At 39.7% G+C, this 922,746-nt stretch carries 887 protein-coding genes, 10 tRNA genes, 11 pseudogenes, 1 CRISPR repeat array and 3 riboswitches (2 of these 912 running past the window's edge); of the genes and pseudogenes, 466 read left to right on the plus strand and 442 right to left on the minus strand.

The annotated features are described in order from the left end of the window. Positions 1–128, minus strand: the 5' end (the start) of a protein-coding gene (locus tag NMG88_RS08985; protein ID WP_254035343.1) for a hypothetical protein. The gene continues 565 nt to the left of window position 1, outside the view; 128 of the gene's 693 nt are visible here — the first part of the coding sequence; its start codon is at positions 126–128; the stop codon falls past the left edge of the window. Positions 129–339: 211 nt separating this feature from the next. Between NMG88_RS08985 and NMG88_RS08990 the strand changes: the two genes are divergently transcribed. From NMG88_RS08990 to NMG88_RS09005, 4 genes are all read left to right on the plus strand, one after another. Then, positions 340–849: a cysteine dioxygenase gene (locus tag NMG88_RS08990; RefSeq protein ID WP_254035344.1), complete on the plus strand. Its 510-nt coding sequence runs from the start codon at positions 340–342 to the stop codon at positions 847–849. Between the two features lie 79 nt (positions 850–928). Continuing rightward, complete coding sequence (locus tag NMG88_RS08995) at positions 929–1,687, plus strand: hypothetical protein (protein ID WP_254035345.1); 759 nt, start codon at positions 929–931, stop codon at positions 1,685–1,687. A gap of 4 nt (positions 1,688–1,691) precedes the next feature. Next, positions 1,692–1,865, plus strand: coding sequence for a hypothetical protein (locus NMG88_RS09000; RefSeq protein WP_158442074.1), 174 nt, complete (start codon positions 1,692–1,694; stop codon positions 1,863–1,865). 173 nt (positions 1,866–2,038) lie between these two features. Next, positions 2,039–2,971, plus strand: a complete 933-nt coding sequence (locus tag NMG88_RS09005) for a hypothetical protein (RefSeq protein ID WP_254035346.1) — start codon at positions 2,039–2,041, stop codon at positions 2,969–2,971. A 54-nt stretch (positions 2,972–3,025) separates the two neighbouring features. Here NMG88_RS09005 and NMG88_RS09010 read toward each other — a convergent pair whose 3' ends face one another. After that, a complete protein-coding gene (locus NMG88_RS09010; protein WP_254035347.1) occupies positions 3,026–3,856 on the minus strand; it encodes a Ycf66 family protein in 831 nt (276 codons plus the stop codon). Between the two features lie 201 nt (positions 3,857–4,057). After that, positions 4,058–4,177, minus strand: a complete 120-nt coding sequence (gene psbX / locus NMG88_RS09015; protein ID WP_071782561.1) for a photosystem II reaction center X protein — start codon at positions 4,175–4,177, stop codon at positions 4,058–4,060. A gap of 161 nt (positions 4,178–4,338) precedes the next feature. On the opposite strand from psbX, the gene NMG88_RS09020 reads away from it, so the two are divergent. The 3 genes from NMG88_RS09020 (at position 4,339) to NMG88_RS09030 (ending at position 6,997) form a co-directional block, all read left to right on the plus strand. Next, positions 4,339–4,620 (plus strand): YggT family protein, encoded by a 282-nt coding sequence (locus NMG88_RS09020; RefSeq protein ID WP_235757693.1) that lies wholly within the window; start codon positions 4,339–4,341, stop codon positions 4,618–4,620. Positions 4,621–4,732: 112 nt separating this feature from the next. After that, positions 4,733–6,454 carry a tetratricopeptide repeat protein gene (locus tag NMG88_RS09025; protein ID WP_254035348.1) on the plus strand — a complete coding sequence of 574 codons (1,722 nt, stop codon included), beginning with the start codon at positions 4,733–4,735 and terminating at the stop codon, positions 6,452–6,454. Between the two features lie 66 nt (positions 6,455–6,520). Next, entirely contained in the window at positions 6,521–6,997 is a 477-nt protein-coding gene (locus tag NMG88_RS09030) for a hypothetical protein (RefSeq protein WP_254032391.1), read from the plus strand. Here the strand turns inward: NMG88_RS09030 and NMG88_RS09035 are convergent. Continuing rightward, the gene (locus NMG88_RS09035; RefSeq protein WP_042155788.1) at positions 6,994–7,479 is read right to left on the minus strand and encodes a hypothetical protein; all 486 of its coding nucleotides are present in this window, start codon (positions 7,477–7,479) and stop codon (positions 6,994–6,996) included. The two genes, NMG88_RS09030 and NMG88_RS09035, sit on opposite strands and share 4 nt — an antisense overlap. Positions 7,480–7,586: 107 nt before the next feature. Between NMG88_RS09035 and aroA the strand changes: the two genes are divergently transcribed. Next, positions 7,587–8,936: a 3-phosphoshikimate 1-carboxyvinyltransferase gene (gene aroA / locus NMG88_RS09040; RefSeq protein ID WP_254035349.1), complete on the plus strand. Its 1,350-nt coding sequence runs from the start codon at positions 7,587–7,589 to the stop codon at positions 8,934–8,936. 111 nt (positions 8,937–9,047) lie between these two features. Here the strand turns inward: aroA and NMG88_RS09045 are convergent, their stop codons facing one another. After that, positions 9,048–9,452: a type II toxin-antitoxin system VapC family toxin gene (locus NMG88_RS09045; protein WP_042155783.1), complete on the minus strand. Its 405-nt coding sequence runs from the start codon at positions 9,450–9,452 to the stop codon at positions 9,048–9,050. Beyond that, entirely contained in the window at positions 9,449–9,784 is a 336-nt protein-coding gene (locus NMG88_RS09050; RefSeq protein ID WP_235766029.1) for a hypothetical protein, read from the minus strand. Before NMG88_RS09050 ends, NMG88_RS09045 begins: the two co-directional genes overlap by 4 nt. Before the next feature lie 315 nt (positions 9,785–10,099). Between NMG88_RS09050 and NMG88_RS09055 the strand changes: the two genes are divergently transcribed. Both NMG88_RS09055 and NMG88_RS09060 read left to right on the plus strand, forming a co-directional pair. Further along, complete coding sequence (locus tag NMG88_RS09055; RefSeq protein ID WP_026786155.1) at positions 10,100–10,702, plus strand: hypothetical protein; 603 nt, start codon at positions 10,100–10,102, stop codon at positions 10,700–10,702. A gap of 258 nt (positions 10,703–10,960) precedes the next feature. Continuing rightward, on the plus strand, positions 10,961–11,185 hold the full coding sequence (locus tag NMG88_RS09060) for a DUF4327 family protein (protein WP_026786154.1): 225 nt from the start codon (positions 10,961–10,963) through the stop codon (positions 11,183–11,185). A gap of 160 nt (positions 11,186–11,345) precedes the next feature. Here NMG88_RS09060 and NMG88_RS09065 read toward each other — a convergent pair whose 3' ends face one another. The 8 genes from NMG88_RS09065 to NMG88_RS09100 all read right to left on the minus strand — a co-directional run bounded on the left by NMG88_RS09065 (position 11,346) and on the right by NMG88_RS09100 (position 21,106). Continuing rightward, positions 11,346–12,554 carry a protein kinase domain-containing protein gene (locus tag NMG88_RS09065; RefSeq protein ID WP_042155779.1) on the minus strand — a complete coding sequence of 403 codons (1,209 nt, stop codon included), beginning with the start codon at positions 12,552–12,554 and terminating at the stop codon, positions 11,346–11,348. A 297-nt stretch (positions 12,555–12,851) separates the two neighbouring features. After that, positions 12,852–14,879, minus strand: coding sequence for a serine/threonine phosphatase (locus NMG88_RS09070; RefSeq protein ID WP_235751874.1), 2,028 nt, complete (start codon positions 14,877–14,879; stop codon positions 12,852–12,854). 136 nt (positions 14,880–15,015) lie between these two features. After that, positions 15,016–17,388 (minus strand): single-stranded-DNA-specific exonuclease RecJ, encoded by a 2,373-nt coding sequence (gene recJ / locus NMG88_RS09075; protein ID WP_227364993.1) that lies wholly within the window; start codon positions 17,386–17,388, stop codon positions 15,016–15,018. 16 nt (positions 17,389–17,404) lie between these two features. Continuing rightward, a complete protein-coding gene (locus tag NMG88_RS09080; RefSeq protein ID WP_026798034.1) occupies positions 17,405–18,214 on the minus strand; it encodes a PD-(D/E)XK nuclease family protein in 810 nt (269 codons plus the stop codon). Between the two features lie 101 nt (positions 18,215–18,315). Continuing rightward, entirely contained in the window at positions 18,316–18,738 is a 423-nt protein-coding gene (locus NMG88_RS09085) for a thiol-disulfide oxidoreductase DCC family protein (RefSeq protein ID WP_081692328.1), read from the minus strand. Positions 18,739–18,743: 5 nt separating this feature from the next. Then, positions 18,744–19,670: a glycosyltransferase family 2 protein gene (locus NMG88_RS09090; RefSeq protein ID WP_042155774.1), complete on the minus strand. Its 927-nt coding sequence runs from the start codon at positions 19,668–19,670 to the stop codon at positions 18,744–18,746. A 15-nt stretch (positions 19,671–19,685) separates the two neighbouring features. Further along, positions 19,686–20,792, minus strand: a complete 1,107-nt coding sequence (mraY, locus tag NMG88_RS09095; protein ID WP_227364995.1) for a phospho-N-acetylmuramoyl-pentapeptide-transferase — start codon at positions 20,790–20,792, stop codon at positions 19,686–19,688. A gap of 68 nt (positions 20,793–20,860) precedes the next feature. After that, positions 20,861–21,106: a DUF3134 domain-containing protein gene (locus NMG88_RS09100; RefSeq protein ID WP_254035350.1), complete on the minus strand. Its 246-nt coding sequence runs from the start codon at positions 21,104–21,106 to the stop codon at positions 20,861–20,863. A gap of 152 nt (positions 21,107–21,258) precedes the next feature. Between NMG88_RS09100 and NMG88_RS09105 the strand changes: the two genes are divergently transcribed. Next, entirely contained in the window at positions 21,259–21,852 is a 594-nt protein-coding gene (locus NMG88_RS09105) for a PAP/fibrillin family protein (RefSeq protein ID WP_235751872.1), read from the plus strand. Positions 21,853–21,973: 121 nt separating this feature from the next. Here the strand turns inward: NMG88_RS09105 and NMG88_RS09110 are convergent, their stop codons facing one another. From NMG88_RS09110 to NMG88_RS22480, 3 genes and pseudogenes are all read right to left on the minus strand, one after another. After that, a complete protein-coding gene (locus NMG88_RS09110) occupies positions 21,974–22,351 on the minus strand; it encodes an AvaI/BsoBI family type II restriction endonuclease (protein ID WP_042155765.1) in 378 nt (125 codons plus the stop codon). After that, positions 22,348–23,145 (minus strand): hypothetical protein, encoded by a 798-nt coding sequence (locus NMG88_RS09115; protein ID WP_254035351.1) that lies wholly within the window; start codon positions 23,143–23,145, stop codon positions 22,348–22,350. The genes NMG88_RS09110 and NMG88_RS09115 overlap by 4 nt, the downstream gene beginning before the upstream one ends. Before the next feature lie 312 nt (positions 23,146–23,457). Next, positions 23,458–23,571: pseudogene (locus NMG88_RS22480) on the minus strand (DNA methyltransferase); the annotation flags it as partial. 181 nt (positions 23,572–23,752) lie between these two features. Here NMG88_RS22480 and NMG88_RS09120 point away from each other — a divergent pair. The 4 genes from NMG88_RS09120 to NMG88_RS09135 all read left to right on the plus strand — a co-directional run bounded on the left by NMG88_RS09120 (position 23,753) and on the right by NMG88_RS09135 (position 29,062). Then, positions 23,753–24,433 carry a Uma2 family endonuclease gene (locus tag NMG88_RS09120; RefSeq protein ID WP_042155763.1) on the plus strand — a complete coding sequence of 227 codons (681 nt, stop codon included), beginning with the start codon at positions 23,753–23,755 and terminating at the stop codon, positions 24,431–24,433. 270 nt (positions 24,434–24,703) lie between these two features. After that, on the plus strand, positions 24,704–25,999 hold the full coding sequence (purB, locus tag NMG88_RS09125; protein ID WP_042155761.1) for an adenylosuccinate lyase: 1,296 nt from the start codon (positions 24,704–24,706) through the stop codon (positions 25,997–25,999). A 100-nt stretch (positions 26,000–26,099) separates the two neighbouring features. After that, complete coding sequence (locus NMG88_RS09130; RefSeq protein ID WP_254035352.1) at positions 26,100–26,810, plus strand: M15 family metallopeptidase; 711 nt, start codon at positions 26,100–26,102, stop codon at positions 26,808–26,810. 155 nt (positions 26,811–26,965) lie between these two features. Then, complete coding sequence (locus NMG88_RS09135; RefSeq protein WP_227398000.1) at positions 26,966–29,062, plus strand: M3 family metallopeptidase; 2,097 nt, start codon at positions 26,966–26,968, stop codon at positions 29,060–29,062. A gap of 96 nt (positions 29,063–29,158) precedes the next feature. On the opposite strand, the gene NMG88_RS09140 is transcribed toward NMG88_RS09135, so the two are convergent. Continuing rightward, positions 29,159–31,288, minus strand: a complete 2,130-nt coding sequence (locus NMG88_RS09140; protein ID WP_254035353.1) for a hypothetical protein — start codon at positions 31,286–31,288, stop codon at positions 29,159–29,161. A 417-nt stretch (positions 31,289–31,705) separates the two neighbouring features. On the opposite strand from NMG88_RS09140, the gene NMG88_RS09145 reads away from it, so the two are divergent. From NMG88_RS09145 to NMG88_RS09165, 5 genes are all read left to right on the plus strand, one after another. Further along, positions 31,706–31,990: a DUF7734 family protein gene (locus tag NMG88_RS09145; RefSeq protein WP_042155755.1), complete on the plus strand. Its 285-nt coding sequence runs from the start codon at positions 31,706–31,708 to the stop codon at positions 31,988–31,990. Positions 31,991–32,127: 137 nt separating this feature from the next. Next, the gene (locus NMG88_RS09150) at positions 32,128–33,951 is read left to right on the plus strand and encodes a serine/threonine-protein kinase (RefSeq protein WP_254035354.1); all 1,824 of its coding nucleotides are present in this window, start codon (positions 32,128–32,130) and stop codon (positions 33,949–33,951) included. Between the two features lie 432 nt (positions 33,952–34,383). Further along, positions 34,384–34,701, plus strand: coding sequence for a hypothetical protein (locus tag NMG88_RS09155; RefSeq protein WP_235751868.1), 318 nt, complete (start codon positions 34,384–34,386; stop codon positions 34,699–34,701). Further along, positions 34,691–35,053 carry a papain fold toxin domain-containing protein gene (locus NMG88_RS09160; protein WP_026786136.1) on the plus strand — a complete coding sequence of 121 codons (363 nt, stop codon included), beginning with the start codon at positions 34,691–34,693 and terminating at the stop codon, positions 35,051–35,053. The genes NMG88_RS09155 and NMG88_RS09160 overlap by 11 nt, the downstream gene beginning before the upstream one ends. 25 nt (positions 35,054–35,078) lie before the next feature. Then, positions 35,079–35,423: a hypothetical protein gene (locus tag NMG88_RS09165; protein WP_235751866.1), complete on the plus strand. Its 345-nt coding sequence runs from the start codon at positions 35,079–35,081 to the stop codon at positions 35,421–35,423. 153 nt (positions 35,424–35,576) lie between these two features. Here NMG88_RS09165 and atpC read toward each other — a convergent pair whose 3' ends face one another. The 3 genes from atpC to NMG88_RS09180 form a co-directional block, all read right to left on the minus strand. Further along, positions 35,577–35,990, minus strand: a complete 414-nt coding sequence (atpC, locus tag NMG88_RS09170; RefSeq protein ID WP_026798043.1) for an ATP synthase F1 subunit epsilon — start codon at positions 35,988–35,990, stop codon at positions 35,577–35,579. Between the two features lie 89 nt (positions 35,991–36,079). Beyond that, on the minus strand, positions 36,080–37,528 hold the full coding sequence (gene atpD, locus NMG88_RS09175; RefSeq protein ID WP_042155746.1) for a F0F1 ATP synthase subunit beta: 1,449 nt from the start codon (positions 37,526–37,528) through the stop codon (positions 36,080–36,082). Positions 37,529–37,649: 121 nt separating this feature from the next. Continuing rightward, complete coding sequence (locus tag NMG88_RS09180; RefSeq protein ID WP_254033740.1) at positions 37,650–39,032, minus strand: UDP-N-acetylmuramoyl-tripeptide--D-alanyl-D-alanine ligase; 1,383 nt, start codon at positions 39,030–39,032, stop codon at positions 37,650–37,652. 201 nt (positions 39,033–39,233) lie between these two features. On the opposite strand from NMG88_RS09180, the gene NMG88_RS09185 reads away from it, so the two are divergent. Both NMG88_RS09185 and NMG88_RS09190 read left to right on the plus strand, forming a co-directional pair. After that, complete coding sequence (locus NMG88_RS09185) at positions 39,234–39,695, plus strand: hypothetical protein (protein WP_227381298.1); 462 nt, start codon at positions 39,234–39,236, stop codon at positions 39,693–39,695. 29 nt (positions 39,696–39,724) lie between these two features. Further along, the gene (locus NMG88_RS09190; protein WP_227351072.1) at positions 39,725–40,036 is read left to right on the plus strand and encodes a PIN domain-containing protein; all 312 of its coding nucleotides are present in this window, start codon (positions 39,725–39,727) and stop codon (positions 40,034–40,036) included. Between the two features lie 233 nt (positions 40,037–40,269). Here NMG88_RS09190 and NMG88_RS09195 read toward each other — a convergent pair whose 3' ends face one another. Continuing rightward, positions 40,270–41,751: a M16 family metallopeptidase gene (locus NMG88_RS09195; protein WP_227397996.1), complete on the minus strand. Its 1,482-nt coding sequence runs from the start codon at positions 41,749–41,751 to the stop codon at positions 40,270–40,272. Positions 41,752–41,812: 61 nt separating this feature from the next. After that, a complete protein-coding gene (locus NMG88_RS09200; RefSeq protein WP_227382266.1) occupies positions 41,813–43,288 on the minus strand; it encodes a M16 family metallopeptidase in 1,476 nt (491 codons plus the stop codon). Positions 43,289–43,577: 289 nt separating this feature from the next. Here NMG88_RS09200 and NMG88_RS09205 point away from each other — a divergent pair, with 289 nt between their 5' ends. Next, positions 43,578–44,186: a TetR/AcrR family transcriptional regulator gene (locus tag NMG88_RS09205; RefSeq protein ID WP_042155733.1), complete on the plus strand. Its 609-nt coding sequence runs from the start codon at positions 43,578–43,580 to the stop codon at positions 44,184–44,186. Positions 44,187–44,193: 7 nt separating this feature from the next. Here the strand turns inward: NMG88_RS09205 and NMG88_RS09210 are convergent, their stop codons facing one another. Beyond that, on the minus strand, positions 44,194–44,628 hold the full coding sequence (locus NMG88_RS09210; protein WP_026786127.1) for a DUF4332 domain-containing protein: 435 nt from the start codon (positions 44,626–44,628) through the stop codon (positions 44,194–44,196). 183 nt (positions 44,629–44,811) lie between these two features. Between NMG88_RS09210 and NMG88_RS09215 the strand changes: the two genes are divergently transcribed. Further along, on the plus strand, positions 44,812–46,194 hold the full coding sequence (locus NMG88_RS09215) for an aminopeptidase P N-terminal domain-containing protein (RefSeq protein ID WP_375295654.1): 1,383 nt from the start codon (positions 44,812–44,814) through the stop codon (positions 46,192–46,194). A gap of 205 nt (positions 46,195–46,399) precedes the next feature. Continuing rightward, complete coding sequence (locus tag NMG88_RS09220) at positions 46,400–46,786, plus strand: right-handed parallel beta-helix repeat-containing protein (protein ID WP_042155729.1); 387 nt, start codon at positions 46,400–46,402, stop codon at positions 46,784–46,786. Between the two features lie 19 nt (positions 46,787–46,805). Here the strand turns inward: NMG88_RS09220 and NMG88_RS09225 are convergent, their stop codons facing one another. The 4 genes from NMG88_RS09225 to NMG88_RS09240 all read right to left on the minus strand — a co-directional run bounded on the left by NMG88_RS09225 (position 46,806) and on the right by NMG88_RS09240 (position 49,550). Then, positions 46,806–48,041 (minus strand): ABC transporter substrate-binding protein, encoded by a 1,236-nt coding sequence (locus tag NMG88_RS09225; protein WP_254035355.1) that lies wholly within the window; start codon positions 48,039–48,041, stop codon positions 46,806–46,808. Between the two features lie 138 nt (positions 48,042–48,179). Further along, positions 48,180–48,629, minus strand: coding sequence for a DUF29 domain-containing protein (locus NMG88_RS09230; protein WP_254035356.1), 450 nt, complete (start codon positions 48,627–48,629; stop codon positions 48,180–48,182). Positions 48,630–48,643: 14 nt separating this feature from the next. Beyond that, entirely contained in the window at positions 48,644–49,090 is a 447-nt protein-coding gene (locus NMG88_RS09235) for a DUF29 domain-containing protein (protein ID WP_026786123.1), read from the minus strand. A 13-nt stretch (positions 49,091–49,103) separates the two neighbouring features. Then, the gene (locus NMG88_RS09240; RefSeq protein ID WP_254035357.1) at positions 49,104–49,550 is read right to left on the minus strand and encodes a DUF29 domain-containing protein; all 447 of its coding nucleotides are present in this window, start codon (positions 49,548–49,550) and stop codon (positions 49,104–49,106) included. A 274-nt stretch (positions 49,551–49,824) separates the two neighbouring features. On the opposite strand from NMG88_RS09240, the gene bchB reads away from it, so the two are divergent. The 7 genes from bchB to ureC all read left to right on the plus strand — a co-directional run bounded on the left by bchB (position 49,825) and on the right by ureC (position 55,559). After that, the gene (bchB, locus tag NMG88_RS09245) at positions 49,825–51,351 is read left to right on the plus strand and encodes a ferredoxin:protochlorophyllide reductase (ATP-dependent) subunit B (protein ID WP_254035358.1); all 1,527 of its coding nucleotides are present in this window, start codon (positions 49,825–49,827) and stop codon (positions 51,349–51,351) included. 122 nt (positions 51,352–51,473) lie between these two features. Continuing rightward, positions 51,474–51,713, plus strand: a complete 240-nt coding sequence (locus tag NMG88_RS09250; protein WP_027249668.1) for a hypothetical protein — start codon at positions 51,474–51,476, stop codon at positions 51,711–51,713. Positions 51,714–51,908: 195 nt separating this feature from the next. Then, a complete protein-coding gene (locus NMG88_RS09255) occupies positions 51,909–52,307 on the plus strand; it encodes a hypothetical protein (RefSeq protein WP_254035359.1) in 399 nt (132 codons plus the stop codon). Positions 52,308–52,328: 21 nt separating this feature from the next. Beyond that, positions 52,329–52,748, plus strand: a complete 420-nt coding sequence (locus tag NMG88_RS09260) for a hypothetical protein (RefSeq protein ID WP_071782915.1) — start codon at positions 52,329–52,331, stop codon at positions 52,746–52,748. 232 nt (positions 52,749–52,980) lie between these two features. Further along, on the plus strand, positions 52,981–53,187 hold the full coding sequence (locus NMG88_RS09265; protein WP_042155713.1) for a superinfection immunity protein: 207 nt from the start codon (positions 52,981–52,983) through the stop codon (positions 53,185–53,187). Between the two features lie 187 nt (positions 53,188–53,374). Continuing rightward, positions 53,375–53,764, plus strand: a complete 390-nt coding sequence (locus NMG88_RS09270; RefSeq protein ID WP_026786117.1) for an urease subunit beta — start codon at positions 53,375–53,377, stop codon at positions 53,762–53,764. Positions 53,765–53,840: 76 nt separating this feature from the next. Beyond that, entirely contained in the window at positions 53,841–55,559 is a 1,719-nt protein-coding gene (gene ureC, locus NMG88_RS09275) for an urease subunit alpha (RefSeq protein ID WP_254035360.1), read from the plus strand. A gap of 157 nt (positions 55,560–55,716) precedes the next feature. Here the strand turns inward: ureC and NMG88_RS09280 are convergent, their stop codons facing one another. From NMG88_RS09280 to urtA, 7 genes are all read right to left on the minus strand, one after another. Then, positions 55,717–56,514: an ABC transporter permease gene (locus NMG88_RS09280; protein WP_227351064.1), complete on the minus strand. Its 798-nt coding sequence runs from the start codon at positions 56,512–56,514 to the stop codon at positions 55,717–55,719. A 21-nt stretch (positions 56,515–56,535) separates the two neighbouring features. Next, entirely contained in the window at positions 56,536–57,183 is a 648-nt protein-coding gene (locus tag NMG88_RS09285) for an ABC transporter ATP-binding protein (RefSeq protein ID WP_042155702.1), read from the minus strand. Between the two features lie 131 nt (positions 57,184–57,314). After that, on the minus strand, positions 57,315–58,016 hold the full coding sequence (gene urtE / locus NMG88_RS09290) for an urea ABC transporter ATP-binding subunit UrtE (RefSeq protein ID WP_214559302.1): 702 nt from the start codon (positions 58,014–58,016) through the stop codon (positions 57,315–57,317). Positions 58,017–58,160: 144 nt separating this feature from the next. After that, positions 58,161–58,910: an urea ABC transporter ATP-binding protein UrtD gene (urtD, locus tag NMG88_RS09295; protein WP_026798060.1), complete on the minus strand. Its 750-nt coding sequence runs from the start codon at positions 58,908–58,910 to the stop codon at positions 58,161–58,163. 4 nt (positions 58,911–58,914) lie between these two features. Then, positions 58,915–60,093 (minus strand): urea ABC transporter permease subunit UrtC, encoded by a 1,179-nt coding sequence (gene urtC, locus NMG88_RS09300; RefSeq protein WP_235751860.1) that lies wholly within the window; start codon positions 60,091–60,093, stop codon positions 58,915–58,917. Next, on the minus strand, positions 60,090–61,253 hold the full coding sequence (locus tag NMG88_RS09305; protein ID WP_027249663.1) for an ABC transporter permease: 1,164 nt from the start codon (positions 61,251–61,253) through the stop codon (positions 60,090–60,092). The genes urtC and NMG88_RS09305 overlap by 4 nt, the downstream gene beginning before the upstream one ends. A gap of 189 nt (positions 61,254–61,442) precedes the next feature. Beyond that, positions 61,443–62,771 carry an urea ABC transporter substrate-binding protein gene (gene urtA / locus NMG88_RS09310; RefSeq protein WP_071782862.1) on the minus strand — a complete coding sequence of 443 codons (1,329 nt, stop codon included), beginning with the start codon at positions 62,769–62,771 and terminating at the stop codon, positions 61,443–61,445. 408 nt (positions 62,772–63,179) lie between these two features. Here urtA and NMG88_RS09315 point away from each other — a divergent pair, with 408 nt between their 5' ends. From NMG88_RS09315 to NMG88_RS09330, 4 genes are all read left to right on the plus strand, one after another. Next, positions 63,180–65,093 carry a S9 family peptidase gene (locus tag NMG88_RS09315; protein WP_042155696.1) on the plus strand — a complete coding sequence of 638 codons (1,914 nt, stop codon included), beginning with the start codon at positions 63,180–63,182 and terminating at the stop codon, positions 65,091–65,093. A 112-nt stretch (positions 65,094–65,205) separates the two neighbouring features. Further along, the gene (locus NMG88_RS09320; RefSeq protein ID WP_042155694.1) at positions 65,206–65,949 is read left to right on the plus strand and encodes a Uma2 family endonuclease; all 744 of its coding nucleotides are present in this window, start codon (positions 65,206–65,208) and stop codon (positions 65,947–65,949) included. A 48-nt stretch (positions 65,950–65,997) separates the two neighbouring features. Beyond that, positions 65,998–67,119 carry an AAA family ATPase gene (locus NMG88_RS09325; protein ID WP_235751857.1) on the plus strand — a complete coding sequence of 374 codons (1,122 nt, stop codon included), beginning with the start codon at positions 65,998–66,000 and terminating at the stop codon, positions 67,117–67,119. Next, a complete protein-coding gene (locus tag NMG88_RS09330; protein ID WP_235751856.1) occupies positions 67,110–67,739 on the plus strand; it encodes a hypothetical protein in 630 nt (209 codons plus the stop codon). Before NMG88_RS09325 ends, NMG88_RS09330 begins: the two co-directional genes overlap by 10 nt. 23 nt (positions 67,740–67,762) lie before the next feature. Here NMG88_RS09330 and NMG88_RS09335 read toward each other — a convergent pair whose 3' ends face one another. Further along, on the minus strand, positions 67,763–67,930 hold the full coding sequence (locus tag NMG88_RS09335) for a hypothetical protein (RefSeq protein WP_227381307.1): 168 nt from the start codon (positions 67,928–67,930) through the stop codon (positions 67,763–67,765). A gap of 106 nt (positions 67,931–68,036) precedes the next feature. Here NMG88_RS09335 and miaB point away from each other — a divergent pair, with 106 nt between their 5' ends. Further along, entirely contained in the window at positions 68,037–69,395 is a 1,359-nt protein-coding gene (miaB, locus tag NMG88_RS09340; RefSeq protein WP_042155692.1) for a tRNA (N6-isopentenyl adenosine(37)-C2)-methylthiotransferase MiaB, read from the plus strand. Beyond that, a complete protein-coding gene (locus NMG88_RS09345; RefSeq protein WP_227351060.1) occupies positions 69,392–70,000 on the plus strand; it encodes a hypothetical protein in 609 nt (202 codons plus the stop codon). Before miaB ends, NMG88_RS09345 begins: the two co-directional genes overlap by 4 nt. Before the next feature lie 132 nt (positions 70,001–70,132). Here NMG88_RS09345 and NMG88_RS09350 read toward each other — a convergent pair whose 3' ends face one another. From NMG88_RS09350 to NMG88_RS09380, 7 genes are all read right to left on the minus strand, one after another. Continuing rightward, positions 70,133–71,818, minus strand: coding sequence for a serine/threonine-protein kinase (locus NMG88_RS09350; protein ID WP_227365032.1), 1,686 nt, complete (start codon positions 71,816–71,818; stop codon positions 70,133–70,135). A gap of 66 nt (positions 71,819–71,884) precedes the next feature. After that, the gene (locus NMG88_RS09355; protein ID WP_042155690.1) at positions 71,885–72,655 is read right to left on the minus strand and encodes an HAD family hydrolase; all 771 of its coding nucleotides are present in this window, start codon (positions 72,653–72,655) and stop codon (positions 71,885–71,887) included. 56 nt (positions 72,656–72,711) lie between these two features. Continuing rightward, positions 72,712–72,801: transfer RNA gene (locus NMG88_RS09360), tRNA-Ser, on the minus strand. 48 nt (positions 72,802–72,849) lie between these two features. After that, entirely contained in the window at positions 72,850–75,300 is a 2,451-nt protein-coding gene (locus NMG88_RS09365) for a ComEC/Rec2 family competence protein (RefSeq protein WP_254035361.1), read from the minus strand. A 220-nt stretch (positions 75,301–75,520) separates the two neighbouring features. Beyond that, positions 75,521–75,997, minus strand: coding sequence for a DUF4079 domain-containing protein (locus NMG88_RS09370; RefSeq protein WP_026798068.1), 477 nt, complete (start codon positions 75,995–75,997; stop codon positions 75,521–75,523). Positions 75,998–76,066: 69 nt separating this feature from the next. Then, positions 76,067–77,920, minus strand: coding sequence for an ArnT family glycosyltransferase (locus NMG88_RS09375; protein ID WP_227365035.1), 1,854 nt, complete (start codon positions 77,918–77,920; stop codon positions 76,067–76,069). A gap of 310 nt (positions 77,921–78,230) precedes the next feature. After that, entirely contained in the window at positions 78,231–78,797 is a 567-nt protein-coding gene (locus NMG88_RS09380) for a hypothetical protein (protein WP_042155687.1), read from the minus strand. Positions 78,798–78,851: 54 nt separating this feature from the next. On the opposite strand from NMG88_RS09380, the gene NMG88_RS09385 reads away from it, so the two are divergent. The 3 genes from NMG88_RS09385 to NMG88_RS09395 all read left to right on the plus strand — a co-directional run bounded on the left by NMG88_RS09385 (position 78,852) and on the right by NMG88_RS09395 (position 80,960). Then, positions 78,852–79,184: a DUF565 domain-containing protein gene (locus NMG88_RS09385; RefSeq protein ID WP_042155685.1), complete on the plus strand. Its 333-nt coding sequence runs from the start codon at positions 78,852–78,854 to the stop codon at positions 79,182–79,184. Positions 79,185–79,216: 32 nt separating this feature from the next. Beyond that, positions 79,217–80,251: a glycerate kinase gene (locus NMG88_RS09390; RefSeq protein WP_042155683.1), complete on the plus strand. Its 1,035-nt coding sequence runs from the start codon at positions 79,217–79,219 to the stop codon at positions 80,249–80,251. Between the two features lie 199 nt (positions 80,252–80,450). Continuing rightward, on the plus strand, positions 80,451–80,960 hold the full coding sequence (locus NMG88_RS09395) for a DUF29 family protein (RefSeq protein WP_026786094.1): 510 nt from the start codon (positions 80,451–80,453) through the stop codon (positions 80,958–80,960). A gap of 112 nt (positions 80,961–81,072) precedes the next feature. Here NMG88_RS09395 and pdhA read toward each other — a convergent pair whose 3' ends face one another. The 7 genes from pdhA to NMG88_RS09430 form a co-directional block, all read right to left on the minus strand. After that, the gene (gene pdhA / locus NMG88_RS09400; protein ID WP_042155681.1) at positions 81,073–82,104 is read right to left on the minus strand and encodes a pyruvate dehydrogenase (acetyl-transferring) E1 component subunit alpha; all 1,032 of its coding nucleotides are present in this window, start codon (positions 82,102–82,104) and stop codon (positions 81,073–81,075) included. Positions 82,105–82,247: 143 nt separating this feature from the next. After that, entirely contained in the window at positions 82,248–83,432 is a 1,185-nt protein-coding gene (locus NMG88_RS09405; protein WP_254035362.1) for a GNAT family N-acetyltransferase, read from the minus strand. 79 nt (positions 83,433–83,511) lie between these two features. Next, a complete protein-coding gene (locus NMG88_RS09410; RefSeq protein WP_042155679.1) occupies positions 83,512–84,213 on the minus strand; it encodes a RibD family protein in 702 nt (233 codons plus the stop codon). Between the two features lie 136 nt (positions 84,214–84,349). Next, positions 84,350–86,314 carry a tetratricopeptide repeat protein gene (locus NMG88_RS09415; protein ID WP_254035363.1) on the minus strand — a complete coding sequence of 655 codons (1,965 nt, stop codon included), beginning with the start codon at positions 86,312–86,314 and terminating at the stop codon, positions 84,350–84,352. A gap of 92 nt (positions 86,315–86,406) precedes the next feature. Continuing rightward, the gene (locus NMG88_RS09420) at positions 86,407–87,279 is read right to left on the minus strand and encodes a 6-carboxytetrahydropterin synthase (RefSeq protein ID WP_227365037.1); all 873 of its coding nucleotides are present in this window, start codon (positions 87,277–87,279) and stop codon (positions 86,407–86,409) included. 283 nt (positions 87,280–87,562) lie between these two features. Then, positions 87,563–88,156 (minus strand): Uma2 family endonuclease, encoded by a 594-nt coding sequence (locus NMG88_RS09425; protein ID WP_042157754.1) that lies wholly within the window; start codon positions 88,154–88,156, stop codon positions 87,563–87,565. Between the two features lie 53 nt (positions 88,157–88,209). Then, entirely contained in the window at positions 88,210–88,890 is a 681-nt protein-coding gene (locus NMG88_RS09430; RefSeq protein WP_042155672.1) for a J domain-containing protein, read from the minus strand. Between the two features lie 148 nt (positions 88,891–89,038). Between NMG88_RS09430 and NMG88_RS09435 the strand changes: the two genes are divergently transcribed. The 7 genes from NMG88_RS09435 to NMG88_RS09465 all read left to right on the plus strand — a co-directional run bounded on the left by NMG88_RS09435 (position 89,039) and on the right by NMG88_RS09465 (position 95,487). Continuing rightward, on the plus strand, positions 89,039–89,869 hold the full coding sequence (locus NMG88_RS09435) for a DNA/RNA non-specific endonuclease (RefSeq protein ID WP_227358105.1): 831 nt from the start codon (positions 89,039–89,041) through the stop codon (positions 89,867–89,869). A gap of 287 nt (positions 89,870–90,156) precedes the next feature. Further along, complete coding sequence (locus NMG88_RS09440) at positions 90,157–90,888, plus strand: SIMPL domain-containing protein (protein ID WP_026786083.1); 732 nt, start codon at positions 90,157–90,159, stop codon at positions 90,886–90,888. Between the two features lie 166 nt (positions 90,889–91,054). Then, positions 91,055–92,206, plus strand: a complete 1,152-nt coding sequence (gene carA, locus NMG88_RS09445) for a glutamine-hydrolyzing carbamoyl-phosphate synthase small subunit (protein WP_026786082.1) — start codon at positions 91,055–91,057, stop codon at positions 92,204–92,206. Positions 92,207–92,371: 165 nt separating this feature from the next. Further along, complete coding sequence (locus NMG88_RS09450; protein ID WP_071783092.1) at positions 92,372–92,728, plus strand: STAS domain-containing protein; 357 nt, start codon at positions 92,372–92,374, stop codon at positions 92,726–92,728. 139 nt (positions 92,729–92,867) lie between these two features. After that, positions 92,868–93,263 (plus strand): Mini-ribonuclease 3, encoded by a 396-nt coding sequence (locus NMG88_RS09455; protein ID WP_042155670.1) that lies wholly within the window; start codon positions 92,868–92,870, stop codon positions 93,261–93,263. Between the two features lie 292 nt (positions 93,264–93,555). Continuing rightward, a complete protein-coding gene (gene rlmB / locus NMG88_RS22675) occupies positions 93,556–95,001 on the plus strand; it encodes a 23S rRNA (guanosine(2251)-2'-O)-methyltransferase RlmB (protein ID WP_430203042.1) in 1,446 nt (481 codons plus the stop codon). 261 nt (positions 95,002–95,262) lie between these two features. After that, positions 95,263–95,487, plus strand: coding sequence for a DUF1816 domain-containing protein (locus NMG88_RS09465; RefSeq protein WP_042155668.1), 225 nt, complete (start codon positions 95,263–95,265; stop codon positions 95,485–95,487). Positions 95,488–95,547: 60 nt separating this feature from the next. Here NMG88_RS09465 and NMG88_RS09470 read toward each other — a convergent pair whose 3' ends face one another. Beyond that, on the minus strand, positions 95,548–96,378 hold the full coding sequence (locus NMG88_RS09470) for an alpha/beta fold hydrolase (protein WP_254035364.1): 831 nt from the start codon (positions 96,376–96,378) through the stop codon (positions 95,548–95,550). Positions 96,379–96,493: 115 nt separating this feature from the next. Between NMG88_RS09470 and NMG88_RS09475 the strand changes: the two genes are divergently transcribed. Together NMG88_RS09475 and NMG88_RS09480 are read left to right on the plus strand one after the other, a co-directional pair. Continuing rightward, a complete protein-coding gene (locus NMG88_RS09475) occupies positions 96,494–96,724 on the plus strand; it encodes a hypothetical protein (RefSeq protein ID WP_026786078.1) in 231 nt (76 codons plus the stop codon). Continuing rightward, complete coding sequence (locus tag NMG88_RS09480; RefSeq protein WP_026786077.1) at positions 96,718–97,077, plus strand: type II toxin-antitoxin system PemK/MazF family toxin; 360 nt, start codon at positions 96,718–96,720, stop codon at positions 97,075–97,077. Before NMG88_RS09475 ends, NMG88_RS09480 begins: the two co-directional genes overlap by 7 nt. Positions 97,078–97,221: 144 nt before the next feature. On the opposite strand, the gene NMG88_RS09485 is transcribed toward NMG88_RS09480, so the two are convergent. From NMG88_RS09485 to NMG88_RS09500, 4 genes are all read right to left on the minus strand, one after another. Next, positions 97,222–98,532, minus strand: coding sequence for a serine hydrolase (locus NMG88_RS09485; protein ID WP_042155661.1), 1,311 nt, complete (start codon positions 98,530–98,532; stop codon positions 97,222–97,224). A 292-nt stretch (positions 98,533–98,824) separates the two neighbouring features. Continuing rightward, positions 98,825–99,727: a succinate--CoA ligase subunit alpha gene (locus NMG88_RS09490; protein WP_042155658.1), complete on the minus strand. Its 903-nt coding sequence runs from the start codon at positions 99,725–99,727 to the stop codon at positions 98,825–98,827. A gap of 35 nt (positions 99,728–99,762) precedes the next feature. Then, entirely contained in the window at positions 99,763–100,917 is a 1,155-nt protein-coding gene (locus NMG88_RS09495) for an ATP-grasp domain-containing protein (RefSeq protein WP_227351052.1), read from the minus strand. A 50-nt stretch (positions 100,918–100,967) separates the two neighbouring features. Continuing rightward, complete coding sequence (locus NMG88_RS09500; protein ID WP_042155654.1) at positions 100,968–102,545, minus strand: glycosyltransferase family 2 protein; 1,578 nt, start codon at positions 102,543–102,545, stop codon at positions 100,968–100,970. A gap of 341 nt (positions 102,546–102,886) precedes the next feature. Here NMG88_RS09500 and ebsA point away from each other — a divergent pair, with 341 nt between their 5' ends. Next, a complete protein-coding gene (ebsA, locus tag NMG88_RS09505) occupies positions 102,887–103,276 on the plus strand; it encodes a type IV pilus biogenesis protein EbsA (RefSeq protein WP_173401007.1) in 390 nt (129 codons plus the stop codon). 155 nt (positions 103,277–103,431) lie between these two features. Continuing rightward, positions 103,432–104,526 carry a phosphotransacetylase family protein gene (locus tag NMG88_RS09510; protein WP_026786069.1) on the plus strand — a complete coding sequence of 365 codons (1,095 nt, stop codon included), beginning with the start codon at positions 103,432–103,434 and terminating at the stop codon, positions 104,524–104,526. A gap of 47 nt (positions 104,527–104,573) precedes the next feature. On the opposite strand, the gene NMG88_RS09515 is transcribed toward NMG88_RS09510, so the two are convergent. After that, positions 104,574–106,316: an SdrD B-like domain-containing protein gene (locus NMG88_RS09515; RefSeq protein ID WP_235751848.1), complete on the minus strand. Its 1,743-nt coding sequence runs from the start codon at positions 106,314–106,316 to the stop codon at positions 104,574–104,576. A 361-nt stretch (positions 106,317–106,677) separates the two neighbouring features. Here NMG88_RS09515 and malQ point away from each other — a divergent pair, with 361 nt between their 5' ends. After that, positions 106,678–108,186, plus strand: coding sequence for a 4-alpha-glucanotransferase (gene malQ, locus NMG88_RS09520; RefSeq protein WP_227366458.1), 1,509 nt, complete (start codon positions 106,678–106,680; stop codon positions 108,184–108,186). A gap of 214 nt (positions 108,187–108,400) precedes the next feature. Here the strand turns inward: malQ and NMG88_RS09525 are convergent, their stop codons facing one another. The 7 genes from NMG88_RS09525 to NMG88_RS09555 all read right to left on the minus strand — a co-directional run bounded on the left by NMG88_RS09525 (position 108,401) and on the right by NMG88_RS09555 (position 116,503). Continuing rightward, a complete protein-coding gene (locus tag NMG88_RS09525) occupies positions 108,401–109,036 on the minus strand; it encodes a Uma2 family endonuclease (RefSeq protein ID WP_227358102.1) in 636 nt (211 codons plus the stop codon). A gap of 61 nt (positions 109,037–109,097) precedes the next feature. Then, positions 109,098–109,733, minus strand: coding sequence for a Uma2 family endonuclease (locus NMG88_RS09530; protein WP_042155649.1), 636 nt, complete (start codon positions 109,731–109,733; stop codon positions 109,098–109,100). 92 nt (positions 109,734–109,825) lie between these two features. After that, on the minus strand, positions 109,826–110,767 hold the full coding sequence (locus NMG88_RS09535; protein ID WP_026786065.1) for an NAD-dependent epimerase/dehydratase family protein: 942 nt from the start codon (positions 110,765–110,767) through the stop codon (positions 109,826–109,828). 238 nt (positions 110,768–111,005) lie between these two features. After that, positions 111,006–112,064 (minus strand): uroporphyrinogen decarboxylase, encoded by a 1,059-nt coding sequence (gene hemE / locus NMG88_RS09540; protein ID WP_227351047.1) that lies wholly within the window; start codon positions 112,062–112,064, stop codon positions 111,006–111,008. Between the two features lie 122 nt (positions 112,065–112,186). Continuing rightward, positions 112,187–114,340 carry a pentapeptide repeat-containing protein gene (locus tag NMG88_RS09545; protein WP_227351046.1) on the minus strand — a complete coding sequence of 718 codons (2,154 nt, stop codon included), beginning with the start codon at positions 114,338–114,340 and terminating at the stop codon, positions 112,187–112,189. Positions 114,341–114,867: 527 nt separating this feature from the next. Then, positions 114,868–114,938: transfer RNA gene (locus NMG88_RS09550), tRNA-Gly, on the minus strand. A gap of 104 nt (positions 114,939–115,042) precedes the next feature. After that, on the minus strand, positions 115,043–116,503 hold the full coding sequence (locus tag NMG88_RS09555; protein WP_235751846.1) for a slr1306 family protein: 1,461 nt from the start codon (positions 116,501–116,503) through the stop codon (positions 115,043–115,045). Positions 116,504–116,825: 322 nt separating this feature from the next. Here NMG88_RS09555 and ppk1 point away from each other — a divergent pair, with 322 nt between their 5' ends. From ppk1 to NMG88_RS09580, 5 genes are all read left to right on the plus strand, one after another. After that, a complete protein-coding gene (gene ppk1, locus NMG88_RS09560) occupies positions 116,826–118,982 on the plus strand; it encodes a polyphosphate kinase 1 (RefSeq protein WP_042155642.1) in 2,157 nt (718 codons plus the stop codon). A 5-nt stretch (positions 118,983–118,987) separates the two neighbouring features. Beyond that, positions 118,988–119,437: an EVE domain-containing protein gene (locus NMG88_RS09565; RefSeq protein WP_042155641.1), complete on the plus strand. Its 450-nt coding sequence runs from the start codon at positions 118,988–118,990 to the stop codon at positions 119,435–119,437. Positions 119,438–119,602: 165 nt separating this feature from the next. Then, positions 119,603–122,026 carry an endonuclease MutS2 gene (locus tag NMG88_RS09570; RefSeq protein WP_254035365.1) on the plus strand — a complete coding sequence of 808 codons (2,424 nt, stop codon included), beginning with the start codon at positions 119,603–119,605 and terminating at the stop codon, positions 122,024–122,026. Positions 122,027–122,221: 195 nt separating this feature from the next. Continuing rightward, positions 122,222–122,779: a DUF3038 domain-containing protein gene (locus NMG88_RS09575; RefSeq protein ID WP_042155637.1), complete on the plus strand. Its 558-nt coding sequence runs from the start codon at positions 122,222–122,224 to the stop codon at positions 122,777–122,779. Positions 122,780–122,803: 24 nt separating this feature from the next. Continuing rightward, complete coding sequence (locus NMG88_RS09580) at positions 122,804–124,273, plus strand: DUF4335 domain-containing protein (RefSeq protein ID WP_254035366.1); 1,470 nt, start codon at positions 122,804–122,806, stop codon at positions 124,271–124,273. A gap of 5 nt (positions 124,274–124,278) precedes the next feature. On the opposite strand, the gene NMG88_RS09585 is transcribed toward NMG88_RS09580, so the two are convergent. From NMG88_RS09585 to NMG88_RS09610, 6 genes are all read right to left on the minus strand, one after another. Next, on the minus strand, positions 124,279–124,731 hold the full coding sequence (locus NMG88_RS09585; protein ID WP_235751844.1) for a DUF29 domain-containing protein: 453 nt from the start codon (positions 124,729–124,731) through the stop codon (positions 124,279–124,281). A gap of 121 nt (positions 124,732–124,852) precedes the next feature. Further along, entirely contained in the window at positions 124,853–127,210 is a 2,358-nt protein-coding gene (locus tag NMG88_RS09590; protein WP_235751843.1) for a hypothetical protein, read from the minus strand. Further along, the gene (locus NMG88_RS09595; protein ID WP_235751842.1) at positions 127,207–128,913 is read right to left on the minus strand and encodes a phospholipase D family protein; all 1,707 of its coding nucleotides are present in this window, start codon (positions 128,911–128,913) and stop codon (positions 127,207–127,209) included. The genes NMG88_RS09590 and NMG88_RS09595 overlap by 4 nt, the downstream gene beginning before the upstream one ends. Then, the gene (locus NMG88_RS09600; protein ID WP_235751841.1) at positions 128,910–130,478 is read right to left on the minus strand and encodes a hypothetical protein; all 1,569 of its coding nucleotides are present in this window, start codon (positions 130,476–130,478) and stop codon (positions 128,910–128,912) included. Before NMG88_RS09600 ends, NMG88_RS09595 begins: the two co-directional genes overlap by 4 nt. Beyond that, positions 130,468–132,033, minus strand: a complete 1,566-nt coding sequence (locus tag NMG88_RS09605; protein WP_235751840.1) for a DUF2357 domain-containing protein — start codon at positions 132,031–132,033, stop codon at positions 130,468–130,470. Before NMG88_RS09605 ends, NMG88_RS09600 begins: the two co-directional genes overlap by 11 nt. A 6-nt stretch (positions 132,034–132,039) precedes the next feature. After that, positions 132,040–134,310 (minus strand): AAA family ATPase, encoded by a 2,271-nt coding sequence (locus tag NMG88_RS09610; protein ID WP_254035367.1) that lies wholly within the window; start codon positions 134,308–134,310, stop codon positions 132,040–132,042. 180 nt (positions 134,311–134,490) lie between these two features. Here NMG88_RS09610 and NMG88_RS09615 point away from each other — a divergent pair, with 180 nt between their 5' ends. From NMG88_RS09615 to mtnB, 3 genes are all read left to right on the plus strand, one after another. Beyond that, positions 134,491–135,063 (plus strand): 1,2-dihydroxy-3-keto-5-methylthiopentene dioxygenase, encoded by a 573-nt coding sequence (locus NMG88_RS09615; protein ID WP_254035368.1) that lies wholly within the window; start codon positions 134,491–134,493, stop codon positions 135,061–135,063. A 63-nt stretch (positions 135,064–135,126) separates the two neighbouring features. Continuing rightward, positions 135,127–136,287: a RuBisCO large subunit C-terminal-like domain-containing protein gene (locus NMG88_RS09620; RefSeq protein ID WP_254033760.1), complete on the plus strand. Its 1,161-nt coding sequence runs from the start codon at positions 135,127–135,129 to the stop codon at positions 136,285–136,287. A gap of 56 nt (positions 136,288–136,343) precedes the next feature. Beyond that, on the plus strand, positions 136,344–136,973 hold the full coding sequence (mtnB, locus tag NMG88_RS09625) for a methylthioribulose 1-phosphate dehydratase (protein ID WP_227351038.1): 630 nt from the start codon (positions 136,344–136,346) through the stop codon (positions 136,971–136,973). A gap of 33 nt (positions 136,974–137,006) precedes the next feature. On the opposite strand, the gene NMG88_RS09630 is transcribed toward mtnB, so the two are convergent. Beyond that, complete coding sequence (locus tag NMG88_RS09630) at positions 137,007–137,978, minus strand: NAD(P)-dependent alcohol dehydrogenase (protein WP_227351037.1); 972 nt, start codon at positions 137,976–137,978, stop codon at positions 137,007–137,009. Between the two features lie 375 nt (positions 137,979–138,353). Here NMG88_RS09630 and remA point away from each other — a divergent pair, with 375 nt between their 5' ends. Next, entirely contained in the window at positions 138,354–138,620 is a 267-nt protein-coding gene (gene remA, locus NMG88_RS09635; protein ID WP_042155623.1) for an extracellular matrix/biofilm regulator RemA, read from the plus strand. 84 nt (positions 138,621–138,704) lie between these two features. Here the strand turns inward: remA and NMG88_RS09640 are convergent, their stop codons facing one another. Beyond that, the gene (locus NMG88_RS09640; protein ID WP_235766004.1) at positions 138,705–139,385 is read right to left on the minus strand and encodes an RNA-guided endonuclease InsQ/TnpB family protein; all 681 of its coding nucleotides are present in this window, start codon (positions 139,383–139,385) and stop codon (positions 138,705–138,707) included. A gap of 224 nt (positions 139,386–139,609) precedes the next feature. Here NMG88_RS09640 and gmk point away from each other — a divergent pair, with 224 nt between their 5' ends. Both gmk and NMG88_RS09650 read left to right on the plus strand, forming a co-directional pair. Beyond that, positions 139,610–140,167, plus strand: coding sequence for a guanylate kinase (gene gmk / locus NMG88_RS09645; protein ID WP_254035369.1), 558 nt, complete (start codon positions 139,610–139,612; stop codon positions 140,165–140,167). A 10-nt stretch (positions 140,168–140,177) separates the two neighbouring features. After that, positions 140,178–141,515: a GNAT family N-acetyltransferase gene (locus tag NMG88_RS09650; protein WP_254035370.1), complete on the plus strand. Its 1,338-nt coding sequence runs from the start codon at positions 140,178–140,180 to the stop codon at positions 141,513–141,515. 41 nt (positions 141,516–141,556) lie between these two features. Here NMG88_RS09650 and NMG88_RS09655 read toward each other — a convergent pair whose 3' ends face one another. After that, positions 141,557–144,304, minus strand: coding sequence for a bifunctional acetate--CoA ligase family protein/GNAT family N-acetyltransferase (locus NMG88_RS09655; RefSeq protein ID WP_254033762.1), 2,748 nt, complete (start codon positions 144,302–144,304; stop codon positions 141,557–141,559). 236 nt (positions 144,305–144,540) lie between these two features. Between NMG88_RS09655 and adhE the strand changes: the two genes are divergently transcribed. Next, positions 144,541–147,210 (plus strand): bifunctional acetaldehyde-CoA/alcohol dehydrogenase, encoded by a 2,670-nt coding sequence (gene adhE / locus NMG88_RS09660; RefSeq protein ID WP_193372736.1) that lies wholly within the window; start codon positions 144,541–144,543, stop codon positions 147,208–147,210. Positions 147,211–147,553: 343 nt separating this feature from the next. Here the strand turns inward: adhE and NMG88_RS09665 are convergent, their stop codons facing one another. From NMG88_RS09665 to NMG88_RS09695, 7 genes are all read right to left on the minus strand, one after another. Beyond that, the gene (locus NMG88_RS09665) at positions 147,554–147,856 is read right to left on the minus strand and encodes a type II toxin-antitoxin system RelE/ParE family toxin (RefSeq protein WP_026786044.1); all 303 of its coding nucleotides are present in this window, start codon (positions 147,854–147,856) and stop codon (positions 147,554–147,556) included. 543 nt (positions 147,857–148,399) lie between these two features. After that, the gene (gene thrS, locus NMG88_RS09670) at positions 148,400–150,241 is read right to left on the minus strand and encodes a threonine--tRNA ligase (protein WP_227365066.1); all 1,842 of its coding nucleotides are present in this window, start codon (positions 150,239–150,241) and stop codon (positions 148,400–148,402) included. A gap of 122 nt (positions 150,242–150,363) precedes the next feature. Then, positions 150,364–150,708, minus strand: coding sequence for a BON domain-containing protein (locus NMG88_RS09675; protein WP_026786041.1), 345 nt, complete (start codon positions 150,706–150,708; stop codon positions 150,364–150,366). Between the two features lie 41 nt (positions 150,709–150,749). Further along, a complete protein-coding gene (locus NMG88_RS09680) occupies positions 150,750–152,201 on the minus strand; it encodes a serine/threonine protein kinase (RefSeq protein WP_254035371.1) in 1,452 nt (483 codons plus the stop codon). A gap of 119 nt (positions 152,202–152,320) precedes the next feature. Further along, a complete protein-coding gene (locus tag NMG88_RS09685; protein ID WP_081846411.1) occupies positions 152,321–153,442 on the minus strand; it encodes an extracellular solute-binding protein in 1,122 nt (373 codons plus the stop codon). A 5-nt stretch (positions 153,443–153,447) separates the two neighbouring features. Next, positions 153,448–153,987, minus strand: coding sequence for a phycobiliprotein lyase (locus NMG88_RS09690; protein ID WP_042155613.1), 540 nt, complete (start codon positions 153,985–153,987; stop codon positions 153,448–153,450). A 267-nt stretch (positions 153,988–154,254) separates the two neighbouring features. Further along, on the minus strand, positions 154,255–156,327 hold the full coding sequence (locus NMG88_RS09695) for a S8 family peptidase (RefSeq protein WP_254035372.1): 2,073 nt from the start codon (positions 156,325–156,327) through the stop codon (positions 154,255–154,257). A gap of 181 nt (positions 156,328–156,508) precedes the next feature. On the opposite strand from NMG88_RS09695, the gene NMG88_RS09700 reads away from it, so the two are divergent. Next, on the plus strand, positions 156,509–156,664 hold the full coding sequence (locus NMG88_RS09700; RefSeq protein ID WP_214559279.1) for an anacyclamide/piricyclamide family prenylated cyclic peptide: 156 nt from the start codon (positions 156,509–156,511) through the stop codon (positions 156,662–156,664). A 171-nt stretch (positions 156,665–156,835) separates the two neighbouring features. Here NMG88_RS09700 and NMG88_RS09705 read toward each other — a convergent pair whose 3' ends face one another. Beyond that, complete coding sequence (locus NMG88_RS09705) at positions 156,836–157,027, minus strand: type II toxin-antitoxin system HicB family antitoxin (protein WP_375295604.1); 192 nt, start codon at positions 157,025–157,027, stop codon at positions 156,836–156,838. 11 nt (positions 157,028–157,038) lie between these two features. Then, entirely contained in the window at positions 157,039–157,302 is a 264-nt protein-coding gene (locus NMG88_RS09710) for a type II toxin-antitoxin system HicA family toxin (RefSeq protein WP_353121956.1), read from the minus strand. Here NMG88_RS09710 and NMG88_RS22680 point away from each other — a divergent pair. Continuing rightward, positions 157,301–157,387 (plus strand): anacyclamide/piricyclamide family prenylated cyclic peptide, encoded by an 87-nt coding sequence (locus NMG88_RS22680; protein WP_072005219.1) that lies wholly within the window; start codon positions 157,301–157,303, stop codon positions 157,385–157,387. The genes NMG88_RS09710 and NMG88_RS22680 overlap by 2 nt on opposite strands. A gap of 13 nt (positions 157,388–157,400) precedes the next feature. On the opposite strand, the gene NMG88_RS09715 is transcribed toward NMG88_RS22680, so the two are convergent. The 5 genes from NMG88_RS09715 to NMG88_RS09735 form a co-directional block, all read right to left on the minus strand. Next, positions 157,401–157,676, minus strand: coding sequence for a ParE family toxin-like protein (locus tag NMG88_RS09715; RefSeq protein ID WP_042155606.1), 276 nt, complete (start codon positions 157,674–157,676; stop codon positions 157,401–157,403). Next, positions 157,676–157,903 (minus strand): hypothetical protein, encoded by a 228-nt coding sequence (locus tag NMG88_RS09720; protein WP_026786035.1) that lies wholly within the window; start codon positions 157,901–157,903, stop codon positions 157,676–157,678. Before NMG88_RS09720 ends, NMG88_RS09715 begins: the two co-directional genes overlap by 1 nt. A 297-nt stretch (positions 157,904–158,200) precedes the next feature. Next, on the minus strand, positions 158,201–158,785 hold the full coding sequence (locus NMG88_RS09725; protein WP_235752958.1) for a Uma2 family endonuclease: 585 nt from the start codon (positions 158,783–158,785) through the stop codon (positions 158,201–158,203). A gap of 18 nt (positions 158,786–158,803) precedes the next feature. After that, positions 158,804–159,268: a PIN domain-containing protein gene (locus NMG88_RS09730; RefSeq protein ID WP_227351030.1), complete on the minus strand. Its 465-nt coding sequence runs from the start codon at positions 159,266–159,268 to the stop codon at positions 158,804–158,806. Next, complete coding sequence (locus NMG88_RS09735; RefSeq protein WP_202807921.1) at positions 159,265–159,591, minus strand: hypothetical protein; 327 nt, start codon at positions 159,589–159,591, stop codon at positions 159,265–159,267. Before NMG88_RS09735 ends, NMG88_RS09730 begins: the two co-directional genes overlap by 4 nt. A 256-nt stretch (positions 159,592–159,847) precedes the next feature. Here NMG88_RS09735 and NMG88_RS09740 point away from each other — a divergent pair, with 256 nt between their 5' ends. From NMG88_RS09740 to NMG88_RS09780, 9 genes are all read left to right on the plus strand, one after another. After that, positions 159,848–159,982: an anacyclamide/piricyclamide family prenylated cyclic peptide gene (locus NMG88_RS09740; RefSeq protein WP_254035373.1), complete on the plus strand. Its 135-nt coding sequence runs from the start codon at positions 159,848–159,850 to the stop codon at positions 159,980–159,982. Between the two features lie 291 nt (positions 159,983–160,273). Further along, positions 160,274–160,432, plus strand: coding sequence for an anacyclamide/piricyclamide family prenylated cyclic peptide (locus NMG88_RS09745; protein WP_254035374.1), 159 nt, complete (start codon positions 160,274–160,276; stop codon positions 160,430–160,432). Between the two features lie 362 nt (positions 160,433–160,794). Further along, positions 160,795–160,935 carry an anacyclamide/piricyclamide family prenylated cyclic peptide gene (locus NMG88_RS09750; RefSeq protein ID WP_254035375.1) on the plus strand — a complete coding sequence of 47 codons (141 nt, stop codon included), beginning with the start codon at positions 160,795–160,797 and terminating at the stop codon, positions 160,933–160,935. A 319-nt stretch (positions 160,936–161,254) separates the two neighbouring features. Continuing rightward, positions 161,255–161,422: an anacyclamide/piricyclamide family prenylated cyclic peptide gene (locus NMG88_RS09755; RefSeq protein WP_254035376.1), complete on the plus strand. Its 168-nt coding sequence runs from the start codon at positions 161,255–161,257 to the stop codon at positions 161,420–161,422. A 372-nt stretch (positions 161,423–161,794) separates the two neighbouring features. Next, positions 161,795–162,373 (plus strand): Uma2 family endonuclease, encoded by a 579-nt coding sequence (locus NMG88_RS09760; RefSeq protein ID WP_254035377.1) that lies wholly within the window; start codon positions 161,795–161,797, stop codon positions 162,371–162,373. Between the two features lie 296 nt (positions 162,374–162,669). Next, positions 162,670–163,059 (plus strand): endonuclease domain-containing protein, encoded by a 390-nt coding sequence (locus NMG88_RS09765; protein WP_042155598.1) that lies wholly within the window; start codon positions 162,670–162,672, stop codon positions 163,057–163,059. A 118-nt stretch (positions 163,060–163,177) separates the two neighbouring features. Continuing rightward, the gene (locus tag NMG88_RS09770; RefSeq protein ID WP_254035378.1) at positions 163,178–165,145 is read left to right on the plus strand and encodes a S8 family peptidase; all 1,968 of its coding nucleotides are present in this window, start codon (positions 163,178–163,180) and stop codon (positions 165,143–165,145) included. Between the two features lie 66 nt (positions 165,146–165,211). Then, positions 165,212–165,421 (plus strand): cyanobactin biosynthesis system PatB/AcyB/McaB family protein, encoded by a 210-nt coding sequence (locus NMG88_RS09775; protein ID WP_026786025.1) that lies wholly within the window; start codon positions 165,212–165,214, stop codon positions 165,419–165,421. Between the two features lie 47 nt (positions 165,422–165,468). Further along, positions 165,469–165,666, plus strand: a complete 198-nt coding sequence (locus tag NMG88_RS09780) for a cyanobactin biosynthesis PatC/TenC/TruC family protein (RefSeq protein WP_026794797.1) — start codon at positions 165,469–165,471, stop codon at positions 165,664–165,666. An 85-nt stretch (positions 165,667–165,751) separates the two neighbouring features. On the opposite strand, the gene NMG88_RS09785 is transcribed toward NMG88_RS09780, so the two are convergent. The 3 genes from NMG88_RS09785 to aroB all read right to left on the minus strand — a co-directional run bounded on the left by NMG88_RS09785 (position 165,752) and on the right by aroB (position 168,820). Next, the gene (locus NMG88_RS09785; RefSeq protein WP_026786023.1) at positions 165,752–166,435 is read right to left on the minus strand and encodes a Uma2 family endonuclease; all 684 of its coding nucleotides are present in this window, start codon (positions 166,433–166,435) and stop codon (positions 165,752–165,754) included. A gap of 38 nt (positions 166,436–166,473) precedes the next feature. Beyond that, complete coding sequence (locus NMG88_RS09790) at positions 166,474–167,502, minus strand: peptidoglycan recognition protein family protein (RefSeq protein ID WP_254035379.1); 1,029 nt, start codon at positions 167,500–167,502, stop codon at positions 166,474–166,476. Between the two features lie 208 nt (positions 167,503–167,710). Next, positions 167,711–168,820, minus strand: a complete 1,110-nt coding sequence (aroB, locus tag NMG88_RS09795; protein ID WP_042155591.1) for a 3-dehydroquinate synthase — start codon at positions 168,818–168,820, stop codon at positions 167,711–167,713. A 113-nt stretch (positions 168,821–168,933) separates the two neighbouring features. Between aroB and petL the strand changes: the two genes are divergently transcribed. Further along, positions 168,934–169,038 (plus strand): cytochrome b6-f complex subunit PetL, encoded by a 105-nt coding sequence (gene petL / locus NMG88_RS09800; RefSeq protein WP_071782514.1) that lies wholly within the window; start codon positions 168,934–168,936, stop codon positions 169,036–169,038. 107 nt (positions 169,039–169,145) lie between these two features. Here the strand turns inward: petL and NMG88_RS09805 are convergent, their stop codons facing one another. Beyond that, entirely contained in the window at positions 169,146–171,416 is a 2,271-nt protein-coding gene (locus tag NMG88_RS09805) for a pentapeptide repeat-containing protein (protein ID WP_144390480.1), read from the minus strand. Between the two features lie 20 nt (positions 171,417–171,436). On the opposite strand from NMG88_RS09805, the gene NMG88_RS09810 reads away from it, so the two are divergent. Continuing rightward, positions 171,437–171,682 carry a hypothetical protein gene (locus tag NMG88_RS09810; protein WP_488168651.1) on the plus strand — a complete coding sequence of 82 codons (246 nt, stop codon included), beginning with the start codon at positions 171,437–171,439 and terminating at the stop codon, positions 171,680–171,682. Between the two features lie 11 nt (positions 171,683–171,693). Here NMG88_RS09810 and ctpB read toward each other — a convergent pair whose 3' ends face one another. Continuing rightward, positions 171,694–172,992: a carboxyl-terminal processing protease CtpB gene (gene ctpB, locus NMG88_RS09815; protein WP_042155587.1), complete on the minus strand. Its 1,299-nt coding sequence runs from the start codon at positions 172,990–172,992 to the stop codon at positions 171,694–171,696. Positions 172,993–173,409: 417 nt separating this feature from the next. Between ctpB and NMG88_RS09820 the strand changes: the two genes are divergently transcribed. Continuing rightward, positions 173,410–174,255: a hypothetical protein gene (locus tag NMG88_RS09820; protein WP_227365100.1), complete on the plus strand. Its 846-nt coding sequence runs from the start codon at positions 173,410–173,412 to the stop codon at positions 174,253–174,255. Positions 174,256–174,373: 118 nt separating this feature from the next. On the opposite strand, the gene NMG88_RS09825 is transcribed toward NMG88_RS09820, so the two are convergent. Continuing rightward, positions 174,374–176,155 carry a serine/threonine-protein kinase gene (locus NMG88_RS09825; RefSeq protein ID WP_254035380.1) on the minus strand — a complete coding sequence of 594 codons (1,782 nt, stop codon included), beginning with the start codon at positions 176,153–176,155 and terminating at the stop codon, positions 174,374–174,376. Between the two features lie 538 nt (positions 176,156–176,693). On the opposite strand from NMG88_RS09825, the gene NMG88_RS09830 reads away from it, so the two are divergent. The 5 genes from NMG88_RS09830 (at position 176,694) to NMG88_RS09850 (ending at position 181,199) form a co-directional block, all read left to right on the plus strand. Beyond that, positions 176,694–178,124: a form I ribulose bisphosphate carboxylase large subunit gene (locus NMG88_RS09830; RefSeq protein ID WP_042155582.1), complete on the plus strand. Its 1,431-nt coding sequence runs from the start codon at positions 176,694–176,696 to the stop codon at positions 178,122–178,124. Between the two features lie 135 nt (positions 178,125–178,259). Next, on the plus strand, positions 178,260–178,664 hold the full coding sequence (rcbX, locus tag NMG88_RS09835) for a RuBisCO chaperone RbcX (RefSeq protein WP_026786016.1): 405 nt from the start codon (positions 178,260–178,262) through the stop codon (positions 178,662–178,664). Between the two features lie 66 nt (positions 178,665–178,730). Beyond that, positions 178,731–179,066 carry a ribulose bisphosphate carboxylase small subunit gene (locus tag NMG88_RS09840; protein WP_026786015.1) on the plus strand — a complete coding sequence of 112 codons (336 nt, stop codon included), beginning with the start codon at positions 178,731–178,733 and terminating at the stop codon, positions 179,064–179,066. Between the two features lie 172 nt (positions 179,067–179,238). Next, positions 179,239–180,852 (plus strand): glycosyltransferase family 39 protein, encoded by a 1,614-nt coding sequence (locus NMG88_RS09845; RefSeq protein ID WP_235751817.1) that lies wholly within the window; start codon positions 179,239–179,241, stop codon positions 180,850–180,852. A gap of 65 nt (positions 180,853–180,917) precedes the next feature. After that, the gene (locus NMG88_RS09850) at positions 180,918–181,199 is read left to right on the plus strand and encodes a type II toxin-antitoxin system VapC family toxin (RefSeq protein ID WP_227381333.1); all 282 of its coding nucleotides are present in this window, start codon (positions 180,918–180,920) and stop codon (positions 181,197–181,199) included. Between the two features lie 41 nt (positions 181,200–181,240). Here NMG88_RS09850 and NMG88_RS09855 read toward each other — a convergent pair whose 3' ends face one another. The 4 genes from NMG88_RS09855 to NMG88_RS09870 form a co-directional block, all read right to left on the minus strand. After that, a complete protein-coding gene (locus NMG88_RS09855; RefSeq protein ID WP_235752950.1) occupies positions 181,241–181,930 on the minus strand; it encodes a DUF1036 domain-containing protein in 690 nt (229 codons plus the stop codon). 13 nt (positions 181,931–181,943) lie between these two features. Further along, the gene (locus NMG88_RS09860) at positions 181,944–183,020 is read right to left on the minus strand and encodes a protein kinase domain-containing protein (protein WP_254032413.1); all 1,077 of its coding nucleotides are present in this window, start codon (positions 183,018–183,020) and stop codon (positions 181,944–181,946) included. 3 nt (positions 183,021–183,023) lie between these two features. Next, positions 183,024–184,499, minus strand: a complete 1,476-nt coding sequence (locus NMG88_RS09865) for a PP2C family protein-serine/threonine phosphatase (RefSeq protein ID WP_254032414.1) — start codon at positions 184,497–184,499, stop codon at positions 183,024–183,026. Between the two features lie 139 nt (positions 184,500–184,638). After that, positions 184,639–185,325 carry a vWA domain-containing protein gene (locus NMG88_RS09870; protein ID WP_026785563.1) on the minus strand — a complete coding sequence of 229 codons (687 nt, stop codon included), beginning with the start codon at positions 185,323–185,325 and terminating at the stop codon, positions 184,639–184,641. A 295-nt stretch (positions 185,326–185,620) separates the two neighbouring features. On the opposite strand from NMG88_RS09870, the gene NMG88_RS09875 reads away from it, so the two are divergent. The 3 genes from NMG88_RS09875 to NMG88_RS09885 all read left to right on the plus strand — a co-directional run bounded on the left by NMG88_RS09875 (position 185,621) and on the right by NMG88_RS09885 (position 188,415). Continuing rightward, positions 185,621–186,127 carry a helix-turn-helix transcriptional regulator gene (locus tag NMG88_RS09875; RefSeq protein ID WP_042155564.1) on the plus strand — a complete coding sequence of 169 codons (507 nt, stop codon included), beginning with the start codon at positions 185,621–185,623 and terminating at the stop codon, positions 186,125–186,127. Between the two features lie 136 nt (positions 186,128–186,263). Then, positions 186,264–188,204 (plus strand): DNA primase, encoded by a 1,941-nt coding sequence (gene dnaG, locus NMG88_RS09880; RefSeq protein ID WP_254035381.1) that lies wholly within the window; start codon positions 186,264–186,266, stop codon positions 188,202–188,204. Further along, positions 188,188–188,415, plus strand: coding sequence for a 50S ribosomal L9 C-terminal domain-containing protein (locus tag NMG88_RS09885; RefSeq protein WP_376786957.1), 228 nt, complete (start codon positions 188,188–188,190; stop codon positions 188,413–188,415). Before dnaG ends, NMG88_RS09885 begins: the two co-directional genes overlap by 17 nt. A gap of 99 nt (positions 188,416–188,514) precedes the next feature. On the opposite strand, the gene NMG88_RS09890 is transcribed toward NMG88_RS09885, so the two are convergent. Continuing rightward, positions 188,515–189,756: a hypothetical protein gene (locus NMG88_RS09890; protein WP_254035382.1), complete on the minus strand. Its 1,242-nt coding sequence runs from the start codon at positions 189,754–189,756 to the stop codon at positions 188,515–188,517. Between the two features lie 107 nt (positions 189,757–189,863). Between NMG88_RS09890 and NMG88_RS09895 the strand changes: the two genes are divergently transcribed. Continuing rightward, on the plus strand, positions 189,864–190,880 hold the full coding sequence (locus NMG88_RS09895) for a hypothetical protein (RefSeq protein WP_254035383.1): 1,017 nt from the start codon (positions 189,864–189,866) through the stop codon (positions 190,878–190,880). Positions 190,881–190,929: 49 nt separating this feature from the next. Here the strand turns inward: NMG88_RS09895 and NMG88_RS09900 are convergent, their stop codons facing one another. Both NMG88_RS09900 and thrB read right to left on the minus strand, forming a co-directional pair. Continuing rightward, positions 190,930–192,231 carry a CrcB family protein gene (locus NMG88_RS09900; RefSeq protein ID WP_254035384.1) on the minus strand — a complete coding sequence of 434 codons (1,302 nt, stop codon included), beginning with the start codon at positions 192,229–192,231 and terminating at the stop codon, positions 190,930–190,932. 8 nt (positions 192,232–192,239) lie between these two features. Beyond that, the gene (gene thrB / locus NMG88_RS09905) at positions 192,240–193,172 is read right to left on the minus strand and encodes a homoserine kinase (RefSeq protein ID WP_227351016.1); all 933 of its coding nucleotides are present in this window, start codon (positions 193,170–193,172) and stop codon (positions 192,240–192,242) included. A gap of 224 nt (positions 193,173–193,396) precedes the next feature. On the opposite strand from thrB, the gene NMG88_RS09910 reads away from it, so the two are divergent. After that, a complete protein-coding gene (locus NMG88_RS09910; RefSeq protein WP_026786006.1) occupies positions 193,397–193,765 on the plus strand; it encodes a cyclic nucleotide-binding domain-containing protein in 369 nt (122 codons plus the stop codon). Between the two features lie 2 nt (positions 193,766–193,767). On the opposite strand, the gene NMG88_RS09915 is transcribed toward NMG88_RS09910, so the two are convergent. Then, on the minus strand, positions 193,768–194,922 hold the full coding sequence (locus NMG88_RS09915) for an ATP-dependent 6-phosphofructokinase (RefSeq protein ID WP_026798123.1): 1,155 nt from the start codon (positions 194,920–194,922) through the stop codon (positions 193,768–193,770). 341 nt (positions 194,923–195,263) lie between these two features. Between NMG88_RS09915 and gap the strand changes: the two genes are divergently transcribed. After that, positions 195,264–196,286 (plus strand): type I glyceraldehyde-3-phosphate dehydrogenase, encoded by a 1,023-nt coding sequence (gap, locus tag NMG88_RS09920; RefSeq protein WP_026798124.1) that lies wholly within the window; start codon positions 195,264–195,266, stop codon positions 196,284–196,286. A 94-nt stretch (positions 196,287–196,380) separates the two neighbouring features. On the opposite strand, the gene NMG88_RS09925 is transcribed toward gap, so the two are convergent. The 6 genes from NMG88_RS09925 to NMG88_RS09950 all read right to left on the minus strand — a co-directional run bounded on the left by NMG88_RS09925 (position 196,381) and on the right by NMG88_RS09950 (position 201,840). Beyond that, positions 196,381–198,897: a CHAT domain-containing protein gene (locus NMG88_RS09925; RefSeq protein ID WP_254035385.1), complete on the minus strand. Its 2,517-nt coding sequence runs from the start codon at positions 198,895–198,897 to the stop codon at positions 196,381–196,383. A 27-nt stretch (positions 198,898–198,924) separates the two neighbouring features. Further along, positions 198,925–199,317: a type II toxin-antitoxin system death-on-curing family toxin gene (locus NMG88_RS09930; protein ID WP_254035386.1), complete on the minus strand. Its 393-nt coding sequence runs from the start codon at positions 199,315–199,317 to the stop codon at positions 198,925–198,927. Continuing rightward, on the minus strand, positions 199,314–199,538 hold the full coding sequence (locus tag NMG88_RS09935) for a hypothetical protein (RefSeq protein WP_235765983.1): 225 nt from the start codon (positions 199,536–199,538) through the stop codon (positions 199,314–199,316). Before NMG88_RS09935 ends, NMG88_RS09930 begins: the two co-directional genes overlap by 4 nt. A gap of 68 nt (positions 199,539–199,606) precedes the next feature. After that, positions 199,607–200,194 carry a PIN domain-containing protein gene (locus NMG88_RS09940; protein ID WP_227366656.1) on the minus strand — a complete coding sequence of 196 codons (588 nt, stop codon included), beginning with the start codon at positions 200,192–200,194 and terminating at the stop codon, positions 199,607–199,609. Continuing rightward, the gene (locus NMG88_RS09945; RefSeq protein ID WP_227366657.1) at positions 200,187–200,630 is read right to left on the minus strand and encodes a MerR family transcriptional regulator; all 444 of its coding nucleotides are present in this window, start codon (positions 200,628–200,630) and stop codon (positions 200,187–200,189) included. The genes NMG88_RS09940 and NMG88_RS09945 overlap by 8 nt, the downstream gene beginning before the upstream one ends. 13 nt (positions 200,631–200,643) lie before the next feature. After that, the gene (locus NMG88_RS09950; protein ID WP_254035387.1) at positions 200,644–201,840 is read right to left on the minus strand and encodes a caspase family protein; all 1,197 of its coding nucleotides are present in this window, start codon (positions 201,838–201,840) and stop codon (positions 200,644–200,646) included. 446 nt (positions 201,841–202,286) lie between these two features. Here NMG88_RS09950 and NMG88_RS09955 point away from each other — a divergent pair, with 446 nt between their 5' ends. The 4 genes from NMG88_RS09955 to NMG88_RS09970 all read left to right on the plus strand — a co-directional run bounded on the left by NMG88_RS09955 (position 202,287) and on the right by NMG88_RS09970 (position 204,455). After that, complete coding sequence (locus NMG88_RS09955; protein ID WP_227381338.1) at positions 202,287–202,961, plus strand: RNA-guided endonuclease InsQ/TnpB family protein; 675 nt, start codon at positions 202,287–202,289, stop codon at positions 202,959–202,961. Between the two features lie 65 nt (positions 202,962–203,026). Further along, positions 203,027–203,305 carry a hypothetical protein gene (locus NMG88_RS09960; protein ID WP_430204130.1) on the plus strand — a complete coding sequence of 93 codons (279 nt, stop codon included), beginning with the start codon at positions 203,027–203,029 and terminating at the stop codon, positions 203,303–203,305. 26 nt (positions 203,306–203,331) lie between these two features. Continuing rightward, complete coding sequence (locus NMG88_RS09965) at positions 203,332–204,075, plus strand: helix-turn-helix domain-containing protein (protein ID WP_051319781.1); 744 nt, start codon at positions 203,332–203,334, stop codon at positions 204,073–204,075. 53 nt (positions 204,076–204,128) lie between these two features. Beyond that, positions 204,129–204,455, plus strand: a complete 327-nt coding sequence (locus tag NMG88_RS09970) for a hypothetical protein (RefSeq protein ID WP_026794824.1) — start codon at positions 204,129–204,131, stop codon at positions 204,453–204,455. A gap of 90 nt (positions 204,456–204,545) precedes the next feature. On the opposite strand, the gene NMG88_RS09975 is transcribed toward NMG88_RS09970, so the two are convergent. The 9 genes and pseudogenes from NMG88_RS09975 to NMG88_RS10015 all read right to left on the minus strand — a co-directional run bounded on the left by NMG88_RS09975 (position 204,546) and on the right by NMG88_RS10015 (position 216,541). After that, positions 204,546–204,803, minus strand: a complete 258-nt coding sequence (locus NMG88_RS09975; RefSeq protein ID WP_026794825.1) for a gas vesicle protein GvpG — start codon at positions 204,801–204,803, stop codon at positions 204,546–204,548. An 11-nt stretch (positions 204,804–204,814) separates the two neighbouring features. Then, on the minus strand, positions 204,815–205,600 hold the full coding sequence (gvpF, locus tag NMG88_RS09980) for a gas vesicle protein GvpF (RefSeq protein WP_346732947.1): 786 nt from the start codon (positions 205,598–205,600) through the stop codon (positions 204,815–204,817). Between the two features lie 226 nt (positions 205,601–205,826). After that, positions 205,827–206,288, minus strand: coding sequence for a gas vesicle protein K (locus tag NMG88_RS09985; protein WP_026794827.1), 462 nt, complete (start codon positions 206,286–206,288; stop codon positions 205,827–205,829). Positions 206,289–206,355: 67 nt separating this feature from the next. Then, positions 206,356–206,808: pseudogene (locus NMG88_RS09990) on the minus strand (SagB/ThcOx family dehydrogenase); the annotation flags it as partial. Between the two features lie 26 nt (positions 206,809–206,834). Next, positions 206,835–207,620, minus strand: coding sequence for a gas vesicle protein GvpF (gene gvpF / locus NMG88_RS09995; RefSeq protein ID WP_346732948.1), 786 nt, complete (start codon positions 207,618–207,620; stop codon positions 206,835–206,837). Between the two features lie 226 nt (positions 207,621–207,846). Next, complete coding sequence (locus NMG88_RS10000) at positions 207,847–208,308, minus strand: gas vesicle protein K (RefSeq protein ID WP_026794827.1); 462 nt, start codon at positions 208,306–208,308, stop codon at positions 207,847–207,849. 67 nt (positions 208,309–208,375) lie between these two features. Then, on the minus strand, positions 208,376–209,908 hold the full coding sequence (locus tag NMG88_RS10005) for a SagB/ThcOx family dehydrogenase (protein ID WP_254035389.1): 1,533 nt from the start codon (positions 209,906–209,908) through the stop codon (positions 208,376–208,378). A 303-nt stretch (positions 209,909–210,211) separates the two neighbouring features. Continuing rightward, complete coding sequence (locus NMG88_RS10010) at positions 210,212–211,261, minus strand: mannose-1-phosphate guanylyltransferase (RefSeq protein ID WP_235751809.1); 1,050 nt, start codon at positions 211,259–211,261, stop codon at positions 210,212–210,214. A gap of 87 nt (positions 211,262–211,348) precedes the next feature. Further along, positions 211,349–216,541, minus strand: coding sequence for a response regulator (locus tag NMG88_RS10015; RefSeq protein WP_254035390.1), 5,193 nt, complete (start codon positions 216,539–216,541; stop codon positions 211,349–211,351). 606 nt (positions 216,542–217,147) lie between these two features. Between NMG88_RS10015 and NMG88_RS10020 the strand changes: the two genes are divergently transcribed. The 8 genes from NMG88_RS10020 (at position 217,148) to NMG88_RS10055 (ending at position 225,381) form a co-directional block, all read left to right on the plus strand. Then, positions 217,148–217,666 carry a DUF4330 domain-containing protein gene (locus NMG88_RS10020; RefSeq protein WP_042155540.1) on the plus strand — a complete coding sequence of 173 codons (519 nt, stop codon included), beginning with the start codon at positions 217,148–217,150 and terminating at the stop codon, positions 217,664–217,666. A 208-nt stretch (positions 217,667–217,874) separates the two neighbouring features. Then, on the plus strand, positions 217,875–218,567 hold the full coding sequence (bchM, locus tag NMG88_RS10025) for a magnesium protoporphyrin IX methyltransferase (protein WP_042155536.1): 693 nt from the start codon (positions 217,875–217,877) through the stop codon (positions 218,565–218,567). 138 nt (positions 218,568–218,705) lie between these two features. Continuing rightward, complete coding sequence (locus NMG88_RS10030; protein ID WP_026788633.1) at positions 218,706–219,122, plus strand: hypothetical protein; 417 nt, start codon at positions 218,706–218,708, stop codon at positions 219,120–219,122. A gap of 77 nt (positions 219,123–219,199) precedes the next feature. Then, positions 219,200–219,964, plus strand: a complete 765-nt coding sequence (gene map / locus NMG88_RS10035) for a type I methionyl aminopeptidase (protein ID WP_026796990.1) — start codon at positions 219,200–219,202, stop codon at positions 219,962–219,964. Positions 219,965–219,995: 31 nt separating this feature from the next. After that, a complete protein-coding gene (gene kaiB / locus NMG88_RS10040) occupies positions 219,996–220,298 on the plus strand; it encodes a circadian clock protein KaiB (protein ID WP_026788631.1) in 303 nt (100 codons plus the stop codon). A 254-nt stretch (positions 220,299–220,552) separates the two neighbouring features. Then, a complete protein-coding gene (gene kaiC / locus NMG88_RS10045) occupies positions 220,553–222,115 on the plus strand; it encodes a circadian clock protein KaiC (RefSeq protein ID WP_042155534.1) in 1,563 nt (520 codons plus the stop codon). A gap of 221 nt (positions 222,116–222,336) precedes the next feature. Further along, positions 222,337–223,137, plus strand: a complete 801-nt coding sequence (locus NMG88_RS10050; RefSeq protein ID WP_042155529.1) for a tetratricopeptide repeat protein — start codon at positions 222,337–222,339, stop codon at positions 223,135–223,137. Positions 223,138–223,257: 120 nt separating this feature from the next. Further along, on the plus strand, positions 223,258–225,381 hold the full coding sequence (locus NMG88_RS10055) for a DNA-binding protein (RefSeq protein ID WP_235751806.1): 2,124 nt from the start codon (positions 223,258–223,260) through the stop codon (positions 225,379–225,381). Here the strand turns inward: NMG88_RS10055 and NMG88_RS10060 are convergent. Beyond that, positions 225,352–225,687, minus strand: a complete 336-nt coding sequence (locus NMG88_RS10060) for a type II toxin-antitoxin system HicB family antitoxin (RefSeq protein ID WP_254035391.1) — start codon at positions 225,685–225,687, stop codon at positions 225,352–225,354. The genes NMG88_RS10055 and NMG88_RS10060 overlap by 30 nt on opposite strands. A gap of 235 nt (positions 225,688–225,922) precedes the next feature. Here NMG88_RS10060 and clpS point away from each other — a divergent pair, with 235 nt between their 5' ends. Further along, positions 225,923–226,216, plus strand: a complete 294-nt coding sequence (gene clpS, locus NMG88_RS10065) for an ATP-dependent Clp protease adapter ClpS (RefSeq protein WP_026788621.1) — start codon at positions 225,923–225,925, stop codon at positions 226,214–226,216. 414 nt (positions 226,217–226,630) lie between these two features. Continuing rightward, positions 226,631–226,834 (plus strand): annotated as a pseudogene (locus tag NMG88_RS10070) (ISKra4 family transposase); the annotation flags it as partial. Positions 226,835–227,137: 303 nt separating this feature from the next. Here NMG88_RS10070 and NMG88_RS10075 read toward each other — a convergent pair. Beyond that, positions 227,138–228,943: a DnaJ domain-containing protein gene (locus NMG88_RS10075; RefSeq protein ID WP_254035392.1), complete on the minus strand. Its 1,806-nt coding sequence runs from the start codon at positions 228,941–228,943 to the stop codon at positions 227,138–227,140. A 63-nt stretch (positions 228,944–229,006) separates the two neighbouring features. Here NMG88_RS10075 and hypE point away from each other — a divergent pair, with 63 nt between their 5' ends. Next, complete coding sequence (hypE, locus tag NMG88_RS10080; RefSeq protein WP_254035393.1) at positions 229,007–230,053, plus strand: hydrogenase expression/formation protein HypE; 1,047 nt, start codon at positions 229,007–229,009, stop codon at positions 230,051–230,053. A gap of 256 nt (positions 230,054–230,309) precedes the next feature. Here the strand turns inward: hypE and thyD are convergent, their stop codons facing one another. Further along, positions 230,310–231,236, minus strand: coding sequence for a thylakoid membrane protein ThyD (gene thyD, locus NMG88_RS10085; RefSeq protein WP_227351511.1), 927 nt, complete (start codon positions 231,234–231,236; stop codon positions 230,310–230,312). A 133-nt stretch (positions 231,237–231,369) separates the two neighbouring features. On the opposite strand from thyD, the gene NMG88_RS10090 reads away from it, so the two are divergent. The 7 genes from NMG88_RS10090 (at position 231,370) to NMG88_RS10120 (ending at position 239,523) form a co-directional block, all read left to right on the plus strand. Then, positions 231,370–233,013 (plus strand): DUF3352 domain-containing protein, encoded by a 1,644-nt coding sequence (locus NMG88_RS10090; protein WP_227351005.1) that lies wholly within the window; start codon positions 231,370–231,372, stop codon positions 233,011–233,013. 272 nt (positions 233,014–233,285) lie between these two features. Further along, a complete protein-coding gene (locus NMG88_RS10095) occupies positions 233,286–234,524 on the plus strand; it encodes a glycosyltransferase family 4 protein (RefSeq protein ID WP_042155520.1) in 1,239 nt (412 codons plus the stop codon). 381 nt (positions 234,525–234,905) lie between these two features. Beyond that, positions 234,906–235,067: a ribbon-helix-helix protein, CopG family gene (locus NMG88_RS10100; protein ID WP_141292963.1), complete on the plus strand. Its 162-nt coding sequence runs from the start codon at positions 234,906–234,908 to the stop codon at positions 235,065–235,067. Positions 235,068–235,335: 268 nt separating this feature from the next. Then, complete coding sequence (locus NMG88_RS10105; protein ID WP_227351004.1) at positions 235,336–236,604, plus strand: HEAT repeat domain-containing protein; 1,269 nt, start codon at positions 235,336–235,338, stop codon at positions 236,602–236,604. 182 nt (positions 236,605–236,786) lie between these two features. Further along, the gene (locus tag NMG88_RS10110; RefSeq protein ID WP_042155515.1) at positions 236,787–237,779 is read left to right on the plus strand and encodes a LysR family transcriptional regulator; all 993 of its coding nucleotides are present in this window, start codon (positions 236,787–236,789) and stop codon (positions 237,777–237,779) included. Between the two features lie 53 nt (positions 237,780–237,832). Beyond that, positions 237,833–238,945: an anthranilate phosphoribosyltransferase family protein gene (locus NMG88_RS10115; RefSeq protein ID WP_026794838.1), complete on the plus strand. Its 1,113-nt coding sequence runs from the start codon at positions 237,833–237,835 to the stop codon at positions 238,943–238,945. Beyond that, positions 238,942–239,523, plus strand: coding sequence for a molybdenum cofactor guanylyltransferase (locus tag NMG88_RS10120; protein WP_026794839.1), 582 nt, complete (start codon positions 238,942–238,944; stop codon positions 239,521–239,523). The genes NMG88_RS10115 and NMG88_RS10120 overlap by 4 nt, the downstream gene beginning before the upstream one ends. Positions 239,524–240,141: 618 nt before the next feature. Here the strand turns inward: NMG88_RS10120 and NMG88_RS10125 are convergent. Beyond that, the gene (locus tag NMG88_RS10125; protein ID WP_254035394.1) at positions 240,142–241,182 is read right to left on the minus strand and encodes a GGDEF domain-containing protein; all 1,041 of its coding nucleotides are present in this window, start codon (positions 241,180–241,182) and stop codon (positions 240,142–240,144) included. Positions 241,183–241,367: 185 nt separating this feature from the next. On the opposite strand from NMG88_RS10125, the gene NMG88_RS10130 reads away from it, so the two are divergent. Both NMG88_RS10130 and NMG88_RS10135 read left to right on the plus strand, forming a co-directional pair. Beyond that, positions 241,368–242,648, plus strand: a complete 1,281-nt coding sequence (locus tag NMG88_RS10130) for a lipid-A-disaccharide synthase-related protein (RefSeq protein ID WP_254035395.1) — start codon at positions 241,368–241,370, stop codon at positions 242,646–242,648. Between the two features lie 243 nt (positions 242,649–242,891). Next, positions 242,892–243,860 (plus strand): DNA-methyltransferase, encoded by a 969-nt coding sequence (locus NMG88_RS10135; RefSeq protein WP_042155507.1) that lies wholly within the window; start codon positions 242,892–242,894, stop codon positions 243,858–243,860. Here the strand turns inward: NMG88_RS10135 and NMG88_RS10140 are convergent. After that, positions 243,839–244,732, minus strand: a complete 894-nt coding sequence (locus tag NMG88_RS10140) for a BglI family type II restriction endonuclease (RefSeq protein ID WP_042155505.1) — start codon at positions 244,730–244,732, stop codon at positions 243,839–243,841. The genes NMG88_RS10135 and NMG88_RS10140 overlap by 22 nt on opposite strands. After that, positions 244,725–244,958: a helix-turn-helix domain-containing protein gene (locus NMG88_RS10145; RefSeq protein ID WP_042155504.1), complete on the minus strand. Its 234-nt coding sequence runs from the start codon at positions 244,956–244,958 to the stop codon at positions 244,725–244,727. The genes NMG88_RS10140 and NMG88_RS10145 overlap by 8 nt, the downstream gene beginning before the upstream one ends. A 129-nt stretch (positions 244,959–245,087) precedes the next feature. Here NMG88_RS10145 and NMG88_RS10150 point away from each other — a divergent pair, with 129 nt between their 5' ends. The 3 genes from NMG88_RS10150 to NMG88_RS10160 are packed head-to-tail and all read left to right on the plus strand — an operon-like array spanning position 245,088 to position 246,288. Then, a complete protein-coding gene (locus NMG88_RS10150) occupies positions 245,088–245,597 on the plus strand; it encodes an NACHT C-terminal alpha/beta 1 domain-containing protein (protein ID WP_254035396.1) in 510 nt (169 codons plus the stop codon). Between the two features lie 60 nt (positions 245,598–245,657). Then, positions 245,658–245,894 carry a type II toxin-antitoxin system VapB15 family antitoxin gene (gene vap15, locus NMG88_RS10155; protein ID WP_235751793.1) on the plus strand — a complete coding sequence of 79 codons (237 nt, stop codon included), beginning with the start codon at positions 245,658–245,660 and terminating at the stop codon, positions 245,892–245,894. After that, the gene (locus tag NMG88_RS10160) at positions 245,872–246,288 is read left to right on the plus strand and encodes a putative toxin-antitoxin system toxin component, PIN family (protein ID WP_235751792.1); all 417 of its coding nucleotides are present in this window, start codon (positions 245,872–245,874) and stop codon (positions 246,286–246,288) included. The genes vap15 and NMG88_RS10160 overlap by 23 nt, the downstream gene beginning before the upstream one ends. A 99-nt stretch (positions 246,289–246,387) precedes the next feature. On the opposite strand, the gene NMG88_RS10165 is transcribed toward NMG88_RS10160, so the two are convergent. After that, positions 246,388–246,582 carry a hypothetical protein gene (locus tag NMG88_RS10165; RefSeq protein WP_042157720.1) on the minus strand — a complete coding sequence of 65 codons (195 nt, stop codon included), beginning with the start codon at positions 246,580–246,582 and terminating at the stop codon, positions 246,388–246,390. Positions 246,583–246,596: 14 nt separating this feature from the next. Between NMG88_RS10165 and NMG88_RS22685 the strand changes: the two genes are divergently transcribed. Together NMG88_RS22685 and NMG88_RS10170 are read left to right on the plus strand one after the other, a co-directional pair. Next, positions 246,597–246,818, plus strand: a complete 222-nt coding sequence (locus NMG88_RS22685) for an NACHT C-terminal alpha/beta 1 domain-containing protein (RefSeq protein WP_072005217.1) — start codon at positions 246,597–246,599, stop codon at positions 246,816–246,818. A gap of 211 nt (positions 246,819–247,029) precedes the next feature. After that, positions 247,030–247,314 (plus strand): YiaA/YiaB family inner membrane protein, encoded by a 285-nt coding sequence (locus tag NMG88_RS10170; RefSeq protein ID WP_042155498.1) that lies wholly within the window; start codon positions 247,030–247,032, stop codon positions 247,312–247,314. A gap of 181 nt (positions 247,315–247,495) precedes the next feature. Here the strand turns inward: NMG88_RS10170 and NMG88_RS10175 are convergent, their stop codons facing one another. Next, the gene (locus tag NMG88_RS10175) at positions 247,496–248,284 is read right to left on the minus strand and encodes a coiled-coil domain-containing protein (RefSeq protein ID WP_227397956.1); all 789 of its coding nucleotides are present in this window, start codon (positions 248,282–248,284) and stop codon (positions 247,496–247,498) included. Positions 248,285–248,302: 18 nt separating this feature from the next. After that, positions 248,303–250,285 carry a hypothetical protein gene (locus NMG88_RS10180; protein WP_254035397.1) on the minus strand — a complete coding sequence of 661 codons (1,983 nt, stop codon included), beginning with the start codon at positions 250,283–250,285 and terminating at the stop codon, positions 248,303–248,305. A 368-nt stretch (positions 250,286–250,653) separates the two neighbouring features. Between NMG88_RS10180 and NMG88_RS10185 the strand changes: the two genes are divergently transcribed. Next, positions 250,654–251,355, plus strand: a complete 702-nt coding sequence (locus NMG88_RS10185; RefSeq protein WP_042155490.1) for a Uma2 family endonuclease — start codon at positions 250,654–250,656, stop codon at positions 251,353–251,355. A 130-nt stretch (positions 251,356–251,485) separates the two neighbouring features. On the opposite strand, the gene NMG88_RS10190 is transcribed toward NMG88_RS10185, so the two are convergent. The 3 genes from NMG88_RS10190 to NMG88_RS10200 are packed head-to-tail and all read right to left on the minus strand — an operon-like array spanning position 251,486 to position 252,586. Beyond that, complete coding sequence (locus tag NMG88_RS10190; RefSeq protein WP_026794852.1) at positions 251,486–251,944, minus strand: ferredoxin; 459 nt, start codon at positions 251,942–251,944, stop codon at positions 251,486–251,488. Further along, the gene (locus NMG88_RS10195; protein ID WP_026794853.1) at positions 251,944–252,330 is read right to left on the minus strand and encodes a DUF1257 domain-containing protein; all 387 of its coding nucleotides are present in this window, start codon (positions 252,328–252,330) and stop codon (positions 251,944–251,946) included. Before NMG88_RS10195 ends, NMG88_RS10190 begins: the two co-directional genes overlap by 1 nt. A gap of 46 nt (positions 252,331–252,376) precedes the next feature. Next, a complete protein-coding gene (locus NMG88_RS10200) occupies positions 252,377–252,586 on the minus strand; it encodes a DUF2997 domain-containing protein (RefSeq protein ID WP_026788594.1) in 210 nt (69 codons plus the stop codon). 485 nt (positions 252,587–253,071) lie between these two features. On the opposite strand from NMG88_RS10200, the gene NMG88_RS10205 reads away from it, so the two are divergent. Then, positions 253,072–255,426, plus strand: coding sequence for a heavy metal translocating P-type ATPase (locus NMG88_RS10205; RefSeq protein ID WP_227351000.1), 2,355 nt, complete (start codon positions 253,072–253,074; stop codon positions 255,424–255,426). A 10-nt stretch (positions 255,427–255,436) separates the two neighbouring features. Further along, positions 255,437–256,012: a Uma2 family endonuclease gene (locus tag NMG88_RS10210; protein WP_227350999.1), complete on the plus strand. Its 576-nt coding sequence runs from the start codon at positions 255,437–255,439 to the stop codon at positions 256,010–256,012. A 59-nt stretch (positions 256,013–256,071) separates the two neighbouring features. On the opposite strand, the gene NMG88_RS10215 is transcribed toward NMG88_RS10210, so the two are convergent. Together NMG88_RS10215 and thiC are read right to left on the minus strand one after the other, a co-directional pair. Next, the gene (locus NMG88_RS10215; protein ID WP_227350998.1) at positions 256,072–256,710 is read right to left on the minus strand and encodes a Coq4 family protein; all 639 of its coding nucleotides are present in this window, start codon (positions 256,708–256,710) and stop codon (positions 256,072–256,074) included. A 100-nt stretch (positions 256,711–256,810) separates the two neighbouring features. Beyond that, a complete protein-coding gene (gene thiC, locus NMG88_RS10220; RefSeq protein WP_227397953.1) occupies positions 256,811–258,190 on the minus strand; it encodes a phosphomethylpyrimidine synthase in 1,380 nt (459 codons plus the stop codon). A gap of 8 nt (positions 258,191–258,198) precedes the next feature. Beyond that, a riboswitch (TPP riboswitch) is annotated at positions 258,199–258,298 on the minus strand. Positions 258,299–258,435: 137 nt separating this feature from the next. Here thiC and NMG88_RS10225 point away from each other — a divergent pair. Further along, entirely contained in the window at positions 258,436–258,579 is a 144-nt protein-coding gene (locus NMG88_RS10225) for a hypothetical protein (protein ID WP_227397952.1), read from the plus strand. A gap of 99 nt (positions 258,580–258,678) precedes the next feature. Here the strand turns inward: NMG88_RS10225 and NMG88_RS10230 are convergent, their stop codons facing one another. Both NMG88_RS10230 and hpf read right to left on the minus strand, forming a co-directional pair. Continuing rightward, positions 258,679–259,263, minus strand: a complete 585-nt coding sequence (locus NMG88_RS10230; RefSeq protein ID WP_227365151.1) for a Uma2 family endonuclease — start codon at positions 259,261–259,263, stop codon at positions 258,679–258,681. Positions 259,264–259,527: 264 nt separating this feature from the next. Beyond that, a complete protein-coding gene (gene hpf, locus NMG88_RS10235) occupies positions 259,528–260,175 on the minus strand; it encodes a ribosome hibernation-promoting factor, HPF/YfiA family (RefSeq protein ID WP_042155479.1) in 648 nt (215 codons plus the stop codon). A 266-nt stretch (positions 260,176–260,441) separates the two neighbouring features. Here hpf and lipB point away from each other — a divergent pair, with 266 nt between their 5' ends. Beyond that, positions 260,442–261,107, plus strand: coding sequence for a lipoyl(octanoyl) transferase LipB (gene lipB / locus NMG88_RS10240; RefSeq protein WP_227350997.1), 666 nt, complete (start codon positions 260,442–260,444; stop codon positions 261,105–261,107). Between the two features lie 440 nt (positions 261,108–261,547). Beyond that, positions 261,548–261,763: a 30S ribosomal protein S21 gene (rpsU, locus tag NMG88_RS10245; RefSeq protein ID WP_026788585.1), complete on the plus strand. Its 216-nt coding sequence runs from the start codon at positions 261,548–261,550 to the stop codon at positions 261,761–261,763. A gap of 127 nt (positions 261,764–261,890) precedes the next feature. On the opposite strand, the gene NMG88_RS10250 is transcribed toward rpsU, so the two are convergent. From NMG88_RS10250 to NMG88_RS10260, 3 genes are all read right to left on the minus strand, one after another. Beyond that, entirely contained in the window at positions 261,891–263,639 is a 1,749-nt protein-coding gene (locus tag NMG88_RS10250) for a potassium channel family protein (protein ID WP_071782512.1), read from the minus strand. A 131-nt stretch (positions 263,640–263,770) separates the two neighbouring features. Beyond that, entirely contained in the window at positions 263,771–264,340 is a 570-nt protein-coding gene (locus NMG88_RS10255) for a Uma2 family endonuclease (protein WP_042155475.1), read from the minus strand. A gap of 82 nt (positions 264,341–264,422) precedes the next feature. Beyond that, positions 264,423–264,845, minus strand: a complete 423-nt coding sequence (locus NMG88_RS10260) for a hypothetical protein (RefSeq protein ID WP_026788583.1) — start codon at positions 264,843–264,845, stop codon at positions 264,423–264,425. Positions 264,846–265,095: 250 nt separating this feature from the next. On the opposite strand from NMG88_RS10260, the gene NMG88_RS10265 reads away from it, so the two are divergent. Together NMG88_RS10265 and gnd are read left to right on the plus strand one after the other, a co-directional pair. Next, positions 265,096–266,412: an RNA-guided endonuclease InsQ/TnpB family protein gene (locus tag NMG88_RS10265; RefSeq protein WP_254035398.1), complete on the plus strand. Its 1,317-nt coding sequence runs from the start codon at positions 265,096–265,098 to the stop codon at positions 266,410–266,412. A gap of 28 nt (positions 266,413–266,440) precedes the next feature. Next, a complete protein-coding gene (gene gnd / locus NMG88_RS10270; RefSeq protein ID WP_254035399.1) occupies positions 266,441–267,862 on the plus strand; it encodes a decarboxylating NADP(+)-dependent phosphogluconate dehydrogenase in 1,422 nt (473 codons plus the stop codon). Between the two features lie 145 nt (positions 267,863–268,007). Here gnd and NMG88_RS10275 read toward each other — a convergent pair whose 3' ends face one another. The 7 genes from NMG88_RS10275 to NMG88_RS10305 form a co-directional block, all read right to left on the minus strand. Then, on the minus strand, positions 268,008–269,201 hold the full coding sequence (locus NMG88_RS10275) for a hypothetical protein (protein ID WP_227365154.1): 1,194 nt from the start codon (positions 269,199–269,201) through the stop codon (positions 268,008–268,010). Between the two features lie 3 nt (positions 269,202–269,204). Further along, positions 269,205–270,536 carry an APC family permease gene (locus NMG88_RS10280; protein ID WP_042157715.1) on the minus strand — a complete coding sequence of 444 codons (1,332 nt, stop codon included), beginning with the start codon at positions 270,534–270,536 and terminating at the stop codon, positions 269,205–269,207. Positions 270,537–270,822: 286 nt separating this feature from the next. Continuing rightward, positions 270,823–272,196 (minus strand): UDP-N-acetylmuramoyl-L-alanine--D-glutamate ligase, encoded by a 1,374-nt coding sequence (murD, locus tag NMG88_RS10285; protein WP_254035400.1) that lies wholly within the window; start codon positions 272,194–272,196, stop codon positions 270,823–270,825. 527 nt (positions 272,197–272,723) lie between these two features. Next, a CRISPR array of direct repeats spans positions 272,724–275,510; the repeat unit is 37 nt; unit sequence GTTTCAGTCCCGCAAGCAGGATTATTTTAATTGAAAG. Between the two features lie 269 nt (positions 275,511–275,779). Then, positions 275,780–277,933 carry a glycine--tRNA ligase subunit beta gene (gene glyS, locus NMG88_RS10290; RefSeq protein WP_254035401.1) on the minus strand — a complete coding sequence of 718 codons (2,154 nt, stop codon included), beginning with the start codon at positions 277,931–277,933 and terminating at the stop codon, positions 275,780–275,782. A gap of 152 nt (positions 277,934–278,085) precedes the next feature. Next, positions 278,086–278,766, minus strand: a complete 681-nt coding sequence (locus tag NMG88_RS10295; protein WP_227350991.1) for a Uma2 family endonuclease — start codon at positions 278,764–278,766, stop codon at positions 278,086–278,088. A gap of 132 nt (positions 278,767–278,898) precedes the next feature. After that, the gene (locus NMG88_RS10300) at positions 278,899–279,600 is read right to left on the minus strand and encodes a Uma2 family endonuclease (RefSeq protein WP_227350990.1); all 702 of its coding nucleotides are present in this window, start codon (positions 279,598–279,600) and stop codon (positions 278,899–278,901) included. 48 nt (positions 279,601–279,648) lie between these two features. Continuing rightward, entirely contained in the window at positions 279,649–280,998 is a 1,350-nt protein-coding gene (locus NMG88_RS10305) for a glycerol acyltransferase (RefSeq protein ID WP_042155462.1), read from the minus strand. A 338-nt stretch (positions 280,999–281,336) separates the two neighbouring features. Here NMG88_RS10305 and NMG88_RS10310 point away from each other — a divergent pair, with 338 nt between their 5' ends. Then, entirely contained in the window at positions 281,337–281,969 is a 633-nt protein-coding gene (locus NMG88_RS10310; protein WP_227350989.1) for a DUF4241 domain-containing protein, read from the plus strand. On the opposite strand, the gene NMG88_RS10315 is transcribed toward NMG88_RS10310, so the two are convergent. The 10 genes from NMG88_RS10315 to NMG88_RS10360 all read right to left on the minus strand — a co-directional run bounded on the left by NMG88_RS10315 (position 281,950) and on the right by NMG88_RS10360 (position 291,440). Further along, a complete protein-coding gene (locus NMG88_RS10315; protein ID WP_042157712.1) occupies positions 281,950–282,507 on the minus strand; it encodes a peroxiredoxin family protein in 558 nt (185 codons plus the stop codon). The two genes, NMG88_RS10310 and NMG88_RS10315, sit on opposite strands and share 20 nt — an antisense overlap. A gap of 111 nt (positions 282,508–282,618) precedes the next feature. Next, the gene (locus NMG88_RS10320; RefSeq protein WP_042155459.1) at positions 282,619–283,212 is read right to left on the minus strand and encodes a peroxiredoxin; all 594 of its coding nucleotides are present in this window, start codon (positions 283,210–283,212) and stop codon (positions 282,619–282,621) included. A gap of 346 nt (positions 283,213–283,558) precedes the next feature. Beyond that, positions 283,559–283,631, minus strand: a tRNA-Met gene (locus NMG88_RS10325). A 178-nt stretch (positions 283,632–283,809) separates the two neighbouring features. Continuing rightward, the gene (locus NMG88_RS10330; RefSeq protein ID WP_235765970.1) at positions 283,810–285,963 is read right to left on the minus strand and encodes a LysM peptidoglycan-binding domain-containing M23 family metallopeptidase; all 2,154 of its coding nucleotides are present in this window, start codon (positions 285,961–285,963) and stop codon (positions 283,810–283,812) included. A gap of 544 nt (positions 285,964–286,507) precedes the next feature. Next, positions 286,508–286,969 carry a tRNA (cytidine(34)-2'-O)-methyltransferase gene (locus NMG88_RS10335; RefSeq protein WP_254035402.1) on the minus strand — a complete coding sequence of 154 codons (462 nt, stop codon included), beginning with the start codon at positions 286,967–286,969 and terminating at the stop codon, positions 286,508–286,510. Positions 286,970–287,104: 135 nt separating this feature from the next. Then, positions 287,105–288,256, minus strand: a complete 1,152-nt coding sequence (gene gshA, locus NMG88_RS10340) for a glutamate--cysteine ligase (RefSeq protein ID WP_042155454.1) — start codon at positions 288,254–288,256, stop codon at positions 287,105–287,107. A gap of 181 nt (positions 288,257–288,437) precedes the next feature. Further along, the gene (locus NMG88_RS10345; protein WP_042155452.1) at positions 288,438–289,262 is read right to left on the minus strand and encodes a hypothetical protein; all 825 of its coding nucleotides are present in this window, start codon (positions 289,260–289,262) and stop codon (positions 288,438–288,440) included. A 226-nt stretch (positions 289,263–289,488) separates the two neighbouring features. After that, positions 289,489–289,974 carry a KGK domain-containing protein gene (locus tag NMG88_RS10350; protein ID WP_254035403.1) on the minus strand — a complete coding sequence of 162 codons (486 nt, stop codon included), beginning with the start codon at positions 289,972–289,974 and terminating at the stop codon, positions 289,489–289,491. Between the two features lie 477 nt (positions 289,975–290,451). Continuing rightward, positions 290,452–290,934 (minus strand): DUF4168 domain-containing protein, encoded by a 483-nt coding sequence (locus tag NMG88_RS10355; RefSeq protein WP_227350985.1) that lies wholly within the window; start codon positions 290,932–290,934, stop codon positions 290,452–290,454. Positions 290,935–290,978: 44 nt separating this feature from the next. Then, entirely contained in the window at positions 290,979–291,440 is a 462-nt protein-coding gene (locus tag NMG88_RS10360) for a DUF4168 domain-containing protein (RefSeq protein WP_227365162.1), read from the minus strand. Between the two features lie 364 nt (positions 291,441–291,804). Here NMG88_RS10360 and NMG88_RS10365 point away from each other — a divergent pair, with 364 nt between their 5' ends. Continuing rightward, positions 291,805–292,536 carry a glutamine amidotransferase-related protein gene (locus NMG88_RS10365; protein ID WP_042155444.1) on the plus strand — a complete coding sequence of 244 codons (732 nt, stop codon included), beginning with the start codon at positions 291,805–291,807 and terminating at the stop codon, positions 292,534–292,536. A 203-nt stretch (positions 292,537–292,739) separates the two neighbouring features. Here the strand turns inward: NMG88_RS10365 and NMG88_RS10370 are convergent, their stop codons facing one another. Beyond that, entirely contained in the window at positions 292,740–294,548 is a 1,809-nt protein-coding gene (locus NMG88_RS10370; protein WP_227365164.1) for a serine/threonine-protein kinase, read from the minus strand. Between the two features lie 80 nt (positions 294,549–294,628). Here NMG88_RS10370 and NMG88_RS10375 point away from each other — a divergent pair, with 80 nt between their 5' ends. Beyond that, positions 294,629–296,158 (plus strand): phenylacetate--CoA ligase family protein, encoded by a 1,530-nt coding sequence (locus NMG88_RS10375; RefSeq protein WP_254035404.1) that lies wholly within the window; start codon positions 294,629–294,631, stop codon positions 296,156–296,158. Between the two features lie 182 nt (positions 296,159–296,340). Here the strand turns inward: NMG88_RS10375 and NMG88_RS10380 are convergent, their stop codons facing one another. The 3 genes and pseudogenes from NMG88_RS10380 to NMG88_RS22690 all read right to left on the minus strand — a co-directional run. After that, positions 296,341–297,099 (minus strand): ABC transporter ATP-binding protein, encoded by a 759-nt coding sequence (locus tag NMG88_RS10380; RefSeq protein ID WP_026796953.1) that lies wholly within the window; start codon positions 297,097–297,099, stop codon positions 296,341–296,343. A gap of 71 nt (positions 297,100–297,170) precedes the next feature. Continuing rightward, the gene (locus NMG88_RS10385; RefSeq protein ID WP_026796952.1) at positions 297,171–298,388 is read right to left on the minus strand and encodes an ABC transporter permease; all 1,218 of its coding nucleotides are present in this window, start codon (positions 298,386–298,388) and stop codon (positions 297,171–297,173) included. Between the two features lie 190 nt (positions 298,389–298,578). After that, a pseudogene (locus tag NMG88_RS22690) lies at positions 298,579–298,659 on the minus strand (hypothetical protein); the annotation flags it as partial. 136 nt (positions 298,660–298,795) lie between these two features. Here NMG88_RS22690 and hisF point away from each other — a divergent pair. The 4 genes from hisF to ffh all read left to right on the plus strand — a co-directional run bounded on the left by hisF (position 298,796) and on the right by ffh (position 303,429). Continuing rightward, complete coding sequence (gene hisF, locus NMG88_RS10390; protein WP_026788555.1) at positions 298,796–299,575, plus strand: imidazole glycerol phosphate synthase subunit HisF; 780 nt, start codon at positions 298,796–298,798, stop codon at positions 299,573–299,575. Between the two features lie 152 nt (positions 299,576–299,727). Further along, positions 299,728–300,903 (plus strand): pentapeptide repeat-containing protein, encoded by a 1,176-nt coding sequence (locus tag NMG88_RS10395; RefSeq protein WP_227350982.1) that lies wholly within the window; start codon positions 299,728–299,730, stop codon positions 300,901–300,903. A gap of 67 nt (positions 300,904–300,970) precedes the next feature. Next, positions 300,971–301,762: a pentapeptide repeat-containing protein gene (locus tag NMG88_RS10400; RefSeq protein ID WP_254035405.1), complete on the plus strand. Its 792-nt coding sequence runs from the start codon at positions 300,971–300,973 to the stop codon at positions 301,760–301,762. A 239-nt stretch (positions 301,763–302,001) separates the two neighbouring features. Beyond that, positions 302,002–303,429: a signal recognition particle protein gene (gene ffh, locus NMG88_RS10405; RefSeq protein ID WP_227350981.1), complete on the plus strand. Its 1,428-nt coding sequence runs from the start codon at positions 302,002–302,004 to the stop codon at positions 303,427–303,429. Between the two features lie 85 nt (positions 303,430–303,514). Here ffh and NMG88_RS10410 read toward each other — a convergent pair whose 3' ends face one another. The 6 genes from NMG88_RS10410 to NMG88_RS10435 all read right to left on the minus strand — a co-directional run bounded on the left by NMG88_RS10410 (position 303,515) and on the right by NMG88_RS10435 (position 310,964). Next, the gene (locus NMG88_RS10410; protein WP_227350980.1) at positions 303,515–304,285 is read right to left on the minus strand and encodes an HNH endonuclease; all 771 of its coding nucleotides are present in this window, start codon (positions 304,283–304,285) and stop codon (positions 303,515–303,517) included. Positions 304,286–304,288: 3 nt separating this feature from the next. Next, positions 304,289–305,641, minus strand: coding sequence for an AAA family ATPase (locus NMG88_RS10415; RefSeq protein WP_227350979.1), 1,353 nt, complete (start codon positions 305,639–305,641; stop codon positions 304,289–304,291). After that, complete coding sequence (locus tag NMG88_RS10420) at positions 305,628–306,638, minus strand: AAA family ATPase (protein WP_254035406.1); 1,011 nt, start codon at positions 306,636–306,638, stop codon at positions 305,628–305,630. The genes NMG88_RS10415 and NMG88_RS10420 overlap by 14 nt, the downstream gene beginning before the upstream one ends. A gap of 260 nt (positions 306,639–306,898) precedes the next feature. After that, a complete protein-coding gene (locus NMG88_RS10425) occupies positions 306,899–308,860 on the minus strand; it encodes an ATP-binding protein (protein ID WP_254033806.1) in 1,962 nt (653 codons plus the stop codon). Positions 308,861–308,974: 114 nt separating this feature from the next. After that, positions 308,975–310,246 carry a Pvc16 family protein gene (locus NMG88_RS10430; RefSeq protein ID WP_227365174.1) on the minus strand — a complete coding sequence of 424 codons (1,272 nt, stop codon included), beginning with the start codon at positions 310,244–310,246 and terminating at the stop codon, positions 308,975–308,977. A 13-nt stretch (positions 310,247–310,259) separates the two neighbouring features. Then, positions 310,260–310,964 (minus strand): LuxR C-terminal-related transcriptional regulator, encoded by a 705-nt coding sequence (locus NMG88_RS10435; protein ID WP_042155427.1) that lies wholly within the window; start codon positions 310,962–310,964, stop codon positions 310,260–310,262. Between the two features lie 510 nt (positions 310,965–311,474). Between NMG88_RS10435 and NMG88_RS10440 the strand changes: the two genes are divergently transcribed. The 7 genes from NMG88_RS10440 to NMG88_RS22585 all read left to right on the plus strand — a co-directional run bounded on the left by NMG88_RS10440 (position 311,475) and on the right by NMG88_RS22585 (position 316,202). Beyond that, a complete protein-coding gene (locus NMG88_RS10440; protein WP_042155425.1) occupies positions 311,475–313,259 on the plus strand; it encodes a phage tail sheath family protein in 1,785 nt (594 codons plus the stop codon). Between the two features lie 199 nt (positions 313,260–313,458). Continuing rightward, entirely contained in the window at positions 313,459–313,980 is a 522-nt protein-coding gene (locus tag NMG88_RS10445) for a phage tail protein (protein ID WP_026796944.1), read from the plus strand. 209 nt (positions 313,981–314,189) lie between these two features. Continuing rightward, positions 314,190–314,699, plus strand: coding sequence for a phage tail protein (locus tag NMG88_RS10450; protein ID WP_026794888.1), 510 nt, complete (start codon positions 314,190–314,192; stop codon positions 314,697–314,699). Between the two features lie 162 nt (positions 314,700–314,861). Further along, the gene (locus tag NMG88_RS10455; protein ID WP_042155423.1) at positions 314,862–315,386 is read left to right on the plus strand and encodes a phage tail protein; all 525 of its coding nucleotides are present in this window, start codon (positions 314,862–314,864) and stop codon (positions 315,384–315,386) included. Continuing rightward, positions 315,383–315,721 carry a hypothetical protein gene (locus NMG88_RS10460; protein WP_026788542.1) on the plus strand — a complete coding sequence of 113 codons (339 nt, stop codon included), beginning with the start codon at positions 315,383–315,385 and terminating at the stop codon, positions 315,719–315,721. The genes NMG88_RS10455 and NMG88_RS10460 overlap by 4 nt, the downstream gene beginning before the upstream one ends. A 14-nt stretch (positions 315,722–315,735) precedes the next feature. Then, positions 315,736–316,059 (plus strand): hypothetical protein, encoded by a 324-nt coding sequence (locus NMG88_RS10465; protein ID WP_026788541.1) that lies wholly within the window; start codon positions 315,736–315,738, stop codon positions 316,057–316,059. Next, on the plus strand, positions 316,056–316,202 hold the full coding sequence (locus tag NMG88_RS22585) for a DUF6760 family protein (protein WP_310996186.1): 147 nt from the start codon (positions 316,056–316,058) through the stop codon (positions 316,200–316,202). The genes NMG88_RS10465 and NMG88_RS22585 overlap by 4 nt, the downstream gene beginning before the upstream one ends. A gap of 55 nt (positions 316,203–316,257) precedes the next feature. Here the strand turns inward: NMG88_RS22585 and NMG88_RS10470 are convergent, their stop codons facing one another. Continuing rightward, positions 316,258–316,968 (minus strand): glutathione S-transferase family protein, encoded by a 711-nt coding sequence (locus NMG88_RS10470; RefSeq protein ID WP_227350976.1) that lies wholly within the window; start codon positions 316,966–316,968, stop codon positions 316,258–316,260. A 34-nt stretch (positions 316,969–317,002) separates the two neighbouring features. Between NMG88_RS10470 and hisG the strand changes: the two genes are divergently transcribed. Beyond that, on the plus strand, positions 317,003–317,644 hold the full coding sequence (gene hisG / locus NMG88_RS10475) for an ATP phosphoribosyltransferase (RefSeq protein WP_042155421.1): 642 nt from the start codon (positions 317,003–317,005) through the stop codon (positions 317,642–317,644). Positions 317,645–317,670: 26 nt separating this feature from the next. Here hisG and NMG88_RS10480 read toward each other — a convergent pair whose 3' ends face one another. The 5 genes from NMG88_RS10480 to NMG88_RS10500 all read right to left on the minus strand — a co-directional run bounded on the left by NMG88_RS10480 (position 317,671) and on the right by NMG88_RS10500 (position 319,730). Further along, positions 317,671–317,844: an EAL domain-containing protein gene (locus NMG88_RS10480; protein ID WP_081846405.1), complete on the minus strand. Its 174-nt coding sequence runs from the start codon at positions 317,842–317,844 to the stop codon at positions 317,671–317,673. A gap of 24 nt (positions 317,845–317,868) precedes the next feature. Further along, positions 317,869–318,408, minus strand: coding sequence for a DUF948 domain-containing protein (locus NMG88_RS10485; protein WP_042155419.1), 540 nt, complete (start codon positions 318,406–318,408; stop codon positions 317,869–317,871). A gap of 75 nt (positions 318,409–318,483) precedes the next feature. Further along, positions 318,484–318,831: a YtxH domain-containing protein gene (locus NMG88_RS10490; RefSeq protein ID WP_026788537.1), complete on the minus strand. Its 348-nt coding sequence runs from the start codon at positions 318,829–318,831 to the stop codon at positions 318,484–318,486. 44 nt (positions 318,832–318,875) lie between these two features. Further along, a complete protein-coding gene (locus tag NMG88_RS10495; RefSeq protein WP_026788536.1) occupies positions 318,876–319,190 on the minus strand; it encodes a hypothetical protein in 315 nt (104 codons plus the stop codon). 18 nt (positions 319,191–319,208) lie between these two features. Beyond that, a complete protein-coding gene (locus NMG88_RS10500) occupies positions 319,209–319,730 on the minus strand; it encodes a pentapeptide repeat-containing protein (RefSeq protein ID WP_026794891.1) in 522 nt (173 codons plus the stop codon). Positions 319,731–320,174: 444 nt separating this feature from the next. Here NMG88_RS10500 and NMG88_RS10505 point away from each other — a divergent pair. The 7 genes and pseudogenes from NMG88_RS10505 to NMG88_RS10535 form a co-directional block, all read left to right on the plus strand. Further along, positions 320,175–320,570, plus strand: a pseudogene (locus tag NMG88_RS10505) (RNA-guided endonuclease InsQ/TnpB family protein); the annotation flags it as partial. A 93-nt stretch (positions 320,571–320,663) separates the two neighbouring features. Further along, on the plus strand, positions 320,664–321,293 hold the full coding sequence (locus NMG88_RS10510) for a DUF3038 domain-containing protein (protein ID WP_254032430.1): 630 nt from the start codon (positions 320,664–320,666) through the stop codon (positions 321,291–321,293). After that, positions 321,290–322,375: a DUF4335 domain-containing protein gene (locus tag NMG88_RS10515; RefSeq protein WP_235751774.1), complete on the plus strand. Its 1,086-nt coding sequence runs from the start codon at positions 321,290–321,292 to the stop codon at positions 322,373–322,375. Before NMG88_RS10510 ends, NMG88_RS10515 begins: the two co-directional genes overlap by 4 nt. A gap of 12 nt (positions 322,376–322,387) precedes the next feature. Continuing rightward, on the plus strand, positions 322,388–323,278 hold the full coding sequence (locus tag NMG88_RS10520; protein WP_227350975.1) for an OmpA family protein: 891 nt from the start codon (positions 322,388–322,390) through the stop codon (positions 323,276–323,278). 138 nt (positions 323,279–323,416) lie between these two features. After that, positions 323,417–324,412 carry a methionyl-tRNA formyltransferase gene (fmt, locus tag NMG88_RS10525; protein ID WP_042155412.1) on the plus strand — a complete coding sequence of 332 codons (996 nt, stop codon included), beginning with the start codon at positions 323,417–323,419 and terminating at the stop codon, positions 324,410–324,412. 165 nt (positions 324,413–324,577) lie between these two features. Then, the gene (locus NMG88_RS10530; RefSeq protein ID WP_026796939.1) at positions 324,578–325,576 is read left to right on the plus strand and encodes a sugar transferase; all 999 of its coding nucleotides are present in this window, start codon (positions 324,578–324,580) and stop codon (positions 325,574–325,576) included. A 7-nt stretch (positions 325,577–325,583) separates the two neighbouring features. Next, positions 325,584–326,018: an ATP-binding protein gene (locus NMG88_RS10535; RefSeq protein WP_026788529.1), complete on the plus strand. Its 435-nt coding sequence runs from the start codon at positions 325,584–325,586 to the stop codon at positions 326,016–326,018. A gap of 41 nt (positions 326,019–326,059) precedes the next feature. Here the strand turns inward: NMG88_RS10535 and NMG88_RS10540 are convergent, their stop codons facing one another. Beyond that, a complete protein-coding gene (locus NMG88_RS10540; protein WP_227397943.1) occupies positions 326,060–330,130 on the minus strand; it encodes a hydantoinase B/oxoprolinase family protein in 4,071 nt (1,356 codons plus the stop codon). A gap of 85 nt (positions 330,131–330,215) precedes the next feature. Here NMG88_RS10540 and NMG88_RS10545 point away from each other — a divergent pair, with 85 nt between their 5' ends. Both NMG88_RS10545 and NMG88_RS10550 read left to right on the plus strand, forming a co-directional pair. Continuing rightward, positions 330,216–330,497, plus strand: a complete 282-nt coding sequence (locus tag NMG88_RS10545) for a hypothetical protein (RefSeq protein ID WP_227365180.1) — start codon at positions 330,216–330,218, stop codon at positions 330,495–330,497. A gap of 6 nt (positions 330,498–330,503) precedes the next feature. Then, entirely contained in the window at positions 330,504–331,175 is a 672-nt protein-coding gene (locus NMG88_RS10550; protein WP_042155406.1) for a Fe2+-dependent dioxygenase, read from the plus strand. 119 nt (positions 331,176–331,294) lie between these two features. Here NMG88_RS10550 and NMG88_RS10555 read toward each other — a convergent pair whose 3' ends face one another. The 3 genes from NMG88_RS10555 to sufR form a co-directional block, all read right to left on the minus strand. Next, positions 331,295–334,795: an Eco57I restriction-modification methylase domain-containing protein gene (locus NMG88_RS10555; RefSeq protein WP_254035407.1), complete on the minus strand. Its 3,501-nt coding sequence runs from the start codon at positions 334,793–334,795 to the stop codon at positions 331,295–331,297. Between the two features lie 240 nt (positions 334,796–335,035). Beyond that, complete coding sequence (locus tag NMG88_RS10560; RefSeq protein WP_235751771.1) at positions 335,036–335,407, minus strand: hypothetical protein; 372 nt, start codon at positions 335,405–335,407, stop codon at positions 335,036–335,038. A 108-nt stretch (positions 335,408–335,515) separates the two neighbouring features. Continuing rightward, positions 335,516–336,214, minus strand: coding sequence for an iron-sulfur cluster biosynthesis transcriptional regulator SufR (gene sufR / locus NMG88_RS10565; RefSeq protein ID WP_227365184.1), 699 nt, complete (start codon positions 336,212–336,214; stop codon positions 335,516–335,518). Between the two features lie 154 nt (positions 336,215–336,368). Here sufR and sufB point away from each other — a divergent pair, with 154 nt between their 5' ends. The 4 genes from sufB (at position 336,369) to NMG88_RS10585 (ending at position 341,594) form a co-directional block, all read left to right on the plus strand. Continuing rightward, positions 336,369–337,805 (plus strand): Fe-S cluster assembly protein SufB, encoded by a 1,437-nt coding sequence (gene sufB / locus NMG88_RS10570; RefSeq protein WP_026788521.1) that lies wholly within the window; start codon positions 336,369–336,371, stop codon positions 337,803–337,805. Between the two features lie 292 nt (positions 337,806–338,097). Next, positions 338,098–338,880 carry a Fe-S cluster assembly ATPase SufC gene (gene sufC / locus NMG88_RS10575; RefSeq protein ID WP_026796932.1) on the plus strand — a complete coding sequence of 261 codons (783 nt, stop codon included), beginning with the start codon at positions 338,098–338,100 and terminating at the stop codon, positions 338,878–338,880. Next, entirely contained in the window at positions 338,880–340,247 is a 1,368-nt protein-coding gene (gene sufD / locus NMG88_RS10580) for a Fe-S cluster assembly protein SufD (RefSeq protein WP_042155396.1), read from the plus strand. The genes sufC and sufD overlap by 1 nt, the downstream gene beginning before the upstream one ends. Positions 340,248–340,331: 84 nt before the next feature. Continuing rightward, the gene (locus NMG88_RS10585) at positions 340,332–341,594 is read left to right on the plus strand and encodes a SufS family cysteine desulfurase (protein ID WP_278047060.1); all 1,263 of its coding nucleotides are present in this window, start codon (positions 340,332–340,334) and stop codon (positions 341,592–341,594) included. A gap of 39 nt (positions 341,595–341,633) precedes the next feature. Here NMG88_RS10585 and NMG88_RS10590 read toward each other — a convergent pair whose 3' ends face one another. The 4 genes from NMG88_RS10590 to NMG88_RS10605 all read right to left on the minus strand — a co-directional run bounded on the left by NMG88_RS10590 (position 341,634) and on the right by NMG88_RS10605 (position 345,076). Further along, positions 341,634–342,635 (minus strand): ABC transporter ATP-binding protein, encoded by a 1,002-nt coding sequence (locus tag NMG88_RS10590; RefSeq protein ID WP_042155394.1) that lies wholly within the window; start codon positions 342,633–342,635, stop codon positions 341,634–341,636. A gap of 209 nt (positions 342,636–342,844) precedes the next feature. Next, a complete protein-coding gene (locus NMG88_RS10595; RefSeq protein WP_227365186.1) occupies positions 342,845–343,513 on the minus strand; it encodes a DUF3318 domain-containing protein in 669 nt (222 codons plus the stop codon). Positions 343,514–343,629: 116 nt separating this feature from the next. Beyond that, the gene (locus tag NMG88_RS10600; protein WP_027249761.1) at positions 343,630–344,505 is read right to left on the minus strand and encodes an alpha/beta fold hydrolase; all 876 of its coding nucleotides are present in this window, start codon (positions 344,503–344,505) and stop codon (positions 343,630–343,632) included. Between the two features lie 25 nt (positions 344,506–344,530). After that, on the minus strand, positions 344,531–345,076 hold the full coding sequence (locus NMG88_RS10605; protein WP_227350963.1) for a hypothetical protein: 546 nt from the start codon (positions 345,074–345,076) through the stop codon (positions 344,531–344,533). A gap of 208 nt (positions 345,077–345,284) precedes the next feature. Here NMG88_RS10605 and NMG88_RS10610 point away from each other — a divergent pair, with 208 nt between their 5' ends. Further along, the gene (locus NMG88_RS10610) at positions 345,285–346,457 is read left to right on the plus strand and encodes a ferrochelatase (RefSeq protein WP_042155387.1); all 1,173 of its coding nucleotides are present in this window, start codon (positions 345,285–345,287) and stop codon (positions 346,455–346,457) included. Positions 346,458–346,498: 41 nt separating this feature from the next. On the opposite strand, the gene NMG88_RS10615 is transcribed toward NMG88_RS10610, so the two are convergent. From NMG88_RS10615 to NMG88_RS10625, 3 genes are all read right to left on the minus strand, one after another. Continuing rightward, positions 346,499–347,977 carry a CoA-acylating methylmalonate-semialdehyde dehydrogenase gene (locus NMG88_RS10615; RefSeq protein WP_042155384.1) on the minus strand — a complete coding sequence of 493 codons (1,479 nt, stop codon included), beginning with the start codon at positions 347,975–347,977 and terminating at the stop codon, positions 346,499–346,501. A gap of 104 nt (positions 347,978–348,081) precedes the next feature. Beyond that, positions 348,082–348,717 carry a uracil phosphoribosyltransferase gene (upp, locus tag NMG88_RS10620; protein WP_042155382.1) on the minus strand — a complete coding sequence of 212 codons (636 nt, stop codon included), beginning with the start codon at positions 348,715–348,717 and terminating at the stop codon, positions 348,082–348,084. Positions 348,718–348,748: 31 nt separating this feature from the next. Then, positions 348,749–349,039 carry a GAF domain-containing protein gene (locus tag NMG88_RS10625; protein ID WP_227365190.1) on the minus strand — a complete coding sequence of 97 codons (291 nt, stop codon included), beginning with the start codon at positions 349,037–349,039 and terminating at the stop codon, positions 348,749–348,751. A 195-nt stretch (positions 349,040–349,234) separates the two neighbouring features. Here NMG88_RS10625 and NMG88_RS10630 point away from each other — a divergent pair, with 195 nt between their 5' ends. After that, entirely contained in the window at positions 349,235–349,375 is a 141-nt protein-coding gene (locus NMG88_RS10630) for a hypothetical protein (RefSeq protein ID WP_158442904.1), read from the plus strand. 118 nt (positions 349,376–349,493) lie between these two features. Beyond that, complete coding sequence (locus NMG88_RS10635) at positions 349,494–349,715, plus strand: hypothetical protein (RefSeq protein ID WP_026796927.1); 222 nt, start codon at positions 349,494–349,496, stop codon at positions 349,713–349,715. Positions 349,716–349,836: 121 nt separating this feature from the next. Here the strand turns inward: NMG88_RS10635 and NMG88_RS22485 are convergent, their stop codons facing one another. After that, on the minus strand, positions 349,837–349,965 hold the full coding sequence (locus NMG88_RS22485; protein WP_264477063.1) for a hypothetical protein: 129 nt from the start codon (positions 349,963–349,965) through the stop codon (positions 349,837–349,839). Positions 349,966–350,211: 246 nt separating this feature from the next. Here NMG88_RS22485 and NMG88_RS10640 point away from each other — a divergent pair, with 246 nt between their 5' ends. The 6 genes from NMG88_RS10640 to NMG88_RS10665 all read left to right on the plus strand — a co-directional run bounded on the left by NMG88_RS10640 (position 350,212) and on the right by NMG88_RS10665 (position 356,823). After that, positions 350,212–352,143, plus strand: a complete 1,932-nt coding sequence (locus NMG88_RS10640; RefSeq protein WP_042155379.1) for a carbamoyltransferase family protein — start codon at positions 350,212–350,214, stop codon at positions 352,141–352,143. 140 nt (positions 352,144–352,283) lie between these two features. Then, positions 352,284–352,697 (plus strand): SxtJ family membrane protein, encoded by a 414-nt coding sequence (locus NMG88_RS10645; RefSeq protein WP_026796925.1) that lies wholly within the window; start codon positions 352,284–352,286, stop codon positions 352,695–352,697. Continuing rightward, positions 352,697–352,861: a DUF5989 family protein gene (locus NMG88_RS10650; RefSeq protein ID WP_087882252.1), complete on the plus strand. Its 165-nt coding sequence runs from the start codon at positions 352,697–352,699 to the stop codon at positions 352,859–352,861. Before NMG88_RS10645 ends, NMG88_RS10650 begins: the two co-directional genes overlap by 1 nt. Positions 352,862–352,864: 3 nt before the next feature. Then, a complete protein-coding gene (locus NMG88_RS10655; RefSeq protein ID WP_227350960.1) occupies positions 352,865–354,073 on the plus strand; it encodes an SGNH/GDSL hydrolase family protein in 1,209 nt (402 codons plus the stop codon). A gap of 2 nt (positions 354,074–354,075) precedes the next feature. Beyond that, positions 354,076–355,302: an SGNH/GDSL hydrolase family protein gene (locus NMG88_RS10660; protein WP_042155372.1), complete on the plus strand. Its 1,227-nt coding sequence runs from the start codon at positions 354,076–354,078 to the stop codon at positions 355,300–355,302. A 192-nt stretch (positions 355,303–355,494) separates the two neighbouring features. Then, complete coding sequence (locus NMG88_RS10665) at positions 355,495–356,823, plus strand: hypothetical protein (RefSeq protein WP_254035409.1); 1,329 nt, start codon at positions 355,495–355,497, stop codon at positions 356,821–356,823. Positions 356,824–356,840: 17 nt separating this feature from the next. Here the strand turns inward: NMG88_RS10665 and NMG88_RS10670 are convergent, their stop codons facing one another. The 7 genes from NMG88_RS10670 to petG all read right to left on the minus strand — a co-directional run bounded on the left by NMG88_RS10670 (position 356,841) and on the right by petG (position 363,521). Further along, positions 356,841–357,329, minus strand: a complete 489-nt coding sequence (locus NMG88_RS10670) for a hypothetical protein (RefSeq protein WP_042157703.1) — start codon at positions 357,327–357,329, stop codon at positions 356,841–356,843. Between the two features lie 102 nt (positions 357,330–357,431). Continuing rightward, the gene (locus tag NMG88_RS10675; RefSeq protein WP_235765958.1) at positions 357,432–359,714 is read right to left on the minus strand and encodes a tetratricopeptide repeat protein; all 2,283 of its coding nucleotides are present in this window, start codon (positions 359,712–359,714) and stop codon (positions 357,432–357,434) included. 227 nt (positions 359,715–359,941) lie between these two features. Beyond that, positions 359,942–360,232: a HEAT repeat domain-containing protein gene (locus tag NMG88_RS10680; RefSeq protein WP_254035410.1), complete on the minus strand. Its 291-nt coding sequence runs from the start codon at positions 360,230–360,232 to the stop codon at positions 359,942–359,944. Then, a complete protein-coding gene (locus tag NMG88_RS10685) occupies positions 360,216–360,875 on the minus strand; it encodes a HEAT repeat domain-containing protein (RefSeq protein WP_254035411.1) in 660 nt (219 codons plus the stop codon). Before NMG88_RS10685 ends, NMG88_RS10680 begins: the two co-directional genes overlap by 17 nt. Before the next feature lie 19 nt (positions 360,876–360,894). Further along, positions 360,895–361,689, minus strand: a complete 795-nt coding sequence (locus tag NMG88_RS10690; RefSeq protein WP_026796922.1) for a calcium-binding protein — start codon at positions 361,687–361,689, stop codon at positions 360,895–360,897. Positions 361,690–361,766: 77 nt separating this feature from the next. After that, entirely contained in the window at positions 361,767–363,197 is a 1,431-nt protein-coding gene (locus NMG88_RS10695; protein ID WP_227350957.1) for a glycosyltransferase, read from the minus strand. Between the two features lie 207 nt (positions 363,198–363,404). Then, positions 363,405–363,521, minus strand: coding sequence for a cytochrome b6-f complex subunit V (gene petG, locus NMG88_RS10700; protein ID WP_072005214.1), 117 nt, complete (start codon positions 363,519–363,521; stop codon positions 363,405–363,407). 160 nt (positions 363,522–363,681) lie between these two features. Between petG and NMG88_RS10705 the strand changes: the two genes are divergently transcribed. The 4 genes from NMG88_RS10705 (at position 363,682) to NMG88_RS10720 (ending at position 366,593) form a co-directional block, all read left to right on the plus strand. Then, positions 363,682–364,062 (plus strand): c-type cytochrome, encoded by a 381-nt coding sequence (locus tag NMG88_RS10705; RefSeq protein WP_026788497.1) that lies wholly within the window; start codon positions 363,682–363,684, stop codon positions 364,060–364,062. 62 nt (positions 364,063–364,124) lie between these two features. Then, a tRNA-Thr gene (locus NMG88_RS10710) sits at positions 364,125–364,196 on the plus strand. A gap of 88 nt (positions 364,197–364,284) precedes the next feature. Next, positions 364,285–365,856 carry a bifunctional ADP-dependent NAD(P)H-hydrate dehydratase/NAD(P)H-hydrate epimerase gene (locus NMG88_RS10715; RefSeq protein ID WP_042155363.1) on the plus strand — a complete coding sequence of 524 codons (1,572 nt, stop codon included), beginning with the start codon at positions 364,285–364,287 and terminating at the stop codon, positions 365,854–365,856. Between the two features lie 14 nt (positions 365,857–365,870). Next, on the plus strand, positions 365,871–366,593 hold the full coding sequence (locus NMG88_RS10720; RefSeq protein WP_042155362.1) for a M23 family metallopeptidase: 723 nt from the start codon (positions 365,871–365,873) through the stop codon (positions 366,591–366,593). Here the strand turns inward: NMG88_RS10720 and NMG88_RS10725 are convergent. Both NMG88_RS10725 and NMG88_RS10730 read right to left on the minus strand, forming a co-directional pair. After that, on the minus strand, positions 366,590–367,012 hold the full coding sequence (locus NMG88_RS10725; RefSeq protein ID WP_042155359.1) for an NUDIX hydrolase: 423 nt from the start codon (positions 367,010–367,012) through the stop codon (positions 366,590–366,592). The two genes, NMG88_RS10720 and NMG88_RS10725, sit on opposite strands and share 4 nt — an antisense overlap. Before the next feature lie 34 nt (positions 367,013–367,046). Then, the gene (locus NMG88_RS10730; protein ID WP_042155356.1) at positions 367,047–367,463 is read right to left on the minus strand and encodes a hypothetical protein; all 417 of its coding nucleotides are present in this window, start codon (positions 367,461–367,463) and stop codon (positions 367,047–367,049) included. 90 nt (positions 367,464–367,553) lie between these two features. Here NMG88_RS10730 and NMG88_RS10735 point away from each other — a divergent pair. Together NMG88_RS10735 and folD are read left to right on the plus strand one after the other, a co-directional pair. Continuing rightward, positions 367,554–368,492: pseudogene (locus NMG88_RS10735) on the plus strand (RNA-guided endonuclease InsQ/TnpB family protein); the annotation flags it as partial. Positions 368,493–368,561: 69 nt separating this feature from the next. Then, positions 368,562–369,425 (plus strand): bifunctional methylenetetrahydrofolate dehydrogenase/methenyltetrahydrofolate cyclohydrolase FolD, encoded by an 864-nt coding sequence (folD, locus tag NMG88_RS10740; RefSeq protein ID WP_042155354.1) that lies wholly within the window; start codon positions 368,562–368,564, stop codon positions 369,423–369,425. Positions 369,426–369,484: 59 nt separating this feature from the next. Here the strand turns inward: folD and NMG88_RS10745 are convergent, their stop codons facing one another. Together NMG88_RS10745 and NMG88_RS10750 are read right to left on the minus strand one after the other, a co-directional pair. Further along, positions 369,485–369,961 (minus strand): PIN domain-containing protein, encoded by a 477-nt coding sequence (locus NMG88_RS10745; protein ID WP_254035412.1) that lies wholly within the window; start codon positions 369,959–369,961, stop codon positions 369,485–369,487. A 2-nt stretch (positions 369,962–369,963) separates the two neighbouring features. Further along, positions 369,964–370,221: a UPF0175 family protein gene (locus NMG88_RS10750; protein WP_026788490.1), complete on the minus strand. Its 258-nt coding sequence runs from the start codon at positions 370,219–370,221 to the stop codon at positions 369,964–369,966. A gap of 202 nt (positions 370,222–370,423) precedes the next feature. On the opposite strand from NMG88_RS10750, the gene crtE reads away from it, so the two are divergent. Together crtE and NMG88_RS10760 are read left to right on the plus strand one after the other, a co-directional pair. Next, positions 370,424–371,350 (plus strand): geranylgeranyl diphosphate synthase CrtE, encoded by a 927-nt coding sequence (gene crtE, locus NMG88_RS10755; protein ID WP_026788489.1) that lies wholly within the window; start codon positions 370,424–370,426, stop codon positions 371,348–371,350. 19 nt (positions 371,351–371,369) lie between these two features. Further along, a complete protein-coding gene (locus tag NMG88_RS10760) occupies positions 371,370–371,846 on the plus strand; it encodes a divergent PAP2 family protein (RefSeq protein ID WP_042155352.1) in 477 nt (158 codons plus the stop codon). A 127-nt stretch (positions 371,847–371,973) separates the two neighbouring features. Here NMG88_RS10760 and NMG88_RS10765 read toward each other — a convergent pair whose 3' ends face one another. Continuing rightward, the gene (locus NMG88_RS10765; protein ID WP_042155350.1) at positions 371,974–372,666 is read right to left on the minus strand and encodes a hypothetical protein; all 693 of its coding nucleotides are present in this window, start codon (positions 372,664–372,666) and stop codon (positions 371,974–371,976) included. Positions 372,667–372,778: 112 nt separating this feature from the next. Here NMG88_RS10765 and NMG88_RS22695 point away from each other — a divergent pair, with 112 nt between their 5' ends. Then, complete coding sequence (locus NMG88_RS22695; protein ID WP_141294479.1) at positions 372,779–372,835, plus strand: helix-turn-helix domain-containing protein; 57 nt, start codon at positions 372,779–372,781, stop codon at positions 372,833–372,835. A 497-nt stretch (positions 372,836–373,332) separates the two neighbouring features. Here NMG88_RS22695 and NMG88_RS10770 read toward each other — a convergent pair whose 3' ends face one another. The 4 genes from NMG88_RS10770 to NMG88_RS10785 form a co-directional block, all read right to left on the minus strand. After that, positions 373,333–373,644 carry a hypothetical protein gene (locus tag NMG88_RS10770; protein WP_235751762.1) on the minus strand — a complete coding sequence of 104 codons (312 nt, stop codon included), beginning with the start codon at positions 373,642–373,644 and terminating at the stop codon, positions 373,333–373,335. Continuing rightward, the gene (locus tag NMG88_RS10775; protein ID WP_227350954.1) at positions 373,641–375,281 is read right to left on the minus strand and encodes a site-specific DNA-methyltransferase; all 1,641 of its coding nucleotides are present in this window, start codon (positions 375,279–375,281) and stop codon (positions 373,641–373,643) included. Before NMG88_RS10775 ends, NMG88_RS10770 begins: the two co-directional genes overlap by 4 nt. A gap of 307 nt (positions 375,282–375,588) precedes the next feature. Then, complete coding sequence (locus NMG88_RS10780) at positions 375,589–375,918, minus strand: MgPME-cyclase complex family protein (RefSeq protein WP_254035413.1); 330 nt, start codon at positions 375,916–375,918, stop codon at positions 375,589–375,591. Between the two features lie 40 nt (positions 375,919–375,958). Further along, positions 375,959–376,678 carry a pyridoxine 5'-phosphate synthase gene (locus tag NMG88_RS10785; RefSeq protein ID WP_026788484.1) on the minus strand — a complete coding sequence of 240 codons (720 nt, stop codon included), beginning with the start codon at positions 376,676–376,678 and terminating at the stop codon, positions 375,959–375,961. A 184-nt stretch (positions 376,679–376,862) separates the two neighbouring features. On the opposite strand from NMG88_RS10785, the gene NMG88_RS10790 reads away from it, so the two are divergent. The 3 genes from NMG88_RS10790 to sds all read left to right on the plus strand — a co-directional run bounded on the left by NMG88_RS10790 (position 376,863) and on the right by sds (position 380,890). After that, on the plus strand, positions 376,863–378,035 hold the full coding sequence (locus tag NMG88_RS10790; RefSeq protein WP_042155339.1) for an RNA-guided endonuclease InsQ/TnpB family protein: 1,173 nt from the start codon (positions 376,863–376,865) through the stop codon (positions 378,033–378,035). 175 nt (positions 378,036–378,210) lie between these two features. Next, positions 378,211–379,041 carry a glutamate racemase gene (gene murI, locus NMG88_RS10795; protein ID WP_042155336.1) on the plus strand — a complete coding sequence of 277 codons (831 nt, stop codon included), beginning with the start codon at positions 378,211–378,213 and terminating at the stop codon, positions 379,039–379,041. 877 nt (positions 379,042–379,918) lie between these two features. Beyond that, positions 379,919–380,890 (plus strand): solanesyl diphosphate synthase, encoded by a 972-nt coding sequence (gene sds, locus NMG88_RS10800; RefSeq protein WP_042155334.1) that lies wholly within the window; start codon positions 379,919–379,921, stop codon positions 380,888–380,890. An 81-nt stretch (positions 380,891–380,971) separates the two neighbouring features. Here the strand turns inward: sds and NMG88_RS10805 are convergent, their stop codons facing one another. Further along, positions 380,972–381,733 carry a metal ABC transporter ATP-binding protein gene (locus NMG88_RS10805; RefSeq protein ID WP_042157695.1) on the minus strand — a complete coding sequence of 254 codons (762 nt, stop codon included), beginning with the start codon at positions 381,731–381,733 and terminating at the stop codon, positions 380,972–380,974. Between the two features lie 80 nt (positions 381,734–381,813). Here NMG88_RS10805 and NMG88_RS10810 point away from each other — a divergent pair, with 80 nt between their 5' ends. Continuing rightward, complete coding sequence (locus tag NMG88_RS10810; RefSeq protein ID WP_235751759.1) at positions 381,814–382,782, plus strand: metal ABC transporter solute-binding protein, Zn/Mn family; 969 nt, start codon at positions 381,814–381,816, stop codon at positions 382,780–382,782. 127 nt (positions 382,783–382,909) lie between these two features. On the opposite strand, the gene NMG88_RS10815 is transcribed toward NMG88_RS10810, so the two are convergent. Beyond that, complete coding sequence (locus NMG88_RS10815; protein ID WP_235751758.1) at positions 382,910–383,050, minus strand: hypothetical protein; 141 nt, start codon at positions 383,048–383,050, stop codon at positions 382,910–382,912. Positions 383,051–383,161: 111 nt separating this feature from the next. Here NMG88_RS10815 and NMG88_RS10820 point away from each other — a divergent pair, with 111 nt between their 5' ends. Next, positions 383,162–384,148 (plus strand): NAD-dependent epimerase, encoded by a 987-nt coding sequence (locus NMG88_RS10820; protein WP_026788475.1) that lies wholly within the window; start codon positions 383,162–383,164, stop codon positions 384,146–384,148. A gap of 195 nt (positions 384,149–384,343) precedes the next feature. After that, positions 384,344–385,450 carry a site-2 protease family protein gene (locus tag NMG88_RS10825; protein WP_027249769.1) on the plus strand — a complete coding sequence of 369 codons (1,107 nt, stop codon included), beginning with the start codon at positions 384,344–384,346 and terminating at the stop codon, positions 385,448–385,450. Positions 385,451–385,491: 41 nt separating this feature from the next. Here NMG88_RS10825 and NMG88_RS10830 read toward each other — a convergent pair whose 3' ends face one another. Then, the gene (locus NMG88_RS10830; protein ID WP_173401008.1) at positions 385,492–386,724 is read right to left on the minus strand and encodes a methionine gamma-lyase family protein; all 1,233 of its coding nucleotides are present in this window, start codon (positions 386,722–386,724) and stop codon (positions 385,492–385,494) included. A gap of 89 nt (positions 386,725–386,813) precedes the next feature. On the opposite strand from NMG88_RS10830, the gene NMG88_RS10835 reads away from it, so the two are divergent. Beyond that, a complete protein-coding gene (locus NMG88_RS10835) occupies positions 386,814–387,647 on the plus strand; it encodes an acyl-CoA desaturase (RefSeq protein ID WP_026788471.1) in 834 nt (277 codons plus the stop codon). On the opposite strand, the gene NMG88_RS10840 is transcribed toward NMG88_RS10835, so the two are convergent. The 8 genes from NMG88_RS10840 to psbZ form a co-directional block, all read right to left on the minus strand. Further along, a complete protein-coding gene (locus tag NMG88_RS10840) occupies positions 387,644–388,906 on the minus strand; it encodes a glutamate-5-semialdehyde dehydrogenase (RefSeq protein WP_026794930.1) in 1,263 nt (420 codons plus the stop codon). The genes NMG88_RS10835 and NMG88_RS10840 overlap by 4 nt on opposite strands. 4 nt (positions 388,907–388,910) lie before the next feature. Next, positions 388,911–389,315, minus strand: a complete 405-nt coding sequence (locus NMG88_RS10845) for a hypothetical protein (protein WP_026788469.1) — start codon at positions 389,313–389,315, stop codon at positions 388,911–388,913. 227 nt (positions 389,316–389,542) lie between these two features. Continuing rightward, positions 389,543–389,767: a type II toxin-antitoxin system HicB family antitoxin gene (locus NMG88_RS10850; RefSeq protein ID WP_141294437.1), complete on the minus strand. Its 225-nt coding sequence runs from the start codon at positions 389,765–389,767 to the stop codon at positions 389,543–389,545. Next, positions 389,764–389,982, minus strand: a complete 219-nt coding sequence (locus NMG88_RS10855) for a type II toxin-antitoxin system HicA family toxin (RefSeq protein ID WP_042155324.1) — start codon at positions 389,980–389,982, stop codon at positions 389,764–389,766. The genes NMG88_RS10850 and NMG88_RS10855 overlap by 4 nt, the downstream gene beginning before the upstream one ends. Before the next feature lie 105 nt (positions 389,983–390,087). Beyond that, entirely contained in the window at positions 390,088–391,152 is a 1,065-nt protein-coding gene (locus tag NMG88_RS10860) for a hypothetical protein (RefSeq protein WP_254035414.1), read from the minus strand. A gap of 554 nt (positions 391,153–391,706) precedes the next feature. Next, positions 391,707–391,778, minus strand: a tRNA-Gly gene (locus tag NMG88_RS10865). An 80-nt stretch (positions 391,779–391,858) separates the two neighbouring features. Further along, complete coding sequence (ribH, locus tag NMG88_RS10870) at positions 391,859–392,434, minus strand: 6,7-dimethyl-8-ribityllumazine synthase (protein WP_081693730.1); 576 nt, start codon at positions 392,432–392,434, stop codon at positions 391,859–391,861. A 134-nt stretch (positions 392,435–392,568) separates the two neighbouring features. Continuing rightward, on the minus strand, positions 392,569–392,760 hold the full coding sequence (gene psbZ / locus NMG88_RS10875; RefSeq protein ID WP_026788463.1) for a photosystem II reaction center protein PsbZ: 192 nt from the start codon (positions 392,758–392,760) through the stop codon (positions 392,569–392,571). Positions 392,761–393,299: 539 nt separating this feature from the next. On the opposite strand from psbZ, the gene sigC reads away from it, so the two are divergent. After that, a complete protein-coding gene (sigC, locus tag NMG88_RS10880; RefSeq protein WP_042155320.1) occupies positions 393,300–394,553 on the plus strand; it encodes an RNA polymerase sigma factor SigC in 1,254 nt (417 codons plus the stop codon). A 154-nt stretch (positions 394,554–394,707) separates the two neighbouring features. Beyond that, the gene (locus NMG88_RS10885; protein ID WP_026788461.1) at positions 394,708–395,238 is read left to right on the plus strand and encodes a ferric uptake regulation protein; all 531 of its coding nucleotides are present in this window, start codon (positions 394,708–394,710) and stop codon (positions 395,236–395,238) included. A 40-nt stretch (positions 395,239–395,278) separates the two neighbouring features. Here NMG88_RS10885 and NMG88_RS10890 read toward each other — a convergent pair whose 3' ends face one another. Together NMG88_RS10890 and NMG88_RS10895 are read right to left on the minus strand one after the other, a co-directional pair. Next, a complete protein-coding gene (locus NMG88_RS10890) occupies positions 395,279–396,892 on the minus strand; it encodes a peptidoglycan-binding domain-containing protein (protein ID WP_254035415.1) in 1,614 nt (537 codons plus the stop codon). Between the two features lie 101 nt (positions 396,893–396,993). Then, positions 396,994–397,170: a hypothetical protein gene (locus tag NMG88_RS10895; RefSeq protein WP_162832333.1), complete on the minus strand. Its 177-nt coding sequence runs from the start codon at positions 397,168–397,170 to the stop codon at positions 396,994–396,996. 179 nt (positions 397,171–397,349) lie between these two features. Here NMG88_RS10895 and NMG88_RS10900 point away from each other — a divergent pair, with 179 nt between their 5' ends. Beyond that, positions 397,350–398,204 (plus strand): fasciclin domain-containing protein, encoded by an 855-nt coding sequence (locus NMG88_RS10900; RefSeq protein WP_227350951.1) that lies wholly within the window; start codon positions 397,350–397,352, stop codon positions 398,202–398,204. Positions 398,205–398,569: 365 nt separating this feature from the next. Here NMG88_RS10900 and NMG88_RS10905 read toward each other — a convergent pair whose 3' ends face one another. After that, on the minus strand, positions 398,570–398,821 hold the full coding sequence (locus NMG88_RS10905; RefSeq protein ID WP_042155318.1) for a DUF4926 domain-containing protein: 252 nt from the start codon (positions 398,819–398,821) through the stop codon (positions 398,570–398,572). A gap of 18 nt (positions 398,822–398,839) precedes the next feature. Further along, on the minus strand, positions 398,840–399,172 hold the full coding sequence (locus NMG88_RS10910) for a DUF6883 domain-containing protein (RefSeq protein ID WP_042155316.1): 333 nt from the start codon (positions 399,170–399,172) through the stop codon (positions 398,840–398,842). A gap of 243 nt (positions 399,173–399,415) precedes the next feature. On the opposite strand from NMG88_RS10910, the gene NMG88_RS10915 reads away from it, so the two are divergent. The 3 genes and pseudogenes from NMG88_RS10915 to NMG88_RS10925 all read left to right on the plus strand — a co-directional run bounded on the left by NMG88_RS10915 (position 399,416) and on the right by NMG88_RS10925 (position 401,384). Then, positions 399,416–399,646 (plus strand): hypothetical protein, encoded by a 231-nt coding sequence (locus tag NMG88_RS10915; protein WP_214559158.1) that lies wholly within the window; start codon positions 399,416–399,418, stop codon positions 399,644–399,646. 14 nt (positions 399,647–399,660) lie between these two features. After that, positions 399,661–399,912, plus strand: a pseudogene (locus tag NMG88_RS10920) (type II toxin-antitoxin system RelE family toxin); the annotation flags it as partial. A gap of 164 nt (positions 399,913–400,076) precedes the next feature. Next, on the plus strand, positions 400,077–401,384 hold the full coding sequence (locus tag NMG88_RS10925) for a tetratricopeptide repeat protein (protein WP_254035416.1): 1,308 nt from the start codon (positions 400,077–400,079) through the stop codon (positions 401,382–401,384). Between the two features lie 35 nt (positions 401,385–401,419). Here NMG88_RS10925 and NMG88_RS10930 read toward each other — a convergent pair whose 3' ends face one another. The 4 genes from NMG88_RS10930 to NMG88_RS10945 form a co-directional block, all read right to left on the minus strand. Beyond that, positions 401,420–401,836: a PIN domain-containing protein gene (locus NMG88_RS10930; RefSeq protein WP_254035417.1), complete on the minus strand. Its 417-nt coding sequence runs from the start codon at positions 401,834–401,836 to the stop codon at positions 401,420–401,422. Then, positions 401,823–402,032, minus strand: coding sequence for a hypothetical protein (locus NMG88_RS10935; protein WP_227365211.1), 210 nt, complete (start codon positions 402,030–402,032; stop codon positions 401,823–401,825). The genes NMG88_RS10930 and NMG88_RS10935 overlap by 14 nt, the downstream gene beginning before the upstream one ends. Positions 402,033–402,219: 187 nt before the next feature. Then, a complete protein-coding gene (locus tag NMG88_RS10940) occupies positions 402,220–402,588 on the minus strand; it encodes a hypothetical protein (RefSeq protein ID WP_026794944.1) in 369 nt (122 codons plus the stop codon). A 69-nt stretch (positions 402,589–402,657) separates the two neighbouring features. Then, positions 402,658–403,305 (minus strand): hypothetical protein, encoded by a 648-nt coding sequence (locus NMG88_RS10945; RefSeq protein ID WP_158442903.1) that lies wholly within the window; start codon positions 403,303–403,305, stop codon positions 402,658–402,660. 179 nt (positions 403,306–403,484) lie between these two features. Here NMG88_RS10945 and NMG88_RS10950 point away from each other — a divergent pair, with 179 nt between their 5' ends. The 7 genes from NMG88_RS10950 to NMG88_RS10980 all read left to right on the plus strand — a co-directional run bounded on the left by NMG88_RS10950 (position 403,485) and on the right by NMG88_RS10980 (position 407,998). Then, on the plus strand, positions 403,485–404,117 hold the full coding sequence (locus tag NMG88_RS10950; protein ID WP_042155313.1) for a VWA domain-containing protein: 633 nt from the start codon (positions 403,485–403,487) through the stop codon (positions 404,115–404,117). 80 nt (positions 404,118–404,197) lie between these two features. Further along, entirely contained in the window at positions 404,198–405,319 is a 1,122-nt protein-coding gene (locus NMG88_RS10955) for a UDP-N-acetylglucosamine-transferase (RefSeq protein WP_254035418.1), read from the plus strand. Positions 405,320–405,578: 259 nt separating this feature from the next. Next, entirely contained in the window at positions 405,579–405,794 is a 216-nt protein-coding gene (locus tag NMG88_RS10960) for a chlorophyll a/b-binding protein (RefSeq protein WP_193869469.1), read from the plus strand. 58 nt (positions 405,795–405,852) lie between these two features. Further along, the gene (locus NMG88_RS10965) at positions 405,853–406,095 is read left to right on the plus strand and encodes a hypothetical protein (RefSeq protein WP_235751749.1); all 243 of its coding nucleotides are present in this window, start codon (positions 405,853–405,855) and stop codon (positions 406,093–406,095) included. An 87-nt stretch (positions 406,096–406,182) separates the two neighbouring features. Beyond that, a complete protein-coding gene (locus tag NMG88_RS10970) occupies positions 406,183–406,356 on the plus strand; it encodes a hypothetical protein (RefSeq protein WP_235751748.1) in 174 nt (57 codons plus the stop codon). Beyond that, positions 406,350–406,538 carry an SAM-dependent methyltransferase gene (locus tag NMG88_RS10975; RefSeq protein ID WP_235751747.1) on the plus strand — a complete coding sequence of 63 codons (189 nt, stop codon included), beginning with the start codon at positions 406,350–406,352 and terminating at the stop codon, positions 406,536–406,538. The genes NMG88_RS10970 and NMG88_RS10975 overlap by 7 nt, the downstream gene beginning before the upstream one ends. Before the next feature lie 29 nt (positions 406,539–406,567). After that, on the plus strand, positions 406,568–407,998 hold the full coding sequence (locus NMG88_RS10980) for an energy transducer TonB (RefSeq protein ID WP_254035419.1): 1,431 nt from the start codon (positions 406,568–406,570) through the stop codon (positions 407,996–407,998). Between the two features lie 77 nt (positions 407,999–408,075). Here the strand turns inward: NMG88_RS10980 and NMG88_RS10985 are convergent, their stop codons facing one another. The 8 genes from NMG88_RS10985 to galE form a co-directional block, all read right to left on the minus strand. Continuing rightward, positions 408,076–409,161 carry an NF038130 family PEP-CTERM protein gene (locus NMG88_RS10985; protein WP_235752250.1) on the minus strand — a complete coding sequence of 362 codons (1,086 nt, stop codon included), beginning with the start codon at positions 409,159–409,161 and terminating at the stop codon, positions 408,076–408,078. Between the two features lie 497 nt (positions 409,162–409,658). Then, positions 409,659–410,867 (minus strand): LL-diaminopimelate aminotransferase, encoded by a 1,209-nt coding sequence (locus tag NMG88_RS10990; protein WP_254034691.1) that lies wholly within the window; start codon positions 410,865–410,867, stop codon positions 409,659–409,661. Between the two features lie 60 nt (positions 410,868–410,927). After that, positions 410,928–412,469 (minus strand): MATE family efflux transporter, encoded by a 1,542-nt coding sequence (locus NMG88_RS10995; protein ID WP_026794949.1) that lies wholly within the window; start codon positions 412,467–412,469, stop codon positions 410,928–410,930. A gap of 4 nt (positions 412,470–412,473) precedes the next feature. Further along, positions 412,474–414,000 carry a GT4 family glycosyltransferase PelF gene (gene pelF, locus NMG88_RS11000; RefSeq protein ID WP_227350946.1) on the minus strand — a complete coding sequence of 509 codons (1,527 nt, stop codon included), beginning with the start codon at positions 413,998–414,000 and terminating at the stop codon, positions 412,474–412,476. A gap of 37 nt (positions 414,001–414,037) precedes the next feature. Next, positions 414,038–415,600 carry an HlyD family secretion protein gene (locus NMG88_RS11005; protein WP_227365218.1) on the minus strand — a complete coding sequence of 521 codons (1,563 nt, stop codon included), beginning with the start codon at positions 415,598–415,600 and terminating at the stop codon, positions 414,038–414,040. Positions 415,601–415,716: 116 nt separating this feature from the next. Further along, complete coding sequence (gene glmM / locus NMG88_RS11010) at positions 415,717–417,135, minus strand: phosphoglucosamine mutase (protein ID WP_227365220.1); 1,419 nt, start codon at positions 417,133–417,135, stop codon at positions 415,717–415,719. 189 nt (positions 417,136–417,324) lie between these two features. Further along, the gene (locus NMG88_RS11015; protein ID WP_254035420.1) at positions 417,325–421,281 is read right to left on the minus strand and encodes a polysaccharide deacetylase family protein; all 3,957 of its coding nucleotides are present in this window, start codon (positions 421,279–421,281) and stop codon (positions 417,325–417,327) included. Positions 421,282–421,605: 324 nt separating this feature from the next. Beyond that, positions 421,606–422,832: a UDP-glucose 4-epimerase GalE gene (gene galE / locus NMG88_RS11020; RefSeq protein ID WP_227358057.1), complete on the minus strand. Its 1,227-nt coding sequence runs from the start codon at positions 422,830–422,832 to the stop codon at positions 421,606–421,608. A 336-nt stretch (positions 422,833–423,168) separates the two neighbouring features. Here galE and NMG88_RS11025 point away from each other — a divergent pair, with 336 nt between their 5' ends. After that, positions 423,169–424,962: a hypothetical protein gene (locus NMG88_RS11025; RefSeq protein ID WP_227350941.1), complete on the plus strand. Its 1,794-nt coding sequence runs from the start codon at positions 423,169–423,171 to the stop codon at positions 424,960–424,962. Here NMG88_RS11025 and NMG88_RS11030 read toward each other — a convergent pair. Together NMG88_RS11030 and NMG88_RS11035 are read right to left on the minus strand one after the other, a co-directional pair. Continuing rightward, positions 424,947–425,741, minus strand: coding sequence for a spherulation-specific family 4 protein (locus tag NMG88_RS11030; protein ID WP_227350940.1), 795 nt, complete (start codon positions 425,739–425,741; stop codon positions 424,947–424,949). The genes NMG88_RS11025 and NMG88_RS11030 overlap by 16 nt on opposite strands. A gap of 242 nt (positions 425,742–425,983) precedes the next feature. Continuing rightward, a complete protein-coding gene (locus NMG88_RS11035; RefSeq protein WP_052369633.1) occupies positions 425,984–427,153 on the minus strand; it encodes a pentapeptide repeat-containing protein in 1,170 nt (389 codons plus the stop codon). 187 nt (positions 427,154–427,340) lie between these two features. Between NMG88_RS11035 and NMG88_RS11040 the strand changes: the two genes are divergently transcribed. Further along, positions 427,341–429,917 carry a carbamoyltransferase HypF gene (locus NMG88_RS11040; RefSeq protein WP_254035421.1) on the plus strand — a complete coding sequence of 859 codons (2,577 nt, stop codon included), beginning with the start codon at positions 427,341–427,343 and terminating at the stop codon, positions 429,915–429,917. On the opposite strand, the gene NMG88_RS11045 is transcribed toward NMG88_RS11040, so the two are convergent. Further along, entirely contained in the window at positions 429,865–430,428 is a 564-nt protein-coding gene (locus tag NMG88_RS11045) for a hypothetical protein (protein ID WP_026788446.1), read from the minus strand. The two genes, NMG88_RS11040 and NMG88_RS11045, sit on opposite strands and share 53 nt — an antisense overlap. 379 nt (positions 430,429–430,807) lie before the next feature. Between NMG88_RS11045 and NMG88_RS11050 the strand changes: the two genes are divergently transcribed. From NMG88_RS11050 to NMG88_RS11060, 3 genes are all read left to right on the plus strand, one after another. Further along, complete coding sequence (locus NMG88_RS11050) at positions 430,808–431,923, plus strand: acyltransferase family protein (RefSeq protein ID WP_227350938.1); 1,116 nt, start codon at positions 430,808–430,810, stop codon at positions 431,921–431,923. Between the two features lie 50 nt (positions 431,924–431,973). Then, positions 431,974–432,576 carry an ATP-dependent Clp endopeptidase proteolytic subunit ClpP gene (clpP, locus tag NMG88_RS11055; protein WP_026788444.1) on the plus strand — a complete coding sequence of 201 codons (603 nt, stop codon included), beginning with the start codon at positions 431,974–431,976 and terminating at the stop codon, positions 432,574–432,576. 102 nt (positions 432,577–432,678) lie between these two features. Continuing rightward, positions 432,679–433,347 (plus strand): Uma2 family endonuclease, encoded by a 669-nt coding sequence (locus NMG88_RS11060; RefSeq protein WP_042155291.1) that lies wholly within the window; start codon positions 432,679–432,681, stop codon positions 433,345–433,347. A 20-nt stretch (positions 433,348–433,367) separates the two neighbouring features. Here NMG88_RS11060 and NMG88_RS11065 read toward each other — a convergent pair whose 3' ends face one another. From NMG88_RS11065 to NMG88_RS11075, 3 genes are read right to left on the minus strand one after another with little or no spacing between them, the layout of a single operon-like run. Further along, on the minus strand, positions 433,368–434,891 hold the full coding sequence (locus tag NMG88_RS11065) for a helicase C-terminal domain-containing protein (RefSeq protein ID WP_042155289.1): 1,524 nt from the start codon (positions 434,889–434,891) through the stop codon (positions 433,368–433,370). Positions 434,892–434,931: 40 nt separating this feature from the next. Continuing rightward, positions 434,932–435,216 (minus strand): hypothetical protein, encoded by a 285-nt coding sequence (locus NMG88_RS11070; RefSeq protein WP_042155286.1) that lies wholly within the window; start codon positions 435,214–435,216, stop codon positions 434,932–434,934. A 32-nt stretch (positions 435,217–435,248) separates the two neighbouring features. Further along, positions 435,249–435,623: a pentapeptide repeat-containing protein gene (locus tag NMG88_RS11075; protein ID WP_042155284.1), complete on the minus strand. Its 375-nt coding sequence runs from the start codon at positions 435,621–435,623 to the stop codon at positions 435,249–435,251. Positions 435,624–435,981: 358 nt separating this feature from the next. Between NMG88_RS11075 and NMG88_RS11080 the strand changes: the two genes are divergently transcribed. Then, on the plus strand, positions 435,982–436,878 hold the full coding sequence (locus tag NMG88_RS11080) for a prephenate/arogenate dehydrogenase (protein WP_042155282.1): 897 nt from the start codon (positions 435,982–435,984) through the stop codon (positions 436,876–436,878). A gap of 50 nt (positions 436,879–436,928) precedes the next feature. Here the strand turns inward: NMG88_RS11080 and NMG88_RS11085 are convergent, their stop codons facing one another. After that, on the minus strand, positions 436,929–437,150 hold the full coding sequence (locus NMG88_RS11085; protein WP_264477060.1) for a hypothetical protein: 222 nt from the start codon (positions 437,148–437,150) through the stop codon (positions 436,929–436,931). 333 nt (positions 437,151–437,483) lie between these two features. Between NMG88_RS11085 and cspE (NMG88_RS11090) the strand changes: the two genes are divergently transcribed. From cspE (NMG88_RS11090) to NMG88_RS11105, 4 genes are all read left to right on the plus strand, one after another. Next, a complete protein-coding gene (gene cspE / locus NMG88_RS11090; protein ID WP_026788437.1) occupies positions 437,484–437,693 on the plus strand; it encodes a transcription antiterminator/RNA stability regulator CspE in 210 nt (69 codons plus the stop codon). A gap of 102 nt (positions 437,694–437,795) precedes the next feature. Next, entirely contained in the window at positions 437,796–438,005 is a 210-nt protein-coding gene (cspE, locus tag NMG88_RS11095) for a transcription antiterminator/RNA stability regulator CspE (RefSeq protein ID WP_042155280.1), read from the plus strand. Positions 438,006–438,079: 74 nt separating this feature from the next. Continuing rightward, positions 438,080–438,463 carry an rRNA adenine N-6-methyltransferase family protein gene (locus NMG88_RS11100; protein ID WP_235752253.1) on the plus strand — a complete coding sequence of 128 codons (384 nt, stop codon included), beginning with the start codon at positions 438,080–438,082 and terminating at the stop codon, positions 438,461–438,463. Then, entirely contained in the window at positions 438,460–438,603 is a 144-nt protein-coding gene (locus tag NMG88_RS11105; RefSeq protein WP_227365234.1) for a hypothetical protein, read from the plus strand. The genes NMG88_RS11100 and NMG88_RS11105 overlap by 4 nt, the downstream gene beginning before the upstream one ends. 53 nt (positions 438,604–438,656) lie before the next feature. Here NMG88_RS11105 and NMG88_RS11110 read toward each other — a convergent pair whose 3' ends face one another. The 6 genes from NMG88_RS11110 to NMG88_RS11135 all read right to left on the minus strand — a co-directional run bounded on the left by NMG88_RS11110 (position 438,657) and on the right by NMG88_RS11135 (position 443,763). After that, positions 438,657–439,274 carry a Uma2 family endonuclease gene (locus tag NMG88_RS11110; RefSeq protein WP_042155276.1) on the minus strand — a complete coding sequence of 206 codons (618 nt, stop codon included), beginning with the start codon at positions 439,272–439,274 and terminating at the stop codon, positions 438,657–438,659. A gap of 91 nt (positions 439,275–439,365) precedes the next feature. Next, positions 439,366–440,550 (minus strand): hormogonium polysaccharide biosynthesis glycosyltransferase HpsP, encoded by a 1,185-nt coding sequence (gene hpsP / locus NMG88_RS11115; protein WP_227365237.1) that lies wholly within the window; start codon positions 440,548–440,550, stop codon positions 439,366–439,368. 78 nt (positions 440,551–440,628) lie between these two features. Further along, positions 440,629–441,951, minus strand: coding sequence for an MFS transporter (locus NMG88_RS11120; protein ID WP_227358056.1), 1,323 nt, complete (start codon positions 441,949–441,951; stop codon positions 440,629–440,631). Positions 441,952–442,366: 415 nt separating this feature from the next. Further along, complete coding sequence (locus NMG88_RS11125; protein ID WP_227397926.1) at positions 442,367–442,576, minus strand: type II toxin-antitoxin system HicB family antitoxin; 210 nt, start codon at positions 442,574–442,576, stop codon at positions 442,367–442,369. 20 nt (positions 442,577–442,596) lie between these two features. Further along, positions 442,597–442,785, minus strand: coding sequence for a type II toxin-antitoxin system HicA family toxin (locus NMG88_RS11130; RefSeq protein ID WP_227381380.1), 189 nt, complete (start codon positions 442,783–442,785; stop codon positions 442,597–442,599). 78 nt (positions 442,786–442,863) lie between these two features. After that, positions 442,864–443,763: a serine/threonine protein kinase gene (locus tag NMG88_RS11135; RefSeq protein WP_254035422.1), complete on the minus strand. Its 900-nt coding sequence runs from the start codon at positions 443,761–443,763 to the stop codon at positions 442,864–442,866. 444 nt (positions 443,764–444,207) lie between these two features. On the opposite strand from NMG88_RS11135, the gene dnaK reads away from it, so the two are divergent. Continuing rightward, entirely contained in the window at positions 444,208–446,115 is a 1,908-nt protein-coding gene (gene dnaK / locus NMG88_RS11140) for a molecular chaperone DnaK (protein ID WP_042155265.1), read from the plus strand. Positions 446,116–446,198: 83 nt separating this feature from the next. Next, positions 446,199–446,699 (plus strand): DUF4112 domain-containing protein, encoded by a 501-nt coding sequence (locus NMG88_RS11145; RefSeq protein WP_227350933.1) that lies wholly within the window; start codon positions 446,199–446,201, stop codon positions 446,697–446,699. Positions 446,700–446,787: 88 nt separating this feature from the next. On the opposite strand, the gene NMG88_RS11150 is transcribed toward NMG88_RS11145, so the two are convergent. Beyond that, entirely contained in the window at positions 446,788–448,593 is a 1,806-nt protein-coding gene (locus NMG88_RS11150; RefSeq protein WP_254035423.1) for a HEAT repeat domain-containing protein, read from the minus strand. 606 nt (positions 448,594–449,199) lie between these two features. On the opposite strand from NMG88_RS11150, the gene NMG88_RS11155 reads away from it, so the two are divergent. The 3 genes from NMG88_RS11155 (at position 449,200) to NMG88_RS11165 (ending at position 452,173) form a co-directional block, all read left to right on the plus strand. Further along, positions 449,200–450,633, plus strand: a complete 1,434-nt coding sequence (locus NMG88_RS11155; protein ID WP_042155259.1) for a circularly permuted type 2 ATP-grasp protein — start codon at positions 449,200–449,202, stop codon at positions 450,631–450,633. Positions 450,634–450,709: 76 nt separating this feature from the next. After that, entirely contained in the window at positions 450,710–451,699 is a 990-nt protein-coding gene (locus NMG88_RS11160; RefSeq protein WP_042157678.1) for an alpha-E domain-containing protein, read from the plus strand. A 336-nt stretch (positions 451,700–452,035) separates the two neighbouring features. After that, positions 452,036–452,173, plus strand: a complete 138-nt coding sequence (locus NMG88_RS11165; protein WP_071782508.1) for a photosystem II reaction center protein K — start codon at positions 452,036–452,038, stop codon at positions 452,171–452,173. Between the two features lie 96 nt (positions 452,174–452,269). Here NMG88_RS11165 and NMG88_RS11170 read toward each other — a convergent pair whose 3' ends face one another. Beyond that, on the minus strand, positions 452,270–452,827 hold the full coding sequence (locus tag NMG88_RS11170; protein WP_227350931.1) for a glutathione S-transferase family protein: 558 nt from the start codon (positions 452,825–452,827) through the stop codon (positions 452,270–452,272). 99 nt (positions 452,828–452,926) lie between these two features. On the opposite strand from NMG88_RS11170, the gene NMG88_RS11175 reads away from it, so the two are divergent. Beyond that, positions 452,927–453,736 (plus strand): Rpn family recombination-promoting nuclease/putative transposase, encoded by an 810-nt coding sequence (locus NMG88_RS11175; protein WP_042155255.1) that lies wholly within the window; start codon positions 452,927–452,929, stop codon positions 453,734–453,736. A gap of 77 nt (positions 453,737–453,813) precedes the next feature. Here the strand turns inward: NMG88_RS11175 and NMG88_RS11180 are convergent, their stop codons facing one another. Both NMG88_RS11180 and NMG88_RS11185 read right to left on the minus strand, forming a co-directional pair. Then, on the minus strand, positions 453,814–454,278 hold the full coding sequence (locus NMG88_RS11180; RefSeq protein ID WP_079679580.1) for a hypothetical protein: 465 nt from the start codon (positions 454,276–454,278) through the stop codon (positions 453,814–453,816). 183 nt (positions 454,279–454,461) lie between these two features. Next, a complete protein-coding gene (locus tag NMG88_RS11185; protein WP_227350929.1) occupies positions 454,462–454,941 on the minus strand; it encodes a cobalamin biosynthesis protein in 480 nt (159 codons plus the stop codon). Positions 454,942–455,041: 100 nt separating this feature from the next. Between NMG88_RS11185 and NMG88_RS11190 the strand changes: the two genes are divergently transcribed. Together NMG88_RS11190 and NMG88_RS11195 are read left to right on the plus strand one after the other, a co-directional pair. Further along, entirely contained in the window at positions 455,042–455,830 is a 789-nt protein-coding gene (locus tag NMG88_RS11190) for a hypothetical protein (RefSeq protein ID WP_052369631.1), read from the plus strand. Between the two features lie 27 nt (positions 455,831–455,857). Further along, the gene (locus tag NMG88_RS11195) at positions 455,858–456,949 is read left to right on the plus strand and encodes a saccharopine dehydrogenase family protein (protein ID WP_042155253.1); all 1,092 of its coding nucleotides are present in this window, start codon (positions 455,858–455,860) and stop codon (positions 456,947–456,949) included. Between the two features lie 12 nt (positions 456,950–456,961). Here NMG88_RS11195 and NMG88_RS11200 read toward each other — a convergent pair whose 3' ends face one another. Beyond that, positions 456,962–457,228 carry a hypothetical protein gene (locus tag NMG88_RS11200; RefSeq protein WP_026788418.1) on the minus strand — a complete coding sequence of 89 codons (267 nt, stop codon included), beginning with the start codon at positions 457,226–457,228 and terminating at the stop codon, positions 456,962–456,964. Positions 457,229–457,302: 74 nt separating this feature from the next. Here NMG88_RS11200 and NMG88_RS11205 point away from each other — a divergent pair, with 74 nt between their 5' ends. Continuing rightward, positions 457,303–457,851, plus strand: a complete 549-nt coding sequence (locus NMG88_RS11205) for a DUF2854 domain-containing protein (RefSeq protein ID WP_026794975.1) — start codon at positions 457,303–457,305, stop codon at positions 457,849–457,851. A gap of 151 nt (positions 457,852–458,002) precedes the next feature. Beyond that, the gene (locus NMG88_RS11210; RefSeq protein ID WP_026794976.1) at positions 458,003–458,662 is read left to right on the plus strand and encodes a diguanylate cyclase domain-containing protein; all 660 of its coding nucleotides are present in this window, start codon (positions 458,003–458,005) and stop codon (positions 458,660–458,662) included. 64 nt (positions 458,663–458,726) lie between these two features. On the opposite strand, the gene NMG88_RS11215 is transcribed toward NMG88_RS11210, so the two are convergent. Continuing rightward, positions 458,727–459,326 carry a VOC family protein gene (locus NMG88_RS11215; RefSeq protein WP_026796882.1) on the minus strand — a complete coding sequence of 200 codons (600 nt, stop codon included), beginning with the start codon at positions 459,324–459,326 and terminating at the stop codon, positions 458,727–458,729. 152 nt (positions 459,327–459,478) lie between these two features. Here NMG88_RS11215 and NMG88_RS11220 point away from each other — a divergent pair, with 152 nt between their 5' ends. Continuing rightward, complete coding sequence (locus tag NMG88_RS11220; protein WP_026788414.1) at positions 459,479–459,886, plus strand: gamma-glutamylcyclotransferase family protein; 408 nt, start codon at positions 459,479–459,481, stop codon at positions 459,884–459,886. 57 nt (positions 459,887–459,943) lie between these two features. On the opposite strand, the gene NMG88_RS11225 is transcribed toward NMG88_RS11220, so the two are convergent. From NMG88_RS11225 to NMG88_RS11235, 3 genes are all read right to left on the minus strand, one after another. Further along, positions 459,944–460,495, minus strand: a complete 552-nt coding sequence (locus tag NMG88_RS11225; protein WP_235752256.1) for an anti-sigma factor family protein — start codon at positions 460,493–460,495, stop codon at positions 459,944–459,946. A gap of 112 nt (positions 460,496–460,607) precedes the next feature. Next, positions 460,608–461,264 carry a sigma-70 family RNA polymerase sigma factor gene (locus tag NMG88_RS11230; protein WP_254035424.1) on the minus strand — a complete coding sequence of 219 codons (657 nt, stop codon included), beginning with the start codon at positions 461,262–461,264 and terminating at the stop codon, positions 460,608–460,610. Between the two features lie 354 nt (positions 461,265–461,618). Further along, positions 461,619–462,989, minus strand: a complete 1,371-nt coding sequence (locus NMG88_RS11235; protein ID WP_254035425.1) for a helix-turn-helix domain-containing protein — start codon at positions 462,987–462,989, stop codon at positions 461,619–461,621. Positions 462,990–463,201: 212 nt separating this feature from the next. On the opposite strand from NMG88_RS11235, the gene NMG88_RS11240 reads away from it, so the two are divergent. From NMG88_RS11240 to NMG88_RS11270, 7 genes are all read left to right on the plus strand, one after another. Further along, a complete protein-coding gene (locus tag NMG88_RS11240) occupies positions 463,202–463,378 on the plus strand; it encodes a hypothetical protein (RefSeq protein WP_227381388.1) in 177 nt (58 codons plus the stop codon). Positions 463,379–463,534: 156 nt separating this feature from the next. Further along, the gene (locus NMG88_RS11245) at positions 463,535–463,711 is read left to right on the plus strand and encodes a hypothetical protein (RefSeq protein WP_227381389.1); all 177 of its coding nucleotides are present in this window, start codon (positions 463,535–463,537) and stop codon (positions 463,709–463,711) included. Positions 463,712–463,794: 83 nt separating this feature from the next. Further along, entirely contained in the window at positions 463,795–464,967 is a 1,173-nt protein-coding gene (locus NMG88_RS11250; protein WP_227382272.1) for a radical SAM protein, read from the plus strand. A 12-nt stretch (positions 464,968–464,979) separates the two neighbouring features. Next, positions 464,980–466,230: an aKG-HExxH-type peptide beta-hydroxylase gene (locus NMG88_RS11255; protein WP_227381390.1), complete on the plus strand. Its 1,251-nt coding sequence runs from the start codon at positions 464,980–464,982 to the stop codon at positions 466,228–466,230. A gap of 36 nt (positions 466,231–466,266) precedes the next feature. Next, a complete protein-coding gene (locus NMG88_RS11260; RefSeq protein WP_227381391.1) occupies positions 466,267–467,085 on the plus strand; it encodes a hypothetical protein in 819 nt (272 codons plus the stop codon). Between the two features lie 42 nt (positions 467,086–467,127). After that, positions 467,128–467,538, plus strand: coding sequence for a hypothetical protein (locus NMG88_RS11265; RefSeq protein ID WP_227381392.1), 411 nt, complete (start codon positions 467,128–467,130; stop codon positions 467,536–467,538). Beyond that, positions 467,535–468,650, plus strand: a complete 1,116-nt coding sequence (locus NMG88_RS11270) for a pentapeptide repeat-containing protein (RefSeq protein ID WP_227381393.1) — start codon at positions 467,535–467,537, stop codon at positions 468,648–468,650. The genes NMG88_RS11265 and NMG88_RS11270 overlap by 4 nt, the downstream gene beginning before the upstream one ends. Positions 468,651–468,888: 238 nt before the next feature. On the opposite strand, the gene NMG88_RS11275 is transcribed toward NMG88_RS11270, so the two are convergent. Both NMG88_RS11275 and NMG88_RS11280 read right to left on the minus strand, forming a co-directional pair. After that, the gene (locus NMG88_RS11275) at positions 468,889–469,248 is read right to left on the minus strand and encodes a type II toxin-antitoxin system VapC family toxin (protein WP_227350927.1); all 360 of its coding nucleotides are present in this window, start codon (positions 469,246–469,248) and stop codon (positions 468,889–468,891) included. A gap of 83 nt (positions 469,249–469,331) precedes the next feature. Continuing rightward, a complete protein-coding gene (locus tag NMG88_RS11280; protein ID WP_026796876.1) occupies positions 469,332–469,604 on the minus strand; it encodes a hypothetical protein in 273 nt (90 codons plus the stop codon). 64 nt (positions 469,605–469,668) lie between these two features. Between NMG88_RS11280 and NMG88_RS11285 the strand changes: the two genes are divergently transcribed. The 5 genes from NMG88_RS11285 (at position 469,669) to NMG88_RS11305 (ending at position 471,361) form a co-directional block, all read left to right on the plus strand. Continuing rightward, entirely contained in the window at positions 469,669–469,863 is a 195-nt protein-coding gene (locus NMG88_RS11285) for a hypothetical protein (protein ID WP_144018185.1), read from the plus strand. Positions 469,864–469,913: 50 nt separating this feature from the next. Then, positions 469,914–470,174 carry a hypothetical protein gene (locus NMG88_RS11290; RefSeq protein WP_042155248.1) on the plus strand — a complete coding sequence of 87 codons (261 nt, stop codon included), beginning with the start codon at positions 469,914–469,916 and terminating at the stop codon, positions 470,172–470,174. A gap of 55 nt (positions 470,175–470,229) precedes the next feature. Next, complete coding sequence (locus NMG88_RS11295; protein WP_406620753.1) at positions 470,230–470,595, plus strand: pepsin/retropepsin-like aspartic protease family protein; 366 nt, start codon at positions 470,230–470,232, stop codon at positions 470,593–470,595. Between the two features lie 131 nt (positions 470,596–470,726). Then, positions 470,727–470,999 (plus strand): hypothetical protein, encoded by a 273-nt coding sequence (locus tag NMG88_RS11300; protein WP_042155243.1) that lies wholly within the window; start codon positions 470,727–470,729, stop codon positions 470,997–470,999. Beyond that, complete coding sequence (locus tag NMG88_RS11305) at positions 470,996–471,361, plus strand: clan AA aspartic protease (RefSeq protein ID WP_042155241.1); 366 nt, start codon at positions 470,996–470,998, stop codon at positions 471,359–471,361. The genes NMG88_RS11300 and NMG88_RS11305 overlap by 4 nt, the downstream gene beginning before the upstream one ends. Positions 471,362–471,473: 112 nt before the next feature. Here NMG88_RS11305 and NMG88_RS11310 read toward each other — a convergent pair whose 3' ends face one another. Continuing rightward, on the minus strand, positions 471,474–475,787 hold the full coding sequence (locus tag NMG88_RS11310) for an ATP-binding protein (protein WP_254035426.1): 4,314 nt from the start codon (positions 475,785–475,787) through the stop codon (positions 471,474–471,476). Between the two features lie 183 nt (positions 475,788–475,970). Here NMG88_RS11310 and miaA point away from each other — a divergent pair, with 183 nt between their 5' ends. The 3 genes from miaA to puuE all read left to right on the plus strand — a co-directional run bounded on the left by miaA (position 475,971) and on the right by puuE (position 478,778). Beyond that, positions 475,971–476,894, plus strand: coding sequence for a tRNA (adenosine(37)-N6)-dimethylallyltransferase MiaA (gene miaA / locus NMG88_RS11315; protein ID WP_254035427.1), 924 nt, complete (start codon positions 475,971–475,973; stop codon positions 476,892–476,894). A 193-nt stretch (positions 476,895–477,087) separates the two neighbouring features. Beyond that, positions 477,088–477,795: a Uma2 family endonuclease gene (locus tag NMG88_RS11320; protein WP_042155237.1), complete on the plus strand. Its 708-nt coding sequence runs from the start codon at positions 477,088–477,090 to the stop codon at positions 477,793–477,795. Between the two features lie 32 nt (positions 477,796–477,827). Further along, on the plus strand, positions 477,828–478,778 hold the full coding sequence (puuE, locus tag NMG88_RS11325; protein WP_042155234.1) for an allantoinase PuuE: 951 nt from the start codon (positions 477,828–477,830) through the stop codon (positions 478,776–478,778). 7 nt (positions 478,779–478,785) lie between these two features. Here the strand turns inward: puuE and NMG88_RS11330 are convergent, their stop codons facing one another. Then, positions 478,786–478,944 (minus strand): phycobiliprotein lyase, encoded by a 159-nt coding sequence (locus NMG88_RS11330; RefSeq protein ID WP_081846398.1) that lies wholly within the window; start codon positions 478,942–478,944, stop codon positions 478,786–478,788. 109 nt (positions 478,945–479,053) lie between these two features. Between NMG88_RS11330 and NMG88_RS11335 the strand changes: the two genes are divergently transcribed. Together NMG88_RS11335 and NMG88_RS11340 are read left to right on the plus strand one after the other, a co-directional pair. After that, entirely contained in the window at positions 479,054–480,676 is a 1,623-nt protein-coding gene (locus NMG88_RS11335) for an MBL fold metallo-hydrolase (protein WP_227365257.1), read from the plus strand. Positions 480,677–480,722: 46 nt separating this feature from the next. Further along, the gene (locus tag NMG88_RS11340; RefSeq protein ID WP_227350924.1) at positions 480,723–481,259 is read left to right on the plus strand and encodes a DUF1499 domain-containing protein; all 537 of its coding nucleotides are present in this window, start codon (positions 480,723–480,725) and stop codon (positions 481,257–481,259) included. 191 nt (positions 481,260–481,450) lie between these two features. Here NMG88_RS11340 and psbD read toward each other — a convergent pair whose 3' ends face one another. The 4 genes from psbD to NMG88_RS11360 form a co-directional block, all read right to left on the minus strand. Then, the gene (gene psbD, locus NMG88_RS11345) at positions 481,451–482,509 is read right to left on the minus strand and encodes a photosystem II D2 protein (photosystem q(a) protein) (protein ID WP_026786982.1); all 1,059 of its coding nucleotides are present in this window, start codon (positions 482,507–482,509) and stop codon (positions 481,451–481,453) included. Positions 482,510–482,902: 393 nt separating this feature from the next. Next, on the minus strand, positions 482,903–483,196 hold the full coding sequence (gatC, locus tag NMG88_RS11350; RefSeq protein WP_026788391.1) for an Asp-tRNA(Asn)/Glu-tRNA(Gln) amidotransferase subunit GatC: 294 nt from the start codon (positions 483,194–483,196) through the stop codon (positions 482,903–482,905). Between the two features lie 53 nt (positions 483,197–483,249). Beyond that, positions 483,250–483,771: a photosystem I assembly protein Ycf3 gene (locus NMG88_RS11355; protein ID WP_042155232.1), complete on the minus strand. Its 522-nt coding sequence runs from the start codon at positions 483,769–483,771 to the stop codon at positions 483,250–483,252. Positions 483,772–483,942: 171 nt separating this feature from the next. Next, positions 483,943–484,767, minus strand: a complete 825-nt coding sequence (locus NMG88_RS11360) for an SDR family NAD(P)-dependent oxidoreductase (protein ID WP_227365259.1) — start codon at positions 484,765–484,767, stop codon at positions 483,943–483,945. Between the two features lie 591 nt (positions 484,768–485,358). Here NMG88_RS11360 and NMG88_RS11365 point away from each other — a divergent pair. Further along, positions 485,359–488,016 (plus strand): tetratricopeptide repeat protein, encoded by a 2,658-nt coding sequence (locus NMG88_RS11365; protein WP_227397917.1) that lies wholly within the window; start codon positions 485,359–485,361, stop codon positions 488,014–488,016. On the opposite strand, the gene NMG88_RS11370 is transcribed toward NMG88_RS11365, so the two are convergent. Further along, positions 488,003–489,037, minus strand: coding sequence for a glycosyltransferase family 2 protein (locus NMG88_RS11370; protein ID WP_227365263.1), 1,035 nt, complete (start codon positions 489,035–489,037; stop codon positions 488,003–488,005). The two genes, NMG88_RS11365 and NMG88_RS11370, sit on opposite strands and share 14 nt — an antisense overlap. A gap of 126 nt (positions 489,038–489,163) precedes the next feature. On the opposite strand from NMG88_RS11370, the gene NMG88_RS11375 reads away from it, so the two are divergent. From NMG88_RS11375 to infB, 5 genes are all read left to right on the plus strand, one after another. Further along, positions 489,164–490,597 (plus strand): hypothetical protein, encoded by a 1,434-nt coding sequence (locus NMG88_RS11375; RefSeq protein ID WP_227358053.1) that lies wholly within the window; start codon positions 489,164–489,166, stop codon positions 490,595–490,597. Between the two features lie 213 nt (positions 490,598–490,810). Then, positions 490,811–491,278, plus strand: coding sequence for a ribosome maturation factor RimP (gene rimP / locus NMG88_RS11380; protein ID WP_026796867.1), 468 nt, complete (start codon positions 490,811–490,813; stop codon positions 491,276–491,278). 125 nt (positions 491,279–491,403) lie between these two features. Continuing rightward, complete coding sequence (nusA, locus tag NMG88_RS11385; protein ID WP_026796866.1) at positions 491,404–492,624, plus strand: transcription termination factor NusA; 1,221 nt, start codon at positions 491,404–491,406, stop codon at positions 492,622–492,624. Between the two features lie 99 nt (positions 492,625–492,723). Beyond that, positions 492,724–492,966 carry a YlxR family protein gene (locus tag NMG88_RS11390; protein ID WP_071782506.1) on the plus strand — a complete coding sequence of 81 codons (243 nt, stop codon included), beginning with the start codon at positions 492,724–492,726 and terminating at the stop codon, positions 492,964–492,966. A gap of 427 nt (positions 492,967–493,393) precedes the next feature. Then, positions 493,394–496,492, plus strand: coding sequence for a translation initiation factor IF-2 (gene infB, locus NMG88_RS11395; RefSeq protein WP_254033847.1), 3,099 nt, complete (start codon positions 493,394–493,396; stop codon positions 496,490–496,492). A 93-nt stretch (positions 496,493–496,585) separates the two neighbouring features. Here infB and NMG88_RS11400 read toward each other — a convergent pair whose 3' ends face one another. The 5 genes from NMG88_RS11400 to NMG88_RS11420 form a co-directional block, all read right to left on the minus strand. Further along, positions 496,586–497,062, minus strand: a complete 477-nt coding sequence (locus NMG88_RS11400) for a TspO/MBR family protein (protein WP_042155220.1) — start codon at positions 497,060–497,062, stop codon at positions 496,586–496,588. A gap of 86 nt (positions 497,063–497,148) precedes the next feature. Continuing rightward, complete coding sequence (locus NMG88_RS11405; protein ID WP_254035428.1) at positions 497,149–499,080, minus strand: tetratricopeptide repeat protein; 1,932 nt, start codon at positions 499,078–499,080, stop codon at positions 497,149–497,151. A gap of 2 nt (positions 499,081–499,082) precedes the next feature. Further along, on the minus strand, positions 499,083–499,655 hold the full coding sequence (locus NMG88_RS11410) for a glycosyltransferase family 61 protein (protein ID WP_227350918.1): 573 nt from the start codon (positions 499,653–499,655) through the stop codon (positions 499,083–499,085). A 187-nt stretch (positions 499,656–499,842) separates the two neighbouring features. Beyond that, positions 499,843–500,268: a tetratricopeptide repeat protein gene (locus tag NMG88_RS11415; protein ID WP_042155216.1), complete on the minus strand. Its 426-nt coding sequence runs from the start codon at positions 500,266–500,268 to the stop codon at positions 499,843–499,845. 96 nt (positions 500,269–500,364) lie between these two features. Further along, complete coding sequence (locus tag NMG88_RS11420) at positions 500,365–502,236, minus strand: tetratricopeptide repeat protein (protein ID WP_254034702.1); 1,872 nt, start codon at positions 502,234–502,236, stop codon at positions 500,365–500,367. Positions 502,237–502,416: 180 nt separating this feature from the next. Between NMG88_RS11420 and NMG88_RS11425 the strand changes: the two genes are divergently transcribed. Both NMG88_RS11425 and NMG88_RS11430 read left to right on the plus strand, forming a co-directional pair. Beyond that, positions 502,417–505,935: a glycosyltransferase gene (locus NMG88_RS11425; RefSeq protein WP_235766327.1), complete on the plus strand. Its 3,519-nt coding sequence runs from the start codon at positions 502,417–502,419 to the stop codon at positions 505,933–505,935. Positions 505,936–506,031: 96 nt separating this feature from the next. Continuing rightward, positions 506,032–507,003, plus strand: coding sequence for a GDP-mannose 4,6-dehydratase (locus NMG88_RS11430; protein WP_227365272.1), 972 nt, complete (start codon positions 506,032–506,034; stop codon positions 507,001–507,003). A 329-nt stretch (positions 507,004–507,332) separates the two neighbouring features. Here the strand turns inward: NMG88_RS11430 and NMG88_RS11435 are convergent, their stop codons facing one another. Further along, the gene (locus NMG88_RS11435; protein WP_042155205.1) at positions 507,333–508,388 is read right to left on the minus strand and encodes a glycoside hydrolase family 10-like protein; all 1,056 of its coding nucleotides are present in this window, start codon (positions 508,386–508,388) and stop codon (positions 507,333–507,335) included. Positions 508,389–508,685: 297 nt separating this feature from the next. Between NMG88_RS11435 and NMG88_RS11440 the strand changes: the two genes are divergently transcribed. From NMG88_RS11440 to speD, 3 genes are all read left to right on the plus strand, one after another. Beyond that, positions 508,686–508,985, plus strand: coding sequence for a hypothetical protein (locus NMG88_RS11440; RefSeq protein ID WP_144390475.1), 300 nt, complete (start codon positions 508,686–508,688; stop codon positions 508,983–508,985). A 229-nt stretch (positions 508,986–509,214) separates the two neighbouring features. Then, positions 509,215–510,270, plus strand: coding sequence for a pentapeptide repeat-containing protein (locus NMG88_RS11445; RefSeq protein ID WP_042155203.1), 1,056 nt, complete (start codon positions 509,215–509,217; stop codon positions 510,268–510,270). Positions 510,271–510,371: 101 nt separating this feature from the next. Continuing rightward, positions 510,372–510,791 (plus strand): adenosylmethionine decarboxylase, encoded by a 420-nt coding sequence (speD, locus tag NMG88_RS11450; protein ID WP_026788369.1) that lies wholly within the window; start codon positions 510,372–510,374, stop codon positions 510,789–510,791. A gap of 280 nt (positions 510,792–511,071) precedes the next feature. Here speD and NMG88_RS11455 read toward each other — a convergent pair whose 3' ends face one another. Then, positions 511,072–511,683, minus strand: coding sequence for a hypothetical protein (locus tag NMG88_RS11455; protein WP_042155201.1), 612 nt, complete (start codon positions 511,681–511,683; stop codon positions 511,072–511,074). Positions 511,684–511,840: 157 nt separating this feature from the next. Between NMG88_RS11455 and queF the strand changes: the two genes are divergently transcribed. From queF to NMG88_RS11490, 7 genes are all read left to right on the plus strand, one after another. Continuing rightward, positions 511,841–512,275 carry a preQ(1) synthase gene (gene queF, locus NMG88_RS11460; protein ID WP_026788367.1) on the plus strand — a complete coding sequence of 145 codons (435 nt, stop codon included), beginning with the start codon at positions 511,841–511,843 and terminating at the stop codon, positions 512,273–512,275. 69 nt (positions 512,276–512,344) lie between these two features. Next, complete coding sequence (rpmI, locus tag NMG88_RS11465) at positions 512,345–512,542, plus strand: 50S ribosomal protein L35 (RefSeq protein ID WP_071782700.1); 198 nt, start codon at positions 512,345–512,347, stop codon at positions 512,540–512,542. Between the two features lie 37 nt (positions 512,543–512,579). Continuing rightward, positions 512,580–512,936: a 50S ribosomal protein L20 gene (gene rplT, locus NMG88_RS11470; RefSeq protein ID WP_042155199.1), complete on the plus strand. Its 357-nt coding sequence runs from the start codon at positions 512,580–512,582 to the stop codon at positions 512,934–512,936. Positions 512,937–513,059: 123 nt separating this feature from the next. Then, positions 513,060–513,602, plus strand: a complete 543-nt coding sequence (locus tag NMG88_RS11475; RefSeq protein ID WP_026788365.1) for a tetratricopeptide repeat protein — start codon at positions 513,060–513,062, stop codon at positions 513,600–513,602. A gap of 412 nt (positions 513,603–514,014) precedes the next feature. After that, positions 514,015–514,245, plus strand: a complete 231-nt coding sequence (locus tag NMG88_RS11480; RefSeq protein ID WP_026795009.1) for a hypothetical protein — start codon at positions 514,015–514,017, stop codon at positions 514,243–514,245. Between the two features lie 232 nt (positions 514,246–514,477). Then, a complete protein-coding gene (locus NMG88_RS11485) occupies positions 514,478–515,566 on the plus strand; it encodes an amino acid ABC transporter substrate-binding protein (protein ID WP_254035429.1) in 1,089 nt (362 codons plus the stop codon). Positions 515,567–515,642: 76 nt separating this feature from the next. Next, positions 515,643–516,803: an amino acid ABC transporter permease gene (locus tag NMG88_RS11490; protein ID WP_227350915.1), complete on the plus strand. Its 1,161-nt coding sequence runs from the start codon at positions 515,643–515,645 to the stop codon at positions 516,801–516,803. Between the two features lies 1 nt (position 516,804). Here NMG88_RS11490 and NMG88_RS11495 read toward each other — a convergent pair whose 3' ends face one another. After that, positions 516,805–517,692, minus strand: coding sequence for an alpha/beta fold hydrolase (locus NMG88_RS11495; protein WP_043937882.1), 888 nt, complete (start codon positions 517,690–517,692; stop codon positions 516,805–516,807). 276 nt (positions 517,693–517,968) lie between these two features. Then, complete coding sequence (locus NMG88_RS11500; RefSeq protein ID WP_026788361.1) at positions 517,969–518,262, minus strand: HU family DNA-binding protein; 294 nt, start codon at positions 518,260–518,262, stop codon at positions 517,969–517,971. A gap of 257 nt (positions 518,263–518,519) precedes the next feature. Here NMG88_RS11500 and NMG88_RS11505 point away from each other — a divergent pair, with 257 nt between their 5' ends. From NMG88_RS11505 to NMG88_RS11520, 3 genes are all read left to right on the plus strand, one after another. Then, a complete protein-coding gene (locus NMG88_RS11505; protein ID WP_027249805.1) occupies positions 518,520–519,086 on the plus strand; it encodes a pentapeptide repeat-containing protein in 567 nt (188 codons plus the stop codon). Positions 519,087–519,344: 258 nt separating this feature from the next. Beyond that, positions 519,345–519,869, plus strand: coding sequence for a hypothetical protein (locus NMG88_RS11515; protein ID WP_254035430.1), 525 nt, complete (start codon positions 519,345–519,347; stop codon positions 519,867–519,869). 120 nt (positions 519,870–519,989) lie between these two features. Further along, entirely contained in the window at positions 519,990–520,277 is a 288-nt protein-coding gene (locus NMG88_RS11520) for a hypothetical protein (protein ID WP_042155186.1), read from the plus strand. Between the two features lie 115 nt (positions 520,278–520,392). Here NMG88_RS11520 and NMG88_RS11525 read toward each other — a convergent pair whose 3' ends face one another. Next, positions 520,393–521,415, minus strand: a complete 1,023-nt coding sequence (locus NMG88_RS11525; protein ID WP_227350914.1) for a Gfo/Idh/MocA family protein — start codon at positions 521,413–521,415, stop codon at positions 520,393–520,395. 231 nt (positions 521,416–521,646) lie between these two features. On the opposite strand from NMG88_RS11525, the gene NMG88_RS11530 reads away from it, so the two are divergent. The 4 genes from NMG88_RS11530 to NMG88_RS11545 all read left to right on the plus strand — a co-directional run bounded on the left by NMG88_RS11530 (position 521,647) and on the right by NMG88_RS11545 (position 525,259). Beyond that, complete coding sequence (locus tag NMG88_RS11530; RefSeq protein ID WP_227350913.1) at positions 521,647–521,952, plus strand: ferredoxin; 306 nt, start codon at positions 521,647–521,649, stop codon at positions 521,950–521,952. 299 nt (positions 521,953–522,251) lie between these two features. Then, positions 522,252–522,548 carry a ferredoxin gene (locus NMG88_RS11535; protein WP_042155180.1) on the plus strand — a complete coding sequence of 99 codons (297 nt, stop codon included), beginning with the start codon at positions 522,252–522,254 and terminating at the stop codon, positions 522,546–522,548. A gap of 347 nt (positions 522,549–522,895) precedes the next feature. After that, on the plus strand, positions 522,896–523,306 hold the full coding sequence (locus NMG88_RS11540; RefSeq protein WP_026795018.1) for an Npun_F0494 family protein: 411 nt from the start codon (positions 522,896–522,898) through the stop codon (positions 523,304–523,306). A gap of 159 nt (positions 523,307–523,465) precedes the next feature. After that, entirely contained in the window at positions 523,466–525,259 is a 1,794-nt protein-coding gene (locus NMG88_RS11545) for an N-acetylmuramoyl-L-alanine amidase family protein (protein WP_254035812.1), read from the plus strand. Positions 525,260–525,359: 100 nt separating this feature from the next. Here NMG88_RS11545 and NMG88_RS11550 read toward each other — a convergent pair whose 3' ends face one another. Continuing rightward, entirely contained in the window at positions 525,360–526,808 is a 1,449-nt protein-coding gene (locus tag NMG88_RS11550) for a RecQ family ATP-dependent DNA helicase (RefSeq protein WP_027249813.1), read from the minus strand. Positions 526,809–526,958: 150 nt separating this feature from the next. Here NMG88_RS11550 and NMG88_RS11555 point away from each other — a divergent pair, with 150 nt between their 5' ends. Then, the gene (locus NMG88_RS11555; RefSeq protein WP_026788214.1) at positions 526,959–527,822 is read left to right on the plus strand and encodes an alpha/beta fold hydrolase; all 864 of its coding nucleotides are present in this window, start codon (positions 526,959–526,961) and stop codon (positions 527,820–527,822) included. Positions 527,823–527,847: 25 nt separating this feature from the next. Beyond that, positions 527,848–528,579, plus strand: coding sequence for a glycerophosphodiester phosphodiesterase (locus tag NMG88_RS11560; protein ID WP_026788215.1), 732 nt, complete (start codon positions 527,848–527,850; stop codon positions 528,577–528,579). Positions 528,580–528,587: 8 nt separating this feature from the next. Here NMG88_RS11560 and NMG88_RS11565 read toward each other — a convergent pair whose 3' ends face one another. The 9 genes from NMG88_RS11565 to NMG88_RS11605 form a co-directional block, all read right to left on the minus strand. Next, entirely contained in the window at positions 528,588–529,373 is a 786-nt protein-coding gene (locus NMG88_RS11565) for a hypothetical protein (RefSeq protein ID WP_026795023.1), read from the minus strand. After that, complete coding sequence (locus NMG88_RS11570; RefSeq protein WP_042155175.1) at positions 529,370–529,759, minus strand: DUF1622 domain-containing protein; 390 nt, start codon at positions 529,757–529,759, stop codon at positions 529,370–529,372. The genes NMG88_RS11565 and NMG88_RS11570 overlap by 4 nt, the downstream gene beginning before the upstream one ends. Before the next feature lie 18 nt (positions 529,760–529,777). Continuing rightward, positions 529,778–530,878 carry a heat-inducible transcriptional repressor HrcA gene (gene hrcA, locus NMG88_RS11575; RefSeq protein ID WP_026795024.1) on the minus strand — a complete coding sequence of 367 codons (1,101 nt, stop codon included), beginning with the start codon at positions 530,876–530,878 and terminating at the stop codon, positions 529,778–529,780. A 181-nt stretch (positions 530,879–531,059) separates the two neighbouring features. Beyond that, a complete protein-coding gene (gene petJ, locus NMG88_RS11580) occupies positions 531,060–531,416 on the minus strand; it encodes a cytochrome c6 PetJ (protein ID WP_042155173.1) in 357 nt (118 codons plus the stop codon). Between the two features lie 99 nt (positions 531,417–531,515). Beyond that, entirely contained in the window at positions 531,516–532,664 is a 1,149-nt protein-coding gene (locus NMG88_RS11585) for an O-fucosyltransferase family protein (protein ID WP_227350910.1), read from the minus strand. An 11-nt stretch (positions 532,665–532,675) separates the two neighbouring features. After that, on the minus strand, positions 532,676–532,894 hold the full coding sequence (locus NMG88_RS11590; protein WP_233423078.1) for a DUF2283 domain-containing protein: 219 nt from the start codon (positions 532,892–532,894) through the stop codon (positions 532,676–532,678). Beyond that, a complete protein-coding gene (locus NMG88_RS11595) occupies positions 532,881–533,177 on the minus strand; it encodes a hypothetical protein (protein WP_026788222.1) in 297 nt (98 codons plus the stop codon). Before NMG88_RS11595 ends, NMG88_RS11590 begins: the two co-directional genes overlap by 14 nt. A gap of 141 nt (positions 533,178–533,318) precedes the next feature. Continuing rightward, a complete protein-coding gene (locus tag NMG88_RS11600; protein WP_042155167.1) occupies positions 533,319–534,383 on the minus strand; it encodes a branched-chain amino acid aminotransferase in 1,065 nt (354 codons plus the stop codon). A gap of 152 nt (positions 534,384–534,535) precedes the next feature. Then, entirely contained in the window at positions 534,536–534,703 is a 168-nt protein-coding gene (locus NMG88_RS11605) for a YqaE/Pmp3 family membrane protein (protein WP_036831247.1), read from the minus strand. Between the two features lie 87 nt (positions 534,704–534,790). On the opposite strand from NMG88_RS11605, the gene NMG88_RS11610 reads away from it, so the two are divergent. After that, positions 534,791–535,183: a hypothetical protein gene (locus NMG88_RS11610; protein WP_026788224.1), complete on the plus strand. Its 393-nt coding sequence runs from the start codon at positions 534,791–534,793 to the stop codon at positions 535,181–535,183. Here the strand turns inward: NMG88_RS11610 and NMG88_RS11615 are convergent. Then, positions 535,180–536,175 carry a pentapeptide repeat-containing protein gene (locus tag NMG88_RS11615; RefSeq protein ID WP_042155166.1) on the minus strand — a complete coding sequence of 332 codons (996 nt, stop codon included), beginning with the start codon at positions 536,173–536,175 and terminating at the stop codon, positions 535,180–535,182. The genes NMG88_RS11610 and NMG88_RS11615 overlap by 4 nt on opposite strands. A 6-nt stretch (positions 536,176–536,181) precedes the next feature. Continuing rightward, on the minus strand, positions 536,182–537,819 hold the full coding sequence (locus tag NMG88_RS11620; protein ID WP_052369626.1) for a hypothetical protein: 1,638 nt from the start codon (positions 537,817–537,819) through the stop codon (positions 536,182–536,184). Between the two features lie 601 nt (positions 537,820–538,420). Here NMG88_RS11620 and purN point away from each other — a divergent pair. Further along, a complete protein-coding gene (gene purN, locus NMG88_RS11625) occupies positions 538,421–539,074 on the plus strand; it encodes a phosphoribosylglycinamide formyltransferase (protein ID WP_026788227.1) in 654 nt (217 codons plus the stop codon). Here purN and NMG88_RS11630 read toward each other — a convergent pair. From NMG88_RS11630 to NMG88_RS11670, 9 genes are all read right to left on the minus strand, one after another. Beyond that, complete coding sequence (locus tag NMG88_RS11630; RefSeq protein WP_042157659.1) at positions 539,071–540,312, minus strand: URC4/urg3 family protein; 1,242 nt, start codon at positions 540,310–540,312, stop codon at positions 539,071–539,073. The genes purN and NMG88_RS11630 overlap by 4 nt on opposite strands. A 189-nt stretch (positions 540,313–540,501) precedes the next feature. Further along, positions 540,502–541,761: a GTP cyclohydrolase II gene (locus tag NMG88_RS11635; protein WP_042155161.1), complete on the minus strand. Its 1,260-nt coding sequence runs from the start codon at positions 541,759–541,761 to the stop codon at positions 540,502–540,504. Positions 541,762–541,821: 60 nt separating this feature from the next. Next, positions 541,822–542,862 carry a cobalamin biosynthesis protein CobW gene (gene cobW, locus NMG88_RS11640; RefSeq protein WP_026795033.1) on the minus strand — a complete coding sequence of 347 codons (1,041 nt, stop codon included), beginning with the start codon at positions 542,860–542,862 and terminating at the stop codon, positions 541,822–541,824. A gap of 165 nt (positions 542,863–543,027) precedes the next feature. Continuing rightward, positions 543,028–543,684, minus strand: coding sequence for a HupE/UreJ family protein (locus NMG88_RS11645; RefSeq protein WP_052369625.1), 657 nt, complete (start codon positions 543,682–543,684; stop codon positions 543,028–543,030). A 32-nt stretch (positions 543,685–543,716) separates the two neighbouring features. Continuing rightward, positions 543,717–543,860: riboswitch (cobalamin riboswitch) on the minus strand. A 46-nt stretch (positions 543,861–543,906) separates the two neighbouring features. Next, entirely contained in the window at positions 543,907–544,350 is a 444-nt protein-coding gene (gene cynS, locus NMG88_RS11650) for a cyanase (RefSeq protein WP_026788232.1), read from the minus strand. 107 nt (positions 544,351–544,457) lie between these two features. Further along, the gene (locus NMG88_RS11655; RefSeq protein WP_052338594.1) at positions 544,458–545,300 is read right to left on the minus strand and encodes a hypothetical protein; all 843 of its coding nucleotides are present in this window, start codon (positions 545,298–545,300) and stop codon (positions 544,458–544,460) included. A 360-nt stretch (positions 545,301–545,660) separates the two neighbouring features. Next, positions 545,661–545,954, minus strand: coding sequence for a TIGR03792 family protein (locus NMG88_RS11660; RefSeq protein WP_227350908.1), 294 nt, complete (start codon positions 545,952–545,954; stop codon positions 545,661–545,663). Positions 545,955–546,206: 252 nt separating this feature from the next. After that, the gene (locus tag NMG88_RS11665) at positions 546,207–546,731 is read right to left on the minus strand and encodes a DUF937 domain-containing protein (protein ID WP_042155154.1); all 525 of its coding nucleotides are present in this window, start codon (positions 546,729–546,731) and stop codon (positions 546,207–546,209) included. Between the two features lie 389 nt (positions 546,732–547,120). After that, complete coding sequence (locus NMG88_RS11670) at positions 547,121–548,914, minus strand: PP2C family protein-serine/threonine phosphatase (protein ID WP_227398293.1); 1,794 nt, start codon at positions 548,912–548,914, stop codon at positions 547,121–547,123. A 271-nt stretch (positions 548,915–549,185) separates the two neighbouring features. On the opposite strand from NMG88_RS11670, the gene NMG88_RS11675 reads away from it, so the two are divergent. Beyond that, on the plus strand, positions 549,186–549,446 hold the full coding sequence (locus NMG88_RS11675) for a hypothetical protein (protein ID WP_026798590.1): 261 nt from the start codon (positions 549,186–549,188) through the stop codon (positions 549,444–549,446). Positions 549,447–549,543: 97 nt separating this feature from the next. Here the strand turns inward: NMG88_RS11675 and ndhM are convergent, their stop codons facing one another. Next, on the minus strand, positions 549,544–549,876 hold the full coding sequence (gene ndhM / locus NMG88_RS11680) for an NAD(P)H-quinone oxidoreductase subunit M (protein WP_042155152.1): 333 nt from the start codon (positions 549,874–549,876) through the stop codon (positions 549,544–549,546). 64 nt (positions 549,877–549,940) lie between these two features. On the opposite strand from ndhM, the gene NMG88_RS11685 reads away from it, so the two are divergent. From NMG88_RS11685 to NMG88_RS11700, 4 genes are all read left to right on the plus strand, one after another. Further along, positions 549,941–550,738, plus strand: coding sequence for an inositol monophosphatase family protein (locus tag NMG88_RS11685; protein WP_042155150.1), 798 nt, complete (start codon positions 549,941–549,943; stop codon positions 550,736–550,738). Positions 550,739–551,214: 476 nt separating this feature from the next. Next, positions 551,215–551,310, plus strand: a complete 96-nt coding sequence (gene psaM / locus NMG88_RS11690) for a photosystem I reaction center subunit XII (protein ID WP_026788242.1) — start codon at positions 551,215–551,217, stop codon at positions 551,308–551,310. Between the two features lie 251 nt (positions 551,311–551,561). Further along, positions 551,562–552,002 carry a slr1601 family putative cell division protein gene (locus NMG88_RS11695; protein ID WP_042155148.1) on the plus strand — a complete coding sequence of 147 codons (441 nt, stop codon included), beginning with the start codon at positions 551,562–551,564 and terminating at the stop codon, positions 552,000–552,002. A 45-nt stretch (positions 552,003–552,047) separates the two neighbouring features. After that, positions 552,048–552,278, plus strand: a complete 231-nt coding sequence (locus NMG88_RS11700) for a hypothetical protein (protein ID WP_042155146.1) — start codon at positions 552,048–552,050, stop codon at positions 552,276–552,278. Between the two features lie 153 nt (positions 552,279–552,431). Here the strand turns inward: NMG88_RS11700 and NMG88_RS11705 are convergent, their stop codons facing one another. The 6 genes from NMG88_RS11705 to NMG88_RS11730 all read right to left on the minus strand — a co-directional run bounded on the left by NMG88_RS11705 (position 552,432) and on the right by NMG88_RS11730 (position 556,469). Further along, the gene (locus NMG88_RS11705; RefSeq protein ID WP_026788244.1) at positions 552,432–552,638 is read right to left on the minus strand and encodes a hypothetical protein; all 207 of its coding nucleotides are present in this window, start codon (positions 552,636–552,638) and stop codon (positions 552,432–552,434) included. A gap of 68 nt (positions 552,639–552,706) precedes the next feature. Continuing rightward, positions 552,707–553,195 (minus strand): GNAT family N-acetyltransferase, encoded by a 489-nt coding sequence (locus tag NMG88_RS11710; protein WP_042155144.1) that lies wholly within the window; start codon positions 553,193–553,195, stop codon positions 552,707–552,709. Between the two features lie 83 nt (positions 553,196–553,278). Continuing rightward, positions 553,279–554,277, minus strand: coding sequence for an RNA polymerase sigma factor, RpoD/SigA family (locus NMG88_RS11715; protein ID WP_042155142.1), 999 nt, complete (start codon positions 554,275–554,277; stop codon positions 553,279–553,281). Between the two features lie 200 nt (positions 554,278–554,477). Further along, positions 554,478–555,782 (minus strand): proton extrusion protein PcxA, encoded by a 1,305-nt coding sequence (locus tag NMG88_RS11720; protein WP_254035431.1) that lies wholly within the window; start codon positions 555,780–555,782, stop codon positions 554,478–554,480. Positions 555,783–555,820: 38 nt separating this feature from the next. Next, positions 555,821–556,171: a carbonic anhydrase gene (locus tag NMG88_RS11725; RefSeq protein ID WP_235753747.1), complete on the minus strand. Its 351-nt coding sequence runs from the start codon at positions 556,169–556,171 to the stop codon at positions 555,821–555,823. 10 nt (positions 556,172–556,181) lie between these two features. Continuing rightward, entirely contained in the window at positions 556,182–556,469 is a 288-nt protein-coding gene (locus tag NMG88_RS11730; RefSeq protein ID WP_227398295.1) for a P-II family nitrogen regulator, read from the minus strand. Between the two features lie 172 nt (positions 556,470–556,641). Here NMG88_RS11730 and NMG88_RS11735 point away from each other — a divergent pair, with 172 nt between their 5' ends. From NMG88_RS11735 to NMG88_RS11745, 3 genes are all read left to right on the plus strand, one after another. Next, positions 556,642–557,736: a LamG domain-containing protein gene (locus tag NMG88_RS11735; RefSeq protein ID WP_254035432.1), complete on the plus strand. Its 1,095-nt coding sequence runs from the start codon at positions 556,642–556,644 to the stop codon at positions 557,734–557,736. 113 nt (positions 557,737–557,849) lie between these two features. Continuing rightward, positions 557,850–558,674 carry a hypothetical protein gene (locus NMG88_RS11740; RefSeq protein WP_254035433.1) on the plus strand — a complete coding sequence of 275 codons (825 nt, stop codon included), beginning with the start codon at positions 557,850–557,852 and terminating at the stop codon, positions 558,672–558,674. A gap of 257 nt (positions 558,675–558,931) precedes the next feature. Beyond that, on the plus strand, positions 558,932–559,420 hold the full coding sequence (locus NMG88_RS11745) for a pentapeptide repeat-containing protein (protein WP_052369623.1): 489 nt from the start codon (positions 558,932–558,934) through the stop codon (positions 559,418–559,420). Between the two features lie 368 nt (positions 559,421–559,788). On the opposite strand, the gene NMG88_RS11750 is transcribed toward NMG88_RS11745, so the two are convergent. Continuing rightward, positions 559,789–560,328 carry a hypothetical protein gene (locus NMG88_RS11750; RefSeq protein WP_235751726.1) on the minus strand — a complete coding sequence of 180 codons (540 nt, stop codon included), beginning with the start codon at positions 560,326–560,328 and terminating at the stop codon, positions 559,789–559,791. 126 nt (positions 560,329–560,454) lie between these two features. Between NMG88_RS11750 and NMG88_RS11755 the strand changes: the two genes are divergently transcribed. Genes NMG88_RS11755 through NMG88_RS11765 form a run of 3 tightly spaced genes read left to right on the plus strand, consistent with a single transcriptional unit; the run spans position 560,455 to position 564,210 of the window. Beyond that, the gene (locus NMG88_RS11755) at positions 560,455–561,552 is read left to right on the plus strand and encodes a polyprenyl synthetase family protein (protein WP_081846396.1); all 1,098 of its coding nucleotides are present in this window, start codon (positions 560,455–560,457) and stop codon (positions 561,550–561,552) included. A gap of 22 nt (positions 561,553–561,574) precedes the next feature. Beyond that, the gene (locus tag NMG88_RS11760) at positions 561,575–563,146 is read left to right on the plus strand and encodes a hypothetical protein (RefSeq protein WP_254035434.1); all 1,572 of its coding nucleotides are present in this window, start codon (positions 561,575–561,577) and stop codon (positions 563,144–563,146) included. Then, positions 563,143–564,210, plus strand: coding sequence for a hypothetical protein (locus tag NMG88_RS11765; protein WP_227350901.1), 1,068 nt, complete (start codon positions 563,143–563,145; stop codon positions 564,208–564,210). Before NMG88_RS11760 ends, NMG88_RS11765 begins: the two co-directional genes overlap by 4 nt. A 236-nt stretch (positions 564,211–564,446) precedes the next feature. On the opposite strand, the gene NMG88_RS11770 is transcribed toward NMG88_RS11765, so the two are convergent. From NMG88_RS11770 to NMG88_RS11780, 3 genes are all read right to left on the minus strand, one after another. Beyond that, positions 564,447–565,754 (minus strand): glycosyltransferase, encoded by a 1,308-nt coding sequence (locus NMG88_RS11770; protein WP_235751725.1) that lies wholly within the window; start codon positions 565,752–565,754, stop codon positions 564,447–564,449. 80 nt (positions 565,755–565,834) lie between these two features. Further along, positions 565,835–566,725: a polysaccharide deacetylase family protein gene (locus tag NMG88_RS11775; protein ID WP_043938935.1), complete on the minus strand. Its 891-nt coding sequence runs from the start codon at positions 566,723–566,725 to the stop codon at positions 565,835–565,837. A gap of 76 nt (positions 566,726–566,801) precedes the next feature. After that, a complete protein-coding gene (locus NMG88_RS11780) occupies positions 566,802–567,341 on the minus strand; it encodes a gamma carbonic anhydrase family protein (RefSeq protein WP_254035435.1) in 540 nt (179 codons plus the stop codon). 99 nt (positions 567,342–567,440) lie between these two features. Between NMG88_RS11780 and NMG88_RS11785 the strand changes: the two genes are divergently transcribed. The 3 genes from NMG88_RS11785 to NMG88_RS11795 all read left to right on the plus strand — a co-directional run bounded on the left by NMG88_RS11785 (position 567,441) and on the right by NMG88_RS11795 (position 568,813). Continuing rightward, entirely contained in the window at positions 567,441–567,947 is a 507-nt protein-coding gene (locus NMG88_RS11785; protein WP_376786984.1) for a TIGR02652 family protein, read from the plus strand. Positions 567,948–567,958: 11 nt separating this feature from the next. Further along, positions 567,959–568,390 (plus strand): VOC family protein, encoded by a 432-nt coding sequence (locus tag NMG88_RS11790; protein ID WP_254035436.1) that lies wholly within the window; start codon positions 567,959–567,961, stop codon positions 568,388–568,390. 144 nt (positions 568,391–568,534) lie between these two features. Further along, positions 568,535–568,813, plus strand: a complete 279-nt coding sequence (locus tag NMG88_RS11795; RefSeq protein WP_254035437.1) for a hypothetical protein — start codon at positions 568,535–568,537, stop codon at positions 568,811–568,813. Between the two features lie 52 nt (positions 568,814–568,865). On the opposite strand, the gene panB is transcribed toward NMG88_RS11795, so the two are convergent. Beyond that, the gene (gene panB, locus NMG88_RS11800; RefSeq protein WP_235751722.1) at positions 568,866–569,651 is read right to left on the minus strand and encodes a 3-methyl-2-oxobutanoate hydroxymethyltransferase; all 786 of its coding nucleotides are present in this window, start codon (positions 569,649–569,651) and stop codon (positions 568,866–568,868) included. Positions 569,652–569,861: 210 nt separating this feature from the next. Here panB and NMG88_RS11805 point away from each other — a divergent pair, with 210 nt between their 5' ends. The 3 genes from NMG88_RS11805 to NMG88_RS11815 all read left to right on the plus strand — a co-directional run bounded on the left by NMG88_RS11805 (position 569,862) and on the right by NMG88_RS11815 (position 572,876). Beyond that, complete coding sequence (locus tag NMG88_RS11805) at positions 569,862–571,691, plus strand: response regulator (protein ID WP_235751721.1); 1,830 nt, start codon at positions 569,862–569,864, stop codon at positions 571,689–571,691. A gap of 131 nt (positions 571,692–571,822) precedes the next feature. After that, the gene (gene rpsF, locus NMG88_RS11810) at positions 571,823–572,170 is read left to right on the plus strand and encodes a 30S ribosomal protein S6 (RefSeq protein ID WP_027250234.1); all 348 of its coding nucleotides are present in this window, start codon (positions 571,823–571,825) and stop codon (positions 572,168–572,170) included. Between the two features lie 151 nt (positions 572,171–572,321). Continuing rightward, positions 572,322–572,876: an Npun_F5560 family protein gene (locus tag NMG88_RS11815; RefSeq protein WP_026796791.1), complete on the plus strand. Its 555-nt coding sequence runs from the start codon at positions 572,322–572,324 to the stop codon at positions 572,874–572,876. A gap of 296 nt (positions 572,877–573,172) precedes the next feature. On the opposite strand, the gene NMG88_RS11820 is transcribed toward NMG88_RS11815, so the two are convergent. Continuing rightward, on the minus strand, positions 573,173–574,039 hold the full coding sequence (locus NMG88_RS11820) for an XDD3 family exosortase-dependent surface protein (protein ID WP_254035438.1): 867 nt from the start codon (positions 574,037–574,039) through the stop codon (positions 573,173–573,175). A 371-nt stretch (positions 574,040–574,410) separates the two neighbouring features. Between NMG88_RS11820 and NMG88_RS11825 the strand changes: the two genes are divergently transcribed. After that, the gene (locus tag NMG88_RS11825; RefSeq protein WP_254035439.1) at positions 574,411–575,253 is read left to right on the plus strand and encodes an MOSC domain-containing protein; all 843 of its coding nucleotides are present in this window, start codon (positions 574,411–574,413) and stop codon (positions 575,251–575,253) included. 164 nt (positions 575,254–575,417) lie between these two features. After that, positions 575,418–576,149 (plus strand): RadC family protein, encoded by a 732-nt coding sequence (gene radC, locus NMG88_RS11830; protein ID WP_254035440.1) that lies wholly within the window; start codon positions 575,418–575,420, stop codon positions 576,147–576,149. 13 nt (positions 576,150–576,162) lie between these two features. On the opposite strand, the gene NMG88_RS11835 is transcribed toward radC, so the two are convergent. The 3 genes from NMG88_RS11835 to NMG88_RS11845 form a co-directional block, all read right to left on the minus strand. Beyond that, positions 576,163–577,116: an Hpt domain-containing protein gene (locus NMG88_RS11835; protein ID WP_254035441.1), complete on the minus strand. Its 954-nt coding sequence runs from the start codon at positions 577,114–577,116 to the stop codon at positions 576,163–576,165. A gap of 44 nt (positions 577,117–577,160) precedes the next feature. Next, positions 577,161–579,116 (minus strand): peptidoglycan D,D-transpeptidase FtsI family protein, encoded by a 1,956-nt coding sequence (locus NMG88_RS11840; RefSeq protein ID WP_254035442.1) that lies wholly within the window; start codon positions 579,114–579,116, stop codon positions 577,161–577,163. Positions 579,117–579,215: 99 nt separating this feature from the next. Next, positions 579,216–579,797, minus strand: coding sequence for a hypothetical protein (locus tag NMG88_RS11845; RefSeq protein WP_042155109.1), 582 nt, complete (start codon positions 579,795–579,797; stop codon positions 579,216–579,218). A 212-nt stretch (positions 579,798–580,009) separates the two neighbouring features. On the opposite strand from NMG88_RS11845, the gene NMG88_RS11850 reads away from it, so the two are divergent. The 3 genes from NMG88_RS11850 to NMG88_RS11860 all read left to right on the plus strand — a co-directional run bounded on the left by NMG88_RS11850 (position 580,010) and on the right by NMG88_RS11860 (position 584,471). Next, entirely contained in the window at positions 580,010–580,681 is a 672-nt protein-coding gene (locus NMG88_RS11850; RefSeq protein ID WP_042155108.1) for a glutathione S-transferase family protein, read from the plus strand. Positions 580,682–580,888: 207 nt separating this feature from the next. Further along, positions 580,889–583,207, plus strand: a complete 2,319-nt coding sequence (gene glgB / locus NMG88_RS11855; protein ID WP_227365282.1) for a 1,4-alpha-glucan branching enzyme — start codon at positions 580,889–580,891, stop codon at positions 583,205–583,207. 340 nt (positions 583,208–583,547) lie between these two features. Then, complete coding sequence (locus tag NMG88_RS11860; protein WP_254035443.1) at positions 583,548–584,471, plus strand: DMT family transporter; 924 nt, start codon at positions 583,548–583,550, stop codon at positions 584,469–584,471. Positions 584,472–584,689: 218 nt separating this feature from the next. On the opposite strand, the gene msrB is transcribed toward NMG88_RS11860, so the two are convergent. The 5 genes from msrB to NMG88_RS11885 all read right to left on the minus strand — a co-directional run bounded on the left by msrB (position 584,690) and on the right by NMG88_RS11885 (position 587,950). Continuing rightward, positions 584,690–585,091 (minus strand): peptide-methionine (R)-S-oxide reductase MsrB, encoded by a 402-nt coding sequence (gene msrB / locus NMG88_RS11865; RefSeq protein WP_235751716.1) that lies wholly within the window; start codon positions 585,089–585,091, stop codon positions 584,690–584,692. 304 nt (positions 585,092–585,395) lie between these two features. Continuing rightward, on the minus strand, positions 585,396–585,854 hold the full coding sequence (locus tag NMG88_RS11870) for a DUF2996 domain-containing protein (RefSeq protein ID WP_026788277.1): 459 nt from the start codon (positions 585,852–585,854) through the stop codon (positions 585,396–585,398). Between the two features lie 112 nt (positions 585,855–585,966). Then, on the minus strand, positions 585,967–586,860 hold the full coding sequence (locus tag NMG88_RS11875; protein WP_235751715.1) for a hypothetical protein: 894 nt from the start codon (positions 586,858–586,860) through the stop codon (positions 585,967–585,969). 52 nt (positions 586,861–586,912) lie between these two features. Then, positions 586,913–587,419 carry a hypothetical protein gene (locus NMG88_RS11880; protein WP_235751714.1) on the minus strand — a complete coding sequence of 169 codons (507 nt, stop codon included), beginning with the start codon at positions 587,417–587,419 and terminating at the stop codon, positions 586,913–586,915. Positions 587,420–587,530: 111 nt separating this feature from the next. After that, positions 587,531–587,950, minus strand: coding sequence for a hypothetical protein (locus NMG88_RS11885; protein ID WP_235766334.1), 420 nt, complete (start codon positions 587,948–587,950; stop codon positions 587,531–587,533). 153 nt (positions 587,951–588,103) lie between these two features. Between NMG88_RS11885 and NMG88_RS11890 the strand changes: the two genes are divergently transcribed. The 5 genes from NMG88_RS11890 (at position 588,104) to NMG88_RS11910 (ending at position 593,625) form a co-directional block, all read left to right on the plus strand. Next, complete coding sequence (locus tag NMG88_RS11890; RefSeq protein ID WP_042155095.1) at positions 588,104–589,936, plus strand: S8 family peptidase; 1,833 nt, start codon at positions 588,104–588,106, stop codon at positions 589,934–589,936. Next, positions 589,933–590,151 (plus strand): hypothetical protein, encoded by a 219-nt coding sequence (locus NMG88_RS11895; protein ID WP_026788282.1) that lies wholly within the window; start codon positions 589,933–589,935, stop codon positions 590,149–590,151. Before NMG88_RS11890 ends, NMG88_RS11895 begins: the two co-directional genes overlap by 4 nt. Positions 590,152–590,386: 235 nt before the next feature. Beyond that, on the plus strand, positions 590,387–591,322 hold the full coding sequence (locus tag NMG88_RS11900) for a DNA cytosine methyltransferase (protein WP_141294638.1): 936 nt from the start codon (positions 590,387–590,389) through the stop codon (positions 591,320–591,322). Between the two features lie 237 nt (positions 591,323–591,559). Continuing rightward, positions 591,560–592,837: an adenosylhomocysteinase gene (gene ahcY, locus NMG88_RS11905; protein WP_214560088.1), complete on the plus strand. Its 1,278-nt coding sequence runs from the start codon at positions 591,560–591,562 to the stop codon at positions 592,835–592,837. A gap of 179 nt (positions 592,838–593,016) precedes the next feature. After that, positions 593,017–593,625, plus strand: coding sequence for a DedA family protein (locus tag NMG88_RS11910; protein ID WP_042155089.1), 609 nt, complete (start codon positions 593,017–593,019; stop codon positions 593,623–593,625). 39 nt (positions 593,626–593,664) lie between these two features. On the opposite strand, the gene murJ is transcribed toward NMG88_RS11910, so the two are convergent. Next, positions 593,665–595,278, minus strand: a complete 1,614-nt coding sequence (murJ, locus tag NMG88_RS11915) for a murein biosynthesis integral membrane protein MurJ (RefSeq protein WP_235751713.1) — start codon at positions 595,276–595,278, stop codon at positions 593,665–593,667. Between the two features lie 71 nt (positions 595,279–595,349). Here murJ and sfsA point away from each other — a divergent pair, with 71 nt between their 5' ends. The 6 genes from sfsA to NMG88_RS11945 all read left to right on the plus strand — a co-directional run bounded on the left by sfsA (position 595,350) and on the right by NMG88_RS11945 (position 599,461). Then, positions 595,350–596,108 carry a DNA/RNA nuclease SfsA gene (gene sfsA, locus NMG88_RS11920; RefSeq protein ID WP_227381415.1) on the plus strand — a complete coding sequence of 253 codons (759 nt, stop codon included), beginning with the start codon at positions 595,350–595,352 and terminating at the stop codon, positions 596,106–596,108. 212 nt (positions 596,109–596,320) lie between these two features. Continuing rightward, the gene (locus NMG88_RS11925) at positions 596,321–596,833 is read left to right on the plus strand and encodes a DNA-methyltransferase (RefSeq protein WP_052369620.1); all 513 of its coding nucleotides are present in this window, start codon (positions 596,321–596,323) and stop codon (positions 596,831–596,833) included. Positions 596,834–597,099: 266 nt separating this feature from the next. After that, positions 597,100–597,816: a Uma2 family endonuclease gene (locus NMG88_RS11930; RefSeq protein WP_254035444.1), complete on the plus strand. Its 717-nt coding sequence runs from the start codon at positions 597,100–597,102 to the stop codon at positions 597,814–597,816. Positions 597,817–598,073: 257 nt separating this feature from the next. Further along, a complete protein-coding gene (locus NMG88_RS11935) occupies positions 598,074–598,442 on the plus strand; it encodes a DUF2237 family protein (RefSeq protein ID WP_026795075.1) in 369 nt (122 codons plus the stop codon). Positions 598,443–598,493: 51 nt separating this feature from the next. Next, positions 598,494–598,763 (plus strand): UPF0367 protein family, encoded by a 270-nt coding sequence (locus NMG88_RS11940; protein WP_227350889.1) that lies wholly within the window; start codon positions 598,494–598,496, stop codon positions 598,761–598,763. 5 nt (positions 598,764–598,768) lie between these two features. Further along, a complete protein-coding gene (locus tag NMG88_RS11945; RefSeq protein ID WP_026788291.1) occupies positions 598,769–599,461 on the plus strand; it encodes an energy-coupling factor ABC transporter ATP-binding protein in 693 nt (230 codons plus the stop codon). A gap of 72 nt (positions 599,462–599,533) precedes the next feature. Here the strand turns inward: NMG88_RS11945 and NMG88_RS11950 are convergent, their stop codons facing one another. After that, positions 599,534–600,214, minus strand: a complete 681-nt coding sequence (locus NMG88_RS11950) for a potassium channel family protein (protein WP_026795078.1) — start codon at positions 600,212–600,214, stop codon at positions 599,534–599,536. A 61-nt stretch (positions 600,215–600,275) separates the two neighbouring features. Here NMG88_RS11950 and NMG88_RS11955 point away from each other — a divergent pair, with 61 nt between their 5' ends. Continuing rightward, positions 600,276–601,862, plus strand: a complete 1,587-nt coding sequence (locus tag NMG88_RS11955; RefSeq protein WP_202807845.1) for a cation:proton antiporter — start codon at positions 600,276–600,278, stop codon at positions 601,860–601,862. Positions 601,863–601,986: 124 nt separating this feature from the next. Here the strand turns inward: NMG88_RS11955 and NMG88_RS11960 are convergent, their stop codons facing one another. Both NMG88_RS11960 and NMG88_RS11965 read right to left on the minus strand, forming a co-directional pair. Continuing rightward, entirely contained in the window at positions 601,987–604,851 is a 2,865-nt protein-coding gene (locus tag NMG88_RS11960) for a DNA methyltransferase (RefSeq protein WP_254035445.1), read from the minus strand. A gap of 178 nt (positions 604,852–605,029) precedes the next feature. After that, positions 605,030–605,494 (minus strand): MEKHLA domain-containing protein, encoded by a 465-nt coding sequence (locus NMG88_RS11965; protein ID WP_042155070.1) that lies wholly within the window; start codon positions 605,492–605,494, stop codon positions 605,030–605,032. 37 nt (positions 605,495–605,531) lie between these two features. On the opposite strand from NMG88_RS11965, the gene NMG88_RS11970 reads away from it, so the two are divergent. The 4 genes from NMG88_RS11970 (at position 605,532) to ftsH (ending at position 610,505) form a co-directional block, all read left to right on the plus strand. Next, positions 605,532–606,431 carry an alpha/beta fold hydrolase gene (locus NMG88_RS11970; protein ID WP_042155069.1) on the plus strand — a complete coding sequence of 300 codons (900 nt, stop codon included), beginning with the start codon at positions 605,532–605,534 and terminating at the stop codon, positions 606,429–606,431. Positions 606,432–606,484: 53 nt separating this feature from the next. Further along, positions 606,485–607,702 (plus strand): glycosyltransferase, encoded by a 1,218-nt coding sequence (locus NMG88_RS11975; protein WP_227350887.1) that lies wholly within the window; start codon positions 606,485–606,487, stop codon positions 607,700–607,702. An 83-nt stretch (positions 607,703–607,785) separates the two neighbouring features. Further along, positions 607,786–608,487, plus strand: coding sequence for a cyclase family protein (locus tag NMG88_RS11980; RefSeq protein ID WP_042155066.1), 702 nt, complete (start codon positions 607,786–607,788; stop codon positions 608,485–608,487). Positions 608,488–608,615: 128 nt separating this feature from the next. Then, positions 608,616–610,505, plus strand: a complete 1,890-nt coding sequence (ftsH, locus tag NMG88_RS11985; protein WP_278047038.1) for an ATP-dependent zinc metalloprotease FtsH — start codon at positions 608,616–608,618, stop codon at positions 610,503–610,505. A gap of 373 nt (positions 610,506–610,878) precedes the next feature. Here the strand turns inward: ftsH and NMG88_RS11990 are convergent, their stop codons facing one another. The 3 genes from NMG88_RS11990 to NMG88_RS12000 form a co-directional block, all read right to left on the minus strand. Next, positions 610,879–611,337, minus strand: a complete 459-nt coding sequence (locus NMG88_RS11990) for a hypothetical protein (RefSeq protein ID WP_227381419.1) — start codon at positions 611,335–611,337, stop codon at positions 610,879–610,881. A gap of 128 nt (positions 611,338–611,465) precedes the next feature. Then, positions 611,466–612,041, minus strand: a complete 576-nt coding sequence (locus tag NMG88_RS11995) for a Uma2 family endonuclease (protein ID WP_227350885.1) — start codon at positions 612,039–612,041, stop codon at positions 611,466–611,468. A gap of 60 nt (positions 612,042–612,101) precedes the next feature. Further along, positions 612,102–614,132 (minus strand): FAD-dependent oxidoreductase, encoded by a 2,031-nt coding sequence (locus tag NMG88_RS12000; protein ID WP_227351506.1) that lies wholly within the window; start codon positions 614,130–614,132, stop codon positions 612,102–612,104. 99 nt (positions 614,133–614,231) lie between these two features. On the opposite strand from NMG88_RS12000, the gene NMG88_RS12005 reads away from it, so the two are divergent. Continuing rightward, positions 614,232–615,608 carry an aldehyde dehydrogenase gene (locus NMG88_RS12005; RefSeq protein ID WP_254033865.1) on the plus strand — a complete coding sequence of 459 codons (1,377 nt, stop codon included), beginning with the start codon at positions 614,232–614,234 and terminating at the stop codon, positions 615,606–615,608. Positions 615,609–615,667: 59 nt separating this feature from the next. On the opposite strand, the gene NMG88_RS12010 is transcribed toward NMG88_RS12005, so the two are convergent. Beyond that, positions 615,668–616,921 carry a glycoside hydrolase family 10-like protein gene (locus NMG88_RS12010; protein ID WP_042155058.1) on the minus strand — a complete coding sequence of 418 codons (1,254 nt, stop codon included), beginning with the start codon at positions 616,919–616,921 and terminating at the stop codon, positions 615,668–615,670. Positions 616,922–617,001: 80 nt separating this feature from the next. After that, entirely contained in the window at positions 617,002–618,543 is a 1,542-nt protein-coding gene (locus NMG88_RS12015) for a bifunctional aminoglycoside phosphotransferase/ATP-binding protein (protein ID WP_235751705.1), read from the minus strand. 173 nt (positions 618,544–618,716) lie between these two features. Here NMG88_RS12015 and NMG88_RS12020 point away from each other — a divergent pair, with 173 nt between their 5' ends. Further along, positions 618,717–619,721, plus strand: a complete 1,005-nt coding sequence (locus tag NMG88_RS12020; protein WP_254035446.1) for an adenosine kinase — start codon at positions 618,717–618,719, stop codon at positions 619,719–619,721. A 232-nt stretch (positions 619,722–619,953) separates the two neighbouring features. On the opposite strand, the gene NMG88_RS12025 is transcribed toward NMG88_RS12020, so the two are convergent. The 5 genes from NMG88_RS12025 to NMG88_RS12045 all read right to left on the minus strand — a co-directional run bounded on the left by NMG88_RS12025 (position 619,954) and on the right by NMG88_RS12045 (position 628,191). Then, positions 619,954–620,538, minus strand: coding sequence for a 50S ribosomal protein L25/general stress protein Ctc (locus tag NMG88_RS12025; protein ID WP_235766352.1), 585 nt, complete (start codon positions 620,536–620,538; stop codon positions 619,954–619,956). A gap of 337 nt (positions 620,539–620,875) precedes the next feature. Then, positions 620,876–622,549: a DUF4352 domain-containing protein gene (locus tag NMG88_RS12030; RefSeq protein WP_235751703.1), complete on the minus strand. Its 1,674-nt coding sequence runs from the start codon at positions 622,547–622,549 to the stop codon at positions 620,876–620,878. Positions 622,550–622,694: 145 nt separating this feature from the next. Next, complete coding sequence (locus NMG88_RS12035) at positions 622,695–623,705, minus strand: dihydroorotate dehydrogenase-like protein (RefSeq protein WP_027254396.1); 1,011 nt, start codon at positions 623,703–623,705, stop codon at positions 622,695–622,697. A 184-nt stretch (positions 623,706–623,889) separates the two neighbouring features. Continuing rightward, positions 623,890–627,588 (minus strand): pyruvate:ferredoxin (flavodoxin) oxidoreductase, encoded by a 3,699-nt coding sequence (gene nifJ, locus NMG88_RS12040; RefSeq protein ID WP_254035447.1) that lies wholly within the window; start codon positions 627,586–627,588, stop codon positions 623,890–623,892. 369 nt (positions 627,589–627,957) lie between these two features. Next, a complete protein-coding gene (locus NMG88_RS12045) occupies positions 627,958–628,191 on the minus strand; it encodes a HypC/HybG/HupF family hydrogenase formation chaperone (protein ID WP_042155050.1) in 234 nt (77 codons plus the stop codon). A 397-nt stretch (positions 628,192–628,588) separates the two neighbouring features. Here NMG88_RS12045 and hoxE point away from each other — a divergent pair, with 397 nt between their 5' ends. The 10 genes from hoxE (at position 628,589) to NMG88_RS12095 (ending at position 638,348) form a co-directional block, all read left to right on the plus strand. Further along, complete coding sequence (gene hoxE, locus NMG88_RS12050) at positions 628,589–629,119, plus strand: bidirectional hydrogenase complex protein HoxE (protein WP_235766340.1); 531 nt, start codon at positions 628,589–628,591, stop codon at positions 629,117–629,119. 280 nt (positions 629,120–629,399) lie between these two features. Next, complete coding sequence (locus NMG88_RS12055) at positions 629,400–631,016, plus strand: NuoF family protein (RefSeq protein ID WP_254035448.1); 1,617 nt, start codon at positions 629,400–629,402, stop codon at positions 631,014–631,016. A 111-nt stretch (positions 631,017–631,127) separates the two neighbouring features. Further along, on the plus strand, positions 631,128–632,777 hold the full coding sequence (hcp, locus tag NMG88_RS12060) for a hydroxylamine reductase (RefSeq protein ID WP_042155047.1): 1,650 nt from the start codon (positions 631,128–631,130) through the stop codon (positions 632,775–632,777). A gap of 272 nt (positions 632,778–633,049) precedes the next feature. Next, on the plus strand, positions 633,050–633,766 hold the full coding sequence (gene hoxU / locus NMG88_RS12065) for a bidirectional hydrogenase complex protein HoxU (RefSeq protein ID WP_042155045.1): 717 nt from the start codon (positions 633,050–633,052) through the stop codon (positions 633,764–633,766). Then, a complete protein-coding gene (locus NMG88_RS12070; protein WP_042155043.1) occupies positions 633,754–634,302 on the plus strand; it encodes an NADH-quinone oxidoreductase subunit B family protein in 549 nt (182 codons plus the stop codon). The genes hoxU and NMG88_RS12070 overlap by 13 nt, the downstream gene beginning before the upstream one ends. A 249-nt stretch (positions 634,303–634,551) precedes the next feature. Then, positions 634,552–635,982, plus strand: a complete 1,431-nt coding sequence (locus tag NMG88_RS12075; protein ID WP_254035449.1) for a Ni/Fe hydrogenase subunit alpha — start codon at positions 634,552–634,554, stop codon at positions 635,980–635,982. 89 nt (positions 635,983–636,071) lie between these two features. Next, positions 636,072–636,380, plus strand: a complete 309-nt coding sequence (locus NMG88_RS12080; protein ID WP_233423081.1) for a (2Fe-2S) ferredoxin domain-containing protein — start codon at positions 636,072–636,074, stop codon at positions 636,378–636,380. Between the two features lie 10 nt (positions 636,381–636,390). Continuing rightward, positions 636,391–636,891, plus strand: coding sequence for a PAS domain-containing protein (locus NMG88_RS12085; protein WP_026788318.1), 501 nt, complete (start codon positions 636,391–636,393; stop codon positions 636,889–636,891). A 51-nt stretch (positions 636,892–636,942) separates the two neighbouring features. Then, positions 636,943–638,109, plus strand: a complete 1,167-nt coding sequence (locus NMG88_RS12090; RefSeq protein ID WP_026788319.1) for a SpoIIE family protein phosphatase — start codon at positions 636,943–636,945, stop codon at positions 638,107–638,109. A 20-nt stretch (positions 638,110–638,129) separates the two neighbouring features. Then, a complete protein-coding gene (locus NMG88_RS12095; protein ID WP_052369619.1) occupies positions 638,130–638,348 on the plus strand; it encodes a hydrogenase maturation protease in 219 nt (72 codons plus the stop codon). 51 nt (positions 638,349–638,399) lie between these two features. Here NMG88_RS12095 and cysS read toward each other — a convergent pair whose 3' ends face one another. The 5 genes from cysS to psaD all read right to left on the minus strand — a co-directional run bounded on the left by cysS (position 638,400) and on the right by psaD (position 642,883). Continuing rightward, positions 638,400–639,839, minus strand: a complete 1,440-nt coding sequence (cysS, locus tag NMG88_RS12100; RefSeq protein WP_042155039.1) for a cysteine--tRNA ligase — start codon at positions 639,837–639,839, stop codon at positions 638,400–638,402. A 51-nt stretch (positions 639,840–639,890) separates the two neighbouring features. Beyond that, entirely contained in the window at positions 639,891–640,229 is a 339-nt protein-coding gene (gene hisI / locus NMG88_RS12105) for a phosphoribosyl-AMP cyclohydrolase (protein ID WP_027254394.1), read from the minus strand. A 32-nt stretch (positions 640,230–640,261) separates the two neighbouring features. Further along, positions 640,262–640,711 carry a SufE family protein gene (locus NMG88_RS12110; protein ID WP_026796821.1) on the minus strand — a complete coding sequence of 150 codons (450 nt, stop codon included), beginning with the start codon at positions 640,709–640,711 and terminating at the stop codon, positions 640,262–640,264. 100 nt (positions 640,712–640,811) lie between these two features. Then, positions 640,812–642,353 (minus strand): anthranilate synthase component I, encoded by a 1,542-nt coding sequence (trpE, locus tag NMG88_RS12115; RefSeq protein WP_042157634.1) that lies wholly within the window; start codon positions 642,351–642,353, stop codon positions 640,812–640,814. 101 nt (positions 642,354–642,454) lie between these two features. Further along, complete coding sequence (gene psaD / locus NMG88_RS12120; RefSeq protein ID WP_026795097.1) at positions 642,455–642,883, minus strand: photosystem I reaction center subunit II PsaD; 429 nt, start codon at positions 642,881–642,883, stop codon at positions 642,455–642,457. Positions 642,884–643,124: 241 nt separating this feature from the next. Here psaD and NMG88_RS12125 point away from each other — a divergent pair, with 241 nt between their 5' ends. After that, entirely contained in the window at positions 643,125–643,940 is an 816-nt protein-coding gene (locus NMG88_RS12125; RefSeq protein ID WP_373282672.1) for an ABC transporter permease, read from the plus strand. 165 nt (positions 643,941–644,105) lie between these two features. On the opposite strand, the gene NMG88_RS12130 is transcribed toward NMG88_RS12125, so the two are convergent. The 4 genes from NMG88_RS12130 to NMG88_RS12145 all read right to left on the minus strand — a co-directional run bounded on the left by NMG88_RS12130 (position 644,106) and on the right by NMG88_RS12145 (position 646,049). Continuing rightward, on the minus strand, positions 644,106–644,297 hold the full coding sequence (locus tag NMG88_RS12130) for a hypothetical protein (protein WP_081692271.1): 192 nt from the start codon (positions 644,295–644,297) through the stop codon (positions 644,106–644,108). A gap of 279 nt (positions 644,298–644,576) precedes the next feature. Beyond that, positions 644,577–644,996 (minus strand): tetratricopeptide repeat protein, encoded by a 420-nt coding sequence (locus NMG88_RS12135; RefSeq protein WP_042155034.1) that lies wholly within the window; start codon positions 644,994–644,996, stop codon positions 644,577–644,579. A 305-nt stretch (positions 644,997–645,301) separates the two neighbouring features. Next, positions 645,302–645,658, minus strand: a complete 357-nt coding sequence (locus tag NMG88_RS12140; RefSeq protein ID WP_026788329.1) for a HesB/IscA family protein — start codon at positions 645,656–645,658, stop codon at positions 645,302–645,304. A 193-nt stretch (positions 645,659–645,851) separates the two neighbouring features. Then, positions 645,852–646,049, minus strand: a complete 198-nt coding sequence (locus tag NMG88_RS12145) for a hypothetical protein (protein ID WP_071782746.1) — start codon at positions 646,047–646,049, stop codon at positions 645,852–645,854. A gap of 63 nt (positions 646,050–646,112) precedes the next feature. Between NMG88_RS12145 and NMG88_RS12150 the strand changes: the two genes are divergently transcribed. From NMG88_RS12150 to NMG88_RS12165, 4 genes are all read left to right on the plus strand, one after another. Beyond that, positions 646,113–647,444 carry a class I SAM-dependent methyltransferase gene (locus NMG88_RS12150; RefSeq protein WP_254035450.1) on the plus strand — a complete coding sequence of 444 codons (1,332 nt, stop codon included), beginning with the start codon at positions 646,113–646,115 and terminating at the stop codon, positions 647,442–647,444. A 99-nt stretch (positions 647,445–647,543) separates the two neighbouring features. Beyond that, positions 647,544–648,068, plus strand: coding sequence for a type IV pilin-like G/H family protein (locus tag NMG88_RS12155; RefSeq protein ID WP_254035451.1), 525 nt, complete (start codon positions 647,544–647,546; stop codon positions 648,066–648,068). A 123-nt stretch (positions 648,069–648,191) separates the two neighbouring features. Next, positions 648,192–650,411 carry an O-linked N-acetylglucosamine transferase, SPINDLY family protein gene (locus NMG88_RS12160; RefSeq protein WP_254035452.1) on the plus strand — a complete coding sequence of 740 codons (2,220 nt, stop codon included), beginning with the start codon at positions 648,192–648,194 and terminating at the stop codon, positions 650,409–650,411. A gap of 42 nt (positions 650,412–650,453) precedes the next feature. After that, positions 650,454–652,667 (plus strand): O-linked N-acetylglucosamine transferase, SPINDLY family protein, encoded by a 2,214-nt coding sequence (locus NMG88_RS12165; protein ID WP_254035453.1) that lies wholly within the window; start codon positions 650,454–650,456, stop codon positions 652,665–652,667. On the opposite strand, the gene NMG88_RS12170 is transcribed toward NMG88_RS12165, so the two are convergent. From NMG88_RS12170 to NMG88_RS12180, 3 genes are read right to left on the minus strand one after another with little or no spacing between them, the layout of a single operon-like run. Further along, positions 652,668–653,105, minus strand: a complete 438-nt coding sequence (locus tag NMG88_RS12170; protein WP_254035454.1) for a type II toxin-antitoxin system VapC family toxin — start codon at positions 653,103–653,105, stop codon at positions 652,668–652,670. After that, positions 653,102–653,353 (minus strand): hypothetical protein, encoded by a 252-nt coding sequence (locus NMG88_RS12175; protein ID WP_026788336.1) that lies wholly within the window; start codon positions 653,351–653,353, stop codon positions 653,102–653,104. Before NMG88_RS12175 ends, NMG88_RS12170 begins: the two co-directional genes overlap by 4 nt. Positions 653,354–653,396: 43 nt before the next feature. Then, on the minus strand, positions 653,397–653,732 hold the full coding sequence (locus NMG88_RS12180; protein ID WP_254035455.1) for a hypothetical protein: 336 nt from the start codon (positions 653,730–653,732) through the stop codon (positions 653,397–653,399). A 122-nt stretch (positions 653,733–653,854) separates the two neighbouring features. Here NMG88_RS12180 and NMG88_RS12185 point away from each other — a divergent pair, with 122 nt between their 5' ends. From NMG88_RS12185 to NMG88_RS12200, 4 genes are read left to right on the plus strand one after another with little or no spacing between them, the layout of a single operon-like run. Next, complete coding sequence (locus tag NMG88_RS12185; protein WP_141292577.1) at positions 653,855–654,199, plus strand: hypothetical protein; 345 nt, start codon at positions 653,855–653,857, stop codon at positions 654,197–654,199. Beyond that, entirely contained in the window at positions 654,196–654,405 is a 210-nt protein-coding gene (locus NMG88_RS12190) for a hypothetical protein (RefSeq protein WP_235751690.1), read from the plus strand. Before NMG88_RS12185 ends, NMG88_RS12190 begins: the two co-directional genes overlap by 4 nt. Positions 654,406–654,429: 24 nt before the next feature. After that, positions 654,430–654,639 carry a hypothetical protein gene (locus NMG88_RS12195; protein ID WP_235751689.1) on the plus strand — a complete coding sequence of 70 codons (210 nt, stop codon included), beginning with the start codon at positions 654,430–654,432 and terminating at the stop codon, positions 654,637–654,639. Beyond that, positions 654,639–655,070, plus strand: a complete 432-nt coding sequence (locus NMG88_RS12200) for a hypothetical protein (RefSeq protein WP_235751688.1) — start codon at positions 654,639–654,641, stop codon at positions 655,068–655,070. The genes NMG88_RS12195 and NMG88_RS12200 overlap by 1 nt, the downstream gene beginning before the upstream one ends. A gap of 12 nt (positions 655,071–655,082) precedes the next feature. Here NMG88_RS12200 and NMG88_RS12205 read toward each other — a convergent pair whose 3' ends face one another. The 3 genes from NMG88_RS12205 to NMG88_RS12215 all read right to left on the minus strand — a co-directional run bounded on the left by NMG88_RS12205 (position 655,083) and on the right by NMG88_RS12215 (position 662,966). Then, the gene (locus NMG88_RS12205) at positions 655,083–657,482 is read right to left on the minus strand and encodes a glycosyltransferase family 4 protein (protein ID WP_254035456.1); all 2,400 of its coding nucleotides are present in this window, start codon (positions 657,480–657,482) and stop codon (positions 655,083–655,085) included. Positions 657,483–657,499: 17 nt separating this feature from the next. Then, on the minus strand, positions 657,500–661,531 hold the full coding sequence (locus tag NMG88_RS12210; protein WP_254035457.1) for a CmcI family methyltransferase: 4,032 nt from the start codon (positions 661,529–661,531) through the stop codon (positions 657,500–657,502). A gap of 181 nt (positions 661,532–661,712) precedes the next feature. Further along, the gene (locus NMG88_RS12215) at positions 661,713–662,966 is read right to left on the minus strand and encodes a class I SAM-dependent methyltransferase (RefSeq protein ID WP_254035458.1); all 1,254 of its coding nucleotides are present in this window, start codon (positions 662,964–662,966) and stop codon (positions 661,713–661,715) included. A 228-nt stretch (positions 662,967–663,194) separates the two neighbouring features. Here NMG88_RS12215 and NMG88_RS12220 point away from each other — a divergent pair, with 228 nt between their 5' ends. Further along, positions 663,195–666,221, plus strand: coding sequence for an O-linked N-acetylglucosamine transferase family protein (locus NMG88_RS12220; protein WP_254035459.1), 3,027 nt, complete (start codon positions 663,195–663,197; stop codon positions 666,219–666,221). Positions 666,222–666,333: 112 nt separating this feature from the next. On the opposite strand, the gene NMG88_RS12225 is transcribed toward NMG88_RS12220, so the two are convergent. From NMG88_RS12225 to NMG88_RS12235, 3 genes are all read right to left on the minus strand, one after another. Continuing rightward, the gene (locus NMG88_RS12225) at positions 666,334–666,516 is read right to left on the minus strand and encodes a hypothetical protein (RefSeq protein ID WP_042155015.1); all 183 of its coding nucleotides are present in this window, start codon (positions 666,514–666,516) and stop codon (positions 666,334–666,336) included. A gap of 144 nt (positions 666,517–666,660) precedes the next feature. Beyond that, positions 666,661–666,733: transfer RNA gene (locus tag NMG88_RS12230), tRNA-Met, on the minus strand. A 392-nt stretch (positions 666,734–667,125) separates the two neighbouring features. After that, entirely contained in the window at positions 667,126–668,046 is a 921-nt protein-coding gene (locus NMG88_RS12235) for a transposase family protein (RefSeq protein WP_042154442.1), read from the minus strand. Between the two features lie 119 nt (positions 668,047–668,165). Here NMG88_RS12235 and NMG88_RS12240 point away from each other — a divergent pair, with 119 nt between their 5' ends. Then, on the plus strand, positions 668,166–668,861 hold the full coding sequence (locus NMG88_RS12240) for a hypothetical protein (protein ID WP_042155013.1): 696 nt from the start codon (positions 668,166–668,168) through the stop codon (positions 668,859–668,861). A gap of 26 nt (positions 668,862–668,887) precedes the next feature. Next, entirely contained in the window at positions 668,888–670,312 is a 1,425-nt protein-coding gene (locus NMG88_RS12245; RefSeq protein WP_042155012.1) for a hemolysin family protein, read from the plus strand. 12 nt (positions 670,313–670,324) lie between these two features. Here the strand turns inward: NMG88_RS12245 and NMG88_RS12250 are convergent, their stop codons facing one another. After that, complete coding sequence (locus NMG88_RS12250) at positions 670,325–672,259, minus strand: cation:proton antiporter (protein ID WP_254035460.1); 1,935 nt, start codon at positions 672,257–672,259, stop codon at positions 670,325–670,327. 118 nt (positions 672,260–672,377) lie between these two features. On the opposite strand from NMG88_RS12250, the gene NMG88_RS22490 reads away from it, so the two are divergent. Then, positions 672,378–672,503, plus strand: coding sequence for a hypothetical protein (locus tag NMG88_RS22490; protein ID WP_268951581.1), 126 nt, complete (start codon positions 672,378–672,380; stop codon positions 672,501–672,503). Here NMG88_RS22490 and NMG88_RS12255 read toward each other — a convergent pair. Beyond that, positions 672,493–672,789 carry a DUF4926 domain-containing protein gene (locus NMG88_RS12255; RefSeq protein WP_227358025.1) on the minus strand — a complete coding sequence of 99 codons (297 nt, stop codon included), beginning with the start codon at positions 672,787–672,789 and terminating at the stop codon, positions 672,493–672,495. The two genes, NMG88_RS22490 and NMG88_RS12255, sit on opposite strands and share 11 nt — an antisense overlap. A gap of 157 nt (positions 672,790–672,946) precedes the next feature. Here NMG88_RS12255 and NMG88_RS12260 point away from each other — a divergent pair, with 157 nt between their 5' ends. Then, the gene (locus NMG88_RS12260; RefSeq protein WP_254035461.1) at positions 672,947–673,228 is read left to right on the plus strand and encodes a DUF2281 domain-containing protein; all 282 of its coding nucleotides are present in this window, start codon (positions 672,947–672,949) and stop codon (positions 673,226–673,228) included. Between the two features lies 1 nt (position 673,229). Here the strand turns inward: NMG88_RS12260 and NMG88_RS12265 are convergent, their stop codons facing one another. After that, positions 673,230–673,493, minus strand: a complete 264-nt coding sequence (locus NMG88_RS12265) for a Txe/YoeB family addiction module toxin (RefSeq protein ID WP_254035462.1) — start codon at positions 673,491–673,493, stop codon at positions 673,230–673,232. Further along, on the minus strand, positions 673,490–673,723 hold the full coding sequence (locus NMG88_RS12270) for a hypothetical protein (RefSeq protein WP_027249899.1): 234 nt from the start codon (positions 673,721–673,723) through the stop codon (positions 673,490–673,492). The genes NMG88_RS12265 and NMG88_RS12270 overlap by 4 nt, the downstream gene beginning before the upstream one ends. A 248-nt stretch (positions 673,724–673,971) precedes the next feature. On the opposite strand from NMG88_RS12270, the gene NMG88_RS12275 reads away from it, so the two are divergent. The 5 genes from NMG88_RS12275 to NMG88_RS12295 all read left to right on the plus strand — a co-directional run bounded on the left by NMG88_RS12275 (position 673,972) and on the right by NMG88_RS12295 (position 676,268). Then, the gene (locus tag NMG88_RS12275) at positions 673,972–674,211 is read left to right on the plus strand and encodes a hypothetical protein (protein ID WP_227350863.1); all 240 of its coding nucleotides are present in this window, start codon (positions 673,972–673,974) and stop codon (positions 674,209–674,211) included. Beyond that, on the plus strand, positions 674,171–674,500 hold the full coding sequence (locus NMG88_RS12280; RefSeq protein WP_227350862.1) for a hypothetical protein: 330 nt from the start codon (positions 674,171–674,173) through the stop codon (positions 674,498–674,500). Before NMG88_RS12275 ends, NMG88_RS12280 begins: the two co-directional genes overlap by 41 nt. Next, entirely contained in the window at positions 674,439–674,696 is a 258-nt protein-coding gene (locus tag NMG88_RS12285; RefSeq protein WP_227358023.1) for a CHAT domain-containing protein, read from the plus strand. Before NMG88_RS12280 ends, NMG88_RS12285 begins: the two co-directional genes overlap by 62 nt. A gap of 122 nt (positions 674,697–674,818) precedes the next feature. Then, on the plus strand, positions 674,819–675,226 hold the full coding sequence (locus NMG88_RS12290) for a hypothetical protein (protein ID WP_254035463.1): 408 nt from the start codon (positions 674,819–674,821) through the stop codon (positions 675,224–675,226). After that, positions 675,210–676,268, plus strand: a complete 1,059-nt coding sequence (locus tag NMG88_RS12295; RefSeq protein WP_254035464.1) for a hypothetical protein — start codon at positions 675,210–675,212, stop codon at positions 676,266–676,268. The genes NMG88_RS12290 and NMG88_RS12295 overlap by 17 nt, the downstream gene beginning before the upstream one ends. A 365-nt stretch (positions 676,269–676,633) precedes the next feature. Here NMG88_RS12295 and NMG88_RS12300 read toward each other — a convergent pair whose 3' ends face one another. Further along, positions 676,634–677,083: a Fur family transcriptional regulator gene (locus NMG88_RS12300; protein ID WP_227358020.1), complete on the minus strand. Its 450-nt coding sequence runs from the start codon at positions 677,081–677,083 to the stop codon at positions 676,634–676,636. Between the two features lie 293 nt (positions 677,084–677,376). Between NMG88_RS12300 and NMG88_RS12305 the strand changes: the two genes are divergently transcribed. The 4 genes from NMG88_RS12305 to NMG88_RS12320 all read left to right on the plus strand — a co-directional run bounded on the left by NMG88_RS12305 (position 677,377) and on the right by NMG88_RS12320 (position 680,778). Continuing rightward, positions 677,377–677,862: a CRR6 family NdhI maturation factor gene (locus tag NMG88_RS12305; RefSeq protein ID WP_026796843.1), complete on the plus strand. Its 486-nt coding sequence runs from the start codon at positions 677,377–677,379 to the stop codon at positions 677,860–677,862. 286 nt (positions 677,863–678,148) lie between these two features. Then, entirely contained in the window at positions 678,149–678,688 is a 540-nt protein-coding gene (petC, locus tag NMG88_RS12310) for a cytochrome b6-f complex iron-sulfur subunit (protein WP_254035465.1), read from the plus strand. A gap of 129 nt (positions 678,689–678,817) precedes the next feature. Then, complete coding sequence (gene petA / locus NMG88_RS12315) at positions 678,818–679,774, plus strand: cytochrome f (protein ID WP_375295659.1); 957 nt, start codon at positions 678,818–678,820, stop codon at positions 679,772–679,774. Positions 679,775–679,932: 158 nt separating this feature from the next. Next, positions 679,933–680,778 carry an alpha/beta fold hydrolase gene (locus NMG88_RS12320; RefSeq protein WP_042154997.1) on the plus strand — a complete coding sequence of 282 codons (846 nt, stop codon included), beginning with the start codon at positions 679,933–679,935 and terminating at the stop codon, positions 680,776–680,778. Between the two features lie 72 nt (positions 680,779–680,850). Here NMG88_RS12320 and NMG88_RS12325 read toward each other — a convergent pair whose 3' ends face one another. Both NMG88_RS12325 and NMG88_RS12330 read right to left on the minus strand, forming a co-directional pair. Further along, positions 680,851–681,120, minus strand: coding sequence for a hypothetical protein (locus NMG88_RS12325; protein WP_026788345.1), 270 nt, complete (start codon positions 681,118–681,120; stop codon positions 680,851–680,853). Further along, complete coding sequence (locus tag NMG88_RS12330) at positions 681,107–681,355, minus strand: BrnT family toxin (RefSeq protein ID WP_254035813.1); 249 nt, start codon at positions 681,353–681,355, stop codon at positions 681,107–681,109. The genes NMG88_RS12325 and NMG88_RS12330 overlap by 14 nt, the downstream gene beginning before the upstream one ends. Positions 681,356–681,593: 238 nt before the next feature. Between NMG88_RS12330 and NMG88_RS12335 the strand changes: the two genes are divergently transcribed. Both NMG88_RS12335 and NMG88_RS12340 read left to right on the plus strand, forming a co-directional pair. Next, complete coding sequence (locus NMG88_RS12335) at positions 681,594–682,184, plus strand: carbonic anhydrase (protein WP_254033879.1); 591 nt, start codon at positions 681,594–681,596, stop codon at positions 682,182–682,184. A 67-nt stretch (positions 682,185–682,251) separates the two neighbouring features. After that, complete coding sequence (locus NMG88_RS12340; RefSeq protein ID WP_026795118.1) at positions 682,252–682,686, plus strand: DUF4359 domain-containing protein; 435 nt, start codon at positions 682,252–682,254, stop codon at positions 682,684–682,686. On the opposite strand, the gene NMG88_RS12345 is transcribed toward NMG88_RS12340, so the two are convergent. Further along, entirely contained in the window at positions 682,659–684,062 is a 1,404-nt protein-coding gene (locus tag NMG88_RS12345) for a GTP-binding protein (protein ID WP_235765894.1), read from the minus strand. The two genes, NMG88_RS12340 and NMG88_RS12345, sit on opposite strands and share 28 nt — an antisense overlap. A gap of 68 nt (positions 684,063–684,130) precedes the next feature. Next, positions 684,131–685,312 carry a 5-(carboxyamino)imidazole ribonucleotide synthase gene (locus tag NMG88_RS12350; protein ID WP_227358018.1) on the minus strand — a complete coding sequence of 394 codons (1,182 nt, stop codon included), beginning with the start codon at positions 685,310–685,312 and terminating at the stop codon, positions 684,131–684,133. 149 nt (positions 685,313–685,461) lie between these two features. On the opposite strand from NMG88_RS12350, the gene NMG88_RS12355 reads away from it, so the two are divergent. After that, entirely contained in the window at positions 685,462–686,028 is a 567-nt protein-coding gene (locus NMG88_RS12355) for a Uma2 family endonuclease (RefSeq protein WP_227358017.1), read from the plus strand. Positions 686,029–686,229: 201 nt separating this feature from the next. On the opposite strand, the gene topA is transcribed toward NMG88_RS12355, so the two are convergent. Then, entirely contained in the window at positions 686,230–688,953 is a 2,724-nt protein-coding gene (topA, locus tag NMG88_RS12360; protein WP_235751672.1) for a type I DNA topoisomerase, read from the minus strand. A gap of 362 nt (positions 688,954–689,315) precedes the next feature. Here topA and NMG88_RS12365 point away from each other — a divergent pair, with 362 nt between their 5' ends. From NMG88_RS12365 to NMG88_RS12385, 5 genes and pseudogenes are all read left to right on the plus strand, one after another. After that, positions 689,316–689,648 carry a thioredoxin family protein gene (locus NMG88_RS12365; RefSeq protein WP_214561190.1) on the plus strand — a complete coding sequence of 111 codons (333 nt, stop codon included), beginning with the start codon at positions 689,316–689,318 and terminating at the stop codon, positions 689,646–689,648. A 480-nt stretch (positions 689,649–690,128) separates the two neighbouring features. After that, entirely contained in the window at positions 690,129–690,428 is a 300-nt protein-coding gene (locus tag NMG88_RS12370) for a hypothetical protein (protein WP_227381438.1), read from the plus strand. Positions 690,429–690,430: 2 nt separating this feature from the next. After that, on the plus strand, positions 690,431–691,225 hold the full coding sequence (locus NMG88_RS12375) for an RNA-guided endonuclease InsQ/TnpB family protein (protein ID WP_227398324.1): 795 nt from the start codon (positions 690,431–690,433) through the stop codon (positions 691,223–691,225). Between the two features lie 130 nt (positions 691,226–691,355). Further along, positions 691,356–692,357 carry a PRC-barrel domain-containing protein gene (locus tag NMG88_RS12380; protein ID WP_227350848.1) on the plus strand — a complete coding sequence of 334 codons (1,002 nt, stop codon included), beginning with the start codon at positions 691,356–691,358 and terminating at the stop codon, positions 692,355–692,357. A gap of 49 nt (positions 692,358–692,406) precedes the next feature. Further along, a pseudogene (locus NMG88_RS12385) lies at positions 692,407–692,778 on the plus strand (hypothetical protein); the annotation flags it as partial. 49 nt (positions 692,779–692,827) lie between these two features. On the opposite strand, the gene NMG88_RS12390 reads toward NMG88_RS12385, so the two are convergent. Next, positions 692,828–693,763 (minus strand): serine hydrolase, encoded by a 936-nt coding sequence (locus NMG88_RS12390; protein ID WP_042154985.1) that lies wholly within the window; start codon positions 693,761–693,763, stop codon positions 692,828–692,830. Between the two features lie 89 nt (positions 693,764–693,852). On the opposite strand from NMG88_RS12390, the gene NMG88_RS12395 reads away from it, so the two are divergent. From NMG88_RS12395 to NMG88_RS12415, 5 genes are all read left to right on the plus strand, one after another. Further along, a complete protein-coding gene (locus tag NMG88_RS12395; protein ID WP_026796761.1) occupies positions 693,853–694,578 on the plus strand; it encodes a C40 family peptidase in 726 nt (241 codons plus the stop codon). A gap of 103 nt (positions 694,579–694,681) precedes the next feature. Continuing rightward, the gene (locus NMG88_RS12400; RefSeq protein WP_227398325.1) at positions 694,682–695,740 is read left to right on the plus strand and encodes a hypothetical protein; all 1,059 of its coding nucleotides are present in this window, start codon (positions 694,682–694,684) and stop codon (positions 695,738–695,740) included. A gap of 64 nt (positions 695,741–695,804) precedes the next feature. Continuing rightward, complete coding sequence (locus tag NMG88_RS12405) at positions 695,805–696,533, plus strand: MORN repeat-containing protein (RefSeq protein ID WP_042154981.1); 729 nt, start codon at positions 695,805–695,807, stop codon at positions 696,531–696,533. A 229-nt stretch (positions 696,534–696,762) separates the two neighbouring features. Then, complete coding sequence (locus tag NMG88_RS12410; RefSeq protein ID WP_026788198.1) at positions 696,763–696,996, plus strand: photosystem I reaction center subunit IV; 234 nt, start codon at positions 696,763–696,765, stop codon at positions 696,994–696,996. Positions 696,997–696,999: 3 nt separating this feature from the next. Continuing rightward, positions 697,000–697,854, plus strand: a complete 855-nt coding sequence (locus NMG88_RS12415; protein WP_227398326.1) for a DNA-formamidopyrimidine glycosylase — start codon at positions 697,000–697,002, stop codon at positions 697,852–697,854. A gap of 98 nt (positions 697,855–697,952) precedes the next feature. On the opposite strand, the gene ilvD is transcribed toward NMG88_RS12415, so the two are convergent. Beyond that, on the minus strand, positions 697,953–699,638 hold the full coding sequence (gene ilvD, locus NMG88_RS12420) for a dihydroxy-acid dehydratase (RefSeq protein WP_042154977.1): 1,686 nt from the start codon (positions 699,636–699,638) through the stop codon (positions 697,953–697,955). Positions 699,639–699,804: 166 nt separating this feature from the next. Here ilvD and NMG88_RS12425 point away from each other — a divergent pair, with 166 nt between their 5' ends. Next, positions 699,805–700,515, plus strand: a complete 711-nt coding sequence (locus tag NMG88_RS12425) for a TIGR04283 family arsenosugar biosynthesis glycosyltransferase (RefSeq protein WP_346732949.1) — start codon at positions 699,805–699,807, stop codon at positions 700,513–700,515. Between the two features lie 113 nt (positions 700,516–700,628). Then, positions 700,629–700,701, plus strand: a tRNA-Thr gene (locus tag NMG88_RS12430). A gap of 163 nt (positions 700,702–700,864) precedes the next feature. On the opposite strand, the gene NMG88_RS12435 is transcribed toward NMG88_RS12430, so the two are convergent. Next, positions 700,865–701,059, minus strand: coding sequence for a heavy-metal-associated domain-containing protein (locus NMG88_RS12435; protein ID WP_235751667.1), 195 nt, complete (start codon positions 701,057–701,059; stop codon positions 700,865–700,867). A gap of 200 nt (positions 701,060–701,259) precedes the next feature. Here NMG88_RS12435 and def point away from each other — a divergent pair, with 200 nt between their 5' ends. The 5 genes from def to NMG88_RS12460 all read left to right on the plus strand — a co-directional run bounded on the left by def (position 701,260) and on the right by NMG88_RS12460 (position 704,113). After that, on the plus strand, positions 701,260–701,823 hold the full coding sequence (gene def, locus NMG88_RS12440; protein ID WP_042154973.1) for a peptide deformylase: 564 nt from the start codon (positions 701,260–701,262) through the stop codon (positions 701,821–701,823). Between the two features lie 16 nt (positions 701,824–701,839). Further along, positions 701,840–702,043, plus strand: a complete 204-nt coding sequence (locus NMG88_RS12445) for a hypothetical protein (protein WP_026788190.1) — start codon at positions 701,840–701,842, stop codon at positions 702,041–702,043. 98 nt (positions 702,044–702,141) lie between these two features. After that, positions 702,142–703,080, plus strand: a complete 939-nt coding sequence (locus NMG88_RS12450) for a ribonuclease Z (protein WP_254035466.1) — start codon at positions 702,142–702,144, stop codon at positions 703,078–703,080. A gap of 287 nt (positions 703,081–703,367) precedes the next feature. After that, entirely contained in the window at positions 703,368–703,769 is a 402-nt protein-coding gene (locus tag NMG88_RS12455; protein WP_227351504.1) for a response regulator, read from the plus strand. Between the two features lie 143 nt (positions 703,770–703,912). Next, positions 703,913–704,113 (plus strand): hypothetical protein, encoded by a 201-nt coding sequence (locus NMG88_RS12460; protein WP_227350842.1) that lies wholly within the window; start codon positions 703,913–703,915, stop codon positions 704,111–704,113. A gap of 45 nt (positions 704,114–704,158) precedes the next feature. Here NMG88_RS12460 and dcm read toward each other — a convergent pair whose 3' ends face one another. After that, positions 704,159–705,445, minus strand: a complete 1,287-nt coding sequence (gene dcm / locus NMG88_RS12465) for a DNA (cytosine-5-)-methyltransferase (protein ID WP_254033885.1) — start codon at positions 705,443–705,445, stop codon at positions 704,159–704,161. Between the two features lie 7 nt (positions 705,446–705,452). After that, positions 705,453–705,584 (minus strand): hypothetical protein, encoded by a 132-nt coding sequence (locus NMG88_RS22700; RefSeq protein WP_420884297.1) that lies wholly within the window; start codon positions 705,582–705,584, stop codon positions 705,453–705,455. Between the two features lie 284 nt (positions 705,585–705,868). Here NMG88_RS22700 and rpsO point away from each other — a divergent pair, with 284 nt between their 5' ends. The 4 genes from rpsO (at position 705,869) to NMG88_RS12485 (ending at position 709,057) form a co-directional block, all read left to right on the plus strand. Next, complete coding sequence (gene rpsO / locus NMG88_RS12470; protein ID WP_026787815.1) at positions 705,869–706,138, plus strand: 30S ribosomal protein S15; 270 nt, start codon at positions 705,869–705,871, stop codon at positions 706,136–706,138. An 87-nt stretch (positions 706,139–706,225) separates the two neighbouring features. Beyond that, positions 706,226–706,762 carry a PAM68 family protein gene (locus NMG88_RS12475; protein WP_042154960.1) on the plus strand — a complete coding sequence of 179 codons (537 nt, stop codon included), beginning with the start codon at positions 706,226–706,228 and terminating at the stop codon, positions 706,760–706,762. A 120-nt stretch (positions 706,763–706,882) separates the two neighbouring features. Then, positions 706,883–707,944, plus strand: coding sequence for a 3-deoxy-7-phosphoheptulonate synthase (gene aroF / locus NMG88_RS12480; RefSeq protein ID WP_042154958.1), 1,062 nt, complete (start codon positions 706,883–706,885; stop codon positions 707,942–707,944). Between the two features lie 159 nt (positions 707,945–708,103). Continuing rightward, the gene (locus tag NMG88_RS12485; RefSeq protein ID WP_227350839.1) at positions 708,104–709,057 is read left to right on the plus strand and encodes a hypothetical protein; all 954 of its coding nucleotides are present in this window, start codon (positions 708,104–708,106) and stop codon (positions 709,055–709,057) included. Positions 709,058–709,180: 123 nt separating this feature from the next. Here NMG88_RS12485 and NMG88_RS12490 read toward each other — a convergent pair whose 3' ends face one another. Next, positions 709,181–710,320, minus strand: coding sequence for a GspE/PulE/PilB domain-containing protein (locus NMG88_RS12490; RefSeq protein ID WP_042154956.1), 1,140 nt, complete (start codon positions 710,318–710,320; stop codon positions 709,181–709,183). 314 nt (positions 710,321–710,634) lie between these two features. Continuing rightward, the gene (locus NMG88_RS12495) at positions 710,635–711,468 is read right to left on the minus strand and encodes a hypothetical protein (protein WP_235751664.1); all 834 of its coding nucleotides are present in this window, start codon (positions 711,466–711,468) and stop codon (positions 710,635–710,637) included. 126 nt (positions 711,469–711,594) lie between these two features. Between NMG88_RS12495 and NMG88_RS12500 the strand changes: the two genes are divergently transcribed. The 3 genes from NMG88_RS12500 (at position 711,595) to NMG88_RS12510 (ending at position 713,575) form a co-directional block, all read left to right on the plus strand. Next, positions 711,595–712,245 (plus strand): L,D-transpeptidase, encoded by a 651-nt coding sequence (locus NMG88_RS12500; RefSeq protein ID WP_227350838.1) that lies wholly within the window; start codon positions 711,595–711,597, stop codon positions 712,243–712,245. A 334-nt stretch (positions 712,246–712,579) separates the two neighbouring features. Then, positions 712,580–713,200, plus strand: coding sequence for a Uma2 family endonuclease (locus NMG88_RS12505; protein ID WP_027249878.1), 621 nt, complete (start codon positions 712,580–712,582; stop codon positions 713,198–713,200). 117 nt (positions 713,201–713,317) lie between these two features. Then, the gene (locus NMG88_RS12510; RefSeq protein WP_026795138.1) at positions 713,318–713,575 is read left to right on the plus strand and encodes a CRR7 family NDH-1 assembly protein; all 258 of its coding nucleotides are present in this window, start codon (positions 713,318–713,320) and stop codon (positions 713,573–713,575) included. Between the two features lie 61 nt (positions 713,576–713,636). Here NMG88_RS12510 and glgA read toward each other — a convergent pair whose 3' ends face one another. Continuing rightward, positions 713,637–715,112, minus strand: coding sequence for a glycogen synthase GlgA (glgA, locus tag NMG88_RS12515; protein WP_227350837.1), 1,476 nt, complete (start codon positions 715,110–715,112; stop codon positions 713,637–713,639). Between the two features lie 187 nt (positions 715,113–715,299). Between glgA and NMG88_RS12520 the strand changes: the two genes are divergently transcribed. Continuing rightward, complete coding sequence (locus NMG88_RS12520; RefSeq protein WP_042154948.1) at positions 715,300–715,857, plus strand: heat-shock protein; 558 nt, start codon at positions 715,300–715,302, stop codon at positions 715,855–715,857. A gap of 569 nt (positions 715,858–716,426) precedes the next feature. Here the strand turns inward: NMG88_RS12520 and NMG88_RS12525 are convergent. Further along, positions 716,427–717,614 (minus strand): hypothetical protein, encoded by a 1,188-nt coding sequence (locus NMG88_RS12525; protein WP_227358013.1) that lies wholly within the window; start codon positions 717,612–717,614, stop codon positions 716,427–716,429. Between the two features lie 155 nt (positions 717,615–717,769). Here NMG88_RS12525 and pgl point away from each other — a divergent pair, with 155 nt between their 5' ends. The 3 genes from pgl (at position 717,770) to NMG88_RS12540 (ending at position 719,997) form a co-directional block, all read left to right on the plus strand. Continuing rightward, positions 717,770–718,504, plus strand: coding sequence for a 6-phosphogluconolactonase (pgl, locus tag NMG88_RS12530; protein ID WP_026787828.1), 735 nt, complete (start codon positions 717,770–717,772; stop codon positions 718,502–718,504). Between the two features lie 49 nt (positions 718,505–718,553). Continuing rightward, positions 718,554–719,276, plus strand: coding sequence for a double zinc ribbon and FHA domain-containing protein (locus tag NMG88_RS12535; protein ID WP_026796578.1), 723 nt, complete (start codon positions 718,554–718,556; stop codon positions 719,274–719,276). A 223-nt stretch (positions 719,277–719,499) separates the two neighbouring features. After that, positions 719,500–719,997 (plus strand): FHA domain-containing protein, encoded by a 498-nt coding sequence (locus NMG88_RS12540; RefSeq protein ID WP_081846475.1) that lies wholly within the window; start codon positions 719,500–719,502, stop codon positions 719,995–719,997. Here the strand turns inward: NMG88_RS12540 and NMG88_RS12545 are convergent. Beyond that, positions 719,978–720,586: a hypothetical protein gene (locus NMG88_RS12545; protein ID WP_042154944.1), complete on the minus strand. Its 609-nt coding sequence runs from the start codon at positions 720,584–720,586 to the stop codon at positions 719,978–719,980. The genes NMG88_RS12540 and NMG88_RS12545 overlap by 20 nt on opposite strands. Continuing rightward, a complete protein-coding gene (gene thiO / locus NMG88_RS12550) occupies positions 720,583–721,680 on the minus strand; it encodes a glycine oxidase ThiO (protein WP_227350835.1) in 1,098 nt (365 codons plus the stop codon). The genes NMG88_RS12545 and thiO overlap by 4 nt, the downstream gene beginning before the upstream one ends. A 79-nt stretch (positions 721,681–721,759) precedes the next feature. Between thiO and NMG88_RS12555 the strand changes: the two genes are divergently transcribed. From NMG88_RS12555 to NMG88_RS12615, 13 genes are all read left to right on the plus strand, one after another. Further along, positions 721,760–722,131: a hypothetical protein gene (locus NMG88_RS12555; protein ID WP_036843391.1), complete on the plus strand. Its 372-nt coding sequence runs from the start codon at positions 721,760–721,762 to the stop codon at positions 722,129–722,131. Between the two features lie 8 nt (positions 722,132–722,139). Continuing rightward, a complete protein-coding gene (locus NMG88_RS12560; RefSeq protein WP_254035467.1) occupies positions 722,140–723,609 on the plus strand; it encodes a GMC family oxidoreductase in 1,470 nt (489 codons plus the stop codon). Between the two features lie 90 nt (positions 723,610–723,699). Beyond that, positions 723,700–724,767, plus strand: a complete 1,068-nt coding sequence (locus NMG88_RS12565) for an NAD-dependent epimerase/dehydratase family protein (protein ID WP_254035468.1) — start codon at positions 723,700–723,702, stop codon at positions 724,765–724,767. Between the two features lie 2 nt (positions 724,768–724,769). Next, positions 724,770–725,315 carry a YdcF family protein gene (locus tag NMG88_RS12570; protein ID WP_042154936.1) on the plus strand — a complete coding sequence of 182 codons (546 nt, stop codon included), beginning with the start codon at positions 724,770–724,772 and terminating at the stop codon, positions 725,313–725,315. Between the two features lie 845 nt (positions 725,316–726,160). Further along, complete coding sequence (locus NMG88_RS12575; protein ID WP_254035469.1) at positions 726,161–727,186, plus strand: NAD-dependent epimerase/dehydratase family protein; 1,026 nt, start codon at positions 726,161–726,163, stop codon at positions 727,184–727,186. A 111-nt stretch (positions 727,187–727,297) separates the two neighbouring features. Next, entirely contained in the window at positions 727,298–727,660 is a 363-nt protein-coding gene (locus NMG88_RS12580) for a DMT family transporter (RefSeq protein ID WP_227350830.1), read from the plus strand. A 28-nt stretch (positions 727,661–727,688) separates the two neighbouring features. Beyond that, positions 727,689–728,774 carry a UbiA prenyltransferase family protein gene (locus NMG88_RS12585; RefSeq protein WP_254035470.1) on the plus strand — a complete coding sequence of 362 codons (1,086 nt, stop codon included), beginning with the start codon at positions 727,689–727,691 and terminating at the stop codon, positions 728,772–728,774. A gap of 159 nt (positions 728,775–728,933) precedes the next feature. Beyond that, positions 728,934–731,729 (plus strand): cation-translocating P-type ATPase, encoded by a 2,796-nt coding sequence (locus NMG88_RS12590; protein ID WP_254035471.1) that lies wholly within the window; start codon positions 728,934–728,936, stop codon positions 731,727–731,729. Positions 731,730–731,854: 125 nt separating this feature from the next. Beyond that, the gene (locus NMG88_RS12595; RefSeq protein WP_227350827.1) at positions 731,855–733,321 is read left to right on the plus strand and encodes a NupC/NupG family nucleoside CNT transporter; all 1,467 of its coding nucleotides are present in this window, start codon (positions 731,855–731,857) and stop codon (positions 733,319–733,321) included. Positions 733,322–733,415: 94 nt separating this feature from the next. After that, the gene (locus NMG88_RS12600) at positions 733,416–735,209 is read left to right on the plus strand and encodes an SLC13 family permease (RefSeq protein ID WP_042154928.1); all 1,794 of its coding nucleotides are present in this window, start codon (positions 733,416–733,418) and stop codon (positions 735,207–735,209) included. A 78-nt stretch (positions 735,210–735,287) separates the two neighbouring features. After that, positions 735,288–736,223 (plus strand): ADP-ribosylglycohydrolase family protein, encoded by a 936-nt coding sequence (locus NMG88_RS12605; protein ID WP_227350826.1) that lies wholly within the window; start codon positions 735,288–735,290, stop codon positions 736,221–736,223. A gap of 31 nt (positions 736,224–736,254) precedes the next feature. Continuing rightward, a complete protein-coding gene (locus NMG88_RS12610; RefSeq protein WP_042154924.1) occupies positions 736,255–736,818 on the plus strand; it encodes a nicotinate-nucleotide adenylyltransferase in 564 nt (187 codons plus the stop codon). After that, a complete protein-coding gene (locus NMG88_RS12615) occupies positions 736,811–737,524 on the plus strand; it encodes an NUDIX hydrolase (RefSeq protein ID WP_042154922.1) in 714 nt (237 codons plus the stop codon). The genes NMG88_RS12610 and NMG88_RS12615 overlap by 8 nt, the downstream gene beginning before the upstream one ends. Positions 737,525–737,682: 158 nt before the next feature. Here NMG88_RS12615 and NMG88_RS12620 read toward each other — a convergent pair whose 3' ends face one another. Further along, positions 737,683–737,910 carry an antitoxin gene (locus tag NMG88_RS12620; protein WP_254035472.1) on the minus strand — a complete coding sequence of 76 codons (228 nt, stop codon included), beginning with the start codon at positions 737,908–737,910 and terminating at the stop codon, positions 737,683–737,685. A gap of 184 nt (positions 737,911–738,094) precedes the next feature. Between NMG88_RS12620 and NMG88_RS12625 the strand changes: the two genes are divergently transcribed. Further along, positions 738,095–739,489, plus strand: coding sequence for an IctB family putative bicarbonate transporter (locus tag NMG88_RS12625; protein WP_235751653.1), 1,395 nt, complete (start codon positions 738,095–738,097; stop codon positions 739,487–739,489). A gap of 450 nt (positions 739,490–739,939) precedes the next feature. Beyond that, a complete protein-coding gene (locus tag NMG88_RS12630; RefSeq protein ID WP_193372459.1) occupies positions 739,940–740,107 on the plus strand; it encodes a hypothetical protein in 168 nt (55 codons plus the stop codon). Positions 740,108–740,253: 146 nt separating this feature from the next. On the opposite strand, the gene cdf31 is transcribed toward NMG88_RS12630, so the two are convergent. Further along, positions 740,254–741,168: a CDF family zinc efflux transporter Cdf31 gene (cdf31, locus tag NMG88_RS12635; RefSeq protein WP_042154916.1), complete on the minus strand. Its 915-nt coding sequence runs from the start codon at positions 741,166–741,168 to the stop codon at positions 740,254–740,256. Positions 741,169–741,345: 177 nt separating this feature from the next. Here cdf31 and NMG88_RS12640 point away from each other — a divergent pair, with 177 nt between their 5' ends. Both NMG88_RS12640 and NMG88_RS12645 read left to right on the plus strand, forming a co-directional pair. Then, a complete protein-coding gene (locus tag NMG88_RS12640) occupies positions 741,346–741,702 on the plus strand; it encodes a hypothetical protein (RefSeq protein ID WP_254035473.1) in 357 nt (118 codons plus the stop codon). A 96-nt stretch (positions 741,703–741,798) separates the two neighbouring features. Further along, positions 741,799–742,197 (plus strand): hypothetical protein, encoded by a 399-nt coding sequence (locus tag NMG88_RS12645; RefSeq protein WP_026787851.1) that lies wholly within the window; start codon positions 741,799–741,801, stop codon positions 742,195–742,197. A gap of 474 nt (positions 742,198–742,671) precedes the next feature. Here the strand turns inward: NMG88_RS12645 and NMG88_RS12650 are convergent, their stop codons facing one another. The 3 genes from NMG88_RS12650 to rbfA form a co-directional block, all read right to left on the minus strand. Then, positions 742,672–742,896: a DUF4327 family protein gene (locus NMG88_RS12650; RefSeq protein ID WP_043939001.1), complete on the minus strand. Its 225-nt coding sequence runs from the start codon at positions 742,894–742,896 to the stop codon at positions 742,672–742,674. 345 nt (positions 742,897–743,241) lie between these two features. Further along, positions 743,242–744,828 carry a glycoside hydrolase family 3 N-terminal domain-containing protein gene (locus NMG88_RS12655; RefSeq protein ID WP_254035474.1) on the minus strand — a complete coding sequence of 529 codons (1,587 nt, stop codon included), beginning with the start codon at positions 744,826–744,828 and terminating at the stop codon, positions 743,242–743,244. A 67-nt stretch (positions 744,829–744,895) separates the two neighbouring features. Continuing rightward, positions 744,896–745,294, minus strand: coding sequence for a 30S ribosome-binding factor RbfA (rbfA, locus tag NMG88_RS12660; protein ID WP_026787853.1), 399 nt, complete (start codon positions 745,292–745,294; stop codon positions 744,896–744,898). 144 nt (positions 745,295–745,438) lie between these two features. Between rbfA and sipA the strand changes: the two genes are divergently transcribed. After that, positions 745,439–745,660, plus strand: coding sequence for a regulatory protein SipA (sipA, locus tag NMG88_RS12665; protein WP_026787854.1), 222 nt, complete (start codon positions 745,439–745,441; stop codon positions 745,658–745,660). A 94-nt stretch (positions 745,661–745,754) separates the two neighbouring features. On the opposite strand, the gene NMG88_RS12670 is transcribed toward sipA, so the two are convergent. The 3 genes from NMG88_RS12670 to NMG88_RS12680 form a co-directional block, all read right to left on the minus strand. Further along, positions 745,755–746,585 carry an alpha/beta hydrolase gene (locus NMG88_RS12670; protein ID WP_052369605.1) on the minus strand — a complete coding sequence of 277 codons (831 nt, stop codon included), beginning with the start codon at positions 746,583–746,585 and terminating at the stop codon, positions 745,755–745,757. A 224-nt stretch (positions 746,586–746,809) separates the two neighbouring features. Then, positions 746,810–747,706 (minus strand): type II secretion system F family protein, encoded by an 897-nt coding sequence (locus NMG88_RS12675; protein ID WP_042154909.1) that lies wholly within the window; start codon positions 747,704–747,706, stop codon positions 746,810–746,812. Positions 747,707–747,824: 118 nt separating this feature from the next. Continuing rightward, positions 747,825–749,519: a tetratricopeptide repeat protein gene (locus NMG88_RS12680; RefSeq protein ID WP_042154907.1), complete on the minus strand. Its 1,695-nt coding sequence runs from the start codon at positions 749,517–749,519 to the stop codon at positions 747,825–747,827. 359 nt (positions 749,520–749,878) lie between these two features. Here NMG88_RS12680 and NMG88_RS22495 point away from each other — a divergent pair, with 359 nt between their 5' ends. Beyond that, positions 749,879–750,082 carry a Mo-dependent nitrogenase C-terminal domain-containing protein gene (locus NMG88_RS22495; RefSeq protein WP_202807908.1) on the plus strand — a complete coding sequence of 68 codons (204 nt, stop codon included), beginning with the start codon at positions 749,879–749,881 and terminating at the stop codon, positions 750,080–750,082. 45 nt (positions 750,083–750,127) lie between these two features. On the opposite strand, the gene NMG88_RS12690 is transcribed toward NMG88_RS22495, so the two are convergent. Beyond that, complete coding sequence (locus NMG88_RS12690; protein WP_026787859.1) at positions 750,128–750,481, minus strand: hypothetical protein; 354 nt, start codon at positions 750,479–750,481, stop codon at positions 750,128–750,130. A gap of 300 nt (positions 750,482–750,781) precedes the next feature. Between NMG88_RS12690 and NMG88_RS12695 the strand changes: the two genes are divergently transcribed. The 13 genes from NMG88_RS12695 (at position 750,782) to NMG88_RS12755 (ending at position 761,175) form a co-directional block, all read left to right on the plus strand. Then, positions 750,782–751,315: a hypothetical protein gene (locus NMG88_RS12695; RefSeq protein ID WP_235751651.1), complete on the plus strand. Its 534-nt coding sequence runs from the start codon at positions 750,782–750,784 to the stop codon at positions 751,313–751,315. Positions 751,316–751,318: 3 nt separating this feature from the next. After that, a complete protein-coding gene (locus tag NMG88_RS12700; protein WP_235751650.1) occupies positions 751,319–752,293 on the plus strand; it encodes a hypothetical protein in 975 nt (324 codons plus the stop codon). Positions 752,294–752,299: 6 nt separating this feature from the next. Next, positions 752,300–753,256: a hypothetical protein gene (locus NMG88_RS12705; protein WP_254035475.1), complete on the plus strand. Its 957-nt coding sequence runs from the start codon at positions 752,300–752,302 to the stop codon at positions 753,254–753,256. Between the two features lie 2 nt (positions 753,257–753,258). Next, positions 753,259–755,577: a hypothetical protein gene (locus tag NMG88_RS12710; protein ID WP_254035476.1), complete on the plus strand. Its 2,319-nt coding sequence runs from the start codon at positions 753,259–753,261 to the stop codon at positions 755,575–755,577. Between the two features lie 66 nt (positions 755,578–755,643). After that, positions 755,644–756,696, plus strand: coding sequence for a hypothetical protein (locus tag NMG88_RS12715; protein WP_254035477.1), 1,053 nt, complete (start codon positions 755,644–755,646; stop codon positions 756,694–756,696). Positions 756,697–756,734: 38 nt separating this feature from the next. Then, entirely contained in the window at positions 756,735–757,787 is a 1,053-nt protein-coding gene (locus NMG88_RS12720) for a hypothetical protein (protein ID WP_254035478.1), read from the plus strand. Positions 757,788–757,940: 153 nt separating this feature from the next. After that, positions 757,941–758,282: a hypothetical protein gene (locus NMG88_RS12725; protein ID WP_235751645.1), complete on the plus strand. Its 342-nt coding sequence runs from the start codon at positions 757,941–757,943 to the stop codon at positions 758,280–758,282. A gap of 37 nt (positions 758,283–758,319) precedes the next feature. Then, positions 758,320–758,994 (plus strand): hypothetical protein, encoded by a 675-nt coding sequence (locus NMG88_RS12730; RefSeq protein WP_254035479.1) that lies wholly within the window; start codon positions 758,320–758,322, stop codon positions 758,992–758,994. Positions 758,995–758,999: 5 nt separating this feature from the next. After that, positions 759,000–759,284: a hypothetical protein gene (locus tag NMG88_RS12735; RefSeq protein WP_235751643.1), complete on the plus strand. Its 285-nt coding sequence runs from the start codon at positions 759,000–759,002 to the stop codon at positions 759,282–759,284. Continuing rightward, on the plus strand, positions 759,230–759,547 hold the full coding sequence (locus tag NMG88_RS12740) for a hypothetical protein (RefSeq protein ID WP_235751642.1): 318 nt from the start codon (positions 759,230–759,232) through the stop codon (positions 759,545–759,547). Before NMG88_RS12735 ends, NMG88_RS12740 begins: the two co-directional genes overlap by 55 nt. Positions 759,548–759,641: 94 nt before the next feature. Next, positions 759,642–759,824: a hypothetical protein gene (locus NMG88_RS12745; protein ID WP_254035480.1), complete on the plus strand. Its 183-nt coding sequence runs from the start codon at positions 759,642–759,644 to the stop codon at positions 759,822–759,824. Between the two features lie 5 nt (positions 759,825–759,829). After that, on the plus strand, positions 759,830–760,201 hold the full coding sequence (locus NMG88_RS12750) for a hypothetical protein (protein ID WP_254035481.1): 372 nt from the start codon (positions 759,830–759,832) through the stop codon (positions 760,199–760,201). Beyond that, complete coding sequence (locus tag NMG88_RS12755; RefSeq protein WP_254035482.1) at positions 760,198–761,175, plus strand: hypothetical protein; 978 nt, start codon at positions 760,198–760,200, stop codon at positions 761,173–761,175. The genes NMG88_RS12750 and NMG88_RS12755 overlap by 4 nt, the downstream gene beginning before the upstream one ends. 58 nt (positions 761,176–761,233) lie before the next feature. Here NMG88_RS12755 and NMG88_RS12760 read toward each other — a convergent pair whose 3' ends face one another. From NMG88_RS12760 to NMG88_RS12795, 9 genes are all read right to left on the minus strand, one after another. Then, entirely contained in the window at positions 761,234–761,665 is a 432-nt protein-coding gene (locus NMG88_RS12760) for a hypothetical protein (RefSeq protein WP_254035483.1), read from the minus strand. 124 nt (positions 761,666–761,789) lie between these two features. Then, positions 761,790–762,035, minus strand: coding sequence for a hypothetical protein (locus NMG88_RS12765; RefSeq protein WP_254035484.1), 246 nt, complete (start codon positions 762,033–762,035; stop codon positions 761,790–761,792). Positions 762,036–762,112: 77 nt separating this feature from the next. Beyond that, complete coding sequence (locus NMG88_RS12770) at positions 762,113–762,505, minus strand: hypothetical protein (RefSeq protein WP_254035485.1); 393 nt, start codon at positions 762,503–762,505, stop codon at positions 762,113–762,115. Continuing rightward, positions 762,489–762,779, minus strand: coding sequence for a hypothetical protein (locus tag NMG88_RS12775; protein ID WP_254035486.1), 291 nt, complete (start codon positions 762,777–762,779; stop codon positions 762,489–762,491). The genes NMG88_RS12770 and NMG88_RS12775 overlap by 17 nt, the downstream gene beginning before the upstream one ends. Positions 762,780–762,792: 13 nt before the next feature. Further along, positions 762,793–762,966 (minus strand): NrdR family transcriptional regulator, encoded by a 174-nt coding sequence (locus NMG88_RS22705; protein ID WP_430203275.1) that lies wholly within the window; start codon positions 762,964–762,966, stop codon positions 762,793–762,795. Then, positions 762,963–763,232 (minus strand): hypothetical protein, encoded by a 270-nt coding sequence (locus NMG88_RS12780; protein ID WP_254035487.1) that lies wholly within the window; start codon positions 763,230–763,232, stop codon positions 762,963–762,965. The genes NMG88_RS22705 and NMG88_RS12780 overlap by 4 nt, the downstream gene beginning before the upstream one ends. Positions 763,233–763,259: 27 nt before the next feature. Then, positions 763,260–763,439 carry a hypothetical protein gene (locus NMG88_RS12785; RefSeq protein WP_254035488.1) on the minus strand — a complete coding sequence of 60 codons (180 nt, stop codon included), beginning with the start codon at positions 763,437–763,439 and terminating at the stop codon, positions 763,260–763,262. Between the two features lie 7 nt (positions 763,440–763,446). Then, a complete protein-coding gene (locus NMG88_RS12790; RefSeq protein ID WP_254035489.1) occupies positions 763,447–764,502 on the minus strand; it encodes a hypothetical protein in 1,056 nt (351 codons plus the stop codon). Positions 764,503–764,576: 74 nt separating this feature from the next. After that, positions 764,577–764,807, minus strand: coding sequence for a hypothetical protein (locus tag NMG88_RS12795; RefSeq protein ID WP_254035490.1), 231 nt, complete (start codon positions 764,805–764,807; stop codon positions 764,577–764,579). 430 nt (positions 764,808–765,237) lie between these two features. Between NMG88_RS12795 and NMG88_RS12800 the strand changes: the two genes are divergently transcribed. From NMG88_RS12800 to NMG88_RS12815, 4 genes are all read left to right on the plus strand, one after another. Continuing rightward, entirely contained in the window at positions 765,238–765,528 is a 291-nt protein-coding gene (locus tag NMG88_RS12800; RefSeq protein ID WP_254035491.1) for a hypothetical protein, read from the plus strand. Then, positions 765,525–766,739 (plus strand): hypothetical protein, encoded by a 1,215-nt coding sequence (locus tag NMG88_RS12805; RefSeq protein WP_235751628.1) that lies wholly within the window; start codon positions 765,525–765,527, stop codon positions 766,737–766,739. The genes NMG88_RS12800 and NMG88_RS12805 overlap by 4 nt, the downstream gene beginning before the upstream one ends. 82 nt (positions 766,740–766,821) lie before the next feature. Beyond that, positions 766,822–769,158: a DnaB-like helicase N-terminal domain-containing protein gene (locus NMG88_RS12810; protein ID WP_235751627.1), complete on the plus strand. Its 2,337-nt coding sequence runs from the start codon at positions 766,822–766,824 to the stop codon at positions 769,156–769,158. Then, positions 769,158–770,219 (plus strand): tyrosine-type recombinase/integrase, encoded by a 1,062-nt coding sequence (locus tag NMG88_RS12815; RefSeq protein ID WP_235751626.1) that lies wholly within the window; start codon positions 769,158–769,160, stop codon positions 770,217–770,219. Before NMG88_RS12810 ends, NMG88_RS12815 begins: the two co-directional genes overlap by 1 nt. 119 nt (positions 770,220–770,338) lie before the next feature. On the opposite strand, the gene NMG88_RS12820 is transcribed toward NMG88_RS12815, so the two are convergent. From NMG88_RS12820 to cbiD, 3 genes are all read right to left on the minus strand, one after another. Continuing rightward, positions 770,339–771,925: an SDR family NAD(P)-dependent oxidoreductase gene (locus NMG88_RS12820; RefSeq protein WP_235751625.1), complete on the minus strand. Its 1,587-nt coding sequence runs from the start codon at positions 771,923–771,925 to the stop codon at positions 770,339–770,341. A 68-nt stretch (positions 771,926–771,993) separates the two neighbouring features. Beyond that, the gene (gene guaA / locus NMG88_RS12825; RefSeq protein WP_254035492.1) at positions 771,994–773,613 is read right to left on the minus strand and encodes a glutamine-hydrolyzing GMP synthase; all 1,620 of its coding nucleotides are present in this window, start codon (positions 773,611–773,613) and stop codon (positions 771,994–771,996) included. Positions 773,614–773,690: 77 nt separating this feature from the next. Then, positions 773,691–775,070, minus strand: coding sequence for a cobalt-precorrin-5B (C(1))-methyltransferase CbiD (gene cbiD, locus NMG88_RS12830; RefSeq protein ID WP_254035493.1), 1,380 nt, complete (start codon positions 775,068–775,070; stop codon positions 773,691–773,693). 105 nt (positions 775,071–775,175) lie between these two features. Here cbiD and NMG88_RS12835 point away from each other — a divergent pair, with 105 nt between their 5' ends. Next, positions 775,176–776,528 carry an FAD-binding oxidoreductase gene (locus tag NMG88_RS12835; RefSeq protein ID WP_254033895.1) on the plus strand — a complete coding sequence of 451 codons (1,353 nt, stop codon included), beginning with the start codon at positions 775,176–775,178 and terminating at the stop codon, positions 776,526–776,528. Positions 776,529–776,616: 88 nt separating this feature from the next. On the opposite strand, the gene NMG88_RS12840 is transcribed toward NMG88_RS12835, so the two are convergent. From NMG88_RS12840 to NMG88_RS12850, 3 genes are all read right to left on the minus strand, one after another. Then, positions 776,617–777,042, minus strand: coding sequence for a DUF29 family protein (locus tag NMG88_RS12840; protein ID WP_227381462.1), 426 nt, complete (start codon positions 777,040–777,042; stop codon positions 776,617–776,619). A gap of 42 nt (positions 777,043–777,084) precedes the next feature. Further along, positions 777,085–777,504, minus strand: a complete 420-nt coding sequence (locus tag NMG88_RS12845) for a DUF29 family protein (protein ID WP_042154896.1) — start codon at positions 777,502–777,504, stop codon at positions 777,085–777,087. A gap of 576 nt (positions 777,505–778,080) precedes the next feature. After that, complete coding sequence (locus NMG88_RS12850) at positions 778,081–778,695, minus strand: hypothetical protein (protein ID WP_227381463.1); 615 nt, start codon at positions 778,693–778,695, stop codon at positions 778,081–778,083. A gap of 91 nt (positions 778,696–778,786) precedes the next feature. Here NMG88_RS12850 and NMG88_RS12855 point away from each other — a divergent pair. The 3 genes and pseudogenes from NMG88_RS12855 to NMG88_RS12865 all read left to right on the plus strand — a co-directional run. Further along, a pseudogene (locus NMG88_RS12855) lies at positions 778,787–779,047 on the plus strand (four helix bundle protein); the annotation flags it as partial. A gap of 117 nt (positions 779,048–779,164) precedes the next feature. Beyond that, positions 779,165–779,977: a creatininase family protein gene (locus tag NMG88_RS12860; RefSeq protein WP_227365352.1), complete on the plus strand. Its 813-nt coding sequence runs from the start codon at positions 779,165–779,167 to the stop codon at positions 779,975–779,977. 321 nt (positions 779,978–780,298) lie between these two features. Beyond that, the gene (locus NMG88_RS12865; RefSeq protein WP_193372666.1) at positions 780,299–781,045 is read left to right on the plus strand and encodes a DUF561 domain-containing protein; all 747 of its coding nucleotides are present in this window, start codon (positions 780,299–780,301) and stop codon (positions 781,043–781,045) included. Positions 781,046–781,115: 70 nt separating this feature from the next. On the opposite strand, the gene NMG88_RS12870 is transcribed toward NMG88_RS12865, so the two are convergent. Then, the gene (locus tag NMG88_RS12870; RefSeq protein WP_042154890.1) at positions 781,116–781,772 is read right to left on the minus strand and encodes a calcium-binding protein; all 657 of its coding nucleotides are present in this window, start codon (positions 781,770–781,772) and stop codon (positions 781,116–781,118) included. A 199-nt stretch (positions 781,773–781,971) separates the two neighbouring features. On the opposite strand from NMG88_RS12870, the gene NMG88_RS12875 reads away from it, so the two are divergent. After that, positions 781,972–782,628, plus strand: coding sequence for a DUF2301 domain-containing membrane protein (locus NMG88_RS12875; protein WP_254035494.1), 657 nt, complete (start codon positions 781,972–781,974; stop codon positions 782,626–782,628). A 105-nt stretch (positions 782,629–782,733) separates the two neighbouring features. Here NMG88_RS12875 and NMG88_RS12880 read toward each other — a convergent pair whose 3' ends face one another. Beyond that, positions 782,734–784,062 carry a cytosine deaminase gene (locus NMG88_RS12880; protein ID WP_227398337.1) on the minus strand — a complete coding sequence of 443 codons (1,329 nt, stop codon included), beginning with the start codon at positions 784,060–784,062 and terminating at the stop codon, positions 782,734–782,736. A 272-nt stretch (positions 784,063–784,334) separates the two neighbouring features. Here NMG88_RS12880 and NMG88_RS12885 point away from each other — a divergent pair, with 272 nt between their 5' ends. The 8 genes from NMG88_RS12885 to NMG88_RS12920 all read left to right on the plus strand — a co-directional run bounded on the left by NMG88_RS12885 (position 784,335) and on the right by NMG88_RS12920 (position 798,301). Continuing rightward, complete coding sequence (locus NMG88_RS12885; RefSeq protein ID WP_042154884.1) at positions 784,335–785,870, plus strand: ferredoxin--nitrite reductase; 1,536 nt, start codon at positions 784,335–784,337, stop codon at positions 785,868–785,870. Between the two features lie 54 nt (positions 785,871–785,924). Beyond that, the gene (locus NMG88_RS12890; protein WP_227365354.1) at positions 785,925–787,253 is read left to right on the plus strand and encodes a CmpA/NrtA family ABC transporter substrate-binding protein; all 1,329 of its coding nucleotides are present in this window, start codon (positions 785,925–785,927) and stop codon (positions 787,251–787,253) included. Positions 787,254–787,538: 285 nt separating this feature from the next. Continuing rightward, the gene (ntrB, locus tag NMG88_RS12895; RefSeq protein ID WP_042154879.1) at positions 787,539–788,378 is read left to right on the plus strand and encodes a nitrate ABC transporter permease; all 840 of its coding nucleotides are present in this window, start codon (positions 787,539–787,541) and stop codon (positions 788,376–788,378) included. A gap of 46 nt (positions 788,379–788,424) precedes the next feature. Then, positions 788,425–790,428, plus strand: coding sequence for an ABC transporter ATP-binding/substrate-binding protein (locus tag NMG88_RS12900; protein WP_042154877.1), 2,004 nt, complete (start codon positions 788,425–788,427; stop codon positions 790,426–790,428). Positions 790,429–790,467: 39 nt separating this feature from the next. Then, the gene (locus tag NMG88_RS22590; protein ID WP_346732950.1) at positions 790,468–792,375 is read left to right on the plus strand and encodes an ABC transporter ATP-binding protein; all 1,908 of its coding nucleotides are present in this window, start codon (positions 790,468–790,470) and stop codon (positions 792,373–792,375) included. A 186-nt stretch (positions 792,376–792,561) separates the two neighbouring features. Continuing rightward, complete coding sequence (locus NMG88_RS12910; protein ID WP_235765881.1) at positions 792,562–794,754, plus strand: molybdopterin oxidoreductase family protein; 2,193 nt, start codon at positions 792,562–792,564, stop codon at positions 794,752–794,754. Positions 794,755–794,941: 187 nt separating this feature from the next. After that, positions 794,942–795,826, plus strand: coding sequence for a hypothetical protein (locus NMG88_RS12915; RefSeq protein WP_235751619.1), 885 nt, complete (start codon positions 794,942–794,944; stop codon positions 795,824–795,826). 282 nt (positions 795,827–796,108) lie between these two features. Then, on the plus strand, positions 796,109–798,301 hold the full coding sequence (locus NMG88_RS12920) for an alkaline phosphatase D family protein (protein WP_254035495.1): 2,193 nt from the start codon (positions 796,109–796,111) through the stop codon (positions 798,299–798,301). A 245-nt stretch (positions 798,302–798,546) separates the two neighbouring features. Here NMG88_RS12920 and NMG88_RS12925 read toward each other — a convergent pair whose 3' ends face one another. Then, positions 798,547–799,626 (minus strand): PIN/TRAM domain-containing protein, encoded by a 1,080-nt coding sequence (locus tag NMG88_RS12925; RefSeq protein ID WP_042154870.1) that lies wholly within the window; start codon positions 799,624–799,626, stop codon positions 798,547–798,549. Between the two features lie 169 nt (positions 799,627–799,795). Here NMG88_RS12925 and hemW point away from each other — a divergent pair, with 169 nt between their 5' ends. Then, the gene (gene hemW / locus NMG88_RS12930) at positions 799,796–801,076 is read left to right on the plus strand and encodes a radical SAM family heme chaperone HemW (protein ID WP_235765879.1); all 1,281 of its coding nucleotides are present in this window, start codon (positions 799,796–799,798) and stop codon (positions 801,074–801,076) included. Between the two features lie 217 nt (positions 801,077–801,293). Here the strand turns inward: hemW and purF are convergent, their stop codons facing one another. Both purF and purL read right to left on the minus strand, forming a co-directional pair. Continuing rightward, positions 801,294–802,772, minus strand: a complete 1,479-nt coding sequence (purF, locus tag NMG88_RS12935; protein ID WP_254034741.1) for an amidophosphoribosyltransferase — start codon at positions 802,770–802,772, stop codon at positions 801,294–801,296. Between the two features lie 175 nt (positions 802,773–802,947). Further along, positions 802,948–805,359 carry a phosphoribosylformylglycinamidine synthase subunit PurL gene (gene purL / locus NMG88_RS12940; protein ID WP_254035496.1) on the minus strand — a complete coding sequence of 804 codons (2,412 nt, stop codon included), beginning with the start codon at positions 805,357–805,359 and terminating at the stop codon, positions 802,948–802,950. A gap of 196 nt (positions 805,360–805,555) precedes the next feature. On the opposite strand from purL, the gene tadA reads away from it, so the two are divergent. From tadA to NMG88_RS12955, 3 genes are all read left to right on the plus strand, one after another. Then, on the plus strand, positions 805,556–806,044 hold the full coding sequence (gene tadA / locus NMG88_RS12945) for a tRNA adenosine(34) deaminase TadA (protein WP_026787887.1): 489 nt from the start codon (positions 805,556–805,558) through the stop codon (positions 806,042–806,044). A 131-nt stretch (positions 806,045–806,175) separates the two neighbouring features. Beyond that, the gene (locus NMG88_RS12950; RefSeq protein ID WP_026787888.1) at positions 806,176–806,850 is read left to right on the plus strand and encodes a lysophospholipid acyltransferase family protein; all 675 of its coding nucleotides are present in this window, start codon (positions 806,176–806,178) and stop codon (positions 806,848–806,850) included. A 42-nt stretch (positions 806,851–806,892) separates the two neighbouring features. Next, a complete protein-coding gene (locus NMG88_RS12955) occupies positions 806,893–807,315 on the plus strand; it encodes a hypothetical protein (protein ID WP_227350811.1) in 423 nt (140 codons plus the stop codon). A 52-nt stretch (positions 807,316–807,367) separates the two neighbouring features. Here NMG88_RS12955 and NMG88_RS12960 read toward each other — a convergent pair whose 3' ends face one another. After that, entirely contained in the window at positions 807,368–807,562 is a 195-nt protein-coding gene (locus tag NMG88_RS12960; RefSeq protein WP_026787890.1) for a hypothetical protein, read from the minus strand. Positions 807,563–807,884: 322 nt separating this feature from the next. On the opposite strand from NMG88_RS12960, the gene NMG88_RS12965 reads away from it, so the two are divergent. Together NMG88_RS12965 and rne are read left to right on the plus strand one after the other, a co-directional pair. Then, complete coding sequence (locus NMG88_RS12965) at positions 807,885–810,638, plus strand: TIGR03960 family B12-binding radical SAM protein (protein ID WP_227381470.1); 2,754 nt, start codon at positions 807,885–807,887, stop codon at positions 810,636–810,638. Between the two features lie 848 nt (positions 810,639–811,486). Beyond that, complete coding sequence (gene rne / locus NMG88_RS12970; RefSeq protein WP_026787892.1) at positions 811,487–813,763, plus strand: ribonuclease E; 2,277 nt, start codon at positions 811,487–811,489, stop codon at positions 813,761–813,763. Positions 813,764–813,834: 71 nt separating this feature from the next. Here rne and NMG88_RS12975 read toward each other — a convergent pair whose 3' ends face one another. From NMG88_RS12975 to NMG88_RS12985, 3 genes are all read right to left on the minus strand, one after another. Beyond that, entirely contained in the window at positions 813,835–814,320 is a 486-nt protein-coding gene (locus tag NMG88_RS12975; protein ID WP_051340285.1) for a hypothetical protein, read from the minus strand. Positions 814,321–814,522: 202 nt separating this feature from the next. Continuing rightward, on the minus strand, positions 814,523–816,403 hold the full coding sequence (locus tag NMG88_RS12980; RefSeq protein WP_141292761.1) for a calcium-binding protein: 1,881 nt from the start codon (positions 816,401–816,403) through the stop codon (positions 814,523–814,525). 126 nt (positions 816,404–816,529) lie between these two features. After that, on the minus strand, positions 816,530–816,868 hold the full coding sequence (locus NMG88_RS12985) for a hypothetical protein (RefSeq protein ID WP_144390469.1): 339 nt from the start codon (positions 816,866–816,868) through the stop codon (positions 816,530–816,532). On the opposite strand from NMG88_RS12985, the gene NMG88_RS12990 reads away from it, so the two are divergent. Further along, on the plus strand, positions 816,829–817,335 hold the full coding sequence (locus tag NMG88_RS12990; protein WP_042154853.1) for a GNAT family N-acetyltransferase: 507 nt from the start codon (positions 816,829–816,831) through the stop codon (positions 817,333–817,335). The two genes, NMG88_RS12985 and NMG88_RS12990, sit on opposite strands and share 40 nt — an antisense overlap. 132 nt (positions 817,336–817,467) lie before the next feature. Here the strand turns inward: NMG88_RS12990 and NMG88_RS12995 are convergent, their stop codons facing one another. Beyond that, positions 817,468–817,914 carry a hypothetical protein gene (locus NMG88_RS12995; RefSeq protein ID WP_042154851.1) on the minus strand — a complete coding sequence of 149 codons (447 nt, stop codon included), beginning with the start codon at positions 817,912–817,914 and terminating at the stop codon, positions 817,468–817,470. A 202-nt stretch (positions 817,915–818,116) separates the two neighbouring features. On the opposite strand from NMG88_RS12995, the gene NMG88_RS13000 reads away from it, so the two are divergent. Both NMG88_RS13000 and NMG88_RS13005 read left to right on the plus strand, forming a co-directional pair. Beyond that, complete coding sequence (locus tag NMG88_RS13000) at positions 818,117–818,590, plus strand: photosystem I reaction center protein subunit XI (RefSeq protein WP_026787895.1); 474 nt, start codon at positions 818,117–818,119, stop codon at positions 818,588–818,590. A 54-nt stretch (positions 818,591–818,644) separates the two neighbouring features. Further along, positions 818,645–818,761: a photosystem I reaction center subunit VIII gene (locus tag NMG88_RS13005; RefSeq protein WP_026787896.1), complete on the plus strand. Its 117-nt coding sequence runs from the start codon at positions 818,645–818,647 to the stop codon at positions 818,759–818,761. A gap of 178 nt (positions 818,762–818,939) precedes the next feature. On the opposite strand, the gene NMG88_RS13010 is transcribed toward NMG88_RS13005, so the two are convergent. The 4 genes from NMG88_RS13010 to NMG88_RS13025 all read right to left on the minus strand — a co-directional run bounded on the left by NMG88_RS13010 (position 818,940) and on the right by NMG88_RS13025 (position 822,421). Then, the gene (locus NMG88_RS13010) at positions 818,940–819,512 is read right to left on the minus strand and encodes a Uma2 family endonuclease (RefSeq protein WP_042154849.1); all 573 of its coding nucleotides are present in this window, start codon (positions 819,510–819,512) and stop codon (positions 818,940–818,942) included. 13 nt (positions 819,513–819,525) lie between these two features. Further along, complete coding sequence (locus tag NMG88_RS13015; protein ID WP_042154847.1) at positions 819,526–819,708, minus strand: hypothetical protein; 183 nt, start codon at positions 819,706–819,708, stop codon at positions 819,526–819,528. A gap of 138 nt (positions 819,709–819,846) precedes the next feature. Next, the gene (locus tag NMG88_RS13020) at positions 819,847–821,961 is read right to left on the minus strand and encodes a single-stranded-DNA-specific exonuclease RecJ (RefSeq protein ID WP_227350807.1); all 2,115 of its coding nucleotides are present in this window, start codon (positions 821,959–821,961) and stop codon (positions 819,847–819,849) included. Positions 821,962–822,136: 175 nt separating this feature from the next. Then, positions 822,137–822,421, minus strand: a complete 285-nt coding sequence (locus NMG88_RS13025) for a DUF427 domain-containing protein (protein WP_026787900.1) — start codon at positions 822,419–822,421, stop codon at positions 822,137–822,139. A 162-nt stretch (positions 822,422–822,583) separates the two neighbouring features. Here NMG88_RS13025 and recQ point away from each other — a divergent pair, with 162 nt between their 5' ends. The 3 genes from recQ (at position 822,584) to NMG88_RS13040 (ending at position 826,735) form a co-directional block, all read left to right on the plus strand. Next, positions 822,584–824,770 carry a DNA helicase RecQ gene (gene recQ / locus NMG88_RS13030; RefSeq protein ID WP_042154843.1) on the plus strand — a complete coding sequence of 729 codons (2,187 nt, stop codon included), beginning with the start codon at positions 822,584–822,586 and terminating at the stop codon, positions 824,768–824,770. A 121-nt stretch (positions 824,771–824,891) separates the two neighbouring features. Continuing rightward, on the plus strand, positions 824,892–825,524 hold the full coding sequence (locus tag NMG88_RS13035) for an HAD-IB family phosphatase (protein WP_026787902.1): 633 nt from the start codon (positions 824,892–824,894) through the stop codon (positions 825,522–825,524). A gap of 170 nt (positions 825,525–825,694) precedes the next feature. Next, a complete protein-coding gene (locus tag NMG88_RS13040) occupies positions 825,695–826,735 on the plus strand; it encodes a patatin-like phospholipase family protein (protein ID WP_227397647.1) in 1,041 nt (346 codons plus the stop codon). A gap of 341 nt (positions 826,736–827,076) precedes the next feature. Here NMG88_RS13040 and NMG88_RS13045 read toward each other — a convergent pair whose 3' ends face one another. Continuing rightward, positions 827,077–827,958, minus strand: a complete 882-nt coding sequence (locus NMG88_RS13045) for a 4-hydroxybenzoate solanesyltransferase (RefSeq protein ID WP_042154839.1) — start codon at positions 827,956–827,958, stop codon at positions 827,077–827,079. A 103-nt stretch (positions 827,959–828,061) separates the two neighbouring features. Here NMG88_RS13045 and NMG88_RS13050 point away from each other — a divergent pair, with 103 nt between their 5' ends. Next, positions 828,062–829,711, plus strand: coding sequence for a Ppx/GppA phosphatase family protein (locus tag NMG88_RS13050; protein WP_026798766.1), 1,650 nt, complete (start codon positions 828,062–828,064; stop codon positions 829,709–829,711). A gap of 29 nt (positions 829,712–829,740) precedes the next feature. Here NMG88_RS13050 and NMG88_RS13055 read toward each other — a convergent pair whose 3' ends face one another. After that, the gene (locus NMG88_RS13055; RefSeq protein ID WP_254035497.1) at positions 829,741–833,508 is read right to left on the minus strand and encodes a hypothetical protein; all 3,768 of its coding nucleotides are present in this window, start codon (positions 833,506–833,508) and stop codon (positions 829,741–829,743) included. 119 nt (positions 833,509–833,627) lie between these two features. Here NMG88_RS13055 and NMG88_RS13060 point away from each other — a divergent pair, with 119 nt between their 5' ends. Next, positions 833,628–834,431, plus strand: coding sequence for a Uma2 family endonuclease (locus NMG88_RS13060; RefSeq protein WP_235765873.1), 804 nt, complete (start codon positions 833,628–833,630; stop codon positions 834,429–834,431). A gap of 140 nt (positions 834,432–834,571) precedes the next feature. Here the strand turns inward: NMG88_RS13060 and petN are convergent, their stop codons facing one another. Further along, positions 834,572–834,661, minus strand: a complete 90-nt coding sequence (gene petN, locus NMG88_RS22500) for a cytochrome b6-f complex subunit PetN (protein ID WP_071782645.1) — start codon at positions 834,659–834,661, stop codon at positions 834,572–834,574. A gap of 67 nt (positions 834,662–834,728) precedes the next feature. On the opposite strand from petN, the gene NMG88_RS13065 reads away from it, so the two are divergent. After that, complete coding sequence (locus NMG88_RS13065; protein ID WP_026795198.1) at positions 834,729–835,151, plus strand: hypothetical protein; 423 nt, start codon at positions 834,729–834,731, stop codon at positions 835,149–835,151. 2 nt (positions 835,152–835,153) lie between these two features. Here the strand turns inward: NMG88_RS13065 and NMG88_RS13070 are convergent, their stop codons facing one another. Together NMG88_RS13070 and NMG88_RS13075 are read right to left on the minus strand one after the other, a co-directional pair. Further along, positions 835,154–836,038, minus strand: a complete 885-nt coding sequence (locus NMG88_RS13070) for a PhzF family phenazine biosynthesis protein (RefSeq protein WP_227366462.1) — start codon at positions 836,036–836,038, stop codon at positions 835,154–835,156. Between the two features lie 95 nt (positions 836,039–836,133). Further along, positions 836,134–837,441: an ABC transporter substrate-binding protein gene (locus tag NMG88_RS13075; protein ID WP_254035498.1), complete on the minus strand. Its 1,308-nt coding sequence runs from the start codon at positions 837,439–837,441 to the stop codon at positions 836,134–836,136. Between the two features lie 425 nt (positions 837,442–837,866). Here NMG88_RS13075 and NMG88_RS13080 point away from each other — a divergent pair, with 425 nt between their 5' ends. The 10 genes from NMG88_RS13080 to cobD all read left to right on the plus strand — a co-directional run bounded on the left by NMG88_RS13080 (position 837,867) and on the right by cobD (position 850,400). After that, positions 837,867–838,361: a hypothetical protein gene (locus tag NMG88_RS13080; RefSeq protein WP_254035499.1), complete on the plus strand. Its 495-nt coding sequence runs from the start codon at positions 837,867–837,869 to the stop codon at positions 838,359–838,361. Between the two features lie 357 nt (positions 838,362–838,718). Then, a complete protein-coding gene (locus NMG88_RS13085; RefSeq protein WP_254035500.1) occupies positions 838,719–839,243 on the plus strand; it encodes a hypothetical protein in 525 nt (174 codons plus the stop codon). A gap of 47 nt (positions 839,244–839,290) precedes the next feature. Beyond that, positions 839,291–840,052, plus strand: a complete 762-nt coding sequence (locus NMG88_RS13090) for a fimbrial biogenesis chaperone (protein ID WP_254033909.1) — start codon at positions 839,291–839,293, stop codon at positions 840,050–840,052. 126 nt (positions 840,053–840,178) lie between these two features. After that, positions 840,179–842,713 carry a fimbria/pilus outer membrane usher protein gene (locus NMG88_RS13095; protein WP_254035501.1) on the plus strand — a complete coding sequence of 845 codons (2,535 nt, stop codon included), beginning with the start codon at positions 840,179–840,181 and terminating at the stop codon, positions 842,711–842,713. A 188-nt stretch (positions 842,714–842,901) separates the two neighbouring features. Further along, positions 842,902–843,993 (plus strand): type IV pilus biogenesis protein PilM, encoded by a 1,092-nt coding sequence (gene pilM, locus NMG88_RS13100; RefSeq protein ID WP_042154823.1) that lies wholly within the window; start codon positions 842,902–842,904, stop codon positions 843,991–843,993. Positions 843,994–844,037: 44 nt separating this feature from the next. Beyond that, positions 844,038–844,877 carry a PilN domain-containing protein gene (locus NMG88_RS13105; protein WP_027249915.1) on the plus strand — a complete coding sequence of 280 codons (840 nt, stop codon included), beginning with the start codon at positions 844,038–844,040 and terminating at the stop codon, positions 844,875–844,877. After that, on the plus strand, positions 844,874–845,662 hold the full coding sequence (locus NMG88_RS13110; RefSeq protein ID WP_042154821.1) for a pilus assembly protein PilO: 789 nt from the start codon (positions 844,874–844,876) through the stop codon (positions 845,660–845,662). The genes NMG88_RS13105 and NMG88_RS13110 overlap by 4 nt, the downstream gene beginning before the upstream one ends. A gap of 120 nt (positions 845,663–845,782) precedes the next feature. Continuing rightward, on the plus strand, positions 845,783–848,110 hold the full coding sequence (locus tag NMG88_RS13115) for an AMIN domain-containing protein (RefSeq protein WP_254035502.1): 2,328 nt from the start codon (positions 845,783–845,785) through the stop codon (positions 848,108–848,110). Positions 848,111–848,951: 841 nt separating this feature from the next. Continuing rightward, positions 848,952–849,257 carry an HU family DNA-binding protein gene (locus tag NMG88_RS13120; RefSeq protein WP_026795206.1) on the plus strand — a complete coding sequence of 102 codons (306 nt, stop codon included), beginning with the start codon at positions 848,952–848,954 and terminating at the stop codon, positions 849,255–849,257. A 9-nt stretch (positions 849,258–849,266) separates the two neighbouring features. Then, positions 849,267–850,400, plus strand: a complete 1,134-nt coding sequence (gene cobD, locus NMG88_RS13125) for a threonine-phosphate decarboxylase CobD (protein ID WP_227350797.1) — start codon at positions 849,267–849,269, stop codon at positions 850,398–850,400. 20 nt (positions 850,401–850,420) lie between these two features. On the opposite strand, the gene NMG88_RS13130 is transcribed toward cobD, so the two are convergent. Next, positions 850,421–851,923, minus strand: a complete 1,503-nt coding sequence (locus tag NMG88_RS13130; protein ID WP_052369600.1) for a polysaccharide deacetylase family protein — start codon at positions 851,921–851,923, stop codon at positions 850,421–850,423. Between the two features lie 88 nt (positions 851,924–852,011). Between NMG88_RS13130 and NMG88_RS13135 the strand changes: the two genes are divergently transcribed. The 4 genes from NMG88_RS13135 to NMG88_RS13150 all read left to right on the plus strand — a co-directional run bounded on the left by NMG88_RS13135 (position 852,012) and on the right by NMG88_RS13150 (position 854,722). Further along, complete coding sequence (locus NMG88_RS13135) at positions 852,012–852,584, plus strand: Uma2 family endonuclease (protein WP_254035503.1); 573 nt, start codon at positions 852,012–852,014, stop codon at positions 852,582–852,584. A gap of 166 nt (positions 852,585–852,750) precedes the next feature. Beyond that, the gene (locus NMG88_RS13140; RefSeq protein ID WP_042154813.1) at positions 852,751–853,239 is read left to right on the plus strand and encodes a DUF29 domain-containing protein; all 489 of its coding nucleotides are present in this window, start codon (positions 852,751–852,753) and stop codon (positions 853,237–853,239) included. A gap of 292 nt (positions 853,240–853,531) precedes the next feature. Beyond that, positions 853,532–853,681 carry a hypothetical protein gene (locus NMG88_RS13145; protein ID WP_155806310.1) on the plus strand — a complete coding sequence of 50 codons (150 nt, stop codon included), beginning with the start codon at positions 853,532–853,534 and terminating at the stop codon, positions 853,679–853,681. A 192-nt stretch (positions 853,682–853,873) separates the two neighbouring features. Next, positions 853,874–854,722, plus strand: a complete 849-nt coding sequence (locus NMG88_RS13150) for an acyl-CoA desaturase (RefSeq protein WP_026795208.1) — start codon at positions 853,874–853,876, stop codon at positions 854,720–854,722. Positions 854,723–854,801: 79 nt separating this feature from the next. Here NMG88_RS13150 and NMG88_RS22595 read toward each other — a convergent pair whose 3' ends face one another. Beyond that, positions 854,802–855,515: a rubrerythrin family protein gene (locus NMG88_RS22595; RefSeq protein ID WP_042154811.1), complete on the minus strand. Its 714-nt coding sequence runs from the start codon at positions 855,513–855,515 to the stop codon at positions 854,802–854,804. Between the two features lie 143 nt (positions 855,516–855,658). Between NMG88_RS22595 and NMG88_RS13165 the strand changes: the two genes are divergently transcribed. From NMG88_RS13165 to NMG88_RS13175, 3 genes are all read left to right on the plus strand, one after another. Beyond that, the gene (locus NMG88_RS13165) at positions 855,659–856,081 is read left to right on the plus strand and encodes a Fur family transcriptional regulator (protein WP_254035504.1); all 423 of its coding nucleotides are present in this window, start codon (positions 855,659–855,661) and stop codon (positions 856,079–856,081) included. A 167-nt stretch (positions 856,082–856,248) separates the two neighbouring features. Continuing rightward, the gene (locus NMG88_RS13170) at positions 856,249–856,461 is read left to right on the plus strand and encodes a hypothetical protein (protein ID WP_026787924.1); all 213 of its coding nucleotides are present in this window, start codon (positions 856,249–856,251) and stop codon (positions 856,459–856,461) included. A gap of 103 nt (positions 856,462–856,564) precedes the next feature. Further along, positions 856,565–856,637: transfer RNA gene (locus NMG88_RS13175), tRNA-Ala, on the plus strand. Positions 856,638–856,795: 158 nt separating this feature from the next. On the opposite strand, the gene NMG88_RS13180 is transcribed toward NMG88_RS13175, so the two are convergent. Together NMG88_RS13180 and murG are read right to left on the minus strand one after the other, a co-directional pair. After that, on the minus strand, positions 856,796–857,452 hold the full coding sequence (locus tag NMG88_RS13180; protein WP_254035505.1) for a pentapeptide repeat-containing protein: 657 nt from the start codon (positions 857,450–857,452) through the stop codon (positions 856,796–856,798). A 150-nt stretch (positions 857,453–857,602) separates the two neighbouring features. Further along, on the minus strand, positions 857,603–858,667 hold the full coding sequence (gene murG / locus NMG88_RS13185; protein ID WP_042154803.1) for an undecaprenyldiphospho-muramoylpentapeptide beta-N-acetylglucosaminyltransferase: 1,065 nt from the start codon (positions 858,665–858,667) through the stop codon (positions 857,603–857,605). A 95-nt stretch (positions 858,668–858,762) separates the two neighbouring features. On the opposite strand from murG, the gene NMG88_RS13190 reads away from it, so the two are divergent. The 4 genes from NMG88_RS13190 to pyrF all read left to right on the plus strand — a co-directional run bounded on the left by NMG88_RS13190 (position 858,763) and on the right by pyrF (position 861,801). After that, entirely contained in the window at positions 858,763–859,605 is an 843-nt protein-coding gene (locus tag NMG88_RS13190) for a hypothetical protein (RefSeq protein ID WP_052369598.1), read from the plus strand. A gap of 146 nt (positions 859,606–859,751) precedes the next feature. Continuing rightward, a complete protein-coding gene (locus NMG88_RS13195) occupies positions 859,752–860,723 on the plus strand; it encodes an ABC transporter ATP-binding protein (RefSeq protein ID WP_026787928.1) in 972 nt (323 codons plus the stop codon). Positions 860,724–860,913: 190 nt separating this feature from the next. Beyond that, positions 860,914–860,987: transfer RNA gene (locus NMG88_RS13200), tRNA-Met, on the plus strand. 106 nt (positions 860,988–861,093) lie between these two features. Continuing rightward, a complete protein-coding gene (pyrF, locus tag NMG88_RS13205; RefSeq protein ID WP_042154800.1) occupies positions 861,094–861,801 on the plus strand; it encodes an orotidine-5'-phosphate decarboxylase in 708 nt (235 codons plus the stop codon). Between the two features lie 37 nt (positions 861,802–861,838). On the opposite strand, the gene NMG88_RS13210 is transcribed toward pyrF, so the two are convergent. The 3 genes from NMG88_RS13210 to NMG88_RS13220 all read right to left on the minus strand — a co-directional run bounded on the left by NMG88_RS13210 (position 861,839) and on the right by NMG88_RS13220 (position 864,785). Further along, a complete protein-coding gene (locus tag NMG88_RS13210; RefSeq protein ID WP_235751608.1) occupies positions 861,839–862,792 on the minus strand; it encodes a BadF/BadG/BcrA/BcrD ATPase family protein in 954 nt (317 codons plus the stop codon). A gap of 192 nt (positions 862,793–862,984) precedes the next feature. Further along, a complete protein-coding gene (locus NMG88_RS13215; protein ID WP_026787931.1) occupies positions 862,985–863,869 on the minus strand; it encodes a S1 RNA-binding domain-containing protein in 885 nt (294 codons plus the stop codon). A 181-nt stretch (positions 863,870–864,050) separates the two neighbouring features. After that, positions 864,051–864,785, minus strand: coding sequence for a dienelactone hydrolase family protein (locus NMG88_RS13220; RefSeq protein ID WP_235751607.1), 735 nt, complete (start codon positions 864,783–864,785; stop codon positions 864,051–864,053). A gap of 301 nt (positions 864,786–865,086) precedes the next feature. Here NMG88_RS13220 and NMG88_RS13225 point away from each other — a divergent pair, with 301 nt between their 5' ends. Beyond that, positions 865,087–866,070, plus strand: coding sequence for a GntR family transcriptional regulator (locus NMG88_RS13225; RefSeq protein WP_254035506.1), 984 nt, complete (start codon positions 865,087–865,089; stop codon positions 866,068–866,070). Between the two features lie 55 nt (positions 866,071–866,125). After that, entirely contained in the window at positions 866,126–867,616 is a 1,491-nt protein-coding gene (locus tag NMG88_RS13230; RefSeq protein WP_235751606.1) for a hypothetical protein, read from the plus strand. 94 nt (positions 867,617–867,710) lie between these two features. Here the strand turns inward: NMG88_RS13230 and NMG88_RS13235 are convergent, their stop codons facing one another. After that, positions 867,711–869,771 (minus strand): prolyl oligopeptidase family serine peptidase, encoded by a 2,061-nt coding sequence (locus tag NMG88_RS13235; protein ID WP_254035507.1) that lies wholly within the window; start codon positions 869,769–869,771, stop codon positions 867,711–867,713. A 197-nt stretch (positions 869,772–869,968) separates the two neighbouring features. Between NMG88_RS13235 and cofG the strand changes: the two genes are divergently transcribed. From cofG to NMG88_RS13260, 5 genes and pseudogenes are all read left to right on the plus strand, one after another. Then, positions 869,969–870,946: a 7,8-didemethyl-8-hydroxy-5-deazariboflavin synthase subunit CofG gene (cofG, locus tag NMG88_RS13240; RefSeq protein ID WP_430204144.1), complete on the plus strand. Its 978-nt coding sequence runs from the start codon at positions 869,969–869,971 to the stop codon at positions 870,944–870,946. Positions 870,947–870,962: 16 nt separating this feature from the next. Beyond that, positions 870,963–871,033, plus strand: a tRNA-Cys gene (locus NMG88_RS13245). Between the two features lie 124 nt (positions 871,034–871,157). After that, complete coding sequence (locus tag NMG88_RS13250) at positions 871,158–872,378, plus strand: DNA double-strand break repair nuclease NurA (RefSeq protein WP_042154787.1); 1,221 nt, start codon at positions 871,158–871,160, stop codon at positions 872,376–872,378. Between the two features lie 143 nt (positions 872,379–872,521). After that, positions 872,522–872,808, plus strand: a pseudogene (locus NMG88_RS13255) (transposase); the annotation flags it as partial. Between the two features lie 676 nt (positions 872,809–873,484). Continuing rightward, the gene (locus tag NMG88_RS13260) at positions 873,485–873,952 is read left to right on the plus strand and encodes an SMI1/KNR4 family protein (protein WP_254035509.1); all 468 of its coding nucleotides are present in this window, start codon (positions 873,485–873,487) and stop codon (positions 873,950–873,952) included. A gap of 150 nt (positions 873,953–874,102) precedes the next feature. On the opposite strand, the gene NMG88_RS13265 is transcribed toward NMG88_RS13260, so the two are convergent. The 22 genes and pseudogenes from NMG88_RS13265 to gyrA form a co-directional block, all read right to left on the minus strand. Further along, positions 874,103–874,801: a hypothetical protein gene (locus NMG88_RS13265; protein WP_254035510.1), complete on the minus strand. Its 699-nt coding sequence runs from the start codon at positions 874,799–874,801 to the stop codon at positions 874,103–874,105. 24 nt (positions 874,802–874,825) lie between these two features. Further along, positions 874,826–877,036: a tetratricopeptide repeat protein gene (locus NMG88_RS13270; protein ID WP_254035511.1), complete on the minus strand. Its 2,211-nt coding sequence runs from the start codon at positions 877,034–877,036 to the stop codon at positions 874,826–874,828. Positions 877,037–877,218: 182 nt separating this feature from the next. Then, positions 877,219–877,929 carry a Mov34/MPN/PAD-1 family protein gene (locus NMG88_RS13275; RefSeq protein WP_254035512.1) on the minus strand — a complete coding sequence of 237 codons (711 nt, stop codon included), beginning with the start codon at positions 877,927–877,929 and terminating at the stop codon, positions 877,219–877,221. 56 nt (positions 877,930–877,985) lie between these two features. Further along, the gene (locus NMG88_RS13280) at positions 877,986–878,495 is read right to left on the minus strand and encodes a ubiquitin-conjugating enzyme E2 (RefSeq protein ID WP_083619416.1); all 510 of its coding nucleotides are present in this window, start codon (positions 878,493–878,495) and stop codon (positions 877,986–877,988) included. Positions 878,496–878,497: 2 nt separating this feature from the next. Then, positions 878,498–878,752: a ubiquitin family protein gene (locus NMG88_RS13285; RefSeq protein WP_227350780.1), complete on the minus strand. Its 255-nt coding sequence runs from the start codon at positions 878,750–878,752 to the stop codon at positions 878,498–878,500. Between the two features lie 8 nt (positions 878,753–878,760). Continuing rightward, positions 878,761–879,918, minus strand: a complete 1,158-nt coding sequence (locus NMG88_RS13290; protein WP_254035513.1) for a HesA/MoeB/ThiF family protein — start codon at positions 879,916–879,918, stop codon at positions 878,761–878,763. A 375-nt stretch (positions 879,919–880,293) separates the two neighbouring features. Next, a complete protein-coding gene (locus NMG88_RS13295) occupies positions 880,294–880,788 on the minus strand; it encodes a nucleotide exchange factor GrpE (RefSeq protein WP_254035514.1) in 495 nt (164 codons plus the stop codon). Between the two features lie 67 nt (positions 880,789–880,855). Continuing rightward, on the minus strand, positions 880,856–881,212 hold the full coding sequence (locus NMG88_RS13300) for a J domain-containing protein (RefSeq protein ID WP_254035515.1): 357 nt from the start codon (positions 881,210–881,212) through the stop codon (positions 880,856–880,858). Positions 881,213–881,224: 12 nt separating this feature from the next. Next, positions 881,225–883,984 (minus strand): tetratricopeptide repeat protein, encoded by a 2,760-nt coding sequence (locus NMG88_RS13305; RefSeq protein ID WP_254035516.1) that lies wholly within the window; start codon positions 883,982–883,984, stop codon positions 881,225–881,227. Beyond that, positions 883,981–884,526, minus strand: a complete 546-nt coding sequence (locus NMG88_RS13310; RefSeq protein WP_254035517.1) for a LysM peptidoglycan-binding domain-containing protein — start codon at positions 884,524–884,526, stop codon at positions 883,981–883,983. Before NMG88_RS13310 ends, NMG88_RS13305 begins: the two co-directional genes overlap by 4 nt. After that, entirely contained in the window at positions 884,526–886,736 is a 2,211-nt protein-coding gene (locus NMG88_RS13315) for an Hsp70 family protein (RefSeq protein WP_235757840.1), read from the minus strand. Before NMG88_RS13315 ends, NMG88_RS13310 begins: the two co-directional genes overlap by 1 nt. Positions 886,737–887,388: 652 nt before the next feature. Beyond that, positions 887,389–888,051: a Na(+)/H(+) antiporter subunit B gene (locus tag NMG88_RS13320; protein ID WP_235765861.1), complete on the minus strand. Its 663-nt coding sequence runs from the start codon at positions 888,049–888,051 to the stop codon at positions 887,389–887,391. A 2-nt stretch (positions 888,052–888,053) separates the two neighbouring features. Next, positions 888,054–888,578: a DUF4040 domain-containing protein gene (locus tag NMG88_RS13325; protein WP_227381490.1), complete on the minus strand. Its 525-nt coding sequence runs from the start codon at positions 888,576–888,578 to the stop codon at positions 888,054–888,056. After that, complete coding sequence (locus NMG88_RS13330; protein WP_083619431.1) at positions 888,568–888,849, minus strand: monovalent cation/H(+) antiporter subunit G; 282 nt, start codon at positions 888,847–888,849, stop codon at positions 888,568–888,570. Before NMG88_RS13330 ends, NMG88_RS13325 begins: the two co-directional genes overlap by 11 nt. After that, positions 888,846–889,103, minus strand: a complete 258-nt coding sequence (locus NMG88_RS13335) for a hypothetical protein (RefSeq protein WP_227365388.1) — start codon at positions 889,101–889,103, stop codon at positions 888,846–888,848. The genes NMG88_RS13330 and NMG88_RS13335 overlap by 4 nt, the downstream gene beginning before the upstream one ends. Next, positions 889,100–889,489, minus strand: a complete 390-nt coding sequence (locus NMG88_RS13340) for a Na+/H+ antiporter subunit E (RefSeq protein ID WP_227381491.1) — start codon at positions 889,487–889,489, stop codon at positions 889,100–889,102. Before NMG88_RS13340 ends, NMG88_RS13335 begins: the two co-directional genes overlap by 4 nt. Further along, entirely contained in the window at positions 889,486–890,913 is a 1,428-nt protein-coding gene (locus NMG88_RS13345; RefSeq protein ID WP_227397629.1) for a cation:proton antiporter, read from the minus strand. The genes NMG88_RS13340 and NMG88_RS13345 overlap by 4 nt, the downstream gene beginning before the upstream one ends. A 72-nt stretch (positions 890,914–890,985) precedes the next feature. Further along, positions 890,986–891,180, minus strand: a pseudogene (locus NMG88_RS13350) (RNA-guided endonuclease IscB); the annotation flags it as partial. Between the two features lie 171 nt (positions 891,181–891,351). Further along, entirely contained in the window at positions 891,352–891,687 is a 336-nt protein-coding gene (locus NMG88_RS13355) for a cation:proton antiporter subunit C (protein ID WP_254035518.1), read from the minus strand. Positions 891,688–891,808: 121 nt separating this feature from the next. Then, the gene (locus tag NMG88_RS13360) at positions 891,809–892,036 is read right to left on the minus strand and encodes an aminoacyl-tRNA hydrolase (RefSeq protein WP_227366464.1); all 228 of its coding nucleotides are present in this window, start codon (positions 892,034–892,036) and stop codon (positions 891,809–891,811) included. A 60-nt stretch (positions 892,037–892,096) separates the two neighbouring features. Continuing rightward, positions 892,097–893,437, minus strand: coding sequence for an ABC transporter ATP-binding protein (locus NMG88_RS13365; RefSeq protein ID WP_227397628.1), 1,341 nt, complete (start codon positions 893,435–893,437; stop codon positions 892,097–892,099). A 168-nt stretch (positions 893,438–893,605) separates the two neighbouring features. Then, on the minus strand, positions 893,606–896,155 hold the full coding sequence (gene gyrA, locus NMG88_RS13370) for a DNA topoisomerase (ATP-hydrolyzing) subunit A (RefSeq protein ID WP_227350777.1): 2,550 nt from the start codon (positions 896,153–896,155) through the stop codon (positions 893,606–893,608). A 428-nt stretch (positions 896,156–896,583) separates the two neighbouring features. Between gyrA and NMG88_RS13375 the strand changes: the two genes are divergently transcribed. Next, a complete protein-coding gene (locus tag NMG88_RS13375) occupies positions 896,584–896,985 on the plus strand; it encodes a response regulator (RefSeq protein ID WP_042154763.1) in 402 nt (133 codons plus the stop codon). A 68-nt stretch (positions 896,986–897,053) separates the two neighbouring features. On the opposite strand, the gene NMG88_RS13380 is transcribed toward NMG88_RS13375, so the two are convergent. Next, positions 897,054–897,932, minus strand: coding sequence for a tetratricopeptide repeat protein (locus tag NMG88_RS13380; RefSeq protein ID WP_227350776.1), 879 nt, complete (start codon positions 897,930–897,932; stop codon positions 897,054–897,056). Between the two features lie 303 nt (positions 897,933–898,235). Then, positions 898,236–899,003, minus strand: a complete 768-nt coding sequence (gene fabG, locus NMG88_RS13385) for a 3-oxoacyl-[acyl-carrier-protein] reductase (protein ID WP_042154758.1) — start codon at positions 899,001–899,003, stop codon at positions 898,236–898,238. Between the two features lie 120 nt (positions 899,004–899,123). Between fabG and trxA the strand changes: the two genes are divergently transcribed. After that, on the plus strand, positions 899,124–899,441 hold the full coding sequence (trxA, locus tag NMG88_RS13390; protein WP_042154756.1) for a thioredoxin: 318 nt from the start codon (positions 899,124–899,126) through the stop codon (positions 899,439–899,441). A 102-nt stretch (positions 899,442–899,543) separates the two neighbouring features. Here the strand turns inward: trxA and NMG88_RS13395 are convergent, their stop codons facing one another. From NMG88_RS13395 to chlG, 3 genes are all read right to left on the minus strand, one after another. After that, on the minus strand, positions 899,544–899,756 hold the full coding sequence (locus tag NMG88_RS13395; protein ID WP_026795232.1) for a ssl0294 family protein: 213 nt from the start codon (positions 899,754–899,756) through the stop codon (positions 899,544–899,546). A 79-nt stretch (positions 899,757–899,835) separates the two neighbouring features. After that, the gene (locus NMG88_RS13400) at positions 899,836–902,229 is read right to left on the minus strand and encodes a transglycosylase domain-containing protein (RefSeq protein ID WP_052369594.1); all 2,394 of its coding nucleotides are present in this window, start codon (positions 902,227–902,229) and stop codon (positions 899,836–899,838) included. A gap of 179 nt (positions 902,230–902,408) precedes the next feature. After that, a complete protein-coding gene (gene chlG, locus NMG88_RS13405; RefSeq protein WP_254035519.1) occupies positions 902,409–903,422 on the minus strand; it encodes a chlorophyll synthase ChlG in 1,014 nt (337 codons plus the stop codon). Positions 903,423–903,685: 263 nt separating this feature from the next. On the opposite strand from chlG, the gene psb28 reads away from it, so the two are divergent. The 3 genes from psb28 to NMG88_RS13420 all read left to right on the plus strand — a co-directional run bounded on the left by psb28 (position 903,686) and on the right by NMG88_RS13420 (position 906,013). Next, entirely contained in the window at positions 903,686–904,024 is a 339-nt protein-coding gene (gene psb28 / locus NMG88_RS13410; protein WP_026795233.1) for a photosystem II reaction center protein Psb28, read from the plus strand. A gap of 153 nt (positions 904,025–904,177) precedes the next feature. Further along, a complete protein-coding gene (locus tag NMG88_RS13415) occupies positions 904,178–904,678 on the plus strand; it encodes a MogA/MoaB family molybdenum cofactor biosynthesis protein (protein WP_026795234.1) in 501 nt (166 codons plus the stop codon). 69 nt (positions 904,679–904,747) lie between these two features. Next, complete coding sequence (locus tag NMG88_RS13420) at positions 904,748–906,013, plus strand: hypothetical protein (RefSeq protein ID WP_027249929.1); 1,266 nt, start codon at positions 904,748–904,750, stop codon at positions 906,011–906,013. Here NMG88_RS13420 and NMG88_RS13425 read toward each other — a convergent pair. Continuing rightward, complete coding sequence (locus tag NMG88_RS13425; RefSeq protein WP_042154754.1) at positions 906,010–907,614, minus strand: HAMP domain-containing methyl-accepting chemotaxis protein; 1,605 nt, start codon at positions 907,612–907,614, stop codon at positions 906,010–906,012. The genes NMG88_RS13420 and NMG88_RS13425 overlap by 4 nt on opposite strands. 22 nt (positions 907,615–907,636) lie before the next feature. Further along, complete coding sequence (locus tag NMG88_RS13430; protein ID WP_254035520.1) at positions 907,637–908,653, minus strand: ABC transporter substrate-binding protein; 1,017 nt, start codon at positions 908,651–908,653, stop codon at positions 907,637–907,639. Positions 908,654–908,939: 286 nt separating this feature from the next. On the opposite strand from NMG88_RS13430, the gene typA reads away from it, so the two are divergent. Further along, entirely contained in the window at positions 908,940–910,730 is a 1,791-nt protein-coding gene (typA, locus tag NMG88_RS13435) for a translational GTPase TypA (protein WP_042154750.1), read from the plus strand. A 145-nt stretch (positions 910,731–910,875) separates the two neighbouring features. Further along, positions 910,876–910,967: riboswitch (Glutamine riboswitch) on the plus strand. Between the two features lie 34 nt (positions 910,968–911,001). Then, a complete protein-coding gene (locus NMG88_RS13440) occupies positions 911,002–911,208 on the plus strand; it encodes a hypothetical protein (protein ID WP_042154749.1) in 207 nt (68 codons plus the stop codon). Positions 911,209–911,417: 209 nt separating this feature from the next. Here NMG88_RS13440 and NMG88_RS13445 read toward each other — a convergent pair whose 3' ends face one another. Beyond that, positions 911,418–912,623 carry a Coenzyme F420 hydrogenase/dehydrogenase, beta subunit C-terminal domain gene (locus tag NMG88_RS13445; RefSeq protein ID WP_235751595.1) on the minus strand — a complete coding sequence of 402 codons (1,206 nt, stop codon included), beginning with the start codon at positions 912,621–912,623 and terminating at the stop codon, positions 911,418–911,420. 282 nt (positions 912,624–912,905) lie between these two features. Here NMG88_RS13445 and NMG88_RS13450 point away from each other — a divergent pair, with 282 nt between their 5' ends. Together NMG88_RS13450 and NMG88_RS13455 are read left to right on the plus strand one after the other, a co-directional pair. Next, on the plus strand, positions 912,906–915,215 hold the full coding sequence (locus NMG88_RS13450) for a penicillin-binding protein 1C (protein ID WP_081846389.1): 2,310 nt from the start codon (positions 912,906–912,908) through the stop codon (positions 915,213–915,215). 203 nt (positions 915,216–915,418) lie between these two features. Then, positions 915,419–915,679 (plus strand): Mo-dependent nitrogenase C-terminal domain-containing protein, encoded by a 261-nt coding sequence (locus tag NMG88_RS13455; RefSeq protein WP_042154742.1) that lies wholly within the window; start codon positions 915,419–915,421, stop codon positions 915,677–915,679. Positions 915,680–915,762: 83 nt separating this feature from the next. On the opposite strand, the gene NMG88_RS13460 is transcribed toward NMG88_RS13455, so the two are convergent. The 3 genes from NMG88_RS13460 to NMG88_RS13470 form a co-directional block, all read right to left on the minus strand. Then, positions 915,763–918,462 carry a chloride channel protein gene (locus NMG88_RS13460; RefSeq protein ID WP_254035521.1) on the minus strand — a complete coding sequence of 900 codons (2,700 nt, stop codon included), beginning with the start codon at positions 918,460–918,462 and terminating at the stop codon, positions 915,763–915,765. A gap of 316 nt (positions 918,463–918,778) precedes the next feature. Next, positions 918,779–920,296 (minus strand): bifunctional pantoate--beta-alanine ligase/(d)CMP kinase, encoded by a 1,518-nt coding sequence (locus tag NMG88_RS13465; protein ID WP_254035522.1) that lies wholly within the window; start codon positions 920,294–920,296, stop codon positions 918,779–918,781. A 130-nt stretch (positions 920,297–920,426) separates the two neighbouring features. Next, the gene (locus NMG88_RS13470; protein ID WP_227350772.1) at positions 920,427–921,458 is read right to left on the minus strand and encodes a septal ring lytic transglycosylase RlpA family protein; all 1,032 of its coding nucleotides are present in this window, start codon (positions 921,456–921,458) and stop codon (positions 920,427–920,429) included. A 597-nt stretch (positions 921,459–922,055) separates the two neighbouring features. Between NMG88_RS13470 and purM the strand changes: the two genes are divergently transcribed. Beyond that, positions 922,056–922,746 carry the 5' portion of a phosphoribosylformylglycinamidine cyclo-ligase gene (gene purM / locus NMG88_RS13475; RefSeq protein ID WP_042154732.1) on the plus strand. It continues 341 nt past the right edge of the window, so the window shows 691 of its 1,032 coding nt (coding positions 1–691); its start codon is at positions 922,056–922,058; its stop codon lies beyond the right edge, outside the window.

Consider the following 922,746-nt stretch of genomic DNA (forward strand, 5'->3'; position numbering starts at 1 on the left):
TCACTCGCAAGCATTAAGGCTTTTTCAGAATTATTGATAGCCCACTTCTTCGGCTCCTTCTGAGTTTTCTGTTTATGTGCGTCCTCAATCATTAACTTGCCCTTTTCAGAAGCTTTCCCTAGAACCATATTTCAATCAATTTGCAGCCTAAGAGTCGTCAGCGTGCTCGACCCGTGATCAAAGTTCCACACTCATCTTTAGATCATGCCATCTTATGTACAGCTTGATCACACAATTTTCAGGTCTGCACCTAGGATGGCATAGCCAGCTTAGATAGCGACGATGAAAAGCCAATGATCCAATTGCCAGTTTAGACAATCAACCAAAGGCTCAAAACTAATGATTACTCAGATTGTACAGAAGAATGACGGTGCTTTATCACCGGACAGGGTTATTCATCGCTTAACCATCGAGAACTTCCTGATCAAAATCAAGGCAATTCCATCTTACCAGTTAAGCCTGGAGACATTCAAAGATCTGGTGACTCGCTTGCATTTACCGAAGGAATGTTGGGAAGCATTTGTGCTCTTTCTCCCTGACCGCTATGGACATCAAATCCTGTTTCGTAATGATCATGTTGAGGCGCTGGTGATGTGTTGGGGGCCAGGTCAACTGTCAGGTATCCACCCGCACAAACAGGCAGCCTTAAATATTACAAAAGTGTTGCAGGGGTCTATCACGCAGCAACGCTATATTACTGATGGAAAAAAGAAATTATTTCTGTGGAAACAAGAAACCGTAAGTGCGGGGGAAATCACCTGGACTGACCGTTATGAATACCACCAGTTAATTAATAACAGTGCTGAAGATTGCGTAACTTTGCACGTTTATTCTCCCGTTCGAGGTTAGCAATTAAACCCCAAGGAAAAGGCTAAACTTGACCTTTTCCTTTCTTCAGAATTGTCATTAAAAGAAAAGGAGGTTTGTTATGGATTGTCCAAGAGATCATAAACAGGGACGTAGAATGTGTGACTTAGTAAAACTCCCAAATCATCAAGAATGGCTCTGCACTGAATGCAAATCGGAGTTTATTAAAAAAGGAGAAGGAGGTGATATTGATTGGGGCTGGTTACTGATTTGTATTTTAGGCTTTCTTTTTGTGGTTTTAGTGCTGAGTGGGTGTGAGAAGCCAGCCAATTTATTGTTAATCAGAATAGCAGATATTAGTGCTTCTGCATTGAATGATTCCCAGCAAATCAAAGTCTCTAAAGATGCTTGTTTTGGGGTGGCTGATGTTGCTAAATCTGGGGATAAAGCAGCTTTAATTCAGGTCAGCCAAGATCTGATTGCATCTGATCCGGTTGTCATCAAAGACCAGAGTGATCTGTATTCTCTCTGCCATCAAAAACCTGAACTTAAAGGACAAGGAACCTATATTTGTCCGGCTTTAGAACTAGCAGCAGAAATGAGCGATCGCCATTCTGAAACTCTGATGATTATTCTACAGGCTCAAGCCAACGAACAGGAAGAATTTTGTCCCGAAACCTTAACGAATTTAGCTGATAAAGTGTCCTCCCGAAACGGGACGTTATTAGTGGTTGGAAGTACCAATGATGGCAATACGGGCTTTAATTCACAACTTTGGGATAGTCTAAAAAGCTTACCTAATACCCAATTTTGTAACCAAAATATCAGAGGTTGCGTTAAAGATTCGATTCAAAAAATTCGTTCTGCTCAGGAGAAGTAAACCTATGATTTCTAAATTTGATGAAGATGTGATTTTACAGGAATTTATTGCTGAGAAGTTGTTACCTGAACAACTCCCCAATATCTTTGTGCTTTACCCTCGCTTAAGCCAAAACTTGACGATTTTAGCCCCGTTAAAGTATGCCTTAGAAATGAAGCGACGGTATCAAGTTAGTTAATTATCCTTCCCAGTCGAACAAGTAAACTTTGTTAGGAAAGTGTTGCTATTTTCTATTTAATGCTACTTTAGTACACTTTCCTAAATTTTTAATCCATCTTACTTTGTGAGGAAAATTATCCTATGAACTTACACAAATTTATCGTTCTTTTCTGTATCACAATTGCTGCACTAATGAATAGTCGAGCACCTTATGCGGCTTTAGCAGGGTTTTCCGGCGAATGGCGCTGGGTTATTGCGATCGCAGTTAGTTTTCCTCTTGTTTATTTTACAGAATGGGCTATTGCTTATGATGTGGCAATTTCCAGTATTAAACGAGATATTCACCATGATCAAGAGCAAATAGAAGCCAAAAAAATAAACACCAAAAATCAACTAATTGCAGTACGCGCAGAAGCAGAACAAATGGTCTTTAATGCAGTTTTGAAAGGCTATTTGCATCAAAAATCAAAAGTCTTTGTTGTTTTTGCCAGTGGGCTTTTAATTGTGGAATATGCAGCCACTCTATTTTATGTTCGATTTCAAGGGGAAGATACCGATTGGATTATCTATATTGTCCCCTTACTCGGAATCATTTTAACAATAATGACAGGATTCTATACCGGGAAAATTATTCGTTATCCTGAATACAAACGGCAAATTTCCCAAAAGTTTGATGCTTATTATCAACAACGTTATCAAGAAAACCCCGATGGAATTAAACACGCCAGCCGTGAGTTTTGGGTCTTAGAAGAACAAACTAAGTATGTGTTAGATCACCCCCAATCTACCCCTGAACAACGCAATCAAAAAGAAAATCAAGTTTGGATAGAACTGCTAATTCATCAATATAATCAAGTCTTGAAACAAGGGCAACAAGCAATTCAGGAGAAAAGACGCCAGTTAAATCAAAGTCCAGTGGGGTTAATTAGTCGAGAAGCTTGGGAAACAGCCATTAATGAGGAGATCAAAGCCATCACTGAGGAGTTCCAATTAGAACTTTACCAGCTTCAAAGTGAATTAAAACGACGGGGCTATTCTATTGAATCTAATCAGGTCTTATCGACTGAAAAAATGAATTCTATTAAGCCTCCTAAATGGCAACTTAAACCTGATTCTCATTCCTAATTATTCAAGGAAGTCTCACTGATGCTAGGTGGACTTCCTTAAATTTAAGGGAAATTAAGAAGAACTATCAACCTCATCATCCGAATAGTCTACGGATCGATATTCAACATAGTCTGTTGAATTATCATTCGGACGGCGATCTTCAGAATAGCGATATTCCGAAGAAGCAGAGGGACGACGGCGAGATCGGGGTGCATCAGAAGCCGAAGTTGTCCAATCCTCTCGATCTACCGCAGGCGTTGCGGGAGGGCGGTTAGAGCGACTTTTAGGAGGTCTTTGTTGCCGTTCTCTAGGGGGTTCTCCCCAATCCGAGGTCGGTTCTGGACGAGATTCTGGACGAGATTCTGGACGAGATTCTGGACTGGGACGACGTTTGCGAGGACGTTCCGCCGAGGTCGGATAGTCAACGGCACTACTTTTGCGACTAGAGGGACGCCGACGAACCGTATCATCCTCATAAGCATCGGCTCGGCTCAAACGAGTATCACGACTCCCGCGAATTTGACGGGCCATCGGCATATATTCGTCCGTCGGTTCGAGTTCATCTGCATCCACCCGATAAACGTCACTGACATAGCGTTCATCGTCCACAATGGGCCCTCGTTCCTTAGCTTGGACAACGGCAATTCCTCTGAGGCGAACACTTTCCACCGCAAAGAAAACCGCACTTCCAGTTAATAAAAATTGACCAAAGGCTAGAATTGGATCAAGTCGCCATCCTTGAAACAACAGAATCCCGCCACAGAGTAACGCAATGGCAGCAAAGAAAATATCATGATCCCGTGCTAGTTTTGGCCGCCAAGAACGCAGGAAATATAATCCAGCACCAGAAACCGCGAGGGCAATGCCCACTAAGCTGCTGAAATTTAAACCTAAATTAACCATTATTTTTTCTCCTATGCCAGTCCTATCTTAGCGATTTCTTTTGAAAATCTCTAATCACCGGAGCTTGGGGCTGGGTATTTTGGCAACAATACAACATTAGGGGCTATCGATTCAGACAAAATTCTGATTCTTAGCCCCTAAGTTTATGGGTTTAACCAGGATTTTGGCAAGTCTGCCTAGACCTGTTCCCAGATAACCAATCTAGGAACGAATGACTTTATCTTTTTTGCTGATAAAGAGCAGACCGACAGTTGCAGGAATCACCACAATCAGGATTCCAGCCAGCAAACTATAGAAAAAGTTCATTAATGAAGGTGTCATAACAAATGCGATCCTTGTCTTAGATTGATTTCTTGGTTTAACAGTTTAACAAAATTTCACAATCTTGAGAAGGTATTTGTCTGTTTATGAGAAAACTTCCCAAAACCGCTAGAATTGATCCGATAAACAGTAACAAAACTTAAAATATTTTTTCCGATCCTATGGACACAATAACAATTTTAACTTGGGGTTTAGGTTTAATTCTGGGTTTGATGACCTTTTTGTTTATTTTCAGAATCGTCCTCACCTGGTATCCCCAAGTTAACCAGCAGCGTTTTCCATTTAACCTAGTTGTTTGGCCCACCGAACCCTTTTTAGTCATTACCCGCAAAATTGTTCCCCCCGTGGGAGGAGTTGATATCACCCCGATTATTTGGGTGGGACTATTCAGCTTGTTACGAGAAATGCTCCTCGGTCAACAGGGATTATTAAGAATGATGTAGGTTAATCTTTGAATATTAGTGGATCAGGATTTAGATCAAAACAGTGTATTATGTCCGATACTGGCGGTTTTGTCCAGAATTTCAATAACAACTATATTGTCTAAGTTTATTTATGTTACGCCGAATTATTCAATTTTTCAAACGACTGATTCAACGACTGTTCGGGAAACAACCCACTCCTCCGTCCCCATCGGTCGAAACGACTCCAACTCGCACGGATACGGAATATGAAGCCCTATTTCTGCAACTGTTGGAAACCTTACAACCCGCCAGCAGTCGGGGACAAATTAAGGGATGGTTAATTGGTAACAGAGTTCAAGAAGCGGAATTAGTGGCTTGGTTGGAACGCTTTGGCACCCGACTACAGGAAACACCCAGCCAACACGAAGAACTCGCACGACGTCTGGTATTTTTAGCGAGTTTGGATATTGGTGATTTAGGAGATGTGGCAGGAAGTATTGGTAGAAGCATTTTAGCCCAAATAACTCCACAAACCGAGGTTACAACTTCAGATATTAATGAGGTTAAACCGATTATTGATGCAGATTTTATCGAGGATGGGTTGAGGGTTGCTACTCCGGTGAATCCTTCTAATAATATTGAGGTTTCTCCGATTATTAATGCGGAATTTATTGGGGGTGGTATCACCAATTCAACAGCAGCAGAAACTCCAATTATTCAGGAAACTCCCGTTAGTTACCAACCGGATATAATTGCTGAAGAAACCCCAATTGTTGAGGAAACACCCGTTAATTACCAACCCGAAATTATTCCGGAAGAAACCCCAATTATTCAGGAAACTCCCGTTAGTTACCAACCGGATATAATTGCTGAAGAAACCCCAATTGTTGAGGAAACACCCGTTAATTACCAACCCGAAATTATTCCGGAAGAAACCCCAATTGTTGAGGAAACGCCCGTTAGTTACCAACCGGAGATTATTCCTGAAGAAACTCCAATTATTCAGGAAACTCCCATTAGTTACCAACCGGAAATTATTCCTGAAGAAACCCCAATTATTCAGGAAACTGCTGTTAATTATCAACCGGAAATTATTGTTGAAGAAACCCCAATAATTGAGGAAACTCCTGTTAATTACCAACCAGATATAATTCCTGAAGAAACCCCAATTATTCAGGAAATTCCTGTTAATTATCAACCGGAAATTATTGTTGAAGAAACCCCAATTGTTGAGGAAACTTCACCGGAAGTTAAAGAATGGTTTGATCAAGGCATTAAACAAGATGAAGCCGGAGACTTTCAAGGAGCTTTAGACTTATTTGATCAGATACTTCAGCTACAACCGAATCATGTTTGTGTTTGGTTTTATCGAGGTAATACCCTCAGAAGTCTAGGGAGAATAGAAGAAGCATTATCATCCTTTGAGCAAGCGATAATACTGCGACCAGAATATGCAGATGCTTGGAATAATCGAGGTAGTGTATTAGAGGTTTTAGGGAATATGGAAGAAGCCTTAAAATCCTATCAACTTGCAGTTGATTTAGAACCCAATGATCCCTATATTTGGAATAATCGCGGAAACGCTTTATCGGATTTAGGACGATTAGAAGAAGCCTTAGAATCCTATCAACAGGCTATTAAATTAGAGCCTAATTATTTTAATGCCTTATATAACCAAGGCATTTCACAACTCAATTTAGGACAATTAGAAGCAGCCTTAATTTCTTTTAATCGTGCCCTAGAATTGCAACCGGATGATGCCGATGTTTGGTATAATAAAGGTCTGACATTACAGGATTTAGGACAAACAGAAGCAGCCGTTGCAGCCTTTGAAAAAGTCAGGGAATTGCAACCGGATGAAACCGAAGGTTAAACCCATTAAAGTAAGGTGCGTGTATTGGAATACCCGCACCATTTCACTAAAATTAATATAATATTTATGCGTTTTAACCCCTATTTATTAAAGATCGTAACCGTTGTTGCGATCGCATTTTCCCTAAACAGTTGTAGCAGTAAACCCGCTGACTGCATTAAACTTATGGATATGATCAATGAAGGTCAAACCCTAGTAGTTAACCTCAGTCCTAAATTAGATGGGAAAACCACACAACAACTGTCTCAAGAATTAAACAGTATTGCTAAGGAGATAGAAACCCTAACGATTAAAGATAAATCCCTACAAACCTTTCAGAAAAACTCAACCAAACAGTTTAAAGACCTCTCCAATAGTCTAAAACAAATCGCTGAATCCCTAACTATTGCGGAGAAAGTGCCCGTTACTCCAGAAGGGAAAAAACAACTATTAGAAGCTCAAAAAAATGTCGAAGAAAATGGTCAAAAAGCCAAACAAATTGCTACAAATAATGAGGCATTATTCAAAGAATTAGTCAACTATTGCCCCAGTAAAAAACCCTAATGGTGAATTTCCAGACTTAAAACATAACGACCCATTTGCAAATTTTCTGACCAGAGTTCGTATTCCAAACGCACATATTCCGGTAGAGGATGTCCGACTAATTCCAACTTCCGAGTAAAATTACGCAGACGCAATTGACTGCCTATAGCTTGTAAATCCGTTTGTAAATAATAGCGACTCAAGCCATACATTCCCTGTTGCCATAAATGACGATAACTATATTTTCCCTGTCCCTGCATCGTCATCACCGCCCGATAGGGAGACACCTCCAGCCACAATAACCGGGGTTTCTGGGGAGGTTTTGGCGTTTCCTGGGGCAAAATATCAGGCTCCCATTCCACTAAGGCAGGTTCATGTAACAATAAATGGAACTGGTCGCGCTCCTTCTGATAGAGGGTTGCCGACCCCTCAATTAAAGAGCGAAGGGGTAAGTCTATGGCAACTAAAGACAGACTCACGGGGACACGATAGTGTGTTAACATAACTCATCTCAATATTAGGTAAAATTCTCGATGTTTCCAATTTGCTTAGGGTCGAGAAAGCGGTAGGATCACTTTTAGAAATCAGTGGCCTAATCTAAAATCATAAAATGCAAGAGACTATCGTAACAACAGAAAATAGAGAAACTGAGCAAATATTAACAATACACCCCCCCAAATCGGGATTATCCTTACAAGGTCGCATCCGCATTCCTGGGGATAAGTCAATTTCCCATCGGGCTTTAATGTTAGGAGCCTTAGCCCAGGGTGTCACCACCATCGAAGGGTTATTGTTAGGAGCAGACCCCCGCAGCACCGCCCAATGTTTTTCTCGGATGGGGGCAGAAATTTCCGAGTTAAATTCCGAACGGGTAGAAGTCAAAGGCATTGGACTGGGTAATCTGCAAGAACCCCTGGAAGTCTTAGACGCCGGAAATTCCGGTACAACCCTACGATTAATGTTAGGAATACTCGCCTCCCACCCCGGACGATTTTTTAGTGTCACCGGGGATAGTTCCCTGGCACGTCGCCCCATGTCCCGTGTTACTAAACCTTTACAACAGATGGGGGCCACCATTTGGGGCCGTCAAGGGGGATCTTATGCACCCCTAGCGGTTCAGGGTCAAGCCCTGCGCCCCATTCATTATGTTTCCCCCATTGCTTCAGCCCAGGTGAAATCCTGTATTCTGTTAGCCGCGTTGATGACGGAGGGGGAAACCACCGTTACCGAACCCGCCCTGTCCCGGGATCACAGTGAACGAATGTTAAGGGCATTTGGGGCTAATTTAACCGTTGAACCGGATACTTATAGTGTAACGGTTAAAGGGCCAGCAGAACTGCACGGTCAGCACGTTGTAGTTCCGGGGGATATTAGTTCGGCGGCTTTTTGGTTAGTGGCGGCGGCCATTGTTCCCGGGTCGGAATTAGTCGTGGAAAATGTGGGGGTAAACCCGACTCGCACAGGGATTTTAGAAGCCTTAGAAAAAATGGGAGCGAATTTACAATTAGACAATGAACGGACTGTGGCGGGGGAACCCGTGGCGGATATTCGAGTTAAATATAGTCTGTTAAAAGCCTGTGAAATTGGGGGGGATATTATTCCTAGATTAATTGATGAAATTCCGATTTTGGCGGTGGCTGCGGCTTTTGCTGAGGGGACAACTATTATTAAAGATGCGGAAGAATTAAGGGTGAAAGAAAGCGATCGGATTACGGTAATGGCGACTCAAATGAGTCAATTAGGAGCTAAAATTAGTGAACGTCCCGACGGTTTAGAAATTACCGGGGGTTTTCCTTTAAATGGGACAGAAGTTGATAGCGATACGGATCATAGAATTGCCATGAGTTTAGCGATCGCGGCTTTGAATTGTCAAGGAAAAACTACTATTCACCGCGCCGAAGCTGCCGGAATTTCTTATCCGAATTTCGTGGCTACGTTAACCGAAATTTGTACGGTTTAAAATTGTCTTAAAAACCAAGAATCCCGGTTTCTGATTAGTTGAGAAGCCGGGTTTCAACGCATTTTTAAAATATACTTTTAACAATTTAAGGTTAAGTATAATGGAACATAATCAACGAATAAAAGTAATCTGACAAATATTAAGAACTATTACAGGTTCAAATTCTTTGCGATCAGATGTGAGCAATATTCCTGCTTCTTTCTTAGCTAAAGCTAGGGCAAAACAATCGGCTAAAGAAATTCGTTTTATACTTGCTTTATAACGTCCAACCGTTCGCCAAAACATGGCATCTAAATCGTAACGAGTGATTATATTAATATTAGTTAATTCCTGTATCAGTTGTTCTGTTTCTGCTTCGCCAATATCCCTATAAAAATCATAGTAAACTTCACAAAGGTTAATGGCATGAACCATACAAGTGTGATCTTGATTAACCAGGGTTTCTCTAACAATATCTGCACCCGTTTCATTCCGCAAAAAAGCAATCACAGCACAAGCATCTAAAATAATATTCATCCGTTGCGTTCCTCCCAGTCAATATCCTTTTGTTTTTGTTGAGCAAAATCTTCACTACTGGTGGAAGCATGAGCATATTTTCCTTGTAGGGTATTAATCAAAATTTTTCGTTTTTTGAGTTTATCAACAGAAATTAATCGCTCTTCTAAAACATCTTCCTTGCCTTTTTCAAAAGATTCTTTAAACCCAGGAATTTTAAGTAATTTTTCTGTTGCTTCTTGACTTTCTCGTTCTGCTAAATATGATAAAAAATCCGCAGCTACCATGAGTTTTTCAGGAGATAGCTGATCAACATACTGTTTAACTTGATTGCGAATATCGGTAATGTTCATAAAGTGCTTTTGAATTGGGTTATTGTTTATAATATATTTTTTTTTAAGAATGCGATCGTAAAAACTAAAGAAACCCAGTTTCAACAGAAGCGCTCGCAGTTAACCCAACCTGAGTATTAGGATGTACTAGACTAAAATAATATTCATCCGTTTTTATTTTACAGTGTGATCGCTGATTCTGAAAAGAATCAACAAGTACCATAAAAACCCCTATTAATTCTGTTAACTTTTATAATATTTTTTGAAAATAATCTTGTGAGTTTTTAAAGACTCAAGTAAAGTATATAAAATATTGTTAACTGGAGATCAACATTGATGTTAGTTCCTAATCGAGACCAATACCGCCCTTCGGAAGAAGAAATTGAGCAAATGTGGCAAGAATTACAAGTCGTATATACCCCCCTAGAAGATCCATCTGTTAATAAACTCCTCCAAGAATTAAGAAAAATTTTGGTTAATGGGGGTGCGGAGTTCGCCCGATTTAAGGTTTCTCCCCATGCGGTGTTAAATTGGTTTGGCTCCAGGGACTTACTGAATGAAATTAATTTTTTTGAACAGTTTGTTACCTTACCCCCAGTGATGGATGGTTTATCAGCTTTAGAAATTGAAACCCCTTTAACCACAGACCTAGACCTAACGGAAGATACCAGTGCTTTCACCTTAGATGGAGAATTAGCAGAGGCTTTATTTTTAGGTGGCGCAGATGAAGAATTTGAAGGAACTGCGAAACAAGCCAAGGATATCGGGATGAAATTTTGTGAGACTTTGTTTGGAAGTCGCTATGATGAAATTCAGATGTATATTTCTCAAGAACCTTGGACAGAGTGGTTCGCGGGCGTTTCTTGGGATGTGACTTGGTTTGGAATTGATAAGCGAAACTATCAAGTTTGGGTATTGTGTATTACGGATACCGATTAATTAGAGAGCGATTCCTAGTCAATAAGTTGGGATTACACTTTTTGGTTTTCCCCGCTATAATTGGCTTTAGGGTGAAATTCAAGCCATCGTCATCGAGAATTAACACCTAAATTAAAAAAAAGATTGCTTTTTCAAAGTTTATGCTATACTCATGATCGAGGAAGTTGCTTTGAGTGGCATCAGCCCTGTATGCAAAGAAAAATCGTTCAGGTTGGAAAGCGTTAACCCTTTAGAAATTAGAACAACTTAAGAGGTATTATGAGCCAAAAGGTTATACACCCGATGGATAAATTACAGCGTCAGGTGGATTCCCTGGTCAAGTCTGACATTATCAAACCTTCCGATAGTCTATGGAAAATTGCCCTTCTCTATGGCGATGAATGGAAATATTGGAAACAGGAATTGTTAGAATTTGGTTTCTCCATGCAAGATCCACTCAGCGAGTTATTAGCCGTTGAAGCTTGGGATGAAGACGAAGATTAGAAACCTATTTCTCAAACTCTCCTTGATTTCAGTCGGTCTATAATCAATCAAAAATTCATCCTTTCAAATTCCACTGTCTAAAGTTTTGTATTTCTCTATCCGTGGCTTTTAGTCCTTTGCTCTTTCCTCCTGCTTTGCATAAATCTTCCTCACGATTTGATCAATTTAGGCACTGGGCTAAAGCTTGAGATAGAGATTGAGCCGTTGGATAGCGATCCTTGGGTCGGTATTCCGTGGCTTGTTCAATCACTTTTCGCAGTTGAGGCGTAATCGTGGGAACGTTATCGAGTTCAAAACCATAACTATTCCCTCGTTTACCATAGAATTTGAGGGGTGTTTCGGCGGTCAGTAAAAAAATTAAGGTTGTACCGATCGCATATAAATCCGATTGAGTCAGGGGTTGTCCTCGATCCTGTTCAGGAGCGCTATATCCTTCAGCCCCGATGCGGGTTCCGGGCGGCGTTCCGATTTCCTTCACGGCTCCAAAGTCCAAAACTACAATGCGGTGATCCCGTCTCCGCAACAGCAAATTGGCAGGCTTGATATCTCGGTGGATTAGAGGCGGATCGAGGGAGTGAATATAGTCTAATATCTCGCAGGTTTGAATCATCCACTGGATCGCCTGTTGGGGAATTACTGGCCCCCGTTGATGGATATACTGTTCCAGATCGGTGCCATGGATCATTTCCATGACTAAATATTTTTTGCCATCTTCCACGAAAAAGTCATAAAACTGGGGAATTCCCCCATGGTTTAAGGCTTTTAGGGTACGGGCTTCCCGTTCAAATAATTCTTGGGCCTTGGCAATTTGTGCCATATCCGCATTCATTTCTTTGAGAACAACGACAACAGGGACAGCCGATTTAGCCGTGGTAGAATCCCAGGCTAGGGTGGTTGTTCCCATTCCTCCCTGTCCGATGGTTCTCAATACTTGATATTGTCGGATTGTGCGTTCAACCAGAATGGGAAGCCCACAATGAATACAGAATAAATTCCCCGGCGTATTCCCTTGATGTTTGCAGGAGGGAGGAGTGGCCGGAATAGCAATGACACTGGCCTGGAGTTGAATTTGCAATAAGGGGCCATCTTTTGCTAATTCAATTAAAGCACCATCCCCGACTAAACCCTGATTCATGAGAACCCCATTCACAAAGGTTCCATTTGTTCCCTTACTCACGAGTAACCAAAGGGAATTCAGGGTTTCATCCGTTGGACGGTGTAACTCCAGATGATAACGGGAAACCAAGGAATCAACGATTACAACTTGATTATCCGCCGCCCGTCCAACTCGAATTACCGCCTCCTGTGCAAATGTCCACTGTCGCAGGGGGGTTTTTTGTTGGGGGTCTAACAACGTTAGAATTAACATAAATTCAGTTATCAGTTAAGAGAATTACGAATAGGTAATGATTAATGGGTAATGAGTTTACCGATACTTTTTGGCTTTTGTATCAGGTTGCTGTAAGTATTTAATAGTTTCGTTTTTTCTCAACGTATTTGGATGCAGATCCAGAAATTCGACCGCTTTTCTGAGTGGTATGTATGCCATGTCTTAAACTATAACATACGTTAGCATTTGTTAACAAAACTTACTCTGTTAAACAACCTCCCTATGCTCTCTCTAAGAGAGTCCTAAAAGACTCACTAGGTTGAGACACCCCTTCCCCTAAACCCAAGCTCGAACTACAATAGCCGTAATATTATCGTGACCATTATGTTGATTCGCCAGAGCAATTAAACTGTCTACTGCTGTGGATAAAGGGGTTTCGGGCTTGAGTAAGGGTTCAAGTTGGGTTTCGCAGAATATTTCTAAGAGGTTATTATCCGTTAAGCCGTCGGATGCTATAATTAGAACCGTATCTTCCTCAATTTCCAAAAACTGAACCTCTGGATGAACAAACTGCTCCTCCCTCGGCCCTAGGGCTTGGGTTAATTGATAGGCGTCGGGACGAGAGTAGGCCAGTTCTGGATCAATTCCTTTTTGAATTTCCCGTTGTCCGACTTCATGATCAACGGTAACTTGCTGTAACCCATGGGTGCGAGTTAAACGATATAACCGACTATCTCCAACATGAGCCACCGCCACTTGGTGACCAACCACTAAGGCCATCACTAAGGTTGTACCCATGCGACCCACACCGGAACGGACTCCCTGTTGATTTTCAGTATAAATCGCTTCATTTGCCTGAAGAATTGCATCCTGTAGGATTTCTGCCGTGGGGAGTCCATGGGGATATTGGTTTTGAAAATAGTCTTTCAGGGTGTCAACCGCCATTTGACTCGCCACTTCCCCTCCGGCGTGTCCTCCCATCCCATCACAGAGAATATATAAACCCCGGACGGAGCTTGTTTGTCCCTGGGGTGTTTCTTGAATCTTGATTTGGGTTTCCATCCCAAAACAGTCCTCATTGTGATCCCGTTGACGTCCGATATCGGTACGTCCCACCGCTTCTAGGGATTTGAGTTTCTGAGCCGGAATTACCGTTGGAGCTTGATTTAAGCTCGATGGCGGGGTTGCTGTTCGATCTATCGGTTGGGGGGTTGAGGTTGAGGGAAAATTAATTTCATCTAAAACTACCATTAAATCTTTTTGCAATTGTTCAACGGTTTGAATTTTTCCTTCAATTAAATCGCGTAATTTTTCTTTTAAGGAACCTACATAAGTCCGTTGGGATTGTTCAAATAACTCCTGCCATAATAATCCTAAATCCGATAAACTCAGGGCAGAATTGGGCGATTCAAAATACAATTGTTTTAAACATAACTGTTGAGAATCTTCAGAAAAAAACCTTAAATTCTGAATTTCTAATAAACTTTGACGACAGTTCCAAGGTTCCAACAATACCCAGAGTTTTACTAAGTCCTCTAACCAATAAACAATTTGTTTGGCTGTGTTTTTCTTGTTACTCCACAGGTCAGATAATAGGGGGAAATTAGTAAAATCTTCTAAAATAATCACACTATAGAAAGGCTGTTCCCAGGCATCTTGTAAGCGAGGGAAATAGTTAGAATGCTCGGAAGCTAAGGAAAAATAGGGTTGTGCCGCCGTAATAATAAAGGTCTGTAATTGCTTATCTGATGGGGTAGAATCTTGTTTTTCTAGGGCTTTTAGGGGAGACACCTGCAAGGGCTGGGTATCTAAAACCTTCACCGTCAGGGTTTCTCCTGACTGTAGCGGAGGTAAGGGTTCGAGGAGTTGATAACGCTGTTGGGGGTCTAAATAGGCTCCAATAGGGAGTTCGAGCGATTCCATATCCTGCGATGACGGTTCACCGGAGGGACTCAGGGCATCCTGGGGGGCGATGGTGATGGCTTCGATATCTGCTTGGGAGAAAATTTCTTCTTCGGGTTCAATAGCTGCAGGTGTTGGGTCTGACTCTTGAGGGGTTTCAGGAGTAAGGGGTTCAGTCTCAATTCGATCTGAAATCGCTTCCTCGACGGTATTGGCCCCCTCTAAATGGTCATTATTTAAAGATTCTAATTGATCAGGTTGAGCAGCGACTAAGGACGAAGGGCTAACCACGGCTAGATAAACTGTTCCAGTTACTGTCCCGCAGTTGTGACATTCCAGGGTATTTAGGGGAACGGTAGCCGCACATTCAGGACAATATTTCTGGGTAAGGGAAGTACCGCAGCTTTGGCAAAACTTATTTAGATTAGGGTTTTCAAATTGACACTGGGGACAAACGACCATAGTTAGATTCCCTGCCTTTTTAGAAATCACACAGGGATATTTTAAGGGTACGATTTTTTATTATACAACAGGATTAGGAAAAATGGATCATTCCCGATTCATGAATCTTAACTTCCATTATTTTAAATTTTTAAGTTCAGTTTTTGTTACCTTCCTTGATGATGGTTTGAATCGCGATTGATTCGAGGGTTGACAAGGGAATTTTACAGAAATATCGACGGCGAAACTGTTCTTCTTGGATGGTATCTAGGAAGTTTTGGATTAATTGATTCAGGGTTTCAGAAGCATAAAAACTGGATAATTTTTCCCAGCTAATATCTAACTTTTGATCCTGATATTCAATATCAAATCCTAATTGTTGCAAGATTTTAAAACCAATTTTTAAGGGAATCACTCCTAAATTTAATTGATTTCGGAGTTGTTGAATAGTCACGGGTTGATGGGTGCGACTGAGATATTTGGCAATACCGATCAGTTGTTCCCAAATTTTTTCAGGCGGTAATAATTCGGGTAGGGTATAAGCGATCACTAAAGGTCTTTTTTCAGTATGGGCGCGGCGAAACCAAGATTGTAAATCTTCCCAACAGGTGGGACAGTCATTGAGAATTAATAAGTGATCAGATAAAGGTTGATTAAAGTTTTGATTACGATAATCTAAAATAGGATGGTTAGCAAGATTAATAGAGGCTGGAGGATTCTGATCTTGAGCAAAACGTAATTCTAAGATTCTAATTTCATATTGTTCTTTAAAGGTATTAAAATCGAGTTCTACAATCACATCTAATATTCCTTCGGGTAGCTCATCTTTATAATGTCCCCACCATACCCCAGGAAATCCAGTTGATATAGACTGATCCCATAGTTCAAAGGTGGTTTTAATATATTGAACTTTTTTCCCTCTTAAATCCTTTTCTGAAGTATTCCAAGCATTAGTAAACCAACAATTTTTAATTAATATTTTAGGAACTGGGTTTCCCATACCACAGGGTTCTAATAGTTTTAATTCCTGAAATAAATCAAACCCTAATTCGGCAACGGTACAAACTAAATCAACTTGAATATTTCGTTGTCCAATGTCCGACAAATCAGATTCTAATTTTTCTCGCATTTGGCGATTAATTGCATCTATAAATATCGGAATATTTTTTATTGGCAAACTCAACCCGGCGGCGAAGGGATGACCCCCAAAACGATGCAAAAGATGGGCTTGACTTTTGACTAATTCATATAAGTCAATTTGATTCACTGAACGAGCAGAACCCCTGGCTAATTTTACTTCTGAATTATCGCTAATTTCCTGCTGATAATTGCTTAAATCTATGCTTCCTTCTGTACTTAATAAAATGGTCGGTCGTCCATACTCTTGAGCTATTTGACCCGCCACTAAACCCAAAACTCCTCCTTGCCATTGCGGATCAGATAACACAATAACTTGAGTTGTAGATAGGTCAATTTTTTTTAATTTTTTCATCACATCGTGACTAACTTCTTTTTGTAATCCTTTGCGCCGGGTATTAGCTAATTCGGTTTCTATCGCTAATTCTTGACAGCGTTTTTTATCCTTGCTGGTTAGAAGTTCAACACAGAATTTAGCATCCCCATAAATGCGACTCACGGCATTAATTCGAGGGCCAAGACCAAAGGAAATATCGGTAGGACGATCGCCTGTTCGTTTGCATAAATCTAACAGTTTGACAACCCCTGGACGGGTAGGATTTTTTAATTGTTGTTGTAATTTTTTTATTCCTAATTGAGCTAAATAGCGACAATCTCCTTTAAGTTGAACTAAATCAGCAATTAAACCAATGGCGACTAAATCCAATAAATCTTCTAAGGGACGTTGGGGAATATCGGGCAAAGTTTCATATAATGCTTCAATTAATTTATAAGCAACCGCCACCCCCGATAGATGATATAAAGGATGATCTAAAGATAAATAACGGGGATTAATAATAGCAACTACTGGAGGTCTTTCTTCAAGTAAAGTATGATGATCGGTAACAATAATATCAATGCCTAATTGATTCGCATATTCAATTTCTTTTAAGTTGGTACTTCCGGTATCGCAAGTAACTATTAACTGACATCCCTGTTGATATAATTGATCAATTCCAGCACAATTTAATCCATGAGATTCGGTTAAACGATTGGGTATATAATAGGATAACTGCTGATTTTCTTGGTTAAAAAACTGTCCTAATCCATCCCATAATACGGAAGTTGCGGTAATTCCATCGGCATCAAAGTCCCCCCAAATTGTGATAATTTCTTGTTGATTTCGGGCTAAAATTAATCGCTCAATTGCCCTTTCCATCTCTATTCCAAATTCAAATGGACTAGATGGTTGATAACAATTATAGTTTAAAAACCCTAGCAATTGTTGAGGGGTTTGTATACCTCTATGTAATAATAATTGAGCCACATATTTCCCTGAAATTTGAGGAGCGTACTCTTGAATAATTGGGATAATCCAATCAGGAGTATCTAAATTTGGTTGAATTTGCCACATAGGAATGATGATTTCTTTAAATTATAACTTCTTGGACTTGATCAATATTATATAGATTCAGAGAATTTAAAGGTTGATCCAGGGATAATTCTTCGGAAACCCGTTGACAACGGATAGCAAATTGACAGGATTTACAATGTCCTTGACTTTGATCAACTTGGGGGAAAGATTCACCCTGTTGATAACGGTCTAAATAGTTATGAAATTGATCAATTAGTTGGTTTAAATCCTGTTGATTTTTCTGATGTTGTTGTTGAGTATAGGGAAAGTTTAAAAATTCAGGTGGTTGTTTTTGAGGAGACTTAACAAACCAATAGGTCATTGAAACTTGTTCGGGTAAATATTGACTGGTTTCGACTAAAAGATAGGGATATAAACGAGTTTGCCAATTATTTTCTAAAAGTTGGCGATTTTGAGGACGAGGATAGGTTTTCCAGTCAAAGATTTGTGCTTGTTTTTCTTCGGCTTTAATTAAATCATAAATAACTACTAATAAATCATTCCTAAAATTCAAACTACGGTAATGTTCTGCTTCTCTAAAAAAGAAGGTTGCGGGATCGGAATTTAACCTAAAAATATCCGATGCTACACTTAAAAATTCATCATAACAGCGTTTTAATTCCTGATCTTGGATCAGTAACAAATCCACAGGTAATCCTAACTCATGTTGCTGCATTAACAAGTGAAACTGATTTCCCCAGGCGATGCGTTCTTCCTGTTCTGGGGAAGTGGGTGAAACTAATTGATCTAAATAGGTATATTGAAATTTTCGAGGACACAGAGACAACAAATTTAAGTGTTGTTGAGATAGTCTAAATTGAGTCATAGCGATTGGATTAACAAACAATTATGATCTGAATTATAGCAACCGTCAAGGCATTAAAATATTTTTAGTTATTGTTCTTAATAAGTATCAAAAAAAATGATTTATTTTAAAGAACAGCTATCAAAACTGCATCGTGTTAAGCGTTTTCTCCGGGAAGCCACAAAGCTATAAATTTTCGGCCCTAAGAGGGAAGCACCCGGAAAATAAAGGATGAATAATAACGGCCAGAGAAGGGGTAGATAGTGAATCATTTCGCGCAATGCAAAGAAACCTGTTTTCACAGAACCATTAGGAAAAATGAGATGAATTTCAGCTAAACAGGCTTCTAAAGAAAGCTGAGGATAGGTCTTTTGAAGGGTCGTCCATTGTTCTTCAACGGGAATATAATTGAATTGTTGAAACCAGTCACAATAACATAAAAGGGTCATGGAACGAATACACAGAGGACAGAAACCATCATAAAGAATTTCCGGTTTTGGTTGACCCGAAAAATTGAGTTGATAACAGGAAAACATTTTAACCATCCTATTTAAAGTTGTTCAATTACTTTGGCTTGGTCTGATAATTTAGCCTGTTGTTGTCCTTGGAAACGAGCATTTCCATTAAATAAGGAGATGGGGGTACTAATTAAATCCACGATTTCGGCTTTTCCGGTTAAGAGTTTGACCGTACCCAGGGGTAATTCTTTTAAGAACCAACGTCCTAACCGATATAAATATTCTGAAGTTGTTAACTCTTTCATTAAATTAATCCCATGGAGTTCATGCAAATACCGATTTGATTCTCCATAGCGTCGCCACTGACTTTTTAATGCTTTTAAAGTTGACCGATGACGGTGTTTAACTATTGCTTGGGATGCTAATTCTAATTGATAATTGGTTTGTTGTTGAATCCGCCAACACATATCCGCATCTCCCCCAGTAGTTAGGTAGGGACGGAACAAACCTACCTGTGCAAAAATAACGCGACGTATGGCTAAATTAGCGGTTTGACCGTAGGGTAAAAAACTATTATTTAAGGTGTGTTTTTGGGATAAAGTTTCTTGTTTATCGGCATATTTTTCTAATAAATTGTGACTGGGTAGGGCAATAATTTCACCTGCTACTAGACCAATATTGGGGTTAGAAAAGGGCTGAATTAATTGCTCTAACCATTGGGGTTCCGGTCGGCAATCCATATCGGTAAAGGCGATAATATCACTGGTTGCGACTTTAATTCCAGCATTGCGAGCGGCATAGGAACTTTGGATATTATTTTCTGATAATGAACAAATATTAATTGAAGAAGATGCGGCTAATTCCTGAACAATAGAAACAGAATTATCCTGACTATTGTTATCAACTAATAAATATTCTACTTGATCTGCCGGATAGGTTTGCGATCGCAAACATTCAATTAAATCCGGCAAATCCGTCTCGCCATTATAAACCGGAATGACAACAGAAAGGTTAATCATGATTCGGCTAAAAACCTAGAAAGGATTGTATCCTAGAAGCAGGGTAATTAACACTAAGATAGCATTAATTAAATAGAAACTCCCGACCACTTGGGTTTCCTGCCATCCTGATAATTCTAAATGGTGATGTAGAGGAGCCATTTTGAACAGACGTTTACCCACACCCTCGGTATTTTTTGTAGCTTTATAATAGCTAACTTGAGCAATTACAGAGAGGGTTTCCACGAAGAAAATTCCGCTAATTATTAATAACACCCATAAACTGTTAGTTAATAGGGCAACCGTGGCTAAACTTCCCCCCAATGCTAAGGCTCCCGTATCCCCCATAAACACTTTTGCGGGGTTACGGTTGTGGGTAACAAATCCTAAACAACTGCCACTCATGCAGGCACAAAAAGTGGTTAATTCCGGTGCGCTGGGGGCGACATAGGCCCCTAAACCTAAAAATGCGATCGCACCTAAACCGCCCATTAATCCATCCACACCATCGGTTAAATTAGTGGCATTACTTTCAGCAACTTGGGCAAAAATTGCCAGGGGCAAGAATAACAATCCCAGGGGAATTGCTAATCCTAAAGGTAAAGCAACGGTGGTTAAAGTGGAAGATTGAGTTAATGTTAACCACACACAAAATAGCGTCGCAAAACCTACCTGCAACGCCAATTTCATTCGAGGAGAAATCCCTTTATTTGATTTACGTCTTAAAATCTGCCAATCATCTAACCAACCAATAAATCCATAGGCTAAGGTTAGGGTAGAAACGGCGATCACATTGGGATTAAATTGAGTTAAAATTAAAGCGATCGCAACTCCCACAGGAACAAAAAATATCCCTCCCATGGTGGGAGTTCCGGCTTTTTGTAAATGGGCTTGGGGGCCATCTTCTCGGATGAATTGTCCGGCTTTAATCTTGACTAAAAGTGGAATTGCCCAATATCCTAAGATAGAAACGGCGATCGCACAAATCAAAACGGGTAAAAATAACGAGCCTTGAACTTGAAATAAATTATCGTTCACCCGGTCTAAACTAAGAGCGAATACACTCAACCCTAAACTCAGTAGAAACAATAGGGTTTGTCCAGACCAGTTGGATGATTTAACCGAATAAAGTTTGCTATCCACAAAAATTTTTAATCCTCAACACCACAAAATCACCATCCCAGAAATCGCTAGTTTCCTAGCGTCTATTTCTAGCTTTCTGATATATCATCATCATCATCATCATCGTCGTCATAGGCAGAGTCATCAACGGAAATCAGATCGGAGATTTCTTCTTCCTCCTCCAAATAGTCAACGGTTGTGGTACTACTGACGGTATCTCGTTCGATTAGACGTCCGGTGGACTCTAACCAAGCTATCAGTGAAATTTCTTGTTTGGAAGGAATCACATCAGCCGGTTCATGGGCTGGGATTTCTCGTAAGGATGGATTAAGCATTTTTAGTTTCCGGTGTCAAATAGAATTGAGTTAGACTTAATCTAATTTTACACAATCATTGGTTATGGACAGTATCATATTTTTTAAATCTATTTTGAGTCTTATAGATTTAAAAAAGCTAACTAATAATCATTTAAGCATAAGATAAAACTATGATTGACTCCAAAAAAGCCCTTTTATTAGAAATGATTGCGGGGAAAAATCGCGGTCTACTCGCCACCCCAGGGGATAAAGCCGCTATTTTATCCGCCTTGACTCAATTGGAAGAATTTAATCCCAACCCCCGCCCCCTAGAAGTTCCTCAACTGTTAGAGGGAAATTGGCGGCTACTATATACCAGTAGCGATGAATTATTAGGAATTGGTCGTTTTCCCTTACTTGAATTAGGACAAATTTATCAATGTATTCGGGTTGCGGATCGGAAAGTTTATAATATTGCAGAAGTTCAAAGTTTACCGCTATTAGAAGGATTAGTTAGTGTAGCCGCAGAATTTGAACCCGTTTCAGAAAAACGAGTTAATGTTAAATTTAATCGCTTTATTATTGGTTCTCAAAGGTTTATTGGGTATCAATCTCCTAATAGTTTAATTTCGGATATTGAAAAGGGGAAAAAATTCATTGCGATTGATTTTAGTTTACAAGCGCGGGATCAAAAAGGCTGGTTAGATATTACCTATTTAGATGAAGATTTAAGAATCGGACGGGGAAATGTAGGGAGTGTGTTTGTATTAACAAAAGTCATTTAATTTTTTTATATCCAACTCGTAGGGTGCGGCCATCGCAGCGCACGCACCAAAACCTTAATCAAAATCCAGGCAAAAATTTTAATAATTGTAGGGTGCGTAAGCCCCGTGCACGCACCAAAAACTAAAGATGGCAGATCCATCGACAGATAGAAGCGATTTGCTGATCATTTGTTAGATTAGCTGCATTCTCTAAACGTTCTGTTTCCAATTGATGCCAAATTTCTATTTTATCTTGAATTTCTAAATATTTTATGGCTTTCTCAGATAATCCTGCGGCTGTTAGTAAAGCAGGTTGTATATCTGTAATATTTACAAGATCAGCAGGCATTTTAGCTTGGGATGCAAATAACTTTAGGGTTCTTGCTTGTTCAATAAATGGGGTTGCTCTCCGGTTTTTTTCTAATGCTAAAATAACAAAACCTGATCGAGTCGCTTGATAATCCGTAATCAGATCATCACTACTTGTTAAATGTTGAAGATAGGGGTTATTCGGTGTCATTTGCACTTTCTCCAAATATAAATACACTTTCTTAAAGATTCCCGTCCATGTATTCCCATTTGTTTGCTACTATTTCCTTTCCCATTGGGTAATACTAAAATATTTTCAATATAAAATCCTAATTCCTCCGCTATTTTTGAGAGGATTAAATCTACAGAAATACTGACCACGGCATAACGAACATTATCATTTACCATAATTAAAGGTGTATCAGGTTTCATGACTCTACCACACTCTTGAATCACACAAGCCATTTCATAAAAATAGCCTCTGATCATTCTAGTAATTCCATTATTATTTAATAAACCTTGCGCTTTTTGTTCCTCTAAATAATTTAAAATAGATTGTAATAGATCTTGATTGTCTGTGATATTAATTGCTGTTTTCCATTCTGGATTTATTTTCAATAAATCTTTAGCTTTATTTTCCACAGTACAACTTAACATCTGTTGTCTAAGTTGGAGCAGTTCTTTTTCATTCACGCCAAGTAACGCTAATTCTAACGCATAGGTTCGAGTATAGTCATAACGATTACAATAAGGAGGAGAAGTAATCACTGCATTATAGACATTTTCAGGTAAGGTAGGGAGAATATCCAAACATGAACCTTTATAAAGTTTAAGAATTCCTTTCTGTTGATGCTTAGAAAACAGTTCTAATTGTTGACCCGGTGGCTGAATATCCTGAATAATTTCATCCAGTTTATTAACAATAGCCTGTTCAAAGTTGAGGATTTTTCCTTTGTTAAAAGGTATTTTCCCTTGTTGATGGTTTGATCGATAATCCCATCGCAAATATTGACCATCTTTGCGAGTATAACTAACTTCTTCTAATACACATAATAAGGCAAAACGTAATAGGCTTTTTACCTGTTCATTTTCTTGAAATAAAGCAACCCTGTATTTTTCAATAGATGCTTTTGTTTCTTCAGGATAAGCACTTTTTGTAATTCTCAGTTCGGGTAAAGGATCTAACTCTTTTGTTTCTAGCCAAGGTTTTTGATTTTTCCAGTATTGAATTCTGGTTAAATCTTCTAAACTTAAATCTAAATCAATGATTTTTCTAGTATTGATAATTTCCTGACCAATGGGAAGTAATTCGATTCCTTCCGCATTAATTCCCTGAGAATTAGCAGCAAATAAAGTTGTTCCACTCCCCGCAAAGGGATCTAAAATATTACCCTGATTAATATTGTACTTTTCTAGTAAATATTCAACTAGAGAGGCTGAGAATGCTTCTTTTGAAAACTAACTAAGGTTCGATTTAGTTCAGTCAAGGGATGAATAGAAATATTATTAATAATATCATAAAACTCAAGAGAACCCTAGTCTAAAGCAAAATAGAACCTTTCCCTTTTGTTATAATCAACATATAACCTGACTTTTAATCCCCTACCCCATAATGCTATTAAAATACAATCCTGGTCTTTGTTTACCTTCTGCGGAAGATTTACCCGATTCTGATGATACGCCTGTGGATAACGAACTGCAAGATTTAATCCCCGGACTCCTGAAAATTCTCCTAGCTTCTATTTGGTCTGAACGCATGGATTGGTTTTTTGGGGTTGATATGGGAATCTATTATGATCCTGAACAACCTGCTATTGTTCCCGATGGCTTTTTAAGTGTGGGTGTTCCTCGAATTATTGATGAAGATTTACGCTTGAGTTATGTCCTTTGGGAAGAACAAGAAGTCCCAATTCTGATTATTGAGGTGGTGTCTCACAAACGCCGGGGAGAATATACGAAAAAGAAACAGTTTTATGCAGAAATGGGGGCATTATATTATGTGGTTTATAATCCCCTACGCAAACGAAAACCGCCTTTAGAAGTTTATAAACTGGAAAATGGCACATACCAATTGCAAGCGGGTGAACGAGTTTGGTTGCCGGAATTACAGTTAGGTATTGGTCGAGAACGGGGAACCCATGTAGGAATTACCAGAGATTGGTTATATTGGTATAATCAACAGGGAAACCGTTATTTAACCGCCGAAGAACGTCTGCAACAATCTCAACAAAAAATACAACAACTGGAAGAACAATTACGACGTTTAGGAATTAATCCTAATCAACTAGATTAATATTAATTTGGAGAATTGTTGCCAATAAAATTAATTTCCTAACGTAGAGACGTACCATGGTAAGTCTCTACAATAATTTGGAAACTTTTTAAGGGTTGCGATCGCTAATCCACATCAAAAGTTAAAATAGGATAGTTGTGCTAAATGGGATGTTAGTGACGTCGCTCGGATGCAGTGGATAGGAAATTGGGCTACAACTGTTTCACCAGTCTACTGTTGAACGATTAACGTCTGTTTTAACATCAAAGCGATAAAATCCAAACCCAGAATATGATAGAACGGTATACTTTGCCCGAAATGGGCAATTTGTGGACAGAGACTTACAAGCTACAAACTTGGTTACAAGTGGAAATAGCCGTCTGTGAGGCCCAGGCGGAGTTAGGATATATTCCATCGGAAGCCGTTGAGGAAATTAAGGCTAAGGCGAATTTTGATATCAAGCGGGTGCTGGAAATTGAGGCAGAAGTCCGCCATGACATGATTGCCTTTTTAACCAATGTTAACGAATATGTTGGGGATGCCGGACGCTACATTCATTTAGGCTTAACCAGTTCTGATGTCTTGGATACGGCCTTAGCGTTGCAATTAGTGGCCAGTGTGGATGTGTTGTTAGAACGCACGGAAGCCTTAAGTCAGGCTATTCGTTACCAAGCGCAACAACATCGAGATACAGTAATGATCGGGAGATCCCATGGTATCCACGCTGAACCTATCACCTTTGGGTTTAAATTAGCCGGATGGTTAGCGGAAGTTTTTCGTAACCGGGAACGTTTGGTGCGTCTGCGTCAAACCGTGGCGGTGGGCAAAATTTCTGGGGCGGTGGGAACCTATGCTAACGTTGATCCTAGGGTAGAAGCAATCGCTTGTCGCAATTTAGGACTCGAACCCGATACCGCTTCCACCCAAGTTATTTCCCGGGATATTCATGCGGAATATGTGCAAACTTTAGCGTTATTAGCCGCGAGTATTGAACGGTTTGCAGTAGAAATTCGTAACCTGCAACGCACCGATGTTTTAGAAGTAGAAGAATTTTTTGCTAAAGGTCAAAAAGGTTCCTCTGCGATGCCCCATAAACGCAACCCTATTCGCAGTGAACGCTTAACCGGAATGGCGCGAATTATTCGGGGAAATGCGGTGGCTGCATTAGAAAATGTTGCCCTCTGGCATGAACGGGATATTTCCCATAGTTGCGTTGAACGAATGATCTTACCTGATTCTTCAACTGTGGCTCATTTTATGTTAGTTGAACTCACGGATTTAGTCAAGAATCTGTTAGTTTATCCTGAAAATATGCAGCGCAATATGAACCTTTATGGCGGTGTTGTCTTTAGTCAACGGGTATTATTAACCTTAGTTGAAAAAGGAATTAACCGCGAAGAAGCCTACAAAATTGTTCAATCTTGCGCCCATATTGCCTGGAATCAAACCGATGGAGATTTCCAATCTTTAATTAGAGAAAATGAACAAGTTAAAGCAACATTATCTCCCACAGAAATTGATACTTGTTTTGATCCTAAACATCACTTGAAAAACCTCGATCAAATCTATCAACGTTTAGACATATAAAAAGAAACCGGGTTTCTTCTCCTAACTTCTGGGATAAAATCAATATATTTCCTTCGGAAACCCGGTTTCTAACTAATTACATCACCATCATTTTAACCCTATGCTTTCTAAACTCTTGATGCGATTATTCTTATTTTTACTCCTAATTTTGGGTATTAACTGTAATTCCGTTCATGCTCAAAATTTAAACGCCCCTCCTGCTTCTCCTCCTGCTTCCCCTCCTCCCCTAGTAATTCAAGATTATAACCAAGTGCCAGAAACAGACAAATTAGTTGATATTAAAAGCGTTAACCTGAATATTCGTCACGATATTCGCTACGCCACAACCAACAATTTTTTAAAGAAAAAAATCTATTCTGTTCCCCGATGTTTATTACGTTCTGATGTTGCCCAACGGTTATCAAGAGTTCAACAGGATTTAGAACAAATGGGGTTAGGATTAAAAGTCTATGACTGTTATCGTCCCCTATCTGTGACTCGTCAAATGTGGGCAATTTTACCCGATACTCGTTATGTTGCTAACCCCGCCAAAGGGTCTCGCCATAACCGAGGGGCTGCGGTTGATTTAACCTTAGTTGATTTACACACCGGGGCTGAATTAGAAATGCCAACCGCCTTTGATGATTTTACCGATAAAGCCGCCAGGGCTTACCCCGGAAATTCTCCCCAAGTTCGTCGGAATAGTGACTTACTTGCTGTTAAAATGAAGAAACAAGGATTTATTCCCTTAATTACAGAATGGTGGCATTTTGATGCCCCCGGATGGGATAAATACGGCCTTTTGGATATTCCTTTAGAAAATATTCGTTAAAATAAATAATGCTCAAACCTTAATAGGGAACTCTTTTCTTTCCTATTCCCTGTTCTCTACTATACAATAGTGAGGTGCAAGACCTTATGGGAGTTGGAGGTTGTAAAGCCCCCCTCGACCCCTAATTTACCCCCTAAATTGAAAATAATAGAAGTATGAGTTCCACAATCACAGAAAACCCGCTATTAATTGGTCAGGGATTACCCCCTTTTGAACAGATTACACCCGATCAGGTTGTCCCTGGAATCACCCAACTGTTAACTGAATTAGAACAGGATCTTATTCAGTTAGAAACTGATGTAAAACCCACTTGGAAGGATTTAGTTGAACCTTTAGAAAAACTACAGGAACGGTTAACCTGGAGTTGGGGAATTGTGGGTCATTTAATGGGTGTTAAAAATAGCCCTGAACTGAGAACAGCCCATGCAACGGTTCAGCCTAATATTGTTCAATTTATCAATAAACTAAATCAAAGTAAAGCAATTTATCAGGCTTTTAAACAGTTAAGAAATAGCGATGAATGGGATAATTTAGATTCGGCTCAACAACGAATTGTGAATACGGCTTTACGAGATGCTGAATTATCTGGAGTTGGATTAGAAGGAGAAGATCGCGATCGCTTTAATACCATTCAGTTAGAATTAGCCGAGCTTTCCACTAAGTTTTCTAATCACGTTTTAGACGCAACAAAAGCCTTTAGTTTAACCTTAACAACACCGGAAGAAATCGCCGGATTACCCCCAAGTTTACTCAGTTTAGCTGCTCAAGCTGCCCGTTCATCGGGGTCAGAAAATGCCACCGCCGAAAACGGCCCCTGGCGAATTACTTTAGATTTACCTAGTTTTAGTCCTTTCTTAAAATATAGTCAGAGGAGAGACTTACGGGAACAAGTTTATCGAGGTTATATTAGTCGGGCGTCGAGTGGGGAATGGAATAATTTTCCCTTAATTGAAAGAATTTTAGAACTCAAAAAACAGAAAGCCAATATTCTCGGTTTCAATAGTTTTGCCGAACTGAGTTTAAAGAGTAAAATGGCTCCCAATGTGGAAGCAGTAGAAGCATTATTAGAAGAATTACGCCTTGTTAGTTATCAAGCAACTCAACAGGAATTTCAAGATTTAAAAGCCTTTGCACGGTCAAAAGGAGCGACGGAAGCCGAGAATTTACAACATTGGGATATTGGCTTTTGGTCAGAACGACAACGGGAAGAAAAATTTGCCTTTACCGATGAAGAATTACGGCCTTATTTTTCCTTACCTCAAGTGTTAGATGGGTTATTTGGATTAGTTCAACGTATCTTTGGAATTACGATTATTCCCGCCGATGGTCAAGCCCCGATTTGGCATCCAGAAGTCCGTTATTTTCAAGTAGCTAATTCAAGCGGAAATCCGATCGCATTTTTCTATTTAGATGCCTATAGTCGCCCCGTAGAAAAGCGAGGAGGGGCATGGATGGATGATTGTATTAACCGGGCTAAATTCGTCGAAAATGGCGAAACTAAAATCCGATTACCTGTTGCTTATTTACAATGTAATCAAACGCCCCCGGTGGATGATAAACCTAGTTTAATGACCTTTGGAGAGGTAGAAACCTTATTTCATGAATTTGGTCATGGCCTGCAACATATGTTAACTATTGTTGACTATCCTGGGGCGGCGGGAATTAATAATGTGGAATGGGATGCTGTAGAATTGCCTAGCCAATTTATGGAAAATTGGTGTTATGATCAAGCCACATTATTTGGTATGGCAAAACATTATCAAACCGGAGAAACTTTACCCGAACATTATTATCAAAAGTTATTAGCGGCTAAAACCTACATGAGTGGGACAGCCATGTTAAGACAGTTACATTTTGCCTTGCTGGATATCGAATTACATCACCGTTATCAACCCGGAGGGAATGAAACTATTAACGATGTTCGTAACCGGATTGCCGAGAATACTATGGTTTTAAAACCTATAGTTGAAGATGCGTTTTTATGCGCCTTTGGTCATATTTTTGCCGGGGGTTATGCGGCTGGATATTATAGTTATAAATGGGCAGAAGTATTAAGTGCTGATGCCTTTGCCGCCTTTGAAGAAGCAGGATTAGATAATGAAAATGCGGTATCTGAAACCGGGAAACGCTTCCGAAATACGGTATTAGCTCTGGGGGGAAGTTTGCATCCCATGGAAGTATTTAAAGCCTTCCGAGGACGGGAACCAAGTACAAAACCTTTATTAATTCATAGTGGTTTAATTGCGGCTTAGTAATCAGTCATCAGTCAAATGTTACAACCTATTTAGGATTGCTATATTAACTGATGACTGATGACTGATGACTGATGACTGATGACTGACCACAGCTTATTCCAAGAATAAATTAGGATCTGGTGCATTATTTTCACCACTGGGGGCGGGTTCCGGTGCGGGTTCCGGTGCGGGTTCCGGTGCGGGTGCGGGTGCAATCTCCTGAGTCGGAGGTGCTGCGGGTTCGGAATAGCTAGGTTGTGAATAACTAGGTTCAGAATAACTAGGCTCGGAATAACTAGGTTCAGAATTGTTAGAATAGCCCGAATCATTGGAGTAGCTAGGTTCGGAATAGCTGGGTTCGGAATTGTTAGAATAGCCCGAATCATTAGAGTAGGAATCTTGATATACGGGACGGGCGGGTTCGGTGGGGGCTTGTTGGATCGCAAGCGACGCATCTCTTTCGGCCGCCCAACCTGCCACCGCCCCTTGAGCTTCAGAATATAATGCCCGACCATATCGAATTTGAGTAGCTTCGGCGATCGCCCCACTCAGATTTCCCTTTTTCGCTAAATTATAAGCTCGATCCAAAATCGGCCGATCTTCGGCGGTTTGAACCGTGGCCACCCAACCGAAAACTTTATCCTGTGCCTGCTTATACAACGCTCGACGGTTGCCAATTTTAGAGGCTTTGTCAATTGCAGCACTCAGATTGCCTGCCTTGGCCAAGGCTAAAGCTTCATTAAGGACAGGCTGATCTTCAATAATCTCAATCCGTTTGTTCCATTCGGCAATTAAGGTTTGAGCCTCCACCCGCAAGGGACGCCCCAAAGCCACCTGACGGGCTTGTTGTACCGCCAGGGAATATCCTTCCGGGGTTTCCGTCTGGGCTAACCGTTGCGCTAAAGCCAGATAGGGCCGATCCTCAAGACGTTGAATTTCCTTACGCCAATGGGCGACTAAGGTTTGAGCATGAACCCGCCGAGGCTGTTGGGGGGTAATCATCTGAGCTTGATCAATCGCCAATTGTAAGGCTAAAGGGTGTTCAATATTTGCCACCGCCGTTGCCAATTGTAAACTGATTAGATCTTGGATTTGTCCTGAGACTTCTGTGGAAGTAACTTTTGCTTCTTCGTAGGGAAGCTGATTATTCCCCATTTTATCCAGAGTCGCTTGTCCTTCCCAGAGAATCGCCATTTGTTGCCAAATAGATTTGCTACTGGCTTGATTCCAACTGAGGGCTTTCACTTCCGCCATTAAAATTAAATTTTGCGCTTCTGAATATAAAGGAGAATAGTTAGGAACTAAACCCGCAATTTTTGTTAAACCCTCTATATTTTTTTCCTTTAATTGTTTAGTGGCTAAATCAAGTAAAGATCGACTCCAATTTTTAATTTCTTTAATTGCGCCCGCTTGAATATAAAGTTTTTGATCAATTTGATTAGCTAAGGCGATCGCTTCGGCTAACTTTTCCGGGGTATTTTCCTTCGCCAACTCCCTAGCTTCATTCAGACGTTGATTCCCTTGACGCTCTAAGCTCAAACGATCCATGACTTCATTAAACCGTTTTTCACTCCAATGACTATTATTTAATTTGGATAAAGCCTGGGCATATTCAAAGGCTTTACTCCAATCTAATGCCTTCATTGCTTCTTGGGCTTTGTCATAAATTTTTTGCCCCTGACCCCAATTATTTTTCCATCCCTCAATAGCGACGGCCACCGATTCATAAGCGGGGGTATTTTTCGGTACAATATTAACAATGGCTATGGCATCCTCTAAATTTCCGGTTTCAATCTTCTTCTCTGCAATTGTAATTAAAGTCTGTGACCACTCTTGCATTTTTTTCTGCGCCAGTCCCTGGAGAGGATGGTCAGCCGGCCAACTAGCAACCAGGGCAAAGGCTTGACGTAAGGGTTCAATTTTGCCCGACTTTGTAGCCATATCAGCACAATACAAATGTTCGCTATCGGGAGATAGGGAGGAAATATCCTCACAGTTTGGCACGGGTGGCATTGTCAATAACCACAACAACGCCCCTGTCCCCATCGTCCCAAACCCCAGTAAGACAATTAGCCACAGAAAAGGCCAACCCCAAAACCAAGCCGGAAGTTTCAACGGGATTTTTTTCTCGGTCTTGGCGGTTTCCTCTACCGGGGTTTCTAAAGCATTTTCCGATAGGATAGGACTCGAAACTTCCTGATTGGGTTCTGATGGAGAGACATGGGTTTTGTCAAACTGTGGCATTGTCATGACTGCGCCTTATTCGGTACGATCTTTCAAAGTTGCCTTATTGACATCCTCACCGCCCTAAAAGCGCGACGATTCCTAAATCTCACGATTTAGGTTTGGTGCTTTTTTGCAACTGCCTCCACATTCTAATACAAAGCCTAACTACGAAGTTAAAGATTTTAGACCTAATTTTTCGATAATGGTGGGAAGCTTTGACATATCCCTGAGTAGTTGTGGTGCTGGTGTTCAAAACTCTGTTTGTCCAGTAGCTTAGACTAAAGCGATTATCAAACAGTTAGTGACATTACGGCAAGGAACGGTTAAAGCTGAAAATGAAGGTTAGGGAAAAGGATCTATTTTTACTATTAATTTTCCCTTGCAAAAATCTTCCTATTTAACCTCTTTTAATTCAATTAATTAGGAATTTTAATCATGAAACGCTTAGAACAATATACCACTAAACGCCCTCAAGAAGTTTTAATTGTTAAAATTGAAATTGATGGCGAATTTGATGAAATTGCGATTTTTAAAGGATTTTCTAGTTCGTTAATGCGTCCCACCGCTTTTGATCCTGATATTCCTATTATTCCTAACACAGCTAAAATCCTTGAAATTGATCGTCTATCTAGTCCTTATAATCCCACCGAACCCCATTATATTCAACAGGGATTAACCTGGGAAATGATGCAGGAATTATTAACAGAATTGGGACTATAATTGTTGATTCAGAAATCTGGTTTCTCAATTGATCTTTTTGTTAATAGTAAAGGTGATGGCAGAAACCCGGTTTCTAGGTGTTCATTTCAAACTGCGATCGCTTACAATAATATAGATTGACTCACCTCTAAACTTCTATGTCATGGACACCGGGCTACCAGTTGCGTCAACGTCCCTATATTATTGAAACAATTCTGGGACAAGGGGGTTTTGGGATAACTTACAAAGCCAAACATTTACAATTAGATCATCAAGTTGTTCTGAAAACCCCCAATGCGGGTCTACAAAATGACCCCGAATATCCTAAATATGTTCAACGCTTTATTCAAGAAGGTCAAACCTTAGCTAAACTTGGCCAAAATTCCCATCCCCATATTGTCCGAGTTAGTGATTTATTTGAAGAAAATGGGCTTCACTGCTTAGTGATGGATTTAATTGTGGGGCAGAGTTTATGGGAATTTGTGCAAACAAAAGGTCGGTTATCGGAAGCAGACGCGGTTAATATTATTCGTCAAATTGCTGATGCTTTGGTGATGGTTCATAACGCTGGAATTATTCACCGAGACGCTCATCCGGGGAATATTATGTTAAGAAATAATACCTCGGCGGTGTTAATTGATTTTGGACTAGCTGCGGAAATTATGCCCAAAGTGATGAGTTCTAAACATCCGGCTAATTTAAACTTTGCCCCCTATGAACAATTCCTAGAAGGCAGTGGGAAACCGACGGTTGATGTTTATTGTTTAGCTGCTTCTTTATATTATGCCATTACGGGACAATTACCAACCCAGGCTTTAACTCGCAAGTTGAAAAATCAAGCCTTAATTCCACCTAATGAAATTGTTAAAATTAGTGATAAAATTAATAATGCTATTTTGAAAGGCTTGGGGTTAGAACCGGAACAACGTCCTCAAACGATGGCGGAGTTTTTGAAATTATTAGATATTCAACCCCAACCTGCTAGGACTCCCCAACCCAATATAGAATTAAAGTCAGCTAAAGGCGTTAATTATCGTCAATTAGAACAACTTTTAAAAGCCGGAAGTTGGAAAGAAGCTGACCAAGAAACGGCTAATAAAATGTATGAAGTCGCCGGAAGAACAAAGGAGGGATATTTAAGGGTTGAAGATATTAATAAATTTCCCTGTGAGGATTTACGCACCATTGACCAACTTTGGGTAAAATATAGCAATGAACGCTTCGGCTTTTCGGTACAGAAGCGCATCTATCAAAGTCTGGGAGGAACCCGGAGTTATGATAGTAAAGTCTGGGAAGCGTTTGGTGATCAGGTGGGTTGGCGTGTAGGAGGTAGCTGGTTGTACTACAATAATCTAAAATTCAATCAGACAGCACCAGAGGGCCACCTCCCGTTAATTAATCCCGAATTGGTGGGTTGGTTGGCGGGGATGTGGGAGGATAGGGTGGGTATCTTCTGTCGCGTCGAGACTGTAGAGTGTAACGATATTCAACCCCAACCTGTTCAGACTCCCCAACCAAATATAGAATTAAAGTCAGCTAAAGGTGTTAATTATGATCAATTAGAACAACTTTTGAAAGCCGGAAACTGGGAAGAAGCTGACAAAGAAACGGCTAAAAAAATGTTAGAAGTCGCAGGAAGAACACAGAAAGGATGGGTGGATGTAGACTCGATTAATAACTTCCCCTGTGAGGATTTACAAACTATTGATCAGTTATGGGTAAAATACAGTAACGGTCGCTTTGGCTTCAGTGTCCAGAAGAAGATTTGGCTCGAAGTTGGGGGTAAGGTAGACTATGAGACAGAATGTAAGCTGGGCTATCGCGTCGGATGGAGAAAGAATGGCAGTTCGATGAGCTACTTCAACTCGACCTATACGTTGCAGGCTCCGGTTGGCCACCTCCCCGTCCGTCCGCATTTTTTTGCCTTGCGTGATTATTTTTCCTTGACGTTCTTGTCTCGCGTCAAGAACTGTAAGCTTTAATCTATAACAATTTCAGCCCTTTGTCAAGTCGAGTTTATGGGGGTCTGTTTGACCCAGTTTTGGTTATTTCAGCATTTCATTACCTGTTAGGGGGTTCAGAAACCGGGTTTCTTAATTGAGCTTTCTGTTAGTAACAAAGGTTAACGCAGAAACCCGGTTTTTAGGAGGCGTGGGTGATGCCTGTTCGATATAATTAAGTTAAAGGAAAAGAAAAGGAGGTGAAACAATCGTACATAAGTTCTCTGGCCAAAAAGTATGTGACATTTTAAAACTAAAAAAAGGCAGTATCAAACAAGCACAACTTCCACAAGGATCGCCTAGCTGGGAAGAATTTAGTGAGATGACATGGGAAGAAATAGAAAAAGGAGTTGCTGAAAACTCTCCGGGTTTTAAAGTTGTTCGCAAATTATTAAGTGATCGGAGGTTTGATAAATGAAAAATGATATTTTTGATCGGTTTCTTGGTTTCTTACAAAATTTAGATCAACAAGAAATTAGCTATTCTCTAGCTCATCATCGGGATGAGGCGATTATGGTGAGTGTTGCGCTTCCTGGGGAGCGTTGGGAAGTTGAATTTTTGAATGATGGATCTGTCGAGATTGAAAGATTTATTAGTCAAGGCGAAATATCGGGAGAAGAAGCTTTAAACGAATTATTTTCTCGATATTCAGATCCAGAGGATGTTTCTATTAAGACTAATTTCAATCCTAACTTGGTATCTATGTTCTTAATTCCCAATAATGTCCAATAATTTCCAATTTACCGATGAACAAATATATCAACAAATTGCTAAAATTATCCAAAGATACAAATTGTTAGAATGTGCGGAGTGCGCTGCTGCTATCAAAAACTGGTTAAAGGCGAATCAAATTAATGGTATCCATCTGAAAATAAAACTCGTAGGTCGGGGATTATTTATTGTTAGTAAGCGTTGGGATAATGGTCAAACATCAATTACCCAAAATGGAACGCACTATGGTATTGAAGCAAGAGGTAAAGTCTTTGATAACCTATCTACTTTCGGGTTAACTAGAGAACAATGGGTTGCCGATTTTGACTGTCCAAGCGGAAAGTTTATAATAGAAGAAATTGAGAAGTTTTAACTGTAATATTTCTGGAGAAAAAAAGATGACCAACCTCTACGACTTACTCGAAAAAATTAAACAAAAACCAGGAATGTATATTGGAAGTCCTAATATTAATAATTTATTGATGTTTTTGTGTGGTCATCAATACGCCTGTGAAGCTATGGAACTTCCTGAAAGCGAACAAGAAATGGAATTTGCACAATTTCAGCCCTGGTTACAAACTAAATTTGGGGTCAATACTTCCGCATCTTGGGCTAGAATTATTTTATTGTATTCTAGTGATGAAGCCGACGCTTTTAAAAATTTCTTTGATTTATTAGCCGAGTTTAGAAATCAACAAAAAAATTCTGCAACTTTAAAAGAAGAATCATTATCTGTCCTGTAAAAAACGCATACTCATCTTTATACAATTTAGAAAAATTGCTATAAAAGTGTGGAGGGGACGCTTTTAAAAAGGTTTTTTGACCATACCTGGCACGGCTCGGAAACCGGGTTTCTTAATTGAGCTTTCTGTTACAGAAACCCGGTTTCTTGTTTGTTATTCGATAACACCACCAGCCGCTTGTAACCGCGCTCTGGCTCTTTTAATAGCTTTTGTCGCTTTAATTTTGGCTTTTTTAGAATCACCAGTTTCAGCCGCTTCTAAATCAGCTTGAGCCTTGGTATAGGCGGTACGGGCAGCTTCTAAATTAATAGTATCACCCCGTTCAGCACCATTCACCAAGATGGTGACTTCATTGGCTTCAACTTCAGCAAACCCACCCATCAAGGCGATAGGAGTCCATTTATTTTTAGACCGAACCCGCAGCACCCCGGTATCTAAAGCTGTCAATAGGGGAGCGTGACCCGTCAGAATACCTACTTGGCCGGTTGTACTCGGAAGAATCACCTCATCAGCATTTTCATCCCAGACCGTCCGATCTGGAGCGATTACACGCACAGTTAATGTCATTTGTCAAGAGGTAATAAAATATTATCGAGATCAAAAATTATTGTTGTTGGGCTTTGGTAAGAGGGCTAAAGCCCAACAACGGGTGAAACTTAGCCTTTGAGTTTTTCGGCTTTAGCAATCACTTGGTCAATGTCGCCCACCATGTAAAAAGCTTGTTCTGGCAGGTCATCGAGTTCTCCAGCCATAATCATATTGAACCCTTTAATGGTTTTTTCCAGGGTGACATATTGACCCGGAGAACCTGTGAACACTTCCGCCACGAAGAAAGGCTGAGATAGGAATTTCTCAATTTTCCGAGCGCGAGCCACAGTCATCCGATCTTCTTCAGACAATTCATCTAAACCTAAAATGGCGATGATGTCTTGTAATTCTTTATACCGTTGCAGGGTGGATTGCACAGCCCGGGCGGTGTTATAGTGTTCGCTACCGACAATCGACGGCTGTAACATCGTCGAAGTGGAATCCAGGGGATCAACCGCAGGATAGATACCTTTAGAAGCCAAACCCCGTGATAATACGGTGGTCGCATCTAAGTGAGCAAAGGTGGTGGCTGGAGCGGGGTCAGTTAAGTCATCCGCAGGCACATACACCGCTTGAATCGAAGTAATAGAGCCTTCTTTAGTAGAAGTAATCCGTTCTTGCAATTCACCCATTTCTGTCCCTAGGGTGGGCTGATATCCCACAGCAGAAGGCATCCGACCTAACAGAGCGGACACTTCCGAACCCGCTTGCACGAACCGGAAGATATTATCAATAAACAGGAGCACGTCTTGTTTGCTGATATCGCGGAAATATTCAGCCATCGTCAAAGCCGACAGACCCACCCGCATTCTAGCTCCGGGGGGTTCGTTCATCTGGCCATAAACCAGAGCCACTTTCGATTGAGTTAAGTCTTTGGTGTTGATAACCCCAGACTCGATCATTTCATTGTAAAGATCGTTCCCTTCCCGGGTACGTTCGCCCACACCGCCGAACACGGAAACTCCCCCGTGCGCCTTAGCGATGTTGTTAATCAGTTCCATAATAATAACGGTTTTGCCGACTCCGGCTCCACCGAACAGACCAATTTTACCGCCCCGACGATAGGGGGCTAACAGGTCTACCACTTTAATCCCCGTTTCAAACACAGAGGGTTTTGTTTCTAACTGAGTAAAAGCTGGGGCGGGACGGTGAATGGAAGAAGTTTCTTCGGTTTGCACCGGGCCTAAATTATCGACGGTTTCACCGATAACGTTAAAAATCCGTCCTAGGGTCGCTGGGCCAACGGGAACACTAATCGGAGCGCCCGTATCAACAACTTCCATCCCCCGGACTAAGCCATCGGTGGTACTCATGGATACGGAGCGAATTTGGCCGTCGCCTAGAAGTTGTTGGACTTCGCAAACAATAGAAATATCTTGACCAACTTCGTTTTTGCCACTAATTTTTACTGCATTGTAGATTTCCGGCAAGTGACCGCTCGGAAATTTGATATCTACAACCGGGCCAATGATTTGAGTGACGTGGCCTACATTTGTTTTTTCTGCGGTGCTGACCATGGGTTTGCTTATTGGTTAATACAAGTTGATTCCGAAATCGTCTCGGAAACGTTTAGAAGAATTTAATATTGCCATCTTTTAGGTTATCACTGATCAGTGATCACGTTTGAGCGATTTGATTCTATTGAAAATCCGATCCCAATAATTCTACAACCCGATTTAGTTGCACCGAATGGGAGGCTTTAAATAAAATCCGATCCCCGGGCTGGATCAAGGCTTTTAACTGTTGTACCATTTGAGCATGAGCATCGGAGGTCTGTACATCAACTATTGACACTAACGGAACACCGCCAGCCCCCTTTGCTAAGGCATTGGCGGCCTCAAACTCTGCCAAAATCAATAATCCGTCCAAATTCAGTTCCCGCACGGTGCGCCCCACTTGTTCATGGAATTCTAGCGATCGCTCTCCTAACTCTTTCATCGTCCCTAATACGGCAATATGGCGTTTCCCTGGGGTTTGGGCCAATAACCGCAAGGCTGCTAACATTGATTCCAACCCGGCATTATAGGTTTCATCGAGGATCACTAAATCTTCCCCCCACTGATAGCGTTTTGCCCGGCCATCGGGTAACTGTACCGCTATTGGTTGCTGAAAAGGCTTGTATGAGGTTTGCGCCCCATAAATTCCCCTAAATACGGCTAATGCGGCTAGGAAATTAGAGGCGTTATGCTCCCCAGGTAAGGGTAAGGGTAAATCTATTCCTTCGACTCGCAAGGTTTGGGCGTCGATTAATTCTCCTCGCAGATCTCCCTCTTTTAACCCATAGGTAATTGTATTACCTGACCAAACTTTAGCGGCGGTATTGATCAAACGTTCTTGATGATTTAATACTGCTAAACTGGTTTTTGGCATTTCTGCTAATAGTTCACACTTGGCCCGAGCGATCGCATCTTCTGAACCCAACAGTCCAATATGAGACGTTCCCACATTGGTAATTACCCCAATTGTCGGTCGAGCAGTTTGGGTTAATTCGGCAATTTGTCCGGCTCCACGCATAGCCATTTCTATTACGGCAAAATCATGATCGGCGGTGAGTTGTAAGAGGGTTTTGGGAACCCCAATTTCATTGTTATAGTTAGCTTGGGTTTTCAAAACCTTGCCTTGAGTCCCGAGTAAGGCGGCAATTAATTCCTTAGTTGTGGTTTTCCCCACCGACCCTGTTACCCCGATAATCGGAATCTGAAATTGATCCCGCCACCATCGGGCAATCTGTTGATAGGCTTTTAAGGGGTTGGGAACCGGGAAAAGGGGCAAATTCGGGTGATTTTGGGCAAAATCCTTAGTGACAATCGCAGCAATGGCCCCCTGGTTAATCGCCTGTTCCACAAAGTTATGGCCATCAAAGTGTTCCCCCTGTAGCGCTAAAAACACCTCTCCAGGTTTAATACTGCGGGTATCGGTTGTGATCCCGATTACGGTTGTAGAATCCGTGGAATTACGGTAAAATGGGTAATTAATCGCTAAAATCTGGGCAATCTGACCGAGAGTGATGAGATTAGACATTCTCTGAACTCTTGAAAATTGATTATTATAGATTACTCAGATATGATATTCCAAAACATCGAGGGTTTTGTAGCGATTTAATTTTGTTTAGGTACTTATAGCAAGAGGCAACAGGTGAAATAATCTTGAAAATTTGCTTAATTATCCCAAAGTGACAGAAGAATGCTATAATTAAACTAAAAACTGCTCAATAAAAATGCCATGACTCTTAATCTTTCCTCTCGGAAATTATCCCCGTCGCTTCCTGTGAAATTTCATATTTTGCTTGATCGTTCAAATGCAACGCAAATACGCGCATCTTTTATAGAACTTCCTAACTTGCGCGTTGAAGCTTCAACGCAGGAAGAAGCCCTAGAAAATCTAAAAACATTGTTGTATACTTATTATGATAAACTAGAAATTATTCCTTTTGAAATTGAAGAAGTATCTACTCAACAATCAGAAAACCCTTGGTTGAAATTTGCGGGTGTTTTTCAGGATGATTCTGACTTTGCTGAGATTGCTAAAAGTATTCTAATTGAACGATATGATAATGATCCTGATAATCATGATTTTTATGATGATATGATTTATGAGGAAAGAATTGGTTATTATGATGAAATTATCAATGGAACTGTTAATACTGTTAATATTGATATTGATAATCGTGAAACCATAGCTTAACTATATAACAATTTGGGATAACACAACTAATGACCATTTGGGTACTGGATACGAATCAAGTTTCTGAATTCCTTGGAGGAAACAATACAATTAATTCTAGGGTAACTCAAGTTTCACTTAACGACATAGCTATTACGGTTGTTACAGTTCAGGAAATTTTTAATGGATGGATTGTTAAAATTAATAAGCCTTCAGAATCTAAAAATTTAGTGAGACTGTACACTAAACTCTCGATAACTTTAGACTTCTTCAAAGCAGTAAGGATACTTAATTTTGATGAAAAGGCTTCCAAGATTTATGAAAAATTAATTAATGAAAATAGGGAACTTAACAGAAAATAGCTTCACAGCAAAGGGTTTCAAAGAGATTTGCGAATCGCTGCAATTGCTCTTTCTGTAAATAGTATTATGGTAACTGCTGATAAAAAAGATTTTTCCTTAATTCATGGTTTAGTTATTGAAGATTGGACAGATCCCTCAATTCTATTGACAAAAAGATGACTTTTAGATGAAAGAAAGTCCAGGTTTTAATCTATAGGATATTAAGGTGGGTAAAACCCACCCTTATATTAACATTAACTCCCAGGAATCGTCACATCAATTGTAGTGACTTTTGATTGGTTATCTAAACTACTTAAAGCCGGATTAATTAACGCTTTATTTCCGACAACTAAGATGACTAACTTGTCGAAATTAAGATATTGTTTAGCGACTTGTTGAACATCTTCGATGGTTGTTGCTTGGACTTGACGTTGATAATCAAAGATAAAATCCTTGGGATAACCATAATATTCATACTGCATTAAACGGGATAAAGTTTGAGCCGGATCTTCAAACTTAAAGATAAAAGAATTTAAGGTAGATTCCTTTGCATAGGTTAATTCTTCCGACTTAATGGGTTCTTTTTTTAACCGTTCAATTTCATTTTTTAACCCTTGAATTAATGGAACTGTTGTTTCAGAACGAGTTTGTCCTCCAGCATTAAAAACCCCTGGATAATCATAACTTGCACCCCAATAGCCATAAACAGAATAGGCTAAACCTTGGCGCGATCGCAGATTATTAAATAACCGTCCACCGAACTCATTTAATACCCCATTCATAACCGCCAATTTGGGATAATCGGGATCACTGAATAACCCGCCTAAATGACCCATTTCCACATAACTTTGAGTTAATTGGGGTTGATCGACAAAGAAAATACCACCTAAATTGGCTTGAGAAACCGCAGGAAGGGGGGGAATAACTGCTTTTTGACTTGGTTTCCAATCTCCTAATTTTTGCTCAATTAAAGCCTTCATTTTTGCTCGATCAAAATCCCCTACAATTCCCAAAATCATAGTTTCAGGATGAAAATATTTTTCATAAAAATCAACCAAACTCTCGCGGCTGATATTTTTCAAGGTGGAATATTCTGTGATGCGGGCGTAGGGACTATCTACACCATAAATCAGCTTAACAAACTCCCGAGAAGCAATGTCTCCGGGGTTATCATTCCGACGCGCAATTCCGCCTTTTGCTTGAGTTTTTGCTAAGTCTAATTGATCTTGAGGAAACAGAGGATTACGAATGACATCCGTAAACAATCCAAACACTAAGTCTAAATCTTCTGTTAATCCTGAAAATCCAACACTACCAGAAGTTGTAGAAATCCCGACTTCAACGGAGGCGGCTTTTTGTTCTAATAATTGATTCAATTCATCGCCAGAATTTTGACGAGTTCCCCCATTCCGCATCACCTCTGCGGTAATACTTGCTAAACCAACTTTATCCGCAGGTTCAAATCGATCTCCGGTGCGAAATAACGCACTTCCTCCTACTAAGGGAAGTTCATGATCTTCGACTAAATAAACTATGATTCCATTGTCTAATTGATAGCGTTCATAATCAGGAAGTTCAATGGTGGGTAAGGGAGGAAAAGTTAAATCGGTGTAATGTTTGGGCGTGGAAGCGATCGCCGGAATATGGCTAAACGCGGTAAAAAAGAAGGTCGTTAGCAACAATCCAATCCAAAAAAGTATGGATTTTTTCAAGTTTAGGGTTTTCAAAGTCAACATAGTGAATCGAAAGGTTAATCAGAATAGAATGAGTCAGGATAAAATCAGGTGTAGTTAAAGTTTATTCGTCGGATAATAGGCGGCCAATGGTGCGTTTTTGCGGAAGAAATACCTCTTGAGCCACCCGTTGAATATCTTGGGGAGTAATGGCATCAATTTTTTCTAATTCCTCAAATAAGTTTATCCAAGATCCGGTTTTGACTTCATATCCAACTAAAGCAAATGCCATGCCCATATTAGAATCTAAGGATCTTAATAAACTAGCTTTAGCTTGAGTTTTCACCCGATCTAATTCGGTTTCAGACACCAATTCTGTTTTCAGTCGTTCAATTTCTTTGCGTAGGGATACCGCCACTTCATCCACGGTATGACCGGGTGCTGGCATAGCATAAAATAACATTAAATTGGCGTATTTATTACCAGGATATCCACTTGATCCTTGAGCAGTTAAAGCAATTTGTTGTTCTTCAACTAAGGATTTATACAAACGAGAAGTTCTACCATCACTCAGAAGACTAGAAATCATATCATAAATCACAGAATCAGGATGATTTGCCGCCGGACTGGGATAACCTTCTAAATACCAAGGTTGAGTTTTTAAGGTTAAAGTCACTTCCCTGGTTTCGGTTTGAGGCGGTTCAACAATATTTAATTCAGGGGGTTTCGGTCTGGCGGGATAACGACCAAAGTAAATTTCCGCTAAACGTTTGACTTCGGTGGGGTCAACATCGCCGACAATTGCTACGGTTAAATTATTAGGAACATAGTAGGTTTCAAAGAAATTTTGAACATTTTCACGAGTCAAATTTTCTAAGTCTTGTACATAACCAATCACCGGACGACGGTAGGGATGTGCTTTGAATGCTGTGGCGGAAAATGCCTCGATCATTTGACCAATGGGAGAATTTTCTGTCCGCAAGCGACGCTCTTCTAAAATGACTTGTTTTTCTTTATAAAATTCTCGAAATACGGGTTCTAAAAATCGCTCGGATTCTAAGGACATCCATAGTTCTAATTTGTTAGCAGGAAGGCTATAAAAATAAGAGGTAGCATCGGCGGAGGTTGTTGCATTCAGTCCCACACCTCCAGCTTGTTCTAAAATTCTACCAAACTCATTTTGCTTGACATATTGATCAGCTTCGCGACTTACTGTTTCTAAATCAATGATTAATTGTTTTAGTTTTTCCTGATTTCCCTCGGCTTTAGCTTGTTTAATTTGGGCAAAAATTTGATCTTGCTTTTCTAAAAGAGGTTGTTCAGCTTGATAATTTGTTGTGCCAATACGTTGAGTTCCTTTAAAGGCTAAATGTTCTAAATAATGGGCGACTCCCGTTTGTCCTTGGGGTTCATTCACTCCTCCAACATCGGCATAAATTAAAAAAGAAACCACGGGCGCTCGATGTCTTTCTAAGACAATAAATCTCATGCCATTATCGAGGGTAAATTCTGTAATTTCTCGCTTCACTCGTTTTAAATACGGTTGAATTGAAGAATTTGAAGGGGCAATTTCATCGGCCCAAACGGCTTGAAATCCCATGACCCAAAATAAACATAGACTTAACAGCGCAACGGACAAACGTTTCCCCATTAAGGATAGTTTGTGAGTTCTTTGTTTCCCTCGGAAAAAATAATCCCAAAACATAGGTTTTTAGCGGTATAACTTGACAAAAATTCGAGAAGCAACTAAGGTCTAATCTATCTTAAAATATCACAAAATCAGAATTTTAACCGTAAAAATATCAAAGCATTAAGAGTTATATCGTTTCCGCTCGGTCTTCCCCAACGAATGATAGGCTCAAACCAGAGCCACATAAGATAAAAAGGTTATGTCGCATCTCCATTCCCCTACAGCATTGGAATTAGAAAACCAGATTCTACTGGCAGCCCGGGGGTTATTTGCCCGCAAAGGCTATGATAGTACCACTACTCGTGATTTAGCGACAGCCGCCGGGGTCGCCGAAGCTACTTTGTTTCGACATTTTGCTAATAAAAAAGCGATTTTGATTGCCATTGTGATTCAGGGATGGGCGGAAATTTTAACGGATTTACTAACAGAATTGAGCTCTATTAGTAACTATAAATCCATGGCACAATTGTTATATCGACGGATGATAAATCTCCATGAAAATGCAGATATGATGAGAATTTGTTTTTTAGAAGCTCAAGTTCATCCTGAATTACGCGATCGCCTTCAATCAGAAATTATTAATAAAATGATTGATGTAACCGAGGCTTTTTTTGAAACTGCCATCCAAAAAGGAGTATATCGTCCGATGAATCCTAAAATTATTGCTCAAGTATTTCTAGGAATGTTTGCAATTGCAGGATTTAGTTATAATACCCTCCTAGAACCCAATGCTTCCCCCCAAGAAATGAAAGAAATGGCGGAAGGATTGGCTGATATTTTCCTAAATGGAGTATTAGCAAAAGAATAAAAAAAACCTATAAAAATCTAGCTTGTTGCACCCATTGTTGAATTTGATCAACGGACGGACATAAATCTCGACGCTGTAAATTAACCACATAAAAACGGAGGATTTGTTGATGTAAACGATGGACGGATAACTTAGTTAAATGGTGAACTGAACTCACTCCCGCATGAAGCAAAAGTCCACAATATTCACAACCAACCCCAGGAATCCTCGCTAAGTCCGCCATGGCAATCCATTTGTTAATATCTCTAATATTAATCTGGAGCAAATTGGCTAAAATCATTTTTTCGGCGGGAGTTTTGCCTTGTTTTAACAGTTGATTGGTGGTTTTAATGCCATAATTGTTTAATCGGGTTTGATTGTCCGAATTCAACCCCGGAAGTTGAGAAATCGGCCAATTAACCCCTTGAATAGAGTTATGGGAGTTCGGTTTAAAAGATGTCATGATCTTGTTCTTGTTGGTTTCAGTTTGAGGCGGTATCATCCTCCTCAATTTGTGCTGTTTGATTCTAACCTATTTTTTTCTAAAATTCAGGGTGGGCTGTTCAGGATTTACACCCTATACTTTAGATAAAGATGATACTAACACTAGCATCACTTAAATTAAAATTACCCAAATTTCGATTAAATTATGTTATTTAATTCTTCCCAATTCCTGATTGATACCCTCCGCCAACGGCGCCAAAAACTCGGCTATTTAATTGATTTTCCGGCAATTTTGTGGTCGGGTCGTGAATCTTCCCGCAATTTTCCTGCTAATATTTATCCCTTTCGTGCTAGTAGTCATTTTCTTTATTTTGCTGGATTTCCCTTAAAAAATGCAGCGATTCGTTTGTATGAAGGTGGCTTAGAATTATTTATGGATGATTCCCCCGAAGGTAGCGCCCTTTGGCATATCGAAATCCCCCCAAGAAATCAGATTGCAGAAATGATCGGTGCGGATTTTTCCTATCCCTTATCAGAATTATCTGATCATCTTGAAGATGCGGCAACTATTCTGGTACAAAATCCGATTACCGCCAACGAACAGCGTCAATTATTGAATTGTCCTTTAAGATCAGCAAAAGAGCCCGAAGGAATTGATTTAGAATTAACCCAGGCAATTATTTATTTGCGTCTAACCCATGATGATCAGGCATTACAGGAGTTACGCCAAGCCGCAGAAGTTAGTATTCAAGCCCATAAACAGGGGATGAAAGCAACAAAAATAGCCCAATTAGAAGCAGAAATTCGCGCGGCTATGGAAGGGGTAATTATTAGTCATAATATGGCCTGTTCCTATAATAGTATTGTCACGGTACAGGGAGAAGTTTTACATAATCAACACTATCATAATCCCTTACAATCTGGGGATTTACTATTAGCTGATGTGGGGGCAGAAACGGCGATGGGATGGGCGGCGGATATTACCCGAACTTGGCCGGTTTCGGGAAGATTTTCCCCAACGCAACGAGATATTTATCAAGTGGTTTTAAAGGCTCATGATACCTGTATTAATTCTATCAAACCTGGGATAGAATATCAAGAGATTCATCGAATTGCAGCAATAATAATTGCTGAAGGATTAGTCGATTTAGGAATATTAAAAGGAAATCCAGAGGATTTAGTAGAACAGGATGCCCACGCCTTATTTTTCCCCCATGGAATCGGGCATTTATTAGGCTTAGATGTGCATGACATGGAAGATTTAGGAGATTTAGCTGGATATGAACACGGACGGGTGAGAAGTCAACGGTTTGGCTGGTGTTTTCTGCGGTTAAATCGTCCCTTAAAACCCAGGATGTTAGTAACAATAGAACCCGGTTTTTATCAGGTTCCAGCTATTTTAAATGATCCTAAAAATCGAGAACAATATCAAAATATTGTTAATTGGGAACGTTTAGAACAGTTTGCCGATGTTCGAGGCATTAGAATAGAAGATGATGTCTTAGTCACGGAAACAGGAACAGAAATTTTAACCCAAAGTTTACCCACATCTATTCAAGATATAGAAGATTTAGTCAAAAATTAATAGCGTAAATTTATGCTGAGTCAACAATGATATTCAAGACCAACCAAATAAACAATGGTGGACAGACCCCACGGGTACTAGAGAAGCAACGGGGGCAGTTACCTTAGAAAATAGAGGAATTGATTTTTCAGGATGGAATGTTTTAATTGAGGGGAATAACTATCAAGTTTATCGACATAAAATTGGAGATACAAAATATTTAAGTGTGGATGGAGAAGGGATTTTAATGCAGGAATGTTGTGGGGGAACAACGGTTAAAAATGTTATGATTAAAAATAATCAAGGAAATGCTTATATTGGACTCTATAAAGTTCAAGAAATTAATCATGCAACTATTGAAAATAATCAAATTTTAGGTTCTGATATTTTTGTTATGGCAGATACGAATAATCAACCATATAGAATGAATCAGGTTAAAATTATTAATAATCAAGTTTCTGGGAATATTCTGGCGAAAGCCAGTTTGGGCGGTCAGGGGAATGAAATTTCAGGAAATAGAGGAAACCAGGGCGGAAAACTAGAGTATTCCTGTTCCATTGAAGTTAATAATAACTCAGGATTTAATACTCAACCCTGTTTTCCTTTACGCTAATTTACCATAACGTTTTTTTCTATTTTAAATATGTAAACTTACCATTTTTTCCCGTTTCATCCATTTTAATTTGGGCAACATAAAACTTTTCTTGCACCACTTCACCTTCGGGGGTAAAAGAAATATTGCCTAAAACCGTTTCATATTTTCCTGATAAAATTGCTTGATTTAATTGTTCTCTTAGCTGTTCTAAGGATAAACTATCAAGTTTATTTTTCTGGTCAACCGCTTTTAAAGCATCAACAAATACCTGAACTCCGGCGAAGGCTTGGGCGGTAAATTGCGGGGGTTCTTTTTTATTTTGGGCTGCGTAGGTTTCCCGAAAGGTTTTATTAATTGGATTATCAATTTCAGGACTATAGGCTTGGGCAATAATTACCCCATCACATTCTTTTTGACAGACGGAAAAAATATTAGAAGTATTTAAACCATTTCCCCCAATAATTAATCCTTGATAACCCAATTGTCGTAACTGTTTGATTAAATTTCCTCCATCCGCCGCCAGTCCCGAAATAATAATTAAATCTGGGTTTAAATTAATCGCTGCGGTGGCTTGATTTTGAAAATCCGTGTCGGTGGTCTGGAACTTTTGAACTGTCACCAAATCTAGGTTTAAATCTTTAACTGTTTGTTGAAAAGTCTCCGTTTCTGATTTACTAAAAGCATCATTTTGAGCGTAGAAAACCGCTACTTTTTTAATATCAGGATTGATTTTTAATGCCGCTTTTACCGCATTCGGGGCGACAACGGCAACCGGGGCAGAAACCCGGGCAATATAATCACCAATTTGAGGCACTCCTTTGGCAGTATTAGAAGGGCCTAAAACCGGAACTTTTGCCCGTTCCGCAATGGGGTCAGAGGCGAAGGCTTGTTGAGATAAAGAAGGGCCTAAAATGCCCACAACTTTCTGTTGAGTAATTAGGGTATTAAAGGCATTAATTGCCCCTTGTTCATCGCCTCCCCCATCTTGGAGAGCTAATTTAATTGGAGTGCCATTTATGCCTCCTTGTTGATTAAAATATTGTTCAGCCATTTTCGCCCCAATCACTTGTTCTTGTCCTAATAAGGCAGCGTTACTGGTTTGGGCGAGAACAACTCCAATCGGAATTCCTTTAGAATTTTCAACGGTATTTGTCGTGGAATTGGAATTAGAAGCGGTGTTATTTCCAGATGGTTGAGAGGGACTACAGGCTAATACGAAAGCCCCGGTTATTCCTGATAATAATAGCGGGATAAATTGTTTTCTTTTAATCATGGCGGTAAAATCATATAAAAATAGTGAGTTGTTTTTAACTCAAGAGATAATCTGATTATACAACTATTTTTAATTATAGACAAGTGGATATTTAGAGTAGGGTTGTAAAATCAGTGAGCGAGGACGTTTGCACTACATTTAATTATAATAATCAAATAAAGTGTATTTTTCTTCAAATACCTCTTGCCAAGATAAAGATATTAATGGGCATTTTTTTCCCATTTCATCCTCCGCATCCTTGAGTGACCGTTGAAAACATTGTTCCCAAATTGAATCAATAAAATTTTGGTTTAAACTGGGAACTTCTTCTTGAATATCAGCAATTTCTTGACGCGCCGAACGAATACTAATAGACCAACTGCCACTCCGTTTTTCCGGTTGGCATTTCCATTTAATAACGTGCATCATTAACCGGGTTAATTGACTTTTTAAAGCTAATTTCTTGGATTTTCCCATAGATTCAATTAAAACCGCTAACCCAGATCCGGCTTCCATAAATTTTTCCTCCTGTAATAACTCTTGAACGGCAACCGCCGCTAAATATTCAGAACTCGCCGCTAACCATTCCCAATCTTTTCCAGTTTCCATAATAACTTCTAAGTTTAATTAGAATCAAATAAACTATATTTTTCTTCAAATACTTCTTGCCAAGATAAAGATATTAATGAGCATTTTTGATTCATTTCTGTTTCCGCTTCTTTAACCGCTTTTTCAAAACATTTATCCCAAATTGAATCAATAGTATTTCGGTTTAAACTGGGTGTATCTTCCTGAATTGCTTCAATTTCATTCCGCGCTGATAAAATTGTAGTTGACCAACTAGAAGTCCGTTTTTTGGGTTGACATTTCCACTTAATAACATGAGCCATTAACCGAATTAACTGACTTCTTAACGCTCGTTTATCAGATCGTCCCATTGCTTCAATTAATGCCTCTAAACCTATCGTAGCTTCCATAATATTTCCCTGTTTTAAACAGTTTTTAACTTCTAATGCCACTAGATAATGAGAACTCATGGCTAGATCTTTCCAATCCATTTGAGTTGACATAAACCCCTTCTCCTTAATTATAATCAAATAAACTATATTCGTCTTCAAATACTTCTTGCCAAGATAAAGCCATTAATTGATATCTCTTTCCCATTTCACTTTCCGCTTGTCTAACAGCTTTTTTAACAGAAGTTTCCCAAATTGATTCCAAGTAATTTCGATTTAAACTAGGAACTTCCTCCTGAATATCAGCAATTTCATCCCTGGCGGAAATAATTGTAGTTTCCCAACTGGAAGCCCGTTTTTCTGGTTGACATTTCCATTTAATAATGTGCATCATTAACCGAGTTAACTGACTTTTTAAAGCTAATTTCTTGGATTTTCCCATAGATTCAATTAAAACCGCTAACCCTTGTCCCGCTTCCATTAGTTTTTGATCCTTTAATAACTCTTGGACAGCAACCGCAGCTAAATATTCAGAACTCGCAGCCAACCATTCCCAATCCTCGGATGTTCGCATTTTTACCTCAACAGCAAATAACTCAAATCATACTTTTAATTATATGTCAAGTCTTTGGGATTGAACTTAACATTTCTATTTAATTTAACAAAATATGGCTGAAAATTTAAGAATCATTGCAATTAAACAATGTTATCATTGTTTTAGTGTCAAAATGAATTCTAAAATAGAGATTAAATTGCGATCGCTATGTATAAATACTCCTAGCGATTGGCACAATTTCTGAGAATATAAAACAAGCTGTCCTCATCACCTATCAACGGAGAAACACGCTATGAAATTAGCTTATTGGATGTATGCTGGCCCCGCCCATATTGGCACCCTAAGAATTGCCAGTTCCTTCAAAAATGTTCACGCCATCATGCACGCCCCTTTAGGAGATGACTACTTCAACGTCATGCGGTCTATGTTAGAAAGGGAACGGAACTATACACCTGTGACCGCTAGTGTTGTAGACCGGAACGTTTTAGCCCGGGGTTCCCAAGAAAAAGTGGTTGATAATATTGTTAGAAAAGATCGAGAAGAACATCCCGATTTAATTGTATTAACTCCTACCTGTACTTCTAGTATTTTACAAGAAGATTTACAAAATTTTGTTGAACGTGCCCAACTCGATGCTAAAGGCGATGTCATGTTAGCCGACGTCAATCATTATCGCTTTAATGAACTGCAAGCTGCTGACCGGACATTACAACAAGTGGTTCAATTTTATCTGGAAAAAGCCAAGAAAAAAGGCGATATTCCTGAAGGAAAAACCGAAAAACCCTCGGTTAATATTATTGGAATCTCTACCCTCGGTTTCCATCACCATCATGACTGTACCGAGTTAAAACGGTTAATGGTAGATTTAGGAATTGAAGTTAATGAAGTGATTCCTGAAGGAGCATCAGTTCACAACTTAAAAAACCTGCCTCGCGCTTGGTTTAACTTGGTTCCCTATCGAGAATTAGGGTTAATGGCAGCCAAGTATTTAGAAACAGAATTCGGGACACCTATAGTTGATATTACGCCGATGGGAGTGGTTGAAACCGCCCGTTGTATTCGCAAAATTCAACAAGTAATTAATGATCAGGGGGCGAATGTTGATTATAGTGAATATATTGATAATCAAACCCTGTATGTGTCTCAATCCGCTTGGTTTTCCCGTTCTATTGACTGTCAGAATTTAACCGGAAAAAAAGCCGTTGTGTTTGGGGATAATACCCACGCCGCCGCAATGACAAAAATTCTGGCGCGAGAAATGGGAATTCACGTCGTTTGTGCTGGAACCTATTGCAAATATGATGGCGATTGGTTTAAGGAACAAGTGAGTGAATATTGCGATGAAGTTCTGATTAGTGAAGATAACGGTCAAATCGGAGATATGATTGCCAGAATTGAACCTTCTGCTATTTTTGGAACCCAAATGGAACGTCATGTTGGGAAACGTTTAGATATTCCCTGTGGTGTGATTGCTTCCCCAATTCATATTCAGAATTTCCCCATTGGTTATAAACCATTTTTGGGTTATGAAGGAACTAATCAAATCACCGATTTAATCTATAATTCCTTTACCTTGGGAATGGAAGATCACCTCTTAGAAATCTTTGGCGGACACGATACTAAAGAAGTGATTACCAAAGGAATTTCGGCGGGTTCGGATTTGAATTGGACGCGAGAAGCTCAAACCGAACTGAATAAAATTCCTGGGTTTGTGCGTAGTAAAGTTAAACGCAATACCGAAAAATTCGCCCGTGAACGAGGTTTCAACGAAATTTCCTTAGAAGTGATGTATGCGGCCAAAGAATCCGTAGGAGCTTAATTTTAAGGTTGACATTGCCACCTTTTTTGTTACAATCTCAATCAAAGCAACCCCAACTTTTTGTACTCAGCTAGTTTGGGTTAACTTAGTGTTATTCCGACATAATTTATAAGAGGTAATGTATGTCAAATATTCGGAAAATTTCAGGGAATCCAGGTGACACTTGGGATGATTTGAGTTGGACAGATATGAATGATGTTGAGCAAGCTTTGTGGGCTACTTTAGGCTGGAATGAAGCCAGTTGGGAAGAAGAATCTGAGGCTCCTGATTCTAATGAGAAATACTGGGAAGACTTAACCGAAAATGAACGTGATGCGGCAACAAAACTCGGTTATAACCAATCTTATTGGGATGAGGATTAAGGTCTAAATAAAGTCCCCATCTGTATTATTAATCAAATAGTTTGTAAGGTGCGTAAGGCGCAATTGATTTATTGGGAAATCCAATCATTAACAATTTGTTCCTCGCACCATTTTTTTTGATTAATAAAATTTGGGTACGCTTTTTAATCAGTGATAATATTGTTCTATAATTTTAACATTATAATAGGTAAGCCCTTGACTCAAAATCCAGACTATGAAACGGAAAGATCTGCCTTAATTACAGAACTTCAAGCCAAAGGAATCAAGCATAATCCTGAAAAGATTGTAAGAATCGCTAAATGTACGGATGATCAAATTGTATTCTTAGAAACCGGAGATGAAAACCGAGGTTTACAGCATATTTTAGCGAAAGCGGATCAATTTGCTAGAATAGGAATCAATGAAGATGAAATTGTTGATGTTGTTATGGGAGGAATTACCAAAGGTAGCATTGTTAGTTCCCAAGGTAGGGACACAGTTAACCCCCGTCCAGTTTATCAATTTATTCATAAAGGTGAAATCAAATATATTGCAGTTACAATAGGGAATAATGGATATATTGTAGGGGCAAATCCGAGAACAAAACTAAAATAATCTTTATAGAGGTTCAATTATATGCCTAAAAAAATTAGACTAATGACAGATTATGGATGTTATCCTTTATGGTGGGATGAACCTGATCAAGTGGGTGATTTAGATCCAGAATCTTTACCTTTAACTCAAGAAACCATTCAACGTTTGTATCATTGGGCTGATGCTTTTGAAGCTCGATTAAACTTGGCTGATCCTTCTGATTCTCCTGAAGTTACACCGGAAGAAGTAGAACGTTTTGAATGGGAAGGATTAAATTTATGGAAACAGTTAAATCAGGAATTAGTACCTGATTATGAAATAGTTTATTTTAGTAGTCATTTCCATCAAGTTTTTACTAATCCAGTTGAATTAGAGGAAAAATTAAAATCTAATTTTATTGAATTTAATCAAACAGAAAGGGGAATTGTTTTAACAAATAACTTGATCAAGCAAACAACTTAACCATCAATTTTGTATGATTAATCAAATAGTTTTTCTGGTGCGTAAGGCGCAATTAATTGATTGGTAAATCCAATCATTAATAATTTGCTCCTCGCACCATTTTTTATTAATTAATAAAATTTTAGTGCGTTCGCTCCCATGGCCGCACCCTCCAAAAGCCTTCTTGACTATAAAAAAAAATAATATATTATAGCTTTTAGTATAACTTAAACTTTTCTTTCGGGAGCGACTGATGAACGACATTGAAAACCTGACGGATACAGAACAACTTATAACTGTGGGAGCTTCCTTAGTATTTTATTTTCTTCCCTGGATTATTGCTCTGTTTAAGTCCAAAAGAAATACAACCGCGATATTTTTGCTCAACATCTTTTTAGGATGGACAATTATCGGATGGTTTATAGCACTGATTTGGTCAGCCACTAATGAAAAAGACTAATTGATAAAAATAAAGGCTTGATATCCTCTATTTCAAGCCTTTATTTGTGTTTAAAGCGATCGCACAGGATAAGGTTTATTTATATTGATGGTTTAGTTTATAGGGTGCATGATGTTTGAAATGGGATATAATTATTGTATAATAATGGTCAAATTTGCAATATTAATATTATAAGAGGAAATAACCCATGATTCCAGGGGAAATGATTGTTAAAGAGGGTGAAATTGAACTTAATGTTGGTCGTCCGACTTTAAAGGTCAAAGTAGCTAATACAGGCGATCGCCCGATTCAAATTGGCTCCCATTATCACTTTTATGAAGTTAATGAAGCCTTAAAATTTAAACGCGAAAAAACTAAGGGAATGCGGTTAAATATTCCGGCGGGAACTGCGGTTAGATTTGAACCGGGAGATGAACAGGAAGTTGAGTTGGTTTTGATGGGGGGAAGTTTGGAAATTTATGGGTTTAATGGGTTGGTGGAAGGTCAGTTAAATTTGAATTTATCTGAAGCAGAGAAACAAGAAAAAAAAGAGAAGGTTAAGAAAGATAAAAAAGACAAGGGGAAGAAGAAAAAATAATTTTAGTTTGACTTGGGCTTGTAGAATTAAATGATTGAAGAAAGCCCTGAAGGGCTTACTACTGAAGGAGTGAAAAATGAGTTATAAAATGGATCGGCGGGCTTATGCGGAAACTTTTGGGCCGACGGTGGGCGATCGCGTTCGGTTAGCGGATACGGAGTTAATAGTTGAAGTGGAAACAGACTATACAAATTATGGGGATGAGGTGAAATTTGGGGGCGGAAAAGTAATTCGAGATGGGATGGGACAGTCTCCAATTTCCCGTGCAGATGGGGCGGTGGATTTAGTGATTACTAATGCTTTAATTATAGATTGGTGGGGGATTGTTAAAGCAGATGTGGGGATAAAAGATGGAAAAATTTATAAAATTGGGAAGGCGGGAAATCCCTATATTCAAGATAATATTGATATTATTATCGGCCCTTCTACGGAAGCGATCGCAGGGGAAGGAATGATCCTCACCGCCGGGGGAATTGATAGCCATATTCACTTTATTTGTCCTCAACAAATAGAGACCGCCATTGCATCAGGAATTACCACAATGATCGGGGGTGGAACTGGCCCGGCAACGGGAACAAATGCCACCACTTGTACTCCGGGTGCATGGAATATTTATCGGATGTTAGAAGCGGCGGAAGCCTTTCCGATGAATTTAGGATTTTTAGGCAAAGGAAATAGTAGTCAACCCCAAGGTTTAGTCGAACAAATTGTGGCGGGGGCGATGGGTTTAAAACTACATGAAGATTGGGGAACGACTCCGGCGACAATTGATACTTGTTTAACAATTGCTGATCAATATGATGTTCAAGTTGCTATTCATACGGATACTTTAAATGAATCGGGGTTCGTAGAAACAACGATTGAAGCGTTTAAAAATCGGGTAATTCATACTTACCATACCGAAGGGGCTGGAGGCGGTCACGCACCGGATATTATTAAGGTTTGTAGCCTGAAAAATGTCCTACCTTCTTCTACAAATCCCACCCGTCCCTATACGATGAATACCTTAGAAGAACATTTAGATATGTTGATGGTTTGCCATCATTTAGATCGAAATATTCCAGAGGATGTGGCTTTTGCTGAGTCCCGAATTCGTCGAGAAACTATTGCCGCCGAAGATATTTTGCATGATTTAGGGGCATTTAGTATGATTTCTTCTGATTCTCAAGCGATGGGAAGGGTGGGAGAAACTATTATTAGAACGTGGCAAACAGCCCATAAAATGAAAGTACAACGGGGGCTATTAACTGACCCTGAAAATGCTCAAGTAACCCATGATAATTTTCGGGTAAAACGCTATATTGCTAAGTATACCATTAATCCAGCGATCGCCCATGGAATTTCTGATTATGTGGGGTCAATTGCTGAAGGAAAATTAGCAGATTTGTGTTTATGGAAACCTGCTTTTTTTGGGGTGAAACCGGAATTAGTGATTAAAGGCGGGTTAATTGCTTGGGCACAAATGGGGGATGCTAATGCTAGTATTCCTACTCCTCAACCTGTCTATGGTCGTCCGATGTTTGGGAGTTTTGGAAAAGCAATTTCATCTACTTCTTTAACCTTTATGTCTCAAGCGGCTTTAGATGCCAAAATTCCCGAACAATTAGGGTTAAAAAAACAATGTGTTGCGGTTTCTGGTACTCGAAATATTAGTAAAGCGGACATGAAATTAAATGATGCCTTGCCAGAAATTGAGGTTGATCCTGAAACCTATCAGGTCAAAGCAGACGGGCAATTATTAACCTGTGAACCTGCGGAGGTTTTACCAATGGCGCAGCGTTATTTCTTGTTTTAGTTTTCGACAGATTTCGACAGATTTCTACAGATTCCGATAGATTAAAATCTATCGCTACACAGACAAAACCCGCCTGCGCGGGTTATGAAATCAAATATTAGCGATATTCTATCCTTTAATTATACCCTATTCCCTCTTTTTTAAGGAGGGTTATGGGTTATAATTTTTTTAACCGATCTAAACAAAGTTGATGGGAAGAATTAAGTAAAGATTGCCATGCTAATAATACCACTCCTAATGTTCCTAAAGCTGTGGCTGAGGCGATCGCAAAAATTATAATAATTTGATAACGCACCGCATCTAAAGGGTTTGCACCCGCTAAAATTTGACCCGTCATCATGCCGGGTAAACTGACAATTCCCATTACCATCATTGAGTTAATCATCGGGATCATTCCAGTTCTAATTGCGGCTTTAATTTCTTCGTGGGTTGCTTCCCAACGGGTTGCTCCTAATGCTAATAAGGTTTCGATTTTTTGGCGTTGATTAACTAAGGATTCCATGAATCTATCTAATCCTAAAGAAATCCCGGTGAGGGTATTTCCTAATACCATTCCCAATAAAGGAATAAAATATTGCGGATCATACCAAGGTTGCACTTGAATAATTCCCAAGGTGGTTAAATTAGTAATCAAAAATGATGATATAAAAACTGATAATAAACTTCTCCAATAAATTCCAGCGAACCTCCGAGAAGTTCGATTAACACCAGAAATTCCCGCAATTGTTGTCATGATCATTGCTAAAGCAATAACCGGAAGGGGTTGGGATAAGGCAAATAGCCAATTTAATACATATCCAATTAACAATAACTGCACCACCATTCGCAAACTGGCAACAACTAACGATTGAGCTAGACCTAATTTTAGTCCTAAAGATAAGGCAATATTAATCACAATGAATAATACAGATAGGGCTAATTGTTCTACAGTAATCGGAATATAACTACTAGACATTTTAGGATGAATGAGATATAATTATTGATCAGAAATTAATTCTTGTTGAACTTGAGTTACCCGATGCAATTGTTTAGAATCATGACTTGTCCAAATACAAGCTCGTTCTGGGTTTTCAGTTAACCAACGTTGAATTAAAGATTCAACTTGTTGCGTGGTTTTAGGGTCTAAAGATGCGGTAGGTTCATCTAATAATAACACTAAGGGATCTAATTGTAATCCTCTAATTAATGCCACTAATTGTGTTTCTCCTCCTGATAGATTTTGGGTAGATTGTTGGAGAAAATCAGGCGATCGCCCCAGATATAAAAACCAGTTTTCTACCCGTTGCGGATTATAATATTTTTGATGATGAACCGATAGATCATAAATCCTTTTTAAATTTGTTTCTACAGTTCCTTCTAATAATACCGAACGTTGATGTAAATAAATAACTAAAGAACGATATTGAGGGATATAACATTGGGTTAAAGACCGATTTCCCAGTTTAATTTCGCCTTCATTAATGGGATCTAAACCTGCTAAAGCCCTCATTAACAGGGTTTTTCCGGTTCCTGTAGCCCCAACTAAACCCAAACACATCCCGGGGGACAATACCAAATTAACCCCTCGCCAAACCCATCGAGACTGAATTTTACGACCAAGATTAATCGCTGATAATTGGCTCATTGGATATTACGAATTATACTTTTCTATTCTATCAAAAACTTAAACCGATTGATACAATTCTAAGTAATTTCTTATTTGTATTCATAGTAAAAAGTGAAACAACTTTTAGGAAATAAAGATTAGGAAACAAGTCACACCGCTAAAAATCGTTGGATGACTTCTTGACTTAAATCTTTTGTTGCACCAGAAGCCACAATTCCACCTTTTTGCATAGCATAATAACGGTCAGCTTGACGAACAAAATGCAAATGTTGTTCGACTAATAAAACGGATATTCCTGTTGTTTGAATAATTCCCCGCACCGCCGCTTCAATCTCTAAAATAATTGAAGGTTGAATCCCTTCTGTGGGTTCATCTAAAACTAATAATTGCGGTTTTCCCATTAACGCCCTAGCAATAGCTAACTGTTGTTGTTGTCCGCCACTTAAATCTCCTCCCATGCGGGATAACATAGTTTTTAAAACTGGGAATAATTCAAAAATTTCATCAGGAATTTCTGGTTTTCCTTTCGGTCTTTGGGCTAATGCTTCTAACCCTAATAATAGATTTTCTTTCACTGTCACCCTGGGAATAACTTCTCGTCCTTGGGGAACATAACCAATACCTAATCTAGCCCGTTTATCCGTTGAAACTTTATTAATGGGTTGACCTTTGAAATAAATCTCTCCAGTTTTGGGTTTGAGTAACCCCATAATACTTTTTAATAAAGTGGTTTTTCCCACGCCATTCCGCCCAATTAAACATACCATTTGTCCGGGGGAAACGTTTAAATCTACATCGCGTAAAATATGACTTTCCCCATAATAAACATTCAATCCAGACACTCTTAACATAATATCTGGCGGTGCTACAGATTCCATAACTGCTCCTTCTGTTCTTCCGATCATTTTGAAATTCTCCTAATAATTAAAATTAAAATTTTCTATTATCTTAACTCTTAGTCATAGCCCCCGCTTACCAAGGGGGGTTGGGGGGTATTAATCCTCCTCTTGTTTACCCAAATAAACCTCAATCACCCTGGGGTCATTTTGAACTTCATCCATATCTCCTTGACATAATACCGAACCTTGATGTAAAACCGTCACAGTTCTGGCAATTTGTCGGACAAATTCCATATCATGTTCAATCACAATAATCGAGTGACTTTCTGCTAATGCTAACAGCAAATTACCCACATTTTCCGTTTCTTCATCCGTAAGTCCCGCCACGGGTTCATCTACTAATAATAAATCGGGAGATTGTGCTACTAACATCCCAATTTCTAACCGTTGTTTTTCCCCGTGAGACAGTAACGCCGCCGGAAAATCGGCTTTAGCAATTAACCCAATTGTATCTAAAAGTCCCGCAACGTTTCTAATTTCTGGCCCTGTAGTCCGTTGAAATAGGGTGGGAAATACATTTTTATTGCGGTTACAAGCTAAACCTAAATTATCTCTAACTGTTAAATTTAGATAAATTCTAGGGGTTTGAAATTTCCGCCCAACTCCAAAACAAGCAATTTGATATTCGGGCATTTTTTTTAAATTACGCCCTTTAAAAAATACCTGTCCGCTCGTGGGTTGAACTTTTCCGGTAATCACATCCAAAAAAGTAGTTTTACCCGCTCCATTGGGGCCAATAATTACTCGCAATTCCCCCACATCCATACTAAATGTTAAGTGATTGAGGGCTTTGAATCCATCAAAACTGACGGTGACATCATTAATTTCTAAAATTTTAGCATTCATGGTTTTAATCTTTGGTTATTTTCTGTTCAAATTCCTCTCTTTCTAACTCTATTTCCTGGTCTTCTTCTAAACTGGGATAGGTCGCCACGGGCTTAGGAAATCCGAATAAGGCACGAATTTTATCAAAGCTAAAGTTTCGTACCCATCCCACAATTCCATCGGGTAATATTGTCACTACAATTAAGAATAATGCCCCTTGAAAAAATAGCCAAACTTCGGGGAATTGTTCACTTAATACGGTTCTTCCTAAGCGGACTAATAGGGTTCCTAAAATTGCCCCAATTAAACTTCCTCGCCCTCCCACAGCCACCCAAATCACCATTTCAATAGAAAAGGCAACATCCATCGCATTCGGGGTAATAATTCCGGTTTGGACGGTATACAGAGCCCCGGCAATTCCGGCAAATGCTCCAGAAATTGCAAAGACTAAAACCTTAAACCAAGTGGGATTATAACCGGAGAATCTCAACCGAAATTCATCATCTCGAATCGCAATTAATAAATTACCAAACCTTCCACTGGTTAACCAACGACAGATTAAATAGGTAGCAATTAAAAACAGAATTGTGATTTCATAAAATGCTAACTGAACAGGGGCAGAACCGACAACAAATCCAAATATTTTATCGGTTTCGGTTTTTAATCCGTTGGTTCCATTAATTAGTTGTTGTTGACCATTAAAGAAGTTAAAGAATACGATTAATGCCGCTTGGGTAATAATCGAAAAATATACCCCTTTAATTCGATTTCTAAACACTAAATACCCTAATAATCCGGCAACAATCCCCGGAATAATAATCACGGCAAATAGGGTAAAGGGAAAGGAATAAAAGGGTTTCCATAACCAAGGTAAATCATTCACCCCATAGAGAGTAAAAAAATCGGGGATTTGTCCGGGGGGAAGTTGCAATTTTAGGTACATGGCTAGGGCATAACCCCCTAAAGCAAAAAAGATCCCATGTCCTAAACTCAATAATCCCGTATATCCCCAGATTAAATCAATTCCTAATGCTGCAATGGCTAAGGCGAGAAATCGACCCAATAATTGTAACCGAAAAGTAGGTAAGATTAGGGGCATAATTATGGCAAAAAACAAGCCAAGTGCCATAATTATTGACCCTTCAATCAGCTTTTTTTTGTGTTTCTGCTTCTGGGTTTTAGGTAGAATAACATCATTATTCATAGTTCAGCCGTTCTCCCTTTTTGTGGAAATATTCCTGATGGTTTAACTTGTAAAAAGGCAATAATTAATACAAAAACTAATACTTTTGCCATACTGGTTGTGGCAAAAAAGTTGAAAAAATCAACAAAGAAAGGCGCGGCGTTCATGTTGGTTAATAATAACGCTAGAGTTCCTGAGCCGATTAAATAACTGGTAACACCAATGGCGAAGGAAGCAATCACTGTTCCCAGGAGATTTCCTACCCCGCCAACCACCACCACCATGAAGGTATCAACGATATAATTTTGTCCTGTATTGGGGCCGACTGAACCTAATAATGTAATCGCACATCCGGCAATTCCTGCGAGTCCTGAACCGATGGCAAAGGTCAGGGCATCAACGGTATCGGTGGGGATACCTAAACAGGCGCTCATGGTGCGATTTTGGGTGACTGAACGAATCCTTAATCCCCAGTTAGATTTGTTGAAAAACCAATAAATTCCGATTAAACAAAGTATCGTTAAAACAATAATAAAAACTCGGGCATAGGGAATCTGAAATGTGCCTAATTCTAATCCCCCTCGCAACCAAGGAGGAGCAGTAACATCGACGTTTCTGGCACTAAACCAAGGTTTTGATAGGGCTTTTTGGCTTTGTCCAATTATTAATCCAATGGTTAGACCGATTCCTGATGATAATAGGAATAAAACTGAAACCGCCCACTTTTGAATATTCTCCCAATTGGGACGTCGCCGCAGTACCCATAATCCCCCAAAAAATAGTAGACAAAAGATCACAATTGCGATCACAAAGGTGGTACTCACACTGCGAACCAATTGTTGCAAAATTAAACTAACTCCCCAAGTTGCTAATAAGGTTTCTAAGGGTCTTCCGTACAAAAATCTAATTACACCTCTTTCTAATGCTAATCCCGCTAAGGCTGTGATGATAAAGGCAATCGGAATTGCAAAAAAAATGTAGGTACTAAACAGAGATTCGCCGAAGGATTTGAATATATTTTGCACTACAAACGTTGTATAGGCTCCTAACATAATTAATTCCCCGTGAGCGAGGTTAATTACACCCATGAGTCCAAAGACAATAGCCAACCCTAATGCTGCCATTAACAGCACTGAACCAATGCTAATTCCATTAAAGATGGCAATTAATAAATCCTGCATTTTTTAAGAAAAATTCTAAATTAGGTCAGAAAACTGAAAGTTCCTTGATCTTTTCTAAGGGTATATCTCCCTAAATCCCCTTAAAAAAGGAGACTTTGACTTCTTTAATTTCCCCTTTTAATAAGGAAGACTTTAACTTCAAGTTCCCCCCTTTTAAGGGGGGCTAGGGGGGATCTAATCTAGGGTTAATTATGTCGTTTCCATTTTGTATTTTTCCCCTTTTTTGGGATCTGTCCAGTCACAACCAAAGCCTTTTGTGGCGGGAACAAATTGGTTCCAGGGAACTGGATCAACGGGGCCTTCTGTTGCCCAAACAATGTTAAATAATCCATCATCCCGTACCTGTCCCATCCGCACGGTTTTAGAAATATGATGGTTAGGGAACATCGTAACTTTGCCGCCAGGAGCATCGAAACTTTGACCGATAGCAGCTAATCTAACCTTATCTAAATCATCGGCTGTTCCCGCTTTTTCTACCGATTGTTTCCACAAATACACCATCAAATAAGCGGCTTCCATCGGGTCATTTGTCACCCGATCTGGCCCATATTCGGCTCTAAATGCTTCTACCCATTTCTTATTAATGGGAGTGTCAACGGTTTGGAAATAGTTCCAAGCAGCATAGTGACCTAAAAGAAAATCTTTACCAATTTGTCGCACTTCTTCTTCGGCAATACTTACCGACATCACCGGATATTTTTCCGGGGTCATTCCCGCCCCTTGTAACTGTTTGAAGAAAGCTACATTACTATCTCCATTTAAACTATTAAAAATTACACCGCCATTGGGTAATGCTTGTTTGATTTTAGTAATAATTGGAGTAACTTCCGTATTCCCTAACGGTAAGTAATCTTCCCCTACTGTTGTGCCGCCAATGGCTGCTAATTGTTCCTTAATAATATTGTTAGCTGTGCGGGGAAAAACATAGTCAGAGCCAACTAAGAAAAACTCCTTACCCTTATTATCAAATAACCATTGTACGGCAGGTTCAATTTGTTGGTTAGGGGCGGCTCCAGTATAAAAAATGTTTTTAGAACATTCTTGACCTTCATATTGAACCGGATACCATAACATATGATTTCTGGATTCAAAGATATCTTTTACCGCTTTCCGACTGGCAGATGTCCAGCACCCAAAAACCGTGACAACCTTATCTTGATCGATTAATTTTTGGGCTTTTTCGGCAAAAGTTGGCCAGTCAGAAGCACCATCTTCAACTACGGCTTCAATTTGTTTACCGAGGACGCCACCATTGGCGTTAATTTCTTTAATGGCTAACTTCTCTGCTTCAACAACCGTGGTTTCACTAATTGCCATTGTTCCACTTAAGGAGTGAAGAATTCCCACCTTAATTGTATCGCCATTACTCGTAGGGGTTGCTGTGGGAGTTGCGGTGGAGGTTGAGCTAGTGGTATTATTGGTAGCAGGGTTGGCACATCCTTTCAGAAACAGGGTGCTTCCAAAGGCCGCCGAACCATAAACCAAGAATTTGCGTCTACCGAAATTTTTTTTCACGATGACTATTTAGCGATTTTACTTAAAATTTTCCTCGAAGAATAGGCTACTTTCTTTACCATATCTATAACCATGAGTTGGTTAAATTGAAACATCGAGCAGTAGATAAAAACACTTAAAAATTAACAATTTACTGCAATTCGATGAAGATATGGTATGGTCAATTTCCTATTCAGGCTTCGTATAATAAAGGAGTTTTGCATAGTAAATTGTAGTCTACAATACAAAATATTAATAATTAATAATCAAACCTTAGAAAAATCAATGACTCTTTAAATCAGTTGATGAGCTAGAGTATTTATTACATCAGCTTTTAAATGAAGGAGAGTTATTTTTTAAATGAGGACGTAAACTTAAAAACAAAGGTAATGCTATAATCACAGTTTAAATAAACAACAGCTTAATCAAAATATGAGCAAAAAAACCGAAAAATATGGGTCTTGGAAATCTCCCATTACCGCCGATTTAATCGTAGAAGGAACCGTTGGACTCGGTGGTTTAACCTGGGATGGGGATAATATTTATTGGACAGAAGGACGGTCATCAGAAGCGGGACGCAGTGTGATTGTTCGTTTGACTCCTGATAATCAATTAAGTGATGTGACTCCTCAGTCTTTTAATATTAGAACTCGGGTTCATGAATATGGGGGGGGTTCCTATATTGTTAATCAAGGAACAGTTTATTTTTCTAATTTTGTTGATCAACGTCTTTACAAACAGAACATTCAAGGAGAAAATACACCCTATCAAATTACTCCCAACCCTATCACCCCAGAAGCAGAATATCGTTATACGGATGGGGTAATTAATACTCAAAATCAACGGTTAATTTGTGTTAGAGAAGATCATACCGAAGGGGGAGAACCTGTTAATACCATTGTCAGTATTAATCTGAATAATAGTGAGGATATTCGGGTTTTAGTCGAGGGTAATGATTTTTATGCCTTTCCTCGTTTAAATCCCGATGGTAACAAATTATCTTGGATTTCATGGAATCATCCAAATATGCCTTGGGATGGGACGGAATTATGGGTTGCTGAGGTTAATTCTGAGGGGTTATTAGGAGAAAAAGTATTAATTGCGGGAGGTTTAGAAGAATCTATTTTTCAACCCCAATGGTCGCCAGATGGGGTGTTATATTTTGTAAGCGATCGCTCGAATTGGTGGAACTTATATCGCTATACTGGAAAGATAGAACCTCTATATCCCATGGCTGCGGAATTTGGTTTACCGCTTTGGGTTTTTGGAATGTCAACTTATGGGTTTAGTTCCGCAGAAAAGATTATTTGTACCTACAGTAAAAATGGGAATTGGTATCTAGCAAGTTTGGATACTAAAACTCTGAAATTAGAGGATATTGAGATACCTTATACTGCTATTGATGGCTTAACTGTTTCAGGAAATCAAGTGTTATTTATTGGCAGTTCTCCCATAGAAAGTAGTGCTATTGTGCAACTTAATTTAGACACGGGAGAACTCGAAGTATTACGACGTTCTAGTCAAATTGTACTAGATAAAGGCTATTTATCCGTACCTCAACCAATAGAATTCCCTACAGAAAATGGGAAAACTGCCTATGGATTTTTCTATCCTCCTCAAAACAAAGATTATCAAGTTTCAGAGGGAGAAAAACCGCCTTTAGTTGTTAAAAGTCATGGTGGGCCAACGGCGGCTACTTCTAGCAGTTTGAGCTTAAAAAATCAATACTGGACAAGTCGAGGATTTGCGGTTTTAGACGTCAATTATGGGGGAAGTACGGGTTACGGGCGGGAGTACCGTCAACGGTTAAATAAAAGTTGGGGAATTGTGGATGTGGATGATTGTTGTAACGGGGCAAAATATCTGGCAGAACAGGGTTTTGTGGACGGAAATCGAATGGCAATTGCGGGCGGAAGTGCGGGCGGTTATACTACTTTATGTGCTTTAACATTTAAGGATCTATTTAAGGCGGGGGCTAGTTATTATGGAGTCAGTGATTTAGCAGCTTTAGCAACGGATACCCATAAATTTGAATCCCGTTATTTGGATGGTTTAATTGGGATTTATCCAGAAGAAAAGGCTATTTATCAACAGCGTTCTCCGATTTATCATGTTGATAAATTATCCTGTCCGGTGATATTTTTTCAGGGTTCAGAGGATAAAATTGTGCCTCCCAACCAAGCAGAAATAATGGTAGAAGCGTTAAAAGCGAAAGGAGTTACGGTGGAATATGTTCTGTTTGAAGGAGAGCAACATGGCTTCAGGAAAGCGGAAAATATTAAACGTACTATTGATGGTGAATTTGGTTTTTATGCCAAAATTTTTGGTTTTGAACCTGCAAAATAAACCAATTTAACTGTAGGGGTAATTCATGAATTACCCCTACATATAGGGTTACATCCCCAAATTTGCGTAAGTCCCGTATATAATGGTCTATAAACAGATAGCATGAATTATTATGTCTGTCACACCGATTCAACCTCCTACGATTGATTTAACTGAAGTTATTACCGAGGATGATACTCCTGTGGATAATTTTTTATCTGCAAAGTTACAGCGTTTATTAGTTGAATGTTTATATAGTTCTTGGCAAAGATTAGGAGAAAATTCAACATTTTTAGCTGATGCAAATGTGGGTATTTTCTATGCACTCCGTCATCCTCCCATTGTACCCGATGTATTTTTATCTTTAGATGTGGAAGTTCCGCCGGATTTTCGAGAAAAACGAAATCGGACTTATTTTATTTGGGAGTTTGGAAAACCGCCCGATGTGGTGATTGAAATTGTTTCTAATCAAGAAGGAAATGAACTCGGAAGTAAGTTAATTAATTATGCCCGGATGCGGGTAACATATTATGTTGTGTTTGACCCGTTACAACAATTGGGCGATATTTTATTACGAGTTTATGTTCTACGGGAGGGAAACTATCAATTATTGGAAACAACAGAAATTGAAAATCAATCAATATTTTGGTTAGAACAAGTTGGTTTAGGATTAACTATTTGGTCAGGAATATATGAAGAAAAACAGGATTTTTGGTTACGGTGGTGTGATGATCAAGGGGTGATTATTCCCACCGGAAAAGAACGGGCTGAACGGGCTGAAAAATCTCGGCGTAACGCTATTCCTCGGTTACGAGAAATGGGGTTAACAAACGAACAAATTGCTGAAGCGTTAGGTTTAGATATGGGAGAGGTTTAACCCTCTTTTATCAACGTTTTCTCAAATTTATTTAGAGGATAGTGAAAAATGAAAATAGAATCTATTACAGTCCAAAAATTCAAGCGATTTGATAATCTTGAAGTTTCTTTTAAAAACAAGACGCTTCAAGAGGTTACAAATCGCTTTCTGATACTGGGTGATAATGGTACAGGGAAAACAACACTTTTGCAGGCAATTGCGCTTCCATTAGCACTAGCGACTAAACAGCGTACAACAGTATATGATTTCGATTGGGTGGGTTTTTTGCCCGGTCGTTTTTTTGCTTGGGGTTCTCCACATATTGAATTAGAAATATCATTTGAAGATGAGGAACTTGAGGCAACAAAATCAGTCGCCCAAAGATGGTATGAGGCACAACCCATTGAATTTCGTCCTCAGAATTTTGTTGAACCGGGGAATAATCGCTTAGTTAAATTAATTTTGAATGGTGAATACTGGAAAGTTGGAGAAAATAATGATCAGCAAGAACGCGCTCAGTTTCAAGGACGTTATTATGCTCAAAAATTATTGAACAGAGATCCATCGATTCGCTCAGAATTCTCGAAACTTCCCGGTATATTCTGGTTCGATCAGTTTCGGAATCTGGGTTCAAAACCAACTCCAGAAAGTGGCGGAGATGGTTTTAGAGAGACTGCTGCTGAAATCTCATTTGAGTCGGGAGTTGGGCGTTTGCGTCAATATTTAATTCAATGGAAACAATGGAAGCAATGGAAACAAAGACCACAATCTTACAATTATTCAGTTGACTACCTTTCGCAATTAGAGATGCTTTACAAGAAGGTTTTTCCAGATCGTTCATTCATCGGTATAGAATATCAACCGAGTCATGATTCTCCAACCGAACAAAATACTTATTTCACACTGAATGATGGGCATAGAACCTATGACATTGTTGAAATGTCAGCAGGAGAACAGTCTGTTTTTCCGATGTTATATGAAATCGTTAGACAGCAAATCGCATACTCAATTGTTTTGGTAGACGAAATTGATCTAAACCTACATCCACCTGTAGCACAACTTTTAGTTAATCAACTTCCTAAAATTGCCCCTACCTGTCAATTTATTTTGACAACACACTCTGAAGCTGTAAATAACATGATTGGTGAAGCAGAAACCTACCGCTTGCCAGGAGGTTCTTTGTGTCTATAAATATACTTTATTGTGAAGGAGGAAACAAAAGTCCTGATATTCGTGTTCTAACGAATATATTGTCTGGATCGTGTGGATCAATTAAACCTGCTGGGAGTAAATACGGTCTTGATCGGCAAATTCTTTTCATCCGGCAACAGAATCTTCTGCCTAGTTCTGTTGTAGTTGCTGTGAAAGATAGAGATTTTGATAGTGATGATTCACTACCTCAAAACACCCCTCGAAATTGGTCAGCTAGAGTCAACAACCAAACGATTCAAGTTGGTTGGTCTTGGGAAAGAAAAGAGATTGAAAATTATCTCATTGATCCTGAAGTTGTATCACGTGCGCTTGGTTCAAAAGCTCCGCCAATAGATGACTATCGTGAGGCACTTGAAGAATCTGCCAGAACCATTGCAGATTATACTGCGGCTAGAATTGCGCTGTCTCTTTCTCGTCAACGACTTTTACCACTTCAGAACTGTTGGGGAAATACAGGGGGTCAACACCCATTTCCAGATGCTCTCAGCGAGTTAGACTGCCGTACTGGAATACAAAATATTGTGAATAACGAAGATGTTTGGACTTGGTTGCCAGAATGGGAGGAACTTAGGCAACAGGTTCAAAACTTTAGTTATTGAGTTAGTTTCTCTGATAATAACCTTCAAATATCTTTAGACACAGAACGCCGTTTTCTGATTCCTTTGGTTAAAATTGCTAATAAAAATCCTGTTAAAAATGATAATTCTAAAGCCGGATTTTGAGTAGTTAACAGGAAAGACCCAACAATTGAAATAGCAGCTACCGTGTAAACAATCTGTTTGGGTTTCATTTTTTTAACCTTAAAGATCACAAAACTAGACAAAATGAATTATAATAAACTCTGTAGAAAGGCTAAATTTAACCTTTCTCAAGAGATAGGAGACTTCTAAAATTCGATGACTACAAATTCCCAACGTTATCATATTACAACTTTCGGCTGTCAGATGAACAAAGCCGACTCAGAACGCATGGCTGGCGTTTTAGAAGAAATGGGCTTTGATTTTACCGAAGATCCCAATGATGCTAATGTGATTCTTTATAATACTTGTACAATTCGAGATAATGCCGAACAAAAGGTTTATTCCTATTTAGGAAGACAGGCAAAACGCAAACAAAAAGAACCGAATTTAACCATTATTGTCGCCGGATGTGTTGCCCAACAGGAAGGAGAAACCTTACTGAGTCGGGTTCCTGAAATAGATTTAGTCATGGGGCCACAACACGCCAACCGTTTACAAGACCTATTAGAACAGGTATTTCAAGGCAATCAAATTGTTGCCACAGAACCCATAGAAATCATCGAAGATATTACTAAACCCCGTCGAGATAGTGAGGTAACAGCCTGGGTTAATGTAATTTATGGTTGTAATGAACGGTGTACTTATTGTGTGGTTCCCAATGTACGCGGGATTGAACAATCGCGCCGACCGGAAGCTATTCGGGAAGAAATCGAAGAATTAAGCCGTTTGGGGTATAAAGAAATCACCTTATTAGGGCAAAATATTGATGCCTACGGCCGCGATTTACCCGGTTCAAGTCCTGGCGGTCGGAATTTATATAATTTCACGGATTTATTATATTTTATTCATGATGTTCCTGGCATCGAACGGATTCGATTTGCCACCAGTCACCCCCGTTATTTTACAGAAAGATTGATTCGGGCTTGTGCGGAATTACCGAAAATTTGTGAACATTTTCATATCCCCTTTCAATCGGGAGATAATCAGCTTTTGAAGGCAATGGCGCGGGGCTATACTCAAGAAAAATATCGCCAAATTATTCATACCATTCGGGAATATATGCCCGATGCTTCTATTAGTGCGGATGCGATTGTGGGATTTCCAGGGGAAACCGATGAACAGTTTGAAAATACGATGAAATTAGTCGATGATATTGGCTTTGATTTATTAAATACAGCCGCCTATTCTCCCCGTCCTGGGACTCCGGCGGCGTTGTGGGAAAATCAACTCAGTGACGAGATAAAAGCCGATCGTTTACAACAGTTAAATCGCTTAGTTTCTGTGAAGGCGGCCGAACGTTCCCAGCGTTATTTAGGCAGAATTGAAGAAGTGTTAGTTGAAGGTACAAATTCTAAAGATACTTCTCAAGTTATGGGACGCACCCGGGGAAATCGTTTAACCTTTTTCTCAGGAAATTTAGCGGAATTGAAAGGTCAACAGGTGAAAGTGAAAATAACCCAGGTAAGACCCTTTAGTTTAACTGGGGAACCTGTTGAGTTGTGTATACCTGTATGACCGCTAAAAATGATTTGAGATTGGTGATTTTATCCTTGGGTTTGGGGTTGGTATTAACGGGGATGGGCGTCCGGGCGATCGCCTGTCAAAATTCGTCGAATAGACCCCCCCAACCCCCCCTTACCAATGGGGGGCTAAGTTCTGACTCTAACTCTCTTAACAATGGGGGGCTAAGTTCTGACTCTCTTAACAATGGGGGGCTAAGTTCTGATTTTCCTCCCTTTACCAAGGGGGGGACACAGGGGGGGTCTATTCCCCAACCACAAGCAAATGGAGATTATCGGAGATCGCCCCATTCTTCCTGGAAAATAACCCAATCTAATCCTCAAGGAATTGATTGTCGGATGTTAGGAAATACCAATTATTCGCAATTGGAAAATCCTAGCAATAAAACCGAATTAAATATTGAAAATTGGCCTGTGGTGGGAAAACTTCCCGCAGGACAAGACTTTGAAATCAATTTAGGCCCGGCGGGGTTTGGTGTGGTTTACGATACTAAACAGCAACCTTGGATTTATGTTGAAAAAACCGATCAAACTAGCGATCCTTCCCATTGTTTTGTGCGAGCTAATCGGCAGTTTGTACAACCAATTTCTGCTAATTAGATTATACCATAAAAACCTGGTTTTTTTTAACAATACCGTAGTCTTTTTTTTATTAACCACAAAGGTACAAAGACACTAAGAAGGATAATCAAGGTTAAGGTATTCTTGGAAAGACTGGGTTTTTATTCATTACTAATTAATTTTACAACTTGCTAATTTTTCGGCTAAAATTTCTAGGTTTTTCCACCATTTTCCGGTGCTAACTATCCAATTGCGGGTGGGTAAATGTCCAGTGGGGGCGGATGTTTTATATTCGATGCCATAATCAGGATTATTGGGATTATAGGTTAACCATCCCACCTGCTGACAAAATTTTCCATAGTCTCCTTCCACTGTTTGATAAATTTGATTTTGGATACTAAATCCAAACCGACTATTACTATATTTTACCCAAAGATGATTAATGGTTTGTAGATCTTCACAGGGTAAATTGGCTAAATCCTGGGCGTATAAATAGGTTTTTTTAGATTTTTTTAGGGCTTGACAGAGGACAAACCAAGTTTCTTGATCCGCTTGTTTCCAACGTTTTTGAGCTAAGAGGGTTTGGAGTTGAGTATAATCGACTCCCACGGCGGATTTTAAAGGATCATTTAAGGGCTGATAGCCTAAGTTTTGTTTAATTCTCTCTAATAAATTAGGCGTTTTAGCTGGAGTTTGGACGACTTTTGCAGATGTTTTTTTAATCGGAATAACCGGTTTAACTGCTATATTTACAGGCGTTTCAGAAGATTGAATTGCTGTTAAGACTTCTTCGGCGGATTTATAACGTTGATTAATGGCGATCACAATTAATTTATTTAAAACGGTTTCTAAGCGATCGCTAATAATTTGTTGCGGGATTAAATAACTTCGCCAATTCCATTTTTCATCATGATCATCATATAATTTTCCAGGGGAAATTCCCGTGATTAAATATAAACAAGTTAGCCCTAAACTATATAAATCACTAGCGGGATAAACGGTTCCTCTCATTTGTTCAGGAGCCATAAATTCCGGTGTTCCGACAATAGTTCCACTGTGGAGTAAAGCGGTTCCTGTTAACAGTTTGGAAATCCCAAAATCTATTAAAACAATATCATTTTTATTAAAATCCGTGCTTGTTTGAAGGTCGGAATTTTCTGGGGATAAAATAGGATAAATAGTTGATTTGAGTTTAGCACTAATTTGAGCCTGTTCCTGATCTCTCATTGGAATAGTAGGCGGAATTTGGGTTAAATCTACAACCGTATCTAAGGAGTTTTCACCAGAGGAGGGGAGAGAACAACGCCGCATCAAATTAGCAGGTTTAATATCTCGATGAATAATATTTTGTTCATGAATAAATTGTAAAATAGGGAGAATTTGTTTTAAAACTTGCCAAATTTTTTGTTCTGTAAATAATCCATCTTGTTTTAATTCATCAAATAGGGTTTTTCCCTGAATATATTCTTGAATAATAAACAATTGTTTGTTTTGTTCAAAATGTGCTAATAGTTGAGGAATTTGAGGGTGTTTTCCCAATTGATCTAAACGGACTGCTTCCTGACGAAATAATTTAGCGGCGGTTTGATAATCCTGGGGGTTTTCATATTGCACAAAGAATTGTTTAATTACACAATGGGGATGGGAAGGAATTTGTTGATCAATTGCCAAAAATGTCCGACCAAAACCGCCTCTACTTAAAGGTTTTATGGCGAGATAACGGTTTTGAAGTAATAGAAATTGACCACAACCTTGACAATATTCGGCTGAGTTGAGATTTTCTGGATGAGAACATCCTACGGTCATACAATAACTCATCGCAGGTGAGGGAATATATTGTTGAGTCGATAATAACACAACTGTGAGTGTTGTTGCGCTTAAGCGCACTCTTACAAGAGGTCTTAGCAACAACAACAAACACCATTATAAATTAAAAACTTTCGCAATTTGACAAAATCCTTCAACTTCTAAACCTGCGGTAATATAACGGGGTTTATGGGTTAATTGATCCCTATATTCTAAGAGATTAGCAACTCCAATAGACTGAGGAAATAACTCAGAATTAAATAGAGTTTGATCATTAGGACTATCGCCAATAGTAAGAATTTGTTCCGGGGTTAACTCTGACCAATATTGTTGAATAACCTTTAATAATCCCGTGGCTTTGTCTTGGTTTTTAGGTTTAATATGACCTTGAACAGTGCTATAGGTAAATCCCCAACCCAATTCTGCACAGAGTTCTGTTAATTGTTGAATTTCTGATAAACTAATATTTTGAATATCAAATGTCCAATCCGTAAACCGAAAAGGATTATCTTCGGAAGCCTGGAGATGGGGATACTGAACTTGGAGAATTTGAAACGCTTGGGCTAAATTTTTACGATGTTGGGAGATAGAATTTAAAGAGATTAAAAATTGTGGCTGATCAGACTCCAAGGGATAATATAAACCGCCATTCTCGGCGATCGCACCTGTCACCGGAAGATAATTTTTTAAGGCTTGTACCCATCCCGCCGACCGTCCTGTAATTAAAATTACCGGAATTTTAGCCTGTTTTAATGCAAACAAAGCCTGGAATAAATCCGAGGTAAATTTTCCGTTTTGGGTTAAAGTTCCATCAATATCCGTTGCAATTAAACGAGTATTATCGAGTGCATTGGCTTCTATGGCTTCGCTCAATGGCATTAAGGACATGGACACAACCCCCCTATCAATGATTCAAGTATTTTAATGATCGGGGGCGGAAAAAACGGAGAGGGTGGGATTCGAACCCACGAGGAACCGTAAAGCCCCTAACACATTTCGAGTGTGTCGCATTCGACCAACTCTGCCACCTCTCCAAGTTAGAAATGATCTATATCTAATTCTAAACCACTTTTTGAATTATATCAGAGAAGGGAACCATCTGTTTGATCAAAATCTAAAGTTGTTTCAAAACCCTGGGTCGGCGTCCATTTTAAAGCCCCATCTCGACCCGTCCAGAAGATTTGAGTTTGCTGTTGATTCAGGGTTTCTACTGTTTTCGGATCAATAGAATTGGAAGAAGCGATCGCAATTTTAGGCCTTAATACGGATAAAAGTTCCGGGGTTAAGGATTCTCCCGACCACCATAATACCTGAGTTGACCTGACCTTTTGAATTAACTGTTGTTGTTGGAAGGCGGAAGTTTCTCCTAGTAATGTCCAAAGATTTTGATCAATTTTAAATTGAATTACTGGAGGTTGAGCATTTAATAATTCCAGTTCTACAGAACCTAACATAATTGGTTGACCAACAGTTAGGGAAACATAATTTCCTTTTTGTTGGGCTAAGGCTTTTAGAATGATTTCATTGGTGGCTTGATAGTTTTTTTTCGGAGTAGGATTATCATAAAAAGTTTGAATCGGAATATTTTCTAAAATCAACGGCCAACCAATACTTAAACCCAGTTGGGAATGGGTAGCTACGGCGTTATTAATAGCATTAATCCCTTGGGCATTTAAAAAGGGTAAAATTGCAAATTTAGCGGTGTTCTGACTCCCACTATTGATTAAGGTAACTTGTCCTTTTTCTTCAATCACTAAAATCGGTTCTTGAGGAGTATTGAGAAGGTTGGCTTGAAACCCTAGGGTTTTAGTATACCAACTGGGGATAATCACAATCAATAGGGCTAAGGTGACGGCAAAGAGAACAGGAATAAATTGGGTTTTTGATCGGGAAAATTTGGGGTTTGATGCCGGATTAATCCAGGTAAAATAAACCCAAATTATCACAATTAAACTATAGAGAGTTATTAATTGAATCAGGGAAATACTCCCAACTGCAATCGAATTTCCTGGCAGTTGACTAAAATATTTGGCGATTTCAATTAAACCTAAAATTGGATAATAGAGAAATTGGGCGATCGCACTTCCCAAACTGGGTACTAATAAGGCGGATAAAGCACTCGCCATCCCTCCCAATGTAATAATAGAAATCAGGGGAGATGCGATAATATTAACCAGAATACTATAGGGAGATAATACTTTAAAAAAATAGAGTTGCAAAGGTAATGTCCAGATTAGTGCTGATAAAGGAACAGCAATTAAAGATGCGAAGAAAGGGGGCATCCAATTTAATCTTTCCATTAAGGCAGGAACCGTAACCATTAATCCTAAAGTTGCTAAAAAACTGAGTTGAAATCCAATATCAAAAATCCAATTTGGATTAGCAATTAATAATAAGATAGCAACAATTAATAATACGTTTAAAGGTTTAGTTTGCCGTTGGCTTAACAGAGCAATTAATACCGCCAAACCCATTAATGTTGCTCGTAATACCGAAGGAGAAATCCCTGTTAATCCCAAATAAATCAGTAAGGTTAATAATCCCAAACTAAATCTTATCCTGGGAGAAAACTTTTGAGTAATCGCTAAAATAACTCCCAATAAAAATGATACTTGAAATCCTGAAGCTGCTAAAATATGAGCCAGTCCAACTTGAACAAAAATATCTCTAATATCGTAGGGTAAATCAACAGCTAAACGTCCTAAGACCATCGCGCTTAATAGGGAACCTTTGGGAACTCCTAATAATTGAGCTTGAGCGCGGGTAATCCGTTGGCGAATTTTCCATAGTCCCCAAGGAGGCGGTTGACTATCATCATGACTAATATAACGTCCTCGAAGTCCGGTAAATGATCCCTGTTGAGCGAGATAGTTTTGAAAATCAAATCCCCCCGGGTTAGAAGGGGGTTGAGGTTTGTATAAACTTCCAGTAATTGCTATACTTTCCCCCGGATATAATCCCGTAGCTTTTAATAGGGGAACAGTCACATAAACCAAACCACTAACATCTTTACTAACGGCAATGGTCGTATTATTATTAGTAATTTCATTAACTTGATTCACCTCTAGCCAAAATTGTCCCCGTCCTGAACGAGTTAACCGAGGAATACTGCTAACTTCTCCCCGAACCGTAATTAATAAATCTTGGCTATTTCCACTATTAATAATTAACTGACTAATATCATTTGTCGCGGGTTGAGGCGTTCTGATTTGTAAATAAACACTGGCTAAAAAAGCAATAATTCCGGCTAATAACCACACCCAAAAGGGAATTTTAGGACGGGGAATTTTAGGGATTTTATCTACAAATTCAATCGGATCAGTTAGGGCATCTTTGCGGGTTTGTTTTTGCCGAGTAAATTGTTTAATTCGAGCTTGACGGGATTGTTTTTGTTGATAAACTTGTTTTAGGGCGGTGGCTATTGCCAATATAATTCCTAAACCTAATATTGCATAATTTCCCCCAGGAATTACACCCACTAGCAAACCTAAGAGATAAGCAAAAGCCAGAATTAAAATCACCGTCTGATTCATGATATAGCAGGGAACAGGGAACAGGGAACAGGGAACAGGGAACAGCCCCCCCTAGCCCCCCGTGCACGGGGGGCTAGGGGGGGAGGGAACACCGGGGGAAAATACTTCACTGTCTGGGTTACAAGATCCGTCTGGTGTCCTAACTGCCTTGGCGGTTGCTATATGACAAAATAGGGATCAGGGGGAGTTTCTTGGTTTCAATAGCCAACCGTCAACAATATTAGATAGACAATCCTAACTTTAAACCTAAAAAGGTATGGACTAACATTAATCCTAAGATAACGGTTCCAATATAAGCATGGGTCGCCCTAAAACCAGAGTTATCTTTGTTAAATCCGGTAAAAGCAATCAGACTATTAGTTAATAACAATCCTAATAATATTGTTCCTGTCCAGAAGTGGGGACTTTCTAAAATGGGTTCTTTTTGCATTACTAAAGATAATAAACCTCCCGTGTAGCCTAATGCCAAAAACAAAAACATTAAAGGGGCGAGTTTTCGGTGGTCAGCACGATTTTTTAAGGCGACTTCCTTATCTGCTGCGAGACGCCCGCGCCATCCCGTCCAACCCACATAACTCCCCATCGTAAAAATAACAGTTCCCATCATCACCGGATGTCCCCAATGGGTGATAGGTTCGGGAATACCTAAACCCCGAAATAGATTAGCAATGGGTTCTAAAAGTTCAACTAAACTCATATTTTTTGTTCAAAAGCCGATTAGATTTCCATAGTTTAGTTTAGGACAATTAGGTACCGAATTGCTAGATTACGTTTTATGAACCCGAATGAGTTGATAAGCACCCGCTTGATCCATAATTTGATATTGATCGGGTTTTAATCCTAGATCAATTAATTCTTGGGGATGTGCCAAAATTAAAAGGGTTTGGGGAGGAGATTTTTGCACCAATGGAGTTTGAATATAGGCGATCGCATCCCGGGGGTCAGGACGGTATTGCACTCGATGTTGAGTATAAAAAACTAAACTGGGTTTTTTGAAACCAATCATAATTAATTCTTCCCCTAATTTTCGCTGTTGTACGACGGTTTGGGCTAGGTGTCGTAAGGGTTCTTGTCGATGTTGATCGAGTAAACTATAGGTGGGAGTTACCGCCACAATAAAAAAAACAATAAATCCCAAAATATTAACTATAAAAATAGATGAAATTCGACCTTTCCACCAACTTAGGACTATTCCTAATGTTGTGATCACCCAAATCAAAGCCGATATATTTGGAATCCCAGAGGCTTGTAAATCCCCTCTAAAATCCGGCATATCTGCATCATATCCAATTAAATTTTTACTAAAATAACTGCCAATAGATGCCAAAAAAACAAATAAAATATTAATAAAAATTGCAATATTTAGGGAATTAAATTTATTTTTTTGAAAGCTATTTTTAGAGATGATATTATTCCAAAATAAAGATACTAATAAAACTGAGGCAGGAATCAGGGGCAAAATATAACTGGGAAGCTTAGTAACCGCTAGGGTGAAAAATATAAAAATTCCGCCAAACCAAAAAACAGCAAATAATTGGAGTTGTTTAATTCGAGTTTGATGTTGCCAATAGCGACGTTTCCAGAATTTTGTTGAAGCGATCGCCGGAGGTAAATACACAGAAAATGGTGCAAATCCGACTAAAACTACAATAAAATAGAAATACCAAGGAGCAGAATGGTGATTCACAACCGTTGTAAATCGTTGAAAATTATGATAACCAAAAAAAGAGTTAATATAGTTTTGACCATTAACTAAAATTACTAAAACATACCAAGAAATTGTAATTACTAAAAAAATTAAACTTCCCTTTAATAAATCCATTTCTTTTAAAACTTTGCGCCCTTCTCCCAAATAAATTAAAAATGAACCAATAATTAAAATCGGTAAAACAATCCCCACCGGGCCTTTGGTTAAAACAGCTAAAGCGGTTAAAATATAAAAAGCCAAATACCAAATTTTATAAGAATTAAAACCTGGAGGTAAATCTTGCCCTTCCTGTAATTCTGACTTTGCATATCCCAGAAAAAAAGCTAATAACGCCGAACCCAAACACCCAGTTAATAACATATCGGAAACCCCAATTCTTGCCCAAGCCAGAATCCCCGGATTAAATGCGATTAATAAAGCCCCCATCCAAGGTAAAGGATGTAAAATAATCTTTCTAAAACCTGGTTGAACCAATGGAGAAATAAAATCTTGTTTTTGATTATCTTTTATAGTATAAAATTGGGTCTGTTGGACGTAATAACTTAAAGTATAAAATCCTAAACAAACGAGAAGAAAACCAGAAAATGCCGAAGGAAGACGGACTCCCCATTCATTCACCCCAACTATCTGATAGGAAATTGCCATTAACCAATAAATTAATGGCGGCTTATCGAAACGGGTTTCCTGATTAAAATAGGGAGTAATCCAATCTCCATTTACCAACATTTGACGCGCAGATTCCGCAAATAAAGGTTCTGTTTCATCGAGTAAACCTGAAGTTCCTAAGTTCCAAAAAAAAGCCAGAAAACCGATTAAACCTAAACCTAAAATAAAAACTAGCCAAGGGAACCCAGGTGTTTTGAGTAGAGGTAAAAAAAAGCTGGGAATTTTTCGATTTGAACTTGATTTCATTGGCTAAAAATGCAGATATTAACGATTGAGATATTGACAGTTTACTGTTAATGTGTTATCTAACTAACACCTAATTCAATATATCAATTAGTTATAGCAACCGCCAAGGCAGTTAAGACACCAGACGGATCTTAGAACCCAGACGGTAAAGTGTTTCCCCCGGTGTTCCCTCCCCCCCAAGCCCCCCGTGCACGGGGGGTTTGGGGGGGCTGTTCCGGTGTTCCCTGCTGTATTATCGTACATGGAAGCATAAATACTCACATCATTAGGAAGATTGCTGCTTGAGTCAATTCTACAATGATTGATTTCTTCATGGGGTCGGTTTAATTACCAATTCCCATTCCTGGTCTTGAGGATTCCAAGCTGGAAGGGAAGTTTCCCCGACAATATACGGCCCCCAGTAATAGCGAGAACCATCAGGAGCAAAAACCACCAGAATATCACCAGATTTGAGGATTAAATTTTCTTGGGGAAGGGATAAAATCAGACCCTCCCTACTACCCTCGGCGGGGGCAAAATCCCAGTGAACAGGTTCCGTGATATTCGGCGCCGAACGACTGAGTAGGGCCACACGCACCGGATGTTCCGTCAGGTTACTGACTCGAAATGACCCTCGGCGATAGTTTGTGGACAGTGGAGGCAAAGACGGGGAAATCATCTCAGATTTCAAGGGAAGACTAATATTCGGGGGGGATGGTTGCGGAATAGAGATTTTAGGAAAAGTTGTAGATAGGGAACTATGGGCAGATAAGACCATCTGTTCGGCGGGTTTTCGCTCCGTTTGGACACAATAGCGAAACAGAAATTGCCTTAAACTAATTAAAGTTAATAAAATTATTCCAGTAATTAGAAAGGCTGGATAAAGTTTATCTTTCATAATCTTTTGCTTTAAATTAGATCATTAATCCCACTAAAATTCACACTCTGTTTTATGCAAAATACCCGTCTGAATAGACTTGTCAATGTAATTAATGCCCAGGTAGGGCGATTGTTAATGAATCCTTGGCGACGGATTTCGCTGCTAATTATTAGTCTACTGTTTGGGATATTCCTAGCCGTGGCTATTTCTGGGATAACCGGACAAAGGGGGCGTTTAGATGTGACGGTGGCTTTAGTAATATCTATCTTTGTCGAAGGGGTTAACTGGTTAGCTTACAATCGTTCTCCTCGTTTACGACAATCTTTTTGGGTAGAAAATCTAAATGCCCTCAAAATTGGTTTGAGTTATGGGTTATTTTTGTTAGCCTCAATGTTAGGTTCATGATAGAAATTCATTGAATAAAATTAGGATGGTCTATGATTGAAATTCTCAAGGCTTGGAAGACTGGACAAAAGCCCCAGCCCACAGATTTAGAAGTTTTAGAAGAATGGGAACTGTCTGATCATCAACGTTCAACTGCTTTTGGAATCACACCGGAAAATGTTATGGTGAACATAGAAGCCCGATCCCGTCTATTCTGTCAACTTCAACAGAAAAAGATTGAGTTTCCTCTGTTATTTGAACAGCTAGAAACCCTGTGGAAATTTTGGCTACCTTTAGCGGCCCAACTGGCTGAACATCGTCAACGCTTGGGTCGTCCTCTGGTTCAAGGAATATTAGGAGGGCAAGGCACAGGAAAAACAACTCTAGGGAAAGTCTTAACTTATATTTTGTCTCTGTTCCACTATGACACACTTAGCTTGTCCTTAGATGATCTCTATAAAACTTATTCGGAACGTCAACAATTACAAAAAGCTGATCCGCGTTTAATTTGGCGAGGGCCACCCGGAACCCACGATCTTGAATTAGGAATCCAGGTTTTAGATCAATTGCGTCAACCTTTGCCTGATCAAACCATTGCCATTCCTCGGTTTGATAAGTCATTATGGCAGGGGGCAGGCGATCGCATTTCACCGGAATTCGTGACCGGAATTGATATTATTTTATTTGAAGGTTGGTTTGTAGGCTGTAGACCAATTAACCCCCAACTCTTTGATTCTGCCCCAGTTCCGATTATTACTCCCTCGGATAAAAAATTTGCTAGGGACATGAATAAACAGTTAAATGGGTATATTTATTTATGGGAAAAATTAGATCGGTTGCTAATTTTAAATCCTGTAGATTATCGCCTATCAAAACAGTGGCGAATCCAAGCCGAACATGATATGATTAAAACAGGAAAATCGGGAATGACTGATGTAGAAATTAGTCAATTTGTTGATTATTTCTGGAAAGCCTTACATCCCGAATTGTTTATAAACTCCTTGATGGAAAATCCCGAATTTGTGGATTTAATTATAGAGATTAATCCCGATCATTCTATCGGGAATGTTTATCAGGTTAATCTATGATTACCTCCGAGATTAGATCCCCCTAAATCTCCCTTTCCAATGAGGATTACGCAGATTAACATTGAAAGTAGCTTTAATACCAAATTAGTACGTTATAATTTAGAATATTGGGATGGAATTTGGAAAATTGCCAACTCTCAAGTTATGAGTTAAAGGTTTTAAGAATTAAAAATAGCGATCGCATTTGCAGAAATTCACTATGGTACAAGAACTGATTGATTTAAGAACTTGCATCGAAGAACAACGCTATGACCAAGCGTTAATGATTATTGATGAATTGGAAGGAATGGGAAAACAAGCTATTTTACGCAATATTCAGTCTTATTTACTTAGACTGTTGATTCATTTAATTAAAAATCAAATTGAAGAAAGGTTAACAAATTCTTGGGCAGCTTCTATCCGAGGTTCTATTCGAGAAATCCAAAAACTCAATCTTAAAGATAATAAAAAATCCTATTATATTCAACAAGATGAATGGCAAACTTGGTTAGAAGATAGCTTGGAAGATGCCATTCGAGATGCCAGTGTTGAAGTCATGAATGGAACCTATACCCCTTTTAAATTATCAGAAATAGTAGAACGAGATTCAATTTTAATGAGGGCTCAAATCTTACTCGATTTAACCTATCGTTATCCGGCTAAAGAATTAGCGTCTCAAGTTGATCAAACCTTAATAGAATTACCCGGAGGAAATGCTTGGAAAGATTAATAATCCGATAAAAAAGGCGGGTTTAGTACAATCAATGATTACTATGATAAATTTTTGCGAACCCGCCCCTACAGAAATAATATGCCGTTTTAATGTCTCAATTTAAAGTTTATTAATCATCGGCATAAATATAACGATACAACTCTTTAGGATCAGGTTCCGGGCTACTTTGGGCAAATTCTACCGCATCATCAATAATGGCTTGAACTTGCTGATCAATAGCTTTCAATTCCTCATGGGTTGCCAAATTATGTTCGGTTAAATGAGCCGCAAATTTTTTAATCGGATCACGAGCAAACCAAAATTCCTTCTCATCTTTATCGCGTAATTCATCGGGATCGGCCAAAGAATGTCCACGAAAACGATAGGTTAAAGCTTCAACTAAAGTTGGGCCTTCACCCGCCCGGGCGCGAGCAACGGCCTTTTTAGCCACTTCCCTAACCGCCAAAACATCCATCCCATCCACTTCATAACCAGGCATTCCAAAAGCCGGGCCTTTTTTGTAGATTTCCGGGTCAGAAGTTGCCCGGTCATGGGCCATGCCGATCGCCCATTTATTATTTTCCACCACATAAATAATTGGCAAATTCCATAATGCCGCCATATTCAAACATTCATAGAATTGGCCGTTATTACAAGCGCCATCCCCAAAGAAACACATAGTTACCTGATCGGCATTCGGATCATTGATCGCTTCCCTGCGGTATTTGGTTTGAAAAGCCGCCCCTGTAGCCACCGGAATCCCCTCAGCAACGAAGGCAAACCCCCCTAATAAATTATGGGCCGAGGAGAATAGGTGCATCGAGCCGCCCCGACCCTTAGAACAACCTGTGGCCTTACCAAATAATTCCGCCATAACTTCCCGGGGTGGAACCCCCGCACTCAAAGCATGAACGTGATCCCGATAGGTACTACAAACATAATCCTCATCCCGACGACCCGCCCGGATCATCCCCGTAGCCACGGCTTCTTGACCGTTGTACAGGTGGACAAAACCGAACATTTTGCCCCGATAATACATCTCGGCACATTTATCTTCAAATAGCCGCCCCAGCACCATATCCTCATACAGCATTAACCCTTCATCGCGGGTTACAGCATTTGCATCCGCCTTAAACGTCGGTAACGTGCGTTCCTGTACCATTTTTTCCAATTACCTTTACCAATTTGAGATTCTATTTTACAGGTTGGGGGCGGGTTTATTAAAATTTCTGCTAATTAACAAATATTGACCCGAACCCGCCCCTACGGTCTGGGTAATATTAAGATAATTAGGGGGATTTAGAATCAATCTGATTGATCATTACTAAAAGGCAAATCCTGATTAACATGATCAATTTCCTGTTGTTCCATTTCGTTAATTCGTCCTATATAAGACTTTAAAATCTGAGCTAAACGTTGATCATAGAATCTATGCAAACTATAATTTGGTGTGGCGGGAAAACCACGACGTTTTTTATGACGACCTCCCGCACCCGGATCAAACAGAGAAATTTTGTTTTCAATTGCCCATTCAATCGGAGAATAATAACAGGCATCAAAATGTAAACAATCAATATCTTGAACACTTCCCCAATAGCGACCATATAAACGATCGCCTTTAGTTAAACAAAACGACATTCCCATCGGTTGATGTTGGGTAGTATCATCAAAAGCCGCGACAAAGACCACCCGATGCCGATAATTATGATGCAATTGTTCAAAAAATCTGCGGGTTAAATATTTACTTCCCCACCAACCAAACTTATCACAGGTACTAGCATAAAATTGATACATTTCCGAAAAAAACGCTTTCGGAATTTGATCACCCGTGTGAGTTTTTAGTTGTAATCCCGCTTGAGTAACTGCTTTACGTTCCCGCTTAATATTCCGCCTCTGATTAGCATTAAAACCTTTTAAATAATCATCAAAACTTTCATATTCTTGATTTTTCCAAATATAACTATGGTGTAACCAAGAAGCAAACCCAAACTTTTCTAACATCGGTTTCCATTCGGGATCAACATAGAGAAAATTACAGCCAGAAATTTTATTTTCAATACAAAATTGATCAATTGAATGCACCATTAACCCCGTAATTTCTTCTTCATCTTCTCCGGGTGCAATCATAAATCTATAGCCTTCGGCTGGAGTAAAAGGCGACATTCCTAATAGTTTAGGATAATATTCAATGCCTAATTGATGGGCAACATCCGCCCATTGATTATCAAAAACAAATTCCCCGCGACTATGCCCTTTAAGATATAAAGGTGCAATTCCTACTAACTGTTGATCCCGCCATACGGTTAAATGATGGGGTAACCAACCCGTGCGTCCAGTAGCACTTCCCGATGATTCAATGTTATGCAACCAATCCCACTCAAAAAAGGGCGTAATTAAAGGTTGGGCTAGGTTATCCCAGGCTGTTTGAGGGACTTCAGCAACCGTATTAATCCAACGGGTCGAATAGGAGGAGGTTAAGGGTTTTACCATATTATTTCAAAAATGATGATAGACGCATTCTTCAATATTTAGGGTAATCTAATTTTTACAAAAATGGGAAATAACATAATTATTCGCCAGTTAATACTTGATAATGTAAAAATACTTCTTGTCCTATGGTTTGTACCTCCAATAATTGCAAACGGGGGGCGACGGCGGATAAAAAACCCTCTCCATCGGCGGGGCTGGGGGAATTTCTACCACTTAAAATTAAGGGACAAATGGTTAACCAGAATTGATCAATCAGGTTTTGTTTTAAAAGGGAAGCAACCAGTTGACCACCTCCTAATATTCCTAACTTATTTAAGCCTAATTTTTGGAATTGTTCAAAAGCCATACTCCAGTTAATTTGATTGGAATTATGATCAGTAATAATTATATTTTCAAACCCTTCTGTATTATTCCATAATTCTTGACCCTGATTTGTGGTCAGTAACCAATGGGGAACAGATTGTTGAAAAAAACGTAAATTCGGATTAATATTTCCCGAAGCAGATACAACTATTTGTATGGGTTGAGGGGGTTTTCCGTGCCGTTTTCGGTATTTTAATAATTCAGGATCAGTAATTTTGATAGTAGTTTGATAGGCGTTTAATGTTCCCGCACCGAATAAAACCCCGTCCATTTGTGCCACTTGTTTTTCTAAATGTAGTTTATCTTGTTCTGAACCAAAACGGGCGGGCGATCGCATTTGATCAGAAATTTTACCATCCGCACTCATCGCTAAAATTACCGTCGTTTGAGGTCGGTTAACACCGGGTTGAGGAGTCATAAATTAAATTCGCAACAAGCACCAATAATACACCCACAGTAAGCATTACTTAAGTGTTTACAACTTCTTGATATTCTTTGTGTCTTAGTGTCTTTGTGGTTAAATTAGGTTTTAAAATCCTTAACAGTTTAGCTAATTAACTAACCAGATGATTTTTAGCATTTCTCAATTCTTTTTGAATAGAAATCGCTTTTCCTAAAGAAGAAATTGCTTCAGGATATTGTTTTAACTTAGACAATAAAGAACCTCTATAACGCCAGGTTTGCGCATCATCAGACTGACAGGAAAGAGCCGCATCATAGGACGCTAAAGCTTCAGGATATTGTTCTAATTTTTCTAAACATAACCCTTTAGATCGCCATGCTTCTGATGAATCGGGTTTTAAATTAATCGCTTGTTCATAAAGGGCGATCGCTTCTGAATATTTTTGTAGTTTAACTAAAATTTCTCCACATTCAAAACAAGTTTCATAACTATCAGGTTTAATTTCTATGGCTTTTTTATAGGAATTTAATGCCTCTTGATTTTGGTTTAATTTCCCTAAAGTATTTCCTTGAATTTTGAATAATTCAAAATTATTAGGATTTAAACTCAATGCTTTTTCCAAGGATTTTAATGCTTCTTCATGGCGTTGTAAAGCTAATAAAGCATTGGCTTGATTTAACCATAATTCTGATTTATTGGGATTAAGTTTGATCGCTTGTTCGTAGGATGCGATCGCTTCTTCATACCGTTGTAATTTTGCTAAAACATTGCCTCTATTATGCAGAGTTTCATATTTATCGGGAGCAATTTCTAAGGCTTTATTATAGGATTCTAATGCTTCATCAAACCGTTTGAATTTTCTCAATAATGCCCCACGATTGTGCCAAGATTCATAATCATTAGGTTTAATTTTAATAGCTTGGTTATAGGATTCAATTGCTTCTGCATACCGTTGTAACCGCACTAAAATATTGCCTCGATTATACCAAATTTCATATTTTTGCGGTTGTAAACTCAGACATTGATCATAAGTTAATAACGCCTCTTGATACCGTTGTAATTTAACTAAAACGCCCGCTTTTTTATACCAGGCTTGATCTAAATTAGCATTGGCTTCAATTGCCTTTTCTAAATATTTTAAAGCCGGGTCTAACTGACCTTCTATAATTAAAGATTCTGCTTTTTTTAAGTAATCATCAGCAATCATTAACTCGGAAACTGGCTGGGATTTAACAGCCATGGATATCGGAGAAATTACTAATTTTTCTGGCTCGGAAAATTTTGATAACCCATTCAAAGAGACTAATTTTTTATCGGGTAATTCGGGGATATTTTTGGGAATTTCTAAGGTTTGTTCCTTTAATTCTTTTAAAGACTGCTCTTTAATCTCTTGTACTTCAGAAATCATGGCTTGTAACCGGAATACAAATTGAGATTTAAGGGTTTCTACTTGTTCAATAGAAGACTGAGAAAGTTTAGCTTCTCGGCTTAAAAAATCAAGAGATTCCTGGGCGGTTCCCATTTGTACCTCTAATTCTTTAATTAACTGTTGATAACGCTGTTTAGAGGCTTTTAATTGTGCTTCTAAATTATCAATTCGGTTCAACTGCTTTTGCGCTTGAGTCACAATCTCTTTAACTATCAAACGACGCACTAACCAAAAGAATAAAATTGTTACACTGGGGATTAATGTGGCGACAATTAATAAGGTATTTAATAAAGTAATTGTCTGACTAAATTCATAATTTAATGCAGAAGCTGGGCTAATTTGTGCGACGGAAATGGGGGTTGTAATTTTGCTTTGGGCTTCACCCTGAACAATTTTAACTAATTTCGCTAACCAAGTTTGATCCAGAACATTAGTCATTGATAATGATGCCAGTTCTGTTGAGGAATATTCCGCATCGCTAAAAGATGGACTACCGATCATTTCCGGCATACTGACTGCTAAACTAGGAGCTAATGCAATCATCTCAACCGCATCAGCCGACTGACCCGCCTCGGAAGCATTGGGTAGAGGATTTGGAGATTGTTCAGGAATAGAACTCGCTTCAACACAGGAGTCCTGAGCAACAAGGGCTGCTAAGGTTAAAAGGGTAACTGTCGATAACCGCATAAGTGTCAATTCGTTTAGGGGGAGTGCTGTTCTATCTTACGAATTGACACCGCTTGATCAGGATTTTGCAGCAGAAACCCGATTTCCAATTTTTAAACCTGAGCTAAAACAGGGTGTTGGATTTGAGAGACTGTAGACTCAGATTTCGTATTTGTACAATACACTTCACAGGAATTATTCGGGCTTTCAATCAGTTTGATTTTATGTAATTGCGCCCCTAAATTATGAATTGGTTTTTGCAATAAATTTTGGATATGAACCGCAATATTTTCCGCCGTTGGTACAACTTTAGAAAAGTAGGGAATATCTTTATTTAAAAACGTATGATCAAAGGGTTCCACAACATAATTATTAATCACTCTTTGTAACCCTTCTAAATCTACAATCATCCCCGTCTGAGGATCAACTTCCCCTTTAACAGTTACTTCTAAATGGTAATTATGACCATGACCGTTAGGACGGGCGCATTTGCCATAAATTTCAAAATTATCCTCAAAACTGAGGTCAGGATGAGCCAGCCGATGGGCGGCACTAAAATGTGTACTAATTGTCAGATAGGCTTCCATACTGTTTCCTTGATATTCTGCCCAGAGTTCGGGATGTTCAAATAGTTGAATTTTGGTCAGGGGAAGATGGGGGGCCAACCGATGCCAAATCGCCTGGGCCAGAGCTTCCGTTGTCGGTAAGGTTTGCTGAAATTCCGGCCAAACATCATTCAGGTAGGAAAAGTCTAAATGGTCGGTGACTTCCCGTTTCAAGGTGTGTTTGACGTCGGACAGGTTTAAGACCATACCATATTCATTGAGTTCTCCGACCATGGACACATACAAAACATAGTTATGTCCATGTCCAGGGGCGCGAGATGTGGGGCCAAACCGCTTCAGGTTCTCGGTGGCGCTCAATTCGGGCAACCAATACCGATGACTGGCGGAAAATTGCGCCCGACGGGTGATCACGCATTCCATAAAATCTGAGCCAGAGGGATGTTGTTAATTTATATGAACTTAATTTTAAGCTTTTTTGATGATAATTTCAACTTTGATTTAATAAAAACCCGCACTGTCAATCATTCCGGTCTGTGATGTATTGCCTAATAACAGCAGGTAAATAATAAAAATGGTCTTGCTTTTCTAGCCAACACCGTCTTCTGATAAGCCACTGGCTTTTATAATTTCATCTGAAACTAACATACTCATGGTTGTTCCTAAAGTTTGGTTTAAAATATAACTATTTTAGTATTTCTATATTTTAACCGATATTCCAAATTTCTTGTAAATCTAATACAAAACCCGGAAGCACATCTTCTCCCGATATATTAACAGGAGATTGTAAAATTTCTACTTCTTTTCCTAAATGATAAATTTCTACGCGCTGATTTTGAGGATCAATTAACCAACCGAGTTGAGTCCCATTTTCCAAATACTCTTGCATTTTGTTTCTTAGGGTTTTGAGAGTATCTGTTTCTGAACGTAATTCAATCACAAAATCTGGACAAAGAGGCAAAAATTTCTTTTTTTGTTCTGGGTTTAAGGCATTCCATCTCTCTAATTTCACCCAAGACAAATCCGGCGCTCGATCTGCACCATTGGGGAGTTTAAAACCTGTTGAAGAATCAAATGCTAATCCAAGTTTTGTTTGTTGATTCCAGATGCCAAACTTCACTGCTAGGTTAAAGTTCCGATTTCCGGTTTCACCTCCTGTTGGTGACATAATAATTAATTCTCCTGTTGCTGATCGCTCAAATTTATAATATCGGTTATTTTGACAAAGTTGAAAATACTGTTCATCGGTTAAGTCGATTTGCAATTCTAGGGGATTAGGTAAAGAAATTATTGTATCCATAACCGTTGCAATAGGCTCAAAATATAATTTCAATTATAACACCTTTTTAGTTCTTAGGAAATCTTTTTCATTTCCTCCTGGGCTTCTCGACGGGAACTGGATGCCATTCTAAACATTTCTTGTCCCGTATGTAGAGACGAATAATCATAATTAAGGGTAAAGGTTTCTAATTCATTTAGTCCATCTTCTAAATGATTCAGGGTATAATAAATATGGGCAGCAACTCCAGCAACGGGTGAGGGATTTTTTCGAGAACGAAATAGGTTTTGAGCTTGATTTAAACAGTTTTTACAAAGTTCAATATAGGCTTGAAACTCCTCCATTAATTGATCATCAAAGGGATCGGCTGATAGTTTATTGACTTCGGATTTTAAGGGTTTTAAAATTTGATTTATAGAACGATTAATTGGTTTATAAACTTTATTAATCCAAATCGTTAGTTCCGCATCCGCTTCCGTTGCTTGTTTTTTGGCTTTGGCAACAAAGGGTTTTACGGAGTCGAAATTGGGATTTTTACCCAAACCCAGTTCCCGATCATGGGATTGACGTTTTTGTGGATCACTTAATATTTCGTAAGCTGCATTAATCTGAATAATTTGGTTATGATCAGCCGATTGAGTTTGACTATCAGGGTGGAATATTTTTGCTAATCGACGATAGGCTTGTTTAATTTCTGTAGCCGTCGCTGCGGGGTTAACTTGTAAGGTACTGTAGTAGTTTTTGAGCGTAGTCATACCGATTGATTTAAGATTAATTGGGGATTTCTATAATATGGTTTTCAGACCCTATTGATTATAGCGCGATCGCGATTGACAATGGCTAGTATTTTTTTTCTGGGCTATAGATTATTATTAATAGTATGAATTATGGTTCAGGGTCAATATGAAATTAAGTAAAGTATCAGGATCGAATATTTTACGGTATTTGGGTATCGGGTTTGCTGTTTTCCTGACTTTAACCGGATGTCAAACTCTGTTTAAACCGCCAACAGCATCGGATATTCATTTAAAACTGGGAAACCCAAGTCAAGCGAAATCCGATCCTCAAAATCCTACTAATTTTTTGATAGAAAAACCGGAATTTGTTCTATCTTATAATAGCACAACCGGAACAGCAAATTGGGTGAGTTGGCAACTTAATTCATCTTGGGTAGGAATAGTAAAACGTCAAAATAATTTTAGACCGGATGAGACTTTACCCCCAGGTTGGTATCAAGTTCAGTCCAATGATTATCGGGGTACAGGTTATGATCGAGGTCATTTAGTTCCTTCGGGCGATCGCACTAATAACCTTGACCAGAATAGCACAACTTTTCTGATGACGAATATTATTCCTCAAGCCCCGGAATTAAATCGCGGGATTTGGAGTGATTTAGAAAAAGAATGTCGAGAATGGATCAAAAAAGGCAAGGAATTGTATATAATTGCTGGAGGTGAAGGTAAACGAAAAACCATTGCCAAAGGTAAAGTAACTGTTCCGAAATGGAATTGGAAAGTTATTGTTATTTTAGATAAACCGAATCAAAAGATTACGGAAAATACGCAAATTATTGCGGTGAGAATGCTTAACTCTAATTCCTTGATAAAAACAAATAATTGGCGAGATTATCGAGTTTCCGTCGATGAAATTGAACAAAATACAGGACTAGATTTTTTAACCAATATTCCTAAGAATATTCAAGATAAACTAGAGGGTAAAGTTGATTACCGTTAGTTTAATTTGTTGAGTATTTAAACAGTAAGCTGTTAACCTTCTAAATTTGGCATTTAGAAATTGTAAAACCCCTGTAATGCGAGCGTCCTCGCTCGCTAGATGGGGAGAGGAATATTCTAGCGAGCGGGGACGCTCGCACTACCAGAGCGTTAAGTTATGGTGCAGATCATCCTGAATCCTAGGATAATATACCGAAATTGAGGAACAGCCAGGGTAAAAATAACTTCTAAATAGTAGTTAATATCCTGATAGTTATACCCCTTTCTCACTCTCAAAGGACGTCTACAATGTCTTTACATCAATCTTCTTCGATCAATCCCTGGAGCCTGATTACCGCGTTATCCTTAAGTTTGGGATTAGTGAGTATTCCCTTCATTGCTCCAGTTTTCGCCCAGGAACAACGGATCAGAACCTTAACGGTCAGTGGTCAAGGGGTAGTTACCATTCCAACTACCCAAACCCAAGTTCAATTAGGAGTTGAAGTTTTGGGGAAAACCGCCGAGGAAGTTCAAACAGAAGCCGCTAAACGGACTGCTGCGGTGATAGAATTACTGCGATCGCGCAATGTTGAGAAACTCGAAACCACAGGAATTCGTCTCAACCCCACCTACAGTTATGCTAATGATCAACAACGATTAACCGGATATTCCGCCACCAATACCGTCAGTTTCAGATTAAACACCGAAAAAGTCGGAAGTCTGCTTGATGATGCCGTGAAAGCCGGAGCAACCCGCATTGACGGAATTAGTTTTGTTGCCTCCGATCCCGAAATTAACGCCGCCCAACAACAGGCTTTAAAACTCGCCACCCAAGAAGCAGAAAGTCAAGCTAACGCCGTATTAAGTGCCCTCAATTTAACCCGTCGAGAAATTATCGGAATTCAAGTTAATAATGCCAGTGCCCCTGTTCCCATGGCTGTCATGTACAGAACAAATACTGTAGCCGCAGCCCCAGCCACCCCCGTTGTCGGCGGAGAACAGGAAGTTAGGGCTTCCGTCACCTTGCAAATTAGTTATTAGTTGACACTCCCACCCCTGAAAAAGAGGTTCAATTCCCCTCTGTTCCCCATTACCCATTACCCATTACCCATTACTTAAAGTCATGTAATGACAACACGGGACAAGATCCATGCCTTAGTCTGGAATAATATTGAGGTGATTCCAGATTCAAGGTAGATTAAATAAAATGTCCCTGACCTCTGCACAACCAGCTTTACTTGTCCTTGCTGATGGAACCGCCTACACTGGCTGGTCATTCGGCGCTCCAGGAACCGTGATTGGAGAAGTTGTCTTTAATACGGGTATGACCGGATATCAAGAAGTATTGACCGACCCTAGCTATTGCGGACAAATTGTTACCTTTACCTATCCAGAGTTAGGCAATACTGGCGTTAACCCCGAAGATGAAGAATCAACCCATCCCCATGTTCGGGGGGCGATCGCCCGTAATATTTCTAGCCGTCCCAGTAATTGGCGTTCCACTCAGTCCCTACCCGACTATTTAAAACAGCACCATATCCCCGGTATTTATGGCATTGATACCCGCGCCCTAACTCGCAAAATTCGTACCGTTGGGGCGATGAATGGGGCAATTTCCACGGAAATTTTAGATCCGGGTGAACTAAGAACTTTAGTTGAACAAGCCCCTAGTATGGCTGGGTTGAACCTAGTTAAAGAAGTCACCACCAAGCAACCCTATGAATGGTTGGAACCCACAGAAACCGCTTGGGAGTTTAGTAATTCTGCCACCGGAGATCAAGAACCCCGCTATACCGTTGTCGCCTTAGACTTTGGGGTGAAACGCAATATTTTGCGACGGTTAGCTAGTTATGGCTGTCGGGTGATTGTGGTTCCAGCTAATACCTCCCCAGAGGAGATTCTTAAATATAATCCCGATGGAATTTTCCTCTCTAATGGCCCTGGTGATCCCTCGGCCGTTACCGAAGGCATTGCCATCACAAAAGAATTAGTTAAGGCGGAAAAACCCGTATTTGGGATTTGTATGGGCCATCAAATTTTAGGCTTATCCCTAGGGGCTGAAACCTTTAAGCTCAAATTTGGTCATCGCGGCTTAAATCAACCCGCAGGTCTGGCACAGCAGCAAGTGGAAATTACCAGTCAAAATCATGGGTTTGCGATTGATCCAGATACGTTGGCTTCAGATGTCCAAATTACTCACCTGAATCTGAATGATCGCACCGTGGCGGGCTTGAAACACAAAACTTTACCTCTATTTTCGGTTCAATATCACCCCGAAGCCAGTCCTGGCCCACATGATGCTGATTATCTGTTTGAGCGCTTTGTTCAAGCGATGCAGCAACAGCAAGAACAGAACTAATATCCTTTTGTCCCTCCTAACTTACCTTAAACAGCAAGAAGGCTCACACTGTACCTTTACTCAGGTCAGTGTTGAGATAGTGACTAGACAATTTCTTGAAAAGCCCTTATACTAGATCGGCGATGTCAAGCTTTATGTAGTTAGGAGGGTATCATTTCTGAGCCACTGAATTTAACCGTTAGCCTGCGGGGTACACGGGATGTCAAAGACAACTATCAGATCTTTCGGCTAACTGGATTGATGGATGCTTTCTCAGAAGGCACTTTTAGGAAGCTGGTCAGTATTTATATAGAACAAGGCCCCAAGCACATTATATTGGATCTCTCTCAGATAGATTTTGTAGACAGTTCTGGATTAGGGGCGCTAGTTCAGCTTGTAAAAAAAGCTGAACAGAGCGACGGAACTTTACAGATTGTTTCCAATCCTCGTGTAACTCAAACTGTTAAATTGGTTCGCTTGGAAAAGTTTCTCTCTTTACGGCCATCTGTAGAAGATGCGATAGAAAACATCAAAAACCCCTAGGTGTGAACGTCAATTGGGTAGTGCCACCCCCGATAAGGTGAGGATACTGAGTCAATGGGATCATGGTGGAACAATCTTTACGACGACCTTTTAACGACTAGCGAGTTAATCTGTTGCCTAGTCTCTACCTTTGGATCAAATGCTCGATCAAAGCCTATCACCAGAACAAGTTCAACGGATTTCTCCTGCGTCTTGGGCCTATTTAGGAGATGCCGTTTATGAACTCTACATTCGTAGTTTTTATCTGATGCCCCCAAAGCGATCGCATTTGTATCATCAGTTAGTCGTGTCTCAAGTTCGCGCCGAAAGTCAAGCTCGTCACTTGCGATCGCTAGAACCTCACCTTACCGAAACTGAATTAGAAGTTTTAAAGCGGGGTCGAAATGCCGCTTTTGGTTATCCCAAAAGACTCGATCCCAAAACTTACCAGCAAGCCACCAGTTTAGAAGCATTATTCGGGTATTTGTATTTAACGAATCCGCAACGTTTAGATGAATTGTTTAATTATCTTGAGCTTGATTCTAAAGATTGTTGATTGTTGATTGCTCAATGATACGTGAATGCCTATCAACTTAAGTCAAAAATTCCTAATTACAGCCTAGATCAGATCGCCCCTAAAACTCGAAAACGATCCCCCCTAACTCCCCTTAACAATGGAGGAAACCGATTTCAAAGTCACCCTTTTTAATGCGATGCCCTGAGCTTGCCGAAGGGAGGATTTAAGGGGATCAGATATAAAAGAAGAACAGGGATTTTAGGCTGTCGTTGACGTTAATTAATGAAACTCCCATCTCTACACCCATCTATTTCCTATCTCGCTAATTATTATGCCAAAGTTTAGTCGTTCCAATTCTCCATCGAGATCTTCTAAAAAACCATCGATTCGCTCTAAGTTTAATTCTAAATCTGGAGAACGAGATAACAGCAAACCTTCTCGATTCTCAGATGACAGAAAACCTTCTCGATTCTCAGATGATAGAAAACCTTCTCGATTTTCAGATGACAGAAAACCTTCTCGATTCTCAGATGATAGAAAACCTTCTCGATTCTCAGATGATAGAAAACCTTCTCGATTCTCAGATGACAGAAAACCTTCTCGATTTTCAGATGACAGAAAACCTTCTCGATTCTCAGATGATAGAAAACCTTCTCGATTTTCAGATGACAGAAAACCTTCTCGATTTTCAGATGATAGAAAACCTTCTCGATTTTCAGATGATAGAAAACCTTCTCGATTTTCAGATGATAGAAAACCTTCTCGATTTTCAGATGACAGAAAATCCTACCGATTTTCTGATGAGCAATCCGACAAATATCGGGAATTTTCTAAAGAAAGAAAAGAATCTTTTTCTACTTCCAAACCTGAACAAATAACAAGAGAAAAACCGAGCAAATTCTTAGATAAACGCCAACCAAAAGAAGACCAAAATTATTTACCCTATCCTCAAAGAAGTCAGCGATTTATCGAAGAAACCAAACCAGAATTTGCCGATGAATATATCGAATCCTTAGATGTTGAAAATGAATTAATTTATGGACGACGTACCGTTCAAGCCGCTTTAGAAAATGAGCGATCGCTAAGTCGAATTTGGGTGGTTTCCCAAGTCAAATCCGATCCCCGATTTTACAAGTTATTGCAAGAAGCAAAAGCCAACGGTGCGATTCTTGATGAAGTCACTTATCAACGCTTAGATCAACTCACCCAAGGCGCTAATCATCAAGGTGTGGCGGCTCAGATTTCTCCATACACTTATAAAGACCTGAGTGATTTAATTGAAAGTGCTCAAGCTGCTAGTGCTCAACCCGTGATTCTTGTTGCCGATGGGATTCATGATCCCCATAATTTAGGTGCTATCATTCGGACAGCAGAAGCCATTGGAGCACAGGGTTTAATCATACCCCAACGTCGGGCTGTGGGTATTACCTCAACGGTGATGAAAGTTGCCGCAGGTGCATTAGAAACTTTCCCCGTCGCCAGAGTGGTTAATCTGAGTCGGGCTTTAGAAGACCTCAAAGCCGCTGGATTTTGGATTTATGGTACTTTAGCCACCGCCCAACAATCCTTACCTACTGTGGCTTTTAATGGTGCGATCGCCCTAGTTGTTGGGAATGAAGGCGAAGGTTTAAGTCATTTAATTGAACAAAACTGTGATGTTTTAGTTTCAATTCCCCTATCAGGAGAAACCGCTAGTTTAAATGTTTCCGTAGCAACGGGAATGGCGCTGTATGAAATTTATCGTCAAAGACAATTTCCCGCACCCAATTTGAGTTAAAAAAAGTATAAACGGATGCTTTAGGGTTGGAATTGTTTAAATAAAATATTCAATAACAACCTTATTGAATTTGGACTGCATAACTACAGAGTTTTCAGATAATTTACATCTAAAAAATTTAACTTTTCCCTGAAAACTCTCTCGCCTATTCTGAGCAATTAAAGTATTTGTTTAATCTAAAATTCATTTGATCGGGGTTGATTTTTACAGATAAAGACTTTGCTCAGTTTATTGAAAAAATCAAGATCATTGATAGTGAATATGAAAGAACTTCTGATTAGCCTACTCAACGTTTTTGGATGTGCTTTCTGGGTAGAAATTCTGACAGAAACTCCAAACTGTACCTACTATTTCGGGCCATTTATCAGCCAACAAGAGGCTCGAACTTCTCAATTTGGTTATCTCGAAGACCTAGAAGCAGAACACGCACAAGGAATTAAAGTTAAGATTAAACGCTGTAAACCCGATACCCTAACCATTGCATAGAAGTTGTTGCGCTTTAGCGCTCCAGGTATGGGCGATCGCCTAACAGTTTGTTGTTGCGCTTTAGCGCTCCAGGTATGGGCGATCGCCTAATGATAATTCAGCGATCCAATCATCAATATCTGTAAGTATAAGTTGAGGAATTTCCCAAGGGAATAAATGGGCGGTATTTGGATAACAATAAAATTGAGAATTGGGTAATAATTGCGCTGTTTCTTGACTGGATACGGCGGTAATATGGCGATCGCATTCTCCCGCTAAAACTAAAGCCGGACAGTGAATTTGTTGTAAGTATTCTAAGCGATTATAGCCCGATATCAAGGCTTGATTTAGGGCTTGAGTTGCAAACCCAGAAGTTTGTATAAAAGCTGGAATTGCTGCTTTTGCTAAATAGTGGTAAGCACTAGAATTATGTTGTTGAATTAAATAGCGAAATAGCGATCGCTTTCCCAAGGTTTCAATATTCCATCCCCAACAGGGAAATACCCAATTAATAATTCCAGCTAAACCCGTATAAACATAATCTAAATTAGAAATTGGAGGATGATTTCCCCTGGGTTTTGCCGCCGAAGCAATTAAGATTAAACCCTTAACTTTTTCGGGAAATTTTAGGGCTAATTCTAATGCTAAAATTCCCCCTAATGACCATCCCAAAACCAAACATTGATCAATATTAAATTCTTGAAAAAGTGTTTCTAAATCCTGCAAATGATCCCCCATTTCAAACCCTTGACGGGTGCGACTGTTTCCATACCCTCTTAAATCCGGTGCGAGGGTAAAATACCGTCGGGAAAGATGGTTAGTAAAAACAGACATACATTGACCCGAACCCGGATGTCCATGTAAACAAATAATCGGAAATCCTTGACCTTGAATTTGGGTATTTAACCGCAATTGCTAACCTCCTAAATTTGTTTTTTATAGATTAGCATTAAGTTCACCCATTAGATCGACGGCTAGAAGTGATAAAATATTAATATTGAGCAAAAAATAAATTTAAGAATTGGCTATGAGTATACAAGATGAAACCATCACTAAAATCAAACACCTTCCTGATGAGCTTGTTAAAAAAGTTAATAACTTTATAGACTTTTTATTAATTAATTTTAACAAAAATTCTTCTGATTTTGACCCGATTTTAAATGAGGATTTAGAGATTTCAGAGTCAGATTTTTCTGACTATCTCAAAAATTTAGAAGACTATGAAGAACGTTTAGCACAGGGCGAAATTAAATGGTAGAGATTTATCGCGGAGATGTTGTTTTGTGCGATCTCAATCCAGTCATGGGTACAGAACAAGCAGGAATAAGACCTAGTGTAATTCTACAAATTGATCGGGCTAATGCTGTTAGTCCTCATACAATTATTGCTCCATTTACAACAAAAATTAGGAGTGTAATCTTACCTTCTCATGTCTTCGTTCCAGCAGGTACAGGAGGATTAAATCAAGATTCGGTGCTTCTCTGTGAACAAATTAGAGTTATTGATAAATCGAGAATTATTAAAGTGCTGGGAAAATTAAATCCAGAAAATTTGCCAGAAATATTAAGAGCTTTGTCTACAATTTTAGGTTTAACTATAGATCGCTTTTAACAATGCTTCACTGATATTTGCATTCTACCATAAAATTGATTAACATTTTTGGGTTTTGAGGTGCGTGTATTGGCACTTACACACCCTACAAACGAACTATACCTGTGGTATTAAGTTCAATTAATTAGGTTAAAAAATAACTGATTAAAGTTGCCCATTCTCAACAATATATTCAGCTATTTTATGAATGCTCTTGCTAATTTGGGGAACATTAGCTGTATTATTATCAATAGCGGTAATAATATATTTTTCTCCATTAATTTGAGCCGCGACTGTTGTTCCAATTACCCTAGAATTTTGACCGGTTTTTTCTCCTAACCATTGGGTTTTAGGTAATCCTTGTAAACCCGCATAACCAATAACTCGATCATATTGACGATTTAAGGCATCAATTAATACCTGGGATGAGGGTTGTTCATAATTATAAATCTGTACCATCATTTCCGTGAGTTCATTACTGGTTAATCTATTTCTTCCAGTTCCCGGTCGCCAAGGCATAATCCGATCTCCCATTAATTTAAAATTAACTTTTGTGAATTTATAGCCTTGGGATTCTAAATATTTATTAATATAATCGGAACCTAAATAGTCAATTAATTGATTCGTAGCAATATTACTACTATGATCAATCATTTGTCCCATTAAGTCTTTTAAAGAGTAGGATTGACGAGCTTGAATAGATGAAGCATCTTCGGTAAAATTGCCTCCCACAACCAGAACTTTTTGCTCTAAACTAATTTTTTCCTCGCCTGTTTTATGTAAAAGTGCGATCGCTACGGGAACTTTAATTAGACTCGCAGGACTCGCCGGAGGTTCATTTCCTCGTAAATTAACGCAGTCTCTTTTTAAGGTACAAACTGTTAACATGGCTTGACGAGTTAAGCCACTTTCTTGACGAATTTGTTCTAATATTTTTGATCTAGCATCCAGTAATTCATCGGTAATTTCTGACAGACTGAATTTGTATTCTTTAATTTTGTTAGAAGTTTTACGAGCTAATAAAGAATGGGGGGAAATTTCCTCTAAATTATTAATTGCTTTTTCCCAAAGTTCTTGAACTTGTTTTCGCTGTTGGGGAGAAGGATTATTAGGATTAGCAATTTTTTGTGCTTGGGTTACTAAACGGCTGGCTTGTTGCCAATTATCTTCGGCTCGTTGTTCAACTAACATTTGAATCTCAACAGTTTTTAATTTTTGAAGTAAAACTTCATTGGGTTCAAATTTCAGGGGATCGGTAAATAAAGAGTTAAAAAAATTCGGTTCGGGTTTATTTTTCGGAGGTGTTTCTAACTCTTGAATTAAGCGATCGCGCAGGTTGATTAACTCTTTTAAAGAACCAGCCCCATACAATTCCGAAGCCGTCCCCAGGGAAGGAAGTGTCTGGGTCAGTCCCAGACCCAAGATCATTGCCATAGTACCTGTTACTGTTGTAGCCCAACGCCAGACTTGACGCATCTTTAAAACTCCTCAAACACACGCTTTATCGGTTTATAGACGTTATATCAAACGTCTGTTTGTCAGCAAAAAAACATTTTTGCCCAAGGTCTGAAATGGATAAGATACCTAATTAGATTACCATGATTATCAATCGTCAGATAAATTTTATATTGGGACGAAAAATTGGCAACTAGATCATAAATAGTGATTGGGGCGGGTTCGAGACAATATTTATTAATTAGCATAAATCTAAATAAACCCGCCCCAACCAATTAATAATTACCAGAAACAGGGTGAAATATAAAATCGGTTATTTCTTGGTTTTTTTTATCACTTTTTTAACTAATATTGGAATTTCTGAGGGTTGTTTAGCAACAAGAACTTCAGCATTTTTAAAAGCAGAAACTTTACTTTCAACCGTTCCAGGATCGACCATATTCTTAACCACTTTTGAAGTCATTAATAGACTAGCATGACCCAAAAGTTTAGTAGTCGGAGCGTGTAACCCAGCAACATAAGCAATAACGGGTGTATCAATAGATTCCGCAATATAAGAAGCCGCTTCTTCTTCGCTAGTTCCCCCCATTTCTCCCACTAAAACAATAACATCTGTATTTTCATCCTCATCCAAAATTTCTAACCATTGCAGAAACGAAGATCCCACAATAAAATCACTGCCAATACTAACAGCAACTGATTGACCTAATCCTCCTTGAGTTAACTCCGCCGCCACTTCATAGGTTAGGGTACTACTGCGACTTAATAATCCCACATTTCCGGGTCGATAAAATTCAACCGGATGGGTTCCTAATAACAATTTATCAGGAATAATAATTCCCGAACAATTGGGGCCCACCACTAAAGTTTCTGTAATTTCCGCCTTCCGAACTAAATGCACCATATCCAAAGGGGGCATTCCCTCTGTCACAATAATTAATTGACGAATTCCTGCCGCCATTGCTTCTAATGCCGCATCTAAAACTTGATAGGGGTGAACAAAAATTACACTAATATCAATTTCACCCACATTTGTAATTACTTGTTCTACCAAATCAAAGATCGGAATTTCACTTAATTCCCGTCCTCCCTGACCCGGACAGACACAGGCGACAACACGAGTTTTGTATGTTTTCATTTGCACCGCTGCATGAGTTAAGGAGGGTGATATTGTAGTACCCTGTATAATGACTTTACTATCAGGAGTTAAATTCATAATTCGAGAAAATTTTACACAGTTAATCAAAAAAACTATTTGGCTAAATTAATAGCCGCAGTCACAGCTAAATCCAACCGATCAAATAAATTTACAGGTAAATCAGTAAACTGTTCTATATCTGATTCGGGTTTAATTCCAGCCAACATCAGAACAAATTTAGGTAAATTACTGGTTCTAGCTTTTCGTTTCAAATATCCGGCAATTTCCACTAATAAAGAAGAACGAATAATCGGTTGAACCCAAAGATTAATAATCACAACCTTAACTTGTTTAGATTGGGTAATTCGATCAATTCCTTGATATAAACGTTGGCGAAAATTGTCTGTAATTTCATAGTGATCTGCCCCACCTAGATTTAAGAAATTAGCAGGTTTTCCCGATGATTGCATGACTAAATCTAAAGTTGCCATCGTTAAACCTGCACCATTGCATAAAATCCCAATATTACCTTGTAATTCGACTAAATTCAGTTCAGGGTGAAACAATTGATCGGAAATTATCGGTAGGGAGAGAGAACTACATTTTTGTTGAGCTTTAAGTAAAGTAATTAAGTCTTCATGGCGTCCTAATGCTCCATCATTCGCAATTACTTTCCCATCCAATGCCATCACTTCTCCCGTGGGACTAATCCCCAAGGGATTAATTTCTACGAGATCCAAATCTTTCTGGACAAATAGACGATACATTTTTTCCACAATGGCACTGACCAAGAGAATTAAATCTCCCTTTAATCCCATTTTTAGAATTAATCTTCTAGCATAAAAAGGAGAAAAATCTTGGTCAACAATGACTTGCTGAATTTTGGAAAGGGTTGCTTCCACATTCACCCCGCCCTGTTGCGATCCCAATAATACCGGACGTCGTGACCCGGAATCCAAGGTGACAGCTAAGTATAATTCCCGATCCGCATCATATTTGGCTTCTGCTAACAGGACTTGGGGACATTCACCCCGAATCGGTAAATTAAAAATCATTTGAGCCGCAGCAACCGCATCAATGGTATTTTCCGCAAAGCGAATTCCTCCGGCTTTTCCCCTACCTCCAGCCCGGACTTGGGATTTCAACACCACCGGATAGGGAATTTTTAAACCCTTTAAATCTTGAGCATTGTTAATGCTTTGTGAGGGTAAAACCGGAATCCCCATCTCACGAAATAAGGTTTTAGCTTGATACTCTAGCAAATCCATAATCAGTTATCAGTGTAAGAGGTATCATTTATCAGTTATCAGTTGACCGATTACTGATTATTGCCTTGATGAACGGTCTTGACCCACTTGAGTTGTTTGGGACGAATTCCCATCCGAATCGTTGTACTCCCCACCACTAACAACCAATGGAGCATATATACCGTACCCCGCAGGGTATCAATCCCAATGGTCAATTTTTCCCAGAGGGGAGGCGATGTCTTGCTGCTATGGGTTGAACCCAATTCAGGACTAACATTAACCATTGTCCCTTGTGTTTGACGAATCCTTCGTAATCCTAAGAACATTCCCAATAGGGATAGAGTTAGGGTAAAACAGGTTAAGGGTGTGGTTAAGGGTAAACTGCCTTGAATCAGCGATAGCACCAAATCGGGAACTACCGCCGTTGGTAAAATATATTGGGTGATCCAAAAGCAAAACAAATCTAGGGTTTTTTGAGTTCCCATCCGGTTGCTCAGAATCAACTGCCAATAGTCTAAATAGCGTTGATAGCCGCCTTCTGCCCAACGGTTGCGTTGATGCCAAAGGGCTTTAAAATTGGTGACTCCTTCCTCATAAATCGGGGGAAAGGATAAACATTCAATATCCCATTGATCCAAATGCAACCGAATGGTTAGATCTAAATCATCGGTAATGGTTTCTTCATTCCAACCGCCACAGCTTAACAGGGCTTCCCGTCGGACAAACTGGCCATTTCCCCGCAGTTCTCCAATTCCGCCCATACTAATCCGTTTTTCTTGGAAATAGGCATCTAAAGCCATTTCTGCGGCTTGGGAGCGAGTCCAAAAATTTTCGGAAGCATTATTAATCGCTTTTCGCACTTGCACAGCGCCGACTGATTCTGGATAGAATATGGGAACAATATGGCGTAACATATCCGGTGCAATTTGAGCATCGGCATCAAAGACCCCGATAATTTCTCCTTGAGTTAAGGCTAAAACTTGATTTAAGGCGCCTGATTTTCCCCCACTGGCATTAGCTGACCGCCGTAATACTTTGAGTTGTGGATAGTCTTGGCTGAGTTTTTCCAAAACTATCGGGGTTTTATCACTACTATTATCGTCAACTATCCACAATTCATAACAATCACTGGGATAATCTAAGTTACATAAATTTTTAACTAATTGACTAATAACGGCTTCTTCGTTTTTAGCTGCTACTAATAGGGAAATATAGGGCCAATTATGTTGGGGTTGTACTGGTTTGGTTAACTGTAGGGAAGGTATTTTAGCTGAGAAAATTCTGATAGCGTGAATCGACAATAGACCCGTCAAACCCAGGATCAACCCCATCCCCCAGGAAACAAAATGCAGGGCAGTGATCCCGCCCCAAATTAAAGTTAAGGCAAGGGCAGCTTTCCATCTGCGGCCTTGATACCAATTAGGGCAAACCTGCAAATTTGAGTGGTTTTGATTCTCGCGGATAGGGTGCAATGGGTCATTTATAACCGAAGGATAAAGCCTAGATGATCCAGTCTCACGGTATTGACTTTCCTCCTGATTTGGTTGAGATGTGGGAGCCGGAGATTCACCAGGGGACTCTTGATCACGGGTGAGCTTCTTGATATTACTGTTGTCAGCATCCTGTTCTGGCCAAGACTGTTTTGGCATAGATAATCTGATTTACCCCTCAATATTCGTCCAATCTGCTACCAGTGTATCTAATATTGTGACCAAAAAATGGGATACAAGCTTCGCCCTTCTAGGGCGACTTTAAAAAGCCATTAATAAATTAGGCAGGACACACCTTAATATAAGTAGGAAGCAGTTAACCTCTACTGTTTTAGGTGTAAACCTATTGCAGCAAGCCGAGTCATTGAACGAAGAATCCTCGTCGCTTTAGCGCGAGGAGTGTCAATAAACAAAGCCAAAATATTAGAATTCTTTTTGAGGATTGGATGACAACTGGGCTAAATTGAGAGTAGTAATCCGATCGCGGGAGTAACAAATCTATGACTGACACCACAGTGGCTCTGACCCAACTAAAAGCGGCTGAGAAACGGGAAATTGGGGTCTACCTGCCCTACTATGATGAGAAGAAGCGCAAATACTTAGCCTATTCGATTAGCCTATATAAAGAGAAAAGTTTGGAAGGCGCTCGCAATATTGATGGTGGGGATGGAATTCCTTTTGTGGCAACTTGGAATGTTTCTTCTTTACCCGCCGATTTAACCCGTTGTCGAGTACAGTTTGATGGCAATGCCGATCTCAGTTATGAAGTCATCCTGTCCAACCACGAGTTTATTAAGTATTTAATTGAAGTTCTGCAAAATTTTAGCCGGACTCGTACCGTTGATTTTTCTCAAGATTTCTACAAGAAACTTTTGCATTTGGATCATTAAATAAGGATTCACTCTACAATAGAAAGGCTAGGGTCAAACCCTGAGAATTTCTTCTGAAAAGACTGATAACTAAAAGTATTTTAAGGATTCAGTCTAACGGGGGAAAATATCATAATTTTTTGAATTAATCGATAACAAATTGAGGAGTAAATTTCGTGACTGAGTTTGGAAAGTCTATATTAATCGGGTCAACAGAGCCTTACACCGGTAAATCAGCAATCGCCTTGGGTCTGGGTCATCTGTTTCAGGATAAAGGGTTAAAGATAGTTTATGGTAAGCCTTTAGCTACCGATATCAGTGACGACGATGAATCCTTTGATACTGATCTTCAGTTTGTGGCTCAAACCTTAAAATTATCTCAAGAGCAATTGCGATTTCCGATTTTGACCTTGGATGAAACCACAATTTATCGGCGTTTACAGGGGGAAGATTCAGTCAAATATATTGAATCCCTGACTTCCTATCAACAAACATCCTCTGCTGATTTGATTTTACTCGAAGGGCCAAGAACCTTACAAGAGGGGCTGTTATTTGGTTTATCTGTTCCTCAAATTGCGGATCAACTAGACGCGTCAGTTTTGTTAGTGACCCGTTTGCATTCCCATTTGGCATTAGATGATTTACTGTACGCTCAACAACGTTTAGGCGATCGCTTATTAGGTATTATTATTAATGATGTTCCCCCCGAAGAACTAGAAGTTACAACCACTTGTATCCAACCATTTTTGGAAGCACAAGGGATTCCAGTATTTGGAGTTTTACCCAGAAATCCTATTTTACGAAGTGTCACGGTCAAAGAGTTAGTTAAACAGTTGAAGGCCCAGGTTCTTTGTGGTCGGGAACGCTTAGATTTGATGGTGGAAAGTCTAAGTGTTGGGGCGATGAATGTGAGTTCCGCGATGAAGTATTTTGATAAATCCGTGAATATGGCTGTGGTTACCGGAGGTGATCGCACGGATATTCAACTTGCTGCTTTAGAAAAATCTACTAACTGTTTAATTCTAACTGGTCAACTTCCCCCCGCGCCAATGGTATTAAGTCGGGCTGAAGATTTAGAAGTACCCGTCCTTTCTGTTGATTTAGACACCTTATCAACGGTAGAAATTATTGATCGAACTTTTGGTCAAGTTCGTCTCCATGAGCCAATCAAAGTTGCTGCTGTGAATCAACTCATGGACAAACATTTTGAACTGGATCGTTTTATTCAATGGTTAGGAATTTCCCTACCTGTGTCAGCAAGCCCGAATTAAGAATTAAGAAAAGAAGTTCTCCTAATTCTTAATTCTACCCACTCTAACTAAGCAGGTAATGGGGGAACGGTTTGAACCCATCCGGGTTGTTGAACTTCCCGCAACACATAATTACCAGGAGGAACGTTAGTAAAGGTATAACTACCATTTGCTCCCGTTACGGTTGTGGGTTCAGTGGGGTCAATAACGCCGTTACCATTGCCATCAATATAAATTGTCCAACCCTGCAAAGGGGTTTCACCTGCATCAAACAAACTATTGGCATTCGCATCATTGAACTTTATGCCGCTGATAGAACCGAATTGACGGTTGCCAAAGTTAACAATAGCATTCGTGCCACCAGTGATGCCAACGGGGCCAGGGTTAGGAGTCGTTTGTGTCCATCCAGGTTGCTGTACTTCCCGCAGGGTGTAATTTCCTACGGGAACATTCGCAAAGGAGTAGCGACCATCCGCACCTGTAACGGCAGCTGCTTCTGTGGCTTCAAGCCTGCCATTGCCGTTGGCATCAATAAAAATCGTCCACCCGGGTAGGGGGGCTTCACCGGCATCCAGTAGGGCATTACCGTTGTTATCACTAAACTTTAAACCGGTGATGTTTCCTAATTGGTTGTTACCAAAGTTAATTCCAGTGATATTAGCTCCCCCAGTTAGGTTCACCGGGCCAGGGTTCGGGGTGGTTTGTGTCCATCCAGGTTGCTGGACTTCTCGAAGACTATAGTTACCCGGGGGAATATTCGCGAAAGCATAAGCACCCGTGGCATTCGTTACCGCAGTTGGTTCTGTGGCTTCCAGGGTGCCATTGCCATTGGCATCAATAAAAATCGTCCATCCTGCCAAGCCTACTTCCCCTGTATCGAAGGTGGCATTGCTATTGAGATCATCAAATTTGATCCCACTAATCGAACCAAACTGACGGTTACCAAAGTTAATAATGGCATTAGTTCCACCCGTGACTCCAACAGCACCGGGGTTGGGTGTGGTTTGTGTCCATCCGGCTTGCTGTACTTCTCGAATGGTATAACTAGCTGGTGGAAGATTACCGAAGGTATAACGACCATCAGCGCCTGTCACGGCTGTTCCTTCTCCGGCATCAAGAATGCCATTAGCATTACCATCGGCAAAAATTGTCCAGCCCTGTAATGGGGTTTCCCCGGCATCAAATAAAGCGTTACCGTTATTATCGTTGAATTTAATCCCTGTAATCGTCCCAGATTGGTTGTTACCAAAGTTAATTCCAGTAATATTGGCTCCTCCAGTCACACCCACTGGGGCGGGGTTAACTGTAGTTTGTACCCATCCAGGCTGCTGTACTTCTCGGATGGTATAGTTGCCTGGAGTTAAGTTACCGAAAGCATAAGCACCCGTGGCATTCGTTACCGTGCTGGGTTCTGTTGCTTCGAGGGTTCCATTATTGTTGGCATCAATAAAGATATTCCATCCGGCTAAAGCGGGTTCCCCCGTTGTTAGCAGGCTATCACGATTGAGATCGTTAAATTTAATTCCACTGATGGAGCCTAATTGAGTATTCCCGAAGTTAATACCGTTGAGGTTTTGTCCTGAAGCTAATGAAACAGGAGCCGGGTTTTGGCGACCTTCCCTAGTAATCGTGTCAATATTAGGGTCTACAGGTACTGTGAGATCCTGGGTTTCTAATATGGTAACCGGGATCGCAGGAACTAGGCCACCAGCACTCAAACCCAAGGAAGGGGGCAGTTCTAATGGTTGCTCTCCACTAAAAAGAGGAATCGCGGTAGCGGATGGTGAATCAAGTGAAAATACAGCGTCCATAAAATAAATTGTCCTTTTATGACAAGTAATTGACGACTCTTTATGATTTTTCGGATAAAAACTAGGAATCTGGCTATCATGCTACCCTATATTTTCATTTTCATCTAGTTTAGAAGTTAGAGAATTTAATTTCGGGAGAGGGAATAGGGCATGGGGAATATTGCTACAGTTATCGAAAAAATGGGTTTAAAACCCCGTCCTTCTAGGACGGCTTTATATTGGGTTGTCTATTGACATCTATTTTTTAGAACTATTTTTGTCAAAGCCTAACATTTTTCAGCAGTTCCCTATCTTTAGAAAGATGCAATGGGTTTTAATTTATGGTAATTTCGTAAAAATAAAAAATTAGCCTAATATGACCATGTTATTTCAACGTTCTAGTGGGATTTTACTTCATCCTACTTCTTTTCCCAGTCAACATGGAATTGGAGACCTAGGAAAATCCGCTTATGAATTTATTGATTTTTTACAACAAAGTGGTTATAAATTGTGGCAGATATTACCCCTGGGGCCAACAGGAGAAGAACATTCTCCTTATATTATGAATTATAGTACCTTTGCGGGTAATCCGTTAATGATTAGTTTAGAAGAATTAGCCCAGGAAAGATTATTAGAAACTGAAGAAATTATTCCCTTAGAGGGGAGAGACCCTAACCAGGTTAATTTTGAAGCGGTTATTCCCCACAAAACCTTATATCTCAAAAAAGCCTACACTCGCTTTCAAGAACAATTAGACCAACACCCTTCTCCTGGCTTTGAAAAATTTTGTCAAAAACACGCTTCTTGGTTAAATGATTATGCCCTATTTATGGCTTTATTAGAAGCCCATGGGGGTCAAAGCTGGAATAATTGGGAACCCGCTTTAGCCCATCGAGATCCCGATGCGTTAAAAGTCAAAACCGAAGAATTAAAAGAAGCCATAGCTTATCAAAAATTTCTGCAATTTATCTTTTTCAAACAATGGGAAAAATTGCGTCAATATTCCAATAAAAAAGGAATAAAAATTATTGGAGATATTTCTATTTATGTATGTTATAATAGTGTCGAAGTTTGGTCAAATCCTAATTTATTTCAACTAGATTCTGAAACTTTAGAACCCATTTATATTGCCGGAGTTCCCCCGGATTTCTTTAGTGAAACCGGACAATTATGGGGGAATCCAATTTATAATTGGGAGGAACTAAAAAACACAAAATTTGCTTGGTGGATTGAACGATTTAAAGCTACCTTGGAATATGCAGATTATGTTCGGATTGACCATTTTCGAGCCTTTGAAGCCTATTGGCGGGTTCCTGGTTACGAAAAAAATGCGATTAAGGGTGAATGGATTAAAGCACCAGGTTATGAATTTTTTGATACCCTCAAACAACAGTTAGGAGATTTACCAGTTTTAGCAGAAGATTTGGGAATTATTACCCCAGAAGTGGAACAATTGCGAGATCATTATAATTTCCCAGGAATGAAAATTTTACAATTTGCTTTTGGTGGGGATGCCAATAATGTTTATCTTCCCCATCATTATATTCAAAATTGTTTGGTTTATACAGGAACCCATGATAATGATACGGCTATCGGTTGGTGGGAAACTGCCAGTACCGCAGAAAAACAACATTTTGCTGAATATTTGGGTTATGCTTCTCCCGATGAAATCACTAATATTAACTGGGTGTTAATTCGTTTAGCCTTAAGTTCCCTTGCCAGTTTAGCGATTATTCCTCTCCAAGATATTCTTAATTTAGGGCATGATGCCAGAATGAATGATCCGAGTCATAATCATGGAAATTGGCGCTGGCGTTATCAAAGTTCAGAATTATTAACTCAGGAATTAAGCGATCGCTTATTCAAGTTAAATCAACTTTATAGCCGATAAAAATAGCGATAAAATTTCAATCATTAACAACTTCTCCTTGCAAGAAATGTATCCAAGTCTCAATATTGCGCTTAGGAATAAAGATAGCAATAGCTTCATCAGATCGACGCTCTGGCTGGGAATCTTCACTAAGAGAATTTGTTAACTAATTTAGTCGCTCCTGCAATTTTAAAAAAATCCTATTAAAAACCCGTTGTTGCGCGAAGCGCTATAATTACTGATTTAAGGTTTGGCGAAATGATTTGGCGGCAACTAAAGGATTAGGATGTTGTACATATTCTGCCAATATTGTTAAATTGATATCGGGGAGAATTTCACTATTATTGATTAATTCATAGCCTGATGTTTGCTGAAATTGTTCGACATTTTCAGACCGAAAATGATAAACTAAAAACCGATTATTTTGCCAAAACCAAACCTCACGGACTCCCAATCTTTGATAAACTTCTAAACGATTAATTCCCCCACTGGTAATTACAACTTCAATTGCTAAATCAGGAATTTCCTGATTACTTCCAATACAATAACTTTCATCGGGTTCGGTTCCCCCACGTTGTTCTGGGTTTCGCAATGTCATCGAACCTGTGGGATAATATTCCGTATCCGTTTCCAAAAAATAAATCAGTAATAAATCTCCAATTAGAGTTTTAATCCTTTCATGGTTGCGACTTGGTGACATAACTTCTAAAATTCCATCCAAATAGGTTAAGCGAAATTCCAAACTATCCCCTAATTGAGTTAATAGGGTTTCATAATATTCCCAACTCACCTTATCCGTGATATAACGAACTTCTGAACCTTGCAGGTTTTCGTCAGGATTAAGTAAAATTTCCAGTTGACTAGCTAACATAGTTATTTCTCCTATTTAAAAAAATTAAATCAAAAACCCGTTGTTGCGCGAAGCTCTATAATTATTGATTTAAGGTTTGACGAAATGATTTGGCGGCAACTAAAGGATTAGGATGTTGTACATATTCTGCTAATATTGTTAAATTGATATCGGGGAGAATTTCACTATTATTGATTAATTCATAGCCTGATGTTTGCTGAAATTGTTCGACATTTTCAGACCGAAAATGATAAACTAAAAACCGATTATTTTGCCAAAACCAAACCTCACGGACTCCCAATCTTTGATAAACTTCTAAACGATTAATTCCCCCACTGGTAATTACAACTTCAATTGCTAAATCAGGAATTTCCTGATTACTTCCAATACAATAACTTTCATCGGGTTCGGTTCCCCCACGTTGTTCTGGGTTTCGCAACGTCATCGAACCTGTGGGATAATATTCCGTATCTGTTTCCAAAAAATAGATTTCTAAAAGGGTTCCAATTTGGGTTTTAATCCTTTCATGGTTGCGACTTGGTGACATAATTTCTAAAATTCCATCCAAATAGGTTAAGCGAAATTCCAAACTATCCCCTAATTGAGTTAATAGGGTTTCATAATATTCCCAACTCACCTTATCCGTGATATAACGAACTTCTGAACCTGGTAGGTTTTCATCAGGATTAAGTAAAGTTTCTAGTTTACTCGCCAACATAATTAGTTCTCCTCTTATATCAAAAACCCGTTGTTGCGCTTCAGCGCATCCTAAAACTTCTCATTAAAAAAATTAACCCCCTAATTCCTATCCTAACTTAATTTTAAAACATCCGTAAAAGTTGAACAATGGGCTGGTAAATCATAAACCCCAGGATGGATAGGATTTTGATAATTAAAATGGCGATAATCTAAGCAAAAACGATCCCAATCTGCCATTTGGATTCTAAATAACCAGATAAAAAAGTTAGCCAAACCCGGAGATAAATTAAACCTAAAATAAATCCGTTTATGGTAATATTCACAAGCTGTTTCTACCAATTGATTTAAAGTAATTGCCGGATTTCCTAAAACAAATTGTTCCGTTTCTTGAGAAATTGGAGGATGATTAACCAAATAATACACCACTTGAGCAATATCGGCAGAATGAATAAAATGAAAACTCGAATCTGCTTGAAACCAACGAATTAAATTCATCCATTTCACCACATCAGAAATACCCCCAGACAAATGGGAATAGGGTTTATTGGGTTCTCCTCCTAAAACTAAAGTCGGAAATAATACCCTTAAATGCGGTAAATTAGGAGCTATTTTTAATAATTCCTGTAAACATTCATATTTAGTTCTAATATAATCCGTGCCAATTTCTCCCGCTTCCGGTAATAAATTATTATTTCTATCTAAAATACTAGCAGTTGAAAAATATAAAATTTGTTCGCAAATTTGAGGATTTAATAATTTCACTAACTCCAAATTTGCCTTAACATTAACCTCTAAAACCTCTTGATATCCTCCCCAAGCGGTAGCAATTAAAATCACCGTATTAATTGTAGGTAATAAATCTTTGAATTGATCAATTTCTCTTAAATCCCCCTGAATAATATGAATACCCGGACGACTCTGATAATCAAATCCTAATTTTTCGGGATTTCTGACGAGTAGAAATAATTCATCTTCGGTATTTTGAATTAGTTTTTCGACAAGATAATGACCAATACAACCACTCGCACCAGTAACAAAAATTCGTTTTTTCATATTATTAATAATTAGGCGGGTTTAGTTAATTTGTTGGTGGGGGTATTCAAGATTGATTTGAACTCTCCCCTACAACCTCTATAAATCTTGAATATATCCTCTTTGTGTCTTCGTGTCTTTGTGTTTTTTTTCAGAAAATCAACAATACCAAAAACTTCCAATATGGGATTTCTAGGGTGGGGAAACCCAACCCTAGATGCGCTTAAGCGCAACAACGGCGCAACAACAGAATTAAGGATTAACCTTTTAATAATTGATCCGCTTGTTTTGCCGTTTCAAAGAAATAGGCAACGTTTTCTTCTGGAGTATTTTGGAGAACACCATGCCCTAAATTGAGGATATGACCTTGATTTCCAGCTTTTCTAATGGTATCTAAAATCCGATCCCGGATATTTTCTTTAGACCCGAATAAAATACAGGGATCAAGATTACCCTGAACCCCAATATTTTGACCCAGACGTTGACGTGCATCAGCCATATCAACCATCCAGTCTACACTAATAAAATCAAACCCAGTTTTAGCCATCCGTTCTAATAATCCCGAACCGCCACTAATATAAAGAATTAAAGGCGTATCAGGGTGGGTTTGTCTAACTTGATCAACCACCCGTTTTTGATAGGGAAGGGCAAAAACATCATAATCTTGGGGACTTAATTGACCCGCCCAAGAATCAAACATTTGAATTACTTGGGCCCCGGAATCAATTTGATAACGGACATAAACAGCGATCGCATCGGCAATTTTTTCTAAGAATTTATGCAGAATTAAAGGCTCAGAAAATGCCATTTTTTTAATAATCGTATAATCCTTAGAACTCTTACCTTCAACCGCATAGGCCGCCAACGTCCAAGGAGCACCCACAAACCCTAATACAGTGGCTTGATTTCCTACTTCCCGACGTAAAGTTTGCAGAATTTCTCGAATAAAAGGAAGTTTTTCTTCCGGTTCAATTGGATGCAGTTTTTCAATTTGTTCTAAACTACGAATGGGAGGATTAATAATCGGCCCTTTGCTTTCGATAATATCAAAATCAATCCCAATTCCAGGTAAAGGCGTTAGAATATCAGAAAACAAAATCACCCCATCTGGTTGAAAAGCCCGGAAAGGTTGGAGGGAAATCTCAACAGCAATATCCGTTTTTTCAGATCGGTCACGGAAGGAAGGATATTTTTCTCGCAGATCACGATAGGCTTTCATATAGCGACCCGCCTGGCGCATCATCCATACGGGGGGACGATCTAGTTTTTCACCACGAGTAGCACGCAACAAATAAGGAACTTGGGTCGATTCGGTCATTTTAACGTTACTAAAGTTTAAAAAAGTTTTTAGGCCAATCCTTAGCTTACCACTGAAGGGGGTTGACTGTTGAGGTTTGACCGTTCACCCTCGTCTCTCCCCTTCCCTATAATCACCTTGTCCTATTTTTTGCCTTTTGCGGAGGGACAGTTGGGGTGAATACCGCCTTGAGAGCAGATATATTGAATTTGGTTAGAATCCAAATTAAGGGAATTACTAAAATCCACCTTTTTCAGACGGATGGATTGAACCGTTTCATCGGATTTAGCAATAAATTGATCAGCTTTATTTTGTTCAGAAGCTACAAAGATTGCCCCTTTAAAATTTGCCCCGTCTAATTTTGCTCCTTGGAAATTAACTAAACTTAAATTAGCACTTTTGAAATTAGCATCTTGCAATCGGGAATTTTTAAAATTTGAACCCGTAAGTTTAGCGGAGCTAAAATCTGTCCCTTGTGCATTTATTCCTGAGAAATTTACCGCAGAAACATCGGCATTTTTAAAGTTAGTTTGTCTTAAATCTCCTCCTTGAAAATTTGCACCTGGGGCTTTAGCTTCAGTAAAACGAGCCTTTTTTAAATTAGCGTTAGACAAATCAGCACTGGCTAATTCCGCCCCGGTGAATTTAGCATCGGTGAGGTTAGCTTGTTGTAAATTGGAACCTAATAATTGAGCGTTGCTGAAATTAGCTCCGGTTAAATCGGCTTTAGATAAATTGGCTTTATTCAGATTTGCCTTTAAAAAATTAGTATATTTTAATAGGGTATTACTCAAGAAAGCTCCGGTTAAATCAGCCTCGGTTAAATCCGCGCCACTTAAATCAGAAATCCAATCATCGAAGGTTTCTAATCGTCCATCATTCCCTGGACTGGCGAAGCGACTATTTTTTAAATTAGCTTGATTGAGGTTCGTGTTTTTAAAGCTAATTCCTGATAAATCCGTTTGTTCTAAAACCAAGGTAAATTGCATCGGCGGGGTTAAATTTTGGCCTAAATCAATCCGACTTAAATCAGTATTATGGATAAATCCCCCATAAACTTTTAGAATTTTAGAGATCGCTCTTTGAGTTGCTTGTAGTCTTCGCCCTGCCAACTGTTTTTCTTTGTTTTCTGCCCCAAACTTCATCGAATCTAAATCATTTTTTAGGGCTTGATTTAATCGTCTTAAATGGGGTAAGGCTTCAGGCCCGGTACTCACCAAGGCTTGTTGAGTTACATCAATTAAGACAGGGTTTTCTTCCTGAGCTAATACGTCCACTAATAGGGGAATTGCCCGGGGATCTTTAATCGCCCCTAACGCTAAAATTGCCCCACGTTTTTGGGTAACATCCGTGGCAGCATTGGGGGATAATTTATTAACTAAAGCTAGAAAAACCTGATTATCTTGTTGTTGAAATTCCCGACGGTTAGCTTGGTTTTGAATATAAATTTGAGTACCAACAAAAGTTCCTAATACCGCCACCAGACTAGCACTACTAACAATAACTAAAGTTAAACCAGGATGTTGACGCATCCATGCCCATAAATTAAACTCCAGTTTTGGTGTTTCCGTACTGATAACTAGGCTATGAACCGCATTATCTTCATTCACCCAATCGTAATTTGTAAAGGGGTTAAACACCAAGATTCTAGGAACGTCCTGTACCAAAGTTCCTGCTAATAAATCATGTCCCGTCCGACCTTGAAATCGTTTCGCAATCAGAGCATCTCCGAGGAAAGTCGCACTAGATAAAACCCCTAAAATTAATAAATTAGGATAGGCTCCCGTCACTTGCCAAAGACCGTAGGCAATGCCCAGGGGGATACCCCAACGACCAATTAATTCTCGACGAAATGCCCGTCCCCATCCCGGGGCTGAACCATTAGGACTCACGACCTGAACTCCAAACCAAAGTTTGGGTAAGGTTTGACCCCGTTTAGCTAACAAATAAAATTGCCATCCTCCCACCACTAGGGGCAGAAGTAGCGCACCTGACCAAAATAGATTGGTTAATGGGGCGACTTTCGGACTGCGATCGCGTACAGGAATTCCCAACGTAGCCGCAACGGTTTCCGAAGTGACTCGCACCACCGGATTGAGAGGAACCGGTTGGGGACTGCGGTTAAAGACAGAGCCCAGGGTAAAAGGAATTAACCCACTCGCCGCCACTAAGGATACTTCCGCCACAAACGCCCCCCATCGACGCACCCAAAAGGGCAATGGCTTCGAGGAGACATTATGCCAGGATGAAGGAGATTGAGATTGATCTGTTTCTCTATCTACAGTAGGGTTTGCCATAGTTCAAAAAATTCCAGGTAGGTCGTTAGGATGGAAAAAACGGAAAAAAATCAAAATGCTTTGTTAGAGTTTATAACTAAATATAGGTCTTTCCCCCTGTCTCCTGTATTAAGTAGTTGCACAAAATAAATTACCTAGTTGAGAGAGGGAACACCGGAACAACAGCCCCCCCAAACCCCCCGTGTGGGGCTAGGGGGGGAGGGAACACCGGAACAACAGCCCCCCCAAACCCCCCGTGTGGGGCTAGGGGGGGAGGGAACAGGGTGGAGGATGTGTAATTAATTTTGTTTAGGTACTTATAGCAAGAGGCAATAGGGAATAGGCAATCTCGCTATAGGTAAATACTTACTGTGAGCAGCTTTTAGCCTTCAAGAATGTCCTAATAGATGTGGCGACTGCTATATCTCTACACAGGCAAAATACTACTGCACTTTGCTCAAAAAAGAGGGGATTACACATTAAGTAAAAACCCTACACCGTATGTAATGCAGGAGTTCTAACTATTGTCTATGTGTAGTATTTGAAGAAGCGGGTGGCGGGAATCGAACCCGCATTAATAGCTTGGAAGGCTATAGTTTTACCACTAAACTACACCCGCGTTTTGCTGTCACAATTTCCAACTATAGCATAAACCTCAGAAATGTAAACCCCCAGTTCTCAAAGTTTTTTTTGAGGACTGGGTTTACACCACCGGGACATCAGCTAAGACGCAGAGGATTCAACGGTTTGCTTGGGTTTGAACTGCACCGATAGATAGTTTATGGCTTGTTTAGCAAAGGACTGTAACAAATTGGCCTGTTGATTCTGCTGGAATACGGTTTGTAGGGTTTTCTTGAGACTATCCCAATTCAAACTCGGATTGTCGGTGGCTTCTAACAGTATGGACTGGGCTTGAAAATATTCAATTAAACTCAACCCGGCAATTCGGGTTAAATAGGCCGCACTCACCCCCTGTACCAAACTTCCCGCCATAAATGTTACCGTATTTGTTTTTAATAACGAGGTTAAGGTTTGGGTAGAGATTTCCACAAACCCCAATTTCAACATCTGGGTGCTAATAGTTGTGGCAACGTCTTGACCTTGTTTTAGGGAAAATTTCTGTTGATAAATTGCCCCTAAATCCATCACCAATTGGGCATTAACGGCCGCCGTTGCTAACATATCTAAAGCCGGAACTGGATTGGCTACCGTTGCTGCCGCCGCAATCCATTGATATTTTTCAATCAGAGGTAAAGCCTGTTCTCGACGTAATTGATTGAAAATTTCTTTCGCTTGCCGTTGCAATTCTAAGGCTTCCCGATAGGTTGTTGCTAATACTAACTTTTGCTGTTCTTGAGTTAAAATAGTATTAAGACGGTTGACTACAGAATCAAGGATAGGTAATTGGGGTTCTAACCATTCTTGAATTGTACCATCATCTTGATGTTGACGGACTTTGACCGGATTGGGAGAAGCTGCGATCGCCACAATATCATCCGGGGATAATACCCCCGTTAATGTGGTTTTTAACTGCTGCAAAATCACAGGTTGATCTCCAATTAAATATTGATCTTGCTTATTCCAAGCTAAAATTAAATAATGGTTATTAGCCACCAATTCAGATACAGTTTTAAATTCGGGGTCGGTTAAATCTCCGGCGGTGACAAATAAAACCACATCCGCCGTGATTAAATTGGGGAGGGCAGAATCGAGTTCTGGGGTGGAAATTTCCGTTAAACTTAATATCTGAGGTTGTTGGGATAGCCCGTCAGACTCTAACCTTTGTAATAAGGCGGTTTTCCCTGTACCTTTGTGACCCGCAATTGCTACCCGCAGGGCTGTGCGTTGTAGTTGGCCGTTGAGTTGCTCCCCTTGCTGTTTTAGAGCCTCTAAACGGCTATTCTGAGTTGGGGATTCTGTGGCTAAACGATCAATCAGACTTTGAGTTTGGGCGATCGCCTTTTCTACTTTATCCTGATTTAAAGGTTCTGGAGGCGGCGACAATTCCAGGGATTCTGTCCTTTGTTGCTTAAACCACCACAGTCCAGCACTACTGAAGGCTAAACCAAATAGCACTATTTGTCCGAGTTCAGAAGCTGAATGCTGAACACTTTCCAACAACCATAGACCGAAAGAAAGTCCGACCCCCCCAATTAAAATTGGGCGTTCCAATTTAACTGCCATTTTGTCCTCCGCCAACGCATCAATTAACCCTAATTTCTATGGTACTTCGACTAGGGCAATTTGTGTAATTTTAGCTCAAAATCACCGCCACTGATCGGCTTGTTAGCATTCAGGATCTTGATTAATTTAAACTTACTATATTAAGTATTTTTTTCAAAACCAATTTATCTGAATCAATAATTAATAAAAAGCTGTTTAAACATTCGTTAACCTTAATTTTACCCCAATTTCTCAATATTGACTAAATTTTTTCCAATTTTAACCATTTAGAATTACAATAGAGATCGAGTATAACTTACATCCACCTACCTAGCCTCAAATTATGTCCAAAGCTAAAAAAACAGAGCCAAAAATTACTAAAGACATTAATCTTCAAGATCCCCAATATTATTTGAGTCGGGAACTTAGTTGGTTAGAATTTAACCGTCGGGTCTTAGCAGAAGCCTTAGATCCTCAAAATCCTCTGTTAGAAAGGTTAAAATTCATAGCTATTTTTAGTTCTAATTTAGACGAATTTTTTATGGTGCGAGTAGCTGGAATTAAGAGACAAATTGAAGCCCAAGTCAATAAAGTTACCGCCGATGGTCGGACTCCACAAGAGCAACTAAATGCTATCCATGAACGATTGTTACCAATGGTTACGGAACAGCACCAATATTTTGAACAACAAATTAGACCCGAATTAGCTCAAAATGGGATTCATTTATTAAGTTATATTGATCTAAATCAAGAACAAAGAAATTATTTAAAACATTATTTTGATGAAGGAATTTTTCCAGTTTTAACCCCCTTAGCCATTGACCGTAGCCATCCCTTTCCCTATTTATCTAATCTGAGTTTAAATTTAGCCGTGGTTCTCAAAAATCCTGAAACCAAAGAAGAATTATTTGCTAGGGTGAAAGTACCGAGTTCTTTACCTCGATTTATTTCCTTACCCAAGGAATTACGAGTCCAAGAAAATGGAGAATTTTCCCCTTGGGTTGGTATTCCTATTGGTCAAGTAATTGCCCATAATTTAGAATCCCTATTCCCAGGAATGGATATTCAAGATTATTATATTTTTAGGATTACCCGCGATGCTGATTTAGCCGTGCAAGAAGATGAGGCGGATGATTTATTATTAGCAATTGAACAAGAATTACGCAAACGTCGAGTCGGTGGGTCTGTGGTGCGTCTGGAAATTAATAGTTCAATCCCGGACTATTTACGCGATTTATTGGTAGATGAATTAGAGTTAGAATCTGAAGATATTTATACCGTAGATGGGTTGATGGGTTTACGGGATTTAATGTTTTTTATCAGTTTACCCTTACCCGAATTAAAAGATAAACCTTGGACTGCTGTTTTACCCCGTTGGATGAAAGAGAGTGAAGATATTATTGCGTCTAATCCAGAAACAGATGAAAAAGATATTTTTGCGATTTTACGACAAAAAGATGTCTTAGTTCATCACCCATACCATTCATTTTCTGCAACAGTTCAACAGTTTATTAATCAAGCAGCCCATGATCCCAATGTCTTAGCAATTAAAATGACATTATACCGCACTTCCGGGGATTCTCCGATTGTTACTTCTTTAATTGATGCGGCGGAAAATGGCAAACAGGTGGCAGTTTTAGTAGAACTTAAAGCTCGATTTGATGAAGAAAATAATATTCAATGGGCAAAAAAACTAGAACAAACTGGGGTTCATGTTGTTTATGGTTTAGTGGGTTTAAAAACCCATACAAAAATTGTCATGGTCGTGCGTCAGGAACAGGATAAAATTCGCCGTTATGTTCATATTGGCACGGGAAATTATAATCATAAAACTGCTAAATTATATACGGATTTAGGATTATTAAGTGCCTGTCCAGATTTAGGAGCAGATTTAACAGATTTATTCAATTTCTTAACCGGATATTCTCGTCAACAGTCCTATCGTAAACTCTTAGTTGCTCCGGTGAATATGCGAAAACGATTTTTAGAGTTAATTCGTCGGGAAATCGAACAGGCAAATCAAGGGAAAACCGGGCGCATTGTGGTTAAACTTAATTCCTTAGTTGACCCGGAAATTATTGCCAGATTATATGAGGCATCTCAAGCGGGAGTTGGGATTGATTTAATTATCCGGGGAACCTGTAGTTTGCGTCCGGGTTTAGAGGGAATTAGTGATAATATTAAGGTGATTAGTATTATCGGAAGATTCTTAGAACATTCTCGGATTTTCTATTTTTATAATGGTGGACAGGAGGAGGTTTATATTGGTTCAGCAGATTGGATGTCTCGCAACTTAAATCGTCGGGTTGAAGCGGTAACTCCGATTAAAGATCCTGATATTGCTAAGGAGTTAGAAGAAATTTTAGGGATTATGTTATCGGATAATCGCAAAGCTTGGGATTTACAGCCCGATGGTCAATATATTCAACGTCATCCGCCAGAAAATACCCCAGAATTAATCGCCCATGATATCTTCATGGAAAATGCTTTAAAGAGTTAAAAAACATGAATTATTGGTTAATTAAATCTGAGCCGGATGTGTATAGTATTGAGGATTTAAAACGTGATAGGACTTCGATTTGGGACGGAGTGAGAAATTATCAAGCTCGAAATTTCCTCCAACAAATGCAAGTCGGAGATTTAGCGTTTTTTTATCATTCTAATACTAAACCTCCGGGGATTGTGGGATTAGCTAAAATTATTGAAAATAACCAAATTGACCCGACCCAATTTGATGTTAATAGTCCCTATTTTGATCCTCAAGCAACGCCAAATTCTCCCCGATGGTATACGGTAAAAGTGGAATTTTTGGAACAATTTTCTGCTATTATTAGTTTGGAGAGTCTGAAACAAACCTTTAATTCCGAGGAATTTGGCGTTGTCAAACGGGGAAATCGCTTATCAGTAATGCCTGTTTTACCATCCATTGCTGAGAGAATTTTAAAGTTGAAATAATGATCACGGATTTAAGAGGATTTCACGGATTTCACGGATTTTAATCTGTGTTAATCGGCGTAATCCTATTAAATCTGATAACTGATTATTTGAGGATTGCGGAAAATACCAAAAACGGTTACAATGATGTAGTATTTAAACATTACACTTTTAAATCTTGAGGCATTGATTCAAACAGAAACCTTAGAACTACTGGAATGGCAACGGTTATGTCGTCATTTATCCACCTTTACGGCGACAAAACTGGCTGCTGTGGCGGCGCAGCATTTACACATTCCGACAACTCCCGCAGAAACTTTGCAATTATTAGCACAAACTCAAGAAACTTACAAATTAGAACTGCGACAAAATGGTTTAAAATTTGAAGGAATTGAAGACATTAGTGTTTATTTAGAACGGGTAGAACGCCATGGAATGTTATCAGGAAATGAACTATTAGCGATTGCCACAACCTTAGCCGGAGCGAGACAATTACGGCGAATTATTAATAACCATTCCGATATTCCTATTATAACAGAATTTGTCTCAGAATTAAGAACCTATCCCGAACTAGAGCAGGAAATTTATCACTGTATTGATGAACGGGGAGATGTTGCAGATCGAGCTAGTGTTAAATTAGGGGGAATTAGAGGACAATTACGAAGTATTAGAGATCGGGTTTATGAGATTTTGCAACATATTATTCAACGCAAATCTAACGCCGTTCAAGAACAATTAATTACTCAAAGAAGTGATCGCTTTGTAATTCCAGTTAAAGCATCTCAAAAAGATGTAATTCCTGGGATTGTTCATGATAGCTCAACAACGGGAGCGACCTTATACATTGAACCGAAATCAACAATTGATCTCAATAATCAACTCCGACAAATTCAACGGCTAGAAAAAGCTGAAGAAGATATTATTTTACAGGAATTAAGTGAACAAATTGGGGCAGTTAAACCGGATTTAGAACGATTATTAATGATTGTAACTACTCTTGATTTAGCTGTTGCTAAAGCTCGTTATAGTCTGTGGTTAGAAGCCAATCCTCCCCGTTTTATTGATTTAGAATCATCAGAAGATTCAACCTTAAATTCCATCAATTTAAGACAACTCCGCCATCCTTTATTAGTTTGGCAACAACAACATGAACAGGGATTTCCCGTTGTTCCTATTGATGTTATAGTTAATCCTAAGATTAGAGTTGTAGCGATTACCGGGCCGAATACCGGAGGCAAAACCGTTACTTTAAAAACTATTGGATTAGCGGCATTAATGGCAAAAGTCGGGTTATTTATTCCCGCTAGAGAACCCGTTGAAATACCTTGGTTTGATCAGGTTTTAGCTGATATTGGAGATGAACAATCCATTGAACAAAACCTCTCGACTTTCTCGGGTCATATTCGCAGAATTAGCCGAATCTTAGAAGCGATTAATCCTCAAACCGAAAACCGTTTTTCTAGTTTAATTTTACTAGATGAAGTGGGCGCAGGAACCGATCCCACCGAAGGAAGTGCCTTAGCGATCGCCTTATTACAATATTTGGCCGATCATGCTTTATTAACTATAGCAACTACTCACTTTGGAGAACTAAAATCCTTAAAATATGAAGATGAAAGATTTGAAAATGCCTCCGTTGAATTTAACGAACAATCCTTACAACCCACCTATAGATTATTATGGGGCATTCCAGGGCGTTCTAATGCCTTAACTATCGCCAAACGGTTAGGATTAAACCCAGAAATCATAGAAAAAGCGACGGGTTATGTGGGGGAAACTTCCGAGGAAGTTAATCAAGTAATTGCCGGGTTAGAAGCACAACGTCGTCAACAGGAAACCAAAGCTCAAGCCGCAGGTCAATTATTAAAAGATACGGAACGTTTGCATCAGGAATTAGCTCAAAAATCAGCAAATTTAAAAGAACGAGAACGGGAGTTAAAACAAATTCAAGAAAAGGCAATTCAAGAAACATTAATTCAAGCTAAATCTGAAATTGCCAAAGTAATTCATCGCTTACAACAGGGGACACCAACGGGTCAAGATACCAGCCAAGCAACGGAAGCTTTAAACCAAATTGCCGGGCAGTATTTACCCTCTAAAAAAACTACCCCAAAACTACCCCCAGAATTTAAACCCAAGGTGGGAGATCGGATTAGAATACCCCGTTTTGGTCAAACCGCAGAAGTCTTAAGTGAACCCACTCCAGAAGGTCAAATTACCGTCCGATTTGGGATGATGAAAATGACCGTTAGTTTAGGAGAAATTGAATCCTTAGATGGTTTAAAACCTGTTATTCCTAAAGCTAAAGAACATAAAAAAGAACCCATTCCCGCAAAAGAAACCAAACCCGAAAGACCGATTGTTAGAACTTCTAATAATACCATTGATCTCAGAGGAAAACGCACTTCAGAAGCAGAAAGTGAACTAGATCGAATGTTAGGTCAAATTCATGATTTTGGAGCAATTTGGATTATTCATGGTAAGGGAACAGGACAACTTAGAAAAGGAGTTCATGAATTTTTGACAAACCATCCTTTAGTCGAACGATTTGAATTAGCACCGCCTAATGATGGCGGAATTGGTGTTACAATTGCTTATTTAAGGAATTAATAGGAAACTTCCCTTTTTGATTCCCATGACCCCTAACCCCCCTTGGTAAGGGGAGAATTAGATTAAACTCCTCCTTTTTAATGCAAGGAATTAGATTAAACTCCTCCTTTTTAATGCAAGGAATTAGCTCAAAGTCCCACTTTTTAAGGGGGATTTAGGGGAATCTGATCTCGGATATAATAAGTGGTCTTGAAAATGCTGCATTCAAATTCTATTAATGATCAAAAATCCAATACAAATAGATATGATTTAGAACCGGAACCCAAACCCGAACAAAGGGGAAAAATCACGGTTCAACTTCAGGTATTATTACTGGCAATTGAAGCTTTAATTGGTATTCCCTTAGAAACAATTTTACAAGTCGGAAATCTGCTAAAATTAGAGCCTAATGTTCCCGACCGAATTGAATTATTGCAAAAAAAATCAGAAGAAAATCCCTTATCCCTTGAAGAAATGCGATCGCTAGTGCCAATTATTTGTTATATTGCTCAACAGGATCAAATTTTAATTCGTCGAGCCCTGGGTTTAGTTGAACAAATGGCACAGCAAAAAACCGATTTTCGTCAAGTCACCTTGCTGCGGGAATATTTGGATACATTTAATGAAAGTTATCAACAGTGGATGACCCGACATCCTCAAACCCCCCTAGACCTTGACACCCTAGCGATTAAATTACTAATTGACTTATTATTTTATAGTAAACCCAATAGCCATCAACAATTATGGTTAACATTAATTGATTCTCCATTCTAATCTATCATTAACGGTCAACTTATTATGATGATTATTCGACGCTATACTCCCCCAACTTGTACCTTAGAAGTCCAGGCGAAACGTCCTTTTATCTCTCGCCCGAAACAACAACCTATTTTAAAACAGTTTAAATTTAAACTCTGCTTTGATGATCCTCGTTTACCCGATGCCGATCATATTACCATTGAAGGCGATCGCAATCAACTAGAAACTCTCTCTCAAGTCATCAAAAATTATATTCAAAATCTGCTTAATTTTGCCCAAATATCAACCCATGAACCCGCAACACTTTCCCTAAAATCTTCCACTGAAAACACCCCATCATTTGTTATTTTTGACGAAACCAACTTAGAAATTAAAATTAAACCCGATGGCTTATTATACCATGATTTATTCCTAGGAAACTTATCTAAAAACTCTACTAACTTATTTATTCATCTCAGCGTTTTACAACTATTTGACCTCTCGGCTGCTTTAGAAGAATATATAACAGAATCCGAAAATTTATCCAATCTAAAATCCCTAGAAAAAACCACCCCCGAATGGTTAAAAACAATTTTATTTATTATTATTTCTATTGGCTGTTTAACCGGGACAATTAAACTAATAAATCTCTATCGACAACCCCAAAATCAAACCGCTACCCAACCCGCACAAACCGTTAAAATTCCGCCCCCAAATCTGGTTCCCTTACCCCCTCCACCCAAGTTAGCACCGCTTCCCGTCCCGTCTGCACCCCCGATTCAGATTAAAGTCGTTCCCAATTTACCCCCCGTCAATACCGCCCCCCTGCCCATTCCCGCCCCTCTGTTTCCGAACCCGACAACCCCCCAAACCATACCCGACCTGCAACCCGCACCCGATGGGTTCGTTATTATTCCCCAGGACTCTCCGGTGACAGATGGGTCTGTACCCCCCGCACCGCCGCCCTTAACGGCCACCGTACCCCCGCCCCCACCCCGCCTAGCCGTGGCTCCAACCCAAGCGCTGCCCCCATCTCCGCCCGTAATTTTTGCACCCCAAACTATTGAATTACCCACCTTAAAAAATGCGGCTCCTCCGGTTATTTTAAACGTACCTTCTGCGGAAAATTCCTCAAATTCTTCGCCAGAAAATCCCGACCCAGATAAACAGAATTATTTGGCTCAACTGAATAAACGTCCCCCCACAATTGCCGCCACTCGTCAACAGGATACCACCCTATTTGATCAAATTCCTCAAGTCAGTGAAGTCAGAAACTATTTTCAAAATATTTGGTATCCTCCTAAAAACTTAAAACGCACCTTACAATATAGTTTAAAACTCAATTCCGATGGTTCTTTGCAAACTATTACCCCTGTTGGTCAACCTGCGGTTAATCGACAAAAACAATTAGATTTTCCAGAAATTGGGAAACCCTTTGTGTCTCCTTTGGAGTCAGGAAAAACCCCTAAAATTCGTTTAGTTTTACAGCCGGATGGTAGTGTTCAAGCGTTTTTAGAATCCTTAAATTAGGGTTTTTATAGCGGTGTTTCCCAAAATTTCCCCGTTAATAAAATGTCTACATCCTGGGGAAAAGGACAAATATCAGAAAACTCTGCATCATATTCAATTTGCATATTTCCCAAAGCTTCCTGATAACAATTGAGATAAATTTCTTGTAGATAATTTCTCAAACTCGGAGAATCCCTTAGCTGTTTTTTTATATCCTGTTGCGTTCGAGAAATCGTTACTTCCCAACCTCGATAACAATCGGGTAACGGAACATAACACCGTTTCAAAGCGTGTTCAAATAATGTCGTTAATCGACTTTCTAATTCCCGTTTATCCCGCTTACCCAAAGATTCGATCTCCTCAATTAAATTGTCCCAATCTAAATTTTCAATATTTCGAGATTTTAACTGATTAACCGTATCTGCAATCCAGAGTGCAAAATCAATATCATAAAGTGTTTTTAACGAAGTTTTGGTCATAATTATAACCTACATTTTGATCGGGATTTAATTTTAACGCAGTTGAAAGGCGATCGCCCCTGAATTTATCAATTACTCTGACCCCTCCTAACCCCCAAATTATATTTCTATTAATTACAACTTAACTTGCTTGGATCATTCCGTCAATATCGGATTGAGACGCTTTTCCTTCAATTAGTTCAGCAAATAGTTGATTTAAAGATTTTTCTTGACTCACTTGGTTTAACATTACTTTTTCATCTTCAAAGTGTTTAATTACTTGTATTGCTTGTTGTTTTTCTTGAGAATATTCTTTGAAAAAATCTGGATCAATTTCTCGAAATGTTAGCAAATAAGATAAAGCTAAAAAGGCATTTTGTTTATATTGTTCAGTAAATTGGTTAGCGGGTTTACTCAGGAGATACTTGGTTATTAACAAAAAATGATTTTTATAGTTGAAATTTTCCGCCTTTGATTGAAAGTTATAATACCACAATAAAATTCTTGCATATCCCCATAGGTATTGATTCTTTGTCAACTTATACTCCTCCTCAAATAAATCAAAGTAGAGTTTTTGCTGAGAGGTACTGAAAGCAGTTCTAGCCAGACTTTCAAAATATGCGCTGCTACCTTGTCTGATAACTTGTTTTTTTCGTTTGGTAGTCAGCTTATCTTTGAAATAATCAAAAGCTGGTTCTAGGTTAAAAGGTTCAGAAAATCTATAAATTTTACCGACAAATCGAAGCATTTTTTTTACTAAATTAATAGAATTTGGATAGGATTTTATCATTAAATCAGGTAGCTTAATAAAATCAGAATTTTCAAATATTTGCTTTAATTCAATAACTTCTGGTTCTGAGCTATCTGTTTGAATATTTTGAAAAATATCAATATTATTAGGTTTAGGAAGTTTTTTATTAATGGAGTTCAAGAGATTATCTAATATTTTTTCCTGGCTAGATTTTGATTCTATAGGAATAGATATTTTGCCAAGTTCTGCTTTAACTTCTTCCAAGTATTCTTTGTACTTTTTTTGATGTCCTGGGTTTTTTAAGTATTGTATATGCTTGTCTGATTGATCCACCCGATTGTTAACAATCTGTTGATAAGGAATATAACCAAAGGATTCCTCAACTCTATCTACAAGTTTTGATGTAATTCTATAAGTTTCGTTAACATCGCTAACTTTTAATTCTGGAGGTGCATTGAGTTTGAGAATAAATTCTATTTTTATTTTGATTTCCACATCTTCTCGATCTGGTGTTGTTTCTGGGAAGTTCTCAATCAAGATTTCATAATTTTGTGGAATTCCTTTTTTTAAGAATTTTTCCCCATTGACTTTAATTGGAAGTTTAACAAGATTTTTACGAATTAAGAATTCATTTTGATTAGTTTCGGGGATAGTTCCTCTTAATGTTCGTGGTGAACCTTCGTAGGAAATGGTTTGATCGGATAATTGAATCCATTGAGTGATCAGATTTCCCTGTTCATCTTTTGTTCCAATTTCAAATTCAATGGTATCTAAATAAATTCCAAATAAGGGAAAATTAGAGTTTTGTTTCTTTTCCTCCCACTCTCTAGGAAAAGTTTGATGATCAGAACTTACACATAAAAATTGCGGAAGTCGCTGTTTAATAATCGGAAACCGATTATATTGAGAAATTAAAACCCAGTGATAATTAGGATCTACTATTTTTTCTAAGTCGGAAAAATTAACTCTACTATTAACAATATTTTCAATATCTTCTAGCTTTAACTGGACTTGCTTATAATAAATTTGATCAGAATACATAATTTCAACAATAATAGAAATTGATTCTGTATTTGATTCTGAGGGGATTTGTTCAAATATTGCAATTTTTTGTAAATATTTTTGTAGATGGGCGATCGCACTTTCGTCTAAATTACTATTTGGGAAAAAGTTAGTTAAAATTTTGATAGCAATATCTCTACAAATTTGATTGTAGCTTTCAACACTATTAAAATGCGTTTGAATGAATAACGGTTCTCTTGTATTAAGAATAGGAATTCCATTCTTATCTGGTTGAATAGGAATTAGGCGATCGCATTCAAAACAATCTAAATCTATAAATATTAACAGTTTATCATGATTTAGATGTTTCAGTTGTTGATAATAATTCCAATAATAATAAGCACTTTGATATAAATAAGTTTCTTGATAATTTAAAAATTGACTGGTACTTAAAGTTAATAAATCAATTGTATCTCTAATAATAAATAACCGTTGTATTTCGGTTTGGGTTAACTCCTCACCCAGAAAATTATTTTTATTAGTTTTAATTTCTAACTGTTGACTACGATGATTGGAAATAACGGGTTCAACTCGATAGGGAATTATTCCATATTTTGTAATTAATTCTTGTTTATATCTTCTGGGTAAGTTTCCCTGAGAATGAATGAAATCATCAGGATTTTGATCAAATTGATAAGCATATTGACATAATTTAATATAGGATTCTAAATTAAAGAGTCGAGTCATGATCTTGAACCTCCTAATGCGTTAATAATTTGATTAATTTCTTGAGAATCTGTAGTTTTATACATTAAATCATAACTTCTTTGATGTTTCCGAGAAAAATTAAAGTTGATTCCACCAATATAAGCAGTTTTATTTCCTAATAGTGTGATTTTTGCGTGTAGATTTTTCACTTCTTTAATCGTAATAGTGGAATCTAAAAATCCCATTTCTTGGTCAATATAAATTATAGTATTTAATCGCTGTAATTGGGATCTTAATTCAGCAGTTGCTTGAAAACTCCGACTAACAATTATGACTTTTCCTTCAAAATTACTTAACTCTTTTAAAAGATCATTATAATATTGCTCAGGAGTTAGTAAAGTAGGAGAAACCGGATAATATTCTTGACGATAACGTTTGACAGTTCGCAATTCAAAACCATCAAAACCCAATACAGGAATTACATTATCTCGACTAGAACATTCCCAAAAATAACGAAATATATTAATTAGTTGTTGGTAAGTTTCATTGTTTTTAAAGATAATTCCTGACTCTAAATTAACATCTAAACTGCCTCTTGTCAAATTCACTGATCCTAAGTAACCATGATGTTCAGAAATGCAAGTTTTTAAATGAAATGCACCGCTTCTGATCTTAACTTTAGCATCTAATAATTGACGTAGACAATCTTTTTTGCGTTCGTCAGCACGTTTAAAATGTTCAGGTAAATACTTAGAAATCGTCACTTGTTGATCAATTCTATCCACAACTTCATCCCGCAAATCTGTTAAGATCCAGATTCCTTGCGGCAGAGTTGCTGATTTTTCACAAATTTGATTAATTAATACTTCATCTTCGAGAATATAGCTAGAAATTAGTAAAAATTTACCTGCTTTAGCAATTATTTTTTGAAATAGATCACGATTTTTTCGACGAAATAAAAATTGATTTATCGGAGAAAAATTAGGTTTTAGATGCGGATTTTCAGGAAAATAACTAACAATAATCCTATAATGCTCTTGATATTCTTGAATCAATTGTTGAGTTAATTCTGACTGATCAGAAATGTCCGTATTTCCTTCTCGTAAACTGATCATTGCTTCCTTTAAACTGAAGCGTAATTCTTGCCAATTTATCCCTAATCTTAATTGATCATTAATTCTAAAAACTACCTCTTGAGTATCAACGTTTCTCAAGAAACGATCAATTTTTTGATAATTGGGTAAATTCTGCCAAAAAATTTCCGCTTCTCGCCATATTTTTGCGGCTATTTCTAATGATAACCCTGAATAATAAGGTTGATCTAAAACCACAGTATAACTCCCATCTTGTTGAGTTTCATTGCCATTAAATAGAGGAAGTTGAGGATCATCTGCTAACAAATCTAAGGTAATTTCTGAACTAATAAATTGATAAATATAACGGTTAGCAACGCTTTTTTTAAAGTTAGACTCACTAGGAAATAATAGTTTTAAACTAGAAGATTGATAAAGTTCATCATCCTGAGTGACTCCATTAGCAATTTTTAATAAATCCGTTAAGACTGCATTAGGGATGAATTGTAACCCAAAAGATTGATGTAAAAGCTGCTGTGTTCGTCGATGAGTTTGGGTAGCAACTGCTTGAATTTCTTGTAATAATTGCCATAAAGATACATCAGATAAAAGGTTTCCTTCTCCCAACTGACGGTAAAATGTTCCCTGAATTTGATAATGGATTTTCATGATAATACTCCTTGACGAATTCTAGGTAATCTCATTCGTTTTAATAGGGAAATTGCATGAGTCCATTTTTCATAGTCTCCCCATAAAATTAAGTAACTTTGTCCTCTGGTTAAGGCAATTTTCCAATGTTCTATAGAAATAAGTTTAGGGTTTCCACTACAACAAATTAAGACAATAGATGCTTCTTTTCCTTGCCATTCTGTAACAGTTTTAATCATAACAGAAGTATACTCAATCGGACAATTAGCAATTAACTGATCTCGCTGAGTTTCCGAAAAGGTTAATATTCCTATTTTTGGAATTAATTCTAAATCAAAAGTTTTTAAAAATTCCAATATTTTTTCTTCTTCCTGTTGATTAGGAATATCTTCCCACCATAACCGATACTCCCACTGGGGAAAATAATCACTCATCTGTTGAAAATTTGTTTGTATCCATTCCGAGGAAAACCTATCATAAATTGTAGTTGCTAGTTCAGGATGTAAACGAAATTGTTCTGAAAGTTGGAGGGTATAAGCAGGAAGTAAATATTGCAATAACCAAGGAAAACCATAGAGAACACGCTGGAAAAAGTTCCGATTCCGAGACGCAGGAATAAACCCGGTATTTCCATCACCTAATAATACTAATTTATTGGTTAATCCTGAGATTAAGATTAATTCCAACCAGGTTAATTCTTGAGCATCTTCAATAATAATTAAATCATAGAAATTTTGCCAGAGGGTTTGACCATCAACACCCAGAAATTGTTTAACAGTTGCTAAACAAGGATTAAGGGGATTTTGACTTAAATATTGCTCCAGAGTTACTATTGCATTTTTTGATAGATTTTGGTAGGATTGAACTAAAGTAAGTTGCTGTCTTAATAAAGGTTCTAGCCGTTTCAATTGATAAGCTAACCATTTTAATCTTGTTAAAGTTAAATTGGGAAACTCTAAACTGAGGGTTTGGGTGAGTTGCGGGATAGATTGGTTAGTAATTAAGGGTAAATATCTTTCTAGTTTAGCAGGCGATCGCAACTGTTCTAATTCAGTATCGGGTAAACAATAAAGCGGTAAATAATTGAGTTGTGGTTGTGCTAAATGATCGCGCCGAAGACGTTCAATTATTGCTGATTGATTCCCCGATCTTTCCGACAGTAAATAAGGATATCCAGGTAATTTTTGATAGACGGTTAATGTACTCGGATAATGACTTAAAATTAAAATGCGTTTTTCATCTTTAATCCCAGCATCCGCAAGATTCAACGCTATTCGAGTTTTTCCCGTTGCGGGTAAACCAGAAATCACCGTAATCGGACTATTAGATAATCCCATTTCTAAAGATTGGATTTGTTGAGGAGAAAGCGGTAAAAGGGGATAAACTGTGGTAAAATTAAGTTGTGATCGCTCTTGTAAATAAACCGCACAATTACAGATTGTTTCGACAATTAATTGCGTCGGTAATGTTAATTCAGTTTGGGTTTTAACTAACTGTTCTAACAACCTTAAACGCAATTCTGGGCTGCGTCCAGAATCGTTGATTTGTGCTTTTAATCCTTGCCAAAATTGCTGTTTATTGATCATAATTTAATAATTTATCTTTGATTAAAATACTTATTAATTGTAACGTTTGCTCAAACCCATTATCTAACATCGGGTCAGGAATTTGACAAACCCAAATTTTTTGATTAGTAATTCGTTGAATTTTACCTTTTTCTGATGCAGAATTAGGCGGTTTATGTAAATACAAGATAATCCCTGATTCAATATCTGATAATTTGTTAATATATGAAATAGCTTGTTTCAAAGTTTCGTTTGAGGGAAGATACCAGAATATCCAGATGGGAAATAGCAGCTTTTTAACTTCTATATTTGATGTATTTAAATCATGGATTTCCACCGTCATTAAGTAATCTTCTAATTTAATATTTCTGCATTTTTGAAGCTGAAATACATAGACTTTATCTCTTAAAAATACACGAATTTCAGGAAAAACTTGATGATCATGGTTTAAATATTGTCCCTGTTTATGACTGGGAAAACCTGTTAAATAGCTTAAAGGTTCAACATAAGAATCTTTAAATCGCAAAAATGTTGTGGTAAATGCTAAATAAATCACATCCTTTAATAGTTGATTTCTGAATGTCCATAACTTCTCTTTTTCTGACCGTTTGGCAATATAATATAAATAGGCTTGATAAAAACCATGATAGATGGGATTTTGTAATAACACATAATTGGGTTTCCCTGGTTTAAAACGGTGTAAAGTTTTTAAAATCGGTTTAACAGTTGGTTGCTGTATAAACTGTTTAATTGTTTGATAAAATTTTTCACATTCTGGATACATTTTATAAAGATTTGATTCTCGGTAGAGAACTTTTCCGGCAAAATAAACCAGAAACTTATTTTCAGGTGTATTATAATCTTGGTGGCGTTTTATCCCCATTAATTCCTGTCGAGATCCGGCTTTTTCTGCTGCGGTTAAACCCGGACGACGGGTATAATCTCGTAAACAATAAGCATCCATTTCCTGAATATTGCCAACGGGCATTAATTCGGCTTTTCGTCTGAGTTGTTGTCTAAGTTTAGGGCCAATTAGTTGTAAATTCTTGTCTAAATTATACTTATTTAATAAAGCAATAATGAAAGGTTTAATAGCATCAGAAGTCTGGAATTGTTGAAACTTTTCGGGTAACTCAAGCACTCTAACTTGTTTATTTTTTCCTACTTTTTCAGCGAAAATCTTTTCACATAGTCCTGTAAGAATTTGTAATAGTTTAGCAACTTGATCATCTAAGCGATCGTCTAATTTTTCTTTCCATTCTTTTAATTGTTTGTTATCTTCAATGGTAGCAGAATCTAACACTTCACCTCGAATTTTTAAAACAGATAAACGCAGGTTGATTTCTAAAGTCAACTGATAATTAAGTTGATCATTATTGTGTTGTAAATCCGTTGGCTTCAACCAGGGAAAACCGATTTCATAGACCTGATTTGTTTGGTTAATTAACAGAGGACAGAGGGATAAAATATCACCTGGTTCTAATACCAAATAGGGGCGATCTTTGGCTTCAAAAAGATGATCAACCCTAACTTCCTGTTGATTCAAATAAGCAAAAATACTAGAATATAACTTCATTTGCGTTTACTCCTCCTCTGGATAAATTAATCCTTTCCATTCAAACTGACGAGAACGCGAATTCTTTGCTTTTTTAAATGCTTCTATTAAGGAAACATCGCCCAATTGTTCAATTAAACTGGCTAATTTATTTAATTCTTCCTGGTAATCATCAATCATTAATCCTCTGAGTTTTGGTAACAATTTTTGAGCAAATTGATCTACTAAAGCAAAGCGAAATTCATCGGAATTTGAGTCAGAAACCCCAGGATAATTAATCACATATTGAGTAATTGCTTGATACACTCGATGGGCGAAAGGATGTCCGATACTTTCCATAATGTTATTCGCCTTATCTAAATAATCTTTAACTTTTTCGACTACCTCAGAACTTTGATCAGGGGTTTTGAACCATTGTTCAAATCTTGAATAACTGACATACATAGAACGTGGATCTTCAGTAGTTCTCCCCTTGCGTAATTGTAAAGTTTTGGGTTTTCCAAAGGTGAGAACATTAGCCCTATCTAACACTTTATCCGATAAAGTTTGAGTAGTTTCGTCTTCATTCATAGTTCCCACAAATAAAAATTGTTTAGGAATTTTTAACTTTCTTTTTGCTTCAGAAATCTGTAAACTCCCCACATCTAATTCTAAAAAAGTAGGACTAGAACGACGGCTTTCTAATTTCGATAGAAAATCACTAAAATAATATTCTACACGGGCTAAGTTCATTTCATCTAATAATACCAAAACAATCCGATTTCTCATGTCTGGATCATGGTTATATTGATAAATTCCTCGAATCAAATCAGTCGGTTTAAATTTCTTCTCCACATAGTTATAAAACCCTTGCAAATCTTGAGGAGAATCCCATCGAGGTTGAACTGCTAAAGTTAACCGTTGTGCACCAATAAAGTCTGCATATCGTTGGGGAAGTTCACTTTTTCCAGTTCCACTAATTCCAGCTAAAATCACTAAAGCAGAAATATCTTGCACTTTTAAAGAGGTATGAAACGCATAAACAACCCGCCGAGGAAATGCTAATCCTTTGGCTTCTAAATACTGCATAAACCCATCTAAAAAAGCGTTTTCTGATGGATTCCACTCTGAATTTGAATTCGGTGTCCATAGATGATCTTCTAGCGATCGCAAGGCAAAATCCGCCGTATTTTCCATGCTGTCTATCTGATTTTTCATCAGATTAATTTCTTCTTGAAGTTCCTCTTTCTCGGCTTTGAGGGCTTCAATTTTTCCCAATACAACTGATTGCTGTCCTTCTAACTCCTGTACAATTTGTTCAAGTTCTCGTTTTTGAGATTCTTTTTCTCGGAGTTCAAAAGTCAAATTTCTAATTCTTTGTCTATCTCTTTCTATTTGTTGATAATCTAATGTATGATTTTGAATCGCTTGCAGAATTCTTTGTTTCTCTGCTTCTAAACGATCAATTTCAGGACTAAGTTGATTAATTCGGGTTTGAGACTGTTGTTTTTCCAGAGATAAACTATCATAGGTTGCTCTGATTAATTCTAATTCTACGGTTCTTTGTTCCAGGTTTTTTGTTTCCTCTTGTTTCTTGGCAATATCAGCAATTAATTGTTGCAATTCAACATTTTTTACGATATAATTAGCTTGAAGTTCACGGAGCGATCTCTCAACTTCTTGTAAATTTTGATTCTGAGATTGTAAGGCTGTAATCTGACCCTCTAGTTGACTTTTTTCTACCCTTAACTGACCTAATTGAGTATTTAATTGTTCTAATTCTGATAAATTGGGAGGATTTTGACGCAAGGTATTAACACGATTTTCTAAATCTTGTTTTTCTTGATTTAATCGGGTTAATCTCTCCTGAACTTCCTGTAATTCCGATTGTTTTTGCGTTAACTTCCCTTCAACTTCCCCTAAGTTTGTTTGTTTTTCTTCCAGACTTTCTACCTGATCTTTTAGTCTAATCAATTTAGTCTGATATTCTTGCCAGTTTCGCTGTGTGTCAAGTTGTTTTTCCAGTGCTTGTAAACGAAATTGACACTCTTGATCTTTCCGTTTGCTTAAGTCTTGTAGACTGAGTTGATAATCTTTGTCTTTTTGGGCTTGAAAATCTTGTAGACTCCGTTTATGTTCTTGTTCTTTCTGTTTACTAGAAACCGCAGCCCCAATTAACGCCCCGGCGGTACTTCCCAGCAATGGAGTTCCGAGACCACCCCCAGGAAAAACCACCGATGCGGCTGTCCCCATCCCCACACTCAGAACACCGACCAGCAAGATGTCCTTTGGTAGATTCGCCCAAAAATCCTTTCGCATATTGATTTAACTCACATTTTAATTATTATATCGCTGGCAAAGGCAACAATTACGCAAATCCCTAGGATTTTGGCAAAGATATTTTTTAAGAAACCGGGTTTTGCGTTGTATCTCACGCGACAACACACCGCTATATAATAGTATTTGACTTAAAAACGGTTCATACTGCGGAGGTGAAACATGGCAGTTTTACAGTTAGAAGACGGAACAACTTACACCGAATTAGATGAAATTCAGCGAGAATTAGCCAGTCTGAATATTCATTTAAACCATTGGTCTGTGGGTACAGATCCAGAATTGATTAAATTATTGAATCAACTCGGATTAAACGATAACGAAAAAGCGGAAGTTTTGCAAGGATTAGATCAATATTTTGAACAATTACAACAAACCGCAGGTTATCAGTCCCGGGATTTAATTGTTCTTAATCCTGATACCCCTAATTTAGAAACATTATTAGCAAAATTTGAACGATGCCATATTCATGCTGATAATGAAGTTCGTTATATTATTGATGGGGAAGGAGTTTTTGGCTTTGTCCGTCCCGATGGAAGTCAAGTGGAATTAACTGTTAAGCCTGAAGAATATATTAATGTTCCGGCTCATACAGAACATTGGTTTTATTTAACAGAAACTCGACGGATTAAAGCGGTTCGTTATTTCACGACAACCGAAGGTTGGACTCCCGAATATACCGATACTGAAATTAGAATTTTTTCCAGAAGACCGAAAAAGACCTTGGCTTTGAATTAATTTGTAGAGACGTTGTATACAACGTCTCTACTTCAATGATAACAATTAGTAGAATAAAAAACCATGACCATTGAAGTTGATTATCGTTTTCCACCTAATATTGATGCGTCGCGTCAGGCGAAAGTCATTGCTATCGGACAAACCGCAGGAACTTGGGACGAAAGATTTAGCCATCGTGAGGATAATTTGCGATCGCATTTAGCCCAAGTTATTAATGTTAAAACCGACGAACAAGGTTATAATATTGCAACGGTTAGTTTTCCTGAAATTAACGTTGAAAATGATATTGCTAGTTTGCTAACGATGATTTTTGGCAAATATTCAATGGCTGGAGTTGGTAAAATAGTTGCGGTTAGACTCGACAATAATTATGGTCAGTTGCCAAAATTTGGCATATCAGGAATTCGTCAACAATTACAAGTTTTTGATCGTCCCTTAATTATGGCAATTTTTAAACCCGCTTTAGGACTTTCAGCCCAGGATCATGCTACAATTTTACAAGAAGTGGCAACGGCCGGATTAGATATTATTAAAGATGATGAAATTATGGGGGATTTAAACACCGCCCCAACCCTAGAAAGATTAAGAGCTTGTCGTCCGATTTTAGACCAAATTAAACAAGAAACCAGGCGCACGGTTTTGTATGCTATTAATGTTACTGGAAATGCCCAAACCCTATTAGAAAAAGCCCGAATACTGGTGAAAGAAGGGGCAAATGCCCTATTATTAAACGTTCTCACCTACGGTTTTTCGGTCTTAGAAGCCCTAGCCGCCGATCCAGAATTGAATGTTCCAATTTTCGCCCATCCTGCCTTGGCGGGGGCGTTATGTGCCTCTGGTGATACGGGTTTTTCCTATTCCGTGATTTTGGGAACCTTAATGGCCCACGCTGGGGCGGATGCGGTGTTATATCCCGCCCATTATGGCAGTTTACCCTTTGATCCCGTTGAGGAAAAGCGGATTTGTGAGCAGTTGCGATCGCGCAATGTCTTCCCTGTACCCTCGGCCGGAATTCACCCCGGAATTGTCCCCAAAGCCCTATCGGACTATGGAAATGATGTAATTCTGAATGCCGGGACAGGGATTATGGAGCATCCAAACGGCCCAGGAGCGGGGGTTAATGCCTTCTTCCAAGCCCTCGACTGGTATCAACGGGGTCTACCCTTTGATGTTAACAAAATGCCCCCCGGCGCTCTTAGGCAGGCAATGGAAAAATGGGCATGAATTCCTAATTCCTAATTCCTAATTCCTAATTCGTAATTCCTAATCAGTAATTGATCATGAACACCGATCTCCGTCAATCTTTAATTCATGCGTCTCGCCAATTTCATCAACTGGGTTGGATGGCAGGGACGGCCGGAAATCTTTCGGCTAAAATGCCTGATAATAGTTTTTGGATTACTGCTAGTAGCAAACAAAAAGGCAAATTAGTTACGGAGGATTTTGTGAGAATGTCCCTAACCGGAGAGATATTAGAAAACCCTGCTCCTAACAATAAACCTTCGGCAGAAACCAGTATTCATCAAGCAATATATTCTTTGTTTCCCGATGCAAATGCCTGTTATCATGTTCATTCAGTTGAAGCCAAATTGGTCTCAAACTTTATTGCTCATGAACGACTGCCTTTACCGCCCATTGAAATGTTAAAAGGGTTGGGAATTTGGCAAGAAAACCCTAAAGTTTATATGCCCGTTTTTGAGAACTATTTAGAAGTATCTCGAATTGCTGAAGATATTATTCAACGGTTTAAACAAACTACTCCTGATGTTCCAGGGTTGTTAATTAGAAATCATGGAGTAACGGTTTGGGCAACTTCTCCAGAAGCCGCAGAAAACCATATTGAATTAGTAGAATATATTTTCCGCTATATTGTGGCGGCTCGTCAAGCGGGATTGAATTTTCAACATTAATAGAGTTTGGGCGAGAAGACCTCGCCCCTAAACTTACTCAATATTAATGGTTTGTAACCCTTCATTAACAGTAATTGCAATTTTGCCAACGGTGCGCCCCATCTCACTATAGGTATGGGCTTCGGCTAGATCATTTAAGGGATAAGTCCGATCAATTACCGTTTGAATTTTGCCCGCTTCAATCAAATCTCGCAGCGCATCTAAATCTCGACGAGTCGGTTGAGCTAGGACTAATTTTGATTTTTTACCCGCAAAAAATAAAGTTTGTAAGGTGGCTCCCATATTATCAATTGTGGGCAAAGTTGAGATATAAATGCCATCGGATTTTAGAATTTTTTCGCAATTAAAAAAGGATTGTTTACCGACCGCATCAAAAATAATATCGTATTGAATTTCTTGCCGGGTAAAATCCTCTTGGGTGTAATCAATCACCGTATGAGCCCCCAAACGTTTAACAAGATCAACATTAGAAGTCCCGCAAACCCCCGTGACATCAGCATTCATGGCCACAGCAATTTGCACCGCAAAGGTTCCCACACCGCCAGACGCCCCATTAATCAAAACCCTTTGTCCGGGTCGCAGTTGACCTAAATCTAATAACCCCTGCAAGGCCGTCAATCCAGCTATGGGAACCGTTGCAGCCTCCGCATAAGTCATATTTTGAGGTTTATAGGTCAAATTCCCGGCAGGCACAGCCACATACTCGGCATAGGCCCCTCCAAATAACGGGTTAACGAAGCCATAAACCTGATCTCCCGCCCGCCAGCGCGTCGCCTGTGAGCCGACTTCCACCACTTCCCCTGATAAATCTGAGCCTAAAACTTTGGGGAAATTGTAGCCAGATACGGGTTGTAATAATCCCTGCCTAATTTTCCAGTCCACAGGATTAACACTACTAGCATGAATTTTGACTAAAACTTGATCCGGTTTAATCGTTGGGGTCGGAATATCTTGATAACGAAGAACATCGGGCGACCCATATTGATGAATAACAATTGCTTTCATAACTTATTAATTATCCAAGGAACATCTGTCAGCTTAACACAAATTCCTAGAACCGGGGATGAATAGAGCTAGTCTAAATCCGTTCTAAAAAATAAGATTGTTGGAAGTAGGGAATAGGCAATGGGGAATGGGTAACAGGGAAAATTTTAATTCCGAATCATCATCGAGTTAATTTTGTTGAATCTGTTTTGATTTTTGTGATTCCTAGTCTCGATCAAAACAGGCTATTTTTTAGCTTTGGCTTAACACTATAAGGCAAACTCAAGAAGATAAAAAATAAAATTTTTACTGAATTAATCGTTGTAAATCTGATAAATTTTAACTATGATGGAATTGTAGAAAAAAACTTTGATAGATCCTATCAATTCAATTTTTATGGATATTCAGTTAATCAATATTGGTTTTGGTAATATTGTCTCTGCTAATCGGGTGATTGCCATTGTTAGTCCTGAATCGGCTCCGATTAAGCGGATTATTAATGATGCCAGGGAGCGGGGACAGTTAGTTGATGCCACCTACGGACGCAGAACTAGGGCGGTGATTATTACGGATTCTAGCCATGTTATTCTCTCTGCAATTCAACCGGAAACCGTTGCCCATCGCTTTGTGATGACCAAAGACGGCAATTCCCGCGATGATTAGGGGATTTGTTATTTATGCTTCTTGGTTTCCATTGGCATAGCTTGACATCCTCACCGCCGTAAAACGGACGGTGATTCCTAAACTTCACAATTTAGGTTTCTGCTTCTTAGCAGTTGCCTTCACAGATTTACTCTGTTCGGGTCTTACACTCGCTCCACAGACTGACACGGCAAGCCCGGCCGCCAAAATATTTTTACTGGCGTTAAGATCTCGGTCATGGTGAGTCCCACAGTTTGGACAGTCCCATTCTCGAATATTTAACGGCATTTTTTCCACAATATGCCCACAATTACTACACCGTTTAGAACTAGGAAACCATCTGTCTATTTCGATATAGTTTCTCCCATACCAACGGCATTTATAGGCTAAGGGTTCTAAGCATTTCGCTAAGTAGATTTGTCCGTTTTTAAACTTAAAAGCCGACTTAGTAAATTCTGCACTACCTCCTTGATGTTTTTTCTTAAAATTAGGATACTTGGCACGACCCACAAAAAAGTTAGTAAAGGCTGTTTGTAAGTGTCTTAATCCTTGTTGTAAGGGGACACAACTTACCTGATTTAAAAAGTCTAAATCTTCCTGTTTTTTCCAATTAGTTAACATTGAAGACGTTTGACTATATCCTACTCTTTCTTGTCTTTCGTACCATGCTTGAGTTCGTTCATGGAGTGCCTGATTGTAAACTAATCTTACACAGCCTAACGTGCGTCGCAATAGCGACTCTTGTTCAGGTGTTGGGTAAAATCGGTAACTGTATGCTTTTTCCATATCTCACGTTCTAGCACATAGTTGATGAAAATGGTCAGATTGTGTTTAAATTAAATTTAAAAGCCGTCCTCCGCTATCGCTAAAGGACGGGGTTTCAAACCCAATTTTCCGATGAGAAGATAGAAAGACTCCGATTCAATTCCTTGAATCCATCAGCAGGTTCAAGGGAAAATCAGGGATTCCCTATTACTTTGTTTGCAACCGTCTAACGTGATTAAAATATCATGAAAAAAGGCCGATTAATTGTGATGACAGGCCCTAGTGGGGTCGGAAAAGGAACATTGGTTCGTTCCCTAATCAAAGATCATCCTGAACTTCATTTATCCGTTTCCGTGACCACTCGTTCTCCCCGTCCCGGTGAAATCAATGGACAAGATTACTATTTTGTTGATCACCTTTGTTTTCAAAACATGATAGAACGGGGAGAATTGTTAGAATGGGCTGAATTTACGGGAAATTGTTATGGAACTCCCTTAATTGCTGTTAAAGAAAAAATTGAGGCAGGAATATCGGTTTTGTTAGAGATTGAATTGGAGGGTGCTCGACAAATTCGTTCTACTTTTCCATCGGCTTTAAGCATTTTTATTATGCCTCCTTCTATTGATGAATTAGAACGGCGTTTACGCGGTAGAGGTCAGGATTCTGAAGATGCCATTCGACGGCGTTTAATGAGGGCTAGAGCGGAAATGGACGCGGCTAGTGAGTTTGATTTTGAAGTGATTAATGATGATTTAGATTTCGCCTTACGGCGTTTAGAATCCGTATTATATTCTCCTGTTTAAGCCGAAAAATATGCCCCAGGAAGACCCGTTAAAACCCGATTCTTTAAATGTGATGGCAAGGGATATCAAATCGGCTGAATCCTATGCAAATTTAGGGCGTTTGTATGATCAGCAGGAACAATGGCAAGATGCGATCGCTAATTATCGTCAAGCGATCCAATTAAATCCCCATTGTTCTTGGTTTTATCACCATTTAGCGGATGTTTTTTTGAAACAAGAACAATGGCAAGATGCCATTATTAATTATCGTCATGCGATTCAACTCAATCCTAATTTTTCCTGGTCTTATCATAATCTAGGGAACAGCTTATTACAATTAAAATATTGGGAAGAAGCGGTTCATGTTTATCGGAAAGCGATTCAATTAAACCCCAATTTTCATTGGTCTTATTGTAATTTAGCCGATGGTTTAGTGCAGCAAAAAAAATGGAATTTAGCCATCATTAATTATTGGAAAAGTTTAGTCATTCTTCACCAAACTAATCAAGAACAGGATTTTGTCGTGATTGCGACTAAATTAGGGGAAACCCTAGAATATCATTTACCTGAAAAGTTTGATTTAGCGATCGCTCATTATCAAAAAGTGAGTCAAAATCATCAACAGTATCCTGAGTATCAAACTATTATTCAATTTTTAAGTCAAAATCAAAGCGCGTGGCTTAAAATTGCTGATTTTTTCCGACAAAAACACCTAATCAATGCAGCTTTAATTCTATATAAAATTGCGATGGAATTTTACCCAAATGAGATTTCTATTACCGAAAAATTTGATACTCTTTCCCAGAAAAAAACTGACTTAGAAACATCAATTAATTTACAACATCAAAATATTGATAAAAACTCCCAGAAATGGTCTAAATATGATGATGGTATTACTACTGATATCAACGCCAATAATTTTAATATTCCTTTAGCAACTAATCAAAAACTCGAACAATTTATCTTTAGTACCGATATTAATTTTGACTTGAGCCAATTAGATCAACTTTTTAAAGCAGTCAGTTGGATGACTCGTGATCATGAACACATGAAAATCGCCCTAAAACACAGTTTTTTAGTTGTCACCCTTTGGTTTGTCACCCCCACCCAAAAACAATTAATTGGGTTTACCCGGGCTGTTTCAGATCACGTTTATAATGCCACCCTTTGGGATGTGGTAATTCATCCTAGTTTTCAAAATCAAGGATTAGGAAAGTCTTTAATTCGGTATACCTTAGAACAGCTACAATTGCAAAATATTGAAAATATTACGTTATTTGCTGGGAATAAAGCGGTTAATTTCTATCATAGTTTAGGGTTTATTACCGATCCTAACGGGATTAAAGGAATGTTTTGGGTTTCACCTTAATTAAGTTAAACTGTATATCTTAGCTTTGTGTTTCTAGTGGATTAAAATTCAATTTCTGCCCTCACCATCGGTTCACCAATAATCTGATTTAAGGTAAATCCTAATTGCTGACAAATATTCTGCATAATCCGATTATCGCTAAGAATTTCGGCAAAAATTAGAGGCATTTTCTCTTGACGGGCAATATTCAGTAATTGGCGCAATAACTCCGTACCAATTCCTTGACGTTGGTAACTATCACTCACCAGTAAGGAAAATTCCACCTCATCGTTACCATAGCCTTTACTCAGTCGTCCCACCCCAATAATTTTAGTTTCCCCTGTTTCCGGGTGTTGATATTCGGCAACTAAGGCCATTTCCCGATCATAATCAATAAAACACAGTCGTGATAACCGTTCATGGGTGACACGGGAACTGAGTTTCACCAGATGAGCATAACGCAAATAGACGCTTTCCTCCGATAAACTTTCATCGAACTTGACCATCAAAGGTTCATCTTCAGGACGGATGGGCCGAATCGTAATCTCCATACCTTTTTGGGATGTCCAATGGCTGATATATTGCCGAGGATAGGGGCGAATGGCGGGTTTAGGTAAATCTTCGGGTTTGGTGTCGGGGGAATGTAATACCACCCGGGCATCTAAGGCAATTAACTCATTTTCCGAAGCCAACAAAGGGTTGATATCAATCTCTTTAATCCAAGGCTGCTCAACGACTAAATTAGAAAACCGGACTAATAACTGTTTTAAGGCTTCCATATCCACCGAATGCCGTCCCCGCACCCCTAACAGGGCTTTATAAATTTTGGTTTGTTCCATCATCCGCCGCGCAAGGGTAGTATTTAAAGGAGGTAAAGCCAAGGCGCGATCTTTGAAGACTTCTACTAATTGTCCTCCCATGCCAAACAACAACACCGGGCCGAATTGGATATCAAGGCTACTGCCAATAATCAATTCATAGCCTTCTAATTTGACCATCTTTTGTACCGTCACTCCTTGGAAATGTTCGGCCCCCACCTGTTGAGTTACGGAGGTTTCAATGGCGGTATAGGCTTGACGGACGGCTTCTGGGGTGTTGAGGTTGAGTTTTACTCCGCCGACATCGGTTTTATGAGTAATCGTTTTTGACAATAGTTTCAATACCACCGGATACCCTAACTGTTCGGCTGCGTTAACGGCTGCATCAATATTTGAGGCGATATAGGTTTGTACAGTGGGAATCCCATAGGCTGAAAGTAGGCGCTTAGATTCAAACTCCGTTAATAGGGTGCGTTCTTCAGCTAAAACCGAGTTAATCAGATGTTGCACACAATCACAAACCAGACTTTCATTCTCACTAGCCTTTGGTAAACTAGGAATTTCATACAAACCTTTTAAATTGTAGGTGTAGCGCCACATATAGTTAAACATCCGTACCGCCGAGTCGGGATAGGAAAAAGTGGCAATATTAGCTTGATTCAGAATTTCGATCCCGGATGCTACATCCGCGCCCCCCATCCAACTCGCTAAAATCGGTTTATTGGGCATTTTCAGACAGCGCTCTTTTAACTGTGCCGCCGTTTTGCTTGGGTCAGTCATGGCTTGGGGGGTTAAAATTACTAAAATACCATCACTATTCGGATCTTCAACCACGATATCAAAGGCTTTCGCATAGCGTTCCGGGTCAGCATCCCCTAAAATATCAATCGGGTTATCATGACTCCATTGGTTCGGTAACACTTGATTCAGGGCTTCCAGGGTTTCGGTGGAGAGTTGGGCTAGGGTTCCTCCTTCCCCAATTAGGGTATCTGTGGTTAATACCCCTGGCCCTCCGGCATTGGTTAAAATTGTAAGTCGCGGCCCTTTGGGTCGGGGTTGTTTACTGAGAAGTTCCGCAATGGAGAACAAATGGGCAATATGATACACCCGCAGAATGCCACAACGTCTAAAAGCCGCATCTAAGACATGATCACTTCCGGCCATGGCTCCGGTATGGGAGGCTGCGGCTTTGGCTGCGGCTTCGGTGCGTCCGGCTTTAATCACAATAATTGGTTTAGTCAGGGCTACTTCTCTAGCTGCGGATAAAAAAGATCGGGCATCCCCGATAGATTCCATATAAATAACTATACTTTCAGTATGGGGGTCATTGCCTAAATAATAAATTAAATCTCCCCAACCAATATCTAACATTGAACCGATGGAAACGAAGGCACTAAAACCGACATTTTCTCGGAAACTCCAATCTAAAATAGAAGTACATAAAGCCCCACTTTGACTAATAAAGCCAACGCTTCCCGGTTTTGCCATGGCATTAGCAAAGGTGGCATTAAGTCCGGTTAAGGGATTCATTAATCCTAAACAGTTGGGGCCGATAATTCTAATTTTATTTAATCGTGCAATTTCTAAAACTTTCTGTTCTAATTCTATTCCTTTAGGGCCAATTTCTTTGAATCCAGCCGATAGAATAATCACCCCTTTAACTCCAGCCATGGCGCATTCTTCCATGACAGAGGGAACACTTGCGGCTGGGGTGGCAATGATAGCTAAATCAACGGGTTCTGGAGTATCTTTAATACTAGGATAGGCTTTAATTCCTAAAATACTATTGCGATGGGGATTAACGGGAAAAACCATCCCACCAAAGGGACTACTAATTAAATTCCATAGTAGAGTTCTACCAACACTATTGGGCTTTTCTGTAGCCCCAATCACAGCAACGGTTTTAGGGTTAAAAATCGCATTCAGAGATTGATGTTCGTAGCGTAAGACATCATGGGCGGGGTCGGAAATTCGGGTTGTTGTGGCTACCATAGAAATCAGTTATCAGTTATCAGTTATTAGTTATCAGTGTAAGAGTTGATTAGTTTATGGATCAATTATACAAAGTTTCTGTCTCTCAAAATAGGGCTTTAATCTTAAATTAATATTAAATTTATATTAAAATCTAGTAATTTTGTCCCCGCCAGATTCCAAAATCGACAAAAACTATTATGATATAAACGAACACCACAACAACCTGAATCCAAACAGAAACAGGAGCATATATCATCATGGAAAAAGTCACAAATATTGATCAACTTGAATCCCTAATCCAACGGGTCAAGGTTGCAGAACAAAAGTATGCAACCTATACCCAGGAACAGGTAGACTATATTTTTAAAAAAGCGGCTCTAGCGGCAAATGCTGCCCGGATTCCTTTAGCAAAAATGGCCGTAGAAGAAACCGGAATGGGGGTTGTAGAGGATAAAGTGATTAAAAACCACTTTGCTTCAGAAATTATTTACAACAAATATAAACATGAAAAAACCTGTGGTGTCATCGAAGAAGACAAATCCTTTGGGTTTCAAAAAATCTCCGAACCCGTGGGGATTTTAGCCGGAATTGTTCCGACAACAAACCCAACATCAACGGCTATTTTTAAAGCCCTAATTGCCTTGAAAACTCGCAACGGGATTATTTTTTCTCCCCATCCCCGTGCCAAAAATTGTACCACCGCCGCTGCCAAAATTGTCTTAGATGCAGCCGTCGCCGCCGGAGCCCCAGAAGACATTATCGGCTGGATTGATGCACCCACCGTACCTCTGTCCCAAGCCCTAATGCAGCACCCGGATATTAAGCTAATTTTAGCCACTGGAGGGCCAGGAATGGTACGGGCAGCCTATTCTTCCGGTAATCCTTCCCTGGGGGTCGGGGCGGGGAATACCCCGGCTTTAATTGACGATACCGCCCATATTAAAATGGCCGTTTCCTCAATTATTATTAGTAAAACCTTCGACAATGGCATGATTTGTGCTAGTGAACAATCGGTAATTGTGGTTGATTCTGTTTACGAAGAAGTCAAGAAAGAATTTACCCTACGCGGCGCCTATTTCCTAACCCCAGAAGAACGGGAACGGATGGCAAAGGTTATTTTTGTGAACGGACATTTGAATGGGGAAATTGTCGGTCAACCCGTGCAAAAATTAGGGGAATTAGCCGGAATTAATCTCTCGGAAGAAACCAGGGTAATTATTGGAGAAGGGATAGAAGTTGATGAAAATGATCCCTTTTCCCATGAAAAACTTTCTCCGATTTTAGCCATGTATCGGGCTAAGGATTTCGAGGATGCGGTGGTAAAAGCCGATACTTTAGTACAGTTAGGGGGACGGGGACATACCGCTTCTCTATACACTTCTCCCAACAATATCGACCATATTAAACGGTTTGAAAATACCGTTCAAACCGCCCGGGTTTTAATTAATACTCCGTCTTCTCAAGGAGCTATTGGTGATATTTATAACTTCCGTCTTGACCCTTCTTTAACCTTGGGATGTGGCAGTTGGGGAGGCAATTCCATCAGCGAAAACGTCGAACCTCGGCATTTATTAAACATTAAAACCGTCGCCGAACGTCGAGAAAATATGCTCTGGTTTCGGATTCCTCCCAAAGTATATTTCAAATATGGATCTTTACCCGTTGCTATTCGAGAATTAGCTGGAAAAGAACGGGCTTTTATTGTCACCGATAAACCCCTATTTGATTTAGGAATTACCCGTTCCCTCGAAGGAGTTTTAGAGGAAATTGGAATAAAATATGATGTGTTCTACGATGTTGAACCCGACCCTTCTTTAGATACGGTACAACGGGGATTAACCTTAATGAATACGTTTAAACCCGATGTAATTATTGCCATTGGTGGGGGTTCTCCCATGGATGCAGCTAAAATTATGTGGCTGATGTATGAACATCCTGATATCGAATTTGAAGGGTTAGCAATGCGGTTTATGGATATCCGTAAACGGGTTTATGAATTGCCACCTTTGGGCAAAAAAGCGATGTTAGTTGCGATTCCTACTACCTCTGGAACCGGGTCAGAAGTAACGCCTTTTGCCGTTGTCACCGACCGCCGCACTAATATTAAATATCCTTTAGCCGACTATGCCTTAACCCCAAATATGGCAATTGTTGACCCGGAATTGGTGTTAAATATGCCCAAAAGTTTAACCTCTTTTGGGGGCGTTGATGCCCTAACCCATGCCTTAGAATCCTATGTTTCGGTATTAGCTTCGGAATATACCAATGGGTTATCCTTAGAGGCAATTCGGTTAATTTTTAAATACCTGCCGAGTTCCTATAATAATGGAGCAAATGATCCCAAAGCTCGGGAAAAAATGCACTATGCTTCTACTATGGCGGGGATGGCATTTGCTAATGGATTCCTCGGAATTTGTCACTCCTTAGCCCATCAATTAGGTGGGACTTTCCACATTCCCCACGGGTTAGCAAATGCCTTAATGATTAGTTACGTTATTCGTTATAATGCTACCGATGTTCCGTTTAAACAAGCCACTTTCTCCCAGTATAAATATCCGAATGCTAAATGGCGCTATTCTCGGATTGCGGATTATCTGCGCTTAGGGGGAGACACCGAAGATCAAAAAATCGATCATTTGATTTTAGCCATCGAAGAATTAAAGCGCCAAGTGGGAATTCCGGCTTCAATTAAGGAGGTTTTAAAAGATATCAGTGAAGCGGAATTTCTGGCTAAATTAGATGAAGTTGCTGACCAAGCTTTTGATGATCAATGTACCGGAGCCAATCCCCGTTATCCTTTAATTAAGGACTTGAAACAACTGTTAATTGATGCCTATTATGGTCATCCTTTAGTTTCTAATGATTACAATGGCGATCGCATTTTCCCCGTCTTTGAACCCCAACCAACTATGATTGGCGGTTAATACCGAGGGGGTGATGGGGTGAATTTATCAAAATTTTCATCCCTATCACCCGATCATTTCATCGGCTCTCTTTGGAAAAATCACTAATCATGGTAAAGTAAGTATTTGGTAGCTATTCTAAGTGTTACCTTAATCGAAAAATATTATGCTAAAACGGCTCTACGTGGTACGACAATCAGCTTTTACTAAAATTTGAGTTGGGAGAAGTTCAGCTTTATCGAGACAATTATGCGGAATATGTACAACATCCTAATCCTTTAGTTGCTGCCAAATCATTTCGCCAAACCCTGAAAAACTTGTAGAGACGTGCCATGGCGCGTCTCTACGGGGATGAAATAAAAATTTACTGTTGACTCAATTCAATGTTTAATAAGGCTTTGCCATGAATGACCGAGGCAATGGTAACAATGTCTTCTTGGATTTGATAAATGACTCGATAGGTGTAAGCAAATTGTTCACGGATGTTTTCATCGCCAAATTCTTGAACAATCATTCCCGCTTCAGGAGCCTTGCTCAAGTTGCGCGTAACATCAATGATTCTCTGGACAACCGCCGCCGCATAAGAAATTGAATCTCGTGCAATGTAAGCAGCAATTGCATCAATATCATCTATGGCTTGAGGCGACCAAACTACTTGATAACCCATTTACTTAATAAACCTTCTGCTTCCTCTTGTATGAGATTCCTGGTCGTTTCGTGAATCTTAAGTCCATGACGGACTTTTTCGATTACATAGAGATGGTACTGTACATCCTCCAGTGAACAATCATCAGGTAGGTTACTCAACAAAGATTCTACTTCCTTTTTGGTTCCACTCATAATTTTTTTGGGTTTTTTTTATAGTTATTATAGTTTTCGATAACTGAAGCACCCGAAAGATAGTGTTAGCCCCGACTTTATCGGTGAATAAGGTTGTCATAATAAAAGATAAATTGTATGTCCCGATGGAAAATGTCCCAGGGGAATCGAATGCTTCAGTCATTGTTTATAGCAGGGAACACCGGAACAGCCCCCCAAACCCCCCGTGCACGCAGGGCTGGTGGGGGAGGGAACAGGGGGAAATACTTCACCGTCTGGGTTCCAAGATCCGTCTGGTGTCCTAACTGCCTTGGCGGTTGCTATAAAATCCAGCCTATAGTTATGACAGATCAATCCTATCAGATGGTTCTGTCCAGGTGTAAACCTGAATTTATACCGTCTTGGTAAAATTGCCGTAACTAGAAATAGCCTGTTGCAGTTGTTGAATTACATCCTCAACCGGAATAGCCCCTAACTCTCCATCCGCACGAGTTCTGATATTCAAGCAATTTGCTTCTATTTCCTTGGCCCCAACCACAGCCATCACCGGAATTTTATCCTTCTCAGCATTTCTAATTAATTTCCCTAAACGCTCGCTACTCGCATCCGCCTCCGCCCGAATTCCAGCAGACCGCATTCTGAGAGCAATTTCTTGAGCAAAGGGAAGAAATTCTTGGCTCACGGGTAATAGTCGAAATTGTACGGGTGCTAACCAGATGGGGAAATCCCCAACATATTCCTCTATTAATATTCCCACTAATCGTTCCAAAGAACCAAAGGGTGCACGATGAATCATTACTGGACGTTGACGGGTTCCATCTTCAGCAACATATTCTAAATCAAAGCGTTCAGGTAAATTATAATCAACTTGAACTGTTCCCAATTGCCATTCTCTTTCTAAAGCATCTTGAAAGATAAAGTCTAATTTCGGGCCATAGAAAGCGGCTTCTCCGATCCCTTCAAAGTAGTTCATTCCTAAAGTTTCTACCGCCCGACGAATTGCTGCTTCTGATTTATTCCAAACTTCATCTGACCCGATATATTTATCTAAACTAGGGTCACGGAAACTTAGTCTGGCTTTAAAGTTGGTTAGTTGTAAACTCTTAAATACAAATAGAATTAAATCGACAACTTTGACAAATTCATCATCCAATTGTTCAGGAGTAACAAATAAATGGGAATCATCTACGGTGAAACCTCTAACCCTGGTTAACCCTCCTAATTCTCCCGATTGTTCATAACGATATACTGTTCCAAATTCTGCTAACCGCATCGGAAGTTCCCGATAGGAACGTAACTCACTTTTATAAATTTGGATATGAAAAGGACAGTTCATGGGTTTCAAAACAAATCCCTGTTCATTGGTCTTGGCTTCCTCATCGTCGGCCATCATCGGGAACATATCTTCTTGATATTTCTGCCAATGTCCTGATGTTTTAAATAAATCTACCCGACCAATATGGGGAGTCGTTACACCTAAATAGCCCCGCTTAACTTGTTCTTTTTTGAGAAAATCTTCTAGGGTACTTCTTAATAGGGTTCCTTTCGGTGTCCAGAGGGGTAATCCTGGCCCCACTAAATCGGAGAAGATAAACAGTCCCAACTCCTTACCCAAACGGCGATGGTCACGTCGGATGGCTTCTTGCTTGCGGCGTTTATGTTCGGCCAATTGTTCGGGGGTTTCCCAAGCTGTCCCATAAATCCGTTGTAGTTGGGCTTTGGTTTCATCCCCACGCCAATAAGCCCCCGCTACACTTTCGAGTTCAATCGCATTAGGGTCAATATCAACCGTATTCTCAACATGGGGCCCCGCACACAAATCCCACCATTGTTCGCCTAGATGATAGAGGGTAATGGGTTCCTGTAGGCCTTGTAGGATTTCTAGTTTATAGGATTCTCCTATTTTCTGGATGCGTTGTTGGGCTTCTTCCCGACTAACTTCTTCCCGAATTACGGGGAGTTTCCGTTTGATAATCTTAACCATCTCCTTTTGGATGGATTTTAAATCCTTTTCGGTAAAGGGTTCGGGACTATCAAAATCATAATAAAACCCATTTTCAATCCAAGGGCCAATGGTGACTTGTGCCTTGGGAAACAGTTTTTGAACTGCCATTGCCATAACATGGGACGCAGTATGCCTAATCCGTTTTAAACTCTCGGATTCACTGGTTTTAGGCAAATGGACTTTTTTCTCTAAGGGTTCTTGAGAACCCTCTAACTCTGATATAGACATTGATTAAAGTTACAAAAGCAAAATAAAAGTTTCTTAATTCAATTGTACAGAACAGAGGAAACAAAGAGAAAAAACAGACTTAACACTCCCCAACTCCCCTGCTCCCCAACTCCCCTGCTCCCTTACTCAATTGTCACTTGGGACGTATCAACGCTCAAAGTTCCGGCTTGAAATTCGGCAATATTAACTGCTTTTTCCAGAAAACCTGGGCTGGGGACTTTGCCTTTGAGAACAACAGTTCCGCCTTTCTGGGACACCCACAGGGAACCAATATCTTTGAGTTCGGGGTCTTCATCAAAAGCTAAAGTCACCCGTTTAGCTAATCCGCTTTCATCATATTCTCCCGCAATTCCAATGCGTTCCGGGGGAAGGGAAGCACTAGCCGCCGCCTGTTTTACCACATCATTATCCGGTTTACCAGGAATTCCACCAGTGAGACTACCAAAAATACGTTCAAACCATGCCATAAAATCAAATATCCTAATTTAATTAATAATAATATTTTAGTTTAATGGAGATCGGTTTTAGAAGCAAGCCATTTTTGCAATTCTTGTTTTAATCCTTTTAATTCTTCTTCGGGTAATTGATGCCCAAAACGATAGGTTTTGCGACGTGATAAAAATAAAATATTGGGTTCTTGGGTCACAATTTCTAAGCTCGGATAAAAATTACCCTGATTATCGGTGGTTCTAATTAAGTTAATTTGTTGAATTTGGGAGATTTCTCCTCGTTTGCGAAAGGGTAAATAAGAAGACCAGAAAATCTCAAAGGTTTTATTATTAAAATTGAGTTGAACTTTTTCAAAGGGTTTATAATCAATAATAGCCTTATATATCAATAATACTATACTAACAGGAATCCCCAATAAAGTCAAATAAAATAGAATAATTAACCCTAAATCAATCTGTTCAAAAATAGCCGGATTTAAAATAGTATAAAGTTTGTAGGTAATGAAAGAAGCGATCGCACCCAATCCCAATCCTTTAATGATCATCGATCCTGGAATAATTTGCCAACCCTTTTTTAATAAACTGATTTGATTTAATAAAATTTTCTGGACTGGAGAAATATATTGTAGGGAAAACTGAGAGGGAATATCAACTTTTAAATTATTAGAAGATTGGGATAATTTTAAATGGGGTTCTGAGGTCTTTTTCAAAGACTGTTTGGGTTGATAGTTTAACGCATACAAAGCCATTTGAGCAGTAGCAAAACGATATTCTACGGCGGGTTCTATTAAGGTTTCTAACCAACTTTTAAACGCCGGATCTAGGATATCCCCGTTAAACTTCATTTTAAACTTTTCTTGAGGTAATTCCGCCGGAGGAACACCCGTTAAGAGATGAATTAATGTGGCTCCTAAACTATATAAATCAGAAGATTGAACGGCTAAACCGCCAAATTGTTCAATAGGAGTATATCCAAAAGTTCCCACCACAGTAAAACTTGATCCGGGGGTTCTCGGTTGAATTTGTACCGAACCTAAATCAATTAAATAAATATGATGATCTTCTCCCCAAATTAAATTACTTGGTTTAATATCTCGATGTAAAATAGACGGATGGAGTTGATGTAAATAATTAAGATTTTCTAAAACTTCAAAGGTGATCCAGTATAATTGTTGTTGAGTAAATAGATGATGATTGTCTAATTTTTGTTTGAGGGAGTCACCCGCAATATATTCAGTAACTAAAGCAAACCAAATATTTTGATCATCTAGGGAAAAATAATCTCGATATTTAACTAAACGAGGATGATTTAATTGTTTTAAAACCTGTGCTTCCCGTTCTAATAATTTTAAATCCTCCCATTGCATTGAACCTCCTAATGCTAATAATTTGACAACCGCTTTATCTTTAAGTAATAAATCATCCGCTAACCAGGTTTGGCGAATCGGATTTTCATTCAGTTGGCGTTTCAGTCGAAACCGATGATTAAGCAAAGTTCCCGCAGTTAGCATGATCTGGTGAGCGCTCAAATAAAGGTTGCTATTATATTGTATAGCAGGGAACAGGGAACGCCGGATCTGGGTGGAGGATGTGTAATTGATTTTGCTTAGGTACTTATTATCAAAGAAATTTATTGTAACTTTCCCCGTCTAATTTTTCCCCATAACTGTTGATACTGTTTCACGGAATTGGGCGAAAGGGGTTCGAGAAAATCACTTTTTTTTAAAATAGCTTGATCAGGAAATAATAGAGGATTTTCCCTTAAAGATTGGGGTAACTCTTGGGGGTTCATTCCCAAAATAATTGGGGATGTTGTTCCGGTTAATAATGATAGTTGAGTCGCAACTTGAGGCAACCAACAAAAATCAATCCAATTATCTGCTAAAGTGGCGGTAGGAGAAGATTGAACCTCCGCAGGTTTGACCCATAAATCTGACCATAAAGCCGTCCCAGATTGAGGAACAACGGCGGCTAACCCGTTTTGATATTGAACTTCTGGAGAAATATCCGTAGACCAACCCACCGCCAACCAAGTATCCCCTAAAATCAACGGTTTGAGATAACTATTAGAATCATAAAGTTTAATATTTTGATGGAGTTTAAGCAGTTCAGATTCTAAGTTTTTGACTTTACTTAAATCGGCTGTATTATAAGAATGACCTAATTTTTTCAAGGTTAAACCAATCACTTCCCGGGCTTGATCAGGTAAAGAAATTCGGTGACGTAATTCGGGACGCCATAAATCACTCCAATCTTTCGGTGTCCATCCCAACCCCTGAAACTTATCAACCCGATAAATAATTACTGTACTACCCGAACGATAGGGCGCCGCCCAAATTTGACCTTGAGGATCAACTTCACCCTGGGTATTGCGTTGGACAATATTTTGCCAACGGGAAGGAAGTTGTGACCAAGCGGGCCATAATTTCGGATCAAGGGGTTGAATCAGTTTTTGTTGAATGGCCGAATGTAACCAAAAATCCCCAATCATCACCAAATTAGCTTGGGACGAAGGCTGAGTTGGAGGTTTGGACTGGCCTTTTTCCAAGCGTTCAAATAAATCTTTGAGTTGGGTTTGGGGGACAAAATTCACCGCCCCTCGGCCGAATTGTTGTCGAAACTTGTTCGCCACTTGGGCGGGAACAGAACCCTTGAGAACTTCAACCGTCAGTGCCACAGCTTGTTTACATCCAGCTACGACCTGACTTAAAGTTAAAGCACCGATTCCCTGTAGAAAAAACCTTCGCTTCACGGTCGCTATTCAATCCGTTTCTCTAAATACTGACCGATCATAGTTTGTTCCCCAGCCCGTGAAATAATCGTTTGCCGCGTGCGGTATCGTTGGCCAATCAGTTTAATTTCTTCTTCAAACATAGAACCATTGTACTCGCTTCTCAGACATAACGTATTGACATCGAGCATATAAAATTCAGCCACAACGGGTTTGGGTGTCATAAATCCCCGATCTCGATAAAGCCAGGTGTCACAGACCCCAAACCGAGTTGATCCGGTGGACATTTTTTTACCGGAGATGGAATTAGAACTTTTCCAAGTCACTTTTGACCCACAACTGAGGAGCATCGGGTCATCTAATTGGTGTAATTGAGCAATATCGAGCAAATCAGGACAGCCCGGTTCTAAAAACTCTACGTTAATTTCGCTGGCGACTTCTTGGGTATTTCCCTCTGGAAGTGTGTAGTAGCGCCGTTCTGAATACCAATTTCCCACACTGCGGCTAAAATAGTCTGCCACTTGGGAGGCAATCTCACGGGGGTTTTGCTGGATCAGGGCTTTCATTGTGGCTGCTCCTCAACACGATATGAACGGGTGGAATCCTTCCCTCACAGGAGAGGAAAACTCAAATGTTTGTCACAATTCTTAATTTAATCATAACAGACTTAAACTGGCAATGATTTTCCGACGATGGGCAGAAAAAGTTTAATTGAGACCGTTGATAATATCTACTGGGTGGTAGAGTTAGGCTACAAATACACTAATTGTTTCAATTTTTCAATGTCTCTGTGTTCAAAAATCTAAATTTCATCACAAAACAATGAATAATCCCTACTTAGGTACAGACCAAGAACGAACTTGCCCCAATGTCACTGGAATCATATAACTCACATCAATACTAAAAAGATAAACCTTTTTGGCTCTCAAACCCCGTTCAGGATCAAAAAACTTTAATTTCACATCCCAACAATCACTATTAACCCGACAGAAGGGACTTTTTTCGATTTCAATTGTATCTAATTCCATCCCGGTAGAAACAGCTTGAGCAAAACTAGAAGCGGCTTGAAAAGCGTTAGTTGCTGCAAAATTTAACGCCCGGTCTTTAGAGGTTTTTCCTAAATTTTGCAAATCAAAATAGACTCTTTTCAGGAAACTACTTAAACTTCTTCGCATTTGAATCTCGTTAGCGTCAGCTAGTTCTTCAGAAAGAGTTTGTAAAGCTGCATCCACTAAACCGTTCACTTTCCAACCGTACATTCCCCTAATATTATTAATCGTAATTACAGGAACTTCTTGACCGGAAAATAGGGTAATTGTTTTATCAGTAATTTGCCCAGGAATACTCACTCTTTCTATATGATCATCACTGCTTTCGGGTTCAATTTGTCCAGCTAACATTAAGTTGAGCATTTCGTAAACATCCGCAGCAAAACCGCCTTTTACTTCGATTGCATAGATAGGGTTAAATTCTTGATTAATTGTCCAAATTAAAGACTTACTTTCGGATGGATTTTCGGCTAAATAATTGACGATTTGAGAAGCATCATAAGGATTAGCGGGAATCGTTGTATCGTCAATTTCTACGGCTGGCATTAATTGTTTAAAACTATCCCGTCGGGCTTCACTCCCGAAGTCATAACCAATTGTTCCTAAAACATAAACTAATTTGGATGCAGCACTAGCAGTAATACCATTAGTAGGTTGACTAGCGGTAATATTAGCCACAGCTACGGCCGAAGAATTGCTGGCAATTACATTACTTAAAGTTAGTAATGGGCTGTTAATTGGGTTTTCTATTTTAGTTAGAGGAGTAATATTATTAACAGGAATAGTAATTTCTGATTGTCTGATTTCAGAAGTTTTAACCGTTGTTAATCGTTCTCCTGTTAATAAGTTATAAGCCCCCGGAATATTGAATCTACCTAACAAACAACGTTCCGGTTCTTCTACTTCTTTCGGGTCGCAAGGAATAGCACTTTGTAAAATAGCTTGTCGCACGGTTTCAGCATTAGGTTTTTCCCCTCTTTGCAGTTGCATACTCATTAATAAAGCGGAAATTCCGGTAACAATTGGTGCAGCGCAACTCGTCCCTTGTTGTTTAATCGGAATATCGGTTCCAGGTTCAGCCCCTAAGATATTTTCACCGTTAGCCATTACGCCTTTCTGTTGATAGTCACCACCATAATTACTAAACTTAAAAGGTTGTCCATCATCACGCATTGCACCCACTGTTAAAACATCGGGTAAAATCGAAGGAATACACCAACATTCACCTTTATCATTACCACCCGGAGCGACAATTAAAATATTACTATCTTGGCATTGTTTCACAGCACGAGCAAAGATTTCTTGAGCCATTCCTGATTGAGTAGGATGACAAGCCGCAATATGAATAATATTAACTTCGGCTTTTAATGCTTCATTAATCGCATGGGTGAGATTAACAAAGGAAATAAAATCATCTCCAGCGAAGGAAATCGGAATATTAATCGCCGTACAATTAGGCGCAATACCCTCCACGGGAGAGCCATGCTGTCCTAAAATTGTACTCGAAATATGAGTAGCATGACTAGATAAATCAATCCGTCTTTTAATGTCTTCAGGGAAATCTTTAAAAAAGGCTTCTCTTTCTTTTTTTGCTTCTTCTTTATCGTGATCTGGGTCTTCTTTTTTAGCCTTTTGTTGTTGATTAAATTCTGTCGCTAATTTTAAATAATGATAATACTCATCATTGAGTTCAATATCTTCTGCCCAATAGGGTTTAAATTGAGTAATCTTTGCACCTTTAAAGCAAGCTCGATCTAAATCTGCTGCACCGTCAAGAATAGCAATTTTAATCCGAGAATCGCCTTTTGTATGAGTCCAAAGTTCGGGTATTCCAGGTATAGTAATTAAATCTGGCATAGTTATCGATCAAATAATTTTAGTTTACATTAGAAGCACTCTACTCTTGAGCATTGTACAGAGAAACTTTACCTATTTGCTAATAAGCATTGTTAATAATCATTACAAAGACTCAACCACCAGCATAACCTTAGATTATCATCCAGTCAGTCAAACTTCAACTAATCTGGACACACAAACAATGATCAAGAAAAATATCCGTCCCCAACAATCTGCCCCGGTACAACGTCAAGTGACAACAACTTCTGGTCAAGGTGAAAAAGCATTATTTGCTAGTACAGAGTGTGATATTTTAACCAGACAATGTACTCCCTTTGCTGGAGACGACGCGGAGTAGTCCCTTTAATCCTTAGCACTCACCTGAGTTTCTACCCCCCTAGCCCCCCTTAGTAAGGGGGGAATAATAAGCACAGCACTTTTAATCATCTTTAGTAAGGGGGAATAATAAGCAACTTTAGCCACTATTACTAAGGGGGGAATAAGGAGCAACATAAATTACTAATCGGTTTCAAGCGACCTGTAATGTCTTTGGTTCTGGCAAAATTTTCCCTATTTGCTCATAACCATACACTAAATCTTCTAAAACTTCCTTCGCGTTTTCTAGTGCTTCTTCATAGGTTTCGCCGTGAGTCCGTGCATATTGTCCCCACTCAGGTAAACTAGCAATATAAGCTTGATCTTCTTCAGACCACTGAATCAAAATACTATATTTCATTGTTCATTTCCTTGTTCTAATTGTTCTAGTTCTTTTATGCTTGCCATTATATCTTTTTCCTGATAGGTTTTTGCATCCTTGCTGTCTTTACCAGAGAGAACGACAGGTTTCGGTAAAAGGGGATGAATCCAGTAAGAATGACTACCTTTTCCCCGTTTATTAGGCAAGAGTATAAATCCTGCTTTCTGTAACATTTGTTTCAATTCTCCAACTTTTTTGGGCATTTGTCGTAACTCATAAAATGTGGAGACACAAACCATGACTAAGAAAAACCTCAAACCCCAACAAACCGCACCCGTACAACGGGAAATCAATACCACTTCCTCTGTGGGTGGTACAGGGTGAAATTAAACAACTATTATTTCGTACCAAGAATTTTATCGTACTCAGCATGAGAACCAATCCAAAACCAAACTATCTTGTCTTCATTGGGTTTCATTACTCCCAATGCTCTCCATCCGATTCCTACTCTAACTGACCAAATATTTTCTTTGGGTTTGACTTTCTTAAACTCTAAACTCGGATGAAATGGATTTTCTTTCCAAAGCTCATAATTTTTATAGGAAGTTTCTTTGATTCTTTGAGGTAATACTGTAAATAATTTTCTAAAACTTCTAGTTCTTGATGATCGCATTATTTCTCACCAAAACCCTTATCTTCAGTCTTACCTTCTTCATCTTCAAGTAATGCTAACTGAGCCATTTCTTGAAAAATACCTAAATCCATATCTGGATTAGATAAACTTTCTTGCCATTTTAACTCATTCTCGATATCTTCGAGTAATTGTTGTGCAAGTTCATCCTGAAGATAATTTGAGAGTTTTTGAGCTTCTTGGAATGCTTTTTCTAGTAAATGAGTCATAGATTCTTCCTGAGTTTCTGAAAACAAACAAAAGCAAAACCAATCTGGCAACACCCTTTTGCGGGCGATGACGGGGGAGTAGTCCCCCTAATTTTAGCACTCACCTCAAAAAATGTCAAAACTCTTTTTCTACTTGCCATGGGGTACGGTTAGCCTCAACGAATTGACGGACAATCCTTATAGGGCTTTCGGATACCTGGCACGGTGGGGAAGTTAAACGAGACTTAAATTTTTTGGGGGTGAGATTGGAGTCTTATTCGAGAGATAGAAATAATTAAAGAACAAGTTTTAGAAATCCTAGTTTGTTCCTAATTCCTCAAAAATAATATCCTCATAAACGGACTCAATGGGAAAGATTAAACCAATACTTTGTAAATCAATATTATCCCCCGATTGATAATTAAAAATTTCCCAATTACCACGATCATTTTTGCGGTATAAATCGATCGCTATTTTCTCGGCATCAACTAAAACATAATCTTGCAAACTAGGATTGCGACGATACATCCTAAATTTATCCCCTCGGTCATAATTGGCTGTACTTGCAGATAAAACCTCAATAATTAGACAAGGATATTGAATCGCCTGAATTGCAGTGCGATCGCGCTCATCACAAGTAACGCTCACATCAGGATAAACATAATCTTTAGTTTCAAAAATATTTACACGACAATCGGAATTACCTACCTGACAACCACCGCCCCGTAAATGACCTTTAAGGATAAAAATAATATTACTAGCAATTCGCCCATGATTTTGAGTCCCCTCACTCATGGCATAAACTCTACCACTAAGATACTCATGGCGTAGCAGTTGTTGTTCTTCCCAAATAAAATATTCTTCGGGTGTTAACTTAGGAAACTTATCTTTTACAGCAATCATTTGAATAGCCCTATTTTTTTATTTTAAAGGATTTAGATACTTATTCACAAATTCAGACGGCGTTAAACATTCAAATTCACCTGATTGTTCAACTAAAACCTTAATTAACTTATGATTAGCAGATATAAAACATTGACATTGACCAACTTTTGCTGTTAAATAAACACCCACATCTTCACGAGGGATTACTCCCAAATCTTCCATTTCAGCTAACTCAACATCATCAATCTGAACATAACAAAACTTTAAATTTTGCCAAATTCTTCCAATTATTTCTCCACTCCAATCTTTATTTTTTAAACGTTTAGCAACTCTGGCAATTTGATCAATAAGTTCTTCAGAAATTATTACCCCCACAGAATTATCGTTTGGGGCTTCCCAACCTAACCATTTTAGAATTAAACCTTCAGGGCTTTGTCGCTCAACTGCGCCAATCAAATAAACATTGGTATCTAAAAAAATTAATTCAGGAATTTTCGTCATTGTATTGAATCTTGTTTTTGTTGACGTTCTTGAGATATTTCCCGTTTAATATCTTGGACAAGATCAACAATTTTCTCCCTTGAATCATAACCTGCTTCGGTCAAAGATTGTTTTAATTCCAGTTGTAATTGTTCTGCTGACATTAAAGGATATTGTTGATATTCTTTGATTTGTTCCCAAAAGTCATTAACCTCTGTTTCTGTTTCTTCCCAAAGAATAATAACTCTTACCGAACTGGGTGGAGTCCCTTTAATTGGATAGTCTAAAGATAATTGACCCACCCTATCTATCTTTCCAGTAGATTGAATTACTTTTTTCATCATGAATCTCCTTTTATCCTTTATGATGATAGCTTGTAAGCAAAAGCCTTTGTATTTTCTGGCACATTCTTCTAAACTGTTCCCTAATTGTTAGAAAAGCGGGATGCCATATTATGTTAAAAATTATTGCCAATAACTTGACTCAAGACAGTAAAACAAGCAACAAACTGTTAAAAATTATTGCCAATAACTTGACTCAAGACAGTAAGCACAACGATAATGAACAATCAAATTTAATTTTTAATTTGGAGTAAAAACCATGACTAAGAAAAACCTCAAACCCAAACAAGCCGCTCCTGTGCAACGGGAAAACACCGCAACTGTGGCTCGTGATGGTGCGATCGCACGGATCGCGGTGCTGCTAGATCCTTTTGCGGGCGACGACGCGGAGTAATCCCCATAATTCTAACACTCACCTCAAAAAATGTCAAAAGTCTTTTTCTACTTGCCAAGGCGCACGGTTCGCATCTATGAATTGACTCACAATCCTAGTCAGTTCGGGGCTTTCGGATACCTGGCACGGTGGGAAAACGAGACTTAGATTTTTTGGGGTGAGTGTTTTGGATTTAATTATTAACAAAATCTCACTAGAAATATTCGGTTTAAAAAATCTTGACAAGTAGCCTAGCTTTAATTTAGGATGCTCTCAAGTTCAACTTAAACCTAAAATGTGGAGACACAAACCATGACTAAGAAAAACCTCAAACCCCAACAAGCCGCACCCGTGCAACGGGAAATTAATACCACTTCCTCTGTGGGTGGTACAGGGCTGACACCCCTACACTATGGACACCCCTTATTTATGCAGATGGAACTTCCTTTTGCGGGCGACGACGCAGAGTAGTCCCCTTGATTCTAACACTAACCTCAAAAAGTGTCAAAAGTCTTTTTCTACTTGCCAAGGCGCACGGTTCGCTTCAATGAATTGACTCACAATCCTTGTTAATTCGGGGCTTTCGGATAGTGGGCATCGGTAGAGAAGTAAAACGAGATTTAGATTTTTGGGGTGGGTGGTTGATGATAGCTTGTAAGCAATATTACTTAATATTATTTACAGGAAGCATTTGGTTAAGAACTCTATTACTTAATATTATTTACAGGAAGCATTTGGTTAAGAACTCTCACAAAAATATTGACAAGTCCTGAGCTATTTGGTTACGATATCCATCAAGTCAAATTTCACCTTAAATTGTGGAGACACAAACCATGACTAAGAAAAACCTCAAACCCCAACAAGCCGCACCCGTGCAACGGGAAATTAATACCACTTCCTCTGTGGGTGGTACAGGGCTGACACCCCTTTATGACTGGCATATGTATCCTTTTGCGGGCGACGACGCAGAGTAGTCCCCTTGATTCTAACACTAACCTCAAAAAGTGTCAAAAGTCTTTTTCTACTTGCCATGGCGCACGGTTCGCATCTATGAATTGACTCACAATCCTAGTCAGTTCGGGGCTTGACCATACCTGGCACGGTAGAGAAGTAAAACGAGACTTAGATTTTTTGGGGTGCGTGGTTGATGATAGCTTGTAAGCAATATTACTTAATATTAATTACAGGAAGCATTTAGTTAAGAAATCTCACAAAAACATTGACAAGTCCTGAGATATTCGGTTACGATACCCATCAAGTCAAATTTCACCTTAAATTGTGGAGACACAAACCATGACTAAGAAAAACCTCAAACCCCAACAAGCCGCACCCGTGCAACGGGAAATTAATACCACTTCCTCTGTGGGTGGTACAGGGCTGACACCCCTTTATGGCGACTACACCCCTGTGGGGACTATGGCTAAGTATTTCCATCCTTTTGCGGGCGACGACGCAGAGTAGTCCCCTTGATTCTAACACTAACCTCAAAAAGTGTCAAAAGTCTTTTTCTACTTGCCATGGCGCACGGTTCGCATCTATGAATTGACTCACAATCCTAGTCAGTTCGGGGCTTTCCGTTACCTGGCACGGGGTTTGAACAAGACGAGACTTAGATTTTTTGGGGTTGGTGGTAGAGCCTTATTGGAGAGATGAACCCCAGCCAACAGCTTACTACCCCAGTGGCATCGGGTTGGGGTCTTCTTCTCCTTGGGGTTGTACCTTTGGCAAAAGCCTTTATATTTCTTGGCACAGTCTTCTAAGCGAATTAGAAAAAACGAGAATTGAAAATATTAGACTTTATTATTACAAATCATTTAAAATGGAGTCAAATTGATGTTAATCACGAAACCTCGCTTTCAAACCTTTGCTGAATATCTGCAATATGACGATAATTCAGAAAAACTCTGTGAATTATTTAATGGAGAATTAGTAGAAATGCCCCCAGAATCAGGGTTTAATTTTGAAATTGCTAACTTCCTTTTTCTCAAGTTTGCTTTACTTTTAGGGTATCGTCGAGTTAGGGGTCATGGCTTAGAATTAGAAGTCAGAGGTGAACCTAAAAACCGTTACCCTGATTTGACCATTATTCGAGAAGAACATATTCAATTACTCTCCAAAAGAAATACCATTCTTCTTTCCATGTCACCACCTTTATTAGTCATTGAAGTGGTTAGTCCTGGAGAAATTCAAAGAGAAAGAGATTACATCGCCAAAAAATTACAATATCAAGATTGTGGCATTCCCGAATACTGGATTGTTGATCCTCAAACTCAAACCATTTTAGTCTTAGAACTAACTGGAGATACCTATAGGGAAATCGGTAATTTTACCAACGATGATTTAGTTGCCTCTCCTGGACTTAAAGAATTAAACTTAAAAGTCTCCGAGGTATTTAATTCAACCAGTTTATAAATATTAGACTTTGTTATTACAAATCCTTTACAAATTAAATAACCAAGAAAAACATCAACATGAACAAAATGACTAACATTCCCATCTGTTTCTACCCCCCTAACCCCCCTTACTAAGGGGGGGATAAGAGGAAGCAGGAAGCACCTCTAGCTACTCTTACTAAAGGGGGAATAAGAGGAAGCATCCCTAGCTACTCTTACTCAGGGGAAATTAAAAGCTTTTAGCCCCCCTTACTAATGGGGGTTGGGGGGTTATGTATTAAAGAACAAAATTATGATTAAATATGACTAAACTATATGACCGAACTTTATAACAGAAATTCTGAAAAAGAGAAACGACAATTTTTACGCAATAACATGACTCCTGCGGAACAAAAATTGTGGTTACAACTTAAAGGAAAGCAATTAGAAAACTGTAAATTTCGGCGACAATATAGTGTAGCTCAATTTATTATTGATTTTTATAGCCCAGAAATTAAACTTGCTATTGAAGTTGATGGCGACAGTCATTTTCAAGAAGGAGTGCAAGAATACGACCAAGAAAGACAACAGTTTATCGAGTCAGCTAGAATTACTTTTCTGAGGTTTACCAATGATGACGTATATGATAATATTTCAGCAGTTTGTGAAATCATCAGAGATAAAATTCAATCCTTGAGAAATCTTCCAGAAGCTCCCCCTTACTAAAGGAGGTGGGGGTTTTTTATTAAAGCCCCCCTTACTAAAGGAGGTGGGGGTTTTTTATTAAAGCCCCCCTTAGTAAGGGGGGTTGGGGGGGTAAAACAAATACAATCAGATAACCAAAATGACTAACATTCCCGGACTAAAAAAACTATGGTCAGAAACTAGAGGTGATCCTAAAATTTGTGTTGCTGTACTTGATGGTATAGTTGATCAAAATCACCTCTGTTTTGACGGTGCTGACTTAAACCGACTTCCTAGTTTAGTGTCAGGAGAAGCCAGCGAAAACGGTTCTATGTCCACTCACGGAACCCATGTTGCTAGTATTATCTTCGGTCAGCATGATTCACCAGTAACAGGCATTGCTCCCCAATGTCGGGGCTTAATTATTCCCGTATTTGCAGATGAAAGCTTGAGACTATCGCAGTTAGATTTATCCCGTGCCATAGAGCAAGCTGTTAATCACGGTGCTAATATTATTAATGTGAGTGCCGGACAATTAACTGATGCAGGCGAAGCAGAAAAATGGCTCGAAAAAGCTATAGAATTATGCCAAGAAAACAACGTATTGCTAATCGCAGCAACGGGAAATGATGGCTGTGAATGTTTGCACGTTCCCGCCTCTTTACCGACTGTTTTAGCAGTAGGAGCAATGGATGACCAAGGTAAGCCCGTTAACTTTAGTAACTGGGGAGACGCTTACCAAAAGCAAGGCATTCTTGCCCCTGGAAAAGATATTTTAGGTGCAAAACCGGGTGGTGGTACAGTCAAATTGAGTGGTACAAGTTTTGCGACTCCGATTGTCAGTGGAGTTGCCGCTTTATTACTGAGTTTGCAAATAAAAAGAGGAGAAAAACCTGACCCCCAAAAAGTTAAAACTGCCCTCCTAGCAACAGCCACCCCTTGTAACCCTAAAGACACCGATGATCAAAGTCGCTGTTTAATGGGAAAATTAAACATCCTTGATGCGATAGAATACTTAACAGGAGAAACAATGTCCGAAGACTTAGAATTAGAAAGCGTAGAAGCTTCTGGTTGTGGTTGCCAAGACACTCAAATTAACGAGTCTGAATTGGATAATCAACTAGAAACAGCATCAGAAATCAAACCTGATGAAATAGTTGCTTCTGTAACTACCCAAACCCCGATTAATATTCCTTCATTCCCTCAACAAACTACAAACCAACCTACCATGTCAAACCGTACTTCAAATTTTGTTACCGCCAGTGAAGCACCTAGCGAACTTGAAGGCAAAAACTTAGTTTATGCTTTAGGTGTATTGGGTTATGATTTCGGTTCAGAAGCCCGTAGAGATTCCTTTAAACAGTTAATGCCGGGTGTTAGTATTGAAGGAACAATGATTCCTGCTAATCCCTACGATGCTCGTCAAATGGTGGATTATTTAGGGGAAAATTTACCCGAAGCTAAAGCGTTAATTTGGACATTAAATTTAGAATTAACTCCTATTTATGCGATCGAACCCGTAGGCGGTTTTTCCCGTGATGTTTATGAAGTGTTACAGGGACTTTTAAGCGGACAAATTCAAGAAGAAAATAGCCCTGAATTTGTACAAAGAGTTAGTATTCCTGGTGTTTTAACCGGACGGAGTGTTAAATTATTCTCAGGGCAAGTTGTTCCCGTAATTGAGATTAATAATACTCGTGGTTTGTACGGTTGGAAAGTTAACTCTTTAGTTAGTGCTGCGATTGAAAGTGTGCAATCAGAAGCTGGTGATGCTCAAGAAGATGCAATTCGCCGCACCTTAAGCAGCTTCTTAAATCGGATTTATTATGATTTACGCAACTTAGGTACAACTTCTCAAGATAGAGCCTTAAATTTTGCTTCTACTAATGCTTTCCAAGCAGCCCAAACCTTTGCTCAAGCGGTGGGTGCAGGTTATGAATTAGATAGTATTACCGTAGAAAAGAGTCCTTTCTGTCGTTTAGATAGTGATTGTTGGGATGTGAAATTAAAATTCTTTGACCCTGAAAATAGCCGTCGCGCCAAAAAAATCTATCGCTTTACTATTGATGTTAGTGATACAATTCCTGTCACCTTGGGTGAAGTTCGTTCTTGGTCAAGTGCTTATTAACCCCCCCTACCCCCCCTTACTAATGGGGGGAATTAAAAATAAATAATCAATTAAGGATTAAATCAAATGAGATTACCTAACCTTTCCCCTCCAGTCAAAAGACCCGATGTTATTTATCCCCATCGCTCTGTAGATGTGGTTAACGGTACAGAAGAAGAATTACTTAGTATTAGATTGAAATTATTACACGGTGCAAATTACAATGATCCGGCGGCTTTTGCTCACAGAAGCTATCAACAACTTAAGTCTTCTGGTAGTTGTGGATGTGGATTTTAATATAGGTTGTTTATCTAACTTAAATTTAACTAGGAGTTAAGAGAATTATGAGCGAAGAAAAGAAGACAACGGCAGAAAATAAAGTGACTAAATCTGTTGGTAAACCCGAAAAAAAAGAAATTCAACAAGATTGTATGATGACTGGACTTTCGGATTATGGTTTTTGGTCACAAAAGGTTAAAGAAGAAGTTGCAGCCCGAAAAGAGCCTGATGCTCCTTTCCGTCGGGGTCGAATTTGGTGTTAGTTTTAGTGCGATCGCAATTAAGGATAAAGTGGGGGTAATTCATGAATTACTACCACTTTAGATTTTTGGGAGTTTGCTATGATCATCAAACTGGCATTCTTTTGACAAAATCTTGATGTTCTCCGGTTGATAAACCCTGTTGTAAAACAGCTAATACTTGAGCTAAATTTCCGGCTAATAAAGAATCTTTATCTAACCATAATCCAGGGAATACTTGAGAGCAAATGACACCATCTATATTAGGATCAAGTTGAATATATTCTCCATTATTTAATCTAAACCAATCAAATTGACAGTCATAAACTCGCCACACTAGATATTCTTGTACTTGATGGTGAAGATAAACTTGCAGTTTTTGATGTAAGTCAATGGAGACTGTACTAGCAGCAATTTCAGCAATTAATTCCGGCGCACCTTCTACATAGCCATCGTCACTAATGGTGGATTGTCCCCCCAGTTCAATTCTTAGCAGCGCATCAGGTTGAGGCTCGTTATCACCATCTAAACGGACTGTCGCATTGTCTCCCAATTCAATACCCGGTGTAGCTGACCAATAGTTTCCTAACCAAGTGATAATCCGAGCATGGGGATTTCCATGTTGGGTGATTCTAAGAGGGGATGCCATATAAACGATTCCTGCAATCAATTCTGCTTTTTGATGGTCAGGCATTGCTTGATAGCGACGTTCAAATTCATCACGAGTTAGTTTGTCGCCGTTTTCTAAGATCGGAATTGTTAAGTTTGTCGAAATTTCATTCGCAGCTATCATAAGTTTTTTCTGCTCTTTGCTATGCTGTTATTATAATTTTAATTCAGATAAGCTGATTGACAGCTAATCATAATTTCCTGAGTCCGGGTATAGGATTGTAAATATTGCGAAAACAGTTGACCATCAAAACTTCTAGGATCTCGCCTTTCCCCTGAACGGTCAACCGCTGCATGGGTTGTAATTCTAGCATCAGGAACCCCAGTTTTTGCTACTAACCAGGCTAAAGATTGATATTGTGCATTCGTATAACCACTGTGAGAATTAGCATTATTTCGACCATCCACAGGGGTTTCTAAAGAAACATGATAAGCAAAATTATTCACCGAAGGTGGACGTTTAGCATGGGTTTTTACGGTTTCCGTTCCCGTTGAACTAGCAAATACCGAATTTCCCGCGCCAAAAGCTCTTAAATCCGGGGGAACAATATAAACAATATCCCCAGTTAACATAATTAAAGTATGATAACTGGCTTGATTATCCTCCGAAGCTTGGGGATTTTGGAACAAATTTACCGCACTATAAACATCCGATACGGTTTCATGTAACACCACAATCGGGGCATTATTCACAGGCTGACCATTAATATCATATAAAAATCTTTGTCCGTAATTCGTCGCATTCGCCATGGCTTGATATTCATTGGGAGTGTAACCCGCCCCCCCTTGAAGATTGGCCGTTTGCACATCCGTTGGCCGACGAAACCGATATAACGTGACTGGATTAACGGCTGGCCCAGGTCTACCATTAACTGGGGGGTTCGGGTCGGGTTGTAGGGCGCAGGTTCCCTGGACAGGAATATTATTAGCATTAACCATCATTTTCGCTTCTGGCTCCTTCAACTTGGGCGGTTCTGGGGGTTTCTCATCGTCCACCAGTTTGACCTCTGCGGGTTTTGGGGGTGAAGATACCATTTCCGCCGTCACCCGCTCCAAGGTTACAGGAGCAGGCTGTTGTTGCCATAATGTCATCCCCTGTGCCAGAATCCAATCTTGATTTTTTAGTCCAATTGTTACCCCCACCGCCAGTAAATACAGGGTTAACAGTAGAATCGGAGTCCATTTTCTCATGGGTGAATTCAGCCCGGTTGAAGTGCAGTGTTTTCCAGTGTACAACAACAAATAATCAAGTAAAAAAAATCCACTGGTGATGAGCCAGTGGTGAGGAACGAAACGTGATTTTGGTGTGAGGAGTTAACTTGCCTTTGATTTATAGATTATCGTCACGATATGAAGTTAATGTGTCAATCCGATGACATTAATTTGACGTTTTGCCCATCTAAGCTAGACAACGAACGGGAGAAGTTTCTAATACCTGACGGATTATATCAGAAGTGACAATATCTGTCACCGTTGCGGCTCCGATGCGGGTCGGTAAAACAAATCGGACTTTTCCAGCTTTAACTTTTTTATCCGTTTGTAGACTCTCTAAAATTTCATCAATATTCAGTCCGGGGGGAAGTTGGGTCGGTAATTTCGCCTTTTCAATAATATCAAATTGACGGAGATCGCTATCTTCATCCCATAATCCTAATTTAAGCGCAATTTGACTGGCGGCTACCATACCAATTGCTACTGCTTCCCCATGAATTACCACGGTATATCCGGTTAAACTTTCGACCGCATGACCAATGGTATGACCATAATTCAAAATTGCTCTTAACCCCGATTCTTTTTCATCTTGACTCACCACATCGGCCTTACTTTGACAGGAACGGGTTAAAATTTCTTGTAATAATCCAGTATCCAAAGATTGAATATTATCTAAGTTTTGGGATTGTTCTAATTTATCAAATAATTTATGATCCCAAATTACACCATATTTAATTACTTCTGCCATTCCCGCTCTAAATTCTCGTTCAGGAAGGGTTTGCAAAACATCTGGATCAATTAATACTAATTTCGGTTGATAAAACGCCCCAATTAAATTTTTTCCTTGGGGATGATTTACCCCAGTTTTCCCGCCAATAGAAGCATCGACCATCGCTAATAAAGAAGTGGGAATCTGAACTACATTAATTCCCCGTAACCACGTCGCCGCCGCAAATCCGGTCATATCTCCAATGATTCCTCCTCCTAAAGCAACCATTGTGGAGGAACGTTCTAGTTTATGTTTTAAAGCCACATCATAAATTTTTTGCAGGGTTTGGGGAGTTTTATATTCTTCTCCGGCGGGAAGGGTACAAATAGCCACATTAAACCCCGCTTTTTCTAAAGCTGTGCGGGTTCGTTCTCCATAATAGTTAAAGATTTCCGGGTTAGAAACTAATAATATTTTTTTGCCTAAATTTAAAGGCGTGAGTAATTCCCCCAATCGCTCTAAATTTCCTGCACCGATGGCAATATCATAAGATAATAAACCTAAATTAACTCGAATCAACGACTCCATATTTTTTCCTTATTAACTCATTCTTAAAAATTGTATTCGATTTTTAACCCGTTACGGATAGTCACAGAATGATCACTCATGATTCAATAGAGTAATGTTTATGGAGATGTCTAATGATTACAGCCGATGGCGCGATCGCTTACCTGGTCATCTATGCGGGTGCCTTAGTCGCAGCAGCAGGAATCATGTTTACCCTGCGGGCAGTTAAACTGATTTAATTCTACCCTGTAGAGACGCGCCATGGCTCGTCTCTACCCGTTGTCGCGCCGTTGTTGCGCTTAAGCGCATCTTAATAGAGGCGTAAACACCTCACTACGTTGTTTAATTAAATCTCCTCCCCCTTCAAGAAAATTCGAGTTTGATCAGATAATCCCGCATTATTCCCTAATTTAACCCCAACAATTTGTGCTTGGGAAATCCCACTACGAAATAGATTAGCGCCCTGTAAATCTGCATATAATAAAATCGCATCTTTGAGATTAGTATGACGAACAATTGCATTTCTTAAAGACGCATAAGTGAAATCAACCTGCATCAAATTAGCTCGAGTTAAATCGGCTTTAGTTAAATCAGCATAACTCAGATTACTTTGGGCTAAATTAGTATCTCTCAGTTGGGAATTGATTAAAATAGCCTGACTTAAATTGGCTTGATTAACCATTGCACCCATGAGATTTACATTAGATAAATTCGTGGATTGTAGGTTAGCTTGAGATAAAATTGCCCGCTCTAAAATAGCATTTTCCAGATTAGCACCTTCGAGATTAGCACCTTCGAGATTAGCACCTTCGAGATTAGCACCTTCGAGATTCACACCTTCGAGATTAGCACTTTTTAAATTAGCCCCTTTTAAATTAGCCCCTTTTAAATTAGCCCCTTTTAAATTAGCTCGATTCAGGTTAGTCCCTTGTAAATTTGATTCTGATAAATCTACTTCAGTTAAATCAGTATTTTCTAAATTCGCTTCTTGTAAATTCGCTTTTATGATAATTGCTCCCATTAAATCAGCCCGATTAAAATTAGCGTGTTGTAAATCCGTAGAAGTTAAGTTAGCGTGTTTCAATTCAGCCCGACGAAAATCTGTTTTGATTAAATTAGCCCCGGTCAGATTCGTATAATTAAGATTAGAAATAAAAAATTTAGTTTCTGTAAAAATTCCCTGACTTAAATCCGCATGGCTGAGTTTAGCTAGACTTAAATCTACTCGAATCAGTTTAATAGATTTTAAATCCATATCGCGCAAATCTGCACCGCGTAAATCCTGACCTTTTAACTCAATTTCTTTGAGATTGGTACGGCGTAAATCTGGCCCTTTAAATTGAGAAAATAAACGATAGGTGTCTAATTCTGTTCCCGACTGAGTTCCGGGTTCTAAATCTTTAGTTTTGACTAAAAAATATTGGATATTTTCTGTAAATAAGGTAAAGACTAAATTAAAAATTTCTAAAAATTGGATTAAACCCTGACACTCGAATTCTGCATGGTCTTGATAGAATTGAACCAAATTAGCAATACAAATTTCTAAATAGGTTCGACAGGGACTCCCCAATAATACTAATTTCAGCAGTAAAATCACTAAGGTCAGTTGACTTCCCTGACGAATCATTAAGTTAAATAAAAATGAAGGAGGTTTCCCGGGTTCAATTAATAAAAACTCTAGCAGTCGGTTACAACTTCTAATAATCAGAGCCTTATTAACAATTTTCTGATCATGGAGACGGTACAGAGATTGCAATTTTTCTTCTATTTTTTCCCTGAGAATATTCGCCGGATATTGCTGACTGACATTAAACATCAAATATTGTGGCAAACATTGTTTAAATTTTTGATAATCAAAATCTTGAGTATTTTGTAAAAACAAGTTAGCCTGAGTCCCATAATTAAACACACGCTGGGTAGAAATTGTTTGTTTAATTAAATTTATGACTTCATCCCCAAGTTGGGTAGGATTATTCAGTTTGTGATTTTTACCCATTGGAGAGTCTAAACGGGTAATATACATCGCCAAATCAAATTTATATTTATCTTTAAGCTGTTTTGCTAAATTACGAGCGACTTCTTTTTGTTCCCTAGAATTGCGAGGATTAAGATATTGAGGAACTAATAAATAGGATTGATAACGGCTACTCCAATTATTGCGATCAAAATTCGCACATTGGAGTAAATTTTGATAATCTTCACTGTTTAAAAAGTTGTTCAGCCATAGAATTAGTCGGCTTTCTTGAATGGATAAACAAGTTTGATAAATATCCGGGGAGTTTGATAATCTTTGGATCAGGTTTTTAATCAACTTTTGCTGACGTTTAAGTAACCAATTATTAATCAGAATATAGCAACATCTTTGAATCGTTGAATGAAAGCAAGATTCTCCCGTTTCCACACTCAAAATAGTCTCTAAAGCTCTTTGCACCTCGGGCTGGCGTGGACACAGCAGGTAGAAAAATAGTTGTTCAAAGCCATCTAAAACGACTTCTGGACTGGAAGTTTGTACCCCATGCAGGAAAAACTCATAGATCACTTCTGCTGTCATCCCTAAAGAGACAGAAAAGGAGTGACCCGTAGAATGGTCGGAAGTGTGATAAGATTTGCTAATCAATTTTTTCCTGACCTAATAAACTGTTAGATGCCCGGAGTAAGAATACTCCCGCTAACCCATCCTTAACCCCTGAAAATCTATTAGTGATGCCGAGGGAATGGATTATTGCTCTACAAGAATCCTGTCTTCTCTGTGATGAAGAAGAAGTTCTACATTTAGTTCAACAAATTCCCTCGGAACACCAAACTTTATCCACCGGTCTGAGATATTTAGCCCGGGATTTTCAATTTCAACAGATTCGACAGTTAACCTTAGATAATCCTTAAGCTCAAACCCATTATTTAGACTCGTTAATAGCTAAGGGTCGATTTCCACCCAGCCCCGCGAGAATAGAAATGGCTTTGGCGTAAAAAGGATCTTGGGGTGTCCCAATTAACTTCGGATCAGTAGCCAATTGTTTTTTCTGATCATCGGAGATATCGACTTTAACATCAGGAGTGACCCCTTTGTGGCTAATATCAATACCATTGGGCGTGTAATAATGGGCGATTGTCACCGCCAACCCGGAACCATCGGACAGGGAAAACACCGATTGGACTAAAGCCTTGCCAAAGGTTTGAGTTCCCATCACCACACCCCGTTGATTATCCTTCAATGCTCCGGCTAAAATTTCACTAGCACTGGCAGAATTACTATCGACTAACACGACAACAGGTAATTTTGTGATCGAGGTGCGGTTATTACGAATTTCCTGGGTTTTGCCATTACGATCAACGGTACTCACAATTGCCCCCGTATCCATCCACATCCGAGCAATATCAATACTGGTACGCAATAATCCCCCAGGATTTCCCCGTAAATCCAGAACAAAAGCCTGAACATTTTCTTTGGTTAAGGCTTGAATCGCAGCTTGCATTTGTTCGGCTGCATGGGAATTAAATTCTCGCAGTTGAATATAACCAATTTTGCGATTTCCTTCGTTATTGACACGATAGGTAACGGTTTCTAATTCAATTCGGGCGCGAGTCAGGGTCAAATCAAATTCTTTTTCTCCTTCCCGTCCCATGCGTAAATTGACATTTGTGCCAACAGACCCCCGAATTTTATTGGCCGCTTGTTCCACGGTCATACCCGTGGTGGAGACTCCATCAATAGCAAGTACCCGATCCCCCGACTGAATTCCCGCCTTGATGGCCGGAGAATTTTTAATCGGTTCGACAACGGTAATCGCTTTGGTTTTTTCATCCAGGGTCAACTGCATTCCCACCCCAGAAAGTTCCCCGGCTGTTTGATTCGTCAACGCTTCATACTGTTTGGGATCCATGAAGCGGGTATAGGGATCTTGGAGTTTTTCTAGGGCTTTTCGCAGGGCTGTATAGGCTTCTTCCCGGGAAGTATAGTTCTTGCTCAGGAGTTCTTCCCTTTGGGCTTGCCAGTTAACTTGGTTAAACTTCCCATCAACAAATTCTCGAAAAACAAGCTGCCAAGCCTCATCCAATACGGCTTTAGGACTATCTTTGAGGGGGGCACTGACGCTACTACTCCAAGCGGGCATGACGAAAGCGGTAACGGCTGCGATCGCGCCTGTAAATAAGGCCTGACGGAGCGGAGAAAAGCGTTTAACGTTTTGATTCATTGAGTCTCCCTATATCGCTTGATATCCTTAACTTCTCGTTAGAGTTAGGATTGAAAGCCTAGATTTAATTTTAAAGTGATCTGATTCTGAATTGACTGGCTAAAGGAAAAAACGGGTTAAGATTGGTGATCTTTACTGTTTTCCCACGCAATTTTTCCCGATTTAAGAGGGATTGACAACAATCAAGTCATGCCAGATCCCGATCTGACCCATTACCAAATTTAGGGGATGCAAAATCGTTGCCTGAAAAAAACCTCTAGTTGCTCCCTCATAATGGCGTGTCGATTTTCCTGACTAAATTGTTTTAGCTGCTCTGATTATAGCTCGACTTAGAATTGGACGGGTAGGGTTACTATTAAATCGGGTCAAAAAATTCATGGTATTATTGCAAAAGCACCAGGAGTTCTAGCAAAAATTGTGGTTCGTCTTTTAGTTAAGTCTGCTTTGCCAAAAGGATTATCTTTTCTGATGCCGATGGCGATCGCTGGAATCGCCTTAGTCAGTATTATGGGAATACAGCTCTATGCTCCGGGCGGGTTGGAAGTTTCTCGGGTGCAAACGGCACAATTGGATAAGGAAGCTATAATCGCAGCCCAACAACAGAAAGAAAGGGAGGCGGCGCGGTTAGGATTACTAAAAAAATCACCCACATTGGGTTATGGGAATTTACTGGCGGGTTGGACATTTTTAAACTTTCTACAATATTTTGGGGATAATTTAGCCCGTGAGCAAACAGATTATGAACTGTTAGATAATTATTTCGAGGTCATCGTGGCTCACGATCCCCTTTGGGTGGAAATGTATAATTTTTTATCGACATCGGTTTCTTTTTACCAAGCCCGACCTGATTTAACAGTTAAACTGATAGAACAGGGGTTAAAGTCTATTTCTCCAGAAAAAAATCCTCGATCTTGGTTAGTTTGGAGAACTAAAGGGGTTGATGAATTATTATTAATTGGAGATACTCAGGCTGCAATTAAATCCCATGAAATGGCAGCAAAATGGGCAGAAGGAACACCGGATCAAGATTTTGCTCCTCGTTTACGAGAATTTGCTGAAATTTTAAGAAAAAATCCCGATAATAAATTAATCCGCATTCAATCTTGGTTGATGGTTTACAGTGCTACACAAGATCAGCTAGTTAGAAAAAGAGCGATTCAAGAATTAACTAAATTAGGAGTTAAACTGGAAGTTCAGAAAGATGGGGAGTTAAAGTATACTATTCCTGATGAATCTCCAAAAGCTGAAATTAAAAAGAAATAAAATAGTTTGGTATTTAAACTATATAATCTAGCGAGGAATATTTGATTTCAAAACCCGCGTCGGCGGGTTTCGTCTGTGTAGCGACAGATTTCAATCTGTCGGAATCTGAAAACTATAACTAATTTCTAAACCATCGCAATAGGGGAAGAATAAAATAGTGAGTTATCCCCAAACAGAAAGCTGTTGCGCCACTGAGTAAGGCCATAAACCCTAAATTATGCCGAAATTGGGGTAAATTAAAGTTTTGCATTTCGGTAGGAAACTTTAACATCTCTTGAGGCAAAAAAATATGAAATTGATTAAAACCCAAAAATATAGTAGTAACGGTTAATAAAACAAATATCCCCTGAAATATTTGATCACTGCGTAACCCTAAACCTAAAGTTACTAACCCGGCGGCTATTCCGAAAGGGAGTTGATGAAACAATTCTTCCCATCCCGCAATATCTGTATCTTTTGTATTTTCTAACAACTGATTAATCAGTTGTCCACTAGCTCCCCCCACAATATAACCTAATATTCCCATGATTCCAGCTAACCAATAACGGCGACGTTGACCAAACCCTCCAGCATTGGTTAATCCAATTCCGGCGCCTAATCCGGCGAATCCCCAAACCAATACTTCCGCACCTAAAATTATGGGATCATTATCTAAAGTTAGGGAATCATTCGGTAAAATCTGGCGTAATACTTGGTCTAAAACTGGAGTAATTTGGTCTGCTAATCCCGGAAAACAAAAAACTAATATTGATCCAATTATTGTTCCTACAATTGATCCGGTTGTGGTTAAGGCAATTTCCCAACTGGTTTCGACTAAACCCCGAACAGAATGTATGGTTAATTTTCCTAGTCCAAATACCAGTTGAATTAATTTTTTATCCCATTTAATTAAAGTCGTTGTCAGGGTATCAAGAAACCGTTGATGGGAAGACATCATTCGTCGAGGATGTTTTTTCTGTCGAATAATTCTAAAAATATCCGTTTGAATTTCTTTAGCGGTTTGGGGACGTTGACGGGGATCGAGTTGCACCATCCGATCTAATAAATGAGCAAACCCAGGACTCACCTGGGCTTTTTCTCGCCAACGTAATTCCCCGGTGTAAGCATCATCTAAATCCCCGGGAAATTGACCAGTTAATAAATGAATACAGGTGCGCCCCAAGGCGTAGAAATCCGTGGCTGGCCCAACCATCGCCCCCATCACCTGTTCCGGGGGACTGTATCCGGCGGAAATTAGGCGGGTGCTACTGCGGGGGCTACTTTCGCGATCGCCATGGGGGATAGGGCCAATTTGTTTTGCACCTCCAAAGTCAATCATCACCAGTTGGGTGTCCGAAACTTGGCCCCCCTTGCCGCCAGATGTCATCCGTAACATCAGGTTTGAAGGTTTGATGTCTCGATGAATAATTTGATAGCCATGCAATTCCCGTAGGATATCTAAGGCTTGGGAAAGCCAACTGATCACCCAGTCTTCGGGACAGCCTTGGGGATATTGCCCTAAAATTTCCTGTAGGGTGTGGCCATGAATCTTTTCCATTACCAAACAGGGAAGATGGCCTTCGGAGACGTTACGTTTTTTTAAATAAAAATAGCCATCTGCTTCGACCCTAGGCACTCCTGGGTGGCGTAATTGGGCTAAAACCTCCGCTTCTTGTTCAAAGAGTTCTAGGGCTTTGGGGGAGGGTTCCAGCAGGACTTTCAGGACTTTTTCGGTTTGGGTTTTGAGATCCCAGACGGTATAAAGACGGGAAAACCCCCCAGTCCCTAAATTATGTAAGGGAATATAGCGTTGGTTGAGTTGTAGGGGGGCGCCGCAACTCTGACAAAATTTATTCCCCCAAGGTTGATTTGAGGGATGGGAGCATTGGGGATTAATACAATGGATGGTGGGTGAAGTCACAATGGGCGGTGAACAGTGATTGGTATTGAGTTAACCACCATCTTAACGAACAGTCTTACGGATCACCCAGTTTTGTTTTAATAGACTTCAATCAATCATTAATTAATTTACTATAGACTATATACTATTTATAAACCTTGAGACTTAAACTACTACCAATCTGAAGTGGACAAGACTTAATTTTCATCGCCTAACCTGAATTTAAAATACGGAATTACTGATGATGTTCTGCTTGACAAAAGACTATGATTGTGCAATCTAAATTTTAGAAAATAGTTAAGTAAAATCACTTATTCTGTTATCCAGAATTTATTTCATAAGACTTAATATAAAAAAAGTCATTTTGGTGATATGTAAGCGAAAAAATAACAGGGATTTGAGGTAAATCTGGCAAAACAAGAAGAAATATAAACAAATGTTATAAAAATATTAAAAATATTCAACGTTGCAATGACTCGTTTCTTGATACTATTTTAATCAATTGCCAATCCGTGCATAAAATAATCGATTCCTAAACAAAGGGAGCTTTAAGGGAGATATGTCTTACTCTCAAACACAAACCAAGTCCAAGTCTGGCTATAAAGCTGGTGTACAGGACTATAAACTGACCTATTACACGCCTGACTATACACCAAAAGATACAGACGTTCTGGCTGCCTTTCGGATGAGTCCTCAACCTGGAGTCCCCCCGGAAGAAGCTGGTGCTGCTGTTGCTGCTGAATCCTCGACTGGAACTTGGACAACGGTGTGGACGGACTTACTGACTGACCTCGACCGCTATAAAGGTCGTTGCTATGAAGTCGAACCCGTTCCCGGTGAAGATAACCAATATATCTGCTACGTTGCCTATCCTCTGGATCTGTTTGAAGAAGGTTCCGTTACCAACTTACTGACATCTTTAGTCGGTAACGTATTTGGTTTCAAAGCCCTGCGGTCACTGCGTTTAGAAGATTTACGCATCCCCATCGCTTACCTGAAAACCTTCCAAGGCCCTCCTCACGGGATTACCGTTGAGCGCGATAAATTAAACAAATACGGTCGTCCTCTGCTCGGTTGTACGATTAAACCCAAACTCGGTCTGTCTGCGAAAAACTACGGTCGCGCCGTTTATGAAGTTCTGCGCGGTGGTTTAGACTTCACCAAAGACGACGAAAACATCAACTCCCAGCCCTTCATGCGCTGGCGCGATCGCTTCCTGTTCGTTCAAGAAGCCATCGAAAAAGCTCAAGCAGAAACCGGGGAAATCAAAGGCCACTACTTAAACGTGACCGCCCCCACCTGCGAAGAAATGATGGAACGGGCTGAATTCGCTAAAGAAATCAAAACCCCGATCATCATGCACGACTACCTTACAGGTGGTTTCACTGCTAATACCAGCTTGGCCAAATGGTGTCGTCGCAATGGCATTCTGCTGCACATTCACCGTGCGATGCACGCTGTGATTGACCGTCAGAAAAATCACGGGATTCACTTCCGTGTGTTAGCCAAATGCTTACGGATGTCTGGTGGTGACCACCTGCACTCGGGAACCGTTGTGGGTAAACTCGAAGGGGAAAAAGGCATCACCATGGGCTTCGTTGACCTGATGCGTGAAGATCACGTTGAGGTTGATCGCTCTCGTGGGATCTACTTCACCCAAGATTGGGCTTCTATGCCTGGTGTTATGCCCGTGGCTTCCGGTGGGATTCACGTTTGGCATATGCCCGCCCTGGTGGAAATCTTCGGCGATGACTCTTGCTTACAGTTCGGTGGTGGAACCCTCGGACATCCCTGGGGTAATGCTCCTGGTGCTACCGCTAACCGTGTGGCCCTCGAAGCTTGTGTTCAAGCGCGTAACGAAGGTCGTAACCTGATGCGTGAAGGCGGCGACGTCATCCGTGAAGCTTGCAAATGGTCTCCTGAACTGGCCGTTGCTTGCGAACTCTGGAAAGAAATCAAGTTTGAGTTCGAGTCAATGGATACCGTCTAATTGATTCCAGATTGAAGATTGAAGATTGAGGATTTTGGATTGTGGGTCAGACTTGACAAGTCAGGTCGGTTGTGGTTACAACTCAATCCAAAATCTAAAATCTAAATCCATCATCAAGAGGGTTAGGGTCAGCCTATGGACATCAAACAAGTTGCGAAAGAAACATCAAAAGTGCTGGCAAGTTACCTGACCTATCAGGCTGTAAGGATTATCACGGATCAACTATGGGAAACTAACCCTGGACAAGCGATCTGGCTGAGTGAATTTTCCTCAACCGGGAAGATTCAGGACGGAGAAGCCTATCTACAGGAAATGCTCCAAGAAAATCAGGAGATGGCGTTTCGGATGATGACGGTACGGGAACATCTCGTGCAGGAAGTAGCCGATTATTTACCGGAAATGGTTCGTGAAAATATTCAAAAAGCCAATATAGATTATCGGCGCCAGTATTTAGAACGAATTACGCAACTGAGTAGTGTTGAATCTAACCCAGAAATCGAATTACAAACCGATTCAGAACCGAACCCCGACTTGCGGTGAGTTTCAAGGATGATGACCACTGCGATCGCCTATTAACCTTTAGTGGATTTAACTTTAGAAACAACAATGCGGACATTACCAAAAGAACGTCGTTTTGAAACGTTATCCTATCTTCCCCCCTTGACCGATGCTCAAATCGTCAAGCAAGTCCAATATATTCTGGATCAAGGATATATCCCCGGTGTGGAGTTTAGCGAATCTTCCGAACCCACCCAACATTATTGGACGCTGTGGAAACTGCCTTTATTCAATGCCACTACTTCTCAAGAAGTTTTGAATGAAGTTCAAGCTTGCCGCCAAGAAAATTCTAAATCCTATATCCGTGTGATGGGTTTTGATAACGTGAAGCAATGCCAAGTGTTAAGCTTCATCGTCCACAAACCCAGTAGCTCTTTATACTAAGTAGGGTTTGAGATGGAATGAGTTAGGGCGACATGAATCATCCCCTAACTCGCTAATTTCTTAAAACTATTTTAGAACTTGAGCCAAATTCAAGCAGGGGATTTCCCTGCTTTTTTTAGTCAGAAGCTTTAAAATTAAATTTTATAAATCCAACTTAATTTAAACAGATTTTATGTGGCGTCTCTGGAACTTTTTTAAAAGAATTCGTCCTCAAATTCTGAGGTTATTTTTAATAATTGTTATTGTCATTGGTATCGCCTTTCGATTTGTGGCTTTAGATGGAAAAATCTATTGGCATGATGAAGTTTATACTACCTTGCGAGCCGCTGGATATACGGGTGAAGAATTTGCTCATGAATTCTATCAAAATCGTATGGTTTCCCCCATTGATCTCCTCAAATATCAACAACTTAAACCGGGTAGTACCCCCCTAGATACCCTCAATTCCATAGCTACAGAAGATCCTCAACATTCTCCCTTTTATTTTTTATTAGCACGGGTTGGGATGTTTTTATTCGGTCATTCCATAATTACTTCTCGCTTTTTACCCGTTTTAATTAGTTTAATTTCCCTGCCTTTTATGTATTTATTGGCTTGGGAATTATTTCAATCTCCACAAACCGCTTTACTAGCTACGGCTTTTTTAGCCCTATCTCCCTTTGATATTTTATTTGCTCAAACCGCCCGACAATATAGTTTATTCACCTTACTGGTAATTGCCAGTGGTTATGCTTTACTCAAAGCAATTCGTTGGCGACATCCGCTATTTTGGGCGGGTTATAGTTTAGCCTGTATTTTTGGACTCTATACCCATGTTTTATTCGGGTTAACCATGATGGGTCATGGGGCTTATATTCTGTTACTGAGTATGGAGTCCTCACGATCTTTTGGAAAACGAAAACGCTTTCCTTTTTATCAGTTATTATTGGAATTTTTAGGTGCTATTGTGATCGCTATTTTGGCTTTTAGTCCTTGGTTAATTATTTTAATCAATAATTTACAACGGGTGATGGATGTTACTAATTTGTCGAGTTATCCCACCAGTTTACTAAATTTAAGCAAGTTTTGGATTTTGAGTTTTACTTCTGTATTAGTTGATATAAATTTCGATTTCAACAGTATTCAGATGTATTTACTTAGACTTCCTTTTGTGATATTGATTGTGGTGGCATTATTTAAAATTAGTCAAGAAACTAATCGAAAAACTCGCCTATTTATTTGGACATCTATTTTAGTTCCCTTTTTCATGTTAGCCTTACCCGATGTGCTTTTAGGGGGAGGACGTTCCGGGGTAACTCGCTTTTTAATTTCCTGTTTTCCTGGCGTTCAATTATCCATTGCTTATTTGTTTTCTACTCATATTAAAAATAATAAAAATTCCTTAATTGATGGAGAAATATTTTGGCGATCACTCCTAGCCATAGTTTTTACATTTAGCTTAATTTCTATTAGTATGAGTGCTAATTCTCAAAGCTGGTGGCATCAAATTCCCAGTTCTGAAAATCCTCAAATTGTTCAACGATTAAATAAAAATAAATCTGCCACTCTCATTGTTGATCGCGGGAGTGATTATACAAATTTAGGGAATATTATTTCTCTAAGTTATGAATTAAACCCTGATATTAAACTAATGATGGTTAATTCCGAACCCAATCTATTATTACTCCCCATAGGGCCAAAAGTTTTCGTTCTTAATCCCTCCGAGGAATTACGCCAAATCATTAAAAATGAAAACTATCAATTAGAAAAAGTTGATCAACAATCACAACTCTGGGAACTCAAGTAACAAAATCTTGACTTAAAAAAAATAGTGTATAATAAGACTGAATTAGATTATAAAAGGATAGTTATATGACTGCCAACTTAATTCAAGCGTCATCTCCATCTATCGCAAGATTAGAAGAAACTTTAAAGTATTATCAAACTATTAATGTGATAAATTTTGATCAGGAATCTTATCATTGTTATTTTGAGTTATTGCGTCAAAAAATTCGGATTGGTACGCAAGATTTACGCATCGCTGCTCTTGTAATGGCAAATAATGGAATTTTAGTAACACGAAATCGACAGGATTTTGAACGAGTTCCTGGGTTGAGGTTTGAAGATTGGAGTATTGAAAATATGGGTGTTTAAAGGGTGCGATCGCATCTTTAAAACAATAATTTTTAGTTAAATTATTCACCTAAATTCCATACTGTTGTACCAGGAGTTACTGTTACTACAAAGGCTTTCATCATCACTTTTTTCTCACCTATTTCATTACAAGGCATTTGATTAGCATTGATAAAATCAAATACTCTTAAACTATTAACACAAAAAGATAAATCAGGCAAATTTGAATTCCAAAATCTAGTTTCGCTTTGTCCGTACATATAAACACTACCTGTATAGCTTTTTCCTACATCAACCTCTTCACATTTACTCGGATAAATAGTCAACCATCCCTTTGTTCGCAGTTCTGTTCCATTATTTCCATCCCAGTAACCCACTGCAAGATTAATCGTTTCGCCACGAGTTTGATTACAAAAACGAACAATTGTTGTTTGAGGTAATGGGTCGCGTTGTGTTTGTAACCTATCTCTTTCTCGCTGAAGATTTTGAATCTCCAGGTTAAGTGAAATAATATGTAAACCCAACTTCAAACCAGCGAAGAAGACTAAACTAAAAACCATTCCTAAAAAAATAGCTGTAATAAAACTCAACTTACTTTGCTTCTTTTTAGCATCAGAGATTATTGTTTTTTTTACAGGTTTTGAAATGGGTTCTAAAGCAACTAAATTTTTACCTCCACAAATATCACATTCTAAAGGTAATACATCTACTCTAAACTCATGAGTGCAAGTCTTACATTTATAAAGAGACATAAGAATTTAAAAATTAATCTTTTTTGAAATTTGTTTTAACTCGAGTTCCATCCGTTTTTATTTCTGCACTAGATGAAGTTGTATCTATATTTTCTTTTGGTAGGGTATCATGATGATAAAGATGTTTTAAAATCCTATGAACTTCTACAATAGACGGGCGATTTTCTGGCTTTAAAACTAACATTTTTTCAATTAATAGTTTGAGTTTATTATGGGTGGGATTAGAATAGCTTTTACTGCGCGTCAAACCCTTGCCAATAGTGAGGCGACTTGGGCTTGGTGGAGGAATTTCACCGCTTAAACACTCAGGAAGTGTTAATATTGGATCGGTGGAAACTGTTTGATAAGCGTATTGATAACGTTTGGGATAGTTTGGGAGTGAACCTGTCCAGTATTGACAAAAAATTAAACCTAGTGAAAAAATATCAGATTTTTGATTGGGTGCTGGAGTTTTACCTTCTGTATTAATATATTCAGCAAACTCTGGTGAATAGTAGACTTGATCTCCCACTAAAACTTCTGGTGTTGTTGGCTCTCCTTCTAATATACTATTATCAAAATCAATAATCTTAGCGATTAAACTACTTCCCCATTCTTGAATCAGAATATTATCGGGTTTGAGATCAAGGTGAATAATTCTACTCCCATGAAGAATCTTTAAAGCTCCTGCTGCTGTTAACATAACAAACAGCCGTTTTTTCATTTCCAAGTCATGGACTTGATCAGATAAGGTGCTAGTATCAACTTTTTGAGAAACTTTAAAGTAATGACTTCCATGATCATCACCATGTTTAAAGAAGTCTATTGTCCTGACGACTAACCCGCCATCACCACAAGCGGAAAGAGCTTTCATAATAGCTAACTGTTTTTTTTCAAAAACTTCACATTGATCTCGTCTTTTTTGTTTCCCTTTTTCACTTCCTGGTGCAGAGTTACCTGGATAAACAGGACTTAAGAATTTTTTAATAAAAACCTCCTCTGCTCCCGCTTTTGCTTTTGCAAATCCCCATTGACACTGACCGCCATTAGTGCTGTCAAAATCACGACTGACGGTATATTTACCAATAACATCGCCTGTTTTGTAAGACATAATTTAGTTTTCTCCTTCTGAAATTTGTGGTAAATTGTCAATATTGTGGATTAATTCTTGCATTTTTCTCTTTTTTTCATAGTTGTTTGTAACCGTTTCGTCACTTAACTTACTTTGATAATATTGACTTGCTTCATTGCAATAATACCTCGCTTTAACTAAGTTATTAGATAGGTAGTTAATCCATCCTATAAAATAGTGTAAATTTGCTATAAGATCACGATCACTTATATTCAGATGTTCTTCTAGCAGTTGTCCTAAATCTTCAAACCGAGAATCTTCTTTAACCTGAGAATCAATATTTTCATCTGCAAACACTGTTTCTAAATCGTGAATAGCATCCTTAATATTATTATTTTTTAAGTTTACTTTAGCTAATTCTAAGTTATTTGGAATTTTGTTTTCTTCATCACTATGTGGGATTATTTCTACTACAGGATCTACGGTAGGTTCATTATTTTCAGATGAGACAGAAATAATTTCTGGACTTGGAACAGAATCTCTATTGATTTCTCCAATAGTTTGATCAATTTCCTGTTTTTCTTCCTGTTTTAAATAGAATTCATAATTTTCTCTATATTCCTGCCATAACGTTTGTAATTCCCCCAAATTTTTGTTTTTGAAATCAAATTTTTCTGTTAAATAACCCAATCTTTCTTCATAGGATTGTTTTAAATCAGCAAAACTATTATATCCCATTGAGCAAAGAATAAGAGATACATCATCTTGTTTAATATCTTGATACCGTTGATTTAACGAATCTTCCCATCGTTTGATATCCTCAGATTGACTCAATGTATTTAACAATAACTTTTCAAACTCCCAAGGCGCAGGTAAATATTGAAAGCATCCGTCGGTACAAGCAAGAATACATCCACGTTGATCCAATTCTTGTAATTTAAAATGAATCTGCCAATTTTTCTTCATGTCTGCACTTAAATATTGCGACATAGGTGGATCTTCTCGAATCATTTCAAACGCATCTTTTTTTACTTCTAAATCATCTTGAGTAAGTTGCTGTAAGCCTTTTTCTGGGCTGAGGAAGTATAACCGGGAATCTCCAATCCAAGCCAAACTAACTTCATATTTTGTTGGCAATTCACCTAACTTTGGAATGCTGGCTAGTGCCATTGTTGTACACAAGCGCTGACCCGCTAAAGAACCTCCCAGACGAGATGGCCTAATATTTTTATCGGCTGCTTGTTTTAAAGTTGTATAAACTTTATCTCGCATTTCCCTAACCATTTCATGATTTAGTTTTCCATACCATTGAGGCAAAAATTCTTGCACCGTTTCCGAAGTTTTTTGTGAAGCAATTTTTCCACCTGTCTGTTCATCATAACCTGCTGAACGCCCTCCTAAACCATCAAAAACTCCGATGACTATAACATCAGAATAATCATCATCATTAAATAGATGAGCATCCTCACCTTTGTTATGAACACTTTCTATATTGACAGTTATCTTAGAGGATTTCATAGCTTACAAATAGAGGTTAATCATCCTAGATTTTGAAAAATTAGAAACTAAATTAACTCAAGAAAATCCTAAGTATTTTCATCTTGAAGATTTTCTTGATTTTTATAAACAGCGTGAACAAGTTCAGTTTTTAAGAAATTTACACACTATTAGCAATGACATCTAAAATTTCATCCATTTCAAATTCTTCTAATCCTTGACCTGCTTTAGATGCAAAATGTATTGTGTTATCCCAACTGCTGGCAATCATTGTCCAAGGAGAAGCATCAGGAGTAAACAATAGTAATCGTTTAGCAGGACTTGACATTTCTGACCAATAATCAGTCAGATCATCTAAAGTTGAAGAAATTTCTTTAGGATAATGGGCGGGTTTAGAGCTTTTTTCTAAACTATGGGCACTGGCATCAGTATAAACAATAATGACATACCGTTGTTTAGCAAAATCTTGGGCTTTTTCCCATTTTGATTTTAAGGCTAAATCCAAACCTTCTAAGCCATTTTCTGGTTCGTCCCCACCCCCTTCTGCTTGAATTTTAGAAACAAAACCAGCAAATTCAGTGTTTTCTGTACGAAGATTAAAGAACTTAGACTGTACCATTGCTTTATCAGGTGCATCAGCCCAGTAATCCCGAAATACGATCACTTTAGCCCTAAGTTGATCAATTTTTTTCTGTTTAGTCTCCATCTTTGCTTCTAGTTTGGGATAGAAGTTGAGGGCTGTAGACTTGACTGCATCAATTAAGTGGCCCATTGAACCTGTGCCATCAATGCACATGACTAAATCAACGGCATACTTGACATATTTGTCCTCTGGTTCGTTTGCCATACTGAGTCTTAACCTCCAGACGATTATGGGTAATCAGATTTGTCCTAAATATCTATAGGCTAGACTTGCGAACTTTACGCAAATTTCTCAAAAAATTTTTTAACCTGGATTTTGTGATCATCGGGGGATGATGGCACAACGGAAATCCAAATCAAGAATGTTTCCTAAGTAGTAGCGAGTTAGAGATGAGGTAAGCTGGCTCATTGTTAAGTATAAATTGATTGATCCTATTTATTCCCTACATTTAAACAGGATTTGTGTTAGGATAGTAACAGGATATTGAGGACGCGACATCATGACTTCCCTTGATCAACAGTTCAACCAGGCTGCACTCCATTGGGACTTGGACACGCTTTATACTGACCTCGCCTCTGCTAAGGGAAAACGCCTGACGCCGATGGAAAAGCTGCATTTGCGGGGGTTGTTGTGTGGGTTTAGTCCGGCGGAAATTGCCGAACAACTGGGAAAAAACGTTAAAGGAGTGAAAACTGACCTCTGTGTGACGTTATATAGATATGTGAAAAGTTTGGTAGATAAATTAGATGCTCGGATTGAAAGTTGGCGAGAAGTTACAGAATGGTTAGAAGAAGCCGGATATAAACGACAGACACCCCCAGAGATTCCCGTTGATAGTTTGCTTACCGAAAAAAGTGTTGTTAATATTTCTAATATTCATATTGATAAAAATCAGTTAGTTATTGCTTTTAATTTAAAAATCCCTACAACATCCGCCACTTCAGAATCAAAGAAATATTCAGAGATTACAGAAAATTCAATAATTGCCAAGAATTTAGTTAATTAACAGTTAAATATCAATCCTTTAATGTTTGCTACATATTCCCCCTTCTGTAGAGACGTTGCATACAACGTCTCTACAGAAGGATCATTTAGGATATTTTATGGCAAAATAAAGACTAATCATTCTAGTTTAATCCCCAATGCTGACTCCCCGGATTCATCCAGAAACCATAGAAGAAGTCAAAGAAAGGGCGGATATTTATGATATCGTGTCCGAAAAAGTTTCCTTGAAACGACGGGGGAAAGATTTTGTCGGTTTATGTCCTTTTCATGATGAAAAAACCCCTAGTTTTACGGTGAGTCCCACGAAACAAATGTTTTATTGTTTTGGATGTGGGGCGGCGGGAAATGCGATTAAATTTATTATGGATTTGGATAAAAGTTCTTTTAGTGAGACGGTTTTAGAGTTAGCTAAACGGTATCAAGTTCCTGTGAAGACTTTAGAACCGGAAAAACGTCAGGAATTACAAAGACAGATTTCTTTACGAGAACAATTATATGAGATTTTGGCGATCGCTACGGGTTTTTATCAATATACTTTAAGACAACCGGAAGGAATTCAAGCCTTAGATTATTTAAAATTAAAACGCAATCTCAAAGAAAATACTATTCAATATTTTCAGTTAGGATATGCCCCCCAAGGATGGGAAACACTGTATGATTATTTGGTAGAACAAAAACATTTTCCGGCGGAATTAGTCGAACAAGCCGGGTTAATTGTACCTCGAAAAACGGGCAATAGATATTATGATCGGTTTAGAGATCGGTTGATGATTCCGATTCATGATAGTCAAGGAAAAATTATTGGATTTGGGGGCAGAAGTTTAGGGGATGAACTGCCAAAATATCTTAATTCTCCTGAAACTGAATTATTTGATAAAGGTAAGACTTTATTTGCATTAGATAAAGCTAAAAATGCGATTAGTAAGCAAGATCAAGCGATTGTTGTTGAGGGATATTTTGATGTAATTGCTTTACATACCGCCGGAATAGAAAATGCTGTGGCTTCTTTAGGGACTGCGTTAAGTTTGAATCAAGTTCGGCAGTTAGTTAGATATACGGAATCTAAACAAATTATTCTTAATTTTGATGCAGATGCTGCCGGGAATAAAGCCGCCGAACGGGCGATCGGAGAAATTGAAGATCTAGCTTATCAAGGTTATATTAATTTACGGATTTTAAATATTCCTTCTGGTAAAGATCCCGATGAATTTTTAACTCATAATTCTGCTGAAGATTATCAAAAATTATTGGTTAATGCTCCATTTTGGATTGATTGGCAAATTCAACGGTTATTAATTGGAAAAAATCTTGAAACCGTTGCCCAGTCGCAGCAAGTCTCAAAACAAATGGTAGAATTATTGAGAAAAATCGAGAATGGAATGCAACGCACCCATTATATTCAATACTGTGCTGAACTTCTGAGTCAAGGACAAAATCGGTTAATTTCTTTATTAGCTAAAAATTTACAAACTCAAGTCAATAAATATCATTCAGAACCATCAAAAAATAAACAATCTTCTGATACTTTAGTTAACATTAATTCTGAGCGGAGTTTATTAGAAGAAGCAGAAGTTAAACTCCTCAGAATATATCTCCATTGTCCCGAATATCGTCCAATGATTGTTGATGGGTTAGAAGCAAGAGATTTACAGTTTAGTTTAGCTCATCATCGGTTTTTATGGCGAGAAATTGCCCAAATTGAGGCTCGATTTGAAAAGAGTTTAGATCCGGTGGATTTAATTCTGGAATTGCAACAAGTTTGTTTAGATAAAAATCAACAAACAAAACAATTTTATCATCTATTTTATCTGGATGAACATACAGAAATTGATATTTGCCGCGCCCAATTAGTTATTCGCAGTTCTATTGCGTCCATTGAAACCGTTATTTGTCAAAAAAGACGAGATATGGCATTAAAATTATGGGGGGAAACCGATGTTGCTCAACAGCAGAATTTAGCTCAAAAATATTATCAACAAATCGACGCAGAAACCAAATGGATGTGGGAATTAAAAAGAATTAGAGATACCCAATTTCATGATTTAATTTCTGTTCCTTTAGGTGGGATGGGGAATTGATTATGGCAAAGCGTACTCAATTAGTTCTGACCAAAGATGTGCTGTTACTGAAAAAGAATTAGCAGAATTGATTCAACAAGCAACGGGTCAAGAAGTTGATCGTCGGGAAATTACTCTCACCAGTATCAGTAAATTAGGAACCTATAAAGCCAATATTAAGTTACATTCTGACGTGACGGCTGATGTGGAAGTTGAAGTGGTTTCCCTGTAAATTTCATCAATTTCAAAGGTTTTTTCCCTAAGCCCGAACTTGAGTTCAGGGCTTATTTTTGTTCTTGTGCTTTGAAATAATAATAAAGATTAGCAACCGTTAAATCGGGAACTTTAGACGGTTTTCGAGATCCAGAAACTTTTTCTCTTTGAAAAAATAATAGAGATTAGCAACGGTTAAATCAGGAACTTCTTTCCAGTTGGTTAAGGCTAATCCTTTAAAATCCAGAGCGATCGCTTTGTGGGTAATATAAGATTCATACTCAGAGCGTAATTCCGGTTTAATTAAAAATTTTAGTTGATCTTTCAGTGAAATAAAATGAGATTTTTCTTTTAATTCCTCATAAATTACAAACGGCGATAGTTGTTGTAAAGCCTTAGATTCTTCCCATTGATTTAAACTAGCAATATCCGTTACATCTAAATTAGCTAGTTTTTCTTGATCCTCAATTGATAAATTTTGTATAACTTTTAGATTATTCTTCCAGAAATCAATTAAAAGTATATCCTGATTGATAATAGAGTTAATCCTAGGAAATATAAAGTCAATTTCTTCTTCCGATTGACAGGATTCTGTTAAGTATAGGCAATCTTTGATAATTTTATTTTTAAGGTGATTTAACTGAAAAATACAAGCATCAAAATCATTTTTTAAAATATCAACTAAAGCCAAAGTTTGCTCAATAGCCCAAGCACATTCTAATCGCTTCAACTTTCCCGAAATTGAAGGACAAGAAATCAATTCTTTATTATTATAAATAGCTAAACAATTTTGTAAATTATTCCAAATAAAGTTTAATTTATCATTTCTATCCTTAGAATTTTGTGTTATTAAAGCCGATGGGAGTTGATTATTATGAACTGATTGAAAAATTCCATAAGATTTAACAAACTCAACGTGGTGTATTTCTTTTTGGATTTCTTGACCGACTTGATTAATGGTTTTTAAAATCTCATCTCCTTGACTATTAATAATTGATTTTAAATCTGTGAAACCTTTTTCAAGCCCTAACTGAACTTGATCTAATTTTTGATCTAATTTGCGAGTTTGCTGTAAATTTTGTGCAGAAAGTATTCCCAGTAAAGCAACACCGACTCCTAGAGTTGCCGTTGCTGATTCTAATATACTAGCCTTTTCCTGTAAGCTATCCATGCCTTTTTTCAGATAGTCTAAGTCTCGATCAAGATGGTCAGATTCTACCTTACCTTGATAGGCTTTGACCCCAATTTTTGCGATAATTAATACCGTTCCGAGACCAGGAACAGCAGATGCAAAAGGAGTTGCTACATCTAAGGCAAAACCGACAGACTTTAACAAAGACGCTAAATCTTGAGATTCCATAACTAAGTTAACCTGAGTGTCAGAAGTTAGTATAATTAATTATATCAGTGATACCTGTTCAAAGTTGTCTCTGATGGAAAAAAACCTTAATCCAGCAATTAAATGTGATGAATGAATCTCTCAAAGCCTTTCTTGCTCTTAATCAAGCGGTTACATTAATCCATTCTAATGATGATCAATCCTTAGAGTTAAAACAGTCAGCAACCGATTTAAGCCAATCAATTCAACTCTGTACCGATGAAATGAGACAGTCTGCTGTTAAATTAGAACAATTACTAAAAAATTGTTATCAGGATTTAGATCAGGCTGAAGAAGTTTGGAATAGTAAAGCCAGAATTTTATCTATCCCCAAGGATGAAATTTGGGAACAGATCGCACAAATTAGTAATATAGATGTACGCATTCGTAATTTAAGAAAAAAATGTCAAATAGAAGTTCTTAGAGAACTTAAAGAGTCATGGACAAATCAAGTTACAGAACTCAAAAGACAGTGGTTTACTGAAAAAAATACTGGAAAACCTAAACAAGAGGCAGGCTTATCAGATAAAGAAGGTTTAATCAAGGGTTTAGAAAAAGAATTAATTGATCAAAATCGTCAAATTATTCTAGCGATTAAACATAATATAGAATTCCTAGATAAAGAGTTATCTAATTTTAACATCAATCTATTAGAATCTCATATAAGTTATTATCAAATCAAGGACAAGAATAATTTGTTATATAAAATTAGTAATTTTCGTTATAACCGAAATTTCTTATTTTATGTAAAAGGTAATGTTTCCAAACCTTTGATTGATTCAGTAAAGGCTAGTTGGGATGCCTTTGTACGAGATAGTTTTTTAGTAATTAAGAGAGAACAATTCAATGTTTTTTCAAGTATTGTTTTATTCTTTATCGAAAGTAGCTTATTGTCAAGGTTAGACGAGTGTTTTGATTTGGCTATATCAACTCTAATGTTTTATTTGACATTTTACAATGATTTATTAGAAAAACAAAATAGATATGAGCAAGAAATTCCTCAAAAATGGCAAGCTGAAAAACAATTCTTAGATCAACTGCGTTCACAAATTGATAAAGTTCAGACAGAAATTGATACGATTTTAAATTCTATTTCCACAAGTTAAGAATAATCAAATAGATGGAATCCCCGCCCGTTTTACGACGGGGTGGATGTCAATCAGATTGATCTAACCGTTTTTGCCATTCCGCATCAATTTTATCAGAATTTTGTTCCTCTTGTTCTAATAAATCCGTTTCAGTTGTATAGGCTAAATTATCTTTATTAATCACAGTTTTCTTAGCAAATTGACGAGCATAATTGAGTTTTTCCTGTATAATTGAATTATCATCAGCCAAAATATTAACTCTATTTTTTCGGGTTGTATTGCGAATATTGACTTTTTCATTTTTCCATTGTACCCAGAAATATCTAATTAAAGGAATGGTCAAAAATCCCACACCGTAAATTAATAAAACTGGATAAATGACATGAACAAATCCTAAAAATCCGGTTAAATATCCAGCAATTTCTGGAGTTTTTAATAAACTCCCTAACATTAATGCCCCAATCACATTAACCGAACCTAAACCAATTGCCCCCATAATTTGCCCGGAACTAGCCAAACTAAACCGCCATTTTTTTTCTTTTAAATAACCAGGAACAGATTGAGATTGAGAGTTTATAGCTGTGGTTTGCAATTCGGGGAAATGATAGATTAACTGTCCCTCTGGACTTACCTCCGGTCTACCATCAAATCGAGTTAAAATCGGTAATATAAATTCTTCATATTCCTGAGCTACTGAACTCCCAATTTCATCTAAATAGGGGGTAATTTGTTCGGCAATAATCGCGCCTTTTTGGTTTTGAATCACCCGACCAATGGTTTGCCATCGGCGTTCTTCCAAATTATAATTGGGGTTGCCATCTCCAAAAATAAACGAAAAAACAGATTCCAAAAAATTCATCGGTTTCTTTTGATCGCTACTTTTAGCATTTTGGCGTTGATAATGGTTATTATCGACCGTGGAAAACCAACGAAAATCAGGCATCAACCAAGCGATCCAAAACCAACTCCCACCGCGACTTCCCCCGGAGTTGTTATTATTTTGACTGTTATTAATCACCACTAAAATCGTAATAATAGCAGCGACAATCAGCAGAATTGAGGCAATTAAAATAATTCCAAAGGAAATTCTAATCAGATAAAATAAAACCTTCCAAATTTTATTCCACCAGTCTTTTAACTTCAATTGCCAATATTTATTCCGCAAAATAGCCTGAAAATTGCGGGGAAATGCAAAGGCAATTTCGCCCGAATCAGCCACTTGTAAATGACCTCCGGCTTCGGATGCCAGGGCTAAAAGTTCCCGTTGGGCGATATTAATATCAATTCCAGCTTGAGTTGCCACATCGCCACTGGTGACACGATATCCCAGTTTTTCAACAGCATTAATAATACTAGGATTAAGAACCATTGTTTCTCCTATTCAATATTCATTGTCGCCCCTTGAGTATCGAGTTGCAGCAACTTAACCTCTGGGTTGACGCCCTCTTGTTTCCAGGCGGTCGTCATCGCCACGGCCACCGCAGGGGCTGATATTTCATCGGTTAAAGCTAATAACGTCGGCCCTGCCCCACTAATCACTAATTCAAAGGCTCCGGCTATTAATGCAGCCCTGCGGACGGTTTCAAACCCTTTAATTAAGGATTTACGATAGGGTTGATGAATTTTGTCCTGGAGTGCCACCCTTAACCAGTCAGGGTTGCGGGTTTCTAAACCCCTAATTAATAATCCCAGATGGGCGGTATTAAAAATCGCATCCGCCCGACTATAGTTTGGGGGCAAAACCTTTCTAGCTTCTGCGGTGGATAATTCAAAATCAGGAATCGCCAGAACTGGAACTAGATCACAATGCCAGGGAATGGGGCAAATTTCCCAGCCTATACCATTTTCTCCTCTGGATACGGATAATTGACAATTGCCTAATAAGGCGGGAACCACATTGTCGGGATGTCCCTCGATTTCAATGGCTAATTGCAGGATCTCAATTTGGCTCAAGGGATTTCCAGCTAAGGTATTCGCCCCCAACAGTCCCCCGACAATAGCGGTGGCAGAACTCCCTAAACCCCTGGCTAAAGGAATTCCCAAATCAATCTCGATCTGAACCGGGGGCGGGGTTTGACCGAGGTGCTGATAAACCCGAATAAAGGCTTGATAGGCTAAGTTACTTTCATCGGTTTGGACGATCGCGGCTTCTGTGCCCTGAACCGTAATGGTTAAAGTCTCATTTGATGTATTTTTTAAATAAGAAAAACGCAGCGTATTGTATAGAGTTAAGGCGGCTCCAATACAATCAAATCCCGGCCCTAAGTTGGCGGTTGTTGCGGGAATAGTTACAGTAACAGTGTTGGGCATGAGATATAAATATAGCAGGGAATGGGGAATTACGAATTACGAATTACGAATGGGTAATACTTCGACTTCCCTCAGTAACAGGGTAATGGGTAATGGGTAATGGGTAGGAGTTGGAGTATTCCTAGTTGTAGGGCGCGATCGCTATATTACCCTGTCTTTCTTTTTCTATTTTGCCCTAGTATTGATCCAATAGAACAGATCAAACTTATTGAGTTAATAACACTATGTTACAGCCCATTGAAACCGTAAAACTGTTTGAAAAACAGCCAGAACAACGGTATCTGGCCAATCAAGTGATTTTTGAGGAGGGCCAAACTGGAGAGGTCTTGTATGGCATTCTCGAAGGGGAAATCGAGTTATGGGTGAATGGGAAAGTGGTGGAAACTCTGACGGCTGGAGATGTTTTTGGGGAGGGTGCTTTAGTTCAACCCGATCACACACGAGCGTCCACGGCGATCGCTAAAACAGATTGTCTTTTGGCCACAATGGATAAATCTCGATTTCTGTTTGCCGTTCAGCAAACCCCCATGTTTGCCTTAGAAGTTGTCAAAAGTTATTCCGATCGTTTACGTCGGCTAAAACATTCTATCTGAACCTAATTAATCTGAGCTATTGTCTCTAAAGAAAAAGGTTTTAAATTATTGATATTCGGGTTTACCGTAGGAATATTTTCTTGATTAAGTTCTTCTCCGAGATAAATTCCCAGGGATCGGGCCGTTTCCACCCAAAATCCCTGGGGGTCAACCAGTAGGGGACTATCGGCAAAAACCTGATCTAAGGGAATAGTGGTGACAGCATTATTATGCCAAGCCACCATCACCCCGTAGGTTTCCTGGGCGATTAAATCCACCGCCACCTTTCCGAAGGCTGTGCCAATTAATCTATCCAAGGCAGAAGGAGCCCCACCCCGTTGAACATGACCCAGGACAGTCACCCGGGCTTCTACCCCCAAATTTTTCTCAATTTCCGCAGCCACATATTCCCCAATTCCCCGCAGTCGGACTTCCCCCAGGGCATCTTTATAATATCGACTTTCCCCATCGGCGGTTTTTGCCCCTTCAGCGACTACCACAATGGCGAATTTTCGTCCCCAGAGATTGCGTAACTCGCGAATGCGTTTACAGAGGGTTTTAATTGAATAGGGAATTTCTGGGATTAAAATGGCATCGGCCCCCCCGACAATTCCCGAATATAGGGCCAGATGTCCGGTTGTCCGTCCCATCACCTCCACCACCATTACCCGGTCATGGCTGGCGGCGGTATAACTCAACCGATCTAAACAGTCTAAAATTGTAGTGACGGCGGAGTTAAAACCAACCGATAATTCGGTATGGGCGACATCATTATCAATGGTTTTAGGGACAGCGACTAAATTCCAATTGCCTTTTTCGGCAAGTTTCTGCAAAATCGCCAGACTACCATCCCCACCAATAGCGATTAAAGCATCAAGTCCTAAATCATAATATCCCTGAATAATTTCGTCGGTATTGCCTTCGGTATCTCCCTTATTAATCGACCCTAAAATGGTTCCACCCATACTTAATAAGGGATCAATTCCGTGTCGCTCTAAACCATAGGAATTTAATACCACACTTTTTCGTTCAATCAGTCCCTTGGTGGCATAGGGAATGCCTCGGACTTCCCAGTTATATTCAGATGTGGCATGATTGACAACAGCCCGAATCACGGCATTGAGACCCGGGCAGTCTCCGCCACTGGTGAGAATGCCAATTCGTTTACGTTTGTTCATTTTAGTTTTAAGCCCAATCGTATACCCTTGAATAGTACAGATTTTTGATCAATTTGTTAATACTGCTGGGGACAAAATTAGTCTTTTTTATTCTTTCTTAACGTTCAGTAAAAAAATCAGGAATATCAGTATTTTTAAACCTTTAACCTGGGGATAAACTTATGGGAGTTATCCCAAATATCACCTAATTTTGAAAATCACCGAATCCAGATTAAAATTCTAATTTTATTAAAATTACAGAAAGAAAGAAGCTCAACAATCAAAACTTGTGGTACAGTCTATCCCTAGTTGTGGCTTGAATCATCAAGTCCCCTTGAATTTTGCCTAAAGGAGTTAATAATATGGCGTTAAGAGTAGGAATTAATGGGTTTGGTCGCATTGGTCGTTTGGTGATGCGGTCGGCGATTAATAACCCAGATATTGAGTTTGTGGGAATTAATGATCTCGTTCCTCCCGATAACTTAGCCTATTTGTTCAAATACGATTCTACCCACGGAGTATTTCCGGGCGTCGTGGAAGCCAAAGAAGATGGCATTGTGGTCGATGGACATTTTATTCGCTGTACGGCCATCAAAGACCCCACCCAACTCCCCTGGAAAGAAGACACGGTGGACTATGTGGTCGAGTCTACGGGGTTATTTAGTGACTACCAGGGGGCCCACAAACATATTGAAGCGGGGGCTAAACGGGTGATTATTTCCGCACCCACCAAAGACCCGGATAAGGTTAAAACTCTGTTAGTTGGAGTTAACCACGAAACCTTTGACCCGGCTTCTGATTTAATCGTGTCTAATGCCAGTTGTACCACCAACTGTTTAGCCCCGGTTGCTAAGGTGATTAACGATAGCTTTGGGTTAACGGAAGGGTTAATGACCACTATTCACTCCATGACCGCCACTCAACCGACGGTTGATGGGCCCAGTAAGAAAGATTGGCGGGGGGGACGGGGCGCGGCCCAAAATATTATTCCCTCGTCCACAGGGGCCGCTAAAGCAGTAACTTTAGTCTTACCTGCTTTGAAAGGAAAACTGACGGGAATGGCCTTTCGAGTTCCGACTCCGAATGTGTCCGTCGTTGATTTAACCTTCCGCACTGACAAAGCCACCAGCTATAAGGAAATCTGCGCGGCGATGAAGGCGGCGGCCGAAGGCCCGATGAAAGGTGTTTTAGCCTATACCGAGGATGAAGTGGTTTCTTCAGACTTCATCACTGACCCGAGTTCTAGTACCTTTGATGCTAAAGCCGGAATGGAACTGAATGCTAATTTCTTTAAGATTGTGGCTTGGTATGACAATGAATGGGGTTATTCCTGTCGCGTTGTTGATTTAATGACGTCAATGGCGAAAAAAGACGGCATTCTGTAAATTACAGAAACCGGGTTTCTCAAGATATCTTGATTTCCTACAATGAATCTAATGCAGAAACCCGGTTTCTAGGAACTGGGTGCAGGTTAACACTCTAACGCCAATCTCCCTGAACTGTAAACGCCGCCCAATAATAGGGAGACTGCCATTTTCCCGATTTCCACATCTCTAACTGTGCCTCTCTTAAGGCGATAATGGGATTCTTACCCTCCTTCAATATCGGCTGATAAAATCGAGTCATTAACTCAGAAGTTGACGCATCATTAACACTCCACAAACTAACAACAACCCGCCGCGCTCCTGCATACATAAATCCCCTAGTCATCCCCACTAAACCTTCGCCTTTCGTCTCTTTCCCTAAGCCCGTTTGACAAGCACTTAATACCACTAATTCCGCAGGTAAATTTAAGTTAAAAATATCGTGGAGACGTAAAAACCCATCCTCAGCTTGTCCTTGTTGATTAAATAAGGAAAACACCACTCCCGATAGTTCAGGATTAACAGAATCGAGTAAACCATGAGTAGCAAAATGAACTATTTGATATTCGGATAAATGGGGATTTTTGGCTTCTTCAAGTGAGGCTTGAAAGTCTAGGGCTTGTAACCTTTGATTTTCGGGAACTAATGCTAGAATTTTCTCGGCTTCGGTGCGGGTATACTCCAAACGGCCATAAGCTTTGGGCCCTTCCCCAATACCTAAATTACGCGCCGCACGAGTCAGGGCTGATTGGTTGAGGGTTTGCGGGTTTTGTTGGGGTGCATTTCTAGTAATGCGAGAGTCATTAAGGCTGAAAACGGGGTCGGCTAATACTGCGACAGTTTTGGCTACCGTTGGGCGATTTTGTAGTTGTTCCCGTTGAATAGCAATGGTTGAAGTTGAGGGAGAGGTAACAATTTCATGCTCTACTAAAAGGGGTGTATTAGGTTGAGATGGAATGGGTAAGGCGGCAAAGGGAATATATTGTAATACCCCATCCCCAACAATTAATAAACGTTTATTTCCCAGTTGAGAAGCTACGGGTTTTAGTAATATTTCACTGAGGGGAAGTCCGCTTTCTACGGAAGTAGATTCATTAATTTCTCGGAAAGGTTTGGCAATTTCTTCTATTTCACTTTGTTTAGGTAAAACATAGCTGGTAATACTATTTTTAGTCACAGCCCAGAGATAACTGCGGTCTTTTCCCAAGGAATATTCTAATAGTAGGGTATCATCATCAAGGACTTTTTCTTGGATTTGTTGTAGGGTGAGAGGCTGGGGATATTTGAGGTTAGCATAACGGGGACTGGTAAGGCGAATTTTAGCTTCTAATTCGTCGAGTTGATTGAGTAAAGATTGAGATTGTTGTTTGATTTCATCGAGTTGTTGTTGGGTATATTCAGTGCTTAAGAGTTCCTGTCTGCGATTTTCTACGGTGTTGAGTTGCTGTTGTAAATTCTGTTCTTGTTCTAATAGTTTGGGGTCAGCACCTTGGCGGATATTGGCACCCGCTTCGGTGAGGAGTTCTACAAGACTTCGGGCGCGACTGCGTTCGCTGGTGTGGAGGGCTTTGGCATCATATCCTTGGGAGGGGTTTTGTTGATGCAGTTGCATTAATAGGTCGATGTAAAACTGGTAATAACCCTGAACGGTGGCAAAATAGGATTGACGCAGTTGTTGAGAACCAATTTTGGTGCGGAGGTCTTCAATAATGGTAATGGCGGCTTCGATGTCAGTCAGGGCTGCGGTGAGGTTGTTTTGACTGCGTTTGAGGTAGGCAAAATTAGAGAGAGTAGTGGCTTCACTGCTTCTATCCCCCACCGCCCGTAATAGGGGTAAGGCTTGGTTCAAGTATTCTAGGGCTTGCTGCTTTTCTCCCAGGGAGTCGTACACACCGCCAATATTGTTGAGAGCAGTGGCTTCCCCCCCTCTATCTCCCACTGCCCGATATATGGGTAAGGCTTGGTTGTAGTAGTCTCGGGCTTGCTGCTTTTCTCCCAGGTCGTCGTAGACATTGCCAATATTGTTGAGAGCAGTGGCTTCCCCCCCTCTATCCCCCACTGCCCGTCTTAGGGGTAAGGCTTGGTTGTAGTAGTCTAGGGCTTGCTGCTTTTCTCCCAGGGAGTTGTACACAGTGCCAATATTGTTGAGGGTTGTGGCTTCCCCCCTTCTATCCCCCACTGCCCGATATATGGGTAAGGCTTGGTTGTAGTATTCTAGGGCTTTTTGCTTTTCTCCCAGAGAGTCGTAGATATAGCCGATGTAAGCAAGAGATAGGGCTTCTGAACTTTTGTCACCTGCTTGACGGTAGAGTATGGCAGCTTGTTCAAATTTAGGAATTGCCTGTTGCAGAGATTCTGCTGTTCCTTGCTGAAATAGTTCTGCTCCCTCTTGATAAAGTCTATCCGCTTCTGAGTTGCTGCTATTTTGGGCGATGAGGGTTTGGGGTAAGAAACCGGGTTTCTTGAGTTCAGTGGGTTGGTGATTAGATATAGTGAGAAGAAACCCAGTTTCTAAGGGTTTTGGTGTTGCCATCCCTGACTCCGATAGCAAGGCGACACCGATAATTCCTGATACGGAAACGCCTTTGAGGAACGCAAAAACTAATTTGTTCTGACTTGTTTTTATTTCCATTTTTTTACCCCTTCCCCTGATTTGCATTTACATCAATTCTAATACAGAATTTTTCCTTAACCATTGGGCTAAAGATTCTTGAGTTTCTTGGTCAGTTGCCAACCCTTCCATGATTTGCACAACCTCGATTTCTGGAACTTCTAATAAATAGCCATTCACCAACAAAAAAGTTGCCATTACTGCAAAAGCTGTGCGTTTATTACCATCAATAAACGGATGATTTTTAGCCAAACCATAACCATAAGCCGCAGCCAGGTCAAATAAATCAGGTTGACCGTAAGCAAATAAATGTCTGGGTCTGGCTAAACTCGCAGAAAGGAGATTTTCGTCCCTGAGTCCTAAACTACCACCATGCTGCTGAATTTGATCCTGATGGATGACTCTAACAATTGCTTCAAAAATCCATAAGGGTTCATTCACTGGGCTAATTCCCTTAACGCATTTTTATACTTTTTGCTAATCACTTGATAAGCTGCCATTGCTTTGTCAAATTCAGATTGATCAATAGTTGAGGAATTATCGGAGTGATTATTCTGTGCTTTTTCGGCGAGAGAATGCAAAAAAACCAGGGCTTCTGCTAACAGTTCATCAGGTAATTCTCTGGCTAAGGTAACGATTTCTTGACGCATTTCTTGAGTCATGGTTATTGCCTATTATATTTTAAATTATTAAGGATTGAGTCACGGCTGATTTACGTCAATCACAATGATTATAACAAACTTGAAGAAACTTTTTCAGCAAACTCAGGAACTTCTCGCCTTAATAAATCCAGCAATTGTTCTACCGTAAGTGGTGGCTTTTTTAACACACTAGCTTGTCGCTGAATCACTTGGACAATTCTCTCAGAATCTAAAAAATATAAAGAACACAGAAAACTATCCGATGAGATAGCTTTCACGTTCCAATATTCCAATTCACTAGCGGGAAAATGCTTAAGATTTTCCGTCACAATTACTTCAGCTTTAGCAACCACCGCCGTTGCTAAAACATGGCGATCATCTGGATGATTAGTCATTTGATCAATTAATTGATTACCGATAGTTACCATTGCTTCTGGAAATGCTTGTTTGATTTTTGTTTCTAAATTATTAGCCTTCTCAACCGTCATTCGTTTTTGACCGATGAGATTGCGAATTGCGCCATTTAAAATTTCCTGTGACCAATATGGGCGATACAAACCCGCACTGGCTACCCGTAACAAAGTATCACGCAAATACATCGGAAACAGAACACATGAATCTAAAACAGCAGACATCTGATCACTTGGGTCAATTGCTAAAATATCTGCTTTACTCATAAAAACCTTCTTCTTGACTGATTTCTATAATTTCGTCTAACAGTTTTTCCCTGGCTTCATCTCGTTTTATTTTGTAATCCATTAAATCCTGTAAGGGAATTTTTATTTCTGAATTAATCGCGACATCAGAAATAACTCCTGCTTCTAATAGTTGCAACAAATGAGCATGGGAAACCTTAAGAATATTCGCTGCTGTCTCAGTTGTTACTTGATAATCTGGAGGTAAAACTGAAACGGCTTTCCCTGATTCCATTACTTGAATAATTTGTCGTAACAGCCGATAAATTGATTCAGAAATAAGGGCTTCCTGACCATTATTAAATATTAATTTTGCGGGTGCTATTTCTGAATTGAAAAATTGAGCTATTTCGGCAATTTCTTCTCGGTCTCCTATTGTTAATAAAAATTCCTGGCTTGATCCGGTTTTTTCTAACATATTAATATTCCTCTTAACTTATCAAATGCAAGGGCGTTCCTACGGTTACGGGTTTCTCAATCTTTGCCTGTCCTACTAACCCATCACGGGAAATCATTTTCACTTTTCCTGTACCATTAATAGCAGTAAATATTGTTCCCGTTGTCACCTTTCTTAAATCAATTCCCCCTAACCATAATTGGGCAGTTTCCCCACTTACTGCCGTTACAACTGCTTGGGCGGGAGATTGGGGAGAATTAATAAAATAGGGCAGTTGTTGTTGATACCCACTCCCCACTTTAACTTCATAACGGGGAACTTGGTTGTATCTTTCAGGAATTTCTGGGAGAATTTTTTGAAATACCCGTTCAATATTGTTGTCTTCTTGCCAGAGATAATAAGTTAGTAAATAACTAAATAGACCGCATTGAAAACCATTAATATTTTCTTCCCGCGCCAGTTGGTTTGGGGAATTTGCTGCTAATACGACCCCTTTAGCTACCCCGGTTTGATAGCCTTTAACAAATTGTTCAGGAGATAAATTTAATCGCGATAACCACTGTTGCTGATAGTTTTTTTCATCAGAAGAAACTAAAATATTTTCACCTCCGGCCCGGGAACGCACCCGGACTTCTCGGGTTGCTCCACCGGAAAAACAACTATCTAAAACCACCGTCACATTTTCGGTTTTCAGGGCTGACATTAATAAAAATAAGGTATGTCCCATAATATCTTGGACAACTCCCCCAACTTCAGGATATCCGGTGGGTAAGTTACTATTAATAGGAACAAAGGTTCCATTTAATCCTTGTCTATCTCCTAATCGGGTTATAATTGGGTCAGGATCAAAAATCCGAGAACCATGCCCAGAATAGTGATAAACCACAATATCTCCGGGTTTAGCTTGTTTAATTAAATGTTCTTCAAAGGCGGTTAAAATTCCTGTCCGAGTGGCTTCTGTTTGGGGTAAAATATAAATATTTTTAGGATTAAATCCGAAGCGATGAATTAACAAATAGCGTTGTAAATCTATATCGTTGATACATCCTTCTAGGGGAGAGGAGGCATATTGATTAATCCCTACTAATAAAGCTAGTTTGCGGGGCGTACTTTGGGCTAGGACTTTGCCCGCTTGTTCAGTTTTTTGTCGGAATAGGAATTGATTAATTCCCAGAGTTGCTAGTGCTGAACTGGCAAATTTGAGGAAATAGCGGCGAGTGTTACGAGTCATGGTATACAGCCTTATCGTACTACAGGTTAAGTTATTTTTGAAGGGGGTTACTTAACATTATAGTCTTTGCTAATATTAGATAACCCAGGGGATAGGTTACAGTTGATCAACATCCATCTTGCAAAAATAGACTTTTTAGCTTGACCGACGGGAATCCTCACACCATACCGCTTAGGTTGGTGTGGGATGAAAGGCGCGATCTGCTGAGGATTCCATCTCTTCGCAATCTCAAAGCTATGCTTTGAGCAGTGGGCAGATGGATGACGAGACGAACAAAAAACTTTTTTAATTGTTCGATCATTTGTGATAAAGTAACACTAATTGAGGCATAAGCTGTTCAGCATCTAAATTGGTCATGCAGAAATCTTGAATCTTATGCAGTGCGAGCGTCCTCGCTCGCTGGAATATACAGTTTAAATGCACAACAGCTTATTAGTCACAACTCAATGAAAGTAACATATCAGTACCAGTTCTATCCCGACACCAATCAAAAGATCAGCTTAAACCAATGGCTGAGAATTTGCCGTTATTGGTACAATCGCCAGTTGGGAGATCGCTTTGATTGGTGGGAAATGAATCGTACTGCTATCAATGCTTGCCCATTAAAAACTAGCATTGCTGCTCCCAGAGAAAAGCCTAATTACTACCATCAAAAACAACAATTGCCAATTCTTAAAAAAGACTTAGTAAAAGTATTTCACAGTGGCGAGTTGTTGGATTTTAAGCAGGTAGATTCAACTGTACTACAAGATGTCTCTAAGCGAATAGATAAAGCCTTTGAAAGATTCATTGTCGGTGACGGTAAAGGTACAAAATCGGGCAGACCCCGATTCAAAACTGAAGGCGACTACCGAACCATGACTTTTTCAACGGCGGGTAATGATTGGATTAAATTGATTCGTAAGAATTGGGTTTATATTCGATTACCCAAATTAGGAATTGTAAAAGTTCGGATGCACCGCCCAATTCCTAGTGGGTTTGTTGTTAAGCAAGTAAGTGTCACCAGAAAAGCTGACGGTTGGTTCATTCAGTTAATTCTTGAAGACATTTCTGTACCTCAATTCACACCAGATCAAGTTATTCCCAATCTGCTAAATCGGGACTCAATAAATCCTGGCTAGATGCTGCATTTGGGCAATTTTTTACGACGCTGAACTACATAGTAGAAAAAACTGGGGCAGTCGTCATTTCACAAAAACCTGCTTATACTTCAATGGTGCTCAGTTATCGGAATGAGATGATTTTCACCGATTGTAGTATCCGAGACTATTGGGATGAGCAAAATTCTTTGATGGTTGATCGTGATATCAATGCTGCGATTAACTTGAAAAGACTGAGGTTGGGCATTTTCCCCAGTATAAAACGCCGTAGTGGGAATCTTTCTGTAGTTGGTTCTATGGATAACAGTACCATTAAGGAAATCTTGCATACCCTTCATCGGGCTGCTAAGAAGCCCACATCATAATCTGTACTCAGATTTGATGTGGGAGTATGTCACTCAATATTGAAGATATTACCTTTGTTAATATTCTATCCATGTCAGACTCAAACCCAAAAATTAACCCGTCTGAACGGGGATATCTGACGCTTCTCCTCCCCGTCGCAGTCGTTTTGTTTATCCTCCAGAAAGCATTCCCCTTAGCGATTTTAACCGTTGGCGGATGGGGGTCTTGGCGGATGTGGAAATATTATCAACAGCGTCAACAAAATCAGTTGGCGACCTTGGATGAGGTATTTTATCGGTTAATTCGGGAAAACCAAGGACGAATTACGGCCTTAGATTTGGCCATGCACACCCAACAGTCGGGGACAAAAGTACAGGAATATCTCGACCAACGGGCTACCGAATTTGCCGCCCAATATGAAATTACCGATGTGGGCGGGATGATTTACTATTTTCCCACCGCCCAACCGTCTCAGATCGTTGTAGACCCTCTCCCGGTTGTTTCTAAACCAGAAAACCCTAATTCCGTGGTTTTATTCCCCGTCAACCCGGCATCTAGTTCTATTTTACCCGAAACCTTGAATCAGTCGGAACTCGCCCAACGGTTAGGGGTACATCCAACGACCCTCAGCAAGTGGAAAACCAAACCGGAATTTTCAGTCTGGAGTTATCAACGTGACCCCGATGCTATCTGTTGGAGTTACTCGGCGGAAACGAAACGGTTTTCTTCCCAAAAGTCTCACAAAAAAATTAGCAAAATTAGTGAATTAATGAAGAAAAATAAAGTTTAGGACTTATGCAAATTCAATTGTTATAATGATTTCGTAGTTGTACCCAAATTATTATGCGTCCTTTTCGTTCTCAACCCCCTATTTTACCAAAAATTAGTACCATGCCTCGCCAAAAAACCGAAGCAACCCTCTACCGCAGTTTATATCAATTAGCGGTAGAGAAAAAACGCTTACAAGAGGAGTTAGAAAGTTTAGGACAACGTTTTGAAACCGTTACTCAACGTTTACAACAAATTGAAACTCAAATCCAAGGGTTAGAAACTGACGTTAAACAAATTGCCCCACCCAAACCCCCGGAAACCAAACCAAACCAACCATCGACTCCAACTCCTACTAAAGCTGAACCCGGTTCGGTTTCAACTTTTACTTTAGACTATTAATTGGACGGAAGAATAGAAAAAAAATTGATAATTGAGGGAAACACGAAGACACGAAGGAGGAGAGGAGAGGAGAGTTTTGATTTAATTAGCTTAATCTATTTCATCATTTTCTTGGTTTGCTTCATCTTCTAATGCTTGAATTTGTAGTAATAATTCCTCTTCTTGAACTTCAAAATCTTCTTCTGGAATATCCCCCATATCAAAAGCCAACTGGAGCGCCAATAACCGCTTTCCTAAGTTTTCTTTGTCATCAAGTTCGGCTTCCGCCCGTTCTAGGAGTTGTTCACCAATCCAGATTACACCCTCAAAGGGTGCTGTGATCGGAGATAGCAATAATCGTAATATCATAACGCCTCGGATTAGGGGTTGAGTTGGGCAAAATTAAACGGGGCTGTAAAGTTATTATAGCGAATTCGGAGGCGGTTATTAAAATGGTGATCCAGTTCTTCTATTTTATCCCCAAATTGGGGTTCTATATCCCAAGGAATTAAATAGGCAGCGTTATAAATCATGGCACTGGTTAAGTTATCATTTTCGACAATTTCTTGTGCTAGGGGGTTTAATATCTGTTGAAATTTATCGATAATTCCCTGTTGACGATCTTGCATCGCCCGTTCAATTTCTTGACCGATACCGATAATTTCATCCATACTCAGACGTTTACCTTCTAAGCTATCGCGTTTTTCCCTTAATTCCTGATTTTCTGTCATTAACAGGTTTAATTCTTCGGTTTCTTCCCAAAATATTTTTACCCCTACTTCCTGTTTTCCTTCTAATTTATGAAACAATTCTTTTAACCGATCTTGATAGGGAATAATTAATTGTGCTTTGACATGATCCCAATCTTTTACAATTAATCCAAATTGCAAGGGTAAAACGCTTCGATAGCCATGTTGCATCACTTTTTCTAATACGTCTTCATGGCCTAATAGGTTGCGCCGACTGGCTAAATAACGTTCCTGTTGAGTCTCGGAATATAAAAAGCTAAACTCATCAACGGGATGGGTTTGTATCGGTTGTTTATCTAACCCATGCAAGGCTAAAGGTCGGACTCGGTTAGTCGGTAAAATCCCATATAAATATAAACCATTTCCCATAATTGAACCCCCATTAATTAAACCCTTGGACTGTGTAAGTGATCGCACCAACACCTATTATAAACCTTAATGTCAAACTCTCTAATATATAGCAATCCTATTTGAGTTGTGTTTAAAATCCCTGATCAAAAGGGAACACCGGAACAGCCCCCCCAAACCCCCCGTGGGGGCTAGGGGGGGAGGGATCTGGGGTAATACTTCTGGCCGTTTCATATCAGTATCGAAATGTTACAACCTATTTAGGATTGCTATAGCAGAGGAAATGATACAAGAGTTAGAGAGGTTTGGAGGTTAGGACTAATCTTAGTTTTGCATGAATTAAGTTGAGTTGTGCTAACCCTAAATCTACACTTCCCTCGACCACAATTCCCGTATTCATTAACCGATCTAATAATTCTAAAATCGAAGGATTTTGGGTATTTTCCCCTGGATAATAGCTTCCTGATTTGGGTAATAATGTGCCAAATTCCGATAATTCAATATTCAAGTCTGTCGGGTCTATTTCAAAGATTTCGCACAGTTTTAATACCTGAATTTCTAATTGTTGTAAACTCTGTGCCGCCCGATCTAATTCTTCTTCACTGAGTGTATTTCCTTCCATCCGTCGAATGACTTGGGCTTCCATTAACTGTCGAATTAGTTCCACCAATGTCAACACCAATGGCGCTAAACCCGCATCTTTTCGAGAAGATTTCGGCGTAATAATGGTTTCTATCGAAGGTTCAGAAGATGACATTTGTTTAAAATGCTATGGTTGTAATATTTTATCGTAGGGGTTTGATCTCCAAACCCTCTTTGCTTCTCTACCTGGGTCTACCTAATGTTGTAATATAAAGCACGGCTTCATCCGTAGGAATACCCAATACTTCATTCACCTGATCATCAAAAAATCCCCCAATTCCACTAACTCCTAAACGCAGATAAACAGAACCTAAATTCAAGCGTTGTCCGAGATGACCTGCATCTAAATGTAAATAGCGGTAAACCCGATCTCCATAATTGGCGATCGCTTTTTTCAAATCCGCCGTATGAAATAATACCGCCCCTGCATCCCGTCCTAAATCCTGTTGTAAACACAAATAGTACAACTCCTTACGAAAATTCTTAAAGCGAATTTGCCTTAATTCTTGGGCTTTGGGAGCATAATAATAACACCCATCCTCTAAACCAGAGACTCCAGAAACCGCAATAAACGTTTCAATTAAACTCAAATCAAAATAATCTGGAGAACCATCTAATCCTTGATGAATATAATGGTATCGTAATACCATAACACACCTGATTAAGATCTGAGTTGGGCAAAATTAAACGGGGCTGTAAAGTTATTATAGCGAATTCGGAGGCGGTTATTAAAATGGTGATCCAGTTCTTCTATTTTATCCCCAAATTGGGGTTCTATATCCCAAGGAATTAAATAGGCAGCGTTATAAATCATGGCACTGGTTAAGTTATCATTTTCGACAATTTCTTGTGCTAGGGGGTTTAATATCTGTTGAAATTTATCGATAATTCCCTGTTGACGATCTTGCATCGCCCGTTCAATTTCTTGACCGATACCGATAATTTCATCCATACTCAGACGTTTACCTTCTAAGCTATCGCGTTTTTCCCTTAATTCCTGATTTTCTGTCATTAACAGGTTTAATTCTTCGGTTTCTTCCCAAAATATTTTTACCCCTACTTCCTGTTTTCCTTCTAATTTATGAAACAATTCTTTTAACCGATCTTGATAGGGAATAATTAATTGTGCTTTGACATGATCCCAATCTTTTACAATTAATCCAAATTGCAGGGGTAAAACGCTTCGATAGCCATGTTGCATCACTTTTTCTAATACGTCTTCATGGCCTAATAGGTTGCGCCGACTGGCTAAATAACGTTCCTGTTGAGTCTCGGAATATAAAAAGCTAAACTCATCAACGGGATGGGTTTGTATCGGTTGTTTATCTAACCCATGCAAGGCTAAAGGTCGGACTCGGTTAGTCGGTAAAATCCCATATAAATATAAACCATTTCCCATAATTGAACCCCCATTAATTAAACCCTTGGACTGTGTAAGTGATCGCACCAACACCTATTATAAACCTTAATGTCAAACTCTCTAATATATAGCAATCCTATTTGAGTTGTGTTTAAAATCCCTGATCAAAAGGGAACACCGGAACAGCCCCCCCAAACCCCCCGTGGGGGCTAGGGGGGGAGGGATCTGGGGTAATACTTCTGGCCGTTTCATATCAGTATTGAAATGTTACAACCTATTTAGGATTGCTATAGCAGAGGAAATGATACAAGAGTTAGAGAGGTTTGGAGGTTAGGACTAATCTTAGTTTTGCATGAATTAAGTTGAGTTGTGCTAACCCTAAATCTACACTTCCCTCGACCACAATTCCCGTATTCATTAACCGATCTAATAATTCTAAAATCGAAGGATTTTGGGTATTTTCCCCTGGATAATAGCTTCCTGATTTGGGTAATAATGTGCCAAATTCCGATAATTCAATATTCAAGTCTGTCGGGTCTATTTCAAAGATTTCGCACAGTTTTAATACCTGAATTTCTAATTGTTGTAAACTCTGTGCCGCCCGATCTAATTCTTCTTCACTGAGTGTATTTCCTTCCATCCGTCGAATGACTTGGGCTTCCATTAACTGTCGAATTAGTTCCACCAATGTCAACACCAATGGCGCTAAACCCGCATCTTTTCGAGAAGATTTCGGCGTAATAATGGTTTCTATCGAAGGTTCAGAAGATGACATTTGTTTAAAATGCTATGGTTGTAATATTTTATCGTAGGGGTTTGATCTCCAAACCCTCTTTGCTTCTCTATCTGGGTCTACCTAATGTTGTAATATAAAGCACGGCTTCATCCGTAGGAATACCCAATACTTCATTCACCTGATCATCAAAAAATCCCCCAATTCCACTAACTCCTAAACGCAGATAAACAGAACCTAAATTCAAGCGTTGTCCGAGATGACCTGCATCTAAATGTAAATAGCGGTAAACCCGATCTCCATAATTGGCGATCGCTTTTTTCAAATCCGCCGTATGAAATAATACCGCCCCTGCATCCCGTCCTAAATCCTGTTGTAAACACAAATAGTACAACTCCTTACGAAAATTCTTAAAGCGAATTTGCCTTAATTCTTGGGCTTTGGGAGCATAATAATAACACCCATCCTCTAAACCAGAGACTCCAGAAACCGCAATAAACGTTTCAATTAAACTCAAATCAAAATAATCTGGAGAACCATCTAATCCCTGATGAATATAATGGTAAGGTTGATAGGTAAAATCTAAAAGGGCTAGAAGTTCATTTAACATTAATTCTGCCCCAGTGTAACCTCTTGTAGACCTCCGTTTTAAAATAGTTTTTTCTAAACCTGATAAATTTTTACCCCAATCAATTGAACTTGTCACCGTTGAAATTTTTGTGCAAAACGGAAAATTATATTTATCTTCTAATATTCCGTCAGTTTCTAGGAGTTTCCAACCTTGACTTCCCGAAGAATCTGTTTCTAACTTAGTAGATTTATGTAAATAAGCCAGCAGTTTTCCATCGGGAATATTAGGGTAATCTATATGAGTTTCCGAGGGTAAAGCTGTTCTTGAAATCGGTAAATTTTCATTGATTTCTAATAAATCTGCTAAGGCTAAAACCGCGATCGCTCCTTCAGCATCCGTATCCAAATATAACAATTGATTCAGAATATCATCCCCAAATCCTCCGATTAAATGGGGTCGATAATCATTCATCGCCGCCATTAATTCAATATTACCTAATAAATGACCCGTATCTAAACAAATTCGCCGATAAGCTCGATCTTGATAGCGCCAAGAAGAACGGAAAAAAACCGCCGTTGTTATCAATGCTAAATGGGTATTTTCTAATGCTGGATGCCAAAAACAAGCATTTCGTAAATCAGGCCAAACTTGATTTTCCCAAAATTGAACTAAAGCATGGGTTTGGGCTTGGTAATGATATAAACCCGGCGATAAAATTGCCGTCCCCCTGGAAATCAAATAAATTTCCGCAGGATACAAACCACCCGCCGAAGGTGCCGCCCTCAGATAATGGACTCCCGCCACCGTGGGGAGTTTTGCCGTTAAACCATAACTATGCAGCAACAAATGGGATAAACGCTGCCAAAGTCGGATTTTAGGATCACTAGATACGGCTTCGTCTGTGTCCCGCAGGTAGGGTTTAAGATCAAAGACTGTACCGATTTTATACTCTTTAAAAGGAATGGGCTGTTTTTCCCAGTCCAAGGTCTGACTTTTCAACCCTAGGGTTTCAGGGTCATATTTCGTGCGTTCATGGTAGTGTTGGGCAATGGATTTCGGAGATTCTGACATAAGATTAACCTGATGCAGAAGAATAACGCTTTTCTTTAGTGTAGACTTTTCTTTTCAGTTTCTTCCTATTTTCTGAAATTGATTTCTACTTTTGGGAATATTTGGGTGATTGACTCAACCCAACATTTTGAAACAGATCTCGCTACACCAGATCAAAAGGACAAAGCCACAGTGATCACAAAAATCAATCACTGTGCTAGTCTTTTTCCATCCCACAAAGCTAATGTCTATCATCAGTTACATCATTGACGTTTGCCATCGCCATCTCTCCCAAATGGTTATTGTTAATACAAATTTCTCTGATTACAAGAGTTCCTGAAATTCTGGATCATCTCCTAGGGTTTTTAACACCTGTTTAATATCTTGAGTTCGATCTTTTTTAGCAATAAGGGTGACATTTCCATCCCGCACAATCACTAAATCCTCAATCCCTAAAGTTACAACCACATCTTCATCACTGGAACTAAATAAAATTGTGCCTTTCGTATCTAAACCAATATGTTTAACCAATTCTACGTTAGGTTTATCTCCCCCTAATAATCGTTCTAACCCATTCCAATCCCCTAAATCATCCCAGCCAAATTCAACGGGTAAAACACAGGCTTTCTGGGTTTTTTCCATTAAGGCGTAATCAATACTAATTTTTTTCAACTCAGGATAAGCGTCTTTTCCTTTCAATTCTAAGGCGCTAACTAACTCAGGAAGATATGTTTTTAATTCTGCTAAAACCACACCGACACGAAATACAAAAATTCCACCATTCCAACTAAATCTCCCGGTTTCTAAGAAATTTTCTGCCGTTTCTCGATTGGGTTTTTCAGTAAAACGAGCCACTTTATAAGCGGGAAATCCATCAAAGATTCCAATTTCTTCCCCCTGTTCAATATAACCATATCCAGTGGAAGGATATGTGGGTTTTACCCCCAAAGTAACAATCACATCTTGGGTTTTTGCTAATACCTCCGCCGCCTTTAAAGTTTGGCGAAATTTCTCCGGTTCCGCAATCCAATGATCCGCCGGAAAAAACCCAATTACTGCTTCTTCCCCGTAACGTTTTGCTACTTCTAAAGTTGTCCAGGTTAGGGCAGCGGCGGTGTCTCGTCCTTCGGGTTCTGCTAAAATATTGGGGTGGGGTAATTGGGGTAATTGAGTTTGAACTCCCGACTCCAATAAAGCAGAAGTTACGACCCATAAACCCTCCCAACTTTCGGTTAAAGGTAATAACCGTTCGGCGGTAGCTTGCAATAAACTAATCCCACTACCATCTAAACTCAAAAATTGTTTGGGTCGATGTTTCCGACTTAGGGGCCAAAACCGTTCACCTTTTCCGCCAGCCAAAATCACAGGAATCATACTTAAAATTTAATTTTTTTCCTCATAATTTATTCTAAATAATTAACAAGAAAACGTCAATAGTTGAGAGCAAAAAATCAACAATTATTAATTATGTATATTCACGGTTTCCTTAGATAATTCCTGTTCTAAAGTTGCTTTGACTCGTAACCATTCCGTTTCCATTTTAGATAACCCAGTCGCGGCTTTTCCCGATGTAAAACATTCCAAACTTGTGCCATTTTCTGCGGCCATTCCTGCCCGTCCCATATATTCTAACTCCTTGCACAACTGGGAAAAAGTCAGGGCTCCTAATTGAGCACTACTGGATTTTAGGGTATGGGAGGCTTCTTTTAACCCTTGGATATCTTGGGTTTTGATCGCCGTTTGAATTTGGGTAATTTTTTGGGGAGTATCGGCTAAATAATCCTGAATTAAGGTATTGACAAAGGGATCATCTTCATCATCATATTCCCTTAAATTTTCTAATACTTGTTGATCAATTGCCGAAGATTCTGGAATATTACCATTAGAATTAACCAGAGATTCCGAAGATAAATTAGAATAGCCGTTACTGCCAAAATCCGATAAATCCTCTAAGGTTTGATGACCATTACTATTCTCAATTGGTTGACATTGGGAGATGGCTTTAGCCAGTTCTTCCCGACGCACAGGTTTAGTAATATAATCATTCATACCAGCGACTAAACACATTTCTCGATCGCCTTGCATAGCATTAGCGGTCATCGCAATAATCCAAGGTTTATTAGGGCGATCGGCATATTCTTCACAGATCCGCCGAGAGGTTTCTAAACCATCCATTAAGGGCATTTGAACATCCATCAAAATCACATCATAATATTGTCGGTTTAAAGCTTCTAAAACCTCTAATCCATTTCCGGCAATATCAGCACGATATCCCAATCTTTGTAACATTTGAATTGCCACTTTTTGGTTAACAACATGATCTTCTGCCAGCAAAATTTTTAAATTACTAGAAGGGGTAACAGATAACGTATTTGATCCTCCTAAAGATTTCCCAGGTTCTTGAATAGCACTTTCTATAGACTCACCCAAAATTTGAAGCAAAGTATTATAAAACTGTGATTGTTTCAGAGGTTTATTAATAAATCCGGCACAATTAATATTACTGTGTTCTACCTGTTTAGCCAAATCGGTATTCACCACATAATTAAAGAAGGTAATATTAATTGGTTTCTGTTCTGGGAATATTTCCGCGCGGCTTCGTTCCCAATCTCGAATCCGTTTAGCTAAATTAATCCCATCAACATCAGCCAAATTCATGCCTAAAATAATCAAATCAAAATCAGGATTATTTTTTAACACATTTAAGGCTTCATGTCCGGTTTTAACTGAAATAGGAATCATGCCCCAAGATTTAGCTTGTCGGATTAAAACCGTTTGATTAATTCCATGATTTTCCACAATTAATAATCTCTTACCCACCAGGAAACCGGAAAGTTCATTGGCTTCAATTTTTGTAATTGCTTCCACTCGAATAGTAAAGTAAAAAGTTGAACCTGCATCTAACTCAAATTCCTTAACAAAATCATCGGGAGGATTGCCAGTTATTGTCGAAATAAAAGATTGATTGTCAGTATAAGAATTGGATTGAGATCGACTCACCACCCACATTTGTCCCCCCATCATTTCACATAACCGTTGACTAATAGCTAATCCTAAACCCGTGCCTCCATACTGACGAGAAGTGGAAGCATCGACCTGAGAAAAGGCTTTAAATAAACGATCCATCCGATCGGCAGGAATCCCAATTCCGGTATCCTTAACCGCAAACTGAATATCATAAATTTTATGGGCTATTGTTGGGGCAGTATTAAGGTTAATTGGAAGATTAGTTACCTCCGAAGCTTTCACCGAAACTACCACCTCTCCTTGGGCGGTAAACTTCACCGCATTACTCAGTAAATTCACTAAAACTTGGCGGAGTCGGGTCACATCGCCCAAAATAATTTGAGGGGTAGAAGGTTCAATTAAATAGGCAATTTCCAGACCTTTTTCTGCGGCTTTTCCTGAAAGTAAATCTAGGGATTCTTCTAAACAATCTCGCAGTTTAAACGGATTAGTTTCTAAGTCTAATTTACCTGATTCAATCTTAGAAAAGTCTAAAATATCATTAATAATCGTTAATAAAGCATCGCCACTGGTGCGAATGGTTTCGACAAAATCCAATTGTTCCGGGGTTAAATTCATATCCAATAGTAACCCCGTCATCCCAATTACTGCATTCATCGGAGTACGGATTTCGTGACTCATAGTGGCAAGAAATTCACTTTTCGCCCGACTCGCCACTTCTGCGGCTAATCTAGCTTCTTCTAAATCTTTATTTTGTTCAGCTAATTGTTGACGATTTTTAACCTCTGCTTCTAATAGTTTAGCCTGGGCTAAGGTTAAACCAACTTGATTGGCAACATCTTCTAAAAATTCAATTTCTTCGGGTATCCATTGCCGCATTTTATCGCATTGATGCAGCATCATAATACCGTTAGCATCTCCTTGATAGGAAGTCCGAACCGCTAACATTGATTTTAACCCCATGCGCCGACATATCGGGGTAGAGGATTCTAATAAAGGTTCGGTAAAAACATCCACCGAAGCGATCGCTTGATCTTCAGCTAAGAGTTTTTTAATATAGGGATTATAACTTACAGAAATTTCAAAATTCAAGGTAGAATCATAACCGGATTCCAGATATTCTGCCACACAAGATAAATGGGCATAAGGGTCAGATCGATAGGTATAAATTGAACAACGATTTACCCCAAAAATTCTACCAATTTGCGTAGCAGTAGTTTGAAAAATCTCTTGCGTATCTAATTTAGAACGAACCTTATGGGTAATTTCTTTGAGTAATAATAAATGTTGATTTTGTTGTTGGAGAATTTCTTGAGAATGATCCCTAGCAATTTCATTGCCAATATAATTTGCCATTAATTCCATAATTTCTAAATCCAATTCTTGAAATGGGGCGCGGGAATTGCGACTCATAAAACTCAAAGTTCCATAGACCCTTCCCCCCACCATCACCCGAATACCAATATAGGCTTCTAAACGTCGGGTTTGATAGGCAGGATGGTCTTTCCAAGGTGATTGTTTAATTGATTCTAAACAAACAACATCCTCTGTTTTTAAGGATTCCCATTCAAAGGTTTGTTCAATGGCTAAGGTATCGCCCTTGGCAAATCCAAAAGGAAAATCATCAGCAAGATAGGAAGAAATAACTTCATATCGGTCGGCAAAAACTTTTCCCAGTAGACCAATATCCATACCAAACCGATGACAACCCAAACTCAAGATCGCACTAATTCGAGTTTTAAAATCCGTATTATTACTAATAGTAATTTTGTAGAATTGATGAATTAGTCTTTCTCTTTCTCTGAGATAATTTAACTCTTTAAACTGTTCCGCAATATCATTTAATGTTCCTAAAACTCCTAAAATATGTTTGTGTTTATCTAAAATTAATTGACCTGAAATTAAAACCTGGCGAGTTGCAGGTTGAGAAGACTTTTCGCCCCCTTCCTTCTCTTTAAGATTAAACACTAACATTCGGACATCAAGTTGTTCCGTTTTGGGACGACCTAACATTAAGGATTCAAACCATTCGCTAACTTTTGTCCGATCTTGAGAATAAATATAATTTACAAATGATGTCCCTAAGCTATTTTCTATGGTTAATCCCGTTAACTGCGTCCAGGCGGGATTTAAAAATATAAAATTTCCTTGACTATCGGTTTTAAACACAATAGATTTTAATTGCTGAATCGGATCATCAATGGGATAATTACCATTCAAGGATGGAGTTTTTTCTAAGTGATCAGATGCTAGATCAATTTGAGTCCCAATCAAGTGCAAAGGTTCCCCTTGTTCACTCCAAAACCCCTGACCTTGACTGCGTACAGATTTATATTGACCGTCTTTACACCGGATACGATATTCTATAATATATTCACTATTTTTCTTGGAAAAATAATCTTTTAGAGCGACTTTAACCAGTTTCAAATCTTGAGGATGAATCCGACTTAACCATTCTTCTCGGGTATTTTTAATCTCATGATCTTGATATCCTAACATGGCTTTCCATTGGGAAGAATATAAAATTTTATTCGTTTTTAAGTTCCAATGATAAATTCCTTCCAGATTTGATTTTAAAGGTTTCCTAACTGGATGATTTGAGGGTAAAGGCAAGGACTCAGGAGAAGATGGAGTTGCTTTTAATACCTCCTGAAATTGATGCTGCCAACTTAATAGGGTATTGTGCATTGATTTGGGTTGGAGAACTTGCAACAATAGGTTTTTAGGGGAGATGAGGGTGACGGGATTATTATGATCATCCACTAAAATTATGGGCAGTTGATAATAATATTTTCTCATTAAGTTTAATGCCGTTTTGAGGGAAACCTGCGATCGCAAAACCAAAGGCGGAGTATTACAAATCGTAATTGCTTTTACAGTTTTTAGATCCAAGCCCAATGCCTGCATGGAAATAATGTCATGGGAAGTCACAACACCCACCCATTTATATTGAGATTGTGTTCTATAAATCTGATCCCCTGTTAACTTAGAATTAGAAGGAGAGGTTTCTGTAATTACAATTTCATCCACACCATAGTTAAACATTAATTCCGTTAATTCTCGTAGAGTTGTCTCCCCCGATGTCGGCACAATTTTAGCAGCGGCAATAGGAGCAAGTTGATTCAGTTTAATTAAATGATCGGGAATAAAAAGATGATCCATAAGTTGTTGGCAACTGGGATGATATTCAGGTAACACCAAATCCGAGTTATCAGATAATTCTGTAGAAATTTCTTCAGAAACAGAGGGTAAATATCTAGCTATTTTTCTAGCTTCTGAATCTCTTAAAGAGAGTTTTAGAATAATTTTAGGACTAATGACCCCGACTAATTTTCCTTGATCATCAACAACTGGAAGCTGTTGAATTTGATGTTTTTCTAATATTCCCATCAGGGTAAATATATCATCAACCTCCGATTCTTTCACCGTGAGAAATGACCGAATCATAATTTGAGAAATTGGAAATCCTCGCAATGTATCTCCAATAGAATTAAGCTGAATAATATCTTGTTCTGTAAAAATTCCGATAATCGTTGGCTTTTGATTGACACTATCATCCGCTTCAATCACAAAAATACAACTAGAATGGGTACTACTCATCAACAAAATCACCTCGGATACAGGGGTTTCCGGTGTTGTGGTGAGGGGATAGCGGTTAATCGCTTGATAGACTGAGGGAATAAACATAGAAGGCTGATTGGGGTTGGTACTGAGTGGAATCAGGTTTGGGACTCGGTTTTGGGTAAACTGGGCTAATGATCAAAGAAAAGGGTTGAAATACCTGGGGGGTAACACCCTTTCCTACTACCAGCATATTGGTATTTTTAGTGGATGTCTTACCTAATTTTGCCGTTTACTCTAACTCTGGCAACCTTGTAGGCGATTTTTGGGGTTGAGATTTCGGGTGCTAGGGGCCAGAGGTATTGTAGAAGACAAAATCCAGATTGATGTTATCTTTGGAGATTAAACGAGAATCTTTACCTCTATTTTGGCTTCTTAATCGCCTTTAAATTTAAAATTTTTGATGGTATAGCAACCGCCAAGGCAGTTAAGACACCAGACGGATCTTGGAACCCAGACGGTAAAGTGTTTTCCCCCGGTGTTCCCTCCCCCCCAAGCCCCCCGTGCACGGGGGGTTTGGGGGGGCTGTTCCGGTGTTCCGGTGTTCCCTGCTATAACTTGACTGTGGGTTGTTCTGTTTGTCGCTGTTTCCTTGAATTTTTCCCTCTAATACAGGTTTGGTGTCAATCGACAAGGTTCAATCCTTTGTAAAACTTATTGTGCATTTGTTCTATGAAAATTTTAGATTCTCAAGGTCGTCTCTTTGGTAGGATTAGCATTCTCGATTTCGGTGCAGCTTTAGTAATTTTACTGGTGCTGTTTGGGATTTTCTTTTATCCAGGCACATCGGGTTCAGTGGCTCAAGTCGGTGTGACAACCCGCCCCGTGACCATAGATGTTTTGGTGGTAGGACTCAAAAGCAGTAACGCCAAAGAATTATTCAAAACCGGAGAAAAAACTAACTTAATTATTCGGAATCAACCCTATGGTCAAGTTACTTTGAATAAAGTCAATTTTTTACCCAGAATTATCCCCGTGACTCAACCGGATGGCACATTAAAAGCCCTACCTGACCCCACCGCCGATAATCTATTTAATAATAATTTGCTTTTAACCTTAGAAGGAAAAGGTCAAATCACCGAAAATGGCCCAGTTTTAGGCAATATTAAAATCAAAGTGGGTACTACCGTTGAACTTGACGGCAAAAACTACAACTTCAACGGTACAGTCATCGACGTCCGCGTTCAATAAACGGCAAATCCTTTGGGTAATTAATGGGTAATGGGTAATGGGTAATGGGTAATGGGTAATGGGTAATGGGTAATGGGTAATGGGTAATGGGTAATAGTTTACTCCCCCTGCTCCCACTGCCTCCCCTGCCTCCCCTGCTCCCACTGTCCCCTCTGCTCCCGTATGCCTTACAATCAAGGTTTGGACGGAATTAATTTCAAACAAACCCATGAGTGTAGCAGACGAGAAAACCGTAGTTCGGGATTATTTTAATAGCACAGGATTTGATCGGTGGAGACGCATCTACGGTGACGGTCAAGTGAATAAGGTGCAACTTGATATCCGTCAAGGACATCAACAAACCGTTGATCAAGTCTTAGAGTGGTTAAAAGCCGATGGTAACCTGCCGGGTTTAAGCATCTGTGACGCGGGATGTGGGGTGGGTAGTTTGAGTATTCCCTTAGCAGAGGCCGGAGCCATCGTCTACGGTAGTGATATTTCCGAAAAAATGGTTGCTGAAGCCTATTATCGGGCAAAAGACCGCCTGAACGTGATCCAGAAACTCAGCTTCACAGCCCAGGATTTAGAAACCCTACAAGGTCGCTATCATACGGTGATTTGTTTGGATGTTTTGATTCATTATCCCCAAAATCAAATTCCTGAGATGATTTCTCATCTGTGTGCCCTAGCCGAATCACGGGTAATTTTGAGTTTTGCTCCTAAAACCTTAGCATTAACTATACTCAAAAAAGTTGGGGAATTATTCCCAGGGCCGAGTAAAACTACTCGTGCTTACCAACATAAAGAAGCGAATATTGTTAAAATTTTTAGTGACAATGGTTTTTCGATTCAACGACAAACTATGATCGGGACTAGCTTCTACTATTCCCGGTTAATTGAAGCAATACGCAATACGGATTAGGAGACACAGAAAAGGGAACAGGCAACAGGCAACAGGCAACAGGCAATAGGCAATAGTTTGCTCCCCCTGCTCCCTGTGTTCCCCCCGCTAATGCGGCTTTAATGGTGTTCCACGCTCTCTCGGTGGGGAGGAAAAACGATGCAGTTCCTGAAGGTAATCACAGCGAGTTTATTAGTTCCGGTGGGAATGGGTTGTTTATTAGCGATCGCCACGGAATTAATGAGTCCTAATTCAACTGCTGATGGTAGACTCAGTATTATTTTAGGGGGATTAATTTTAGGTTTACCTTCCTTGGGAATTGGGGGATGGGTCGCATGGGAATGGTATCAAGAACGCCGTCAAAAAAATCAAGCTCGTTCTCGACGGATTAGTTCTATCTTTTGGCATTTAGTTAAAGTTCAAGGAGGGGAAATTAGTATCCAAAAATTAGCTCAATATACCCATTTATCCCGACTCGAATCTAAATTATTTTTAGATAAAAAATCTCAAGAGTTAAATGGCAAATTTGAACAAAAATCAAACGGTGAAATTATTTATCATTTCCACGTTGATTAGTATTTGTGGTTATTTTTATGATATCGTAGTAGAAACGCTGATAACCTGCGAGACACATCCAGATTTTTAACAAACAAATGGGCAGTGAAACAATTGTTCTTTTATCCAGTCGAGAAATCGAAAAAATGCGCCAAGCCGGACGTCTGGCGGTGCAACTGTTAAATTATCTCGAACCGATGATTAAACCTGGGGTGAGCACCCTAGAACTCAACGATGAAGCCGAAAGCTGGACACAGGAACATGGCGCTCGCAGTGCCCCATTGGGCTATCATGGATTCCCCAAATCAATCTGTACCAGCGTTAATGAAGTCATCTGTCATGGTATCCCCAACGCCAAACAGATTCTCAAAGACGGGGATATTATCAATGTCGATGTTACCCCCATCCTAGACGGCTATTATGGTGATGTGTCTCGCACCTTTTTTGTGGGGACGCCTTCGGCCATTGCCCAAAAATTAGTCGAAGTCACAGAAGAATGTTTAAGGCGAGGAATTGAAGCCGTTAAACCCGATGGACGGGTGGGGGATATTGGGGCAGCTATTCAAGAATATGCCGAAGCCCAGGGCTTTTCCGTCGTCCGGGATTTTGTCGGTCATGGGGTGAATACGGTATTTCATACCGCCCCCCAAATTCCCCACTATGGAAAACGGGGAAAAGGAAAACGTCTACGTCCGGGGATGGTCTTTACCATCGAACCCATGATTAATGAAGGGACTTGGGAAGCCAAAGTCCTAGAAGATGGTTGGACGGCTATCACCAAGGATCAAAAACTCTCCGCCCAATTTGAACATACCGTTGCGGTTACAGAAACAGGTGTGGAGATTCTCACCCTAGCAGACTAAGTGGATGTTACTTATTAACCCCTAAAAATCTATGAGCCCTCTCCAAAAAACTTATGTCCTTAAACTCTATGTGGCTGGAAATACGCCTAATTCAGTCCGGGCGTTAAAAACCCTGAAAGACATCTTAGAACAGGAATTTCAAGGGGTTTATGCCTTAAAAGTGATTGATGTGCTTAAAAATCCTCAACTGGCGGAGGAAGACAAAATTTTGGCAACCCCTACCCTCTCCAAAATTTTACCTCCCCCGGTGCGGAAAATTATTGGGGATCTGTCCGATCGCGAAAAAGTCTTAATTGGGCTTGATCTTCTTTACGAAGAACTAATGGATGAATGAAACTAGCCGATACTTTTTTGCTAACGTTTGTTAACAAATACATAAGTCAAGATGTTCTCTCAACCAAGGCGTATCAACCAATGCACGAAAGAAAATCCCTCAAGTTCCGGTATTTACCCCTATACAATAGTTTCTCAATTTGATCACCCCATCTCCCGCCTTTGTAGGTTGGCTTGGCGGGGGAGTGTCAATGTTCCAGATTTTGTGGTAAATGTAGCATTATTATCAGCTACGTTTTTTAAAATTTAAAATTTATGACTGAAAGTTCTCAGGATATCGAAAGTAATGAACGCAAACTAACCGGGGTGCAAAAAATCCGCACCATGATAGAGGGATTTGATGATATTAGTCATGGGGGAATGCCTATTGCTAGAGCTACTCTAGTTAGCGGAACGTCAGGTACCGGAAAAACCTTATTTGCAGTTCACTTTCTCTACAACGGAATTGTCTATTTTGATGAACCAGGGATTTTTATTACCTTTGAAGAATCACCCACAGATATTATTAAAAACGCTTCTAGTTTTGGATGGGATCTGCAAAAATTAATTGATGAAGGGAAACTATTTATCTTAGATGCTTCTCCCGACCCAGAAGGACAGGATATAGTCGGAAATTTTGACCTATCTGCATTAATTGAACGGATTCAATATGCTATTCGTAAATATAAAGCTAGACGAGTATCAATTGATTCAGTAACGGCTGTCTTCCAACAATATGATGGTGCTGGAGTGGTGAGACGGGAGATTTTTCGACTGGTGGCGCGACTGAAACAGGTGGGAGCCACTACGATTATGACAACGGAACGAGAGGCTGAATATGGCCCCGTGGCTCGGTTTGGGGTGGAAGAATTTGTCTCCGATAATGTCGTAATTTTGAGAAATGCTTTAGAAGGAGAACGACGTCGGCGCACGGCGGAAATTCTGAAATTACGGGGAACAACCCACATGAAAGGGGAATATCCGTTTACGATTACTAATGATGGAATTAGTATTTTTCCCTTGGGTGCGATGCGACTTACCCAACGCTCGTCTAATGTTAGGGTTTCTTCTGGGAATACAACCCTGGACAAAATGTGTGGGGGTGGTTTCTTCAAAGATTCGATTATTCTGGCGACCGGAGCCACGGGAACAGGTAAAACTTTATTAGTTAGTATTTTTCTGGAAAATGCCTGTAGAAATGGTCAACGAGCTCTGTTATTTGCCTATGAAGAATCCCGATCTCAATTATTTAGAAATGCGAGTTCCTGGGGAATTGATTTTGAAGAAATGGAAAGCAAAGGATTACTGAAAATTTTATGTAGTTATCCTGAATCTACTGGTTTAGAAGATCATTTGCAAATTATTAAATCGGAAATTTCTGAGTTTAAACCTGATCGAATTGCGATTGATTCCTTATCAGCTTTAGCGCGAGGGGTGAGTAATAACGCCTTCCGTCAATTTGTGATTGGGGTGACTGGTTATGCTAAACAAGAGGAAATTACGGGATTTTTCACCAATACAACCGATCAATTTATGGGGTCTAATTCTATTACGGATTCCCATATTTCAACGATTACCGATACCATTTTGATGCTACAATATGTGGAAATTCGTGGGGAAATGTGTCGGGCGTTGAATGTGTTTAAAATGCGGGGTTCCTGGCATGATAAAGGGATTAGAGAATATACTATTAGTGAGAATGGCCCGGTAATTACGGATTCTTTCCGTGATTATGAACGGATTATTAGTGGTTCTCCTAGCCGAATTTCTGTTAATGAAAAGAATGAATTATCTCGAATTATTCAAGGAGTTCAAGGGAGAATTGATTTGGATGAATAAGTTGTTAAGGATTTCAACTATAGCTATCCCAAATAGTTTGTAATAATACAACTGAAGGGAACACCGGAACAGGCAATAGGCAATAGGTAATAGAAAGAGTTTACCTCCCCTGCTCCCCCTGCCTTGGCGACTGCTATATTATCCCCCTTCGTAATTCCCTATTCCCTATTCCCTGTTCCCTATTCCCTGTTCCCTATTCCCTGTTCGGATTAATACCTAAAATGCGTTGGTTTCACCGAATTATAGTTCTATTTTTCAGTATCCTGATTTTTACTTGGGGAAATATAACCCCCCTAGGGGCTGAAAATCAATCCCTATCTTCTGATCTGGATACCTTACTTGAGCAAGCATTTACCGCGACTCAAAAGGGTCAGTTTTCCCAAGCAGAAACCTACTGGACTGAAATTATTGATCAATATCCTGAAAATCCGGCGATGTGGAGTAATCGAGGCAATATTAGAGTTAGTCAAAATCAACTAAATCCGGCGATTTCTGACTATAATCAGTCCATAGAATTAGCACCGAGTTTTCCCGACTCCTATTTAAACCGAGGGGTGGCTTATGAAGGTTTAGGAGAGTGGGAAAAAGCGATCGCCGACTATAATAAAGTATTAGAAATTAACCCTAATGATCCTGTGGCTTATAATAATCGGGGCAATGCGGAAGCTGGATTAGAAAACTGGTCAGCAGCCCTTTTAGATTATCAGACCGCCAGTGATTTAGATAAAAATTATTCCTTTGCGCGGGGAAATTATGCTTTAACATTATATCAATTAGGAGAAACTGAATTAGCCCTAAAAACCATGAAAAATCTAGTGCGTAAATATCCTAATTTTGCCGATATGCGTGCCGCCCTAACAGCCTGTTTATGGGATATTGGTAAACCAGGAGAAGCGGAAAGTAATTGGGTAGCTGTAGTGGGACTAGATGCTCGATATAAAAATATTAATTGGGTGAAAACCGTTAGACGGTGGCCGCCAAAATTAGTCACCGCGTTAAATAATTTTCTAAATTTGAAATAAACTTGATCAAGTTGTTGGGCTTGGTGCCCATTCTTCTAGGGTCTAAAGCCCAACAACGAACCTAAAACGCTATGCTTAAATTACGATTTATCAGCGCAACGGTTTTACCCCTAACTTGCTATGCGGCTGCAACGCCAATTCAACGGACAAACCATCACTCTCGATACCCACACCCCTCTAGGGAGTGGGGGGGAAGGGCGCATCTATGGCATATTAGAAGATCCGAATTTAGTTGCCAAAATCTACCATAAACCTAACGACGAAGACGCCGAGAAACTCACCGTCATGTATAACTATCCCCCAGCAACGGCGATGGTTTCCCCGGAAATGACGGCGATCGCTTGGCCCGTTGACCTGCTGCATACCACCGACAATAAGCGCCAAATTGTCGGTTATTTAATGCCCCGGGTGCATAAAGCTACCCCAATTCATATTTTTTATACCCCTAAAAGTCGCCGGGAACAAAAGCCTTTATTTAACTATTTATATCTCCATCGTACCGCGCGTAATTTAGTCGCTTCCGTTGCCGATTTACATAGTAGTGGATATATTATTGGTGATGTTAATGAATCTAATATTTTAGTTAGTGATACCGCCTTAGTTACTCTGGTTGATACCGACTCCTTTCAAGTTAGAGATCCCGATACCGGGTTAATTTATCGCTGTCCCGTGGGAAAAGCCGAATTTACCCCTCCAGAACTCCAGGGACAAGCCTTTCGGGACTTAAACCGTACCCCAGAACAGGATCGGTTTGGACTGGCGGTATTAATTTTTCTGTTATTGATGGAAGGGACTCACCCCTTTTCCGGAGTTTATCAAGGCAGTGGCGACCCTCCAGCCATTGAGTCTAGGGTGCGGGCGGGTCATTTTGTCTATGGCACAAAACAGGTTCCCTATCAACCCATGCCCTATGCTCCTCCTTTTGAAATCTTGTATCCAAAATTGCAACAATTATTTATTCAATGTTTTGAAACTGCATATAATAATCCTCAAGCTAGACCCGATGCGAAAACTTGGTTAATAGTATTAAAAGAAGCCGAAGCGAATTTAATTACCTGTAATCAACAATCAGAACATCGTTATGGTAATCATTTAAGCCATTGTCCTTGGTGTGATCGCACAGAAAAATTAGGTGGGCGCGACCCATTTCCTTCCCGTTTAGCAGTTAAACAAAAACAGAATTTACAACCCCTCAAACGCAAACGAAAAAGAGTTTTAAATAATAAACCTATTCCGGTTAATAATCGTCCTTTATTCACTCCGCCAAACCGTTCTATTTTTGCTCAACCAACGGCAAAAAAAACCTTAGTTTTGCCCCAAGCTCCTAATTTTTATCTCCAAAATTTATTAGGTAATATATTTGAAGGATTTGTCTTAGGCGGGTTGTGGGGAACGTCAGTTTTATCAGCAATTATTGCCCTAATTGTTGCTTTTGTGCAAGGAAAAGAAGCAATTATTGGCGGGTTAATGGTGGGGGCAATGTGGGGGGCATTTATAGGGATAGTAATTAGTGTGTATCTCCCTCCACCGGGGGGATTAAACCGAGTATTGGCGTTAATTGTGGGGGGCTGGTCAGGGATTTTTGTGGCGGCGGTAATTGCCGGATTAATTTTAGGAGTATGGAACACCGAACCCCTAATTGGTCAAACCTTAATGTGGGGGGCTTTAATGGGCATGGTTTGGGGTGCGGTTTGGCATTTATTTAAACCTCCTTTATCCTTACCTCATATTGGACGGTTGTGGGGAAGACGTGGGGCATTTGTTGGGGGAGTTTGGGGGTCATATTTAGGAACTTTAGGGGGAATTTGTTTAGGGATTTTAGCCGTAGGTTGGCAACAATTTGAACAGACTAATTCTAATATTAATTCTACCTCAAATTCTTCGGAAATTGCCCTAAGAATAATGGCAACGGCGATTGTGGCGGCGGGTGTGGGAACTATTGGTGGAAGTTTGGCCGGAGGGTTATTTGGAACTGTTGGAGGCGCTCCCAGTTTGCCTTTATCCCTAAATTTATATGGACGAAGGGGAGCTTTTATTGGGGCAATTTGGGGTAATTTTTTAGGGGCAATTTCTGGAGCAGGTTTAGGAGTTTTAGCCGCAACAAGTTTTGCTAATTTTTTAGATACTTCTGCAACAACAGGCACAACTTCTTTATTAATTGGTTCAATTATTGTATCGGCTGGAATTGGCAGTATTTGGGGAATGATTTCCGGTTTAATTTGGGGAGCTTTTGGCAAACTTTAAGGGTTGTTGTTGTTTGTTAGTCGCCGGGTTGATTGGATTAAAAATTATATCGGGAATATGAATCACTAAAAATGCGATCGCATCTTGATGATCACTATCGCTTAAAATTGTTTCTAGGGAACTGGGAACTGGAATTTCATCTCTATCAGCAACCATTAAATTAATATGACCTATTAAGGCTTCTTGAGCTATAATTTGTGTGGCTTCTATAGTTTCTTCCGCAGTAATACAACCCGGAAAATCATAAAACTGCACTCCATAATCACTGTCAGTATCTTTATGAACAGTAGCAATATAATAAGTCATTGTATCATTTTCTCAATTAGCAACTGCATCTGGATCATCACCAGTCCTTAAAATCATTTCTAACCAATTGACAACCACAATACTCATTTTAAGGTATAATGATTCTAAATCACTTCCAAAAACCTCAATCATTCAGGTTTGGGTTGAGAGGATAAAAAATTATTGTTTAATTTGTATTGTGTTTGAAATTGGGGTTATTGATATGAACACAGGAATTTTAGCATCTATTAGAGGGATGGCAAGTTCACCCACTATTGCACCAACTCGCTCTCGTCAAACTGTTAATCAAACCTATCCTAATTATAAAGTCATTGTCTTGAACGATGATTTTAATACCTTTGAACACGTTTCTAATTGTTTGATGAAATATATTCCTGGGATGACCGCCGATAGCGCCTGGGAATTAACAAATCAAGTCCATTATGAAGGTCAAGCTACGGTATGGGTTGGCCCCCAAGAACAAGCGGAATTATATCATCAACAATTAAGTCGAGAAGGGTTAACAATGGCGCCTTTAGAAAAGGCTTAATATTGATTAAAATTAACGGGATTTGATAGTATAAAAGACCTAATCTATGTCAATACCAGGTCTAATTCCTAGTAATGACGATCAATCACATTTTGGGAAAATGCTAACTCATTAGGGTTTTACAGATTGCGATCGCACCCTTTGACTCCATTGATTTAAAAAAGTCTCATAGGCGTGATTAATTCTTTGCATAACTGCGATCGCTTCTGATTTAATGTTATGATCAGGATGATATTGTTTTGCTAATTAATAATAGGCTGGTTTAACTTGATTAGGTGTTATATATATTGATATAATACTTAATAACTCAGGAATAAAAAATAAATAACTTACACAATTAAGCCCCGTAAACCTTAATCTACGGTAAACTATTGCTCAATTAGTCACCTTATTGGTTTTCCATTCCTTAGTCAATACGTGAAAAAACATGAAAAACGAATAATTAATTATGGCAAAAAACAATTAGAAGGGGAAACAATAGGTTCAGGAGCAGTGGAATCTCTAGTCAAACAAATTGGATTGCGAGTAAAAATATCGGGAGCCCAATGGTCAAGAGAGAATGTCCCTCAAATACTGAAGTTGAGGTGTGCGTATTTAAACGGTATGCTGACAGCTTAAAGAGATGTTTTAAGTATTTTTACTTATTGCATAATTGAGATGCTCCCAGTTTGGATTATTACCAGAGGAACAACTAGACAGATTAAATTAGTTAATTCAATTGAAGTCAAAGAAGTAGCTATTAACGATATTATGTATCTTTATCAAGAGCGATTGAAAAGCAACATGAATAATCAGTCACTCGAAATAAAATTGCGAAATATCTAAATTATGTTGTAATAGTACACAACTAACTTTATTAAAAAATTATAATTATTCTTGTTTTTTTCATTTAGTTACTAATCTTTATATTTGTTAAGTTGATCATTTTACAGATTGCGATCGCACCCTTTGACTCCATTGATTTAAAAAAGTCTCATAGGCGTGATTAATTTTTTGCATAATAGCGATCGCTTCTGATTTAATGTTATGATCAGGATGATATTTTTTTGCTAATTGATAATAGGCTTGTTTAACTTGATTAAGTGTTGCCTGGGGATGTACTCCTAATACTTGCCACCAATTTTGATAACGTTCAAATTCGATTAATTCTGGTATACCCAATTGTTGATACCAGAGTTGTAAAATACCCTTTTGACTTCCACTAACTAATCGTTGACCATCGGGACTAAAGGCAACGGGAGAACAACCGGAGAGCGTTTGCAATAATTCTCCGGTTTTCCAATTCCATAATTTAACCGTTTTATCCACACTTCCACTCGCCAAAATTTGGCTATTTGGACTCAAAGCTATTGAAAAAATAGCGGCGGAATGTCCGGTTAATGTCCGAATTAATTGCTGATTTTTCCAATCCCAGACTTTAATTGTATTGTCAGCACTTGCACTGATTAAAATTTGATTATCAGGACTGAATAAAACCGAAGTCACCCAGTTAGAATGTCCGGTTAAAACCATAGGATTTTGATAGGTTTTAAGATCCCAAATTCTAATGGTTTTATCAGCACTACCACTGGCTAGAAATTGACTCTGAGAACAGATCGCTACAGACCAAACTCCATCAGTATGTCCGTTCAAAATTCGTTTAGATTGTCCGGTTTTAAAATACCAAAGTCTAACGGTTTTATCGCTACTTCCACTGATTAAAATTTGATCATCGGGACTAAATACAAGGGACGTAATAATTCCCATATTTTTTTCAGGAAAATTCAGATCTAATAAAGTTCGATTTAGTTGTCGAGTCTGAAAATTCCAGAGGGTAATTCGACCATTAACACTCCCCGTGGCAACGATTTCTGAATTAGGACTAATGGCAACGGAATACATCTCATAGGGCATAAACCAAGTATATTTTTTCTTAATTGTATTAACGTCCCAAATGTGAATATTGCGATCATCACTAGCACTGATCAAAGTTTGACCATCAGGACTAAAAGCCACCGCATGAATTGAATCTTGATGTCCGGCTAAACGTTGTGTTTCTGTCCATAATAAATCTGGTGAATGGGGACGAATAACAAGATTGTGATTTTCAATATTAGGTTTTTCTGTATTTTTTTGAGCAGATGATTTCTGGGGATCTTGAATATTTTGTTTAAGATTTTTTAATTCCTCGTCTAATTCTAAATCATTGAATTTTTGGTTTAATTTTTCTTCTTGAAATTCAGGAATAAGTTCCAATACTTCTAATAACGCGGCGGTATAAAATTCCTGATCTAAAATCCGTTTTTCCATCCGGTCAAAGGCTTGAAATGCTGTTTCTGGGCTTCCGCCAGCATCAATTAATTGGGCAATTCCATATAATCCTAAGCCAACAATTCCGCCAAAAACCCCTAATGTTCCCATACCAGTTCCGACGCCTGTTCCCGCAAAACCTAACCCCATTCCTCCCACAACTGAAGAAATTCCTACCCCGGAAATTGCCCCTAATCCTACTGCACCCCAAGCAATAGCATCCCCTTGATTAAGTGCTCTAAATGCCCCATAAGTTGCAGCCCCCGCCACCGCCCCCACACCCATTAATGGCATTATTCCTAACCCAATTCCCCCAAAACTTCCCACCAGTCCAACGCCGCCAATTGTGCTATAAATTCCTGCCCCAGTCGCTCCACCGACGGTAATAAATGTTGTACCAGTGGTTAAGTTTTGCGAGAAATTATAATAACTTTTCATGATTTTTTGAAGTCCCGTAAATTTCATTATAGAATTGATAGTAATTCTATCAATAACCTCTCTATGACCTCTAATCCAGATTTTAGTTTAACTTGTCCCATTCCTCTGCAACAATATCCTTATATTTTACTCGCTCATGGCGGTGGAGGTAAACTCATGCGTCAATTAATTGACCAGATGTTTTTACCCACTTTTGGAAGTTCTAATCAAGTAGAACATGATGCTGCTACTCTACAATTAAACGGAAATAAAATAGCGTTTACAACGGATTCCTATGTGGTGAATCCCCTATTTTTTCCAGGGGGAGATATTGGTTCAATGGCAATTTATGGAACCGTTAATGATTTGGCAATGGCGGGAGCTCGTCCTTTATATTTAAGTGTAGGTTTTATTTTAGAAGAAGGTTTACCAATTCAAACCTTATGGGAAATTATTATATCCATGAAAATAGCTGCCGAAAAAGCTCAGGTTAAAATTGTCACGGGAGATACTAAGGTTGTTGATAAGGGTAAGGGAGATGGGATTTTTATTAATACATCGGGTATCGGAATTATTAAACATAATTTAACTATTAATTCCCTATCTGTTAAAGCTGGGGATGCTGTTATTATTAATGGGGATTTGGGGCGACATGGGATTGCTATTATGGCGGTGCGAGAAGGATTAGAATTTGAAACGACTATAGAAAGTGATTCCGCGCCTGTGGCGGATGTGGTTTTAGAGTTATTAGAGGCGGGAATAGAAATTCACTGTTTACGCGATTTAACCCGGGGCGGTTTAGCGAGTACGTTAAATGAAATTGCTACTGCTGCTAAAGTTGAAATTGAAATTCAAGAAACGGCTATTAAGGTATTAGAAGAAGTTAGAGGTGCGTGTGAAATATTGGGATTTGATCCCGTTTATGTTGCTAATGAAGGACGGTTTGCGGTGTTTGTTCCCGAGAAGGATATTGAAAAAACCTTATCAATTTTACAGGCAAAAATACCCGAATCTAGTTTAATTGGTTTTGTGAAACAAACTTCAAATCCTTTGGTTACTATGCAAAGTAGAATAGGAGCAAAACGGATTATTGATATGTTGAGTGGAGAACAGTTACCTCGAATTTGTTAGGGAGTTAATTCATCATGTCATCCGAACCCATTAAGTAGTTGCACAAAATAAATTACCTAGTTGAGAGAGGGAACAGCCCCCCCAAACCCCCCGTGCACGGGGGGCTAGGGGGGGGAGGGAACAGGGTAGAGGGTAGAGGATGTGTAATTAATTTTGTTTAGGTACTTACCTATTACGGATTTAAGAGGACTACGCAGATTAACACAGATTAAAATTCGTGAAATTCTCTTAAATCCGTGTTTAAAAAATACCCAATTTATGAAGAAGATAAAATATCTTCTAGGGCAGGTTTAACCGTCGGATATTGATAATTAAAATTGTAGGATAGGGTACGTTTAGGTAGGACTTGTTGACCTTCGAGAATGACTTGGGCGGCATCTCCTAATAATATTTCCAGGGCAAAATCAGGAACCGGAAGCCAAGACGGACGATTGAGAACTTCCCCTAAAGCATGACACAATTGCCCCATTCTAACGGGGTTGGGAGCCGTGGCATTTAGTACCCCTTCGATTTGAGAATTGGTTAAACTTAATAGGATTAAATTAACTAAATCCTCTCGATGAATCCAAGAAAACCACTGTTCTCCCGAACCTAATGGCCCCCCGGCAAACATTCTAAAGGGAGTTAGCATTTTTCCCAAAGCTCCCCCCATGGCTAAAACAATCCCCAATCTTAAAATTACTAAACGAGTTCCGGTTTCCTTAACCTGTTGGGCTGAGGTTTCCCAAGCTAGACAGACATTGGCTAAAAAATCCTGTCCAGAGGGACTATGTTCATCAAATAGGGCGGTTTCGCTGGTTCCGTAATAGCCAATCGCCGAAGCACTAACCAGGACACTAGGTTTAGAATTAGCTTGTGCGATCGCTTCGACTAATTTTTGGGTAGCCGTAGCCCGACTTTCTAAAATTTCCTGTTTGCGTTGCGGTGTCCATCTTTCATCGGCAATTCCCGCCCCGGCTAAATTCACCACCCCATCACATCCCGAAATCACCTGTTGCCAAGTACCGGATATGGTGGGAGTGTAACCAATAATTTCTAACTGGGAATAGACATAACTGGAAAATACCCGTTTTGCCCGCTCTGGATGCCGGGTGAGAACTAATACCGAATGTCCTTGCTGTTGGAGTCGTTCGACTAAACGACTGCCGACAAAACCTGTTGCTCCTGTAACTGCTACTTTCATTATTAATGGCTGAATACTCGCACCTTTGTCTTTAGAGTTTAACAAATCTTTAGCCATTCCCCCGATAGGGTAACAAGCTAACATAGAGGGAATTGTCTGAAACCCTGGGTGATCACCCCGCTTAAAAATCATCATGCTGATCCGAAAAAAATCTAAGCTGCTTTTGGCCGTGGCAGCCCTAACTGTATGTGGGAGTGTCGCCGCCGCCTTTTACTTAACAACTCAGAGGTACAAAGCCTATAGTCCCCTAGAAAGTGGCAAACTTGTGCCTGATGAAGCAATTATGGCAACTTATGTGTCGGCAACACCTCAAGTTTTATCAGAATTACAAAATTTTGGCACACCGGAAGCTCAAGCATTAGTCAGTCGGGGAATAAAAATTTTTCAACAACAGAGTTTAGCTGGGGCGACGATTAATTTTAATCAGGATATTCAACCTTGGATCGGTGGGGTGATGGTGGCTTTACTTCCTACTGATGGAATTAAATCCGCAACAGATGCCCAGTTATTAATGGTTGTGGGAATTAAAAATAAATGGAAATCTTGGCAATTTGCCCAAAAATTAAAGGCTTCATCGGAGGTTAAATCTCAACAGAGTCAATATCGAGGGGTGACTCTATCGAGTTATACCGAAAAAACGGGAAAACAATATAACGTGGCGGTGATCAATAATCAGGTGGTAATTGCGGCTAATCCTGAAACCGTGAAACGGGCGATCGATACCTTCATGGGTTCTCCTTCCTTGGTCAGTTTATCGGGAAAATCTGACCTGTTTTTTCAAAGTGCAAATCTTGCTAATCCTTTAGTGACGGTGTTTATTACCGATTATGATCGGTTAACGCAGGATTTAAGTAGCACTTGGCCAGAAGTTTTGAGTTTATCCGGTCAATCTATATCTTCCCTGAAACCCATTCAATCTATGGTAATTGGAGTTGGGGTAGAAGGGGATGGGATGCGCTTAAAAGCGATGGCTCAGTTACGTCCCAATGGCAAGGTATCCCAACAACCACCGGAATTTGGGAAAATGATCGATCGTTTCCCCAGTGACACCCTGGCTCTGGTAAATAGTCATGATCTGCATCAAATTTGGTTACAGTTTTTAACTTTGGGGGAAAATAACCGGGATTTGAATAAGATAATTAGTCAAATTCGTTTGGGACTGCAAGCAATTAATTTAGATGCGGATAGGGAGGTGTTTGGCTGGATGGATGGGGAGTTTGCCTTGGCTGCGATCGCTTCTGAAAAAGGAGTATTAGCGTCCTTGGGATTGGGGGGAGTTTTGTTAATTGAAACTAGCGATCGCCCCGCCGCAGAAATAATGTTAAATAAACTCAATACTCTGGTTGCCGGGGGCAATCCTCCGATTAATATTGAACAACGGAGTTTATCTGGAATTGAGGTGACAGAATGGAATGACCCAAAACAGGGAACACTATTCGGACATGGCTGGTTAAGTCCTAATGTGATTTTTGTTGCCTTTGGGGGGCCAGTGGTGGAAGCCATGACTCAGAATCCCACCAATCCCCTGAATCACAGCCAACGATTTCAAGAAATTAGCAAATCTCTACCCAGTTCTCACCATAGTTATGTCTATTTGGATATTGAAAAAATTACTTCTTGGGCGATGGGATATCTATTAGCATCTCCGGCGATCGCCCTTCAACCCAATAGAATGACTATACTAAATTCAATTCGAGGTGTGGGAATTAGTGCCAGCTTTCCCGATCCTTCGCAGGTTGAGGTAGAAATGCTATTGGTACTCAAACCCAAAACTTAATCACGGATTTAAAGGATTATAGCAGGGAACACCGGAACAGTCCCCCAAACCCCCCGTGCACGGGGGGCTAGGGGGGGAGGGAACACCGGAGGAAAAGACTTCACCGTCTAGCTTTGCTGCATCACTCTTTGTCCTAATAGGTCTGGCGACTGCTATACAAAGATTACACGGTTGAGAAAGCAACAAAACTACTTGGCGAAATCAGTGTAATTCGCCTAAATTAGCGATAATTGATCACTGATAACTGATAACTGATAACTGATTTAAAGCGTATGCGGATACTGATTTACTCCTATAACTATTATCCTGAACCGATTGGTATTGCTCCTCTGATGACAGAACTCGCAGAGGGTCTGGTCAGGCGCGGCCATGAAGTTCGGGTAGTTACGGGAATGCCCAATTACCCAGAACGCCGGATTTATCAGGGATACCGGAATAAGTTATATCTGACGGAAGAACGAAATGGGGTGATAATTCAGCGCAGCTATATTTGGGTGCGTGGCCCGAAACCCGGATTATTAGATCGTCTGCTGCTGGATAGTAGTTTTATGGTGACAAGCATAGTTCAGGCGTTTAACGGTTGGCGACCTGATATTATTTTTGCTACGGTTCCTCCTTTATTGGTGAGTGTTCCGGTGGGTATTTATGCCTGGGTGCGCCGTTGTCCGGTGATCTTGAATATTCAGGATATTGTTTCGGAAGCTGCCTTGCGGGTGAAGTTGGTTAATCCCGATGGTATTGTGATTAAAACTGCTAAATTTGTGGAAAAGTTTACTTATGAAAAAGTAAATCAGATTAGTGTAATTGCGGATGGTTTTGTTGATAAATTAGTGGAAGTCGGCATCCCCAACAATAAAATTGCTTATATTCCGAATTGGGTAGATACTAATTTTATTAAACCTTTATCAAAAACGAATAATTCCTTTAGGATTAAGTATCAACTTGAAGATAAGTTTGTCGTTCTTTATTCTGGAAATATTGCTTTAACTCAAGGTTTAGAAACGGTGATTAAAGCAGCAAAGTTATTAGGGTCTATTCCTGAAATCTCTTTTGTCATTGCTGGGGAACAGGAGGCTTTACAACAGTTAGAAAAGATCTGTCAAGAATATAAAACGGAAAATGTTTTATTAATTCCCCTTGAACCAAGGGAAAAATTGCCCGATATGTTGGCGGCTGCGGATGTGGGATTAGTGGTGCAAAAAAGACGAGTAACGGTTTTTAATCTACCCTCAAAAATTCCGGTTTTATTAGCCAGTGGTTGTGCTATTATTGGCTCTGTTCCTGATACGGGAACCGCAAAAGAGGTGATTCTTAAAAGTGGCGGGGGAATTGTGGTACTTCCTGAAGATGCGGAGAGTTTAGCCCAGGCGATTACTGATCTTCACAAAAATCCAGCACAATTAGAAGCCTTGGGTAAATCTGGACGAAAATATGCTGAGGAATATTATGGTATTGAACAGGCGTTAGACCAGTATGAACAGTTATTTACACAAGCATTAACCCCCGAATAGCCTATTTTATGTTTACTGTTTGCGGGAGTATGTATTGACACTCCCACGGGTGAACCGCGTGGGATTTCTCCTGTCTAGCCCCGATTGCTCGGTATTCATGGAGTTGCCCCCCACTGTTTCCAGAATTGCTTCACAGCAATATTAGAGGAGAGTACGAGACTCTGAGGAATGCCAAGTACCTCGTCCCAATTGACGGCACACGACTATTACAGTCTTTGGCTCTGCCAAGATTTTTCGGAGCTTTCTGTAGTCAACAGGGATAATCACAGTGGTTGCCTTTTTCTCGCCATTGACAACTTGTTTTTAAGGAGGTCAGAACATCTGACCAGATAAGCGAGGAACATCCTTGCTATACTCTGATAATAGAGTCTTAAATAGAGTATGTCAAGGGAAAAGAAAATTCAGTTTAATGTTAACGAGAAAGAATATGAACGTCTCAAAAGTCATGCTGAATCAGAAGGATTATCAATGGCTGAAGTTCTTAGGGATTACATTAAAACCCTCACACCCCCTAAAGGGGGTCGCACTACATCCCACGACTGAAGTGCGTGGGCTTTGTGCGAGGTTGTTGTAAGATCGTAGAGAATCTTCATGTTAGTATATCAGGAGGTTGAGAAATCAACAGAGGAAATCCACCGGATTCCAGAAAGATTACTATTCTGTTGAATACAAACAATCAAGCTGGAAACTACACCCAACTAAAAGACAAATTACCTTAACCGATAAAAACATCCCCCCTAGGCTCCCCGTGCACGGGGGGTAAACTCAAATTATTGGGTAAATGGGATATCCAAATCTTTTGAAAAAAATTATGGAAAATTCAGAGATTGATTTTTCACAACAGGAACTGGAAGCATTACTCAATAATATTTTAACTGAGTTAGAACAGGGAGATTTTCAACAACGATGGGAAGTGAGCAAGATTTTACCCAGTTTAGGAACCCCTGTCTTAGAGCCATTGCTTAATATTTTAAAAGATGAAACGGCTGATATAGAAATGCGTTGGTTTGTAGCTAGAACTTTGGGTAATTTTAAATCGGAAATCATTATTGAACCTTTAATTAATCTGCTCAAAAATTCTAAATCTGAACCAACAGAAGCAGAAATATCCCTACAAGAAATAACGATTATTACTTTATCAAATCTAGGAAATTCAGCGATCGCACCTTTAATTCAATTATTAGAAAAACCCGATTCTAAATTATTAGCAACCCAAGCCCTAGCTCAAATTCGCCATTCTGAAACCATTCCCCCCTTGTTAACTGTTGTTAATGATCCAAATTCTAAAATTAGAGCGATCGCCATTGAAGCATTAGGTAGTTTTCATGATCCGAGGGTAATTCCGATTTTATTAGAGGCTTTAAATGATCCCGTTGCTGATGTCAGAAAACAAGCGGTAATTGGATTAGGAGTAAGATTAAATTTATTAGAAAATATCAATTTAGTCGAAAAACTTAAACCCTTATTATGGGATATTCGACCGGAAGTTTGTCAACAAACTCAACTCGCCTTAGCCCGTTTAAAAACCGATGAAGCTGCTACTGCTCTCTTTGAACAAGTACAATCTCAAAGTGTCCCCATTTCCTTAAAAATAGATGGGGTGCGTTCCTTGGGATGGATCGAAACTGCTAAAAGTTTAGATTATTTACAGGAAATTCTCTTGACTTTTGATCCTCAATTCAATCTAAATTCAAATCCAGAAACAATAGAAAAAATTACCCTAGTTAGAGAAATTATTCCGTGTATAGGAAGATTTGAAACCTTGGAATTGAGAAAACAAGCCCATCAAATTCTGGTCAATTTTATTAATAGTAATCATCCGGCAATTTCCGATCCTAAAACAAAACAATTGATTGCATTAGAATTGGGAAAACTAGGATTAATCGAGGCAATTAATCCCTTAATTAAGCTTTTGATTGATCCGAATCCCTCAGTACGATTCCATTGTATTTCAGCCTTAAAACAAATTGAGCCCGAACAAACCTATCAATATTTACAAAATTTATCCCATCAAAAAGATATTAGTTCTGATATTAAACAAGCAATTCTAATCGCTTTATCGGAAATCAGTAATCAGTAGACACCTGCTATATGTCTCTACTGATTACCGATAAATGTTTACCAATAACTATTTACTGTTTACTATTTACTGTTTACTGATAACGGATGACTGGTACAGATGCGCCAATAGCCTACGGCATCGCTGCGCTCGGGCACGTCTCTACACCGATTACTGATAACTGATGATTGATAATTGTATTTATGCGTTTAGAGCAACTGCAATCTTTTCTGTCCGTTGCTGAGACTGGAAGTTTTCAACAAGCAGCACGGAAATCGGGTCTAACTCAATCAACAATTAGTAGACAGATACAAGGACTAGAAGAAGAACTCGGTTTACCCTTGTTTCACCGCACGACTCAAGTTAAATTAACAATTGGGGGTGAACGCTTTTGGCCCTATGCTCGCAAAATTTGCCAAGCCTGGGATAGTGCTAAAGAAGAACTAGCATCTCTGTTGATGGGAAAACAGCCGGAACTTTGTGTGGCGGTAATTCATTCGGTTTGTTCCTCCTATTTACCTCCGGTTTTACAGAAGTTTTGTTATGCTTATCCAGAGGTTCAATTAAGGGTAACTTCTTTAGGAAGTGATCGGGCTTTAAAAGTGCTTAAAGATGGATTAGTAGATATTGCTATTATTATGAATAATCGTTCTTTTACCGTCAGTGGAGAACTTTTAGTTGATGTTCTGTATCAAGAATCTATTCAAGTATTAATGGCAAGCAATCATCCCTTAGCCCAATATTCTCAAATTCCTTGGGATGAATTAATTCGTTATCCGCAAGTTGTTTTTAAAGATGGTTATGGAATGCAGCGTTTAGTTCAAGAAAACTTTACTAAGGCCGGAGCCAAATTAAATGCCGTTTTAGAGTTAAATACATTAGATGGGTTTCGTGGAGTCATTCGTCAGGGGGAACTGATTGCATTATTACCATATTCTGCCCTAGTAGAAGCCAAAACCGATCCGACTTTGGCGGTTAGAGAATTAGCTTCCCCTTCCAAATCTTCGGCTTCTTCTGAGTTAATGGCTGAGGATGTAAATACAAATTGGACTCGTGAAGTGGTAATTGTGACCACACCCGATCGAATGCAAATTCCTCCGATCGCCTATTTTTGGCAATTAGTTCATGACTGTATTCCTAATCAAAGTAATGGCTCAATTCATGCTTTAAATCCTCAAATGCCTCTGTTAAAATAACCTTAGCGTAGATTGCTATAGTGGATAATCTTACAATTTAAAACTTTATCAACATGAGTGATCGATTTAGGGATTTACTTCGTCAAGTGGGCAGTGGTACTCATACCAGTGAAGCATTAACCCGTTCTCAAGCGGCCGAAGCCATGAGATTAATGCTATTAGAGGAAGCAACTCCGGCTCAAATTGGTGCATTTTTGATCGCCCATCGCATCCGACGCCCGACAGGGGAAGAATTAGCCGGAATGTTAGATGCTTATGAAGAAATTGGCCCTCAACTTCAGTCGGTGACTTCCGCGCCGTTTGTATTGGGTTGTCCTTATGATGGTCGGTCTCGCACAGCTCCAATGGCCCCCTTAACCGCTTTAATTTTAGTTACCGCCGGGGTGCAGGTGATTTTACATGGGGGTCAGCGAATGCCCACCAAGGAGGGAATTCCTTTAATTGAAGTTTGGCAGGGGTTGGGTTTAGACTGGTCTAAATTATCCCTAGCACAAGTACAAAAGGTTTTTGCAGAATTGGGTTTGGGATTTGTTTATCTTCCCCAACATTTCTTAGCAGCAGAAAAGTTAGTTAGCTATCGTCGAGAAATTGGTAAACGTCCCCCTTTAGCGACGATGGAATTGATCTGGAAACCCTATTTAGGACAAGCAACAGTGGTTTGTGGGTATGTACATCCGCCCACAGAAACCATGTTTAGAGAAGCTTTTCATTGGCGTGGAGTAACGGATTTTATTACGGTTAAAGGGTTAGAAGGAAGTTGCGATTTACCCCGCGATCGCACTTGTATTATTGGGCTACATCAACCGGGTCAACAAACCCAAATAGTTAAAGATCCTACAAAAATATTAACAAAAAATCCTATCTTAGATGATGTTTTCTTTGAACGGTTATTATTACATCCCCGGGATTATGGATTTGACGGTAGGGAAGTTACTCTGTCCTCAACTCCGATTTTAATTGAACAAATTCAAACGGTTTTAAAGGGTCAAAGTAGTGAATTTATGAAAGCCACACTGTGGAATGGGGGTTTTTATCTCTGGCGTTCTGGGGTCTGTCAAGATTTAGAATCGGGATTATCAAGTGTTGAATCCTTAATAACAGAAGGGAAAGTTCAGGCTAAATTGCAGGAGATTCAAAATTACTTTTTCAACGGGGATTTGAAATGAATGATCTATCTATTGCTGCTTTAATTCTAGCTGGAGGTCAAAGTTCTCGCATGGGTGAGGATAAGGCTTTTGTTCTCTATGAAGGAAAACCCCTGCTTCAGCGAGTTTATGAAGTGGCGGCTATCTGTAGCCAAAAAGTATATATTGCTACACCTTGGCCGAAACGGTATCAAACTCTATTAACCGAGGATTACGAAGTTATATTAGAGAAGGAACCGAACCAAGGGCCATTAATCGCCCTATCCCAAGGATTATCAGAAATTCCCTTTGATTGGATTTGGTTATTAGCCTGTGATTTGCCGCGATTAGAACCCGCTATGATTCAACATTGGCAAACCCGTTTAACCGTTCTCCCCGATACAATTTTAGCCGTTATTCCTCAAACCAAGTCCCGTTGGGAACCCCTATGTGGGTTTTATCGCCGTTCCGCCTATGACCATTTACAAGGGTTTATGGCTCCCGGCGGTCGATCTTTTCAACGCTGGTTAAGCCAAATTCCTGTGGAACCGATTGAGCTATCGGAAGCAGAATCACAAATGTTATTAAATTGCAATAGACCGGACGACTTAAAACCGTAAAAAACAATAAAACTATTAATTAAATTTTGTATCAACCAATTTACCTGCTATAACCAACAAATACTTAAAAATGGACAGGAGGAACCAATGGCATACAGGTTTGGATACCAAACCCCCACAATAAAATATTACAACCTATTTAGGACTGCTAGATATACAAAAAATAGTACATATACCCCCCCTGATGGGTGACTCCCCGCTCCCCAAATCCTCAAAATGGAGCGAAGATAAAACACATTACTCAGAGTGTCAGATCCAGAAGCGGTCAATTCTTATGTGCATCGACCGCAGCCGCTTCCCATATCCCTCGTGCAATTCTCCAGGGTGTGATCGGGTTTTTACTACCTTTTTATATCCCTATTTTGTTCAATCAAAGCATCGATTTTCATAGCCATCAGGGGTCATCTCATGAAAAATATTATTGTTTTATTAGGACTTGTTGCGTCTACAAGTTTTACCGTGTTTTCCGTGGCTTCTGCCCACGCAGTCCCGTCCAAATCCGAGGTAAATCAAACCACCGTCGATCATTGGACAACACTGAGTTACACCGGGAAAAATGAGGATGGAGACACAGAACAGATCGATACTAAAAAATCTTGATCCCTATTGACGCTATTTCTAACGCCAATGGACTCCCACCCCAATGCGATCGCCACCTTGCTGTTTAGCCTCCTGTAGAGCTTCTTCGGCAACGGTAATCAAAGGATGTGGGGGTAATTCCGGTGCGGGAATAGCTGTTGCTACCCCCAAACTCAGAGTTAGGTAGGGACTGATCTCCGATTTAGGGTGAGAAATTTCCAATTGTTTAATTTTAGCTCTAATTAACTTAGCAACTTCGATCGCCCCAGTCCTATCTGTATGGGGAAGCAAAATTGCAAATTTTTCCCCACTATAACGCCCAACTAAATCGGCCGGACGTTTAATACAGGTGCCCATAGTTTGAGCAATATTTTGTAAACAGATATCTCCTTGATCATATCCATAAACTTCATTATAACCTTGAAACCTATCCACATCTGTAATAATTAAGGATAAATATATTCTTTCCCTGGCTAAACGTTGCCATTCTCTTAATAAATATTCATCGAAATAAGGACGATTTGCTAATTGAGTTAAGGGGTCAAGCCGACTCAAATACTTTAATTTATCCGTTGTTGTTTGTAACTTCTGGCTAATTTCCTCAAGTTTACTTTCGGCGGCTTTACGCGCTGATATTTCTTGTTCTAACTGAAGCAAAGACTCGCTTAAAACCTTCTGATTTTGACGGTAATGCTGGATATTTTTAATTCTAAGCATAATTTCTTGAGAATTAAAAGGTTTTCTGATATAGTCATAATAGCTGCCATAGTCTAAGGGAATAGAATAGCTATGATTAGAATATGAAATCAACAAAAAAATAGTAACACTTTGTTGATTATTTTCACAATATTGAGAAAAATAGTTAAGATTTAATCTTTGATCTTCAAGTTCTGAAAAATTCCAAAAAATTATATCAGGAATCTTGATTTGTAAATATTCTAAAGCCACATTTGCATTTAAAGCCCTTCGGATTTGATACCCTTGCTGACCTAAAATTTCCAATAGAATTTGTACATCCTGGTCATCATAATCAATAATCAAACAATCCAATGGGGGAAATTTTTGGGCAGGTAAAATCATATAATTTAATCAGATTAAATCAGGTTAAAAAACAGAATTGATTCATCAAGTATCCGCATGATCAGTTAAGAATAAATCACAGTTTTTTTATCAGTAAAAATCTTGGGTTTATTTATTTAACTGATAACTGATAACTGATAACTGATAACTGATAAAATATTACAACCTATTGAGGAAGTTAGACCATGACTGTCAAAATTCTATCGGTGAGTAATGGTCATGGGGAAGATGCGATCGCCGTTAGGATTTTACGAGAACTCCAAAAACAGCCCCATCCCCCGGAACTCGCCGCCTTACCCTTAGTGGGATTAGGACAATCTTACACTCAACTAGACAACGTTCCCATTATGGGATCAGTAAAATCCCTACCTTCTGGGGGTTTTATTTATATGGATAAACACCAACTCTGGCGAGATCTACAAGCGGGGTTATTTCCCTTAATTATTCAGCAATATCAAACTATTCGCCAGTGGGTAAAACAAGGGGGAATAATTCTCGCCGTCGGGGATATTGTGCCTTTATTTTTAGCCTGGTTAAGTGGGGGAAATTATGCTTTTATCGGAACAGCAAAATCCGACTATTATCTCCGTGATGAACAAGAAAAATTACCCTTAATCGGAATGTGGAAATGGTATAAATATTCTGATTCGATTTATTTCCCTTGGGAACGTTGGTTAATGAATAATTCTCGGTGTTTAGGGGTATTTCCTAGGGATACGATAACAACTAAAACCCTAGAAAAATATGGAATTTCGGCGATTGATTTAGGAAATCCCATGATGGATAATTTAGAACCTAATATTGATAATTATAATATTGATCAATTACAGCAGCGATCGATATTTATAACATTATTACCCGGTTCTCGTTCTCCAGAAGTTAATCGAAATTGGGATATAATCTTACAAGGAGTAGATGCAATTATTCAAAGCTCGATCCGATCAACAGAAAATCCGATCCCTAGCTATCAAGAATTGGTGTTTTTAGGTGCGATCGCCTCTAGTTTAGACCTGCAACCCTTTTGTCAATCTCTCACGGATTTAGGATGGCAAGAAACCCCAGATTTAAGATTACCTAATATTAACTTTTCTTGGGGTCATGGAGAATTAATTTTTTCTCAAAAAAATGCTATATTAATCTTGACAAATCAGGCATTTAATGATTGTTTAGCTTTAGGGAATATTGCGATCGCCATGGCCGGAACTGCAACAGAACAATTTGTCGGTTTAGGGAAACCTGCGATCGCAATTCCGGGCGAGGGGCCACAATTTACCCCCACCTTTGCTAATAATCAACAGCGTCTATTAGGGCAGTCATTAATTATAGTAGAAAATCCGACAGAAATTCCTGAAATATTGCGATCGCTGCTGCTTAATTCCGAACAATTAAAGTTAATAGCAGAAAACGGAAAACGTCGCCTCGGACAACCAGGTGCGAGTCGTCGCATTGCCCAATATCTACCGTAGTAAGCCCTGAAGGGCTTAATCCATATTTGCTGGTAAATTTATTATTCATAATTAGGATTTATGAGTCAGCCCTGTGCCACGACGGGGGAGAGTTTAGAGGTGGCGTTAGCACAGTCGGAAAATTACCGTCTCAAGGAGTTGATTCAGAATCCCTTGCGGTTGTGATTGCATTTCTTTCCTTGAGCTTGACAAAAATGATGACTTTATATAGCATTTGAAGTGTAACTTTATATAAAAACTCTAATGAAATATCTGGACTCTAATGCAATTTATTATGGTAGGTCAGAACATAAAATGCTTGAAATTGAGCCAGATAGCGTGGCTCTTAGTTTATGGTCGCCTCCATACTTTGTTGGAAAGAAATATGAAAAAGAGGAAACTTTTGAATCTTGGCAACTAATGTTGAGAAAAGTTATTAATAATCATGCTTTAGTTTTGAAGCCAGGGGGATTTATAGTTATCAATATTGCAGATATTTTATGCTTTAAAGATGGTGAAATGCCTAAAATACAAGCTCTCAACATTTCCAATCAAAAATGTAAAGTAACCAAAGAGATGGTATTAGAAGCTCGTGAGAAATATCCTGACTATAATCGCTATAAACTAGCCAAATTGCTGGGTTGCAGTGAGCAAACAATTGACAGAAGATTGAACGGAAATAATATTCGGGGTGGCAAACATCAGATTCAGACTAGAGTTAAGCTAGTGGGACATTATCTTGAACAGTATGCTCAGGATGTAGGGATTTATTTGTATGACAAGCGAGTTTGGGTAAAAGATCCAGCATGGGCAAATAGTCAGTGGACAAGCAATACATTGAAAGCAGTTAGTGAATATGAAGACTTGTATATCTTTTGGAAACCAGGAGAGTATGTGATTGATAGAAGCAAACTTTCAACCCAAGAATGGAAAGAATGGGGAGCAAGGGGTGTTTGGTATATCAATAGCGTTAGATCAAATGACGATCATGAAGCAAAATTTCCAGAGGAGTTGGCTACGCGCATAATTCGCTTGTTTAGTGCAGAGGGTGACTTAGTAATAGATCCATTTATGGGTAGTGGTACGACTGCTGTTGCTGCCATGAAAATGAATCGGCAATACATAGGCATAGAAAAAGAATTTTGCTATGTAAAGTTGGCTGAAGATAGGTTGAAAAACTTAACACCTGTTCAGCTAGAGCTAAATCTTGATTATTTTAAAACAATTTCTTGAAATCTCCAATTGGCGATAGATTTTAAAACTTCAAAACTAACTCGACAACGCATTTTTTGAGGATTTGTGTTCTTGTCATCTTTTCCGGGGAAGAACAAATTAGGGTATTGAGCTAAATAGTTCGGTTGTTCGTGTAAGAGTAGTCCATTTGGAACTGTTGCAAAGCTGATTCTCCCAAGTGGTTGTCCACCATCTTCTGACTGTTCTTCAAGCGATAACATTTTATATACAGGCTTGAGGATAACTATTATAACTGGAATCACAGTTCCATCGCTTAGAATATAAATTGGAGGAATACTGGCATGGAAAAGATGGCTTTTATTTCTACCTTTTGCAACGATAACTGTATTAGAAACACCCCCATCAACAGAATCCCATATACCACTCCCAGAAATTTGATTTGGTGACATTACAGCATGGCTTTGGTCATCTCTAGGGCCAACCGATTTGATATCGAGAAATAACCAACAAGTGTCTGTAAAACTATTCGTAAGGTTATTGATTTCTGGGTGCGTAAGAACTAACCTCACATCAGCACCTGTAGGTAAACCAACATCTCGAATACTAAAATAAGGTTCTAAAAGCCTCGGCAATTTGTCTCCAATACTGTGTTCACCAACTTCTATCCAAGGATACTGATCGCCTATAGGATATCTCCCTCTTTCTTCAGGTGGATAATTTTGCCAAAATGGATAAAGATTGCTTGCTTCATTAAAATCATTGGCTATCTGTTGGATATTATTATTGACGATTTCGTAAATTTTGAGAGCTATAAACTTCTCAATTCCAATAAGTTGATCGTAGTTTTGGATAAAGTAGTTTCTCGCTTGGTTGTAAATAGAGTATTGTGAATTTCTAAATTTATTAAACATCAGAGCAATCTTTTAGTAAATCCTGTGGGGAAACACCTAAACTTTCTGCAAGCTTTTCTAGGGTCTGTAACGTAATATTCCGCTCACTTCTTTCGATAGCACCAACGTAAGTTCTGTGTAGACCACATTTCTCGGCTAAATCTTCTTGGGATATTCCAAGTTTTTTCCTTAGCCTTCTGAGATTTGATCCAACAACTCCATTAAGCCCCGAAAATTGCTTGACCATCCAATTTAGGTGGAACTCTATAGTTAGGTGTTTCCTTACAGAAAGTCTACCCAGATGCTACTTTTATATCTACAGACTATATGTAGCAAAAAGAATGTTTAGAATTTTTGAATAAAAACCTTTCTATGAATGGGTTTCAGATCCTACCCCGATTTCTACCGCGCATGGCACGGTTTAACCGAAACCTCCCCCCTCATCCAAACCCTCAACCTCGCCCAACTCCCCCAAATCCTGCAAGCCCAACTCACCGAAACCAACCTCCACCAAACCCTCCAACTCCTCTGCATCGACGGTAGCAAATTCGATAACCGCGATAACCCCGCCGCCGATATCTACCTGCAACTCGTCAAAAAACACCACTGTCCCAAATCGACAGAAAGCACACCCCGCACCCTCACCGAACTCAAAATCTACTGGCAACTCCTAGACTGGGAAAAACACCCCATCCTCATTTTCTACGAAGAGGCGAAACCTCAAGGTTTTAGCCAAACTTTTCTCGATTCTCTCACTCGCTTCGAGGCTACAATCTGCGTTATCACCCACTCACCCCATCCCACCATTCCCACTTTCTCACCCCAAGATCCGCACCTGATTCAAACTATTATGACTTGGCTGCAAAGGACTATTTTAGAGACATGAAACCATCCTCAATCCACAAATTTGAGCTAAAATATCGGAAAACCCTAAGCGTAACGAACAATGACTCCAGCCAGCTATCAACTTTCCCTGAACTTTGAACAAGTTTTAGCCTTGGTCAAACAACTGCCATATCCAGAAAAATTGCTGTTAAGCCAAGAACTTGAAAAAGAAGTATTAAACAGCCAATTAACAGACCTTTTAGAGTCATTCAAAACCGATGAACTCTCTTTAGAAACTATTACCGAAGAAGTTGAAGCAGTTAGAAGCGAAATTTATGCCAGAAAACCAGCCTCTTAAAGTAATTATAGACACGAATCTTTGGATTAGCTTCTTGATTGGTAAAGAATTAGCCAATCTCAAACAATTAATCGTCAATAAAACGCTCCAAATTGTCTTGTGCAACCAACTCCTAGAGGAAATTAATCTAGTAACTCAAAGACCAAAACTCCAAAAATATTTTCCAGTCACGAAAGTCCAAGAATTGCTGGAATTGTTGAATATTATTGGTTTATCTATAGAAATAACCTCAGAAATTTCTATTTGTAGAGATGCTAAAGATAATTATTTATTAGCTTTAGCTAAAGATAGTCAAGCTGATTTTTTAATTACAGGAGATAGAGATTTATTAAGTTTGGTGAATTTTGAGAGGACAGAAATTTTAACTTACAAAGATTTTTTACAAAAAATATGACAAATATATTCGTCATTTTCTACAAAGAAGCGAAACCCCAAGACCCGCACCTAATTCAAACTATATTGTTTAGCATTTCGCATTTTCTTTCGCTTCTTCTTATTCTAATAAGCTCATTAATTTCTGAGCAGCGTCACCATAATCATAAGGCGACCAAAGACGATAAACCACGTCATTATCTAAGGATTTTAAACCTTCTTCTTTCGTCAATTCAGCCGTTAAAAACTGGATCATTTCAACCTTCTCAGCAGGGGATAACTGCTGAAGTTTTGCCAATAATTCAGGATTTGACATAAAACAACCTTGAATTGATTTTTCCATCTTACCACTACCCCAAGGATTCCACGAAACCCGCCGCCGACATCTACCTGCAACTCGTCAAAAAATACCACTGTCCCAAATCCATAGAATGCACACCCTGCACCCTTGCGTGGCTAACGGACAAATCCTTAGAAGCACCGTTAAAAGGCTTCCCCCCCCATCAACCCAATCTGTTATCAGCGATTCAAACTTGGTTAGAGGAGACTTGAGAAGCCAAGAAACCGGGTTTCTGTTCTGGCGACAATCCAAAAAACGGATGAAATTTCACTCAGAGCAACAAAGTTGACTTTTCATTACATACTTGTTGATTTTCTCGCTCACTTACTTAGACAGTTTCTAAAACTGTCCATGGTGGCTGAGGGATTTTATGGCTCAAAACTACAATATTATTAACAATAACGCCCCAAGGTAGTAACTATTATGAGCAATAAACAAATGTTGGCACAAAAAGATACATCAGCTTGGATTCTTCAAGTTTGGCTATCTTTTATTCTAGCTGTATCCACAACCGCCGTCGGTATTGCTTACCTTCCTGTTGATATTTGGGTGAAAGGATTTATGGGGATGGGTTTAACCTTTTCGGTGGGGTCTTCTTTTACTTTAGCTAAAACTGTTCGAGATAATTATGAAGCGGACAAATTATTATCTAAAGTTGATCAAGCTAAGTTAGAAAAATTATTAGCTGAATATAATCCGATGAAGTGATTTAGGCTATTAATCACAAATCAAAATACAATTGAGATCAATTTTTCTCGCCTGTAGGGTGCGTGTATAGCTTCCCCCACGCACCTATTAGCACCTCAAGTTATCAAGTCACTTAGAGTTATCCAGTGAGCGAGGACGCTCGCACTACGACCGCTATACTTTAAATAATTAAAAATTAATTTTATTGACTCATTTGTTCCGCTTGTTGTGTTGCATAATTCAGATTTTTTTGATATTCTATAACCTTTTTTTGAGCTATTTCATAATTAGAGCTTGACGGAGAAATTGATCTCATCATATCAATAGCACTTTGCCATTCATTGACAACTAAATTCCAGTCATCTTTAGACTTTGCCGATTGCGCTAAAGTTGATGCTCGGGTCGCTTTATTAACAGCTTCTCGGAAAAAATCAACTTTAATTGATGGGTTTTCAGTTGAGGGAGAAACTAAATTAGGACTAGACTCTTGTGGAGACGATGAAGCGGTAATAGCAGAATTTCTCGGTAAAAATAATATAGTATAGAGGCTTAAACCTATAGCAATACACCCAATTAAACAAGAAGCTATGGTTAAATTTCTGTTGAACTGAACATTATTTTTAAATTCACTTAAAAAAGATTCTGTTTCGTCTAATCTTTTTTGTAGTTTGTCTAAATCAGTTTTGCTTTCATCAATTTCAGACTGAATTTTATTTTCAATCTGGCTAATTTGAGTCAAAATATTTTCAGTTTTATTGTGTATAGCATTAAAAGTTTCATGCCAATATTTTTTATATTCTTTATGGTTAATTGATAGAGAGTCAATTTCTTGTTTAGTTTGAGATAATTCAAAAGAGTTGTTAGATAATTTATCTTTATAACTTTTTGATAATTGCTCTAATTCTTGCTTGATTCGAGATAAATCATCAATAACTTTTGCTGCTTCTTGAAAGCGTTTTTGAAGTCTAGCTAGTTCTTCAACTGAATTCATCGTTTAATCTCCTTGTGATTATAAAATACGATTAAGATTTTTAATATGGGGTTCAAGAGAAATACAAGATTCACAGATTTGATTAAGCATCTCAATTTGTTGAATCAATTTATCAGCATCATCTAAATTTTCTATTTTATTCTCCGGCAAATTTTCTATTTTATTGAACTGATAAATTTCTTTCAATTCTCGTAATAAATTGTATAAAGTAGAATCTAATTTTTCATTAGAGAAATTTGGCAAACTACAACCCACGTCTGGAAAATTAGAATATCTCAATGATTTTGGTTCTTGCCATATTTCTTGCCAAATCAATTGATTTTCAGTAAATACTAAACCAACTTTTCCTGAACCGAATAAACTTTGATCGACTAAAGCTAATACTCTTTCTCCTTGTTCAAGATTTACATACTTATAAAGTGCATTAGCAAGTTTATCTAAAGGAATATTAGGAGCTAAAAAATATTCGTTTGTTTTTTCTGATAGATAATAGTTAAATACAGTCATTAAATGATGGGTTTGATGTTCTAATAAAGTATAAAGTCTTGCTTCTAACTGTTTGGGATTATTTTTTTTATTTTTCAGTAAGTTGTAAATGCCAAAACCTGCACCCGCAGCAATTAAAGCCGCCCCTCCTGTCATGAAACTAACTCCGCCCAAGGCTGACATAATCGCACTATAAGCCGCCGCCCCTGATAATGTGCCAATGGCTGTTCCTGTACCCGCTACACCAAAAGCTCCCACCGCAGCCCAAGCGGTTGCAATAGTCGCAGCACTGGTTAATGTTCCTGCAACAGCCGCTATTCCTAAATTAACTTTATCTTCTGTATCCATTTGAGAGACGGACACAATGGAAACTAAAGTTGCGGCTCCAATTAATGCGGCTCCCCCCGTTACTACTACTAATCCTCCTAACATTCCTAAACCCCCGGCGGCAACAGAACCTCCTCCTAAAACCGCTAGTGTTGCATTAGTCGCGGCTCCACCTGATAAACCTGCAATGGCAACTTTTGTTCCTGCTTCTACTCCTAAATGCCCCAAAACTGCATGAGCATTCGGCACAATTTGAGCAGCTTTTTTGACAGATTTAGTAACTTTAGCAACCCTGTCTATAATATTATTTGAGTTTTCCTCATTCTTTTGCTCAAATACTCGCTCTGAGGCTAACTTATAAATAACTTTACATTCTTCAGGAATATTTGAATTAAGAACTAATTCATCCAGTTTCAGTAATTGCTGCAAATCGGTAATTTTTTGATTATCTCGAACTTGAATATAAACAAATAAATATTTTTCTTTTTGTACTTTTGATATAACTTTATCTTCGATTAAATTAATAATAAATAATTCTGTTGTAATAGCTTTTGATGTTACGCTGGCATTCAAATATCTCTGTTTAACAGTTACGGGAATATTAGAATTAGTAATTATGGAATCAAGATCATTAAGATAATCTAGCTTCCCAATGGCTTCACCTGCCCTCACACATTGATAAATTCCCCTTAAGGCTTGTTTTTTGTGTTCAGAAAGACGGGAAACTTCTAAAGATTTTTCTAAACATTCCTCAATCCAAAGTAGACGATAATTTTCGCTGGCTAATTGATATCGTTGAACGAATTCATAATCTAAATTTTTTTTATTGCTGTCAACTATAAAATCTAATAAATCAATAGCTGCTAGATCATCATTTAATTGATTTTCTCGAATATTTTCATAGGATTGTATACATCTGACTTTGCTATCATATTTAATGTCGCAATTCCTAATTAAATCATTAATTATCTGTTGATAACTATTATTTTTATCATATAAAGTATGAAGAATCAACAGAACATCATTTTTATCTAAACCAGATTTTTTTAATCTTAGTTTAGATCCTTCTTGCAATTGATCGGGGATTGTGACATCATAGGATTTACCAGATCGCAGAATGACTTTTTGGTTGCCTCCATGACTTGCAATCTGGTCAGGAATAAAAATGTGATAAACTTCTTCAGACATAAACTGCTTAATGATACCCTCAATAGAATATTATAAATTAATATTTCTCAAGTGTCATCAGTAAATTTACGGAATTTTTTTTCCCTTGTTCCCTGATTATACCCTTTGATTACAAATTAAGCTAACGAGAAGGAGTGGGTCGGGTTTAGTAATATTGGGGTGAAGTGACAAAGCTCTCGAAGAACCCGCCCCTACAATTTTTTGATAAATCAATAGTTTCTAAGTTTAAAGTAAATTGAGTCATAGTTCTGATTAGAAAGCTATGGGATTATAGTTATTATAAGTGATGCACCAGAAGGCGCGGCTAGTACCATTGCTATTTTTATAAACTATAATAAAAAAACAGTCATCCTAACGGACATTCAATAATGTCTATTGTTGAAGAACAAATTCAAACCCCAACACTTCTCCCTGAAGTGCAATTTCCGCCCAGTGATTTATTGAGTCAGGAGCCTCCATTGGAAAGCGAACTCCATCTCCGCCAAATTCTACTTTTACTCAACTCATTAGAATGGTTATGGCAAAATCGAGATGATTTTTATGCGATTGGCAACTTAACCATTTATTATAGTCAACGTCAAAAAAAATCCGAAGAATTTCGCGGGCCAGATTTTTTTGTAGTTTTGGGAACTGAACGAAAACCCCGTAATAGTTGGGTTGTTTGGGAAGAAGATGGCAAATATCCTAATGTAATCATTGAAATGTTATCCAAAACAACGGCTAATACTGATCGCGGAGAAAAAAAAGAAATCTATCAGGATGTTTTTCGTACCCCAGACTATTTTTGGTTTGACCCAAAGACTTTAGAATTTGCCGGATTTCATATTGTTGAGGGTCAATATCAACCCATTCCACCCAATGAAAATGGCTGGTTATGGAGTCAACAATTAGACCTATTTTTAGGGATTCTTGATAATAAATTACGATTTTTTACAACAGGAGGAGAATTGGTTTTAATGCCTGAAGAAGTTGTTATTCAAGAACGACAACAACGAGAAACGTTACAGCAACGGGCTGATAAGTTAGCCGCTAAACTCCGAGAATTAGGAATTGATCCTGAACAACTTTAAAAGGATTTAATACTAAACCTTCCTGATTAAACGGAAGATTAAAATAGGCAAAAGCAGAATATTCTCCTTTTGCCCAATACCAATTAAATGAATATAAAAAAATGGCAGTTTTCAGCCCGCCAGAAATCAGTTATTCGGTTAAAGAATTATCTTGTTTCCGTTTTTGTTTCTGACGTTTCCGGTTAGCTAAACCCGCTTCTACAGGGAAACCAACCACAGGAATTACCTGATCTTGACGTTCTACTTCCAAACGTTTTAGTTCAGTGTAATCCACCCAATTAATACAATTAACCGGACAAGTATCAATTGCTTCCTGTATTAACACGGATGTATCGCCATCCTGTCTAAATACCCGCGCTCGACCATAATCTTCTTGAATAAAAAAAGTATTCCGAGCGACGTGGGAACAGTGTTTACACCCGATACAGGTGAGTTCATCCACATAAACCCCTTTTTGCCGCAATACACCGCCGAGTTCCGGTTCAAGCCCAGAACGTTCCGGTGCATTTCGCAAAAATCCGCCCAATTCTGGTTCTAGTCCAGAACGCTCGGATACGGGATCAGTTAGCGATACAGACCCATCAGACATTAGGCACTCCAGCGTTGTAAAACTAAGCGGATGGAACCATCTTGATGATTTTGTTGTTCTGAAACTTGAAACCCTTGTTTGCTGGTTTCGTTAACAACGGTGTGGTAAGCATAGCGTTGAGTGATTTTGCTTAAAAACCGATCAACGGGAACTGCTTGTTGCCAAAATTGTAAATCAGCAACAAACTCATATTCTTGGCCATTCCAAGTAAAACCTAAGTCATAACCGTTGTCTTGTTCAATGACTACTTGGGCGGGACGGGTTTGACCTTGATAACCGCGAACCTCTTTTGGGCCAGCTTTCCAGTCAATGCCCAGATCACTTAAAGCAGTTTCTAATGAGGTCAGATTCCGAATTTGGGTCTTAATTTGGCTAAAGTGTGACATAGTTAGCTATTTTTAACGAGATTTTCAGTGAACTCAAAAACAGAATTTACCAATGGCTCGAACCGACTTGGTTTGTCGCGGTCTCTGACTGTTGTTGGGTACGGGCGTAATATTCAGAAGTGGTTTCCTGAGTTAGTACGATACCTAATTCGGCTTCGAGGGCGGCAGTTACTTCCGCACAGGAAGACCCAACAATGCCAGTAACTTTCTCCTGCACACGGCCATCTGGATAGATGATGAATTCTAAGGTTTCCATTATGCTAGGGGAATGGCGAGGAAATACACCGACGGTTGACTGTTCAGCGACAACTGACAACTGATGATCCCTTTGTTGATTAAGGTTTGACTCGAAATGTCCGTACATCAATTTTGACGAATGGAGCAAAAAAGAGTCACAACTTAACAAAAGTTATTAATACTTGAAGCAGTAGGACAATTATATGTTAAGTTTATCCCAAATTTACAATCACCGTCTTAAGAAAATCCTCAGAAACCTTTATAATCTTGAGAGGACTGTTGGTGAGCTTTTTTCTTAGCCTCCGCAATTGATTGTTAAGAGAATTTGATCCCCCCTAACTCCATTAAAAAGGGGGGGATTAGATCCCTTCCTTGACCCTGCTTTTTAAGAGGGAATCAAATTCAAAGTCCCCCTTTTTAATGGGGATTTAGGGGGATCTAATCGGGGGATTATCACAAATAATTATATTTTTTCTTTGATAAGTACCAATACTCAAAACCTTTATGCAGCTTGCTTCCCAACCTCTGACTGATGAAACCTTAACCCCACCCCCAACCGAAACGATTATTTTAGATGTATCCGGGATGCAGTGTGCGGGATGTGTAAAAGCGGTGGAACGTCAACTACTCCAACAGCAGGGGGTGATTTCTGTTTCTGTGAATTTGGCGACGGAAGTGGCAAGGGTTGAATGTGCCGCGAACCAAATTAACCCGGAAAGTCTGGCTGAAATTTTAACGAATACCGGGTTTCCCACCCAACTCCGTAATTTAACATCTTCAGCTACGGAAAAATTAAAGGAGCTACAAGAAAGACATCGCCAGGACATGGGAAAACAAATTCAACGGATTGTTACCTGTGGTCTGTTATTATTATTATCAAGTATTGGACATTTACATCATTTTGGCTTTCCCCATATTCATCTATTAAGTAATATTTGGTTTCATTGGGGACTCGCTACCATTGCTTTATTATTTCCCGCCCGTTCTATTATTATTGATGGTGGGCGTAGTTTAATTAATAATTCCCCCAATATGAATACCTTGGTGGGACTGGGAACTCTCACCGCTTATTTAACCAGTTTTGTCGCCTTATTATTTCCCCAATTGGGTTGGGAATGTTTCTTTGATGAACCTGTAATGTTATTAGGGTTTATTTTATTAGGAAAAACCCTAGAACAGCACGCTCGACAACGAGCCGCCACCGCCTTTCAATCTTTAATTGCTTTACAACCAACTACCGCCCGTTTAGTCGCACCTCAATCTCAGGATAATGCAATTTTAAATAGTGTGGAAATTCCTGCTGAACAAGTTAAAGTTGGGGAATGGTTACAGGTATTACCTGGGGAAAAAATAGCCGTTGATGGGGAAATTAGGTTCGGGAAAACAACCGTTGATGAATCAATGTTAACGGGGGAATCTATGCCGATTTTAAAACAAATTGGTGATGATATTTCGGCGGGAACTATTAATCAAACCGGAGTGATTTTAATTGAGGCAACCCGCACGGGTTCCGATACTATTTTAGCACAAATTGTACAATTAGTTGAAACCGCCCAAACTCGTAAAGCCCCGATACAGAAATTAGCCGATATTGTCGCGGGATATTTTACCTATTTTGTCATGAGTTTAGCGAGTTTAACCTTTTTATTTTGGTATGGGTTAGGAACTCGAATTTGGCCGGATGTAATTCCCTTAGCTGGAATAGAAATAGCCACGAATGCCCCTTTATTATTAAGTTTGAAATTAGCAATTGCCGTGTTAGTAATTGCCTGTCCCTGTGCGTTAGGATTAGCCACACCCACTGCTATTTTAGTGGGTTCGGGAATGGGGGCAGAAAGGGGATTATTAATCAAAGGTGGGGATATTTTAGAACGGGTACATCAACTGAATACGGTTGTTTTTGATAAAACTGGAACCTTAACTACAGGTTCTCCCAGGGTAACAGATTGTATTACTATTTCTGAGTTATCTCCACAACAAATAGTACAATTAGCGGCAACGGTAGAACAGGGTTCAAATCATCCGATTTCTGAAGCTATTTTAACAGAAGCGAAAGACCAGAATTTATCGTTATTAATGGCATCGGATTTTCAAACCGAACCGGGTTTAGGGGTTTCGGCTATTATCGAGAATCAGACCATATTTGTCGGCAATTTAGCCGGGTTAATTGAACACAAAATTAACTGTCCTGAAACTTTACCGGAATTTTCAGGAAAAACCCTAGTTTATGTTACAATAGATAGTAAAGTTGTCGGGTTAATGGCAATGAGTGACCCCCTGAAAACCGATGCTAAATCAACGGTTTCCCAGTTACAAAATCTGGGGTTACGGGTAATTTTATTAACTGGCGATCGCCAATCCGTTGCCAATGCGATCGCAATTGAGTTAAACTTAAAATCAGAGGATATATTTGCCGAAGTCCGACCGGAAGGGAAAGTTAATCTAATTCAAAGCCTACAACAACTGGGTCAAGTCGTGGCAATGGTTGGAGATGGGATTAACGATGCACCCGCTTTAGCACAAGCAGATATTGGAATTGGGTTACAAACCGGGACGGATGTGGCGAATGAAACCGCAGATATTGTATTAATGCGAAATTCCTTAATTAGTATTGTTGATTCCATCCAATTAAGTCGCGCCACCTTTAATAAAATTCGTCAAAATCTATTCTGGGCATTCGGTTATAATATATTAGCAATTCCCCTGGCGGCTGGTTTTTTATTCCCTCAATTTGGCATATTATTAAGTCCTTCCACCGCCGGGGCTTTAATGGCATTAAGTTCCGTTACTGTTGTCACCAATTCCTTATTATTACGTCGTCAACTCCAAAGTTGTTGTGCTTCAGCACAATCTTTATAGGGAAAAAATCATGTTAACTGAAATTCAACAACGCCATTACACCCCAGAAGAATATCTGGAATTAGAAGAAAAAGCAGACACGAAAAACGAATATATTGATGGGAAAATTATTTCTATGGTAGGCGGTACACCCAATCATAACGATATTGCGGGTAATTTTTATGCGTATTTAAAATTTGCCCTCAGAAACCAAAATCATAAAATATTTATCAGTGATATTCGTCTATGGATACCCCATTATCGGATTTATACTTATCCTGATGTGATGGTGATTTCAGGAGAACCTATTCTTCAAGAAAACCGAACCGATACTGTGATTAATCCTTTAATAATTGTTGAAGTTCTATCCCGAAGTACAAAAAACTATGACCAAGGAGACAAATTTGATTATTATCGGTCAATTCCTGAGTTTAAAGAATATATTTTAATTGACCAATATAAAATCTACGTTGAACAGTTTACTAAAACACCTGAAAGTAAATGGTTATTAACAGAATACCATTCTCCTGATGAAATTTTAAGTTTATCTTCTATCAATTTTCAAATCCCGTTAAGTGAAATTTATCAAGGGATTAATTGGGGGTAAAATAGCGATATTCAAGAACTATTGTTAGCCTGATATTTTGTGAATGTAATAGATAAAGACTAAATCACAATATCTAAGGAAAGGCGAATATCTTCTAATGGTTTTTCCCAGAGACTATTCCATTGAATTCCAAACAGGGGTTTAGCTCGTTTTCCCATAGTCCATCCCTTCGCCAAAGCATCCATAATAGATTCACAAAGCTCTATTTCTTCAATTGTAGTCTTGAGTAAATTTTTAGATAGGAGTGATAAAAATAGACGGTCATGATGTAACTGCGCTACACAAAAAGCTTGTAATTGAACCTCACCTGGCTTATCAGTATCGCTACCTGTTATAATGTGCCAGATATCATGGGTTTCACCAATATGAACTCCCAAATAAGAGAAGTCATGATCTTCTATTTTATCAACGGGAACAGGTTTTAAATTATTCTTTATCATTCTATCAGAATAAATGTAACCCAAAGTATTTTTAGGTAACTCATGAAGTTGCTGCAAATCAATATTTCCTAAAAGGGGACGTTCTTTAAATGCACGTTCACCTTGAGGATTTTGACGAAGAAAATTGACAATTTCCTCTAAAGTAGAATGATCATTAAGTGCTTTAGAAAGTTTTCCAATTCCCGAAAAATCCCCATAAGGAGCTTTAACAATAGCTAAAAAACCATCAAAAATTGCTTCCTGTTTATCTTGAGTCATAGTATTTCAGTAATATTCGTGGTTGTTGCGCTTCAGCGCATCTTAAATCCAATATTATACACCAACAAACCGGGCTTATATAAACCCGGTTTATCCCTAATTAACTTTGAGTCACAACTTCTTTTTCCTTCGCTAAGAATTTTTCTAATTCTGTTAGCGCATCCGCATCCATTTTAGTTTGCATCGGACAGAATTTCGGCCCACACATCGAACAGAATTCAGCCGTTTTATAGATATCTGCTGGCAGGGTTTCGTCGTGATATTCCTTCGCCCGTTCTGGGTCTAAGGATAACTCAAATTGACGATTCCAGTCAAAGTTATAACGAGCTTTGGATAACTCATCATCACGGTCACGGGCTCCCACCCGATGACGGGCAATATCGGCGGCATGGGCGGCAATTTTATAGGCAATTAACCCATTTCTGACGTCTTCGGCATTCGGTAAACCCAGATGTTCTTTGGGCGTCACATAACATAACATTGCGGTTCCGTGCCAACCCGCGATCGCTGCCCCAATTGCTGAGGTAATATGATCATAACCTGGGGCAATATCTGTTACTAACGGCCCCAAAACATAGAAGGGTGCTTCAGAACAATCCTCCATCTGTTTTTTAACATTAAACTCAATTTGATCCATCGGAACGTGACCAGGGCCTTCTACCATCACCTGTACATCATGTTCCCAGGCGCGGCGGGTTAATTGTCCGAGAGTTTTGAGTTCTGAAAGTTGAGCATCATCAGACGCATCATGGGTACAACCAGGGCGCAGAGAATCTCCTAAACTAAAGGAAACGTCGTATTTTTTGAAGATTTCAATAATATCATCAAAGTGAGTATAAAGGGGATTTTGCTTGTGATGATGGAGCATCCAACGGGCAATAATTCCGCCACCACGGGAGACAATTCCAGTAATTCGACTTCTAACTAAGGGCAAATATTCAATTAATAATCCCGCATGAATCGTCATATAATCCACACCCTGTTGGGCGTGTTTTTCAATAATATGCAGAAAATCATCGGGGGTAAGATTTTCAATTTTGCCGTGAACACTTTCCAACGCTTGATAAATTGGAACAGTGCCAATAGGAACAGGAGAAGCGTTAATAATAGCGGTACGAATGGTATCTAAATTACCGCCTCCGGTGGATAAATCCATTACCGTATCCGCACCATATTTAACAGCTAAATTGAGTTTGTCTACTTCTTCTTCTAAGTTAGAAGAATTAGGAGAAGCGCCAATATTAGCATTAACCTTACATTTAGAAGCAATACCAATTGCCATCGGTTCCAAATTGGTATGATTAATATTAGCAGGAATAATCATCCGTCCCCGTGCCACTTCTTCCCGAATCAACTCAACAGGTAAATTTTCCCGTTGAGCAACATAGTTCATTTCTTCAGTAATCACGCCTTGGCGGGCGTAGTGCATTTGGGAAACATTGCCCTGTCCACGCCGTTTGGCGACCCATTCTGTCCGCATTTTGATTTTCCTCGTATTAATAGCTTCCCTCCGCCGGTACTAGCCGGACTCAGGTTCCAAGGGTGTTTTTTCTCAGCCTGAACCTAGCAGGCACCCCTAGCTTATTAATTGAAAATGGTATCACAGTTTTTGTTAATTGGGTAGAAATTAATCAAATCTTTAGAAATATCGGGAAAATTTGGGTGTAATTATACTTATCAAATCAAATGCTAATATAATGATTATTCTATCGCCTGTTAATAACAATGACCGTTGAAATCACTTATCCTCATATTGAAAAAAATCACGGACAACCCGCCCGTTTACAAAGAATTCCCCGCGTCCGTGTTGCCCAAATTGCTATGGACTATCTGAGTTATGGATGGTCAGTTGAAGAAATGTGTCGTTAAAGATTTAGAATTAATTGCTCTTGCTTCTGAATCTGAAGATTGGATAAATACGGTTGAGTATTTACCCTTTTAAAAATGGGTTTGGTGCGTGCACGGAGCTTACGCACCCGACGGGTGATTGAGGTCTAAAACATCTTCATAAATTTCTGATACCTGACAAGTAAAATTAATACTTTCTAATTGTATCTGTTGATTTTGTTGATGGGTAAACAATTCCCAACGCCCCTCTTGATTTTGTCTAAAACATTCAACGTTAATTTTATTTTGACTAATTAACACATATTCTTGTAAGGTTTCAATCTGTCGATAGTCGGCAAATTTATCCCCCCGATTAAATGCTTCGGTTGAGGCAGATAATACCTCAATAATTAAACTGGGATATTGTTTAAAATAACCATTATTTCGGTCGCGGGAGTCGCAAGTTACCATAACATCAGGATAATAATAACTATCGGCGGTTTTAATATGAACTTTCATATTACCGATATAAGCTCGACATCCTGTTCCTCGAACTTTATTTTTAATTAAAGCAAATAAGTTTCCTGCAATAGTTTCATGGGCATCACTTCCTCCAACCATTGCATAGACTTCTCCCCGAATATATTCATGGCGAATAGGGCTAATTTTTTCGCCTTCGAGATAATCTTCATGGCAAATTTTATAATCAGAAGGATTAACAATCATAATTATAGCGGGGAATATTCAACATATTCTGTTCTTTGGGCAATCAACGGCATCCCAGGGACGCATTAATTAAAAAAAATCCACCGCCATTCCTGGGGTGGAGATTAAAACGTTCCATCCTGATATGGCACGGTTTTGATGGTCTTTTTTCGAGCCAAAGCGTCATAAAATAGAATACTCGTTCAACAAAGACCCATCTTCAATTATTTGTCCGTACAGTTAGTTGTAATCGAGGTTTGACACAGAGCCAAACCCTCGATACCCCTAGACTTGAGCAGCTTTGGATGAACTCAAAACCTCAGTATTCGCCTGAGTAGATTTACCGTTACTTTCTGCATCTCCGTGGCGAGGTTGAATCACGCCGTAACCACGGTGATGAGAACGCTTGTATATCACATTAATTTCTTCCGTCTCCGCATTGCGGAACATATAAAAATCATGATCAATAAATTGAAGCTGTTCTAAAGCTTCATCAACGGTGATTAGAGGCATCGCAAAATATTTTGTGCGAATCACCTCTGGGGGTAGTTCAGGAGAACGATCCCCAATCAAATCTCCAACCACCGAATGCTCAATAACAACTTCACCGGTTTTAAGTAGATTGGGACTCTTATCCTGACGTTTTTCTTTGTACTTCCGCAGTTGGCGAGCAATTTTGTCGGCGACTAGATCAATGCTGGCGTAAAGAGTTTCACTACTTTCTTGAGCGCGAATCACAGTTCCGTTGGCATAAATTGTCACTTCTGCGGTTTGTTTTGGATTTATCCGAGGGTTCCGAGCAACAGATAAATGTACATCCACTTCCGTCGTCAATTGTTCAAAATGACTGACAGCTTTTGTGATCTTCTGATGTACATATTCGTGAATTGCAGTCGTAACTTCCAAATTTTTACCCTGGATAACAAGCTTCATAAAGCTCCCTCCCGCTCATAATGTGGGCTTATTCTCACCTTAACACTAACCTGATACCAAACTTCACCCATGGCAATTTTTTTTGCTCTTGTGACAATTCTTGACTTTTCCGGGGTTAAGTTTAGTCGAAAATCACTTGATTTTTTTTCTGATCTCTTGTACGTTTTTCCTTTTCTCCTAGAAGTTGAATTAAGTATTCCTACTCACTATATTAGCATTAAATCTGTTACCCTATCTGCTATTGACTTCTTTTTTTAACGGTTATTGTGGCTGTCCCCTGTCAAATTTATTACTTTGGATCGGTTCCCTATACAACGGCCTGGAATTGGCAGCAATCCTTGGTTCAAGACCGCAAGCTGAACCCCGATCTTGATGATGTATTGATCCTATTGGAACATCCTCCTGTTTATACCTTGGGACAGGGGGCTGATTTACGGTTTCTGAAGTTCGATCCCGACAAGTCTCCGGTGGAACTGCATCGGGTGGAAAGGGGCGGGGAAGTAACCTACCATTGTCCAGGGCAGCTAGTCGGCTATCCGATTTTAAATCTACAACGCCACACCCCTGATTTACATTGGTATTTGAGGCAGTTAGAACAGGTATTAATTCAAGTTCTAGGCAGCTATGAACTCCCCGCAGAAAGGATTCCGGGGTTAACGGGAGTTTGGATTGATCAAACCAAGGTGGCGGCCGTGGGCATCAAAGTCAGTCGCTGGATTACGATGCACGGTTTTTCCCTTAATGTCTGCCCTGACTTGCAGGGTTTTGAGGCAATTGTTCCCTGTGGGATTGCCCATCGACCCGTTGGTAGTTTAGCTCAATTTATTCCTGGGATTACTTTAGAACAAGTCCGTTCTCAAGTGGCAGAAACCTTTGCTCAAGTCTTTGGACTAGAGTTGATTTCTCCCCAATTAAAATTAACAATTACTTAACAATTCTGTTAAGCCAGCGATCAGGAAGCCAAAGCTATTCAAGAGTTAAATGGGGCTGAATGGATGGAGCGCACCTTCAAGCTGAATAAATCTCGTCCCCAAGAAAAACAGAAATCTTCTTAGTCTCAGTCAGTTGTGAAGAATTACCAAAGCGTGGGATTAATTGTGGTCTAAATTTGTGCTATAGTGAATATCGCTCTGCATGGGGAGTAAATGGCACAAACTAAGCCGTATCAGAAATTTTTTTCTACCATGCTTCGATTTGGGCGGATATTCTTCGTTATTGCCATTTGAGGTTGTTTCAAGCCCTGATTTCTCAATGGTACTACGGTCAAAGATCAAAGATATATGGGTGTGGACGTTCACAGTGTCCCGTTCCTATCCGCTTAATCAGGGCAGCTTGTTAAACCCATCTATAATTTTAACTGGGAGAATATGGAATGAGCCAAGTCGTTCTCGGTGAAACTGAGCAATTAGAGTCTGCTTTACGTCGCTTTAAACGAAAAGTTTCACAAGCTGGCATTTTTGCCGATCTGAAAAAAAATCGTCACTTTGAAACCCCCGGACAAAAACGCAAGCGTAAAGAGGTAGCTCGCCATAAAGAACGCCGTCGCCTTCGCAACCGCAGACAACAATTTCAAAATAGTGAACCCTAAGGGGAAAAATGGACATTTGCCATGAGCATTTAGTCGGCACTTGTCCGCGACGTAGTATGAACGAGGAGGTGCGTATTTTGCCTCGTTCACCACTAACGGTTTACTGTAACTGTTCCTTATCCTTTCCTTAACCGATTAATTTTTTCGGTGGTGCTAGGCTCGACTCTCGACTCAATACAGGGTTATCCTGCCAGGAGAATATTTCTGGGGGGAGAGTTTGCCAAAGTTGTTCAATATGCTGGGCTGGCATGGTCAAATATAGGATATCCCCAGGTTGTAGCAGAAAATTCAACAGTTCCCAACTATGAATAGTTTGATAGGCAGTTTCAACATATAAAGGAACAAAATCAGCTTTTCTAGCAACCTCTTGCACTCGCTTTCCACAAAAGGGGTGATTGTGGGTAATTGAAGTTCCTAAAGCCACCCACAAACTATCCGCCGTAATTCCACTCCCTAAAATCCGCCCCCCCAGTGCTGCGGCGGCAAAAGCTGGAGCCGCTATTTCCGTTGTATTTAAGACCGCTTCAAAATCAAAAATCTGTTGCACCATCAAGGCAAAATGGGAATCATGGGTGCGAGTAATTACCCGTAAATGGGGTGCTAATCCCCTAGCACTTAAAACAATTTCTAAATTTCCAGTATCATCATTGGTAACGGCTAATAATGCTTCTGCGGCTTCAATATTAACACTTTTGAGGGTGTTGGCTAAACTCGCATCTCCTTCAAAAATGGGAATTTTTAACCCCTTGGCGGTACTGAGAAAACGACTATTGGGATCTCGTTCAATTACTACTACTTCATAACCTCGCTGATATAAATGTTGGGCAATATTTAATCCTAATTCTCCTAATCCACAAATAATATAGTGATTGCGTTCGGGAACTCTGGTCGCATCCAGATAATCTTTCAAACGAGTTCCTAAGATAAAATCATTTAATAGGGCATAACTAATTCCAACAACTCCGGTGCCAATTAACATCATCACCACCGTAAAAATTTTAATCGTGTCGGGGGAATGTTCAACAACTTGTTCATTTCCTCCGGCTCCGGTAATCATCCCTACGGAAAAATAGAGAGAATCCACGAAAGAATAACTAGGATCGACAAAAACATAAGTTAAAGCTGCTCCCAATATTGTTAGACATAAAATCGAACTTACAATTAAGGCAGACTTAGCATATTGTTTAAACTTTTGTAATCCTCGTTTGAATTTAAGAAATCGATATTTAAGATTCTTTTGAATTTGATAGGTTTTGGGTTTAATGGCTATAATTAAGCGATCGCCCACCTCCAATTTTTGATCAGCCATCACCCCAGAGACTAAATCAATTTTATCTTTAAACGGCAAATAATAAATTAACATTCGACTGGGATCAGCCCATAAATCCCTCAAACTATGTCCTAACCAGGGATGATCTTCATCGATCAATTCTTCATGAATCGGCCAAGTTTGATTAAATAATTCTAGTTGTCCAATTGCCCGATTTCCTAAAGCCGCAAACGCAAATACAGGGGCAGCCAGAGCCGAAACGCTCATGGTACTATGATCTGGTAAAGTTTGATTCAGGCGGGTTCCTAAATTAGTATTAAATAAACGATTAATAATCCGAATTTGAGGATTTAAAATTCGGGCTTGCATTAAAATCGCTAAATTTGTCGCTTCATCATTTCCAGCCAAAATCAAAGCATTGGCTGTTTTTACCCCGGCGGCCAATAAAGTCGAAGCGGAGCGTAAATTCCCCACTACCACATCAGACCCTTCTTGGGGGATGGGTTTGTCGCTGATACCCACGACAATAGCTCCTTGTTGCTTCAGGAGTCTAAAAATCTGATATCCCGTCCGACCTAAACTACAAACAATAATTCGAGGTTTCATAGGTATTACAATCCATAAAAGCGATTATTCCACTAAAGTTCTTGATCCGATAGCCACCTAAGGAAATTATCAACGGTCTGATGCTCCCAAAACTGTATCTAAAAACACGGACTCCTACCAGAAAAGCGATTTTAGAATTCATCATCGGTAAAAACCGGGGGCCATAATTCATTAATGGGTAATTCCCAACCCAGAAAGAGTTCTGGCAGGGTTAAAATATCTCCATTACCGAGTATAACGGGTTCCTCTGTAGAGCGATAAACCGTAACTATTAACTCATCAGGATCAATCAGAATCCCAACTTGTGCCCCTAATTCTAAGAATTTATTGATTTTATTTTTTAAAGGATTGATGCGATCGCTTTGGGATTTAATTTCTACAACTAAATCAGGAACTAATTCAGCAAAATAACGCACACTTTGTCTAAGACGGGATGCACGAACAAAAGAAACATCAGGAGCTTTGAGGTTAGTATCAGGGAGGATAAAACCCCCAGCAGAGTCAAAGACACGGCCTAAACGACGGGGGTAAACCCAATTAGCCAGCAAACGGCTGAAAATCACGCCAATTTCACTCGATATAATATCCGATGGCCCCATAATTTCAATCTTCCCCTCGACTAATTCTAACTGATAATCTAAACCGCCTTCGGAGAGATTTTTTTGGACTTGCTCTAAATCTTTTATTGTCATCAGAGACATAAAAATAATCTCCTATTGTATTTTTGATTGGATTTTCATTATAACAAAAAAAGCGATCGCTATCCCCACAATAATTAATAATTTATAGTCCAGTTAAAGCATCGGTATTCGGGTCAGGTAAAGGCTGTTGAACATCAAGATTAGACCAGGATTTTGACTGCGGAGAAGGACGTTGAACCGATAAACGAGTAGTTTGTTCTAACCGTCCTTGATCCTGTAATTTAACCAATTCTTCTTGATAAATTCCCATTAACCGGGCTAAACTTTCAGCAATTTGATCCCAACTTTCATCACTGACAATCTTATCGGCAATCCCTTGAAATAGATCTCCTTGTTTGCTTTTCTTGACAAATTCCTTCAACCGTTTCCCCGATTTTTGCAAAACCGCTTGGTAAACTTCCCCATTTGACCACCAGAGGCCAGGTTGAGTTAATAACCAAGTCAGGATATATTCTTGGGCGTGTTGTTCCTTAACCCAAGTGGCGAGATACTGTAATTCTTCCATTGGTTTTGATCAAACTGCACTAAATTATTGATCCGGCAAATCTTTAAAAAAATCTGACTTAAATTATACACCCAGTAAAATCAACGCTAATCTAATAAGATTACCTAAAAATTTTGGATGAATGCCCCCGTTACAGTGTAGCTTAACGAGGGATGAAATCCAACTAACTCAGATGCGAAGCCACGATTTAATTCCACAATTGTCGGGTAAAGTGTGTTATAATAGTGTTAAACCCAAGGTCGAGGGAATTATGTTAGTTGTAGAAGCCAAGTTAAAGAACGGCACTCCAGAGCAATATCAAAAGCTTGATGAAGCTATTAGGACAGCGCAATTTGTCAGAAACAAATGCGTTAAGTTTTGGATGGAGAATAAAGGGACTACAAGGAATGACTTGCAGAAACTTTGTGCTATTTTGGCGAAAGACTCTACAACTCCTTGGGTGAACAAATTAAATTCTCAGGCAAGGCAGTCAAGCGCAGATAGAGCATGGCAAGCCATTTCTCGGTTCTATGCTAATTGTCGAGATTTATCAATCAGAAAGAAAGGGTTTCCCAAGTTTAAAAAGCACAGTATGTCAGTAGAATACAAAATTACTGGATACTCGCTTTCAGGTAACAGGAAACAAATCACTTTTACTGATGGATTCAAAGTAGGAACTTTTGACCTGTGGTGTAGCCAGAAAACCTTAGTCTACTACTCATCTCAACAGATTAGGCGAGTCAGAGTAGTAAAAAGAGCCGATGGATATTATTGCCAATTTCTCATCAACTACGACCGAGAGGAAAGCCATGAATTCACTGGCTCTGTGGTAGGAATAGACTTGGGGTTAAAAGAGTTTTATACCGACTCTAATGGCAAAACAGTAGAAAATCCTCGCTTTCTGAGAAAGTCGGAAAGGCGCTTAAAGAAAGCTCAAAGAAGGCTATCTAAGTGTCATCGAAAAAGACAGAAACAGTCCAGTAACTATCACAAGCAACGGCAAAAAGTAGCTAAATTGCACTTAAAAGTTTTCCGACAACGTAAAGACAGAGCTATCAAGGATGCTCTGGCGTTAGTCCAATCTAATGATTTGGTAGTCTATGATGCTTTGAAAGTGTCTAATTTGGTGAAGAATCACAAGTTAGCTCAGAGTATTAGCGACGCTTCTTGGTATCAGTTCACGCAATGGGTGAATTATTTTGCCAAGATACATAAGATAACTTGCATTGCTGTACCACCACAATTCACGACTATTGATTGTTCGGTTTGTGGGGCAAAAGTTTATAAAACATTGAGTACGAGAACTCATCAATGCCCTGATTGTCAAACAGTTTTAGATCGTGATTGGAACGCAGCTATCAATATTCTTAAAAAAGGGTTGAAATATTTGGGAGAATATCTCAACGGTACTGTTGGGCAAGCAGAAACCGACCCGAACGACTGGGGAGAGTCCGGCCTCTGGGTCTTTAACAGAGATGTTGAAGATTTAAGTCGTCTCGTTGAGCCAGTAATCTCAAGAAGTGATTCTGGGAGAATCCCCCGTCAAGCGCGAAGCTTGACGGTGGGAGTATGTCAATGCACTCAGTAACCCACAATATTACAGTCAATAGAAATCTATGACCCTGCAAAAATTTGGTGTAATTGGTCTAGCCGTCATGGGTGAAAACCTGGCCCTCAACGTTGAGCGTAATGGGTTTCCGATCGCAGTGTATAACCGCACCGGGGCTAAAACCGATGAGTTCATGGAGCAACGGGCCCAGGGAAAAAACGTCAAAGCAGCCTATACCCTAGAAGAATTTGTCCAATCCCTAGAACGTCCCCGCCGTATTCTAGTCATGGTGAAAGCAGGGAAACCCGTTGATGCGGTCATTGATCAGCTTAAACCTTTGCTAGATCAAGATGACATGATTATTGATGGTGGAAACTCCCTCTATGAAGATACCGAACGCCGCACCAAGGAATTAGAAGCCACGGGTTTAGGGTTTGTGGGCATGGGTGTGAGTGGGGGGGAAGAAGGCGCTCTCTGGGGCCCCAGCCTGATGCCAGGGGGTACGGAAGCCTCCTATAAAGAATTAGAGCCGATTTTAGTCAAAATTGCCGCCCAAGTTGATGACGGCCCCTGTGTGACTTTTATTGGGCCAGGGGGAGCGGGTCACTACGTTAAAATGGTGCATAACGGGATTGAATATGGCGATATGCAGTTAATTGCAGAAGCCTATGACCTGCTGAAAAATGTCGCCGGGTTGAGTGCGGCCCAACTCCATGAAGTTTTTGCCCAATGGAATACCACCGACGAACTCAATTCTTTTCTGATTGAAATTACGGCGGATATTTTCAAAAAAATTGACCCCGAAACTGGTTTTCCTTTAGTTGATTTAATTGTTGATGCAGCCGGACAAAAAGGCACCGGACGTTGGACAGTTATGAGTGCTTTGGAGTTAGGAGTTTCGATTCCAACAATTATCGCGGCGGTGAATAGTCGGATTATTTCTTCCTATAAGGATCAACGGGTAGCCGCTTCCGTAGAATTGCCTTGGCCGACGAGTGAATATCAGGGAAATATTTCTGAGTTAGTGAATAAAATTCGGGATGCGTTGTACTGTTCTAAAATTTGTTCCTATGCTCAAGGGATGGCTTTATTGGGTGCCGCTTCTAAGGAGTATGGGTATAATTTGGATCTCGGAGAAATGGCACGAATTTGGAAGGGAGGCTGTATTATTCGGGCGGGATTTTTGAATAAAATTAAAGCCGCTTTTAGTGAGAATCCTGACTTACCGAATTTGTTATTAGCACCGGAATTCAAACAGACGATTTTAGATCGTCAACAAGCCTGGCGGGAAGTGTTAGTTATTGCTAATCAATTTGGGATTCCAGTTCCGGCTTTTAGTGCGTCCTTAGACTATTTTGATAGTTACCGACGGGCAACTTTACCCTTGAATTTAACCCAAGCCCAACGGGATTATTTTGGTGCCCATACCTATGAGCGTACCGATAAACCCAGGGGTGAATTTTTCCACACGGAATGGACAAAAGACTAAGTATTAACTGACTTCGTAGTGAGGTGTTTACGCCTCAATATCTTTTAGGGCTAACTACCTTTTAATTACGAATTACGAATTACGAATTAAAAAATTAAATTAACTCGTAATTCGTAATTATTCTGTCTTAAATTTCACTTTAGGATTAAGGTTTTTGCTTTTTGGTTGCTAACATCATATTAGATTGATTCACCCCAAACTTATAACCCACTCCAAAATTAAGTGGTTTCACAGCAGCATTGCTTTGATAAACTTTCTTTAAATCGGGTTGATAGCGAACACTAAATAAAGAAATTGGGGTGATATAGCTTCCGAAAAAGTTTAAATTCCATTGTTTTTCGGCAAAAAAGTTCAGGGGAATCCCCGAATCATCCTGTAGAATAGCTTGACTTTGAGCCAGAATTAACTCTCTAATTCCAGCAAAGGCGGGTCTGTGCATTAAATAGGATGCGGCTTTAAGATAGGTAACGGGTTGCTCAATTTGTTTGACAAATTGAGTAAACTCTGGTGTTTTTTTCAAGCCATCATCGGAAATATCGGCGGAAAAATAATATAAAGTTCGAGGTTCTTTTTCCCCTTGAGAAACAAAATCAATTTTAACCCCAGGAATCATGCCTTTTTCAAACTTTTGAATTTTAGCATTTTTGTCTAATCCAATATATTGTAAGTCTAAAATTCTATTATTTGTTCTCGCCATAAATAATAAAATTAAAGGTAAAACTCCCTGATTGGATAAATCAGACTTCATTTCTTTGGTTTGAAAAAAGCTAAACTGAAGTAAAGAATAAAGAGAGTTTTTAACATCCCCCAACTTTTGATTACGCTGACTTTCGGATAATTCCTTAAAATTAGGAATAGTCCCCACTGGTTCTAAAGCTACTAGCACATATTCTCTAGCCGTCGGGAAAAATAAATTAGCATATAAGAAATCCGGCCCACTAAAGGGATAAAAAATCCTAGGATTAGATTGATTAATAGTAGCTAATTCCTGTTTAGACCATTCGCTAACTTTTGCCAGTTGTTGTTTTTCTAGTTTTGACCAAGCCGGATTTATAAAAGCGTGATAATTAACCCAAAAATTAGATTGGGTTAGGGGATAAAATTGACTTTTTGGATCAACTTTCATTCCCGCAATTAATTTAGCGGTATCGGTTAAATAATCCGCTTGTTTTTGATCATATAGGTCTAGGGGATTAACCGGAGGAGTAGGCGTTTCTGAGGATGTTTTTGGGGTTTCAATCTTTTGGGATTGCTCAATCTTTGGTTGAGGTTCAGTTTTAACACAGGACTGCAAACCAACAACACTTAAAATGATTAGTAATAGGGCTGAGAATTTCATAAATTACACCAATTTATTCCGAATACCGATAAAATAGAAGGGTAAACCCAAGGCAATTGTTCCTAATCCGGCTAAGGATTCAAGGGGTTTATCTTGAAAAATAAATATTAGCATCCAAAGGCTAATTCCTAAAAAAATGATCGGGGTTATTGGATATCCCCAAGTTTTATAGGGACGTGGTAGGTCAGGACGGCGGAAACGATGGACAAAAACCCCTAAAACCGTGATTAATGAAGATAGGGTTAGGGTAAATGCTAAATAGGTGATTACGGCTTGAAAGCTGGCGGTGATGATTAATATAATTACAATTGCTAGTTGTAAACATAGGGCATAATAGGGGATTCCATGTTGATTTTTTTGAGCCAAAATTCTAAATATGGGAATATCTTCCCCGATGACTTGGGTGACTCTTGGCCCAGCTAATACCATGGAACTAATCGAAGAAATTAAACCTAATCCAATTAATAATCCCATGATTTTTGCCCCTAAATTTCCAAATATTTGTTGGGCGACAATATAACCAATTTCTAATTGTCCGGCTAATTGTTCTATAGGTGTTGTATAGAGAAAAATAAAGTTCAAAAGCAGATATAAAACCGTAACTATTAATGTACCAATTAATAGGGATTTCGGTAAGTTTTTCTCTGGTTCCTTAATTTCACTCGCTAAATAAACCGCAGCATTCCAACCGGAATAGGAATAGGTAACATAAACTAAAGAAACGGCAAAAGATGAACTAAAAATTACCGAAATATCGCTAAAACTAGGTATAAATTCAATCGGTTGGGGGGTGGCTAAAGTTAACCCACTCAGGATAAAAACAATAATTAGGACAACTTTTAAAACCGTAAATCCCTGTTGAAACACACTGCTAATTTTCAGGGTTTGGGTATGAATTAAACTAACTAATATTACTGCAATTAGAGCGATAATTATGGGATAATTTAAACTAGGAAATACACTGGAGATATATTTTCCTAATGCCATAGCAGCAGCCGCAATAGGAGCCGCAAAACCAACGGTGACAGAAACCCATCCTGAGAGGAAACCAATCACCGGATGATAAATTTCAGAAAGATAATGATATTCTCCCCCAGAACGGGGCATAGCCGCCCCTAATTCCCCATAACATAGGGCACCGGAAAGGGCAAAAATACCGCCAATTAACCACAGAAATAAAATGGCAAAACCCGATTGAATATCAAGGACTTGAAACCCTAAACTGGTAAAAACACCCGTGCCAATCATATTAGCAATAACAAGACAAATTGCTGTTAATAAGGTGATTTGACTCTGGGATGAACTGGGTTTTTGTAAGGAATTAGAATTGTTCAAGATAGTTAAGAAATAGGGAACACCGGAACAGCCCCCCAAACCCCCCGTGCACGGGGGCTAGGGGCAGGGCTGTTTCATTTTCCATTGCCAACCCCTAAGACCTAACCCCCCAACCCCCTTCCCTAGTAGGGAAGGGGGAGTAATAAATAATTTTTTATGTTTAATAGTAATAATTAGTCCCCCCTCTCCCCCTCAAAAGGGGTTGGGGGAGAGGTCACACAGTTTTTCCTAGAGAATGAAACAGCCCTGGGGGCTAGGGGGGGAGGGAATAGGGAATACAGATGATCTAAACCCGCCCTGATTGTAATTCTAAACACAACTGGCGGAAATGATCTCCGCGATGTTCAAAACTTTGATATTGATCAAAACTGGCACAGGCAGGGGATAATAATACGACTTTCGCGCCTAATTTTGGAGCAATTTCAGAGGATTTGATAATTGCTTTTTCCATAGTTTCCACGATTTCAAAATTAGAGTAATTTTCTTCTATTAACCGTTTGGCAAAGGCTTCAGCCGCATCTCCAATTAATAAAACCGAGACGGCTTTTGATTTAATTTGATTTATCCAAGCCCTATCTTCTCCTTGTTTGGCTTCTCCTCCGGCTATTAAAATCACGGGAGCATCAACGGCCGATAATCCTACTTCGGCTGCGTCATAATTGGTGGCTTTACTATCATTAATCCAGTCAATTCCTTGCCAAGTCATAATATGTTCTAAACGATGGGCAACCCCTGGAAAATAAGAAATTGCTTGACTAATTGCTGGCGTTTCTATTTTGGCAATTCGGGCGGCTGCAACGGCCATTAACAGGTTTTGTTGGTTATGGTTTCCGACCATTTTTAAGGCATCCGCTTGAACTATTTTATCTTTATTTTGCATTACCCAATTATTTTCAATATAAAATCCCAATTCGGGATTTGCCACTAATTTTTCTTGTCCTAAAACACTTGTCCAATGGGCAGAAAGCCAGCGTTGATTAGCGGTTTCTCTTAAATAGGGATCATCTCCATTAATGATTTGTATTTGGGATTGATATAATAATTTAGCTTTAATATCATAATAACGTTCTAGGGTGTAATGACGACTTAAATGATCGGGGGTGAAGGTCGTCCAAATGGCAATTTTAGGGCTTAAAGTTGAGGAGGATTCGATTTGATAACTACTGACTTCTGCAATTACCCAATCTAGGGGTTTTTCTATTCCTTGATATTCTTGTAAGGCTAATTCACAGGCGGCATAACCAATATTTCCACAGGCGGGGGCGTTTAAACCTGCGGCTTGAAAAATTGCGGTGGTCAGGGCGGTGGTTGTGGTTTTTCCGTTAGTTCCAGTAATACAAACCCAGGGCAAATGTCGCAGATTTCGCCAGGCTAATTCTAGTTCTCCGATGGTTTCTATACCTAAATTTCTGGCAGCTTTTAACCCCGGACTATCCCAAGGAACCCCAGGACTCACAACTATTAAATCTAGGGAAATATCGGGTTGAAAATTATGCCCTAACTCGACTTTAATTCCTTCGGTTTCTAATTGTTGTTTTTGGGTTTCTAGGGTTGAGTAAGAATTGCGATCGCTTAAAATCACATCCCATCTTTGCAATTTTAACAACCGGGCGGCAGCATTTCCCGATCTTCCTAAACCAATAATATGAACTTTCGGCATAGACAATGTAATAATTCCCAGTAGGTTGTTTTTGATTCTACTCGGATATGTTTCAGTCCCGCAAGTGGGATTATTTTAATTGAAAGAAAAGTTTTCGGCGAATATAATTCGCTACTACAGAAACAAAGTCCACCTGCGTGGACTAATAAAAATTAAGGTTTTTGAACCCACGCAGGTGGGTTTTGTCTGTGTAGCTGCGATTTCTAATCGCCAAGAAAAGAAAAGAAAAAAAAGTTTTCGGCGAATATAATTCGCTACTACAGAAACAAAGTCCACCTACGTGGACTAATAAAAATCAAGGTTTTTGAACCCACGCAGGTGGGTTTTGTCTGTGTAGCTGCGATTTCTAATCGCCAAGAAAAGAAAAGAAAAAAAAGTTTTCGGCGAATATAATTCGCTACTACAGAAACAAAGTCCACCTACGTGGACTAATAAAAATTAAAGTTTTTGAACCCACGCAGGTGGGTTTTGTCTGTGTAGCTGCGATTTCTAATCGCCAAGAAAAGAAAAGTCAACAATTGAGCGATGTTTCAGTCCCGCAAGCAGGATTATTTTAATTGAAAGAGTATAAACTGTTAGAATCAGAGCAAAAAAACACCAAGTTTCAGTCCCGCAAGCAGGATTATTTTAATTGAAAGTGGCAAATAAAGCCATCCCTGTTCCTTCATAGCGATTGGTTTCAGTCCCGCAAGCAGGATTATTTTAATTGAAAGCTTGTTCTAATCTGATTCAGTCAACAAACGGAAAACGTTTCAGTCCCGCAAGCAGGATTATTTTAATTGAAAGGACAATTTGTTACAATTTCAAACCTTATCTAATCAAATGTTTCAGTCCCGCAAGCAGGATTATTTTAATTGAAAGTCAATCTTGTTCTGCGGGGTGGGTTATTAATGCTCATTGTATGTTTCAGTCCCGCAAGCAGGATTATTTTAATTGAAAGCTCAAAGCAGAATTAGAGGCAGGGGGGGATAATCAATTAAGTTTCAGTCCCGCAAGCAGGATTATTTTAATTGAAAGCCAACCGCACCCTTGCATTAATTTTAGCTAATGATAGTTTCAGTCCCGCAAGCAGGATTATTTTAATTGAAAGCACCAAGGGACGATTAGATTGTTCGGCAATAAATAAGCGTTTCAGTCCCGCAAGCAGGATTATTTTAATTGAAAGCCTCGAATATTATATGCTCTCCGTAAGCAGTGAAACGGCGAGTTTCAGTCCCGCAAGCAGGATTATTTTAATTGAAAGGTTTTTTTGTGGGATTGCGATCGCCTATTTCTGGGTTTCAGTCCCGCAAGCAGGATTATTTTAATTGAAAGATCATATTGCTGAATAAGCCGCTGTTGAGTAGTCATTTGTTTCAGTCCCGCAAGCAGGATTATTTTAATTGAAAGTCCTAAATTCCCAATTATGGGAATAATTCAATAGTTGTTTCAGTCCCGCAAGCAGGATTATTTTAATTGAAAGTCGTTGTTCTCGTTCCTGTAATTTAGAACATAATAGTTTCAGTCCCGCAAGCAGGATTATTTTAATTGAAAGCCAAACAGTCACCATCTAACATTTTTAAGACAACTCGTTTCAGTCCCGCAAGCAGGATTATTTTAATTGAAAGTTTAGAGAAATATGTTAAGGAGCATTAAAACGGAATATAGTCGTTTCAGTCCCGCAAGCAGGATTATTTTAATTGAAAGGCCCCCGTATTACTAGCGGGGGCTGAAGTTGTAGGTTTCAGTCCCGCAAGCAGGATTATTTTAATTGAAAGTGCCGAACCTCACGACCTAATTTAGCTTTGACTGAGTTTGTTTCAGTCCCGCAAGCAGGATTATTTTAATTGAAAGGGTGATGGTTCCGTTCTTGGTTGCGGTGGTTCTGAGTTTCAGTCCCGCAAGCAGGATTATTTTAATTGAAAGGCAAAAGCACTTTTACCAAACCCTTGCAATCCAAAAAGTTTCAGTCCCGCAAGCAGGATTATTTTAATTGAAAGTCCTTCAGATGTGAAGCTGGGATTTTTCCCATTCTCTCCGTTTCAGTCCCGCAAGCAGGATTATTTTAATTGAAAGTAAATCTTTTATACAGTGCGATCGCTTCGTCCCGTTTCAAGTTTCAGTCCCGCAAGCAGGATTATTTTAATTGAAAGAAGCCCCCAAATTTGGAGGCTTGTTCTAGGGGATTAATCGTTTCAGTCCCGCAAGCAGGATTATTTTAATTGAAAGGCTTTAGATTGTAACTGCTGAATACAGCTGGGGGGTTTCAGTCCCGCAAGCAGGATTATTTTAATTGAAAGGCGAGCCACCGCCATGTGATATTTGTAACAAATTTGGTTTCAGTCCCGCAAGCAGGATTATTTTAATTGAAAGTGTCTGGTCTGAAGGTATGAGTTTTTTTAACTGGAAGTTTCAGTCCCGCAAGCAGGATTATTTTAATTGAAAGCTCACAAATTATAATTATCCTCTTGTTAATGGATATGTACATAAGTTTCAGTCCCGCAAGCAGGATTATTTTAATTGAAAGAGTTATTTTAATTTCTACATCAAAACAAGTTTTTAAGTTTCAGTCCCGCAAGCAGGATTATTTTAATTGAAAGCAGTTAGATCCAATTGAAATTGTTGGATGTTTTAGTGTTTCAGTCCCGCAAGCAGGATTATTTTAATTGAAAGAAATATAACAAAATCTAGTTAATCTCAATCATGTAAAAGTTTCAGTCCCGCAAGCAGGATTATTTTAATTGAAAGTTTAAGAATATTAATCCATAATTCATCAGAAGTTATGCGTTTCAGTCCCGCAAGCAGGATTATTTTAATTGAAAGCTTGAAAAGACCTAAAAATTCAACTCGTTCAAATGAGTTTCAGTCCCGCAAGCAGGATTATTTTAATTGAAAGTCCTATTTCTTGAAATGTGGGTTCTCCTATTATTCCTAGTTTCAGTCCCGCAAGCAGGATTATTTTAATTGAAAGTTGTAGCATAAGACGCTCCTATAAGGCAACAATGTTTCAGTCCCGCAAGCAGGATTATTTTAATTGAAAGCAAGAGTTGTTTCCTCTTGTATCAGACCATAATATGGTTTCAGTCCCGCAAGCAGGATTATTTTAATTGAAAGGAATCCGACTACTAATTCCGCCTTGAAAATTGTCGAGTTTCAGTCCCGCAAGCAGGATTATTTTAATTGAAAGAACAACCAATAAAGATGATCATATTGTCCCGAAGTGGTTTCAGTCCCGCAAGCAGGATTATTTTAATTGAAAGTTCTTGTAGTGACATTTGCTGTTTTTGATTCAATAATTGTTTCAGTCCCGCAAGCAGGATTATTTTAATTGAAAGTCTGCCGTCTGAAACCCTTATGGGGCGGTCATTCTGAAGCCCATTTTCGTGAACCTCAAAAAATGCCTCATTTCAGGCTTCGTTATTGCAACAGATTGTCAATAAATAACCGGACTCAAAAATATAAACTGTTAATTTGTCAAGGTTCTAAGGTTTTTCGTGAACCCCCCAGGTTTTCGCCCCCGCTTAGGTTCACGAAAATAATCATAAACCGAAACCCGCCGCTTGTCAAGGGGAATATTCTATGATATTGCGATCGCCCCTAACCCTTAACTTTTAACGATAGCCCCAAAATCCGCCAAAACCCGGGCATGATTTCTTAATAATCCCAATAAATTCAAACGATTACGTTGAATATTGGGATCATCATCCATCACTAAAACACTTTCTGGGCCATCAAAAAAGCTGCTCACCGTTGGGGTAATTTCTGCTAAGGCTTCCACCAATTGACGATAATTTCTGGTGGCTTGAGAGGCTTGGGTTTGAGGCACTAACTGTACTAAAGCCTGATAGAATTGCCGTTCTGAAGACTTTTGAAATAACTCAGGATTAACTGTCATTTCCGGTTGCAATTCCAGAGTGTTTAAATCCCCTTGTTTCGCCAAACGAGTCGAACGATTTACGGTTTCATAAATTTGGTTTAAACTGCCATCTTGACGAATAGTTTGGAGGAATAAAGCCCGATCTCGGACATCTAACAAATCCTGTAACGCCCGTTCTTGATATTCCAGATCATTCTCTCCTAAAACCGCATTCACCAAATCATAATCAATGGCTTTTTCATCCTGTAATAAAGTTCTAATCCGTTGCAGGAAAAAATCATATAATTCATGATTTAACCCTAAAATCGCATTCGGAAAACTATTAACAAAATCCGCCGAAATTTGTTTCAGAAGTTGATATAAATTCAGGGGTAAATCCGCCGCCCAAATAATATTAACTACCGCATTCGCCGCCCGACGCAAAGCAAAGGGATCGGAGGAACCCGTGGGTAACATTCCCAAGCCAAAAATACTAACTAAAGTATCTAGTTTATCCGCCAAACCTACCACTTGACCGACTAAAGTTTGGGGTAAATTATCCGTAGCATTCCGGGGTAAATAATGTTCAAAAATTGCCCTTGCTACCTCTGCGGGTTCTCCTCCTTCTATTGCATATTTTTCCCCCATGATCCCTTGTAATTCGGGAAATTCATAGACCATTTGGGTAACTAAATCGGCTTTACATAATAATGCAGCCCGTTGAATTAAACTGCGGTCAGATTCAATTATATTAAGTTGTTCACTAATCCAATTAGCAATTTTACCAATCCGATTCACTTTATCCCGAACCGAACCTAAATCCTCTTGAAAAGTCACCGCTTCTAAGGCGGGTAAATAGCTTTCTAAAGGCGTTTTCAAATCGGATTTATAGAAAAATTGTCCATCGGCTAACCTCGCCCGAATTACCCTTTCATTTCCCGCCGCAATTAAATTGGATTTAGCCGGATCTCCATTAGAAATTGTAACAAAATAGGGCTTTAAAGGCGATGAATTTTGGGTTTCTATTGTTAATATCGGAAAATACCGTTGATGCGTCACCATGACGGTTTTAATCACCTCTGCGGGTAAATCTAAAAAATCCTGATCGAAGGTTCCAACAACGGCCGTCGGCCATTCGACTAAATTAACCACTTCTGCTAATAAATCTTCGGGAATTTCAGCCTCACCTCCCACAATATTAGCCGCGATTTTAACTTCTTTTTGAATAGTCTGAATTCGTTCCTGTGGGTCAACTTGAACAAAGGCTTTTTTCAGAGATTCAGCGTAGGTTTTAGAATGGGAAATAGAGATATTTTCAGGATGCAAAACTCGATGTCCGTGGGAAATGCGATCGCTTTTAACAACTTCTGAACCGCTAACTAAGGTGACAGGTAAAACCTGATTATCTAATAATGCAATTAACCAACGAATTGGCCGGGGAAATTTTAAATCTCCATCCCCCCAACGCATAAACCGTTTCCCTTCTAATTTTGTAATCCATTCTGATGTTAATTCGGCTAAAATTTCCGCCGTTAATCTCCCCGGAATTTTCTTTAAAACAAATACAAAATCCCCTTTAGAAGTAGGACGAATTTCTAAATCTTCTAAGGTTATGCCCTGTTTTTTAATAAATCCTTCCGCCGCCGGAGTCGGTTTTCCATCTTTAAAAGCCGTAGACGCCGGAGGGCCTTTTATTTCTTCTTCGCGGTCGGGTTGTTGACTAGGAAGTCCTTCAATTAATACCGCTAACCGTCGCGGTGTTCCCCAAACTTGAACCGACTCAACGCTTAAAAACTGTTCTTTGAGACTAGCAGGAATTTTCTGTTTCCACTGTTGAATGGCGGTTTCAACAAAGGTGGCTGGTAATTCTTCTGTTCCAACTTCGAGTAAAAAACTAACCATAAGAAATTTTATAAAGGATGTTACTAAGAAAATTAAGGTGACAAATAATCACCATAGCAGGTTAGGGGGTCATTTCTCAAGGGTTGATGTTTCTCACCCCCCTGTAGAGACGTGCCACGGCGCGTCTGTCTACAAGATTTTTGGAAATATCTTTATTCTATGGGTTCGATGCCTAAAGATTGTAATTGTTCGGCTAAACGTTCAGCCCGATTTTCTGCTTCATTAGCCCGATTTTCTGCTTGTAATGCCGCTTCTTCAGGGGTCGGAACGAGATCACCTTCTGAGGTAAAATATCGGAGTTTCTCCTGATAAATTCCCAGGAATAATCCTAAGACTTCACTTGCTAATAATCCTTGTTGATTAGGAATAATTCCTTGATATTCATTTCCGACTAATTTAAAACCTGTTAGTTCTAAATCATCGGGAGAAAACCAGAAATATTCTTGGGTTCTAAATGGATTTTGATATAAATTCTTTTTCGTAGTTTTATCGGTTTCCGCCGTTGAGTTAGAAAGAAGTTCAATAATTAAATCGGGATATTTCCCTTCTTCTTCCCAAACTACCCAAGATTTTCTCGGACGTTTAGAAGTATTTCTCACCAAGAAAAAATTCGGCCCGCGAAAGTCTCGATTTCTCAGTTGTTGACGACTAAAATAGATGGTTAAATTTGCCCCAATAAAATAATCTGTTCTGTCTCTCCATAACCAATCTAAACAAGATACTAATAAGGCTAACTGGAGATAATGTAACATACTTTCCATTTCTATATACTCACTTTCAACTTGAGTACAATCGGGCATTAATGCCTCGAATTGTTCTGCTGTAATTGACATTTTTTTCCTGGTTTAATTTTAATCTTAACCGATGAATAAAAGTTGTAAAATGGGTTAATTCAGCTATGTTTTTAAACCCTAGAGTAGAGACGTGCCAAGGCGCATCTTTCTACAATATGTTTGGAAATATCTTTATTCTATCGGTTCTATTCCCAAAGACCTTAATTGTTCGGCTAAACGTTTGGCCCGATTCTGTGCTTCATTAGCCCGATTTTCTGCTTCATTAGCCCGATTTTCTGCTTGTAATGCCGCTTCTTCAGGGGTCGGAACGAGATCACCTTCTGGGGTAAAATATCGGAGTTTCTCCTGATAAATTCCCAGGAATAATCCTAAGACTTCACTTGCTAATAATCCTTGTTGATTAGGAATAATTACTTGATATTCCTGTCCAATTAATTTAAAACCTGTTAGTTCTAAATCATCGGGAGAAAACCAGAAATATTCCTGGGTTCTAAATTGATCTTGATATAAACTCTTTTTAGTGGTTTTATCGGTTTCCGCCGTTGAGTTGGAAAGAAGTTCGATAATTAAATCGGGATGTTTCCCTTCTTCTTCCCAAACTACCCAGGATTTTCTCGGACGTTTAGAAGTATTTCTTACCAAGAAAAAATCTGGCCCGCGAAAGTCTCGATTTCTCAGTTGTTGACGACTAAAATAGATGGTTAAATTTCCCCCAATAAAATAATCTGTTCTATCTTTCCATAACCAATCTAAACAAGAAACTAACAACGCCAACTGGAGATAGTGTAACGTACTTTCCATTTCTATATATTCACTTTCAACTTGAGTACCATCAGGCATTAATGCCTCTAATTGTTCTGCGGTTATTGACATTTTTTCTCCTCCTCATTTGAGGTTGGGTTAATTTATTATATCAAATTTTCAATGCTCAATCATCTGTTCTAAAGCGTCCTGTAAATCCTGAGTTAAATTAGCAACAGCTTGACGACGGTTTGTTTGATAATCTGACCATTTTTGAGTCACAGAAATGGGTTCACCAATGGTTAATTTAGCGCGTTTTTTCCCTAAATGGGGACGTTTTAATGGGTTTTCTCCCTTTAACCTAGTTACCATTGACCAAACAATTAAAGTGGTTTCGGCAAAACGATCAAAGGTAGGATTTTCTTTAATATAACTGCCTGTTACCCCCACAAAACTTTCCACTAATCTCATATTCCACATTCGCAAACTAGCTTCGGTTGCCACCCAATCTGCTAATCCTAATTCTACCGCAGACCAGGTATCATTAGCCTTGAGATCATAGCGATAAATACAATCCCATCCTGCTTGTTCTAAACGACGACAACGACTACTTAAATCTCCTGTCGGTTTGAGATTAAAATATTCTTCAGCCACGGTTAAGGCAATATCTAATAATCGTTTAATTCGATTTGGAAAATCAATGGTTTCATCCTGGGGAATACTGCGATAATAGAATTGGCGATAAAAATTTTCCATAATATCTAATAAATGATTTCCTAATCGAATTAAACGGCTATAGAGGGAAGAAACAGTTAAATCCTGGCTAGATTGAGGTAAGTTACAATCCCTTTCTAATTGGGCAATTAATTTTTCTAAATCTCCCCAATTATCTTGAATATAAAAATACTGTATACCAATGGGAACCAAATAAACTTCTTCCGATCGTTCAGCTTTTTTTAAGTCTTCAACACACCAAAATCCTAATTGAGAAACTCCAGGTTCTAAGGGACTAATATTTTGATTATGCCCATTAGTTGCCCCTTCTGGTGCGGCGGCCAAAGGAAATTGACCATTAATAAATAAATCCCTGGCTGATCGTAATCCTAAACGATCAACTTTCCCCCTTAAAATCGGTGTTCCTCCTAATTTTGGGAATAACCAAGAAACCAAGTTTCCTGCCCATAAAGGAATCCCTCGATCATACATAAAATGGGCATGAATTGGATTAGATAAGACAATTTTCTGTTGTTTTGCAGTTTCAGGAACAAATCGCCATAATAATTGACTGATACAATAGGGATCATCCGTATTAGGATGACGAAAAGCCAATAAAAATCTGACTTTTCCACTTTGAAATTGTTGATAAAGATTAACTAATCGTTCAATTTGTTCTACCTTAATTTCAACTAATGGCGTTTTCCATTTCATCCAAAAGGGCATTCCCCATTGGCAAACTTGTCGCACCAAAGAATTAAAATTAGGAGGGATAAAATCTAGGGTGGGTTGTATATTTTTAATTAGATTAGCCATAAATTAGGTTTGAGGAAATTCAATAAGTATTAAAGCGGATTGAACTCAAGCAATTATTATAGCAATTCGTCAGGATTTTGTTGTAATATTTGATTCCAGGGATTTCTGATCAAACCTCTATTCTAGTTTGGGTTTGCAGGGACATCAATCCTAGATTTTTTGATAATTCCCGACCCTAAATTAAGTAAAAAGACTTATCATAGAACCCTTGAATTGTTCTGTCAAGTTATAAAATTTAACCACAATTCGTTACAATGACAACCAAACTTTAGCTCTAAAAACGGTTTGCTTTAAAAAGATAAATCATCAAGTTTTCACTTAGAAGGCAGGTAGAAAGGATGAATCCCACCGACTTAAATCAGGCATTTCAAAATGGTTATTGTTTTCAAACTACCCTTGATCAGCATAGCGATCAAGTTACCTATTCCGTCCATACTCTGGGTGAAATCGTTTTAACCTCTGGAAAAATTGCCGTTTGTGATCCTTTGGTTGTCCCTAATTCTGATCTGTGTTTGACTCAAACTCTAGCTGCGGGTCGTTATCCGGTGAAACTAAGTATCGCCACATTTGATCACCAAAAAGAACAAAGAGTCGCCTATGGGATGTTAGTAATTCGGGATCAACCTGCGGTGAAATGGGAATTGGCGGTATCTTTTACCGGGGATCAAGAATCGGGTTATCCCGTCACTTCTGGGACAGGATGTTTTATTGATGGGGAAGTGATCAAACGCTTATCTTTCCTTTCCGATACTGAGTTTGAAAATTATTATAATCATTTGGATCAAGCTTTAGATCAGACCTATGTTGATACCTGGGATTGGACAAATTTCTGTTTGGATGAATCAACCGGATTGAATATTATTGCTTTTCATTCCGGTTGGGGGGAGGGTTATTATTCCTCCTATTGGGGTTATGATTCCCAGGGAAATATAGTCTGTTTAGTCACGGATTTTAGGCTTTTGGACTCGTGAGGGGATCGACCACTTCTAAGAGGGTTTTAACACTAGCATTGTAATCAAAAAAAGAAAACAAATGTTTATATTTCAAGATGCCTTTTTTATCTAAGACAAACTGCCCGGGTAAGGGCGCACCTAGGGCTTGTCCTACTTGATATATTTGGAAAACTCCACAGCTTGGATTACTCAGTAATGGCATTTTTAAGCCGAGGTCTTTGACTACAATTTTACTTTGGCGTTCATCGGTACTGGTAATCAGTAAAACTTCTATTCCCCTTTGCACAAATGCTTCATAATTTTCATTCAGCGCTCTAACATGGGGATAACACCAGGGACAATATTGTTTTTCGGTGAAAATCCGGGTAAAGGCTAAAATTACCGGGCGATCGCCTCGAAATTGAGATAACCGCACTAATTGACCATTGGTAATATCGGGTAATTGAAAATCGGGGGTTTTCAATCCTAACTGTAAATTGCTAGTGGCGGGGATCGGAAAAAAGTTATTCCAAAATCGACGATTAATTAAACCCGTAAAATCGTTAGAAGTCAGCATAATAGTTCCTTGTTTATTACTCATCCTAGTTTAAAACAATCTTACAAAAATCAACGAAACCCGCCCTCACATTGTAAAGACGGGTTCTTAAATCTTGTCTAAAACTTAATCTTAGACCGCCGCAAAGAATTCTTTAGACTTGACGGGATCGGGGATCATGGTCTTGTCACCAGGTTGCCAACCCGCAGGACAAACTTCATCGGGGTGAGCTTGAACATATTGAAGCGCTTGCAGTGTCCGCAGAGTCTCATCCACGTTACGACCAAAGGCGAGGTTATTGATCGTGGCGTGTTGAATCACCCCTTCTTTGTCAATGATGAACAGACCGCGCAAGGCAATTCCGGCTTCAGGATCAAGCACGTTATAAGCGGTGCTGATTTCTTTTTTCAGGTCAGCCACCAGAGGATATTTCAGGTCGCCCACACCACCGGATTTGCGATCGGATTGAATCCAAGCTAGGTGAGAAAAGGCGCTATCGACGGAAACCCCAAGAATTTGAGTATTGAGTTTGCTGAATTCTTCAGCGCGATCGCTAAAAGCCGTAATTTCAGTCGGACAAACAAAGGTAAAGTCTAAGGGGTAGAAAAATAGAACCACATACTTACCCCGATAGTCGGATAGTGAGATGTCTTTAAATTCTTGGTCAACAACGGCCGTTGCTTTAAAATCCGGGGCGACTTGGCCAACACGCAGGCTCTCAGCCATGAATAATACTCCTTAAACTGACGATAGTATAGTTTCGTTGCAGAAAATTAGGATAACTTTGATCCCAATTGTTTTGCTATTTTACGATTTGTTACAAATACATCATAGTCGAAATGAGTACAGTTAAACAAGACTTAGAAAAAAACAAGTATAGTGCTACGCACTCTGACCCCAAACCACAAAATTAAGGGTTAATATATTATAGCGTTTCTCGGTCTGGTGAGGTACAACAACTCTACCCCCAACCCCATTAGAAAGGGGGCTTTTCTGGTTCCTCTCCTTTGCACGGGGGGCTAGGGGGGTATTTTTTGTACGTCATATAATTAAGAACCGCTATAGTTTCAAATGGCTCAAGCGGGATTTGAACCTGCGACCTTGGGCTTATGAGTCCCCTGCTCTAACCACTGAGCTACTGAGCCTTAGTTTATTCACGATTAAACAATATAACACAAACCTTTCCCAGATATCAACCCCCTGTTTAATCTTTTTTTCAGGGGGTAGGGGAGGGGGAGAGCGGAGAGCAGGGGAGGGAATAAAAAGTACCCTTGCTCTTTCCTCGCTACTATCCAACCTTCAACACCTCAATGCCTCAACACCCTAATAATTTTGGGATACCGTAGAACTTTCTGGGGGTAGGACAGCCATCGGGTTAACTGCACCTTGGCCATTAGGATGGATTTCAAAGTGCAAATGGGGCCCGGTGCTGCGGCCGGTGGTTCCCATTTCCGAGATTTGATCTCCTTGAGCCACTTTTTGGCCTTCGCTGACCAGGATGCGATCGTTATGGGCGTAAACCGTTAAACTGCCGTCGGGATGTTCAATTTCGACTAAATTGCCATAGCCACCATCATTCCATCCCGCATAGCTAACAACCCCAGGGGCAGCAGCGACAATTGGAGTTCCAATCGGCCCAGCAATATCAATTCCCCGGTGCATCCGTCCCCAGCGCCAGCCATAGCCGGAGCTCAGAACACCCGATGATGGCCAAATATAGCCATTAAAGCGCATCGACCCACTCGGTAAATAAACATCTGGCCCAGAGAGAGGGGGTAACTGCGGGGAAACCATCTGACCCAAAGCCGGATTGCTTAAAGGATCATAAGCCCTAGAACCAACGGGGGCAGTAGCCACTACCGAACGTCTTGATGCGGGCTGGAGTTGGGCAGCCGGAGATGTCACGCCATTGGGAGACAATTGAGCTAACTGTTCCGAAGCCAAGTTCTGTTCGGCTTGACTAGCCTTTTCAGGAGCATAGGCTTGAGGATTAAACTCAGGATTAATCAGTTTTTGACGATGTAAGGAAGCCATTCCCTTAGAGGTCAAAACTTCAGCCTTGGGCTGTTCATTTGGTTCTAGGGATACGCTGGTCAACTGATAGCCACTCTGAACCTTATATTCCTCGCGCAGTCGTTCTACTTCAGATCTCAGGCGATCGCTGTACAATTTATTAACGGCTTCTGATTTGCTAACAGAAACCTCTTGAACCGCCAACTGTTCGGACAAGGAAGAAAATTTTGAATCAACCGGAATCGCCACGGCTGCGGTTGCTATGGGAGTAGAAGCATCGACCCCATCATTCATAGCACGGTTCGCCAGTTGGTTCAGCGAGATTTGATTTAAAGTGCTATGGGTCGGAATCGAACTCAGATCAGCTATATCTTCTCCTGGAAGATCGGCAACGGCTGAATCATCACTTCTATATTCTGAGGGAAGAACTGCCGGAAGCACAGATTGAGGTAATCTCCCTCTTAAAAGGCGCAAGTCTGTTGCGGCAGAAGCTTGTTGTGGAGAGGGGTCAGCATCTGGACGAATCTGAGGGTCTTGCCATGAATTCGTGGCTAGAGAGGCCGGACTATTAGAAAAACTACTCGCCAGTTGCTTAGGGATTTTTAGACTCTGATTGAGACTCAGAACATTAGGATCAGTTAGCTGATTTGCCTTAATAATGGCATCAACAGAAACATTATGCAGTTTAGCAATTCGAGCTAACGTATCACCCGAACCTACCTGATAAACTTCCGAGATGGTTGGGTCGCGCTCATCATTCGGAATCACAAAAGCTCCAGATAGCCCTTGGGAGATGGTATCTAAAGAATTAAAATGAACCGAGTTAGAAACCCTATTGGTGGACTCCCACGGCTGATTGGAGTGAGCAGGAGATCCCGAATTCCCCACCGATGGACTTAGTATTTCCTGAGTAGCCGAGGTTTCACCCCCAGAAAGAGGAATTTGCTGATTGAATCCGGGGTTGGATTCCGACAGCGTAGCTGATTCAGGTAACGATTCCGAGTTAACACTCGGCCGAGACTCTGGTGTAGAAAATGCTTCTACGCTAGTCTTATCTGGTTTGTTTAACCCTAAATCCGTAGATTGACTCCGGTTATTTGTCACTTTCTCATCTGTATTCAGACTGGAAAGGCTCCGCAATAGAGATGGCTGCCAATCGGGTTGGGATGTTTGTCCGGTTGAATTTTCCACCGTCGGGGAGGATACTGCCATCGGTGCAGGAGACTGCATCGCCGGATTGGACTCAGGATCGGATAACTCAGTTGCCATGACTCGATCGTTCGTTTTGGGCATAAGGATGCCCGAAGCGACGGCCAAACCGAGAAATGCGAAAGAGGTATAAACCTTACGACTGCCAGGGTGTGCGACCTGTTGTTTGGTCTGGCCTGTTGCAGTCTGATCTAAATTGAAATCTAAATTAGGCATAACAACAGGTTGATCATGATTTGGAACTGTTCCTTTCAAAGAACGACCTCCTATGGAGAAGCGTGCTGACTGTCCTCGAACCGCTCAAGAAATTCATATCAGTGAAATTAATCACATTAATTATTGACTGAAATCACTGAGGATAATCTTGATTAAGTCAGATTACCTTGATTTTTCAATTTCGGCAACAAAAGCCAAAGTTAGATTGAAATGCGAACCCTGAAAATTAAGGATAGATAAACAATAACCCTTGAGGGCCGAGGATGTTTAAATATGAGTGAATTCTGTCACCAGAGTTCAGATGAGAATTTACACCAGTTCCTACCAAAAATACAACACCTGATCTGGGGCTGTTAATTTCTGGGGATCAGATGACAAGATCGATCAAAATAGACAATTAAGAGCTTTAAATCAAAGCCAGTTAAGGGTTATGGCTTTTTTGTGATAGGAAAAAATACCCCGTTTAGATGAATAAAATCTATCACTGTCGGGGGACAATTGAATCCGGTCACTTATAAAAAAAAGTTATCAGATTGGGGTGGTTTTTGGGATTAACACAATATCAGGGTTTGAGGGATGGAATTCACCCCAAATAACCGAGTTGGCGGCGTACCTCAAATAAACTGATGGCAACACTCACGGAGAGATTCAAACTTCTCACTCCGGCTTCAGCCATGGGAATATATATTGTTGCGGTGCAAGTCTCCAATACATCGGCCGAAAGTCCGGTGGTTTCACTGCCAAAGAGCAACCAGTCGGAATCTTGAAACTGGAACTGGACATAGTTAGAAGCCCCTTTGGTACTAAACCCCAGCAAACGGCCACCCCGTTGTTGATGATGGTTTTGAAAGCTGGAGAAATCCGGGTGGTGGGTGAGCTTAACGTAGGGCCAATAATCTAATCCGGCTCGTTTGAGGTAGCGATCGCTAATTTCAAACCCCAATGGCCCGACTAAATGTAATTCGGTACAGGTTGCTGCACAGGTACGGGCGATATTTCCGGTATTGGGAGGGATTTGTGGCTGAACTAAGACAACGTGGGGCATGAGGTAATTAGACCAGGAAACAAGGGCTTTTGGGTCGGATCAACCCGGTTGATGAGTAATAAATCTATAGTTTTTCTTTATACTTTGTAAAGAAATTTATTGATAAGATATTCTCATCTAAAAATTGGCCAATTTTCAGGCGATCAGGGGTTGACAAATTTGATCTTCAAACTCTTGTTCCTGGGTTGCCATCTCCTGAATGGCCTGTTGAATAATCAAGCGAGGATCGTGGCCCTGTTCCGACAGTCGTAACCATTGTTGGGCGGTAGACCCTTCTCGCAGTAGCTTTTTCACCGGAGACAGAAAGCAACTAAACCCGTGTTTTTTGGCAATTGGCCAAACTTCTGCATAAATTTGTTCAATCCAATCTCTAACGGAAATTAGGCTGCCATCTTTCCAATGCCGCAGTTGGGCGTCTAAACTATGGTGGGCTGCGAGAATTTCATTTTGATCTGAAATTTCGACTAAATCCTGGGCCCGGCTATTTTCAGGAAGTTGACTGAGTTGCAATGGATCAAGGTCAGGATTCTCTAACATTTGCCAGATCCGAGCTTCTAATAACGCTGTGATCGCTAACAGGGCGATGGGGTTGACCATCAAATCACAAATTCTGAGTTCTAGGCGGTTTAAATTATAGGGACGGCGATCGCCATTGGGTCGTACCGATGACCACAGGTGACGAACATTCTGCATGGTTTTTTGTTGGAGTTGGGTTTCTGTCCAGTCGATAAAATGGCGATGGCTTTCAAACAAGGGGACAAAAGCTGGGGTTTTGGGGAATAAATGCCAACGGGTGGAATGATATCCGGTGACTTTGCCGCCCAAAAAGGGAGAGGAAGCACTCATCGCTAAATATAAAGGAGCTTCAACCCGCACCAAACGAATTGCCCGCATTAACTGTTCGAGATCAGCAATACCCACATTAATATGAATACTGGCAGTAACTACATCCGTACCATAGGTTTGTTCAATATAATCATGATAGGGATTTTGGGGATCGGAGCGATAAAATTTCTCCGTACCGCCCAGGGGTAGGGTACTTCCTGGGATGATAGTATAGTCCCCCAACTTTTGTAAATATTTTCGGAGTTCCCGCCGAGGTCGAACTAAGGCACACAATAACCGATCATAATTACACAGGGGGGCGGTGGTGTACTCGACATTGCGACTATCGGGTTCGCGGACAAATCCCTCTAAATCCGCTACAATTTTATCGGACAGTCCCACCACGTCACCTTGGGGAGTTCCGGTATACATTTCTACTTCAAAACCTTTGGATAAAAGCATAGTACAGTTATCAGTAATCTGTTATCAGTTGTGGGGGCGGGTTCATCGAGATTTAGGTGATTAACAAATATCTCACACCAACCTGCCCGTACAAGTTATCGGGGTAAGAGTTATTAGAAAAGAGTTGATCAACTGTTTGCTAATAATTGAATCTGGGTTATTAGAAAATAATTCCTATTCTCTATCCTATCACGGATTCTGAACCCCAAGGAAAAATGCTATCGGGTTCATTGTAGTTAAAAATATAGTCATAATCAAAATCGAAGGCTCGACTATGACGGGTGAGGGAGAATCCACAAGCAATCACTTGGCTAGTGGTAAAGGTTGCCATAACTAATTCAATTAATTTTCTTGATTTTATTTCGGGTTTCTGTACATAATAATCCCGTTTAGCAAAAAATACCCGTTCATCTTTAGGAACAATAATTCCATTCACTTTATGGGCGTGTTGAATCGGTTTGAGATAATTTTTAATAAAATAATCTTGATTAGTTTGTAGGCGAGAGAGTCGTTCATGTTGTACCCAACTCATTTGAAATAGGAGTTTAATCATTTCAAATCCGATAATATAATTAAAAACATTATCTTTGTCTTTTGGGCTTAATGCTAATTTTAAAGCTGACTCTAAATATTGACTAGGTTGACACCGAGCATCCTGGGCTGAATGAATATAAAACTGTCTAATATACCCGCGTAAAACTGATTCGTTTAGGGGGGCTTTTATTTGAAAAGCACTGAGATATTGTTTAACTCTTTGCAAGGTATCAATATCCTCCAACATCTTCGCCATTAAACCATCGGCGGTATATTCATCTAAAAATTCTGCTTGTTTTTCGGGGGAAGATGCACATAGAATATAGCACAGAGAGAGAACATAACGACGTTGATTCCAGGGTAAACTTTCTGCCCACTGTTTTACTTCTGGGGGAAGTTTCTCAAACATCACGTTATGTTTCATCAACCCAAAAACATCTATTTCTGCTTCATCGTTGAATTCAATATCCATGATCTCATCCCCTTCGGCACACTGAATAAATTTTACCTGATTTTAAAGGATTTGAGAGGTTTTTGTTTGTCTGCGACTGAATTTCATTGACATACTCAAGAGTTTATACGGTGGGGGTATCCTAGCCCGAAATCTGTCTATAATCTGGAAAACGTTTAATATTTACCGTAGGGGTTTGGTCTCCAAACTCAAGCTTAAATACTGTGGGAAAACCTAAACCCTATAATTAAAGAGTGTTCATTTGGTTTAATTCTGCTCTAATTTTATCTAAACTGTTATCATAATTAATATTGTTCTGTTCTTCTTCTTCGTTAGATATTATTTCATCAGCAGCAAATTCTAATTCGGTATTTACTATTTGTTGTTGATAATAACTATTTCCTTGTTGTTTATAAGAACTATTTACATCAACTTTAAATCTGATTTTACCTGAAATCCACTGTCCAGAATTTGATTTGAGTAACTGACAGTCGATTCCTTGAGGCGGAAATACTAATCTAATTTCATTTAATTTCAGTTGTATTGATTTATCTGTTATTTTTAAATCTTGGCATAACCTAGAAGTTAAAGGTGATCTACTATCAGGTTCATAGAAAAGTCTATGTCTCATATTCTCAGTCATCAACTCTTTCAACCTCGATACTGTAAATGTATCTTTATCCAACATCACAATATCGTCATCCTGTTCCAACTTAATAAACGATTCCGTCATTGATTTAATCCTTGAAATTATTATAGATATCCTCTATTTTAATGTAAGTAGGTATCTATAATTAATCTTAAAAAAAATCGTTGTTGGGCTTTAGCCCTTCTTGGTGCGCTGAAGCGCAACAACAAAATAAAAAGTTCGTTGTTGGGCTTTAGCCCCTCTGGATGCGCTCAAGCGCAACAACAGAATAAAAAGTTCGTTGTTGGGCTTTAGCCCCCTCTTGATGCGCTCAAGCGCAACAACAGAATAAAAAGTTTCGTTGTTGGGCTTTAGCCCCTCTGGATGCGCTCAAGCGCAACAACAGAATAAAAAGTTCGTTGTTGGGCTTTAGCCCCCTCTTGGTGCGCTGAAGCGCAACAACAGAATAAAAAGTTCGTTGTTGGGCTTTAGCCCCTCTGGATGCGCTCAAGCGCAACAACAGAATAAAAGGTTTCGTTGTTGGGCTTTAGCCCCTCTGGATGCGCTCAAGCGCAACAACTATTAGTTTGTGCCTGATTGTAATAATTTTAAAATTTCCGCTTGAATTCGTTGTCTAAAACGGGGATCATTTTGTTGATGACGGGTCATATCATTGAACTGAGAAATTGTTAATCCCTTTGATTCAATAATTCGTTTTGCTTGGTCACAGTAACTAACTGCTAATTGAGGCGCGTTCCCGGGTAAGGCATTAAAACTGGTGGGTTGGTCACAAATAATTCGGGGAACATCTCCAACAATTTTTTTAATTTCATTGGCTACTTCATGACGTCGGGATTCTAACGCTAAAGCCGCCTTAGCATAATTTATAATCGTTTCTTCACTATAGTTAAAAATATCTTGAGCGCGCGCTGGCGAACCCCAACTTAAGGAGGGAAAAGTTTGGGAGGGTGTTTGACTCCACCCCATAAAAACACCACAACCGGATAGAATCGCAACGGTTAAGGATTTCGATAGAATTTGAGGAAATAGTAATGTAGTTTTCATAGCAGGTTCATCATATATAGAGTTAATTTTGAGAAAATCTCAGATCAGTTTTGTAGGCGCTGGAGTTCAACTTGAATCCGTTTTTGTAACGCGGGGTCAGCCTGTTGACTTTGGGTAATTTGATTGAAACGAGTGATAGTTAACTCGTTGGTTTCAATAATTGATTTAGCTTGGGTGCAGTAATTGACCGCAATATCTCGAACGCCTTTATCAAGGCTATTAATAGCTTGGGTTTCACTGCAAACCACATCGGGAATAGATTTTCCCGCCCCGAATATTGCTTGAATTTCGTTATAGGCGGTCTGACGTCTGGGCTCAATTCCTAGGACAGCACGGGCATAATTCCGAATTTCAGCCTCACTAAATTCTGGGGACTGTTGGGCCAGAACAACGGTATTGAAACCAGAAGCCGTTGATACTAACCCATCTGGGACAACTCCCAACAAAACCGCGCCCGAAGAAAATAGTCCCAGTAGCAGAGCACGGGTAAGGGGGTGTTGAGGCATGAATCGTAAGATACGCAAAGAATCCATCATATTCAAAGGTTTTGATGCCACAGGATAAGGTGAAAGTGCTTAGTTATATTGAATTATTTTACGGGTAAGAAGTTCCTGATCCAAAATTTAAAAACGCTTTAGCTAAGAATTCTATGTCCAGTAACAAGTTTGACTTCCAAAAAACTGAGGGTTTGACTTCTACGCAGAGAAAAACTTGATATTCAAAGTAATTAATAGTATTTATTTACTAAAATGTATTAAAAAATACAACAATTATCCAAGAAAAATATACTAGAATACCCATAGTGTTTTATTGTTTAATTATAAACTAACTTCTGGTTTGTTTGAATAGTTTATTGGAATCATCAGACGCATGAAACATATTCTCGTTATTATTCACCAACCCACTTCCGAGACGGGACGGTTGGGACAAATTCTAACATCCTATGGTTATCAACTCGATATTCGCCTTCCCAGTCATGGGGATAGTTTACCCGGCTATTTAGACAAACATGATGCGGTGATTGTTTTTGGGGGGTCAATGAGTGCCAATGATGAGAATATTTCACCCCATATTCGCACAGAATTAAACTGGATTCCCTTGGTTTTGGAGTCGAAAAAACCCTATTTAGGGATTTGTTTAGGGGCGCAACTATTAGCTAAAGTTTTAGGGGCAAAAGTATCTGTCCATCCCCAAGATATTCACGAAATTGGCTATTTTCCCATTACTCCAACAATAGAAGGACAGGATTATTTTCACGATTTGGAATATGTTTATCAGTGGCATCGAGAAGGGTTTGAATTACCCTCTGGAGCCGTATTATTAGCCACGGGAAAAACCTTTGAAAACCAAGCATTTTGTTATGAAAAAACCGCCTATGGTCTTCAGTTTCATCCTGAAATAAATGGGGCATTAATGCAGCGTTGGATTGAACGCGACATGGAACAATTAACTTTACCCGGAAGCCAATCTGTTATAGAACAATTAAGAAGACATCGTTTGTATGGAATTCAAGGAGAAAAATGGTTAAAAACATTTATTCCGCTTTGGATTAATTCAATTCAATCGGAACAACGCTTACAGCTAGAAAAACGCTCGGATTAAAATAAACAGGGAATATAGCAATCCGCGCCTTCGAGTTAATAAATATAAAATCCCAACTTTTATTTTTTCCATAAAATTTAATATCCTTGAGAATTTGGTATGGGTGAGAACCTGAACCTCGACAATTAGAAATATTCAATATTGACAGATAGCCGATAATTTTTCCGTTCGTTTGAATACTCTTATCAATAATGATAAACTCCTTAACGAGTTTCTAGGGTTAACTCATAGTCAAACGGTCGGGAAGATTCAGATACCACAACCACTTGATAATCACCAGAATCGGGTAAACGACCTGACCAACGGTTTTTAGGTGAATCTTCTAGTAAGGATTGAGCTTTTTGTGTATAAATTGAAAGTAAAGTTGATCCTTGTGGAGATTTGAGACGCACCTGTAAAACTTGATTTTTATTCAAGTGAGCAATATAGATTTTTCCTTCACCGGGTTTTAGTCGATCTTTCAAGGTTTTTTGAGTTTTTTTAGAAGCAAATTCTACCCGTTTCCAGGCAGTTCCCGCTTCTAAATTGTTAACCACATCATTAGTAATAGCTTGCCAAACTTGTCCCATAGGAAACCCCAAATCAACATTTCTTGATTGTTCTGGAAATAGATCAAAAAATTTGGCATCCGCTAAATCATATAAGGATTGACTACTTAACTGTAACTGATTCATTTGTGCTTTTAAGTGATCTAGATCATTAATACTATAGTTTCCTAATTTTATCCGAGATTGATCACTGAGTTTCGCTAAACGTTGTAAAAATTCATCCGCAACTTTATCCCATTTTTCTCGCCAAATTGAATCCGAGGATTTATCTGTTAAAGTTCTTCCCCGTTGTTCGGGATAGCGATTATAAAATTCTTCGTTAACTAAATTTACAAAAAAGTCAAAATCAACTCCTAATAAACGCCGTTGTTCTCGCAATGCTTCTTGTCGTTGTTCCTCCGTTTTTGCGAGTTGGTTTAAGTCTTGATTTGCATAATGATTTAACCCATAGCGTCCTCCTAACCATCCAAAAACCCCCAAAGTTAAGATAAAAACAAACACCAATAAAGGCGTTTTTATATAAGAATTTTTTCCGGTTTGAGGGAGAAAAGTCTGGGGGGATAGACTCTGATTTAGGATCGGTTGAGTAGGATTTATAGAGGTTTGGAGGGGTGGATTTATAGCCGAAAGAGCTACCAGAACATCCTGAACAGATAAAAAGCGATCGCCGTGACGATAGGCTAACATTTTATCTAATATTTCCCCAAACTTTGGATTTAATTTAGTGTATTTTCTCCAATTCCAATTTAAGGTTTGTGGATCAATTAATTGTTGCGGTTCTTTTCGGGTTAATAACACTAACATTGTCGCAGCTAAAGCATACAAATCACTATTAGGATAAACCATACCCAAACGCATTTGTTCATCGGGGGCGTAGCCCACTTTTCCTAACCTTGTAGGTGAGGGATTTTGACCCCCTTGTACTGCCAATTCCGATTCTACTTTGGCTTGAATTAATTTCACCCCGCCAAAATCAATTAACATGGGTAAACCATCGGATTGACGTTGAATCATATTATCAGGAGAAATATCTCGATGAATCACGCCATAACTATGAATATAGTCTAATATAGGTAAAATTTGGAATAATAATTGCATCACTTCGGCTTCTGTAAAAGACTGTTGATTCAATAAACTTCGATAGTTAAAACCCTCAACATAATCCTGTACAAAAAACAAATACCCTTTATTATCAATTGTTTCTCTAAATAACTCTCGAAATCGAGGAATTTGGGGATGTTTCAATTTATAGAGAATCTCCGCTTCCCGTTCAAATAATTCCTGGGATTTTTTTAAAGTAAAACTTCCTTGTACCTGGGGAGAAAATTCTTTTAAAACACAAAGTTCATCAAACCGATGTTGATCTTTTGCTAAATAAGTCCGTCCAAAACCCCCATGTCCTAACTCACGGACGATGGCATAATGGTTTCTCAGAACAAGACCCGGATAAATTAATTGACTCATGGGGTGTTAGGATGAAAAAATGAATACTGAACGGTTCCAATCTGTCTTAATTTAGAGTAGCAATTTATCAGGACTGTAGCATGGGTCAACTCCGAGATGAACAACGCCAACGGGCAATTTCCGCCTTAAACGGCTTTTTATCTACACCCCTATCGAATTTAGTTCAACCCTCTGAAGATAGAGGGGTGAATTCTGTTTTACAACTATTCCAAGATGTTGTCACAAAAGTTCCCGCCTATCAACAGTTTTTAGCCACTCATCATCGGTCTATTGATGATATTCAAACCTGGGAAGATTTCCAAACTTTGCCTTTAATTACGAAAGAAAATTATTTACGTCAATATTCCTTATCCCAATTGTGTCGTTATGGTCAATTGGAAACCTGTGATTTAATTGCAGTTTCTTCAGGTTCCACCGGAAATCCAACATTTTGGCCCCGTTTTATTAGTGATGAATTGCAAATTGCGACTCGCTTTGAACAGATTTTTTATGATAGTTTTCAAGCGGATCAACGTCGAACTTTAGCAGTAATTTGTTTTACCCTGGGAACTTGGGTTGGGGGAATCTATACAACGGCCTGTTGTCGTCATTTAGCCACTAAAGGTTATCCCCTTACAGTGATTACCCCAGGAAATCAAAAACCGGAAATTTTTCGGGTAATTCGAGAATTGGGAGAACAGTTTGAGCAAGTGGTTTTATTAGGCTATCCTCCGTTTATTAAAGATGTTATTGATACGGGAATTACTGAAGGCATAGAATGGGCAAAATATCAAGTTAAATTAGTATTTGCTGGGGAAGTTTTTAATGAAGAATGGCGGCGTTTAGTCGGGGAAAGGGTGGGATCAACTCAACCAAATTATGATTCGGCAAGCCTTTATGGGACAGCAGATGCGGGAGTTTTAGGGAATGAAACACCTTTGAGTATTTGTATTCGTCAATTTTTATCTGAAAATCCAGAAATTGCCAAACAATTATTTGGAGAATCTCGATTACCAACTTTAGTTCAATATGATCCTAAAAGTCGATTTTTTGAAGTCCAAAAAACAGATAATTCTATCACTGGAACCCTATTGTTTTCGGGAGATAATGGGATTCCGTTAATTCGATATCATATTGCAGATCAAGGCGGAATTATTGAATTTCAAGAAATGTTAAATTTTTTGAAACAATGGGATTTTGATCCGATTTTAGAATTACAAAAAACAGGAGATCGGGGAATTTATCCCTTACCATTTGTTTTTATATTTGGGCGATCGCAATTTATTATTTCCTATTTTGGAGCTAATATTTATCCTGAAAATATAACCGTAGGTTTAGAACAACCCTTAATTAAAGATTGGGTGACGGGTAAATTTGTGATGTCTATTTTGGAGGATTCTGATCAAAATCGGTTTCTATCAGTGGTTGTAGAATTAGCACCTGGGATTGAAGAAACCGAGGATAAAAAACAAGCGATCGCCCATTCTATTTTAACGCAATTAAAGCGCTTAAATAGCGAATTTGCTAATTATGTTCCCCCTGAATATCAAACCCCTCAAATCACCCTCAAATTAACGGCAGATCCCGAATATTTCCCCCTGGGAGTAAAACATCGCTATACCAGAAATTAATCATTTATCCTGGGCTATCAACAATTTATATAATATCGGGGCCAGAAATTTTTTAATTGGCAACTAACTTAAATCAATCCTTATTCAATGTTGTGAGATTTTAAACCTTGAGAAGATGGGCTAAAGCCCAACAACGCCCAACAACGCCCAACAACGCCCAACAACAAAAACGAAATTAAATTTTAAAAAATAGCACTGTGTAAATCATTGGGGGTGAGATGGGAATGAACAACTTCACCATCTTTAAACCAAACAATTCGACGGGTTTGACGGGCAACATCGGCTTCATGGGTGACCATTACAACGGTCATTCCACCCGCATTTAATTCAGTAAAAATATTCATCACTTCTTGAGTAGTTTGAGAATCTAACGCCCCCGTAGGTTCATCTGCTAATAATAATACCGGACGATTCACAATAGCACGGGCGATCGCTACCCGTTGTTGTTGACCTCCAGAAAGTTGATTCGGTCTATTATTTAATCTATTTTCTAACCCGACTCTAATTAATGCTTGCTTTGCCCTTTCTCGACGTTCATTCGAGGGAATTCCAGCATACATCATCGGTAAAATCACATTTTCTAAAGCACTTAATTGGGGTAAAAGATGGAATTGTTGGAATACAAACCCTAATTTAATATTGCGAATGCGGGCTAAATTATTTTCTGACATTTGCGCCACATTTACCCCATCCAAATAATAGGAACCTGCGGAGGGACGATCCAAACAACCGATAATATTCATCGCCGTTGATTTCCCCGAACCCGAAGCACCCATAATCGAACAGTATTCTCCTTGTTCTACCGTTAAGATGACACCTTTTAAAGCCTGAACTTGAATATCACCCATCCCATAAACTTTGGTGACATTTTCTAAGTGAATAATCACCGGATTGGTTTGAGAATCTTGATTTTCTGGTTTAGTCGAAATTGATGTTTTCATAATTTTAATAGGATAGGGAATAGGGAATAGGGAATAGAGATATAGCAATCCTATAATCAAAACTAAACCAATTAAATACTTCTTAAAGCTACAATTGGGTCAAGTTTGGCAGCTTGTTTAGCAGGAACAACACCGAAAAACAATCCAATAGCCCCAGAAATACTAACGGCTGTTACAATCGCAACACTGGAAACTCCGGCTTGTAAAGGAGTGAAAGCACCGACAACTAAAATGCCACCAACGCCAATTAATGTACCAATCAAACCCCCTGCTGCTGATAGGATAACAGATTCAATTATAAACTGAATTAAAATATCTGATTGGGTCGCTCCGATCGCTTTTCTTAATCCGATTTCTTGAGTTCTTTCGCTGACAGAAACCAACATAATATTCATAATTCCAATACCGCCCACTAATAGAGAAATGGCGGCGGTTGCTGCCAATAAAATAGTTAAAGCTCCAGCAATACTGCCCAAAATATTCATTAAATCCTTTTGATTCCTAACAGTAAAATCATCTTCATTAGTAATTTTATGACGTAACCGCAATAAATTTTCAACTTGAAATTGAGCCGCCCGCATATTATCTTGACTATCAATAGTAATAGAAATAAATGTAACTTGGGTTCCGTAGGGCGATCGATTTCCCACAATTCGATTTGCCATTGTAGTTAAGGGAACAAAGGCATTCATGTCGTCATTACTGCCAAAACTAGAGCCTTTAGGCTGCATTACCCCAATAACTTGTAAACTCAAATTCCGCAGTCGAACCGACTTACCAATCGGATCTTCAGTTCCAAATAATTGTTGAGCTAATTCTGATCCTAATGCCACAACTTGTTCATTCCGTTTTAAGTCTAAATCCGTAATAAATCGACCTTTAGCAATATCAAAATTACGCACCGATAAAAATTCCGGTGTGGTTCCCACGATAGAAGCTGAAGCATTATTACTGCGATAGGTAATTAATTCACTGCCATTTAAAGAAGGAGAAACTTGTTCAACCGAAGGCACTTGTTCGGCGATCGCGATCGCATCTTCTAAGACTAAATTTTGCGGCGGAAACACAGGACGGCGTTGTGAGTCAGGACTTCCGGGTAACACAAATAAAACATTTGGCCCCAAAGAATTGACTTGATTATTGACAAATTTCTGAGCACCTTCTCCAATACCAATCATAGCAATAACAGAGGCATTGCCAATAATAATTCCTAACATAGTTAAACTACTTCGCATTTTATTCGCTAATAGTGTTGTAGTTGCCATTTTGATACTTTCTAGGAAATTCATAATTTGGTGTGTTGACGGTTAATGGTTGACTGTTGACTATTAAAGACTATCCTTTTTTCTTAAGGTTGTTTGCTCGTTTCCAATTATATTATAGCTGAATAAATCAAATCCCACCGCCGGGATGAGACTTGATTCGGATTAGAAATTGGAATCGGGTTTCAGCAATCTAGGATTTATATTAGATAGGAATTTAGGAGAATAGCACAGATAAATAACGACAATCTAATTCTATATTCCACTTACGAGTCAGAAATTCTCGAATTTTCTCCCGTCCCGTAAAAAATTATGATTAGTGAACTGATTAATTAACTATTCCCTATTTTGGTATTCCCTGCTATATAATTAATCTGAACTCAAAAAAGGGATTTTCACCCTTGATTTTATTGTCCTAATGTTCAATAGTTATTATGCTTGCGAAACGAATTTTACCTTGTTTGGATGTAAAAGCAGGTCGAGTGGTAAAGGGGGTTAATTTTGTTGATTTAAAAGATGCTGGTGACCCGGTGGAATTGGCGGCGGCCTATAACGATGCTGGGGCCGATGAATTAGTATTTTTGGATATTACAGCCACCCATGAAGACCGAGATATTATTTTTGATGTCGTCTATCGCACCGCCGAACAGGTATTTATTCCCTTAACGGTGGGGGGTGGAATTCAAAACCTAGACATGATTAAAAATTTATTAAGAGCCGGAGCAGATAAAGTTAGTATTAATTCCGCCGCTGTGCGTGATCCTGACTTAATTAATCGAGCCAGCGATCGCTTTGGAGTACAATGTATTGTAGTTGCTATTGATGCCCGTCGGCGCACTAATCCCGATAATCCCGGCTGGGATGTGTATGTGCGAGGCGGTCGGGAAAATACCGGAATTGATGCTCTTATCTGGGCTAAAGAAGTCACAAAACGGGGCGCGGGGGAACTTCTAATCACCAGTATGGATGCCGATGGAACCCAGGCAGGTTATGATTTAGAACTAACGCGAACCATTGCCGAATCCGTAGAAATTCCAGTGATTGCATCGGGGGGCGCGGGGACTTGTGAGCATATTTATCAAGCCTTAACCCAAGGCAAAGCCGAAGCAGCATTGTTAGCATCCTTATTGCATTATGGTCAATTAAGCGTGACAGAAATTAAGACCTACTTAGCAGAGCATCAAGTTACCGTGAGGAATCCTGATATTTTGTAGGAGGAAGTCAAAAGAAAACAGATAACTTTTACCCTAGACTAGATACCCCTAAATATCCATAAATAAGAGGGATTTTCAATCGAATTCCCCCTTGCATAATTAGCAGATTTAGATTAATCTGGATCGAATAATTCATCAAATAAACTATTTAGATGTTAGATCAAGCCAACGAGTTATTCCAGCAAGGGATTTTACACTATCAAAATACAGAATATCAAGCCGCTTTAGCATCTTGGCAACAAGCTCTCCACTCCTACCGAAATTTAAAGGATCGCAAACGGGAAGGCGCAGCCTGGGGGAATATAGGGGCTGTACATGAAGCCCTATTAAGTCCAGAACTGGCAATTAATTGCTATCAACAACATTTAGATATCTCCCGTGAAATTCAAGATCCCAAAGGTGAAATGAATGCCTTAATTAATCTGAGCAATATTTACTATAATTTAGGAGACTATGTTAACGCCCTCGAATACCAAAACCAACGGTTAGACCTCGCCCGTCAATTTTCAGATCCTCGCACGGAAGAACAGACATTATCTGTGTTAGGAAAAATCTATCTCACTCAAGAAAAATTTGAACTGGCAATTAACGCTTATCAACAACAATTAATCCTGGCAAAAACCAACGAAAATTATCAAAGTCAAGGCAATGCTTTTAACCATTTAAAGTTAATTTATGAACAGTTAGAACAATGGGAACAAGTTGAATTATATACTCAACAGCATAAAGCTATTTTTCGAGAATTTTTAATAGAAAATTCAGGTAATATTCTACAACAAGCCGAAAATATTGGCTTAGATCCTTTATTTGATTTTGCAGGCATGGATTTAAGTCATCTTGATTTTAATTACGCCAATTTACACGGGGCAAATTTAGAAAAAACTAACCTCAGTTATGCTAATTTAACCTTAGCAGATTTGAGCGGAGCGATTTTAAAAGAAGCTAATCTCAGTTATGCTATTTTAACTAACGCTAATTTACGCGATGCCGATTTAACAGGTGCTAACCTCAGCGAAGCCGATGTCAGAACTAAAATGCCTAGGGCTAATTTGAGTCATGCTAATTTAACCCATGCTAACTTGATGAGTGCCTATTTACCCTATGCCAACTTGACCCAAGCCAACCTCAGCCAAGCTAATCTCAACTATGCCGACCTAACCGGGGTAAAATTTCAAGGGGTGAACTTAACAATGACCAGCTTCAGTCAAGCCGAACTCAAAAATGTTTGGGTAGAAAACGTTGATTTTACCGAGGCGGTAGGTATTTCCAAGCGAATTAAATCCGATTTAGTCCAACGGGGGGCAATTTTTAGAGAGAATGAAGATTAGGTGAATAGATAGAATCCAACCTATTCTATCCATTAACCGATATCCATAAACAAAATCATTAAAACCTATGACTGGTGTAGAAGGACTTTGGCCCCATAATCTTAGCCCAAATCGCTTGGCGGTGTTGGAGCGTAAGCTCGTACTTTGGTTACAAAAACAACCTTTACCTGCTGATATTCACGAAATGGCACTCCATTATAAAACCCATGAAGACCTACAATTGTTAACTCAAAAAGCAGCATCTCAAGGTTGTCATTTTTCAGATTTACAAACAAAAGTACAAGCTATTATATCAGCAAAAACCGATGATTTCTTAGAATTAACTGAAATTGCAGGTTTAAATCCCCTAGAAGATTTTGCCGAAGCTAGACTATTAGGAGCTAATTTAAGAGGATTAATTTTAAGTGGGGCAAAATTAACCAATGCCTACTTACGAGGGGCAGATTTAAGCGATATTGACTTAACCAATGCTGACCTAAAAAATATCAATTTAGGAGGAGCAGATTTAAGCGGAGCTTTATTAAGTGATGCGGATTTAAGTGGCGCAGATTTGCACCGGGTTAGTTTAGCTTTAGCAAATTTAAGTGGATCAAATTTAACGAATGCTAATTTAGAAGATGCTAATTTAAGTAACTGTAATTTAAGCAATGCCAATTTAAGCGGAGCTTGTCTAAAAAATGCCGACTTATATCAAGCGGGATTAGCTTTAACGAATTTAACTGGGGTAGATTTTACCGGAGCAAATGTTAAAGAAGCTCGACTCTGGCATGATGCGGGAATTTCCGAAAACGTGAAAGCAGACTTAATCAAAAGGGGAGCAATTTTCGATGAAAAGATAGAAAAGATCAAACGAGATTAAACCTTAGTTTGTTGTTGCGCTTCAGCGCACTCTAAAAATATGGAGCACCGCATCGCAACAACAAATGTTTTCATGGGTTAGATTTATCATATTTTATCTAAAAAATAGAGTGCTAAATTGGAGAACGCCTACTAATTAAAGTTTTATAATCCTATTAAATTGATGAATTGAAGCACAATTGCAACCCTTTCAATATTATTATAGACAGTGACGCCCATTTGTTCCATAAAGAAATTGCTATGTTTGATGCTCTTGCTGAACGCTTTGAATCCACTTGGAAGAAACTCCGAGGTCAGGATAAAATTAGTGAGTCTAATATTCAAGATGCCCTAAAAGAAGTCCGTCGCGCCCTGCTCGAAGCCGATGTTAACCTGCAAGTCGTTAAAGAATTTGTTGCCGAAGTTGGGGAAAAAGCCCAGGGAGCAGCAGTCGTGTCCGGTGTGCGACCCGGAGAACAGTTCGTCAAAATCGTCCATGATGAACTGGTCAACGTCATGGGGGAAAGTAACGTTCCCCTCGCCCAAGCGGACACGGCCCCAACAATTATATTAATGGCCGGGTTGCAAGGGACAGGAAAAACCACCGCCACGGCAAAATTAGCCCTGCATTTGAGAAAGGAAAATCGCACTACTTTGTTAGTTGCTACGGACATTTATCGCCCGGCGGCAATTAATCAATTAATCACATTAGGCAAACAAATTAACGTTCCCGTGTTTGAAATGGGAACCGATACCGACCCCGTAGAAATTGCTCGCCAAGGGGTAGAATATGCCCGAAATCAAGATATTGATACTGTGATTATTGACACCGCCGGACGTCTGCAAATAGACGAAAATATGATGGCGGAATTAGCGCAAATTAAAGAAACCATTGAACCCCATGAAACCCTGTTAGTGGTGGATGCCATGACGGGTCAAGAAGCCGCTAATTTAACTCGCACCTTTAACGACCAAATTGGGATTACTGGGGCTATTTTAACTAAGATGGATGGGGATAGTCGCGGCGGGGCGGCGCTATCAATTCGTCGGGTATCGGGGGCTCCAATTAAATTTGTCGGGGTGGGGGAAAAAGTTGAAGCGCTACAACCTTTTTATCCTGACCGGGTGGCGTCTCGAATTTTAGGCATGGGGGATATTTTAACCTTAGTTGAAAAAGCCCAAGAGGAATTCGACTTGGCGGATGCTGAGAGAATGCAGGAAAAAATTGTGACGGCAAAATTCGATTTTACCGACTTCCTGCGTCAAACTCGAATGATGAAAAATATGGGATCTTTGGGGGGATTAATTAAGTTAATTCCGGGGATGAATAAGATTTCCCAAGACCAATTAGACCAGGGAGAAGCGCAATTAAAACGCTCAGAAGCGATGATTAATTCCATGACCGTTGATGAGCGCAAAAACCCCGATTTATTAGCGAGTTCTCCCTCCCGTCGCAAACGTATTGCTAAGGGTTCAGGAATGCTAGAAAAAGATGTGATGAAGTTAGTTAGTGACTTCCAGAAAATGCGGGTAATGATGCAACAAATGAGTCAAGGAATGATGCCCGGAATGGGAGGAATGCCCGGTATGGGAATGCCAGGAATGCCCGGTATGGGAGGAGGTTATCCCGGGGCGGCTAAAGCCAAGAAAAAGAAAGATAAGAAGAAAAAAGGTTTCGGACAACTCTAACCCTCCCCCTCGTTCCAAGGTTCTACCTTGGAATGCCAACCGGAGGCAGAGCCTCCGACTATTTTAAAAACACATAATTTTGGGTTTAATTTTTTTTACTTCTATGTCTATTCCGTCGTTTACTCCTCTTTGACTGCATTGGCAATTGTTGACATCTAGTATTAGATTGAGGTAAGCAATAGTCACGATAAGTTCCAGGAAACGCCTCAATTAATTTATCTTTGACTTCATCATATCCATCAAAGACAGTCATCCAAATAGACCAAAATCCTGTCCAAATTGCGTGCTTAACAACATAATCGACAGAAATTTTTTGTTTTGTATAATCATCAAGATATTGATTAGCAACGTCCCATGTTTCTCGCCTCTGATTCTGACGCTTAGGCTTCTTAGGATGTAGTAGCTTATAAAGAGCGATAGTTTCCTCCGCTCTGATAGTCTCTTGTGAATTCAAGTTGCTACTAGGTTTGATTTGACCTTCTTGATATTCAAAAACTTTAAAGGTATTATCACGGTCTGGAAAATAAAATCTACTGAGAAATTTATTTTCAGTAGGGACATACTCTTTCGTTTTATCTTTATGGTTAAATTTCCATTCAGAGGATAGTAGATAGCCATTTTTCTGCTTATTGCAAGTTTTACAAGAAAGAAGTAGATTTTGCCATTCAGTTTTTAAATGTGGATATTGCTTTATAGGTAATATATGTTCTACATCCCATTCATCATTTAAGCGAACTTCACAATAGGCACAATAGCAATAATCAGAACTAGGACTAAAATTGTTTAAAAGATCATTCCCATATTTCTTGTAATCAGAATAAGGGTTTGAATTATCATTCCGCTTTAGGGGTCTCATCAACTATTCCTCATCAATTTTTTCAACTTTTCTCCGGTATTCTAAAAATCCATAATAAGCTGGATTATCTCCATATCTCACTGACAATTCATCTAAGTGATCTTTTAGCTTGTTAAGTGTTTCTGTATGTTTGCCTTTTTTTGCTTTCTTGGCTTTTTCTAAAGTATCATAATATTCTTTAGAAACTTCTAACATTTCACGATATCTTTTGCTTCTCTGAGGCATTTCTTGATCCATGACATCTTCTAAAATATCTTCTGGACTTTGATCTCGATAAGCATCAGTTGGAATATATTCATAATCATCTTCATCTTCATCGTGAGCATCTATTATTTGAGCTTTAATCTTAATAAGTTTTCCTTTATGAAGGGATTGAATAATTATAGGAGCATGAGTTGTTGCAAAAAATTGAATGTTAGGAAAAGTTTTAGATAAATCTTCAATAACTCTTTCTTGCCAATTAGGATGAAGATGTAAATCAATTTCATCAATTAAGACAATTCCTGATGTTTCTTTTGCTGCATTTTCGCCAAAATGAGGATTAAGTAATGCGACACGATAAGCCATATCAGCTACTATCGTTAATATGTTACGGTAGCCATCACTAAGAAGGTGAAGCGGTAACATTTGACCCGTAGATGAAACAGCAACTACACCTTCAGAACTTTCCCCTGGTTTATAGTCTAATTTGTTCCATTCGTCAAGACAGTCTGCAATCGCTTGTTTAACAACAGTTAGAGTGGGAGAAGGTTGGTTATTTTTAATTTCTTCTTGAAATTGCTCACTTAACCAATTTATAAGCTGTGTTATGCTGCGTCCAGCATTGAGTGAATTTTTATAGCCTATAAATCTGTCATCTTGGTTTTGAGCTTTTTTATCGTTACTTTTGCTATCATCTCGTTTCCATAATCGATTATTGCCATAGTATGCAACTAGAGGAAGACTAACATTATTTCCCTTATCACGAATAAGTTTAAGTTGTCTTGCCGACTCAACATCATTCTTTTTTCCGTTTTTACCCTGGGTTTTTATTAATCTTTCCCAACTTATTTCTTTATCCACAATCATTCCATAGCATTTGACTGAAAAAGGATATTGGAGTTCAACCTTAGTTTCTTCTCCTAGTTGACGGGTAACTCTCCGTACCCAATCTTCGTGAAGTGTTGTGTTATTCAATCCTGATTCTGTTTCAAAGGTAGAAATGAAACTATCTAAAGCACTTGCAAGAGCATCCAATATGGCAGTTTTCCCTTCGCCATTGTCACCAATAAAAAGATTAAACTTTTCTGATAGATTATCAAGATTTGTTTCTTCAAAACACTTAAAGTTTTTAATTTCTATTTTAGTCACTTTCATGATTTTTTCTTTGTTTTATGTTAATAATATTGAGATTTGATTGGTTAAATAGTTTCATGTCTGGTAAGGCTTGAGAACCGAGAGTAAGGATAAAGTGCAAATTTGGAAAAATATTTGAAAGATTGTTCAAAAGAAAGAGCAAATTTTTTTTGTCAAGGTTGAGATCAAGATCATCAATTAAAACTATACCACAACTCTCTTGAAAAACGCGATCTAAAAGATGGGGATTCAGTAAAGTTGCCCGATAAGCAATATCAGCGATTAAAGCAAATAAGTTAAGATCCACCTTACCACCCAGTTCTAATAACTTCAAATTATCATTGCTACAACATATTATACTCTTGGTTTTGAGATCATAATAAAACTCACCTGTGGGAAGTCTTGATACTAATGAAACAAAAGCTTCATAGGTCTTTCTTCTCTTGTCTGTTTTAGCTATTAATTCCTGAGTATAAAGCCATCTCAGGAAGTGAAGCCGACTTTTGTGAGGTTTGAAATAATTTTGATACCCCTGTGTTCTTGATTCAGGTTCTAATGGTTGTAATAAATTCTTTTTAGCAGTTAATATCCAGTTTCGATCTGCACCATAATGCAGAATGATAGGAATAGAAACTTCTTCAAAATTTTGAATACTTTTCTGAAGCTGTTTAGAATAATTGTGTAAGTCAGGATTTAACCAGGGAAATTGCCATGATAGTTGTTTATTATTAAGATTACATTGACAGGAGATAGTTGGAGGTATATCATGCTTTTCAATGTAAAAACCACTTTGATTTATATTTTTAATATGTATTTTTCTATCGAAAGATTCAAAGCGTTTAGTTTTTATTTCCGTAAATTCAGAAAATATTGCACTTAAGGCAATGGCAATGCTGTCAATGATCGCAGTCTTGCCCGAACCAGATTCTCCTGTGATGAGAGTGATATTTTGATCAAAGTTATGTCCAAAATAATCTATTTTTCTAAAGTTTTTGATTTCAACAGTTTCAAGAAACATTTTGGATCTCCCGTGCTTTTAGTAATAAATTAAGTTTATTAATTAGATCCTATAAAGCGTTCATACAAGGAATAATATATAATTGGTATCAAGCTATATATTATATCTTATAATTGTGCCGGAAGATCCAAATTTTCTAAACCTCAAAAATCAAGTCAACTAAACTTTTTAAATCAGCAACTTCTAAATCCGGTTGAGCGATCGCAGCTTTCGTTGTCCCTCCTCCCGGTTGTCCTTGACGACGATTAACCCAAACTGTTTCAAGGACTAACCCATCCTTTTACCTCCGTATCCGTTAAAGGTTTTTCCATCTTCATGCTTTCACTACGAGCCGCATTTAATAAATGTTTCATCGTCACAGCTTCATTAGAATCCGCCGCCAAAAAAGCAGCATTCATCGCAATATTACGAATATTCCCCCCGGCTACACTCAGTTTAGCTAATTTATTCACATCCACCCCTTCTAATGGCATTTCCTTGGGAAAAATACGACGCCAAATTTCAGCCCGTTGGGTCACATCAGGAAATGGAAACTGCACCACAAACCGAATTCTTCGCAAAAATGCACTATCTAATGCCCCCTTTAAATTTGTAGTTAAAATTGCTAACCCTCCATAAGCTTCCATCCGTTGTAATAAATAACTAACCTCAATATTTGCATGGCGGTCATGGGAATCTTTCACATCAGAACGTTTTCCAAATAAAGCATCCGCTTCATCAAAAAGTAAAATCGCTCCACCCGTTTCCGCCGCATCAAAAACCCGTCGCAAATTCTTCTCCGTTTCCCCAATATATTTACTCACCACCGAACTCAGATCAATCCGATATAAATCTAAGTTTAACTCCTGAGCCATCACTTCCGCCGCCGTGGTTTTTCCCGTCCCACTAGGGCCAGCAAATAACGCACTAATTCCTAAACCCCGTCCGCCTTTTTTAGCAAACCCCCAACCCTCATAAACTTTAACGCGCTGGCGAACATGGGCAATCACCGCTTTCAGAGTTTGTGACTGCATTTCCGGTAATACCAAATCCTCCCAACTGGCACTCGGTTCAATTCGTTGGGCTAAATCTTCCATGCGAGGACGAGCTTGGGCGCGACAAGCCTCCCATAAAGTATTATTTAGCTGATCATAATCCTCACTTAGCCCGATTTGTCCGAGGGTACTGGCACAAGCCGCAGCAATGGCGGGGGCATTCAGGTTAAATTGTCCGACTAGGTGTTCTATAATCTCCGGCAATTCCTCCCGTTCCATCACCAGCGCCTCCTCCCATAATAGGTATTGTTCTGAGTTGGTAGGCTTGCTAACTTCAAAATTAACTAACGGGCGCTGTCTCTGACTAATCCGATCTCGTGTAGTTATAATCAGAGGACTGTTAATTTGTTCAATGATATGGGCAACGGCATTTCCGTCCCGATCTGAACCATCTACTTCGTCGCAGTTCAACACTAATGCACTATTACACAAAACCGCTTCCCGATCCCATAACCGCAGCAGTTGAGACAGTTCGTTTCTGTTGCTGGGTAAGTGATCGGCACTGAGTAAATGGGCATCCAGTCCTAATATTTTACAGGCGGATAGGGCGATCGCCCGCTTGCTACTGGTATCTTCTCCACAGAGTTGCACGGCGGGTACAATGTCATTTCCGGCACTCTGAGACAGGGTTTCTGCTAACTGTTCGGCTAACTGTTGGTGAGAGGGGACTAATTGATTTTCTTCTTTTAATGGCTCTATTATCCCCATCAGTCTCTCATCTAAGTGCTGTACTCCCACCAAATAATGCAGGATGCGCTCGTCAATGCGGAGGGGACTCTGGGTGAGTGCCGATCCACTACCGATCTCAATTAATCGCCAGTGTCGTAGGGGAGCCGTAGGGGTGAGGGCGTTCCAATGGGGGTTATCCAGGCTACTAAGGGCTAAACTGAAGGTGGGATAAAGTTTTTGCGAGTCCCCTTGAGCCTGGGCGCACAAGCTGGCAAAACTGGCGTCTAATTCCATACCTGCACAGATCATTAGTAAGTCTCGTTCAAAGGTGGACAAGCCAAAGATACGGCAGATCTGTTGTAGAGATGAATTATCCGATAGTTCGGAAGTGGCTATTGGCTTTGGAGTTTGACCGTCTTGACTGGCTTTCCATTCCAGCACCTGTCGCACTTGGGCCAGTGCCACCATCAGGGATTCTTGGTTCGCTTTTTGCCAGTTTTGCACAGAAACAGCGTTCATTTTCAGTAAAAAATTGTAGTAAGTCCTTTAGGACTCTTAACTCGTAGTAAGTCCTTTAGGACTCTTTGCCATATATTGTATATAGGCCCTAAAGAAGCCCTGAAGGGCTTACTACTAGGGGATGGTGATCGTTGGACTAATATACTGATCAAAGGTGGGACTATGGCGATCGCTATCAATTTGACAGAGACTTTCTGCACCATCTACTTGAATCCTCACTAAATAGTTGCTATTTTTAATAGCTTTAAGTGAGAAGACAATCCGAGCAGTATTATTATTCCGAGGCTGGGCGTTAAAAATGTAAGAGGCAGGCTGTAGGCTGGTCTGTTCATTTAAAATCAGAATCACTCGCTGATCTTGACCGATCCTCACATCTGTCACCACTTCTACCTCAGCATCACGAGGCTCGTCGTCTGTTCCTGACCCATCCAACAGATTCACCTCCTTGATACCAGGTCGCAACACAAACGGAGCCACATTGGACTCAACCCGCTCTTGCATGGGGCCATTAGTGCTTCCCCTTTCCAACCTTTGACCATGAATTATCTGTAACCCCTGAACCCCGGGTCGGAGTGCCTCTGGTGGCACTAAGGTTAAAGCTAAGGTAATCTCCTGATCTTGCACCGTACCCGGCGCCACTTCCACACCCCCAATTCTAATCGAGGCATTGGCATTAGCAAGCATTTTACCTCGAATTAATAAGGTACTATGGGTGAAAATAGGTTGATATCGACCTTCGGTTGACATGACAAAATCAATCGTCGGTTGTTTGCTAAATGCCCAGGCGTTCAGGCTGCGATCACGGATCGGCAGTGCTACCATTGCAGGTTCCTCACCATCTAACACCACAACTGTAATTTTATAAATCACAGATAAAACATAAGGGGTTTGAAAAAAGACCGACCAAACCTTCGATAATTCATCCGTTGAAACCGGAACAAATTCCGCTCGGATCATCTCAATTTGTTCCGATAAGTCAGAATTTGCTAAAAAAGGATAACTGGGATCATTCACCGTTTCTCGAATCATTTGAGAGGATAAAACCGCTCGATCTTCCAGTGTTCGGATTGCACTTCCTAATAAGCGCTGAGGCTCTAATTCGATCTCATTTCCATAACAACTTAACAGATAGTATAAATCTATAGGTAATTGATTCCGCTTTGTTAATTCTCCCTTCCTTTGACGGGGTGGCATATCTGCATTCCCTAAAGAGGTATTGCGCTTCAAATGGTAGAGGTAAATACTAATTCCTGTTTCTGGAGTTCCCCCAGTATTTTCTGGACGGCTTGTTGTCACCCTTGCCCCCTCCACATCCGTCTGCACAGATTGTTGTAACATCCTCTGCAATGTTGCCGTCACAGTGGCAATACCTAAATAATTACTCATACTTTAATTAGTTTTAAACAAGACCCAGATGTAACGACCGAACAATCGCTCGACTACGACTATCTACCTCTAATTTTTCAAATATGGTTGTTAAGTGGGCCTTGACTGTTGCTACGGTAATATAAAGGGAACTAGCTATTTCTTGATTTCGGTATCCCTCCACTAACAATTTTAAGACTTCCCGTTCTCTATGTGTTAAATTATAGGGATTAGAGCTATTTAATTCCCTCGGTTGATTAGATGATTTATTGGGTTGAGTGGCTGTTAATTTACCTTGATTTATCTGAAAAGCTCGAAAGAATCTGGCTGCAACTTCTGGACATAAATAAACTTGATTATTCAGTGCCGCCGTAATAGCAATAAGGAGTTGCGTCGGTAAATTTTCCTTCAATATATATCCCCAAGCTCCAGCTTGCATCGTCTCAAAAATACTATTTTCTTCCCCTACAGAAGACAACACTAAAATTTTGCTATCATTCTGATTCTGTTCTGATTTCTGACTTAAACTTCTGATCATTTCAATACCCTGATCAGGTGTCTTAAATAAATCCCAATCTAGGAAAATTAAACCGGGTTTATATTGGTCAGCCATACTCATGGCAGGTTGAATTGAACTCGTGTTACCAACTAGCTTAATTTGCCATGACGAACTCAAGTTATAAACCTTAAGTAATACCTGCAAACTCTTGCAAAAAGGCAATTCACTGGCTACAAGCATAACTGCAATTGTTTTTGGTAAAATGCTCTTAGGTATCTGCCTAGAAACACTTGCTGGCTTTTGATTGGAAGTGTGATTAAGTTGATTTACCCACATATCAAGTCCAATTAAAACTAATCTGGTTTTATGCCCCGGAAGGAAGTTTGTGTAATTAACACTATGTTTTAATATAACATCTATCTTCAGATATAAATTTAATTTTGTGACTCAATACTCAATACATTTGTATAGAAATCTAACAAATTAATAAGAAAAATAAAGTAATGTTAAATATATCTTGACCAATGGCCGATAATACCCAACATCCAGATAACCTTATTCAAAAAGCCCAAAAATTTCGACCAAAGTCTATAACCCCTGGGGTCTATTTCACCTTAATCTAGGCACATTAACGTGCGCGGTGGTATTGCTCCCCATAGTAAATAGTAATCAGGACAAACCCCATCTTGGCTGCACAGCAAATTGTTGAGCAGCACTCCCAAGCTAAATATTGATATAAGGAAAAGAAATATGGCAAGACTTGACTATTTTGCTCCAGGTGTGTATGTAGAAGAAGTTGATAGAGGAAGTCGTCCAATAGCAGGAGTCCCCACCGCGATCGCCGGATTTCTCGGATTTACCGAAGATGTGCGCGGTGGTGCCGAAATGTTCAAACCCATGTTAGTCACCACTTGGAGCCAATACCTCCAGTATTTTGCCCGCCCCAATTCCGACGGCTTCACCGACTTCAACGCCTACCTGCCCTTTTCAGTGTACGGCTGGTTTTTAAACGGTGGCGGCCGTTGTTGGGTCACCAGTATCGGCACCAGATTACCCGGTTCTGCCGCCCCAGCACCAACGGAATTAGGCACAGAGGTGATGAACCGCGCCAAACGTCCCGCCCTGCGGTTTTCCCTCAGCGATCCCGGAATTGCCTCAACCCAGAACATTAACAGTGCTTTGGTATCACCTAGCGAGAGAACCATCCGGGTTAGAATTACCGAAGGACAACCCAAAGCCCCAGCACCCGCCCTACCCCCAACCTCCTCAGCAGAGGCAGGTACAGAGGCAACCACAGAGGCAGCTACAGAGGCAAGGGCAATAACTTCTATACCCGCAAACACAGGGGAATACTTCACCGTTATCATCACCCAAGGTGGTGAGGAATTGGAACGCTACGAACACCTGACCATGAACGCCCAGGCCGATGTCGCCGTAGCAGATTATGTGTTCAATGCCCTGCAAGAGTCCAGCTACATTCGGATCACAGACATTTCCCTCACAGGTAGCCCCCTAGCAAAACGGCCCAATAATGGCTTCTATGAAGTCAGTCCCCCGCCTCTCGACGTTCAGCCCGAACTATTCAGTCAATATGTCGAAGGTGGAAGGGATGATCGCACAGGGGTACGGGGTCTATTTGAAATTGACGACGTGACCATTGTTGCCTGTCCCGACTTAATGCGCGTGTACGAAGCCGGATTGATGAATCTCGATCAGCTTCATGGGATCATGGATATGATGCTCAGTCTCAGTGAAGGTGCGACGGCCGGTGATATCCCCAACCCACCCAACCGGATGGTAATTCTCGATACTCCTCCTGATCGGGTTAAACCCCAAGATGTGGCCCGTTGGCTCACCGAAGATTTTAACCGTCGTTCTCAATTTGCGGCCCTCTACTATCCTTGGATCAGAGTTCCCAACCCCCGGAATGCCGGACGTCCGATTTCCATTCCGCCCTGTGGATATGTTGCAGGCGTCTGGTCACGGGTAGATGAAACCAGAGGCGTCCATAAGGCTCCCGCCAATGAAGTCCCCCGTGGTCTGGTCGGTTTGAGTTATGACTGTAACTTCCGTGAACAGGAATTATTAAACCCCTTGGGAATTAACTGTGTCCGTAGTTTCCCCAACCGTGGTCTACGGATTTGGGGGGCCCGTACCCTGGTGGAAGCGGATAATATTCAATGGCGTTATATTAACGTCCGTCGCTTGATGAGCTACATTGAGAAATCCATTGAACAGGGAACCCAGTGGGTCGTTTTTGAACCCAACGATGAAGACCTCTGGCAACGGGTTAAACGCACTCTCGGTAATTTCCTCGACTCCCTCTGGCGCGAAGGTGCCCTAGTGGGCGGTAGTCCGGCTCAAGCCTACTATGTCAAGTGTGACGAAGAAATTAATACCCCACAAACGATGCTCCTAGGTCGTTTGTATGTTGAAGTCGGCGTAGCCCCCGTCCGTCCTGCTGAATTTGTGATCTTCCGCATGAGTCAGATCACTGGTGATGAAAACGAAGAAGAAGGCGGCGAATTCAGTTAAATACAAGCCCGGTTTGGGGTTTAAGGTTTCAGGTATTAAGGTTAATCAACAGCATTACTGCATAGTAATTATTTTCCCCCATTCCCCATTCCCCATTCCCCATTCCCCATTCGTAATACCCATTACCCATTACCCATTACCCATTCCCCATTCCCCATTCCTAATTTCCCCACTAAAAACTTACAAAAGGAATAAAAACATGGTCGGAGTTGTTACTACTGTTGCCTCTCGATTTTACGTTGAGTTTGACGGAATTACTCAGGCTCAAATCAAAAGTATGGCTCAAATTTCCTATGAAGGTAAAGTTACAGGAAATGCCAAACCCATAGGTTCATCAAAAGGCGGAATTCATGACCGACAAACCACCTCCGGCGGTTACGATTCTAACCCCGCCATGACCGTTGAAGTTTACCTGTGCGATTCCCCCCAAGGTGCCAGCGCCCAAATGTACAAATGGTTTCAAAAATGCTTACCCGTTAGTGAGGGCGGTAACGGTGACTGGTCAAATAACCGTAAAAGTGGCTCAGTTGTTGTTTATGACCCCAACGGTCGGGAAATCCTCCGATGGAATTTAGAACGCGCTTGGCCGAAAAAATACTCCATTGCCGATGCGGACGTCACAGGTCAAGATCTAGCAGTAGAAACCTATGAACTGGTGGCTGAACGAATTAATAAAGTCAAATCCGTCAGTGGTGCCGCCGTTACTTATGGTGGTCGATGACATATAATCAACTACGAATTACGAATTACGAATTACGAGACAATTAGCTAACTCCTAATTTATTAATCCATTAACTCCTAATTCATTAATTCGTAATTGATAATTCGTAATTCGTAATTGACAACATACCCCCCGATAAATCGGCGGACATGAGCGACACTAAGTTAAAACAAAATCAATCTAACTATTGACCAGGAGGAATATTTAAAATGACAGCAGCAACTCAGAGAAGCCTAATGGAATACCTGACAGTTTCTCGCTTTTACTTAGAAATTAATAATAATACAAGGTTACTGATTTCCAAAGCTAGTGGACTTTCAATTACAATTGATCCGGCTTCTGAAGGTAAGCCCATCGGAACCCGTAAGGGCTTGGCTACGGATACACAAACCACCCCGGCTACCGTCAGTTATCAAAATATTACCCTGGAGTTTGTAACAGCAATTGACAACGATATTCTCTTGCAATGGTATGTGGATTCACACCCGCAAGCAATGGGAAAAGGCGGTCGGCAAACCATGGCTCGGCGTTATGAAGCTTCCCTGGTTTTCTACAAACAAGATGGTTCAGAAGGCGCCCGATGGAATATTAAAGATGCCATTCCCGCTAAATACAAAACTACTCAAGTCAAAGCTGACAGTGCCGATATTTTTAAAGAAACCATTGAGGTTGCCCACGCCGGGATGATTCGGGTTCCTGTTGGGGGAAGCAAGCTTTAAGAAGGTGTTGAGGGTTGGCGGGTAATGGGTAATGGGTAATGGGTAAAGATATTCTCTATTGCTATTACCTATTGCCCATTCCCTGTCTTTCTCCCATTGCCCATTGCCTATTCCCTGTCTTTCTCCCATTGCCTATTGCCTATTGCCTATTCCCTATTTGGTATGCAAATTAATCAAGACCAATTAAAACAAAATTTATCAGAGATTCTTACCATTGCTCGCTTTTATGTTGAGTTAAAACTAAATGGAAGTAGCGATCCTGTTGATGCTTATTTTATGGAATGCAAAGGGTTTAAATATACCCAAAGTTTAATAGAATTAGCTGAAGTTTTTCCCCAACCTTGGGGGAAAGCTAAACGGGGACGAGTCCTCAGAACAAAAATGCCGGGAAATGAAAAAGTTAATAATATTAATTTGCGTCGCGGTCTAAGTGCATCAACTACCCTATGGAAGTGGATTGAAAATGTGCAAGCAGGTCAATGGGCAACTCAAAGTTATGATGGTTCCTTAGTCATCTATCGCCAAAGTAGTGAAGAAGGTGCTCGGTTTAATTTTAAAGGTGCTTGGCCTGTTTCCTACACCGTTGCTGATAACATTGTTTCTGGTTCAGATCTCGCTTTTGAGGAACTAGAATTAGCAGTAGAAAGCTTTCAGCGAGTTCCTACCCTTCCTAAATCCTTGTCATGATCCAAACTGAATTTGAGTTTACCCTACCCAAAGGATACCTAGATGAACAAGGCGACTGTCACCGTCAAGGTGTAATGCGACTATCCCGGGCTATTGATGAAATTGTTCCCATGCGTGATCCTAGAGTTAAATCAAATCCAGCCTATGCTACTGTAATTATTCTCTCTCGTGTTATTACTCAGTTAGGCACTTTAGAAGAAATTTCACCCATGGTAATTGAAAATCTATTTGCCTCCGATTTAAGCTATTTACAAAAGTTTTATCGCTACATCAATGACTTAGAGGAAGACCAACCCGACTCTCCCACCCCATCCCCAGTTTATGATCAACCCTGAATTAACGATGTTTGATGGAAAACCAATCTCCAATCACCTTTAGTTTTTCCCTACCCGTCGGGTTACTAGACAACCAAGACAGACGACACCGGGACGGGGAAATGCGTCTAGCCACAGGTAAAGATGAATTGTACCAGACCGACCCCCGCAGCTTGGAAAATCCAGCCTATGGGACTCTGATCCTACTTTCGCGGGTTATTGTCCAGTTAGGGGAATTATCCCCCGTCACCCCAGAAGATTTAGAAGCACTGTTTCTCACGGACTGGCAATATTTACAGGAAGTTTACAACGCCATTAACCCCCCAGAATCAACAATTTCTACCACGGGGGAGTTATAGGCTACCCCCAAGAGGAGTTATATCGGGAGGTAGCCTTTATTGCATTTCACTTTCACTGGTCACGGGAAGAAATTCTGAATTTAGATCATCGAGAACGACAACGTTGGGTTCAGGAAATTGCCTATTTAGTTAATACAGATTAATGTTATGGCAGGGAACAGGGAACAGGGAACAGGGAACAGGGAGGAAAAGACTTTCTCAAAAGTGCATCATTTCCGGTTCCAAATAAGCCGCATCAATCCATTGTTGCATGGCTGGAAGTGACCAAATCATTTCAACATAAGCTTGTTCAACTTCTCCTAACTTGACATCATAAGTAACAAATCGAGAAATAACCGGGGCAAACATCGCATCTGCAATCGTAAAATTTCCGAATAAAAATTCACCATGAGAGCCATATTTTTCTCGACATTCCCGCCAAATTGCCGTGATCCGATCAATATCATTTTGTACATCCGGTTTCATACCTTCTCTGGGGTAACGAGTCCGACAATTCATCGGCATTTGTTGCCTTAAATTGATAAATCCGGCGTGCATTTCATAACTTATACAACGCGCATAAGTCCTGGCTTCTAAGTTTTGCGGCCATAAATCATGAATAAAATTTTCAGCAATATATTCACAAATGGCTAAGGATTCCCAAACCGTTAAATCTCCATCTAATAATACCGGAACTTTCCCCGATGGAGAATAGCGCCGGATTTGTTTGTAGGTGTTGGGATTGCCTAAATCAATCAAAATTTCAGAAAAATTAATTCCGGCTTGCTTCAGAAGAAACCAAGGACGCAATGACCAAGAAGAATAATTTTTACTGCCAATCACCAGAGTTAACTGTCCCATAATCTGGTAAATAAAAGTTAGGGTAATTATTGTCGTTTCAACAGATACCGAATTTTCGGCGAACTGCACTGATAAATCCTAAATCCTATCATTCCTCATTCCTATGATCACCGTAGCACTGCCTAAAGGCGCTTTATTCATAGATACAATTCGACTTCTGCAAGCCGTTGGACTTGATTTTAGTGCTTTTTTAGATCCCAGCAATCGACAACTGCAAATTTATGATCCCACCCAAACGGCCAAGGCATTATTAGTGCGGGCGCAAGATGTCCCGGTTTATGTGGAATATGGTCAAGCCCAGTTAGGTATTGTTGGTTATGATGTCCTGCGAGAGAAAAAGCCTCAAGTAGCTTCACTGGTTGATCTCAAGTTTGGAAAATGCCGGATGTCGGTTGCGGTTAAACAATCAAGTCCCTATCAAATTCCGGTAGAATTACCACCCCATAGTCGGGTCGCTTCCAAATTTGTCCACTGTGCCAGCGAGTATTTTGAGAGTTTGGATTTACCTGTAGAAATTATACCTCTCTACGGCTCCGTTGAATTGGGGCCGATTACGGGAATGTCTGAAGCCATTGTGGATTTAGTCTCTACGGGTAAAACATTACAGCAAAATGGATTAACGGAAATTGAGGTGTTATTTGAAAGTACGGCCTACTTAATTGCCCATCCCTTAAGTTATCGTTTAAATACGGGCGGACTGAAAGATTTAATTACTCAAATCCAAGCACAATTGATTAATGGTTAAAGCATAATCTTTTTGGATTTAACTATCTAAAGATGATAGGGTTTAGTCGTTGTTTCTTGAGCATTTGCCCTCAGCATTTGCTCAAAAACCTGGGCTTCTACGGGACGACTAAACCAATATCCCTGTAAACAATCGCAACCATGATCTCGCAAAAATTCTTGTTCGGCTTTAGTTTCTACTCCTTCTGCAATCACTCTCATTTTAATTTAAACTTGCTATAGATCCTAATCTCTTTGATTCAAAGAATGATAACTTTCGCCTAAATCTTCATCTTCTAACTCAAAATTAGTATCCGAATAAAGTTCCAAGCGTTGAATATTTCGTTCCCGTAACTGATGTAAATTTCTGCTATTTCCGGGTAAACGATTGGCTGCTCGGCGTTGCGATTCAGAAGTAGCAGGTTTGCGAGTAAAAGTTTTCCAAGCCACTCGAATTCCCGTAAAAATACCGCCCGTGGTAGATTGCAATTTTCTTGCTTGCAGTCTAGCACTATCTAAACCTTGATCGACTTGTTTAACCACTTGACCCACACTTTGTACCCCCTCGCTAACATCCTCAGTGAGTTCGGTAATTTCCAACCCCGTTAACCGAATTGATTCCAAAGTGGGAGGAAATTCCCGCGCCAGAGTATCTGCCAATTTTTCTACACTCCGAGCCGCCCTTGCAATAGCTTGCAAAGCAGGTAAAGCCACAATCACAACAGCAGTAAGGCTGACTGCAACAAAAAACAGTGACAGTCCAAGCCAAAATAAAGGTTCAGTCACTGGATTTCCATTAACAACAAAATATTTTCGTCCGTCACAATTAGTATAGCGATTTTCAGGGAAAATCCCCGATCCCTAGCGTTCTCCTGTGGTTTTTGAGGACTCAGAGATAGGTTTTTGGGCTTCAGGATTATAGAGGGTTTGTTGTTGTTGACTCGCTTCTAATCCAGCCGAAATCGCCTCTTTGAGACGAATCAAGGTTTCATCCCAATTGCGTAATGCAGATTCCGAAAGTCGATTAGCCTGCACTTGAACATTAGTAGATAGATCTTCTGCGAGTTCCGGTAAAGCCTCGGCCGATTTTTTAACTAACTGTCTGGTTTCTTTCCCCGAACGAGGAGCCACCAATAAACCGACTACCGTACCGACCACCGACCCCAAAACCAAACCCCCTAAAAACCGTCCTAAGCGTTGATTTGACATATTGAATCGCAGTACCAATTCCATCTATTTTAACAATTTTGTTCCTAGAGATTTGATTTTCTGGGTTTTCCTCCTTTTGGCCAGACCCTAACGGCCAAGGAAATTAACCCCAGAGCTTGTTCGAGTTGTTGTTGTTGTACCTGAAGTTGATGATATTTTTGTCGGAGTTTAGTAGTTCCCTGTTGTCCAGAATTAATAAACTTGGGGGCTTTCTCCAAAACAAAACGGGTGCGTTGTTCCATCAGGATTAACTTTTTTTCCAAACGATTAATTGTTAATGTCAACATCCAGATTTTTCTCGCTAAATATAAACACAGCAGAGAAATTAAAATATTAATGACAATAACGATAATAACCATTTTTCTAGGGATTATTGTTTAATATCCATCCGGCCCGATGGTGGTTTGATCACAGTTTGCATCGGATAAATTTGCCATTTTGGATCGGAATAAATTACATCCAGCTAATTGGGCATTTGTTAACTTGGCATTTTCCAAATTCGCATTACTCAAATCCGTATGTCTGAGGTCAGCTGACATTAGATTAGCACTCGATAAATCCGCCCCTTGTAAATTACAATAGCTTAAATTAGCACCCCTTAAATCAGCATGGCGAAGGTTGCATCGAAATAAGGTACTCCCTTGTAAATTCGATTCGGATAAATCCACTTGATAAAGTTGTGTATCCCCCAGTTGCGCCTCCTGAATTTGGGTTTTCTGTAAATTAGCGTAGCTGAGGTTGGAATAGGGTATATAAATCCGGTTTAAATTACTACCCGCCAAGCCAATTTCCTCCAGGTTGGCTTCAAATAGATCTGAATCACTTAAATCAATAGCGCCAAAGTCCCGTTTACCCTGACTGTATAAAGCGAGTAATTCCTCTGAACTAATTTTCTGCATTGTTTATCAAAAATGGGAGCAAAAAGACCCGCACCATAAGGAACTTTGGTGTCGGGAGGATGTCAACTATCAAGCCACGAAACCCAAACTACCTCAAAAATTGAGGCGGTTGGAAAAACAGGGAAAATATTTTTGCCTAACCTCTGTCTACTTTAAAACCTAGTCCGAAATAGCCATGCTGTGTTAACAATTTTTTTTGTTTCTATCGGAGGTTACAGGTCATGGCGTTAATAGATTCAGCGATTCGGGGGAAGGAGGGTAAAATTGAATCAGGGGAACACCAAGCCCGAAAAATCGTACACTAGAAAATTGTGTTCTCAAGCGATGGAGATAACGAAGGTTATCAGAAAAATGGGTTTAAAACCACGTCGTTTTACGACGGCTTTAATTGTAAACCTTTGTTGCAATATCAGCCAATTTTGTGCTGAAATATATAGCATGATAATTAAAAATATGGCGAAAAATCATTGTTTAGCTAAGTCTATTAATGACGCATCTTGGTATCAGTTTCGGATCTGGATTGAATATTTTGGTAAAGTATTTGAAAGAGTCACGGTGGCGGTAAATCCGCAATATACCAGCTCATATTGCTCTAGCTGTGGTGAAATTGTTAAGAAAACGCTATCTACTAGAACTCATGTTTGTAGGTGCGGTTGTGCAATGGATAGAGATGAAAATGCAGCTAGAAATATCCTTAGTCGAGGATTGAGTACCGTAGGGCTTATGGGAACTTTCATGCTAGACATGAGCAACGCTTTGGGAGAATCGACCTCTACTCGGGCTGGAGGAATCCTGTTCGAGCAAGTTGGCTCTGTGAACAAAGAATCCCCACGCCTTTAGGCACCGGGAGTGTCAATATGGCATCGTTGTTGTATATTCCCTAACTATTCCGATAACCATTAATGTGTTGACATTAATATTGCTGTGAGTGTAATGCAGTTAGAACAGTCTCAAAGTCAGTCAATTCCAATTATATTGGACAGTTTACCCGATCTACCGTTTGGTGAAAAAGGCCAGGTCGTGAGCCTGTCGAACGGATGTCCACGTCGCGCCCGCTTAGAAATTGATTTAATGTTACTGGCGATTGAAGCCTTGTATCTGGGGGGGGCAGAATATATGCTGGTCGTGATCTCAGAACTGGATTTACAAACGGTCATCCCCAATCGGGTAGAATTGTGGCGAATCCGCAGTACCAACCCGTTACGCCGATTTAGCCAGCGTCGGGCGCTGAGTCTGTTAGAAGCCAAAGCCCTAGTCGTGATTATCTCTAACCTGGGAAGACGGTTAACGGCCAGAATTCGGCAGTTACTCATGGATTATGAAGCCCTAACCCAAAAACAAATTCCGATTGAACGACATTTACAATTGTCCAACTACTTAACCCAATTTCGGGCGCATTTCCGCAGTCGGATGAATCCCCGGCGGGCGTTGGTGATGACCTATAGTTCCGATGAAAAGTTAAACGAGTTAGGGATACGTTTGTTAGAGAAACTGCTTTTTTGTACAGGGACGGCTGGAATGCAGCGATTTTGGATTAGTTTGTTTGATGGAGAATTCTCATGACGATTGAACGTCAATACAGTTTACCGAACTGCAAACTAATTTTGCAGGGTTACAACACCGGAAGCGATGGTAAATCCGATGGACGGGCTAGTTTAAATGTTCTGATGAATGCAGAATGTCATTTTGTCGGCTATCCCCAGCCCATCACCGGAGGACGGGAGTTTTTTGAGAGTTTAGTTCGACAGGTTAGTCGCTATGTTCAAGGGTTCCTAAGTGGACTCAGAGCCCCGGAATCCTTCCGTCAGCAACCGGAGTTAGTTGAGTTACATTCAATTGCGGGAGAATTACATCAATTAACCGTTCATCACCCCCCCCAGGAAAAGTCTTCGGATGAAGTTTCCTTAGCTGCTGCGCCGCCAGTTCAGGTCAATTTGACCACGGTACAATTATTTGATTTGGTGGAAGCGGTGGATCAATTTTTGGCCGATAGCCAGACTTTACCCGAACTGTCTATCCAGTTACAACCCCTGTCTAAACGTTATCTCAAACCGGAACAGCCTATTGCTCAAAGGGCGGTTCCAGCAGCAATTGGGATATCGAGTCTAGCCTTAACCGCTTTGGCGTTGTTTGCTTTACCGATTCCCGATATTAAACGACCCGAAGACCCGAAACTGCAACCGCAAACCCAAAGCTCAACGGTTCCTACACCAACAGCCATTCCCCCCCAAGGGTCTTCTCCCCAAACAACCGTACCGCAATCTTTACCCCCTAATCTTTCCAGTCCTCCCCCGATTACCAATCCCCAAGAACTTAAGGATTTAAAAGCTCAATTAATTGAAAAGCTCACTCAAGCCTGGATACCGACAGCATCGGTAAAAACTCCCTTAATCTATCGGGTGAGCGTGGCCAAAGATGGGGCAATTGTGGGTTATAAGTCTTTGAACCCGGAACTAGGAACGGAAACGAAACAAACACCACTGCCGGATTTATTGTATAAACCTGTAGGAAGTCGTCAAACCAATGAGCCTTTGGCCGATTTCAAGGTGACGTTTAATCCTGATGGGAATTTAGAGGTGAGTAATTTAGCGAGTAACACCGAGGCGAATCCCCAAACTTCCCCCAAAACCCCCGCCTCCAATTAAGGAGACCGATTTATGACCCAATCTGCAAAGCCCCGCCCCAAACCTTCCCAGCCCTCCCCTCGCCGATTTCGAGGCTTCTTATTCTTTGGGACGATGGTGTTTAATCTCCTACTTTTGGGGGTGGGTTCCTCTATTGCTTGGTTGGTGGGAATGGCCGTGGCTCAGGTCTATCCGAATTCGAGTTCTGAGGTTCCGTTGACGCAGCAATTGCTCAATCAATTTCAGCATCAGGGTTCCCAGGGAATAGTCCCGCCGCCAATGGTTAGTCCTCCGGCTCCGCAACCGATTCCCGCACCCAGTCAACGGTTAACTGACCCCCAACGTCAACAACTGCGGATACAGTTACAGCAGTTACAGGGACAGTTAAATACCTTGATTGGACGGACGGCGGCCGTAGAAAGTCAATTGGGAGCCAGTCGTCCCACGGAACCCCTGGAGGAACGTTTACAAATTCTGGAACAGCAATTGGCTTCTGCACCCCCGATTTCAGGTTCAGGAAGTAATAAACCTGCTCCGCCACCTATTTCAGCCACGCCTGAACGTCGTCAAAGTTCTAATACCCTGGTGGTGACTTTTCCCAGTGATGTGTTGTTTGATGTGGGTAGTACAATTTTACGTCCCGGGGCTAACGTGATTTTAGATACGATTATTGCTGATATTAAAACCTATAAGGGTTCTGCTGTTAGGGTTATGGGTCATACGGATAATCAAGGCAGTTCTCAACAAAATTTAGATTTATCCTTTAGTCGCGCAGAAGCGGTGATGAAATATTTATCCGAGGCGATTGGTACAGAATACCACTGGGCCGCAATTGGATACGGGGCAAATCGTCCCGCAGTTAATAATAATTCTGCAAATAATCGACAACTAAACCATCGAATTGAAGTAGCCATTACCCCATAAATCAGTCATCAGTTATCAGTTATCAGTTATCAGTTTAAGAGTTATCAGTTTAAGAGTTAAGTAATTAACTAATAAAACCAAAACCCAAAACCCAAAACCCAAAACCCATTACCTGTTCCCTGTTCCCTGTTCCCTGAAATGAAAATCATTTTTTTTGGTACGCCTGAATTTGCCGTTCCGAGTTTAGAAAGATTATTGGCCGACCCTGAATTTGAAGTTTTGGCGGTGGTGACTCAACCGGATAAACGCCGAGGTCGGGGAAGTCAATTAACCCCTTCTCCGGTGAAAATGTTGGCTCAAACCCATGAATTATCGGTTTGGCAACCCAAGCGGGTGAAAAAAGATCAAAACACCTTAAAACTGTTGCGAGAGGCTCAGGCGGATGTTTTTGTGGTGGTGGCCTATGGACAAATTTTGTCCCAGGAAATTCTGGAGATGCCTCGGTTGGGATGTGTGAATGGTCATGGCTCCATTCTCCCCAAATATCGGGGTGCGGCTCCGATTCAATGGTGTTTATATCACGGGGAAACTGAAACAGGAATGACCTCGATGTTGATGGATGCGGGGATGGATACCGGGCCGATGTTGTTAAAAGTAGTGACACCCATTGGACTATTAGAAAATGCCACGGATTTAGGACAAAGGTTAGGCCAATTGGGGGCGAATTTATTAGTAGAAACTTTAATTAAATTAGACCGAGGAGAAATTGTAGCTATTCCTCAAGATAATACTTTGGCGACCTATGCTCCCTTAATTAAAGATGACGATTATGATTTAGACTGGAGTAAATCTGCGATCGCTTTACATAACCAAATTCGAGCTTTTCACTCTAACTGTATAACATCATTTCAAGAAAAACCCTTAAAAGTTTGTGCTACTGTTCCTTTAGCACCGGAATATCATCCTCAATTTCCCCCGGAATACCAAAATTTGTTACAACAATGGCCAAATTTATCTCAACTTTCAGGACAACCCGGAGAGGTAGTTGCCCTGATTAAGCGTTTTGGGCTAGTAATACAAACAGGTGAGGGATTATTATTACTCACCCAAGTCCAATTGGCGGGTAAACGGATGCAGTCCGCTTGGGATTTTGTAAATGGAACCCGTCTGGCGGTGGGGGAAATTTTAGGGTAGAATTGTTTTGGAGATTAAAATAATAGGGATTTGGGATGCTATTGTCATAACAGAAAAGGATTAGTCCGACTTTTCGCACTTAACCAACGCCTTTTCTTATTTTCTTTTGAGTATGATTAAAACAGAGCAGCAAAATTAACAACAACTACTCAGCAAATTATGGAGATGGTTGGTCAAGTCCCAGAAGAAAAATTTCAAATTATCCTAACAGGAGATATTGCCTATGTTCGTTTACCCGAACGATTGAGTATTTTAGAAGCGGTTTCTTTTAAAAGCACTTTTCAGAATGTTATTTCTCTTAGTCCTCCGCCTAAAAAAATTATTCTTGATTTTAGCCAAACTATATTTATTGATAGTAGTGGCATTGGGGCTCTGATTAGTAACCTGAAAACCACAAAAGCTAAGGGAATTGAGTTGGTTTTAAAATCCGTTGGTTCTCAGGTAATGGCGGTTTTTTCCCTGACGTCTCTTGACGAGGTATTAACCATTGAACCTCCTAGTGCGGACGATAAACTCAAGGATAAAACCAGAGGGGAACATAGTCTTCCCGTGACCCATCCTTCTGTGCGGTCTTGGCTGAAGCGATTAATTGATATAACGGGTGCTATTGTTGGTTTAAGTATTTCATCGGTATTAGCGGTTCCAATTATTATTGCGATTCGTTTAGATAGTCCGGGGCCAATTTTCTTTGGTCAGGTGCGTTGTGGTTGGATGGGAAAACGATTCCGTATTTGGAAGTTCCGGTCTATGTGTACCAATGCTGAAGCCTTAAAAGATAAAATTCCTAATCAAGCAAAAGGAGCGATTTTTAAGAATGATAATGACCCTAGAATTACAAAAGTAGGTCAGATTTTGCGGCGAACAAGTTTAGATGAGTTACCACAATTTTGGAATGTTTTAACCGGGGAAATGAGTTTAGTTGGAACCCGCCCACCGACACCTGATGAGGTAGAACGTTATGAAGTTCCTCAATGGCAACGATTAGATGTTAAACCAGGGATGACGGGGGAATGGCAGGTTAATGGTCGTTCTCAGGTTAAAAATTTTGAGGATATTATTCGTTTAGATTTAAAATATCAAGAAAATTGGAGTTTGATGTACGATATGAAGTTGATTGTTAAAACTATCATGGTTGTATTCAATAGAAATAGCGGTGCTATGTAGGGAACTGATGAGTAATGCAGCACTACTAGCACAATCAAATCTTCAGGTAAAAACCGCTTTAACCGCCTTAGAGGAGGTGTTATTTTGGTTTGACAAAATTGCCGCTGATTTTCTACCTGATGGTATTTTGCATCAGTGTCAAATTGCTTTGACGGAGGGATTTACTAACGCTGTCCGTCATGCTCATTGCGCTTTACCTGAAACAACACCCATTGAGTTAGAAATTAGGATATTTTCCCCCTGGATTGAAATAAAAATTTGGGACAGGGGGGAACCCTTTAACTTAGAAAAAGCCTTGGAGTCTGTACTTGAAATGCACACTGACCCCTTAGAGCATGAAGGAGGTAGAGGACTGATTTTTATGTCTAAATTAATGGATGAATTATATTATATACGATTAGAAGATCATCGCAATTGTTTAGTGATGAGAAAACAGATTTAATTACGAATTACGAATTACGAATGGGATAAGATTTGTTTGGGTTATTGATTGTGCCCGTAGCCTCCGCCACTGGGAGTTTCAATTACAAAAATATCGTTGATATTCATTTCTACTGTTGCGGTACTTTCTAAGTTTTCTACAGTGCCATTATCACGAATAATATAATTTTTACCCACTAACCCAGGTTGTCCACCATTTAATCCAAAGGGGGGAATAATGCGGTGTTCTGATAAAATTCCGGCGGTCATGGTTGCTAAGAATCTAACTTTTCTGATTATACCATTTCCGCCTTTGAATTTTCCTAAACCCCCACTATTTTCTCGGATACTAAATTCTTCTAATAATACTGGATAACGCCATTCTAATACTTCCGGGTCAGTTAAACGGGAGTTAGTCATGTGAGTATGTACCGCATCGGTTCCATGATAATTAATTCCCGCACCCGACCCGCCACAAATGGTTTCATAATATTGATAATTTTGATTTCCAAAGGTAAAGTTATTCATCGTTCCTTGGGATGCCGACATCACGTTTAAAGCCCCATATAAGGCATCAACAATAACTTGAGAGGTTTCCACATTTCCCGCAACTACAGCCGCCGGATAACCGGGGTTTAAAAAACAACCGTCAGGAATAATAATTTCTAAGGGTTTCAAACATCCCGCATTTAAGGGAATATTATCATCAACTAAGGTTCTAAATACATATAAAACCGCAGCTTTACAAATAGATTTTGGAGCATTAAAATTAGTAGGGAGTTGGGGAGAAGTTCCGGTAAAATCAATTTTAGCACTACGGTTATTTTTATTAATTTTAATATTAACTTTAATTATTCCCCCATTATCCATTTCATAACTAAATTCACCATCTGTTAATACATTAATGGCTCTACGCACCGATATTTCCGCATTATCCTGAACAAACTGCATATAGGTTTTAACAGTATTTAACCCATAATATTCAACCATTGTCAAAAGTTCTTGAACACCTTTTTCATTGGCTGCAATTTGAGCTTGTAAATCGGCAATATTGGTGGCTGGATTTCGGGCGGGATAGTTTCCAGATGTTAATAAATTCAGGAGTTCTGTTTCTAAAAAATCACCTTCTTTAACTAATTGAACATTATCAATTAAAATTCCTTCTTGTTCAATATTTGTACTATTCGGTGGCATTGAACCCGGTGTTATTCCCCCAATATCCGCTTGATGTCCCCGGGAAGCAACATAAAATAAAATAGCAGGATTTTCCTGATTATTTCCCCCCTTTATTAAGGGGTTCTCCTGATTATTTCCCCCCATTACTAAGGAGTTCTCCTGATTATTTCCCCCCATTACTAAGGAGTTCTCCTGATTATTTCCCCCCATTACTAAGGGGGGGCTAGGGGGGGTAAAAACCGGAGTAATTACAGTAACATCTGGTAAATGTGTTCCCCCATTATAGGGATTATTTAATAAATAAACATCCCCAGGTTTAAGGGTTTCACCTTTTGCAGCAATTAAACTTTCAATACTGTCACCCATTGACCCCAAATGGACAGGAATATGGGGCGCATTTGCTACTAATTGACCGTTTTGATCAAAAATGGCACAGGAGAAATCAAGCCGCTCTTTAATATTAACAGAACTTGCGGTATTTTGCAAGGTAATTCCCATTTGTTCGGCAATAAATTGAAATAGATTTTTAAATATTTCTAATTTTACAGGGTCAGCTTTTAATCCCCCCTGTCCCCCCCTTAGCAATGGGGAGTGAGATGTTTTTTGTGCACTTCCTTTTCTGGGTAAAGGAGGGTGAGACGTTTGTTGATTTTCCTGGAAAGATAAAGACAAATTAGAAATTTCTTCCTCACCTTCCCCTCTTAACAAGGGGGGGGTTAACTTCAAGATTAAATAATTTTTTGCTGTTAATTCTGCTTGCCAACCGGGTTCAATAATATTCGTACCAATAGATTCTATAATCATAGCGGGGCCGTTGATAATATCTTCAGGTTGTAAATCATTTCTTGGGAAAATGGGGGTATTTTGCCATTGATTATTGGTATATATAGAAACCGTTGCGATAGGTTTTGGAGGTGTGGTTCGAGTTCGGGTTAATATGGGTTCTTCAGGAGTATCCATTTGTTGAATAATTTCAATATTAATTGATTCAACGATTAAGTTTTTTTTCAGTTTAATAAATCCGTAGCGGGTTTGATGTTGTTGTTCAAATTGTTGGGTTAAAGTCATTAACACGGAATTGTAATAATTAACCTCTCTTTCTCCCCCCTTACTAAGGGGGGTAGGGGGGGTCAAATTAACCGACAATATAGAATCTGTACCCTCATATTTAAGATTGAGTTTAAGAATTATTACTATTTTTGATTCTGGATGTTCTAATTCTGCTTTTGCTTCCGTTTCTAACTCTAAAAAGCTGGCTTCTAACTCAGAAATTAAATTTCCAGTTAATAGTTTTTCTATGGCTTTTTCTCGTAATATTCTCACATCGGCTAACCCCATCCCATAAGCCGATAAAACTCCAGCGTAGGGATGAATAAAGATCTGTTTAATTCCTAATGTATTGGCTATTAAACAAGCGTGTTGACCGCCTGCACCGCCAAAACAACAAAGGGTATAATTAGAAATATCATAACCCCGTTGTAGGGATATTTTTTTAATGGCATTTGCCATATTTTCAACCGCAATAGTAATAAATCCTGTGGCGACTTCTTCCGGTGTGCGGTTATCGACCGTTTGGGTTTGAATTTCTATTGCTAATTCCCTAAATTTTTGGCGAACAATTTCAGCATCTAAGGGCAAATCGCCGTTTTTTCCAAATACTTTCGGAAAGAATTGGGGCTGAATTTTCCCTAACATGACATTAGCATCCGTAACCGTTAACGGCCCGCTATTGCGATAACAAGCTGGCCCAGGATTTGCGCCTGCTGACTCTGGCCCAACCCGATATCTTGACCCGTCAAACCTTAAAATTGAACCTCCTCCCGCCGCGACGGTATGAATAGCCATCATCGGAGTTCGCATTCTCACCCCGGCGATTTCGGTTTCAAATTGTCGTTCATATTCGCCGTTAAAATGGGCGACGTCGGTGGATGTTCCGCCCATATCGAAAGTAATAATATTCTGAAATCCGGCTTTTAAACTGGTTTGAACTGCGCCAACAATTCCTCCGGCTGGCCCTGATAATATACTATCTTTTCCTTGGAATTTTTGGGCATTGGTTAAGCCACCATTAGATTGCATAAACATTAATTTTATGGGGTTTAACCCCCCCTTGCCCCCCCTTGCTAATGGGGGGATAGAGTTATCATTTTTTTCAATAGTTTCTAATTTTTCAATAGTTTCTAACTCTAATTCTTCTTTTATTCCTCCCCCCCTTACCAGGGGGGGGACTGAGGGGGGGTGACAATTTAATTGAGACGCAACTTGATTAATATAACGTTTTAAAATTGGAGATAAATAAGCATCAATAACGGTGGTATCGCCTCGGCTGACTAATTTCATTAACGGACTAACTTGATGGGAAACGGAAATTTGAGTAAAGCCGATTTCTTGGGCTAAGGCGGCGATTTGTTGTTCGTGTTGGGGATAGCGATAACCGTGCATTAAAACAATGGCACAGCTTCTAATTCCGGTTTGATAAACTTGTTGTAATTGAGGTTTTAATATTGCTAAATTAACGGGGTTTAATTCTTCTCCTTGGGCAGTATAACGTTCTTCAACTTCTATGACTTTTTCATAGAGCATTTCGGGTAAAATAATCTGACGGGCGAAGATATCGGGGCGATTTTGATAGCCAATTCTTAACGCATCTTTGAAGCCTTTGGTTATAATTAATAAAGTGCAATCGCCTTTTCGTTCTAATAAGGCATTGGTGGCAACGGTGGTTCCCATTTTCACTTCAGAAATTAATTCACTGGGAATCAGTTGATGGGGGGATAATTCTAATATTTCTCGGATGCCTTGAATCACTGCATCGGAATAACGTTCGGGATTTTCTGATAATAATTTATGGGTGATTAATGTGCCATCGGGTTTGCGGGCAACAATATCGGTGAATGTGCCTCCTCGGTCAATCCAAAATTGATAGGTTTTAGCGTTGGGTTGGGGTGTGGAAATCATAATCAACTTTTCTCTTGTCACCAGTTTGCCACTATTCTATGACAAATTAAGGTTAGTTTCAAATCAATAATAAAGGAATCAACCCATGAATACCAACAAAAATAACGGTCTGTCTACTCGTACTAAGATTTGGATGGGAGTGGGAGCTTATATTTTAACTACCGGATTGGGCACCGTGGCGAATGCTGCTACACCTCAATCCCCATCTAATTCTATTCAAGAAATTGCCTCTGGAATTTCAACTTCTGGGGATACTTTCACCTCGTCTGAGATGTTACAAGCGTCTACTGACGGCTACACAGATGGTACAACAGATGATGATAAAGGAGATGAAAGTGGTGAAGGTGGTGAAGGTGGAGAAGGCTAAAATCCGATGATTTTTTGTATCGCAGATGTTCTCACACCCGAAGAATTAGAAACAACTTTGACGCTACTGCAACAAGCTGAGTTTATAGATGGTAAAACAACTGCTGGTCGGTACGTCAAATCAGTTAAAAATAATCAACAAATCAAAACCGATACCGAGATTACTTCTGAACTGAGAAATATTGTTCTCGAAGCTTTAAAACGTAACGAACTGTTTCAAGTAGCGGCACGTCCTAAAATAATCCGCCCGATTATTTTCAGTCGTTATGATGTGGGAATGTATTATGGTTCCCATTTTGATAATGCGATTATGGGGGATGAATCTATCTCTCGAACTGATGTTTCATTAACTCTATTTCTCTCTGACCCTAACACCTATCAAGGGGGAGAATTAGTGATTGAAACTTCACTAGGGGAACAGAGTTTTAAGTTAGATGCAGGTTCGGCAATTGTTTATCCGTCTTCGACTTTGCACCGCGTGGAAACGGTGACTGAAGGGACTCGGTGGGCGGCGGTTACTTGGATTCAAAGTTTAATTCGTGACCCATCTCAACGAGAAATATTGTTTGATTTAGATACCGCCCGGAGAAGTATTTTTCAACAATATGGCAAAACTATAGAATTTGACTTGATTGCCAAAAGTCATGCAAATTTATTGCGAAAATGGGCCGATATTTAACCCAAACTCAATTAAAACGTAGGGACGTTTTATCAAACGTCTCTACACATCAGGGCTTGATTCTCAAATTATCGCATATTTTCGATTATAGATAGGGTTGCCATATTATGATTCTTGAGCTAATATTCAATTTTGATAGCGTCATATTCTTGTTCAGTTAATACAAATTCTGGGTCTGTTATTTTTACTTCTTCATAAGTTAGTTCGTAAAGTTTGTAAACTAAATTATCTATTTTTTGTTCTAATTCTGATACATCTGCCTTAACATCTTTTTTCTTTTTTTTCAATATCTCATCTACTAATTTTATTACTGGTTGTTGATAATTACCAAAGTTTTTTGGAATAGGAAAAGTAGCTAACTCATTAACTTTAAATTGAGGAAATATCCCTCTTTGTAGTTTACCAAACTTATGAGCAAACCAATAAGATATTAATTTACTGTTGAAAATTCCTAAAATTAACATCGGATTTTCTTGAAGATTAATAATATTCATTGAGTTTCTATCATTTAAAATAATTTCTTGAGTAAAACAAGCATTGATAGAATAGGGTAAAGGGGAAGGTATTTGTCTGACTAAAATTCGAGGAGTCGAAAATAAAGAAAAATCTTTTCTTGGAGAAGCTAAGTTATCACCATATTTTAAATATTCGCCACTCCAGCCTAAATAATAACGACAAACATCTTTACCATCTAAATATTTAATATAATCATCATTGATTTTAGTGGTACTATGATAAACTCTATTTTCTTTGATTTCTTCTGTTTGTGGAGGGTTCCCTTTTCCTCTTTCATAAGCTTGTAAACCTGCTTTAACATCAGCAATTGTTTTTATTTGAATTGATTGTAATTCAATTTTTTCTAATAAACTAAGTGATTCAGTATTCTTAAAAGCTTCAATATTAATAATATAATCTTTTTGCTGTAAAAAATAATTAGTTTTTGTTTCAAAAATAGAATAAAAATTATCTGTATATTCAAATAATTCAATAGATTTATTTTGTTGAGATTTTTCAAACAGTATAATTGAACTATCTACATCAGCACTTTCAAAAACCTTAGCATAAAAGTTGACTATTTTTAGATGAGAATTATCTAAAATAAATTTTCTTAAGTTTTTATTACTACTAATAGTTAGCCAGTTATTCGGTGTTATATAATCAAGTAAACCTTTATTTTTCAAAAGATTGTACCCTTTCTCAATAAACAAAGGATATAAATTAAGTTGATATTCTGTGACTTGATAGTGCTTTGGATAATATTCTTTATCAGCTTGAGTTATCCCTTTACTTTTGCTATCTCTAGCGAATACATAAGGAGGATTTCCAATCACAATATCAAAACCCATAGAAGAATTTTGTTGTATCTCTATTTCTAAAAGTTGTTGTTTAATAATTACAATTTGACTTTGAACAATATTAGCCTGTAAATGACATAAATGAATATTAATATTATGTTGACTTAAATGTAAATTAATAGCATCAATTTGAGCATTTAAAGCATTAATTTGTTTATTAGTAGTGGCTACTTCTGGACTATCTTTATCTCCTGCAAATAAATAGGGATTCATCACCTCTGGAAAATCCAATTTCCAATCAAAGAAATGAAGCGGTAACTCTGGTTTAGTTTTCAGTTTATTTAATTGAGTAATAGTATTTTTCCAGCCAATAGTTTGTAAATATATTTTAGTTTGCTTAGTTAATGTTTGACCTGTGCTAGTCAGTTTAGTTTTCATACCTTTACTTTTAACCATTAACTCCAGTTGGCTTATCAGCAAATCAATTTTCAGATTGCGGATATCAGCAGCTAATTTTTTCTTATCACTATCAGGACTAAAAAACTCTTTTTGTTCTTGAATTATTTGTTTTAATATTTCTTCAGGCTTGAAAACATCAACAAAAATATTTCCTTGTTTACTACCTTTCATTTCCCAATCAATATCAATAATATCATCCCCCAACTTACTCACCAAACTATTACCCACCACAATCTTATAATCCAGATTAGGTAACGCTTTCGGTTCAGGTTCATCTACAATTAAACTCAGCCAGAAACGTAGTCTAGCAATATCCACCGCACCGCGTTCAATATCTACACCATAGATACTATTTTGAATAATATTTAGCTTCACACCCGAAGCATTAAAATTAGTTGTATTGCCAAATTCAAAAGTATGCAGCGTTTGTTTAGCCGTAAATATTTCGTGCAATAAACCCATCGGAAAAGCCCCCGAACCAATAGCCGGATCACAAATTTTCACCCTATCTAAAGCCTGATTAAATTCAGCAGAATACTGTTTTATTAACTTCTGATCCTGATCATCTAAATTCTTTTTAAGCAACTTCTCAATTAATATCCGGTCTATTTGTTTATTGTTACTAAATTTATCAAAACCAACATCATTAATAATATCATAACCCTGATTTTCAAACCAAGTAGTTAGATATTCAATCAAACTTTCCTGACACATATAATGCACAATCTCTTTAGGCGTATAATAAGCGCCTTTATCTTTATTATCTTCTAGTAAATTCTCAAAAATATGTCCCAACATTTCAGGATCAACTGCTACAGTATGATCATTTGGATCATCTTCATAAATGGTAAAATTGTATTGATCAAAAAAGTTAAAAAGATTTTTAAACAAGTTAGTATCAAAAATTAAGTTACGATGATTCTTGTTTTCTTCTTCAAATAAACCACCATTCAAAAAAGGGATTCTACAAGGTTTACCTGCTACCAATTCAATTAAATCATCCGGGCGTTTGGTGTTGAGGGTATCAAAAAATAAAACCGATAAAAAATCCTGATAAAAAAGTTCTGGATGGGCAAAACTTTCAAACTGATTAGTTAAAAAGTTATGATCACCTTTTCCCCAACTTTCATTTTTAGGAACACCCAACCAGCCTTTTTTCTGGATGAAATATAAAAACACAATCCGCCCCAATAATTTCTTATTAAAATCACGGATAGCTTTTTCATCACCATTAAAAATAGTTTGGTAAATACCAGGTTCTGAAACCATATATTGACAAAAAATATCATAATGTTTTTTATATTCATCAAAAAACGTCTTAGAAAGTTTCTCGACTGAGAAAGATTCTTTCACATCATCTAAAGTGACTTTACTCCCTTTTTTAATAATACGTTCAAACCGTTCAACAGCCGTTCTTATACTTTCACCTTCGCCTAATAAATAGGTGTAGCGTTTAGGTTCAGTTTTGATTTTTATAGATTCCCCTTCTGCATCATAACCCGTTAATTCGGAAACATAACTAAAACGCCAATTTGCACTTTCTGGACGATGATAAGCAATAAAAGCAGCATCAATATTTTGCCAATATTTACGCAATAAATTTATTAATCCTACCCGATTACGTTCTAAGATAATATCCGGTGCCAGCGTTACTTCATACACCCCAATCTGTCGTTCAATGCCATTTTCATCTAATAGAATATAGCCCAATTTTTGCACCTGAGAAGCTACATTAATATCAATACCAGTAAGAGTTTCGGGAGTTGATAATAACTGAGCATTAGCAAAGGTTTCGCCTAGAAATTGTTTCCATTTGGCTTGATTGTAACGTTGATTGAATATATCTTGAATTTGTGGTTGTGTCATAATTTTTTTAAGGTAATTTTGATTAAAGTGTTTTCTTCGCTATTTGTGAAAAACTTTGTTGACATATAGCAATCCTATTTGAGTTGTGTTCAAAAGTCCTAGGCAAAAGGGAACACCGGAACAGCCCCCCCAAACCCTTCGTGCACGGGGGGCTAGGGGGGGGGAGGGAACAGGGTAATACTTCTGGCTGTTTCATGTCAGTATTAAAATATTACCACCTATTTAGGATTGCTATAGTTTTCAATCTTGCCCTAAATTCTGCTTAGATTCATGCTCAAACCAATTAATTAACTGTTTAATTGTTAAATCTTGAATGGGAATATTTTCGGCTTGAGATACCTGTTTTAAAGGCTTTAATGAAGAAATCACTAATTGACTAAAAAAATTATGAAAATTACTATCTAATTCTAATTTTTCTTTAAAACTATCATCATTTTTAACCCAGGATTGAACTTGTTCTGGTTTAATATTTTCAATTTTTATATCTTCATTTTTAGCAATTTCCTTCAAACACCGTAACGCATAAATCGCTAACCGCGTTGAAAACTTCTCCTTAGAAGATAATAACGCTGCATCCACTTGAATTGCCTCGTCCTCAGTTAAAAAATCCATAGTTTTACTTAATTATTTATATAGACCAGTCACGGTAGCACCATTAAGACAAAGATTGATGCAGAAAACCAGATGATGAAGCCTTTTCTTCCGGTGTTTCCTCCCCCCCTAGCCCCCCGTGCACGGGGGGTTAGGGGGGGGCTGTTCCCTATTCCCTCCTATTATTAAATAGCCACAACGATGTTCACCATTAACAATCCAATGGGTTCTTTCTACTGTACAATCTTCTAAGATTTCCCCAAACATTTCTAACTCATGACCGCAAACACTGGGAAAAGATTCCGCCACATTAGAAATAGCACAATGATGTTCAGTTAATATATAACGTTCATGATTATTAGTATCCAATGGTTCCGACTCCAGTAAATACCATTCGGCCATATAGCCTTCAGTTTTCCTTAATTCCACTAATTTTTCCACCCGTTCTTTTAACGAACCCTTGCCAACTTTTTCCCGATATTCTATGGCTTTTCGTTGCCATTGTTTGTGTAAAATTTGACTCACCTGTTCATGTCCGACGGTTTGCGTTAAAGTATCCAGAAAGGAAATCGCAAACTCATCATAACGGTTAGGAAAATGTTCCCGTCCTTGAGTTGTGAGTTCATAAACGTGCTGAGGGCGTCCCATCCCCACCTGCACCGAGTTGTAGGCAATTAAACCCTCCATTTCCAAATCTTTGAGATGGCGACGAATTGCTTGGGGACTGATATCAAGGGTTTCTGCTAACTCCTGGGCCGTCGCCTGTGCTTGTTTCAGGAGGAGTTGCAGAATATCGTGTTTTGTGGACTGGTGTTGAGTGGTGGCCATCTTCTTAACAAAAATTAATGAATTTGGACTTTGACAATACACTTATTGTTAATGTAGCCTAAAATAGACTTAAGTAACAAATCTGTTGCTTAAGTCTACAGCCTACCACCCGTCTGTCATCCGTTGAGAACCATCGAAAACTAAATTTAACCTTATGAGTGCTTCCGTTAAAACCCTGGTCAACCAACCGTACAAATACGGCTTTGTCACCGATATTGAGTCAGACACCATACCCCGTGGACTCAGTGAGGATGTTGTCCGCCTGATTTCAGCTAAAAAAAACGAGCCAGAATTCATGCTCAACTTCCGTTTACGAGCCTATAAGCAATGGCTAAAAATGGCAGAACCCACCTGGCCTCATGTCAACTATCCGGCCATTGATTATCAATCTATTATCTACTATTCCGCGCCCAAAGTTGAACAGAAAAAAACCAGTTTAGACGAAGTTGACCCGACTTTATTAGAAACCTTTGAAAAATTAGGCATTCCTTTAAACGAACAAAAACGCCTGTCTAATGTAGCCGTTGATGCGGTTTTTGATAGTGTTTCTATTGCCACCACCTTTAAAGAAAAATTAGCTGAAGATGGGGTAATTTTCTGTTCTATTTCTGAAGCAGTTAAAGAACATCCTGAACTGATTGAAAAATATTTAGGTAGTGTGGTTCCCGTTGCCGATAATTTCTTCGCCGCCTTAAATTCTGCCGTGTTTAGTGATGGGTCATTTGTTTATATTCCGAAAGGGGTACAATGTCCGATGGATTTGTCTACCTATTTTCGGATTAATAATGGAGATTCTGGACAGTTTGAACGCACCTTAATTGTAGCAGAAGCAGGCAGTTCTGTCACCTATTTAGAAGGTTGTACCGCCCCGATGTTTGACACGAATCAACTGCATGCGGCTGTGGTAGAATTGGTAACTTTAGATAATGCGGAAATCAAATATTCAACGGTGCAAAATTGGTACGCCGGAGATGAAGAAGGCAAGGGCGGAATTTACAACTTTGTCACCAAACGAGGATTATGTAAAGGAGTCAATTCTAAGATTTCTTGGACACAGGTAGAAACCGGGTCTGCTATTACTTGGAAATATCCCAGTTGTCTATTAGTTGGGGATAATTCCGTAGGAGAATTTTATTCTGTTGCGCTGACTAATAATAAACAACAAGCAGACACGGGAACCAAAATGATTCATATTGGTAAAAATACCCGCAGCACGATTATTTCTAAAGGAATTTCTGCCGGGAAATCCTCCAATAGTTATCGCGGTTTAGTTAAAATGGGGCCGAAAGCGGCAGGCGCGAGAAACTATTCTCAATGTGATTCTATGTTAATCGGAGATAGGGCGCAAGCTAATACTTTTCCCTATATTCAAGTGGAAAATAATAGTGCCAAAGTTGAACACGAAGCCTCTACTTCTAAAATAGGAGAAGACCAACTTTTCTATTTTTCTCAACGGGGCATTTCTGCTGAAGATGCTATATCAATGATGATTAGCGGTTTCTGTAAAGATGTGTTCAGTAAATTACCGATGGAATTTGCCGTCGAAGCTGATAAATTATTGAGCTTGAAATTAGAAGGAACTGTTGGTTAATCATTACCTTTCCCCCTCGCTTCCCTCGTTTCTAGGTTCTACCTAGAAATGAAAACTAGAGGCTCTGCCTCTAGTCAAAAAAGGAGGCGGAGCCTCCTAAACACATTCCCTGGTAGAACCAGGGAATGAGGGAAAAAAATCATTCCCTTCCCCCTCGTTTCTAGGTTCTACCTAGAAATGAAAACTAGAGGCTCTGCCTCTAGTCAAAAAAGGAGGCGGAGCCTCCTAAATACATTCCCTGGTAGAACCAGGGAACGAGGGAAAAAAGTCCTAAATCTAACAACATAAAACCATGATTAAAGAAAACAGCGAAATTATTCTATCCGTTAAAAATTTAACGGCTAATATTGAAGATAAGGAAATCCTTAAAGGCTTTAATTTAGAAGTAAAAGCCGGAGAGATTCATGCTATTATGGGTTTAAATGGTTCGGGAAAAAGCACTTTTTCTAAGGTTTTAAGCGGACATCCCAGCTACCAAGTCACCGGAGGAGAAATTAGTTTTTTAGGTCAAAATTTATTAGAATTAGCACCGGAAGAACGAGCTTTAGCGGGTATTTTCTTAGCGTTTCAATATCCGATTGAAATTCCGGGGGTGAGTAATTTAGACTTTTTGAGGGTTGCCTATAATGCCCATCAAAAACATAAAGGAATTGAAGAATTAGATGCCTTTGATTTTGATGAATTAGTCCGAGAAAAACTAGATATTGTGAAAATGCGGGATGAATTTTTAGAACGCAGTGTTAATGAAGGTTTTTCTGGAGGTGAGAAAAAACGCAATGAAATTTTACAAATGGCGTTATTAGAACCAAAATTAGCGATTTTAGATGAAACAGATTCTGGTTTAGATATTGATGCGTTGCGAATTGTCGCCAGTGGAGTCAATCAATTAGCCAATGAAAATAACGCTCTATTATTGATTACCCATTATCAACGGTTATTAGATTATATTGTACCGGATTTTGTTCATGTTGTATCGGATGGACGAATTATTAAAACCGGGACAAAAGAACTGGCTTTAGAATTGGAAGAACAGGGTTATGATGATGTTGTTTCTGCGTCCATGGTGGGGGTTTAATGAATAATATTACCATCACAGAAAAACAGGAAGTGTCCTATTTAAACCATCTGTTAGAACAAATTCAAGGAGGACTTTCTGAGCCTTCGCTTCCCTCTCAAATTTCCGTTCAATTGCAACAGATTCGAGATCATGCTTTAACTTGGATTAAGGAATTAGAAATCCCAACAAAACGGGATGAAGAATGGCGGTTTACCGATTTATCTCCTTTATTAGCCAATCGTTTTAAAATGGCTAATTTTGTTCAGTTAGAAAATCAAGCGATCGCTTCTTTAATTCTACCCGAATCTGAACATAAACGGATAGTATTTGTTAATGGAATTTATGCCCCCCATCTCTCTGATATTACAGAAATTCCCGATGGTATTTTTATTGGGAATTTAGCAGAACTTCCCGAACAATTTAGAGATCGTCTTCCTGACTATCTCAGTCAACAACAGGGAAATCAAGACGTTTTTGCCACCCTCAATTCCACCGGATTAAAGGATGCGGCTGTCCTTTGGGTTGACAAAAATAAAATTCTTGAAGACCCGATTCATTTATTATTTATTGGCCTACCGGATAATATCCCGGTGATCAATCAACCCCGCACCTTAATTGTAGCAGAAACTGGCAGTTCAATAACCTTGATTGAACATTATGCCACGGCGGACATTTTTGGATGTTCTGATCAGGTAAAAGTTCAACCCTATTTTACCAATGCGGTAACAGAAATCTACCTAGAAGAAAACGCTCAAGTCAATCATACCAGGCTACAACGGGGATCTGGATCTGCATTTCATATTGGTAAAAACGCGGTTTTTCAAGCTCGAAATAGTCGCTATACTTGCCATGCAATTAGTTTAGGATCTAAACTATCTCGCCATAATTTAGAGGTTTATCAACGGGGAGAAGGGACGGAAACAACCCTGAATGGATTAACCTTAATTGGAAGTGAACAGTTAGCTGATACCCACAGTTCTATGATGCTGAATCATCAACATGGTACATTTAATCAAGTTCATAAATGTATTATTGACGACAAGGCACATGGAATTTTTAATGGTAAAGTATTTGTACCACAAACGGCACAGTTTACTAATGCTAATCAACTGAGTCGGAATTTATTGCTATCTTCAAAAGGAAGAATAGACACTAAACCCCAGTTAGAAATTGTGGCGGATAATGTTAAATGTTCTCACGGTGCTACCGTCAGTCAATTAGAAGCAGATGAAGTCTTCTATTTGCGGAGTCGGGGGTTAAGTGAACAGATGAGTCGTCACCTCTTAATTGATGCTTTTGCAGCAGAAATTTTAGGCAAATTACCATCAGAAACATTAACCCAAGTTTTATCCCGTTGCGTTTCCTGTCGCACTGACTTCAGTTAACCGTTGTTGGGTTTTAACCCACTCTTTTTAGGGTACAAGCCCAACAACGAAAGGATTTATTAATTTGATTAAAGGATATTCAAAATTATGTTAACTCAAGAAAAAACCCTGGCTGAAATTGTTCGTCAAGATTTCCCTATTTTGCATCAGGAAGTCAACGGTCATCCTTTAGTCTATTTAGATAATGCGGCAACTTCTCAGAAACCCTTAGCGGTCTTAAATGCCCTGCAAGACTATTATCAAAATTATAATTCTAATGTGCATCGAGGGGTTCATGCGTTAAGTGCAAAAGCGACGGATACCTACGAAGCCGCCCGGTTGAAAGTTGCCCAATTTATTAAGGCTAAATCCTATAAAGAAATTGTTTATACCCGCAATGCCAGTGAAGCTATTAATATTGTAGCCTATTCTTGGGGATTAAATACCTTAAAAACCGGAGATGAAATTATTCTCAGTGTTATGGAACATCATAGTAATTTAGTTCCTTGGCAAATGGTCGCAAAAAAAACCGGAGCGGTGATTAAATTTGTCGAGTTAACAGAAACTCAAGAATTTGATTTAGAACAATTTAAAACCCTAATTTCTGACAAGACTAAATTAGTTTCGGTTGTGCATATTTCTAATACATTAGGTTGTATTAATCCCATTGAAGAAATTACTCAAATTGCTCATAAATACGGCGCAAAAGTATTAATTGATGCCTGCCAAAGTGCGCCCCACACCGCCCTAGATGTGCAGAAAATTGATTGTGATTGGTTAGTGGCATCGGGTCATAAAATGTGCGCTCCTACGGGTATCGGATTTTTATATGGCAAATTAGAGGTATTAGAAGCCATGCCACCGTTTTTTGGGGGAGGAGAAATGATTGATGAAGTGTTTTTAGATCATTTCACGGTGGGAGCATTACCCCATAAATTTGAAGCGGGAACTCCGGCGATTGGAGAAGCAATTGCTTTGGGTGCGGCTATTGATTATTTAACATTAATTGGTATGGATAAAATAGAAGATTATGAGCATGAATTAACCGCCTATTTATTTGAAAGATTGCGAGAAATTCCCGAATTAAAACTTTATGGCCCCCAACCCAATGCTAAGGGAGAAGGGAGAGCCGCCTTAGCTTCTTTTAGCGTGGATGGGATTCATGCCAATGATTTATCAACTATGTTAGATGATGCCGGGGTTGCTATTCGTTCAGGACATCATTGTACCCAACCCTTACATCGTTATTTAGGCTTAAATTCTAGCGCCAGAGCGAGTTTGTATTTCTACAATACTAAACAAGAAATTGATGTTTTTATTGTAGCATTAAAAGATGCGATCGCATTTTTTAAAGAAATAATGAGTTAGTACATAGTTTGAGAATTAACGGGGAATATTGATTCTATTTTAATCAACAACCCCAGCCCGAAAAACTCGCCCAATTACATTTTCAATCGGAGGGTCACTCACGGTTAAATCTAGTATATTGAATTCCGCTAATATTTTAGCGACCGTTGTAGTTAAGGTATCCCGCTTGACTAATAAGCGCACAACTTGACCCTCCATAGATTCAATTTCTGCATAGGTTAATAATTTCTGACGACAACTTTCTAATACTTCAGGAGAAGAATGTTCTAATTCAATTTTAACTTCTCTATAGGGAGAAAATTGTTCTAATAACCCCTCTAAACTACCATCATAAATTAACTGTCCTTGATGAATTAAAATCACCCGTTTACACAATGCTGTAATATCAGCCATATAGTGACTGGTTAACAAAATTGTAGCTTGATAACGACGATTATATTCAGCTAAAAATTCCCGAACACTGACTTGAGCATTAACATCTAATCCCAAGGTAGGTTCATCTAAAAATAAGACTTGAGGACGATGTAATAAAGCCGCCATTAATTCCACCTTCATGCGTTCCCCTAAAGACAGTTTTCGCACGGGTTGTTTTAACTTTCCTTCTAGGGATAACATCTCGCTTAATTCCCCTACCCGTTGACGATATTCACTATCAGAAATTCCATAAACGGCGGCATTAATTCTCAAAGAATCTAAGGCGGGTAAATCCCAGATTAACTGTTGTTTTTGACCCATAACCAGGGTGATTTTTTGTAAAAACTTAGATTGACGTTTAAAAGGATTATGATGGGCAACTTCCACAAATCCGCTAGAGGGATAAATTAACCCCGTTAACATTTTTAAAGTTGTGGTTTTTCCGGCTCCATTGGCTCCTAAAAATCCCACTACTTCCCCCGATTCAATTTTAAAAGAAACTTCTTTAACAGCTTGTATATTCTGATAGGTTCGTTGGAAAAAATGGCGAATGGTTCCTTTAAATCCGGGTTCTTTGATGGCGACGGGATAAACTTTACCTAGTTGTTCAGCAATAATAATTGACATAATGGGGAACAGGGAATAGGGAATAGAAATTAGTTTTCCAGTTTTTTGATTATAGCAATCCTAAATCTGACATTTACTAACTCCAAACTATCTTTTATTATATCCTTTCTGTTCCCTGTTCCCTGTTCCCTATTCCCTATTCCCTACTATAAATTCTAGGGTGCATCAACGTTCATTTAACGCACCCTAGAAACAATGATCACTATCAATTAATTAAATACATTTTCCGAACTTGAGGATGCGGTATCAGTTCCGCCTTTAACTCTAGCTTTGGCTTTAGTTGCGCTGCGTTTTAGAGCTTGTAAACGAGCTTCATAACGGGATTTTTGGCGTTTTTTAGGGGTTTGATCCACTAAGGTTTTTAAGGCGCTTCCTAGGCTTTTGTAGGCGTTGGGTAGGGTATAACCGAAACGGGTGGCCAGAGAAATCGCTTTTTCATCGGCGTCTAAGGATTCCTGTAATGTGCGTTCTCCGTTATTTTTTTGATAGAGACGATAACCGGAAACGCCACATAATGCCAGGGCTAATAATAGCAGGAGTCCGTCCTGTACCCAGAGTTCTCCGACCGCTCCCCCTAAACCAATGGCAAGGGCGGCCATTTCCCAACCATCTCTGGGAATTGTATCATTTTGAATGCGGGCGACTTCATGCCAAAATAGGAGGTTGCGCTGATCCATTGCCAACTGTTCCCAACGAACCAAGTCAATTTGAATTTCGACTTGATCCTTGCCAATTTCTTCGCAACGGACGAGGGGCGGGTTGACTTCGACGGTTTTTTCCACCGTCACCCAACTCTGCAACTCAGGAGGAAGTAAGCCTTTTAATCGCCGGAGTTCGCTCATTTCGGCTCTGGCAGTGGAGGTTGCATAGGATGTCATAGTTCCGGCTCAATGAAGTTTCTAACCAAAAACAGGGTTTCTTCATATTTTAATGTATTCTAATCCGTTTGCAACAACCGTAAACCTAAAATCAGCAAACTTGATAGTGTTGAGAATCAAATTCCTAAAAATTCTCGGACATTTTGTAAGTAAGTATCGGGATCTTCTAACATGGGAAAATGAGCCGTATCTTTGAGAATTGCTAACTGAACATTAGGGTTTAAAGTGGCGGCTTGTCTTCCCATTTCTGCGGGAATAATTTGGTCGTATTCTCCAGCGACTAATAGGGTGGGAACGGTTAATTTTTTAAATTCTGCGGGGAGCCATTCCGTTGCTGCTTTTGAAACGGAGGTTAATACGGTTCCATAGGCGGCATCAAAATCCGCTAAGAGAAAATCTTCTAAAAAGGCTTGACTCAAATTGCGAGGAATTGGACGATACAGAAACCGAGCCATAAACATTTTATCCATCCCGGGAATTAAGGTTAACCATTTAGGGCGAAACATGACAACATAACGACTAAATTTGTGAAAGGTATTGAAGGTTTTTTCGTCATATTCAAAGATGCCACTACAGGTTAAAATCGCTCGTTCGACTCGTTGGGGGTATTTATTTAAAAATAACATAGCAATGGAACCCCCCATGGAGTGAGCATTGATATAAACTTTGTCTAAATTTAACTGGTCTAATAAAGTGACTAAATCTTCAGCATATTCAATTAATTCATAACGTTCTGATGGTGATTTATCCGTGACCTCTGGGGAGGAATTTGACCGTCCAAACCCGCGTAAATCATAAATTAAACAATCAAATTCCTGGGATAATGCCTGGGCGGTGCTTTCCCAATAGCGTCCCGAACCTCCCCAACCATGAATAAAAACCATTACAGGTTTGCTTCCGGGTGTGGAGTTGGCTGTTGTCACCCACTCACAATAATGATCGACTCCATTAACAGAAATTACGGTTTTATTTGGATTTGTGGCTACAGTCATTTTTCTAAATATTGAATGAGTTTCTCTAGTTTAAACTATTAAATACATTTTGAATAAATGTTCTTGCGGTGGTGGGAGTTGCGGTTTTTAATCCCGTTGAGGTTTGATGTATCCACCATCCTTTTGTGGTTTGGGGCGATCGCCATAATTCTAAATGTTCAACGGCAGGATCGGCATAAAAACTTTCTATTCCTCCTCCTAATAATGCCGAACTCCAATGGGTAAAATAATCATGACTGATGCGATAAATCGGGAAATTACCGATTAAAGGAACCCCCCAACCATCAATGGCAATCAATCCTTGAATTTCCCCCCTCAATTGTTGCCAAGCTAAAGCAGCCCCAATTGCTCCGACAACTCCGGCACTAAAAGCTATAATCATTATAGCAGATTTGGGATTATTTTTATCAATAAAATTCAAAATGTCAAGACTAGAATAGGCAGAATAATCTTGAGTGGGAAAAATCAATAATTCTCCCAATTGTTGTTGATTTTTCCAATTTTCTAAAACTCCATCTAAAAAAGATTCCGTTAATTCCGGTGGATGAATTCCAGGACAAATTAATAGCATTTGTTGATGGGTAAGTACGAATTACGAATGGGGAATGGGGAATGGGGAATGGGTGCTATGATACTACTTCACTGTTTTACCCCATCCCCCTGTAGGGGATGTTAAACTATCAAAGAGAGTCATTCTAAAGGATATACCCCGTCGGATAACGTCGGGGACGGTTCCCTAGCAGGACTCGATAGTAGCACTTAAACGTGAGGACAAAAACTTGGTTGCCACTCCTGAGAAACTGGAAAAAATTACTTCAACGCCTACCCATACAGACGGTGAAAATCGAGTTGCGGTTTTGCTCATGGGTTATGGTGAAGTCGAAAGTTATGAAGACTTTGCCAATTATAACGAACAGGCTTTGAACCTTTTAACGGCTAAATTTGCCCCGGTTCCCACTTGGATTTATCCGCCTTTGGCTAAACTTTTAGCGATGTTTGATCTCCATGAATGGGGTCATCAACATGGGAATTTTATTTCTCCCCATAATGCAATTTTTGAAAAACAACGGGCGGGAATTGAGGAACATTTAAAGGAAAAATGGGGCGATCGGATTAAAGTCTTTAAAGCCTTTAACTTCTGTGCTCCCTTTCTGCCTGAACAGGTTTTAACTCAAATTCAAGCCGAAGGATTTGATAAACTGTTAATTTATCCTCTGTTAGTGGTTGATTCTATTTTCACCAGTGGAATTGCCGTAGAACAGGTGAATATAGCCCTGGAAAAATTAGCAAATGAAGGTGAACATTGGATAAAAGGTCAACGGTATATCCCTTCTTTTTATAATGAACCTGCCTATATTCAACTGCTAAGACAGTTAGTAGAAGACAAAATTCAACACGATCTCATTGAATCCTGTCTCCCCTCTCAAATTGGGATTGTTTTAATGAATCATGGTTGTCCTCACAAAGCCAAAGGATTTACCTCTGGAATTGATGAAAGTCAAGCCCTATATGAACAGGTTCGGGAAAATTTAATTAACCGTTATCCGTTAATTTCTGTGGGTTGGTTAAATCATGATACTCCTTTAATTGAATGGACACAACCTAACGCTCAATTGGCGGCGAATAATTTAATTGAATTAGGGGCAAAAGCGATTGTATTTATGCCAATTGGATTTGCCACCGAAAACCATGAAACCCTGTTAGATGTTGAGCATATTATTGAGGGTTTACGTCGAAAATATGGTGATGTTAAATATGTACAAATGGAGTGTGTTAACGACCATCCAGAGTTTTTAAAAATGTCCGCAGATTGGGCAAACCCCCAAATTGAAGCATTATTAAATGAAATGGCTTTGGCGGTCAATCCTTCCTTGGTGAGTGTTCATAGCCATGATGATCACCACCACAGTCATGATCATGATCATGGTCACGATCATCACCACCACCATTAAAACAGGTAGGGGCGAGGTCTCCTCGCCCTCCAAATCCCCAGTTAAAATTGTCGTGACCAGTCAGATAACCACCTTTCAACCACAACTTTTGTTTGGGTAAAAAACTCAACCGCCTGCTGTCCTTGGCCGTGTAAATCGCCAAAAAAACTATTTTTCCAACCACTAAAAGGAAAGAATGCCATCGGTGCGGCAACACCAATATTAATCCCAATATTTCCCGCCTGAACTTGATACCGAAACTGTCGCGCCGCCGCCCCACTGCGAGTAAATAAACAGGCCATATTGCCGTATTCACTTTGATTAATAAATGCGATCGCTTCTTCCATTGTATTTAGATGAATTAAACTTAATACCGGGCCAAAAATTTCGGTGCGGGCAATTTCTCCCTGGGGGTTAATATCTTGTAAAATAGTCGGGCGGATAAAATAACCCTGTTCATAGCCGGAAATTTTAGGATTTCTGCCATCAATTAAAATTTTGCCTCCTTCCTGTTTTCCCTGTTGAATTAATCCTTCAATTCGAGTTTTACTTTCAGCAGAAATAACCGTTCCCATTTGGACATTTTTATTTAATCCATAACCAACAATTCGAGTTTCCGCAGCCGAGGCGATCGCATCGGTAAAACTCTGTTTAGCTTGACCAATAGTAATCGCAATTGATGTGGCTAAACACCGTTGTCCGGCACAACCAAAGGCACTATCAGCAATAATTTTTGTGGTCATTTCTAAATCAGCATCGGGTAAAATAATCGCCGGATTTTTTGCCCCGCCCTGACATTGTGCCCGTTTGCCATTAGCAGCAGCCCGACTATAAACATATTTAGCAACGGCCGTGGAACCGACAAAACTAATCGCTTTAATCTGGGGATTTTCTAAAATAGCATCAACGGTTTCTTTGCCTCCATTGATTAAATTAATCACTCCTGGGGGTAGTCCTAATTGATCAATTAAAGCAAAAACCTTTTGCATGGTTAAAGGTACTTTTTCCGAGGGTTTAATAATACAAGTATTGCCACAGGCGATCGCATAAGGAAAAAACCAAAACGGAATCATCCCCGGAAAATTAAACGGGGAAATAATCGCCACAACTCCTAAAGGTTGACGAATCATCATTTCATCAATTCCCCTAGCAATATCTTCGGAATTGTAACCTTGAATTAAGCTAGGAACACCACAAGCTACTTCCACATTTTCAATCGCTCGTTGTAATTCTCCTAGGGATTCAGCCAGGGTTTTTCCACATTCTAAGGTAATTGTTTCCGCTAAATCCTGTTGATTTTGTTCAAGTAATTCTCTGAGTTTAAACAGATAACGAATACGCTCTGTAACTGGGGTTTGTCGCCATGAATTAAAGGATTTTTGGGCGATTTCTGCCACCTGATCCAGTTCCGTTGCAGGAGAAAGAGGGACTTTTGCTAATACTTCTAAGGTCGCCGGGTTAATGATCTCTAAGGTTTCTGTTGCCTGGGATAAATCCCATTTTCCATTAATATAGTTAGGTAAAATTTTAACTGTTTTCATTTTTGCTATTCCCTAAAATTTTTACTTTTGACTGATATTTTTCTAGTAAAAGCTGTTATAATAGTTAATTAACTATAGTAAGCTTTACTATCTTATCCTGCTAATTATTTAGTTCCAAATAGGCGATCGCCCGCATCCCCTAACCCCGGAATAATATACCCATGTTTATCCAAATGATCATCAATGGCAGCCGTATATAGAGGAACATCAGGGTGATAGGAATGAAAATTTTTAATCCCTTCGGGAGAGGCAATTAAACACAGAAATTTGACCGAAAAAGGGTTGGTTTGTTTCAATCTTTGAATAGCAGCAATGGCTGTATTTCCCGTAGCAATCATCGGATCAACTACTAAAACTTCCCGTTCTTCTATATCATCAGGAAGTTTGAAATAATATTCAATAGGGATAAAGGTTCTAGGGTCTCGATATAAACCAATATGTCCGACTCTTGCCGAAGGAATTAATTCTAAAATTCCATCTAAAATTCCCTGACCTGCCCGCATAATGGAAACAATCACCATTTTTTTCTCCGATGCTAAAATCGGTGCTTCCATGGCAGCAAGGGGGGTTTGAATTAACTCTTTTCTTAGGGGTAAATCCCTGGTAATTTCATAGGCTAATAACATACTAATTTCCCGCAATAATTGCCGAAATTTAGCGGTACTGGTTTGTTCTCGTCGCATCAAGGTGAGTTTATGTTGAACCAAAGGATGCTCAATAATCGTAACGTTAGGATACATAGGTTAAGGGGGAATAAAATCTTAATAAAAATTAGCTGGCTGTCAATGATTTAAAACAATAATCAACAGCTTGGTTGATACTAGAAAGATGGCGACGGGTGTTTAATTGTCTCATAATTTGATGATTAATCAGTTTTAAAGATTCAGTTTGAGCTAGGGCTAAATTGCGAGGCATAAAATCCATCACACATAGGCTTCCAATGGCAAAACCTTGATTATTAATTAAGGGAAAACCACCATAAAAACGGATTTTAGGTTCGGATATAACCAGGGGATTATTAATAAATCTTTCATCTTTTAAGGTATTCGGAGCGGGTATCATAGAGAGGATTGAGTTAAAGTTCACTGTTACTATTGTATATTAATTTGAGTTTTCAAGATCAATTATCAAGTTTTATGATGTCAAAAAAAATTAAGTTTTTCAAGTCATCTGCGATAATTTTAAAAGGAAGTACGCCAAACTAAAACCAATATTGAACGGTTTTCCCATCCCGTATTTAATTATGTGGGTTCGGTGATGCCGTTTCAATTAGAACCGGGACGGTATTTGTTATCAATTGTTAATAATACTCAGGGTCATACTGATGACTGGTTATGGATGACTACTGAACCCAAAACCCAATTACAGGATGCCGATCTAAAAATCTTTAGGGGTTAATGGGGAAGAATGCTATAGTGATTGAGTCTAAAAGTTAGGTTGTATCTTCCGTAACCCAACTAATCACCACAATTTGATATTATAGTTGAAGTGCCAATCTTAGTAATTTTGCAGTATTATGACTCTGAGCAAAACGGAATCCAGACAACTTTTAGAACGTATGATTTTTGATGATGAACTCCCTAGAGACTGGGTACAAGATGTTTGGGATATGAGTCCCATTTTAGGAGAAAATGCCGCTAAACTGCTAGATGCTTTTGATATGTTAATTGACTGTTGTTCTGAAGAAAAATTAGAAAATCTAGTTGAAAGTTTATATGATGAAATAGAAAATCAATAAATTAATTAATCAGTGGCTTGAGGTACGGTCTGATAGTTCAATTTGGGTTAATATTCATCGCAAACAACTGAATTAATTATGGTTATCAGGAATATTTTCTGGATTTTATATCAACAATGATTTAACGCATTGCTAACACAGAAAAATTAATTGATAAAGATTTAACATTTTCATCAATTAAAGTAGGATAACTTTCTTTGATTTTTTCAAAACTAATCATTTTTAAAATACCACAATCAATAAAAGCCAATTTTTTGTTTTTGATCGTTGTTTAACAGCAACATAAACTTTAAATTTTGGCTGGCAATGGTGAACTTTTGTCGTGAGTTTCATTACACTCAACCCCAGCAACGGAACTCACCCTTAACTGGCAATAGTCAACAGTCAACCGTCAACTCTTGCGGCAGATTGTCCATTTAACGCTATAATCTCTGGATTATTTCTTTTTTCTTTATAATCACAGACAGGCTCGACCGCGCCTAGTGAGGAGACACCGATGAACATACTTGGAATTTCAGCCTACTACCATGACAGCGCCGCGGCGCTCGTCTGTGATGGTAAGATTGTGGCCGCAGCCCAGGAAGAACGGTTTACGCGCAAAAAGCACGACCCAGGATTTCCCGCCAACGCCATCCGCTATTGTCTTCAGGAAGCGAATATCACCTTTTTTGAAATTGATCAGGTGGTTTTCTACGATAAACCCCTGGTGAAATTTGAACGACTCCTAGAAACCTACATCAGCTATGTGCCCCGAGGATTTCGTTCTTTTGTTAAGGCCATGCCCGTTTGGTTAAAAGAAAAACTTTACCTAAAAACCGTATTAAAAAAAGAATTAGCTACCCTGGCTGGGGCTAAAAAAGCCAAACTTCCCCCGTTATTATTTACCGAACATCATCAATCCCACGCGGCTTCTGCCTTCTTTCCCAGTCCCTTTCAAAAAGCGGCGGTAATGTGTTTAGATGGTGTGGGAGAATGGGCGACAACCTCGGTTTGGCTAGGAGATGGCAATAGTTTAACCCCGGTTTGGGAAATAGATTTTCCCCATTCTTTGGGTTTACTTTATTCGGCTTTTACCTATTATACCGGGTTTAAAGTTAACTCTGGGGAATATAAATTAATGGGATTAGCTCCTTACGGAGAACCCATTTATGTTGATAAAATCCTCACCCATTTAATTGATTTAAAAGATGACGGTACATTCCGATTAAATCTGGAATATTTTAATTATGCCGTCGGTCTGACCATGACCAATAGCAAGTTTGATCAACTCTTTGGTGGCCCGCCTCGTAAGGGGGAAAGTCAAATTAGTCAACGGGAAATGGACATTGCCGCCTCGATTCAAGTTGTCACCGAAGAAGTGGTTTTACGTCTAACCCGCAGTGTCCAGAAGGAGTTAAACGTCGATTATCTATGTTTAGCCGGAGGTGTGGCCCTCAACTGCGTGGCTAACGGTCGGATTTTGCGGGAAGGGCCCTTTAAAGATATTTGGATTCAACCGGCGGCTGGAGATGCGGGGGGTGCGTTGGGGGCAGCCTTAGCGGTTTGGTATCAATATCATCAACAACCTCGCAACGTAGAAACCGATCTTGCCTTTGATATTTCGGCGGAAAAACTATTAGAAACCAGTGCCGGATCAAAACCTTCCGTTGTGGCGTTAAAAACCCATCAAAAACGATTGGATTATATGCAAGGTTCCTATTTGGGGCCGAAATTTAGTGATGCTGAAATTCAGGAGTATTTAGACACTGTTGGAGCGAAATATTTACGGTTAGATGATACCGAATTAATGCCTCAGTTAGCCGAAATTTTAGAACAAGGAAACGTGATCGGATGGTTCCAAGGACGGATGGAATTTGGGCCGAGGGCGTTAGGGGGACGTTCAATTATTGGTGATCCACGCAATCAGAAAATGCAGTCGGTAATGAACCTAAAAATCAAATATAGAGAATCTTTCCGACCCTTTGCCCCATCGGTGAGGGCTGAACGAGTATCTGATTATTTTGAATTAGATCGCCCCAGTCCCTATATGTTAATTGTGGCTCCGGTTCAAGAAAGTTTAAGAATTCCTATGACTCCAGAACAGGAACAACTATTTGGGATTGAAAAACTCAATGTTCCCCGTTCAGAACTTCCCTCTATTACCCATGTTGATTATTCCGCCCGGGTACAAACCATTCACAAAGAAAGTAATCCCCGTTATTATGATTTAATTCATCATTTTGAAAAACAAACGGGCTGTCCTGTAATCGTGAATACCTCTTTTAACGTGCGGGGAGAACCGATTGTTGGGAGTCCCGAAGATGCCTACCGTTGTTTTATGCGAACGGAAATGGATTATCTGGTTTTGGAGAATTTCTTATTAGCTAAAACTGAACAAACGCCCTGGGAAAAAGATGATGCTTGGCAAAAAGAATTTGAATTAGATTAACGTTACTCTGGTTTGTAGGTTATGCCTAGAAATGCTTAGGGGTGGCTCTGTAACCATGAATATAGAAGGCGTGAAGCCTTACTACGAATGATTTTAGAGCCCTTCAGGGCTCACTACGGTTGAATTTAATTAAGAAGATTATGACTGATCACGATATTCCTCAACTTGACGCTAAAGGATTACGCGAATTTGGACTAACAACCGGAGCCATTATTATTGGCTTATTTGGTCTGGTTTTACCCTTGTTATTCGGACATTGGCCCCCCCGCACTTGGCCCTGGGTGTTGGGAACCGTTATGATCATTTGGGCTCTAATCTCCCCCAAAACCTTAAATCCCGTGTATCACTACTGGATGAAATTCGGGTTATTCATGGGGGCAATTAACAGCAAGATTATTCTGGGTGTCGTCTTTTACGTTATGATGGCTCCGATGGGATTTATTAAACGCCTATTCGGTTCTGATGCGATGCGGCGCGAATTAAATCCCAATCTCTCAACCTATCGGGTTGCGAGTCAAGTTAGAACCAAAGAAAGTATGGAGCGTCCCTTCTAGTGTTTGAAGCAACATTAGATTTTTTGAAAGATATTTGGGCGTTCATGAGAGAACGCAAAAAGTATTGGTTATTGCCTCTAATTATTACACTCGTTTTATTAGGGGCTTTGATTGTTCTGAGTCATGGTTCGGCGATCGCACCGTTTATTTATACCTTATTCTAAACGATGGGGCAGTTGAAAATATGGGCAGTAAATCTAGGGCTGGCTTTAAGTAGTTTAGTCCTGGGTTTTGCTGTCGGGGAAATCGGTTTAAGGGTAGCCAATATTCAGGGATTAAAAAAACTTCCTGAACCCGGTCATGCGGTTTTTTCTCCCTCCTTTTTTACCCAATCAGATCCCGATCTCGGTTGGTCGAATCGACCTGGGGCAAAGGGATGGTGGCAGTATGAAGGTGAATCTTATATTGAAATTAATAGTGATGGATTGAGGGATAAGGAATATGCGATCGCCAAACCTAAAAACACCTTTAGAATTGCGGTTTTAGGGGATTCTTTTACCTTAGCTTCCCAGGTTGCAGGGGAGAGTAACTACACTTCAGTATTAGAAAAAACCTTGGGTAAATGTCAGCAATTTGAAGGTAAAAACATTGAAGTTCTCAATTTTGGTGTTGATGGCTATGGAACCGCCCAACAATTAATCACCTTGCGGGAAAAAGTAGGAAAATATAATCCTGATTTAGTCATTGTTTCCTTTTTTGTTGGCAATGATGTGATTGATAATTCCCGACAATTAGAAAATAACTATTATCGGCCGTTTTTTGTGTATAAAAATGGTCAATTAGAACCGGATTTTTCTTTCCGTGATTTGCCCTTGGGCTATAGTAATCGCTATTTGATTACAACCGTTGATCATTTTCCCGATTGGTTAGTCAATAACTCTCGGATTTTACAGGTGGCAAAAAAAGCCGAATTAGAATATCGCAAAAATAATTTGGTTAAACACTCTAATCAATTAAGTGTTAGTACCTTTGGGGAACCTAAAGACTCTAATTGGAAAGAAGCATGGCAAATTACAGAAGATTTACTCACCTCAATGCAGCAAGAAGTCAAAAATAAAGAAGCTAATTTTTTATTAGTCATTATTGCTGATCCGATGCAAGTTCATCAAGATGAAGCCACCAGAAAATTTTTTCAAGTCTCTAATAAAATTGATAATTTATATTATCCCAATCAACGGTTAAAAGATATCGGGAAACGCCATAATTTCCCTGTATTAGACTTAGCCCCAGTCTTTCAGTCCTATGCAACCAAAAATCAAACCTGTTTACATGGGTTTAAAAAAAATGGTACGCTTTGTGGGGGACATTGGAATCCAGACGGACATCGTTTAGCCGCAGAATTAATTGCTAATCAATTGTGTGAAAATAAAAAATAATTATGAAGATTTGGAAGTCGTTAATTTTAAATACAAGCTTAGTTTTTGCGAGTTTAGTCTTAGCAATTGTTTTGGGGGAAGTGGGATTAAGAATCGCAGGAATTGAACATCAACCGCCCCTTCCGGCGGACTCCGAATCTCTCGCTTATACTGTCAAAGATCCCGAACGGGGTTGGTCACCTCGACCGAATGCTAAAACAGTTTGGGCGGGGGAAGGAGAGGTTTCGGAAGTGAAAATGAACAGTTTTGGAATGCGCGATCGCGAACGAACTTTAGAAAAACCAGCTAATAGTTATCGCATTGCTGTACTAGGGGATTCTTTTATGGAAGCTTTGCACGTTCCCCTAGAAAAAACGGCATTATCAATTATGGAAACTCAATTAAAAACCTGCCCGATTTTAAAGGGGAAAAATATTGAAGTCTTAAATTTTGGAGTTCAGGGTTATGGGACTGCCCAAGAATTAATGACTTGGCGACATCATGCCCAACAATTTTCTCCCGATTTAGTAATTTTGGGGTTCTATCCAGGGAATGATATTAGAAATAATTTTCGCCCCTTAGAACATGATCATTTACGTCCCTATTTTGTCGAAAAAAATGGTGAACTTGTGGAAGATGTATCCTTTAGAAAATTAAATCCTAATAGTATTGAACGAGATTATTATTTATTTTCTAAAATGGATCAATTACCTTATCCATTAATGACAAATTCTCGAATATTACAAGTAATGAGACAAGCAGAAATGGAATCTAAACGTCGTCAGTTGCAAAAAGACTATAAGGAAACGGAGATTGATTTTTATAAGGAACCCCCCGATCAAAATTGGCAACAAGCTTGGAAAATTACAGAACAGTTAATTACATTACTCAGGGATGAAGTTAAAGCCAAAGGAAAGGATTTTATGCTAATAATGGTGAGTGACTCCTTTCAAGTTATGCCCGACCCCAAAAAACGTCAAGAATTTATGGAAAAACATCAAATTCAAGATTTATTTTACCCAAACAAGCGAATTGAAGCACTAGGAAAACAAAAGGGATTTCCGGTTTTACAGTTAGCAAAACCATTACGAAAAGAAGCAGAAAGAGCCGGAATTTGTTTACATGGATTTAAGAATGCGGAAGTCTGTGGCGGACATTGGAACGTTGAGGGAAATCGCGTCGCCGGGGAATTAATGGCGAGTCAAGTTTGTCAACAACTGATGAGTCAAACCAAAAAAACTCAACCATGAAGTGTTACGCACTCTTAGAAAAGGGAACAGGGAACAGCCCCCCAAACCCCCCGTGCACGGGGGGCTAGGGGGGGAGGGAACAGGATTTAGAAGTGTCCTAACTATAATGCTTAGTGCTATATATGATATAGTGATTTTCTTGAGTTATTAACAATTCTGATTTTTTGGTTTTAACTTTATTGTATTACGATTATGAAAAATTTTAAATTCTTTCCTCAAGTTCAACAAGGTCTAAAAATAGGGTTAATTAACCTAGTTGTTTTATTTGTTCTTTTAGAAATTGGCTCGTTAATTTTTTATTATTCTAAGAATAAACAATTCTATTATACCCGGGAACGTACAGAGGATTTACAGAACCTAGGAGTTAATTTAGAAGGGGTGAGAGTCGGGGAATCTATAGTCGAAAGATTGCATCCTTATTTTGGTTATATACAGAAACCCGGCCCCGATTTTAGACCGGGATTTAAGTATAATAATTATGGGTTTATTTCCCCTTATGATTACCCCTACACCAAAACCAATAACAATCAAGTAATTGTTGGAATTTTAGGTGGTTCCGTTGCATCCAACTATTCAATTTATGAAGTCCAAAATAAAATTTTAGAGAAAAAACTCCAACAACTGCCTCAATTTAAAGACAAAGAATTAATTATTATCTCTTTAGCCATTGGCGGGTATAAACAACCCCAACAGCTAATTACTTTAAATTATCTACTCTCTTTGGGGCAAAAATTTGATCTGGTGATTAATATTGATGGCTTTAATGAAGTTGCCCTCGCTAATATTAATAATCAAAATGGATTAGAATTTGCCATGCCCAGTTCATCCCATGTTCAAGCCTTAACGGGTTTAGCTAATAATAGTTTATCGACTAAAGCCCTCAAAACCCTATTAAGAATTAAAGATAATAAACCTAAAATCAAAAATGCCTTAGAGACTTTAAAAGATTGTCCCTTAGCTGCTTGTAATGCGGTCATGTCCCTGTATGTTGAAGACTTAGTTAAGAACTATCGCCGAGATGTGGCACGATTTGAACGATATCGCCAGAAGCCTACGGAGGAGGGAAGTTCTGCGGAAAGTGTGATTTATTTTTATATGCAAGATCCCATTTTAACCGATGCTAAACTATTTCCAAAAATTGCTAATCATTGGGCTAAAAGTTCCATTTTAATCCATGAAGTTTTAAAAGAAAATAATATTCCCTATTTCCATATTTTACAACCTAATCAATATTATCCCACAAAGCGAGTGTTTAGTGAAGCGGAAAAAAAAGTTGCCTTTAGTCAAGATAGTCCCTATCAAGATGCTGTCAAAAAGGGATATCCTCTTTTATTAAAAGAGGTGAATGAACTCAAAGCTAATCAAATTAATTTTTTTGATGGAGTAGCTATTCTTGATGATACTAAAGAACCAGCTTATATTGATAACTGTTGCCACTATCAGAAAATAGGAGAAAATATTTTATCTAATTTTGTTGCTGACTCAGTTGTTAATGTTCTTAAAAATCAGCCCAGTCCCTAATAGGTTTGATTTAATATTTAAAGATCAAATTCAACTCTGTCTAATGCTGCTAATTCGCCGCGGCGTTGCTTCAATTCAAACTCTAACTGTTGAATTTCTTGCATTAATTGTTGACGTCTTTTTTCTCCGGAATCTTGTTGTCGAATAAAATAGGCATCAATTTCTGGCCATAATTGCACCCCCCAATCTTTACTAGCGGTTTTTAATTCGTTTAATACTTCTACACTTCCATCGGGTTCTAAGATAAATAAAGTATATAATCTTTCAGTAACATTCTGTTTTTGTTTCTTCTTTTCACAAAATAAGTATAATCCCGGTTGTTGTGTTGATAATTGATCACATTGATTCACAAAACCGCCCAAAATTGAGTAACCATCGGTGCGACTTTTATCTAAACCATCGACTGATTTACACCAATTTCCGGTTTTGATTAAAAACCGACTTTGCCAAAATCCAGGCGCATTAAAAAACGCTTCTCTGAGATTAATTAAAATTGCTTGACTCATATAGGAATAGGGAATAGCCCCCCCCAAACCCCCCGTGCACGGGGGGCTAGGGGGGGAGGGAACAGGGAACAGGGAATAGGGAATAGGGGGATTTAGGGGAATCTAATTAAAATTGTGAATGGTTTGTTGATAAAAATTTTCTAATGCTGGGACAGAACTTTTATCCTCATAGAGTATCCATTGATTTTGTTTAATTTTTTCTCTAATTGCTAATCTCCATTCTAAATCTAATCCTAACTTTATTGCTATTTTAATATACTCTTCTCGATTTTGGGCAATAGTTTCTGTAATTCCTAATCGGTTTAATATTCCCGCCGACTGACGACTTCTCATCCATTCTCCCTCACAAGTAACCAGGGGAAGACAACAGGATAAACTATCTAAAGTCGTTAAAAACCCAGTAAATTGCAGGCTATCTAAGCCAATATCAGCTAAATTATTAAGTTGTAAATAATCTAGTTTATCTAAACGTGGTAAAATTATACAATATTCTTGAATATCTAAATGATGTTCTGCAAAAGATCGTTTTAGCCGTTGTTTAAACTTTTCGGTAATTGCAGCATTCCAATGGGCTATAAACACAAATTGAGCGGTTTTTACTTGTTTTGCGATCGCCACTAATATTAAATCAAAATCTGGCAAATACTTAAATAAAGATTGACAGGATAAATATAAAATAGTATCCGCTTTTAATCCAAAATCTAACCGAGTTTTTTGAGATTCTAATAACGGAGGTTGAGCATAATTAATTCCTAAATTCGGCAAACAAAATAACCTTTCTGAATAATGGTTTTCAGCCCTAGGAGGTTCTAATAATTCCGCAGAAATAAAATAATCAATCGTGGGTAAACCCGTAGTAATTGGATGTCCCCAGGCCGCACATTGAATTGGAGCAACTCGTAACCCGGCTATTTGGGTAAGTTGGGGACACATCCCAATATCTAAAAATACCAGAATATGAATTTGATCAGCTAAAATTTGCTCAACAATATTCTCTAAATTACCATAGATATGATAAAATTGATCACTATAAAGTTGAAATAAATTAGTAATAAAATCCGTATCTTTTCCGGTATAATAACAATATATTTCAAATTGATCGCGATCGCAATCTCTCAACCATCCTAAAAATACTAACCCGACCGTATGCCAGGTTAAATGAGAGGAAATATAACCAACTTTAATTTTTTGATTAGGACTTAATTGTGTTAATAATAAAGGTTTTGTCCATTCAGGATAATTAGCTTTCATAATTCGATGGACAAATCCACCATATTGTTTTTGTAGCTCTAAATCATCATATCCCTGATATTGTAAATAAAAATGAGTTCCCCTAGCAATAGCGGTTAACGCCTGTTGTTTAACTTCTAAATCCTCTAAATCTGTTTGTTCAATTAATTTAACTAATTCCTCTGTAAAATCTTGTCTAAACTTAAAAACTTCTGGAGAATTATCATATAAAATTGGTAACAAAGATTGTTTAGCAAATCTGACAGAAATATGATTTGTAAACCTATCAATAGATTGTTCAGCTATTTGCAATGCCGTTTGAATTTCTCCCAAACTTTGCCAAACTGAAATTAAAGCTAAATATAATTCTATCCCATCGGGAAACCGTTGTAAAGCCTGTTCATAAATAGCAACCGCCTCCCACCCTTGATCTAAATTTTGATAACAGTTTCCCAACCTTAAATAAATATCAACTGTAGCTAATTGAGTCTGTAAAATATTATGATAAAATTGAATAGCTGTTTCATACTGATCTTGAGATTCTGCGGCTAAAGCAAAATAAAAATCCGCCCTTTCAGAATTTTGATTAACCCTGAATGCCAATCCCATCTGATATAATAAATCAGCATGATTGGGATGAATATTTAAGGCTGTTTCATAAATAGTGATCGCATCTTCTACCCGATTTTGTCCTAAAAAAAGATTGCCTAATTTTAAATATCCTATAGCTGTATGGGGTTGTCGATCTATTCCTTGCTGATAATAGAATTGTGCTGTTTGAAATTCTCCCAATTCTGCCAACAAGTCACCCAATTTTAAACACCCATCTATGCCTTTCTTATCTAAATCAATCCCCAATTTATAGGCTGAAATTGCTTCAGTAATATTCCCCAGTTTTTCCCAAACCGAACCCAAACTATAATATTGACTCCCTTGGGTTCCATCTAAGATTAAGCAATGTTCTAAAATTTCCAATACTTGATCATATTTCTTCTCATAAAAATACGTCCTTGCTAAACCTTGCAACGCCTGAATATTATTCTGATCTAACTCTAAAATCCGTTGATATTTTGCCTGTGCGGGTTCAAAATATCCCGCCTGTTCCAAGGCTAATGCCTCGGCATATAACCGTTGAATATTAATAAGTAGTTGCACAAAATAAATTACCTAGTTGAGAGAGGGAACACCGGAACAGCCCCCCCAAACCCCCCGTGCACGGGGGGCTAGGGGGGGAGGGAACAGGGTAGAGGATGTGTAATTAATTTTGTTTAGGTACTTACTAGGTCGAGGATCATTCATATTCTGAAAACCATTCATAGGGTACGTCAGAAAAGTGTACGCACCCTGTCCTAATCTTGATGGCGACTGCTATACCAAAAAAGTTAAGAACCCATACCCCGGGGTTGATTCCCCATAGGCCCAGGAATCGTTCCAGGGCGATTTCCCAGGGGGCGATTTCCCATAGGTCGATTTCCGGGTTGATTTCCTTGAGGACTGACCCCAGGCTGATTTGATCGTTGAACCAACAATTGATTAGAGGTGAGTTGATCCAAAGTCATAGCGGCCGTTTGACGAATTTGGCGATCGCTATTTTGTAGCGCTTGAGTTACACCCGTAATCCCCGACGCCTGAATATTCCCCAAAGCAAAAGCCGCCCTAGCCCGCACCCCCATATCCGGGTGATTTCAACGCCTCTTTCAAAGCCGGAACCGCCACCGCACCCATGCGTTTAAGGGCGATCGCCGCCGCCAGTCGGACTTCCTCATCGGTATCCTTCAACGCCCCAATTAACGGCGGGATAGTATTTGGGGACTCGGAACCGATGACTCCCAAGCCCAAAGCCGCCCCCTGACGAACGGCGGTATCAGGATGGTTTAATCGGGGTGTCAACTCCTGAACCGCTTGCTGCAAGGCTTCTGGGGAGGCTGTGGTAATTTGTTTGAGTGCCACAGCCCCATCCATCCGCACCGCCGACACTGGATCTTTTAAGGTAGCCAACAACGCCGGAACCGCATCCACCGCATCTTGGGCCATCGCCCCCAACGCAAAAGCCGCCCCCCGACGGATGCTTTCCTGGTCATCAGTTAGGGCTTCGACTAAAATCGGAATTGCCGGAGAACCCAGGGTTTTTAAGGTTTTGATCGCTTCTAAACGGTTCTGTCGGTTAGTATCAGTTAATTTTTGTAACTGATCAATCACCGCCGTTGTAGTCATAGCTTGGGTTTGAGTTTTTCCCCCAAACAATAGCACCATTGATAAACATAATAATGCTAATTTTGCAGAATAAAACCCATTAAATTTGGTGTTGGTTTCCATAAAAGCTCCTGGGTTTTGTTTATAAATTAAAATCGAAAGCGTTACTAAAAACGAAATCCAAATCGAAGGTTAACTGAGCAGGTAAAAATCCATCATTAATCACTGCACCCAAAATTCTTCCGTCTAATAATTCCACAATAATATCATTTAAGCCATCGCCATTGAGATCATTTTCTTGGGGTAACAAATCAAACCGATCTCTAAATAATGAATTAGAATCAATTTGAGTTCCCACCGGAACCGCGATTTTATCTCCATTAAACGGACTGGTTCCCGGTTCAAATTGTCGGATTTCATCTACATTCCGCACCCGAAGACTGGCTTCACCTGGGTCGAAAATAAAGGTATCATTTCCTAAACCACCGATTAATGTATCAACCCCACCATCCCCATCTACAATATCATTTCCTAAATCACCAAATAGTATATCTCCATCTTCATCACCATAAAGAGTATCATTGCCTTGACCGCCATAAATACTATCGGCATTAAATCCTCCTTCTAGGACATCATCCCCGAAATTTCCGAAGATTAAATCATTACCAGAACTGGCAAAAATCCGATCATTATCTTGTCCACCAAATAGCGTATCAAATCCATTGGATGCGACCAGAGTATCATTTCCTTGATTGCCATTAATCAGTAAGTTATCGTTGATATTAGAACTCTGTAAATTATCATTTCCTGCCAATAATAGCACACCGTCTGGATAGGCGGAAACCTGTCCAGAAAATAGAAGAACATTATCATCTTGGGGACTTGCTAAAAGGGCAAATACACCGGGAATTGTGCTAGGAGTGAGAAAATTAGCCATAGTTAAAACTGTCCTAAGTTATTTCTGAACAAACTTTACAGGGTTTTGGTTAGGTTGGCAAACCCCATTGGATAGAATTATAGATCAATACCGCTTGAGGCTCGAAATTGGGGGGGAAATAGCTGATAATCGGGATGGGAATAGATTTTATCATAAAAATTCAGATCCATTGCTTGACCTTCTAACATATTTTGACAGGTTTTTTGTTGAGTATGGAGTCGAAAATAAGATAGAGTTTCTTCGACAAAACCGACTTTAAATTGTGCCAATATTCTCCACCATAAATCTAAATCGACTAATTGATTTAATTCGGGGTCAAAACCTGCTATAGTTTTAAATACGGATTTTCTTAATAACACGGTGCTGGGTTCTCCAATTTTATTAATCGGATGTTGCCATAAATTGGGATCGGCTAAGAGGTCTTTTCCCCATTGAATTGATTTTAAATTAGACCAACTTTGATGTAAATTAGCGAATTGTTGATAAACTGCGATTAATTCTAAATTAATATTTTCTTGTTCAAGAAAAAACATTTCTCTAGGTGAAAACACTAATCCAATATCAGGATCTGTTTCGGCTAAATTAACCATTTTTTCGATACAATTAGGCATTAAAATATCATCTTGATAGACAAATTTAATATATTTACCCTGGGATTGATTAATACAAAAATTGCTATTTTCTGCTAATCCTAAATTTTGATGAGTTAAAATATTAATCGGAATAGAAGTTTGGGCTTGAAAAGATTGGGCGATCGCGATGGTATGATCGGAGGAATTATCATCAGAAATAATTAATTCTATCGCGGAATAGGTTTGAGATAAAATACTAGATATCGCTTCAGCAATAAATCTTTCTCCGTTATAAACCGGAATACAAACACTAACTAAAGGCAATTTTTTAATTTCTTGATTTAAACAATTATTAAATTTAAGCTCACATATTTTTTCAGAAAGTTGATGAATAATCAAATTATTTTGACTATTTTTAAACTTAAATTCCCAATTAAAATTATCTATATAATCTTCCTTTAATATAATTTCCTTTTCCCAAATTGCTTTTCTAAAAATAGATCTAATTTTTACTCCTTCCCCATTTTCCTGAAAACTCTTTAATTCTGGAATTTGATTAACTCCATCTACTTCTAAATTATTATCTAAAATATTAATAGCTTCTGCCAAACCTTTCGGAAAAAAAGTAACCGGATATTGTACCCAAACAATATAATTACCCTGTGCTTTTGCAATGGCTTGATTAAAAATTTCTTGACTATTAAAAGCAGGCTCAAAATATAAAACTTGATGACCTTGCAGGTTCAAATAGTTCAGAATCTCAACTAATTCAAAATCAAATAAATTGCAATTTACTAAAACAATAAATTCATAACTAACCTCTAAATTATACTCTAAATTTGTAATCATATCTAATAAAAAATTCTCCTGTTTCCAGAGGGTAATAATCATAGATAATTTTATCTTTTCCATCTCCAAACTATTTTGCATCATCATTTAATTCTTCAGTCAGAGTTTCTAAGTAGTTACACAAAATAAATTACGAAGTATAGTTCTTAATCTTATCAAAATTAATGGCTATCATTCTCCGACAATGACTCAAAGAATGATAGCCGAAAATATTATTGATTTTTGGCTTTTTCGTACCTAATTTTTGGCAAATTAAACAGCCCTGGGGGGCTTAACCTAGGGTCGGTTGGATATTTAGTCGATATTAAGTTGGTTTCCCCGACGATATTGTTGGTACGCCGCAAAAAATAACCCGGATAGGGTAACGACAATTAAACCCAGAACAATTCCCGATAATAATGGTTCTACCACTAGATAACTCCTTGGTGTTAATTTGAGCAATTAATCTCTAATCATACCCTTAACCGTTGACGCTTCACTGTTGAGCGCTCTTGCTCTTAACCAGACAACACGATAAACTGGGTAGGATGTAAAGATTCTTGTAGATCAGTCTCAAATTATTAGAAACACCTTGGATAACCAGCTTGCAATTACAGAAATTGATGTCCTGATCAAACGAGCCTCCATCACTACCCTGGCCTTGATGGTTTTGATCCTGGGTTGGATTTTTGTCCTTCCTAAGTTACAGGTTTCTGATCCCTATGTGGAGAATGTGCTATCCATCAAAGGGGATTTTGTCCGAGGACAGGCAATTTTTCTTTATAACTGTGCCGGGTGTCACGCTTGGCAAACCGATAGTCAAGTAGGGCCAAGTCTTCAGGATGTTTCCCAACGGAAATCAGAAGTAGGCATTATTCAGCAAGTCACCGGTGGTAATACCCCACCCATGCCAAAATTTCAACCCAATCCCCAGGAAATGGCCGACCTGTTGAATTATTTGGAAACTCTATAGCCCAAAAAAATCTCAAAAAGTCTTGATCAAAATTAGTAACTTTTGCTATAATCGGAAACGTTGCTGGTGTAGCTCAGTGGTAGAGCAGCTGATTTGTAATCAGCCGGTCGCAAGTTCAAATCTTGTCACCAGCTTTCATGATCTGTGACAATCTTTTCTTGTGCCTTGCTCACGGATGATTACAGCCCATTACTCTAGCACTGAGAACCTAGAAGAAACGGTATGAATGCTAAGATTAGATCCAAAAAAATTCAACAAATTGTTGTTACGGCAGAACAGATGCGAAATATCGAAGAACGTATCTTTTCTGCCGGGATACCTGTGGCGGCTTTAATGGAAAAAGTTGCCGGAAAAATTAACCACAGGTTACAGACTCTATTCTCAGAAAAATCAATCACTTCGGCTGATAAAATCGGAATATTAGTAGGGCCAGGACATAATGGTGGTGATGGATTAGTGGTAGCGAGGGAACTCTATTTTTTGGGTTATAATATTGTAATTTATAGTCCAATTTCAAAGCCTAAAGAATTAACCGAATCCCATGCCAAATATGCTATTAGTTTGGGAATTAATTTTAGTTCTAATATTAAAGAATTATATGACTGTGATATTTTGATTGATGGGTTATTTGGATTTGGTTTAGAGCGAGAAATTACCGGAAAAATTGCCAATGCTATCAATATAATTAATAATTTGAATAAATTTGTCATTAGCATTGATTTACCATCGGGAATTCATACGGATACAGGGGAAATATTAGGAACAGCAATTAGAGCAAATATTACCCTCTGTTTGGGACTATGGAAACAAGCATTTTTACAAGATACCGGATTAGATTATATTGGCAGAGCAGAACTGATTGATTTTGATATTCCTAGGGCGGATATTAATGCTGTCATCGGGGAATATCCTATCCTAAATCGCATCACTCAGGACACGGCAATTAATAGTTTACCTTTGCCCCGTCCCGCTAATCATCATAAATATAAAAACGGTTATTTATTAATTATAGCAGGTTCCAAACAATATACAGGAGCCGCCATTTTAGCTGGATTAGGAGCCAGAGCAAGCGGTGTGGGAATGCTTTCTATTGCTGTACCCAATTCGATTAAACCCTTGTTAAGTTTGCAACTACCAGAATCCCTAATTATTGGCTGTCCTGAAACTGAAAATGGAGCTATTCTTGAACTTCCAGAAGATATAGATTTAAACCGCTATCAAACTATTGTTTGTGGCCCTGGATTAACAATAGAAGCTGAAGCTATTGTGGAAAGAATATTAACAGCAAATTGTGCAATTATTTTAGATGCGGATGCTTTAAATATTTTGGCTAAATTGAATCCAGTTCTCGCCCTATCTTCTCGTAAATTTCCGACTATTATAACACCCCATTTTGGAGAATTTAAACGGCTATTTCCCGAATTGATAGCATTAGAAAAAAATCAAATAATATTAGCCAAACAAGCCGCCGAATTAACGGGTGCTATTATTGTTTTAAAAGGGGCTAGAACCTGTGTAGCTACTCCGAATCAAGTTTGGATTAATCCTGATAGTACCCCAGCTTTAGGTCGTGGGGGAAGCGGGGATGTTTTAACGGGATTATTAGGAGGGCTTTTACCCCCTGTTATTTTAGCGGAAAAACCTGTAGAATTAATAGTTAATACGGCGGTTTGGTGGCATTCCCAAGCCGGGATTTTAGCCGCAACAGAACGCACGGAATTAGGGGTTGATGCCTATACATTAACTCAATATTTAATTCCAGCTTTAACACAGTTCCTAAAAACCATAAATTAAATCAGGAGATAACCATGAAATTACAAGTTTTAGAACATACGATTTTTAAGCTCCATCCGGTTGTAGCCGAAGCTGTTGCTTATAATGAAAAAATATCGGTTTATTGTGATACAATATTTGAAATAGAAAGTTATTCTGAGGCAGAAGATAACCATTTACAGGTTAATTTCCTATCTCCCAAACCCAAAAATATGACAACTTGGTTCGTTCCGGCTCATCAAGTTAAACTATTAGAAACCGATGAAGAATTAACCGTATCCCGTTCAGTTTCTTCGGCTTCCTTTGCGGTGTCTAATTCAGAATGGATATGGCCAATGACCGGAACCAGTATGGGTTCCGTAACTGAATTTGGTTATGCTAGAGGTAGACTTCATGCAGGTGTTGATATTGGGGGATATACTCCCGATGAATGTTATGCGGCGAGTGATGGAGTGGTTGATTATATTAAAAATGATCCTAGTGGTGCAGAAGGTCGGGCGATTTATATTAAACGTTCTAATGGTTGGAAGCACGTTTATTTTCATTTACAATCTATTCGGGTTGAAGTGGGTCAAACCATTACCCAAGGTCAATTTATCGGGGTGCGGGGCGGTTCGGGTTTTGGGTATGAAGGGTTAGAAATTGATGGGGGAGGATATTCTATTCATCTACACTTTGAAGTTCATAATCCCGATGGTGAAAAGGTTGATCCCCGTTCCATTTTACCCAATGATGATAGTGTTCCTATTGTGGCTTAAACTAACTTTTGAGCCATGAAATCTAATAAAATTTTTCTATGCAGAGTTCCTATTAATCTAACCATTCCTGCCTTTTCAGAATAACATTCTCCGGCTTGAATATCCTCTGGGGTTAATAATCCCATATCCCAGCCTTCATGTAAGACTAATTGACTCAAATCAACCGTTAAAGGAGCATAAAAAACAATCCGATTAACCAGAGAATCTGGATAGGAATTGAAGGGTAAAAACGCAGGAATATTATAACCAATTTCTTCGAGTAATTCTCGTTTAAAGGCATTTTCTGGGGTTTCTTCGGGTTCTAAATGTCCCCCAAATAATCCCCAAACCCCAGGATGAACAATATTAGGGATATTATCTCGTAACTGCAATAAAAACTTTCCATCTCGATAAAGAATCGCTATAGCAACTTGAATCATAATTTGTTACCCAAAACCCAAAACCCAAAACCCATTACCCATTACCCATTCTCTGTTCCCGTTTAATTTCTTTAATATAAACATCTCCAATATCTTTTCCTTTCATCTCCTTAATTAAAATACTTTTATATTCTACTTTCCCCTGAATTAATAGGTCTTGTCCGAGGGGTGGTAAAGGTTGAGTGGTAAATACCCAAATTGAACCTGTATTATCTTGGAGTTGATAAGCGCCAGCCCCTAAAAATGGTGCATAACTTTTTACTTTACCTCTGAGATAAACTTTAGCACCTATTTTCTGTTTTTGTTGTAGCAGTTCAATTTTAGCTGTATTAAAATTAATCCAACTTTCAGAATGGGAAATACTTTGACAACCGACTAATCCGGTCACAAATAGTAATACAATACTAATGTGCCAGGTTTTGGTGAGCTTCTGTGGAAATGAAAGGTTCATCAAAAATTTAGGTTTGAAACCCCGTTGTTCTGCGACGGCTTTATCCTAAAATGTTAACATATTCACAGAATATGTGCTAGAATGTGAGGTATGGAAAAAGCATACAGTTACCGATTTTACCCCACACCAGAACAAGAGTCGCTATTGCGGCGCACCTTGGGCTGTGTAAGGTTGGTTTACAACAAAGCACTCCATGAACGCACTCAATCTTGGTACAAAAGACAAGAGAGAGTAGGATACACTCAAACGTCCTCAATGCTGACCGATTGGAAAAAACAGGAAGAATTAAACTTTTTAAACGAAGTTAGTTGTGTTCCTTTACAGCAAGGTTTAAGACATCTACAAACAGCCTTTACCAATTTTTTTGCTGGTCGTACCAAGTATCCCAACTTTAAGAAAAAACATCAAGGAGGAAGTGCTGAATTTACTAAATCTGCTTTTAAATTTAAAGAAAAACAAATTTATTTAGCTAAATGTTCAGAGCCATTAGCGATTCGATGGTCAAGACAAATACCAGATAAATGTGAACCAAGCACCGTAACCGTCAGGCTACATCCATCAGGACGTTGGCATATTTCAATTAAATTTGATGACCCAATTATTCAACCATTACCTGCCACCGATAAAGCTATAGGGATTGATTTAGGCATTAGTAGCCTAGTCATTACCAGCGACGGAGACAAGATATCTAATCCTCAGCATTATAAAAAGCATTATCGGAGATTGCGTCAAGCACAAAAAAGCCTAGCTCGAAAACAGAAAGGGTCAAAGAACCGAGAAAAAGCCAGAATCAAAGTAGCCAAAATTCACGCTCAAATCACCGATAGTAGAAAAGACCATTTACACAAGCTAACGACTCAATTAGTTCGTGAAAACCAAACGATTGTAGCTGAGAATTTAGCGGTAAAAAATCTGGTCAAAAATCCCAAATTATCTCAGGCGATATCTGATGCTAGTTGGGGGGAAATTACTCGACAATTAGCCTATAAATGTCGTTGGTATGGGAGAAATTACATCGAAATAGATAGAGTCCGTTTACGGCGGTGAGGATGTCAAGGAATCACTGAATATATTAATTAACAAAACAGAGAACGAATTATGGATAATCTATTAGACGGTAAATCTACAGCCAAAAAGATTCAAGCCCAACTACAAGAACAGGTAGAAATATGGCAAGCTAAAGTTGGACGCCCGCCCGGTTTAGCGGTGATTATGGTAGGAGAGAATCCGGCCAGTGCGGTGTATGTTCGGAATAAAGAACAGGCTTGTGCTAAGGTTGGCATCACCTCTTTTGGTCAACATTTCCCCGCAGAAACTAGCCAAGAAAAACTTACCAGTATTATCCATGAACTGAACCAAAATGAACAAGTGGATGGAATTTTAGTTCAGTTACCCCTTCCTGCTAATTTGGACTCCGTTGGGTTATTATATGAAATTGATCCGAATAAAGACGCCGATGGTTTGCACCCGGAAAATTTAGGCCGGTTAGCCAGGGGAGAAAAAGGCCTAAGAAGTTGTACCCCCGCCGGAGTTATGCGACTATTTGAGGAATATAATATTGAGCTAAAAGGAAAACACGCCGTTGTTTTAGGTCGCAGTATTTTAGTCGGAAAACCGATGGCTTTGATGTTATTAGAAGCTGATTGTACCGTAACTATTGCCCATTCTAAAACTCAAGATTTAGCTAAAGTTAGCCGGGATGCGGATATTGTAGTGGCGGCTATCGGACGTCCGCAAATGATTACGGCGGATTTTGTTAAACCTGGTGCCATTGTAATTGATGTCGGAATTAATAAAATTACGGATAATAATGGCAAATCTCGCCTAGTCGGGGATGTAGATTTCGACAGTGTTCAACCCATCGCCCAATATATTACCCCAGTTCCGGGGGGTATTGGCCCGATGACCGTGGCGATGTTATTGCAAAATACCTTCTGGAGTTATTTGGAAAAATTTCAGTAGAGGCGTTGTTAACAGTTGACAGTTGACTGTTAACGACCGTAGGGTGGGTATTATCTATTTTACAAATTATGTTTATCTAATAATCTTTGTAACAAACTTTCCGATGCCCAAAAAGATGTCTTTTGAAGATTGTCAATGGCTGTAGATAAGTTGATCAGTTTCATCGTTGCGGCTTGATCTAAAATACCAAGTATTCCTGTAATAGATAAACCTCTATCTATCGCTATACGTCTTGCTTTCATATCATCTAAAATAACTAAATCAGCATTAAGTTGTTGTGCTAAAAGAATCGCTTCACGTTCACCAGGATCAAGTAAATCTATTATCTTGTCAGCAGGTTGAGTAACAGCCTCAATTTTGAGCCAATTAGGTGTATTTATAATCCAATTTCTCAGGTTTTCCGGTGCATCTCTAGCTGATAATTCTTGATAAACTGCACAAGGAATAATAATTTGTGAAAATAATTGCGGAAGCAAGTCAATTTGTCCAATTAAAATCAAGTAATTAATGGGCGAAGTATTAGAGATAATAATCATTCCTAAGCTAAAAGATGACGAATCCTTTGAACATCTTGTTCTAAATCATTTTCAGTATAAGGTAAATAAGATTTTTCTTGCTTAAGAAATTCGTAGGTTTCCCAACGAGAAGAAAATTTGAGTATTCGTCTTACTTCAGAAGCACCGATTTGACCTTGACGGTAATAATCGGCGGTGATTAGTTCCAAAATACGCCGAGAAATATTAACAGACTGTAATTTTTCTGCTATTTCATCAGGGAGTTCAAGGGTGATTTGCATAGTGATTTTTGGTATAGTGAAGTTAGAGGCAGGAAGCCCCGTCACAGAGAGTGCGGGGTGCTGAAAAATTCATGATCACTTCTGTGTCACAAGACTCGTAAAATAGTGAAGTTAAGACTTTGCTCCTGAAATCAAGGGTAAAATTAAGTCCCCAGTAGTCAACTTTTGTTAACATTACCCCTATTATAAACAAACACTCGTCATGGTATTGGTAAGCGAAATTAACTCACCGTTGGAAAACCCTCAGTTTGACTTATCTGCCTATCTGACCCAACGACAGACCCTAGTAGAACAGGCTTTAGATCAGTCTCTCCCCCTAATCTACCCTGAAAAAATCTATGAGTCAATGCGCTATTCTTTGCTGGCTGGAGGAAAGCGTTTGCGACCGATTTTGTGTTTGGCGACCTGTGAGTTGGTCGGTGGGACTGTAGAGATGGCCATGGCTACCGCCTGCGCCCTGGAAATGATTCACACCATGTCCTTGATTCATGATGACCTCCCAGCCATGGATAATGATGATTATCGACGGGGAAAACTAACCAATCATAAGGTGTATGGAGAGGATATTGCGATTTTAGCTGGGGATGGTTTATTGAGTTATGCTTTTGAATTTGTAGCGACTAAAACTCCTAATGTTCCTGCAAATCAAGTTTTACAGGTAATTGCTCGTTTAGGTCGGGCGATGGGGGCTGCGGGCTTAGTTGGAGGCCAGGTGGTGGATTTAGATTCGGAAGGACTCACGGATGTTTCCGAAGAAACCCTAACTTTTATTCATACCCATAAAACTGGGGCTTTATTAGAGGCTTCTGTGGTCTGTGGGGCGATTTTAGCCGGGGCAAAGGAAACGGAAATTGAAGGGTTATCTCGGTATGCGCGTAATATTGGTTTGGCGTTTCAGATTGTGGATGATATTCTCGATATTACGGCAACCCAGGAGGAGTTAGGAAAAACCGCAGGTAAGGATTTAACGGCTAAAAAAGTCACCTATCCCAGTTTATGGGGCATAGATGAATCCCGACGTCAGGCCCAGCAGTTAATTGAAGCGGCAAAAGCCGAATTATCTAACTATGGGGATAAGGCTATTCCTTTGTTAGCGATCGCAGATTTTATCACTAATCGCACTCACTAAAGCTATTGATTTCTATTATATGCAAGACTTTTCTCAAATCCTCAATAACCAAGTGTTATGGGTTGCCCTGTTAGCCTGTATTCTGGCTCAACTTTCTAAATTAGCGGTGGAGCTAGTCCAACATGGCAAAATTAATCTGCGGGTGTTGGTTACAACCGGAGGGATGCCCAGTTCCCATTCCGCTTTTGTCGGTGCTTTAGCAACGGGAGTGGGCAAAACCATGGGGTGGGGAAGTCCTGATTTTGCCATTGCTGTTGTTTTTGCGTTTATTGTGATGTACGATGCGGCTGGAGTCCGTCAAGCGGCAGGAAAACAAGCCCGCATTTTAAACCAAATTATTGATGAAGTCTTTGAAGAACATAAACAATTAAGCGAAGAAAGATTAATTGAATTATTAGGTCATACCCCCTTTCAAGTTATTGTTGGTTTAGGATTAGGGATTGCGATCGCTTCGATTGCTGAGATAACTTGGCCTCTACATTTCCTGCCAGTATAGCCAAGGGTCAAGTCTGATTTAACCACAAAGACACGAAGACACAAAGAAGTCGTTAACACCCTTACTGCTTATTGCTATATTTCTGTAGAAACCTTGAAATACAAGATCTGTAGCCATTATTTGTCGTCTAAGGTTTAACCGTAGGACTAATAACTGTCACCCGGTTACTATCAACTAATATCGGCCAAAAGCCACGATTACTTAATTTATTTAAAGTTGCTGTTGCTTTTTCGGAATCTGTTGTATATTCTACTAATAAATAGGGTCGCTGACCATAGGAAACTAAACCCACATTTTCACCGATTAGGGTTCTTAACTGTTGGACTAATTCCGGTTGATTCAAATAATCCACTAAAACAGCATAACCTGACCCCAAAGATTGAGAATTAGCTGTTGATTCTTTTTTGGGTGTTGGCGGGGTTTCTCGAACAATCGGAGTCTGGCCAAGACTAGAATTCGGACTCGGACGGGGTATGGCTATGACCTCCTGTTTCACCACATAGGCGGGTAACTTAACCTTATCCTGTAGATAGGTGGCCCAATCCTCCGCAATTAAAGGATCACTAAATCCTCCCACCCGGGTTACTAAATTCGTCAAATAGCGACAAACCTCACTATTGATGTCATTGGGTAACGTGCGCTGCACCAATTTTTGTTCCTCGGAAGTGTTACTGACAATCAATAACAAATATTCTCCAGGCTTTGGTGCTGCACAAGTTTCCTGGGCTAAACTGGTTTGGACTGCTAAACCCCAACTGGCGGCCGTGAGCAGACTCGGAACCAAGATAGCAGATAACCTTTTGACACCACTTTGACGCATAAACAGGAGGTTTACAAAAAAATTAATTGGGTTTAAAGCTCGTAAGTTCTACTTAGGCTTTTATTGTAGTTATTCTAGTTTAATATATAAAAGAACCAGTTGATCAAAAAGAATGAAAGCCCGGTATCGTTTTCGACTATATCCAACACCTAAGCAAATTTGCTTTTAGTATTTTGTAGTGATTGTATAGCGATTTAATGGCATCCCGTTCTAAAATTAGCGCTAATATTCTTTCTGCTTCCGATTGAAATTTCTGTTCTGGATAAAGACATTTTGAAAAGCCTGTAAACAGATATTTAGACATATTGCTTTTATCGGGTGGCGAAGATCGATAATTACGGTAATTATTAGCATTTGTGGTGTAGGCACTATCTTTTAAAGCTGTAAAACCTTTACTAATTTTGACATCATATAGCAATCCTAAATAGGTTGTATAGCAGTCGCCACATCTATTAGGACATTCTTGAAGGCTAAAAGCTGCTCACAGTAAGTATTTACCTATAGCGAGATTGCCTATTCCCTATTGCCTCTTGCTATAACATTTCAATACTGATATGAAACGGCCAGAAGTATTACCCCAGATCCCTCCCCCCTAGCCCCCCGTGCACGAGGGGTTTGGGGGGGCTGTTCCGGTGTTCCCTTTTGATCAGGGATTTTAAACACAACTCAAATAGGATTGCTATAGCCTGTGGTTTCTTCCCAGAAATATTGTTGCATTTGGCTATGGACAAAATTGGCAATTTCCTTAAGTCGAGTTTTACCAACACCTGTGGCTAGGGCAAAACATAGGGAGGGAAACTCGCGCTCGAAGTCTGTAAACGTGGGAAATTCCTTGTTAATCGCGGCTAAACTTGTTTCTCGATCTGCGATATTTGGAATGTTTAAAAGTTCACAAATACGAGCAAGAATTTCTAAGGATTCGCGCTGGGGATGGCGCAGACTGAGACGATTAGCAATGTTATTAACAATTTGGTTCATTGTATGTTATCCAGGTCAAATAGTGTTAGTTGTCCGATTTTTTGGGGTGCTTTTGGCAGGTTTTCAATTTTCAAACTGTAATCATCATGTCCCCATTCGCAGCGTGAAAGAATTTGTTTAGGAATTTTTTTAACCGTGAGGTTGGGGAATATATCAGTTTTGCCTCGAAAGGCGGTACATAAAACGAGTAAACTGCGTTCTTGTCCTACTTCGTCTGCAAGTTGGGATAGTTGTTCGAGACGAAGATTTTGGGTGGTAACATAGATAAAATTCCGCTCTGTAGAATAGCCCTGTTGCCAATAGAATGTATCGGATGGTGAGTAGGTGAAACCTTCAATTTTGCACAGTGCTTCGGCTAACATTTCGGCATTATAGGTTTTATTAATAATCCAATTATCCCATTTATCTTTTTCGAGGAGGGAGGGTGCAAGGTGATAGTATCGAAATCCACCGCCACCTTTCCAATTAAATGCTTTACTAATTCCCCCTTGATCTTCGCCATCAATTACTTTTTTAAGTCGGGGAATAATATGGGTATGACAATGTTCGCCGAGTTCAATCATGATCCAGCGTCTTCCCATTTTATGCGCGACTGCCCCTGTTGTTCCTGAACCTGCGAAGGAATCGAGAACAAGATCATTAGGTTTTGTTGCAATATCCAGAACGCGCTTAATTAAACGTTCAGGTTTTGGTGTATCAAACACACTTACTGAATTAAAAGCACGTACTTCAAGCTTCGCTTCATGGTTATGACCAACTTCCTCATTAGACCAAAAAGTTGCTGGTGGTCTCGACGCATTGGCTTCCAAAAACTGTTTAACATAAATTTCCCAGCAATTATCTTTCTTTACATATTCGATTAGTTCTGAGTTAGTTATTAAATTTTCCTTCTTCCATCGCCATCTTCCTTCTATTCCGTCAGGCTTTACTGGATAAATATCTGTCCCATCTGGAGCTTTGATTGAATACCACATAGATGGACGATCTTCCCGTCTTGACTCAGATCCCTCCTTGCGAAGTGAGCGACGACGATAATACTTACCTGTTATCTTATCGAAAAATTTGAACTGACTGGAGTTCTGCTCTTTAGATAATTGAATTGGTGCAAAGTCATTGCTCTTTTGGTACACAATAACATGATCGTGAGACACGCTAAAACCCCGTGCATCCATTCGCTCAGAATATACTTTTTGCCACAAGCAATTCGCAACAAAATTTACCCGCCCAAAAATTTCATCACACATCACTTTTAAATAATGTGCTTCATTGTCATCAATGGTAATCCACAGCGATCCATCTTCTGATAATAAACGTCGAATAATCTCTAATCGATCGCGCATTAAACCAAGCCAGATCGAATGTTCTACACCATCATCATAGTGTTCAAAAGCTGATCCTGTATTGTAGGGAGGATCAATAAAAACACATTTAATTTTTCCTGCAAACTCCGACTCTAAAGCCTTGAGAGCCAACAAATTATCCCCAAAAATCAAGCGATTATCAAAAATATCATTTTCACTCATCCGATGAGCAGCATGATAAGATTTATCTGGATCTTCCAGCAAAATTCGTGGCTCCAACTTGGGGCGAATCTCCTTACCAATCCAGGTTAATTCTAGTCTCTGCTTTTTAGTCATAATTAATCTTTTTCTCAACAGTTAAACCGTAGGAATATTCAGATTTTTAGTCTAATTATTCCTGGGATCTAACTCTTGCATCACCCTACTTGTTAAAGGAAAAACATCGGTTAAACTCTTGAAAAGTGATTGAAATTTTAGGTGAACCTTATTTTAAGTTTGAAAGATAAAAGCTGCTTTTGAAGACGAGCCAGAGGGGGAAACTCTCTGGCTTAGTTTAACCTTTGTTCTCCAAAAACCGCAGTTGACAACAATGAAGCAACAGCTTTCATTGTACTGATCAGGGTCAAATATTGGATCGGAATTTTCAAGCGGCCGTTGCTAAAGACCCCAAAGCATCGGGAATACTAGCGGTCGGGGCTTGGAATTCTCCCTGGAATACATACTCCAAACGCAATTTTAACCAGATTACCACTTGTTTATTTGTGGAAACAATTGCCACCGCAGGTTGAGGACATTTGGCTTTAATCTCAGCCATTTCTGGCGCTTCTAAAAAAGCAGGTTGCTGCACTAACCAAAAATCAATTTCCTTTTCCCGTTCCCGATAGTTGCGTTGGCGTTCGCGCAACACTTCTTCTAAGGGTTCTTCCTCAAGTAAAAACTTGTGACTGCCTAAAACGTAGTAATAAGTCTGCATGGTTAATCGTTGTAAATTCTATCATGGGAAGATTTTCGGGTTAAAGTTGCCCAAAAATCGCTTGTTTCATTTCTCGGACGGCTCGCTCTAAGCCTACGAGAACTGCCCGACTTATTATTGTATGACCAATGTTGAGTTCTTCCATCCCTTCTAAGGCGGCAATGGGATAAACATTCCAATAGGTTAACCCATGTCCGGCATTAACCCGCAGTCCGGCTTCTAAGGCCCGTTGACATCCCTCGGCTAAAATCCCCAGTTCCCTAACCTGGTCTTCCCCTTTGGCCTCTGCATAACATCCCGTATGCAGTTCGATGAATTTAGCCCCTACTTGGGCCGAGGCTGCAATTTGTTCGGGGTTCGCATTAATAAACAAACTCACTGGAATTCCGGCTTCCTGTAGGGTGGTTACTACATCGGTCATCCGAGGAATTTGTCCGGCGATATCCAACCCCCCTTCGGTGGTGATTTCTTCCCGACGTTCGGGCACTAGGGTTACATAGTCGGGTTTGATGTCCAAAGCGATCGCCACCATTTCATCCGTCGCGGCCATTTCTAAATTTAGATGGGTTCTCACGGTTTGGCGCAATAGTCGCACATCCCGGTCTTGAATATGGCGTCGATCTTCGCGCAAATGCACCGTAATTCCATCAGCCCCCGCTAATTCCGCCAGCACAGCCCCCCCTACGGGATCGGGTTCAACGGTGCGACGGGCTTGGCGAATCGTGGCTATATGGTCAATATTGACTCCCAGTGTCGGCAATTTTTGTTCCTCCTTGTATTCATACCGTCTTTCACCTTGACAAATAATTCCACTGCGTTGAAACTCACACCCATGAAGGGGGACGAGCGTTCATCGAAAAATTGGGTAGAAACCCCGTCGTTCTACTTAGGCTTTATATTTTTAATTTAACACATTCACAAAAAGATATACTATAATGTGAGATATGGAAAAAGCATTCAATTACCGATTTTACCCAAGTCCAGAGCAAGAGTCGCTATTGCGACGCACTTTGGGTTGTGTAAGGTTGGTTTACAACAAGGCTCTCCATGAGAGAACTCAAGGATGGTACGAGAGGCAAGAAAAAATTGGATATAACCAAACATCCTCTATGCTGACCAAATGGAAAAAACAAGAAGACTTGGATTTTCTTAATGAAGTTAGCTGTGTACCAATACAACAAGGGTTGAGGCATCTTCAATCGGCATTTGCTAATTTCTTTGCCGGAAGGGCAAAATATCCTAGCTTCAAGAAAAAAAGGAATGGTGGTAGCGCTGAATTTACAAAGTCGGCATTTAAGTTTAAAGATGGAAAAATCTACCTGGCGAAAAATGTTGAACCTTTAGATATTAGATGGTCTAGGCAGATTCCAAAAGGATGTGAGCCGTCCTCTGTAACCGTTAAGATGCACCCGTCGGGACGTTGGCATATTTCCATTCGTTTCGATGATCTAACAATTAAGCCATTGCCTGTTAATGATAATGCGATTGGGATTGACTTGGGTATTACAAGCCTGATTGCCACCAGCAACGGTGAAAAAGTGTCTAACCCCAAACAATTTAAGAAGCATTACAAAAGACTGAAACGGGCGCAAAAGAATCTTTCTCGTAAACAAAAAGGTTCCAAGAATAGGGAAAAAGCGAGGATTAAGGTAGCAAAAGTTCACCTGAAAATTTCGGATTCCCGTAAAGATTTCTTACATAAGCTGACGACTAACTTGGTACGCGAAAATCAAACGATTGCCGTTGAGTCGTTAGCAGTTAAGAATATGATCAAAAACCACAAGCTCGCACTGGCTATTTCTGATAGCGGATGGAGTGAGTTGATTCGGCAATTAGATTACAAGTGTCTTTGGTATGGGCGTAATCTAGTTAAGATTGACCAATGGTTCCCTAGTTCTAAACGCTGCGGGAACTGTGGTCACACAATGGATAAATTGCCACTAAATATTCGTGAATGGAAATGCCCTAAGTGTGAGGTAATCCATGACCGAGATCTCAACGCGAGTAAAAATATTTTGGCTGCGGGACTCGCAGTGTCAGTCTGTGGAGCGAGTGTAAGACCCGAACAGAGTAAATCTGTGAAGGCAACTGCTAAGAAGCAGAAACCTAAATTGTGAAGTTTAGGAATCACCGTCAGTTTTACGGCGGTGAGGATGTCAATTTAACAATATTTAACCCGTAGATTTCTATTGCCCTATTGTTTCAGCTTAGAGCGAACAAATTCTGTCAATAGACTTGACAACAAAGCTCTCTACCATTGATAACAGACAATCAAAGACAGATTTTTAACCCATGACAACGGACAATCGACAAAAAAGAATCGCAATATTTGATAGTGGTGTGGGGGGATTAACGGTTTTAAGGGAACTGTACCGTCAACTGCCCAATGAATCCGTTCTTTACTTTGGAGATACGGCGCACTTGCCCTATGGAACCCGTTCAAAAGAGGAAATCTTGCAGTTTGTCCGCCCAATTATTCTTTGGGCAATGCAACAGGACGCCAAAATGGTTCTCATGGCCTGTAACACCAGTTCCGCCCTGGCTTTAGAAACGGTTCAAGATGAATTTGATATACCGATGCTAGGACTGATTCTTCCGGGTGCTCAAGCCTCAGTGCGACAAGGAAAACGGATTGGAGTGATTGCCACCCCCGCCACAGCCGCTAGTAATGCCTACCGCTATGCGATTCAAGAAACCGATCCATCGGTTCAAGTCTGGCAAGTGGGCTGTCCAGAATTTGTTCCCCTCATTGAACAAAACCGAATTCATGACCCTTACACCTATCAAGTGGCACGGGAATATTTAACCCCGTTAATTCAGCAGCAAATTGATACTCTGATTTATGGTTGTACCCATTATCCCCATTTAGCCCCAGTGTTGCGCTCAATCCTTCCGGCTCAGGTTCAGTTGGTTGACCCGGCAGTTTCTTTAGTTAAAGCTACTGTTAAGGAGTTAGAACTGTTAGGAATGCGGAATACTCAGCCCCCCAAACCAACGCGGTTTTGTGTGAGTGGCTGCCCTCAACAGTTTGCTGATCTTTCGGTGCAGTGGTTGGGATTCACTCCCGCAGTAGAGGCCACTACCCTACCCGTAATGGAACCCCTCACCGTCAGTAATCAGTAATTAATCAGTGTAGAGACACGCCATGGCACGCCCAAACTGTACTTGGTACTCCAAGTCAGTGTGGGTAGTTCACAAGATGTTTGTTGTATACTTAGCAAGGGCTAAGAGTAAATAAATCATCAGAACATAACCCGTGGCCAGAAGCGGGATGATTAAGGGCATATCGTTATAGAACATCATGAGTCAGCCTGAAGAAATAGGAGGAGGAGCAGCAGCACAGAAGTTTAAGACCCGCTACATCAGGTCAACAAGCGATCGCAACTGCCAGCGCTCTTGTGACCCACAAATAAAAAATTCCTACGGGAAATGAGAATTTCCCCGAAATGTTGCTAACACCGAAACTCAGGAGAGGAATCCCTACTGTAAAACCTAGGACTTTCTCATAAAACCCTAAATAGAGAATCTTCTAACTGATATCGTGGACAGCCTAATGACCAGAACGGAGTTAGAAGCTCGTCGAGAAGTCCTAACGGCTATCCTTAAAGCCAATAGATTAATTAGGTGGCGATAGATTTTCTTGAACCCAGTCGCTAGACCCGTTGTCCCTAATGTATAGAATTCTTTAAACTCTTACCCCTAAGATAACATAAAAATTAGAGAATGGTAGCGGTGCACGGAAATTTTTTTCAGAATTTGATCTGCCCACCGCGCCTAAAAAATAGAGTAGGGGAAAGAGGGCGCAAAATCTCCAGAAGCGACGTTTTGCAAGAGTTAAGGGTGGGTACTAAAACCTAGAAATTTTTGAGGATTACCCCTGGCTACGGAGAGTTCCCAAGACAATATTTTAGCAAAAATGCGATCCCCTGAGCCGAAACAGATTAGAATCAGACTATGATATGTAAAATTTTGTTAACTCAACGCCTGAGTTGGCTAATCCATGACATCGCAAACTCTTCTATTTTCGCCAGTTGAAGCAGACCTGCGGCAGTTGACCGATAACTTAAAACAGCTTGTCGGTGCGCGACATCCAATTTTGTATGCCGCCGCAGAACACCTGTTTAGTGTCAAAGGGAAACGGGTACGTCCTGCGATTGTCCTGTTAATTTCCCGAATGACAACGCCCGATCAAAATATTAGCCTGAAGCACCGGAGGTTGGCAGAAATCACAGAAATGATCCATACCGCCAGTCTCGTCCATGATGATGTCGTGGACGATTCTGAAATGCGTCGGGGAGTTCCAACGGTTCATAGTTTATTTAATAACCGAGTTGCGGTATTAGCTGGAGATTTTCTATTTGCTCAATCTTCTTGGTATTTAGCCAATTTGGATAACCTGGAAGTGGTAAAATTATTGTCTCAGGTAATTATGAATTTAGCGGAAGGAGAAATTCAACAGGGTCTTAATCGGTTTGATACAGGATTATCAATTGAAACCTACTTAGAAAAAAGCTATTATAAAACTGCTTCTTTGATTGCCAATAGTTCTAAAGCGGCTGGTGTTTTGAGTGAAGTTTCTCCGCAACAAACCGAAGATTTATACAACTATGGTCGCCATCTAGGTTTAGCCTTTCAAATTGTTGATGATATTTTGGATTTTACGGGTTTAACCGAGGAATTAGGTAAACCCGCAGCATCCGATCTCAAAAGTGGAAATTTAACCGCACCCACCCTTTATGCTTTAGAAGAAAAACCCCATCTGGAAACGTTAATTGAGCGAGAATTTGCTACGGATGGAGATTTAGAACAGGCTTTAACCTTAATTAAAGATAGCTCAGGGATTCAACGCTCTAGGGAGTTGGCTGCCTATCATGCCCAACAAGCGGTAAAGTATTTGGAATCTTTTCAAACTTGTGAATCTCGACAGGCGTTAATCGGTTTAGCAGATTATGTTTTAAGTCGGCTGTATTAAAAGGAGTTGACAGTTGACAGTTGACTGATGACGGTTAACTGTTAACTAAAAAGACAGTTATTGTTTGCATCCTGAAATCAATTAAGCTACATTTTCAGAAAAGAAAAACACCTTTCCTCCGTAGGCTCGTTGTAGATAATCTTCCTTCAAAACTTGTTGACGATTTCCCAGCGCAATTACCTCTTGATTTAGTAAAACCAAATCATCAAAATTAACAATAGATTCCCCCAAATCATGGTTAATTACAATCACAATTTTACCCGATGCTGCTAACTCTCGAAATAAACTAAAAATCACCGCTTCGGTTTTTTGATCAATGCCAACAAAGGGTTCATCAAAACAAAAAATATCAGATTCCTGGGCTAAAGATCTAGCTAAAAATACACGCTGTTGTTGACCGCCAGATAGTTGACCAATGGGGCGATGTTTATATTCAACCATTCCCACCCTTTCTAACGCTTGGGTGGCGATGCGACGGCTGACTCCAGAAAAAGGACGCAACCACCCGGTTTTCCGCACTCTCCCCATCATCACAATATCCCAAACCGTTGCCGGATAGTCCCAGTCAATTTGCGATCGCTGGGGAACATAGGCGACCCGTTGACGTTGCTGAATTAGGGGTTTTCCGTCATAGACCACCGCACCCGTCCCCACCGGAATTAAGCCCAACATCGCCTTCATTAAGGTACTTTTCCCCGCCCCATTCGGCCCAATAATCCCGGTTAGTCGTCCGGGTTGGATGTTTAGACAGATATCTCGTAACGCTTCCACCCCGCGATAGTTGACGCTGAGGTGACCGATATTTAGAGTATGGTTGGGATGGGGGAATTCTATAATGTTCATCTGTTTTCTATGCCCTTTTTGGGGATGATGATGTTTATAGTATATCATAAAAATGAAAATATTATGAAAGTTTAAAGATTATGTTGTCAATAATTGCTCAAAAGTCCTTTTGTATGCGGTTTTGGGGTGTTTTTTTCGGGATTATGTTAACGGGATTAAGTAGTTGTACTCAAGAAAAAATAAATAATTCTGTTAATAGTAATCAACCGAAAGTAGTATCAACCAGTACCATTATTGCTGATTTAACTGAACAAATTGCTGGGGATGAAATTGAACATCTAGGAATTTTAAAACCGGGTACAGATCCCCATGTTTATGAACCTGTGCCTCAAGATAGTATTGCTTTAGAAAAGGCGGATTTAATTCTTTATAATGGTTATAATTTAGAACCGGGATTAATTAAGTTAATTCGGGCGGCGGGAACTCAGGGAAAAAAAGTGGCGGTGGGGGAAGTGGTTAAACCTTTGGATTTTCAATATAAAGGACAAAAACAACCCGATCCTCATGTTTGGGGAACGGCTAAAAATGCTATTTTAATGGCGAATAAAATTAGGGATGAGTTGATTATTTTATCTCCTGAAGATCGGGATATTTTTACTAAAAATGCGACAAAATTGACCCAGGAATTAACTCAATTAGATATTTGGATTAATGAACAAATTGCCACTATTCCTCCTAAAAATAGAAAGTTAGTTACAACCCATGATGCGTTTCAATATTATGCTCATGATTATAAATTAGAGGTGATTGGGACATTAATTGGGATTAGTACGGAAGAACAACCGAGCGCAAAAACTGTTAAAACCTTAGCTAATTCGATTCAGAAAGCGGGGGTTCCAGCTATTTTTGCAGAAACTACAATTAACCCTCAATTAATTACAACGGTTGCGGAAGAATCGGGGGTTAAATTAGCTCCAGAGCAGTTATATTCTGATTCTATTGGCGCTCCAGGGAGTGCGGGAGAAACCTATATTAAAATGTTAGTTAAAAATACTCAAACTATTGTGGAAGCATTGGGAGGAAAATATACTCCTTATGCAGTTTTTTGAGGTTTCATAACTTCATAATTGTTTTGATCTTTTAGACTAAAAGCCACTTTGGTTGCGGGAATTCTGCCATCAAGGAGATTGAGATAATTACTTCTAAGCGATTCGCTAAACAAACTATATTGATTAATTAAGGCTTAGATTTTTCCAAGGCATTATTTTGAACAATATTATGATCTGTCAGAGGTTGATAATTGCCTAAAGTCAGGGTGAAATTATTGAAGAATACAATAGGTAAAATTCCTAAACTCATTAAACCTTTGTTTAACATAATTAACCTCTTTCTATATTTCCCATTCTCTGCTATAATACAATTATAAATTGATTCTAACAGGATCAGTTATTGTTTTTATTTTCGTTATTGAAATTTATGTGGGGAAACATGGCTAACTTATTAGTGACCGGGGTGGCAGGATTTGTGGGATTTCACCTGTGTCAACGTTTGTTAGACCGAGGAGACACCATCATCGGAATTGATAATCTCAATGATTATTATGATGTTTCTCTGAAACAAGCCCGTTTAGAACAGTTAAAAAACCGATCAGGATTTTCCTTTAAAAAATTAGATTTAGCGGATAGAGAGGGAATTAATCAGTTATTTGCTCAAGGAAATTTTGAACAAGTTGCCCATCTTGCCGCCCAAGCCGGGGTCAGATATTCTTTAAAAAATCCCTATGCTTATATTGATAGTAACCTAGTGGGATTTCTGAATATTTTAGAAGGGTGTCGTCACTCCCAAATTCAACATTTAGTATATGCGTCTTCGAGTTCTGTTTATGGGGCGAATAAAAAAATCCCGTTTTCAGTAGAAGATAATGTAGATTACCCGATTAGTTTATATGCAGCAACAAAAAAATCCAATGAATTAATTGCCCATAGTTACAGCCATTTATATCAGATTCCGATGACAGGATTGCGATTTTTTACCATTTATGGGCCTTGGGGTCGTCCCGATATGGCGATGTTTATTTTCACAAAAGCCATTCTCGAAGAAAAACCCATTGATGTGTTTAATTATGGCAAAATGCAACGGGATTTTACCTATATTGATGATATTGTAGAAGGAGTAATTAGAACATTAGATAGAATTCCCCAATCCGGTGAAAATCCCCATACAAACGCACCCTATAAACTGTATAATATTGGGAATAATCAACCGATTGAATTATTACATTTGATTGAAGTCTTAGAAACGGCATTAGGTAAACCTGCAATCAAAAATTTTATGCCCATTCAACCCGGAGATGTCCCGATAACCTATGCGGATGTCGATGCTTTAATTCAAGATATAGACTTTCAACCCAATACTTCTATTGAAGTCGGAGTCCAAAATTTTGTAGACTGGTATCGCTCCTATTATCGGGTTTAAAAATAGCGTTTTTAGGCTAAAATAGGCAACCATGGAAACTATTTATTTAGGTTGCTCACAGAGGAAAACCGTACTTCATAGGTTGGTATATACACCCTGGAGGAGATTGGCGATTTTATTTACAATTCGTTACACTGAAGTTATGAAAGACCAGAGGTTGAATCTACTTCTGGATTAGTATAAGAGGTAGCCAATATGAATGGCTCTATTCGCGTCGGTAATTTATTCGGTATCCCATTTTATATTAACCTTTCTTGGTTTCTGATTCTGGGATTAATGACCCTCAGTTATGGGGGAAATTTGGGATCTCAATTTCCACAATTAGGTTTAGGACTGTCATTATTTCTCGGATTAATTGCCGCATTGCTTCTATTTGCTTCGGTTTTAGCCCATGAATTAGGACATAGTTTTGTAGCAATCAAACAAGGAATTCAGGTTAAATCTATTACGTTATTTTTGTTTGGGGGATTAGCCGGGTTAGACCAAGAAGCGAAAACTCCCGCCGGGGCTTTCTGGATTGCCATTGCTGGGCCGTTAGTCAGTTTATTGTTATTTTTGGGGTTGCATTTTATTGGCTCCTATTTGCTAGTAACAGGGCCTTTATCGGCTTTAGTTAATCTCTTGGCTTATGTTAATTTAGCCCTAGCAATCTTTAATTTAATTCCCGGTTTACCCCTTGATGGTGGGAATATTCTTAAAGCTTTGGTTTGGAGAATTACCGGGAATCAATATCAGGGGACTCTATTTGCAAGTCGAGCGGGTCAAGGATTAGGTTTAATCGGAATTTCATTGGGATTTTTACCCCTGTTAATCTCCGGTGGGTCTCCTAATTTCTGGACAGTTTTGATTGGGTGGTTTGTATTTAGTAATGCTGGGGTTTTAGCCAAGGATGCCAAGCTGCGGAATAAATTATCGGGTTTTACCGCCGAAGATGCTTTAGTGAATCAAAATTCCGTGGTTTCTCAAGACATTTCATTAAGAACTTTTGTCAATGATTATATTATTGGAAAACCGGCAATTCAACAATTTTTAGTCATCAATGAAGTAGGCAAATTAGTCGGGCAAATTAGCGGAGATGACCTTAAACCTATTCCTACAGCGCAATGGCCTGTAACTCATATTGAAACAGTCATGAAACCCGTTGTTACAACAATTATTGATGCTAAACAATCCCTATTAGAAGTAGTGAATTTATTGGAACAACAACAGTTAAATGAAGTTACGGTGGTTCGGAATGGGGTGTTAGTGGGATTTATTGAAAAAGCATCAATTCGTCGTTTATTAGATGAATCGACTTCCTAATCGTGATGGCGATTGCTATAACAAAAACCCGGTTTATGGATTTAAACCTTTGCTAACGCTTCAATTGCGGCTTCTAATGCTAAGGAAATATGTGTCCAATGGGTTCCACCTTGACAGAAAACAATATAAGGTTCTCTTAACGGCCCATCGGCGGAAAATTCCGAGGTACTCCCATCAATAAAAGTTCCCCCCGCCATGACTAAATGACTTTCATATCCGTGCATTTCTGCGGGTACGGGTTCCAGATAGGAACCAATCGGAGAATATTGTTGAATCGCCCGACAAAAGGCAATTAACTTATTAGGAGAACCTAACTCAATGGCTTGAATCACATCCCTTCTTGGTTCAAACGGTAAAGGATTAACAGGGTATCCTAATTGATTAAAAACATAAGAGGTTAAATGGGTTCCTTTAATTGCTTCTCCCACCATTTGAGGCGCTAAAAATAACCCTTGAAACAGAATCCGATTCTGATCAAAAGTTGCCCCTCCACTGCTACCAATACCCGGCGCTGTTAATCGACAGGTTGCCGCTTCCACCAAATCTTCCCGCCCAGCAACATAACCCCCCGCTTGTACAATAGTTCCCCCCGGATTTTTAATTAAAGAACCCGCCATTAAATCCACACCAACGGCCGTTGGTTCCCGATTTTCAATAAATTCTCCATAACAATTATCCACAAAACAAATAGTATGGGGATTCTGTTTTTTAACAATATTAACAATTTTCTCAATCTCATCAATCGACAAACTCAAACGCCAGGAATAGCCGCAGGAACGCTGAATTAAAACCATACGGGTTTTAGCAGTTATTGCCGACCGTAGACCCTCCCAATCAATTTTTCCTTGAACAGTTAGCTCCAATTGGCGGTAAGATATGCCAAAGTCTAATAATGAACCTTGACCTTGACCGCGCACACCGATGACCTCCTCCAAGGTATCGTAGGGAGTGCCAGTTACCGCCAGCAGTTCGTCCCCAGGACGCAAACAGCCAAATAGGGCACAGGTAATGGCGTGGGTTCCAGAAACAAACTGCACTCGTACCGCAGCAGATTCGGCCCCCATAATCTCGGCAAAGACTTGATCCAAGGTTTGACGTCCCAAATCATCGTGGCCATAGCCTGTAACACCTGCAAAGTGGTGAGTTCCAACTCGGTAGCGACGGAAGGAATCTAAAACTCGTTTAAGATTATGCTTGACCTGCGTGTCAATACCAGAAAAAATCGGAAATAGTTCCTGTTCTGCTTCTTTTAGCTGTTCGATGCTGGATATCATCACTGAACTCAATCAATTTGTGGGCGGTGCATATTATGACGCAAATAGGACTCTTTTGTTAAAAAAAAAGCTCGAATTTTCGTTTCTTCATGACGATTGCAACTTCACCTCAATATAAGCCCGACTGGATCACCATTGCTTTTATGGTGTCACTCCATGCTGCCGCGCTGCTGGCATTTTTACCCGGTAACTTTAGCTGGCCCGCCGTAGGTCTAGCTCTATTTTTACATTGGGTGACGGGAGGCTTAGGAATTACCCTAGGATTTCACCGCCTGGTTAGCCATCGCAGTTTTGAGGCTCCCAAATGGCTAGAATATTTTTTAATTTTTTGTGGAACCCTCGCTTGCCAAGGAGGGCCGATTGATTGGATCGGGTTACACCGTCTCCATCATCAATATTCCGATTACGATCAAGATCCCCATGATTCCACAAAAGGTTTTTGGTGGAGTCACATGGGCTGGATGTTGTTCCATACTCCGGCGGATGAAGAAATTCCCCGTTTCACAAAAGATATTTCCGATGACCCAGTATATCAGTTCTTCCAAACCTACTTCTTGGTAATTCAAGTGGTATTTGGATTCTTGCTGTATCTAATGGGCGGTTGGCCTTTTGTGGTTTGGGGTATTTTCTTTCGGGTGGTGGTGATGTTCCACTGCACCTGGTTTGTGAATAGTGCTACTCACAAATTTGGCTATCAAACCTACGAATCGGGGGATTCCTCCCGTAACTGCTGGTGGGTCGCCGTTGTTACCTATGGTGAGGGTTGGCATAATAATCACCATGCTTTTCAATATTCCGCCCGTCACGGTTTGGAATGGTGGGAAATTGACTTAACCTGGATGACCATTGCGCTGTTACAAGCGTTGGGGTTAGCCCAAAAAGTAAAATTACCCCCCGCCAATGCTGAAGCCCAACGTATCTAAAATTGCCGATTACCCTGAACAACGTGCTTCAGGGTCATTAGGGCTTCTAAACCTATTAACCCCCGACGATATCCTTTCTGGTTAGAAATTCCCAGAAAAATTGCGTCTCCTCGGTTCAAGTGACGGGAAAATCGAGGAGACGCATTAATAAAGGTCAAGGCACTATTGACATCCTGCGCAAATTTTCGACTCTCGGAATAGGATTCGGTGGCTAAACAGTTTGCGTGACCGCTACTATTGGTATTCATCCAAATAATAGCTTGTTGTAAATGATCTACCCTTTTAAAAGCAACGGTGCGAGTTAAATAAGGTCTTGACCATTCTGTTGTTTCTGCTAAAATTAATTCCGAAAATTCTTGAGCGAGCCCTTCATCTCCTCGCAGTTCAAATCCAGCTTCCCGTAAGTTATTCCATAATCGCACTAGGGATGAGCTTTTTTGATTAGGATCAATCAGAACTTTTTCAATGGCATTAACGGCATCCGGTTTACCATCATGACTATCTAAGATCATCCATCGCACCGTATCCACACTTGCCGTAGATGACCAGTATAAATAACAATTTCCCATGGCGGAACGCAAGACGGGAACCGTAGATTGATTTACGACCTGCTGCACAAAATTGGGGCGACCGTAGGGAATGACTAAATTGATATATTTGTCTTGAGTAATTAACTGTTTAATCGGAGTATGGGGTTCTGACGGCAGCATTTCTAAACAGCCTGGGGGAAGTCCTGATTCCTCTAAGGCGAGTTGCAAGGTTTGAACAATCATCTGATTAGAATGGCTGGCTTCTGTTCCCCCTAACAGCACTAAACTATTGGCGGTTTTTAAACAGAGTCCCGTCGCAATCGCCGCTAATTCGGGGAAGGCTTCATAAACCAACGCCACTACCCCCAGGGGAATCGGTTGAAAGTAGGTTTGTCCCTGTTCAAGTTGATAGGAAGCACTCATCACCCGACCAATGGGATCGGGCAGTTGTCCCAGACGTTCTAAAATTTGAACGGTGGTTTCTAAGCGTTCTGGGGTGAGTTTCAGCCAGTCGGTGATTAATTCCGATAACCCTAGGTTGCGACTGGCTTCTAAGTCGAGGGTATTGGCTTCTAAGATGTCATTCTGTCGCGATCGCAATGCTTTCGCCATCAGTTGCAAGGCGAGACTTCGATCTGCCCCTCTAGTTTTGGCTAATTCAAAACTAGCAAGGTAAGCACGACGCAAAGGATTATCGGTCGGAAGGAGAGAGAAATCATCAATTATCATGCCGCTAACGCCTGTAAGCGAGCCAAACCATCAATGCGGGTAACATCGCCAACACAATAGCAACCATCGCCCATAACACCAGATTTGGCCCAGGTGAATACAAGGCTAATGGTAACCAGATCACTAATGGAACTAGGAGCATCCCCAAAGCCATAGGTAGATAATGGGCTTTTAACCCTGGACTGGCTTTATTCCATTGATGACCTGTCCAATGCCAAGCCTGCTTATAAGGATAATGGGTGGCGAGTTGTTCTAAGCAATAACCACTCTCATCGACAACGAAAATTTGCTGACAGCGATCGCAGCCAAAGGCTTCCGTCAGCGCAATGGGAACTAGCCGCCCCTTTCGCCGACAAGGGCAAGGATAATCCCCATTCAAATCAATCTTTTGAGCTTTTTGGGATGGCACAAGCGATCGGTTAATTTAATAATGTTTTACGATAATTAAGTCAAAACTGGCTATTTGCAATTATTATACTCAACTCCATCCTTCCTAGTATCCTTTCCTCGTTCCTTCGTTCAAGCAAGCGATCGCCACTTTTACACTCTTTTATTGTAGAGCCAGCGATCGCCACTTTTAGACTCTTATTTGCTTGTTGATTCTGATTCAAAATTGCCAAAAATTTTAATAAATTTTCACACTCTCTCTAATGTTTTTCCGAAAAGTTGAGGTTTGGGTAAAGGCTCATCATTGTTCACTGCCGACTCTATCAGTAGTTCTAAAACTTCTTGTGCATTCTTTAACGCTTCTTCATGGGTATCCCCATGGGTGTGACAATGTTCTCCCCATTCAGGAAGGCTGACCACATAACACTGATCTTCATCTGACCATTGAATAATAATGGTATAAGAGCTTTTCATCGTTGTTGATCCTCCTTGATTTTAGCAAGTGTATTTAAAGCATTTATAACATCTCGTTCTTGATCGGGTTTGGCATCATTCCCATCCTTTCCTGATAAGATTACTTTTCCGGGTAAAAGTGGATGTGACCATTTTGTATGGCTTCCTTTACCCGGTTCCTCAGTAAAACCTGCTTTCAGAAGAAGGTTTTTTAATTCCCTAATTTTCTTTGGCATTTTTCCAGGTTAGCTTAATAGGCATAATTTTAATCGGTTTTTGGCAGAATTTTGCATAAGATTAACTGATTATATTCGGGCAAAAAGGTAGGGATGTCGATAATTTTAATTAATCTTTTCTTCCTTTACTTCTTCAGTTTCCTCTTGAGGAGTTAACTCTTTTTGCACTGCCTTGGGTTCCATAATTAGAGTCTGAATCGGTTTATTTGAACTGTTTATATTGTCGTTTTGCTGTTGATTATTTGGATTTTGATCGTTGGATTGGATATAGAACCAAATTCCTAAAGCTAAAGAGATGCAAAACAATATAGCCAAAACAGATATAACTATTCTTTTTTGAATGGGTCTTTTATGTTCTTTACTATTATCTCCAGACCCGACTTTTGAAGGTCTGTCATAGCTGTTATAGCTTTGTTGATGACCTTGAATCCTTCTTCCATCATCTCGAAAGTGATCTCCTGCGTTTGATTTACCTCCGGGTTCATCAACAAATTTTGCTAATCCTCGCCAAACTTTTGCCTCTCTAAAATCAGCCTTACTTTGAATTCCTGTAACTACCACTAAAGGTCTATCTTTTTTAGGTAAGGATTGTTTTTTCAAATCATCTGCTAATTTTGCTAATTGTTTAATACTCTCATCGGTCTCATCAGATTTTTTCTCTAATTCCTTTTTTATCTCTAATTTATCGTCTTTATCGTCTGCTTCTAATAATTTAGAAGGTGAGGAATCCTCTTTCTCTTTTTCTAAAAGGTTTTTTAGGGATTTAAAGACTACAGTAAAACCGTTTTCTTCTTGAAAACTGTTTTCTTCTTCATCATTTACACAAGCATCTATACTCTGCTTGAGTTCAATTTCACCAGTAAAAAGTAATAAAATTTTACTAGCTAAATTACGGATTAATGCCTCATTATCGTCATTATCTTCTACGATCCACACTATAGAAATACGAATAATTCTATTTTGGTAATCTCGTCTTTTAGAAGAAATACCTGTCACAATTAATACGAATTCATTACTTTTGCGACCTATTAGGAGTGAAGGAGAATCTTGTTGCAACAAGCCAAGAAAACTTTTAATAATATTTGGCTTTTCAATAATTTTTTGTTGTTCATCAATCCAATTGTAATCATGTTCTGGAGATTTACCAGCACTCTCAACAAAAATTTTCATCTTTAGCTCCTTAACCAAGTTTATAAGTATTTTGATCCTTGAAGTTATAAGTATTTTTCTCCTTGAAGAACAACAAAGCCATCTTTTGGATTACTTTTGCAATTCTCAGCTACTTTTTGCGCTGCTTGCTTAAGATCTTGATCCAAATTAAAAAAAGCTCGAACAGGACTTACGCAGTTACGCTATATATAGCGTACTAATGAGTTAGCGATGCCGACAGGCGGCGGTACTGCCATCGCGCTCGTAACTCAAACGAGATCGCTTTAACCGGATAACCTCTTAAAGTCCCCCAATTTTGGGGGATTTAGGGGGCAAATATTGCAGCTTGATAAATCTGTTCTAAAACTGCTGATAAATCCTTCATAACCTTAGCATCCTAAACACTATACATTTCAAGCCATCTAGCCCCCTAGCCCCCAAAATTGGGGGAAAAATAAATAATTAGGACTTTTGAGCCTGTTTTTTTGAACAATCATGAAAAAATCCTCAGTTAACCTGATGGGGTCAATCTGAGGATTTGTCATGGCGCTAAAGCGCCAACTATAAAGTTTCTAAGCGGGTGATGGGATTCGAACCCACGACATCAACCTTGGCAAGGTTGCGCTCTACCACTGAGCTACACCCGCAACTCGTTCACCTTTTCTATGATTCCAAAAATCTTGAGATTTGTCAACCCCTTTTCCAAAAATTTTTAGAACCTGAGAGATTAAAGGGTTTCCGAATGCTGTTTTACCCGTTCCCCAGTTAAAGCTGGACTAGCACTCCCAGATAAAACCGCCGTAGAATCCACCGTTGTTGCTGCACTTTGCTTAATTTGACGCATTAAATTCGCCATCTCAATCGCATCCATCGCATAGTTCCAACCGTGATTAGCCTTGATTCCGGCTCGTTCTAGGGCTTGCTGCATGGTGTCGGTGGTCAGAACTCCGAAAATTACCGGAACACCCGTTTGAAACGCCGTAGCCGCGATCCCTTTGGAAACTTCCGATGAGACATAATCAAAATGGGGCGTTTGTCCCTTAATTACGGCTCCTAAACAAATAATCGCATCATAGCGACGGGTTAGGGCTAACTGATGAGCTACTAATGGAATCTCAAAACTACCCGGAACCCAAGCATAATCGACTTGTGTTCCCTGGGGATCGGGATCAATCCCATGTCGTTTTAAACAATCTTGACATCCTTCTAAAAGTTTGGTTGTGATCAAATCATTAAACCGACCAATCACCATGGCAAACCTTAAGGAGTTTGTCTGGGTAAAATTTCCCTCAAAAACCGCCATTTTTGTTATCCGATCCTTTTTGTTAACAAAAGTTAACAAATATATAATTTAAGAAATAAACCCATAGGGAATTCCAGGTTAGACCGCTTAAGGCAATTGTCCCAAACCGTCTAACCTTCAATTCCCCTTCTGAATTAAACCACTAGGTAGTTTAATACACCAACCAAAATCACTAACACGAACCAAAGACCGGAACCCACATAAAGCAAAGGCTTAGATTGGCTCCAGTATTGGGGGGAGGCATAGGCAAAGGGAACGCCTACTACCAGTAAAAAGGATAAAATCACCAGTGCCGCAAGGACAACTTGAAACAGAATTGTTAACATTGTTTTTTCCCAACTTGACTTGGCAGTAAGTAAAAATACTGCTGACAGGCTCACCGAATCCTGTTTAGCGGTTTAATTATTAAAACTACCAGAAATTGCCACTCGTGAGAAGAAGTTAAACGGTTAGTCCAGGGGAGTAGGGGGGCAGGGGAGACAGGGGAGGTGGGACTTTGTTGATTTTTCGTTACAAAAATCTAAAATTGCCCTATGGTGATCTCAGACGCCTATGGGGAGTGACGAAAATTAATTAAGAGTTTGATGAGAATCACTGTGAAATCCCGGAGTTATTCTTATACTAACTAAGAGGTTAATAAAAAAACAAATATTCCTAACCTGATTTTACTCCCTCTGTTTATAAATGGCCATCATTAAATCATTTTCCAGGCTTTGCCTAAAATCATGGATGGTAGGGCAGTATAAGTAATATCACCGGAACGGAAAAGCTGAATCCTACGTCACCCCCGATCAAGGGTGTCCCGTTGGTTAGCTAACCCCCGTAAGTGCAGCCTCTGATTACTGGAGCAACTGAGATAGAAACTATGCCAGCCACTAAAATTGATGCCGAGAACAACTTAAACCCCTCTTTTCAGGACTATTCTGAGCCTGATGAGGTAATGAATCAGGATCTTGAGCCTGATTTGGATGATTTAATTGATTTGGAGATAGAGAATGCCAGCGATGTCAAACTCCAGAAACCCAACAATAATCGTCGTACAACAGATTTAGTTCGATTGTATCTCCAAGAAATTGGTCGGGTGCGTCTGTTGGGGCGGGATGAAGAAGTATCAGAAGCCCAAAAGGTACAGCGTTATCTGAGGTTAGTTGACTTACGGGACAATGCTGCCGAGCAGGATGAGGGACTGATTAATACTTATGTGCGATTGATCAAAACCCGGGATAAATTATCGGCTCAGTTGGGTCATCGTCCATCTTTAGAGCGATGGGCAACAACGGCTGGGGTTGATGTAGCCGAACTCAAGCCGATGTTAGCAACAGGAAAAAGGTGTTGGGCAGAAATCGCGGGTTTGACCGTTGAGGAATTGGATCAGATTCAAACCGAAGGGATACAGTCCAAAGACCGGATGATTAAAGCGAATTTGCGTTTAGTGGTATCGGTGGCAAAGAAATATCAGAACCGAGGTTTAGAACTACTAGATTTAATTCAAGAAGGAACTTTAGGATTGGAACGGGCGGTGGAGAAGTTTGACCCGACCCGGGGATATCGTTTTAGTACCTATTCTTATTGGTGGATTCGTCAAGGGATTACCCGGGCGATCGCTACCCAAAGCCGCACGATTCGTCTTCCGGTTCATATTACCGAAAAACTGAATAAAATTAAAAAAGCACAACGGAAAATTTCCCAGGAAAAAGGTCGTACCGCCACCATTGATGATATTGCCCATGAGTTAGAAATGACTCCGGTTCAAGTCCGAGAAGTGTTGCTTCGGGTTCCCCGTTCTGTGTCTTTGGAAACGAAGGTAGGAACGGATAAAGATACGGAATTAGGGGATTTACTCGAAACCGAGGAGGTCACACCGGAAGAAATGCTGATGCGTGAATCTTTGCATAAGGATTTACAAAACCTTTTAGCGGATTTAAGTAGTCGGGAACGGGATGTGATTTTGATGCGCTATGGTTTGGGGGATGGACACCCCTATTCCCTGGCGGAAATTGGTCGGGCACTGGAATTATCCCGGGAGCGAGTCCGTCAAATTGAGGCTAAAGCTCTACAAAAACTGCGTCAACCTAAACGGCGTAACCGGGTTCGGGATTATTTGGAGTCTTTGAGTTAATCCTTAATCGTTTATAGAATGGGCTTTCATAGCTCCCGATAACTATAGTTATCGGGAGGTTTTAGTTTCAATAACTGTTTTTTTGATAATCCAGAAATTTTTTGTGTATCATTGTCAGTATGCAAGCTTTATTGAAAACAAAACAATTGAGCGTATGGCTTTATATACAACAGTCTCTTTTAAATCCGAACTTAATGATAAGGGTTGGCGGTTGACGCCCCAACGGGAAACGATTTTACAGGTCTTTCAGAATTTGCCGAAAGGAAATCATCTGAGTGCGGAGGATTTGTATACTTTACTTAAAAGCCGAGGGGAAGCGATTAGTTTATCGACAATTTATCGCACATTAAAATTAATGGCGCGGATGGGGATTTTACGGGAATTGGAATTGGCTGAAGGGCATAAACATTATGAGATTAATCAACCCTATCCTCATCACCATCATCATTTAGTTTGTGTTCAGTGTAATAAAACCCTTGAGTTTAAAAATGATTCTATTTCTAAAACCAGCATGAAGCAGGCGGAGAAATCGGGGTTTCATTTATTAGATTGTCAGTTAACTATTCATACGATTTGCCACGAGGCTTTACGCATGGGTTGGCCGTCTTTGATTTCTACTAATTGGTCGTGTTCAAAGGTGATCGCTGATGGGCCTTCTGAAATAGACGAAATTGAGTGTCAGTAATCAGTTATCAGTCATCAGTTAACTGATTACTGTTAACTGATTAAAGGCTACCAAATAAAACGGTATCCGCATTAGGGCCATAAAATGCTCTGGCCTGTGCAACAGCTTGTTGGGTTAAACCATCGTAAACTCCATTAATTGGGCCGTTATAAAGTCCTTGGATTCTTAATCGCTGCTGCAACTGTTGGACGCTGCTTGTACCGGAAATAGGGGGAGTTGTTGCTACAAATACGACGGTGCGATTAGGGGTTGCAGAAACAGGTCGAGTATTAAATAAAGAGTTTTGAGTGGTGGGGCCTGCAATCCCGGTTACTGTGACTCCCCGGGATTCTTGAAACCAAATTAAGGCATCTTGAGTTGCGGTATCAAAACAGCCATTAATCGGGCCATTATAATAGTTTAAATCGCGTAAACGCCGTTGAATTTTTCTTACTTGCGGGCCTGTATCTCCGAAAGAAATGATAGATAAAGGATTCTGAATCGGAGCCTGGGGACGTTGAATAATCGGAATTTGATGGGGAATAATGGGCATGGGAGTAAAGGCGTTGCCTGTCCTGACACTCGCTAGATAGAAAGTGGTGGTCGGCCCGACTTGTCCGGTTGCCGTAATCCCATAGGCGCGTTGAAAATTGATTACAGCCTGTTGAGTTGAGCGACCAAATACCCCATCTACTATCCCAGTGTAATATCCTAATCTTTGTAGTTGTCCTTGTAATAACCGGACAGCAGCGCCTTGGCTGCCTAATCGGAGAATATCATCGGAACTGGGATTAGAGGGAATCACCGGAACATTAGAGTTTAAAGCCACTAAAGTGGTGGATGTAGCGACTCCGGTGGCTGGGATTCCCTGGGATTGTTGGAATTGTTGAACTGCAACTGCTGTGAGGGTATCAAAATAGCCTGTAATCAAACCATCATAAAAACCTAGGGTTTGTAACCTTTGTTGCAATGCTTCCACAGCCGGCCCGCGCTTGCCTTCTTGTAAAGTTGTACCGGGGAAAACAGCATCCTGAGCAGAATTAAGGCCGCTATTAAGTAAGGCGAGGGTAGCTTCCGTGACTAAACCCGTTGCCGGAATATTATAGTCCCGTTGCAGTCGAATCACGGAATTTTTAGTGATACTTCCAAAATTGCCTGTAGGTTGTTGGTTAAAATAACCCAGGGTTTGTAACCGTCTCTGTAAATCCGAAACCCCAGGGCCACGATCTCCCTCTCCCAAGCCAATTAAATCCCGATTATTGCCAGTATTGCCAGTATCAAGGGGGGGGCTGATAATGCCTCCTAAGCCCAAAGCCGCTAGGGTTCTGGGGCCAACAATCCCATCGGCTGATAAACCCGCATTTCGTTGAAAGCGAATCACCGCTTCTTGAGTTAGACCGCCAAAATTACCTGTAGCATTGGCATTAAAATAGCCCAATTGTTGTAAGCGCTGTTGAACTTGCCTGACTTGATTTCCCGAATCTCCTCTGGCGATCTCAGCTTGGGCGGTTTGGGCAACAGTTAAAACTGAAACAGCTACAGCTAAAGCCAGAAAGTAGCGGTAGGTTTGACTAGAAAGTTTTTTCCAGTTAACCTGATTTAATCCTGAGAATTGATTACAAACAGGATCTTCATAGGTTAAGGCTAAGGCCAAAAACGCATAGGATTCAATCATGGTTTTTTTGGGGAAACATTATTAATAGACTTTAACCTTTCCAAAAATTAGGTCTTGAAAGATTAGTTTCCCCTATTGTAGATCAGGTTTCAAAGTGAAATTTAAACCCAACCTGCGCGATCGCAAATTAAAGCTACAATCACTGCAAAAGCCGTAATTCCTAAAGCCACCCAAGGACTTTGACCTTGACTAACAGCAAAAGAAGTGGCTACACCCGCGCCTAATGCTGCGGTTACGGCGGACTCAAGGGGATCGCGTTGTGAGTGTTTAGGGTTCATAAGCTAGGGGAAGTTGGATTGACGCCATAGTTTTGAATGGGTTTAACCTATCACCTAGAGCCATAAAGTCTATTGGTTTTCGTCTGAATTGCAATTAAGCGTTAGGTTTAGATACGTTTCTTAATCAATCTGAAGAATTTTTACCCGCAAAGCTTGTATTTTTGTGAAGATATGTTACTATGCCTAGAATTACATCAGCAATTTGTGTACCTGTTTACAAAGAAAATCGCCTGACTATGAACCATACAGCCCAAATGACCAAAAAATTCCTGATTCTTTTAGCAACTGTTAGCAGTGTAGCCGCCCTCGGTGCTTGCGGTCAACCCAGTGCCAATAATACCACCCCTGGACAACCAACCACCGAACAAGCCGCCGGAACTACTGGGTCTACCACAACCCCTGAAACCACCGCCAGCACCGCTTCTCCCTCTCCCGCCACAGGTACAACCGCCAGCACTGCTACCACGACTCCAGCCGTTGCTTCGGAAAAGACTGATACTACAACCAATTTAGTTTCCAACGAGTCGGAAAGCATTGTCCAAATTGCTGCGGCTAACCCCTCTTTCAGCACCTTTACTAAAGCAGTTGAAGCCGCTGGTTTAACTGAAACCCTCTCTGCTCCAGGTGCTTACACCGTTTTTGCTCCCACCGATGAAGCATTTGCCGCTTTACCTGCGGGAACTTTAGAGGAGTTAATGAAGCCTGAAAATAAAGAAAAATTGGCTAAAATTCTCCAATATCATGTTCTACCCACTAAAGTCGCCGCGGCTGAAATTAAACCAGGTGAAGTCGCTACGGTTGAGGGAGATCCCGTAAATTTAGAAGTAGCTGAAGGTAAAGTTACAGTCAATGGCGCCGAAGTAATTCAACCTGATATTAATGCCAATAATGGTGTTATTCATGTGATTAAGGTTGTGATTCTTCCTCCTGGTGTCGGTTCTCCTACTACTACATCCCCTGAAGCAACATCTCCTACTACTACATCCCCTGAAGCAACATCTCCTACTACCACACCTACTACTGCCCCTCAATAGGATTTCAGGAGTTATTTAATTCGAGATTAATCTATTTTTAGATGATCTCAAAACCCGGTTTCGCCAAAGTTACCGGGTTTTTTAGTGATCAAAATCAATATCCAATTTTAACTGAGTTGCATTGATTTATTTTTGTTTTTCGGCGGATTTTAAGGATATCGGATGTCAACAACCTGAAACCCAAGAAACTGGGTTTGGTGCAACAATCCTTATATCCTCACCCAGATTTAAGGAAGAAACCCGGTTTCTGAACTCCCTGTTGAGGTATAATTGAACAAGTTAGGTATAATTGTTGTTAGTAATACTTCTAACCTAAATGGGTTAGCGATCGCTAATTCGCTTGTATAATTTAGTAATTATGTAGTTTAGACCGGGAGCATTGCGAGTTGAGGATCGGGGGAAACGGGTTCAAAATGCAAGACAATGATTTGCTCTGGACGCAACCCAATTGATTCATAAGTGCGACCCGTGCGATGGTCACTAAATTCGACTTCAAACGCAGCCCCATTTGCCAAAATTTCTACCACTGTTCCCACTTGTCCTTGCCACAAATTATACTGGGGAAGGTCAACGGTGAGAGCGACCACATCTAACAATTTGATTGTTTTGGATTTCATAAACATTGCCTCTATTGATTACAGGGGGTAACAGGTGGTTAACTTGGGAATATCCGAACCCTGCTCGATAATCCAACCACTCCTAAGCCTTGTACTTTTATTTTGCCATTGGACGGTAGAATCGAGGGTGTAACGTTGACCAAACTCATCTAGTCTACCGAGTTGCGCTGCTTGAGTTTTAACAACTTCCAGCAGAATTTGGCGTAATTCTTCCGCATCATCAGCAGTCATCCCCAGAATAGACGAAAACAGCCGGGCTTTGTGCTTACCGTCGTCGTGTTCTAAATTGAGGCAGTAGTCCCGTAGTTTACGAATATCAACCACTGCATTCTCAGCATGGGGAATCAGCATAGAGAAGTATCTAAACCAGTAACCCTAGTTTATCTCGAAATTGAGTCACAGGGTTTGGTGCAACAATCTTTTTATCCTCACCCAGATTTTACGGAGAAACCCGGTTTCCGAACTCCCTGTTGAGGTATAATTTAACCAGATTCATAAGGATGAAAAAGTCAATGATACCATTGCAGATTTATTCTGGTATTGATCTGTACAATAGAAGTGTGGTATTGATCAAACTCAAGGAGAAAAACAGTAATGAACCGTCTAGCAATTGAATATCTAACAGATGGTAATGGCAATCAAACCGCCGTAGTTATTCCGATTGAATTATGGAGAAATATATTACTTCAAGACACTGATTCAATCGAAACAATAAAAGAAAATATTGAGGATTATTGCCTCAATAAAGCAATGGATGAAGCAAAAATAACTCCTCTACTTAGTCGTGAACAAGCGATTGATTTTTTGGCGGAGGATGACGATTAAAAGTTGAATATAGAAAACTCTTTTTAAGAGACCTGAAGAAGCTCAAAAAACAAGAGGTTTATGCGTCTATTTATGATTTAGTCTTTACAACTTTGCCAGAAGCTACATCTGTTCAAGAGTTACCGAATGTTAAAGCATTGGTGGGAACATCAAACCGATATCGTATCCGAATGGGCAACTATCGGATTGGTTTTGAGGTTAATGGAGATCAGATAGAACTCATGCGGGTTCTACACCGTAGGGACTTCTATCGGTATTTTCCTTAAAGAAAACAGTAAAAATAGCAGCCATCCCGATCCGCCAGGGTAATATTAAACTAGACTAACATCAGGAAGTTAAGGTTATGACTAATAGTTCCCAGGACACGCCGACTCAACGGCCTAATCGTTTTTAAAATAATCTCTATCTCCTCTATTTCCCACCCCTAACCATGAACGAACAACGCCTCAACGCCTATCTGACTTTAATTAACAATCTTCTCACCTGTCCTAGCGACGAAGAACTCAAAATATTACAGGACAATCAAGAATTACTGGATCAAGATTTCCTACAGGTTTTATTAGCAATATCCTCACAATTGCAGGGAGCCGGAAGACAACAGGAAGCGGAACTTTTAATCAATTTAGCAGAAGAATTATCGGCTTTTATGGGTAACACTAATTCCTCTGAAGATTATTATAACTTTTTAATGAAAGTTTTGCAAGCCGTTTTAGAAAGTCGAGGGAATCCTCAAATTGTTTATCCCCTATTCCAACAAAATCTCGATAAACTTGATGAAAATTTAGTCTCTATTTTAAAAAACAGGGTAACGGCTACACTTAAAGAACTTTCCCTAGAAGCTGCTATCTATATGGCCGCAGTTATTACGGAATTTGGTAATTTAATCCTACAGTTTCCCCTGGGAAGCCGAAAGAACAATTTAGAAATTAGTATTGCAACCTCTCAAGCTACTTTAGAAATTTATACCCGTGAAGCATTTCCTGAACAATGGGCAGGGACTCAAAATAATCTAGCTAATGCCTATAAGGATAGAATCAAAGGGGAAAAAGCCGAGAATATTGAAAGGGCAATCAGATTCTATCAAGCGGCTTTAGAAATTATAAACCGTGTAGCATTTCCTGAAGATTGGGCAATGATTCAAAATAATCTGGCTAATGCCTATTCTAATAGAATCAAAGGGGAAAAAGCTCAGAATATAGAACAGGCGATCGCAGCCTACCAATCGGCTTTAGAAATTAGAACCCGTGAAGCATTTCCTAAACAATGGGCAACCACTCAAAATAATCTGGCTCTTGCCTATTCTAATCGAATCAAAGGGGAAAAAGCCGAGAATATAGAACGGGCGATCGCAGCCTACCAAGCTGCTTTAGAAATTAGAACCCGTGAAGTTTTTCCTGAACAATGGGCAGAAACTCAAAATAATCTGGCTGTTGCCTATTATTATCGAATCAAAGGGGAAAAAGTTGATAATATTGAACGGGCAATAGGAGGCTATCAAGTCGCTTTAGAAATTTATACCCGTGAAGCATTTCCTGAACGATGGGCAGACACTCAAAATAATCTGGCTCTTGCCTATTATTATCGAATCAAAGGGGAAAAAGCAGATAATATTGAACAGGCAATCGCAGCCTTTCAAGACGCTTTAGAAATTTATACCTGTGCAGCATTTCCTTACAACCTGATTTCCGCCTCACCCAAAAGGTTGAACCCATGCCCTTTAGCGATATTCAAGCCTTGACGGGGGACAATACCGCGATTTTGGAATGGTATATTTTAAGCGATCGGTTTGTGGTATTTATTGTTACTCCATCCTCCTCGCCGAGCAGGAGAGGGGATGGGGGAGAGGTCAAACTCTGGCAGTCCACCCCCGAAGACTATAACGCCCTGACAGCATGGGCTGGCGACTACCTCACCGCCTACCGAACTGATAAAAAACAATGGCAAATCCATAACCAGAATAACTGTATCAAAAAAATCTTGTAAAAACTTGCTCCTATCTTCCGAAGAAATATATCGATCAAATTTTGGTCGTGCTAAAACTTGTTCTAATTCAGCCCAAATTTCAGGAGACATTAAAATATTGCCTGAATTTTGAGCCTTACGGATAGCTAAATCTGGCTTACTTTCAGGTAGTAAAACTGCACTGATAATAATATTTGCATCAAAAATAAATAGTTTATCCTTCATCATCCTTTAAAATATCTTCTAAAATCTCTGGGGTTAATCCTTTTGCAACGGCTTTTTGACCAATTTCGCTCATTGTTTGTCGTAATTTATTAATAGCCACTTTTCGGGATAACGTTTGACTTTTCAATAAAAACGCAATTCTAGTTTCTATTTGATTAATTCTAATTCTAATCAATCCCCATCTAAAATATTCACTCATCCGGGGATATTTGCCTTTTTATTGAGTGTAACTATCACTTTAGTTACGGGATTATTAACTGCCAAATATTTACGCTGTAGACGCAGGAAATTACCTAATAATTGATCGATATAATGGGCACCAATTGAAGAAGGGCTAAAGCCCAACAACGCCCAACAACGCCCAACAACTAGGAAGATTGCTGTGCCTAAGAAAAAACCGGAACCTTTTCAACTATTATGTTATTAAATTCCAAAGATAAATTATCCCCTTGGCGATGGGCTTCCCAAGTTCCCGATGATAACCGACTAATTTGCCATTGTCCCTGAATATAATTTTCATCCTCAGATACCGTCCCCGTATAACTAACTGTATCGGGAGAAGTCGTTAAATATTGTTTGGTAAAACTCACCCCTCGACCCATCACAGCCCCACTAATTTGAGCTTCTCCCAAATAACCCTCATCTAAAATATTCCCGGCTAAGGAATTTCCGCTCTGAATAAATGTTACTTCAAAACGAGTAGGAACTCCCTGTTGCCAATAGGTTCCTAGCCAGTTTCCACTAAGATCAGTCATATTTGATATTTAATATAAGTTATTAATATCCTGAAATACCGCCTCTAAGAGCGAGGACGGGAGATTTAACTAATCAGCTTGAGATTCTAAACGAATCATTCTCCCCTGATTATCCGTGCGATAAACCCAGGTTTGGCTGCCATCGGAAACCATCACCCGCCACCCTTGAACTAACATTTGACCGCAGATTTCATCGGTTTTAGCCAGTCCTAAACAGGTATCTGGCCAAGTTTGTTGACGGGCTTCTACAATTTTAATATCTTTAGTCATCACCTCCGATTCCTGGGCGACGGTTTCCCGAATTTTTTTGTCTACGGTCGGAGGTAAAACTTTAGCCGCATTCGCTATATTAACTGCCCATTCAGGATTTAAAGGATTTTTTGCATAGATAACCGGAATGGTTTTGGTTGACTGTCCTTGATGTTTAAATAAGGGATTGGTTGGCCCCCGATAGGTCGGGGTATTCGGAGAAACAGCAGTCGATTTTTGCGGTATTTCCCATAACCGTTGGTTTTCCATCGGACTAGGTTTTTGGGTTACGGTAATCGAGTCCGAGAGTACCGCTTTGCTGTGAACTAAGGCAGATTTCAACAAGGTTGAGTCAGATTTTAAAGCTAAAACCCCAGTCAACATCAACGCCAATACAAACGGGCGGGGCTGCTTCTTGTTCACCTTGGAGGTCGCTTTTTGGCGACTGTTGGAGTGGTTGGATTTCATGAGGAAGCATCCACAAATACAGAACAATTGATGGCAAAGATGACCCAGATTGCTGAAAATTTGTTTCAGGCAACCGCCGTATCCTAACATACCCATCCCCGATTCCCAATCTAGGAAGTACAACGATCACCAGACCTGATAGTTTAAGAATAGAATCAAAAATTTAGGAGTCAATCCAGATGGACATTTTGTTAGAAGGGGGATCGGTCTTACGCGATCGCGATTATACTTTAATTATTGATAGTAGTCAAAGTATGGCGACTATTGAAAAATCTAAAGGCAAAAGTCGCTGGGATTTAATTCAAGAGTCGATTTTAGCCATCGCTAGTTACTGTGAACAATTTGATCTTGACGGCATCACCTTATATTTATTTTCCGATCAATTTAAGCGCTATGAAAATGTCACCTCTGACCGAATTATTTATCTTTTTCAACATCATCAACCCTCGGGAAAAAATCGTTTATCTCCGGTATTAAAAGATGCGACAGATCACTATTTTGGACGACGGGCAACGGAACAAACTAAAGCCAATGGTGAAACTATTATTATTGTGACTTCGGGAGAAATTGAAAATCCCACCGATCTTAGACAAATTATTATTGATGCAGCCAATCAATTAAGCCGAGATGAAGAATTAGCTATTGAACTAATTCAAGTGGGTTCTAATGCTGATGTAACTACCTTTTTTCAGGGTTTAGATCATAATTTACAAAGTCAAGGAGCTAAATTTGATATTTGTAATACCATTACCCTATCGGATTTAGATTCTATGAGTTTAACCGATGTGTTGCTCAAAGCCATTGTTGATTAGAATTGGGTAAATTGGGTTGGCAGGATGCCTCGGCTGTATTATCCTGATAATTTTATGATTTTTAAAGGTTAGTAATTATAATGGAATCTTCCTCAAAAAAATTAGTATCTCAATCAATTAAAACCTTAGATTCTATTTTAATTGATGAAAAATTGCCCCCATCAGAACGGGCAACCGTTGCCTTAAAAATCCTAGAAATGGCTCGGACTTTTGCACCGGAGACTCCTCCGGCTTCAGAAACTCAACCTATCCCAATACGTAAACTTAATTTTACCGCCCCCAAAATATTTTTACATCTAGCCGCCTATCGAGATTCCGAACTAATTCCTACCTTAAAAGATGCTTTAAAAAAAGCCCATCGCCCCGAAAAAATTACCTTTGGTATTGTTTGGCAATTTATCCCCGGAGAGGATGAAAATATTACCGGAAAAATTCAGGAATTTCCCTGTAAAATGATCGAAATAGATGCCCGACAATCCCTCGGTGTCTGTTGGGCAAGATCGATGGGTCAACGCTTACTTCATGATGAAGATTTTATCTTACAATTAGATAGTCACCATAGATTTGTTGAGGGTTGGGATAGTTTATTATTGAAACAACTCGCCCAATGTCCTAGCCCCAAACCCATCCTTTCTGCCTATACTCCCCCCTATATTCCCCCCGATGAAATTCCCCCAGGATATCCCAGTACCCGCTTAACCGCCCATCATTTTGATGACCATGGGATTTTGAGTTTTGTCGCCGGAGAAAGTATAGCTTCCTATTCTGAACCCCAGTTAGGAATGTTTCTCGCCGGAGGATTTATTTTCGCCCCTCGACAATTTTATTTAGAAGTTCCCTATGATCCTTTCCTCTATTTTAGAGGGGAAGAAATTACCCTATCAACGCGAGCTTGGACAAAAGGATGGGATATTTTTTATCCCCATCAAATTACCATTTATCACTATTATACTCGCACCAATGCGAAAAAACATTGGGATGTGGATTCTGAATGGTTCAAATTAGAACAAAAATCCCGAGAAAGAGTTAAAAAAATATTAAGAATTAATCCCTTAGAAGTAGAAAGTTTAGAAATTTACGATATTGGAAATATTAGAACTCTCGAAGAATATCAAAACTTTTGTGGTGTCAATTTCCAAACCCAGGAAATATCAGAAACAGCTTCTAAAGGAATTCCCACAAAATCTTTATTGTTGTCATAAACAAGCTTGGGAGTCTGGAAACGAGCGTGTCTTCAGACGGTGAGAGTGTCAACGTTACACTGCAACACCAGTAGTAGCTTTCTACGGCCTTCTATCCTATATATAGGTTAACCGCCCAGCAATGGATGTCTGGCGACCCCATCCTGATAGACATAATTCAGGGGCGGCAGGGGGTGAAAAAAAAATTTTGTCAAGACTATTGCAACAATTGTTTACATTGTGTTATATTAATTTACATAAAGCCAAACAAGGATTCAAGATGATCACAACTCGCGGACAAATCATTGAAGATGGTGGACGGGCTAATGTATATGCCGTTGAGCCCAAAATGTATGTCGATGATGCCCAGCAGTTTGGCTTCAGCGAATACGCCGAAAAACTGAATGGTCGGTTAGCAATGATTGGATTTGTTTCGGCATTGGCTATGGAAGTCCTGACTGGACATGGATTGATTGGCTGGCTAACAAGTCTATAAAAACAATATTGTCAAGATATTTTGTACTGATTAATTTCTATTATTTTGGAGAATTGCCATGAAAACTGACTTTAACTTTCCTAACTACTACTTACTAGGCCCGGTTGTATTTAGACCTAGTTTTAATACTCCCTCTGAAGTGATCAATGCTAACCAAGCCTGGTCATTGTTCTTTACCGCAGGTCAAGAAGATAAGGCGCTAGGATTTAATCAAGAATCAGGTCGTTTCTTCACAAACTTATTGATTGCTGTAGGTGTTGCCGGGGCTTTAGGAGCAATAGTTTTTAGTAATATTGCTTAAATTATTAACGATTTTGTGTTCCCTATCTAATCATATTTATTAAGTCCTGAAAATTATATTTTCGAGGGCTTTTTTTGTGAAGGGAATATGAGTTTTTATAGTACCTTCCATTATCTGGCACAAACCTTGCAAAAATTCCGTCCTCAAGTTATAGTGCAAGCCATCCCTGTAATTTGTTCTCCCTTGGTGGCGGTGGTGAGTTTGGATATTCCGTCGCTGACCGAAAAACAATCCTGCACCGGGCGGATGTTGTGGTGTTGATCAAATTTATTTCTGTTTATCAGCAAGTTCGGGAAGTCTTAAAACCGTATAATTTGCTAAAACAGACCTATATAGTAGAACGGGCGACGCTACCTAATCAAGTGATTTATAATGGGTTAAGCGATCGCCCCCATTTTCGTTTATCCTGTTTTTCGATCCTGATTGTCAAAACCCAACCCTGAGTCATTCCTATTTAAAATTAAAATTTATTATGACGGCTTCGACAACATCCTTTACTGAATTTGTTCCCTCCACCTTTCGCCAACCCGTTGTCCTGTGTGTGTTGGCATCTTTAGGGGTGCATGGGGTGTTTGCGGCCAATATTCAATATCTTAGTTTCTATTCCCAATCAGTTAAACTCCCTCCCACAGTTCAAGTGGTGGAACTTTCCCCCGAACAAATTAGTGGTGTTTATCCAGCCGCCCCCTCTAAACTCTCCTTCACTCCCTTAAATTCTCTCTCTCCCTCTTTATCTATTCTTCCAGTCCCAACCATAGATAATATTATTCCTCCCCCCGCACCGTCAGACTTCATGCCGGGGGCATCCCTCCCCGTATGGCCCACTAATATTCCCCTACCGCCACCGAGTAATTCCACCGGTTTACCAACCTATCGTTTACCTACGGTTAGTTCCCAGGGGTCTAATTCCAATAACCTGAATTCCGGTTCTATTGGATTTTTGCCTAACTCTAGTCCGTCTTTATCCTTTATTCCTGGCCCACCTTTAGGCTTAGGTAATTCCAATGTTCCCCCGGCTGAAGTTCACGGACAAGCCAAACCACAGGGGAATTTGCCTCCTAGGGATGAATTAGCCTTGCGACAACAGTTAATCCGAGAATTGGGTCAGGACGTTAATTGTCCACCAATGTTTAATAATGGCAATTGCAGCCCTTCTTTAAATCCAAACAATAATCCGAATCCTCCGGCCAATACCAAACCTCCTGAAAATAATCCCGATGTTCAATCAAAAGATCCTCAAGGTTCAATTTTGGCGGGACTTCAACAGGGTTTGCAAGAGGGAGGAGGGGCTAAAGCCCAACAACCAGCCCAACAACCAGCCCAACAACCAGAAACTCCTGAAGGTGTTGTCAGTGAGCAACAAACGGCGATGTTACAAGGAGGAGGGGCTTATTTAAACTGGGTGAATAGTTTACTAACGGACTATCCCAATTTAGAAACTGCGTCTCCGATGGTCGCCAACCGTTTATATCCGGCGGCGGCTTGTGAACAACAGTTAACAGGGAAGGCTTTAATTGGGGTGGTTGCTGGGACAGGGGGAGAAATTTTACGAGGGCCAGAACCCTTATTAGCTACGGGTTATCCGGTTCTCGATAATGCTGCGATTGCCGCCGTTCGAGAAATGACCTTTGACCCGAGTAATTCACCCAAGGCCTATCAAATTCAATTTCAGTTTAACGCTCAGGAGAATTGCAGAACCGTTGATAACCAGACTCCCAAATCTCCTAATCCTCCAGCAACCGCTTCTCCACCTCCAGCACAGTCCTCTCCTCCGAGTTCAGAAACCCAAAAACCACCAACTAATCCCGTTGAACAAAAACCCCCGGAGTCTACCGAGTCAACTTCTCCACCTTCGGAAACCCCAGACCCTCAGCCCAAATCTAACTCAGAAAGTGGAATTTAAGACAAATGGACAAAAAAAGAGAGGAATTTGCTTCCTCTCCTTTTCTACTTCTCCGATTAACTTACCGAAAACCGAAATTAGGCTTTTTTGTTGGCGTTACGTTTGGCTGCACCGAACAAACCACCGACGGCCATCAGTCCTAAGATGGTAGAGGGTTCGGGAACTGCGGCGGTTGTACCTGCCTTGCTCCAAGAATAGACTCCACTGTAGGATTTGCCAGCAACATCGTCAAGGGCGACAAAGCCGGAATTTTCTGCGTTGAAGTTATAGACGTACTCTGATACACCATTGAGTTCAACTTTAACGATTTCACTGATTTGTAAGTTCTGAATTCCGTTCAGAGCAGTAGTGAAGGAATCAACCTGTTGCTTGGCTGCGGTCAGTGTGGCAATTCCGGCGGTCAGTGTTGTTTTTTGAGTGTTTAATGTTGATAGTTGGGTATTGAAGTCATTGAGTGCGCCCTTTTGACTGGGACTCAGACTGTTATAGGGTACGCTTGTTAATGACTTGTATACATTGTTGTTTTGAATCGTGCTGATCCCCTGATTAACAGTAGCGAGGGCAGCATTGGCTTGAGAAAGGGGCGAATTAATTTGGGTGTTGCTATATGCACCAATTAGGGTATTAACTTTTGGCTTGAGGTCAAAGAAACCCAAGGTTTTCATCGACATCGCACCTGTGCTATCTAAGGAGAACTCAGCAATATTGGGATCTCCAAAGCCGACTGAACTCTTAAATACACCTAATGCCACATCTTGAAACACTGCTGATGAAGCACTCCAAACATTTTTCAGAGGTTGATAGGCATTCAACAAGCCATTTAACCATTCCCCTTGGAAAGCGTTGAATTCGGTGCTGGTGACGCTGGATACTTTAGCGGTGTGTTTTCCGGCGGTCGCGGTAAAACCAACACTGGAACTATTGGTTTCATTGGTGTAGTTGAGTTCAACGTTTGTTTGGAGATTACCATCGGTCAGCGCACTGATGGCGGCAACTTCATTTCCTTGAATCCAAAGGTTGTTGCTGTTGTGTGTGTAGGTGGCGTAATTGGTTTCGCTATTGTCAAAGTCAAAAGAGGCGGCTTTTGCCGGGAGACTAGCCACTGCGCTCATTCCCACTGCGACGGAAGTGCCAATTAAGAGTTTTTTTAATGAAGTTGCCATAATCTTTTCTCCAGGAAGTAGAAGGTTTCTTTAGAATTTTTGTCTATCGGTGATGCTGAATCTGATTAAAACCGATTGGGATAGATAGGTTTGTGATTCATGTCACTTCAGACGGTGATTGTTGACTGTGTTTTTTTTAATATATTAAAGTCCCACTTTTAGGGAGGAACTTTAGCACCCTCGTTTAACAGTTAGTCTGGTGAACGCTTTGATCCAGTTGGCTTTGGGTGTTCTTGACTTTATCTATTGCTATTATAAACAATACCCGGGAAATGTCTATAAAACTTTGATGAATTTATCGTTTTTTTTGTAAAGTTAAGGTAAATCTTTAATTCGGGCTTAAATGCTATTACTAAACATCAGTAAATTTACGGAGTTAGGATTTTAAATCGGTTTAAGGCTCCTGAATATCCGTAAATTTACTGAAAAAAACCCTGGTTCTAGGTCATATTGCCAGAGCTAGGGATGGGAAGAAAAGAGGTAGAAACTCAAACCTATCAAGGGTTAAGGTCGGGTCGAGAGGTTTGCAGAAACTCCGCAATCCGGTCTACTGCTGTTGCTAAGACGTCTGGGGGATGAACTAAGGCGAATCGGACATATCCTTCACCGGATTGGCCAAATCCTACCCCCGGAGAGGCCGCGACTCCAGTTTTTTCCACCAGTTGTTGACAGAAACCCATAGAATCCTCTGACCAGGGCTCAGGGAGTTTTGCCCAAATATAGAGGGTCGCTTCGGGTTTTGGGATATTCCAGCCAATAGTCTGCATTCGGTCAATAAAGGTATCCCGCCGCCCTGCGAAAACCGCCATATTCTGGGCAATATGATCCTGTGGCCCGGTTAAAGCTGCGATCGCTCCATTCAAAATTCCTTGATATTGGTTAAAATCAACCACTGCTTTAATCCGGCGCAAAGCCAAAATTAATTCTGCATTGCCAATCGCAAACCCCACCCGAAAGCCCCCCATATTATAGGACTTAGAAAAAGTAAAGAACTCAATGGAAACGGTTTTATTGGGATCGGCTTGTAAAATAGATGGGGCTAATTCGGCAATGGTTTGTTCTCCCCGGGGAAAGACAAAATCCATATAGGGGAAATCGTGAACTAACACTAAATCATGGTTTTGGCAAAATGTAACAGCCTTCTGGAAAAAGGATAAAGGAGCCGTGGCGGAGGTGGGATTATGGGGATAACTCAAGACCATCATCCGAGATTGTTTTAATACGGTTTCGGGAATATCCTCAAACAGAGGTAAAAAGTCATTTTCCGTGACTAAGGGCATCGGATACATTTGACCTCCGGCTAAATAGACCCCGCCCAGATGGGAGGGATAACCCGGATCTTGGAGTAGGGCAAAATCACCTGGATTGAGAATGGCCAGGGGAAGATGGGCCGTTCCTTCCTGGGAACCAATTAATTGTAAAACCTCGGTTTCGGGATCAAGGGTAATACCATAACGATTGCTATACCACTGGGCTACGGTTTCTCGAAACTCCTGAGTATTGCGAAATAATAGATAACCATGGGTACTTGGATCGGATAAAGATTCTTGGATCGGTTGAATAATATGATCAGAAACTGGTAAATCTGAAGAACCCAGGGATAAATCAATTAAGTCTTGTCCTGCCAATATTGCTTTGGATTTGGCTCGATCCATATCAGCAAAAACATTAGAGCGTAGTAGGTCTAAACGATTAGCAAATTTCATAATCAATTACAAAAAAAGGGGGGTTAAAGTTCCTAAGTTCTACCTAGGATTATTATAGACTTAATAGCCACCTAAATAATAAGCATAATCAGGTTTTTTAAGAGCTTTAAAAACTTTTTTTCCCGATAAAATCATAAATACAAATCCACCTGCTATTAAACCAAAAACAGTAAAAAAGACGGAAATTGTATGGGCTAAAGTGTAACCGACTACAATATTCACAAGCAAAGCAATAATTAATGTTCTAAAAATAGCAAAACCTTGATTTAAACTAAATAAAATTAATCCATTAAATAAACCCAGAACAAAGAAAAAATAGCCTAAACAGCCCCATAGTGCTTGCATTATTTCTGGTTGTGTCCAATTGTCGGGTCTAAGAATACCCACAGTCAGAAAAACCGATAGCCCAAAAAATATTATTGCCATGATAATTGCTAACCAATAAAGGAAAAATAACCTAGAGGAAAATTTAGCTAAATTATGAACGGTTAAAATTTTAGATTTACTATACCAATAACTAATAAATATATATCCCAAATACTGCACTAATGGCACTAATATTAAGAAATTTAGCAAGGCTAAATCCATGCCTTTTTGATATTTCATATCTATAGCAAACAGTAACCCAGAAGCAGGATTAATGGTTAAACCCGCCACAATACGGTCAGCAAAAATAAAACTAAAATAGGCTAATCCATAGCCAAAATAAGGGGACATTAAATATACTACCGCACTGAGGCGAGGTAATTGAACGGGAGAACCAGTATCCGTATCTTTGTGTTTAATAAACCAAAATAAAACCAATCCAATAACCACTAATAAGCCGACAAACATTGCCCATATTTGTGCGATTAATGTGCCTAAACCCAACTGTAATCTTAAAAATAGAAACAATACACTTAACCCAATTAAAACTAATGGCCCACTCCATCGGGATAGAATGGAAAGAACGGCTAAAAACATCCATAAAATGCTGAGTAACAGGTAGTAAAATACAGCAATGATGATATAATTATCGGCAAATAAGCTTCGATAAAATCCAAACCATAGGCCGAAGAATCCCAGAAAAATAGTTGTAATAATTCCCAAGGATAATAGGGAAGTAGAAACTCGTTGGGCTTGATGAATTTCACCTAATGTCATATAGAATAGACCTCGGCGACTAATCATTTGCACGAATCCACCTGCTGTGGTCAGACTAGCCATGGTTACTATTGTAAAAAGTGAAGCTAATTCCGGTGATATTACCTGCTTTTTTTCTCCAATACCGAGATATTCCATTGCTAACATCATAATCAACGGCAGGGCATAAACAAAACTTTGAGAAAATTCATTAATAAAAGTTAGAATTTGATATGATATTGTTTTCCAAATATCATCTTTTTTTGTTGGTTTTGGAGAAACGGGTGCATTGTTCAAATATTCATAAACATACTGACCCAAATCCCTAGCATTATCAAAACCAAATTCTGCTCTGATAATTCTATCTGTATAACCAAGGGATTCAATAATAGCAGTGGCTTGCCAATAGTTAGCTAAATGAGGACTAATTTCTTGGACAGCATTAATTAATTCTTGTAGCTTTTCATCGGGATTAATCATAATTTTAATGTTTCAAAACTTCCACTTCCTGTAGCTGGTTTTCTAAATCGGAAACAGGTTGATTTATGAGTCGATAATAACTCTCTAAATGTAAATCTAAAAACCGCCTTTGAGTAAATAAATCCAAGGCGCGATCGCAAGCTCGTTGACCAAATTGGCGACGTTCAGTTTCCGGTAATTCTAATAACTTGAGAATGGCAGCGGCTAACTCTGGGGGGCGACCAGCTTTGACCATTAACCCGGTATCTCCCAGGGCTTCACTGACTCCCCCGACGTCAGTAGAAACAATCGTAGCACCAGACAACATTGCCTCAATCACAGCATAGGGAAACCCTTCCGAAATACTAGACATGGCTACCACATCAGCTTCACTATAAGCACGCCAAGGTTCACTGGTAAAACCCGCAAAGTTGATATTTTTTTCAATCCCATATTTTTCTACCCGTCTTAAACATTCAGCATAATATCCCTCATCGGATGCTTTGCCATAAAAACGAAATTCCACATTGGGAATTTTATCCCGCACAATTGCAGCAGCTTCAATTAAATCTAACTGACCTTTTAAGGGAAAAATTAAACCCATATTCATCACCTGGGGGCGTTCTTTTTGTACCGGGGGTGTAGGATGAAATTGTTCCGGGTCTGCACCATTGTAGATAACTTTTATGTTTTCAGGAGGTACTCCCCACCATTTTTCCCAACGAGCATTATATTCACAAACTGGTGAAACTTGATCGGCAAAATGATAGTTAAGTCTGACCACAGCTTCCACAACTTTATAGAGAAATCGGCGCACAAACACCGAAGGAATACTACGGTTAAGATTAAGATATTGTTCACGAATATTAATCCCATGTTCAGTTAATAGATAGGGAGTTCCCCGTTCCAATTTGGCAATCACGCAGGGTAAACCACAAAATGCCGCGGCTGAGGAATGGGTGATATCTGTGTGGGGAACCGGAATATTAATTGCCAGGAAAAAACGATAAAGTAAACGGATTGCTTCAGCTAATTCATTAATAGTTGGTTCAACTCGCTCCGATTCAATTTGCCAGTTACTACAGGCTAACTGTTGATAAACTGACCAGACTGAGGCGGACATCATGGTTATATGGTAGTCATAATGTAGAAAGTATTTATGAATATCTAACAGTAGTTCGCCCAATTGATTGATGTCTAAATCTTCAAAAAGAATAGCTTGTATAAATTTCTCAAACCTGGGTAAAAATTGAGTGGCGATGACTTTTGGGGTCGTCTGAAATTTACTTCTAATTGCATTAGAAAATGGCGAATGCCAAGAATATTCAACCGGGTCATCTATTCCCCATAGAGGCAATTTTACAACTTGTTTAACATTGGCTGATAAGTTATATCGTAGGGGGAGGTAAGGGTTGGCAACAATGGCAAACAGTTTAAAATCAATTTCTGGGAGTTCTTGGGTTAAGACATGACACCAGGTACTCACCCCGCCTTTGTGGAAGGGATAAGTACCTTCAGTGGTCAAGAGTACAGAAGGGCGGTTTCGGCTCATTGAGGGGATGAATTTTTTACGGCATAGTCATTATAATTTAGATTCCCCCTAAGTTTTGCTGATCAGAGAAATAAACTGTGGCTAACTGACCCGCCAGCAAGTCATTCTTAGTATTTTTAAACTGTAAAATAACTTGATGGTTCAGGTCTTCCGAAGGCAAAGGATTAATTCTCGCAACCGTAGCTTCAAATTCCTGGGTTTTGCCTCCCCCGCCGATTTCGACAATCGCCTTTTGACCCAGATGTAAAGCATTAATTAAACGGGAACTCACGGGAATTTCTACATTGAGATTTTCCATTTCCGCCAGATCTACCACCTTTGTCCCGGCAAAAATTTGATTCCCAACCGCCACTGGTAAATCCACTATAACTCCAGAGCGAGTCGCTGTAATTACTTCTGTCGTTTTAATTTCTGTCAACGTTTCTTCTGGGTCTGACCAGTTAGTTTCTATTGATTCAGATGGAAGTTCTATAGCTCTCAATTCCGCCAACTGTTGTTGAACAATCTGACGTTGTTCGGTTAATTGTTGGTATTGTAACTGAGCTAATTTTAACTTCGCTTTCATGTCCGTTAGTTCTTGTTGCTGTTGATCAACCTCCAGTTGACTTTGCAATTGAGATTGTTTTGTCTGTGCTTCTGTAAAGGTTTCTGAAGCTGCAATCGCCGATTTTGCACTGTCGAGATCCGCCTGGGCTACCTTCATTTCGGCTGCGATTTCTTCGAGTTTTTCCTCAGAAACCGCCCCTTGTTCCCGCAATTCCAGGTAACGCTGGTAGGAAGATTTAGCCTTCTGGTACAGAGCCTCAGCCCGTTCCACAGAATCTTGCCGTTGAGGTAAGGGGACTTGCTGCATCTGGTTTTGGGCAATTTTGAGTTCCGCCTCCGCTTCTGCGGCATTCGCCCGTAGGGGGGCACTATTTTGATCAAAATATTGGATTTTCTGTTCTAACTTGAGGATTTCCTGTTGTTGACCCATTTGTTGTTCTTGCAAATCCATGTCTTTTTGCTTTAAAGACGCTAACTGTTGCTGTTGAGCAATTTTCTGCTGTTGTTTCAAGGCTTGCTGTTGTTGTCGGGCAACTTTTCTTTCTCGGCGCAGGGTTTGTTGTTCTTTTTTGGCTTGTTTTAGTTCCCGTTCGGCTTCGATATTTTTTAAGACTAATAAAGGTTGTCCGAATTGGATTTGATCGCCGATTTCTACTTTGATATCTTCAACGATGGATGAATAATAGGAAGCGATCGCAAATGTCTTTCCAGGTTGGATTTTTCCCGTAAATTTTGTTTTGCCAATTTGGTGATTTTGTTCTGATTTAGTTAAAATCGGTAGGGGTTCCCGCAGACGATAACGCACGAAATAAACTCCGGCGGTGACACTGACAGCCATGATGAATAAAACTAACAATTGTTGCCAGGATCTATCGCCATTCATCCCCTCATTGACAAAACCGACTTCAGATTTAGGATAGGGTTTATTTAAAAAGCTGGGTAGGCTGATGAACGGGGAGTTGCTGTGAGAACCGGAAATTGCTCCGGTTTTAAACAAGGAAACTTTTCCTTCGGGTTCAAAAGAAGAAGGTTGATTAGGAATTCTGGCGTCCATAGCTTTAGGGTGTTTTTAAAGAGTTTTTAAAAAAATTGGTTGATTTATTAACAACAATTGCAGTCATTCAGAAGATTTTGAGAGTGATCTCTCTCAAAATCTTCTGCTGCTTATATTTACAGGTATTGCTGAACGGCTGAAACTAAATTGTCAGACCAATAATGGGCTATGTCGGCATTAATTGCTTCGACCATGACCCGAATTAGGGGTTCAGTTCCAGACGCCCGAACTAAAATCCGACCTTGATTTCCCATGGCTGTTTCGGCTTTAGCGATCGCTTTTTGTAAGGGTTCACAGTGTTGCCAATTACAACGCCGCTCCCGGTCTTCTACTCGCAGATTTTTTAACAGTTGAGGATAGGTGGAAAAACTTTGTTCTCGGAGTTGACTCATGGAATAGCCCGAACGTTGGACTAAGGCGGTTAAATGCAATGCTGTCAGCAAGCCATCTCCAGAAATACCGTAATGACGACAGAGAATATGACCGGACTGTTCGCCCCCTAACATTGCACCTGTCTGGATCATTTCTGCATGAACGTATTGATCGCCCACCGCAGTTCGGATCAACTTCCCGCCTAACTGTTTCCAGGCCATTTCAAAACCCAGATTGGCCATCACCGTTGAAACAATCGTATTTCCGGGTAACTGTTGCTGTTGTTGCAACATTTTGCCCCAAAAGTAAAGAATATAATCACCATCAATTACGCGACCTTGACTATCGACGGCGATTACTCGGTCAGCATCTCCATCAAAGGCGAAACCTAAATCCGCTTGATTTTCCCGCACGGCGGCTTGTAGGGGGGCGAGATGGGTTGAGCCACAGTTGACGTTAATCCGATCTCCATCGGCTTGATTATGCAGACAAATGACGTCGGCTCCCATTTGGGCGAAGGCTTGGGGCGCTAAATTAACGGCGGCTCCCCAGGCTAAATCTAAAACAATCCGCAGACCCGACAAATCGACGGTTGGCAGTAGGGAGTCTTGTAGGGACTGAAGATATTGATTTAATAATTCGGGTCGAGCGTGTTGATATCCATACTTGACAGGATGTTCGGGTTCGTAGCCAATTTTTCCCCCGGCTCCTCGGATGCCAGTTTCGATCTGTTTTTGTAGGGCGGTGGTTAACTTTGTCCCATCGGCTCCAAATATTTTAATTCCATTATCTTCGGGGGGGTTATGGCTGGCGGAAATCATTACCCCACCGATCGCCTCGGAAATGTGAGTTAGATAAGCAACGGTGGGAGTGGGGCATAAACCGAGATACCAAACCTCTAATCCGGTGGCTCTTAAACCCGCAGATAATGATAAGGCTAACGGATTGCTGGAGTTGCGAGAATCCTGCCCAATAATTACAGGCCCTTTTTTCTGATTCTCAGTTTGTAGGATTTTCCCTGTCCAAAATCCGACTTGTTGAGCTAGGGATGGTGTGAGAAGGTCTCCGACTTTTCCCCGAATCCCATCGGTTCCAAATAGGGGTGTTTTGGGTAAATTAACACGAAAACGGTCAATAATACTGTGAGTCGTAGATATAAACATGACTTTTATCCTTTGTTAATATTGTGGTTTTGTTGTATTTAAAGTGATCAGATCAGGCTATGATTTAGCCTTGATTATGAAAAAATTTTTGATTGAATAATGATCAGTGGAGGTTGAGGAGAAAAAAGTTTGTCCTGCGGGCAAGATGCCCGCTAGACATTGATTTAGGATGGTTCCATCCCTTTACTGCTAAACGAAACTGAAAGCCTTACTATCTGTTAAATTGAGGGTTTTATCCGCTTTAACAATAGCAATCAATTCCTTGGAGCCGGAAGTTGTTAACCAAATAGCGGTGCCCGTATTACCACTGAGACTATATCGGGACTGTAATTGATAATTTGAGGCACTTCCGTACAGTTGGATAGTATCGTTATTCAGTTTAAAGTCAGAAATCAGAGCATAATCACCCGATCCGGTATCCTTGTAATAGGCTTGACTTGAATCTCCTAATACAAAGCGGTCTTTGTTCTGACCCCCTGTGAGAACATCAATTTCTTCTTTTCCGGGTGTTGCACTCGTAGAATCGACGCCAATCAGGGTATCATCGCCGTCTCCACCATTGAGAGTATCCTTACCTGCGTCTCCATTGAGGAGGTCGTTACCTGCGTTCCCATTGAGTTTATCGTTATCTGCACCCCCACTGAGTTTATCGTTACCTACACCCCCACTGAGGGTATCGTTGCCTGCGTCCCCATTGAGGAGGTCGTTACCTGCGTTCCCATTGAGTTTATCGTTATCTGCACCCCCACTGAGTGAATCGTTACCTACACCCCCACTCAGGGTATCGTTACCAATACCTCCACTTAATCCGTCATCGCCTAATTGACCCGTTAGTTTGTCATTCCCACCATCGCCATTGAGGATGTCATTCCCATCCCCACCTTTGAGGACGTCATTCCCGCCATCACCATTGAGGACGTCATTCCCTTTTGCTCCTGCCAGGGTCTCATTCCCAGCAGTACCGTTAATTTGATCATTACCGGCAGTTCCTGTAACATTATTATTGGCGCTGGTGACGTTAATAATATTCAAAGGTGTACTGGGGTTAGTAACTACAGGATCATTGGGGTTAGTAACCACGGAGTCATTGACGTTGACAGTAAAAGTATCATCTACGGTTTTGCCATTAGATGTACCTTGAACTGTAATGTTTGCTGTACCGAATTGATTGTTAAAATAGTTCAAGGTCAGCGTATTTCCAGAAATACTGGGGGTAACTAATCCGGTATTGCTGTTAGTTAATACGGTCTTACTAATGGCAGTTTTATCGTTGTCAATATCATCAAATACATTGGCTAAATCAATAGTAGACTGCGGTGCATTTTTAGTAGCAGTCACGTCAGCAATGGGACTAGCCACCGTGGGGGCATCATCGACAGAATTAACATTGACAGTAAAGGTGTCCGTTACTTTTAGCCCATTGGATGTCGCTTCTACAGTAATGTCTGCCGTACCTGATTTATCTTTTAGATAGTTTAAGGTAAGAGTATTGTCGGTAATACTAGAAGTAACTAATGTCTCGTTACTGTTAGTTGTAACGGTTTTGACAATCAGGTTTTTATCGTTATCAACATCATCAAAGACATTGCTTAAGTCGATGGTTTTGCTCGGATCATCTTCCTCGGCGGTAACATCAGTAATAGGATTGATCACCGTGGGGGGTTGATCTTGTGCAACACCAAAGCTAACCTTGGCAGTATGGGAGCCTCCGTTTTTAAAGACCATCTCCAAAATATCGCCGTTAAGGGTGGTACTATCCGCACCCGTTGTTACTACGTCTTGACCTTGGGGAATCTTCAAATCCAGTTTGACCGTTCCCGCCCCGGTAAAGGTATAGTCCAAATTCTGACCGTCGCCCGTAACACTTTCCAATGTTGAGCGCATGGGTAGGTCAATAATCCGAGTCACATCTTGGGGAGTTGTCCCTAAGTTAATCGTAAATTCGCCCCCGGCTTTTGGTAAAAATACCGTGTCTGCGTCGTAGGCGTACCAGTTACTAACGCTTTGGATTTGCTGACCTTTTTCCACATTTAAACCAAAGGTACCGACGTCGGTATTGGTTGCGGCTTCGACTTTAGCGGTAATCGTATTTTCTGTAGTTGATGTAGATATTTTGGCTTTTTCAAATGTTTTAATCCGATTGCTTAAATCGTTGGCGGTGACAAATTCTGCCCCGGCATTATAAGCCTTAGCGATCAAATTGGTAAACATCTGCTCGGTGTAACCAGGTGCCGCGCCAGAGGGATTGGTATTCCAAAGTGTTGGGGCATAATCATGCCAAGGCCAGTGGAAGATGGGCATGGCGGCATGACTAGCAATGTCGTTATATTCTTGATTCCATACAGCTTCTGCTTCCGGTACCGTTTTTTTCTCAAACTCAATTAAAGAGAAGTCAAACTTCATGTTCGGAGCTAAATAAACATAGTCTTCTCCTTTAAAGGGTAAGCCAAAGGCATTCGGATAACCCGCACCAACTCCTGAATATCCCCCACTGACATAATCCAGGTATTTTTTCAGTTCTTGACTGACTTGGAATCCTTCCGGGGCTCCGGGTATGGCTGCACCAGTCACATTAATTCCTAAGTTTTTTTCAATCACCAATTGGGATTGATTAAATTCAAATTCGAGATCGGTGGGGTTGAGGGGATTGGTATCTTCCGGGTGGGTGTAGGAGTGGGTACCAATTTCGTTCCCCTGGGCTAACATATCTTGGTAGTAGGGGCCAGACTTGTTCCAATCCGTGGTTTGGTCTGGGGGATTATTGCCCACATTGATATAGTAGGAACCGACAAAATTATAGTCCTTATTCCATTTGTCTAAAATGGGCAGGAGTTTATCGTAAATTCCATTATTAACGTCAAAGGTTTCCTGAGACTGATCCATGTCATTACGAGAAACAAAGATTCCTTGATCTCGGCTCATATTCAGTCGTACCGTGGGTTCAGCCCCTTTCGCAGACCATTGTAATGCTGGCCAAAGTAGGTTACTATCGGCTAAAAACCCTTCCGTGGCAAAGTGAACATTTCGGCCTCCGGTTTCGGTGGTAATCACTGCCTCGCTATTTTTACCATTGGCAACTAAATCTGCGACAACGGTGGGTTGCTTATTGTCTGTTACACCGTCGCCATAAGTGTTATAGGATATGTTGCTATAGTTAAGAATCGCCTCATTAGCGGCGTACCCTTTCATGACTGGATTAGTTACATCTGTGGCTGTGAGAGTCCCATTCACCGGCCCCCCCCCATCAACCCTGGTCAGGTCTAGGAGTTTCCGCATCCGGCTATAGGAATCTCCGGGTAAAGCATTACCATTTTCGTCGTTGGTGAGGAAATCTCCGGCGGTAACAATCCCAATTTTATAGTCATAAACGGCATCTGATAAGGTGTTTTCAATGGCTTGCAGTTTACTGGTGGGAACGTTGCGCAAGGAAGGAAAGACTAAGCTGTCATAATTAACCAGTTTTGTAATATCGGTTAGATCATCCTCGTTTAAAATATCAAACGGAATTCCAGCCTGCATCGCTTGGGATTGGGCGGACAGAAAGAGTTGAGTATAGGCTTTTTTATCGAAGTATTTGGCTGCGGTGGTGTCTGAATAAACGATGCCTATTTTTTTACTCAGATCCGTTCTTGGGATTAAAACTTTTGGTGCTGAAACCGTATATTTTTGACTGGCATAACTCCCGGGTAAAAAGTCAGTATTGTTAATGTCAATGTAGGCATCGACAGCTTTGGGTGTTCCCTGTAATTGGCTCACGGGAACGGCAAATTCTACGATTTTTTTGTCGGGATCAAAGGTATAATCGAGGTCGGAAACTTTAATTCTTGGATTAGTTTCGTCCTCACCCCCAGTGTAAAGAGCCGGGATACCATTACTATCAAAATTGACGTTATATTCGGCTCCCCCTGCCCAGCCCCAAATTTTATAGCCGGTACCGATGTTCTGGTCTGTATTCAGCCATAAAGTGGTATTAGCACCAATGGTCGTACTATCTGCTTTGAAGGCAAAAACATAAGTATCTCCTTCATATTTGCCGTAAATTTCATATCCGGCTTTCCCTGTCCCTGAGATGGAATCTAAGCGATCATTCTGTGTCCAATCCGTTAGATTTCCGTCAACGTTAATATTTCCATATTGGTTTGTCATGATGACTCCTATATTTTTGATAAAAAATGGCTACTCAATGAGTGACTAATCAAAGATTAGTCATATTCATCTGGTGTGAATTTGCAGGGAACTCGTCCCCCAATCTGATTAAAGAAAGAGGGAATAAGTTGCACTGTTAAATAAAAACTGTAAACTTCTTAACTGATAACTGTTAACTGATGACTGATTGAAGTTTTGGCTGAACTTTTTTAATTTGACTCTGGTTTTTTAAAAGGGTTTTTGTCAAAACTGCTCTGGTTAGCTAACAAATAATTAAAATTTGACTCTGGTTTTTTAAAATGGGTTTTGTCAAAACTGCTCTGATTAACTGGCTAATAAATTACGTTGTCTTAAATAGAATTGTTCTTGCAAACAGTTTTGCAGAGTTTGATCAGAAATCATAGACTTCCGCAACAGAATTTCCCCCAGTTTTTTCCCTGTATTAGCTTGTTCTTGCAAGGCGACTTGCAATTGATTCCGAGAAATAAATTGCTTTTGGAGTAAGATTGTACCCAGAACAAAAGCTGGGGGAGTTTTGGGCATCTTTTTTACTAGCTCTTCGGGATACATTAATTTTAATTCCCAAGCCAGAGCACTACTCACAATCTTCTCCAGACTGTTGAATTGAGGTTTCCAACCCAAAATCTGACGAATTTTATCCGAACAAGCAATCACACAGGCGGGGTCTCCGGCTCGTCGTTCAATTTCAATCACCGGGAATTGTCGTCCCGACATTTCTGTGACTTTTGCTAAGACTTCCTTGACACTGTACCCCTGACCATAACCACAGTTGAGAATGTGGCTTTCATTCTCGTTTTCGAGATAACGTAAGGCATCAATATGGGCGGCGGCCAAATCCTCGACGTGGATGTAGTCACGAATACCCGTACCGTCGGGGGTAGGAAAGTCTGTACCGAAGATGCTCACGGATTCCCGTCGGTTTAAGGCGGCATCTAAAGCGACTTTCAGCAGATGACTGGCTTTTTTGTTGGTTTGACCAATCTGCCCACGGTCGTCGGCTCCGGCAACGTTGAAGTACCGTAGAATTATGTACTTTAATCCAGATGCTCGACTGTAATCTTGAATCATCTGTTCACTCATCAGTTTGGAGTAACCGTAGGGATTGATGGGTGTGGTGGGGGTTGACTCCCGCACCGGGTTTTCGGCGGTTTCTCCATAAACGGCGGCGGTACTGGAAAAAACTAGCTTTTTGACTCCGTATGTTTCACAGCATTGTAGCAGGTTTAAGGTGTTACGGGTGTTGTTTCCGTAGTAAGCTAGGGGATTGGCTGTGGATTCGGGGACGGAAATGCTGGCCGCAAAGTGCAGAACCGCATCAAATTGATGTTCGGCAAATACCTGAGCTAATTTTTGCAGGTCTGCTAAATCCCCTACGACTAATTCTCCGTAAAGCACTGCTTTGGGTGATCCGGTAGAGAGGTTATCATAGACTACGATTTCGTAATCTGTTTCTCTCCCTAGTTGTTTGACGACATGGGAGCCAATATAACCGGCTCCTCCAGTGACTAATATCTTTTTACTTGTTTGCATCACAGATACCTCCTTTACTTTTAAAAGTGGTTAAGTAGTCGTAAATGAATCAACTCAGCTATGTAAAGAACTGTAAAGGTGTTTACATATCTTTACTCTTTCCTGGTTTTCACAGTTAACCTTGAGTTAAACCGACTACTTGTTCGCATCAGTGTATTTACTTAAGCTAATCATGGTTGATACTACCCGAAGATTGCAATAGTCCCAGACTAACTTTACCAATTCTTTAAGAAAAATAAGAATTAAGGGTTCTTATATGAATGTTTCATGAAAAATCAAAATTTGGCTTGATTTAACTAATGCTAGTGTGGTATAGTACCGCATATTTTTTTAAGTATGAAAATATTGGCTCTGGACTTGATCACAGCCATTTGGCTGTATACCCTGTGGACTGTTTTATTCTTGGGGTTGCCTTATAAAAGTTTTTCTAGCTCTTATCATCATCATTGGCACAGTAGAATTGTGAGTGCCTTCGCCCGAACTCTACTGGTGGTAACAGTTGGAACTTTTACGCTCAGTGCTTTCCATCTGTTCAGTTGGTTAACCTTGGTGGTATTGTATACGACATTTTTACTTGGTGTTTGGTATTATCCCCAACGTTCAAGGGCTAGGGAAAAACTAACTATATTTGTTCAGGGGTTATTGTTTTTATTCCTGGATATACTTGACCAAGGACTCCCTACGGAACAGATTTTCAAGAGTTTCTCTGTTATTTATCAGCAATATAAAAAAAGATTGTTAATGATAATCAGTGTTCAAACCATTAACAGTCCTCAAAGAAAACTCAAAATCCTAGCATTAACCGTGATCTTGAGCTTCACTTTATTACTGCGTTTTGAACACCCCCTTCTGGAAATGCGCCTAACAACTCCCGATAGTTACCAGAACTTACTCCTGACTCAGCAATTTTTAGCGGGAGACTGGGAGCAGATTAGACATCAAGTTCAATATTTACCTGTCTTCTCAGCTATAACTGCTCTGATGTCGCTGCTGGCTTCGGTCGATGCTATGCAGGTTTTCCGGTTTCTTCAACCTCTGTTTGGGTTTTTGCTGGTCTTGAGTGTCGGTTACAGTCTGCAAACTTTGACTCAAAAGAATATCGTTGCTTGGGTGGGAATGTTCAGTTTAGGAGCCTATCTATTTACCTGGTCTCCAGAAATTTCTCAACAGTTACCCCTCTGGTATCAGCAAGTTTTAGGAACTTTGATCGGAAGTTTGAACTTTTCCCTAGTTCGACAGTGGGCTACGGGTGATGAAGAAATTGCGGCGATGTTTTTAGTTCTTTCTCTGGCTTGTTTTACCAAGGTTTATATCAGAAAATTGCGCCCAACTGCGGTACTTGATACCTGTTGTTGTTTAGCAATGGTGGCGATGGCGGCACCTGTATTACTGATTCTCGCCTTGATTGGAATAGTAGGAGTCATGGGGGGCCGGATTTTAGGATTGGCTGCGGTTGCCATCTCTTGGTTATTGTTGGCTTTATTATTTGCTTTTTCTCCAGAAAAATTTGATTTTTTACGAGTTTTTCTGATTACTTTACCTGTGGGACTCAGTTTACTCATTGGCCTAGTATTTTTATTTATCAGTTGGCTTCTATTCCCAGTATTGAGAAGAAATTCAGAAATAGTTTGTTTGATTTTACTATTTTGTTTGGCTTTCAATTTCTTGCTACCACCCCCAGCTAAAATTAATTATTTGGAACATGAAATCGCTGCTCGTAAAAGCCTAGAAATTCGCACAAGATTTCCGCTCAAACGTTGGATTATTGTCGCCCCACCGGAACAACTAGCTCAAAATTATCGTGCGGGTTGGCATGAAGATTTAGCCAAATTTGTCAAACAATATTTGACCGAGGTAACTTTTGATGATTTTCAGTTTCCCTACGAAGTCCCAGATTTATTTGTATTTGTGGAAAAACAACCTCTGGCTATTAATCCTTTGAACTTGCATTTAGCCATTGCTAACTCCATTTTATCAGACCCAACCTATTTCTATTATCGTTCTTTGGCGGGGCGCACCAGTTTAGAATTTGAAGCTTTAAAATTATGTGAACTTTATCAAAAACATAATTCTGGTGCTTCTATCTATTATGAAGATGATCAACTCAGGATTTGTCATTTTGAACTCTGATTTTTTTGATTTAAGGATTGAATATAATTGACTTCTGCTTGCCAATAAGATGGTAGACTATTCCATGGGTCTTTGTCTGGACTATCGGGGCTATCATCTGTGATATAAATATATTGGATATTACGTTCTACGGCTTTGTCAATATGACTTTTCATCGTATCTACATCGGGTACGGTATGAATTAAACCGGAAAAACGTTTAGGATCATAATTATTGACATAGGGAGAAGGTTGATAGTTAGGCCATTCTTTAGAATAATTCTCGAAAATTATAGCAATATCTGCGGCGGGTTTACTTAGATAACCTTCGTCTGGATGAGTTCCTTGATTCAGTACAACGGTATCTAAATTTGGTTTAGCTTTGGTATAGTTATATATCTCTTGATAGTAGTCTAATTTATCCGCTCCACTCGCGGCTTCATCGAAAAAAATGCCCTGAAGATCGTAGTATTTACTATAAATATCAATATCGCTTTTGACTTCCTGAATATCACGCTTACCATAGTTAGTAGCAACATATCCTAAGATCGTAATATTATCTTGACGCAGATCCTTTAGACCCTTGACATAATCTTGATTGGGCGGACTTCCACCGGGGCCATTATTCGGATTAATAACTGCTGTAACGGGTACTTTTTGGGCTGCTTTGACAACTTCTGGCCAAAAATAAGTCTGGGAATTATACCAAGTTGGATAGGAATATAAGGGGATTAGCAGTTGCATTTGGGTCAGATGTTCGGGTTGTTTGGCTGAACAGACTGTTAATAAAGATGAAAACAAAAATATCACAGTCAAGGTGCTAATTTTGGCGTTAAAATTAGGCATTGGGGGAGTAAATATTTGGACAAACTATTCTTCGACGCTCTCTAACCATGCTGTCATAATTGTAGCACAAGTTGGGTGAAACTTTCAACCCCATATCCCGCAGATTTTAATATTGCCTATTCTAAGATTGCCTGATTTGCGATATACTTTTAATTATATTCAGGGGATAGGTATAGCCAGCCCTATTGGGTTGAATCTTAAAAAAATGGGTTGGATTTATTGTTGTCAATATAAATTTTGCCATTGGGCATTGTTGCTCCTTTTAACTGTGCATCCCGTAGATTTGCTCCCTCTATATCCGCGCCCCTCAAGTTAGCTCCGCGTAAATTTGCTCCTTGTAAATAGGCATTTTTTAGGTGAGCTCCGCGTAAATTTGCTCCTCGTAAATCTGCTTTCGCCAAATTAGCTTCTTGCAAATTAGCCCGTTCTAAATACGCCCCTAATAGATTAGCTCGTTCTAATTTTGCGCCTTTTAAATTGGCTTTTTGTAAATCCGTATCTTCTAAACTCGCTCCTTCTAATACCGCATCAATTAATTGAGCTTGCTTCAAGTTAGCTTGATTCAGTTTAGCATAGCCTAACTTAGCTTTTTCTAAATTGGCTTTTTCTAAATTGGCTTTTTCTAATTGTGCCAACCATAACACAGCTTCTGATAAGTTTGCATCTTTTAAATTAGCCCCATTTAGAATAGCATTTCCTAAATTAGCTTTGGTTAAATTAGCGGTTAATAAATTAGCCGATTCTAAATTAGCCGATTCTAAATTGGCTTGACGTAAATCAGCCTGTATAAATATAGTATTATTGAGTTGAGCATTTTTTAAGTTAGCTTGCCATAAATTAACCTGTTGTAAATTGGCGTTATTTAAGTTCGCTCCGATTAAATTAGCATATCCTAAATTAGCACTTGCTAGTTGACTCTCTCGTAAATCTGCCCCGGCTAAGTTGGCTCCCCGCAAATCAGAAAACCTTAAATTAGTATTATTCAAATCTGCGTTTTCTAAGTTAGCTTTCCACAAATAGGCTTCCCTTAAATTGGCTTTTTTTAAATTAGCTCCAGTTAAATTACATTCCGAACATTTTTTGGTTTTTAATACAGTTTCCTGGGGATTTAGGGGTTGATTTTTGGAAGATGATGTTGTTGAACGAGATTGTTGTGCTTGTAAACGTTGGCTCAGGCGACTATTTTCTACCCAAATCCAAATCGTAATTAATGTGCTCAAAATCGCCACAACTGGAAAAATTATATTCGCAATCGTTTTCTTCGGTAATCGGGTTAAAGCCTTGGATTTTGTGCTGAAATCCGGTGATTCTAAACTGGATAAGGGATTGGGGGAATCAAAGTGTTCTTTTGAGTTTGGTTCTAGCATTTTTCCTAATCATTCTACCCCGGTGGGTCTAGTAGATGACAATTATGTTGTACCTTTCATACCACAATTTTATACCGATGACGAGGGGGTTAAATCTCCAAACCTAGATAAATTTTATCCTAAATTAATATAATTTGTGCAATCTCTTACCAATATAGCTATAATATAATAGTTCTGATTCTGAGCTATGTCACCAGATTATTTCGATCTCAATTCCCAACAACATCGCCTCCAACTAACCATTCAAGGAACAGTCCAAGGCGTGGGGTTTCGTCCATTTATTTATCGCCTCGCAATGGAATTAAACCTAACGGGATGGATTAATAATTCTGTGTCGGGGGTGTTGATTGAAGTAGAAGGATTATGGGAAGTTTTAGAACAGTTTAAATATCGAATTTTACAGGAAAAACCGCCTCAATCTGAAATTCAAACTTTAGACATCGTTTGGTTACCTCCGGTGGGTTATTCTGAATTTGAAATACGGGTTTCTGAATCTACAAACCATCCTCAAAAAATAGCAATTATTCTACCAGATTTATCAACTTGTTCTGATTGTTTACAAGATATTTTTGATCCTGAAAATCGTCGTTATCAATACCCCTTTACTAATTGTACTAACTGTGGGCCGCGTTATTCGATTATTCGCGATTTACCCTATGACCGAAATCATACCACAATGGCAACATTTACAATGTGTTCCGATTGTCAAAATGAATATAGTCATCCTTTAAATCGTCGGTTTCACGCCCAACCTAATGCTTGTCCTGTTTGTGGGCCACAATTAGAATTATGGGATAAAAACGGTAAGGTTATTGCTAGTTTAAATCAAGCTCTAAAACAGGCGGCGGATATTATTCGTTCGGGTCAAATATTAGCATTAAAAGGTTTAGGTGGATTTCATTTAATTGTTGATGCTAGAAATGAAACCGCCGTGCAAAATTTACGTCAACGCAAACGCCGTCCCGCAAAACCTTTGGCGGTGATGTATCCTAATTTAGAACAGGTAAAACAGGATTGTTTGGTTTCGGAATTGGAAGAAAAATTATTATCTTCTCCTGCTGCTCCGATTGTTTTGTTACGTCGGATTTTTAATCAATTAAAGTCTGACCCCCCCCACCCCCCCTTGCTAAGGGGGGGAGAAGAAAACCAAACATTTCCCCCCATTACTAAGGGGGGGCTAGGGGGGGTAACTTCCCCAGAAAATCCCTATTTAGGGGTCATGTTACCCTACACACCCATCCATCATTTATTATTAGCTCAATTGAACTTTCCTATCGTCGCAACCAGTGGCAATTTTGCAAATGAACCGATTTGTATTGATGAAGCGGAAGTGGTGACTCGTCTGAATACTATCGCGGATTTCTTCTTAGTTCATAACCGCCCGATTGTTAGACCGATTGATGATTCGATTGTTAGAATTATTGCTAATCAAGAAATGGTGCTGCGTCGGGCGAGGGGTTACGCGCCGTTACCGATTTCCCTACCTGACTCTATAGGCGCAAACAGACACCCATCATATCAAACTAACCTTAGTTTATCACAGTCTGGGGATTTGTCAATAGAAAAGCCAATAAAAATTTTAGCTTTGGGCGGACATTTAAAGAGTACAATTGCGATAGCCTTCGGCTGGGCGGAGCCCATCGCATTTAATCAAAAAGCCTTCTTGAGTCAACATATTGGGGACTTAGAAAACCCCCTAGCTTTAGCAGCATTTCAAGAAGTGATTAATAGTCTGAGTAATATCTATGATTTTCAACCAAATATTATTGTTTGTGACGATCACCCCGACTATTATTCCACCCAATTTGCAGAAAATTTATCTCAACAAAATCAATATCCAATAGTCCGAGTTCAACATCATCTCGCCCACGTTTTTGCTGTCATTGCTGAACATAATTTACCACCTCCCTTGCTGGGAATTGCTTGGGATGGAACCGGATATGGACTCGATGGAACAATTTGGGGAGGAGAGTTTTTTCAAGTTACAGAAACTATAATTCAACGTATTGCTTCTTTTCGTCGGTTTCCCCTTCCGGGGGGAGATAAAGCGGTATCTGAACCTCGACGAATTGCTTTAGGATTATTATATGAATTATTGGGAAATGATCTATTTAATTCGGGGATGAATTTAGAGTTTATGGAATCTTTCAAACCCCAGGAATTAAGAATTATGCAAACGATGTTAAACCGGAAATTAAATACTCCCTTAACTTCCAGTGTGGGAAGGTTATTTGATGGAGTGGCGGCTTTATTAGGAATTTGTCAAAGGGTGAGTTTTGAAGGAGGAGCGGCTATGGCTTTAGAATTTGCCATTGATAATTTAGAAACCGATGAATATTATCTGTTTGCATGGTTAGATACCCCCCAACTCCCCTTGGAAAAGGGGGATAATATTGGTAATATGAGTTATAATTCTAGGTATTATCTTAATTGGGAACTAATAATTAAAGGGATATTAGAGGATAAAATTAACGAAAAACCGATTAATTTAATTTCGGCTAAATTTCATAATAGTTTAGTGGAAGCGGTGGTAGAAATTAGTCAGAAATTAGGCGAAAAAACTATAACTTTAAGTGGGGGATGTTTTCAGAATAAATATTTAATTGAACGCACAATATCTCGGCTTTGTCAAGAAGGATTTCAGGTTTATTGGTCACAAAAAAATCCTCCTAATGATGGAGGACTAGCCCTAGGACAAGCTGCATTTTTAATTAATCATCAACGATTTGCGCCCAATCAGGGAAAGATGGGGGAAAGTAGTTGATTTCATAATTAGAATTTTCCCATTCTTGCACCCAAAGGGGAATTTTTCCGGGTTCAGGAGTACGAGCAAATTGTCTTTCCTTGACCTCAATGATCCGAAAAATTTGCTTGAGAGTATCTCCTTTATCCAAAGCATCACAAAGCAGATCATCGAGTTCAGGATCTACCCGTTTAACCCGGGTTTTTTCATCTTCGACCCACAATAGTTTTAAAGACTCTAAATTGCGGGGACTTAACTTACTTTTAAAATAGACTCGCTTCAGGGTAGCAACCGGGTCTAAACTGCGTTCAACGCGGCGAATTTGTTGTAAACGAAGGTAATGCCATTCTGCTAATCTTAAGCGTTCTTCAGGACTAATTAACTGTTTGCTAGTGGCGTGTCTCAACCCATATTTCGCTTGAGAACAGCCTAAATTTGCTAACAGATGAATTAACTCTCGTTCTTTCGGTGTCGCCTGTCGTCGAACGATCGTATTAGTTGATACGCGACGTTTTTTGGTTTCTGTTTCCATTTGTCTACCAGCCCATTACAAGGGATAAAATTTCAACTCAACTCATACAGTCCTAGATGATTTTTGATGTGTAAGCACCATTTTCCGTGAATCAGGGGCTACAAGCATCCTCAGACTCACGGATGGGGTTGTAGACAAACGGTATGGACTTGATGACATTCAAACTCAATGGGGTTAGGGTGTCAAGTCGAATGGGAATCTATTATTTTCGTCCATAGACTATTACTATATTTAATCATAGCCCACCGGGTCAGGATTTTTTTACCCCTAGTTAATGCTTTGTGAAAGTTAATATCTAGGATGGAGGAAGAATTGATCCGGAATTTTATTATAATTAGGAATTTATGAAATAATAACTTCCAAGGTTGAGGATGCACTTATGCGGCTACAGGCTTTGGATGTATTTCGGGGAATTGCGATCGCCAGTATGATATTAGTCAATAATCCGGGTAGTTGGAATTATGTCTATCCTTGGCTGGATCATGCGGAATGGAATGGCTGTACTCCGACGGATTTAGTATTTCCCTTTTTTCTATTTATTGTCGGGGTAGCCATGGCTTTTTCTTTGTCTAAATATACCCAAGAATATCGAGCGCCAGAAACAATTGTTCCTAAATCAATTTATCTACAAATTGCTCGACGGTCTGGGATATTATTTTTATTAGGATTACTCCTAAATGGATTCCCTTATTATAATCTCGCCGAAATTAGAATTATGGGGGTTTTACAACGGATTGGGGTAGCTTATTTTTTAGCTGCGATCGCAATTTTTTACCTCTCCAGAAAAGGATTATGGGCACTCTGTGGCGGGATTTTATTAGGCTATTATATTCTGATGCAATTCGTTCTTGTTCCGGGTTATGGAATCGGAAACCTCACCCCGGAAGGAAATTTTGCCGCCTATATTGATCGCCTAATTTTAGGTCAAAAACATTTGTGGAAAGGAGGATTTTATGATCCCGAAGGACTCTTTAGTACCTTTCCCGCCGTGGTTACGGTTATATTAGGTTATTTAACCGGAAATTGGATTAGAAAACAACCAATTAGAACTGATACCAGTGCCAGTTTAGTTGTATTTGGAATTAGTTGTTTTGTGATTGGTTATTTATGGGCGGAATTGTTTCCCCTGAATAAATCCCTGTGGACAAGTTCCTTTGTAATAGTTACCGTGGGTTGGTCATTAATACTACTCGCATTCTGTTATGAAACCATCGAAGTCCAAGGGTGGAAAAAATGGGGATTTCCCTTTAAAGTTATGGGATTAAACGCCCTAACAATATTTGTGGCTTCTGGTTTTGTCGGGAGAATTTTAAATTTAATTAAAATTGGCGATTCTCCCCAGGCCCCCAGCGCGAAAACTTGGCTGTATGAAACCCTATTCCAGTCGGGGTTCGGGGCGATGAATGGATCTCTAGCCTTTGCGATCGCTACCCTAATATTTTGGTGGCTAGTATCCTATTTGATGTACCGTCAGGAATGGTTTGTGAAAGTTTGAAACCCGAAATCGCTACAATATCAAAGAATGACCATTAGCAGCAAAATGTTATGATCCCAACCGTTATTGAACAATCGGGTCGTGGCGAAAGAGCCTTTGATATCTATTCTCGGCTATTACGCGATCGAATTATTTTCCTCGGACAACAGGTAACAGCCGATTTAGCTAACTTAATTGTGGCCCAGATGCTGTTCCTCGATGCTGAAGACCCAGAAAAAGATATCTACCTCTACATCAACTCCCCAGGAGGTTCGGTGTCGGCGGGTTTAGGGATTTTTGACACCATGAACCACATCCGCCCCGATGTTTCCACTATTTGTCTGGGTTTAGCCGCTAGTATGGGGGCGTTTCTGTTGAGTGCGGGGGCCAAGGGTAAACGGATGAGTCTTCCCCATTCGCGGATTATGATCCACCAACCGTTAGGGGGCGCCCAAGGACAGGCGACGGATATTGAGATTCAGGCCAGGGAAATTTTGTATATAAAAAAACGCCTGAATCAACATTTAGCCGACCACACGGGTCAGCCCCTATCCCGCATTGAAGACGACACAGAACGGGATTTCTTCATGTCGGCGGAAGAATCTATGCACTACGGTTTAATTGACCAAGTAATTAACCGTCGTCCCTCGGCGGCTAATCCGGTTGCGAGTTAATCAATTTTGAAGTTGTCCTCCCGTCTGGGAGGCGCTTTAAATTGTTAGAATTTTTTAAAATAACGGATTCCCAAAAATCATTGATCCCAGGGAAAAATCCTAATGATTCAACAACGACCATCCCAAACCCAAACCACGATTATTTATTCGGATACTGACGGTCAACCAATGGCTGATAATACCCGACAATTTCAATGGATTGTTACCATCAAGGAAAATTTAGATCTATTATTTGCTGACAATTCTAATGTATTTGTAGCGGGGGATTTACTCTGGTATCCCATTGAAGGAAATAATACGATTCGTCGCGCCCCGGATGTTATGGTGGTTTTTGGTCGCCCCAAGGGTTATCGAGGTTCCTATCAACAATGGCAAGAAGATAATATCCCACCCCAAGTGGTATTTGAGATTCTTTCCCCTGGAAATACAATTAAAGAAATGGCGGCTAAACTGCAATTTTATCAATGGTATGGTGTGGAGGAATATTATCTTTATGATCCTGAAAAAGTGGATTTTGCCGGGTGGCAAATAATGGATGGAAAATTAACAATTATTGAAGAAATTCAAGGTTGGGTAAGTCCCCGTTTAGGAGTTCGTTTTGAAATGGCTGAAGAATTACAAATTTTTACCCCCACGGCAGAACGGTTTTTAACCTTTGTAGAATTGGGGCAAAAATTACAACAGGAAAAGCGACGGGCTGAACAAGCAGAAGCTCGATTAAAAGCCTTAGAAGAACGGTTGAAAAGTTTAGGAGTTGATCCGAATCTTTGAATCAGGACAAGGGGGAATGGCTACTGAACTAACCACAACCGATCTAAGTAATTAATCCGGGCGGAGGGACTCAAGGCGGTTAAGACCTGTTCTCCGTAACTGCGATGTAAGACCCGACTATCAAATAGGGCTACAACCCCCTGACTATCCCGCACCGTAGCAACGGCCCGTTGGAGTTCACTTAATGCTTGGGGTAATAAATAAAACCGAAACCAATCCAGATGTCGTTGTTTATAGTAGGCGACCTGTCCGGCAACTAAAGGATCTTCTAAAGAAGGAATAGGTAAGGTAGCGATCGCTAATAAATGGGGTGAAGGTAAACGGCCATGATGTTGTCGCCAAAACTCCCAACCCGTCACTAAAACAGCATTTTCCGGCAAATCCGTGGTTTCTACCCGTACCCGAGAACCAAATTCCGCCGCCATCGCTGTACTGACTTGGGCTTTTAACGGAACATCTCCAATTAATAAAACACTGAATCCTTGTACTGATAAGCTTATATATAAAATATTATAAAGCTCTTTAATCAAAGTCAATTGATACTGAGGAGTATTGGGTAAAGGAAAACCCGATGGGATATAAAGTTGGATCAGTTGGCTTTGTCGATCTGGGGTAAATTTCACCCCGGTAATTTCTCCGAGTCCCACCGCTTGGCGATAAATCGGAGCCTGTTTGTCTAAATCCAAAGCTCCTCCAATCAAAACCACGGGCTGTTGGGGCCAGATAGGGCCTAACTCCGATGCCACATCCACCGGGCCACAAAACAGAGAAAAGGTTCCCAATATCCGATCCACCACGGCCCATTTTAACTGTCCAGGTCGTTGCCAACGTTGCCAAAACCCCTGCCATTCAGACAACTGGGGATCGATAACTCCATACAGTTGCTCAATCATTTCCTGTTCTGGATTGTCCAAAACATAGCATTGATAGGGATTAGGGGGATGTTGGAACAAAATCCGAGTTAGGTGTATCCGGGTATCTCGAATGGTTTCCCCCTGTTCGGGTTGCTGTTCCATGAGATGATTCCAGTCCTGGGGATGCAAACTAACCGTTAGGGTTTGGCGTGTCCAGGTTTCCAAATCATCGACCCCATCAATCACAGTCAGGACTTGCTGAGGAAAGTTGTGATCATCCCTGAAGCGACTGGATAACCAAGCTGAAGGTGTTGTTAATAAAACCCCGGAAAAGCTATCATCAGGCCAGGAATCCCCTCGGAGAATGGGTTTATTGGCAATTAGATCAGGATGGTTAAGGGTTTCTGGATTAATCCAGGGTTGTAAATTTAGTCGTTGGAGTTCGTCCAAAATCCCATCGGGCGCCACCACAATTACCGATTGATGCCAGACTAATAATGGTATCCAGTAACTCAACCGATAGGAATGATGATCGTGGCTGGGGGGAATCCCCGTTTGAATTAAAGCATCCCGTCCCAAACGTAACGCCCTAGCCACTATGCGGGCCATCGTCAGATGATGGGGCCACAGGGCTTCGGTTTTGGACTTGAGCAGGTTTCGCAGTAAGTTATGGACTTCAACTTCTATCAAATTCGTTCAAAAATACAAACAGTAATGGTTAGATTCATCCTCAATTACTAAGATAATCAAAACTTTCGATAAAATCAATCACTTCTTTAAAATCGGGTAGATTAGATTGACGGGAATTGAGAGTTAAATCGGCATCGGTTTGACGACTAGATAGGTCATCAAATCGTTTACCAAAATTAGCATTATTATGAACCATTAAACTTTGTTGACTGCTATTTTTTAATAGGGTTTGAGTGGCGGATTTAAAAAATATAGACCGAGAATCACTTTGACTTTCTTTAACTAAGAGTTTAAATTCATTCGCCTTAACAATAACTTGATTCATGGCAGTTAAAATTTGAATTTTTCGATTTTTTCCTAAATTTTCTTCTTAGATTCAAAATCCAACGGAGCATCCACAAAAATTTGCACCAAGGGAAGACTTTGATTAAAAAACTTTTTCAGGGTTTCGGGATTAAAATTTACAACATGAGTATGATCTCCATGGGGGCTTAAATCAATCCATTCACATTTAAGATCTTCGGCTTTTAAACTAAATCTATGAACATTATAAAGTTTGGCTCCGGTTAAGGTAGCTCCCGATAAATCCGCCCCTACCCAGTCCGATTGAATTAAATTCGCTTTAATCCGGCTTAAATTATTTTCATTCAGGTTAATTCCACTAAAATCCCGCTCCCCTTCTTGATATTTTTTAACAATTTGGTAGACTTTTACTAATTCACTTTCAATCATAATAGTAATCCTTTAACCCTAATTAAATGAATGATTATTGATTCTCTAGTTATGGCTTAAACACTGTTTAATTGCGGTTTCGATATCCATGCCTTCTAACTCTCCAAATTAGTGAGGTTGATTATAGAAAATTATAACAAAATGGGGTAGAATTTATCTACCTATAAAAAGGGTGAAATTGCTCTAAGAATATTAGTTCAAACCTTAAACAATCGTTTTTAAATTCCAGTTAATGCTGAATAGTTTAATCACCGATTAACCAGCTTTAACTAAACTTGACAAAAATATTCTAAAATTGAGCTTTAAGTGATAGATTCACTAACGCTTTTCCCTAATAATTTGAGTGGAGTCTTTATCTATGAATATTGGTATTATTGGATTGGGTTTAATTGGCGGATCACTCGGTTTAGATTTATATAGTCATCGACAACAAACCCAAACCCAAATTCACAAATCTGACTCCGCGACATCTCCACCCCCATCCTATCGCATTCTGGGTATCAGTCTTAAACAAAAAACCTGCGAGGTTGCTGTTGAACGCGGGGTTGTGGATGAAGCTAGTGTGGATTTATCTTTGATGGGTCAAGCTGACGTTATTTTTATTTGTACCCCTATTGCTGCGATCGCTCCCACCATTATAGAATTAATTCCCCATTTACAACCCCATACTATTTTAACCGATGTGGGTTCTGTGAAAAAACCAATTGTAGAAACTTGTTCCGCCCTATGGCCGAATTTTGTCGGGGGACATCCGATGGCGGGGAATACGGAAACCGGAATTAACGCAGCCCAACATGATTTATTCATTAATAAACCCTATGTAATTACACCGACTAGCAACACCCCCACCGAATCAATTAAAATTGTAGAATCAATTGTAAATTTATTACAAGCTAAAATCTACCATTGTCAACCAGAAGAACATGATCGGGCCGTAGCTTGGATTTCCCATTTACCTGTAATTATTAGTGGTAGTTTAATTGCGGCTTTAAGATTAGAAAATAATCCCGATGTTGATCTATTAGCCCACTATTTTGCTAGTTCAGGATTTAGGGATACCAGTCGGGTCGGGGGGGGAAATCCAGAATTAGGATTAATGATGGCAAAATATAATCGGGAAGCCCTATTGCGATCGCTCAAATCCTACAAACAAACCCTAGATCAAATCACCAATTATATTGAACAAGAAGACTGGCAAACCCTAGACAAACAGTTAAATCAAAATCATTCAGATCGACTAAAATTCCACTTCTAACCCGTAGTGAGTCCTTCAGGACTCTCTTATTATATTTATTATATTTTCCCTCAAAAACGATGATTAACAACTAAATCCCATAACCTTTGCGGTAACTGAATCAAATGGTCTAATAATTCCTGGGGCCCAATTCCAAATACCAGTTGTAAAATTAATACAATAACTGCGATCGCAATTGCTGTACTAACACTGGCTTTCAACACCTGAACTACCCAGGTAAACACTAACCAAGCCACCAATAGGGAAGCTAATAAAATAATTAATTCAACCATGATAAATTAAATTTGTAGAATAGGGAATTTGAGCATTTTGTTAAAGTATCCATATATAAAACTCTAATAGTTACCATTATAATTGGCTAAATCACCGGTTATCTCCTTGGAAGCGAGAACAGTCAGAGTTGAGATTTGTTAAAGTATCCATTGTATAACCTCTGATTTTTAGGGTTTTAGTATTAAGTTAGTGCAAAAACCAGGTTTCTTATTTTATTTCTCGGAATTTGATCCTTGAGTAAGCTAGACTATAATAGACATATCCAAAAATTTCAATCAAACTCTTATAGAATAATGGTTTGAGGTTAATTTTATTTCCCTAGAGGTTAAAACATGGCTAAAATTAAAGGTCAGGTCAAATGGTTCAACGACTCAAAAGGCTTTGGTTTCATTACCCCCGATGATGGCTCTAAAGATATTTTTGTACACCACTCGGCTATTCAAAGCAATGGCTTTAAAACCCTAACTGAGGGCCAGAAAGTGGAATTTGAGATCCAACAGGGTCAAAAAGGCCCCTCCGCAATGAATGTGATCCTTTTATGAGAGTTGATCACGATCTTTCTTCAGATAATTCCCTCCTGTAATCGCTCTATAAAATTGGCGATCGCATGGTTATTGTAATCATCATTCCCTAGAGGTCAAAACATGGCTAAACTGACAGGTAAAGTCAAATGGTTCAACGAGTCCAAAGGCTTTGGTTTCATCACTCCCTCTGATGGCTCGAAAGATGTTTTTGTACATTTCTCGGCTATTCAAAGCAATACTTTTAAAACTCTGGCTGAAAACCAGGAAGTAGCATTTGAGATCGAACAGGGTCAAAAAGGCCCCTCCGCAGTGAATGTGATTGTCTTATAAGACTTGATTACGGTCTCTCTTTAAATAATTCCCTCGTGCGATCGCCGATTTTGTAAAGCGATCGCTTTTTGATCATGGTAGCTCCTGCAAACAGAAAGCAAGATAGTTTCCAAGCCTATTACACTAATTGTCATCATATTACTTCCTATATGGTAGGACTTTTGGAATGTGATTCTAATTTGTCTGTGCTTGAACCTTGTGCGGGTGAGGGTGTATTTATTGACGAGTTATTTAAACAGGAATTAACTCCAGAAATTACCGCCTATGAGTTAAATATTGATTCTGTAAATAAGTTAAATTTTAAATACAATAAATTAACAAATATTGAGATTATACATCAAGATTTTATACTGGTAAACACCAACAAAAAATTCGATATTATAAAGTTATTAATAAGCAAAAAGCCAGATTTCAGAACTCCCAATTTTATTTCCGTCAGGGAATCGCTGTACCAATGATATCATCTTCTGCAATTACGGGAGCATTGATTGATGGAAGATTATTTGATCAGTCTATGTCTAATATTATTAATGATCAAGATTTGCAAGAATTAAATCAATACTTTTATGAGGTATATGGTGCTAAAATATCTGAATAAAAGCGATATATAGCATTTATCAGTGGTATTTTTACTTTGACGAGGGCTAAGCATCATTTACCTGCTTGAAAAATCTCTAAAGCTGTCAAATTTAAGTCTGGAAAAATCAGTGATTCAATGCGTTGATTTTCTCGAAATTGGTGGAGTTGATACTCTCCTTCAACAAGCTGGTAGACGGAAATAGTAGGTCGTTTAGGATTTCCGATAAATCTTCTTCCTCCTAATCCTAAATAATCTATAATCCAGTATTCATAAATGCCCAAAATCTCGTATTCTTCTAGTTTTAAAGCATAATCATCACTCCAATTAGTTGAAACAACTTCAACCACCAATGGTACAGAACTTCCTTGAGTAATAACCGATTCTTTTTCCCATCGAGGATTATCTATAACCCGTCCTTCATCAATTACAATCACATCAGGTTCATATCCAGACTGATCACGAGCAGATTTAATCACGCTTTCTTTAGGAATAAAATAAGGAAGTTTTAATCGTCTAATTTCAAAGTTAAGTTCAGCAATCAAAAAACCTGCAACCCGTGAATGTTTACCTGTGGGTTTAGGCATTTCTACAATTTCTCCGTTGTGTAATTCGTAGTGATATTCCGATCTTTCTGGATACCCAGCGATAAATTCATCAAATGTTACGGTTGTAGATATTGCTTGAATCATAAGCTATTTTTTATTAGGAATTATTAAGATTATAGCATTTTCTACACAAAATCATACGGGTTTTTATCACAAATCATTTAGGATTACTGTATCATTGTTTAGAATTAAGAATTAATCCTTGATAGACTTGAATCATTTGTTGAGCGATCGCATCCCAACTATAATAATTTAGAGCATAATTTTGAGCATTTAAACCTCGCAGTTGACGTTCTTGGGAATTTTTTAATGCGGTTTCAATTAAACTTGAAATTTCATCAATATTGCCATTTCCTACCCAACCTCCTTGGGCTTTTTCCACATCTTCCCAAATATAAATTCCCTTAGAAATTATTACCGGAGTTCCCACGGCCATCGCTTCGGCCACTGCAATTCCAAAATTTTCATAATAGGACGGTAAGACAAATAAATCAGCTATTTTTAATAAAGCTGTTTTGATTTCTCCAGTTGCAAACCCTGGGATAATAGTTTTTTCGCCTAAAGGAGATTGTTGAATTTGTTGTTTAATTTTAGCCTCATATTCGGGATCTTGGGGATTAGATCCTGCTAAAATAAATTGAAATTCTAATCCGGCTTTTAAGACTTTTTCTAAAGCGGGAATTAAAATATCGAGTCCTTTTTTGGGTTCAATTCGAGATAAAAATAAAATAATTGGAATATTTGGCTTGATTTCTAAATGGGATAAAATTGCTTGGGGAGTTTGGGTTAATTCGGGTAAGGTGACGCCTAAAGGAATCACTAAATCGTTGGTTTTGACTCCAAATCGTTCAGATATTCTAGCTTCTTCTTGACTGGTAAAATGAATCGCTGCTGCCCCGGCAAGATTAGGGCGTTCTAATAATGCGGCATAGATTTTTTTTAACTGTTTTTTCTTGTTTAAATCGGCGGGGTCAAGGGTTCCTAACGGGCGTAAAATATAGGGTAATTTTTGATAACGGGCTACGGTTGCCGCCGCCGAAGTTACGGGAGAAAACAAGGCATGAATATGGGCTAAATCATATTCAGAGGCGTGTTTTTTTAGCCACTTTAATAAATCTAAAGAAAATTTATAACGACGAAAGGGAGAACAGGGAAAATAGCGAATTTGATAACCCTTTTCCTGTAGGGGAATATCCAAAGGAACATCTAAGGGCGGTTGTCCCCGATCGCCATTAGAATTAGTGGTTAAAACCGTCACCTCAACTCCTAGTTTTCCTAACGCTGAAGATAGACCCCGGATCATTTGACTGGGGCCACCATATACTAAAGAAATTGAAGGAACAATTTGCAAAATTTTCATAATTCAGTGCGCTGCGTGAATATACAGTTTAACTGATAACTCTTAAACTGATAACTGATAACTGATAACTGATAACTGTTAACTGATGACCGCGATCGCATCGGGAATTTCTTTTTCGACTCGACGTAAACGAGGCATTTGATAGGCAATTAAAGCGGCTACAATATTGAGGATACCAATTAACATAAATAATAACCCACTTCCTCGTCCCGCGCCGACTCCAATAATTTGACCGATACTATCTGCTAAAAGTCCACCGGGTTTCATCATGGGTTCTAATACTCGATCGGCTAAGGGCCCAACGGTTAAATGGGATAGAATTAAAAGCGATCGCTCAACAACACTTTGTAAAGAAAATATCCGTCCTTGTAATTCAAAGGGGATTTTAGATTGCCAAATTGTATGGTTACTACTAACAATAAAGGGACGGGCAAATAAATAACCAAATCCTCCAATTCCAGCCAAGAAAACCGAAGGTCTAAACCCGCCTAAACAAAGACATAAACCCTGTAAACCGACTAACCATAAAATTGCTTTAATTCGGTTTTTAGGGCCGCCCCAAACACTGACAGCGAGGCTTCCGAGGAGCATTCCACAACCGCTAATTGATAAAATCAATCCTAATTCTTTACTGCTGGCAAAGGTTAAGACCACCGGCCAGAATAAAATAGCAAGCATTCCTTCTGTAAAGTAAGTTATTGCAAAAAAGCTTAATAATTTTTTTAAACCGGGACGGATGAGAATATAATTCCAGGCGGACAGATTTTCTTGCCAAAGTCGTTTAAAGTTTAGGGGTTGTTGTTGAGATTTTGAAGGTTCTACTTTAGGAAAACGTACAATTAATAAGGTAATTAACCCTAAAATAAAGGTTCCTGAATCAATAATTAAAATCGAACCAATGCCAATACTACTAACTAAAATTCCTGCAACAGTTGGGCCAGAAATTTTAGCGATCGCCCTAGAAACTTGTACCATGCCATTAGCACGATTTAAGTCATTGCGGGGAACTAATTGGGGAATGGAGGCCATATAAGCGGGCCATTGGAAGGCGCCTGAGATGGAACTCACGCACACCGCAACGTAAATATGCCAAACTTCTAAACGGTTGGAAAATACCAAACCCATTAAAATTAGCGTTCCGACCGCCGCAATAATATCATTAATAATCATCGCGCCGCGACGACTCGAACGGTCTACAATAGCCCCTGCGAGGGGGGAAATCAACAGGTTAGGAAGATGAATACAAACAGAAATCAGGGCAAACTGGGTAATGGAACCTGTGGTTTGATACACCCAAACCCCCAAGGCAAATTCGGTTAAGCTGGAACCAAACATAGAAACAATTTGTCCCAACCAAACCAGCAAAAAAGTCGGCATACGTTCTTTGTCCCACAGTTTCATCAGTTATAGCTTGCCTATATTAAGTATTGTAAAGAGCATTTGTCAATCGAGGTCTTCGCCATGACTTGCTAATTCTGTTATCTTAAAATCCAATCCGGTCTTTTTTGGTTAGTCTCAATTATTCAGAAATAGTCTGTACAAATTCAATATTAATCAAATTCATGGGTAAATTAAATATCATCTGCTACCCCTATTTTTAAAGAAACAATTACTATCAAGGAGGATTCGGCCTAATTCAAGCAATTGAGGATTCAATTACCTTAGAAATTAAACCTCTAACAGTATTAATGGGACTTAAACAAATTTCAAGCCCAAACTATCTTTCTAAGTTGCGAATACGTCCTAATTTTCCAGGACTTACGCAAATTTGGGGATGTAACCCTAAATGTAGGGGTAATTCTAATAATTTCTGGGATTAAACTTCAACATATTCGGATATAGCCACAGGTTCAGGAATCGGTAAACCTTCGATTTCTAACCCTTCCAGATGAAAAATAATCGCTTCTCTAATTTCTGTTTCAATTTCTTCTATGGTGTAACCTGTCGCCACACATCCGGGCAAATCTGGAACATAAGCAGAATAGTTCATAGCCGCTTTTTCAATAACAATTGCATAACGTTTCATGGGTTAATTTCTCCTAAAATTTAAAGATTAATTTGAGCTTGTTTAATAATACTGTTTAATGTTCCTGGTGCTAAATCATCTGATAGTTTACCAGGAACCGTGACCAGACCAGATTTTACAGGATGTTTAAATTGTCGGTGGCTTCCTCTAGTCCTTGCTAAATACCAACCTTCTTCTTCTAATCGTTTAATAATATCTTTTACTTTCATCCTAATGCCTTTTCTTTTAATAGTATATCATTTATATTTGCATCTTTCAACCCGATTATCAAAATAAAACTAACTATTTTATTGGGCTTGCCTACGGTTGGTAATTTGTCCGGTGGAGTTGACGGTTACGGTTTCAAAACTAACGGTTTTGAAGGGGTCGGGATAAACCAATATTTCCAACCATTCCAACACCGACTGAGGACGATCTTCTGGTCTTAATTCTAACCCCTTCATCACCGCTTCATGAACTCTATTACTAACATTAACAACTTGATTTAAGGGTATAAATTTAAAACCCACACTTCTATTGGGAGCGGGAGTTGGCACTTTCCCTGTTAACAAACAATATAACGTCGCACTCAAACCATAAACATCTGTATATTCCCCCCGATGCGCTTGTTCATCGTATTGTTCAATGGGGGCAAACCCATGGGTAAAGGCAAGGGTATGAGTTTGGGTAATATTAGGAATAAACTCTCTAGCAATACCAAAATCTATTAACACCGCTTCGGTTTTTCCTTCCCGTTTCATAATATTCTGGGGTTTAATATCTCGATGCAATAACCCCTTATCATGAACCACTGTTAAAGCATTACCAATTTGTTGAATATAACTTACTGCTTCCGCTTCTGGAAGCGCCCCTTTTCCCCTCACTAACTCCCAAAGGTTCTGTCCAGCAATATATTCCATCGCAATACAGGGTAAGGAACCTTCCCGAAACACATTATCAATTTGTACAATATGGGGATGGCGACAAACCGCGAGTCGAGTTGCTTCATCTTTAAAGTCGCGTAAATATTTATCCCGAAACTCAACAAAATCGGCGTCTATTAGAATTTTATCTAGTAGGGTTTTGATCACAATATCTTCCCCTTTGCGGTTTCGCGCTAAATAGGTGATGCCAAAACCCCCTTCCCCTAGTTTTCTGATGATAGTATAGCGATCGCCATAAAGTTTTGTACCTGGTTGCCAAGCCATATTTTCTCAAATTGATAGCTATGGTTATTATGCCATATTAATTGACTGAAAATATTACCTATTATTTTATTAGGATTTTAGCGATCGCTTTTTCCCCTCGTAGTGAGTCCTTCAGGACTCAGCCCTAAAGGGCTTACTACAATTTATCGGAAACTACAACCTAAAATATACGGTTTGCCACAATACCAAAACCGATCGCAGTTCCTACAGTAGTAGATGTGAACAACAAAGGGCAACTGTCCAAAGTTGAAGTCAAACCGTCCCAAATAGGTTCGGTAAACACGCCTTCAAGAAATGGACAAACCGCCCGCAGTATAGAGATAAGCAATCGTATCTTAAAAACTGTATGGAAATTGGACTCGCCGAGTCCAGAAGTCGAATTAAAACGACTAACCTCAAACAGAATCTAACTTTTTTGTAGTAAATTGGAGAACACTAAAGAATATGGGAAAAGTAGTAGGCATTGACTTAGGAACCACTAACTCTTGCGTCGCCGTGATGGAAGGGGGAAAACCCACCGTAATTGCTAATGCGGAAGGGTTACGCACCACACCTTCAGTGGTAGCTTTTGCTAAAAATGGTGACGAACTGGTGGGTCAAATTGCCAAACGTCAGTCGGTAATGAACCCCGAAAATACCTTTTATTCGGTTAAACGGTTTATCGGACGCAAATCAGAAGAAGTTAACAACGAATCTAAAGAAGTTTCTTATAAGGTGCTGCGTGATAGCAGTGGTAATGTTAAATTAGATTCCCCCGCCCGCAATAAACAATTTGCCCCGGAAGAAATCTCCGCCAAAGTGTTGAGAAAACTGGTTGATGATGCCAGTAAATATTTAGGCGAAACCGTTAGAGAAGCTGTTATTACCGTTCCTGCTTATTTTAACGACTCCCAACGTCAAGCGACTAAAGACGCGGGTAAAATTGCCGGAATTGAAGTTAAACGGATTATTAACGAACCTACCGCCGCTTCTTTGGCTTATGGTTTAGAACAAAAAAGTAACGAAACTATTTTAGTTTTTGACTTAGGGGGCGGTACTTTTGATGTCTCAATTTTAGAAGTCGGCGATGGGGTTTTTGAAGTATTATCAACCTCTGGAGATACTCACCTGGGAGGAGATGATTTTGATAAGAAAATTGTTGACTACCTAGCGGAAGAATTTCAAAGAAATGAGGGCGTTGACCTTCGCAAAGATAAACAAGCCCTGCAACGGTTAACCGAAGCCTCGGAAAAAGCTAAACAAGAACTGTCTAGCGTTACCCAAACCGAAATTAACCTGCCTTTTATTACGGCTACCCAAGATGGCCCGAAACATCTGGATATGACCTTAACCCGGGCAAAATTTGAGCAGTTATGTTCTGATTTAATTGACCGTTGTTTGACGCCCGTTGAGAAGGCCATCACTGATTCTAAACTGAAGAAATCTGATATTGATGAAGTGGTGTTAGTCGGAGGTTCTACCCGAATTCCTGCGATTCAAAAATTAGTTCGGGATGCCTTGGGTAAAGAACCAAACCAAACCGTTAACCCCGATGAAGTGGTGGCTTTAGGTGCTGCTATTCAAGCTGGGGTGTTATCAGGTGAAGTTAAAGACATTCTGCTGTTAGACGTCACTCCGTTGTCCTTGGGTGTGGAAACCCTCGGTGGGGTGATGACTAAAATTATTCCGCGTAACACTACTATTCCTACTAAGAAATCGGAAGTGTTCTCAACGGCGGTGGATGGTCAAACTAACGTAGAAATCCATGTTCTCCAAGGGGAACGGGAAATGTCGAACGATAACAAGAGTTTGGGAACTTTCCGCCTGGATGGTATTCCCCCCGCGCCCCGTGGTGTTCCTCAAATTGAGGTGATTTTTGATATCGACGCCAACGGGATTTTGAACGTTACCGCCAAGGATAAGGGGACTGGAAAAGAACAGTCTATCAGTATTACGGGCGCGTCTACCCTCCCCAATGACGAAGTACAACGGATGGTACGGGAAGCTGAACAAAATGCCGCCACCGACAAAGAACGTCGGGAACGCATTGAACGCAAAAACCAAGCCGATACCCTTTCCTATCAAGCGGAAAAACAGCTTCAAGAGTTAGGTGATAAGGTTCCCGAAGCCGATAAAACCAAGATTGAAGGGATGGTGAAGGAATTGCGGGAAGCGATCGCCCAGGATGATGATGATAAAATTAAAACCCTAACTACGGATTTACAACAAGCGTTATTTGCGGTGGGTTCTAATATCTATCAACAAGCTGGTGGCGGTGTTCCTCCTGAAGACGGTGGCCCTGGTGCTGGCGGTTCCACCCCCCCAGGGGGCGGTGATGATGTCATTGATGCTGACTTCACCGAATCTAAATAATTTCGTTGTTGTGCTTTAGCACCATCATTCCTCCCTCCTTTATTTTAAGTAGGGGGGAATTTTTATTATAAAATACAAACAAAATGAAATCTATAAAACCCTCAAATTCTGATCCTGAAAGAACTATTATTGTCCGCAGAATGCGAAGTCTGAGTACCCTTTTAGATAATGCTATTCGAGTTCCTGGTACATCAATTGGGTTGGGAATTGATCCGATTTTAGGGTTAATTCCTGGGGGTGGGGATATATTAGGAGGAGTGTTATCTATTTATATTGTATTTGAGGCATTTAAGTTGGGTTTACCCAGGGAAACTTTAATTACAATGGTATCCAATATTGCCTTAGAAACTATTACGGGAACTGTCCCGGTATTTGGAGATATTTTTGATGTCGCTTGGAAAGCTAATGTTAAAAACGTTGAACTTTTAGAAGATTACGTTAATTCCCCTGAACTGGGGGAAAAAGCCGATCCTTGGTTTGTTTTTCTATTATTGGGGGGATTATTATTATTAATTATATTAATTGCTATTGTCGGTATTGCCGTTTTAGCATTTATTTTTAATAGATTAAGTGCTATGTTTTAATGGTGGTAAAATTTATTCCCCCCTTTTTTTTAATAGTTTTTGGGGGGGATAAATTATTGGCAACTTCACAAATAATAGGTATTACAATCTATTTAGGATTGCTGGATATATTCGGTTTTCTCAACATTAGAGATTTAGGCTGAGATTTCGGCTGAACGCGATAAACTTTGAATTTGTTTAATGCAATACTAGCCGATTGTGCGACTGAAATCTGAGGATCTCGGAGTGCTTTCTGTAAAATCGGAATCACTTGATGAGAGGGTATTTTTCCTAATGCAATAATCGCTTCTTGACGAACACTTGGATCAATATCTTGACTTAATCGAGTTAAAAGAGGAATGCTTTGTTGGACTTCTCGACTTAATCGACCGGAAGCTGTAAGTTTCCCTAATGTTGAAGCAACAGCATAACGAACTTGAGGGTTAGAATGTTGTAAATATCCAGTTAATATGTTAGTAGATCCAAAATTTCCTGATGATCCAATTGCTGAAATTTGTTGAATCAATTCTTCTTCTGATGAAGTTTTGGTTGGAGGTAATGTGATATTTTCTGTTTGAATATTTGTCGTGGGTAATGTTATAATTTCCTCGACGGTAGGAGATGCTAAAATCGGAGATTCTTCTACGATTTCTTCAATGGTAGGAGATGCTAAAACCGGAGATTCTTCTACAATTTCTTCAATGGTAGGAGATGCTAAAATCGGAGATTCTTCTACAATTTCTTCAATGGTAGGAGATGCTAAAACCGGAGATTCTTCTACAATTTCTTCAATGGTAGGAGATGCTAAAACCGGAGATTCTTCTACAATTTCTTCAATGGTAGGAGATGCTAAAACCGGAGATTCTTCTACAATTTCTTCAATGGTAGGAGATGCTAAAACCGGAGATTCTTCTACAATTTCTTCAATGGTAGGAGATGCTAAAATCGGAGATTCTTCTACAATTTCTTCAATGGTAGGAGATGCTAAAACCGGAGATTCTTCTACAATTTCTTCAATGGTAGGAGATGCTAAAATCGGAGATTCTTCTACAATTTCTTCAATGGTAGGAGATGCTAAAACCGGAGATTCTTCTACAATTTCTTCAATGGTAGGAGATGCTAAAACCGGAGATTCTTCTACAATTTCTTCAATGGTAGGAGATGCTAAAACCGGAGATTCTTCTACAATTTCTTCAATGGTAGGAGATGCTAAAACCGGAGATTCTTCTACAATTTCTTCAATGGTAGGAGATGCTAAAACCGGAGATTCTTCTACAATTTCTTCAATGGTAGGAGATGCTAAAACCGGAGATTCTTCTACAATTTCTTCAATGGTAGGAGATGCTAAAATCGGAGATTCTTCTACAATTTCTTCAATGGTAGGAGATGCTAAAATCGGAGATTCTGGTTGAATTTCAGATTCAACCGCTTGATTTGTAGAAAACTGACTCACCTGTGCTTGACTGGCTTCTAATTCAGAATTTACCTCCTCTAACATTGTTTGATACTGAATCAAAAAGTCATTGAGTTTTATAACTTCAGCTTCACTTTCTTGCAATTGTTCTGTCAGTTGTGCAACCTGAGTTTCAGATTCAAAAAGAGATTGATTCAGTTGTTGAACTTGAGTATCTTTCTCCTGTAACTGCACACTCATCTGTTCAAGTTGAGCTTGATATTGATTTTCCGATGTTTCTATTGCTTGCTGAAGTTGATTTTGATATTTTTGTTCTGACTCTTGAATAGTTTGTTGAGTCCGAATCAGATATAATTTGTCTTGTTCCTCTCGTTGCTGACGATTGTTTTCCTCTATACTCTTTTTTTGATTGGAGATCTGTTTGTCAAACCACCAGTAGGCAAGTCCTACACCTACCACGAATCCAATAATTAACGTAACCACTAAATTGCCGAAAGCCATACAATCACTCCTATTTTATCGAAACCTAACGTAGTTCTCTCACGATATGTATTACAAATCTTAACTAAACAGAATAAATCCCAAAATATTAGTTTAGGATTTTATAGACTATAAGTTGCTTATTTTGAATCGTCAATCCAAATGTCAACTAAATCCATCACTGTTTGCGCTCACATCTTTGTCTGAAGACGAATACATTGGCTAGGATACTACTATACCCAAAAACAAGCAAGGTGATCCAAACTGCTATTGATCAAAGACCAGTCCAGTCCCAATTCAAGAATTTGCCTTTCCCCTGAGTACCTGGCCAATAATTGTAGAATTTGTGTTCAGCCAATAACTTCAGTACCTCCCAACGGTGGGTTAAGTTAAAATTAAGGCTTTATAAATTAGTATCAAAAGCTACAGTTAACCGTTATCATGTTTTGATTTGTTGAAATGTACGGAATTCCTGCCCGTTCGCGGCGGGGAGGATGTCAAATTTCAAGTATAGTAGTGCACAGGAAACAGAGAACAGAAATAATGTACCATATATGTTTCGGCACGATTCTATGTTCTGACCTTTCTGGTGACTACTAGAACTCTAAAAGATAGGGGCTAAAGGCTGTGCAATTTCAATCTTACGATCCGGGTGAATTTTACGATGAACTGTTTGTGGCGAAAGGACAACCTCGTTCCTATGCAGCCCAGTTAATTGATCGAATTAATTCTTTATCCCCAGGGGATTTAGAAATTCGACAGGAAGCGGCTAAAACAGCAATGATGAAATTAGGAGCAACTTTTAACGTTTATAATGATAGTGAAGGAACAGAAAGAATATTACCCTTTGACTTAATTCCTAGAATTGTTTCTGCTTCAGAATGGTCTCATTTAGAAAGCGGATTGAAGCAACGTATTTATGTATTAAATCTATTTATTAATGATATTTATGGGGAACAAAAAATTGTTAAAGATGGAATTATTCCCGAAGAATTAATCCTGTCTTCTAAAGGATTTCTTAAACCCTGTATGGGGTTAAAACCTCCTAAAGGAATTTGGTGTCATATTACAGGTACAGATTTAGTTAGAGATCAAGAGGGAAAATGGTACGTTCTGGAAGATAATTTGCGCTGTCCATCGGGGGTTTCCTATGTTTTAGAAAATCGCCGGGTAATGAAAAGCACATTTCCCCAACTTTTTGCTAAATTAGGGATTCAACCCGTTGATGAATACCCTAGTCATTTATTAGATACCTTGCTCAATTTAGTGGGGGATCATATTACTAATCCGACGGTTGTTGTTTTAACTCCGGGGATGTACAATTCCGCCTACTTTGAACACTCATTTTTAGCCCAACAAATGGGGGTGGAATTAGTCGAAGGACGGGATTTAGTGGTCAGTGATGGCTATGTGCAGATGCGAAACACTAAGGGTTTACAACGGGTGGATGTGATTTATCGCAGAATTGATGATAATTTCATTGATCCGTTAGTTTTTAATCCTGAATCAATGTTAGGGGTTCCCGGGTTAACGGAAGTGTATCGAAATGGTCGGGTTGCTCTGGCGAATGCTTTGGGAACTGGAATTGCAGATGATAAAGTGATTTATGCTTATGTTCCCCAAATGACTCAATATTATTTAGGAGAAGAACAAATTTTATCCAATGTTCCGACCTATTTATGTTGGGAACCTAAACAACTGAAATATGTGCTAGATAATCTCGATAAATTAGTCGTTAAAGCGGCGAATGAAGCGGGAGGATATGGGATGTTAATTGGAACCCAATCTACCGAAGCAGAACGTCAAGAATTTGCCCAAAAAATCAAGGCGAATCCCCGAAATTATATTGCACAACCAACATTATCTCTATCTCGCGTTCCAACCTTATTAGGAGATACTTTTGAAGGGTGTCACGTTGATTTAAGACCCTATATTTTATATGGTGAGGATATCTATGTTCATCCAGGGGGATTAACCCGGGTGGCGATGAAAAAAGGGTCATTAGTTGTTAATTCTTCTCAAGGAGGAGGGACTAAGGATACTTGGGTTTTATGTGAATAAATCTGTGATCGGATTTCATGGATTTTTTGGGGGTGGCTTCATCTTATTAAACAGTAAACCATTAACAATTTTTAATATGTTAAGTCGTGTTGCAGATTCTATTTATTGGTTAAATCGTTATGTAGAACGGGCGGAAAATATTGCTCGTTTTATTGACGTTAATCAAAATTTATTATTAGATTCTCCTTCTGGTGTTCAACAACAGTGGAAACCAATTATTGTCACAACGGGAGATTTAGAACTGTTTAAAGAACGTTATGGAGAGGCGACCGCAGAAAATGTGATCCGATTTTTGACCTTTGATAGTAATTATCCCAGTTCTATTTTATCTTGTTTACGGGCTGCCCGGGAAAATGCTCGTTCCGTTCGAGAAATTATTTCCTCGGAAATGTGGGAACAGGTGAATGAATTTTATATGATGGTTAGAGATGCGGCTTTGGGAGATAGTTCCTCTCAACTCTCCGACTTTTTCTATCAAGTGAAAATGCGCGGACACCTGTTTGCGGGGGTGATGGATGCTACGATGTCCCATAATGAAGGGTGGCATTTTGGCAATATGGGGAGATTATTAGAACGGGCGGATAAAACCTCTCGAATTTTAGATGTTAAGTATTATATTTTGTTACCTTCCGTACAGGATGTGGGAACAACTATTGATGAAATTCAGTGGATTGCATTGTTGAAATCTGCTAGTGCTTATGAAATGTATCGGAAACGCAAACAACACCGAATTACACCCTCTAGGGTGGTAGAATTTTTAATCTTGGATCGGGAGTTTCCCCGTTCAATTCAATATTGTTTGTTACAAGCGGAGCGATCACTTCAATGTATTACTGGAACTAGCCCCGGAACCTGGCAAAATCCTGCCGAACGGGAGTTAGGACGGTTACGTTCTGAACTCGATTATCTGACGATTGAAGAAATTATGCAAACAGGAATTCATGAATTTTTAGATGATTTGCAACATCGGATGAATCATGTTGGTGAGCGAATTTATGAAGATTTTTTTGCTCTAAAACCAGTTGTTAGTCCCCTTTTATCGAGTCAAACTCAGGCTAGTTCATGATCCATCCAGCCCCCAAGACTTTCAAACCTTCCGTTTCAATAGCCCATAATAACTTAGTAGCCGTTAACGGATTTTGGAGGATATCACAACCGCCAAGGCAGTTAGGATAAAGACGGATCTTGGAACCCAGACAGTGAAGTATTTTCCCCCGGTGTTCCCTTCCCCCCTAGCCCCCCGTGCACGGGGGGTTTGGGGGGGGCTGTTCCGGTGTTCCCTGCTATATCACCAAAATTGGGATTGAGCAGCAACTTTTAAAATTCGTCAGTTGCCATGACCGGGCGTGGTAAAATGTGTAAAAATTCGCCCAAATAATTTTTCCCAGAGGTATATTAATTCATGGAAGCAACACTGCTGTTAGCAAAGCTACCCGAAGCTTACTCTATTTTTAGCCCGGTTGTTGACATTTTGCCCGTTATCCCCGTATTTTTCCTGTTGTTGGCTTTCGTTTGGCAAGCCTCTGTGGGATTCAAATAAGAAAACAAGTTTAAGCTATCAGCGTTGAGTTAGAAAATTTGGGGTTTGACTTTCCAATCTTTTTAACTCGACGCTGATAGCATTTTCCCGTTAATATTACTTGCTTCCACCAATTGTTTTTTGGAAAGCAGGTCTTTCGTTTAAACGTTGAATATATTCTAAAACCGCCGGATAGGCGCTTAAATCCAACTTCAACATCAGGGGAATATAAGCCAAAATTGAACCTACCGCAATATCAGCTATGTTCAATTCATCACCCATTAAAAAGGGTTGTTGACTCAGAATTTTATTTAAAGGATTGAGTAAACGAGGAGTTTCTTTTTCCCGATTCGCTTCTATAAAAATCCCCGTTCCCAAGGTAGCATTACCAAATAATACCCATTGTGTAATGATAGCTCTTTCTTCAACAGAATTGGGCAATTTACCGTGTTTTTCGGCTAAATATAATAAAATCGCGCCCGACTCCCAGAGTTGAAAATCATCTTCTACAATAGCCGGAACTTTACCCATTGGATTAATTGATAAAAATTCAGGTTGCAGGTGTTCCCCCGCCGCCATATCTAACAAAATAAACTCGTAGGGAACCGCAATTTCTTCTAAATACCATTGAACAATTGAAGCCCGACTGCGACCGCCACCATATAGTTTTAACATGAATCTTTATCCTTTTTTAAGATGAGAACTTCCTCAAAAAGTTTATCATAAAATTAGAAGGAGAAAACATGATTAATATTCAGACCCAGGAAAAAAACCGTGTTTGATAATATCTGCAAATTTCTAGCGGAGAATTTTTCCGAGGATTTAGCCAGTTGGTTATTAGGTTTTCCGATTCAGTTAACACAACTGAGCCCAACCGAGTTATCCTTAGAACCAATTCGCGCAGATTCCTTAATTTTACTCCAATCTGATGAGTTGGTATTGCATACGGAATTCCAAACTCAACCGGATGCGATCATGCCATTTCGGATGTTAGATTATCGAGTTAGGGTATATCGACGGTTTCCGCAAAAGTCAATGCGTCAGGTGGTGATTTATTTACAACCAACAAAATCTCCTTTAGTTCAACAAAATACCTTTAGATTAGAAAAAACCTCCCATGAATTTGAGGTCATTCGTCTTTGGGAACAGCCAACAGAGGAGTTTTTGAGAATTCCTGGGTTATTACCTTTTGCGGTATTAAGTCAGACTAATGATCCCGCCCTGGTCTTAACTCAAATCTCCCAAATAACTCAACAAATTGCAGATCAGCGAGTTCAAAGTAATTTAATGGCCGCATCTGCAATTCTCGCCGGATTAGTATTAGAACCCGAAGTCATTCAACGGATTATCAGGAGTGATATTATGCAAGAATCCACCATGTATCAAGAAATTTTACGACAAGGGAAAGAACAGGGTCGTGCTGAAGGTCTTAGCGAAGGTCGCGCTGAAGCCTTAAAACAAGTGGCAATTCTATTACTCAAAATGGGCATGAGTTTAGAACAAATTGCCGAAACAACACAATTAACTGTCGCGCAAATTCAAGAGTTACAACCAACCCAAGAACAGGACAATCAAAATAATTAAAAAAAATGGGAGGCAATTTCTTGAAAATCAAGCTAATATCAAGGGATTTTGCCCCCATTGAAATTTCTTAAATAGAATTACAAAACTTGGTGAGTATAAGCGTGTTGTTTGACATTATCTTCCGTCCGAATCATTCGCTCGGAATTTAAAACCCGTTTTCGTTCTAAGGAGTAATTAAATTCTTTAAAACTTGTTCCTAAAGGAATATGAAGTTTAGCTTGGGGTCGATTCTTGTAAGTGCGAGTTGCGGCGATCGCGCGATCGCTAAAATTCTCACAAAAATGGGCATCTGTTGTTAATTCTGCGGGAATTTTAGCCTCTGCGTTCATCAAAATAGAACCTAATGTCACCGCCAAAGCTACCTCATAAGAAGTCGGAACTCCTTTCAGAATTGCTTCTAAAGCCGCTGAGGGAATGGGTTCAACCACTTTCACTTGATGAACTTCCCCATCTTCTTTAACAAAACAGGTCGCTAAACCAATGACGACATAATCATCGGTGGAGAGATCCGGGGCGTTAGGATAAGCTGTTGCAGTTGTCATAAAAATTAAAAGGTTCAGAATTCCAAGAATCATTCGCTGGTTGCATTGTACCAAGTTCCGATCTTCCCCACCTGACCCGAATTAAACCCTGAAAGTGTCTAAACCCTTACCTGACTTTAACAACAGGGATATTGTAAAACTCATCGACCTTTACATTTTGCTAAAATATTTAACCAAACTTTATCAAAATTCCTCTGGGGTTTTCCGTTGAACTTGAGCAATGGCCACCGTTACCGCCTGTCTGCTCTCAGGCGTTGATACTCGATAAATTTGCTTAGAAACCAGTAAGGTTTTGACTCCGGCGGCTTCTAAGGCGGCGGCTTCGGCTACACTCATTGTTCCGACTACTATTCCCACCCCCGCAGAAGGGTTAGGAACCTCCACAGCCCGCAATACTTCTGAGGAGAAGGTGCGTAAGGGCCAATTTTTGGCTTGGCACAATTCCACTAACCCAGGTTCATTCCCTTTGATATCTAAAGTGGCAATCCCGATGATCGCATTTTCCCCTAAATTATACTGTTGTAAAACCTGCTGAATTGCCATTTCAATTAAAATTCTTGGGGTTAACCGTCCACAACCGACACCGACCCATAACACCTTGGAAAACCACTGGCTTTCAGGAGTATCAAATCTTACCATTTTCTGCAATTGGGAAAAAATCATCGAGTAACAGTAATAGATTAAGATAGAGAAATTAATAATTGACAATTATCAATTATTAATTATCAATTATTATTTTAGGTAAAAAGGCGGAGCATCTATAATGGATCATAGAACAGAATTATTATTAAAACTCGATATTCTTCAAGAATTTTATACAGAAGAAATCGAAACTATTAGCGAATATTTTTCGATTCATAAGTTCTTTGATTTACAAGTGATTATGCCCCAAACAGGTCGGGATTCATCCTTTGGGATTATTCTATCTGGGGAAGTCAGCATCAGTGATGACCAGATAGAAAATTCCAGTCGGACTAAAGGGGATATATTAGGGGAAATGGCATTTATTCATGGCTTGCGATCGGATTTTATTGCTGCTAGTGATGGGGCGATCGCGATTATGACCTTTGATGATATTGAAAAATTAAAACTCAAACAACCTTATTTAGCGGTTAAATTAGTTAATTTTGTCACCAGTAATCTGATTAATAATTTACGAAAAAATGACAAAAAAGATAATACAGAAATCCTGGTATTATTAGCCGACGATCATTTATTTTCGGATTTAATTAATTTAATCAAGGATCATCTTCATATTATTAATAACTTTTCCATTGTCACCTCGGAAAAATTAAAAATAGCCTTAATAGAAAGCACAAATTTAACCATTAGTCAAGTAATTGAACCCGAAAGTTTAATTTTAGGTGAAACCGCTATTGGTCATCAAATTTTGTTAGATCAAGTTAAAGCGATTATCTATTTACGAGATCCGGTAAAAGTCGAATCTAACCCCGCCTCTATTGAAGCCATATCGCGGTTATGTGACTTACAACAGGTTTTATTTGCGACTAATTTATTAACTGCAAATGCTATTTTTCAATATTTAGAATAAAACCCATAATACTCAGGAGATAATCCCATGAATCAACGAGTTTTAATCCTAGGAGGTAGAGGACGAATTGGCAATAGTGTTGCCGAATATCTCGCCCAACATACCGCCGCCGAGATTACCATTACTGGACGAAAATTGACGGGAAATATAGGAATTAATCCCCGATTTCAACAGTTAGAATTAGATTTAGCAGATCAGGATAAATTAGAAAATGCGATCGCCAATTCTGACTTAGTTATTCACTGTGCCGGGCCATTTCAATATCGAGATTTAGGAGTTTTAAAAACCTGTATTCAACATCACGTTAACTATATTGATGTCAGTGATAATCGAGACTTTACCCGCCGGATTTTAGAGCATTCTGAAGCAGCTAAAAATGCCGGAGTCACCGCTATTATTAATACAGGTATTTTCCCCGGTATTTCTAATAGCATGGTGCGTCAAGGAGTGGAACAATTTGATCAAGTCGAAAAAATCCACCTAAGTTATGTGGTGGGAGGGTCTGGAGGGGCTGGAATTACCGTGATGAGAACTACTTTTTTAGGGCTACAATCTCCATTTCAAGTGTGGATAAACGGACAATGGCAAACGATTAAACCCTATAGCGAAAGGGAAACCATTGAATTTCCTTCCCCCTATGGAAAAACCGGAGTTTATTGGTTTGATATGCCAGAATGTTTCACCTTAGTAGACTCTTTTCCCGTTAAAACTGTGATTACCAAATTTGGCACTATTCCCGATTTTTATAATTATTTAACCTGGAGTGTTGCCCATTGGTGGCCAGAAAGTTGGCTGAAAAATCCCGCCGTGATTGAGTTTTTATCCCAGGTAAGTTATCGGATGACCAATGTAACCGATCTTTGGAGTGGTATCGGGGTAGCAGTTCGTTCCTGTGTTACCGGAATTAAACAGGGAAAAACCGTTGATTTTTGTTCTACAATTGTTCATGAAAATACCGCTAAAATTGCCGGAATTGGCACCGGAACGATTGCGGAACTTTGCTTAAAGGGTAAACTGCAAAAGCCCGGAGTTTGGCCCGTAGAACAAATACTTTCGACTCCATTATTTGAAGCCACTCTGAATCAACGTGGCGTTAATATTCAAACCAATTTTAGTTAGAAATTAAACAGATTAGCGCAAAAATGGAGGGCGTTTACTATCCGTGTCGGTTTTATTTTTAGCCGACTCAGCCAGGAAACGTTTTAAGGCTTTTTCACGATTTTTCATAAACGCCCCCCAAAACCCGGGTTGAAACTCATCCATCGTTTTCGCTAAAGCCCAAACATCAATGGCCAGGATGTTGTACATTCGTTCATCTTCGCACTTGAGGGTATTGATCTGTTCTAGGAGCTTGCGTTTTATACTAGAAATAGATTGATCTTCGTCGTTGGTGTTCATATTGAACGTTTAATAAAAGGGCGTAGCAGTTTAGAATCAACACAGTGAGTTCTAGCAGAATACTTTTGATTAATATGTTACGTCAAACTTCTTTGGGCGCCCTAGGTTTAGTGGTGGGTGGAATCTTAACTGTAGTTGGTTTTGCCGCCTATTTTGCGGATAATGCCACCTTAAACTTAGCTGGATTTTTCTATGGAATTCCCGTATTGTTGGGAGGGTTAGCCCTGAAAGCGGCGGAACTCAAACCCATCCCATTTACTCAAGCCACCTCCTCTGAGGTCTTAGCTCGCCGAGAACAACAGGCTACAGACACCCAAAATCAAGTCCGCAAGGATGTCACCCGGTATCGCTATGGCCAAGAAGCCCATTTATCCGATGTCCTAGAACGTCTGGGACTTAGCCCTAACCGTGAAGAACGTCCCCTCCTCCAAGGTGTTCGAGAAACCCTCATTAATGATTCCTATTCTTTGATTTTAGAGTTTGATTCTCCGTTTATGTCTTTGGAAAATTGGCAAAAAAAACAAGACAAAATTGCTAAATTTTTTGGCCCTAATTTACAAGTTGAAATTAGCCAACCCCGAGAAGAACAGATTGATGTTGCTTTAATTTCAGATAAAAGTTAGTTTGGTTCTTCAGTAGATAGTATGCTGAAGTAATACAGAACCCCATAACCCTAGTTTTCAAGGTGCGCTGTCCCTCGACGACAGGGTTTTATGGTAGTTCACCTACTCCTATCTAGCTGGTATTATTTTATTATCCCGATATATTAACTATATGAAAGAGTCTATTTTATTGATAACAAAAGCCTTAAATTTATATTTTAATCAAGGAGAAATTCCAAAATTTACTCCCAGTATTTATCTGGAAATAAATCAACTTCACCAAGCGATTGAATTGGGAATTAAAAATAACGAACAAAAGATTTTAGACCTAGAAAATATTATTCTGTCTCGTCAGGAAGAATCCCTGCAAATTGTTCTGGAACGAGAAACCGCAGAAACCCATCTTCGCCAGTGTTTAAGTATAGCAAACCGTCACCATTTATCCCTATGTGTTGCTATAATTAACGTCGAAGACAGCCAGTTAACTGATGAAAACCCAGATTTTTTAGCAACTCCATCCTGCCAAATTATTAATTTAATGCAGGAATTAAAACAAATTTTGCGAGAAAGTGATTGGGTCGCCCAATGGAAAACGGATGAATTTCTATTAGCTATTTTTTCGGAATTACCCGGAACAAAAATAGCACTCAACCGAATTTTAGATCGTTTAGTTAATCAAGAAGAATCCCTTGAAAATAATCCCTCTAATTCTTCTGTATATATTGGATATACAAAAGTTCAACCCAATGAACACTATCGCGCCTGCATTGAACGAATAAATCAAGCCCTACAACAAGCTAAAATGACAGGAGAACGTTGTGTTTATTTTTAAGGAAATAGGGAATGGGTAATGAGTAATGGGTAATAGAAAAAGTTTACCTCCCCTGCTCCCCCTGTTAACTCTTAACTTCCGTCATTTCAATAACACGGTCATCTAAATCTTTCACTAAAAAATTTAACGGTCTTTCACTGCGAATTTTATGTTTTACCCCGCGCAATTGTACCTGCATTAAAATTTGTTCTAAACAGTCTTTATCAAAACAAACATGACGTTCTTGATCTTTGGAACCATAACTAGCCCCGCTAATAATATGTAACTGAGTGTTTTTCATTAGTTGATACCATAATCCCTCCGTACCCTGCATTTTAGATGTTACAGTGTTCCCGACGGGGGCAGAAAGATACAGGGGATCAATTCCGGTCGCTCCTAAAGTTTGTTCATAGTTATAGTAATAATGTAAAGGCACATCTGCCACGGACAGTCCTAATAAACCCTCGTAAAAATCCCTGGCTACATTCAAATCAGAAACCATAATTGTATGTACTTTCGGTGCGCTGGTGAGAAACATCCACATGGCCACGGCATAGGCCGCCAGTAGCATCACCATCACCCCCTGAGTCGAAAAAATCCCGTCAAAAACCGGAAATTCAGGGAAAAACGTACTTAACAGTAATGTATGAAATGAAAAATCAATTAAATTAATGGCTATTAACATAAATAAATTCAGAAGTAGGAAATAAACTCAATTCAAACCAATCATCGCCTTCATCCAACGGTCAAGACGATCTGTTGATGATCATCTTAACAAAAAGTTTTGACAATTACTGTACAATCATCTCTTTTTCTTACAGACATTGCAACTTAACTATGACCAATCAGATTGATGTATTTGTCTATGGTACGCTCAAGCCAGGGGAATATAACTATCAACGCTATTGTCAGGGGCGAGTCCTGGCCCAGCGTCCGGCTTTAGCGGTGGGAACACTCTATGCTCTATCTTTAGGTTATCCAGGGATGGTAGCTGGGGATGGTATGGTACAGGGGGTGATTTTATCCTTTGCAGACCCTAATATTTTTTTAGATTTAGATCAATTAGAAGATTACCAACCCCATCGCCCTGCTGAAGAAAACGAATATCAGCGACAACAAATTTCTGTATTTGATCTCAACCATCAACCTTTAGGCTTAGTTTGGGTTTATTTGATGGATATTAAAACCGTTGAGTTTTATTCCGGGGTTTTAATTCCTGATGGGTGTTGGAAAAACCAAGATTAGACCTAAAATATAACCCCAAAAAACCTTATATTTTAAAGTCTCTGGGGTTATATTATTTTAATTGATGGGTCTTGAAACTGCGGCTTTAGGAATCGGAATAATCGGTTGATCCACACTAATACTAACCGCATTCGGAGTAATAATTGGGATCAGAGGTTCATTTAAAGCAATTTGTAAGGGTTCCGAATTGTTCAGGGTTTCAGACTGGGCAAACATCGGAAAACGCCCGGAATTGCCTGAAATTGTACTAGAAAAAGTCATCACTAATAAAGCCGCGATCGCAGTTCCTCCCCAAGTTGCCATCCTCCGGGTTCTCTGATTTAAACTTTGGAAAACGCGGGCGGTTAGTTTTTGTACCGAAGTACCAGAAGCAGGAACAGGAGCGTTTTGCAAGCGAGAACGCAGTTGTAGTAATTGTAGAAAAGTTGCTTTAATCTTAGGATCAGTATCCAGCCACAACTGAACTTGACGGCGCTCTGCAACCGTCGCTTCATTGTCCAGGTAGGCACTGAGTAATTGGATTTTAGGGTCAAGATCCGAGTGTTCCTCAGATAGATATCCCCCGATGGTTGAGTAAGTTTGTGGTTCTGGCTCAAGATTATGCTTCATCCGAACACCCCCGTTCACCAAATATGAAATCAGACATGAGAAATTGGGGTTCAACCTATAGAACTATTGTATCCCTATTAACAGGAATTTCACCCGCTCGCCTGCACAGATTTTAGGGATTGAGATACACTTGCAGATCGGTTTGTAAGCGTTGACGGGCTCTGGCGATTCTCGATTTTACCGTTCCCAGGGAAACCCCGGTAATTTCGGCGATTTCTTCATAAGCTAATCCTTCAATTTCCCGCAAAACAATCGTGGTGCGGAATGCTTCGGGTAAATCGGCGATCGCTTCATGAAGATGACTATAAAATTCACGGGTTGCCATATCTTCATCGGGGCCAGGGCCATCGGAGGCAATTTCCCAATCCATTTCCCCATCTTCTATATTGCGAGGGGCATCTAAAGATAAGGGGGGTTTGACCCGTTTGCGCTTGCGGAGTTCATCGTAAAACAAATTTGTGGCAATTCGACTTAACCATCCCCGAAATTTGACGGGCTCTTGTAGACGTTTAATATTGCGATACACCCGAATCCAGATTTCTTGAGCTAGGTCAGCCCGATCTTGCCAGTCTGGGGCCAGGTGATAGAGAATCTTATCAACGTGGGACTGATAGCGACGGAGTAATTCTGTGAAGGCGGCTTGATCTGGACAGACTCCCTCTTGACACCGCAGGACTAAATCGGTATTGGGGAGTTGTTCAAGGGGTAGTTGCTCTAGGGGGATAGAGACGCCTGCCTTAGACCAAGAGATAGGTATGGATTGGCTCATGGGTGGAACTTGGTTGATGAAAGATTCCGTTAGTTGATGACGCGACCCGGATTCATTGTGTTCCTGGGTTCAAACTGATCAGTTATGATACCAGGGCTAGAGATGAGTTTTTTCACCTAACGGGTGTTTTCCCTTATGTTAGTGGAAGTTTAACCGTTTGTCATGAAAAATTTCTCATCAAATGCGGGTCATCGTTGTATTAAAGGATACGTTCGCTCTGATTGAATTTCGGGAAAATTGGAAATCAGAAAAAGGGCGGACAGAAGTTATTTTAAAATTCGCCCCTGGATGAATCTTGTCTTATTAATCCCAGGGGATATTTAAACTTGGGTATTTTTCTAATCTTCATCTTTTTTATATCAGCAAATACTGCTTAATTAGAGGTGATAACCAGAAACTATTCTCAATTTTTTCTACTAAACAACGCCGTTGTAAAGATTGTAAGACGTTAACTAATTCTAAGTTTAAATTGGGTTGTTTGTCTATTAATTTTGCCAGTTTTAGGGGTTGAGTTTCCCTAGCCAGTATGGACAATATTTGTTTTTCTGTATCGGACAGGCGATCGCACTGTTGCCGTAAAATATCTTTAACATCTTCGGGTAATAAGATGATATCATTTTGTAATAAATCAGTAACATTGACTCCTAATTCTTGAATCAGAGTTGCGACACTTTTTAACCATAAAGGGTTGCCTTGGTAACGGTGAATCAGTATTGAGTAGTCGATTTCTGTTAACCCGTAATCTCTGAGTATTTCCCCTGCGGCTGCGATATCTAAACCATTGATTTGTAAAGTACGAATAGGATTATTTTGGCTTTCGATTTGAGAGATTTCTCTGGGTTGTTCCCAACCGATTAAAAGAAAGCAACTTTGATGGGATAATTTTTCTATCTGTTTAAAAAAATGGCGATATTCTTCATATTCTGGTTTATATTTTCCTGACAATTCACCACTACAGAAAAGATTGTGAACATCATCTAATATGATTAAACAGCGATGCTTTTGTAAATACTTAATTAGGGATAATGGTTTCGGTTTAGTTGTAGGGGAGTCTAGTTTTTCTGACTGGGAGAAAAGCTGAATTAGTTCCTGTTGAAATTCGTCTAGGGTGTGGGATACGTTTATAGTGCGCCAAATTATGTAATCAAATTGATTTTTTATTTGTTGTACGAGTTGTACTGCTAGGGACGTTTTACCAATACCGCTAATACCAGTTAGGGCTATGAGGTGGCTGTGTTGTTGTAGAATCCAATTGGTGAGGGTTTGGAGTTCGGGAGTGCGATCGTAGAAAGCACCTAATTCTGGCATCTCGCTTAAATCTTGATGTGGAGTTTCAGGTTGTTTTGTGTTGGATGTTTCTTGATTTTGTGGGTGTGAGTTTGGTGTATTTGGCGGGTATCTTCCTTCTCCACAGAAGTTAAAACTACCGCTCATTACAACGTCTTGTGCAAAGTTTAAAACGCCAGAGTTTTGTAACCTCTCCATTGCTGATCTAAAATTCTTTTTATTGATATCTTCTCCTAATTCTTCTGAAAGTAATTGCCATAATTCCGAGCCAATTTCTCTGATGCGACTTTCAGAACAGTCAAAGTCTTTGGCTATTTCTTTGTATGTCTCCCGTTGTAGAGTTCCTCGCAGTACCGCTGCTTGTAAATCGTCAAGATGTTGGCCTGTTTTAGCAAAAACTATATCATCAGCGAATTTTAACATTTCTTTAAGATTCATCTGGTTTGGTAGATGCGAGATTTTTTGTATTGTAGCTCACATTTGCCAACATTTTCGCACAATTTCATATATTTTTGCACAAAAGTAGATTAAAGAGATGAAAAGCGGTAAAAAGCTGCTGACAAAATTGAACATTTTTGTGGTAGACAAATGTTTGATTTTCAAAAATAATGGGAAAATGCTAAATCAATTAAATCTGTGAGGCAAATATAATGACTGTCGATCTTGGTTCTAAACCTGTTGCTGAAATTGCCGTTAATGATTTGAAAGAGGAACAGCTACAGAAAATCAATCCAAAAGTTGTAGCTGCGATTCAAGCGATTCAAGCGGAACGGATGGGTAATGAGCCTATTGAATGGCTGGATTTCAGTAGTCACACTACTAATTGAGTTAGTTTTTTGCTGATAGGGCGGTTGCCTAAGAAGGCTTTTCCACAACAATGATTTTGGTTTTCAGTGTAGCTTTGAAGGAAAATTTATGTCACTTGATTTGGTCCCACCCCAGAAATCTGAGTTCTACATCTATTTAAGGAGTGACGAAGCTAAATGACCGTTTATCAGAGTTATAAACCTATCACTCAACTTGCAGTTAATGATTTGAAAGAGGAACAGCTACAAAAAATTAACCCCAAAGTTGTAGTTGCGATTCAAGCGATTCAAGCGGAACGGATGGGTAAGGAGCCAATTGCCTGGTCTGACTTCAGTAGTCACACTACCAATTGAGTCAGCTTTTTACTGAGAGGGTGCTTGGCTTGCTTTTAGCCAACGATAATTTGGGTTTTCACTGTAGCTTTAAAGGAAGGTTTATGTCACTTGAGTTGCTTCTACCCCAGAGAACTGATTTCTACGAAGTACGACCCATAACAACTTTTGTAGTTAAAGTAGTAAGTCGTTGCAATCTCAAGTGTTCCTATTGCTATATGTACGAACACCCAGATCAAACGTGGAGAGAGCAGCCAGTTGTGATGAGTGCTAAGACGATCAAGCTTCTAGCAGATCGTCTTAGCAGCTATATTCGTATTCGTGAGTTAAAACAAATTATTGTCGTTTTTCATGGGGGTGAGCCTCTTCTACTCGGAGCAGCTAAACTTAGAGAATTCTTCACTATTTTGTCGAGTAGTTTTCAGGATATTGAAGCGGATGTGAAGTTCGGACTTCAAACGAATGCAACGCTGGTAGACGATGACATTGTGCAGGTACTTCAAGACTTCAATGTTCGTGCGGGTGTTAGTATTGATGGGCCGCAAGAATGGAACGATCTTATGCGTGTTGACGCAAAAGGGCGCGGAAGCTTTTCACAGATTATAGCTGGTGTAGAAAAGCTGCGTAATCCCAAGTCTGGGGGATCTGTGTTTGGAGGTTTTCTCACCGTTGCTAATCCAGAAATAGATCCTTATGAGTTATTCACATTCTTTGAGAAACTAAACACCACTGCTATAGATTTTCTTCTACCAGACTTCAACTACGATACTTTTCCATACGATAAGTATCCCCCAGGAACTTTTGGTCGATGGCTATCTGCTCTTTTCGATTATTGGATAGCTTCAGAAACCAGCATAGAAGTTCGTATATTCAGAACTCTAATGAAGCTTTTAATGGGTGGAAACAAAGGCTTTGACTCTTTTGGTGCATTGAGTGATGGAGTCATCATAGTTGAAACTGATGGCACTTATCACGGACTAGATGTTCTGAAAACTGCATATCATGGTGCTACCAAAACAGGTATGTCGCTGGATTCTCATCCGATTGAAGCTTTAGAGTCTTTGCCTTTAGTCACAGCACTATCTAACAAGCAATTTTCTGCACCTCAAAAGTGTCTTAATTGTCGGTTATTTGATGTCTGTGGTGGTGGATATCTGCCTCATCGTTACAGTTTAGAGCGTGGATTTAATAGGGAATCAATTTATTGTGAAGACTTAATAATTATCATTGATCACATTAGAGATTATTTATCCACTGAACTATCAGGTATCTCATAAGGACGTTGCGTTATGATCGTGTGTGCAGACCAAGAGACTGAGATTGGAACTATTGACTTGGAGTTGACCTGTAAGCTAGATGACACTCAACTGTTCTACCAAAATGCGTTAATTAAATATGTTGAGGAGTCAGCTACCCGACACATAGCCATGCTGTATATTCTTAGCAATCAAGGTTATGAGTTAGCCTCAGCGCTTCTCAAGCAAAATGATGATGTGGATATATTGAGCGGTTTGTTTTTGCAATATAGGGAACTTGAAGCAAAATCTCGATCGCTTTTCCAAACTTATGTCAGCGACGATACTGGTAGGATTAAGGACTTCCTAATTAATTTTTATACTCTGTTTTCTCCTCTGAGTGGGGGCTTGATTTTAGGTTTAGATCCTCTCAAAAACGTGAAAGTCACTGCTGGCTCTCTTCTTTGTTTTCCTACACTAGCTAGAGCAGCTGCTGTTACGCAAGATAGCGATCTTGGAGAAATTACAAAACAAGCAATTGAGGTGCTAATTGATGATAAATCCGATCGCATAACTTGGTTGCCAGACAGCTTTACACGGTCAGGAATTCGTATTTCTACAGCAATAACTCAACCAGCAGTAGCAGGAAATGAGTTTAATTTTATTGAAAAAGATTATCTGCATGATGTTTCGGCGGTAAGCACCAGGCATGATGAAATCCGCCTCTGCTTGGATCTGCTTTCATTCTTAGATATGGGACTTGGTGTCAGCATGAGTCGCTTGATGAAGGTGTACACTGTCTTGCCTCGTTACTCTCTAACTACACGGAGGGCTGGTTCTGTATCGCACTTACCTGGTTGGGCTTGGCAAGACTTTGATCCTGAAGCTGATCGAATGGAAGAAAAATGCCACTTGTGCGTACAAATGGTGCATGAGTTTTTTCATACCAAAGTTAATCTGATTGAAAAAAATGTCCGTCTTTACACAACAGACGGAAATTCACCACAGGTTTTTTCTCCTTGGAAAAACAGAGATCGTCCTCTTAGACAGGTGATTCATGCTTTAATCACCTTTTCGGCCGGGGCGGCTATATGGGCTAAACTTGTATCTTCTCCTTGGTTTTCATCTGAAAAGTTGTACTCGGAAGCTGAGAGTTACTGGGTTGAAACACTTAGCTTTGCCGATATAGCTTATCAAGGTTTAATCAAGTCTGAAGCGTTAACTGATGCAGGTAAGATTTTAGTTATTGCTTGTGTTGATAATTTGCAATTGACTATTAAATCAGGTCGAGGTCATTTGTCTTAGTTTCTAGAGATATTAATTAATAAAGGAGATAAATCTGTGGTTGAAATGATGGAAGGGATAAAAATTGCTGACTGTTATAATGACATAATTTGGAAAGATCGAGTTTTCTTAAGTTCGGGAACCGAGTCGGCTAGTATTTCAACAGATCAAGCGGCCACTCCTTACTGTAATGATGCGATTGTCCCTCGATTACCTTGGCGATCGCTTACTTCAATGGAACAAAAAATCATTTTCAGCAATAAAGTTGATAATTCCTCAAATTTGTATGTAACTCTTCTTAGTATTCCTCAAAATATTTTATGTCACCTTAACGAGCTAGGTAATGTAAAACACCATACGGCGTTGAAGTATCTTTTAGAAAAAGAGAGCATAGGAAAAGGTATTAGCTTAATTCAGGAGTATATTGAAACCTTCCGTCTCCAACACGCAGACCTAAATAAGTATAGAATTGGGTCGAATGCTCCTAATCAGATGACTGTAACTGCTGGCAATAGAGATTGCAGAGTTGGTCTTCACATTGATAATCAGCATGGTTCATCGCTGCATCGTATCTTAATCAATCTTGGCTCTCAACCCCGTTATTTTTTATTCATAAATCTATCAATTCAGCAGCTTTATAGATTGGTGTGTGAAACAGATAGTAATTTAGTTAGTGAAACTTGGGGTAGTTCAAGGATTGGCAGGGCATTTATGCAGCTTTTCCCGAACTATCCTGTTGTTAAATTGAAAGTTAACCCAGGAGAATCTTATATAGCTCCCACAGAACATATTACTCACGATGGGTGTACTGAGGGAACAAATAGTATTGATGTATTTTTCACAATGCGAAGTCTTTTTAATTGTCCGCATATATAGCAATGTTCATAGAATTATTCATAAAACAACATAGAGAAAAACATGGAAGAAAATTTTATACTATTGGGTGAGATAGCAAAAAGGCTATCATATAAGCCAGGGTACACCTTTTCAATCCGTCGAATAGATGATGAAAAAGCTTTAATTTCCCTCAGATGTCCATCGTTACCTCATTCTCAACAGCAAGGGGAGGAGGTGGGATTAACAATTAATAGCACAGTAAAGCTGTCAGCAATCCTAACACCCTCAGATGCCCTATATGCTTTTACGAACCTAGTGGCAAGTTTGGAACTGCACGAAGCCGCAGAATGGTTTAAAATTGATGACCGTCAAATATTCTTGGCTCATGGTTGGGGAGATGATTTTGGTGGTTTTAAGTGGGAAGATTTTATGAATCTTAATGGCAAGTATCTTAGTGCTTTAAAGAGCTTTATGGGGCAGGAGAATAGATGAAAAAGATCATTAAAAATTGGCGAATTGCCTCCTGGATATTAATATTTTTAGGAGTGGTTATTTTTGGTCAAATTTTATATGGTTTTGAATGGAGTGGCTTTGGAAAAACATCTGGCAAATCCGTCTCTATAGAAGAAGCAATAAATCCCCAAAATGGGAAAGTTATAAAAATAAGAAAAGAAATTGAGAATTTTCAATCAGAAAAGAAGATTTGGGATTGGCTATTGCTGGCTGGTACATTGGCAATTCCATTAGCTCTCCTTTTATTTCAAAGCAATCAAAGTAATGAAGTATCAGAAAACTTACGAGAAGAGGCAGTCAGAGCTTACTTTGACCGAATGACCAATCTTTTGGTTGACAAGAAGTATCGAACGGAACTTTTGCTGAATAATGAGTTAAATGATAATCCTATAAGGGAAGTAGCGCGTGTAAATACAGTGATGGTATTGCGGAGACTGAGAAACGATACAGAGCGCAAGAATCAAGTTTTAGATTTTTTGAGAAGTGCGAACCTTTCCAATTTTATATTGAAGCACTCTAATCTTAGCGGCACTAATCTTTCTAAAAATAACTTTTATGAGATTTGCTTTGCCAATGCCGACTTAAGTAATGCTGATTTAACTGAAGCTAAACTTTTTAAAGCTAATCTTTCTAGGGCTAATCTCTCTAAAGTTAAATTTTTCGCTGCCGATCTTAGGGCTGGCAATTTTAGTGGGGCTAATTTCTCAAAAGCCAATCTTAGTGAGGCAAAACTTAATGATTCTAATTTTAGTTGTGCTAACCTTACTGATGTTAATCTTAGTAGGCTAGAGCTTAATAAAGCAAATCTCAGTTGTGCTAATCTTAGTGGTGTAAAACTGATTCGTGCTAATCTTAGTGGTGCTATTCTCAGCGGTGCTAAGTTATTCAAAGCTAATCTCAGTGGTGCTATTCTTAAAGATACAGATTTTAGTGGTGCTGATCTCAATGGCGCTATTTTTGCTAATGCTGATTTACTCCAGGCTAAATTTACAGATACAAAAAATCTAACGGCAGAACAGGTAAAAAATGTTGCCAAAAACTGGGAGAAAGCTGAATACGATGTTGAGCTTCGGAATCAACTGAACTTATGAATAGCTGAACAGGGGCTACCATTTTTTTTATACTGTTAAACTCTACCCTAGATTAAGTTTCCTCCCTCAAACCAACATTCATCGGCGTTGAGTGTGACTTTGGTAAAGCGCGATCTTTCTTAAGAAATCGGGTTTCTGAGATGATTAAAGCATCTGTGCCGAGATTTTATTCAGAAACCCGGTTTCTCACCCCCAGCGATCGCCCATAAAATTATTTAACCTCCTCTCATCGGTTAGATTACGATCGCTCCGTCTCTGGCATTTCTCCATCAACAACTACCAACCCCACACCGCAGCGAATTGCCGCTTCCGCCAAGTGGCTATCCAGTGTTGCGATCGGCAATTCCAATCTTAATGCTAACTCTAAATAAGCTGCATCATAAGCAGCTAAACCTTCTTGTCTTCCTAGTACCAGAGTTGACGACAGTGCGTTGCTATCCGTAGCTTCATCAACCTGAATTAAAAGTGATTGTAACAAAGTAATAGCCATCTCAGATTGCTCAGTCGTCATGCGATTGCGTCGCTCGGCAACCAGGAGAGTATTAGCAACTTCTAGCGACCAAATTCCTGGTACAAACGCTTCGCAATCCGGCATCATCGCGAGTATAGCATTAGCATAATCGTTATCTTCATCCACTAAGCACCAACTGATTGCTACAGAACAATCCAATATAAACTGCATTAGAACCTGCGCCCTTCTTCTATCATTTCGCGGATTGAGCTTTTATCCAAGGCAATTTCTTGCCGTAGTTGTCGCATTCTACCAATTGCTGTTTGAATTGATTTTTTAGTAGTCAGTTGTCCCCAAGCGTTATACTTCGGTTTAACTTCCTCCGATGGTAGAGGCTGCACAACTACCACCACTTCCACAGAAGTATCTTTAAACTCATCGGGCATTTGGAGAAGCAATATGCCATCGGTTCCAATATGCGATCGCAGTTTCATTGTTTCCATGTCAGACTCCAGAAACTTCGAGCAATTCTAGTTTACCTCAAAGCTGTTCACCTTTACCAGTATCTTGACCGATAGTATAGGTGCTATTGAATGGGGAAGGCGATCGCAACTTAAGAAACCGGGTTTCTCAGATAACTCAAGCATCGCCGCCGAGATTTTGTTCAGAGACCCGGTTTCTCACCCCCACGCGATCGCCACACCATCGCCCACCAAAACTCATCGCGATCGCCCCTCCAAAAGAAAGCGCGATCGCCGTTAAAACACAATTTTAAAGGTTAAAATAAATATATATACTCTTAAACAAGCGATATGCCTCTCAGTGAACTTTTACCCACAGTTAATCAATTATCTCATCAAGATAAACTGCGACTCATTCACTTTCTCCTACTTGCAGTTGCCAAGGAACAAGGATGCAGCCTAGAACCTGCTGAAGATACTAATTCAGAAAATATACTTTTGAATCAACTAGCATCAACGAGTGCAGTTGTATGGTCTCCACAGGCAGATCAGGAATCAATTCAAGCATTATCAGAACTTCTAGCTACCGCTCAACAATCAGCCCATGCTTAATAGTCAGCGATTTCCATTTATAGAGCGAATTGATACCCTTGGGCGATCAAGTATCATGCCATATTTGCCAATCACTCTCTCCAACGGCAGCAACTCCGTAGAAGTGATGGCATTATTAGATACTGGTGCAAGTGTTAATGTTCTCCCATATCAGATTGGTCTACAACTAGAGGCAATATGGGAACAGCAAACCGTTCCTATTCAATTGAGTGGGAATTTGGCCCATAGTGAGGCGCGGGGATTGGTGCTTTCGGGTACAGTTGCTCAGTTTTCGTCGCTCTTGCTGGCATTCGCTTGGACTCGTTCGACAGATGCACCTGTAATCCTTGGACACCTCAACTTTTTCTCGGAGTTTAATGTCTGTTTTTTTCGTCACGAATTAGCTTTTGAGCTTTACCCAAGGGAAAAAGGAATTGTTTAAGCAATATGCGATCGCGCTTTCTTGTTTCTGATGAGCGATCACCTAAAATGAAAGAGCGATCGCAGCACCAAAACCAACCGCGATCAATATCTGCGGTATAATATTCAGTGTAGCGATCGCAAGGCGAGACTATGCAAACCATCCTTTTAAGCCGAGAAGAAGTGGCACGACGCGCCCGACAATTGTATGAGAGCAGCATCCGTCAACAAGTTGAGATAGACAAAAACATCGGCAAGATGGTGATCATCGACTTTGAATCAGGAGACTACGAAGTAGATGAAACTGGGTTAAAATCAGCCCGAAAACTCAGTGAAAAACATCCAAATGCTCGTCTATTTGGTATTCGTATTGGATACAATGTAGCTGTATCATTCGGTGGAATTATGGAGCGTGTTTACAGGTGATTTCCGGCATTGTAACTGATAGACACGCAACCATCACCCTGACATTTCTGCTTTTCAACGGCTCAACTATACCGATTGAATTTGTCATCGATACAGGATTCACTGGACATCTTTGCTTGCCCCCAGAAGCCGTTTCATTATTGAGGCTACCTTTCATATTCGATCTCCCGGCAAACTTAGCAGACAACAGTGAGATTTTACTCCCAGTCCATGAAGCGGTTGTCATTTGGAACGGGGAAGAGACGGAAGTTCATGTAATTGCTACAGGAAGACGACCCTTACTTGGAACTGCCCTACTAAACGATAGGGAACTTGTCATTCAGTTTACAGAAGGTGGGTTAGTAACAATCGATGATTTGTAGTGCGATCGCCCCTCCAAAAGAAAGCGCGATCGCAAATGCGTTGAAGATTAAAAACCCGATAACTTTCACGAAATCGGGTTTTTAGATCATACCTCAAGCAATCTCAAACCCCTTAGATATCTAAATCCGTCAAATTCAAGCGGGGAGCGTGGGTTTCGATGAACTCCCGACGGGGGGCAACGCGATCGCCCATTAATATGGTAAAAATCCGATCAGCTTCGGCGGCATCTTCCACTTCCACCCGTTTAATCATTCGAGTTTCTGGGTTCATGGTGGTTGTCCAAAGTTGTTCGGGCATCATTTCCCCTAACCCTTTAAACCGTTGAATATTGTAGTTAGCATTGGCGGGTAAACTTCTCAAATGCTCCTGTAATTCCTGTTCATTGTAACAGTATTGATGGTTCCGTCCCCGTTCTACTTTATAAAGGGGAGGACAGGCAATATAAATATAGCCTTGATCCACTAATTCTCGTTGATAACGATAGAAAAAGGTGAGTAATAAAGTCCGAATGTGAGCGCCATCAACGTCCGCGTCGGTATTATGACAGCAGAGTCCTCCAGTACCACAAACAAAGTTTTCATCCCCATCAACGGAAAAGTCATAAACATACTCTCCAACTAATTCAATCTCCTCTGCCTTGATAACTTTTAATCCCATTAAATCTTCACTAATGGGCAAATAATCCATCGGTTTTTGAGTGGGAAGTTGTAAATAGGTTTTGAGTTTTTCTGCTCCTAAATGACGTTGCCAAATTAAACGACAACTTTCGAGTTGTTGTTTCCCACAAAGGGTAAGAGTATAGTAGGGATAACGGGTTTGAATTGGGGCTGTGTGATTCAATTGAGGTTGATGTTCACTGGTACTGGCAATTAATCCCAATTGTCCGAATAAATAGAGTAATCCATTCTTAATTGAATTGGAGTTAGTTGTCCAAGAAATATTCGCCTCACTGGTTGTACCATCCCCTAAGAAATACCCCTCTAAAAAGGCAAGTTGTAAAGGTTCAGTCACCGAGAAAACCAGATCGGGAATTTGTTTTTCATGGGATTTTTTTCCTAATCCCCATGCTTGTAACAGTCGGGCAGCGGCTACACTATGAAAGTAGAGTTTAATGCCCTGACTTTCGGGATCATTATAGCGGCGTGGGGTTTCCCCAAATACCTCTTGAATAGCTGTAATTAACTCAGGAATAAATCGCTCATCTTTTGTGCTTAAATTCAGACTGACTTGATGTTTTGATAGGGTTCCTTCCGCCACATACCAACCCAAAAACCACATCAATTCTGAAGTAATAGGTAAATAGCGATCAAAGGCTTTATTCTGGTGGGCTTGAGGAACAATTTTTAGGTTATCCCCTAATTTAATTAACTCGCTTGGTGTGAAATATTCAAAGGGTTTGTAATTACTAACTTCTCGCCAACGGGCGTTTTTACTGCTGTCATCTTGAGTCAGGAGTTGATCAATTTTAGAGGGTAGGGTTTGATAAACAATATTTTCGTTACCTCCAATTGTCTCTAAATAATCTAAGAAATTAGACAAAATTGGGCGATTAATTCCCCGTTCCCAGTGACTAATAGTAATCGGTTGTTTGACTCCAATGGCAGTGGCTAATTGTTTTTGAGTCATGCCTAATGCTTGACGTTGGGCAATTAATTTTTGCCATCCTTGAGCATCTAATTCAACCCGGGTTTCACTGAATAATTCCGGTTTTTCAACCTTAGCTAAAATCCGGCGACTGGCAATTTTACGAACATCTTCTCCTTGTAAATATAAGGATTGAGTCACACCCGCTTCATAGAAAATTCGGAGTAAATCAATCCGGGTTTGGGGTTCAGTTGAACGGGGTAAACGACGACTGGCAACTAACCAATCTCCGGGTTTAATTTCATTGCCTTTTTTGAGTTTAACTTCCCCGTTTTCATAAACAAAAACACTATGGGAAGATGTGACTTTAATCTGACGATTATAGCGAGTCGTCAGTTGATACATGGGTTCTTCATGACCGTGACGAATTACGGCTTTAATCGGACGAAAACGGGTGGCATGGGTTACGGGATCAAAGGCAACCACTTGATAGCGTTCTGGGGTACGTTTCCCCTCGATACACTCATCAATAAACTTACCAATTTCTACAAATTCCGTTTTTCCGGTATCTTCCATTACTAACGTTGGTTCATCACCCGCAACGCTCATAATTATGACTTTATGATAACGCAACCCGGTAGCATCAAATTCTTCTCCCTTAATTCCTAATCCTAATGCTGTAATTAAGGATTGAATTTCATTATTTTTGTAGATTTTGGCATCATCCGTTTTCTCAATATTCAGGATTTTTCCGCGTAAAGGAAGAATGGCTTGGGTACGGCGATCGCGTCCTTGTTTGGCGCTATTATGCACAAATATACCCGCCGATAATGCGAAGTTATGGCTATGGGGAACTTCAATATCATAAACATCATGCCGTTCTTCTAACCATTCGATAGAAATTACCCGATGGTTATAGTTACGAATAGCAGTTCGGGTGGCAACTTCATCCCCTTCAAAATAGCGATCGCAAAAGGTTTTAAAGGTCTGATCTTTTTGCGGTTTAAGAGAGTTTGCTGACGGGTTATATATCTGATAGAGTGATGCTAGGGTTCGAGCATAATCGCTTTGATATTGAGATTCTAAGCGGTCTTGATCTTCCCGTTGTTTTAATTGATAGTTATTGGCTAATACATGGGTATCAATCCATTGATCAGAACCGGGATTCCAAACCTTTTGATTTCCCTTTAATTCCCCATTATTTTCCGCAGGGGAAAGTTGATAATGAAACGGCATTAAGGAATCTTCTGGGGTTAATTCTGCTGCTGCTTTATAGGTACGATCGCGCAACATAAACGGATGATCGGGAGTACAAATCAGGGTTTCTCCATTATCTAAAGTTAATTGCACGACTTGGGCATTTTGTTTCGTAAGTCGAGCATGAATTACTCGCTCAATCCCTATATTTCCACTATTATTAATAGTATAGCAAAAATGCTCTTTCCCTTGATTTTGTTCTTCAACAATTTCTTGAAATGTTTTCTCTGAACCATCGGCTAACCGAATCAAAGTAGAACCCAAAAAACAGCCTCCGGCACTATCGCCTTCGACTAAGAAAATCTCGGATTCATGGGGATCTCGGGTACTACAGTCCGCTAATTTACCGGGTAAAGGTGAGGATTCTAAGACCGATTTTCGACGAACTAAATCCCTGGCTCGACGAGCGGCTTCTGCGGCTTTAAAGGCTTGGATGGCTTTCTCAATTATCGCATCGGCAATTCCTGGATTAAATTCTAAATACTCGGTTAAAGCTTCCCCCACCAAGGAGTCAACAATTCCCCGAACCTCTGGATTTCCTAATCGGGTTTTGGTTTGTCCTTCAAATTCAGGATCGGGAACTTTCGCGGAAATAACGGCGGTCAGACCTTCCCTAATATTTTCCCCGCCTAAATTTGCTTCTCCTTCTTTAAGTTTATTCCGTTTACGGGCGATCGCATTTAAAGTCCGAGTCAAAACGGTTTTTAACCCTTCCAAATGGGTTCCACCATCGATAGTTCTAATATTATTAGCAAAGCCTAAAACCGTATCACTATAGGCATCGGTACACCACTGCAAAGCGACTTCTATTTGAACATTACTCCGTTCTCCACAAGTATAAATAATATCTTCATGGAGGGGTTGTTTATCATTGTTCATGTAGGCGATATACTCCCGAATTCCGCCTTCATAACAGTAGGTTTCTATCCTGGGATTTTCACGATTTAAGAGTTCTAAACGACTATCGGTGAGGGTGATTTTGACTCCCGCATTCAAATAGGCGAGTTCCCGTAAACGGGAAGCAATGGTATCACAATCAAACTCAATTCCGGTGGTAAAAATTGACGTATCAGGTAGAAAGCAAACGGAGGTTCCGGTGCGGGCTTCTTTGATCGGTTTTGAGGTGAGTTCCGTGGCGGGAGTCCCCCGTTCAAAGCGTTGGGAATATTCTTTTCTATCACGAAAAACTGTTACTTCTAACCATTCTGATAAAGCGTTAACAACGGAAACCCCGACCCCATGTAAACCCCCAGAAACCTTATAACCGCCACCGCCAAATTTACCTCCGGCGTGCAGAACTGTTAACACCGTTTCTAAAGCGGACTTTCCGGTTTTAGAATGGGTATCGACGGGGATACCGCGACCATCATCGGTGACGGTGACGGAACCATTGGCGTTGAAGTCGATTTCGATGTGGGTGCAATAGCCAGCCAGCGCTTCATCGATCGCATTGTCTACAACCTCGTATACTAAATGGTGGAGTCCTCTTGGCCCTGTGGAACCAATGTACATTCCAGGGCGTTTGCGAACGGCTTCCAAACCTTCAAGGACTTGAATTTGGTCGGCGCTGTAATTGCTGGTCATTTGATCACGACTCCAGTATTGGTTGAGTAAAAACGTCCCTTATGGCGTTCTTACATTAAAATGATAAAACTTTCAAAAATTGTAGCACAAATAGGTTGGAGAGGATCGTAGGGCATTCTCAAATGAAATTTGGACAGGGTTGATATATTCGGTTATCCGTGATGGGCGCAAGGAGAAGGAAAGTTGACTATTTGTACAATACCACAGTCACCCCAGTTAATTGTCATCTGTGGTGCGACGGCTACGGGGAAATCGGGTTTGGCAATCCAGTTAGCGGAGCGTTTGGGGTCTGTGGTTTTGAGTGCGGACTCTCGTTTGGTCTATCGAGGGTTTGATATTGGGACGGCGAAACCAACACTTGAAGAACGTCGGGGGATTCCCCATTATTTGATTGATATTTGTGAACCAACCCAGACTTTAACTGTAGCAGATTATCAGGATCAAGCGCAAGAATTGATTATGAATTCTGATGTTTCTGCTCCTATATTATTAGTTGGTGGCACGGGTTTATATATTAAATCTATTGTGCGGGGGATGAAAATTCCGAGGGTTGCACCTAATTTAAAATTACGATCGCAACTTGAAGGTTTAGGTCAAGTGCAATGTTATCAAATGTTAAAACAAATTGATCCGATGGCAGCGCAGAAAATTCATGCTAATGATCAGGTTAGAACTTTACGAGCTTTAGAAGTTTATTATATTACAGGTCGTCCGATTTCTGAACAACAAGGAGAAAATCCTCCGAATTATCCAATTTTACAAATCGGTTTAAATTGTGAACCAGAAGCATTAATTCATCGGATTCAAAAACGGACTGAAGACATGATCGAACGAGGATTTGTGCAGGAAGTAGAAAATTTATGTCAAAAATATGGAACTAAGTTATCGTTATTAGAAACTTTAGGATATCAGGAAATAAAACAATATTTAGCTGGGGATATTTCTTTAAAAACAGCCAAGGAATTAATCTTATTACATACCCGACAATTTGCCAAACGACAAAGAACTTGGTTTCGGGCTGTTTCTGAAATTCAATGGTTTGATGCCGATAGTTCTAATTTATTAGATCAGGTTTGGCAAGCTATAGCAATCCTAAATAGGTTGTAATATTGCCTCCTTGCTGTGCCTAGATTTCAGGCTCATTTATCCCTACAAATCAAAATTAACTCATAATTCATAAACTGAGTTTCTAACTATTATTAAATTTAGAAACCTGGTTAATTATAAAATTGATTAAAAACTTGACAATCATCAAAATATCAATTAAAATATTAATATATAGCTTAACTTCTCAAGAACAATGGCAACCTCAATCGCCAGTTTTAAAATAACCTGGGAACCCCTTCCCGATGATTTTATTTTACCGGATGACCCTGTGGATAATATTAATCAACCTGCTTTAGCTGCCGCTTTAACAGATAGTTTACAAAATGCGGGAAAACTCCCTCCTAATAGTTTAACCCCAACAAATTATGGAATTTGTGCCACCGTCAATGACAAAATAGTAATTAAAGCACCAGATTGGGCATTTATTCCAGAAATTCGAGTTCCCAGAACCGATATTCAACGCAGTTATACCCCGCAATTACAAGGAGATATTCCGCTTTTAGTTGTAGAATTTATGTCTGATACTGAAGGAGGAGAATATTCAATCAAATCAACCTATCCTCCGGGGAAATGGTTTTTCTATCAAACGATTTTAAGAGTCAAGTATTATGTTATTTTTGAACCCCAGCAGGGCATTTTAGAAGTCTACTGTTTAAATGAAAAGGGAGAATATCAGTTACAAACCGCTAATCCTGATAACCGTTATTTTATCCCCGAAATCAACTTATATTTAGGGGTTTGGCAGGGAAACCGGGAAAACAGAACCGGATATTGGTTGCGGTGGTGGGATGAAAGCGAAAACCTATTATTATGGGGATTTGAATTAGCAGAAATTCAACATCAACGGGCGGAAAAATTAGCTGCACAATTACGAGCAGCAGGTATTGAACCGGAAGTTTAATTTAACCGAATTGCTTGGAGGAAATTGATCGGATGTCTGAATATTATCCCAGAAATATGATCGGTTATGGTCGCCACACCCCCGATCCGAAATGGCCGAATCAAGCCCGAATTGCGGTACAATTTGTAATTAATTATGAAGAAGGTGGCGAGAATTGTATTCTACATGGAGATCAAACTTCTGAAGCATTTTTATCAGAAATTATTGGGGCTGAACCATTTCACGGACTACGCCATTTAAACATGGAATCAATTTATGAATATGGCAGCAGATCGGGTTTTTGGCGGCTCCATCGGCTGTTTACACAACGTCATATCCCCGTGACCGTTTATGGGGTTGCCATGGCTTTAGAACGCAACCCAGAAGCCGTTGCAGCTATGTTAGAAGCGGATTGGGAAATCGCTAGTCACGGTTATCGCTGGATTGATTATAAATATTTTAATCAAGAAATGGAGCGAGAACATTTAGAAAAAGCGATCGCTATTCATACAAAAATTACCGGAAATCACCCCTTCGGTTGGTATACGGGACGTACCAGTCCCCACACCCGCAAATTAGTCGTAGAAGCAGGAGGATTTTTGTATGATTCTGATAGTTATGCTGATGATTTACCCTATTGGATTTATGATTATGGTAAACCCCATTTAGTGATTCCCTACACCCTTGATAATAATGATATGCGATTTGCAACAAATCAAGGTTTTAACTGTGGGGAACAGTTTTTCACCTATTTAAAAGATGCTTTTGATATGTTATATACTGAAGGAGAAACCGCACCGAAAATGATGAGTATTGGGTTACATTGTCGTTTAGTGGGTAGACCCGGACGGGCGGCTGCACTCGCTCGCTTTTTAGATTATATTCAAAATTATGATCGGGTTTGGATCTGTCGTCGGGTTGATATTGCTAACCATTGGTATGAGTATAATAGACCTATTATTATTAATCGGTCGTTGATAATTAATAATCCGACGAATTCTTAACATTGGATTAATCAAAGTAATCGAAAGCGGAATTCTCCAAAGGATGAATCACAAATTCCGTATGCGATCGCTCAACTTCCCGATAACTCACATAATGATAGGTACGCTCCGTGATCCATTCACCCACACAATGATCAAAAAATTCCTGGAATTGTCCAATCGACATAATTAATATCACTCCTCTTAAATCATCTTTGCAACAGTTTTTAACATTTTTTAGTAAAAATCCCTAATAATTCTAAAATTTAATAAATTATCCCGCTTGATGAACTCCTGTGATTGACCCGGAATGTTTAGCCTATAGTGTTGGCCATGCAGGGGAAGGTGTATGTCTGTTGGTGAGAATTGGATCTCATCGCATTCTACTCGATTGTGGTATTCAGGACATTTCACCCCTATTAACATCCTCAGATCAACCTCCAGCCGACTTAGTTCTATGTTCCCATGCCCATGCGGATCATGCTCAAGGTTTACTCGCCTTCCATCAGGCTTTTCCTGAAATTCCCATTTATGGGAGTCAAGTCACAACCCAACTATTAGCCCTCAACTGGCCAGACTGGGAACCCGATCCCAATATACCCCTGTGTCAGCCCTTACCCTGGGATTCTCCCATCCAACTCCAACCCGGACTCAGTGTTACCTTGTTTCCGGCGGGTCATTTACCCGGGGCGTCAGTAATTTTGATCAATTATGTAACACCCGAACGCAACTATAAATTAATTTACACCGGAGATTTTTTTCTCTCCAATTCTCGCCTAGTCGAAGGCTTACCCCTGGGGGAGTTGCGCGGACTCAAACCCGACGTTTTAATCCTAGAAGGCAGTTATGGAACCGCCCGCCATCCCCATCGTCGTCAACTGGAAAACCAACTGGCAGAACGCTTATATCGAGCGATAGAAGCCCAATATTGCCTGCTCCTACCAACACCAACTTTAGGCTTAGGACAGGAATTATTGATGTTGCTTCGCAGTCACCATTATTTTACCGGGCGAGACCTCGATATTTGGGTTGATGGCAGTGTCGCCACCGGATGCGATATTTACCTACAACTCCTGCCCCATTTCCCCGCCAGCGTGCAGAATTTTGCCCAACATCAGCCCCTATTTTGGGATGACCGCATTCGCCCCAGAGTCCGAAGACTCACCCCGGAACACAGATCTCAACTCGGTCAAACGCCCTGTATTGTTCTCACCGACGAATCAGCCGACTGGAATACCTATTGGGCCGATTCTATCCGGCCTTGGATGTTATTTTTGCGCCAAAAACCCGGTCAAAACCTCGATATTATTCTGACTCCCGAATCGGAAGAAAAAGGCTTTAGTCCCTGCATACCAAAGGTTGAAACCTATTTGATCTCCGAACATTGTGATGGCCCCGGGACAAGCCAACTAATTCATAACCTCCGACCCCAACATATTATTTTTGTTCACGGCTCACCCACCTATTTAGGGGATCTGACCAATTTAGAAGAACTTAGAAACCGCTATCAACTCCATACCCCCAACCCGGGAACCCTAGTCGAGTTACCCATCGGCGAAACCTTCATCCAGCCGCCCCTGGCTGAAATTGAGTATGAAGGGGAAATTGCCGAGTTTGAAACTCAAATTCACATTACCCTACCCCCAGGGTTAACCACCGATCCGCGCTGGTTAGGTTTTGCCGATACGGGGTTAGTAGAAGCCCGATGGCAAGGGGAAGAATTAGTGTTGCGGGGGATTTCCCAACGGGAATTCTTGAGTCAAGGAAGCGATCGCCCCATTCCCAGGGATCTTGATTGTTGTGGAAACTGCCAATACTATCGTGGACAACGCTGTTGGAATCAATCATCCGCCCTCTACGGCTTCAAAGTAACTTCCGATGGTTACTGCCCAATGTTTGAATCCATCGAAAGGATTTAATCGGTTAAATTAAGTTTAAAATAGATTAAGTTCTTAAATATTTCCCATGAAAAAATCAGTCTTGTCTATCGGTCAAATTCCCGGTTTTTCTATATTGTTAACAGCGATTATATTTGTTAGCAGTCTATTAGGATTAGTGCCTTCAGCTTTGGCTGCTCATACTTCTGTATCTCCAATCATAGCTAGTCTATTTTCGTTTTCAGGAAATCGACCCACAAACCTCGGCATTAAACAAGGAAAATTTGCCCCCTGTCCAACCTCTCCCAATTGTGTTTCCAGTCAAAGCCTAGATGCCCAACATCAAATTGAACCTTTCACCTATAAAGATACACCTAAAAAAGCCTTTGAAAATCTTAAAATCATTATTGCAAATACTCAAAATGCCGAAATTATTACAGCCGAAGCCAATTATATTTACGCCGAATTTACTTCAGATTTAATGGGATTTGTGGATGATGTAGAATTTTATTTGGATGAAAAAAATAGTTTAATTCAAGTACGTTCTGCCTCTCGTTTAGGAGAATCCGATCTAGGAGTAAATCGGAAACGGATTGAAACCATTCGAGCAAAATGGAATCTTTAACACATTGCGTTAGCGAGTGCCTTGCGTGATTCTGCGCTTCAGGCACTCGCTAATCTTAGCATCTTGTTTCCTATTCTAGCAGAATGTGGGTTGAAATCAATTTCAATAATAAAATCTCCCACAAAACTTGTAGGAGATTTTAAAATTAATCAGATGTTTTTAAGAATGTCCTGAATAATTAGAATCTCTAATTACAGAGCATTACCACGAGGTAGAACTTCTTCAGGGAAAATAAAGTTTTCGTGGGGTTGATCCGCAGGAGCCATCCAAGCCCGCAGACCTTCATTTAACAGAATGTTCTTAGTATAGAACGTTTCAAATTCAGGATCTTCGGCCGCCCGTAACTCTTGGGAAACGAAATCATAGGCCCGTAGGTTCAGAGCTAAACCAACAATTCCGATAGAACTCATCCACAGACCCGTGACAGGCACGAATAACATGAAAAAGTGTAACCAACGTTTGTTAGAAAAAGCAATCCCGAAAATTTGTGACCAAAAACGGTTGGCGGTCACCATCGAATAGGTTTCTTCAGCTTGAGTCGGTTCAAAAGCCCGGAAAGTATTGGCTGTATCTCCATCTTCAAACAGAGTATTTTCCACCGTCGCTCCGTGAATAGCGCACAATAGCGCACCACCCAAAATTCCCGCCACTCCCATCATGTGGAAGGGGTTCAGCGTCCAGTTATGGAAGCCTTGTAGGAACAGAATAAACCGGAAGATTCCGGCTACCCCAAAGCTAGGGCCAAAAAACCAACTGGACTGACCCAAGGGGTACATCAGAAATACACTGACAAATACCGCAATTGGGCCAGTAAAGGCGATCGCATTATAGGGACGAATGCCGACTAAACGAGCAATTTCCAACTGACGCAGACAAAAGCCGATCAGCGCGAAAGCACCGTGCAGAGCCACAAAAGCCCATAAACCGCCCAGTTGACACCAACGGGTGAAGTCCCACTGAGCTTCTGGCCCCCAGAGGAACAGTAAGGAATGTCCTAAACTGTTAGCGGGACTACTGACGGCGGCTGTTATAAAGTTGCAGCCTTCTAAATAAGAGCTTGCTAAACCGTGGGTGTACCAGGAAGTTACAAAGGTTGTTCCGGTTAACCAGCCACCGAGGGCTAGATAAGCGCAGGGGAACAATAGAACTCCTGACCAACCCACGAAGACAAAGCGATCGCGTTTGAGCCAGTCGTCGAGGACGTCAAAGACGCCTCTTTCAACCTGCGGCCTTTCGACTGCAATAGTCATGGACAAAATCTCCGAATATATAATGACAAGTTGTAAAGGGATTAGGACTCATGTTAAGCGTCTCTCATCTGCTATAGCAGAATCTGAGAATTTTATGAGTACCGTTAATGTTTCTTTACGTCTGTTCAAATTATAGAGGTAAATCTTCAGTTGAGCAACTCCCCCGCCACGGAAATTTAAAAAAATTTGTCCAAAAACTAAAAACCCCGTTTCCGCTCACCAGAAACAGGGTTGTTATTTTTGATATAGCGGGTAATGGGTAATGGGTAATGGGTAATGGGTAATGGGTGGAAAAAGACTTATAAGTACCTAAACAAAATTAATTACACATTCTCTACCCAGATCCGGCGTTCCCTGTTCGCTACTATAACTTCAGGCAGTTTGGGCTGATGGTTAATTTTCCGACATAATTTTGGGGACTTTGAAATAGTCTCCTTCTTGTTCCGGGGCGTTGGCTAGAATATCATCTCTTTGGGGATAGGATTCTAACTGATCAGGTCGAGTAATATTACTCAACTCAATTGCCCGGGTCATCGGAGCCACCTGGGATGTATCCAGTTCATTTAATTGCTCAAAATAATCTAAAATTTCACCCAGTTGAGTCGTAAATTGTTGTTCTTCTTCTGGAGTTAGCTCCAGTCGAGCCAAAAAAGCAACTTTAGAGACTTGTTCACGATCAATAGTCATATTTAATCGGGCTTTAGGTAGGTTAGCAAAGAAAAAATTAAAAGCAAAATCAATTAGAAATAGATATCAATTTTGCTTCTTCCGGTAACTTTTAACCAGTTCTGGGCTTCAATATAGTTATTCGGGGCTAAACGAATTGCCCTAACCCAATATTCTGCGGCCTGCCGAAATTCTTGTTCTGCGGTGTCTTCATCTCCCGCTTCCTTAGCCTTTTCCCCCTGATAATGGTAAATCACCGCAATATTATTCAAAGCCTGGGGCATTCGGGGATTTAGCTCAATCGCTTGTTGGTAATATTTTAATGCTTCCTCATGTTCTCCATTGCTGGCACGAATTAAGCCCATATTATAAAGAATAAAACTGCGATCATAGGGATCTTCCTCTAAGGTTAAGGCTTCTTGGTAATTTTCTAAAGCCTCTGCATATTCTCCGTCCGCCTGGGCTGACATTCCATCCCGATAATAGGCAAATGCTTCCTTGGCTTTTTTATTAGTGGGCAGCATCTTCAGGATCATATCTGCCATAACCGTAAAGCTTTTATCAATAAAGTTATCGTTACGTTGTGATCTGGGCATAAAATTTTAATCTCTAAAGTTCAAGGCTGGAAACTCCATCATTTTAGGGAAGTTCCTGAACAGCCCATCGCCTAATCTTACCTTATTGACACCATCAGTCTATCTTCCAAGTCACCCAAGTCTATATCGAATCAGTAACGGTCAAGGGTAAGGGTCAACCGTTAACCTAAACTAATGCAAGGTTGCGTCAGCTTTGTTAAAAACGGGATAGGATTTGCGGATTTTGTGGGTAACGGGAGTTGCCAATACCATAATCTTCTCCATTAACCAGGGGGCAAAACGGTTGCACCAAACGGCCAAATGGCTTTGCCATCCCACTAAAATTTCCGAGGTATCCTTATCGAGTCCCGCCACTAATACCTTAGCGACCTGTTCGGGGGTCATGGGGACTACCCAACGGAATAATTGCAAGTTCCGGGTCATGTCCGTATCCGTTAAGGTGGGTAATAGGGCCATAACCCGAATATTATGGGCGGCTAATTCTTGGCGGAGGGCTTCTGTAAACCCCAAAATTGCGAATTTAGTCGCCGAATAGGTGGACATCGTAGGGGCAGCAATTTTGCCCATCAAACTCGATACATTAATAATAGTCCCCGATTTGCGGGTGGCCATCCGTCGAGCGATAACATGGGTAATGGTATACAACCCGATTAAATTCAAGGAGATTTCCTCCTGAACATCTGGGAGTTTGGATTCTAAAAACGGCTTTTGGTGGGCAACACCAGCACAATTAACCAGAATTTCAATTGGCCCGTGGGAACGCCAAGCCTGGGCGATCGCAATATGGACTTGAACAGATTGGGTTAAGTCCAGGGCTAAGGTGATCACCTCCACACCCATTGGTTTTATTTCTGTGGCCAATTCCGCTAACTTCTGACGATCGCGTGCCACTAGAATCAGACGTTTAACCCCATTTTTGGCAAATTCTACGGCAATTGCCCGGCCAATTCCACGAGAAGCCCCAGTAATTAGGGCTGTTTTTCCTTGAATTTTCATTACAAAAACCTCCTGTTGAGGAGGAATTCGGTGCGGCGGGGCGGGGTTCTCCCACCCATTTGAGTCGGGATTTTTTCATCCCAAGCGACCCTGACATCCTTTTAGGCGCACCGATATTCCTCTATGCAGCGTGTAAAAAATCTGGGAATGCTAGAAATTTGGTGTCATGATTGTAGAGATTACTAATGGGTCATGATTAGACAACAGACCAGGCTATCTTCTTTCCTTAATTCCTGGTTAACAGAGCAAGATTGATTTCAAGCATGGCTCACCTGTCTCCTCAATACGAGCGTTCATGGAAAGACCCTCTATGCACAGATTAGCAAGTTAATCAACAAATTGCAACATTTTTTAATAAGTTTTTCGTAATATTTCTTAATAATAGGGAACAGGGAACAGGTAATGGGTTATGGGTAATCGGTTATGGGTTATGGGTTATGGGTTATGGGTTATGGGTTATGGGTTTTGGGTTATGGGTTATGGGTTTTGGGTAATAGTTGGCGTCCCCTGCTCCCTGTTCCCTATTCCTGATAAACTATTTCCATCAATCCAACGTCTATATTAAAAGCTGTCCTATTTTTGCGGTTGACCATGCCATTGTCTGACACTCCAGAGAAAACTGTCCTTGATTTACACGAAGAAGCAAGTCGCCATATTGCCCAACAGCAGTTTGATGAAGCAGTTGCTGTGTGTGAACAGGCGTTAAAATTGCAACCTCGTTTTCTTCCCACTTACAGTACCTTGGGGTTAGCTAAACAATTGCAAGGGAAACTTGATGAAGCCAAATTTTGGTACACAAAAGCCCTAAATCTCAAACCCGATTGGGCGGAAGTTCATGCGAATTTAGGAACAGTTTATGTTCAACAACAACAATGGCGGGATGCTCTACAATCATATCAAACTGCCCTACATTTTAAACCCAATCAAGCCATAATTTATCAGAGTTTATATACTGTTTTCATTAATCTGAATCAACCGGAAGAAGCCACAAATGCTTGGTATCAAGCCTTAATTTTAGAACCTCAGTCCGTCGCCCCTCAAGATTATATTGATTTTGGGAAAACCTTAATTGAAAAAGGCAAATTAGAGCCAGCAATTGAATTGTATAGAAAGGGGGTAGAAATTTATCCTAGTTTACCCCAATCCCATTATGGATTAGCAGAGGCATTAAGTCGGAAACAACAGTGGGAAGAAGCGATCGCAGCCTATAATCAAGCTATTATTCTGAATCCTAATAGTAATCTATTTTATCAAGGGTTAGCCGATGCTTTAGTTCAACAAAAGAATTATGAACAAGCGATCGCGAATTATCAAAAAGCCATTGAACTCAGCCCGGATTTTTCTTGGACATATCATCAACTGGGAAATGCTTTATCTGAACAAGAAAGATGGGAAGAAGCCACCGTTGCTTATTATCAAGGAATCGGTTTAAATCCTAAGTTTTTTGGTTCCTATTATAAGTTAGGAGAAATTTGTTCTAAGACCGGAAAACATGAAGAAGCAATTAATTGGTATCGTCAAGCTCTTGAGATTAATCCCGATAGTTTTTGGTTACATTTTACCTTGGGAAATGCTCTCTGTGAAACCCAGGAGTTTGATGAGGCTTTAACAGAATATTATCAAGCGATTGAATTTGAACCGAATACGGATTGGTTATATCCCCCCTTGGGAAAAGTATTGATTGCTCAACAACGCTGGGATCAAGCTATTAAAGTTTATTGTAAAGCAGTTGAACTGAATTCAAATAATCTTTGGTTGTTAGATCAATTAGCAGAAACCTTAATTGAACAGCAAGAAATTGAAACTGCTATTTCTGTTTATCAGGAATGTCTAAAAATCAATCCTAAAGCGGATATTGTACATTACAATCTGGGCAATTTATATAAATCTCAAAGTCAATGGGAAGAAGCGATCGCATCCTATCAAAATGCTATTAATATTAATCCTAAAATCGCTGAATATTATGCGGGATTAGGAGAAATTTGGTTAAAAAAACAAGAACTAGATCTGGCAATGTCCTACTTGATGGACGCTTTAAAAATGAAGCCCGATTTAATTTCTGCTTATGAAAATATTGCTGAAATTCTACAACATCAAGGCAGAAATGAAGAAGCTGTAAAGTGTTTTAATTATAAGGATTTGCCCCCGTCACTTTTAGAACAATATTGTTTTGTTAATCCCGAACAATTGATCACCTCAGACTTTAGTTCTAATGTCACCTATATTCCTGTTTATCCGGGTAGTGAAATTTCCCTGAATCCTTCTAAAACCGTGGCTCAATTTCATCCTGGTTTTATCTTTAGTCAAGCGACAACTCGGAATGCGTTTATTGTCAAATTAGATCAAGGTAGAGTCTGGGGAGATTCGGCGACCAGTGCGGTGATCACAGCCCATAATGAATTACTGACTGATATTTCCACCGGATCTGCTGAATTGGTTTTATCCTCCCGTAAATTACCTCCAATTCATCATATTAATGGAACCGTTGCATTTTTATCGGTACGCTGGGGGGGGGCATTTTTTCATTGGATGTATGATGTTTTACCTGGAATTCACTTGATGGAAAAAAGTGGTATAGATTTGAATAGTATTGATTATTTTGTGTTTAATAATTACGATTTTTCCTATCAGAAAGAAACCTTAGAACTTTTGGGAATACCTGAACATAAAATCATTAGAAGTATTGATAAACCTTATATTCAAGCGAAGAAACTGATTGTCCCCGCTCCTAATTTGTTCCAAAATGATACGACAACTCCTGAATGGATTTGTAACTTTATAAAACAAAAATTACTCCCAGAAACAGCAAAAAATAAAACTGCAAATCGTCACATTTATATCAATCGGAAAAATGCAATTTCTCGGAATGTGGTTAATCAAGATGAGTTGATGAAACAGTTAGAATCCCTGAACTTTGAGAGTGTTGTTTTAGAATCCTTAACGATTTCTGAACAAGCTGAATTAATGGCGAGTGCCTCGGTGGTTTTAGCCCCCCATGGAGCAGGATTATCCAATATTGTTTTCTGTCAACCTGGAACCAAAATTATCGAATTATTTGCTCCTACTTATGTTCCACCTTGCTATCGAATTATTAGTAATATTTGTGGGCTGGAACATTACTATTTAATTGGGGAACTGGTAGAGAATACAATGGACGAAGATCTGACCCATTCGGGATTGTTGAATATGCGAATTAATATTGATGATTTAATGAGTTTATTGGAATTAGCAGAAATTACAGTAACTTAATTCCCCCTTCTAAAGATTGAGAACGTTTTTCTATAGTTTGTTCTAAAACCCAAAGGGTTAAATTTTGCCATTCGGTTAAATTACAAAGTTGATTCACCTCTAAAGACTGTCCTAAACTATCAGAATAATGCACAAAACTTTCTGTCCAATTTATTAGGGTTTCCACCAACAAAAATGGCGTATATTGCCAAGATTTTCGTAAATATTCTACCATTTCAACAGGAAAACCTGTATAATATAAATACCAGGAACTCCAAACTAAGGTACTGTAACGTACCCAATTTTCTATTAACCGAATTTCTAGGGGAATATTAGGAAGATTAAAAAATTTATCCAAAACATAATTAATTGATTTCGCTTGAGAAACTCCATCCCGCATGGTATTTCGGTCATGTTGACGGTAACAAACTGTTGGTTGATGTAACCAAGCGGATTCACACCCTAATAATACCATTCTTAAGATTAAATCGACGTCTTCCGCGTGGGCTAACCCGGGTTCAAATCCTTCTATTTTTAATAACCATTCTCGACGAAACATTAAGGTTCCCATCGTCCCCAAGGGTTTCCAACGCAACCAATTTTCTAAATTCAATTCTGGAACATAATCCCAAGGCGTCGCATCCATGATAGTTTTTCCTTGTTGGTTCACTCGACGCCATCCACTTTGAACCAGTCCTAGTTGCGGTTTTGCTTGAAAAACTGCGAGTTGGGTTGCTAATTTATTGGGAAGAAAGATATCATCTGCATCCAGAAACACAATAAACTCCCCCCGCGCCAATTTTAACCCATGATTTCGGGCGACAGAAACCCCTTGATTTTCTTGATAAACATAGTGAATATAGTTAGAATAGGGTTGTAAAACTTGACGGGTATTGTCTTGGGAACCGTCATCAATAATAATAATTTCGTCAGCAGGATATGTTTGATTAATAACACTTTCGACGGCTTGCTCAACATAGCGATCGCAGTTGTATGCTGGAATAATTACACTAATTTGGGGAGTTTCTGAAATATTGGACATAGATTTTATTGGTGAACTGTATTAACTGTTAAACCAATTACGAATTAATAACTCGTAATTAATAATTCGTAATTCGTAATTATCAACTATAATACCTGAAAACGTTATTAATAATCGGTGCTAATTGTGAAAAACACTGTTTCTGTTAAAAAAAATCAAAATATTCCCTGGTTTGAACAGTTGATGGTCATGGTTGCGACGCTGAACTACGGGTTGGTTTTATTCGACATGAGTTATACGGATTTGCGAGATTACTATTTTAACTATATTCCAGTTGTGACTCAAGTTTATGATCCGATCAAAGGCATTGAACCCCATCAAATCACAGAAAAATATTTAGAGACCATTGAACAGTTAAAAGTTACGATAGCTGAAACCAGCTTATATTCGCCTGAAACCGATGAAATATTAGGAAAGTTAAGAAATCAAAGTGAGGAAATTATCAATGAAAATCCCTTTGCTATTGCCGAGAGAAGTGGAAGTTTAGAACGAATTAAAAATCGGATGCGAGATCATATCAAAAATCCCAATAATTCTGCAAAAGAATCTTTTAATATATTTTGGTCTTCATCTTATCTTAGACAAAACGGTTATGATCAAGAGATGAAATGGTTTGAGAGAAATATTAGACCGTTAGTGGCGACAAACTATTATCGCAGTATCTCGGAAAACGGAAAATTTACCCGCACGTTTTGGAAAGTTGATTTACCCTTTACTATCATTTTTATTTTAGAATTTTTAGCGAGAACCTATTTAATTAGTCGTCGTTATTCTAAGGTAACTTGGTTTGATGCGATGTTATGGCGGTGGTATGATGTGTTTTTGTTTTTACCGATTTTTCGATTATTACGAATTATTCCGGTAACGATTCGTTTAAATCAGGTACATTTTATTAGTTTAGAACCCATTAGAATCCAAATAACCAGGGGATTTGTCGCCGCCATTGCTCGGGAATTAACGGAGTTTGTGGTGGTTGAAGTGATTCAACAGATTCAAGGTGAAATTAGGAGAGGTGATGTTTTTAAACAACTATTTTTGAATCAAGATAAACCATATTTAGACATTAATAATGTTAATGAAATAGAAGCGATCGGCAATCATTTAATTCAGGTTGTTGTTTATAAAGTTATTCCTAAATTAGAACTTGACATTGAAGCATTATTGCGCTACAATATAGAACAGGTTATCGAACAATCTCCGGTAATTCAACAGTTTAAAACCATTCCAGGGTTACAACAAATTCCCCAACAGATTCAAGAAAGAATTATTACCGAACTTTCTAAATTAGCCACGGAGGGGCCCCAGGAAGCCTATCAAACCGTGGCCAAAGCCATGAATGATCCCGTGGGAACAAAATTATCTAATCAACTGGTTAAAAATTTTAATAAACTTTTAGGAGAAGAACTGCAAAAAGAACAGGGATTAGAGGAAATTAAAACCCTGTTAATTGACTTCTTAGAAGAATTCAAAATCAACTATATTCAGCAAGTGGATGAATCTAACTTTGAACAAGTTCTTGCTAAATTAAAGGAACAAAGACACATCAAAGGAACCGAATAAATAGAACTGATCCCAGACCCGAGAGCAAAACTCGAAACCCGATATCTAGCAATTGCTTTCGCTCTAAGCTAAACTAGAACAAGAGGCGAACCACAGGGTTCGTCTTTGGCTTGGTGAGGAGACACTGTTTCACGATCTGGAGTGGGATTGACCCCACTTTTTTAATGGCAGTTAACCTCATAACCCCTGTAGACTCTAGCATTCACGTCAACTATGGCTCATCCTCTGATCCCCCAAATTCTCGACATCGCCACCCCCATCGCCCAAACATTGGGACTGGAAGTGGTCGGGGCAACCTTTTACACCAATCAGAAACCGCCTGTGCTGCGTGTAGATATCCGCAACCCCAGTCAGGATACCGGATTGGAAGATTGTGAACGGATGAGTCGAGCCTTGGATGAGGAATTAGAGACCAGCAATATTATTCCCGATGCCTATGTGTTGGAGATTTCCAGCCCCGGAATTTCGGAATCTTTAACCAGTGATCGAGAATTCGTTTCATTTAAAGGATTTTCCATTATTGTTAAAACATCAGAACCCTACAAAGGTCATTCTCAACAACGGGGAAAACTGGTGAGTCGGGATGAAAATGCGGTTTATTTAAGCCAAAAAGGACGACAACTAGCCATTCCCCGGGAATTAATTACGGAAGTGTTATTCGATGAAAGTGTCGAGGAGTAAAGATTTTAACCCTTAAAGATTTTAACCGATCGTGATTTAACCTTTCGGGCGGTGTACTTCCCCAATTTTCTTTGAAAAATTCATCTGTGTGATCAACAAAAAATAAAGTTTAGAGGATAAAAACTATGTCAATGGTGAGTTTGCCCGGTTTACAAGATATGATTAATGGTATTTCTCAAGAGCGGAATTTACCGAAACAGGCCGTAGAAGAAGCCCTACGAGAAGCTCTATTAAAAGGGTATGAACGCTATCGTCGTACCATCGAAATTCAGACCCAATTTAGTGAAGATTATTTTGATAATTTTGATGTCGAACTCGATGTCGATGAAGAAGGATTTCGAGTCTTAGCCAAAAATTTAACCATTGTTGAACAAGTTAGCAACCAAGATCATCAAATTGCCTTAAAAGACGTGCGAGAAGTCGCTCCCGAAGCCCAATTAGGGGATACCGTCACCCTAGATGTTACCCCGGATCAAGGGGAATTTGGTCGGATGGCAGCGATCCAAACTAAACAGGTTTTAGCTCAAAAACTGCGGGATAAGCAGCGCAAAATGATTCAGGAGGAGTTTAAAGAACTTGAAGGCACGGTATTGCAAGCCAAAGTCCTCCGATTTGAACGCCAGTCGGTGATTCTGGAAGTAGCCAGTGGTTTTGGTCGCACCAGTGTGGAAGCGGAACTTTCTAAACGGGAACAACTGCCCAATGATAACTACCGCGCCAATGCCACCTTCCGGGTCTATTTGAAAAAAGTCTCCCAAGGTTCCCAACGGGGGCCCCAATTATTAGTATCCAGGGCCGATGCCGGGTTAGTGGTGTATCTCTTTGCCAATGAAGTCCCAGAAATTGAGGATGAAGTGGTGCGAATTGTGGCCGTGGCCAGGGAAGCCAACCCTCCTTCCCGTCACGTCGGCCCCCGGACTAAAATAGCAGTAGATACCATCGATCGAGATGTTGATCCTGTGGGAGCCTGTATTGGGGCTAGGGGGTCACGGATTCAAGTGGTGGTGAACGAACTGCGGGGCGAGAAAATAGACGTGATTCGCTGGTCTCCTGACCCAGCCACCTATATTGCTAATGCCCTGAGTCCGGCGAGAGTCGATGAAGTTCGTTTAGTCAATCCCGATGAACGTCGCGCCCATATTCTGGTTCCTGAAGATCAATTGAGTTTGGCCATTGGCAAGGAGGGGCAAAATGTTCGTCTCGCTGCTCGGTTGACGGGATGGAAAATTGATATTAAGGATACGGCTAAATATGATGCAGCAGCCGAAGATCAAAAAATCGCCGAAGAACTCGAACGTCAGGATGCGATCAACGATCGCAACTATGATGAATTTAAGGAGGAATAGGAGAGCAGGGGGAGTACCGGAGGTAGGGGGAGCAGGGCAGGTAAACTCTTTCTATTACCCATTACCCAAAACCCATTACCCGCTATAACTGTCAAGCCCATGAAAAATCAACGTCGTTGTGTGGCTTGTCGCCGATTAGGGGCAAAAGAAAGCTTCTGGCGATTTGTCAGGCTCTATTCATCAGATCAGGTACAATTGGATCATGGCATGGGTCGTTCGGCCTATCTTTGCCCTAACCCAGATTGTTTGAAGGTGGCTCAGAAAAAAAATCGACTGGGACACGCACTCCGAATATCGGTGTCAGAGGAAGTTTATCAAGGCCTATGGCAGCGTTTAGATTAACCTGGAATTGATCCCCATGTCCTACTTGGTAGGGAAGGGTGGGAAAAATTGCCTGGGATCTGAAGATCTTGAGTTGCTCAACAATATCTTTCTGTTCAATCAGCAAACCTACTCTCCAGATAGAGGACTAGAAGGTTTATGTTAAAGCAGAATAGAGTAGACTGAGTAACTAAATTGATTATTATTCACCATCCGGTTAATATCTGCTAACTTGATAAAGGCAATACTAAAGATTTGAGGAATTAGATTTCACCAAAAATTAAAATAAAATTAAGAACTGTCAAAGCAGACCTTACATCTGCATCCTTGACACTTAAATAACCAGAGCAGATGATATCGTTATTTAAAACGTGCGGGTTACTGTTGTAAGAGTAAATCGAACTATGTAAACATCAAACCATGGGTAGGTACGAAGAGGGGTTAGTGGATGAACAACGCCAAAGTCAGAATTTACGAACTATCACGGGAACTTAATTTGGATAACAAGGACATCTTAGCGGTGTGTGAACGGCTAAATATCTCAGTTAAAAGCCACAGTAGCACGATTTCAGAATCAGATAAAGAACGCATTGAAAAATACGTCGCAACTCATCCGAACCCGGGTCAGCTTGAAGGAAAAGCACCCGGATCTCCTCCTAATGCGAAATTATCAGCGATCGCACCCAGCGACAAAAAACGGCAAGAAATTTTAGAGATCCAGAAGCCCAAAATTCGGTCGAGCTTCGAGTCCTCCCCCCCCTACGATGAGGCGAGTTCCTCTGAATCAGCTTCTGTTGCTACCCCACCTAAATCACTTGTTTCTTCAAAAGCGCCTGTGAAACCCACGTTAAATCGACCTGTATTATCAAAACCCACTGCTCCGGCTCAAGCGGAAACGGAATCTTCCCCCATAACAGCCGAGAAAGTGGCCTCAGAAACCGAAGATATGGCCATGGGGGTTTCTGTCGGGGAAATAGAAACATCTGAACAGATTGATTCATCCCCATTGGAAGCCGCACCTCTTTCTGCTCCCCCTATTAGACCTGCAGAGCCAGTTCCCGTGAGTATCAGTGTGAACCCGGAACCAGCAGCCATTTCTAAAAATAAGCCCGTTTTGAAGACAAATAAACCAACGCCTAAACCCGTTGAGTCAAAGTCTAAACCGGACTCTCCCGAAAAACCGACTCCCAAATCTCAACAAACTACCCCAGAAGGGAAAGAAAAAGATTCAGAGGGCCGAAGACCGCCCCGTAAAGAAGTTGGCAGTCCCAGACCCCGCTCAATTTCTGATTTACAGGCTCCTCCGTCCCGTAAGCCAGCGGCTCAAGTGATTGATGAGGATGGAGAATCGACCGAGGGTGCCGAGGAGGAACCCTTAGCCACCACCGATGATTTAGTCAAACGGCCAAAACGGGCTGTAACCCTGACTCGGCCGAACCCCCCCCGCACTGGAAAACGCGGGCCAGCATGGGAGGAGGAAGAAGAAGAAGTTGTAGATACCGCTAAAACCAAGGCGGCTAAACTCAAAGCCAAGCGACGGGCTAAACCCTCCTTAGATGAGGACGACGACGATGAACTGAATGCGTTGTCTCTGCTGAATGCCAACAACGCCATGATTAGCGTCTCCCTAGCCCGTCCCCCCAAACCCAAAGCCAGCCCCGGACAAAGTGTGGCAGCGATAACGGTTAGACCGAAAAAACCCGCACCCAGTCGGGGTTCGAGTTCTGGAGGAGGCAATACGCGCCGGACGGAGGCTAAACCCAAGGCTGAACGCCCGGAGAAAGTCATCGTACCTGGGCCAATGACTGTTCAGGAACTCGCCTCTGCCTTAATCTTGCCGGAAACGGAAATTATCAAACGCCTGTTTTCCCAAGGGATTGCAGTTAATATTACCGAAACCCTCGACTACAACACAATTCTGTTAATTTGTCAAGACCTCGGCGTTGAAGTTGAAAACGAAAAACTCAAATCCGGTGCTATCAAGCCCGACAATATGCTGAACGCAGAGGATCTGGAGCATCTGCAACGGCGTCCTCCGGTGGTCACGATCATGGGTCACGTCGATCACGGGAAAACCACCCTCCTCGATGCGATCCGCGAAACCAAAGTGGCTCAAGGAGAGGCTGGGGGCATCACCCAACACATCGGAGCCTATCATGTCGATATGGAACATGAGGGCAAAACCCAGCAAGTGGTCTTCCTCGATACTCCGGGTCACGAAGCCTTTACCGCCATGCGAGCCCGGGGCGCACGAGTTACGGATGTGGCAATTCTGGTGGTGGCCGCCGATGATGGAGTCCAACCCCAAACCATTGAAGCCATTAGTCACGCTAAGGCTGCCGGAGTCCCGATGATTATTGCTATCAACAAAATTGATAAGGAAGGTGCCCAGCCTGATCGGGTGAAACAGGAGTTAACGGAATTTGCCCTGGTTCCTGAAGAATGGGGCGGTGACACGATTATGGTTCCCGTCAGTGCCATCAGGGGAGAAAACCTTGATACTCTCCTAGAAATGATTCTGTTAGTGGCGGAGGTGGAAGATCTCTATGCCAACCCTGACCGAGCCGCGAAAGGAACGATTATTGAAGCTCACCTTGACAAGTCCCGTGGCCCTGTGGCGACGCTGTTGGTACAAAATGGTACCCTGCGAGTTGGGGATATTGTGGTGGCGGGTTCCGTCCTGGGTAAAGTCCGGGCGATGGTGGATGACCGAGGCGATCGGGTTGATAATGCCAGTCCTTCCTTTGCCGTTGAGGTCTTAGGTCTGCGGGATGTCCCGGCGGCTGGGGATGAATTCGAGGTCTTTGAAAGTGAAAAAGAAGCCTCGGCTTTGGCCACCCAACGGGCAGAAACGAAACGGGAAACCCGCTTAATCAAGGGTCGGATCAGTCTGAGTGAATTCTCCGCCCGTGCTCAACAGGGTGAGTTGAAAGAACTGAACTTGATCCTGAAGGGGGATGTTCAAGGATCTATAGAAGCGATCGTTGGAGCCCTGAAGAAACTGCCTCAGAAAGAGGTGGAACTACAACTGCTGTTAGCGGCCCCGGGTGAAATTACGGAAACGGATATTGACTTAGCCGCGGCTAGTAATGCGGTCTTACTTGGATTTAACACCACCTTAGCCCATGGTGCTCGTCAAGCTGCCGATCGCGCCGGAGTTGACATCCGAGACTACAACATCATTTACAACCTCTTAGATGACGTCCAGGCTGCCATGGAAGGGCTATTAGAACCGGAACTGGTGGAGGAACATCTAGGTCAAGTGGAAGTCCGGGCGATTTTCCCCGTGGGACGCAATACCATCGCTGGTTGTTATGTGCTGTCGGGTAAAGTGATTCGGAACTGTAAAGTCCGAATTCGCCGGAAAAATGAAGTGGTTCACGAAGGTGTCCTCGACTCCCTGAAACGGATGAAAGAGGATGCTAAGGAAGTCAATGCTGGCTACGAGTGCGGTGTCGCCTTGGATAACTTCAACGACTGGGCGATGGGCGATATTATCGAAGCCTATCGGATGACTACTAAACGTCGTACTTTGTCTCTGTCTTGAACGGAGCAAAAGCGCACCCAATAATGGGGGAATGTTAACCCTTATTTCTCATCAGCCACCCGTAATTGCTGCAATTGGGTGGCTGATGATTTTTTAAGTATCTAGGGGATTTAGGGGGATCATAGCCCAGGTGGTGTAGGTTCCAATTGGACTCCAGAGGACAAACGGGAGGAGTAAATAGGCTGCGGTTTGAGATACTGGCCAAACACTCACCATTAACATCAAGCCTAAAATAAAACCTGTCCCTCCTAATATTGTTCCGACCCGTAAACTTTTGGCTTTACACATGACCGGGGTATAGGACAAAATCACTAATTCTACTAATAGATAAAATCCCATTAATACCCAGGTTTGGGATATTCCGGGTTCGGCTTCCCAGACTAAAATTGCTGACCAAGCCCCCGCAATAAAAACGATTATCCAAATTAAAGGAATTGCTTTTTCAAAGGTTAACCAACTGGGACGGGTTAAGCGATTAAACCATCGGATGTCATCAGAGGTTAATAGAATATTATTGGCTAGGGCGACTAAAAACGCCACTCCTCCAATTACCATCCAAGATTTAATCATAATTTTTAACTCTTTTAACCCTATTCAGATTATTTTAGTTGGTTATTAGTCAAATCTCCCAAAAGCATAAAAATTGCTCCCTATCCCTAAACAACTCCAGCCCATTGCATTAATTTTAAAAGAGAATCCAAATTGACCTTAATATTTTGAGAGCCATCCGTCGGAGAACGACCAAAATCGGCAGGTTCACAAAATAAACAGTAATAATCACAACCCACAATATTACTTAATTCCCAATAACAAGATAGCGTCCAATTTGGCATTAAAAACTCAATCACCTGAGTTCCTGGGGAACAAAAAACTAAATTGGTTAAAGCGGCTCCATGGGGAGAAATAATGACTTTAGTATTTGCCATATAATAGGCTTGTTGTCTGACTGATAAAGTTTCTAAACTCAAGACTGTAAATCCAAATTGCTGTAAAAACAAAATCACTTCTGCTTCATTATCCACTTGACGATAGGATGCCTGACTTCGACTTAAATAAACTCTTTCTAAAGGCAATAATTCTAAGTTTTCTGGATAGTTTAGACACAAATTTTTCAAGAAATTACAAGCCCATTTAGGTGTCCTGGAGGTTGCATGAGAATAGGACGGAATTAAAAGTTTATCTGCTTTTAGAAACGGGTTTTTGCAGCTTTCAATTATCTTTTCTGCGGGAATATTTAATAGCTTTAAAGTTTCCTGTTCATAGTTTAATTGACAACGATTTACTACAAAATAATCAATTTCTTCAATTAAAAAATGTTGTAATAATAAACCAAATCTAGCAATAATATCAAACATCCAATGATAATAATTTTCACCCCATTTTACCGATAAAAATGCCACTATTTTACCTATATTTTGTGTCACAATAAGATGGGGAGAATTAACCAATAATGCCGCACTTCCGGTGGATAAATCTGTGATTAATTGATTCTCTGAATTGAGAACAGCACTGGTTAATGTATCCGCCCAAACTTTACCTTGAGGGATACTATAAACAAAGGTTTCTGGGAAATTAATTGAGGTTAATTGAAAATGAGGGTTAAGACTTCCCTCGATAAATTTAGGGGGAGTAAGTTCGATATTACTAAGCGGATAAACCGGAATTTTAGTTAGATTTTTTTCTGTATGAGTGGTAATAAAATGATCATCGGATAAATTAAATATTTTTTGAATTAAGCGGATTGGTAATTGATGATGAACTTCACAAAGAATTGCATCTAATAGTTGATTTTTTTGTTTAAAAATGGTAGAAATATAATCATAAGCCTCATGATAATCCGGCTGTATTTGTAATCCTTTAATTAAATAATCTAAAGCAAGATCCCATAGTTCCTGTTGAATTAAAATTTTTCCAATCTCTATATAATGCCAGCTTTGGGGATTTATATTTATAGCATTTTGGTAGGCTTGAATTGCATTATCTAACTGATTTTGAGATAAGAAAGTTTCCGCTAACTTCCCATAAAACCAATCTATATTTGGATTAAGCTGAATTGCTTGAGAATAAGATTTAATCGCATTTTCTGGTTGGTCTAATTTTAATAAAGCATCCCCTAATTTAATATAAATCCAGCAATTTGTAGGCTCAAATTTAATTGCTTTTTCATAATAATTAATAGATTTTTCTATCTGATTTAATTTAAAAAAAGATTCTCCTAGACCAAAATAAGCCCAACAAAAATTATTATTAAATTTAATAAATTGAGTATAGGCTGCGATCGCTTCCTCCCAGCGTTCTAATTTAATTAATACTTCTCCTAAACTATTATAAGACCAAGGAAAATCAGGATTAATTTGAATAGATTTAGAATAAGCATTTATTGCATCTTCATAACGTTCTAACTGCATTAAAGTTTGACCTAATTTATAATAAATATGGTCATTATCAGGATTTAATTCAATGGCTTGATTATAGAAAAATAAAGCTAGTTCAGGGTTTCCATCTTCTAAACATTGATTTGCAGAAATTAAATGAGATTCTGCTATTTGTGAATTATTTTTGGTATTATTATCGTTAAAATGAGTCATAATTAATTAATAACTTTTGCAATTTTTAAAAGTTCAATAATAGTATAAGATTTAATTTTTATATTGTCAAAAATTGGAATAAAATTTAATCCTTCATCATCTATCGGTTCACCGACACAACAGTAATATTCACAGCCAACTATATTGCAAAGTTGCCAATAATAAGAAGTCTCCCATTCAGGAAATAAAAACTCAATCACCTTTGTATTAGGACGACAAAAGACTAAATTAGTTAATCCTGACCCATGGAGTGCAATAATAATTTCTGCATTAGCAAAATAACCAACTTGTTCTTGAAAAGGTAAATATTCTAAACAAAGCGTTTGAAAACCTAATGTTTCTAAAAAGGGTAAAAACTCCGACTCATTGATAACTTTTCGACAGTTAGCATTTTGGCGACTTATATAAATTCGTCGGGAATAATTATTTGAATTAATACTAGGGGAAAGAAACTTATTTTTAATAAAATTTACTCCCCATTTTGAAGACTTTAAATGACTCCAATGAACAGGAGATGGAACTAATAATACTGACCCTCTAAAGTCATAACAGCAGATGTTAAAGCATCTCCCCACCCTCGTCCATTAGGGATGACTGCAACAAACGCTTCTGAGGATAGCATAGAGTTAGGAAACAACCTAAAATTAGGTTTTCCTAATATTCCGTTTGGAGGATTAAAATTTACTAAACTTTGAGGGTAAATTGATATTTTCTGAGCGTGGGGATAATCTTGATTATTTATTAGTAAATCAGGGGATAAATTCAAGTATTTTTGAAGTACATCAATGGGGATAATTTGCAAATATTTACATCCATTTCTTTTAAAATTATTCCTAAATTAAAATAACCTGCCGCAATTTTAGGATTAATAGCAATAAAGCGACGATAAGTAGAAACTGCTTTGTTTTCCTGTTTAACGGCTTGGTAAGCTTCTCTTAAAGCATAATAAGACCAAATAAAATCAGGATTTAATTCTATGGCTTTTTGATAGGCTAAAATTGCTTCTGTAAAATGCTCTTTTTGACTTAAAGCCAACCCTAATTGACAATAAGGATGATCAAAGGTTGGATTAAATTCAATGGCGTAACAATAGCAAACAATTGCTTGATCAATTTTGCCATTATCTAAAAATTTATTTCCTAAATTAAACTGATCTTCCAATTTGATTTTATCAGGTTCTCTAATCATGATGTGATATTGACATTAAAAAAATATAAATTTAAGTTAAAATAGGTTGTTATATGGATTTAGCTAGACAGATTATAATTATAACATAAATCTAATCTAATTCCAGTTAAACTGCATTCCTAAAAACTCCTCTAACTGCTGATTATAAGGCTGAAAATAATGATTGAGTAATGTCCGAGTTGCTTCAGATATGGAGGGATAGGGTCGGGTATTATATTGATGATAGTTTGAAAGATGATATTCCGGTAAACCTAAAAATTTCAGGACTTCTGTTGTTCCCTGGTCGGGGTTTGCATAGAATTGTTCACTGCTTAAAATTAAAAACTGTTCCCTAGGAAATACTTTGATCCATTTTTCTAAGAAATAAATATATAACCCTTTAGCTAAATATCCTTGAAAGTTTGGTTGATGGAGTTTTCTCCAAAAATCAATGGTTTGATCCTCTAATTGATCTATTTCCCGTTGAATTGCTTCTTCAAAACAAGATAATTCCCATTTTAAACTTAACCAATGATAATAGTGGGAAACCGCTCGGTCAATCGGGTTTCTTAATAATAAAATTAATTTAACATTCGGAAAAAATTTAACTAAGTTTTCGGCTACTTCTGGAGAATTAAAGTTTATTGGTGTTGCTTCTCCTACTAAACAATGATAGTTAGGAGGAATGGGGGGGAAATGGGAAAAATACCACTCCAAACCTCGATGAACTTGATTTGACCAAAAGGGCATTTCTTTAATCATTGAGGACATAATATTGGGATGTTCAGAAAGATAGTAATTTAAAGAAGTTGTCCCACCTTTTTGGGTTCCAATTATTAAATAATCTAGGTGATTAACAGGTTTTAATAGTGCTGAAATATTCTGCCATTGTGGACGGAATTTAGGGATGATTTTTTGACCCGCAATATAATTATATTGAATCGCAGATTGTAAATCTCCTTGAGCAGTATATAATACGGCTAAATTTAAGTATAAAATAGAGGACTCTGGATTTTTTTCAATCCCTTGATTAACAATATTAATCGCTGTGATAACTTGATTTTGTGTTGCTATTAAATCAACAATATTTTGATAATTCCAAAGAAATAGATCGGGTTTAAGTTCTAAAAATTTGAGATAAGAAAAAACCGCTTTATCCGGCTGTTGGTTGCGAAATAAAGCCATTCCTAAGTTATAATAAACTTGGGGATCATTGGGTTTCTGTTGCACAGCATCCCGACATTTTTCTACCTCTTGATCTAAAACTTTTTTTTGCTCTAAAATAGTTTCTATTTTTTGAGAAATATCTAAATTATTAGGTTGAATTTGCCAGGCAATCTGGTAAAATATAAGGGCTGCAAATTCGTAGTTATTTTGAGTTAGAATTTCTGCCAATTTGATATAAAGTTCAAAATCAGTTGATAAAATTTTACTATTATCAGGTTCATTTACTACCGAACAATAATCATTAATTACCGGATCTAATCCCTTCTTAACTTGAGCTTGAAGTATTTCTCCAATTCGATTTAAACTCTCTGAAAAATCTGGATTTTTTTTCCAAGCATTAAAATAAGCATTCACAGATTCTTGCAAATTTTGTTGTTGATAAAAAACCTCTCCTAAATAATAATATGACCAACAAAAATTAGGGTTGATTTCAATTGCTTTAGAGTAAGCTAAAATTGCTTCATCCCATTGTTTTTGTTGAATTAATGCCATTCCCAGGTTATGATAAGACCAGGAAAAGTCAGGGTTAAGGGCGATCGCTTGATGATAAACAACAATGGCTTCTGTCCATTTATTCTGCTGGGAAAAAATATCTCCCAGTTGATGATAGGCCCAGGAAAAGTTAGGATCAAGTTCTATTGTTTTTTGATAAAATGCGATCGCATCTTCTAAATTTCCTTGATTTCTATAAAGTTCCGCCTGTTCATATAAACTGGAAACTGAAATGGAGTCTGGCTGTAAGCAGTTAGAATCAAAACTCATTAAAATTTATTCCGATAATTGTTAACCTTTTGTCAATTGTAGGGGGTTTTCCGAAATTATCATGTTGTCCCGATGGCTTATTTTTTATCATTGCTCCTCAATTTACTTTTTTTAAAATAATTGATTATCGATCTCAATAAGACTTATAATAACAGATTGATTCACTAAAATTTGAAATTTATGTTGAGTTCATCTCCTCGAGTTAGTGTTATCATTCCTACCTATAATGGCGATCGCTACCTTAGCCAAGCCATCGACAGTGTTTTGAGTCAAACCTACTCAAACTATGAAATTGTTATCGTTGATGATGGTTCAACGGATAACACACCTCAAATTGTACAACACTATTTAGATACACACCGGAACTCCTCTATAATTCGTTATATTGTGCAATCTAATCAGGGAGTTGCAGCCGTCAGAAATAGGGGAATTAAGGAAGCTAGAGGAGAATTAATTGCTTTACTGGATCAAGATGATGTATTTTTACCTGAAAAATTAGCCCATCAAGTTGCCTATTTTAATACTAACCCAAATATAGCTATTGTCAATAGTGGTTGGCGTTTAATTGATCAAAATAATCATAACATTTCTGATATTGAACCTTGGCATGATTTACCGGATTTAACCCTAGAAACTTGGATAACAAGAACTCCAATTTTACCTAGCTCTTTAATGTTTACACGAGAATCTTGGCAGCAAGTCGGAGGATTTAATTCTCGTTTTAATGGAGTCGATGATGTTGATTTTATTTGGCGTTTAGCATCACAAGGATATGAAGCCATTTGGCTCCCTGAAATTACCGTTAATTATCGGCAACATCAGCAAACTGTTTCTAATCAAAAAGCTAGAGAAAGGGCTAACTTAATTGTAGCACTTCACGATTATTTTTTCAGTCAGCCTAATTTATCTGATGAAATTTTGCAACTGGAAAAACCCGCTCGATATGAAACTTTTACTTGGATGGCATGGCACTTATATCATACCAATCATCTTGAAGAAATGGCTAAATTTCTCCAAAAATCTTTACTTTATACTCCTTATACCGTAGCGATTACTATTTCTGATTGGGTACATAGATTTATTGGTTATTGTCGTGGTTATGGTTATGAAATTGATTTAGAAAATTTCTATAATTTACCCGAATGGAAACAATTAATTACTGAAAATGCACCACAAAATAAACCTAGGGTGAGTGTGATTATTCCCGCTTATAATTGTGAGAAATATATTGAGCAATGTGTAAAAAGTGTTCTCGAACAAACCTATACTAATTATGAAGTTATTGTTATTAATGATGGATCTCAAGATCAAACTCAAGAAATTCTCAAACCTTTTTTCCCCGTAATTAAGTATATCTATCAAGATAATCAAGGAGCAGCAAAAGCTAGAAATCATGGCTGTGAAATTGCACAAGGAGAATTTTTAGCTTTTTTAGATGGAGATGACTTTTTCTTACCTCAAAAATTAGCGGAACAGGTCGCTATTTTTGATACTGATTCTAGTATTGATTTTATCCAAAGTGGCTGGTGTGTTGTTAATCAAAAAGGAATTGTAGTGAGTGTCATTAAGCCTTGGGTACACGCACCAGAATTGAATTTAGAAACTTGGGTTTTACATAAATGTGTACGTCCAAGTGCTATGATTTTACGCCGAAAATGGTGGGAAAAAGTGGGAGGATTTGATCATCGTTATCCCCCCACGGAAGACTTAGATTTTGTTTTACGCCTTTCTTTAATGGGATGTAAAACCGTTTGGTTTAAAGAAATTCATGCCTGTTACCGTCAACATGATAATAATTTAATGTCGGGGGGATTAAAAGTTATTAAAAATACTGAAATTGTTATGAATCAATTTTTTGATCATTCCGATCTTCCTGATCAAATTCGTAAATTACATCAGAAAGAAAGTTATGAGCGTTGGTTATGGTTGGCTTGGCGAATGTATCGAGATGGTTATCCCGATTTGATGATATATTGTTTAGAGAACTCTATAAAACATACCTTTTCTCCTCTAACCGAAACAATTTCTCAATGGCTTGATGGGTTTCAAAATATTGCGTCAGACTATGGGGAAAAAATAGATATCTATGCTTTAATTAAGTCTCAGGAATGGCAAACTGTTATCCATAAAATTATGAATCCAAAACTTACTCCCCGACCTAAATCTACCTTAACTCCTGCCTCGAATAAACCCCATATTCTATTAATAAATACCGATGATCCTGGTATTGGCGGGTTAGCCCAATACGATCATTTAATTCTTTGTGAATTAGCTAAATTAGGCTATCGGGTAACGGCCGTTAGACCCCAACATCATAACCCCTTAGTTGAGGAAGAAAAAGAGTTAGGAATTCAGCAATATTGGTTAGACTATAGTACCAGTAAAGATTTACCGCGAATTCTCAGAAATACCCAAGATGCAGAAACCCTTTATGATGAAATTAAACCCGATTTTATTATTTTTAGTGATGGCTGGCCTTACTCCCATTTTGCCGCTAAACAAACTGCAATTCAACGGAATATTCCCTATATGATCGCCTTGGGATTAGCGATGCCAGAACATATTAATTTTACCATGGGAGATGGTGTTCCCTACGCCAAAGGAGTATTATATCAATATGGTTCTTCGCGTACCTTTAATACCGCAGCTTACGAACATATTCAGATTTTACAAGACCAATTTGGCTTACCGAAAAATAAAGGAAATGTAGTATATTATGGGCGCTCAGAAAAATATTTTACCTCGCCTAATTTATCTACTCGTCAACGGTTACGGCAAGAAATTGGTATTCCTGAAGATGGAATTATGTGCTTAACAACGGCAAGATTAGCACCGATTAAAGGACATCGGTTTCAGTTAGAAGCGATCGCTAAATTAAAACACACTTCTATCTGGGAAAAATTATACTTTGTTTGGGCAGGAACAGGACAGGGAAGTGATCATGATTTAGAACATGAATTAAAGCAAAAAGTTGAGGATTTAAGAGTTAGCGATCGCGTCATATTCTTAGGGCAAATATGGAATATTCCCGACTGGTTAGATGCCTGTGATATCTTTATATTAACCTCCCTAGCAGAAGCCGCCCCCTCCTTTGCTATTATGGAAGCCATGGCAAAAGGATTACCCATTATCGCCTCGGCTGCGGGTGGTATTCCCGAAGGATTAGGAGATACGGGAAAACTGTTAAGTGATCCTAATATTGATCCCGAAAAAACGGTTAATGAACTTGTTCAAAGTCTTCAAGAATTAGCAATTAATCCTCTATTATTATCTAAAATGGGTGTAGCATCTAAACAACGAGCAGAAGAACTCTTTAAAGAAGACCGGATGTTAAAACAAACCCTAGAAATTATAGAAATTGCTTTAACTTCTCCCCAGGAAGATGACTTGATCAATTTACCCTTAACTAAAACAGAAGTAAAACAGCTTAATCATCGCCTCAAATATGCTTCATTACTTTGGAATGCTTGGTATTATTATACCCAAGGTAATCTATCTCAAATGGTTAATTTTCTTGAACAATCTTTAAAATACTCCCCCTTTGAATTTGCCACCGAATCTGTGTTAGAATGGGTGAATGATTTTGTGCGATTATCCAATTATAAAAACCATCCTTTGGATGCTTCTACTTTAAGTCAATCCCCAGAATGGAAATATGCAATGGAACGAATTTTAGGGATTGTTAGTCGTTATCCGTAGGGGCGGGTTCGAGTTAACCTTTAATACCCAAAAATAATCTCCCAAAACCCGCCCCGAACCCATATAATAGTTTTGATCAGGCATTGTAAATTATTTATGAAAACAGCATTAATTTGTGGGGTATCGGGACAGGATGCGGCCTATTTAGCCGACCTATTGTTAAAACAAGGTTATTCCGTTTATGGCACATCACGGGATGCTCAAATGTCTTCCTTTAGCAATTTATCCCGCTTGGGAATTCGAGAAAAAATCAAATTAGAATCTATGAGTCTAACGGACTTTAGAAGTGTATTGCAAATCTTGACTAAAGTTAAACCCGATGAAGTCTATAATTTAGCAGGTCAAAGTTCAGTAGGATTATCCTTTGAACAACCTGTAGAAACCTTAGAAAGCATGGCAATTGGCACATTAAATTTATTAGAAGCGATTCGATTTACAGGCGCTAAAATTAAACTTTATAATGCTAGTTCCAGTGAATGTTTTGGCGATACAAAAGGACTTCCTGCCGATGAAAATACTCCATTCCGTCCCCGCAGTCCCTACGCTGTAGCCAAAGCAACGGCTTTTTGGGAAGTCGCCAACTATCGAGAAGCCTATGGTTTATTTGCCTGTTCTGGGATTTTATTTAACCATGAATCTCCCCTGCGTCCCGAACGATTTGTAACGCAAAAAATTATTAAAGCAGCTATTGATATTGCAGCCGGAAAACAGGATAAACTTTATTTAGGGGATATTTCAATTCAACGAGATTGGGGTTGGGCTCCAGAGTATGTAGAAGCCATGTATTTAATGTTGCAGCAGCAAGAGCCAGATGATTATGTGATCGCAACAGGAGAAACTTATGCCTTAGAATCATTTATAGAAACAGCTTTTTCCTGTGTGGGATTAGATTGGAAAACCTGTGTTAAATCTGATAGTAATTTATTACGACCTACGGATATTGCAGTAGGTCGAGGAAATCCGGGTAAAGCAGAACAAAAGTTAGGATGGAAAGCAAAATATAAAATGCCCGATGTTGTAAGAATGATGATCGAAGCAAAACTCGTAGTAAGCCCTTCAGGGCTTTAATATCAAAATGAATTTACAATCATCACAGGGTTTTGGTTGGGTTGGTAAACCCCATTGGATAGAATTATAGATCAATACCGCTTGCTGACGAAATGGAGGGGGAAATAGCTGATAATGCCGAATAGGTTTGAGATAAAATACTAGATATTGCTTCAGCAATAAATTTTTCTCCGTTATAAATATGATAATTTAAGTCAAATCAATATTGGTAAAATCTTTAAAAACAAAAAAACCTAGAAATTACGAATTACGAATTACGAATTACGAATGGGTAATAGAAGGAGTTTACATCCCCTGCTCCTCCTATCCCCTGCTCCCCTGGCTTTCCCCTATCTCAATTTAGCAGGAATAGCATAAGGGCCTTTTTTCAAGGCTGTAGCCAAGGCATTATTATTCAACCTTAGGGCTTCATAAAAGAAAAATATTTCTCCTTGAACTCCTTTAAACCGATTATAGTCAATTGACTTCAATAAATCATCCGCCGTAATGCAATAGGAACCGATTTTTGCTAAAATCCCTGGAGAAAGTTTGGGTAACTGCCAATCCCTAAACTGCACATCAACTAATTGATCAACTAACCCTTTATAACTCCAAAAATTGCGCCGATATAACTGAGGGTGAATCCAATCAACTAAATCTTGATCAATCCAAGCAATATAATCCTGTAAATATTCATCTAAACCCCATTTATAAAGACTAGGAGCCATGGAAATCAACAAATTTGGTTTAATTGCCTTAACTTCTCGACGTAAACGAATTAAAAAATTTGTTAGGATATTCGCCCGCCATTGTACCCATTGGGGGTCTTTATGATAGCTCGGAGGTTGACGCCCAAATTCTTGCCGATAAAGAGCAATTGTTTTCGGATCATACCCTCCTTCCGAGGGCATTGCAGGCATCCGGTCATCCCCTTGCACCCCATCAATATCGTATTTTCTCACCACTTCTAAGACTAAACTTAGAACAAAATTTTGTACTTCTGGGTCAAAAGCATTCATCCACTCAAACCCATTTTTAACAACTAATCCCCCCGTAGAATTAATCCCCGACCAGCCAGGTTTTTGAGATAAAATTCGGCCCCCATTTTGTTGATAGGAACTCGCAAACCCAAATTCAAACCAGGGAATTACTTCTAACCCCACCCGATGACCTTCCTCAATCACTTCCTGTAACGGGTCACGCCCCTTAGAATAGAAATCGATTTCGATCCCGAAGGTTTGGGCCATCACCTGAGAGCGATACAAAGTAACGCCCTTATTCCAAACCACCGGAAACACCACATTAAAACCTGTCTCCACCAAGAATTCCATCGCTTCAGCAATGGTCTGTCGAGAAAACATGACTCGACTATCCGTATTCGTTAACCAGACACCGCGAATTTCCATAAAACCTCCTGAAAGCGATCACACTTTAATCTTAGTATGGAGGCTTTCCCTGTTTAGTGATTCAGTCCTTAACACTTTTAGCTTGACTCAGATCCAACCTAACTTGAAAAACCCACCTTGCCGAGTTGAGCCTCCAGCGATTATGATTAGTTTAAGAAACAATTTTGATCAATCGAGGTAAAAAGATCAGTTAACCTTTGATCCTAGCCCGTAGAAAACCCCTAACCCTTGAGGTCAGGCAATTTTGCCTGACCTGTCACCGGATTAGGAAGAAAGGGTTTAGGATTAAAACATCCTATGAATATCCCAAATCAACAGCGATGGAGGAGTTTCTTCCGGGTTAGACTTTTAGCCCGTCGTTTTCATCTGAAACCGACATTCGACCCAAGCTCGGTTAGTTTACCCGTTTTTGGGTTATCCCAAATCAAGGGTTATCCAGTCCTATCTAAGACTTCTGAGCACTTTCGTTCTTGTATTATTTTATATATGCTGCGGGATATTCCACTTCAGCCGCACTATGATTTTCAGCAATTCTGTTTAGCAATAATCTGGCGATTAATCGCCCAATACACCTATATTGCGGGTGATACCAGTTAAGCCCGATTCACTTTGGGGTTAGCCATTCACCTGAATGTAGTTAAGTAGCAACGTCCGATACAGTTAGATTCCCACAAAGAATTTAGACTGAATCTGGTCTAGGTTGATTTATCTATGATCACAGACTAATAAGCATTATTTGGCATTTTTTCCCTTGCCATGAACTGTGTTAAAGCAATTCATGGTCATTTTCCACTATTTACACATTAAATAAAACCGTTCATTTTTTATGAAGGCTAATGAAAGCATCGATGTCGATAAGTTATTAACTCGATATGCTACAGGAGAGAGAAATTTTAGTGGCATCCATCTGATGGTAGCCTGCTTGAAACAGGAAAATTTGAATCGAATTAATCTTAGTAATGCCAACTTACAAGGAACTAATTTATCTCGCGCCCGCCTAATTGGAGCGAATTTCAATGGGGCTGATTTGAGTCAAGTTAACCTCACCATGGCCGTTCTAGTTGAAGCCAATCTCAGTGGAGCCAGTCTGACCAATAGTATTTTACGCAATGCTGACCTCAGTGGAGTTATGCTCAGTGGTGCGATTTTGTCCGAAACAGACTTAACTGGGGCAAACCTCACCGGAGCCAGTTTAATTTCAGCCTGTCTCCTAAATGGTTGCAAACTCACCGATACAATTTTAGTCGGGGCAACCCTCAGCCGAGCAATTTTAAGCGGCGCTAATTTAAGTGGTGCTAACTTAACTCGAACCATTTTAACTGAAGTTGATCTCAGTGGAGCTAATTTAAGCCATGCTAAATTAGTCCGATCTTACCTAAACCAAGGTAATCTGAGTGGGGCTAATCTGAGTCATGCCGATCTGAGCGAGGCTAGTCTGCGGGAGGCTAATTTGGGTGTGGCTAACCTCTCAGTTGCTAACTTACAAGGGGCGGATTTAAGTGGCAGTAACTTAAACGGAGCCAACTTAAAAGGAGCTTGCCTCCAAGACACAAATCTTAAAGATACCTATTTAAACGGTTTAAACTTACAGAATGCTGATTTAAGACGCAGCGATTTGACTAAGGCTAATTTGCGCGGGGCTAACCTCAGTGGCGCCAACTTAGAAGGTGCGACGCTCTTAGGAGCCGATTTGCGCGGGGCGAACTTGAGCCATGCTAATCTCACCGGAGCCGGACTGCTTTTGACTTCCCTCAAAGGAGCAAATTTAACCGGAGCTAATCTCTGTGCGACTAACTTAATCGGTGCGAGTCTCAATATTGATCACCTAAACAAAGTCAGCCTGGAAGGAGCGATTATGCCTAACGGCGCCAGCTATTCATAGAAGTTCGGAGCAGTTTCGTTCAAACCCTTGCACAATTTCTGAAAATGTGTGGTAGGATTGAAAGGTTTGATACACTTTAGGGTGGAGGTAAAACCCGAAGAATGAAACAATTGGGAACCCATCTGGTCGTTGACGCTTGGCAGTGTCCTGCAGAACTTCTGAACGATCCCGAACGCATCCGTCGCGCGATGCTTGATGCAATTTCTGCTGGGGGGGCTACCCTCATCGACTTATGTGTACACCAGTTTAGTCCTCACGGAGTAACTGCAACAGCCACTTTGGCTGAGTCTCACATTGCTATTCACACTTGGCCAGAATTAGGCTATTTCGCTGCTGACTTATTCTTTTGTGGAGCAGGCAATCCTCAGCGAGCCATTAAGTTTCTAGAAACCGCGCTTCAAGCCAAACAGGTAAGATCGAGAGAATTCAAACGCGGTTATGAACCAGACGAGACTGAGATCCCAGATTCAATCAGCGAAGAATCTTTAGCAACTTTAGTTGAAACTGGAACTCGCGGTTAGAACCCGTTCATCGGTTATCCGAGTCAAGTCAAATCGAAACAAAGGATTGTGTTTCTCATCCTTTCGTTGGTATTGATAATTTCCTAAAATTCAATAGTGAAACTATTCATACCAACACCGAGCTAACACAATCAATGTCCCTTCTGGAAACTACATTACAGCCACTCGATAAGCTGATTAATTCTTAGAAAGTTGCATTAATATCTACAACTTCAGAAACAGTATTGGCGGAGGGTTTTCCTTCCGCTTACTTATTACCTATTACCTATTACCTCTCATACTAGCGCTGTTGGTTCAACAGAGGACGAACAATCCAATAACCAGCACCAAAGGCGACTACTACAATCAAAACAATTGATATAATTAACCAAAACCCGCTCAATTCAGAACGCTGAGATTTAGACATCGGGCGTAACCGGGCCTCTGTTGGTTCTGTAAATAAAGGTTGTGCTATTTCTGGAATTAATGGGGGTTTGGGAGACTCAGAAAACGGAAAACTGGGTTCATTTCCCCTCGGTTCAAGTTTAATTGAGGGGGAAATTTCCATCATGGGGGAAGTCGTGGAAGTTGCTCCGATATGGGTCGGAATTTCAACGCTAAAAGAACTTGCTCCTGGGGATGAAAATTGAGATTTTTTGCCCTGACTGATGCTTTGGGCTTTATTAATAGCCTGGTGCAACCCAATGGCAGATTGTACAACGTTTTCTAATTCTTGCCTAAGTTGTTGATTTTGCTGGGTTAGCTGTTGATTTTGGGTTTTGAGCGTTTGGAGTTGAGATTGAACGGTTTGCAACTCCGCCGTAACTTCCCGATAGATAGAAATGGGAATTGATGGAGAGTAGTTATTCGATGCCACTGACGGATTAGGACTAGAGGCGTCAGCATTTTGCATAGGACGACTTGTAATTGAGGGTGAACATTTTATTAGAAACTTATTATGTTTTACAATACCTGTGATTAGAACTATTTGAACGAATTTTTTCCAGCAATTGCAGAAAAATTCACCCTGCCATCACTACACTTTAAAGAGTTACTGTTGAATCCTAACTATGAGCCACTCTTACTCCGAACCCACAGAATCTGCCACCGCCAGTCCAGAAGCATCAAAATATGGTGAACGGGAAATCGAGGAAGGACAATTGATTACCTTTCCTAATCCTAGAATTGGTCGTCGCTATTTCGTTGAGATTATCTTACCCGAATTTACCTGTAAATGTCCTTTTTCTGGATATCCCGATTTTGCCAAGATTTATTTAACATATCTTCCCAATGAGCGGGTGGTGGAATTAAAATCGATCAAACTGTACATTAATAGTTACCGCGATCGCTATATTTCCCACGAAGAATCGATAAACCAGATTTTAGATGATTTTGTTGCCGCCGTCGATCCCTTAGAAGTCAGCATTAGAGGGGATTTTAACCCCAGGGGGAATGTGCATACGGTTGTTGAAGTCGAACACGAGAAGCTAAACCCCAAACTCTAAAACTCAGGACTTGTGAGAATATCAACTCCTATGATAAAATTATAGGCTGTGTCGAATTTAGGCGAATCCATGCCCAAACTCAAAACTCGGAAATCCGCAGCCAGACGATTTAAAGTTACTGGTAGCGGAAAAATTGTGCGTCGTAAGGCTTACAAAAGCCATTTGTTACAGCATAAAAGCTCCGCTCGCAAACGGAATCTGTCTAAGATGGCGCTGGTGAGTGAGACTCAAACAGATAACGTGCGTTTGATGCTGCCCTATTTGTAAGCCTCTAAACGAATTTTATTAAAGGAAACAAACGTAAATGACCAGAGTTAAGCGCGGTAATGTTGCTCGCAAACGCCGCAAAAAAATACTGAAACTTGCCAAAGGATTTCGGGGTTGTCAGTCTACTAACTTCCGCACCGCGAATCAGAGAGTCATGCAGGCGTTGAAAAATGCCTATCGCGATCGCCGTAACCGTAAACGTGATTTTAGACGGTTATGGATTACTCGGATTAATGCCGCGGCTCGGATTAACGGAATTAGCTATAGTCAGTTAGTTGGCAATATGAAAAAAGCCAATATCTTACTAAATCGTAAAATGTTAGCCCAACTTGCTGTTTTAGATCCTCAAACCTTTGGGAAAGTCGTTGATCTTGCCAAGAGTGCAAACAAGTAGTTTTAACCACTTAAAACCGCCTGTTCAACTGAATAGACAAAATTGCCCATTGTTAGCTAAGGTGAAGGATAGATTTAATTCGATCCTTCACCTTTGTGTTGAAAAAACTCTCCTTTTAAAATTATGGATAAGAACCTTCCCATCGCCTATTTATTACTGTTAGTGGGGTTACTGGCAGCCGCCATTGTCTTTGTGATTCGTCAAATTATTAAAACCCGTCGGATAGAAAGCACCCTTTTTGATCTACAAACTAAATTATCAAAAGAACAGGGAAACGCACAGGAATACTATGAATTAGGAAGTATTTATAATGATAAAAAACTCTATTCCCAAGCCGTTACCGTATTACAAAAAGCCTTAAAAGCCGGGGAAGATGAAGCTCCTGAAAACCTAGCCATGATTTATAATGCCTTGGGATATGCCCATCTAGCTAAAGAACAATACGATATTGCCATTCGTCAATATAAAGAAGCCTTAAAGTTAAGTCCCATTTACCCCTCCGCTTCTAATAATTTGGGTTATGCCTACGAAAAGAAAAAGCTAACGGCCCAGGCTTTAGAGGCCTATGAAGAAACATTAAAAAATGATCCCGATAATCAAACCGCAAAATATCGGGCCCAATCCCTACGCAAACGAGTTGGAATTCCCTCAGAATCAACTAAGTAAGGGGAAATAGGGGGAGTCGGGGAGGTATAGCAACAGTGCCTGGGGTGTTAGAACACCAGACGGATGTTGGAACCCAGACGGTGAAGTCTTTTCCCCCTGTTCCCTAGCCCCCCGTGCACGCAGGGTTTGGGGGGGCTGTTCCCTAGCCCCCCCGTGCACGCAGGGTTTGGGGGGGCTGTTCCGGTGTTCCCTGCTATATTTGTCAAGATTTAATGCAAAGGATTAAGAGAATTGTACCTGTTGTGACATCTTGTATATTTTTGCTTGCAATTTGAGAAAACTCGGTTATTCTTGAAATTTGAAGAAAGTATTAAGTCTTCTCCTAAATGGCGAAGGCACTTTCTAAATCACTCAGAAAAACACTGTTATTTTCTGTATAGAAACTAACAAAACTGCATCCATCGGAGATTTTATGACTCCTACAATGCTTCGTCAACTTTGGTCACTGGTAGAAACTACTCAAGCATCCACTTTGGTTGATCTTGATGATGCGAGTCTTGTCCAGTGTTTAGTCAAACAGTTGAAAAAACAAGCTGGCATTAACGCTAAAGAAGCCGATCTCTTAAAGGATTATATCTGCTCTCGGATTGCTTTAATTCGAGATATGGCAGAAGCCCGCCTATCTGGAGATGCTTCGGCTTAACCTCCATATTCCAATAGTTTCAAATTCTGTGAAAGTATAACTATGGGGGCATCTTTCTTAAAGGGTTGTATGGAAAATTATCAGATTAAGTTGACACTCCACTGTCTAAAAGTGATTAGACTCATTTCTTTGGTAAGATGAAAGCGTTTGAGGTCGCTCCTTGAGAGTGAATCACCTCAATACGGTTATGGTTTGTCAACTTGTCTAACTCATACACCTACAATATAAAACTATGAACAAATTTGGTTCTTTACTGGTAGCAACCCTATTGTTAGTTGCATCCCTAACAGCCTGTGAATCATCGAATCCTACGAACACTGCTACAATTTCCTCTGGGGGAGACTCAACGGCTGCTAAAGGAGGAACAGGCCAAAGTCGTCTTGATATTGTCAAGCAAAGGGGAAAACTCATCTGTGGAGTTGATGGCAAAATTCCCGGATTCAGCTTTGTGAATGAAACTGGCCAATATTCGGGTCTGGATGTGGATATCTGTAAAGCCGTGGCCGCCGCCGTTTTTGGTGATCCGAATGCGGTTGAATATCGCAATTTGGATTCTACAGAACGATTTGAAGCCTTAAAATCGGGGGAAGTCGATATACTTTCTCGAAATACCACCTGGACAATTAGCCGTGATACCTCCGTTGGCTTAGAATTCGCCCCGACTACATTCTACGACGGTCAGGGGATGATGGTTGCTAAAGATAGTGGGATTACTAAATTGGAAGATTTAGCAGGTAAAGCTATTTGTGTTGAGGCGGGAACAACTACCGAACTGAACCTAACTGATGCCCTGCGTCAAAGAAATATCAAGGCTGAAACCGTTACCTTCCAGCAAGCTGACCCGGCTTATGCTGCTTATGTAGAAGGTCGATGTCAAGGGATGACCTCCGATAAGTCCCAATTGGTTGCCCGTCGCAGTACCCTCCCTAATCCCGACGATCATGTTCTTTTGGATGTTACGATGTCTAAAGAACCCCTGGGCCCGGTAACAGTTAATAATGATTCCGCTTGGTTTGATGTGGTGAAATGGACAACTTATGCTTTAATTGAGGCCGAAGAATTAGGAATTAATCAAGGGAATGTGGATCAACTCAAAACCAGTGAGAACCCTAATATTAAAAGATTTTTAGGAACAGAAGGCGACCTCGGTAAAGGTGCCGGATTAAGTAATGATTTTGCGGCTAATGCGGTTAAAGCTGTTGGCAATTATGGTGAAGTTTACGAACGCAATTTAGGTCAAGGTTCACAATTTAAACTGCCCCGGGGACAAAATGCCCTATGGACAAATGGGGGTTTGATGTATTCTCCTCCTTTACGCTAAAGTCAGTTAATAGCCATGTAGCGACGTACAATGGTACGTCTCTACACTAATAATATTGATACTTGATAAATAATATATGAGCAATAGAGATCAGAAAATTCCTCTTTGGCGAGATGACCGATTTTGGCGAATTGCTTTGCAGGTTTTAGTGATTGTGATTGTGGTTAGTGTATTTGCTCTTTTGGGTGGAAACCTAACTCGAAATCTCAGACAAACCGGAAGTGGTTTTGGCTTTAGTTTCTTAGGAACATCGGCGGGATTTAATATTCTCGATAGTTTAATTCCCTATACTCCCACAGATCCTTATATTCGGGTTTTATTCGCCGGATTATTAAATTCTCTGCGGGTAATGTTTTTTGGAATTATTCTCACAACTTTATTGGGAATTACTGTTGGTATTGCCCGTTTTTCTGATAATTGGCTTTTGCGTAAATTAGCGTTTATTTATGTAGAAATTGTTAGAAATACTCCCCTATTATTACAACTGGTTTTTTGGTATGGGGTTTTTGTGCAACTTCCGCCTATCAAGGAAAGTTTTGTGTTTTTAAATTCGATTTTCTTTTCTAAACAAGGAATTTTTATGCCTTGGCCGTCAGGAATACAAGGAATAATTGGATTTGTGGTATTATTGATTTGTGCGATCGCAGCTTTAATTATATCAAAAAAACGCATCAAAGTCATGATCGAAAGGGGAGAATCGGGACAAATTCAATTAATCAGTTTGGGAATCATTGGTATCATAGCTTTATTAATATTAACTATCGGATTAAATTGGCAAACTCCAATATTTAATCCCACAACCAATAATATAGAAGGAGGATTACGACTTACCATTGAATTTACAACCCTTTTAGTCGGTTTAGTAGTTTATACGGCGGCTTATATTGCTGAAATTGTGCGGGCGGGGATTCAATCTGTTTCCAAAGGTCAATGGGAAGCGGCTCGCTCCTTGGGTTTACAATCCGGTTTAGTCATGCAGTTAGTGGTATTTCCCCAAGCCCTGCGGGTGATTATTCCGCCCTTAAATAGTCAATATTTAAACTTAGTAAAAAACTCCAGTTTAGCGATCGCCGTTGCTTATGCGGATATCTATAATGTTGCCACAACTACTTTTAATCAAACCGGAAAAGCGATTGAAGTCATGTTAATTATTATGGGAACTTACCTGACAATTAATTTATTAATTTCTTTAGCAATGAACCAATTAAACCGTAGTGTTCAGTTGCAAGAAAGATAAATTAATGGTCAAGAAAATCATCTTCAATCTTTTTCCGAATACAACACTGATTCATAATAGTTTTGATATGATCAACAACAATATTAGTCTGTTCTAGCATAGCTAAATGCCCACAATTGTCAATTTCAATCACATTATTATCCCCCTGACGAAATAGCCAATGAAAACTGGCTAAATGGCGAACATATTGAGGCTCCATAATTAAATCTTGGCATCCCGCCAAAAAATAAACAGGTTGGCTAAGTTGGGAAACCACCTGGGGTAAACGATGAACTTCCGCTTCAGTAGTGGAATCTAATAACGCCCCTAATGCGGCTTCGGGATGGGCGATGACAAAATCAATTAACCTTTGGCGTCCCCAGCGTTGGGTGATGGGACAAGCCACTTGAGCACGGGTAAAGATTAAATCCAACAGAGGTAAATAACACAACCATCGGGGGCGGAATTTAACAATTTTTTCTCCCACGGAACGAAATTTATCAAATTCTTCCTTCAGGTAAATTCCTCCCCCAGCATTAATACAAATAACGCCTTTCACCTGTTTCGAGAGTTTATCTGCTGCTAAAAGCGCAATCGTCCCCCCCAGGGAATGACCCACTAACCAGGCATTTTTGATATTCAGGGTTTGTAATAGAATCCCTAAATCTTCGGCGTAGGAAATGGGGGTATAAATAGCGTGTGATGGGTTTCCCGCCAACAATTGAGAATTACCAAATCCCCGTAAATCGTAGGATAAACATTGATATTCGGGGGCTAACAGGTCGATTACGGGTTGCCAATAGTGACGACTCAGTAGCCACCCATGAATAAACACAAGTACATCACCCGATGAGGTTGGTGATGTCAATTCGTAACTATGTTTTACGCCATGGATATCGATAGTAGCCATAATCCTATCGTATCTTGAAATGTACTTTTTTCGTTAATCTACTATCCTCTCCGTTAAACCTATCCAAAACTATCTATCCATTTCTGTCACTCTCCGAGTGTTAAGATAACCGGATCAAGTTTGAGTCCCATTTTAACAATAATCCCACGCCAAAAAAATTAGTGTAGCGTGGGAAAAGTTATAAAAAATTGCAATAGCAAAAAAACGTCAAACCAAAACCGGAATAATCTCAGATTCTTCGTTGAAAATGAAAATAAGGACAATTCGACTCAGGGCTTAAGCCACTTCGTCAGAAACCCCTGAAACCAACTCTTTGAAGGCCTTACCTGCCGAGAACACCGGAACAGTGGTCGCCGGAATGGTCATGGGTGCACCCGTACTGGGGTTACGACCCTCACGGGCTTTACGTTCTCTGGCCTCAAATGACCCAAAACCCACCAAAGTCACCTTTTCCCCATCCGCCACCGCTTCCATGATGGACTCACAAATGGCTGAAACAATCAAATCCGCTTGTTTTTTAGTAACACCAGCTTTAATGGCTGTGGCTTGAACCAGTTGTTCTTTATTCATCTGATATGAACCTCATAAATTATGTGAGCAAGTCTGCAAATGCAGAAACGGCTGAACCATCCGTCTTTAACATTCTGATGCCTTCTGACAAAACACCAATTTACCACTTTTGTAGAGATTAGCATTGATTTGAGGGAGTTTTGACACTCTTACGAATAGAATTTGAGAGATTCAAAGCTTAAGTAGAAGGACGGGGCTTGATAGCCTATTTTTGGGTGACAATAGAATAATAAACCCTAGACTTGAAAAGATAAAATATGACGGCTGAAGAACTTTTAATGGCTTATGCCTCTGGAAAGCGGGATTTTCGGGATACAGACCTATTTCGGGCTGATTTTAATAATGCTGACTTGAGTGGGGCCAGTCTATTTCGATGTCACCTGTTTCGGGCTAACCTATTTCGGGCTAACTTGATTGGGGTGAATTTATACAATGCCGATCTCGTTGGTGCTAATCTCTACTGTGCTAATTTAAGTGGATCTAACCTCAGTGGGGCTAACCTGACCCGAGCGGATTTAACCGGGGCTGACCTGAGTGGAACGGACTTGAGTGGGGCGGACTTGAGTGGGGCAACTTTATCCTTGGCAAATTTGAGTTATGCTGATCTGAGTCGAGCCACTTTATTAAAAGTCGATTTGGTGGAAGCGAATTTGAATCATGGGAACCTCAAAGGAGCTAATTTGAAAGATGCTAATTTCAAGGATTCAACGGTTCAGGACGCTAATTTGACGGGTGCAATTAATATAAGTTTAGATTTACTCAGTTACCTGCAACAGCAAGGAGCAATTTTATCTAAATCGGAGCTTTCGGTGACTCAGTGCTAGACCCTTGAACGTGCGGACTTGGCCTCCGCACCCAGCCCCTCAAAATTGTGGCAATATTCGGTGTGGCTTTTTAATCCCCCAATGCTCTCTATCCAGTGATTTTGACATTGGAACCAACTCCCCATTTAGTCTTACATACCGAAGGTGGTAATCGCTATTTACCACTAATGGGTAAAAATTACTGGACATTTGGTCGCAGTGAGGACAATACTTTTAAAGTGTATAATATTAAATTAGAACTATTTTACCTGATTAATTATGAAACTTGTCACCGACATCAAAATTCCCTTCCCTCGTCCCCTGGTTTTTAGTACCTACAGAGACAATTTAATGGATGTGGTCAACTCATTACCCAATAAAAATGATGTTAAATTAGTCTCTCATCGAGTAGAAGCCGATACGGTTTATACTGTTTATGATTGGCAATCGGATGAAGATATCCCCGCACTGATTGAGAATATATTAAAACAGGATAAACTCCGTTGGACAGAATACGACACTTGGAATAATCAAGACTTTACCTTGGATTGGAAAATTAAAACCCAAGCCTTTACAGAAGCATTCCAATGTTCAGGGAAAAACACCTTTTTAGAAGATAAAAACCACACCCTAATTCAAACCAGAGGCGAAATTCAATTAGACCCGAATAAAATAGATGGAGTTCCCGATTTTCTCAAAACTCAATTAGCCAGTTTATTTGAACAAATTCTAGGAAGTAAACTCGAACCCAATTTAATAGATATGGGGAAAGGAGTACAAAAATACTTAGAAAAACACAAATGATAGGTCTAGGGTGGGTGAGTTTCTAGTAGTTTTTTGATCAGGATAACAGAATCACCCACTTTAGAAAAACAAAAATCAACCATAATGTGTCCACCTTCGGAGCACTTTCTAGTTCTTAGAATGCTTGGAGAATTGCAAGTTGTTAAGGGCGATCGCAGATACACAGATTACTCTATATCAAAAGCATTACCAGAAGGTAGACAAAATCAAGAAGCAAACTTTCCAATTTTTAATCAAGGTAAATGGGGGATTCTGGAATTATTATCACAACCTAATATAGCAAAAGTTGAAGGGCGCGATCGCCTTTTTGAAACTCAGGGTATCTGTATTATCCACTATTATGACTGTAATCGGTGCAATCAAGAACCCGATGAGATTGTGCAGGAGTTTATAGATATTTTGAGTTAGGGATAGACCTAAAAATAGCCCAAATTGGGGAGAGTTTTACAACATTAATGATTAAGTAGAGACGTTGGATGCAACGTCTCTACGCATGGTTTAGGGAACTTATGTAGCACCGATTTCAAGATTTCATATCAGAATGAATCTTGACAGTTTCCCCCGATAAACTCGACTGTCGCGCCGCCTCAGCAACTTTCAGGGTATATAAACTCGCTTCTGGAGTAACATAAAGCGGCTTTCCTTCATAGAGGTAATCTAAAACCATCTGGGTATCTTTAACAAATAATCCCCGACGAGGAGCTACCTCAATATTTTGAATAGTATCGTTTTGAATTAGTTGACCCTTTTCGGGAGTAAAAATTAAGGTTCCCTGTTCACCATAGAGGGTAAAAGTATTATCAGACTGCCAAAAAACTTCCCCTTTCCCATAAACAGACTCTCCGAGGATACCATTACTAAAAGTTAACCGAGCATTACATAAACAGGCTTTATAAAGATCCGGTTCAATATTCCAATATTGGGCTTGACAATTGACACTAGCTACCGTCCCAAATAAATCAGTAAATCTATGCAAACGGGACAAAGCCCCAGTCATGGGAAAACCAAATAAAGACGGCTGATATGTCCATTTAGGGGGGGTCGGATGTTGGGGGTTAATCGTGACATAACGGACATAGAAGACTTGACCAATAGCCGCCAGGGACGCTTTGATGGCATTGTGCAGTCCTCCCAAAAGTTCAAGATGTTCAACATGGAGAAGTTTATTTTTCTCTCGCGCCAGAGTAATTAAAGATTCTGCGTCATCGGGATCTAAACTCAGGGGATATTCAACAACAACGTGCTTACCATGTTCTAAAGCATAACGGGCAATCTTGCCATGATCTCGATTAACCGTAGAAATGATCACCAGATCAATATCTGGCCGTTCGACTAAATCAACCCAGGATGCAGATACCGTCACATCAAATTCTTGACTAAAGGCAATGGTGGAGGCCGGGGTATTACCTGTAACGGCCACAAGCTGCGATCGCGGATCAGCAATTAAAGCCGCCGCCCGCATTTTTGCCACATATCCAGTACCAACGATGCCCACTTGCAGGGGATGGGAAGCCTTACCAACAGAAAAAAATAAAGATTGAGTCATGATAACAGAGTTAGGGACAAGGGAACTAGATATAAGTAATCAAGATGTAATTAGAAAAATTTATAATAAATCCCATTCTAAATCTAGGTTGACAAGGTTTTACAACTTCCGCTTTTTCTCCTAATATCGAGAGGTGAAAAAAATCTGTGATGCAAGCAAAAGCCCATTAATGCTTTTGGTTTGTATAAGGGATTTTTATATTTTTATCGAAATTAACGAGAGGAACACTACATGGCTACTTATAAAGTCACATTGAAAAATCCCGACGATGGCAGCGAGAAAACCATTGAAGTCGCTGATGATGTCTATATTTTGGATGCCGCGGTAGACGAAGCAGGTATGGATCTGCCCTATTCCTGCCGTGCAGGTTCTTGCTCATCCTGTGCAGCTAAAATTGAGTCCGGTACAGTCAACCAAGACGATCAGAATTTCTTAGAGGATGAGCAACTCGAAGCAGGATACGTTTTGACGTGCGTGGCTTACCCCACTTCTGATCTTGTGATCCTGACTCACCAAGAAGAAGAAATGACAGCCTAGTCATTGGCGTGTCTGTTCAAAGTTCAACGGTGATGGGTATTATCGGCGTTAGTCTTTGAATTCATAAAGGATTGACGGGCTGAAGTTGGGTTTTTAGAAATTAAGAGTTTAGTTACTTCAATACCCTGACTTCACCTGTTAATCTGACCCCCAACCCGCCTTAAAATTTACAAAGTTGGCTTTTTTTCGTACTGTCTAAAGAGAAAAAAATTCCACGATGTCAACAAATCCTAATCAAGATTTTGCTTGCTGTCGGGGATTTTTAGAGTTTTTATCAAAATTCGTGAGAGGATCACTACATGGCTACTTACAAAGTCACACTGATAAGTAAAGAAGGCGACGAAAATACGATTGAAGTCCCTGATGATGAGTTCATTTTAGATATAGCAGAAGAATCCGGACTAGAACTACCATCTTCTTGTCGTGCTGGTGCTTGTTCTACCTGTGCAGGTAAAATAGTATCCGGTACGGTTAACCAATCGGCTCAGGCTTTCTTAAATGATAACCAAATTAAAGAAGGATATGTCTTAACCTGTGTAGCTTACCCCACTTCCGATTGTGTAATTGAGACGGATAAAGAGGAAGATTTATATTAATTTGTTCTGGATTTAAAGTTCAACCTTATTGATTCCATCGCCACTAAATCCTTGGGTGGTTAGTGGTGGTGGTGATTTTTTTAGAGTTTTTATCAAAAATGGGAGTAAGAAGACCCGCACTAACGCTTCGCTGATTGTGTCGGGAGGATGTCAACTTTTATTCCTGACCTGGAATCTATAGCCATGATCAGGCGTTGCTCTTATGTCAGGTGACTGAGGATGAATGGGTGGCTTGGGTTCCCGACCACGGTGAGATGGTATTATATCGCCATCAATTCTTTCGCTCTTAACCCTTGAGATGGGATACAGTAACAAAAAGAACGTCAAAATTATCCCATACGAGCGTTATGACCGTTTTGGAATCTCCTGGTAAGTCTTCAATTCAATATTCTGAACGCACCTTAAAACGGGCTGAACGGGCGATCCGGTGTTCTCCCTTTCAACTGCTACTGTTCACCACGATCCGGTTTAACAGTGTCAGTCTGACTGGAATTGCCGGGGAGTCTGGAGTCAATTCTACCTATACCCGCATCGCCCTAACCGAACTAGCCGCAGAAAATACCCTATTATGGCTGATTCAGGTGGGGGTGCTGCGTCGAGAAGTTGATGGTCAGGGGATTACAGATAGTTTTCGCCTCACTCCCCTGGGTCGGCAATTAATCGACCAATGGGAAAGTGAAAATCAAGGCATCCCCCAGCCTTCTTTGTGCGATCGCTCTATCAACACTCTCAATCGTTGGTTGCGATTTGCCTTTTGAAAAAACAAAAACAGGGGTATGCTTTAAAACAGCACACTAAAGCCAGATAGAATTAAATCCTATCTGACTTGTGGGGTCAGAAAAATTAGACCCCCCTAAGTGGATTAAAATTTAGGATTGATGGATCAAATGGCAGGAAGAAAGCCCGTGATTAGTAAAATGAAACAAATGCTAGGACTAACGACGCTAATCAGTATGGCTTTGGTATCTTCAACAGTGGCGGAACAACCTTTATATATTGCCTATCCGCCACCAGATCACAAAACAACATCTGATCGTATTTTTTTGATTGGAACAGCAACACCCGATGGAGAAGTCTCAATTAATGGTCAAGTAATTCCCCGAAGCCAAGCTGGTCACTTTGCACCCACATTTCCATTGCAACTTGGGGAAAACAATTTTATTCTACGCTACAAAGATCAAAAAATCAAACTTAATATTACTCGAATTGCGACGGAAGCAAATTCTTTAGATCCGGTCAGCTTTTTCAATGATTCATTGACTCCCTCCGAGAATCTGGCCATCCTTCCGGGGGAGTTAATTTGTTTTAGTGCGATCGCCCCGGAAAAATCAACGGTTTCTGTTGAATTAGCCGGACAAATTCTATCTTTATCTCCCCAGTCTCAGAGATTAGAATTACCCGATAACAAAGCGGTTTTAACCGGAACTAATCAACCCATAAAATCTGATACCTTAAAATATCAAGGATGTGGAAAAATTGCTGAGAATTTGTCATTTTCTGCTTCCCAAAACTCCTTGGATTTAGGTCAACCGAAATATCAATTAACCCTGAATAATCAAACCATTACCCAACTGGCAACGGGAAAAATTTCTGTTCTCTCTCCGATTCAATTTGAAGTAGCTGAAGTCATTGTAGATGAAGGGGTAGCCCGCACTGGCCCCAGTAGCGATCATTCCCGTTTAACTCCTTTACCCAAGGGAACCCGTGCCACGATTATCGGACGACAAGGAGATTATTTACGTCTTGATTATGGGGGGTGGATTAAAGCCAGTGAAACCCGGATCACCAGCGAGTCAGTTCCCCCTAATTCCGTAATTAGAAGTGCTAGTTCTCGTCAAGTTGGCGATTGGTTAGAGGTTTTTTTCCCCCTACAAGTACCAGTACCAATCACTGTTAAACAAGAGGATCAGAGTTTAACTTTAACCCTGCATAACACAACAGCAAAAACCGATACGATTCGGTTTAATGATAATCCCTTAATTTCGCGTATGGATTGGCAACCGATTTTATCTCCCCTCGGAGAATCACAAAATGCGGTGCAATATACATTTCATTTTAAAACCAAACAACAATGGGGTTATAAACTCCGTTATGAGGGTACAACTTTAGTTTTATCTCTGAAAAATCCCCCCCAACTCCAATCGAATTTACCCTTATCGGGGTTAAAAATTTTAATTGATCCCGGTCATGGTAGCCCCAATGATTTAGGGTCAAAAGGGCCGACGGGATATCCTGAAAAAGATGTTAATTTAGTGGTTTCTAAACTATTAGAAGCCGAACTAATTAAACGCGGTGCATCGGTATTTATGACCCGCAACGGTGATGAAGATTTGTACCCTCAAGATCGGGTGAAAATGATTAATCAACAGGAACCAGATCTATCAATTTCTATTCATTATAACGCCTTACCCGATAATGGAAATGCCATCAAAACAAAAGGGCTTAGTACCTTTTGGTATAACCCTCAAGCCCACGATTTAGCTGTGTTTTTACATGAATATTTAGTTAACAAACTTGACCGTCCTTCCTATGGCGTATTTTGGAATAATTTAGCCTTAACTCGTCCGACCGTTGCCCCATCTTTGTTATTAGAATTAGGATTTATGATTAATCCCGAAGAATTTGAATGGATTGTTAACCCCCAAGAACAACAAAAACTAGCAATAACCTTAGCGGATGGTATATTAGAATGGGTCATAAAAACTCAATAGCAAGGAATACAAAATAGGAAAGTGGCGTTGCTGAATTAGGGTATGATTAATCTGCGACAGCTACGCCATCGCAGATTAAGATATTGATTATTTATGATAATTAACGAGAAGATTTGCACCGATCACAATGACCACAGCGTTTAAACTGATTATCTAGGTTGAACCCAAAAGATTGTAATAAAAATTTCCATCGACAATCACGGGTTTTTAAGTATTGATTCATTTGTTGAATGGCTTTACTATTTTGATCTTGATTCAATTTTGCAGGTTTAGATAGAATTTCATAATCAAAGGGATTATGCCAGATTAATCGTCCTTGGGCGTGTAAAATAGAAAGGGCGATCGCACTATTTTTAAATTGTTCAGATAGAGTTTCTATGTTTCCCGTTGCTGGAAGTTTTTTAATTAATTGATTTGCTGATTGATATTGTTTTTCTAGGTTTTCGATTAAATATTTTTGTCGTTGTTTATCTTCAGGATAGAAAAACCCCGTAAGTTCGCTAATAATAGTTAAGGCGATCGCAGGTTTCCCATCTCTCCCCGCCCGTCCCACTTCTTGAATATATTCAGACAATAAAAAAGGGGCTTGAAAATGGCATACCCATCTCACGTTACTCTTATTAATTCCCATACCAAAGGCACTACTACAAACTACAAATTTAATCTTTTCCTGTAACCAATCTTTTTCGATCTTTCGACGTTCTTCTGAACTCAACCCCGCATGATAAGCAACAGTTGAATAGTTTTCGGTTTGTAACCATTGGGCTAATTGTTCACAGTCTTTACGAGTCCTAGCATAAATCAAACCTGTCTGATTTTTTCGCGATTGAATAAATTGGATTAACTGTTGTTGTCGTCCTTTGGGAGTGCAAACTGTTTTAATATTTAATTCTAAATTAGATCGATAGGGACTCAATAGAAATTGCTGAGGTTTTTGCAGTTGTAAAACCTGTTTAATTGTGTCTTGAGCATCGGGATTGGCGGTTGCGGTAAAGGCTGCGATCGCTATTTTTGTTCCTTTTGGTTTAAGTTTTAATAATGTCGAACGAATAGCCCCTAAACGTCGATAAGCTGGGCGAAAAGTATCCCCCCATTGTACTAAACAATGAGCTTCATCTAAGATTAAACCATTGATTTGAACATGGGGTTGAGAAATCACACTCCAGACGGGAGAACTTAATAGAGTTTCGGGGGAAAGATAGAGAAGTCTTAATTGATTTTGTTGAACCAAACTTAAAGTTTTTCGTCGTTGTTGGGGCATTAATTGACTATGAATTAAGGCGGCGGGAAGTTGCAATTCTTGAAGTTCTTGCACCTGATTTTCCATTAATGCCACTAAAGGAGATATAATTAAAGTTAATCCAGTTTGTAATAGTGCTGGAAGTTGAAAACAGATGGATTTTCCGCCTCCGGTTGGCATGACAATTAAAGCATCTTTTTTATCTAATAAGCTCTTAATAATTTCCCCTTGGGGCGGTCGAAAATCATCATAACCCCAAATTTTCTTAAAAGAGGCTTTAACCTGTTGCCAGTCTGTAGATGCTTCCATAACACATTTCCAAATTTGACTTAAGTTCGTTGTTGCGCTTCAGCGCAAGGAGGAGCTAAATATAAGAAACCCCGTTGTTGCGCTTCAGCGCAAGGAGGGGCTAAAGCCCAACAACGTTTTATATGTCTAGTTATTTTAAGAGGATAAAACATGAGTTGTGTTAGAAAAACCCTATCGTTATCAAAAATTAATCTATCTTATTTAGAATGGGATTCTGGGATTAATAATTCCTCAGACACCAATATTTTATTATTACATGGGTTAGCAGATCAGGGGTTAGTCTGGAAACAATTAGGGGAAAAATTAAGCGATCGCTATCATATTATAGCACCGGATATGCGCGGACACGGAGAAAGTAGTAAACCCAATCACGGATATACTTTTACCGAAGTTATTGAAGATTTAGAAGCCTTAATGGAGCATCTAAACTGGTCAAAAGCCCATATTTTAGGGCATTCTTGGACGGGGAAAATGGCAGCAATTTGGGCTAAACAAAATCCCGAAAGGTTTAATAGTCTGATCTTAGTTGATCCGATTTTTATTATGAAACTTCCTGGTTTGTTTAAATTAACTTTACCAATTCTATATCGTCAGTTAGATTGCTTAAAATTAATTGGGCCATTTACGAGTTTTGAACAGGCGGAAGATCTGGCTAAACAATTAGCTCAATTTTCGGGATGGAGTGATTTACAACAGGAATTATTTATATCGGGAATGGAACAAAAAACCGATGGAAGTTGGGGAAGTAAATTTGGAATTGCTGCTAGAAATGAAATTTTTGAACAGGTGATGGAAGTTCCTGGTTTAACCGAAAATATTGATATTCCTACGTTATTAATTCAACCGGAAAAAGGCGTAAATCGCATGGACTGGCAATTAAAACCTTATAAACAGTATTTAACTCAGTTAGAAATTCAGCGTGTAGCGGGAAATCATTGGTCATTTTTAGTCGAAGCTGAAGGTTTTAATCAAACAGTTGAAAGGTTTTTAAATAGTCGAATTGTGGCAAACTAATTATAGTAAAAATAGAGGTAAAATTATGGATTTAGAAATTATTGCCCATCGAGGTTTTTCGGTGATGGCGCCTGAAAATACCCTAGTGGCGTTTAATGCTGCGTTGCAACAGGGGGCAAATTCCCTAGAATTTGATTTACAAATTTCTGCGGATGGAATTCCGGTTATTTTTCATGATCAAGAGTTAAACCGAATTACGGGAATATCGGGTAAAGTTTCTGAAAAAACTGTTGCAGAATTAAAAGAATTAGATGCGGGAGGGTGGTTTGCGGAAAGATTTGCCGGGGAAAGTATTCCGACATTGGAAGATGCGATCGCTACCTTTCAAGCGGTTAAAGATTTTTTATATTTTGATGTTAAACCCGATCATCAATGGTCAGAATTAGAAATCAAAAATTTAGGAGATTTTTTAATTAATAATAACTTGATTAAGAAGTCGATTATGACTTCATTTAATCAAGGATTTTTAGACCAAATTCGTGGTTATTGTCCAGAAATCACCTTGGGATATTTTTTAATTGATTTTAAGCAATTTGAACAACAATTACAAACAGCTATTAATCAAGGAAATGCTATTTTAACCATAGATTATCCTGTGGTTTTAGAGCATCCTGAAATAATTACCCAGAGTCGAAATCAGGGGGTAGATATTGTGGTTTGGACGGTGGATGATTTAGAGGATTTTAAAAAGTTAGTTAATCTGGGAGTAAAACGGATTATTACAAATTCATTAATTGGTAACATTCAAGTTAATTAAAGTTGACTTTAAATTCCAGTTACTACTTCCCAAAAATAGGTTTTAAAAGTTGTTAAATCAACAGTAATTTGCATTTCCTGTCCCCAAGTATAAACATTAAAATGAATCAAATTACTGTTTTGATTAATCTGTATTTCACCTAATAAAGCTACCCAATGATTCGGATAGGGAAAAACGGGCGGTTGATTTAGGAGTAAACCGGAATCATTAATTAAGGCGAAGGCAACACCACCGGATTTAATCATCTGATTTGCGGTTTCAATTGCTTCTAAATCCCCAAATAAGTAAGCATTTCTATAATTAACGGTTTGATAACCTAAAATTTCTTTAATCCATCCTGCCATCTCCCAAGGTTTAGTCATTCCGGCTAAGTTTCTTAACAGTTGAGGTGCATTAGGATCTACAGAAAAAATAATATTTTCCGACTCTCTGAGGGTGGATAATACCATCCAGTCTATTTGAGAAATTTCTAAATTTAAAGGACTTTCTGATAACCATTGAGGCGGAGAAATCCAGCGATTATTTTGGGTATGAAATCCTCCAATTTGGAACAAATTACGGCAGATTTGAATATAGGCAAGGGGATTTTTTCTAATTAGTTCAAAAACAATTGCTGCTGGGCCGCAAAATGGTTGAGTGCCTTGATTAATATTAAAAGGATTAACCAGATGTGATCGCAATTCTGCAATAATTTGTTGTTGATCTAATCCCGTCCAAACCCCCGATATTTTTGAATTTTCAAACTCAGTAATTGCTATTTCTGCTTGTCTTAAAATGTCAGAATTTGCTGTCATATTCTATGATTTAGAGAAGATTGCTCCTTTAATTTATTCTGAAAGTTGGTTTCCATTTCTAATTCTTTATTCAAGAAATAGTTTAGAAATGTCCGAATTACAGCAATAGCAGCTAACTGACCTAAAGCAATAAAAGAGGGTGTAACGGTTGTGAACAGAATATCCGCACCTAATTGAAATTCCAAGGCTAAAGCTAACCAACTGCCAAAATTAAGCCGTAATTCTATAAACGGAAAAATTTGCCGACGACGGAAACTTGCCAGGGCAATTTTTAAGGTACTAATTAATCCCAATAATATACAAAAAGCCGAAATTGCTTCTAAGCAAAATCCTAGAAGATGAACAAAGGAAGATAAACTATGTTTTAAGGTTTCTAAACCGATCATAAATCCAATAATTAAGGATTAACTAAGTGCCTCAGATAAATAATCGGCGGCGGCTTCAACCACGGCGATCGCATTTTCATACATCATCCGAGTCGGGCCTAAAATTCCCACACTTCCGACCGGAATATTATCCCGTCGATAGGGTGCAGAAACCAAGGTACAGCCTTGAATCGGTTCTAAAGGATTTTCCGACCCAATGCGAACCGTAACCCGTTGTTCTTGTTTAGGATTAGGAAAAATTAACGGCCATAATTGTTCCTGTTCTTCTTCCAATAAGTGCATCAAAGTTTTCACCTGTTGCAATTGAGAAAATTCAGGTAAATGTAGAACCTCAGCAATACCACTAATTAGAATGCGGGTATATTCTGGAGTTTGGCTGCGAAAACTTAAATCCGTTAATAACTTCCTTAAAAAGTCAGAATAGCACTGAAATTCTCGATCCAATTCACTCCAATCTAAAATCGAAAGTTCAGAAATAGATTTACCTCTGAGTTGAGCATTTAAAAAATTAGAAAGTAGTTGTAATTCCTGTTCCAAAACCTCTTGATCTTCGGGTAAAAGATTAACTCCCATAGCCTGAGAATCCGAGGGAGAATTGGCTGGAGATAAATCAATTAAACTGGACTGAGTTTGATAGGAGTCTGTCACCACAACTAACATAATTTTCCCAGGTTCTATAGAAACCAAATGCAAATGTCGTAACCGGGTAGTGACGGTTTTCGGGAGTGTAACTAAGGTAATATAACCACTCAAAGTTGATAAAATTTGTGACGCCCCCCGCAAAACCGCTTCTAAACTACAGTTTTTTAAATTGAGTTGTTCGCGTAACAATTGCAGCGCCTCATCCGCAAAAGTTTCTGAGGGGGTAATCAGTTTATCAACATAAATCCGATACCCTGAGTCGGAGGGGATACGTCCGGCGGAGGTATGGGGCTGATACAGGAGTCCAGCCCGTTCCAAGACCCCCATGCCATTACGAATAGTGGCGGGACTGACTTTGAGGTTGTATTCTTCCACCAAAGCCTTAGAGCCCACGGGTTCGGCCGTCGCAATATAGTGACGAATCGTTGCCCAGAGAATATGATGATGTCGCTCTGTCAAATGAACTTGTGTAAACATTGAATTTTTCTATACAGATTTGACTGATGGAAGTACGGTATGGAATCAGGCAACTCCGAGATTTCCAGAATTTCGTGACTCACAAGATTTTTAGCAGAGTTTTGATATCCAAGATAGCAGATATTTGAATTAAACTGGGAAATTTAATCCAATAATATTATGAATTATGATCTAAGGAAATTTATTGTAATGGCGACCATGCCTTTTCAGCTTGTTCAGCAACATAGGCAGCAACGGTGGTAATTTCTCTAGCCGTTAATCGACTTTTAAAATTAGGCATGGCATTTTTACCATTGGTAACTTGATTAATAATTGCAGCCAGAGGATTTTCTTCATATCCTTTTAAGTATTTAGTTAACGCTTTTTTTTTTAGAGTTTTATTAGCAACTATAACGTTATTTCCGTTAATATGGCAAGCTGCACAGGAGTTAGAAAAAATGGTAGACCCACTTAAAACTCCTTCTGCTAATGCGGGTTCGCGCAAAAGGAATGTTAATAATAGAAAACTTAAAATAAGGACTGATAATAGCTTTTTCAATGGAGTCTCCTTGAATCAAAAATAGTGAATAAGAAGATTTTACTCTTTAAGTTGTGCAAATAGACAACCATTCCCCTTAACGAGTTGCCTTTCAGTATCCTAGAGGGTTAAACACACGGATTCTGGCCATTCTCGACACCAGGATTTCATTTCTGTGACGACGGGGAGATGAATACGATTCCAACTAAAAAAACCAGGATTAATTTCTGCATAGGAACCTTGATGAAACTGGACTTCTCCAGGGGATAAACCACTTTCTACAAATTTAAAGGTTAATTGAGAGGGGTTAAGTTGCTTTTTGATTTGGTTTCTAAACCAGTTTCTATGGATAATTCCGGTATAGGTACTGCGAAAACTACCCGCAAATTGCTGACAATTCCATATCACTAAATTACAAATTAATCCCAGGGTTTGTTCATCGGTAAAAGGTAAATTTTTAAATTCTTTTTGAAAGTTTGCAATAATAAAGTGATCAATAAAAATAGCATTTTTATAGTATTTTAAAATTGGGTTAAAAAAATCCATATTCTCTGATTCATCGGTACAAATTAATAAAAGTTCTTCCGGTGGAAAAATTTCTTTTAGGGTTTTTAAGATTAAATAGGGATGGTCGGCTTCTCGATGGGGAATCCAGTTGCGATAGTCTGTCAGACGAATATGAATCCCATTATATTGTCCGAGGGTTTGAGAGATTTTATCGGCTAAATTCTGATAAATGGGTTTAAATTTAATCGCTTCCATCAGGGAATAGAACGTCGGGGAAGGCAGATAAAAAAAGCGAGAATAATAGGCCAAATTACAGGCACTAAATTCTAAAATATCCTGTTCAACGTCCTGTACAATGATTCGATTTTCGGCAAAATCCGATAAAACCTTGGGGTCAATTATAATATTATTCGGAACAAAAACCGCATTAACTAATCTAACCTGACTTTGATAATGACTGAGATTTTTTCCTTGGGTTTCTGCTAAAAATTCCGAATAATTTAAAATAGGAATAGGAAGTTTGTCAACTAAATCTAAAATCGTTGGTAGTTGGTCAATATTAATAATATGTTTCCGACTTTCAGGAACCGATAAAAAATAGCCACCCCGCACAGGTAAAATGTTTTTATCCTCTCCCACGGAACCATAAAAGACTAACTTTCGTTGGGTTAAATAGGCTAATCCTACGGCTATTTCTAACCCCATTAAGTTATTATTTAAGCCGGATTCATAATCTTTGTATAACAGATAGCGTGAGGTCATGAAATTGAAAATTAAGAAACTTTAGCTGAAGAAAAATTTAATAGTTTTCCTTGGGCAGACTCCAAAATTACATCCCGGATAAAAGCACTTGCTTCAAGGATTTCTAGTCCAATTAATTCCCCATCTTCATTCAGTTCAGCCGTCATATTAGGGCTAATCTCAATACTTCCAGTTTCCGATTCATCTGAAAATTTCAAATGCAGAATATCTTCTTGTTCAAAATAAGTCATTTTTGTAGGATTCATAGATTACAAATCTCCCAGTTTTTAAACGAAATCGCACTTGTTGCCGAGTGGTTACATGAATCGTCACAGGCATGATTAAATCTGGATTTTCTTCATAAGGAATCAAAACCAAGTCATTGTTGTGTTTACCCACTACCACCAAACGGCTTGTAGCACTATCATAATACTTTTCTGCTGAAAATCTTAAAATTTCTTCAATTTGTTCAAGATCAAAACCTCTCAGTGTAGCTCGATACTGAATATAATCTGACCAGACAATTTTAACCATGAACTGATGCCCAAATCTATAGGTTTCATTCTTTTTCTTTCTGCTTCCTATTTTCTATTCCCTTCTATAAATCCGAAATTTAATATTAATCAAGGTTTCGGTAGGGTCTGTGTGGGGTGGGTTCAGACCCACCTTTTTCGGTTAAATTTTACAAATCCAATTATATGGATCGGGTGCTTTACCAGTTTTAATGGCTTCCAATTGTTCTAAAATAGATGGGGCATATTTGCGTTCAGAAATCGGAGGTAAAACTAAATCCCGTCCTTGATATCCAATTTTAGAAACCTGGGCAATAGTAGCCGCCGTTCCCATACCAAAAGCCTCTTGTAAAATCCCTTGGTCATGGGCTGCTGCCACTTCTTCGATAGAAATTAACCGTTCTTCCACTTCTACCCCTTGATCTCGGAATAACTTTAACACACTATCACGGGTAATTCCTTCTAAAATGGTTCCGGTTAATTGAGGTGTTACCACCACATTATTAATCACAAATGCTAAATTCATGGTTCCGCATTCTTCCACATATTTTTTGTGGACACCATCGAGCCAAATCACATTATCATAACCCAAGGCTTTAGCTTCTTTATCAGCTAATAAACTGGCGGCATAATTTCCAGCACATTTCGCCGCCCCGGTTCCCCCTTCACAGGCTCTAATATATTTATCCGTGACTATTAATTTAACTGGTTCAGAATAATAGGCTCCTACGGGACAACTCATAATAATAAAAGTATAGTGAGTTGAAGGTTTTAAACCAATAAATTCATCGTTGGCAAAATACAAAGGCCGAATATATAAACTTCCCTCGGATTCAGGAATCCAACCGGAATCTAAACGAATTAATTCCGTTAATCCTTCCATAAAAACTGATTCAGGAATCGGGGGCATACAAAGTCGATGAGCCGATTGATTAATCCGTCTAAAGTTAGCATCGGGTCTAAAGATTAAAGTTTCGACCGTGGCACTTTTATAAGCTTTCATCCCTTCAAAAACAGCCTGACCATAGTGCAGAACTGCCATGGCTGGAGCCATAGTTAAATTACCATAAGGGATAATTTTAAGGTCTTGCCAAGTCCCGTTATTGTAGGTAGCAATAAAAATATGGTCACTGAAGATTCGACCAAAGGGAATATTGTGTAAAGTTTCAGAAGAAAGACGGGAATCCTCTGTTTTTTGAATCAGAATTTTTTCAGTTAGTGTTTCCATTATGGCTTAGGTGGTCAGGGTTTTATGGTTTTTCATCAGAATAACATGAATAACTGATAACTGATAATCGGGATACTTGATAACTGATTAATAGAACTTCCTCCCATTTTTATAATGAGGATAAAAACAGGAGAAATTTAGGCAGACCTAGATTAATTTTGATCGTTTTTGGCAATTATCCAAACGGCGTGAATAATCCCAGGAATAAATCCCAGTAGGGTTAGGAGAATATTCAGCCAAAAAGCCCCCCCAAAACCAACGGTCAAAAAAACGCCCAAGGGCGGCAAAAACACAGCGGCAATTAAACGAATAATGTTCATATCACTGGATTAGAACTTCTCTATCTATTTTAGCAATTTTTTCAATTAGAATAGGGAAACCTCTGTCATATCTTAAATTTTATGTCCATGTTGTTCGATATTTTTCCCTTCCAATTCCATTTTGACCCCAAATTGATTGCCGGGGCAACCCTCTGGTCTTTAGCATTATATTGGGGATTTTCTCCCGTGGGTGAATGGGTCACCCATCAATTAAACCGTTGGTTTAATTATGCAGAAAGAATGTTATATACCTCGGAAGCTGAATATGAACGGACTCGCAAAAATCGAGAATCTCAAAATGCTTTTTATGCGTCTTTGTTTAGTATTGTTCCTTTTTTAATTATGGGATTTTTATGTAATTGGGGTATTGAGATAGGGTTAGATAAAAGTTGGTCAATTAGTGTGGGAATCATTGCTTGTATGAGTGGGGGAATTTATGAATTAGGGCGACAAGATGGCAAAAAAGGCATTAATTCTTAGTCATGAATTTCACCATTAGGCATCATTGCACCATGCAAAATTGCTCCGGCGGTATTAGCACTACTAATTTCTACACGAGTTAAATAGGTATAACTTAAATTCGCATTTCTTAAATTAGTTCGAGCAACGGAAGCATCGGTTAAATCCGCTTGAGTGAAATTGGCTCCATTCATATTAGTTCGGGTTAAATCGACACGAACTAAATTGGCTCGACTCAAATTGGCATTACTTAAATTAGCATTACTCAGTTGAGCGTCGGGGAGAATGGCATCACACAATTCTACCCCGGGTAATTGAGCATCAATTAAAATCGCCCGTTCTAATTTAACTTTTTTTAAATTCGCTCCAATTAAGTTAGCTTCGGTGAGATTTGCTTCGGTTAAAAATGCAGATTGTAAGTTGGCTTGACTTAAGTTCGCTTGACTTAAAATTGCTCCTTTTAAGACGGTTTCTGTTAAATTAGCTCCGCTTAAATTCGCCCGAGTTAAATCAGCCCCGGTCAAATTTACCCCTTGTAAATCGGTTCCTCGTAAATCAGCCCCGCGCAAATTCACGCTTTCATAAATTCTGGGTTCATAGCGCAGATTAGCCCCCCGTAAACAGGCTCCTCTCAGGTCAGCCCCTTGTAAATTTGCCCCTCTTAAATCCGCTTGAATCAGGTTCGCATCTAATAAGGTTGCTAAGGCTAAATTGGCTTTCCGAAAATCTGCTCCTTGTAAATTTGTGCCATGAAATTCGGCATCATTCAGGTTAGCACTACTTAAATTGGCTTTATTTAAAATAGCGCCATTAAACCTAACTCCCCTCAGATTAGCCCGGGAAAAATTAGCCCCATTCAAATAGGCTAAAACAAAGTTAGAGTCTTGCAAATCTGCACCACTTAAATTAGCACCAATTAAGTCCGCACGACTTAGTTCAGCACTCCTTAAATTAAGCCCTTTAAAATTTTTTTGTCCGGCTCGATACTGTTCGAGTAGTGTTTCCTCATCCATGATTAATTATCTTTGAGTTCCCGTATAGGTAAATTCTTGAACCCAAGCCATTGACTTACTACCAGGAGTTCGAGCGTAAACTTTAACCTTCTGAATCAATTGAATGTTCAAATCCAGCAATTTTTGACGGATAAATTGACTCATAGAGGCTTGATTTGGCACTTGATCTGACTCTAGTATAATGTGCAGACAGCCCTCTTTTGACTTGGTGAGAGTGTTAATTCCTTTCGGTTTCAGGGATTGACTAATCACCGTTGCGATCGCTTTTGCATGACCCTGCTTGGCCAGTTCTAACAATTGGCCATGGGTTAGTCGAGGTTCCAGGTGTTCTGGGTCTTCCTCCTCAACGGCTATTGTGGTCTTATGCTGGGATAATCGTTGCTGTTCTTCCACTTCCGATTGATGAATGACCCCCGCTAAATCTCCGACTTTAGCTTGCAGGACATGAATAAACCGTCTTAAAGATTTATATTTAATCTCTAATTGAATTTCAGGAGGATGATTTTTTAATTGTTGATTGAGGGCAAGTTCTAAATGTTTCAAAATAGTGGTTAATGGCACCAAGGTATCTGCTACACTGTTTCCAACAATCTGTTCAACTTCTTGCTCCAGAATGAGCTTTTTTCTGAGATCATCACTCATTTCTCCTGAGTCTGTGGGCGGGATATCAATATTACTAAAGGCGGTGGCGGAAGTAAAATCAGAAAAACTACTCTCGCTAATTGTCGTAAAATGTTGAGTTTTTGGTAAACCTAATCCCAAGTTCGGAGGATTAGGGGATAATAAATGCACGGTTTCACTTTCATTAATATCAATGGCATTATCAGTTAAAAAATGCTGCTGCAAAATTGAAGAACGGGGGGGGGTTGTATTCCCAGGAGAATGATTCAACCCCGAATCTGAACGGGATTTAGCTTTAGTTTCATAATAGGGGTTCAGGGCATCTAAAATCACCGTTACTGCTTGAATATTTTCGTCCGTATCTTCTAAATATTCTGCCATCTTATAAAGATGGGATTTTAGTCGATCTACGTTAGGAAAGGTTTGTAATAGTTCGTGAAGTAAATCATCGAGACTCTGATTTTTTAGTTGTGACCAATCTTCTTCTCGATAGTTAAATTCCCGTTCTAAACTCGAAAAAATTACCAGTTTTGCCCGTAAAGGATTGGTGTGTTGCATGATTTTAAATCGCACATCAAATAAATTCGATATGTTGCGAATCTGATGGGCGGGAACACCTTGACTAAAATAGGCTGAAGATAGAGAATTTAACTCCTCTGGACTAATTTTTATAGTTTCTGAAGCAGTAATTGATAGTTGATTTAGTTCGGGAATTTCTTCGACATCAGACTGAATATAAAATTGACTAATCTGAGCTTCAATCCTCTCTAAAACCAGATTGTATTCATTTTTTTTATTCAGACGAGATAGAATATTATTCAGAATAATTTTAAGCGGTTCAAATTGGGGATGTTTTTGATAAATATTTTGGAGTAAAACATTCAAATTAATACTATCTAGGACATGGGAATCATTCTCCCATTTTCCACTATAGGCACATAACAGAACTTTCTTAATCCGAGTGATATTCGGATCAGTTTCTAAATTTTGAGCAATCTCATTTAGACGGGATGGGGTCGGCATTTGGGTCTCCAATACAGAAAGTCAACACTATGAGAAGTGACTTAGGGGTATTCGGCACGAGGGTCTTGAAAATAACGGATTACATCCGGTTACAGGAATATTCAAAACAAAACACAAAATCCCTGATGATCCGCTCAAACACATTTTAATTCTAAAAACCAAAATTTATATTTTTGACTGACCATTTTTGATTCTCCCATCTTAGAATACAATTTTAATCGTTAGCACCCTAATATACTATTTTACGCTATTTTTTATCGGAATAGCTGTAGGATTTTTTGCTACTCCCCTACCCCCCGTGGGGGATAGGGGGGAGGGAACAGGGTGGAGGATGTGTAATTAATTTTGTTTAGGTACTTATTGACCATTATGCTTTTTTGTCAAAAAATCTGTTCAATCTAGCCAACTACCATTATCGTCCATCAGCAATAAAGCCGGAGGCAGAAAAATCCAAGCCATGATAGCATCTTGATCCAAAAGCTGTTTCTGAGAACCCGGTGAAGAAGCCATAACCTGAATAAATTTTGATAAAGTTTCTTAAAAATATTTTACAATAGTTTGGTTAATTTATATTTAGGTAAAAGCTTGAATGGATAAGAAAATGACCAAAATTGACCCCACCTCCTGTTTAATTTCTCCCGCGATTCCCTCGCCTTTATTTGTAGAGGGATCTCCGGTAAAAATTGGAGTTTTAGCATCTGGAAGTGGCACGAACTTTGAGGCGATCGCACAAGCCATAAAAGATCAACAACTCAATGCCAAAATTCAGGTTTTAATTTATAATAACCCCGATGCTAAAGTCATAGAACGGGCGGAAAGGTTCGGAGTCAAAACCATTCTTTTAAACCATCGTAATTATAAAAAACGGGAAGATTTAGATCAAGAAATTGTTCAAACTTTAAAAGAACATGATGTGGATTGGATTGTTTTTGCTGGATGGATGCGAATTGTTACGCAAGTTTTAGTGGATGCTTTCCCCCATAAAATCATTAATTTACATCCGAGTTTATTACCGAGTTTTCCGGGGATTAGAGGAGTAGAACAGGCATTAGAAGCTCAAGTAAAAATTACAGGCTGTAGTGTTCATTTAGTCGAGTTAGAAGTCGATAGGGGCCCAATTTTGATGCAAGCCGCGGTTCCGATTTTACCTGATGATACTCCCGAAACTTTACACGCTCGAATTCAAATTCAAGAGCATAAAATTTTGATTGGGGCGATTTCTTTGGTGAGTCAGTGGCAAAATGCGATAAATTAAAATACAGTGCCATCACTCTCTAATTTTAGGGGAGGAGAACCATCAAAACGTTGTTGTTTAGCAATTTCCCGTCCAGCATTCCAGGTACCTCCTTGTAAGACTTTAACTAGGGGAAATTCCTGGGAGGTAAGATTTAATTTTTGGCGAAGGATTTCCGCAATTTTATCGAGTATAATAATCGTGAGCGATCGCCATTCTATAATTATATTAGAATCGGGTTTGTGTAGTTTTTCTGATAAATTATTATCTTTTAATTCCAATAATCCCAAATCTAAAATTAATCCCCCGTTGCGATATTCTGCTAATCCAGTTAATTGATCTAAATCAATAATTTCTAATCCTAAATCCTGTAAAGGTTCAAGTAAGGAATAGGTTAACCATTGGGATAATTTATGGAAAGGAACAAAGGGATATTCTGAGTCTAGGGTTTCTAACCCTGAATAATACCAAACATCTCCTAAATTGACTTGATTTAAAGTTAATCGTCCCGGCCAAATTTCTCCTAATCCTTCTAAAATAGCGTTTAAAACAATCACAGCACTGAGTTGATTGTTTTGGGTTTGGGTTAAAAAATAATTCGCTAATTTCCCAGGTCGAGGATGAATTTCTCCAAATAAATGAGGATAATTAGATAGGGTTTCACCGAGTTTTTTTAAGAGTTCTAATCTACCTTTTACTCCGGTTAAATAATTATTTTCATTAACTTGAAATCCGGTGATTAATTGGGATTCCGTCAAATTCATTAATCCCTGGGCGTCGGCTTGAAATGGATATTCAATATTACTAGAAAATAAACCCTGACCAAACATTTCATAACTGGCAATTGCTAACCCCTCAGAACGTCGCCAAATTAACCCGGTTTCTGATTCTTGATAATGCCATTTTTCCCCGGCTCCGGCATCCAGTAACACACTAATAATGGCTAAATCGAGTTTAGCTTGGGTTTGTTCTAACTGGGATAAACCATTTAATTGTTTTTGTAAATTTTCAATTCTAGGAATATTACCGACTTCAAAATGTCGCCAGCGAGAATGGAAAGGGACATTCAGATCGGGATAGTTTTGAGTAATATTATCTAAAACAAAATTAGCCACTAATTCTAACTTTTCTGGATGATAAATAAAATGTTGTAGTTGATTGGATAGGGCTAAATCAAAGATAAAATTACAACGTTCTCGAATTGCTTGAGGAGAACAAAAATAGGCGATCGCATTTGAATAATTTTCTCGATTCTGCATTTTAATATTAAGGGAACAGGGAACAGGGAATAGAAAAAAGTTATTGGCTACCTGATCAAGTATTTGTAGCAAACATTAGAGGATGAAATATAACTATCCCCAATTCGTAATTCGTAATTGGTAATTCGTAACACGCACCATTTTATTAACAATTTAACTTGGGATTTTGCGCTGAAGCGCAACAACGGGTTAATAATCTCGACCTTTAATACCGAGTAAACCTTCTGGGTCTAAAACTGCCCCTTCCGTATAATACCCGGCTGCTTTTTTCGCTTCAATTTCCACTTGAGCATCTGCCGGAATTAAATCATCAGGAATCGCAATTCGTCTAACTACTTCAATCCCAGAATTAACAATCGCATCATATTTCATATTACTCATGGAAACTAACCGATCAATTCGAGTAATTCCTAACCAATGTAACACATCCGGCATTAATTCTTGAAACCGCATATCTTGTACCCCAGCCACACATTCTGTCCGTTCAAAATAGGCATCAGCGCGATCGCCTCCAGTTTGACGTTTCCGGGCATTATAAACTAAAAACTTCGTGACTTCTCCTAAAGCTCGTCCCTCTTTTCTATAGTATATAATTACTCCTGCGCCGCCTTCCTGGGCTGTTTTAATACATTCTTCAATCCCATGCACTAAATAGGGGCGACAGGTACAAATATCTGAGCCAAAAACATCAGATCCATTACACTCATCATGAACTCTAACTGCAACCGGAAGATCGGCATCGGTAATCGCTGCAATATCCCCCATAATATAAACCGTAACTCCCCCAATCGGAGGTAAAAACACTTGTAAATCAGGACGAGTAATTAACTCAGGAAACATTCCTCCGGTCTGTTCAAATAATGCTTGACGTAAATCACTTTCTGTCACCTTTAAGTGATCGGCAATTCCGGGTAAATACCAAACGGGTTCAATTGCGGCTTTTGTTACTACTAAATCACCATTTTTCTTCATAATTTTGCCATCAATTTCTAACCGTCCTTTCGTGGCTGCATCATATAACTCTGGCATATTAATATGGGCTTTTGTAATCGCAATGGTGGGGCGAATATCATAGCCTTTTTCCAAATATTCAGTAAATGCTTCCCCAATAATCGCGCCAAAGGGATCGAGGGCGACAATTTTATCGGGATCTGACCAACTGGGGTAAGGGCCAATTTTTACGAAGGGGGAGGTATTGGTTAAGTCGGCGCGGTGGTCGGTTTTCAGATTCCCCTGGACAACGGCTAAGGCGCGATAGATAGCATAGGAACCCGAATGGGTGCCAATGACGTTACGATGGCTAAGATCGGTCAGGGTTCCAATCAGGGGGCCACGTTTGCCGGGATCGGCATTTCCCCAATGGACGGGGATGGGTTTGGCGCCGTAGGAGGTGGGGTGAGAGGTCAGAACAATATGCCTCAGTTTTGGATCTTGCTTTTGGCCAGCCATTGTTGTCTCCCATGCGATTCGGATATCTCTATTATGGGCATATTAGGGGTATTTTATTGTTCAACAAGATCCCTGGACGGCATTTTTTATTTCAGAGATTTGTAAGTTTTTACCAATAAAAACTAACTGGGTTTGACGGGACTCGGTGGGTTTCCAGAGACGATCATAAAAGGTTTCAATTCGATCACCAACTCCCTGTAATACTAACCGCATTGGTTTATTTGGAACTGAAACAAACCCTTTAATTCGGTAAATTTCCTGTTGTTTCACCATGGTTTTTAACCGTTGAATTAAATCTTCTGGTTCAAAATCTTGGGTTAAAATCACCGGAACTGAATTAATATTATCATCATGGTCGTGTTCTTCTTCGGCGTCATGATGACTGGGACGGGCTTCTAAATTATCTTCAACCGCCGCATTAAACCCTAAAATTACATCGGGATGAATATTTCCCTGTTGACAAGGAACAATTTTAACTCCTGCTCGCAATTCCTGTTTTAACCAGGTTTCAACTTTATGTTGATGATCTCGATCAACATGATCGGTTTTGGTTAATAAAACTAAATCCGCACAGGCTAATTGATCTTCAAATAATTCTTCAATTGGGGTTTCATGATCTAAATTCGGATCGGCTTGACGTTGGGCTTCTACGGCCTGAATATCCCCAACTAAAGTACCATTAGCCAAGGCTTCACAGTCTACTACAGTTATCACACCATCTACCGTTGCCCCCGTGCGAATTTCCGGCCAGCGAAAGGCTTGAATTAGGGGTTTAGGTAATGCTAACCCAGAGGTTTCAATCACAATATGATCGATTTTATCCCGTCGTTTGAGTAGGGCTTGCATGGCGGGGAAAAATTCTTCCTGCACCGTACAACATAAACAACCATTAGTCAGTTCTACGAGGTTCACTTCTTCGGTTTCATCGTCACAAACTTGACAGGATCGAATTAATTCACCATCAATTCCAACTTCTCCAAATTCATTGACTAAAACGGCAATCCTTCGCCCATGATTATTTTGTAATAAATGACGAATTGTGGTGGTTTTTCCACTTCCTAAAAATCCAGTAATCACTGTAACGGGAATTTTGGCAGACATAATATTTATAAGAGGGAGTAGGAAATTACGAATTACGAATGGGGGGAAGACTTGACCGTGAGCTTTGTTGGATCAATCTTTATTCGGGTTGTTATAATTCAAAGTTTCAAGGATAAAAGTAGAGATATTTTATTAATATCTCTACTTAATTCTAATTAGGATCAACTAGCTAATAATGGCGGAAGATAAAGCTACTACACCAACAGCTAAAACGGCAAAACCCGAATATTTGATTAGGGAAAATTGGCTATTTTCTAAGGTTTCTTTAAAGGATTGAGTTAGTTTCATTGTGGCTCCAGCAATCATTAATTGAATGGCTGTAAACCCAACTAAATAGGAGATTAAGGGGGTCATTTCGGCTCCCATAATTGATTCTCCGTAGGCATAACCGTGAAACAAACCCGCTACACTAGCTAAACTAATTAATACTGCTAGGGGTAACTGTTTTTTGAGAACTAATAAAATCCCAATTGTCATCACAGAAAGGGCGATCGCAATTTCAGGAATGGGTAAATTAAAACTCATTAAATGAATTCCGGTTCCCAACATTGCGGTTAATAGAAAAGCCATAATTATCCAACTACCGCCCACAATTCCGGCTGCAATTAAACCAACGGCAATCACAAAAGCTAAATGATCAATTCCAATAATTGGGTGAGCAAGTCCGGCTAGAAATCCTTGAAACAAGTTTTCCGGGCTTTTCCCTCCAAAGGCATGATGAGCCTCTGCGGGTTGCGCCATTAGGATTAATAATAAACTCACCCCTAAAACCAAGATGCGAGTGCTATTTTGTAGCGAAAAATTTTGAAAAGACTTTAACATTTTAAACACCATCTGTACCGCGCAGATGTGCGAAAGAACAATCTGATTTCGGTGGGTGTTCTGACTTAGAGATTAATATTCTCATCACAGTTGCGGGACAGTGTTGGATTTGCGCCAAACTTTCCCCTTGCTTCTAGCGACTGTTCCCCGCTAGAACCGATTCAGATCTTTCATTGTATCATAATTTCTCCCAATATTCAATCGGGAGAAATACTTAAATTATTACCATTTTTTATAGGAAAGGAATTTTCCAGACATCGTAATTTTAACGCGATCGCCATTGGGGTCTTCGATTTTATCCACATCTAAGGTAAAATCAATCGCACTCATAATTCCGTCGCCAAATTTTTCATGAATTACGCTTTTAAGAGGCATTCCATAGACCTGCATAATTTCATAAAATCTATAGATTAAGGGATCGGTTGGAATCATGGGATCAAGTGATCCTTTGACGGGATAATCGGTTAAGAGTTCAATATATTCTGTGCTTAAACCTAGGGCTTCAACTAATTTTTTGGCTTCCTCATAGGAAGCACTCGCTTGTCGATAAATAACCGCAGCAATCCAAACTTCATCGCGCCCCAGCAGTTGCTCTAAATCTGAAAAGGTGACTCCTTTAGATTTTTTAGCCGATAATAACTTTTCTGTAATTTCTGAAATAGCCATTGAAAGTTCCTCCTAGAATTTATTGGTTGATAACTTGTCTCAAATTATAAAATATTTTGCTGATCATGCAACGGAAGTATTTGATTTTTAGGCCGGGGCGATCGCCATTAGGATTGGGAATTTTTAGGGAGAGGTTTAGGGGGAATAGGTAAACTCCGGGGATGATTGGTTTGTAATTGTTTAACAACGGATAATAACCGTCTTAAATGAGGTTTAATTACCTCTTGATGTTCTTGGGTAAGTTCATCTAATCGGGTTTGAATCTTGGATAGATGAAGATCAGAAGCAGAGTCTCCAGATTTTTCCTGTTGTAATTGATCAATCACAACTTGAATTTCTAAAAATCGCCCTTGAAAATCCGCTTGTAAAGACTCTAAATGAGCCGTTTCAGTTGAGGAAAATGTTTGTAATTCTTGCCGAAATTCCGCTCTAATTTCTGCCAATGCTAGGGAAATATGTTCGGTGCTTGAAGTTACCGCTTGTCCTAAAGCTGCTACTTGTTTACTCCGATAGGCGGAGTCCAAGGCTTCAGTAGTAGGAAAAGCCTCTAATTTTTGCTGGAGGGATTGAATTTCTTCTAAAAGTTGTTTCCTCAACCCCATAACTACTTTAACCGTATTTTTTTCTAACTTTTCAACGGAGTCTTGAGCTTGAACAATTTCAATTTGATTTTGATGGGTTTGTTGTTCTAAACGATAACGGTTGGCAACATTCAGCGATAGGGCTAAGGTTAGGGGGGCAACTCCATAAAACGCTTGACCCGAAAGGGCCACTACTCCCGAACCGACAGCCGAACTGATCAGAGAAACATACTCTGCTAACTCTAACCAATGCCGTTGTTTCAGGGAAGAAAAAACCGTTTTAGGAAGAATAGAGTTAGACATCGGCATAGGACTAGAAGTTATAGCATGGGGTCGATTGGGATGGGCAGAGGACGCTGGTGGAAACATAATAATCTATTCTACTAGGGATATTGGGACACAGTGGTTAACTCCAGAATACAAAAAATTATGGCTATCCGCACTAGGAATTAAAAATTTGATGATCGGTTCGGCGAGTCCTTAACTGTTAAGATGTTTTGGGAGTACAAAATTATCTTAATTTCTGGTTTGATATTGGAGTTGTCTGGATTTTAACACCCTTAATGCTTAGATTCAATATGAAACCAAATCAAAATCCCAAATTCGATCAATTGAGATCAATTTTTAGTATTACTGCTTTTGTGATTTTAGTCCTGGGAGTTGGGTTTTTGAGTCTGAATTTTATTTTGGCTTTATTTCATAAATTCTCATCAACAATTTAACCTGTTTTTAGTGCATAAATTTTCTAATTTGATAGGTTCGACTTTCTAAAATAGGCATTTTTAATCCTCCCATTTTTTCGTCAAATTCTTGAATTATTTTTTCAGGAAAGCTGGCAAGTTTTTCCTGGGATTCCCAACGAATCACCATGACAATTTCCTGATTTTCCCCATCTAGCCAAACTTCTTTTCCGAGAAACCCAGGAAATTTTTTTAGTCCGGCTGTCCAAACTTCTTCATCTTTTTGAATAAATAGCTCCCATTGTTCTGTGGGAACTTTGAATTTCAACCACTCAATAACCATGATTTTTATTAAGATTAATTAAACCACAAAGACACAAAGAAGTTTTAAAAACGCTCTGCATTGCTATATAGCAACCGCCAAGGCAGTTAGGACACCAGACGGATCTTGGAACCCAGACAGTGAAGTATTTCCCCCCTGTTCCCTACCCCCCCAAACCCCCCGTGCACGGGGGGTTTGGGGGGCTGTTCCCTGCTATATTTTGCAGAAGTAGAGAACCAGAAACAATCTCTAATTCCCTACGCCCGATTCCTTTTAACCTTTAAAATATTGTCCCCCTAAACGCATGGCATCAGCAATATCCACATCTCCATCTCCATCCGCATCAAAAAAACTATTTAAAACCGAATTAGAAGCTGATGCAGATTGTTGTTGATTGGTTCCTGTTTTCAGCAGGTTTAATACTAAAGGAACCACCATGGGTAAAACCGATTGAATGGTTTGGGCACTAACCCCCGTATGTTGGGAAACGGTTTGAATCAATTGCTGTTGCTGAGTCGAAGAAAATAACATTTCTACCGCCTGGGGGTTAGAAGTGATTCCAGCAAATTGATTGACTAGATTTTGTACCCCATCATTTCCGATTTCGGTTTGTTTTTCTTGCAAAGAAGACCGCACGGAACTCCCCACCATTGACATCACCATTTGACTGGTTTCAGGGGCAATCCCTAATTGATTACCAAGCTGTTGAGCGGTATTCAGAATCCCTCTGATTTGGTCGGTGTTTCCTACTGTATTGGGATCATTCAAAGCTGTTAAAATTTGATCAAATAGTCCCATATTGTTAATGAACCTTTTATGCAGATGAACTACACTCTAGTTTATCCTATAGCAATCCTATTTGAGTTGTGTTTAAAATCCCTGATCAAAAGGGAACACCGGAACAGCCCCCCAAACCCCCCGTGCACGGGGAGCTAGGGGGTAATACTTCTGGCCGTTTCATATCAGTATTGAAATGTTACAACCTATTTAGGATTGCTATATATCTGATCCATTGGCTTAATTAAGTCGATAAAAAGGTGAAGAAACCTTAATTGAATAGGGATAATTTGTTATTATTACTAATAAATTATCAGAAAAAATAATCCAAGATAATTCAATATAGAGATGAGATGATAGAACTGCTTAGTTTATTGTGAATTATACATTGACTCTACTGATATTTAGCATCAGAGTGGGGTGATAGGGATTGGAGGAGTAGAAGGACTGTCCGTAGGGGTTGGATTATCTACAGGTTGTGCTTGGGGATCATGGTTGAACACCCCTAACCCATAGAGCAATGCCCCTAGAATCCCTAATAAGACGGCAATACCCAGGGATAGGAACCAAATCTTATTCACCCCTGACGGAGCCGGTCTAGGGCGACCAATTACTGTTTCCATAGATGAATCTTCGGCATCACTGGTATCGGAAGAATCATCCCCTAAATCTTCGGTTAAAGGAACCACAGGAGCGATACAAACCTCTTTCTGGGCATCGGGATCATCCTTGGGAACTACCGTAATTAATAACAAGGCAATGGTGACGTTATCATGGCCATTTTGAGTATTGGCAATTTCAATTAGACGATCCCGAACCATTACTAAATCCACTTCTTGACGCAAAACGGGTAAAATTTCCGCTTCCCAATATTGTTCCACCCGATCGCGATCGCTTAATCCATCAGAACATAATAAAAACACACAATCTTCATCCAGGGGAAACCGTTGTACCGTCGGATGCAGCGTCACCGATGACGTAATCCCCAGAGCTTGAATTAAAGCCCCAGAAGCCCCCTGTTGCAGAGCATCGCGATAGAGGGCGCAACCCAAACGCACCTGGCGAGAAGCCACATCATCATCCACCGTCACTTGATGACAACCACTGGAACTAATCCAATAAACCCGACTATCCCCTAAATGGGTTAAATAAACTTCATGAATATGGGCTAAAGCCATCACCAAGGTGGTTCCCATCCGTTCCCTACCTTGACGGTTTTCATCATCGTTGCGTTGACAAATCACGTCATTGGCGATGCAGATTGCCCGTTTTAATTTAGGCGTTAAGGATAATGGATCCCAATTGGCTTGATGCAGAGGCATTTTTTCCACCTCCTGACGCAGAACATCAATCGCTATCGAAGATGCTACTTCTCCGCCATCCTGCCCCCCAATTCCATCACAAACAATAGCCAAAGCGGGTTCGCTGGGAGGAACTTCGATCGGTTGATCACCATTGGGATAGCAGGCATCCTCATTATGGGAACGAGTGGGGCCAGCATCGGTTCCAGCAGCAATCTCAAACTGACGATGATAACCCCGTCCACAAATAGAAAGGGCTTGATCCAATTGTTGGATCAGTTGGGTGGAGGTGCGTAATTCCCCTGATATCATTTGATGGGTCAGTTGTCGGAGGAATTTTTGGATTTGAGGCTGTGCGGTCGGAACCCACTGTTGCCAAAAATTACCCAACTGTTTGAGGGTGGCATTATGGATATCTGGGTCTAACTGCAATAACCGAACTAATCTTCCCTGAACCATGAGCAAATGGGAATTAAGCAAACTGGAAGCGACATTTTGACGGCAAAAGGGTTGCCAAATTTGAGCGATTTGCCATAACCAATTCAGTTGGCGCATTGCCGTTGCATCGGGCCACAGAGCCGCCAGTGTGGGCATTAGGGTTTCCCCATGGTCTGCAATCGGCCCTTTTTCTAAAAGGATGATCGGTTTATTAATTCCTCCCTTAGCTGGGGAGATAATTCCATAGACCTGCGGAATGTGCAACCGATAGGCAAATAATTTTAGATAGGGAGAAATCTGATCAGAAATCTCACTGGGTATTTCCGGCAACAGTTCTGGTCGCGTATCTACTACAATTCGATTGGTTTTGACCAGGTAGCGATCTGCGATCATCGTTCCCGAAGGCTGATCTTCGATCCCCTCGCCTACCGTCCACAGATATTGTTTTGCCACAGGATTTTGCATTTGGGTTCCTCACGCCTGGCGTTGCCACTCAAAAGTGATCTTCTAAAATTAGGATGGTTTATCGTTGTTATCTACCCCATGGGTTGGGGGCGATAACACCAGAACCACAATAGATGTCCAGTCCTGTCCAATTTTGATAACTCACCCTAAAAATTAGCACCAATTGGCAATCAAGATCAGGTAATCTGAACTATTGTAGCCTTTGAACATCACCATCTGCTTGACCATTTGTTGTTAATTTTTCTTGGCTCTGGGCAAGGATGCTTACAGCATGAGTGATTCTCCCCCTAACCCCTCCGATGACCCTAATTTATTACCTTATTTGGAAATTAATGAACGCTTGACTCAACTCAAAAAGTCTCACGGTCACTATTACCAGATGATTAATTTAGAGGTTTGGGCTTTAATTGAAACCATGGATCAGTTTTTTCCAGGTTCTTGGAATCGATTTATGAATAACCGTCAACTTTCCATGAAACAATTCTTACGGCGTCAGCGATCGCAAAAACAATCCCCAGCACCCGATGAGTAGGCTGATTTGAGGGTGATCATAAGGTTTAGGGTATATACAAACTCACCATCAAGAGTCTGTATATGGTGAGTACAGACTCTTAATGGTCATAATTTTACTAATTGCCGACTCGGGGTAATCCCATACTATAGTTTACCGCCCGACAGTCGAGGTTATAGCTAATTTCACCTTTTTGGATCAGCGATCGCACTAAATGCTCTAAATCTGATCCAATTCGACGTAAATTATATTCGGTGAGGTCTTCGCCACTGAAAGCCTCGACTAACTCATCAAATTTACGATAGACTTTTTGCACAGCCTGATCATTCCAGTTAAATTCGTTATCGGGATCAATATCCAAGGTCAATACTTGTTCATTGTCCACTAACTCCTCATCTTTAATTTCCGCCGTATAAATATGAATATGGCGAGTTGTTGATTTCAGCAGCATAAGCGGTTTAACTGAATAGATTTTATCTGGATTGTTTTTTATTTTGCCATTACTTTAGGAAATAATGACTAATTTTTGGGATCAAATTTTTGACTTTGCACTTACCACGGCTACCGACGTTGGACAACAGTTAATCCTCGATTTTGGCACAGTCCAAGCCTCGGAAAAAGCCGATGGTAGTTTAGTTACCCAGTCTGATCAGTGGGCTGATCAGGAAATTCGCACGCGCATTGCTGATACTTTTCCTGATCATGGGGTGATTAGTGAAGAAGCTGAACATATTTTTCCCAATACGGACTGGTGTTGGGTGATTGATCCTTTAGATGGTACAACTAATTTTGCCAGAGGTATTCCAATTTGGGGGATTTCTCTAGGATTACTTTATCAAGGTACTCCGGTTTTTGGTTTGATTCATTTACCGCCTCTACATCAAACTTTTCATGGGTTTTGGTATGGTGCATCGGGATTAACTGGCCCAGAAGGAGCTTTTTTAAATGGTAAACCCATTCATGCTAGTTCTGATACCTTGAGTTCTAATCACTTTTTTAACCTCTGTTCTCGAAGTATTGCGATCGCGCCCCAAATTCCTTGTAAAATTCGGATGTTAGGCATGGCGGCTTATAATTTCCTCACGGTTGCCTTCGGTGCAACATTAGGGGGAGTGGAAGCGACTCCTAAAATTTGGGATATCGCCGGAAGTTGGGTCATTGTTAAATCGGCGGGTGCGGTTTGGTGTCCTCTGTCTCCCGAACCCTTTCCCTTAGAAGTGAGTCGAGATTATGGTACTCAATCCTATCCTACATTAGTTGTCAGTCAGGCTGAATTATTATCGGTATTTCAACCCTTAGCCCAATATTTATAGGAGTTTCAGTCGGATAATCTATATCCGCTTAAACTAGCGGAGCTTTACATTATCTTTATAAACAAGCTGGGAAGATTAAAGATTTGGTAAAACTTCTCTGGTAGCTATTGTGCTTTTTTAGGGGGGAGTTAATAATGGGGTCAGTTACAAAAACTTAGTGAAACTTCTCGAACAAGACTTTAACTTGATCAAGAGATGTCTAATAACTAAGGAGTTAGATCAGTGGAACAAGCTAACGTCAGCTGTTATTCATTTATGCGTTTCTTGACTATTAGGCATGGCGGCTTATAATTTCCTCACGGTCGCCTAATGTAATCCTTAGTGCTATAACTGGACTCTTCAGAAATCCCCTTGTCTTCAGAATGGGGAAGCCTAACCTTCCCTTTTCAACTTTTTGTTACGATCCCTTCCCAAAATGCCCAAATTAGTTGACATTAGTTAACGATTATCTCAATTTATGAAGGAGCTATTCAACAATGGCATTAACAGATACTCAGGTGTACATTGCCCTGGTTGTTGCCTTGATCCCCGGAATTTTGGCCTTCCGTTTGGCGACCGAACTGTATAAATAGAAACTTTCAAACTTATTAGTGAAAATTCACTGATAACGGGTCAATTTATAAATCTGTCTCGACAAAAACAACCCAAATAGCAGACAATTAACCCCAAATGGGATAGAGTATTGTGTGTTAACTCGGTAACGGTGTCGGGACAGTTTTTTTTGGAATCCGCATCGGATGTTAATTCTTAACCCGTTTTGGGGAAAGCTAGAACCCTCTCCTGCTGTTGGTGTTCCGTTGGTTGTGACGTTAGTAAAAAGATCATGTCTGCGATTCGACCTGTTCCCCAAATTATTCCATCTATTTCCCCTTCTCGCCGTCCCCGTGCGCGTCGAGCCGCCAAACGACGAACAATTCATAACCCGGGTCTACTTACGATTGAAACGACCGTCAAGTTAGGTGTTAATCTAATTTTATCTGCTTTTGCCCTCTCTGCATTAATTCAGATTTTGCCCCAACATCGTTCGGCTTCAGAAAAACTTCAGGATATTCGGGCTGAGGTGAAAATGACAGAAGAAAGAGTAATCAAAGAAAGGGAAGAATTTACTCGCTATTTTGATCCCCAGCAAACTAAAAGTATTATGCAGGAACAGGGGAATCTGATTGATCCCACTCAAAAGCCGATTATTTTCTTAGAAAAACGTCCAAGCACCATCGCAGAATCAACGGAGGAACCAACAACCACTTACGCAGGTTTAGAATAGAACCTAGAAAAACTTTGTGCGGTGAAAATAGGGAGAATCAGATTTATGGAACGTTCAAAAATTGTTGCGTATATTACGGGTGGGATTTCAATTATTTTAGCGTTGGCTTATTTATTACTTGTCTCTGTATTAGATTTCCGAGGTGAAATGTTACCCGCACCCGTAAGTCAAATTCCATCGACTGTATTAGTTGAAAATATAGTAGGGAATCTAAGTGTCCACTTCCAATCTGTTATAGCAACCGCCAAGGCAGTTAGGACACCAGACGGACATTAGAACCCAGACGGTGAAGTATTTACCCCCTGTTCCCTGCGCGGCCTGTTCCGGCGTTCCCTCCCCCCCTAGCCCTGCGTGCACGGGGGGTTTGGGGTGGCTGTTCCGGTGTTCCCGATTCCCGGTTCCCTGTTCCCTTATTTGTCCCACTTTAACTTAGTTTAATTTTAAAGCACTCACAGGGACATCATCCCAAGATTCAACGCTTCTTAGCACAGCAACCCAACCTTCTTGTTTTTGGGTTTCGGTTAGGTCTTTTTGAAAGGATTCATGACAGTCCTGAGCTTGCTTTTCATCGGAACAAGCAATACAAGAGTAAACAATTCCCATCGGATCAAGTTGTTCATTTACCCAAATTATCATTGTAAATCTTCTTCTCACCCCATATTAGTAAATTGCTTTCATTTTATATTAAATTGGGAAGAATTTGCCTATTTATTTTTTCCATATTGTGTTAAGGATTCTCCCGTTAAACGACAAATCCGCCAGTCGGGTAAAATTTTAGCTCCTATTTTTTGATAAAAATTAATAGCGGGTTGATTCCATTCTAAAACCGACCATTCTAAACGCCCATAGCCTCTGGATACTGCTAATTCTGCTAGATAGGTAATTAAGGCTTTCCCAATACCTTGACGACGATATTCAGCAAGTACAAATAAATCTTCTAAATACATTCCAGGTTGGGTTAAAAAGGTAGAATAATTATTGAAAAATAGAGCGAAACCCACGGTTTTCCCTTGAATTTCAGCTAAGATAGCTTCCGCATAACAAGGAGAACCAAATAAATGTTGTTTTAATGTTTCCGCATTTCCTGTTACTTCATGGGATAATTTTTCATATTCGGCTAAGGCTTGAATTAACTCAAATAAAACAGAAATATCCTCAATAGTTGCGGGTCGTAAAGTTGCGGATTTAGACATATAAATATTGAAGGTTTGACAATGACAAGAGAACGATTCTCTTGCTCATTATTGTACCACAATTTTAATCAATAATCAATTGATTATCTTATCCAACCTTTTAAGCGTTCAGCAACATTAGGACGGCGTAATTTTCGCATGGCTCGGGCTTGAATTTGTCGAACTCGTTCCCGGGATAAATTATAGACTGCACTGACTTCTTCTAAGGTGTAAGGAACGCCTGTAACTAATCCAAAACGCAGGGCTAAAACATCTTTTTCCCGTTCAGTTAAAACTGTTCCTAAAACCTCTAATAAATCCTGTCGCATCATCATTTCATTCATTTGAGCTTCAGGGGTTTGGGTTTCTTGATCTTCTAAAATATCCATTAATTCCGAGGTTTCTTCAGAACCAATTCGATGATTTAAAGATAGGGATTTACGGTGAACTTGTTCGAGTAAAATCACTTGTTCGGGGGTAATTCCCATCGCCTCCGCTAGTTCTGCTTGGGTGGGTTTTCGACGGAGCGATTGCTTTAAATCTCGATAGGTTAACTTCATTTTATTCAACTGTTCAACAATATGAACAGGTAAGCGAATTGTTCTCCCTTGATTAGCAATTGTGCGGGTAATTCCTTGACGAATCCACCAATAGGCGTAGGTCGAGAATTTATAGCCTTTATCGGGATCAAATTTTTCGGTGGCACGGTTGAGTCCCAAGGCTCCTTCTTGAATTAAATCTAATAATGGAACTCCTCGATTAATATAACGTTTAGCAATAGATACGACTAACCGTAAATTAGAACTAATCATCCGGTTTTTTGCAGCATTTCCTGATTGTAAACGATGTTTTAGTTCTGTTTCAGTTACTCCCACTAAAGTTGCGAGTTCTGGGGGAGTAGGTAAACGTCCTAATTCCAGGGTAAGTTGAGTTTGTTGGGCTTCGATTTTAACTAAACTTTGAATATGACGAGCGAGTTCGATTTCTTCATCGGGTTTGAGTAAAGGATAACGCGCCATCCGTTTAAACAGTGCGGCGATGGCGTCATCTCCAGATGCAGTCGCTTCTATAATCGGGAAAAATGTGGCATTCTGTGGATTCATTGTATCCTCCAGGTTAAGATTCGCCATGACAGAATGGTTTTGACGATCTAGAATTTGAGCAGTCTACTTTTAGTTGTCCCCATCCTTCAAATCTTGAGTCCGATTTAAAGATCAGGAAATACTATCCATCACTACTTGATGCTGGTTCTATTATAGAAGACTTGTTGAAAAGACAGGGAAATCCTTGGTATGGTTATAATTTACTCATTCATATTTCTTAATGTTGCTACCGCAGAAGGGGAAATTCGACTGAGGTAACGGAAAATCCAATATTTCATAATGGTATCCAAAATCACGGGAAAAGTGGCAATGAACAAAAAGATAAAGCTACGATTCGGCGCAATTCCAAGGTGATTAGAAAATCCCTCTAATAGAACTTCCCAACCATGGGGAGAGTGAAAACCGACAAAGATATCCGTGAGTAAAATAATAATAAATGCCTTAGCACTATCACTCAAATCATACATGACCGTATCCAGCAAGGATTTTAAGGCGGCTAACCCTTGGCGATTGAAAGCAATGACTAAAGCAAAGGCAATTAATCCCACGAAATCCGCAAAAATATTACTAATCGCTTCACTGCTTCTGTGATTAAAGTCTTGGGCAATTTCCTCGGCTTTTTCCGCCATTTTCTTTTCAACTTCTTCGGCTTCAATAGCGGGAGTTTTGTAAAGTAAACTGCTCATTTGCAGTTCTTCTTGATATGATTTTAACTCATGAAGGGCTTCTTCTTTCATTTCTGGGTTAAGAAATAAAGTAACTTCATGGGTTTGTCGATAGTGTTCTACTAGGGGAATAAAGGCAAAATTTTTAGATAGTTGTTGTGATAAAAGGGGAATTAAAATAAGCAGCAATAGGAAATTAATCGCTAATTTTGTTTTTTTTCGGGATGCTCGGTAACTATTCATTAACCGTTCTTCGGAACTATCATCTAATTCCGTTTGGATCTTTTGAAACGTGCGTCCAATCGAACGGGGTAAAGTCCCACTTTTTTTTCCTTTAAACATTTCTCCAGAGGCTTGAACTTCTACAAAATCCAGAGGGGATAAACCCGATGGGTCATTAGATTTTCCGTTGTTTAGTTTGTTTTCAGATGTAAACCGAGAGTCATCTGAGGATAAAGGGAAACCGGGAGAATCATATTGATATTTATCAACAACTTCATCAATAAATCTTAATTTATCAATAAATTCTATGTTTCCCGAATTATCTAAAATCCGGGTTAGTTTGAATTCATTTAGTTTGAATTTAATCGTGTTCAAATGCCGCTCAACATCCTTAATAAAGCACTCTAAAACACTGGGACTATATTGGGGTGCATCTTCGGAAACTTTTCGACCCCCAAAACGCTGATCTTCTATGGTTTTTATCGCTAAAGCAGCTTGATAGGCTTGTTCTAACGCCCGTTCTGGGGTTTTATGAAACCATTGATTACTGGATTTAAACACATTCGAGAATCGAGTGCCTAAACTACCTTTTTGAACTTTGATAATAGAATTACTCATCTGGATGGTGTTGGCTAGAACAGAATGATAACAGGACTTTAACTTGGATTTATTATCGCCAAGAGGTCAGGGACGGGAAAGGGTTCTTGTTCAAGAGGAACAAACTGATTTTGTTTAACATCATACGCTAAAATTCGTCCCGTTTCAATTTCATAAACCCAAGCATGAAGGTGGAGTTTTCCAGCGTGTAACCTAGACCTAACAACTGGATAGGTTTCTAGGTTGGCAATTTGATTTAAAACATTAGTTTGGGTGGCAATACTTAACAATTCTTCTCCCGAATATTCTGAATAATTCTCTCCAATGATCCGACGAATTGATTCTCCATAAACTTTTAACCAATCATAGACTAATGGCATTTGATCATACAAATTTTGGAGTTGAAGCAATCCTTTAATACTACCACACAGGGAATGTCCACAGATGATAATTTCTTTCGACTTTTTTGAGTAAAGGTGTGATGAACTCAACCAGGACATCAAGTTGTTTTTCATTGATACAAACGGTCATGATATAGCTGCTCGTAAAATTGCAGTCTAAATCAGAACAGTAAATACCCCGATCCCCTTTACCAGAGGTATCTTTAATCACGGTATATCCAAAGACTTTGACCTGATCTAAAATATCCAGGGCATCCTGAACATGAAATGTATCAATGATGATTTCTACTTTTCTGATATCTTGCATACTAAATTAACAATTCTAGTAGTGAATCCAAGTCCTAGGGGAATTATTAAGATTTTTTACAATTGACAATGATCGTCACCTTTACTTATTTAATGATTAGGTGTTGTCAACAGTTAAACATCCAGACTCATTGAGTTGAAAACTTTCCTCAATCTAAGGAGCAACCAGTTTTATGACAAGCAGCGCAACAGCATCACTGCTGTATTTTAACGGTACAGACGATAAGATTGATGTTGGCTACAACAATGAATTAAATCCCCAAACTTTTACAATTGAAGCTTGGGCATATTCCCGCACCTCAAATACAGGAATTGAACGCTCTGTATTAACTTCCCGTCCCGATAGTTATCGGTGGGGGTATATGTTTTATCAATCTTGCTATCAAGATAATTGGGAATTATGGCTGTTACCTCCAAATGGTGATTATCAAAAAATTCGCGGGCCAAAAGTTCAAGCCAATGTCTGGACTCATTTAGCCGCCACTTATGACCCAGGTTCGTCGGTAGCCCGGTTTTATATTAATGGCCAACAAGTCGCCCAACAAAACCTAAACTATCAACCTTCTGGGCCAACGGGTTCTAATCGTCAGAATATCTTACGCATTGGGTCAGGTTCCACGGAGTCGGGCTATTGTGTTGGGGGGAATTATTTCTTTAATGGTTATATTGATGAAGTTCGCGTCTGGAATAGCGTTCGCAGCGCACAAGATATTCAGGCGAAAATGAATCAACGCCTCACGGGTCAAGAAGCCAATTTAGTCGCCTATTGGCGGTTAAGCGATATTTCGGGCGCACAAGTTCCTGACCTCACAGGTCATGGTCATAATGGCAATATTTGTAAAGGTTCCATGGGTTCTCAGACTATTAACCCACCCTTTCCAGTACCCACTCCACCTCCTCTAACTTCAGGTCAATTTGATGTTGTCAGTACCTCAGAAACGGGCTATAACTTCACGAATACATCGGGTCGGGATATGACCTTTACCTTTTACCCGTCAGGAGAATGGAAACCTGCCTATTTTCTTCCTTATTATACTGCCGCAGGAGAAACGGGTTTTCCCTATCAACAATACATGGTTTATCCTCAACAGACATCCTTTGCACTGTTAGCAATTGACCTACAAACTAATACGGTTTTAGCCGAAATTAACGGGACAACTCAATTCGTAATTAAACCCGGACAAACTGTTGCTTTCCGCATCAATGATGTTGTGGGTTGTTATGCCGATAATTATGGGACTTTAACCGTTCAATGGTCAGCCGTTTAGGTTAATCTTAGAAACGGTAAATATTGAAGGAAAAGAGACGCTAAACAGTAGAAATATTATTGAGGTATTTCTACAAATTTGAAATTTATTTTGAACAACAGGAGAAGCAGTAGATGATTGTCGAGTTGCAATTTCGCACGCTATTAAATGGTCAGACTTTTGGAACAGGAACATTTAGTTATAACGGACAATATGCACCTGTTACTATTCTGCATCAAGGGGATTTAATTTCGTTTACTTATCAGGATGAAATTGTTGGTTCGCTTGACTTAAGCCACTTAGCAAATTTTGATTTTGTCTATCAAAGTGTTGACAATATTTGCGCTTTTAATATTGTTGTAGCCTCTGCGGATCGCACGCGATCGCTAACGGCTGGCCCCGCCCAACCTCACCTGACCCGACCCGGAACATCAGCCGATGTCGCTAAACCCCGTTCTCAAGTCGTAGAATTAGAGTGGCCTACCCCCAAAACCTCACCCCTAACACCTCCACCTACCCCAGTCCCCGCTGAAATCCCAACACCTCCACCTACCCCAGTCCCCGCTGAAATCCCAACACCTCCACCTATCGAACTTTATGGTCAATTTGATGTTGTCAGTACCTCAGAAACGGGCTATAACTTCACGAATACATCGGGTCGGGATATGACCTTTACCTTTTACCCGTCAGGAGAATGGAAACCTGCCTATTTTCTTCCTTATTATACTGCCGCAGGAGAAACGGGTTTTCCCTATCAACAATACATGGTTTATCCTCAACAGACATCCTTTGCACTGTTAGCAATTGACCTACAAACTAATACGGTTTTAGCCGAAATTAACGGGACAACTCAATTCGTAATTAAACCCGGACAAACTGTTGCTTTCCGCATCAATGATGTTGTGGGTTGTTATGCCGATAATTATGGGACTTTAACCGTTCAATGGTCAGCCGCTTAGGTCAACCCCAAATCTAGCTGTTAAACTCTTTCATCATTATTAATTGATAACGGTCAGTAGGTTCTAGGTAAAATCCTGCATGAAGGAGAGTTAATTCTCTAGTTTTTTGTGATAAATTTGTCTTGAAATTCTACTTTATTTTCATAAAAAATGTTGACAACATTTCATAATTGAATATAATGGTAGAATGGATTAATCCAATCAACTATGAGTTTCGTTCTGGTCTATCCATTGATTAATAATTAGGAGTAAAAACGATGTCTGCTGCCGCAAACTGGCCTTTTCCATTGCCTAATACTAAAGATTTAGTCAGTTTGTTAAATTGGCTATATCTTCAAGGAAAACGGGATTTTCCCTATAGCTATCTGTATGAAGCTAATCTAATTAATGCCAAACTTCCCTCGGTCGATCTTAGCTTTTCTTATATGTACAAAGCTAATTTATTAGGTGTGGATTTAATGGCAGCTAACTTAGGCTATAGCTTTTTTGCCTATAGCTATTTGGGTTATGCTAACCTCACCTATGCCTATTTTGGCTATGCCTATTTAGCTTATTCCAACTTAAATCATGCCAATCTCACCTACGCAAATTTGAGTAATTCGGATTTGAGTAATTCGGATTTAAGTTATGCAGATTTAACCAATGCCGATCTAAGTAATTGTGATTTAAGTTATGCGAATCTGACCGGTGCAAATCTAACTAATACCAAATTGACAGGTGTAACAATGGTGGGAGTTATTAAGTAAGTTATCCCCTAGAGTTTAAGCTGCACTTTACTTTCATCAGTTAGGTAGTTTGACCTTTAATCCTTGCTAAAAATGGAGTATGGAGGAGCAGGAATTATTTTTTGTTTCTCCCTATACTCCTAATTTTAATTCAGTCTAACCTATTGAAAAGGATTGAACATTAGCCAGAACCCCCCCATCTGCTTTAGTTTTAAAACCCAGTCAAACTATTACCTTTGTTGTCAATGATATTCCTGGTAATGATGGCTATCAAGATAATACAGGACATCTCAGTGTCACTTCTGTTGCACAGATTCCCTAAAATTAGGTTGGGGAGTGTTGACTGTTGAAATGTTAACAGTTAACTCTATTTGTCCCCTTATCTTCGCCTATTCAAGATCAACTCGAAGCACATCCTCTGGTATATTATCAATCAAATAACCGTAAGCAGGATGTTGTTGTTCTAGGGTTGGAGGAATGGGAGAAACAGAAGTAGGCAACCAAGTTTGATCAAATTTGTTCCATAAATCTTGTAACTCTGGACGAATGGCACTATCGGCGAAAAAATTCATCACAACCCCATAAATTGCGGTTAAATTTGGTAAAGTTCCTTGAATATAAATTTTACCGATAACGACCGCAGCATCTAACGATAACCGTCCCTGAATAATGGCCCTTAAAGTTTCAGCATCAGTACAAAAATCGACGGTCGAAACGTCAAAGAGAGGTTCAATTTCAACTTGTAATTGTTCACCCCCATGCGCCTTTAATTGTAAAGGAATGCCATCTAGTTCAATGACTGCGGATTTTCCTGAAACTGCCAGGACAAAACCATCCCAAGTTGAGCCTCCCTGAGTGCGAACTAGAAATACTAATTCCTCTAACCATTCCTTTAATTGTTGCTGACGTTCTCTCAATAAATCAACCATCTTTAGGAGTTAAAAATGAATTTTATTTGAACCGGAATCTATGGCTAATATAGCATAAAAATTGATCGATTAAAACCCTAGCAACCCCTATCACCTATTTGAACGGCAACGAGTGAGTAAGAACCGATGTTTAATCAAACTATTATTAATGAAGCCTTACAAAATTCCCGTTCTGCTATTGTTAGTAAAATTCAGGAATTTGTGGATAGCAAACGTCAAAGCACAGGTGCTTATACTCCTTTATATGATTTATTAACCGATTATCCCTTCCGCATGGGAAAAATGCTCAGACCCACTATTTGTATTAGTGTAGCTCGTGCTGTTGGAGGCATGGGACAATCTGCTTTAGCAACTGCTGCCGCCTTAGAACTTTATCATAATGCGTTTTTGATTCATGATGATATTGAAGATGGCTCAGAATCTCGACGGGGAAAAGAAACATTACATTCTAGGATTGGGATTCCTCGCGCCATTAATGTCGGAGATGCGACTAATGTTTTAGCTGTGGGTTTATTATTAGAAAATCTATCTTTCTTGGGAGTGACAAAAACCCTAAATATTCTCCATGAAATTGAAGTTATGGCACAACAATCCGTTGAAGGACAGGCAATGGAATTAGATTGGGTAGCCGATAATGCCGCCTATTTAACGGATCAAGATTATTTTACCATGTGCGTTAAAAAAACCTGTTGGTATTCGTTCATGACCCCTTGTCGAATTGGGTTGATTATTGGAAATCCTAATGCTAACGCCAGTGAATTAATCAAACCTTTAGCCGAGTTAACTCGATTTGGAATGCTACTAGGAATTGCCTTTCAAATTCAAGATGATCTCTTAAATCTAGTGGGAGAAATCGAAACCTATGGCAAAGAAATTGGAGGAGATATTTATGAAGGAAAACGCACGGTGATGTTAAATCACGTCATTACCCATAGCAAACCCCAAGAAGCAGAAAAAATTCTCAATATTTTAGCAATTCCAAGAGAAAAGAAAACTCCAGATCAAATTGAGTTTATTTTGCAATTGATGCGAAATTATGGCAGTATAGAACATGGTTGGGATTTAGCTCGTTCCTATGCCAATCAATCCGCAGAACTGTTTGAATCTCTTGATTTCCTTCAAGCTGAAACTCCCGTCCATCCAGAGGAAAAATTAATTTCAGAATATCATGATCAACGATTCTTAAAAGAATTGATTAATTATGTAATTTATCGCAATTTATAATCAATAAAAATAGGATAAAATCATGAACTTAGAATTAAAACAAACTGACGATTTTCCGATATTAATTCAGGGTAAACCCGGATTAAATGTGATCCTGAATTTATCCTGTTGTAATCATCAGTCGGAAACCTTACTCATTCGTCCGATTTTAGAAGATGGGTTCACCGATCAACAACAGGTCGTATCTTGTCATTATCAAGTTAATCCAGCCTATCTTTATTTATTATCAGGAAAAACGGCAAATCTGACTTTAACCTTCCAAATTCCCGAAACTGTTCCTGATCATCCGGTGAAAATCGGGTTAAGATTTCCAGGGATAGAAGCAGAAGCGATTCCCATTCTCATCACTCCTGTATCTCCTCAACCTGATTCTGAAACGAACTCAATTCAGATTTATCTTCAAGTCACCTTTCCTTTTTCTAACCAGAATATTCAATCCCCAACTCATTTTTCTAGTCAAAAAACAGGCGCAATTTGGGGATTAATTTCAGGGTTAAACGATTTAGATACAATTCCCTCTCGTTGGTTTATTGCTGAAATTATTACGCTTTTAGCGATAATTGGAAATGATTATTCTCAGACTAAATTTGGAAATAAAATACTTCATAAACTTAAAAAAACAGATTTTTTCAAAGTAGGTATGAAGGCATTTAATTCAGCTAATATTTCTCACTGGCTGATCACAAGTTTATCTACGATTCAAACTTATTTAGGTAAAAAATTAGGATTAGAAGTTTGGGAACAGTGGTTATATAGTTTGGAAAAAACTGATTTAGAAACGGAAAAAAAATCAGAAACTATTTTAATTTCTCCCCTGATATCTTCTGATGGGGTTTCTCAACAGAATATCCCAACAGAAGACTGGTTTTGTTATATTATTTTGGGTTTAAAACAGATTTCTCCCACTTTTTCTAATCAATTAGAAACTCTAATTTTTCCAGCTTCAGCACAGCTTAACAATTCTTCTTTTGGGTCGAGGTTATTCAAGTTTATTCCCCCTAAAACTAACCCAGAAAACCAAGCTATTACCCTCGAAAAAATTATCATTTTAACCACAGGAATATCTAATTTTGATACCTTACCTGCTCGCTGGTTTATTGTAGAAGTGCTTTTGATTTTAGCCGATCATGGAAATCAGTATTCAACCCAAAAACAGGGGATAGAATTATGTTCTAAACTACAACGGACTCGATTTTTTAAAAATGGGGTTATTGCTTTAGCTTCCGCACAATTTCCCCGGTGGTTAATTGTCAGCCATCAAGCAGCATCAGCCTTTCATACCGATACAGGAGAAAGCTTAGAAACCCAAGGATTACTCTATTTTTGGGAAAAATGGTTATGGAGTTTAAATTCTCAGCCCTTGCCAAATATTTTAAATTATCATACCCTAACGGAAAACCTAATTCAAAAAAATGGGATGAATGCTGAAAAATGGTTCGTTGATATTATTTTAGGACTGACTTTAATTTCGCCTAGAATAGCAGCATTTGTCCATTCCATGGCCGAGACAGCACCAGCAATTTCCCTCGAATCCGCAAGTGTTAAAACTCCATTAGAAAATATTCTCAATTCTAATCTATCTTTACAACGATGACTTTAGATCTTTCACTGATTAACCAGATTGAATCTTTACGGATTCCTTTAGATGATCCTGAATCTCCTTTAGATTGGAAAGATTGGTATCATTATATTCTGATTCATCCTAAAACCGGGATGCGAATTTTAGTGAATATTACTCTCATGGGTAGACCCCAACGGGGAGAAATTCAAGTCAGTTTGATTATTAATAGTCCCAATTATTTATTACCCCTATCCCTACAAACACCGGATTTAATTGCGACCTTTGCTGCGGCTGTTTCTATTCCTTGGAAATCTAATCAGGTCTGTTCTCAACCCTTAGAAATTCAAGTCAAAGGGGTACATTTACAAATTAATGGTGAACAATCTAAAATCCGAGTTTTTGACGAGCCATCGCAACTTTCTATTGATTTTAAAACTCAAGCCAAGGCTACTCCTTTATTAGTTACAGAAGATGCTCAATTTGGCAGTGGTTTTATCGGCTGGGGATTAATTCCTGGGTTAGAAGTTGTAGGAGAATTAGACGTTGGTGAAACCAAATTTAACTTAAATTCCGATTGGTTTTGTTATCACGATCGCAATTTTGGCCGATTCCGATGGGGAGAGGATATTGGTTGGGAATGGTTTGTGATTTTTGCTCAAACTGAAACTAAAATTCCCCTCACCCTAATCTTAGACTGGAGAACCAATAAAACCCATAGTCAAGGCGGTTTACCTTATATTTTTATCTATCAAAATCATCAGTTAAGGAAAATCTTTTTAGGGGAAACCTTACGCCTTAATTGGAATTGGTCTACAGTTTCCTATCAACCCTTACGTTTACCCGGAATCATGGCTTCTTTATTTAGCGATCGCTCCCTAAAAATGCCCCAAAGCTTGCAAATTGAAGCCCAAGATGAACAGGATCATTTGTTGTTAAATCTCAACTTTGATGCTACCCTAGAACTGATTGTCCCCGATAATCAATCCCGTCAATATACTTTTATTGAAGAACTCTCTGGAACTGTTGAAATGCACCTAAACCTTAACGAAACCCAATTAACAGCCGAAGGATTTGTTTATGCAGAATATGTGCAGTAAACAGGTTTCAGGTTTCGGCTTTCGGCTTTCGGCTTTCGGCTTTCGGGTTCTAGCTAATATTCCATCCTTTAATATTTGCTACAAATACTTGATCGGGTGGGTAATAACTTTTTTCTATTCCCTATTCCCTATTCCCTCCTGTTCCCAGATCCGGCGTTCCCTGTTCCCTTGCGCGTAGCACTATAACAATAATATTGTTGATTTCCCAAATCTATTCCCCTGACACCCGACATCTATTAACGGGAATTCAAATAGGTTTCTAGGACATCAATGGCTTTGCAGTTTCCCTGTTCAGCTTGAATATAATTGCTGACTTCAGCAACACGGGTAGCATAATTTGGATCACCTAATAACACTTTAAGTTCTGCTAAAACCCTAGACGCTTGATAAAGATTGCGGTCTAATATTCGTCCAACTCCCATTTTTACCACTCTCGCCGCATTGTCCGGTTGATCATAATTAAAAGGAACAATCAACATCGGATGCCCTGCGCGTAAGGCTTCTGCCGTTGTTCCCATCCCCCCATGATGGACAATTGCCGCCGCATGGGGAAAAATAGCCGCATGGGGCGCGTAGTCAACAGCAATGATTCCTTCGGGTAAACCCAAAGCGTTCAATTGGTGTGCCGCCTTTCCCATCATCAAAATTGCCCGATATCCTAACTCTTGGGCGGCTATCATCCCCTCCTGATAAAAGTTGCCAGGAGCTAAAACAGCCGTTGACCCCAAGGTAAATACAATCGCAGGTGGCCCATCATCCAAAAAGGCCTGAAGTTCTGGGGATAACCCCGGCCCAGAATTGGGACGGTAAAAGGGAAAACCCGTAATCTGGGTTTGTGGGGGCCAATCTGGTTGGGCCGTGGCGAAGGTTGGGGAAAATAAACCTAATACCAGCGGCGCAAATTGTCCTTCAAACAAAGGATCAAGCCCGCCTTCTAACCCTAATTCTGCCTGTAATTGTTCCAAAGGAGCACTCCTAAGTCGAGCATTCGAGCGCAATAGACGCATGAGTGAATCTCTAGCCACCACAGCCATTGCCTGTTGATGGCGAGATTGAGTGCTTTTTTCCTGGGCGGTATCATAGACTGAGATCAAAGCACTGGGAGATAAAATCGTAGAAACCCAGGGAATTGCTATTTTTTCAGCGACTAAAGATGCCACTAAAATTAAAGGATGGGTTAAGAGTAAATCTGCTCCTTGGCAGGCCTTAATTAAGTCACAATAACTGGTGCGTAAATAGGGCATTAATAAATAATTGATAATGTATTCTACGCCCCTTTGGGAGTCCATCATCATTGAAATAAATTCTGCCTCATTGGGATCTTGGGGTAAACCATTGGGTCTGAGGGGATGAAATTCTATTCCTGCTGTTTCTAGGGTTTGTTGATATTGTTCACAGCTGGCAATACTGGGAGAATATCCTCGACTTTGCAATTCCTGAGCCAACGCCATATAGGGATATAAATCCCCTAAAGATCCAAAGGTTGCTAAAACAATTCTCTTTCCAGAGCCGTTTGAAGTTTGATCTTTTAATCTACTGTCCATGGGATTGAATTTACAAATACCTGATTCCACATTATTAAATGTATCATGAGCTAATAAAATATTTTGCCTTGAATTAAGTTCTAAAACATAGTGACTTTTTTTAAGGTTGTTGCTCTTTTGGCAATTCTGATCAAATTCCTAGGGGAATTATCACGATTAACTGTGATTCGAGAAATTCGATATTTATTGGTATAGCGATTAATTCGTGTCATATTTCCATCATAGATATATCCGGTTAAATAATAGGGAGGTAAGGATTTTTCCACTCTCCGGTTAACTTTTCCAAAGGGATAAGCAAAATGAGCAGCCACCCATTTATTTTTATCTAAATCTTCCATACAGGTTCTTAGATCGAGTTTAGCTTGTTCGAGTTCAAATTTTAAATCTTTCCCTTTGATTAAGGTTAATTGTTTATGGGTTTGACCATGGGATTGAATATCATAATATCCGCGTTTATAGCCATCCCGTAGTTCTGCACAACTTACATGGGGTAAAAAATCCTTTAACCTCACTCCCATTAAGCCTGGATTTACAAACCAGACAATTTTGATTTTTTTGTTGTATTCTTTTTCTAAGTCTTTTAAAATCGGTAAAACATTCTCGTGAACACCATAATAACCATCGTCAAAGCTAATCATTATAGGTTTTTGCCCGATTTTTTCTGAAGGAATGGGCTGGGATTTTTCAATAAAATAGATAAATAAATCTTGAGTTGTTAAAAACCAATAGTTATTTTTAGCTAAATAATTAAGAAAAGTATAGAAATCTTGTTTTAAATAATCATTTTCAAATTGGGTTCTTCTTTCAGGACTTTGATCAATATTAGATTCGTCAATAATATCATGTAATCCAAAAATGGGGATTCTGATACTGGCGGTTCTGTAGGTAGCTCCCAGGGCGGGAATACTTAACAAAATCACACAAAGTAAGCCAATTAGGAAACTAAGCAAAATCCGATTTTTTTTTGCCATTTCTGTTGTATAATAGAGAGATTAAAACCACAAAGACACAAAGACACGAAGAAAGATAAAGAGAATAATTTTAATTTTAACTGAATCCGATTTCTGTCCCCTTTCCGGCATGAACCAGGGCTAATTTTTCATAGCGTTGAGCGTGTTCAATTAAATCTGCCGCAGCTTCCGGGGACACATCCCGCAGACGTTTGGCGGGAACACCCACAACTAGGGAAAACGGCGGCACATCTTTGGTGACCACCGAACCCGCTCCAATTATACTTCCGGTTCCCACCCGTACCCCGTCTAATACAACGGCCCCAATCCCAATTAAACTTCCCCGTTCGATATGGGCCGAATGAATCACCGCCCGATGACCCACAGTAACACAATCTTCTAAAAGGGTAACTTTCCCCGGATCACCGTGCACAATTGCACCATCCTGTATATTAGTTTTGGCACCAATAATAATTCGTTCCACATCCCCCCGAACCACCGCCCCATACCAAATACTCGCCCCCGCCCCAATTTCTACAAACCCCATAACAACTGCATTGGGGGCAACAAAAGCAGCCTGGGAAATATCGACATCGGGCCAGTAAGGTTGATCATTCTGTGGAGATGGATGAGACATGGGTATTAGATTCCTTCAAAAACGAACAAGCCAGAATTAACAAGAAAGGTTAAAATTCCTATAGCTATAATACAAGCCTTGGTCTAACACCATTTAATAATGAATTCTGCCTTGCAGTACCCAATTTTTGGCCCGGAAATTAATTGTCCCCATTGCCGTCAGCCTATTCCCGCCCTGACGCTAACGGATACCTATTTGTGTTCCCGTCATGGGGCTTTTGAGTCTGACCCGAATACGGGGGAGTTGGTTCACCTGCAATCTGGCCGTCATTGGCGACGATGGCAAGACGAATGGTATCGACAACATACCCATCCCGACGGGATTCGGTTTGAAATCCATGAAGCCCTAGACCGACTCTACACCCAGGGCTATCGGGCAACCCGTGTAATTATTGCTAAACGCTATCACGATTTAATTAGTAGCTATTTAGAAGGGAACACTCCCTGGTGCAATCCTACAGAGGGAAACGAACCAAAATTGTATGGTTTACCTGTGGAATTTAGTCCCGATATTGGGGATGAACCCCGTTGGAATGTGATTAATTTTGATTTGGAAAAAGAACAGGGCGCTCCTGTACGTTATCCCTATTTTCGATTATTTGAGTAGGGGGAAATTTTATGCACCATATATCAATTCGTACCGCTAATATTCATCGCGCGATCGCATTTTATGAAATCCTAGGATTTACGGTTTGTGAACGCTTTACAACTGGATATACTTTAGCCTGTTGGATGGAAGGTTTAAATGGCAGGATTGAATTAATTGAAATTCCCCAACCCCAACCCGCCCCCGATGCTTTTGGCGATGAACATTATGTCGGTTACTATCATATTTCTTTTGATTTAACTAATCAGGTTTCTGATCTAGTTAGTTGGTTAAATCATCTCAAAAATCAGTTTGATCAAGCTATTATAGAACAGCCTAATTTATTGCAACCCTTAAATATTTTATTGGAACCGATGCAACAAATGATCGGAGATCGGGTTTATGAAGTCATGTTTATTGCCGATTCAGATGGTTTACCCTTGGAGTTTATTCGGATTTTGTAGGAATTACGAATTACGAATTACGAATAGGTAGGCGACTGACTAAAATCGAATGAATAATTTAAGTTAAAACCTAGTTTTCCTTGTGCAAATGAGTCGGCTTAACGGTATATTAATATTTCGTTGATTTAGTTTAAGGAGATTAAAATGCAATCCAAAACCATTCAGTTATTTCTCGCCGTTGGTTTAGCCACAACTTTAGGAGCCTGTGGTGGAGGCAATCAAGAAGAAGGTGTCAAACCCGGAGAAACCCCTGTGACTGCACCTGCACCTCAAGCTCCAGCAAATCCCGCGCCTTCCCCATCTTCAGACAATGACAATGACAATGACAACGATAATGACAATGACAATGACAACGACAATGACAACGACAACGATAATGACAATGACAAAGATGACGAAGGCGGAGAAGGCGGAGAAGGTTAATTAAAGCTAGGGGAGAAATATTTTAGAGACTATTTTATCTCTGCCTTTAAGATTAATTCCCTGGGGGAAATTTTCCCTCCCTAACTTCGATACAAAACTCCTGCACAGCCTGGGTAATAGTTTGTTGTAGATTAGTGTAGGTTTTGGCAAAGGGAGGTTGCCATGCTGATAACCCCAAAATATCAGAGGTCACTAAGACCTGGCCATCGCAGCCCCCCCCCGCCCCGATACCAATGGTTGGAATTCCTAATTTTTGGGTGATATTTTGGGCCAAATCCGAGGGAATATGTTCTAAGACAATACTGAAGGCTCCAGCTTGCTCTAAAGCGATCGCCTCTGCAATAATTCGTGCAGCCTGATCCGATGTTTTTCCCTGTTTGCGATATCCACCAAATTGATGCACCGACTGTGGGGTTAATCCAACATGACCCATCACCGGAATTCCAACTTGGACTAACTGACTAACGGTTTCTGCCATCGCCGGATATCCGCCCTCAAGTTTTACCCCTTGAGCGCCCGTTTCTTTAAGAATTCGTCCAGCCGAATGAATCGCCTGTTGGGGACTTTCTTGATAGGTTAAAAAAGGTAAATCAACCACCAATAAGGCTTGTTTTACCCCCCGTCGCACCGCCTTAGCATGATGAATAATTTCATCTAAAGTCAGGGGTAAAGTGGTATCGTAGCCTAACCCAACCATCGCCAGAGAATCCCCGACTAAAACAATATCAATTCCGGCTTGATCAATCAATTGAGCGATCGCATATTCATAAGCTGTTAATACCGTAATCCTTCGGCTCTGTTGTTTCCATTGACTTAATTGTTGCGTTGTAACTGACATTTACCAATTTTAGATAATTTAATCAACTGATTGAATAGTATGCAATTTGAGTTTAGAATAAAAGCAGAGTTGATCGGCTTCAATTTAACTCCCTACAATTCCCTATACCTTCCACCGGATAACACCCAGACTTTCTCAGTAATCGGCTCTTGGAGGGAGAAGTTTTGCCCATAACCATAGCCGTCAAAAAAATCTATAGGGAGAATTTTTATGAAAATTTTATTAGTGGAAGATGACCCACTCACCCGCACCACCTTATCGGAAATTTTACTCGCTCATCAATACACCGTAAATACTGCCACCGATGGACTAACAACCTTGGAAATGGCTGGATCCTTTCTCTATGACTTAATTCTATTAGATATTGGCATTCCTAAGCTAGATGGAATCAGTGTTTGTAAACAGTTACGCAGCAAAGGATATCAAAATCCGATTCTACTCTTAACAGCCAGGGATAGCAGTACCGACAGGGTGATGGGATTAGATGCAGGAGCCGATGATTACGTCGTTAAACCCTTTGATATTAACGAATTAATGGCAAGAGTCCGGGCTTTATTACGCCGAGGAAAATCCGTTTCTACGGCGGTAATGACCTGGGAAAATCTGAGTTTTGATCCGATTAATAACGAGGTAAAATCTGGAGACAGATTAATACATCTGACCTCAAAAGAATACTGTTTACTGGAATTATTTTTACTCAATCCTAAACGAATTTTTAGCCGGAGGGCAATTTTAGATCGCCTATGGGATTTTGCCGAATCTCCAGGGGAAGAAACCGTCAGTACCCATATTAAATGTTTACGACAAAAACTCAAAGCTGCTGGCAGTGCTGACCCGATTGAAACGGTACATGGTTTGGGCTATCGTTTACGATCGCCAGTTAGCCCATCCGCCTCCGATGCTACCGAGTCCCAAACCGCAACCAACTCTAGTAACTCTCGACAAGAAATCGCCCAGATTACCTCTAGGATTTGGGAAAATTTTAAGGACAAGGTGAAAGTCCAAATTGAGATTTTAGAACAAGTCGCCCCAGCCTTACTCCAAAGAAAGCTGACTCCCGAACTCCATCAACAAGCCAGAAACGAAGCCCATAAATTAGCGGGATCTCTAGGGATTTTTGGTCTGCGGGAAGGTTCACAAGTGGCCAGAGAACTGGAATGTTTACTGGAATTGCCCAAAATAGAGGTTAATCAAGCTCAGTTAATTTCGGATTTAGTCGTTAGCCTGAGTCTTGAAGCCAGTCGCGAAACCCTATTAACGCCCCTGTCTTCCGAACCTGTAGCCTATTCCCCCTTAATTTTAATTGTCGATGATGACTTAATGCTGGCGGAAAGAATTAGGATAGAAGCGATCGCCTGGGGATTAAGAATTGAAATGGCGACGGATCTCTCGGTTGCCCGTAAAATGATTGCTCAAAACCCTCCTAATATTATTCTACTGGATTTGACCTTTCCCAGTGTCTCTACCGAAGATGGTATCACCCTGCTCAAAGAACTCAGGCCTATGATTCCTCAAATTCCAGTTATTACTTTAACCGGAAGGCAAAGTTTAAGCGATCGGGTCACTGTCGCCAGTTTGGGAGTTAAGAGGTTTTTACAAAAGCCTTTACCTGCTTATGAAATCCTGAAAGCGATCACCGAGGTCTTATCCCAGTCTCGGTCAGTCCAAGGGAATCGGGTTTTGATTGTGGATGATGATCCTACGCTTTTGATCTCTGTTTCTAGCTTGTTAGAAGCCAAGGGATTAAGTGTAACTACTCTACAAAACTCAGAACAATTTTGGGATGTGTTACTCGATTGTCGTCCCGATCTATTAATTTTGGATTGGGAAATATCGGGTTTCACTGGCTTAGATCTCTGTCAAGCGGTGCGAACTGATCAACGGTGGTGTCATCTCCCGATCATCTTTTTTTCTGTACATACGGAGGAAAGCTCTATTATGCAGGCCTTTGCTGTGGGCGCTTCAGATTACCTCAGCAAAGCCACAGCCCCAGAAACCCTAATTACTCAAGTTTTACGTCGCCTGCAACCCGTTGAGTGAAATTGAGTGAAAATTAGGGATCAGAAATAGTTTAAGCATTTGAATTGTCACCCCAAACCTGATACATGATATGATCAAAGATCCTTGCTTCTAAATTCAGAAGCCCCGTTGTCCACAAGGAGAATAACAGCATGAAGCCTTTTGTTTACGAAACAACGTATATTTTGCGCCCCGACCTCAACGATGAGCAGGTGGGTCAGTCTATCAGCAAATACGAAACCCTCCTCAAAGACCAAGGCGGACATAATATCCAAATCCAAAATCGGGGTAAACGACGTCTAGCCTACGATATTGACAAGCATCGGGAAGGAGTTTACGTCCAGATGAATTATGAAGGCCCTGGAGCCCAAATCGCTGTTTTAGAAAAAGCCATGCGAATTAGCGATGAGGTTATTCGTTATCTAACGATTAAGGAAGAAGTAACGATAGAGCCGACCGAAGCCACGGAAGCAGAACCCGAATCTCAAGAAGTTGAATAAATTGGGCAAACAGGGGGAAGGATAGAAGCAAATTCTACTCTTGACCCCTGTTATTGTTGTACCCGGTTTTCTTAGCTATTGCCGATTGGGAACAACAGAGATATTTTAGAGACACATATACAAAATAAATTTATAGGAGCCGTTAGTCACCGTGAGCCAACTCAAAAGTCAAACGCCACAGGAGTTACAAGCTGAAGTTACTCGTTTGAACGAGGAGCTACAAATGCGGGAACAGTTGATTCAGCAGTTATCTCAGGAACTATTCCGTTTGGTCAAAGGAGATGCTAACTTATTACCCAGTCCAGAGGTTTCTGAGCGTCATCAAGCTCAAATGGTAGCCTTGCGAGAACAACTTCAAGAGATGGAGCAGCAAGTTAAGTTTTATCAAGGACAAATAGCCGAACGAGATACGGAAGCCTATCAACTCAGACAGTCAGTTGAGGAGTTAACAGACCGTTCTCGAATGTTGGAACAGGTAGTTCAGGAGTTACCCGGAGTCTATCGTCAGAAGTTCTCAGAACGTCTGAATGAAGTCATGGAAAAAGTTGAATTACTCCAACGGGAAAATAAACAACTTAATGCAGAATTACAAAGTGTGAGCTATCGTTTAGCTCAGAAAAGTCGCCGTCCCAGTGGCTTAGATTTACCCAGTTTTCAGAATCGAGCTTCGGGCTCTGTTGAGATTCCAACTTTGGGTAATGCTTGATTATTGATAGCTTAAAAATTATCCCCTATTATAGCGGGGAACACCGGAACAGCCTCCCCAAACCCCCCGTGCACGCAGGGCTAGGGGGGGAGGGAACAGGGGGAAAATACTTAACTGTCTGGGTTCCAAGATCCGTCTTTATCCTAAATGCCTTGGCGGTTGCTATAAAATTTAAGGGGCTATTCTTGGTCAAGAATAGCCCCTTAATTGTTTTTCAGTCATATCAGTTGAAAGCATCAAAGTTGCACCCGAATTCACCTAATCTTAATTCAAGTATCAACCTCCGTTCTGATTTATTAAGATTGACGTTTGCTCAGTCGGCTACCACCGAGTAAAGTTAAACCAACCAAAGCTAAACCAGCAAGACTACCGGGTTCGGGAACAGAAACTCCGCCAGCGAGAGAAACACCATCATTCCCACATTCTAGGAACAGACTGGCCATATAGTCATAGTTGCCATCGGCGAGCCCTAAATCGGCTTTATTGAGGCTAAAACCAAGGGTTTGTGTTCCACTAGCTTTGAAGAATCCAAAATCAAGTCCTTGACCCGTTAAGGCTTTGGCGGACAAATTTTGAATCCCACCTAATTTGGTGGCTCCCGAATCAATCACATTCAGGATTGTTCCTTGACCGAAATAATTGTAAGCAGCAGCTTTTGTAGCAATATCAGTACCTTGGGTATTAGTTTGACCCCATCCATAATCGTAATACTGTTTTAAGCTGCTATAGCCATGATTTACTCCGGTAACACTAGCACCTTTGACATTTCCATATAAACCTGTAGTGGTAACTTGGGAGTCATTGGTTCCCGCAAAACGAACTCCTAATAAGCTTTTTTGATTACTAGCGGTTGTGAAGTTTTTGCCAGTGAAATTTAAGAATAAATCACCCCAACCAATATTTCCATCGGCTGCTCCCGAATTAGCCACACCCGTTATCGGTGTTCCACCTGTGAGAGCAACAAAAATACTATCGCTGGTTTCTTTAATCGCAATTCCTTTAATATTAAAGGCTTCACCGCCAGAGCCATCGTTAAAGGAATCAATTCCATAATTCCATCCATTGTGAAGTTTTCCAGCCATCGCCGGAAGGCCGTTTACAGATACTAAACAAAGACTGGCTAATGTCGTTCCAATTAATTTTTTCAGTGTTGAAGTTTTCATAAGTTTGCTCCTGGGTGGTTCGAGTTAGGGCTTTTTTTCTTTTCGATAAATATACTATAGTGGATGGGTGTTAAAGATATGATGTTAAAAACTCCTTAATTTGTAAAGTATTTGTAAAAGGTTTGAAAGCCTGATTGTATAGAGTTTTTACTTTTAGTAACCTACCTAAAATATGTAAAATCAAGTAAAAATACTGATCATTTTTATTAAAATTCAAAATCTAAACAACAAGGATAGATTTTCTCAGTGTTATTACCGAGATTAAAAGTATAAATAAACGGTGAAAAGTATGAATTTTATAGGATTAGCTCCTTGACTAATAGATGAGTTAGTTCTAAGATAGTAATTAGATTATTGTGGAGATCTAATTAATGAATCTGGTTGAACTATTTATTTATCCGATTAAATCCTGTGGCAAAATAGCCCTGAACCAAGGAGAAGTAAACCTGAAAGGATTAGACTGGGATCGGGAATTTATGTGGGTTGATGAATCCGGTCAGTTTGTTACCCAGAGAACTCATCCTCAATTAGCAAAAATTCAAGTTCAACAGTCAGGGGAATTAATAGAATTATCCGTTGAGGATCGGGAAATTAAACCTTTTCAATTGCAACCTATATTAATAGGAACTTCCAAAACTGTACAGGTTTGGAGAGATGAAACTATTGCAATTGATCAAGGGGATGAGGTTGCTGATTGGTTGAAAAATGCTTTAAAAATAGATAATCAATTCCAGTTTCGGTTAGTGCGACAATCTCCTAATTTTATTCGATCTGTTGATCCGAATTATGCTGTTAATATTAATAATCAGGTGAGTTTTGCCGATGGTTATCCTTGTTTATTAACTAATACTGCTTCCTTAGCTGAATTAAACCGAAAACTATCAGAAATCTATCCAATATCATCACAAGAAGTTCCGATGAATAGATTTAGACCTAATCTTGTGATTGATACAGATCAACCTTTTATTGAAGATCAATGGAAAGTGATATTAATTGGAGAGGTTTATTTTGATTTAGTCAAACCCTGTAGCCGTTGTATTGTAACAACAACAGATCAAAATATTGGGGAACGTAATCCATTAAAAGAACCTTTAAAAACCCTAGCCACCTTTCGACAACAACCAGGTGGGATTATGTTTGGTATGAATATTATTCCTAGGAATACCGGGACAATTCATGTCGGAGATTCTGTTGAGGTCGTGGAAACCCATTAAGGGATTAAAGTGAACTTTTATTACAAGCACCCGTTAGAATTACTGAGACTAATTTAAGATAAACGGCCAATCCCAGGTAACTTAACGCCCTATTGAACTTGAAATTATGGAAAAAATTGGGTAAAATTTAATACTAAATATTGCGTTGGTGGGGTGTAGCCTAAATGACCTATAGCCTGAGAATTGCTGATTTACCCAGTGATGAGCGTCCCCGGGAACGGTTAATGGCCATTGGTTCCAGAAATTTAGCCACGGCTGAATTGATTGCAATTTTATTAGGAACAGGTCAGGGAAAGGGAAAATTATCGGCGGTTGGTTTAGGACAATATCTATTAAATCAGTTAGGTCAACATCAACGCGATCCTTTAGGGGTATTGCGAGATATTGGGGTTCACGAATTAACTGAAATTCATGGTATTGGGCCAGCGAAAGCCACCACAATTTTAGCAGCCGTTGAGTTGGGAAAACGGGTCTTTCAGTCCAAACCCCCTGATTTAGCCGTAATTGAGACTCCCCAAGCCGCCGCCGACGCCCTAAGCCATGATTTGATGTGGCAACCCCAAGAACGCTTTGCAGTGTTGTTATTAGACGTGAAACACCGTCTGTTAGGGACTCAAGTAATTACAATTGGAAGTGCAACCGAAACCATCGCCCATCCCCGGGATATTTTTCGAGAAGTATTGAAAAGTGGCGCAACCCGAGTAATTATTTCCCATAACCACCCGTCGGGAAATGTTGAACCCAGTGCAGAGGATATCAATTTAACCCGTCAATTATTGCAAGGAGCACAATTTTTATCTATTCCAATTTTAGATCATATTATTTTAGGAAATGGTGATTATTTAAGTTTAAGAACCACCACCTCTTTATGGGAAGAATATCCCCAAGCCGAGTAAATTTCTACTGATTTTAAGATTTAACGTGCTTAATTAACAACTGAGCGATCGCCTGTAATTGTTGTTTATTAAAGGTTTTTAATAGAACTTTAACTACCTCTTTCGGATCAGCCGGAATTGTGATTTCTTGAGTAGCGGGTTTGGCTGCTGCTTTTGCGCCTGCTAAGGAGGATAAAGCCGGACTCGGAACAATAGAACTAGCTTTTCCTGCTTGTAAAAGTTCCGCTCCTTGCTTTAACTCATTAATAATTGGGTTAGCTAAAACTTTAAAAGAATTTTTAGGATTTGCGATCGCACCATGGGCCGTTTTCACTAATGTTTGCCAAGGTTCAATTCCCACCCCAATTTTTGTTAATCGAGCGCATAAACCCGCCAATTGTTTACGAGTTTCCGGGGATTCAGCTTGTTTAAATCCCTGTAACATTGGTTTGAGAACCGTCATCACCTGATTAACGGCATTAGCCACCCCTGGTGTTGCTGTAGCTGTTGGTGTTGCCGCTTTTGCCGTTGCTGGGGCCACCTTACCACTCATTAAGTCCTTCAAGTGGTTTTCTAACTTGTCATACACAGGGAGGGAAGCCTGGAGAATTTTTTCCCCTATTTCTTCGGAAAGTCCAGCCGGACTCGCTGCCCGATCAATTAAATTTTTTAAGACTTCAAACCCCTTACTATAAAGGTTTTGAGTTGTAGCATCAATTTTTAAAGGCGTATCCTTGACCAGCTTAAAACAATCTTCTAGGCGTTTGGACACCTTATTAATACTAGCCAGACTGGGCATATTCTCCATCAACATCGCCGCAGCCCCCTTAATAGAGTGAGCCGCCCGGTAGATAGATGCCACTTCCTCCCGGTCAGAATCAGCCATAATCGCGGGGAGCTTTGTCACCCCCATTTTTAGGGTTTCGAGACGCTCCTCCGCTTCTTCCATGAAGATAGCAAATATTTTTTGGTCTTGGTTTGTTGGCACAGCAGCCCTCCTAAACCCTTGAATCAGTAATCAGTAATCAGTAATCAGTTATCAGTGTAAGAGTTGATCTGTGATTGGTCAACCGGAATATCTGAGGGGGGGAGTTTTTCCAGATGAATGAGTGCTTCCATCACCGATTTCACAATGGGTGCAGCCACAATTCCTCCGGCGCGACCTTCTAAGGGTTCATCCACCACTGCCACAACCACATAACGGGGATGGTCAACACTTAAAATTCCGACAAAACTGGTAATGAGGGCGTTAGAAGAATAGCCTCCATCAGCCGATGCTTTTTGAGCCGTCCCGGTTTTGCCAGCAACCCGATAATTTTCTATGGAGGCTTGGGTTCCAGTTCCTCCTTCTTTAACCACAGTTTCCATCATTTTTAAAACGGAATTAGCTGTTTCAGATGAAAACACTTGTTGGGGTTCACTCAGGGGTAATTTCCAATATAGTTGGCTTTTGCTGTTATATAACCCTTGAACAACGTGGGGAGTTACCAGTTTACCGCCATTAGCTAAAAGGCTATGGAGTTGGGCTAACTGAATGGGAGTAATGGAAAATCCTTGGCCAAAAGCTGTGGTTGCGGGTTCAATTGGGGCGGAAACAAATTGTTCTTTAGATTTTAGGGTACTGGTGGCGGCAAAGGGTAAATCAATGCCCATGGTTGTTCCTAACCCCAAACGTTTTAAGCCTTGATAAAATACCTCCGGCTCCATCCGTTGCATAATTCGCACCATGCCCACGTTACTGGAATATTTGACCACATCGCTGATATTAATTTCGCCTCGAGCGGAACCATCGTAATTTTGAATCGGCCAACCCCCAACTTGAATATGACCCTCATCATTAACAACAGTATCCGGTTGAATTGCTCCCGCTTCTAAGGCTAAAGCAATGTTAATGGGTTTGAAGGTTGAACCGGGTTCATAAAGATCCGTTAAAGCCCAATTTTTAAACCGTTCTAAGTCAAATTTATAGTATTGATTCGGATTATAGGTCGGTTCATTGGCCAGGGTTAGTACGGAGCCATCGGTGGCATCCATGACAATTACTGTTCCCCGTTTGGCTTTGTATTCTTTAAGGCTTTTCTGGAGGGCTTGATGGGCAACTCGTTGTAAGGAGGAGTCAATTGTTAGCCTTAATTCTAAATCATCAATGGGGATAAACCCTGTGGCGATTCGTTCAGGAACCCAAGCACCATTAGCAGCCCGTTGAAAGGACAAGGATGGCATGGTACGTTCTAGTAAGTTTTCCTGACTATATTCAATTCCAGCTTGACCTTTACCTTCAAGATTGACATGACCCACAACATCTGAGGTGTTTTCCTGTTGCGGATAAAGTCGTTGACGACTTTCTAATAGTTCTAATCCATCTAATCCCAAATTTTGGATATGATTGGCGACTTGTTCGGAGATTGAATCTGCAACTTTAATTCCACTTGGAGATGTACCAAATAGGGTTAAAAGTTCGCTCTTGAGTGGGGTAGTTGAATCTTCTCGCAATAATACAGGGGCTAACTTTTCGGCAATTTCATTGGGAGTTTGTTTAAAGAGTTTAGGGTGAACATAAAGGGTATAAACTCGCTGATCTAAAGCCAGAATATCTCCTTTGTGATCGGTAATTGAACGTCTGGGAACAAACGGTAGGATTTTTTGTTGTTGTTGAGATAAAGCCTGTGCTTTTAGGAAGGAAGATTCTTGACCTATTTGTAAGTGGAATAAATTCAGGGACAGACCAACAATTCCCCCTAATATTAATAACCAAACTAATATTAAACGCCTGCGATCGGCTCTTACTGGGGCAGAGCGATCGCGCTTTCTAGGATAGGCTACAAAGGGAAGATCAACCGAGCTTTTCCTTAAAGGAGTAGAACCTGAATTCCGAGATGGGGAATTTTGACCTTTACCTCCCCAGACGGTTCTTTTTCGCCCACGCTGACCAGGAGAAGAACGCTGTCGTTGAAAACGAGAACCCGAAGAATAGTCTGAAGAAGCCATACTAACTTACTCAATACCAATCAATAACTGATTACTGTTAACTGTTAACTAATGACTGTTACAGACGCGCCAGGGCAGCGTCTCTACACTGATGACCATTTAATATCCTAAAGGTCTTTTTACTGTGGACACCGGAACAGGATCTAATTCGATCACAGTATTGGGTTCTGGAGAGGGGTGGGGACGGGGTTTCGCCGGTTCAACATAAATCATATCACCAGGTTGGGGAACCACAAGACCTGTGGTGGGCTCGTCGGCGGTGATTGCAATTTCATTTTTTAACATTTCTTGAGCCGTCCGTAGTTGTTGTTCCGTGGCTCGTAACTTTTCTAATCTGGGATATTCCTGTGTCCAACTCGACTCTCCATAAACCGTTAACCCATAAACTGTTAAAGTTGAACCAATAATCAAAGAGGTGATAACCGATGAAACCTTTTGTACCGCAATTATAGAACCAAGCCATAAAGGTTTGGGTTGAGGTTTAGGGAGAGCTTTAACAACAGTTGATCTCGGCAGGGAAGAAGGGGGATTAACCAAAGGTACAGCATTTGTCAAGGAGGCTTTAACCCGTTTTTTCCGAGCCTGATCAAAGGGAACAACCTTACTTTGTACCCAAGGAAGATCAACGGGACTAGAAGTTCTGCGTCTAGGAGAAGGTGTCGATTTGAACGCAACAGTCATACTAAATTTACCTATCTTGACTTGAGATCAACGGTGGAGGGAAAGGGAACGGCGAGGGGGATCGGAAAGTCGGCGTCGTTAGGAATCATCCTCAGCCAAAAAATCTAACCTTTAAATGATCAATCTAACTTAGTAACTATCTAATCACAAAAAAACCTAAAATATTGTTAAATTTCAGTTTTGTATATTAATTCAATCCATTTTAGTTTTTTATGCTCCTATTGCAGTTTAGTACGTCCCATTATTGTCGAAAAGCCCGTTTAGCATTGGGGTATAAAGGGATTTCTTATCAAGTGGAAAATCTCACCCCCGGACTTCATACCCTGAAACTCAAACCCCTAACGGGACTGACAACGGTTCCGGTTTTATTACCCCAAATAGAAGGTCAACCCCAGGCGATCGCCGACTCCACTGAAATTTTTAAGTATTTAGAGCATAATTATCCTGATCCCCCCTTATTTTTTGTTGATCCCCACCTACAAACCCAAGCCGCATTATTAGAAGATTGGTTAGATGAAAGTATTGGCACAGCCACTCGATTTGTTTATTATCAGTTTCGGTCTGGAGATGGGAAACAAATTGATCCGTCCCTATCGAGTTTATTGGTAATTCGGGTTGTGTGTTGGCAATATCAGATTAATACGGCTGCCGTTGAACTGGCTAAAACTCGCTTAAAAACGGCTTTTGAGGTGTTGGAAGTCTGGAAAGAACGGCTCTATTTAGTAGGCGATCGCATCAGTATTGCGGATATTGCTGCGGCGGCCTTGCTCAGTCCCCTGGCCTTAATTCCCGAATACCGCCAAAGTTACCCCTGGATATTTGACCGTACTACCGAAATTCACAATATTTGCGGTGAACTTTTACCGCCGGGATTAGGAGATTAGGGGAAGTGAGGAAGTCGGAAATGGGGAAAGTGCGAATATACGTTCAAAATCTAGTACCATTATCCCAAATCTAAACCTCGCGTCAGCGTAGGATTTTCCTGAAAATGCGGAGGGTAGGGGGGAGGTTTCCTCGCCCTAAAAATGTAAGTTGAAGCACCATTCCCATCCGTATTAGACCTGTTTTGTAATCGTAGAGCAGTAGAATCCATGACGACCATCGCAATTGATCAGATTGATAAGATTGTTTGGAACCATCACCAAGATCCCTTTGAAGTGTTGGGTTCCCATCAAATTGAACACGAGGGTAAAACGGTATGGGTAGTAAGAGCATACCTCCCTAATGCGGAGGCGGCATGGGTTCTGTTGCCCGAACAACGACAGGAATACCCCATGCAGTCCGTCCATAATCCCCATTTCTTTGAGTGCATCATTGAGACTCATGAACTCTCCAACTATCAACTGCGACTCAAAGAAGGGGAACATGAAAAGGTGGTTTATGACCCTTATGCTTTCCGTTCTGCCCAATTTACCGATGTAGATGTCCACCTGTTTGCAGAAGGAAACCACCACCGGATTTATGAAAAATTAGGTGCCCACCTAATGACTGTCAATGAAGTGGCTGGGGTGTATTTTGCCGTTTGGGCTCCCAGTGCACGGAACGTTTCGATTATTGGTAACTTCAACAATTGGGATGGCCGCCAACACCAAATGCGGAAGTTGGGCAATGGAGTTTGGGAAATGTTTGTCCCAGGACTCGGAGTGGGTGAACATTACAAATATGAAATTAAAAACTGGGAAGGACATATCTATGAGAAAACTGACCCCTACGGGTTTTATCAAGAAGTTCGCCCTAAAACCGCTTCCATTGTTGCCAATTTGGATGCCTACCAATGGCGCGATCAAGATTGGTTAGAAGAACGACGTCATAAAGATCCACTAAAATCCCCGATTTCAGTTTATGAATGCCATTTAGGGTCTTGGAACCGCGCTCCCTTTGATCAACCCCATGTTTTACCCGATGGCACTGTTGAACCTGCCGTACAAGCCTGTGAGCTTGATCCAGGGGGTCGTTTTTTAACCTATCGGGAACTCGCGGATCAGTTAATTCCCTACGTCAAGGAATTAGGCTTTACCCATATTGAATTATTGCCGATCGCGGAACATCCGTTTGATGGATCTTGGGGATATCAAGTCACCGGATATTATGCCCCGACTTCCCGGTTTGGCAGTCCCGAAGATTTCATGTATTTTGTCGATCAATGCCATTTGAATGGTATTGGGGTGCTTGTGGACTGGGTTCCGGGACATTTTCCTAAAGATGGACATGGTTTGCCTTTCTTTGATGGAACCCACCTCTATGAACACGCTGACCCCCGCAAAGGCGAACATAAAGAATGGGGAACCTTAGTCTTTAACTATGGTCGCAACGAAGTTCGTAACTTCCTGGTTGGTAACGCCCTATTTTGGTATGACAAGTATCATATTGATGGAATTCGGGTGGATGCGGTCGCCTCGATGCTGTATCTGAACTATTTACGTCCCGATGGTGAATGGGTCGCCAACGAATACGGCGGTAGCGAACATATTGAAGCGGCGGATTTCCTGCGTCAAACTAACCATGTTCTGTTTAGTTACTATCCGGGGACGTTATCCATTGCGGAAGAATCAACTTCCTGGCCGATGGTGTCCTGGCCTACTTACGTTGGTGGGTTAGGGTTTAACCTGAAATGGAATATGGGATGGATGCACGATATGTTGGATTATTTCAGCATGGACCCTTGGTTCCGTCAGTTCCATCAAAATAACGTTACCTTTAGTATTTGGTATCACCACAGCGAGAACTTTATGTTGGCGCTCTCCCACGATGAAGTGGTGCATTGTAAGAGCAATATTGCTAACAAAATGCCGGGGGATGATTGGCAGAAATTTGCTAATGTCCGGTGTTTGTTTACCTATATGTTTACTCACCCGGGTAAGAAAACTTTGTTCATGGGAATGGAGTTTGGTCAGCGTCAAGAGTGGAATGCTTGGGGGACTTTGGAATGGGAATTGATGCAATATCCCGCCCACCAAGGAATTAAACGGTTATTCCAATCTTTGAATGGACTGTATCGCAGTGAACCTGCATTGTATGAACAGGATTTTGCTGAAGCTGGGTTCCAGTGGATTGATTGTACGGATACTCGTCACAGTGTGGTGTCGTTTATTCGACGGGCAAAAGATCCAGAAGAATTTGTGGTGGTGGTCTGTAATTTTACGCCCCAACCCCATAGTCATTATCGCGTGGGTGTTCCTGAATTGGGATTCTATACCGAAATATTCAATAGTGATTCCGGTGAATTTGGCGGCAGTAATATGGGGAATTTAGGGGGTAAATGGACGGATGAATGGTGGTTCCATAATTATCCTCATTCCTTGGATTTATGTTTACCACCTTTGGGAGTTTTAGTGCTCAAATTAGACCGACCGAAAACGGAAGCCGCCCTCCAAGCTACTGCGGTGGAAGTTCCTGCTTTAGAGGCATAGTTAGCTTGAATTAAGTTGATGAAAAACAGCGATCGCTATTTTTTAAAAGTGGCGATCGCTTCAATTTTTTATATATGGGGAACAGGGAACAGGTAACAGGTAATAGGGATAAAGCATTTTTATAAAAATAAATTCTTAAATTATATCAATTTTAAATTAGGTTATATATCCAGGACTTACGCACCCAACCAAAGAAACCGGGTTTTTTTACGAAAATACTTTGTTGTCACCGACATATTATCTAAAACACCCGGTTTCTGGGTCAACCTGCGTAAGTCCTAATATCGTTATTTTAATTGAATTTCTATTATAATATAATCAGCTTATTTAAAATCTTACAATGTCAATTCATGCAACTTCAGGACGATGGCGATTAGGGTTAGGTTTAGCACTATTAACAGCATTTTTATGGGGAATTCTACCCTTAGCATTAGCGATTATTTTACAAGGTTTAGACGTTTATACCGTAACTTGGTATCGATTTTTTATTGCTTTTGTCCTGTTAGGCGGGTATTTAACCACTCGTAAACAACTCCCTAATGCGGAAACAATCCGTTTAATCCCTTGGAGTCTATTAGGAATCGCCGCAATATTTTTAGCAGGTAATTATATCCTATTTTTGCAGGGTTTAGCCTTAACTTCTCCCACTAATGCTGAAGTTTTAATTCAATTATCTCCGGTGTTAATGGGGTTAGGGGCATTAGTTATTTTTAAAGAACATTATACCAGCTTGCAATGGTTAGGTTTAGGGGTATTGACTTTAGGATTTAGTTTGTTTTTTAATGAACAATTAAAAGTGCTAGTTACCGCTTCCAATCAATATTTATGGGGAAGTTTCTTACTGGGAGTTGGAGCTATATGCTGGGCAATTTATGCCTTAGCTCAAAAACAATTATTACAATCTCTTTCCTCCTCTCAAGTTATGGCATTTATTTATGGAAGCTGCACAATTTTATATTTACCCGTCGCCACGCCTACGGCAGTTTTTAGCCTCACCCCATTTCAGGTATTAATTCTACTATTTTGTGGACTCAATACCTTAATTGCCTATGGTTGTTTTGCCGAGTCTTTAGAACATTGGGAAGCTTCACGGGTAAGTGCCGTTTTAGCCTTAGCCCCGATTATTACTCTCATTTCTGTTGATAGTATTGCGGTATTATTTCCCCATTTAATTGAACCGGAAAATTTAACTATTTTGGCTGTGATAGGAGCAATTATTGTGGTAGCAGGTTCGATGATGATTGCATTAGGAAAAAAAACCTAGAGTGAACCAAATATAATGCACTACTTTCTTTAACAAATTAAGGTTAACCTACTGAATAATTAATTGACGGATAATTGGTAATCTTTTAATGTTTTAAATTTAGCGAATCTAAATGGATTATACACTCATAATAATCAAGATTATTAATCCTAAAAAATACCCCGATGTCTTTGTAGGGGAGAGGCGCGCCTCGCCCCTACGATTAATTGGATTATAAATTAACCCTCTGATTTCTCGAAATTTAACGCCGCAGAATTCATACAATAGCGTTGTCCCGTGGGTTTGGGGCCATCATCAAAAACATGACCTAAATGGGCACCACAGTTGGCACACACCACTTCAGTCCGACGCATGAAGAAACTGAAATCATTTTCACATCTAACATTTTCTTCATTAATGGGTTGCCAAAAACTCGGCCATCCGGTTCCCGAATCAAATTTTGTTTCGGAAGTAAATAACTCTGTGCCACAACAAACGCATTTATAAATACCCTTTTCTTTATTATCATGGTATTTTCCTGTAAATGCGCGTTCCGTGCCTTTTTTCCGAGTCACACGGAATTCTTCATCACTGAGTTGTTGTTTCCATTCAGCATCAGTTTTCTTGATTTTATCTACCATAAGACCTCTAGTAAAGTAAGCTGTTCTGGTGTTCCAGTGTTCCTTATTCTCTCCCCCCCAACCCCCCCGTACACGGTGGGGGTTAGGGGCTGTTCCCTATTTAGCCCCCGTACACGGGGGGGTTGGGGGCTGTTCCCTATTTAGCCCCCGTACACGGGGGGGGTGGGGGCTGTTCCCTATTTAGCCCCCGTACACGGGGGGGGTGGGGGCTATTCCCTATTTAGCCCCCGTACACGGGGGGTTGGGGGGCTATTCCCTATTTAGCCCCCGTACACGGGGGGTTGGGGGGGCTGCTCCCTACTATTTAGTTACGAGTTAACCATTTTTGTGCATTTAAACGCTGAACTACGCCAAACACTAATAAATCAAGATTAATTTTTCGTTCATCCCCTAAAAATGGCTCAATTGTAGAGGGTTTAATTCCATTTAAAGCACAGGTAAATAACTTTAAAGAACTAATATCTTCATTGGGAAAATAGACATTAAACTGTCGTTTTCCCTGTTGCCATTGACCAACTACTTGCCAACAATCTTGATTTTCTCCTAAGCTAGAAGGCAATTTTTCTTTGGCAAATTTGAGGTCTAAATTCTCAACACCTTGACTATTTAATGCTTTTTGTAAGGCGGGAATATAGTCCTGTTGGATAAACTCACCGAAAGGTTTATCTTCTAATGCCGGGGCTTTGGCTTTTTTCTGGGCTTCAGGTTTTTCGCCTGGTGTTTCTGGGGTGGCTTCAGGGTTGGGTTTTGTTTCTTCAGACATGGAGACTTCCTTACTTTAATTTCAACAACAATTTACCAGAATATTCAAGCTATTTTAACGGATGATTGATTGCTGTGCAGGGGAGGGAAAACCCTACCCCTGATTTTTTTCGTTAAATTTCGGCGGCGGCTCGTTCAATTAAACGACGGGCTAAGGTTTGAGTTCCGGTATGGGTATAATAGTTAGTCGTCATGTCCAGAAATGCGGCAACATAATCTAACTTATCATTGGTAATATCGACAAATCCTTGTAGATTTTTAACTACTTTTTCCGGGGTTAAATCGTGTTGAGAAACAAAATCTCCCATCCAACCCTTAACCGAACCAAAACTTTCTTGTACAAAGTTTAATTTACTTTCGGAATCTTTCCCCGGAATCACATCATTAATCCGTTTAAAGCCTTCATTTTGTTCTAATTCTTTCGGGGTTAAGTTTCCAATTGTTGATAACGCCGAACTAATAAAATCTGGCCCCAAAGGAATTAAACCATCCAAACAAACTAACGCCGTCATCCGCATTAAAGATTCTCCGCCATAATCTCCTAATGCGGCTAAAAAGTCCCCAATACTATCACCTGGGATACCATTAATTAAACAAAATCCGACTAATTCTGTAACTAATTTCAGAGATAAATCAATCGCTTGAGCTTTATTTGGTTTGGGGGTTAATTGATTTAAGAAGCCTAAAAAGCTGACACTTTCTCCGATTTTATTGGCTAAAGCGGCTGCTCCTAAAGCCGTTCCAGTGCTATCAATAGTTTGATATAACCACAATGCCCGTTGATAATCCTGTTCTTGTTTTTTGTCATTATAGAGCCATAAAGCCCGTTCACTGACCTGTTGAATATAGGCGGGGTCATCTTCTCCGGTAATGGTTTTAACCGTATTTTCAAACCCAACTAAATTATTCCATTGACCCGGAATTACAAAATCTAACCCGCGTAAAACCATGACGGTAACGCCACCTGTCGGTAATTCATCAACTAATTGAGTGATAGGTTTACTCACAGTCATTCTCCTAAAATAGTATGGTTATTGTTGCTAGAAATGCTAACTAATATTATTTGATTCGGGATAACCCATTCAAATTGAATTTTCCCAGCCATTCTTCTCGGTCATTGGCGGTAAAAGATTCTGCCCGAGATTGGACTTTGACTTGATGGCGGTTTGCCACTAAAATAGCAGTAGTATTTTTACCTTGAGTAACGGCTGGATATCCACTAATAGTTTTACTACTTTGTTGATATTTTGTCGCCGCACTGGGATTATTCGCTAGGTCATTAATTGAAAGCATGGCTACATTTTTCCCACCTTGATTCAATTTGGCTTCGGCAAAACCTGTTTTTTCCTGAGCAAAAACAACCTGATAACCGTCTTGACTTTTGGGGAAAAATTTATTAAATTGGCTGCCAGAAACAGGTTTTTGGGCAACGGTTGTTTGGCCAGAATTATTAGTAGATTGATTCCCCGACGGAGGTGTAGAAGCTTTGCCCCCGCAAGCCGATATTAATAACGACATTGCTAGGGTTAAGGCGATTAAAACTTTAGGTAATTGTTTAAAATTCATACTTTAGGCAAAAAAAAGGTAAAAATCGGCGATTATTCCCCTATAGTTGGGGAAAATAACCCTTATTTCCCCTAGTATAAGCTTTTTAGAGGAAAGGAGAAGCCAGAAGTTCTACAAGTTTGACTTCATAAAGGATTGAAGATATTTATACCATCGGGCGGCTAGAGAAATTTCAGTAAAGGGAATTTGGACAATTTTAGCAGTATCGGTGAATCTAAATTCTAACGCGATCGCTTTTCCTTTTTCTGGGGGAATATTCGGGTCAACGGCCTGATTTTCCACTAATAATCCCAAGGACTCCACCTGTTTGAGAGAAAAGGTTTCTAAATTAATCGGGCCTTTGCGGGTAGGTTTTCCCCAGGTTAGGTCGGTTTCCTTGAGGCCCAAGACCGCATAAATGTCATATTTAGCCTTATCAAAATGGGTCGCCCAGGCTTGATAGGCCTCCAATTTTTGGTATTCATTCCAACCCGACCAAGCTAGACCGATAAACACCGCCAGCAGGGGAAGCCATAATAAACCACGTTCCATAATAGTTTTTTCTGTGTGTTAATTTAGGATCTATGATCCTCTATTTTGAGGATGATAGATAGAATAGAAACAAGATTGTATGTTCTGACCCAAGAAACCCGGTTTCTCCGGTTTAGATGTTAACCTATTATCAACCTTAACCGTTGAAAAACGATGAAAAAATTTTTCCTATTCTGCTTATTTTTAATTGGTTTGGGCTGGGCAGTTTCTAACTTCTCCGGTCTTGCCAATCAAGGCAGTTATGACAGTATTGTACTTGATTTTAGAGAATCTTTAGGAAAACAAGAAATTGCCAATCAAGTTCGGATAATAGCCGAAAAATATCAAATTGTTCCCTATCTCAATAGTGAATTTTCCCAAGCGGATAATGTTTATGTTGTTAGAGGGGATGCTAAATTACTCAAATCCTTGAGAAAATCTTTGGGTAAACAAACAGAATTTATTGAACCCAATTATATCTATAGTGCTGACGAAATCCCAGGAGTAAATTCTCAAGCTGCGATTATTTATGATACGGCAAATGCAATTCCCAATGACCCTTTATATGGAAAACAATGGAACTTTCGCAGTATTAATTTAGAAGGAGCCTGGAGTGAAACCCAGGGAGAAGGAGTTACCGTTGCCATTATTGATAGCGGAGTTAGTCTAGTTCCCGATTTAGAACAGACCCAATTTGTGGAAGGCTATGATTTTGTAAATGATAAAATTGAAGCCTTTGATGATAACGGACATGGAACCCATGTTGCCGGAACTATTGCCCAATCAACTAATAATAATTATGGTGTAACAGGCATTGCTTATAAAGCCAAAATTATGCCCTTAAAAGTATTAAGTTCCGGGGGCGGAGGCACGATTTCTGATATTGCCGAAGCGATTAAATTTGCTGCTGACCATAACGCCGATGTGATTAACATGAGTTTAGGCGGTGGTGGCGAAAGTAACTTAATGCAAGAAGCCATTGATTATGCCTATTCTAAAGGAGTTGTAATTATTGGCGCGGCGGGAAATTCCGGGGAAAATTGCGCCGGATATCCTGCCCGTTATCCTAAAGTTTTAGGTGTGGCTGCGTTAGATGCGGCCGGAAATAAAACCCCCTATTCTAATTTTGGGGCTGGGGTTGATATTGCCGCCCCAGGAGGATTAATTGAAGGGGAAAATCAAGTCGGAGGTATCCTACAAAATACCATTGACCCGGCAACGGGTGAGGCGGTTTTTGCAGCTTTTCAAGGTACAAGTATGGCGGCGCCGCACGTTGCTGGGGTAGCTGCATTAATTAAAGCTAGTGGAGTTACCGAACCAAATCAAGTAATTAATATTCTCAAAGAATCTGCCCGCAAAGTTGCAGAAGACCCCCTAAATCATTTTGGGGCGGGTCATTTAGATGCTACAAATGCCGTGCAAATGGCATTAAAAGGACAAATTACTTTCCGAGATTTCTTTCGTTGGTTACGCGATAATGGCTATCTGAGTCCTCGGTTTTGGGTTGATGGCGGGGCGGTAGCATTATTGCCTAAATTAGCGATGGTTTTGGGTTCCTATTTATTAGCTTGGTTTCTGAGAAATTATTTTCCGTTTCAATGGGGTTGGTCTTTGGCTGGAGGATTAGTTGCTGGAAGTAGTGGTTTATTTTTCCTGCGGGGTTTCTATATCTTTGATTTACCCCAATGGCCGATGCGAATGATGGGTAGTTCTCTCCCCGAATTAGGGGGAGCAATTCAAGGAAGTTCTACCTTAAATCCCATTTTTGCTAGTGTATTAATTCCAGTAATTTTAATCCTATTATTCCTGGGACATCCCCAGTGGAAATGGGTAGCGATTGGAATAACAATTGGAACAGCAAGTTGTTTAGGAATTAGTGCAATAGTCTCTCCTACTGTTTGGGGATTAGGCACAGGTTTCGTCTCTCAATTGTTTTTAGTTACCAATGCTTTGTTATGTTTTGGGTTAGCTCGTTTAGCGATTAAAACTCAGGTGAACGCAATATGAGTATTACAGTAACAGGTACAATTGAACGCAAGGGATTTGGTTCTGGAACCTGGGCATTGGTCAGCGAGAGCAAAACCTATGAACTCCATAATCCTCCTCAAGATTTGCAAAAATCTGGGTTAAAAGTCACCATTACAGGTCAAATTCGAGAGGATATTATGACGATGGCAATGATTGGCCCTGTGTTAGAAATAGAATCTTTTGAAACGGCTTAATTATTGAGCCATAACAGGGAAATCCTCCTGATTTTAATTGGGGAGTTAGTGACCTAATATTTGGGAGGATTTTCAAAGAAACTGAACATGGAAATTAGTAAGTACCTAAACAAAATTAATTACACATCCTCCACCCTATTCCCTCCCCCCCTAGCCCCCCGTGCACGGGGGGTTTGGGGGGGCTGTTCCGGTGTTCCCTCTCTCAACTAGGTAATTTATTTTGTGCAACTACTTAATGAGATATATTGATTTATTTTGTGGAATTGGAGGATTTAGAATTGCAATTAATCAAGTATTAACTGCTAAAAATATTAATCCAAAATGTGTTTTTTCCTCGGATATTGACCCCGATGCTCAAAAAATATATCAGATGAATTTTGGGGAACAACCCGCCGGAGATATTACTCAAATTGAAGCCAAAGATATCCCCGAACATGATCTTTTATTGGCGGGGTTTCCCTGTCAACCCTTTAGTATTTGTGGACAACTTAAAGGGTTTGAAGATACCAGAGGAACATTATTTTTTGATATTGCTCGAATTTTAGCTAATAAAAAACCCAATTATTTTATCCTAGAAAATGTTAAACAATTAGTCGGACATAACCAAGGAAAGACTTTAAAATCTATTATTGAAGTTTTAGAAAAATTGGGTTATACTGTTGAATATAAAGTATTAAATGCTTTAAATTGTGGATTACCCCAAAAGCGAGAACGGATTTTTATTGTCGGTTATCGTCAATCTTTACCGTTTCGCTGGGATATTCAAAAAATACCGATGAAACCCTTAACAGAAATCTTAGAACCGCAGGTTTCAGACTTTTATTATGCTTCTGAGAAAATCCGTAATAGTCGTTTAATTAAATATCAAGGAAAAACCCATACTGAACCGACAATTTGGCATGAAAATAAAGCTGGTCATATTAGTGCTTATCCCTATTCCTGTGCCTTAAGAGCCGGAGCATCCTATAATTATTTATTAGTCAATGGAGAACGACGGTTAACGGAACGAGAAATGCTACGTTTGCAAGGGTTTCCCGACGAGTTTAAAATATTGGGTTCCTATTCGACTTTTCGCAGATTAATTGGCAATAGTGTGGCCGTTTCTTGTGTAGAAATTGTGATGAATTGCTTATTAAATACGATAGAAAATTTTGCTATAGATTTGAAGTGACCACAAAGGCAGGAAGACACGAAGAAATCGGGTTTTTGTGTCACCTCTGGCCTAATGACAAGTTTCGCGCTAGGCTTTATGTTAATAAATTGCAACAATCGCTAATTTTGACGAGGAACCCTAAGTTGCATAGGGACGTCACCAACAGAATGCTTGAGTTAGGCCCTGTGTGCCGGATAACTCAGGCATCCTCAAAGAAACTAGAAATAATTTTTCTGTCTAGGAAACAACTAAAACATGACTGCAACAACTGTCCGTATTAACTACGAAATTAAAGACCCCTCCCTTGCGCCGAAGGGAAAACAACGGATTGAATGGGCCGGCCGTGAAATGCCTGTTCTGCGCCTGATTCAAGAACGCTTTGCCCAAGAAAAACCCTTTGCAGGTCTGCGGTTAGCTGCCTGTTGTCACGTTACGACGGAAACGGCCCATTTAGCCATCGCCCTGAAATTGGGTGGCGCCGATGCGGTGTTAATTGCCAGTAACCCTCTATCTACCCAGGATGATGTTGCAGCGAGTTTAGTTGTTGACTACGGAATTCCGGTCTATGCGATTAAAGGGGAAGACGCCGAAACCTATATTCGCCACGTTCAAATTGCTTTAGATCATCGTCCTAATATTATTATTGATGATGGTAGCGATGTGGTGGCAACTTTAATTCAAGAACGTCAACACCAAATCCCCGACTTGATTGGGACAACGGAAGAAACCACCACCGGAATTGTGCGTTTGAAAGCGATGTTGAGAGATGGGGTTTTAACTTTCCCTGCCATGAATGTCAACGATGCCGATACTAAGCATTTCTTTGATAACCGTTATGGTACTGGTCAATCAACTTTAGATGGAATTATCCGCGCTACTAACGTCCTGTTAGCGGGTAAAAATATTGTGGTGGCTGGTTATGGTTGGTGCGGAAAAGGTACCGCACTGCGGGCACGGGGTTTAGGCGCCAATGTGATTGTCACCGAAATTGACCCAGTTCGCGCTATTGAAGCGGTGATGGATGGTTTCCGGGTGATGCCGATGGATGAAGCTGCATCGGTGGGAGATTTATTTATTACTGTGACTGGGAATAAGCACGTTATTCGCGGCGAACATTTTGACGTCATGAAAGATGGCGCCATGGTTTGTAATTCCGGTCACTTTGATATTGAAATTGACCTGAAAACCTTGGGAGAAAAAGCCACCGAAGTTAAAGAAGTTCGTAACTTTACCCAAGAATATAAACTCAAAAACGGTAAATCCGTTGTGGTCTTGGGAGAAGGTCGTTTAATTAACTTAGCCGCGGCCGAAGGACATCCTAGCGCGGTGATGGATATGAGTTTTGCTAACCAAGCCTTAGCTTGTGAACATTTAGTCAAAAACCAAGGTAAATTGGAACCGGGAATTCATTCTATTCCGGCGAATCTTGACAAAGAAATTGCTCGTTTGAAGTTAGACGCCATGGGGATTAAAGTTGATAGCTTGACCCCAGAACAAATCGAGTATGTTAACTCTTGGACATCGGGAACATAAATCAGTTTAGGACTTACGCCAAGAAACCGGGTTTCTACGAAAAATATGAATGTTTTTCGCGCTTATATCTAAGAAGAAATCCGGTTTCTGAGATAGATTTTTAAGCCACCCTTTAAACCGGGTTTCTGAACCTGAAGCCCGGTTTTTGAATGACTGAAAACTTAATTTAAGAAAAGATTATGGTTGAATGGATTACTAATACCATGAGTTCCTTGGGGTATCTAGGAATTGGTTTATTAATGTTTTTAGAAAATCTATTTCCGCCTATTCCTTCTGAGTTAATTATGCCCTTAGCTGGTTTTACGGTATCCAGAGGAGAAATGCAATTTTTTCCGGCGGTTTTAGCGGGAGTTGTCGGAACAATATTAGGGGCGTTTCCTTGGTATTATGCGGGTAAATTCTTTGGGGAAGAACGGTTAAGAGATTTAGCCGACAAATACGGAAAATGGATTACAGTGACCGGAAAAGATATTGATAAAGCCAATAATTGGTTTACTCGATATGGCGGAATGGCGGTTTTTTTATGTCGTTTAGTTCCCGGGGTGAGAACCTTAATTTCTTTACCTGCGGGTCTAAATCATATGCCGTTAACTCCTTTCATTATCTATTCTACCATTGGTACAACCCTTTGGGTGACTTTTTTAACCGGAGCCGGGTATTTGTTAGGAGACCATTATGATTTGGTTGAAGAATATATAAGCCCTATTTCTAAGATTGCGTTATTAAGTTTAGTCATTGGTTTTGGTCTTTGGGTACTGCGTAAAAATATGAGAAAAAGCGCCGAGTAATCAGTTATCAATTATCAATTATCAGTTATCAATTATCAGTTATCTTTGAAACCGTTGGCGAATTCGGGAGACTAATAAATCCACTTCGGGTAATTTGAGAAATAGAATTAATACCATAAAAACAATTAAGCCGATAATCCCCGGAAGCACTAATTCTAGTAATAAAAACCCAAAATTATCACCGGGGGCTAAAATTCTTAAGCCTTGTAATGTTCCCCAACTCACCAACCCAGAAATTAGACTAATTATTGTTAATCCCAAAAAGGGTAAACTCCATTCCCGCCAGGGTAAACCATTTAATTTTATATGTAATAGCCATAAAAACATCCCCATGGAAACAACATTGACTAAAACCGTTGCGAAGACTAAACCCGGCGCACCCCAAGATTTAACCAACATAAAATCTAATACCCCATTTAAGAAAATATTAAAAATACTAACTTTAAATGGAGTCTGTCCATCTCCTAAACCATAAAATACCCTAACTAATACATCCCGTCCTAAATAAAAGAACATCCCCACGGAATAGGCAACTAAAACCGAAGCCACAAACTCCGATGCTGCTAAGTTAAACGCATACCGCTCATAAACAATTCTCACCGTGGGTAAGGCTAACGCCACCATTAATGTACTTAATGGTAACATGGTAATTGCTGTTAATATTAACGCCTGACGAATCCGGTCTTTTAATTCTGGCCATTGTTCAGGATCTCGTAAACGAGCAAAAACAGGTAAAAAAGGAACCAAAATCATATTAGAAATGATTCCTAATGGAGTTTGAACTAATAATCCAGCATAGCCCATAGCCGAGGCAGCTTGAGGAATATAAGAAGCGAAAAATAAATCTGTATACACATTAATTTGTAACATTCCTGATGATAAAGTCGCGGGTAACATGACTTTCATCACATCTCTTAATCCCGGTATTTTAAAATTAAATCGTAGTCTTAAAGTTCCTAACCCCGATTTCCACATCGCCGGAACTTGAATAATCCATTGTAAAACCGCCCCCGCCAAAGTCGCCCAAGCTAATACTTCCCCTCCTAAAACCATATATTTAGGACTATCAACATCATCTCCTAAAATCCCAATTAAAACCCCTAATCCTAAAATTAAAGCCGCACTAGAAAACAAAGGACTAATAGACGGCAACCAATACATATCCGCCGCATTCAGTGTACCAAATCCAATCCCAATTAACCCCGCAAATAAAGCCATCGGAGCCATAATTTTTAACTGTTCAATGGCAATATTTCGGGTGGCTATGCCTTCGGGAGTTGAACTTAAACCCGGAGCCATTAAATCAATTAATGGCGTGGCAAAAATTACTAATCCTACTGTTACTACTAATAAAACCATGCCGACTAAAGTAGAAACAGTTTCAACTAAAGCCTCGGCATCTTTGCGCTCTCTATTTGCTAAAGCACTAACAATGGCACTATGAAAGGGGCCGTTAATTCCACCTAATAAAATTAATAAAAATCCGGGGATAACATAAGCAAAATTATAGGCATCAATGGCTGGCCCCACACCAAAAGCCGCCGCCATTACTTGTTGACGGATTAAGCCAAATACTTTACTAATTAGGGTAGCAACTGCAACAATAGTGGCAATTCCTACTAATGAACGAGAGGGTTTAGGTTCTTCTGACACGGAATATCCACAGGGGTTAAAATCCAAACCCTAGTTTAATCGGAATTGACCACTATTCAAACCTATTGCTCATGGATTCTTATTTGTATCGCTATGGGCCCCTAGAGTCAGGGGTTTTGCTCAAACGCTATAAACGATTTTTAGCGGATATTCAGTTAACCTCTGGGGAGGTAATTACCGCCCATTGTCCGAATACTGGGCCGATGACCGGGGTTTGTATCCCAGGAAACCCGGTGATGGTGTCCTATAGCCCTAGTAAAACCCGCAAATATCCCTATACTTGGGAGTTAATTCAGTTAAATTCGGAGGTTGACCCCCCCATTAGTAAGGGGGGGCTGGGGGGGTTAATTTGGACTGGAGTTAATACGGCTTTACCGAATAAAATAATTAATTTAGCTTTAACAGAAAAGTTATTTCCCTCATTAGGAAATTATAGCGAAATTAGGAAAGAAGTTCCCTATGGAATGAATTTAAAAAGTCGGGTTGATTTTCTGTTAAAAGGAAAAGATAAACCGATTTATTTAGAAGTTAAAAATACTACTTGGTCTGATGGGAAAATTGCTTTGTTTCCCGATACGGTAACTGAAAGAGGACAAAAACATCTCAAGGAATTAATTGAAGTTGTTAAACAAGGTGATCGCGCAGTTATGTTATATTTTATTAATCGAGGAGATTGTACAGAATTTGCCCCTGGAGATACCGCCGACCCGGTTTATGGTCAACTGTTAAGAGAAGCAATTTTAGTAGGTGTGGAAATCTTACCCTGTCGATTTGAAATTACCCCGGAAGGTATTAAATACTTAGGGTTAGCACTTCCGTTGTTGCGATGAAGCCCATCCTAATCATCTAACCCTCTTCTATCACTCTCCGAGAGGTCAATCCCTAGAAGCTTTATTAGTCAGTCAATACAAGCTATCCTATTACAAAAACTAGGTTGTTGTATTTGTTGTTAGAAAGAAATAGCAGCGATCTTTTAATAGTTAGGCAGTAGGACGACGATACTGATACAATCATCGGCCATTACAAAATTTAGTAAGGCTATATGGCAAACAAATCGCATTTCAATAGTGGACACATAGCAATAAATCAATTGAAAAAAAAGGGGGTATTGCATAGCTCAATAATCGCCGGAATTTCAACGCTACATACGATTCATGGTGTTTTTATTCAAGATGCAGTTGAATTTTTGAAAACATTACCTGACTCATCGGTGCAACTAATTATTATAGACCCACCCTATAATCTTGACTTGGACAACTGGGACACCTTCGATAACTATCTCGAATGGGCGAAAGGATGGCTAGACCAAATCTATCGTGTTTTATCTGATTCAGGTAACTGCGTTATATTTGGAGGTTTTCAATATCAGGATTTAAAGAATGGCGACCTTCTTGAAATCCTACATTACACTCGCCATCAAACAGATTTGCGATTTGCGAATCTTATTATTTGGTACTACAAAAACGGCATGAGCGCACATCGTTTTTTTGCCAACAGGCATGAAGAAGCGGTTTGGCTTTCCAAGACGAAAAAATACTATTTCGATATAGTCTAATGAAAGACTCCAGCCTTGATGACGTACTTGAAGAAATTGCTTCTGCGAATCAACTGACAAACGATTGGGAAAAACCCTTTTTGTAAAAGATTCAAACTCAAACGTTATATCGACGAGTGCGATCGCTGATCTTGTAGTGCGATCGCCTAAAAATCACGGCTTATAGTAATAGCGATCGCATTGACCTATCGCTTTAGATATACGCCAACGTCAATAACTTGCTAGGATTGGAGTAATAAGGCAAACCCACAGGAGTATAGAGTCCCATGCTTGCCGAGGAAATTTTTACACCCCTGCCCGATCACACCCAACTTCCCTGTGAAGACGGTACTTTCGTGAAGAATTTTCAGGAACATCCCCAAAGTATTTTACTTACCAGTACGATTCGCCCGATCTTCGATCAAATTCATCCCGACGGACAGTACACGATTGGTCAAGATAGCGGCATTTATTGGCGTTTAACCGAACCACCGCAGAGGGGAGCCGAAGCCCCAGACTGGTTTTATGTGCCGAATGTGCCGCCGTTACTCAATGGCAAAGGCAGACGATCCTATGTGTTATGGCAGGAAATTATCCCGCCGCAGATAGTTTTAGAGTTTGTTTCTGGTGATGGATCTGAGGAACGCGATCGCACCCCTTGGAGTGGCAAATTTTGGATCTACGAAACGGTGATTCGTCCGGCATATTACGGGATCTACGAAGTGGAAAAAGCGAGTGTTGAACTATATCACTTGATCGGTAGCCACTATGAATTAATGACTCCTAATGTTCATGGACAGTATGAAATTCCAGAATTACAAGTTGCGTTAGGTATTTGGCAGGGAAGCTATCAAAATATGGAATTGCCTTGGTTACGGTGGTGGAATTTGCAAGGAAAACTGTTGCTCAGTCCTGAAGAAAAAGTGATTCAAGCTCAACAGAAAGCCGAAAAATTAGCGGCAAAATTGCGGGAGTTAGGTATTGATCCAGAGACTCTTGATTAACTGGTCAATTCTGGCGTGAAGGGCGATCGGCATTAGTGGGGGAAGTTTCACAAATAAGACTTTAAGGTGTTCAGAAGCGATGGTGAGAAGAACAATAGCTCGATTATTGACTTTAATTTATGACCACCTACTTATTGTCTGTTTTTAAATTGTTCAGTTGGGTTCCATGCCCAGGAGTTAGAAAACGCGATTTTCCATACAGTGCTACGCTACTCATAGTGTAGCTGCGTAAGTCCTGGGAGGGTTAATTGAAGATAATGCAAGAAGCCAGAAATGTTTTAGGCGGAAAACTGGAAATGTGTTGCTCCGATCCGATGACCGGATTTTATCGGGATGGGTTTTGTTACACTGGAGGGCAAGATTTTGGTGTTCATGTAATTTGCGCCCAAGTCACCCCGGCATTCCTCGAATATACAAAAGCCCAAGGAAATGACCTTAGCACCCCCGTCACCGCCTTTGGGTTTCCGGGGTTAAAATCGGGGGATCGGTGGTGTTTGTGTGCCTCCCGTTGGCAAGAAGCCCTGGATGCGGGAGTCGCGCCCCCGGTGGTGCTAGAATCAACCCATGTTAGAGCGTTGGAAGTGGTTGATCTGGATCAGTTGCAACAATATGCCGTTCAGGGTTAGCTGAAAACGATATAGTAAGAAATTGAAATTATTAACGGTTTTTGAGATCCTATGTTCACCGTAGACATTATTGTTAAATACACTCCCACCCCCTTATCGATTCAAAAAAAGTCTGCTGAGGATGCCCAAGGAGCTTACAATCAGATTTTAGATGCACTGCGGGGAGGAAATGCCCAGGTCTTAGAATTTACTTGCGATAAAATTACAGATAAAAAACTGGCAATTCTCAGTAGTGAGATTTCTGCGGTACAAATTTCTGATAAAACCGGAGGAAATACCGCAGGAAGACCTCCTGGTTTTGTTGGTGCAAAGGCAGAATAGAGGGAATGACAACGAGCATGGAATCTTCAAGTCCAGCGATACGGGTACAAGAACTATGCTTTAGTTGGCCAAGCGGGGCGCAGGTCTTAAAATCCTGTTCCCTGGATGTTCCTAAAGGAGAGTTTTGGATGCTTTTGGGAAGCAATGGTAGTGGAAAATCCACCTTATTGAGATTATTAGCTGGGTTATTACAGTCGAAATCGGGAGAAATTCAACTCCAAGGAAGGGTGGGGTTTGTGTTTCAAAATCCTGATCATCAGTTAGTCATGCCAACGGTAGGGGCAGATGTAGCCTTTGGATTAGTGGAGGATAAGTTACCCTGGATTGAAGTGAAACAACGGGTAGAAGATGCCTTAACTGCGGTGAAATTATTGGAGTTACAACGACGTCCGATTTATGCCTTAAGTGGGGGTCAAAAACAAAGAATTGCGATCGCTGGAGCCTTAGCCCGACATTGCCAGGTATTATTATTAGATGAACCCACAGCATTATTAGATCCCGATAGTCAAAATGATTTAGTGATTGAAGTCCAACGGTTAGTGAAAACCAGAGGCATTACAGCCCTATGGGTAACACACCGTTTAGAGGAATTAAACTATAGTGATGGGGCGTTTTTATTAGAAAATGGTCAGGTAGTAGGTCAAGGTGATCCTGAACCGTTGAAACGGCGATTAATGCAAAAGGAGTTAAAGATTTAATTTAACCACAAAGACACAAAGACACAAAGAAGTTCTAAAAACGACGGATGATAGAAAAGATCGAGATCCCGATTAAGATGGAGACACCCCGATAAAATCGATCATTTGATGTAATGATCCCGGTTTAGTCACAATTAACACAGTAGACCCAGGTTCTAAAACCGTGCTCCCATTGGGAATCATCAAATCATCATGGGGGTGAGGTTGATAACCGACAATCAGAGAACTCTCAGGAAACCTTGCATCCTGAGCAATTTCCGCCACACTCCGACCCGCAACACGACAACGATCTGGAATTGGCAGTTTGAGAACCTCAATTTGTCCTTGCTCAAAGTGCATCATCGATTCCACTTGCGGATACTCAATGGCATTCACCATTGTAGATACCCCTAATTCCACGGTACTAACAATATGATTTGCCCCGGACAAACGCAAAGGTTCGGCAAAATCAGGGTGGCGCATCCGGCTTAAAATATGGGGAACTCCGTAATGTTTGGCGAGGGTGACCATGGCTAAATTCAGGGCATCACTTCTGAGCATCGCCGCCAAAGAAGTCGCTTTCCGAATTCCGGCTTCTAATAATACATCCGTACTTACCGCACTACCTTCAAAGGCCATGGCCCCAATTTTTTCCCTGGCATAGCTACAGGCGGTGGGGTCAGTATCAATAACTGCCACCGTATGCCCAAGTTCTAACAATTTTTGGGCTAAACTCAACCCAACTAATCCCCCGCCACCAATCAAAACATACATAGCAATACCTTAATTTTGGATTGATAATTAATCTTACCGTGTGGCAAGATTAACTGATAATATGAAGACTAATTATTCAGCAGTATCGAGAGTGGATGTTACCGAATTAGTCAGGATTTCAATTATTCTCCTACTGGTTTCGACGGGAGTGGCACTATTTTCCCGCAAAATTGGGATTCCCTACGTTACAGGTTTAGTGCTCGCAGGTTTGCCCTTCTCAGAATTTATGTCTCAATCGGTGGGTTTAGATCCGGTTTTAGTTTTGAATCTATTTTTACCTATTCTCATCTTTGAAGCCGGGATTAATACCGATGTTAGTCGTCTTAGGAGTACCTTTAAACCCATTGCCCTTTTAGCTGGCCCTGGGGCGATTTGTTCCGGTGGAATTATTGCAGTTTTATTAAAATTTGGCCTAGGACTCGATTGGATACCTGCCATCTTTATGGGGGTGATGTTAGCCAATACCGATACGGTTTCCATGATTGCGGTATTTAAGGAAATTCCAGTCCCTTCGAGACTTTCAACTATTGTGGAAGGGGAAACCCTGTTTAACGATGCGGCGGCTTTGGTTTGCTTTAATCTAATTTCACAATTTTATACCACAGGTTCCCTTACTGTCCTAGAAGGCTTTCAACAACTGCTGTTTAGCTCCGTTGGCGGGAGTCTGGTGGGGTTGGTCTTAGGCTACTTAACTATCCCTATCTTTGCCCGTTTAGATGATCCCCTCAATAGTCTATTACTGACCGTAGCCGTGGCATTAGGCACTTTTCAAGTGGGGCAATGGCTAGGGGTATCCGGTGCGGTGGCGGTGGTCGTAGCGGGATTAATTTTTGGAAATCTGGGACTGTCTCGCCAAACCTCAGCTTCAAGTCGAATTACCCTATTGAGTTTCTGGGAATATGCGGGTTTTACCGTTAATACTTTTATTTTTCTATTAATTGGGGTAGAAATCAACTTAGTAACATTTTGGCAAACCTTACCTGCGGTTTTGTTAGCGGTTTTAGTTTACCAAGTCGCCCGGGGTTTAACGGTTTATCCCTTATTAGCGGTTGCGAGTCGGTTTGACCGTGTAATTCCCCTGCGTTGGCAACATTTGTTATTTTTTGGGAATATTAAAGGCTCCCTATCCATGGCTTTGGCTTTAAGTTTACCAACCACACTCCCGGGACGGGATATTTTAATTACCTTGGTTTTTGGTAGTGTTCTAGTTTCCTTAGTCGGGCAAGGTTTAAGTTTACCTTGGGTGGTTAAACGCTTAAAGTTATCAACGGTTTCCTTGACACAGCAACGGGTGGAAGAATGGCAAGCGGAATTAATTACCGCCAAAGCTGCCCAGGATGAATTGGATAGTTTATTAAAGTCTGGAATTTTACCTAAATCTGTCTATGAAGAAATGCGTTCCACCTATCAATTAAAAATAGCGGGGGCCGAAAAGTCTTTGCGAGAATTTTATAATCGGCGTCCGGCAGATTTTGAACATTCTCAGGGAGATTATATTAGTAAATTAGACGCGATTCGTCGGCGTTTACTATTAGCGGAAAAAGGGGTTCTTAACGAAGCAATGCGGAAACGAATTTTATCGGAAACTATTGCCCAAAAGCGTATTCAAATCCTTGATCAACAATTACTGAAACTAGAGGATGATTAAAGCAGACTTGTGAATACTTACCCACCATTAAAAATCCGTCCGGCGGTCAGATTAAATTCTGGAAAAACTACGGATTTCACTGTTTCATTATAAAATTTAAGTTATTGTGGAGAAATAAAATTGCTTATCTATCTTCAAGCATTTTGACGCAATCGTGTGTGATAAAATCCTGATAATTTGTTACAAATGGAGGTAGTCCAGGTGGTACAACAAATTCTCCCGACGCTTCTCTATTTGCCACTTCTAAATTTAGTTCAAACAAAAATCCCAGAGAATCTTCATCTGGATTCATCCCATAACCTAAACGGACTGCTAGATCAAGATTAGCATGAGCTTTATGTAAAAGTGTATCCCCTGGTTGATCTAATGTTTGATATAATTCTCGTAAACTCCAATTATTTTTTATCATTGTTTTGCGACGAACTTCTCTTAATTTTATAGCTGTATCTGCAATACTTCTAACTTGAGATATTGTCGGATTTTGAGGCCAGGGAAAAGTATTAAATACCGATTCAGAAGTATACCGTGAATCTCCTTTTAAACTCGAACACTTTTCAGTAAACCAAAGCCAATGAATACCAGATTGTAAAATACCAAAAGAATAATCATCAGCTAAACTAAAAACTTGCAGAGCATCATTAGGACGGATATCAAAACTGACAAATTCAAATATTGATCTTTTAGTTACTCGACTACAAACAATATAACGGGGTAAAGATTCAATTTTTTCAATCATTTCAGGACGATATCTCCAATATTTCCACCAACGACGGAAATGTGTTTGGCGAGGGCCAGTTTCTTTACCAGTTTTCTTTTTTTCATCTTCAGCATTAGCCTGTATTGTAGGCATAACATACTTTTTTACATGAGCAAATGCTTGACTATATTTCATGGCTAAAGATGGATCAGCACATTTGTTTAAGTCAATGGCATAACGAGAAGGGAGACTTTGGGGATGGCTTAAGATATCATCACCAGTTAAATAAGGGTAAATGACTGGTTTGGATTTACGATCTTGTAAAAATACAGCGGCTTCTTCTGGCGATAGCAAAAAACCTTCATGTCCATGAGTTTGTCCCTGATAACAAGCTTCTGAATTAGCATTTGCCATAATTTTTTTAGCTTGAGTAACATCAAATCCCGCAGAAAGAGCCGAATTAATCCGATCTAATTCTAAAACTTGCCAAGGACTATCTAACGAGTCTCCTAACTGAGTGTAAAGTTTCTTTTTGCCCTGATATTCACCTTTTACCCAATTAACAATCGAAACATGAACGGCAGCATCACCCGACCAAACTTGACTAGATACAGCTTCAGTAATAGTGCCATTATTAGCAACAATATAGTCTAAACCACCTTCGCGGGAATAATTTTTACTAATTGTCTTAGTACCAACTAAACCCGCCCGACCGCCTGTTGTTAATTGATCATGGGTTTTGCGAAACCAATAAACACAGTAATCAGCACGTCCTGGAATATCTGGATATTTTTCTCTGAGTTTTCTGACATAATTATTACCAAATTCTTGCTGCATTTTATTCTTAGATTGAAAAGGAGGGTTGCCAATAATTGCATCAGCTTTAACCCAATCTTCAAATAAAGCATCTTTACAAACGATATTTTTATCTAGTGTATCTAAAGGAAGTGGGTTTTCATGTAACCCTAATTTATCAATAGCCACTTTCCGAGCAATTATTAATGTTACCCGTGCTAACTCTATGGCAAAAGGATTATTGTCAATTCCATAGAATTGTTCTGGAGTAACAAATCCTATACTTAACTGATGAGTGCCTGATTTTTCTGCTATTTTATCGAGTAATAATTGTTCGGATTGTTTGAGTTCCTGGTAAGCCATATACAAAAAATTACCCGATCCACAAGCCGGATCTAATACCCGATAGTTTTGTATTTCTAGTCGCAAAGAGTTTAATTCTTCAATTCTATTGGCTTGCTCAATTTTATCCTCCCAATGTTTACTAATTGTTGGTCGGACAATTTTCATAATATCGTTTTCTGAGGTATAATGAATACCCCCGATGTGGCGAGTTTCTTCACCAACTGTACTTTCAAATATACTACCAAAGATAGCTGGACGGATCTTACTCCAATCTTCAGAAGCAGATGCGGCTAAAAATTCTAATTCTTCCCTATCTAACTCAAGCGGGGGAATGGTCGAAAATAATCCGCCATTAAAATAATCCACGTCTTTATAACGACCATAAGGTGTAATTCCTTGGGTATTCATTTCCCGAAACAAACCATTATATAAAATATCGTATGTACTTTCGCCTTCTAAACATCGTTGAATACAGTTAGTAAAAAGGTTCGGGGGTAACATCCCTCTATACTGAGCAAACATTGCGATTACACATTGAAGCACAAATCTTTGAGCATCTAAATCGGTAAAATTATTTCTCTTATTTCTCTGACTTCTAGCCTTAAGTCTTTGAAATAACTCACCCATTCTTTGAGCCGCTCTTTTTGTTACTTCTATGATTTGCTGATTCCGAAAATTAGGACGCTGAGTGCTAAACTCCATAAAAGTAAAAGCGTCTAATCGTTCCGGTAATTCTACTAAACGAATAATATCAACTGGAGTATCAATGATTTTTTCAAAATCATAAATCCAAAACTCATCAAAATTACATAAAATTACATATTTTGGTCTGGGTGTTAAATTTCTGGAATATTCCCAGGCTTGACCATAATGTTGATCCAGTTTTTTTTCTTTCTTTGATTTCATTTCTATTAATACAGAATCTAAGGGCTCACGTCGCCAAAAAAGATCGGCGAATCCTGTATTACCTTTCCTGCTACCATCAGGAACAACTTCTTCACATATTGCTCCAGCCTCTCTTAAACCTTCTTTATAGCCAAATGCTTGAAAGAATTGATCTATAAATATTTGCCCTTCCCCTCTTTCTCGACCCGTAATATATTGCTGGCAATAATTAACAAAATGATGAATAGTTTCAGGTGTTGCTGGCATATAAGAATCAATATTTATGAGGTTCTAACATTTGCATCTAACACATTCCAAATTAAAACATCTTGAATTAAAAAGCGTTTTCCACATTCCCGATCACGGATTTAAGAGGATGACGCAGATGAACACAGATTAAAATCCGTGAAATCCGTGAAATCCTCTTAAGTCTGTGATCCCGATTTCAAATATACATATATTTAGAATAAACCGCCGCTTGTCCACAATATTGCTCTTGTTCATCTAACACATTCCAAATTAAAACATCTTGAATTAAAAAGCGTTTTCCACTACTAGAAATTCTCACCCCTTGATAGTTTTTAACAAATCCTTTAGCCGTAGTTTCTGCTAACAAGCGATCGCGTTCCTCCTGTACCATCGGTTCGGCGGTTTTTCGAGAGGGCATTTGAGTTAATTCTTCCCAGGTTAACTCCCACATTTTCAAGGCTTTTTGATTGCCATAATTAAAAATTGGATCGGGTTCAATTCCGTGGGAAACTAACACAAAGGGTGAGTAAAATAAGATTTCTGCAACCTCCTCCGGGGTGTCATTGAAATTTAACAGGATTTCCCCTGTCCAATGTTGATAACTCCTCAAAAGTCTTTGAGTATGAATAATAATTCTCTCTTGTTTCCAGGGTGAAATCATCTATGATACAAAGATAGTGTTTACAAATCTTAATAAAATGACAACCACAACTTCCCCCCAAATCACAACCCCCTTTGAACCCCAGACCTGGACATGGAAAGGTCATCAAATCCAGTATACCGCCACTGGAAGCGGACAGCCCTTAGTGCTGATTCATGGGTTTGGTGCATCCATTGGACATTGGCGTCATAATATCCCTATTTTAGCCCAAGGAGGATACCGGGTTTTTGCTTTAGATTTATTGGGATTTGGGGCATCCGCAAAACCCAATCTCGATTATAGTTTAGAATTGTGGGAAGAATTACTAACGGATTTTTGGGCAGAAAAGATTCAACAACCCGCTATTTTTATCGGCAATTCTATCGGGGCATTATTGGGTTTAATCATGGTTGCTAACCATCCTGAAATATCAGCAGGAGCGGTATTAATTAATTGTGCAGGAGGGTTAAATCATCGCCCCGAAGAATTAAATTTACCCCTCCGGTTGATTATGGGATTATTCGCAAAAGTTGTGAATAATCCTATTATTGGGCCGTTTATGTTTAATCAAATTCGGCAAAAACACCGCATTAGAAATACTTTACATCAAGTTTATGGCAATAAACAAGCCATTACCGATGAATTGGTAGAGCTATTATATACTCCTTCAAATGATATTGGTGCTCAACAGGTCTTTGCTTCGATTTTAACCGCTCCTCCCGGCCCCCAACCCTCAGAATTATTACCCCAAATTCAACAACCGTTATTAATTATTTGGGGAGAAACTGACCCTTGGACACCGATTACAGGGGCAAAAATTTATCAAGATTTAGCGGAAATAAATCCATCTGTTGAATTTATTTCAATTCCAGATACAGGTCATTGTCCCCATGATGAACGTCCCGAACAGGTAAATGCTATGATTTTGAATTGGTTAAATCAATTAAGTCTAAAATAAACTCTTGTAGGGTGAGCCTAGCTCACCTAATTAATAAAAAAGCATAAAATATTATGGGAATAGGAAACTACGAACGCCAAAGCCAATATTTTAATAGTCCTGAAATTTATAAATCCTTAGAGGAAATTTATTCTGATTTAGATAGCTGGACTAATGAAATTTTTGAACAAGAATCTGACCGTTTTGAAAACGTAAATTTTCATATTTTACTCCCGCCTTTGTTTTATGAAGGTAAATTTATTAAAGGATTATATTTTAGTGAATCTGTAGATTTATTAAATAAACTTTTACCTCAACTTTCTGAGGTTTTCTTTTCGATGGCTGATTCCCTTTGGTGTGCTTATCCTTGGTCTAATACGGCTGATGCCTATTTTTGTTTATATGATAATCCCTCCCGTGCAGATTGGTTTAAAAAAACCTATCCCCAACGGGCAAATAAAATTTTAATTCCGGCTGCTAATGCCGATTTTATTAATGAATATTTGATTGCACCTCAACCTATAAATATTAAAGATATTGATATTATATGTGTGGCTAAATTATCTCCTGTTTATAATTTACCGATAATTGCCCAGGCATTAAATATTTATCAAAAAAAATATAATAAACCTTTAAAAATGACTCTAATTTTAGAGGATAATTTTGATTTTAATTCTATTGAATTACTAAGTAATGAAGCTCAATTAGAATGGCGAAAAATTCAAACTATTTTAGTTAACAATTTAGATAATATTAAAATAGTTTCTCAAGTTGACTATTATCAAGAAATGCCTCTGTATTATTCTCGGTCTAAAGTTTGTCTTTTGGGTTCTCTTTTAGAAGGAAAAAATCGCAGTCTTTCAGAAGCGATGAGTTGTAATATTCCGGTGATTTGTTTTGGGCAATTCAATCAATATGTCAGAGGTAAAGCTGAATTATTCCCTACGGGATCAGGGTTATTATCGGAATTTGATCCTGAAGCTCTAGCTGATAATATTCATACTACTTTAGATAATTTAACGGTTTTTCAACCCCGTTTTAATTATTTAAAATATCAAGGTCGCAAAAACTTTTTTAATACTTGTTTAGATAGTTTTCCCCATTATTATAACACAGTTCCTGATTATATTAAAGGACAATTATATAATAATTTATGGTTAGATTTAGCCCTACAATATAACTATCAAATCAGTCTGCATGATTTTTTATATGGACGTTCTCCGCGATCGCATTTACAAGGATTAGTTAATATTTATAAAATTCTGAATCAATGGATTAAAATTAAAGGTTAATGGTAGGGGCGGGTTCGAGTTAGTCTATAATATACACAAAAAATATCTATAAACCCGCCCCCACGGGTTCTATAATCACAATTATGAAAACAATTAATTACCGCAGAATTATTGATTTAACTCATAAAATTGATCCTGATATTCCTTTATGGCCAGGTGATCCGGTTGTGGAATTAGAAACTATAGCAGATTTTTCGACATCGGGATATTATTTAAGACGGTTTTCTATGGGAGAACATAGTGGAACTCATTTGAATTCGCCGAAAAGTTTTTATCAAGATGGAATGGGAATTGATGATTATTCTCCAGAGTCTTGTATTCTTTCCGCCGTTGTAATTAATATTAGAGAAAAAGCCAGTCAAAATCCCGACGCTATTTTAACGGTGAATGATATTAAAGATTGGGAAGAACAGCATGATATTATTCCTGCAAATAGTATGATTTTACTTTATACAGGGTGGCAGGAAAAATGGCATAATCCCATTGATTTTTTAAATATTGATACCGAGGGAAAACTGCACTTTCCGGGGTTTGGAAGTGAAGCAACTCAATTTTTAATCGAACAGCGCCATATTATGGGAGTTGGAATTGATACCCATGGAGTTGACCCAGGTTTTGATCATAGTTTTAATACTAATAAAATAATTTTGAAAAATAATGGTTTTGTGTTAGAGAACTTGACCAACCTTGATCAACTTCCCGCCACTAAAATTACCTTAATTATTGGTATTTTAAAATTAACAGGAGGTTCGGGATCACCTGTTTCTGTGTTAGCATTAATTTAAGCTGATTCTTAACTCTTAAACTGATAACTGATAACTGATGACTGATTCTCGTTGGAGCGTTACACTAGATCTACATGAGCGTAGCAACAGGAAAAGGTAGAATGAATAGGTCTTGGATCAAAACCTGGATGGGAGGGTCAAATCCTAAACAGATAGTCCCCCAAAAAACGAAGATCGGGAAACGACTGGGGCGGCTTTTGGGAAGTTGGATGATCGCCCAGGGGGTACTGTTGGGAACTCCAGCATTTGCTGATAACACCCCAAAAACCCTAACCTACAGTCAACTGTTGCAGAAAATTCAAGCCGGGGAAGTTCAAAAAATTGAAGAAGACCCCTCACGACAAATGGCGAAAGTCACTTTGAAGGGAGAGAAAGATAAAAAGGCTGGGTCGATATATTTTGTCTCCCTGTTTGCCCAAAACCCGGAATTGATGGGAGAAATTCGGGCAAATAATGTCGAGTATGGAGTTAGCCCTTCGGCGGATAATAGCATGGCTATGGGGCTGATCGTCAATATGCTGATTATTTTTGGCCTATTGGCGATTTTATTAATGATTCTGCGACGGTCTACCCAAGCATCGGGCCAAGCGATGAATTTTGGCAAATCCAAGGCCAGATTTCAAATGGAAGCAAAAACTGGCATCTTATTTGAGGATGTGGCGGGAATTGAGGAAGCTAAGGAAGAATTGCAGGAAGTTGTCACATTCTTGAAGCAACCCGAACGTTTTACCGCGATTGGGGCTAAAATTCCCAGAGGAGTATTGTTAATTGGGCCGCCAGGGACGGGAAAAACCCTCTTAGCCCGGGCGGTGGCTGGGGAAGCGGGAGTGCCGTTTTTTAGTATTTCTGGGTCGGAATTTGTGGAAATGTTTGTCGGGGTCGGCGCTTCCCGGGTGCGGGATTTATTTAGAAAGGCGAAGGAAAATGCCCCCTGTTTGGTGTTTATTGATGAAATTGATGCAGTCGGACGTCAACGGGGCGCGGGTATTGGTGGGGGAAATGATGAGCGCGAACAAACCCTAAACCAATTATTAACGGAAATGGACGGGTTTGAAGGCAATACGGGGATTATTGTGATTGCGGCGACTAACCGCCCCGATGTTTTGGATGCGGCTTTATTACGTCCGGGTCGATTTGATCGGCAAGTTATGGTGGATTTACCTAGTTTTAATGGCCGCTTGGGGATTTTGGAAGTTCATGCTCGGAATAAGAGGTTATCGGAGGATGTTTCTTTAGATGCGATCGCCCGTCGGACGCCGGGATTATCGGGGGCAGATTTAGCGAATTTACTCAATGAAGCGGCAATATTAACCGCCCGACGTCGTAAGGAATCAATTACTCCTTTAGAAATTGATGATGCGATTGATCGGATTACGATTGGGTTAGCATTAACGCCGTTATTAGATAGTAAGAAAAAGCGTCTGATTGCCTATCATGAAATCGGACACGCTTTGTTAATGACGTTGTTGAAGAATTCTGATCCTTTAAATAAAGTTACCATTATTCCGCGTTCGGGAGGAATTGGCGGTTTTGCTCAACAAATGTTTAATGAGGAAATGGTCGATAGTGGATTATATACAAAATCCTGGTTAATTGATCAAATTACGATTTGTTTGGGCGGACGGGCGGCGGAAATGGAGGTTTTTGGGGATTCGGAAGTTACGGTTGGGGCGAGTAATGATATTCAAACGGTGACGAATTTAGCCCGGGAAATGGTAACTCGTTATGGAATGTCGGAATTGGGTTTAGTTGCTTTAGAAAGTCCCTCGGCGGAAGTGTTTTTAGGTCGAGGATTTCCTTCTCAATCGGAATATTCGGAGGAAGTAGCTACCCAAATTGATCATTTAATTCGATATCTGGCTTTTGACTGTTATGAAAAAGCTCGAAAACTGGTTCGTGAAAACAGAATGTTAATGGATCAGTTGGTAGAATTACTGTTAGAAATTGAAACCTTAGAGGGGGAACAATTTCGGAAATTAGTGGCGGAACATAATCCTTCTGCTGTTAAGGTTAGTTAAGTTTTTAAGCACCCCAAGCTAGATTTTTGATTAAAAAAGCGATCGCCTCTGATAAAATTAGCAAGCGATCGGTAGCTTGAGCAGTTAGTTCAATATCAGCACCGTGCCGAAACGGGTAAATTGTACGCTAAGGCTGAAAGTGTGATGGAGTAAGCTTTTCAAGAAATGCTTTCTACAGTCAGATTAGTCAGGACTTACGCACAAGGGGTTAAAAAACCCGGTTTCTCATTCATGCTAAGAGCGACAAGCTTGATTTTGGGTTCAGAAACCGGGTTTTTGCGTAAGTCCTGTTAGTAAAAAAACTAGGGTGATGCCAAGTCTGACCCACCCTACAACAGATTTTTAGTGTGACACTTACATAAGTCCTATGTAGTTACCACTCTTCTTCTGCCACAACGTATGCGACTAAATAGATAGACGCTTCACTAGCACTTGTGACTGTTTTTACATAAGTACCTGGCTCTGTATCCTTCCCAATTGCAAAACTTCCGAGGTGATCGTCTCCAGAACCATAATCGTATTCCCAAAGGGTGATATCTAGAGGCTGAGTCAGAGGATAACGCAATTCATCAAACCGTACAATTTGACCCGCTAAAATTTCATAGTATTTACCGGGTTGTGGCCAAAACCGCTTGTCAATTCCCGGTTGATTACTAAAAGTCATGTACAGTTGATCTGGGTAATTTCCTGCCTTAGCAATTGCATCTACCAAGCCGGGAATATGTTTCAAAACTGTTGCACCTGCCTCCAGAGCTTCTCCAACCAATTGAGCTTTAGGGTTGGGAGTGTTACCCATGACTTTACCCGCTGCTTCTGCAACGGCACCCGACAAACCGGCAGCCTTGTTAACGAGAGTTGTTCGATCTTTAATAAACGTTTCGGCGATCGCTATCTAAATAATTAACTGAAAAAGGGATAAACTAGCTCTAGTTGATTACTTTGGTTATGATTCCAAATAAACTACCAAATTTGTTCCAGATTTAGCACAAAATCTGGCAAGACATCTTCACCTGAAATACTATTAGGAATATCTAAAACTTCTATTTCTTTACCAATTCTGTAAATCTCAACTTGTTGATTTTTGCAATTAATTAACCAACCCAGCCGACAGCCATTTTCCATATATTCTTGCATTTTGTCTTGAGTTTTTTTCAAACTATCATTAGGAGAAAGTAACTCAATCACAAAATCAGGACATAAAGGAATAAACTTTTCTCTTTGTGCAGAAGTTAAAGCCAGCCAACGAGATTTTTCTAACCAAGCAACATCAGGCGATCGATCTGCTTTATTTGGTAAAGTAAAACCAGTGGATGAGTCAAAAACTTCACCTAATTGAGTACGTTCATTCCAAATTCCTAATTGTAAATTAAGTTTAGAATTGCGTTTTCCTGTTTCTCCGACCGTGGGTGGCATAACAATTAATTCTCCCTCAGCATTACGTTCTAATTGTAAATCTGGATTAGCTGCACACAGTTGATAAAATTGATCATGTGTGAGTTTAATAATCGGATTGAGATTTAAAGTAACTGTATTCATTTTCCCCTCAAATTAATTGTTATAATTGATGACAAGTTGAAATTGAGATTAATTGAGTTTTCAGGTGTTAAAATGTGGAGTTTGTGGTTTTCCCATTCCGTCAGTTAAAGCATAACTGGTTGTTAATAACCACATCCAAAGTTTAGGATAACGGGGTTCTAACCAGGGTTGAATTTTGCGACTGAAATTAGGAAGCCAACCGCAAAGGAAACTAATTATAGATAATAGCATAAATTGAATAAAATTCTTCATCCATCTTAAAACTTCTCCCAGATTTACAAAGTCTAAAATCCAAACTAATAATAAAGGATTCATCCGGGCTGCTTTCAGGGCTAACCGCGTAAAAATCCACCAAGTTGTTCGATCTTTAATAAAGGTTTCCGCAATTTCTTGAGATTCTGTTGCTAAAACCCCAAAAAAAGTATTTAAAATTGAGTTAATTTTTTCTGGGGGCAAATATTTACCCGTGGGTACCATCATCCCTTTAGAAAATAACCAGGTAACAGAAACATTAGTTTGATACGCCCGAATTTGATCTAGGGATTTTGCGGTTAATAAATCATGTTTTAAAGCGGTATTTAATAGGTCTGTTAATCGAGATAAATTCCGCACTAAAGACCCAAATCCAGTAAACACTAAGGGAGATTGTAAAGAAGCAGCATCGCCGATTAAAATTAATCGATCAACACTAATTTTGCGATCGCTACTTCCGGTACTAAAATGCCCCGGAATATAGCCAAAAGTGGGTTTTTTCCAGACTAATTTATCCATGTCACAGCGACGATATTCGGGTAAAATAGTGAAAAAGTCTTCATACATTTCTAACAGAGAACCGGGGTTTTTAGGATTAACTTGATGATAGTGAAATAGATAAAAAGTTAACTCATTGCCCGCCCCCGGAAACAGTTCCCAAATTAACTGTCTTCCCCTAGAAATATCCCCATGACTATTTAAAACATCTCCATATTTGGCATCCCAAACCCCCGATTCAAACCCGCCATCAATTACCGCCCCAACGGTCGGACAAACGCTATCAAAAGCCCGTCCTCCGTTCAATTGCCACGCAATAGGAGAAGCCGTTCCCATCGCATCTACTAATAGCTTTCCGGTGGCTGTGCGTTCGGTTTGGCTGGGAATATGTAGGGAATTAATAGTAACTTGATTAGGGTTAATATTCGCTTGTAAAAACTCCGTTTCATCCCAAATATCTCCCCCAGCTTCTTTGAGTTTTTCCCCGGATAATTTTAATAAAATTTCAGCATTTAAAGCAACATTTAAAACCGTTGGAGTATGGAGAATTTCAGCTTGAGCAATTTTAGGATTATAAGCATCAAAAAACTTATGAAATCCATCTTTATATTCTCTGGCGATAAAACTTTCGATTTCCGTCGGGGTAAATAATTTTAAATCAATTAAACTCTTTAACTCACTCCGAGAAATATTCCATTCTCGGTTCATCCGACCAAAAGGCAACCGTTCAATTAATAATACTTTATAGCCTAATCTTGCCATAACTGCCGCATGAATCACCCCTAAGGCACCCCCGATATAAACTAAATCATAATTGGGGGAATCATCGGTCTGGGAATCATCGGTTTTAAAAATAACTTGCTTCGGAGTTTGCGGATTTCTTACCCCTTCTCGCCAGCGTTTTTCCCACCAATAAACCCGTTTGAGATCAAATTCTCCATTAGGCATTTTTTTGAAGTATTTAACCGTTAACGGATAATCTTTTTCTAATCCTTCAAAAATAGATTGTTGAGATAAATTAATCTCTGGAGGTTCGGGATATTGATGGGGAAATGCGGTTCTAATTTCGGTTTCTAAATGCTTTAAAAATAGTTTTTCTTGGGTTTTGGGCGGTTGACCGATGCGAAATACTTTTAAATAAGTTGTCCGTTGCACTGACCAAACAAAAATTGAAAGTTCATGACATTCTGTCGTGTTTTCCTGCTGGGGAGAAAACCGCAACCTAAAACCATCGGGGGTGATAAATTTTTCCCCCATTTCTGCTTGAAATTTTTCTTGCAACCAAGTACAAACCTGTTGAGTACCGGGAGTGGGAACTTCAAGATATAAAATTTCTTTGATGTTTGCCATTCTCAGCTTGACCTCAGTTGCAATAACTTTACCAGATCAAGTTGTACCATAAAAGGGTATCAACTGTTCGAGTAATTTGGAGAAACAAAAATGACTGAAAAAACGCCAATTCAGGGTTTAATTGGGCAACAGCGAGACTTTTTTGCCACTGGACAAACCCAGGATATCCAGTTTCGCCTTACCCAACTTCAGGGTTTGAAACAGGCGATCGCATTCCATGAAACAGCCATTATTAATGGGATAAAAGCCGATTTATGCCGTCCTGACCTGGAATCATGTTTTGAGTTTTCCCCCGTTGCTGAACTCAATTATGCCATTAAACATCTCAAATCTTGGGTTAAACCCCAAAAAATTCCCGCCTCTTTAGGTCAACTTCCCGCCTCAACATTTATTTATCCTCAACCTTTAGGAATTATCCTAATTATAGGCCCTTGGAATTATCCCTTTCAACTATTGATTTCTCCTTTAATTGGAGCGATCGCGGCGGGCAATTGTGCAATTTTAAAACCTTCGGAAATTGCTGTTAATACCTCTAAAATTATTAGTGATATTATCAGCAAAACCTTTAATTCTGAATATATTGCCGTGGTTGAAGGCGGAGTCGAAACCAGTCAAGAATTATTGGCCGAAAAGTTCGATCATATTTTCTTTACCGGGGGGCAAAAAGTCGGTCAAATTGTCATGGAAGCCGCAGCTAAACATTTAACCCCAGTTACTTTAGAATTAGGAGGAAAAAGTCCCTGTATTGTCGAGGATGATATTCAATTAGATTATACCGCAAAACGGATTATTTGGGGTAAATTAATTAATGCGGGTCAAACTTGTATCGCCCCCGATTATTTATTAGTGAATTGTCTAATAAAATCGGAATTAATTATCGCGTTGCAAAAATGGATTAAAACTTTTTTGGGCGATAATCCCGAAACCAGTCCCGACTATTCCCGGATTATTAATCACTTTCATTTTAACAGATTACAGCAATTTTTAAAAGCGGGCAATATTACCACTGGAGGCAAAACCAACCCAGAAACAAAATATATTGCTCCCACTTTAATTGATAATATTTCCTGGGATGATTTAATTATGCAGGAGGAAATTTTTGGGCCGATTTTACCTATTTTAGAATATCAGGATTTAGGAGAAGCGATCGCAAAAATCAACAGTCGTCCCAAACCTTTAGCATTATATTTATTTTCTAACGATAAAAACAAACAAAACCGAATATTACAAGAAACCTCATCAGGAACCCTCTGTTTTAATGATACCGTACTGCAAATTGGGGGGAAATCTTTACCCTTTGGCGGTGTTGGAGAAAGTGGGATAGGAAGTTACCATGGAAAAACCACCTTTGATCGATTTTCCCATTATCGCAGTGTATTAAAACAAACATTTTTATTAGATTTACCCCTACGTTATCCACCCTATAAAGGCAAAGAATGGTTAATAAAAAAAATTCTAATGCAATAATGCGGTTAAGAAATAGATATAAAATCGCTCTCAAAGCATTTTTAGGAATGTCGGATTAATTAATCTAAAAATAAAGTTTTAAAGCTGTGGCGACGATATCGGGGGGAGTCGGGAGTGAAATAACTCCACAGGGTTTCCCAATAAAAAAATGAGATTCCATCAAAGCCGCGATCGCGCACAACCTTCATTTGTTTTTCAATTTGTTCCATCGGAACAGGATGTCGCAATGTTCCACTTAATAACCCAATCATCACCGGAACTTTTTGCCTAGCAATTTGAACCGATTCATGGTCTAATTCTGAAATAAATTTTACCATACTATCTCGATAAACTTGTAAAATAATTTCATCTACTAATCCTTGATTGACCCAGGTTAACCAATCTTGTAAATACATTTCATAGGTATATTCATAAGGATTAGGGGATAAAGAAATAAGACAATTAGGTTTAGATATTTTAACTTTTTTAACAATTCTTTCAACTAATTTAGTAATTTTATTTGCTCTCCAACTTCGCCATTCTTGATCATAATAATCATTAGGGGGAGACTGACCATTATGTTCTTTTTGATAGAGTTTAATGGTATATTCATCATAGCCAAATTCCACGGGAAGACCGAAATGATCATCCAGTTGAATCCCATCAATATTATATTTCATCACTACTTCTAAAATCAAATCTTCAATAAACTGCTGGACTTGCGGATGAAAGGGATTTAACCAGACATTTTGAATCGTCATCGCTTCTAAAATTTGATTCACAATCCAGTTTTTAACTTTAGTTTGATAGGAAACATCCTCAGAACTCCTTAAAGGATCTAACTCTTTTTCTCCTTTTTGAGTTTGGGCGATCCAGTCGGGATGTCGTTGGACAATAGCAGAGTTTTTAGGCGCCATAAACCCATATTCAAACCAAGGAATTACTTTTAATCCTTTTCTGTGTCCTTCTAAGACAATTTTTGATAGGATATCTCCCCCTAATTGGGTTATATTTAATAATGAATCTTGAGAGCGACCCATGACTCTTTTTCCCACTGCACTTTTATAAAATGTGCTTCCTCTATTCCAAACTACGGGATAAATGGTATTAAATTTTAGTTGGGATAATTGATCTAAAGCGCGATTAATTCCCCAAGGAAAAAATAAGACTCCACTACTAACATTTGTTAACCAAACTCCTCTAACTTCATTGGGGATAATTAAAATCGGTTGCGAAGATGTGGGGGAAATTAAAAGGGCGATCGCTAAAATCAATGATAAAATTAAACTGGAAATTCCATAGATAATTAAGCTGGTTTTTTTTGTTAATTTCATTATTATTAAGAAAGGAAACACAAAGGCACTAAGACACGAAGAAGGAGAATTGCAAGCGCAACCTCAAATAATAGATTATTTTAATATAATTTTTTCCATTGCTGATCAATATTTTGGGTCGTATCAATGGTGGTAAGATAGTTTTTTTCGGAATCTGTAAAAGGTTGAGATGTGGTACGTTGGGAGGTTAATAAATCAATAGTTGCGTCAGAAATATCCCCTTGACGTTGTTGTAAACGTTCTTGTAAAATATCCATTGGTGCTGTACATTCAATAATTTGTAGGGGTAATTGATGGGTATGACAGGTTTCTATGACTTCTCCCCGTCGTTCTTGTTGCTCATATTTGGCATCTAAAATTACCCAAAATCCTTGTTTTGCTAATAATAATCCTAATTCTAATAACCGTTTATAGATTTTTTCGGTCATCTCTGGAGTATAGATTTCTTCTCCTCCTGGTTCGTGGAGAGGAACATTTGCTAAATGTTTTCTAACTGCATCGGAACGAATATGAATAGCATTTAATTGTTTAGATAGTTGGCGGGCGGTGGTGCTTTTTCCTGACCCCGATAACCCCGACATCATCACGATTCCTCCTGAAGATTTGCGGGTATATTGCCAAGCTAATTTATAATATTGACTGGCTTCTTGTTTGGCTATTTCTTTTTGTTTTTCAGTAATAGCTGAATCATCTAATATTAAGGAATTAATTTTGGCTCTAACATAGGCTTGACGGGTTAAATAAAAGGGTAATAATTGTAATCCTTCCCAGTCTCCAGTGTTTTCAATATAAGTATTTAAAAACTTATTTCCTAAATCATTCCGTCCTCGTCCTTCTAAGTCCATAACCACAAAAGCCACATCATAAATTACATCAACAAACCGAAATTCTTGATTAAATTCAATCCGATCAAATAGTAATATTTTATCTTGATAAATACAGATATTTTTTAAATGTAAATCTCCATGACATTCTCGAATAAATCGGTTTTTAATCCGACTCTTAAAAATAGCTTCATGGGTTTCAAAAAAGCTGTCTGTATATTGTTTGGTTTGTTCATATTGTTCTTGAGTTTGACAACAACCAATATATTTTTCTGTTTTTAGATAGTTTCCATCAATAGCATGACGAATTTGAGCAATTTCTCCAAATTTTAAAATATGCTCATTGCTGGGACAATTGAGATGAAACTTAGCCACAACATTTCCTAAAGTTTCCATTTCCTGCTTAGTTAATTTATCTTGATTAAATAAATTAATAAATAAATTTTCTTGGGGGAATTGGCGCATTTTTAAGCTATATTCAATGGCATGATTTTGATTTTCCCCAAATTGAAAGCGATCGCCTATTTCTATTATTGGTAAAACCTCTAAATACAATTCCGGTGCTTGTTGCTGGTTCATTTGTAATTCTTGTTCACAAAAATATCGTCGTTTCTCTAAAGTTGAATAATCTAAAAATCCAAAGTCAACTATTTTTTTTATTTTATAAGCATATTCTCCCGTTAATAATATAAATGAAATATGAGTTTGTAAAAGTTCAATGGGTTCCTGTACCGGATGGGGATAAAAATCCGGTTCTAACATTTGTTGAATTAGCAGAGGAAGTTCAGAGTCAGTCATATTAAAAAAAGATCAAAATGAATTGAATTTTGCGAAAGAAACGGTAATCAGTTGGGTATTATTTTTATTATCTCACCGAAAAAAGCAAATTCTCATAATTTGAAAATAAAAGTTACAGAAAATTTGCTATGATCAACGATAGAATTGTTCAAACCGTTTTACAGAAATAGTCAATGACAGAACCCAAATCCTTTAATGTCTTTGGTGTTGGAAATGCCCTCCTCGATATTTTGGCATTAGTTGAGGATAATTTTATTCAAAGCCATGACCTCAACCGAGGTGCTATGACCCTGATGGATACGGTCAAACAGGGGAAATTATTGCAACAATTAGAAAACAATTCTCTAGAATTACGTTGTGGGGGCTCTGCTGCTAATACTATGATTGCGATCGCCCAAAGTGGCGGTACGGGAATTTATTCGGGTAAAGTTAGTACGGACACCAATGGCGAATTTTATCAACAGGATATGGTCGCCGCTGGAATTGGGTTTGAAATTGAACCCGCCGAGAGTAGCCAAGGGCCAACGGGAACCTGTTTAGTATTAACAACTCCCGACGCAGAACGTACTATGTGTACTAATTTGGGGGTTTCCACAACCTTATCCGTGGCGGATATTAATCTTGATCATTTAAGTCAGTGTCAATACAGTTATATTGAGGGCTATTTGTGGGATGCACCCGAACCCCGTAAGGCTAGTATTGAAACGATGGAACATTCCAAACGCCTAGGGGTAAAAGTGGCGTTTACCTTTTCCGATATGTTTTTAGTGGGACGGTTTGGGGATGATTTTCGCAGTGTTTTAACTGAATATTGTGATGTGTTGTTTTGTAATGCGGATGAGGTGCGCCACTTCTGCGGTAGCGAAGATTTAGAGGTTTGCGCCCGTCAGTTAGGAGAAAAGGTAAATTTTGTTTTTATTACTAATAGTGATAAGGGCTGTTTAGTAGTGGAAAACCAAACCCTAATTCATGTTCACGGTTTCCCGGTTAAACCCGTGGATACTGTTGGGGCGGGGGATGCTTTTGCAGGTGGGGTATTATACGGACTTACCAACGGTTTAACCACTACCCAAGCCGCCCGTTGGGGAAACTATCTCGGTTCCCAAATTGTTCAAATTCATGGCCCCCGCTTACCCGAATCTCAACGGGATAAATTAAAGGAAATTATTAATGCGTGAAGTTTGACCTTTGAGGGTAAGAAAACCGAATAAAACCAAAAGTCTCTTGATATGCTCTAAAGCCATAGATCCCCCCTAACCCCCCTTAACAAGGGGGGAACCGGATTTCTAATAAGTCCCCCTTGTTAAGGGGGATTTAGGGGGATCTAATCTTAGCTGTAATCACTGGTTTTCGGCGACCATTGACACCAAGGTCGAAAACCTCGTCCGGTGCTCCCCCTACTCCCTAAAATTAAGCTTCGGCGTCGCCTTCCTCACCCCGCTCAGGATGAATAATACTAACAACCACTTGTTCGCCATCACCGGTGGGTTTAACTCCATCAGGTAATGTGAGTTCTCTAATGTGTAGGGCTTGACCTTGATGTAATTCTGTGACATCGACATCAATACGGGTCGGAATATTACCCGGTTCGCACTCAATTTCCAATTCAGAGAGGACGACATCTAACAGACCGCCTTCCATTTTGACCCCGACGGGTTCGCCGACGAAATGCAGACGAACAGAAACGGTTAAACTGTCTTGTTGAGCCACGGAAAAGAAGCTCAGGTGATAGGGAAATCCCTTCCAAGAATGTTTTTGCACTTCTCTGAGTAGGGTTTTACCACTCCAAGAGATATCAGGAATATTCAGTTGAATTAGAGCCTGGTTAACAACGTTCTTTTTGAGTAGGTTTTCTACGGTTTTCGCCGGAATGGTAATGCTAATGGATTCTGCCCCTTGATGGCCATACAGCACCGCCGGAATTAATCCTTGACGACGCAAAGCATTGGGTTTAGAGCCTTCTGGTCGTTTTTGACCTTCAATCGTAATTTCCATGAGGTTTCTTTTACTTAGGGTAAAACGCTTAAAAATTTTTAGCCAAACTATCATTATACCAAAATCTAGCCAAATCGCCATAAAAAATCAGCCAGTGTTTAATTGATTTCTAGGCTTTACCAGGGAATAGCCAATTATCGCTGATCCGTCACTCTAACCCTTGAAGGGAAAACCTTGATTTTTATTGGTCTGAAAGGGTTTAACTTCGTTGAAATACCCCAAAATGACAAAAGAGGGGTAAATCTAGGCGAGGCGTGCGACTTTCAGCGCACCCCAGTTTCCAATACTTATCAACAAATTTCATAACATATCAAAAACTCCACAATTTTTTTAACTACTAAGTAGCCAATGATAAAGGTAGAATGGTAGACTTGCCAAATATTCCACTAGGAATTTGCAATTTTAAATCTTTTGATGTTAGAGGAACTTCAAATATAATAGTTATCCTTTTTTGTAATCCTGGTTGAATCTCTGTTAGAATAAATTCTGCTGTTTCATCCCCTGACATAGTTAAAGCTGTTCCTGCTTCTGAAGACGTGCTAAATTGACGATCTTCATGATCAATTAAAGTTATCATTGAAGCTGATATAGTCCGAGTTTTTTTACTATCATTACGAACTATTAAGCGAATAATTATAAACTCTCCACCAGCACTATTATGATTGCCTAATACCCCAGAAATAGTTCGTTTTTTTTCAACCTGATCAACAATATGAATAGTTTCATCAACTAAAGCTGCTGCAACTAGCTTACCTTTATACTGAACTCTGACTAAATTGGGAAGTTGTGCAATTAATTTTTCTTTTTCCGCTTCTTTTTCTTTTTTAAGCCTTTCGTTTTGAATTTCTTGCTGTTTTCTTAATTCTTTTTCCCTTTGTTGTTCTAATTTTAACTGTTCTAATTTTAGTTGTTCTTCCTTTTCTTTTTCAAGATTTCTCTGCATTAAATCGGCTTCATACTCAGCAATTTTAACTTGAGATTCTGCATAAGATTGTGTTCCTTCCGGTACTTGCCTTAAAGACATTAAAGCTGGAGATAGCATTCCTGTTTCTCCTAATTTTAATCCAGCCTGTAAGAACTGATGGGCTATTTGTTCTTGTTGTTCTTTTTCTTTTACTTCTCTTTCAGCTTGCTTTTGTTTCAGAGCTTCTCCAAATTCATTAATTTTTTGTTGAGCTTCCTCATAAGCTTGTGTTCCTTCCGGTACTTGCCTTAAAGACATTAAAGCTGGAGATAGCATTCCTGTTTCTCCTAATTTTAATCCAGCCTGTAAAAACTGATGGGCTCTTTGTTCTTGTTGTTCTTTTTCTTTCTGTTTCAGAGCTTCTCCGAATTCATTAATTTTTTGTTGAGCTTCATCGCAAGCTTCTGAATTAGCTTGAATTGTCTTTAATCGAGATATAGCAGAATTAAAATTACCAGCACTTCCTTCTTCTGCTGCTTTCCAAAGTATCTGTCTGTCTAACTTATTTTGATATTCAGTTAGTTTATTTTGGATATCTTGATTAGATTGACAACCAGGTAATACTGATACAGTTTTTAGTTCTTTGATTGCAGCTTCAAAGTTATCAATGGAAGCATGGTTTAAAGCTCTTTCAAGAGATTCATTAATTAAAGGATTTTCAAATTCCTTAACTTTTTGAGCTATACCTAAAGCTTTAGAACGATTATATTGATCAATTTTATCCATTATAGATAAACATTCAATTAAAGCTGCTATAACTGGAATGATTGTTAAAGATTCATCAATGGCTGTAGTAATCATTACTACTACTGTATAAACTGCTCCTATAGCATAATCACCTAAATAGTAGCGATGAGCGCCTAGAAAACCGAATATTACACCTAATGTAAATCCTACTCTTTTGCGTTTTCTTACCTTTTTGATTGATTTTTGAAACATGAGCCTTTGAGGTTCATTCATTTCTTGAATTAACTCAAATTCCCCTAAATTATCTGGTGAATTAAACTGACGAATTAGAGATTTTATCTTATGATTAACAAATTCCATAGTTTTACCCTAACAATGAAATAATTTAGATATTAAGCGAGTTCTAGGATTATTTTACCTAGTCATAAAATATAATATCATTAGCGAACTCAAAAAGCAAGGAATAAAACTCCTCCCCTGGGTAAGGGGAGGACTAGGGTGGGGTCTAAACTAAACTATGATCGGGTTGATAGGATGTAATTGTCTTCATATATTGGGCGCGTTCATAAGCTGATTTATCCTCACAATGGAGTTGGGACATAGAACCCTGCATTTGTTTAACAGAATCATATTCGTGTTCTTCCATCCAGTGTTTCATATCCTCCTCCATGACTTTAATATAATTAAAACCATGACGTAATAAGGTAGAACAAACCTGGGTAATTTTTGCCCCCGCCATTAATACTTTAATTGCATCATGACCCCGTTGAACCCCACTGGTACAGGCTAAATCCGCATTAATTCGACCATATAAAATAGCAATCCAACGCATAGGTAAACGCAGGTCATGGGGACTACTTAAAATCGTTCCCGGTTCCACAATTAATTCCTCGGGGTTAATATCCGGTTGCAGAAAACGATTAAATAATACTAAACCATCGGCCCCCGCATCACAACATTGTTTAGCCATATTCGCCATATTGCTGAAATAGGGACTCAGTTTTAAAGCCAGAGGAATAGTAACTTCTGCCTTAACATCTCTAATGGTATTAAGATAGTTTTGTTCGATTTGTTCTCCTGTTAAATTAATGTCCGTTGGTACATAATAAATATTCAATTCAATCGCATTCGCCCCCGCCTGTTGCATCAGTTGAGCATATTCCACCCAACCCCCAGGAGAAAAACCATTTAAACTAGCAATAATCGGGATATTTGTTGATTCTCTAGCCTGACGAATATGTTCTAAATAAAGTTCTGGCCCAACGTGGTATTCATCAGGTTCAGGAAAATAACTTAAAGCCTCCGCAAAGCTATTTGTTCCGTATTCTAAATGATGATGCAGTTCAAATTTATCCCGTAGTAATTGTTCCTCAAATAAGGAATGTAAAACCACCGCCGCCGCCCCCGCATCTTCTAAACGTTTAATATTATCAATATCTTCAGATAACGGTGCAGCAGCAGAAGGAACAATCGGAGTTCGTAAATTTAATCCTAGATAAGTTGTGGTTAAATCCATTGTTTTTAGTCCTAGGTTTTAGATGATTAATAATGATTGGTTTTGCGAGGAGATCAGACCCCCTAAATCCCCCTTAGTAAGGGGGACTTTGATTTTCCGGTTCCCCCCTCAAAAAAAGGGACTTTGAACATCCGGTTCCCCCCTTGGGGGGCTAGGGGGGTCTAGGGGGCAGGTTAAGAAGGATTTATACAGGTGTAGTTTCTGGGGGTTTACCTTCCGAAATTGGGGCTGATTTCCCTTCAGAATGACCGTTATTACCCTTAGTTTCTAATGGACGAGCGGCCATATATTCATACATTTTCCAACGGGTACTGACGTCTTCTTGGGCTTCTTTTAACAACCGTTTGGCATCAGCAGGTTTGCTCTTGGTCAACATTTTGAAACGGTTTTCCGCATACATAGACGCCTCAACGGTTTTCTTAGGTGATTTAGAATCCAAAATTAACGGGTTTTTGCCTGCTTCTTTCAAGTCTGGGTTATACCGATACAGTAACCAACGGCCACTTTCCACCAGATCTTTTTGATGGGTCATAGCCGTTGTCATATTAATCCCGTGAGCAATACAGTGGGAATAGGCAATAATAATTGATGGCCCGTCGTAGGCTTCCGCTTCCAAGAACGCTTTCAGGGTGTGTTCATCCTTGGCCCCCATCGCCACACTCGCCACATAAACGTTACCGTAGGTCATGGCAATGAGGCCGAGGTCTTTCTTAGCCGAGGGTTTACCACCAGCCGCAAACTTAGCAACGGCGCCGCGGGGGGTAGCTTTAGAAGACTGACCCCCGGTGTTGGAATAAACTTCCGTATCCAAAACCAAAATATTAACGTTACGGCCACTGGCAATGACGTGATCTAAGCCACCGTAACCAATATCATAGGCCCAACCATCTCCCCCAATAATCCAAACGGATTTTTTCACTAAATAGTCGGCCAAACTAAGTAACTGTTGGGCGTCAGGGGAATTGAGTCCTTGAAGTTTTTCTTTGAGTTGGACAACCCGTTGCCGTTGTTCCCAAATATCGGCCTCGGATTTTTGGGCGTTATCGGTAATTTGGGTAACTAAATTATCCCCAACCTCACCGCCGAGTTTGTGTAACAATTCCAGAGCAAACCCAGCGTGTTTGTCAATGGACATTCGGAACCCTAAACCAAATTCGGCGTTATCTTCAAATAAGCTATTAGACCAAGCCGGGCCGCGACCGTCGGCGTTTGTTGTCCAGGGGGTTGTGGGTAAGTTCCCGCTATAAATAGAGGAACATCCGGTGGCGTTGGCCACGATCATCCGATCGCCAAATAACTGCGTAACCAACTTGATATAGGGAGTTTCGCCACATCCACCACAGGCGCCGGAGAACTCAAATAACGGCTCTTGCCATTGTTGTTGACGGATCAAATCTGGCCGTAATTTTAACCGATCAGGGTTGGGAATACCCAGGAAAAAGTCCCAATTCGTAGCTTCTTGTTCCCGCAGGGGTAACTGGGGTTCCATGTTGATCGCTTTTCTCGAAGGCATGGATTTATTTTTGGCCGGGCAAACATCCACACAGATGCCACATCCGGTACAGTCTTCGGGAGCGACTTGGATGGTGAATTTTTCTCCGGTAAAGGCTTTATCCTTAACGTTGGTAAATTTGAAACTGGCGGGGGCGTTTTCCAGGGCAGCCTCATCGTAGGCTTTACCCCGAATTGTGGCATGGGGACAAACCATCACACATTTGCCACACTGGATACAGACATCCGCATCCCAAACCGGGATATCCTGGGCGACGTTGCGTTTTTCCCATTTAGAGGTTCCGGTGGGATAAGTACCATCACAGGGCAGTTTGCTAACGGGCAAATCATCCCCCCGTCCGGCGATCATCATGCCTTCAACTTCTTTAACAAAGGTAGGGGCTCCGACGGCTACGGGTTCGGCTCGCCGTAGGGCGCTGTTGGCCTGGGCAACGTTGACTTCATAAAGGTGTTCTAGGGTCTCATCAACGGCCTTTAAGTTTAAGCGAACAATTTCTGCTCCTTTCTTACCATAGGTTTTTTCGATCGCTTTTTTGATTTGGGCGATCGCTTCTTCCCTTGGCAATACTTTCGCTAAGGCAAAGAAACACACCTGCATAATAGTATTGATGCGGTTTCCCATCCCCGTATCACGGGCAACTTTATTGGCATCAATAACATAGAATTTCAGATTTTTTCTAACAATATCTTCTTGAATTTCTAAGGGCAGATATTCCCAAACTTGATCGGGGCCGTAGGGACTATTTAAGAGGAAAGTTGAACCTTCCATCGCACATTGGAGAACGTCTAATCTTTCGATAAACGTCCATTGATGGCAACCGATAAAATTCGCCTTACTAATTAAATAAATCGACCGGATCGGTTGCGGCCCAAAACGCAAGTGAGATACGGTAACAGCCCCAGATTTTTTGGAGTCATAAACAAAATATCCTTGGGCATAATTATCGGTTTCTTCCCCAATAATTTTAATCGAGTTTTTATTAGCACCAACGGTACCATCTGCACCTAACCCATAGAACATCGCCCGTACCACGTTATCGGGTTCGGTGGAGAAGTTGGGATCGTATTCTAAAGATGTGTGGCTGACATCATCATTAATACCGATGGTAAAGTGATTTTTGGGTTTAACCCCCCCTTGATAAGTAACCCCCTCTTGATCCCCCCCTTGGTAAGGGGGGGTTGGGGGGGTAATATTCTCAAAAACACTCTTAACCATTGCCGGATTAAATTCTTTAGAAGATAACCCATAACGTCCCCCTACCAATGCTTTAAGGTTTTTAATCTTAGCTTTAAGGGTATCGTTATCTCCTAACATCACTTCCTGAACGGCCGTCACCACATCCAAATAGAGGGGTTCCCCACTAGAACCGGGTTCTTTTGTCCGATCTAAAACCGCGATCGCTTTGACAGTTTCCGGCAGTGCCGCAATTAATTGTTCCCCATCCCAAGGACGATATAATCGAACTTTTAATACCCCTAATTTTTCCCCTTGGGCATTCAAATAATCCACGGTTTCATGGACGGTTTCACAACCGGAACCCATGAGAATAATTACCCGTTCGGCATCGGGGGCGCCGTGATATTCAAATAGTTTATAATTGCGTCCCGTCAACTGCCCCAATTTATCCATTGCCCGTTGTACAATTTCGGGGGTTTGATCATAAAAAATATTAACGGTTTCTCGGCCTTGGAAATAAACATCGGGGTTTTGAGCCGTTCCTCGCAGGACAGGACGGTCAGGTGTTAAAGCGCGGTTGCGATGTTCATAAACGTATTTATCATCGATTAATTCTCGGATATCACTATCCTCTAATAGTTCAATTTTTTGGACTTCATGGGAGGTACGAAATCCGTCAAAAAAGTGAATAAAAGGAATTCGTGATTCTAGGGTGGATGCCTGGGCAATTAAGGCCATATCCTGGGCTTCCTGCACCGAGGCGGAACACAACAGGGCGAACCCCGTGGCCCTAGCTGCCATCACATCACTATGGTCGCCGAAAATAGATAACCCTTGGGCGGCTAAGGAACGGGCGGCCACTTGGATCACGGCACAGGTTAACTCTCCCGCGATTTTGTAGAGGTTGGGGAGCATTAACATTAACCCTTGGGATGCGGTGAAGGTGGTTGTCAGGGAACCCGCTTGTAAAGCCCCGTGTACGGCCCCAGCCGCCCCGCCTTCGCTTTGCATTTCTACCACGGCCGGAACCGTCCCCCAGAGGTTTTTATCCCCCACGGAGGCCCAAGCATCAGCCCATTCTCCCATGGGTGAGGACGGGGTGATCGGATAAATGGCGATAACTTCACTCAAACGATAAGCAACACGAGCAACGGCTTCGTTACCATCTAGGGTTGCATAATTTTTTGTATTCATTCTTGAAATTCCTCTCTTTAATAAAAACTTGATGCGATGGCGTAGCCGCCACTTTGTGGCATCGCCCGCTTTCCTACAGAATTCTTTTGGCAATTTACGCGCCTGAATTCATACTTGGTGATGTTTAGTTGGAATTTACGATCATTGTAATTCTGTAGTTAAACAGACGGAATTTTCCTTAACAATTAATTCAGCTTTCCCTAATAATCTCCGTCGTTGTTTAATTGAGGGTTTTCCATAGGTAAATCCTGATCGAGATTAAAACATCCTTAAATTTTGATTAAGAATTTTTGAGGTCTACTTTCCCTGAGTTACTGCTTTAGATCATCTAATAAAAATGGGGAAAAGTGGATCATTGCTTAACGTTTTTTAACTTATTGTCATCATTTGTTGTAAGTCCGTTAAGGTTTGTTGGGCTGCTTGTTCATCCACAATACTCAAAGCAAAACCGACATGAACAATCACATAGTCACCCACTTGAACCTCTGGAACATAGGCTAAGTTGACTTCCTTGACCATGCCACCAAAGCTGACTTTGCCAACTTTTTCCAAGGGATCATCCCCGGAAATACTCAATAATTGACCTGGAATTGCTAAACACATCGGCTGCACCTAAAAATGTTACGTTTCTTGAAGCAAGGAGGGAAAACTGATGAAAAATCCAGACCATTTCTTGTGGTAGGGATTGTCCCAGTATTTCAGTCCGATCAATACCACATCCATTATTAACCTAGACCGATTAATTCTTTTCTTTATTTTAATACTTTTTTCCATAAATTAGCAGTAGACTTACAACTTAGGAGAGAAGTTGGAACCCAACCCAAAATCATCGATATAAACAACGGTTGTGTTGTTTATCCTAGTCTATAATCCTTGAGTCCCCAAAGGTTCATGATTAAATTTGTGACCCTTTTGTGGTGAACTGAACCCAACTTGTCTAAAGGTATATTTGATTACAAAATGAGTGTCAAAATCCACATCATTAGTAGAGAACAGAACTATGCAATCTTCTACGGTAACTACTGGAAAAACTGATAAACCCAAAGCTGAAGCCACAAAAGGAGGCGATAAACGGTTTAAAGTCCTGGATATGACCATGAAGCGCAACCAATATCGTCAGGACGCCTTAATTGAGGTGCTACATAAAGCCCAAGAATCCTTTGGCTTTTTAGAAGAAGATGTTCTAATTTATGTGGCCAGAAATCTGAAACTTCCCCTCAGTTATGTCTATGGAGTCGCCACCTTCTATCATTTATTCTCCCTCAAACCCAATGGCGCCCATACCTGTGTAGTTTGTTTAGGAACAGCTTGTTACGTTAAGGGGGGCGGGGATGTCTTAACCGCCTTAGAAGCCCGAACCGGAATTAAAGCCGGGGAAACCACCGCCGATGGTCAAATTTCGATTATGACCGCCCGTTGTATTGGAGCCTGTGGTATTGCTCCGGCCGTTGTCTTTGATGGCAAAGTAGCCGCCCAACAGACCCCGGAAATGGCCTGCGATCGCATGGCGGCATGGGAGCAGGGGGAGTAAGAGAGTAGGGGGGCCGGGGAGCCGGGGGGAGTAGGGAAGTGCGAGCGTCCTCGCTCGCTGACCTTAACCAAAAGTTAGCAAGTCTGACCTTAACCAAAAGTTAGCAAGTCTGACCTTAACCAAAAGTTAGCAAGTCTGACCTTAACCAAAAGTTAGTAAATGCCAGCCTGACCTTACCCCAATATTTTACGAGTTAGCGAGCGAGGACGCTCGCACTGCTGATTGATAACTGATTTGTCTTGATACTTGCCTGTTGCCTTTATAGAGGAAAACAAAAATTATGGAATATAGCGAATTATTAGAATTAGCCGAGAAGGAACAAAAATCCCAAAAACCGATCCGGGTGCATTGTTGTACCTCAACCGGATGTGTGGCTTCAAATTCCTTGGGTGTCAAAGACCAAATGGATGCAGCCGTGAAAGCCGCCGGACTTGAGGAAAGAGTGCAAGTAGTCGGGGTCGGTTGTATGGGATTTTGTGGCCGGGGGCCAATAGTAGAAGTCGAACCCGCCGGACTCCAATACGAGAGAGTGACGCCCGAAGAAGCCCCCTCTATTATTGAAGCCCTGAATGGGGGAGAGGCTAAACCCGTCCAAGGCGATCGCAACCATCCCTTTTTTAGTGGCCAACTGCTAATTGTTCGAGAAAATAGCGGTAAAATTGACCCGGAAAAAATTGGTGAATATATCGCCGTGGGTGGATACCAAGCCCTGCATCATGCCGTTTATGAAATGAGTCCGGCCGATGTGGTAGCCGAAATTACTAAATCCGGGCTCCGGGGTCGAGGCGGGGCGGGATATCCTACGGGATTAAAATGGGCCACCGTTGCTAAAATGCCCCCCGGACAGAAATATGTGATCTGTAACGCCGATGAAGGAGATCCCGGCGCCTTTATGGATCGGAGTGTGTTGGAAAGTGACCCCCATCGGATCTTAGAAGGAATGGCGATCGCTGGATATGCTGTTGGTGCGACCCAGGGCTATATTTATGTCCGGGCCGAATATCCCCTGGCCATCTCCCGTCTACAAAAAGCCATTCAACAGGCCAAACGCCAAGGGATTTTAGGGAGTCAAGTCTTTGGGTCGGGAATAGATTTCCGTGTTGATATCCGGGTCGGGGCGGGAGCCTTTGTCTGTGGGGAAGAAACCGCCCTAATTGCCTCCATTGATGGGGGACGCGGCACTCCTCGCCCTCGCCCTCCCTATCCCGCCGTTTCCGGGTTATGGGGGGAGCCCACCTTAATTAATAACGTCGAAACCTTGGCCAATATTGCCCCAATTATTAAAAAAGGTAGCGACTGGTTTTCCAGTATCGGCACAGAAAAAAGCAAGGGGACTAAAATTTTCTCCCTCACGGGCAAAATTCGGAATACCGGTTTAATTGAAGTCCCCATGGGAATTAGTTTACGGACAATTATCGAGGACATGGGGGGCGGTATTCCCGGCGGCGTGAAAGTTAAAGCCGTGCAAACTGGAGGGCCATCGGGAGGTTGTATTCCCGCAGAACATTTGGATACCCCGGTAGATTACGAATCCTTAGCCCAATTAGGATCTATGATGGGGTCAGGGGGTATGGTGGTACTGGACGAAAACACCAGTATGGTGCAAGTTGCCCAATTCTATATGGAATTCTGTCGGGGGGAAACCTGCGGAAAATGTGTTCCCTGCCGCACTGGGACGGTTCAACTGTATCAAATGTTAACCAAAATTCTCAATAAACAAGCTACTACCGCAGATATTGAGAAAATGAAACTGTTGTCGGAAATGGTCAAAGCCACCAGTTTATGCGGACTCGGACAAACAGCCCCTAACCCGGTCTTGAGTACGTTGCGTTATTTTCCAGAGGAATATCAGGCATTATTGCAACCAGAAGAAAGCGGACGGGTTTCGGGGCTTTAATATTCCTAAAAATGGGATGGTTTATATCTGCAATGGGTGACTATTTATTGGTATCAACAAAGATAAAATTCACCCATTGTATCCAATACTTTCAAGTAAGGATAATAAAAAATGTTTTGCGAACAATGTGAACAAACCGCCAGTGGAAATGGCTGTCATCAATGGGGGGCTTGTGGTAAAAGTCCAGAGGTTAATTCAATCCAAGATTTATTAGTCTATTGCTTACGCAGTATTGCCCCCATTGCTTTAAAAGCTTATGAGTTAGGTATTCCTAATCGAGAAATTGATCGTTTTACCTGTGAAGCGATGTTTTCAACGATGACGAATGTTAACTTTAGTACGAAGCGATTTGCTGATTCTACCCAACAGGTTTTACAATTGCGAAAAACCTTAAAACAAGCGGTGGAAAGTAAAAGTCCCACCCCCATTTCCTGGCCAGAAATTTGTAATTATCAGCCCGATTTTGAGGAAAATTTATCTGAACAAGGACAAAATTTTGCCTTGGATTTAATTCAAAAAGCTAATGGGAATATTGATATTTATTCCTTGCAATTAACCACAATTTATGGCATTAAAGGATTAGCTTCCTACGCCTTCCACGCCTACGAACTGGGTCAGGAAGATGAGAAGATTTATCAGTTTATCTATGAAGCCTTAATTGCTTTAGATCGGCAGGATTTAGACTTAAATGCCTGGGTGGGTTTAGCCTTAAAAGTCGGAGAAATGAACCTCCGGGCAATGGAATTATTAGATGCCGGACATACCGGACATTATGGACATCCCACCCCCACAAGTGTTCCCTTAAATCATCGTCAAGGTAAGGCTATTTTAGTCTCTGGACATGATATTAAACAGTTAGAAGCCCTGTTAAAACAAACCGTAGATACGGGGATTACGGTTTATACCCACGGGGAATTATTACCCGCCCATGGTTATCCGATTTTAAAACAAAATTATCCCCATTTATTCGGACATTTTGGCACAGCATGGCAGAATCAAACCAAAGATTTTGCTAAGTTTCCTGGGGCGATTGTGGTGACAACAAATTGTTTAATGCCGCCCCATGAAACCTATGATCAAAAACTGTTTACTCTTGGGCCCGTGGGCTATCCTGGGTTAGGCTATTTACCCTCCGATGCTGATGGTATTCCTGACTTTACTCCAGTGATTCAAGAAGCGCTAGAACTCCCCGGCTTTTTGGATGATGAAACCCTCCGGGAAGTGAAAACCGGATTTGCCCATAATGCAGTTTTAAGTGTAGCTGATCACGTCGTTGAAGCGGTTAAAGCCGGGAAAATTCGTCACTTCTTTTTAGTCGGCGGTTGTGATGGGGCCAAACCCGGACGGAGTTACTATACAGAATTTGTGGAAAAAGTTCCCCAAGATTGTGTTGTCCTCACCTTAGCTTGTGGAAAATTCCGCTTTTTTGATAAAGAATTAGGTGAAATTGGTAACATTCCTCGATTGATGGATGTGGGACAATGTAATGATGCTTATTCTGCCATCCAAATTGCTTTAGGATTAGCTAAAGCTTTTGATATTGGTGTTAATGAATTACCCCTATCCATGATTTTGTCATGGTATGAACAAAAAGCCGTGGCGGTGTTATTAACCCTGTTATATTTGGGGATTCAAGACATTCGTTTAGGCCCGACATTACCCGCTTTTATTTCTCCGAATGTGTTCCAATTACTATCGGACACCTATCATCTGAAAGCGATTTCTACCCCCGATGAAGATTTAGCCGCTTGTTTAGCCTAGGGTTAATTTCATGGGTGTCAAAGACAGCCGAAAAAATCTGATTGTAGCCGAATCAGATCCCCCTAAATCCCCCATCCCCCCTGCCCCCGCGCGCGGGGGGTAAAGGGGGACTTTGAAATCAATCCTGGCCTTATTAAGGGGGGTTAGGGGGGTCAAACCCTATACAAAATCATGTAAAAATTATTAGGAAAAACTGCTATAATGAAACCAGATACATCTTAAAGTTAAAGGATTAAATTTGATATTTAAACCTGAGAGGAGATGAAAAAATTATGTCCGTAAAAACCCTAAAAATAGATGGAATTGATGTTGCTGCTGAAGAAGGAACATCTGTACTCAAAGCCGCCGAAGAAGCCGGGGTCAAAATTCCCAAACTCTGTCATTTAGACGGGGTTTCTGATGTGGGGGCTTGTCGGTTATGCCTAGTAGAAATTAAAGGAATTAATCGTTTATTACCAGCTTGTGTAACCGAAGTTGCAGAAGGTATGGAAGTCTGTACCCAAACCCCCCAACTGCAAGAATATCGACGCATGACCGTGGAGTTATTATTCGCAGAAGGAAATCATGTTTGCGCCATCTGTGTTGCTAATGGTAACTGCGAATTACAGGACGTTGCGATTGAAGTGGGCATGGATCATAGCCGTTTTCCCTATCGCTTTCCTGACCGGGAAGTAGACATTTCTCATAGTAAATTCGGCATCGATCATAACCGTTGTATTATGTGTACTCGGTGTGTGAGAGTTTGTGCTGAAATTGAAGGAGCCCACGTCTGGGATGTCGGCTATCGGGGAGCCGCAGCTAAAATTATTAGTGGTTTAAATCAACCCTGGGGGGATGTGGATGCTTGTACCTCCTGTGGTAAATGTGTCGATGCTTGTCCCACGGGTTCAATCTTTAAAAAAGGTACCACTACGGCGGAAATGCAACGGGATAGTGAAAAACTAGAATTCTTAGCAGATGCAAGAGGGAAACATCAATGGACAAGATAAAATTTGCTACGGTTTGGTTGGCGGGTTGTTCCGGTTGCCATATGTCGTTTTTAGACTTAGATGAATGGCTGTTTGATCTCGCGGAAAAAGTTGATGTTGTCTTTAGTCCGGTGGGTTGTGACTTAAAAGAATATCCTGAAAATGTGGATGTTTGTTTGGTGGAAGGAGCCGTGGCTAATGAAGAAAATTTAGAGTTATTATATCAAGTTAGAAAACGGACTAAACTCTTAATTTCCTTTGGAGATTGTGCGGTCACGGCTAACGTTCCGGCGATGAGAAATATGTTAGGTAGTACGGAACCTGTATTAAAACGCTGTTATTTGGAACTGAGTGATATCGGGGCGCAATTGCCGAATGAACCGGGTATTGTGCCTGAACTGTTAGAGCGAGTTCGTCCAATTCATGAATTAGTTGATATTGACATCTTTTTACCCGGATGTCCTCCTTCTGCGGATAGAATTAAAGCCGCGATCGCTCCTTTATTAGAAGGGAAAATGCCTGTAATGGAAGGACGGGAAATGATCAAATTTGGTTAACCGTTGTTGCGCTGTTGTTGCGCCGTTGTTGCGCTTCAGCGCACCCAAGGATATAAATTATAACCCTTAATTTTTATCCTCAAATCTAATTAGTAAAGATGCGCTTAGTTGTTGCGCTTCAGCGTACCCCAAGGATATAAATTATAACCCTTAATTTTTATCCTCAAATCTAATTAATAAAGATGCGCTTAATCGCAACAACGGGGTAGAAAAGTTCAAGCTAAATAACAAACTACAGAGGTTAAAAATATGTCTAAAACCGTTATTATTGATCCAGTGACTCGGATCGAAGGTCATGCTAAAATATCTGTCTATTTAGATGATGCGGGAGAAGTAGAAAATGCCCGGTTTCACGTCGTAGAATTTCGCGGTTTTGAAAAATTCTGCGAAGGACGACCGATGTTTGAAATGGCTGGAATTACCGCTAGAATTTGCGGAATTTGTCCCGTTAGTCACCTGTTAGCTTCTGCTAAAACTGGCGATAAAATCCTCGCTGTGCAAGTACCTCCAGCCGGGGAAAAACTGCGGCGGATGATGAATTTAGCACAACTTACTCAGTCCCATGCTTTAAGTTTTTTCCACCTCAGTAGTCCTGATTTTCTATTAGGTTGGGATAGTGATCCAGCTAAACGAAATGTGTTTGGTTTAATGGCGGCTGATCCTGATTTAGCTCGGGCAGGAATTCGCTTGCGTCAGTTCGGACAAACGGTAATTGAACTATTAGGCGCCAGAAAAATTCATGCGGCTTGGGCGGTTCCGGGTGGCGTGCGTTCTCCCCTTTCCGATGAAGGGCGAGAATGGATTATTGATCGCTTACCTGAAGCTCGACAAACCACCGAATTAGCTATTAGTATCTTTAAGCGTTTATTAGATACGGAATTAAAAACCGAAATTGATGTTTTTGGCAAATTCCCCTCATTATTTATGGGGTTAGTTGCCCCCGATGGTACTTGGGAACACTACGGCGGACACCTGAGATTTATTGATAGTAATGGGGAAATTGTCGCCGATGGTTTGAGTGAAGATAACTATCAAGATTTCCTCGGAGAAGCCGTTGAAAATTGGTCTTATTTGAAGTTTCCCTATTACAAACCCCTGGGATATCCCGATGGTATTTATCGCGTTGGGCCCTTAGCAAGATTGAATGTTTGTGACTGTATTGGTACCGAAGATGCAGACCGAGAATTAATTGAATTTCGGCATCGGGCGGGGGGACGGGTAGCTACTTCTTCCTTCTTCTATCATTATGCTCGTTTAGTGGAAATTCTCGCTTGTATTGAAGCCATTGAACAGTTAGTTGATGACCCTGATATTATCTCAAAACGGGTGCGTTCAGAGGCGGGGATTAACTGTTTAGAAGGAGTGGGAGTTAGTGAAGCTCCACGCGGCACTTTATTCCATCATTATCAAGTAGATGAAAACGGATTAATTAAGAAAGTTAACTTAATTATTGCCACCGGACAAAACAATTTAGCCATGAATAAAACCGTGACTCAAATTGCCCAACATTATATTCATGGAAATGAGATTCCAGAGGGAATGTTAAACCGAGTCGAAGCCGGAATTCGGGCTTATGATCCTTGTTTAAGTTGTTCCACCCACGCCGTCGGACAAATGCCTTTGCACATCCAATTAATTCAAAAGGATGGAACAGTAATTAAAGAAAAATACCGCCATTAACCCCACCGTTGTTGCGCTTAAGCGCAATCTTAATGGCTAAAGCCCAACAACATTTTTCAATCCCGTTGTTGCGCTTAAGCGCAATCTTAATGGCTAAAGCCCAACAACGGATTTATGATATTAGGAGGCAAAAAATGCCAAAGGAAAACTTATATTTATGTATGGGTTCTGCTTGTCATCAGCTTGGAGTGTATGAAGTGTTACCGAAATTGCAAGCCTTGATGAGTGAATATGATATTGATCACAAAATTGAGCTAAAAGGCTCATTTTGTTTAGAAACTTGTAGTTCGGGAATTGTGATGAAATTTAAGGACTTACATTTTATTAATATTAGTCCTCAAAATATTGAAGATAGATTTTTGCAAGAAATTCTTCCCGCCATTAAAGATCAGAATTGAGATAAACACCATGTTAGAAACAACTCAGAATCACCTCTGGCAACTTTTGTGGGAATATGATCCTAACGGTTTAATTGCCGTAGATTCAGACTTGATGATTAAAGTTGTTAATCCGGCTTTTTGTAAACTATTTAATGTTGAAGCGAGTGAAATTATTGGTAAACCCGTAACCGAAATTTTAGGGAATGTAGATCATTTTAAAACTGTTTGGGAAACTAATCAGGTAATTCGGGGACGGGAAACAGAATATCCTGAATATCATTTGTATATTCGAGAGTTTATTTTTCCCATTAAGGAAGAAAATATTATTGGCTGTATTATGAGCGATATTACCGCCGAAATGGAACGTAAAAAAGAAACGGATATAATCAAGGCAGAAACCGTTAAAAAAGTGAATGAAGTAGTTGATAATCAAATGAAAGTCGCTCAAGAAATTGCCGGGTTATTAGGAGAAACCACCGCCGAAACTAAAATTAGTTTACTCAAAATTATTGAACTGGTGAATCAGTAAACTATCGGAAACCGGGTTTCTATCTATTCCCTATATTTTAATAAAATTAATATGAGTCAAGATAACTTTTTTGATATTTGTCACCTGAGTTTGAATAAAAAAGGCGAAGAACTTTGTGGTGACCAAGTTAAATTTACCAAAAGCGAAACTAAAAGCACTATTGTTTTATCCGATGGTTTAGGAAGTGGGGTAAAAGCGAGTATTTTAGCCACCTTGACCACGGAAATTTTAATCACCATGTTAAATGCGGATGTTCCTTTAGAGGAAGTGATTAAAACCGTGATTGGAACTTTACCTATCTGTCAGGTGAGAAAAATTGCCTATGCAACTTTTACGATTATTTCGATTAATCATTTAACCAATGAATTTAAAGTAATTAATTTTGATAATCCGCCAATTCTTTATTTTAAAAAAGGTCGCATTGTTAAATTAGAAACCAAAATTGATAAGATCTTAGGGAAAAAAATTCAATATTCAGAAGGAACATTAGAGCGGGGAGATTTTATTGGGGCGATTAGTGATGGTATCCTTTATGCTGGGTTAGGGGATACGATGAATTTTGGCTGGGGTTGGGATAATATTGCTAAATACATGGAGAGAATTTTTATTAGTCAAGCGACTAATTCTCGAACAATTATTGAGCAAGTAATGTCTGAAACCCGTTCTTTATATCGGGAAAATATTGGCGATGATGCAACTTTTGTGGGGGTTTATGTTAGAAAACCTAACCCGGTCATGATTTTTACTGGCCCGCCTTTAGATATTACTCAGGATGAATTATATGCCGATAGGTTATTAAATTTCCCCGGTAGAAAAGTAATTTGTGGCGGAACAACTGGAAATTTAGTCGCAAATTATATGGGAGAAACTATTGAAATGGATATTGCAACCATGCGAAAAGATTTACCGCCTATTGGTAAACTAAAAGAGGTGGATTTAGTTACAGAAGGAATTTTAACGATTTCTAAAGCCACGGAAATTTTGAGAAAATGTAAGGGGGATATTGCCCGGTTAGCTTCTGATAATAATGGGGCGGTTTTATTGGCGCGGGAAATTATCGAAGGAGATTCGATTTATTTTTTAGTAGGTCAACAAATTAATGAGTTTTATCAGAATCCTTTATTACCTAAAAATATTTCAATTCGTCGTAACTTAATAGAAGATTTAGTCCAGTTACTTCGCAGTCAACAAAAGGAAGTTGTGATAGAATATTGTTAATAATAAATATAGAAAATAATATGATTTTAATTGTCGGATATGGGAATCCCATTCGAGGAGATGATGGTGTTGGTCAAGCGGTAATAACAGAGGTTGAACAGTGGAATTTAACGAATGTGCGATCGCTTTCTATCCATCAACTCACCCCCGCAGTTGCCGCAGAAATGGCGGAAGTTGATACGGTTATTTTTGTGGATGCTGCTTTAGAAGGAGATACGGTTAATATTATTTCCTTGTAAGCCTTACCCTCAAAATATCTCAAGCGCAATAACGAATTTATTCAACCTCAATTAACGATGCCAAATGGTTTGATTTCCAGGTTGATCAATTAGGGTAATTCCTAACTCTTTTAACTGATCTCGAATCCGATCGCTTTCTGCAAAATTTTTCGCTTTTTTCGCCTCTGACCGTTGCTGAACTAAGGCTTCAATTTCACTATCACTTAACCCTAAATTCTGACTTTCCTCTGGTTTTGCTTCTAACCCGAAAACCGTGGCTAATTCCATTAAAGTTTGCCAAGTTTTCTGTAAGTGTTCGGTCGGGGTATTAATATCGCCTCCATGAATTAATATATTGCGATCGCGTCTTAATTCCTTGGCTAATTCAAACAAAATTACTAACCCTTCCGGGGTATTAAAATCATCATCCATTGCCTCTTTAAACCGACCAATAGCATCATCAATTAAGGCTTTTTCATCGGGTTTAAAGCCTAATTTATCGCCATATTCCCTACCAAATAATAGCCCCTCTTTTAACGTATTCCATCCATTTTCAGCCGAAGCGATCGCCTCATCGGTAAAATCTAAAGGTTTGCGATAATGGGCTTGTAAAATAAATAAACGAATCACCATCGCATCCAAAGGACTATCCAATAAACCGCGAATTGTGGTAAAATTTCCTAAGGATTTAGACATCTTTTCACCACTCACCCTAACCATGCCATTGTGCATCCAATAATTGGCTAAAGGTTGATGAGTTGCTGCTTCAGATTGAGCAATTTCATTTTCATGGTGAGGGAAAACTAAATCCCCGCCGCCGCCATGAATATCAATGGTATTTCCTAATAGCGATCGCACCATTGCAGAACATTCAATATGCCATCCAGGGCGACCTTTTCCCCAAGGTGAAACCCATGCTGGTTCCCCTAGTTTTGCGGCTTTCCAGAGGGCAAAATCCGAGGGATCTTTCTTCTTAATTATATCGGGATCAGATGCAGAAATTCGACCACTAGCACCCGCTTGTAATTGTTCCTGTTGACGACCGGATAATTTGCCATAATCGGCAAAATCCTTTACACTATAATAAACATCTCCATCGACTGCATAAGCAATACCTTGATCTACTAATTCTTGGATTAATTGGATAATTTGGGGAAGATGTTCCGTCACCCTGGGATAAGCATTTGCATCCCGAATATTCAAGCGTCGGATATCTTCAAAATACGCTTGAATATATTTATCAGAAACCACATCCATTGTGGTGTTTTCTAATTTAGCCCGGTTAAGAATCTTATCGTCAATATCGGTAAAATTCTGAATATAATTAACGGTATAGCCACTATATTCTAAATAGCGTCTAACTATATCCCAAGCAATATAGGATCTAGCATGACCTAAATGGCAATAGTCATAAACCGTCACCCCACAGCAATACATTTTAACCTTTCCTGCTTCTAAGGGTTGAAAATTTTCTTTTTGGCGAGTTTGAGTATGATAAATTTTGATAACCATATTTTTGATCACGGATTTAGACGGATTTCACGGATTTTTAAGAGTTAACAATCAACATTTAATTTGTTTAAAAAAACAACTTCTCGCCCCGGTATGACAAGCAATATCGCCAATTTGTTCTATTTTTAATAATAGAGTATCGGCATCACAATCATAATAGAATGATTTAAGTTTTTGAATATGTCCTGATGTGGCTCCTTTGTGCCATAATTCAGAACGAGAACGACTCCAATAGTGAACTTCCTTAGTTTCTAGGGTTTTTTGAATAGATTCTTTATTCATCCAAGCCATCATTAAAATAGTACCATCTTGGGCGTCTTGAGCGATCGCGGGAATTAACCCTTGGTCATTAAATTTTAATGATTCTATCCACAAATAATCTTGATTCATAGTTGAGTTAATATTTTAATTTAATTAATCCCTTAAACTTCAATATCAAGATTAGGATCACAGTTTTGAGCCTTTTTCTTGAAGGTTTGAAAAATATTATAAAAACCGTTAGCGCGAGAAGGAGTTAAACTCGCTTGTAATCCAGTTTCTTGAATAAACTCAGGGTTAAGTCCAACAACTTCTGTGGGAGTCATTCCATTCATTCCCATAATTAAAAAAGCAACTAATCCCTTAGTTAATTGAGAATCAGAATCCCCGTGAAACTGAACTTTTCCCTGTTCATCTAAGTTAGCAATCACATAAACCTGTGACACACAACCAGGAACTTTATTATCAGGAATTTTCTGATCTTCTGGAAAGGTAGGAAGTTTTTGGGCGATAGTAATTAATTGTTCATAACGCAATTTATTAGAAGAAGCACGTTTAAAACGCTGTACAATCCGTTCTAAACTAGGAGGTAAAGGGCTTGTGGTAGAAGACATAATCCAAAACCATAAAATTTCTACCTAAGTTTAGCAGGTGTTGGTTAGTGGTTGGTGAGTGACTTTTGGTGTGGCTATCGTAGCGCACGCACCCTAGGATTCAAGATTTCAAGCAACGAATGGCTTCTAATAACCCCCGGGCTTTATTCAAGGTTTCCTCATATTCTTTTTCAGGTTGGGAGTCAGCAACTACACCCGCCCCCGCTTGAACACTAACTTGATGTTCACCTTGACCCTGGTTTTGAACAATCATTGTGCGGATAGTAATAGCAGTATTGAGTTGTCCTTCAAAATCATAGTAACCATAAACGCCGGAATAGGGGCCGCGACGACAACCTTCTAATTCATGAATAATTTCCATCGCCCGAATTTTCGGTGCGCCGCTCACAGTCCCGGCGGGAAAACAGGCTTTTAACAGATCCCAAGCGGTTTTATTTTCTGCTAATTCTCCAATCACATTACTAACAATGTGCATCACATGGGAATAGCGTTCAATTACCATTAATTCATCAACTTTAACTGTTCCCATCCGACAAACTCGGCCTAAATCATTCCGGCCTAAATCGACTAACATAATATGTTCTGCGACTTCTTTAGGGTCTTTTAATAAATCTTCCCCTAACGCTTGATCTTCTTGGGGAGTTTGACCGCGACGCCGAGTTCCCGCAATGGGACGGACGGTGGTAATTAATTTTCCTTCTAGGTTTTTATCCGCTTTCACCATAACTTCTGGACTAGATCCGATTAATTGCCAATTTCCAAAGTTAAAATAAGCCATATAAGGAGAAGGATTAATTAACCTTAAAGAACGATAAAGGGAAAAGGGATCGCCGGAATATTCGGCTGTTAATCTTTGGGATAAAACCACTTGAAAGATATCCCCGGCTTTAATATGTTGTTTGCCTTTTTCTACATTGGTGCAAAATTGCTCCTGGGAAACATTACTAATATAGGTTAAAGGGGTTTGCTCACCCTGTTCACGGGGGGTTGGGGGGGCGGGGGGAGTCCATTCTAAAAGGGTATTTTCCGGGGATAATGGCGATTGTAATTTAGCCACTAATTGTTTAACCCGATCACAAGCTTGTTGATAGGCCGTTTCTAAATCTGTATTCCGAGTATCAGCATAAGCGATCGCCCAAATTTTCCGTTTAACCTGATCAAAGATTAATAAATTATCAACCTGCATCCATAACCCATCGGGTAAATCATCGGAATTGGGGGAATGTACAGGGACACGGGACTCGATCCATTGAATTAATTCATAACCCCAAAACCCAAATAGTCCCCCAATTCCGGCGGGTAACTGGGGTAATTTTACCGGATGATAGGGTTGTAAACAATCTTGTAGGGCTTGGAAGGGATCGCCTATAAATTCTTGAATTGTTCCATCTCGCCATTTTTGTACCGTGTGGTCGCCATGAGCTTCTAAAATCCAAACTGGATCACAACCCAAGAAACTATAACGCCCGATGCTTTCTCCACCTTCAACAGATTCCAAGAGAAAATTATAGGGTTGATTGGCACAAACCCGATACCAAGCCGAAACCGGAGTATCTAAATCAGCCACCCATTCTTGATAGACCGGAATAAAATTTCCTGTGGAAGCCAGTTGAGCAAATTGGGAGAAATCGGGAAAAATCATAGCGGCGAACAATAAAAAAAATAAAGGATGAAGGTAAGAATAGACTATCCTCCATCCTAATATGTTTAGGGCATTGCCCTGGTTAATTGCACCTGATCGGTCTAAACGTCAGAGGTGGTTTTAGTTGTGAATTTGACTTTAACTGGATCAACATTGCTACCAATATTGTGAGCAACGCTATTCACAGATTGACGTCCTTCGTTGACTTTTTCAGGGAAAACGCCATCTTTAGGATGCAGGTATTCAGTTTCGCCGTTAGGGAAAACCCGATAGATTTTATAGTTGTCGATTTTGGGTTTGAATTTCGACCGCAGTTGAGTCCCTAAAGCTAGACACTGTTCCTTACGGGCTAAATACATCAGGTTGTCCCCTTCATTCATAATGGCTGCGCCACCTGTGGGCATTTCAAACACCTGTTCTTTGCTGCTAGTCCAGGTAATCGCATATTTTTCTTCAACTAGGGCTTTTGTTAATAAGCCACCAGTGCTACCACCAAACTTAGGCGGTGTTCCAGTCAGTGCTTCTGCCATAGGAATATCACTCAAATTATGTTTTTAGGGCATCCTAACACTGATGTTACCCTTGTCTATAGCAGTCGTAAAGAACCGTTACAGAAATTAGTAGGGTAGAGGGAGTCACTCTTAACTACAAAAACTTTTTTGACAAACTGGCCAGATTGCTCTAATCTCAAATACAATATTCAGAAATTCAATGCGTGTTCAATCTTTTCGTCCTTTGAGGGGATTTCAGGTTCCTTCCGTATCCACGGCTATGACCTTTTGCGGATTAGTCATTACGGTTTTATTTCTATTAATAGCAGTATTATCACCTTTATTTTTAACTTGGGGATGGATACAAAGTCCTACGGAATTTCTTTCTAACCCCATCCATCAACCGCCTTCTTCTCAACATTGGTTGGGAACGAGTCGTTTAGGATATGATGTCTTTTCTCGGACATTATTTGGGACTCAAGTAGCTTGGCAAGTCGTTTTATTAGCAACAATTTTGAGTGTGGGAATCGGTGTACCATTGGGAATGGTGAGTGGATATTTAGGGGGAAAAATAGATCGGGTTTTATTATTTTTAATGGATACGATTTATACTTTACCCGGATTGTTACTTTCAATTACTTTAGCGTTTGTGGTAGGAAAAGGGGTTTTGAATGCAGCGATCGCCCTTAGTGTAGCCTATATTCCTCAATATTATCGCGTGGTTCGCAATCACACTACTTCGGTTAAAACGGAATTATTTATTGAAGCCGCCCAAGCTTTAGGGGCAAGTACCAGTCGAATTTTAACCCGTTATTTGTTTTTAAATGTGATCCAAAGTGTTCCGGTATTATTTACATTAAATGCGGCGGATGCCATTTTAACTTTAGGGGGATTAGGATTTTTAGGCCTAGGTTTACCCGATGAAATTCCCGAATGGGGACATGATTTAAGAATTGCCTTAGAAGCATTACCCACCGGAATTTGGTGGACAACTTTATTCCCAGGTTTAGCATTAACCATCATGGTCGTTGGTTTATCTCTCTTAGGAGAAGGATTAAACGATTTTCTCAATCCCCGTTTGCGGAATCAGCGTTAATAGTGGGTAATGGGTAATGGGTAATGGGTAATGGGTAACAGAAATAATTAAAAAGTGATGTTAATAAAAAAATGGCTGTCCTCAATTATTGGGACAGCATTTTAATTAAGTATTTTTACTTGTTTGATAAAGTTTTGATCCTAAGATTGTTTAAGACAAATTGCATCACGCTTCGACTGTTTCCTCCGAGTCTTCTGTATCTAAATTATCGGGATCAACGTAATAACAAACGGTGTCATCAACACAGATTAAAGCCCAACCCGATTCATCAATATTTTTTAACTTATAGGCTCCTTGTTTCACAAAAAAGCCTTTGTGATTACGGGTTTCGGCTTTGACAAAAACTTGGCTATCCATAGTGATCCCATCTCCTTAATTTATTATCAAAAAATTTTTTGAACGGCTGATTTTGATTGTTAATAACCGAAGTTCTCAAATACTATCACTATTTTTTGTCTTTGTTAGTTAACTTATGTAATTTTTTGTTGCGCTTTCTTAATACTTTTTAGGAGTTTATAGATTTTCAGTCATTTTCAGCCGTTTTTATTGGATTTACAGCAGTTTAAAGAATTCAATTATCCTGTGAACAATTACCTAATCATGCTAATTAGAGCAGCAAAATTAGGTAAAAGTTCCCTAACCTTCAAATAACCATTGTTTGACTCGGGCTAATGATTTCCAGTCGGGTTTGCGAGTTAATCCATCTTCAAAATTCTTCGCTAATTCCTGTTGCCAGTCTGTATCTACTAATACTAACTGACTAGCGAGTTCAACGTGGGAACGTACCCCCGATTTCCCTAATTCCAACATCGCCGTCGCTAAATTCACTCGCGCTTGGGGATCATGGGGATTGAGTTTAACGGCCGATTTTGCCGCATTATAGGCTAATTTCGGTTTATCTGCTAATAGATATAACCAAGCTAAACTTGTCCAAGCATTACTATTTTTTGGGGCGTGATCACAAATATCCTTAAACACTGGAATCAAGGTTTCCGGGTCTTCCCCCGCCTGATACCGTTCAAAACCTTCCTTAAATAATTCTTCTGGAGTCGTCATGATTTGTTGTAGATTTAAAATACGGCAATAGGCTACAAACTGGATTATTTAGTGCCCAATCTATAGCTATGGCAAATTGCCAACCTTTGATTATACAGCAGGGAATAGGAAACAGGCAACACCGAAGGAAAAGATTTTACCGCCCTGGGTTTGCTACATCAAGCCGCATAAAAAACACCTAAAACCAGATGGTACAAGAAACAAGGTTTCAAGGAGGGATTTCCCTATTCCCTATTCCCTCCCCCCCCTAGCCCCCCGTGCACGGGGGGTTCGGGGGGGCTATTCCCTGTTCCCTAGATCAAGTCCTAGGTGGCAAAGGACTTACCACAACCGCAGGTTTGAGTGGCTTGGGGATTGGTAAACTGAAACCCGCCACCAATTAGAGCATCCGTATAATCAAGGACTAGGCCGTAAATGTAGAGTAGGCTTTTGCGATCGCAAACGACCTTAAACCCCTCATAATCAAACACATCATCATCCTCTCGAATGGTACTAGGGTCAGCAAAATCCATTAAATAGGACATTCCAGAACAACCGCCCTGGCGGACTCCGACGCGCAGACATAGATCTTTTCCTTGCTTTTCCCGCAGAAATTGGACTTGTTTGATGGCTGATTCGGTCATCTGAACCCCTTGGGTTGGGGCTTGAGTCGTTTGTGTCATGGGTTAGCCTGACTCCTGTGGTAATGTTTTAAACTGATCAAGAAATAATAGCCTTCTGATCGAGCTTCTCTATTTCTAATAGTTTATCGCAATTAAACCTGGCTGGGCGACCAAAATTTGTGTCCTTTTTCCTCTGAGGGACGGGGAAAAAGCGATCGCTATTTCTCCTCCCAATCGGCTATTTTTTGCCCAACTATTCCGGTTGTTGAGAATGTTGTCTAAGCCGCCAACTGAATAATAAGGCTAGAATAACCGAAGGTAAGCAAACGGCGATTAAGGCAATGGTTGAGGACGTGGGAATTGTCAGCAATGGGCCAACGAATTTGATCAAAACCGATAATCCTAGGGATAGGAGTAGAACTTTAAGTAAAAATGTGATTTTGTTATCCATAGATGGCATTCTATAAATATAGAGGGTGCGATCGCTATTTCATAGTTTACTTTAAAAATACCAATGCCAAACCAAGACCCGGAATTATTAGAAAAAATTCGCCAGCAGTTTGACTCAGCACCCTATCCTAGAACTCCCTTAGAACAATCACCTAAAACCGATTATGAGTTACTATTTATCCATAATTTAGCAACTTGCTATTATCTAAAATATCAGAAAGTTATTAACACAGAAGGTAAAATTATTTTAGATGCTGGATGTGGAACTGGATATAAATCCTTAGTGTTAGCAGAAGCAAATCCAGGGGCTAAGATTGTTGGAATTGATATTTCTGAACAATCGATTGAACTGGCTCGTCAGCGTTTAAAATTTCATGGGTTTGACAATGCCGAATTTCATGTTTTACCCATAGAAAACTTGCCACAACTGGGTTATGAGTTCGATTATATTAACAATGATGAATCGTTGTATCTGTTCCCTGATATTAAAGTACCCCTGAAGGCGATGAAATCCGTTTTAAAGCCAGAGGGAATAATTAGAAGTAATCTTCATAGTGCGTTTCAGCGTGCTAATTATTTTAGAGCGCAATCCCTATTTAAAATGATGGGATTAATGGACGATAACCCGACGGATTTAGAGATTGAGTTAACTGGGGAAATCATGCAGGCGTTGAAAGATCAAGTCTTCTTGAAATCACAAACCTATAATTCTGAAAAAATCAAAGAAAAGGAATGGGTATTAATGAATTATCTGTTTCAAGGAGACAAAGGTTACACAATTCCTGAACTATTTGCAGCCTTAAGAAACTCAGACTTAGAGCTAATTAGTATGGTAAAATGGCGAAACTGGGAAGTGATCGATTTATTCAAGGATGCTGAGAATTTACCAGCATTTTTAGGGATGAGTTTACCCGAACTCTCAATAGAAGATCGCTTACATTTCTATGAACTCTTACATCCTATCCATCGTTTGCTTGATTTTTGGTGTGGTCATCCCATTGCAAATGAGTCTATCGTTCCGGTGAGTAACTGGACAGATACAGACTGGCAAACCACCCAAGTCCATCTCCATCCCCAACTGAAAACAACCAAAGCTAAAGAGGACTTAATTGAATGTGTCAAGACCCAAAAGTCTTTTGAAATCAGTCAATATGTTAAATTACCAACCATTGTACCAATCACCCTTGAAAGTCGTCGTGCTGCCTGTTTGCTGCCTCTGTGGGAGACGGAACAGCCGATGATATCCCTGGTAGAACGTTGGCAACAGATTCAACCTGTAGACCCTGTTACCCTAGAACAGATCACTCCTCCAATTGCCTTTGAGCAGGTTAAGGAATTACTGATAAGCCTGGATGCCTTTCTGTATGTGCTTTTGCAGCGTTCAGGATCAAATTGAAAAAAAATTTTGTTGGGGTGATATGAAACTTTAGAGCAGTGGGTAAGTTAGAACTACCAGATAAAAAGTTAAACATCCCCCCCAAACGGAGAAAAGATTATGAAGACTGAATTTAAAGCGAAATTCCTGCAATACGTTTCTAATAGAAAAAAAGAAGAAGGTTTCACCTTAATTGAACTGTTAGTTGTTATTATCATTATCGGTATTTTGGCTGCGATCGCTCTGCCTTCCTTCCTCAACCAAGCTAACAAAGCCAAACAGTCCGAAGGGAAACAATACCTCTCTGCTGTTAACAAAGGTCAACAAGCCTACTATGTAGAAAATACGGCGTTCGCAGCCAATATCTCGGAATTAGGGATTGGCTTGAAAACCCAAACCTCAAACTTCAAGTATGCAGCCGGAAAAGACGCTAACGGAGCTTCCTCAACCGCAGCACCCGCATCACTGGCTATGAAAGGCTATGCTGGAGCCGTGGGCTTGATCCCAGCAGGGGATGCAAAAACCACAGAAAGTATACTCTGTGAACAAAGTGTTGCCGCTGACTGGAAAGAGCCGACTACCGTGACACCCAATGGTACAGCCTCCCCTACTTGTGCTGCTGGTCAAAGCGCAGTGACTAAGTAATCTGCTGATTGCCACGGGTTTTTGGTGTTAGTTCACCACAATGTTTAATTAATAAAAGCGGGCGGCTTAACCCATAGCCCCCGCTTTGATATTAGGTGAACGGGATCAGTAGAGAGAAATGCCATGTCTAATTCCAAGTTAGTGCTTAATTCTAATTGGCAAAAAATAGCCGAGCAATATTTCCAGAACCAACAGTATGATCAGGCTGCCCAACTTTATGAACAAGCTATACAGTCAGAGCCTGATATTAAATCTAACTATTGGTATTTGGGATTAATTTTATTATTACAAGGGAAAGAAATCGAAGCCCAAACCACTTGGTTTGTGGGCATGGGAGAAGAAGCAGAAGCCATTGACCAAGGGATACAAGAATTAAGCAATATTTTAGAAACCGAAGCGGAACGACAACGGTTAATTCTTGGGGACTACACAACAGCTTGGGTAATTCGGCAACATATTCAAGAGATTAATCCTGCTGATATTAATAATGTCTTGCATTTGGTGGGTTTGTCTACGTTGAACAAAACCTACACCCCAGAAACCTTGGTAGACCTAGGAATTATTGAAACTCTTAAATCTGATCAAATCATTAATATTAATAACGAACTCCTACTGCAAATTTTAAATAATGTTTTAGAACAAGATCCCGAACATCTTTTATCCTATGAGTTTGCCGAGGTTTGTATTAGCCATATTCAAGACTCTCAATCTTTTATGGAAGTTTTAATTCCATTTATATATAAATTAGCCTATTCAGGCAGCCAATACCAACTAGCGATTAAGTTTACAGAGCAAGGCTTAACTGTTGATCCCGACCATCCTGAATTACTCAGGTGTCTTTCCTCATTTTATCAAGATATTAGAGATTATTCTAAAGGGATAGAAACAGCAGAAAACTGTTATGCCCGGATGAAAAATTTTCCCGATCAAGTTTATGCTAAATTCTTATTACTCCGAGGATTAATGAGTGCCGGGGGGCGATGGACTGAATTTTCATCGGTTTTAGAAAGCTATAAATCAATGCTCAATCGTCTGGTAGAAGATGATTCCGATTCCCTCTCTTTTGATACGGTAGTGCGTCTATTTGCGGCAACCTTTTTTTTCCCCTATTTTCAAGATCAACTGTCTGAAAATCTACGGTTTCGGCGAAAAGTTGCCCAATTTCTTCAGTCTAATATGGAGAAATGTGCTACAGAAACAATTCAATATTGCCGTCAGTGGCAATCTAAGTCAATCCTTCCGACTTCTGAAAAACGCCTCAAAATTGGTTATGTTTCCCACTGTTTGCGGAATCATTCTGTCGGGTGGTTAGCGCGGGGATTATTTCAACATCATGATCATGAAAAGTTTGCCATCCATACCTATTTATTTGCCGCTGAATTAAACCAGAATCAACTGCAAAAGTGGTATATCACGAAAAGTGATAAATCCCATCGATTAGGATTAGATGGTCAAGATGTAGCTAAAAAAGTCTATGAGGATGGAGTTGATATTCTAGTTGATTTGGATAGTATGACGTTAACAAATGTGTGTGAAACCCTGGCGATTAAACCCGCTCCTATCCAGGTCACTTGGTTAGGGTGGGATGCGTCATCAGTACCGACTATTGATTATTTTATTGCTGATCCTTATGTTTTACCTGAAGATGCCCAAAATTACTATAGTGAAAAAATTGTGCGTCTCCCTCAAACTTATATTGCTGTAGATGGGTTTGAAGTGGCGGTACCGGATTTGCGTCGAGATCAGCTAGATATTCCGATGGATGCAATTATTTATTTTACCGCCCAAAGGGGATATAAATACAATCCCCATACAGCCGAATTACAACTACAAATTCTTAAGCAAGTTCCTAATAGTTATTTTCTGATTAAGGGGATGGCTGATCAGGAATCTCTAAAAACATTTTATGCTGAAATTGCAGAATCTGTGGGGGTAGATTGCGATCGTTTAAAACTGCTTCCTCAATCACCAACCGAAGCGACTCATCGAGCTAATTTAAGGATTGCTGATGTGGTTTTAGATACCTACCCTTATAATGGCGCCACAACCACAATGGAAACCCTGTGGATGGGGATTCCAATGGTAACCAGAGTGGGACAACAATTTGCGGCTCGGAATAGTTATACAATGATGATCAATGCCGGAATTACAGAAGGTATTGCTTGGACAGATGAGGAATATGTGGAATGGGGGATTAAGCTGGGAACAGATGAGAATTTACGGCAACAAGTGGCTTGGAAATTAAGGAAAAATCGACAAACTGCTCCGTTGTGGAATGCGAAGCAATTTACACGAGACATGGAAAATGCCTATCAACAAATGTGGTTAAACTATATTAAATAAAAAATAGATTATTGTTTTAAATAATAAAGGTTAAATCTTAAGATGAATTTTCTAAATCAGGATGAGCAAGCAATTCAATATCTAAAAAATGGGGATTATAGTGCAGCTATTAATTATTATGAAGAACAGATTTCTATTGAACCGGATATTAAGCCTTATTACTGGTATTTGGGCTTATTTTTACTCTTGCAGGGGGAAGAAGTAGAAGCTCAAACGACTTGGTTGTTAGCCATGACAGATGCAGAACCTGAAGAAGTAGAACAGTGGACACAGGATCTCAAGCAAATTCTAAAACTAGGGGCTGAACAACTTCAAGATCAATATTCTTCTGCTTGGTTAATTAGACAGCACATTCGAGAGATTAGCCCGGATGACATTAATAATTTATTAAACTTGATTAATTTAAGTTTTCAATTAAAAATATACATAGGTGAAGACTTAACCTCATGGGGTATTATTGAGCAACTTCAGCAAGGGACAAGTCAAGAGGTTGATGTTGAGTATCTTCTGGAAACTCTCGATCAAGTTTTAAATTTTGATCCCCTTCACCCTCAATCTTATGAGTTATCAAAAGCTTGTATTCCTTATGTTAATAATCCAGAAAAGTATATTAATATTCTTCTGAAAGCTGCGTTTCAGATTGCTGTGGCAATGTCGCAGCCTGAAGCAGCAGGAAATCTAGCTGAATTAGGGTTATCTTTAGATGAAAATAATTTGGAGTTAATTCGTCAAGTTGCGACATTTTATCAAGATAGTGGAAATCGAGAAAAAGGAGTGGGCTTTGCTAAAAAATATTATTCCCTGTTAGAAAATAATATAGAAAAAGTATTTGCTAACCATTTAATTATACGGGGTTTAATTCATACAGGTTCAGGTCAGTCTGCGGAGTGTGTTTCTCTTGTAAAATATCAAAAAAATTTGTTAGATTCCTATTTAATAGAAAACCCCAATAACTTAACAGAAAGAGAGGTTTTACAGCTTTATAGTGCCAGTTTTTTCTTTCCTTATTTCCAAGATAATCTTCCAGAAAACTTATTAATTAGGCATAAAATAGCCCAAATTTGTCAACGCAATATAGAGCATCAAAACTCAGATATTATTCAGAGAAACCGTCAAAGATATTCCTTATTGAAGCTAAAAAATCAAACTAAACCTTTAAAAATAGGATATGTTTCCCATTGTCTGCGTACCCATTCAGTCGGGTGGTTAACTCGTTGGTTATTTCAATATCATAATCGAGAAAATTTTAAAATATATACTTATTTAATTAATGCTCAAGGACGAGTTGATGATTTACAAAATTGGTATGTTCAAAATTCCGATTGTGCTTATGAATTTCCCCTTTATGCTTCCGAACAAATTATTAATACCATTACCAAAGATGAACTTGATATTATTGTTGATTTAGATAGTATTACTCTCAATTTTTGTTGTAAAATTATGGCTCTGAAATTAGCCCCGATTCAACTTTCTTGGTTAGGATGGGATGCTTCAGAAGTTCCAACAATTGATTATTTTATTGCCGATCCTTATGTGTTGCCAGAAAATGCCCAAGACCATTATCAGGAAACAATTTGGAGATTACCCCAAACCTATATTGCTGTGGATGGATTTGAAATAGCTAATCCCTCTTTACGTCGTGAAGATCTGAATATTCCCAGTCATGCCATTGTATTTTTAACTGCTCAAAGTGGTTATAAATATAACTTAGAAACGGCTAAACTGCAAATGCAAATTATCAAATCTGTGCCGAATAGTTATTTTTTAATTAAAGATTCGATTAAGGAGCAATCTTTAGTTCAAGAGTATTTGATTCAACTAGCTGATGAAATTGGGGTCAATTCTGATCGTCTTAAATTTATGCCAGCAGTGCCTTTAGCTTCTATTCATCGAGCTAATCTAATGTTAGCAGATATTCTGTTAGATACCTACCCTTATAATGGAGCCACAACCACGATGGAAACTCTCTGGATGGGGATTCCTATGGTAACAAGAGTCGGGCAACAATTCTCAGCCCGAAATAGTTATACAATGATGATCAATGCCGGAATTACAGAAGGTATTGCTTGGACAGATGAAGAATATGTGGAATGGGGAATTAAGTTAGGAACAGATGAGAATTTACGCCAACAAATTGCTTGGAAATTAAGGAAAAATCGACAAACGGCTCCGTTGTGGAATGGGAAACAATTTACCCGGGAAATGGAAAATGCTTATGAACAGATGTGGCAGAAATATATTGAGGGTAAGAATTGATTATTGTGATTCATAAGAAGGAAAATTTTCTATCCAACAAACATGGGCAGATAGTACATCTCTATAAATTGCATTGTAAAATCTTTCATCTGCTGTTACCATCTGGCATTTATTAGTAACAGCTAAGGAGAGGTAAACACAATCATAAATAGCTTGGTCAACTCGAACAGCAATTTCTAAAGCCATTGGCATTAAAGACTGTGAGGGATAAATTTGTAAATCCCCTGCCATTAAAACAGTTAAATCATTTTGAGCGAGTTCTAAAGTAGTTTCTCCTCGTCGTACCCGCTTCCATAAAATGTTACCAATTTCCGAAAAAAAGAAATCAGGTACTAATAATTCATGGGCATCATCTAAGAGACACTGAGCAATTTCCGAATGAATCTCAGACAATACCCATTTTACTGCTACATTGGCATCAACAACGAATGTACTCAACGATTTCTATCCTCTCTCAGAAGTTCTACACTATCACTAAATGTCTGATTGCCATGTTTTTGACGTGCTACACAAAGTTTAGCTCGGAAATTAGCTCTTGCAGAAACTTGAGTGGTCATTTCTGCTTCCGCTATTTGGGTGAGAATTGCTTTAATTTCATCCTCTAAACTGCGGTTATGTTTTTGCGCTAAACTGCGAATTTTATCAAAAACAACGGGGTTGAGATTATCTAGGACAATCGGATTCATTTCGTTTCCCAAATAGGAGTAATTCTATTCTATTATTAATTTATCAGTATTGAGGTAAATTGCCCATTTTTAGCAGAATTATTAAGTGTTCGATGCGTTCATATTCATCAAGTTCCTGTTTTTCTGAAGGAGTTAGTTTGCCTGCTTGACTACGATTTAAGAGAGTGTGCAAACGGCTTTGCATTTCCGGGGTGGGACGAAACTCGGAAATTTGCTCAGGAGTGGGTTGACTGGCGAGAAAATTGAGGATGTAGTGATAAACTTGAGCCGGAAGTGGAGATTGAACTAGACACTGATGCAAAAGTTCAGGCAGTTTGTCTCCTAATTGAGTAAGTTGAGAGGAAAGTTCTTCAGGGATTTCAATGCTAAAAAGAGCCATTATTCTTAGGGATAAACTGTATAGCCAATTAAGGTTATTTGCTATTATACCGGAATTTTCTCTAACCTAGTTAACAGCAAATTATTATATTGTGGTAAGTTATACATTTCTATAAGTTCAATATGGCAAAAGTATCCCCTCAAACTTTGACGATTATTTTCAACCTGCAACGACGTTTAGTTGAACTGATTGATCAAGCAAAAACAGCCGAGTATAATTTGTTTGAAGACTACGGCGAGACGGACGAAACAATTCCAGAACTGGAACAATTACAAAATGGCGCAGAACGTCTGAGAAATCCTTATTCTCGTCTAGCTACTCTGACATTAGCGATCGCTGAGGCTCAACCTATTGCTCCTGCTGCTATGATCAATTTATTGAGTCAAACTATTGAACAAGCTTCCGTAACGGCTGATGCGGTGGAAGCAACCACTCAAGAAAGTAAAAGAATCTGGAACCTACCATGAATAAACCACGCACAATACCTGATGCAGAGACAAGAGCGCGTTCTGTTGCGAACTGGCGGGAGGCTATTCGCAAAATTGACGCTGTTACCCTAGCACTGGATGAATTAATCGCTATGGTAGAAGAACATAACCGTCACAGTCCACTAACTTTATACCGATTAGCTAAGTATAAGGGTGAAATCGTGCAAGAAACGATAAAAGATTGACTCCAAACTAGGAGCAATTTAACTATGCCAAAACCTGGATATGATGAAGACGAAAACAAATCACGCCATGCAGCAGTCGATGGGGATTGTTGTGAAGAAATGGCTGAGAAATACGGCTGGCAATTAGTTGATATAGAGAAAACGGGTAATCCTGTTCTTGAAGTTGATTGTGTGTTTGAAGGAAAAACCGAATTTCCCAAATCCTATTACAACACCGAAAAGGAGGAATACTAATGCGTAAATGGATTGTCTTTCGTGCAGAAAAGCGTCAACCGGGTTGGAAAGACCGCAAATATGCTCATACTGGATCTCTCACAAAAACCCTTTTTGAGCATTACGATTGCTCTGACAAGGCATTACCTGAACTTGGATACCGTCCGCCAGAGTTCATCAGAGTTGATCAGTTTACTGATCCTAACTATCCAGAGTCTTCAACTCATTACCGTCAGAGTGATTGGGAAGTTACACGAGTCGAAACCTATACACCAGATATCCCGGTTGGAATGGACTTCGACATGGTTGTGATCTGCTATTGCAAGTACAGTCCCATCAATGCAACCCTGAAGCCGATGCCAGAGCGTGAAGTCTCTGTTGATTCCTTTGGAGGAGATGAAGTGGCTTATCAGCAGTGGCTAGAGTCCCAAAAACAACTTGCTGAGGTTTGACATTTTCCGGTTCTAAATAGTCAAATCATAAATAGGAATGATCTCTGCACCAAAAGATGCGATCGCATTTTTATCTTCATGGTCTAAAACAATTCGGGCTGTTAAATGGGGGAGTAAACCCTGGGCTTGAAGATCGGTTAATTGTCCAGTTAGCAAAATTTCTAGTGCTTCTGTCACATCTAATTCAGTCTCCATTAATAAATTCATAATCAGGCTAGATAGAATTAAATTTGCATCTTCATCGGGGATATTTTGACTATTGATATAGAGGGTAATTTGACTTTTATTCGGTAGAGAAGCGATCGCTTTAAATACCTCCGCTAACTCTAAATAGAGGGTTTCTTCGGGCTGTTGCCAATCGGGAAATACAATATAATTTTGTTCTTTAAGTTTCCACAATTCCCAACTCCCATTTTTTAACTCAATACCTCGCCAATCTAGCAATGTTTCTAAGGAAAACTCTGGAATTTCAATGCCATCAAACTTTTCAATAATCGCTAAGTTTTCCAGATCTAAACTAATTCGACCTTGGACAATAGAAAGCAAATTTAACCACTGGGGTTGAGTTAACTCACCGAGGAGCGAAATATCCGGCCCTTGTTCGATATCTAACTCCTCCTCCATTAATAGATTCATGACCACACTCGATAAAATTAAATCCGCTTCTTCATCAGCCATATTCTGATGATCAATGAGTAGTTTAATATGACTTTTATCAGGATGGTTAATCAGTGCTTTAATAACCCGCATTAATTCTGAGCAAACCGATTCTTCAGGCTGTTTCCAGTCGGGAAAGATAATGAGATTAATCTCTTTTAATTCCAGATGAGTTACATCAGATACTAATAACACTTGTAAACGCTGGAGCATTTCTTGAGCGTCGGTAAAATTGGGAACAAAACCCAATACTTGATTCACAGCATTTTCAGCTAAACCAATATTTTGAACCCGCTCTGCTGCTTGAGCTAGATACCAGAAAACCCGCCAATGATTACATCCTAAATTAATTGCATTTTGCAACTCAGAAATAGCTTGATGATTTCGATCCTTATTGATTAGAATTAATCCTAACCACAATCTCAAATAACCATCATTGAGATAATAATCTCGATATTGATGAACTCCTCCCTCTCCTAAACCTAATAAAATAGATGATTCAGCAATTTGGTGTTCTGCTGCTAATAAATGTTCAATATTATCGGACGTTAAACTAACCGTAAAAGGCTGTGCTTGATGCCCTAAAGATTGAATAAAAGCCCTAGCCCCCATAAACTTATCAGAGGGTATAACTACATCTAATAAAGATAAGGGTTGGTCTAATAAAGTCGAACCCATTGGGATTCCCCATTCTCTTTTTTGCTTGGGTAATTGCATCAATTTTTGATAAATGGGGTTAAGCTGTTTCGCGGCATTTTCTGCCCCAAATAATTGTTGTGCATATTCTTTAGCATTGCGCCCTAGTCTCAATCTTTCTTCGGGATGATGATACAGATATTCAATCGCTTGGGTATACTCCGATTCACTTTGAGCCACTAATCCAGTATAATTATTAATCACTAATCGTTTAATTCCGCCATGGGGAAAAACAACCGGGGGAATGCCTGCATACATGATTTCTTGTAAGTTCAATTCGGCGGCTGCATAGGTATCTTCACACAAAGGATAGCCGTAGATATCTAAAGTTTCAATCACAGATTTAATATCTTCAACAAATCCCCTGAAATCAAATTTTTCAACGGCGCCAATTTCCTGGGCTTGTTTTTTTAGATAATCCTCCGCTCCCCCGCCACAAACAATAAACTGTACATTGGGAATATCAACAGCAGCACTTATGGATACATAATTTTGGTGCATTTTGCTGAAGCTCACACTGCCAATATAGCCCACATTAAAAGTATCATGGGGTTTAGGTTTAACATCTACAACCCGCTCAAAATCGGCCGCATCGTACACCATGCCAATTTTTTTAACTCTGACTTCATTGGGGAGTTTTTGAAATACCGGAAGTTCGTAGGAATAGGGATTACAAGGAATAGCAAAATCCCCATAATCAACTAAATCTTTTGTAATCACTTGAGGGGGGTATTCTCCTGCGACATGAAACCAGATTAATAACCTCATTTCTGGGAGTTCTGATTGCAAAAACTCAAAGAGTTTAGGATTATTCCAATAATGAATATGGACAATATCAACATCATCTATGGCTTTTAAAATAGAAGCATGACCCGATGTGGGTAAAAACTTCATACCTGAACTTTCAGCCAGTTCTAAAGCCATCGGATCAGGGGATTTCAGGGAAACTAAACGATGCTCAAATTGACCTGATCGGGCTGAATATTTGGCATTGGCTATCATAGACCGCGCCGCACCACCTAAACACAACCAATCAATAATATGCAGAACCTTAATCATGAATTGAACTCCTAAAATTAGTTGACGGATTTACGATAGACTCGAATGCTGGAAAATACCCCTGGAATAATGGGAAGATAGGCTTGGGTTTGAGTCGGGTCGGTGGGATACAAGAGCGGAATTTCTATTTGTTCACAACCATATTCATCTTCCATTAATTCTTGGCAAGCCTGACGAATTCCCGGCTCATTTCCCCCATGATGAGATAAGATAGCACTGCGATTTTCGTCATTTAGAGGGGGTAAATAATCGTGAAACATCATGATTCCACCGGATTTTAAGAGAGGAAAATAGTTGATAATATCTTGTTTCACGCCCTCATAACTATGATCCCCATCCACAAAAATAAAGGGCGGAAAATTACCATCTGCCTCAAATTGCTGGCGTAATTGAATCACCGCATCATGGGAAAACATTTGTAGATGGTTGACGTCTTTTTTAACCTGTTGCAGTACGGTTTTTAACTGGGGATGTAAACCCGGGTCTATGGCAAATCCTTCTAAGTTTTGTTCGACCCGTTTTAAAGCTTTGCAAGTTAAAAATAATGAACTTCCCGCAAATGATCCAATTTCAATAAATCGTAACGGAGAACTCGAAAGTTCAGGAATTAGTTGCCGCAACACATAATACAATTGAAACCGTTCATTCTTCGACATCTGGCTTTGAATCCCATACACTACGGGATCATCCTGATTAAATTCCTGGAGTAAGTTTTCTCCAACATTGGGGTTTAGGAGAAATTGATTGGGTGTTGTAAACCAAACGCCCGTGTAATCAATTTTATTTAAGTTAAATTGCAGATGGTTTTGTGCTTCAAATTCATGCAACGCTTTTTTACAGCCTTCCCAATGACCATAATCATCAACTTGGATAAATCCATCATTCACAACCCGATCAAAAAACTGTTCTAAAATCACTTTTGTCGATTCATACCAATCACCATCGGCGTGTAAAAGTGCAATCACCCCAACGGGATTTCTAAATTGAGGTAAGGTGTCTTGAAAATAGCCTTTGACCGTCCGAACAACATCAGAAACTCCTAATTGGGTGCAGAGATTTAAAACCTTTGATTCGGGGGCTGCACAACTGCCTTTCCCCCAGCCTGCTAATTCCGCCGACACCCCGTTATATTTATCTTCTTCTGTGGGTTCGGGTAATCCTTCAAAGGAATCAAACGCATATAAGATTCGGGGCAGTTTACTATAGCGTTTCATAACAGCAGCCATCAACGCCGTTGAGCCTCCATCGGCAACGCCACATTCTACAAAATTCCCGGGAATATTATCAACACAAACTTTTTTTGCTAGAGAAAACAGGGAATATAAGCGTTGTTCACTCAGTCCTGTATTATTCCGAACTAGCTGGAATAATTGTTGAAATTCTGAATAGTCTGGAGGGGTTGATTTTGCTTCAACGGGGCTGAATTGTTGGGATATAAACTGAGGCGTTAATGAGGATATATCAGCCTGAGTTAGCTTTTTCAAATAACCATTAGTTCCCCAGGTTAAGTTATATCCAAAAAAGTCGCAATATTCTCCATCAATTTCATATTCATTACGATGTTCTGATAAGAAGGCTTTTAAGGCTTTATGGGGGCCGCTATTATAGGAGATATCCTGAACAATATCAGAAATAATCCCATCTTCAACAACGATATATTCTCCTTGATCTAAATAAGGATGGAAGAAATCTAATACCGCTTTACTGGTAGTAAATGAATGATCGGCATCTTCAATGATTAATAAAGGTCGGGGCAAGGATTTAAGCAATTCTGGGGATAAAGTTTCTCCTAAATTACTGCCATCTCCTTCTAAAAAAGTAAGGCGAGGGTGAGACACTTTAGTAACTTTAACAATATCAATCGAATAAACATGACCTTCAATGCCAAAGTTATTCATTAAATCCCCAAACCATAGACCACTTCCCCCACTTTTAGAACCAATTTCTATAATAGTTTTAGGTTTAATATTCCAAATTAAAATGGGATAGAGGGAAAAATCAAACGGATTTTTTTGTAAAGGAACTCCTTTATAAGAAAAATTATGTAAAGCATTTTGAATCGACATCATCAAGTCGTAGGGTAAAGCCGTATTCCAGGGCCGTTCGTGGGTAGGAATGGGTGCTTTTTTCGGTCGAATTAATGATTGAGTTAAGGATTTTACTTGGGCTTGAGCTTCGGGATGGGAAGGATTATTTTCTAGCTCCTGTTGAGCCGCTTCTAATGCTTCTTCATATCGACCTACTTGACTCAAACAAATTGCTCTAAGATAGTGCATTCCAGGGATAAATACCCCCGATTCCGTTGTGGATTCAGCTAACCGTAAAGCTGCTACTCTCTCCCCTTTATTGAGTAAATTAATAGCCGTGTCAATTTGGGTTTTAATTTTCTGTTTTGCCTCTGATGATAATTGTTCTAATAGTTGTTTTCCTCGGTGGTGATTTCCCTGAAAACTCAAGAGATTTTTTAGGGAATGAATTGAGTCAGAAAGTTGACCAAGGCGAGCTTGAGCAACAGCTTGAGGATAATAAATTTCTATTCTTTCCGGGGAACTTTCTAAGACTTTCTCGAATAAATTGAGAGCTTCTAAATTCTGATGATTGTTCAGATATTCAATTCCCTGGGATAAAATAGTTATACCATCTTGATTTTCTGGCGTTTGAGTTTGAGATACAGCAGAACTAAACATAATAGCCTCAGTCAAGTTATTAGATTGAGCGTTACGCATCATAACGGTAGGATGTTGTAAGGGAAAACTCATTGGTTTTGTGGGTAAATTAGCCAGTGGGGATTCATCTGTTGTATGGGTTGCATCTTCCCTAAAACCAATATTGGAAACCAAATTAACATTAGGAAGAATCGTTAAGCCTCCATGAACCCAACAAGCAAATGTCCAAGCATAAGCCCAGCTATTAAATCCTTCATAAGCAGCTTGAAAAACTTCTAAACAATCAGCGATGGTTTCAGCAGAATTTTCTAGTATTTTTTCTAAACCGTTGTTATCTCTGATTGTTGGCCATAATTTCATATCCAAATCATAGAGTTTCCAGGCTCTGCGCCAAGTCGCCCATCCCCAAATGTGATTATATCGAGAAAAGTGATAACTGGTTTGTTGATCATTATCTCCAAATTTAAAGTTATTTCCTGAGATTGCCATGATTTTTGGCTCATGACGATAACGTTCTAATAATTCTGCACAAAATCGAAAAAAGGTGACATCTGGTAAGCAATCATCCTCAAGAATAATAGCTTCTTCAACGGTATTAAATACCCAATTTAATCCACTAGAAACCCGATGACGAAGGCCTAAATTAATCTCAGAATAGTTGGTTAAAACTTCACAATCCCAATCCACTTGATTAATAATAGCTCGAGTTGCTGCACATTTTTCCACTTCACCGACTACATTCAATCGAGGGCCATCGGCAATTACTAGAAGTTTTTCGGGTTTAACCTGACAAATTACATTAAAAACTTGCTGTGTTGTATCAGGTCTGTTGAAAATCATTAAACAAACAGGAGTTTTTAGTTTTGGTTTTTGTTCACTTTTAAAGATAGCTGTTACTGGATAACTCGCCCCTGGTTTTATTGCTTCTGCATAAATTGACTCATGCTTTCTGGACTCTAAATCTAACCCTGGTTCAAAATCTCTGAGTTTCACATTTTCAAATCCACCATGAGCAATGACTTTTGGTAAATTTTCTTCATCAAAAAGATAACGATGATGACCGTCCATATAAGCAATATAGTTAATAAAATCTATTTTGGAATGATAGTGATAAGCCGGTGTATAAAGACAATATTTTTGCGGATCAAATTGTTCGGGATTTTGATAGGATTCTATATAGATTCTGGCGTTAGGAACAGCAATTTTAAAAATTCCTCCCGGTTTCAATATCCGATAGCATTCGGACAGCAAATTCAGCATTGGATAAGGAAAATAAAAGTGTTCAAATAGATGAGATGAATAAATTTCTTCTACACAGTTATCAGGAAAAGGTAAGGGTTGTGATAAATCCATACATAAATCACTTTTGGGATCTAAATCCATTGTGATCCACCCCTCCATTCTTTTTTGTGAAGAACCCAACTCAATTTTAATAGGTCTTCCGCTTTCCAAAAGAAACTTAATTAGATGCTGGTTTTTTGAAGCAATCTGTGATAAAAAGTTACTCATTAGTTAAACCCTCTTTACAATTTATAAATCTAATAATTAGAATTTGATCTGAATTTTATTGATCTTGATCCGGTTTGGGATTCATGACGTGAAAACATCCTTTACCCAAAAGAGATTTTTTCTGGCTGGGCAGTTCCTGATTATCTAAAATATCAAGCTTTTTAAAGAATAGTGAAGTACAGTTTTTATAGGTATAACAGGGAATTAGTCCCCAGAAATCTAAACGTTTATAACCTTCAGATGCTAATAGTTGAACTGAGGAATCGTAATTATAATCATCTGTATTATCAAAAATGATTAGCCCTGCTTCTTTGATATGATTTAAACTAAGTTCTAAACATTGGTTTCGATTAGCTCCATCTACAATAATAACATCAAAATAATCTAAGGGAAATTGTTTAATCATTTCCGCATACTCCGTTTCATTCTCTTTTAAAAAGAGTTGCACATTATTGGGCATTTTAGAGTTGATTTCTTGAAACCAATTGGGATCACTTTCAATCGAAATTACTTCTGATACTCGCTCAGACCACCATAAAGTAGATTGACCAGATCCAAATTCAAATACTTTGAAATCTGGCTTAACTTTATCTTCTAAAAATTCAATCGCCGGATAGGTATACCAGGGAATCGGTCGATTATCTTGGGTTACAGGTTTACTCTGATACAGTGAATTAAGCCACCCTGATGTCAGGAGATAATTAATTCCTGGGGGAAGATTGGCTGCAATCTCATACCAATTTAACGATAAAATTAGGCTGTGAGCTACAGGAATCGAGAAACCTATTTCTACTAACTCTGGATAATCTAAGAGTAAATTTCTGCCTAAATTAGCTGCTTCTGTAAATCTTTGAGCATGAAAACATTGGTGCGCCAGTTGTAACTTAAAGATTTTTTGTTCCTCATTTACAGTAGACAATAATTTATATCTTTCTATATTTTCAATTGTTTCTAACGTAATTGAAGGGATGATTTTTAACCATTCATTCAGTTGATTTTCGTCAACCTTATTTCCTAAAACTTTGTAATTAACTGTTATAATAGCATTAAACCATTCTTCAAAATTTTCTGGACTAATTAGGCTAATATCTAGCTGTGTTTCTAATTGTTCATCTCCTTCTAACAGTAAGTTCATCATCACACCTGATAAATACAGGTCAACCTCTTGACTAGAAATACCATTGTAATCAATAAGGACAGATAGATTACTTCTGTCATGATGTTGGAGAAATACTTTTGTTATTGTTTCCAGTTCCAACAAAAGATCTGATTCTGCTTGTGTCCAGTTTAACAGAACTAAAAAATTCATAGACTAGGATGCTTTGAAAGATCGCTGTTTACAGTATACCCTGTTGTTTTCGGAAAATGATCATTTTTGTTTGATTCTTGTTTTTCCGATGTCCTACTGTATGCTCATTGATCTTTTGAGGGTATAGTAAAACCCGGGACTCAATAATTGCTAAGATGATTAATATGTTAGAATAAAATTAATTAATTCTTTATTGTTCGATCACAAACCTACATTGCTTCTGAAAAAATGAGATATCTAAATTTCTTAGAAAAATTATCACCCATCAATCAAAAGAAAAAGTTACTGGAGCATGGCTCAATATTATTTAAAAACTTACAGTCATTTTCAGAAATCTTAGAAAACGAAGAATTAATGATTGTTTCTATTTTATTAAATTGGGCAGTTGATGATTTAGAAGATCAGGAAATTTATTGTCAACTTGGGGTAAATTCTTTTAGCACTTTAATTTCTGCATTAATCAACCATCCTGACTGCATGGCTTATGTAGTTGATTCGTTCTACGAGAAAAACAACTCAAGCAATTATGAAGATCTAGTTAATAATTTAGATGATCTTAACTTAACTGAACAAGTCTTTCTCTTTGATCAAGATCCCGAAGAATTTTTATTAGAATTAAAAACCGTTGATTTTGAAAATAAAATTGGGGTATTTGTATATGATTGGAAAAAAGATTATCGTTCTGTTTTCTATAGTTTATTGTTAATTAAATCCTTTCTATCTGATCAATCTTTAATAATTATTGAGGGGTTTAATCACCCATCTGTACAGCAAGCGATCGCAGATTTTCTGACGGCAAACCCTGAATTTTTAATTGAGAAAGAGTTTTTGTCTCAGTCTGATCAATCTATTACTGTTGGCAATGTAAGGGTTATTTTAAGTCGAGATATTAATAGAAATATCAGCCTAGAGTCATCGGTTATATTTAATTACCGTCAACCTCAAATTATTGAAAGAATTTCACAAATTGAGCAATTAGAAGACTTGTTAGAAAGCATTTATCAAGAGGCTGTAAAATTACACCAGGAATATAAATTTAATCAATCTGAAAATAAATATAAAATATTTTTAAACTGGAATAAAAATCATCTGGAATCTTGGATTAATTTAGGTCAATTATATTATCAAACCGAAAATTATCAGCAATCTTTACAAGCAAGTTTTCAGGTTATTGAAATCGATTCTGAAAGATTTGAAGGCTACTATAACTTAGGTCAATGTTTGGAAAAATTGAATCAAATTTCACAAGCGATCGCAGCCTACCAAAAAACAATCGAATTAAAACCCGATCATATTGATGCCTATAATAACTTAGGAAATCTCTTAACGCAACAAGGGCAATTTATAGAAGCAGAAACCGTTTACCGTCAAGGAATTAATATTAACCCGAATCATTTTGGCAGTTACTTAAACTTAGGTAATCTCTTTTTATTGCAAAATCAAATAGAATCAGCCTTAGAAAATTATCAAATTGCTTTACAAATTATTCCCAATAATCCTGATATTCTGCACAATTTAGAACTAGCTAAAGAAAGGCAACAAAACCCCGCACCCTATTATAGCAGTTTTGGCGATCGCTTATATGAATTAGGGAATTATCAAGGTGCGATCGCCCAATATCAAAAACTACTGGATTTACAACAGGGAGATGTTAATATTTATGAAAAAATCCATCAATGTTACTGGAATTTAGGAGAATATGATATTGCAATTAATAGCTTAAAAACAGCCATAGAGCTTTATTCTCAATTTGCACCCCTACACTTTACCCTAATTACCAATCTTCTCTATCAGGGAAGAACAGAGGAAGCAGCTACACAAGCGAAAATTGCCTTGGAATGTTTACCGAAAGATTATACTTTTACATTGCTTAAAAATTTAATAGTTCCGATGTTTTATCACTCCGTTGAGGAAATCAGCTATTATCAAGAACGGTTTAACAAAGGATTAAAAACCTTAATTGAAACAACAGATTTTAATGATTCTGAAACCTTGGAACCAGCGTTTTTAGGAATGGGAAGATTTACTAATTTCTACCTGGGTTATCAAGCGAGAAATATTATAGAAGAACAACGGATTTATGGTGATTTCCTCCATCAGATGATGTCAGCAAAATATCCCCAATGGGTGCAACCGTTAACCCTACCAACAGTTGAGAATAAAATTAGAGTTGGATATGTTTCTAACTATTTGCATTGTTATAGCGGGTCACTTTGGTTAACGGGTTGGTTGCGCTATGCTAACCCTGAGCATTTTGAAATTTACTCTTATTATACTGGGAATTCTCCCGATCCAGTTACGGAACAATTTCGACAATATAGCTATAAATTCTATCATATTCCAGACAATTTAGAAGCGGTTGCTGAACAAATTTTAAAGGATAAATTGCATATTTTAGTCTATCCAGAAATTGGCATGAACCCCCCAACAATGGAACTCGCCGCGTTGCGTTTAGCACCTATTCAATGCACAGCTTGGGGTCATCCAGTAACATCGGGACTACCAACAATTGATTATTTTCTTTCTAGTCAATTAATGGAACCGGAAAACCCCCAGGAACACTATTCAGAAACCCTAATTTTATTACCTAATATTGGGGTAGCTTATCCCAAACCGCAAGATATTCCAGCATTAATTAAAACTCGATCAGATTATGATTTACCCGAAGATGCGGTGATTTATTTATGTTGTCAAGCACCCTTTAAATATCTTCCTCAATATGATTATATTTTACCAGAAATTGCAGTAAAAGTTCCTAATGCTAAGTTTTTATTTTTCCGAGGAACACTATTAAATGATCGGTTAAAACAAGCATTTGCTAATTATGGGTTAAATTATGAAGACTATTGTTTACATCGAAACGTCCCTAAACGGTTTGATTATTTGATGTTAAATTTGCTTTCTGATGTGTTTTTAGATACCTTTACTTGGTCGGGAGGAAATACATCTTTAGAAGCGATCGCTTGTAATTTACCCATTGTAACTTGTCCTGGGGAATTTATGCGCGGACGCCATGCTGATAGTTTCTTAAAAATGATTGGTTTAACCGAAACAATTGCAGAAAATGAAGCAGAATATGTTAAAATAGCAGTTAAATTAGGATTAGATTCTGTATGGCGCAAAACAATTTCTGAACAGATGAGCGATCGCCATTATCTAATTTTTGATGATCAAGTTTGCGTGGCTGGGTTAGAGGAGTTTTATCAAACCGTTGTCGCTGCTTCGGCGCTATTTTATTTGTCCTCAAATCAGTAGGGGTTGCTTACGAATATTCATGATTCTGATAACAACATCTATCCGAGAGGAATAGGCAATGGTCAATAGGAAAGTTGCCTATTCCCCATTACCCATGGAAAACAATTGACCATTAATTATGATCAGAATCTGGAAAAGTCCGCTTAAATTCTTCAATTAATTCATCAATTTCCTCTAGGGCTTGATTAACGTCTATTCTAAGAGTTCCTAAATTGGGTTTTTCCAAAAGTTTAACGAGGGATTCTCGTTTACCTTCAATTAAAGCCACTCTTTCCCTAATAGTATTTGCATCCATGTTTTTTTCCTCTCTCAGTAAATCAGTTATTAATTTAACATTATTAACCCTTTGTGGTTGAAATTAATCTCTAATTAGGCCCTGCTGAAGCAAAAGATCCCATTTGTTAGACCCTGATTGATTCTAGGGACTGATGAAAGCCTATGCGCCCTACTGGAATCGAACCAGTCTTAAGGCGAATTATGAGTTCGCTGCCTCCCCAATCGGCCAAGGGCGCTTCCAATAATACAATACCATACTCGCACCCAAAATTGTTAATATAGCAGGGAACACCGGAACAGCCCCCCCAAACCCCCCGTGCACGGGGGGCTTGGGGGGGAGGGAACACCCGGGGAAAACACTTTACCGTCTGGGTTCCAAGATCCGTCTGGTGTCTTAACTGCCTTGGCGGGCGCTATAGCGATCGCTAATCCCGAATAAATTCTGAGTAAGCTTTATAGGTGATACCATATCATTAGACATCTCCGAAAATTCCCAAATGCTCTCTATCGCTACTTTTTGAACCTCTAGCACTCCTGTGCCTGGTTCTCCCAAAGTAACGGATTCATAGGCTTTTTCAGTTACATTAATAATAATTAATGAATTTTATCTCTGATATTCAATCATTTTTTAAAAGCATTCTGGGCAATTCTTAGATAATAATACAATCGCTCCTATTCGCCATCTTATTAGTCCACATACTGTCAAGATTACTGCTTCATAATTTTGGCTCTTTAACCGAAATCTTTCTGAAGCAACTCGATAAATTTTTATCAGTCTTATTAAATGTTCGACTACAATCCTTTGTTTGGCTTTTAACCGATTTTCTTCTCGATGTTCAAGCGATATTTCTTGATTCCTCGGTTTCTTATATGGTGTATTAATTGCTGTTTCCCCTACATAAGCTTTATCCCCTCTGTATTTTTGATTATTCCCCAATTCCTCCCTTCTTTCTCTCCACAATTTTAGATCGCTTGTTGCTCCGGTATAACCCACAGCTATATCCACTATTTCTTTCCCGTTTGGCATGACAATGACTTGATTTTTAAAGGTATGTGTTTTTTTCTTTCCTGAGTAATATTTTTTTTGCTCTTCATTGTCTGTTGGTCTTTGCATGGGCTGTTCATAGCTATCTACTACTAACTCAAATTCCAGCAGAATTTTTTCTACCCACTCCCAATCACTCTCGTTTTTTTTTATTTGCTCAACTAAACTGGCTGGCAGTAATTCTCTCAAGATTTTTATCTTGTTATGGAAAATATCATTCGCTGTTGATTCACTCACTTCAAACTGTAACCCTAACATTTGAAATGTCGGCATCTGATGCAGATAAATTAGAGTTAGTAAGATTTGTTCCTCCACAGACAATTTCTGGTGACGACCCCCGCCTGCTTTAATCAACCTGATCTTAGCTTTTTCCTGTTCCTGCCGTCTTTCTTGCTCTAATAACTCCGCGGCTTGAATAAGTTTTATTAGCTGTTCGTATTCCATCCCTAATAGCCTTTTTGCTTGCTGGGGATTCTTGTCCAGATAGTCTCTTAATTTACTCATCTCTCATTGGGGTAAAATCCAATTTTACCATCTTGCTATCCCTCCCCGTTTCTATTTTGGAGATGTCTATTCGGTATTAGCCCTTAAAATGGCGAGTTAAATCATATCTAAATCTTGAGATGGGACTAAATTCAACTGTTGTTCTGACTGTCGTTTTACTAACCATGATGTTTGGGGCTGGCTTTACCAGTTCCGTCTGGGGCTATAGTCTGGGTCGTTCGGCGTTGAAAGAAATTACACAACCCGATGTACGTCCAAACAACTTAGCCAATAAAACTAAAAATGGAAACCGCCACGATGGGGTGCTGTTGCTCAAAGAGAAGGATATCCTAGCAACGGTTAAGAAACGCATGGAAGGGAAGGAAGAAGTGGCGAGTGCATCAGCTAAAGCAGCTAATAAACCCACCTCTACCCAAGCCCAAAAACCGAAAACTGAAAGTTCCCCCGCCCCAGTAGCGAATAATAAATCTGTGTTTCCTATTGTTAGCCGGGATGGGGGAGTCAGCTTAGAAGTGGTGGGGGCGACTCGTAAAGGAAATTCTTTGGTTTTAAACGTTAACCTGAAAAATGAAGGCCAAGAATCTGTTCGGTTTCTCTATAGTTTTTTAAATGTTACCGATGATAAGGGTCGTGCTTTGAGCGCGAGTGTGGAAGAACTACCTGGTCAATTGCCTCCTAGTGGCAAAATATATCAGGGAACGGTTACAATTCCCACGGCATTAGTCGAAAATTCCAAGGAATTAACCATGAGTTTAACTGATTATCCTGACCAAAAAATGCAATTGCAGATGTCAGGCATTCCTGTGGCGCAATAGACATCTGGATTTGTGCAAAGGTAATCATGACACTCACGACTCAAGATGTGCTGTGGCGATTGTTCTCAGTGCTATTTTTGATTACGATTAATGCCTTTTTTGTGACGGCTGAATTCTCCATGGTTTCGGTACGGCGATCGCGTATTAATCAATTAGTTGATGAGGGGGATGCTCCGGCGCGAACCGTTCAACAACTGCAACGAAGAATTGATTTATTTCTGTCTACAACTCAGTTAGGAATCACCCTTTCTAGTCTAGCATTGGGTTGGATTGGAGAAGCAACGGTAGCGATGACTTTAAAGGAAATTCTTACTCCTTTACCCCTACCTGTTTCTTTCCAGAATGCGATTTCTCATTCCTTAGTAGTTCCAATTTTTGCATTTTTCCTAATTGCTTATTTGCAAATTGTCCTAGGAGAATTATATCCTAAATCCCTAGCATTAGTCTATCCTGAACAATTGTCTCGGTTTTTAGCTCCTCCAAGTTTAACGATCGCCCGTTTTTTTAAACCCTTTGTTTGGAGTTTAAATGAATCGACCCGTTGGTTATTGCAATTATGTGGAATTCAGTTTACGGGTCATCCCTATACCAGAGTCACCTCGGAAGAATTGCAATTAATGATTACCACCTCCAGTGAATCGATCGGTTTACAAGCTGAGGAACGAGAATTACTGAATAATGTGTTTGAATTTGGGGATGTAATCGCGGAAGAAATCATGGTTCCCCGTACCAGTATTGTAGCTATTCCTAATAACGCTACGTTCCAAATGTTACTGAATGAAATGGCAAATTCTGAACATTCCCGTTATCCGATTATGGGAGAATCTTTAGATGATATTTTAGGAACAATTGACTTTAGAGATTTAGCTAAACCCCTAGCAGATAGGTTACTATCTCAGAGTAGTTTAATCAAACCTTGGGTACGTCCGGCACGGTTTATTTCTGCACAAATGCCCTTGAATGAGGTATTGTCTTTAATGCAGCGATCGCAGTTACAATTAGTGATTGTAGTTGATGAATTTGGAGGAACAGCCGGATTAGTAACTATTCAAGATGTGATTGCAGAAATTATTGGGGATCATTTTAATTCCACAGAATCTGAAGATGTTACGATTCAATTTATTGACGATCATACTTTTTTAGTTCAAGCTCAATTGGACTTAGAAGAACTGAATGAACGTTTAGATTTAAACTTACCTTTAACCGAAGAATATCAAACCCTTGGAGGGTTTTTGATCTATCAATTCCAAAAAATTCCCGCCGTTGGAGAAACCTTAAATTATCAAACTTTTGATTTTACTATTTTATCAACAGAAGGCCCTCGTTTAGATCAGATTGAAATTCGGACGATTCTACCAGAAACCCTAGAAACTCCCTCAGAAACCATTAATATAGAAGTTGAGGAATCCCAGGATATTCCTGAAGTTTCTGAAAGTTCCGAACAAGAATAATCAGTCATCAGTTTAAAGATTAGCCGATTTACAATAACTGATAACTGATAATTGATTACTGATAACTGATAAAGGGACTTCCTCAACAGCAGGATGTTTTTCTAAGGTTAAATTAGATTTTTGAGAACCGGATAAACGCTTAAGCAAAGTGGGTTTAGGATCATGAAGAAGATAAATAATCTGATCTCCAACTTGCCAAGATTCTGAAGCGGCTAAAACTTGGAAATTGCCATCTCTTTCTATTAATAAAGGAATTAATTCCCCAGAACGAATTAATGCTTGTAGATGGGCTATTTGAAATTCTAATCCGGGTTGACGTAATACTGTTTCACCTAATTTTACTTCCTTGTCTTCCAGATAAGTATTCCACTCTTTTAAAGAAACATCTGGAATAAAAGCCTGTTGAACTTTCTCCCGATTAACAGTTATTGTAGTTTGAGGTTCCCGGGGAAATAATGCTAATACCCGGGGCGGTTTAAATTCGGCATCTGCACGTTCAGCTAGTACCAGATTAACTTCCCCATTAGTAGTCATCGCTAGGAATGTTCCCATTAATTCTAATCCCGCTTCTTCCAAAACATTATGATCTAAAGCACTACTTTGATAAACCCGTAACCCTTGCTCTCTCGCTGTTTCACAGGCGACCGAATCAGTATCAATCATCACCACTAACTCATCCCGTTCTTGGAACAATCTACCAATTAATCGACTCAAAGGATTTGAACCCACAATCACCGCCCCGGTTACTGACTGGGAAGTGACTCCTAATTTTTCCGCCATCCATCGGGCAGTTAATCCTTGAATTACCACCGTCATAATAATAGTTAAAAAGACTAAAGCTTTAATTGAGTCTCCCCCATTAATTCCCCGTTGGGTAAGTAAAATCGCAAACAAAGAAGCAACAGAAGCCGAAACAATTCCCCTGGGTGAAATCCAAGACGCAAATAATTTTTGTCGCCAATTCAGGTTACTATTTAAAGTACAAAGCCAAATATTAATCGGACGCACAACCCACATTAAAGCTAAAACCGTTAATACACTTCCCCACCCCAAAGCTACAATACTATCTAAAGATAAATCCGCCGCTAATAAAATAAATAAAACCGACACCGCCAACATCGTTAACTGACCCTTAAATCGGAGTAACTGACGCATATCAGGAACACCGACATAACGCACCATCATTCCGGCGACAACTGTTGTCATTAACCCCGATTCACTCATTAGCAATTCGGCGGTATCAAATAATCCCCACAAAGCCGCTAATACCACTAAATTCTTTAATTCTTCCGACATAAATTGGGCAGTTTTTAATAACCATCCCAAAATCCCTCCCCCAATTAACCCAATTCCTGCGCCAATACTTAAACGCAATAGCAATTGTCCCATAATTTCTAGGGGGCCAGTATTGCCATTCAGGACAACGTTGAGGACTAAAACCGCTAAAATTGCTCCTACGGGGTCAATTAAAACCCCTTCACCTTCTAATAGGGCGGAAACTTGACGGTCTACGGAAACCTGTTTCAGCAATGGGCCGATCACCGTTGGGCCTGTAACCACCACCAAAGCCGCGTAGAGAAAGGCGATGGGCCAAGGAAATTCCCCTAACCAATGGGCGGCTATTCCTGCCCCCATCAGGGTGATTAAAGTGCCAAAGCTAACTAAATTGCGAACACTCCCAGAGACTTGACCCAGCGCCCGCAGGTCTAAACTTAATCCCCCCTCAAACAGAATTAAGGCGACTGATAGGGAGACAATGACTTCTAAACCATTTCCTAAAAGATTGGGCTGCACTAAACTCAAGCCATCATTCCCCGCCAGAATTCCGAATAATAGCAGAAACACGATGGCAGGAACTTTCAGGTAGTCTGCCAAGACTTGAGCCGAAATCCCCGCCATGACGGTAATGACAATTAACAGGGTGATCTGAAAAGATGATGTTTCCATAGGCGCTATTGTTGCAGACTACCCACTGAATTGAAAAGAGTTATATTCTGTTCCACTATACCCTCTGTCCCAGTAGGGTGCGTAATCGAAGCGCACGCACCATCCCCAACCCAATTAAATGATCAAACCATCATCAAAGCGATCGCTTCCCCAACCCCAAAAAACCGGGTTTATGATTAATCAAATTTTTAATATAAATTGCTCAAAAGATGGTGCGATCGCCAATAATAAATTCAGAGGATAATATCTCTGTGATTGTGATCTAATATTGGTGCGTGCGCTGCGATGGAACACCCTACTAATTCAGGTTCATTAATAAGGCGTAAAAGTTTAACGGTTTCGATAGTTTCCATTGCAAAGGTATTGCCTTCTTGATCTGTAAAGTCAATTAAAAATGCTTTTTGATCAAAAGACATCAAAACTGTTCCCATTTGCCCTCGACGGAGTAGAATTTGCTGATGGGTGACTTTGTGGGTAGCGATCGCATCTTCGGTTAGAGCCACCAAATCGTATTCTTGAATTTCGTTCATAATCAGTTATTTATTCAATAGGATTTAGTGGAATTTATAGGCTACATTAACATTTGTAGCATACTTGATCAGTTGTGAGAGAGAAACCCAGAAACCCGGTTTGCTGAGTTCTATGATTTCAGTTAAAATGTAAATGTGTTGATACAAGGTTCAGGATATGAACGCAATCAAAGAGCTTATTTTAGACAAATTAGATCATTTAGAAACTTTATCTGAACCTGTTTTGCAAGAGGTTTTAGATTTTGTTAGCTTTTTAGAATGGCGACTCAATACAAATCAGCGACCACTTCCCAGTTCCAATTTAACAGAAGACCCTTTAGATTCGGCAGAAGATACGGGTGCGTTTTTGTTAGAAATTGCTAGTTCTTTTGTTAGTAATTTATCGGATGAATATTTGGATATTTTGCCAAGGGATGGTGCACTACTAACTTTAAAATAGCTTAATAGTGAAATTTACAGGAAACAATCACAATTTCTTCATCAGTAACGTTATAAACTAAGCGATGTTCTTGGGTAATTCGTCGTGACCATAGCCCGGATAGATCGTGTTTCAATGCTTCTGGCTTCCCTAAACCAGAGAAAGGATCACGTTGAATATCTTTAATCAGCGTGACAATTTTGGTATAAATTTTTTTGTCTTCTATCGCCCATTGGTATTGGTTAAACTCATCAAAACTTCGAGGTATAAATGCCACTTTTCTCATAATTTAGCGGGATCGACATAAATATAGTTCTCAGGATGTTTAAGTGATTCTACAGCTTCTTTTAGATGGTGGCGATTAGCTTCTGTAGATAGTAGATAATCTGTTTCATCGGTTTCGGTTGATTTCCCAATTAATAAAATTGCCTCAACAACAGTTCCTTCTGGCAAATCGAGGGAGGGTAAATCGAGTTTACCGTTTTTAATAGTTGTCTTGTATTTAAGAGTATCCATAACATCTGATATTTGAGAGATTTTTTAATTATACCCAATTTAACTGGGGTTGGGGTGGGAAATAGAGAAACCGGGTTTCTATTGGAAATTATTTACTAAAAACAAAGTTTATGCAGAAACCCGGTTTCTGGGTTGGTTAATCATCCTTCTCCCTTCCTTTGTGTCTTCGTGTCTTTGTGGTTCTTTTCCAACTTCAATCTATTATAATCATCAATAACAGCCAGACCCAACCCCAACCCGCCCTCACCATGAACGACGCCTACTTACAACTATTACTCAAAATACTAAAAGCAATTGCCAAAAATAAAAATAATCCTGAAGCGGTCTATCCCTTACTCCTAGAAAATAGCGATAAATTAGATCAAACCTTTATTCTCACCTTGCAAGAATGGGCAACAGAACAACTGCAAAAAGCCGACCCCGACCAATCCTATAAAATTGCATCAAATGTTGGTGTTATCGCAATTGTGGGAAGGGGAAATTATTGATAGTAGCAGTGGAGATGACCTAACCCCCCAACCCCCTTCCCTGCGAGGGAATGGGGAGCAAGAGGTTTCTGTTTCTGGGGATTTTCCTCAAGTCCCCCTTTCCAATGGGGATTTAGGGGGATCTCCACAAGTCAAACCCGATTTAGGGGGATCTGCTAATATTAATTTAGGCAGTAATCTCAACACCCAACGCCAAAACCTGCAACAACAACTTAATAGCTTGCAAGTTGAGGAATTTACCCCCACCGAATCGGTTTTATCAGAATTTACCCAAAGAAAACAATTCTAATGTCCTGGCATTACAAGCGGCGCAACATTGGTTTAGAAAGGTTTCCCGTGATGAATTTTTAACTTGGTTACGCGACGATCTAAAATTAGATGAAGAATTCGTAGATGATTGTGAAGTCCGTCTGCGTCGAAGTTATCCTAAACATCCCTTTAACCAACCCCTCCATTGGGCTCCTTTCGCTATTATTGGTTTATAATAATAGGAAATTGCTCCATCCCTGTAGGGGGAGCGTCCTCGCTCCCTAAAATATACAGTTTAAATGCAGTACAACTTATTAGTGCGTGTGCTTTGATAGCTACACCCTACGATTAAGGTTTGTTGAGTAAAATAGAGGATATTATCAATAATTCCGATCAAACTGTTTACGATTTTTTAACCTTCTTAGATAATCCTAATCCTGAGCTATTATCCGATGAAGTTAAAACCGGATTAAAACAACTCCAAAACGAACTCAAAACCCTTCCCCAAAAATCGAATAAAATCGCTTTAGCAATTCTGGACTGGTGTGAAAAATACCCCAAAATTGATCAGGTTTTCAAAAATACCGATTGGCAAAAAGTCCGATGTGATATGATTGAAGAAGGAGAAGAAGTTCCCTCCCCTGATATTACCTTAGAGGTCGAGCGTGTGACTAATAAAATGATCATTGCGATAAATAAAATTAGTCGAGAAAATGAGTCTAGCGATCGCCCCAACCTCAACGAAGATAATGGCCCCGAAAATTGATCATGTTTACGCTTTAAATCTCTATTTATTTGCTTTTAAACTAAAATCTGGTTTAACAGCAGATTTACAACCCGTTGAAAATCCAGTTACGGTTGTTAAAGAGCAGTATCAACCCATATTAGACCAGTTTAAACCCCAATTTAAAGACGGAGATCTTAATCCTCAATTACGCTCTGAAGATGCTTTAAAATCTATCCCAAGAGACACCCTAGACTTATTAGAAACTCAACGTCAGGATCGGAATTTTTACTTTAAGTCGGGTTTAGAAAAAAACTCTAATCCTCAAAAACCGAAATCGTTATATAGTCTGCTATTATATCCCCAAAAAATATCCGATACCTATTCTTTATTATTGCATATTTTTCGACCTCAAGACCCCGGATATGATCAAGTTAAGTTAGATGAAATTGAACAGTTTCACCCCAAAAGTTTAATTTTAAACGATCCCGAAAAAGATTTTTTAGGACAAACTTTATTAGTAACGGCGTTTTTACCCGAAAATACCCCAAGGGATGATCAAAATTTAAGAGCGATCTCCGAGCAATTACGGTATAATTTATTTGGGGATTATTGTAATACTTTTTATCAAGAGGGAAAATTATTAGGGAGTTATATTGTTGAATATGGAAACCCTAAAACAAATCTGAATCGAATTTTAATTGTATTTTATTTAACCGACGCTACCTCAGAAAAAATTAAGCCAATTTATTTTAATTTACCCCAATTCTTTCTATATTATCATAAAATAGCCTATACATTTGAATTTAGTCGTCAAGCTTATCAAGAAGCTGATGAGCTAATTCGCGACACCATTGAAGCAGAATTAAGAAAAATAATGAAACTTGACACGGAAGCAGAAACCTCTAATTTAGAGTTAGAAGGTTTGAAAAAACAACTGATCACCCTAATAAAAATCGCGCCTAAATATACCTTAAAATTAAGAAACCTAGAACACGCATTGAACAAGCTAAAATTGACCAAGAAAAAGCAGACATACTCCGTCAGAGTGAAGAAGGCGAAAAAGACCGCGATAAATCTTTAGAGCGTACTATTTCAACGTTAGGCGTTGGTTTAGCCGCCGGAGGTATTGCTTCATCAATTACCTCAGCATACATTGAAAAACCCCTACCCCTACCCTATCTGGAAAAATCTCTATCCGTTCCTCCTTTTATTCTAGCATTTTTATTAAGTGTTGGAATAGCTTTTATCGCGGGTTTTATTACTTGGGGTTTTATTACTTGGCAAATTACAAAAAAAACGGAAACAATCTCATTACAAGAACCACCACCAACAGCAGAGTGCATAAGCGAAGCGAACGCACCCCACGAAGAATAAAAAACCCAACCCCAAGAAACCCGGTTTCTGAATTCTGATCAAGTTTTGGTGCGTGAGCGTTGCTTACTCACCCTACAGGTGGGAGATGGGTTTGTTAATATTAATAGGATTAACAGAATAACCGTAAAAATTAATTTGATAATCTGTAATTTTAACGCCTGTTTGTTGTTCAACTTGGGCTAATAATTCCGGGGGTAATTCGATATGAATATCTAAAATTTTATCGGTATCTAAACAATTAACATGGGAATGGGAATCACTAATATGTCCATATAAACGGCCGTCGGAACGTTCCACACATTCAATCACATTTTCCCGGGATAGGGCTTCTAAATTTTGATAGACTGATGTATGACCAATAGCTTTACCCTGTTGATTTAATCGATCATAAATGTCCCGGGCTGATAAATGTTCTTGAACTTGCCACAGCAATTCTAAAACTAAACGACGTTGACGACTCAGCCGCATTCCTTTAGCTTGACAATAATTGATTGCATCTTCTAAAGAACGAATTGGTTTCACTATTCTCGCCTCAGTTTATTTATGAAATTTCAATAGTTTTAGGATCACCGATCCCATACTTAGACTATACTTTCTATTGTATCTTAGGGATTTTATAGTAAACAGTGGTTTCTATAGCAATCCTAAATAGGTTGTAACATTTCAATACTGATATGAAACGGCTAGAAGTATTACCCCAGATCCCTCCCCCCGTGCACGGGGGGTTTGGGGGGGCTGTTCCGGTGTTCCCTTTTGATCAGGGATTTTAAACACAACTCAAATAGGATTGCTATATCTGCAAAGGTTGACATTGAATGGCAATTATAATCAAGCTGAATTCTGAGCAAGTAAATCGTTTAGATCTGTCTCCTGTGCAAACGGTGATCGATTCCCTATCTAAAAATAACGATATTACAGCCTATGAACAGCAGATTAGCTTCGAGATCGATTATCCCCGTGACCCGGAAGACCCCAGAGAAATTTCAGAAGTTCCTGAAATTCGCCTATGGTTTATTCGCCTAGACGCCCAATATCCTTGGCTACCCTTGTTTCTGGACTGGAAATCTGGGGAATTAGCCCGTTATGTGGCGATGCTCGTCCCCCATCAATTCCATCGTACCGAAGGCATCCAATATAATCCGGAAGCCCTAGAAATCTTCTTAATGCAAAAGATCTTTATCCTTGACCACTGGTTCACCCAAAACAACCTTCCCAGTAAATCCCGCCTCATGGCCATGGCTCAAATGCTAGGCTATGACCTTGATGATACCTTCTTTGAGACTTATACCCAAGGGTGTTAATGGTTGGGAGGGCTGCTTCCCAGGGTTGTTTTAAAGTTGGGTGGGAAAAAATCAACAAGGGGCGATCGCTAACCATTAATAGCCAACACCCCAATCTTTCAACACCTCAACCCTAACGGTCAACACCCAATAAACATGGGTGCAAATAATGTGATAATGCTTATAGAAGGAAGATCGGGCTTGCCGTTATTCAATCGAGTGAGTCAGATGTTCAACTAAATTCAGTAGATTAACGGCTTCTTTGCCCAGTATTAAGTAACAATCACACAGACAAGCGGCGTCAGTTATGACTCAAATTTCAGTAACCTCCGATGCTCCGAGTATGGGGCGTCGTCAATTCATGAATTTACTGACCTTCGGTACAGTTACAGGCGTTGCTGTCGGGGCGCTGTATCCGGTGATCAAATATTTTCTGCCCCCCTCTAGCGGTTCTGCTGGCGGTGGTGTAACGGCTAAAGATGCTCTGGGTAACGATGTTATCGTCAGTGAATTTTTATCCAGCCATAAACCCGGCGACCGGGTTTTAGCCCAAGGTTTAAAAGGCGACCCCACCTATATGGTGATTGAATCCGATTCTTCCTTAGCGGAATATGGAATCAATGCGGTTTGTACCCACTTAGGGTGCGTTGTCCCTTGGAATGCCAGCGAAAATAAATTTATGTGTCCCTGTCACGGCTCTCAATATAACTCCGAGGGCAAGGTTGTTCGTGGGCCAGCACCGTTATCCTTACCCCTGGTTCACGCCACGGTTGCGGATGATAGATTGAGCTTTACAACTTGGACAGAAACCGATTTCCGCACGGGTGAAAATCCCTGGTGGTCTTAATAAATTTTAAATTCTAGGATTTTAGATTTTAGATAAATACCTGAAATCTGAACTCTGCGATCATTGATTCTGTTGACTTTGACCAGAAATAGAACATTAGTAATGCAACCAATTGATCAATTAGTAAAAATGCCTCGTTTGCGGGCTTGGAAAATCCTTTGGGTTGCCGTAGCAACGGTTGCTTTCTTCCTAACCAGTGATTTTGCCCTACCCCAGTCGGCGGCGGCCTATCCTTTTTGGGCGCAAGAAACCGCTCCCCTAACCCCCCGGGAAGCGACGGGACGGATTGTTTGTGCCAACTGTCACTTAGCGGCAAAATCTACGGAAATTGAAGTTCCCCAATCGGTTTTACCGGATACTGTTTTTAAAGCGGTTGTTAAAATTCCCTACGATACCAACGTTCAACAAGTCACGGCCGATGGTAGTAAAGGTGGTTTAAACGTCGGTGCGGTATTAATGCTGCCCGAAGGCTTTAAAATTGCTCCTGAAGATCGGATTCCTGAAGAATGGAAGGAAGAAATTGGTGATTTATACTTCCAACCCTATCGGGAAGATCAAGAAAATGTGGTGATTGTTGGGCCATTACCCGGAGAAGAAAATCAAGAAATTATCTTCCCTGTCTTGTCTCCTAACCCCGAAACGGATAAATCCGTTCACTATGGTAAATTTGCTATTCATGTCGGTGGAAACCGAGGTCGCGGTCAAGTCTATCCGGCCGGAAACTCTAGCAATAATACCGTTTATAAAGCCTCTGCTGCTGGAACCGTTACTCAGGTAACAACGGACGCAGAATCAGGTTCTCAAGTGACCATTCAAAAGGCCGACGGTCAAACCGTTGTCGATGAAATTCCTCTTGGCCCTTCTGTGATGGTTTCTGAAGGTCAAACTGTTGCAGTAGGTGATGCTTTAACCGATAACCCCAATGTGGGTGGTTTTGGTCAGCATGATACTGAAATTGTTCTGCAAAGTTCCACTCGTGTTACTGGCTTAATTGCTTTTATCGCTTTGGTGATGTTAGCTCAAGTTATGCTGGTAATGAAGAAGAAACAAATTGAGAAAGTTCAAGCGGCTGAAATGAATTTCTAACTTTTGAGTCGTTTTGATGATTTCAACCCTTGTAGAGACGTTAAATTTAACGTCTCTACAATTGTTTTTAAATAGGGAATGGGTAATAAAAAGAGTTTACCTCCCCTGCTCCCCCTGTTCCCCCTGCCTCCCCTGCTCTCCCTGTTCCCTAATATATTATGTCAATTACTAAAAACGAGATTAAAGTCGGATCTTTAGATTGGTTTTACAGGGAAACAAATCCCGAAACTAATGATAAAATTCCAGTAGTATTTTTACATGGATTAGTTTCTCAGAGTTATAGTTGGTTGGTGATTTTAGATGAATTAGAAAAACAAGGATATAAAGCGATCGCACCGGACTGGATAGGTTCTGGATATTCGGGAAAACCAGATAAACGGGATTTTAACTATACGCCTGATGCCTTTATTCAAGGTTTAGGAGAATTTTTAAAACAGTTAAAAATAGAAAAATTTTATTTAGTTGTTCAAGGATTTTTAGGCTCAATGGGATTACAATATGCCCTACGTTATCCTGAACAAATTGAAAAATTAATTATTCTGAATACTCCTATTTCCACATCGGTTAAACTCCCCTGGAAATTACAACAAATGGCGTTACCGTTTGTGGGAGATATGATCACTCAAGATCCTTTATTAGTTGATAGAACTTTAGAAGGAGGTAGTAAATATGTGATTGAGGATAAGGTTTTAGAAGTGTATCGTAGTCCGTTTTTAAAGGCTTCTGCGGCTGGACGATCGCTCTTAGCAATCTTAAAAAATTTACGCTTAAAAGATGCTATGATTGAAATAGAATCTGGCTTTAAAAATTGGCATCGCCCAACTCAAATTATTTGGGGATTAATTGATCCTTGGTTGAATTTTACCGATGTTGAAACCTTTGCAAAAGGGATTTCTGATATTGAAATTATCACCTTAGAAAAAGCCGGACATTATCCCCAAGAACATTGGCCTCAAGAAATTAGTCAGGCTTTAATATTATTTTTGCGGAAAAAAGTAGTTTAAGATTATCAACCCCAAAAACCCCCGTTGTTGGGCTTCAGCCCATCTTAAGAGGGGCTAAAGCCCAACAACGGATTACTGAGTAATTTTTTCGGCTTCTTCTGAATCAAGATGTCTGGCCAGCACTTGAGCCGTTGTATCCAACAGGCGTTCTGAAAAGGCTTTAGTTAAGTCTGTCCGCAAGCCTTGTCCTATATAAAACTTCAGCAACGCTTCTACAGACATATCTCGAATTGTCGCTATTTTTGTCAGTGATTCTAAAGTATCTATTGGGACTTCAATCGAGACTGTTTCCGTGATCCGTGGCCGCAATTGCAATTTTATTTCTGCTTCAGGATTGTTCATATAATTTCCTTTCAGTGCGGGTAGCAGGACGGGAAGAAATGATGCAGATTCGCAGACTACGTTCTACATAAACTACGAGTAATAGGCGTTGAGAAAGGGAATAACCCAGTATAAAATCGCGCGGTTCCTGATTAGAAGTAGCGTCTCCCTCCTGATAGAATGGATCGAAGAAAACCTCTGCGGCTTCTTCAAAGCTAACGCCATGTTTTTCTAGGTTGCTCTCGGCTTTGTTTATGTCCTATTCAAAGTCAACACCTTGTAGCCTGTACACACTATCCATACTTCGATATTAACATTATTTAGAGAAAAGCGAAAGTATCGGCGAAACTAAGATTTTCTCTCTTCTGTGAAATTAAATACAGAATGCGATTATTAATCTATTATAAGTAAGTAGGCTCTATAAAACCTCCCTATGTAAACAATTGTTAATCAGTCTAACACTCTCTAATGGATGATCTAAGCCTTCAAACTCCATGAAAAATACCTTTCCAACTAATCAAAAATGTTCCTGTCAGGGGAATTGTTCCCATTTGTTAAGTCGTCGTTGGTTTATGCGATCGCTTTTAACAACTATTGTTTCTATTCCTCTGTTAGAATTTGCTAAACCCGCTCTATCTGCAAATCATCACGCTACAGCTTTAGTATTAAGTTGTATTGATTTTCGGTTTATGAACGCAGAACAGCAATTTCTCTCTAATATTTTACCTCAAAAATATGACTGGACAGCCCTAGCCGGAGCTTCCTTAGCAATTTCTGGTTTTCCCCATAAAGCAGAAGCAACGGTTTTTTGGGATCAATTAGAGTTATCCTATAAACTCCATTCTATTGAAAAAGTGATCATTTTAGATCATGAAGATTGTGGAGCATACTCTAGTTTAATTAACCCTAACCTGCATCAAAATCCCGAACAAGAATATCAAGCCCATGCTGATTATTTAAACCGAGCCTATACCAAGATTCGTCATCGTTATCCCAATCTGGATGTAGAACTATATTTTGTTACTTTAGAGTCGCAATTCCAAGCGGTGATACCTAAAAAAATTACCTTTCCTTGGTCTAGCTAAAATCCTGAAGCGACAGAATAACTCCAGAAAGATATAATCAAGATATTCTGTTATTTTTATTAAAGCCATGATGAAACTTGATTCTACTCCATCCCAATCATCTTCGGGTTATCTAGGAAAAGGTGTAATTCTACTGACTATTTTAGCCGGAACTATGGCATTTACCAATCCTAAACGAGAAGAATATATTAATTATGCTTCTGATCAATTATCCACCGAAATTAAAAAATCCATTTGTAAAGAATCTCAAGTCCCTGAATTTTTAAAAGGATTTTCTAGTGCGTTAGTGAATACCTGTAATACCTTAGTTGTTAATCAACGTAACTTAATTAAAGACACGGTAGATAAATCCACAACCCGACAAAATGCGATTTTATTTAGTGTTTATACGACCGAAATCGCTGGATATAAATATCAAACATTAGGAGGATTTGGTAATTTTCTTACCTTTCCCACAAAAGAGCCTAATTCTGCTCAATCTACTTCTAAAGAATCAAGTTGAGAATTTCGATCAATTTCCGACTTTAAACGGATAATAAAACTATCTCGGTTAACTTGATTTAAAATCTCTTGAATAGCGGTATCAATACCCTGTTCACCCCAGGTACAGCCTTTTTCTAAATATACTTGCGCCGCCTGACCAACGGTATAAGTTAGATAGGCAGAAATTGAGGCTTGAGTAATGGCAATTCCGGCATAATTAGCGAGATCTGTAGCTAACCCAGCCGCACTTTTCCCAAATCCTAATATCCAACCACTACCCATTTCAGCTAATAGTAATCCTCCCGAACTTAATAGAATTTTTTTCCATAATTTCCCCGCTTGATAACTGGTCATCGGTAAACCATATAAACGGGCCAAAGACCGAATTAAAATTAAATCGCTAATTGTTGCACCCAAAACATCTAAAATAGCAATGGGATTTAAGGCTACCGCTATAGCTTTATAACGAGTAAATTTCCAGATTAATTCCTCTGCTTCCGCCGATTGTAATTTAATACTTTGACGGGCGATAATTTTTTCTGCTTCTCGCCCTTGAACTAAAGCATTTAAAGCTAAAAGTGAGCGTCCTTCTCGATTTAATATCTTTAAAATAATCTGTTTTAATTCATCAATTTGAGATGATGGAGATTCCCATTCATAAGTTATTCGACCATCTGGCCATTCAATTCTAAGTTGGATTGGTGCGGGTTCTGCTGATACTTTGACAATCTCAAATGGTTTAGATTTATTAGGAGATTCAACAATAGAAATATCTTGAGTGTGAGCTAGTTTTTGTAAATTTTGATAGATTTTTTCCTGTTCTATTTCTGTATACAAATCAATTTTATTAAAAACAATAATTAACGGTTTATGAGCATTTTGTAATTCTAATAAAGCCTCATATTCGGTTCTAGTTAAATCCCCCGATACCACAAATAAAATTAAATCCGCTTGGCGAGTGACTTCCTTTGCCATATCCCCCCGTACCTGTCCGGCGACTTCATCTAATCCTGGGGTATCAATTAACTCAACTTGAATCGGATTTTGTTCGTCAATATTATCAATTCGATTCGGTTCTTCAATCTGAGATAAAGGTACACTCCAACAAATAGAACGGGGCCATTGGGTTACACCATTTAACGGCCCGGTTTGGAGAATTTTTTCCCCCAATAAGGCATTTAAAACCGCCGATTTTCCCCGACTAACTAATCCAAAGACGGCAATTCTAATAATTCCTTGTTCTAGTTTTTCTAAATTAGTTGATAGGATTTCTAACTGTTTTTGTAATGTTGCTTGTAATTCAGGATGAGAACTCCTTCGCCCCCGTTGTAAGTGGTTATAACGGGATAAAGTTTGTTTTAAACTAGAACGAGCTTGATTAAAATGAGTATTCATTATTAATGGGTATAGACTGGCTTTTTTGGAATGATGGGGTTTTGGTGTGTATGCCGATCTTACGCACCCTACAAGTACCAAATTGATTCAATTTGATCGGCGATCGCATTTGCTTCTTTTTCTATATTTTGATCGTTTTCTGTCTGAATTAATACCGTTACATGACCTAACTTTCTACCTGGACGAGATGCGGTTTTACCATACCAACGAATAAAGGAATTAGGAATTTCTGCGATCTTTTGACGCTTTTCTAAATATTCACTATTAGCAGTTTCAAACCCCAATAAATTCACCATGATCGCCCCACTACATTTTAAAGCGGTATTACCTAATGGTAAACCACTCACCGCCCTTAAATGTTGTTTAAATTGGGAAGTTTCACAAGCATCTAAACTAAAATGACCGGAATTATGGGTGCGCGGTGCGATTTCATTAACTAATAGTTTGCCTTCGGATGTTAAGAATAATTCTATCCCAAATACACCAATTACTTGTAAACTATTAAGTAAGGTTTTGGCGATCGCTTCTGCTGCTTCGGCTATAGTTTTATTAATATTAGCTGGAGCAATAACCCGATGACAAACTTGATTTTTCTGTACCGTTTCAACAATTGGATAAACTGCCACATCTCCTGCCACCGAACGGGCTGCAATTACCGCTAATTCCCGTTCAAACGGAACAAATTTTTGTAATAACATCGGAGGATAGTTAAATTTCGCCCAAGTTTGAGATAATTCCTCGGCATTGTTAATAATAAAAGTTCCCTGTCCATCATATCCATAGCGACAGGCTTTTAAAACCACCGGATAACCCAAATTATGATTAAATATTTTACCATTTTCGGGGTTTAAAAGTTTAAATTCGGGAACAGGTAAACCAATTTTTTCTAAATAACTGAGTTGATCATATTTATCTAATAATAAGGATAATGCTGACAAGCGAGGACGAAAACAAACCCCCTGTTCTGCCAGTTTAGATAGGGCGTTTAAATCTACAAATTCATTCTCAAAAGTAATAACATCGCAATGATTTGCTAATTTTGCCGTGGCTGTGGCATCATCAATTTTGGCTAAAATTGTTTCGGTCGCAAAAGGTACGGCGGGGTCGTCAGTTTCGGGCGTTTGAACAAATAAAGAAATCCCTAAAGATGTGGCTTCCATTCCCATCATCCAAGCTAATTGTCCTCCTCCAATTACACCAATTTTGCTTAGGGTTTGAGGTTGAATTGTGGGAGTAGATCGGGTGTTCATTTTTTAGCAATAGTCTCAACTTTATTTATTTTAACTGAATATAGCAATATTTATATTAAGCGTGATATTAATAGAAAATTGAGTTACATTGAAGGTGAAATGTGCTTCTGCTTCAACTGCATTAACAATCTCCTGGGACTTGGTTCACCATGCCTGAAATGACCGTCAAAGACCTAGAACGTATTGAGTCCGTCTTCTGTGAAGCTGGCTTGGACTATCGAATTGAACTAGAACAGGGTAATATTACCATTATGGGGCCATCAGATATCGTCGCCAGTGAAGTCTCCTTAGAATTTGCTAGTCAACTTCGTAATTGGGTGAAACCTCGTGGTTTGGGTCGTGTTTTTGACTCCGCAGGTGGGTTTATTTTACCAAATAGTGACCTAAAAGCACCGGATGTTACTTTTGTTTTGCGCGATCGCTTGCTCAGAAGTGTGAGATATTTTGCGACCCTAGTTCCCGATTTAGTCGTTGAAGTCAAATCTCAAAGCGATCGCCTGAAAAAACTGCGAGATAAAATCCAAGTTTATATCCAACAGGGAGTTAAAGTTGCGATTCTGATTGACCCCGATACCTGTCAACTGGAAGTTTATCGACCGGATCAGCCTGTAATTATATTAGGAAATGGTGATATTTTAACTGTTAACGAACTGCTACCTGGATGGGAATTAATAGTTGAAGAAATCTGGCCTCCGGTATTTGACGAAGATGAATAATCTGCTTTTGTATTTAAAATTACCACAGAATTAGATAAAGTAAGTTCATCTTACAGCATTATATCTCGTCCTGCCCTAATGGGGCCTTGAATTAAATATAACGAAGCCAAGGTAAATATCTCCTGATCAAGAGTTACACGCTAGTTAAGACTTAGAAAAGCCCAGTTAGCGTGTAACTCACAATCTGGCTTTAAAACACAGCTACGAGCTTGTTTTTTTGCTAGTAGTTGAGGACTTTTTGGTTGTAGTTTTCGTGGTTTTAGCGGTGGTTTTCGAGGCTGTTTTAGTCGTTTTAGACTTACTCCGAGAACTCGAACCCGAATCCGCTTTTGCCGCCAACAATTCCAACCCTTGGGCTAAGGTAAACGCCTCTACCGCCGCATCCTTGGGTAAGGAAGCATTGATTTTTCCATGTTTAACATAGGGCCCATAACGACCATCATAAACATTCACAGGTTCACCATCGGCGGGATGGGTTCCTAACTCCCGTAAAGGCGGAATTTCTTTTTTACCCCGTCCTCCCCGACCACTGGTTTTCGGTTGGGCCAACAGTTCTAACGCCCGTTCTAAACTAATGGTTAACACATCATCAGGGGCTTTCAGCGACCGATAATCCTTACCCAATGACCCCTGGTCATGGACAACATAGGGCCCAAACGGCCCCAAGGCGGCTTTAATCTTAGCCTCGGTTTCAGGATGGGTTCCTAATAGTCGCGGTAGGGCTAATAACCCTAAAGCCATTTCCACGGTGACGTTTTCCTTCTCAACACCTTTAGGAATAGATACCCGTTTCGGTTTTTTACTGTCTTCGGCTTCTAACCCCAACTGCACATAGGGGCCATAGGGGCCAATTAATATATAGATAGTTTCTCCCGTTTCTGGGTGAACTCCTAATTTCTCTGGCCCTTCGGTTTTTTGTCCCACCAACTCCCGAATTACCTCCGGGGTTAAATCCGCCGGAGTCAAATCCTGGGGAATGGAAGCGGTAATCATGTCCTCTCCAGTTCCCGCCTCAATATAGGGGCCAAACTTACCGATACAGACGCGATATTGAATCGGATCATCTTCATCTCCCAACTGTTCTAACTCAATAGTTCGGGCGACTTTAGTATCAATTTTACTGGCTTGGTCTTTAACCTGATTTTCCAGTCCAGCATCGCCTAAATAGAATTTTTCCAAATAGGGTAGCCAAGGAGCTTCTCCGGTAGCAATATCATCGAGGGTGTCTTCCATGCGGGCGGTAAATCGCAAATCGACCAAATCCGGGAAGTATGTTTCTAAGAGGTTGGTAACCGCAAAGGCCGTAAAAGTGGGAATCAGGGCGTTATTTTTTAACTGAACATACCCCCGATCAATAATGGTTCCAATTACACTGGCGTAGGTACTAGGGCGACCAATACCTTCACTTTCTAGGGTCTTAACTAAGGAGGCTTCGGTAAATCGAGCCGGAGGTTGGGTTTCATGTCCAACTACATCTAACTTTTTGCAGTCAGGATGGTCGCCAACTTTCAGAGGGGGTAATAATACCTCTTGGTCTTCCAAGGCTGCTTCTGGGTCGTCGGAACCCTCCACATAGGCCCGCAGGAACCCAGGAAAATCAATTCGTTTTCCGGTACTGCGGAATCCGGCATCCTCAACTTTTAGCTCAACGGTAATATTAGTTTGGCGAGAGTCAGCCATCTGGGAGGCTACGGTACGCTTCCAAATTAAATCATAGAGGTTGAGTTCGGCTCCACTTAGGGCCGTTTCTTGGGGGGTACGGAAAGAACTTCCCGCCGGACGGATGGCTTCGTGGGCTTCCTGCGCTCCTTTAGATTTAGTCGTATATTGCCGAGGTTTGGGACTGAGGTAATTTTTCCCATATTTCTGTTCCACACATTCCCGGGCGGCGGTAATCGCTTGCTCCGATAAATGCACGGAGTCGGTTCTCATATAGGTAATATATCCCCGCTCATACAAACTTTGGGCGGTTTGCATAGTCTGACGGGCACTTAACCGGAGTTTACGGTTAGATTCCTGTTGCAAGGTGGAGGTGGTAAACGGAGGAGAGGGTTTGCGAGTAACGGCTTTTTCCTCTAAGTTTGCCACCGTCCAGGGTTTACCCGATAACCTTTGTTTTAAAGCTACTGAAGCGGCTTCATCCAGTAAAACCACCTTCCGACCTGCGGCAATTTTTCCAGTGGTTTCATCGAAATCGCTCCCAGTCGCCACTTTGACCCCGGCTAGACTCACCAGTTTGCTTTCAAATTTACTTCCCGCGCCTCCCTTTGCTAAGGGGGGGTTGGGGGGGGTATATTCCAAAAGGGCTTTTAAATCCCAATATCCCCCAGACCGGAAAGCCCGACGATCCCGTTCTCGACTGACCAGTAAACGCACGGCCACGGACTGCACCCGTCCGGCGGATAATCCCTTAGCAATTTTTTTCCACAACAGGGGGGAAAGAGTATAACCATAGAGGCGGTCGAGGATGCGGCGGGTTTCTTGAGCATGAACCAGTTCTTCATCAACGGTGCGACAATTTTTTAGGGCTTCACGAATGGCCTCTTGGGTAATTTCGTGAAATACCATCCGTTTAATTGGGACTTTCGGTTTCAGAATTTGGAGTAGATGCCAACTAATACTCTCTCCCTCGCGGTCTTCGTCAGTAGCGAGAACGAGTTCGTCCGCTTCTTTGAGGGCGGCTTTGAGTTCCTTAACAATTTTTTGCTTATCTTTGGGGATAACGTAAATGGGTTCAAAGTTCCCTTCCACATTCACTCCTAGTTTTGCCCACGTTTCCCCCTTATATTCTTCGGGGATTTCCTCAGCAGAGGGGGGAAGGTCACGGACATGACCCATTGAGGCTTCTACCCGATAGCTCGATGGTAAGAAGTTGCGAATGGTACGGGCTTTGGTTGGAGATTCAACAATGACTAAAGTTGACATAGCACCTTCTCAGGTTACAGCAAACACCGGACTTGGGGAATGAAGAAAAAGCGTTGGTAATTGCTTTTGTTGACAATATTAGCACTACATGAAACCCCCAAAACTTTTCACAAACCCTGAAAGGTTTAGGTGAGGGGATATTCACACACTCAGGATATGATTAAATTTTAGATGCCCAACTGAAGACCGTTGAAACTGGATCTAACCATAGCAAAAATTTATATAGGACTTACGCATGGGGCCCGAGAAACCGGGTTTTTGAGAACATAAGTGGGTCACAACGCAGTATTTTCGGAAAAAACCCCGGTTTCTTTGGTTGGGTTCGTAAGTCCTGTTCTAGTCAGTCCATCACCTAAATAACTATGAGTAATCACCCTCTTGTCATTCAAGATTCAGAATTTGACTCGGAAGTTCTGAAAGCAGAACTGCCGGTTTTAGTCTATTTTTGGGCGGGTTGGTGTGGCCCTTGTCGGCTTGTGTCTCCTTCTATACAAGCGATCGCCACAACCTATAGCGATCGCTTAAAAGTTGTAAAAATGGAGATCGATCTCAATCCGATCACCGTTAAATCCTATAAAGTAGAAGGAGTTCCCGCTTTAAAATTATTTAAAGCCGGGGAAGTTGTCAAGTCCCATGAAGGGGCTATCCCTAAACGTAAAATAATCGATTGGCTAGAAGCAAGTTTATCCGCTTGATATCCGCCCCGCCCGTTCAGGGCGGGGATTCCATCTATTGACACTCCCTGTGCCTGAAGGCGTGGGGATTCTTGGTTCAGCGAAACCACTTAATCAAATTACCTTGCAGTGCTTTAACCAGAGGTGGGATTATCCCCAAGCTAAAGAGCGGGTATGCCCCACCCTATTCGTATGAATGCGAGTTATTTTTTAAGAATCTTTTACCCACTACTGGGGAGAGGCTAAAACTGTGCAGTAGAACCCTATAGATTCACTTGATAATCAATCCGAATCTATCCGGCGATAGTGACCCAAAATAAAATCTTCCGATAGCATCATTGTATAATGGGCCAAGGGTAGTTTTTTACAAAGCCAGGGTGGGATCGTGAAAGCCCACTGGCTTCAGCCGTGGGATGAAACGCGACGCAGGCACTTTTAAGTGCCGTCATCTACCAATTAATTTGTACCCAGTTATTAGATATTTATGTTATCATATTTTCCATGATCAAAGTAACTCGGACGATTAAATTAAAATTCGCAAAACTCAACCGTTGTAAAGCTCAAATGTTTGAGCAAATGACGGAAGAAAACACGCAGATTGCTAATAAGCTGTTGTCATTGCCAATTAAAGAACGGCGAAAAATGACAACAGCTAAAATCATGTCCGAGTTAAAATCTGCTCTGGTCAATCAAGTTATTCGACATACCACATCCCCAACGGGTCGTAAAACCAAGCAATATAAAGTTCTTCCTGTAGAAGTTAACAATCAAAAGAGGAAACAATTCAAGGGGGTTCTTTGAAATTGATTAAACATCGAAATAAGTGGTATGCCTATCTGTCGATAACAGAGGATGTTCCAGAAGTTGAGACAGAGAAAAGATTGGGATGTGACCGAGGGCAGAATAATTTAGCGGTAGTTGCACCAAAAGAAGGTTTCGGCAAGTTCTTTAATGGTCAAAGTGTTAAGCATCGAAGACGTTATTTTCAACAACGTAGAAAACAACTTCAAGAAGCTAAAAAGTTTCGAGCTTTAAAGAAATGGAACAAAAAAGAGCAACGATGGATGGAAGCTATTAACCATACAGTCAGTCGCCGAATTGTTCGTTTTGCCCAATACCATAACGCCGATATTGTTATAGAGGATTTGGAAGGATGTCGTAAAACCATGAAACAGAGCCAGAGATCTCGTTCTGATTCTGGTCAATCTCGACACACTTGGTCTTATTATTCTTTGGAACAAAAACTTAATTATAAGTTGGCTCTTAAAGGATTGAAATTAATTAAAAGACCTGCGCCATATACCTCAAAATCTTGTTCAACTTGTGGTGTTATTGGCAAAAGAAATCGGCACGATTTTAATTGCCCTAATGGTCACTACCACAATTCTGATTTTAATGCTGCACGAAATCTGTCTCAATGGGATGGTTTCGCTTGTGATTTAAACCTAAAGAGAGATGCTTCTGTAATGGATTCATCCGGTTTAAATTATGGGGTGTTTGGCGTACCCCCGAACTCGGTGAAAAACAATCAAAAAGAGTATATTCAACTGTCTTTATTTGATTGGGCTAGATACGAGAATCCCACCCCTTTAGCGTAGCGTAGGGGTGGGAGTGTCAACTACAATAGAGGAAACCCGAAAAACTAATGGCAAGGATACGCATTCACGCCATTAGAACTTGTAGAGTAATCTGTATATTTAACAGTTAAAACTGAAATTCACTATTAGCATGACATCTGAACATATCCGCCAACGCTCCGAAATTCTCGGCACTCAAGTTATCACCCGTGACAGAGGTAGACGACTTGGAATCGTCAGCCAATTATGGGTAGACATAGATCAGCGTGAAATTGTAGCGATCGGAATCCGTAATAATATTCTAGCGATCGCTGGAATGCCAAAATTTATGTACCTGAGTAGTATCCGCGAAATCGGGGACGTAATTTTGGTGGATGATGATACCGTCCTCGAAGAAGACGTGGATGTAGAAAACTACAGTACCCTGATCAACAGTGAGGTCATTACCGAAACCGGGGAACCCCTAGGACGGGTGCGGGGCTTCAAATTCGATACCCGGGATGGCAAACTAGAATCTTTGATTATTGCCTCCATCGGTCTGCCTCAAATTCCTGAACAGGTGATCAGCACATATCAATTGTCCATTGAGGAAGTTGTTAGTAGTGGCCCGAATCGCTTAATTGTCTTTGAAGGGTCGGAAGATAGACTGCAACAGTTATCCGTCGGTCTGTTAGAACGTTTAGGTTTAGGAGAAGCACCTTGGGAAAAAGAAGATGAGGGAATATATTATCCCCCAACGGTAAAACCTGCTAACCAGTTAGGCACCGGACTACCCCAAACGGCTCCACAACGAGCGAATCGCGCCCCGGCGGTGGCTCAGGAAGCATCTTGGGATGAAAATGATGCCTGGGAAGAACATCCCGCCCCAGTTCAGCCTTTACGCCAACCCCAACCGATTTACGATGACTATGAAGAAGAAGATAATTGGGGCGATGTGGAACGGGATGAGGATGATCGTTATCGAGAACGGGAATTAGTTCCGATTGACCCAACCCCCCGTAAAGAACAAAAGCTCTATGCCAGAGAGTTAGACTATGAATATGAAAATCAGGTAGATTCCGATGCTTGGGATGAGGGCGAAAATCCCAAACCCTATCAACCTCCTCGAATTAATATTCCAGAAAAAACAAAAATTCCCGAATACGAGGAATAGAAAATATCAACCTAACCCCAAAATAACCCCCGGCTAAACACTAGATACCTATTCCGTTCATGGTATCGGCGGAACAGTTGGGGCTATTTTAACGGGAGTTTTTGCTACAAAAAGTGTCAATCCGGCTGGATTTGATGGACTTTTGTATGGCAATCCAGGGCAATTAATTCCTCAAATTGTTGGGGTAGTTGCTACCTACGTTTTTGCTGGGGCTGGAACTTTTGTGATTATCAAAATTCTCGGTTCCTTGATGGAATTGCGAGTTAGACCGATGGTCGAAGAACAAGTCACATCAAATCAAAGGCGGTTGAAACCGCATCTACACAAACAAAACCCGCCGACGCGGGTTAAAGATTCTGGGGGCGGATTTTTCCTATCCACATACCATATAAGTCCGCGCAGGCGGACATCGTTTGTGTAGCCACGATTTCAATCGCCGAGGGCCTTATTATGAGGAATATCACATCAAATTAAAGTATTTTCATTGCTTCCACAACTTTTTGAGAAATAAAAGGTAAAATTTCCTCGTTCTTACTTTGGGCTTTTCCCTCCGTAAATACTACTAATAAATAAGATTGAGTCGAATTAAGTTCAATATAAGCCGCATCATGGCGAACTTGGCTAGTATGTCCGGCTTTTGACCAGAGTTTTGCCGTTTTAGGTAATCCACCTCCTAGAAAACCTGCGACTTGATTCTCTGGATTTTTCGCTAAATCTTTGGGGTCAAGACTGCGTTGAATTAATGTCATCATCTGACCAGAAGCAATCGAAGAAACCGCCACCCCACCAATAATACTATGCAATAATCTCGCGGTGGCATTAGTGGTTAACATATTGCGATTTTCCATTAATTCCCCTACAAAAATTCGTTCTCGACCATAGGCTCCATCACCCCAAGTTTTTTGATTCACATTAATTGATTCAAATTCCGGCCAGTTGAGGGTTTGTAAATAACGATTAACTAAATTGCGCTGACTTTTCCAGGTTTCAAACGGCCCTGTTGGTAATTCTGGGCCGCTTGTAGTTCCAGTTAATACATCAACTACTAAACTGGTAGCATCGTTACTAGAATCAATGATCATATCTCTAGTAGCTCTTTCTAATTCCGTGGTTGTCCGTAACATTCCCTTTTCTTTCCACTCAAAAACGGCCAGTAAATAAAATAATTTCACAATACTAGCCGGATAAATTTGTTCAATTCCCCGATAGTTAAATCCCCGCACGGGATATTTCCCAAACTCCTCCGGGGTTAAGGCGCCCCCGGTATTAACAGAAATCGGTGGGTCATATACTAACCAAGTCATAGCCACTTGATTGGCAGCTAAACCTGGAAATTGTGCGCGAGTTGCATCTATAATGCCAGTGCCTTGGGTTTCTAATTGTTCATCGGAATGGAAAAAAGTCATTTCAATTGTCAGTGTCGAGTGTCAAGTTTGCTAGTTTTGGCTAAGAGTCAATAGTCAACCCCCAACCGTCAACATCCATTAAATTAATTATGATTGCCAAACCCTTATCAGATACGATTGAGTATTGCTGTAGAGAGAATTTGGATCTCTATGATGGAGCCGACTGCCAAACTTTAGCAACGCAAGCGGCTGTATCTCGTCATTTACGTCTACTTCCCCAATCTAAAAATCACACTAATAATTCCCCTAATATTCTAGTTCAATTATGTGAAGATAATTATACCGCTTGGTTACTTGATTCGGATCAAAAGCATTTAGAGATTGCCACTCAGCCCTATCTCGCTCCGATTTGGTCAGAGGCTCAAATTCAAGCCGCAATTCCCCAGATTATTCAGTTTACTCAAGTCGCAATGGCAACCCCTAATTACTATCTTTGGGGCGGGACGGTCAGCCCTAATTATGATTGTTCGGGTTTAATGCAAGCTGCCTTTGCTGACGCCGGAATTTGGATTCCCAGAGACGCCTATCAACAAGAAGCCTTTGCCAAACCCATCACTTTTAATCGAGAACAATTAGATTTTTCGATTCTTCTCCCTGGGGATTTAATATTTTTTGGAACTGTCGAAAAAGCGACTCATGTTGGATTATATCTCGGAGACAAAAAATATATTCATAGTTCGGGTAACGAACAGGGTCGTAACGGCATAAAGATTGATGTGTTATCATTAGAAGGAGATACCTGTATTCAGTATTACTTTAAACGGTTACGGGGGGCAGGACGAATAATTTCTAGTTATCAACTGCTTCCTAAGTAAAGTCATGTCTTGCTTAACGGGTGGAGTCTGTTAATATGGCTTGGGATTAAGATTGGGTATCCTTAAATTATTATATATATCAACTTTGTTTTGGAGACTGGCAATGCGTCAATTTTGGTTTCTATTCTCCATCGGTATTTTGGCAGTTGGGTTAGGGGGATGCGGTTCTAAACCTGAAGAAACTGCCACCACTCCGAGTCCAACTACTTCTCCATCGGCCGTGGCTTCGCCGAATCCCAATGCGACCCCGACCCCGGGGCAAACACCCCCGTTTAAAGATCCGTTAGTCAAAGAACAGTCGAACGTGGGTGCGGGTGAGGGTTTGATTCAATCGACCAATTCAGAAGAACGGTTACGTCTCCTGGGTAAACCTTCGACGGCAACTTCTACTGCACCGTTAACAACAACGGCTCCCTCTGCGGTGAGTATCGATCCTTTTGCAGTTTTACCTCCATCCATTGTCCAAGTTGCTCCTGAAGTGGGCAAAGCACCAACTGTACCGGAACAGACAACTCGGGCTGTGCCTGAATTACCTAAATTAGCGGTAAGTGAAGCCCCCATTCGCTGGGTCTCTACTAGCACCAATCTTCTACCTCCTAAAACCCCTGGAGCCATTGGAACTCCTGGAACCATTGGAACTCCTGGAACCATTGGAACCCCTGGAACCCAACCGGGGAATGGAGTGACAACATTCACACCTCAAATTACTAGGTCTGTAAGAGGCGTACCCACTTTACCGAGTTTACCCATTGCCCAAGTCCCCGATTTACCGGCAATTCCCAATATACCGACACCCCAATCCTGGCGTGATCCTAATCCCCCGCCACCGCGTCCGGTTGCTACCCAACCTTTTGTTCCTCCGCCTCCATCTACAGACTTAGCTCGAGGGATGGAAGTGACCGGGGTATTGCAAGTGGGAAATCAAACTAAGATTATTCTTAAGGCTCCCGCAGAACCGACCAGTCGTTATGTGAACGTGGGACAGCGTGTGTCTAATGGTCAAGTTCTGGTTAAACGAGTCAAGTTTGATACTGGTGGTGAACCTGTTGTTATTTTTGAGCAAAATGGGATTGAGATTGCTAAATCTGTAGGTGCTATTCCACCGGCTGATCCCAAGGTTAATAATATTAGTTTGCGATCTTCGGGAGTTCACTCTGGTTGAATAGGATAGATCTAATCTGGAGAAATTTGTATGTTTTTTTCATAAGAAAAAGTTGGGAGTAACCATGGTTTATTCAATCCGAAAACGGAGTTTTTTGACACTAACTCTATGGAGTTTAGCGGTTGTTATTGGTATTAGTCATCCTCTACCTTCTTTTGCACAAAAAGCTGACGGCAAGCAGCCTCCAGTCTGTGAAGGACAGTTACCGACGGGAATGGTCAAGTGTAACTATGAGGGAGGAGATAACTATAAGGGAAGTTTTGTTAATGGTAAACCGGACGGTCAAGGGATTATGGTTTATGCAAACCGCGATCGCTATGAAGGACAGTTTCGCAATGGTTTACCGAATGGACAAGGAGTATTTATCTTTGCTAATGACGACCGGATCGTTGGGGCATTTAAAGATGGCAATATTACCCAGGGGACGGTGATTTTTGCTAATGGCGATCGCTATATTGGAACTTTTAAACTGGTGCGAGAAGTTGGGGGCGGAACGGTTAGTAGTCAACCCAGTGGTCGCGGACAGTTTATCTATTCCAATGGCGATCGCTATGAAGGCGAATTCTTTGCTGGATCTCCCTTTGGTCAAGGGGTGTTTACCCGAATTAATGGCACTCGCTGTCAGGGACAGTTTTTTAATCAACAACTTGATGGTAAGGGAACCTGCACTTTTGCCAACGGAACTCGCTTTGAAGGTGAATTTCGCGGTGGGGTTCCCCATGGCCAAGGAACGATTATTGATGCCAAAGGAAAACGCTTTCCAGGTAGTTTCCGTGATGGCCAGAAAGTATAGGATGGAATGGGTAATGGGTAATGGGTAATGGGTAATGGGTAATGGGTAATGGGTAATGGGTAATGGGGAATAGAAAGAATGCACCTTATATGTGTCTTTCCAGGGGAAAATGGCTGGGTCAGCAACAAAACTTAAAGAGTTAAATTAACCTAGACAGCCAATCCAGTAGTACCCTGAGTTTATTGAATGTCTTTATTCGTTTTTTGATTGAAAAGGGGAAGAAAAACCAATGGTTCAACGTGGTTCTAAAGTTCGTGTCCTACGCAAAGAGTCCTACTGGTATCAAGAAGTAGGTACAGTTGCTTCTGTAGACGCCAGTGGCATCAAATATGCTGCGATTGTTCGCTTTGATAAAGTGAACTACTCCGGTATCAATACCAACAACTTTGCCGTGAGCGAACTGTTGGAAGTGGAAGCTCCCAAAGCTACCGCTAAAAAATCCGCACCTGCTGCTAAAAAATAGCCTGTGCCGGAATTACCGGAAGTTGAAACCGTTAGGCAAGGTCTAAATCAAGTGACCTTGAACCAAACAATTGTGGGCGGTGAAGTGTTGCTTCAGCGCACTCTCGCCTACCCCTTTTCCGTGGATGAATTTTTGCAGGGTTTAACTGGAGTGGCGATCGCATCCTGGCATCGCCGAGGAAAATATTTACTGGCGGAATTGGTTAAATTAGACGCCCAGAGAACCTCTGGAGGCTGGTTAGGGGTTCATTTACGCATGACAGGTCAATTATTATGGGTTAATCCCCAAGACCCCTTACAAAAGCACACTCGGATTCGTTTATTTTTTGCGGAAAATCGAGAATTGAGATTTGTTGATCAACGCACTTTTGGTAAAATTTGGTGGGCGCCACCCGGTCAGGAAGTTTCTAGTATTATTACCGGATTAAATAATTTAGGCCCAGAACCTTTCACTTCAGAATTTTCCGTTGAATATTTACAAGAACAATTTAAAAAACGTCAACGCCCAATTAAATCTGCCCTTTTGGATCAAAGTTTAGTGGCCGGAGTCGGAAATATTTATGCGGATGAGTCTTTATTTTTAAGCGGAATTTCCCCAACCACTCCCTGTCGTGCCTTAACTCGTCCCCAACTCGAAAGGCTACATCACCATATTATTCAGGTGTTGAAAACCAGTATTGAAGTGGGCGGAACAACGATTCGTAACTTCCTGAATGTTCAAGGGGTGAATGGTAACTATGGCGGCACAGCTTGGGTTTACAACCGTACTGGAGAACCCTGTCGAGTCTGTGGAACCCCAATTGAACGTTTGAAACTTGCCGGGCGGTCGGCTCATTTTTGCCCGAAATGTCAGTATTAGGGGCAATATTTTGGTGGGATATAGATTAAAAATTAAACCTATTTTATCAGGCGTGAACGCCTCGTTACGAGGGTTTCACGCCTAGAATTAAATGGGGTTTAACCTAAGTTTAAATCCGTGACAGCACCAACACTACTCGATGAAACTAATTTCGCATATTTGGCTAAAACTCCTTTAGTATAACGGGGTTTTGGAGCTTGCCAATTTTGCCGACGTTGGGCTAATTCTTCCTCGGAAATATTCACTTGCAGTAACCGTTGATGGGCGTCAATAGTAATACTATCTCCCTCTTGAATTAAACCAATATTCCCACCGACAGCCGCTTCTGGGGCGACGTGACCCACAACCATTCCATAGGTGCCTCCAGAGAAACGACCATCGGTAATTAATCCGACTTTATCCCCTAAACCTGCCCCAATAATTGCCGCAGTTGGTGCTAACATTTCCCGCATTCCTGGCCCGCCTTTCGGCCCTTCATAACGGATAACAATGATATCGCCAGCGCTAATTTTTCCGGCTAAAATTGCATCCAAACATTCTTCTTCCGATTCAAAAACTCGCCCTGGGCCATTAATAACTGGATTTTTAACACCCGTGATTTTAGCAACCGCACCTTCCGTGGCTAAATTGCCTTTTAAAATCGCTAAATGCCCTTGAGCATACATAGGATTATTCCAAGGACGAATTACATCTTGGTCGGGACTGGGTTCGGAGGGAACATCGGCTAATTGTTCAGCAACAGTTTTCCCAGTTATTGTTAAGGCATCCCCATGAATTAACCCTTTTTCTAATAACATTTTCATCACTAACGGAATACCACCAGCCTTGTGTAAATCCGTGGCAACATAACGACCACTGGGTTTTAAATCACATAGCACCGGAACCTTAGCCCGAATAGCTTCAAAATCATCAATAGTTAGTTCAACTCCGATGGCATTAGCAATAGCTAATAGGTGTAAAACCGAATTAGTTGAACCGCCCACAGCCATAATTACAGCGATCGCATTTTCAAAGGCTTTTCTGGTTATAATTTGACGGGGAAGAATCTGATTTTTAATTGCTTCTCGTAACACATAGGCCGACTGTTCTGTACTTTCGGCTTTTTCCGCATCTTCTGCCGCCATGGTTGAGGAATACATTAAACTCATTCCCATCGCTTCAATCGCAGAAGACATGGTATTTGCTGTGAACATTCCCCCACAGGAACCCGCCCCCGGACAGGCGCGACGTTCGACTTCAATTAATTCTGTTTCGTCAATTGTTCCAGCACTATATTGTCCGACGGCTTCAAAAGCGCTAACAACAGTTAAATCTTTACCATTATAATGTCCGGGTTTAATGGTTCCACCATACACAAAAATGGACGGAATATTCATTCTAGCAATCGCAATCATCGCCCCCGGCATATTTTTATCACAGCCACCAATTGCTAAAACCGCATCCATACTTTGGGCGTTACAAGCGGTTTCAATCGAGTCAGCAATTACCTCTCTTGAAACCAAGGAATATTTCATCCCTTCAGTCCCCATAGAAATGCCATCGCTGACCGTAATTGTTCCGAACATTTGCGGCATCGCCCCCGCTTGTTTTAGGGCAGCTTCAGCGCGTAATGCTAGGGCGTTAATGCCCATATTGCAAGGGGTGATGGTGCTGTAACCGTTGGCAATTCCAACGATGGGTTTGGTAAAATCTTGATCTCCAAATCCCACAGCCCTTAACATGGCACGGTTGGGGGTGCGTTGGGTTCCTTGGGTAATGGCTTGACTTCTCAGGTTATCGGACATTAATTGTTCCTCTTGTGTGCGGGTTGTGTTCCAACGGTTCAACGACGTTTTTTGTATTGTTGTTACTCGCTGATCTAACCCATTTTTTATATTGTTATTATTATCTCAGAAAATGTGATAAATTATTAACGGCTTTGGAAATTGATGGGTTTGACTCAATAATACCTTGATAAATTTTAGTTCTGAATCTGTAAAAATTTCAATCATTATTCCGGTTTTAAATGAAGCCGAAAATATTGGGTTAGTAATTTCTACGATTCAACGGGTAGAAAATATAGAAATTATTATTGTTGATGGGGGAAGTCAGGATAATACCGTTCAAATAGCTCAAAATTTGGGGGTAAAAGTGATATTTACCCATCGAGGACGGGCGCTACAAATGAATGCGGGGGCAAAAATAGCAACGGGGGAGATTTTATTATTCTTGCATGGGGATACCCAATTACCCCTAGGATTTGAAACAGAAATCCGAAAAACATTTATTAATTCTAACATAATTGCCGGAGCGTTTCAATTAAAAATTAATGCTCCTGAATTGAGTTTAAAGTTTATTGAAAAAACGGTATTCTGGCGTTCAAAATATTTACAAATGCCCTACGGAGATCAAGCTATTTTTATCAAGGCTACCACTTTTGGGGAAATAGGTGGATTTCCTGAACAACCGATTATGGAGGATTTTGAATTAATCCGTCGTTTAAATCATTTAGGAAAAATTGAGATTTTATCAAGTTCTGTGATCACATCGGGACGACGGTGGCAAAAGTTAGGCGTATTCAAAACTACATTAATTAATCAGTTAATTGTTATCGGATATTACCTAGGAATTTCCCCAACAAAATTATCTCAATGGTATCGGAGGAAGGCGGGGAATAGGTAATGGGTAATGGGTAATGGGTATATAAAATCAGTTTTTGCCATTGTCCTGAAAGAATGTTGACAATTGAGATCGGGTTTTGCTACAATATGACATTGTGCAAATATAAGTTCGTTGCTGCTTTAGCTCAGTTGGTAGAGCGGTTCACTCGTAATGAACAGGCCGTCGGTTCAAGTCCGATAAGCAGCTTTTTGATTTCAAATCCTTGCACAGCCATACTTAGGGCTTAATCCCCTAAACCTAAGACTAATAAATTTAATCTTTTGTTATTGGTGTTAGGTTTTGCTGCTAAGTCTAGGGAAGAAAGCCCTGAAGGGCTTACTACTTATTAGAAATTAAGAGCCAAAATTCCCTACTCTACGGTATGACCGACGGCGACGATCGCTTCTTTAATCTCGGTTTCAGAAGGTGTACCGTTAATATTAACTATCTTTGTCTCTAAATTAATTTTAATATCAGCCTCAGCATCCAAAGATTTAATCGCCTTAGTAACAGTATTGGCACAGGCTTGACAAACCATAGAAGTAACTTTGATTTCAACGGTCATGGGTTTTGGTAGTAATCGACAATTCTAATGATTAACTTGCTCTACCACAAAAAAGATTAAATGTCAAGTCAATTCGGGATAATCGTTAGTGATCGGTTGTTGGTTAACACCTCAACACCTAAGACATGAGTGTTAATTGTTAAAATCTATTAAGATAGAGACAGGATAATATTGTTTCAGAAGTTAAGCGTAACCCTTCTATGACCTCACAAGTTTTAGTTGAAAAGAAAAAGTTAGAAAAACCTCCCTTTCAGATTCACTATTTGGGCGATCGCGCCTTGAGAACCCCAGCTAAACGAGTTTCCCGCATTGATGATGAAATTCGTCAACTGGTGCGGGAGATGTTACAAACCATGTATAGTGCTGACGGTATTGGTTTAGCCGCGCCCCAAGTTGGCGTGAATAAACAAGTGATTGTAATTGACTGCGAACCCGATAACGCGGCTAACCCCCCTTTAGTCTTGATTAATCCGACTATTATTAAATCCAGTACGGAAATTTCACCGTTTCAAGAAGGGTGTTTGAGTATTCCAGGGGTTTATATGGATGTGACTCGCCCGGAAGTGGTGGAAGTGTCTTTTAAAGATGAAAATGGCAGACCGCGCACCCTGAAAGCGACGGAATTATTAGGTCGTGCAATTCAACATGAAATGGATCATTTGCATGGGGTTTTATTTGTAGATCGAGTGGAGAATAAATTGGCTTTAAATGAAGAATTAGCCAAACATAAATTTTCACCCAAAGCTGTTAAATCCGTTAAATAATATAGGATAATTCAAGATGGTCGGTACTCCAAAAAGCATGGTTTTATTATTAGGTTCTTGTATAGCTGCGATCGCCTCTGTCGGTTCGGTTTTTGAACTATCTTCAGGAAATCCAGAACTAGGAAGTTTAACCACCAGTGTAATTTTAGCCTTGAGTATTCCTTTAAGTGTGTTTCTGTTTTTTGCCGCCGTTAAAGATGCTCAAATGAATCAAGAATAAAACTCTAGTAGTGAGCCCTTCAGGGCTTACTATAGGAGTCGTGGCTAACGGATGGGGGGGATATCAAAATTAGGATTGTTGACAATAGGTATAGGTAAATGCAGATTACATTTTTAGGTACTAGCTCGGGGGTTCCCACGCGATCGCGCAATGTTTCCAGTATAGCTTTGCGTTTACCGCAACGGGCTGAAATTTGGCTATTCGATTGTGGAGAGGGGACGCAGCATCAATTCCTCCGCAGTGATTTAAAAATTAGTCAAATTAGTCGAATTTTTGTTACCCATCTACACGGCGATCATATTTTTGGGTTAATGGGGTTATTAGCTAGTTGTGGGTTAGCGGGAAATCCCAAACGGATTGATATTTATGGGCCATCGGGATTATCCGAATATTTACAGGGTTGTATTCGCTATTCCCAAACCCATTTTTCTTATCCGGTTAAAGTCCATACTATTGAGCCCGGAATCATTTTTGAAGATGAGGAATATCAAGTGGTTTGTGGGCCGTTAAAACATCGAGTCCCAGCCTTTGGTTATCGAATTATAGAAAAGGATAAACCCGGACGATTTGACGTGGAAACAGCCCAAAAATTAGGGATTCCCCCTGGGCCAATTTATGCTCAACTGAAACAGGGACAGACCGTAACCCTGGCTAATGGTCAGATAATTCGGGGTAAGGAATTATGTGGCGAAGCCCAAGTAGGTCGTAAATTCGTCTATTGTACCGATACGGTATTTTGTGATGGGGCGGTAGAATTAGCGGAAAATGCAGATGTATTAGTTCATGAAGCTACCTTCTCCCATCAAGATGCAGAAATGGCTTTTCAAAGATTACATTCTACCTCAACAATGGCGGCACAGGTAGCACTAGCCGCCGGAGTCAAACAATTAATTATGACTCATTTTAGCCCCCGTTACGCCCCCGGAAATTCAATTATTTTAGAGGATTTATTAACAGAAGCTAGAAGCATTTTTCAAAATACAGACATGGCTTATGATTTCCTCACCCATGAAATTCCCCGTCGTCCCTCCCCGTAGTAAGCCCTTCAGAGCTGTCTTAATCCCGTAGTAAGCCCTTCAGGGCTATCTTTATTTCTCTAGTTTTTGGAATCAGAATGAGTCCTGAAGGACTCACTATGGGACTCACTACAAAATACTGAACTTTTCTATCCTTTTTGATCTTAACTGCCGCCAAATAGGTTTTATTCAGTCATAGAGAAGGTTTCAGAACTCCTGAACTTATCCCTATCGACAGTTTAACTGATATCGAACACACTTGAACTATAGATAGATGATATAGGGTTTCCCCAAGAGGTAAGACCATGATGAGAACTATTTTAGTTGTTGAAGATAATATCGTTAACTGGAAAGTCTTTGAACGGATTTTAACCAGACGTGGCGGGTTAATGGCAAAACATACCGAAGATGTGGAAACCGTAATGCAAATGGCGGCAAACAAACAAGCGGATCTAATCTTAATGGATGTGTCTTTAACCAATAGTTATTATGGCGGTAAAGCCGTTGATGGGATTGAAATTACCCAAATGTTAAAAGCGAATCCCGCCACTGCTAAACTTCCAGTTATTTTAGTTACTGCCCATGCGAACACAGGCGATCGGGAAAACTTTTTAGCGCGTAGTGGAGCCGATGGTTATATTCCTAAACCCGTCGTTGATCATAAGGATTTTGTTGCACAAATTAAATCCAAATTACCCGCAGATGAATAAAAAAAACTTTAATATTATAGAATCAACCTTGGTCGAAAATTATGATTTTACCAGAGTGCATTATTCTGCAATAAGAAGGCGCCAACCCAAATACCCCAAAAGAAACCTTAATCGAGTTACTCAATGAGTTTCCTAAACCTGTTTTGAGTAATCCGCAATTTCGGGTTTTATGTTTGAATTATCCCCAACTTCTCCATCAAATTCCCATTGCGACTCTGCGCCTCTTGGTTCAGTTTAATACAGCCCCAAAAAGTTTTCTGCACTGGGTTGAAAATAATTCTGAATCTGATGTTTTAGCGGGGTTTAATTATTCTACTAATCCTGAAGTCTCCAGTTATAAATAAGATAAAATGGCATGATATCGCAAATTTTTATCAAAAAATCGATCTTTAAATTATAGGCTGTATCAGAGGCGCGATCGCACCAACAAATACCTTTAGCAAAACTTCCTTAACAATAAACTCCACCACATTAATACTAACAGAATTTCCTAATTGATAATAAGCCTTATCATCATGATAATGTAGACAAAAATGGTCAGGAAACCCTTGTAAACGAGCAGCTTCCCTGGGAGTAATGCGACGAACACGATAATTATGATAAACCCCTAACTTATTCGCATCACTAGCCACTAAAGTCACCGCAATTGATTCAGGATCTAAGAATTTATACACCTCAAAGGAAAAATTACCACTCACAGGTTTATATTGATGATTAATAACTTTAAGATATTTTTTATTGACTAATGACTGAAGAAGATCATCCAAATCAGGAGGATTAAAAAATGTAGCTATTTGATTTTTAGTTAAAAGTTTTCCATCTTGTTCCTCGCCAAACTCTTTATTTCGTCTTTTCAAAATAAAACGATTCATTAACTCAATTTCCTGCGGACTACATTCTCCTTTTAAACCCAATTCCCAAGAGTGTATGGAGTTTCCCCCGCGATAATCAATTAATCTTTTTCCATGTAGCCTTTGTAAATCACCTTTCAAATGTTTTTTTAACTGTTCAATAAAAATAGGTGAACAATCATATTTAGGATTAGGATTATCTTCTAAAATTGTTTTAACACATGAAAATTGATGCTGTTGAAATAGAGAAAGTTGCTGCATATAAGAATGAGAATCCTGTGGCCCTGTATCAGAGATAATATTGAATTTTGGAGATTGTCCTAAGACAGCAATCATATAAGCTCTTAATCTATTTTGAGGTAAGCCAAAATTGCAGCTATTTAATAAAAATATTTGAAAACTATAGCCTCTTTTTTTGATTTCATATTCTATCGTTTGAATGGTTTTCCCTTGATCATTAGTTTGGATTCCTCGCACATTCTCCAATATTAAAATTTGAGGTTTATTTGTATCTATTAATCTCATAATTTCAAAAAATAATGTTCCCCTCGTATCTCCAAATCCTTCTTTCTTACCTGCGTAAGAAAATGATTGACAGGGGAAGCCCGCCAGTAAAACATCATGTTCTGGTAATTTTTCGATTGTCTTAATATCACCTAAAGCATTGTCTTTAAAGTTAGCTTGATAAACCCATCTGGAATCTTGATTAATCTCGCTACTCAGCAAACATTGAGGTTTAAACTCTAATGCTAAAGCTGCTTTTTCAAAAGCAAGTCTGATTCCTCCAATTCCGGCAAACAAATCAATAAATTTAATCGTTTTCATTGTAATATTATGAATTTTCTCTAATAAATTTGGCTAATAGCTGAATTTCTTCTTTTGAGAAGGCTACAGTACAATCACTATAAAGACAAATTGTACTGACTGCATTTTTTCTAATGTTAATATTTCCGGCTCCATCTATTTGTTAAAGGTTTAGATCAGTTTGTCAATTTTTAAGTGCATTTTCAAAAACTTCCCTAACAACTCCCCAACGAAGCCGATAAATTTCCCAAATTTCAGCATCAGTAACACCCGCTTATCCATAGGGATGTAATTGATACTCTCATCGTCTGAAGACAGGCTTGATTCTGCGGACAGAATTAAATCACCTGAATTCTTGCTACGACCGCCGGGCAAAACTGATCAAAAGTGTGGTATCCTAAGTGATTGTGGAAATTTACGGATCATCTCTGAGATTCAACAACTATGGCTCTCACACAGCAGCGTAAACAAGAAATCATGTCCGAGCACCAAACCCATGAAACCGATACCGGTTCCTGCGAGGTGCAAGTGGCTATGCTGACGGAACGGATTAGCAAACTCAGCGAACACTTAAAAATCAATAAAAAAGATCACGCTTCTCGCCGTGGACTTTTACAAATGATTAGTCGTCGTAAAAGCCTGTTAGGTTTTTTACAACGCCTAGACAAACCACGCTACCAAGCGTTAATCGCTCGTTTAGGAATTCGGGGTTAGGGTTTTTCAGGCCTTCTGTAAATCCCTCTATCTTGATTCCCGACCTCAAGCTTTCCTCCTGCATTTCCAGACCCCTTTTCTGAACCTATGTCCTCTGAACGTCCGACCGCACGGCCCGCCTTTGAACCCAAGAAAAATCGCAAAAAAACCGATAAAGCGACTTCTAATCCCCCAGAAAAGGCGATTTCAGACCCTAAACCCAAAAAAACCAATCAGAAAGTTAAGGCAACTCCTAAGTCTCCTAAACCTGAACCCAAAACTCAGAAGGAGACTAAACGCACCTACACCCGGGAAGAAACAGCAATTCCAGAGAAAGTTAGTCAACGGATGCTCTCTCGGATGGTGGTTTTAGCTGGAATTCCTTTGCTCCTGGGTTTGGGAAGCTTCATCGGCAGTTACTTCATCATTACCCAAGATTTGCTTGTCCTTCCCAATACGGCTATTGTAATTTTGAGTATGGGATGTTTTGGGTTAAGTGTCCTGGGGTTAAGCTATGGGGTGCTTTCTGCATCCTGGGATGAGGAAGCGCCGGGTAGTATATTGGGTTGGCAGGAATTCAAACTGAATTTAGGGCGAATGCAGGATGGATGGAAAGCTGCAAGGCAGAAAAAGCAGAAAAATTAAGATTTCAAAAGTTGATGTCCAAAACTGAATTGTTATACGTTAAATTGGCTTTAAATCGGGCTGTATTTTCTTAGACAATTTCAGCTTTTTAAATTTGATCGATCGATCAAAACAGGATAAATGATTATAGTAATGAAAGTCGGCACACCAGAAGCCGAAATTGCACGTTTAAGTGAAGATCTCACAACCACTTGGGGTTTATCACCGGAGAAAATTGTCGGTAAACACAAAGTTGTGATTGGGTTAGTCGGTGAAACTGTCGATCTCGACCCTTTACAACTGCGGGAAATGAGTCCTTTTATTGAGGACGTCATGCGGGTAGAAAAACCCTATAAACGGGTAAGTCGTGCCTACCGTCAGGGCGAAGCCAGTGAAGTCACTGTTCCCACTCCCGCCGGGAATGTTACCTTCAGCGAACATCATCCCCTAGTCGTTGTGGCTGGGCCTTGCTCGGTGGAAAACGAGGAGATGATTGTCGAAACCGCAAAACGAGTTAAAGCCGCTGGAGCTAAATTCCTGCGGGGGGGAGCTTTCAAACCTCGGACGTCTCCTTATGCGTTTCAAGGACATGGTGAAAGTGCATTAGGGTTATTAGCTGCGGCCCGTGATGCAACGGGATTAGGTATTATTACGGAGTTAATGGATGCCGAAGACCTGGAAAAATTAGGGGAAGTTGCCGATATTATTCAAATTGGCGCTCGCAATATGCAGAACTTTTCCCTCTTGAAAAAAGTGGGAGCGCAAAACAAACCCGTATTACTCAAACGGGGAATGGCTGCGACCATCGAAGAATGGTTAATGGCGGCGGAATATATCCTAGCGGGTGGTAATCCTAACGTGATTTTGTGTGAACGGGGAATTCGCACCTTTGATCGTCAGTATGCCCGTAATACCTTGGATTTATCCGTTTTACCTGTATTGCGATCGCTGACTCACCTACCAATTATGATCGATCCCAGTCATGGCGTCGGTGTGGCGGAATACGTTCCCTCAATGGCCATGGCTGCCATTGCCGCCGGAACAGATTCCCTGATGATTGAAGTTCACCCCAACCCGGCTAAAGCCCTCTCCGATGGCCCCCAATCACTGACTCCAGAACGGTTTGACCGCTTAATGCAAGAACTATCTGTGATCGGGAAAGCCGTAGGTCGTTGGCCGAAAGAACTGGCTGTCGTCGGTTAAATTAGTCTCAAAAATTTGGAACTTGATCAAGGCGTTTGTGGTAAACGCCTTTTTTTGATATCTATTTTGATGGTGTTGTTGATATCCTAATTACCTGAGTAAAGGATATATAATGACTTGGGTGAAGTCTCGACGAAAATTTGAGGAGTGAACTTGCAAATGTCTAATCTGTACAAAATTGTTTTTTTAGGGACTGCGATCGCCTTAACCCTGAATGGGGGTGAACTTCTTGCTCAAGAACTTTCCTCGGAATCTTCCTTAGAAAATATTGTGGCATCTTCCGTAGGAATTGCCTCTCAAACTATATTAGAAACACCGAATTTTAACCCAGAGCAGATTTTTGCTCAAACTTCAGAGCTTAATTCCTCCCTAGAAATAGCTTCTCAAACCACCTTAGAAACATCGGATTTCAACCCAGAGCAGTTATCTGTTCAACCTCCAGAAATAGAGCCGTCAGCCGAAATTATTCAACAGCAACCCCAAACTTTATCCGAAGCTCAAAATGCTTTTCCTTCCACCCAAGCAGCCGATTTAAGTAATAATTGGATGGAGCGAGTGGAATGGAGTGTTGCTCAAAATCCAGATCAATCTTTACCCGTTGCCCAACAACAAAACAAATCAGAAAAACCGGAAGATCCCCGTAAAGCCGCCGATGCCAATGGCCGTCGTTTAAGTAATAACTTTAATTATATTGGTCTTGGGGGTAATATTGGAATTGCCGGAGATGGATCGGGTTTAGGGGGAGGAGGTTTAATGACCCTCTCAAAAACCGGGTTTTCAGAAAATTTTTCCTTACATTCTAGTGGAATTCTAATTGGAAGTGATAGTGCGAGTCTAACGCACTTGACCGCAGAATTTCCCGTCAGAAGCGAAACCAATGCAGTACGTTTTTCCCCCTTTGTAGGAGCCGGAATTATCTACAAAGATTTATTTAATAGTGACCTTAGTTTGGGCCCTTCAGCGACCGTTGGAATTGATATTCCCATTTCCTACAGTTTCTTAATTACTGGACGTGCCAGTGTCGGATATATTCGAGAAGAAACGGATTTTGGGATTCAAATTGGTTTTAGTTATATCTACACGAAAGGGTTACTGGGTTTGATTTTTAAATAATTTTACCCAAAAGGAATATTGTGGCAATAATATTCCCTATTCCCTATTCCCTATTCCCCATTCCCTCCCCCCGTGCACGCAGGGTTGGGGGGGCTGTTCCCTAGTGCTATAACTGAAAAAGACCTATTCCTTATCGTGACTTTTTTCAATTAAAGCATCAGATTCTTCAACCATGGTTTTTAAGAGTTGATTCAGTAATACTAAATTCTCAGAAGATAGGGGCGTTATTGCCAGACGAGTGTTCAGTTCACTTAGTTTGTTTTGGAGTTGCTGCGTCAGTCGTAGAGCATCTAAACTTAATTTAGATAACTGTTGTTTTTGATAAAACTTTAAAGCAGCCCCGCGTAAAACCTGTAGGTTAGCTTCTTCTCCCAAGGGTGCTGGATTAATTCTTAAACGTAGTAACAGATGAGTATTTTCATAAAGCCTTTCCATTTCAACTTGTCGCGGTTTATCTACAGGAATTAATGGTAGTTCTACTAACAGTTTTAATTCATTAATAACCCCTTTAAATTGCTGATCATCTAGCCCGGTAACAACGGATTGTAAAACGCCATCTTGACTCCACAAAATTCGGCTTAAATTAGCCTCTTGACGTTCAAAATAAAGCCTTCCAATACCTCCCATTAAAACTCGTCCTAACAGTTCTTGTAATAATTCATGGGGAGATAACATCGATAAAACTTCTACCGGACTTTCTAAATAAGTCGTTTTTACCTCTAAAACCGATAGTGCTTTTGAAGAACTTGTGGATATTGATTCTACAGATTCAGGTAAAAAATTTTCGATTTTTGAGGTTGATAAATTTGAATTTACTGGTGCTAAAGAAATAACTGGCTCTATTTCCACAACTTTTGGAGAGGGAACAGAAGTCGAGACCTCAAAACTTGAAACAGGAGTTGGTGATGAGTTTTTCTGTTCAGAAAATTGGGTGATTGTTTCCATATCTATTGTCAAAGATTCATCGGTTTTAGCCTGTTGTGTATGATAGAGATAGGCTGATAAAATAGAACGTTGCTCCTTCGAAGAAATCACCTGACTGATGATGGAGCAATTCATGTAGGATACGATCTTCTGCACATATTCTAAGGCTGATTGATCTTCTGAATCAACCACACCTAAATATAAATGATGATCTTTGAGACAAAGAGGTAAAATTTGGTAATGCAGGCAAACTTCTAGCGGTAAGATACTGTCAATTAAGGCAAAAATTTGCTGCGATTCCAGTGTAACTGTCCCAGTTGCTTCAGATTTAGCTAACATCTTTATAATTTTAATTTAGTGTCTTAGTCCAATATTCTTAGATTTAGAGCTAAGTTCAGCATGAATTAGCTCACTCACGAAGGCACCCCGGCTTAAATCAAATATCTACAACCGTTGAGGAATAAAGACAAGGGGATTAGTAATGCTCCTCTATTTGATTTAAGTTTAACAGCCTTTGCGGAAATCAGCTATAAAATGTAAGTGAAAATGGCTAAACTGCGGGAGCCGGAAATTAGCGATCGCTCCTTGCCATCCCTAGGTTATGATCATGGATCATGCTATGTTGGATTAAGCTGATCGCCACTAGGGAAAATTCAAACCCCTGATTTCCTATCTTTAATCGGGTTAGTTGTTAAATTCATTCCTTCCCGTCTGACTCTGAGATCATAATAAATAACCCCAGCAATTGATTGCCAAAATGGAAGAAATAAAGCCCCGATAATAATATTTATAGCCACGGAAAATAAATTCACAATCAGTTTATAAGTAGATGAATCGGGGTTAACTATAATTCCAAAAGCCAGTGGCAAAAAGACGATAATCAATATAACTAAAATTGAAACAGGTAAGATAATTAAAAATCCCAAAAACAGAATTCCTTGAATCCGTAATACTGCTCCTTTGGTTAGTTTCCAACTGCGACTAATTCCTGCTGTTGCGGTCATATTATCTTCAACGGCTAAGGGTAAAGCCGCAATGTACATTCGAGAAGCTAGTCCAATATAGGCACATAAAACACCAATAAAAATCCCAAAACCAATTAAGTATATGAGCGGATTATCTTGTCCTAACAAATAAACTAAGATAGCTAGGGAAATTACCCCAACTAAAATTAATCCCAAAAGTCCCCCGATTAAAATTAAGCCGACCAGAATTCCTTGTCCTAAAAAACTCCACATTCTGCGCTCGACACGACTACGAGCTTCTGAAATTACTTCGGGCTGTTCTAAGGTTTCATAATAAGCTAAACGACCAATTAGTGCAGAAAGTGCGGAAAATTTAGCCCAGCCATAAATCGGAATAATTGACCAGCAATAGGCTTGCAGAGCTATATTAAAATAGGATCTGAAATGATCTCGATAGATGCGTAACCCGGCACTAATGACACCAATTATGCTCAGAGGGCTAATGGTTTGATTTTTAGTCATAATCGTAAGATGATGTTATAAATAAGCAGATTTTCCCATGATCTTAAACCAAAATCCTCAAAATTCCAAAAATTCTATAAATATTAAACTTTGGGGAGGAAGACGAGAAAAACACGGGAAACAATAATGAATCAATCCGTCAAAGTCAATAAAAACAGTGCCATGGTTAGAGTAAAAAGTTTTCAAAAATATTTGACAGCAGTTATATTAGGAACAACTGTACTGTTCGGAGGAGTAACAAAACAGAGTCCAGCCCTATCAATTCAGCCCCAAAACCCGATTCTCCTGGCTCCATCCCCAGTTAAATTCCTGACTCCCCACACCCCCAAATTTGCCACTTCTAATTTATTTCCCCCACCCAATAATCAACTTAATGACTCGATTGAAAATAATTTGAGAGTGGTGATTAAATTAAATCAACGTCGGGTTTATCTCTATCAAAATCAACAACTCCAAAGCAGTTATCCTATCGCTGTTGGTCGAGAAGGTTGGGAAACTCCTGTGGGTGAGTATAAAGTGATTGAGATGATTTCCCAGCCCACTTGGGAACATCCCTTTACCGGAGAAATTATCCCTCCAGGGCCAGATAATCCTTTAGGAGAGCGTTGGATTGGGTTTTGGACAGACGGAAAAAACTATATTGGTTTCCATGGAACTCCTAATACTGAAACCGTTGGACAAGCCGCTTCCCACGGTTGTATTCGGATGTTTAATCAAGATGTTCTGGCTCTATTTCAGAGGGTAAAAATCGGAACTCCCGTAATAGTTGAACCTTAAATAAACAGGACTTACACAATTACGCTATATATAGCCCATAGAAAATCTGGTGATTTTCGTTGATTTGGCTCAGATAATTAACTCATCAAGTTATTACTTTTTCATTCCTTATAATTTACTTAAAGGTTCTGGACTTGTTTCTATATATAATAGAACTTAGAGATATAGCAGTCGCCAGACCTATTAGGACAAAGAGTGATGCAGCAAAGCTAGACGGTGAAGTCTTTTCCTCCGGTGTTCCCTCCCCCCAAGCCCCCCGTGCACGGGGGGTTTGGGGGGGGCTGTTCCGGTGTTCCCTGCTATATAATTTATTTATCGGTAATTCTCAAAACCTATGACTCAAACTTTACCCAAACTCGTAAGCTTTGAAGAATTTGTGGAGTGGCTGCCAGAAAATTCAGCGGTACGCTACGAACTGCATAATGGAGATATTGTTGAGATGGCACAACCAGTAGGCGAACACGAGGAAGTTATCAGTTTTCTTGGTATCAAAATTTCCGTTCAAATAGATCGTCTGGGATTACCCTACGGTATCCCCCGCCAAGTAATAGTTAGACCTCCTGAAAAAGATTGTGGTTATTTCCCTGATATTTTGGTACTCGATCGCGCAAATCTGGCGAACGAAACATTATGGCAAAAACAATCTACCCTCAGTTTAGGTGCATCTATCCCTTTGTTAATTGAGGTTGTATCAACTAATTGGCGAGATGATTACCATTCTAAATATGCCGATTATGAGGAGATGGGTATCCCAGAATATTGGATTGTCGATTATGCTGCTTTGGGGGGACGCAATTTGATTGGAAATCCCAAACAACCGACAATTTCTATCTGTAACTTGGTTGACGGTGAATATCAAATCGTCAAGTTTCGAGAGAATGATCGCATTGTGTCGCAAACTTTTCCAGATTTGAACCTCACAGCAAACCAAATTTTTCAAGCGGGTGTAGTTTAGTTTGTTCTAATACCACTTTTAAATTGAAGATTTCTGAACTAATCTAAATTATGGATAATACAAGCAGTTGTTAAAATAGAAGCCCCCACTTATATAATATTTTGCGAGAAAATCATTATGCCAGATGCGATGATGTACGATGAGGATACCTTTCTGGTGTTAGAAACCCATGAACCAGAACAGTTTATGAATGTTACGGAACTCCTCGAAAAACTCAAGTCCGTTTTATCTGAACATCAAGACAATCTACCCCAGGATTTACAACGCTTTAATACTCTTGAAACCCAAGCTCAATATCTCTTAAATACAGGTTGCGATCTCAACCTAAGTCCGGGTCAATATTTACAATGGTATGCTGTTAGACTGGAGAAATAGGGTGAACTGTTACGGATTTATCAGCTATTATTTTTAGCCGTTTAAATCCGTAGCAACTCAATTATTTGTGTCTAATGAATTCGTAAATTGCTAAATAATCAGTTCCAGGTTGGTTCCAAGAATAGTCATAATTCATGCCTTGAATTCTCAATTTTTCAAATTCATCAGGATAGTAATTATACAAGCCAATAGCTCGATCCATTGCGGATTCTAACCCTTGAAAATCGGTTTGATTGAAGACATAACCGTTGCGTTTTTCTGGTTCATGATATTCATCATAATCCCGATCAAAAACGGTATTAACTAAACCTCCAACCCCTCGAACAACCGGAACCGCACCATATTTTAACCCAATCATTTGAGTTAACCCGCAGGGTTCATAATTGCTCGGAACCACAATAATATCCGCCGCTGCATAAATTAAATGGGATAATTCCTCATTAAAACCTAGTTCTAAATGACAATCGGGGTTATTATTTAAAAAGTTCTTTTCATGCCAAAACCAAGAATTAATACTGGGTTCCGTTGCCGATCCTAATAACACAAACTGCGCTTGTCGATGCAGGGCATAATAAATAGCATGATGAACCAGATGTACACCTTTTTGATCATCTAAACGACCAATATAACAAACAAGAGGTTTATCATCATGACTTAACCATAATCTTTCCCGTAGGGCTTTTTTATTCTTTTCCTTTCCTGCTAAATCTTCGGAACTATAGGGGTAGGGAATAAATGAATCAATTTCAGGATTCCAAACCGCATAATCAATCCCGTTTAATATTCCACCAAATTTATGTTGATGCAGTTCTAAAGTATGTCCTAAACCATAACCAAATTCTCCATAATGGGCTTCCCAAGCATGGTTAGGAGATACGGTTGTAACAAAGTTAGAGTAGACAATTCCCCCCTTCATAGAATTTAATCCAAATGGGTTAAAATTATCGCGTAAACGGTCATATTCAAAATAGTAGGATTCTCGGTTTAATCCCGTTGCCCAAAGGATATTTGTCCCCGCAATTCCTTGATGTTTGAAATTATGAACAGTATAACAAACCCGGATATTTTCCATTCCGTGATATTTGTACATTTCATACAACATCACAGGAGCTAAACCCGTTTGCCAATCATGACAATGGAGAATATCGGGACGTTTATCAGTTCTCAGTAAAAACTCTAATGCGGCTTTACTAAAAAAGGCAAATCGTAAATGGTCATCTACACAACCATAATAACAACCTCGGTTGAAGAAATTATCTTCGGAGTGAGGTTCAATAAAAAAGCATAAGCTTCCATGAACCCAACCACAAAAGACAGTGCAGTGTATTGCACCATCAAACCAGGGAACAGATAAATCTTGATAGGCTTCATGAAGTCCCCAAATTTGGTCATACCTCATGCAGTCGTACTTGGGCAAAATAATTTCAATGGTATGACCCCGTAGTTCTAACTCCCTACTGAGTCCGTACACAACATCGCCTAAGCCTCCCGCTTTGATGACTGGGGCGCATTCAGAGGCAATTTGTACGATGTACATCCTGTTTACTCACTCCAAACCGTGATGTTTTGTCTTCCCCATAGTAATCATGTTGGTTGCAATAGTAAAGTCCTAAAGTATGATTTTTTTTACCAATTGAATCAATTCTGATCAGAATTGCCTGGTTTAGTTGGGGGATTGATTCAGTTTGATTTCCTGTTTGTGATGATTAAATTATAGTTTGAATATGGTTGAAAGATTTAATACTGTTAAAACAGAAGTTATAAAGTGGAGAGATTTTACACTAAATAGTGAAATTTACGATTTATCACATCTAAACGCCCATTCGGTTGAATATCTTGATAATAGGGACGAAAATAACCTAATTCCATACAAATTTATAGTAACCTATGGCCTACATTGCTTCACTAAAGAATTACAAGAGCTTACAAAGGAAGAATCACAATTATTGATGTACAATGCGCCAAGAGAGTCCAGACCCTTTAATTTTGAGAGATATTACCTATCAAAGCAGTTACCTGAAATTATCAAGGCACTTGGTCAGAGTACAACCTTAGTCTGTCATGCTGGATACGGAAATTATGCAATTGTGAAAGTTGTGGACTCAGAGGGCGTTGAAGTTGATTATTTTGTTGTTTTTCGAGTATTCAAGGAAACTAAAAAGCTAAGACTCCATGTAACAAGTGCCTATCCCAAAGACGAAGGTATAGGGAAAATAAAGAAAGTCAATTTCTTCGTCATAGCTAAGAACTTATTGAATAATAAGAAACTACCTAAGCCTTAAATAACAAAGGCTCCTTCAGGAGCCTTCGCCAAAAACTTGTTTATATTTTTGGTATTCAGAACGTCTTTACCGGACTTGCCTCGACCCTAAAGGGTAACGGGATGTCATGATTATCTCATGTCTGCTGCATCCATACTTCTACTTCTAGTATAGAGGGTGGTTTTAATCCTGTCAAGTCCTGCCTCTAAACAACTGCCACTACTCGAAAAATACACATTTCAACCGTAGCGCAAAAATTAGACTTATTTAGATCTTCTCCTGTTTTTGAAGAGGTTTGGAATGCTGAAACATCTTCTGAGTAAATGCTTTTTGAAGCATTGAAAAAATTTGATCGTCCAGATGAAAAAATAGATGTTTTTTCTGGATTGGAAGAAGATGAAGATGACTTTTTGGAAAGTTAGTATAATAGTGGGGAAGGTTGGAGTTCTTGGTATAATGAGGAGGAAAGTCAGTGGTATTTTGGAGAATGCCCTGAGTGCAATATTCCAGATAGAGATAGAGATTGATTTGAATTGGTAACAGCGATAATTAAGATTGGGATGATTACAGTATCATCATTCCTCTCGAATTTATGGATTAGCAAAAGTATTAATTTCCCCCCCGCCAATATAACGACCTGGAACACGATTAGGAACTGAAAAATTAGGTTGAGTTTGACCGATTTGACCCTGTTGAATGTTGGGATTAATATTACCCGGGGTTATGTAGTTATTCGGTTGAACGGTGCTGTTAATACCCATGTTAGGTGTAACTGAATAGGAGGGAACGGTATTATTTAACGGTAAGGAATTGAAGTTGGAATACCCCGAATTGGGGACAGTTCCAGGTGTAACCGTTGGCACGGTAGGAACCACCGGAGGTAGGGTAACGTTAGTTTGATAGGGATTAATCGGAGGCAGGGGAACTGTACCGACAGCCGAATTGGGATTATCTCTGGGAACACTCCAACTGGGTTGATTAACCTGTCCTGTAAGCGTTGGGGTTCCAGTAAAAGGTGTGACACCAACTGCTGTTCCTGGGCTGGGATTTAAGGCGGAATTGGAATTGGTGAGACTATTGGGAGGGTTATTGGCGGAATTTGTATCGGTGATTAATGAGTTTTTTGAAGTGTCATTTGTATTAGAGGGTGCAGCCGAATCTGTGTTTTCTGTTTCCTGGGTTTGCAGATAGTTCTGCATGGCTTGTTGTAGGGAGGTTTTTGCCGTTTCGGGATTTGTGGTTTCCGTTACAGGGGAACCTAAACCCTTTAGACCCAAGTTAGAATTAGTAGTAGTAGGAGAATTTTCAGAAACCGGATTTGGCAGATTGGAGGTTTTTGGGGAATTTTCCTCTACGGGAGGTTGATTTGTGGAATTAGATGGGGGAAATAAACTATCCAATAAAGGATTAGATCGAGGACTCGGTTCAAGTTTTTTATCTGTATTTTGAGTTTGTTTAAGTAAATCTTTATTAACCTCACTATTAAAATTTAAAGGCGAAATTAAGGAATTATTACTCCCTAATGCCTCTAATAAAACCTTAGAGTTATCAATATCCGCAGCAATCGCTTGTTGTTCTGGGGTGAGTTGACTGCCTGAATTGCTAGGATTTAGGGTTGATTCTGCGTCTAAACTAAACCATTCGGGGTTTTCGGAAAATTGCCAAAAGAAAATCCCCACCACGGCCAGAACGCTGACGGAACCCCAAATACGAGGTTGTAGGAGAAACCGCAATTCCTCCCCTACGGCACGAATAGATTCAGGAATTCGGTGTGACATAACTGACAAACAGCCGATTGCTGGGTTGAAAGGAACAGGGGTAGATAGTCAAATAAATACTAGGTTTTGTGTCTCAACCGCTAACGAGCAAAACCCTCTATGATTATTATAGCCTGTAAATTCAATGTAGAAATTCATCTTGTGAGGCTATCCCAGTGGAAAAAAATATAGAAATTTTAGCGAATCGAGAGGAACTCATTGATCGAGCTTTAGAAATCCTTCTGGCTAAAATCACAGAAGCAATTGAAACTCGGAATCAATTTACGATCGCCTTAGCCGGAGGGAGTACCCCAAAACCCCTATATGAAGCCCTAGCCCAACAACCTTTACCCTGGGATAAAATTCATGTATTTTGGGGAGATGAACGCTATGTGGAACCGGATCACCCCGATAGTAACCAAAAAATGGCAGCGCAGGCTTGGCTGGATCGGGTAAATTTCCCCGCCACTAATATTCATCCGATGCCAACTTTAGCCAATAATCCCATTGCCGATGCAGAACAATACAATAGGGAGTTAGTACAATTCTTTGCGCTCAATGCCGGAGAGTTCCCCGCTTTTGATGTGGTTTTATTAGGGATGGGAGATGATGCTCACACCGCATCTTTATTTCCCCATACCGATGCCTTAACCGTTGAGGATCGCTTAATTACCATAGGCAATAAGGATGGCCAGCCCCGAATTACCTTTACAGTTCCTTTGATTAATCATGCCCGTTGTGTCCTGTTTCTGGTCACCGGGTCGAATAAACAAGAACCGTTAGCCCAGGTGTTCGCCACCGAGGGGGATGCCATCACCTATCCCAGCCGCCTAATTCAACCCGTGGGAGAACTTTGGTGGTTATTGGATCAAGAAGCGGGAGCCAAACTCGCTGAAAATTTGCCAAATTAAGCATCTGAAACCCTAATTCTACTCAAGTTTGCTTATCCAAATTAATAATATGGTTGTTTGTCCGAATTGTAGTCATCAAAACCCAGAAGGCGCGACCCAATGTGAAGCCTGTTATACGCCTTTACCCACCACTACCAGTTGTCCCCATTGTGGGGCAACGATACAAACGGATGCGTCTTTCTGTGGTCAGTGTGGGTCAAATTTACAACCCGCTACGGTCAGTAATGAGGAGGAAATCCAAGGGGTAATTCCGACGGTGGTTTCGCCTCCGAATGAACCCACACCGGAAGTGGCGGTGAGTTCGGGGTTGAATTTGGAGAAATCTCCCCTTCCTGTAGCGATGGCAACGACTCCCCCAGAAGTTCCGGTGGTGATTCCTGAACCGCCTCCGATCCCGATGAATCTGGGTTCCCAAAGTTCTGCTACCCAGTTACAGCAACAGACAGCTAAGTTAATTCATGTCCAAACCAGTACGGATCTGGAATTACCTCAAAATGTGTCGGTGATTCATTTGGGAAAACCGAATGATTTAGTCCCCCCCGATGTGGATGTTTCGGGATTCCCGAATTCGGAAATTGTGTCTCGTAGCCATGCCGATATTCGCATTGAGGGAGATGCGTATTATATTGAAGATGTGGGCAGTTCCAATGGCACTTATATTAATAACACGGCTCTGCCCAAGGGGAATCGTCATCGGTTAAAACCAGGCGATCGGATTTCTTTAGGAAAAGGGGATTTGGTTTCGTTTATTTTTCAACTTTCCAAGGGTTAGGAGGGCTGAGAAAAAAGCGGGTTTTCCTGTTTTCAAATCGGGTGAAGCATGGGATTAGATCATTAATAGCTGATTGAAGGGAATTAGGAAATCTAACCCCTATTAAACCCCAAAATTGAGGAAATTTTTGATTCTATTCCCTATTCCCTAAATACCAAGAATTCAAAATTTCCGATTAAAAATAGGTTCATGACATAGCTGTTGATTGTTGGATTGTCCCAATGTGATTAGACTAACGTTATTACATCCTCTCCAATCGATTCCTGTCCGCAGTTGGGTATTTGACAAGGACAATATGATTCGGATTGGGCGATCGCTCAAGAATGATGTTGTCCTCTATAGTGCGGTCGTTTCCCGTCATCATGTCGAGATTTGTCGTGTTGGAAAAAATTGGCTGGTCGTAAATCTAGGAACCAATGGAACCTATATCAATGGACAGGCGGTTAAACAAATTCTTTTAGTAGATGGACAGGTGATTCACTTGGCAATCTCTGGCCCTAGAATACTCTTAAATATTTTACCCGATCCGACGGAAATGGTATTAAATGGAGGAATCGACCTCAATCGACCGGAACAGCAGAAGGAAGTAGAAACCCTATATTCTGGGGAAGTTAGGTCTTATGAATCTACTGCTGAACCTCTATTTTCCCATCCCAACGATGAGATAACCAAGGTTGATAAGTATAAACACTTGAAACTTCCTACCAATCATTCGGTTTAATCGGATACCACAATAACCGAGTCAGTGCTATTCCATTCAACGCCGCGACAATTATCCAAACTAGGACTAACCCTAAAACGTCTCCGAGAAAGAAGCTTGTCCCCTGACGCATCATTCCTCCAAATATCCAACCGATGGGTAAGGCTACTCCCCAAGAGATGATACTGGCTACTATCCACCGCCAGGCGTGAAATACTTCGGTGCGTAAGACCAACCATTGTCCTAGGCTTAAACATAGTCCTAATTTCACTCCTTCTATCAACCCGTAGACAATTCTAGGGGTAAGATTTAAGGTGCGCGGAGCCACCCAACCCAAGAGTCCGAGGGGAGTTAAGGCGATGATACTGAATATGAAAACATGAACAAAAATCCATCGCCAACTTTGGGAAATATATTGTTTTAAAATAAACCATTGGGCTAGACTGATAATTAATCCGCCAATGGCTCCTTCTAAGGCTCCTAAATCCGGTTTTTCTCCAATTTCTATCCAAATTAAACTAACTACAAATCCAACCAAAGTTACAAACATCCACTGTAGAATAAATACTAAATCTGTTTGTAAATCTAAATTATCACATACCCATTTCATAATAATTGAAAGCGGTCGCCTTTAAAATAATTTAATAACGGATCATATTGTTGATATAATACCAAATTAGAAATTAATTGAGCCGTAATCGGAGCTAATAGAATCCCATTGCGATAATGACCCGTTGCTAAAGTTAAGTTTTGCCAAGAACTAGGCCCTAATATTGGGCATAAATCAGGGGTTTCCGGTCGAAATCCCCACCAAAATTCCTGAATTTCAAACTCTTTTAATCCTGGGTATAATCGAATAGCTCCTGAGAGTAAATTTTCAATTCCATTCGGGGTTAAACCGGAGGTAAAACCCACCTGTTCGGATGTGGCTCCAATCACAATTAAACCATCTCGACGCGGTACAATATAAATATCTGAACCGAATAAAACCTGTTTTAAAGGTAATGGTTTAATATTATCTGGAACCCGCACTGATAACATTTGTCCCTTTCGGGGATATACGGGAATTGATAATAATTTTCCCGACCAAGCACCCGCCGTTAAAATATAATGATCTGCTCTAAATTTACCTTGATTTGTCTGAACTTCTGTGATAATTTGATTAGGAAAAATAACTAATTTTTCTACCGTAACTCCCTCAACTATTTTAACCCCTAATTCCTGAGCCGCCCTTTGCAATATTTTGATTAACCCCCGACGATTATCAACTTGACCATCCTGGGGAAACCACCAACCCCCGACAATATCATCCCCTAACCCGGGTTGTTGTTGTAAAATGGCTTCGGGCTCTAACCAATAGCTGGGGGTGTCTGGAGTAGCATCTAAACTGGTACAGTGGGGACGTTCATAAACCGGAGCCAAGATCCCACAGGGCCAATATCCCGTATCTAACCCGGTGATTTCCTCCAGTTTGCGCGTCCAGTCATTGTAAAGGGCGCGACTGCGTAAACACAATTCTAGCATAGGGCCAGGGGGAATTTGTTCGGATTGGGGTGCTAACATTCCCGCTCCGACTAAACCCGCCGATTCTTGGACGTCCCGACTCAAAACCGTTACCGTGGCTCCTTTGCATTTTAACTCGACGGCGAGGGATAAGCCAATTAAACCGCCACCGATTAGAATAATTTCACTATGTTGTTGCATAAAATTTAAAAGTTCATCTTAGGAATTGAATCTGTTTTCTATTTTAAACTTTTAGGGTTTGTTTTTCTATAGGTTAACAATGATTAAACGATTTTTTACTAATACTGTCTCCGCCCTGTGTTATTCTTTAATTGATTATCGGTTTAAATCCTCTCCAATTCCCCAGCATTTTCCTAATAATTCTGTGGTTAATTTTGTCATAAAACAACAGAATAGAATGCCAGATTATCTGCGATTTCCCTTGTTTATATTAACATTAATTTTTGATATTTGGGGGCTGCTGCGTACAGGTTTATTCTTTCATGCTCAATCACCATCTGTGCGTCAACAGCAAATTCAAGCCTGGAAAAGTTCCCCATTGCAAATTTGTCGGGATTTGATCAGGTTTTATGAAAGTTTAGTGGTATTATATTGGCAATCTGATCATATAAAATTCTCGAATTATATCTAATAATTATCATGTCTGAATTTAACCTGATTTCCCCATCTGAATCTCCTTTAAAAGTTGAAATTGCCGTGATTGGTTCTGGCCCAGGAGGAGCGATTACCGCCTGTTTATTGGCTGAAGCTGGACGGAATGTTTTATTAATTGAAGAAGGAGCCTATTTATCCTTAGAATCCTGTCAGCCATTTTCCGTTGAAGAAATGGTGCAAAAATATCGTAATGGCGGTATAACAGCAGCCTTTGGTCAACCTAAAATTCAATATGTGGAAGGTAAATGTGTGGGGGGAGGAAGTGAAATTAATAGCGGATTATATCATCGGACACCCCCTAATATTTTAGCACAATGGAGTCAAGAATTTCAAGTAGAATCTTTAACAGAAGCCGATTTAATTCCACATTTTGAAGCCTGCGAACAAGCGGTTAATGTCTGTTATTTACCCGGAAAAGCTCCCACTGCTTCCTTGAAATTACACGAAGGCGCAACCCGTTTAAATTGGCAATCTTTAGAAGTTCCTCGCTGGTTTCGTTATCAAGAATTAGATGAAACCGCAATTCCTAAAGGAACTCGACAATCCATGACTGAAACCTTTATTCCCAGAGCCTTAAAAGCCGGATGCAAACTATTAGCAAATACTTGGATACAAAATATTAATCAAAATCATAATAATTGGATTTTAACAGGTTATCATCAAGTTAATAACTCTCCCAAACAACCTATCAAAATTCAAGCAGAAACAGTATTTGTTTGTTGTGGTGCAATTCAAACCCCAGCGTTATTAAGAAGAAGTGGAATTAAAAATAATATTGGTAATTCTTTAAGAATGCACCCAACAGTTAAAATAATTGCTCAATTTGATCAAGATATTAACACCTTGGATATGGGAGTTCCCGTTCATCAAGTTAAAGAATTTTCCCCTAAATTTAGTTTTGGTTGTTCAATTAGTTCTCCTCCCTATTTATCTGTGGGAATGACTGATCATCCTGAATATACAGAAGAAGTGCAAAAAAATTGGCACAAAATGGCAATTTATTATGCTATGATTACAGGGGAAGGTTATGGTTCGATCAGAAATATTCCATTTTATCGTGATCCTTTAGTTCGTTATAAATTAACATCCCAAGACTTAAAAAACTTATCAGAAGCATTAAAAAAATTAGCCCTATTATTATTTGAAGCGGATGCTAAAATTCTCTATCCTAGTATTTCCAATAGTTTGACCTTGACCCATCCCAAAGATTTAGATAAAATCCCGGAACAACTTCCTATAAAACAAACTAATTTAATGACAGTTCACGTTTTTTCCTCCTGTCCAATGGGAGAAAATTTACAAAAATGTGCGGTTAATTCCTTTGGTAAAGTTCATGGATTCAATAATTTATATATTGCTGATGCCAGTTTACTTTGTACCGCTCCTGGAGTCAATCCCCAAGGTACAATTATGGCGATCGCGCGTCGAAATGCGTTAAAATTCCTAAATCCCTAAGTTGTTGCGCTTAAGCGCATCTTATCAACATAAGATGGTGCTAAAGCACAACAAATGTAATTGTGCTGAAGCACAACAACAAATAAAATTATGATAGAATTCAACACAAATTTAGTTTTAATAACTGGTGCATTAGGTTGGTTAGGAATTAATTTAGTCGAATCTTTAGTCAAAGGATTAGCAGATTTTGAACCCCTAAGTCAACCTCAAAATAATTTAAAAATTCGCTGTTTAATTTTACCAGATCAAAACCCAAAAGTATTAAATAAAATATCAGATCAGATTGAAATTTATCAAGGAGATTTAAGAAATCCCCAAGATTGCGATCGCTTTTGTGAAAATGCCGAAAATGCTATTTTATTTCATACCGCCGGAATTATTCATCCTCAAAAAGTTTCTGACTTTTATCAAATTAATGTCGAAGGAACAAAAAATCTATTAAATTCCGCCATTTCTGCTAGAATAAAAAGAGCTATTATTGTATCTTCAAATTCTCCCTGTGGTTGTAATCCCCATCCCGATCATTTATTTGATGAAACCTCTCCCTATCATCCCTATATGAATTATGGGTGTTCAAAAATGTTAATGGAATTAGCCGTAAATAGCTATCAGCAACAGGGGAAAATTGAAACAGTTATTATCCGTCCTCCTTGGTTTTATGGCCCCCAGCAACCCCAACGTCAAACCCTATTTTTTAAGATGATTAGAGATGGAAAGGGGCCAATAGTTGGAGATGGGAATAATTTACGATCTATGGCTTATGTGGATAATATTTGTCAAGGATTAATATTAGCAGCAATTACCGAAAAAGCCAACGGAGAAACCTATTGGATAGCAGATAAACAACCCTATTCCATGAATGATATCATTAATACCATAGAACATTTATTAGAAACGGAATTTCAGCAATCCTGCACCCATAAACGCTTAAAATTACCAGGGTTAGCCAGTGAAATTGCTTTAGTTGTTGATGGAACATTACAAAGTTTAGGATTTTATCATCAAAAAATTCATGTTCTCTCAGAAATGAATAAAACTATTGCTTGCTCTATTGCGAAAGCTCAACGCGAATTAGGTTATAATCCGACAATTGCTTTAGAAGAAGGAATGCGAAGAAGTTTAAAATGGATCTTTGAGAATTATGGAGGATTAGATTAATTATGGTTAGCCATATTGTCGTGACAGAAGGATTGGTTTTTAGAGAAGACTTTGCCCAAAATTATTTTTTATCGAATTATTTTGAAGCAGTTTTAAAACAAGTTTTAAAGCAGGTTTCTGAAAATGAAAAAGTGTATATTTCTCCAGGGAATTGTTTTGGTTGTCCAGAATCAGAAGAAGATTATGCGGCAAAATATCTCCTAAATCATCGTCCCGAACTCCAGATTTTTGTTCCTGAAAACGTTAAAGACCGCCCCTATTTGGATACTTTTGATAATGCTAGATTATTAAGAAAATGGTTAGAAAAACAGGAACAATGGCCCTTAGAAGAAGTAATTTTATATTGTAATAAACCCCATGCACTTAGGAGTAAGTTAATGTTTAAACTCTGTGGTTATAAGGTTCAACAGGTGATTACTTCTTATCCTGAACTGGCGAATCGAACAATGCCACTACGTCTTGTATTTTATCATTATTTACCTGCTCATTTACTTTACGAATGGGGAGCTTTGGTGTATGATTTAATTAGATTTTATCAATATAAATAAAAAAATGCTCAAACAAACTATGATTAAAAATCGGCACGGATTGGGAACTTTAATTTTATATATTCTCCTTAGTCTTATTATTTACTCGACGATTATCAATTCTTTTTTTCTGGCTGATGATTTTACCTGAGTTTATCAAATTAAAACCAGAGGAATATTTGGGGTCTGGACAACTGCGCCCGATGTTTTTTTTAGACCAATAATTTCCATACTTTTATTTTTAGATTATCAAATTTGGGGGCTAAATCCTGTCGGCTATCATCTCACTAACATTATTTTTCATGGATTCTGTTGCTTTTTTGTGTATTTTATTTCCTCTCAGCTATTAATACATAGTCATTTATCTACAAAACTGAGTCAATCCATTTCTATGATTGCAGGTTTTTTTGTTTTTAGTTTTACCCAGTCATGTAGAAGCAGTTACTTAGATTTCGGGTCGTTCTGATGTAGTAGCAACTTGTTTTTTTCTAGCGGCTTTTAGTAGTTATTTACATTACAAAAATAACTCTAATAAGTTATGGATATTCAGTTCTTATATCTTATTTGTATTCGCTTTATTGTCCAAAGAATCAGTAATTATCTATCCCGGCTTAATTTTAGGCTATGAAATTTATAGATTTTTCCAAGACAAACAACCCCTTAATCAGCTTTATAATTCGATTTTAAAACTTATCAATCTTATCAAATTAAAATACTGAACGCAAATCCGATTGATCAAATTTTCTATTATTCTCAGGGTCAACTTCTACCTGTTTCCCACCGCAAGTTAAGTTAAACCTTTACGAATGGGTAACTTTTGTTTATGATACAAGGAAACAAGTGGTGTCGAGGAAAAACAGAAATTTATGAAGCACTTAATTACGGGAGGATCGGGATTTTTAGGCAATTTAATTGCACGACGATTATATCAAAGGGGGGAAGAAGTTAGAATTTTAGATATTTGGGAAGATCCTACCCGTCCCCCAGAGATTGAATTTATTAACTGTGATATTTGCGATCGCAACGGGGTCGAAAAAGCCATGAAAGATATTGATATTGTCCATCATAATGTAGCTTTAGTTCCCTTAACAAAATCCGGTAATAAATTCTGGGAAGTCAACGTAGAAGGCAGTAAAATCGCCGCCGAAGCAGCAGTAAAAGCCGGAGTTAAAAGCTTTATTCACATGAGTTCTAGCGCCCTATTTGGGGATGCTGAATGTCCGATTACAAACGATACCCCCACTAAAGCGGTTGAAATTTATGGACGGGCAAAATTAGCCGGGGAATTAGCAGTTAGAAATATCTGTGATCAAACTGGTTTACCATTAATTGTCATTCGTCCCCGAACTATTTTAGGAGAAGGAAGATTAGGAATTTTTCAGATATTATTTGAATGGATTCAAGAAGGAAAAAACGTTTATGTGATTGGGAGTGGTGACGTTCAATTTCAATTTGTCCATGCCCATGATTTGATGGACGCCTATCTTTTAGCTCTGGATTTAGGTCAACCAGGGATCTATAATGTGGGAAGCGATCGCTTTGGCACATTACGAGAAGGATTAGAACATTTAATTGAGTATGCAGGAACAGATTCTCAGGTTAAAAGTTTACCAACAGGATTAACAATTGGCACTTTACAACTGTTAGACTGGATGGGATTAAGTCCCCTAGCTCCTTGGCATTATTTAACCTATCACAAAGAATTTTATTTTGATGTCGATCCTCTGCTAAAATTAGGCTGGAAACCCAAATATTCTAATGATGAAATGTTCCGAGAAAGTTATGATTGGTTCAAAAACAACTATAATCAACTACAAGCGGAAAAAGCCGGATCTGCCCATCGCCGCCCCGTGAAAGAAAAACTACTCTGGGTCTTAAAACAACTCTCCTAATTGTAGGGTGCGTAAGCGCAGCGCACGCACCATCTGAGACTTTAAGGATAATCCATCTAAGACTTTAAGGATGATTAAGAATAATTCAATCCCCCATTATAATCACAAACCGTGAACAATATCAACTCAATTAACTGGATTTCATGGAGTTTAGTTTTAATCGCCGCTATTAATAGTGGAATCGGTAACTTATTACTAAAAAAATCTCGAATAGAAGCTCCCGACCCGGGTTTATTAACCCTGTTATTATCTCCTTGGTTTCTGGCAGCAATTTTAGTCTATGGAATTAATTTAATTGTTTTTGCTAAAGCTCTTGATAGTTTACCTGTTTCTGTTGCTTATCCAGTGTTTGCTGCCATTGGTTTTAGCTTAGTTGCCTTGATGGGAAACCTATTTTTAGGAGAGCGTTTTGGATTAAATCAAATCATAGGATTAAGTTTAATTATTGCTGGAATTATTATTATGTCTCGTTAAAATATTAACATTTTTTTAGGAAATTGCAATGATTATGGAAAAACCAGATCAAGACCATTATTTGGGTGATTCTAAATCTATATTAGAAACCAATGATAATTCAACTGATCCCGTATTTGTAGCCGTTAAATCCTCAAATTTGCCCCCCCTAATTAAACTTCTTCGTCCCCACCAATGGACAAAAAATCTATTTTGTTTGGCGGGACTTTTATTTGGGGGGAGACTATTAGAACCCCAGTCTATTCTATTATCAATATTAACGGTGATTTTTTTCTCGGCTATGGCTTCGGCAATTTATATTTTTAATGATATTCAAGATCGCGAACGCGATCGCCAGCATCCGAAAAAAAAGTATCGTCCGATTGCCAGTCGTCAAGTTTCTATTAAAACCGGATTAGCGATCGCATTCTGTTTAATAACGGTTTCCCTTCTAGGTGCTTATAGCTTAGGAATAGCCACATTTATTTGTGTTTTACTCTACGCTATCAATAATATTATTTATTCTCTAAAACTCAAAAAATTAGCCTTATTTGATGTTAGTTGCATTGCCTTTGGCTTTGTTCTCAGACTATTAGCAGGAATTTATGTTTTAGGAGATATGCCGACGGCTTGGATTGTTTTATGTACGTTTTTTCTAACTCTATTTTTAGGATTCTCTAAACGACGTTCGGAATTATTATCTTTATTACATCTTCAAACTAATCAAGAAAGTTTTGATCCCGAAAATTCAACAACGCTAGATTTTAAATTACCCAATTCAGAACCATCCTATTTAGAGTTATTCTATCAACGGGGAAGTAAAAATCAACAACGTCCGGTTTTGTCTCAATATACCTTACCCTATTTAGATTCTCTGTTAAATAGCACCGCAACTATGACGATTATGTGCTATGCTTTGTTCACAATCCAATCGGGTAAAAATCCCTCTTTAGTGATTACGGTTCCCATTGTTTATTATGCGGTGATGCACTATAAATGGTTAGTGACGGTTTTAGCCGATGGAGAAGAACCCAGCCGGATTTTAATTCAAGATCCGACAATTAAATTAAGTTTGATAATCTGGCTAATTTCTTATTTAGTAATTTTGTATTTTAATATTCATTTATTTAATTAATTTATTCTTCAATAAAAATAAACCACAAAGGCACAAAGACACGAAGAAAGCAATTTCCAATACTTCCGAGGCAATTTCTTCGGGAATTTTATAATTATCAGGATTAATGATTTATGATTTAATTAGAGTAGATTAGCTAGAACTTTTAGGACTTAGACAATGGTATCTCCCGAATCCTCATCAATGTTTTCTGATTCAACCTTAGCACCCTTCAAAACCTGGCATACCTTGAGTGCGGATCAAACTCTCCAGATCCTTGATACAGATAGTGAAACCGGGTTAACGTCAGAACAAGTGATTGGGCGTCAACAACAGTATGGTCTGAATGAATTAAAAGAAGTTCCTGGTCGCAGTACCTTGGAAATTTTATGGGATCAGTTCACTAATATTATGCTGGTGATGCTGATTGCTGTAGCCATTGTATCCGCCGTGATTGATTTTCGCAAAGGCAACTTCCCCAAGGACGCCGTTGCCATTTTTTCAATTGTGATTTTGAATGGGATGTTGGGCTATTTCCAAGAAAGCCGGGCAGAACAGGCTCTAGCTGCCCTGAAACGAATGTCTTCCCCTAGAGTTCGGGTGGTGCGGGACGGCAAAATGCAAGAACTGGCAGCGAAAGAACTGGTTCCGGGGGATATCATGTTTCTGGAGGCTGGAGTCCAAATTCCGACCGATGGTCGCCTAGTTGAAGCCCAAAATTTGCAGGTGCGTGAGGCGGCCTTAACCGGGGAAGCAGAAGCGGTAATTAAAAAACCGAGTATGGAGTTGACCGAAGATGCTCCTCTAGGCGATCGCCTGAATATGGTATTTATGGGGACGGAAGTGATCCAGGGACGGGGACAAGTGATCGTCACCAATACCGGAATGACCACGGAACTCGGACGCATCGCCGAAATGATCCAGGGGGTAGAAACCGAACCCACGCCCCTCCAGCAACGGATGACCCAGTTAGGGAATGTGCTAGTTAGTGGGTCTTTAGCCTTGGTTGCCCTAATTGTGGTGGGTGGCGTGATCAAAACGGGCAGTTTTCATAGTTTAGAAGATTTATTAGAAGTATCCCTAAGTATGGCGGTGGCGGTAGTTCCAGAAGGTTTACCTGCGGTGGTAACAGTTACTCTGGCTATTGGTACACAAAGAATGGTCAAACGCCATGCTTTAATTCGGAAACTCCCGGCGGTGGAAACCTTGGGTTCTGTGACGACTATTTGTTCGGATAAAACCGGAACTCTCACCCAAAATAAAATGGTGGTGCAATCGGTTCAAACCTTTGATCAAGTGTTTCAAGTCACCGGAGAAGGGTATGATCCAGTAGGGGAATTACAACTGATAACCTCGGAACAAAATAACACAATTTCCTCGGATTCTGAAGTTTTAGAACCGATTTTAACCGCTTGTGTTTTGTGCAATGATGCTCAATTACAACAAGATGATCATAAATGGATTATTCTAGGAGATCCCACGGAAGGAGCGTTATTATCCTTAGCGGGAAAAGTAGGTTTATTTAGAGACATTCAAAATCACAAAAAACCTCGTGTTGCTGAAATTCCTTTCTCCTCAGAACGGAAGCGGATGAGTGTTATTTGTCAACTTCAAGACCATGAAAATCCAGAATGTGTGATGTTTACTAAAGGATCACCGGAGTTGATTCTAGCTCAATGTACTTCGGTTCTTGTGGGTAATCAAAATGTTTTGTTAGCAGAAGCAGACCGTCAAATAATTCTCGAACAAAATAATGCCATGGCTGGTAAAGGTTTACGGGTTTTAGGATTTGCCACTCGCCCTTTAACAATATTACCACCAGAAGGCGAGGAAGAAAGTGCCGAACAGGAATTAGTTTGGTTAGGATTAGTAGGAATGTTAGACGCGCCTCGTCCTGAAGTTCGAGAAGCGGTTAAACTATGTCGAGAAGCGGGGATTCGTCCAGTAATGATTACTGGAGATCATCAATTAACTGCAAAGGTAATCGCTCAAGATTTAGGCATTGCCGAATTAGATTCTTTAAGTTTAACAGGTCAGGAATTACAGAAATTAACTCAAACGGAATTAGAACAAAAAGTTGAAGATGTGAGTGTTTACGCCCGGGTTTCTCCTGAACATAAACTACGGATTGTTCAAGCCTTACAAAAAAATGGTGAATTTGTAGCAATGACTGGGGATGGTGTTAATGATGCTCCGGCTTTGAAACAGGCAGATATTGGGATTGCGATGGGAATTACCGGAACTGATGTTAGCAAAGAAGCCAGTGATATGATTTTATTGGATGATAACTTTGCTACCATTGTCGCCGCTACAGAAGAAGGGCGAGTTGTTTATAGTAATATTCGCCGTTTTATTAAATATATTCTCGGTAGTAATATTGGGGAAGTGTTAGTGATTGCGGCTTCTCCCCTTTTAGGCGGGGGTGTGCCGTTAATCCCGTTACAAATTTTATGGATGAACCTTGTTACCGATGGTTTACCCGCTTTAGCATTAGCAATGGAACCTGCTGAACCTGCGGTAATGCAACGTCCACCTTATAATCCCCGCGAAAGTATTTTTGCGCGAGGATTAGGGTTATATATGGTGAGAATTGGGATTGTTTTTGCCATTTTAACAATTGTTTTGATGGTTTGGGCTTACAACTATACTCAAGGCACTCCTAACCCTGAACGTTGGAAAACCATGGTGTTTACAACCTTATGTTTAGCCCAAATGGGTCATGCTTTAGCAGTTCGTTCCGATACTCAATTGACCATCCAAATGAATCCTAAAACCAACCCCTATTTGTGGGGTGCTGTTGCATTAACTACGGTTCTTCAGTTACTATTAATTTATTTTCCTCCCTTGAGAAATTTCTTTGGAACTCACTTTTTAAGCTTCACTGAATTATCAATTTGTTTAGGTTTTAGTGCATTAATGTTTATCTGGATTGAAATGGAAAAAGTGGTTTATAAGTGGTTTATCAATCGTCGCTAATTGATATTGAAAATAGAACCAGTATTTATCCAGATTGACGTTTAACAGCGTTAATGGTAGCTTTGCACAAGAACAAAAGCCAAACGAAATCAGAATACAATCAATAAATCCTTCAAAAACCACTTATGACTTACCTGAATCTTATTTCATTTTTGGGAATTTTTGGCCTTTGCTTTATTGCTTGGTTATTTTCAGAAAATAGACGAGTTGTCCCCTGGCGAACCATGGGTTTAGGGATTAGCCTACAATTAGTTTTAGCCTTTCTAGTCTTTCTATTTCCGCCTACAAGAACAGGCTTAGAATGGTTTAGCAGTCTGCTTGATAGTTTGTTTTATGCTGCTGATACTGGCGCTAGATTTGTCTTTGGAAAAAATATTGTTCCCCTTCCTGGAACAACCCCCGATGTTAATTTAGGTTATATTTTTGCCTTTAGAGCATTACCAACGGTGATCTTTTTCTCCGGTTTAATGGCACTATTATATAACTTAGGTGTGATTCAAATTGTAACGAATGTTTTTGCCAAGTTATTCTATAAAACCATGCGCTTAAGTGGGGCAGAAGCCTTAAGCGGGGCGGCGAATATTTTTGTCGGAATTGAAGCCGCTATTGTGGTCAAGCCTTACTTAGAAAAAATGACCCGTTCCGAATTATGTGCAGTTTTAACCTGTTGTTTTGGAACCGCAGCTTCATCGACTCTAGCGATTTATGTTAGTTTTCTAAAACCAGTTTTTCCTAATATTTTAGGACATTTAGTTTCGGCTTCAATTATGGCAATTCCCGCCTGTTTTGTGATTTCTAAAATATTAGTTCCTGAAACCGAAAGACCCCTAACATTAGGGATGCTGCCCGAAGAAAAAGCCGAAGACAACTTAATTACGCATGAAGATGGAACCCATGAATTACAAACCATTGGTGGAGAATTAATTGATCAAATTAGCCCCTTAGATTCAGCAATTATTGGAGCATTAGATGGCGTAAAAATGTCCGTTGCCATTGCTGCAATTTTGATATTAATTTTAGGATTACTGTCTTTGGTTAATCAATTTTCAGCTTGGTTGGGTTTATTACCAAGTCCAGCAGGAGACTTTTTTCAAGTTGTCACCTTAGCGAATATTTTGGGATTTATTTTTTATCCCGTAACCATTTTAACTGGAGTTCCCTTTGAGGATTCTTGGACAGCCTCAGTAATTATTGGTCGTCGTTTATTAGAAACAGCCATTCCCCCCTATCAAGCCTTAGCAGAAGCCGCCAAAGCCGGGTCAATTACCCCAAGAACCGTATTAATTGTTAGTTATGCTTTATCGGGTTTTGCCCATGTTGCTTCCGTGGGAATTTTTGTCGGCGGAATGGTCGGTTTAGTCCCATCACGCCGGAAAGACATTTCCGAATTGGGTTGGAAAGCCCTATTGGGGGGAACCTTAGCCACGCTGATGATTGCCTGTTTAGCCGGATTCTATGATAATGGAAATCCCAGTATTATGGGCGAACCCGCGGCTACTCCTCCGGCCATCAGTACCCCAGCCGCCCCTAATACAACGGTTTCACCCGCCCCAACTCCAGCACCCAAGGTCAGTCCTTCTCCTAAATCTTAATAGAGCAGGGGGAGCAGGGGAGGCAGGGGGAGCAGGGGAGGTCAACTATTACCCATTACCCATTACCTATTACCTATTACCTGATTTCACTTACATGACGAACATTGTTCTAACCCTTAGTATTGTTATTCTAGCCTTAATTGCCTTCATTTTTGAGTGGCTTCCTGTCGATTTAACTGCGCTTACCGTTACCGTTGTTTTAATGCTTTTGAAGTTAGTCACACCCGAAGAAGGCATATCAGGGTTTGGCAACTCCGCCACTATTACAGTCATGGCAATGTTTATTTTAAGTGCTGGAATTACAAAAACAGGAGTTGTACAAACTGTTCGAGATTGGTTACTGAAATGGGGAGGAACAACGGCCAGCCAACAAATTTTAGTTATGGGATTAATTGTTGGGCCGATTACCGCTTTTATTAATAATACAGCCGTTGTTGCTATTTTCTTACCCATTGTAGAAGATTGGTGTCGCAAACAAAAAATTTCTCCCTCTAAATTATTAATTCCCCTATCTTATGCGACGGTTTTGGGAGGGATGATTACGGTTATTGGTACTTCAACCAATGTTTTAGCCAGTGGAATTTCTAAACAACTGGGATACGGGGAATTTCAGTTATTTCAGTTTACTCGATTAGGAATTATTACCTTTATTATTGGGATTATTTATTTAGCTGTTGTTGCCCCTCGACTTTTACCCGACCGCAAACCAGCAAATTTTGACCTTATGCAAACAGAATATGGGTTAAAAGATTATGTCAGCGAACTGGTAATTACTCCCCGTTCTAGCTTAGTGGGACAAACCCTTAAAGAAAGTGAAATTCAACGCAAATTTGACTTAGATGTGTTAGAATTAATTCAAAATAATATGCGTTTTGCTCAACCTTTAGCCGATAAATTATTAGCTGCTGGAGATATTTTAATTGTTAGAAGTAGTCGAGAGGATTTACTAAAAATTAGAGATGAAAAAGGCTTAGATATTCTTCCCGATATTAAGTTTAAACAAGAATCTTTAGAAACTATTTTGAGTTCTGGACAAGAAAAAATAGCCGAAGTTTTGATTTTATCCAATTCTCGGTTAATCGGAACCACTTTAAAAGATTTAAGATTCCGTCAACGCTACAACGCCACGGTTTTAGCCATTCGTCGCGGTTCAGAATTAGTTCAAGGTCGATTAGGAAAAGTTACCCTACGATTTGGGGATTTATTATTACTTCAAGGGCCAAAACAAAGTTTTATTGGGTTACAAACAACCAGGGAACTTCTGGTTTTAGAAGAAAGAGATGTAGAAACACTCAGACAGGATAAAGCTTGGATTGCCTTGGCGATTGTTTTAGGTGTTATTATTCTCGCAGCCTTTGAAATTATGCCAATTTTAGTTAGTGCTTTAGCGGGTGTAATTTTAATGGTAATTACCGGATGTCTCAAACCCGGAGAAATCTATGGTTCTGTGCGTTGGGATGTGATATTTCTATTAGCAGGATTAATTCCTTTAGGAATAGCAATGGATAAATCCGGTGCAACCCAATGGTTAGCCGATACTTTAGTCGGTTTTGGTGGTCATTTATCCGGTTATTGGATTTTATTATGCTTCTATATTGCCACATCTATCCTAACAGAAGTTCTTTCTAATAATGCAACAGTTGTATTGATGATTCCCATTGCCGTAAAAGTTTCCGTAGCATTAGGTTTAAATCCCTTTGCTTTTATGTATGCGGTGACTTTTGCTGCTTCTAATAGTTATATGACCCCGATTGGTTATCAGACTAATACAATGGTTTATAGCCCCGGAGGATATAAATTTTTCGACTTCACCAGGGTAGGCGCTCCTTTAAGTTTAATCTTAGCAATAGTTACCCCCTTATTAATTATTTGGCTATATGGATTATAGTAGTAAGCCCTGAAGGGCTTACTCTTTTCTCTATTGCCTTTTAAGTCTAAATTAGGATTACTATAAAAGGATTTTAATATGAAAAAATCAGCAATTTTATCAGGTTTAATCGGGGTTTGTGTGGGGGATGCTTTGGGTGTTCCGGTGGAATTTACCAGCCGCCAAGAACGTCTAAAAAACCCCATCACAACAATGACGGGCTATGGAACCCATCGACAACCCCCCGGTACTTGGTCGGATGATAGTTCCTTGATGTTATGTTTAGCTGATAGTCTTTGTCAGGGCTATAATTTAAACGCGATCGCAGCATCTTTTTGTCGTTGGCGCTATCATCAAGAATGGACAGCCCATGGGGTTGTATTTGATATTGGAGGAACCACCCATAACGCCATTCAAAACCTACAAAATGGGGTTAATCCCGTGGAAGCTGGAGAAACCAATGAACGCAGCAATGGCAATGGTTCTTTGATGCGAATTTTGCCCATGGCTTATTTATATTCTTCCGTGTCATTCTATCAATTAATCCAGTGGGTGCATGAATGTTCCTGTTTAACCCATGGTCATCTTCGTTCCCAAATTGCCTGCGGGATTTATATTAGTATTGCGGTTAAATTACTCCAAGGATTAGACCTAAAATCCGCCTATATTCAAGGTATAGAAGCCGTAAAACCGATTTATTATCATCCTAGTTTAACCGTAGAATCTTCTCGATTTGACCGCATTTTTAGGGGTAATATTGATCAGTTGTCAATTGATGAAATTCAATCGAGCGGTTATGTAATTCATACTTTAGAAGCCTGTTTATGGTGTTTATTAACGACATCTTCATACCCAGAAGCTATTCTTAAAGCCGTTAATTTAGGAGAAGATACAGACACCACTGCCGCGGTCACAGGAGGTTTAGCCGGAATTTATTATGGGTTTAACACTATTCCTTCAGAATGGGTTGAACAAATAGCCCGAAAAGATGATATTATTGCCTTAGCTGATCGATTAGAACAAACAATTGAGTGATTATCTTAAATAATATTAACTCCGATTAAAAATGACTCAAATCGCCCTCTTTGGAACCAGTGCAGATCCTCCCACTTCAGGACATCAAGCGATTCTGCTTTGGTTGTCTCAACGATTTGATAAAGTCGTGGTTTGGGCATCGGATAATCCCTTTAAAACCCACCAAACTTTATTAGAACATCGGATGGCGATGCTATCATTATTAATAGAGGAAATTAACGCCCAAAAAGCAAATATTGCTTTGCATCCTGAACTCAGTAGTCGCCGAACCTTGGAAACTTTAAAAAGGGCTAAAAACTATTGGTCTGATGCGGACTATACTTTAGTAGTTGGTTCGGATTTAGTTCAACAAATTCCCCAGTGGTATCAGATAGAAACCCTATTAAAACAGGTAGAATTATTAATTATTCCGCGACCGGGTTATCAGGTGGTAGAAATGGATTTAGATCACCTAAAAAAATTAGGTGCGACCTTAACTATTGCTACGGTTACGGGTTTACCCGTTTCCTCAAGTCACTATCGTCAAACAGGGAATACAGAGGTTTTAACGACCCGGGTACAAGATTATATTAACCGAGAAAAATTATATGAATAAAACTTTGATCCTAGAAGATTTTAAAGTGGGTGTTGATAATGTAATTTTTTCAGTCGATACCGAACAAAATCGTCTATTGGTTTTATTGGTTAAGCGAAAAGAAGAACCTTTTATCAATACTTGGAGTTTACCCGGAACTTTAGTTCAAAAAGGAGAATCTTTAGAAGATGCAGCCTATAGAATTTTAGCAGAAAAAATTCTAGTTGAGAATTTATATTTGGAACAATTATATAGCTTTGGGGAGCCAGAACGTGACCCCAGAGAAGCCCCAGATTCCTATAATATTCGTTATTTATCCGTAAGTTATTTTGCCATAGTTCGGTTTGAAGAAGCGGAATTAATTACCGATAGAGTAACTGGAATTGCTTGGTATCCCATTGATCAAATTCCTGATTTAGCCTTTGATCATAATCAAATTTTAGACTATGGTTATCGTCGATTAAAAAACAAATTAGAATATAGTCCCGTCGCTTTTGATGTTTTACCCGAATTATTTACATTAGGGGATTTATACCAATTTTATACTACTATTTTAGGAGAAGGATTTTCCGATTATTCTAATTTTAGAACCCGTTTACTCAAGTTAGGATTTCTCTATGATACCGGGGTAAAAACATCCAGAGGTGCGGGTAGACCTGCAAGTTTATATCGATTTGATGCGGAAGCTTTTGCCCCCTTAAAAGATAAACCCTTAGTATTTGTTTGATCTTTGTCTCTAACTCCCTATTCGTTAAAGTCATACCCTATTAAGCCCAATTTTCTAATAATAAGTTAGGAATTCGAGAGAATTCTTTTAAATTACTGATTGATGGTTTTTCTTGATGATGTAGATACAAATATTGGTGTCTAATAAATATTTCATTCCTAGAATTCCTCTCTGATTTCAATAGCAGGCTGTTCTCTGGATTCCATAAAATCTTCAGAAAATAGATTTAAACTTTCAAATAAAGATTGCCAAGGATTATCTTTAGGAATTAAAATTAAAACATTCCCAATTTTCTTTAGATAAACTTCATCCCCAGAAAATTGATATTCTTCGGGTAAGACTAGAGTTTGTTCATTACTATTTTTTAAAAGTTTAGCAGTATCCATCGCTTTAATGTTGTCGAAGGTGGGTTAATATTATTATATCAAAATAAGGGTTTAATTTACCTAGCATCAAACAGTTGTGGAGTCAGAGTCAGGACAAGGAATAGACAATTTCGTTCACAACGGGTAAATTAAGGTATACTCATGTCTGAATTTCATTCCATGATCGCAAAATCCCTTAAAGCCCATGACCACCCTAAACACTATTTGGCAACAATTTACCCTGCAAAATCTATTACTCTACCAATGGCGTAATAGTAGTTTTCTCTACCAGTTGACAGGATTTTTACATCAATGGCGACAGGGGAGTTGGTTATTGCAGTGGGGAGAACCCTTGGGGGCATTATTAATCACTATTGTATTTTGTTTAGCTCCTTTTGTGGGAACAGCATTAATCGGGGTTTTATTAATCGCTTGTGCCGGATGGTGGCTATTATTAACCCTAACGGATGAACCCTCACAAACTGCCTTTACTCCCATACATTTAATCGTTTTATTATATTGGGGAATTGCCACCATTGCCACGGCTTTATCTCCCGTTAAAATAGCTGCCTTTAGTGGCTGGACGAAATTAACTCTCTATTTAATTTTATTCGCTTTAATGTCAAGAATCTTGCGATCGCCTAAAATTCGCTCGATTTTTATTACCCTATTTTTACACACGGCTTTATTCGTAAGTGTCTATGGTTTAAGACAGTGGTTTTATGGAGCAAAAGCTTTAGCGACTTGGGTTGATCCCACCTCCCCCCAATCTAAATTAACCCGGGTTTATAGTTATTTAGATAACCCGAATTTATTAGCCGCCTATTTATTACCCGCAGTCGGTTTAAGTTTAGCTGCATTCTTTGTTTGGAAAGGTATTTTACCGAAAGCTTTAGCATTAACAATGATCGTTGTTAATTCATCCTGTTTAGTCTTAACCTTTAGTCGAGGAGGATGGATTGGATTAGTCTTATTAACGTTTACTTTTTGCGTCTTATTATTATATTGGTTAAGTATTAGTTTTCCTCCCTTTTGGCGACAGTGGGCTTTACCAATCGGATTAACAGGATTAACCCTTTTTCTTGTCTTAGCAGTAGTATTTGTTCCCGCTATCCGCGATCGGGTGGCGAGTATGTTTGTCGGACGAGGAGATAGTAGTAATAATTTTAGAATTAATGTTTGGATGACAGTCATTGAAATGATTAAAGATCGTCCGATCTTAGGAATTGGCCCTGGAAACGTCGCTTTCAATAAGATTTATCCCCTTTATATGCAGCCTCGCTATACGGCTTTGAGTGCCTATTCCGTGATGTTAGAAGTGGCAGTTGAAACCGGAATTATCGGTTTAAGTTGTTTTATCTGGTTATTAATCGTAAGTTTTAATCAAGGATGGGTGCAATTAAAACAACTCAGAGCTTTAGGAAATACCCAAGGATTTTGGTTGATCGCAGCCATTTCTGTCTTAATAGGACTGATAGGTCATGGTTTTGTTGATACGGTTTTATACCGTCCCCAAGTGAATACTTTATGGTGGTTAATGATTGCTTTAATTGCCAGCTATTATCAACCCAAGCCTCGGATTTTAGCCGATCAAGTTTAAAAGAATCATCAATCAATTGAGCCCATCGGGGCTGAGGCAGTCACGGGACATAGGGACAACCCCTGAGAAAAAAGGCTGTAAGATTTAAAGCCCTGGACATCCGCAAATTTACGATGACAGAGAAACCGCGATCGCAAAAAATCCCAGTATTTTCCCTAGGGGATCTTCCATTTTTTTAAAAAACCTGTATTATGTGTAAGATGAACAATGGGAAATTTTAAATTTGCCTTAACTGCTCAGGAAAGTCGTGTTTTCTTCAGGGTATAGAAATCAAAAGTCTGCAACGGAATCACTCAAACTGAGTTGAAACTGTGGCGGTGCAAACTTGAATAGTTAAAATCTCTATTCTGGTTTAATTTCTAACTTACCATTTAGGAGCATTCCTGGGATTATGGTACATTTTTTCTCAATCTTGTCACTCACCTACTTTCAATTTTCTTGAGATCTCCTATGAAAAAGTTAGCCTTCTTGGTTACAGGTTTAGCCATAGCTTCTTCCTGTTTATTAACGAGTTGTGGTGGTGCTCCCACCCCAGAAACGACTACTCCTCCAGCAGCCACCACTCCTCCTCCTGCGGCTCCCGCCCCTGCTACCCCCGCTCCTGCTCCCAAAAAATAGGGGAAATGATTTTAAGGGGTTAAAATTGATTTCCTCTCCTAATGAATTAGGGGAGGAAATTGTTTAGTAATGGGTAATAGGTAATAGGTAATGGGTAATAGGTAATAGGTAATAGGTAATAGGTAATGGGTTATGGGTATATTCCTTTAGGATTCATAGGTAATTTGCTCCGATTTATATTGGGGGGGTTCAACGTGAATTAAAATTCTGACGGGGCTAAATTCTTTTCCTAATTCAGCTTCTACAGCTTCTGTAATACTGTGCGCCGTTTCTACATCCGTTGCTTCAACAATTAAGTGCATTTCAATAAAAACCTGTCGTCCAATCATCCCACGGGAAGCAATATCATGGCAGTTGATCACCCCCGGAACAGACATGACAATCTCTTTAATGGTTTCCGGTGCAATCACCATTTGATCAACTAACCAAGGTAAATTTTCCTTTAATACACTCCAACCACTTTTAAATACTAATAATGCCACAGGAAAGGCTAAAATTACGTCTAAATATTGTAGTTTTGGTAAATTCCAGACCTGTCCTTGCCAAATCCCAATTAATCCCGCAATCACCATAATTGTCACCCAAACATCACTCATTGTATGTTTAGCATCTGCTATTAAAATCGCACTGCCTAAACGCTTTCCCTCCGCCCGTTCATAATAAGTAACAAAAATATTAATTCCTAAAACAATTAATAAAATCCATAATTCATTAGGAGAAATTGTCACGGGTTCACCGCCTTGAAATAAGCGTTTTATGGCACTACTAAAAATTTCAAAACAGGCAATTCCTAAAAATACACCAATCCCTAATGCCCCCAAAGCATCAAATTTTTGATGGCCATAGGGATGTTCCCGATCTGGATGGGGAGAGGCAAAATGATTCGTAACTAATCCTAAAACATTATTAGCACTATCGGTAACACTATGCAGAGCATCAGCAAGTAAGCTCAAAGAACCTGTCATGTTGCCTACAATAATTTTAATCATCATTACTAACAGATTTAAACCCAGTGTTAGCAACAAAACAAATTGAATTTTTGCCCGATTATCCTGAACCATAAAATTTTTCCTTTGAAGTTTTGACGATGATCAAAAACTTTTTTTAATATATCACTCTGTTTGTATTAATTTGACTATTGAGATTGATTTTCACTAAAAATATAAAAGTTAATTTAGGTTAATTTCACGGTAAAATTAGATTAAAGGATTTCAATTATCGTTTTAAATCGTTATTCTATGTCTATTCCTCCACTCACGATTAATTTAACCCAAGGTTCGGTTTCCATACGTTTCACCCCCGAAGCGGCTCGGAATTTAAAAGGGTTACTAGATGAATTAATGCAAAAACTCAAAACGGTGGCGGCAAAAACTGCTTCAGTTGGCGGTAAACCTACCCCTCAAAAGCCGATGGAATATCAATATACCGGAGATGTGTTTTTAGAGATTTTCTGCAATCCTAATATTTGGCCCAGTCCCTTTGCTGCTAAAGTCTTAATTACTGTCCGAGATGAACGGATTAAACTGACCACGGAAGCCGAACTCACCCGGATTATTGATGACGTGAATCAATACCTCGACCAAGTTAGGGAATAAGCTGTTAGAATATATGGGAAAAATTGGTCTACTTCAGACCATCCCCCAAAAATCCCTATAGCCAGATTGTTCTACTTGAAGAATTGTTTAACTATTATGGATACTGAACAATTAACCGATTTATTCCATCAGGGATTTCGCGTTACCCTCGGCGCGACATCTTCCCTAATCGAGATCCTACAAAATCCTGACAAGCGCAGTGAGAATCTTGGAAAAATTCAGTCCCAGTTTAGCGAATTAGCCCAAGAATGGGCTGAAAAAGGAAAAACGACTGAACAGGAAGCTCGTAATTTTGTGGATACAATTCTTTCCCAGGGTTCCCAGAACCTGAATACATACACAACAACCGTAACAACAGAAGCTGAAGTTGTTACCTCCACGATTCTCCTTGTGTCAGACCCAGAAACCGTTAAAGAAATTCAAGAACTCACAACCCAAATTTCTGAGTTACGAGAGGAATTAAAATGCCTACGAGAATCAAACTCCTCTGACTAATATAACGACAAACCCCGCCTCCAGAACTCAACTGATAGAAATCAGAAACAACATGAATCGGGTTCAAAATTGTGGGGCGGACTTATCGCTATTGGTATACTTAATGATATCTAATTGCAGAACCCATCCTAAAATTGTTCAACTTCATGTTGCAACCGATATCTCATCGCACGCACTTAAATTGTAACTTTATTCTTGACCTCTGCATCAGGGAATCACTTTCCTTTATTTAACCCAGAAGGATAAACCCTCTGAAATAAGACCAATTGCTAGAAGCAGTCCTAAGTTCCTCTATTTCAAGAATTTCAGATATTTTGAACTTAAAACAGCCAAGAAAGGGCTTTAAAGGATCGCGATTCTAGTCCCTCAATTCACCTAAATCGGCAGGCAAATCAGTTCTCAACCGCAGAAGTCAGCACTAAGCAAACTTAAATAATGTCTGAAAGATTTTTTTTTTCAAATTTAATTGGGATTTTAGTCGTTATCCCAGGTTTCATGACCAATCAGGTCGCCAATTCGGTCTCGGAGTAAGAAGTCGCATTCTTCCAACTCACACTCTACACAAGCCCATTCCCGCGCGGAAATATATTGGCAGAGTGTATAGATGGGTTGCTGACGGCTAACAACCCCCTTATTGACAAGTTGGCGGGCTTCGTCTTTGATCACATCTAATGAAAATTGGACAGTTGTGTAAGTCATAATTCGCCCTCTTTGGCGTTGCCGGAGAAGTTTTTGGCATCACACCTAGTGTAATCTAAAAATTGATTTTAGGAAATATTTTTTTTTCAGTATAGGCTAATACAAATACTCAGGGTTTTCCCATAACAATATCCAAAGTCACTGGACAGAAGCCCATATAGCAGGGAACAGCCCCCCCAAACCCCCCGTGCACGGGGGGCTAGGGGGGGAGAGAACACCGGCGGAAAAGACTTCACCGTCTAGCTTTGCTGCATCACTCTTTGTCCTAATAAGTCTGGCGACTTCCATGACAGAGGTTAAGCATTGAGTCTTCATTCAAGATACTGGGTTATTCTTAAATTCTGATTAAATTCCCCAAAGGACTTTTAAGGCAATCTCCTGGGCTGCGGGAGTCTGACTGTATGAGAAAACATAAGGAGTTTTGGGGGAAATTTGGGGCAAAAACTGTTCCAGGGTGTAGGGACTCCCGTAAATCACCAAAGCTTGTAAATGATCCTGTTTTAAGAGAATATTTAGCCAATTCTGAGCAATTTGTGTTAATCCCGAACTATCACGGAAGGCATTAGCTCGAATAAAAATTTGCAGTAAGGTAGGTTCAGAAGACTGCTCAAGATCAGAAAATTCTTGATCATGACAATCAATCAGTTGTAAGCGATAACCCAACTGAGTTGGACGGGCGATCGCCGGGGTATGATTTCCTAAAATAGAACAATTGAGTAAATCATCCACAATCACTAAATTGCGACAGGGTTGGGGTGGATTTAGAACTACTAACGGTAAAGTTCCCCCCTGTTTGAGAGAATCCTGCAAAATGGTTTGAACTAGAACTTGAGAAGATGGTTGAGATAGAGAATAAAATAATTTCTGGGGATCTCGACTGGGGGGAGAATAGGGCGTATTCGGTTGCCAGTCGGGGAATACCTTCGCCTTAGCCTTCCTAATGCGCTGTACAGAGGCTTCAATTCGTTCACGGGAAATTCTACCCTCCTTCACCGCCGTACAGACTGCATCAATAGTAACTTGGGGATCAAGAGGCATTAATAAAACATCAGCCCCAGCTTCAACGGCTAAAATTGCGGCTTCTTCAGGAGTATAAAGTTTAGCGATCGCCCCCATCACCAAAGCATCCGTCACCACTAACCCTTGAAAGCCCAACCGTTGTCTTAACTGTTCTTGAACAATCACCGGGGATAAAGTAGCGGGATTTTTACTATCCCAAGCGGGGATCAACAAATGAGCCATCATCACCGAGTCCACACCCGCAGCAATACTGGCCACAAACGGAGGTAATTCCACTTCAGCTAAACGCTGATCACTATGGGGAATTACAGGTAATTCCAAATGGGAATCAATCGCCGTATCCCCATGACCGGGGAAATGTTTAGCCGTCGTTAACACCGGATATCCTTGACATCCCCGAATAAAAGCCGTCGCTAAGTGACTGACCCGTTCTGGAGTTTCCCCAAAAGAACGAACATTAATCACCGGATTTTTAGGATTATTATTCACATCAACCACCGGAGCCAAAACCCAATTTAGGCCCACGGTTAAGGCTTCTTGGGCCGTAATTCCCCCCATTTTTTCCGCATACAATTGCGCTTGTTCTAGGGAGTGATCAGCCAATGCTCCAATCGCCATCAAGGGTGGAAACCAAGTCGCCCCGGCAAAGCGCTGACCGACACCTTCCTCCACGTCCGCCGCTACTAACAGGGGAAATTTGGCCCAGGACTGCAACAACTGAGTTCTAATCGCCAACTCCGCCGCACTGCCATCCACCAAAATCACCCCACCCACACCCAAGTCATGTAACCAATGCTCTAATTTCTGTGCAGGAGGTTCCCAAAGGGAGTAACGAATTTGATGATCAAACAAAAAACCAGAGGCGCGAACCACAACCATCTGGGCAACTTGTTCAGCCAGAGAAAAAGTCATATTACGAATTACAAATTACGAATTACGAATGGGTAATAATAAAAAGGGTTTAGCTCCGATGCTCCTCCTACTCCTCCTCGCCATAATCGCTAAATTCCTCCTCATCCGGTTTGCGGTTCTGGGAGAGTTCGTTTAATAGATTTAACATTTTGTCACCCCTTTCCAGAGAACGATCTTCAAGGAAAACTACTTCTGGAGTCCGACGCAGACGAACTCGTTGACCTAAAGAAGAACGAACATAACCCGTTGCTGATTTTAAGCCTTCCATCGTTTCTCGTCTGGCTTCTTCGGTTCCATAAATACTGACAAAAATTTTGGCGTGTTGGAGGTCGCCAGAAACATCGACATCGGTAATACTCACCATTCCGATTCCAACCCGGTCATCTTTGATCCCATCCAGTAATATCTGGCTGACCTCCCGTTTAATTTGTGCAGCCACCCGGGAAACTCGGCGATCTGTAGCCATAATTACTACCCCTTCAAACGGTCTTGTTCTTCGATAGTCTCAAGTTTAGCGCGGTTATTTATCTTTTTGGCGACAAAATCCCGATGAATTAAGGGACAAAGCCCCGTGATATCTTACAAGAAAATTAATTTTTATGGTTGATCAATGGAAAAAGAGTTTGAAATCCGGCAAAAAGTTAGGGTGATAGCGATTCCTCCCTATCTAAAAACAGCAGAACCAATGCCGATTTTACGTCCATCCAGCGTGATTAAACTCGGTGAAATTGGGACTGTAATTGATAGGCGACCCGGTGGCTATTGGGGAGTTTTATTTCAGGGGGGAGCCTTTTTAATTGATAGCCCGTATATCGAAGGGGTAAAATCCTGAATAGATTGTAATTTTAGCCAAAAACTAAAGTGATGCCACCTATTGAATAGATGGCATCGCCAGAATCAAAGGATGATTCTAGTGACTCATGCGCTTACCACAAACCTCTAACTGGTGGGGGTGGTGGTGGTGGCTGTAGTCGTGGGGGTGGCGGTGGGAGTTGGGGTCGTGGTGCTGGGGGTGCCACTGGGGGTGCGGCTGGGAAATCTACTTGTTGTAGAGAACACCCGCCTTTCCCAAATTGAGAAGCCTTTTTAAACAGAGAATCGAGATTCCCCGCTAGGCCTTTGACTTTATCAACGGTCTCGGGAATATTAGCGACATCAACATACATTCCAGGGACAGGATAGTAGCTGACAATATCCAAGAAGGAGAGCTTACCATCGGCACTTAGGGCATTGATTAGAGCCGCACGGATGGCTTTACCATTAACCGCTTCAGTGCTGTTTGGGATTCCTGGTTTTCCACGATGGGTTCTAATCGTTGTCCCAATGGTATTGGTTAACTCTTGACCTTCTGGGGCATAGATAATGCAAGCAAAGGGAACTAAATCAAAGCCGACTTCTAAGGTCATCAGACCGCGAAGGGTATCCGGCTCCATTTTGGATGCCTTAACGATTTGGCTAATCGTTTTGGTCATTTCCCCGGTTTCAGCAAAATTCTTTAAGTCACTGACTAAAATCGGGACTTGGAAGGGGCCATAAGTCAGAATTACGCGATTTTCCCCACAGAATACAGTACGATCCGGGTTAGGAAAGTCGGCAATCGCTGAAGGAACTCTGGCATAATCCGATGATGGCGGACAGGCACCAGGGGGCTGAGCTTGGGCTTGGGGAATAGGTACAGCAGCGTTGCTAATGAATGCTCCGGCTAGTACCCCCAAAATCCATTTTGGTTGTAGTCTTTGAGGTTTTGGTATTTTCATCGCTTAAAAGAGATAGTCAAATATCCCACTAGACGCTAAAAACAACGACGGGAAAAACCCAGTATTGCAATTGCGCTTACTTTCGTGTTTTGACTTAATAGCTTAAAGGGTGTTGCTCAGTTTCACAAGGGCAAAGTCGAACTTTTTATCAAAAATTGGGAATCGGACATCGAAAATCCTCTGTGGGTGGGGGGTGTAGGCAACAAGAAAGTTAATTCACCAGATCACTTGGGTAACAAAATTAATAGGGATTTCAGAGCTTGCAGTGCTAACAGCAGGACAACTGTACCTGCCATCAGAATTGTCGCAGGAACTAAAACAGATTGTAGACGACGCAGGGTTTGTTCAAGTTCCTCCTCATAGTAATTGGTTAGTTTTTGCAGGGCCAAATCTAATTGTCCTGTGACTTCCCCCGTGCGTAACATTTGCAGGGCCACCGCAGGTAAACGACCTTCTAGGCTTTGACTTAGGGTTTTTTCGGCGGGAATTTGGCCTAATGCAATAGTAATAGTAGCTTTCATTTCCGATTTAGGAATATGGGAGCGAATCAGTTCTAATCCAGCTAATAGGGACATCCCACAACTCAAGGGTAATTTTAATTCTCCCAAATACAACATCATCCGGGCGGTGGAAATTTTTTTAATTATTGATAGCCGCGGCAAAATTTTAGGAATAGCTAATATAATGATTGCGAAAATTCCTAATACTAAAAACCACCCTCTACCCGATAAACCTGATAAGTAACAAAGGGTGAGAATCAACAGGATAATACTAATTCCTGTGGCAATTGCCGCAATGGTTACAGACCGATGCAGATTTTGATGACGTGCTTTTCGTTCTTCAATTTCGGAAATTCGATAGCAAATTTCGGGTAACATTCCTTGGGATTCTCCCAGGGAAATTAAACCAATTGTCCAACGATCAAAATATCTGGACGCCAAAGCCAAAGCAGAAGCTAAATCAGCCCCCCTTGATGTGGCTGCGGTCATTTTGTTGAGATAGCGTCCGAGTTGCGGGTAGCTATCTTTCCCCACCAACGTTAAGCTCTGTTCTACAGTTAAACCAGAGTTTAACAAGGTTGCTAATTGAAAGAAAAAAAGAGCCTTTTCGCGGGGATTCATTCGGGAACTGGGTATTACTGCATTAGGCAGAGGTTGGACTGAATGCTCTATTTTGGCAAAAAGGAACCCCAGAATCAAGAGGTTATCGTAGTAAGCCCTTCAGGGCTCACTACGGGAGTTAGTTTGGATTATTTTTTAACTTCAAATTCACTCGATTTCGATGAATAACTGCTTCGGCAGAATTAGGTTGCATTTCTAATGCTACACCATAGGAACGGTTAGCATCCTGATAGCAATTCATCTGTTCAAAGGTCATACCTCGACGAATCCAGGCCGCATAATAATCGGGTTTTCTTTGAATAATTTTATCATAAACAGTTAACGCATCTTGATAGCGTTGGGCTGATTCTAATGCTAATCCCCACTGTAACCAAGTCCCATAGGAATCGGGCCAAATTTTAACAGCTTGATTAAAGGCTTCTGCTGCTTCTAAATGCTTTTGAACCGCTTCTAGGGTTTTTCCTAAATGTAACCAGGCTTCAAAATTATTCGGTTGCACCCGAATCACTTTTTTATAAGCAATAATCGCCTCATCATAACGTTCTAATTTTTCTAAGGCTTCTCCCCGTTGGAGTCCGGATTTTGTAGCTAATTCCGTATCTTCTGTGGTCATTTGTACCACTTTATCATAGGCAATTAAGGCTTCTTCAAATCGATCTAATTTTTCTAAGGCTTCTCCCCGACAATTCCAAGCATCCATGAAATCCGGTTGAATTTGCAAGGCATTATCATAGGCAATAATTGCTTCTTGATATTGTTTTAATTCACACAGGGCTTTACCTCGACCTAACCAAGCTTCGGGAAAATTAGAGTTTAATTGAGTGGCTTTATCAAAAGATGCGATCGCCGATTGATATTGTTTTAATTCTAATAAATTTTGAGCACGACTAATCCAAATGGCAGCTAAATTAGGATTGATTTGTAAGGCTTGATTTAAGCAGGTTAAGGCTTCTTGATGCTGTTGACTATTTAACAAAGCCATGCCTTTATAAAACCAAACTTCATAATCCTGGGGTTGTAGTTGAATTACGGTATCATAGGAGATAATCGCTTCTTGATAACGTCGTAATTTTTGTAATGAAATTCCTCGATTAAACCAGGCTTGATAACTTTTGGGTTGTAGTTTAATCGCTTGGTCATAGGATGTAATAGCCTCAGAATATTTTTGTTGACTTAATAACATTTCACCTCGATTAAACCAGGCTTCATAATTAGCAGGTTGCAGTTGAATTGAACGATCATAAGAAGCCACGGCATCGCTATAACGTTCTTCATTCATTAAAGCATTGCCTTGATGATACCAAATAGCAGAAACATTCGGTTTAATTTCAATTGCTCGCTTATAAGAAGCCGATGCTGCTTTATATTGTAATAACGTTTCTAATGCCAAGCCACGTTCATACCAAGATTCAAAATTTTCGGGTTCAATAGTAATAGCTTTATCAAAGGATGCAACTGCTTCTTCAAATCGTTCTAATTTGGCTAAAGCAATACCTCGAAATGTCCAAGCCCAATAATCTTCGGGTTTAATTTTAATGGCTCGGTCATAGGAAGCTAGGGCATCTTTATATTGTTTTAATTTGCGTAAACTATTACCCCGTCGTAACCAGGCGGAATACCAATTAGGTTTAAAATTAACAGCTTGATCATAACGTTGAAAGGCTAATTCATAGCGTCCTAATTTATAGAAGCGATTGCCTTGATTATATTCAGGCCATGCTTTCAAAATGCCTAAAAATCCTAATCCCGAAGTGGGGGGAGTTTGTGGGGGGGTTTCCAGAGGAAATAAGGAGGAGGTTAATTCTTCCGACATGGGATGGTTGACTCCTGACCATTGAGTGCTGATATCAATTCTACTAGGGTTCTAGTCTGACTGTTGCAATGTTTGGTTATAGCGGGGAATAGGGAATAGCCCCCCAAACCCCCCGTACACGGGGGGCTAGGGGGGAGGGAACACCGGAACACCGTAGGAAAAGATTTTTGGTGTTTGGGTTTGCTGCATCAGTCTATGTCCTAACTGCCTTGGTGACTGCCTCATGTCAAATAATCTCTGTAGTGGACTTATATATCTTTTACGGGAACTTACAACAATATTTCGTAGACACTACATAAGCGGTTGCCCACGTTTGGTTTTTATTCCAAATGAAAACAATAAATAAGGTTAATGCTACCATGTCCCACCTGACTTTCCTGATTCGCGGCATAACTGGTGTTGAATCCTCTCCGGCATCCCAGTCTAGCCCTTTCCACCCACAACGTCGATTTACACCCCTACGTCCAGTTCGCCATTGGTATGAAGAATTAGTCTATCTCCGCTTTCAAGCATTGTGTTATTTGGCGGATGAATGTGGAGAAGATATTTCGGCCTATTGTTAGAATAGTTGACGGTTGATTGTTAACAGTTAACCGTCAACCTCTTTTTTATTTTTCAACTAACCATTGACCGGAAAAAATACTTTTAACCGCTAGGGAAATACGCTGTAAATCTTCTTGTAATAATGGTGGCCATTCAACGCCTCGGTTACGACCCGCAGCAAATTGTTGCTGACTTTCCATGACTAACTGATGTAGGGCTAAGACTAAAATTTTCTCAAATTTTGAATTATCTTTTAAGCTATCATAAGCAATTTTTAAGGATAATAAAATAGAGGTGACTTGACCCGGAATGGGGGGATGACCCTGTTTCAAGCGGATTAAAAACGCATCTGGGTTTTTTTGGGTTTCTAATGCCATGCCTTGGTCAATTAAGAAGTTATAGGCTGTTTTGTAGTCCATTGCAATTAATTTTTTAAGTTGTCTACAGTCAAATTCTATAGCAATAAAGCCTAATTTCACCACAAAGACACGAAGACACAAAGAAGTTGTAAACAATCATTTGCTTATTGATATAATGGGGGATGGGCAATAATATTATATTTCATTATTAGCACCTTGAGCCAAAAGCACCAAATAGCATTTTTCTGACGTTTAACCTAGAACTAAATCTACACAATCATCTACATTCCCTCTCAAAATATCTGTAAATTGTTGAAAATTTTAAAATATAATTCAATTATTAATTAATTATGGTTAAACATGATTTTTACTCCGGGTACTAATGCAACCATCACCTCGACAACGCTGGAAAATCAATTTTTCACCCTTTGCTCATTAATTCAGAATATTGAACGAGACTCGGCGAAAAATGATAAAGCGGTCAACCTTTTGACCTATACAATTGACACGGATACCGATGTGGCGGCAGGTTCCGCATCAATTTATTGCACAATCATCCGCAATAGTTTAACGGGAATTTTAGATTTCACTTATCCGAATCCCTATACAGGAGTTATTTACTCTGAAGGCACGGGCGGGGATTCTAAATCTTCTGGAATAATTACGGAATCATTGGTAGAACGAACTTATTTAATAATTGCTGCCGAACGAGAAAAAAAACGCAACGACCCGAACTTCACTAATAAATTGACGAATCCATCATGGTCAATTAACGACGTACCTTTAAATTCTCCTATATTTCACAATGCGATTTTTAGGTTCAATTTTAATTTACAAACTCAAACTACCTTCACAGGCAATGGGGAAAGTCGATATGCTGTGGAGTATCTATAATAAATGCCTACAGATTCAGTTAAAAACATTGAAAGGGCTTTTACTGGTAGAGTTCCCGTTGTTCAATTAAATAATGATGCCCCGATTAATCAAGTTTTTGAAATAATTAATTATCGTGAAATTCTTTCAAAAATTAAACCTGTAGGGGCTACAAATGTTAATCTTTCAATAGCATTGGAAACTTTGCAATTAATTTCTTACCTTCCAGGAATTTTTAAGCCCAACAAATTACCGGATTATGACGAGGATTTAATTCCATTACTTCAGAAACAAGCTGAGGATTTAGCATGGATGGCAGAATTTAACCCATCTACTCAATATGCTTTAGAAATTACTCTGTTTGAATCTTGGTATTCTGGCAGCAGTTGGTCTGCTTGGTCAGCACTTGCGAGAAAGTGGTTATATAACCAACAAACAGAATATTATTTAGATTTGATTAATCCTTTTTTAACCAATACTAAAAATTCTGATATTGGGGACGCTAACTATAAATTAGGGATAGCCATAACCCAAAAACCAACACAACAAACTGCCAAAGCAAATCAAAATTATATTAGGATTCGGACTGCTTACAGTGGAATTATTACCTATGAACAACCGTCAACAGTGGTAACGGCGGTAACTTTAAATAAACAAAGTAATTCCTTGAATCCAATTACACTAAATACTTCGATTCAGATACTTTATAATGATTACAACAGGAAAATTTTATATTTGCAGAATACAGGAAAATCAGTTGTATATTTCAACTTTGATCAAAATTTAATTTCTCCAGAAGCAAGCCCGTTTCTCCTCCCAGGAGAAACCTTTACTTTTGAAAGTGGCGAGTTTAAATGGTCAGGGGGAGGAATTCAATTTTTACCCCCAATGGCTCAATATTTATTCCAGACAGGGTTATGGATTTATTGCACAGGAAAAGATACGGACGGCAAAACCACGACAAAAAATTCTATAGCTTGGATGCAATTTTTGGGATAATTAATTATGGGAATATCGAATAATTTTATCAAACCCAGTGGGAACATTGGAAACATTGATTTAACAGGAATAACGGGGCTTAATACAAGCTACCGATATTTTAAGGAGGGCTACTATAAATTTAACCCAAATCAACCTGCAATAATTATTCCTGCTACCGAGAACAAAGTAAACCGAGAAATTACAATAAATTATAGGGAAGATTTAAACCCAATACATAGCAGTAATTGTAATTTATATTTTGGAAACAAAAACCAACACCCTAAACTCATTAAATTAGGCGGGGGGTATTTAGACACATCAGACGGGGGTATAGCCTTATTTGCTGAATGTTCTGAACCGATTATAATAGAAATTACAATCAGACAAGATACGCCAATTACTTATACTGTCGGCAATTATTCAGGAGATGACCTTATGATTCCAATTCAAGTACGATTAGCAATAGGAACCGGATCTAATTATGTCGATATCAATTCTGAATCTTATGACTCGGATACTTACCAATATTTAATAAATTTACAGAAACTCAAAAATTCAGATTCAGGGGCGACAGGATGGAAGCTATTTGATATTTATAGTTTTTATCCGGGGCGATCAATTACTTTTGATGTAGATATTACGAATTTAACACAATACGGAAATATCGCTATTCAATTATTTGACCCTCTGGCAGTTGGTGAGGTTCTTTTTGCTCTAGCGAATGATGTTGTCAATTTAGAATTAAACAACATGGGAGATAAATTTGTTGGGAATCTAACCAGAAATGCTCTATATAAAGATGTTGATATTGCAACTGGTGAAATAATTATCACCCCTGACTTTAGCCGTCATATAGGGCGGTTTGTAGCACAGAATCAAAACAATAATAATGACTACGATACGGTAATTATTGAAAATTATATCCCCAATACTGCCGATCCACTTTCGGGCGGTACTTTTGTATTAACAGGGGATTTTTAATAATGGCAGATAAAAAACCGGAATGGAGCGATTACGCTTACGATAACAATTCTATTTCAAAAAGATTAGGGATTGAAAAAGATGAGGTTCAAAAATTAAAAGACGAAGCGGCAACCAAAAGTAAAAAAACGGTAGAAGGAATCGTTGATTCTCCCGGTAGCGTTGGGGCTGGAATTGGTGGCTCTATTGATATCAATGATTTGAAAAAATCTTATTTGAGAGTTGGGGCAAAAATTCCAGGGTTAAGCGTTGAATTTGACACAAACGGAGAAGGGAATATTGATATTGTTAATTTAATTAGAGTTGAGACAATTAGAATTAAATGTTTTTATATTCAACGGTTTTATTTAGCAGGTCAATTTTTATATTCTGATATTCAGAAAGTTGATTCTGAAGAATGCAACAAGGAGCCGGAGCCGGAGCCAGATCCGGGGGGAGATACTGACGAAACTCCATCCCCAAAACCCAATACTGGATGGAGCGGGATTGGACAAGCTGTTTGGTGGCCCAATCAATTTTCAAAATCAACATTAATTTTGAAAGATAAAACTACAGGGGAAATCATTGGGATTTCCAAAGCTACCTATACTATGACTGCGAAGTGCTCCAGGTATTTTCAAAATGAAAATGGCATTTTATGGGAGATAAGTATTAAAACCAGTACAAGTACAAGCGCTACTTTTTCTGGAATAAATGCACAGTATAATCGAAGCTACAGGAATAATTCAGAAGATAAATTATATTACTATACTTCTGCGGAAATATATCATCTTTACAAGAATTTGAGCCCAAATGATGCCGAATGGTATAATTTAGAAGATTTACAAGATTTTTTAAACAAAAAATCTAAGCGAGAAAGCTCTACATTTTTTATGTACGATGATTATATAGAGCTTACAGACTCATACCTCCTCCATGGAAATGGAGTAAACTCATCAAGTGAAACGAACGAATATCTAATATTAGATGCTACCATTCCAAACTACTTGAATTTACCAAAAACTTCCCCATTAACTCCTAACAAAAAAATGGAAAAAGAATGTTGCGACAAGTTAGACAAACTTTTAAAAAGACTAGCCAAATATCAAGGGTTAGGACAAAAAATTAAACCCATTAATGTCAAGGACAATAAAATTGAAGAAAAAGGGAATAAAGATGACAATTTCCCAATGAAAATCCCTAAACGCTGGATTGATAGAGAAGCTAAACCGAAAGACGACTACGAGGTTAAAAGTATGCGACATCTTATCCTGTCAGTCGGGATTATGTTGGATCGCTTTGAGGAGCTATTTAACCCGGCCGGGAAAGATAACGGATTCCCGCTTAAAAAGCCAGAGGAGGGGCTGTGGAAATGGCTACCGGGGGACGGGGGGGATTATGAAGCGCCAGACCCGAATTATGATCCTAAAAAATCTAAAAATGATGGGAAAATTAAGAATAAGAAGCTAAAAATAGAAACCTATTTAGATTTATTCCGATATTTCTTGGAATCTCAAATTAGATTAGAATTATTATTTCCGATAGCACAGATTAGAGATTCTGAGATTAGCAAGCGGTTAATTTACCCTAAAGCTCCAGGGACAATTAAAATTAATGATTTGATTCAGTTTCAAGAATTGATGCTGTTATTTATCAATAAAACCTTGGGCGACCCGTCAGGGGCGGTAATCATTAAAGATGCTGACCCAACACAAGAGGGCGCGCAACCTATAACGATTGAAAATTTTGATATTTCGGATATGTTACGAAAATTACTGAGATTTTCGGTTGACATTAACAGCGATATTGATTTAACCAATAACTTTAGCAAACGCACTCTTTATCAGTTGCTTTCAGCCATGCAGGTGTTAGTAAAAAATCATGAAATGACTGAGGCAATTTTCGAGGATTTGGGGATGAAGGAAGAACAATCCTTTGTTCCTGTTAAATTTTTTGCCGATCCTTATGCGGGCGCGTGGAAAGCGGGGCAAGGATTTGACCCTAATAATATTAAGGTTGAAAACTCAGAAGCTGCGATTGAGGCTAATTTGGAAGCCTTTTTACAGGAAAAAGAGGTTGAGGTTAAAGTCTCACGGCGGGCAAAAGATGAAACAACCGATATCAGAGATCTGTTGGCTCAAATTGGGCGGTACGCGGCGGAGTTGGCGGCTATGGGTAAAATTCCAAATGACCCGGCGGCGATTCAGCAAGCTATTGATAAGGCACGGTTTGAGTTACAAACTGAATCCGCTTTAAGACGAACAGATGTTCGGCAAGCGTCGGCGGCGGGGCGGGTACGAACAAAGCGAAATAAACCCAAAAATACTAGAAATAAACGATAAAACCCCGTTTGTTGCGCGGGGTTAGGGTGTGATTAAGGGGTCACAGTCCTATTTTATCAAAAAATCATGGCTATTTTATTGACAGAAGAATATATGCCGTCGAATGTTTATGACGGCACGGCTTTAGCTAAGACAAAAGATGGATACGATATCGCTCAACCTTTTATAAATATATTGAATGGAATTGACTCCAAAATAACAGGAATTAAAAATACATTAAAGGGAGTAAAGCAACAAGTTGACAATGTTCTAATGGCTTTAGACCCAAGAAGATGGGTTGCTGGGGTTAAAAATTGGTGGTTTAACTTAAAAGTAGCAGGAAGATCGGCTTCAGGCTGGTTTGCAAAAGAGCCAGTTAAAGCAACTTTAGGAATTTTATTAATTGGTGCTGGGGGTTTATTAATTCAAGGATTAGGGGGAGGTGCGGCTGCATTAGGGGGAGGATTAAAGGGACTTATTCAAGCTGCAAAAATAGCCGTTAAAGGGCTCAAATTTATTCCTGGGATTGGCGGGTTGGTTCGTTGGGCCGTGGGTGGCGTGCAGCGTTTATGGTCATTTAATTGGAATCAAACCGATGCTCAGATCAGAGCTAATCAAAAGCAACAAATCAAGGCTTTAGCAGGACGCTGGGGTGAGGCGTTGGGCGCGACGGTTGGGACGCTTTGCGGATTTACTTTAGGCCGTGCCGCTAAAGCAAACGCACCACGGTTAATGAGATTTAATCCTTTATTGTTGGCTAAATTGAAGGAATTAGAATTCCGTTCATGGTCAGAGCCGGGGGAATTATGGGAAGAAGCCGTAGAGGAAATGAAGTCAACGCTAGTGGCAAGCGGGCGCGCAATATTAGCAGTTATCTTTATGGAAACCTACGTTAATGTTAGAAAACTAATTAAATCCTTTGTTAAATATTCAGGCTTGGGGACGGTTTTTCCATGGTTAGGAAAAGCATCGGAACAATGGGGGAAAGAAGGTTCACAACCTTGGAGTTTTGCCAGTCAACAAGAAAAAGCTATTGAATCAATCAAAATTGATTGGTTAAAAGATTTTACTGAAGAATTTGTAGAGGCGGCACAGGATATGTGCGCTGAATCAACAATTATTGTTAGCTATGCTTTGTAAATAAATTCCGCATTGTGCGGATTTTGGGAGGGAGAATCATGGTAGATATTCGGAATATTGCTGGGCAAATTCCTGGGAATTTTGCCCAAGGTTTAGGAGATGTTTTGAGTCGTCATCTTGACGCCGAATCAGGAGCCAAGGGAGATGACTGGCAAATTGATACTTTTACCAATGACTTCGAGGATGAGTTTCCCTTTGACCCCGAAGCACCTGGTTCTCCTTACCCAACTTACGGGCCAGAAGCTAATCGAGCGGCGGACGGCAAACCATACGGGGACGATCGCAACAATCGCCCTAAAGTTCATGAATTAAATCAACCACAATTAGCACAATCTCGCGGCTGGCGAATTGTGGATTTTTACCCAGAACGGAATACAAAAGATGAATTTTATCGGATTTCGGGAACCCCAGCCGAAATTAGATTAATTATTCAAATGTTGAGACATATTCGCGAAATTGTTCAAAAATTTGGCGGCGGTGACGGGGATAATACCAGGGGTTTTTCTCACATTAAAGCTATGCGAGGATGGCCAGAAATAAAAATTAAGTTTTACCAAAAAGAGAAATTAAAAACAGGGCAAAAACGCCCACTTGATACATTGCTGTCAATTGCTTTAATCGGTTGGTCTGAAATTGATAAACCTAATAGTAAAAAATTATCAATTAGTGATTTAAAACAGTTTAAATCTAAAATTGAAACGCTATTTTATGTAAATAAACAACCTTTTATACTAGAAAGAGGGAAAGAGGTGTGGAGTTATCAAAAATGGGAAGAAGGATATGCAAACTGGTTCCCTGCAAAAAATCGACAAGCTGCCTTAAACGTTTATCAAAAATTAGTACAAGTCAAAAATGATAATTTTGATCCTTTAGCTGTTTTTCAAGGAAAAGCAGATCAAGAAAAAGTCAAATATACAGAAACTCCACAAAAAGTTACCGTTTTAAACGAGGAAAAGGAGTTACCCATTTACCGAAGAACTGTAAACCTGGAATTTTGGCAAGCTTGGATCGAGTTGCCCAAAACTCGGCAAAAAATAATCCTTGTATCCAGATCTAACCAAACACCCGTCGACGAACGCTTAACTACTTAATTTTGTACAGTTATAAACTAAATTATCTATTTACGAAACCTTAACCTTCGGAACAATAATCAAAGTAAATAATTAAGCTGAAACCCTTGCATATTAAGGGATAGATATGTTAGTTTTAAATCTAAAAATCATTTCATTCAGGACTTTTAATTTATGCCAGCCGTTGCCAATAAAATTCAAGCCGAAGATTTACGAGCCGCTTTAATTGCAGTTGGGAGCACCATTACTGTTCCTGCTCTGGGATATCCAGACGGCACTGATGTTACAAAAGCTGTTTATGAATTTGTTGAGGCTGTTTTACAAGCTCAAATCGCTCAAAATGCAGTCGGGGGCGTAGGGGAAGATGTTGCCTTAGTTACCAAAGGTCAAGGAGCATTAACTAGCGTTGAATACCCGCCTGCAAGTGGAACTTTTTATAATGTTCGGCCTACTGTATACAGCGTTTCTGTTCAAGCAGTAGAAACGATTTCTACCGTAATTCCGCCATTAGTTTAGGGTTATTTATCACAAATTTATTTAGGGTTAAACAATAATGGCTAAAACTAATATTTATGACGATCGCAAAATTAGAAGCGTTGACGTAACGCATCCTAATAGTAGCTCTGTAGGGTTTACTTACTTTTTCAAAACTCCGGTAGACAGTAGCGAAGTGACGGTACTTGGACAGAGAAACTGGACACCAGGAGCCCCCGTTACCGGATTGAGTTTTCCAGCGATTATGGGGACGCGAAAACCTCACCCCATACGAGTAAGGAATAGCGCAAAAGGTATCACTACTTTTTGTTCGACGGCTAAACTTGCAGAAGCCAAAGCGGCTGGCTGGTCAAGGGCAAAAAAACCCGCATTTAACGTCAAACGCTCCAATACATTCCCAGGTGCAGGAAATTTACGAGGGGCATTAGTTGTTTATGTAGCCGTTCCTAGTGGTGGAGTTAATGTTAAATGGGGTTGGAAAATGCCTTTTGCTCAGGCATTAAAAATCGGAGTTACCGACCTAGGTAGTTTAGGAATTAAAATTACTAATACAGATGCGGAATGGGCTGATTTAGTATTGGGTTGCAATAGCGTTCGCCCGCCCCGCACGTCTAAAACGGTTTTTGATGGTGGTACCGGAAAAGGAGACACCATTACAACTTTTTACGATCCTTCTGTCACTCTTGCCTATCCGTGGAAACCTGCGGGTGATGGCTCCATTTTTGAAATTTAATTAATATGCTGATCATAATTCCCGAAAATCCCAAATTCCAAGAAACATTAGACAATATTCCATTCTTTTTTGGAAAATTGCAAAGTGAATCTACTGAGATGCTTAATTTAGTTGTTGACGCAGAAACCAGGTTAATGAGATCGGCTTCTGAACAAGAATTTACAGAGTATTTATGGGGGGGAGAATATGATCAGCTATTATCCGACTACGAGGAAGAAGAAGAACTAACAAACCTATGGAATGGATGTCAGGAGGACTCGTTTATCCAAACGTTAGTAGCTGGGTTTTAACCCCCATAGAGATACCTTCTGAATCTAATCTGATAAAATTAACCTGGATGTCAGAAGGCTTAATAATCAAATCCAGGCTTTTGCTAAGACGAGCGTTTATTAATGGAGAAGTGTCAGAAGCAAAAGTTATTTATCCTTCTGACAAACCCATAGTTTTTGCATTTAATGACTTCAATGGTTTTAATTATCAAATCGAGGTAAAAAAAATTGTAAATAAATGGACTTTACGAGAGCATTTTGCTGTTATGGTTCATTATCAATAAGTAAAATAAAGTAATGTCACCTACCCTTTTCGCTATAATTATAATCTCCCAATCAGTTTTTGATTTGATAGTTTTAACATTTGTGATCATAAAAATGTCACAAATTATCAACAGTCAAAAGCAAGCTGAAAAAGATATAAATGAGGCTTGGAAATCCCATAGACTGGTTAAATCTATGGTGTATGGAGCCCATAATCGACTTGTCGCCAAAGTGGAAGAGTCCTTGGCTAAAAACAATATCCATACTGATTTTGATGATGTGATTTTAAAGGATTAAATACTATGTGGACAACTTTCTCTAAGCAATCGACCGCACAAAAAACATTAGTTCCAGGTGAATTTGGGGCGGTTGACAAAATCACCGTTCCCGCAACAGCAGGAGGTATTGAGCTAGTACCCATTAATGCAACCAACACAGTAAGATTTTTAAATTTATCAGTAGCCCCTACGGCGGACAGTAATGGCGACCCTATTAGTATTTATATTGGAGTAGGCATGATTCCGACTACAACTTTATATAGTTTTGAAATGCTATCCGGTCAGAATGAATATAACTTGCAGATTAACGGTCAAAAGATAATGGCTATTTGTGAGACAGGAAAAACTTTAGATGTTAATGTGCAAATTGCAAACGCGACTATTAAAACGTTATGAGCAGTAGCTGGTCAAACTTCAAAACTAATAATAATTTAATTGTTGCCCAGTCGGAAATCCCCTATATTTCAGAGGTTGAAGGGGTAGCAATCTTAGGGGTGAATTCAACAATAACCATAAAAGGATTTAATTTTAATCCTGCGTCTGAAGTAATTTGTAATGCCGGGATAATTAGCAATATTCGTAGAAATCCTGAACAAATTATTTTTGATTGTCTAGCTAGTTCTCCTGGTACTTTTCTAATAGAGGTTCGGAACGGAACCTTGTCTTCTCTCGATTGGAATAGTAGTTTTGCTCCGATATTAATTGCTAGAAACGGGCTAAATCTAACAATTGGCTGGCTTGACTTTAGAACTGCCGATAGTAGTAATTTCGGATTAGTGGTTAGTCATATTAACCAAAGATTAGCAACTAAAACATTTGTTAATAGTGGCTATTTGTTGAACACTGAGAAAGGACTGACAATAGGAGCGACAGGGGCTTCTAATAACGCTACTAATTATATTCAATTTAATAATTATATTTTCCCATTGAATTCTACTATTGCTTCATTCATCGTAATTTACGACACAACAATCGTCTCGGGCGTATATCCCCACAGGGCAAGAGTGGGGATCGGAAAAACGAACGAAAATACTAATAAAATGATTGTTGGATTTGAGGCTTATTCAAACGTTATTGGAATAATCCGAGAATATTTGTTTTCCACTCCTTCCCAAATTCAACTAGCCCCTACCAATACAATAACAACAAATTCTTCTTATATTTTTAAAATTGTTTTTAACTTTTTTAAAAAGACTTTAGACATTTTTAAATTAGATGATTTATTGAATTTTGACTCTAATAATAATTCTGTGATTATAGATTTTCCCATCTTTCTCCCAACGGTGGAAACCTTCACTATTGGGATTCCGTTATTTGTTTTTTTTAGCCCTAACTCCATATCCTCAGTTGTAGCCATGAAGATTGATTAAAATAAATTAACCCCAACTCATAGCAAATATAAGCCGGGGTTTTTTAACTTTTACTTATTTATTCATCCTCCGTAAGTTCTAACGCTTTTTTAATTTCAGCTAAAATGGTTTTTCCTTTTTTGTAACTCCGACCTTTAAAACCCATTAACTGCTCAATAATTTGAGTGTCTGTATACCCATCCTCTAACCCGTCTATTACCGCTTCAAAAAAGTCTTGAGCCTCTTGACTTAGGGTTACTTCCGCTTGACTTCCACTTACGGAAGTAATGGAAGTCGTTACTTCCGTGCTACTTCCACTTACGGAAGTTTTACTTCCCAAAACGGTAGTATCCCCTTCTAGTGTCACTTCCGGGTAACTTCCGTCTTGGGAAGTTAGGGAAGTTGACCTTTCAGTGAGGATAAATTGAGCAATAGCTGAATTTGTACCTTGAGCCAAGAACAAATCACTGGCAATAGTATGTTTAAATTCAGCAATTTCTTGTTTATTCATCGCGTCAATTTTGGGCTTAATTTTCCCTAATTTGTTGGAACAATAGAGGGAACTAGAGCCGACGACAATGGCATAACTGATAGAGCTAAATCTAAAGAACCTGTGCCAACTGTTTAACTCTGGGTTACGAGTTAGAAATGGAGTTTTGATTCAACACCGCCACAACCCAACTCGGAAAAGATTTATAAAACCAACTTCTTACCGTTTCAAATTCCACGTCGGGAACGCTACCCCGATCTTTTAGCCATTGATTTAATTCCTTTGCTACCAATCGGGCGGCTAAAGTAATATAACCATGCTCCCCCGGATAAAGTACGGGAACATTGTGGCGTCTCATCAATTTTTCAATTAAATCTTCACTACATGGCATAATATTAAAAACCTTACTAAGCGGTACGGTTTAACAGCCAGTCATTCTTGCGAGAGTCGGACTGGCTGTTTTGATTTTTAGAAAAATGTTAACTGCCCAACTGCCTCGCGTTTTTTATAACGGTTGGCTTTTACGGATTGGGCGTGGTGAACGGCGTCATACCTTAAATGACAAACGCTGCACCAAGCCTTTAGGTTTTCCGGTCGGCAGTCTTCGGGAATATGATTGAGATGGGCAACTGTTAAGGTGAACCGTTGAAATTTGGGAACCTCAACAAACCCAAATTCATCATCGTCAACTGTTTCGTAGAGGCTCCATTCTTCGTCCAATCGAGCCTCTAAATTTTCCCAACTTTCCCCCGCTTGCCGACAAGGGCGATCGCATTTTTCACAACGCCAATTAGCTTTTTCTTTAATTTGGAAAGCCAATTGGTTCCAATTTTTCGGGTATCGTTTACGATCCATTGGCATAATTGTTATCTGGATTTAAACCATTAATTATTAATTCCAATGCTTGATTATTGTTTTTCAGATTCTCTAAAATCGCTGGTATTTTCTCGCCATTTTCCGCATTGTGCGGAATTTCGTTTGTGACTTCTAGGAAAATATCGGCTATAGTTCCCAGATTTTTGATTGTATCTTTGGTTAATTCGGGTATTTTAACTGCAAAGTTGGGGTTAAAATACCCCGCACTAATCGAAGCAGTTAATAAATTTAAAACAACTGTTTGGCGGTCTGTCAACATTTGAAATATTCTCCTAACTTGATTTGAGTTTGTAGTCGTTTTTCCGTCTGCGGGCGTCAAAAGGTATTTCCATAGTTGAGAACCTGAAATCGCACTCTAAGCACTTGCGACGCCGCCGTTCTCCGAAAGATTTAGAACTTCTTAGCTCAAGTACGATTGTTTTCCCGTCACAAATTAAACACTTCATTTTCCTCCTTTTTTCCACCGCTTAATTTGTGGCTTTTTCTGTTGACGAATTTGCAGCCATTCAACAGATTTATCAATTGAAGATTTAACTTCGGTCAAAAGTGGCTCCTTTATTTTTTCCTTTTCCTTTTGCCAGTCAGCAGAAGCTTTTGCTACAAAAAACATCAAAATTGGTTTGACATTTTTAGAGTCGGTGCTTTTGATAAAATCTTCTGCTAGATAAGATAAGGCTAAAGCTGTAATTCCCAGATAATCTTCATCGTCCATACTTTACCTTTTGCGAGATGGTGCAACTTACAAATACTCAACGATCGCATCCAACATTTCCCAGATATCTTCTACCTGGGTTTTAATCGCTGGATTAATATTTTCTTCCTCTAATTGATGGTAAGTTTCATCCAAAAAGTCTTGAGCAATTTCCTTAAATGTAGGCAGTTCGCTTGGTAGTTCAGTTAGTGATTCAGCTTGTAACATTTTGACCTCAACTATTTTTTAGTAGTATCCACTCGTACCTAACCTCTGCTTCAGACCAGTTAAACTTTACGTCTTTGGGTGTTTGCTTATTCCAACCATCGGGGGATGGAATTTTACGCTGTTTAACTAACGCGATAAATCCTTTGTAAAGGTTGGACTGAACAATACTGGCTTGATACTGTGGATACTGTTTTTGGACTTGATTAGTGGCTTTTTTAATGGGTGAATCTTCACCCCAACAGTGGTTAAACCAAACCACATCGGCTAATTCTCTAAATCCTTTCCATTCGGGGGGTATTTTAACTTCTGGTGGGATTTCTTCTTGATGGTGTTTCCATTGGAATACAGCAAAATCATAGAAGTCTTCAGTCGTAAAATACGGTTCACAGGCTTTAGCCGTTGCCTTGAGTGAATTGTGCTTTTCCCCTATGGAAAATTCGGGTTTAGTTAGATAACCTCCTTCAGTAAATACACGCTGTTTTAAGTCTCTAACTTCCTTATTTAATGCCTCCTCTTTTGCTTGTCGAATTTTGCCTGATAACTTTTTCCATTTACCTTGGTTTAATTTCCAGCGATTAACAGTATCTAGGGCATAAAAGATGTAAGTCCAACCAACAAAGTTAGTAACAATCATTTCAACTGGATTATCAAAAACTCTCTGACCATCACTTTCTAACCCATACGCTAATAACGCCGCCATTAAGGCAAAAAATCCGGCAATAAGTAAAGCGGAAAAAGCGTCAAAACCTTCTTGAAAACTAGCGGGGTGTTTAACCCATGTGAGCCAGTATTTCTTAGCTTGAACTTTCCGAACCGCCCGTCGCCAATCGAGGTATTTTTTACCTGGAAACCAGTTAGGGAGTTTTAAGGAATCCAACCAGTTGAGAAAGTTTTTATGCAGATGTGCTGTAACAACTGGGGGAACGACTATAACTATTAATGGAATCCAAATATATTTGATGATTGGAACAAAAATAATTACAGACCCCAATATTGCAGCAGCCCCCAGGGACAGGGTAAAAAATAGCAACCGAACTGCTAAAATTAAAAACGGTAGCAACATAGTGAGAGAAATAGAAAAACGCTAAATCTATTCTCTCACGCTACTTTTAATTTCGCTTCACCTCCTTAATTGAACTAAACTCGACTCATTTTTATTTCTTCCAACAATTTCACAAATTCCGGTGGCGCGGGTTCTCTCAAAGAGTTGGGCAAATCATGGATAGATATGCCCAACCGCAGCCGAATTAAATCGTCAAACTTTTTGGCCTGGTTTATGTCGAACAAAATTTCCGAATGTCCATTTTCACATCTGGAAACTGATCCGGGCAATAAATCAGTTTCTTTACAAAAATCAAACTGACTCATTTCCATTGCCTCCCTTATACGTTTCAAGGTTGTTTTGCCCTCCTGTAAAGATTTATGGGATATGGCTTGTTTTTTTCTTGTGTTCATACTAACATAAATATACGGAAGGCGCAAGTTTTAGGCGCAAACGTCTTCCGTATACCGTAAACGACAATATAGCTACCCCCAAACTGACCAAGAAAGGGGGGTTCCCTAGCACGGATTTAGCTATGAGTTGATTTTAAGTCCAATGTCAACACCGCCAAAACCATTGGTTTAAGCGGTTTTAAGGACAAATTTGCTACCACATCTATACTGTGTTTGTTTTTTGAAGATTTTTTGAGGAGGTAGTTATGTAAAAAAATAACGATGTGAAACCCGTTCCTGGCCAACTGACTATCGAGGGCCGTTACTCATCCATGCGGCTAAAAGACCAATGGGGACGGATGAAATGAATTTGATTAATCGCTTGAGAAACGATTACCCCCGCCTAAAAATTAGTCGCAATCCAGAGGATTACCCCCTGGGAGCCATCGTTTGTAAAACAGAATTATTTAATTGCCTCCCCGCCGAATACCCGCCCAACTTTATCGAGAAGGCTGTGGGCAACTGGCATCCGTTCCGTTGGGCATGGTTCCTAACAGAAATCGTTCCTTTAGATCCAATTCCGGCCAGGGGCTATCAAGGATTTTGGAATTATTCCCATTCTGAAAATCCGCACAATGCGGAATTTGGATCATGAAACTAACAACTCAACCCGATGATATAGCCTACTTAGCCGCCTTAATACTCCGACTAAATAGCAGAATCCCTAATCGTAAAAGTCGCCAGTTCACAAAAGCATTAATTCTCGTTGCTTCTGGCATTCTTTCAGACGATTTAAAAGCCGAGTTTACAGCTTCCCACCTTCCACAATTTGACGAGGTTTTGAAGGACTACACAGAGAATTTCCGAGAACTCTACCCCCAATATTTCCAAGCCGTTCATCCCGTATTTCAGCAAATGACATTAATTATTTCAAAAGAACGTTTTAAAGGAAAGTTCATGCTTTTCTGTGAGTTTGAACTCCCTCAAAAAATGTCTCATGATTCAATTGAAAGATTAATGAGATCGGCAAAAATGTTACAGGCTAATCCGACACTGGCAAAGTTTAACCCAACAATTATTTTTGAGATTTCCAAACAATCAACCCCCCCAGAAGTTGTTGAGGAAATGCAGTTACTGGCGGAATCCGATCAACCTATTCCTATTGGAGTCAAAGAGGTACAGCAAAAGATACGGACGGCAAAAAACAAGACGCCAGAGGGATACATCAAAAAAGGTGACTTGGTTGAGATGCAATATCCGGTTAAAGGATGGAGTTATGGCCGTATCGTTTCCAAGTCTACAGATGGAATTGTCTGCAAAATTCAATCCATTACAGGGGAATCTTTAGGGGAGAAGCCTACCAAATCCTTAAGGCTTTGCCCTGTACAAAAAATCAATCCTAGCTCCGTTAATGAAAACATTGAACTGAATCAGCGAGTAATCATAAAGCCTTATACCACCGAACTACAGCCCCTCAACGGTAGCGAGGGTAAGGTTATTTTCCGAGATGAAAAACGGCGTCAATTCTCCGTTCAAATTGGGGATATGGTTAAGGATTTTCACTGGGAAGAAATAGAACTAATCCCAGATGCTACAGAAGTAATCGTAGAAGTTCAGGCGGTTGAAATTACGGAAACCGAAACCTTACCTAATATCAATCTGAAGGGGATGGGACGGAAACAGAAAAATCAACTATTAAAGGAATTGTTGAAGGATTTGCAGTTAGGCTCATCTCTAGCATCAGAAAGCGAACTTGAGGCGGTAAACGATTTAGTCAATGCAACCCTACAAAAGATGGAGGATTTAGCATTTTCCTCAAGTTTAAGGGAGCAATTTGTAGTCATTTTTCTCGATAAGTGTCTATAAAAATTCCCCCTTTGTCGAAAGGGGGAAACCATCAGGGTGTAATGAGTTAAGCATAGTCAAATACATAATAGGATTGTAACAAATGGTTGCTCAAATTGTCAACAAAAATCAGTCTGGTTTTGCGTCATTTTCCAATCAATTACCGCCCCAAAATATCGAAGCAGAGGAGGCAATATTAGGAGGGATTCTCCTAGACCCAGAAGCACTAGAGAGAATCATAACGGTACTCGAACCCTCCGATTTTTCCTTGAAAAACCACCAAATTATTTATCATGCTTGCGTAGCGTTAAAAGCTCAGGATAAACCCACGGATTTAATGACCGTTACGACCTATTTATCCGACAAAGGTTTGCTCGAATCAGTCGGGGGTCAACTTAAAATTTCTCAATTGGTAGAAGGAACAGTTTCGGCCGTCAATATTGACCAATACACAAATTTAATCCTTGAGAAACGATTAAGACGACAGTTAATTGAATATGGAAACAACGTTATTAATGGCAGTTTCACAATTAACCCCGATGAAGGCGTGGGGGGATTGTTGGAACAGATGGAATCTAGCTTTTTTGAAATCGCTAGTCGCTTCAGGCGTGGGAGTTTCGTTCGGGCTTCCACCGCAAAATTTCAAGCTATTTCAAGGGAATTAGAACGGATCGAAGATAACTGCGACAACAATGAAGCTTTGAAGCAGTGGGAATTACAGGAATTAGCCAAAAAGTATGGGTTTAAATCACGGCGTGAGATGTTGAATTTTCACGTTTTATGGTTAGGGAGCCGTAGCAAGAACCAATTTATGGGCCTGAAAGAATACCTAGAAAAATATGGGGATGCTTCGGAACATTGGTTATTGAGGGGATGGATTCCAAAACAAACGATCACCCTACTCCATGCCAAGGGGGGAAAAGGGAAAACTCGATTAGTCGGTCATTTATGCCGCGTCGTTATCAATGGCGGGCAGTGGGGGGATTATTATGCAGATAAACCGGGTTATGTTCTGTTTATCGAAACCGACCAAGGCGACCGGGTGACGGCCGAACAATTGAAGGAACAAGGATATTTAGATGATTCTCCAGAGGCTCAAGAGCGATTCTCAATCCTTAGCGACTGGAAAATTGAACAGTTTGGAATCTTGCGATCCAAAATTGCAGAAATTAAGGAAAAAGACCCCAAAGCCAACATCCTAATCATGATCGATTCCCTGAGTTCAACCTCAACTCAATCCTTATATTCAGAGAACGATCAGGAATACGCACGGCCATTAATGCGACTGCGAGATATTGCCGAAAAGAACGACGCCACATTTTTAGTGATTCACCACAGTAGCTCACAAGGTACGGCACGGGGTTCGACGGCTATCTATAATTCAGTCGATCAGGTTTGGAAACTTGAATCCGTAGGGGATGACCCCCGCGACTGCAAACGGATTTTAACCATTGAGAAAACCCGGAGCCGTGAACCGGGGCGCTACCAACTCGAATACGACCCGAATACATGGGGATGGAATATTAAAGGGATGCTCCTAGACGTTGAGGGAGAGGAACAGATCGAAAATTACAGCCAGCGAGAATTAAGCCTAATCAAATTTTTCCGTGAGAACGCGGGCACACCTTTCGAGGTTCAGGATTTAGCTGAAACTTTAGGATTTGCCGCCGACCCCCTGCGACGCGACTTAGGATTTCTCAGTCGGCGCGGCTTAATTAGCAAACAGCAAAAGCCAAATTCACGGGCCAACTGGTACTTTGTTGGAGAGCTAAAATTAACCGATCGAACCGATCGACCGATCGCACAAGAAAAATCGGAAAATCCAAAAACAAAATTTTTTCAAAATAGCGCGATCGCTTCGATCGGTAGTCCGAAACTCCCTCCAGAAGCCAGTCAGGAACCGATCGCAAATTTACGATCGGTACGATCGGATCGATCGGTTCCGATTTTTTTTGAAACCCCTACAGAGTATGCGTTACAGCCGAAAAACGACGAAAAAGATGTGTTACAAAATATACCAGCTAGTTTAGGTATTGTTAAGGAAACGTTACAAAACACCCCTCAACCGATCGTAAAACCTGGTCAAAAACAGGAACCGATCGATGTGCGATCGGTTGATTTCGACAAATTGAAAGAGGGTGACGTCCTTTTTGATAATGCAGGGATACCTTATCAGTTAGTCGAACTATCACGGCAGATATGGCTAACGCACAGAAAAGATGAATTTATTAGTCGTAATGACTTGCAGATTGGAAATTTTCACCATGCCACGGTCGAAGATATCGCAGGATTAATGAAACTGATTATTAAATCGAAAGATTTAAAACAGTTTGATTGGTTGTCTAAAATTTATGGGGATTCTAGTAACTCTTTAATGTCTCGTTCTGTCGTTGCATTTCCAGAATTGGCAGAAATTTATAAAATAGAGGTGTGCGAATAATGAAGATAAGTGTAGGAGCCGATAAAAAATGGCTCCGCCTTCGTTGGAAGGACGGCCAGGGAAAATATAAAATTCTTTATCCAGGCTGTGAGAATAATTCAGAAGGTAGCAGAACCGCCCAAAGAATTGCTTTGCAAATGGAAGAAGATTTTGAAAAAGGGAATTTCGATTATTCCCTGTCAAAATATAAGGTACAAACCTTAAAAGCTATTGAAATACAAACCTTTGAGGGCATTTATAAACAATGGATTGATTTAACCAAGAAGCATTTAACCGATAGAACGATTCAATTTTATAAATGTTTCGCTAACAGCATTGCATCACTCAATATTTTGTCTATGAAACCGGAACTAATCACTAGCAAAGAGGTTTCTTCAATTATTGCATTTTTGCAAAAATCCAATAAACCCAAAGTGATTAAACTGAAAATGAATATATTTTCTTCCGCTTGGGATTGGGGAAAAAAAAACGGATTAATTTCTACAGAAAACCCTTTCAAGGAAGTTAATATAGAAAATTCTCAACCCCCTACAATTGATCCTTTCAGCCAAGAAGAAATTAGGAAAATTCTGGAATTTTCACCCTTAGACAAAAAGCCTTTTATTAAATTTCTGTTTCTAACGGGATGTCGATTGGGAGAAGCCGTAGGATTGCAATGGGATGATTTATCTCCCAATTGCCAAAACGTCAAAATTTGTAGGCAATTCACCGGGGGAAAATTTAAACCTCTCAAAAAAGGGGGGAAACCTAGATCTTTCTGTCTGCCCATAAATTTCGCAGATGAATTAATAAAGTTAAAGTCCCAATCAGGTCACAACCTTGTTTTTGGCGAACCCGTAGATCTTCATGCTTTTCGGCAATTGTGGATCAAAATTTTGTTACAGGCAAAAGTCCGATATCGGAAACCATACAACACCCGCCATACTTTTGTTTGTCACCGATTAAAAGAAGGATGGAAGCCTAGCCAGATCGTTCAGGTGACCGGTCACAGTTTGCAGGTAATGTTTAGCTCTTATGCAACATTTATGGCCGAAATTTTACATTTGCCCGACTTAGAATAAAATCCGCATTGTGCGGAATTTGGATTGTAGACGTGCATCTACATCTACAATCTAAATTCCTTAATTAGCAGGGCTTTTATAGGTAAATTTTTTGAATAATATTATATTTCATAAAATGATTATAAAAACAGAATTGGGGATTGGAGATGAGAACTATAACTTCCCTGAATTTTGACTGTAGATTCAGCTAAACGTAGTGTTAAGGATAGACGTACTTTACCACTAATATTACATATAGAACGATGAATCAAATCATCGGTAAAAAAGATAAATTCTCCGGGTTTTAGAGTTACGGGTAAGGCGGATTTTTCGATTTCTGATTTGACTTCAAAAAAAGGATTTCCACTAAAGGGATCATTCATTTTTATAGGACATAAATTATGGTATTTTTTGGGTAAATATTCAAAACCATTTCCGGCATTGACTTCGGTTAATGCAATATAAACATTAATTGTTTTTCCGGTTTTTGTTAATAACTGAGGATAATGATCTTGGTGCCAAAGGGGAATTAACTGTTTTGCTGGATAATTAACCCATAATTCTGAACGCCAAAGAAAGGGCGATTCTCCTAAATATTCCCTGGCTTTTTCTAGTAAATATTGATTTTTACATAGTTCTAAAATTACGGGGGAATCTAAGTGTCTTTCCATATTAAATTGTCTTTTATATCCTTGAATTAATAATAATATTAATGATCCAAGATCCCTTTTTTTTATAAATTGATAACTATTAGAAAATACATGAATCGGAGAACGGGGTAAAACCGTTGTAAAGATATGTTTTTGAATCTCTTGGAGTTGAGTTGCAGTTAAGTTTAAAGAATAAGGCCCCCAGATACCATCCTCTGAATTATAAATAGTTGGGGTTTGGGAAATGGGGTTAGATAATCCTGTCCAGAATAAACTTTTTTGCCACAATTCTTGGGCTAAATGATCGTTTTTAGCTAAATCTGTTAAAGGGATATGTTGAAAATTTCGGCTTAAAAATTCACCATTGATTAATTGATATTCTGGATTAGTTAAAAATTTAATAATATTACGACTAATGGTTTGAGGAGAGTTTCCAATATGGAAAAAACGGCTGAAACGATGGGATAGACTAATATTAGATTGGACAAAACCCGGATGTAAGGCATTAATTCTGACAGAGGTTTGATTTAATTCATTTTGCAGAAGATATCGCATTAATAGCAATAAACAAACTTTAGAATCAGCATATAATTTGAGAAAGTTAAAGGGGGTTTTTTGTATCCATAATTTCCAGCCTAGATTTTTTGACCATAAAGCCATATCGGAAGCTATAAATAAAATTTGACTTGCTGCTGATGCTTTGAGTTTATCTAAGAGTAAATAAGTTAGTAAAAAATGCCCTAAATAATTAGTTCCCCAAATTAATTCAAACCCTTCTTGAGTGGTTCCAGATTGATTAAAAATTCCGGCATTATTAATTAATATATTTAAAGGAAGTTGACGTTCTAAGAATAAATTAACACAGGCACGAATTGAATCTAAAGAGGCTAAATCTAAAGGCAAAAATTCAACTTTTCCTTGATTGGTTTGTGCTATAATATAATTAATTGCTTGCTGGGCTTTTTGTTCAGAACGACAGGCAATAAAAACATGATTTCCCTGTTTTACGAGTTCTACTGCCGTCATTAAACCGATGCCAGAAGTTCCCCCTGTGACTAGACAAATTTGTGGGTTCATATCAAATGTTATTCAATAACAATAAATAAGAGAGACGCGCCGTGGCACGTCTCTACGGGGGGTTTATTCTATTCCCATTCGATAGTTCCAGGGGGTTTAGAAGTAATATCATAAACCACTCGATTCACGCCGCGAACTTCATTAACAATCCGATTAGAAATCAATTCTAATAAATCATAGGGAACCCGTGACCAATCGGCGGTCATCCCATCTTCACTACTAACAAATCGTAGTACAATTGGATAGGCATAGGTACGATGATCTCCCATTACTCCAACACTTCGCACCGGAAGTAATACGGCAAAAGCTTGCCAATAATCGTGATAAACTCCACGTCTATTGATTTCTTCTCGGACAATTAAATCCGCATCTCGGAGAATATTTAACCTTTCCGCCGTGACTTCTCCTAATATCCGAATCGCTAAACCTGGGCCGGGAAAAGGATGACGTCGGACAATTTCTTCGGGTAAACCAATCGAACGTCCGACTTTTCTGACTTCATCTTTAAACAGTTTTCGCAGAGGTTCTACTAATTTAAACCGTAAATCTTTTGGTAATCCCCCCACATTATGATGGCTTTTAATTTTAACCGCCACCCGTTCCCCACTTTTGGGGTCAACATTAGTATCGGCTGACTCAATTACATCAGGATATAATGTTCCTTGAGCTAAATAATCAAAGGGCCCTAAACGCACCGATTCTTCTTCAAAAACCTGAATAAATTCTCCCCCAATGCGTTTACGTTTTTCTTCGGGGTCGGTAATTCCTTCTAGTTTTTTTAAGAACCGTTCCCGGGCATTTACATACTCAACGGGAATGTGAAATTGTTCATGGAATAGTTTAACTAATCGTTCCGGTTCTAGCTTCCGCATAAACCCTTGATCGATAAACATACAAGTTAATTTATCACCAATAGCACGGTGCAGTAAAAATGCTAAAGTTGAAGAATCAACACCACCAGAAAGGGCTAATAAAACCCGTTTCTCCCCAACTTGGTTACGAATTTCTCGAATAGATTCTTCTACAAAAGCTTCCGTTGTCCAAGTAGGATGACAGCGACAAATATGGTAAACAAAATTCCGAATTAGGGCTTGACCCCCAATAGAATGAACGACTTCGGGATGGAATTGTACCCCGTACATTTTGTTTTCATGGTCAGCAATCGCCGCAGAGGGGGTATTTTCGGTATGGGCTAAAATCTCAAATCCAGGGGGTAACTGGTTACAGGAGTCGGCGTGACTCATCCACATGGTCGCCCCCTGTTCGACGTTGGTGAGGAGGTCGGTGGGGTCATCAATCTGTAGGGAGGCTTTTCCGTATTCGGCCCTTTTAGCCCGTTCTACGCTACCCCCTAGCTGTTTGACCATTAGCTGCATTCCGTAGCAAACCCCTAAAACCGGAATTCCTAACTCCCAGATTTTAGGGTCACATTCGGGCGCCCCGTCATCATAGACGGAATTGGGGCCACCGGAGAGAATAATGCCCTTGGGGTTGATTTCCTTGAGTTTTTCGGCGGTTGTCCGGTAGGAAATGACTTCGGAATAAACCTCAGTTTCCCGAATGCGGCGGGCGATTAACTCGGAATATTGGGAACCGAAATCGAGAATCACGATCATTTGTCGGTTCAATTTTTCTACTGAAATATCAGTATTTTCAGTTTGAGTTGGGATTTGAGTCTGGGGAGACATATTGAGTTTAATGGGTTTTAATTTTAATTGTCAACCAAGGATAAACCTGATTGTTGTATCCGATTAGAATAACAAATTTACCCCAAAATTATATCAGCATTTTCACTTTTAATGATAATTTTACGCTGGCGGTCGAACATTACCGAACCAACCTTAATATTTTTTTCACAATGGGTGTAAATATAGTTCTGGGATCGTTGATCAATCGTCTTTGTTATTTCTCCATAGACCCGAATGACCCAATTTTCTCCTTTGATTGCGTCTAATTCTCGCAGATATTGTAAAGCATCTTCGGCCGTTGAACAATTAAAAACTTTTTGTAGATCGAAGGTGGGTAATCCTAAGTTAGCACAGTGGGCGGTTAATATTTCTAATCGTCCATCGGCAATATGATGATGGGTATGGAAAATTCCTCCGGCTAATTTGATTAATTTACCATGATAACCAAATAATAAGATTGACTTAACCTCTGCTAAGGAGGCACAGACTAACATTGGCCCTAACCAATTGGCGGTTTTAATCATTTGGTGGGGGGAAATCCCCATTTTTGCAGCTAATTCTAATCCATTTTCACCAATACAAAATACTAAAGAATCAAATTTTTTTGCTTTTTCTTGGAGTTGAATTTTATACTGTTCTAATTGTTCGGGAACAGTTAAGGGTTGAGAAATTCCTGTTGTTCCCAGTAGAGATAATCCTTCCAGAATGCCAAACGCGGCGTTAGATGTGCGGGTTGCTAGTTGTTTTCCTTGGGGTAAAATAAAGGTAATTAAAATAGATTTGTTTGCGGGTAATATTTTCTCAATATTGGCTAATAATAGGGTTTTCGCATAACGATAGATCGCTGTTTTTCCCGTCTTTTGATCATAGCCAATTCCTTCGCCTCCTTTAATAAAAATAGTTTCAGAAAGTTGACCCCCCCTAGCCCCCCCTTGGTAAGGGGGGGAACTTTGTTCTTTAGCCCCCCCTTGGTAAGGGGGGGTTGGGGGGGTTAGTTCTTTAGCCCCCCCTTGGTAAGGGGGGGTTGGGGGGGTTAGTTCTTTAGCCCCCCCTTGGTAAGGGGGGGTTGGGGGGGTTAGTTCTTTAGCCCCCCCTTGGTAAGGGGGGGTTGGGGGGGTTAGTTCTTTAGCCCCCCCTTGGTAAGGGGGGGTTGGGGGGGTTGGGGGGGTTTCCATCGGTGAACTATCCAACCATTCCACCATTGCCCAAATCGGAGTATTTCGGGTTAAATCTAAATTATCCCCCGGATCAGAACGAGTAATTGCTAAAGCAGAATTATCGGTTAAAATTGCTATTTGTTCAATCAGAATATTAACGGTTTCCGCCGGATTAATTAAATCAATAGATACCTGTTCAATAGACTGATTTCTAGTTTGTAAATATTCCAAAGCCGCCATCGCCGCCGCGCAAGCAAAAACGGGTAGAGTATATCCAGAACGAGGTTGATTTGTGGTCATATTTTAGTCGTTTAGTTAATATTTTAAGATTTTAGACTATTTTGAGTCACTACCACCACCGATCCGTTATCCTATAATGTAAACGAATTACCCTAAAAAATAATTATGACTGATATTAACTGGGATAACTTCCGTGCTGAACTCTCAGGAATTGAAATGATTACGGATAAAACTCAAGTCAAAAAACTTTCCCAAGACTATTACCATTTTAGCCCAATTTTGCAACATGAACTCAAGGATAAAATCGGATATATTGTGGTGCGTCCCGCAACAGAAGCCGAAATTTTACAAGTGGCTAAAGTTTGTGTGAAATATAAAATTCCTCTGACGGTTCGAGGTGCGGGAACGGGAAATTATGGACAATGTATTCCCTTGGAAGGAGGGGTGATTTTAGATATCTCTAAATTGAATAATATTAAATGGATAAAACCAGGGTTAGCTTGTATGGAACCTGGGGTAAAAATGGCAGCATTTGATAAACAAGCGCGGGAAATAGGATGGGAATTACGCATGGTTCCTTCTACCTATCGGACAGCAACAATTGGGGGATTTATTGAGGGCGGAAGTGGGGGAATTGGTTCGATTACCTATGGACAATTACGCGATCGCGGTAACTTACAAGCCGCGCGAGTTGTGACAATGGAAGATGAACCAAAAGTAATTGAATTAAGAGGGGATGATGTGCAGAAAGTCAATCATGCTTATGGTACAAATGGGATTATTACTGAGTTAGAAATTCCCTTAGCTCCCGCCTATCCTTGGTCAGAAATTATTGTTACCTTTAATGATTTTATGACATCGGCTCGATTTGGTCAAGCCTTAGCTTTATCCGATGGAATTATTAAAAAATTAGTCTGTGTTTGTGCGTCTCCTATTCCCTCCTATTTTACTGCATTTAAAGATATAATTCCAGAAGAAAAACACGTAGCATTATTAATAGTATCCGAAACCAGCTTAGAACCTTTTCAAGAATTAGTTAAACAGTATAACGGTGAAATTTGTTATCAGAAATCATCCCAAGAAACGGGAAAAGGAACAACCATAATAGAATATAGTTGGAACCATACCACCTTACACGCCCGAAGTGTTGATCCGTCTATTACCTATTTACAAACCCTCTTACCTGCGGATCGAAAATTGGAATTATTGGAACATCTTTATACTCATTTTGGGGATGAAGTTATGCAGCATTTAGAGTTTTTAAGACTTCATGGAGAAATGCACCCCGCATCTTTACAATTAGTGCGATTTACAACAGAAGAAAGGTTAAATGAAATTATTCGTTACCATGAAGAACGGGGGGCGGTTATTTTTAATCCCCATACCTATATTTTAGAGGATGGTGGCATGAAAATGATTAATTTAGAACAGTTACAATTTAAACAAGAAGTTGACCCCTATGGGTTATTAAATCCTGGGAAAATGAGAGCTTGGTTAGAACGAGAAAAATATCTTTAACTAGCAACTCCTAGAAATCGGGTTTCTCAATCAAAAATATTGATTCTATCCCATAAATAAGGGCTAGAAACCCGATTTATGTTATGATTTATTTATCTTTAATTAACTCCATAGCTTGATTTAATATTTCTTCTTTGTTGGCTAATTTTTCTAATTCTTTAGCTTCATAAATTCCTTCAGAAACCTCTAAAGATGCTTTATTAATCGCTTGTTTATAAGCAACTTCTAAAACTTCGTCAAGTTCTTCTGGAGACAGATAATAACTTTGGGAGCAAGGACGTTTATTTTCATCCCTGATTTCAAAAATAGCATTCTGAATTGAAACATCCCAAGACCGAGTTGTTCGTTTTTCTACTTGACGTTTAATTAAATGAATTAATAAAACGATAGAATAGCTACGAATGGTTTTAACAATATCTTTGCGACCCATTTCTTCTAATTCTTCAACGATAGCAAGGGAACCCGGAATATCCCCTTTTAGCAATAATTCCTTTAGGGTTAGTATTTCTTCCATAATATTTGGAATTGATTAGGGTTGGTTTTATTATAACATAATTTATGTAATTAACTGAAAAGCTTGATTTAATAGCTCTTCACGATTGACTAATTTTTCTAATTCTTGAGGCTCATAAATTCCTTCTGAAACCTCTAAAGACGCTTGATCAATTGCGTTCAGATAAGCATCCTCTAAAGTTTCCATTAGCTCTTCATAATTAAGGTAATATCCTCCTGCTTTTCGGCGTTTATTTTCCCGTTGAATTTCTCGAATTGAATTGCGAATTGAAACATCCCAAGACCGAGTTGTTCGTTTTTCTACTTGACGTTTAATTAAATGAATTAATAAAACGATAGAATAGCTACGAATGGTTTTAACAATATCTTTGCGACCCATTTCTTCTAATTCTTCAACGATAGCAAGGGAACCAGGAATATCCCCTTTTAGCAATAATTCCTTTAGGGTTAGGATTTCTTCCATAATATTTGGAATTGATTAGGGTTAATTTTATTATAACACAAAATTTATGTTATAATAACTTAAATCCGAGTTAATCTCTATTACATGGAGAATTTTCTGTATTGGTTACATTTGTATTTGTTTCTTCTGTATTTGTTTGTTTTGAAATAGGTTTTGTAATTTGCCAAGCAATAAAACCTGCGATCGCTCCTATTACAATACTTAATAAACTTAATAAAGATGCTAGAATCCAAGGATCAAGGGGTTTTTCCAGATAGGATAGGGTTAGGGGTTTTTCAATGTATGCTGAGGTAATAGATAAAGCAATACCTCCTACACCTAAGCTAACGCCTAAAATTGAAATAGTACGCTCTAAAGATTGATCGCGTTTTTTTTCAGCTTCTTCATTATTACGGAGTATTTCTGCTTTGTCCCGATCTAGTTTTGCTTGTTCAATTTCAACTAATCCTCTAATACTAGATATCGCCTGATCTAATAAATTTGAGGCGGGTTTTAAATAGTTTAAATCCGCTTGAATTTGGGTAGGGAAAGTTTGACATTCTCGATTTAAAAAGCGGACAAAAAATTCTAAATCATCTAAATTAGCTTAATTTTTTCTGGGGTAGATTCGGTTAAATAAAATACAATTAAAATCCGATTCAGATTTATTCTAGGGTTTCCATATTCAACAATATAACTCCCTAACAGTTTTCCCTCTTGATAAAAACTATTACAATAATCCCCAAATAAATTATACCTTAATTGCTCGGCGATCGCTCTTAAATTTTGATCATCCGTTGGGGTATTTTCGGGTAAAAATGCCGTTACTAATAGGGTTTGTCCTAAAAAATCCATTTTGGGATCCTTTAAAATTAAACTTTCGGGGTGAAATTGATCAATTTCAGCTAACTTAACTTGATCATATCCGGGGTCTTGAGGTCGAAAAATATGCAATAATAAAGAATAGGTATAGGATATTTTTTGGGGATATAATAGCAGACTATATAACGATTTAGGTTTCTGGGGATTGGAGTTTTTTTCTAAACCTGATTTAAAGTAAAAATGCCGATCTTGACGTTGGGTTTTTAATAAATCTAGGGTTTCTCCTGGGATTGATTTTAAAGCATCTTCAGACCGTAATTGAGGATTGAGATCTCCGTCTTTAAATTGGGGTTTAAACAGGTCTAATATGGGTTGATACTGCTCTTTCAAACTTGCACCATGCTTTCATAAACATCTAAGGCATCCACCAACACCTGCTGACGACGACGGGGAGAACTCACCCACTCGCACAGTTGTTCAACTTGTACGGCTTTATCAATACTTGTCAGAAAGCAAAAAGGAATATATACTGTCTAAACAAGTATTGCGATCAGGAACAAGCATCGGGGCAAATGTTGAAGAAGCACTCGGAGGACAATCAAAAGCCGACTTCATCGCCAAACTTCCTATAGCCTACAAAGAAGCCCGTGAAACAAGTTACTGGTTACGACTTTTAAAAGATACCGATTACTTAACGGAAAAAGAGTTTGAAAGTATCCACGCTGATGCCGAAGAACTTTGACGAACTATTGGAAGCATCCAAAAAACCACAAAAGAAAACTCCTAATTCCCAATTCCTCTAACTCGTAATTCGTAATTCCCAATTCCTCTAATTCGTAATTCCTAATTCGTAATTCTAATGCTCCATAATTTTATTCCCCCTGAACGGTTTTTCCCCTATTTAACCTGGAAACAAATTGAATCAATGGCTGATAAAAGTAATCTGGTTATTTTACAACCGATTGGAGCGATTGAACAACATGGCCCCCACTTACCGTTAATTGTTGATGCCGCGATCGCAACGGCCATAACAGGTTACGCTTTAGCCCAACTTAATGATAACATTCCTGCCTACGCTTTGCCAACAATTTATTATGGAAAATCTAACGAACATTGGCATTTTCCTGGTACAATAACGTTAAGTTCCCAAACCTTAATAGCTGTATTAATGGAATTAGGTGAAAGCATTTATCGGGCTGGATTTAGAAAATTAGCCTTTATTAATGGTCATGGTGGACAACCCCAAATATTAGAGATGGTAGCGCGAGACTTACATCAAAAATATGAGGATTTTTCCGTATTTCCTTTATTTATTTGGCGGGTTCCAAATATTGCTGGGGAATTATTAACCCCGAAAGAATTAGAGTTAGGAATTCATGCCGGAGATGCCGAAACCAGTTTAATGTTATCTTTACTGCCAGAACAGGTTAAAATGGAGCAAGCTGTGTGTGAATATCCCCATAATTTACCCGAAAATAGTTTATTAAGTATGGAGGCAAACTTACCCTTTGCTTGGGTAACAAAAGATTTAACCAAAAGTGGAGTTTTAGGTGATGCAACGGTGGCGACGAAGGAAAAAGGCGATCGCATTTTAGCCTCTTTAGTTAATAGTTGGGTACAAGTTATTGAGGATTTATATAAATTTCAACAACCCCAAAGGTTTAGGGATTAATTGAATACTAACGCAGTGCGAGCGTCCCCGCTCGCTAGTTTCTCTAACAATAGGTTTGGTTTTTATAACAATAGGTTTGGTTTCTCTAACAATAGGTTTGGTTTCTCTAACAATAGGTTTGGTTTTTATAACCAGCGAGCGAGGACGCTCGCACTACTTTAATTTATATAATTGCACACCAAACTCAAATAAAAGTGCTATAATTGCAGATAATAAATAATTTTTATGCTTACGATCACCGGAATGTCATAACTTATGGGAAAATGTTTTAACCTAAGATAGATAGAGTCCTGAAGGGCTCACTACGTCAATAATCAAATTATGATGAATTCATCCTTACAACGAGCATTCAACCAAGGTAACGCCCTAAAAGTAATTAGCGGTTTAACCAATTTCAACGTCGGACGGGTCGCTTCTGTGGTCAAAGCCGCAACCAAAGGCGGCGCAACTTTTGTGGATATTGGCGCTGACCCTAATTTAGTCGAAATCGTGCGTCAATTAACCCATCTTCCCATCTGTGTTTCTGCGGTTGAACCCGAAAAATTTGTAACTTGCGTAGACGCAGGTGCAGACCTAATTGAAATTGGCAACTTCGACGCTTTCTACACTCAAGGACGGCGTTTTGAGGCGGCGGAAGTGCTGCAACTAACCCACGAAACCCGGGCTTTACTGCCCCATATTACCCTATCTGTCACCGTTCCCCATATCCTCGAACTCGACCAACAGGTTGAACTCGCCCTGGAACTCGTCAAAGCGGGTGCAGATATCATCCAAACCGAAGGCGGAACCAGTTCTTCCCCAGTTCATGGCGGGACATTGGGACTAATTGAAAAAGCCGCCCCGACCTTAGCCGCAGCCTCGGAAATTTCTCGCGCCGTTTCCGTCCCGGTGTTATGTGCTTCCGGTATCTCTAATATTACTGCTCCCATGGCGATTGCTGCGGGTGCTGCGGGCGTTGGTGTGGGTTCAGCTATTAACCGCCTCGATAACGAAGTGGCGATGCTGGCGGTAGTTCGGAGTTTAGTCGAAGCCTTAGCAACGGTTAAAGCTAACCGAGTTTACGCTTAATATTTTTTTGGAAATCAAAAAATGTAGAGACGTGAAATTTTGCGTCTCTGCGGGATTTAAACATAACAACCTATGAATAATTTATAAACCAGATTGAATAATCTTCTAGCAAAATATAGTTTGGAGAATCTTCATCTGATGGTTCTAATTCCGCTAAAGAAAGGGTAAATTCTCGTTGATCACTCACCCGTTTAACATCTACCATAATCCCATCCGTTTCATCAAATTTAGGCTGAAAATTTTCTAATACAAAAACATCGGTGTAAGAGGGATTAGTTTTTTTTAATTTCTCATACTCTTTGGTTTTTCCTGGGCCATAAAGATATTCTTCTTCCCATAAAAATTCTTCTGACCCACCCAAATAACAAGGTAATTCAAGATTTTCTTTCAAATACTTAAAATATTTATTTAAAGTTTTTTGATTAACCTTGATCCGGCTATTACCTAAAATTTTCTTGATTTTTCCTTCAAATTGTTCAACATCAAAGGTGTCATCGTCATCTTCTTCTTCATCTTCAACATCAAAGAAATCTTTATTAATTAACCCCAATGACTCCATTTGTTCAATCATACTTTTCAGTATCATTCTGGGATCGGAGGAGTCCAGACTATTTAGTCGCTTATTCACTAAACCGGATACAATCGTTTCATCAATTTGAATAGGTTTCAAATCATCTCCAGGTGGCTGTAATTTGTTTTTGTTTTTGTTTTGATATAGTTTAGACATTCTGTTACACCAAGCACAGTAGTTCTTCGTCTCAACCCTAGATGATTTTAATTAATCTGGTTTAAGGTTTATAGTGATAGAGACGTGATTAGTTTACACATCTACCTACTTTCAGCCTTAAGATTTTTCTATGGGGAAGGGAGTAGAATTTAGTATATCGTGCCACAGGTATTTTTGATATTCTCAAGGGGAAAAAATTATGGTACAAACACAGCAGGACTCTATACCCGTTATTTATCAAGGACAGTTTGGCAATTATACAATTAACGATCATGATCGCCAAAGTGTGATTATTTACCGCACGGGCATAATTATAGCAGCCCTGTGCTTCACCGTCGCCACCGGATTAGTTTTATTCCAACTCAATACCCCAGGGGTTCTACAAGCATTAACCCCGATTTACTTCTGTTTTTGGTTGGCTTTGGGAGTGAGTTTATTCACCATTCATATCTATTTAATTCAGTTACACCAACTCCTAGAACTGTTTTGGTTAATTGGTGGAATTGCTTCGGTAGTTTTCGCTGTGGTCGATGCAGAACCCTTAGCATTAACTATTTATCACAATCCTTATAGCTTATTTGGAGTGGGATTTACCTTTGTGGCGTTAACAGGAATTTATTTTAAAGAAGCCTTCTGTTTTAATCGGATGGAAACGAAACTCCTAACTCCTTTGGTTCCGATTTTGTTATTAGGATTTATGGCTGGTTTGTGGTCAGTTGATGCTCAAAAAATTTTACTGGCATTTTGGGCGATTCAATTTATCATTTTTGCAGGTCGGAAAATATTCCAAGGCATTCCAGGGGATATTGGGGATAAAAGCGTTTTTGATTATTTAAAACATCAACGGTTAGCCTAATACAAAAATTGTTGATCCCCCCTAACCCCCTTAAAAAAAGGGGGAACAAGACTTCAAAGTCCCCCTTTTTAATGGGGATTTAGGGGGATCTGATCTGGGCTGTAATCAAAAGTTATCAAAAATAAGCGGATCTAATTCTGAATAATCGGGTAATTTTTCTTCTAATATTTTACCATTTCTAATCACAATCCGATCGCTTTGACACCGAGATAATATTTCACTCAAATAACGTCCTTGAAAAATAATAAAATCCGCAACCATTCCCACACCAATGCGTCCTGTATCGACTAAACCCATAAAATCCGCCGGGGTTTTGGTGACACTCGATAACCAATCTTGAAACGGTCGATCTAAATGACAAATTCTCACCGCCATTTTAAATACTTCTAACTCATCATGGTCACCAAAACCATAAAACGGATCACGACAATTATCACTAGCAAAAGCCACGGAAATCCCCGCTTGTTTCAATTCATGGACTAAGGTTGTTCCCCGCCAACGGGGGGTTTTTGGAAGTTCAGAGGGATGATATTGACGATCTTGTAAATAGAGATTACACATCGGTAAACTGACAATTCCAATATTCGCGGCTTTCACCAATTCTAGGGTTTTTTGAACAATATCCTGCGGTTGTACGGCTAAACTACAACAATGTCCGCAAATAATTTTACCTTCAAATTGATATTTTAAAGCTGCTTCCGCAATTTTATATAAACAAACAGATTCCGCTTCTCCTGTTTCATCAACATGAAAATCTAAGTTCAAATTCCGATCTTTAGCAATGGCAAAAATTCGCTCAATTTGTTGCTCTAAATCAGGATTAATATAAGCAACACCACCTAAAATACCGCCTGAATCTACTACTTTATTAACTAATTTTTCTCCTTCCGCCGTCGAATAATAGTCTAAAGTAGCTAAGGAAACACCTTGTAAAATTAAGCGATCTTGCCATGCTTTTTTTAATGTATTAAAAACATCCCAATTTATATCTATCAATTTTCCCGCCGAATCTAAATGGGTTCTAATGGCTTTGGTTCCATGGACATAACTACACTTCAAACCAAATTCTATCCGTCGGTAAATATCTTCGGTAGTCCAGGTTTCTTCATCTTTAAATATTGCTAATAACGCATCTTGAAAAGTTCCTGTTTTATTAGGCGATCGCTCCCAAATATGACCCTTATCTAAATGAGTATGAACATCCACAAAACAGGGCCAAATTTGTTTCCCATGTAAATCCACCGTTGGGATATTTTCTAACTCAACAGATCCAGTAACAACAATCTGATTAATAATTTCTGAGACAATTTTAATATCAACTAAAGCCATACCCTCCATATTAGCTGAATTTGCGATCGCCCTATCAACATCGGTGAGTACACAAACCGGGACACGAACATTTTTCAGCCAGTAACAAGCAGTATTTGGAATCATAGAGCTAGGGAATAGGGAATAGGATTGCTATATGCAAAAAATGTATCGTATCAATGCTAAATTTTCATAAAACTTTAAGTTTTGTAACATTAGCTACGATTGCATCGGGTATAGGGGTCTAACTTAGTCACATTGCTTAACCTTTGGGTTGAGGCCAAAAACCTCCCAGTTCAAACACAAAAGGTCAATACTCTGATTTTAGATGACAGACCCGTTAATGTTTGGCCAAATTTGATCCAAATTCGAGACATAGCAACACTGAGGAACCCGCTATGACCAGCACAGTCCCGCAAAAAACAGCCACCAACAAATTTGAGAAACTCAAAGCCGAAAAAGACGGTTTAGCGGTTAAAGATGAACTAGAAACCTTCGCCCAACTAGGCTGGGAAGCCATGGAAGAAACCGACCGAGACCATCGCCTAAAATGGCTGGGGGTGTTTTTCCGTCCCGTGACTCCGGGGAAATTCATGATGCGGTTGCGTTTGCCCAATGGGGTGATCACCAGTGAGCAGATGCGGGTTTTGGGGGAAATCGTGCAACGCTACGGTGATGACGGTAGTGCTGATATTACCACAAGACAGAACCTTCAATTAAGGGGAATTAGAATTGAGGATCTCAGCGATATTTTTCAGAGGTTTGAAAGGGTTGGACTAACGAGCATTCAGTCGGGAATGGATAACGTCCGTAATATTACGGGTTCCCCCGTTGCTGGATTAGATGCCGATGAACTCTATGATACCAGGGAGTTAGTGCAACAGGTTCAAGACATGATTACCAACGAAGGAAAAGGGAATCCTGAGTTTAGTAATTTACCTCGAAAATTCAATATTGCGATTGGCGGATGTCGGGATAATTCAATTCACGCCGAAATTAATGATATTGCCTTTATTCCTGCGTTTAAACAGGAAGCTTTTGGCTTTAATGTGTTAGTGGGAGGATTCTTTTCTGCCACCCGTTGTGAAGCCGCTATTCCCCTAAATGTTTGGGCAAAACCTGAGCAAGTTGTCGATCTTTGTCGAGGGATTTTAGAAGTCTTTCGAGACCATGGGCCCAGGGGAGTTCGCCAAAAAACTCGGTTAATGTGGTTAATTGATGAATGGGGAATTGAAAAATTTCGTTCTGAAGTCGAAAAACAGATCGGTTATGCTTTAGAATCCGAAGCGGAAAAAGACGAAATTCTCTGGGAAAAACGGGATCATTTGGGGATTTATAAACAAAAACAACCCGGATTAAACTATGTGGGATTAAATATTCTCGTAGGTCGGTTATCGGCTAACGATATGTTAGAATTATCCCGGATTGCTGAAGTTTATGGGAGTGGAGAAATTCGCTTAACCGTTGAACAAAATGTGATTATTCCTAATATTTCCGATAGTCGGTTAGAGCCGTTTTTAACTGAACCTATTTTGGAAAAATTCTCCGTTAATCCCTCTGCCTTAAGTCGAGGATTAGTTTCTTGTACTGGCGCACAATTCTGTAACTTTGCTTTAGTAGAAACTAAACATCGGGCTGTCGAATTAGTTAAGGAATTAGAAGCGGAATTAACCGTCGAAAAAACCGTCAGAATTCACTGGACAGGCTGCCCCAATTCCTGCGGACAACCCCAAGTAGCTGATATTGGATTAATGGGAACCAAAGCCCGTAAAGAGGGCAAAACCCTTGAAGGAGTAAACCTTTATATGGGCGGAAAAGTCGGTAAAGATGCCCAACTAGGTGAATGTGTACAAAAATCCATTCCCTGTGAGGATCTCAAACCCGTTTTGCGACAAATTTTAGTGGAACAATTTGGCGCTCGCGTCAAAGAATAATTCATCTGAAAACCCACATCAACACCCTACTAATACGGAATCAAAACACAGAACATGAGTAAACTTTCACGTCGGAAATTCCTGTTTACAGCCGGTGCAACTGCCGCCGGAACTCTAATCATTCATGGTTGTGCTGCTAATAACAATCCTTCCACAACCTCCACAACAACTTCTGCTCCAGCCCCGGCGGTTAATATTAATCCGGCGGATGCTCCAGAAATAGCAACAGCAACATTAGGATTTATTGCCTTAACCGACTCTGCCCCCCTAATTATTGCCTTAGAAAAAGGCTTTTTTGCTAAGTATGGAATGTCGGATGTTAAGGTGCTTAAACAAGCCTCTTGGCCTGTTACTAGAGATAACCTAGAATTAGGTTCCGGTGGAGGCGGAATTGATGGGGCGCATATTTTATCCCCCATGCCCTATTTAATGACATTAGGAACGATTACAAAACAGCCAGTTCCGATGTATCTTTTAGCCCGATTAAATACTAATGGTCAGGCAATTTCTTTAGGTAAAGAATATCTGGATGCTAAAATTACCGTTAATGATAGTGCCAAATTCAAAGATATTTTATTAACCGCTAAAAATGCAGGAAAAGAACTCAAAGCTGCCATTACATTCCCCGGAGGAACTCACGATTTATGGATGCGGTATTGGTTAGCATCCGGGGGGACTGTTCCAGATACTGATATTTCCATTATTCCGGTGCCACCTCCCCAAATGGTAGCAAATATGAAAGTCGGAAATATGGAAGGGTTCTGTGTTGGTGAACCTTGGAATGCCCAATTAGTTAATCAAAAAGCCGGATATACTGCATTAATTACCGGGGAATTATGGAAAGATCACCCCGAAAAAGCCTTTACAATGCGAGCAGATTGGGTGGATAAAAACCCCAAAGCGGCTAAAGCTTTAACCATGGCTGTATTAGAAGCGCAACAATGGTGTGATAAACCGGAAAATATTGAGGAAATGTGTAAAATTGTTTCCCAAGATAAATGGTTTAAAGTGCCTTTTGAAGATATTATTGAGCGATCTAGGGGAAATATTGATTTTGGGGATGGTCGGGTGATCACCGCCAGTCCCATCGCCATGAAATTCTGGAGAGATAATGCCTCTTATCCCTATAAGAGCCATGATAGTTGGTTCCTAACCGAAGATATTCGCTGGGGATATTTACCAGCCGATTTAGATATTAAAGCCACCGTTGATAAGGTCAACCGCGAAGATTTATGGCGGGAAGCGGCGAAGTCTTTAAATGTTCCCGCAGCCGAAATTCCTGCTACTCCTTCTCGTGGCATTGAAACCTTCTTTGATGGCGTACAATTTAACCCCGAAGATCCTAAAGCCTATCTCAATAGTTTAGCGATCAAAAAGGTCTAATTTTCCCATATTTTCTGTAGCGGCGGGTTATTCAAGGTCTAACAATTCCTACAGATAATATTAATAAACAATGATCCCCCCAACCTCCCTTGATAATGGGGAATTGGAGAATTAAAGTTAGGGGGATTTAGGGAAATCGGATCATCAAAGTCCCCCTTTTTAATGGGATTTAGGGGGATCGACCTAACGGCTTTTCGGCTTAAGTTGATACCAATGTTACCCCCCCAGCTCCCCTTTGGTAAAGGGGGGCTGCAAGAGAAAAAAACTAACTAATTTATAATCATCATGACTACTGGCACTAAAACCACTTCTAATAGTAATAATCCTTTGAACTTTGTTTTCAATTGGTTCAATAAAAATCGTAATCAAATTATTCGTCCTTTGATTGGGATCTTTATTTTTCTGGCAATTTGGCAACTATTATGTTCAGGAGAAAATCCTAATTTACCATCTCCCATTACCACCGTTAAAGAATCTTGGGAATTAATTGTTAACCCATTTTTTGATAATGGCGGTACTGATAAAGGGTTGGGTTGGCAAGTCATTGCCAGTTTACAACGGGTGGCGATTGGCTTTAGCTTATCGGTCATTGTAGGAATTTCATTAGGGATTTTAGTGGGGAGTAATTCCTTTATGTATGATGCCTTAGATCCCCTATTTCAAATTCTTAGAACAATTCCGCCGCTTGCTTGGTTGCCCATTGCCCTAGCTGCCTTACAACAATCTAATCCGGCGGCTATTTTCGTCATCTTTATTACAGCAGTTTGGCCGATTATTATTAATACCACCGTCGGGGTACAACAAATTCCCCAAGACTATAAAAACGTGGCTAGAGTGTTACGTTTACCCAAACATAAATACTTCTTTAAAGTATTATTTCCCTCCGCAGTTCCCTATATTTTCACCGGATTAAGAATTGGGATTGGTCTATCTTGGTTAGCGATTATTGCGGCGGAAATGTTAGTCGGTGGAGTTGGGATTGGATTCTTTATTTGGGATGCCTATAATAGTTCTCGAATGAGTGCAATTATCGTGGCTTTAATTTATGTCGGAGTCGTCGGTTTAATCCTAGATAGAACCATTGGTTTTATTGCTTCTAAAGTGGTTCCCGCCGACCAGAAATAAACCCGAAACTATACTTGTTAACCCTTAACTAATCTAATCTTTAATTATGTCTGTATTCGTACAAGTTGATCACGTCAATCGCGTTTTTAATCTTCCCAATGGAGAACAATATATTGCCCTAAAAAATATCGAACTCAAAATTGATAAAGGGGAATTTATTACCTTACTTGGACACTCTGGCTGTGGAAAATCCACCCTATTAAATATTATTGCGGGGTTAGATCAAGCATCAGAAGGAGGGATTATTTTAGAAGGGCGAGAAGTTCGAGAACCTGGGCCAGATCGGATGGTGGTATTTCAAAATTATTCCCTATTACCTTGGTTAACTGTTAGGGAAAATATTGCCTTAGCGGTTGATGAAGTGTATCGTAAACTTCCTAAAACTGAACGAAAAGAAATTGTTGAAAAACATCTTAAATTAGTCGGTTTAAGACAGGCTGCGGATAAACGACCGGGGGAAATTTCGGGGGGGATGAAACAGCGAGTCGCGATCGCTCGTGCCCTATCCATTCGACCCCAATTATTACTCCTAGATGAACCCTTTGGAGCCTTAGATGCTTTAACTAGAGGCGGGCTACAAGAGCAGTTAATGAAAATCTGTGAAGCCAACCAAGTCAGCGCCGTCATGGTGACCCACGATGTCGATGAAGCCTTATTATTATCCGATCGGATTGTAATGTTAACCAACGGCCCAGAAGCTCATATTGGGCAAATTTTAGAGGTGAATATTCCCCGTCCCCGTCAACGGATGGAAGTGGTTAATCATCCCAGCTATTATGCCTTGCGGAATGAAGTTGTTTATTTTCTCAATCAACAGAAAAAAGCCAAAAAATCAGCTACCAAAAAAGCACCTATGGTTATTGCTAAAAATGGCTTAGAAAAAGTCAATTTAGACCTGGGTTTTATTCCCCTAACCGACTGCGCCCCCCTAATTATTGCTAAGGAAAAAGGGATCTTTGAGGAATATGGATTAAGCGAAGTTACCCTCAGTCGAGAAACCAGTTGGAAACTGTTAGGTCAGGGGGTGATCGAAGGCCGTTTAGACGCGGCGCAAATGGTGGCAGGAATGCCCATAGCTATGACATTGGGCTTTGGTAAAAACCCACCCCTGCCCATAGTAACTGCCATGACCCTATCTCGAAATGGCAATGGAATTACCTTGAGTAAAAATTTATATGAACATGGGGTAAAAACCCTAGAAGATTTTAAAATTTATATCGAAAATAACCTTGACAAAGTGCATACTTTGGGTATGGTTCACCCTAGTTCTATGCACAATTTAATGTTACGCTATTGGTTAGCAGCAGGTAATATTAACCCCGATCAAGATGTTAATTTAACCGTGATTCCACCGCCCCAAATGCAGGCTAATTTAAAAGCCGGAAATATTGATGGGTATTGTGTGGGGGGGCCTTGGAATGCCCGATCTGTTCATGAGGGGTTAGGATTTGTTATTGCTAATAGTTTTGATATTTTCCCGAATGGACACACGGAGAAAGTTTTAGGGGTGAAAGAGGAGTGGGCAAATCGCTATCCTAAAACCCATGTTGCTCTAGTAAAATCCTTAATTGATGCCTGTGACTATTGCGATGATCGGCGAAATCGAGAAGAAATTTTAGAGATCTTATGTCGGGATGAATATATCGGATCGGCTCCAGAATATACCCGTTTAGGATTTATTGACCCCGTTGATCGGGGTAATGGTCAACCAGCCGAATTATTGATAAATTACAATCAGTTTTTTGTCGATAAAACTAATTGTCCTGATGCTACGGAATTTCTCTGGATCATGGCAGAAATGGCTCGTTGGGGGATTACACCCTTCCCGAAAAACTGGGTTTCTATCCTAGAAAGGGTATTAAGAACTGATGTTTATGGCCAAGCAGCCCGGGAATTAGGATTGTCTGATACAGGACGCGATCGCCAAAGTATCAAACTATTTGATGGCACTATTTTTAATCCTAACGATCCGATTAAATATCTCAAAAATCTCAAGATTAAACAAGAAATTCGGATTGAAGAAATTATCCTAGATCCCATAGCAGCCTAAAACAGTCTAATCGTCAACCATTGTTTAGTCTAAAAAAATATGCAAATTTTAGATAGTATTTCTTCTAAACCAATGCCATTTTCAAAATCCGATGCTTTTTTGGTAATTGATCAAGTTTCTAAAGTCTATAACACAGCAAAAGGTGAATATGTTGTACTTGAAAACGTCAATCTTGAGGTGCAAGAAGGCGAATTTATCTGCATTATTGGTCACTCTGGTTGTGGAAAATCTACCCTATTAAATATGGTGGCGGGGTTTAATCAACCCACCACTGGGGTCGTATCAGTTCAGGGAAAAACTATCACCGAACCTGGGCCAGAACGGATGGTAGTATTTCAAAACTATTCCCTCCTACCCTGGTTAACCGCAAAAGAAAATATTCAGTTAGGAGTTGAGTCAGTATATCCTGACAAATCCGCCGCCGAACATAAAACCATTGTTCAGGAAAATTTAGAGTTAGTCGGGTTATCGGAAGCGGCGAACAAAAAACCCGCCCAACTCTCAGGAGGTATGAAACAACGGGTTTCCATCGCTAGAGCTTTAGCTACCCGTCCCCAAATGTTGATTTTAGACGAACCCTTTGGCGCCTTAGACCCCATCACCCGGGAAGAACTTCAGGAAGAACTACTAAGTATTTGGCAAGATCATCGAATTACTGTATTGATGATTACCCATGATATCGATGAAGCCTTATTTTTAGCCGATCGTCTGGTGATGATGACCAATAGCCCATCAGCCCAAATTGGGGAGATCCTCGATATTCCCTTTTCCCGTCCCCGCAACCGCGCCAAAATCACCGAAGATCCACGATATTATGAATTACGGAACTATGCCCTCGATTTTCTATTCCGGCGCTTTGCCCACCATGAAGAAGATCAAGACACAACTGAAGATACAACATCTGACATGGAATCGGCACAAAGCACTACAATATCACCCAGTTCTAGTTCTATAGCAACAGAGGTGCTAAATATGCAACCCGATAAACCTAACCCTAATGAAAATCCTTATGCTCAACCTTCTGAACCTGAATTAATCCAGGAAGAAAGTTCTACCACGATCTCGGAAGAAATGTCTCCATCGGCGAAAACCGGAGTGTTATTTGCCCTATGGGGAGTCATTCTCGCCACCTTAGTCGGATCATTAGTTTTTAACTCCTCTGCGCCTACTACCCCCAATAAAGAGGCAGAAACCCCTGAATCTTCCTCAACGACAATGGAGACGTCAATCCCTGTGATTGTGGAAACCGCGACTCCGATCACAACACCCTCTCCGACTTTATCGCCTAGTCCCACGGCGACTTTATCCCCAGGTACAGTTCCCTCTGTTAGTATTTCTCCATCCCCTGAGTCTATTCCAGTGGCCTCTCCTAACCCGGTGGCAACGACTTCCCCTAGTCCCACTAATAGCGTTGCATCTACCACAACAATAACAACAACCCCCTCTCCCAGTTCAACAACGGCGATCGCTCCTACCACAAAGGCATCTCCAACGGTTTCTCCCTCACCCATTGCTACGGCGTCCCCAACTCCAGGGAGTTTAGCCGAGGCTACGGCATCTCCTTCTGCTGTTGCTACCGGATCTCCGGCTACAACACCAACAACAACGTCTTCGCCTTCGCCTTCTCCTGTGGCAACATCCCCCAGTAGCAGCACTACAGCCACTCCTAGTGCGGCGGATTTAGAAAAGTTGAATCAAGAGGTTTTTGCTAACATCAATGAGGCTTGGACAAATACTCCCGTGACCGCAGTTTCTGTTTATTTAGTTAAGGTGAGTCAAACGGGGGAAATTTTGAGTTATGAGGCTAAATCTGCCGATGCAACTCAAAATCTGAACAATACCCCTCTGCCTAAGTTAGTGAAATCGGATGTGACCCAAACTCCCTATACGCAATTTGAGGTGACATTTACTCCCGTAGGAACCTTGGATTTAAAATCGGTTCAATAGGGAATATTTTAAGAGGAATTGGGAGTTAATTATTATCCCAATTTCTCACTCTGAGTTAACAATTTTTATATTAAATAAATTTTGGAATTCGTTGTTGGGCTTTAGCCCTCCATATTCCTGGGCTGAAGCCCCAAAAGATGGAGGGCTCAAGCCCAACAACTAGCCCAACAACTATTTTATAAAACAATGAAATCCATTAAAACCCTTTGTCCTTTCTGTGGTGTCGGTTGTGGTTTAGAAATTCTATCCACAGCAACAGCCGATCAAGATATTAAACGAAATGAACAGGAAAACCCAGTTTGGAAGGTGAGAGGCGATCGCCAACATCCTTCTAGTTTGGGAATGGTCTGTGTTAAAGGAGCCACCGTCACCGAATCAATTCATCGCGATCGTCTTTTATACCCAATGATTCGAGAAACCCTAGATCAACCCTTCCGCCAGGGGAGTTGGGAGGAAGCTCTAACTTTGATCGTGGATCGGATCAAAACCGTTAGTCATGAATATGGTTCCGATGCCCTATGTATGTACGGTTCCGGTCAGTGTGTTACCGAAGATTATTATGTGGCACAAAAACTATTTAAAGGTTGTTTAGGAACCAATAATTTTGATGCCAATTCTCGTTTATGTATGTCATCTGCCGTTTCAGGTTATGTTCAGAGCTTGGGGGCTGATGGGCCGCCCTGTTGTTATGATGATTTAGAATTAACTGATTGTGCTTTTATTGTAGGTAGTAATGCCGCCGAATGTCATCCAATTATATTTAATCGTTTAGCCAAATATCATAAAAAAAATCCCCACGTTAAACTAATTGTTGCTGATCCTCGATGCACCCAAACCGCAGCAGTTGCCGACCTGCATTTACCGATTCGCCCCGGAACTGATATTGACCTATTTAATGGTATTGGTTATTTATTATTAAAATCGGGAAATATTGATACCCTATTTGTGGAAGAATGTACCCGCAATTTTAAAGAATATGCTCAACTTTTACAATCTTATCCTCCCGAAAAAGTTGCCGAAACCTCTGGAATTACTATCGAAGCCTTAGAAACCGCTGCCCGTTATTGGCAAGAATCTAAACGGATTTTATCTATGTGGTCAATGGGATTAAATCAATCCTCCGAGGGTACGGCAAAAGTGCGATCGCTAATTAATTTACACCTAATGACCGGTCAAATTGGTAAACCCGGTTCTGGCCCGTTTTCCCTCACCGGACAACCCAACGCCATGGGCGGACGGGAAGCCGGAGGACTGGCCCATCTATTACCCGGCTATCGATCGGTAACTAACCCCCAACATCGGGCTCAAGTTGAACAGTTTTGGGGTATTCCCCCAGGTCGCATTTCCCCCCATACCGGACGCACCGTTTGGGATATGATTATCGGTTTAGAACAGAATCAGGTGCAGTTTCTCTGGATCGTCGCCACCAATCCGGCCGTGAGTATGCCTGACCTGAAACGCACCAAAGCCGCCCTATTAAAATCCCCCTTCACTGTCTATCAAGAAGCCTACTATCCCACGGAAACCGCCCCCTACGCCCATATTTTACTCCCCGCTACCCAATGGAGTGAAAAAACCGGGGTGATGACCAACTCCGAAAGGCGTGTAACCTACTGTCCGGGGTTTGATATCCCTTTGGGAGAAGCCCGACATGACTGGGAGATTTTTGCTGATGTCGGTAGGCGTTTAGGGTTTAAGGAAGAATTTGCTTTCCAAACCTCGGCGGATGTCTATGCTGAATTTGTGCAGCTTACTCAAGGGCGTCCCTGTGATATGTCAGGGTTAAGCCATGACCGTTTGCAACAACAGGGGCCGACCCAATGGCCCTGTCCAGAAGGAGAAGTTGACTCTAGTATTTCCTCCAAACGCCTCTACACCAATAATTATTTTGCCACCCCCGACGGTCGGGCGATTTTTGGCCCTTACCATTCCAAGGGGTTAGCTGAACCCAGTGATCCCGATTATCCCTATGTGTTGACAACGGGGCGTTTATATGGGCATTGGCACACCCTCACCCGCACCGGGAGAACGGCAAAAACCCAACAAATGCACCCCGACCCATTTATAGAAATTCATCCCAAAGATGCAGCTAATTTGGGGATTGAAAATGGCGATATTGTGCAAGTCTGTTCTCGACGGGGAAGTTGTCAATTTCCCGCTAAAGTCACTGCCTTTATTGCCCCTGGAACCGTTTTTGTCCCGATGCACTGGGGGGCGTTGTGGGCCGCAGATGCAGAAGCCAATAATTTAACCCATCCCCACGCCTGTCCTGACTCCCGCCAACCGGAATTAAAAGCCTGTGCAGTACAGTTATCAGTTATCAGTCATCAGTCATCAGTTATCAGTTCAAGAGTTGACAGTCATCTAGGGAACCTTTGATAATTTTTATCGACTATTAGAGTAAGTCAGGAATTAGAGAAACGACTAACTCCCATCTACCCTAAAGAACTTAAAAAGTCTGATCAAGACCTTTAAAATCATCTTTTGGGATGATGCAGAATCCCTAAAAAAATGTTAGCCTAAAATAAATAAAGGGATTCAAAATTTTATTAAGTTGAGTTAACCCATGAAAACCACATTAACCTTAGCAACATTAATATTATTAGCCAGTTCAATGCTCCCAGCCCATGCTGTGATGCTCAATAACCGGACTAATACAGACTTATCAAGACAACCCTCTCAAGATTTAATTCTGGCTCAAAATAATTTTGACCAATATCGTCAACAGCGTCACGCACAGTTAGAACAACAAATGCGGGAGGAGGTGAAAAAACCTCAATATAATAATTTGTCCCCAGCCCAAAAAGTCCAAATGATTCGGGATGCTCATAAAACTTTAGATCAAAGTTTAGACCGGGAATATGAAACCTGGAAAAAACAGCAATCTAATAATAATAATGGCCGTTACAACAATAATGGTCGTTATAATAACAATAATCCCAATAATCAACAATCCTTTGATCAATATCGTCAGCAACGCCATGCACAGTTAGAACAACAAATGCGGCAAGATATGAATCAACCCCAATATCGCAATTTATCCGCAGCCCAAAAAGCCCAAATGATTCGAGATGCTCATATTAATTTAGATCAAAATTTAGATCGGGAGTATGCGAATTGGCAACGGGGTAACAATAACGGGAATTATAATAACAACAATCCTAACAATCCCAATAGTCAACAATCCTTTGATCAATATCGTCAACAACGTCATGCACAGTTAGAACAACAAATGCGGCAAGATATGAATCAACCTCAATATCGCAATTTATCCGCAGCCCAAAAAGCCCAAATGATTCGAGATGCTCATATTAATTTGGATCAAAATTTAGATCGGGAGTATGCGACTTGGCAACGGGGTAACAATAACGGGAATTATAATGGCAGCGATCGCTATGATCGTTATAATCGTAACAATCAACCCTATCCTAATGGGGGTTATAATCGTTAATTGTAGGGTGTTTAAGTACGGCGCACGAACCATCTCAAATCAATTGATCATTAATCAACAGCCTTGAATTAAAATGAAGGCTCAAAACTCAAACTTTAGTCAATTTTAACCGACTAAAGTTTGATTATTTTTTGGGAGGTAATATTAGATTCTAAATATTAAACTAACCACAATATTTTAGGAAATTAACAAAAAATCCGTCCCAAGGTTGTAATATTTTATTGTAGGGGTTTGGTCTTCAAACCCAACCCAGTATCGGAAGTCCCCTATTAAATTGTATTTATGTTATCAGCCAATGGCTTATTTAATGAATCCTTTTATTTAGCACAAAACCCCGATGTGGCGGTGGCGGTTGCTAGTGGAATTATTGCTAATGGATTTCAACACTTTATTGAGTCCGGTCAATTTCAGGTTCGCCAACCCAGTCCCCTCTATGATGAATCCTATTATTTAGCTACAAATCCTGACGTTGCCCAATTGATTAAAAGTGGAGCTTTTGCCAGTGGGTTTCAACATTATATTAACCTGGGACAGTTGGAAAATCGCAGCCCCAGTGTTTTATTTGATAGTACCTATTATTTAACCGAAAATCCGGCTCTTGCGGCCATCGTTGCCCAGGGAAATATTACCGGAATTGAGCATTTTGTTAACTTTGGACAATTTGAAGATCGCAGTCCCACACCCTTTTATAATTCTAACTATTATTTAGCTAAAAATCCCGATGTTGCCATTGCCGTTGCCCGGGATGAACTCACCGGAATTGAACATTATATTAACATTGGAGCCGCCGAAAATCGTCAATTTACCCCCTTTATTCAACCCCAAGGTTCTAGTTTACCTAATCGAGTCGCCACCGGAGATACAACCCCCAATTCCACGGTATTTTTAACCCGTAGTTCGGCGGCGGGAACTGTTAGTCTGGAATATGGGAATAATCTTAGTTTTATTAATCCTTTGGGAATCCTTTATAGTGACGTCACAGATATTACTGAACCCGTTAAGTTAGCAGCTAATAATTTAACTCCAAATACTCAATATTTTTATCGGTTTACCAATGCAGAAGGAACATCATCAGTAGGAAGTTTTCGCACTCCAGCAGCTATTGGAACCCAACAGGGATTAAGATTTGGAGCCACCGCCGACGGACAAGGGGAATTAATGCCCTATATGTCGGTTAATAATATTCCTGAACGCAATTTAGACTTTTTTGTGGGATTGGGAAATACCATTTCTGCTGATACGATTTCCCCCGATTTACCCGGCGTTGAACAAGCGGTTACTCCCCTGGATTTTAGAACTAAATATAATGAGATTGTTTCCCCCCGTTTAGAACTTAATCCTTGGGCAAATTTACAAGCTGCAACAACAATATATAGCACTTGGAATGATCAAAATTTAATTACGGGTTTTGCGGGGGGAGAAATTCCCGCTTTATCTCCTCAACAGTTATTTTTTGGAACTGACGGACAATTTATTAATAATACTGATCAATTTAACATCGGTTTGCAAGCCTGGAAAGAGTATAATCCCGTGGGAAATCAAGTCTATGGAAAAACCGGAGACCCCCGCACTGCTAATCAAGATAAACTTTATAGATATCAACCTTTTGGCAGTGATGGGGCGTTATTTGTATTAGATGCACGTTCTTTTAGAGATGCACCTTTACCTCAAGTTCCTGACCCGGCTTTAGATATTCAAATTAATCAATTTTTAGCATCTTCTTTTGACCCTAACCGGACGTTATTAGGAAAAGCACAGTTAGATGATTTAAAGATTGATTTATTAGAAGCACAAAACTCTGGGGTGAGTTGGAAATTTATTTTTTCTCCGGTTCCAATTCAGAATTTAGGATTATATGATTCTGCTAACCGTTGGGAAGGATATGCCTCTGAACGTCGGGATTTATTACAATTTATTGATCAAAATAATATTAAAAATGTTGTATTTGTATCGGGAGGTGCCGGAGGAACTATTGTTAATGAGTTAACCTATCAATTGAATTTTGATCAACCTCAAATTAAAACCGATGCGATTGAAATTACTGTAGGGCCCATCGGTTATCAGTTAAATTTAGGTGAAAGCTTTATCCCTGGAACTTGGGGGTCAGAAATTATGAATTTTAGTTCTATTGATACTATTACCCAGGATACTAAGGATTTTTACGCAGGGTTAGATACGGCTTCAAGTAAAGATCAATTAGTCCAAAATATTCTGAATAATCAACTAAATCAATTCGGATATGATCCGATTGGTTTAGATGAAACAAAACTCAATTCTGAGTTAATTAAAGGGTCTTATTTTGCAGTTCATAATTTTGGCTGGACTGAATTTATTGTTGATCCACAAACTCAAAAATTGCAGGTGAATGTCTATGGAATTGAACCTTACACCCAAACAGATATCCAGTCAATTCCAGCTAATATTATTAATCGTCAGCCAGAAGTAATTAGTCAATTTGTGATTAATTCAATATAGCGCTAGGGAACAGCCCCCCGTGCACGGGGGATTTGGGAGAGAGGTCACACAGTTTTTCCTAGAGAATGAAACAGCCCCCCGTGCACGGGGGGTTTGGGGGAGAGGTCACACAGTTTTTCCTAGAGAATGAAACAGCCCCCCGTGCACGGGGAGTTTGGGGGAGAGGTCACACAGTTTTTCCTAGAGAATGAAACAGCCCCCCGTGCACGGGGGGTTTGGGGGGGCTATTCCCTATTCCTATAAATTCAAGCGATCACAGAATGTTCAGGACGGGCAAAAATCATCCGACCTGCGGAAGTTTGCAAGGAACTTGTCACAATTACTCGTACCAAATCCCCGACATACTCACTTCCATCTTCTACAACAACCATTGTACCATCATCTAAATAACCAATACCCTGAGATGGTTCTTTCCCTTCCTTTCTAATTTTCAACTCAATAATATCCCCTGGTAAATAGGAGGCACGGATCGCTTGCACCAAATCATTAATATTCAAAACTGGAACTTGTTGTACCGTTGCCACCTTTGATAAATTGTAATCATTGGTTAATAGCGTGCCATTGATTTCTTGAGCAAATCGGACTAATTTGGCATCGACTGTTTGCGGTTCTTCATAATCAATGGAATGAATCGAAATCTGATCGGGATAGTCTTCTCGTAGACGATTCAAAATATCTAATCCTCGCCGTCCTCGCACCCGTTTTTGATCATTAGCCGCATCAGCAACTAATTGTAACTCCTGTAAAATAAACTGAGGTACTAAAATTTGACCTTCAATAAACCCTGTTTCTAACAAACTTTCAATCCGACCATCAATAATACAACTGGTATCAATTACTTTGGTATAAGCAGGTTTTAGAGTTCCTTCCGCCAATAACATTGAGTCTAAACTACCCGGATTAATAATTCTGAAAAATGCCCGTCCGTGGGTATCCGCTAAATTAACGCCCGTAAACCCAAACATGGCACTACATAACAGTGCAAACAAAGGTTTCATAAACCCAAATTCCCTGGGAATAGGCAGTAAAAATAACGGTGCTAACATTAAATTAGCGACTAATAATCCAATCACCAAACCGATAGCACGGGTGATTAATACGTCAAGAGGCATCTGGCGAACTTGTTCTTCTAGGCGACGATAGCTGGTTTGCACCACTAAACCCATTACGCCTCCGATTAAAGCGGTAAATGCACCCGTAACCGATCGCAGTCCTTCGATATTTGTGACTTGATCGAGTACAGGTTTCGGAAGCAATTCAATGCCGTAGAAGCCCGTCCCAGCACCAGCTATTATGAATAAAATAATAATGATTGCATCTAGCATGATTTTAAGCCGATGGAAGTGGTTTGGAAATCCCGTTCAGGATATCCGTGGGTTTGTGTACCATTATATCTTCTGTGGGAAACCTAATCGGTATTTGACTGTGAGGGAAAACCGACCCCACTTATTCTCCCGACTCCATTATTGTCTATAATCCCCCCAAACCCTTAATATGACTGATTCTTCTATTCTCACTAACACTCAATCTCAACCCGGTTTTCCATCTTTAGAATCCCCCAGATCCGCCTATTTACATATTCCTTTCTGTCGTCGCCGTTGTTTCTACTGTGATTTTGCCGTGTCTGTAGTAGGCGATCGCCAACATGGGGATAATTCTGCCATAATTCAAGACTATGTAAAAGTTTTATGTCAAGAAATTGCCCAACAATCCGTTTCTTCTAATATTTATCCTTTAAAAACCGTTTTCTTTGGCGGTGGAACTCCTTCGTTATTATCGGTTAATCAGTTAGAACAAATTTTACATCTAGTAGATAAAAAATTAGGTATTTCTACAGATGCAGAAATTTCTATGGAAGTAGACCCCGGAACTTTCGATCAAGAAAAATTACAAGGTTTTCTGGATTTGGGGGTAAATCGAATTAGTTTAGGGGTACAAGGATTTCAGGATAAACTCTTACAATTAGCTGGGCGATCTCATACCGTTGATGATATTTTTTCAGCAATTAATATTATTGAAAAAACTGGAATCAAAAACTGGAGTTTAGATTTAATTTCCGGTCTACCCGAACAAACCTTAGAAGATTGGGAATATTCCTTAAAAACCCTATTAAAAATTAACCCCAATCATATCTCGATTTACGACCTAATAGTCGAAGATAAAACACCTTTTTCTCGATATTATACTCCGGGTGAATTTCCCCTACCCACGGAAGAATCCACCGCCCAAATGTATCGTTTAGCTCAACAACTTTTAACACAAGCTGGCTATGAACATTACGAAATTTCTAACTATGCCAAACCCGAATTTCAATGTCAACATAATTTAGTCTACTGGAAAAAACAACCCTATTATGGTTTTGGCATGGGGGCGGCAAGTTATCTTCAGGGTTATCGCTTAACTCGACCTCGAAAACGACAAGAATATTATGCCTGGGTTAATGGTAATTATTCATACAATATTGCCGAATTTGTCGATACAACCCAAGAAAAACTATTAGAAACATTAATGTTAGGATTACGGTTAGCAGAAGGAATTAATTTAGAATATCTATCACAACAATTTGGATCCGAAACCCTAGCCCAAATATTAACAATATTAATTACTTTTAAAAATCAAGGATTAGTTCAATTTTTAGATACCCAAAAACAACCTATTTCTAACACCATTCAACCGCACTTAAATCAAGGTTTTATTCAATTAACAGATCCCGATGGTTTCTTACTTTCTAATCAAATTTTATCTACATTATTTGCAGAATTAAGTGATCTGTAACTTAGGTTATAGCAGTTGCCGCATCTATTAGGACATTCTTGAAAGCTAAAAGCTGCTCACAGTAAGTATTTACCTATAGCGAGATTGCCTATTCCCTATTGCCTCTTGCTATACATCCTATTCTTTGTGTCTTTGTGGTTAAATAAAGATAAAAACCGGGTTTCTTAGGTCAAAAATCCGGTTTTTGGGGGCAAGTTTATAAATTATATTTCAGAAGTTAAACCGTTACCGATTTTTCCAAAATCAATTTAGATCGTTTTACCTTTTCAGGAATATCAATCGGATAATTCCCAGTAAAACACGCCGAACAGAAAGTATTAGTATCTTCCCGAGTGGCGATTAACATTCCTTCCCAACTTAAATAAGCTAAAGTATCAACCTCAATCTGTTGACGAATTTCTTCCACTGATTTTGTTGCCGCAATCAATTGATCCTGACTATCAGTATCAATCCCATAAAAACAAGGATGAGTCACCGGAGGAGAAGAAATTCTCATGTGAACTTCCTTAGCACCCGCATCCCGCAGCGCCTTCACAATTTTGCGGCTGGTCGTCCCTCGGACAATCGAATCATCCACAATAATCACCCGTTTACCTTCCAAGACATCCTTTAACGGGTTTAACTTCATCCGAATCCCCGACTCCCGCATACTTTGAGTCGGTTGAATAAACGTCCGACCCACATAACGGTTTTTAATTAATCCCTCAGCAAAAGGAATCCCAGACTCCTGAGAAAATCCAATCGCCGCCGGAATCCCAGAGTCAGGAACCCCGATCACAATATCCGCATCAATAAAGGATTCTCTAGCTAAAATTCGTCCGATTTCCAAACGATAACTATAGAGACTTTCGCCACACATCACACTATCAGGACGGGCAAAATAAATCATCTCAAACACACATAATTTCCGGGCGGGTTTCTGACTCCAGTGGAAAGAAGACATTCCTTCTTCTGTAATCCAAACCAATTCCCCCGGTTCCACATCCCGCAGATATTCCGCCCCGATAATATCTAATCCACAGGTTTCTGACGCCAAAACATACCGTTGCGGACTTGTCGGTAAAATTCCAATCACTAATGGTCGAATCCCATTCGGGTCACGAACCCCCATCATTCCTTTAGGAGTCCCAATCACTAAACTATAGGCCCCCCGGCATTGAGTAAAAGCACTTAACGCCCCTTCTAACCAGTCTTTGCCATTATTGACTTCCGAAGCGATCGCTAAAGCAATCATTTCGCTATCGGTGGTGGTCAGAAAATCACATTCCCGCCGGGTTAATTCTGCACGCAATTCGCCCGTATTGACTAAATTACCATTATGTGCTAGAGCCAGGGAACCCAGGCGAGTTGAAACCACCGCCGGTTGAGCATTCACCCGACGGCTTGATCCCGTCGTGGAATAGCGGGTATGACCGACAGCCAGATTCCCAGTTAACTCATTTAAAATATTTTCATTAAACACCTGGGAGACTAATCCCATCTCCTTATGTAAATGCACCTTGTCGCCATCAAAAGTGGCAATTCCGGCGGATTCTTGGCCTCGGTGTTGTAGCGCATATAGACCAAAATAAGTCAGTTTAGCGACATCCTCCCCTGGAGCATACACCCCAAAAACGCCACAGGCTTCTTCCGGCTTATCAGGTCGTTCGTGATCAACCTGAGCAGAGTGGGTATCTAGGGAATCATTTGGAATCATTTTACGGTTTTGCTCCTGATTGGCAAAGTCAGATAGTGGGATTTATGAATTAAGGCTACTGGATAGCGCGAGTATAACTACTCAAAAGTTAACATTTTCTTAATCTTATCCCTTTTTAGCTGAAATCGCAAGAAAGTCTCGCGTCTGGAATCTTCTCTGTGTCTTTGTGGTTAAATTAATCCTGACCATCCACCCTGCGTTCAATCGCATTAAAATAGCGATCGCCCATTTCTCCAAGATCAACCTCAATTAAACCCTGATCATCAGCTAAAATCCTTAAAGGTTCAGATCCCGAACCCACAAAACCCAAGTTTTGCCAGATATCGTTTTCTTTCCCTAACTGTTGTTCTAAAAACCCTTCCCAAACCAACTGAGATTCAGGATGCACAGAAACCAGAATTCGTCCCCCTCCTTCTCCAAATAGAATATTATCCCAACGGACAGAAGGATTAGAACCTAAACCCAGCTTAACCGTCGCCCCTTTTTGGCCACTCAGACAAGATTCGGCCAGCGCCACCGCTAACCCCCCTTCAGCACAATCATGGGCCGATTTAATCCAACCTTGACGAATACCTTCCCGACAGGCAGTTTGTACCTTTTGTTCTAACTCAAAATCTACCCTCGGAGGCTTACCCGCAATCGTACTATGCAACACCGCCAGATATTCCGACGCGCCTAACGTGGGTAAGGTTTTGTCATCCCCCAAAAGATAGATTAAATCCCCCGAACTTTGCCAACCTTGGCCACAAACCTTGGTTAAATCCGCAATTAACCCCACCATTCCCACCACCGGGGTCGGATAAATGGATTCCGGGTTCCCCTGTGCATCCAGGGTTTCATTATAAAGTGACACATTCCCCCCCGTCACCGGAGTATTCAACGCCTTACAGCCATCGGAAATCCCCCGACAAGATTCCGCCAACTGCCAATATCCAATCGGTTTTTCAGGACTACCAAAATTCAAGTTATCCGTCACCGCAATCGGTTCGGCCCCCACACAACTTAAATTCCGGGCGGCTTCGGCTACCGTTGCCTTCGCTCCTTCGTAGGGGTCAAGATACACATACCGAGAGTTACAGTCTACTGTTGCGGCTAGTCCACGATAGACCCCCCTCAGTCCCCCCTTGGTAAGGGGGGAAGCCGGATCTTCATCTTCAAGCCCCCCCTTGGTAAGGGGGGGGTGGGGGGGTTCCAACGGCCTTAACCGAATCACCGCCGCATCCCCACCCCCAGGAACTAAAACCGTATTATTCTGAACTTGATGATCATATTGTCGATAAACCCAGCGTTTAGAAGCAATAGAAGGGGTATCTAATAGGGTCAATAATATTTGATTCCAAGATTGAAATTCCCCCTTAATTTTAATTCCTGATATTGTAGATTCCGGTAAATTTTCCGGTTTCCATTGCCAAGCTATTTGAACATATTCTGGCGGTTCTGATAATATTTCTCGCGGATATAATGGCGTATTTTCTGCTAAAGCATCCGCCGGAATTTCCGCAGCAATTTCCCCTTGAAATAAAATTCTAACTATTGGTTCAGCAATCACACTTCCCGCCACAACCGCTTGTAATCCCCAACGATGGAAAATATCAATTAACTCCTGTTCTCGCCCTTTTTGAGCGACAAATAACATCCGTTCTTGAGATTCTGATAACAGATATTCATAGGCAACCATTCCCGTTTCCCGTACCGGAATTAAGTCTAAATCTAGCTCAATTCCTACCCCACCTTTTGCCGCCATTTCTGATGTTGAGCAGGTAATTCCTGCCGCTCCCATATCCTGGGCTGCCACCACCGCACCCGTTTTAAATGCTTCTAGACAAGCTTCCACTAAAGACTTTTCTAAAAACGGATCTCCCACCTGAACCGCCGGACGATCTTGAATCGATTCTTCACTTAATTCGGCACTGGCGAAACTCGCTCCCCCCATGCCATCTCGTCCCGTTGTTGAACCTACATATAACACCGGATTTCCAATTCCAGAAGCACCAGATTTGACAATTTCTGGGGTTTCCATTAACCCAATTGCCATGGCATTAACTAGGGGATTTCCGTTATAAGCTGGATCAAAATAAACCTCTCCCCCAACCGTTGGAACTCCGAAACAATTACCATAATGACTAATACCAGAAACCACCCCTTTAAATATTTGTCTAGTTCGGTCATCTTCTAATGAACCAAACCGTAAAGAATTTAACGCCGCAATTGGACGCGCTCCCATCGTAAATATATCTCTTAAAATTCCCCCCACTCCTGTTGCAGCTCCTTGGAATGGTTCAATAGCTGAAGGGTGATTATGGGATTCGATTTTAAAGGCAATATGCAGCCCATCACCAAAGTCCACAACTCCGGCATTTTCTCCTGGGCCAACTAAAATTCGCTCTCCCGTGGTGGGAAATTGTTTGAGCAGAGGGCGGGAATTTTTATAACAACAGTGTTCGCTCCACATCACCCCAAACATCCCTAATTCCGCTTTTTTGGGATGTCTTCCTAAGCGTCGGACAATTTCTTCATATTCTTCGGGTTTGATGCCTTCAGAGGCAATTTCTTCAGCAGAAAAGGGACAATTATTTTTGGTAGACATCTATACAACCGATCGCACTTTTCACCACAGCATTTCCCATTCTATCTTCTCCTCACTCAAAACTGATTTGATTAAAAAAATTGCCGACTAGATAGGAGCTACCCTTGACAAATTCCCGCAGCCGTCGTATAATGAGCATACGGCTAACATGGACATACACTTGATTAAAAAATCAATATACAAACACAACCCCCCGATGTCTGGTTCCCCAAACCCAATTTTTAACAACTATTCCACCCATCAATATTGGATGAGTCGGGCTTTAGAATTAGCGCAACAAGCTGGAGAAGCCGGAGAAGTCCCCGTTGGAGCTATTATTATTAATCAGAACAATCAACTAATTTCCCAAGCCCAAAACCGCAAAGAAAGAGACTGTGACCCCACCGCCCACGCCGAAATATTAGCCCTACGAGAAGCAGGAAAACTATTAAAAAATTGGCATCTAAATACCTGTACTTTGTACGTCACCCTTGAACCCTGTCCCTTATGTACCGGAGCCATATTACAAGCTCGTTTAGGGTTACTGGTTTATGGCGCCGATGACCCCAAAACCGGAACTATCCGTACCGTTATCAACCTTCCCAATAGTCCCTGTTCTTATCATAAATTATCGGTTTTAGGTGGAATATTAGAATCTCCTTGTCGTCAACAATTACAATCTTGGTTTGCTCAAAAACGCAATTAAATAGACAATAAAAAAACTGTCCTAATCACGATCAATAAAACCCTTTAAACTGTTTAAAATCCAGTTAAGAGGTTTATTCAACCTGCGAAAACCGTTATGCTCATCTTTGATCTAATCAATCTTTTGCAAAAATGTCCATATCTACAAAAGAAACACAGGTTAATTCTGACGTTTCTCCCTTGCTGGCTGCAATTGTTTATCCCTTGGGACGACATCTGGTTTTACCATTTTATTTTAAATCCTTGGAAGTCATCGGCCAAGAAAATCTTCCCCAACAAGGCCCTATTATTTTAGCACCAACCCATCGTTCCCGTTGGGATGCAATTATGATTCCCTTTTCCACAGGTCGCTATGTCACCGGGCGGGACTTGCGGTTTATGGTTACGGTTGATGAAATGAAAGGACTACAGGGGTGGTTTATTCGTCACCTCGGTGGGTTTGCAATTAATCAAAAACATCCGACTATTTCTACGATTCGTTATGGCGTGGAATTGCTACACCAAGGAGAAATGTTAGTGATTTTTCCAGAAGGAAATATTTTTCAGGATGACCAAGTTCACCCCCTAAAATTAGGACTGGGACGTTTAGCCATCCAAGCGGAAACTAGCCAGGAACATTTAGGAATTAAGATTGTCCCGATTTCTGTACGCTATAATCCGATTATTCCCTGTCGAGGTTCTAGTGTTAAAATAAAAATCGGTACTCCCTTATCTGTGACTGATTATTGTCAAGGTTCAGCCAAAAAAGATGCTCAACATCTGATTCAAGATTTACAATTAGCACTGAACCAAATTGATCAACCCTAAGTGTTATAATTATAACTACTTTTAATTAATAAGCTGTTAAGCATGATGGACTCTAGCTTGAATTTTAAGCCCGGTCAAATTGTGGGATTAAATCATCAAAACAGTTGTTTGTATGCAGAAGTAATTCAAGTTGTCGAAGTTCGGGGAGTCTGTTGGGTAAGACCTTTGATGTTAATTCAAGGATTATCTGAATATCCAGAAGACAATTTTTCGAGTTTTGGTCTTACCCCGGAAACCTTTATTTTATCTGATTTACGCCAAAGTCCTGATTTAATTTGGCCAACACATTTATTTAGGGCTGCTTTGGATACGGAAGTTATTACTTTCTTAGCACAGTTAGAGTCTCCAGAGGCTAATTATCCTGGACTTAAACGAGTCAATACTTGTTCTGCTCACCAACAACTGCAAGATTTTATCGGTCAGGTTTGGCGAGCTTCTGCTAATATTTTTGATTCTAATCGTTAGAATACAAAACCCTGTTTATTGTTGCATCTCGAAATTTTTAAATCCCAAGCTATTAATGGCTAGAAACTAAGCGAATGCGCCCAGCATCCATTTCTTCCATTAATAATTCTAAGGCTTCATAATCGACATCGGAAACATAACCCAGTCGGGTTAATTCTGTATTAATCGCATTTTCAATTTCAGGAGTCAGACATCTAAAATAGAGAGCTTTTTCAACCAGTTTACGAATCATATTCGTTGCTGACATAGTAGGTACGGATAACTCGCATATTTTTATTATGTTATAAATAGTGATTTTTATTTGTGATCATATCCTTTTATTTGAAGTGATCTTTATCACTTAATATATGGGAACTTTGGTAACATTTATTTAGTCCCAATTTCATCTACCTTGAGATAGATTTTCAGTATATTTTAATACGTTTGACCCAAAAGTTATTTTAAAAAATTAATTGTTTTTTAGGTTTCGTCCTCAAATATTTGATTACACGGTACTGCTACAATCAACACGATGGCAACATCAATGGTAATCTTAAAATATTGTCGTTATTAATAGGGTGAGGTTTGCCTTGAATGTCGCAGTCGAGAAACTAATTACACCAGAAATTCATCAACCTGCCCGTTATCTGGGTCAGGAGTTAGGCGCCAAACGCAAACCTTGGGAGTCCGCCGTCGTCCGTTGGTCGTTAACCTATCCTGAAGTTTACGAGGTCGGAGTCTCAAACCTTGGCCATGTTATTCTCTATAATATCTTAAATACCCAACCTCGGCAATTATGCGATCGCGCCTATCTCCCAGCGTCGGACTTAGCAAAAAAATTACGCGAGACTAAAACCCCTCTATTTGGTGTTGAGTCCCGTCATTTTTTAATTGATTTTGATATTTTAGGATTTAGCCTCAGCTACGAATTAGGGGCAACAAATATCTTAGAAATGTTAGATTTAGCTGGAATTCCTTTAACTTGGGAAGACCGACAAAATTATTCGGTCTGGGGCGATAACAAAAATTCCGATCAACCCCATTATCCCTTAATTTTTGCCGGGGGACAAACGGCCACATCTAACCCCGAACCCTACTCGGATTTTTTTGATTTTATCGCTTTAGGAGATGGGGAAGAATTATTACCAGAAATTGGATTAATTTTAGAAGAATGCAAGAAAAAAAACTTAGATAGAAAAGCCGTATTACTAGATTTAGCCCAAATTCCAGGGGTCTATGTTCCCCAATTTTATCAGATGGCAGAAGATGGTTCTGTTCATCCTAAACATCCTAATGTTCCCACCCAAATTTTAAGACGGGTAGCCGCACCAATGCCCGCCTATTCGATTAAATTTGTTCCTTATGTGCAAACAGTTCATGATCGGTTAGTAATTGAAGTTAGACGGGGTTGTACCAGGGGATGTCGTTTTTGTCAACCGGGAATGTTAACCCGTCCAGCGCGAGATGTGGAACCGGAAGATGTGATTCAAGCTGTTGAAAAAGGGATGAAAGAAACGGGTTATAATGAATTTTCCTTATTATCTTTGAGTTGTTCCGATTATTTATCCTTACCCTCGGTGGGAATGGAAATTAAGAACCGTCTGAAAGATTATAATGTTAGTTTATCTTTACCTAGTCAACGGGTAGATCGCTTTGATGAAAATATTGCTAATATTCTAGGGGGAGCGCGACAAAGTGGGTTAACTTTTGCCCCAGAAGCGGGAACCCAAAGAATGCGAGATATCATTAATAAAGGGTTAACCAATGAAGAATTATTAAAGGGAGTTAAAACCGCCTTTGACCAAGGTTGGGATAAAATTAAACTCTATTTTATGATTGGTTTACCCGGAGAAACCGATGCCGATATATTAGGAATTGCCGAAACCGTTGCTTGGTTAAAACGAGAATGTTCTGCTAAAGATCGCAGAAAGTTAAACTTTAATTTAACTATTTCTAACTTTACACCTAAACCCCATACTCCCTTTCAATGGCATTCAGTTTCCACAACAGAATTCCAACGCAAACAGAAATTATTAAAACAAGAATTTCGACAAATGCGAGGGGTAAAAGTTAACTTTACTGATGTTAGAATCTCGGCTATGGAGGATTTTGTTGGTCGAGGCGATCGCCGTTTAGGGCCAGTGGTGCGTCGGGCTTGGGAACTTGGGGCGGGAATGGACTCCTGGTGGGAAAGTTTAGATCGGGCTTTTGGCGCTTGGACACAGGCTATAGAAGAAGCAGGTTTGAGTTGGAAATATCGTCGGGTGGAAAGCGGGGAATGGAATTTAATTGAGGGAACAGGGAACAGGCTGCTTCGTGAGCTTGTCGAACGAGAACAGGGAATAGGGAACAGCCCCCCCAAACCCCCCGCGCACGGGGGGCTAGAGGGGGAGGGAATAGGGAATAGTCAAGAACAGGATTATGCAGTATTATTAGATCAGCCCTTACCTTGGGATCATATTGACAGTGGAATTGATAAAAATTGGCTCAAAGAAGATTTAAAACTGGCTTTAGAAGCTGCTACCGTTCCCGATTGTTCCTTTGAAAGTTGTTCCCATTGTGGAGTTTGTGGAACCGATTTTGGTCATAATATTGTGATTAAATCTCCCCCAATTCCCCAATTTGCCGGAGAATTTATTCCTAATTCTCAACGAGTCCAACGTTTAAGAGTTAGATTTGGAAAATTAGGAGATATGGCTTTAGTCGGACATTTGGATTTATTCAGATTATTTGATCGGGCGATTCGTCGGGCTTCAATTCCCTTAGCGTTTACCGGAGGATACCGTCCAAATCCGAGGATTTCCATTGCTTTTGCCTTACCATTAGGAGCAACAAGTAGCGGAGAAATTGTGGATTTTGAATTAACAGAATCCATGAATATCGAGGAATTTCGCCAAAAATTAGCCCAGGGTTTACCCGATACCATTCCTCTGTATCAAATTCAAGAAGTACCCATAGAATTACCTTCCCTAACGGATACGGTGGAAAAAGCAGAATATTATTTAACCGTAAATTCCATAGCAGAAATAGACGCTATCCCCGAATGGTTAAATTGGATTAATGCAGTTAAAGCCACATCAGAAATTTTATGGGAGAAAACCACAAAATCAGGGAAAAAGAACATCATCAACTTACGAGAACAATTATTTGAAATAGAAATGATTTCCGAGGAAGATCAATTGTTGCGTTATGTGGGGAGTTGTCGGAATGATGGGACACAACTACGACCCGAACTGATGATTAAGATGTTAGAACAGGTAACTGGCAAAGAATTCCAACTGTTACACATTCACCGCCATTCACTTTTAACGCGACCCGAAAAGATTTCTATATCTGGTTGGTGATAATTTGTGTTTACGACCGTGCTATAATGAAACCCGGTAAGCCAAGTTTTGTAGCATAGTGGGCGGGTTCGCCTGAATCTAGGCTACAAACCGACAATATTACAGATTGCAGGTTAGAAGCGGCTATAATAAACTGATCAAACCGGAAGCTCACCTGTACTTAAAGTTAGTGTAGGTTCTTGACTGGTAGCGCACCTGTTGATCAGGCGGTTGGGAAATCAACCAAACCCTAATGTTACTAAAAATCAACGGAAGAAAGTAGCAAAAAACTTTTTCTGGCATCTGTCTTGATACCATAAAGAAACAAACACTTTCAATGGCTAGATTTAAGTTCATTGAGGGCAGTTGGGGGAGAGATCATCTAGCTTGGAATGTGCGATCTAAGCTGTAGTCTGGTGAGATTTTCGTCGATATGGATACTATATTCGTGAGTTAGTCAAGAGGTCAACGTCTGTCCAACCCAAGTATTGCTTTAGACAGAAACTGATGAAGGCAGATGGATAACAAATAACCTCCTATAATTTCAATTTCCCATAACCTTTGAAGGCTTACAGTTGATAAATTTTGGATGTTAGATTTGGATATTTGTTAACCTTTGAGGGAATGGGAAATAGGCAATGGGCAATGGAAATCTTCCTATTCCCTATTGCCCATTGCCCATTGCCCGCCTTTTGATTTTAAACGATCAAAACCTGATTCCCTCTTGCGGTTTGCCTGTTGGCTTGGTGTGTTTTTGGTGTCTTCCTAGTCGGCGAAAATTCGAGTTAATGGATTGATTAATCACGTCAATATTGCTAGGTACACGCAACGTAGGTGCTGACCATATTGCTAAGTTTTGAGGGAATTGAATGTCAAAGCAAATTATTATCGCAGAACAGCAACGAATCGCTGCTGTCTTTTCAGAAGATCAAATTCAAGAACTGGTTGTAGCGACCGGAAATCACCAAGTTAGTGATATTTATCTGGGTATCGTGGAAAATGTCCTACCAGGGATTGATGCAGCCTTTGTCAATATTGGAGACCCGGAACGGAATGGATTTATCCATGTTTCCGACCTCGGGCCATTACGATTAAAACGTAGTTCCGGTTCGATTACCGAACTTTTAAGCCCCCAGCAAAAAGTGTTGGTGCAGGTAATGAAAGAACCCACCGGAACTAAAGGCCCTCGGTTAACCGGAAATATTTCCTTACCCGGACGGTATTTAGTGTTAATGCCCTATGGCAGAGGGGTGAATTTATCCCGTCGCATTCGCACGGAAAATGAACGCAACCGTTTAAGGGCCCTAGCCATTCTAATTAAACCCGCCGGAATGGGATTATTAGTCCGCACAGAAGCGGAAGATATGCCCGAAGACGCGATTTTAGAAGATTTGGAAAGCCTACAAAAGCAATGGGAATTGGTGCAACAGGAAGCCCAATCTTCCCGGCCTCCGGCTCTGTTAAATCGAGATAATGATTTTATTCAACGGGTGCTCCGCGATATGTACAGCACCGAAGTTAACCGAATTGTGGTCGATACCAGCACGGGGGTGAAGCGGGTCAAACAACATTTGATGAGTTGGAGTGTAGGAAAAGCTCCTCAAGGGGTGTTAATTGACCACCACCGAGAACGGATTCCGATTTTAGAGTATTTCCGAGCTAATGCAGCTATTCGAGAGGCTTTAAGACCTCGGGTAGATTTGCCATCGGGCGGTTATGTTGTGATTGAACCAACGGAAGCCCTAACGGTAATTGATGTTAACTCTGGCTCCTTTACCCGTTCGGCAACCTCTAGGGAAACGGTGTTATGGACAAATTGCGAAGCCGCCACCGAAATCGCCCGTCAGTTGAGGTTACGCAATATTGCCGGGGTGATTATTGTGGACTTCATTGATATGGATTCCCGCCGAGACCAATTACAAGTGCTGGAACATTTTAATAAAGTCCTGAAGGCCGATAAAGCCCGACCCCAAATTGCTCAATTATCAGAATTAGGGTTAGTGGAATTAACCCGCAAACGCCAGGGCCAAAATATCTATGAATTGTTTGGCAAAACCTGTACCACCTGTGGAGGCCTAGGCCATATCGTTCAGTTACCCGGAGAACCCGAACCCGAACCCGCAGAAACCACGGAACGGCTCGTGATTCCTAGTAATCGGATTATTCCGTCGCCGAGCAGTGGGGACAACTCAGAACGGCCCAGTTTACGTCCGGTTCCGGTTTATGAACAGCCGTCTTCCCGGGAAGAACCCGAAGTTTTAGATCTTGAGGCGTCTGAGGGTTTCCAAGAGTTAGAACTGCTCAACCATCCCAGTTATCAGGATATTGGCGCCAGTAATGCCCGTCGCCGTCGCCGTCGAATTCGGGATATGGATTCTTTAGGGCGAGATGAGGAACTCCCCGCCCCTGATGTTCGGGTGTCTCCAACGGTGAACTATGGGGAACCTCGCACGGATGTTGGGTTTAGTGAAGGGTTCTCAGGACGCAGTGGATTGAGTGAACGCAGTCGCCCCACAAAATCCGAAATTATTAAACCTTCGGTGGAACCAGCCGAGGTGATTTCGGTGGAAATGACTCCAGAGGAACAGGAGGTTTATGCGTTGATGGGGATTTCTCCCTTGATGCTCTCCCATGAACAGGTGAAAAATTCTCGCTCTGTGATTGTCACGGTTCGTTCTCCAGGGGAATCCCCTGTTTCTCCCACGACTCTGATGGATGAAGACTCCGATGAAGGACAAAACCTGCCTCTGTCGATTGGGTCGGGTGAAAGAACTATGCCTGAACGATCAATTTCTGAACGGATTATTCTCGACCGAACCATAACCGATCGGACAAGTTCACCAGTAGTTATTTCTGAGCGGATTGTTCCCGAACGGTCAATTTCTGACCGGATTATTCTCGAACCGAAAAAACCGGCAATACTAGAAATACCAGAAATAATAGAAATACCGGAAATAACAGAAACACCAAAAATACCAGAAACCCTAGAAAAAATTGAAGAACCTGAAACAACAGTAGAATTTTTTGTACCGGAAACTGAGGATGAGTCACCATCGGAGGATACCTCTGAATCAGATAAGGATCATCAACCGGGTGAACCGATTATTCGCCGCCGTCGCCGTCGGTCTTCGGCTCTGACGGATTAAGAACAGTTATGGGATATTGAGGGTTAACAGTTAATTGCTAACCCTCAACCCAAACCTAATTACTTAGGTAACTACTTGACTTCAATAATTTCTGTATCCCCGATTTCTTGATTCTCAACCATGAAGGTTTCATGACCATTTCCGTTTAAACTAACCCGAACTTCATTACGTCCTGCTGGTAGTTCCGAAAGATAATACCAGTTTCCATAAATTCGGGTGACTTTCTTCCCATTGATATAAAGGTGAGCGTGTCCTTCTTGATAGGAGTCGCTGGGTTGATTGGCTCTTTCTGGTGTGAATTTAAAATTAGTCAATTTCAACTCTAAATTCCATCCCTGACGGGCATCAGGATGGACAATCAGATCCACCGATGGTACGGGTTGACCAGGGGGAATCGAGATTATTTTATGGTGAGGGGAAGATGTATCATGTTGTTGTTCATGGGCTTCAACAGATGATAAACCTAATCCAGTAAAACTACTCAAAATTGTTCCCAAAAGGAGAGAAAACCCAATCACAATAGTTTGGTTTTGTTTGAAATTAAATTGGCAATTCATCAAATTAACTCAAGTAAATAAAATGGATTTTTTTATGGTCTGATATTAATTTTTTTACCTAAATATTAGTTTTGTCAAAAGACAGCTTGTCAAACTTAAGCACACTGATCACAGTTATGGGCGGGTTTATTAAGATTGGGGTGATTCACAAAGATTGAATAGAACCCGCCCCTACAAATGATTACTGATTTTTGATCTATATCTATCCTAAAATAGTAATATTCGGATCATCAGCAATAAAGTTAGCTGCGGTGAGTTGAACTGGGGTTATCCCTTGTACTAAACCATAAAAGGTTGTTCCCGATTGAATTGATGTGGATACTAATGCTGTACTACCATCGACTTGTACGGTGACAGGCGTTAATGTTAGTTGGGCAAAAGTTATCCCCGAAGGTAACATAATTTTATCGGTTCCGCCAAGAAAATCGGTGATTAGGTCGGCTTGATTTAAGCTAGTTGCGGCGACGGACGCTCCAGGTAACACAAAAATATCAGCATCGGCTCCCCCCGTGAGTTTATCTTGATCCGCATCACCAATCAAGTAATCCGCACCTGCACCGCCATCTAAGACGTCTGCACCTTTACCACCCCGGATAATATCATTTCCCACACCCCCCAATACGGTGTCATTGTCCAGGTTGCCATTGATTAAGTCATCTCCCTCTTGACCATCGAGGTTATCTGACCCTTTGCCGCCACGAATAGCAATCCGAATGGTATTGGCTGGAATTGTTAAAGTGCGATCGCCATCATTACCACCTCCGGCTAATATTTTATCATCCCCTAAATTGCCATTAATATTATCAGCCGATACGCTTCCCACAATGAAATCATTTCCATTTAAGGCTTGAATATAAAGGTTGGTTGCTGTTGCCGGGACAAAGGTATTATCGGCGGCGTTGGTAAACACAAAAGATGTAATTCCTTGGTCAACAAAGGTGGTATTTCCACCCCCTGGTGCTGGAACATCTGGCCCAGGATCACTTGCAGAGGCTGTTGGTGTTGTCCAAGTAATATTAGAGGTGGGAGGGGGTGCGGTGTTAGGAATATTAGAGTTGATAATATCTTGGCCTTTCAGATTCACAACGTCTTCAATTAACCCAATTCCTGCGGTTTTTGATGTGGTATCGGCATAAAAATCAACAATCAACAAATCTTGAGTTGGGTCAATTTTGCCATCAATATTTAAGTCAATAGCCAGATTTTTTCCTTGTCTTTCTAAACCATAACCCGTTGTACTAGGGCCAGATAGTAATAGGGTTATACCTGGAATAAAAAGACTGTCTGCTGCTCCTCCGGTATCTTGAATTTCAGTGCCATTACCAGTAGTAGTAACGGTGTAGAAATCATCGCCTAAACCCCCTTTCAGGGTATCTTTTCCTCCGGCTCCAGCCAAATTATCACTCGCCGCACCCCCAATTAAAATATTATCGCCCCCGGCTCCAGTCATATCATTGGGAATACCAGGAGCGCCAGTTATATTTTCAATCGGCCCAGTAATATTATCGGTGGCAATAACAACACCACCCCCGTCTAAAACTTCTCCCTTTGTGGTTAAATTAACTGTAATTCGATTAGCTCCAACCGGAAAAGTTGGGGTGACTTTTTCATAAGAAAGGTAGTCAATTCCATCTCCCCCATCGACATTATTTGTTCCTAAACCGCCAAAGAAAGTATCGTTTCCATCTCCACCAATGGCGTTATCATCTCCTTCTCCCAAATCGAAAGTATCGTTTCCTTTGCCACCATCACCGATGTCATTCCCCTTTCCACCGAGGATAATATCATCTCCTAGACCGCCAATCCCATAATCATTGCCATCGCCTAGGGTAATACTATCATTACCATCTCCGCCATTAATAGGATTATCGTCTCCGCCTCCGGCATCAATAGTATCATTTCCGGCTCCACCATCGGCTTTATCAGACCCATTCAATAAAAGGATAGTATCATTTCCGGCTAAATCAGATTCTTGAATCGTAATTAGAGGAATCAGAGGTAGACCATCTTTGGTAATGGCAACCAGTGGAAAAGCACCGATTTGAAGAACATCACCTAAATCTGTTCCTTGGAAAGTAGCCATTTGTTGTTCCTTTTGTTGTAAAAAATGTTAAATCCTACTTCAAGCTAGTTTAAATATTCAATACTGTCAATATTCCTGATGATCAATATTATAAATCTTAGATTTTTATAGCAATCTTATCGGTAATCAATTGTTTAAATTAATAGCAATAAATTGATTAATCAAACCTCCGGGGCTGAGATTGGCAACAAATCCCAAAAATTGATTAGAATTGATCACAGAAATTAAAGTTCCTGGAGTGCCATTAATAACGGTAGACGTGAGCAGAATATTATTTTGATTCAAACCCTCGGTTAAACCAATTTGATCCTCACCGATGATAAAATCCGTAATAATATCAACCGTATTCACACTATTGACAGCCGCACTAACAGGAAGAATAAAAATATCATTATTACCCCATTCCCAAAAAGTTGTTAAAAATAATGAAGATTCGGGATGCAGTTGAGACGGACTTACCAGCAATAGTTGATATTTATAATGCCGCGATTCCAGGGAGAATGGCGACAGCAGACCTGGAAATGATCTCGGTGGAAAGTCGAATTCCTTGGTATCAAGAACATCAAGCTCAGACTCATCCGGTTTGGGTGATTGAGTTAGATGAGCAAATTTTAGGATGGTTGAGTTTCCAAATCTTTTATAACCGTCCAGCCTATAACAGTACAGCAGAAGTGAGTATTTATGTTCATCCTAAATATCAAGGTCAGGGAATCGGAAAAAAACTATTAACCCAAGCGGTGCACCACAGTCCTAGTTTGGGATTAAAAGCGTTACTGGCGTTAATTTTTGCCCACAATCAACCCAGTTTAGAATTATTTAAACGCTTGGATTTTGAACAATGGGGTTATTTACCCAGAGTGGCTGATTTAGATGGAATTGAACGGGATTTAGTGATTATGGGACGTCATCTAACCCCGGCCAAAATTGATTAACTCCAAAATTTAATCCCCGACATGGGAGCAAAAAAAAGTATTTTTGAGTCTATAGACTTGGGATTCTACAAAATTAAGGAGCTTATCCAATTAACTGCTGATCTCGGAGATCGGCAGTTTTTTTTATTAGCTTTAGCGACGTTGTACAGGTAATCCTGGTGCGGTCTGAAGGTCAAGATCCCGATAGGAAGGTTGGGTCAGAATTGACGTGCTGTAGGGATTAATTAAATCGGCTGTACGAATAATCGGGTCGCTACTGGTTTGGCGCAGCATTCCATCCCGATACAATTGATTCACGAGACGGGCATCATTGGTCATTAGGGTTTCGGGAAAACCATTGATACCGTTGGGCCAAGGGAAACTAACCCCTAAATAAGTAGACATTTGACCCAGTAAGGATTTGTTTTTAAAGACATCCCCAGAGGTTCTCGATGCCGCCCGCATAAATTCTTCCGCAAAGGGTTGATAGGTGGTGGGATAGTCCTTAAACATCGGTTCAGCTTTGACAGCAGTGGCTAACACCGTCGATGCGATCGCCCCAACCACAGCATAGCTCAGGGATTTTAAGCGGTTATTCATAATCCTAGTTCCTCGATAACTCGTTAAATCTTAACCTGTTTTGTTAATCCCAGTCTTGACATTGGACACACCATCCAACGTGGAGATGTGAACTTTTTTGAAGCTTATGCTCATTTTTGTAACGAGATTGCCTATCCCTGCGTAAAATATGAGCTTAATAACTGCTACAAGTTCTTCAATAATTAGAGGAGAAAGAAACCCCATGGCAGAATTGATTAAACCCTATAATGGCGATCCCTTTGTCGGCCATCTGTCCACGCCGATCAGCGATTCCGATTTTACCCGTGCATTTATCGGGAATTTGCCCGCCTACCGTAAAGGTTTATCTCCTTTACTGCGGGGCTTAGAAGTCGGTATGGCCCATGGTTACTTTTTGATCGGGCCTTGGATTAAACTTGGGCCATTACGCGATCATCCCAGCGCCGCTAATTTAGGTGCATTAATCTCAGGAATTGCCTTAATCCTGATTGCCACGATTTGTTTATCTGCTTACGGATTAGTTTCTTTCCAAAAAGGCGATTCAAATACTGGCGACTCTCTGCAAACCTCTGAAGGTTGGAGTCAGTTTGCTGGTGGTTTCTTCATCGGTGGAATGGGTGGCGCTTTTGTTGCCTTTTTCTTGCTGGAAAACTTCGGTTTAGTTGATTCTATTTTCCGAGGCTTGGTTAATAGCTAATTTAGCTTTTTACCAAACATCAAAACTTTCTAATATTCAATAGGAGAATTTGATATGACCGGAGCTTATGCAGCCTCTTTTTTACCTTGGATTTTAATTCCCGTGGTTTGCTGGTTAATGCCAGTTGTGGCAATGGGTTTATTATTCATCCACATTGAAAGCGAAGCTTAGATCTTTGTTTTGATTCGCTAAAAATCTCCGCCATTATGGTGGGGATTTTTTTGTTTGTTTAAGGTTATTAAGTATTTAAACTATGCACCCTAGCGAGCGAGGACGCTCACACTACTTATACTTTCGATCTTAATCTTAATAGATAAAATAGAGAATATTGAGATCAGGAGGATTTTATTTAAGTCAGATTCACTTTTAACCAACTCAATATATCCCTCAAGGTTATAGTTAAATTAGAGATGAATTGAGGAACCGGAATTACAGCATCCAGTTCATCTAAAAACAGGGGTTGTTGTCCTGAAGGATAAACAAAAATAGACTTTTCCTCTGGAACAATTAACCATCCCATTTGACAACCGCAATTCAAACAATGTAAAATATTACTGGTAACTTTAATTGTGCTTTGTTCCGGGGATAAAATCTCAATTGTCCAGTCAGGATGAGCTTTAAAACTATTAGCAATATCTCCATCATTATCAAGCGGAATTCGTTCCCAGACAAAAACTACCACATCAGGAATAATAGAACGACCGCCAAAGGTACATCTTAACTCAGGTAAAGCTAAAGCGATCGCTTGTTCTTCAGCCATATTATTAATAACTGTAACTAATTTACCTTGTAGTTTACTATGTTTTCCTTGTGGCATGGGTTTCTGGATAATTTGACCATTAATATATTCGTTTGCGGGTTTAGTTTCGGGTAAGTTAAGAAATTCTTCTAAACTCAATGTTTTGTTAAGAATTTGTACCATTATTGCTTCCTTATCAAGAATTATTTAATAGATTATTCAACCTTGACAACCGCTTTTTGCGAATAACTGCTTCTAATTTAGCATTAATTTCTTCTAATTCTAAATTAAACTGTTCCATTTCTAAATGAATCCGGCATAAATTGGCTAATAGTCTTTCTCTTGTTGTCCGATCAGGAATAGGGTGTTGTTGGTTCATGGTAAATTCCACTCTAATTTTACTTCTTCTAAACTGCGTTCCCATGCGAGAATTCTAGCTTGAGTTGGGATATTATTGACAATATTATCGAGACAATCTTTGTGACTGACCAACAATCTCTCTAAAGCTTCCCCATTTCTACTCTTTTTGATTATCTTCTAAAGCTCTAACTGCCGCCTGAATTAAATTATAAAAAACAGGTTGAGACACATCAACAGTTTGAGCATCCTGACGACTTTTTCCTAACAGTCCAAAGCGTTGACCTTTTTTTATAGCTAATACTTCCCCTTTCTGATTTCGGATTTTTAATTCTTGGGTATTACCAACATAAGATAAACTACAACTATATTGTTTATCATTATAGTCAAATTCTGCACTTTTATTAACTTGAGAATGTTGAATTTCTGGAGATTCGGGTAATCTTGCCCCGACTAATTCTAACTCTATATTGGTTTGACCATTCCAACTATTTTCTTTTAATTGATAGGCGATATCTAAACAGTGGGGAAGGGGAAAATAGTCAGCCCAACGCCAAGCCATGCCATTAATTGTGGGTAAGGCGGTTAGTTGAGTATGGGAATATTTATCTTGGGTTAAGGTGAGTTTAATATGTCCTTTTCCGACAACTTTTTGTTGAACAATTCTAACATTAGGAGTCCAAAATGTAGGGGCGTTATTTTCTATACCACAGGGATGTAATTGATTAATTTGATCATAGAGATTAAAGTTAATTTCACTTAAATCCGCTTGAACATCAATTTTAATTAAGGGTTTTAGATGTTCTAATTCTAAACATTGATGGGCAAATTCACTTAATCGGGCTCTAATTTGATCTAAGTTTTCTGCGGGGAAAGAAAACCCTCCGGCGGCTTTATGTCCTCCGAATTTACCCAGTAAATCTTGACAATATTCTAAGGCTTTAAAAATATCAAATTCCGCAATTCCCCGGGCTGAACCTCGAACTATTTTAGGAGATTCTGTGTCATCTTCTGGCTGTTCATAGGTTCCAATAAACACAGGAACACCGTATCTTTCTACTAACCGAGAGGCGACAATTCCAATCACACCATGATGCCATTCTGGTTGCACAACTACTAACACCCTTTCTTGTTTTAAATCAATATTTTCTGATTCTATCCAAGCGATCGCTTCCTGTTGAATTTCTTCACATAATAATTGTCTTTGTTGATTTATTTGTTCACATTGCATTGCCCGTTCTAAGGCAATTCCCATATTTTCTGTTGTTAATAATTCGATCACAATTTGGGGGTCAGCTAACCGTCCAATGGCGTTAATTCTTGGCCCCAAACGAAAGCCAATATCATCGGGTTTTAGGGTTTTATTATTGGTAGATGGGAGGGAATTTTCGGGCTGTTCTTCCGATTTTACTTGATATCCGGTAGAGACTCCGGCCACTTGAATTAAGGCTTGAATCCCGGTGATTTGGGAATAGGGAATTAACTTTAACCCGCGTTTTAACCAACGTCGGTTAACTCCAACCAAAGGAGCTAAATCCGCAATAGTTCCTAATGTAAATAATTCTAACAAAGGATTGACTAATCCTTGCATTTTACCTAATTTTTGAGACAAACAAATGGCTAAAACATAGGCAACTCCCACCCCAGCTAATCCTCGATAGGGGGATAATAACGGTAATAATTTAGGGTTAAGAATCGCGTCGGCTGGGGGTAGTTTTTCAGGTAAATCATGATGATCGGTAATAATTACAATTAACCCTAATTCTTTGGCTCTAGCAATGGGTTGATAGGCAGAAATCCCGTTATCAACCGTGAGGATGATTTTAACATCTTCCTGATGAAATTCTTCTACTATTCGGGTATTAATTCCATAGCCTTCTTTCATGCGGCTAGGAATAGCATAATTAACATTAGCTCCCAAGGTAGAAAGCGATCGCATTAATAAAGCCGTACTGGTCATCCCATCGGCATCATAATCCCCACAAATTGCAATTTTATCCCCCTGATTAATCGCATTTTCTAATAGTTCTACACTTTTTTCTAAATCCTTAAATTCCTCCAATGGAGAGGGTAAAACTTGAGATTCAGGGGTTAAAAAAGCCTCCGCTTGTTCCGGGGTTTCAATCCCACGATTAATTAAAACTTGGGTAACTAATGGGATAATTCCCAGGGTATCTGCTAACTGTTGAGCAAGTTCAGATTGTTGCGGGAAAATATACCAGCGTTGATTCGGGAGGTGATCACAATTCAAGGATTCCGGGGAAGAAGGTTGCACAGTTTATTAAGATTAATCTAAATAAAAGAATACTCTATTATATCAAAATTATTGTTATTTTTAACAAAAATTAAGGGGGTTTTATTGATAAAATCAGGAGCAAAATATTACCTAAAAATCAGGTATTTTTTGCCCTGATCGCAATTTGGTTTTTATTAAGACAGATTAATACCGCTTAAACTGCAACTTTAACCCCTCGCCAAAATGCAATATGACCCTCAATATTTTTAGCCGCAGATTTTGGTTCAGGATAATACCAAGCGGCGTCCTTATTAACTTCACCTTCAACAACTACATTATAATAACTAGCAACTCCTTTCCAACTACAAGTTGTATGGGTGTTACTTTCTTGAAAATATTCACGGTTGATGGAGTCCGAGGGAAAATATTGATTACCATCAACGACAACGCATTTGTCACTTTCTGCTAAAACTGCACCATTCCAAACCGCTTTCGGCATAAATCTCCTCTAAACTTTGTAACTTTATCTTAAAATTTAACACCTTTAAGGCATTAAATAACTGTTCTGGGTTCTGAATTACAAAAAAATATCGGGATATCCCAACCATTTACCCAGTTTTAATTATAAAATAAAAAAGACGTTTTATCTAAATTACGAGCAATGTCAGGGCTAATTTCTACTCCCTTCGCCCAACCCCAATCCCTAGAACAGTCTCTTAAACATTTTTTTGGTTATGATTCCTTTCGACCCGGACAGCGCGAAATAATTGACCAGGCGCTACAAAAGCGAGATTTATTAATTATTATGCCCACCGGAGGCGGAAAGTCTCTGTGTTTTCAACTTCCGGCTTTATTAAAACCTGGATTAATGATTGTTGTGTCTCCTTTAATTGCCTTAATGCAAGATCAAGTGGAGGCATTACAAGATAATGGAGTTGGTGCTACCTTTCTCAATAGTACCTTAACGGCTGCGGAAGCAAAATCGCGGGAAACGGCAATTTTAAAAGGAGATATTAAACTGCTTTATGTTGCCCCAGAACGATTATTATCCGAACGATTTTTATTTTTTTTAGACACCTTAGAAGAACAGTTGGGAATCTCTGCTTTTGCCATTGATGAAGCCCATTGTGTTTCTGAATGGGGGCATGATTTTCGGCCGGAATATCGAAAATTAAAACAACTGCGAATTCGTTATCCTAAAATTCCAGTTGTAGCGTTAACAGCAACGGCAACTCAACGAGTTCGCCAGGATATTATTCAACAGTTAGAGTTAAAAAATCCCTATATTCATGTTGCTAGTTTTAATCGTACTAATTTATATTATGAAGTAATTCCCAAGAAAAAACAAACCTTTACCCAGCTATTAAAAATTATTCAGGAGGTGGGAGGTTCGGGAATTATCTATTGTTTAAGTCGAAAAAACGTAGAAGACTTGGCATTCCGATTACAAAATCATGGGATTTCAGCCCTACCCTATCACGCCGGACTTGAAGATCAAATCCGGTCAGAAAATCAGACTCGGTTTATTCGAGATGATGTTCAAATTATGGTGGCGACGGTTGCCTTTGGCATGGGAATTAATAAGCCCGATGTACGCTTTGTAATTCATTATAGTTTACCCCGAACCTTAGAAAGTTATTATCAAGAATCCGGTCGGGCGGGACGGGATGGAGAATCGGCTAGATGTACATTATTTTTTAGTTATGGTGATATTAAAACCATTGAATATTTAATTGAACAAAAACCCGATCCCGATGAACAACGCATCGCCCGTCAACAGTTAAGACAAATGTTAGATTATGCCGAAGCATCGGAATGTCGGCGCACCGTTCAATTGAGTTATTTTGGTGAATTTTTCTCGGAAAATTGTGCAAAATGTGATAATTGTCAGACACAAAATCCGGTGGAAGATTGGACAATTGAAGCGATGAAATTTTTATCTTGTATTGCCCGATGTCATGAAAGATTTGGCATGAATTATATTATTGATGTATTAAGAGGATCGAAAAGTCAAAAAATTCTGGATCGACGTCATGATCAACTTTCTACTTATGGTATTGGTAAGGACAAAACGGCGGAAGAATGGAAGAATTTAGGCCGATCTCTTTTACGTCAAGGACTCTTGGATCAAACCACTGATGGTTATGCTATTTTAAAGTTAAATTCCCGCAGTTGGGAAGTGATGAAACGGGAAAGAACCGTTGAAATTACTGTTATTAAAGAACAAAATGTCGAAAAATCGACTCGTTCTTTAGCAATAGAAGCGGAAATGTTATTTGAACAGTTGCGCCAACTTCGGAAAAAATTAGCCGATGAACAATCTATTCCTCCCTATATGGTTTTTTCCGATTCTACGTTAAAATTAATGGCACAACAACGACCCCAAAATTTAGAAGAATTAAGTCAAATTTCTGGAGTCGGGAGTTATAAATTAGAACGTTATGGTAAAGAATTTACTGAAGCTATTTTTACCTATTGTCATGGACAAAACTTGCCTACTTCTCGATCTAAAAAATCAGAATCTAAACGTCTAACCCTAGAAGATTTATCCGATAGTTTAATCATGACTTTATCTTTATATCAAGACGGTCTGAGTTTGAATGCGATCGCCAATGAACGCGGATTAAAAACCAGTACCATTGCCGATCATTTAACCCAATTAATTGCCGCCAATCAGAATATAAATATTGATCAATTTGTTGAACCTGAACGGCAAAAAAATATTATTCAAGCCATCGAAAAAGTTGGAGATATCAGCTTAAAAACAATTTATGAATGTTTGGGAGAAAACTATAATTATGAAGAAATAAAAATGGTTAGAGAATACTGGCGACAGCATCCTAATTAACTCGTTGTTGCGCCCGTTGTTGCACTCGTTGTTGCGCTTCAGCGCTCTTAACAGACTCCGCATCCCAACAACAAACTAATAAATGTTTTCCATTATAACTAATAACCTACCCAAACCAACTATGAACCCGATTATTTTTTGTGACTTCGATGGAACTATTACCGCAGAAGAAACTTTTGTAGCCATGTTAAAAGAATTTGCCCCAGAAAAGGCTGGGGAAATTATACCCTTATTGTATAGCCAGGAAATGACATTACGAGAAGGAGTTAGAACCATGTTAGAATCAATTCCATCCCGTTGTTATCCTGAAATTATAGAATTTTCTCGAACCAAAACAATACGACCCGGATTTGTGGAATTTCTGGATTTTCTGAATACCCAAAAAGTTCCTTTTATCCTGGTTTCAGGAGGGGTTAGGGTGATGGTAGAAACGGTTTTAGGAGATTTAAGTCAAAAAATTAATGGGATGTATGCCGTTGATTTAGACCCCTCAGAGGAGTATTTTCAGGTTAATTCCGAGTTTGAAGCCGATACAGAATTAGTCGCAAAAGTCAAGGTTATGGAACGCTATTCCCAGGCTGAAAAAATTGCCATTGGAGATTCGATTACCGACTTAAATATGGCCTTAGCAGCCCCAATTGTTTTTGCTCGCGATCGCTTGGCAAAATATTTAGACGAATATCAAAAACCCTATATTAACTGGACAGATTTTTTTGATATTAGAGATCACCTATCTCAAAAATGGAAGATATAGTAGGGAACACCGGAACAGCCCCCCAAACCCCCCGTGTACGGGGGGCTAGGGGGGGAGGGAACAGGGGGAAAAGACTATTTACTGCATTCGTCCGTGTCCTAACCGTGAGTCGCATGACTGCTATATTATAAATTCATTCATTATTTTTAAACAGGAGAAAATCTTAAAATATGGCAAAATTTACTCGGATTCTTTCTTTAGATGGCGGTGGACTGCGGGGAATAATTTCCGCCGAAGTTTTAAAGTATGTCGAACAGAAATTACAGGATTTTACAGGAAACTTAGATGCCAGAATAGCAGATTATTTTGACTTAATTGCTGGAACTAGCGTCGGAGGAATTTTAACGGCTCTTTACCTTTGCCCCTATCTTGAAAATCCGCTCAGACCGCGATGTTCTGCTCAGGAAGTTTATGATTTTTTTCGGTATAAATCAAGTCAAATCTTTGATCCTATTTCTAAAAATTCCTTGCCCGTCTTGGGAGAATTATTTGATGAAAAATACTCCTATCACAAGTTTGATCAGATCATGGGTGATTTTTTTCAAGATCTTAAATTAAGCGAACTCCTGAAACCTTGCTTAATTACTTCCTATGAAATAGAAAAGCGAAAAAGTCAATTTTTCACCCAACATGATGCTATTTTAGATCCCAAAAATGATTATTTTATTAGAGATGTTTTACGAGCCACTTCCGCCGCCCCTACGTTATTTGAAGTAGCTCAAATTAAGGCAATGAATCAGGATGTTTATACCTGTATTGATGGAGGTGTTTTTGCGAATAATCCTGCTCTTTGTGCCTATGCAGAAGCTCGACATAAATTTAATCGTGACTTTAATCTCGATAATCGCTATGAGAAAGGCCCAACCGCTAAACAAATGGTGGTTTTATCTTTAGGTACAGGAGTGGTTAAAAAGAAATATCCCTATGAAGAAGCAAAAAATTGGGGAAAATTACAATGGCTTGAGCCTTTATTTGATATTATTATGACCGGGGGGGCGGAAACCGTTGACTATCAAATGCAACAAATCTTTGATACCACAGAACATCCTGAAAACTATTTGCGAATTAATACGGTTTTAGAAAGTCGTAAAACCTTAAAAATGGATGATTGCTCGGAAGCCAATTTGAACGAAATTGCTAAATTAGGGCAACAATTAACAGAAGAAAATCGTCAACGATTAGATCAGTGGATTCAACTGCTTTTACTTTAATCTTAATTTCAAATGTGTTTAGAGGTTCTTGTCAATTAAAAATCTTAGAAGATATTAACTTAGAACTAACCGCCGAACAGGTTTTTGCCTGGTTAAAAATAGGCAAATGATTAATTAAAATAAAACCGGAGGAGTCGGTTAGTGTAACCTTTGATAAATATAGCAATAAGCAGGTTAGTCTTTACAACTTCTTGATCTTCTTTGTGTCTTTGTGTCTTTGTGGTTAAATTAGTCAAGATACCTGTAAGTTGGGCAGGTTTAGAAAGGTTATTGGTGGGAAGATCATAGATTTTTACCGAACCTGCCCCTACAGACCATTATAGATTAGTGTAGATAAGTTTTTAAAGTAAAAACCCACCAATCATTCCCCCTAATAAAATAAAACCAATTCCCACATTATTCCGAAAAATTTTAGCATAAATAGGTTTAGGAAGATCGGGATTTAGCAGTTGATAATATTGCCTAGACCAGAGTATAATAGAAAGGATTAAAGTCAACCAATATTCCCAATGTAACTGAAGATTCCAGCCTAAAATTCCCAATAATATTCCCGTCCCTAAAAACAAAATTCCCACGGCATTCGCCGATTGATCTCCGAAAAAAATAGCACTAGAATTAATACCCAAACGTTGATCATCTTCCCGATCGCTCATGGCATAAACAGTATCAAATCCCAACGTCCATAATACCGTTGCTCCCCATAAAAACCAAGTAGATGTCTGTAAACTTCCCACGGCCGCCGTCCAACTAATTAATACGGCAAATCCCCAAGCAATTGATAATATTAATTGCGGTACAGGAAAGACCCGTTTTGCTAAAGGATAACCAATAATTACCGGAACTGCTGCTACCGATAAACCAAAACTCAAGGGGTTTAAATAAACCGCCAGTCCCGCCGCACAAGCAAAGGAAATCACCGCGATCACAATAGCGGTTTTTACCGTTAACGCCCGGGAAGCCAGGGGACGGGTACGGGTGCGTTCCACTTCTGGGTCAATATCCCTATCCCATAAATCATTCACCACACAGCCCGCCGCACTGGTGGCCAAAGTCCCAAAAACAATAATTAAAATTAAACTTAGGGGCGGTGTGCCATGGGTAGCTAGGAAAATTGCCCACAATGCCGGAATCATCAAAATCAGACGTCCGGCGGGTTTATCCCATCGCAATAGCCGAATAATCGTTTGCCAAGTGGGTTCGGGGGGATTAGATGGGGTCAGCATTGCAGGTTGAATCAAAAAAATTGAATTGAATCTTTACAATATTTTGTAACATAGATCCGCCCACAGTTTAAAATTAAAAGCAGTAGATTTTTAGAGACTGATTATGGTCACATCAATGCCTTTGGTGAGAGAATCTGAACCCACAGACGACCGAGATCGAATCCTAGCTGCCATTGATTTAGGCACGAATTCTTTACACATGGTTGTGGTGAAAGTTCAACCCCAACTGCCGACATTTACGATTATTGCCCGGGAAAAAGAAACTATTCGTTTGGGAGATTGTGAGGAAAAAGGCAATCTCAAACCAGATGTAATGGAACGAGCTATTGCTTGTTTAAAACGGTTTCAAGGTGTGGCTAAAACCTTTAACGCTGAACAAATTGTGGCGGTAGCTACCAGTGCCATTAGAGAAGCGCCCAATGGTCGAGAATTTATTAGCCGAGTCGCCGATGAACTGAACTTAGAAATTAGTTTAATTTCTGGTCAAGAAGAAGCCCGACGCATCTATTTAGGGGTGCTGTCGGCGATGGAATTAAATAATCAACCCCATATTATTATTGATATTGGTGGCGGTTCTACGGAACTAATTTTAGGTGATGGTTGGGAACCTCGATTTTTAAGTAGTACAAAAGTCGGTGCTGTTCGATTAAGCAAGGATTTTGTCCATAGTGATCCGATTAGTCGCACAGAATTTTTATATTTACAAGCCTATATTCGAGGCACATTAGAACGGGTTGTGGATGAATTATTTTCCCATTTACAACCGGGTGAAATTCCTCGTTTAGTCGGAACTTCTGGAACCATTGAAACCTTAGTAGGAATTAAAGCCAGAGAAAAATCAGGCATAGACCCGACTCGTTTAGGTGGCTATGAATTAACTTTAGAAGAATTACAGGAATTTGTCAATAGAATTCGCAAATTATCCTATCCAGAAAGATTACAAATACCGGGTATGGCTGACCGTCGGGCGGAGATTATTGTCGCCGGAGCTTTGATTTTACAAGAAGCCATGACCTTGTTAAATATTCAGTCTTTAAAAGTCTGTGAACGGAGTCTGAGGGAGGGGTTAGTGGTAGACTGGATGTTAACCCATGGGTTAATTGATGATCGTCTCCATTATGGCAGTTCTGTTAGAGAAAGAAGTGTTTTAACTATTGCTCAAAAATATCAAGTTGATTTAGAACATAGTCAACGAGTTGCTACTTTTGCTTTAAGTTTATTTGATCAGACTAAAGGATTATTACATAATTGGGGATTAGCAGAACGGGAGTTATTATGGGCGGCGAGTATTCTGCATAATTGTGGATTATATATTAGTCATTCCGCCCACCATAAACATTCCTATTATTTAATTCGCTATGGGGAGTTATTAGGATTTACGGAAACTGAAATTGATGCGATCGCAAATTTAGCCCGATACCATCGTAAGAGTAGTGCTAAAAAGAAACATGAAGCCTATCAAAATCTACCTCGAAGGTTTCGACAAGTAATTGACCAATTGCATCCTTTATTAAGGTTGTCAGTCGCCTTAGACCGACGCATGATTGGGGCTATTTCTCAGGTGGTTTGTGAATATAAACCCATGACGCGGGAATTTCATTTGAAGTTAAAACCAACCTATGCTAACGATGATTGTGCATTAGAATTGTGGAGCTTGAACTTAAAAAAAGAAGCCTTTGAAATCAACTATGGATTAAAGTTAGTGGCTAAATTAGAATCTAAAAATAATTCAAACCCCACATTCCCCCAGTAGAGACGTTGTATACAAAGTCTCTACTATTCTTATTCCCAGGTTTGTAATTCTGCTACCCAGTTATTCCAAAGGGTGATTAACTGTTCTCGACGGGTTTCAAAATTAGCGGCAATCCAGATTAAAATCACCCCTAAAATAAACACAATTATCCACTTGATAAAGGAATAAATCGAATTTAAAATAATCAGTTGATTCACAATATTAATTAAAAATATTGCGGTTCCAATATAGAGAAAAGCTCTAATTTTTAATCCCAACCCGACAAAAATTGTAGCTAAACTTAAAATTCCTGCTAGAATTCCAGTTCCTTGGAAATTACCCAGGGAAGTTCCACATAAAATACCCGTTCCCAAGACTCGCAACCCATGGCGTAAATCTCGATTTTGTTCTAATTTTAAACTCGGTTCAACTTGGGAAAAATAGAGCAATGAGCAGGATATGGGGAGAGTAAAAATAAATATATCATCTGTTGAGCCTAGCCAATTATAAAAGGTAAAACTAATTAAGGTTAAACTTAGGTAAGTTAACCGAATATTTTGGGTAAATTTTGCTAAAATAATATAAAATAGACTTCCAAAGATGGCTGATAAATACCAAGTTAACTGTTGTTCTGGTTGCAAAATAAAATGGGAACTAATAACGGTAATTACAGGGAGAATAATTGCTGCTCTTTTCCAAGGTCTAACTGGCCAGCCCCAAATATTCCAAGGAAGAATATAAAAGAAATAAGATAAAATTGAGACTAACGACCCCGACCAGGGAATCAAAAAGTTACTTATATCTAGTAAGTTTTGTAAATAAATTACTAAACCTGTTGTTTGGATTAAACCAACATAAACCCAAGTTTCTGCTGTGTATAAATATGAATTATAACGACCTTGGAATAGAGCATAACGAATTAATAATAAACTGGTTCCAATCGTTAAGAGAAGTTGGGAGTTAATAGGATTTGAAATCACTAAACCTAATAATATACTACTGATAAACCAATGTAGATGGGCAATAATTTTAATCTCAGATTCAGGAATCCGTAAATAAGCTATTAACCAAGGACTAAGAATGCGGTAGCCATACATTAAACTGGTTCCTAATGTGGCAAAAGCAATCCATTGTTCTGTTAAAGGTTGGGTATGAATTTGATAGAATAATATTTCATAGGTAGAAACAGAAATCCCCATCAGTCCTAAATAAACTAGAGGTTTAGCTTCAATATTTCTTCTGCCAATCCCAATTAAAATTAAGGCGAATGCTAAAGAGATTAATCCCGTCCAGTTAGCGGAGGTTTGAACTCGAAAAATAATAGCTAAAATCCCATAAATAATTGGAATAATTTGCCAAGGATTAGGCAATTTTTCAATTTGATAATGACGTTGCCACCAATCCCCGAATAGTTGGGTCGTTAGTCCTAAAATAATATTAGCAACGGCGAAACTAACTAAAGATTGATTGCTAGAAATCAATCTTTCAATAATAAGTAATTCTATCGCCCAAGCTAAACTATATAATATCCAAGGAGAGAATCCAGACTTAGCTATTTTCCGAGGGTTTGCTAAATCAAATCCTCGAAAACTTAGGGCTGCAATTAAAATAATTAGGGTAGAAATTAGGGTAAAATCTCTGGGGATTTTATACAATAAAACCCCAAATGAATTAAGGGTTATAATTGATAGTTCAAATCCTAACAAAGTAATAGCCCAACCATCAAATGCTCGTTGATAAAGTCTAACAATATTGGATTCAGTCACACCGTAACGGAATAACATAAAACGTAATACCCATAATCCTGCGATAGTTAAACTTAAAAATATTAACCATCCTTCCACTGTAACTAAATCCTTGACGGATAGGAATAAAAAAGCTAATCCTAAACCTACGGTAAAAACCGATGAAAATAGGGTTTTAATGATTTGAGTATTAACAACCATAAATACTGTTGTTAAGCCTAAACTCCATAAATTAATTTGAGGATTGAATAGGTTTAAAACCTGAACTAAACCACAGGCTATTATACTAATAATAACCGCTTTTTTTTGTTGAGATTCTCTGGTTTGTGTAGCCACATAAGTTAATCCTAGGGGTGTGATTAACCAAGCCATTATCGAGGAATGGGGCGTGGAAAATTCAAAGTTAGTCAAAAATAAAATATAACTGATTCCTGATAATAATATTCCCAGGTCTAAGGCATCTTTACGGATAATATTTGCCCCCGGACTATTGACCGTAAATAATAGAAATTCACCTACCATTAAGATTAATAAAATAATTGCCCAATCGTCTAGGGCTAAGTTAGGAAATTGCCAGTAAACCAGATTAGCAAAGGTGACTAACCCTAAAATATGGGTTGCCAAAACGACGATAGGTTTTAGGGGTTGACGACGACTGATAACAACTGCTAAAGTAATAGTTGAAGCTAATAGATTTAGCGATCGCAATGCCGGATTTGATAGAGACAAACAGGTTAAAAACGTAGCAAATAGTAAACTCAGAAAATCTCCAAAATGGGCTACCTTTCGTTGTGGACGGTGATAAATCCAATCGGTTATAACCACCATAAAAATCAAATAGGGAAACCATGTTAAACTCAGTAATGCCCAAGGAGAATCCTGAGAACTGGATATTTCTACCCCTACATTAATGGCAGTTTTCCTTAATTCTGGCGGAATTAAACGACCGACTAAAGCCACCATTGATAACCCAAAACCAAATATTGCCGCCAAATCTCGCTCTCGCCAATATTTTAATAAATGGCGACTGAAAATCCCGATACCAATTCCACTAACTAAAAATGCCTGCCAAGGTTGGATATAAACAGTTACTAACCAACCGAATAATAAAATAAAATAGCTAGAACGATGTAAAATTAATGAGGAAGAAATATAGAGAAATCCGGCAAAAATTCCCAAAGCTAATCCCAGTTGACTAATATCAACATTGACGACAAAAATCGCCCGACCGAAAAGCAGAGTTAAAAGATAAATAACAACAATTTTAAAATCAATTCTTGGGCTAGAAGTAGAAGAAGTCGGGGGAGGGTTGACAATGGTTAAAAATACCGTAATCATGATGCCCAAATAAATCGCAATTACGGGAAAACCGGGAATTTGCCATCCCCAGTTTAAATAACTTAATCCTAAATGATTGAATAGAGAACGGCGTTGGAATTGTCCTTGATTTCGATATAAAGTTACAGTTAAAATAGTTAGGGCTAGGGCAGCAATAGCAATAGTCAATAAACCCAAGGAATCTGACCACAACTTTAACCCATCCATTGCCCAAAAATTCAGAGGAATTAATAATAAAGTGACTAATTTTAAGGCTTCGGAAGTTACAGGGAAACGGGACTGTTGACTTCCCCATAAACTCGCTCCCCAAAAAGCAAAAGTATAGGCAAATAAAATTAAATATTGTCCAGTGGCGGGAAATTTTTCCCACTGACTTGCAGCCAAAACTCCAGAGGAAATAATAACTAAAAATAAGCCTAAAAACAATAGCCAGCGAACACTCAACTCAGCTTTTAATGATTCGACTAAATTAGTGGCAAAATTAGGCAATTGAAAAGCAGGTTGAGGGGATGTAGAAACAACAAGCTTTGGAGTTATTTTTTCTGCCAAAACCCGTTGATTATTCCCAGAATTAACCGTCTTTTTGGGTAGAGGGTCACTCAAATAAAGTTCACCAATTTGACGAACTTGTGCATCGGATAATAAACCCAAATTCAACCAAACTTCTAACCCCTCCAATAACCGGGGATTGCTGCTATCCGCCTGAATTAAAATGCGAATTAAAGGTTTAGACATGGGCAAAACCGGGTGTAGGGTATGGGAAAGAAAACCGGGTAGACTTTAATTTAAGCTATTTTTGTATTTTAAAGTATTTATTATGATATACTAAATTATAGGTATTGATTTAGTCTGCTATGTACCAAACTAATCCCCCACGTTCCCCGAAAGAAGTCCTACCGACGATGTATGACCTGAAAAGTGAAGACCCGGAGGAACCCGGTTTGCCAGACGAATTCCATGATTTACAACCCGAATTGTTGAGAATAACTTTCCGTCCGCCGAGTTATTCCCCCGACTCGGTTTTTGTTGCTAGTGACCTGAATTTGTATTACGACCCTCGCCATTTTAACTGGTATAAACGTCCCGATTGGTTTGCCGTAATTGGGGTTTCTCGGTTGTATGAACAACGGGATTTACGATTAAGTTATGTAACTTGGCAAGAAGGAGTAAATCCCTTTGTTATTGTTGAATTATTATCCCCAGGAACAGAAGCGGAAGATTTAGGTCAAACCCTACGGGAAATTAATCAACCTCCGACGAAATGGGAAGTCTATGAACAGGTTTTACGCATTCCTTATTATGTGGTTTTTAGCCGCTATACGAATCAACTGCGGGTGTTTCAAAATAGTGCTAGTCGTTATCATGAATTAACGGTTTCAGACTCCCGAATTTGGATGCCGGAATTAGAATTAGGTTTAGGATTATGGCAGGGATGTTATCAAGAAATTACCGGATGTTGGTTACGTTGGTATGATCAAAATCAGAACTGGATACCGACACCTACAGAACAAATAGAACAGGAACGTTTAAGGACAGAACAGGAACGTTTAAGGGCAGAACAGGAACGTTTAAGGACAGAACAGGAACGACAAAAAGTTGAACAATTAGAAGCTATATTGCAGCGTTATCGAGAACAATATGGCGATTTGCCCGAATAATTACGAATTACGAATTACGAATGAGTAAGCTATCAGTAATCAGTTAATTTATCAACAGTGAATGATTAACTCTTACACTGATAACTGATAACTGATAACTGATAACTGATAACTGATGGTTTGGGTTTGACGAATCAATATCAGAATCCGTTACGCGCCCAAACAACCATTGAAATTGAAAACGTAAATAGCACTAACAGCGAAACCCAGCCCAATGACACAATATCCATAGTGATGTATAAAAAAACGTTGCAAAATAACTCTACCCTAGATCATAACTTGAAATGACGCGATCGCATGAACCCTAACTCCTCCTCAAATTTTACGGCTACCGAACGGTTAGAATCCCTAAAGGGCGGTCTTCTGGCAGGTTTCTCTGTAGGACTCAGCCATCTTGTCCTGAGTGGTGTCAACCTGTGGCTTTGGGACGCCCCCGTTAATTTTCTATTTTCGACCCCCCTAGCTGGGTTTAGCGGGTTTTTATTTGGAGTCACCTATCGCTATATTATTCGCCGGGACGATAATCCCCAGTTAAAATTGGGGGGGATTTTTGCCTTTGGACTGGTACGCGCCCTCGCGGGAATGGAAATTCAACTTAATACCCCAACCTCCCTCGAACAAATAGCCCGGTTTGGGGGAGAAAGTTTATTATTATTTGGAATAGCCGGATTGATTTTAGATATAGCCTTACAAAAAGCTTGGGTTAAACCTTTTAATTAATCTTAAACCAAAATTCCCTCTGCAACTTTAATCACATTTCCCCCGACTTCCACTTGAATTAAATCTCCTATTTTTTCAGCTTTTAACAAAAGTAAAGAAGGACGATTAATTTCATATCCTTGTTCTACCCTAATATTAACTTGATCGGAACCAAAGTAACGATAGTGTGACAAATATCCAGCCAAACAACCATTAGCACTTCCAGTTGCCGGGTCTTCCGTAATTCCTAAAGCGGGTGCGAACATTCTAGCACATAACTGATTTTCGGGATGATGGGTTTCAGGACAAAATATAAAAATTTCCTTAGCCATTGTTCTTTTAATTAACTCAGTATAATATTCCAAATTAACCTTAGCTTTTCTTAATGCAGATTGAGTTTTTAAGGGTACAATAATAAACGGAATCCCCGTAGAAACCTCTTGAATCGGATAATCAGGATCAAAATCAGAGAGTTCTAAATTAAGAACAGGCGCTAATAGTTTATGATCATAAATATGAGTAAATTCGGGAGAATTTTGTCGCATCCAGAGTATTTTTTTTCCTGATTCTTCAGGTTTCCAATTCACCGGAATTTGACCCACAGCTAAATTTAAAATCACCTGAATAACATCAGTTTTAATTATTTCCTCAGAAATTATATAAGCAGTTCCCAAGGTAGGATGACCCGCAAAAGGTAATTCCCGTTTAGGGGTAAAAATTCGCACGGGATAACCGCCATTATCCGGTTCAGAATCACAAATAAATGTGGTTTCTGAATAGTTCATTTCTTGGGCAATTTTGAGCATTTCTTCATCGGATAACGACTCAACTCCGTCACCCCAAATTACCGCTAATTGATTTCCAGTATATTTGATTTCCGCAAAAACATCAACAATGGAGAATTTTATAGAATCTATCATTTTTGTTACAAAGTTTAATCTTAATTTTTTTTACTGTTAACGGGGATGGGCGAGAAAACCTCGCCCCTACAGTTGATCACTGATTATCTTTCATTCCAACTTTTTTCCGCATCTGCGATCGCTTGATCAACAGTTTTTTGATTCAACATTGCAGCTTGTAGATTATCATAAATAATTTTTTGCAACTGTTTAATATCTTTTTTAGGGGGAATCAAAACCTGAGCATTTTTGAGTTCTTGTGCACTAATTAAACGGGCTTGATCTGCCACGGTTGAATTAGCAGGAAGGGTGGTAAAATGACTATCTTTAAGAGCTTCTTGAATTGAAGGTAAAACATTAGCAGCTTTCGCAAATGCCAGTTGATTGGTACTATTAGTTACAAACAAAGCAAACTTTAAAGATTGTTCAGGAACATTCGTTGATTTAGGCATAACTAAATTCATTACCGCCACCGTAGTTTTCCTCTTATCTCCAGTAATTTGAGGCGCGGGAACAGACACTTGAGCTACCGTGGGGGCATTTTGACTAATAGCTTTTAAAAACTGTGGCCCCGAAGCTAATAAAGCTATTTCTCCCGCCTGATATAATTCAATTGCTCGGCGATGTCCTTGGGTCAAAACCTCTTTAGGAAGTAAATCTTTTTGATATAAACTAACCCAATATTCAAAAGCAGCTTTACCTTCAGGAGTATTAAAAGCCGCCTTGCCATTTTTATCCAGTAATACCACACCCATCTGTACCAAAGATTGTAAAACCTGGGCAGAATCTTCCGGCACAAAAGACATGAAAAACGCATATTTTCCCGTTTTTTCCTTGACTTTTTCTGCGACTTGTGCTAATTCTGTATAGGTTTTGGGCGGTTGATTTATTCCCGCTTGTTGGAGTAATTGTTGGTTATAAATAGTAATTTGAGTGGTTAAATACCAAGGAATCCCAAAGGTAACAGTTTCGCATTTATCGTTCGGACAAACTTCTATTTTATTCGCTTGCCAAATATTGGGTAAATATTGAGCTTGAACCGTTTCAGGAACCATTTCATTGAGATTTAACCAAGCATTTCGTCCTGCTAATAAAGCCGCAAAATCAGGATTTAAGTTAATCACATCGGCGGCAGTTTTAGCCGCAACCGCAGCTAATACTTTACTTTCCATCGCCGACCAAGGAATATCAACCCACTTCACTTTTAACCCTGGATTTTCGGTTTCAAAATTGGCAATGAGTTGATTAAAATAATCCGTAAATTGTGGTTGGAGTTGCATTGTCCAAAATTCAATTTCTTGCTTCCCGTTTTGAGAGGTTGGGGAAGAGGTGGAGCAACTGACACCCCAGCTTAAAAATAAACCCAAAACGAATAACAAACCCAACCGTTTCCAAAATTTTAATTGTTTCATTTGATTTAAAAATTAACGAATCGAGGTGAATTTTATTCCCTCAATTAGTATAAAACACTTGAATTGTTTTTTTGATGTTGCTCGTTGACATGGGGTAACTCTCAAATGTTACACAAGCTGAACAACGGGATGATCCGTTGGAGAGATGATCACCATCGCCTAAAATGCCTATGCAGCAAGCGATCCCGCCTTTATGTCAAGATTCCCTGACATTCTCTTGACACCCTAGTTTACGGGGTATATTATGAAACTGTCAAAAAAAAGAAATACTGTTACCATCAACACCAGAAACATTATTTCCATAAGTGAAATAACTTGTAGGTGCTGGATTACAGGTTTTTCTTTCAGCTATGCAGAACTCAACCTGCCCCAACCCGTGTTGTGCCTTTTGTGTCTACTTAATACCTCAACTATTGCTACCATCTATGTCTCTACGTCATTTTTTCATTGCTTCTAGCTTAATTCTTGCGCCCATCACCACCCTCGGTTTTGGGTCTGCTGCCTTTGCTGGTACAGACAGTACTAATATTATTATTGGTGGTACTGTTGATCCTGTTATTGATATTGAGGCAACAGCAACCGCCGCTGCTCAACAGTTACCTTTGTCTACACCAGGGCAACGGACTGTCAAAATTGCTGACCTTACTCTTAATAGTAACAATTATTCTGGTGTAACGGTAACTGCAACCTCGACAAATAACGGTCGGTTGGTTGATAGTAATAATCCTGATATTTTTGTTTCATACGAAATTGACCTAACTGGTGACGGTGGTGCACCCGGTGATTTTCGTCCCTTAAGTACTTTCAGCCAGATCGTGTCGAGTCCTCAGACAGATTTATACATTCTGGTTACCAACCCAAGTTTACCAAAACAAGGTAACTACAGTGATACTATAACCATAACAGTAGCTGATAATTAAGCTTTTCACTGATTTTAGGTTTTAGTTTTAGCCTGTTTTAAAGCAATCGGGTTTCTTATAGTGATGCGTATTCATCAAAGTCGCATTAACTATTCCAGAAATCCGGTTTCTGTTTCAGTTTTCGGGCTTTTCTCTCAAACTATATTCTGATTTGAACAACACATCTCTGCCAAAACAGGGAACTTACAGTGATGTCCTAACCCTGATGGTGACTGATAACGAATACTGTCAGCTGATCAACAGATGCTTGTATCCCGATAGACTAATATTAGCTATCAGGCAAACTCAAAGAAGCAAAAATCCCTACCGTTATGATCTTTGATTTAATGGTGGAAGTGTGGATTCGGAGCATTGATCATGTTTTCATATCGTTTTTTGATTTCTATCAGCTTAATTCTTAATCCTCTGGTGCTCCTTTTTGGTTTTCAATTAGCCGCCTTTGCGGGTACGGAAACAACTAGCATTAGTATTAGTGGCGCTGTTCCCTCAAGGGTTCAGATTTCCTCACCAACAACCATGCCTGTCAGTAATAACTTGCCTTTGGGTCATCTCGGTCAACAGGTTATTAAAGTTGCTGAACTTCAAATTGTAAGCAACAATCCCAATTCGACTGGTGTCACAATAAATGCAAGTTCAGAAAATAGCGGTTCTTTATTTTCAGGTCATGGAAATCCTCCTATTCCATATCTAATTACTGTCACTGATAGCCAGACTCAACCCAGGAATTTTTATAATATTAAGAATTTCAGTTCGCCCCAAACATCAGGCTTTAATGCCGACGGTGTAAAGTCGGTAGATGTATATATTCGATTCAATCAAACAGCTATACCCAAGTCGGGTAACTACTCTGATGTGATCACTTTGACAGTATCCGATAATTAATCAAGGTCTTATCTATTAATCCTACTGTATTTGATCGTCGTTAAATCATGAAACTTTCAATTCGACACTTTTTTAGTTTTATTTTATTTGTAATATTAAGTGGGATTTCACCCGCATTAGCCTTCAAATTAGATCCGATTTCTAGGGTATTTGAACCAGCAGGAGCAGGTGCAACCCAGTCCTATCAAGTTATTAATGATAGTGCAGAACAAATCGCCGTTGAACTTTCAATGGTCGAGCGAAAAATTAGCTTAGACGGTGAAGAAACCACCGAAAGTGCTGATGATGATTTTTTAGTTTATCCATCCCAAATGATATTACCACCCCAAGGTGTACAATCTGTACGGGTGACGTGGTTAGGAAATCCCAACCCAGAAAAAGAACTCGCTTATCGCCTTGTTGCTGAACAATTACCGATTAATCTCGAAAAACCAGAAGCATCACAACCTGAAACAATAACAGGCGGAATCAAGATGATGTTTCGTTATATGGGATCAGTTTATATTCGCCCCAAAAATGCCGAATCAAATGTTGTCCTGAATAGCATCTCTCACGAAAAAGGAACAGATGGTAACGATCTCTTAGTCGTTACTTTTGATAACCAAGGAACTCGTCGTGCTGTCTTATCAGAATTAAATTTAAACCTAACCAGTCAAGGAAATCAATTGACTTTGAAACCAGAACAATTAGAAGGAATTAATAATGGAGTTATTTTAGCAGGAAATAAACGGAAATTTACGATTCCTTGGCCCCAACAATTACCCATCGGTGAAGTCACAGGAACATTTACATTTAAAGATGTTGAATAATCAAGCTAAGATGCTCTAAAATAGCCTTCTTAGAAAAGATTTAATCATCTCAGGTTAATAGAAATTAAAGATCTAGCAAGTCTACATCAATTCATTGAGACTTGCTATCGCAAAACTGGTTTCTGGATGAAACTAAAAATCAAGCCTAATTATTTACAATTACTGTTGTTTTTAGGGTTTAGTTCAATTCTATTTAATCCTTTACCAACTTTAGGGCAAGATTCACCTTCTCCATCCCCCACTTTAGCTCCTGAAACTCAAAACCCAGACCCGACATTTGAGGAGATTTTTGGCAAGCCGCGTAACCAAGCACAGAAGGTCATCGTACCCTTTTTTATTGATGGACAAAAAAGAGGAGAGGTATTACTAACCCTGGGAAATATATCCGAAGTTCAAATTCAAGCCGCACCTTTATTAACAGAAACAGAAAAGGTGATTCGTCCAGATACCCAAACTAAACTAACCAATGCAGTTGATATTGAAGGGAATCTCAGCTTAGAAATTTTACGACAAAATGGCTTAGAAGCAACTTTTGATCGCTCTAAATTAGAACTACAAATTCAAGTTCCACCGACTCAAAAACGCACCAATGTTGCCAGTTTAACCGAACGCAGATTACCCCCTGGTGCTGAAAATGCAATCCGTCCTAGTACATTCAGTGGTTATGTTAATTTTCGTGCTGATCAAGACTATATTTGGTGGGGTTCAGAACAAACCAAAATCGGACGTCAACCCCTCAGTTTTGGCTTAGATGGGGCTTTGAATTATAAAAATTGGGTGTTTGAGGGACGCAGCGATTTTACCGAAGGTCGAGAACCTGCTTTTATCCGAGGAGATTTGCGACTGGTTCGGGATGCACCCGATCAAGCTTTACGGTATGTGATCGGTGATCTTTCAATTCCGGTTACAGGTTATCAAAATAGTCAATCTCAAATCGGAATTTCTGTCGCTAGAAATTTTAGTTTACAACCCCATATTGTTACTCGACCGATTAGTCAATATGAATTTTTATTAGAAAGTGATTCGAGAGTTGATGTATTAGTAAATGGTCGATTAGAACGAACCTTACAGTTACCCGCCGGACGGCAAGATATTCGTGATTTGCCTCTGAGTACAGGAACAAATGATGTAGAATTAGTGATTACAGATAATCTTGGTCGGGTACAAAGACTGAATTTTTATCATCCAGTTGGAGCCGATTTATTAGCACCCGGAGTTCAACAATTTGCCTATAGTTTGGGTTTTCCAACTACCGATAGTTCAGGCGATCGCAATTATGATTTTACTGAACCAATTTTAACGTTATCCCACCGTTTAGGGGTTAGTAATCGCTTAACCGCAGGTAGTTATTTACAAGCTAATTTTGATCAGCAAATTATCGGTTTAGAAGGAAGTTGGGCAACTCGTTACGGGAATTTGGGCTGGGATATGGCCCTCAGTCACGAACCCGAATTAGGAATTGATTATGCAGCGCGGTTGCGTTATGAATATTCAAAATTGGGTGTTAATAATCCGTCTCAACGTTCCTTTCGATTAACCCTAGAAACCAGAGGAGAAAATTTTAGTCGAGTCGGAGAAGACAACCCCAATAATGATTTTTTTTACGATATTACGGCAAATTATAGCCAACAATTATTCTGGAAAATCAGAGGAAATCTCAGCACCCGATATAAATTCGGGCGAGACACTCCCAATACTTATAGCCTCAGCTTAGGTCTTTCTAAATCCTTCCGAAATGGCTTAAATATGAGGTTAAACCTCAGTCAAAATCGTGATCAAAACGGTTTTGAGCAACAACGTGCTTTTATCAATTTATCCTGGTCAATTCCCAAAATTCGTCAATCAATACAAGTTTCATCAGATGTTAATAATAATGGACAATATAAGAATAGTTTAAACTGGAGTTATAACCCCTTACGAACCATTGGAAGACCCAAAATGTCCCTGGGTTTAACTCAAAATGACCGAAGTTATAATTTGACCGGACGGTTATCTTATACCGGCTATTACTTCAATTGGGATTTATCCAATGATGCGGTTTTTACCGTCGATGGAGATGGTGGGATCGCAAATACCAGTAAACTCAGTTTTGCTACCGCCTTGGTGTTTGCAGACGGTCAGTTTGGCTGGTCACGTCCGATTAATAATAGTTTTGCTATCGTCGTTCCCAAAGACAGTGTTAGAGATCAAGAAATTGTAATTAATCCCAGTTTAAATGGTGATACAGCCCGCATTGATCGTTTTGGGTTTGCTGTTGTTCCTAATTTAGATCCTTATAACATTTCAAATCTGATTATTGATGCACCTAATTTACCTGCGGGAATGGATTTAGGGAATCGTAACATTACAATTTTACCCAGTTATCGAAGTGGGACATTAGTGAAAGTTGGAACAGATGCAACTGTATTTTTGCGAGGGATATTATTAAATGCTAATGGTGAACCCGTTTCATTACAATCAGGAGAAATTGTTTCTCTTTCTGATAGGAATTGGCAGCCTGTGACTCTGTTTACAAATCGATCAGGTAGATTTGCCACTGCTGGATTAAAACCAGGTCGCTATCAAATTAAATTATTTACCAACCCTCCAGCAGAAATGGAGTTTGAAATCCCCGCGAATGCAACCGGAATATATGATACCGGGACGCTTCAATTTCCTTAATCATTAATATCAGGTTGATTTGAAAGTGTTATCTTCACGAAAATTAACCCCGCGATTCAGCAGGATCAGGCTCATCATCTAGGGTTGAATGTTGTACCATAAATCTGTATCTTTATCCAGAATCGAGAATTTTAACGGTATCGGTACAGGTCAGCTAAAATACAGAATCAATCAATTAAACGACAACTATGGTTAGTTTATTACAAGGATTGTTCTCCAAGCGGAAGCCAGGAGTCGGAATTGAATTAGCCACAGAGCGAATTAATCTGGTGGAACTGCGGAAAAAAGGCAACCAATTAAAGTTAGTCACCTTAGCGACCACTCCGGTTCCCGAGGGCATTGTCCAAGATGGCCAAATTGTCGATACTCCAGCCATGGCGGAGTTAATTCAGTCCACTGTCACCGATAACAATATCAAAGCTAAGACCGTTGGTACATCCATCCCCGGACGGGAAGCCGTAACCCGGATTATTCCGGTTCCCGCCGAACTCAATGACGACGAACTCAAAGAATACATGAACGCCGAGTCGGGATTGTACCTCCCATTTCCCAGGGAAGAAGGAGACGTCGATTATCAAAAATTAGGGCGATTTGTAGATGAGGATGGCATCGAAAAAGTACAGGTTTTATTAGTCGCCACCCGCAAAGAAGTGACGGATACCTATGTAGAAACCTTTGCTCAAGCAGGTTTAAAAGTTACTGTATTAGAAGTTAGTAGTTTTTCTCTGATTCGTACCCTAAAACATCAACTTGAGCAGTTTTCCTCCACCGAAGCCGCGATTATTGCCGATATTCAATTTGATAGTACGGAATTGGCGATTGTTGTCAATGGCATTCCCCAGTTTAACCGCGCCATTCCTATTGGTCTGTTCCAAGTGCAAAGTGCCTTAAATAGTGCCATGAATTTACCTCCTACGAGGGATATCAGTGAATTACAGGCCATGACCCTTCCCGTGACTGATACAATGGGAGCATTAAACGATCCGAATCCCGGAACCAATGCCATCATTAAGGTTTTCGCCGAATTAGCCGATGAACTACGTCGCTCCGTTGACTTTTATATTAATCAAAGTGATGGCTTAGAAATGGCGCAGTTACTATTAACTGGCCCCGGGGCTGCGATTGGACAACTCGATGAGTTTTTCATGCAACGGTTGGCCATGCCTGCCACCCAAGTTGACCCGATTGAATCCCTCGCCCTTGCCTTTGAGCGGGAAATTCCCCCAGAACAACGTGCTAGTTTAGGAGTGGCATTAGGTTTAGGAATGCGAATGACCTAAATCGGGGATCACTCAGCCGTAAACCGTCAATCCCTTAACTGATTATGTATAACTTAGAGATCAACTTTTTGAATGATCGACCCGATCTATTAGAACGGGAAGTTCGACAACAGGTGAGTTACACCAAGAATATTGACCAGACTCCTATTTTAATCGGTGTTGGGGCGGCTGTAGTCCTAAATGCCATCATTGGCGGAGCTTGGTTGATTTTTGACCGACAAAATGCCGATTTACAAAAAGAACTCGATACCCTCGTTGCCACCTTGGGCACAAAAACATCGGAGGTACAAGCCTTAGATCAAATTAATGACCAAACCAAGCAAGCCAATCAGGAAGCCGACGCCCTGGCCACCGTATTTAATCAGATTAAACCCTGGTCAGCCCTCAGCCTGGAATTAGGACAACTGATGCAGGTCGCCGGGGTGAGAATTATTGATATTAAACAAACTGAACCCGAAATCATCCCAGTGGCAGCAGCCGCACCCCCACCCGCAGCAGCCTCCGCCGACGGTCAAGCGGCCGCCCCGCCCCCTCCACCAGATCCAGCAACCGCTAAATTAGAAATTTCAGGAGTGGCTAACTCTTTTACCCAAATTAATGACTTTATATTATTACTGAATCAATCCCCCTTTTTTAATGGGGAAAAAACCCGATTAATTTCGGCTAAATTAGAAGAGAATCCCACTCAACTTGTATCCAAACTCGCTGGTACGGACACGGGGAATCTTAAACCCCAGTTAGAATCGGTGGTCAAATATACGATTGAAACAAATCTCAGTCGAGCCAGCGCCTCCGAGTTGTTACCCGAGCTTCAAAGTAAAGGAGCTTTAGGATTAGTTAATCGGATTAAAACCCTTCAGGAAAAAGGAGTCATCAAGCAATGACCGTAGCCAATGAATTTATTCAAGATGTAGACGGCGAAGACAGTGGGCCAGTTATCTTTGGCATTGCCTTAACACCAAAAATCATGGGAATTGGTGCGGGAGTTGTTGGCGTCCTCGTAGCGGGTTTCTTAATTTATCAATTCGTGCTTCCCACCTTAACCATAGGCCAAACTCTGCGGGGAGATATTAAAACTAAACAAGACGAAATTGAGAAACAAGATCAACGTTTACGCGAAAAAGATAAGGCTAAAAAAGAATTAGCAGACGCTAAAATTCGTCGAGATACAGTTACAGCTTTATTTGCCGATGATGCTAGTTTAGAAACTCTGTTATTTGATATTAACGAACAGATTAATAAAATTAATGCTGGGATAATTGATGGTGACAAACTAGCCCAACTCACCCAGTTTAAACCGATTCTACCAGAAAAACCAGAAGACAGGGACGAGATTGTTAACGATAGTAGCCTAGGGGCAGATGTGAATGGCAAACTCAGAAGACGCAGATATGAGGTTGAATTTACAGGCAGTTTTGAGCAAACTCGCCAGTTTTTAGTTGCCTTGGAAAGACTACAACCCCTGTTAGTGGTTAGAGGCTTAAAATCCCAATTGGGGGATGCAACCTCCGTGATTGAGGGAGAATATCGACAAGGGAAATTTGTTCCCTCTGCGAATCAACCTCAAAGACGCCTAAAAAGCAATTTTGAATTACAGGTATTATTACCCTTGAGTCAAGAAGAAGTTAAAGCTGCGGCTGCCGCGGCTGCTGCTGAACCTCCTAAATAATTGGAATTTAGGCCAAAGTTGTTGTAAGGTAGCAGGATATTGACAATTGAAGTGTTGAGACGTTGAGGTGTTGGCTATTAACTAACATCCGAAATTTAGATCTTGTGTTGAGGAGCAAACGTGAAACATTTTCAAAGAATTGGTGCAGGAATTTTAACAGGTGCTGCGATCGCCATTGTCGCACCAACCCCGGCATTTGCACAAACCCAAGTCCAAGATATCCGACTGGTGGAAATGAACGGGGAAGTGGCTTTAGTCTTAGTCACCCGTAGCGGAGAACGACCGGAAGTATTTGTGGTCAGACGCGGCAATGATTTTGTTGCCGATATTATTAATACCCAACTTCCGGCCCAAAAACAAAACTTTCAACAAAATAATCCTATCCCCGGTATTGCCTCTGTAGTAGTGACCCAACTGGATTCTACCAGTGTGCGGGTGATTGTCAGTGGGGTGAATAGTCCCCCCGAAGCCCGAATTATGCAAGGGTCTAACGAAGGCATTGTGATTAGTATGGGTGCATCTGCGGGTGCTGTGGCCCAAGTACCTAATCAAGTCCCCCCAGCGGCACCGCCCGTACCTCCAGCCCCCCCAGCCACAGGCTCCCAACCCGTATTAGTTCCCGATCCTCAAATTACTATTGGTGGTCGCAATGTTCCCCAGAGTGGGATTCGCCCTTCCGATGCGGCTCCGCCTTTCCTTCCCCGGGCCGTTGCCCCACCCTTGGGAGATATTGCCGTTTCTAATATTAACGCCGGAATCCCAACAATTCGACTAAATACCACTCAACGGATTCCCCGTTTAGTATTACGAGATGCCCCGGTGAGTGATGTTTTAGCATTATTAGCGAGAACTGCTGGACTCAACTTAGCAATCAGTAATTTAATCAAAGATTCCGCAAGTGGTGACTTCAGAGCACCCAATGATGAGAAGGAAGAAAAACAGATTCTCAACCGCAAGATATCCTTGGATATTGAAAATGAGTCCGTTGAGGATGTTTTTAACTATGTTTTGCGTTTAAGTGGATTACAAGCTAATCGTGTCGGGAATACGATTTTTGTCGGGGTAAAACTGCCTACTGCTGCCAGTGATGTTGTAGTTCGCAGTCTCAGACTGAATCAGGTTCCCGCAAATACCGCAGCAGGTTTTTTGAGTAGTCAAGGGGCAGGAACTCAAATTCAGGTCGATCAAATTCGGATTGAGGAAGTGGGGACAGGAATTAATTCAAGATTTGTGGAAACCCGAACACCCGCAATTACATCCTTAGCAGCTAAAGAGTCCGATAGTCCCCTGGTGCTCAGAGGATTATCCATCTCCGTCGATGAGCGACTCAATTCTATTACTCTGGTTGGCCCGCCACACTTAGTAGAAACCGCCGTGGCGATGTTAACCCAGCTTGATTTACGTCAACGTCAAGTCGCCGTTAACGTTAAAGTTGTTGACGTCAATTTGAGTGGAGAAGAAGCCGCCAGTAGTAGTTTCTCCTTTGGAGTTAACGATACCTTCTTTGTCAATGATGGCGGTGCGGCATCGGTTAATTTTGGTGGGTATAATCCCCCCAACCGAACAACCGCGACCAGTGGGATTAATGGGCGACCGATTGTTCCGAATACTCCCCTTGCTGGTCAGGCGCCTTTTTATAATCGGAATGGATTGGCGGTTAATCCTTTAACTGCCCCCGGAGGAGGGGTGAGTTTAGACCCGATTGCCCCTGTAACCGAGCGTCCCGGTCAAGTCGGGGTTTCCGATTACACACCCTTTACCAGAAATTTAGCCACTGGAGCCCTAACGGCTTTAGGTTCAACCACTAATAGCATTTTTCCCTTCTTCCAATATCCCCGCAAGTTCTTATCCACTTTGACCGCTCAAATTATTAGTGGCAATGCTAAGATTCTCACCGATCCGACCTTAGTGGTTCAGGAGGGAGAAACAGCCAAAGTTGCCTTAGTTGAAGAAATTGTTAAATCAGTTACAACAACCTTTTCAGACACGGTTTCCGGGACAAGGGAAAACAAAAACTTTGACTTTCAAAATGTGGGTTTAACCCTGGATGTTAACGTGGAACGGATTGATGATAATGGCTTTGTTTCCATGCGAATTAACCCCACTGTCAGTGCCCCCGGAGATCAAGTCGATGCTGGTGGTGGTGATTTTGCCCGTCAAATTCTCAGCCGGACGGTCGAATCTGGTTTAATCCGTTTGCGCGATGGTCAAACCTTGATTTTATCGGGGATTATTCAGGAACAGGAACGGGCTACAGTGAGCAAAATTCCATTATTAGGGGATTTACCCATTGTGGGCTCTTTGTTCCGCAGAACCAATAAGCAAAACCAACGGGCGGAAGTGATTGTGTTAGTCACGCCTCAAATTTTGGATGACAGCGATCGCGCTCCCTACGGTTATGAATATAGCCCTAGTCCCGATGCCTTACGGATGATGCAAAGACGATAAATCAGTAATACAGCCCTTTTTACCCCCCTGCCCCCCTTACCAATGGGGTTAGAATCCAGTTCCCCCATTACCAATGGAGACTCTGAATCCAGTTCCCCCCCTTACCAATGGGGTAGAATCCAGTTCCCCCCATTACCAAGGGGGGGCTAGGGGGGTAAAACCCAGTTCCCCCCATTACCAAGGGGGGGCTAGGGGGGGGTAAAACCCAGTTCCCCCCATTACCAAGGGGGTAAAATCCAGTTCCCCCCATTACCAAGGGGGGGGCTAGGGGGGGTAAAACCCAGTTCCCCCCATTACCAAGGGGGGGCTAGGGGGGGGTAAAACCCAGTTCCCCCCATTACCAAGGGGGGGCTAGGGGGGGGTAAAACCCAGTTCCCCCCATTACCAAGGGGGGGCTAGGGGGGGGTAAAACCCAGTTCCCCCCATTACCAAGGGGGGGCTAGGGGGGGTAAAACCCAGTTCCCCCCATTACCAAGGGGGGGCTAGGGGGGGGTAAAACCCAGTTCCCCCCATTACCAAGGGGGGGCTAGGGGGGGGTAAAACCCAGTTCCCCCCATTACCAAGGGGGGGCTAGGGGGGGTAAAACCCAGTTCCCCCCATTACCAAGGGGGGGCTAGGGGGGGGTAAAACCCAGTTCCCCCCTTACCAATGGAGACTCTGAATCCAGTTCCCCCCATTACCAAGGGGGGGCTAGGGGGGGGTAAAACCCAGTTTCAACTAAAATTTATAGCTTACTGCTCGCTTTAAGTTGACATAGATCAGTCACTTCGCTCTTACGAGTCAACAGTCAACAGCTATACTATTGATTGCTTCATGCCAATTCTAAGGAGTAAAAACTCAAATGAACAAAGGTGAATTAGTGGACGCCGTAGCAGAACGGGCCAGTGTGACCAAAAAACAAGCTGATGCGGTGTTAACGGCAGCTTTAGAAACCATCATGGAAGCAGTTTCCAATGATGACAAAGTGACACTGGTTGGCTTTGGTTCCTTTGAGTCCCGCGAACGGAAAGCCCGTGAGGGTCGTAACCCGAAAACTGGGGAAAAAATGGAAATTCCAGCCACCAAAGTCCCGGCTTTTTCATCGGGTAAACTATTCAAGGAAAAAGTGGCTAATACCAAAGCAGAGCCAGACAGTGATGAGGACTAATTTCTAGGCGTGGAAGCAACCCATTCACCCCGTCATGGTGGAAATTTGATTTGGGCTGCGACCGTGGCCGACTGCTCTCCCTTGGATATTCTGGATTTTTCTGCCAGTATTAATCCTTGGGGGCCGCCTTTGTCGGCGCTGGTGGCAATTCAAGACCATCTGAGGGATTTAAAAGCCTATCCCAATCCCGATTATGGAGAATTGAAGGAAGCGATCGCCACTCAAATCAACCGCGAAACCGGATCGAACTTCCTAGGGGCGGATTGGGTTTTACCCGGAAATGGGGCCGCAGAGTTACTGACCTGGGCAGGACGGGAATTAGCGGCATTAGATGCGACCTATTTACTGACTCCTGCCTTTGGGGACTATGGGCGCTCACTCAGGGCTTTTGAGGGGAATGTGATTGAGTGTCCGCTTGCGATGACCTCTGTTGAGTTAGATTTCTCTATGCCTCAACCCTTGAGTTCTAAATCGGGGTTATTATTAAATAATCCCCATAATCCCACCGGAAAACTGTTTACGGCTGAAATATTATTAGAATCCTTAAAACAGTTTGCTTTGGTGGTGGTGGATGAGGCATTTATGGATTTTTTACTTCCCACTCAACAGCAAAGTTTAGTTTCTTGGGTGAAGGAATATGAAAATTTAGTGATATTGCGATCGCTAACCAAATTCTATAGTTTACCCGGATTGCGTTTAGGATATGCGATCGCCCATCCCCAACGCTTAGAAAAATGGCAACGGTGGCGCGATCCTTGGCCTGTAAATAGTTTGGCGGTGGCGGCGGGAATTGCTGTTTTAAAAGATCATGAATTTCAACAACAAACCTGGAATTGGTTAGAAGAATCCCGTCCTCAATTATATCATAATTTAGCTAATATATCAGGATTAAAACCCTATCCGGGTGCGGCTAATTTTATTTTAGTAGAATCTGATGTTTCGGTTTCTAAATTGCAATTAAATCTATTAAAAAAACACCGAATTCTAATTCGAGATTGTTTGAGTTTTGCCAGTTTGGGCGATCGCTATTTCCGAGTTGCAATTAGAACCGAAGCCGAGAATCAAAGGTTAATTGAGGCGTTAAGGGATTATAGCAGGGAACAGGAAACAGCCCCCCCAAACCCCCCGTGCACGGTGGGCTAGGGGGGCTGTTCCCTGCTATATCAGTTCAACTCAGCTTCTATTTTGGGAAAATCCCCCTTCTGATAAACAGCAATTTGTTCAGGGGTTTGTAAATCCATAAAATCCGCCAACTCGCTATAGGTGACACACCGAACTTCTGGTTTCCCACAAACCTCCTCAGCAAAACGAAATAGCGCATTCCAGTAAGCTCCCTGATTCCAAGCTGAAAAGTGATGACCGATATTTACAGGCGCACGGTTGCCAGAATAGTTACTATTGAAGTATTTTAAATAAGTTTGAAAAGTATCTTCTTCATAGCGCTTGGCATTACTAGAATTTGGTTTTGCCTGAGAATGGAGATAGTAAAAGTTATAATCCATTGATAGAACATTTTTGCGGGTAATTGCCGTTGTTAAAGAAGCCAGGGGAAAATTCCAAATCCCATTTTCTTGTTTTGGCCAGTAATTCGCCGCTGCTACTTTGCTCGTATCATAGCGAAATCCGGTTTTCTTCAAAGTTTTGTATAAACCCAGACTCTGACCCAACTCAGGAGCGCGAAAACCTTGAATAGCACTGCGGTCAAAGGCAAAAGCACCCTTCAAACCATTGATTTTGTAGGCATCAAAAATAAACTGATCAAAATAGTTAAACTCTTTTTTCCAGTCCGCCTCACTCCAGCGACTCCCATCAAAGTGACCCACCGCATGGGAGCCAATTTCATGACCCTCTTGGTATGCTTGATTTAACTGTTCCAGACGGAGATTAATCTCTTGCTTAGTGCCACCCCAACCAATGGCAGACCGTCCCTGACCCTTGCCCCCAGGGGGTTTATAGAGGTTGCGTTTCTCATTATTTACAAAATAAACCCCACTAATAAAATAGGTAAAGTGAGCCGAAATATTTTTTTTCGCCATACTTTGAGTAAAGTTGCGAGATTTTTTCCAGGCATCTAGGGAATAGGAGCCATCAAAAGCCAGTAGTACAAACTGAGGGGGACGACCTGCTACCGGATTTTGATCCTGAATTAGTTTATACAGTAAATCGGAACTCCAGCGAGTTGACCCGCAAGCATCACCCCCATCAGCATCCTTACAGGCGGCGACAAGTTTCTGGGAAAAAGGGCCCAAGGCCTGATTTCCTTCTACGCAATAGCCCAAAATTTGATTCAGGCGACTCCCATCGGGACAACGCCCGTTTCCATAGGCTTTGAGGAATAAGGGTTCGGGCCATTCCTGGGTATTACAGACATTACCACCATCCAAGTCACGGCATTTTTGCAGCATTCCCTGGGTAAACGGGCCCAAAGCGTTTTCACCGTTGGAATAGAAATAACCTCCTAAACTATTAACAGGTTTTTCTTTGATGGGTTTCGGGGTTTCGGAGACTACTGAGTTAGACTTTTCTGTCGGTGAAACCAGCGAGGAGGACTTCGCGCAACCCCAGAATATTAAGGATGAACTGAGATAAATGCAGGTTTGATAAAACCATTTTGAATTTTTTAACACGATGCCCCACTTCTTCAAGAAATTACCAAATTCTACCATTTGTAGTAAGCCCTTCAGGGCTTAGAGGCGTTCATGCTTCACTACAAAATGTTAGAATTAATTTAAAAATAACTTTATTTTCAAAACTATGATTGCTAATCAACACGAAACTTACATTTCTCCAGAAGATTATCTAGCAGGGGAAGAAACCAGCCCGATCAAACATGAATATATTGACGGACAAGTTTATGCAATGGCAGGGGCGAGTGATGCTCATGTTACAATCGCTGGAAACTTATTTACCCTGTTAAGAAATCATGTTCGAGGGCGGGGTTGTCGGGTTTATATGTCCGATATGAAAGCTCAGATAGATACGGCTAATATTTATTATTATCCTGATGTTATGGTAACTTGTGATCCCAGGGATCAAAAATTTACAAATCATAAAAAATATCCTTGTTTAATTATCGAAGTTTTATCCCCAAAAACAGAAGCATTTGATCGTGGTGACAAGTTTGCCGACTATCAACAATTAGAAACCTTACAAGAGTATGTTTTAATTAACCAAAAACGTCAGCGTGTAGACTGTTTTCGTCGCAATAACGAAGGTTTGTGGGTATTACAATTCTATCATTCAGGCAGTGAAATTCATCTCACCAGTATTGATTTTCGCACTCATATCGAGGCTTTATATGAAGATGTTACCTTTGAAGATAATTAACTTCGTAGTAAGCCCTTTAGGGCTTAGAGTCCTGAAGGACTCACTACGAAATGAGCAACTTATTCAAAGTATTGAGTAGGTGATAAACAGGGTTTATTGACCCTATATAGCGATAAATTATGGAATCTGTTATACTTATGTAGATAAGAGAAAGGGAGTCAAAAAAATGACCACTATCCAATCAACGACAACTGCAATAACATCCCTTTATGATCGGGATTTTTATCTGTGGTTACAGACAACTATCAACATATTAAAAGAGGGAAAATTTGCCGAAGTAGATTTAGAGAACTTACTAGAGGAACTGGAAAGTATGGGGAGAAGCGATAAAAATGCTTTAAAAAGTAATTTGAAGGTACTTTTAATGCACTTACTCAAATATAAATATCAGCCAGAAAAACTAACAAATAGTTGGGTGTACACCATTCGTGAACATCGTCAACGCCTCCGAGATACCTTCAAAACCAGTCCGAGTCTATATCGTTTTTTTGAAGATATTTTTAATGAATCTTATCAAGATGCCAGGGAACTAGGCGCAGATGAAACAGGTTTATCTATTAATCTATTTCCCACGGAGTCTCCCTTTACTGTAGAAGAAGTTCTTAATCCTGATTTTTTACCTTCTGAGAAGAATTGCCCAAAAAATGATCAGTAGGGATAAGATATATCGTGTTCCTATGCTTTGAAACCTTTTGAAGAACGACAAAAGAGAGATAAACACTTATTGACAATTACACTAAAATATTTTAGTCTAAAAATTGTGTAATTATATACTCAACTTAAAATAGCAAAATTAATTGAGTCTGTTGACAGAATTTCCGATTGGGGTGTTAACCCAAGATTTATTTGAATATGAAAGTTATCCTAAAATTCAACAAAAACATGATATAATCCGGTTGGCTTGAATTTAAGATAACGAGGAAACCGGTCTGAACTTAAGAAAAAATTTGCGATCACAACCCGGAATCGAAGTCGCCAGCGAAGCTACGAATGCTGAAACAGGCTTGTTGAATCAATTGATAATGATACATACTCAAGGGAGTGATCAAAATCTCGCCATCGCTGATCGAACTTTAAACCCAACAACAACTGGATAAACATTTTGTTTAAACTCAAATCAAAGGTTGATGAAAATACCAGAGATTTATTCAAGAGATCGCCAGGTAAGTCGGTGAGTTTTTGATTCACAATTTTTTCAGGAAGGATGGATAGAAATTTCTGTTATCCTACAATCAACCCAGATTGGCTTCCATTGATTAATTAAACATTTATTAGTTGAGGAGATTTTCATGACGTTTCAGACCGCAACTTCCCCGGAAAATGAACCAAAATTAAGCGGTTTAACAGTTGCGTTTTTCGGTATTATCCATTTGCTGGCTTTATTAGCACCTTGGTTTTTTTCCTGGTCAGCGTTAGGAATTACGCTGTTTCTACACTGGTTTTTTGGCAGTATTGGAATTTGTTTAGGCTACCATCGTCTATTAAGTCATCGCAGTTTTAAAGTTCCCAAATGGTTAGAATATGGGATTACTTTAGTTGGGGTTTGTGCCTTGCAAGGGGGGCCGATTTTTTGGGTAGCCGGACACCGTTTGCACCATGCCCATACCGAACATGAAGATAAAGATCCCTACTCCGCAAAACGAGGATTTTGGTGGAGTCACATGATGTGGATTTTCTATCCTCGTCCATCCTTTTTTGACGCTGAACACTACAAACGATTTGCACCGGATTTAGCACGAGATCCCTTTTATTGTTGGTTAGATCGGTATCATCTGTTAATGCAAATTCCCGTGGCCTTACTGCTTTATGCCATTGGGGGTTGGTCATGGGTCATTTATGGGGTATTTGTCCGGGCTGTGGTGTTGTGGCATAGTACCTGGTTGATTAATTCGGTAACTCATATGTGGGGATACCGCAGCTTTGACACCAATGATAATTCTCGGAATCTTTGGTGGGCGGCAATTTTTACCTACGGGGAAGGTTGGCATAATAACCATCACGCCTATCCGAATGTTGCTAAAGCGGGACTGAAATGGTGGGAACTCGATATGACTTGGTGGTCAATTTGGGTTTTAAAAACCGTTGGTTTGGCCCAGAAAGTGGTCATGCCCCCGACTCAACGGGTAAAACAAGCCTAAGAATAGGGAACAGGGAACCCGCCCCCTAAGACAGTTGATCCGATGGGCGGGTTTTTCATTGTGATTTGGGGGAAACGGGTTAGGCTGCGATCGCTTCTTCGTAAACCATAAAGCTCTTTTTGGTTACGCCACAAATCGGACAATGCCAATCTTCGGGAATGGCTTCAAAGGCTGTTCCTGGGGCAATACCGGAATCAGGATCACCGACAACAGGATCGTAAATCATTGAACATTGGCGACAAATCCATTTTTGGGTTTGAGGATCGCCAGGAGCGGATTTGGCGGTCGCAGCCCCACTGTGTAGTGTGTTCAGGGCCTCTGTATATTGGTTGGCGTGATGATGTTCAATCGGAACCAACAAGCCAAAGTTAGAGGCGGCTTTGCGGAAAATTCCAGCGTGTTCCCGGGACTCAGCCTCTTGTTCTTCAAATTCACTCACCGCCTTCTGATCCCGATCAACTCGGGCTTGGGCGGCAAATTCGGGGTACATGGTGGTGTATTCGTAGGTTTCTCCTTCAATGGCTAACTCCAAACACCGGGCGGCAATTTTTTTCTTTTCTTCGTCGGATAGGGCATCGGGGTCAGCGACGACTAATTCAGGATGCAGGAGGCGGAAATGGGCGAAGGCGTGTTCTGTTTCTTGATTGGCGGTTTCTCGAAATAGTTTGGACAAATCCCCCATCCCAAGTTTTTTTGTAACTTCTGCGAAAAATAGATATTTGCGATTGGCCATTGATTCTCCACCAAAGGCAGATTCAAGGTTTTTGGCGGTTTCTGCGTTGGATAAGTCCATTGTGTCTCCTTTTATTGATCTGGCTATATCTAAGAATAATTCTTAGCTTTAAATTTGTCAAGGATAAGAATAAGATTGATCTAAAGTTCAGTTACTTAAAATAAATGTTATGATCTGTAAAGGAAGATTTAATATAGCAAGCCATGGAAGGTCAGAATAAAACCACCGAGATCAGCCAAAAGATGAAGCAAAAGGGGTTACGCATCACCCCCCAACGTTTTGCGGTTTATGCTAATCTCTTGTCTCGTTACGATCACCCGACAGTGGATGATATTCTCACCGAGATTAATCGGGAACTTCCTATCGCTTCTAAAGCTAGTGTTTATAGTGCTTTGACGGTTTTGCGATCGGTGGGATTAGTCCGAGAGGTACTGCTAGATCAAGGGGTAACTCGTTATGATGCCAAGGTGGAACCCCATCACCATTTTGTCTGTGAGTGTTGTGGGCAAATTCAGGATTTAGAGTGGGATGTCCTGGGTGATTTGCCTCTTAACCCTTTACCCCCAGGGTTTCGGGTGAATGCCTATGAAATTACGGTTAAGGGCTGTTGCGATCGCTGTGATTGATGGGTAATGGGTAATAGGTAATGGGTAATGGGTTTTGGGTAATGGGTAATGGGTTTTGGGGGGATGAATCCTCTCTGTTGATCTTCTACGGAGTGATGGAATTGCTGAAGCTGGCATTCTGATCGGAACACTTGTTAGAATAGGGGAAATGTTACGAAACGTAACTTATGTTGATTCCTATTCTAATAATTGATGTGGCTCTGGTTGCTTGGTCATTACACTTAATGAAGCAAGCTGTGGAGTTCAAAGAATACTCCTTCATGCTGGCCGGGATCTTGGTTGCCTTGTCCGCCGCCGCTATGGGGTTAGTTTACTTCCTGATGGGATCTTGTATTGATCACTTCGCCCAAATGTCTCAGCACGCTTATTATTACTTTTAGTGGCTATTGGGGGTGACGGATACCTTCCTCCGACACTCCTAAAAAAAATTTTTCATACTACTTGACAAAGCACCCGTTAAACAACTATATTTAAGTACCGCGAGGGGTTATAGCTCAGTTGGTAGAGCACCGCAATGGCATTGCGGGGGTCAGCGGTTCGAGCCCGCTTAGCTCCATTTAGAAACAGTGTCCAATGGACAGTGAATAGTAAAATAAAATATCAAACCTCCAGGTAGGAATGCTGAATAGGTTGTGATATTTTATTTTATGGGTTTGGTTTCTACAGGTTTTTATATAGATGGAATCCTCGCCCGTTTTACCGCGGGGTGGAGGTTCAACGACGAATATCCATTAAATTTGCATTAATCATTGTGGTATTTTCTAAAGTCGCTCCGGCTAAATCTGAAGCGGTTAAATTTGCACCCGTGAGATTAGCGCCTGTTAAATCGGCATCGCGGAAATTAACACCACTGACATCAAATCCGTATAAACTGCCTTCTTTTAGCTTCACTTCACCTAAAGTAGCAACAGATTGTTGAGTATTTCTGAGGTTAGCACCCGTTAGATCTGCACTCTCTAAATTTGCTCCAATCAGATTAGCATGACTCAAGTTAGCATGGTTTAAATTAGCAATTACTAAACCCGCTAAACTCAGGTTAGAATAGCTCAAATTAGATTGCTCTAAATTAGCCCCATGTAACTTAGCTGCAACTAGATCGGCACTTTCTAAATTCGCTTCGGTCAATACAGCCCGATTAAAATTAACTTCATTCAGATTAGCACCATGTAAATTAGCTCCTTTCAAGTTGGCACCTCGAAGATTAGCACCTTGAAGGTTCACACCTGCTAACTGAGCACCGCTAAGGTCACATCCAGGGCAGTTTTTGGTTTCCAATAGCTGCTTGAGATGGGCGGAGTTCTCAGCCTGAGCGGGAACAGTTAAACCCAAGATCATCATCACTACTGTGGTGGCTACTGTTGCGAATTTCATACCCACACCCTCAAAAAACTTTATCTTTTATATCATCTATTATTATCGGGCATTGGGGTATGCGTGAAATCCCTGTTGTCTGTGATATTGTTTTGATCCCAGTGTGACGGAAATCACTGAGAAAAACCGTTACTGTTGATACAGTCCCCTCTAAACTACAAGCTTTCTGATTAAATCCCCTAATTGTTCTGCACTGTTGGTGATGGCAACGGAGGCGGTGGCTTGGGCCATTTTTTGTAACTGTTGAGGTGATTGTAACAGATACAAAACTTTACTCGCTAACAGGTCTGCGGTCAAGTCCTTTTGTGGAAACATCCACGCCGCACCCGCCCCGGCAAAAACCTTGGCATTATAGGTTTGATGATCTTCGGCGGCAAAGGGATAGGGAATTAAAATTGAGGGGGTGTGGGTAATGGCTAATTCCGTTAAGGTTCCTGCCCCTGCCCGACTCACGGCAAAAGTCGCCCGTTGAAACAGGGCTGCCATATCATTATAAAAAGGCATTTTAATATACTGAGGATGGTTTAACACCTCGACGTCGGGGTCATTATTTCCCGTTAAATGGACTACCCACGCCCCGGCTTCAAACCAAGTAGGAGCAGCCTCTCGGACTAATTTATTCACACTTACCGCCCCTTGACTTCCCCCAACCACCACAATAACGGGAACCTCATCGGGGAGGAAAAAAGATAAGGGTGCAGAAGTCTGGAGAAAGTTGGGACGCACGGGGGTTCCGACTACAACCGTATTAGTACGGGGAAGATAAGGAATAGCCGCTTCAAACCCTAAACCCACGGCATTACACCAGGGGCTAAAATTGCGAGTCACTTTTCCAGGTAAAGCATTAGACTCATGGAGAATTACGGGTAGACCGAGGGAACGAGCCGCAATAATAGCGGGTGCTGCAATATAGCCTCCGGTGGTGAATACCCCGCGAAACTTACCTTTTTTCAGGAGATGGCGAACTTGCACCAGGGAACGGGCGAATTTGACTAAGATTTTTAGGGTTCCTAAACCCAGGCGTTGCTGGAAGCCTTCAACGGAGATGGTATGGAGGGGATATTGGGACGGGACTAATTCTCGTTCGAGGCGATCGGGTACACCTAACCATTCTATCTCAAAATCAGACAGGTTTTCGGCGGTGGCGATCGCCGGAAATAAATGTCCACCTGTCCCACTGGCGGCAATGAGTAAGCGAATGGGTGTTTGACTCAAGTGTTCTCCCCTAGACTACGTTCAACTTTGTGTTATGGCTTTTTAAGTTACCATAAAACTTACAGGAAATCGCTATTCTTAATTTTGAAAATCCAATGACAATTTTTCCCATAGTTCAACGACAATCTTTTCAGAACAGGTATGGTGTACAGATGCGCCATTTATGGGCAAAGCCATTATTTTATGTAGTTCTAGGAACCATACTTTGGGGAATGGGTACGGGGATTTCCCTACGGGCGAATGCCGAAACCCCAGAAACAGCCCCCGCCAATGTCACTAATCTTTTAAATCAAATTGATGCCGCCGCTAATCGTCGAGACGTGGAAAAGGTAATGGGCTTTTATGGCTCTAATTTTACCAATTCTGATGGATTAGACTATCAAAGTTTGAGACAGGTTCTGAAAGAATTTTGGAATAGATATTCTCAACTTAATTATCGCACAGAATTACAATCTTGGCAACAAAATGGCGATATTTTAACCACAACAACTATTACGGAAATTACCGGAACTAAAAAAATTGATAATCGCGAGTTTGCCTTAACTTCCACCATCACATCACAGCAACAAATTCAAGGGGAAAAAATTATTAAACAGGAGATTATAGCAGAAAAAAATCAACTAACTTTAGGCAAGAAACCGCCAACGGTAGTTTTTAATATCCCAGAACAAGTCAAAGCAGGTCAGGAATTTAATATTGATGCAATTGTTCAAGAACCTTTAGAGAATGATATTTTAATTGGAACCGCCATTACAGAACCTATTACCGCAGAAACCTATAACAATTCCGGTCTTTTACAATTAGAATTTTTACCCTCTGGCGGTATTTTCAAAGTAGGTAAAGCTCCTGATATAGCCGGAAATAATTGGATTTCTGCTATTTTAATGCGTCAAGGAGGAGTAACCTTAATCACCCAACGCTTACGAGTAGTCAAATAATCAGTCATCAGTCATCAGTCATTACCCAAAACCCATTACCAATTACCAATTACCAATTACCAATTACCAATTACCAATTACCAATTACCAATTACCAATTACCAATTACCAATTACCAATTACCAATTACCAATTACCCATTCGTAATGATTCCTTTATTAGAGGTTAAAAATTTAGCTGTTAAGTTTTTTACCCTTGATGGGGTGGTTCATGCTGTGAATGGAATTTCCTATCAAGTCTATCCAGGGGAAACCCTAGGAATTGTTGGGGAGTCGGGGTCAGGAAAAAGTATTAGTGTCTTATCAATTTTAGGGTTAATTCCATCACCACCAGGGAAAATTACCGAAGGTGAAATTTTATTTGAAGGTAAAAATTTAATTAAATTCAATCCTCAACAATTACAACAAATTCGGGGTCATGAAATTGCGATGGTTTTTCAAGACCCGATGACTTCTCTTAACCCGGTTTTAACTATTGGTAAACAACTTACAGAAGCATTACAGATTCATATTAAATTAACATCAGAACAAGCTAAAAACCGAGCTATTAAACTATTGAAACAGGTGGGAATTTCCAATCCAGAAAAACGATTAAAAAACTATCCCCATGAATTTTCTGGAGGAATGCGTCAACGGGTAATGATTGCCATGGGTTTAGGATGTCAACCTAAATTATTAATCGCAGATGAACCCACTACCGCCTTAGATGTAACTGTTCAAGCGCAGGTTGTAGAATTAGTTAAACAACTAAAAAATGCACAGGGAATGTCTGTCATTTGGATTACCCATGATTTAGCATTATTAGCAGGATTAGCAGATAGAATTATAGTCATGTATGCGGGGCAAATTGTGGAACAAGCAACGGTACATCAACTCTATAAAAACCCTCGTCATCCCTATACAATTGGACTATTAGAAAGTTTACCCCGACTGGATCAAATTCGTCAAGAACCGTTAAAAGCAATTGCTGGAATGCCACCCAGTTTAATAGATTATCCCCTAGGATGTCCCTTTGCTCCGCGATGTCGATTTGCGATTGAACATTGTTTTCAAGAAAACCCTAAATTAGAATTGATTGAAACCGAGCATCAAGTTGCTTGCTGGGTAAAACCAACTTAGGAATGGAAAACCAAGAACATTCGGTCTACTGTAGACGGGGATAGTGATTTTACCTTTGATGCCGTTAGGCGTTGATCACAATAGAGCATCTGCTTTTCCCCCTACCTCCCCTGCGCCAAAAAAAATATTTTCCAAAAGGGGTTGCCAAATCCAGAAGGTTATGGTTATAATACAAAAGGAAGAAAAGCAACGCGGGGTAGAGCAGTCTGGTAGCTCGTCGGGCTCATAACCCGAAGGTCAGGAGTTCAAATCCCCTCCCCGCCATTTTATAAAATATTATCACCTTTGTTTTTTTAACGGGGACTTGTTGAAGGTATGGCAAGTTCCTGGTACTGAGTCCTAAAGGACTCACTACAATTTATAATTGAAAATGAACTTAGATAAAATTATTGTTCCCTTGGATGTTTCTAGTAAAGAAGATGCGATCGCCCTAGTTGAAAAACTGCATCAAGTTACATTCTGGAAAGTGGGTTTAGAATTATTTGTTAGTTGTGGCCCAGAAATTTTAACCTTCCTCAAATCTCAAGAAAAACGCATTTTTCTGGATTTAAAATTTCATGATATTCCTAATACCGTTGCTGGAGCTTGTCGGTCTGCTTCCCGATATGGTGTGGATTTAATTACCCTTCATGCAACAGCCGGAAAAACAGCCATGAAAGCCGCACAAATGGCCGCAGAAGATGGCGCAAAGGAGGCGGGTTATCCCGTCCCCAAATTAATCGCTATTACCCTATTAACCAGTTTAAATTCTAGGGATTTAGCCTTTGATTTAAAAGTGCCTTTAGAGTTACCTGAATATGCTTTAAGTATGGCTTTATTAGCTCAAGAAAGTGGGTTGGCGGGGGCAGTTTGTTCTCCCCAGGAAGTCGCCCAACTCCGTCAAACCTGTGGGGATGAGTTTCTGTTAGTTTGTCCGGGGGTACGTCCGGTTTGGGCAGATAAAGGCGATCAACAACGAACTTTTACCCCATCCGAAGCCCTGAAAGCCGGGGCGAATTATCTGGTTATTGGACGTCCGATCACCGCCTCTAATGATCCCGTTAAGGCCCTAGAACGTATTATTGATGAAATTAAGTAAGCTGTTGTTTATTGTCTAACTGTCCTTGATGATCAGACTATTCTAGCGCTAACAATCCCGCACCATAAGCTGGTTCATGACGAGGAGATATAATATTAGCCCAAGGAGCGATCGCATTAATTTCAACTTCAAATTGATGGCGAAAATTAGCTAATCCTTGCCATACTCCTCCGGTCACTACAATTTCAAAGGATTCTGCTGGTTCAAATAAAGCATTAATGGCGACTTCCGTAGCTAAAGCTAATTCATTAACGGCATTTTTAATAATATTTTGAGCGACCGAATCACCCTCCGCCGCAACTTGATCTACAATGGGCGCTAAACTAGCAATTTTTTTAACTCCCCATCCTTGACGGTAAATAATAGGAATTAATTCTTCAATGGAATTTAACTTTAAAGTGTCTTTAAATTTGGGAATTAGATTCGTATATTCTAGGCGACCATCATGGGAACGTAAGGAAGCTTTTAGCCCCTGAATCGCAATATCATAACCACTGCCTTCATCTCCTAAAATATAACCCCAACCGCCGACTCGTTTTGTGATTCCTTGACGATTTTTTCCGAATATATGGGAACCTGTTCCGGCAATTACAACTATACCAACGGAGTGACCTAAACCTCCGACTAAAGCAATTACACTATCACCATTAATAATAATATTTTCTGGGGTTAATTTCCAGTCAATAGATAATTCTTGGTGAGTTTGAATTTCTTGGATCAAATTACGAATTAAATCAATATCTTCAGGACGCCCTACTCCTGCTAATCCTAAACTAATTCCTTGAATTGGAACTAACCCTTCTAATGCTAAAAAACTCTGATCAACTGCTTGTTTAATCGCTGAAATAATGTTGATTTTAGCTGCATCAATTCCGACTGTTTGATAATTAGAGGGCCCGGCTTGTCCCCGTCCTAATATTTGACCTTCGGCATTCATTAACACACAAACTGTTTTAGAACCGCCGCCATCAATTCCTAAAACATGAATCATGAGAAGTTTGACAATTAAAATTATAGAGGGAACAGCCCCCCCAAACCCCCCGTGCACGGGGGGCTAGGGGGGGAGGGAACACCGGAACACCGGAACAGGGGGGGAAAGACTTTAACAGATAGATTTGCTGGATCGGTCTTTGTCAAAAATAATCCCCCTAAAATAATAATAATATTAGGGGGAAATTTTAAATTACAGAATAATTAACTTTTTAGCTCTTTCTGAACGAGCTTCGGCTGATTCCATCACTTCTGATAATTTCTCGACTACTTCACCTGGATAATTTTCTAATATTCGGGTAGAGAGGGAAATCCGATGGCGACCTTCATCTAAACTAATCACCATTGCTTTGATAAAGTTACCTACGGGGAAAAGGGTGGGTAAAGATTCAACATATTTTTGACTGACTTCTTTAATGTGAATTAATCCGGTCACTCCTTCAATATCCACAAACACGCCAAAGGGTTTAACTCCCATGACTTTTCCTTCCACCAGTTGACCGACTTCTAGTTGACTAAAACCGATGGATTGAGAGGCTAATCTTTGGGATAAAACAATTTTATTCCGTTCGGGATCTAATTCTAAAATACTAACACTTAAAGATTGATCAACTAAGGAATCTAGGTCGTCTTTTTCTAAGAGATGCGATCGAGGAATAAATCCTCGTAAAGAATGAACTTCAACGGTCACACCTCCTCGATTTACTCCGGTCACTCTAGCTTGTAAAGATTGACCTCCATTTTGAGCATCTAGGAGTTGATCCCAAATTTGTTTCATTTCTAATTGTCGGATGGAAAGTAAGATTTGACCATCGGCATTTTGTTCTCTAATAATTAGAAAATCTCGCTCCTCTTTTAAGGGGAGAATTTCGGAAACATCCTCAACTTCTACAATTGAAATCTCTTTTTTAGGAATAAAACCAGGAGATTTAGCTCCTTTAATATCAATGTAAGCACCATCACTGGTATAGGATTCTACCTGACCCTTGACGATTTGCCCTTTATGTAAATCATAATTCTGTTGATCTAGGGCTTTGGCAAAATCATCAAGAGAAAAGGACGGGTTTTTAGTAGCCATAACAAAAAGTAAAGAAAAACAAAAATAAAGGTGTTAGGAACCTGCTTATAACGCTGCTCTCGTCTTCAACAACACTCCAATCTTCTGAGCATAACACAGTTAGAGGAGGTCGGGTCAATAAGGCGGACAGGGGAGGCGGAAGTAAAATATTACCCATTACCCATTACCCATTACCCATTCCCTATAACTGCTGCTCAAAGAGTTGTTTAACCTGCATCCAGGCGTCTTGAGCAGCTTGGGGGTTGTAGGTGCTGCGTTGGTCGCAGAAGAAGCCGTGATCGGTTTTGTAGCGGAAAATTTGATGGGGAATTTGATGGTTTTGGAGTTCGGTTTCGATTTGATCTACTTGTTCGTTAGGAATTAGGGGATCTTCTGTGCCAAAAAAGCCATAGAGAACCCCTTGAATGTCTGCTGTGCGGGTGATTGTTGATGCTCCGCCACCGGGGGTCATAGTAGCAATCCCAGCCCCATAGAAACAGGCTGTGGCTTGGATATCGGGGATGGTAGCAGCTAAATAAACAATATGGCCGCCAAAACAAAACCCAATGGAACCGAATTTGGGTTTGAGGTTGGGGAGGGTTTTTAAGTATTTGAGGGTGGCTTGAATATCGCTTAATAGTTCTGGGGCGGTAGTTTGATCTTTATATTTTCGTCCTAATTCTATATCCTCTGGAGTATAACCGACATCAAAACCCGGGGCAAAGCGTTGATAAATGGCGGGTGCGATCGCAATATATCCTTCTTTAGCGATGCGTTCGGTAACATCTCTAATATGGGAATTAACCCCAAAAATTTCTTGAATCACAATCACGGCGGGAAATGGCCCTACTCCCTGGGGTTGAGCGAGATAGGCGTCAATTTGTAAGTCCCCATTGGGAATCTGAACATTGGTGGTGTGTAGGGGTTGATTGATCATTATCTTTTAATCTGTTACGAATAACTCTCAACACTATACCGATATATCCCCAAATCGGGTAATATGCAAGATATCAAATGATTACAATTGATAATGAATACAATTAATCAAAACTTTCTGATACAAAACGGGTAAAACTTTAGAACTCGTTAAAAAAAACAAAAAGCCAATCAATAAATGGCACAATTAAAATTAAAGGGTGTACAAATTTTCAGGAGATAAATCCATATTTTTCTCAAACAGTAATGTCTGGGAAATAGACACTTAACCCATTTTGCTTTATTGCCTTGGAGATGTAATCATGGTTCGGTTTTATATTCAACCTGATAGCGATATTCCCGCCTCTAACCAACTATTTAATCAGATTAGATTTGCGATCGCCTCTCGAGAATTTCCCCCTGGACAACGTTTACCCAGCACTCGTCAACTGGCGATGGAAACGGGATTACACCGGAATACGATTAGCAAAGTTTATCGACAATTGGAAGATAATGGTTTAGTAGAAGCTCAGGCGGGATCGGGGATTTATGTGCGGGCTTTAGGTAATGAAAGTGGCTCTAGGTTAAACTCGCCGATTTTAGAAGATTATCCCCAAGCTAATAAAACTATTCAACGAAGTTTGGATGAATTATTATCTCAAGGATGTACCCTGAATCAAGCCAGAGAAATGTTTCTTGGGGAAATTGATTGGCGATTACGGTGTAGTGCCCGGGTTTTAGTAACGGCTCCGGCTCAAGATATTGGGATTGGAGAATTAATGGCTCAGGAATTAGAAGAAGCCCTAAAAATTCCAGTACAATTAGTCCCGATTGAACAGCTACCCGAATTATTAGAAAAAGTCCCATCGGGAACGGTGGTGACCAGTCGCTATTTTATTGGACAAGCCGAAGCCATTGCCGCCCCTAAGTCCGTGCGGGTGATTCCGATTGATATTCATAACTATGCGAAGGAAATTGAGTTGGTGCGGGATGCTCCCAAGGGGACTTATTTAGGAATTGTGAGTCTGAGTTCGGGGTTATTAAGGGCGACGGAAGTGATTATTCACAGCTTGCGGGGGGATGATATTTTGGTACTGACGGCTCAATTAACCGATCCCCATAAGATTAATTCGATTATTCGCACAGCCCGGATTATTATTTGTGATCAAGCCAGTTATCCGGTGGTCAAGAATTTGGTTCATACCAATCGAGAAGAATTGATTCGTCAACCTCAATTGGTCTGCTGTCCGAATTATATTGGTGCAGAATCAATTAATTTACTCAAACGGGAGTTAGGTTTGAGTTGAAATTGAACATCTAAAATTTTAATGGTAGAATATCTCACTTACTAGGGAGAAAATTATGAAAACAGCAGTTTTAGAACAAAAGCAAAAACAAGATATTAGCAAATCCTCCGAGATAGAAGCTAAAAATCCTTTTTTAGAAGAAGAAACGGAAGAATATAATCCTTTTGATATTCAAGATATAGAGGCTTTAAATGATATTAGTGCATCGGTTGAGGAAGAAGCTGATAGTCCTGAAGAATCTAACGAAAAAGCAGCAGTTACTAAGGGATTAAATCTAGTTTTACTGGCTAAAATTACTGCGGTTTTACTCGTGGTATTTGGATGTGTTTATACTGTAACTCGTCCCTGTGTGACGGGAGAATGTCAGGAAATAGATACCGCCAGAGATTTTAGTCAAAAATCTAAACAAATCATTGAAACCGTCAGTTCTTCTAAAGCTCCTATTTTGGCGTCAGAAGATTTACAATCGGGGATTAAACTCTTAGAAACCATTCCTTTTTGGTCGCCCCGTTATCCTGAATCCCAAGCTCTTTTATCGGTTTATCGTCAAGAATATAACGAATTAAATTCGGTAGTTAAATCCTTAAATGTGGCAGCAAAGGCTTCAGAAATGGGTCAAAATCCACCCCATTCCGTAGCAGATTGGACGAAAATGCAATCGATGTGGGAAGAAGCGATCGCCCTTTTAGATCAAGTTCCTAATAGTAGTATTGTTTATCCCTTTGCTCAAGCCCGATGGCAACAATATCGTGCTAATTTAGGGGATGTGAGAAATCGCTTAAAATTAGAACGGGATGGGGAACAAATTTTAGCCACAGCCAAGAAAACCGCCCAAGTTGCAGAAGCCCGTCAAGGAGTAGCCAAATATGCCGAAAGTTGGCAACAGGTGTTTGAAACTTGGCAAACCGCAGCTAATACTTTATCGACTATTCCCTATGGGACAACGGCTTATCAATCAGCCCAGGTTTTATTAGCCCGGTATCAACCTAAAGTAGAATCGGCTCGCGATCGCAAAACCATTGAACAAGTGGGTTTAGATGCTTATAATCAAGCGATTAGTAATTCTGAACAAGCCAAACTTTTAGAACAACGGGGTGCTTGGTCTGAGGCTGTTACCTATTGGAGTCGGGCGGTCAGTTACGGAAAACAAGTTCCGGTTAGTAGTTCCTATTCTGCGAAAATTAAGCCCCTTTTAACAACATTTAATGAGTCTTGGAAACGGGCAGATATTCAAAATCAGATTACATCTCGTTTAGAAAAAGCCCGTCAAGATTTAGGTAAATTATGCAGTGGAAATCCCAAGGTTTGTAACTATAGTGTAACTGAAAGTTTGATTACGGTTCGCTTAACCTCTGAATATGTCAATCAAATTCAATCTACGGCTAAAAATGCCGATCAAGCAGGGGATTCTAAAAAACGTTCCGAAGCTGAAAAGCACGTTCAAGTCCTCAAAGTTGCTTTAGAAACTATTAGTCAAAATGCCAAAATTTCCCTAGAAGTTTATGGGGCTAATAACGAAAAAATTGCCACCCATGTTCCTTTATAATGGGGAATTACGAATTACGAATGGGTAATGGGTAATAGAAAGAGTTTACCTCCCTCCCCTGCTCCCTCTGCATCCCCTGCTCCCCCTGCTCCTATTAGGAATTAATCTGGAGAACTTGCTTTAAAAAAGCAAATTGATCGGCAATTTCCTCAATCACTTTATCCGTGGGTTTTCCGGCGCCATGTCCGGCTTTAGTTTCAATTCTGATTAATACTGGATTTTCCCCAATATGGTGTTCCTGTAAAGCAGAAGCAAACTTAAAACTATGGGCGGGAACCACTCGATCATCATGATCTCCTGTAGTAATTAAAGTAGCTGGATAGGCGGTTCCTGGCTTCAAATTATGCAGAGGAGAATAGGCGTATAAGGCTTGAAATTCTTCGGGATTTTCCGGCGAACCATAATCGGAACACCAGGCCCAACCAATAGTAAATTTATGGAAGCGGAGCATATCTAAAACCCCCACCGCAGGTAACACCGCCGCGAATAAATCCGGGCGTTGAATCATACAAGCTCCTACTAATAACCCACCGTTACTTCCCCCCATAATCGCTAATTTTTCAGCCGAAGTATAGCGGTTTTCTATTAACCATTCGGCGGCACAAATAAAGTCATCAAAGACATTTTGTTTCTTGAGTTTTGTTCCCGCTTGATGCCAATTTTCTCCATATTCTCCCCCGCCTCGTAAATTGGCGATCGCATAAACACCACCCATTTCCAACCAGACTAAACGACTAATAGAAAACGAAGGCGTTAGGGAAATATTAAATCCCCCATATCCATATAAGATTGTCGGGTTATTTCCATTCAATTCTACCCCTTTTTTAGCAGTAATAAACATGGGAATTAAAGTACCATCTTTACTGGGATAAAAAATTTGTTGGGTTTCGTAATCATCGGGATTAAAGTCAACCTGAGCTTGACGATAAATTGTACTTTCTCCCGTAATCAGATTGTAGCGATAAATAGTATTAGGAGCGGTGAAACTGGTATAACTATAGAAGGTTTCCGCATCATATCGCTTCCCACCAAAACCTCCCACAGAACCAATTCCTGGTAATTCAATTTCCCGAACAAATGACCCATCTAAATTAAAGATTTTCATTTGAGTATGGGCATCTTTTAAATAATCAGCAATGAATTGATTATTTAAAATGTTAACTCCTTCTAGGGTTTCTGGAGCTTCGGGAATAATTTCGGTAGGAATTTTGGTATTAATATCAATGGCAATTACTCGACTTCGAGAAGCATCTAAATCCGTCGTAAACCAAAAGATATCTCCTTGATAATCAATAAAACTATAACTGGCTTCAAACTCAGAAATTAGTTCTATAACCTCAGTATTGGGTTGAGTTAAATCTTGATAAAAAACCAAGTTTTTAGATTCAGTTCCCTTCCAAACAGAAATAATTAAATACTTACCATCTTCGGTAACAAATCCATTAAATCCCCATTCTTTATGATCAGGACGTTCATAAATTAAGGTATCTTCAGATTGGTCAGTTCCTAAATGATGGTAATAGAGTTTTTGAAAATAATTGATTTCTTCTAAGGGTTTTCCGTCCTGGGGTTGATCATAACGACTATAATAGAATCCTTGATGATCGTGTGTCCAAGATGCTCCCGAAAATTTAACCCATTTTAAATGATCCGATAAATCTTCTTTAGTATTAATATCTCTGACTTTCCATTCTTGCCAATCAGAACCGGAAGTTGATAACCCATAAGCCATTAAATTTCCATCTTCACTAATAGATATTCCTGATAGGGCAACTGTACCATCATCAGATAGGATATTTGGGTCTAATAGAACTTCAGGTTCGGCATCTAATGAGTCTAGAACATACAAAATACTTTGATTCTGGAGTCCATCATTTTTAAAATAAAAATAGCGATTTCCCTGCTTAAAAGGAATCCCATATTTTTCATAATCCCAAAGTTGAGTTAGGCGTTGTTTAATGGTTTCTTTAGCTGGAATTTGATTCAAATAACCGAATGTTACCGCGTTTTGGGCTTCAACCCATGAAGCGGTTTCTTCTGAGTCTAAATCTTCTAACCACCGATAGGGGTCAGCAACGGTGACGCCATGATAATTGTCAACTTGATCAGATTTCCGAGTTTGAGGATAGCTAAAGATTGAATTCTGTTCAGACATGGGGTTAAATAATAAGGGTTGAACTGTACTGTAGTGTACTGTAGGGTGAGAGCATCGCAGCGTCACGCACCACTTGACAGATGATTAAATTGAGATCATCGGCGAGTTTTGATAAATTATTTTGAGGTATTCTCGAACTCACCCCTACTGATTCTATTATAATTGAAAAAGATCATTATGATGAAATTAAATTTATGATCAATCAACAAATTACTTACAGTCGGGCTTATACCTTAGTTCCGACGTATGATTGTTTTAATCGCTGTAGTTATTGTAACTTTAGAACCGATATTGGTAAAAGTCCCTGGTTAACCTTAACAGAAGCCGAAAAAATTTTAAAATCACTTCAAAATCAAGGAATTATTGAGATTTTAGTATTAAGTGGAGAAGTCCATCCCAATAGTTCTCAACGTTTGGCTTGGTTTAAACGGATTTATGAATTATGTGAATTAGCAATATCTTTAGGATTTTTACCCCATACCAATGTTGGGCCATTAAATTTCACGGAAATGACCCAATTAAAACAAGTGAATGTTTCTATGGGTTTAATGTTAGAACAAATTAACCCCAAATTATTAGAAACCGTTCATCGTTATTCCCCTAGTAAAATCCCAGGACTGCGATTAAAACAGTTAGAATGGGCAGGAGAATTAAAAATACCATTTACCACGGGTTTATTATTGGGAATTGGAGAAACCTCGACAGACTGGCGAGATACTTTAAATGCAATCACAATGATTCATAAACGATGGGGACATATTCAAGAAGTAATTTTACAACCCCATAGTTTAGGGAGTCAACAAAGCGATCCCAGAAACAGTTTTAATTTACAACAATTACCCGAAGTTGTGGCGATCGCCCATTCTATTTTACCTGCTGATATTACCTTACAAATACCCCCCAATTTAGTTACCCATCCTGATATTTTACTAGCCTGTTTGGAAGCCGGGGCGCGGGATCTCGGCGGAATCGGCCCCCGTGACGAAGTGAACCCCGATTATCCCCAGGATCAGGATCAAACCTTACAGACGATTCTAGCCCCCAATGGCTGGGAATTGGTGCGACGGTTGCCCGTTTATCCCCAATACGATCCTTGGGTATGCCCTGACCTGCAAGGACTTCTAACAAAATGGCGAAAAAAACTTGCTATTTCAGAAACACCTGTGTTATATTAAATAACTGCATGGTCGTGGCGGCATAGCCAAGCGGTAAGGCAGAGGTCTGCAAAATCTCCATCCCCAGTTCAAATCTGGGTGCCGCCTTTAAAATAATCAATTTATAGGGTCTAGTCTTTCAGGATTTGATCCTTTATTTAGTTTGTTTGTTATGATCAAATATTATTACGGAACCTGCCCCTACATTTTCTTGTTTCCCCCAAAATAACTTATGTTAGATCTAACAAAATTGGCTCAACAAATGCAAGGCATGAGTCAACATATTAATCGAGAAGCAGAAGCATCCCGTAAACGCATTGAAATCGCTTTAAATTTAATTGAACAAGCGAAATTAAATGATGATCAGTTAATGCGGAACTATGAAGACTTTCAGGCGAAAATGATCTTTAAACCCGCTACTCTCTTAGAACCTTTAAGTTATTGTCCTGATATTAATGCACCTCCTTTAGCCCATACTGTTTTTGCCACGGATGGTTCCCAAATTGCGCCGAGTGCCCATGAAATAGCCTATTGTTATTTAATTAATGTTGGACGAGTAATTTTACATTATGGTCAAAGTCGTCATCCGATTTTAGATAGTATTCCTGAAATTTATTATCGCCCGGAAGACTTATATTTATCCCGCCAATGGGGAATCAAAACCGAAGAATGGATGGGATATCGTCGGGCCGTATCCGAAGCAATTATTTTAGCAGAATCGGGGAATCAATTATTAGAAATTTCACCAAATCAACAGTTAACAGTTCCCACTTTAGCCTTAGTTGATGGCTCGTTAATCTATTGGTTTTTAGAACAATTACCCTCAGAAGCCAGAGATTTAATTTTATTACCAATTTTAGAATCTTGGGAACAGTTACGGTTAGCGGGTATTCCTTTATTTGGATATGTCAGTGCTTCTCGTAGTAGTGAAAGTTTATCTTTTTTACGGTTACAATCCTGTCCCTTTGATCAACCCAATTGTTTACAACATTGTCCGGGGATAGGAGGTATAATTTCAACCGGAAGCGAGAAAAAAGCCCCTTGTCAAGTGTTTGAACCCCTGCGGGATACGGTATTATGGGAATCCCAATTAAAACCCGGTCAACGGAGTCCTTTTTGGCGTTCTAATTCATCAATTTTAGATTTATATGAACATCATCAAATCTATTTTTGTTATGTGAATATGGGTAGTGAAATCGCCCGTTTAGAAGTTCCGGCTTGGGTGGTAGAAAATTCTGACCAATTAGAGTTAGCATTAGGAATGGTGATGGCGCAAGTTCAAAAGGGATATGGTTATCCAGTGGTATTAGCAGAAGCCCATAATCAAGCGGTGGTGAAAGGGGGCGATCGCACTCGATTTTTTACCATGTTAGAGCAAGAAATGATTAAAGCGGGATTAAGAAATGTGGGAATTTCTTATAAGGAAGCAAGAAAAAGAGGTAGTATTGCGTGAAATCAGTCATCACTGTAGAGAGGTGCCATGGCGCGTCTATAGCACGTCTCTAGCAGTTATCAGAAAATACAATCAAAGAGTCCTGTGCGTCGTAGGTTGGCGTGCAGGACTTTTAGCCCTGTTTTCTTTAAACCCGGAACCCCACAATTCATGTAGACAAAATTTACCGAACCAGAGAAAACCGAGCTTGGTGTAAAGAAAAAGGGATTAGAATGAGTGGCCCCCGTTAGGTAGACCACCAGGAATTAGTAGTAAAACCACTAAGAAATAAGTATTAGAAGATGAAAAAATTAGGAATGCTATTGAGGGTAAATTTGGTCAAGAAAAAAGAAGATTTAGCCTCAATCGCATTATGAATAAACTAGCTCATACTTCCGAAACGGCAATTAATATTACTTTTTTAGTCATGAATCTCTCTGTGATTCTTAGATAGATTTTTTGGTCAATTTTTTTATTCAATTACTTTTTTTGGGTAATTGATATTGCATGATTACCCTTCCCTTCAATATCAATGTTTTGAATTTAGCTTTAATCATCTATTGCTACCTGATAACAAAATTACGCAAATTCTCAAAAATTTTTTTATTCATTCTAATTTAGAGGTAATCACCTCAATCGGACGCAATACTTGATCATTGACTCGAAATCCTTGACAAACAACTTTTGTAATGGTTTGAGGCGACCAATATTGAATAGTTTTGGGATCAGAGTTTTTTTGTTAAAGAGCGATCGCCCTTGATCAAACCTAGAGGTATATGCTAACATTGAAGTTAATTTGAGAAGGAGTAGCTATTTATTACAGAAGCAGAAATTGAACAAGTTGTCGTCAGTTCTCGAAAAATTCGGGGTCAAACAACGGAGGGGGCGAGGGCTATTGCTAAAAAACAAGGACACGCTAATTCAGGAGGATATGCTTCAGTTTTTCAGGGTATTGAACCAACTCAACTTAATGCTGAGGTGTTAATTCAAAATATTCTCACTCACCCAAAAAGACAGTTTATTGGTGATAAAGTTACTGATGTTTATAACGATCTTGGGCAAGGTGTTCGCTTTGAGAAAAATACTTACGCATTTATTGGTTTTTTAGAGGAGTTCCTAGCAACACAATGAATAATATACTGATGCAAGATGCTGCACGTCATCCCCAACTATTTGTGTGGAATGGTGCAATTGAATCTAATCAATTAGAAGTCTGGTTAGAAGAGCATAAATTGAATTTACCCCAGGATTTAATTGAATTTTGGAAACAGACTAATGGGGGTGATTTGTTCGAGAGTGAAACCATTCTCAGTCCATTTGGGGATGATAGTTTGGGAGATGATATTGAGAGTGTAAATGAGTTTCACTACTCTCAAGGAATGTCAAAAAATTATTTACTGTTTCATCTGGGAACAGGATTGAGTGCTGTTCGTTTAACTGATAACTACTATGTTAAACTTGATGAGAGTTATCAAGAAATTGATCAATTCCAGAGTTTAGACGATTGGTATAGAGATGAACTGCGGCAAGAATATGGTAGACGTTACAGTCAGAATATGGGAGACATTAAGGCGATCGCTATTTCTATGGTATAAGGTCTACTGTTTGTTTATATTTCACCTGTATTTGAAAATACTCTTGTTGCTGTTGTTGTATCAGAATAGATGATGAATTGAAGCCATAGGCTAGTGGTGTGTTTACGCGATCGCATAATGGTATAATCCCAACATGGGAGATTATGAATTTCAAACAATATCTACCCACTGAATATTATTAGGTTTTGGTGGCATTGGGATGTCTCGCCATTCAATAGAAGGTAAAGAATTATCTTGGGGAGATTCTGGTTCAGTTATAAGAAACGGGATTTCAGGGATATTATTAATAGTTGATTCTCGGTTATTAAATTCTTGTTGGGTAATTTCTGGTACAGTTACTTCCTGTTGTACTGTTGACTCCTGTAAGGGTAAAAACAATTCAGGTTTAAACCAAGTTTCACCCCCAACCAAGAATTCCTCTACAACCATTATTTCCATATTGAGGGAATGGCATTTTCTCCGTAGTTCTGGACTACTAGCCAAGAATACTATTTGAGATTCAAGGATTTCAGCAAGGTGCAGTGAACTTAACAAATAACAATCTAATAAGTTATTATTATCCAAAGGTATATTTAAGATATTCAACTGATCGCCATAAGTTTTTTCATTGATAAAATAGATTATTCCATTATTAATATTTCTAAAAATTAAATCATTGGAATCAGCTTCCGGCTCCAAAACATCCAGTATTTGAGTAGCAATTGTGGTTGCATTTGCAAAATTACCATTTTTGAGATAAATGAGTTGTGTATAAAGATATTTAGGTAAAACCATATCTTTAGAACTTTGAATAATAAGTTCGGGCTGACTCATACATAAATCTGGTTCGATACAGTAGAATTTTTTCATGTTAATCTCCTGGTTTTTATGGAATTAAAGATTTATCAATTGTCTTTTGTTTTGGTAAGCTAGAGAATGATTGGGTTTAAAAAATAAAGTAAACTCAAAATCTCTAATAGCTTGTTTATAATCTCCTGTTTGTTTGTAGATCATACCTCGTTGAAAGTAAGCCTCAGCATTATATTTGTTTAACGCTATAGTTGTATTAAAATCTCCAATTGCATTTGAATATAAACCTACTTCAGCATAAGCTATTCCTCGATGATAATAGGCTTCAAATTCATCAGGGTTATGATTTAAGACTAAATTAAATTTTTCAATTGCTGCTTCATAATCTCTGGCTTGTAATTTTTCTTTGGCTAATTGTAGCTCTTGTAATAAATCAATTGTAGAAATTTCATGATCTGCCTCCTCAAATAGAATCTCAATATCTTCATGAGCTTGATCTGTTAAAACTTCAATTTTAAAAGGATCATAACTTGCATCAATATCAAGCTCATTAGATTCAAGTAGTATATCAGGTATTTTCTGGGGTAAAAATTCCATTTCAAATGGGTTAAAATCTTGTTTTTTAGAAAAGTTATCGATTTCAACATCGAGTGGAATATTTTTCGGAATATCTTCCCATAGTATTTTGTTAACCTGAGCAGTATTTTCTTGATTTTCAACAATTTGATCTAAACCAAAAAATTCCTCGAAGGTTAAAACATTTGTGGAAACTTGGCTTGATTGGGTTACTTGATTTTGTAAAGCATCTAGTTTAGCTCGAAGATAATCAGTAGAGACAATATCTAAAGCTTTTTGATAATTTTCAATAGCTTCATTAGTGTTTCCTAAATCTTGCTGATATTGACCTAATTGAATATAAGCATTAACCTTATGTTGCTCAAATAAACGATTCTTAGCATTAGTTAGATGTTGATGAGCATTAACATGATTAGGATTAAGTCTAATCGCTTCTTTACAGTCATCAATAGCTTGTTGATACTCTCCTAATTCCATCTGAGCAAATGCTCGGTTAATATAAGCATCAGCATGATTAGGATTCAGCCTAATGGCTTGGTTGCAGTCGTTAATAGCTTGCTCGTAATTTTTTAGATAATTATAAGCATTTGCTCGGTTACCATAAGCATTAGCATGATTAGGATTTAGTCTAATTGCTTGGTTGCAATTATCAATAACTTCCTGATACTTATTTAGACAATGATAAACATAACCTCGCCAAACGTAAGCATCAGCATGATTAGGATTAAGGGTTAACGCCCTTGTAAATTGTTCAATAGCTTGCTGATAGTTTTCTTGGTTAACCAGAGTAATTCCCTGATTAAAATATTGCTCAAATAAATGATTTTTAGCATTATTTAGAGCATCTAGTTTAGCTCGAAGATCATCATTAGGGACAATATCTAAAGCTTTTTGATAATTTTCAATAGCTTCATTACTGTTTCCTAAAGCTTGATGAGCATCACCTTGTTGAGCATAGGCTTGAGATAACCAGCTATCAGTATGAGTCTGATTAAAAGTAAGACTAATAAGACTAATAGCTCTATTACTATCTTCAAGAGATTGTTGATATTCTTCTAATGACAGACGAGCAAAACCTCGTCTAACATAAGCAGGAATATTATCAGGATCAATGCTGATAATTTGGGTACAATCTTCTATTGTTTGCTGATATTGACCTAATTGAATATAGGCATCGCTTCGCCAAACGTAAGCATCAGTATGATTAGGATCAAGGGTTAATGCTCTAGTAAATTTGTTAATAGCTTGCTCATAGTTTTTCTGATTAAATGCTGAAATACCCTGATTATAATAGTCATCGAAAGACAGATGGTGGGGTAAAGTATAGGCTGTTATTTTATCATTTGTTTGGCATTGATCACATCTATTATTGATATATAGGTAACTGTCTTCATGATAGCCGAGTTGACAGCGAACACAAAGATAAATTGTTTCTCCAGGTTTAAATTCTTCTCGACTGACTAAATCTTTTTGTCCAATTAAGTTTCTCAACAGTTCATCAATATCAAAGAAGTGTTGACTTCCGCTTAAAAAATCGTTATCAACAATAGGATTTGATGTCTGTGATGATGACAATGTTGTAGATGTGGGATCTTCTATCCAACTAATACCATGTCTATCTACAGTTGCAGAAGAAGACGAGCTTGTAGTATTGGCTTGATTTTGCATTTGAGAAGTAGACGACTCAGAGGAGGATTGTGAATTGTTAGAAGATGCCACATTATTCAAAAGATAGAATCCAAAAGATTAAACCCAATGGAAGAACAATAAACCAGAGGGGCGGAATTAATAAACACAAGAAAACTGAGCAGCCTATACAGCCACAATATCCTCCTGAGCTATCACTCTGTCTATTACTCATACATCTATAATCTATGGGATTTTGAAGTTGTGATCTCCTATTAATTGGTATCCGATTTGACGGGTTCTTGTATCGTTTCTTGAGTCTTAAATAAATTAGGTTCGACTTTTTGAGCTTTCTCCCCTAAAAAGTAACCAGTTGTATTTTGTACTGGATCATAGACAATGGATAAACACCAAGGATGGGGGAAAAAAGAGCGTTGAGTCCGCATATCTGTTCCCGACATAAATACACCAATATCAGGGTGAGAATGATACCAGCCAATAATATTTGCTTCTGGATGAGTTGCTTTAGCGTGGTTCATAATTCCGACCCAAGAATCTGGTGTAAATTCTAAAGATGCTCCAGTTCCAATAGTTGCGGGTGCAGGTACAGCGGCTGTTACTTCCACATAAATCCCAAACGTAGGATCAGTGTAAGCATTACCAAATAAAATTCCCCCCTGTTCAACCCTTAAGTTACTTTTTAAATGCTCTATTAGATTTTTTAGAGCATCTTCTAAAATATAAACTTTAGGGTATGGTGGAGTAATATTGCGCTCTTGTATAAATTCTTGAATTGGCTTTTCTGTTGGTTTAAAAACATCCTCAGATTCTACCCATTCAATCATTGATTGAGATTTAATCACCTCCTGTTTTTCTATACTATATTCATCTGGAATTGATTCATCGTGATCAAGTGCTTCTGGAATTAATTCATCTTGTCCTTGAGGCAAACCCAAGGTTTCTGAATCATTTTTTTTTGCCATCATAGCTTTTACAAAACCCCATATTTTCTCTAGTTTTTCAATGAAAGTTGTACCCCAGTTCATACATCATTCCAAACGATTTGAGCTTGTGGCTTTTTAGCACTTTTGAAGGTTTGATTATCCACTGGATAACGGTTAGGGTTACGATTGGCCCAGTCTTTGGCATCACGATTAGCAGGACTATTCAAATTTAGAACGTCCTTGGAATACTGGATAATTTTGCCAATCCGAATCACTAATTCAGAAAGATTTTCTGCCATTGTCCAATAGGAACCCAGACAAACACGTTGGTTTGTATAAACATTTGGGTGAAAAATAGGAGTTAAAAACTCAGCAGAAGGTGAATTTTTTGGATAGTCATTGCTGAGAGTAATTTTAACTCGATGATTTGTGCGGAAAACTGGATCATTACCTTGCAGTCGTTCAATTCCTTTGCATCGGTATTCAATCACATATTCATAAGCGGGTTTACCTTGGCTAGAAATTAAAGCAATAGTTCCACCTGAATTGGCAATCAGTTGTGAAACTTCATTAAAGTCATTTTCTAAGCGTGTTTCACGAATTCCCATAATCAACCTGCCTCTAAAATAGGATAAACTTCGAGAACATCATTTTCCATAACCCCAACTGTTCCTAATGTTGTTCCTGGATCAAGTTGTTGGCCTGTTCTTTCTACACGCACAGCGTAACTGGTTTTACCGGGAAGGTTCCAACGTTGTTGCGTAGCTTGAACCAGTTCTTCAACGCTGAGATTTTTAGGCAAAGTCACAGACGCTTTACGAGTTTGATCAGCCGAGCGAATTACTAAAGAAATTGAATCAGACATACTAACTCCTAAATTGGACAAAACTGAATTGCGATTTGACCTTTCGAGGTCTTGCAATGTAGTATCTCGTTCTCTGGTAGACATAATTCTCCCCAGGTTAAATTTTCTCCACATTCCTGTAGTGAAAAATTCTGAATCACTTCAAAACTTCTTTCTTGGTGACACTTAGGACAAGCCAGTTTAGATTCAGAATATCGACTTAGAGGAAGATTAACGCGCTCTTGATAACCACATTCTGAATTCAAGCATTGCATTGTACTAATGATTTCTTTTCGCAATGAGAGAATCGGTTCTGGAAATCCAGATTCTTCAATCTGCCTAAGAATTTGTTGAATTGTCAGATTAGAATTATAACCGATCTGAACTTGAGGTTCAAGAGCTAAATCATGAGCAATACAAGTTTCTTGGCGTTGAATATTTACCTTAAATACCATCCAAGGATTTAAGCCTAAAAACACTTTTTCTCCAGGGTTGAGAAAACCAGGTTGTTCATGTAAATAAAGTAAGGCTTGCTGTACCTGCATAGCTCCAACAATGGAAGCAATTGTGGCAGTGGTTGGCATTGCGGTTTCTGGAATATTCCGCTTCATTCCTTGGCAAGAATAACGTTGGTTGCGTCGTTCCCACATCGCATTAGAAATGCTGCATTCATAGCAAGCTGCCTCGGTTTTAGGGTCAAAAAAACTAACTTCTCCTTCCCCGACACCAAGACCACCATTAATCCAAGGAATTCCAGCGCGATAAGCCATTTGGTTGATAGCCCAGCGTGCATTTACACTATCTAAACAACCAATAATAATGTCATGTTTTCGGACATCTCCAATACTGAGATCAAATTCCAAATCTCCGTAAATTGTTTGGATAGATAATTCGGGATTAATTTCTAAAGCTCGTTGACGTGCAACTTCGACTTTTGGCAATCCCACATCAGACTCTCGAAATAAAACAGAACGGGTCAAGTTGGTAATAGAAACAGTATCAAAGTCAATGATAGTTATATTACCAACACCAACAAGGGCTAGGTTTTTAAGAACTTCATTTCCTAATGCACCTGCTCCTGCAATTAAAACCTTTGCAGATTTTAATCGTTCTTGTTGCCACCAATCGATTAAATGATGTCGATCATAACGGCTTTCAACTTCAGTTTCGATAACAAATGAATCCATGAGAGCCAAGTTAGAGTTTATAGTCCCCCTAAAATAGAGGAATTTACCGAGTAGCAATGAATAGCGATGCTCTGATGAAATTAGGGTGATCAAAGAAATAGATACTCAAAAATTAAAATGAATTAGGGCGATCGCATCCATCATTTCTTGAGTTATATCTTAGGAGTTTATACCTCACATATTTTTTTGTCAATCAGTGGTATTACGGAACTTTAACGTGTTTTTTTAGGCTCTCGGTGAGTTTACCAGTCTGAGTCTGATTAATTTTCGCCCCACATCTGTTGTTCCGCATAGTCAGCAATACCTCATGATTAGCTATACTGACTTATAGGGACTTAGAAACAAAATTACGCAAATTCTCAAAAAAATTTTTATTCACTCTAATTTAGAGGTAATCACCTCAATCGGACGCAATACTTTATCATTGACTCGAAATCCTTGACGAACAACTTTTGTAATGGTTTGAGGCGACAGATCCGGTCTAACTTCTCGATCAACAACTTTACAAACTTCAAAATCGGGCTGATTTCCCTCTAATTCAATCGGTGTTACTTGTCGTTTTCCGAGAATATTTAATAGTTTTTTCTGAATACTTCCGACTGATTTCGGTAAACGTTGAATAAACTGGGGACTAGGATCGGGATTATTAGCCATATATTCCATTAAAAAGTCTAAAGCATCGACTATTTCTAATAATTCTAAAAATAATTCTTCATTAGCAGCTTGATTTTGAGAGTCTTGTTCGCGTAAAGTTTGTTTTAGTGAAACTTGTTGTCTGAGGAGAGTCCCGATTTCATTAACGATGCGATCGAGGATTTCACTACTTAATTTAATTTGACTCATTTGATGATTGCTGGTTGGGTGATTCATAGTTATTCTATCCTAATTAGTTCCCCAGAAACCAGGTTTCTTAGAGAAACCGGGTTTCTATTCTATTTTAAAATAAATTTTCTCCTAGCTGTTTATCGACTTCGGAAATTTGATTAATTTGCTGAATTATTGTGTCTAAATTATCAAATTCTGATAAAAACTCAACTTGAAGTTCTGGATTTTCTAACTCAGACAAGTCAGTGCGTTTAAATCTTTGAATCGGGGGTAAAATCGGGCGAAGATAATCGGCTAAAATTCGTTCTTCCTGATTCATTAAGGTTTTTCTAGCCTTAGCAATGATATCAGGAGAATAGCTGCGTTTTTTCATTGCTAAAGTAAACGCTTTGGTAATTTCAGCATTGGAAGCACCCGGAGATACTTCTAATACATCATAGGGATTCGGATTAGATAATTGATGATCCATGATTAAATTTTCCTAATAATAAATAATTCCTAACTGAGAGAAAATCGGTTTAAATGCAGGTTCATGGGGACAAAGTTGATAAGCAAATCGTGCTAGTTGCATAATTAGCTCGTGGGGTAATTGGTGACTTTCTGCACCCTTGATTAAAACGATAATGAAATGTTCAGCCAGATAGCGACGAACTGGGTCGTATTGACAAGATTTTGCTCGTCTAACAGCATCTTCATATCGATTTTGTTTCATCAGCTTATGAATTTCATTTAATTCTTGACCCATTTGATAGATTTCTTTAATGTCTGATTCTTGGGGAAGTAGTTCATAGGCCCATCGACTAAAATTATATAAATCTTCAAAACTTAAATTATGTTGATTAAATCCCTCAGCAAAAACTTCTAAGCAGATTTTACCAATTTGGAATTTAAGCTCGTTATTGTTTGAGTTTTTAGCCCGACTAACAGCCTGCTCAAATTTACCATTTTTCCAAAGTTGATCAATTTCTTCTGCTACTGTTGTATATTCTATTCTATTAATTAAATCAATAATAATAGGATGATGAGCATCGATTTTTTGGAGTTCTTTGAGTTGTTTTAATGCTTGAGTAGAATCAATGGTTTTATTGACTAAGTTTTGACGAATTTTTTCCGTTTTATGTTCAATCAAATAACTCCGAGATTCTTGGCTGTTTAAAAGTTCATACCAAAATTCAGCAAAACTCAACTGTTCATCTATATTTGATATAATGTTCCTTTGATTTTTACATAATCTGTCAATTTGATTAAACCATTCCGAATTAGCTGGAAATTCATGTTTAACTAATTTCAACACAGAAACAGCCTGTTTCCAACGGTTTTGTTGGAGATAATAATAGCCTTCTGAATAGGATAAAAACCCTTGAGCAAAACGTTCTGCTTCTGTTTTAGGAGATATCCCAGAGGGTTTAATTTTGATAGCTCGTTCTAAATCTCCTTCAAAAGCCGCAGCCACCGCTATGCCAAAAGGACTATAAAGAGCTACCAAAATTTTAACTTCTAAAACTGATGAATTTGTAACGGTTGGAAGTTGCAATGTTTTCAAAGAACGTTGATGACGTTCACAACATTCTGGTAAAATTAAAAGATGATTAATTTTAGCACTAAAGTTAGGAAACTTTTGAATTAATTGTAAAGTCAGGGTATCTCGACGGAAGCGATCGCGCAACTGTAAATACTCTTGAGGATGATCATCTTTGAGGGTATCAATACAAGTTGATAGCAAAGACTGTAAACGAGTAGAAACCTCTGGATAATTGACGGATTTGCCTTGTAACCAAGAAATATTTTTTAGGTTTAGGGATGGGTCAAGATTAAAATTTGCTAAAGCTGTTGCACCTGCTATTAACCAATCTCCGCGTTTATTGGGATAGATTTGAGCTTGATAGTAACAAGCAACAACCCAATTATGCAAGGATTTAATATCACAGTTTTGAATCCATTGACTCTCTGTATTTTCAGCAATTTTTAACCAATCTTTTTCTTGCCAAATTTCAGACTCTAAACGAGGTTGGATGTGATCTTCTAGGTTAGATTTTACAATAGGATCAACACCAAACTTTTTGATAAAATTACTGCTACTAGACAGAGCTAATTTCAGTTTATTATTATTAACATATTCTTCAATTTCTCTGATTTCTAACAAACGTTGACGTTGAGTAATATTTTGAATAATTAGACGTTGCTCTTTAACTTGAGGATGAGTCAAAGATTGCCATTCTCGATCCGCTTGTGGCAAATTATTCTGCTTAAAATAGGCAAAACCTCGCAAGTAATTCGCCTGTTGTCCGGGGACTTTTTCTAAATAATGGATCACCTGATTCCAGTTTTCTATTTTGACTGATAAAAGGCTTAACCGCATCCGAGCTTCTGTTAACTCCGGTAATAGCATTAAAGCTTCTTGGTAGTGCGTATCTGCTTTTTTAAAATCTCCCGATTTCTCAGCTAATAGTCCTTGATTAAATAATTTTTTACTGTGAATAACCCGACTTAATTGTATGACTAACTCTTGTCCATCTGAACGATTAAATTGAGCTTGAGCCGGGTCTAATACAGCCAAAGCGTCCTTAAATTGACCTGCTTTTGCCATCGATCTAACTTTTTTTAAGGTTACTTCATATTGTTCTTCTTGCTTGACTTGAACAGAACTATTTTGAATTGCTGTTTGTAACTCATCAGTCACAAATAATTCCTGGGCTTGTGCAAAATAAGCTAAGGCTTGCTTAAACTGTTTTTGTTTAGCTTGCTCTTGACCTGTGGCGAAAAAACTTTGAAATTGATGGCGACATTTAATTTCTTTTTGACAACGCTCAGTGGATTGAATTAACTTCGGATCATCAATCAGATTTGTACATTTTTGATACAGTTGTACAACCTGTGATAAGACCGTAATATCCATAGGATTCTTTTGATCAGAATCTTCAAGTTTTCTTGCAGAAGCTAAGGTTTTTTGAACCATTTTAACTTGACTATGCCATTTGTTAACCTGGGGTTTAAATTTTTCTAGTAAATCTCCCATCGCCATATATCTAAATCTTTGTTCAAAAAAAGTAGGCGATGATGGCCATTGAGCGATGACTTTTTTACCAATTTGAACAGCTTTTAGGAGTTGCTTCCGTTGCGCTAATGTTCGGGCTTGTTGAATATCTTTTTTAGATTGGGCTGCTTTTAGAAAAACATCAACAACACCCACTCCAAAAATGATTAGACTTAAATAATTAATCCCATTTAAAATTGATTTCATGGACAATTTTCCTCTAAATTAGGAACAAAAAAGACTTCTCCGATTTCAATTGAGCTTTCTCTGCTTTTTAGGGTGGGGTTAACTGCAACAATTTTTGAAAATAACTGACTGCGACCGTAAAATTGAGCAGCAATTCTATTCAGAGAATCTCCCCGTTTAACGGTGTAATAAAAACCCCCACAGGATGATTGAGATCGAGTGAATTTTGGAGTAGATTTGATAGCAGGAGGCTTTAATTCGGGTAAAGGGGTGGTAGTAGTTGCTGTTGAGACTGGAGGAGATGGTTGTTGAGCAAATAGAGAGGTTCCCATTGCTCCTAAACCAAACCCTAAAACCAGAATTAAAAGGGCTAAAATCACCAATTTTCCCGAAATATTGGGTTGAGTATTTAACGAATTTCCTGCGGGAATTACTATTGACTTTTCGTTAACTACAGGGAGTTCTTGTAGTTGGCGAATTAGAGATAAATCAGTTTCGCAATTCGGGCAAATATTGTCTTCTATTTCCGGGCGATCGCAAACTGGACAAGTTAATTTAATCATTAGCGTGTTAATCCTGTAGCAATAGTTCCGGCGGGTAAATCCTGATCTAAATATTTCATAATATCAGGGCGAAGTTCATCAAAAATACGATTAATTTCATATTCATTCCCCTGTTTTAAAGCACTAATTAGTTGCGAGAATTTACCTTCCATGACTCTAGCATGACTAGGATTAATCCGATAAGCTTGTGCAACACCTTCACGAGTTAGACAGATTAACTTAACTAGATCTGGCAGGTTTTCCTGCTCTCGTCTTGCATCTTCTGCTAGTTTTTGCAGGGCTGATTTATTATTGTGTTCTAGGGCTTGATTTAAGTCTTGAACTAAGGTTTGTAATCGCTGTTTTTGGGCGGGATGAATTAAGGAATCACAAACCTCTAGGACAAACTCAAACATAGTTTGATAGAATTGAGCAGTATCTCGTTCTTCCGAGGCAAAATTCTCTAATTCTTTGAGTTTATTCTGAGCAGCTTCTAAGCGATCTGATTGAATATTATCATTATGATAAATTTGATTCGCTGATTTGATTACCTCTCCAGCAATTTCATTGGCATTTTGCACACCCGTTTCTGTTAAATTAGCAGCCGCATTCAGTTCTTTAATTCGTTGTTCCACCTGTCGAGAGATTTCTTCATTTATCCCTCCCCGTGAGAAAGAACAACTAACTTTAACCTCTGGTTTATTTTTGAGTGCAGCCATCATTTGTAAGGAGTTATTTTGTTCATCTAATTCGACCGTTACTAACACTTCTGTTCCCCGTGGATAGGGTTGATCTAAGGCTAACCACATATCGCCAATCCGTTCATCTCGGTCAGTGTTATCTAAATCTTTTCTCACCAGATCAGGACTAAAAAATTTAAAATGAATTAAGCGTTGTCCGTCAGCTTCTGTTTTAAAATTATGGAATTTTTTAACGGGAAGAATCTCTCCTTGCGGAATAATTATAAATCGAGGATCATTGACTAATTCAATACAATAATCACGGGAAACTGTTGTAACTTTTTCGGTTAATCCGGCTGCTACAATTGCCGCCCCTTCTGCAACCGCATACATGGGATTAGGATGTACTAAAACTTGATTTATTGGGAAAGCTTCTCGAATTTTTTGTTGGACTATAGGAACCTGTGAGGAACCTCCAACTAACAAAATTACATCAATTTGATCTAATGGATAATCAGAATATTTGATCACATCATAGCAAATTTTAACTGAACGCTCAATTAAAGGTGTAATTAATTGTTCAAATTTTTGACGAGTAATGGTAACTTGAATGGGAACCGCCATTCCTAATTCATCTAATAGAGGTGTGGAAGTAATAATCTCGGCGGAAGGCTGACTACTGAGTTGAATTTTGGCTTTTTCCGCTTCAATTTTCAGTTCTCCTAATAAACGAACCCGTTGATAATGGGGCATTTTGGCAATTAATTGATCAAGATTATTTAAACCTTCTTGACGGGCAACTTCTTGCTTAACAAATTCAAGAATTGAGTGATCAAAATCATCTCCTCCTAACCATAAATCCCCGGCTTTAGCGGATTCAATAAATTGATTTCCCACCGCCGTCACAATTGAACAATCTAAAGTTCCACCCCCAAAGTCATAAACTAAAATGGTTTTAACGTCATCAGAATTAGCACTATAACTATAGGAAATAGCAGCAGCAGTGGGTTCGGGAAGCAGTTCTCGCAAACTTAATCCGGCTTTCCCAGAGGCGATTTGAGTGGCATATCTTTGTTTATCATTAAAATAGGCAGGAATAGTAACAACGGCTTGATTAATGATACTTTTCTGTCCGGTTTTAGCTTGGTGAGTTTGAGCATTTTGGACTAATTTTTTGAGGATTTCTGCCGCAATATCTTCGGGTTGATATTCTTTTCCCCCTAACCAAACGGAAAGACTATTATCTGTTCCTTGAGTGGATTTAGTAATTTTATAACCAAAGCGAGATAATTGTTCTTGAATAACGGGATCATTAAACCCTCGTCCGATGAGACGTTTAATCGAAATGATCACGTTTTCGGGATCGTTTTGCAATTGATTATAGGCACTATTTCCAACTTTAATTTTACCTTGATCTAAGGCGACGACTGAACGGGTTAATTTTCGATCTGGTGGGGTGTTATCCTCTGCCGTTACGACATCAGTATGGGCTAATTTAAAAGCTGCTACTGAGTTGGTTGTACCGAGATCAATTCCAACGATGTCACCCATGATGTTTGTCCTAATTTAATCTAATATTGATGATTTGTTTGAGTGTAGAAACCGGGTTTCTTAGGGTTAAGTTTAATTCATATTTTACCCCCTACTTAACTCTGGAATTTTTTGGATCAGATACCCATTACTTCGTAATAGTTTGCGAGCGAGTTGTTGTTTTTGGATAAAGTTGGGTGATAAATTTTGAGATGAACCTCCTAAACCTAAACGGTAGATCACTTCTTTCGCCGCAATGGAGCGATAATCAAACCCCATTGAGTCGGCATAAAGGGCGCGGGAAGTATCGCATCCATCATTTTTGAGTTATATCTTAGGAGTTTATACCTCACATATTGTTTTGTCAATCAGTGAAATTACGGAACTTTCGTTTCATATTTTTTTGAAGTTTAGGCTCAATCTACCCCTCGTTAGTCGAGCTATTTCACTAAAATATGATCTCTAAAACCCAGAGATAATGGTGCTACCAGTCCGAATCTGATTCATTTCTACAAACCTATTGCCAGCGGCGAACAAAATTACGCAAATTCTCAAAAAATTTTTTATTCATTCTAATTTAGAGGTAATCACCTCAATCGGACGCATGATTCTGTCAATCAGTAAAATTACAGAACTTTAATGGGCTTTTCAAGCTCTGGGAGGGTTTGAAGTCTCAAAACAATCCCCGATAGCGAATAAATAACAAAATCACAGCCCAAGAGCCTAGGGCGACTTTAATTCCGACTAAAATATTCAATACAGGAATTACCCCGCCACTGAATAGATCTCCAAATTGCCCCGGAGGTAACTCCAAACCCGCTAAAGTCATCAGAGATAAAACTATAAAGATTAAAACCGAAACTTTCTCCCAGAACGAAGCTCTATATCGCTGATAAATCCCCATCATCCAATCGGGGGAGGAAGTAATTGCAATTAAACCGATGGCCGTTCCCCCGGCGACTCCGGCGGCAAAACCTCCCCCCGGAGTCAAATGCCCCCTAATCGCTAATTCAATCCCGACTAAGGCACTGATCATCGCTCCCAAACGGGCTAAAACAATTGAAGGTTGATCGCTGAACTGATGGATACTGGCTAAGGGTTTCTCATTGCCGAGGAGAAAATAGACTCCCATGGTCGCGATCGTAAATACCACCACCTCAAAAATCGTATCGTAGAGTCGATTTCTGAGAATAATGGCTGTGACTGCATTAGGAATTCCGCTATCATTCACAATTGATTCCACCCCCGACAAAACTGATGCACTCGATTCTGGATTGGGCAGAATTAAAAACTTAGCATAAATCAGAATTCCAGCGAAAATATAAATCCATTTCATCACTATTTTTCCCCCGATGGTGGTGTCTTAATATAGGTTAAACGAGTTATAGATGCGGAAAGTTGAGGTTCCATAATCTCATATAAACGCTGAATGCGGGTAAGAGTCTCATAGGGTTGAGCGGGTTCGGCTTGAATACAGGTGAGATGAATGTCTTTATCGATTAAAGCCTGTTGTAAACTGTCTTGATCTTGATAGGAAATTAACTCTAACCGCAGATGATATTTGCTGAAAATTTTGCGAAACTCATCTAGGATCGGCTCATTTCCTAGATCTTGGATTACCCCCAAACGCACAACCAAAGAGGAACGCACCGCCACCGCATAGAGGGTAATCGCTAACAGAGTTCCGACTAACCCCTCAGTTAAAGCCACATCTGGCGCACCCAAAACCGTATAGAGTAAGACGGCGATCGCTCCTAATATCCCCCGCACAATCAAAGCCTGATAGGGGTTTGCCTCCAATACCACCATCGCCGCCGCCAAGGGAAGTAAGGCCGTGATAATTTTAATATAGCTATCGTCCATGATCGACCTCGCTACTGGAACAGTAAGCCAAAACATACCCCAAAATAGTATTCCAGATCGCCAGGGAAATTAGGGCGAGAATCAGTAAGGGCCATTCGCGGGGAATTTTCAAGAGTAACCCAGCAATAATAGCCATCGATCCTAGGGTATCGGAGACGGAAAGACTATGGAGTTTGAATAAAATAGATCGGTTTCCCATTAAGGGAATCGTTCCCCAAAACCAAAATAGGAGTCCTATACCGATGAGAAAATAGCCAAATAAATCGATCATTGTTGTTCATTCATCCTTTTTAAAAGGTGAGCTAGTAACATAAATCCGGCGTTGCCAACACTGAGAATAATCACCCCCACAATCCCGATCATCCAGTCATCTCGTAACACTGAGATCACTAAAATCATCACCGATGTTTTAGTGGCAACACTCGCAAAAGCTAACATTTTCTCCCAAACATCATCCTCTTGCCAACAGGCTTCTGATATGGGAATTAATAAGGCAATAATCATGGCAATCAAAACCCAGTTCATCTGGCTCTCCTCCGTCGTACCCAATGGACAGCATACCAACCGTCTTCGTGGTATTTAACAACAATGGTTTTTGGGGTAAAGGTAATCAAAAAGATATCTAAAAAAATCAGTCCCGGTGTCCGCCGAGGTTTGACTTCTTCCCGGGTGATTTCCTCGTAATTATGGGGACGGAAAATCATTTCAAAGGCTTCAGTGTATGCTTGAGGAATGGCGATCACAATTTCATAAAAAACCCATAACCAATCGGTTAAAACCGTTGGCGTTTTACGCAAACCGGGTAAAAGCAAGGCAATTGCCACCCCGATAATAATATTGGTCAGGCTAAAATTGGCTGTTAGTAGAAACCAAATTACTAACCGTAAAATTAGATTCAGATAGCCGATCATGACCACACCATCCAGAATAAAAGAATTAACATCAGACTCATGACTCCCATCAAATGATCAAATTGTTCGATGACCCGGGGGAGTTTAATTGATAACCGTTGAATCCCGAAAACATAGATTAACCAGCCCAGAATAATCGTGATCAGAGGTTTGATAATATTAGCCAGGGTATAAGCCTGATAGTAGACAATATTGGCGCCTACCAAACCCGCTAGGAGTAGAATTATCCCTGGCCAAAAGCCTTTTCTGACTTTATCCTCTCCCCCAAAAGGTAAAAAGATAAATTTGGCAAAGGAGATGGCCGTTCCCAAAGCGGCTATATTCATGGCGATCACTTGCCAAGGTAAAAGATTTTTCATGGTTAACACCTTTGCCCCAAAACCTGACAATAGGGGGAAACCCGATATGGAAAAACTCGCGATCGCCAACGCGATCCAGAGGTGGGTATTCATCGGTTGATGTTTAAGTTCTGAGAAATTTCGACTCGGTAAAGTCCCTGCTATCAAAAATAAAGCGGATTTAACTAAGCCGTGGGTGAGGGCATAAAATCCTCCCACTTCCGGTGCTGCTAAAACAAACCCTAATTGGGAAATGGTATGAAAAGCCAGCATCCGCTTAGTATCCTTTTCAAACATGGCATAGGACACCCCCAGCAAGGCGGTGCCGACTCCAAAGAAACGGACAATGGGATCGATCTCACTAATCATCAGGGCTAAACGCACCAAGGGAAATACCCCGGCTTTGACCACCACCCCAGACATTAAAGCCGATACGGGGGTTTCTGCTTCCGAGTGGGTTAAGGGTAGCCACAACCCAGAGATAAAGATCCCTCCTTTGATTAGTAGTCCTAAAAAAATCAGGGCGACGGCTTCGGGTGGCACACCCTGTAAACCAGTAAAGGCAAAGGAATGATGGGTTTGATAGACTAACACCGCCCCGACTAAATAAAACAGCAGGGCGACGTTACTCACAAACAAATAGCGCAACCCCACCCAAATTGACCGATCGGATCGGGGATAGACAATTAACAAAAAGGTGGCTATTCCAATTACCTCTAATGCCACATATAAACTCATGAAATCCGCGCAGATAAACGCGGCATTCAGGCTACCGTGTAACAGAGTAACTTGGGTATAAAAAAAACTGGTTTTATTGGTATGCCAGCAGTAGAGGATCACTGCTGCGGTGACTAGCCCATTGGTTAAAATAAAATAGCCACTGAGTTGATCAATAATTAAGCTAACCCCGAAATGATCGAGTAACTGTAGATTCAACGGAGACGGATTCAGTAAGGTTTGTAACCCATATCCTATTGAAATAATTGCCATCCCTAGTGCTAAAACTTTATCCAGTTGGGGGAGAAGATAAATTATAAAACCTAGAAAAAAGGGCAGTCCAATCCAAACTAGGGTTAGAGTTGTCATCTTTCTTCCCCCTTGGAGACTCCCACTGAACCTGTAATCAAGTCAGTGGCGAGAGGAAAAAGGGGTAGAGGTTTATGTTGCATACAAATAACCATCTTTTCTGTGAATAAGTGAACAATATTTTTGGTTAATACCTTGTATTAATCCACTAGCTGTTGAGACATTGAAACTGCCTGTTGTACGAACAGCAACTCGCCCAACATAAGTTCCAATTTTCTTGCCAGAGGTAACAATTGCTCTAACAATATCGCCTGTTTGAAAACCTTTCAGGACTTACGCAAATTTGGGGCTGTAACCTTAGATGTAGGGGTAATTCATGAATTACCCCTACTATTGATAGCGGTGATGCGTAAGTCCTGTTAATAAGACTTAGGCTGGTAAACTATCGGCTTCTTTCAAAGCCTCCACTGTATTTGTACTCAAATCAGTGGGGGTTGTTTACGGTGTATTGTTTTTCTCGATCTCGTTAGTTTCCAATGTGGGATTATCCCGGGCGAGTTTCATCACTCCCACTAGCATTAAAGCCTGAATGGAAAGACCGATCACAATTGCTGTTAAAATCACCGCTTGGGGGACGGGATCGGCGTAAGTTGGATTGGGGGTATCTGAAAGAATTGGAGTTAACAAACCATCCCGGGATGCGATCAGCACATAGTAGGCGATCACACCCGTACTCATGACATCCATAGAGATGGTCTTCATCAGCAGGTTTTTTTTCAGAATGATTCCGAAAAATCCACAGAGTATGGTGGCAAACACAAAGGCTTCTAACACGATAATTAACCGGGGGCTAAGGGTTGTTTTTTAAACTTGGCTCTATTAAAGCGAGTCGTTTTTATTTCAACTCTATTAAAATAACACAAATGATTCAGTTTTTAGTCAGGTGAGGACAAATTCAATCATCAATAACTTTTCCCCGCATGGTCTTCAAATGTGAGTGCTTTGTTTTGCTATCCAGACGCCTTCTCTGAGAACTGCGAGTCGGTTTACGAGGTTTACGAGGTTTAGGAAGCGAAATCGCACTTTTAATTAAGTCTTGAAGTCGTTGTAAAGCTTCTTCCCGATTTTGTTCTTGACTACGGTATTCCTGTGCTTTGATAATAATTACCCCTTCTTTACTAATACGTTGATCTTAGAAATTTTTAACATAATTGATCAATAACTTTAGGATAAAATAGCAAAATTAAACACGGTAAGGGAGGATGGCTAAGTCTGTTTTTGGATCGAATAAATGAATTTTTTCCGGTGTTAGCGCTAACCAAATTTTTTCACCCTGTACAAATTCAGTTTCGGCGGGAATTCTGACCTGTAAGGAAAAAGGAAGATTATTTTCTCCGAATAGATGTACCCATAATAATGTTTCATGTCCTAATGCTTCCATCCGATCAACAATTACGGGTAAATTTTTAGTAGCTGGACAACTAACAATTAAATGTTCTGGTCTAATTCCTAAGATTAATTTTTCTTCCTTTTGGCGAGGTAAAACCGTTTGCCAAATATCGGGTAAAGTTAAACGAAATTGAGCATGGGTAATTAATAAAGGAGCGATAAATTTAACCGGGATAAAATTCATTGGAGGAGATCCAATAAACTCGGCTACAAAGCGATTATTAGGACGATTATACAGTTCTAAAGGAGGAGCTACTTGTTGAATTCTGCCTTGATTCATAACAGCAATTCGTGAACCCATTGTCATTGCTTCGACTTGATCATGGGTGACATAAATGGTGGTTGTCCCTAATTTTTTTTGTAATTCTACAATTTGGGCGCGGGTTTCGGTTCTTAATTTTGCATCTAAATTTGATAGGGGTTCATCCATTAAGAAAACCTGGGGATTTCTGGCCATGGCTCGACCTAATGCAACCCGTTGTTTTTGCCCGCCTGATAGTTGTTTGGGATATCGATCTAATAATGATTCAATTTGTAATAATTTGGCAACGGTTAAGACTCTTTCATCTACGGCTTTTTCTCGTTCTGAAAGATAGCGGAAGTTGGAAGGAAGCGATCGCGTTATTCTCACAATAACATCTTCTAACCATAAGGGAGCAAAAATTTGATACTCTCCAAGGGTAAAGGATAATTGTTGATTAGAATGTAAATTAGAGTCTTTTCTGGGAATCATCAAAGGCTGTTTGGGTTCTGTTTCTCGATAGGAACGACGCAACCCAAAGGCTAAGTTATCATAGACTTTTAAGTGAGGATAAAGAGCGTAGTTTTGAAACACCATGGCAATATCTCGCGCTTTGGGGGGTAATTCATTAACTAATTTATCCCCGATATAAATATTACCGCCAGTAATAGTTTCTAAGCCTGCAATTAACCTTAATAGGGTACTTTTTCCACAACCTGACGGCCCCACTAATACCATAAATTCCCCATCAAATATATTCAGATGCACCCGTTTTAAAATAGCTTGACGGGTCAGGGTTGATTCTTGAAGTTCTGATGATTTTGTTTCCTCGGAGGCGGTTTGACGACGAATGGGAAAACTTTTATAAATATTATCTAAAATAACTTCTGCCATTTTAATTTTACCTAATTTTGAATCCAATAAATGATTGTAAATTACAACAATAAACTTTAATTTTACCTGATTTTCCGTAGGAGCGGGTTCTCTCAGATATTGATAACAAACCATTAACTGAATTAAACCCGCCCTTTCTTTAGTGAGTGTGATCCACGCTTACAGACCCTACGACTTGATTGAGATAATTCTCTCATCGGGTTTGAGTTTGAAAATGCGATCACCTGTACTATCTTTTGTGGATAGATTAATTTGATCCGTGGGAACATGAATAATCCGATTATCACTGGTGAACAGATGGATTTGTTGGCGGGGTTTAGCCGGGGCAATTCCTACTAATATATCATTAGGAGATTTAAACTGGATCATGGAAATTCCGATCCCCCCTCGGTTACTTCCCCGCACTAATTCCATCGCAATTCGTTTAATATAACCCTGTTCTGTTACTAATAATAAACTGCCTTTAATTGATAGGGTAACACATCCGATTAAATGTTCTTTTTGTCGTAAGCGAGTGGCTTGGGAACCCTGGGCAACTTTACCCATCGGAGGTAGTTGTTCATCATTAAGATCAAATCGTAAGAGTCGCCCCCCGGAAGTAGCCAAGACTACTTTTTCATCGGCATTAGAAAGGGTAGCAAAAGATAATTCATCGTCATCTTTTAGTTTAACAATGGTACTGCCTCGGTTGGTTAATTCCGCTAATTCTATTAGGGGTAAACGTTTAATTTTCCCCTGTTGAGTTAGGGTAATTAAATCGGTTTTATCGGGAAAAGCTGATAATAGAAATTGAGCAATCATTAAGTCTTGGGGATTAATTGATGTATCTTTATAGGCAGAAGGTGATAATAAGGTAATAATTGGTTTTCCCTTAGACCGATTATTACCCACAGGAATATCCGCTACACTTAAAGGATAAGCTTTTCCAGTTTTCAATACCATGACTAGATTTTGACTGGTTTTAGTATTGTGGGTTTGGGTGATAAAATCATCGGTTTCCTCAATATTAATAGCGGTCTTATTTTCAGTTTGATTCCGTTTGGAATCTGCGGTTTTGGGAGATACTCGCCGAATATAACCGCGATGGGTAATTTCAATTACGGTTTCTTCGTCCACCGGGGGTAAGGGTTGTAATACATCGGGAGGAGATGTCAGTTCTAATATCTTTTCTTTGGATTTTTTAGCGGTTTTATCCTCAGAGGTGATAGTAGTTTGACCTTGGGGATAAATAATTCGAGTGCGTCGTTCATCGCCATATTTTCGTTTGAGCGATCGCAATTCTTTCTTCAAGGATTTTAACAGTTCAGGACGTTCATCTAGTAACCGTCTTAACTGTTCAATATTAGTAGTTAATTGGGTAAATTCTTCCTGTAATTTTTGCCGTTCTAACCCGGTTAATCGACGCATAGGCATGGCTAAAATGGCATCGGATTGAATATCACTAAACCCTAATTGATTTTCTAAGGTTATTTTTGCTGTTGAACCATCGGGGGCATTTCTGAGAATTTCAATCAAACTATCTAAATTTTCTAAAGCTAGTAATAACCCTTCCACTAAATGACAACGCCGTTCGGCGGCTTCTAATTCATGGCGGTATTGACGGGTTAAAGTTTGTTCCCTAAATGATAGAAATTCTTGGAGAATTTGTTTTAAACTTAATTGTCGGGGTTGTCCATTCACGATCGCCAAAAAAATCGCCCCAAACTTGGTCATTAATTCCGTTTGCTGATAGAGATGATGTAACACCACTTCGGGAGAAAATTCCCGTTTTAATTCAATTACAACTCGAATGCCTTCGCGATCACTTTCATCCCTAATATCAGAAATTCCCTCTAATTTTCCCGCATTAACTAACCCGGCAATTTTTTCGATCCAAGCTGCTTTATTCACCTGAAATGGCAATTCCGTGACCACAATAGCATTTTTAGTCCGACGTTTTTGGGCGGTGGGAACTTCTTCCATTTTTGCCACACCCCGCACCACAATACTGCCTTTTCCGTGATGATAAGCTTCAGCAATTCCTTCGGTACTAATAATTTCTCCCCCGGTGGGAAAATCCGGCCCAGGAATCAATTCGATTAATTTTTGTTCGGATAATTCAGGTTGATCAATTAAGGCAATTAGTCCATCGACTACTTCTCCTAAATTATGGGGAGGAATATTAGTCGCCATCCCAACAGCAATTCCCGAAGATCCATTTAACAATAAAAACGGCAGTTGGGCGGGTAAAACCGTGGGTTCCTGTTGAGAATTATCGAAATTACTAATAAAATTAACTGTAGCTTCCCCGACTTGGGAAAGTAACCCTTCATGGCCCACCGCAGCTAAACGGGTTTCGGTGTAACGCATCGCCGCTGGGGGGTCATTATCCACAGACCCGAAGTTGCCATGACCTGCTAATAATGGGTAACGACTAGAAAATTCCTGAACCAGTCTCACCAAGGCATCATAAACCGATTGATCCCCGTGGGGGTGATATTTCCCTAACACATCCCCAACTACCCGCGCACATTTGCGGTAGGGACGGTCGGGAGTTAACCCCAATTCGTGCATCGCGTACAAAATCCGACGATGTACGGGTTTCAACCCATCGCGAACATCGGGTAAAGCTCGGCCAACAATCACACTCATGGCATATTCGAGGTACGATTGTTGCATCTCGGTATGAAGCGATGTGGTGATCACTTGCCCAGAAAAGAGGTTTAACTGTTTAGCCATGAGTTTAGTTGAGTCTACAGCGATAGGGTTCTGATCTTAGATTATGGCGTGATCGGTTGTTTCGATCACGGCTATCTAACAAAGCTCAGGGGATCTGGTTACTTTTTTGAGGATAACCAATTGCGTTCAATTTGACTAAATTCGGTGGGACTAGACATTTTGCCGTTCTCTAAAACCCTGTGTATTGATTATAAGCTCTAGCTTTCAGGTTTCACATATACAGATTTTTGCCGATGTTTTTGCCGATCAGTTCAAAGGGAGATCAATTTCCGCAGCGTTTCTTAGACAAAGGTTTCTGGCATTTACTATCGGGCTATTATTGTCAACCCGTTGAATGGGCGTGGTATGATAACCTTTCGGTACTGGAGAGTGAAAAATAGAGATATTTGGTAAATCTATTTGAATAGTATATCGGGTGGGAGACTCAGATGAAGACCGTTCTGATTGTAGAAGACGATCAGGTTAATGCTCGTGTTTTTTCAAAAATCTTGACAAAACGGGGTGGATTAGCCGTTAAACACACGGAAAACGTGGAAGAAGTGCTGGAGATTGCTCGCACAGGGGAGGCGGACTTGATTTTGATGGATGTTTCCCTGGCGCACAGTGTCTATCAAGGAAAAGCAGTTGATGGAATTAAAATTACACAACTCCTGAAAGCTGACCCCGCTACCGCGAAACTGCCGATTATTTTAGTAACGGCCCATGCCATGGCCGGAGATCGGGAGGATTTTATGGCTCAAAGTGGAGCCGATGACTATATCTCTAAACCTGTGATTGATCATCAAAAGTTCGTGGATAAGATTAAATCCTTGATGCCACCAGAGAAGTGAGCCGCCTTTTTTAACCATACCTGCGGCTTTGTACTCCTAAGATTTTGGGATGATCGAGATCCTTGAGATTATGGACTAGGGGGCGTTGGTTGAGTATCTTTAACTTGAGTTAGCACCTTTTGGATTTGGGGATTGGCTAGAAATTTTTGGGTATCCTTGATTAAGCGATCGCCCCAAAGATTTTCTTTAAGATAATCAGAGTCGGCATAACGGCCATCAAGACGTAAAGCCGTTTCTCCTAAAGATAGGGCCTCTTGAGCCTCTCCTTTAGTGTACAGGGCAACGGCTAAGGCCAATAGGGGTTCGGCGGCTTTGGTATCAATCTTAATCGCCTGTCTCCATTTACTGATGGCGGTATCAATTTCTCCCTGTTCATACTTGACTAAGCCCACATTATTAATGGCTGGCCAAAGACTACTTTCTTGGGCAAAGGCTTGCTCGTATTGTAAAACTGCCTGATCTAACCGCCCCAATTTATAATAGGCATTGCCTAAATCAAATAACGCCCCCGGAACCTTGGGGTCAAGTTTCAAGGCTGCTTCTAGGGATTGAACGGATTTTTGATAGTCCCCTTTTTTGAAGTAGGCTTCCCCTAAAATAAACTGAATCCCCGGGTCTTTGGGTTCTAAGGTTTTGGCTTTTTGTAAGAATTCAATCCCTTTATCGAGTTCGTCTAATTGCAGATATAAACTGCCCAACAAGGCCCAGGCTTGGTAATTATCAGGAGCTAGTTGAGTGGCGAGTTCTGCCCGGGGTAAAGCTAATTGATATTGTTGAAATCGCGTTAACTGAGCCGCTTCTTCGAGCAACCCTAATCCCGTTTGTTGGAGTTGTTCTGAGTCTAGGGTGGGGGTATAGGGAATCAGGGCTTGTCCCATGGCTGATTTAGCGACATTCCACAAACTGAAAGTAAGAATCACGGACAGAATCAGGGTTCGATTTCGCACAGTAAGAGTTAACCTAAATTTTTTAATATTTTGCGAGTTCTATTGATCTTACACGAACTTGAGTCAATTGCTTAAATAAAGGGTAATAAAATCTCAAATTCCTTACCCATTCCTGGCTGCGATCGCAATTTTAATTGTCCGCCATGTTTGGCGGTGACAATATGATAACTCAGGGATAAAACGGTGAAAAACCAACGGGGTGGAAAGCATCTGGAAACAGAATTAGATTAAACCAATTCTGTCCGCAGAATCTCAGCGTCTTCAGACCTGAGAGTGTCAACTATATAAATCCTTGATGTGATTCTACGCCATCACCATTCCCCCATCCACATTAAACACTTGACCCGTAATATAAGCCGCCGCCGGGTCTGCTGCTAAAAACCGAATCATGCCCGCCACTTCTTCCGGTTGACCGTAACGACCCAAGGGAATAAATTTGAGAATTTCTTCCGTATTTTTTAACTCTTTGGTCATATCCGTTGCAATAAATCCAGGCGCCACCGCATTCACCGTTATCCCGCGACTTGCTAATTCTTTTGCCACGGTTTTTGTAAATCCAATTACCCCCGCTTTTGCCGCACTATAATTAGCTTGACCAGGGTTGCCCATTTGTCCTGCAACGGAGGTAATATTAATAATTCGTCCTGACTTTTGTTTGAGCATTATTTTACTAGCCAGACGAGTACAAAGAAACACCCCGGTTAAATTCAAATCAATTACCGCTTGCCAGTCTTCCGGCTTCATTCTTATTAGTAAAGTATCACAAGTAATCCCGGCATTATTCACTAAAATATCAACTTTATTCCAAGTTTCTGTGACTTTGTTAAACAAGATATCAACTTGATCCGCTTTTGATACATCCGCCTGGAGTGCGATCGCTTCACCGCCCGCTTGGATGATTTCAGTCACCACTGCATCCGCCGCCGTTGAAGAACTGGCATAATTAACCACAATCTTTGCGCCTTCGGCAGCTAAGGCTAAGGCCGCAGCGCGACCAATACCCCGTGACCCGCCTGTAATAATTGCTACTCGTCCATTTAAGTGTTGTAAACTTTCAGGTAAACGTTCCATTTTGTAGTTTCTCCAACTATTATTCTCAAAACTCATCATCTCAGATTTGAGCAAATTCAGAGAAACCGAGTTGCTAAAGAATAGTTATAATTGAAGTACAAAACTTTTAGCTTATGAACTATGGCCGTTAAACAAACCTTTAATAACTTTCAAGAACTCCTCACCCATTCTGAAGTTCCGGTGTTAGTAGATTTTTACGCAACTTGGTGTGGCCCTTGCCAAATGATGACACCGATTTTAGAAGAAGTTAATCAAGAAATGAATCAACAAATCCAAATTGTGAAAATTGATAGTGATAAATACCCTGAACTTGCCTCTCAATATAATATTATGGCTTTACCGACATTAATTTTATTTAAAAAAGGTCAACCCGTTGGGCGCCATGAAGGAGTATTGCGATCGCCTGAACTAATTAAATGGGTGTATGGTTTACTTTAATAATATTAACCACAAAGACACAAAGTTTTTCTTAGTGTCTTCGTGTCTTTGTGTTTCTAAATAATTCTGTCTTTGTCCTAACCACCAAGTACGACTGCTATATTAGTCAATCTGAATTGATTGGGGGCCACCAGAATTTCCATTATTATTGTTAGAGTCCGAAGAACTCGATGCCGTAGTTCCGCCCTGTTTCTCGATCCAAGTTTTAATCGGATCATCGTTGAGGCTTAATTTTAATAAACCTGAGACAAACCCTCCCAAAAAGGCAATGGGTTCACGGGTTAATTCTTCTAAAATAGGTTTGAGTTCATCCATAATGAATCAAGATTCTCCTTAACTTGGCGATCGCAATAAATCCTCTTGAATTTTAGCGCGTTTAACAGAATTTGGCTGTTTAATAATTATTGGAACCTTCCGAATATCCACTTTCAGGAGAAGCACCCTCGGAATATCCCTCAGAAGATGTACTCTCGGAATATCCGCCAGAATATCCATCGCCATTACTGTAGGAATTACTATAGGAGTCATTATTTTCTGAATAACCACTATCATAATTTTCGGAATTGCTGGCGTAACTACCATCGTTATTAGCAGCTTGAGCTGGATCACCAGGATCACCATCTTCAATTGCTACTTTTGACCCGGTTTCTATACTATTGGGTTGATGGGCCTTAGCTTTAATACTGCCTTTTCGTCCTTCTAATTCAGGTAGTTTAGGGAACTTTTGAACTGGCATTCCCTCCACAACTTTCCGCATAAATTCCCCCCAACTATAGGCGGCACTACTACTAGCGCCCCAAGTCGGATCATTATTATCATTCCCTAACCAAATTCCGGTTACGGCTTGGGGAATATAACCAATAAACCATAAATCCCTGGCTTCTTCAGAGGTTCCGGTTTTACCCGCCACCTGTCGATCCGATAAAGCAGCCGGGCCTCCGGTTCCCGCATTCACTACCCCTTCTAACATCCAAGTAGTGATGGCGGCACTGTTTTTATCTAAAACGGGTTTGGGTTTAAATTCAGCTTCATAAATAATATTTCCCTGTTTATCTAAAACCCGACGAATACCATGGGCCGGAATATAACTGCCTTGATCGGCTAAGGTTGCATAAGCATTAGTTAACTCTAATAAATTAACTTCATAGGCTCCTAAAGCCATAGCATAGGTTGGTTTTAAGGGAGATTTAATTCCCATATCTTTTGCCATTTTCATAGCGGGTTCAAACCCAACATCTACTAATACTTTAACCGCAATTACATTCACAGAACGGCTTAAAGCATCGGACATCGACATCCATCCAGAATGCTTATTCCCATAATTTCTAGGACGGTAGCCATCAACCTTATAGGGTTCGTCTAAATAGCTATCATAGGGGGAGAAACCCGCCCCAACTGCTGTTGCATAAACTAATCCTTTAAAGGTTGATCCCGGTTGTCTTTGAGCTTGAGTAACACGATTAAATTCGCTATCTTTATATTGATATCCCCCCACCATAGCTTTAACTTCTCCGGTTTTTGGTTCAATGGAAACTAAAGCCGCTTGACCAAAATTTGAACCCGCACCATCAATTTCCACCGCATCTTTAATAGTTTTTTCTGCTGCTTCTTGCCATTTCACATCTAAACTGGTTTCAACTGTTAACCCACCCGCTTCGATGGCTTCTTTAGAAACATATTGGGGGAGTTCTTTTAAAACATAACTCGAAAAATAAGGAGCTTTAACTAATAAACGTTTAGGTTGACTGGGTTTAAGAGTCAGGGGTTCTTGTATCGCCGCTTCCGCTTCGGCTGCGGTAATTACCCCAGCATCCTGCATTCTTTGTAAAACAATATTGCGCCTTTTTTTGGCCGCTTCTGGATTTTCCAAAGGAGAATATTGACTCGGTGCGGGGGGTAAACCCGCTAACATTGCCATTTCCGACAAAGTTAATTCGTTCACGGGTTTACTAAAATAAACAGAAGCCGCATCCGCGACCCCATAAGCACCCGAACCCAGATAAACTAAATTCAAATAGCGTTCTAATATATCATCTTTACTAATTTGATCTTCAATTTTCCAAGATACCATTGCCTCTTTAAGTTTTCGAATTAAGCTATGTTCTTGATTCAAATAAACAATTCTAGCTAACTGTTGGGTGATGGTACTTCCTCCTTCCACCACTCCCCCGGCTAATATATTAGAGCCAACGGCGCGAATAATTCCTTGATAGTCCACCCCATCATGGTCATAGAAACGAATATCTTCAGTGGAAATAAAAGCTTGCGCCAGTTTTTCGGGAATTTGTTTGAGGCGGAGTTTCTCCCTAGTTGCTGGCCCGGTTTGCATTAAAATATCACTGTTATTAGCCTTAATCGTAATTGTACCATCACGATTAAAGGAGGCTATTCCACTAACGGAGACGGGGGGAAGACTTTGATCCACAAGATACCATTGCCAAGCACCATAACCCAAGGCTCCACCGCCCACACTGAGCACTCCAATTCCGATCCATACCTTCGGACGGCGATACCAACGTTTCCCCGCAGGATTTTCATGGGTGAAACCCTGACGCAGTTTAACCCATTTTGAATTGATCCGATTCAGAGCCTGATGATACCAAGTTACAGCTTGGGGGTTTGACTCAGAAGCGGTTTCCGCAGAAACCTGATCGGGTTCTACTTCCGTCGTCATCACGGGTGATGTCAAAACGGATTGGGTTGAAACCACCCCAGAAGTATTTTCCGGGTAGGTTTCTGACTCTAAGGAGTCCGTTTTGGTTATGGATGGTAATTGAGATTCTTCCATTGGTTCGGACAAATGGTTAGTTTAATTGAGCATTCGACAGTATATTCTAGGATAGCCCAGGGTAGGGCCAACTTTCCTGAATAGTTAGCAGTCGAATCGGTGATCTCGCCAAAAATCAAGGTTTTTTCCTTGATCCCCGGCTTCACACCTGGATAGGAAACAGGCGGTTTTGTCGGAAATTAACCTATAATCGCCGCGTGACCTATAGCCAAACCCACAACCAGCATTCCTAAGACTAGAAACGGTTGGGCGCTTGCTTGATATTTAACATCATTTTCTACAGGATTGCGTAGAAAATACATATCTTGGAAGGTGATTTGGGGAATAATCATCAGTAAAAGCACCGTAGCATATAGGTTTTGCTTGATACTAACTAAATAAACCGCCATCCCCGCTTGGAAAATATCAATCATTAAAACACAAATCCAGGCCGCCGTCGTGATCCCAAACATCACTGGCAGGGATTGTAACCCCAATTGGCGATCGCCTTCCACACTTTTAAAGTCATTAACAATGGCAATTCCTAACCCAGCTAAACTATAAAATAGGGTTAATACCATCAAGGTCGGGGTGAGTTCTCCAAATAACGCATGACCCGCCCACCAAGGTAAAGCAATATAACTCGCCCCTAGTGCGTAATTTCCTAACCAGCCATTTTGCTTGAGTTTGAGGGGAGGTGCAGAATAAATATAGGAGACAAACGCCCCACCGAGACATAAAACCGTAATTATGGGAAATTTATGGCCCGCCCAAGTATCTAACAGGTAGGAAATTCCAATTCCTAAGCCTAACAATAGTAAAATTTGGGTGACAACTTGGGGAATGGAAATCACCCCAGAAGGGATCGGGCGATAGGGCTCATTAATGGTGTCCAATTCCCGATCGTAAAAATCATTCATGGTCTGGGTGTAACCCGTCATTAATGGCCCAGACATTAACATACAAGTCACCACCTTTAACACATCTTCCACTGACCAACTAAAGTGTCCCGATGAAGCCGCACCACAAACCACCCCCCAAATTAAAGGTATCCAGGTGATCGGTTTCATCAATTGGAGGCGAATTTTCCAGATAGATGTTTCTCCCGACGACGCTCCTTTCATCCCTAAAAGTTGTCGGGTTTTAGCACTGCGCTCTGAATTCGCTTCTTTTGTTAATTCTTCTGAAGGTTGAGACGATGGAGTATCCGACATGATCCTTTGTAAGTTTGTGTTTTGAGTATCTGCAATACAAAAGTTAACATGAATCAGTCGCAAACTAGATTTTTAATCAATAGCAAAGTTGGGTTTTTATTGATTTCACACGGAATTGGTATTACGGCTATTTTAGTTCCCTTGTCGGTTTTTGGCCTTTTGAGACGGGGCTATCAACTCCCTGATTTGATGGTTTCGTTGATGCCCATATTATGAGACAATTAGATGTTAACTCCTAACGGAAAAAGGTTTAACAAAACAATATGGTAGCTAAAATTCAGTTTTCAAGAGGGATTGATGAAGATGTAATTCCTGATGTTCGCTTAACTCGTTCACGGGATGAGAGTCAAGGAACAGCAAAATTTTATTTTCTCAATCCTAAAGCCTTAGCGGATGATTCCACCCAGGAAATTACAGGAATGTACATGATTGATGATGATGGGGAAATTGTCACTCGAGAGGTTAACGCTAAATTTATTAATGGAAAACCTACGGAAATTGAGGCAATTCATTTAATGAAATCTCCTGAAGAATGGGAGCGTTTCATGTTGTTTATGGAACGTTATGCGAAAGCCAAAGGATTAGAATTTAGTAAATCCTAATTCAGTCATCATTCAGTCATCAGTTATCAGTTATCAGTTATCAGTTATCAGTTATCAGTTATCAGTTATCAGTTATCAGTTATCAGTATAAGAGTTAATTGATTAAATCAATTACCCATTACCCATTACCCATTACCCATTACCCATTACCTTATGAATTCAACCGTCCCCCATCCCGATCATTCCGAATTTCGGGTTAGTTGTGCGGTGATTACAGTCAGTGATACTCGCACCCCAGAAACCGATAAAAGTGGTCAACTCATTCACCAATTCCTACAAAATGCTGGGTATCCAATTATCGATTATCAAATTATTAAAGATGAACCGCAAGAGATTACAGAACTCTTAAAAAAACTCTGTCAAATTTCTGAACTGGATGCTTGTATTTTTAATGGAGGAACTGGAATTGCGCCCAGAGATACGACCTATGATGCTCTGGAACAATTATTAGAAAAAACTTTACCTGGATTTGGAGAAATTTTTAGAGCTTTGAGTTATCATGAAATAGGGTCAAGAGCGATCGCTTCCAGGGCTGTAGCTGGAGTTTATCAAGGAAAATTAGTCTTTTCAATTCCTGGGTCTTCTAATGCAGTAAAATTGGCAATGGAAAAATTAATCATACCTGAATTAGCCCATTTAGTTAAATTATCATAGAATGGATAAACTCACATTGAATGGTGAGACTTAGATAAGTTTAATCAAGTTTTGTATAGCAGTTTAACTATGAGTCAAACATCTGAGATCAAGTCCCCTCAACCCTCACAGCCAGAATTAAAACCCCAACTCAAAGCGGTTTTAGGTTATTTGGATGTGCAACTCGAATCAGAATTAACCCGTTATCGGCGTCATCGACGACGCACAAAACAAACCACAACCGACCCCAGTGGACAAACCAACCCGCAGTTTCAACAAGCGACTGATGTTGTAACTGTAGCCATGAATGACACCGCAGCATCGGAGGGAAAGCTGTTTGAGCCCCAAACTCAACCTTCGGGTTGGGAAACCGTAGTTCCAGCAAAATCTGCACCTTTGGCCATTGCGGCTCAACCGTCATCGACAACACCTCCTCAAACCAATGGGGCTGAACCTGCGGTCAGTTTTAGCTTAAAGTCACCCGTCCCAACTGCAACTTCATCGGATGGATATTTAGAATCGACAGAAGCCCTAATTAAAAGTATAGAAGAACGGCGCCCTAACCCCCAGGAAAACCGGGGTTTGATGGCCAGTCTCTTAACGCCCCTGGGCATTGCTTCAATGTTTATGTTTTTGTTATCCTGTACCGCCTTAAGCTATGTAATCTCGTCTCCCTCTGGTCGTACTAGCTTGGGTTTGGATCGGTTTTTTCCTACTCCAACGGCTAACCCTGCTCCTGCTACCCCCCCAACCCTAGCCACAACAGAAACATCTCTCCCTCCGACGGACTCCCTCTCCCCTAATTTAGCGGCCAAGGAATTTGTTAACTTGGATTTGGATACCTTGAGCCATATTAATCCGAATCAGAATCCGGTTCCGCTCCCTTCTGTCCCTGCCCAATTACCCCCAAGTCCAGCCACAACCTTACCTGCACCCTCAAATAACCTAACATCCCCGAATGATCCGGGTTTGAATAATCTGACTCAGGAATTATTACCCAAAAAACCTGTAACTCCTGCTGTTACACCTCCTCCAGTGTCGGGACAGGGAACCAATGCCTCAACGGTTCAACCTGGGGGCGGTGCAGTTCCTAGAGTTGCGACGGCGGCGAGTCCGGCTAGACCGACTGAACCGATAAAATCCGGGGACGGATATTATTATGTTGTGCTGGATTATAGTGGCGATCGCTCCTTTGAACAGGCGAAAGAAGTGGTTCCTGATGCTTATATTGTGGAGTTCAAAACGGGTAAAAAAATTCAATTGGGTGCTTTAACCGACGCCGCTGGGGCTAAACGCCTACGGGAACAGTTGCAAGTTCAAGGAATTGCGGCCTATTACGATGTTCCTAAGCCTTAACTTACCCCTAATTGTTTCAGATTATGGGCTGCATTTTTTAGCTCTTGGGTTTCCAATTTAGTTTGGCTAATTCCAATAACTGTTTGTTGAGCGCCGTTGTTAATAGAATTCATCGCCGATATCACTTCTTCAATGGCAAGAACTTGTTGTTTTGAAGTTAAATAAATTTGTTGGGAACTTAAAGAAACTTGATCCATTGCTACGGTAACTTTACTAAAAATTGCGGTGGTTTCTTCGGTAATTTTTAAATTTTGCTGGACGGTATGTTTGCCATCGACCGCCGCGATCACTGTACTTTTCACTGCTTTTTCAATTTGATCAATTAATTGATTAATTTTTTGGGCAGATTTATGGGTTTCGTCGGCGAGTTTACGAATTTCTAAAGCCACAACATTAAACCCTAAACCATGCTCTCCTGCTCTCACAGCTTCAATCGAGGCATTCAGGGCTAACATATTAGTTTGATTGGCAATATCACCGACTAGGTTGCTAATACTATTAATTTGTTGGGCTTGTTCATTCAGCGTCATAATTTGGCTAGAAATTTCACTCACTTTTTGGTCTAAAGTTACCATCCCTGACATGGTTTTAGAAACAGCATTAGCCCCATCCTGAGATAAACTTAAGACCTGTTTAGTAATTTTGGCTGCGGTTTCAGCTTGTTGGGTTGCTTGACGAGAAGTTTGCCCTAATTCATCCATTGTGGTTGTGGTTTGATTCACAGATGCCGCTTGTAAAGCTACAATTCTTTCCTGTTCTTCAATGGTAGCCGCAATTTCGGAGGAAGAATTGACAACGGTATTGACTAATCCTTTTAGACTTTGACTAATGGGACGGGCGATCGCTATACTTAAAATAATCCCTAAACTTAGGGCTATTAAAGGCCCAAATATCATAGCTAAAACGCTAAAGTTTTGACTGTTTTCAATGGTTTTATCTGCTTGAATTTTAGATGATTCTGCTATATGTTGATTTTCTTGAATCACTTTTGCTAAACTTTGAGATGTGGCGTATAAAATAGGTTGATTAATAGAGCGATCTTGAATATTTAATTTTGATAAAAATAGAGATGCTTGGCGGGCTATTTGCATTTCTGGGGAATTTTGTTGACCTGTTTTCCATAATTTAATTTGAGTTTGATAGGGGTATATAACTCCAATTTTTTGAAATTCATTATAAAGATCCATAAAAACTTTTTGTTGTTTTTCCCATTGCTGCCATCTTAACTTAAATTGCTTCCACAGTTGATCTTCTTTCTCTGTCCGAGGCAGTTTTTCATATTCTAAAAAACCCGTATTGATTAAATTAAAATTTTCTTGAATTTGTGCCAGAGTAATTTCCCTATTGTCACCTCCTATACAGTTATTTAAAAGACAGGATTGTTTAGAATCAATATTTCTTAATCCTTGATCAATCTTTGCTAAACCCAAAATTGAAGGTAATCTGACTACGCTAATTTCATTGAGTTCCTGGCTTAAATTTAATGTTACTTGCCATCCCAGAAAGGCAACAAAAAATACAATTAATCCCATTAAAATAAAGGCATTAATCATTTTTAATTGTAACTCACCTTGTTTAAAAAATTTAATTATTTTTTTCATGATTCATTGTCCTTAAATTCGATTAGTTTTTATTGAAGTTATAAACAAAACTAGCATCAAAAATTTGTTCTATATTAACAGATTTTGTCAGCAATTTATTTTTTTGTAAAAACTGATATATTTTGTCGGCTGCATAGGGTAAAGAGGTAAAATTTTCTCCCCTTTCAAAAGCAGTTAAATTTTCTGATAAGCCTTTTATGGGAATTTTGGACTGATAATCTTTTAGATCTTGAACAGTTAACCCAGCAGTATAACCAATAATTTGCCGAGATAAATCTGGATTTTTTTGAATAAATTCAACGGTATCAAACCAAGTATTGACGAGAGCTTGCACGACTTGAGGATGGGTTTCCATAAATTTACGAGTTACCACTAAATGATCAGAAACAGCCCCAGGGAAATCTTGAGATGTTAATATAATTTGACTTCCAGAACGATTCATAGCTTGCTTAGAAAAAGGAATATAGGTGCTGATAGCATCCACTTCTTCCTCAACAAAAAGGGCAACATTAGTGATTAAATCCTGATTAACCGCTTGAATATCCGATAGCTTTAATCCATACTTTTCTAAGGCTAGTAGGAGTAAAAAACTCCCCACAGATCCCGATTCAAAAGCAACTTTTTTCCCTTTAAATTCCCGAATAGTCTGAATTCCTGGTGCGGCAATAATTTGATCTCCTCCTGTAGACCAGTCTGATAAGGCTACAATCACTTGATCAACTTGTGAATTTGTCCCCATAATATAAATTGTGTCATACAAAGTCTGGCAATTTGCATCTAACTGCCCCGATGCTAAGTTAGTTAATCCGGTGGTATAATCAGAAAATTGTAAGTCAACATCCAGATTGTTTTTCTTGAAAATTTCTTGCTCGTAAGCAATTTGCCAAACGGCACATCCGGGCCAATTATTAAAACCCAGGCGCAGAGTAGAAGCAGGGCTTGATGTTTTTAATTCGGGCTGTAATACTTGACAGCTTACGATCAAAAATAAACCGATTAAAGCTATACTGAAATAAATTAAATATTGACGTTGTTTCATGGTTTTACTGATATTTCATAAATAAAATAGATAAAACTTTTACTGACAACTATTATATCTAAATCAAGAATAATCCCCGAAAACTTAATATTTTTATCATCAATGAGATTGTTAATGTTTATGATCGACTTCTAATGTTGAGTTCCCCGTCTATGGAGTTCGGGCTAAATTTTGTGGCTTTTTGCTCAAAAATACTACCCATACGATCGCAGATGCGTTACAATTATTAATAGATTGGAACAATATTGACAATTTTCCAAAAATTCAGCTTACTTAGACCTAACTTATGTCTCTCCCCATTCGCAACGTAGCAATTATTGCCCACGTCGATCACGGCAAAACGACCCTTGTGGACGCACTTCTCAGACAATCTGGCATTTTCCGTGAAGGGGAAGAGGTTCCAGATTGCGTTATGGACTCTAATGATATTGAACGGGAACGTGGGATCACGATTTTATCTAAAAATACCGCAGTTCGCTACAAAGAGACCGTTATTAATATTATCGACACCCCTGGTCACGCCGACTTTGGGGGCGAAGTTGAACGGGTTTTAGGGATGGTGGACGGTTGTATTTTAATCGTCGATGCCAACGAAGGGCCCATGCCCCAAACCCGGTTTGTGTTGAAAAAAGCTTTGGAAAAAGGACTGCGCCCGATTGTTGTGATTAACAAAATCGACCGTCATCGCGCCAGCCCCCACACCGCCGTTGATAAAGTCTTAGATTTATTCTTAGAACTCGGCGCCGATGACGACCAATGTGAATTCCCCTATCTATTTGCTTCGGGTTTAGGTGGTTTTGCCAAACGCACCCTAGAGGATGAAAGCTCGGATATGCAGCCGATGTTTGAGTATATCCTGGAATATGTTCCGCCCCCAGTGGGAAACCCGGAAAAATCCTTGCAAATGCAGGTCACAACCCTGGATTATTCTGAATATGTCGGGCGCATTGTGATTGGCAAAATTCACAATGGCGTGATTAAAGCCGGACAACTGGCCTCCTTAATTAAGGAAGATGGCAGTATTGTTAAAAGCAAAATCTCTAAATTAATGGGATTTGAAGGCTTAAAACGGATTGAACTGCAAGAAGCATCGGCGGGAAATATTGTGGCGGTGGCTGGGTTTAGTGATGCCAATATTGGCGAAACTATTACCTGTCCCAACGACCCCCAAGCCTTACCATTAATTAAAGTCGATGAACCGACCTTACAAATGACTTTCTCGGTGAATGACTCGCCCTTTGCTGGACAGGAAGGCAAGTTGGTGACTTCGCGGCAAGTACGCGATCGCTTAATGCGAGAATTGGAAACTAACGTCGCCCTGCGGGTGGAAGAAACCGACTCCCCCGATAAGTTCTTGGTATCGGGACGGGGGGAACTGCACCTGGGGATTTTAATTGAAAATATGCGTCGGGAAGGTTACGAATTCCAGGTATCCCAACCCCAGGTAATTTACCGCGAAGTCAATAGCCAACCCTATGAACCTTTTGAATATCTAGTTTTAGATGTGCCTGAAGATGGCGTGGGTAGCTGTATTGAACGCTTAGGCCAACGGAGGGCAGAAATGCAGGATATGTTGGTTGGGGGTAATGGCCGGACTCAGTTAGATTTTGTTGTGCCTGCCCGGGGTTTAATTGGGTTCCGAGGGGAATTCATGCGGATGACTCGCGGGGAAGGGATTATGAACCATAGTTTCCTGGAATATCGCGCCCTATCTGGAGATATTGAAGCCCGTCGGAATGGGGTGTTAATTTCCTTTGAGGAAGGGGTGAGCACCTTCTATGCGATGAAAAACGCTGAAGACCGAGGGGTGTTTTTTATTACGCCAGGGACTAAGGTTTACAGAGGCATGATTGTGGGGGAAAACAACCGTCCCCAAGATTTGGAACTGAATATCTGCAAAACCAAACAATTGACTAACCATCGTGCCGCTACGGGGGATGAACTGGTGCAGTTACAAGCCCCTATGGAGATGAGTTTGGAACGGGCGTTGGAATATATTGGCAATGATGAATTGGTGGAAGTTACTCCCCAGTCTATTCGTCTACGCAAACTCAGTAAGAAGTTAGTTAAACGTTAATCTTGTCTTAACCTCGTTAAAATGTAGAGACGTGCCACGGCGCGTCTCTTATTGCTTGGAAGGTAAGAAAGATTGCGCTTAAGCGCAACAACTATATACTTTTTTCTTAAATATGTTATAATACCGATAACAAAAATCAATCTTAACCGTTCATCTCCCCCAAATGCTCAATTAAGAGGGATGCGTTCAGGCGTTTGAGGAAGACGGAAGTAGGGAATTTTCCCGAAGGAACGCACAAAACTATTTTACCTTGAATTAAGGGTTTGTGGCGATGTTAGTACCTTCTTTGTTTTCTTTAGCAATTTCCGTTGTTGCAGCCTTACTCAGTTTGAGTACCAATGAAGAAATAGTTCAAGTCATGGCTAGGGGAGTTGCTGCTATCAGTTTGGTAGTTAGTTTAGTGTTAGCACCTTGGTTAATGTTGCTGATTTTATCAGTCCCCGTTATCGGTGTTAAATTGGTCAAAAATGCTGAATAAATACCGAAACACCCTGTTTTGTTTTCAGGGTGCAAAAATCCACAACCAACTCAATATTAATCTATTATACCCCGCATCATCACCCAGTAACCAACACGGGATTTTTGTTTGTCTATTCCCCATTCCCGATCACGGATTTAAGCGGATTAACACAGATGAAAATCCGTGAAATCCTCTTAAATCCTCTTAAATCCGTGATCCCTGTTCCCTCAAGAATTAGGAAGATTATATTGTTCAACAATTTGTTTAGCAAAATCAGGAACATGAGTATCTAATTTCTCAGGATAATTCCGTTTAACATACAAATAATTCCGAGTAAAGTGAGAATCTATAGAAAAACGGGCATATTCTAACCCTCTAGGGCCGATTTTGTCAATCACTACTCCCATTAATTTTGCTGCCCACATCGGTAAGGTGACTGCTTTATCGTATGCAGGAATACTCTGCTGCACGGCGGGTTTCCGATTTCCTTGGGTAATTACAGGTTGAGTATCAATTAAATCTCCCACTAAGTCTAACATTTCCTGTCCGGTTTGATTTCTAACTACAATCCATTGCCAGCCAAAAGTTGCCCCCATATATCCCACAACTAAATCCGCCAAAGAGTTAACATAGTCAAAACAACTCAAACAAGATGGGGCAAAAATATCCTTTAATTCCTTAGTATTTAACCCAAAAAATGGCACGGTTTCAGTAGAGCCATCCTCATGTTTAAAGTGAACTCGAAAATCCTGCATAAATTCATAATAAACAACAGTATCAGGGGATTTACTGGTGGTTTCCAGAAATTTTTGTAAACCTGTTCGGGTAACATTATCCACGCATGGAGTTCCCAAAACATAAAGTTTTTCTAATCCTAATTCCTTCTCAACTGCCCTTAATGCTTGGATTTGACAGCCCACCCCAATTACTAACAGACGCTTCATTTTTGACTGTTCAATTTGTTCTAATACCGATAAATTTGGGGATAATGTAGGTTTATTAACCTTAGCTGCTAAAATTTCTTCTGGAGTTCTAGCAATCACGGGTTGAGGTTGAAAACGATCTTCTTTGCTATTCTGAACACAAACCACACCTTCCACTAACCCACGGTTAAGCATTTCAATAGCAATGGTACTTACAATTCCCGTCCATTGGGCGCCCTCGATAGGTTCTTTTTTTCGAGCTTGCATCATATCTTGATGCACCCCAAAATAGACATCATCCCAATTATCTAAATTGCGGCGACGTCCATGAGCTTCTGTTTCTAATTCGGCAATTTGTTGATTCAGAAACGCACAGGCTTCTTTAACATAATGAATATAATAGGTATCGCACAGACCGCACTCGCTACAGAGTTCTTTCGCCGGGCGACGACTACCGGGTTTCATACCTTTAGCTTTGAGATGTTTGGCGGGCTCTTGTAGTGAAGTCATAAGAAAAGGGTGGGAGTGTGGAAACTCAGTGTCTTCAGACCTGAGAGGAAACACGACACAGGGGAATTTATTCTCCTTGAAATATTAGTTTACCAAATGGTGCGGATCTTCAATATATTTTTTAACAGTTTCACTGTAGTTGATTAACATAAAGATGTCAACAAAGTCTTGATGGTCGAGTCAATGACTAAAACAATTAAAAAAATGGGGGTGTAGCAAATTTTACATTGTTTTCGCCATCGGGCAATCCGAACTATTTTAGTCCTATTTTGTTTAGGGGGAATGGTACGATTATTTCCCTATTTTATTCCTATTCATGCAGCAGATATTCAACAAAAAGATGTAGCTTTTGAATTTAGCGATCGCAATAATTTACCATTAGGAACAATTTTAAGTTCCGATCAAAATCATACTGCAATTGTTCCTTTAAGTCAAGTTTCACCCCATTTTATTCAAGGAATTATTGCCGCCGAAGATAAACGCTATTATCAACATGGGGCGGTTGATTCTGTTGCCCTGATTCGTTCTATTTTAGAAGCCTTTCAAGCCAAAAAAATTGTTAGCGGTGCGTCTACTATTACCATGCAATTAGCGAGATTATTAGAACCCGCACCTCGAACATTGTCAAATAAATTTGGCGAAATTTGGTTATCTTGGCGACTCACCGCCGGAATGAATCAACAGGAAATATTAGAAAATTATATTAATCGTTTACCAATGGGAGGTAATTTATATGGCGTTGAAGCAGCAGCAAAAACCTATTTTAATACTTCTGCATCGGAGTTGAATTTAGCCCAAGCAAGTCTATTAGCCGCCCTTCCCAATGACCCCACAGACCTAAATCCTTATTATAATTTATCCTCCTTAAAAAAACGTCAAAATTATGTATTAAAAAGAATGATTGAAGATGGATATATTACCACTATTCAAGCGGAACGCGCCTATGAAGAAAAGTTACAATTCCAACCCCAACAACAAGGAATTATCGCCGCCCCCCATTTTCTATTTTTGCTAACCGAAAAGTTAACAAATTCCATCCCCCCTTCCCCGATTAATCAGGGGAGTATTTATCCAGAAATAACCCCTAATTCTCCCCCCATTAATAAGGGAGGGCTGGGGGGGGTCAGAGAGTCAACCTATAAAATTAAAACCACAATAGATCGCCCGTTACAACAATTTATTGAAGCCCAAATTCAACAAATTATTATCAGTTTAAAAGATCATAATGTTCATCATGCTGCGGCTTTAGTTATTGATAATCATACCGGGGAAGTATTGGCTTATGTGGGTTCTCCCGATTATTTTAATAACGATAAATTCGGGCGAAATGATGGTGTTCAAGCCTTACGACAACCCGGATCAACCTTGAAACCATTTTTATATGAATTAGCCTTATCAAAAGCCATTATTAAACCCCATACCATATTAGCAGATGTTCCTAGTTATTACGCAATTCCAGGGGCAAAACTCTACAGTCCAACGGACTACAGCGAAACATTTTTAGGCCCGGTGCGGGTACGGGTAGCGTTGGCAAACTCTTTAAATGTTCCCGCAGTCAAAGTATTAGAAAAAGTCACTGTTACCGTATTTTTAGAACGATTAAAACAATTAGGATTTCAACATTTAACTCATACTCCTGATTATTATGGTTTAGGATTAACTTTAGGGAGTGGAGAAGTCAGTTTATGGGAATTAGCCCAGGCTTATTTAATTATGGCAAATCAAGGTAAAATAATCACACCTAATGTGATCATAAATCAAGCTAGAAATATCAAAAATTCTGCACTTTCTATTGATGCTCCTGTCACTTGGCAATTAATCACAAATATGTTAAGTGATGCCCATGCAAGATCCCATTCTTTTGGGATTGATTCTGTCTTGAATTTACCCTTTCCAGTTGCAGTTAAAACCGGAACTTCTTCCAATTATCGAGATACTTGGACAGTGGGTTTTACCACAGATTATACCGTAGCAACTTGGGTAGGAAATTTTGACGGTCAAGGTATGGAAAATGTATCTGGAGTGACGGGTGCTGCACCATTATGGAACCGAATTTTATTGCATTTACACGAAACAAAAGAACCTGCTAATTTTCCCGTCCCAGAAGGGTTAATTCAGTTACCAATTTGTGCAACTACCGGGTTACGTCCGACGAAAGATTGTTCCGGTGGAATAGTATTAGAATATTTTGATCCCAAAGCTATCGCCGAATATGAGAAAAAATCTCCTAAATCAGTTTTAAATTCTGAATATAATGAATGGTTATCTCGACAATCTCATCCTCAGTTAACCCAAAATCAGTTAAAAATTATTTCTCCTCAAGTTGATGATTATTTTGTGATTAATTCGGGAGAAACTGCTAAGTTAGAATTTAAAATTACTGGTAATTCTCAACAGTCGGTGGAATGGTGGTTAAATGGAGAAAAATTAAATTCTCAGTCTGATAATTCTCTGTTTTGGCAATTACAACCTGGACAATGGACATTAACAGTTAAACAAGGTACTCAACAGGATAGTGTTCAATTTCAAGTGCAAAAAGCCGATAAAAAACCCTATCGTCGTGGTTTTTCGATTGTCAATACTAATAAATAGGTTTGGATAATTTATGGCTCTAATTAACTTCTAGCTATATCGGTTAATTGTAGTGAATCATACAGATTTTTTTCTTTACAAAACCTTTATAATCCTATACAGATTCTTTTCCAATCCTTTACCCAATTGTGGATTGAGATTTGTAAAGTATAAAATAGACAACCGAAAAAATACGGTTGTATTGTCCCTCAACAAATTAAAATATGCGTAACTTGATTTCTTCTGTGTTTAACCCTCTCCGTAAATGGTTGGATAGTGTGGATATTCATAACCCTGATTTGGCGTTGTTTGTATATCGGGTAATTCCAGCGCAGTGTCCGTTTGCCAGGGATATTAAACTATTTGGACATACCATTTTACACATTCCTCCCCTGTGCAAATTCAATCCTTTATATGAAGAATTAATGGGTTTGCGGTTTCGGGCAATGTGTTATTTAGTCGATGACTGTGGCATGACCATTTAACCCTTGAAATTATAGCAGTAGTACCGGACTGTTAGGACAAAAACAGATGCTTTGTTGCCTGTTGCGGTTTTTCCTATTCCCTTCTATCCGTATTTTTCAATAGCAGGTCGAACTAAAATAACTGTGCATTGACAGTTTTTAGCGATCGCTTCTGGAATATTACCTTGAATTACTTGTCGTAACATTCCCTCTCTACTTGCCCCTAATACAATCACATCACATTGATCTTTATCCGCTAAATCAATCACCGCTTCCGATACGGAATTAGAACAAACATTACTAAAAATTACCTCCGTATTTAAACGATGACTTAAATTTTCCGAATCTTGGTTAAAATCCTTGATTTCCTCTGTAGAAATCAGAGTTTTAACTACCCGAAAAAGACAAATTTTTGGAGAAAAACTTAACTTAATTAGTGCGGGTAAAAGCTGCACCGAAACTGAATTTGCTAGGGTGTCCCTAACGGGAACTAACCAACGATGCCAAGCCAAAACCGGGCAAGTATTAGGATCGGAATTAGTATTAGTTTGAGGATCGTGAGGTGTTTGATTTTGACCCCATTTTATCAGCATAACTTGGCAGGGAACTAGACGAATAACCGCATCCATCACATTACCAAAAATTCGATCTGGGGCTGATATATCCCCATGCCAACCCATTAATAATAAATCAATATGTTCCTCTTGAGTTGTTTCTAAAATCGCTTGGGCAACATCATGGGCAACTCTAATTTGAGTATGAACAGAAATCTTTGAATTCTGCCCTAAACGTTCAGCTTGTTGTAATAAACGCCGACTTTTTGTTAACCTAACTAAAGTTTCTGAAGGAGATTTACTATAGGGAATAGTAATCACTGTGATACATTCTAATTCATAATTGCGTTCCTGGGCGATCGCCACGGCAACTTTTAATAATGCCGGGGCAGTTTGGGGGTTATATAATGATACTAATAAACGACCATTTCCGGTTTGTGGCCCCCTAGTTTGATAGGCAATATAAGAAGATTCATAATGTCGCCCGACTTGGGTTTTTTCCCCATTAATCTGCCCTAATTCCGCTCGAATAATATCACTGCGAGTAATAATTCCCACTAAATGATGATGTTCTATAACGGGTAAACGACTTAATTTATAATGACCCAATAAATATAAAACATGAGTTAAATTATCATCGGGATTAACAGTAATTGGTTGAGTAGTCATTAACTGATTAATCGGAGTATGATTAGGTAATTGACGATTACTAATTTGGGCTAAATCCGTTTGGGTAATAATTCCGACTAATTTGCCATTTTCAACTACAGGAAATCCGCGATGAGGGGATTTTGCAAAGGCTTCAATCACCTGTTCTAAAGTCAAATTACCTGCTAAGGTTTCGACATTTCTTTGCATAACATTAGCTGCGCGTAAATTCTCCAATGCCCCATCAATTGGGTGATCGGATTTTAGTTCAATTCCACTCAATTTTAATAACTGATCATAGAGAGATTCAGGATCAATTTTTTCCGCAATTAAATATGCTACAACAGAAGAAATCATTAATGGTAAAACCAACCCAAAATCCGTTGTAATTTCAAACACAATTACAACAGCCGTCATCGGTGTTCGCGCCACAGCACAGAAAAAAGCCCCCATTCCCGCAAAGGCAAAAATAGTGGGTTGGTCAATTCCTAACATTAATTCGGATTCCCAGGTTCCGACTAAATGACCTAACGCCGAACCCAATACTAAAGAAGGGGCAAATAGTCCCCCAGGTGCGCCGGAACTGGCTGCAATTATAGTTAGAATAAAATGAGCCGTAAATACTAAAGCACTGGTTTCCCAGGACAATTCTCCACTTAAAATTAATTGCCTAATTCCGGTATTATTCCTAAAAGAAAGAGGCAATAATGATACGACTAAACCTGATAATAACCCGGCAACTGCCATGCGTTGAGGTAATCCCCAACGTAATACTCGGCGATTAAATTTTGACCCGGAAATAATACTCCGACTAAAAATTGCTCCCAAAACTCCCGCTAAAATTCCTAATAGAATAAATAACGGAATTTCTCTGGCATAAAGTAATCGATCATGTACGGTTTCTAATATAATAGTTTTTGTGGCGCTATCACTAAATTCTTGACCCCCTAATAAACGGGAAACCACCGCACCAATAAAAGAGGCAATAATCGCCGGGCCGAGGGTAATTCCTGACACATCATGCAGCAGTTCTTCTACTACAAATAACACCCCGGCAATCGGAGCATTAAATCCAGCGGCTAATCCGGCCGCGGCACCACAAGCGATTAATTGACGTCGATAATTCGGAGAAGTGGGAACCCAACGACTAATCCAAGCAGCTAAAGCGGCACCAATTTGGACAGTCGGCCCCTGACGTCCTAAAGTTAACCCAGAACCCATCGTAAACATCGTGCCAATAAGTTTAGCAAATGCCACTCGAAAGTCAAGGGAAATCGGTTCTCCCGCCAATGCTGCTTTTACTTGTGGAATCCCACTTCCGGCGGTTTCTGGTGCTAATCTTTCTACTAAAAAACCCGTTAATAAACCCCCGATTAATCCAATGATGGGAAGCAATATCCAAGCGGGAATCGCAGAATTTAAGGATGTGGAAATTCGTAAAGAACCTAACCAACCCGCACCTTCTTTTAATATAAATGCGGCTAAACCGGAGACTAAACCAATTAAACCCGCTTCAATAATGGCAAAACGTTTCGGGGTCGTGGGTGATAAAATTTTGGAGAACAGAATAGAAACTTCTCTGGGGATAGAGATGCGCCACATAATCAGTCATCAGTTAACAGTGTAAGAGGTATAGCAACCGCCAAGGCAGTTAGGACACCAGACGGATATTGGAACCCAGACGGTGAAGTATTTCCCCCCTGTTCCCTCCCTCCCTAGCCCCCCGTGCACGGGGGGGTGGGGGGGCTGTTCCCTGCTATATCAGTCAACAGTCAACAGTCAACAGTTATCAGTGTAAGAGGTATCAGTCATCAGTTAACAGTAAAGAGTTCATTGTTAATACTTGTAGGCTGAAAACAGTTAACTGTAAACTTCTTAACTGATAACTGTAAACTTCTTAACTGATAACTGTTAACTGTTAACTGATGACTGATTTAACGACCCGTTGAATCACATCATCAATTGTTAAATTATCCGTTTGAATTTCCATCGCATCAGCGGCTTTTCTCAAGGGTGAAATAACTCGATTACTGTCAAGCCGATCGCGCTCGGCAATATCCTGTTCTAATTGTTCCTGAGTAATTTCCGTTTTCCCTTGACTATGCAGTTCTAATAATCTCCGTTTTGCCCGCTCTTGTACAGATGCAGTTAGGAAAATTTTTAATTCGGCATCGGGGAATACTGTTGTGCCAATATCCCTACCTTCGGCAACAATTCCACCTTGATTCCCAAACGCCTGTTGCTGTTTAACCAAAGCCTGACGCACAGCCCATTGAGCCGCGATCGCCGATACCTGAGCCGTCACTTCCAAGGATCGAATCGCTTCAGTCACATCCTGACCATTAATCAGGGTTCTGGGTTGTTCTCTGTCGGGGATCAATTCAATCCGACATTGACTGACAATTTCAGCTATAGCAACTTCATCCTCCACCGCAATTCCAGACTGTAACACCAACCAAGTCACGGCCCGATACATCGCCCCGGTATCTAAATATAACAATCCCAAAGCCTGGGCAATTTTGCGGGTAACGGTAGATTTCCCGGCTCCGGCTGGGCCATCAATGGCAATAATCGGTTGACGACGGTGCAGAATCAGATTATCAATTAAACGAGTGTGACCCACACGAGCCGCGATCGCTAATAACCCCTTGGTTTCCACTGTAGCTAAGGGAATTAACGTCTGGGGTTCCACTAAATCAATATATTCTACCTGTACCTCCGGTTCCGTCTCCAATTCAGTTTGGACAAAGGTTTTAATCTCCGTAGCAGAATTACAACCTTTGTGGAAATATTCTTGGCCACGACGTAGAGCCCGATATAAAACCGTTGCTTGTTGTTGTTCTGATAAAGTTAAATATTGATTCCGAGAACTATAGGCCAATCCCGACGACTCCCGCACAATTGGACAGGGAATAATCTCAATTGGCAAATTCAAATCCTGAACCAGACCTTGAATAATCGCCACCTGTTGAGCATCTTTTTGTCCAAAATAAGCCCGATCTGGTTGAACTAAATTCAATAATTTGGTCACAACCGTCGCCACCCCTGGAAAATGTCCGCGGCGAGATTTTCCGCATAATCCTGACATGATTGATGTAGGAGGAATCACCATCGTCTGCACCGAGGATTGATACATCTCCTCCACCGACGGAGCAAAGATCACATCAACTCCGGCCTGTTCACACTGCTGCAAATCCGTTTCTAACCGCCTAGGATAGTTTTGGAAATCCTCATTCGGCCCAAATTGCAGAGGATTCACAAAAATACTCACCACCACCAAACCATTTTCGGCTTTAGCCCGTTGAATTAAGCTCAGATGTCCCAAATGTAAGCCCCCCATTGTAGGCACTAGACCCACAAAATTTAGGGGGTTTTGAGTTCGGTAGGAACGCAGATAACACCGCAGAGCAGCAACGCTAGTCAACAGACGAACCATAAATCAGTTATCAGTTATCAGTTATCAGTTATCAGTTTAAGAGTTATCAGTGCAAGAGTTGATTGTTAATATTTGTTAACTAAAAACTGGTGAACTAATAACTGTTAACTGATTACTGATGACTGATTTACTAATTAGCAGTCAATACATCAATTTGCACGGGAGCAACTCCACTACCAATCATCCCAATTGCTTGAGCCGCTCCTTTAGATAAATCAAGTACACGACCTCCGGCATAGGGGCCACGATCATTAATCCGCACCACAACGGATTGGCCGTTATCTTTATTTGTGACTCGCACCGTCGTCCCAAAGGGTAAAGAGGGATGGGCCGCGGTTAAATCGTATTGGTTAAAGGTTTCTCCATTAGCCGTTAAGTTTCCATCAAAGCCAGGGCCGTACCAAGAAGCCCAACCCTCAATCCGTTGAAACAAAAATCCTGTCGCTACGTCTGGAATCGAAAGTTTAGGTTGACCTTCAATAGTATTCAAAGGAGGAGCATTCCCAATTTGGCGTCTGAGTCTATTTGTGGCTTGTAGGGCATCCGTTGCCGTGTCATTGGTGGTATCCGGTAGAATCGTTTGCGAGTCGATGCTGACCAGTTCCTGACCGGCTGCTTCAATCAGGTAACGCTGACGTTGTGCATCCCATCGCACTTGAATCGTGCTGGCATCAAAATTATTGCGAATCAGTTGGTTAATTTCGGCTGCAACCGCAGTGGCCCTAGAAACGGGATCGGTGGCGACGGTGGGTTGGGTTGCAGGAGTTGTCGGGTTGGGTAAATAGGCCTGGTCTGAATACGACCCTACTTTGATGCGTTGAAGGGTTGGGGGTGTAATGGCTTTGGGATCGAAATTCGTGTTTTTGATAAAAGTCAGGACGGGAATATTTCTGATATAGAGGGTTGCAGCCTGTTGTTGATTCAGTTCATGGGCCTTGATTTTGGCTACGCTATCGGGTAATAAAGCTGCATTAGCTTGTTGGGATTGATATTCTCCCACTTTAATCACATCAGTAGCTTCAGAACCCGTTAGACTTTTTCCTTGAATGAGTTCAGGATTCGGTTTAGGTGCTGATATTGATTCAGCATGGCCCGAGGAGGTTAAGCTCAAAACAGGCAGAAGAATAACTGCTGTAAGACTGCCCCAAAGTTCATGTTTCATAAAATACACTCTCAAAACTGCTGGTTATCGAGTTGAAGCTTTACCCTGGTTGATATCTCCTGAATTTGGAGCCTTGAAATCAGCTAATAAAATGCTGAAAGTTTCAATCGGTGGGTTTTAAACCCAAATATCAGGTAATTCAATTCGTCAACTCACACTCGTTCCGCATTCACCTTTGTTTGGGGAACTGCAACAGACTAACATGAACTTGGAATTTTGGGGATCACGACAGATCAAGGCTTTACGGTTTTTTTAAAAAACTAAACTGTTCAGTTTCAAGATATAACCCTGATTGATTAAAGGATGTAGAGATTCTGAAGCTATGAAAATTTTCCCAATTGAGTTTTGATTAAATTTTCTTATCAGTTGAATCAATAGCCTGGCCATCAGCACCACGAGAACCGAAAATAATAGTGCCGAAAATTGCTTATAGCAGGGAACACCGGAACAGCCCCCCCAAACCCCCCGTGTGGGGCTAGGGGGGGAGGGAACACCGGAGGAAAAGACTTCACCGTCTAGCTTTGCTGCATCACTCTTTGTCCTAATAGGTCTGGCGACTGCTATAAATATCTTTTAGCTCAATCAGGAAAACAGAAGATGGATTATCGGGAAGCTGGTGTTGATATTCAAGCGGGTCGGGATTTTGTCGATCAGATTCGCAACCTCGTACAGAAAACCTATCGACCGGAAGTTTTAGGGGGACTCGGCGGGTTTGGGGGCTGTTTTGCCCTGCCTTCGGGCTATACCGAACCTGTTTTAGTATCGGGAACCGATGGCGTGGGAACCAAGTTAAAATTAGCCACAATCCTCAACCGCCACGATACCGTAGGGATTGATTTAGTTGCCATGTGCGTGAATGATGTTCTTACCTGTGGGGCCGAACCCTTATTTTTTCTGGACTATTTAGCCACGGGAAAACTTGATCCCGACCAATTAACTCAAGTGGTGGCGGGGGTAGCCCAAGGCTGTCAACAGGCCGGATGTAGTCTCCTGGGAGGAGAAACGGCCGAAATGCCCGGATTTTATCAACCGGGGGAATATGACATGGCGGGTTTTTGTGTGGGAATTGTAGAAAAAAGCCGAATGTTGAATGGCTCTCAAGTCCAAATTGGGGATATTGCGATCGGACTGGCCAGTAGTGGGGTGCATAGTAATGGATTTAGTCTAGTTCGTAAAGTAATTAGCGATATGGAATGGGACTGGAATCAATCCCCTGAAACCTTGGGGGGTCAATCTATCGCTGAGGTTTGTTTAACTCCGACTCAAATTTACGTTAAACCCGTGTTAC

It is taken from the genome of Planktothrix agardhii (genome assembly GCF_904830935.1).
GTDB classification, from domain to species: Bacteria; Cyanobacteriota; Cyanobacteriia; order Cyanobacteriales; family Microcoleaceae; genus Planktothrix; species Planktothrix agardhii.

What these genes read in the sequence shown, in the direction of transcription:
- NMG88_RS08990 (WP_254035344.1), top strand. Translation starts at nt 340, where the DNA reads ATGATTACTCAGATTGTACAGAAGAATGACGGTGCTTTATCACCGGAC.
- NMG88_RS08995 (WP_254035345.1), top strand. Translation starts at nt 929, where the DNA reads ATGGATTGTCCAAGAGATCATAAACAGGGACGTAGAATGTGTGACTTA.
- NMG88_RS09000 (WP_158442074.1), top strand. Translation starts at nt 1,692, where the DNA reads ATGATTTCTAAATTTGATGAAGATGTGATTTTACAGGAATTTATTGCT.
- NMG88_RS09005 (WP_254035346.1), top strand. Translation starts at nt 2,039, where the DNA reads ATGAATAGTCGAGCACCTTATGCGGCTTTAGCAGGGTTTTCCGGCGAA.
- NMG88_RS09010 (WP_254035347.1), bottom strand. Translation starts at nt 3,856, where the DNA reads ATGGTTAATTTAGGTTTAAATTTCAGCAGCTTAGTGGGCATTGCCCTC.
- psbX (WP_071782561.1), bottom strand. Translation starts at nt 4,177, where the DNA reads ATGACACCTTCATTAATGAACTTTTTCTATAGTTTGCTGGCTGGAATC.
- NMG88_RS09020 (WP_235757693.1), top strand. Translation starts at nt 4,339, where the DNA reads ATGGACACAATAACAATTTTAACTTGGGGTTTAGGTTTAATTCTGGGT.
- NMG88_RS09025 (WP_254035348.1), top strand. Translation starts at nt 4,733, where the DNA reads ATGTTACGCCGAATTATTCAATTTTTCAAACGACTGATTCAACGACTG.
- NMG88_RS09030 (WP_254032391.1), top strand. Translation starts at nt 6,521, where the DNA reads ATGCGTTTTAACCCCTATTTATTAAAGATCGTAACCGTTGTTGCGATC.
- NMG88_RS09035 (WP_042155788.1), bottom strand. Translation starts at nt 7,479, where the DNA reads ATGTTAACACACTATCGTGTCCCCGTGAGTCTGTCTTTAGTTGCCATA.
- aroA (WP_254035349.1), top strand. Translation starts at nt 7,587, where the DNA reads ATGCAAGAGACTATCGTAACAACAGAAAATAGAGAAACTGAGCAAATA.
- NMG88_RS09045 (WP_042155783.1), bottom strand. Translation starts at nt 9,452, where the DNA reads ATGAATATTATTTTAGATGCTTGTGCTGTGATTGCTTTTTTGCGGAAT.
- NMG88_RS09050 (WP_235766029.1), bottom strand. Translation starts at nt 9,784, where the DNA reads ATGAACATTACCGATATTCGCAATCAAGTTAAACAGTATGTTGATCAG.
- NMG88_RS09055 (WP_026786155.1), top strand. Translation starts at nt 10,100, where the DNA reads ATGTTAGTTCCTAATCGAGACCAATACCGCCCTTCGGAAGAAGAAATT.
- NMG88_RS09060 (WP_026786154.1), top strand. Translation starts at nt 10,961, where the DNA reads ATGAGCCAAAAGGTTATACACCCGATGGATAAATTACAGCGTCAGGTG.
- NMG88_RS09065 (WP_042155779.1), bottom strand. Translation starts at nt 12,554, where the DNA reads ATGTTAATTCTAACGTTGTTAGACCCCCAACAAAAAACCCCCCTGCGA.
- NMG88_RS09070 (WP_235751874.1), bottom strand. Translation starts at nt 14,879, where the DNA reads ATGGTCGTTTGTCCCCAGTGTCAATTTGAAAACCCTAATCTAAATAAG.
- recJ (WP_227364993.1), bottom strand. Translation starts at nt 17,388, where the DNA reads ATGTGGCAAATTCAACCAAATTTAGATACTCCTGATTGGATTATCCCA.
- NMG88_RS09080 (WP_026798034.1), bottom strand. Translation starts at nt 18,214, where the DNA reads ATGACTCAATTTAGACTATCTCAACAACACTTAAATTTGTTGTCTCTG.
- NMG88_RS09085 (WP_081692328.1), bottom strand. Translation starts at nt 18,738, where the DNA reads ATGGTTAAAATGTTTTCCTGTTATCAACTCAATTTTTCGGGTCAACCA.
- NMG88_RS09090 (WP_042155774.1), bottom strand. Translation starts at nt 19,670, where the DNA reads ATGATTAACCTTTCTGTTGTCATTCCGGTTTATAATGGCGAGACGGAT.
- NMG88_RS09100 (WP_254035350.1), bottom strand. Translation starts at nt 21,106, where the DNA reads ATGCTTAATCCATCCTTACGAGAAATCCCAGCCCATGAACCGGCTGAT.
- NMG88_RS09105 (WP_235751872.1), top strand. Translation starts at nt 21,259, where the DNA reads ATGATTGACTCCAAAAAAGCCCTTTTATTAGAAATGATTGCGGGGAAA.
- NMG88_RS09110 (WP_042155765.1), bottom strand. Translation starts at nt 22,351, where the DNA reads ATGACACCGAATAACCCCTATCTTCAACATTTAACAAGTAGTGATGAT.
- NMG88_RS09120 (WP_042155763.1), top strand. Translation starts at nt 23,753, where the DNA reads ATGCTATTAAAATACAATCCTGGTCTTTGTTTACCTTCTGCGGAAGAT.
- purB (WP_042155761.1), top strand. Translation starts at nt 24,704, where the DNA reads ATGATAGAACGGTATACTTTGCCCGAAATGGGCAATTTGTGGACAGAG.
- NMG88_RS09130 (WP_254035352.1), top strand. Translation starts at nt 26,100, where the DNA reads ATGCTTTCTAAACTCTTGATGCGATTATTCTTATTTTTACTCCTAATT.
- NMG88_RS09135 (WP_227398000.1), top strand. Translation starts at nt 26,966, where the DNA reads ATGAGTTCCACAATCACAGAAAACCCGCTATTAATTGGTCAGGGATTA.
- NMG88_RS09140 (WP_254035353.1), bottom strand. Translation starts at nt 31,288, where the DNA reads ATGCCACAGTTTGACAAAACCCATGTCTCTCCATCAGAACCCAATCAG.
- NMG88_RS09145 (WP_042155755.1), top strand. Translation starts at nt 31,706, where the DNA reads ATGAAACGCTTAGAACAATATACCACTAAACGCCCTCAAGAAGTTTTA.
- NMG88_RS09150 (WP_254035354.1), top strand. Translation starts at nt 32,128, where the DNA reads ATGTCATGGACACCGGGCTACCAGTTGCGTCAACGTCCCTATATTATT.
- NMG88_RS09155 (WP_235751868.1), top strand. Translation starts at nt 34,384, where the DNA reads ATGAAAAATGATATTTTTGATCGGTTTCTTGGTTTCTTACAAAATTTA.
- NMG88_RS09160 (WP_026786136.1), top strand. Translation starts at nt 34,691, where the DNA reads ATGTCCAATAATTTCCAATTTACCGATGAACAAATATATCAACAAATT.
- NMG88_RS09165 (WP_235751866.1), top strand. Translation starts at nt 35,079, where the DNA reads ATGACCAACCTCTACGACTTACTCGAAAAAATTAAACAAAAACCAGGA.
- atpC (WP_026798043.1), bottom strand. Translation starts at nt 35,990, where the DNA reads ATGACATTAACTGTGCGTGTAATCGCTCCAGATCGGACGGTCTGGGAT.
- atpD (WP_042155746.1), bottom strand. Translation starts at nt 37,528, where the DNA reads ATGGTCAGCACCGCAGAAAAAACAAATGTAGGCCACGTCACTCAAATC.
- NMG88_RS09180 (WP_254033740.1), bottom strand. Translation starts at nt 39,032, where the DNA reads ATGTCTAATCTCATCACTCTCGGTCAGATTGCCCAGATTTTAGCGATT.
- NMG88_RS09185 (WP_227381298.1), top strand. Translation starts at nt 39,234, where the DNA reads ATGACTCTTAATCTTTCCTCTCGGAAATTATCCCCGTCGCTTCCTGTG.
- NMG88_RS09190 (WP_227351072.1), top strand. Translation starts at nt 39,725, where the DNA reads ATGACCATTTGGGTACTGGATACGAATCAAGTTTCTGAATTCCTTGGA.
- NMG88_RS09195 (WP_227397996.1), bottom strand. Translation starts at nt 41,751, where the DNA reads ATGTTGACTTTGAAAACCCTAAACTTGAAAAAATCCATACTTTTTTGG.
- NMG88_RS09200 (WP_227382266.1), bottom strand. Translation starts at nt 43,288, where the DNA reads ATGGGATTTCAAGCCGTTTGGGCCGATGAAATTGCCCCTTCAAATTCT.
- NMG88_RS09205 (WP_042155733.1), top strand. Translation starts at nt 43,578, where the DNA reads ATGTCGCATCTCCATTCCCCTACAGCATTGGAATTAGAAAACCAGATT.
- NMG88_RS09210 (WP_026786127.1), bottom strand. Translation starts at nt 44,628, where the DNA reads ATGACATCTTTTAAACCGAACTCCCATAACTCTATTCAAGGGGTTAAT.
- NMG88_RS09225 (WP_254035355.1), bottom strand. Translation starts at nt 48,041, where the DNA reads ATGATTAAAAGAAAACAATTTATCCCGCTATTATTATCAGGAATAACC.
- NMG88_RS09230 (WP_254035356.1), bottom strand. Translation starts at nt 48,629, where the DNA reads ATGGAAACTGGAAAAGATTGGGAATGGTTAGCGGCGAGTTCTGAATAT.
- NMG88_RS09235 (WP_026786123.1), bottom strand. Translation starts at nt 49,090, where the DNA reads ATGTCAACTCAAATGGATTGGAAAGATCTAGCCATGAGTTCTCATTAT.
- NMG88_RS09240 (WP_254035357.1), bottom strand. Translation starts at nt 49,550, where the DNA reads ATGCGAACATCCGAGGATTGGGAATGGTTGGCTGCGAGTTCTGAATAT.
- bchB (WP_254035358.1), top strand. Translation starts at nt 49,825, where the DNA reads ATGAAATTAGCTTATTGGATGTATGCTGGCCCCGCCCATATTGGCACC.
- NMG88_RS09250 (WP_027249668.1), top strand. Translation starts at nt 51,474, where the DNA reads ATGTCAAATATTCGGAAAATTTCAGGGAATCCAGGTGACACTTGGGAT.
- NMG88_RS09260 (WP_071782915.1), top strand. Translation starts at nt 52,329, where the DNA reads ATGCCTAAAAAAATTAGACTAATGACAGATTATGGATGTTATCCTTTA.
- NMG88_RS09265 (WP_042155713.1), top strand. Translation starts at nt 52,981, where the DNA reads ATGAACGACATTGAAAACCTGACGGATACAGAACAACTTATAACTGTG.
- NMG88_RS09270 (WP_026786117.1), top strand. Translation starts at nt 53,375, where the DNA reads ATGATTCCAGGGGAAATGATTGTTAAAGAGGGTGAAATTGAACTTAAT.
- ureC (WP_254035360.1), top strand. Translation starts at nt 53,841, where the DNA reads ATGAGTTATAAAATGGATCGGCGGGCTTATGCGGAAACTTTTGGGCCG.
- NMG88_RS09280 (WP_227351064.1), bottom strand. Translation starts at nt 56,514, where the DNA reads ATGTCTAGTAGTTATATTCCGATTACTGTAGAACAATTAGCCCTATCT.
- NMG88_RS09285 (WP_042155702.1), bottom strand. Translation starts at nt 57,183, where the DNA reads ATGAGCCAATTATCAGCGATTAATCTTGGTCGTAAAATTCAGTCTCGA.
- urtE (WP_214559302.1), bottom strand. Translation starts at nt 58,016, where the DNA reads ATGTTAAGAGTGTCTGGATTGAATGTTTATTATGGGGAAAGTCATATT.
- urtD (WP_026798060.1), bottom strand. Translation starts at nt 58,910, where the DNA reads ATGAATGCTAAAATTTTAGAAATTAATGATGTCACCGTCAGTTTTGAT.
- urtC (WP_235751860.1), bottom strand. Translation starts at nt 60,093, where the DNA reads ATGAATAATGATGTTATTCTACCTAAAACCCAGAAGCAGAAACACAAA.
- NMG88_RS09305 (WP_027249663.1), bottom strand. Translation starts at nt 61,253, where the DNA reads ATGCAGGATTTATTAATTGCCATCTTTAATGGAATTAGCATTGGTTCA.
- NMG88_RS09315 (WP_042155696.1), top strand. Translation starts at nt 63,180, where the DNA reads ATGAGCAAAAAAACCGAAAAATATGGGTCTTGGAAATCTCCCATTACC.
- NMG88_RS09320 (WP_042155694.1), top strand. Translation starts at nt 65,206, where the DNA reads ATGTCTGTCACACCGATTCAACCTCCTACGATTGATTTAACTGAAGTT.
- NMG88_RS09325 (WP_235751857.1), top strand. Translation starts at nt 65,998, where the DNA reads ATGAAAATAGAATCTATTACAGTCCAAAAATTCAAGCGATTTGATAAT.
- NMG88_RS09335 (WP_227381307.1), bottom strand. Translation starts at nt 67,930, where the DNA reads ATGAAACCCAAACAGATTGTTTACACGGTAGCTGCTATTTCAATTGTT.
- miaB (WP_042155692.1), top strand. Translation starts at nt 68,037, where the DNA reads ATGACTACAAATTCCCAACGTTATCATATTACAACTTTCGGCTGTCAG.
- NMG88_RS09345 (WP_227351060.1), top strand. Translation starts at nt 69,392, where the DNA reads ATGACCGCTAAAAATGATTTGAGATTGGTGATTTTATCCTTGGGTTTG.
- NMG88_RS09355 (WP_042155690.1), bottom strand. Translation starts at nt 72,655, where the DNA reads ATGTCCTTAATGCCATTGAGCGAAGCCATAGAAGCCAATGCACTCGAT.
- NMG88_RS09365 (WP_254035361.1), bottom strand. Translation starts at nt 75,300, where the DNA reads ATGAATCAGACGGTGATTTTAATTCTGGCTTTTGCTTATCTCTTAGGT.
- NMG88_RS09370 (WP_026798068.1), bottom strand. Translation starts at nt 75,997, where the DNA reads ATGAGTTTAGTTGAACTTTTAGAACCCATTGCTAATCTATTTCGGGGT.
- NMG88_RS09375 (WP_227365035.1), bottom strand. Translation starts at nt 77,920, where the DNA reads ATGAAATCAAGTTCAAATCGAAAAATTCCCAGCTTTTTTTTACCTCTA.
- NMG88_RS09380 (WP_042155687.1), bottom strand. Translation starts at nt 78,797, where the DNA reads ATGAAAGATAAACTTTATCCAGCCTTTCTAATTACTGGAATAATTTTA.
- NMG88_RS09385 (WP_042155685.1), top strand. Translation starts at nt 78,852, where the DNA reads ATGCAAAATACCCGTCTGAATAGACTTGTCAATGTAATTAATGCCCAG.
- NMG88_RS09390 (WP_042155683.1), top strand. Translation starts at nt 79,217, where the DNA reads ATGATTGAAATTCTCAAGGCTTGGAAGACTGGACAAAAGCCCCAGCCC.
- NMG88_RS09395 (WP_026786094.1), top strand. Translation starts at nt 80,451, where the DNA reads ATGGTACAAGAACTGATTGATTTAAGAACTTGCATCGAAGAACAACGC.
- pdhA (WP_042155681.1), bottom strand. Translation starts at nt 82,104, where the DNA reads ATGGTACAGGAACGCACGTTACCGACGTTTAAGGCGGATGCAAATGCT.
- NMG88_RS09405 (WP_254035362.1), bottom strand. Translation starts at nt 83,432, where the DNA reads ATGGTAAAACCCTTAACCTCCTCCTATTCGACCCGTTGGATTAATACG.
- NMG88_RS09410 (WP_042155679.1), bottom strand. Translation starts at nt 84,213, where the DNA reads ATGACTCCTCAACCCGGTGTTAACCGACCTCAAACGACGGTAATTTTA.
- NMG88_RS09415 (WP_254035363.1), bottom strand. Translation starts at nt 86,314, where the DNA reads ATGCGGTTATCGACAGTTACCCTTTTAACCTTAGCAGCCCTTGTTGCT.
- NMG88_RS09420 (WP_227365037.1), bottom strand. Translation starts at nt 87,279, where the DNA reads ATGGAATGCGTGATCACCCGTCGGGCGCAATTTTCCGCCAGTCATCGG.
- NMG88_RS09425 (WP_042157754.1), bottom strand. Translation starts at nt 88,156, where the DNA reads ATGGATACAATAATTTCTTTACCTAATCCCCTAGAATTGCAAATCGAC.
- NMG88_RS09430 (WP_042155672.1), bottom strand. Translation starts at nt 88,890, where the DNA reads ATGACTACGCTCAAAAACTACTACAGTACCTTACAAGTTAACCCCGCA.
- NMG88_RS09435 (WP_227358105.1), top strand. Translation starts at nt 89,039, where the DNA reads ATGAAATTAAGTAAAGTATCAGGATCGAATATTTTACGGTATTTGGGT.
- NMG88_RS09440 (WP_026786083.1), top strand. Translation starts at nt 90,157, where the DNA reads ATGTCTTTACATCAATCTTCTTCGATCAATCCCTGGAGCCTGATTACC.
- carA (WP_026786082.1), top strand. Translation starts at nt 91,055, where the DNA reads ATGTCCCTGACCTCTGCACAACCAGCTTTACTTGTCCTTGCTGATGGA.
- NMG88_RS09455 (WP_042155670.1), top strand. Translation starts at nt 92,868, where the DNA reads ATGCTCGATCAAAGCCTATCACCAGAACAAGTTCAACGGATTTCTCCT.
- rlmB (WP_430203042.1), top strand. Translation starts at nt 93,556, where the DNA reads ATGCCAAAGTTTAGTCGTTCCAATTCTCCATCGAGATCTTCTAAAAAA.
- NMG88_RS09465 (WP_042155668.1), top strand. Translation starts at nt 95,263, where the DNA reads ATGAAAGAACTTCTGATTAGCCTACTCAACGTTTTTGGATGTGCTTTC.
- NMG88_RS09475 (WP_026786078.1), top strand. Translation starts at nt 96,494, where the DNA reads ATGAGTATACAAGATGAAACCATCACTAAAATCAAACACCTTCCTGAT.
- NMG88_RS09480 (WP_026786077.1), top strand. Translation starts at nt 96,718, where the DNA reads ATGGTAGAGATTTATCGCGGAGATGTTGTTTTGTGCGATCTCAATCCA.
- NMG88_RS09485 (WP_042155661.1), bottom strand. Translation starts at nt 98,532, where the DNA reads ATGCGTCAAGTCTGGCGTTGGGCTACAACAGTAACAGGTACTATGGCA.
- NMG88_RS09490 (WP_042155658.1), bottom strand. Translation starts at nt 99,727, where the DNA reads ATGAATTTAACTCCTGATAGTAAAGTCATTATACAGGGTACTACAATA.
- NMG88_RS09495 (WP_227351052.1), bottom strand. Translation starts at nt 100,917, where the DNA reads ATGGATTTGCTAGAGTATCAAGCTAAAACCTTATTTCGTGAGATGGGG.
- NMG88_RS09500 (WP_042155654.1), bottom strand. Translation starts at nt 102,545, where the DNA reads ATGCCAAAACAGTCTTGGCCAGAACAGGATGCTGACAACAGTAATATC.
- ebsA (WP_173401007.1), top strand. Translation starts at nt 102,887, where the DNA reads ATGACTGACACCACAGTGGCTCTGACCCAACTAAAAGCGGCTGAGAAA.
- NMG88_RS09515 (WP_235751848.1), bottom strand. Translation starts at nt 106,316, where the DNA reads ATGGACGCTGTATTTTCACTTGATTCACCATCCGCTACCGCGATTCCT.
- malQ (WP_227366458.1), top strand. Translation starts at nt 106,678, where the DNA reads ATGTTATTTCAACGTTCTAGTGGGATTTTACTTCATCCTACTTCTTTT.
- NMG88_RS09525 (WP_227358102.1), bottom strand. Translation starts at nt 109,036, where the DNA reads ATGTTAGCTAGTCAACTGGAAATTTTACTTAATCCTGACGAAAACCTG.
- NMG88_RS09530 (WP_042155649.1), bottom strand. Translation starts at nt 109,733, where the DNA reads ATGTTGGCGAGTAAACTAGAAACTTTACTTAATCCTGATGAAAACCTA.
- NMG88_RS09535 (WP_026786065.1), bottom strand. Translation starts at nt 110,767, where the DNA reads ATGAAAAAACGAATTTTTGTTACTGGTGCGAGTGGTTGTATTGGTCAT.
- hemE (WP_227351047.1), bottom strand. Translation starts at nt 112,064, where the DNA reads ATGACCGAATCGACCCAAGTTCCTTATTTGTTGCGTGCTACTCGTGGT.
- NMG88_RS09545 (WP_227351046.1), bottom strand. Translation starts at nt 114,340, where the DNA reads ATGGCAAACCCTACTGTAGATAGAGAAACAGATCAATCTCAATCTCCT.
- NMG88_RS09555 (WP_235751846.1), bottom strand. Translation starts at nt 116,503, where the DNA reads ATGGCAGTTAAATTGGAACGCCCAATTTTAATTGGGGGGGTCGGACTT.
- ppk1 (WP_042155642.1), top strand. Translation starts at nt 116,826, where the DNA reads ATGTCCAAAGCTAAAAAAACAGAGCCAAAAATTACTAAAGACATTAAT.
- NMG88_RS09565 (WP_042155641.1), top strand. Translation starts at nt 118,988, where the DNA reads ATGAATTATTGGTTAATTAAATCTGAGCCGGATGTGTATAGTATTGAG.
- NMG88_RS09575 (WP_042155637.1), top strand. Translation starts at nt 122,222, where the DNA reads ATGCTGCATTCAAATTCTATTAATGATCAAAAATCCAATACAAATAGA.
- NMG88_RS09580 (WP_254035366.1), top strand. Translation starts at nt 122,804, where the DNA reads ATGATGATTATTCGACGCTATACTCCCCCAACTTGTACCTTAGAAGTC.
- NMG88_RS09585 (WP_235751844.1), bottom strand. Translation starts at nt 124,731, where the DNA reads ATGACCAAAACTTCGTTAAAAACACTTTATGATATTGATTTTGCACTC.
- NMG88_RS09590 (WP_235751843.1), bottom strand. Translation starts at nt 127,210, where the DNA reads ATGACTCGACTCTTTAATTTAGAATCCTATATTAAATTATGTCAATAT.
- NMG88_RS09595 (WP_235751842.1), bottom strand. Translation starts at nt 128,913, where the DNA reads ATGAAAATCCATTATCAAATTCAGGGAACATTTTACCGTCAGTTGGGA.
- NMG88_RS09600 (WP_235751841.1), bottom strand. Translation starts at nt 130,478, where the DNA reads ATGATCAATAAACAGCAATTTTGGCAAGGATTAAAAGCACAAATCAAC.
- NMG88_RS09605 (WP_235751840.1), bottom strand. Translation starts at nt 132,033, where the DNA reads ATGAAGTTATATTCTAGTATTTTTGCTTATTTGAATCAACAGGAAGTT.
- NMG88_RS09610 (WP_254035367.1), bottom strand. Translation starts at nt 134,310, where the DNA reads ATGCGAAAGGATTTTTGGGCGAATCTACCAAAGGACATCTTGCTGGTC.
- NMG88_RS09615 (WP_254035368.1), top strand. Translation starts at nt 134,491, where the DNA reads ATGGCAGTTTTACAGTTAGAAGACGGAACAACTTACACCGAATTAGAT.
- NMG88_RS09620 (WP_254033760.1), top strand. Translation starts at nt 135,127, where the DNA reads ATGACCATTGAAGTTGATTATCGTTTTCCACCTAATATTGATGCGTCG.
- mtnB (WP_227351038.1), top strand. Translation starts at nt 136,344, where the DNA reads ATGAACACCGATCTCCGTCAATCTTTAATTCATGCGTCTCGCCAATTT.
- NMG88_RS09630 (WP_227351037.1), bottom strand. Translation starts at nt 137,978, where the DNA reads ATGAAAGCAATTGTTATTCATCAATATGGGTCGCCCGATGTTCTTCGT.
- remA (WP_042155623.1), top strand. Translation starts at nt 138,354, where the DNA reads ATGGATATTCAGTTAATCAATATTGGTTTTGGTAATATTGTCTCTGCT.
- NMG88_RS09640 (WP_235766004.1), bottom strand. Translation starts at nt 139,385, where the DNA reads ATGGAAAAAGCATACAGTTACCGATTTTACCCAACACCTGAACAAGAG.
- gmk (WP_254035369.1), top strand. Translation starts at nt 139,610, where the DNA reads ATGAAAAAAGGCCGATTAATTGTGATGACAGGCCCTAGTGGGGTCGGA.
- NMG88_RS09650 (WP_254035370.1), top strand. Translation starts at nt 140,178, where the DNA reads ATGCCCCAGGAAGACCCGTTAAAACCCGATTCTTTAAATGTGATGGCA.
- NMG88_RS09655 (WP_254033762.1), bottom strand. Translation starts at nt 144,304, where the DNA reads ATGGTAGCCACAACAACCCGAATTTCCGACCCCGCCCATGATGTCTTA.
- NMG88_RS09665 (WP_026786044.1), bottom strand. Translation starts at nt 147,856, where the DNA reads ATGGGTTATCAAGTAGTTTGGTCGCCTCAAGCCATAGATGATATTGAT.
- thrS (WP_227365066.1), bottom strand. Translation starts at nt 150,241, where the DNA reads ATGTCTATATCAGAGTTAGAGGGTTCTCAAGAACCCTTAGAGAAAAAA.
- NMG88_RS09675 (WP_026786041.1), bottom strand. Translation starts at nt 150,708, where the DNA reads ATGGCATGGTTTGAACGTATTTTTGGTAGTCTCACTGGTGGAATTCCT.
- NMG88_RS09680 (WP_254035371.1), bottom strand. Translation starts at nt 152,201, where the DNA reads ATGCTAACTGCGGGAACTTTGCTTAATCATCGGTTTCGACTGAAACGC.
- NMG88_RS09690 (WP_042155613.1), bottom strand. Translation starts at nt 153,987, where the DNA reads ATGAAAGCCCTGATCCAGCAAAACCCCCGTGAGATTGCCTCCCAAGTG.
- NMG88_RS09695 (WP_254035372.1), bottom strand. Translation starts at nt 156,327, where the DNA reads ATGCCAGATTTAATTACTATACCTGGAATACCCGAACTTTGGACTCAT.
- NMG88_RS09700 (WP_214559279.1), top strand. Translation starts at nt 156,509, where the DNA reads ATGATCAAGAAAAATATCCGTCCCCAACAATCTGCCCCGGTACAACGT.
- NMG88_RS22680 (WP_072005219.1), top strand. Translation starts at nt 157,301, where the DNA reads ATGACTAAGAAAAACCTCAAACCCCAACAAACCGCACCCGTACAACGG.
- NMG88_RS09710 (WP_353121956.1), bottom strand. Translation starts at nt 157,302, where the DNA reads ATGGTTTGTGTCTCCACATTTTATGAGTTACGACAAATGCCCAAAAAA.
- NMG88_RS09715 (WP_042155606.1), bottom strand. Translation starts at nt 157,676, where the DNA reads ATGCGATCATCAAGAACTAGAAGTTTTAGAAAATTATTTACAGTATTA.
- NMG88_RS09720 (WP_026786035.1), bottom strand. Translation starts at nt 157,903, where the DNA reads ATGACTCATTTACTAGAAAAAGCATTCCAAGAAGCTCAAAAACTCTCA.
- NMG88_RS09725 (WP_235752958.1), bottom strand. Translation starts at nt 158,785, where the DNA reads ATGATTGCTGTAAAAGATAAGTTTCCTAAGTTAACACCCGAAGAATAT.
- NMG88_RS09730 (WP_227351030.1), bottom strand. Translation starts at nt 159,268, where the DNA reads ATGACGAAAATTCCTGAATTAATTTTTTTAGATACCAATGTTTATTTG.
- NMG88_RS09735 (WP_202807921.1), bottom strand. Translation starts at nt 159,591, where the DNA reads ATGATGAAAAAAGTAATTCAATCTACTGGAAAGATAGATAGGGTGGGT.
- NMG88_RS09740 (WP_254035373.1), top strand. Translation starts at nt 159,848, where the DNA reads ATGACTAAGAAAAACCTCAAACCCAAACAAGCCGCTCCTGTGCAACGG.
- NMG88_RS09745 (WP_254035374.1), top strand. Translation starts at nt 160,274, where the DNA reads ATGACTAAGAAAAACCTCAAACCCCAACAAGCCGCACCCGTGCAACGG.
- NMG88_RS09750 (WP_254035375.1), top strand. Translation starts at nt 160,795, where the DNA reads ATGACTAAGAAAAACCTCAAACCCCAACAAGCCGCACCCGTGCAACGG.
- NMG88_RS09755 (WP_254035376.1), top strand. Translation starts at nt 161,255, where the DNA reads ATGACTAAGAAAAACCTCAAACCCCAACAAGCCGCACCCGTGCAACGG.
- NMG88_RS09760 (WP_254035377.1), top strand. Translation starts at nt 161,795, where the DNA reads ATGTTAATCACGAAACCTCGCTTTCAAACCTTTGCTGAATATCTGCAA.
- NMG88_RS09765 (WP_042155598.1), top strand. Translation starts at nt 162,670, where the DNA reads ATGACCGAACTTTATAACAGAAATTCTGAAAAAGAGAAACGACAATTT.
- NMG88_RS09770 (WP_254035378.1), top strand. Translation starts at nt 163,178, where the DNA reads ATGACTAACATTCCCGGACTAAAAAAACTATGGTCAGAAACTAGAGGT.
- NMG88_RS09775 (WP_026786025.1), top strand. Translation starts at nt 165,212, where the DNA reads ATGAGATTACCTAACCTTTCCCCTCCAGTCAAAAGACCCGATGTTATT.
- NMG88_RS09780 (WP_026794797.1), top strand. Translation starts at nt 165,469, where the DNA reads ATGAGCGAAGAAAAGAAGACAACGGCAGAAAATAAAGTGACTAAATCT.
- NMG88_RS09785 (WP_026786023.1), bottom strand. Translation starts at nt 166,435, where the DNA reads ATGATAGCTGCGAATGAAATTTCGACAAACTTAACAATTCCGATCTTA.
- NMG88_RS09790 (WP_254035379.1), bottom strand. Translation starts at nt 167,502, where the DNA reads ATGAGAAAATGGACTCCGATTCTACTGTTAACCCTGTATTTACTGGCG.
- aroB (WP_042155591.1), bottom strand. Translation starts at nt 168,820, where the DNA reads ATGGAGTCGTTGATTCGAGTTAATTTAGGTTTATTATCTTATGATATT.
- petL (WP_071782514.1), top strand. Translation starts at nt 168,934, where the DNA reads ATGATTACAGCCGATGGCGCGATCGCTTACCTGGTCATCTATGCGGGT.
- ctpB (WP_042155587.1), bottom strand. Translation starts at nt 172,992, where the DNA reads ATGAATCAAAACGTTAAACGCTTTTCTCCGCTCCGTCAGGCCTTATTT.
- NMG88_RS09830 (WP_042155582.1), top strand. Translation starts at nt 176,694, where the DNA reads ATGTCTTACTCTCAAACACAAACCAAGTCCAAGTCTGGCTATAAAGCT.
- rcbX (WP_026786016.1), top strand. Translation starts at nt 178,260, where the DNA reads ATGGACATCAAACAAGTTGCGAAAGAAACATCAAAAGTGCTGGCAAGT.
- NMG88_RS09840 (WP_026786015.1), top strand. Translation starts at nt 178,731, where the DNA reads ATGCGGACATTACCAAAAGAACGTCGTTTTGAAACGTTATCCTATCTT.
- NMG88_RS09845 (WP_235751817.1), top strand. Translation starts at nt 179,239, where the DNA reads ATGTGGCGTCTCTGGAACTTTTTTAAAAGAATTCGTCCTCAAATTCTG.
- NMG88_RS09850 (WP_227381333.1), top strand. Translation starts at nt 180,918, where the DNA reads ATGACTGCCAACTTAATTCAAGCGTCATCTCCATCTATCGCAAGATTA.
- NMG88_RS09855 (WP_235752950.1), bottom strand. Translation starts at nt 181,930, where the DNA reads ATGTCTCTTTATAAATGTAAGACTTGCACTCATGAGTTTAGAGTAGAT.
- NMG88_RS09860 (WP_254032413.1), bottom strand. Translation starts at nt 183,020, where the DNA reads ATGTCTTACAAAACAGGCGATGTTATTGGTAAATATACCGTCAGTCGT.
- NMG88_RS09865 (WP_254032414.1), bottom strand. Translation starts at nt 184,499, where the DNA reads ATGAAATCCTCTAAGATAACTGTCAATATAGAAAGTGTTCATAACAAA.
- NMG88_RS09870 (WP_026785563.1), bottom strand. Translation starts at nt 185,325, where the DNA reads ATGGCAAACGAACCAGAGGACAAATATGTCAAGTATGCCGTTGATTTA.
- NMG88_RS09875 (WP_042155564.1), top strand. Translation starts at nt 185,621, where the DNA reads ATGACTTCCCTTGATCAACAGTTCAACCAGGCTGCACTCCATTGGGAC.
- dnaG (WP_254035381.1), top strand. Translation starts at nt 186,264, where the DNA reads ATGCTGACTCCCCGGATTCATCCAGAAACCATAGAAGAAGTCAAAGAA.
- NMG88_RS09890 (WP_254035382.1), bottom strand. Translation starts at nt 189,756, where the DNA reads ATGGAATCTCAAGATTTAGCGTCTTTGTTAAAGTCTGTCGGTTTTGCC.
- NMG88_RS09895 (WP_254035383.1), top strand. Translation starts at nt 189,864, where the DNA reads ATGAATGAATCTCTCAAAGCCTTTCTTGCTCTTAATCAAGCGGTTACA.
- NMG88_RS09900 (WP_254035384.1), bottom strand. Translation starts at nt 192,231, where the DNA reads ATGGTTCTTAATCCTAGTATTATTAATGCTGTTGAAAAACTGGGATAT.
- thrB (WP_227351016.1), bottom strand. Translation starts at nt 193,172, where the DNA reads ATGCCCAACACTGTTACTGTAACTATTCCCGCAACAACCGCCAACTTA.
- NMG88_RS09910 (WP_026786006.1), top strand. Translation starts at nt 193,397, where the DNA reads ATGTTACAGCCCATTGAAACCGTAAAACTGTTTGAAAAACAGCCAGAA.
- NMG88_RS09915 (WP_026798123.1), bottom strand. Translation starts at nt 194,922, where the DNA reads ATGAACAAACGTAAACGAATTGGCATTCTCACCAGTGGCGGAGACTGC.
- gap (WP_026798124.1), top strand. Translation starts at nt 195,264, where the DNA reads ATGGCGTTAAGAGTAGGAATTAATGGGTTTGGTCGCATTGGTCGTTTG.
- NMG88_RS09925 (WP_254035385.1), bottom strand. Translation starts at nt 198,897, where the DNA reads ATGGAAATAAAAACAAGTCAGAACAAATTAGTTTTTGCGTTCCTCAAA.
- NMG88_RS09935 (WP_235765983.1), bottom strand. Translation starts at nt 199,538, where the DNA reads ATGACTCAAGAAATGCGTCAAGAAATCGTTACCTTAGCCAGAGAATTA.
- NMG88_RS09940 (WP_227366656.1), bottom strand. Translation starts at nt 200,194, where the DNA reads ATGAGTAAAGCAGATATTTTAGCAATTGACCCAAGTGATCAGATGTCT.
- NMG88_RS09945 (WP_227366657.1), bottom strand. Translation starts at nt 200,630, where the DNA reads ATGTTAGAAAAAACCGGATCAAGCCAGGAATTTTTATTAACAATAGGA.
- NMG88_RS09950 (WP_254035387.1), bottom strand. Translation starts at nt 201,840, where the DNA reads ATGACTCGTAACACTCGCCGCTATTTCCTCAAATTTGCCAGTTCAGCA.
- NMG88_RS09955 (WP_227381338.1), top strand. Translation starts at nt 202,287, where the DNA reads ATGAAAGTAACATATCAGTACCAGTTCTATCCCGACACCAATCAAAAG.
- NMG88_RS09965 (WP_051319781.1), top strand. Translation starts at nt 203,332, where the DNA reads ATGTCACTCAATATTGAAGATATTACCTTTGTTAATATTCTATCCATG.
- NMG88_RS09970 (WP_026794824.1), top strand. Translation starts at nt 204,129, where the DNA reads ATGCGTCCTTTTCGTTCTCAACCCCCTATTTTACCAAAAATTAGTACC.
- NMG88_RS09975 (WP_026794825.1), bottom strand. Translation starts at nt 204,803, where the DNA reads ATGATATTACGATTATTGCTATCTCCGATCACAGCACCCTTTGAGGGT.
- NMG88_RS09985 (WP_026794827.1), bottom strand. Translation starts at nt 206,288, where the DNA reads ATGTCATCTTCTGAACCTTCGATAGAAACCATTATTACGCCGAAATCT.
- NMG88_RS10000 (WP_026794827.1), bottom strand. Translation starts at nt 208,308, where the DNA reads ATGTCATCTTCTGAACCTTCGATAGAAACCATTATTACGCCGAAATCT.
- NMG88_RS10005 (WP_254035389.1), bottom strand. Translation starts at nt 209,908, where the DNA reads ATGTCAGAATCTCCGAAATCCATTGCCCAACACTACCATGAACGCACG.
- NMG88_RS10010 (WP_235751809.1), bottom strand. Translation starts at nt 211,261, where the DNA reads ATGATTCCTGTGATTTTGGCTGGCGGAAAAGGTGAACGGTTTTGGCCC.
- NMG88_RS10015 (WP_254035390.1), bottom strand. Translation starts at nt 216,541, where the DNA reads ATGTTTATTCCCTCAGTCTATCAAGCGATTAACCGCTATCCCCTCACC.
- NMG88_RS10020 (WP_042155540.1), top strand. Translation starts at nt 217,148, where the DNA reads ATGAAAATTTTAGATTCTCAAGGTCGTCTCTTTGGTAGGATTAGCATT.
- bchM (WP_042155536.1), top strand. Translation starts at nt 217,875, where the DNA reads ATGAGTGTAGCAGACGAGAAAACCGTAGTTCGGGATTATTTTAATAGC.
- NMG88_RS10030 (WP_026788633.1), top strand. Translation starts at nt 218,706, where the DNA reads ATGCAGTTCCTGAAGGTAATCACAGCGAGTTTATTAGTTCCGGTGGGA.
- map (WP_026796990.1), top strand. Translation starts at nt 219,200, where the DNA reads ATGGGCAGTGAAACAATTGTTCTTTTATCCAGTCGAGAAATCGAAAAA.
- kaiB (WP_026788631.1), top strand. Translation starts at nt 219,996, where the DNA reads ATGAGCCCTCTCCAAAAAACTTATGTCCTTAAACTCTATGTGGCTGGA.
- kaiC (WP_042155534.1), top strand. Translation starts at nt 220,553, where the DNA reads ATGACTGAAAGTTCTCAGGATATCGAAAGTAATGAACGCAAACTAACC.
- NMG88_RS10050 (WP_042155529.1), top strand. Translation starts at nt 222,337, where the DNA reads ATGCGTTGGTTTCACCGAATTATAGTTCTATTTTTCAGTATCCTGATT.
- NMG88_RS10055 (WP_235751806.1), top strand. Translation starts at nt 223,258, where the DNA reads ATGCGGCTGCAACGCCAATTCAACGGACAAACCATCACTCTCGATACC.
- NMG88_RS10060 (WP_254035391.1), bottom strand. Translation starts at nt 225,687, where the DNA reads ATGACTTATTATATTGCTACTGTTCATAAAGATACTGACAGTGATTAT.
- clpS (WP_026788621.1), top strand. Translation starts at nt 225,923, where the DNA reads ATGGCAAGTTCACCCACTATTGCACCAACTCGCTCTCGTCAAACTGTT.
- NMG88_RS10075 (WP_254035392.1), bottom strand. Translation starts at nt 228,943, where the DNA reads ATGAAAAGTTATTATAATTTCTCGCAAAACTTAACCACTGGTACAACA.
- hypE (WP_254035393.1), top strand. Translation starts at nt 229,007, where the DNA reads ATGACCTCTAATCCAGATTTTAGTTTAACTTGTCCCATTCCTCTGCAA.
- thyD (WP_227351511.1), bottom strand. Translation starts at nt 231,236, where the DNA reads ATGAAAGTAGCAGTTACAGGAGCAACAGGTTTTGTCGGCAGTCGTTTA.
- NMG88_RS10090 (WP_227351005.1), top strand. Translation starts at nt 231,370, where the DNA reads ATGCTGATCCGAAAAAAATCTAAGCTGCTTTTGGCCGTGGCAGCCCTA.
- NMG88_RS10095 (WP_042155520.1), top strand. Translation starts at nt 233,286, where the DNA reads ATGCGGATACTGATTTACTCCTATAACTATTATCCTGAACCGATTGGT.
- NMG88_RS10100 (WP_141292963.1), top strand. Translation starts at nt 234,906, where the DNA reads ATGTCAAGGGAAAAGAAAATTCAGTTTAATGTTAACGAGAAAGAATAT.
- NMG88_RS10105 (WP_227351004.1), top strand. Translation starts at nt 235,336, where the DNA reads ATGGAAAATTCAGAGATTGATTTTTCACAACAGGAACTGGAAGCATTA.
- NMG88_RS10110 (WP_042155515.1), top strand. Translation starts at nt 236,787, where the DNA reads ATGCGTTTAGAGCAACTGCAATCTTTTCTGTCCGTTGCTGAGACTGGA.
- NMG88_RS10115 (WP_026794838.1), top strand. Translation starts at nt 237,833, where the DNA reads ATGAGTGATCGATTTAGGGATTTACTTCGTCAAGTGGGCAGTGGTACT.
- NMG88_RS10120 (WP_026794839.1), top strand. Translation starts at nt 238,942, where the DNA reads ATGAATGATCTATCTATTGCTGCTTTAATTCTAGCTGGAGGTCAAAGT.
- NMG88_RS10125 (WP_254035394.1), bottom strand. Translation starts at nt 241,182, where the DNA reads ATGATTTTACCTGCCCAAAAATTTCCCCCATTGGATTGTTTGATTATT.
- NMG88_RS10130 (WP_254035395.1), top strand. Translation starts at nt 241,368, where the DNA reads ATGACTGTCAAAATTCTATCGGTGAGTAATGGTCATGGGGAAGATGCG.
- NMG88_RS10135 (WP_042155507.1), top strand. Translation starts at nt 242,892, where the DNA reads ATGAAATATCTGGACTCTAATGCAATTTATTATGGTAGGTCAGAACAT.
- NMG88_RS10140 (WP_042155505.1), bottom strand. Translation starts at nt 244,732, where the DNA reads ATGTTTAATAAATTTAGAAATTCACAATACTCTATTTACAACCAAGCG.
- NMG88_RS10145 (WP_042155504.1), bottom strand. Translation starts at nt 244,958, where the DNA reads ATGGTCAAGCAATTTTCGGGGCTTAATGGAGTTGTTGGATCAAATCTC.
- NMG88_RS10150 (WP_254035396.1), top strand. Translation starts at nt 245,088, where the DNA reads ATGGGTTTCAGATCCTACCCCGATTTCTACCGCGCATGGCACGGTTTA.
- vap15 (WP_235751793.1), top strand. Translation starts at nt 245,658, where the DNA reads ATGACTCCAGCCAGCTATCAACTTTCCCTGAACTTTGAACAAGTTTTA.
- NMG88_RS10160 (WP_235751792.1), top strand. Translation starts at nt 245,872, where the DNA reads ATGCCAGAAAACCAGCCTCTTAAAGTAATTATAGACACGAATCTTTGG.
- NMG88_RS10165 (WP_042157720.1), bottom strand. Translation starts at nt 246,582, where the DNA reads ATGTCAAATCCTGAATTATTGGCAAAACTTCAGCAGTTATCCCCTGCT.
- NMG88_RS10170 (WP_042155498.1), top strand. Translation starts at nt 247,030, where the DNA reads ATGAGCAATAAACAAATGTTGGCACAAAAAGATACATCAGCTTGGATT.
- NMG88_RS10175 (WP_227397956.1), bottom strand. Translation starts at nt 248,284, where the DNA reads ATGAATTCAGTTGAAGAACTAGCTAGACTTCAAAAACGCTTTCAAGAA.
- NMG88_RS10180 (WP_254035397.1), bottom strand. Translation starts at nt 250,285, where the DNA reads ATGTCTGAAGAAGTTTATCACATTTTTATTCCTGACCAGATTGCAAGT.
- NMG88_RS10185 (WP_042155490.1), top strand. Translation starts at nt 250,654, where the DNA reads ATGTCTATTGTTGAAGAACAAATTCAAACCCCAACACTTCTCCCTGAA.
- NMG88_RS10190 (WP_026794852.1), bottom strand. Translation starts at nt 251,944, where the DNA reads ATGTCTGATGGGTCTGTATCGCTAACTGATCCCGTATCCGAGCGTTCT.
- NMG88_RS10195 (WP_026794853.1), bottom strand. Translation starts at nt 252,330, where the DNA reads ATGTCACACTTTAGCCAAATTAAGACCCAAATTCGGAATCTGACCTCA.
- NMG88_RS10200 (WP_026788594.1), bottom strand. Translation starts at nt 252,586, where the DNA reads ATGGAAACCTTAGAATTCATCATCTATCCAGATGGCCGTGTGCAGGAG.
- NMG88_RS10205 (WP_227351000.1), top strand. Translation starts at nt 253,072, where the DNA reads ATGCAGCTTGCTTCCCAACCTCTGACTGATGAAACCTTAACCCCACCC.
- NMG88_RS10210 (WP_227350999.1), top strand. Translation starts at nt 255,437, where the DNA reads ATGTTAACTGAAATTCAACAACGCCATTACACCCCAGAAGAATATCTG.
- NMG88_RS10215 (WP_227350998.1), bottom strand. Translation starts at nt 256,710, where the DNA reads ATGACTCAAGATAAACAGGAAGCAATTTTTGATGGTTTTTTAGCTATT.
- thiC (WP_227397953.1), bottom strand. Translation starts at nt 258,190, where the DNA reads ATGCGGACAGAATGGGTCGCCAAACGGCGTGGACAGGGCAATGTTTCC.
- NMG88_RS10225 (WP_227397952.1), top strand. Translation starts at nt 258,436, where the DNA reads ATGACCGTTGAAATCACTTATCCTCATATTGAAAAAAATCACGGACAA.
- NMG88_RS10230 (WP_227365151.1), bottom strand. Translation starts at nt 259,263, where the DNA reads ATGATTGTTAATCCTTCTGATTATAAAATTTGCCATGAAGATTATCTC.
- hpf (WP_042155479.1), bottom strand. Translation starts at nt 260,175, where the DNA reads ATGAAGCTTGTTATCCAGGGTAAAAATTTGGAAGTTACGACTGCAATT.
- rpsU (WP_026788585.1), top strand. Translation starts at nt 261,548, where the DNA reads ATGAGCCAAGTCGTTCTCGGTGAAACTGAGCAATTAGAGTCTGCTTTA.
- NMG88_RS10250 (WP_071782512.1), bottom strand. Translation starts at nt 263,639, where the DNA reads ATGAAACCTCGAATTATTGTTTGTAGTTTAGGTCGGACGGGATATCAG.
- NMG88_RS10255 (WP_042155475.1), bottom strand. Translation starts at nt 264,340, where the DNA reads ATGTCTCTGATGACAATAAAAGATTTAGAGCAAGTCCAAAAAAATCTC.
- NMG88_RS10260 (WP_026788583.1), bottom strand. Translation starts at nt 264,845, where the DNA reads ATGGAAGAATTACAGTATCTCGCCACTTGGGTTAAGGAACAACACGCC.
- NMG88_RS10265 (WP_254035398.1), top strand. Translation starts at nt 265,096, where the DNA reads ATGTTAGTTGTAGAAGCCAAGTTAAAGAACGGCACTCCAGAGCAATAT.
- gnd (WP_254035399.1), top strand. Translation starts at nt 266,441, where the DNA reads ATGACCCTGCAAAAATTTGGTGTAATTGGTCTAGCCGTCATGGGTGAA.
- NMG88_RS10275 (WP_227365154.1), bottom strand. Translation starts at nt 269,201, where the DNA reads ATGAAATTCTCAGCCCTATTACTAATCATTTTAAGTGTTGTTGGTTTG.
- murD (WP_254035400.1), bottom strand. Translation starts at nt 272,196, where the DNA reads ATGCCGAAAGTTCATATTATTGGTTTAGGAAGATCGGGAAATGCTGCC.
- glyS (WP_254035401.1), bottom strand. Translation starts at nt 277,933, where the DNA reads ATGGTTAGTTTTTTACTCGAAGTTGGAACAGAAGAATTACCAGCCACC.
- NMG88_RS10295 (WP_227350991.1), bottom strand. Translation starts at nt 278,766, where the DNA reads ATGTCAATTACAGCAGAACAATTCGAGGCATTAATGCCCGATTGTACT.
- NMG88_RS10300 (WP_227350990.1), bottom strand. Translation starts at nt 279,600, where the DNA reads ATGTCAATAACCGCAGAACAATTAGAGGCATTAATGCCTGATGGTACT.
- NMG88_RS10305 (WP_042155462.1), bottom strand. Translation starts at nt 280,998, where the DNA reads ATGGCTAATCTAATTAAAAATATACAACCCACCCTAGATTTTATCCCT.
- NMG88_RS10310 (WP_227350989.1), top strand. Translation starts at nt 281,337, where the DNA reads ATGAATCCCACCGACTTAAATCAGGCATTTCAAAATGGTTATTGTTTT.
- NMG88_RS10315 (WP_042157712.1), bottom strand. Translation starts at nt 282,507, where the DNA reads ATGCTGACTTCTAACGATTTTACGGGTTTAATTAATCGTCGATTTTGG.
- NMG88_RS10320 (WP_042155459.1), bottom strand. Translation starts at nt 283,212, where the DNA reads ATGGCTGAGAGCCTGCGTGTTGGCCAAGTCGCCCCGGATTTTAAAGCA.
- NMG88_RS10335 (WP_254035402.1), bottom strand. Translation starts at nt 286,969, where the DNA reads ATGCCCCACGTTGTCTTAGTTCAGCCACAAATCCCTCCCAATACCGGA.
- gshA (WP_042155454.1), bottom strand. Translation starts at nt 288,256, where the DNA reads ATGCTTTTATCCAAAGGTTTTGAAGTAGAAATGTATACCGGAACTCCC.
- NMG88_RS10345 (WP_042155452.1), bottom strand. Translation starts at nt 289,262, where the DNA reads ATGGATATTGAATTCAACGATGAAGCAGAAATAGATGTTTTTGGGTTG.
- NMG88_RS10350 (WP_254035403.1), bottom strand. Translation starts at nt 289,974, where the DNA reads ATGACGGAATCGTTTATTAAGTTGGAACAGGATGACGATATTGTGATG.
- NMG88_RS10355 (WP_227350985.1), bottom strand. Translation starts at nt 290,934, where the DNA reads ATGAAAACTACATTACTATTTCCTCAAATTCTATCGAAATCCTTAACC.
- NMG88_RS10360 (WP_227365162.1), bottom strand. Translation starts at nt 291,440, where the DNA reads ATGCCTCAACACCCCCTTACCCGTGCTCTGCTACTGGGACTATTTTCT.
- NMG88_RS10365 (WP_042155444.1), top strand. Translation starts at nt 291,805, where the DNA reads ATGAAACATATTCTCGTTATTATTCACCAACCCACTTCCGAGACGGGA.
- NMG88_RS10370 (WP_227365164.1), bottom strand. Translation starts at nt 294,548, where the DNA reads ATGAGTCAATTAATTTATCCGGGTCTTGTTCTGAGAAACCATTATGCC.
- NMG88_RS10375 (WP_254035404.1), top strand. Translation starts at nt 294,629, where the DNA reads ATGGGTCAACTCCGAGATGAACAACGCCAACGGGCAATTTCCGCCTTA.
- NMG88_RS10380 (WP_026796953.1), bottom strand. Translation starts at nt 297,099, where the DNA reads ATGAAAACATCAATTTCGACTAAACCAGAAAATCAAGATTCTCAAACC.
- NMG88_RS10385 (WP_026796952.1), bottom strand. Translation starts at nt 298,388, where the DNA reads ATGAATTTCCTAGAAAGTATCAAAATGGCAACTACAACACTATTAGCG.
- hisF (WP_026788555.1), top strand. Translation starts at nt 298,796, where the DNA reads ATGCTTGCGAAACGAATTTTACCTTGTTTGGATGTAAAAGCAGGTCGA.
- NMG88_RS10395 (WP_227350982.1), top strand. Translation starts at nt 299,728, where the DNA reads ATGTTAGATCAAGCCAACGAGTTATTCCAGCAAGGGATTTTACACTAT.
- NMG88_RS10400 (WP_254035405.1), top strand. Translation starts at nt 300,971, where the DNA reads ATGACTGGTGTAGAAGGACTTTGGCCCCATAATCTTAGCCCAAATCGC.
- ffh (WP_227350981.1), top strand. Translation starts at nt 302,002, where the DNA reads ATGTTTGATGCTCTTGCTGAACGCTTTGAATCCACTTGGAAGAAACTC.
- NMG88_RS10410 (WP_227350980.1), bottom strand. Translation starts at nt 304,285, where the DNA reads ATGAGACCCCTAAAGCGGAATGATAATTCAAACCCTTATTCTGATTAC.
- NMG88_RS10415 (WP_227350979.1), bottom strand. Translation starts at nt 305,641, where the DNA reads ATGAAAGTGACTAAAATAGAAATTAAAAACTTTAAGTGTTTTGAAGAA.
- NMG88_RS10420 (WP_254035406.1), bottom strand. Translation starts at nt 306,638, where the DNA reads ATGTTTCTTGAAACTGTTGAAATCAAAAACTTTAGAAAAATAGATTAT.
- NMG88_RS10425 (WP_254033806.1), bottom strand. Translation starts at nt 308,860, where the DNA reads ATGAACGCTGTTTCTGTGCAAAACTGGCAAAAAGCGAACCAAGAATCC.
- NMG88_RS10430 (WP_227365174.1), bottom strand. Translation starts at nt 310,246, where the DNA reads ATGAGTAATTATTTAGGTATTGCCACTGTGACGGCAACATTGCAGAGG.
- NMG88_RS10435 (WP_042155427.1), bottom strand. Translation starts at nt 310,964, where the DNA reads ATGCTTGTAGCCAGTGAATTGCCTTTTTGCAAGAGTTTGCAGGTATTA.
- NMG88_RS10440 (WP_042155425.1), top strand. Translation starts at nt 311,475, where the DNA reads ATGGCAAGACTTGACTATTTTGCTCCAGGTGTGTATGTAGAAGAAGTT.
- NMG88_RS10445 (WP_026796944.1), top strand. Translation starts at nt 313,459, where the DNA reads ATGGTCGGAGTTGTTACTACTGTTGCCTCTCGATTTTACGTTGAGTTT.
- NMG88_RS10450 (WP_026794888.1), top strand. Translation starts at nt 314,190, where the DNA reads ATGACAGCAGCAACTCAGAGAAGCCTAATGGAATACCTGACAGTTTCT.
- NMG88_RS10455 (WP_042155423.1), top strand. Translation starts at nt 314,862, where the DNA reads ATGCAAATTAATCAAGACCAATTAAAACAAAATTTATCAGAGATTCTT.
- NMG88_RS10460 (WP_026788542.1), top strand. Translation starts at nt 315,383, where the DNA reads ATGATCCAAACTGAATTTGAGTTTACCCTACCCAAAGGATACCTAGAT.
- NMG88_RS10465 (WP_026788541.1), top strand. Translation starts at nt 315,736, where the DNA reads ATGGAAAACCAATCTCCAATCACCTTTAGTTTTTCCCTACCCGTCGGG.
- hisG (WP_042155421.1), top strand. Translation starts at nt 317,003, where the DNA reads ATGATCACCGTAGCACTGCCTAAAGGCGCTTTATTCATAGATACAATT.
- NMG88_RS10480 (WP_081846405.1), bottom strand. Translation starts at nt 317,844, where the DNA reads ATGAGAGTGATTGCAGAAGGAGTAGAAACTAAAGCCGAACAAGAATTT.
- NMG88_RS10490 (WP_026788537.1), bottom strand. Translation starts at nt 318,831, where the DNA reads ATGTCAAATCAACGCTTAGGACGGTTTTTAGGGGGTTTGGTTTTGGGG.
- NMG88_RS10495 (WP_026788536.1), bottom strand. Translation starts at nt 319,190, where the DNA reads ATGGTTATTATCGTTATTGTCATTAATATTTTAATTTCTCTGCTGTGT.
- NMG88_RS10500 (WP_026794891.1), bottom strand. Translation starts at nt 319,730, where the DNA reads ATGCAGAAAATTAGTTCAGAGGAATTACTCGCTTTATACAGTCAGGGT.
- NMG88_RS10510 (WP_254032430.1), top strand. Translation starts at nt 320,664, where the DNA reads ATGCAGTTAGAACAGTCTCAAAGTCAGTCAATTCCAATTATATTGGAC.
- NMG88_RS10515 (WP_235751774.1), top strand. Translation starts at nt 321,290, where the DNA reads ATGACGATTGAACGTCAATACAGTTTACCGAACTGCAAACTAATTTTG.
- NMG88_RS10520 (WP_227350975.1), top strand. Translation starts at nt 322,388, where the DNA reads ATGACCCAATCTGCAAAGCCCCGCCCCAAACCTTCCCAGCCCTCCCCT.
- fmt (WP_042155412.1), top strand. Translation starts at nt 323,417, where the DNA reads ATGAAAATCATTTTTTTTGGTACGCCTGAATTTGCCGTTCCGAGTTTA.
- NMG88_RS10530 (WP_026796939.1), top strand. Translation starts at nt 324,578, where the DNA reads ATGGTTGGTCAAGTCCCAGAAGAAAAATTTCAAATTATCCTAACAGGA.
- NMG88_RS10535 (WP_026788529.1), top strand. Translation starts at nt 325,584, where the DNA reads ATGAGTAATGCAGCACTACTAGCACAATCAAATCTTCAGGTAAAAACC.
- NMG88_RS10540 (WP_227397943.1), bottom strand. Translation starts at nt 330,130, where the DNA reads ATGATTTCCACACCCCAACCCAACGCTAAAACCTATCAATTTTGGATT.
- NMG88_RS10545 (WP_227365180.1), top strand. Translation starts at nt 330,216, where the DNA reads ATGAATACCAACAAAAATAACGGTCTGTCTACTCGTACTAAGATTTGG.
- NMG88_RS10550 (WP_042155406.1), top strand. Translation starts at nt 330,504, where the DNA reads ATGATTTTTTGTATCGCAGATGTTCTCACACCCGAAGAATTAGAAACA.
- NMG88_RS10555 (WP_254035407.1), bottom strand. Translation starts at nt 334,795, where the DNA reads ATGACACAACCACAAATTCAAGATATATTCAATCAACGTTACAATCAA.
- NMG88_RS10560 (WP_235751771.1), bottom strand. Translation starts at nt 335,407, where the DNA reads ATGGATTTTTTAACTGAGGACGAGGCAATTCAAGTGGATGCAGCGTTA.
- sufR (WP_227365184.1), bottom strand. Translation starts at nt 336,214, where the DNA reads ATGGCCACCACTCAACACCAGTCCACAAAACACGATATTCTGCAACTC.
- sufB (WP_026788521.1), top strand. Translation starts at nt 336,369, where the DNA reads ATGAGTGCTTCCGTTAAAACCCTGGTCAACCAACCGTACAAATACGGC.
- sufC (WP_026796932.1), top strand. Translation starts at nt 338,098, where the DNA reads ATGATTAAAGAAAACAGCGAAATTATTCTATCCGTTAAAAATTTAACG.
- sufD (WP_042155396.1), top strand. Translation starts at nt 338,880, where the DNA reads ATGAATAATATTACCATCACAGAAAAACAGGAAGTGTCCTATTTAAAC.
- NMG88_RS10590 (WP_042155394.1), bottom strand. Translation starts at nt 342,635, where the DNA reads ATGTCAATTATTATTGCTGAACAACTAGGTAAAGTTTATCCCGTCGCC.
- NMG88_RS10595 (WP_227365186.1), bottom strand. Translation starts at nt 343,513, where the DNA reads ATGACATCCTATGCAACCTCCACTGCCAGAGCCGAAATGAGCGAACTC.
- NMG88_RS10600 (WP_027249761.1), bottom strand. Translation starts at nt 344,505, where the DNA reads ATGACTGTAGCCACAAATCCAAATAAAACCGTAATTTCTGTTAATGGA.
- NMG88_RS10605 (WP_227350963.1), bottom strand. Translation starts at nt 345,076, where the DNA reads ATGCTATTAATTTGTCCTGGAATTCATCCACCGGAATTAACGGAATCT.
- NMG88_RS10615 (WP_042155384.1), bottom strand. Translation starts at nt 347,977, where the DNA reads ATGAAAACAGTTAAAATTTTACCTAACTATATTAATGGAAAATGGGAT.
- upp (WP_042155382.1), bottom strand. Translation starts at nt 348,717, where the DNA reads ATGTATCCTAACGTTACGATTATTGAGCATCCTTTGGTTCAACATAAA.
- NMG88_RS10625 (WP_227365190.1), bottom strand. Translation starts at nt 349,039, where the DNA reads ATGATACCCGCTCCGAATACCTTAAAAGATGAAAGATTTATTAATAAT.
- NMG88_RS10630 (WP_158442904.1), top strand. Translation starts at nt 349,235, where the DNA reads ATGCCGTTTCAATTAGAACCGGGACGGTATTTGTTATCAATTGTTAAT.
- NMG88_RS10635 (WP_026796927.1), top strand. Translation starts at nt 349,494, where the DNA reads ATGACTCTGAGCAAAACGGAATCCAGACAACTTTTAGAACGTATGATT.
- NMG88_RS10640 (WP_042155379.1), top strand. Translation starts at nt 350,212, where the DNA reads ATGAACATACTTGGAATTTCAGCCTACTACCATGACAGCGCCGCGGCG.
- NMG88_RS10645 (WP_026796925.1), top strand. Translation starts at nt 352,284, where the DNA reads ATGACTGATCACGATATTCCTCAACTTGACGCTAAAGGATTACGCGAA.
- NMG88_RS10655 (WP_227350960.1), top strand. Translation starts at nt 352,865, where the DNA reads ATGGGGCAGTTGAAAATATGGGCAGTAAATCTAGGGCTGGCTTTAAGT.
- NMG88_RS10660 (WP_042155372.1), top strand. Translation starts at nt 354,076, where the DNA reads ATGAAGATTTGGAAGTCGTTAATTTTAAATACAAGCTTAGTTTTTGCG.
- NMG88_RS10665 (WP_254035409.1), top strand. Translation starts at nt 355,495, where the DNA reads ATGAAAAATTTTAAATTCTTTCCTCAAGTTCAACAAGGTCTAAAAATA.
- NMG88_RS10670 (WP_042157703.1), bottom strand. Translation starts at nt 357,329, where the DNA reads ATGAGTCAAGCAATTTTAATTAATCTCAGAGAAGCGTTTTTTAATGCG.
- NMG88_RS10680 (WP_254035410.1), bottom strand. Translation starts at nt 360,232, where the DNA reads ATGGGGGTGCGGGCTAGGGCGGCTTTTGCTTTGGGGAATATTCAGGCG.
- NMG88_RS10685 (WP_254035411.1), bottom strand. Translation starts at nt 360,875, where the DNA reads ATGGAAACCAACACCAAATTTAATGGGTTTTATTCTGCAAAATTAGCA.
- NMG88_RS10690 (WP_026796922.1), bottom strand. Translation starts at nt 361,689, where the DNA reads ATGGCTAATTTTCTCACTCCTAGCACAATTCCCGGTGTATTTGCCCTT.
- NMG88_RS10695 (WP_227350957.1), bottom strand. Translation starts at nt 363,197, where the DNA reads ATGATGATGCAAAATAGTTTGGAGATGGAAAAGATAAAATTATCTATG.
- NMG88_RS10715 (WP_042155363.1), top strand. Translation starts at nt 364,285, where the DNA reads ATGAATGCTAAGATTAGATCCAAAAAAATTCAACAAATTGTTGTTACG.
- NMG88_RS10720 (WP_042155362.1), top strand. Translation starts at nt 365,871, where the DNA reads ATGAAATTACAAGTTTTAGAACATACGATTTTTAAGCTCCATCCGGTT.
- NMG88_RS10725 (WP_042155359.1), bottom strand. Translation starts at nt 367,012, where the DNA reads ATGATTCAAGTTGCTATAGCGATTCTTTATCGAGATGGAAAGTTTTTA.
- NMG88_RS10730 (WP_042155356.1), bottom strand. Translation starts at nt 367,463, where the DNA reads ATGAACCTTTCATTTCCACAGAAGCTCACCAAAACCTGGCACATTAGT.
- folD (WP_042155354.1), top strand. Translation starts at nt 368,562, where the DNA reads ATGGATAATCTATTAGACGGTAAATCTACAGCCAAAAAGATTCAAGCC.
- NMG88_RS10745 (WP_254035412.1), bottom strand. Translation starts at nt 369,961, where the DNA reads ATGATTATTATCTCTAATACTTCGCCCATTAATTACTTGATTTTAATT.
- NMG88_RS10750 (WP_026788490.1), bottom strand. Translation starts at nt 370,221, where the DNA reads ATGCAAATCACCCTTGAACTCCCTGATGAAATAGCAGAAAAATTACAG.
- crtE (WP_026788489.1), top strand. Translation starts at nt 370,424, where the DNA reads ATGGTATTGGTAAGCGAAATTAACTCACCGTTGGAAAACCCTCAGTTT.
- NMG88_RS10760 (WP_042155352.1), top strand. Translation starts at nt 371,370, where the DNA reads ATGCAAGACTTTTCTCAAATCCTCAATAACCAAGTGTTATGGGTTGCC.
- NMG88_RS10765 (WP_042155350.1), bottom strand. Translation starts at nt 372,666, where the DNA reads ATGCGTCAAAGTGGTGTCAAAAGGTTATCTGCTATCTTGGTTCCGAGT.
- NMG88_RS10770 (WP_235751762.1), bottom strand. Translation starts at nt 373,644, where the DNA reads ATGAACCAAATTGTTAATAACATTGCTAATCGTCTCAGTCTGCGCCAT.
- NMG88_RS10775 (WP_227350954.1), bottom strand. Translation starts at nt 375,281, where the DNA reads ATGACTAAAAAGCAGAGACTAGAATTAACCTGGATTGGTAAGGAGATT.
- NMG88_RS10780 (WP_254035413.1), bottom strand. Translation starts at nt 375,918, where the DNA reads ATGCAGACTTATTACTACGTTTTAGGCAGTCACAAGTTTTTACTTGAG.
- NMG88_RS10790 (WP_042155339.1), top strand. Translation starts at nt 376,863, where the DNA reads ATGGAAAAAGCATTCAATTACCGATTTTACCCAAGTCCAGAGCAAGAG.
- murI (WP_042155336.1), top strand. Translation starts at nt 378,211, where the DNA reads ATGACAACGGACAATCGACAAAAAAGAATCGCAATATTTGATAGTGGT.
- sds (WP_042155334.1), top strand. Translation starts at nt 379,919, where the DNA reads ATGACATCGCAAACTCTTCTATTTTCGCCAGTTGAAGCAGACCTGCGG.
- NMG88_RS10805 (WP_042157695.1), bottom strand. Translation starts at nt 381,733, where the DNA reads ATGAACATTATAGAATTCCCCCATCCCAACCATACTCTAAATATCGGT.
- NMG88_RS10810 (WP_235751759.1), top strand. Translation starts at nt 381,814, where the DNA reads ATGTTGTCAATAATTGCTCAAAAGTCCTTTTGTATGCGGTTTTGGGGT.
- NMG88_RS10815 (WP_235751758.1), bottom strand. Translation starts at nt 383,050, where the DNA reads ATGTTAAACAAAGGTTTAATGAGTTTAGGAATTTTACCTATTGTATTC.
- NMG88_RS10820 (WP_026788475.1), top strand. Translation starts at nt 383,162, where the DNA reads ATGGCTAACTTATTAGTGACCGGGGTGGCAGGATTTGTGGGATTTCAC.
- NMG88_RS10825 (WP_027249769.1), top strand. Translation starts at nt 384,344, where the DNA reads ATGAATGGCTCTATTCGCGTCGGTAATTTATTCGGTATCCCATTTTAT.
- NMG88_RS10830 (WP_173401008.1), bottom strand. Translation starts at nt 386,724, where the DNA reads ATGATATCCAGCATCGAACAGCTAAAAGAAGCAGAACAGGAACTATTT.
- NMG88_RS10835 (WP_026788471.1), top strand. Translation starts at nt 386,814, where the DNA reads ATGACGATTGCAACTTCACCTCAATATAAGCCCGACTGGATCACCATT.
- NMG88_RS10840 (WP_026794930.1), bottom strand. Translation starts at nt 388,906, where the DNA reads ATGATAATTGATGATTTCTCTCTCCTTCCGACCGATAATCCTTTGCGT.
- NMG88_RS10850 (WP_141294437.1), bottom strand. Translation starts at nt 389,767, where the DNA reads ATGAAAAGCTCTTATACCATTATTATTCAATGGTCAGATGAAGATCAG.
- NMG88_RS10855 (WP_042155324.1), bottom strand. Translation starts at nt 389,982, where the DNA reads ATGCCAAAGAAAATTAGGGAATTAAAAAACCTTCTTCTGAAAGCAGGT.
- NMG88_RS10860 (WP_254035414.1), bottom strand. Translation starts at nt 391,152, where the DNA reads ATGAAAATTTTTGTTGAGAGTGCTGGTAAATCTCCAGAACATGATTAC.
- ribH (WP_081693730.1), bottom strand. Translation starts at nt 392,434, where the DNA reads ATGGCGGTTTTTGAGGGAAATTTTACCCAGACAAACTCCTTAAGGTTT.
- psbZ (WP_026788463.1), bottom strand. Translation starts at nt 392,760, where the DNA reads ATGTTAACAATTCTGTTTCAAGTTGTCCTTGCGGCACTGGTGATTTTA.
- sigC (WP_042155320.1), top strand. Translation starts at nt 393,300, where the DNA reads ATGCCAGCCACTAAAATTGATGCCGAGAACAACTTAAACCCCTCTTTT.
- NMG88_RS10885 (WP_026788461.1), top strand. Translation starts at nt 394,708, where the DNA reads ATGGCTTTATATACAACAGTCTCTTTTAAATCCGAACTTAATGATAAG.
- NMG88_RS10890 (WP_254035415.1), bottom strand. Translation starts at nt 396,892, where the DNA reads ATGATTGAATCCTATGCGTTTTTGGCCTTAGCCTTAACCTATGAAGAT.
- NMG88_RS10895 (WP_162832333.1), bottom strand. Translation starts at nt 397,170, where the DNA reads ATGAACCCTAAACACTCACAACGCGATCCCCTTGAGTCCGCCGTAACC.
- NMG88_RS10900 (WP_227350951.1), top strand. Translation starts at nt 397,350, where the DNA reads ATGCCTAGAATTACATCAGCAATTTGTGTACCTGTTTACAAAGAAAAT.
- NMG88_RS10905 (WP_042155318.1), bottom strand. Translation starts at nt 398,821, where the DNA reads ATGAAATCCAAAACAATCAAATTGTTAGATGTGGTCGCTCTCACCGTT.
- NMG88_RS10910 (WP_042155316.1), bottom strand. Translation starts at nt 399,172, where the DNA reads ATGCTGATTCCCCATGCTGAGAATGCAGTGGTTGATATTCGTAAACTA.
- NMG88_RS10915 (WP_214559158.1), top strand. Translation starts at nt 399,416, where the DNA reads ATGAACCGTCTAGCAATTGAATATCTAACAGATGGTAATGGCAATCAA.
- NMG88_RS10925 (WP_254035416.1), top strand. Translation starts at nt 400,077, where the DNA reads ATGAACGAACAACGCCTCAACGCCTATCTGACTTTAATTAACAATCTT.
- NMG88_RS10930 (WP_254035417.1), bottom strand. Translation starts at nt 401,836, where the DNA reads ATGATGAAGGATAAACTATTTATTTTTGATGCAAATATTATTATCAGT.
- NMG88_RS10935 (WP_227365211.1), bottom strand. Translation starts at nt 402,032, where the DNA reads ATGAGTGAATATTTTAGATGGGGATTGATTAGAATTAGAATTAATCAA.
- NMG88_RS10940 (WP_026794944.1), bottom strand. Translation starts at nt 402,588, where the DNA reads ATGACTGATCTTAGTGGAAACTGGCTAGGAACCTATTGGCAACAGGGA.
- NMG88_RS10945 (WP_158442903.1), bottom strand. Translation starts at nt 403,305, where the DNA reads ATGAAATCCAACCACTCCAACAGTCGCCAAAAAGCGACCTCCAAGGTG.
- NMG88_RS10950 (WP_042155313.1), top strand. Translation starts at nt 403,485, where the DNA reads ATGGACATTTTGTTAGAAGGGGGATCGGTCTTACGCGATCGCGATTAT.
- NMG88_RS10955 (WP_254035418.1), top strand. Translation starts at nt 404,198, where the DNA reads ATGGAATCTTCCTCAAAAAAATTAGTATCTCAATCAATTAAAACCTTA.
- NMG88_RS10960 (WP_193869469.1), top strand. Translation starts at nt 405,579, where the DNA reads ATGATCACAACTCGCGGACAAATCATTGAAGATGGTGGACGGGCTAAT.
- NMG88_RS10965 (WP_235751749.1), top strand. Translation starts at nt 405,853, where the DNA reads ATGAAAACTGACTTTAACTTTCCTAACTACTACTTACTAGGCCCGGTT.
- NMG88_RS10970 (WP_235751748.1), top strand. Translation starts at nt 406,183, where the DNA reads ATGAGTTTTTATAGTACCTTCCATTATCTGGCACAAACCTTGCAAAAA.
- NMG88_RS10980 (WP_254035419.1), top strand. Translation starts at nt 406,568, where the DNA reads ATGACGGCTTCGACAACATCCTTTACTGAATTTGTTCCCTCCACCTTT.
- NMG88_RS10985 (WP_235752250.1), bottom strand. Translation starts at nt 409,161, where the DNA reads ATGGCAACTTCATTAAAAAAACTCTTAATTGGCACTTCCGTCGCAGTG.
- NMG88_RS10990 (WP_254034691.1), bottom strand. Translation starts at nt 410,867, where the DNA reads ATGAAATTTGCTAATCGTTTAGACCTACTACGCTCTAATGTTTTTGCT.
- NMG88_RS10995 (WP_026794949.1), bottom strand. Translation starts at nt 412,469, where the DNA reads ATGATTAATCCCGATGAAAAGCTACAAGAATTAATTAATGCTGTCCAA.
- pelF (WP_227350946.1), bottom strand. Translation starts at nt 414,000, where the DNA reads ATGAGCCGAAACCGCCCTTCTGTACTCTTGACCACTGAAGGTACTTAT.
- NMG88_RS11005 (WP_227365218.1), bottom strand. Translation starts at nt 415,600, where the DNA reads ATGGACGCCAGAATTCCTAATCAACCTTCTTCTTTTGAACCCGAAGGA.
- glmM (WP_227365220.1), bottom strand. Translation starts at nt 417,135, where the DNA reads ATGTTTATATCTACGACTCACAGTATTATTGACCGTTTTCGTGTTAAT.
- NMG88_RS11015 (WP_254035420.1), bottom strand. Translation starts at nt 421,281, where the DNA reads ATGACAAACCAATATGGAAATATTAACGTTGACGGAAATCTAACGGAT.
- galE (WP_227358057.1), bottom strand. Translation starts at nt 422,832, where the DNA reads ATGCAAACAAGTAAAAAGATATTAGTCACTGGAGGAGCCGGTTATATT.
- NMG88_RS11025 (WP_227350941.1), top strand. Translation starts at nt 423,169, where the DNA reads ATGAAAATATTGGCTCTGGACTTGATCACAGCCATTTGGCTGTATACC.
- NMG88_RS11035 (WP_052369633.1), bottom strand. Translation starts at nt 427,153, where the DNA reads ATGCTAGAACCAAACTCAAAAGAACACTTTGATTCCCCCAATCCCTTA.
- NMG88_RS11040 (WP_254035421.1), top strand. Translation starts at nt 427,341, where the DNA reads ATGTCACCAGATTATTTCGATCTCAATTCCCAACAACATCGCCTCCAA.
- NMG88_RS11045 (WP_026788446.1), bottom strand. Translation starts at nt 430,428, where the DNA reads ATGGAAACAGAAACCAAAAAACGTCGCGTATCAACTAATACGATCGTT.
- NMG88_RS11050 (WP_227350938.1), top strand. Translation starts at nt 430,808, where the DNA reads ATGCGGCTACAGGCTTTGGATGTATTTCGGGGAATTGCGATCGCCAGT.
- clpP (WP_026788444.1), top strand. Translation starts at nt 431,974, where the DNA reads ATGATCCCAACCGTTATTGAACAATCGGGTCGTGGCGAAAGAGCCTTT.
- NMG88_RS11060 (WP_042155291.1), top strand. Translation starts at nt 432,679, where the DNA reads ATGATTCAACAACGACCATCCCAAACCCAAACCACGATTATTTATTCG.
- NMG88_RS11070 (WP_042155286.1), bottom strand. Translation starts at nt 435,216, where the DNA reads ATGAATCAAGTTATTGTTAAGGCGAATGAATTTAAACTCTTAGTTAAA.
- NMG88_RS11075 (WP_042155284.1), bottom strand. Translation starts at nt 435,623, where the DNA reads ATGATTGAAAGTGAATTAGTAAAAGTCTACCAAATTGTTAAAAAATAT.
- NMG88_RS11080 (WP_042155282.1), top strand. Translation starts at nt 435,982, where the DNA reads ATGAATATTGGTATTATTGGATTGGGTTTAATTGGCGGATCACTCGGT.
- NMG88_RS11085 (WP_264477060.1), bottom strand. Translation starts at nt 437,150, where the DNA reads ATGGTTGAATTAATTATTTTATTAGCTTCCCTATTGGTGGCTTGGTTA.
- cspE (WP_026788437.1), top strand. Translation starts at nt 437,484, where the DNA reads ATGGCTAAAATTAAAGGTCAGGTCAAATGGTTCAACGACTCAAAAGGC.
- cspE (WP_042155280.1), top strand. Translation starts at nt 437,796, where the DNA reads ATGGCTAAACTGACAGGTAAAGTCAAATGGTTCAACGAGTCCAAAGGC.
- NMG88_RS11100 (WP_235752253.1), top strand. Translation starts at nt 438,080, where the DNA reads ATGGTAGCTCCTGCAAACAGAAAGCAAGATAGTTTCCAAGCCTATTAC.
- NMG88_RS11105 (WP_227365234.1), top strand. Translation starts at nt 438,460, where the DNA reads ATGATATCATCTTCTGCAATTACGGGAGCATTGATTGATGGAAGATTA.
- NMG88_RS11110 (WP_042155276.1), bottom strand. Translation starts at nt 439,274, where the DNA reads ATGATTCAAGCAATATCTACAACCGTAACATTTGATGAATTTATCGCT.
- hpsP (WP_227365237.1), bottom strand. Translation starts at nt 440,550, where the DNA reads ATGAAAATTTTGCAAATTGTTCCTTCAATTTCTTTAGTATATGGTGGC.
- NMG88_RS11120 (WP_227358056.1), bottom strand. Translation starts at nt 441,951, where the DNA reads ATGAAACTGTGGGACAAAGAACGTATGCCGACTTTTTTGCTGGTTTGG.
- NMG88_RS11125 (WP_227397926.1), bottom strand. Translation starts at nt 442,576, where the DNA reads ATGAAACGTTATGCAATTGTTATTGAAAAAGCGGCTATGAACTATTCT.
- NMG88_RS11130 (WP_227381380.1), bottom strand. Translation starts at nt 442,785, where the DNA reads ATGAAAGTAAAAGATATTATTAAACGATTAGAAGAAGAAGGTTGGTAT.
- NMG88_RS11135 (WP_254035422.1), bottom strand. Translation starts at nt 443,763, where the DNA reads ATGGCTTGGCAACCAGGTACAAAACTTTATGGCGATCGCTATACTATC.
- dnaK (WP_042155265.1), top strand. Translation starts at nt 444,208, where the DNA reads ATGGGAAAAGTAGTAGGCATTGACTTAGGAACCACTAACTCTTGCGTC.
- NMG88_RS11145 (WP_227350933.1), top strand. Translation starts at nt 446,199, where the DNA reads ATGAAATCTATAAAACCCTCAAATTCTGATCCTGAAAGAACTATTATT.
- NMG88_RS11150 (WP_254035423.1), bottom strand. Translation starts at nt 448,593, where the DNA reads ATGGCTTTCGGCAATTTAGTGGTTACGTTAATTATTGGATTCGTGGTA.
- NMG88_RS11160 (WP_042157678.1), top strand. Translation starts at nt 450,710, where the DNA reads ATGTTAAGTCGTGTTGCAGATTCTATTTATTGGTTAAATCGTTATGTA.
- NMG88_RS11165 (WP_071782508.1), top strand. Translation starts at nt 452,036, where the DNA reads ATGGAAGCAACACTGCTGTTAGCAAAGCTACCCGAAGCTTACTCTATT.
- NMG88_RS11170 (WP_227350931.1), bottom strand. Translation starts at nt 452,827, where the DNA reads ATGTTAAAACTATATGGTGGCGGTCGCAGTCGGGCTTCAATTGTTCAA.
- NMG88_RS11180 (WP_079679580.1), bottom strand. Translation starts at nt 454,278, where the DNA reads ATGACAACTGCAACAGCTTATCCTAACGCCCCGGATCTCTCCACCGAT.
- NMG88_RS11185 (WP_227350929.1), bottom strand. Translation starts at nt 454,941, where the DNA reads ATGATTTTTTCCCAATTGCAGAAAATGGTAAGATTTGATACTCCTGAA.
- NMG88_RS11190 (WP_052369631.1), top strand. Translation starts at nt 455,042, where the DNA reads ATGGATCATAGAACAGAATTATTATTAAAACTCGATATTCTTCAAGAA.
- NMG88_RS11195 (WP_042155253.1), top strand. Translation starts at nt 455,858, where the DNA reads ATGAATCAACGAGTTTTAATCCTAGGAGGTAGAGGACGAATTGGCAAT.
- NMG88_RS11200 (WP_026788418.1), bottom strand. Translation starts at nt 457,228, where the DNA reads ATGAACACCAACGACGAAGATCAATCTATTTCTAGTATAAAACGCAAG.
- NMG88_RS11205 (WP_026794975.1), top strand. Translation starts at nt 457,303, where the DNA reads ATGTTACGTCAAACTTCTTTGGGCGCCCTAGGTTTAGTGGTGGGTGGA.
- NMG88_RS11210 (WP_026794976.1), top strand. Translation starts at nt 458,003, where the DNA reads ATGAAAGAGTCTATTTTATTGATAACAAAAGCCTTAAATTTATATTTT.
- NMG88_RS11215 (WP_026796882.1), bottom strand. Translation starts at nt 459,326, where the DNA reads ATGTTAATAGCCATTAATTTAATTGATTTTTCATTTCATACATTACTG.
- NMG88_RS11220 (WP_026788414.1), top strand. Translation starts at nt 459,479, where the DNA reads ATGACCAATCAGATTGATGTATTTGTCTATGGTACGCTCAAGCCAGGG.
- NMG88_RS11225 (WP_235752256.1), bottom strand. Translation starts at nt 460,495, where the DNA reads ATGAAGCATAATCTTGAGCCAGAACCACAAACTTACTCAACCATCGGG.
- NMG88_RS11230 (WP_254035424.1), bottom strand. Translation starts at nt 461,264, where the DNA reads ATGAGCCAATCCATACCTATCTCTTGGTCTAAGGCAGGCGTCTCTATC.
- NMG88_RS11235 (WP_254035425.1), bottom strand. Translation starts at nt 462,989, where the DNA reads ATGAATCTTAAAGAAATGTTAAAATTCGCTGATGATATAGTTTTTGCT.
- NMG88_RS11240 (WP_227381388.1), top strand. Translation starts at nt 463,202, where the DNA reads ATGACTGTCGATCTTGGTTCTAAACCTGTTGCTGAAATTGCCGTTAAT.
- NMG88_RS11245 (WP_227381389.1), top strand. Translation starts at nt 463,535, where the DNA reads ATGACCGTTTATCAGAGTTATAAACCTATCACTCAACTTGCAGTTAAT.
- NMG88_RS11250 (WP_227382272.1), top strand. Translation starts at nt 463,795, where the DNA reads ATGTCACTTGAGTTGCTTCTACCCCAGAGAACTGATTTCTACGAAGTA.
- NMG88_RS11255 (WP_227381390.1), top strand. Translation starts at nt 464,980, where the DNA reads ATGATCGTGTGTGCAGACCAAGAGACTGAGATTGGAACTATTGACTTG.
- NMG88_RS11265 (WP_227381392.1), top strand. Translation starts at nt 467,128, where the DNA reads ATGGAAGAAAATTTTATACTATTGGGTGAGATAGCAAAAAGGCTATCA.
- NMG88_RS11270 (WP_227381393.1), top strand. Translation starts at nt 467,535, where the DNA reads ATGAAAAAGATCATTAAAAATTGGCGAATTGCCTCCTGGATATTAATA.
- NMG88_RS11275 (WP_227350927.1), bottom strand. Translation starts at nt 469,248, where the DNA reads ATGATGCCGGATTGCGAAGCGTTTGTACCAGGAATTTGGTCGCTAGAA.
- NMG88_RS11280 (WP_026796876.1), bottom strand. Translation starts at nt 469,604, where the DNA reads ATGGAAACAATGAAACTGCGATCGCATATTGGAACCGATGGCATATTG.
- NMG88_RS11290 (WP_042155248.1), top strand. Translation starts at nt 469,914, where the DNA reads ATGCCTCTCAGTGAACTTTTACCCACAGTTAATCAATTATCTCATCAA.
- NMG88_RS11295 (WP_406620753.1), top strand. Translation starts at nt 470,230, where the DNA reads ATGCCATATTTGCCAATCACTCTCTCCAACGGCAGCAACTCCGTAGAA.
- NMG88_RS11300 (WP_042155243.1), top strand. Translation starts at nt 470,727, where the DNA reads ATGCAAACCATCCTTTTAAGCCGAGAAGAAGTGGCACGACGCGCCCGA.
- NMG88_RS11310 (WP_254035426.1), bottom strand. Translation starts at nt 475,787, where the DNA reads ATGACCAGCAATTACAGCGCCGACCAAATTCAAGTCCTTGAAGGTTTG.
- NMG88_RS11320 (WP_042155237.1), top strand. Translation starts at nt 477,088, where the DNA reads ATGGCAACCTCAATCGCCAGTTTTAAAATAACCTGGGAACCCCTTCCC.
- puuE (WP_042155234.1), top strand. Translation starts at nt 477,828, where the DNA reads ATGTCTGAATATTATCCCAGAAATATGATCGGTTATGGTCGCCACACC.
- NMG88_RS11330 (WP_081846398.1), bottom strand. Translation starts at nt 478,944, where the DNA reads ATGTCGATTGGACAATTCCAGGAATTTTTTGATCATTGTGTGGGTGAA.
- NMG88_RS11340 (WP_227350924.1), top strand. Translation starts at nt 480,723, where the DNA reads ATGAAAAAATCAGTCTTGTCTATCGGTCAAATTCCCGGTTTTTCTATA.
- psbD (WP_026786982.1), bottom strand. Translation starts at nt 482,509, where the DNA reads ATGACTATTGCAGTCGAAAGGCCGCAGGTTGAAAGAGGCGTCTTTGAC.
- gatC (WP_026788391.1), bottom strand. Translation starts at nt 483,196, where the DNA reads ATGACTATTGATCGTGAACAAGTCTCTAAAGTTGCTTTTTTGGCTCGA.
- NMG88_RS11355 (WP_042155232.1), bottom strand. Translation starts at nt 483,771, where the DNA reads ATGCCCAGATCACAACGTAACGATAACTTTATTGATAAAAGCTTTACG.
- NMG88_RS11360 (WP_227365259.1), bottom strand. Translation starts at nt 484,767, where the DNA reads ATGAAAATTCAAGGAAAAACAGCCCTAATTACTGGGGCTTCTCGTGGA.
- NMG88_RS11365 (WP_227397917.1), top strand. Translation starts at nt 485,359, where the DNA reads ATGCCATTGTCTGACACTCCAGAGAAAACTGTCCTTGATTTACACGAA.
- NMG88_RS11370 (WP_227365263.1), bottom strand. Translation starts at nt 489,037, where the DNA reads ATGTCCAATATTTCAGAAACTCCCCAAATTAGTGTAATTATTCCAGCA.
- rimP (WP_026796867.1), top strand. Translation starts at nt 490,811, where the DNA reads ATGGCTCATCCTCTGATCCCCCAAATTCTCGACATCGCCACCCCCATC.
- nusA (WP_026796866.1), top strand. Translation starts at nt 491,404, where the DNA reads ATGTCAATGGTGAGTTTGCCCGGTTTACAAGATATGATTAATGGTATT.
- NMG88_RS11390 (WP_071782506.1), top strand. Translation starts at nt 492,724, where the DNA reads ATGAAAAATCAACGTCGTTGTGTGGCTTGTCGCCGATTAGGGGCAAAA.
- infB (WP_254033847.1), top strand. Translation starts at nt 493,394, where the DNA reads ATGAACAACGCCAAAGTCAGAATTTACGAACTATCACGGGAACTTAAT.
- NMG88_RS11400 (WP_042155220.1), bottom strand. Translation starts at nt 497,062, where the DNA reads ATGATTAAATCTTGGATGGTAATTGGAGGAGTGGCGTTTTTAGTCGCC.
- NMG88_RS11405 (WP_254035428.1), bottom strand. Translation starts at nt 499,080, where the DNA reads ATGACTCATTTTAACGATAATAATACCAAAAATAATTCACAAATAGCA.
- NMG88_RS11415 (WP_042155216.1), bottom strand. Translation starts at nt 500,268, where the DNA reads ATGATTAGAGAACCTGATAAAATCAAATTGGAAGATCAGTTTAATTTA.
- NMG88_RS11420 (WP_254034702.1), bottom strand. Translation starts at nt 502,236, where the DNA reads ATGAGTTTTGATTCTAACTGCTTACAGCCAGACTCCATTTCAGTTTCC.
- NMG88_RS11425 (WP_235766327.1), top strand. Translation starts at nt 502,417, where the DNA reads ATGTTGAGTTCATCTCCTCGAGTTAGTGTTATCATTCCTACCTATAAT.
- NMG88_RS11430 (WP_227365272.1), top strand. Translation starts at nt 506,032, where the DNA reads ATGAAAACAGCATTAATTTGTGGGGTATCGGGACAGGATGCGGCCTAT.
- NMG88_RS11435 (WP_042155205.1), bottom strand. Translation starts at nt 508,388, where the DNA reads ATGGAAATTCGCGGTGTCTGGTTAACGAATACGGATAGTCGAGTCATG.
- NMG88_RS11440 (WP_144390475.1), top strand. Translation starts at nt 508,686, where the DNA reads ATGAATATCCCAAATCAACAGCGATGGAGGAGTTTCTTCCGGGTTAGA.
- NMG88_RS11445 (WP_042155203.1), top strand. Translation starts at nt 509,215, where the DNA reads ATGAAGGCTAATGAAAGCATCGATGTCGATAAGTTATTAACTCGATAT.
- speD (WP_026788369.1), top strand. Translation starts at nt 510,372, where the DNA reads ATGAAACAATTGGGAACCCATCTGGTCGTTGACGCTTGGCAGTGTCCT.
- NMG88_RS11455 (WP_042155201.1), bottom strand. Translation starts at nt 511,683, where the DNA reads ATGCAAAATGCTGACGCCTCTAGTCCTAATCCGTCAGTGGCATCGAAT.
- queF (WP_026788367.1), top strand. Translation starts at nt 511,841, where the DNA reads ATGAGCCACTCTTACTCCGAACCCACAGAATCTGCCACCGCCAGTCCA.
- rpmI (WP_071782700.1), top strand. Translation starts at nt 512,345, where the DNA reads ATGCCCAAACTCAAAACTCGGAAATCCGCAGCCAGACGATTTAAAGTT.
- rplT (WP_042155199.1), top strand. Translation starts at nt 512,580, where the DNA reads ATGACCAGAGTTAAGCGCGGTAATGTTGCTCGCAAACGCCGCAAAAAA.
- NMG88_RS11475 (WP_026788365.1), top strand. Translation starts at nt 513,060, where the DNA reads ATGGATAAGAACCTTCCCATCGCCTATTTATTACTGTTAGTGGGGTTA.
- NMG88_RS11480 (WP_026795009.1), top strand. Translation starts at nt 514,015, where the DNA reads ATGACTCCTACAATGCTTCGTCAACTTTGGTCACTGGTAGAAACTACT.
- NMG88_RS11485 (WP_254035429.1), top strand. Translation starts at nt 514,478, where the DNA reads ATGAACAAATTTGGTTCTTTACTGGTAGCAACCCTATTGTTAGTTGCA.
- NMG88_RS11490 (WP_227350915.1), top strand. Translation starts at nt 515,643, where the DNA reads ATGAGCAATAGAGATCAGAAAATTCCTCTTTGGCGAGATGACCGATTT.
- NMG88_RS11495 (WP_043937882.1), bottom strand. Translation starts at nt 517,692, where the DNA reads ATGGCTACTATCGATATCCATGGCGTAAAACATAGTTACGAATTGACA.
- NMG88_RS11500 (WP_026788361.1), bottom strand. Translation starts at nt 518,262, where the DNA reads ATGAATAAAGAACAACTGGTTCAAGCCACAGCCATTAAAGCTGGTGTT.
- NMG88_RS11505 (WP_027249805.1), top strand. Translation starts at nt 518,520, where the DNA reads ATGACGGCTGAAGAACTTTTAATGGCTTATGCCTCTGGAAAGCGGGAT.
- NMG88_RS11515 (WP_254035430.1), top strand. Translation starts at nt 519,345, where the DNA reads ATGAAACTTGTCACCGACATCAAAATTCCCTTCCCTCGTCCCCTGGTT.
- NMG88_RS11520 (WP_042155186.1), top strand. Translation starts at nt 519,990, where the DNA reads ATGCTTGGAGAATTGCAAGTTGTTAAGGGCGATCGCAGATACACAGAT.
- NMG88_RS11525 (WP_227350914.1), bottom strand. Translation starts at nt 521,415, where the DNA reads ATGACTCAATCTTTATTTTTTTCTGTTGGTAAGGCTTCCCATCCCCTG.
- NMG88_RS11530 (WP_227350913.1), top strand. Translation starts at nt 521,647, where the DNA reads ATGGCTACTTATAAAGTCACATTGAAAAATCCCGACGATGGCAGCGAG.
- NMG88_RS11535 (WP_042155180.1), top strand. Translation starts at nt 522,252, where the DNA reads ATGGCTACTTACAAAGTCACACTGATAAGTAAAGAAGGCGACGAAAAT.
- NMG88_RS11540 (WP_026795018.1), top strand. Translation starts at nt 522,896, where the DNA reads ATGACCGTTTTGGAATCTCCTGGTAAGTCTTCAATTCAATATTCTGAA.
- NMG88_RS11545 (WP_254035812.1), top strand. Translation starts at nt 523,466, where the DNA reads ATGAAACAAATGCTAGGACTAACGACGCTAATCAGTATGGCTTTGGTA.
- NMG88_RS11550 (WP_027249813.1), bottom strand. Translation starts at nt 526,808, where the DNA reads ATGGAAGCATCTACAGACTGGCAACAGGTTAAAGCCTCTTTTAAGAAA.
- NMG88_RS11555 (WP_026788214.1), top strand. Translation starts at nt 526,959, where the DNA reads ATGAGTTGTGTTAGAAAAACCCTATCGTTATCAAAAATTAATCTATCT.
- NMG88_RS11560 (WP_026788215.1), top strand. Translation starts at nt 527,848, where the DNA reads ATGGATTTAGAAATTATTGCCCATCGAGGTTTTTCGGTGATGGCGCCT.
- NMG88_RS11565 (WP_026795023.1), bottom strand. Translation starts at nt 529,373, where the DNA reads ATGACAGCAAATTCTGACATTTTAAGACAAGCAGAAATAGCAATTACT.
- NMG88_RS11570 (WP_042155175.1), bottom strand. Translation starts at nt 529,759, where the DNA reads ATGATCGGTTTAGAAACCTTAAAACATAGTTTATCTTCCTTTGTTCAT.
- hrcA (WP_026795024.1), bottom strand. Translation starts at nt 530,878, where the DNA reads ATGTTTACACAAGTTCATTTGACAGAGCGACATCATCATATTCTCTGG.
- NMG88_RS11585 (WP_227350910.1), bottom strand. Translation starts at nt 532,664, where the DNA reads ATGACCTCACGCTATCTGTTATACAAAGATTATGAATCCGGCTTAAAT.
- NMG88_RS11590 (WP_233423078.1), bottom strand. Translation starts at nt 532,894, where the DNA reads ATGACTTATTTTGAACAAGAAGATATTCTGCATTTGAAATTTTCAGAT.
- NMG88_RS11595 (WP_026788222.1), bottom strand. Translation starts at nt 533,177, where the DNA reads ATGGTTAAAATTGTCTGGTCAGATTATATTCAGTATCGAGCTACACTG.
- NMG88_RS11600 (WP_042155167.1), bottom strand. Translation starts at nt 534,383, where the DNA reads ATGGAAACACTAACTGAAAAAATTCTGATTCAAAAAACAGAGGATTCC.
- NMG88_RS11605 (WP_036831247.1), bottom strand. Translation starts at nt 534,703, where the DNA reads ATGAACATTATTCGTTTAATTGCCGCTGTGTTTTTGCCGCCCTTGGGC.
- NMG88_RS11610 (WP_026788224.1), top strand. Translation starts at nt 534,791, where the DNA reads ATGTTGTTCGATATTTTTCCCTTCCAATTCCATTTTGACCCCAAATTG.
- NMG88_RS11615 (WP_042155166.1), bottom strand. Translation starts at nt 536,175, where the DNA reads ATGGATGAGGAAACACTACTCGAACAGTATCGAGCCGGACAAAAAAAT.
- NMG88_RS11620 (WP_052369626.1), bottom strand. Translation starts at nt 537,819, where the DNA reads ATGCCGACCCCATCCCGTCTAAATGAGATTGCTCAAAATTTAGAAACT.
- purN (WP_026788227.1), top strand. Translation starts at nt 538,421, where the DNA reads ATGACCAAAATTGACCCCACCTCCTGTTTAATTTCTCCCGCGATTCCC.
- NMG88_RS11630 (WP_042157659.1), bottom strand. Translation starts at nt 540,312, where the DNA reads ATGCAGAATCGAGAAAATTATTCAAATGCGATCGCCTATTTTTGTTCT.
- NMG88_RS11635 (WP_042155161.1), bottom strand. Translation starts at nt 541,761, where the DNA reads ATGGCTGGCCAAAAGCAAGATCCAAAACTGAGGCATATTGTTCTGACC.
- cobW (WP_026795033.1), bottom strand. Translation starts at nt 542,862, where the DNA reads ATGTCTGCCAAAATTCCCGTTACAGTGATTACTGGATTTTTAGGAAGT.
- NMG88_RS11645 (WP_052369625.1), bottom strand. Translation starts at nt 543,684, where the DNA reads ATGTTAAAGTCTTTTCAAAATTTTTCGCTACAAAATAGCACTCGCATC.
- cynS (WP_026788232.1), bottom strand. Translation starts at nt 544,350, where the DNA reads ATGGCTATTTCAGAAATTACAGAAAAGTTATTATCGGCTAAAAAATCT.
- NMG88_RS11655 (WP_052338594.1), bottom strand. Translation starts at nt 545,300, where the DNA reads ATGTTTCCACCAGCGTCCTCTGCCCATCCCAATCGACCCCATGCTATA.
- NMG88_RS11660 (WP_227350908.1), bottom strand. Translation starts at nt 545,954, where the DNA reads ATGGTTATTGAGTGGTTGAAATTCAAAGTTCCCACAGAACAATGGGAG.
- NMG88_RS11665 (WP_042155154.1), bottom strand. Translation starts at nt 546,731, where the DNA reads ATGGGACTATTTGATCAAATTTTAACAGCTTTGAATGATCCCAATACA.
- NMG88_RS11670 (WP_227398293.1), bottom strand. Translation starts at nt 548,914, where the DNA reads ATGCAAAATCCTGTGGCAAAACAATATCTGTGGACGGTAGGCGAGGGG.
- NMG88_RS11675 (WP_026798590.1), top strand. Translation starts at nt 549,186, where the DNA reads ATGAGTGATTCTCCCCCTAACCCCTCCGATGACCCTAATTTATTACCT.
- ndhM (WP_042155152.1), bottom strand. Translation starts at nt 549,876, where the DNA reads ATGCTGCTGAAATCAACAACTCGCCATATTCATATTTATACGGCGGAA.
- NMG88_RS11685 (WP_042155150.1), top strand. Translation starts at nt 549,941, where the DNA reads ATGACTAATTTTTGGGATCAAATTTTTGACTTTGCACTTACCACGGCT.
- psaM (WP_026788242.1), top strand. Translation starts at nt 551,215, where the DNA reads ATGGCATTAACAGATACTCAGGTGTACATTGCCCTGGTTGTTGCCTTG.
- NMG88_RS11695 (WP_042155148.1), top strand. Translation starts at nt 551,562, where the DNA reads ATGTCTGCGATTCGACCTGTTCCCCAAATTATTCCATCTATTTCCCCT.
- NMG88_RS11700 (WP_042155146.1), top strand. Translation starts at nt 552,048, where the DNA reads ATGGAACGTTCAAAAATTGTTGCGTATATTACGGGTGGGATTTCAATT.
- NMG88_RS11705 (WP_026788244.1), bottom strand. Translation starts at nt 552,638, where the DNA reads ATGATAATTTGGGTAAATGAACAACTTGATCCGATGGGAATTGTTTAC.
- NMG88_RS11710 (WP_042155144.1), bottom strand. Translation starts at nt 553,195, where the DNA reads ATGTCTAAATCCGCAACTTTACGACCCGCAACTATTGAGGATATTTCT.
- NMG88_RS11715 (WP_042155142.1), bottom strand. Translation starts at nt 554,277, where the DNA reads ATGAATCCACAGAATGCCACATTTTTCCCGATTATAGAAGCGACTGCA.
- NMG88_RS11720 (WP_254035431.1), bottom strand. Translation starts at nt 555,782, where the DNA reads ATGAGTAATTCTATTATCAAAGTTCAAAAAGGTAGTTTAGGCACTCGA.
- NMG88_RS11730 (WP_227398295.1), bottom strand. Translation starts at nt 556,469, where the DNA reads ATGCAAGATATCAGAAAAGTAGAAATCATCATTGATACATTTCATGTT.
- NMG88_RS11735 (WP_254035432.1), top strand. Translation starts at nt 556,642, where the DNA reads ATGACAAGCAGCGCAACAGCATCACTGCTGTATTTTAACGGTACAGAC.
- NMG88_RS11740 (WP_254035433.1), top strand. Translation starts at nt 557,850, where the DNA reads ATGATTGTCGAGTTGCAATTTCGCACGCTATTAAATGGTCAGACTTTT.
- NMG88_RS11745 (WP_052369623.1), top strand. Translation starts at nt 558,932, where the DNA reads ATGTCTGCTGCCGCAAACTGGCCTTTTCCATTGCCTAATACTAAAGAT.
- NMG88_RS11750 (WP_235751726.1), bottom strand. Translation starts at nt 560,328, where the DNA reads ATGGTTGATTTATTGAGAGAACGTCAGCAACAATTAAAGGAATGGTTA.
- NMG88_RS11755 (WP_081846396.1), top strand. Translation starts at nt 560,455, where the DNA reads ATGTTTAATCAAACTATTATTAATGAAGCCTTACAAAATTCCCGTTCT.
- NMG88_RS11760 (WP_254035434.1), top strand. Translation starts at nt 561,575, where the DNA reads ATGAACTTAGAATTAAAACAAACTGACGATTTTCCGATATTAATTCAG.
- NMG88_RS11765 (WP_227350901.1), top strand. Translation starts at nt 563,143, where the DNA reads ATGACTTTAGATCTTTCACTGATTAACCAGATTGAATCTTTACGGATT.
- NMG88_RS11770 (WP_235751725.1), bottom strand. Translation starts at nt 565,754, where the DNA reads ATGGACAGTAGATTAAAAGATCAAACTTCAAACGGCTCTGGAAAGAGA.
- NMG88_RS11775 (WP_043938935.1), bottom strand. Translation starts at nt 566,725, where the DNA reads ATGGCAAAAAAAAATCGGATTTTGCTTAGTTTCCTAATTGGCTTACTT.
- NMG88_RS11780 (WP_254035435.1), bottom strand. Translation starts at nt 567,341, where the DNA reads ATGTCTCATCCATCTCCACAGAATGATCAACCTTACTGGCCCGATGTC.
- NMG88_RS11785 (WP_376786984.1), top strand. Translation starts at nt 567,441, where the DNA reads ATGAATTCTGCCTTGCAGTACCCAATTTTTGGCCCGGAAATTAATTGT.
- NMG88_RS11790 (WP_254035436.1), top strand. Translation starts at nt 567,959, where the DNA reads ATGCACCATATATCAATTCGTACCGCTAATATTCATCGCGCGATCGCA.
- NMG88_RS11795 (WP_254035437.1), top strand. Translation starts at nt 568,535, where the DNA reads ATGCAATCCAAAACCATTCAGTTATTTCTCGCCGTTGGTTTAGCCACA.
- panB (WP_235751722.1), bottom strand. Translation starts at nt 569,651, where the DNA reads ATGTCAGTTACAACGCAACAATTAAGTCAATGGAAACAACAGAGCCGA.
- NMG88_RS11805 (WP_235751721.1), top strand. Translation starts at nt 569,862, where the DNA reads ATGAAAATTTTATTAGTGGAAGATGACCCACTCACCCGCACCACCTTA.
- rpsF (WP_027250234.1), top strand. Translation starts at nt 571,823, where the DNA reads ATGAAGCCTTTTGTTTACGAAACAACGTATATTTTGCGCCCCGACCTC.
- NMG88_RS11820 (WP_254035438.1), bottom strand. Translation starts at nt 574,039, where the DNA reads ATGAAAACTTCAACACTGAAAAAATTAATTGGAACGACATTAGCCAGT.
- NMG88_RS11825 (WP_254035439.1), top strand. Translation starts at nt 574,411, where the DNA reads ATGAATCTGGTTGAACTATTTATTTATCCGATTAAATCCTGTGGCAAA.
- radC (WP_254035440.1), top strand. Translation starts at nt 575,418, where the DNA reads ATGACCTATAGCCTGAGAATTGCTGATTTACCCAGTGATGAGCGTCCC.
- NMG88_RS11840 (WP_254035442.1), bottom strand. Translation starts at nt 579,116, where the DNA reads ATGGCTTCTTCAGACTATTCTTCGGGTTCTCGTTTTCAACGACAGCGT.
- NMG88_RS11845 (WP_042155109.1), bottom strand. Translation starts at nt 579,797, where the DNA reads ATGACTGTTGCGTTCAAATCGACACCTTCTCCTAGACGCAGAACTTCT.
- NMG88_RS11850 (WP_042155108.1), top strand. Translation starts at nt 580,010, where the DNA reads ATGCTCCTATTGCAGTTTAGTACGTCCCATTATTGTCGAAAAGCCCGT.
- glgB (WP_227365282.1), top strand. Translation starts at nt 580,889, where the DNA reads ATGACGACCATCGCAATTGATCAGATTGATAAGATTGTTTGGAACCAT.
- NMG88_RS11860 (WP_254035443.1), top strand. Translation starts at nt 583,548, where the DNA reads ATGTCAATTCATGCAACTTCAGGACGATGGCGATTAGGGTTAGGTTTA.
- msrB (WP_235751716.1), bottom strand. Translation starts at nt 585,091, where the DNA reads ATGGTAGATAAAATCAAGAAAACTGATGCTGAATGGAAACAACAACTC.
- NMG88_RS11870 (WP_026788277.1), bottom strand. Translation starts at nt 585,854, where the DNA reads ATGTCTGAAGAAACAAAACCCAACCCTGAAGCCACCCCAGAAACACCA.
- NMG88_RS11880 (WP_235751714.1), bottom strand. Translation starts at nt 587,419, where the DNA reads ATGAATTTTAAACAATTACCTAAAGTTTTAATCGCCTTAACCCTAGCA.
- NMG88_RS11885 (WP_235766334.1), bottom strand. Translation starts at nt 587,950, where the DNA reads ATGGAACGTGGTTTATTATGGCTTCCCCTGCTGGCGGTGTTTATCGGT.
- NMG88_RS11890 (WP_042155095.1), top strand. Translation starts at nt 588,104, where the DNA reads ATGAAAAAATTTTTCCTATTCTGCTTATTTTTAATTGGTTTGGGCTGG.
- NMG88_RS11895 (WP_026788282.1), top strand. Translation starts at nt 589,933, where the DNA reads ATGAGTATTACAGTAACAGGTACAATTGAACGCAAGGGATTTGGTTCT.
- NMG88_RS11900 (WP_141294638.1), top strand. Translation starts at nt 590,387, where the DNA reads ATGAGATATATTGATTTATTTTGTGGAATTGGAGGATTTAGAATTGCA.
- ahcY (WP_214560088.1), top strand. Translation starts at nt 591,560, where the DNA reads ATGACTGCAACAACTGTCCGTATTAACTACGAAATTAAAGACCCCTCC.
- NMG88_RS11910 (WP_042155089.1), top strand. Translation starts at nt 593,017, where the DNA reads ATGGTTGAATGGATTACTAATACCATGAGTTCCTTGGGGTATCTAGGA.
- sfsA (WP_227381415.1), top strand. Translation starts at nt 595,350, where the DNA reads ATGGATTCTTATTTGTATCGCTATGGGCCCCTAGAGTCAGGGGTTTTG.
- NMG88_RS11925 (WP_052369620.1), top strand. Translation starts at nt 596,321, where the DNA reads ATGGCAAACAAATCGCATTTCAATAGTGGACACATAGCAATAAATCAA.
- NMG88_RS11930 (WP_254035444.1), top strand. Translation starts at nt 597,100, where the DNA reads ATGCTTGCCGAGGAAATTTTTACACCCCTGCCCGATCACACCCAACTT.
- NMG88_RS11935 (WP_026795075.1), top strand. Translation starts at nt 598,074, where the DNA reads ATGCAAGAAGCCAGAAATGTTTTAGGCGGAAAACTGGAAATGTGTTGC.
- NMG88_RS11940 (WP_227350889.1), top strand. Translation starts at nt 598,494, where the DNA reads ATGTTCACCGTAGACATTATTGTTAAATACACTCCCACCCCCTTATCG.
- NMG88_RS11945 (WP_026788291.1), top strand. Translation starts at nt 598,769, where the DNA reads ATGACAACGAGCATGGAATCTTCAAGTCCAGCGATACGGGTACAAGAA.
- NMG88_RS11950 (WP_026795078.1), bottom strand. Translation starts at nt 600,214, where the DNA reads ATGTATGTTTTGATTGGTGGCGGGGGATTAGTTGGGTTGAGTTTAGCC.
- NMG88_RS11955 (WP_202807845.1), top strand. Translation starts at nt 600,276, where the DNA reads ATGAAGACTAATTATTCAGCAGTATCGAGAGTGGATGTTACCGAATTA.
- NMG88_RS11960 (WP_254035445.1), bottom strand. Translation starts at nt 604,851, where the DNA reads ATGCCAGCAACACCTGAAACTATTCATCATTTTGTTAATTATTGCCAG.
- NMG88_RS11965 (WP_042155070.1), bottom strand. Translation starts at nt 605,494, where the DNA reads ATGATTTCACCCTGGAAACAAGAGAGAATTATTATTCATACTCAAAGA.
- NMG88_RS11970 (WP_042155069.1), top strand. Translation starts at nt 605,532, where the DNA reads ATGACAACCACAACTTCCCCCCAAATCACAACCCCCTTTGAACCCCAG.
- NMG88_RS11975 (WP_227350887.1), top strand. Translation starts at nt 606,485, where the DNA reads ATGGGAATAGGAAACTACGAACGCCAAAGCCAATATTTTAATAGTCCT.
- NMG88_RS11980 (WP_042155066.1), top strand. Translation starts at nt 607,786, where the DNA reads ATGAAAACAATTAATTACCGCAGAATTATTGATTTAACTCATAAAATT.
- ftsH (WP_278047038.1), top strand. Translation starts at nt 608,616, where the DNA reads ATGGGAGGGTCAAATCCTAAACAGATAGTCCCCCAAAAAACGAAGATC.
- NMG88_RS11995 (WP_227350885.1), bottom strand. Translation starts at nt 612,041, where the DNA reads ATGAATACAGTTACTTTAAATCTCAATCCGATTATTAAACTCACACAT.
- NMG88_RS12005 (WP_254033865.1), top strand. Translation starts at nt 614,232, where the DNA reads ATGACTGAAAAAACGCCAATTCAGGGTTTAATTGGGCAACAGCGAGAC.
- NMG88_RS12010 (WP_042155058.1), bottom strand. Translation starts at nt 616,921, where the DNA reads ATGAAATTAACAAAAAAAACCAGCTTAATTATCTATGGAATTTCCAGT.
- NMG88_RS12015 (WP_235751705.1), bottom strand. Translation starts at nt 618,543, where the DNA reads ATGACTGACTCTGAACTTCCTCTGCTAATTCAACAAATGTTAGAACCG.
- NMG88_RS12020 (WP_254035446.1), top strand. Translation starts at nt 618,717, where the DNA reads ATGACAGAACCCAAATCCTTTAATGTCTTTGGTGTTGGAAATGCCCTC.
- NMG88_RS12025 (WP_235766352.1), bottom strand. Translation starts at nt 620,538, where the DNA reads ATGGAAATTACGATTGAAGGTCAAAAACGACCAGAAGGCTCTAAACCC.
- NMG88_RS12030 (WP_235751703.1), bottom strand. Translation starts at nt 622,549, where the DNA reads ATGGAATTTGTTAATCATAAGATAAAATCTCTAATTCGTCAGTTTAAT.
- NMG88_RS12035 (WP_027254396.1), bottom strand. Translation starts at nt 623,705, where the DNA reads ATGGATTTAACCACAACTTATCTAGGATTAAATTTACGAACTCCGATT.
- nifJ (WP_254035447.1), bottom strand. Translation starts at nt 627,588, where the DNA reads ATGAATACAAAAAATTATGCAACCCTAGATGGTAACGAAGCCGTTGCT.
- NMG88_RS12045 (WP_042155050.1), bottom strand. Translation starts at nt 628,191, where the DNA reads ATGTGTTTAGCAATTCCAGGTCAATTATTGAGTATTTCCGGGGATGAT.
- hoxE (WP_235766340.1), top strand. Translation starts at nt 628,589, where the DNA reads ATGCAATCTTCTACGGTAACTACTGGAAAAACTGATAAACCCAAAGCT.
- NMG88_RS12055 (WP_254035448.1), top strand. Translation starts at nt 629,400, where the DNA reads ATGGAATATAGCGAATTATTAGAATTAGCCGAGAAGGAACAAAAATCC.
- hcp (WP_042155047.1), top strand. Translation starts at nt 631,128, where the DNA reads ATGTTTTGCGAACAATGTGAACAAACCGCCAGTGGAAATGGCTGTCAT.
- hoxU (WP_042155045.1), top strand. Translation starts at nt 633,050, where the DNA reads ATGTCCGTAAAAACCCTAAAAATAGATGGAATTGATGTTGCTGCTGAA.
- NMG88_RS12070 (WP_042155043.1), top strand. Translation starts at nt 633,754, where the DNA reads ATGGACAAGATAAAATTTGCTACGGTTTGGTTGGCGGGTTGTTCCGGT.
- NMG88_RS12075 (WP_254035449.1), top strand. Translation starts at nt 634,552, where the DNA reads ATGTCTAAAACCGTTATTATTGATCCAGTGACTCGGATCGAAGGTCAT.
- NMG88_RS12080 (WP_233423081.1), top strand. Translation starts at nt 636,072, where the DNA reads ATGGCTAAAGCCCAACAACGGATTTATGATATTAGGAGGCAAAAAATG.
- NMG88_RS12085 (WP_026788318.1), top strand. Translation starts at nt 636,391, where the DNA reads ATGTTAGAAACAACTCAGAATCACCTCTGGCAACTTTTGTGGGAATAT.
- NMG88_RS12090 (WP_026788319.1), top strand. Translation starts at nt 636,943, where the DNA reads ATGAGTCAAGATAACTTTTTTGATATTTGTCACCTGAGTTTGAATAAA.
- NMG88_RS12095 (WP_052369619.1), top strand. Translation starts at nt 638,130, where the DNA reads ATGATTTTAATTGTCGGATATGGGAATCCCATTCGAGGAGATGATGGT.
- cysS (WP_042155039.1), bottom strand. Translation starts at nt 639,839, where the DNA reads ATGGTTATCAAAATTTATCATACTCAAACTCGCCAAAAAGAAAATTTT.
- hisI (WP_027254394.1), bottom strand. Translation starts at nt 640,229, where the DNA reads ATGAATCAAGATTATTTGTGGATAGAATCATTAAAATTTAATGACCAA.
- NMG88_RS12110 (WP_026796821.1), bottom strand. Translation starts at nt 640,711, where the DNA reads ATGTCTTCTACCACAAGCCCTTTACCTCCTAGTTTAGAACGGATTGTA.
- trpE (WP_042157634.1), bottom strand. Translation starts at nt 642,353, where the DNA reads ATGATTTTTCCCGATTTCTCCCAATTTGCTCAACTGGCTTCCACAGGA.
- psaD (WP_026795097.1), bottom strand. Translation starts at nt 642,883, where the DNA reads ATGGCAGAAGCACTGACTGGAACACCGCCTAAGTTTGGTGGTAGCACT.
- NMG88_RS12125 (WP_373282672.1), top strand. Translation starts at nt 643,125, where the DNA reads ATGACCTTTTGCGGATTAGTCATTACGGTTTTATTTCTATTAATAGCA.
- NMG88_RS12130 (WP_081692271.1), bottom strand. Translation starts at nt 644,297, where the DNA reads ATGGATAGCCAAGTTTTTGTCAAAGCCGAAACCCGTAATCACAAAGGC.
- NMG88_RS12135 (WP_042155034.1), bottom strand. Translation starts at nt 644,996, where the DNA reads ATGACGACTCCAGAAGAATTATTTAAGGAAGGTTTTGAACGGTATCAG.
- NMG88_RS12140 (WP_026788329.1), bottom strand. Translation starts at nt 645,658, where the DNA reads ATGACACAAACGACTCAAGCCCCAACCCAAGGGGTTCAGATGACCGAA.
- NMG88_RS12145 (WP_071782746.1), bottom strand. Translation starts at nt 646,049, where the DNA reads ATGGATAACAAAATCACATTTTTACTTAAAGTTCTACTCCTATCCCTA.
- NMG88_RS12150 (WP_254035450.1), top strand. Translation starts at nt 646,113, where the DNA reads ATGCCAAACCAAGACCCGGAATTATTAGAAAAAATTCGCCAGCAGTTT.
- NMG88_RS12155 (WP_254035451.1), top strand. Translation starts at nt 647,544, where the DNA reads ATGAAGACTGAATTTAAAGCGAAATTCCTGCAATACGTTTCTAATAGA.
- NMG88_RS12160 (WP_254035452.1), top strand. Translation starts at nt 648,192, where the DNA reads ATGTCTAATTCCAAGTTAGTGCTTAATTCTAATTGGCAAAAAATAGCC.
- NMG88_RS12165 (WP_254035453.1), top strand. Translation starts at nt 650,454, where the DNA reads ATGAATTTTCTAAATCAGGATGAGCAAGCAATTCAATATCTAAAAAAT.
- NMG88_RS12175 (WP_026788336.1), bottom strand. Translation starts at nt 653,353, where the DNA reads ATGAATCCGATTGTCCTAGATAATCTCAACCCCGTTGTTTTTGATAAA.
- NMG88_RS12180 (WP_254035455.1), bottom strand. Translation starts at nt 653,732, where the DNA reads ATGGCTCTTTTTAGCATTGAAATCCCTGAAGAACTTTCCTCTCAACTT.
- NMG88_RS12185 (WP_141292577.1), top strand. Translation starts at nt 653,855, where the DNA reads ATGGCAAAAGTATCCCCTCAAACTTTGACGATTATTTTCAACCTGCAA.
- NMG88_RS12190 (WP_235751690.1), top strand. Translation starts at nt 654,196, where the DNA reads ATGAATAAACCACGCACAATACCTGATGCAGAGACAAGAGCGCGTTCT.
- NMG88_RS12195 (WP_235751689.1), top strand. Translation starts at nt 654,430, where the DNA reads ATGCCAAAACCTGGATATGATGAAGACGAAAACAAATCACGCCATGCA.
- NMG88_RS12200 (WP_235751688.1), top strand. Translation starts at nt 654,639, where the DNA reads ATGCGTAAATGGATTGTCTTTCGTGCAGAAAAGCGTCAACCGGGTTGG.
- NMG88_RS12205 (WP_254035456.1), bottom strand. Translation starts at nt 657,482, where the DNA reads ATGATTAAGGTTCTGCATATTATTGATTGGTTGTGTTTAGGTGGTGCG.
- NMG88_RS12210 (WP_254035457.1), bottom strand. Translation starts at nt 661,531, where the DNA reads ATGGATTTAGATCCCAAAAGTGATTTATGTATGGATTTATCACAACCC.
- NMG88_RS12215 (WP_254035458.1), bottom strand. Translation starts at nt 662,966, where the DNA reads ATGAATTTTTTAGTTCTGTTAAACTGGACACAAGCAGAATCAGATCTT.
- NMG88_RS12220 (WP_254035459.1), top strand. Translation starts at nt 663,195, where the DNA reads ATGAGATATCTAAATTTCTTAGAAAAATTATCACCCATCAATCAAAAG.
- NMG88_RS12225 (WP_042155015.1), bottom strand. Translation starts at nt 666,516, where the DNA reads ATGGATGCAAATACTATTAGGGAAAGAGTGGCTTTAATTGAAGGTAAA.
- NMG88_RS12235 (WP_042154442.1), bottom strand. Translation starts at nt 668,046, where the DNA reads ATGAGTAAATTAAGAGACTATCTGGACAAGAATCCCCAGCAAGCAAAA.
- NMG88_RS12240 (WP_042155013.1), top strand. Translation starts at nt 668,166, where the DNA reads ATGGGACTAAATTCAACTGTTGTTCTGACTGTCGTTTTACTAACCATG.
- NMG88_RS12245 (WP_042155012.1), top strand. Translation starts at nt 668,888, where the DNA reads ATGACACTCACGACTCAAGATGTGCTGTGGCGATTGTTCTCAGTGCTA.
- NMG88_RS12250 (WP_254035460.1), bottom strand. Translation starts at nt 672,259, where the DNA reads ATGGAAACATCATCTTTTCAGATCACCCTGTTAATTGTCATTACCGTC.
- NMG88_RS22490 (WP_268951581.1), top strand. Translation starts at nt 672,378, where the DNA reads ATGATCAAACCATCATCAAAGCGATCGCTTCCCCAACCCCAAAAAACC.
- NMG88_RS12255 (WP_227358025.1), bottom strand. Translation starts at nt 672,789, where the DNA reads ATGAACGAAATTCAAGAATACGATTTGGTGGCTCTAACCGAAGATGCG.
- NMG88_RS12260 (WP_254035461.1), top strand. Translation starts at nt 672,947, where the DNA reads ATGAACGCAATCAAAGAGCTTATTTTAGACAAATTAGATCATTTAGAA.
- NMG88_RS12265 (WP_254035462.1), bottom strand. Translation starts at nt 673,493, where the DNA reads ATGAGAAAAGTGGCATTTATACCTCGAAGTTTTGATGAGTTTAACCAA.
- NMG88_RS12270 (WP_027249899.1), bottom strand. Translation starts at nt 673,723, where the DNA reads ATGGATACTCTTAAATACAAGACAACTATTAAAAACGGTAAACTCGAT.
- NMG88_RS12275 (WP_227350863.1), top strand. Translation starts at nt 673,972, where the DNA reads ATGAACGACGCCTACTTACAACTATTACTCAAAATACTAAAAGCAATT.
- NMG88_RS12280 (WP_227350862.1), top strand. Translation starts at nt 674,171, where the DNA reads ATGTTGGTGTTATCGCAATTGTGGGAAGGGGAAATTATTGATAGTAGC.
- NMG88_RS12295 (WP_254035464.1), top strand. Translation starts at nt 675,210, where the DNA reads ATGGCCCCGAAAATTGATCATGTTTACGCTTTAAATCTCTATTTATTT.
- NMG88_RS12305 (WP_026796843.1), top strand. Translation starts at nt 677,377, where the DNA reads ATGGCAATTATAATCAAGCTGAATTCTGAGCAAGTAAATCGTTTAGAT.
- petC (WP_254035465.1), top strand. Translation starts at nt 678,149, where the DNA reads ATGACTCAAATTTCAGTAACCTCCGATGCTCCGAGTATGGGGCGTCGT.
- petA (WP_375295659.1), top strand. Translation starts at nt 678,818, where the DNA reads ATGCCTCGTTTGCGGGCTTGGAAAATCCTTTGGGTTGCCGTAGCAACG.
- NMG88_RS12320 (WP_042154997.1), top strand. Translation starts at nt 679,933, where the DNA reads ATGTCAATTACTAAAAACGAGATTAAAGTCGGATCTTTAGATTGGTTT.
- NMG88_RS12325 (WP_026788345.1), bottom strand. Translation starts at nt 681,120, where the DNA reads ATGAACAATCCTGAAGCAGAAATAAAATTGCAATTGCGGCCACGGATC.
- NMG88_RS12335 (WP_254033879.1), top strand. Translation starts at nt 681,594, where the DNA reads ATGAAAAATACCTTTCCAACTAATCAAAAATGTTCCTGTCAGGGGAAT.
- NMG88_RS12340 (WP_026795118.1), top strand. Translation starts at nt 682,252, where the DNA reads ATGATGAAACTTGATTCTACTCCATCCCAATCATCTTCGGGTTATCTA.
- NMG88_RS12345 (WP_235765894.1), bottom strand. Translation starts at nt 684,062, where the DNA reads ATGAATACTCATTTTAATCAAGCTCGTTCTAGTTTAAAACAAACTTTA.
- NMG88_RS12350 (WP_227358018.1), bottom strand. Translation starts at nt 685,312, where the DNA reads ATGAACACCCGATCTACTCCCACAATTCAACCTCAAACCCTAAGCAAA.
- NMG88_RS12355 (WP_227358017.1), top strand. Translation starts at nt 685,462, where the DNA reads ATGCCTGAAATGACCGTCAAAGACCTAGAACGTATTGAGTCCGTCTTC.
- topA (WP_235751672.1), bottom strand. Translation starts at nt 688,953, where the DNA reads ATGTCAACTTTAGTCATTGTTGAATCTCCAACCAAAGCCCGTACCATT.
- NMG88_RS12365 (WP_214561190.1), top strand. Translation starts at nt 689,316, where the DNA reads ATGAGTAATCACCCTCTTGTCATTCAAGATTCAGAATTTGACTCGGAA.
- NMG88_RS12370 (WP_227381438.1), top strand. Translation starts at nt 690,129, where the DNA reads ATGATCAAAGTAACTCGGACGATTAAATTAAAATTCGCAAAACTCAAC.
- NMG88_RS12380 (WP_227350848.1), top strand. Translation starts at nt 691,356, where the DNA reads ATGACATCTGAACATATCCGCCAACGCTCCGAAATTCTCGGCACTCAA.
- NMG88_RS12390 (WP_042154985.1), bottom strand. Translation starts at nt 693,763, where the DNA reads ATGACTTTTTTCCATTCCGATGAACAATTAGAAACCCAAGGCACTGGC.
- NMG88_RS12395 (WP_026796761.1), top strand. Translation starts at nt 693,853, where the DNA reads ATGATTGCCAAACCCTTATCAGATACGATTGAGTATTGCTGTAGAGAG.
- NMG88_RS12400 (WP_227398325.1), top strand. Translation starts at nt 694,682, where the DNA reads ATGCGTCAATTTTGGTTTCTATTCTCCATCGGTATTTTGGCAGTTGGG.
- NMG88_RS12405 (WP_042154981.1), top strand. Translation starts at nt 695,805, where the DNA reads ATGGTTTATTCAATCCGAAAACGGAGTTTTTTGACACTAACTCTATGG.
- NMG88_RS12410 (WP_026788198.1), top strand. Translation starts at nt 696,763, where the DNA reads ATGGTTCAACGTGGTTCTAAAGTTCGTGTCCTACGCAAAGAGTCCTAC.
- ilvD (WP_042154977.1), bottom strand. Translation starts at nt 699,638, where the DNA reads ATGTCCGATAACCTGAGAAGTCAAGCCATTACCCAAGGAACCCAACGC.
- NMG88_RS12435 (WP_235751667.1), bottom strand. Translation starts at nt 701,059, where the DNA reads ATGACCGTTGAAATCAAAGTTACTTCTATGGTTTGTCAAGCCTGTGCC.
- def (WP_042154973.1), top strand. Translation starts at nt 701,260, where the DNA reads ATGACCTCACAAGTTTTAGTTGAAAAGAAAAAGTTAGAAAAACCTCCC.
- NMG88_RS12445 (WP_026788190.1), top strand. Translation starts at nt 701,840, where the DNA reads ATGGTCGGTACTCCAAAAAGCATGGTTTTATTATTAGGTTCTTGTATA.
- NMG88_RS12450 (WP_254035466.1), top strand. Translation starts at nt 702,142, where the DNA reads ATGCAGATTACATTTTTAGGTACTAGCTCGGGGGTTCCCACGCGATCG.
- NMG88_RS12455 (WP_227351504.1), top strand. Translation starts at nt 703,368, where the DNA reads ATGAGAACTATTTTAGTTGTTGAAGATAATATCGTTAACTGGAAAGTC.
- dcm (WP_254033885.1), bottom strand. Translation starts at nt 705,445, where the DNA reads ATGAAAACGATTAAATTTATTGATTTGTTTGCCGGAATTGGAGGAATC.
- rpsO (WP_026787815.1), top strand. Translation starts at nt 705,869, where the DNA reads ATGGCTCTCACACAGCAGCGTAAACAAGAAATCATGTCCGAGCACCAA.
- NMG88_RS12475 (WP_042154960.1), top strand. Translation starts at nt 706,226, where the DNA reads ATGTCCTCTGAACGTCCGACCGCACGGCCCGCCTTTGAACCCAAGAAA.
- aroF (WP_042154958.1), top strand. Translation starts at nt 706,883, where the DNA reads ATGATTATAGTAATGAAAGTCGGCACACCAGAAGCCGAAATTGCACGT.
- NMG88_RS12485 (WP_227350839.1), top strand. Translation starts at nt 708,104, where the DNA reads ATGTCTAATCTGTACAAAATTGTTTTTTTAGGGACTGCGATCGCCTTA.
- NMG88_RS12490 (WP_042154956.1), bottom strand. Translation starts at nt 710,320, where the DNA reads ATGTTAGCTAAATCTGAAGCAACTGGGACAGTTACACTGGAATCGCAG.
- NMG88_RS12495 (WP_235751664.1), bottom strand. Translation starts at nt 711,468, where the DNA reads ATGACTAAAAATCAAACCATTAGCCCTCTGAGCATAATTGGTGTCATT.
- NMG88_RS12500 (WP_227350838.1), top strand. Translation starts at nt 711,595, where the DNA reads ATGAATCAATCCGTCAAAGTCAATAAAAACAGTGCCATGGTTAGAGTA.
- NMG88_RS12505 (WP_027249878.1), top strand. Translation starts at nt 712,580, where the DNA reads ATGACTCAAACTTTACCCAAACTCGTAAGCTTTGAAGAATTTGTGGAG.
- NMG88_RS12510 (WP_026795138.1), top strand. Translation starts at nt 713,318, where the DNA reads ATGCCAGATGCGATGATGTACGATGAGGATACCTTTCTGGTGTTAGAA.
- glgA (WP_227350837.1), bottom strand. Translation starts at nt 715,112, where the DNA reads ATGTACATCGTACAAATTGCCTCTGAATGCGCCCCAGTCATCAAAGCG.
- NMG88_RS12520 (WP_042154948.1), top strand. Translation starts at nt 715,300, where the DNA reads ATGGTTGAAAGATTTAATACTGTTAAAACAGAAGTTATAAAGTGGAGA.
- NMG88_RS12525 (WP_227358013.1), bottom strand. Translation starts at nt 717,614, where the DNA reads ATGTCACACCGAATTCCTGAATCTATTCGTGCCGTAGGGGAGGAATTG.
- NMG88_RS12535 (WP_026796578.1), top strand. Translation starts at nt 718,554, where the DNA reads ATGGTTGTTTGTCCGAATTGTAGTCATCAAAACCCAGAAGGCGCGACC.
- NMG88_RS12545 (WP_042154944.1), bottom strand. Translation starts at nt 720,586, where the DNA reads ATGAAATGGGTATGTGATAATTTAGATTTACAAACAGATTTAGTATTT.
- thiO (WP_227350835.1), bottom strand. Translation starts at nt 721,680, where the DNA reads ATGCAACAACATAGTGAAATTATTCTAATCGGTGGCGGTTTAATTGGC.
- NMG88_RS12555 (WP_036843391.1), top strand. Translation starts at nt 721,760, where the DNA reads ATGATTAAACGATTTTTTACTAATACTGTCTCCGCCCTGTGTTATTCT.
- NMG88_RS12560 (WP_254035467.1), top strand. Translation starts at nt 722,140, where the DNA reads ATGTCTGAATTTAACCTGATTTCCCCATCTGAATCTCCTTTAAAAGTT.
- NMG88_RS12565 (WP_254035468.1), top strand. Translation starts at nt 723,700, where the DNA reads ATGATAGAATTCAACACAAATTTAGTTTTAATAACTGGTGCATTAGGT.
- NMG88_RS12570 (WP_042154936.1), top strand. Translation starts at nt 724,770, where the DNA reads ATGGTTAGCCATATTGTCGTGACAGAAGGATTGGTTTTTAGAGAAGAC.
- NMG88_RS12575 (WP_254035469.1), top strand. Translation starts at nt 726,161, where the DNA reads ATGAAGCACTTAATTACGGGAGGATCGGGATTTTTAGGCAATTTAATT.
- NMG88_RS12585 (WP_254035470.1), top strand. Translation starts at nt 727,689, where the DNA reads ATGATTATGGAAAAACCAGATCAAGACCATTATTTGGGTGATTCTAAA.
- NMG88_RS12590 (WP_254035471.1), top strand. Translation starts at nt 728,934, where the DNA reads ATGGTATCTCCCGAATCCTCATCAATGTTTTCTGATTCAACCTTAGCA.
- NMG88_RS12595 (WP_227350827.1), top strand. Translation starts at nt 731,855, where the DNA reads ATGACTTACCTGAATCTTATTTCATTTTTGGGAATTTTTGGCCTTTGC.
- NMG88_RS12600 (WP_042154928.1), top strand. Translation starts at nt 733,416, where the DNA reads ATGACGAACATTGTTCTAACCCTTAGTATTGTTATTCTAGCCTTAATT.
- NMG88_RS12605 (WP_227350826.1), top strand. Translation starts at nt 735,288, where the DNA reads ATGAAAAAATCAGCAATTTTATCAGGTTTAATCGGGGTTTGTGTGGGG.
- NMG88_RS12610 (WP_042154924.1), top strand. Translation starts at nt 736,255, where the DNA reads ATGACTCAAATCGCCCTCTTTGGAACCAGTGCAGATCCTCCCACTTCA.
- NMG88_RS12615 (WP_042154922.1), top strand. Translation starts at nt 736,811, where the DNA reads ATGAATAAAACTTTGATCCTAGAAGATTTTAAAGTGGGTGTTGATAAT.
- NMG88_RS12620 (WP_254035472.1), bottom strand. Translation starts at nt 737,910, where the DNA reads ATGGATACTGCTAAACTTTTAAAAAATAGTAATGAACAAACTCTAGTC.
- NMG88_RS12625 (WP_235751653.1), top strand. Translation starts at nt 738,095, where the DNA reads ATGACCACCCTAAACACTATTTGGCAACAATTTACCCTGCAAAATCTA.
- NMG88_RS12630 (WP_193372459.1), top strand. Translation starts at nt 739,940, where the DNA reads ATGAAAAAGTTAGCCTTCTTGGTTACAGGTTTAGCCATAGCTTCTTCC.
- cdf31 (WP_042154916.1), bottom strand. Translation starts at nt 741,168, where the DNA reads ATGGTTCAGGATAATCGGGCAAAAATTCAATTTGTTTTGTTGCTAACA.
- NMG88_RS12640 (WP_254035473.1), top strand. Translation starts at nt 741,346, where the DNA reads ATGTCTATTCCTCCACTCACGATTAATTTAACCCAAGGTTCGGTTTCC.
- NMG88_RS12645 (WP_026787851.1), top strand. Translation starts at nt 741,799, where the DNA reads ATGGATACTGAACAATTAACCGATTTATTCCATCAGGGATTTCGCGTT.
- NMG88_RS12650 (WP_043939001.1), bottom strand. Translation starts at nt 742,896, where the DNA reads ATGACTTACACAACTGTCCAATTTTCATTAGATGTGATCAAAGACGAA.
- NMG88_RS12655 (WP_254035474.1), bottom strand. Translation starts at nt 744,828, where the DNA reads ATGACTTTTTCTCTGGCTGAACAAGTTGCCCAGATGGTTGTGGTTCGC.
- rbfA (WP_026787853.1), bottom strand. Translation starts at nt 745,294, where the DNA reads ATGGCTACAGATCGCCGAGTTTCCCGGGTGGCTGCACAAATTAAACGG.
- sipA (WP_026787854.1), top strand. Translation starts at nt 745,439, where the DNA reads ATGGAAAAAGAGTTTGAAATCCGGCAAAAAGTTAGGGTGATAGCGATT.
- NMG88_RS12670 (WP_052369605.1), bottom strand. Translation starts at nt 746,585, where the DNA reads ATGAAAATACCAAAACCTCAAAGACTACAACCAAAATGGATTTTGGGG.
- NMG88_RS12675 (WP_042154909.1), bottom strand. Translation starts at nt 747,706, where the DNA reads ATGAATCCCCGCGAAAAGGCTCTTTTTTTCTTTCAATTAGCAACCTTG.
- NMG88_RS12680 (WP_042154907.1), bottom strand. Translation starts at nt 749,519, where the DNA reads ATGTCGGAAGAATTAACCTCCTCCTTATTTCCTCTGGAAACCCCCCCA.
- NMG88_RS22495 (WP_202807908.1), top strand. Translation starts at nt 749,879, where the DNA reads ATGTCCCACCTGACTTTCCTGATTCGCGGCATAACTGGTGTTGAATCC.
- NMG88_RS12690 (WP_026787859.1), bottom strand. Translation starts at nt 750,481, where the DNA reads ATGGACTACAAAACAGCCTATAACTTCTTAATTGACCAAGGCATGGCA.
- NMG88_RS12695 (WP_235751651.1), top strand. Translation starts at nt 750,782, where the DNA reads ATGATTTTTACTCCGGGTACTAATGCAACCATCACCTCGACAACGCTG.
- NMG88_RS12700 (WP_235751650.1), top strand. Translation starts at nt 751,319, where the DNA reads ATGCCTACAGATTCAGTTAAAAACATTGAAAGGGCTTTTACTGGTAGA.
- NMG88_RS12705 (WP_254035475.1), top strand. Translation starts at nt 752,300, where the DNA reads ATGGGAATATCGAATAATTTTATCAAACCCAGTGGGAACATTGGAAAC.
- NMG88_RS12710 (WP_254035476.1), top strand. Translation starts at nt 753,259, where the DNA reads ATGGCAGATAAAAAACCGGAATGGAGCGATTACGCTTACGATAACAAT.
- NMG88_RS12715 (WP_254035477.1), top strand. Translation starts at nt 755,644, where the DNA reads ATGGCTATTTTATTGACAGAAGAATATATGCCGTCGAATGTTTATGAC.
- NMG88_RS12720 (WP_254035478.1), top strand. Translation starts at nt 756,735, where the DNA reads ATGGTAGATATTCGGAATATTGCTGGGCAAATTCCTGGGAATTTTGCC.
- NMG88_RS12725 (WP_235751645.1), top strand. Translation starts at nt 757,941, where the DNA reads ATGCCAGCCGTTGCCAATAAAATTCAAGCCGAAGATTTACGAGCCGCT.
- NMG88_RS12730 (WP_254035479.1), top strand. Translation starts at nt 758,320, where the DNA reads ATGGCTAAAACTAATATTTATGACGATCGCAAAATTAGAAGCGTTGAC.
- NMG88_RS12735 (WP_235751643.1), top strand. Translation starts at nt 759,000, where the DNA reads ATGCTGATCATAATTCCCGAAAATCCCAAATTCCAAGAAACATTAGAC.
- NMG88_RS12740 (WP_235751642.1), top strand. Translation starts at nt 759,230, where the DNA reads ATGGAATGGATGTCAGGAGGACTCGTTTATCCAAACGTTAGTAGCTGG.
- NMG88_RS12745 (WP_254035480.1), top strand. Translation starts at nt 759,642, where the DNA reads ATGTCACAAATTATCAACAGTCAAAAGCAAGCTGAAAAAGATATAAAT.
- NMG88_RS12750 (WP_254035481.1), top strand. Translation starts at nt 759,830, where the DNA reads ATGTGGACAACTTTCTCTAAGCAATCGACCGCACAAAAAACATTAGTT.
- NMG88_RS12755 (WP_254035482.1), top strand. Translation starts at nt 760,198, where the DNA reads ATGAGCAGTAGCTGGTCAAACTTCAAAACTAATAATAATTTAATTGTT.
- NMG88_RS12760 (WP_254035483.1), bottom strand. Translation starts at nt 761,665, where the DNA reads ATGAATAAACAAGAAATTGCTGAATTTAAACATACTATTGCCAGTGAT.
- NMG88_RS12765 (WP_254035484.1), bottom strand. Translation starts at nt 762,035, where the DNA reads ATGCCATGTAGTGAAGATTTAATTGAAAAATTGATGAGACGCCACAAT.
- NMG88_RS12770 (WP_254035485.1), bottom strand. Translation starts at nt 762,505, where the DNA reads ATGCCAATGGATCGTAAACGATACCCGAAAAATTGGAACCAATTGGCT.
- NMG88_RS12775 (WP_254035486.1), bottom strand. Translation starts at nt 762,779, where the DNA reads ATGTTGACAGACCGCCAAACAGTTGTTTTAAATTTATTAACTGCTTCG.
- NMG88_RS22705 (WP_430203275.1), bottom strand. Translation starts at nt 762,966, where the DNA reads ATGAAGTGTTTAATTTGTGACGGGAAAACAATCGTACTTGAGCTAAGA.
- NMG88_RS12780 (WP_254035487.1), bottom strand. Translation starts at nt 763,232, where the DNA reads ATGGACGATGAAGATTATCTGGGAATTACAGCTTTAGCCTTATCTTAT.
- NMG88_RS12785 (WP_254035488.1), bottom strand. Translation starts at nt 763,439, where the DNA reads ATGTTACAAGCTGAATCACTAACTGAACTACCAAGCGAACTGCCTACA.
- NMG88_RS12790 (WP_254035489.1), bottom strand. Translation starts at nt 764,502, where the DNA reads ATGTTGCTACCGTTTTTAATTTTAGCAGTTCGGTTGCTATTTTTTACC.
- NMG88_RS12795 (WP_254035490.1), bottom strand. Translation starts at nt 764,807, where the DNA reads ATGAGTCAGTTTGATTTTTGTAAAGAAACTGATTTATTGCCCGGATCA.
- NMG88_RS12800 (WP_254035491.1), top strand. Translation starts at nt 765,238, where the DNA reads ATGAATTTGATTAATCGCTTGAGAAACGATTACCCCCGCCTAAAAATT.
- NMG88_RS12805 (WP_235751628.1), top strand. Translation starts at nt 765,525, where the DNA reads ATGAAACTAACAACTCAACCCGATGATATAGCCTACTTAGCCGCCTTA.
- NMG88_RS12810 (WP_235751627.1), top strand. Translation starts at nt 766,822, where the DNA reads ATGGTTGCTCAAATTGTCAACAAAAATCAGTCTGGTTTTGCGTCATTT.
- NMG88_RS12815 (WP_235751626.1), top strand. Translation starts at nt 769,158, where the DNA reads ATGAAGATAAGTGTAGGAGCCGATAAAAAATGGCTCCGCCTTCGTTGG.
- NMG88_RS12820 (WP_235751625.1), bottom strand. Translation starts at nt 771,925, where the DNA reads ATGAACCCACAAATTTGTCTAGTCACAGGGGGAACTTCTGGCATCGGT.
- guaA (WP_254035492.1), bottom strand. Translation starts at nt 773,613, where the DNA reads ATGTCTCCCCAGACTCAAATCCCAACTCAAACTGAAAATACTGATATT.
- cbiD (WP_254035493.1), bottom strand. Translation starts at nt 775,070, where the DNA reads ATGACCACAAATCAACCTCGTTCTGGATATACTCTACCCGTTTTTGCT.
- NMG88_RS12835 (WP_254033895.1), top strand. Translation starts at nt 775,176, where the DNA reads ATGACTGATATTAACTGGGATAACTTCCGTGCTGAACTCTCAGGAATT.
- NMG88_RS12840 (WP_227381462.1), bottom strand. Translation starts at nt 777,042, where the DNA reads ATGGAAGAAATACTAACCCTAAAGGAATTATTGCTAAAAGGGGATATT.
- NMG88_RS12845 (WP_042154896.1), bottom strand. Translation starts at nt 777,504, where the DNA reads ATGGAAGAAATCCTAACCCTAAAGGAATTATTGCTAAAAGGGGATATT.
- NMG88_RS12860 (WP_227365352.1), top strand. Translation starts at nt 779,165, where the DNA reads ATGCTCCATAATTTTATTCCCCCTGAACGGTTTTTCCCCTATTTAACC.
- NMG88_RS12865 (WP_193372666.1), top strand. Translation starts at nt 780,299, where the DNA reads ATGATGAATTCATCCTTACAACGAGCATTCAACCAAGGTAACGCCCTA.
- NMG88_RS12870 (WP_042154890.1), bottom strand. Translation starts at nt 781,772, where the DNA reads ATGTCTAAACTATATCAAAACAAAAACAAAAACAAATTACAGCCACCT.
- NMG88_RS12875 (WP_254035494.1), top strand. Translation starts at nt 781,972, where the DNA reads ATGGTACAAACACAGCAGGACTCTATACCCGTTATTTATCAAGGACAG.
- NMG88_RS12880 (WP_227398337.1), bottom strand. Translation starts at nt 784,062, where the DNA reads ATGATTCCAAATACTGCTTGTTACTGGCTGAAAAATGTTCGTGTCCCG.
- NMG88_RS12885 (WP_042154884.1), top strand. Translation starts at nt 784,335, where the DNA reads ATGACCAGCACAGTCCCGCAAAAAACAGCCACCAACAAATTTGAGAAA.
- NMG88_RS12890 (WP_227365354.1), top strand. Translation starts at nt 785,925, where the DNA reads ATGAGTAAACTTTCACGTCGGAAATTCCTGTTTACAGCCGGTGCAACT.
- ntrB (WP_042154879.1), top strand. Translation starts at nt 787,539, where the DNA reads ATGACTACTGGCACTAAAACCACTTCTAATAGTAATAATCCTTTGAAC.
- NMG88_RS12900 (WP_042154877.1), top strand. Translation starts at nt 788,425, where the DNA reads ATGTCTGTATTCGTACAAGTTGATCACGTCAATCGCGTTTTTAATCTT.
- NMG88_RS22590 (WP_346732950.1), top strand. Translation starts at nt 790,468, where the DNA reads ATGCAAATTTTAGATAGTATTTCTTCTAAACCAATGCCATTTTCAAAA.
- NMG88_RS12910 (WP_235765881.1), top strand. Translation starts at nt 792,562, where the DNA reads ATGAAATCCATTAAAACCCTTTGTCCTTTCTGTGGTGTCGGTTGTGGT.
- NMG88_RS12915 (WP_235751619.1), top strand. Translation starts at nt 794,942, where the DNA reads ATGAAAACCACATTAACCTTAGCAACATTAATATTATTAGCCAGTTCA.
- NMG88_RS12920 (WP_254035495.1), top strand. Translation starts at nt 796,109, where the DNA reads ATGTTATCAGCCAATGGCTTATTTAATGAATCCTTTTATTTAGCACAA.
- NMG88_RS12925 (WP_042154870.1), bottom strand. Translation starts at nt 799,626, where the DNA reads ATGCTAGATGCAATCATTATTATTTTATTCATAATAGCTGGTGCTGGG.
- hemW (WP_235765879.1), top strand. Translation starts at nt 799,796, where the DNA reads ATGACTGATTCTTCTATTCTCACTAACACTCAATCTCAACCCGGTTTT.
- purF (WP_254034741.1), bottom strand. Translation starts at nt 802,772, where the DNA reads ATGATTCCAAATGATTCCCTAGATACCCACTCTGCTCAGGTTGATCAC.
- purL (WP_254035496.1), bottom strand. Translation starts at nt 805,359, where the DNA reads ATGTCTACCAAAAATAATTGTCCCTTTTCTGCTGAAGAAATTGCCTCT.
- tadA (WP_026787887.1), top strand. Translation starts at nt 805,556, where the DNA reads ATGTCTGGTTCCCCAAACCCAATTTTTAACAACTATTCCACCCATCAA.
- NMG88_RS12950 (WP_026787888.1), top strand. Translation starts at nt 806,176, where the DNA reads ATGTCCATATCTACAAAAGAAACACAGGTTAATTCTGACGTTTCTCCC.
- NMG88_RS12955 (WP_227350811.1), top strand. Translation starts at nt 806,893, where the DNA reads ATGATGGACTCTAGCTTGAATTTTAAGCCCGGTCAAATTGTGGGATTA.
- NMG88_RS12960 (WP_026787890.1), bottom strand. Translation starts at nt 807,562, where the DNA reads ATGTCAGCAACGAATATGATTCGTAAACTGGTTGAAAAAGCTCTCTAT.
- rne (WP_026787892.1), top strand. Translation starts at nt 811,487, where the DNA reads ATGTCAAAGCAAATTATTATCGCAGAACAGCAACGAATCGCTGCTGTC.
- NMG88_RS12975 (WP_051340285.1), bottom strand. Translation starts at nt 814,320, where the DNA reads ATGAATTGCCAATTTAATTTCAAACAAAACCAAACTATTGTGATTGGG.
- NMG88_RS12980 (WP_141292761.1), bottom strand. Translation starts at nt 816,403, where the DNA reads ATGGCTACTTTCCAAGGAACAGATTTAGGTGATGTTCTTCAAATCGGT.
- NMG88_RS12990 (WP_042154853.1), top strand. Translation starts at nt 816,829, where the DNA reads ATGAAGATTCGGGATGCAGTTGAGACGGACTTACCAGCAATAGTTGAT.
- NMG88_RS12995 (WP_042154851.1), bottom strand. Translation starts at nt 817,914, where the DNA reads ATGAATAACCGCTTAAAATCCCTGAGCTATGCTGTGGTTGGGGCGATC.
- NMG88_RS13000 (WP_026787895.1), top strand. Translation starts at nt 818,117, where the DNA reads ATGGCAGAATTGATTAAACCCTATAATGGCGATCCCTTTGTCGGCCAT.
- NMG88_RS13005 (WP_026787896.1), top strand. Translation starts at nt 818,645, where the DNA reads ATGACCGGAGCTTATGCAGCCTCTTTTTTACCTTGGATTTTAATTCCC.
- NMG88_RS13010 (WP_042154849.1), bottom strand. Translation starts at nt 819,512, where the DNA reads ATGGTACAAATTCTTAACAAAACATTGAGTTTAGAAGAATTTCTTAAC.
- NMG88_RS13015 (WP_042154847.1), bottom strand. Translation starts at nt 819,708, where the DNA reads ATGAACCAACAACACCCTATTCCTGATCGGACAACAAGAGAAAGACTA.
- NMG88_RS13025 (WP_026787900.1), bottom strand. Translation starts at nt 822,421, where the DNA reads ATGCCGAAAGCGGTTTGGAATGGTGCAGTTTTAGCAGAAAGTGACAAA.
- recQ (WP_042154843.1), top strand. Translation starts at nt 822,584, where the DNA reads ATGTCAGGGCTAATTTCTACTCCCTTCGCCCAACCCCAATCCCTAGAA.
- NMG88_RS13035 (WP_026787902.1), top strand. Translation starts at nt 824,892, where the DNA reads ATGAACCCGATTATTTTTTGTGACTTCGATGGAACTATTACCGCAGAA.
- NMG88_RS13040 (WP_227397647.1), top strand. Translation starts at nt 825,695, where the DNA reads ATGGCAAAATTTACTCGGATTCTTTCTTTAGATGGCGGTGGACTGCGG.
- NMG88_RS13045 (WP_042154839.1), bottom strand. Translation starts at nt 827,958, where the DNA reads ATGCTGACCCCATCTAATCCCCCCGAACCCACTTGGCAAACGATTATT.
- NMG88_RS13050 (WP_026798766.1), top strand. Translation starts at nt 828,062, where the DNA reads ATGGTCACATCAATGCCTTTGGTGAGAGAATCTGAACCCACAGACGAC.
- NMG88_RS13055 (WP_254035497.1), bottom strand. Translation starts at nt 833,508, where the DNA reads ATGTCTAAACCTTTAATTCGCATTTTAATTCAGGCGGATAGCAGCAAT.
- NMG88_RS13060 (WP_235765873.1), top strand. Translation starts at nt 833,628, where the DNA reads ATGTACCAAACTAATCCCCCACGTTCCCCGAAAGAAGTCCTACCGACG.
- petN (WP_071782645.1), bottom strand. Translation starts at nt 834,661, where the DNA reads ATGGATATTGTGTCATTGGGCTGGGTTTCGCTGTTAGTGCTATTTACG.
- NMG88_RS13065 (WP_026795198.1), top strand. Translation starts at nt 834,729, where the DNA reads ATGAACCCTAACTCCTCCTCAAATTTTACGGCTACCGAACGGTTAGAA.
- NMG88_RS13075 (WP_254035498.1), bottom strand. Translation starts at nt 837,441, where the DNA reads ATGAAACAATTAAAATTTTGGAAACGGTTGGGTTTGTTATTCGTTTTG.
- NMG88_RS13080 (WP_254035499.1), top strand. Translation starts at nt 837,867, where the DNA reads ATGTCTCTACGTCATTTTTTCATTGCTTCTAGCTTAATTCTTGCGCCC.
- NMG88_RS13085 (WP_254035500.1), top strand. Translation starts at nt 838,719, where the DNA reads ATGTTTTCATATCGTTTTTTGATTTCTATCAGCTTAATTCTTAATCCT.
- NMG88_RS13090 (WP_254033909.1), top strand. Translation starts at nt 839,291, where the DNA reads ATGAAACTTTCAATTCGACACTTTTTTAGTTTTATTTTATTTGTAATA.
- NMG88_RS13095 (WP_254035501.1), top strand. Translation starts at nt 840,179, where the DNA reads ATGAAACTAAAAATCAAGCCTAATTATTTACAATTACTGTTGTTTTTA.
- pilM (WP_042154823.1), top strand. Translation starts at nt 842,902, where the DNA reads ATGGTTAGTTTATTACAAGGATTGTTCTCCAAGCGGAAGCCAGGAGTC.
- NMG88_RS13105 (WP_027249915.1), top strand. Translation starts at nt 844,038, where the DNA reads ATGTATAACTTAGAGATCAACTTTTTGAATGATCGACCCGATCTATTA.
- NMG88_RS13110 (WP_042154821.1), top strand. Translation starts at nt 844,874, where the DNA reads ATGACCGTAGCCAATGAATTTATTCAAGATGTAGACGGCGAAGACAGT.
- NMG88_RS13120 (WP_026795206.1), top strand. Translation starts at nt 848,952, where the DNA reads ATGAACAAAGGTGAATTAGTGGACGCCGTAGCAGAACGGGCCAGTGTG.
- NMG88_RS13130 (WP_052369600.1), bottom strand. Translation starts at nt 851,923, where the DNA reads ATGGTAGAATTTGGTAATTTCTTGAAGAAGTGGGGCATCGTGTTAAAA.
- NMG88_RS13135 (WP_254035503.1), top strand. Translation starts at nt 852,012, where the DNA reads ATGATTGCTAATCAACACGAAACTTACATTTCTCCAGAAGATTATCTA.
- NMG88_RS13140 (WP_042154813.1), top strand. Translation starts at nt 852,751, where the DNA reads ATGACCACTATCCAATCAACGACAACTGCAATAACATCCCTTTATGAT.
- NMG88_RS13150 (WP_026795208.1), top strand. Translation starts at nt 853,874, where the DNA reads ATGACGTTTCAGACCGCAACTTCCCCGGAAAATGAACCAAAATTAAGC.
- NMG88_RS22595 (WP_042154811.1), bottom strand. Translation starts at nt 855,515, where the DNA reads ATGGACTTATCCAACGCAGAAACCGCCAAAAACCTTGAATCTGCCTTT.
- NMG88_RS13165 (WP_254035504.1), top strand. Translation starts at nt 855,659, where the DNA reads ATGGAAGGTCAGAATAAAACCACCGAGATCAGCCAAAAGATGAAGCAA.
- NMG88_RS13170 (WP_026787924.1), top strand. Translation starts at nt 856,249, where the DNA reads ATGTTGATTCCTATTCTAATAATTGATGTGGCTCTGGTTGCTTGGTCA.
- NMG88_RS13180 (WP_254035505.1), bottom strand. Translation starts at nt 857,452, where the DNA reads ATGAAATTCGCAACAGTAGCCACCACAGTAGTGATGATGATCTTGGGT.
- NMG88_RS13190 (WP_052369598.1), top strand. Translation starts at nt 858,763, where the DNA reads ATGACAATTTTTCCCATAGTTCAACGACAATCTTTTCAGAACAGGTAT.
- NMG88_RS13195 (WP_026787928.1), top strand. Translation starts at nt 859,752, where the DNA reads ATGATTCCTTTATTAGAGGTTAAAAATTTAGCTGTTAAGTTTTTTACC.
- pyrF (WP_042154800.1), top strand. Translation starts at nt 861,094, where the DNA reads ATGAACTTAGATAAAATTATTGTTCCCTTGGATGTTTCTAGTAAAGAA.
- NMG88_RS13210 (WP_235751608.1), bottom strand. Translation starts at nt 862,792, where the DNA reads ATGATTCATGTTTTAGGAATTGATGGCGGCGGTTCTAAAACAGTTTGT.
- NMG88_RS13215 (WP_026787931.1), bottom strand. Translation starts at nt 863,869, where the DNA reads ATGGCTACTAAAAACCCGTCCTTTTCTCTTGATGATTTTGCCAAAGCC.
- NMG88_RS13220 (WP_235751607.1), bottom strand. Translation starts at nt 864,785, where the DNA reads ATGATCAATCAACCCCTACACACCACCAATGTTCAGATTCCCAATGGG.
- NMG88_RS13225 (WP_254035506.1), top strand. Translation starts at nt 865,087, where the DNA reads ATGGTTCGGTTTTATATTCAACCTGATAGCGATATTCCCGCCTCTAAC.
- NMG88_RS13230 (WP_235751606.1), top strand. Translation starts at nt 866,126, where the DNA reads ATGAAAACAGCAGTTTTAGAACAAAAGCAAAAACAAGATATTAGCAAA.
- NMG88_RS13235 (WP_254035507.1), bottom strand. Translation starts at nt 869,771, where the DNA reads ATGTCTGAACAGAATTCAATCTTTAGCTATCCTCAAACTCGGAAATCT.
- NMG88_RS13250 (WP_042154787.1), top strand. Translation starts at nt 871,158, where the DNA reads ATGTTAGATCTAACAAAATTGGCTCAACAAATGCAAGGCATGAGTCAA.
- NMG88_RS13260 (WP_254035509.1), top strand. Translation starts at nt 873,485, where the DNA reads ATGAATAATATACTGATGCAAGATGCTGCACGTCATCCCCAACTATTT.
- NMG88_RS13265 (WP_254035510.1), bottom strand. Translation starts at nt 874,801, where the DNA reads ATGAAAAAATTCTACTGTATCGAACCAGATTTATGTATGAGTCAGCCC.
- NMG88_RS13275 (WP_254035512.1), bottom strand. Translation starts at nt 877,929, where the DNA reads ATGATGGCAAAAAAAAATGATTCAGAAACCTTGGGTTTGCCTCAAGGA.
- NMG88_RS13280 (WP_083619416.1), bottom strand. Translation starts at nt 878,495, where the DNA reads ATGGGAATTCGTGAAACACGCTTAGAAAATGACTTTAATGAAGTTTCA.
- NMG88_RS13285 (WP_227350780.1), bottom strand. Translation starts at nt 878,752, where the DNA reads ATGTCTGATTCAATTTCTTTAGTAATTCGCTCGGCTGATCAAACTCGT.
- NMG88_RS13290 (WP_254035513.1), bottom strand. Translation starts at nt 879,918, where the DNA reads ATGGATTCATTTGTTATCGAAACTGAAGTTGAAAGCCGTTATGATCGA.
- NMG88_RS13295 (WP_254035514.1), bottom strand. Translation starts at nt 880,788, where the DNA reads ATGAATCACCCAACCAGCAATCATCAAATGAGTCAAATTAAATTAAGT.
- NMG88_RS13300 (WP_254035515.1), bottom strand. Translation starts at nt 881,212, where the DNA reads ATGGATCATCAATTATCTAATCCGAATCCCTATGATGTATTAGAAGTA.
- NMG88_RS13305 (WP_254035516.1), bottom strand. Translation starts at nt 883,984, where the DNA reads ATGAAATCAATTTTAAATGGGATTAATTATTTAAGTCTAATCATTTTT.
- NMG88_RS13310 (WP_254035517.1), bottom strand. Translation starts at nt 884,526, where the DNA reads ATGATTAAATTAACTTGTCCAGTTTGCGATCGCCCGGAAATAGAAGAC.
- NMG88_RS13315 (WP_235757840.1), bottom strand. Translation starts at nt 886,736, where the DNA reads ATGGGTGACATCGTTGGAATTGATCTCGGTACAACCAACTCAGTAGCA.
- NMG88_RS13320 (WP_235765861.1), bottom strand. Translation starts at nt 888,051, where the DNA reads ATGAAATGGATTTATATTTTCGCTGGAATTCTGATTTATGCTAAGTTT.
- NMG88_RS13325 (WP_227381490.1), bottom strand. Translation starts at nt 888,578, where the DNA reads ATGGACGATAGCTATATTAAAATTATCACGGCCTTACTTCCCTTGGCG.
- NMG88_RS13330 (WP_083619431.1), bottom strand. Translation starts at nt 888,849, where the DNA reads ATGATCGATTTATTTGGCTATTTTCTCATCGGTATAGGACTCCTATTT.
- NMG88_RS13335 (WP_227365388.1), bottom strand. Translation starts at nt 889,103, where the DNA reads ATGAACTGGGTTTTGATTGCCATGATTATTGCCTTATTAATTCCCATA.
- NMG88_RS13340 (WP_227381491.1), bottom strand. Translation starts at nt 889,489, where the DNA reads ATGATCGGCTATCTGAATCTAATTTTACGGTTAGTAATTTGGTTTCTA.
- NMG88_RS13345 (WP_227397629.1), bottom strand. Translation starts at nt 890,913, where the DNA reads ATGACAACTCTAACCCTAGTTTGGATTGGACTGCCCTTTTTTCTAGGT.
- NMG88_RS13365 (WP_227397628.1), bottom strand. Translation starts at nt 893,437, where the DNA reads ATGGCAGAAGTTATTTTAGATAATATTTATAAAAGTTTTCCCATTCGT.
- gyrA (WP_227350777.1), bottom strand. Translation starts at nt 896,155, where the DNA reads ATGGCTAAACAGTTAAACCTCTTTTCTGGGCAAGTGATCACCACATCG.
- NMG88_RS13375 (WP_042154763.1), top strand. Translation starts at nt 896,584, where the DNA reads ATGAAGACCGTTCTGATTGTAGAAGACGATCAGGTTAATGCTCGTGTT.
- fabG (WP_042154758.1), bottom strand. Translation starts at nt 899,003, where the DNA reads ATGGAACGTTTACCTGAAAGTTTACAACACTTAAATGGACGAGTAGCA.
- trxA (WP_042154756.1), top strand. Translation starts at nt 899,124, where the DNA reads ATGGCCGTTAAACAAACCTTTAATAACTTTCAAGAACTCCTCACCCAT.
- NMG88_RS13395 (WP_026795232.1), bottom strand. Translation starts at nt 899,756, where the DNA reads ATGGATGAACTCAAACCTATTTTAGAAGAATTAACCCGTGAACCCATT.
- NMG88_RS13400 (WP_052369594.1), bottom strand. Translation starts at nt 902,229, where the DNA reads ATGGAAGAATCTCAATTACCATCCATAACCAAAACGGACTCCTTAGAG.
- chlG (WP_254035519.1), bottom strand. Translation starts at nt 903,422, where the DNA reads ATGTCGGATACTCCATCGTCTCAACCTTCAGAAGAATTAACAAAAGAA.
- psb28 (WP_026795233.1), top strand. Translation starts at nt 903,686, where the DNA reads ATGGTAGCTAAAATTCAGTTTTCAAGAGGGATTGATGAAGATGTAATT.
- NMG88_RS13415 (WP_026795234.1), top strand. Translation starts at nt 904,178, where the DNA reads ATGAATTCAACCGTCCCCCATCCCGATCATTCCGAATTTCGGGTTAGT.
- NMG88_RS13420 (WP_027249929.1), top strand. Translation starts at nt 904,748, where the DNA reads ATGAGTCAAACATCTGAGATCAAGTCCCCTCAACCCTCACAGCCAGAA.
- NMG88_RS13425 (WP_042154754.1), bottom strand. Translation starts at nt 907,614, where the DNA reads ATGAAAAAAATAATTAAATTTTTTAAACAAGGTGAGTTACAATTAAAA.
- NMG88_RS13430 (WP_254035520.1), bottom strand. Translation starts at nt 908,653, where the DNA reads ATGAAACAACGTCAATATTTAATTTATTTCAGTATAGCTTTAATCGGT.
- typA (WP_042154750.1), top strand. Translation starts at nt 908,940, where the DNA reads ATGTCTCTCCCCATTCGCAACGTAGCAATTATTGCCCACGTCGATCAC.
- NMG88_RS13440 (WP_042154749.1), top strand. Translation starts at nt 911,002, where the DNA reads ATGTTAGTACCTTCTTTGTTTTCTTTAGCAATTTCCGTTGTTGCAGCC.
- NMG88_RS13445 (WP_235751595.1), bottom strand. Translation starts at nt 912,623, where the DNA reads ATGACTTCACTACAAGAGCCCGCCAAACATCTCAAAGCTAAAGGTATG.
- NMG88_RS13450 (WP_081846389.1), top strand. Translation starts at nt 912,906, where the DNA reads ATGGTACGATTATTTCCCTATTTTATTCCTATTCATGCAGCAGATATT.
- NMG88_RS13455 (WP_042154742.1), top strand. Translation starts at nt 915,419, where the DNA reads ATGCGTAACTTGATTTCTTCTGTGTTTAACCCTCTCCGTAAATGGTTG.
- NMG88_RS13460 (WP_254035521.1), bottom strand. Translation starts at nt 918,462, where the DNA reads ATGTGGCGCATCTCTATCCCCAGAGAAGTTTCTATTCTGTTCTCCAAA.
- NMG88_RS13465 (WP_254035522.1), bottom strand. Translation starts at nt 920,296, where the DNA reads ATGGTTCGTCTGTTGACTAGCGTTGCTGCTCTGCGGTGTTATCTGCGT.
- NMG88_RS13470 (WP_227350772.1), bottom strand. Translation starts at nt 921,458, where the DNA reads ATGAAACATGAACTTTGGGGCAGTCTTACAGCAGTTATTCTTCTGCCT.